Source organism: Cysteiniphilum sp. QT6929 (genome assembly GCF_030035755.1).
GTDB lineage: Bacteria > Pseudomonadota > Gammaproteobacteria > Francisellales > Francisellaceae > Caedibacter > Caedibacter litoralis.
The window spans coordinates 1,326,445-2,249,190 of sequence record NZ_CP103983.1; the positions used below are offsets into that span (position 1 = coordinate 1,326,445).

Here is a 922,746-nt window from a genome sequence, read left to right on the forward strand (position 1 = left end):
GCCATTTTGTGTGTATCTTCACGCTTCTTAACAGCAGAACCACGTCCTTCGACAGCTTCCATTAACTCAGCTGCAACACGATATGCCATGCTTTTTTCTTTACGCTTACGTGAAGCATCAATGATCCAACGCATTGCCATCGTCATTTGACGCTCTGGACGAACTTCAACAGGAACTTGGTAAGTTGCACCACCGACACGGCGTGACTTAACTTCAACCATAGGCGCAACAGCTTCTAAAGCTTTTTCAAAAACTTCAGTCGCTTTTTCGCCTGATTTTTTAGTTTCGATTTGGTCAAAAGCACCATAGACGATTCTCTCGGCTACAGACTTTTTACCTGATAACATGATGTGATTGATAAATTTTGCAACGATCTCGCTTTTAAACTTCGGATCTGGCAACACTTCGCGCTTTGGTGCTCGATTTCTTCTAGACATTTTATATTTCCTTTAAATACAAATTAAACTTATGCTTTAGGACGCTTAGTACCGTACTTAGAACGACCTTGCTTACGGTCTTTAACACCTGAAGTATCAAGCGCACCGCGAACTGTGTGATAACGCACACCTGGTAAGTCTTTTACACGACCACCGCGAATCAAAATAACGCTATGCTCTTGTAGGTTGTGACCTTCACCACCAATATAAGTCGTTACTTCAAAACCACTTGTTAATCTCACACGCGCTACTTTTCTTAACGCTGAGTTTGGTTTCTTAGGGGTTGTTGTATAAACACGCGTACATACACCACGTCTTTGCGGACATGCTTTCAACGCTGGCACGTTTGTTTTTACAACCTTTTTTTTGCGCGGATTGCGCACCAACTGGTTAATAGTTGCCATTATTTACTCCGTAGTTTTTTAAACATCTAATCTTTGCATAAATATAAAAAGACGCGGCATTATATACAAAAGCCATGCTGTTTTGCAAGAAATGGATTTAGGTTTTTAATCGCGGACTTTAAACCATTGACGCGATGGCAATCTCAACTGAAATGTAAACGCCAGCGACATGACGATTAATCACAAGATAACGCCCATAGTAATTAGAAAATATTCTTTACAATCACATTCTGATTGCGCTCAGGACCGGTTGAAATAATATCAATCGGCACATTTAAAGTTTGCTCAACAAAGCGCACATAATCACGCGCTGCTTGAGGCAATTTGTTATAGTCCGTTTGCTTAAACGTCTCTTCGAACCAGCCTTTTAATGTTTTATAAATCGGTTTGCAACGCACATAGTCGGCATTATCATACGGCGGATAAGAAACCTCTTTACCATCTAACTCATATGCCACACAGACCTTTATCTCTGCCAAACCATCTAAAACATCAAGCTTTGTCAAGCAAATGGACGTGATGCTATTGATTTCAATCGCACGACGCAGTGCCACTAAGTCCAACCAACCTGTGCGACGCTTACGCCCTGTTACTGTCCCAAACTCACAGCCTTTGACACCTAAGTGCTCACCAATTTCATCAAACAACTCAGTCGGATATGCACCACTGCCTACACGCGTAGTATAGGCTTTTGTGATGCCAACAACCGCATCGATATAACATGGACCAAAGCCCGCTCCTGAGGCTACCGTACCCGAGATCGTATTTGATGAGGTTACAAAGGGGTAAGTACCATGATCGATATCAAGCAAGGTGCCTTGCGCACCTTCAAAGATAATTTTGCCTTTATTGACACGAATGGCATTTAATTCCGCAGATACATCGGTAATCATTGGCAAAATCGTTTTTGCATAATGCAATAATGATGCATAGGTTTCTTCCAAATCAAAATGGACATCTACTTTGTAATAGTTTTGCAAAGTAAAATTATGTAGATCCAATAGATTCGTAAGCTTTGCTTTTAATTTCTCAGGATGCGCCAAATCGCCAATACGAATCGCACGACGCGCAATCTTATCTTCATACGCTGGACCTATGCCACGTTTTGTTGTACCAATTTTATGCTCACCTAATGCTGCTTCACGCGCTTCATCTAAAGCAACATGCACTGGCAACACCAAAGGACATGCTTCACTGATACGTAAACGCTCAAACACCGGCACATTGCGCGCCAACAGTTCATCCATCTCAGCATGTAAAGCCTCTAATGACACCACGACACCATTACCAATAAAGCTCTTAACGCCATCGTGCAAAATACCCGACGGAATAAGGCGCAGCTTAGTTACCTCGCCATTGATCACCAAGGTGTGACCAGCATTATGTCCACCTTGAAAACGCACCACGGCATTGGCTTTATCTGTCAAAAAGTCCACGACTTTACCCTTACCTTCATCACCCCACTGGCTACCTAAGATAACAATGTTATGGTTCACTGAAATTCCTCACTTTGCTAATTACAGTAGCATGTTAAAGATTTTTGTTCAGCTTGACAAATAAAATGCTTGAGTTTTATTGAATAACACCACACCACATTCTTGCTCCTCCACCGCCAAGCGCCTCTGGATGATCAGAATAATTATCCCCTCCTGCGTGAATCATTAAACTATGCCCTTTAATTTCATTTAAGCTATGTATTCTAGGCGCAAATACAGGGGAGTTAGCATCACCTTTTTTATCAACATATAATATCGGCAGATCACCCAGATGCCCATTACCATAAGGACCTTGATGACTCCCCGTTTTGCTAGGATCCCAATGCCCACCGGCTGCCATACCACCATTATCACAACTAGGATTTTGATGAATATGAAAGCCATGATCTGTCGATGCGACCAAGCCGTGAAGCTTAGGAGTAAACAATAATCCATTATCATATGCGCTAACCGTTACCGTCCCCACATAAGTATGCTTAGCTGTAGTGCTATACATCTTGATAATGATTTTTTGTTGCCCATTAACTGGCGATGCTTGACTTGTAGTATTCATTGCAGCTGATTGCGCCATACCTGAAGAAACAATTACGCCTGATAATGCTAGCGCCGCACCCAGTGTGTTTAATATTCTCATTCTAAACTCCTCCATGATTACGATTAAATTATGGTTTATATTTTGATACTTCATTGCTGCATGAGCGCTGCCTCTACATACTTTTTGTATTCTGGATGCGCTTGATTAAATTGCTCGAGCATGATAGCTTGCACTTCTTTTGTCGCATGCACTAATCCGCCGGCGATATTATGTGCTAGCTGCTCTTTTTGTGATTCACTCATCAATTGGAATAAATCTCCCGCTTGCGAGTAGTTATCCTCAGCTTGCGCATCATAATAACCAATATCACCAGATTCTCTTAATGGTGGTTCTTGATATTGAGGCGCTTCAGTTGGCGCACTGGTTTGTTGGTTAGGATAAAAGTTCACATCATTATTTTGCGAGATATCTAAGCCCGTGCCTGCCATCGCACCATCACGTTGATAATTATGCATTGGACATTTTGGCGCGTTAACGGGTAGATGATGCGCGTTAACACCAACTCGATATCGATGTGCATCTTGATAGGCAAGTAGTCTTGCTTGCAACATTTTATCAGGAGAGGCACCCGTGCCAGGTACCAGATTACTTGGCGCAAATGTTGATTGCTCAACTTCAGCAAAATAATTATCAACATTACGATTTAACTCAAGCACACCGATCTTTTGCAATGGGAAATCAGCATGTGGCCAAACTTTGGTTAAATCAAATGGATTAATATGATAATTTTGCGCTTCTTGTTCCGTCATTACCTGAATTTTGACATTCCACTTTGGAAAATCACCCTTGGCAATAGTATCAAAAAGATCTTTTTGCGCACCAAATCCAGACATTTTAGCTGCTTCTTCATCGGTTAGATTCTTTATACCTTGCTGGGTTTTAAAATGCCATTTGATCCAAAAACGTTCACCTTTAGCATTATACAAACTTAAGGTATGTGAGCCAAACATATGCATATGGCGATAGCTCTTAGGAATACCGCGATCAGACATTAAAATCGTCATTTGATGTAACGACTGTGGATTCTTCGACCAGAACTCATACATCGCTGCAGGATCTGGCAAGTTGGTTTGTGGGTTTTTCTTTTGTGAATGGATAAAATCTGGAAATTTACTGGGATCTCTTAGGAAAAATACTGGTGTGTTATTGCCGACGATATCGTAATTGCCTTGCTTGGTATAAAACTTAATTGCGGTACCTCTTGGATCACGTGCATAATCACTTGAATCCTGACCGCCTCCTACCGTTGAGAAGCGGATAAATACATCTGTTTTTTTACCCTTGCCCTGTAAAAAATCGGCAATGCTTAAATGTGATAAATCTTCTTCCAAAGTAAATACACCATAGGCACCAGAGCCACGTGCATGTACAACGCGCTCAGGAATACGCTCACGATTAAAATGCGCAAGCTTCTCAAATAACCTGAAATTATCAAAGGTTAACGAGCCACGCTCACCAGCACTAATACTGGTATTATCATTGGGAACCGGTGCGCCATTATTAGTAGTTAAATACTTCTTGTCCATCTTGAACTCTCCTTATTGTGGTTATGCAACTTGTTGAAAATTTTTATACTTCCAATCTTATCTTCACCTCTTTCTTATCAGAAATATATTATATTTTTATTTTTAATATATTTTATTTATCACCATGCAATATTAAAAATCTAATCAACTGATAACGCTCCTTGCTACTTTTAAACCGATCCTTAAATAACCACAGCTTTAAACGCTTCTCCTGTGCACATTGGCATTCCAAATATAGCGTGCCTGCGATCATAATGCTACGGCGCACTGTTACATTATTATGCCACTGAGCGCCGTAGTGCAGATTAATTTTACGCGTATGCGCAGTTTCAACTAAAATAATTTCGTTTAATTGCCTACTCGATAAATAATGTAATAACATGCCAATAAAGGCAATAACCCATAGTATAAAAGCGCTATAAAAAAGCGCTGCATGTAAGAGCTCAAAAATGATAACAAGACAAAAGCCAAATAATAAGATGATGACGACAAGCTGGATGAAAGATCGTTTTAATGCCACTTTCACCGTCGTCATTGATTTACTCTACTGTTTTCAATGTGGTTACAGTCAACTTGGTGGTTTCTTTGGTTGACTTACAAAACGTCTCTTTAATCAAGAAAATACTAATTAATACACCAATAGCTATCACAGAAATAATTAATAAAAAGCCATGCTGATAATTAGTAATACTTAAAGCGTGCCCTTTTGACAAATAGGCAAGTACCCCGCCAATCAAAGGCGCCATCAAAGAGGTTACAAGCATAATCATCGCATTATTAAGACCCAAGCCTGCTGCTAGATAGTTGTTGTTGCATTGCTCCGCCATAATCGCAAAACCAATACTCTGACCACTAGCACCAATACCAAGACCAAAAAAGGCAATACTAATGACGACAATATTGACCGGAAAATAGGTAATGCATAAAACCGACAACACACAAACAACTGCGGCAAACACCATCATGCGTTTACGCTTACTGGTGCGATCTGAGATAAAGCCCAAAAGTGGGCAGCCAATGGCATAACCCAACCATGATAGCGTTAACATATAAGATGACACACCCGAGCTAAAGCCATGCAACATCAAAAATGCTTTACCACTATTTTCAGAGAAATATTCTATGGCGAAATACACACATGCTGAATAACAGGCAATATACCAAACCTGACGTTGACGCATCAGCTGCCAAAGATTGACTTGCAATCGCTCTTGGCGCTTTAAAATACGAAAGCTTCCCGTGTAATCGGTATTATTGCGAACGATGAGAAGCACAATAATCGCAATCACAATACCAATTGCACCTAACGCATAAAAAATATAACGCCATGGCAACTCAGAGTGTGATGATAAGCTATTTAAAGGACCTGCTGCCAACATGGGACCCATTGTACCTATGAATTGCGATAAGCCAATAAACAATGCAATATGTTTGCGTGGCATCCAGTCATATACAGCCACTAACAAACAGATAAAGCCGAAAGATGAACCAAGCCCCATTAATACTCTAAAAACAAAAGCACTATCAAAGCCAAAGCTCATGCCAAAGCCAGTAACTGCCAATGCACAGAAAAATACGGCAACGAACAATGCCTTTTTTAAGCCTAAGCGATCGGTAATAATACCCACTGGAATTTGCATAATGCCATAAACTAACTGATAGGCTGTTGAGCTTAGGATGGCAAATGTCACAAGGTTTAAATTAAGATCTTGAATAATAGGATGCTCAAATGTGCCCAAGATCGTTCTAAGTAAAAACTCATACATGAAGAATAACGCACACACCAACCAAATGATTGTGCCGATAAAACTCATTTTTTGATTTTGACTCATATTATTCGTCAACCTCAGGTTTATTCTCTTCCCATTCCTCTAAAATCTCTTCAGCCTTTTGGTTATCAATAAATGATGCTACCTTAAAAATCGACACCCCCTCTTGAATCAATGGCGAGCGGTTGATCCCAACAATCACCCCATCAAGATCTGATTTAATTACTGTTGCATTCTCATTGCTAAATGGATCCGTCAGGCGCCCAATTTTATCACCTTTTTTGATCGACTCACCCAATGCTACTTCACTGTGCAAGACACCGGATGATGATGAAATAAGCCAATCATCATCTTTTGAGAATACAGGTGTCACACTATCATCGATCTCACCACTGAGCATCCCAAGTTTGCACATCACATTTTTAATACCATCTAAACCAACCTGAATAGCCGTTTGGTCAAAACGTTGCGCCTCGCCTGCTTCATACACTAACAAAGGAATATTCAAACTCTCTGCAGTGACACGAATACCGCTTTGCTTAGTCTCAACCTCAGTAATCACTGGCGCTTGGAATGCTTTAGCTAATTTCTTCGCCTCAACGTTATCAAAGTTGCAATACACTTGTGGCAAAATCTCATGATTCAGTGACCCCGTATTTAATTCAATACAACAATCAATCTGTGTCAATATTTCTTTGGTAAAGATATGTGCAATACGCTCACCAAAACTGCCATGCTCATCGCCTGGAAAGCAAGCACTGAGTCTCACTCCACTTGGCGTTGGCTTCGGGAAATGTGACAAACCATAAACATTCAAAACTGGAATAGCGATCAATGTCCCCTGCAGTTCATCAGCAGAGATGTCATCATATAATTGATTAGCAATTTCCAACCCATTAAATTCATTACCATCGACCATTGCAAAGACTAATAGTTTACGTCCACTTTGTTTGCCATTGATGACTTTAATTGGCATATACATTGGCGAGCATGAATACTGCTCAGGCAAGGGCAATGCCAATGTCGCTTTCTCACCAGGGTGGACACTGGCATCACAAATTTTAAAACTACTATTTTTCATTTTTTATTACTGACCTTAAATTTGTTTTATTTTAATTTCAACAGCAACTTGGATCCTATAAAAGACCTTAAATATCACATAATTGAAATCATTGAATATCATGTAGAAAGAGTATAGCCATTATTGACATAAGCTAAACAGTAAAACACATAAATTTTTACTTTATTTAATATAAAAAGAGCATTAAAGCACCTAGATTTTTTCACATAAACCATCATATTGCCCAAGATTATTATGACGCATAACAGTCTTTAGAATCGTCGCATATTCGTCACCTTTTAAACCTGAATAAGACTGCAAATAATCTGCTAAGTCATAGCCATTTAACATAATCAACTGTGCTCTTTGTTCTCTAAACTCAGCATAGGGCGCCAAAGTATTAAGCACTCGATAATAATCTGCAATGCCAGCACTCACATCCGTAAATTTACTGACTTCATCAATCACTCCTGATGTTGGATATTTAGGTGCAATACCACAACCTTGTGAGAAGCAATGTAATCCGAAATAATTCTTACCATGCAACGCAAAACGCGAACCACCCCAATTACTCTCAACAATTGCCTGTGCCAAAGTCAAGCTTTCAGGAATAACATTCACCCTTAACAATAGATGATTAATCAAACTGCTAGCGTTTTTTGCATAAGCTTGTAATGCATAAACATCTGCCAACTCGTGCAAGCGCACTTTATCTTGTGATGTCATAGTAGGCTTTGATTCTAATGTTAATAAAAAGTCTCGATCTTTGAGAATCTGTCGATTGATCGGACACATCTTAGTAAGCATCGTATTAATAAATGCTTGCTTCGGCAGTCGCAGCGCTTGTGAAATAGATAAGTCATTATCCTCAAGATTATTCATCTGCACAATACATTGAGATGAAACACCAATACGATGAGCAATCCTATCAATCGCGTCACCCTTTAATACTAAGTACTTATAAGCGCTATCATAACTACAACTTGGCGGCAAATTCAGTTTTGTTAAAACGTCATGCTCGTTAATATCTGTATTTCTTTCTGCATGCATTTGCTGTTTTTGCGTTTTTTGCTCTTTTTGCTCTTTTTGCTGTTTCTGCGCCACTGAATAACCTGATGAATCTGGCATATTATTTGCTGTTGTGCACGCACTTAAAAGCACGACCATAAATATAATGCTGTTACTTTTAATACTTCTAATACTATTTATTCTTGCCATCTCTTTTCTCTTTACATGCTATGCGGACATTTTACCGCTTAGAGTATAGTCGCCTTAGACTTATTCCGCTTTTATTTCTGTGCGTTTTGGCTCTTTTATCAGGAAAACCAATAGCAATGAAATGCTAATACATACTGGAATAACGATATAAGCACCACGAAAACTTAATGATTGCTCAAGCATGCCAAAGCCAATCTGTGCTAAGGCGCCACCACCCATAATAATTAAAGAGCCTAATGAAGTTGCTGAAGCGGCAATCTCTGTTGGATTTGACTCAGCAATAACGGGATAACCAATATTTTGCGCTGCAGTTAACGCACCGATAAAAAAGAAGATCACAAACAACGCATGATAGCTAAGATTTGCATTAAGCAATAACAAAGTTACCACCAATGAGAGACTCGCCCCCAACAACATAAAAGGCTTGCGTGAGCGATAATAGTCTGAAAGCTTGTTCCATAAAGGTCCTCCAATCATATAACCAATACTAATAATCCCCGCAATCATCGCCGCGTCTTGTGCGCTGATGCTAAAGCTATGCCTTAAAAACGCCTGCCCAAAACTAAATTCCAGAATCATCACAGGGAAATTCATTAGTGAGATATAAAGTGCCGCTAGCCAGTTTTGTTTTTTGTTCACCACATAACGTAAATTTTTAAACGCACGCCAAATTGACTGCTGTGATTTATTATTTTGCTCATTTTGCTCATTTCTCTGTGGTTTCTTTTGAATCAGCAGTAATGTCAACGCAATAATCACAAGCCCCATAACAATATTAGTGATTTGCACGACCTGCCCAGAGTCAGAATATACCAACAGCGCATGCCCACCGGCATTTCCTAAGTAACTTCCTAAAAAGGCAATCGTAATCGCCATACTGATGGGGAACCCGACTCGTCCATGCTCAAACCAGCTCGTTGCCACACGTACACAGGACAATAAGGTAAAAGCACCGCCAAATCCGACTAATAGCATACAGGCGTAAGCAATAAACTGATTACTGACAAATGTCATGATTGCCACCCCAATCAACATTACAATAAGTGCCGACACAATCACTCTTTTGCTATTGTAACGATCCAAAATTACGCCTGCTGGAATAAACATCAGTACATTACCAATCAGATACATCGACGTAAATAATCCATATGAACCGATTTGGTAACGCGCAATATAATAGTCAATCAGCGTGTTATTAAGTGATAACTGAATAAACCAATAAAAAAAGAAAAGTGCTGCGGCAAACATTGAAAGCCAAGCACGTAATGAGTGGTTTGTATTTTTATGCATTTTAAGATGCGAGATAAAATTAATTTGCACCGACTTTACCCAGATATTTTAAGATGTCAAGCGCCTTGCTTTCTAGGATCGACTTTGCTAGGATGCACATGCTTTTATACAGCATTAGCTTAATGAAGTTTCTGTAAGGGATGTCCGAGTGGGCGAATTGGACCCTCGAGCAGCGACTGAGCTGCGAGCTAATGAGCGCCTGTAGCAGGAGCGAAAGGCCGGGTTACTTAACAAGATCACGATGATCGAGTTTAGTAACAAATCAACCACGAGTTGAACAAGTTAATTTTCTGGAGGGGTGTCCGAGTGGTTGAAGGAGCACGCCTGGAAAGCGTGTATACGTTAACGCGTATCGAGAGTTCGAATCTCTTCCCCTCCGCCAGAATCAATTATTTCAACATCACTCAAACCTTTATAAATCAATAGATGCAGCACGTTTTAAATAGTGAATATAATTTTAAAATACCCTTAAAGTATGCTCCCATGTCTAGTCGCCAGATTATAAGTGACTAAACTTGAACCCCAGCTTAAATCCACAAGCTCTGGCATAGTTTTCTAATGTGCTGACTTTTGGGTGAGTTCCAAGCTTCTCTAGCCGACACACATTACTTCTTGTGGTGCCCATCTTCAAAGCTATTTGCTCTTGAGTAAGACCTGATTTTTTACGGAGATGTATTAACTCATTAATCAGCTCAAACTCCGCACCAAGCTTATTGTATTCATGCTTGACATTATCATTTTTAAAGGCTTGCTCTTTTAACTGTTTAAGATTCACTTTTAACCTCCTTCATGTAGCAAAAATTTAAAATTTACACAAATCATCAGATCACACTAGGATATAATTGATCCTTTTTGTAACCTTATAAAAATAATGCAGCTGTTATTTTAATTTTTAAACTATTGGAAATTCTTACAAAAAAGGCTTTAAAGATGGTGGTCGCTACTGGACTCGAACCAGTGACCCCTACCATGTCAAGGTAGTACTCTAACCAGACTGAGCTAAGCGACCAATGAGCGGAGATTATAATTCGTTTATAGAAAATCACAAGCCCATTTCGTGATTTTCTGCCAACTTTAATAATTAAGCGCTAAGAGGCTCTTTTGCCAAGTTATTGATAACCTGATTAAGTGTGGCACTTGGGCGCATTATTTTTTCAATTTTCTGTGCATTCGGGTGATAATAACCACCAATGTCAACTGCAACACCTTGCGCGTCATTAAGTTCAGCAACAATCTTAGCTTCATTCTCTTGAAGCGCTGCTGCTACAGGTTTAAAGACATGCGCCAATTGCGCATCTTGTGTCTGCTTAGCCAAGCTTTCAGCCCAATACATCGCCAAATAGAAATGACTACCACGATTATCAAGCTCACCGACTTTACGTGATGGTGATTTATTCTTATCCAAGAACTTAGCATTTGCCTGATCTAGCGCATCGGCTAATACGCGCACTTTACCATCATTTGTTTTATTGGCTAAATCATCTAAAGAGGCAGCTAATGCAAGGAACTCGCCTAATGAATCCCAACGCAAATGATTCTCTGCTACTAATTGCTGTACATGCTTAGGGGCTGAACCGCCGGCACCCGTTTCATACAATCCACCTCCTGCTAGCAATGGCACAATCGATAACATCTTAGCACTAGTACCTAATTCCAATATTGGGAATAGATCCGTTAGATAATCACGCAATACATTACCTGTTGCTGAGATCACATCTTTACCTGCTTTGATCGCTTTAAGTGAAAAACGCGTTGCCTCGACAGGTGACATGATATGTATCTCAAGGTCATTGGTGTCGTGATTTTTAAGATATGTTTTTACCTTAGCAATCAAATTAGCATCATGCGCACGCTTATCATCTAGCCAGAACACAACAGGTATGTTGGTAATGCGCGCACGTGACACCGCTAACTTCACCCAGTCTTCAATCGCAACATCTTTGGTTTGACACATACGCCAGATATCACCCTTTTCAACATCATGAGCTAATAGCGTATTGCCATTAGCATCGATAACACTAACTTTACCATCAGCCGTGATTTCAAACGTCTTATCATGTGAGCCGTATTCTTCTGCTTTTTTTGCCATTAAACCGACATTGGCAACACTACCCATTGTTGTTGGATCAAAAGCGCCATGTTCTTTACAAAAATCAATTGTTTCTTGGTAAACACCAGCATATGAACGATCAGGAATCATCGCCTTGGTATCATGCAATTTGCCATCACGTCCCCACATCTTGCCAGAAGAGCGGATCATCGCTGGCATAGACGCATCAATAATGACATCATTTGGCACGTGCAAGTTGGTAATGCCTTTATCAGAATCCACCATCGCAAGCTCAACGCGCATCTTATAAACATTCTCAAGATCTTGTTTAATCGCAGCTTGCTCAGATTCTGGCAAGCTCTTAATCTTGGCATAAACATCGCCAATACCATTATTAGGATTCACACCAAGCTTGGCAAAAACATCTGCATATTTGTTAAAGACATCTTGGTAATAAATACTCACTGCATGTCCAAAAATAATTGGATCAGACACTTTCATCATTGTTGCTTTCATATGCAGTGACAACAATACATCATCTTTTTGCGCTAGATCAATTTGCTCAGCAAAAAATGACCTTAAGGCTTTAACCGACATTTTAGACGCATCAATCACCTCGCCCTTTAATAATGGGAAATCTAACTTAAGTGTTTCACTTTGTCCTGCTTTATCGGTAAATACAATTTTCACTTTGGTATCATCAGCGATAACAGTTGATACTTCGCTACCATAAAAATCATCACCTGACATATGTGCGACATGTGATTTAGAGCCTTTATCCCACGCACCCATTGAGTGCGGATGTTTTTTGGCATATTCTTTTACCGCCTTAGCTACACGGCGGTCTGAATTTCCTTCGCGCAATACCGGATTAACGGCACTGCCTAGCACTTTAGCATAACGCGCTTTTGTTTCTTTTTCTTCAGCTGTTTTGGCATCAACTGGATAATCAGGAATCGGATATCCTTGTGCTTGCAACTCAGCAATTGCCGCTTGCAATTGTGGGATTGATGCACTGATATTTGGCAGCTTGATGATGTTGGCATTTGGTGTTTTAGCTAATTCGCCTAAAATAGCTAACTCATCTTCATGACGCTGTTCTGTTGTTAATGACTCTGGGAAATGCGCAAGTATTCTTGCTGCAAGTGAGATATCTTTTGTTTCAACATCTATACCACAAGGCTTAGTAAACGCTTCAATAATCGGCAGTAATGAATAAGTTGCCAGCATTGGCGCTTCATCTGTATGGGTATAAATTAGCTTTGTTGAGCTCATGCTTATGTCCTCTTATATTGTGGATATCAATCAGTGATTGCTACATTAAATTCGCGCCTTATCATAACAAAATATATGCTTGACGCCTATCTTATGTTTGACGCAATTGAATATCTTGCTATAATCGCCATGGATTGTAGATATTAATTCTCTTTAAATTTTCGTTAAATCAATTACTCGATTAAGGATATAACAAACCATGGCTCGTCCAGGCATTTCTTACGAAGATATACTCGAAGCGATTACCAAGCTAGAAGCAGAAGGCATGACTCCTAGCATAAATAATGTTCGTGATACAGTTGGTCGCGGCAGCCCAACGACTATCAGTAAATTTTTAAAACAGTGGCGTGAAGAGCGTGCAACTGATCAAACAGCCGCACAACCGGCAACCATTCATAAGAACACAGAAGACACTATGCAACCTATCTCAGAAAACACCGCGACTGCAAAAATAAAAGCAGCAAAAACTCTTAAAGAAAAGCCTCAAGCAATAGTTAGCGACAAACCATCAGCTGTAACTGGCACAATGAAGGCACAAGACCCAATAATTCAAGCACTTCTTACGAGCTCTCACGCATTAAGCAGTGATATTCTTAGCAGCATGTCTGATGAGTGGAGCATGATTTTAAACGAAAGCAACCCTGAGCTTAAAGTGCGTAAGCTATATGCCGCTTTAGTTAAAGAGCAAACTCGTCGCGAATCAGCCGAGCAAGTTGCTAAAGAAGCGCGTATTTATGCAGAAACACTCAAAGAGCAAACAACTCAGCGTATTTCAGACTTGCGTGATGCTTTAGAAGGGCAAATTGCTTTCTTAAATGGACAAATTCGTCAATTGAAGCGCGAATCCGAGCAAACACTTGAGTACTATCGCAAACAGCTTGAAAAATCAAATAATGCATTAGCTGAGAAAAAGCGTTCATAAACTAACTTACGATCTCAATAAGCGTTTATCAAATCTAAAGTCTGTTAACTTAATCTTTTTAATCTTGGCAAAGTCTTGATGCAAGGGGTTAATAAGATAATTATACTCGTCAAATGGCATAATAATTGAAGGGACTTTCAGTACACAACTGGTTTTTTGCTTAAGCCAGTTATCACCAAGAGCGCGCAGATCATACACATGCATGCCACGAATATCGTTATTATCTAAACCAATGTCTGCTGCTGTTAACAAAGACACTGCAGCAATATCAGCTGAGATAATCACCTGCTCGATCGGTGCATTAGCTGGATCATAATGCACTAACGACTCTAAAATAGCTAAGGATTGTGACTCCGCCATATAGATAACCTGCTGACCACGGCTATGCCAACGACCTGAAGCAAAGAGCCCACCCAAACCATTTAAAGGCGGATCTGCAAATCGCTTTTGCGTAATACGCCAAGCAATCATCAGCTATATATCCCATAGGAAATGCGATAGAGCAAATTATCAATAATCTGACAACCCAAAGAATTCTTGAGAAGCTCAAGCGGCGTTCTTTCGCCTAACGCAAGGTTTTTTGTTGCAAGCCAATTATTAACCTTTTCCTTAGTACCAAATACTTCAAGCGCATGTGCATATACTTTTGCAATCAATATCAAACGATCAGATTCTTTTGCATCCAACATACCCATTTCTTTTCTACGCAAATAGGTTTTACGATTAATCGGAATAAGTGATGATACAATTTCTTCTGTTAAACCACTTGATTTGGCAAATCGCAAAATAGCTGCAGACTTAATACCTTGATTGATCTCTTCATATAAATCAGACTCTGCGTGTATATGTTTATTTTTAAAATTAGCGCGACCCAATAAATTATCTACTAGCTGCATAACCTAACTCCACAATGGAAATTTGTCCAAAATATTAGGACAACTTGCCAAAAAAATCCAGTCAATTATTCAAGGACATTCTGAAAACTCCCCAAAAAATTAACAATATGGATTTGCTAAGCTTACCATCCATGGTGATGGATTGCCTGCATCCTGCAGCAATGACGTCATTGTCGACAGGGAAGTCGGCAATCCAGTTTGCCAGGATGGAGACCTTTAAAACTTAACTATATAAGGGCTTAATAAAAAATAGGGAGTTTTCAGGACATTGGGTGTATATCATAGTAGAATGCGACCTTTATAAAAAACTTCGTAACTACCCAGCAGCTTGTTAATTGAACTGTGGAACTTTGCCATTAAAGACATCCGCAATGGTATCAATAATCTTCCAACCCTGTTTGCGAGCAGTCGATAATAATGTGCGAATACGCACAAACTTTTGAGCGCCAGTTTCACTACGAAAACAGCCTGATACCTTTTGTTTTACCTTCATCATGCGCAAGTCATTTTCAGCCTGATTATTAGTAAAAGGAACTTCTGAATCATAGATAAATCTAAGCACGTCATTCTTGTAATCACGCAATCGTAATAATAAGTTGTGCCCCGTTCGTCGTTTTTTCTTACCTCGTTTACCAGTGCTTGCTAAAGGCATCAAAATCTCATGGTATTTAAGACCATCAGCTACAATCCGATCATAAATTTTGCTGATTAAAGCCTGTTTATCAGGCAATAACACTGATTGATCAGATATATTCACCAAGTGACAGCTCTTCCTCAATAATCTCATCATACGTTTTGCCCAAATCTCGCCATCTTCAGCTAAAGATCGTAACTCACGCAAGTGATGAGCATTGCATAATGCATGACTTACACCTTCAAGTGTAAAATAGGATCTCCAATGATCATGAACCACCACACCTGTTAGACCAGTCAGTAGAGATTTACGCTTAGGACTCACGTGATAAAAAGTATAGTCCGCATTTGAACAAACATGTAACCATTGGGTTTTTGAGCATATGCGATAACCAGTTTCATCTAGATGTTTAACTGGAGCACTTTTTAGCTTATCAAACACCATTTGCTCGAACTCAATCAATTGATCAGCACATGTTTGACTAAACTCTGCAATACTGGCTTTTGCTACACTGACACCAAATAAATCCTCTAACAACTGCTGAACGCGTTGCTCAGGAATAAAGTGTTGATTTTGCAAATACGTCGTATAGCTTTTTAGGTTATTGCCATACTGCACTGGCGCATTAATACCTTCTGGAAAACTTGCCGTCGTATATTTCTGACAGTTCGGACAACACTTTTTCTCATGACAATATTCAATCACCTTAAGCTTTGGCATTTCAGGTAGATCATGTAACTGGCGTCTTACATAGCCTTGTGCTTTTGTGTCACTTAAATCGCTCTGGCAATGATCGCAACTCGTTACAGATTTAGTCACGACTTCATCTGGTTTAGCTTGCCAAAGATTGCTACCATTATGATCTTTTTGACCACCTGATTTCTTCTTGGTAGCCTTGGATTTAAGTTTACCTTTTTCGCTGACACTGTTATTTTTGTTAGGACGTGACAAACCATCGCTTGAAGGCGGTTTTGAGCTGTTACGACTATTCTTGGAAAGCCGCTTCTTAAGTTGCTCAATCTCCTCTTTTAATCGAGCATTTTCACGCTCAAGCGTGTCGATTCTAGCCAATAGCTCTTGAATCATTTTTTCTAGTTTCATATCCATCAATCAAATTACGCCATATTTATTTGCAAATGAAAACATCAAATCTGGAAAAATTGCCAAAAATTACTGTTTATCAAAATCTAACCTGCTGGGTAGTTACAAAACTTCTTATATTTATGTTATTACAACGTGTTAATCGCTTTTTAATGCCCAATCAAGATGGCAAACACATGACCGACTTCTTATCCGGTGTCACTGTCGCTTTAGCCCTAATCCCTGAGGCTGTCGCCTTTGCTCTAGTGGCGGGCGTCAACCCCACTGTTGGCTTATATGCAGCCTTTATTATGTGCTTTATGACGGCGGTTTTTGGTGGCAGACCAGGCATGATCTCAGGCGCCACCGGTTCAATGGCCGTCGTTATGGTTTCGATTATGCTGCTTTTCCCTAATGACCCTATTACAGGCATGAATTACTTATTTGCCACCGTTATTCTAACGGGTATCATTCAGATTGTTATAGGACTTCTGGGCTTTGGTAAGTTTATTCGTATGCTACCGAAGTCGGTTATGGTTGGCTTTGTTAATGGTCTTGCTATTGTCATTTTCTTATCACAATTACAACAGTTCAAATACACGCCAACTGGATTAGATCATAAAGTTTGGTTACAAGGCATTGACTTATATGTGATGATTGGACTTGTCGTACTTGCTATGCTCATTACACATTTCTTACCCAAATTCACCAAAGCAATCCCTTCTGCATTAACAGCTATTATCATTGTCACCGTAATTGCCCTGTTTATCCCACTACCAGGTAATCACATCTTAAACGTTGGTGATATGATCGGCACTGGCAAAGACATTGTGAGCCACGCCTTTAGTATTCCACATATTCCATTTACTTGGCATGCACTGACGATTATTGTGCCTTATGCACTTATTTTAGCCATTATTGGACTATCTGAATCGTTAATGACATTAACCTTGATTGATGAAATCACCAAAACACGTGGCCGTGGCAACAAAGAGTGTATTGCCCAAGGTGCTGGCAATATTATCTCGGGCTTTTTTAAAGCCATGGGCGGGTGCGCTATGATCGGTCAAAGCATGATCAACATCAGCTCCGGCGGGCGCGGACGCTTATCTGGCATTACAGCTGCTGTATTTTTATTGTTTTTTATCGTTGTCGCCATGCCACTGATTAAAATCATTCCATTAGCAGCCCTTGTCGGAGTGATGTTTATGGTCGTGATTGAAACCTTTGAGTGGGCAAGCTTTAAATTCATTCGCAAGATTCCTTTGCATGATGCATTTATCATTGTTGTCGTAACCGTTGTCACTGTAATGACAGACCTTGCAGTTGCTGTTATTGTTGGCGTGATCTTAGCGTCCCTTGTCTTTGCGTGGCAAACTGCCAAAAACATCTATGCTGAAACCAAAATCAATATTGATGGCAGTAAAGAATATATTCTGCATGGTCCTTTATTTTTCAGCTCAAGTACGCGCTTTAAAAGCCTCTTTGCCCCCGCGGATGATCCTACTGAAGTCATTATTGATTTCAAATACTCACGTGTTAGTGATCACTCCGCCATTGACGCCATTGCTTACGTTGCTGAATGTTATAGCAACCTTGGCAAAAAATTACACTTAAGACACTTAAGCCTGGAATGCAAAGAGCTATTAGGCAAAGCCGGGAATCTCGTTGAAGTCAATGTACTTGAGGATCCTGATTATCATGTTGCCACCGATAAACTTAGTTAGTTTCAGTTAATCATTATTCACCGTCATATTCTTTATTTTATTCTGATATAATTATTGGCAATTATTGTACTGAAGTACCAAGTCCATGCAAGACACTGAAAAAAAACGTATTATCATTGTTGACGACGATCTGATTATTCGCCAAGAATTAAAACATATTCTTGAACGTGAACAATACGACGTACAACACGCTGCTAATCCACCTGCAGCCGATGAAATTCTCACCTCTTTTGCTGCTGATTTGATGATTCTTGATTTAAATATGCCTGGATTTGAAAATGGCAAATACTATTGCCGCAGAATCTGTGAATCACTCAATATTCCCATCATTATCATTACTGCTTCTGATGATGAGATCGATGAAATTCTATCTTATGAACTTGGTGCCTTGCACTTTATGCATAAGCCGTTTAATACCCGCTTATTGATTGCCAAGATTCGCAATATTCTCTCGATTGCCTATAAGCCTAAAACACATACTGAGAAAAGTCTCTGGCGCATTGATAGCAAGACATTCACACTCTCACGCCATGATACTGAGCAAAGTATTAGCATTAATAAAAATGAATATCTCTTATTGAGTTATCTCAATGACAATCACAGTGAAGCAAAATCTCAACATGATATCGCGCAAGTGATTTATAACCGCCCGATTGCTGCCGATGATCGGATTATCTCAACCTTAATTTCGCGCTTGCGTCAAAAGCTTGAAAGCATTGCCAGTGATGATCTAATTGTTTCCATGCGTGGTATTGGTTATAGTTTAAAAAGCAACATCACGATTGATTAACCGATGATGAAGATTAGAAAAAACTCACCAAACTTGAAATCTAGATTACGTTTTAATTTACTTTTATTCATTGCCTTTATTATCAACATCGTACTGATTAGTTATTTCTACACCAATACGTATATTGATCACAATGAGGATCAACGCGTTGAAGCGATTAACTTAATTAATTTGATTACTGAAATCGATCACTTGAAACTGTCCACCAAAGAAGAAAAATATCTAAAAAGTATTATTCCGCGTTTTAGTAATAATCGTGTAGTGGTTACTATTGCAGATAAGCCACAAATCAGCTCTGATTATATCTATAGTCATGATCTCCAAATCAACTCGCAACAAGTGCATCACGCGCTTAGTAATATTCGTTTCTGGCGCAATAATATTATCTCGATTTACTCAAATGAGTTGAAAGAGTGGATTATTGTCTATTTACCTGCGATTAGTTTTCCGTGGTTTGCCACAGCATTTGTATTGCTACAATTACTGGTAATGCTTTATTTACTTATCTATCTGATTAATGGACGAAAGTTACTTCTGGCGATGAATAGGCTGTTTGAACTTGAGCAAAAACATCAACTAAACTTACCTGCCATTCGTGGTAACTTTTTCACACAATCAAGCTTACATCTCTTGCATAAATCCGCACAATATATCGATAGCTTAATCGCTAAGATCCAGACATTAAATGAAGTCAAAATGAAAACCATGGCAACCTTGGCGCATGATATCAGAACGCCGCTGACACGCATTGATCTTATGCTGTATCAAATCGAAGATGCAGGATTGAGAGAACGCATTTTTGAGCAAATTGACGATATCGATCTTATCTTAAAAAATACGATTGATTATGCGAAACAAAAGCATTTATCACACCCTAAAAGCACCATTGATTTATGCCAAATCGTTACTGACATTGTTCAGAATTATCAATCACATAATCCTAAGCGTATTCAAATTTCTGCCATTTATGATCGTTACTTTATTCATGGCTCACAAGTGGAGATGGAGCGCGCGCTGACAAATATCATTAATAATGCGTTAAAATATGGCAGCAAAGTCCGCGTGCGACTCACGCAATACAAAGACACGCTTACCATTGAAATCAGCGATGATGGACCAGGTGTGCCATCTGCACAATTAGACGATATTTTTTTGCCCTTTCAGCAAGGTGATAACTCCTCCTCTAAAGGCAATGGTCTTGGCTTATCTATCGCCAAAGACATCATCGAGAGCCACGGTGGGCGCATTGAGGCTAAAAATAATCAGCCTTGTGGGCTGTCAATTACGATTACTATTTAACGTCAGTGGAGCGTCAGTCGAAGCCACGCACCTCCCTTCGACTTCGCTCAGGGAACGGTGAGGATATTGCTTTAATCATAATACGTTGGCTGAGCGTCAGTCGAAGCCACACATTCCCTTCGATACAGCTCAGGGAACGGGTGGATATATAATTTAACTGTCTTTTAACGTCTTGATCGCTATTTGATAGTGATAAACAAAATTCTCAAGTTTTACATCTGCATATAGATCTTGCTGATTCTGATAGTTAATCTGCATAACTAGCTGACCATTCAAGTAAAACTGGCGCTGATTTTTATGTGACTGCATTGTAATATCAGTTGTTTGTAGCATCTCATGAATAACATTTGTTGACGCATAGGTAAAAATAAAATCAACCAGACTTTGCTTAACACCCATATCAGCATGTGGCATAGGCAAGCTGCTACTATTGATAGAAGCCCCATCATAAACAAGCGAGAAGATCGAGCCACCCCAACCTGCAGCAGCAACAATGACAATCTTTTGTTTTGATGCTTCCACTTCAACCTGTGCAACATAGGATTCTTTTTTGCCCTTGATGGTATATTGTGAGCTTAAAATTTGGGTCACATCAAAGTTTAGGTCAAGCTCAGTTGGCGTTGGCAATTTTAGCTTTTGTGATTTGAAAACCTCGAGCTGTGGCGTATTTACTGCACGAGTTTGCAATAGTGCGCAGGATGATAGCAATACACAACCTATTAGTAGTATTAAAACATGACGAAAATGAGTTAAATTTTTCATCAGTAAATACTCGCTTGACCTTGTGGGCGCGATTTATAGCGTCGATGCTGCCACAAATATTGATCAGGGAAATCCGTAATCGCTTTCTCTAAAATATGGTGATATCTTAGCGCATCTTGATAATCATCGCCTGAAGGGAAGTTATCAAGTGCGGGTAATACATAGATATCATAACCCGATAGATCCTCCTTACGCGTATAATAGCACGGCACAACTTTTGCAGCTGTTTTCTCTGCCAACCATGAGGTTGCTACCAAGGTCGCGCATTCTTTACCAAAGAAAGGCACAAAGATACTACGCTCTGCACCAAAGTCTTGATCGGGGGCATACCATACCGAGCCACCTTTTTTAAGTGCTTTGACAATCGATACGACATTTTTGCGCTGTAGGCATTGGCTAACATAGGCTTGACGCGATGTTGTCATTACCTGTTCAAACAAGGGATTCTTATGCTTTTGGTAAACAAGATAGAAGGGGCTGTAATGCTCACCAATAAAGCGCCCAATGACTTCCATACAAGTAAAGTGAGCCCCGAGCATTAAAGCCCCTTGCTTAGTATCATGATGCGCATCTTCAAAGTGTTGCATACCATGGCTATCAAACTTAATCTTATTAAAACGCTGTTTTGGCATAAACCAGGCAATCGCCGTTTCAACCCCTGAGATACCAATGGATTCAAAGCATTTTTTGCATAAATCTTCTAGCTCTTGTTCACTTTTATTCGGAAACGCAATCTTGAGGTTTGTTAATGTAATCTGTTTACGTCGCTTTAAAAATGGATAAGTCATGCGCCCAAGCAATGCGCCTATTTTCATCTGCCAACGAAAGGGTAGATAGACAAAGCCGCGCAAAAAAAGAAAGGCAAGTTGCAAACCCCAGTACTTTGGAGCATAAAAACGTAATTTTTGTGTCATTGATTACCTTTATGGTGGTTAGCTAAAAAAAGCGTGGTTTAGCAAAAGATGCGTTGCAATACTAGCAAAGTATCCCAATAAAATCACTAAGCTCCACTTCAAATGCCCTAAAAAAGTATACTGACCATGCGCTTTACCCATCACCGCAACACCAGCTGCAGAACCAATCGATAGCAAACTGCCACCAATGCCTGTGGTTAAGGTCACCAATAACCATTGCCCTTCGGTTAATGGCGGATGCATCGTTAGCACCCCAAACATCACAGGGATATTATCAACAATGGCTGAGAGTAGTCCGATTAAAATATTCGCTTGTGTGATATGATCAAAAACTTGCGGCATCGCACTTGGCACATCGTGATATAAGAAGTTAGATAGCACTTCCAGATAACCCAATGTTGCTAAACCTTGCACAGCAAGTAAGATACCAAAGAAAAATAATAAGGTATCCCATTCAATCATTTGAATTTTTTGAAATACATCAAAATGCTCACGGGCTTTTTTCTTTAAAAAGAAACCTAAAAACATCAAATAACCTAAACCTGTCATCATGCCTAATGCTGGCGGCAGATCTAACAGATTCTGAAAAAATACAGCAGTAATAACCGTTAAAACAAACATTACAATGACAATAATCGCGCCGGATTTGAGCCTAACCTCTACCAAATCATAGCTATGCTCATCACCTTTGGGCAGGAAAAAACTCATAATAGTTGCCGGAATAAGGAAACTCACCAATGCCGGAATAAATAAGGCAAAGAAATGCGTGAATGGTACAACCCCATCTTGCCACACCATCAAGGTGGTGATATCACCAAATGGACTAAAGACACCACCGGCATTAGCAGCAACGACGATATTAATACAGGCTAAACAAATAAACTTCGTCTGACCTTTGCCCACTGAAAGCACCACAGCACTTAGGATTAAGGCGGTTGTTAAATTATCAGCAAACGGTGAGATAAAAAATGCCAGAAGTCCAGTTAACCAAAAGATACCTCTAAAGCGCAATCCCATTTTAAGAAGGAGTTCTTTTAGTTTTTCAAAGACATTACGCTCTTCAAGCACATGAATATAGGTCATTGCTACCAGTAAAAACAATAACAGCTCACCATATTCCAATAAGCCTTTATTTAAACTTTGCTCAACGATCGCGCTTTTTCCATTGATCTTACCAATGATTGCTGTGAGCACCCAAATAATGCCTGCCGCTAGAATCACTGGTTTTGATTTCGCCAGATGAATAACATCTTCAAGCATCACCAAGATATAAGCAATAATAAAAACAGCTAATGCAATAAGTGCATATGGGCTTAATATCGCCTGCATCACTGTTGTTGATACTTCATTTGCATATAAAGCGCATGGCAGCATTAATATGAATAAATATAAACTTCTAATCATCTCTCCCCCACCCTTAAAACAAAAAAGGCCGCAATTGCGACCTTTAAAGTGTTTAAACTAACTAATCAATCAGATTAGAAGTAAACTGTAGCATCCAACATTACTGTATTGAATTTACCCACGCTAGTACCTGCTGATTTGCCAGACATGTAGTTATAAGAACCACCAATCCAAACAGTATCAACCACGTTATAACGCGTACCAACTTCAAACTGATATAAGTTGTTATCAGAATTTTGCGCTACTTGGCTGTATGATACATAAGGTACCATATCTTTGCCTGCTACTGGCATAGTGTAAGAAGAGTCTAAGCTCCATGCTTTAACAGTAGAGCCTGAATCAAAGTTAACCAACATATCAAGAGGTAACGCATTAAATCCAAACGCAGTATAACCTGTTGAATCATACATTCGACTATTAGCCCCACCCGTAGTGGCGCCTGCAAAACCTACCGAGGTTACGTTATTACTGCTAACACCAGAAGTTGTTACTAAGAACTCACCATTAACAGCAAGTCCTTGAACAGTAACACCTGCGTTAAAGTCTAAGGCACCAACCATTTTGTTATTAGCGCCCAAAGCGTCTTCTGAGAAACCAGTGGCATTCACATAACCAGCACCGGCATAGTAACCTAAGTTACCTGCTTTGCCATTATAAGAGGCATTTAACGCAAAGTTATTCAACTGCTGAGCACTTGAAGCTTGAGAGTTCATCATTGATTCACCCCTACCATTCATCAACGTAGCGACAACGTCTAAACCGTTAGATGAGAAACCAGCACCCACTTGACCACCATAAGCCATAAAATAAGCACGCGTTAATGTTGGCATAAAGTTAGTGACTGAATCAAACTTACCAAATTCAACAACTTTCTTACCACCAAACGCATAGAAAGGTGACTTAGCTAAATTACCAACAATAAAGTATGCGTTTGGTAATGTTACATTACTAGAAGCAGCATTTGTAACTTGCACATCAGCAAAACCAGTAACCCAATCACCAATTGTTGATGTAAATGCTAGATCAGCATAAGGCATTTTAACTTCGCTAGAGCTATTATTACGAGGATTAGTCGTTGGTGAGCCAGAGGTATTCTTATACTGTGCGTAAATCTCACCTTTACCACCAATATAGATAGCATTAGGCGCTAGATCGCCAGACTTACGCGCATTAAGGATATCTAAAACAGAGCCAGTTACTTGCTGGTTGTTTAGCACTTGTTGTGAATAGCTTGCATCTGTACGCACATTGACAATACCGCCGCCGTTTTGTACTTGATCATTCATTGAACCCGCTGCGAAAGCTGAAGCGCTTGCAGTTGCAGCAACCGCTGCTACGATCATCTTAAGTTTCATAGTTTCTCCTCAACTGTTTTAAAACTTACATTTTTATTAAAAAATGATTCCTTTTTTGTTGGCTTCTTTGCCATCGAAAGACTACACACCGACAAAGGTATCACTTTATTTTAAATTTTCAAGCAAATCATAGATTTTTTTATAAAAAATTACAAAGATTCAGCATTTTCTGCTAAATAAGCAGCAACACCTTGCGGTGATGCTTTCATACCCTTGTCACCTTCTTTCCAGCCAGCAGGACATACTTCACCGTGCTCTTCAAAGAATTGTAATGCTTGAACCATACGCACTAGCTCGTCCATATTACGACCTAATGGCAGATCATTAACGACTTGATGTCTAACCACACCGTCTTTGTCAATTAAGAATGTACCACGGAAAGCAACCCCTGCTTCAGGGTGCTCAACACCATAGGCTTTAACAATACTATGATTCATATCGGCAATCATCGTGTATTTAACCGCACCAATACCACCATCATTCACTGGGGTATTGCGCCATGCATTGTGTGTGAAATGTGAATCAATCGATACTGCGAATACTTCAACACCTAGCTTTTTAAGCTCATCAACACGCTTATCAAGTGCAATTAGCTCAGATGGACAAACAAACGTAAAATCAAGCGGGTAAAAAACAACCGCCGCGTACTTGCCATCGCGTGCTTTTTCAAAGCTTAACGCATCTACAATTTCACCATTTGCTAGCACTGCTGGTGCTGTGAACTCAGGCGCTTTGCGTCCTACTAATACCGTCATGATTATCTCCTTAGGGTTTATAATTTCATAAATTGACAACAATTTAGTGCGCAAAAGTTTGCTAAAGCCTGCTAATTATGTCAATAATGACACAGCAGAATTTAACAAATTTTGGAAATAATTTTATGATTTATATTCACCCCAAAACCCAAGCCTTAATTTTTGACTGTGATGGCACCATCGCCGATACAATGGTGATTCATAACGAGGCATGGCATACCATCGCTCAGCGCTATCGTTTCAATTTAAGTGCTGACGAGCTTGCTCATTATAATGGCATCCCTACTTTACAAATATTACAAATGTTAACAACCAGTGAAGATAAGAAGCGTTTTGACCTACACAAAATGGTGCATGAAAAAGAAAATCTTGCTGAGGAGAAGATGGATCGCGTGATTGCTATCCAACCGGTGCTTGATTTGATTAATCGTTATTATCAGAAACTGCCGATGGTAGTCATCTCTGGCGGCATGCGTCGAAATGTGGTCAAAACACTGAAAGCACTTGATATTGCTAGTCACTTTGAGTTTATCATCACCGCTGATGATGATCACCCGACTAAGGACACCCCTGAAGCTTTTACTTTAATTGCTGACAGACTGGGTGTTGATCATGATAAATGTCATGTCTTTGAGGATGGCAAACCAGGACTTATCAATGCGGTTAAAGCCAATATGATGGTAACTGATATCAGAACGTTTTACCCTTAGCAACACTAACAAATGCAACTAAAGCAATAACACATACATAAGCAACCACATAAGCAATATTTGCCAAGTCGATCGCTAAGCATTGCGCAACCAACGGTGCCGTACCGCCAAATATGGCAACGGATATACTCCACGCGACACCCATGCCGGTATAGCGAATATTAACTGGAAAAATATCGACCAAATAGCGAAACATGCTACCAGTAACTAAGATATTGCTTAGCGCGTATAGCGCTTGCGCGCACAGCGCCAAATATATACTTGAGAACCCTGATAAGTAGAACAAAGCAGGCACGGTGATGACACTACTTAGAAACCCTGATTTCAACATTTTTTGTGTACCAAATTTATCTGCCAACAATGCCGCTATTGGTGTCAACACTGTCACAGTCGCTACACCAAAAGTTGCAGCCCAGTGCGCGTTTTCACTGGTTAAAAACCCTCGCTGAATGACAAAAGATACCCACCATAAATTACAAATATAGATATATACGCCAACAAATGCCGCGATAAAAAAGCATTGTATCAGCTGATTTGTATACCCTTTAAATGCTTTGATGCCATTAAAGAATGCTTTATTTACTCTAATGCTTTCAAACTCTGGGCTCTCGCTCGTGCTTATCCGAAAATAAAGACCAATTAAACAGCCAACAAAACCCAAATAAAATGGCACACGCCAAAACCACTCCGGCATCATCGCCAATGAAACGATTGATGCCATTGCCGCCCCCAACATCATACCCAAGGCGGCAGCAAAGCTCACCCAACTCACCGCAAGATTTTTAAAGCCACCATGGTAATGCTCGGCGACAAAAATCGCAGCCCCTGTAAACTCACCTGACACTGAAATGCCTTGGATAATCCGCAAGAAAAGTAACATCAACGGTGCGGCAACACCAATACTTTGATAACTTGGTAAAAGCCCAATAGATAAAGTCGCCATTCCCATCAAAATAAGACTTAAAGACAAGGCTTTTTTGCGCCCGAATTTATCGCCGATGATGCCAAAAATAATTGAGCCAAAAGGTCGCGCTAAATAGCTTGCGGCAAAGATACACAAACTGAATAACATTGCATAAGGACTATCTTCAGGAAAGAATAAATGCGCAAATTTAAACGCTAAATAGCCATAAAAGCTAAACTCTGCCCATTCGACAAATGTCCCAATCGCCGATGCGATAATGACTTTATTTTTTGATTGCATAACAATAACCCTCGCCCTTTAAACGCAAGGATTATGCCGTGAGTTAGAGAAAAAGAAAAGATAAGAACAAATCAGAAAAGAAATTAGTGACTGACTATGATGGCTATATTACTTTCTGGAATGGTAATTTTAGCACAGCCTGCTTCAGTTCCTTTGGTAACTTTGCCATTACTACTTTGATTAAAGGTTAAGGAGCACGTTTGCTGTCCTTGTAACTCATTAGGCAATGTCACCGTTGCTGTTTTATCAACACCGCCATATTTAAAAGAGAAGTTATTACCTGTTAATGTTGGCTCAATGGTATAACTTGCAATTTTATTATCATGATCATTGGTGTTATAGAAATGCTCCCCATCTGCCGCAGTAATTGTTGCTTTTTGCCCCGCAGCTTCATCAGCACCCGTGTTAAATGTCCATACGGTACCACTATCGCCACTATGACCACCGTTGCCGCCACCGCTTGGATAGCTTACCATGCTAATGCCTGAAGGCGCTGCATTATAAACATAGGTTTGACCATTGCTTGCCGCAGACGCCAATGGTAATAAATTATTAACGTCAGTTGGCGCCACCGCAGGTGTAATACTCGGATCAATATTATAGTAACGTGTAAGCGTGCTAATACTGCCCTGTGCTTTGACATTCCTATTTTGCGGTGTCACTTGTGTATTGCTTGTTGCATTATATAACACATACGGCGAGCTATAAGTCACTGCACTATCGGTTGTATTAAAACTTGGTGAGCTACCATTTTTAATCGTTGCCCAAGCGGATGGGGTACAACTTGGTTCACTGGCACTTGCCACATCAAAACCAACAGTATATACCGCACATCCCTCTGGTGGACATGTTAATAATTCAGAGGTTACGGGTGTACCTGATTCAGCATAACAAGCTGTGGTTAATATATCTTTAATCGCATCGGGGTTACTAAATGTTAAATAATCTACTAAGGCATCAATATTTGTTGTGTTGTAGTTTGACTTATCACACGTTGCAAATGGCGGTGTGATCGGATTAGCCAATGTTGAGCTTGCAGCATATTGGATCATATTGAAGTACAAGATGCCTGAGCTTGAATCATAATAAAAACCTTCCGTTAAATCTGCTGATGTTGATGGTGTCAGGTTATAATTTGCAGTCATTGCTTTAGCAAATTGTTTGTTTAATTCCTTATAACCATCTGCCTGCCCGCTATTATAGGCTAACACCTTACCCCACGGGCTTGATAATCCTCCTGCCGTTTTTTTACAGGCATGATAAGCGCTATCTGGTTTGTCAATTGAGTTTGGACATGAATCACCTGTGGCGGTTAACCCATAACCACTCCAGTAGGGTGACTTAGTCAAATAGGTTACCAAAGAATTCCATTGCCTTGGGACTTTGTAAATTTCAATATTGCTTGCGTTTTTGCCAACACAAATACCAACTCTATTAATAAAAGTGCTATGCACAGGCGCATCGGAATAACTAAAAATCAATTTATTGCTTGGGCTATCTGCCTGATCACTTTGCATTTGCTGTTTTAACTGACTATCAAAGGTATAACCCATATTATTCATTACCATTGCTTCAAACATATAGTTTTTGCCACCTCGCCCTGTGTAACTTGCCTGAGAAGGGTTTGCCTGATATGCCATATCACGTGTAATCGTCAATGGGTAAATTGTCGTTGGATTTACCTTTCTATCTGCAGCGTTATACGCCACATTAATACTGGCATATTGATGCGGTGACATAAGTGCGCTGGCTGTGGCATTGTTACGCCCTCTTGAGTGCGGTTCATCGACGGTATAATCTGTTGAGAAGTACTCTAAATTATTCAACGAAATGGGATAATGATTAAGCCCTGCATTACTACAACTAGATGGCATTTTACTCGAGCATACCTTATAACCTGATAAACTGGCATCCTTGTCAATTTCGACAGTTTGTTTATCACCGTCATCAAGCCCATTACTTAGATTAGAAATCTCGGTAAACACTTGATGCTGGAAGTTAACGTTATCCCATAGATTATTTTTGGCATATTGCGTTGGTGGTACTGATTGCGCATTGCCCTTAAGCCAAGAAAATGCGACATCACCATTATAACCATAATGACTATTACCGCCTGGCTTATAATTATTGCCCCCTGTCGGCGCCGATAACTGCCCTGTTTTATCAAAATTCATCATCCTGTGTGCATCGATTTTTGTCACAAGATATCTACTTTCACTGGTGCTATACGACTCTGTGCTATTATCATAAAGTGCAGAATTGGTTGGATCTGCGCGAAAGTTCACAAAGCGATTATTCTCCATACGTGCCGGACCATCGTAAAAAGTATATCCTTGGAAGTTGTAATTTAAATAAATATCTCCCGCTGCTGTTTGCATATTCGTACTTGCTTTAGACTTAGAAATATCATTTGGATTGACAGGCACACATTGCCCAATTTCATTTTCTATGGCTACAGGCAATGCATCCGTTGCCGTAAGCTCTGATGTGCCATCACTATATAATTTATAATACTCCTCACAATCAATATAGCGCCCTACATTATTGTTAGTAACTCCAGCGAATACCGAATTATTAACTAAGCCATAGAAGCCCAAAAGATTACCTTCAGGTCCGCCACCACCAAGTAAGGTCATACCTTGCTTTAGCATACTAAAACGACTGTTGTTAACTGCGACAAAAACACCACGATACCAAAAGGCTTTTTGTTGGATTTGTGTCAGTGTCAAACTATCAAAAATTACTAATGGTGCATTAGCATTTGGATTAACTTCTGAGCCAACAGGGACAGGCTTAGGTGGCGCCCCCATTGTGGTGGTCGTCTTCATCACAAAAAAGTTCGTGCCCGCCATCACACCATCATAACATGCATGCCCGCGATTGCCTGTAAACACAGGATACAGATCCGCCTCTGGGGTGCTTCCCACTTCGCCCATTGAATTAACATCTTGTCTTACAAACCAATAGGCAGCCCCTTGGATTTGACAGCCCGCTACTGAGTTATTAACAAATAAATTCGGCAGATTGCTATTTGTCGCACTTTGTCGACCAAAAGTAGTGATCCAAAAGCCGCTTGGTGCAAAAGAATCGACGAAATTGCCCGTATTAGCGCCTGAGTTGGAAGTATCTGGAATGCCTGAAGGGTTGTAATTAATCTCACCTGTTGCAACAAGATAATCACCATCCCAAAAAGTGTTCTTACCAATCGGGTTATTATTAACATCAACAACATTCTTGCTTGTTATGTCATATTTCAATGCTGCTGCCATTGCCCCTTGCACGAGATTTCTCACATATTGATTATCCGCAATATTGTGACCATCCTCTAGATAAAAAGCCTGCCCAATCGTGCGCACACAACTATTATTATAAAATTTCACTCCCATCGTATCATGCGTCACAAAGCATTTATTAAAGCTGTGATGAACACTAACATCCTGCACCAAGAGTTGACTATCCTCGCTTAAGCTATCCGCATTCAAACGATGGAAATGCACAGGATAACGTCCCACTAGAGGCTGACCAAATTTCTCAAGCTCAACACCAACAAGCTGAACCGTTACATCTGGCGCACTATCTGCTGCTTGTGTTGTCCCATGTGCATGATCTTGATGATCTGACATTGAGTGATTCATCACGGCAATATGCCCACCAAAGTAAGTGTCATCTAAATGGGTAATTGGAGATGATGAAGTGACACCTGCCGTTGAAGTAAGTTTAATATTACGACTTAATAATGCAACCTCTGCGCGCTCATCAATACCAAAGTTACGCGTAGCATCATCATACATACTATAGGCCTGCCCTTTTTTGGCATTATATTGTCCTTTGTAAGATGGTGTATCTACACTAAAAAAACCCGGCGTTGGCGGTAATGAACCAAAGTGATAATGCTTCAAGGGCGTATCATTGCTAATACTTGGACATTGAGATTTAAACGAAGGCGACCCAGCCAACACAACGACTGAGACATTGGGATAGTTTGAACTTCCAGAAACATTGCCATATTCCATGTATCTAGATTCACTTTGTGCATTGCTATCTGGATTTTGCATATCATAAATCGCACAAATTTGCACAATTTCAGTTTCATGTGACACGAAACTTGTTGTTGAGATACTAATCCAATCACCACTTTGCCAATCTGTACCATCTCCAGGTGTGACACGTTTTGCAAGTGCAATAATATAGGGCATATCTGCTAACGTTGGCGTTGGAATACTCGCACCACTGCCGGTGCTTATATTCTTTAAAGCACCATAATTGGTTAAACTGACAGGCGCTTGAACCCACATAGCTGCATCATAAAAGCTAGGACCCGCCGGATAGGTTAGATATGTCCAACTATTAGAGCCTATCACATTGTTAAAATAAGGAAACTGATTAATATCACCGCTGATTATACTACCACCTGCCGTCGAACTCAGCGTTTGCCCATCGACAGTACCACTTGTATGGTTAATCGTATGTATATAACTGCCATCTGCTCTCTTAGTTAAGCCTTTAGCGCCATAAAATAATAACTGCCCGCCAGAGCTCACCGTAATATCACGCGCATTTTGAGTTGCTATGGTATTCTTAGCGATTTCACTGCATTGAGCTTGATCACCTTGGCATAGCGGCATAGGAGCTGCTGCTGCACTTGCTGTGCCTGTCATCGTAATGGTTACTTTATTGGTTGATTTAATTGGGTCCGTTGGTGAGCCTATTTGAAATATACCACCATCAACCCAAAAAGATTGTGCTACGATATTGATTGGCGCAGGTGTTGCACTATTCACCACACAAAGCGTACTTGTTGCGGGGATTTTCACTGGCAACAAAGGTGCCGCCAATGAGCCTGTATCTTGTGTTATTTTATAGGTTGACCCCGCGCTTAATGCGCAAATACCTGAGGCACTGTTACAAAACGTTGATAACTCAACTGCCGTAGTTAAATCACTGCAGTGATCATCAGCATAAGCGTTAAAGATAGTCATTGTCAGCGCCAAACCTAGCAATTTTTTTATTTTCATCATTACTCTCCATGCAAAATGAGTTAACAATGAGTTAAGCAGATCGTCATAAAAATACCTATAGCAAATGGATGATTTTTGATGCGCCAATATCTTAACTTTCATAAAAAGATCGCTTTACATCAGCTGTGAAAAAGATTAATTTAACTGCTTCGCATGTATGGTTGCTATACATGTTTTATCCTTATAGCGAAACTAAATAATTAAATAATGGGGCAAAATACCATGAGTAAAGATTTGGGTTTTATTTTTATGACACAGGTTTGGAATCTGTAGATTCACTGGTATATTACACACAAAGGAATTAATAATGTTTAAGCATGAAACAAACATCAATACACGATCAAAAGCACACTTTTTTCTTCAGCAAAAATATCATAGCTTGCGTATTTGAACGCATCTTGCAACGCGATAAAGACTAATAAATTAGAGTTATGCATTTTATTATTGTCAAAACACCCCGTCAGCCTACGGCTGCCACCCCTCTTGCAAAGAGGGGAATTGGGCGACGGTGATTTTAATTCCCCTCTTTGCAAGAGGGGTGCCGAGCTTGCGAGGCGGGGTGTTGAAATACAAAACGTGCGTGACTTCAGTAATAAATAATTATTTTGAACATTTGAAGAAAAGAGAAAAGTATGTCACATAAATTACAACGAAACTTAAAAGCTCGCCATTTAATCATGATCGCCTTGGGTGGCTCGATTGGCACAGGTTTATTTTTAGCAAGCGGCAGCGCCATTTATGAGGCGGGGCCAGGTGGAGCGATGCTCGCCTATATCATTATCTCACTGATGGTTTATTTTCTAATGTGTAGCCTTGGTGAAATGGCAGCACACTCACCTACCACAGGCACATTTTGTGAATACTCCAGCCGTTATGTCAGTGCTGATTTTGGCTTTGCCATGGGTTGGAACTATTGGTTTAACTGGGCGATCACTATTGCCGCTGAGATTATTGCTGCAGCTTTAATTATGCAATATTGGTTTCCTTATGTGCCGACGATCTATTGGAGTATTTTGTTTTTTGTGCTTATTTTTGGTTTAAACCTATTAGCCGTTAAAGTCTATGGTGAAACAGAGTATTGGCTATCTTTTATCAAAATTGCTTTTGTGATTATTTTCATTGTTGTTGGCATATTAACCATTATCGGTGTTACTGGTGTTGGAGGACCTGTTGGTTTTGAGAATTGGCATATTGGGGATGCGCCTTTTCATAATGGTATGCTTGGGTTTATGGCAGTGTTTTTGATTGCAGGGTTCTCTTTTCAAGGCACAGAACTCGTTGGCGTTGCCGCAGGTGAAGCAGATAACCCCAAAAAAGCTATTCCTCAAGCCATTAAACGCACCTTCTGGCGTTTGGTTATTTTTTATATTCTTGCCATTGGTATTATTAGCTTCTTGATTCCTTACACCAGTGACATTCTCATTAATAAAAATTCTGACATTGCCGTTAGCCCTTTTACCATTGTTTTTAAAAACGCAGGCTTGAGCTATGCCGCAACGATTATGAATGCCGTGATCTTGATTGCGATCTTATCTGCTTGCAATGCCAGTATGTTCTCGGCAACACGTATTATGTGGCATCTAGCTAACACCAAACAAGCACCTAAGGTATTTGGCAAAATTAACCGTCAAGGCATTCCGATTAATGCACTTTTGATTACCGCACTTGTCGGCTGTTTGTTCTTTCTGACTTCTTTTTTAGAGAATGGTAGCGTGTTTATCTGGCTTGTTAACATTTCCTCTTTAGCAGGTTTTGTTGCTTGGTTTGGTATTGCGTTAAGTCACTATCGATTTCGTCGCGCTTACCAAAAACAAGGTATGAATCTTCAAGATTTACCCTATCGTGCTAAATGGTTCCCAGTTGCACCCATTTTTGCAATGCTGTTAATTGCCGTGATTATCTTAGGACAAGAGTTTAGCGATATTATCTCAGGCGACATTACATGGCAGAAATTCTTAGCGACTTATATCGGCTTTATTCTATTTTTAGCATTACTTATCGGCTATAAATTAATTAAACGCAGTAAGCTCATTGCCTTGGAAAAATGTGATATCTCTGCTAAACATTAGTTATTCAAAATCATTCTATGCAAGGTAAAAATAACAGATGTTCTTTCGCAATAGCCTTAGTAAACACCTTATTCGCTTTCTTACACATGATGTTGATAAGTCACGCAAATTAGCATTATCCGATTATCAATCATTAAGTCGTGCCGTTTTGCCTTGTGATGTATTATTAGTTGAAGGACGTTCACGCACAGCACGAGTTATCAGCTATATCACCCGCAGTATTTGGACGCATGCCGCTTTATACATTGGAAAACTTAGCGAGCTCACACCACAACTACAACATACGCTATTGCAATTTAATCCACATCTTGAACCTGAGCATATTATTATTGAGAGCATTCTTGGTGAAGGTGTTGTTGTTAAGAATCTCAATGAATACACACACGAACACGTTAGAATCTGCCGACCCAAAGGGATTTCTAAAGCCCAAGTTATCACTGTTTTTAACTATGCAATAGCCAATCTTGGCAAGCCATATGACCATCGACAAGTCTTTGATTTAGCACGTTTTTTGTTTCCATGGATGATCTTGCCACGCAAATGGCGCTCAAGCATTTTTCAGCACAATGCAAAAGGGCACGCTAAAATGACTTGCTCTTTATTATTGGCTCAGGCTTTCATTCAAGCACGATTCCCCATTCTGCCAACCATTGAGAAAAGATCTTCAGGCAATTATTTTGAAGCGATTGTGCGTAACCCTCGACTATTTGTACCTTGCGATTTTGATTATTCGCCATTTTTCGATATTGTAAAATATCCGATGATTCTGATTGAGGGTAATAGTGATGAGTTATTCTTATGGAATAACGAGGTAATGAGTAATGATGAGGAGGGCTTGACAGAGATCTCACCCTCGAATGAGGTTAAGCATTCAAGCGGCTAACAATTTGTTGTAAGTAATTGGACATTTTATGCCAATCTGCAATTTCCCAGTTTTTGCTATTCTCTGGATCGGGTAAATAAGCGTAATGAATGGCGTAATAATTAAGTTTGCCTTTCAATTCATCTTTAACCATATCCACTTTACTTCTGGTATCATCGACATAAACAACCGATTGACATAAGTTTGAGTTATTTGTCTTTTGACGCTCTTTTTCAATCAGGCCAAGGAGCAATTTCCCTTTATCACCACCTGCGGCATATTGAATGCCATGGTTATACATCGTGTAGTCACTTTTATACTTATTTTGCGCAAAGAAACTTGGATCAAATCGATCGCTGCCAATAGGGTTCTTGGTAAAATCAAGTCCATTGACTCTTAGCTGCCTTAGGGTTGTTGCCTCTGCACTAAACCCGCGTGACGTCAACGCAATCGAAGGATATTCCTTTTGCAATTTACTGACCACTGCCACGGTATCACTTTCGACCGGCTGATAATTGATAAAGTAGCGCACCGCATTCAAGAAATCATAAATATTCGCACTTTGATCACTTAACAAGTGTTTGGCATATGGATTACTTTTTGATGCCTGCCAATATACCCAGCCTTCGCTGGCAAACTTTTCTTTATTCGTCAGCAAGGTATTATCAATATCATAAACAATACACACTGAGGACTTGCCATAATCTTTGCTTAACTTAGCAGCATATGGTTCGATATCTTTGATATTTTTAACACTAACTTCTTGATTTGTCATCGCTTGAGCTGCACCAACACTAAACAGCACCAATGATATAGCTGTTATTTTCTTGATCATTTTAACCCTCTTAGATTTCCCGCAGGCATATTAGCACAAACCGTAAGTTTGTGTATTTTTTTGTAGCAAGCTATGCAGAAAGTATAGATGGGATAGCTATCCTATCTCATTCTGTTTAGAATATGCCGCTGATGTCATTGGAAAGTTGAAAGGGAAAAAAGAAACTATGCAAAAGATAGCTATTATTGGCGGATCAATCGCTGGCAACGCCATGGGGTTGGTATTGTCACGCCTAGGTTTTGATGTAACCATTTATGAACGCTCAGGCGCTCAACTTGATGATCGCGGTGTCGGCATATGTATTCCAAAAGATCTACGTAATATGTTAGTGCAAAATGATATGTTTGATTCTGATGCCAAATATATTGAAATCATTGATCGACAGTTTATTGTTAGCGATGCAAAGCGCAATGCTAATGTCTTCTGGCAACAGCCTGTAAATGTCATGGCGCACAACTGGTCAGAAATTTATACGCAATTATATAAGCGCCTACCAAAGGGTATTTATCGACAAGATTCAAGTGTCTCTCATATCGAGCAAGACCAAAACAAAGTCATATTGGCACTTACTAATGGGCAAACCGTAGAGGCAGATTGGCTTTTTTGTTGTGACGGAGTTAATTCACTTGGTCGCACAACACTTTTCCCTCAATCAAAACTTAACGAGGCACCTTACATCGCTTGGCGTGGCGTGATTGCAAAAAAACACGTTAGCGAGCCATCACTATTTGATCGACTTAATTATTTTTGCTACGAGTATGGGCATGTTGTAACTTACTACATTCCCAAACAAGATGGCAGTGTTGATTTGAATTGGGTTCTCTATCAAAAGGTAAATCAAGCACATAAAAATAAACTGTTAAACACGAATAACAGCAATGAAGTCACAAGCTTAGCAGCACGCGAGCTTCAGCCAATGCACTTTGAAGAGCTAAAGAAATTAGCCAACATGATGCCTGAAGTTTTTGCCAAAGTGATACTTGATACACCAAAACCTTTTATTCAAAACATCTTTGACACACAAGTCCCCGCACTTAAAAAGGGACGTATTTGCTTATCTGGCGATGCTGCATTTATCTCACGACCACATACTGCAAGTGGCGCAACCAAAGCTTTGCAGAGCGCACTTATTCTATTTCAACAATTACAAGAAAATCAGCATGATTTAGATCGCGCCACAGAACAGTGGGCAAAAATACAATATGATAATGAACGCAAATTATATGAGCTTGGCAAGATTTTTGGTCATGCGCTTGTCACTGACACCCCCGACTGGCAGTTAATGAATCAAGAAAAGATGGATCAATGGTGGATCAACATTATGCAAAACCAACAATGGTATGCCTATGAGGCACAAAAATAATCTAAGGTTAACTCTGTGATTTATCAACAAGCACATTCAGCAAATGACTGCCTTTTTGTAACGCACCCTTACTGTGAACACTTATTACAAGTCCGGCAAATGGGTAGCTTATCTCACACTCCTTGGCATGCACCATTTGCAAACATCGACCTATTACCTGACCTGCATCAAAGGTATCGCCTGCCGCAACAAACCACTCATATAAGCCACCAGATTGCGCGTAAACTGCTTGGAAAGAATCCTCATCATAAAAGCCAATATGTTTAGCACACGCTTCTTTGTATGCTTTATTTGCAGCTATTACTTGCTGTGTCGCTAGATAGTTTAATATTCGATTAGATTGAACCTGCGCTTTATTATGATCAATCAACTCTTCTGAACCCAACTCAAGGGTGAAACTATCAACCAATACAGGCTCATTTCTACCTAATTGAGTAAATGCCTTTTGCACACTCCACCACGGATAAAATCCTGCTTCATCTAATGAGCCATTACATTTATTCTCAATCAATAATACATGCTCAAACCCAAGCGCTTCGGCACTATTTTTAGCATATTGCGGGCTATATAGATAATCAATCGCCAATGAGTCCGTATGCAAATCCAAAATAATATCAGCCTGTAATGCCTCTAGTTGCATGGTGTAGTTCAAACGTCGTGCGCGTGACAACCCAAAGTCATTATTAAGCGCTGCTGTCATTTGCGCGCTAATCTCATTTCGCAGTGCCTTAGCATATTCTGCTTGGGCGCTTTTAAGATGATCTTTGGCAAATGACTTATAATCTATCTCAGGCTTAAAATAATAGCGGTTCCAATTGTCACCATTGGTTGCATCAAAACGCCCCTGATGTCCAGCACCAATAAGCATGTCACGTCCAAAGGGGTTACACTGTGGGATAATCGTAACATCACCTTGCGGTTGTTCTTCATGAAAGTGCTTAAGTAAATTTATAATCACGGCATTACCCTGAATCTCTGAGGCATGCATGCTTGCTTGAATATAAACTTTCTTAGCATTGTCATCTTGACCTTTAATCCTATATTTCGCAACTGTGATTGCCTCTCCTGAGGCATTTTGCCCCACTTCAAGCAACGACTTTGTGATATAACTTCTCATTTCTTTAGCTTCTTTAGTTTCTTTCATTTCTCTCATTTAAGCCAGACTCCCGCTGCTTCAGCTTTTCTTAGTATCTTAATTTGCCCTTTATTATATGTCACCTCCGCTGGCAGCATATGACACAAAAAAAATGGCATGCTCTCAGTAAAGCCATAAGCACCGGTATAGTGAAAGATAATATGATCTTGTGCCTTAGTATCACTTGGCAGTTGCACTTCCCCTAAATAATCCAAACTAGTACATAACGCACCATGCAAATGCATCTTAGATAGCTGGGCACTACTTTCTCTTAGAAGACTCACAGGAAATGCCTGTGATGTCAGTGTTGGGCGCATTAGATGTTGACTGCCACCTTCTAATATTAACATGTCACGCTCATAAACTGATTTGCGATCGACTACTTCAGTAACATAAACTCCACACTTGGCAACGGCATAGCGCCCAAGCTCTAGCCAAATATCTGTTTGTGGATAATGGCTTTTAAGTTTTAGAATCAATGCGTTAATTTCAGCTAAGCCTAGCTCTTGTCCTTTATGTTGATAATCAACCCCTAAACCACCACCTAAATCTAATACACGCAAATCAATGCCCATGGTTTCTGCTAATTCATCTAATGTATGAGCAATCGTAAACCAGATTCTCTCAAGCTTGTCTATACAGAGGATATTACCCCATTGAAAACAATGAAAACCTAATATATTAAGATAAGGGCAATCAAGATCATTGTTCTTTGAATAAGTCACCCAGTCATTGGGTGACAAGCCAAATGGTGTGACACACTCACCACCTAAGACATTTTTTTCGCCATCATGCCATTGCAATTGTACGCGTAACAATACGTCAATATAAGTTTTCTTTTCATTGGCAATACTCTGCACATCTTGCAATTGTTGCGTACTTTCAATGACAAATCGCCTAACACCTTGATCAATAAAATAGCCTAACTGTTCATACGACTTAGCGGGTCCTGTGTGCAAGATATTTTGAGGATTAACACCTTGCTTTAGCACCTGATTGAGCTCACCAACACTCGCCACATCAAAACGCATTCCCTCATCATCTAAAGTGCTAATAATTGCTGACAAAGGATTGGCTTTAAGCGCATACCAAAGGGTTACAGGTAATGTTTGTAACGTCTTTATATGGGATTGTAAAGCATCTAGGTCATAGAAAAAAAAAGGCGCATCAATCTCTTTAGTTAAATCAACTAATGCTTGATGGTGGTGTAAGGTATCAACCATTAACGCAATGCCTCCTCCAAACTAAGCGCATGATCACTTTTATCATCACGATATTTAACAATAATGGGGCATGCCGCTTGCAAACCTTGCGCCTTTGCCCAAGCTTGCGCCAGTGGTCTGCTGCCCGGTACAACAACAGCACCTTCTGGAATGGCTTCACCTTTGTCAAGAGTGCGCTCATTAACGCAGTCATACACGCTAACGCCACGTGACAACACTACCGATGGCGCAATAACCGCGCGTCTTTTAACAACAATCCCTTCAACAATGACGGCTCCCGCACCAACAAACACATGATCTTCAATCACGACAGGATTCATACCGATTGGTTCAAGTACACCGCCGATTTGCACACCTGCTGATAAATGCACATGCTTACCAATCTGTGCGCAAGAACCCACTAGTGCATGGCTATCGATCATTGTACCCTCATCGACATACGCACCGGTGTTAACATATGCAGGCGGCATAATGATTACCGATGGCGCAATATAAGCACCGGTTCTTACAGCTGAGCCACCTGGCACCATACGTACGCCATCGGCAACAGTAAAACGTCTTGGCACTAAGTTATGCTTATCGACAAAGCCTTGGTAGCTTTCAGTAAAATCCGTATTTTGACCTGCTTTAAATGCCTCTAAAATTGCTTCTTTAACCGCAATGTTCGCTTGCCATTGACCATTTTCTTGGCGCTCTGCTGAACGTAGTTTACCTGTTTGTAAATCTTGTAGGGTTTTCTCCCAACTCATCATTTATACTCCTTTTATATTTATTTGCTGGAGTTACAGACTTTTTTCTATTTCAACACCCCGCCTCGCAAGCTCGGCACCCCTCTTGCAAAGAGGGGAATATAAAATCACCGTCGCCTAATTCCCCTCTTTGCAAGAGGGGTGGCAGCCGTAGGCTGACGGGGTGTTTATAAAATCATAGTTTTTTCTAAAGTGTATAACTCCGATTATTTATTCATTACATTTAACTGACATAAATATGCTCATAATAGCTTTGAATCTCGGCATCAGCTTGTTGCAAACGCTCAATACTTGTTAGCTCTTGAGCAATCAACGGCAAGCGCAAAGTATTACTATCAATAACACCCGTATGTGCAAGCCACGCTTTTGCCGGAATGGGATTTGCGACACTAAAGCACGCAGCAGTTGCATCTTGCCACAAACGGCTTAAGGCCTCATCTGCCTCAAAACGTAACGAAGTTTCAACATAGGCTTTGGCTTCTTTTGGCCATAAATTGGAAACCACTGACACCAAGCCTTTGCCACCGACTTTGGCAAGCTCCGGCATCATCGCATCCTCGCCACTGTATACATTAACGTGTGGCGCTATTTGTACATAACATTTAAAGCGTGAGATATCACCTGAAGCTTCTTTCAATGCCCATAAATTCGGATGATTTTTAAGCGCAGAAAAAGCATCAAAACAAAGATTCACTCCCGTTCTTGATGGCACGTTATATAACATACATGGCTTTTGTGCTTTGTCTAATAATGCACTAAACCAAGCAATTTGCCCCTGAGTGCCAGGCTTGGCATAAATCGGCGTGACCATCAAAAAGCCATCCACTGCTTGAGCGTTACAAAACTCAACCCACTTAAGCTGCTCTGCTAATTGATAACCGCCCACGCCAACAAGTAAGGGAACTTTAAGCCCTAAGCCACAAGCGAACATCACCACTTGACATTGCTCTTCATAACTTAATGCTAAAGCCTCACCCGTGCTACCTAAAATCAACACACCACAATCAGCTGCTTCTTGTTTGCGTAGCAGTCGCTCAAAACTCACCAGATCAATCTCTCCACTTTCAAACATTGGTGTGACCACTGCTGTGTAGGTATTGTTGTTAATATTTATTGCCATGACACACCTCTTACTAATTCATCAAACTGGTAAAACCCAGCATTTAATTTATTTTCACACACAAAGCGCGCGCTCCATACGGCACCCTCAGCAAAAAGCTTGCGATCATGCGCCACATGCTTTAATTCAATGGTTTCATAAGGGTTTTCCACCTTTAATACATGCTCACCCTTTACATCCTCTTTACGAATAGATTCAATAGGGCAGTCTTTCACATTAAGCCATGATTGCCATGACACGGCAGTACCACTGGGTGCATCAAGCTTTTGCGTGTGATGTGTTTCTGTTAAGTGAAAGTGACTATTTGTCACTAAGTTTTGCAGATTACCTAAGGTGTTTAGCATCTCTTTTATCAGTACCATCGACAAACTAAAGTTATTCGCTACAACCCAAGTTTGCCCTGATTGTTTGATGCGTTGTATTAAAGTTTCATCATAATGAAATCCTGTGGTTCCACAAATGACAGACACTTTGCTTTGCAAAAGCACCGGTAATATTTGTCTTAAGATATCAGCGCTAACAAAAATAATTGCCACCGTTGCCTTATTGAGTTTTTCGACAGTCACTAAGTTTTGTGAGTCAAATACATCACTTATCTCATCTTCTTTTAAAAGATCAAGTACGGCTTTACCCGTTTTACCTCGACCGATTATTGCTACTTTCATTGCACATGCTCCTTAGTTGATTCACTAAAGAGAGACATATAAATATCCAACATTACACCTTTTGCATCTTCTGCTGCTACTAACAGGCAGATATTATGCCCGCTTGCGCCGTGGCTGAAAAGGCGAACATTATAACTTTCAAGGGCAGCAAAGAGCTTAGCACTTATTCCTTTGTGCTGATGTAATCGATTACCCACCACTGCAATCAATGATAAGTTATGCTCAACACTAATCTCAAGATTACCGATGGATTGTAGCTCATCCAATAGCGCTTCGGTTAATAGGCTTTCAGCGATTGACTGGCTACCTATATGATCCAAGGTTAAAGCAATACTTACTTCACTTGTCGTTACTAAATCAACAGATATATTGTGTTTGGCTAAAATACTAAATACTTTGGCTAAAAAACCCTGTGCATGAAACATATCAAAGCTTTTGAGTGTCATTAAAAGCTGGTTTTTACGCTCAGCAATCGCGCGAATTTGCGGTGGCTCCTTTAAGCTATTACCCTTGGCAGTAATCCAAGTACCGCCCATTTTAGGCGAAAATGTAGAGCCCACAAATACATCAATATTGCTACTTATTGCCGGCCATAAGGTTGCCGGATGCAAAACTTTAGCACCAAAGGTAGCAAGCTCTGCTGCCTCATTAAAGCTTAAACTCTCAATCGCTCGCGCCTGAGGGATAGTGCGCGGATCAGCTTCATAAATACCCGCAACATCCGTCCAGATTTTCACCGACTTTGCCTGTAAAGCTTGTGCCAAAAGGGCTGCACTATAATCACTCCCGCCTCGACCTAAGGTCGTTGTTTTGCCCTTTGCATCCATACCAATAAAACCTTCACAGATGAGCACTTGATCCGCAAATAGCAACGGCAACATATGTGTCGTTACTTGCGCTTTAATCTCATCTAAATTGGGCTTTGCTTGAGAGAAATTACTATTGGTCTTCATCACGGTTTGCACATTAAAATACTGTGCATTAATCTTATTCTGTCTGAAAATTGCCGCGACAAGTTGCGCTGAGATCCGCTCACCACATGATAATATCTCATCACTTAGCTCTTTGGTATTCAGACGCACACCCATTTGCGCCAAAAACACAAGATCATCTATACGCTGTTTTATATCGCTGTGCAAATGAGCACAATTAATCGCTTCAACAATTGGCAATATAATGGTCTTAATCTCATCGACAATATCTCTAATCTCATGTGCAGATTTTACATGATGCGCCAACTTTACCAAGAGATTGGTTATCCCTGATTGTGCACTAACGACAACAACACGCACACTTGGCGAAGACTTGATAATTTCTGCGCATTGGCAGATCGCGTTTAGATTAGCGACACTTGTGCCTCCAAACTTCGCGACGACAAAAGGGTTTTGCATAAAGCTTCTCCATTTATCGACACGGGGTTACGGCTTTTGCAAAATTTGACTCATGTGTTTGACAAAAATACAAATACAACCGAAGCGCCCCACGTCTTTGTTGACGTGACAGTCCTGCTGCCTTTTAGCAACAGACCCAAGTAATTCAGCCATAACACATCATTACTTTCGGCGCTTGCTCTATTGCTGTTGATCGCTAGATGTTATGATCTTCACAAAAGCGCTGTAGCTTGCGCACCTCTTCTTTTATTTTTAAATTCTTTAAATTTATTTACTATCGCGGTAACGCGACTTTTTTACTATAACGTTTGCCTTTTACAGCTGTCAAAACTTTTATGCTAGATTTTTTTGAAATACTTGCGACTTAAGTCCAAACCGAATAATTTCTCAAGCTTCATTTTAAAACGTTGGCGTTTTTCTTTTTTGGTTAGAACATGATTTGGATTGGCTTTGAACAACCCTTCTTCTTTGACAAAAAAGCCCTCAATAACCTTTGGATGTGCACCCTTAAACTCCACCAAGATCTGATGATCAATATCACTATATTTTGAGTCAAAACCTTCAGACTTACCCCAATGCTTATTCACTTGGCTGATTTTCTTACTCATTGCCGCCTCAGGCCGCACCCATCCATAATGATAAATATAGTTATCGAGTAATTTCGCCTTTGGGTAACGTGCGATACGATTGGACTTCTTAGGATCAAGAACCAACCAATACAAGCCATCAGGTGCATAACTTCTAACACTTGCCTTAATGATTCTTGGCGCATAACGATACCAAGTCGGTGATGAAAGATACGTATTAGTGTTGCCATAAAAATGGTAATAATGGAATGCTAAGGCTTCAACTTCTTGGTTATCTTTATAGCGATGCAACGCCTCTTGAATCATCTGAAGATCATTTTCATGCACGATCTCATCACCTTCTAAATAAAAAAGCCAATCCCCAGTACAGGCGAACTGGGCAATCATTTTTTGTTGAGCATAGGTATAACCTTTGACCTGCATATGCTCATTCCATACTGTTTCGATAATTTTAATCTTTGGATGCTCTTTTGCTAACTGCTGCAAAACCTCGGGACTATTATCTTGCGATTGCCCCAAGGCAATTACAAACTCATCACAGATTGGCAAAATAGACTGAATCGATTGAATATAAGGAAAGCATAGCTCTTCGGCATTGCGTAAAAAGGTAAATCCTGATAATTTCATAACACATTTCAACATTTTTATTTTTTAATAGTGTACACATAAAGTAATAAGGACATAACGTGATTTTACAAAAAATTATCGAATCAAAACGTCAAGAGCTTAAGCAACTCCCCGATCTAACCGCTGCAGCATTACTTCCTGCAAAATATGATTTTTTACAAGCCATAAAAGCGCATAAGCCTGCAATTATTGCTGAGCTTAAATCCAAATCACCTTCTGAAGGGGTGATTGACCCAAATTATGACCCAGTTACAATTGCTAAAGCCTATCAAGCCGGTGGCGCTTGTGCGTTATCCATCTTGACTGATCAACCTTTTTTCGGTGGGAGTTTCGAAGACATTCGCAAAGTGCGTGATGTGGTCACCATCCCAATATTATGCAAAGACTTCATTATCGATGAAAAGCAAATCTATCAAGCGCGTCTTAAAGGAGCTGACGCCTGTCTTTTGATCGTGCGCTGCTTAGACAAAGTACGTTTACAAACACTTATCCAATGTGTTGAATCACTCAATATGACTGCATTAGTTGAAGTGTTTGATGAGAAAGAAACAGAAACAGCTTTAGCCTGTAATGCCAAATTAATCGGTGTTAACAATCGCAATCTAGATACCCTTGAAATGGACACCAATAATATCGCACGCTTACAAAAAATAACTCCGAAAGATATTACGCTATTGAGTCTATCAGGTGCCAAAACCCCTCAAGACCTCCATCATTTTGGCTGCACCTATGACGGCGTTTTAGCAGGAACAGCTTTAATGCGTGCTAATGATAAGGTGGCGTTTTTGCAGGAAGCGATAAACACAACAACGCCATAGTCATCAATTTAATCAATACCCATCGCAAACCATTTTTACGTGGATATAAACAAAAAAGCCCCGTCGGGATATTCCCAACGGGGCTTCAAGTTATATTTAGTTTCAGAAAATCAATGACTACTCGTCATAGTCCTCATCATCTTGTCTTTTGTTTTCATCAAGATCGTCATCACCAATAACAAATAGATCTTCAAGATCAACACTATTTTCTTCAGCATCTGCATTTAATGCCGCACTTAACGCCATTTCAAGCTCATCCATCGATGGACCTGTTTCTAATGCTTCTTGCTCTTGTAAGTGCTTACGCTTACGCTCTTGGTGATGTGCAAGCCCCGTACCAGATGGAATCAAGCGTCCAATCAATACGTTTTCTTTTAAGCCACGCAATTGATCTTCTTGTCCACTGACTGAAGCTTCTGTTAGTACGCGCGTCGTTTCTTGGAAAGACGCCGCTGACAGGAACGACTCTGTAGACAATGAGGCCTTTGTGATACCCAGTAAAATCGGCTCATAAATCGCTTCTAACTTGCCTTCAGCACGTAGCTTCTCATTCTCTTCCAAGACTTGAACCAATTCAACTGGCTCACCATCAACGAACTTACTGTCACCCGCGCCTAAGATATTAACCTTACGCAACATCTGACGAATAACCGTCTCGATATGCTTATCGTTAATACCGACACCTTGTAAGCGATAAACTTCTTGGATTTCATTAATAATGTAATCAGCAAGCTCATGCACGCCTTTCAAACGTAAGATTTCATGAGGATCTAATGGTCCGTCAGAAATGATTTCACCCTTAGAAACATGCTCACCTTCAAATACGTTAATATGACGCCATTTAGGGATCATAATTTCAATCGGATCCATATCTTCTGGTGAAATGATCAAGCGGCGTTTGCCTTTTGTCTCTTTACCAAAGCTAACAATACCTGAAGTCTCTGCCATGATTGCAGCGTCTTTAGGGCGACGCGCTTCAAACAAGTCTGCAACGCGTGGTAGACCCCCGGTAATATCTTTGTTTTTAGAGCCTTCTTGTGGAATACGTGCGATAACGTCACCGACTTCGATCTTGGTGCCATTTTCGATATTCAAAATCGCTCCGACTGGCATAAAGTAGCTTGCTGGAATATTAGTATTCGGGAAGCACAACTCTTCACCGACCTCATCAATCAAGCGCACCAATGGTTTGATGTCTCTATTACCACTTTTTTGCGAGTCAGAGGTAATAACAATACTAGAAAGTCCTGTCATTTCATCTGCTTGGTGCTTCATCGTCACACCATCAATAAAGTCAACGAAGTTAATGTGCCCTGCCACCTCAGCGACCACTGGATGTGTATGCGGATCCCATGTTGCAACAACGGCACCCGCTTTGACTTGTGCATCATCGTTTACTGGTAATTCAGCACCGTATGGCACTTTGTACTTCTCGCGCTCACGTCCAAACTTATCAATAATACTAATTTCACCTGAACGCGAAACAACTACGTGGTTACCTTCGCGGTTTTTAACAGTTTTAATATTATTAAACTTAATACGTCCGCCATTTTTGATCTGAACGTTGTTTTCAGCAGTATCCTGCGACGCCGCACCACCAATGTGGAACGTACGCATCGTTAACTGTGTACCCGGCTCACCAATCGATTGTGCTGCGACAACACCAACTGACTCACCCATATTAACCAAATGTCCACGCGCAAGGTCACGACCATAACATTTAGCACATAAGCCACGGCGTGTTTCACAGGTAATCGATGAACGGATGATCACTTGGTCAACACCATTTTTCTCAATCAACTCAACGACTTTCTCATCAAGTAATGTGCCTGCTTCAACCAAGATCTCATCTTCACCTGGTTTATAGATATCTTCAGCATTGACACGACCTAGTAGACGTTCACCCAAAGGTACAACCACATCTCCACCTTCAATCAAGGCAGAAACCGTTACCCCTTTTTGTGTACCACAGTCATCTTCAATAATTACAAGATCCTGTGCCACGTCAACAAGACGACGTGTTAAGTAACCTGAGTTAGCTGTCTTTAACGCTGTATCAGCAAGACCCTTACGAGCACCATGCGTTGAGGTAAAGTATTGTAAAACCGATAGACCTTCACGGAAGTTTGCCGTAATTGGCGTCTCAATAATCGAGCCATCTGGTTTTGCCATCAAACCACGCATACCTGCAAGCTGTCTGATCTGTGCTGCAGAACCCCGCGCACCTGAATCAGCCATCATATATACTGAGTTAAATGACTCTTGCTCGATTTCATTACCTGAGTTATCAGCAACTTTTTCTTTTGCAATCACTTCCATCATTGATTTGGCAACTTTCTCGTTAGCACGTGACCAAATATCAATTACTTTGTTGTAACGCTCACCTGCAGTAACCAAACCACTTGCATATTGCTCAGAAATTTCTTTAACCTGACCTTCAGCTTCAGCCAAAATACCGACTTTTGCATCAGGAATAATCATGTCGTTAATACCGATTGAAATACCTGATTTTGTTGAATACTTATAGCCGGCATACATTAATTGGTCAGCGAAAATCACCGTAGCTTTAGTACCTAAACGGCGATAGCACTGATCGATAATCTTACCAACGGTTTTCTTAGTCAATGGTTGGTTAATCAATGAAAACGGTAAGCCCTCTGGTAGGATGCTTGATAATAAAGCACGTCCAACCGTTGTTTCAACAATACCTTTCTCATCAATATATTCACCAGACTCAAGTAAAACCTTGTGATCCAAACGTACTTTGATTTTTGCATGAATATCAACAACACCTGCATCATAAGCACGTTGAACGTGTAATAAATCAGCAAATAATTTACCTTCACCTTTAGCATTAACCTTTTCACGCGTCACATAATAAAGACCTAGAACGATATCCTGCGTTGGCGCGATCACAGGCGAGCCACTTGCTGGGGATAAGATATTATTGGTTGACATCATCAACACGCGCGCTTCAAGCTGCGCTTCAATCGTCAATGGTACGTGAACCGCCATCTGATCCCCGTCAAAGTCAGCGTTAAATGCCGTACAGACTAGTGGGTGCAATTGAATTGCTTTACCTTCAATCAAAGTTGGTTCAAATGCTTGAATACCTAATCTATGCAGTGTTGGTGCACGGTTAAGAAGCACTGGATGCTCGCGGATCACTTCTTCTAAGATATCCCAAACAACGGCTTCTTCACGCTCAACCATTTTCTTAGCAGCTTTAATCGTTGTCGCATGCTCATAATGCTCAAGCTTTGAATAGATAAACGGCTTAAATAACTCTAATGCCATCTTTTTTGGCAAACCACATTGGTGTAAACGCAATGTCGGACCAACGGTAATTACTGAACGTCCAGAATAGTCAACACGCTTACCTAAAAGGTTTTGGCGGAAACGACCTTGTTTACCTTTGATCATATCTGCTAATGATTTTAAGGCACGTTTATTTGAGCCGGTTACCGCACGTCCACGGCGACCGTTATCCAATAACGCATCAACTGACTCTTGTAGCATACGCTTCTCGTTACGTACGATAATATCAGGCGCATTTAGCTCTAAAAGACGCTTTAAACGATTGTTACGGTTAATTACACGGCGATATAAATCATTCAAATCAGAGGTTGCAAAACGTCCGCCATCTAATGGTACTAATGGGCGCAAATCCGGTGGTAACACTGGTAGAACTGTCATAATCATCCATTCAGGTTTATTACCTGATTCACGGAATGATTCTAATAACTTCAAGCGCTTTGTTAATTTCTTAAGCTTAGTTTCTGAGTTAGTTGTTGGGATCTCTTCACGAATCGTTTCAATTTCATGATTAAGATCGGTGTCAATCAACAACTTCTGAATTGCTTCAGCACCCATTTGTGCTTCAAATTCATCCCCGTACTCTTCTAATGCATCAAGATACGTTTCTTCATTGAGTAACTGTCCTTTTTCAAAAGGTGTCATCCCAGGATCAGTTACTGCATATGCTTCAAAATATAAAATACGCTCGATATCGCGTAATGTCATATCTAATAACAAACCAATACGCGATGGTAATGATTTCAAATACCAAATATGCGCTACAGGACAAGCCAAATCAATATGCCCCATACGCTCACGACGCACACGCGCTTGCGTGACTTCAACACCGCACTTCTCACAAATAATGCCACGATGCTTTAAACGCTTGTATTTACCACACAAACATTCGTAATCTTTGATTGGACCAAAGATTTTAGCACAAAACAAACCATCTCTTTCTGGTTTGAATGTACGATAGTTAATGGTTTCTGGTTTTTTTACTTCACCATATGACCATGAGTGAATCATTTCAGGTGACGCAAGACCGACACGAATACGGTCAAACTCTAAATCTTTACCTTGCTGTTTCATACCGCCTAGTAAGTTTTTCAAGGCTCTACTCCTATTTTTGCAAAGTTTTAAATCAAAATGCTACAGGCTATGCCCGTAGCTGTTTCATTACGACAACTAAAGTGTGTTTAGTTTTCTAAATCAGACTCAAGGTCAATATCAATACCTAATGCACGTACTTCTTTCATCAATACGTTGAAAGATTCAGGCAGACTTGCGTCCATCTTGAAATTACCATCAACGATATTTTTGTACATTCTGGTACGACCATTCACATCATCCGATTTAACCGTCAACATTTCACGAAGTGTATAAGCAGCACCATAAGCTTGTAGTGCCCACACCTCCATCTCACCAAAACGCTGACCACCAAACTGTGCTTTACCACCTAGTGGCTGTTGCGTAACCAAACTATAAGAACCTGTTGAACGCGCATGCATCTTGTCATCAACCAAATGGTCTAACTTCAACATGTACATATAACCAACGGTTACATGGCGATCAAATGGTAAGCCAGTACGCCCATCATAAAGCTGAGCTTGACCGCTTTCATTTAAGCCACAAAGTTTTAGAAGATCTTTGATGTCTTTCTCTTTAGCACCATCAAACACCGGGGTTGCAATAGGTACACCTGCTCTTAGGTTATACGCCATTTCAATTACTTGATCATCATCAAGCTGACTTAAATCAACTTTCTTATTACCAATCGTGTTATAGACCTCTTCTAAAGTCTTACGAATATCTTGCGCTTTTTGACTTGCTTCAAGTGCATCTGATACTTTATGTCCTAATGCTCTTGCTGCCATACCCATATGCGTCTCAAGTACCTGACCGATGTTCATACGTGATGGAACCCCTAGTGGATTCAAGACGATGTCCATAGGTGTGCCATCTTCAAGATAAGGCATATCTTCAATTGGCAGAATGCGCGAAACAACACCCTTGTTACCATGACGACCTGCCATTTTATCACCCGGTTGGATACGACGCTTAACCGCAACAAACACTTTAACAATCTTAAGAACACCAGGAGATAAATCATCACCTTGGGTAAGCTTCTTGCGTTTTGCTTCAAACTTTGTTTCAAAGTCTTTACGCGCTTGTTCAATCTGTGCTTTACAACGTGTAATTGCTTCCATCGTTGCTTCATCTTCCGCGCGGATATCAAGCCATTGGACAAATTCAAGATTCTTTAAGTACTCTTTAGTAATCTCTTGCCCACGTTTTATGCCACCAGGACCAGCAAGTGCTTTCTTGCCACTTAGCTCTTGTAATAAATAAGAGCGCACAGCACCCTCAACAATACGATATTCATCACGTAAATCTTTACGAATACGCGCTAATTCTGCTTTTTCAATTTCAACAGAGCGCTGATCTTTTTCTAAACCATCACGCGTAAACACTTGTACGTTAATGACTGTACCATACATACCCGTTGGCATTCTTAATGAACTGTCTTTAACATCGGAAGCTTTCTCACCAAAAATAGCACGTAGTAGCTTTTCTTCAGGTGTTAATTGCTGCTCAGCCTTAGGCGTGATCTTAGCAACCAAAACATCGCCAGGCGCGACATTGGCGCCAATATGAATAATGCCCGCTTCATCTAGTTTGTTTAGCGCATGCTCGCTGACATTTGGAATATCTGCAGTAATTTCTTCAGCACCTAATTTCGTATCACGTGCAATACACGTTAATTCTTCAATATGAATAGAAGTATAACGATCATCTTCAACAATACGCTCGGATAGTAGAATCGAATCCTCAAAGTTAAAACCATTCCACGGCATAAATGCTACAAGAAGGTTTTGACCTAAAGCCAATTCTGCCATATCAGTTGATGAACCATCTGCTAATACATCACCTTTTTTAACGACATCGCCAGGACGCACGATTGGGCGTTGGTTAATACAGGTATTTTTGTTTGAACGACGGAACTTTGTTAAGTTATAAATATCAACAACAGAGTCACCTTCATTGATTTCGTCATTACTCGCACAAACAACGATACGACCACCATCAACCACATCAACAACGCCTGAACGCTTAGCGACAATACATGTACCTGAGTCACGCGCTACAATACGCTCCATTCCCGTACCAACTAATGGCTTCTCAGCTCTAAGCGTTGGCACAGCCTGACGTTGCATGTTTGAACCCATCAATGCACGGTTCGCATCATCATGCTCCAAGAACGGAATAAGCGCTGCAGCAACAGACACCATTTGTTTTGCCGAAACGTCCATATATTGAACTTGATCAGCGGTTGTAAAAATTGCTTCGCCTTTTGAACGACACTGAATTAATTCATCGGTTAAACGACCTTTTTTATCCATCGCAGCAGATGCTTGAGCGATCACATAGTTGCTCTCATCAATCGCGGATAAATAATCGATCTCATCCGTGGCAACACCATCAATCACCTTGCGATATGGCGCTTCTAAGAAACCATAATGATTCGTGCGCGCATAACATGCCAAAGAGTTGATCAAACCAATGTTTGGACCTTCCGGTGTTTCAATCGGACATAAACGACCATAATGTGTTGTATGAACGTCACGTACTTCAAAGCCTGCACGATCTCTTGATAAACCGCCTGGACCTAATGCTGAAATACGACGCTTATGCGTCACTTCTGATAATGGGTTATCTTGATCCATAAACTGTGACAATGCACCTGAACCAAAGAATTCTTTAATCGAAGCAGTAATTGGTTTTGCATTAACAAGATCTTGCGGCATCGCACTTTCACGATCAACCATTGATAAGCGTTCACGTACTGATCTTTCAACACGAACCAAACCGATTCTAAATTGGTTTTCAGTCATCTCACCAACCGCACGGATACGGCGATTTCCTAAGTGATCAATATCATCAACATCACCGCGACCATCACGAATATCAATCAATGTTTTAACCACATCAATAATATCTTCTTTCGTTAAAACACCCGCTCCTTTATCCGTCTTACGACCTAAGCGATTGTTAAACTTCATGCGACCAACTGCCGATAAATCATAACGATCTTCTGAGAAGAACAGACCTTGGAAAAGGTTCTCTGCTGAATCTTTTGTTGGCGGCTCACCTGGACGCATCATACGATAAATTTCAACCAACGCATCATCACGATCACGACATACGTCATTGCGCAGCGTATCAGCAATATAAGCGCCACGATCCAAATCATTCGTGTTAAGCGTTTGGAATGTTGTAATACCACGATCTGAAAGTTTCTCTAGTAACGCAGGTGTAATTTCTTCATTCGCTTTAGCTAAAACTTCACCTGAAGTTTCATCAACGATACGCGAATACAACACCTTGCCAACAACATAAGAAACCGGAACTTCGATCTTATTTAGACCTTGCTCTTTCATCAACTTGGTATGTCTTGCGGTAATACGCTTGCCTTCGGCAACCAACACTTTACCTTCTTTATCAACCACATCAAATGAAGCCGTTGTTCCTTTTAATGAATCCGGATCAAATGTCATCATTATAGCGCCATCTTCGACAGCAAACTCAACCGACTCATAAAAAATCTTTAATAACTCATCTTCTGTATAGCCAAGTGCCTTTAGCAACACAGTGGATGGCAGTTTACGACGTCTATCTATACGCACATAAAGTAAGTCTTTTGGATCAAACTCAAAGTCTAACCATGATCCACGATACGGGATCACGCGTGCTGAATGTAATATCTTACCTGAGGAATGGGTTTTACCTTTATCATGATCAAAAAACACCCCTGGCGAACGATGAAGTTGTGACACAACCACACGCTCTGTACCATTGATTACGAAGGTGCCGTTATCAGTCATTAATGGGATTTCGCCCATATAGACTTCTTGCTCACGGACATCTTTAATCACTTTATCTTCGACTGGTGCATCTTTATCATAGATAACCAATCTAAGCTTCACACGCAACGGAGCAGCATAGGTTACCCCTCTAATGCTACACTCGTTCTCATCAAAAACAGGCTCTCCTAAACGGTAGCTTACATAGTGAAGCTCGGAATACCCTGAAACGCTTGCTATAGGGAACACCGATTTAAAAGCTGCTTCTAAACCGTTATTTTTACGGCTTTGCGCTTTCACATCTTGTTGTAAAAACTCTTTATATGAATTCACTTGAACAGCAAGCAAATATGGAACATCTAGAATATTAGGAAGGTTCCCAAATTCTTTACGGATTCTTTTTTTCTCAGCGTATGAGTACGACATCAGGCACTTCCTCTGACTACATTCGTTTTAACCACTAAATCATGCCAAAAGTTTGGAAAACTTTATTTATCTGCAATTACAGACACATCTACAAATGCTATTTGTTAGATAGCAGAAAAGGCCAACAGATAAAACACCTGTTAGCCTTTACTTTTTAACTTAAAATAATCGTTTGATTACTTAAGCTCAACCTTAGCACCAGCTTCTTCAAGCTGCTTTTTAAGTGCATCAGCATCAGCTTTAGAAGCAGCTTCTTTGATCGTGAAAGGCACGCCTTCAACAGCATCTTTTGCTTCTTTAAGACCCAAGCCAGTTGCTGCACGAACTGCTTTAATCGCGCCAACTTTGTTAGCACCTGCATCAACTAAAACAACGTCAAATTCAGTTTTTTCTTCTGCAGCGGCAGCATCACCAGCAGCAGGTGCAGCAACTGCAACAGCAGCTTGTGCAGAAACACCGAATTTTTCTTCCATCATTTTAACCAATTCACAAACATCCATAACGCTCATTTCAGCAACTGCATTTAGGATATCTTCTTTAGTAATAGCCATTATATACTCCTATTAAATAATTTAATTTCAAAAACGAAAAGTGGTTTTATTTTGCATCACCAACAGCAGCGAATACACGAACAGCTTGCGCTGGAATCTCGTTAGCTGTACGCACAAACTTGGTAACAGGTGCAAGTAATACATTGCACAATAACGCAAGCGCGTCGTTTCTGCTTGGAAGCTTAGACATTTCTTCTAGCTTATCAGCACCAAACAACTCACCGCCCATTGCTAAGTTCTTCACTTCAAAAGCTTTATGATCTTTCATAAAGTTTTTGAATAATTTAGCAGCCGCACCTGGTTCCTCTTTCGAGAAAGCCAACACTAAAGGACCGACAAGTGCATCGTTCATGCACTCAAACTCAGTACCTTTAAATGCGATTCTTGCTAAGTTATTGCGAACAACTTTCAAGTACACACCTGATTCACGAGCCTGTTTACGTAAATTACTCATTTGATTCACAGTCAAGCCACGGTAATCAGCTACCGCTGCAGACAATGCCAAGGATGCCTGTTCGGCAACTTCTGCCACAATCGCTTTTTTATCTTCAAGCTTTAGCGCCATTAGCTAATCCTCTTGTTTTTGTCTACGTTATTATTTAATACGATGTTTGAAACCAAATAAAAAATTTTATTCTCTTCAAAGGTCACACGCACCGTCTGCGTAGGAAATTAAGCGATCTTGCGATCACACCTACGGTCTTTGACATCACTGACTTAACATGACATTAAGTAGCGACCCAAAGAAACTTGTTTAAGTCCTTAGCACAAAATCGCACCAAGGCACACAAAAAAGGCTCGTTATCTTAAACCTCGATTGTGCTCATGTCAAGCAAAATCCCAGGACCCATTGTGCTAGATACTGTAATCTTCTTGATATAAACGCCTTTTGCTGTTGCAGGCTTAAGCTTTTTAAGATCTGCCAAAAGCGTTTCTAAGTTTTGTTGCAAAGCTGCTGGTTCAAAATCAGCTTTACCAATAGTCGTATGCACGATACCTGCTTTATCAACGCGGAAACGAACCTGACCTGCTTTTGCATTCGTAACTGCTTGAGCAACATCAGTTGTTACCGTACCTACTTTAGGGTTCGGCATTAAACCTTTAGGACCAAGAATTTGACCTAGCTGACCAACAACACGCATTGCATCAGGCGTTGCGATTACAACGTCAAAATCCATATTGCCTTTTTTAACTTCAGCTGCCAAATCATCCATACCAACGATATCAGCACCAGCTTCAGTTGCCTTGAGTGCATTCTCACCTTGCGTGAAAACTGCAACACGAACTGTTTTACCTGTACCATTTGGCAATACAGAAGCGCCACGCACAACTTGATCAGATTTACGCGGATCAACACCTAAATTAACTGCAACATCGATCGATTCTTTGAACTTAACTTTTGAAAGTTCTTTCAAAAGGTTGAATGCATCAGTTGCTGAATACGCATTTAATCTGTTTATTTTTTCAGACAATGCTTTCATTCTTTTTGATAACTTAGCCATTATTCAACCCCCTCAACTTTAAGACCCATGCTACGCGCGCTACCTGCAATTGTTCTAACCGCAGCATCTAAAGTTGCCGCTGTTAAATCAGGTTCTTTTGCCTTAGCAATCTCTTCTAGTTGCTCACGATTAACCGTACCTGCCACTTCTTTTGAAGGCTTAGAACTACCAGATTTAATCTTAGCAGCCTTTTTCAACAAGAATGAAGCCGGTGGCGTTTTCATTGTGAAAGTGAAACTTCTGTCGCTATATACAGTAATCACAACAGGAACTGGTGAACCCTGTTCCATTTTTTGTGTCTGCGCGTTAAATGCTTTACAGAATTCCATAATATTCACACCGTGCTGACCCAATGCTGGACCAATCGGAGGACTAGGGTTTGCTTGCCCTGCTTTTACCTGAAGCTTAATATAAGCTTGTACTTTCTTTGCCATTATTTACTCCTAATTTGGGTATAACGCTATTCTTTTATAAATAGCTTCCCTGTTACATTTGCTTAATGCTTAGCATCAAGCACCTTATATCACCGACTCTGGCAGTGATAAACTCTTAAGCATCTTTCTCGACTTGAGAGAATTCCAACTCGACAGGCGTTGAACGACCAAAAATTGAGACCGCAACATGCACGCGCGATTTTTCATAGTTAATCTCTTCAACCACACCGGTAAAGTCAGCAAATGGACCATCCAACACACGAACCACCTGACCAACCTGAAAGGTGGTACGCGGTTTCGGTGCAGTCTTATCAGCACCTGTTTTTAATGAACCTAGAATTCTTTCTGCTTCTGCATTAGTAATTGGCATCGGACGCTCACTTGTGCCGCCAATAAACCCACTAACACGAGGTATACGACGCACTAACTGCCAAGCAGCTTCATCCATTTCCATCTGTATCAATACATAGCCAGGGAAAAATTTACGCTCACTTTTACGCTTTTGCCCAGCCTTCATCTCAACGACTTCTTCAGTTGGAACTAAAATCTTGCCAAAGAAATGCTCTAAGCCTTCGAGTTTTATTTTCTCTTCAATCTGAGTCTTTACACGCTTTTCATAGCCTGAGTAAGCCTGAATTACATACCATCTCTTCTTACCGCCACTCTCTGCTTGCGCATCTGACTGTGCAGCTTCTGTTTCGACATGCTCACTAGGCACATCTTTTTCATCCGCAGACATAAACAACCTCTTAACTTAATATCGCCTGAATAAGATGCATAAATAGCATACCAACAAAATAAATAATCACCGACGCCACAGCAACAATCGCCAGAACAATCAATGTTGAATTAATGGTTTCTTGGCGTGTTGGCCATACGACCTTGCGCATTTCTAACCTTGCTTCAAGCACAAACTGCCAGCCTTTTGCACCTTGATTCGTCTGTTTAGCTATCGCCAACAAAATAACAATACCAACGATAATAAGCACTGCCATCAACGCAGACGACTCGGTAAAAAGCGAGAAATACATACTCGAAAAAACAATGACTGCAGCGATGATCACCATCAATAACCACAACATCTTATTATTAGCGCTACTTATTTGACGCATATCAGCTTTTTTAGTGGTGGTTGTCCACACTTTTTTAGTTACTGAATCTTTCATCTAGAAGCCTCATTTCCCACTACAAACAAAAACGGCGTGCAATCTTAACACAGATTAACACGCCGTTCAAGTCAATTTATTTGGCAGGCCAGGAGGGACTCGAACCCCCAACTTGCGGTTTTGGAGACCGCTGCTCTACCAATTGAACTACTGGCCTACAAAACTTATCGAGCTATTACTGATATTAAGCAAGAATCTTAGCTACAACACCAGCACCAACCGTACGACCACCTTCACGGATAGCGAAGCGTAAGCCATCTTCCATCGCGATAGAGTTGATCAATGTAACAGTCATCTTGATGTTATCACCAGGCATTACCATCTCAACACCTTCAGGAAGCTCACATGAACCAGTTACATCCGTTGTACGGAAGTAGAACTGTGGTCTGTAACCTTTGAAGAATGGAGTATGACGCCCACCTTCTTCTTTAGATAACACATATACTTCTGCTTCAAACTTAGTGTGTGGTGTAATTGAACCTGGCTTACAAAGAACTTGACCACGCTCAACGTCATCACGTTTAAGACCACGAACTAGAATACCAACGTTCTCACCCGCTTTACCTTCATCTAGAAGCTTACGGAACATTTCAACACCAGTAACTGTCGTCTTTTGAGTCGCTCTGATACCAACAACTTCAACTTCTTCACCAACTTTGATAACGCCACGCTCAACACGTCCAGTAACAACTGTACCACGACCAGAAATTGAGAACACGTCTTCAATTGGTAACAAGAAAGGCTTGTCAGTTTCACGTTGTGGCTCAGGGATGTATTCATCAAGTGTTTTACCTAACTCAAGAATAGCATCAACCCATTTTTGCTCACCAGCTAAAGCACCAGTTGCTGAACCTTTAATGATTGGCGTATCATCACCAGGGAATTCGTATTGATCAAGAAGCTCACGAACTTCCATCTCAACCAATTCCAACAACTCTTCGTCATCAACCATGTCACACTTGTTCAAGAAAACAACGATATATGGAACACCTACCTGACGTGATAAAAGGATGTGCTCACGCGTTTGCGGCATAGGACCATCAGCAGCTGAACATACAAGAATCGCGCCATCCATCTGAGCAGCACCAGTAATCATGTTCTTAACATAATCCGCGTGCCCTGGACAGTCTACGTGTGCGTAGTGACGATTTGGTGTTTCATACTCAACGTGAGAAGTTGAAATAGTAATACCACGCGCTTTTTCTTCTGGCGCATTATCAATCTCATCGAACGCACGAGCGCTACCACCATATGCTTCTGAAAGCACTTTAGTGATCGCTGCTGTCAAAGTTGTTTTACCATGATCCACGTGACCAATCGTACCAACGTTAACGTGCGGCTTCTTACGTTCAAATTTTTCTTTAGCCATTATTTGCTCCAAAGTTTTATTAACAAACTCAACTGGTGCTCACAACCAGATTTGAACTGGTGACCTCTCCCTTACCAAGGGAGTGCTCTACCTACTGAGCTATGCGAGCTTCAATATTTTAAAACTTAATTTTTTTATACTTTAATCTTTAAATACACTTTATAAATCCCTTTAATGGAGCGGGCGATGGGAATCGAACCCACGCTATCGGCTTGGAAGGCCGAAGTTCTACCATTGAACTACGCCCGCACTGGGAAATCGTGGTGGAGGGGGCAGGATTCGAACCTGCGAAGGCTGAGCCGTCAGATTTACAGTCTGATCCCTTTGGCCGCTCGGGAACCCCTCCAGCGTGCTGGCGACAATCATAGGGCTTTAGTTTTTAAAAATCAACTTTTTTTCATCGATTTTTTTGCCTATAATTTCATGCACCAGATTTTGAAAACTTAAGCAGTTAAGACGCGTGCAAGTATATACGAAAGCAAAATCATTTTGCCAGCATTTTTTGCTATTAATTTTAGTTTTTTTCATATCTACAGCGAATGCTGAGATATATCAGTGGCAAGATGAAAATGGCAATACTGTTTTCTCTAATACACCGCCCGGCGAAAGCACTGATACAACCACTATTGATACACAAACGCTAAACGTTATTACTCAGACACATAGCAAAACTGATAGTGAAGATGCCGATGATAATAGCACTGAAGCTTTAAACACAATGACCTCAACGCTTAAAAAAAAACTTTCTGAACATATCGATAATCAAAAAAGCACGCTTAATATAAAAATCACATCTCCCGCCAATAACACGCATGTTCATAACTTCTATCCATTAATTCCTATCCAGACTTCTCCACCACTATCAGCCAAAGCCAAAGTGATGGTTATCACTAACGAACATAAGGGAAGCGCTGTTTATCAAAATGACACATGGAATATTCCAAGACCTTTTCCTGGCAAAAATGACATAAGCCTCTACGGCAAGACTGAAACAGGGGAGCCTTTTTTCTCTGACTCAATCACAATGTATATTCATAATAGCCGTGTCAAACAAAATCTCAAATGAGTTTTAACTACTCATGATTGTTTTACTTATGGGAAACTGTAGCACGATCGTCAAACCTTGCCCACCATCCGAGGTGCGCGCAGCTATCTGCCCATCATGCAACCTGACAATTTCCTTCACAATTGAAAGCCCAAGACCGCTACCAGCTTGTCCCGTCCCTGCTTCACGATAAAACCGATCAAAAATTCGCTTTTGCTTATCTTCAGCAATCCCAATGCCGTTATCAACAACCTCAAATAAGACTTCTGATTTTGCCACATAACTATATAAGATAACTTTACCACCATCGAGGGTATAACGAATGGCATTATCAATAAGATTCCTAAATAAAATATTTATTAATGTTTCGCTGGCATAAACAACCGCTGCTGACTTACTTGGCAAGAACTCTAACTCAATATTTTTTTGCAGCGCCAATAACGCCAACTCCGCAAGTTGATTCTCAGCAATACTATTTAAATTCACATTTTTCTTATCAGGCAAATCCTGCTGCGGCTCTAAGCGACTTAACGTCAGTAGTTGATCAATAATATAAAAATAGCGATCGGCGCCACTAATAATATTGGCAATACGCTTTTTAATCTCAACCATGTCATCCAAGTTAAGCGCAACCTCAGCTTGCGTTTTCAATGCTGCCAATGGCGTTTTTAATTCATGCGCCGCATCTCCAGCAAAACGCTTTTCACGCTCTAACACCTTACTAAATTTTTGAAATAGAATATTTAATTGATTTAACAGCGGAATCACTTCAGGCGGCGCTGTTTTAACAGCAATTGGCTCAAGTTTACGTGGATCTTTGACTGCAATTGCACGGCGAATATCAGATAAAGGTCGCAAAGCCAGTTGCACCACAATAAATATAGATAGCAATAGAAATATATATAGCGTGATTAAATCCCATAAAGCGCTGCGAAACAAATTCAAAAACATTTGATGCTTAAAATCAGAGCTCACCAACACCACAATGCGATACGGTTGATAGCGACTATTAATGCTAAACATATTCCATAATTGCGATCCTTGTGACGTTTTTAGCTTAACCGTTTGAAAGCTGTCAAGTTCCGTCTTTTGAAAAGTGGACACATCCGGTGATCCTGTTGAATGCAAAATCAAATTACCACTGCGGCGATCATAAACCTGAAAAGCAAATGAATCTTTATACACATTATCAAATTGTGCAATTTTGGGCTTTAAGTTCCCTGCGATATTTTCAAGCGTTGTTAAAGAGTTAGATTCCAGCAAATCACTTAACTGACGTTTTGAACTATCAGTAATCGCGGCAGACAATAAGGCATCAATCGCATTGGCACTGTTAACCATTTGCATTTTAAATAAATCTTCGTTTTGTTGACGCATCTGATAATAGTTAAAGACACCTAAAATAAAAATTGAGCAGCTAATCAACAATATTAAACAGATACTTAAAAACTTTTGAATCGATAACCTGTTATTAAGAAAAGTAAAGTAATTCGCGCGTTCCATAATACTCAAAACATTCAAAGTAACTAGGCATAAGTAGCCATGCAGATATTATCAGGTATTTTTTGGATTCTCGGATCAAGTCCGAGAATGACAGTGAGTTGTCATATTCGGGCTTGATCCGAATATCCATTATACCAATAAACCATTGCTTAGATACTTAATAAGACATTATCCTAGCATGTAAGTGATTGCCAATCATATCGGACTTATTAAGGATAATCCAGCATAACTGGGCGAGGTTTTTAATTGGTAAAAATAAATACTTTTACAGAGATTGGCTATCAGGCTTGCCATCTTATTTATATTAAGGGTACGATAATCACCGACAGGGACATAAAAATATCTGATAACACATAATCATATAGCCTACAGCAGATTCATCATTCTGCTCTTTCGCATATGAAGCGTTGTTGCGATAATGTTAAAGAGGTCATAGAACGGGCTATTATGCAAAGAAACCACAAGAAATCAATGCATAGTATATTGCCCTTTTGATAACAATAGTTCTAACCATTCTATAAATAGGGTAATAAGGAGATAGACGTGTTACAACCAGCTAAACAAGATAAGTTTGACAACAAACCAGACAATATCGTTAACACGCTCAAAAACAATCACATCGAAAACAGTGATGATGACGATATCAATGATAATGATTATACACTTGATAACTCTAATGATGATGACGATGACAATGCATTTAACAACACAGAAGTTGATGCCCATGATTTTTCGCACGTAGATAATGACGCCACGCGCATGTATCTTGTAGATATTGGCTTTAGACCATTATTAACAAAAGACGAGGAATTCTACTACGCTCAAAAGGTACAACAAGGCGACTTAAAAGCAAAAAACATCATGATTGAGAGCAACTTACGTCTTGTTGTGAAAATTGCCAAACGTTACAAGCCACGTGGTAATAGCTTAAGCTTTCTTGATTTGATTGCCGAAGGTAATCTTGGCTTGATTCGTGCTGTTGAGAAATTCGACCCTGAACTGGGTTGGCGATTTTCAACCTATGCTACTTGGTGGATACGCCAGAATATTGAACGCGCACTATTAAATCACCAACGCACAATTCGCGTTCCTGTCCATATATTAAAAGAACTCAATGTTTATTTGCGTGCAGCAACAGAGCTAACTAAGCTTCTTGATCATGAGCCATCCCCTGAGGAAATTGCTGAGTTTATTGACCGCCCTGTTGAAGATATCCGCAAAATTCTCACCTCAACCGTACCAATGGACTCACTGGATGACGCCTATGATGATTCCAATCGCAGCATGCTTGAGACAATTGCCGATGAGCAAACCAGTGATCCGGAGGATATCCATTTACATCAAAAAGCCGCTCAATTTATTGATCAGTGGCTTGATGAGTTAAGTGACAATCAACGCGCAGTGCTATCAATGCGCTTTGGTCTGCGCGGCTATGACATCCAAACACTTGAAGAAACCGGTACACAAATTGGACTGACGCGTGAGCGCGTACGTCAAATTCAGGTTGATGCATTACGCCGCTTAAAAGTAATTGCTGCGGCTAACAATATTGATGCCAACCTATTCTCTAAACAATAAGCACACTTATTACAAACCCTTCTACGCTGAGTGTATAAATCAATATTATAGCTTTGATAAAATTTTGTCATTTCTAGCAAGCACTGATAAAGAATAAACTGACCCTAACTTCTTGAGCACATGATGCAAAGGAAGCATTTTGTTCATATCACTTATCAGGAGAAATATTATGAAAGGCATTAAAAACATTGGGTCTATCCTTGTTGTTATCGCAAGTATTTTAGGTATTATTTTCGCAGCGACACTTATGGGCTATTCAGTTGCAGTAGGTGTTTGGGGAATTATCTTATCTGCCGTTTCACTGCTGTTAGGCTTCCTAACATTTGCCAATACCAAATCAACAGTGAGTACGATATTCGTTATCACGTTTATTCTAGCCATCATTACCGCGAGCTTCTCAGTCGGCGGACTTGAAAAAAGCATGATCTTGCAACTTATTGCGAGCATCATTGGCTTTATTGGAACGATTGCATTACCAAAATCATCATCTGCGCATGCTATTTAAGACTCAGCACCCCTCCCAACTCTTTGGGTGTCTTTATTTGACAACTGTAGGGATATAAGCTTAAATATGCCTCAGAATTTTTTACTTACCTGCACAAACTAAAACAACACGAAAACTCTCTTGTTGACTTCTGTCACAATGGAGTTTTGCGCTGTTTAAATGTGCCAAATCATGGAGATCAACATGTCTGAAACTGCTGTTTTAAACATCCAACACAAAAATTTATCATTAACGCTACCAATTCACACTCCTGTATTAGGTCAACAAACTGTTGATGTATCTTCTTTAGTTAAAGAAGGTTTATTCACTTACGACCCAGGCTTTCTCTCAACCGCAGCGTGCTGGTCAAAAATCACTTATATTAACGGTGGTCAAGGCGTGCTTCTGCATCGCGGTTACCCTATTGAGCAATGGGTTGAGAAATCGCACTACCTGAATCTTTGTTATGCTTTATTAAATGACAAGCTACCAAGCACTACTGAAGTTAATGCATTTAGTCAACGCATTTTAGATCACATGCCTGCATGTGAGCATGTTGCGCATACAATCAAAGCATTTCCGAAAGACACGCACCCTATGGCAGCCTTAATGGCAGCAGTGAGTGTCATGTCTGCAGAAAATCAAAAAACAATGAATAAGAAAGATCCTGAGCAACAAATAGCAATGGCAGAAAAAATCATTGCACGCATTCCAACATTAGTTGCAATGACTTATCGCCACCGTAATGGCTTGCCTTTCATGGCGCCTAAGAAATCTTTTTCATATGCTGAGAATTTCTTATATATGATGTTTGCTGATAATGAAAACTACCAACCAGATCCATTAGCCGCACGCGCCATGGATACGATTTTCATATTGCACGCAGATCACGAGCAAAACGCATCGACTTCAACTGTACGCCTTGCTGGCTCCACAGGTACTGACCCATATGCCGCCATTGTTGCTGGTATTGCCGCTCTTTGGGGACCGGCACACGGTGGTGCGAATGAAGCGGTCGTTAAAATGCTTGAGCAAATTGGTGATGTCAGCAATATCGATAAGTTTATCGAGCGCGCTAAAGACAAAGAAGATCCATTTAGATTGATGGGCTTTGGGCATCGCGTATACAAAAACACCGATCCACGTGCAACAGCCATGAAAAAAGCATGTGAAAGCATCCTTAATCAAATGGGTGATAGCAATAACCCATTGCTACACATTGCCAAGAAACTTGAAGAAATTGCATTAAATGACAGCTACTTTATTGAAAGAAAACTATTCCCGAATGTGGATTTCTACTCAGGCATCATTTTAAAAGCGCTAGATATCCCAACTTATATGTATACGCCAATCTTTGCATTAGCTCGTACTTCTGGTTGGATCTCTCAGTATCTAGAAATGTACAACGATCCTGCAATGAAAATTGGACGTCCTCGCCAACTTTATATCGGTGAAAACAAAAGAGATCTTCCATAATTATTGATTAACTCTACATTATTCTCTCTAGCCTATTATTTATAGCTAGCATAAGTTAAGGACAACTCATGACGCTGAAAAAAATCTTCCGCAATAATCGCGAGATTAACTGTCATTATCACAAACATGACCGCAGCCCAATAACACTAGTATTTATCCATGGCATGGGCGGACGTCAAACGCAATGGCATCATCAGATAACATTTTTCAAGCAGTTTTTTAACGTCATTACACTAGACTTACCAGGGCATGGACAAAGCCCTGTTATTGCAAATAACAAGACAAATCCTTACACGCTTGATGAGTATGTTAACGATATTGCCCATGTTATTTCGGAATTAGGTAGCGCTCATAATATTATCATTGGACATTCACGAGGTGGTGCGTATGCTTATGCCACCGCTCAAAAACATAGCTTAAGCCTTAATATTACTCAGCTTATACTCATCAGCCCATCGCCATGCACCAAGCTTGATGCTGAAAATTTTGCCTTTTGGAACCAGTCTCTTGATGTCTTAGAAAGCATCCGTGACAACATGAATCAATTTTTCGCATCCTCAGGCTTCCACCCCGATACGCAACAAACACTTATTGATGAGCAAGTTAATGCCGGCAAAACTAATGATTTAGAGGTAATCAAAAAGTTAAACTTAGGAATGCATGATATTGAAAATGCAGACAACTTCAGCATTCCAACACTATTAATCACCTCACCTGAGGATAAAATTGTTGGTGCTGACAGCAGTATTAGCTTTTATCAAAACATTAAAAACATCACATATGTGAGCATGAGCAAAAGCGGGCATTTTGCGCCATTAGAAGAACCTGAGCAAATTAATAAAATTATTTTGGACTGGATACTTAATCATGCTACATCTTAAAGAAACAACTTTTGTTAGCACAAAGTGGCTCCATAATAACTTAAATCTACCACAGCTCGTCATACTCGATGCGACACTCACCGATAGAAAGTGTAGTGCCTCATTTATTCCACAAAGTCGCTATTTTGATTTGAAGCAACACTTTAGTGACTTAACTAATTCTTTGCCACACACATTGCCTCAAGCTCAAGACTTTGCCCTTGCTGCAGCAAAACTTGGCATCCATAATGATAGTATAATCGTGGTCTATGACCAAAATGGCATTTACTCGAGTGCGCGCTGTTGGTGGATGTTCAAAGCGATGGGACATCATAATATTTATATTCTAGATGGTGGTCTGCCGCAATGGCTTAATGATAACCTACCAACGACAACTCGCTATATCACAGCCACTACAACATATTTCACAGCCACGCTAACAAATGGGTGCTTTTGTGACAAAGAGCACATATTAAATAATTTAGATAGTAAGTCCGCCATTGTCTTTGATGCAAGATCACCCGCACGCTTTAGCGCACGAGAACCCGAGACACGTGACAACCTGAACTCAGGTCATATCCCACAATCTATTAATATGCACTACGCCAGTGTCCTTGATCAAGGTTGCTTTAAATCTAAAGAAACCTTAGCAGCAATGTTTGCCCTTTACGCACCTAGTCTACAACAACCACTTATTTTTACATGTGGTTCAGGTGTCACTGCTTGCATATTGGCAGCAGCTGCAAAGATTGTTGGGTATCGCAATATCAGCGTTTATGATGGATCGTGGAGTGAATGGGGTAATAAAAAACTGCAATTACCTTTTTGCCAACAAAATCACATACTCTGCGATGCGTCGCCCAAATAATTCAGCCGTTCTTTTGTCACCAATCGGAGGAGTTACTTCTGGGGAGTCATTTTCTGATTGTGTCATAAGCCCCAAAGATCCGCCCATCCGATTAAGTGCTTCCAAATGCCCACTATGATGCTCATTTTGCCCAGAAGTATTATCAATACCCAATGACAACCACAACATACCATGCTGACAAGCAAAGGTGCATAACTGCATTAACACGTTAAACTTGTCGCCACTTAGAGAGCCTGAGTTGGTAAACCCCGCGGCAAGCTTATCTTTCCAGCCTTTTTTTAGCCAAACTTTTGATGCATCATCCATAAACTTTTTGAACTGGTATGGCACCGAGCCCATATACGTTGGCGCACCAAAAACAATCGCTTCATAATCATTAAGCGCATCGACATCTTGCAACTCATCAACACTAATAAGCACCGCATGCACTTCTTTTAGAGCATTGACACCCATTCTAATATGCTCTGCTACTTTCTTAGTATGACCATAACCACTGTAATAAACGATTGCTACATTTTTCATGTTAAAAATGATATTCATTCTTAAATAAAGTATTGGCATTGTAGCACGCCTAAGATGAGATTCAATAAAGCCTCTCAAACAAAAACATGATCAGTTTGGCGCCACCAGTTTAGGGTGCATTTCAGAGTCAATATCTGCTAGACTTACGCACACTAAAAATTCATATAACAAGTGTTTTCTTATGACTACTGATCAGCGCCCACAAAGGGTTACCTTTTTTGGGTGTTTTTTATTTCTACTTGGCAGCCTCTTCTTTATCTATGAGTATTTTGCACGCACCTCGCTGGACTCTTTAAATGCTATGCCACACAATGCATTTGCCAACAGCTTACACATCACGCCTGAACAATTAAGTCTAATTGGTGCCGCCTACGCGATCGCCTATTCAGTGATGCAAATTCCGGTAGGCATTATTTTGGATCGCTTTGGCGTACGTAAGGTGGGGACTTTTGCTATTTTATGGTGCGCTATTGGCGTTTTGGTCTTTAGCTTCGCCTCAAGCTTTTATTCTGCATTTATTGGTCGATTTTTTATTGGTTTTGGCTCAGCCTTTGCCTTTATCCTGCTCCTTAAAATCGTGCTTGATTGGTTTCCACACCGCATTCTAGGTCTTGTGGTTGGCATGACTCAGATTCTTGGTGTAATTGGTCCTATTCTCTCCAACGTACCCTTAGCTTACGCACTTGAATCGGTGGATTATCAATGGCGCATTGTTTTTTATTTTATAACCGTTGCAGGCATTATATTGTCAGTTATTTTCTTGATATTTGCACGTGATCGTCAATCAACAAAAAACATCCTATCAATTAAAGAAGTAACACTGCAGACGTTATCACTTTTTAGATATCGTCAAATTATTATCATCGCTATTTTTGCTTTTTTTATCTATCCAGCTGCTGAGCTATTTGGCTCGCTATATGGCTCTAGTTACTTGGTTAGCATGGGCTACTCACAAATCTCAGCAAGCTCTGCGATTCAATTTATTTGGCTTGGCATGGGGCTTGGCAGCCCAATATTAGGGCTATGTTCAGACTTAATGCGTAAACGTAAGCCCGTCCTTTATGTAGCTGCATTAATAGGTGTAATTGCCTCATCGATTATTGTTTGGCTACCGAATTTACATTTACACGTATACTACTTACTGTTTTTCTTATTTGGATTTGCCACAGGGGCTCAGGCCATTTCTTTTAGCGTTGTAGTTGAAAACGTGCCAAGAAAGCTTGAAGCAACGGCAATGGCATTTAACAATATGAGTGTTGTTTTAGGTGCTGCGATTATTCAAATATTAGGTGGCATCACCTTGAGTAAAATAGCATTAAGCTCAACACACTTTAGCACGCAAAATTATGAGGTAATGCTCAGCATTAGTATTATCTTTTTTGCAGTGGCTTTTGTTTTTAGCTTATTTTTTATTAAAGAGACACATTGCCAAAGGCAAATTAATAACTAAGTAATGAGTCAAGAATAAGTTGCATCAGCTAGTACCTCTCCCCTTGCGGGAGAGGTCGTGCAGCTCAAGCTGCGCGGGTGAGGGGAGTAATTGAAGCTCAACTTATTTTTACATTATTACTAAGCTTTAATAACATGCAGTCCACCCATATATTTACGCAGCACTTCAGGTACAACGATAGAACCATCTTTTTGCTGATAATTCTCTAATACGGCGACAAGCGTTCTGCCAACTGCTAAACCTGAGCCATTTAATGTATGCAACAGCTCTGGCTTATTCATATCTTTTGATTTAAACCGTGCCTGCATACGTCTGGCTTGGAAATCACCACACCAGCTACAAGATGAAATCTCGCGATAGGTATTTTGTGATGGGATCCAAACTTCCAAATCATAGGTTTTACGTGCGGAAAAGCCCATATCTCCTGTACATAAGGTTAGTACACGATAAGGTAGTTCAAGCTTTTGTAACACTGCTTCGGCATGTGAGGTTAACTCCTCCAACGCATTTAAGCCTTCATCAGGTGCGACGATATGCACCATTTCAACTTTTTCAAATTGATGCTGACGGATAAGCCCTCGAGTATCACGACCATAAGATCCTGCCTCACTACGAAAGCATGGTGTATGTCCTACGAATTTCAATGGCAAGCTTTCAGCCGCAATAATTTCATCACGTACGATATTGGTAATTGGGACTTCCGCCGTAGGAATTAAGCTAAATGGGAATTGCGCTTGAATATTAAAAAGATCTTCTGAAAACTTCGGCAATTGTCCTGTGCCAAATAGTGAATCCTTATTGACAAGATAAGGCACATAAACTTCATTATAGTCATGTTCATTAACATGCAAATCAATCATAAACTGTGTCAATGCACGCTGTAACTGCGCGATTTCTTTCTTAAGCACAACAAAGCGACTTCCTGTTAACTTAGAGGCAGTTTGGAAGTCCATACCACCAATCTTCTCACCTAAATCAACATGATCTTTCACTTCAAAATCAAACTGCTTTGGCTCACCCCAGCGTCTGATTTCAAGGTTGTCATTTTCATCTTTGCCCACAGGAATATCATTCGCTGGCAAGTTTGGCATTTCCGCAATAATCGCCGTTATTTGATCTTGAATCGCTTTTAGCTCATCCTCTAGCGCTTTAAGCTCATCACCTAAGTTAGCAACTTCTGCCAGAATACTTGATGCATCTTTTTTTTGTGCTTTGAGCATCCCGATTTGTTTTGAAGCGGCATTACGCTTAGCTTGTAAGTCTTGTGTTTTCTGCTGAACGATACGACGCTCTTCTTCCAATGCATTAAAGGCATGGATATCAAGCATATAACCACGCGTTAATAGCCCTTTAGCTACTGCATCAATATCACTTCTTAATAATTTAGGGTCAATCATTTACTCTTTACTCACATTTTTTTAATCAAACTTTAAAATAGACTCACCAGTCATCTCTTTAGGTTGCTTCACTCCAATCACTGCCAGTATCGTTGGGGCAATATCCGATAATTTGCCATCGCTTAATGCAACTGAAGCTTTCTTATTCCCTTGATAAATAAAAGGCACCGGATTGGTGGTATGTGCTGTATGCATCTTACCTGTTTCAGGGTCAACCATTTGATCTGCATTACCGTGATCTGCGGTAATAAATAAATTACCATTGATCGTATGAACCGCATCAGCAACACGTCCAATACATTTATCTAAAGCTTCAATTGCTTTAACTGCTGCGTCATAATTGCCCGTATGCCCCACCATATCAGAGTTGGCATAATTACAAATAATCACATCATATTTTTGTGCAGCAATTGCATCGACTAGTTTATTCGTCACCTCATAGGCGCTCATCTCAGGCTGTAAATCATATGTAGCCACTTTAGGCGAGGGGATCAAAATACGATCTTCACCGACAAATGGCGCTTCCTGACCACCATTAAAGAAAAAGGTCACATGTGCATATTTCTCAGTTTCGGCAATTCTCAGCTGCGTCATATGTTGATCTGCCAATACTTGACCTAATATATTGGTTAGCTTCTCAGGTGCGTAAGCAACGTGTGCTTTAATATCATCAGCATATTTTGTTAAGGTCACAAAATGCACTTTAGGAAAAACTTGGCGCTTAAAGCCAGAAAACTCACTATCGGTAAACACATGTGATAATTGGCGCGCACGATCAGAGCGGAAATTCATAAATATAACACTATCACCATCAGCGATTGTCACTGCCTGATTGTGCTTTTTGATGATTGTCGGCTTAACAAACTCGTCATTTTCATTGCGTGCATATGCCATATTTAATGCTTCTTCAGCACTATCTGCTGTGTATTCTGCTTTGGCTATTGTCATCGCATCATAGGCTTTCTCAACACGATCCCAACGATTATCACGATCCATTGCATAATAGCGCCCGCTAACACTTGCAATATAGCCAACACCAAGTTTTGACAATAACGCATTAACTTTTTGCAATGAGCTTTCCGCTGAGCGTGGTGGCATATCGCGCCCATCTAAAAAAGCATGAACAAATACTTTTTTTGCACCTCGTTCAGCAGCGAGCTTAATCATTGCAATAATATGGTCTTCATGCGAATGCACGCCACCTGGCGATAAGAGTCCCAAAATATGTACGGCTTTGTCACCTTTCACGGCTTGATCAACAGCATTGGTGAGCACTTCATTATCAAAGAAACTTTTATCTTTGATTGCTTCATCAATCCGTGTTAGCTCTTGGTATACAATACGACCTGAGCCGATATTAATATGCCCAACTTCCGAATTACCCATCTGTCCTTGTGGTAAACCCACCATCAACCCTGATGCGTTAATTAAGGTATGCGTCGAATGTTGCCAAATACTATCCCAATTGGGTTTATTAGCATTATTAATGGCATTATCTTTATTTTCTTCGCGATAACCCCAACCATCGAGTATCAATAAAACAGTCGTTTGCTTTTTCATAAAATCTCCAAAAAAACAGATTGATCTATTGTATGCGCTCGATAGCCAAAAGGCTAGATAGTTGTAGTTAAAGTCTCTTACGCTAAAAACTGCTTTTTGATTGTAGCGTCCTTGACTATTTGGCGTTGATAGCCTCACGGTAAGTGCGAAAATATTACAAGGCATTTGCACCACAAACGTACCCATTGTTTAAATCAACTTAACTTATGTCAATATTTCCAGATATTGTTAATTTACATCATCACACATACAATTCTGAACAAATCATATTCAGGATATCATTATGAAAACATATAAAATCGCCATACTGTTAAGCTATCTATCCATTGCCTCTGTATCTGCAGTAATACTTACACCTGCATTACCACAAATTGGCAAATTTTACACACTTGACACTTCAAGCCTCTCATGGTTTGTCGGCATTTTTTTATTTGGCTATGTTTTTGGTCAGCTGATTTATGCCCCACTTGCCAATCGTTTTGGCAGACTCAAAGCCATTCGCTTTGGTTTTATCATTAACTTAATCGGTTTGGTTATATGCTATATTGCGGCAACCAACATGCTCCATAGCTATAGCTTGTTACTTTTAGGTCGGGTTATTACCGCTCTTGGTTCTTCTGCAGGTTTGGCGTGTACTTTCACGTTAGTCAATGAGCTCTTAAATGAAGCGCAAGCAAAGAAAGCAATCTCTTATTCCATGCTTTCTTTTATGCTCGGTATTGGTATTGCTGTCACCCTCGGCGGTGTTGTTACGCAATACTTACAGTGGCAAGATCTATTTTGTATCTTATTTATTCATGGTGCACTCGCCTATTTGTCAACGTTTTTATTCCATGAAACACTACAAGAAAAACACTCATTACACCCGATAGCGATTGCCCAAAGATACGCACATGCGTTAAAAGTCATCGTTTACGTCACTATGCTTTGATTATTGGTTTATGCTCTACAGTATCTTATGGCTACGCAGCAGCGGCACCAATGATCACGCAGCACATGCTACATTTGACACCTAGCGAATATGGCTACTGGAATTTAATCGCACTAGCCGGCACACTAATAAGTGGCTTAAGCGCACCCCGCATACTGCATCGATTTGATACTAATAAGATTATTATGGTTGCCATTGCTATTATTTTTATTGGTGCAATATTGCTTTATCTTAGCGTTCAATTTAATGCTCGAGCATTAGTGTTCTTTCTTATTTGTGCAGTACTGTATTACTTCAGCGGATTATTATTTCCAAGTGCCACATTGTTTGCTTCATCTGCCATTAAGGATAAGGCATCTGCTTCGTCCATGATGAGCTTTATGAATATGGGTTCAGCAATGCTTGCGGTCATTATTATGGGTTATTTACCTGGAAATAGCGCACTACAGTTTAGTCTGATACTCATGGTATTTATCGCCATTAATATAATTTCGGGAATTTTTCTAAAAAGAGATAATCAATCTTGATGGTGGGTCGTGCAGGATTCGAACCTGCGACCAATTGGTTAAAAGCCAACTGCTCTACCGACTGAGCTAACGACCCGACGAGGAGCTATTATAACGGCTCAACCCCTTATTGCAAGGGCTTTTTTCAATTAATTCCAGTGAATTTTAAATCTGTACTTTTTACAGTCAAACAGAAGCTATATCCTGTAGATTTACTCAGCAACTAATGCAACCTCATGGTGCAGGCTATACTTAAAATCCTCCACTAAACCTGGCAATACTTCATCAACATCTTAACTTCCTTATTTTTGGCAAAAAAAAACCTGCAATCGCAGGTTTTATAGTGTAGTAATAAAAGTTGCAGATTAAGCTTCTACGGCTTCTTCAACTTCTACTTGTGGACGATCAACTAGCTCGATAAATGCCATAGGCGCTTTATCACCAAAGCGGAAACCACACTTAAGTACGCGTGTATAACCACCTGGACGAGCTTCATAACGTGGTCCGATTTCTTCAAATAGCTTCTTAACCGCTTCTTTATTACGTAGGTAATTAAAAGCTTGACGTCTTAAAGCAACTACTTGACCTTTGAACTCATTATTATCATGATCAGTTGTTGATTTGCGCAGCTCAACTTCACGCTTTGCAAGCGTAATTAAAGGCTCAATAAAGCCTCTTAATTCTTTTGCTTTAGGTAAAGTTGTTTTGATCAGCTCATGCTTTAACAATGAAGCTGACATGTTTCTAAACATCGCTTTGCGATGGCTGCTTGTTCTATTAAACTTACGACCACTCTTACGATGACGCATAGTAATTTCCTTCTAGTTAAAATTATATATTACTTACTAAGCTGCTCTGGCGGCCAGTTGTCAATTCTGACACCTAAAGAAAGGCCTCTTTCAGCTAACACAGCTTTTATTTCATTCAAAGACTTACGCCCCAAGTTTGGAATGCGCATTAAGTCTGATTCAGGGAATTGCACCAAATCGCCCAAATAACGAATATTTTGAGCTTTTAGACAGTTCGCTGATCTGACCGTTAATTCTAAGTCTTCAACAGGTCTAAGTAATAAAGGATCGATTTCAGGGGCATCTTGTGCAGATTTTCGACCTAGTGGTGCTTTCAAATCTACAAATACAGCGATCTGCTCATAGAAATAAGTCATCGCTAACTCAATTGCCACCTCAGGCTTAATCGTACCTTTAGTACGCATATAAATTTCTAATTTCTCGCTATTATCATCTAAAGCTGAAACGGTAAAAGAAACATCTAGAATCGGATTATAAGCGGCATCTAATGGAATATAGCCAACCAACAATTCTTCAACTGCTGCTTGTGTATAAACTGTAGATGGCACAAATCCACGACCCTTGGTCACTTTAAGTGACATATTAAGCTTGCCACCTTCGTTAAGATTAGCAATGACATAATTAGGATCTGATACTTTGACATTACCACTAACTTCAAGATCTTTCGCCAATAATTTTGAAGGACCTGCTTTAGTGATTGTCAAATACGCTTCTTCTGTTTCATCTTGTAGACTAATAGCCAGTTTTTTTAGATTAAGCAGAATTTCTACAACATCTTCTTGTACACCTTCGATGGTGCAGTATTCATGTAAAGCGCCTTCAAGCTGCGCTTCTGTTACTGCAGAACCCGGTATAGAAGATAATAAAATTCTTCTGAGAGCATTTCCCATTACATGACCAAAACCAACAGCTAACGGCTCAAGCACCACTTTAAAGTGGTTATTTTTAACCTCAGTAACACTGCCAATTTGTGGTTTGTAAGCTTCAGTTGGACAAGTATGCATTAACTGCTCTCCGTTTATCTATTATTTAGAGTACAATTCAACAATTAACTGCTCATTGATATCAGCAGATAATTCAGCACGCTCTGGCTTAGACTTGAAAGCACCTTCAACTTTTGCTTCATCTACTTCAATCCAAGATAAAGTGCCACGTTGCTTAGCAAGTTCTAATGCGCTTTGAATACGCAATTGCTTCTTCGATTTTTCACGAACTGCAACAATGTCACCCGCTTGTAAAGCATATGAAGGGATATTACATGCTTTGCCATTTACCAAAATGCCTTTGTGTGTTACTAACTGACGCGCTTCTGCACGTGTTGCACCAAAGCCCATACGGAAAACAACATTGTCCAAACGACCTTCCAAAAGCTCAAGCAGATTTGCACCTGTATTGCCTTTGCGTCTTGCCGCTTCAACATAATAACGCTTAAATTGGTTCTCAAGTATGCCATAAATACGACGTACTTTTTGTTTTTCACGCAATTGTAAACCGTAGTCAGATAGGCGCGCTCTTTTTGCACCGTGTTGACCAGGCTGCGTATTGATTTTACATTTTTCTTCGATCGATCTTACACCGCTTTTTAGCTGAAGATCAGTACCTTCTCTACGAGAAAGCTTACACTTAGGTCCTAAGTATCTAGCCATTTCACTTACCTTAAAATCTTATACACGACGTTTTTTCGGAGGACGGCAACCGTTATGCGGTAACGGTGTTACATCCGTAATGCTCGTCACTTTGAAGCCTTTTGCATTTAAAGCGCGTACCGCAGATTCGCGTCCAGGTCCAGGACCTTTCACAAGAACATCTACGTTTTTCACACCATACTCAAGCGCAACATCACCTGCTCTTTCAGCGGCAACCTGTGCTGCAAAAGGTGTACTCTTACGAGAACCTCTAAAACCACTACCACCAGAAGTCGCCCAAGACAACGCATTACCTTGACGATCCGTAATAGTGATAATCGTGTTGTTGAAAGAAGCGTGGATATGCGCAATCGCATCCGGTACGCTCTTCTTGATTTTCTTCTTAGGCTTTACAGCTTTTGCCATAAGTTTGATTCCTATTTGTTATAATTGTACTTATGCCCTAATTGGCTTTCTTGGTCCTTTACGCGTACGAGCATTCGTCTTAGTACGCTGACCTCTTACAGGCAGATTACGGCGATGTCTACGACCACGATATGTACCTAGATCCATTAAACGCTTAATGTTCATTGATACTTCACGACGAAGATCACCTTCCACTGTAAACTTGGCAACTTCACTTCTCAATAACTCGATCTGCTCTTCTGTCAAGTCTTTGATTTTGTTGCTTGGTTCAATGTTACACGCAGCACATATTTTAATTGCGCGTGGACGCCCAATACCATAAATCGCTGTTAAGGCAACATCAGCATGCTTATGATCAGGAACGTTAATCCCAGCTATACGAGCCATTTACAATACTCCATTTACTTTATTAATATCTTAAAATTATTAGTTAATTTGGCACGGCGGTCGAATATAACGCTTTTCTTATAAAAAAGCAAGCCACCATGTCTAATTATTAACCTTGACGCTGTTTGTGTCTTGGATCAGTACAGATCACACGCACCACACGATTACGCTTGATCACTTTACAGTTTCTACACATCTTCTTCACAGAAGCTCTGACTTTCATCTGATTACCTCATTCTTGTTAAAATTATAATTTACCGTAATTACTCAAATTTGCTTTCTTTAACAGTGAGTCATACTGAGTTGACATCATATGTGATTGCACTTGCGCCATGAAATCCATGATCACAACCACGACGATCAATAGCGATGTTCCGCCAAATGTAAACGACAACCCATGACCAAAAAAGTTCATAACAAAAATTGGTAATAAACAAATTGCGGTAATATAGATCGAACCAATAAGTGTTAGCTTACTCATGACCGAGTCGATATATTTTGCTGTTTGTTCACCAGGTCTAACCCCAGTAATAAACGCCCCAGAACGTTTAAGATTATCTGCCGTTTCTTTCGGATTGAAAACAAGCGCCGTATAGAAGAAACAAAAGAAAATAATCGCTGCTGCAAAAATTAAAGTATACAGCAAGCTACCTGGTTGAAGCGCTTCACCAATTTCAGCTAACCACCCTAGTGACGGTGAAGATGCAAACCAATTAGAAAGCATCCCCGGAACCATCAAAATAGATGATGCGAAAATAGGCGGAATCACACCCGCCATATTTAGTTTTAATGGTAAATGACTTGTTTGTGGCGCCATCATCTTACGACCTTGCTGACGTTTAGCATAGTTAACCGTAATACGACGTTGAGCACGTTCGACAAAAACAACAAAAGCAACAACCGCTAGTAAGATAACTAGCAACACCCAAACAGTTAGGTATGAAATTGCGCCTTGGTTAGCTTGTGAAATCGTTGTGCTAATTTCAAATGGCAGGTTGGCAACAATACCTGAGAAGATTAGTAATGAGATACCATTACCAATACCACGCTCAGTCATCTGCTCACCCAACCACATCAAAAACATACTGCCTGTTGTCATTGAGATAATTGCGGCAAAATAAAACAAAAATCTTGAGTCAATATCCACGAGTCCAGGCTGATTAAACGTATAAACTGCGATACCAAACGATTGCACTAACGCTAGCGCCAAAGTCGCATATCTTGTGTATTGCGTTATTTTCTTCTGCCCTGATTCCCCTTCTTTTTTAAGCTCCATCAGCTTTGGTGAAACCGCACTCATCATTTGGAAGATAATCGACGCTGAAATATAAGGCATAACACCTAATGCGAAGATACTTAGCTTCTCAAGTGCACCACCTGAGAACATGTTAAACATGCTCAAAAGCCCGTTGCCACCAGCGTATTGCGCTGACATTAACTTGCTTAACTGATCGGCATCAATATATGGGATCGGGATATAGACACCTAGTCTAAAGACAATAATGCCTAATAAGACAAAAAGAAGGCGCTGTCTTAATTCCTTAAGTCCGCCACCTTTTTTAAGATTTTGTGTTGCCATAGCAATATTACTCTACCTTGCCACCAGCAGATTCAATAGCTGCTTTTGCACCTTTTGTGCAATGCAAACCATTAATAGTAACTGGTTTATTGATTTCACCACTTGCAATAATACGCGCTTCAAGCATATCTTTACGTATAATACCTGCTTGCTTTAATGCATCCAGAGTCACTACGTCAGCTTCGATTACATTTAATTCATGCAATCTGATTTCAGCAACATATTTTGCTTTTTGTGAAGTAAAACCAAATTTAGGTAGTCTTCTTTGTAAAGGCATCTGACCGCCTTCAAAACCAACTTTATGGTAACCGCCAGAACGTGCTTTTTGCCCTTTGTGACCACGACCAGAAGTCTTACCAAGACCACTACCGATACCACGACCAAGGCGCTTTGCAGCAGGCTTTGAACCCGGCGCTGGAGAAATTGTATTTAATCTCATTGATATTACCCCTCTATCTTCACCATGTAGTTGATCTTGTTTGCCATACCGCGATTAGCAGGCGTATCAATCACTTCTACACTTTGGCGAATTTTACGTAAACCTAGACCGCTTGCACACGCTTTGTGTGACGCTTGGCGACCAATTAGGCTTTTCGTCAACGTTACTTTAAAAGTCTTATTATCAGTCATCGTACTTACCCTTGAATTGCTTCAACGCTTAAGCCACGCTTCTCTGCAATCTCCTCAGGAGATTTAAGGTTGCTTAAACCATTGATAGTTGCACGAACAACGTTGATTGGGTTAGTTGAACCATAAGTCTTAGCTAAGACGTTATGAACACCTACCACTTCAAATACTGCACGCATCGCACCACCGGCAATAATACCTGTACCCTGAGATGCTGGCTGCATGAATACTTTAGACGCGCCATGGCTAGCAGTTGTTGGATACCATAAAGTATCACCATTTAGGTTAACTGTTTCCATATTGCGACGTGCGTTTTCCATTGCTTTTTGGATTGCCACAGGTACTTCACGAGATTTACCTCTACCAATACCGACTCGGCCATTTCCATCACCAACAACAACTAAAGCAGCAAAGCTCATGATTCTGCCGCCTTTAACTGTTTTGGCATGTCTTTTAACGCTGACTAACTTTTCGATCAAGCCGTCAGTTTTTTGCATATTATCTGCCATTATCAGTCGCCTTTAATTAAAATTTCAAACCATTTTCTCTAGCTGAATCAGCTAGTGCTTTTACGCGGCCGTGATATTTAAAGCCTGAACGATCAAAAGCAACCTGTTCAATACCTTTCTCAACAGCACGCTGCGCAATTATTTTACCAACAACAACTGCAGCAGCAACGTTGCCAGTATAAGCGCAATCGCCTTTCACAGCTTGCTCAAGTGTTGAAGCTTGCACTAAAACCTGAGCACCATTGCCAGAAATAATTTGAGCATACATATGCTTAGGTGTTCTATGTATGCATAAACGAACTTGATTTAGCTCTCTAAGTTTAATGCGTGTACGTTTTGCACGACGTAAACGAGCAATTTTCTTATCCATAGTTCTAACTCACTTATTTTTTCTTAGCTTCTTTGGTGATTACTCTTTCATCCGCATAACGAACACCCTTGCCTTTGTAAGCTTCAGGTTGACGATAAGCACGGATATCTGCTGCAACTTTACCAAGTAGCTCTTTATTGGCACTCTTCAAAACGATTTCAGTTTGTGAAGGTGTCTCAGCTGTCACGCCTTGTGGTAACGCATGATCAACTGGATGAGAGAAACCAAGCGTTAAGTTAACGCTATTACCTTGAGCCTTAGCACGGTAACCAACACCAACCAATTGTAACTTCTTCTCAAAGCCTTGACTAACACCAATAACCATGTTGTTAATCACAGCACGCGCAGTACCTGATTGCATGTTAGCAGTTTTAGACTCATCGTTTGGCTTAACATTGATGATTTTATCTGCAACTTCAATTGTCACTGCATTATTAATTTTTTTAACTAGTTCGCCTTTGGCACCCTTAACGGTAACAAGGTTATCATTTGCTACTGCAACTGTGACACCGCTAGGAATAGCAACAGGCTTTTTACCAACTCTAGACATTAAAAATCTCCTGTTTTATGCTACGTAGCAAATTATTTCACCACCAACGCCTTCTGAACGCGCTTTTCTGTCGCTCATAAGACCTTTAGAAGTTGAAATCACAGCCACACCAAAGCCACCGTGAACTTTAGGAAGTTCACTTGCCGTCTTGTAAATACGAAGACCTGGGCGACTTACACGCTTAAGCATTTCAATCACAGGTTGCCCTTGGTGATATTTAAGCTCAACACTAAGCGTACCGTTATTTTCTTCAGAAACATTAACGCTCTTGATAAAACCTTCTGCAACAAGAAGATCAGCAATTGCTTTTTTCTTCTTAGATAAAGGCATAGAAACAGCTGTCTTATGTGCAGACAAACCATTTCTAATTCTTGTTAGCATATCTGCAATAGGATCTTGCATACTCATAAAATTTAATCCTTCTATTACCAGCTAGCTTTTTTCAAGCCAGGAACATCACCAACCATTGCGTGCTCACGCAACTTGTTACGGCATAAACCAAACTTCTTGTAAACAGCATGCGGTCTACCGGTAATACGGCAGCGCGTTTGTAAACGTGAAGGTGATGAATTCACTGGAAGCTTTTGCAATTTAATTTGCGCATCCCACTTTTGATCATCAGTGGCATCTGGACTTAGAATAATTGCTTTAAGCTCAGCTCTTTTTTGAGCATATTTCGCAACTAGTCTTTGTCTTTTTAATTCTCTTTGGATCATTCCAAGTTTTGCCATTGTAAGGTTACTCCTTAAGATTTCAGCGGGAAGTTAAACGCTGTCAATAGCGCTTTACCGTGTTCATTACTCTTAGCAGTTGTTGTAATTGTGATATCTAAACCACGAATACTATCAACTTTATCGTAATCAATTTCTGGAAAAGCGATTTGCTCGCGCATACCCATACTGTAATTACCACGTCCATCAAATGATTTAGGGTTTAAACCACGGAAATCGCGGACACGTGGGATTGCAATCGATACTAAGCGATCTAAGAATTCATACATACGCTCGCCACGCAAAGTTACCTTCGCGCCAATTGGCCAACCATCACGAATCTTAAAGCCAGCGATAGATTTTTTAGTTTTAGTAATCACAGCCTTTTGACCTGCGATTGCCTCTAAGTCTCTTACCGCGTGCTCTAACGCTTTTTTATCTTTTGCAGCTTCACCAACACCCATATTAAGCGTGATTTTAGTAATGCGTGGAATTTCCATCACATTAGCTACACCTAGCTCATCTTTAAGCTGTGGAACTACTTTTTCTTGATAGAAAGCTTTTAGCCTTGCCATATTTTACTACCTATAGATCTACTAATTCGCCATTTGACTTGAAATAGCGAACTTTTTTATTACCATCTTCTACAAATTTAACGCCAACACGGTCAGCTTTCTTTGTAGCAGGGTTATATAAAGCAACATTAGATGCGTGAATAGATGCTTCTTTCTCGATAATGCCACCCTCAACCCCTTTATTTGGGTTAGGCTTTACATGTTTCTTGACAAGATTAACACCTTCCACCACTACGCGATTCTCTTCAGAAAGCACAGTGACTATTGTTCCTCTACGACCTTTGTCTTTACCAGCGATAATTACAACGTCATCGCCTTTCTTCAGTCTATTCATTCTCTGTTATACTCCAACTTATAACACTTCAGGGGCAAGTGAAACAATCTTCATAAATTGTTCACTACGTAGCTCACGTGTCACAGGACCGAATATACGCGTACCAATAGGTTGGTTGTTGTTATTCAAAAGAACAACAGCATTACCATCAAAGCGTAAAACAGAACCATCGCGACGACGAACACCTTTCGCTGTTCTAACCACAACTGCACTATATACGCTTCCTTTTTTTACCTTACCGCGTGGGTTCGCTTCTTTAACAGAAACTTTGATCACATCACCAACACTTGCATATCTACGATGAGAACCACCCAACACTTTGATACATTCTACCCTACGAGCGCCACTATTATCAGCAACTTGAAGTTCAGTTTGCATCTGAATCATTTTATATACCTCACTTACGTCAATTTCTAAATAGTGGCGTCAAAAGACGCACTATTATAACAACAAAAATTAAAATTGCAATTTGACAATTTGCATAGAGAATAACCTCCTCCACGCAAGCTGTTCTATGATTACATTTTTATTATTTTGCACGCTCTACGATTGAAACCAAACGCCACTTTTTAGTTTTTGAGTAAGGTCTTGTTTCAGTGATCTCAACCGTATCACCTTCGTTGCACTCGTTTGATTCATCATGCGCATGGTACTTAGTCGATTTAGTTACGAACTTACCATATAACGGATGCTTAACCTTACGATCTACAACGACCGTGATCGTTTTATCCATCTTATCGCTGGTTACTTTACCAAGTAACGTTCTTATTTTATCACTCATCTTTAGTTACCCACTTTTTGTTTTTCAGACAAAATCGTATTAATGCGAGCAATATCACGACGAATGTTTTTAAACATATGATTCTGTGTTAATTGCCCAGTTCCTTTTTGCATACGCAAGTTAAACTGCTCTTTCAACAAATCAATCTTATGCGCCTTCAACTCTTCAGCTGATTTTGCTTTTAGTTCTTTTATTTTTTCAATAGCTTTCATTACATCACCGTTTTTTCTGCGAATGTAGTTGCAAAAGGAAGCTTAGCTGCGGCACGCGCAAAAGCGGCTCTAGCCATTTCTTCCGTCACACCTTGGATTTCATAAAGCATCTTGCCTGGCTTGATTTGCGCTACCCAGTACTCAACGTTACCTTTACCTTTACCCATACGAACTTCTAATGGCTTCTCAGTAATTGGCTTGTCTGGGAATACGCGAATCCATACTTTACCACCACGACGAATGTGACGGTTAATCGCACGACGGCCTGCTTCGATTTGGCGCGCTGTCAAACGACCACGAGCAGTCGCTTGCAAACCAAACTCACCAAAACTCACTTTATTACCACGCAAAGCAAGACCACGGTTACGTAATTTTTGCTGTTTACGGAATTTAGTACGCTTAGGCTGTAACATTATTTAGCCCCTCTTCTTTTTGCTTTCTTTGGCGCTTTATCTTCAGTCGCTGCGTCAACTTTACGCTCTTGACCTGGAAGAACTTCACCTTTGAATATCCATACTTTAACACCTAGGATACCGTAAGTTGTTAAAGCTTCAGATGTTGCATAATCAATATCAGCACGGAATGTATGAAGTGGAATACGACCTTCTTTTGCCCATTCAGTACGTGCGATTTCCGCACCACCTAAACGACCAGCGATCGATACTTTAATACCTTCAGCACCCATTTTCATAGCAGTTTGAATCGCACGCTTCATCGCACGGCGGAACATAACACGCTTTTCTAATTGTTGCGCAATACCATCAGCAACCAATTGAGCATCTAGCTCAGGCTTGCGGATTTCTTCGATATTAACCTGGACAGGCACGCCCATTTTTTTGGTTAATTCATTGCGTAACACTTCAACGTCTTCACCTTTCTTACCAATCACGATACCAGGACGCGCAGTGAAAATAGTCACTTTAGCATTTTGCGCTGGACGCTCGATCTTGATCTTACTGACTGAAGCATTGGCTAGTTTTTTATGAAGATAGTTACGCACTTCGATATCGGAGTTTAACTTATCTGCATAATCTTTTGCATCTGCATACCATACTGAACGCCAGTCTTTAATAAAACCTAGGCGTATACCGGTAGGATGAACCTTCTGACCCATTTAGTGCCCCTTAATTTTTTTCTGCCACTTTCACAGTAACGTGAGAAGTGCGTTTTAAAATACGATTACCACGACCTTTAGCGCGAGCTTCAAAACGTTTCATGGTTGAACCTTCATCAACGTGCACTGTAGAAACATACAGCTCGTCAATATCCATACCATCGTTATGCTCAGCGTTAGCGATAGCCGACGTTAAGACACCTTTGATCAATTCAGCAGCTTTTTTATTGCTAAAAGAAAGAAGGTTTAACGCTCTTTCAACTGGCAAACCACGAATTTGGTCAGCGACCAAACGTGCTTTTTGAGCTGAAATTCGCGCATGTTTTAATTTAGCTTGAACTTCCATTGAAAACCTCAATTATTTTTTCTTAGCTTTTTTATCTGCTGCATGACCACGGTAATTACGTGTCACAGCAAACTCGCCTAACTTGTGCCCAATCATGTTTTCAGTTACAAGAACCGGAACATGTTGATGACCATTATGCACAGCGATTGTTAAACCAATCATATCTGGCACAATCATTGATCTTCTAGACCAAGTTTTGATTGGCTTTTTTGAATTAGACTCTTGCGCATCAAACACTTTCTTTAATAGGTGATGATCTACAAAAGGTCCTTTCTTTAATGAACGAGCCACAGTATTCTCCCTTTAATTATTTACGTCTTTGTACAATTAGCTTGTTAGAACGCTTATTTGTACGTGTCTTCTTACCTTTAGTCTTCACACCCCAAGGCGTTACAGGATGACGGCCACCAGAAGTACGACCTTCACCACCACCATGCGGGTGATCAACCGGGTTCATCGCAACACCACGTACAGTAGGACGAATACCACGCCAACGATTAGCACCTGCTTTACCGATTGATCTTAGGTTGTGCTCAGAATTAGAAACAGTTCCAATTACTGCGCGACAACCTAATAATACTTTGCGCATTTCACCTGAACGCAAGCGCACGATCGCATAAGCATTATCTTTACCAACGATTTGAACTGAAGTTCCAGCAGAACGCGCCATTTGCGCACCCTTGCCAGGCTTTAATTCAACGTTATGAACAACCGTACCAAGCGGAATGTTACGGATTGGCATACAGTTACCTGACTTGATTGAGACGTGCTCACCAGAAACAACTTCCATACCAGCCGTTAAGCCTTTTGGTGCAATCATGTATCTTCTTTCACCATCTTTGTACAACAATAATGCAATATTTGCTGTACGATTTGGATCATACTCGATACGTTCAACTTTAGCTGGAATACCATCTTTAACACGCTTAAAGTCAATAACACGGTAGTTTTGCTTATGACCGCCACCTTGATGACGAACAGTAATACGACCTTGGTTGTTACGACCTGCGTTTTTAGATTTACTCTCAACTAATCCAGCAAAAGGTCTACCTTTGTGAAGCTCAGGGTTTTGGATCTGAACAACAAAGCGACGACCAGGAGAGGTTGGTTTTGCTTTAACTATTTTCATTATCTATCCTCACCGCTAACTTATTCAGCACCAATAAAATTGATGTCATGACCTTCAGCAAGTCTAATATAAGCTTTCTTCCAGTCTTTAGTTCTACCTTCAATACGACCAAAACGGCGCGCTTTACCTTTAACGTTGACAGTTTTCACATCTTCAACTTGTACTTCAAAAAGCATTTCAACTGCTTTTTTAATTTCTTTTTTAGTTGCATCCGTCGCGACTTTGAAAACAACATAAGAAGCACGTTCAGCGACCTCATATGCTTTGTTTGTCACATGCGGGCTTAGCAACACTTTAAGCAATCTTTCTTGATTCATACTAAACGCTCCTCAACTTGCTTAACTGCTTCTTGAGTCATAATTACTTTGTCAAAGCACATTAACGCAACAGGATTGATTTCATGCGAATCAACAACAGCTACATTCTTAATGTTTCTTGAAGCAAGGTATAGCTCTTCAGTAAACTCTTCAGGGCTTACAACAATCAAAGCTTCTTTGACATCTAACTGCTTTAATAACTGAACGAATTCTTTTGTTTTTGGTGTTTCAAGCTTAAAGCCTTCAACCGCTAACAGACGATCGCTTCTTAACAACTCAGATAAAATAGACTGAATTGCCGCACGGTACATTTTGCGGTTAACTTTTTGCTCATAGCTTCTAGGCTTAGCAGCAAATGTCACACCACCTTTGCGCCAGATTGGAGAACGAATAGTACCAGCACGCGCACGCCCTGTTCCTTTTTGTCTCCAAGGCTTAGCACCACCGCCTGATACTTCAGAACGTGTTTTTTGTGCTTTTGTACCTTGACGCGCACCAGCCATGTAAGCCACAACGACTTGATGAACTAATGCTTCGTTATAGTCTTTAGAGAATACGCTATCTGCCACATTCAGTACGCCAGTGTTTTCACCAGCCAATGTTTTAATATTTAAATCCACGTGCACTCTCCCTCTTAAGCTTTAACTTTGATAGCAGGTGTTACGATAACATCACCGCCTGTTGCGCCAGGAATGCCGCCTTTTAATAACAACAGACCGTTTTCAACATCTACTTTAACAACTTCAAGAGTTTGCATAGTGGTTTGAACATTACCCATATGACCTGCCATTTTCTTATTCTTGAAAACACGACCTGGGGTTTGGTTTTGACCAGTTGAACCATGCACACGATGTGAAACAGAGTTACCATGAGACATGTCTTGCGTTCTGAAATTATGACGCTTAACACCACCTTGGAAACCTTTACCTTTAGAGGTACCTGTTACATCCACTTTTTGACCAGCTTCGAACATAGAAATATCAACTGTTTTACCAGCTTCATATTCCGCAACTTGTTCTGCACTTAGACGAAACTCCCATAAACCACGACCTGGCTCAACATTTGCCTTAGCAAAATGACCAGCTTCCGCTTTGTTCATACGAGAGCGCTTTTTGAGACCTGTTGTTACTTGAATAGAGCTATATCCATCTGTTTCAGCTGTTTTCACTTGTGTTACCGTGTTTGGCTCCACGTGAATAACCGTTACAGGGATAGATGTTCCATCTTCAGTAAAGACACGAGTCATGCCGCATTTGCGACCTACGATACCTAAAGACATCTTTTATCCTCATTTTATTATTATTTACTTCCGCGATTACAATTGACCACGAAACACTTAATGTCACTGCTATTGCAGCTTTAACCAAAACGCCACCTTTATCTATTAAGGCGATACTGCTTTGGCAATTTTTCACGACCTAAGTCGCAAAATTTTCATCCACCCAAGGGCAAATTACTTTAATTTTTCTCCAAAAGCACTTTAAAGAAAACTTAAAACAACTCGCAAAAAAGACGCTAAAATCCGCCTAAAACAAGCATTCACCAACACACGAGCGCACAACAAAGCCGCCTGAGCACAGGAAAATGGTAGCGCATTCTAACGCATACTGGTTTAAACTTCAACAGCGTGATTGCAATTAGTTTGCTGGCGAATTGAATCAAATTAAAAGTTATTGAAATTAGACTATATGACTGCTTCAACATAATCCTTAGTTCGGTTTAGTGCATTAACTCGAACTATAAAATTTCTTAGTTCGGTTTAGCGCATTAACTCGAATTATAAAACTCCTTAGTCAAGTTTGAAGCGTTAACTCTGACTATAAAAACCCTTAGTCCAATTTAGGGCGCCAACTTGGACTATACAGTTCCTTTGCTCAATTTGGCATCTCAACTTGGATTATAAAATCTCTTAGTTAAATTTATCACCTTAAGCTTTACTATAAATCGCTAAATATCTATTAAAGCCGGACTCGTATCCTGTAATTTCTTTGAGAATATCTTCATACTGAAAAAACAGTAATGTAATCAACAATCTTTGGATAATGTTGTTGGCAGAACGCTAATAAATCTTTCTTTGTTGGTTGTACTGCAATAATTGTTTCACGATATGCAGCATAGTGCATTTTAGGCAAAGCCTGATTGGCTTTAAGATTCTTCTTATCATTCTTTATATGTTTAGCCGTGTATTCTTTTTCAAACACTGCCCTTTCATTATGCTTTTCAGCATAAACTAACGCCTTATGCGGAAACTCGCCCTGATCCAATGCTTCCTTGATATAATGTGCAATAACATCTTTAATCGCTGCCGTTTTTGGTGGATTAGCCAAATCATCACCTATTGAGTATTTAGAGTAAATACCATCTATGGCTTTGATCTGATTATATTCATTGGTAAAGCTACGGCGCATATTGGAGCCAAAATGTATACTATAAGTACTGAGAAATCCATCATAAATAACATGCTCTAAAAAAGGCAAAAGTATAAAGTTTACCTGATACGGCAAGCCGTTCTTGGGGAAAAAATCTTCCAAGCTATGACTAATTCCTTTAATGCCATAAAGTCTAGTACCCCTACCGGTACCTTTATTTGCAGCTGGTGTTGCCATAACAACCGAGTGCTCACGTAAGTGCTTCATTAGAAAGCCATCAATCGCTAACTTACCTTGCCACTGACGAATAACATCTAGGTCTTCTACCTTGAAGTTATATGGGTTTTTATCACAGAAGTCTTTTATATTGGCTACCACATACATCTTATCTCGTATAGCAGGAATAGCGCCCTGTAACTCATCACGACTTAAATCCTGAAAGTCCTCGACGGATTTTAATCTAGAATTAATCGCATATTTCTTGTTGGTGAAATCCATTAAAGATCGGTGAAGTTTAAAAAAGTATTCTGCTTCATGTGGTAAAAGTTGACTCATTGCCGTTGTCCTTATTTTTTGCCTTTATTGTATTTGCTCAATTTAAATTCCGTAGTAATAATGAAAAAATCAAGTTAAACTTAAATTCCCCCTCATCCGCGCAGCTTGCGCTAAGCGACCGCTCCCTCAAGGGGCGAGGTGAAAAATAGCTCAACTCATTTTTTAGTTAGTTACATACTATAACTCTCACTTTAAGCAATGCATATAAAAAACCTGACAAATCCAAACACTTTACTTTTAATTTTCAGTCAAATCGTTAATATGTTTTCACCCCTAGTCAACTCCCCTATCATATATGACAATTCATAAAATCAAAGGTTATGTTATTTTCGTTGTGGTGCTAAGCGCCTTTTTACTATTTTATAAATACATTATGCAGGTCTTTCCTGGTCTTATTGCCAATGACATTATGTCGTCTTTTAGCATCTCTCCTGCCCAAGCAGGATCCTTAGTTGCTATTACCTTTTGGACCATTGTTATCACTCAATTATTCTCAGGGTTGATTTTGGATAAGTTTGGTTTTCGCATTATTAGTTCACTGTCGTTAGTTAGCTCAGCATTAGGACTGCTTGTATTTATTTATGGCGCTAATCACGGTGATTTATGGCTCGGCTATCTTGGGCGCATTATGATTGGCGTTGGTATTTCCTTTGCTACGGTTAGCTATATCAAAGCGGTCTCGGTATGGTTCTCCCCGCGACGCTTTGCCTTTGTCTCAAGTTTTTTGGCCACTGCGGCGATGCTAGGTGCAATTATTGGACAAGCACCATTATCTTACTTGATCTCACATACGGGCTCTTGGCAAAAGGCACTGGCAATCTGTGCTTTTGTAGGGCTTATTGGCGCACTTTTGTATTTTCTCATCGTTCGCGATCACAACCCCAAGCAAAAAGAAATCTCCACCAAAGACAGTAGTCTTGAGTGGACATCGATCAAAACGGTACTTTTTAATCGCAATAACTGGCTATTAACCTTTTATTCAGGCTTAAGCTTCACAGCAATTGATGCCTTTGCTGGTCTGTGGGGTAACAATTATTTTCGTGAGCAGTATGGTGTGTCAACTGAGCATGCTGCAGGCATGATCTCGATGATTTTCCTTGGTATGGCGATTGGCTCACCGATTATTGGCAAACTATCAGAATACTATAATACCAAACGTTTAATGCTAGGCTTTCATGTTATTGCCACGATTAGCCTTGCGATTGTTCTAACGATGAAAACCACACCACTAACCGCCTCTATCTGCTTATTTATCTTTGGTTTCTCACTCGGCATTTATATGCTGAGCTTTGCCATCGGTCGACGCATTAACCCTATCGTTGTAACTGCTACTGTTGCTGCTTTAATCAACACGGGCGAACCCATCTTTGGTGCAATTTTCGATCCTCTTATTGGTTATTTCCTTGAGCTTACATGGCAAGGTAATTACATCAATAGCACTGGGCAAATTGTTCATTATGCACAAGGCTTAGCACCCGCTAATGCTGTCAAACACTTCGATGTTTCTTCTTACCATATGGCATTCTCCATTTTGACACTCAGCATGATTCTGTCTTTTGTCTTATTATGCTTTGTCAAAGATAACAACGAAGAACAAAGTGATAATGTCTAACATTAATAAAAATATTTTCTGATACGTTATTTCTGCTATGATGGTGCGCATTGCCATGATAGACACTAAATGCAAGACGCAATGAAACAAACAATCAAAGCAAGCCATTTATTTTGGATCTTTTTCCTCACTTACGCATTTTTATGGACGCTCGCGCCATCAATTATGCGCTTTGTCACACCAATGGATGCCACCGAAGGGGCTATGTGGGCGCATACGCTGCAATGGGGCTATCCACGCGATCCTTGGTTAAATGCGCTATTGACTAAGATCGCGCTCTTTATCAGCGGCAACCATGATTGGAGTATTTATTTATTCTCACAACTGATGGCGCTTATTGCATTTTGGTCAGTGTGGCGCTTGGGACGATTAATCTTTAAAAATGATTATTTAGCACTCTTTGCTGCTGTTATTCTTATTGCGATTCAATACTATAACTTAGCGATTATTGACTTTAACGACAATGCCTGTGAACTCGGACTTTGGCCGTTAATGGCTTTGTATTTTTATCGCAGCATCACCACAAACCGCCTAAAGCACTGGCTGTTACTTGGCATCATCGCCGGTCTTGCGATGATGGCGAAGTACTACACTGCTGTGCCCTTAGTTGCTATGCTACTTTTTATCGTTTTTGAAAAGTCACTCCATCGCCACTTAATCAACTGGAAGCTTTATCTAAGCCTGATCATCTTAGTGATTATTTGCATCCCTCACATCGTCTGGCTTGTTAATTATGGGTTTATCACCATCCATTACTCAATGGATAAAGTCGATAGCCATATTCATGAAAGTATATTGCAAAAGCATTTTGGCTATGCCCTGCATTTCTTTTTCGCGCAAATTGGAACGTTCATGGGCGCTGTCGCCTTATTTTTATTTGGATACATCGGCAAAACTAAAAATAAACCAACACTTAACAACAAGACAAATATTGGCGCCTTTAATGCCAAATTCTTGTTTGTAGTTGGTTTTGGTCCGACACTTATTACCGTGCTTATTTCAATCATTGGTGGCTGGAATATCCATACGATGTGGGGCATCCCATTATTAAGCTTATGGAGCCTTATCCTCATTGCGCTAGCAAAACCGATTTTAACCACGAACAAACTCAAACGCCTTATCGCTATGGCTGGCTTTATTACTGTTTTACTCTTAGTGGGTTATAGCGTTTCATTATCTCGCAGTAAATCCAGTAGTGCCAACTATCCCGCACGCGAAATCGCGCAAATCGTTACCAATGAGTGGCATCAACGTTATAATACTAAGCTTGAATATATCGCGGGATTTAATAAACCGATTAGCTATATCACCCGCTACTCAAAAGATCATCCAATGGCGCTTATTGCTTTTGACCCTAAACTTAATCCTGCACTTAATATGCATGACTTACGCTTGAAAGGCGCGGTGTTTATTTTGGTGCCGCAAATGGAAGGCAGCTCGACATTCCCAAAAGACGTATTAGCACAATACCCTGATTTAGTGATTATGCCTTATCAGGAAATCCCTTGGAAACGTGCCAAGCCCAATCAACAACCGATGCGCTTTCAAATCGCTTTTTTACCACCAAAGCCATAGTGTGACCATATGACTTTACGCGACAGTTATCTAAATTATCTCAGCACACATCACTACGATGAAGACCCATTGCAATTACAAGCGATTGACTATTTACAGCAAATCATTATTCAAGTTCAGGAGCAAGACTCACTAAAATCTAAGGCTTGGCGCTTATTTAAAAAGAAGCCTGACCCAATCAAAGGCTTATACATGTGGGGTGGCGTTGGTCGCGGTAAAACTTTTATTATGGATTTGTTCTATGATGCGCTAACTATTAACAATAAAACGCGCCTGCACTTTAATCACTTCATGCAGCAGGTACATCAATCATTGCGTAGTTTTCAAGGTCAAAAAAATCCTTTACAAAAAGTCGCTCATAATATTGCAGATCAATATAGCGTAATTTGTTTTGATGAATTTTTTGTCGAAGACATTGCAGATGCGATGATTTTAGGTGGTCTTTTCACACAATTATTTGAACTTGGCATTACCCTTATCGCCACTTCAAACATCCCACCTGAGCGCCTTTACCAAAGTGGCTTACAACGTGAGCTTTTCTTGCCGGCAATTGACTGCCTTATCAAGCACGTCACCGTTCTTAACCTTGACTCCGGCACTGATTACAGACAATTAACACAAGCGCATAATCAAAACTACTTTTACCCCTTACCAAAAGCCACACTTGATCTTGCCAATCGTTTTAAACAAAACGCATCAACTCATGTAATGTATGACACTGAAATCATCCTTGAAGATCGCCTTGTTAAAATCAAAGCCGTTGATGAAAATGCTATTTGGTTTGATTTCTTTAGTATTTGCGGTGATGGTCGCGGTGTCAGTGACTATATCGCTCTTGCTAAGCGCTTTGATACCATCTATATCAGTGATATGCCCATATTAACGATAAAATATGAAAGCGAAAGCAGACGGTTTATCGCCATGATCGATGAGTTTTATGATGAAGATAAACACGTTATTATCGCAGCGGAGACTGACTTTAATGATATCTATCAAGGTGAAAAGCTGAAATTTGAGTTTGAACGCACTAAAAGTCGACTACATGAGATGCAACAATAAGAGACTAAACCACTTCTTTTGTTTGTAGCACTTGGTTGTAAAGCATATCTTTGACACGACGGCGCTGTTTTTTAAGATTTGTCAAATCGTGATCTGTTACTGCTTCTTGATTGGCTTCAATCCTAAATATTTCCTTATCAAGCGCTTCATATTCATTAAATAGTTTATGAAAGTGATTATCCGTTTCTTTTAAATTATGGATTGTTTCAGCATGCTCTGGAAACTCTTTAACTAGCGGGTGATGTTCTAACATTATTGACTCCTACATTTATGATTAATATTACAAATTCCAGCTTGAGTCTAACAATCATAAAACTAGGCGTCATGCAAGCTTACAGCAAAAAACATCGATAGATACGAAAACAATGATCTATGTCATCTTTTATATATTTTTTAGCGGCAAAAATAAACGACGAGCTTCCGAGTGAAACACCCTGAAACCAAACTGCTGGTAAAAAGAGGCTGCTTTTTCACTAATTGCATCAACAACCATGGCATAAATAGCAATTTCTTCACTCACGGCAAGTGTGCGCTTAATTGCATCGACTAAGAGCATTCTACCAACACCTAAACCTTGCGCATCTTTACTGACTGCCAAACGCCCAATTAAAGCGCAGGGTATTGGATGACGCGGCAATTTGCGCGCTACTGTATCAGGCAAAGAGCCTACATCTACTGATAGCGTTGAAAGGGTGTAATAGCCAAGAATAACCGTTATATCCTTTTCCGATGTTGCAACAAATGTACGCCCAACACTACGCCGAATATCTTGTGTTGCTTGTTTTTGGATATAATGATCCAAAGCATCAACACCACAACAAAAATGTGTACGATTGTGAATTTCACTATCAAGAGCTGAAATAATGATATTTGAATAGCTCATTACTTACTACTAACACGCGCATTATGCTCATCAAACGCTTTTAACAGCTTATCATTAAACTGCACTGGCTGAGATAAGGCAGTCAAAAAAGCTGCTGCGTCATTCTGCCCTAGCTGCATCGTCTCATGCGCATGGATTGTTTTTTCAGCCTGCTTTAATGCGCAACTTAAAATAAAGTTGCTTACACTTTTACCCTCAAAGCTTGCAGCACGCTCAAGGACTGTTTTTGCCATATTATTTAATCTTAAATTAATACGCTCTTGCTTAAGATTCATGGTTTCACTTCGCATTTTAGGCTCCATAAATTTCCAACACAACCTAAGTGTACGTCAAAAAGGCACCAAAATCAAAAATCAGAAATCAGAAATCAGAAATCAGAAATCAGATTACCCCATACAAATAAAAAATCACAAAAAAATGCAAATCATAATTGACAGTCTTTAAAAAACTCTGGTAGTTTAAGTTCAAGTTACTAATTTTTCCGTGAAGACATTATGCTTAAATACGCTTGTTACAAACGAATGATGATGCCCAACCTAGGCGCTGTTGTCGAGGTTGGGTTTAAGTCGTTTGCTTAAGCGCGAACAAGCGATTTAAACGCCAATTCCAGTGCCTAGGATTCCAAAGGCACTGGCTCCTTGCCAGCGACCCCAAGCGCGAAAAATAGCTTAAAGAGGTTCAACATGGCAAATCAATTTACAAATGAGCAACACTTCACCACGCAATGTATCCACTCAGGCATCCAAGCAGATCCAAATAATGGCGCATTACTAACACCTATCTTCCAAACAACTACATACCAACAAGAAAGTGTAGGCAATCACAAAGGTCACACTTATAGTCGCTCATCCAACCCTACGGTGAGCGTATTAGAAGAGAAGCTTGCCAAGCTTGAAAAAGCACCAAGTAGCGCATGTTTCGCCACAGGCATGGCGGCTATTAGCGCACTTGCTTGCACTTTACTCAAAGCGGGCGACCATGTCGTCTGTTCTGATGTTGTCTACGGTGGCACCGTGCGCTTATTCAATGAAGTGCTTCAAAAATTTGGCGTTAATGTAAGCTATGTTGATAGTAGCAACTCACAAAATATTAAACATGCGATTACTGACAATACACAACTAATCTTAATTGAAACCCCCGCTAATCCAACGCTTAAATTAACTGACATCAAGGCGATCGCTGATATTGCTAAGGCACATGATATTCTACTGGCAGTGGATAATACTTTTCTGACAGCGGCACTGCAAAAGCCACTTGACCTAGGTGCGGATATTAGTATCTACTCGACCACCAAATACATTGATGGGCACAACGCGACTGTTGGTGGCGCCTTAATTGCGAAAGATGAAGCGATTAATGAGCGCTTTCGCTATACCCGTAATTGTTTAGGATCAATTCAAAAGCCCTTTGAGGCGTGGCTTATTTTACAAGGCATTAAGACATTGCCGCTTCGTTTGAAGCAACACTCTGACAATGCCTTAGCAGTCGCGCGTTTCTTGGCAACACACGAGGCAGTTAAAGGCGTTTACTATCCTGGTTTAAATAGCTTTCCACAGCATGCCCTAGCTGAAAAGCAACACCTAGGCGCACACGGTGGCATGCTCGCCTTTGAGCTTAAAGGCGATATTCAAAATGGGATAAACTTTATTAATTCAGTTAAGCTCTGCGCGTTAGCTGAGAATCTCGGTGCAATTGAAACCTTAATCACTCATCCAGCGACGATGACGCATGGTCCAATTGCCGCAGACGAGCGTAAACGCCTTGGCATTCATGATGGTTTAATTCGATTATCTGTTGGCTTAGAAGATCCATTTGATATCATTCAGGACCTAGATCAAGCATTAGCTGCTGCCACTGAACAACAAAGTAAGCAAAATAAGCAAAACAAACAAAAGGTATCTTAATCATGACACAATATCGCTGTAGTAGTTTTCAAGCCGAAGTCGTTGTGCTTAAGTTTGGCAGCTCCATTTTGGAATCTCTTGATCACTTCCAAGACGCCGCTTTTGAAGTAAAACGCTTTGTGGATAAAGGTTACAAAGTCATTGCGGTTGTCTCGGCTATTGGTAACACTACCGATGCTTTAGAAGGCAATCAAAATGCATTTAATCTAAGCAACAATCAAACCAGTGCCAAGGCTCGCGCTTTATTGCTAGCCACGGGTGAGCTGCAATCCGTCGCATATCTCACACAAACACTACTACAGCAAAATGTACAAAGCGATTTCATCACCAATCCAATCGTTGCTGAAGGCGATTATGCCAATGCCACACCACTTCATATCAATCAATCATCATTTCATGAATTATTAAATACACAACAAGCCATCGTGGTACCAGGCTTCATTGCCGAGAATAAAGACAATGAACCTTGCCTTTTAGGGCGAGGTGGTTCGGATTTAACAGCCCTTTTTATTGCGCATCAATTGCAAGCCAAGCGTTGTATTTTACTAAAAGATGTTGATGGTGTTTATCATTTAGACCCCAATAAATTTAAAGATGCTATTCGCTACGAGACACTCACCTATGATTGCGCGAAAGAAAAAGCAACGCAAGTCATTCAACCGCAAGCGATTACTTGGGCCAAAGCACATTGTCTGACATTTCAAATTGGTAAACTCAATGGCAATAATTACACAACCGTCGGCACATTAGAGACAAGACAAGCCACTCAATTGTCACGCCAAGTTAATATTTACGAGGTTGCATAATATGGATCAGTGGACGCGCCTTATTCATCCAGAAATTGACAATAACGACCCCTATCACGCCAATAGCTTACCGATCTATCAAACAGCTACGTTCGCCCAAGATGATGCTGAGCATCCTCGTAACAACTATGATTACTCAAGAAGTGGCAACCCGACACGAGCATACGTTGAAGCTTACATTGCTAAGCTTGAAAATGCACAATATGGTCTAGCATTTAGCAGTGGCATGGCAGCCATTAGTTGTGTGCTGCAACTATTAAACGCAGGCGATCATATCATTATTGGCACGGATATTTATGGAGGTACGCACCGAATTATTCACAAGGTGTTAACGCGTTTTAATATTCAATGCTCGCAAGTTGACTTCAATGATAAGCAAGCACTAAAACAAGCGTTAACGGTAAACACTAAGTTGGTATTGCTAGAAACACCGACCAATCCACTCCAGCAAATAACCGATATTAACGCCTTAAGATCAAAGCTAGTGCAGGATATTATCCTTGTCGTAGACAATACCCTGCTATCACCGTGGCTACAGAAGCCGCTCGAACTTGGTGCTGATATTGTGATTCACTCAGCGACTAAGCATCTAGCAGGACACAGTGATGTGTCTGCAGGCATTGTTGTTACTAATCATGAACATTTAGCGCAAGAGCTTAAGTTCTTACAAAATGCTAATGGTAATGCACTTGACCCCATGCAAGCATGGCTTTTATTAAGAGGTGTTAAAACATTAGGTTTACGCATTGAACGTCAACAGCAAAGCGCACTTAAAATTGCACAATTTCTAGAGCATCATCCGAAAGTAACTAAAGTCTACTATGCAGGATTACCAACACATCCAAACTATAATATTATGCAGGCTCAAGCCTCAGGTGCTGGCTCGGTATTAAGCTTTACCACTGAATCATTTGCACTATCTAAACATATTGTCAATCAGACACAGCTTTTTACCATTTCAGTAAGCTTTGGCAGTTTAATGAGTCTAATTAGTCTGCCTTGCCAGATGTCACATGCCGCAATTGATAGTAATAAACGCAATATCCCAGAGAGTCTTATCCGCCTATCGATTGGCATCGAAGATCCTGATGATTTAATTGCCGATCTTGAGAAAGTCTTAAACCATGAAATAACAACATCTTTGACGAGTGAACACCATGCCAAATGACAGCCATATCAGTTTTGAACTATTCCCATCTAAAGCCCATCTTGACAGTGGCAAGCTTTACCAAGCCACTGATGAGATAAAGCCTCATGCACCTAAATACGTATCCGTCACTTTTGGCGCTGGCGGCTCAGAATCTTACGCTAATTCGTTGATGCTTATTCGCTATTTACGTCAACAACATATTGATGTCGTTCCACACATTACCTGCTTTCACCTTGATAAGCAGGCAATTTTTAATCTTTTGCAAGAGTATATTAAGCTTGGCATTGATCGCCTTGTTGTTGTTCGCGGCGATTTACCACAAGATATTCAAAAGCAAACCAAAGTAAGCTTTAATTATGCTTATCAATTAATCGATTACATTCGCCAAATCAGTGGTGAGCAATTTGATATTACGATTGCAGCTTACCCTGAGTTTTACCCCGGATCCAAGACTTTACAAGAGGATATCGATAATCTAAAACAGAAGATTAACACAGGTGCTAATCACGCCATTACGCAATATTTTTATAGTATTGATGCCTTCTATCATTTCTTACAAATGTGTCATGATCATCAAATCACTATTCCGATTACGGCAGGAATTATGCCCATTGCCAATTATCAAGGCTTGAAGCGCTTCTCACAAATTTGTCATGCTGATATCCCACAGTGGCTTGATAAACGTCTTGCCGCCTACGCACATGATCCTGTGGCACTACAAGACTTTGCCAGTGATGTTGTCGCTAAACTATGTGATGACTTAATTGACCTTGGCGTGCATGGACTGCATTTCTATACTTTGAATCAAATGTCTGCAACCAATGCCGTAATTGCCAAAAGCTCGAAGCTGCAAAGCATTTTAGCTCAACAGAAAAACCAAAGAAATAAACAAGCCCCTGAACTAGCCAGCATTACCCAATTAGCATCTCGTTAATCACCTTAATCACTTAGCTTTACAGCTATAGGCTTTCGACGTACCATAATCACAAATTAATGACAATCGTGACTTCTTATGCAATTGCCACCATTAAAGTCCTTGCCCTATTTTATTGCTGTTGCCAAGCACAAGCACTTTGCTCAGGCTGCTGCCGAGCTTAATCTTACTGCCGGTGCGATTAGCCAACAAATTAAACAATTGGAACAGTATCTTGGGACAACGCTTTTTAACCGTGATACTAAACACGTTGAATTAACAAATGATGGCATGCGTTACTACAAAGAAATTGAAGCTGCATTAATTCACATTGAACAAGCAACAAGTCAGATTAAACCACTTAATCAAGATACGGTACAATTACGTATATTTTCAACACTTGCCGTACAGTGGCTTATCCCGCGATTAAGTGATCTTTATCTAAAACATCCAGATATCAATCTCAATATGATGACATCAACTGAATTAAAAACACATGATGTCGATAGTGCTGACCTAAGCATTCAACTGGGATTAGCGGATTCAACCAGTAAAGCAGTTAAGCTATGGCAGAATCAACTGGTGCTTGTCTACAATCCGCAAATCATTAAAGCCAATGAGATAAAAAACAGCCCTGCGATTGTCGTGAATCACCCCTTGCGTGAACAAGATTGGCAGAGCTTTTGTGACTCTACTCATTTAACAATCCCTAGCAAAAAAATATCAGTTGCCACAACGATTCATGCGCTTCAAGCCGTTGAAAATGGACTGGGCAGCTTTGTTACGCACTTGCCCCTTGTTTATGCATTAATCCAAAACAAACGTCTTAGCATTTGGCAAGAGCCTTTGCCATTATCGCAATGTTATTACTTAGTTGATAACCAGCCACACAGGCATACTGCCAATAAAAAAATTGTGCATGATTGGTTAATAGAGCAAGCTCAGCAGTATTTTGAAAGTTAGATGACACCAAAAATATAATCTACAAGTGATACTCGACTATCTGCATTTTCTGATGCTGAAACCCAATAGGTAACACCAAGCTCTGTTATTTGAGCATCTTGTTTTATTGTGAAATAGGTTTCACAATAACGAGAACCCATTGCTAAGCGACAACGTCTATTTCCGACATCAACCGATTTTTCATTGCTAAACTCCGCATCTAGTAAAATGGGATAGTTTAACTTCTTTTCCTCATATTCCGCAGGCAAAGCGTAGACGATTTTATAACGATTACCTTTTATCAATTTTGTAGTGTCTGGACTAATACTCTGATCATCATCAGTTTTGATAAAGACCTGACTTTTAGCAAATATCATTCCATTCATGAAATTCAATTTTTCAGTTATTTGATGTTCACCATCTGCTGTTTTTATCACTAGCTCTTGTGTGCAATACTGCAAGCTGCCAAGATTGACAGTAAATGTGTTTTTACCACCACCAACGATAAGATCAGCTTCATCTGTTTTTAGTTTAATATCTTGACAATTTCCACCCCCTATAATTGCTTTTACTCTCACAGGCTCCCCTCCTATCGCTAAGGCTTTTACCCCTGCCAATGACACATCAACAGCGTTCCCTTGGGAGGTTGAATATAAACTCAAATGTGATGCTTGAATCTGATAATCATTAAAGCCACTATCACCCGCCTCAGATCCACCACCGCCGCCACAACCACTTAAAGCAAAGCTGCCCATGATTAAAAATTTGGAGCATATCTCTTTGGTCAGACCTGTCATTGTTTTCCTTATCTGAGTTTACCGCACACGGCAGACATTTCACCGCAAAGAATCAATCAGATCCAGATACAAAAACATACAAAAAGTAAACTTACCTGCTAATCACAATTGTGATTTACAGTGCTTTTGTGGACAATAGCTTATATCCCATTATTTAAATATACTATTGATATGAAACTTTATATTTATGAACACTGCCCTTTTTGTATCCGTCCACGCATTATTTCTGGACTAAAACAAATCCCACTTGAACTTATTTATCTTGCCAATGATGATGAAAAATCGCACATTGATCTTATTGGCAAAAAACAGGTCCCTTTTTTGCAAAAAGATGATGATAGCTTTTTGGTTGAAAGCTTGGATATCTGTCAGTATCTCAATAATTTTGACAACAAGCCAATATTAAGTGACGAAATCACGACAAGCACCAAACTCATTGAACTAACGACGATGCTAAGTAATGCCAGTAAATCACTGGTTTACCCAAGTTTTCTGAACCATCCACTTAATCAACAAGATTTTCCAACACAAAGCGCTAAAGACTATTTTGAGCGTAAGAAAGAAAAATATATCGGCTGCTTTAAGGCAAATTTACGCTTCCCCGATGCTGCCATTGAAAGCACACAAGCGATTTTGAATGAACTTGATAAGCTTATGACACACACCTATGCTAGCAGCAACCACGTATCTTGGGATGATATTATGGTTTTCCCAATATTGCGTAATCTAGGTATTATCAGTCATCTTATCAATATCCCTGAAAATATTAAGCGCTATGTCAAACACTTAGCGCATGAAGCCGATATTGAACTTTATACCAACTTTAAACAAGGATAGTAACTTATGAAAATCACTCAAATTGAAATTTTTGATATCCATTGCCCCAAGCGCCCAGCATGGTCACCCGTATTTGTACGCATTCATACCGACGAGGGGTTAACGGGAGTCGGTGAGGCAGGTCTTGCTTATGATCTTGGACATTCCGCTGCAGCACATATGATTAAAGAGTTTGCCAAGGAGATGTTATTAGGCATTGATCCATTTGCTACTGAGCATCTTTGGAACCGCATGCTACGCGAGAGCTTCTGGGGTCTAGGTGGCGGACCTGTAGTCTATTCGGCAATGAGCGCGATTGACACCGCACTTTGGGATATCAAAGGCAAAGCGATTGGTTTACCGGTTTATCAACTTCTGGGTGGTAAAACCAATAAAAAACTGCGCACTTACGCCAGTCAATTGCAATTTGATTGGGATTGTTATGAGCGTAAGACCTTATTCAAACCCGAAGACTATGCCAAAGCAACTGAAAAAGCAGTAGCTGAAGGTTATGATGCGGTTAAAGTGGATCCGATGATGTTTGATCACAAGGGGGATACGATCTATGACTGCACCTTGCCATTTCGCCGTGATCACCTAAATCTCATTCGTGCCCGCATGCAAGCGATTCGCGATGTGTTGGGTGAAAATGGTGATATTATTTTTGAATGCCATAGCTTGCCAGGTCTTACATCCGCCTTGCAGCTTGGGGAAATTGCAGAGGAGTTTAACTGCTTATACTTTGAAGAACCTGTTAATTATTTAAATAGCAAACTGCATGAACCACTTAAACAAAAACTCAATGTCCCTATTGCTGCAGGTGAGCGTTTGTATCTACGCCATGGTGTACGTGAATATCTTGAGAAGCAAACTGTTGACGTGTTGCAGCCTGATATCGGTTTATGTGGCGGTCTAACTGAAGCAAAAAAAATCTGCGATTATGCTGATATGTATGATGTCAAAATCCAAGCGCATGTGTGTGGCGGTCCTGTAGCAACCGCAGCTAGTTTGCACTTGGAAACTGCAATTCCCAACTTCATTATCCATGAACATCACACCTATGCCTTAAAAGACTTTAATCGTGAGCTTTGCCTACAAGATCCACAACCTGTTAATGGTTTCTTTGAAGTCTCAGAAACTCCAGGGCTTGGGATTGAGTTAAACGATGAGGTGGTGATGAAATCACCTAGGATGGTTATTAAATAAATCACTACATTTCCTCTACACCCACCGCAGACCATTTTTTATACTTAACGATCCTGATTTCGGTTGATTTTGCTGTTTTTTAATCTGATTTAATTCGATTTCAAAATATCGGCATTAACCACTTGACATAGCAAGGTCAAGTCGATACATTGTCGCAGTACCGCGGAGAGATGGCCGAGAGGCTGAAGGCGCTCCCCTGCTAAGGGAGTATGGGGACAAAAACTCCATCGGGGGTTCGAATCCCCCTCTCTCCGCCACACTCAAACAACTCAACTTTTTCCATACCAAAGAACATTCAAAACACTTAATTGCTAAAGAACTGAAAACTCCCCCAAAAAATTAAAACAGTATGAATTTGCGTAACTACCCAGCAGGTTAGATTTTGATAAACAGTAATTTTTGGCAATTTTTCCAGATTTGATGTTTTCATTTGCAAATAAATATGGCGTAATTTGATCGATGGATATGAAACTAGAAAAAATGATTCAAGAGCTATTGGCTAGAATCGACACGCTTGAGCGTGAAAATGCTCGATTAAAAGAGGAGATTGAGCAACTTAAGAAGCGGCTTTCCAAGAATAGTCGTAACAGCTCAAAACCGCCTTCAAGCGATGGTTTGTCACGTCCTAACAAAAATAACAGTGTCAGCGAAAAAGGTAAACTTAAATCCAAGGCTACCAAGAAGAAATCAGGTGGTCAAAAAGATCATAATGGTAGCAATCTTTGGCAAGCTAAACCAGATGAAGTCGTGACTAAATCTGTAACGAGTTGCGATCATTGCCAGAGCGATTTAAGTGACACAAAAGCACAAGGCTATGTAAGACGCCAGTTACATGATCTACCTGAAATGCCAAAGCTTAAGGTGATTGAATATTGTCATGAGAAAAAGTGTTGTCCGAACTGTCAGAAATATACGACGGCAAGTTTTCCAGAAGGTATTAATGCGCCAGTGCAGTATGGTAATAAGCTAAAAAGCTATACAACGTATTTGCAAAATCAACACTTTATTCCTGAGCAACGCATTCAGCAGTTGTTAGAAGATTTATTTGGTGTTAGTGTGGCAAAAGCCAGTATTGCAGAGTTTAGTCAAACATGTGCTGATCAATTGATTGAATTCGAGCAAATGGTTCTTGATCAGCTTAAAAATGCTCCAGTTAAACATTTAGATGAAACTGGTTATCGCATATGCTCAAAAACCCAATGGTTACATGTTTGCTCAAATGCTAACTATACTTATTATCACGTGAGTCCTAAGCGTAAATCTCTACTGACTGGTCTAACAGGTATCGTGGTTCATGATCATTGGAAATCCTATTTTACCCTTGAAGGTATAAGTCATGCATTATGCAATGCTCATCACTTGCGTGAGTTAAGATCTTTAGCTGAAGATGGCGAAATTTGGGCAAAACGTATGATGAGATTACTGAGGAAAAGCTGTCATTTGGTGAATATATCTGATCAATCAGTACTATTGCCTAATAAGCAAGTTTTAATCAGCAAAATTTATGATCGGATTGTAGCGGATGGTCTTAAATACCATGAAATTTTGATGCCTTTAGGAAGCACTGGTAAACGAGGTAGAAAAAAGCGACGAACGGGGCACAACTTATTATTACGATTGCGTGATTACAAGAATGACGTGCTTAGATTTATCTATGATTCAGAAGTGCCTTTTACTAATAACCAGGCTGAGAATGACTTGCGTATGATGAAGGTAAAACAAAAGGTATCAGGCTGCTTTCGTAGTGAAACTGGCGCTCAAAAGTTTGTGCGTATTCGCACATTATTATCAACTGCACGCAAACAGGGTTGGAAGATTATTGATACCATTGCGGATGTCTTTAATGGCAAAGTTCCACAGTTCAATTAACAAGCTGCTGGGTAGTTACGAATTTGCTAAGATTACCATCCATGGTTATGGATTGCCTGCATCCTGCAGCAATGACGTCATTGTCGACAGGGAAGTCGGCAATCCAGTTTGCCAGGATGGCGACCTTTAAAACTTGATTATATAAGGGCTTAATAAAAAAACAGGGAGCTTTCAGTAAAGAAGAAATTCTGCAAAATGCTTTGCCGTAAGCGTATATACTGTTTTACCATAACTTTACAACCTATTGTGAACGTTGAATATCATGATATTTTATTATCCATTTGTATTCATGCAACAAAAGCGCACTCACACAGCTAACCACATAAGAGAACATCTAAGTTATGTCATTTAAACCCTACATAAGCACCGAGCCATCTATTTTTGGCAAAATGTCCGTAATGGCAAAAAATCATAATGCCATCAACTTCACACAAGGCGCGCCTGATTTCAAAACACCTGATTGGTTGATTGAGCGTTTAAATTATTATGTGCAAAATGGCTTTAATCAATATGCACCGATTCCTGGCGCACCCAGTTTAAAGCAAGCGATCGCACATAAAGTAAAGATGTGTTACGGCGTAGATATTAACCCCGAGGACAATGTATCTATTAGCTCTGGTGCCGTTGAAGCAATTTTTGCACTAATTAGCGCATGTATTGGCAAGGGTGATGAGGTGATCTACTTTGACCCTGCTTTTGATGCCTACCCTTCGATTATTAACTTCAACCAAGGCATTAGTCGACGCATTCCCTTATTAGCCGATGGCAATATTGATCTGGAGACGTTAGCACAAACGATTAATGCTAAGACAAAGCTGATCATTCTTAACTCGCCTCATAATCCTATGGGCAGTGTGATTACAAAATCTCAATATGCAGAAATCGCAAAATTGATCAAAGGTCGGGATATTTTGTTACTTAGTGACGAGGTATATGAGCATATTTACGCAGGAGATTCTTATACCAGCGCTTTGCAAATCCCAGAGCTTAAAGATCAACTTGTCGTTGTGCAATCCCTTGGCAAAACCTATAACCTCACTGGTTGGCGTCTAGGTGTTTGTATTGCGCCACTTGCAATTATCCAAATGATAAATGCCATGAAACAATTCACAAGCTTCAGTGCACCACACCCGATGCAATTAGCACTAACCGATGGCATTAATGCACATCCTGAATATTGGCAGGACTTACCTAAACTTTATCAAACCCAGCATCAGAAGTTAGTCAATGGCTTAACTCACAGCCGCTTTAAAGTGCTACCATGGGCGGGATCACCTTTTCAGATACTTGATTACACAGCGATTTCTGATGAGGATGACTTTAGTTTCTGTCAGCGTTTAATTCATGAGTACGGCGTTGGACTGGTACCGATTTCATCATTATATGAAACGCCAAAGCAGGGACTGGTACGTTTATGCTTTGCCAAATATGATGATGTCTTATTAGAAGGAGTCAAACGCCTATGTCAAGTTTAAAAGTCGCCATCATTCAGTCTGATATCGTTTGGGAAGACAAATATCAAAACTATACTCACTTTGAAAAGATTATCTCTGAGCTTGAGCCTTGTGATCTCATTGTACTGCCGGAGATGTTTAATGTCGGCTTCACCCCGAATATGGATAAAGCCATCACGCCAGAGGATGAGATCATCAGCTGGCTAAAGCACCAAGCACAATACAAAAATGCAGCAATCATCGGCAGCGTTGTGGTGCTAAATGATATGCAAAAAGCAGTTAATCGTTTGTTTTTTGTCACACCCGCAGGCTTAGTTTCTCATTATGACAAACGTCACTTATTCGTGCTATCTGATGAATACAAACTATTATCCCCTGGTCAATCACGTGAAATTGTTCACTACAAAGGCTTTGATATTCTCTTAAGCATTTGCTTTGACTTAAGATTCCCTGTTTTCAACTGCAATAACAATGACTATGATCTGTTGATCAATATCGCCAGCTGGCCTGCTAAGCGTCGAGAACATTGGCGCACGTTATTACAAGCTCGAGCGATTGAAAACCAAGCTTATGTTGTCGGCTGCAATCGAATTGGTCGTGATGGTTTAGGTTTTGATTACAGTGGCGATAGTCTATGCATTCACTTTGATGGTGAGATTAAACAAGATATTGCTACGTATACATCCGGCGTTTTATATCATACATTTGATAAAAGCAGTTTGGATGACTATCGAAATAATTTTAAAGTCCTCGCATCGCAAGATAAATTTAGCTTAAATTTGACCACAAATTAAAAATCCACAACTTGGTAATTGTAAGGCGCTAATGACAATGATAGAATGCGCGTCGAATTGTCATGATCTGGCAGCTTATTGAAAGTATGTTATAAATTCTGATTGCCTTTGCGTCATTTTTTTGCTATAAAGTTGCCCCTTGAGAATTTAATAATTATAACTATTTAATTTACAGCAATTGACTGGAGGATAACATGTCTAGAGTTTGTATGGTTACAGGCAAGCGCCCAATGACTGGCAACAACGTATCGCACGCGCAAAACAAAACTAAGCGTCGTTTTTTACCTAACTTGCACTCACACCGTTTTTGGGTTGAGAGTGAGAACCGCTATGTTCGCTTACGCGTGAGCTCAAAAGGTATGCGCATTATCGATAAAAAAGGTATCGATTCTGTGTTAGCTGATTTACGTGCACGTAACGTAAAATTCTAATTCACCAGATACTTCAGGAGTAATTTAATATGCGTGATAAAATCAAATTAGTTTCAAGCGCTGGCACTGGTCATTTTTATACAACGACCAAAAACAAGCGTACTATGCCAAACAAAATGGAAATCAAAAAGTTTGATCCAGTTGTTCGTCAACACGTTCTTTATAAAGAAGCTAAAATCAAATAATTTTTCCTTGCCCAGCTCGGGCATTTTTAATATTCCTAAATTCAATAATGTCGAAAACTTCCAGTTTTGCAGTGTATATTTTCAGATGCAACTCAGATAACTTGCGCTTTCATATTAACTCTATACACGATAACAAACATCCCTGCTTCTAGAGCAAAGTCACCAATAAAGTGCCTTTTGCCAGAATTTAATAGGCGTTTTTGAATTCTTGTCAGGTTCGATAATGGCAGCAAAACATCACATTGGAACTTAACTTGAATATCTATGATTGTTTAAGCAATTACCCAGCGCGAAAATACTTTCAATCAATATGTTTCTAGCACGGGATATTTAAAACTTGGAAAAATAAAAGAAAATCGTGGCGGAGAGAGAGGGATTCGAACCCCCGGACCTGTTACAGTCAACGGTTTTCAAGACCGCCGCTTTCGACCGCTCAGCCATCTCTCCGAACGAGGGCTAATTATAACGGCATTTTTGTAAATAGAAAGAGGTGTTTTTGTTTTTTTAGGAAAAATTTAACTTAAATCATTTGAGCGCCTATTTCTCAACCACCAAGACACCAAAAACAACTAAAACACAAACTTAGCACTTCTTTTTAATCCATCACTATGATAAAATCGCCACGCTTAAATTTTTAGGGATTGGTAACAACCCACACAGAAATTAGCAAAACTGAGTAGTTAATAATAAATATTAAGGTAACAAAGATGAAAACGTTTAGCGCTAAGAGTGATGAAGTCAAAAGAGAATGGCTTTTGATCGATGCAAATGGTAAAACTTTAGGTCGCCTTGCAACTGAAATTGCAAGACGTCTTCGTGGTAAGCATAAAGCTGAATACACACCTCACGTAGACACAGGTGACTATATTGTTGTAATCAACGCTGAAAAAGTTGCCGTAACTGGTAACAAGCAAAAAGATAAAATTTACTACCACCACACGGGTTATATCGGTGGTCTTAAATCTGTTTCTTTCGAGAAACTAATCGCGCAACACCCAGAGCGTGCGATCGAATCTGCTGTTAAAGGCATGCTTCCTAAAAATCCTTTAGGTCGTGCGATGTACAAAAAGTTAAAAGTTTATGCAGGTGAATCTCATCCGCATACAGCGCAACAACCACTTGTTTTAGAAATATAAGAATAGGATAGGAAAATGACTCAAGCATACAATTACGGTACTGGTCGTCGCAAGAGCTCAGTTGCTCGTGTATTTATGAAAAAAGGCACTGGCAGCATTATTGTTAACGGTTTGCCACTAGATGATTACTTCGGTCGCAAGACTGCAAGCATGGTTGTACGTCAGCCACTTGATTTAACGAACAACCTAGAAAGCTTTGACTTCAAAATCAACGTTCATGGCGGTGGTGAAACAGGTCAATCTGGCGCAATCCGTTTAGGTATTGCTCGCGCTTTAGTTGACTTTGATGAGAGCTTAAAACCTGAACTACGTCATGCTGGATTTATCACGCGTGACCCACGTAAAGTTGAGCGTAAGAAAGTTGGCTTTAGAAAAGCACGTAGAAAACGTCAATTCTCTAAGCGTTAATCAACACGCTTACTTTCTACTTTTTATACATTTTATTTTATTAAAAGCCCAACTGAAGCTTCAGCGGGGCTTTTTTGTTATTACTACGACTTCTATGATGCAAAATGGCTGATCAGTAGTATATAATGTTGAAGCTAATATTGAATAAGGAAAATTGGGATAAATGTCTGCTCAAAACAAACGATCATCAATGACTTTATACACCAACGGTAATGACCCTTTTTGTCATCGCATTAAAATGATTCTTGCGGAAAAAGACATTAGTGCAGATATTATTGATGTTGTTGCTGAAGATAAATTAGAAGAGCTTTATGAGCTTAACCCTTATGGCGGCGTGCCAACATTAATGACAAAAGATCTAATTGTATATGAGCCGAATATCATATTTGAGTATCTTGAAGAGCGTTTTCCCTACCCTCCTTTATTGTCTGTTTTCCCACTTGAGCGTGCTCAAGCGCGTATGTTATGCAAGAAAATTGACAGTGAATGGATGCCTTATCTTGTCAATGCATTAAACGCTGATAATGAAGACATTAGACAAGCGAATAAGATTGCGCTACTTAAGGCACTTTTTTCATTGATTCCGACACTTAGCAGACAATCGTACTTACTTGGTGATGACTTCACCATTGCGGATTGCTCACTTGCCGTGATCCTATATAACTTACCTAAGTTAGATATCCGCTTGCCTGAAAAAGCAATGCCGCTCATCAAATATGCGAAACGTTTATTTGCACGTAATTCATTTAGAAAAAGCATTAGAACTCAATAAGGAATACCACCATGGCAATGTTACGCGCTTACCTAGTTGAAGCAACCTATGACTGGATGATCGATCATGATTTAACACCCTATTTACTGGTCGATACTGAATATGAAGGTGTGATCTTACCCGAAAGCCATATCGATGAAGATGGTAAGATGCTACTTAATATCGCGCCTGAAGCAATTGAACGCTTTGACTGTGATGATCAGTTTATTCGCTTTGACGCAACATTTGATGGCGAAGTGATGTCACTGCAAATTCCTGTTGAAGCAGTGCTTGAGCTTTACGCCGGTGAAACCGCGCAAGGTCTTTATGCTCGTGAGTTTGGTTATGGCATTGATGTTAATGAGGGTGATGATAATGACGTTAACCCTTCAAAAAATAGCGCACAAAAAGGCAGTGGCGGGCTGCATTTGGTTTAGCCATGTTAGATTATAGCTTTCTTATCGGACTTGGCATTGGCAGTATTATCTGCTTTTATACCATATTCCGCTTACGCAAACAGTTTAAAATCATCCTAATGCAACGTGAACAACGTTTATTTGCTCTAACCTCAGTCACTGAAAAACTCGTTGCCAGCGCCAACCTACAACGCAGCGGCTTATTAAATAAAGAAATCGAAGACTCTCTACTTGAAGGGCTTAATATGTCGGCGATTGAAAAAGCAGGCATTACGATCCGTGGACTCGCAAATCGCAACTTATCACGCCCAGAAAGCATGCAATTTTGTCTTGATCGTTTGCAAAAAAATATCGATCAACTGGGAAAAGATTATAACGACCCATTTCGTTGGAAAAAACCTAGTTAACTTACTAGCTCCATTGCTTCAAGCATGATGTTATCCTAGAATAACACCCGAGTTGTAACCGTGCGATTTTACTCTTTATTGAGAAAATACAACAACACAGCAGCAACTTAAACTGATACAACCTAGTAAACATACACAACAAGGAACTTGATCCAATGCGACAGGTATCTCATTCATTAGGCGCCAATCCTAGCTATGGCATTATTGGCAATGGTCGACTTGCGCGACATATACAATTTTATTTTAAGCTCAAAAACATCCCGCACACGCTATGGCATCGCCAGCAACCAGAGTCTCCTGAAGATATATTAAATCAAAGCGACATCATTCTTCTGGCAATTAGTGACGATGCGATAGACGCATTTTTGGATGAGCACCCCCGATTAAATGACAAGTTATGTGTGCACTTCTCAGGTACTTTAGTTAGCCAACACGCCCTGTCATATCATCCTTTGATGACATTCTCACCGGAGTTTCAAGATCTTGATTTTTACCAAAACCTGTTCTTTGTTGGCGAGGATAATGCACCAACATTTAGCACTATTTTTCCACAATTAACCAATCCATTTATTCAAATCCCCCAAGCAAAAAAAGCCTATTATCACGCACTTTGTGTGATGGCAAATAACTTTACCACACTCTTATGGCAAAAATTTTTTAATGAAATGACAACAATCTTTAATGCATCACTAAATGATCTCAAACCCTATCTTAAGCAAACACTGCTTAATATCGACAGCGATTATAACAACGCCCTAACAGGTCCCTTAAAGCGCCAAGATTTACAAACAATTGAGCACAACTTAGATGCACTTGAAGAAGATACTTTTATTAAAATTTATCAAGCCTTTGTCGACGTCTATCAGGCAAATTTGGATAATAAAACGGGAGAAAAACATGAGTACACACAATCTAATTAAAAAGCCAAGCATTAATAATCTACAAGGCAAAAAGCTCAAGCAACAAAAGTTATCAATGCTGACTTGTTATGATTTCACTTTCGCGCAAATCATGAATGAAACTGCCATTGACATGTTGCTTGTTGGTGATAGTGGTGTCATGACGCAATTAGGGTACCCTGACACAACCCATGCGACAATTGATATGATGTGCTTCATGACACAAGCCGTTGTTAAAGGTGCGCCTGATAAATTCATCATTGCTGATATGCCATTTCTTGCACAACGCCAAGGCATAACGCATGCCATACACTGTGCTGACAGATTAATCAAATGTGGCGCCAATGCCATTAAGATCGAAGGTGTTAATGGTCATCAAGAAGTTATTTCACATATTATTGAATCTGGCATCCCTGTGATGGGGCATATTGGATTAACACCGCAATCAGTACATAGCTTGGGTTACAAAGTACAAGGCAAAGATCAAAAGGCTGCCAAGAATCTAAAAGAACAAGCACTGCGACTTCAAGAAATCGGCTGCTTTAGTCTGGTAATGGAATGTGTACCTAGTGAACTTGCCAAGGAGATCAGTCAAATGCTTAGCATTCCAGTGATCGGTATTGGGGCAGGTAACGATGTCGATGGTCAAGTACTTGTGCTACAAGATATGCTTGGTTTAAACAGCCATCTCCAGCCGAAATTTGTGCGTCACTTTCTTAATGGCTTTAACGATATCAAAGCAGCATTTGACGCTTATCATCATGCTGTACAAAGCGGTGACTATCCTAATAAGCAAGAAAGTTACGATATTAAAATTGCATAACTTACTGGAGTTCCACACTTTAGAAAAGCTATGACTTTATAAACACCCCGTCAGCCTGCGGCTGTCACCCCTCTTGAAAAGAGGGGAATTAGGCAACGGTAATTTTATATTCCCCTCTTTGCAAGAGGGGTGCCGAGTTTACGAGGCGGGGTGTTGAAATAGAAAAAGACCGTAACGCCAGTAACTTAAGGAAACTCAATGAAGATTTTTAATGATATCGCCTCTTGGCAAACAACACGCCAACAAATCGCAACGGATAAAACCCTAGGTGTTGTAATGACCATGGGCGCACTGCATAAAGGCCATTTGAGCTTAATCAAGCAAAGCCAACAAGACAATGAGTACACATTAGTGACAATTTTTGTCAATCCGACACAATTCAACAATCAAGGCGACTTTGACAATTATCCAAACACATGGCAACAAGACGTTGATTTACTGACGATGGAAGGCGTTGATTTTCTACTATCGCCACACAAAGAGATGATTTACCCTGATAATTATAACTATCAGATCAATGAGAAAAGTTTAAGTCAAATACTCTGTGGTGCTTCACGTCCTGGACATTTTGGGGGGATGCTTACCATTGTCATGAAGCTATTAAATATTGCCCAAGCAAATAATGCTTACTTTGGCGAAAAAGATTACCAACAATTTCAACTGATCAAAGGTATGGCGCAAGCATTTTTTATCCCAACCAACATCGTTAGCTGCCCAATTATTCGTGAAGAAGATGGACTCGCTTTTAGCTCAAGAAATTTACGTTTAGATGAGAGCGCTCGCAACAAAGCGAGCTATTTTGCCCAAATGATTCGTCAAAGTCATGATATTGAGCAAGTGAGAAATAAACTTATTGCCAATCACATCACAATTGATTATCTAGAGGATATTGATAATCATCGCTTTGCAGCAGTAATTATTGACGATGTTCGCCTAATTGATAATTTCCCACTTTCTGAAATCACCCAACTTACTAAGGAAAATGCATGAAACGCACGCTATTAAAATCTAAAATTCACATGGCAACCGTCACAGAAGCAAATTTGAATTATTACGGCTCAATCAGCATTGATCGCGCGCTTTGCAAAGAGGCAAATCTCATTCCTTTTGAGCGCGTCGAAATCTATAACTGTAACAATGGTGCGCGCTTTGCCACCTATGTCATCTTGGGTGATAAAGGTGAAATTTGCTTAAATGGCGCCGCAGCACGTCATGTCGCGACGGGTGACACCGTCATTATTGCATCTTATGCTGAATATGAGGCGCATGAATTAACCGATCATAATCCTCATCTTGTCTTTGTTGATAAACAAAATGACGTGATTGAAATTAAGCGCTATTTGGACTCATCCATTAATCATTAATTAGGAAAATCACAACGAAACATACTGCCCTTACCAAGGTCACTTTGAATGCTTAATGAGGCTTTATGACGAATAAGCACATGTTTGACAATCGCCAACCCAAGACCAGCACCGCCTGTTTCTGGTGAGCGCCCTTTATCAACACGATAAAAACGCTCAGTTAGGCGCGGGATATGCTTTTGCTCAATACCTAAGCCTTCATCTTTGACATAGAAGTGCTTGCCATGTTTACCCTGATACCAAGCAATCGTAATTCTTCCACCATTTGGGGAATATCGCACCGCATTGATAATCAAATTACTAAAGCAGCTATTAATCTCTTTTTCATTGCCTTGAAGTGCCAATCCTTCATCAATATCTATAACAAACTCATGCTTATCCGTGCCTAGTGTTTTTGCTGACTCGATAATTTCAATAAGCATGGCTGGCACATTAAGAGTTTCTAGCTCACCTTTTTGCACCTGATGACTTTGAACCTTAGACAATAGCAGCAAGTCCTCAATAAGCCACTCAATTCGCATCATTTGTTGTTGCATTTGCTCGAAATAAGGCAACCATTCACTTAAATGCTCAGCGACATCTGGTTGCATCAACTCTAAATAGCCACGAATAACCGTCAACGGTGTGCGCATTTCATGTGATACATTGGCAACAAAATCTTGACGCATGCGCTCAATATGATGACGAAAACCAGCATCTTGCGTAATAAGCAAGAAATGCTGATCGTATGGAATAAGTACCACAGACAATATCTGATCCGGTGTTTTGGGTAACGGCAACTCAAAGGTGCTCATGTTTTTTTGCCGTAAGTAAGTCAATAAAGCAGGAAACTCAAAAACTTCAGTAATATTTTGCGTCAATTGTGCGCTTGATAGTTGAAAAAAATTTTTAGCCGGTTGATTAAACCATTGCATTATTCCTTCTTGATCGATGATGACAACGGCATCAGTGATACCTTGCGCGAAGGTCTTTGCCCACAGCAAGCCAATTTTATTATGCTCATCTATCATTTTCACACCAACTCTTGATTAATTAGTTGATAACCTTCGCCACGAATCGCCCGCAAATAAATATCATAATGAAAAGGCGCTAAGAGCTTTCTAACCCGAGCAATATGCACATCAACCGTGCGCTCAGTAATCTCTTTGTCGGCATTCCAAACATGATCTAGGATGCGCGCACGCGACAATGTTTTACCAGCATGTTTCATTAAATAGGTTATTAACTTAAATTCAAGTCGCCCACATTTAATGACTTCACCCTTAAACACCAGTAAATGACTTTCTAAATCAGCATTAAGCTCTCGAAAAGTAAGTTTTGATTTATCATCATTTCCCCCTTTTGTCCGCTTTAACAACGCCTGAATACGCATAACCAGCTCTTTAGGCGAGAATGGTTTGGTGACATAATCATCAACCCCCATGCCAAATCCTCTTAACACATCACCTTCTTCAGCTTTTGCTGTCAGCATAATTACTGGCAAGCTCTCAAGTGGTTTCGTTTGCCTGATCTGTGCTAATAGTTTGATGCCACTGGTATCTGGCAACATCCAATCCAATAAAACCAAATCAATACTTGAATCACTCATTAGTAATTTCAATGCTTGCACACCATTTTCAGCCATTACCACCTCATATTGTTGGCGCGTTAATGTCAGTTGCAATAACTGCCGTATCGGTGGTTCATCATCCACAATTAGTATTTTTGCCATATGATCATCAAACCTTACTTAGATTCACCATAAAATGCTAACTTATCTACGCTAAAGATTCTAGTAGTATCACGGTAAGCCATATTGAACAAGTGCACCAGATAGCATTTTGACGCATATTGATTTCGCTATTTATTGTGTTATAGTTTGCCGCCAAGGAAATGACGTTCTTCCCAAGTGTACAAATGATTATATCGATCAAACACTTAAACCATCCTTTAAGATTGATGACGTCTATGTAATACAAACTTAAAGGAGAATTACAACGATGTTAACGTTATTATTAGTTGGTTTAGGTGGTGGCTTAGGTTCTATCAGTCGCTTTGGCTTATCTGAATTTATTTACAAAGTGTTTGGTAAATCTTTCCCACATGGCATTTTGATTGTCAACATTTTAGGATGTCTGTTGATTGGTGCATTGGCAGCATTTTTTCAGAAAGAGCGCTTGCTTGAGCATTTTCTCACACCACACTTTAGAGCCTTATTAATCACCGGCTTCTTAGGTGGATTTACAACGTTCTCAAGTTTTAGCTTAGACGCCTTAACGCTTCTACAAAAAGGTGAATGGTCAAAGGCAATTATTTACATTATGCTTAGTGTTCTTATTTCGATGATTGCCGTTTTTGTCGGCTTTTATTTAGTTGAGAAATATTAGGGTCTATTTATTCACCAAGATTTTTAAGCGGAACACCGTTTTCTAAATTCTTTTCAATATGCTCAAGGCTGACACCTTTTGTCTCAGGCACGAAGAACTTCAAGAAGATCATTGCTAAGATACAAAAGCCACCAAACACAAAGAATATCGAGGCATTACCATAAAGCTTCATAAAGCTTAATGCATTTGCCATCACAACGCCTGCGAACGTCCAGTTAACCATTGTCGTTACTGTCATACCAATTTCACGTCCCTTTAATGGGAAAATCTCGGCACAAATCACCCAAGCAACAGGCCCCCAAGAGCAGGCAAAACCAAAAATATAGACAACTGCTGACAATAATAAAACAGTTTTTGATAACCCACTAGGTGACGCATTGCCTGCCATTGATAGGAAAGCGAAGCCTGCTGCAAACATTGACACCATCATCACCACAGCACCAACATATAGCAGTTTCTTGCGACCCCACTTTTCAATCCATTTAATTGCTGGAAAAGTAAAAAGCATATTAACCGTTGGAATAGCTAAAAGTGCTATGATCCCCGTCATCCCCGCATAACCAAAAATCGTTGGCGCGTAGTAAATCATCATGTTAATACCAACGAGCTGTTGGAACATCTGCAATACCACACCAACAATCAATACTTTCCAGAAGAAACCTTTAGAAAGCATATTAAAGCCAACACCTTTGTTGACTGAAATGCTTTCTTTGATTTCATTAACCTCGTCATCAATTTCCTGCTGTGATGCACGCACACGCTTTAGCACCGAAATAGCTTGCGCTTCTTTGCCTTTTAACAGCAACCAACGCGGACTTTCTGGCAGGAATACACTCCCTAAAAACATGACAAATGCAAACACGACAATCACGCCAAACATCAAAGATAGTGAAATTTCAACATGTCCTAACGCCTTGGCAATAAAAACGTTTGTTACCGCAATCAAGAATATACCAATGGTAATCATTAGCTGAAACAATGTCGCCATACCACCGCGAATAGCTTTTGGCGCAGTTTCAGATAAATATAGTGGCACGGTAAATGAAGCGATACCGACCGCGAACCCTAAACCAAAGCGGCACGCTGTAAGCACGAACAATGGCGGCAAAAAAGCCGAGATTAATGAAAAAGTAGTGAATAGAAACCCTGCTAGCACAAGTACTTTCTTGCGCCCTAGAGAGCGCGCAAATAACCCACTAAGTAAAGCACCCAGAATACCACCCCACGCCAAAACAGCCGAATAATGCTCGCCTTGCTGTGTGGTCAAACCATAGACATGGTCAATCGTTGATAATGAGTTGGCAATAAAGCCTTGGTCTAAACCAAATAGTAAACCGCCTAATGCACCGATTAAGCAGATCATATAGACCAGTTTTTGATACTCTTTTTTTGCATTGACATTAGCTGTCATTGGATTCTCCCCGTTTTTTTAACATTTGTTGAGATAAATAATAAATGGTAAAAATATGTTAACGCAGTATTGCAGCAATAATTGCATATCTTGTCAATAAATTACTTATTTATTGCTTAAAATAATTAGGCGTCATTTGTACCAAATTTCAAATTATCGTATCCATACAAAGGCTACAACATAAAAATCACATGCTTTTTTATCAAAAAGAACTCAGTCATATTGCTTAAGCCAATAACCACAATAATCACTTTACGCTTTTCATTCCCAAGTTATTTATCCTGTCATTTGGCTGTTCTTTGCTTGTTAACTGCACTTAAAATGCGATATATTTGCCATGAATAAATTCCTGTAAATACAAAACAAAAAAGAATAAGGTAACCAAATTATGCATCATTTTTTAGGCGCTATTGAAGCTGGAGGAACCAAGTTCGTCTGTGCAATCGGCACTGATGACGGAAAAATTCTACAACGCATTCGCATTAAAACAAGTACACCTGAAGTCACTATGCCCGAAGTTATTGGTTTTTTCCGTGAGCACATGCACAATTACCCCCTTAAGGCAATTGGCTGTGGGTCTTTTGGTCCTATTGATCCTGATATCAATTCCAAAACATATGGTCATATCACCCACACGCCCAAACTACCATGGCGCGATTATAATATCGTTAAAACACTAGAAGATGGATTACAAATACCTGTTGCATTTGATACGGATGTCAATGCCGCCGCACTAGGTGAACATCGCTGGGGAGCAGGCAAAGGGATCAGTGATTTGATTTATCTGACCGTAGGCACAGGCATTGGCGGAGGTGCGATCGTCAACAATCAATTAGTGCACGGCAGTGCTCATCCTGAGATGGGGCACATTTATATCCCTGTTGATTTAACACAGGATGATTTCAAAGGCATTTGCCCATATCACGAGCGTTGTTTAGAGGGTTTAGCCTCAGGCCCTGCTTTGAAAGCGCGTTGGCAAGTTGATTCAGCGCTAGATCTTGCAGATGATCATATTGCTTGGGAGCTAGAAGCTGAATATCTATCATATGCACTCGTAAACTATATGATGTGTTTTGTCCCTAAGCGCATTATCTTAGGAGGTGGGGTTATGAAACAGACGCACTTATTTGAGAAGATTCATACTAAAGTGAAAGCAAAAATTAATGGCTATCTGAATCAAGACTATTGTGATACTATCCCATCGATTATTGTGCCGCCGACTTTAGCAGATAATGCTGGCATTATGGGCGCTTTGGCTTTAGCTAGTACCGCCATAGGCGCCACGCTAACAAAAAGCCCACTTGAAGCCGAATAATCAACCACGCACATACAGAATAAATTAATTGTTTAAGGTTTTAAAATGAATATAAATGAAGTAGGTAAAATATATGAACGCCCGTGGGGAACATATCGCACAATTGAATTAGCAACCGGTTATCAGGTAAAAGTTATTACTGTTAACCCTGGTGGGCAATTATCTTTGCAAAAACATTTCAAACGCGCTGAGCATTGGGTGGTTGTTAAGGGTTCACCAACTTTCACCATTGGTGAGAGCAAAAAAATGTACCACGCCAATGATCATGTGTATATTGAGAAAGAGGAAATCCACCGCATGGAAAATACAACGGATTTGCCATGTGAAATCGTCGAAATACAGATCGGTAACTACCTTGGTGAGGATGATATTATTCGATTGGAAGATATTTATAATCGTTAATTAGCACCAAATGATACCAAGTCAAAGCTTTTAATCAACCAAGATAAAAGTATATTTTTCAGGGGGTATGCCATACACCCCTACAGTAAAACCAAATACAAATGCCTAACCTCTTGAATACAGTTAAATCTTTTTAAATAAAAACTTGTAATTTTTTTCTTAAGCGCAATCTATAGCGATCATGTTTTTATAAATCCAATCATTTAAGCGGGGAAACTATGTTAGAAATGAAAGGTACTACGATTTTATGTGTACGTCGTGGCGATGAAGTTGTCATTGGTGGCGACGGTCAAGCAACACTAGGCAATACGGTTGCAAAAGATAATATCATCAAAGTACGCAAATTAAGTAATGGTAAAGTATTAACAGGATTTGCTGGATCAACAGCCGATGCTTTTACCTTGTTTGAAAAGTTTGAGCAAAAGCTTGATTTTTACCAAGGCAACCTTGAACGCGCCTCCGTTGAGATGGTGCGTGAATGGCGCCTCGATCGCATGATGAGCAAGCTTGAAGCAATGATTATTGTCGCTGATGAAAACAAATCCCTTCTAATCTCAGGCGTTGGTGATGTCATGGCGGCTGATGAAAAAGGCATTTTATCAATTGGTTCAGGTTCGGCTTTTGCAAAAGCCGCGGCACATGCCTTGGTCGATAACACAGAGCTTTCAGCATATGATATTGTTAAGAAAAGTCTCAATATTGCCGCAGATATTTGTATTTATACCAATCACAATTTAACCATTGAAAAACTGCCCAACAAAGCAGCCGTATAATTGACACAAGGGGATAGAAATTATGTCACAAATGACGCCTAAAGAAATTGTCAGTGAATTAGATCGTTTTATTATCGGGCAAAAAGATGCAAAAAAAGCAGTTGCCATAGCACTTAGAAATCGCTGGCGCAGAATGCAGTTAGAAGATGGTATGCGCCAAGAGGTTACACCTAAAAATATTTTAATGATTGGACCAACTGGCGTTGGTAAAACAGAGATCGCGCGACGCTTAGCAAAGCTTGCCAATGCGCCATTTATCAAAATTGAAGCGACAAAGTTTACCGAAGTAGGTTATGTTGGTAAAGATGTCGACTCTATCATTCGCGATTTAGCAGACATCTCAATCAAGATGTATCGTGAGCAAGAGAAAACCAAAGTCGCCGTTCGTGCTGAAGAGCTCGCAAAAGAACGGATACTAGATGCATTATTGCCTGCAGCACGTGAGAGCAAAGTGGGCTTTGCCAATGAACCTGTTGAAGTTGAGCAAAAAACTGAAAATACAACACGCCAACTTTTCAGAAAAAAACTTGCCTCTGGTGAGCTCAACGACAAAGAAATTGAAATCGATATCGCCATGGCAGCACCGCAGATGAATATCATGGGACCTCCAGGCATGGAGGACATGACCAACCAGTTGCAAAGTTTATTCTCATCAATGGGTGATGAACGTAAGAAACGTCGTAAAATCAAGGTTAAAGACGCCTTAAAATTACTACAAGATGAAGAAGCCGGTAAGTTAGTTAATGAAGATGATATTAAGCTTAAGGCAATCGAAGCCGTTGAGCAAAATGGTATTGTATTTATTGATGAAATTGACAAGGTTTGCAAAAAATCAGATCAGCGTGGTGGCGATGTCTCACGTGAAGGTGTTCAGCGTGATTTATTGCCATTAGTTGAAGGCTCAACCGTCAGCACCAAATATGGCATGATCAAAACAGATCACGTGTTATTTATCGCCTCAGGCGCTTTCCATGTTGCCAAGCCATCAGATTTAATTCCTGAGCTACAAGGACGCTTGCCGATCCGTGTTGAGCTAAGATCACTTGAAGTTGAAGACTTTGTACGCATTCTCACAGAGCCGGATTATTCATTGATTAAGCAGTATGTTGCTCTATTAGGCACTGAAGGTGTTGAGATCGTCTTTGAAGAAGAAGCTATTAGACGCATTGCTGAGATTTCATTCCGCGTTAATGAAGAAGTTGAAAACATCGGCGCACGACGCCTGCACACAGTGCTTGAACGTTTATTGGAAGAAGTTTCTTTTGATGCTTCTGATCGCACTGAAAAAACCTTTAGTGTCACCAGTGATTACGTCAATGAAAAACTGGGTAACTTGGTCAAGGATCGTGACTTAAGTCAGTACATTCTGTAGCGCATTTGTACACTTCAGAAAAATTCGTCAATAAACGTATGAAAACTCAAAAAATACAATTGACATTAGGGGTTTAGCCCTTATAATCTGATCCTGTTCTGCGGGAATAGCTCAGTGGTAGAGCACAACCTTGCCAAGGTTGGGGTCGCGAGTTCGAACCTCGTTTCCCGCTCCAGTTGGCTGGGTAGCAAAGTGGTTATGCAGAGGCCTGCAAAGCCTTGGACACCGGTTCGATTCCGGTCTCAGCCTCCAGAACAAGTCTTTGCCCGGGTGGTGAAATTGGTAGACACAAGGGACTTAAAATCCCTCGAGACTTAACTCTCGTGCCGGTTCGACTCCGGCCCCGGGCACCATCAAATTTTCCCAATGACTTTATAATAGCTACCATCTTGATGAGGCTTAAATTACTTACTGAAAAATATTAACAAATTTCCTTACCGATGAAATATGAATACTTAATTTGTACAAATCATTTAATGGCAGCGTATTTTAGTTGAACTGCATCAAAATCATACTTTTTAACATCTATAAGCCTTAAGTTGATGTCTTGATTAACCCTGCCAAACAAAGATTTACCTTCACCAAGCAGGGTTGGGATAACAGTTACTATAAGCTCATCAATTAATCCTTCATTTAAAAAAGACTGAATAATCAAAGCACCGTCAATATACAAATTATTAGCATCCTTGACATTAAGCGATCTAACTAATTCTTTTGGTGTTCCTGAAAATACTGAAACCTTATTCTTCAACACATCAGGAACGAGCACATCACTTCTAGCCATAATGATCACTCTTTTATTAGCATATGGCCATTGATCGAACTCTAATACCTTATTAAACGAGTTTTTACCCAATACGATTGTGTCAATAGCGCTGATAAAATCAGCATAACCACAATCCTCATCAGCGGGTAACGACGCATTAAACTTCATTAACCAATCGATATCCCCATTTACTCGCGCAACATAGCCATCTAAACTCGTTGCGATAAAAACTGATAATTTCATGTTAAAACACCCTTGAAGAAACTACGATTTAAAATAATACGGATAATACTTTGGCTCCCAAATCACTTGATCTATCTTACGCCAAATATCATCAACATCTTGAGCGACACCATCCTCAATTGCCTGACGTGCAACAGCAAATGCCACCTGACGACTGACGCTGTATGCCTCACTTAGTTTTGGTAATAACGCATCATCTTGGGTTGAATAATTTGCTAGCGCCTTACATGCCGCCCATAACATATTATCTGTAAAGCGCTTCGCAGCGATCGCAACGATACCTAAACCAATACCTGGGAAAACCAGAGCATTATTTGACTGCGCAATACGATAAACTTTACCTTTATAACCGACATCATCAAATGGGCTACCTGTAGCAATCAGCGCGCGCCCTTCCGTCAAGCGAATGATATCCTGCGGTACACGCTCACAGCGACTCGTTGGATTGGATAGGGTAAAGATAATCGGGCGATCATTATTCTCAGCCATAGATAAAATAACATCATCCGTGAAAGCATTAGCAACACCTGAGCAGCCAATCAAAGTTGTTGGTTTCGCTTGCTTGACCACTTCAGCAAGTGCAATGCGTCCTTGCTCATCCGCATTCCAGCCTTTAACGGACTCACGTGTACAAGCATAAGGGCGTTGAAAATCCATCATGTCCTGATCATCAATCAACAACCCGTCTTTATCAATACACCAGAAGTGCTGATAAGCTTCCTCTTTTGTCAAACCTGAATGCACAAGGGCTGCAACAATCTCATCAGCAATACCCAGTCCTGCCGTTCCCGCACCAAAGATCACAAATTTCTGGCGATTAAACTTCAAGCCTGAGCGTTTGGATGCTGAAATCAAGCCCGCTAAGGCAACGGCAGCAGTCCCCTGCATATCATCGTTAAAACTGCAGATTTCATTTTGATACTTTAATAAATTTTTACGTGCGTTATCACGTCCAAAGTCTTCCCAATGCAGGAATGTCGCAGGCATCTCTTCTTTAACCGCTTCAATAAATAGCTGCACCATTTCATCATATTGCTCACCACGCACACGCTCATGACGCCAACCAAGATACAACGGATCTTCTAATAACTTCTTATTATTGGTACCTGCATCTAAAAATACTGGCAAATAACGTCCAGGATTAATGCCCGCACACAGCGTATACACCATAAGCTTAGCAACTGGTATTTCAATACCGCCAACACCTTGGTCACCAATTCCTAACACACCTTCCGCATCACTAACCACAAGAATATCAACATCTGAGTTAGTGCGATTACGTAATATCTCACGCATTTTATAGCGATCTGGATAAGCAATATAAAGCCCTCGAGGTGATAGAAATTGCTCGCTATAGCGCATCACTGCCTCACCAACTGTTGGCGTATAGATAATCGGCAGCATTTCATTGAGATTATCGCGCACTAAACGATAAAACAATGTCTCATTGATATTATGCAAGTTCTTTAAAAAACTATAGCGCCCAATGTTGCTTCTAAAAGATTTATACTGCTGATAGGCACGCGTTTTTTGCTCCTCTAAAGATTCGATCTGGAAAGGCAATTTACCCAGCAAGCCAAATTCTTCACGCTCACGCTCGCTAAAGGCCGTACCTTTATTAAGAGATGCAAGTGTTAATAAACTCTTACCATGCAAACCAGTTTCAACCCACATTTCATTGCTTTCAGGGTTGCGTTTAAATTCAAATCTTTTTGTTTTCTTCATCATTATGCTTCTATCGTTATTTTTTATATTTATACCTTTCGGCTAAAACTAAATATTCATCCACAAGTACTGACCGTACTCTGAGCATCAGTCGAAGCGATGCACTGAGCATCAGTCGAAGTGGGTAAGCCTGGGCAAATCACACTTCATGAAGGCTTCGACTTACGCTCAGCCAACGCTTACACAATCAAAGAGAGCAGGAATATGGTCATAGCCTATCTTTACTAACTTAAATTTCTAATCTCTAATTCATTTAGTCTTTAGCACCAAACTCACGCACGGCATCAACCATCACCTTAACTTTATCCGGTGAAATATCCGGATATACGCCATGTCCTAAATTAAAGACAAAGCGACTATATGGCGCTTGACTTGTAGCAATGCTTTTTACCGAGTCTATAATACTTTGATTACTACCATAAAGTGCTGCAGGATCTAAGTTGCCTTGCAACGCAAATTTATTGCCAACGGCTTGTCTTGCACGCGCTATATCAATACTCCAGTCAATGCCAATACCATCACAGTCGGTTTTAATCAGCTGATCTAACCACAATCCACCGCCCTTGGTGAAAAGTGTCACCGGCACATGCGGATGACGTTTTTTAAGCTCAGTTGTGATCGTTTGCATATAGTTTAGTGAAAAGGCTGCATAGTTACCTTCTGCTAACATGCCACCCCACGTATCAAAGATCATCACTGCATCAGCACCTGCTTTGATCTGTTCATCCAGATAACCAATAATCACAACGCTTAGATCAGACAATAATTTATGCAAAAGCTCTGGCGCGCTATAAAGCATCTTACGCAATTGCGTAAACTGTTTTGAGCCCTGTCCTTCAACCATGTAAGCCGCTAACGTCCAAGGACTACCAGTAAACCCAATTAATGGCACGCGATCTTTAATCGCCTTTTTAGTGGTTGAAACCGCATTAAACACATAATGCAATTTATCAATAGCACCTTTGGTATCTAAGCGCTCAACGTCTCTTAAAGTTGTCAATGGCGCAGAAAAAATTGGTCCCTTTCCACTGACAAATTTAAGATCCATCCCCATAGCTTCTGGAATGGTTAATATATCTGAAAATACGATAGATGCATCTAAATCATAGCGATCTAAAGGTTGCAAAGCCACTTCACAACAAGCTTGAGCGTGTCGACACATCTGCATAAAATCACTAAACTTGGCGCGTGTCTGACGATACTCTGGCAAATAGCGTCCAGCCTGGCGCATGATCCACAGCGGTGTTTGTGTCACCGGCTTGCCTTGTAAGGCATCTAAAAACAATGTTCTCATTTCTTATCCTTTTTATAATAATCGATCCCGTCAGGGTGATATTTAAACCGCTTGTATGTCCACTGATATTGCTCTGGATATTGGCGAATAATTTCTTCAAACCGCTTGGTAAAGGCGTAAGCTACTGGATCTTCAATGCCATCAATTGCTTGATAGCGCTTAATCAAAGGCTCCAAGTCCTCATTAAACAATGTCAAGCCTTTGCCATCAGCATTTCTAACTGCATAGCTTAACACAACCGCAGGCTTGTAGCGCTCATATAATTTCCCAGCAAAATTCATCGTCTTGGCAGGATTGCCAAAGAAATCAATATAATTACCGCCCGCATCAACCGGCACTTGATCGGTTAGCATCGCAATCACTTCCTTTCTTGCTATGGCTTTAAATAGCATTTTCACCCCTTTTTGATTGGCAGGTGACATGTTTTCGCATAAGCGTGAGCGCGCACGCAGAATAAGCTTATCCAGCGTTTTTATCTTAGGTGGTGTGTATAACATCGCCGAAGGATATTTACTTGAATAATACATCGAAGCAATTTCATAACTACCTAAATGAGGCGCGACAACCATGACGCCACGCCCTTCTTCATACAAACGCTGTGAAACATCTCCGCCATGTACCACTTGAATTTGTTTCAATAGTTTTTGCGGATTTTTGAATAAGATTCCCGGCATTTCAGCCCCTGTCATACAGGTTTGCTGCAAAGTTTTCTTAACCAGTTTACGTTTATGATAGTCACTTAACTCAGGAAAACATTTATCAATATTGATACGTGCTATGCGACGCATATCGCTTTTACAATAATAAAGTAACACCCCAATCATCGCACCAATACGCTGCGCTGTTTTAAAACTTAACTTTCCCCACAGAAACAATATTAATATCAGGGCTTGAGCACCTATTTTCTTCATCGCATTTTACCGTTTTTTATTTTATTGCTGAAAGCGTTCAAATTTACGATAGCTTAATGCCTCTTGAATATGATGCTTTGCAATCATCTCTTGTGCTGCCAAATCAGCAATCGTCCGCGCAATTTTAACCACTCGGTGATACGCTCTTGCCGATAAACCGAGCTTTTCAATAGCATCCGACAACAACAGCCGCTCATTATCCCCTAAAATGCAAAATTGATCAATTTCCTTGCCCTGAAGTTCGGCATTAATTTTCCCTTGGCGCTTGATTTGTAGATCTCGCGCTGTAATCACACGCACTCTGACATCGTGACTTGACTCGCCTTGCACGCCCGCAATCAAATCATCATGCTCAACCTCAAGTACCTCAACTTGCAGATCAATGCGGTCTAATAGTGGGCCTGAGAGTTTTTGTTGATAACGCTTTATTTGCATATCCGTGTCTTTACACGCTTTGCGCTGTGAGCCTAAAAACCCACAAGGGCACGGGTTCATTGCCGCAATTAATTGAAATTTAGCCGGATATTCAACTTGCGCACTCGCCCTTGAGATCACGATCTTGCCAGACTCAAGTGGCTCACGTAAAACCTCTAATACTTTGCGATCAAACTCTGGCAGCTCATCTAAAAACAACACACCATTATGCGCTAAAGAAATCTCTCCTGGCTTTGGATTTGATCCACCGCCAACAAGAGAGACTGCCGATGATGTATGATGAGGGGAACGAAATGGGCGCTGATAGAAATGCTCAGCAACATCCCGCGCACCTTTAATAGATGCAACCATTGCCGTTGCTAAAGCCTCATCCATCGAAAGCTTGGGCAAGATTGTATTAAAGCGCGATGCGAGCATCGTCTTGCCCGTGCCCGGAGGTCCGACAAATAAGAGATTATGCCCACCAGCTGCAGCAATCTCTAATGCACGCTTAGCTTGAAACTGACCTTTAACATCACTTAAATCTAACTCAAATGCATTATTTGGCATCACACCTTCAGCTTGTTGTGCCTCTTTGATAAATTGTGTTTTCGATAAGTGCAAAACAACATCCATCAAACTCTTAGCCGCATACGCATGAAGATTTGGCAATAAGGCAACTTCACTTTCATTTTTTGACGCAATGATGAGGTTACGTTGATGCTTTAGGCTTTGAATGGCAAACGGCAAAATACCCTTTACCGGTCTTAACTTACCACTTAAGGATAGCTCAGCAGCAAATTCGTAATCCTCAATATCGGGTGCGATAACTTGTTGAGATGCAATTAAAATACCAATAGCAATCGGCAAATCATAACGCCCACCTTCTTTAGGCAAATCAGCAGGAGCTAAATTAATAGTGATGCGTTTACTTGGGAATTGGAATCCTGAATTAATAATCGCACTTCTAACGCGATCTTTACTCTCTTTAACAGCGGCTTCAGGTAATCCTACGATCGATAAGCTTGGCAATCCATGCGATAAATGCACTTCCACTGTTACTTGTGGTGCATTCACGCCCAATTGCGCGCGGCTAAAGACCGTAGCTAGTGACATAACAGCTACTTATTTCCTTGCTTAGCAATAAGCTCATCGACTTTTTTCTCAAGTGCCTCGAGCTTTAAACGTGTTTTTGCTAGCACTTCTTTTTGGATATCAAACTCCTCACGCGTGACGAGATCCAGCTTCTCAAAGCTTGCTTTTAAAACACTTTTGCAATTATTTTCAAATTCACTCGCCATTGTTTTGAAGCCACTTGGAATACCATTGGAAATCTTACTGGCAACATCATCGATTATTTTATTGTTTAGTTTCATGCTCAGTCACTTAAATGCTTTACTAATAGATAGTGCATAATGTAGCATAGACAGCCAAATTGACAAATCAATTCGCGCATGAAGCTAATTACCGCCTATATCAAACCGCATCTACTTGACCGCACACGCGAGGCTTTACTCAGCACTGGTGCAACTGGCATTACTATCACTGAAATCAAAGGCTTTGGCCGTCAACTTGGTCATACAGAGCTTTATCGCGGTGCTGAATATGCCGTTGACTTTTTGCCTAAGATAAAAATGGAAGTTATCTGCAAAGATGAGCAGCAACAAGATTTTATCAAGGCGATTATTGACACCAATAAAGCCGATAAAATTGGTGCCGGCAAAATCACCATCACCCACCTTGAAGAAGTCATTCGTATCCGTACTGGTGAAACTGATAATGAGGCAGTTTAAAATCCTCCTTAGTCTTTAGTCCACGTGCCATGCCCAAATATTCCTGCTGGATCATAGGCATTTTGATTACACCACCCTTCATGCCCCGTACAGGTGTAAGTTACACCATTTCTGATGACTTTACTGCCTATGTGGTAGCTGCCTATAGCACTTGACCATTCTGGCAAATCCGGTGTTGGCTCAGGTGAAACTTGTCCTTTATTCTCCAAAAGCCAAGTGTATTCAATATGATTACTCTGCTCGATCTCCGTATTGATATAAACCATATTAACGCCACCTTCAATCGGTTTAACCGTATCATCATCTTGCAAGACGCCAATCACAACGCCAAATGGCTGTAATTCATTATTTAATTTAGCAATATACTGTGACTTCCATGTTGCTAAATGATCAATCACCATTGGCACTTCAATTGCTTCTTCATAACCACCTAAACGCCCAGAATCAAAGACATCACTGCGCCATAATCTGAAATTAAGCTGGTCATTTTGTTTATAACCATTTTCTGATTGAGCACCAAAGACAGCACTACCCTCTTTACCTGCAAGTGGTGTCCACACACTTTCAATTGGTTCTGGCGTTACTGCATGATGTTCGATACGCCATTGATAGTTTACTGGCGATGTTTTTGTCTGGTAAACACTATAACCTGAAGGTGAATTGGTTTCGATCTCTTTACCATCACGGCTAAGCACCCCAATTTGAATATCTTTGTGATCATGAGTTTGGTTAAATTGCTGTGCTAGCTTTTGTTGCCATAATTTTGCGTCATTGCCTGATTTAGGTTGATAAGAAGCTGTGTAGCACTGACTATGCGCATTCACTGTACAGACGTCAACAGTCACCGTATCTTCTGGTTTAACATCTAGACTAGGCAGAATACTTTCCCCAGAAACATTCTTTACTTTTTGCCATACAATATCTTCAGGTGGTGTAGGGATATCACTTCCAATAACAACATCGGAACAAGAATAAAAAGCTTCCGCACTATCATCACGCTGCCATACTGCATAAATAATATGTTGACCTGCTTTGGACTCAGGAATCGTGCATGAAAAACTCTCAAAACCACCTAATCCTGGGGATTGCAAAGCTGATTCACTCGTGCTCGGCACATAATGACAAATGGGCTTTTCTTCCAGATCATTCCAAGTCAATGCGTTATTAATTTGCCAATCATCACGCGTAATATAAATGTCTATATAACCCTTACCATAAGTCTTATGTGGCGCGGTTACTGCATAAGTAAATTGATTCTTACCTGCTTCAAGCTTAACAGGATAGCGATTATCACCTTGGTCAATCGTCCACTGATCATCCTCTAGACTACGATATTTGTCTAAATTTGCCGAACAAATCGGCGCATCTTTGCCATCCATAATAGCAATATGCGCGCTACGTGGATCATTGAGATACGCAGGATCATTTGACCAACCCGCTGCCGCACCTTGAGCAACCCCACTCCAATCAGTAATGACCTGATTGATGCCTTCACCATGCAAATCAACGCTACATACATCTGCGCCATTGTGACCATTCCACCACACACCATTGTTGGGTGTCGCACCACCTGAGCAAAGCCATTGCCTGCTGTCTGGGAAAGATAATGCCCCATGACCAAAAACAGTACCTGAACTTAACAGCAAACTTGATACTAAAAAAATAGAACGCAATTTCATCAATAACTCCTAGAAAATAATTTTGTAGCAGTGTATGAAATTCGCGCCAACGTGTGAAATTCAAAGAACTAATAGCGATATAAGAATTATTTATTCTCGCATTTTGCAAATGCAATTTACATGGATTAAGACACCCACAAGGCATTAGAAGATATAAGAAATACCCACTTGGAAAGTATTGACAGATAGTACTTTTGAGTTTGAGAAAAGGTGATCATATTCCAGATTTAAACCAATACCATTGGTAAATAAATAGCCGACCTCGGCACCAACACGCGGGGCAATACTATTGCCTATACTGTTTGTCGGTTTCCCAACTGGTGTTGATTGACTGTTTTTAACATAAGCGACCCCTGCCTTGCCGGTAACATTAAAGCCCGATTGGAATAAATATTTAGCTCTAAGCATCGCATTTATATCCCAGCTTTTATAATCCACTGAGTCTTTTGAGACTTTACCATCGTAGTTAAGCCCGAGCTCAAAACCAGCTAAGAAACCTTTGGTGAAATGCCAGTCATAACCGAGCTTTAAGCCACCTGAAGCTGAGTTACCTTTGCCACCAATATTGGACATCCCAACCGTGGCACCCATAAAGAATCCGGCAAACTCATAAGGTAAAATTCTTGGTGAAGGCGCGACTTTGCTATAGTTAAACTGATCAGGGAAAGTCAGATCATAAATAAGCTTCTTCGTGCGCGGGTTATAGACCTTAACATGCGTTGATGGCTGATTAATAACAACATAGCCTTGATCCCATGAAATAATCGGCGCATCGCCATCGCCCAACTGATCCACCAGAATCAACGGCATATTATTGCGCGTCACCGTTGGTGGAAATTTAATATAGGTTTTACCTTGATCAACAAAGCCCAACATCGGTTTATAGGTCGAATCTGAAGAGACCGTTTTGACATCAAAATTAAAATTTGTCGAAGGGAGAGAAACATCATCAGCTAATGCCGCGCCCAAGCACGAAGTCATTAATAATGAAGTAACAATGCTTTTTTTCCACATAATTAAGATAGCTTCCATATCGCATAATTTTCTAGAGTATATACCCATCACAAACCATTTTACAGAATTTTTTGCTTTGTATTTTGCGTGCTTTTGGCAAGTTGAATTTTGACAATAGTCCTAGCTATTACCTGCAATCCAACTTGCCAAAATCTTCACAAACTACTTTGCAACTAGACACTGCAAAATGATCTATGATGGGTATGGACACAATAGATAATGAGCTCAAACGGATTATGCAGAATTTGTAGATTATTTGGTTTTATATATTTGTTTTAACAGGCTTAAGCAGTACAAAGAAGCTAAACCAATAATCACATAAGCAATTTTTTGCCAGGTTGGTGAACTATGGAAAACGCTGGTAATAATATTGAAGTTAAAAACTGATGAAGTAAACCAGTTAAAGCCGCCGATAATCGTCAGCAGCATCAGTAATGTATTTAAAAAGCGCATAATATCTCCTTATGGCGTTTATTAATAAAAAACAAACAGGTTTTTGTTTTGAAAACAACCTAACCTGTTTGCGATTTTAGTTCAATTGATATATAAAAAACAGTGCTTCATTGCTTTAGCTATAGAAGTTTATTGCGAATCCATCTTCAATCTTGCAAATAGATCATGCTCATTAGCAGCAAAAATCTCAACGTTTACAAACACACCTTTGGCAATACCTTTGTGATCATTAACATCTTCAATAATGACAACACCATCAACTTCTGGCGCGTCGTATTGTGTGCGTGCTAATGCAATATTCTCATCATGACGAATCTCATCGATGATGACTTTCTGAATAGTTCCAACATGGCGTTGTAACCGTTTAGCGCTGATTTTTGATTGCACTGCCATAAAACGTTCAAGGCGTTGTTGTTTAACCTCTTCTGACACAAGATTTGGCAAATCATTGGCTTTAGCACCTTCAACTTCAGAATAAGTAAAGCAACCAACTCGATCAAGCTCAGCTTCTTCTAGGAAGTTTAATAGCGTCATAAAGTCTTCTTCGGTTTCTCCTGGAAAGCCGACGATAAATGTACTACGAATAGTAAGCTCTGGGCAAATTGCACGCCAACGCTTAATCGCTTCAAGTGTGTTTGTCGCATTTGCAGGACGCTTCATCAGCTTTAAAATGCGTGGTGAGGCATGTTGAAAAGGAATATCCAAATACGGTGCAATTTTCCCTTCTGCCATCAGTGAAATCACTTTATCAACATGCGGGTAAGGATAGACATAATGCATGCGAATCCAAACACCTAAGGTTGATAAGGCACGCGCTAAATCGATAAAACGACTTTGGTAAGTTTCATCATTCCATTTAGCCTCAGCATATTTGATATCCACGCCATAAGCACTGGTATCTTGCGAGATGACCAAAAGCTCTTTAACGCCTGCATTAACAAGGCGTTTTGCTTCAAGCATAACATCATCAAGCTTTCGTGAGCTTAGCTTGCCGCGAATATCGGGAATAATGCAGAAAGTGCAGCTGTTATTACAGCCTTCAGAAATTTTAAGATAAGCATAATGGCGTGGTGTTAACTTAATCCCCTGAGCAGGAACCAGTGAAGTAAAAGCATGATGTTCAATCGGCAAATTATCATGCACGGCTTTGACAAGACTCTCATAATCTTGAGGGCCTGAAATACCCAAAACATTGGGATACTTCTCACGAATCATATCTGATTTTTTGCCCAAACAGCCAGTCACTAAGACTTTGCCATTTTCATCAAGAGCCTCTCCTATCGCCTCAAGCGACTCTTCAATTGCCGAGTTTAGAAAACCGCAGGTGTTTACAACGACCAAGTCAGCATTGCTATAATCGGCAGCAATCTCATAACCGTCGGTTTTTAATTTTGTAATAATACGTTCAGAATCAACTAAATTTTTAGGGCAGCCTAAGCTGACAAAGCCAATTTTTGGCATGGTTACCTGCATATAAATACCTTTAGGTTAATTTTATCTGCGGTATTGTAACTGGAATGGATTTTGATCAAAACAAATATTTTTAAAATATTTTGTATCAATCTCAGCATAGAGTAATTGCTCTCCCATTTCGATGCGCTGTGCAAGTTGTCCATTGTGATCGACAACCATACTATTGCCATGGAAAAGCAAATCCGCATCCTCATGAATGCCACTTTGATTGGCAGCAAGAATCATGCTACTGTTTTCAAGCGCACGTGCTTTAAGAAGTGTCATCCAAGCATGCGCCCCCATATCTTGAGTAAACGCCGCGCTCACTGCGAAGATATCGGCACCTTGTTTCTTCAAATAGCGAAAAACTTCAGGTAAAAATAAGTCATAGGTGGAAATTAAACCAATATTGGCAAATGGCGTTTTAATCACCTTAACCATTTCACCATACTCTTGATCTTGAAGTAAGCTGTGCGTCCATTGAAAGGCATAAGGCAAGGTGGGCGCCAAATGATAATAGACTTCATATAAATCACCAGCGCTATTATAAACAACACTTGCTAAATAGTATTTTTCTTTGCTGTATTCCGACACTATGGGAATGCCGCTGGCGATAATCCAGATATTATTGTCACGACTTAATTTCTGTAAATAATCTTGAATACGTCCTTCGCCTAAAATCTCTTTATTGATTTCATAGTCTGATGAGTTCATCGAAAACAGTGCACAGCGATCAGGAAAGATAATCAGTTTTGCACCACTATCAGCTGCGCGCTCAATCATCCGTTTCAAGCAAAGCAAGTTAACGCCAACTGCCATGCATGCATTGATTTGAGCGATTGCAATCTTTGTCATCATATCCCTGCTGTCCTTAAAGCTATGGGGTTAGTATATAACTCCATCAAGCAACAATAAAGCAGTAGTTAAGCGCGCATTAAGATATTTTTTTGCAAAAAAGCAAAAAAAGTAAATAAAGATAAAAAATGGGGTTGCGTATTTTAATATGCTGCTATACTAAAGATAGGTAAGGTGTTAGCTGCGCTGGAAGCATAGGGCTAACGGCGGCGCAGGGCCATGCGGCTAACCAACAATAGGAGGATGCGCTATGACTACGTCAATCGATCAATTGTTTACCAAGCAACAACGCATTCATTTCGATAGTTGCTGTCAGTATTTTGAATTAGCTTTATCTTATTTCGGCTATAACGTACAAGCGCAGTGCTGTATTGATGACAAGAAAAAAGTTGTCCTTTATGCGGTGAATATCTTTTATCAAGGGCAACAACGTCAGGTATTTACCGCATTGACACTCGATGAATTCTACAAAAAAATGGAGTTAGTCTACCAGTTATATATGTATGCTAAAGACCATCAAACCGATCTTGATGAAGCCCTAGATTATTACCTTGACGAATATCAACAGTTTATTGCCGTTCAAGGTGAAATCGATGATTTACTTAACTGGCAAGATTTCATTGATGAAGAGCTCGGTAAAACCAATAGCTATAGTTACGATATGGTGCTAAGTAGTGAGAACAGAACGCTGCATTAGAGAGTTGGTAATACATTAAATATTCTACCCCAAAGTGTCAATACAGTTTTTTAAAAATTCTTATTCCTATACATGTCATGCAACCTGCAATGTTTTTTGCACCTGACTTTTAAATTCAATAGCACCTTCTTTGTACACATTCATTGGTTTTTTGTATCCCAAGCTCTCATGAAATCTACGGTGATTATAAAAATCAATATAATCAGCAAGATCAGACCTAAGCTCAGGCAAAGAACCATATTCATTAAGATAAATTCGCTCGCATTTTGCACTGCGCCAAAAACGCTCAATACAAATGTTATCAGTAGCTCGCCCCTTGCCATCCATTGAAATAGTAATACCTCTACTGGATAATGCCTCAGTATGTATATGCGAGGTATATTGACTGCCTTGGTCAGTGTTAAAAATCTCAGGGTTGCCAAAGCGATCAAGGGCTTCATGCAAAACACTCATTACCAGGCTACTATCCATCGTATTCGATATACGCCAACTTAATACGGCTTTTGAATACCAATCAATTATCGCAGCAAGATAAACCATACCACCCTTAAGCTTCACATACGTGATATCAGTAGACCACACTTGGTTAACGCGACAAATATTAATACCACGCAGTTTATAAGTGTATTTAACATGTTGTTTACAAGGCTCGGACAAATTAGGAAACCTGACAGCCAACACCGCTTTTAAGCCCATTTCCTGACGGTATTTCTGCACCGTATTCACGCTGACACTAAATCCATCCTCAAGCAATTGCTGATGAACCTTCAGCGCACCATAAATAGGGATTTCTTCATGGATTTTCTGGATATGCGCTTTAATTTTAAGTGCTTCCTTATTGATTTTAGGCGTGTAATAGCAGGTGCCTCGATTAATACCCAGTAATTGGCATTGCTTAACTATGGAAATAGTTTCTAGCTTGGACTCTACCATAGATTTTCTAGTTGATAAGTCCAAGCTTGCGAGCTTTCCCTCAAGCCAATCCCTCTCAATAGTAAGCTGACCAACTTTCTTAGCATACTTATCCACCTCGTGTTGAAGCTTATCATTTTCAGACTTGTACTCTTTAACCGCCTTGGCTGGCTCCATAGCAATAACGGCATTATCCAAGAAGATTTTCTTCCAGTTTTGGATGTTTTTTGTCGTTATATTATGCTTGCTAGCAAGCTCTGCTAACGTAAGCTCATTTGCCAATAATTCCAATACAACTTTGACCTTAAACTCGGATGAGTAACTTGTCCTTTTTGTGCTCATAAATACGCCCTCTGTTCATTTCACTTTCAACAATATATCGGAAATGAATTTCAAAAGATACTGTTTAAATTTCTTGGGGTATTATAAAATAACGTTAATATTTCAAGCAGGATCATCGCGCCAGCGATTAGTAAAATAATACCAAGATAAGTTTTACTTAGGAGGTGGTTTTTATTTTGACGCGCACGAATAACCCAGGTCATTGCGGCAGGCAATCCAATTAATAAAATTGCAACAAAAATGCTGGCGTAGCCTAATGCAATAATGAAACCCTGAGGATAAAAAACAGCAAATAAAAATGGAGGCAAGAACGTAATCACGAAAACAGCTATTTTATTGATATGTGTTGGTCGTTGTAACTGATATGTATCACGGTTAAAATCAAACAGTCCCAAAGTGACACCCAAAAAGGAGGTGGTTATTGCAACTGATTCAAATAGATAGGCAAAGCTACCAATATGTGTACTGTGGTAGCTGCCAACAATCCCTGCCGAGGTATTACCACTTTGAATGATGCTTTGGAAGCTTTCAGCACCATAGATAGGAATTGATCCAAGTGTGCATAATACCCATACAAGATAAATGACTAAGGGAATAAAACTGCCAAAAATAATGGCTTTACGTAAAGTTGCTCGATCAGAATTAACATAACTGCGCAGTGTTGGAATGATATGATGAAAACCAAAGGAGGTGATTAAAATCGGGAATGTAATCCAGACAAAATTGAATGAACGTGTTTCAACATCAAGCAAAGTCTGCTGAATGCTTGGCACGATCGCAACAACAAAGGCAAAGAATGCCAGAAATTTAATAAGCATTAATGCCTTGTTGGCATGATCAACGGCGCGCGTGCCAATATAGACAAAGAAACCAAGGATCAAAATAAAAATCGCACTATTTGCTGCATCAGGTAAAAATAATCCTACTCTATTTAAACCACTGGCAACAAGATTGCCACCACCTGCACTATAAGCAGCTGTTAATGAATAAAGTAACAATAGGTATGAAACCCATGTAATAAGTTGCCCCCCTTTACCTAAAGTCGCATGTGCCATACGGCTAAAGTTCGTGCCATTTGGCATGGCAAGATTGACTTCAGCTAACAGCAAGGCTGTGAGCATCATAACAAACCAAACAACAATCAATAGCAAACTTGCCAACCAAAAGCCGCAAGCAGCAACTGTAGCAGGAATGGCAAGCATCCCCGCACCGACACTCGTGCCTGTGATAATCATAGCAGAGCCAAACCCGCGTGAAGATAACGACATAATTATTTCTAATGGATAATCTAAGGTTCAGGCATTGTAACGATGAATGAAAACTTCAGCAATGCTGTTAGTCAGTGATTAATTACTCGCGACAGAAACTGCAACACCACTGGTGCTTAAACTGCAACTTAAATCACCGCTGTCAGCAACTGCGCAGTTGGCGACTGGAAACGAAAAGCTGATATTTGTTGTTGTGCTTGAGCTATTGGTGATTTGCGCATAAAGACGCGCCACTTGGTAATTCGCAGCTGTTCCATTAAAAGTAAGGCTTGTTAATGAATAACTAGAGCTTCCGCTCACCAGTTGATCACTGGTGATATTTGTCGTATTGCTTGACATGCTTAATGCCGAATTGCATGTCGTAAAATTGGAGTTACAAAATTTAATTGAAGTATACGTCGAGCTAGAGCCGCTTGAGTTGCCGGTGATTTTAAGACTAATTGCATTACTGTCTGAGATGTTAGCAAAAGGATTAATAAACGCATTACCCTCTTTAGCAATGCCATAGCTGTAACTTCTATTGACTGAGCTAAAAGTTGCTTGGAATTTAGTGGATGTGCTTGGGAAGTATGATCCACCAGAGTAGTTGTTGTAATTATTGCTATAAGGGTTGTTGTAATTGGATGAGCTACTACTTGTGCTGTCATTATTTTGACTTTTTGTTTGCGCGTCATCATCTGCGGATTTGTCTTTGTTACTGTCAGTTGCTGCTTGAGCTGGCTGTTGCTGATTGCTATAGCGATCATTATACCCTTCTGGCATTGGCGCGCCACCTGGTAAGAAAATTGGACTATTCATTGCTTCACGATCCATTGGTGAAGTTGTCTGCTCCGCTTTTTTAGGGACTACAGGAGTATCTTGTTGTCTTGATTTTTTGAGCGCTTGCACCTCCCCTGTCAAACGATTAAGCGTTTGCTGATTTTGCATAAGAAGATCTTTAAGCAACGGCTTGATCGACAATGGATCATTTTTATCTAATGACTTCGATGAATCACCATTAGCAAATACGCCGTGGGTAATCGCTAGACTCAGCAACAAGATTAAATATTTTCTTTTCATAGCAGCAATGCGGCAGATTTAAATTAAAAGTGATTGTATAAGAAAAACCCGACAGGTTAAAGTTTTGATGCAGATACACTTGTAAATAATAATGCAAATGACGAAACATGAATACTCTCAACAAAAGGATTATCCACTTTTTTGATAAACTTTTTAACACATAGCATTTGCTGTTTATGAAGTGCGATCAATGGTTTAAGCTGCTTTATTTGCGCTGCTGTGAGATGTAAATGTTGTTTTAAAGTATGAATATACTGCATTAATTCATTCATTATTTGGTGAAAGCTTTCTTTCGTGACTTGTGGTGTGAGCGTGCTATTCAAAATAATATTACGTGAAAAATGTTTGCCGATCATCAATATGTGGCGCAACAACTCATCGATGTGATTTAAAGTTTTGATTTGCTCTAGTTCATTAAACTGAAGTGCATGTGCTTTAAGTTTAGCAATACCAAGGAAGCTCTCACTTAAATCAAGGGAGTATTGATAGTTACGCCCTTCAGCAATCGTTTGTAAGGCATAATTCAAGTCGCTCAATAAATATTCCTGCAATGAATCAAACTCAAAACTCTGATACAAAATAGTCAACAATGGATGATCACGACGATCCTTTAAATTGGTTAAAGCCTGCTGCCACCATTGCAGTTTTTGCAGACTAGGATAGGGTTCTGAGTATAGCTCTGATGCTTTAAGCCATTGATATTTTAACTGATCCAAGGCGTAAAGAACTTTAGTCATATCCTCCGAGCAATGCCGATAAGCATAATAATAAATAGATCCTGGTTCTGGGGTGTTTTCGCTTAGACAAGCGTATAGATAATCCACTGGCGTAATTGCTCCAAGTTTGAAATTTTTAAATCATAGTCATCATCATTCATCGTATTTGCCTCATAACCATAATCAGCAAAAATGCGATAGCAATGCGCGTGTTTGGCAGCCAACATGTCTGGCTTAGTATCGCCGATATAAGCTGCATTTTGCGGTATTTTATCAAGCGTTTTAAGCGCATGGATGATTGGCATAGGATGCGGTTTTTTATAAGATAAATCATCCGCGCAAATCACGATTTTAGCCTCCTGATATTGTGGTACTTTCGCAATCACGGCTTCGGTTAATTTACGCGTCTTACTGGTAACAATTCCCCAACCAATCCGTTGCTGATGTAAAGTATTCATTAACTCATGTGCGCCAACAAAGGGGTGTGTCATATCAGCGGCATGCTGTTGATAATGCATAAACGCATCATACTTTAAAACATTAAGTTGCTCACGAGTAAGTTGTTCATTAATTTTTGTTAATAGAAATTCAACACCGCGACCAGCATGTTGCCTTAGTGTATCTGCGTTAAAGTCAACCTCTAGCTTATGGCGGATAAACGCATGCCTAATCGCATCAAAGATGCCATCGGATGAGTCAAGTAAGGTGCCATCTAGATCAAATAACAACAAATCAAGTGGGTATTTAGGACTCCTTGGTAAATGCGGCGATGTAGTTAACATCAGCATTACCTCCTAGAGATAGGTTTTTAGTCAGTGGGTTATAATGCAAACCTTTGATTTTAGTGACTCGAAGACCATATTTTTTTGCAGCATTAATCAGCTCCAGTGGCTTAATATACTTACTGTATTCATGCGTGCCTTTAGGGATAAGCCCCATGACATATTCCGCCATAACAATGGATAATGCAAAAGACTTGAAATTGCGATTTAATGTTGAGAAAAACACCCAGCCACCTGCTTTACAAAGCTCTGCACATGAACGAATAACACTCTCAGGATCAGGCACATGTTCAAGCATTTCCATACAGGTGACGACATCAAAACTTTGCGGCTCATTTTGCGCTAGGTTTTCAACGGAATCTTTTAAATAGCGAATGACAAGCTTTGACTCTAATAGATGAAGCTTGGCAACACTCAAAGAGGCTTCAGCAAGATCCAAACCAGTAACACTTGCATTTTTCTGAGCCATGGCTTCTGCCAAAATACCACCACCACAACCAATATCAGCAATATTTAATTGTGCCAAATCGCCTGCACATTCCTCAATAAACTGCACACGCAAGGGGTTGACTTGATGCAATGTGCGAAATTCGCCATCTTCACACCACCATTGGTGCGCCAATGCACTAAATTTATTAATTTCAGTTTGATCAACATTCATGATAATTTATTGCTTCTATGTCGCTGTTTTAAAACTTATGCCATCATAACAAACCGCGCTATTGTTGCGATATAAAAAATTAACAAATAGCCAGTGATGGAAATGTTCAGCTGATCGCTCGAAAAATAAATTATTAGCGCTATACTGGGAAAACGACACAAGTAATGGTAGTTGATAGCGACAAGGATGACGGATTTTGAAGATATTTGATAAACTCAAAAAAGCCAAAAAAGCTAAAAAAGCCAATAGAATGAGTGAAGCCCGCAAGGTTAATAAACTCATCGGTAAAAAAATATTTTGGCGTGTGTTGATCAGTACTATTATTTTGCTTATCCTTGCCTCCCTAACCGTTTTTGTTTTGTCATTTTATCCTTTTTATCAACAAACACAGCGCACAATTAACCATTATTATGAAGAAGTATTAGACGGCTATAAAACAGAGATTCAACTGTCTTTATCAGAAGCGCGAAGCGTTGCATTACAGATAAGTAGCCGCACACAAGCTGCATGGTTGACGGAGGAAATCGAGCGCAAGTACCAATATGGTGATGCCATTATCGATGAGGTGAATGCCTTAAGGCAAATTTTGGCATCCGCCCTTGTCTCAAGTGCTGCTTTACAATCTATACAGCGTTTTGAAAGTAATGGACATTTATTGGTTGAAGTGGGCACCAAGCAACATCAACGATTTGATAAAAAAGCGCTTACATTTGCCATTGGCAATGATGGACTCACTGCAGTGCTAACCAGTCCAATTTATACACAAATGGGACAAGATCGCAAGATTATTGGTTATGATCGGCTCTATTTTGACTTAAGTAAGCTACTGAATAAGTTTGAATCTGAAAGCCTGACACAAAAGCGTGACTTTTATTGGTTTATCAAGAGTGGTAGCTCGTGGCAAGCAATAAGCTCAGGTTTTGCCAACAATCTCACGACGTTGCCAAGCGAAGTATTAACGCAGTTAAAAACACAAGAACATTCCAATCTTTTGATCCAAGATAAAAAATACTATTTTGAACGCATTAATGGACAACAAGTCTTAGCTTTAGGTGTAGATAAAAAAACAGTTGCTTCAAGCGTTTGGCGCAACTTATCACATATCCCACTCACAATTCTTGGATTTGTTATTATTTTTATCTTATTGCTATACCTTTTATTGCGTCCTATGCTCAATAAAGTCATGATTGAGAACAGTCGATTTTATCAGTTATTGAACGAGGATGAGCATACCGGATTGCCAAGCCGCAGATACTTTGAGACCGTGTTTGAAAAAATCCTTATAGACGAGACAGCCAACAATAAAAAAGTTGCCTTATTGCATATTGATATCGATCATTTTAAAAACATCAATGACAGCTTTGGCTACTATTTCGGTAATATTGTATTGCGTGAAATTGCCACACGTCTAAAATCAAGTACGCGCAAAAGTGACTTTGTTGCACGTATTGGCGGTGATGAGTTTGTCGTTGTCCTTAAAGACATTCGCACACTCGATGATGTCAAGCTTATTATCAATCACTTGTTTGCAGTTGTTCACCAGTCAATTTTAGTCAACGATTATCCCATTAACCTTAAAGCAAGCATAGGTGCAGCAATATCGCTGGAGCATGCGAGTGATCGTGAGACATTAATGCAATATACCGATATGGCAATCAGGGATTGTAAAAAAGCCGGCGGCAATAGTTATTGTATCTTCAATGAAAATATCGGCGCACGTTATTTCCGTCAACTTGAGCTGGGCAAGCATTTGGCTAATGCGATAAAAAACAATGAATTTTACCTTATGTTTCAACCGATCATTCATTTGAATGATAAACAACAAATGCATTTTGAAGTGTTGCTGCGTTGGCATAATCGTTATTTGGGCGAGGTGTCACCCGGTGAATTTATTCCTGTTGCTGAAGAGCTCAAGCTAATTGTTGAACTAGGCGCTTGGGTAATTCGCCAAGCATTTTACCAACTGCATCAGTGGCATGAGGATGAAACAATCATTCACAAACCAAGCATTTCAATCAATCTCTCAGCCGTACAAATCAATAATCCTTCAGTTTTATTGGCATTCTTAGAGCACTTAATGGCACAAATGACTATCCCCAGTGCATATGTTACCTTTGAGGTCACCGAAACGGTGATTATGGAAAATTTAGACAATACATCGCAAGTGCTAAATACCCTTAAAAATATGGGGTTTAAAATATCCATTGATGATTTTGGTACGGGTTTTTGTTCACTAAGTTATTTGATTCATGCACAGATTGATAACATTAAAATTGATAAAATCTTTATTGATGACATGTTAACCAACATCAACAGTAAGCTTATTGTTGAAAGTATCATTGATTTGAGTCACCGTTTAGGGAGTACTGTGGTTGCTGAAGGTGTTGAAACCATTGAGCAATATCAACTATTAAAGAAAGTGCACTGCGACTACATTCAAGGCTACTATTTCAGCGTACCGTTGTCAGCCTATGATGCAACCCACTTTATCGAGCACAAACCTCATCATCAATTGTTTTAATTCTCACTTAACAATGCTACGATAATTGCCTATATAAAAGCAGCTTTGGAAACCAGTAAATGGCAATCTCGCAGCAGGAATTAAAGCATATTCTCATGCTTTCAAAACTTAGCGCCAAGCCGGAAGAATTGGCACAGTTTGAATATAATCTGAATAATATTTTTAATCTATTTGATAATCTTAAGTTGGTCGATACGCATGATATTAATCCCATGATTTCACCATTGTTAAGTCATTATCCAGCGCGTGAAGATGCACCTCAAATGCAAAATCATACAGCCGACTTTGAGCGTATAGCACCTGAGTTTACTAATCAGCATTTCATCGTGCCAAAAGTCATTGAATAAGAGGAATTCTCGTGAGTATTTTAAAAACATTGCGTCAAAAGCTTGATGACAAAACCATAAGTGCTGTTGAATTAACAACAACGTATTTAAAAGAGATAAAACATAAAAACAACTTATTAAACGCCTTTATATCAATCAATGAAGCCGAGGTTTTAGCACATGCCAAAGAAATGGATGATTTAATTACCAAAGGCAAGGCAACACTATTAACTGGGATTCCTATCGCACACAAAGATAATCTGTGCACTGATATATTAACCACCACTTGTGGGTCAAAGATATTAAACAATTATCAATCCCCCTTTAATGCCACAATTGTTGATAAGCTTAAAAATCAAGGCATGACACTGCTTGGTAAAACCAATATGGATGAGTTTGGTATGGGCTCAACCAATGAACATAGTTTTTTTGGTGTGGTGAAAAACCCTTATGACTTAAACCATGTTTCAGGTGGCTCTTCCGGTGGCTCAGCCGCTGCAGTTGCCGCGGGACTGACCCCCTTTGCCACAGGTAGTGATACTGGCGGATCAGTAAGACAACCTGCTAGCTTCTGTGGTATTACCGGAATAAAGCCAAGCTATGGCGCCTTGTCGCGCTATGGTTTAGTGGCATATGCTTCATCTTTTGATCAAGTTGGCGTATTGGCGCATTATGCTGAGGATTGTGCTTATTTATTGCAAGCGATGGCAGGTAAGGATGAGAAAGATGGCACAAGTATCGCAACCGATCCAGATTTTTTCACTAAATCACTACAGCAAGATGTAACGAATCTGACCATTGGTGTTGATGGGCAATTATTATCAAAGCTCTCAACTGAAGCACAAGCACTATTTCAAGAATGTATTGCCATTTATCAAAAGCAAGGTGCGAAGATTAAAGATATTCAACTGCCTGATTTACAAGCTGCTGTGTCAAGCTATTATGTGTTGGCACCGGCTGAAGCTGCCACGAACTTAGCACGCTTTGACGGGGTACGTTATGGCCATCGCAGCAAGCATGCAAATACGTTAGATGAGCTGTACATTAATAGTCGCACAGAGGGTTTTGGTGCCGAGGTCAAGCGTCGCATTGTCATTGGCAACTACGTATTAGCCGCGAGTCAATACGATGCCTATTATCACAAAGCCCAACAGGTGCGTGCCAAATTAAAGCAAGATCTTGATATGATCTATCAAAATATCGATATGATTTTACTGCCAACAGCCGCAACAACTGCACCCAAACTTGGCGCACAAAAAGATCCAGTAACGACCTATTTATCGGATATGTATACATTAATTGCCAATTTAACAGGAGCGCCTGCGATTTCGTTTCCTATTGGACAGATTGAGCATATGCCGTTTGGTGCGCAATTAATGGCAAATAATTTCCAAGATCATTTATTATTGCAAGCAGTCTGTGCATTTCAGCGTGAGACAGAATTTCACCTACCACAGCAACTATTACAAGGAGTCGGGGCATGAGTTATGAAATGGTCATTGGACTTGAGGTACATGTCCAGCTTAAAACACAAGCCAAAATCTTCTCAAATGCGGCGACCCTTTATGGTCAAGAGCCAAATACACAGGTGAGCTTTCTTGATATCGCCTTACCAGGAACGCTACCCGTTGTTAATAAACAAGCTATCGATATGGCAGTGATGTTTGGTTTAGCTGTTGATGCAACAATTTCAAAAAACAGCTTTTTCGCGCGCAAGAATTATTTCTACCCTGATTTACCCAAAGGCTATCAAATCAGTCAATCTAATAATCCAATTGTGCAAAACGGTCAACTTGAGATTACAACGAATAAGGGTATTAAAACCATTCGCATTGAACGCGCCCATCTTGAGGAAGATGCAGGCAAATCAGTGCATGATTTTATTGGCGATCAAACCGGTTTAGATTATAACCGTGCCGGCACACCATTATTAGAGATTGTGACACATCCGGATTTTCGCAGTGCGGAGGAGGTAATCTGTTATCTTAAAGACCTTCATCAACTGGTACAGCATCTCGGGATTTGTGATGGCAATATGCAAGAAGGATCATTTCGCTGTGATGTTAATTTATCGATTCGTAAATCAGGTGAGGATCTTGGCACAAGAGCTGAGCTTAAGAATATCAACTCATTTCGTTTTATTGAAAGTGCCATTCATTATGAGTATCAGCGTCAAGTCAATGTCCTTGACAAAGGTGGCATAATCACTCAAGAAACAAGGCTTTATGATCCAGATAATAATGAAACGCGAAGTATGCGTAGTAAGGAAAATGCCTTTGATTATCGTTATTTCCCTGATCCTGATTTATTGCCTATTATCTTGTCTAATGAAGAAATTGAAAGCATACATTCACAGATGCCACTATTGCCAAAAGTGCGCCGTGAAACCTATGCCAAGACACTTAATGCCGATGAAGTCAATTTTCTAATGGATAACCCGACAGTCGCGGATTACTATGATGCATTAGCAAAAAGCATTTCAGCAAAAACCGCATATAACTGGGTTGCCGTTGAGTTGCAAGCCGTGTTTAATCGTGCGCAAAGCACATTTGATGCAAAGCGCGTGCCTATTGAAATATTACTTGAGCTAATTGCATGCGTTGACAAGGATGAGGTGTCTTTAAAATCCGCCAAGACCGTACTACAAAACTATTATGATCAACCGCAAGCGATACAAAGTATTATTGATCAGCTCGGCGTGCGCCAAAGCAATGATCTTGGGTTGGTTGAAAGTTTGGTTGACGAGATACTTGAGCAAAACCCACAACAAGTGCAAGATTATCGCGCCGGTAACAAGAAGCTTTTGAGCTTCTTTGTTGGACAAATCATGAAAAACAGTAAAGGCAAAGCAAATCCTAAGCAAGTGAATGAACTATTGAATAAGAAGTTGAATGAATAACTGTAGTTAAACATATGTAACTGAGGTTACGCATTTTAGAAAAAGCTATGATTTTAAAAACACCCCGTCAGCTTGCAGCTGCCACCCCTCTTGCAAAGAGGGGAATTAGGCAAAGGTTGGTTTTACATTCCCCTCTTTGCAAGAGGGGTGCCGAGCCTGTGAGGCGGGGTGTTGAAATAAAGAAAATGTATACCTTCAGTATTTAAGGATATAAATGTGCGTATAAAACACTGGGGCTTATTAGTATTAATCATCGTTTTATTTGTGGTACTGGTGTTGTGATGCGTATTTTTTCTAAACTCATCCTACTTGTGATTTGTATCGTATTAGGAGCCAGTGGTACTTGGTTTTATCAGCATTACACTGCGAGTGATAATGCAAAATTCTACCCAAGTGTCGCCCAAGTCAAAACGATTAGCCAACTGGCGAGTCTGAGATTAGAGCTTAGCCAAATTGAACAGTTTGAAGATAAAGGTTGGTTTGTTGACACTCAAGCATCTTATTATATTTATGCTTCCGTTTTATTGGGTGTTGATCTTGAACATCTACAAATAAATATCGATAAAACCCGCAAAATACTAACAATCAAATTACCTTTACCAACCGTGTTGAGTATTGAGATTAACCATCAACGCTCACACTTGATCACCAAACAAGACTACACCTTTGGCGTCATTCCACGTTTAGGGGTGATCAATACCGACCCTAAAGACCAAGTACCGGATAAAGCCTATTTACTGGCACAGCAATCCATGCGTCATTTGGCAAGTAGTGGTCAATATATCGCGCAAGCACAAATGCAAATTGCCAAGATATTACAAGAAATGTATCAACCATTTGATTGGCAAGTCAAAATTAATTGGAGTTAATTTATAATGGACAAACAAACGATATTAATTACCGGCTGCTCACATGGCGGTATCGGTTATGCCACAGCGAAATACTTAAAAACACAAAGTTACCGTGTCTTTGCCTCAGCAAGAAAGCAAGAGGACGTTGAAAAACTCACGGTCGAAGGCTTTGAAACTTACTTGATTGATGTGTTAGATGATGCGCAAATAGATGCCGGATTGGCTGACATTCTGCACAAAACAGGCGGCACATTAGATGTATTATTTAATAATGCCGGTTTCTCACAAGCAGGTGCTCTAGAGGATATTCCGACAAAACACGTCAAAGAGCAGTTTGATACGAATTTTTTCGCACTTCATAATCTTACATGCAAAGCACTCAAAATTATGCGTAAGCAAGGTCATGGTAAGATTATTCAGCATGGCTCTGTCTTAGGGCTCGTATCACTTAAATATCGAGGTGCTTATAATGCCAGTAAATATGCCATTGAGGGTCTGGTCGATACAATGCGTCAAGAATTAAGAGGCTCTAACATCCATATGACGATACTTAACACCGGACCGGTAACCAGTAGAATTCGAGAAAATTCGATGAAAACCGTTAAAAATATTGAGCTTAAAAATTCGGTGCATTTAAGTGATTATAAAAAATTGATGTCAGGTAATCATAAACCTGTACCATTTAACGAGGAAGCAATCGCTGTAGCCAAGGTTGTTGCGAAAATTCTTAAAGCAAAAAATCCCGCACCGCGCTACAGCATCACAAAATTCACCCGTATTGCTAAGCTCTTGAAATGGATGTTATCTAGTCGCGCACTTGAGCGCGTGTTAAGTAGATATTAATAAAGGAATACCATCAATGTCACCACAACGCGCTTTTTTGCTTAACTGCATACGTCACCCGAGTATTTTATATTTCTGCATTTTGCCGGTATATGTCCCTATTCGCGCATTAGCAGAAAGCATCTCCAGCTTTAACCAAGTTTTTAAAGATGACTTTGAACGGCTATATTTCTTCTCAGATATGCTGATTATTGGCGCGATTTTAGGGCTCATTACTTGGCTTACTGTCATGCTGACTGAAAAACTTGTCAAAGATGTCAAACAAAAATCAGACGCGCTAACAATGGTTGGATTTTTTTGCCCATTTTTATTGATGCTAACCACCTATATTTTACTCTCCGGACGCTTTGGCGGTGGTGCTTTATACATGACGATGGGGGTGCATTTCTTTTTACTATCGTATCTTGGCAATCAAGTCGTATTACATACTAAACGTTATCAACTTGTCGCAGAAAACTCACTTTCTAATGAGATTAAAAACAACCTGATGTCATTTATCGTCAACACCCTTGGGATTATCGTCACCATTTTATTTGTTGGCTTTTCCTTTTTAAATCTGTTGTTACCTTTCACCTTGGCAACTTCAATTTGCGGTGCTATTTTTTATTACTTCCGTTTTGTGCGGGGCATTAAGTCCTTCAACATACAGGTGTTTTTAAAATGCTTATTATCCTTTGCGATAGGCGCATTATTAGCACTATTGTGTGGTGCATTAATGTATCGTTGGCATAATATCGCTGACGCACTTGTCATTGTCATTATTGCTTTTCTGAGCATTGCCATTGCGATCAAAACCAAACCACGCTATGTCATGCTCTGTATCAATGGCGCTAGTCAATACAGCATTGTTGTTTATGTATTGATGTCATCGGTCCTCTTGTTTTTATTCAACGATCAACTTGCACAAATCTATCAGGCGGTTTATCCATTAGAGCCTGTGTTTTCATTAATTGTCGTAATCATTGGATTGCGCCTTATTTTGCGCAAGAAAAGCCAAACAACTGATGCAACCATACGCCAGAATATCTTTTTATTTGGTATGTTGATGTTGCCGCTATTGTGGTGCTTTTACACCATTGGCTCAGCCAATATAGCGTGGGTGTTGCTTGCCTTTATTGTATTTTTTGTTATTTATGCAATTGTTGAATATGTCGTCATGTTTAACCTAAGACAAATCATCTTTACCAATCAATATTCAAATCAAACAAATACTCTATTAAGCACCTATCTTAATATCTTGTATCAAGGGTTTATTCCGGTGATCTATTTAAGCATTGCCTCATTACTACATCGTTATTCCATGATGGCTTTTAAAGAGGTATTGCTATCGAGTTTACTTATTCTTGTGCTATTGGTGATCATATTTAATTTCATCACACAGCTCACTTTGCGAAAGTGCTAATGCATGCGTTGACAATACGCTTGATTTAGCCAGAATGAAATTGCTCTTACAAATCTAAGGAATATTTATGAAAGAAGTCGTGCAAACCAATAACGCGCCACAGGCAATAGGTCCTTATGTGCAAGCTGTTAAAATCAATGGCATGCTCTACACCTCAGGACAAATTGCCTTAAATGCAAAAGGCGAATTAGTTCAAGGCGATATCAAAACACAAGCAAAACAAGTCATGCAAAACTTAAAAGCCGTTGTCGAAGCTGCCGAAAGCCGCATGGATAAACTGATCAAGACCACATGTTTTATTAAAAACATGGATGACTTTGCTGCTTTTAATGAAGTTTATGCCTCATTTTTTCAAGGGATAACCCCACCAGCACGTTCATGTGTTGAAGTCGCACGCTTACCCAAAGATGTGTTAATTGAAGTTGAAGCAATTGCTGAGATTTAATCATTCGACTTTGTTTTTACCTCACTCAAGCCACCTAATATTCAATTAAAATCGCCCATATCTAGAATGTATTACAATCAATACCACGTATTTATTACGCGTTACTTGCTATTTGTTATACTCTATACTGCCCATGGAAACATCAAAACCAGCTGATATAGATATCAGTAGCAAGGAGTATTATAGCGATGAAAACATGTATTAAATTAATTGCCGTGGCGACTGCTTTGGTAAGCATTCAAAATGCATTTGCCAACTGCAGTATCAAACAACTTGGTGGCACAACCTGGAATCCAACGATCACGTTTTCATGTGATCAAAAGGTTAATCTGACTCAGGATAATATTGAGTTTGACATATCTCAAGGCAATGTGAATGGTGTCTGGAACTTTGTAGTCAATGGACAAAATATGAATGCAGATGGCATTTCAAGCCAACTCAATCGCCAAGTGACTATTGATAACCTCAGTTCGGAATTACGGTTCATAAAACACTCAATCTTTTCTGGCCCACAATAGAGATAGGATCGATAACCCATGCAGCTAAGCATGCCATCAAATGTGTGCATGCATTTACAGGTGAGCGATGCCTTGTATGCCACAACATTAAACTATTTTTCAAATGATCAAATAGAGTTTCAATCATACCTCTATGCCGTAACAATTGCTTTTCCTGTGGAGTCCTAAATAGCTTTTTCATATTCTTTTTGAGCGTAGTAATCAATTTAAGCCCTTGCTCTGCAAGGCATTCTGCTTTGGCTTTGGATACATAACCACGATCGCCAAAAATCATCCCTTGAAGTTCCTTACACATATCCAACAATGGCGTCCTATCATCAGTGTTGCCACGAGTGACTCGAATGCTAACAAGCTCACAAAGATTATTAACCACAAGATGCAATTTCAGCCCAAAAAACCAACCTGTACTCGTTTTGCTTTTACCTGCTAGTCCCTCAAAAACCTTATGATTTTTCTCGCGTAAGTTATGACAAACTGGCAGTTTTGTTGCATCAACATAATAAATACCAGTGCGCTCACCTTGATGATAAGTTAAAAAGTAAGACAACGGTAAAATCGCTTGACTCATCAGCTCTACAAAGCGATTATACGATGGCGCTTGAGGAAAATATTCATGCCAATAAACTTTGATAAACTCGTTGTAATATGTTTTGAAATTGCGATATTGAGTTATCTGAAACATAATAAGAATTGTCATAATTTCACTCACTGCTAACTGTTGCGCTTTGCCATATTTTCTGTTTCTATCCATGCCAATTTGTTTGAGTTTAAGTTGCTTTTCATAGATAATGCAAAAGTCGTCTATGCGGCAAAATGTTGAAATAAGTAGTTCTATCATGTTGATCTTGAGAAATTACCATAAGAATTACTTATTTTAACACCATAAAACCCTTTTAAATCAAGGATTTTAATTCCGAACTCAGGTATTGATATAGGAAAACACTACCACCCAGAAGATGATGTCATTATTCAAGCAGGTGATGCGGTAACCTTTAACTATTCACCAACGGTGGCAGATGCACAAATTACCAATTTTAGTGTTGGCGAAAAACCTATAGAACAAGGCTTTGTCAGTTTTAAAAAATCTCAAACAAGTCAAAGCATCCCCAGTAACGCGATTATTCTGCTCAAGGACAAAGATGGAAATATTGCCTATCAAACCACCTGGCAGCAAGTTGCTCAGCAAAATCTAGCTGTCAAACCGGGAACCTATCAGGTTGAAAGCTATATCGAAAAAGACCAACAACACATCCCGATCAGTATCAGCTCTGCAAATCCAGTTACCGTTCAAATAAATAAAACGGCTGAAGTCATTCTGGATTATCAGCAACAAGACTTAAAGCTGCACATTAGCTTAGATCACGCACAACCAGCCGATGTAAAGAACAACAATATTGAGGTAAAAGTCACCAATAAACAAAACAATAGCGATGTACAGACAGTTAAAGTAAATTGGGGCGCTAGTGTAGCGATTGATTTAAAAACCAATACCAATTACACATTATCCGCGGCTGATATTATTGGTCAGCAAAACAGCTACCAGTTCACATTTACGCCCTCTGATATAAACACCAGCAGTGCTGTCAAGGATTACTATAGCAACATCAAAGTAAGCTCAACACCAATACAGACCTACAAAGTCATCGCTAATGTCAATGGCTTACCTCAAGATAAAACAACACAATTAAGCATCAATCAGAATGGGCAAACGGTCTTAACACAAACGATTCACAATGGTCAGGATAACAGCTTTAATCTGCAAAGTGGCACATATAAGGCAACGGCAACAACACTTATTGATGGCGATTACCAATATACCTTAGCGCCTGTTAACTTTACGGTCAATAAACAAGACACTAATGCGTTAACGCTTCAATTTAATAAAGAGAAAGTGGGTAGTCATGTTAGAGGTTGGCCAAATTATATTGCCATGGGCGCTGTGACTGATGCCAACACACAAAATCCAGCCCAGTTGAAAGGTCGTCTGGTGGACGCTATCTTCAAATACGCAGGTGATGGTGGTAATGGCGATCGTGGTAGATTGGTTTATCCTATTTACACCCAAAACACCTATAAACTTGCGAATGAACTGAGTGCTCTTAACAAACTTCCAACACGTCCTGTTATGGTGGTGTATACTGCTGAAATGAGTGGCGGCACAAGCTTTGAAGATTTTAAAAACAATACATCCACCGCTGAAATTGACAATCTTATTTTAACAAAGCACTTCATCAATCTAATGCTTCTATCTCAAGTAATGCAACTGGAACATGACAAATATAAGCTTGCTGGTTCGATCATTTTAAACCCTGATTTAATGGGCATGATTCAACAACAAAAACTCTATCAAAGCCTGCTTGGCACCAACCCAACGCATATCGATGTTGATAAGGCATTACAACAAGCCTATTGGTTTATTCACTCTCAACACGATTGGCAAATACAATTAAATAATGATAAAACATTAGATGTCAAAGCGACAACACCGATAGCTGTTATTCAAATGGCGGAAAACGGTGAATTTAAAGATCAAGGAATCTACAGCCCATGGGATATAAAAGTGCCTTGGGAAAATGCTGCCACTGGTATTTTAAAGCAATATCAATCGAGTAATAGTGAGCCATCCTCAATACCTGTGTTTTCTGAAAACTTTAAAGGTTGGGTGCAGGCAACCAACTGGGTGGTTAAAACATTCGCTCCAAGTATCACTTTTGGTTGGCAGGAGAATGTCTGGAATGCAAATTCCGCCAATTGGGTACATGCTGATTTAAGTCCAGTTCAAGTGCAAGATACTATTAGCAAACCAACTGTTGAATTATGGCAACAGGCTGGTTTATATCATGGTCAAAATAAACCAGACTTTTTGGTGTTTGATAAGTATGAGCGTAATCCAATTCCAGGTGAGGCAGGCAGTGGCTATATATGGAATGCGCGCGATTGGGATAATTACTTAACTTATGTCAAACAAATGTCTCAGGGATTAGATAATATCCCTGTTATGTTATGGCAAATTCCTGGCGGGCATTTACAGACAACCTCTGAATCAACAGCGATTACACATGGTGCAACGGGACCAGATTTCTTTTTGGGCAACCCAGATGTCGAACCTGATTTAAGCAACTTGCAACCGTATATACGCAATATCAATCTTGCCGATGCAACCTATAACTGCCAACATGATAATGCCTGCCAATTACCTGATTATTTAAAGGATTTAAATGGTAGTAGTAACTATGATTGGAACAAAGACAATATGGATAAGGCACGTGCAAGTAATGTCTTTGCAATTCTATGGGGTGGTGGCAGTACAACAAGTGTTGGAACATTCCCGATGGACGATGGTGGCTGGCTAGCAAAACAGGTCAATCGTTATCAAGAAGAGCAGCAATAGCTACACCCTACCCATGCAGATTTGCCATTGAAATAATTTGCTTGCGTGCCAGCCATATGCAAAGGGTGACAATACAACCAAGAATAAAACTCAATAAAAATAGCATTTCCCAACCGTAGCTCGCTTGAACATTACCTGCTAACGGTCCTACCAACACACGTCCCAATGAGTCAATAGAGCTTAATACTGCAAACTGTGTCGCTGAGAAGCTTTTATTGACAAGGCTCATAATCATTGCCACTAATACGGCAGTACCCATCGCACCAACCATATATTCAACCGCAACGGAGATCACCATTAAATAATAATTCTTCCCTTCAAATGCTAACCACATATACATCAAGTTTGCTGCTGCCATCATAAAGCTAAATAGTAAAAACGTACGAAACAAGCCAAACCCTTTGGCTAACATGCCACCCAATACTAGACCAATAAAGGTAAATATTAAGGCATTGGTTTTATACGATACAGCAATCGTGACTTTATCAAAGCCAAGCTCGGCAAAGAAAACGGTATTCAGTGAAAATGCCAACGCATCACTAAACTTGTAGAAAATAATAATCAACAGCACAACAACAGCTACCGCAAAGCCGCGACGGGTAAAGAAATCATAAAATGGTAAAACAACCGCATCAGCAAAAGTTTTCGGGCGATTATCCACTGTAGTTTCCCGCGCTAAAAAGGTGCCAATCATTGCCACTGCAAAAAATGGAATAAGTGCAAAAATACCAGTTTGCCAGTTATTATCAAAGTATTTAACCATGATTAACAGAAAGGCACCTGTTACCATCATTGCCACGCGATAACCTAATACTGAAATAGAACTACCTAATGCCCGTTCATCCTCATCTAACACTTCTGTTTGATAGGCATTAATCGCAATATCTTGCGTTGCCGAGAAAAAGCAAATTGCCAAGGCAATACCGGCGATAATTAACGGTGATTGCGCAGGTGAGAATTGACTCAATAAAAACACACAGACAATTAATAATAACTGCATTAAAAAAATCCAGCCCTTGCGTCTGCCGAAATATTTAAAGCTTATGCGATCAATCACCGGTGACCATAGATATTTTACTGTATACGGCAATGCCACTAGTGTTAATAAGCCAATATCTTGAATGCTAATCCCTGCTTCGTGATACCAATAAGTTAATGATGATGCCGTAAGCATCAACGGCAAGCCTGACGAGTAGCCTAAAATAAACATCACCAGCATTTTGCGACTTTTAAATAACCCGGCAATGCTGTCTATGGTTGCCGCTTTTAACTGTTGTGAAAAACCACTCATTGTTATCCCTCCAAAATCTAATTTCACGCTGCACTAGCAAGCATGATAAATTCCTGCAATAACGTCTTTTTTGCTTCCTGTTGTCGCTGAGAATGGTATTTTTATCTTATTGATATGACAATAAGAAAACCACGCAAAGGCAATGGCTTCAATCCACGCTTCATCAACGCCCAAAGCATTAATTGCCTGCACGTTGATATCTGGCAAATATTCTCGAAGCAAGTCCAATAAGAACTCATTACATGCGCCACCACCTGCGACATAAAGCGCTTTAGTATCTGCTTGATAAGCTAAAACAGCCTCCGCAATCGAGCGTGCTGTTAAATGATGCAGCGTTGCTTGCACATCTTGTATATGTTCATCGGTAGACAACTGATTCTCTAGCCACTTTAAATTAAAATACTCAAGCCCCGTACTTTTAGGAGCGCTTTGCGCAAAATAAGGATCTTGCATTAATTCATCTAACAACTCGGGCAACAATATACCACCGCGCCCCCACTGACCTGCTTGATCATAAGCTTCACCACGATGCTTATGAATCCATTGGTCGATCAAGGTATTGGCGGGACCCGTATCAAAACCAACAAGCGCTTTTTTAGGGTGTAGACAAGTAATATTAGCGATGCCGCCTAAGTTTAGAATGACTCGCGGCATATCTTTATCCGCAAAAAATGCTTGATGAAATGCCGGCACGAGAGGCGCGCCTTGCCCACCAAAAATCATATCTTTATTGCGAAAATCATTGATAACAGGAATACCTGTAAGCGCTGCAAGCACATTACCACTACCTAACTGAATGCTGAATTTGCGCACACCTTGTGGCTGATGATAAACCGTCTGTCCATGGCAGCCAATGGCAATAATATCTTCTGCATTGAGATTATTTGCTGCGAGTATTTGCTTAACACACTGCGCATAACTTTCGGCTAATTGATAGTCTAAATCACCAAAATCAAATAACGATAATTGATAATCTTGCGCAAAAATATTTTTAATCCTCGCCTTAATCTCAACAGGATAGGCAAAGCTTTGCTGTGCTTTGAGACTAAATGACTCATCTTTAAATTCCACGACAACACAATCAATTGCATCCATACTGGTGCCAGACATAATACCAATGTAATACTTACCACTCATGATTTATTCCGCTTCTTATCTTTCAGGTAATTGGCCAAAGGTAGCGCAAACATACCAACAAATAATACAAGTGCGATAAAAAATAATAGCTGCAACCACCAAGGAAAAGAGAGCATTACCTGCCATGCATGATTAAGCTGTGAGGTAGCACTTGCAAATACCTGCTTTTCTGTCGGCATATAACGCGCTGACACCATTGACACAGACACCAGATAAAATAGCGTCACGATATACAACAACCCATATTGCTTATAGCGTTTGATCTTAAGATATTTTTTCTCAAGAAAGTAACTGATCTCATGATCATCATCACTGGCGCAACTTGAGGTTAAGGTTTTAATCCAGAAGAATGCCAACACAACGGCATAAATAACAAATACAATCATCGACTTACCAACTTTTAGCAACGCTTTTTATAAAAAAATCTACTTTCTGTTCATTCTCTGTCAATGCCGCACTATCGGCTTTTAAGGGTAGCAATGCACCACCGCTGACTCTTGCTTGACCTGCTGCATTTTTATATACCACGACAGGCACTGAATTAATTAACCCCTTTAGAATCGTCATATTATGATTAAATTGCTCAATTTCTTGGCTTGTCGGATTGGTCACTGGTGTGATACCACCCTCTTCTTTAGCGTAATTAAAGCCCTCCTCATTTTGCTTTAGTGCCTCAAGTGGTGATTTCGCGCTTAAAAGAGCCATTGTTTTTAATGGGCTTGAACGCTTGATAATACCAATGGGCACCCAGCGAATCGCTAAATTACCAGCATCTACTTGCTTTTGAGTTGCCTCAAATAACGCATGACAGAAAATGCAATTAGGATCAAAGATCACATACATATTACGCGCTGCCGTTTTTGCGCCCTGCTCAATGAAATTTGCCGTTTGCAGTGCTTGGTATAATTCTTCAGCTGCTGGGTCAGTTGAATTTAAATCGATATTTTGTGTTTTGTTACTTCCTTTGTCATGAGCGCCAAAAAAGTAATACGCACCACCTAAAATAATAATCAATGTAACCAATAGCAGTAATATACGTCTTGCCATAAACTCAGTCCATTTCATCCAATCAAAAGTAAGCTCAAGCCTAGCGAATTTCGTCTACTTTAGCCACTTTTTATTGCTGGATTTATTCTAAGCAAACCAATTGGCTATAAGCTAAATTTATTGATATAGTTAATTTTTTATTGAGAGTATAGGGTTAAGAGATGTTTTCTACTATTTTAAATGCGTTAATTCCCGTAGCATTTGTCATTTTTCTTGGGTGGTTAGCGGGCTTTTTTAAGATTATTGATAACAAGCACAGCAAAAGTTTTGCCACCTATGTAATGAACTTTAGTTTTCCGTGTTTGCTATTTATCATTACTGCAACTACCAAACTCGACACACTACTTAATATCAAATTTGTCATTGCTTTTTTTATTGGCTTAATGGGTATGTATCTTATTAGCTTTTGTACGCATAAGTTCTTATTAAAACGTTCGCCACAAACGGCTGCGCAAGGCGCCTTTGTCTGCTCATTCCCCGATATGGCGTTTATGGGCATTCCCATTTTTATCGAATTGATTGGCTCTAGCGCACTTGTCTCTATTGTGATTGGTAATATTATCTCCAGCGTTGTTATGATCCCAGTCACGGTGATCCTGCTTGAATTAAGATCTGGAAATAAAGCCAATTTATCTCAGCTTTTTATCAGCAATATCGTTGAAGTTCTTAAAAAACCTTTGGTTTTCGCGCCAATTCTAGGGATTATTTATGCTGTTATTGGTGTACCTTTACCTAAAATTATTGAAGATAGCCTTAAGCTCATTGGTAACACCACCTCGGGCGTATCCCTTTTTGCACTAGGTCTTATCATGTCCAGTTTTGTGATTAAATTCTCCAAAGGTGCTGTGATCAATATCTTCTTAAAGAATTTAATCCATCCACTTATTATGTTCGCATTGGTCTATGGCTTTGGCATTACCGGCACTCTTGCGAAAGAAGTGATTCTACTTTGCGCGATGCCCACGGCAACAATGACAACAATGTTTGCATTAAGGTATAACACGCTCACTGAGGAAAGCACTAGCAGTACCATTCTGGGTACATTGATTGCAATAATTACACTACCTGTTTTTATGCTTTTCGTTGGTTTTTAAGCACATGGCAGCTCGATAGTAAAGCATAGACCTGGATAGGTGTTTTTTACAGTCATTTTACCTTTGTGAAAACCAATGATTTTCAGTGCAATTGCAAGCCCCAAGCCATAACCCGTACTATTACCTGCTTGATGAATATTTTTAACTTGTGGCTCAAAAATGCTCTGTATTTTTGCCTCAGGCACGCCAGGACCTTGATCTGATATTTCAATCACCACATGCTGATCTTGCTGATAGCAATGTATCGTACATCCTCCAGCATATTTCTCGGCATTATTACAAATATTTGCCAATGCACGATACAGAAGCCCTTCATTACCAGCAACAAGCAAATGCTCATCGGGATTCTCCATTACACTACACTGTGTTGACGATTCGGCTATCCGCTTAATCAGCTTATTCACATCAACCCGCTGATCACCAGAGTTACCTTGATAATAAGTAACCGTTGAATCAATGATTTCATTAATCTCCATCAAATCTGAAGACAGCTTCTCAAGAAAGGGCGTTTCTTTGGGCATCACTTGCAGATAAAGCATCGTACGCGTTAGCGGAGTTTTCACATCATGAAAAAGTGTTGATAATAGCATTACGCGCTCAGAAATAAGCTCTTCAATATTCGCTTTAAGTTGGTTGGAACTTTTGCGAAAAAAGAGTGATTGCAGCGGAAATTTATTGGGGGCATAAACGCTACGCATGGTTTTATCGATTAAAGTAAAGCCGTACATAATAATGCTAACCACCACCATAACGAGAATAAAGAAATCTAAGAGCATATACAAAATAAGTTCTTTATGCATAAAGAAAGTATGCTTCTCAAGGCTAAAACACACCCCAAGCTGCGCCTTTTGATAATACTGACAACTTGTCACATTATTCGACTTATTAAATTCGCTTAAGGCTTGCGCTAAAGTTAGTGGCTTGTATCTCTCTAGGCGATTATCCATCCCATTTTTACTTATGTTGGCAGATAAAAATTTTGATGCAGTTTTGTTATAGTTATTAATAAATTTCACCAATGAATCATGATCAAATTCGGCAATACTATTTTGAGTTTCTAGCATTGCTTCTAGCACCTCCTTTTGCTGTTCATGGCTTTTCACTGCACTATGCAATGAGCCAACATATATCCAAAACTGTATTACAAATAAAATAATTGTTAAGGTAATCGCAGCAATAATCATTTGCTTCTTACGTTTTAGCGTCATTTCTTTTGTCACTTACAGTACACCGTATTGGTTCAGTATAACCAAGCCATCAAAACAAAAACAGCGACTTAAGTCGCTGTTTCTTATGTTTATCTATTTAGCTTAGCGCAACATTGCCACATTAGTATCCCCAAGTTGGTATGCATAGCAGACCATATTTTTTGGTGATAAGTGCGTAAATTGCGCACCTATCAGCTGTGTGCCCCTTAATAAATCCAATGCAACTTGCAATCTCGGCAAGGTGATTAATGACATTTCATCAACGCCTTGATCAATTTGCGTAATTAAGTCATTTAACTCACCTGCTTGCGCCTGATAGGATGCATCAATCATCATATTATTTGCTTTCATTTGTGCGTCACTATAGTAAGCAACTGGCACCTCGGCATTAAACGTAAATTTATTGTCTTTACAATTTAATGTGATATTACTAGGAACATGTAAGGCTGATCCTGGCGCGACCAATTTAAATTCCATAACACTCTGTAATAGTTTATTTAATGCATTCTTAATCTCTAGGGACATCCCTGACTCTTCAGTTTTTTCTACATACTCACCCGCTTGTTGTGCCCCCCCGCTTTTAATGAGTGTATCCAAGTGGTCTAATACGCTACCTAAACTGCAATTCTCATCTACCAATTGAGCTTTTTCTAATAGTGATTCATTACTTGTAATTCTCGCTTCATCAACATTGGTTTGCGGGTGGTAAATCTCAACATATGAGCGAATATTAATATTGCCTGCCAGCTGAATTGGTTGGTCTAATAGTAAGCGACCAATAATATCTGCAGCCCATGCTTCAAGTTTATCCTCATCTGGAGTCTCAAATGCATAAGCAGCAACAGTATATCTATTAGCTGCAACTAATGCTTCCCCGCTACTGTTTTCTCGTTTTTCAGTCAATTTTTTCTCAAATTTAGAAATCTTACCTGAGGATTCATCAAAATATAAACTAACTAAATAGTTATCACGATCATTGCTTTCATTATTTAGATCTCGTCTATCAATATAAGCGATAGTCATGGGCGCAACCGCAATCGGTGCCAATGGTACTTCACTCATATCTTTTGAAATTGACATCCTACCTAGATCTTCTTGCTTAATCGTATTGTTCTTTACATCATAAAATAATGCAAAAGCCTCCTCGTTATCACCGTTATAAGCCACTGTATGTTGAGCCGCAATAACTCCCCTCATACTTAACAACTCTAAAGTTTTATCAATACCGTGCTCTGGACTTATCATATGCACTAAACTGCCATCATCTGATTGAACGATTAAAGTACCTTTTTCTGACTGATCTAAACTAAAATACTCTGGGTAGCCATATTCCTCTAGTCCTTCTGGATAACTAACCTCTTTAACAGTGTTAGCAGTAAGGTTTAGATAAAATACTCGTCTAGCCACCATGTCAGGAATTTCAGGCTCCTCAATTGCTATTTGCTCAGTCACAATCGCAATATTTTGCCCAATTTTCGGCATGTCAATCAGACTAAAATCACCACCTTCAAGCATCTTCCATCCAGATAATATGCCATTATGCACAAAAGCTAATTTACTGGAGTCACCTTTTCTTATTAGAATTGCATTTTGACTTGTCTTAATATGATCAATGCCGGCAAGATCACCTAAATTAACTTTTGTATGCTTTTGCGCATCCCTTTGATAAACACCGCTATTACTTCCTGCATCAATCACCACAAAATTTGATTCTTTGTCTGCCTTAAATTTTTCTTTGTTACCTACTGAGAACTCAGTAATATCCACGGCAAAATTCATTGGTTTTTGCGCTTGATCTAAGCCCACAAAACGCATTTTTTCATCCGTTGGATCAAAATAATAAAAACCACCCTGAGTCATCCATTGATCCAGAATTTCAATGCCTTTGCCTTGATCCAGACACAACCACTCACTGTCTTGAAATTTGTAGAAATAATTTTTCTCAGCTGAAGTTAACTCCTCATATTGCTTGGTTTGGTCACTACCACCATTTTCAACCACCACAATACATGAACCCATATTGTAGGTTTTAACAATCTTGCCAAATAATCCTGGGATCACCTCAACATTGACGGTTTTACTATTGATTACATCATCGCCACTAACTTCTAGTTGATGCGTACCTACTGATACGGCTTTGCTTTTAGAGCCAGAGCCATCATTAGCAGCTAAAGCAAAGTCACAGCGATAACTATTAGCTGCATTTACTTCACAGGTTTGTGTCGCAAAGCGATTAGCTTTATCCTCTGATTTGTCGCGCAGTGTCAAGGTAAAGCTATGACTTGCCCCTAGCGCAAGCGCTTGTGGCGTTACCTGTGCAGTTAATGCTGTGCTATTATCCGTTTGTGTAACAGTTGCTGTCGATAATTGCGCGCTACTAATCTCTGCTTGGACACCCGCAGATTGCGAGCCGCCTTGTGGTGTACCTGGGGATGAGCTGCACGCTGCCAATGTTGCAACCATCGCACTTAATGAACTTACTCTGTAGGCTAATGATAATTTATTGCTCATGGTACTATCTCCTCTTACATCAATCTTAACTTTGTCAGCAAATTCTGTTTTGCTGCTCTTGTGTTAAGTTTGACGCGAATGATAAATAAAAACAGAGCCTTTGAGTAAACCATCAAATTGATATAGTATATGACCTTGGTCTATTATCTCAGTCATTTACATTTCTGCCTTTTCATATACATAAGTGCCAAACAAAGACGACAATGAAGCCACTAAAAGTCTATAATGCGATCATATAAACATGCAAAATGGGGGTATCACATGCATTACAAAGTTTTATATGTCGAAGATGATTTAACAATTGCCGAAATTGTGAAATCATTTATGCAACAAAAGCTCATTGACATCAAACACTTCAACAAGGCACAACCAGCGCTTATTGATTTTGAGCAAAACAGCTATCAGCTTGTTATTCTTGATTTAAACTTACCTGATATCTACGGCTTAGATGTTTGTAAGCAAATGCGCCTATTAAGCCCGAAAACACCGATATTGATACTCTCTGCCAATATTGGCGAAACCAATCGCATCATCGGTTTAGAGTCTGGCGCTAATGACTATCTAGAGAAACCTTTTAATCTGCATGAGCTATATGCGCGCATTAAAAACCTTATTCAATTCTCAAGCAAGGCACCCTCCCAAAAGAAATATCAATATGCCGTTTTTAATTGTTTACAATTTAATTTGAATCATAAAACGCTAAGTGATGAGCATGGCAAAAAAGATATTTCACTAACCAAAGCTGAGGCTTCAATTCTGGATTTACTGATCTCACGCCAAAATCAATTGATTAGTAAATACGATATTGCTGAAATATTAGGACTTACTGATCAAGCGGATAGTCGCAGTGTTGATCAGCTTATCGGACGTATCCGCAAAAAAATCAATGACCCGACAGGACAAATCATTCGCACCATTCGTGGTCATGGCTATATTTTCTTAGGCTCGATTCAGTTTAAATAGCTTTTGTCTTAGATACGCCTATGAACCTAAAGGTCTAACGCATATCCCAACTTGCTATTTATTTTTTATACGGCAAGATAGCGCCTAATATTTATAGCGCATTTAAATTTATGTCTTACGATAAAACACTGACAGTGTCGAAATTGACACTCATGAACATCACCGCAATCATTAGCCTAAGCTCCATCGCCTTTATGGCAACCATTGGACTGGCCTCTATTTTCTTTTATCTTTTAGCTGCGATCTTTTTTCTGATTCCGAGCGCGCTAGTCTGCGCTGAATTAGGCGGCATGTTAGTGAAAGATAATGGTGGCGTATACACTTGGGTTAAGCGCGCATTTGGTGAAAAAACCGGCTTAATCGCAATCTGGATGGAATGGTTTAATAACGTTATAAGCTTCCCTGCCAGTCTCTCGGCAATTGCTGCCACGATTGTTTATATCGGCTTTGATCAGATCGAACATAGCAAGCTCACCCTCTGCCTTACGATGCTTGCCATTTTCTGGTTATTAACACTGTTTAACTGTTTACCGATGCGTCGTGTTGTCATTCTTAATATCATCGGCGCACTCTTAGGCATGATTTTACCCGGTGTATTGCTGCTTGCTGGCGCGATTTATTTTCTGATCATGGGACAAGATAATGCCCACTTTAACCACTTCCATAATTGGTTACCTGAGTTATCATTTGTGACTTTCGCACTCTTTGTTAAAACTTTGGCGAGCTACTCAGGCATTCAAGCAACAAGCTTTCATGTTAAAAATGTGCACAACCCCAAGCGCAGCATCCCTAAGGCAATGATCTTATCAATTGTGATTATTGTGCTACTGTCGATCATCTCAACACTTGCCTTAGTGATTATTACACCTCAAAGCTCAATTAATCCGATGAGTGGATTAATTCAAGGAATTAGTGCTGTACTTAACCTTGCCGGTCTTGGTGAGTTTAAAGGGCTTATTGCCTTACTTATCGTCATTGGTATGATCGCAGCCCTTAGCACTTGGATGTTGGGACCCGCTCGCGCCATGCAAGAGGTCGCTCAACAGAAACTTTTACCTCAAGCTTTTGCCAAGCTTAACAATAATCACATGCCAACCAATGTGCTTTTGATTCAAGGTGTTATTGGCAGTCTGCTATCCTTTGTATTTTTGTTTATGCCAACAATTCAATCTGCCTTTGCATTATTGATCGCATTAACATCACAGTTTACGGTTTTTATGTGGATCCTGGTGTTTGCTGCTGCCATGCGTTTGCGTTATAAAGAACCGCATATTGAGCGAATTTTTCATGCTGGCTCAAAAAACAATCTACTTTTAAACATTATTTGTATTTTTGGTATCCTAGCTTGCTTGAGTGGCATTTTCTTAGGGATTTTTCCGCCCGCTTTTTCACACATCCAAAACATTTATGCTTATGTTACGACTATCGTTATTGCTGATATTATCATTATTCTTATTCCCTTTTTATGGATCTGGTTACGTAGGTATCAACCATAGCACTTCCTTGCATTAAAATAGGTTTACACCATACCACTCATGAATCACTTTGCCGTGTTTAATGTCAAAGAAGTTTTTGATAATTTTGAGTCATTGGATTGCAGGTAATAGCAAGGACTATTAGCAATATCAAATGACTCAAAAGAACAAGAAATTCAATGACAGAAAGGCTGTAAAATGGTTTATGGGTGGTATATAGTGCTATAGGGAAGGTATAAAGATAGAAAGGAAATCTCATGACAAACAAGAAACTCACTCGCAACATCTTAATTGGTATGGCATTAGGCATTATCGTTGGGCTTATTTTTCACCCCTTTGCTGATGGCTATTGGGTTAAGACCTATATCAGCGGTGGGGTATTGCATCTCGGGGGTCAAATATTTCTGACATTAATGAAGATGCTTGTTGTGCCATTAGTCTTTGTATCCATTGTTTGTGGTGCAAGCAACGTGGCTGATCCTAAAAGCTTGGGACGCATTGGTGGCAAAACGATTATCTTATATGTTTGCACTACTGCCATTGCCATCACATTGGCAATTGTGGTGTCACTTCTGTTTCAAGTTGGCAAAGGTGCGAATATTTCAACGGAAAACTTGAGCTTTCATGCAGCGCCTGCACAAAGCTTTTTAGAAACCATTTTAAGCTTATTTACAGCCAACCCCATTAATTCATTAGCAGAAGGACATCTATTACAAATCATCATCTTTGCACTATTGTTTGGTATTGCCATTAATTTTGCTAAAGAAGCCGGTACACGCATCAAAAACTGGTTTGATGATATTAATGAGGTGATCATGTCACTCGTAAGCATTATTATCGCACTAACGCCCTATGGCGTATTTGCGCTGATTGCTAAGCTTGTCATCACCACTGATCTTAATAAGTTTGTTTATGTATTGGGTTACTTCTTTACCGTACTCATTGTGCTGTTTATCCATCTTTTTATTACCAATGGCATTCTTGTGGGAATATTAGCACGCCTAAACCCCATTACCTTCTTTAAGAAAATGCTGCGCGTGCAATTATTTGCCTTCTCTACAGCAAGTAGTAATGCAACCTTACCAGTGACATTAGAAACCGCTGAGAAAGAGATTGGCATTAACAATAAAGTCGCAAGCTTCACCATTCCCTTAGGCGCCACAATCAACATGGATGGTACTGCCATTATGCAGGGTGTAGCTACTGTGTTTATAGCACACATATACAACATTGACTTAAGTTTAGGGGCTTACCTTATGGTCATACTCACCGCTACCTTAAGCTCAATTGGTACTGCGGGCGTCCCAGGTATTGGTTTAATTACGCTAACATTGGTACTAACCCAAGTCGGCTTACCGATTGAGGGCATTGCACTTATTATCGGTATTGATCGTATTCTTGATATGGTCAGAACGGCTGTTAATGTCACAGGTGATGTTTCTGTGACTGCTGTTGTCGCTAATAGTGAAAAACAGATTGATCGTGATATCTACTACCAATAGAGAGGATATTCTAATGCAAAGAAAGCTTGAACATATTCGTAGTATTGAGCAAATGAGAGCCCGTTACCATAAAAAAGTACCTAAGATGTTTGCGCAGTATTGCGATTCAGGTTCTTGGGACCAAAATACTTATCATGCCAATGAAAGAGATTTTCAGAAATATTGCTTTAGACAACGCGTTCTTGTCGACATAAAAGAGCGTACACTTGCAACAAATATCCTTGGAACAAACTATACAATGCCTGTCATTTTAGCCCCGACGGGGCTTTTAGGTATGCAGCATGCCGATGGCGAAATTCTAGCGGCAAAAGCAGCCGAGCGCTTTGGCATCCCTTATACGCTCTCCACGCTGTCCATTTGTTCTTTAGAGGATGTTGCCGAAAAAGTCAGCGCACCATTTTGGTTTCAATTATATGTCATGAAAGACAGAAAATTTACCCGTGAGCTCATCAATAGAGCCAAAGCAGTCGGGTGCTCTGCACTTGTTTTGACTGTTGATTTGCAAATGATTGGTGAGAGACATGCTGACTTTAAAAATGGTTTATCTATCCCCCCAAAACTTACTTGTAAAAACCTTATCAATATGGCTACAAAATTTAAATGGTGGTCTAAGATACTTACAACGTCTCGCAGAAATTTTGGCAATATAGTAGGACATGTTAATAATCTTGATAATCTATCCTCTTTAAGCAGCTGGGTATCAGACCAATTTGATCTTTCTCTCAACTGGAACGATATAGCATGGATCAAAGATCAATGGCAGGGTCCAATTATTATTAAAGGCATTCTGGATGTTGATGATGCGCACAAAGCAGTTGCCTTTGGTGCTGATGCGATTGTTGTATCTAATCATGGTGGGCGCCAACTTGATGGCGCTCTATCATCTATATCTATGCTCAACACGATTAATCAAGCAGTTGGCAATAAGCTTGAAATTTTGCTTGATGGGGGCATCCGTTGTGGACAAAATTTATTAACAGCAAAAGCACTAGGCGCTCGTGCCGGAATGATTGGACGCGCTTTTATCTATGGGCTTGGCGCATATGGCGAAGATGGCGTTCGACGCGTTTTAGAAATTCTTTATGATGAGCTAGACAAAACCATGGCATTTTGTGGTCATACAAATATTAATTACATTAATCAAAATATCCTAGCCCAATCAACTTTTTAATCTCATTTTCTTGACTAAACGCCAAAGTTTTACTTTTTTTACTTATATGCAGTAAATTTATTAGTGATCGATTATTTTTTATGATATAAAAACGCCCTAATAAAAAACTAACTCGTTAATGGAGGCACACTATGCTGACAGAGAAAGAACTACTGAATATGTCTGAAGATGCATATATGAATGAAGAGCAGTTGGCTTTTTTCAAGGAACTATTACTTCAGCAAAAACAAGAGTTAAGTGAAGCAATTGATGATGCAAAGAAAAGCTTGGCTGAGTCTGAACGCAACACCGATTTAAACGATGTTGCTACTTCTCAGGAAATGCAACAGCTATACTTACGCACTGTTGATCGTCAAAGTAAATTACTGCGCAAAGTTAATGAGTCACTAAAGCATATTGAAAATGGTGAATACGGTTATTGTGAGCTAACTGGTGAGCCAATTGGTGTGCAGCGTTTACTGGCACGTCCAACCGCGACTTTATCGGTACAAGCAAAAGAAATTCAAGAACATCAAGAAAGGACGCAAGGCATTATCAAAGCCTAATTACGGTTATTTTTTATCAGGATGATCCCCTTTATTAGCCATATGATTTGGATCATCACTGATCTCTTTGTATTTTCCTTTTTCAATTTTATCATCGACATACAATGTAAAGCGGTAACCAACATACATTGAAATCGCCAGCATAATTATAATTGTGATATACCACATAATGGTTCCTCTATTAACTTAGTAGAATGTATGATTGTTTTGCTCTAGGTCGCTTTTATCAAGCTTAGACTTACCGCGCCATGCAGCACTAAACCCCCAAAACTTATAAACAACAATCAATACCATAAAGGCAAACGTAATATACAGCATGCCCATTAAACTATATTCAGATGCTGATACATTCCAAATCGTTAAACTTTGGCTACCAAAACCGCCTGCGCCTACCCAGTTAGAAGGGACAACAAATGGAAACAAAGCAAATGCTGCAGAGCATAGAATTGCAGTAATAGCCAAAGCCGAGCACCAATAAGCGATAGTTTCATTTTTCTCTTTGGTAATGGCAGCGAGTAACAACATCACATAACATAAAACAGGGGCTAACCACATCCACGGATGAAGAGCGTAGTTATGTAGCCATCCACCCGTAACCACATCGACCTGTGTGTTAAACGCAAGACTTGCTGGCGTGTCCGTGATAATCATCCCAGGGATAACATATGCCAACATAATCAAGCCAATGGTAACAAGTAGTAAATTAATGAGGATAAACAGATTAGATAAACGGCGAAAACGCAAGCCTAACTCACCTGCCAAGCGACGATTTAAATGCAAACACGCATGCATCAACACCATGCTTAATGCTAATAACGCACACAAAATGGCAAAAGGTGAGAACACACTGGCAAAGGCATTGCCGGCATATACCGATCTTAATAAAAAGTCATCATGATAAAACGGTAAACCATGAAATAGCGCACCAAGCACTAGACCAAAGATAAGCACTGGAATAAAGCTACTGATAAAAAGACTCCAATCCCAGAATTTACGCCAACCATCGCCATCGAGTTTACTGCGATAATCAAACCCAGGTGGGCGCAGGAAAAAGGTAAATAGCACTAACAATAATGCCGGATATAATCCTGAGAAAATCGTGCCATAGACGGCTGGCCAGATACCAAATAAAGCACCACCACCAATAACAATCCACGTTTGATTGCCATCCCACGTAGGGGCGATAGTATTTAACGCCAAACGTCTCTCAACATCATTTTCTTTAAAGCCTTTATGCTTAGACATAAAGGGCATTATAATCGTCACTCCAAAGTCGCAACCTGCGGTTGTCGCATAAAGGATAAGAACCAGAAGAATAATTGCCCACCAGATAATTTGTAAGGTCATATAATCAAATAACATTATTGATGCTCCTTATAATCATAATTACCATTACCTAAAGACCGTGGTCCCTTGCGAGCAACCTTGAACATGACAATTAATTCCACAACAAATAGTCCAACATATAGCAATGCAAAAAAAGCAAGGCTCACCACAATATTCCACGACGCCAAGGTCGACGCGCCCATACTTGTTGGCAATATTCCGTGCACCACCCATGGTTGGCGTCCCATTTCAGCAATAATCCAACCTGCTTCAGCGGCAATATACGGTAATGGAATGGCAAAAACTGCTAGCCACAAAAACCAGCGATACTTTAGGAGCGTGCGGCGTAATACATGCACTGCGCCAAAAACCATAACAAAAAACACCATTGCCCAACAAGCTAGCATCACTCTGAAGCTCCAATACACTGGCCAAACCTCTGGAATAGTATCCTTGACAGCCTTAGCAACTTCTGCCGCACTTGCATTATGTGGGTCTTTGGCATGCGCCTGCAATATAAAGGCATAACCAATATTGTCACGATACTTTTTTGTCTCTGGATTTTTCGGGTCAAAGATATCAAAATCATGCGCAGTTCCTTGACCTGATCTAATTTTTTCCAGAGCTTTTAACGCTACCAATCCATCGTAAATACGATCTTTATTTTCACGCATAATAGGCTTAAGCCCTTCAACTGTTGCAGATAAGCTGTGTCCTGCAATTAAGCTCAACATCCATGGAATTTGAATCTCAAAATAATTTTTCTCATGCTCCTGTGATGGAAAAGACACAGCAGACCAGGCAGCAGGTGCCTTTTGTGTCTCCCACTGCCCTTCAATCGCAGCCATTTTAGCGGGTTCATATTTATCAACGGCAAGACCATTAGCGTCCCCCAAAAAGAAAATAAAAATTGAGGAACATAAACCAAAGCCAAGACCTACCGCAAGCGAACGCATTGCAAATCCAGTATTTCTCTTGCGCAACAAATACCATGCGCTAATACCAACAACAAATGCAGCCGATATCAAATATCCAGCGAAAGCAACATGACCAATGCGAATTTGTGCCAACTCCTGCATATAGATTTGCACAAAGCTCGTTAACTGCATCTGCATTGTCTCAGGATTTAAAAACGTCGCTACCGGATGCTGCATCCAACTATTGGCTACTAGGATATTAACAATTGATAAATTTGTACCCAATGCCAAGAAAAAAGTAATCAATAAATGCGTTTTTTTACCCACTTTATTCCATGTAAAGAAAAACAAACCAAAAAGTGTGGCTTCCGTCATAAATGCCGTCAGTCCTTCAATGGCTAATATTGTGCCAAAACTTTCACCAACAAAACGAGAGAAATACGCCCAGTTTAAGCCAAACTCAAACTCCATGGTAATCCCTGTGACAACGCCCATCGCAAAGTTAATTGCAAAAAGCTTGCCCCAAAATTTGGTCATATCTTTGTATACTTGTTTACCTGTTTTGACATAGGCAGCCTCCATAATAAATAGTATCCACGACAAACCAAGTGTTAATGGTACAAAGACAAAATGGAATAGAGCTGTAAATGCAAACTGGCCGCGCGATAAATCGACAAATAATTGTGTCATATCCATGCGTGCACACTCCCAATGTGTTAATAAAATTTTATTGCTCGATTGTAGAGATTTACCCACCTATTGCAAGTTTAACAGCAGTTTAATTTCTTATGCATTAAATAAAGTAAATTTATTGCCATCCATAACAAGCTGAGTAATAAATCAAGAATAAGTTGCGTCAGCTATTACCTCTCCCCTTGCGGGAGATGTCGTGCAGCTTAAGCTGCACGGGTGAGGGGAATAATTAAAGATCAACTTATTTTTGAATTGTTACTTAGTGAGTCCTGGTGGATATCATTATTGAAGTTACGTGCTTTCTCTATTTCAACACCCCGCCTCGTAAACTCGGCACCCCTATTGAAAAGAGGGGAATAAAATCACCATTGCCTAATTCCCCTCTTTTCAAGAGGGGTGGCAGCCGTAGGCTGACGGGGTGTTTATAAAGTCATAGTTTTTTCTAAAGTGCGTAACTTCAGTTATTACAAACTATAATACATCTGAAACTCAACTGGATGCGGCGTCATATTAAGCTTCTGCACTTCTTCCATTTTCAAATCGATATAGGCATTAATCATATCATCTGAGAACACGCCACCTGCGGTTAAGAACTCACGATCCTCATCCAAAGCAGCAAGTGCCTCTTCTAGCGAGCCTGCCACTGTTGGGATATCAACAAGTTCTTCAGGCGGTAAGTCATATAGATTCTTATCCATCGCTTCACCCGGATGGATTTTATTTTTAATGCCATCAATTCCTGCCATAACCATGGCTGAGAACATTAAATAAGGGTTAGCTGTTGGATCACCAAAGCGCACCTCGATGCGACGTGCTTTTTCACTATTAACAAAAGGAATGCGAATAGATGCCGAGCGGTTACGTGCTGAATATGCCAAAAGCACTGGCGCTTCAAAGCCTGGCACTAAGCGCTTATAGCTATTGGTTGATGGGTTGGCAAATGCATTTAACGCCTTAGCATGTTTGATAATGCCGCCAATATAGTAAAGCGCTTCTTCTGAAAGTCCGGCATAACCATTACCCGCAAATAGGTTTTTACCACCCTTTGAAAGCGATTGATGGACATGCATACCCGAGCCATTATCCCCCGGAATCGGTTTTGGCATAAAAGTCGCACTTTTACCAAAGCCGTTAGCCACATTGTGTACAACGTATTTAAAGACTTGTGTTTGATCGGCTTTGTCGACTAAAGTTGAAAACTTAGTACCAATTTCACATTGACCTGCCGTTGCTACTTCATGATGATGCACTTCGACTTCTTGCCCTAACTCTTCCAAAATAGAGCACATCTCTGAGCGAATATCTTGCAATGAATCAACCGGTGGCACAGGGAAATAACCACCCTTAACGCCAGGCTTATGCCCATTATTGCGACCACCATGCAGATCATTAGTACTCCACGCTGATTCATTACTTCTGATTTTATACTCAGAACCTTCCATATCTGACTTATAAGTCACATCGTCAAAGATAAAAAACTCAGGCTCCGGACCAAAAAATGCGGTATCAGCAATACCCGTTGACTTGATATAAGTTTCACAACGCTTTGCGATTGAACGCGGATCACGATCATATGCCTGCATTGTTGCCGGCTCTAAAATGTCACAACGAATAATCAATGTCGGCGCCTCAAAAAACGGATCGATCAACATGCTTGATGCATCTGGCATCAAAATCATATCTGATTCATTAATTCCCTTCCAACCCTCAATAGAAGAACCATCAAACATTTTGCCATCAGTGAAAAAATCCTCATCGACAGCGCGCACAGGAATGGTTACATGTTGTTCTTTGCCTTTTGTATCGGTAAATCGAAGATCGACAAATTCGATTCCATATTCACTAACCATGGCTTGATAATGTGTAAAGTCAGACATACTAATAACGCTCCTTGAGATTTGGTTGATAGTTTTACCGCGATCTATTCTATCAGAGTTTTTTTGCAAAATTTAGCAAGATTTTCAAGGAAAAGTTACCTGCTTTACGGTATGCTAAACAGCAGGATAGTACTAGGTTTGGAAATGATCGTGATAGATCAAGAAGGTTTCAGAGCAAATGTGGCGATCATTATTATGAATGATCAAAACAAAGTGTTCTGGGGTCGTCGCGTCAACCAAAGTTCATGGCAGTTTCCACAAGGTGGTTTAAATTCTGGAGAAACGCCGATTGAAGCAATGTATCGAGAGCTCAAAGAAGAAGTAGGGCTTATGCCTTACGATGTTGAGGTGATTGCTGCAACGAGAACATGGTTAAGGTATCGGCTTCCCAGGTCGCTAATTAGAAGAAATTGCCCACTATGCATTGGTCAAAAGCAAAAATGGTTTTTGTTGCGTTTAAAATCTGCCGATAGCGCAATTAATCTCAACGCTAATAAAAAGCCGGAGTTTGATGAATGGCGTTGGGTAAATTACTGGTACCCCGCAGGAAAAGTCGTTGCCTTTAAGCGCCATGTTTATCAAAAAGCACTTGAGCATTTTTTCCCTGTGCTTAAAGACTGGTCACGCGAGTAACTATCATGTTATGGCAGCCTTTAGTCAAAATCATTGAGCTTAAGCATGAGCTTGATGTCGTCTTATCAATGTTTGCTAAAGAAGCATGCAAAGTGCTTAGTGTCGATGCGTGCAGTGTTTTTATTTTGGATGAAACAGAGCACACCTACACACTAAGCGCGTCAACGCTAGTGCCAACACTGCGATCTGGGATGATCTACATCAGCGCCAAAGATGATCTTTTGGGTAAAGTTGCTTTGCGTGAAGAAGCACTTATTATTACCGATATGTCTAAAGCTTCAAGCTATAGTGTGCTACAAACGCTTTCACGCAATCGCCTACAATCTTTATTAGCAGCGCCCGTTGTGCACAAGGGTGAAGTGATCGCTATTATTGCGCTACAACTTAATGATAAAGACAAAATTACTGAAAGCTTGCAAACTGATGTTGCGACGCTATGCGCTAACTTGTCACTACCATTAAATCGCGCCATTCATATTGAAGATGTTTCTGAGCAAATTGAAGATAAACCACAAAGTCCGATGTACTTTGATGGTGTAAGCGCCAATGATGGGGTACAAAAAGGCATTGCGATTGCACGTTATAATATTACTGATATTGAGGAGATTCCTGACAAACCTACGCAATCAGAGGATGAAGAGCGTTTATTTATCAGTGCGGTAAAGGATGTCAAAGAGTCGCTGGAGGAGATGCTAGAGCGTGTCACCCTCCTTGCGGGCAGTGAGGAAGCACAATTATTTGAAGCTTATTTGCAGATGATCGATAGCAGTCGTTTTTATGATGCAATTATTAGCTATATTCGTCAGGGCATTTGGCTACAAAGCGCGATCAAACGTGTTGTTATCGAGCAAGCCACACTTTTTGAGCAAATGGATGAACCTTACTTTGTCGAACGCGCCAGTGATATTCGTGATTTAGGCAAACGCATCTTATTGGCACTTGAGAATAAAATATTAAAGAAAAGTCACTACGCTGTTGATACTGTTCTTGTTGCGAGCGAAGTCACCGCATCGATGATTGCCGAAGTGCCTAAAGGGCGCTTAAAAGCAATTATCTCAGAACACGGCTCCTCATACTCTCATGCAGCTATTTTAGCTAAAGCTTTGTCTGTGCCTTTTGTTACAAGCATCAAAGCATTACCAATTAGCTTCATAGATGGTAAAGAGGTTATTGTTGATGCTTATGTTGGGCGCATATATATCCAACCTGCTAAGGGACTTAAATCAGCATATGAGCGCTTAATCAAGCATGAGAGTCAAAAAGCCGTTGAATTGCAAGCACTTAAAGACTTACCAAGTACAACAATTGATGGGCATGAAATAACACTTAAAGCAAATGTTGGTTTAATTGCTGATTTGGATCGCGCTTTAAGTCAAGGAGCAGCAGGTGTCGGTTTATATCGCTCTGAAATTCCCTTTATGATTCGCGAGCGTTTCCCCAGTGAGGATGAGCAGCGCATTATTTATCAACAAATTTTATCAACATTCCCTGATAAACCTGCTGTTTTACGCACCTTAGATGTTGGTGCGGATAAAACGCTACCCTACTTCTACGAAGAAGAGCAGAATCCGGCACTTGGTTGGCGCGGTATTCGCATGCTACTGGATCAGTCAAACCTTTTTTTAATGCAAATAAGAGCGATGCTTAAAGCAAGTTTACATCATGATAACTTGCATATTTTGCTACCAATGATTACAACGATTGAGGAAGTCAAAGAAGCAAAACAGCTTATTCGTCAAGCCTATAAGGAAGTCATTGAAGAAGGCTTTGATATCGACAAGCCACGCATTGGCATCATGATTGAGGTTCCAGCTGCCGTTGTACTTGCAGAGCGTTTAATCGATCTTATTGACTTCGTATCCATTGGCTCAAATGACTTAGCACAATACATTTTAGCTGTTGATCGCACCAATGAAAAAGTTGCTAATCTATACAATCAACTGCATCCGGCGATGATTCGTACACTCTACCACTTAGTCAAAGTAGCCAAAAAGCACAATAAAGAAATCTCATTATGTGGTGAGCTTGGTGGTAACCCGATTGCCACCGCACTTCTTATCGGCATGGGGTTTGATAGTTTAAGCATGAACGCCTCAGCGCTTCTTAAAGTTAAGCAGGTATTACGATCTGTTACTAAGAAACAATGCCGCAATGTGTTAAAGCAAGTGCTAAAACTTGCCACCACTGAAGAGGTACATACTTATTTGGAAAACTTCCTTGTTGAAAATGATTTAGGTGGTTTGATTCGCGCTGGGATTAATTAACACCCTTAGAAATAATGCACAAACCCAATATCAAATAAATTCATTGTTCCACCGGTTTTTGCCGGAATAATATTGCGATAGTTTGCGGTTAAAGCAAAATTTTGACTTAACGTATAAGCCACGCCAACACCAATATTTGATGCAAATTCAGTATGCGCCATACTAAGCTTACCTACGCCAAAAAGTACATAAGGGGTAAAAAGCGTTTGTGTTGGTAGTGAAAACACTACATCAGCCCGTGTATAGGTACTAAATTTTGTACTTTGCGCAGTGTCTTCACTCCGCGCGGCAAATAGAATACTACCCGCCTTAATCGAAAAATAAGGACTAAAGCTATACCCAAAGCTAAGTGTTAACTCTAGTGATGTTTTATACCCCGTACCACTATTTGTTAACACACCAACGGCGGGAGCTAAAAAGAAGCCGCTACGCGTTGCCTGTTCATCTTGTGCTGACTGACTATTTGCATAACCACAACTTGTAACCGCTAGCACACCAGCGAAAATATAGGCAAAACTCTTTGTGTTCATAACAATCCATCCTTGTATATTAATTTGAAAAACAGGCGCCATTGTGCATATAAAAATCCATTAAATCAAGGATAAATTGATCAGTTGTTCTATATAATTGATCATTAGCACCTTTTTAACTGTTATTAAATCATAAGCGCCTATACACAACACATTGGCTAAAGTATAATTTCGGCACATTTATCCAAAATGCTCCTAGCATGAATATTCCAATAATCAGTCTTAACAGCAAAATCAAAAACTTCCATACTCGACAAATTTTCTATAGTAATGAGGTTAATCATCTAGCCCCTGAGTTGCTTAACCCGCATGGCGCAGCTTTGGTTGAACAGCAAAGCAGACTAGCTCTATATAGCAAACATCAACTTGCAGCAATCAGAATGACACGCATTAGCATGGAATCGATTAATAACCACGATATTGAATATGCGCTACGACAATTCCTAGCACAACTGCAGCATGATAAACAGCAACTTTATTTTGTTCAACAAGGAGAGGCCTTTCGCTTATGCCATGGCGATCATGATGGACTCCCTGGGATTACCATTGATTGCTATAACTTAGCTACCGTTGTGCAATCAAGCTCAGCTGCATCTGATTTACTAATACCCTACGTTATTCAAGCATTGATAGCCCTCATGCCTGACACAGCTATTTTTGAACGAAGCACAGGGCAAATACGGGAGATCGAAAAACTAGGCAGTATTACTCAATGGCAATATTTATCAGGTGAACCAACTCAAACTACTCTGTTTGCTGGCAAGCGCATTATGTTTGATCTGATCAACGGTCAAAAAACCGGGCTTTTTCTCGACCAACGCCTAAACCTTATCGCACTACGCAACTATCTTCACAAAGGGATGACCAGCATGCTAGATATTTGCAGCTACATCGGCGCATGGAGTGTTGCCGCTGCAGATTTCATTGACCATTTTACGCTTATCGACCAAAGTAAAGCCGCCCTAGCTATGGCAAAAACCAATATTGAACAAAATCATCAAAACACAAGTAGCAGAGACATTGAGCTTGAGCATGGTGACATGTTTGAAACACTCAAAAAATTAAAAGCCGAGCAACAATACTTTGATGTCGTTGTAGCAGACCCGCCTGCTTTTGCTAAATCAAAAAAACATATTCCAGAAGCAAAACGTGCCTATCAACGCTTGTTTAAACTAGCACTTTCGTGCCTGAATAAAGGCGGATTATTTATCGCTTGTAGTTGTAGTCGCCACATCGATGAGGCAACTTTCTTTGAGATACTTCAATCGCTTTCTTATGACTTGGTTTTGTTACACAAAGGGTACTCATCACCCTGCCACACACAGTCCATTCATGTCGATTATCACGATTATTTAAAATGCTATATTTTTAAGCTACGCTGACACTACTTATGATTGTTTTTATTTTTCTCGGCAGATACGCCTTGTTTTTTCATCTGAGCAACCACTTGATCAGTCACATCGACTTTCAAATCAGGTGCTGCATACGCTACTGCTTGCGAGCTTAGAATTAAGCTGTATTTACCTTCTTTGGCAACAGATTCGACAGCGGTATTAAAGCTTGCTTGGAAATCCTGAGCAATTTTTTGCTCTTGCTGCATCTCGCTTTGCTTAAATGCCGTCGCTTGTTGCTTAAACTTATCCTGTTCATCAGTTAATGCTTTTTGCTGCTTATCCAGATCAGATTTTGTAAGCGTTGGCGCATTGGTTTGTAAGGTTTGCATTTTTTCTAGCAAGCCTTGTTGCTGCTTTTGCAACTCATCTGCCTTTGGTTGTAATTTTGTTTGTAATGCCTGAATACTCTGTTCACCTTGTGGCACGGATTGATAAATCTCAACTGGATTAACCAAGCCTATTTTTAAGCTACTTGCATCTGCGGCAAAGGCAGCACTGGTCACCGCCATTGATGCCAAACCAATCATTGCTAATTTTTTCATATTTACTCCTTAGATTTAACTAAATTTGAAATCTTATAATACTTTTCAACTCAAAGAATTAAAACGTTTGCCCCAGTGTGAACTGGAAAATTTGCGTTGAATCACCTGGCTTCTCATTCAATGGTTTTGCCAAACTAAACGCCATGGCACCTAATGGGGATAACCATTGGAATTCAACACCCACTGAATAACGTAAATTAGAAAACGTTGGCGATTTATCACCTGCAGTCCCAGGCCAAATTACACCACTATTTGTGCCTGAATTGTAAGTTGGAATATTGTAAGTGTTATAAACATTACCTGCATCAAAGAACATACCCAAACGCATATTTCGACTATCTTTCAGCCCTGGTATTGGGAATAAAATATCCACATTAGTGTATACATTTAGGTTACCACCGATCGAATTACCTTGCTCTGCTGCGCTACCATTTGGTGTATAGGTATCTGAAGGTCCCATACCGCCTTGAGCAAATCCTCGCACAGAGCCCCAGCCTCCACCATAGAAGTTCTGGAAGAAAGGTAAATATTCAGTGCTACCATAGCCATTACCATAACCAACACCCCCTTTAACAGACAGCGTCATATCACCAATAATCGGATGGAAGAAACCAGCAGAACCCGTCACTTTATACCATTGCAGATCACTAATACCAGGTACCGATACAGTACCATTTAGCCCTAAGGTTGTTCCTTCTGTTGGAAAGAACGCGCGATTGGTTGAGTTATGATTCCAACCAAGGTTCACCGTAAAGGTATTAAAGGATGTTTGACCATCATTTTGTTGGACAAACCACTGCAATATACTCGATTGACCACCGCTTGGTTGCAAAACTTGGGTGTGATCAACGCCACCACCAACACTAATTGAGTCAAACGCTGAAGTCGGAATACTATAGCCTAAATTCGCACCATATTGATTTAAGCGATAGCTAGCAACTGTAGTATCATCATAATCCGTGCGCGATAGATAAGTACTAATCGTCTGACTAATCCCTGATTGGGTAAAATACGGATCGGTGTACGACATATTCAAGCTTTGATAGACACTGGATAAATTCGCACCGATCGAGAACTGATTACCCGTACCTTGAATATTTGGCAATGCCAAATTACCACCAATCATAAAGTTATACAGTTGCGAATAACCAATGCTGGCACTTACCGTGTTTGCACTTCTTTCTTTAATGTCGTAATCCATATTGACCAGATCATCAGAACCAGGCACTGGCGTCTTTTTAACCGTTACATCTTGGACAAATGGCATTCTCTGTAATTTAATCTTTGATTGATCAATCATAGATTGATTGTAAACGCCAGATTCAAAATACTGCATCTGTCGACGATAAACGTAGTCATTAGTAACGTTATTTCCTAGGAAATTAATCTGATTAATATAGACTTTTTTACCGGGATCAATATAAAAAGTTAATGCTACCGTTTTGTTATCTTTATCAACATTAGGCACTGGATTAACATTGGCAAAGGCATAACCCTTATCCCCCAATGCTTGTGTAATTGCCTTAGCGCTATCTAGCACTTTTTGGCGCGAGAAGGTATCTCCTGCTTTAAAGCTAATGAGCTTCTCAAGATCGGCTTTGGCAATAACAAACTTACCTTCTAATGATACTTTAGAGACCTTATAAATCTCACCTTCACTGACATCAAAGGCGATAAATGCATTCTCTTTATTTGGTGATAATGACGCCTGTTGTGAGGTCACTTTAAAGTCCAAGTAACCATTATTCATATAGTAGTTACTCAGATCTTCCGTTGATGACTGCATATTAGTTGGCGAGTAATCCGCCTTTGAGGTAAACAGCCCCCATAAATTCCAAATTGACGGTGTTTTAAAAGTGATATTATCAATAAGCTCACTTTGTGAGAATGCTTTATTGCCAATCACATTAATGCGACGTACGGTTGCGGTTTTACCCTCAGCGATATTGATCTTGATCGCCACACGATTACGAACTTCTTTAATTTCTTGTATATCAACCGTCGTTGAGTAATAACCCATCAGTGCATATTGCATTAACAACGACTGCTTAACTTGAAATAGTATCTCAGGATTAGCGATATTACCAACATCAAGCCCTGCTTCACGCAAGACTTTTTTCATATCATCATTTTTGATCTTATCATTACCATCAAAATCAACCGCGCTGATTGCTGGACGCTCTGCTACTTTCACAATCAAGCTATTGCCATCTTGATACAACTGTACATTTTTGAAAAACCCACTGCTGTAAAGCGATTTAATTGCCTCATTGGTTTCGGCTGCATCTATCGTTTCTCCTGTATGAATACCTAAATCATTCAGCACAGTTTCTTTTGAGATGCGCTCCAAACCTTCAACTTTTATACTTTTGGCAACAAAGCTATTTTGTGCATAGGCACCAGCAAAAGGTGCGGCACCTAAAAGCGTAAGTAACAATGTTTTTTTCAATGATAAGCTCAAGCTAATCTTCCTTCATTTAAATTATTGTATTCAATTTTTATCTGTATCTAAAAGTACTGAAACATGCCTACGCGCCTTTAAATCAATCGCGACAACATCATCAATGGTTTCAGGTTTATTCAATTTTAATTCTTGCAAAACTCGTTCAATATACTCGATTATTTCCAAATATTGTATTTTTTCCGCCAAAAAAGCCTCAACCAGCACCTCATTGACAGCATTTAACACAATTGTTGCAGCATAATCTTGACGTTTTAGCATGTCATACACCAATGGAATAAGTGCAAAACGCTGCCCATCCAGTGCATTAAAGCTTAATGGTTTAGCAGTAAAATCAAGCTTTGGCACATTGATTTTATGCCTTTGTGGATAATACATCGCGTAACCAATCGGGGTTTTCATATCTGGGGATCCCATTTGTGCTATAAAACTACCGTCATGATATTCAACCATCGAGTGCACAATACTTTGTGGATGAATCAATACTTCAATTTTCTCGACTGGCACTTGAAATAACCAATAAGCCTCGATAACCTCTAGCGCTTTGTTCATCATCGTTGACGAATCAACGGATATTTTACGCCCCATTTGCCAGTTTGGATGTGCGCATGCCTCATCTGGCGTGATATCTTTAAGCTCACCCAGAGACTTTTCGCGAAAAGGACCGCCCGAGGCCGTTAAAATAATTCTGGAAATTGCCAGTTGATCATAATGTTTATCTTGATCGGGCAAACATTGAAAAATCGCGTTGTGCTCACTATCCACAGGCAATATCATCGCATTAGATTGTTTTGCTGCACGCATGAAAATCTCACCCGCAGTGACCAACGCTTCTTTATTTGCTAGTAAAATGGTTTTGCCTTTATTCACTGCTGCAAACGTTGGTGCCAATCCTGCAATACCAACAATGGCAGCCATAACCATATCCACTTTATCAGCACTTGCTACAGAAATAAGCCCCTCTTTGCCATATAGCACTATCGTCTGACAATCTAAAGCTTTAAGGTCATTGCTAAGCTTATTTGCTAAGCTCTCATCTGCAACTACAGCATAGCGTGGGGAAAATTTAAGGCATTGCTGATATAACAGCTCGATATTACGATGTGCAGTCAATGCATAAACTTCAAAATCAGCAGGATTATCGCGAATAATCTCTAGCGTATTAACACCAATTGATCCTGTCGCCCCCAAAATCGTGATGACTTTCACGAATTACTCCAGTTCGCTGTCATCTTCGTTATTTTGCTCACCCTGTTCTAGCGCGTCATCTGCTACTGTGGCATCATTTGTTTCATTATTGAGCATCTCATCATCAAAACCTTCTTCAGACTCATCCTCGCCAACGACTTGTACTGAGACCAGTTTTTCATCGGACTTCAAGTTAATCAACTTAACACCTTGCGCTGAACGACCTGTTTCACGCACTTCATGTACACGCGTTCTAATGAGCACACCTTGATCGGTCATTAGCATAATGTCATCTGTTTCTTCAACAAGTCCTGCTGCAACCACAAGGCCATTACGGTCAGATGTCGAGATTGAAATAACCCCCTGTGAGCCACGCGCCGTCTTGCGATACTCGGCAACTGGGGTTCGTTTGCCATAACCATTTTCAGTTGCCGTTAATACCACACCTTGATCAGGCTCGGTAACAATCACACCAACAATAGTTTGATCTTCTTGAATACGCATCCCTCTGACACCGCGCGCGGTTCTACCCACAGCACGCACGTCCTCTTCGCTAAAGCGAATGGCTTTACCGGCATTTGAGAACATCATAATCTCTTGCTGACCATTGGTTAAATGCACATGCAACAACTCATCACCTTCATCAAGAGTTAAGGCATAAATACCACCCTTGCGCGGACGTGAAAAGGCGGTTAGATCAACTTTTTTAACCGTTGCTTGTTTGGTTGCCATAAAGACATTCCAACCTTCAGTAAACTCGGATACCGCCAACATAGCCGTAATGCGCTCACCTTGTTCTAATGGAAACACATTATTAATTGGTCTGCCTTTGGCAGCACGCCCTGCTTGTGGGAATTCATAGACTTTGCTCCAGTATATTTTACCCAAGCTTGAAAAACACAACATCATGGCGTGTGTCGAGGCAATTTGCAGTTTATAAACAAAGTCCTCTTCCTTCATTTGCGTCGAGGATTTACCACGCCCACCACGTTTTTGCGCGTTATAATCTTTCAATGGCTGCGCTTTGACATAACCATCATATGAAAGTGTCACCACCATCGATTCTTCAGTAATTAAATCCTCATAACCTAAATCAAGCTGAGAGGCAATAATCTCTGAGCGACGCGCGTCACCAAACTGCGCTTTAACCTCTTGCAGCTCTTCACAGATCACTTCAAGCAAACGTTTAATATCTTTTAAAATCGCAATTAACTCTTCGATGCGTAGAAGTAATGCCTTAAACTCATCAAGAATCTTATCTTGCTCTAAACCTGTCAAACGATGCAAACGAAGCTCTAAAATCGCATCAACCTGCGCTTGTGACAGGAAATATTCATCATTGTGTAAACCGTAATGTGATGCCAAGCCATCAATGCGATAAAGTCCTTGATCAACCCCTTCAAGCATTTGTCCGACAAGTTTACCAGACCATGACCGAGCTAACAGTGCTTCTTTAGCTTCAGCTGGTGTTTTAGACGCTTTAATCAATGCGATCATTTCATCAATATTTGATAAGGCAATCGCTAAACCTTCTAAAAGATGCGCACGCTCGCGCGCTTTACGCAATTCAAAAATCGTGCGGCGCGTTACCACTTCTTTACGATGACGAATAAAGGCTTCAATCACTTCTTTTAAATTTAACAACTTCGGCTGACTGTCAACCAAAGCAACCATATTGACACCGAAGCTTAACTGCATTTGTGTTTGTGCATATAGGTTATTTAATAGCACTTCAGCCATTTCGCCACGCTTAACATCGACAACAATACGCATACCATCCTTATCGGACTCATCACGTAGCTCAGAAATACCTTCGATTTTTTTGTCTTTAACCAGTTCGGCAATTTTCTCAATTAAACGCGCTTTATTTACCTGATATGGGATTTCAGTAACAATAATCTGCTCTCGATCAGTTTTCTTATCGGTTTCAATCGATGCTTTAGCGCGCATAATAACACGCCCCCTGCCCGTCTTATACGCATCAACAATGCCGGCACGTCCATTGATATAAGCACCCGTTGGAAAATCAGGTCCTGGAATATACTCCATCAATTCTTCGATGCTTAACTCAGGGTTTTCAATGAGTGCAATCACACCATCGATCACTTCATTTAAATTGTGTGGCGGAATATTTGTTGCCATCCCCACCGCAATACCGGATGAACCGTTGACCAACAGGTTAGGTATACGCGTTGGCAGCACATCCGGAATCATCTCGGTTTCGTCATAGTTTGGCGAGAAGTTAACCGTTTCTTTATCGATATCGATTAGCAATGAGTGCGCCATCTTTGACATACGCACTTCGGTATAACGCATTGCTGCGGGTGAATCACCATCAACCGAACCAAAGTTACCCTGACCGTCAACTAGCATATAACGCAATGAAAACGGCTGCGCCATACGCACAATCGTGTCATAAACAGCCGTATCACCATGCGGATGATATTTACCAATCACATCCCCGACAACACGCGCTGATTTTTTATAAGGCTTATTAAAGTCATTGCCTAGCTCTTTCATCGCAAAAAGAACGCGTCGATGCACAGGCTTTAAGCCATCACGCACATCAGGAAGCGCACGCCCAACGATGACGCTCATTGCATAATCAAGATATGATTGCTTTAATTCCTGCTCGATATTAACCGGAAAAACTTCATTGGCAAATTGTGTGGTCATAAGGATATAAACGCTTCAAATATTCTAAAAATTGGCACGAATTATAACATACTCGCCACAGCACAGAAACAGGATTCTCCAGCATATGAAGTAAATATTTCTAAGTTTAAAAACGTCATGCTACAATGTCGTTTGCATAACAACACTCTCTACGCACTGGCAAGTAATATGAGCAGCAAAATAAATATGAAACCTGAAAACTACGTTTACTTTTTTGCCATTTTCCTCGTGGGTGTTTATGTCTGCGCCTATGACATGTATATCTCAGCGCTTCCATTGCTACAAAACGACTTTGCAGTGAATGTTGGGCAAAGCCAGTTAACACTGACCTTATTTGTTATTGCAGGTGCAATCTTCGCGATTCCAGCGGGTCTTATCAGTGATCGTTTTGGGCGCAAAAAAACACTGATACTTTATTGTTTTATCGTCATTATTGGCAGTATTGTCTGCTTGTTATCGCAGAGCATCTTTGCCTTTTATATCGGGCGAATATTGCAAGGCATTGGCGCTTCTGGTTTGTATATTCTTGCCGTTGCTTTACCCAAGGATATGCTAACGGGTAATAGCTATGTTAAAACTTGGCAAAGTTTGACACTTTTATTTTATTTAGCACCCTCAATGGCTGGTTTTATCGGTGGCTATATCGTCTATTACGGCGGTTGGGAATGGGTTTTTAATGGTGTTGTTTTGGTGGCACTACTCGCCCTTATTTTAATTGCTATTTACTTCAAAGAGATACCAGCAGCAACCACTGAAGTCAAAATTTCAAGTCGCAAAAAGTTCTTCAGCATTGCCAGCAACACGCAATTCTTAAGCTACTGCTATATCACGTCAGTGGCATGGGCGGGCATGTCCGTTTTTTACATCTGCACGCCTTATATTGTGATCACAACGCTTGGCTTTAATACAATTGTCTATGGTTGGTTATCCTTTTTATTGATCTTCTTTGGCGCCTTAGCACGTTGGATTAACATTCGCTGGCTTAATGGTTTAATAAGCTACGAGCAAAGCGCTTATAGCTTCTCTTTTGTTGCCGTATTGAGTGGCATATTATTTATCAGTGCTTATTTTCTACCGGCACATTATGCTATCTACTTGATTGGTCTAAGTGCGATTTTATTTGGCTTTTCCTCAGCACTTGTGAGCGTAAACACATCAACGATGGCGTTTTTGCTGATTGATAAAAGTCACAGCGCTGTGGCTTCGTCAATCTACGGACTCACGATTGATCTTATTGTCGCGTTATCACTTATATTTGCTAATTTAATGCGCGCCAACTTAATTCTCCTAGGTGCAATGATTGCTGTGTTTTACGTCATTGCTATTATACTGCTAATGAAATTCAAAGAACCCACAGCTGCCAAAATTCGCGTTTAGTGATTTAGGACGCAAGCTCTTTCCATCTAAAGATAACTTACATATACCGCTCGTAAATCATTTTGCGGTGTTCAGTGTCGAAGAAATTTTTGATGATTTTGAATGATTGCATTGCAGGTAATAGCTAGGACTATTGGCAAAATACAATCATTCAAAAGCACAGGAAATTCGATGACAGGAATATTGTAAAATGGTTTGTGAACGGTATACAATAAGCGCACTTTGCTAAGTTAATAATTTAATGCGGAATCATCTGATGTCTAAAATCCAAGCCGTGCGTGGCATGAATGATATTTTACCAAGCGATATTTACAAATGGCACTTTTTTGAAAACGCGGTAAAACAAACCTTACACAACTATGGTTATCAGGAAATTCGCCTGCCTATCGTTGAAAAAAGTGAGTTATTTCATCGTGGCGTTGGCGCAGGCACCGATATCGTTGAAAAAGAAACCTATGATTTTAATGATCGCAATGATGAAGCCTTGACTTTAAGACCTGAGGGTACTGCGGGCTGCGTGCGTGCGATGATTGAACATGGGCTGTTACGTAATCAAATCCAAAAGGTGTGGTACACAGGTGCCATGTTTCGTTATGAGCGTCCACAAAAAGGGCGTTATCGCCAATTTTATCAACTGGGTGTTGAAGTATACGGTAATAGTCACATCGCCCAAGATGCTGAAGTGTTAAGCTTATCATGGCAATTATGGCAAGCTTTGGGACTTGACACGCACGTCACCCTTGAGCTTAACAACCTAGGAAGCGCTCAAAATCGTGCTGATTATGTGAGTGCATTAGTTGATTATCTGACACCACTTAAAGATCAATTGGATGAAGATTCACAGCGCAGACTAGGCAAAAACCCACTGCGCATCCTTGATAGCAAAAATGAAAACACGCAACGACTGTTGGATAATGCACCTAATCTGCATGATTTTCTTGATCAAGATATTAAACAAGACTTTGAAGCACTTACTAAGTATCTAAGCGCGTTAAACATTCCTTACAAAATCAACTCGCGATTGGTTCGTGGGATTGACTATTACTGTAATACCGTATTTGAATGGGTCACGGATAAACTCGGGGCGCAAGGTACTATTTGCGCGGGTGGTCGTTATGACTCCTTGGTAAGCGACTTACAAGGCCCTGAAACGCCTGCTGTTGGTTTTGCTATGGGTGTTGAGCGAATCATTTTACTTCTTGAAACCCTTGAGCTCATCCCTCAGTCAACACAAAGTGCAGATATTTATGTTATCAGTGATGAGTCTTCGATCTTTAAGATCATGCCAATGATTGAAACATTACGTAAGTCCTTGCCTCATCTAACCATTGAACAAAACACCTCACTAGGCAGCTTTAAATCACAATTTAAAAAGGCCGATAAATCAGGTGCAGCACTGGCGTTGGTAATCGCTGAAGATGAAGTTAACAATAGCACTTGTGTGATAAAGTTCTTACGTGAAGATAAAGAACAAGTGACCATACCGCAGCCTGAACTAGCTTCATACATTCAGAGCCATTACGCCTAATATGATTATTTATATCGATGCTGACGCTTGCCCTAAAGCCGTCAAAGAAGTGCTTTATAAGGCAGCGCACCAACGCAAAGTTATGTGTATTTTTGTTGCCAACCAACCACTTACACACCCGCCATCGCCTTTTATCAAAATGCGCTGTGTCGATAAAGGCTTTGATGTTGCCGATAATTATATCGCTAACAAGGTTGAAACGTGTGACTTGGTGATTACCGCGGATATTCCACTGGCAAAAGAGGTTACTGATCGTGATGCCGTGGTGATTACACCGCATGGCAAGCAATATACCAAGGCAAATATTTCGCAAACTTATGCCATGCGTAATTTTTTCACTGAGCTACGAGATGCCGGATTAGTTGAGACAAAAACCAAGGCGTTCTCAAATAGCAATATCAATGCCTTTGCCAATGCTTTGGATCAGCTCTTGACTAAACGTGGGTTTATCAAACAATGAATTTATACGATATCCCTAAACACGCTGAACATGAATTGTTTGATATTATTCATGCGATCAAAAATGCACAAAATATCAAGATTGAACGCATTGTTTCCTACGGACAAACAACGCCTAAAAATGAGCCTTATATTCAAACACAAGATGAACTGGTGTTTGTTTTACAAGGTCAAGCAACACTGCTAATGAATAATACCAGTTACTCGCTAACTGCGGGAGAGTCTTTATTGATTCCCAGCAATACGCCACATTGGGTGACTTATACATCAAGTTCGCCTGCCACTATTTGGCTTGCCATTCACTTTGATACAGTCATTTAACCCAAAATGCATCGTATCCTGCGCGTAATCGAAGGATAAAGTACTTCGTTTATTGTAACAAAGTATCGTTATTGCCAAAAACTTGTTTGTCTTAGTACTTTTGCCTCAGGTATACTGATGCAATTTATTTTCTTTTGACAAAAATTTATGAGCTTATCTTCAAGCATCTTACCTAAAAGCATTACCGAAGACTTTACTAAGGCAACCATTTCGCGTGCGCATGCCTATTGCAATCAATACTCGATCAAATCATTGCAAGCAACATCCGATGATGGCATTAATTTTGTCATTAAGAGTGAAGTTTTTGGCTCTGGCAAAGAAGCCTACTCCCAAAGCATTTTTGTCGATGTGAACTCACGAGCAAAAACACTCTTAAGCGTACTTGATGCTGAGTGCTCATGCCCTGTAGGCTACTTTTGCAAGCATATTTATGCTGTGCTATTTATGTTTAATAAATCACTTGCTGAGCGTTTAACAGAATCCAATGCATACACCCCAATTACAGCGACAAAATCTGTTAGTGCTCCACCGATAAAAAAAGCGAAAATCCCCGCATCTCACTTCGACAAAGCTGCCTTTGAGCGCCAATTTAATGACAATATACGCCTTGAGAAAAGCACACTATTATCCCAAGGCAAGGCACCTTCTAACTTGGTGATTGCCTATCAACTCGTCGCTTCTAAAGAAGGGCAGCAGCTTTCTTATAGGATCGAGGCAAGTTATGTGCGCATTCTAAAAAGTGGCGATGGCTATGGCAAACCACAAAGTGCCAACCTTACCAATATCGTTGCCGGTTATGCTAAATATCCAGACTGCGCTGATATTAAAGACCTTGAGATTTTTAAATACCTACAAGCACAAATCAATCGTTATGCGGTACATTTACCGAGCTTAACAGGAGAGTACGGCGCGCAATTTTTAAAGCTGCTTATTGCAACTGAACGTTTTTTTGTTGGCGACATCGTCATGGGCAAACATTGCACCTTAGCACCAGATCTCAAGCTTGATATTGATTGGAGTGAAGTCAACGGCACATTTCGCTTTAATGCGCAAATCAATGGCAAAACAAACACCAAAATCATACCGACAACACCTGCTTTTTACATTGATGGCAACAAAATGGGGCAGATCGTCAGTGACATTCCTGGCAATCAATTAGCACTTCTTAATACGCTTAAAGATATCTCAAAAGATGATATGTCATTTGTTCGTCACACCATTGAGAAATCGACACTTGGCAAGCAAATAAAATTCCCAAGCAAAGTCAAAAAGCTTAAAACTGAAAAAATCACGCCAAAAGCAATTGCCCATTTTAGCAAAGGATCATCAGTAAACTGGCCACATTATGGCTTCTTTGCTGATGTTAGCTTTGAATATGACGGCACACGCTTTGAGCCACATGAAAGTGGGACACACATTATTGAGCATAATGGTCGCTTGATTGAAAAAGACATAAAATTTGAAAAAGCTAAGCTTGAAACCTTAGGAGGATTTGGCTTTGTAAAATCAAGACGTGCTTACTTTGGCTATGGCAATCAAGCACACAAGCCATTTGGTGAAAGTTATATTTTAAACAGCAATCCTTATATTGAACCAGAGGAGCAATGGGAAGGCTTCTATGTTGAAGATCTTGAGGACTTCAAACTTTTAGGCTGGCAGGTTGAGTTTGATGATGACTTTGCACATCACTATATTGTTGCTGATGATATTGACATTGGCATCGAGGAAGGGATTCAAAATGATTGGTTTAACGTACATCTGAGCGTTAATCACAACGGTAATACCATCGATCTACAGCCACTAATTATGCAATATCTACAAAAAGGGCTTAACAAAGAAGAGCACGACCTTGTCGCCATTGTTGATAAGAACCACCGTTTAAAAATTGATTACAGCATTATTGAACCAGTCATTAACTCATTGTTTGAATTAAATGATGAGCGTGGCGGTACTTTAAAACTCTCGAAATACCAAATCGGTGCGCTGATGAGTCTTGAGGAACAACTAGGCAAAAGTGGTGCGATTGATTATAGTAAAGCCAATGCTTTAAAGCGCTTTGTTGACTCACTGAAAGACACAACAAAGTTACCACTACTAGATACACCAAAAGAAGTACAAGCAACTTTACGCGACTATCAGCGCTATGGCGTAAGCTGGATGGATTTCTTATCAAAACATGAAATGGGCGGTTTGTTAGCCGATGATATGGGACTTGGTAAAACCCTGCAAACGCTTACTTGGCTGCAGTTACAACACGACACTGATAAAGATTTTGGTACAAGCCTTATCGTCGCGCCCACATCAGTTGTCGGCAATTGGATTAGAGAAGCTGAGAAATTCACACCTAAGCTCACAATTTTGCTATTGCATGGCTCTGAACGTGCCGAGCATTATGATAACTTGCTTAACTACGATATCGTCGTCACAAGCTATCCACTTATTTTAAAAGACGAAGAAATTCATCGCCAAAATACCTATAGCGCACTGATTTTGGATGAGGCTCAAACGATTAAAAATGCTAAGACAAAGCAGGCGCAAAGCATTTTCACCCTTTCAGCTAAACATCGCTTTTGTTTAACAGGCACGCCACTTGAGAATCATCTGGGTGAGCTATGGTCGCAATTTAACTTCTTAATGCCTGGCTTCCTGGGCAATGATAGCCAGTTTCGTAAGCACTTCAAAAATCCAATTGAAAAACATCAAGACAGCGATCGTTTAAAAATACTGAAAAGTCGCATTGCACCCTTTATGCTTCGACGCACCAAAGCGCTAGTTGCTAAAGATTTGCCTGAAAAGACTGAGTCGATTGAAATTATTGAGCTGCCTAATACGCAAAAGCAACTATATGAAAGTGTGCGCATGACAATGGAGAAAAAAGTACGTGAGCTCTTGAAAAAACAAGGGCTTGCCAAGAGCCATATCCATATTCTTGATGCACTCTTAAAGCTACGTCAATCATGTTGTCATCCGCAATTAGTTAAACTAGAGAGTGCCAAAAAAGTGCATGAATCGGCTAAACTTGATTATTTACTAGAAATGCTAACCGAACTTGCTGCTGAAAAGCGTAAAGTACTGGTATTCTCACAATTTGTCGAGATGCTTGATTTAATTGCACTTGAGCTTGGCAAACATAAGATCCAATATGTGCAGTTAACCGGACAAACTAAAAATCGCCAAAAACTGATTGATGACTTCAGTAGCAACCCTGATATCACGGTTTTCTTAATCAGCCTAAAAGCCGGAGGCACAGGTCTGAATCTTGTTGCCGCTGACACGGTTATTCACTTTGATCCATGGTGGAATCCAGCCGTTGAAGCCCAAGCCACGGATCGCGCCTATCGTATTGGTCAAGATAAACCTGTCACAGTTTATAAGCTTATTGCCAAAGACAGTGTTGAAGAAAAAATCTTAAAACTTCAGCAGAAAAAAGCGGATCTTGCTAGTGGGTTGTATAACAAAGATGGACAAGCTGATTTCAAACTCAGTGAAAATGATCTATTGAATTTATTTGAACCGATTGTTTAAGATAAGACTATTTACTTTGAGTGAACTCCGTTAAATATAGAAGTTTAGCTGCCGTTGATAACAACTTAAATAAGCGTTAGCAAGCTCGAAATAAGGTCATCTTTTTGATGTGCTTCATATGCTTGGCTTTCGCTTTTACCCCACACGACATCTGGCCAACAAAAATCGTCTTTTTTGCGCCCGATTACATGAATGTGCATTTGTGAGACGACATTACCAATTGTCGCAACATTGACTTTATCAACGTGTAAATCCTCTTTGAGAAAGTGGGATAATGTATTAATCAAAGCATTGAGTCTTAGCTGCATCTCCAGATCAAGCTCAAACCATTCAGTGACGGACACTTTAGGTACGATGAGAAACCACGTCACCAGTGCGTTGTTTGATAATCGTAACTGAACATCACCAAGATCTTTGATGAGGCTACTGGAATCAGCTAAACGTTTATCGAGCACAAAAGCTGTCATACATCTTCCTTACTTTGTCTAAATCAGCTTGTGTGTCAATCCCAGGAGGCGTTGACGCCTTAGCTTCAGCAATTGCAATTTTTTGATTATGCCATAACACACGTAATTGCTCTAAAGACTCAATTTGCTCTAACGGACTTTTCTCCATCTGTGCATACACCTTTAGAAACCCTGCGCGATAAGCATATAAGCCAATATGACGATAATGATCTCCCATCTTAATCTCACCTTGGTCAAACACACCACGCTGCCATGGAATGGGCGCTCTTGAGAAATACAAAGCATATTGCTCACGATTAAAGACGACTTTTACGCAATTTGGATCATGCACTTCATTTTCATCAGTTATTCGCTCACACAAGGTTGCCATTACCGCTTGCGATCTATCAACCAACAAATCAGCAGCTTGAATCACATTTTCCATCGGAATTAATGGCTCATCCCCTTGGATATTAACAACGATATCCTCATCAGCAATTGCTAATTTTTGTACGGCTTCAGCTAAGCGATCAGTGCCTGATTGATGATCTGCTGCCGTCATACATACTGTCGCACTAAAACTGTGTGCTACATCTTGAATTTCTTCACTATCCGTTGCAATCACCACTTGCTCAAAGCCACATTGTAATGCGCGCTCATAAACATGTTCAATAATGGGTTTACCTGCCAAATCAAGTAATAACTTATTGGCAAGGCGACTTGATTGCAAACGCGCTGGAATAATAATATGGCGCTTACTCATAGTGTTTGACTTCTTCAAGCGTTAGCTTCTTGGCTTCTTCTAATAGCATACGCGGCACACCATCAATAATGGGATATGCCAATTTATCCGCTTTACAGACAAGCATCTTGTTTTGCTTATCGTATATCAATGATGATTGACACTCAGGACACACCAAAATACTTAATAACCCTTGATCCATTTGTTACGCCTTAATCACAAAAATAAATTCATTATCTATTTCAAGTTGCTCTAAGATAGCATAGCCATTGATCTTACACCAAGCAGGAATATCATGCTTGACACCTGGATCGGTACACGTCACTTTTAACTGCTCGCCGGCGGTCATCTTTTTTAACGCATTTTGCGTTTTAATCACAGGCATCGGGCATAATAAGCGACGTAAATCTAGCTCAACATTAACTTCCATCAGACATACCACGCTTGTTGTACTTCATCAACAGTAAAAGGCTTCACCGTATGCTCACGTGCAACACCATCAGGGTAAGCAAAACGCACAGTCACTTTTTCAGCATCTCTTCCTTGTGAGAAGCGCGCAATAATTCTGGCGACAAACGCTTCATCTTGAGTGTCAAAATTGCCATCGATCAAGGTCAGTGGTCCACCATGACTTTCAACAGTAATATGTGGAAATTGGCGCTTATAACCATTTAAGAAGTTATTTTCACCTTCTTCGCGTGCAATAATCAATTTAAACTCAGGCTTTGGACGCAAGTGGCGACCAACTTTCAACAACATAATGTCATCAAAATCATAATCACGCTTGTCATTACGACCTTTCCATAAATCAACCAACTTATCCGAGTATTGCTTATCGGTTAAAAAGCAGCAACCTCCAGCAGGAGTTGCATAATCAACAAAACCATATGAACTGGCTAGCTCAAATTGTGGCGTACGATTGCGCCCATGAAAACCAAAGAGTTTTTCCCGATCAACCCAACCTTCGCGCTCAGGCTTGGTTTCAGGTAGATTTTTAGCGCATAAGGGACGCAATAATAAATCATCAATACCTGACTGCTTTTGAATAACTGGCATAGTGTCTTTACGTTGCGACATCGGGCGCTGACCAATGACCTCACCGGTAATAATGAAATCAAAACCATTTTCAAGCGCCCATTCTTTGGCTTTTTTAACCATAAATATCTTACAATCCAAACACGGATTCATATTGGCGCCATAGCCATATTTTGGATTTAATAGCACATCTTTGTACTCTTCAATCACATCGATAATATGCAGTTTAATCCCAAGTTGCTCAGCAACCCATAGGGCATTGTTACGTTTTTCTTTGCTTTGATCTTTCTTACGAATGGCATGCGTATGCCCTTCGACACAAAACCCAGTGAAGAAGTTAATCCCTTCAACATGAATGCCTTGATCTGCAATCACCTTGGTTGCCAACATGGAATCTAAACCACCGGAAATAAGCGAAACCGCCTTATATTGCTTAGGTTTTTCTGAATGAGAATTATGTAATGATGTCATTTATTATATTGAGTCTACTTTAAAATTTGCGCACATTGTACGCGCTATAGACAATTTTTTCATTATTCAAATGAAACTTTCTACACTTTTCTGTCGAAGTATCTGTTTAAAAAGCCGCCTGCACCCACTGGATGTCATCTCCTGTAATGCCGATGACATCAAAGCGGCATTCGGCATGTTGGTAATGTCGATGTTGCTGCAGAAAAACTTGCGCTGTTTTGCGCACTTTAATCTGTTTAGATTTTGTCACCATTTCTAGTGCTGAGCCAAATTGCGCTGATTTTCGTGCTTTGACCTCAACAAATATCAATACATCCGCAATTTGACCAATTAGATCGATCTCACCTAATGGTGTTAGAAAGTTCTTGGCAATTAAGTGAAAACCTTGGGCCTCTAGAAACGTTAAGGCTTTATTTTCCGCCTCACCACCAATGGCTCGGCTCATCTAAACAATACCATTGTGACGCAGTAGCGCATCAACTGAAGGTTTTTGACCTTTAAATTTCTCAAATAGCTCGGTCGCTGGTGCTGAGCCGCCTGTCTCCAAAATAATTCGCATAAACTTCTGACCAATGACTTTGTTTAATACTGATTGCCCCTGTTCAAATTCCGCAAAAGCATCACTGGATAACACTTCCGCCCATTTGTAACTGTAATAGCCCGCCGCATAGCCTCCTGCAAAAATATGTGAAAAGCTATTTTCAAAGCGATTAAACTTAGGCACCTCTAACAAGGCTGTTGATTGGCGCACATTTTCGATCACTTGATGAATATCTAAACTCTCAACACTACTTTGATGTAATTGCATATCAAACAGCGCAAATTCAAGCTGGCGCAACATCGCTAAACCTGATTGATACTGACGTGAGGCAACTAGCTTCTGAAATAGTTCTTTTGGTAAGCTTTGTTTGGTCTCAACATGCTGTGACAGCAATTGTAATCCTTCTTCACACCAACAGAAATTCTCCATAAACTGACTTGGTAACTCAACAGCATCCCACTCAACACCATTAATCCCTGAAACAGGTAAGTATTCCACTTGCGTTAGAATGTGCTGCAAGGCATGCCCAAACTCATGAAATAAAGTCAATACATCATTATGCGTCAATAACGCATCAGCACCTTCATTGGCAGGCATAAAGTTACAAGTAACATACGCCACGGGCGTTTGCACTGAATGATCAAGACGCTTATAGCGCGTACGACATTCATCCATCCACGCACCATCACGCTTTTGTGCTCTTGCAAAGAAATCAACCAAAATCGCCCCACGAAGTTGCTTGTTTTCATCATAAAATTCATATAAATCTGTTTGCGGGTGATAGCGATCCCAGTCATCACGCTTCTTCGCTGTGATACCATAAAGAGATGACAATACACTAAACAAGCCTTTCATCACGTGAGTCACAGGAAAGTAAGGTCGCAGCTCTTCAGAGGTGAAGTCATAACGTGCTTTTTTCATTTTATCTGAATAATATACGCTATCCCAAGGCTTAAGCTCATCAGCCAATCCAGACTCTTTAGCAAATGCTTGAAGCTCTTGAAGCTCTTTTTGTGCATGCGGTTTTGCCTTTTGAAGCAAATCATGCATAAAACGCATCACCTCATCAACTGAAGTTGCCATCTTCGTTGCCAGCGAGACTTCAGCATAGTTTTTAAATCCCAAAAGTTTAGCTTCTTCAGCCCTTAAGCGCATAATCTCTTGCATAACCTTGGTATTATCAAAGCTTTTATTGTCCGCTTCGCTTGAGGCGCGCGTGACATAGGCTTTATAAAAAGTCTCGCGCAACTTGCGATTATCTGCTTGCTGCATCACGGAAATATAGGTTGGTGCGTCAAGCCCCAAAACAAACCCATCCTTTTCTTCTGTTTGCGCCTTTAAACGTGCTTGCTCTTTAGCGCTGTCTGATAGGCCTTTTAATTCATCCTCATTTAGTGTGTGATAATGCCACGCCATCGTTGCATCAAGCACATTATTCTCAAAATCACTTTGCAACTTGGCAAGCTTGGTAACGACTTGCTCAAACTCTTGGCGCTTATCACCCTCCAGATCCACCCCTGATAATTTAAAACTGCGAATAGCATCATTAATCGCCTTAATCTGTGCTTGATCCAAAGTTTTATCATGTTGCAAAATAATTTGATACGCCTTTAACATGCGTTCATCCTGCGCTGTTTGCGTTGAGTATTCAGATATTTTCTCAACACAATATTGATAGACTTCACGCAACTGTGGTGTATTTTTAACTGCATTTAAATGCCCCAAAGGACCAAAAGTTTTGCTAAGCGCATCTTCGGCTTCTTCCAAAGGATAAATAAAATTATCCCATGTGTAATTACTCTCCTTAAGTAATTGCTCTTTTAAATCACGGCAATACTGGATGGACTTTTCCACTTCCATCTTGGCGTTATTAATGTCTATTTGTGAAAACTTGGGTAAATCTAATGTAACTACATCGCTCATCTGTATGTTCCTTGGCATAAATTCTTCATTCTGCTAAGGCTTTATAATACACTTATTTCACTGCGAAATAATACGAAAAAAGCACTAATAGACAATGCCTGCTGATCTAAACACTTATTTAATGCGTTTTGCGATGTTTATCATCCCAATGCTCTTTGCTATCACACTACATGAAGCAGCACACGCCTATATCGCCAAATTACGCGGTGACAAAACCGCCTATCTTATGGGGCGAGTTACTTTAAACCCGATTAAGCATATCGATATTCTCGGCACGATCATTCTGCCAACTGCAATGTTTCTATTAAGCACTGGTTTTTTATTTGGCTGGGCAAAGCCTGTGCCTGTTAATTTCAACAACCTCAAAAAGCCACGCCAAGATATGATTCTTGTGGCAATTGCCGGACCTTTAGCCAACTTTATTATGGCAATTATCTGGTTCTTGTTGTGGAAATTTGTGCCTAACTTTGGCTTCCACCAGATGGCACAATTTGGTGTCATACTCAATTTGATGCTGATGGTATTTAATTTACTACCCATCCCACCACTTGATGGCAGTCGTGTTATTAGCGCATTATTGCCTTATAAAGCAGCCTTGCAATACAACCGTTTAGAGCGTTGGGGATTTTTGATCGTATTATTATTGCTATTTATTCCTTTTGGGCAATCAAATTTACTGGCAAGCATCTTGTTACCACTAATTAATAAACTCTCTTTACTCATTCAATTTATCTTTTAATTTCAAGGTCAAACAATGCAATTAGAACATGAAAAACCAGACACCCCAATTTTTGTTAAACATTATAAGTCTGGCGAGCTGACACTATCACAACAGACATTTTCTCACAGCGTGATTATCACACCTGAGGCAATTATTAATAATAACTGGGATGTTAAATCCATTGACGCGCTTAATCTTGATGCTATTGAAGCCCTTATCGAACTTGATGCTCATATTTACCTTCTTGGCACTGGTGCAACATCACAGATTCCGCCGCAAGAAATCATCATTGCTTTTGCTCGTCTAGGAAAATCCATTGACTTTATGGACTCAGCTGCCGCATGCCGCACTTTTAATATCCTTGCAAATGAAGGGCGTCGCGTTGCCGCTGCCATCATCGTTTAAAGCCATAACACTCGGCATAAATCAATTTTTCGTCATTTTTTATTAAATTTTCTCTAACCTCCTTGATATCTTTTTGCTATACGCTAGGATTAGGTCTATAGTGATCAGTGATTCTTATAGGTTCATACAACAGAAGGAAGACAACGATGAGAAAAATCACACTACTTGGCATTGTTTCTAGTGCCGCATTATTATCTGCTTGTGCCACATCACCTAAAGCACCGGCACCACAAAGCACAGATGCATCTGTTACAGCAATGTCAGCACCAGCATCAGTCAACTCAACGCAAACTATAAACAATAGCTCATTACCAAGCTCAACAGTTAAACTAAGCGCCAAAGATGGGCGTTTAGTTGCAAAAATTTATACTGACTGGAATGGCGCCAAACAAGGAGATCTAAAACTTCACTGGGTTGCACCTAGCCAATCACACTGCGTAAGCACAACCTTTCCAATCATGAAATATAAAGAAGCCAGTGATTACTCTTGGGCTTACCGCACACTTGAGCATCAAAGTGCTAATGGCGCAATCGCATGCCCAGGCGTATGGAAAGCTGAAGTAGTTTACACACCAAGCAAAGCAGTTGTTGGTCAAGCTGAGCTCAATGTTTCTCAATAGAGCGCGGCAACACCTCAACAGTAACTTTCCTATCCATTAACAGTCTTTAAATGCGGCTAAGACTAAATATTCACTGCACCCTGAGCATCAGTCGAAGTGGGTAGCTTGGGAAAATCGCACTTCATAGAGGCTTCGACTTGCGCTCAGCCAATGCTTACACAATTAAAGTGGGCAAGAATATGGTCATAGCCTTAAATTCTACAAAAAATTCAGTCTAACCTTGCTACTGCTTCTCTCAAAACTTAAGCACAGCGGTGTATTTTCATCTAATTGTTGATGGAAATAATATATATCTTGGACATTTTTCTTTTTGCATTCTCCACTTTCAGTTACTTCAAAAACATAACGATTTAACCCATTGGCAATCCCTTGACCCGTCAGTTTAAGGCTTGCCTCTTTATATGCCCATAACCAATAAAACACGTCTCGCTGCGTACTATCGCCCTTCTTAGCAACAATCAAGTCATACTCGCTCTTTGCGAAATACTGCTTTGCTATCGCTAACACATCGACTTTTTCCTTTTTAGTCTGTACATCAATACCTACACGCTGTCCTTCGGCAATAGCAATGACAACATAATCACGCGTATGACTGATATTAAAATCAAGAATACTATCAACAAGAAATGGTCGGTCATTGCTGGTCTTTGAAAACTGTAGATCAGTAGTAGTAACACCTAAGCATTCACTCAACAACTTATAGCGCAACCATTGCGATGCAATATACTCAACACGCTTACGCTCCAATTTCAAATCGCTGGCATAATCTCTTACTTCAAGTGGTAATATATTAAGCGCTTCCAACGCATTAAAGTTATTTAAATTTAGAACATATATATCAATCATCATTATAGACTTATTGAGCAGATTCATTTTAGCTTCATAGTTAAATTAGAAATTTAAACGTAAACTTGCAGAAATGAAAGCATTTTCATATACTGACAGCACAAATTCCATGATATCGCTCGCAAATCATTTTGCGGTGTTTGCCTGTAAAGTAGTTTGTGATGGGTATATATAAGCGCTAGGAGACTGATATGGCTGTACTAACTATCCGCAATGTACCAGATGATGTGCATCGTGCACTAAAAGCAAAAGCATTAAAGCACGGCAGAAGCACTGAAGCTGAAATTAGAGAAATACTAAAAAATGCTGTTGAGCACCAAAGCCAAGTGAAGCTAGGCAGCCTATTATCCAGCATCCGCAAAGAGGTGGGGGTTATCAAACTTGATACACATCGTGACAAAACACCACCTTCACCACTGGATTTCACATGATACTTGTCGATACTAATGTTATTTCAGAACCATTAAAGCCTCGACCGAATGTAAGCGTTATCAAATGGCTTGATGATCAACTAATCGATGCACTATACCTATCAACCATCAGCATTGCAGAAATTCGATTTGGTATTGCAGCATTACCCTCAGGCAAGAAAAAGACGACACTAGAAGAAAGCCTAGAATCAACCATACTGCCATTGTTTACCAATAGAGTTTTAAGCTTTGATCAGAATGCTGCAAAAATCTATGCACTATCAATGGCAAAAGCACGAAAATGCGGTATCACCGTCGGCATAGCGGACGCCTATATTGCAGCTATTGCCAAAGCAAACTCAATGACCATTGCAACACGTGACACAAATCCATTTGACGCACTTGAGGTACCTTATATTAATCCTTGGGAATGTTAGTATTTAATTAAACGCGACTATTCAACTGCATGCTTGCATTATATAATTGGCATAGTTTACTTAATGGGAGACCCGCCATGAAACAAAAACTCCGCTATATCGCTGATGCTATCTTCTTTCTTGCTTGCATTACCTTTATTGCCACACTTACTTCTATTTTCTATTTCAATAACTTTAGCATTATCGTTAAAGGGCACGTTGTTTACTGGGTTTATGCGGCTCCTTTAGCAATGGTTTTATACACTTTTTTACGCAATCAATTCTTAACAGATAAACCAAATAAAACAAATTCCGAAAATCCGCTTGAACCGACTCAAAAAACGAGCTAACGTAACCCCACACATTGCTTTTCACAAGATTCTAATATGAGAGTATCGCAAACTTTACTTGCCACTGAAAAAGAAACGCCAAAAGACGCTGAATTAATTAGTCATCAGTATATGTTACGCGCCGGCTTAATTCGCAAACTTGCCTCAGGTATTTATCAATGGCTACCTACAGGGATGAAAGTGCTGCAAAAAGTGCAAACAATCGTCCGTGAGGAGATGGATAACGCAGGTGCCTGTGAGATTTTAATGCCTAGCATATTGCCCGCTGAGCTACTGCAAGAAACGCATCGTTGGCAAAAATTTGGTCCTGAGCTTCTAAAAATGCAGGATCGCCATGAACGTGATTTCTGCTATGGACCAACACATGAAGAGCCGATTGTTGACATTGCACGCAAAGAAATTAAAAGCTATAAGCAACTACCACTTAACCTATATCAAATCCAAACAAAGTTCCGCGATGAGATACGTCCACGCTTTGGCGTGATGCGCGCACGTGAATTTATTATGAAAGATGCTTATTCATTCCACAGCAATTATGATTGCTTAGAAGACACCTATCAGAAAATGCATCAAGCATATTGTAATATCCTAACGCGTATGGGGCTTAAATTTCGTGTCGTTAATGCTGATGCTGGCGCCATTGGTGGTAGCAAAACGCATGAGTTTCAGGTACTTGCCGTAGCGGGCGAAGATATTGTTTGCTATAGCAATCAAAGTGATTATGCTGCGAATATTGAAATGGCAGAGTATTTAAAACCAGATCTCGCGGTGCGAAAGTCTCCTTCTCAATCACTTGAAAAGATCGCGACACCTGATTTGAAAACTATTAGTGATATTTGTCAAAAGTTTGACTTGTTACCTGAAAACACGATCAAAACCATTATTATCAAGGATAGTGATAATACACTCTTTGCCTTAGTGCTACGTGGGGATCATGAGTTAAATGAGATCAAAATCGAAAAGTTACCTCAAATCAACGCACCTTTTACTTTTGCCACGGAAGCCGAAATACAACAAGCATTTAATGCCAATATCGGCTCTTTAGGTCCTGTTAACTCACCAATTAAAGTGATTGCTGATTATAGCGCTGTCATGTTACACGACTTTGTATGTGGTGCTAATGAAGATGCTTTTCATTTCTTTGGTGCAAACTGGGATCGCGACATTAAAAGCTATGATGTTGCGGACCTTCGTAATGTGGTTGTCGGCGACATATCTCCTGACGGCAAAGGCACACTTGAGCTTACCAGCGGCATTGAAGTTGGGCATATTTTCCAACTGGGTGACAACTACTCCAAAGCGATGAACGCTAATATTCTAGATGAAAATGGTAAAAAACAAGACCTTATTATGGGCTGCTATGGTTTTGGCGTCACACGCATTATTGCGGCGGCAATCGAGCAATCGCATGATGATAACGGCATTATTTGGCCAAGTGAGATCGCACCGTATGACATCTCGATCATTCCAATGAATATGCACAAATCAACTAAAGTCTTTGAGGTTGCCAATAAACTTTATAATGACCTTAGAGCTGCGGGCTTTGATGTTTTATTTGATGATCGCAAAGAACGCCCTGGTATTATGTTTGCTGATGCAGATTTAATTGGTGCACCACATCAACTTATTATTGGTGAGCGCGGACTAGAGAACGATATCATCGAATACAAATGTCGTAAAACACAACAGAAATCTGAGATTCCTTATACCATTGATGCTGTGTTGCAAAAGGTCTGTGCCAAGCAAACAAGCAAAGCAACATTAAGTCCATGTCACTAGGTTGATGTTTTACCCCATCCTCACTTACAATAACACGCATTAAAAATACTTTAATTATTTGATTTTGTTATGTCAAAAAACCATCCTTTTGCTCAAGACGCACTAAAAACAATCAATCTTGAAATTGAAACACTTGAGCAACTTAAAAAGCATATTGGTGACAGTTTCATCGCAGCTTGTGAGTTAATTCTCAAATGCCAAGGCCGCGTGATTATCATCGGTATGGGCAAATCAGGACACATCGCCTCAAAGATTGCTGCGACTCTTGCCAGCACGGGAACACCTGCATTCTTCGTCCATCCAGCTGAAGCAGGACACGGCGATTTTGGCATGATTACGCGTCAAGATGTAGTCATTGCCATCTCAAACTCTGGCTCAACGCCTGAGTTAACGTCATTAATTCCAATGATCAAACGCCTTGATATCCCACTTATTGCCATATCTAGCAAACCGCAGTCAGCATTGGCGCAAGCTGCGGATATTTCACTGAATCTTGGGGTTGAAAAAGAAGCTTGCCCGCACAATTTAGCACCAACATCAAGCACAACAGCAACATTGGTATTGGGTGATGCCTTAGCGATTGCACTATTAAATGCTAAAAACTTTAGTGCGGAAGATTTCGCCAACTCACACCCAAGTGGTGCTTTGGGTAAACGCTTACTGTTAAAAGTATCTGATCTTATGAAAACAGGTGCATCTCTACCCATTGTTACATCTCAAAGCACATTAGAAGATGCGATTTTAGAGATCAGCTCTAAAGGTCTAGGAATGACACTTATATCTGATGATAACAAGACACTCAATGGCATTTTTACCGATGGTGATTTGCGTAGAATCTTCCAACAATCCCTTTATCAAAAAGGGCTTAACATTGCAGAAGTTATGGGCAAAAGACCAAAGACAATTATCGAAGATGCAATGGCAATGGAAGCATTAAGCCTTATGAATCAATTGAAAATTACCACATTGGCAGTTTTAAATCATCAAAATGAAATTGCTGGTATTATCCACATGCATGATTTAGTGCGCGAGGGTATCGCTTAAGTAGCTAGCTTTAATTACCCCTCACCCGCACAGTCTGCGCTGCACGACCTCTCCCACATGGGGCGAGGTAATCGTTGCTGAAACTTTTTTCATTATGACTAACTTGAAAAATCCAATACAAAAATATCATACTTTTTGATTTTAGCTTTCAGTGTTGCAGGACTTATGCCTAATACTTCAGCGGTATTACTTAGATGAAATCCTGTATACGCCAAAGTTGCCTCAATTAAGCCCCGCTCAATTTCCTCAGTGACTAAACTTAACATAAAGCGCGGTTCATCTTGCGGGTTACGTCTTGCTTCTTCATAGCGCATTTCAGCAATGGCATAAATAAATCTTTCTATATTGCTACTCATGATGAATATCCTTATCTAACTCTTTAATTTTCTTGTACTGTTAAGGATAGAAGTAAATTTAAAGCTTGCATAAAGAGATCTACACTTTAATGCTTACGTTTTCGCTGAAATCACTGTAATCAAATTGCCATGTTTTAATGTCGCATAAACGCACAGCTTTGCTATCATAGCTCGTGTTTGAATTAAAATTAGCGGCTTCACAATGCACTTAGAAAGAAAACAAAATGCCTTTGAACTCCATACAAACTACACTCCCGCAGGAGACCAACCAACCGCAATTGCATCCTTAACTCAAGGTTTAAGAGAAGGCTTAAAACACCAAACATTACTTGGCGTCACCGGCTCAGGGAAAACCTATACAGTAGCTAATGTCATTCAGAATGTTCAGCGCCCTACGTTGATTCTTGCACACAACAAAACACTTGCCGCACAATTATATGCCGAGATGAAACAGTTTTTTCCAAAAAATGCCGTGGAATATTTTGTATCATATTATGATTATTACCAACCAGAAGCTTATGTTGCTGCATCAGACACTTATATCGAAAAAGATTCATCGATTAATGAACATGTTGAACAAATGCGTTTATCTGCCACCAAAGCGATTTTAGAACGCCAAGATGTAATCATTGTTGCCACCGTGTCAGCGATCTACGGCTTGGGTGATCCTGAACAATATATGCAAATGCTACTGCACCTTAAAGTCGGTGAACAAATCGATCAACGCAGTATTTTAAGACGCTTAAGTGACATGCAGTATCACCGCAATGATATGGATTTCTCACGCGGAACCTATCGTGTGCGTGGCGAGGTTATCGATATATTCCCTGCAGACTCAGATAAAGATGCCGTGAGAGTTGAGTTATTTGATGATGAAATCGAAAGCATTAAACTCATCGATCCCCTTACTGGCAAAGTCACTGCAAATACCTATCGCGCGACAATATTCCCAAGTACGCATTATGTCAGCTCAAAAGAACGCCAAAAAACCATGGTTGAGGAAATCAAAGATGAATTACGTGAGCGTGTTGCCTATTTTCAAAAGGAAAACCGCCTAATTGAAGCCCAACGCATTGAGCAGCGCACACTATACGATATTGAAATGATTAATGAATTAGGTTATTGCACAGGCATTGAGAATTATTCACGTCTTTTGTCAGCTCGAGCACCTGGCGAGCCACCACCGACATTACTGGATTATTTACCGCAAAATGCATTTATTGTGATTGATGAGTCGCACGTTACCATCCCGCAATTTGGCGGCATGTATAAAGGAGATCGCTCACGCAAAGAAAACCTTGTTAATTATGGTTTTCGTCTGCCTTCGGCACTGGATAATCGTCCGCTTAAATTCCATGAATTCGAGGCATTAGTTACCCAAGCGATTTATGTCTCAGCCACACCCGCTGATTATGAGAAAGAGCATCAACAAAATGTAGCTGAACAAGTTGTACGCCCAACAGGATTACTTGATCCTTTGGTTGAAGTTAGATCTGTCAGCATCCAAGTGGAAGATGCATTATCTGAGATTAACAAAGCAGTACAAAAAGATGAGCGTATTCTTATCACAACTCTTACAAAGCGTATGGCTGAGGATCTCACAGATTACTTATCTGAACACGGGGTCAATGTCCGTTATCTTCATGCTGATGTTGACACCGTTGAACGTGTTGAGATTATTCGCGATCTACGCATGGGCGTCTTTGATGTATTGGTCGGCATCAATCTATTACGTGAAGGCTTGGATATGCCTGAAGTCAGTACGGTTTTAATCTTTGATGCGGATAAAGAAGGTTTCTTAAGATCCGAGAGATCATTGATCCAGACTATTGGACGTGCAGCAAGGCACATTAATGGTAAAGCTATTTTATACGCCGAGGTAATTACCGGCTCAATGCAGCGCGCGATGGATGAAACATTGCGGCGGCGCAACAAACAACAGCAGTTTAATACTGATTACGGTATTACGCCGACATCCATCAAAAAGAAGGTTGGTGACTTATTAGAATTATCACCTGAATTTAGTAAAAAGGCGGCAAAGAATAATGCTCGTAAAAAGGTGAGAGATATTGCAGTTGATGAGGTTCTCGGTGTTAAAGAAGCCATAATATTGGTTAAAAAACTCGAAAAGTCGATGAAAGAACATGCGCGCAATCTCGAGTTTGAAGAAGCTGGACACGTGCGTGACCAAATCAAAACCATCAAAGAAAAGTATCTATTATAGCCAGTTAATGACTTTATAATTGACTTAAATAGCGTATTTTTTACAAAGATTGAGAAAAAATCTACTTGTCGATGGTTAATATCTCACATTTTCATGCTACAATCTCTGCACTTTAATAGCTACCATGGTGTACGATGCGATTTTTACTATGTTTTGCAACATTCGCGGCAATGCTCTATAACAGCAGCTATGCAGCAGAACGAATAATCACTGAAATGAATATTCCAGCAACGCTATCTTTTATCCCACAAATTGTGCAAGAACATCCGATCATTGCACTGATTATTGCACTTATTGTGGTTGCTTACCTTATTTTACGCATTCGCAGGTTCCTTAGAAGCAAATAGTCCTACCTAGTAGCGTGAATCATTTGCGGTGTTTCATTGCCTAGCAGTTTGCAATGGGTATAAAATCTAAGAATTATCCTTATCTTAGCCGTTATCTACGCCATGATGAAAGAATACTGCCAAAGCATTATGCATGATGTTACTGAGGTTTTTCTTAAGAAAAAACACTCTATCTATAAGACATTGCTCATTTACAGCAAGCGCATCGATAAGCTATTAATAAAATATTTCCCGCAACAAATAGCGCATATTTCCTTGATTGCTATCGGTGGCTATGGTCGTCAGGATCGCGCATTATATTCAGATCTTGATTTATTGTTTTTGGCAGAAAATGATAAGGCTCTAGAAAATCCCGAACTTGTGACATTTATTCAGGAATTACAAAGCTTGCCAATTAAAGTTGGCTATTCAACTCATACCATCAGAAGTGCCCTGCAGCATGCTAATAATGATATAAATTTACTCACTGCCATTTTGGATGCGCGTCTTATCTGTGGTAATAATACCCTTTTTGATCAATTTAAATCATTGGTTAAAAGCAAACAAAATCTCCCTGTTCATCGTGATTTTATTTATAGCAAATATGCTGAGCAAATTGACCGTGATTGCAACTTCCCAATCAACCAACAACCCGATCTTAAAAATACTGTTGGCAATCTGCGCTACTTGCAAAGTGTTCACTGGCTATTGATTTATCTCCACCCTAATGTCAATTTACATTATCTTGTTGAGCATTACTATATTACTACAGACGAGCTAACGAGTTTAAGTAAGGCGCATCGCTTGCTTTCTGCTATTCGCTTTTATTTGCATATCTTGTATCAACGCGAGCAAAATTCACTACTGATTGACAAACAACTTATGATTGCTGAGTTTTTTGGTTTTAAGCATAAAAAACCACATAAAAGCATTGAGCTATTTATGCAGCATTATTACAACAGCATTCGTCACGTTAAACTTATTAACCGCATCATCTTCCATGAATTAATGGCATCTCAAGTAATCAGCAATGATATAGCACTTGGTGATGGTTTTAGTATCCATGGCGGCATTTTAAAGCATACACAGAATAATTACCCTACACATATAAACAATATTTTGATACCTTTTAGATACTTTTGCCAACACCAAGAAGTTAAAGCGCTTGATGCTCAAATCGTTCGCAATACACTGCAACTACTTGCAGCATTAGCTAAGAAAAACTTACTTTCCAACCAAATATTACAGCAACAATTTTTAGCAATTTTCACCTATCCATACAATATCAAAGGTGCGCTAAGTATTATGATGGATTTAGGGATTGTTGAAAAAATTATCCCTGAGTTTGCCATTAGCAAAGGACAGATGCAGTTTGATCTATATCATCAATACACTGTTGATCGCCATACAATTGAGGTTATCAGCAACCTACGCAGCATGCGGACAGCTCATTTTGAACAAGACTTCCCATTAGCTTATCAGGTGATGCTTAAACATCCCGCGCAACGACTATTGTATATTGCCGCATTTTTTCATGATATTGGCAAAGGTTCCGGCGTTGATCATAGTAAATTCGGTGCGCGTCTTGTGCAAAAATATGCTGAAATATGGCGTTTAAAACAAGATGAGATCCATTTGCTGTCATGGTTGGTGAAACATCACTTGGCATTTTCGCGTATGATCAAGAAAGAAGATATCTATGACGGTGTGGTTATCGTGCAATTTGCTGAATTTTGCCAAAGCCAATATTATCTGGATAGCTTGTTCCTTTTGACTATTGCTGATATTAAAGGCACCAACCCCGCATTGTGGACACAGTGGCAACAGACAATGTTTGAGCATCTGTATACACGCACTAGCGAGTTATTGAGCAAATCCGTAAAGCTCACGCTTAAAGAGCAAGTTGGTGAAACGCAAAAGAAAATTCTGACACAGCTAGAATGCACTGATCACAGTATAATCATGTCACTATGGCAGAATCTACCCGCTCGCTACTTTACAGAACAGGCATTAGCTACCTTGGTCTGGCAAAATAATATACTTTGCCAACAGGTGATCAACAACAACCACAGTCTTTCAATCCACACGCATTTTGATCATAGCTTGAATCAAACGCTATTACTGTTTTTAATGACCGATAAGGAAATTAGATTATCATCGCTATGTTATCTACTATATAAAGCCAGCATCAACATCACCGAAGCAAGCTTTTTCAAACTTCCAGATAATCAAATGCTTTATCAATTTAGCATTACTAATTTAAGTTATCAGTCACTGCAAAACGAGCATGAGCTGCTATGGCTAGAGCAGCATTTAGAAACACAATTGACACATCACAAAGTAGATTATTCCCCCACTAAGTTAAATGCCTTGGTAACTGATAAATCAACCATAAAGCGCCTAAAGAAGAATGTGCAAATTTTGAGCCCTCGACATAAAAACTACAGCAAGGTCATTGTTAAATACCCTGATCGACCGGGTCTTCTTGCTGCACTTTGCTATTTTTTTGAAATGCACAATCTTAATATTACGCGCGCGCGAATTCACACCTCTGGATTCTCAATCGAAGATAGTTTTTATATTACAGATAACAATGATCAACCGATCATCAAACAAAGTAAGCGCCAATTACTGGCGCATAAGTTTTTGAAATATCTAAAATCGTTAGATGAGTAATTACTCCATTCCGCCCATGCTCACACAATGATACCCCGCATCGACGTAGACCACTTCACCCGTAATGCCGCTAGCAAGATCAGATGCTAAGAATGCGACGGTATTACCAACTTCAATAATATCAACATTACGCTTAAGCGGCGCTACTTGCGCATTGTAATCAAGCATTTTTCTGAAGCTCTTAATGCCCGATGCCGCCAATGTGCGAATTGGGCCCGCTGACACAGCATTAGCACGAATGCCTTCAGCACCCAAAGACAATGCCGTATAACGCACGGTTGCCTCAAGCGATGCTTTAGCAATTCCCATTGTGTTATAACTTGGCATCGCGCGCTCAGCACCAAGATAAGTTAGCGTCACTAAAGAGCCATTACGATTTTGCATCATGCTACGTCCTGCCTTTGCTAATGCCGCAAAACTGTAAGCACTAATATCATGCGCCACTTTGAAGCCTTCACGATTAACCGCTGAAATAAAATCACCCTCAAGCTGATCAGCCGGAGCATAAGCCACTGAGTGGATAATACTATCTAAGCCATCCCACTTTTTACCAAGCTCAACAAACACATTATCGATCTGCTCATCATTGGTAACATCACACTCTATAAGTGCAGCAGGATTATAGTGTGCAGTCAGCTTCTCAATACGCTCTTTAAAACGCTCATTTTGATAAGTAAATGCAAGCTCAGCACCCTCGCGATGCATAGCTTCAGCAACACCGTAGGCAATCGACTTATTACTTAAAAGACCGACGATTAAAACTTTTTTACCTGTTAAAAAACCCATCATGTTTCCTTTTGTTTTAATGATATGCTCAATTGCGGCTTATTATGCAATAATTTCTTAAATTACGCAGCACCTAACATAGCATACTTATGCGTTTGTGTTACCATATTGCGCTATCATCATGGAATACGATAATAAAAAATGAATAAAACAAGAAAAACCGTTCACCCACGTTCGCATACTGATGCAACGACTTATGGCAATGTCCACTTTGACCAATCACGTGCTACTTGGAATATTTTCAAAGTCATGTCAGAACTTGTCGAAGGTTATGAACGCCTGGATGATATTCAACCCGCGGTGAGTATCTTTGGCTCAGCCCGCCTGCCAAGCACCTCGCCACACTTTAAAGATGCCGAGGAAATTGCGCGCAGATTATCCAATGAAGGCTTTAGCATCATTACTGGTGGCGGTCATGGCATTATGGCAGCAGGCAATATTGGCGCATCAAAAGGCGATGGCTTAAGTATTGGTTTAAATATTCACTTACCTTTTGAACAAGTGCCAAACCAACATCAAGATATCTCTTTACACTATCGTTATTTTTTCACACGTAAAGCGATGTTTGTTAAACACTCAATGGCATATATCGGTATGCCTGGCGGCTTTGGCACATTGGACGAGCTTTTTGATATTGCCACTTTAGTGCAAACTAAGAAAAAGCGTCATATGCCTATCATTCTATTTAACACCAGTTTCTGGGGTGGATTGGTTGAGTGGATTAAGACAAAGCTTGTTGCTGAGGGTGTTATTAGCGAGGGCGACACTGAGCTTTTGATCATGACTGACTCAATTGACGAAGTTGTTGAGATTATCAGCGAACATCACCAGCATAACCAACGCAAAGATATTGACAAAAAACCTGAGTTTATTTTTTAAAATTCAAATAGCATGAGGGAATCACCATGGATTATTTCCACCAAGCCGTGATCAATCTGTATCAAAACATTTATTACGTTATCAGTGCATTCACTGTGATCGTGCATCTTGTTTGCACGTTAGCAGTCATTCGTGATTTAAATAATTTCACCAAGCATAATGTCACCCCACAAATGATGCCTAACTTTGCTTGGGTTGTTACCGTTCTTATTACTGGTGTTTGGGGCTTATTTATTTACTGGATTATGCATCACTCAAGCCTTTCACGACGCTAATGACAATATTTCAAAATCAATTCCGCCAGCTCATCTGCCTTCTCTCTTGGCAACATATGTCCTGCACCATGTATCATTTCAAGTTTTGCATTAGGTAATAGATCACAAATCTCACGTGATAATGACATTGGTGTCAGAATATCCTCGTCACTGACAACGACTACAACAGGATGCGTAATAAGGGCGAGATCCTTTGTCATATCAAAGCTTTCAACCGCATTGATCTGTGCATGTAGCGCTAACTTAGACTGCGGCACTGCTTGGTGTGTAAGATAATGAATCTCCTCATCAAGACACCCTTTGTTGTTTAGTAAACTTTCAGAGTAAATCCATGGTAAGACAATCTTTTCAATTAATGATAAAGGTGCGCCCAATGCAATCACTTCCTCAACTGACTCAACATGCATACGCGCAATGATTGGCAAGCGCGCCAATGAACAAACGAGCATTGCCATATCAATAACCTCTGGTGCTATTTTTAACATCATCTGTAAAATAGCACCACCCATAGAGTGCCCCACGATATGCGCTTTAGTAATACCCAAATACTTAAGTAATGACAGAGTATCTGCTGCCATATCCTCAATACTAAATTGCTTGATGGTTTGCGTGGATCGTCCAACCCCTCGATTATCAAACACTGTTACTCGATAGTGTTGCGATAATATTGGTACAATTTTTTGCCAAAAGCTCACATCAGCCGACAGTCCCGCGATCAACACCAAATCAGCTCCTTTACCGTGCTGCTCAAAATAGATCGCTACATCATTTTGTTGAAAAACTGCCATCACTTATCCTTAAGCTTATCCTGCAATACCACTGACTCCGACTGTAGCAGAGAAGATTCAAAGTTCAAGATCCAAAAAAATCAACGGCTAAAAACACTAACTCACAGATGGAGACTACGTGTACAATCATCAACTGTTAGAAACATGCAAAGGACGTAAGATGCAACATAATACTGAATTTCTCAAACTGGTTAATGATGCCAAAACACGCATCAAAGAGTGCGATGTTTTCCACATTAAACATATGCTTGACAATAACACATTAGATGGTCTTCTTATTGATGTCCGTGAAGAGTCTGAATTTGCGCACTCGCACTTGCCTAGCGCCAATCATTTAAGCCGCGGCATTATTGAAGTTAAAATTGAACAACTCATTCCTAACAAAAATCAAAAGATGTACTTATATTGCGGTGGTGGTTTTCGCTCAGCATTAAGTGCTGACAACCTACAAAAAATGGGTTATGACAATGTCATATCAGTGGATGGTGGTTTTCGCGCATGGGTTGGCAATAGCTTCCCATTAAGTGTTGAGGATTAGTGATGTTTCGTATTGGTCACGGCTATGATGTGCATCGCATTAGTAGCGAAGATAAGCCATTAATGCTTGGCGGCATTGAGGTTGATGCACCTTTTTCACTTCAAGCGCACTCCGATGGTGATGTCATTTTACATGCCATTACCGACGCAATCCTTGGTGCTGGTGCTTTAGGTGATATTGGTCAGCATTTCCCTGATACTGACCCCAAACATAAAAATCAAGCAAGTAAAGATTTTTTAGTGCATGCGCAACACGGCATCCAAGCACAAGGTTATGACATTGCCAATATTGATGTCACTGTTGTTGCTCAGGTGCCAAAGCTTGCCCCTTATATTCTTGAAATGCGTCAATGTATTGCAACGCTGTTGCAGCTTACGTTAAATCAAGTTAACATCAAGGCAACTACGACTGAAAAACTTGGGTTTACCGGCAGAAAAGAAGGTATCGCCTGCCATGCGGTTACCCTTATTTATCAACAATAGGAGCAAATATGCTTATTTCATTAATTTTAGGTGTTATCGCCGCTTTTATCATCGGGCTTGTGATTGGCTTAAGCGTGCGTAAAAGTAGCAAAAATCTAAGCACTGAATTAGATGAAACCAAAAAACTACTGACTCATTACCAGAACACCATCAATGAACATGTGCATAAAACACATGAGATTATGGAAAACATTTACCAACAATTTTCTGAGCTGCAAAAGCATTCGCAAGAATACAGTGTTAAGCTTAATCTTGACCCATCAAGACAGTCTTTATTGCAGCCCAAAGCCTATCGCGATAAAGAAAAAACCCATCAGTTAAACAATGAGCCACAATACCCCAAAGACTATGCTGCTGAAGGTGAAGAAAAACAATGAGTCAACCGATTGGCGCCCTCAAAACCTATCACGAAGACTTCTTAGTTGAAGAAATCTTTGATTTTGATTTAACCGGTAAAGGTGAGCATATTTGGCTATTTATCGAAAAAAATGGTTTAAATACCAAGGATATTATTCGTGCATTATCTCAATACACCGGCCTTAAGCAGCGCGATATCGGCTACAGTGGTTTGAAAGATAAACACGCAATTACCCGCCAGTGGTTCTCGCTATATTATCCGGGAAAAGCTGATATCGATTTTAGTGATTTTGATGTGGAAAATTGCAACATCCTACGCATCAGTCGCCACAATAAAAAGCTTAAGATTAGCAGCCACAAAGCCAATCGCTTTACCCTTGTGTTGCGTGATTTAACACTACCCTTTGCAGAAATAGAGCCCAAGATTAAACATATTATGAAAAATGGCTTTATTAACCTTTTTGGTGAGCAGCGTTTTGGTCATGATAATCTACAACAAGCGCATGATGTTATTGACGGTAAAATCAAGCTTAACCCAAAAGATCATGGCTTTGTATTATCGGTTATGCGCAGCTTTTTATTCAACGCTTATGTTCAGTTTCGCCAACAAAACCACACAGATCAAATAGCGTTAATCGGTGATATTATCGGCTTTAGTGATGGCAATAGCGTCTTTCAAGTCACTGCCGAGAATCAAGGCGAAATCCAACAGCGGATTGAGTCCAAAGCGTTAAGCATTGCCGCGCCATTGATTGGTAAACAGCAAAAGTTATTCTTCAGTAATGAGGCATTGAACCAATATGAACAGTTTACGCAAACTCATGGCAAGTTTATTGAGTATTTAACAACGCATTGCGAGATGCAATTTCGCAGCATCTATGCATATCCCGATGATCTTAAGTATGATTATAGCGAATCAGAAAACACCTTAACTCTGAGCTTTAGCCTAGGTACAGGCGCATACGCAACTTCATTAGTTCAAGCATTATCCGCATAAAAGGAATATTATCATGGCTGAACACCATTCGATTGCAATTATAGGTGGTGGTATCTCAGGGGTAAGCTTTGCACACTTTGCAGCGCTTAAAGGATATAAAAGTATCATCCTTGAGCAAAATGACAAACTCGGCGGCTGTATTGAAACTTATCACAGCCCTAAAACACGTGATTTCTGGCTTGAACTCGGCACACATACCATTTATAACTCTTACCAGCATTTGATTAGCTTTTGTCGTGATAACGAATTATTAAACCAGTTGCAAAAACGTGAAAAACACCCCTTTAAACTACTAACAACACAACATCAAATTGCCAGTGTTGTAAGTAAACTTAACCCAATTCGCGCAGGTCTTGGCTTGCCGCTATTTAAATTTAGTCAGGCTAATGATCGCACTGTTGAAGAATATTTCAGCTTTATCTTTGGATCTCAAAATTACCAGAAAACACTACGTTATTGCTTTGATGCCGTACTTTGTCAAGATAGCCAACACTTTCCGGCTGACTTTCTTTTTAAAACACGCGCCAAAGATAAACGTTTACCACGAAGCTTTACTTTTGAGCATGGCATGTCAAGTTTGTTTACAGACACAGACAATCCAAATACAAAGATCAATCTCAACACTCAAGCGATCAGCGTTGAGCAGCAAAACCAACAATGGCATATCACCACAAATAATGGTGTATTCACAGCCGATAAGCTGGTTTTAGCGACACCATGGCATGTTTGCTATCGCTTGCTTGCACAAGTTAATCACCCACTTATTCATCTTCAGCATCAACCTGAGATTTCTAAACTCATAACAATCGCTTTAGTTTTTGATAAAGACAAGATCAAACATATCAAACCAATCAATGGCTTAATTGGTGTAAATCAAGACTTCTTTTCGATGGTGACGCGCGACACAGTAACGCATGAGAAATATCGTGGCATGACAGTGCATTTTAAAAACACAAACATCCCTTACCAACAATTAGTTAATGGGTTTTTATCGAAACTTAACATTGCTAAAGATGCATTGATTGATCTAAAACATAAAAACAATAGCGTGCCATGTTATCAATCACAGCACCAACAGTTTATTGACGGGATTAATAGTGAGCTAAGCAAAGATAACAGTTTAGCATTAACGGGTAATTACTTTACGCGCTTAGCCGTTGAGGACTGTGTCAAACGCTCTTTTGAAGAGGCAAAGAGAATTCTTGATTAAATACGCTCTATTTTAAGACATATTTTTAAGTGCTTTAACCCACGGATAACGTGTGCCAAATGCACACGGTCTTTGACTTCAATCATCGTCTGCACAATGCCGTATTGCGCATCCGACTCCAGAATATTGAAACTTAAAATTTGTGCATCATGGCGCGAGATATTGGCAGTAACTTTGGCAATCGCACCTTGTACATTCTGCAAACTCACACGCAGCTTCACCGGATAATAGCCCGTACAGTCTTTTGCCCATTGTGTCTCAATAATTTCATGTGTTTTTTTAAGTTTTAATAACTCATTACATTTAATGCGATGAATCATTAATCCTTTATCAGAGATCAATACACCAATAATTGGATCATCAGGAATTGGCGTACAACAGCCTGCTAATTGGCGCAGATAACTATCATCAATCAGCAATTTGCGTTGTGAGTCATAACCATCACTTTCAAGCTGCTGTTTTTGCTCAACAAAACGCACAAACGTATTTGCTGAGAAATGTGCTTGCCCAATGGCTGCATGTAACTCGGCAATACCTGGGAAATTAAACTCAACTAACGCTTCTTGTAACAATTCCGCTGAAATAGTCGAAAAATCCATATGGTTTTTAAGTAGTGCTTGTGTCAAAATCTGCTGCCCAATATGCACAAATTCTTCATGCTCATGTCGTTTTAAAGCATGCTTTATCGCGTGTTTTGCTCGCGCTGTTTTAATAAACTCAAGCCATGCGGGATTTGGGTGGGCATTAGGCGAGGTAATGATCTCAACGGTATCACCATGGGTTAATACATAACTTAGTGGCGTGATTCTGCGATTGACCTTAGCCGCAATGCAGTGATTACCGATATCGGTATGAATGTGATAAGCAAAGTCAACGCAGGTCGCGCTTTTGGGAAGTTCAATAATCTCACCATTTGGCGTGAACACATAAACCTCATCAGGGAATAAATCAAGCTTAACACTTTCCACAAAGTCCGTTGATTTAGTGACGTTTTGCTGCAAATCAGACAGTTTCTCTAGCCACTTTTGGGCATTATCATGGCTTAATGATTTCGCCTTATAAATCCAATGTGCGGCAACCCCTTTCTCTGCGGTATCATCCATCATTTTGGTTTTTATCTGCACTTCGATCGGCACACCATAAGGACCAAAAACGGTGGTATGCAATGACTGATAACCATTAGCTTTTGGTGTGGCAATATAGTCTTTAAAGCGCCCAGGAATCGGTCGAAAAATTTCATGAATTGCGCCTAGGATCATATAACACTCACGTCGTGTTGGTGCGATCACTTTGTAAGCATAGATGTCCATAATTTCAGAGAATGACATCTCTTTATCACGCATTTTGCGATAAATACTATACAAACGTTTCTTGCGTCCAGAAACAAGCTGCTCACTTTCTAACAGCTCAGCTAAATGATGCTGTAATCTCTCCATAATCTTACGAAACAAGCGATCACGATGCTTTTGCGCGTGTAATACTTTTGTTTTAAGCGTCTTATAGCGATAAGGATACATTGCCTCAAAGGCTAGCTCTTCAAATGAATTTTTAATGTGATGCATTCCCAATCTATGCGCAATCGGGGCATAAATCTCCAAAGTCTCTAATGCAATTCGTCGACGCTTATCCGGGCGAAGTGGCGCAAGGGTAGTCATATTATGCAACCGATCAGCAAGTTTGATCAAAATAACACGAATATCCTGCACCATTGCCAAAACCATTTTACGGAAATTCTCGGCTTGCAGTTCTGCCTTTGAATGAGTTTCTATCTTACTTAACTTGGTAACACCTTCAACCAATTGTGCTGTTTTCTCACCATAGCGTTTGGCAATAATCTCTGATGAAACGTCAGTATCTTCAATCGTGTCATGCAACAGGGCGGCAATCACCGTTTCACAATCAAGGCGCATGCCTGCCAATACGCAAGCAACTGCTACCGGATGGGTAAAATAAGGCTCGCCAGAGCTTCTAACCTGCAGCTCATGCGCATCAGCACCAAATAAAAAAGCATCTGCTACTAGCGCACGCTGCTCATCATTTAGGTAACTGTGAATAATTTTATTTAACTTATAAAATAAAAACATCTAGCATAAGTGCTTCTTAATAATTTTTTCAGTATAACGATAAATTACCTAAAGCCCTACTGCTGCTGTGGCAAAACTGGTCAATTTCAATTTAAATGCATAAAATTCTGGTAAAACTTATTTATTTGTTTAGAATTACCCAGTTTTTAGATGCATATAAATATTTTAAGTCTATACTTTTTGCAAGGACTAAAAGCATTTTAAGCTTGGGGTTGTGCATTTGCTTTGCAAAGGGTTGGTATAGGTTTAATCAGCTTTGGAAGATAAAGCTATATAATAAGGAGTAACTTTAACATGTTAATTTTAACAAGAAAAATTGGCGAGACTGTCATGATTGGGGACGAAGTAACAGTCACTGTTTTAGGCGTCAAAGGAAATCAAGTTCGTCTAGGCATAAACGCACCTAAAGAGGTGTCAGTACATCGTGAAGAGATTTTTGTGCGCATTAAAGGTGAGCACTCATTAGGTGATATGGAATAACATACCACCATAAGCACAACGCATATTGAGCAACAAGCTATTATCAAAAGTTGATTTATATCATTTGCTTAAGATAGCAGTCTGACTCATTCTATTATCCCCGCCCTTATAATGGTTCACAAACAATATACATCTGTACTCCACAATTCAGCCGTAAATCTTTTGCAGCACTTATGCTTTATAGCTACACTGATGAAGTACCATCAAAAGAAGGAGCGAGTTATGCAAAAGAAACTTTATATTGTTGCTGCAAGTGTATTACTGTTAGCCGGTTGCGCGCAATTTGCGAGTCAAAACAAAGAACCCGTTGTTATCGCATCAACACCGGCAGGACCTGTTATTAAAGATAAAGCCGCTGTAGCCGCAAACGATACAGCACCAGCTAACAAGGTATCCACCGCGGATGACACAGCCAAAGTCATTGAAGCAGTCGGCGCACCTGAAACAAAAGCTCAAGAAATTTCAGCAGTTGCTAACGTTGTAGATAATGATAAGCCCGTCACTTATAAAGTCGAGATTGGCGATAGCTTATATAGTATTGCACGCAAGAATAATATCAGTATGGCCTGTCTTTCTAAAGCCAATAAAATAACAGATCCTAACCGCTTAGCAGCAGGACAAACCCTCATCATTCCAAAGCCTGCTGACTGCTAAAAACTCCCATGAACCAATATCTAAAATATCTTAGCCTATGCATGTTAAGCACGACGGCTTCTTTTGGGTTTTGCAAAAGTTTCAGTTTACAGCAAGCTGTGCAATACGCGATTGAGCATGCCCCAAGTTTAAAATCGCAACAGTCACAACTTAACATTGGCACCTTGCAAAAAGACAATGCCTTTGCTGCCTTCTTGCCAAAGCTTGATTTAGTTAGCACATCAACAGCAAGTGATACGACATACAACGCAGTCAATAGCACAGGATTTAATACTGGCAACACCTTTGGCTTGCAGTTATCGGAAGATTTTAGTCAAAACGGTATTAAGATCACCAACTATTACCAAGTCAAGATCCAAACCGCGATTGATCAACTTAACTATCGCTATGCTAAGGATCAGCTAATCCAAAAGGTAGCTAATAACTTCGTCCAATACTCACTCAATGTACACAACCTTAAATTGCAAGAAACACTTTATCAGCAATATCAAACGCAGTATTTAAGTGCCAACACCCTATATAAGCAAGGGCTTAAATCACGCTCGGATGAGCTAAACTTAAAAACGCAATTATTAAGTACCGAGATTGCGTTGAAGCAACAAAAACAAAGCCTCAAAGTTGCCAAGCAGGAACTACTTAAAAGCATGGGAGTTAGTGCTTTTAGCCCTCAGGATTTCAGCTTTAATGTATTGGCATTACAAGATCTCAAAGATATCCCTAAAGCATTAACACACTTCTCTGAACAATATCTCTATCAATATAAATTATGGCAATTACAACAGCAAAAAGATGATTGGAGTATCAACCAGGCAAAACGTAATTATTGGCCAAACGCCTCCTTCTCCATCAATGGCGGTTATCAAAATCCTTATGCGCAAAATGGCTTTTTTGGCGGCATTGGCGCACGCAAAGAATTTGGCTGGAATGCGACCTTAACATTGAGTTTCAATCTATTTGATGGCGGCACGTTGGATCGCAATATTGTCATTGCCGAAGAAACAAAGCTTAAAAATCAATATGACAATCAAGGCAACATACTCGATGTGCAAAAAACGCTCGCCGATTTGCTTAATGATTTCAAAAACCAATATGACACGCTACCAACAGCGATTGAACTGCAAAAATACGCCAAAGAAAGTTACACATCGGTGAAGCGTAATTTTCAAGCAGGAAGTCAGTCTTATCTTGATTTAATCAATGCATTAAGTAGCTTACAAACAGCCGAACAAACGATGCTAAACCTCTACGCAAGCTTATTAAAAGACACCTATCAATATCATTTCTACAAAGGAGACATTGAGCGTTATGTTTTCAAGAATCATTAAATGGCTGATCACCATTATTATCCTAATTGCGCTTGGCTATGGGCTTTATTATTACTTCGCTGTTAAAACCAGTCAGCCATTAGCGACAGCAGATACACCCTATACAGTAAGCAAAAAAACGCTGATAAACAAAATCTCCGCCTCAGGAGTGATTAGTGCCAATAAAGAAACCGTAGTCGCAGCCCCTTATGCTGGTTATATCCAAAAAATCTATGTTAACCTAGGGCAGCACGTCGTGCAAGGCGATCCTCTTGTAAGTATCGTAAGCTCTCTACAATCACCAGAGAAAGTCTACCCGATTAGAGCACCTTATGCAGGCACAGTGGTTTATATCAAAAAATCTGAAGGTGAGTATGTTACCCAAGGTTCAGGTAGCACTCAGAATAGTGACTTTATTCTCAAAGTCGATGATTTATCAAAACTTTATGTCACCGCAGATATCGCCGAATCAAACATATTGCAAATGAAAAAAGGCTTAAAAGTCATGATCAAGGCCTCAGCTAACAACAATACCAGCTTTGATGGTGTTATCACTAGCGTTGCTCTGGCGCCCTCACCAAATAATTCGGGGACATCATTTAATTCGACACAACAGACCACTTACCCGATAAGGGTGCTTATTACAACAAAGAATGCTGATCTTTTACCAGGAATGAATGTTGTTTGTGATATTTACATTGATGAAAAACAAGATGTCATCGCTCTTCCTAAACAATATATTCGCATTCAAGATGGGCATAACTATGTCAAATTGAGCAATGGTAAAATGCAAGAAGTCAGCTTAGGCATACAAACCACCCAAGATGTTGAAATCACCAAAGGCTTAACGGTCGGTGATCAAGTTGAGCCAATCAATTACTTCAGCGGAGTATAGCCATATGAGTTTGGCGTACGAGGTAAACAGTCTTAGTTTTAGCTACCATGGCGCAATGAAATCAACGCCTGTGCTACATGATATTAATCTCAACATCACACAAGGTGAGTTTGTTGCCATTGTCGGGGCGTCAGGATCAGGTAAGTCAACGCTACTGCATTTATTAGGTGCAATGCTGACACTTGAATCAGGCAACATCAAAATCAATAGCGAGTCACTTGCACATGCTGATAGTCGTAAGCTAGCACAGATACGTGCTAAACATATTGGCTTTGTGTTTCAGCAATTTCATCTATTACCCAAGCTCAGTGTGCTCGATAACATCCTATTACCGATGAATTACCCGATCAACATTCAACATGATCGCAAAGCATTAAAACAAAAAGCGCATGACATTGCTAAAGAAGTCGGCATTGCCCATCGTTTAGATCATTATCCTAAAGAACTATCAGGCGGTGAGCAACAACGTGTCGCAATTGCCAGAGCTTTGATGCGTGATGCCGACATTATCCTTGCCGATGAACCAACAGGTAATTTGGATAGTCACAATACCCAGAACATTATGGCGCTATTAACCAAGCTCAATCAACGCGGCAAAACGATTATTTTAGTAACACACGATAAGGAAATTGCAGAATTTGCGCCGCGCACCATCGAGATTAAAGATGGTAAAGTGCTTGCAGATATTAAAAAGGACAACCAAGCAAATTCCTCCGAAAAGAACGACTTAGCAACAAATCAAGCCAATAGACAAAAGCCAAGCTCAAGCAGCAGCTACACACATGCCTTAACACGAATTTTTGCTTTAGCCTTGCGCACCTTGATGATCAAAAAAGGTCAAACACTATTGACTGCTTTGGGCGTAATTATCGGTGTTGCTTCCATTATTGTGATGATGACGCTTGGACAATATGCTAAGGATAAAATTCTAGCGTCTTATGATAAGTTGGGCGCAAAAACGGTATTATTCTATGCCTATAAAAACTGGATGCAATCAGCATCAGATCATAGCAATTCCGCATTTGAGCAACTTTCGGTTAAAGATGATCTCATACCGATAAAGCGGATTTTCCCACAGATTACCATGCTATCGCCTTCGATTAGCAGCTATGCCAATAGTGTGATTTTTAATAGTAACAAAGTGCATCAAAATCAAATCTCAATTCAAGGCGTTAATGAATATTTCTTACCTATCGTGAATACACACTTAGCGCAAGGACGAAATTTCTCGGCACTCGATATTCAAAATGCCGATAACGTCTGCATTATTGGTAATGATATTAATCGCGAGCTTTTCCCAACACAAAGCGCAATTGGCAATGTCATTAAAATCGGTGATTATGGTGGTAGTTATACCTGTTTTGTCATCGGTGTACTGAAGAAAAAATCTAGCTCAAGCAGTGATGCTTGGAATAATATCAACACTCAGGTTCTCTTGCCTTTCACCTACTTACAAAAGGTTAATTGGAGCTTTTTAGCACAGTTTTATTTTAGTGTTGATGATGTAAATGCTGTCATTCCAGTCAGTGACGCGCTTAAAAATTACTTCACCAGCAAATATGGCAATAGCGGCACCTTTATGGTGTCACCGGATATTGATCTATTGCACAATATCCAAACTTTCTTAAATATCTTCACGCTAATGCTCGCCGTGATCTCGATCGTGTCACTTGTTGTGGCAGGCATCGGCATTACCAATATGATGTTGGCATCAATTTCTGAAAATCTATATGAAATCGGCTTATTAAAAGCTATTGGTGCAGGAGATCGCACGATTTTTTGGAGCTATTTGATTGAAGCCATTTTACTGTGTTTAAGTGCTGGCATTATCGGCTTTATTCTTGGCGTTGGCAGCTATGAGTTAATCTTATATATCGCCTCAAAATTCGTACAAGAGATCCAGTTTATCTGGTTCATCTCACCCTTTGCGGTATTACTGGCGTTTATCTCCGTCGTCAGCTTAGGGATATTAAGCGGCTTGCTACCTGCACGTAAAGCCGCAGCTTTAGATGTCGTGAAGTGTTTAAACCATTAAAACCCGACACTTTTACATTGAAGTAATGGAAATCTAAATGCAGGTGCTTATTAAGTTGTTATAATGCCGCCATATACTACATTAGCAAGATAATCCAATAGAAAGTAAGGATGCAACAATGAGCTACAAACCACCCTTTACGATCACTACCGAAATCCTCAATCTGGTGGTTGAAATCAGTCAGGCTGTCGGTCGCTTAAGCGCTGAGTTTGAGCAGGAGAAGTTGTTGTGTCTGCGCAAGGTGAATCGTATGCGCACGGTACAGGGGTCATTGGCCATTGAGGGCAATACACTGTCACAAGAGCAAATCACTGCCATTCTTGACGGTAAACGTGTGATTGCCCCGCCCAAAGAGGTACTGGAAGCTCAAAATGCCATTGCTACGTATGAACTTATCAACACTTGGCAGCCTGCTAATAATAACGATTTATTGACTGCACACAGACTGTTAATGAAAGGGTTGATCGAGGAAGCAGGCAGATACCGCAGTCAGGGTGTTGGTGTTATGTCGGGTGATCAAGTGGTACATATGGCGCCACAGGCCGATCGTGTACCCAAGTTGATGCATGAGCTACTGGACTGGCTAAGCACTACTGACTTGCATCCTTTAATTGCCAGCTGCATTTTTCATTACGAATTTGAGTTTATTCATCCGTTCTCTGATGGTAATGGTCGCATGGGACGCTTGTGGCAAACGCTGATTCTATCACAGTGGCAGCCTGTCTTTATCAATATTCCCGTCGAAAGCCTGGTGCATCAGCATCAGCAAGCGTATTACCTTGCCATCCGCAGTAGTACCGCCAAAACCGATTGCTCACCTTTTATCGAATTTATGTTGCAAATGATACTGGATGCCATTGAGGAAAGCACATCACTACCCATTAAAGATGAGGGTTTAAGTGAAGGATTAAACAAGGGTTTAAATGCAGGTTTAAAACTATCGGTACTTGATCAAACCATCCTTGAATTAATAAGAACAGAACCGACTATCACCAATGTGCTGCTGGCTGAGCAAACTGGCAAGGCACTTAGTACCATTGAACGCAGAATTAAAAAATTGAAAGAGCACAACTTACTAAAACGGGTTGGCGCTAAGAAAACCGGTCACTGGGAAGTTTGCCTATGACTAAACACCCCCACATTTTGGACCGCAGTTAGAAACACAAAAAGAGTCTCAAAAAATGTTGAACTGTGTGCCCAATTGGCGGGGTATACCGCTCGTAAATCATTTTGCGGTGTTCGATGTCAAAGAAGCTTTTATTAAAACCCGACTTTAAAAACCTTGCCAGTTTCAATACCGGCAACGGATCTTAGATATGCTTGTGCTGCCTCATGGGCTGATACCGATTTAAAACCAGGGAAAAATGATGCATAAGATGCAAGAGCTTCGGTGATAACCGTTGGGCTTACTGCATTGATACGCACTTGTTGGCGCAGCTCTAAGCTTGCGGCTTTGATATAACCTTCAAGTGCGGCATTGACCATTGCTGCCGAGGCACCAAGGGCGATAGGTTCGCAATTTAAAATACCTGTGGTTAATGTAAATGAGCCATTATCGTTAATATATTTTAATCCCTCTTGCACGAGATTGACCTGTCCCATCAGTTTATTGTGAAGCCCAAGCATAAAATCAGTTTCCGTCATTTCAGTTAATGACTTAAAAGTTACTTTACCCGTGGTCGATACCAAAGCATCAAATGAGCCAATCTTGTCATACATGGCTTTGATCGAGTTAAGATCGGCAATATCCACTTCAATATCACCTGAACGTGATACTTTCACAACCTCATAGCCATGGTTTTGCAATGCATCACAAACACCTTGCCCAATCGTACCCGTCGCACCAACAACAATCACTTTTTTCATAACTACATCCTTCTTAAATTACACAATTAGAGGTTATAACAACTTTATCATCTATCGACACTCAGTCGCTGGCTGAGCATAAGTCGAAGCCAGTATAATAAGTACCTATGCAAATATTATCAGGTGTTTTTTTAGATTCTCGGATCAAGTCCAAGAATGACAGCGAGTTGTCATATTCTGGCTTGACCCAAATATCCATTATTACCAAGAAACTATTGTTTAGGTACTTACATGTCAAATTTATTAGCACTCCCTTCGACTTACGCTCAGGGAGCAATTAGCTTTTTTGGGCGAAACCCATCGCATTTAATAATCAAGTATTATCATTGTAATTGGTAATTTATTTATTGGTAGTTATTTCTTTTACTCCTTCATAATTTTTTATGACGCAAGTAACTCCTCCCTATGAGAATACGTAACATACGGATATTGCTTTAAAAAAATTTTAATTTCTGCCACCAACTCTTGTTGTGAATATTTTTCTCAAGCTTTTCACGCTTAATTGCCAATGAGGTTCTTAAATCATTTGGCGTTAAACGATGTGAAGCAAAGTCACTGTTGGTTAGCGGTGATTTTGCTGCTTTAAATGCGGCATCAATAAGCTCGGAGCAGAACCACTTATCATGCTCATCGATCCAGTCACGACGCCACAAGCCAAGCCCCAATGCCGATGAGTAATCATATTTCTTGCCAAGTTGGCTATTTAAAAAACTCATCAGATCGCTTTTTTGTGTATCACTGATTTCTGTATGCCAGGTTTCTAGCATATCTTGAGATTTGCGCAAGTCATCATAACTGCGCTTATAAACGCCCAATGAGCCATTACTGCTATAGCAATCATCGTCAACTTGCAATTCGACATGTGAGAAGTGTGAACGTGTTACCCAACGAATACCATAACTAACGGGATGATATTTGCGACCAAAATATATTTGAATGAGAGGCATAACAATTTCCTTTTTATCTTTCCATCAACTCCTTGGCAATTATAGCTAAGGATTATCATAATAAGCGAAATGTTAATATAAATAAGCGTATCGTATTTGATTTTTCCAAATTTTTACGTTAATTTGCGCGAACCAAAACAGGTCTTTGGTACAAAACAAATCTACAGGGGGTTTATCTCATGACAAAAATGAACAAAATAATTGGCTTATCAGCGATTGCATTATTAAGCATCTCTGCAGCAAATGCTGGCGCTCAAAGTGGTTTAGTCGTTGGTGGCAACGTCGGTTACTCATTTGCACAAAATGGTTTTGCAAACCACAAAGGTGGTGCCGCAATCGGCGGTTTAGTTGGTTATGACTACGCTTTAAATCGCAGCGTTAGTGTTGGTGCTGAAATGGATTTGCAATATGCAAACCAAGTATCAAAAACAGCAGGTAACAAAATCAATGTTTGGAATGTGCCATTATTCTTAGTTGGTAAATACTACTTTGGCAGCAACAAACAGTTTAATGTCTTTGGTAAAGCAGGTTATGCATGGAACCGTGTTGGCGCCAATGATAACTATAGCAAAATCTTCAGACCTGTTGTTGCAGTGGGTGCTGGTTACCAATTGTCTCGCACAATGAACGTATTTGCACAATACCAATACAACTGGTTACCACAAGGTGGTCATAGCATGGGTCAAGCAACAGCTTCTGTTGGTTTGACTTATACAATCCCAATGGGTCCAAGCAATTATTTCTCAAATGAAGAGAATAATGCAATCGGTCAAGAGCAACCTGTAATGCATAATCAGCCAGCTGCAGCTGAAGCACCAACAGCTATTGGTAATGCAACATATACTGTGAAAAAAGGTGATACATTATATGATATCGCTGTAGCACATGGCTTATCAAAAACTAAAGGCGCTAACTGCATTGCTAAAGAAAATAACATCACTAACCCATCTAAGATCCGTGTAGGTCAAAAGCTTGTTATTCCAGCAGTACACTCTTGCTAATCAATGATCAATAAAACAATAGTGCTTATTCTGGCGCTATTTCTACTTAACCCATTTTGCTATGCTTCACAAATAAAATTACTTGGCGAAGCTTCTGACTATGTTATTAAACAAGGCGATACACTGTCATTAATTGCCAAGCATCACAAGATCACAACAAGTTGCTTGGCAAAGTATAACAGGATCCAAAACAGCAATAAGATTTATATTGGTCAGAGCTTGTATATTCCCAATCAAGCGCAATGCACTACATAAGATATAAAAGCTTTAAGCCAAAGGCACTGATATTGCTATTAATGCTATGGTTTTTCGCAGGAACATAAATATAGCTTGCCCATGGCGCGATAATAAAGCGCCCATAACTGCTATCAAAATTAAAGCCAATGCCTAATAATGAATATAATCCACCATGATTTGTGGTGTTTTGTGACAATGTGGCTAAACCATTGGCTTGATAAAAATCCACTTGCGTATTGTTGTAATAGATATAACCAAGCTCAGTACGGCTTGAGATTGAAAAATGACGATTAAAATGAAATGTACTTGACTGCAATACCCCAGCGTGTAGATATAGATCATCCTGATTGGTGCCACTGGTATTGACCAATGCCAACATCATCGGCTCAGTCGTACGATATTTTGAGTAATTTGCCGTAGTATAAACACCTGGGGTTATGTGAAATCGCCCCTGAATAAACTCATAACCAAAACTTAAAGTTGAGGTTGCAAAGTAATGCTCAAGATTGGTGTGTTGATCAATATTATAATCATTTGCGCGCAGATTAACGCGCCCTGTTCCTGCCGCGCCATGAATATACCAATGCGCTTGCCAATGATTATAAGTGCTAATCACACCAAAAATAGCGCCACCCATCCATTCAGATGTTGCAGCTGTGCCAACAACATTAAAAAGATTCAAACGACTATGGGTATAGCGCGCCTCTAGCGTTGGACCAAAATACCAGTGATTATCCAGTCGATTATCTGAATTATGCAATGCCATCGTAGGATGCAAATCATCTTGGTCATGATTATCGACAACATTTGCTGCAATAGCAGATTCAACCAAGCCTAGTAGCAAACATAGCCCACTATAAAAGGGGAGTTTATTTCTTATATCCATTGTTTGTTTAGGTTCCATCTAATCATTCTTAGGTTGAGTATAGTTGATAATTGCAAACCATCATTATTTCTTTGACTATACTCAACATGTGTGCGATCAATCTTAACTGGGGTAATGATGATGAATGAGTTATTTTTGTTTGGTCTACTTGCTTGCTTTATATTTGTTAGTCTTATTATGGTTTGGGTGAATACGGTAGCGATTATTTACCTTAAAAAGCAACTTACTGAAATAGATAAAAAGCTAAGCCTTACCTCTTTTAAACCCGAAGTAACAAATAAAGATCACATCCCCGAAGCTATTGAGATAGAAATAGAAACAGCAAAAGGCATAATGGCTAATACATCCTCAGCACTTCAAAAAGATTCATTAGTCATTCAAAATATGCCAACCAATGAAATGGATCAAAAGCATAACCCCTCACCGCAAATATCTTTTATCAAGCGATGGTTCACCAGTGAAAAATTCATCATGATGCAAATTCCTATCTGGATTGGAGCCATTGCCATTATTGTTGCTATGGCTTTTTTGATTAAATATTCATTACAATACAGCCTACTTACCCCGTTTATGCGCTTATCCCTAGCCTCTATTTTTGGCATTTCTGTATTATTCATCGCCAACTGGATACGATTGCGCCAGCCCAGCATGGCAAATGGTCAAAGAATTGCACAAGCGCTATCAGGAATTGGTATTGCCACTTTATACGGCAGCATTTATGTTTCTGTATCCATTTATCAACTCATGCCTCTTTTTGTTGCCGCCATTGCGGTAATTGCCATCACGGTTATTGCTCTGCTTAGCGCTTTACGATTTGGGCAACCCATTGCCATTATAGGCTTTATTGGTGCGATTATTATGCCAGTACTTGCTGCTGAAACAGGTATTTCATCTGTGCTTCTTTGCTTGTATTTATACCTTATACTGCTGAGCTTTATGTGTTTATGCCGCGCTCAAAACTGGTGGCGTGTAGCACTTGTCGTTACAGCACTCAATACGACGTGGTACTTTGCTTGGATTATCTTCTGGTTTGCCGAAGATCAAGCATTCTGGTTAAGCATCTTTGCTACACTCAACGCTATAACGATCTTTATTGCAAGTTATCCACAACTTAAACATGCACACGAAATCCTCAATGGCAAGCATAGCTTATATGCTTATAAGCGTCTCACAACAGCAAGTGCACTCGTCAATCATCTAGGGTTTGTCGCTAATACAATAATCATTGTGCTGCTTTTATTGCTCATGCCAACTGAACTCATCATTTGGGCTACCTTTTTTGTAGTCTTTATCTATGCTTTTATCGCTTTTAGACTAAAAGAGCATTATTACTTCTATGCGCCTTTACTGCTAATTAGCGCCTTTAGTTATATTGCTCTTTTGCATACCTATCAACTCTCACAGCACGGTATTTTATTAACCTGTCTTATAGGAATAACAATAATCAGTGCAGCATTTTATTTCTGGCTTTTTTATTATCTTAAAAATCGACATATAGTTAGTTTCTTAATGACGCTGTCACTTAGCGTACTTTTTCTTGTAGGTTACTTTACCTTGCCAGATTTCTCCGAGATTCCAATGTTAAATCAAGTCATATGGAGCTTGATTGCTGTGCTTTTTGCCGCTTATTATGCCATGATTATTTGGCGCATATTGCAATTGAGTCTTACTGAGAGCCTCAGTCTTGCCTTTGTTATCTTAGGACTGACATTCTCAATTAGCATTGCAATAGCTATCCTATGTAACTACCATCACCTAGCGTTTATATTTGCGGCAGAAGCAGCTGTTATTTCGTGGATTTTCTATCATAGCAGATTACCCATTTTTAAATGGATTAGTCTTATTTTTGTTGCACTATATACCTTAAGCTTTATGCGCTATTTATTGATAAATCTTCACATCTTAAAAACACCATTGCTGCATTCTCAACTCTTTTCATCATGGGCAATTTTAGAAGTAGCCGTACCCGCTTTATTGTTTGCCTTTGCCAGTATTTACCACTTTAAATCCAAGGCATTAGATCTTGTTAAAGTATTTTCACTCTATAGTTACTTGCTTGCTGCATTATTTTCGTATCTATTCATCCAAAAGTGCTTCAACTTCAACACACACGTCTTACCATTATTAAAGCACACATTAATCATCAACTTATTTTGGATGCTTGGCTACATTGGACTATGGCTTGGTCAAAGATATCGTCTGGTCTTTGTGACTCAGGCAGCGCATACATTAAATCTCTTTAGTTTCTGCTATTTTATTGTCGTAATCAACAACCCATTATTTGGTACTTATGTTGATGGTGTAACCGTTTTTAACCTCCTGACTTTTGCCTATCTTAGCCCCGTACTATGGATATATATTCAAAGACGCTATTATCTATCGAGTAAATATATTTTTGTTTTAGATTATGCCGCAGCCATTATTGTTTTCATTTGGCTAAACCTCAATATTCGCTTCTTCTTTCACCCTAATGAGCTATTGCTTGGTGCAACCACGTATAGTGAAATCTACAGTTACTCAATTATCTGGCTATTGCTAGGTATTGTATTATTAGCGCTTGCAATTAAATGGCAATGGAAAATATTGCGCTATATCTCATTTGTTCTTGTCATGCTATCAACAGCTAAAATTTTTCTATATGACGCATCGGCACTTGATGGACTTTATCGCGTTCTTTCGTTTTTATGTCTTGGCTTTATTCTCATTACCATTAGCTATTTATACGCACGTTTTATTTTTAAATCACCCTCTGACTAACAGAATCAAAGAGTAACCACCCTGCTGAAATATTCAACTAGTTTCTACGGCAGCTTTTGGTTATGATTGGCAAGATTTCATTTAGCAAAACCAAAGGATACGATACGATGCTTAAGAAAATTGGCGTGATATTCTCATTTATGCTGTTAGCAATGTCAGGCTTCCAGTTAGCTGAAGCTAAGCGTTTTGGCGGTGGCTCAAGCCATGGTTATAGTCGCTCAGCACCGACACAAACACACAATAGTACAGCAGCTGGCAGCACTGCTCAGAAAAAAGGTGGTATGGGCACCTTTGGCAAGATCTTGACCGCCCTTGGATTGGGTGCACTTTTTGCTTGGCTTTTTAGCGCGCATGGCATGACAGGACTACTTATCGTTATCGCATTGATTGCACTTTTTGTTTTCTTTATGCGCAGAAAAGCAATGCAGCAACAAATGCAAAATAACAACAATAATGCATCACATAACCAAGCATCACCATTGCATAGCGCTGCTAATGCCTTTACAGGCAATGCACAAGAAAGTGCAACTGAACAGCACAACCACTCAGCGCCAGTAAGTAATGGCATCGTTAATGGTCAATTGGCTGATGGCACACCCGAGACTGTCTTTAATCACCAAGCGTTAAACTTATTTAATCAACTACAAGCGTTAAACAATAAAGAAGGTCTTGAAAAAATCAGAAGCTATATCACTGAAGATCTCTATCACAGTGTCTTAAATGACATCGAGCACAATGATGAATTAGCGCAATTTAAAGATTTGAGCTGCAAAGTCATTAGCTGTGATCGTCAAGCAAATCAATATATTGCAAGTGTCATGTTCGTTGGACAAGTTAAAGAAGATGCTCATAGTGACTGGCAAAACTTTGAAGAAATCTGGCACTTCACACGCAAAGATGGTGAGCATTTATGGCAAGTTGCCGGTGTTCAGCAATTCTAAAATTCTGAAGTTACACACTTTAGAAAAACTATGATTTTATAAACACCCCGTCAGCCTACGGCTGCCACCCCTCTTGCAAAGAGGGGAATCGGGCGACGGTGATTTTAATTCCCCTCTTTGCAAGAGGGGTGCCGAGCTTGCGAGGTGGGGTGTTGAAATAGCAAAAGTGCGTAACTCCGGTAAAATTCAAAGGCTACATCATATAGCGCGCTTTAACATGCGCGATATAAGCACTCGCATCTAAACTCTTACCACTAGCCTTTGTGATCAACTCATCAAACGTATATAGCGAGCCATATTGGTGAATATTGTGATTAAGCCAGCTCATTAATGGCTTGAAATTGCCCTGCGCAATACTTGGCATGATTTCTGGATTGCTGTGCTTCGCTGCAGCAAAGAATTGCGCTGCCAATAACGCTCCCAAGGCATAGGATGGGAAATAACCAAAATCACCAGATGACCAATGTACATCTTGCATGACACCATCTTTATATTTATTCGTCGTATCAACACCGAGATAAGCGCTCATCTTCTCTTGCCAAATAGTCGGCAAATCTGCCACAGTGATTTCGTCTGCAAAGAGCGCTTTTTCAATCTCATAGCGCAAGATTACATGTAGTGGATAAGTTACTTCATCGGCATCAACACGGATAAAATCAGGTCTCACCTTTAATAAATGCTTCATCAAGTTATCTTTTGATAAGCTGTCATTTTGAGCAAAGTGACGTTGTGCATATTGCGAGAGAATAGCAATAAACTCAGGGCTACTACACGCTTGCATTTCAACAAGCAGTGATTGGCTCTCATGCACTGCCATGCCTAATGCTTTGGCTACAGGTTGTGTAATATACTTTTGCGGTAAACCCATTTCATATAAGGCATGTCCTGTTTCATGACATACCGCTAAGGCGCTGGATAAAAAGTCATGTTCATTGTAGCGCGTGGTAATGCGTACATCTGAAGGCACCCCACCACAGAAAGGATGCTGTGAAGTATCAATGCGACCATGGTTAAAATCAAAGCCAATAACACGCATGAGATCTTGTGATAAGGCATATTGCTTATCGATGGCAAAGCTTTGGTTAAATGGCAAGCTCACCTCACTGCTTTGCTTATCAACAATCATTGGAATGGCTTGCGGCAAAAAGTGTTTAAGCTCATCAAATATTGGATCGATATATTGCCTGTTAACTCCTGGGGAGAACTCATCAAGCAATGCGTCATAAGCATCAATACCATAATACTCTGCTTTAATCTTTGCTTTTTGTTTTACCAAGGCAACGGTTTTGCTCAAAAGCGGCATGAAGTCATGCCAATTGTTTTGACCACGCAGCGTGCGCCATGCTTGTGTCGACTCTTTGGTTGTCATCGCCAAGTCTGCCACTAAATGCTCGGGTAAAATCGTCGCATTAACAACAGCTTTACGCATATGCTTAATATTAGCCAATTGCCATTGATCTAAAGCACTTTCATCGATATCCTGCAAACGACTCGCCACTTCAGGCAAGTTTAACTGCTGATGAATGGTTGTTGTGAGACTGGCTAATGCGCTATTGCGTGCTTTGGCACCCCCTATCGGCATCATTACATCCTCATCCCAGCACAGCATCTCAAGTGCATGATTAAGATCATTAATATACTTGAACTTATCGTGTAAATACTGATAGTTTTTATCCATTGCATTACCCTCCATGCATAAAGGCTGATTCTGCTAATGGGTGATTGGTTAACAAAAAGCGCTTTGGTGTTTCTGCTAACAAATACCCTTGATAAGGCTGCCCTGCCTTAAAGTAAGCGTTGTAATTATTCTCATCGGTAAAGACAAAAACACGGTGATCGCTTTGCCATACCGGCCAGAATTGATCTGCGGTTCTTAGCGTTTTATCTGCCCCTGAGTTTGGCATTTTGGCAGTATTAGCAAGCTCACCTTCATTGGCGACAATCCACGTCAACCGATCCAGATAAAACTGTGCATCATAATAATAGCCGCCATAATTTGCGACAATGGCATGCGGGTAGGTTTTAAGCAAGGGTGCGACAATATTCGTCAATGGACGCACACTTTTTTGCGCAAAGTACTGCGAACCTGACCAACCCAAGTTTAAAATAATCATCATCGCACAGACAAACCATAGCATAATCGCTTTGAGATTATTGCGCTTCAGATAAATAAACCCAGCAATAGCAGTGATAAGAGAGACGACAGCTGCTGGCCAATAGAAACCTGCAATTTCATTAAAGAACATCGCAAAGTTAGGAATAAATGGCAAGATCACAAAAGCAATGGCAATAATAACGAAAAATACCAAGGCAACAACAATGCTCGCCTTGGTTGATTTACGTAATGTCGATTCGTTAAGTATCTTGTCAATGCGTCGCGCAATCAAGATCGCAAACGGAATTATCACTGGAATCAAATAGCCCATTAAAATCGATTTTGAAAACGCAAAAAATAGCAAAATCGCCATACCCCAGACAAACAAAAGCCATTCATTGTCATGTCTTTCACGCGTTTTAAGCTTGGTTAAAACCGATTTAAAAACTTGCGGTAAGAAGCCAAACCAAGGGAAAAAGCCGATAATGAAAATGCCAAAATAGACAAACTTGCTCATTTGTCGCCCTTGCTCATCCGTCGCATAACGCAAGATTTGCTGAACAATCACATAGTAATGGAAAAATTCAGGGTGCTCATTATTAACCGCAACAATCCATGGCACTGAAATGATTAAAACAACGATTAAGCCAAGGTATAAGCGATAATCTAACAGCAGGCGATACCTGCCAACGATAAGCGCCCATAAGCCAATAATCATCATCGGAAACACAATGCCGATGAGCCCTTTGGTCATCACCGCAAGCCCTGAGAAAATAAAGGCATTTAATAGCCAGATATTTGCTTGCCAACTTGTCTGGCGATATTGTCTTGATGCCCAGAATGACAGCATGGTTATTGTTAAGAAAAAGGCAACACCGGCATCAAGGTTTAGATAGCGCCCGCCACCTAAATATAAGATCGATGTGCCCGTAATCAATGCTGCCCACAGTGATATACGGCGCTTTTGATAGACAATACGACAAACGATATATACAAACCACACACCAATAATGGATAACACTGGATTAGGCAGGCGTGCCGCCCAAATATTAAAGCCAAAGATCTTGAGTGACAAAGCAGTTAGCCAATAAATCATTGGCGGCTTTTCAAAGTAAATCACGCCATCCAAGTGTGGCACGATATATTGATGATTGACGACCATCTCACGCGCAATCTCAGCATAGCGCCCTTCATCAGGCGTAAACAGTACCGGCAGACCATAAAGACATAAGGCAATTGCCATAATCATTGTTATCAATAACAAATCACACCAAAATATGCGATCCATTTGCCAACGAAGGCGGCTTACCTTTTTTTCCATCGTGTCTATAACCTATATTTGAAGCATTTGAAGCTCAAAAGATTATATACATCTTGGGTTATATTTTATAGTGGCATATACCACTGATCAGAAATTTAGAACTACTGCTGTCTCATTTCTTTGGCAATTTTATCCAAGAGCCCATTAACAAAACGATGTCCTTCTTCAGTGCCTAGCTCTTTTGCTTGATCAACATACTCATTTAAAACCACCTGATAAGGCACATCTAAGCAATCAATAAGCTCATACGCACCTAAGCGTAAAATCGCCAAATCGATTGGATTGATTGACGCCAAATCATTAATCGCATAATGATTGATTTTCTGATCAATGGCTTCTTTATGCTTAGCAACACCATCGATTAAACGATAGAAAAAATCCCATTCAACAGGATGACGATCAACATTATCGGCATAAAACTGTAGTTTCAATTCGTTGACTTGTGTGTGCGCTAATGATTGCTGATATAAAGCCTGCACGGCATGAAAACGCGCGCGTCTGCGCTCTTTGACTTTTAGTGACATCGGCAAAACCTTAAAAAATGCTAGCTCAGTTAAAATACGATCGCAAATTATACCCAATCGCCAGATAATGTGATAGCTCTAATTATTTTTTTTATTTTTGGGCTATGACCATATGCCTGATCACTTTGATTGTGTAAGCATTGGCTGAGCATAAGTCGAAGCCACTATGAAGTGCGATTACCCTTCGACTTACGCTCAGGGTACGGTGGGCACTTTTGGGTGAGTATTTAGTCTTAGCCTATTTTTTTATTGAACTTTGAGCGTCAATTGCTGATTTAAGCGATTATTGCTCTATACTCAACTTAAGTTTCCATGGAAGATGATAAGGATAATCTATGGCAAAGCATATTATTCAGTCTAAAAGCACACTTGAGGAAGCCATCACCTTAAAGGCACATACTCGTCTGATTAATGCCATGCTTATCTTGATTGCCATTTCATCGATTTTATTAAGTACACTGTCGGTATTTCGCGCGTTTGATAGTGGTTGGTCACTGAAATACACTTTGGACTTATTTCTAGCTTTAGCGTTGGTTGTATTGATGCTTTATCGTGCCAAACTAAGTAACAAAGTTAAATCACATATTATTCTGATTGTTGCAGCAATAGCCATTATTAATGATTATTTATTTTATGGCTTGCTATCACCCGTTAGCATTATCTATGGACTTGCCATCGTTTATGCTTTGAGTTTTTACAGCGAGAAGTCTGCACTGATCTTCTCAAGTATAATACTTATTGCGGTTGCAATTATTACCTGTTTTCATGTCCTTATTTGGCATGGCAGCGATCATCAATCGACAACCTACATAGGCTCTATTTACTCTTGGTTATTGCTGATTGGTTTAATGATATTTAGTTTGCTGTTTATCAGTTTTGTGATTATCTCCATGCGTCGCCTAACCTCACGCTTATTACGACATGTCAATGATCGCAATGCGTTACTTAGCAAAAAGGCGGTACTTTTGGAAAAACTCGCGATGACCGACAGTCTGACTGATCTGTATAATCGCCGAGCTTTTTTGAATATTGTGAAGAAATTGCTCCCCGTCACTAAACACCATCATTATATTGTAATGATCGATATTCGCCAATTCTCTCGCATCAATGATACTTATTCACATGACACAGGTGACAAGCTACTAATTGCTTTTTCACAACGCTTAACTGAAGTTTTATCCAAAAACAGTATTGCTGCACGCACTGGTGGCAATGAGTTTAGTCTCCTTGTAACACTCCCTGTGAGCGAGGCTATACAAGCATTTGGCATGCATCTACAAGAGAAAATGCAACAAACCTATAGCTTAGATTACAAAACACTAAGCATTAGCACAACGCTAGGAGTTGCACAATTTATAACGCAGCTAGATTATACCTTAAATTTACGGCGCGCTGATTTGGCGTTATTTTATGCCAAGAGTCACAAACAGGACTGCGTTGTCTATGATGAAACCATCGACAACTTCTATCATACGGAACAAACCCTTGAAAACTATATGTATGAAGCACTTGCTCAGAAATCTTTCTACTTTCATTTTCAACCGCTTGTCGATGGACATAACGGCACAATCATTGGCTGCGAGAGCCTGATGCGTTTAAACCACCCTGAGCTTGGCAATATTCGTCCGGATATTTTTATTCCAATTGTTGAGCGCATGGGACTTGCCGATAAGCTCAATTACTATGTCGTTAATGAAGTATTATGCTATTTCTGCCTGTTAGATTTAACACCTGCCAGAAGTTTTAAACTCAGTCTTAATATTTCCCCTGTGGTATATGACTTTCCTACACACATGCAATCATTGATTGAACAGATCAAGCAGCACCCTATTCCAAAATGGCTAAATATTGAGTTTGAAATTACCGAGTCTCAGCTCATGCAGCATTTGGAAGGTAATTCACTTAATATAAGTCAAATGTTTGCACAATTAAAAATGCATAATATCGGATTATCCATGGATGACTTTGGCACACAATATTCATCACTTAATCGCTTTATTAATTACAGTTTTAATACCATCAAGATTGACAAAAGTTTCACACAACGCCTTGATCAACCACACAATCAGCCCGTCATTGGTGCCGTTAAAGCCATCGTACTATTAGCCAATGAGCTCAATATCAATCTGATTGCTGAGGGCGCTGAAACCAAAGCACAAGTGGATAAACTGATTGAGCTAGGCTGTGAGTGTATTCAAGGTTATTATTTTTATCGACCGATGCCAATTAAGGAGCTCATACAAAATTTAACTGAAAACTGGTCACAGCACAATAATCAAGCCCAGTGATATGACAAGCAGGATAATCATCGCTAAACCACCGGCTAACAAAGGCTTACCCCCTGATTTAAGCAAGACAACTAAGTCGGTATTTAAACCAATCCCAACCATTGCCATCGTCATACAAAAGGCAGAAATTTTGGCAATATAATGGCTTACTGAAAAATCAGCTAGTCGATCTAGAAAGCCAAACAACCCCAAGGTATTTAGAACTACCACTGCCAAAAAATATAAAATAAACTTAGGGAAGTACTGATGCCAAGCCACTTTCTTTTGCACTTCTGCATCACCTTTATTGACCTTATGGTGCTTAATAGCAATGAGCATCACCATCGGTGCAAGAAGTAAAATCCTGACCATTTTCACAATCGTCGCTGTTTGTCCGGCAATCGCACCAAAAGCAAAGCCTGCTGCCACCACTTGTGGCACTGCTTGAATGGATGTTCCTGCCCATACGCCAAATTGAAACTCATCTAAGCCCAAGGCATGTCCTAGTAACGGCAAGACAAAAATGGCGATTAAGCCATATAATGACACGATTGTCATCGCAATTGCTACTTGCGTTTGATTGGCTTTGACAACGGGAGCTGTTGCAACAATTGCTGAACCTCCGCATATTGCCGTGCCAATGGTGATAAGTGCTGACATTTTCTCATCAACACCTAAGCGCTTACATAGCCATAGTGTAACGACATAAGCAATTAATAAACAAATAAGATTAATCAATAATGCTTGCCCTGAGACTTTAAGCACCGAAAGTAAATCAAACTTCACCCCCATTAGCACGATACCTAACGGCAATAGCGACTTTGCCGCAAAATTGGCACCTGGGGTCAATTTCTGCCACAAGCGCGCTGAACTGATCACACCTTGCAAGTTTTCCTGCTGATGAGCTGCTGCTTTATGACGAAAGAATAGATTGCCACAGATAATACCAATAATAATTGACAATACCATTGGCTCTAATGGATGAACTTCTAAGTTTTGATGATAAATCGTAAAAGGGGCAAAGGGTAGAAAAGCCACAATATAAGCAATAACAGCCAGAAACGCACAAAATATGAGCCCTGTGATTTTACTCATGCCTTATACATCCGGATTACATGACGCGTAGCATCTAACAGCGGCACATCGACTTCAAATATCTCATATTTTAGTGGCAATACATCTAATGTATCTTGCTCAACTTCAGCCCCTTTCATCGCAATCATTTGCCCATCTACAGCCAATAAATGTCGGCATAAACGCTCAAAATCAGCAATTGAGCTAAAGGCGCGTGAGATCACCGTATCAAACAAGGTCGATGGCTCGTAATCCTCAACGCGAATATTCACCGCAGTGACATTATCCAAATCAAGCACTTTCTTAACATGACTTAAAAAACGTACTTTTTTGCCAACGCTATCAATCAGCACAAAGTTAACTTCAGGTAATAAAATCGCTAAAACAATACCTGGCAAACCACCGCCACTACCTACATCAACAACATGTTTGCCTTTAATAAAAGAAACCACCGACATACTATCAAAAACATGCTTTACCAGCATTTCATCCCATTGGGTAATTGCCGTCATGTTATAGGTTTTATTCCACTTTTTAAGCAATGATAAATAATCAATCAAACGATTGATCTGCTCGTCATCAATCGTAAGGTTAAACTTCTCTGCAGCTTGGCGAATCTTGACCTTGCTATCGTCAAGCATGTTATTCAAACAATCTAATGTAATCATTTTGTTTACAAACCCTTCCAGATCCTGATTTTCGTTTTTGAGTATATACCGCCCGTGAGTCATTTTACAGCATTTCTGTTATTGAATTTCTCGTTCTGTGTGGTGTACCACTTCATTATTTAATCAACGACAATCCAATAGCGCCAAACTCTGACACAGCTGCCAAAACTTAAGCTTTACCGGTGATTTTAGTGATTGTTTACGCATCACAATACCTACCGTTACTGCCGTCATATCAGCAATACTGAGCATTTTGATTTTATTAGCCAAATGATTATGTTCAACGACAACCCTCGGCAGCACAGACACGCCAACACCCGATGCAACAAGCGATAAAATCGCTTCATTACCATCGACTTCGCCATATATTCGCGGTGATTGTTTTTGCCCTATTAGCCATTTATCTATCGTGTTATCGTTTAAAAACTGAATGGGCATAATAAAAGGGTATTGTGCTAAGGCTTGATCAATCGACTGCACATCACTTTCTTTTGACACGACTAAAACCATACTGGTGATAAGCACAGGATGGGCACAGAGATTATCATCAAGCTTATGCTCATCAATAAATGAAATGCCCGCATCCATTTGGTTACTCGCAACCAAATTAAGCGCATTTTGCATTGACCCTGTTTCTAATTGCAACTGAACATTGGGATAGCGCGTATTAAGCGCTTCAATAATCCGTGGCAAAATCACATATGACGCTGTCACCGTACAAAACAGGCGAATATCACCGCGCAAATTATCCTCATCTGGATGCAGTAACGCAAATAACTCATCATTTGCATCAAGCACTTTAAGGCTAAAGTCATACATATATTGACCTGCATCCGTTAGTGAAACATTACGGTTATTGCGCTCGAAAAAACTTGCCTCATAGCTTTCTTCAAGCTTTTGAATGACTCTTGTCACCGCCGAAGGGCTTAAATAACAGCGCTCTGCGGTTTTACTAAAACTAAGCGTTTCTGCCAATGTTTTAAATACTTCTAAACTTCTCACGTTCATTTACTATTGCTCCAACATTCACGTGATTTACTAAAATTACTCATTTTGCTATTTCAACACCCCGCCTCGCAAGCTCGGCACCCCTCTTGCAAAGAGGGGAATGTAAAATCACCTTTGCCCAATTCCCCTCTTTGCAAGAGGGGTGGCAGCCGTAGGCTGACGGGGTGTTTATAAAATCATAGTTTTTCTAAATGCGTGACTTCAGTTAATAATCATTGTCTTTGCTGCTTCGCCATTAACTTATAACTCAAATGTGCTTTGATAGCTTCCCATTCAGAGTCGATAATACTATAAACACAGGTATCACGCAGTGTACCATTATGCATCCTGCGATGATTGCGTAAAATGCCATCCAATTTGGCGCCAATAGACTCTATGGCACGTCGCGATGCAAAATTCAGATGATGTGTTCTAAACTCAACAGCAACACACTTAAACACCTCAAACGCATGCTCCAAAAGCAGTAGCTTACACGCAACATTAATTGCTGTACCTTGCACAGATTTGGCATACCATGTGCTACCAATTTCTAAGCGATTTTGCTCGTGATCAATGTTCATATAACTGGTCACGCCCAGAATTTTGCCACTTTGCTGACAAATGACCGTATAGGGCAGCATACTGCCTTGTTGATATAGTTTTAATCTGCGCTCAATATCTTTCTTCATATCTTGAGGTGTCGGTACGATCGTAAACCACAGCTCCCATAAATTGCCATCTTGAGTCGCCTGCTCTAAACCGTCTAAATGCGAAAGAGATAATGGCTCCAAGCGCACCAAATCATTCGCTAATATTGTAATCTCTCTCATTTTTTACTCACTTTGTATTGTTGTAAATATAAGTAGCTATGCAAATATTATCAGGTATTTCTTTGGATCCTCGGATCAAGTCCGAGAAGGACTGCAAGTCGTCATATTCGGGCTTGACCCGAATATCCATGATTCCCAATACACCATTGCTTAGGCATTTAGCTTAAAATAAACGTTGGCTGAGCGTAGTCGAAGCCATCATTCATTGTGCGCTTAGACAACTCCCTTCGACTAACGCTCAGGGAGCTTGCTACTACTTACTACTATAAATAAGGATCCTCAACAATGGCTGTACGTTTACGCACATCTTCGGTTAATAAATCGATTTGCAAAATCTGATACGCTGAACGCACACCACTTAAAAAGGCACCATGCACAGTTGATGGGAAATAAAACGACGTTGCCTCACCAGCAAAGAACAGCTTATTATCAACCGGTTTACCTAATCTTTGCCGACGTTTTGCTTTAACGCCAACCGGCAAATAAGAATAAGAGCCGTAGCTATATTCATCATTCGCCCAACGAGTAATGCAATAACTTTTAAGCTTGGGTAGATTTTCGCCATACATATGTTTGAGCGAGTCAATAATCAATGCAAGCAGTTCGCGATCACTTAATTGCTCAAGCTGTTTTCCAACAACACCCGCAGTAAATGCCATTAAAATCGGTTTTTTAGTTAAGGGATAGAAGTTCATCATCTCGCGTGCAATTCGATGCTCTAACGATAAGCAGGCAATACTTTGAGCCTCTTTATCCCAGAAAACTTCCTCAAACTCTAGATAGATTTTATTTAACACACCCATTTCAAGTTGCTGAATCGATTTACGCTTAGATTGTGGCAAATAGGGATTAAAGCCAATATCCGCATGTTTTAGCACACCTAGCGGCACGGTAACTAATACGTAGTTTGCTTGATATTGATTTTTTTCTGTGGCAATTTGCACCAAATCGCCACTATAGTCGATGTTTTGCACCGGATCGCTTAGACGAATATCTAAATGCTTAGCAAGTAAATTAGTAATCTGCGCATAGCCTTGAGGAAACAATAAATCACTCCCTGCAAAATCAATATCTGCATGATGACTTTCCGCTGAAAGTGATTTAGCCTCAATAGCATATTCATACAAAAACAACGTATCAGCAATATAGTCAATATAAAGTGCGTCTTCTTTGGCAATTTGATTGTCGACAATAAACTGCTGTTTGATATCCGCAATAGATCTTAAATGACTTTCCTCATCGATTTGCACACCTTCAAGATAATCAAGAAAATCCGCCATCCAATTAGCAATTTTAAGCTTTTGTTCATGACTTAATAAATTAAACTCCTGATCATACATCTCGCGATGCAAAATATTATCAGGCGATGGTCCACTCATTTGTGAGCGCCACGTACTGATATTATGCTTTTTAGCCAAGCGTGTGATCGGGTTCTCTTGTACGCCATGAATCCAAGACGCGCCAAGATCAACCGTCTCTCCAGCAAAGCACTGGCTATGCACGCGCCCACCAACACGATCACGTGCCTCAAGCACCAATACATCAAAACCATTTAGCATGAGATTATTGGCTGCAGCAAGACCTGCAACACCACTACCCACAACAACGACATCATATATTTGCATAAATCTACCCTTATGATATTTACGCCAACCAGTATATCTGAGCACATTGGCATGTGGCAGTATTTCTTAGCATATACCCATCACAAACCATTTTACGATGAGTATACAATTCATCTTGAAACATTATTCAACACAGTCAATTTTGCATATTTATTACGATCAATACACAGTCATTATCTCAATAAAAAAGATCAACATACGCACACAAAATATAGACTTAGTACACTAAACAGCCCAGCAAGCCGCTTATATAATAATCTGGCATTTTGCAATGACGCACTTATTTAAACTCAGCCAAACACCTAATAAGGCAGCGTATTTTATATCAGCAGAAATAAGGAGAAACATCATGGCACTATCAAGGAAAATCATCTCAAGCGCGATATTAACAACCCTTTTAAGTAGCTCAGCATTTGCTTTATCAGCCCCTGAGCCCCTTAGCTGTATGCAGGTTGAATTTAATGCAGGCACTCAATGGCCCGATCCATGGAAAGCAACGAGTTTGACGCTGACTAACCACTGTAATAAAGATATTGATCTAAGAGATGCTGAGCTTAAAATCATTGGTAATACTTCTTATGCTAGCGCCTATATCTTATCGCCTACATTTGATATCGCTTGGCCTGCCACCACCAACACTGTGACACAACTTGGTGATAATAAAGTAACCACCTTTAAATTTGATCAATTCCAAGAAGGTAATCAATGGTGGCAACCAAAGACAATAATGCCTGTCAATGCTCAATTAATTTGGAGTAGCAATCCTGTCAAAGGTGAAAATATTATTTCATCTGCCTTTTATCCACATGGTGACACACCGATTGAGCAAAAAGGTCAGATGCATTTTAGCATTGCCGAGGGCTCTGACCCATTGCCTGCCAATACCAAAATCACTATTACCGGTAAAGACACTGGCTACATAACAACCATCGACTTTGCGACAACCGCTACTGTCAAAGATATCCCTTATGGCGAATATAGCTTAAGCGCATCAGCTGTTGTTGATGGCAAAATACTAGAGATCACGATGATCCCTAGCCTTGTGAGCTTATCAAAAGAGCAACCACAAGCAAGTGCGCAAGTGTCTTATAAAAATCAAAGCGCTGAGCTTATTGTTACATTACATCGAGCAAAACCGACTGATGTCACACATGATAGTGTTACGCTGAATCTCTTAAACAAACAAACCCAGAATATTTCACATCAAGAAACTAGCTGGAATGACAAGTCAACTTTTGTGTTAGATAAAAATACAGATTATGTATTGAGTGCTGACCCAATGACCGGTTCATTGTCTAAATATAGCTTTACCTTTGATGGCAAATCCGAGGCTGATATCAATATGAGCCAAGGACGGAAAACCATTCAGATGTCCTATACAGAAGTAAGAATTCCTACAGGAACCGCTGAAGTTAGTGCCACAGGACTTGATGGCCATAGTGCGACAGTCTATTTCACGGGTGACGATAAAGAAACGCATGATCTAGAAATACCTAAAGATACAACGATCAGCTTAGCAGCCAATCAATCCTATAATGTAACGGCTAATACTTTTACCGTAGATGGTTATCGTTATAGCCTCGATAACCCGCAAACTATTGCAATTAGCGAAAATAAAACCACAGATGTGGCATTGGCATTTAACAAATCGCCTATCCCAACAACTAAGCAGTTTATTACTGGATATTGGGAAAACTGGAAAGGCGCACTGCGTCCACAGGGTTCTACAAACACATCTGATCCGGCTTATTACAGTAATGATATCAAGCCATACACACATGTCCTTTATTCATTCTTAACCCTTGCTAAATCGCCAAACCCAGACAATCCACAAGCTGCTTACTGGGATGGGCAAGCCATCTATGAATCAATGACGCAAGCTAATGTAATTGATGTTATGACAACCACTGACCCTGCGTGGCAAAATCCATATAATTGGCAAAAGCTCAAAATTGATGCCTTAATCACAGCAGTGCATAACAATAATGGTAAATTTATCTGGGCAATTGGTGGTTGGTCAGATCTAACAAAAACGATTAAACCTGAGCAAATTGACACCTTTGTCAACAAAGTCGTTGAATTACTCAAGCTCTCTGGAGATGGTGTTGATTTCGACTGGGAACACTTAAGTCAAGATCAAGCGATCACTGAGCAGCAACTTAAGACACTTGCTGAAACCTTATTAAAACTAAGACAAGCGCTTGATAAAGCAGGTATGCACGATAAACAAATTGGTTACACGACCCGCTTCAATGCGTTTATGCAAAATGCTAGTGAATATGGTTTCTCACATTATCAGTCGGACGGAGAGGGTTTAGCGATTAACAACTGGTTAAAAGCACATGGTAGCTCACTTAATGCTGTTGTCGACTGGGTTAACATTATGGCGTATGACGTCGATCCAAATGACATGCCAAATGGTCAAACATGGTCAATGGAAGTCTACAAACATGTGTTTGACACCTTTGCCCAACATGTTGACCCGTCTAAAATCGTGATGGGCTTTGAACCTGGTGGGCAAGCCGCAGGCGGTGTCTGGGAAGGCATGACGGTGGACAAATCAGTCATTGATTATATTGCCACCATACCATATGGCGGCAGCATGTTCTGGGCGATTAACCAACCGGCTTATAACTCATCTGAAGTTACAGGGGATAATGCTTATGAGTTAGCCAATTACTCGCAGCAGAAGTTTGGTTACTAAAACGCTAATGGAAAGGTATAAGTCACACCCGCGGTTAAAGCATTAAATTTGCTGACTTGGTCTTTGTTATTAACTTCACTATCGCCAAATACATATTGATACTGGGCAAACACTGTCCAGTTTTTATAAGTATATGCCGCACCTGCCGCTGCCATTGGTTTCCACGCATTGGCAGTTGCCGAGAACCCTGTGTCACCAATATTAACTCGTTCTGTGACATAAGCCATACCCCCCTTACCAAAGAGCTGCAAACCAAATGGCAAGGTGAATTTCAACGTACCTAATACAGGGATCATTTGATAATTTAGATTTGAATTATTGTCTTTGATGATGTGATAACCATAGTCATAGCCAGATTCAACACCAAATGAAATTGTATGACTCAAAGCAAAATCAAATCCGACAATAGCACCACCAAAAACATTACCGTTACTGGCATTATCAAGATCAGTGCGCGCAATATCTGCTACTTTACCATAACCACCTTGCACACCGAGCATATCAGGCTTAGCACACCCCCGCGTATACTCTCAATCAAGTAAATGGCATTTTTATACACAAAAATTAAGGAAAAATTAAGGAAGATAATATTTATAACAATTTGGTAATTTTACAGCTATTAAGCCAATAAATGATTTCAAACAACATTCAAATCATACATTAAAATACATAACGAATACCTACTTGCTCTGAATCAACGCTAATACCCGAATTAACAACTGCATTTGCAAAACCAAATGGAACAAAGCCAAAAGTTGTAAAGCCTGCACTAATGTATTGCGCAAAAACACTAAATCCAGGTGTAATATCATAAGCAAGTTTAAACTTAAATATACCAAGCGCTCCTTGCCCATCCGCTGCAGCACCGCCACCTAAACCAAGCTCAGCACTTAACGGTGAAGATAAATACATACCAACAAATCCTTCAACGGTACCACCATTGAGTTGGGTATACTCAGTTTTAACAACCTGACCATTACTGTAATTACTCGCATTTGGATCAATCGCCTCACCAAAATAATAGTAATTAAGACTGACACCAGTATAGATATTTTTCCAAGTATTACTTTGACCAAAGCCCCATTGATAGCCCATAGAAACACTTGCCGCCCCTTTATTTTGTGTCGGAAAGGTAATGCTTTGGCTAGTGTTTCCCCAAATCGTCATCCATGAATCTTCATAATATGACTGAGTTTGCGCGGCACCACCTGCTGCACTCATAAAGAAACCACTAGGAACATTGTGTGTGTTTTGTGGTTGCCCCTCAATATTTGCAAATAGTAAAACAGGGGCAGAGGATAATGCGATCATAATTGTTTTTAGCTTCATAGTAACTCCATTGCATTTAAAACGCCGACAATAATATCACCTTATGATCTTTTTTCAATCAGAGAATGAATATGCAAATCTCGTCTATGACTAAGTGCTCACCGTACCCTGAGCATAAGTCGAAGGGTAGCTTGGAAAAATCATACTTCATAAAGGCTTCGACTTACGCTCAGCCAACGCTTACATAATCAAAGTGGGCAGGAATATGGTCATAGCCCAAATCTCTATGCAAAAACATAGCTAATATCAAAATACTGTCCCCAACCTGTAGTATTTTGCACGCCACCACCGTTTATTGGGCTACCATCTTTGATACCTGTCATATTACCGAAATATTTCAAGCCATAACCCACAGCAAATCGCTTGCTGTGCCAATATAGACCATTAAACCACTCTATTGAATAGCTTGAGCGCGTTGAGTCATATTTATCCATTCCAAAAGTGTAATCAAAATAGCCTTGATACGATAAGAATGAGCCATTGCCAAACGTATAAAATGGCTTAAACCAGTTAGTTGCTAACTTATAACCATCCCACGTATTTTCATTTGGCGCGCCATAGTTTTCGCGCACATAACGCGCATACAGGTTAACACCAACCTTACCAAGCCACGGCACTTCAACGTCAACACCCGGTCCAATATAAACATTAAAAAGTTGTCTATCGCCGACTTCTGCAAGGGTTGAGACATACCACTCTTTAATGGGACCAATGCTTAGATCCTTGTGCAAGATATCATTGATTGAAAATCTTGGTTGGATCTTAAAGAACATATTATCGCCATCATGACGATCATCTGAGCGTTGATTAAAAATATCAAATACATCTAAGTAACCATACAAATCAACAAAACCAGAGCGACCACCAAATTCCATCTCAAGATAGGTCGTATCTGCTGCGTGATATGGCAAGCGTGCGTTCTCACTGCGCATTAAATTAAATTGCAGAAAGTTATAATATTGGTTATAGACTGTCTGATCACTGCCATCTGGCTTTTTAGCCTTTTTATCTTTTTCAGCTTTTGTAGGTTTTGACTGCGTTTCTGCTTTATCTGCCTTGTCATTGGTAGGCGTAACAGCTTGAATTACTGCTGTTTTCTCGGTGGCGCTATCGCTTTGCGTATTACTCACAACTGTTGTTGTTTGATTATCAGCATCTTCAACAGTTTTAGCATTATTTGCATAGTTGATGCCTGCGGCAAAAAGTGAAGTTAAACCTGCCAGACTCAAGGTTATTTTGTGATATTTCATAGGGAATTTTTATTATATTCAAACCATAAGAGTCGGCATGTTAAGCTACTTTATCTATTTTTAAAAGAGTTAAAATAGAAATTATCGAATCGTTTCAAATGCAATCTTCCATTGATCATTATTTTCCAAAGCCTTGGCAGTGAGCTCTAATGTGCCAATCTCAGTATGCATCGCACTAATATGCACAGGCACTGAAGTACCATTGGTATAGTTATCTGCAGACAAGGTCAAGCGCAGTGGTGATAGCTCAATCAACCCTGCCTGCTGCCAGTCGGTAAAGATATCGCCCAAACAATCATCAGCACGATGGTTTGCCGCAAAGAATCTAAACTCAACAGGTTCACCGACAACCAATGAGAACGTCTCCGCTTCATATATAAGCTCTTCTTCTGCTTCCATGCCTTGCACAGCAATACAAAGTGCTTCGATCTGTGGTTGAAAGCCTGGAATAGCTGGCATTGGTGACTCGATCCCGATATAGAATGAATGCGACGCGCCCCCTTTAATGCGAATACCATTGCCTTGTAAGGCATCGGCAAACACACTAGCACCAATAGCAACTGAAGTATCGTAAGCTGCATGCTCAAGTTCGCACGCTTCGGGGTGCCCTTCTTTGACAAGCCATTTATTAATAATCTGCATTAATTGACGTCGCAAAACTTGTGGTTTAAACACGCCACCATTAAACAATACTGCCGTCGGCGTGATGAATTTTTCATCCGCCTTCGCTTGCTTGCTTAAGAACAACGCAAGATGCTTGGTAATTGCAGCTTCTTGCGTGTAGCTTAAAGCGAAACGACTCAACCCCGTGCGTGGCGCATTATGTGGATGATCCTCAATAGCAACCTCAGGGAAAAAGCCTTGTAGCATGATTTTTTCAACATCTTTTTTCGTCAAGGTTTCTGATACCGCATTAGCAAAGATATTCGATGAACGTCCAGGAATGGAGACAGCAATTTCATTTAAGTTTTGATCACTTAATAGTTTCTCTTTGGCATTTCTGCAACTATGCACTAATGCCTGCATCTGCCATGGCTCTAGGCGTTGACCGCCATCTAATAAGCGCTGCTGCACAGTATGCGCCAACATAAGGTCAATATTATCGCCACCAATTAAGATATGATCACCAACAGCGATACGCCTTAATGCAAGAGTCCCCTCTTCATCTTCGACCTTTATCAATGAAAAATCCGTCGTGCCACCGCCAACATCTATAACCAAAATCACATCATCCGCCGTTAACTGATCACGCCATTTTTCATGATCGTAAATCCAACCATATAATGATGCTTGCGGTTCTTCCAACAAAGTAACCTCTTCAAAATCACACAAACGTGCCGCCTCAGCTGTCAAATCGCGCGCTGCAGGCTCAAAGGATGCAGGAATGGTAATAATAATCTTTTGTTGAAACAATGGCGCATCTGGAAAAGTGCTATTCCATGTCTTTTTAATATGTTCAAAATAATGAGTATATGCCTCAAGTGGTGATATGCGCTCAACACCCTCAGCTGCTTGATATGGTAATAACGCTTTACGCTTATCAATCGTGGCTTGGCACAGCCAACTCTTTACACTTGATATCACCCTGTTTGGTGTTGTCTGCGCCTTTGTTTTAGCATATTCCCCAACCAAAATCGTGGTCTCACTTTGCCACGGCAAAGCAATATCATCTAGACTTAGCTCCAACGAGCTCGGTAAATATAAAAACGATGGCATTAAAGTCTTGGATTCATACTGATTCTTAGCCATAAACTGTGGAATAGCTAACGTATTAATCACGGCATCATCTGCTATTTTCTTATAGGTGACTGCACAATTTGTTGTACCTAAATCAATTCCAATCAAATATTTTGCATGATGCGACATTTATAACACCTCTACTTCTGCTGGCTGTAATATATCTAGATTTGCTTCTTTGGCTACTTTGGGTAAGTGCATTTTCTCTACTTTCCAACCTTGGTGGATTAACTTACCCTTAAAGCGCGTACTGTGCACAACATTCCCCGTGAGCTCAACACTATACTTATCATAATTTGCTTCAAGTATAACCTCGTGATTTTCCTGATCGTGATAAACCGGCGCCAAAGTACAGTATGACTCGAGCGCTTTTTTGCACTGATCATGAACAACGCGTGCCACAGTTGCCACTTGTTCATTGTCATAGTGATCAAGGTTTTGCGCAAGAAAATCTAATAAGCGCCCTTTTTTTTGCAAAATAGATAATAGCTGTTTAGCAGATTCTGTGCTTTCTGCATCTTCATCAGCGCACCCTATGACCTGCTGAGCGTCAGTCACAGGATCAGCGTCGATATTTTCAAGCTTACCTTTTATTAAGCAGCTTAAACGCTGTCTCCATGTTAGTTTCATTGGCATATATTATTTTCTTTGAATAAAAAATCACTCATCATGCGTGAAAGTTAGTTTAGCCTATGGCGTTGGCAGCGACAAAGCTTTTATTGCTGAAGTTTAATCTCAGCATACTTTTGCAACCACTGTGCTTTCACGTCGACATTATGCGCAATGGTGTGCTCCATCAAGATAAATACAATCAAGTAATGAATAACGAAATAGGCAACAACAATCGCTGCCGCAACATAAAAAGCTTTATGTTTTTTGAGATGTTTTTTCATTCTAGCTAATCCAGATGTATTGTGAATACATTTAATCTAGCAGAAGGTTGCTTCCTTTGGTATTAAAGATTTTTTATTGATCGTATAAGACCCCCCTCACCCGTGCAGCTTATGCTTCACTTTATGATATTTGGTTATTCCCGCAATATCTTTCCTGTTAATAAATCAATTAATCTCGATGGCTTGGTTGCGACAAAATCAGCTTGTGGATAAATGTAATCAACCTTTTCACCGAAATAATCATACACCTCACGCGCCGATGCTGCCGCAGGCATATTGGAGATATTGGCACTGGTTGAAACAATGGCTTGATCAAGCATATTGGTTAATTCGCTCAATAAAGGGTGTGTGGTCAAGCGCACGGCAATGCTTTCAAAAGGACCTGTCAACCAGCGAAACTCTGGTTTAACAGGCGCCACCCACGTCGTTGCTCTATCATAGTGTGTTTGTAGCTTCGCAAGATGATCATCGGTTAATTGGGTTACATCAATAACGCGTAGCAAATGTTCAATATTACTTGAAAGCACAATAAATCCTTTGTTGGCACTGCGTTTTTTCAACGCCACAATCTTTGCCACTGCATCTGACTCAAGGATGGTGCTTAAGCCGTATACAGACTCTGTTGGCAAGGCTAAAACTTTCTGCGCTTTTAGTAACAAAACCAACTTTTCAAGATCATTCTTATGCATTTTACTCTATCAATAACGACTAACGATAAATTCCTGACACTATAACAAACTGGCTATCAAGGTGATAGTAGACTGCTAAATAAAGATTTCAATCTAGCCACCTTCGTTAGGTTATCCAAGTTTACACTTGATTATGTCTAAACTTTTAGGCACGCTTATGGTAAATGACAAGCAACATGGAGCTGTTATGCAAACCAATGAAATTGATTCTAGATTAAAACTTATTCTTTCCGCTCAAGTCGACAAACTTGATGAGCTGGAAAAAGTATGGATGTCAGGCTATGCCCATGGCAAACAAAATCAATCTGATGAGTTAAATCCATTTCCCGAGAAAACTGTTGAACACAACTACTGGGCGGAAGGGTTTGAAGCTGGCGAGTTTGGCGATGAGCCACTATTTCCGCAATATATCTCAATCCTTACCGAAGAAGCCACAAGTGAAAAAGACCCTCAAGTTGAAGATCGCAAGAAATTTCACCTAACCAAAGTCGATGGACTTCTGGCAACCACGGGGGTCACTGTTGCAACCGCGTCGATGGTTGCCGCGGCATTAATCAACTTTATGGCATAATCCAACATGCCTAAAACCCGAATTAAAATTTGCGGCATTACCAACCTTGATGACGCCTTGTATGCGATTGATTGCGGCGCTGATGCACTAGGGTTTGTGTTTTATGATAAATCCTCGCGATTTATTGATATTACTAAAGCCAAACAAATTATCAGTCAATTACCACCTTTTGTTAGTTGCTGTGGGCTTTTTGTCAATGCCGCACCACAAACGATTCAAGCAGGTATTGATGCCAATATCAGCCTTATCCAATTTCATGGCGATGAAACTGCCTTAGAATGTGAACAATTTAATTTTCCTTATATTCGCGCAATCCGCGCTAAAGATGCTAACACACTCATCAATGCACAAAACGCGTACCCCAAGGCACGAGGTTTATTGATTGATAGCTATGACCCAAATCTTTATGGCGGCTCGGGGCAAACCTTTGACTGGTCAATCATTCCAAGTGATATGCGCCAGAAAATTATCCTTGCAGGTGGACTCACTGCGGAGAATGTGCAATCGGCAATTACAATCATTAAGCCCTATGCAGTTGATGTTAGCGGTGGCGTTGAATCACAAAAAGGGATAAAATGCCGCCAAAAAATCAAAGCATTTTGTGATGCTATTCACAGCATAAATACAATAAGTGATATCAATGATTAATGATCATACCCGCCTGCCACAAATCATTCATCAAAGCATTACACAAAATGAGGATGAAACACGGCTTGAACTGGATATTTACTTTCATCGTGATCTGATCTTTTTCAAAGGTCACTTTGACAACGCACCTATTTTGCCTGGTATTGCGCAGACTGACTTTGTCATTGCCTTTGCTGCTTATTTTTTAGAAATTGACAAAAAAACCATTGCTAATATTCCACAACTTAAATTTAGTCGAGTGATTTTACCTGAGTCTACATTAAAATTATGCATTAGCAAAAAGCCAAACCTTTTGACATTTCGCTATATTGATAAAGGTAATGCCACTTACTCAAGCGGTAAAATCAAACTATGAAACCTGCCTTTTTAATCCCTGTTTATAACCATGGTGACACTTTAGAGCAGGTTGTTTCAGCACTACAACCTTATGATTTAACTTGCCTGATTGTCGATGATGGCAGTGACGACGAAACAAAGTCTTTTATTGATGATATCATTGCAAAATTTGATTGGGTTAAAAGCATCTCACTCCCGCAAAATAGCGGCAAAGGTGCTGCTATTTTAGCTGGATTTGCGTGGTTATCAGCAAATGATTACACACATGCTTTACAAGTTGATGCGGATAATCAGCATGACTTAGCAGATACTCCTAAATTTCTACAGATGGCTTATGATATGCCTGATTGTCTGATTTCAGGCGCACCTATTTATGATCAAAGCATTCCTAAATCACGCTTACATGGGCGTAAGATTACCAATTTCTGGGTTGCTATTGAGACATGGAGTAAATCACTCACTGAAAGCATGTGTGGCTATAGAGTTTATCCACTGCAAGCACTTCAACCCATCCTGTCAAAAATTCGTGGCATGCGCATGGATTTTGATATTGAGATTCTGATTAAAGCATATTGGCAAGGCATTGAGGTTAATTATATTCCAACCAAGGTGATTTACCCTATTGGTGGGTGCTCACACTTTCGTTTATGGCGCGATAATTTGCGTATTTCTTGGCTACATACTCGACTTTTTTTTGCTATGTTTTACCATATGCCTCGACATTATTTTAAATATAGAAAACGCAAAAAGTGCAAGCAATGCTAAAAATGCAAAACCATAAACCATAAACCATAAACCATAAACCATGCATGATTCAGACAAAACGAAATTAAAACAAACTCACTGGTCAAAGCATCGTGAAAAAGGCAGTATTATCGGACTTAAGCTGACATTATGGACAGTAAAGCTTTTGGGTCGACACTTAGCCTATCTTTTGACGTATCCGGTCATAGGTTATTTCTATCTATTTAGTCGTAAGGCACGCCAAGCAATCAATTCATATTGTCAAAACCTGCATGCTTATGCACAACAGCAAAATCATCATATACACGTCAAACCATTGCCTATTTTTATTAACTTTGGCAAGAGTTTGGTGGATAAAATTGCCGTTTGGAATGGGCAAATTACACGTAAAAACTTAAACTTCACGAATCGCCATGAATTAATTGAACGCATTGATCAGAAAAAGGGGACAATTATATTTACCGCTCATCTTGGCACAATTGAGATAATGCGTGCGATCTCCAACTCATATCCTAACAGCCGAATAAATGCCTTGGTGTTTAATCAACATGCGCAAAAATTCAATGATACCTTATCGCAAATCAATCCTCACTCGCAATTAAGCCTAATTTCCGTTAGTCACTTTGATATGACTTTAGCAATGCAATTGCAGCAAAAAATTGATCAAGGCGAAATCATTATTATCGCGTGTGATCGCACACCAGTTACCAATAACCAACGTACGATAAAAGCTCAGTTTCTAGGGAAAGAAGCTTATTTTCCTCAGGGTGGATTTTTATTAGCACATCTCCTTAAAGCACCTGTTTACACGATGCTATGCCTTAAAAAAGGCAAACAGTTTGATGTGATTTTCAAACCTTTTGCGGACTCTATTAACCTACCACGCAACGAACGTCATGAGCATTTGGCTGATTATGCGCAACAATATAGTGACTTCCTTGCTGAGTATTGCCTAAAATACCCGACACAGTGGTTTAATTTTTTTGATTTTTGGCAGTCTAATGACGGATAAACCGATCACTCATATAACCAATATCGTGATACCATTTTTTGATGTTGATAGTTTACAAATCGCTTGGCATGGTCATTATGTCAAGTACTTTGAAGTCGCGCGTTGTGAGCTTTTAGATAAAATCGGTTATAACTACTATGCTATGGCGCAAAGTGGCTATATGTGGCCAGTGGTTGATTTGCAGATTAAATACATCAAACCTGCGAGTTTTGGACAGATTATCGAGGTATACAGCCAAGTGATCGAATATCAAAACCGCCTGAAAATAAGCTATCAGATCTTTGATAAAGCGACCGGACAAAAATTAAGTAAAGGGCAAACAACCCAACTTGCAGTGACTTTGCACAATCACGAATTACAATTTATATCACCCAAAATTCTTATCCAAAAAATAGAAGGCTTTCATCATGATTAACTCTTTCTTTAAACGCTTAAGCGCTGCTTTTTTGGTGGCATTTATACTATTGAACTTAGCACAAGCCTCAAGAGATAATATATTTGACCATACACTATCTGCAAAAAATGAACAGGCATTTATTGAAGTTCAAAAAGAGCAAGCACAAATCAGCCATGTCACAGGCAACTTCACACAAACCCGTTTTATGAAGCTGCTATCCAAACCACTTAAATCCAGTGGTCGCTTTGAGTTATCAAAAACTCAAGGTTTAAAATGGCTGCAAGAAAAGCCCTTCCAATCCACCTTAATTGTTACTGAAGACAGCATTAAGCAATCCATCGAAGGCAAAACTGCTGTTGTTATCACCAAAAAAGAGCAACCGATCGTCTTTTCATTTACGACCGTATTCTTATCGATATTTAAAGGTAATACCGATGCTTTAAAGCAGTATTTTAAAATTTACTTTATGCAAAACGGTGATACTTGGCATATTGCACTTAAACCATTAGGCGCTCCCCTTGATAAAGCCATCCAAAGCATTGAAATGACGGGTACAAAATATGCTTCACGTATATTTGTTAATGAATCACAAGGCAATCAAATGCTGATAGAATTTAGCGATGTGAAAGCAATAGATTAAAAGGATTAAACGTATAAGCTTGGATCCAACTTTATAGTCGCTAGTTTTTCAAACGCGATCTCTCTAATCAAGTTTTATGCAATGCCAATAAATACAGACAACAATCTCTCAATTTCTAGCAGGTTGTTTCTATTTAATCGACCAAATGGCGCACCAATTTGCTCCCTTGTCACAGTATGCAATTTGTCAATCATGACCTGTGAAGTTTTCATCAAGCCATTGATTTCACTGGCTTTAACAGTGTATCGAAACAATGGCGTTTCTCTTATTTCACTGGTTACTGGCAAAATAGTCACCGATGGATGCTCCGCAAATAAATCTGATTGAATAACCAATGCAGGTCTTGGTTTGCCATAATCTCCACGTAAAGAAACCGTCACCAAATCACCCCTTTTAATCACTTCCAGCCCTCATTGTCAGAAGCATCATCAAGCCAGTCCATAGTATCGCGCTCATACTGATCATTTAGCAAAAGTTTCGATTGTCTTAAACATTCTTCCTTAAATCCGTATTTACGCGTATCTGGAACCCAAATTTGCAAAGGACGCAGCCCTTGGGCTTTTAATTCGTCTCTATGTTTTTTAACTCGCTCTTGGATTGATCGTGGCATAGCATTCTCCATCAATAGTGTTTCATGTAACAAATATAGTTTAATCATGCGTTACATGCAACATATGATTTTACTTATCAAGTTGAATTACTGCACATCCACGCCACGCCAGTGCTGAAAAGCGATCTTACTTAACTCCAACAACATCCCCTTGCCATCTATCGCCTGAATATTGTGTGATTGACACCATGCAGTAAAAACTGTGCCATTTGGTGCATACATCAAGTCATATGCCAATGCACCACTTGCGAAATTATGAAGCTTTAACGGTAGGTTTTCCTTGGCAACGCTCGCTGAAGTTGCATTGATTACAATATCAAATACACCTGCAATTTCATTTAAAGCACAGGCACTCAATTTAACTGAACTATTTGTTGAGCGTGCGACTAGGTTATGCGCTTTTTCTTTGGTGCGATTAGCAATCGTGATATTTTCTGGATTTTCACGCACTATAGCGCCTAAAATGCCTTTAGCCGCACCACCGGCACCCAAGATTAAAACTCGTTTATTCTGCAGGCTGATATTTAAATTATTTTTAATATCATTCACAAGTCCAAGCCCATCAAGATTTAAACCGATAAACTCACGCTTGCTATTGATCATCACATTGCTAACCGCTTGTGCTTCTTGTGCTAGATCATCTAGTTTATCGCAATAACGATATAATTCCTCTTTAAATGGCAAGGTAACGCTTAAGCCTTTGACAGCTTGATCAAGACGCAGCACATTCAAGGTTTGCTCTAGATTATCTGGGCAAATTTCTAGCGCCTCATAACGCATAATCTGCCCTGTTTTAGCGGCAAAATCTGTGTGAATCTGAGGCGACAAACTGTGTTTAACTGGATTACCTATAACATAGTATTGATCTATTGATTGCTTGACTGGCATCTATGCCATCCTTTGTTATCTTGGATATCAAGAGCCTATTGAAGCATTTTCAGAGATAGCTGAGAAGTATTTTATTAGCAGTTGTTTCTCAGATAGATAACGATGCAAACTCACCGTTATCTTCTGACAAAAAACCGTTATCCTCCGTAATTGCCGCGATGATATTTGCAATCACATCAACACCCTTATTATCATGATCTAAGGTTGGATTATATTCGGTAATTTCAACGCCAAGCAATTGCTCTTTTGGCATTTCTTTAAAGCTCGATAACACTTCAGGTAGCAAAATCCCATCCTCAACTGGAGTGCCTAGCGCTTCAATATACTGTGGATCCAAACCATCTAAATCAAAACTAATACCAAAAGGGATTTCTTTCGATTTGAAATGATTTATTGCCGAGTTAAAACAATAGTTAAAGCCAAGTGCATGAACATCTTCCATCATAAACACTTTAACACCCAGACTCTTCAAAATTGCTTGCTCTGGCTCTTCAAATGAGCGAATGCCGATTAAAACAACATTTTCAGGCTTAAGTTTAGGGTTGCCTGATAATATCTTTGTCATTTTATCATCACCATAACCCATTAATGCTGCCACTGGCATGCCATGCAGGTTTCCACTATGCGAGCTTTCAGTCGTATGTGCATCCATATGCGCATCTATCCAGACAAGTCCAAACTCACCCGCTGCAGCATGGACACCTGACCAAGTACCAACGGCACAACTGTGGTCACCGCCAATGGTAATAAACTTATCGCCCTGCTCAATCACATCTTTTGTTGCATGAGCAAGTTCAGTTGAAAATGTATTTAATGCGTTAAGTGCTGAAAGACGTCTTTCGCTACCTTCAAAATAAACTGTTTTTTGCCACAGCTTAGCTAATTGCAATTTACTCTTCACTTGTTCAGGTGCTTGCTCACAGCCACCGATACCGGCGCAGTTGCCAACACTAGCCCCTATAAAGCGATAACTAAACATTTGCGTGCGCCTCTTTGATTTGTAATGCACTATTATCACCATGTTCATTTAACACGGAGAATAAATCCTTAGGATCTTTTAATGCCGGAATCATGTTCATCGGTACACCAATATTGTATTTCTCAGCCAGTTGATATGTAAGCTTCAATGCCGAAAAATCCTCCAAAGCAAAACCAACAGAATCAAATACAGTAATCTCCTCTTGGCTAACGCGTCCTTGCTTTTCATTTGAGATAAGTTGCCATAATTCAGCATAAACAACTTTCTTTGCTTCTTCTTCAGTGAAATGCTGGATCTCACCTTCAATAAATGATTGCTCAAAGAACTCAACCACTACTTTAGCGCGTGGCAGTATTGCTTGATCTAGCTCAGTTTTACCTGGGCAGTCACCACCTAAACCATTGATATGTACACCTTCTTTGATCCAGCTATTTTCAACCACAACAGCATGTGCTTTACAGGCAGTACACACCGTAATAATATCAGCGCCCTTGACAGCCTCTTCATTGCTAGCGCAAGGAATGAGCTCAAAATCATAAGCTTGCATATTTTTCTCAAAACGACGCATCGCCTGTGGATCAATATCGTGATAACGAATCGTTTTAATATCACGCACAATGGCTGCTGCTAAGGCTTGAAAGTCACTTTGTGCACCTGTGCCAATTAACGCTAACGTGTTGGCATCTTTACGTGCTAAATAATCAGTGGCTAACGCTGAAGTTGCTGCTGTGCGCAAACCGGTTAACACCGTCATTTCTGAAATTAGCAATGGATGACCGTCTGACACTTTCGATAACTGCCCTGTTGCCACAATCGTTTGCTTATTCTGCAATGGATTCTTTGGGTGTCCATTGACATATTTATAGGCAAATAACTCTTTATCCGCTGTCGGCATTAATTCAATTACACCATCTGGCACATGAAATGCTGGGCGTGGTATTTTATCAAATTCCTGCCAACGCAAAAAATCACCTTTCAAGGTTGTCATTAAGTCAACTAAATACTGTCTTAATCCATGTTTATGAATAAGCTCCGCTAGCTTTTCAACTGAAATTACTTTGATCATTAAACTTCTCCTATCCCACATATTTTATATAAGATTATAAAACTTTATATTGAATATATTTTTAACAATATCACACGCATTTACCATAGATAAATAGATCGTGCTTTACTGTAGATTTGCAACAAGAGGTAATATAAATTTAATAATAAAAAATAGCAAATAGATTCATGCACAGATTTTTGAGCCCGCTATTAGGTATTTAAAGCTTAATCGGACTCACTACATACGTACTGCGACTATCATCATCCTTGATAAGTAAGCTCATTTGCGGGCTATCGAAATAAAAATCAATGTGTTCTGAATCTAACACATCAACGATGTTGAGAAGGTAATTTACGTTAAAACCAATTTCCATTGGTTGGTCACTATATTTTACTTCCATTTGATCTTGCGCTTCTTCATGCTCTGGGTTATTTGCTGATAAAAGCAAAGCATTATCCTGAAGCTCTAAGCGTACACCGCGATACGTTTCATTCGACAAGATTGCTGTACGTAATAATGCCTGTTTTAACTCAACACGATTAGCGACTAATAGCTTTGTATTATTCGGTGGAATCACTCTTGTATAATCAGGGAAACGCCCTTCAATAAGCTTTGATGTAAATTGAAAATCAGGCAGAATAATTCTGAAATAGTTTTTACCAATTTGCACTTCAATTTCAGCATCTTCAGGCGCTGACAATGTGCGCTCTAGTTCTTTAATTGCTTTGCTTGGCACTATAATTTGAACAGCATCCAGGAAAGTATCTTCTATTAATACTTCAGAGCTTGCCATGCGATGACCATCAGTCGCAACCGTGCGAAATCTATCGTTATTAACTTCCCACAACATGCCATTTAAAAAATAACGCACATCATTATTTGCCATGGCAAATTTTACACGCTTTATTGCCGAATTAAGCTGAGCATATGACAGCTTAAACATCGCTCTACCCGTATCTTCATTCATCATAGGAAAGGATGAAGCCTTTAAGATTGACATAGTAAATTTACTGCGATTACATGAAACTAACACCCGATCATTTACTTCTTCTGTTATTTTAACCGATGCGCCCTCTGGTAAATTACGTATGATATCATGAAGCTTTTTGGCAGGAATTGCGATACTAGCATCATGTGATGCTTCTTCAAGCTCAACATAGCTGACAATTTCAGTCTCTAAATCAGAGGCCTTTAAGCGCAGCTTTCCCTCCTCAATAATAAATAATACTGAGCTTAGCACTGGTATCGTATGCTTTTTCTCAGCAATCGATACTAAACCTTGTAATGGCTTTAATAATGCATCGCGAGAAAGTGTAAATTGTAACATCATATCTCCCCTGGGAATTAATGCGCTAATTTGCGCGATAAGTTTTGATAATCATCCTGTATATCAACATTATTGACAATCAGTTTCTTTATAGTCCTTACGGCATGTAAGACTGTGGTGTGATCTCTACCACCGAAAAAGCCACCAATTTCCGGCAAACTATGATTGGTAAACTCTTTAGCTAACGCCATTGCCATCTGCCTTGGGCGCGCGACATCACGACTTTTTTGCTTTGATAATAAGTCGGTAATTTTAATATTATAATAATCAGCAACAACACGCTGGATATTGTCTACTTTGACAATTTTATCTTGTATTGAAATAACATCTTTTAAGCATTCATAAGCAAGCTTCTCATCAATGGCTTTTTTATTAAACTGAGCATAGTTAAGTACGCGCCTTAATGCCCCTTCTAATTCTCGCACATTAGAGCGAATATGCTTTGCCATAAAAAGCGCCACATTTTGATCAATAGGTCGACCAAATTGACTAGATTTATGTAATAAAATAGCACTTCGTGTTTCAAGATCAGGAATATCAATTGTTACAGTTAAGCCATAACCAAAACGTGAAACTAAACGTTCTTCAAGTTTAGGAATTTCCTTAGGATACTTATCGCAAGATAAGACAACTTGCTTACCATTTTCAAGCAAAGTATTAAATGTGTGGAAAAACTCCTCTTGAGAGCCCGCTTTACCAGCAATAAACTGGATATCATCAACGAGCAACACGTCAACAGAGCGATAAAAGTTTTGAAATTCATCACCTGAGTGTAAACGTACCGCATCAACATAATCTTTGACAAAGCGCTCAGATGTCACATATAGCACTTTCGCCTTTGGGTTATTATGTAATACATAATTACCAATAGCATGCATTAAATGTGTTTTACCTAACCCACTGCCCCCATAAATAAATAATGGATTATAAGCCAACCCTGGATTAATGGACACTTGCATCGCTGCAGCACGTGCTACTTCATTAGCTTTACCAACAACAAAATTATCAAAATTATATTCTTTTTTTAATGGTGAACCAAAATCAACACGTTTTTGATCTTTTGGCACGGATAGTGCTTCATCAAAACCATAGAGCTCGCTAGAAATACCCGCATTTTTATCCACTTCAAACTCGTTTTGATCATCCATGGAATCATGATTTTCCAATAAACTATCAACAACCAGTGGTGCTGTTGTCACATTCTTATTAAAAAGATCAGTCTGTGGACCAACACTACTTTTTATCGTCGATACTTGCATTACTGTGTCTTGAACATCCACATTTTGGTTATCACTGCTTTTTTTCACTGAGAACTCAACAAGTAAATGAGTGTTTTCTTTGTATTTTTTTAAGGTATCCACAAGAAGCTGTTGATATTTGGTCTTTACCCAACCAAGAAAATAATTATTCGGTGCATAAATTGTGAATAAACTACCTTGATCATTTGTCTTCAATGGCATTATCCATATTCTATATTCTTGTTCAGACAAGTTGTCTTTTAAATAATCCAAACATTGTGACCAAACATTCATACTTACAATGCATCCTATATATATAAAGGGTTTCTAGCAATTGTTTAGACCAGTAAATGTGCTAGAAAAAGTTTATGTTTTCAAATTATCTGTGGATTATATCAAAGCGTGCACAGCATGCAATGCTTGATATGAACAACTGTGGATAACTCTGTGGGTAATTATGTGAATTACTTGTTAATTATCTTGTGAACAAGCATGTGTGTAACTATGTTCATATCCCTTTGGATTTTTTTGTGGAAAAAAAATAAACATGAGGAAAGAATAAAGGATCCACATGAAAACCACAGCGGACTAACATAGATGTCCACAAAATTATACACAAGAGAATCCTTTATACAATAAGACTTTAAAGATGTTTATCCACAAATATCCACAAACCAATAACAGAAAAAACAAGGAAAAAGAAATTATCTTTTAAACATAAAAGAAAAAAGAAGATAAAAAAGGAAAGTGGATAAAAATAAAAAAAGGAAACATAAAATAAAATCATTTATAAATAGATATAATATCTTCCTGTCGTTAGTTGTGCATGTTTTATTAAATTTAAACTGGATGAAAAGGTAAGCTGTGAATTATTTCAAAATAATGATTGAAAAGAATGGTAAAAGTCTGAATAATGGCAACCGCTGGTTTGGTCCTCTTGCGACACTAGTTTATGAACCCCGTCAGGTCCGGAAGGAAGCAGCGGTAATAGATGATGTGTGTGCCGAGATGTAGGCTAAGCCAGTACTTAATTGTATTGATATAGATTATTATAATCCATAGTTGAAATAATACGTTTTTCATACTCGCCATCTTCAAGTTCAGAGTAATGAACTAAGGTTTTAATGAGATCTTTACCGGTTATTGGTTTATCTTCTTTGGTTAATTGTGAACGAAGTGTGCGAAACTCTTGAAAATTTGTACCTGTATTTAACAGATTAAAATAAGATTGCACACTGTCTTTAGGTGATGGAAATACTTGCACTTCATTAATCGCACCTGCTGTACGTTGTTTAGGAACAAGGCCACAACCTTTGGTAAAACAGTGCTGACCAAAATAGTTGTTACCATCAACGGCAAAACGAGAAGTACCCCAGCCAGTTTCAAGCGCAGCTTGAGCAAGTACCATGCTTGTCGGGATAGTATTAACTTTTATAAGTAAATCTTTAACCATTTGAGTTAGAGCGTTTTCGTCAAAATTAACTTTATATTGTTCACAGAATCTAGATAATTGATCTTGTTGAGCTTTAGAAAGCTTTTTGTTTTTATTAAGCATTGCAAGCATACTTTTTAATGCTTGTCGTTGGTTTAAGACATCTTGTTGTACTTGATGGATAAATGGCAACATATAATCAATGAATGCTTGTTTTCGATCACTAACACTGCTTATTGCTTGAAAGTCAGGTTTTTCCACAGTCGTCTCTGTATTTTTAGAGCAGCTTGTTATAAAGCTTGCTAAGCTAATAGCCAGAAAGGCAGAGATTGATAGTCGCAATAACTTTTTTTTACTTGTTTTAAGCATTGTTAAGATCCTCTTTTTATTAGTATTTCTCTCTATAGTACGAACCTTTAGCATAGACTATAACTGCTAAGAAAGATTGTTTGTGTTGCTTTTTTTAGCAGAAATGATCTGCTAAAATGCGGACAAATTCATGTAAATAAAATACAAGGTAATATGATGACAACAGCAGTTGATATGGTTAGCGAATTAAATATAGAAACATTAAAAAACGAATCTATATGGCAATATTTCATTGAAATAACTCAAATTCCAAGACCGACATTTCATGAAGAAAAAATCAAAGCTTACCTATTAGAATGGGCGAAAAATAACAACTTTAAAACGAAGATTGATCAGGCAGATAATATCGCAATTTATGTGCCGGCAACCAAAGGCTATGAATCACACAAACCAGTTGTTTTACAAGCACATAAAGATATGGTGTGTGAAAAAAACGAAGAAGTAACATTTGATTTTCTAAATGATAGTTTGCAGCTAGAGATTGTTGATGGATGGCTTAAAGCAAAAGGCACAACACTTGGTGCTGATAACGGTATAGGTATTGCCGCAGCAATGGCAGCTGCAACTGATAAAGATATTAAACGTCCAGCACTTGAAATATTAATCACTGCTTCAGAAGAAAGAGGATTAATTGGCGCAAATAATTTAAGTAAAGACTTATTAACCGCCAATACGATGATCAATCTAGATACAGAAAGCTGGGGAGATATCTATGTTGGTTGTGCCGGTTCACAATCAGCAACAATGACATTCAAAAATGAAACTATTAATCAATCATCTTCACTTCAAAGTATTGAAATCATTGTCAATGGTCTTAAAGGTGGTCATTCAGGTTTAGATATTGATAAACCGCGCATTAATGCGGCAAAATTTATGAGCATGATGCTTGATGATTTAGATCAAAATCATTCATATAACATTAATGAAATCAAAGCAGGGAACCTACCAAATGCCATTCCACGTGAAGCTAAGGCTATTATTTCTTGTCAAGTTGAAGATGTAGCACAAATAAAAGAAACGTTAACGCATTACTATCATAATTGGTTTGCGATTTACCAAAAAAATGAGCCTAATTTTGCATTAACAATCAAAGAAGTAGCAACGGCAAAAACGGCATTCAATGATGATTTAAAGCATCGTTTGTTAAATGTATTAACAAGTATACATTCAGGTGTCTTAGCGATGAGCCCTGCGATGCCAAATTTAGTAGAAAGCTCAAATAATTTATCTTCGATTAAATTAAAAGATAACGATATTGTTATTACGATTTATACACGCAGTGATAATAATTTAGCGATCAACAATTTTATGCAATCGATTAAACGTATAGCTGCTCAAAATAACGTGATTTTTAATAAATCTCAACTATCCCCTGGCTGGAAGCCAGATATGAGCTCTAATGCGCTTAAAATTGCCAAAGATAGCTACTTTGCTCTTTATTCTAAGGAAGCAAATATCAAAGCGATTCATGCTGGTTTAGAGTGCGGTGCTATCGTTGATAAATACCCACACATGGATATGGTTTCAGTAGGACCTTCAATTGAAGGTGCGCATTCGCCCGATGAAAAAGTAAAAATCGATACAGTTAGTGAGTTTTATCAGCTATTGAAAGCAATGTTAGAGAGATTATAGAAAAGGAGTAAAGAGAGTAAGTAAAAGTCATCGTTGTGTAGGTGAGTCACTCTATGTGCTTGACGACATAAAGGTTATCTAAGGAGGGGAGGGAGGATGACGACCCACCTAACACATCCCTAGTATAGTAAAGGATTTTAAAAGTGTTAGTATTTTTATAAAAAAAGTGAAAAATTTTTCTTAAAATTATAAAAAGCTTGGAAATATAAGGTTTTCCTTAGCAAAAATTATTGGCGTATTGAGAAAGGAGAGCGTAAAAACTTAACCATTAATACCTTGCAGCGTGCTGCTGCGGTACTTGGGTTAAGCGTTGATATTAGTTTTGTGTAATATATCAAAAAAAGCACCCCAAACTATAACCATTCATGTTTATGGATTGCTGTTTTTAGGATAAATAATTGAATTTGTATGATCATCATTCCAGATTTCTTGCTCACTTAATGTTGTCTCAATTAACTCAATAGGAGCGCCTTCCACTTCGATCATTGCAACTTTAAATCCTGAAAAAGGTTCATAGGGCGGCATGATGATTTTCTGATTTTTAATGGCTTCAGCTAGATTATCCACTTTAAAAGCGACATGAGTTTTGGTTTGAATCAGTGGATGCAAAGGACATCCTTCTTCAAAGCGATGGTACTGGATACGAAAAGGATTGTGTCCTTTAGTTGTGTACATTTTAAATGATGAGCTATAACGTTCATCAGGGTGTTTTTCTGTTGTCGGGATACCCATATGGTGGTATTGATAGTTGATGTTAGTCATACTAGAAAATGAGGTTGTCTAATTTTTAGCAAATAATAATACGTTGATCTAAACTTGTAAACTCAAGTTTTAAGGTATAAATAGGCTATGACCATATTACTGCCTACTTTGATTTTGTAAGCGTTGGCTGAGCGTAAGTCGAAGCCTCTATGAAGTGTGATTTTCCCAAGCTTACCCTTCGACTTACTCTCAGGGTACGGTGAGCACTTATGGGTGAATATTTAGTCTTAGCCCATAAATAATTGCAAAATTGCCTCACGATCAATTTTACTTTGTGCATTAACAGGGATCTCATCACCATAGCGAAAGGATTTAGGTAGTAGTATTTTCTCAAACCAATGACTTAAAAAATGACGCAAAGTGTTATTGAATGCTAAGGTACTCAGATGCTCTTTTTGTTGTTTACCTGATGGTGATAATACAATAAATATACCAATATATTCGCGCGATTTTTCAAGTTTTAGCGCATAACAATCATCAATCCAAGGATGATGCTTAAGTCTATCTTCAAGCTCTGTAAGTGATAGACGTTTGTCTTCAAGCTTTACAATACGTCCTTTGCGACCTTGTAAGATAAATTGGTTAGGCTTGATTAACTTAATGACGTCATCCGTATCGATAAATGGTTCAATAAAAGAATCAGCATAAACACGCAATGTCAGATCTTTATTTTGACTAATTTGCACATCATCGAAGCATTGCCAAAGTGGATTATTAAGTTGTTGGCGCCAAGCAATAATACCCGTTTCACTACTACCTAATATTTCATTAACAGTTAATTTTAGATATTTAAGTAATTCTTGTGCTACTTCATTTTTTAATAAGCTCCCTGCACTGAAACAAGTAATCTTAGAAAGGTCTTCTTCAAAAGTTAAACGCGATAACAGAGCAGGGCTTGAGATAAAAATAAATTGGTGATTGATATCACTTAATTGCGCTAATTCCTCACTTAATTCAATGCGCTGGCTATAGATAGGGCGTCCCATTAAAGAAGGCCAAAGAAAGTAAAAAATAAAACCATAAAGATGTTGATGATGGACACTACTAGTAACCATCAGCTCTTTATCAAGATTAAAAAAGTGATTTAAGATATTAACCTCATTGACTAAGTGGTTAAATTTCTTAGTGATTTTTTTAGGTTTTCCTGTAGAGCCTGAAGTGAAAAATATAATATCCGCAATGAATAGGCAATCGTTTATTTTATTCTCAAATAGGTCATTAGTATTAAGATCAATTGGTTTTTTGTTAAAACAAAAGCATTGTCGCTGTTCATCAAAATGAAGTGTCTCAATATCTTCATTGTTGCTAATATCCTCAAAAACACCACACGTATTATTAGGTGGCAAGATAATGGACTTGTTAGTAATTAGGGCACTAAAAAAACCAATATAGAAATGATAAATATTGTCACAATAGAGAGTAATTGAAGTTGTTTTTTGCTGGCTTAAAAAATGCGCTAGTGAAAATATGATTTGTTTAATTTCACCAAGCTGTGTTGCTAAGTTATTTTTTTTGCCATGGCAAAAAATGACCTTGTCATCATTTAATTGTCGAAATAAGAAGTCTAAATAATCTTTCATTTTCTGTTTTTTCTTTTAACAAAAACACGCACAACAAACTCACAAACAAAAAACGCACCAATCAATATATAAGAAATCAACCCATTATAAATTGTCCAAACATGTAATGAACTAAACACAGCGCTATAGCAAGAAACCAACGCGTTTAATATAAAGAAAATACACCACGCAATCGTTACTTTACGTGTGTATGCACTGACAAAATGCGGTAGTGGTTTACGTGATGTTTTTTTAGCGAATTGATAAATAATATTTTCTTTTGCGAATAATGAAGCAATAAAAATACTCAAAAAAGCAATATTCATGGCAACAGGGTAAAGTTTAATGAAGATAATATTATGCGATAACATTCCTAATAAACTGATAGAAATGCCAATACCTGAGAGGGTAAATAACGCATATTTAGGCATGATGCTATGATCGTTTTTGTGATTGAAAATCGCTCGTAAGCCGAAAAGGCAAAGGATAATTAAACTTAACCCTTGTACGGATAAAAACTGTATACCAAAAAAAATAACAAAGGGGTAAAGTAAAATAACAATAGCGATGATAAGGGTGGTTAAGCTACGTAAGGACATTATTGATTGTTAATTTCTTGGTCAATGATCGTGATGATGTCATTAACAGTTTTCACTGATTTAAATTCTTCAGGTTTAAATTGTTTATCAGTTTTACTTTGTAAATAAACAATAAGGTCTACCGCATCAATACTATCTAAGTCAAGGTCTTCATATAAACGCGCTTCAAGTGTCACATTTTGTGGATCAAGCTCAAAAAGCTCAGCAAATATTCCCTGAAGTTCTTGGAGAATTTGCGCTTTTGATGTACTCATTTTTTATCCCTTATTATTTTGTGTCTTTTGGGTCGCAATAAATTGCGCTAATGTTTTAACTGATTCAAAGTGCTTCTTCACATCATCAGTGTCTTCATTAAGCTCAATATTATATTTTTTCTTCAAAGCAACGCCAAGCTCCAATGCGTCGATAGAGTCTAAGCCAAGCTCGTCACCAAATAATTGCATATCACTGGCAATATCTTCAGTAGTAATATCTTCTAAATTAAGCACGTCAATAATCAGTTCTTTTAATTCCAGTTCAAGTAGGGTGTTATTCATTAATCAATATGACCTTGTAATTGTTGTTGTAATATCTTTGTCAACCGTCTTGCGGCAACCGAAGGAAGTTGATTGCACTCATTTAAAATCGCTTGAGTATCAATAAGATCCTTAACTGTTAACGTGAAGATCGGTTTTGTCGCGGGTATTTTATACCATTTATCATTTTTTGCCAGTGTGCTGGGAATACAGCTTAAATGAATAATACGAATTGGTACCCCTGCGCGAATGGCAATCTGTGCTGCCCCTCTTTTTAATTGGATTGGCATATTAGCAATAGAGCGTGTACCTTCAGGAAACATCAACAAGTTATTACCTGAGTTCAATGTTGCCTTGATATCACTAAATGTCTGCTCAGGATCGATATTGGGAATATAACCTGCAGTGGAGATAACGCGTCGTATAAATCGATTTCTCCATAATTGCGCTTTAACAATATTGTCACAAAAGGGTAGCTTAGAGACGATTGAGACATAATCGATCAAGGTGGGGTGATTGGCGATGATTAATGTGCCTTTGTCTTTTTTTAATTTGTCAAAACCAATAAAATGAAAGCGAATAAGACCTAAGCCAGACATCGTTGCGGTAAAGAAACGAAATGTTAAGTAAATACAATATTGCGCAATATGTTTTTTTTCGCTTTTTTGCTTTTTTGAGCGGATTATTTTAGCAATGATTACTGCCATAGGAATAATAATATACCCTAATAGTAACCCCCCTAAAGAGAATAATAAAAAACAAAATCCCGTGGCAATCAGGCGCCATAGATAGTCTATTTTGTTAAACAACATATGCATTAATATGGATAAAATAAATTTTGGCTATTATCAATTAAATAGCATGGTTAGTCAAAAAATAGTTTGATTATATATTAATCCAAAAAATATTTTACAATTTGCCTCATTTCGCGGTACGCTTATGCTCCCGCACACAATAAAGATAAAATATGTTAAACAAGTTTATTAAATATACTGTAGCGCTTTTATTCGTTGCTTCATCAATTACCAATTCATTTGCCGCAAGTGCTCATATGCCAGCGGCAAGCGGAAGTGCTACTAAAGCAATACCATTAGCAGCAAATTACTGCAATGACTTTTTAAAATATGGCAACCCTGGTGGCAAGGTTAATTTATATCTTTGTCGTGAGGGTTATATCTCTGCTTATAATTATGAAACTAAGCAGCCTAGTTGGGTTGCTTATCGTTTAACAGCGCAGTCTGTTTCAAGTAAACTAAAGCGTCATGATGAATTTCAACCAGATCCGGAAGTGCCAGCCAAGTATCGTGCTGAGTTATCAGACTATAAAAGAAGTGGTTATGATCGTGGGCATTTAGCACCCTATGCGGCGATGGATTTTAATAAAACAAGTGCCAAACAGTCTTTTTATTTATCGAATATGTCGCCACAGAAGGGTGGGCTTAATCGTCAAGGTTGGGCAAAGCTTGAGTCTGATGTGCGTTTTTGGGCGCAAATGTATAAGGAAGTCTATGTCTACACAGGACCTGTATTTAAAAACAGCAAAACACATAAAACAATAGGTAAGAATAAAATCTGGGTGCCAGAGTATTTCTTCAAAGTAGTCTATGCACCAAAACAAGATAAGGCGATCGCCTTTATTATGCCAAATGCTCGCGTGGATAAAAAAGATGTTGCAAAATATCGTGTATCGATCAAGGATGTTGAACAGCGCACTGGTTTGACATTTTTTAACACCTTGCCTAAGACTCAAGTGGCTGCTTTAACAGATAAAACCTCACCAATGTGGCGTACGAGTTATAGGGCGTAAGGTATCCGCTTAGCGCTAGGTAGATAGTGGTTTGTAAGTGCTGGCTGAGCGTCAGTCGAAGCCTTGATTGAATCTGTTTCAAAAGATGCCCTTCGACTTACGCTCAGGGCACGTGCTTTTGGGTGGTTACTTAAAGTTGTGGTTAACTCTCTGCACTAGTTGCGCGAATATGCTCATTTAAATCATGATAATGTTGAATATTTTTATAATCATAAGCGCTAAAGATATCGTGAACAGGTTGTGCTTGTTGAAAGCCGTGCTCGATAATCATAAAGCCATTTTCTTTTAAGTGTGCTTTGCCATGGCAAACAATGTGCTCTATATCAGCTAAACCATTGTTTTTGGCAATAAGTGCAGTGGTTGGTTCATATTGACGAACATGCGCGCAGAGTGCGGGATCTGATTGATCAATATAGGGTGGGTTGGAAACAATAATATCAAATTGCTCATCAGTGAGTGGCTGATACCAGCTGCCTTGCAAAAGTTGTACATTACTTAGCTTGTAATGCTCTTTGTTATGAGCGGCAACTTTAAGCGCATGCTCACAATAATCAATAGCAGTCACCTGCCAATCGGGTCGGGCATGAGCAAGGCTTAAGGCAATTGCTCCACTGCCTGTACCTAAATCAAGCACTTGCAGTTTAGTGTGCTGTGTGAACTTATTAAGAATGCTTTCAATCAGCACCTCAGTATCCGCGCGTGGGATCAATGTGTGTTTATCAACAAGGAATTCAAGATCCCAAAAACCTTGCTTACCTGTCAAGTAAGCCACGGGCTCACCCTGTAAGCGCCTTGTAAATAGTTCACTAAACTGTTGAAGCTCGTATTCAGTTAAAGGTTTTTCTGACCAAGTGTATAAATAACTCGTTGATACTTTTAATACATGACAAAGTAAGACTTCAACATCAATCCGTGCGCTATCAGAAATGGGTTCAAGTTGTTTGCTATAGGTTGATATAATAACTTGAATGGTATTATTAGGCATTTTCTTCAGACATTTGTACAAGTAAATCGGCTTGATACTCATGCACAAGTGGTTGAATTACCGAGCCTAAATCACCTTGCATTACTTCCTCAAGCTTGTAAAGAGTTAAGTTAATGCGATGATCAGTGACGCGCCCTTGTGGGTAGTTGTAAGTGCGAATACGTTCAGAGCGATCGCCACTGCCAACAAGACTTTTACGTTGACTAGATTGCTCTTGTTGTTGCTTATCAATTTCAGCTTGCAAGAGTCTTGCTTTGAGCATTGACATGGCTTGAGCACGGTTTTTATGTTGTGAACGTTGATCTTGACACTCAACAACCACGCCAGTTGGAATATGTGTTATACGAATGGCTGAATCTGTTTTGTTAACATGCTGACCACCAGCACCTGAAGCGCGAAAGGTATCCACTTTTAGATCTGCTGGGTTAATATCAATCCCTTCGACTTCATCAGCCTCTGGCATAATAGCGACGGTGCAAGCCGAGGTATGCACACGTCCCTGTGATTCTGTTTCAGGGACGCGTTGTACGCGATGCGCACCGGATTCAAACTTAAGTTGCGAGTAGACATTCTCGCCTGAGATCTTGCTGATGATTTCTTTGAAGCCACCATGCTCACCATCGCTTTGACTAACAATTTCAATCCGCCATCCTTGTGTTTCAGCGTAGCGGCTGTACATTTTAAATAAATCACCTGAGAAAATAGCGGCTTCATCACCACCGGTGCCAGCGCGAATTTCCAGAAATACGTTAGCACCATCATTAGGGTCTTTAGGTAATAATAAAATCTCAAGCTCTTTAGTTAAGGCTTCAATTCGTTCTTCAGCGTCATTAAGCTCTTCTTTAGCCATCTCCTTCATTTCAGGATCACTTTCTTTGAGCATTTCATTAGCACTTTCAATATCATCATGTGCTTGCTCGTAAGCTTTAAATGTTGTAACTAAAGGCTCTAATTGCGCATATTCTTTGGATAGATCACGAAATTTATTCTGATCACTAATGACCTCAGCCTCACCCAAGAGGGCTGCAATTTCTTCATGACGTTCGATTAAGCCTTGTAATTTTCGTTTGATTGAGTCTTTCATTTTATAATCCAGTGTTTAAGCCAAAAATTTCTTCAGCTAAGTTAAGCATATCATTGCGCCCTTCAACGGCAGCATTTCTAAGTGACACGCTTGGCGTATGTAGCCATTTGTTTTTAACATTATGCGCAAAGCGAGCTAGAACCATTTTAGGATCCTCACCATTTTCTAGGCGCTTAAGACAACGATTGAGCTCATCATCAATCATATCTTTGGTTTGATTGCGCATAGCTTTGATCGTGTTATCGGAAAGAATGGCTTTTTCTTGATTGATATAATCATCCAAACCTTTTTCAATCCATTTCTCAGCACGTAGTGCCGCCTTTTCACGCAAGGTTTTGTTGTTTTGAATCAACCCTTGAATATCATCAACGCAATAAATGGTTATGTTATCCATTTGGTCAAATAGTGGATCAATAACACGTGGCACCGACAGGTCAATTAGCGTTTTAGGATTTGTATTAGTTAGCATATCAGCTGTCAAAATCAACTCACGTGAGTTGACGGCACTAACAATAATATCAGCTTGTTTAGCAAGGCTGCTAAGCTCAGATAAGGAAAAGGCTTCAGCGTGATGATCAGTTGCCAGTTGTTGCGCCTTGTCTAGTGTGCGATTAACAATAATAAGGCGTTTTGGTGTCAGGCTTGCTAAGTGCTTTGTCACAAGCATAGCCGTGCTTCCTGCGCCAATAACAAGAATTATTTTATCTTCAAAATGACTTAAACTTTGTTTGGCTAATGTCACTGCCGAAAAGGCAACAGAAACCGGACATTGTCCAATATTAGTGTGAAAGCGCACGCGTTTTGCAACAGAAAAAGCCTTTTGCATTAAGCGATTAAGATCTCCACCTAGTGTGTTATTGGCAAGTGCCTCCGCATAGGCATATTTGATTTGACCTAATATTTGCGGCTCACCTAAAACCATTGATTCTAATCCGCAGCTTAAGCGCATTAGATGGTGGGCAACATGCGTATCTTGGCGCACGATAAGAAAATTTTTCAAATCCAAATCATTACGTTTTGCCGATTGTTGCCACCAGTTGATCACATGATCTAAGTGTTTTAATTCAGAAATAACGGCATAGATTTCCGTGCGATTGCAGGTTGATAAGATAAGACATTGCTCAACGCCATATTGCTCTTTTAGCGTTTTTAAGTGTTGACCAAGGAGTTCATTGTCGAGGGTGAATGCACCGCGCACATCTAAAGAAGCCTTTTTATAGTCTATCGCTAAAGAAACTAACGTCATTCATTTACCTACTTTGCTTATTATTCTTGCTAATCGCATGAGTGACTTTTGCTCAAAACCATAATAACGACTGATTGTTAAATTATGGATAATAAGTGCTAAGGATTGCTCATGAAACTGGTCGGTATTGTAGCATAAAAAAAGAAAAGTGCTATGACTGGAAAAGCAACTAATGGTGCAGGTTTATCGGCATGTGGTTTAGATGGGTGTTATTGTGAGGAAAGCCTGCTTTTAATTTCGTGATCAATCGCTGTGTTGATGAACTCATTTAAGGATTCACCATCTCTTTTCACAAAAAACACTTGTCTATGCCTATCAACACCAGTTCTTACATTAAATGATCCGCTATAAGACTTCTCAGGTGTGATATCATGTTCAGCGCAAAACTCCAGATAATCATCAACGGCATCTACAAATGCCTGTTTTAAGTCCTGATAGTTTTCTCCTTCATATGAAACTGTAGCATTGATGTTCATAATCTCACCATGGAAAATGCCATCGTTATGGTTAACTTTAATTGAACCTCTATAGCCTTTGTATTGCATTGCGTTACTCATATTAGTCCTACCTTTTTAAGATACTCAATAACGTTTTTAATTTGATATTCTTTTAGTGTTGGCTTCGGATGTGGTTTATGTAGCATCAGTGGTGGTGTTTCTTTGTTTAAATAAAAGCGTACACGTGAGCCACTTGTTTTACCTGCATTGCTCTCACTAAAGCCAAAGCTTTTTAAAACTTTAGATAACTCTGCCCATGTCAAATCTTTTGGGCATGCTAGTAATTTCTCGAGCGCTTTATCTATCTTAGTCATAAAATGCAACTATATTTTAGTTGCTGTAAATATAAGCGGAGATTTGTGTTTTTGCAAGCCTATACTCTATGTTTTTATTTGTTGTTATTGTCATAATTTTGTAACATGTTTCACTAATCATTTGGTATTCAAAATAAAAGAGAGGGAGTTTAAATGCGCTATCTGTGCGTAGTTATGGCGCTTGTCTGTGGGTTGTTATCACAGGCTTTTGCTGGTGATTTTTGGCAGAAAGCTAAGGCGGTTTTTGAGGGAAAAAAGCAGCAAGATGGCAGGGTTCATCTGGTGTTATGGCATTCATTTGGTGGATCGCTTAATTATGCTTTAGATAAAATTGTCAATGAGTATAATCAAAGTCAGCATAAGTATTATGTTGAGGCGGTTAATAAATCCAATTATCAAAACTCATTAACCGCAGCGGCAACAGCTTATCGCTCAAGCACACAGCCAAATATGTTGGTGTCTTATGAGATCGGTACGGCGATGATGATTTACTCAAATGGTGCAATTATCCCCCTATATGAGCTTGAGAAAATGACGGGTATTACGATTGATCAAAGTGATTTTTGGCCCGCGGTCAGTGGTTACTATAGTGTTGATGGTAAGCTTGCTGGTTTTCCTTTTAATAGTTCTTCACCCGTGCTTTTTTATAACAAAAAGGCTTTGGCTAAAGCGGGTGTCACGCACCCTCCGGTTACTTGGCAAGAGTTGACTAAAGTAGGAGAAAAAGGGCGCATTCGCGATTTGTGGGTAAATCAGCTGTAGTTTAACTTGAACTGAATGCGATCTTTATGTACAAATACCCTACTGCCTTTAAAACATAAGCAAGTTATGGATGAATTTAGCTGAGCAAAACCTAGAAACGATTCAGAATGAGATATCAAATACGATAGTAGAGCTATCTAAACTTAACACCGTTACGGAAAATAAGCTTGATAAAGATCGTATTGAGCATGCACAAGATCTATCAAGCAAACTCTCCGACTTATACGCAGCATTAAGTCACCAAGAGAAAGTGCTCAGTGACTCATTTAAAAAAGATGAAAAAGCACAGTTAGATGCTACGGGCAGGCGCTACATTTTCAAAGACTATAGAGCGACTAATGTGATGTATCGCAATGGTAACCGTTTTGATATTTATATGCCTTACTATCTTTTCAAAGGAACAAATAAAGGCAAAGGTACGGGCTGTAAGCCAGGCTTGCAATTACTGGGTATTCACCATGCTATATCCAATGGTTTAAGCACTTATATTGCGATGCTTTCAGCTGCATTAAGCTCATATGATGAAGTCAAAAAGCATCTTGCTAAAGTCAATATTCATTTGTCAGTGGCGTCAATTGTTAAGATCAGTAAACATATCAGTAAATTAGCACGCCTAAGTCAATCAGCTGAAAAGTATTTATCTGGATTTAACAACACCAACACAATCGTTGTATCGATAGATGGCGATCGCATTAGAATACGAAGTAAAAAGCGAGGTCCAAAGACAGCTAAGAAACGTAATAGATTTAAAGGGCAGTGGCGAGAAGTTAAGTTGTTTGTTATTTACGTGGTTGATGAGGGAGGTAATAAGATTAAGAAGGAGTTACCGATTATTGATGGCATCATCGGTAGTCCTCAGAGGGTGTTTAATTTACTCAAAAACTACTTAGCTGGGCTTGATTTAAACACAGTGAATAATCTTGTTTTTGTTGCTGACGGAGCCCCTTGGATTTGGAAGCGTATTAATCAACTTCTTGAAACGATGATATTACGATCTGACATCAAGGTATATCAAGTTCTTGACTATTATCATGCGATGGAGCATTTAAATGCTTTAGCTAAGCAACTTTATAAAAGTAAAAGTGATCAGGGTAAGTGGGCAAGGTCGTGCAAGGAGCTTTTGCATGCCGGTAAAGTTGATGAGTTTATTGCAAAAATCAAGCTGGATAGTAAGTATAAAAAAGGGAAGCTGGTTAAGTCAGAGAAAGGTTACTTTATTAATAACGCCGATCGTTTAATCTATAAAACATGCAAGGATCATGGTTTGCCTCAAGGCAGTGGTGCTATTGAGAGCGGCGTCAGAAGAGTTGTTAATCTCAAAATGAAAGGTAACTCCATTTATTGGAAAGAGGACAGCGCTAATGATATGTTATTCATACGGTCTTTTTACAAGGCTGGGCGATGGGAAGATATTGAAAGAATGGCTTATGCAGGCGGGTTAGCAATGGCTTCATAATTACCCACAAATCGCGAATGCGCCCCCGGTGAGTTTATTGTGATTGTTGGTGAATCAGGTTGTGGTAAGTCAACGTTACTAAGAATGGTTGCAGGGCTTGAGAATACATCTTCAGGAAAAATCAGCTTGTGTGGTAATGATATTACACATAAAGAGCCAAAAGATCGTGATATTGCAATGGTATTCCAAAATTATGCACTTTATCCGCATATGAGTGTTTTTAATAATATTGCGTATGGTTTAAAAGTAAGAAAGACAGCCAAAGCAGAAATCCACAAACGAGTTGAAGAAATTGCCAAGCTTTTAAAAATTGATCATTTGCTTGATCGCAAGCCTGGTGCGCTATCAGGTGGTCAACGCCAGCGTGTGGCAATGGGGCGCGCGATTATCCGTAATCCAAAGTTGTTTTTATTTGACGAGCCGTTATCTAACCTTGATGCCAAGCTAAGAGTAGAAATGCGTCTAGAGATTAAACGTCTGCAGCAGCGACTAAGGATTACCAGTTTATATGTGACGCATGATCAAGTTGAAGCGATGACGATGGCAGATCGTATTGTGGTGCTAAACAACGGCTATATAGAACAGTTTGCAACACCCAAAGAAATTTATCAAAAACCACGAAGCACATTTGTCGCAGGCTTTATTGGTGCGCCAGCAGTGAATTTCCTAAATGCCAAGGTTACTGAGCAAGGTATTATGTTAGATGATGGCGGTGTGTTACCTTTATTATTAAAAGAAGATAATCATTTAGGTCGTGAAATTATTATTGGTATTCGCCCAGAGCATATTGTATTAAAAGAGCTAAATGACGATATTGATCTTAGTGTGATTGTAGATATGATTGAACACCTCGGTGGCGAGACCCTTATTTATGGTTGTGTGCAAAACAGTGACGCAAAAATCACAGTTAGAATTGATGGTTACTGGCAAGGTGATATTGGTCAAGCTGTACATTTACATGTTAAAAAAGAGCATCTTCATGCTTTTGATCGAAAGACAACGAAACGTATCGCCTTAGATAGAACTGTAGAGTTGGTTGAATAATCATCGCATCAGCTGCTTTTCAGGTCGCTTTTCAGTCAAAACTCAATAAAAAGCTGTAAAAGTTAAAAAAGATGAAAAAAGGGGTTGCGGGGTGAGAATTGGTGTGTATAATGGCACCTCGTTCTCAGCGAGAATGTTCGCGAGAAACGCCTTGGTAGCAAGGTTTGAGAGATGTTTAAAGAGATATAAAATGTAGATACTTAAATACTTTGAGCAAAAATTTTTGCGGATTGTTAATTCTTGTTTTAGGACGGGAATTGATGATCTAAGGATTTAAACTGAAGAGTTTGATCCTGGCTCAGATTGAACGCTGGTGGTATGCTTAACACATGCAAGTCGAACGGGTTCGGAAGACAGAATACAGATGACAGAGTACAGATGGTTGAATGCAGCAAGCTGCATGGATTATTTTAAATTTAGATGTTTAAATTAATTTATCGCATAGGCGATTCGACTACTGTCTTCAGTCTTCTGTTATCTGTCTTCTGGCTAGTGGCGGACGGGTGAGTAACGCGTAGGAATCTGCCGTACAGTGGGGGACAACAGTTGGAAACGACTGCTAATACCGCATGATACCTTCGGGTCAAAGGTTGCTTAGGCAGTCGCTGTACGATGAGCCTGCGTTGGATTAGCTAGTTGGTGAGGTAAAGGCTCACCAAGGCGATGATCCATAGCTGTTCTGAGAGGAAGATCAGCCACACTGGGACTGAGACACGGCCCAGACTCCTACGGGAGGCAGCAGTGGGGAATATTGGACAATGGGGGCAACCCTGATCCAGCAATACCACGTGTGTGAAGAAGGCCTTAGGGTTGTAAAGCACTTTAGTTAGGGAGGAAGGTTATCAGGTTAAGAGCTAGATAATTTGACGTTACCTAAAGAATAAGCACCGGCTAACTCCGTGCCAGCAGCCGCGGTAATACGGAGGGTGCGAGCGTTAATCGGAATTACTGGGCGTAAAGGGTTCGTAGGTGGTTAGATAAGTCAGATGTGAAAGCCCTGGGCTCAACCTGGGAACTGCATTTGATACTGTTTAACTAGAGTTTACTAGAGGATTGGGGAATTTCCGGTGTAGCGGTGAAATGCGTAGAGATCGGAAGGAACATCAATGGCGAAGGCAACAATCTGGGGTTAAACTGACACTGAGGGACGAAAGCGTGGGTAGCAAACAGGATTAGATACCCTGGTAGTCCACGCTGTAAACGATGAGTACTAGCTGTTGGGTCTGGTGTAAAAGACTTAGTGGCGCAGCTAACGCGATAAGTACTCCGCCTGGGGACTACGGCCGCAAGGTTAAAACTCAAAGGAATTGACGGGGACCCGCACAAGCGGTGGAGCATGTGGTTTAATTCGATGCAACGCGAAGAACCTTACCTGCCCTTGACATCCATAGAAGATCTGAGAGATTGGATTGTGCCTTCGGGAACTATGAGACAGGTGCTGCATGGCTGTCGTCAGCTCGTGTTGTGAAATGTTGGGTTAAGTCCCGCAACGAGCGCAACCCTTATTTTTAGTTGCCATCATTAAGTTGGGCACTCTAGAGAGACTGCCGCTGATAAGGCGGAGGAAGGTGGGGACGACGTCAAGTCATCATGGCCCTTACGGGCAGGGCTACACACGTGCTACAATGGGCATTACAGAGGGAAGCGAAGCTGCGAGGTGGAGCGAAACTCAGAAAGGTGTTCGTAGTCCGGATTGCTCTCTGCAACTCGAGAGCATGAAGTCGGAATCGCTAGTAATCGCGGATCAGAATGCCGCGGTGAATACGTTCCCGGGTCTTGTACACACCGCCCGTCACACCATGGGAGTGGGTTGCAAAAGAAGTAGATAGTCTAACCGTAAGGAGGACGTTTACCACTTTGTGATTCATGACTGGGGTGAAGTCGTAACAAGGTAGCCGTAGGGGAACCTGCGGCTGGATCACCTCCTTAAAGGTACTTAGGTACAAAGATATTAAGAGAATAGCAAGAAGTGTTTAAGTGTTTACAATTGATGTTTTTTCAGTAGATTGGGTCTGTAGCTCAGCTGGTTAGAGCGCACCCCTGATAAGGGTGAGGTCGGTAGTTCAAGTCTACTCAGACCCACCAATTCAGAAGACAGAGAACAGAAGGCAGAAGACAGAAGACAGAATTTGGATCAAGCAAACTTGATGGATTTATTTTAAATAGATCATCGCGAAGCGATACGATTATCTGTCCTCAGTCATCAGTCTTCAGTTTTCAGAAAAGGGGCCATAGCTCAGCTGGGAGAGCGCCTGCTTTGCACGCAGGAGGTCAGGAGTTCGATCCTCCTTGGCTCCACCATCTACGCATCGATATTTAATTAAGGTTCAAAGAATGCTTTGATTTGATTTAACTTAATTTTAATTATTATATTGTGCTAAAGAGATTTATCTGATCAAGGCGCGAGAAGAATGAAAGCAAGAGTTTATAAAAATAAATGATTGCTTGAATGATTTGAAGCAACGCAGGTCAGGTGAATGTCTTGAGCACAAGAAGAGATCTTTAACAATTTATTATAGAGTAATGACCAAGAGAATAAGCGCAAACGGCGGATGCCTTGGCAGTCAGAGGCGATGAAAGACGTGATAGCCTGCGAAAAGCTTCGGGGAGTTGGCAAATAAACATTGATCCGGAGATGTCTGAATGGGGAAACCCAGTTATCTTTGATAACTATCTTAACTTAGGTTAAGAGGCGAACGTGGGGAACTGAAACATCTAAGTACCCACAGGAAAAGAAATCAACCGAGATTCCCTCAGTAGCGGCGAGCGAACGGGGAAGAGCCTGGCATATTTTAGCACATAGATTAGTTGAACATTCTGGGAAGGATGGCCATAGCAGGTGATAGCCCTGTAGACGAAAATTTATGAGTGGAACTAGGTATGCGAATAAGTAGGGCGGGACACGTGAAATCCTGTTTGAAGATGGGGGGACCATCCTCCAAGGCTAAATACTACTGACTGACCGATAGTGAACCAGTACCGTGAGGGAAAGGCGAAAAGAACCCCGATAAGGGGAGTGAAATAGAACCTGAAACCGTTTGCGTACAAGCAGTGGGAGCATGTATAGACATGTGACTGCGTACCTTTTGTATAATGGGTCAGCGAGTTACTTTTAGTGGCGAGGATAACTGAATAAGGGATCCGTAGCGAAAGCGAGTTTTAATAGAGCGATTAGTCGCTAGGAGTAGACCCGAAACCGACGCGATCTATCCATGACCAGGTTGAAGGTTGGGTAACACCAACTGGAGGACCGAACCCGGTAATGTTGCAAAATTATGGGATGAGTTGTGGATCGGAGTGAAAGGCTAATCAAGCGCGGAGATAGCTGGTTCTCCCCGAAAACTATTTAGGTAGTGCCTTGTGAATAACTCGTTGGGGTAAAGCACTGTTTCGACTAGGGGGGTTTTGCGACCTTACCGACTCGATGCAAACTTAGAATACGACGAAGTTTAATCACAGGAGACACACGGCGGGTGCTAAGGTCCGTCGTGGAGAGGGAAAGAGCCCAGACCGCCAGCTAAGGTCCCCAAGTTATCGCTAAGTGGTAAACGATGTGAGAAGGCATAGACAGCCAGGAGGTTGGCTTAGAAGCAGCCACCCTTTAAAGAAAGCGTAATAGCTCACTGGTCGAGTCGGCTTGCGCGAAAGATTTAACGGGGCTAAGCGATACACCGAAGCTGCGGATTCAGAGGACAGAAAACAGAAGACAGAGGACAGAATAATGAAATCTATAGAAAAGTTTGAAGACTTAATGGTTTTTCAGAAAGCATATAAAGTTTCATTGGAAATACATAAGTTAAGCTTGGAGATGCCGAAAGTTGAGCAATATGCTCTGGCGGATCAAGTAAGGCGAGCGAGCAAGTCAATTTGCGCAAATATTGCGGAAGGATTTGGTAAGCAAAGTATATCCAAGGTTGATTTTAAACGCTATTTGGCAATAGCGATTGGATCGGCTGAAGAGATGCGAGTATGGATAAGATATTGTTACGATCTGGATTATATTACTAAGTCTGATTGGGAAAGATTTAGCGATGAGTATCGAGATATAGCAAAGATGTTAAGTGGTCTTCATAAGAAGTGGATGTAGTTTTGATTTATCTGTTTTCAGTCATCTGTCATCTGTCCTCTGAGTGGTAGGGGAGCGTTCTGTAAGTTGAAGAAGGTGAATTGAGAAGTTTGCTGGAGATATCAGAAGTGCGAATGCTGACATGAGTAACGATAAATAAGTGAGATTCTTATTGGCCGAAAACCCAAGGTTTCCTACGCAATGTTAATCAACGTAGGGTAAGTCGGCCCCTAAGGCGAATCCGAAGGGAGTAGTCGATGGGAAACAGGTTAATATTCCTGTACCGATTGTAATTGCGATGGAGAGACGGAGAAAGCTAGGTCTGCCCGGCGGATGGTTGTCCGGGTGAAAGCGTGTAGGTAGTATGTTTAGGTAAATCCGGACATATGTTGATCTGAGGCGTGAGACGAAGTCGAGCTTGCTTGACGAAGAGATTGATGCTCTGCTTCCAGGAAAACCTTCTAAGCATAGATTATGATTGACCGTACTGTAAACCGACACTGGTGGGTGGGTAGAGAATACCAAGGCGATGAGAGAACCCAGGTGAAGGAACTAGGCAAAATGACACCGTAACTTCGGGAGAAGGTGTGCCCCATTAGGGTGAAGGACGCACGTCTGGAGCTTGAAGGGGTTGCAGATACCAGGTGGCTGCGACTGTTTACTAAAAACACAGCACTCTGCGAACTCGAAAGAGGAAGTATAGGGTGTGACGCCTGCCCGGTGCCGGAAGGTTAATTGAAGGGGTTAGCGCAAGCGAAGCTCTGGATCGAAGCCCCGGTAAACGGCGGCCGTAACTATAACGGTCCTAAGGTAGCGAAATTCCTTGTCGGGTAAGTTCCGACCTGCACGAATGGCGTAACGATGGCCACACTGTCTCCATCTGGGACTCAGTGAAATTGAAATCGCAGTGAAGATGCTGCGTACCCGCGGTTAGACGGAAAGACCCCGTGAACCTTTACTATAGCTTTGCACTGGACTTTGAAAATATTTGTGTAGGATAGGTGGGAGACTGTGAGATCAGGGCGCTAGTTCTGAAGGAGTCGCCGTTGAAATACCACCCTGATATTTTTGGAGTTCTAACTCAGGCTTAAGCCGAGGACAGTGTATGGTGGGTAGTTTGACTGGGGCGGTCTCCTCCCAAAGAGTAACGGAGGAGTACGAAGGTGCACTCGGTGCGGTCGGAAATCGCACCAAGAGTATAAAGGCAAAAGTGCGCTTGACTGAGAGAGTGACGGCTCGATCAGGTACGAAAGTAGGTCTTAGTGATCCGGTGGTTCTGAATGGAAGGGCCATCGCTCAACGGATAAAAGGTACTCCGGGGATAACAGGCTGATTCCTCCCAAGAGTTCATATCGACGGAGGAGTTTGGCACCTCGATGTCGGCTCATCACATCCTGGGGCTGAAGCAGGTCCCAAGGGTATGGCTGTTCGCCATTTAAAGTGGTACGCGAGCTGGGTTTAGAACGTCGTGAGACAGTTCGGTCCCTATCTGCCGTGGGCGTAGGAGATTTGAGAGGGTTTGTTCCTAGTACGAGAGGACCGGAATGAACGAACCGCTGGTGTTTGGGTTGTCTCGCCAGAGGCATTGCCCAGTAGCTACGTTCGGAATGGATAACCGCTGAAAGCATCTAAGCGGGAAGCCAGCCTCAAGATGAGATCTCCCGGGATTAAATCCCCTAGAAGGGTTGTTGAAGACTACGACGTTGATAGGCTGGCTGTAGAAGTGCAGTAATGTATGAAGCTAACCAGTACTAATTGCCCGAGAGACTTGGTTATTACTCTATGATAGATTGTTAGAGCTTTCAGCTTGACAGTTACCTGATGAAGATAGCGACTGTGAACCACCTGATTCCATTCCGAACTCAGAAGTGAAAACAGTTAGCGTCGATGATAGTGTGGCATTCGCCATGTGAAAGTAGAACATCATCAGGTTTTTTATTTAGAAAGGCACCTATCGGTGCCTTTTTGCTTTTCCGAACTGACGAAGTAAAACCGAATAACGTCGATGATAGTGTATTTATCAAAAATACATCCTGTATTTTTTCAAATCGGCCACTTGCTAATCCGTTACAAGTGGCGTTCGACGGCAAATAGTTGGCACTATTTGATTTTTCCGTCTCACCATTCGCCATGTGACAAATTTGTTGGGAACAAATTTGATCAATGGAAGCATGACATTGACCATGTAATGGCGTAAGGCAGGACGCCTGAAGTTAAGTAGGACACCGCCAAATTATTCGACATTGAAAGACGATGGGACATCGCAACACAACACAAATTCAAAAGGCTCCTTAGGGAGCCTTTTTTGTTTCTATTACTTTAACTACATTCAGGGATGTCTTTTAAAAATAGATTGTTTATATTGTATCGTAGCGGCTATAGCGTATATGATAACGTCGGAGCTAATGATAAGGAGACGTATTGATGTCGCAATATATTCTAACACTCGATCAAGGTACAACGAGTTCACGTGCGATTATATTTAACCAAAAAGGTCAAGTGGTTGAAATGGCACAACAAGAGTTCAGACAAATTTATCCAAAACCTAGCTGGGTTGAGCATGACCCTAAGGAAATTTGGAGTACACAAGCTGCAGTTGCTGCTACTGCAATCACTAAAGCGGGTATTAACGGTAAGAATATTGCCGCTATTGGCATTACCAATCAGCGTGAAACAACGGTTGTTTGGGAGCGTGACACGGGCAAACCAATTTATAATGCAATTGTATGGCAGGACAGACGCACAGCAGATTTCTGCAATAAATTAAAAGCTGAAGGTCATGCCAAAATGATCCAAGAAAAGACAGGATTGGTGATTGATGCCTATTTCAGCGCCTCTAAGATCAAGTGGATTCTTGATCATGTTGATGGTGCGCGTGAAAAAGCCAGACATGGTAAATTATGCTTTGGTACGGTGGATACTTGGCTTATGGCTAAGTTTACTAACTTACGTCTACATGCAACAGATGCAAGTAATGCAAGTCGCACGATGCTTTATAATATTCATAGCAATCAATGGGATGACGATTTATTAAAGCTGTTTGATATTCCTAAGGAAATGATGCCTGAAGTGAAATCCTCAAGTGAAGTGTATTCACAAACAGCAACGACCCTTTTTGCAACAAAAATTCCAATAGCGGGTGTGGCAGGGGACCAACAAGCAGCACTATTTGGTCAAATGTGTACGGAACCAGGGATGTTAAAGACTACCTATGGTACGGGATGTTTTATGATGATGAATACAGGAGATACCCCAGCAGTCTCAAATAATAACTTATTAACGACAATTGCTTGGCAACTTAACGGCAAAACAACCTATGCGCTAGAGGGAAGTGTTTTTATGGGGGGTGCGGTTATTCAGTGGCTAAGAGATGAGTTAGGTATTTTGCAAAATGCCGCTGATAGTGAAAAGCTTGCATTGTCCGTTGCCGATAATGGTGGTGTTTATTTAGTACCTGCAATGGCAGGGCTGGGTGCGCCGCATTGGGACCAATCAGCACGAGGTTCGATCTTTGGTTTAACGCGTGGCAGCTCTAAAGCGCATATTGCGCGTGCGGCATTAGAGAGCATTGCTTATCAGGTGGTGGATATTGTCAATTCACAAATATCAGATACTAATATCCCATTAACTGAAATGCGTGTTGATGGAGGCGCTGTGGCAAATAATTTTCTAATGCAATTTCAAGCGGATATGCTTAACGCTAAGGTTATTCGCCCGCAAGTTTTAGAGACAACCGCATTAGGTGCGGCTTATTTGGCAGGTCTTGCTGTCGGTTATTGGTCGGATGTTAATGAGTTAAAATCATTATGGTCAGTTGAAAAAGAGTTTATAAGCTCACTTAATAACGAACTACGCACACAATATACTAATTATTGGCATAAAGCCGTGACAAGAGCAAAAGGGTGGAGTGAAGAGTAATGATCAAGATTCCAAAATACCAACAAGGCATTTTAGAAAACTTACCGTCATCGGCAATTTATTTATTTTTTGTGTTAGAAAATAAAAGCAAATTAAATGAAGTGATGCAAGCCTTACGTCAGCTGATTGATGGTCAATCTACTGTGATTGGCTTGGGTGAAGCGCTTATGCACAAAGCGGAGCTAAAAAGTGATTTCAAAGCATATACACCAACAATAAAGCAGCAAAAGCTTGCGCCTAAAATACATTGCGACTTAGTGCTTTGGTTAAGAGATAATGATCAAGGTATGTTAATGCATAAGGCGCGTCAAATGATTGCTATTGCAAGTGATGCTTTTAAATGTACGGATATCTCACGTGCTTGCACTTATTTAACTTATGTAGAAGACGGCAAAATGGTTGATCATGATTTATCTGGCTTTGAAGATGGTACCGAGAACCCTAAAGATGATGAGCAATTTAATACAGCTATTATTATAAGTGATGATAAGCATTTGGATGGCTCTAGTTTTTGGACTATTCAAAAATGGCAGCATGACTTTGAGTGGCTTGATAAGGCAAGTCAGCAAGCTAAGGAAGAGATTATTGGGCGAAGCTTGGATGATAATCGTGAGTTTGAAGATAATAAACCATTTGCTCATGTTAAACGTACGGCGCAAGAGAGTTTTGAACCTGAAGCATTTATGTGGCGTCGCTCGATGCCATGGATTAATGATAAGCTCGAAGGCGGATTAATGTTCTCGTGTTTTGCTACAAGCTTTTACCCTTTTGAAGCGCAGTTCTTACGTATGACAGGCGAAGAAGATGGTGTTGTCGATGGCTTATTTAAGTTCTCAAAGATATTATCAACACAATTTTTATGGTGCCCACCTTTTGTTAAGGGTAAGTTGGTTCTGCCTAAGTTTGAGTAAGCGCTTTCTTCATTCTATAAGCGCTATCACCATTGTCATAATAATTATGTATGGTTTTACTAACGCCAAAGCCTAGCTTCTGATACAAATGAATAGCTTTTAAATTATTGGTATTAACTTCAAGAAAAATAGTTCTAATGTTGGTGTTTAAGTGATTTATTGTATGTATCATGAGCTCGCGGGCTATGCCTTTGCCTTGATGGTTCGGCGAAACAGCAAGCGAGTAGATGCGTGCGCTATGACGATGTATAAACAATAATATATATCCAGTGATTTCGTGATGCTCATAAGCAACAAAAAGTTCATTCTTTAATGAACGAATATGGTAATAAAATTGAGCTTTGCTTAGTTTGTCGCTGTTAAAAAGAGCATTTTCAATCTCAATAAGTGCAGGGACATCTTTGGTTTGCGCCAGACGAATGTTAATCGTCATAGTGAACTCGCTTATGCTCCATACGATTAACAAATTCAAGCATGATTCTGCTATAAAGCTCATCACTTAAATAAGCATCTTCCCATGGATGATCGATGGATGGGTTGTCATTAATTTCAATAATGGCAGGTTTATCATCAATCATCTTGATATCAACACCATAAAGATCGTGACCAATCAAACGGCACGCCTTAAGTGCTATTTTAATGACATCTTTGGGTACTTGATGAATGCCAAATGCTTCAGCAGGTCCTGCAGTTACATTCTTTTTGCCGTGATTTACAATCTGCCAATGGTTTGGTGCCATGTAGTATTTGCATGCATACAGTGGTTTATTATTCAAAACACCAATACGCCAGTCGTAATCTGTGTAATGATATTTTTGCGCAATAATAATCGAGGATTGAGATAAAAGATTATTTAGTTCGCTAATGAGATCCTCTTTGGTCTTGGCTTTTTTAACACCCTTTGAAAATGAACCATCAGGTACTTTTAACACAATAGGCAAGCCTAATTTTTCAATTAATTCATCACAGTTTGGCGGGGTATTGCGGCGGAAAACAAAATAAGATTCAGGCATGGTAATATGGTTTTTTTCCATCAAATTGTGCAAGTATACTTTGTTAGTACAGCGCATAATGGTTTGGGTACTATCCATGACAACAAGATTGTTTTCCTCTGCCTTTTTAGCAAATGCATAACTATAGTGGTTAATTTGGGTGTTAGTGCGAATAAATAAGCCATCGTATTCAGGTAGGCGCGCATAATCTTCTTTGGTGATGAGATCTACATCAACACCTAGTGCGCGTCCTGCTTTAATAAATTTTTTAATCGCTTGATTATTACTTGGTGGCAGTGCTTCTTCTGGATCAACGAGTATTGCCATTTCATAGCGATATTGCTTCTGTGAGCGCGGCTTACGCCAGACTTTGGTACTAAAGTCACTCAGCGCATTTGCAAAAAAAGTTTCCTCTGCATCATTTAAGCTTTGCAGGGAAATGGTTGTAAGACTATGAATTTGCCAAATATTGGCAGTTTTAATAAAACCGATCTGTAGGAGAGGAGCATTGTAAATATCAAAAATTTTACGCGCAAGTTTACCAAACCCTGGGTAAGCAGATGTGCCAAAGTAAAGTTTGATATGTACTGTGTTGTCTTGATTAAGCTCTTCTAAAACATCAATAGCTTGTGAATTCAGTCGGATATTGAGAAGACTAAATGATAAATCACCAAGATGCTGAAGATTGTTTAATGTGCTAACGCTTGGTATGACTTTATCGCCATTAGCTTCAGCAAGTAGGGATGCATAATAACCTTGACCAAGATAACTTGTATCGTCTGATAAATTAATCAAATAAGCACTGTGATGATGCTTTGTTGTTAAGTAATCTTGAGTGGTTTGTAGATTGTCAGTTGGAAAATAAGGTGCCCAGAGATCAAGGTGATCAACGAGTATTCTAAGACCCTTCATAGTGCTTCCTTAGCAAAGATGCTTGAGTAAAGTAATGTTAATGTTCTAGTGTCGCAATTTTGGTAACAATGGCTAACACTTCAGTCGCGATTTTAAGCTCGGAGACTGTTGGCAGGGAAGGGGCAATACGAATATTGCAATCTTGTGGATCCTTGCCATAAGGATAAGTGGCACCTGCATTAGTTAGTTTAACACCTGCATCTTGTGCCATTTTGACAATTTTCTTGGCAAGTCCTGGTTGACTATCAAAACTAATGAAATAGCCACCTTTAGGCTCGTGCCACTGTGCAAACTGCCCATTTGTGCCAAGCTCAGCACTCAGGACTTCGTTCACAATGTCAAACTTAGGTTTTAAAATGGCTGCATGTTTTGCCATGTGCTGCATAAAAACATCTTTATTTGGAAGAAGCTTTAAGTGGCGTAGCTGATTAATTTTATCATGACCAATGGTTTGTGCTTTTAGTTGCGATACTAGCCAGTCATGGTTGCCTTTATTAGCGGCAATGATGGCAATGCCAGCACCGGCATAAGTAATTTTTGAGGTGGAGGCAAACATAAATACACGATCAGCATTACCAGCTTTGGTACACTCGCTAAGAATATCAAGAATTTCCACTTGATCTTCTATGTCTAGGTGATGCACGGCATAGGCATTATCCCAGAAGATTCTAAAGTCATTTGCAGCTGTTTTCATCGCAGCAAGACGTTTGATCGTATCGTTACTGTAGCTTTCACCTGTTGGGTTGCTGTACTTAGGTACACACCACATGCCTTTGATGCTACTGTCATTAGCAACGAGTTTTTCCACTTGATCCATATCCGGACCATTGCCAGTTAAAGGTATATTGATCATCTCAATACCAAAAGACTCACAAATGGCAAAGTGACGATCATAGCCTGGTGTTGGACACAAGAATTTGATTTTCCCTTGTTCAGACCAGCTTTTTGTCTGACTTGGCAGTTTATGAATGAGCGCTTTGATAATTGTGTCATACATCAAATTAAGCGATGAATTGCCACCAACAATTATTTGATCGCTAGCAATGCCAAGCACATCGGCAAAAAGTGTCTTGATTGCGGGAAGTCCTGTAAGTAAATCAGGTGGGCTGTAATTGCGATGATCAGGCGCAACAACGACATCTTGATGATTTAAGTTGTTGAGTAACTCATCGGATAGATTAAGCTGCTCAACACATGGCTTTCCACGTGTCATATCAAGCTTTAAACCTTGATTAACAAAAGATTGGTAACGTGACTTTAGTTGTGCTAGTTCATCGTTGATTAAAGTCGTGGTCATTAGTTATTTCCCCCAAGCAATCAAAAGATAGATATAGATGCCGATATATAGTAAGAAGAATACAAAGGGCATATAAGTTTCGATACGCTTAAGTGGCGTGAAAGAACCTTTTTGTAATGCAGTAACACGCTCAGCAGAAAAAATTGGGCTGGAAGGTAGGCGTTTCTCAAGCGCGCCAATGACTTGTTCTTTGATATTAACCGTATGGCGATAAAAACGTACAACACGCCACCAGCAATAGCAAATGGCTAATAAGCCTAATAAAGGCAATACCAATAAGCCAAGAGATAACTCGGTGCTTGATCGACTAATGCCAAGTGCCATAATGCCAACGATGGCGATATTGGCAATAAGGAAAAATAGATTGATTGACACACGACGAAAGCTTGCACGATCTGCCATCTCAACGTAGATTTTATATTGTTCTATCAACAGCGAATAATATTGTTCATTACTGAAATGATCTTGTTCTTCATTCCATAAATTATCCATGTTGATGTTATCATAACGACTCATGAATGATTAACTCCAATTTGTTATCAGTTTTACGTCACTCAGATTAGCAGATTTGCAAGCAATGGACTATGGCAAAATGGCGTATTGTGTAATAAAAAATGATATGCCAGCTTCTTAAAAGAGCGCATGACATCAAGGTCTATGCATTGATTAAGTTTGTCAATAATCTTACATGCTAAGCGTGTTAACGCTGCGATCATTGTGATACTATAGGTCGGTGAATTTCAGACTGAAAAATTAGAATAATTTAGAATAAAAGGTGATTTATGGCTAAGGGTACAGTAAATAAGGTGATTTTGCTTGGACGATTGGGTGCAGATCCTGAGGTGCGCTATATGCCAAGTGGTATGTCGGTGGCGAACTTGCGATTAGCAACCAATGATGGCTATAAAGATCGTCAAACTGGACAGTTTGTTGAAAATACAGAATGGCATCGTGTTGTTGTATTTGGTAAGCAAGCTGAGACGGTTGCGCAATATACGCAAAAAGGATCGTTGCTATATATTGAAGGGCGTATTCGCACTAATAAATGGCAAGATCAAAATGGTCAAGAGCGCTATACAACCGAGATTGTTGCTACTGAAATGCAGTTAATGGGCGGGCGCAATGATGGGCAAAATGGAGGCAGTCCTCAGCAAGGCTATTCGCAACCGCAATTTAACCAACCATCCGCGCAACCACAAGCTGCAGCAGGTGCATACAATCAGGCACCACAGCAAGCCAAGCCTCAAGCGCAGCCAGATTTAAGTCAGCTTAATGACTTTGATGATGACGATATTCCTTTCTAATATTCGGTAGCTGTCCTATGCATAGTGAGTTTATTGAGTTAGCCCAATCGGATCCAATGCGTTGGGATATTAAATATAGCTATGATGATAATATCGTAGGTAGGCGTATAGCAGGCTATTATGCGAATAAATGCTTGATGACGAAGGTCTGTTACGCTGCATTGCAGCAGGTGGCTCAACGTGTTGCTAGGCATAATTTAAGTCTATTGATTTGGGATGCTTATCGTCCTGCTAAAGCCGTTGATGATTTTTGGCAATGGGCTCAAGACACTCACGATAATCATACGCAGCGTCAGTATTATCCTAACTTAAGCAAAGCAGATTTATTTGGACAGGGCTATTTTAATAAAACATCAAATCATTGCAGTGGCAGTACCGTTGACTTAACGTTGATTAATCAACAAGGTCAAACGCTTGAAATGGGTACGATCTTTGATTATATGGATCCTTTGTCACACCCCGGTAATGATAAAGTCCCAAAAGAAGCGATTACCAACCGAGCGTTATTGCGTCAAGAGATGCTAAATGCTGGATTTGAACCAATAGCGACAGAATGGTGGCATTTTAGATTGATTGACGAGCCATTTGCTAATCAAATGTTTGATTTTGATATTGTGTAATTAAAAGAGAACAGGGATGTCGAAGAGTAATAACAAGGTTAATGAAACAAAAGAATTCCTAGATGCTCTGTTGATTGGGCGTGATAACAATGCATTGGGTGAGTTTCTAACACCCGATTGTTTGGCTTTGACTGACTATGGTATTGCTTTTGGGCGTGATGAAATTGCGATGGATCTTTCTTTTTATTTTCAATCGATTGATGTGAGATCATTGGATTTCTTGCAGCAAGCGCATTGTGCCGATACCACTGTATTACAGTTTTCTGAAAACTGTGAGCATATTGGTGAGTTTTGCGGTATAGAAACCACAGGTAAGAAGTTTGTTTTTAATGCTTCAATTATGTTGCGTTGGCAAGAGGATAAAATCAAAGAATATTCGTTATCACCTGATATGGCAGGTGTTTTTGCGCAGATCACTGATGATAAAACAGCGGCGAAAACATTAGAGGCATTAAACGAATCAAATAGCCGTTGCTATGCGATGTTGGCAAAGCTGTATGTTTTAATTAACGCGCAAGGGCTTTATCTGACAAAGCAGCAAATTAAATGTCTGGCTTTGTATTTTGAAGGCTATAGTACAGTTGTTAGTGCCAGAATATTGCAGTGTTCAGTTGGCACAGTGCGCACACATATTCGTAATATTCAGGAGCTCTATCGCAGCCATTTTTCAGGGAATATTGAAGCATGGTTTAAAAGCCATGGGTTATTTCAGAATATGCGCCGTTATGCGCGTTTATTACGATAATTACAAGGGTTTATGAAAGCTAATAAAGGCAGGGTGAATGATTAGTGAGTAATGATTATCATCGACACATTTACGCTTAGCATAATCCATAACATCTACATTGAATGGCTCAATCCCTTTTTGTAGAAGGCCTTGATACATCTCATAGGTGAAGCTGTCCTCTAGGATTGAAAAACGACAAATTTGATACATTTCATCCAAGGTTGTTGTATTGTAAAAAGCATCAGTTATCTCGAGATGATTGTTAATCTTATGTTTATTAGCAATTGCCTTAAGAAGTTTATAACACTTATATTGTGGGTTGTAACTTACACACTTTTCATAGTGTTCACCCTTATTCGATGGCACGACAAACATTAGCACACCTCCTGGTGCGAGTGCTGTATACGCCTTTAATGCAAAAGTTTCCCAGTCTTGTTCATCGACGTGATAGAGTACGTGAGAGCATAATATAAAGTTATACTGCTCAGATAATTTGACTTCTTGAAAAGTTTGATTGATCACGGTTAAGTCATCAATTGACTTTAATAAACTTGCATAAGTAGGGTTAGGTTCGATTGCTAGAGTGTTATTAAAGTGTGGCGAAATCTTTTTGGTAATTTTTCCCTCACCTGCTCCGATATCTAAAAAGCGATTGCAGTTGATAGTAGGTAAAATTTCTTTGGTGATATGGTCTATGATTTTCTTGGAATTATCATGTTTTTGTAAGATTTTATAAATATTAGCGTACTCTTCTGCTGTGTGTATGGTTGCCATTGTCTTACTCTTTGTGTGGTTTATTAGATTATAAAAATGTACGAGCGGCTTTTAAAGCGTATTACCCCTTGGCTTTAAAAGCGCTGTACAATCGGCCCCCACCGCAATATAGCTAGCATGTTCAAAGATTGCCTATGCTGTGGGTGTATTTTAAGCGCTCTAACGTCGTAAGTGAATACCATAAAATTAGGGTATTAATGTGGGGTTTTCAAAAATCGATTAATGACAAAGGTAACAATACCAAAAACCAAGCAGATAATGGCGATATATAAAAATACATGGCTATAGGTCTGATTGCTTAATAACAAATTTGTTTCTTTGCTATCGGTGACCGTTAATACAGATAGTTGCCCTGAGATAGCAACGCCAAGCCCACTTGCAAATTCCCAAGAACCAAGTGCAAATCCTCGATTTTTTTCTTGAATATACTCCCCTACAGAGGCGCTACCATTAGGGTGTATTAGGATTTCTCCAAGACCTAAGAAGAAGAAAAATATAATAATCCAGAAAAAAGTGACCTGATTATGGAGTCCTGAAAAATATATTGAAACTGGGATTGCAGCACCCGCAATTGCAGTCACAATAAGCCCAATAAGAAATTTTTGATCAAATGCATTGTGTTTGAGCTTGCGATACCAAAAATAACTTACGCCAATTGCGCAAATAAACATGCTGATATACCAAAAAGTAATCACAGAACCTGCAGGGTAGGTAAACCCAAATATTTGCCTATTAAGATTGTACTGTGCGAAGAGTGTGATATTTGTCTGTGACAAAGTAGCAATACTCCAATAAGCAACATTGATAAAACAAAATACCAAAAACTTTAAAATTCCCTTTCTTTGCTGTATGTTTTGCGCTTGGCTTGCAAGATACAAGAAGTATGCAATAAGTAACAATCCAGCAATATAAATAATGGTGACCGTGGCATGTGGTCTTTGCATGAGGTAGTGCACTATAACAAAGGTAAGCACAAAAACAACCAAGCTATATGTGTATTTGCTTAGTGAAATAATCTGTCTTGAAGCAGGGTAAATGTGTTGGAACGATATAAACAACACGAGTGAAATTACATTGTAGATTGCACCAATATAAAAGGCAGTTTGGTAACTAAAATAGTTGGCAATGAAGCCTGAGCTAAATGTTGCAATCATACCGCCTGTGGCAAGGCTTATATAGGCAACAGTAAAGTAGTATGAGCGTTTCGTGTTATGCTCTGGAAAGCAGCTATGCAATAATTTCCAAATGCTTGGCAAGTAAAATGCGCCACCAATGGCAATACAGCTTAAACTCGTTACAAGTAAAGGTTCGCCAAACTGTGCTAAGGCAAAAAAACCAAAAATACTAAAAAGCTGCCCAATAATCAGTGTGCGCTTTGCATCTAAAAGCTTGTCAGCAACAATACCTGCGATAAGTGGCAAGCAATAAAAAAGCGAAAAAAGTGCTGTATTTAGCATATATGCTTCACTTTCGCTAACCTTGAGTAAAAGCGTTAAATACAAAACGGTTAAACTAAACATAACACCTGTGCTCATCGTTTGAAATAGAGTGATGAAAAACGTTAGTGTGACGGGTTTATTTTTAATTAACATGCAAAATCTCCTTATTTTCTCCCTTTGCATAAAATGTCATGATACGCGAAATTCACAACAAATCACTAGTAAATAAATATAACTTATGCTACTTGTCTAGTTTGACGACTAATCCTGCGATTAAAATACTCACCGCTGCTAGATACAGAGGAAGTAATAAGTAGAATGTTGTAAATAAGCCAAGGGTAAAGGCGTTGATTGCCCAAGCAATACCAAATACAGAGGTGGTGCCTCCCATGATGGCGCCTTGCTCATGGCTCCCAACTTTGCTGGCAATGACTGATAATAAGGCAGTATAAAAGATGATTTCTAATAGCGCGCCAATAAATGCGCTGATAATCATTGAGCTTTGGCTTAAGAAAAAGGTACAAAGCGCAATTAATACCGCAATAATAATGCCACTTAATAGCATCGCAAGATGATTGTTAAGGCGTTTAAGCACGACGTTTTGAAAGTAAAGTGTTGAAAACGCAAAACCCAAACTCATGATCACAAAAACAAAACCAATGCTTGCCGGTTCAAATTGGAATGCTTGAGCTAGCACCAATGGTAAACCTTGGGCATAGTAGCCCCAACCGATTTGCAACATCAAAAAGGCTAGCGCCAGTATCTTGACACGCTTGTCGCTAAACATCACTTTGAAGCTAAAAACAAGACTTATCAGTTTAAGTTTTTGCTCTTTGATGCGATTGGCGTAGGTTTCAGATAGGAATAAAAAAACACTGAGTAGATTAACCATAGAAAATATAGCGCCAAACCAAAACGGCAGTGTAATGGCTTGATACTCGGTTTGCGATAATAAGCCAACAGCTGTCGTTATAAGTGGTCCAAAGACAAAACCAATAGAGGCGGAAAGCGTGATTAGACTTAGGTTTTTAACACGATTATTTTCGTTAGAAATATCCAAGATAACTGCTTGCGCAATACTAAAGCTGCCACCAAAAAATCCGCAAATAAAACGGCTTAACATGAAAATGCTTAATGAGCCCAACGCTAAAGCGCTTACGGATAATAGATAAGCAACAATCGTGCCAGCAAGTGAGACGATGATCATGAGCTTACGCCCATATTTATCAGAGAGTCTGCCGATAATTGCACTACCAATAAAGATCCCCAAAGGCCATACTGCCATTGATAGACCATAATAAAAATTGCGTAGCGAATCAGCTGTGTTAACCCCGAAAAATGGGCTTTGTTTTGACATCATGATTTCAGGAATGACGGGGAAAACAAGTCCCACACCCATGACATCAATAACAATCGTCAACATCAATATGGCGACTAATAGGCGGTTGTTAACCGGTTTCATTGATAACTCCAAATATTCAGATAGTACTTAGTCAAGCAGCGAAGTGCATACTTGTTTATATAGTTAGCGAGCCACTTTAGAGTGTTGGCAGATAAACTGCAATTAAAATTATCATTTTTTCCGGTCTGCTGTTCATTCAAACAATCCTTTCTGATTCCGTGGATCGAATAACAAGTCATCGACTTTAACCCCAAGATAGTTTGCGATTGGACCTAATATTAGAATGCTAGGGTTACATTTGCCATTACAGATTTTGCTTATGGTGCCAGTTGACATGCATAAGGCGCGAGATATTTCCACGGTGTTCACATCTTTCTCGTACATGAGGCACTTAATGTTTTTCCCAATGATAAATAGTTTGCGAATTTCATCATCGTTCCGACCTATATACGGTTCCATTGCTTTGTGGGTGCTCAAGTGACTATGCGTTTGGAAAGATGCTATAAAAAATAAAAACATTATTCAACAAAAATATTGTAACATATAATATATCGTGATATCATCCGCGTTGAGTTGTTGACCACATAAGTCCGCCCCAGACATGTGCGTAGCTGAAAACCCTCCACCTTCCCTAGAAAATGGACTTTGACCTCAGCAAGGACGACAGCTCAAAGAGTTGAGATTTTCCTATTGGAAACACTGGTGATCATAAAGAGTTATTTTGAATATATCAAGCTTTTTTTAAAAAAATAAATTTTTTTTTACTTCATTAGATGAGGTTATTATAATTCCCTAAAAATAATTTTAACAATCAAGCCTGAAGAATGAGGATTGTTATCGATGAAAAGTGTTGCTTTATTGTGTATAACAATCTCTTTGACGATGGCTAAGCCTAAACCTGAGCCTGAAAGGTCATGACCTCTAGCGCAATCTACACGGTAGAATGGGTCGCAAAGTTTGGCAAGGTGCTTTTTAGGAACGCCTGGCCCTTTGTCGATAAACAGTAAGTGCAATTGATTATTCTCTTGTTGAACCTCTACCATGACATTGCCTGCATATTTTAGTGCATTGTCAATTAAGTTTTGCATGGCACGTTTGAGTGCCTTATGCTGTGTTTTGATAATAGCGTACTTTAAGTTTGTTGAGAAAGACACGTTGAACCCATTTAATTGGTATTCGTGACATACAGACTCGCTAAAGTCAACTAAATCAATTTTTTGCTGCTTCTCATTTAGATAATATTTTTTTGTGTAAGTACTAATTTGACCAAGCAGATATTCCATATCGTTATAATACTTAGTAAGCTCTCCATGATGTTCTTCGGGGATTTGGTTATACATATAGAGTTTGGCTTTTGTTAATGGCGTTTTTAGATCATGTGCAATCGCTTTAATAGTATATATTTTCTCATCCATAAGTGCGTTAAGTTTTTGACAGGTATGTTCCATTAACTGTACTAGATTTTTTAGGTTAAATGGTTTTATGGCAGATGCAGCATTGCTAATATTGAGTTTGTCAGCGACTTTTTGCATTTGCAAAAAGGGTTGAACTAACTTTTGCTTATATAGGAAATGCAAAGGTGTCACGAGAATCATAAATATGGCGAAGAATAAGAGCAGAAAATATAGATAATAACGATTGGGTAATTCGATAGTGAAATTTGCACATTGCTTAAGATCTGCATAACAAATAGAAACTTGTTTTGAGGAAAAAAATGGCAGAGTGCCAAGCTCACTTTTGATTTGTTTTCTTATGTCAGTATACAACAGATGACTATTTTTTCTATGTTGTGTAGGCATATCCAGCTCGATAATTGGCGAAAAAACAGGTTCTTTGGTAAACAGATAGGTAATATATTTGGGCGTGCTATATGCAAGTGGTTGTTGGAGGCTTTGCAAGGTTTCATTCTTGTGCAAATAGGCTTGAAATGTTGTGTTTGTTAGTGAGTAAATTGTCTTATGATATTGATGATCGCGATAATGCTGGTATGAAAGTACGATAAAACATAAGTTTAAAATAACAAAAATAATGAATAAAATTGGGAAAAACCAAAACCTAAGATACTGTTTAATATTGTCATAAAAATTCATCATAAGCTTTAATTCAGTCATTTAATCGTTATTGTGTAATAATCATCCATGATTATCATGCTGCAAGCTAATCTCATTCTATTCAATTATAATAAGCTAGCAAGTTTTATTTTAGGCAATGTGCTTATTTAGTTGTATTGCTGTTTGATTTAAAATTGCCCAATAAGCCTGTTCAGGTTGTATGGCAAAATGCTGAGCAAGGGTTTGAGCAAATGAAACCATCATTTTTGCAAACACGTTATCATCACTTGCTTTAACCATCGAATTATAATCAGATATTGTTGATATGTCAGTCTTCATCATAAACATTAACGCTTGATAGCTATCGGTAAGTCCTGCTTGCTTTTCTGATTTATGTGCATAGTCAATAACACTTTGTGGCAGTTTTAAAGTAAAAATTGTGACACCAAAAACTTTAATTGGTGTATTGACATGTAGTGCTGATTCTAAAGCATTATTAACATCAATAATTGCTTGGGTGACACCTGAAATTGTTGCATTTTGGCGCAATAATTGGATGTTTGACTTAAGTATTTCAGGCGTTATATTGTAAAGATTGTCAATGGTTTCTTGTTTGGTTTTTGCGTAGGCGTCTTGGGCATCAATTTGTAATTGATAAGCCATTGCATTAATTGAGACGTAAGTATCTTTAGCTCGATCCATGCCTTGTTTCTGAATGTTTGATAAACCATAGATTGTCATATAGTTGATAAAGTGATTAAAGTCTTGTGCTTTCTCACTGCTATCTTTATTTTGCCAGAAATCAACACGTGCTTCCCATGCCTTATCAAAAGCACCCTTATAGTTTAGTAGGTGCTGATCCATGACAGGAATGTTACTAACGTTTTGCAAGGCATTATATATTTCAGTGGCAGCAATTTTGGTCTGTTTGCTCGCTAAGGAAACATTGGCGTCACTTTTATAAGCTGGGTATTCTTTGATTAATAGATCAGCAAATGAAATTCCTGTTGTCATCGTTTTAATATAAGAGTGATTTTTAGCAGCATTATAAAATGCCTTTAACTGTTTGATACTCTCAGAGGTACCAGATAGGCTATCTGTTGAGAAGTTTTGTAGCGATTGACTAATAATATCTTTATTAATTTTGTCATCATTTTGATCAGTAGGGTTGGCAAACGATAGATTTGCCCCTGCTATCACTAATGATATTGTCGTCAAGGCAGCTGGTAATTTTTTAAAGTCCATTATATCTCCTTTGTTTTTAAATGGATGAATTTTGCAGAGACATATACCCACCAGAATGATTCACGAGCGGTATAAAATGAATTATTTTGTGCTCTGCAACATTATTGTTGACGAAAAATAAGAAAAATACTGCATGAGTCAAAGTAAAATAGACAGGTTGTCTTAAATTTTAAAGTTTAGATGCTTTATATTGAAGGTAAGCTGTTGGGATTAGCATCATTTAAAGGGGGCGTAAATAATGTATGTGAATAGTTATTACCGATGGTTTTGCAATGTGTGTATTCGTTATCATCTGTATTTAAAAGTTTGTTTTTTTGATATAAGTTATAAATACTGCTAAAGATAACAATTGCAGAGCAGAACAAGGCAGCAGCAAATCCAAAGGTTGCGATATTAGCGCCTATGGCTAATAAAACAACAATAAGGATTGCCAAGGTAACGGTGGTTAGGGCATAAAATTTAAGTGGTTTTTCTAAGCGATAAAGAAATTCACGTTTTTTGATTTGATTTGTACATAAGGTTAATGCCAGCACTGCTTCATGGATCTTTTCGGTAGTGTTATCGTTGACCTTAAGGCTCTTTTCAAGTTGTTGCAGAGATTTGATTAAGGCTTTGTAACTTTCTTCACTATTATTAACATTTTGGATTTCTTGACACCATTTTTGATAGGATGCTTGAAGTTGAGATATGGTTTCTTGATCCACTAACGCAGATAATGCTTTAGTTGACAATGACTCACACATTAGATAGTGAATACGCGCATCACATAGTTTGGCTGCTCGTTCACTAAGAAGCCAGGAAATAACCAAAGCGCTTGCACCACCTATAGAGCTCGCTAGCGTGCTGATGATGCTTAATAAGCTACAGGCAGAGACGATTAATGCACTTAATGCAATTCCAGTGCAAAGGGTAAGTTGAGCAGTATTATATAGGTAATGATTTCTCGCCCATTTGTCCTTTTTTTGATCGGAATTTATTGCCATTACACCAAGCATCACCGTATCAAATAATTGCCAGGCTAAACCGATAAAAGGCAGTTGCAAAGCTAATGGTTTAATGCTTAATGCTAGAATTTCATATACGTTACGAAACAAACTAAGCCAATCGACACAAAAACTATAAGTGTGAACAATTTTTCTGGTTGTGCTCAACGAAGCTTGCTTGAATAACGCTTCTAATTTTGTGAGTGTTTTGAGATCAGTCTGTGTGTTGTTGCTAAGTTTTGCGCGCAAAAATGCCTTAAGTTCAGGAGATAGCGTATGCAGATTTTCCATTTCCAATAAAGCGCGCTCCCAATGCAAATTGACCGAACCTTTATATGAAAAAGGCCAGAAATCAAGCGTAGGCTTACGACGATATTTTTCCAATTGATCACTAAAGATTGGCATTGGCATCATCCTTTTAAAAGAAAATAAATATTATTTAAAAAATATCTTGGTAATACACATAAAGCAATTACAGATGCTGGATATGGACAAGGTGATTATGTTTTTATCTGTATCACTGCCAATGGTGCTTAATCACAACCTGCTTATGGTTAAAGGCCAACCCAAGAGCCAGAATGCGTGTCACGTGTGGTTGTGCTTTCAGTTCGGCAATATAGTTTTTTTGACGCACTTGATCTAACGCTTTATTGGCTAATTCGCTGATGTTTTGACTGTTATCCTCTTTAGCATGTTTGAATTCCATCACAATGGCATGATCGATGCCATTATTTTGTATGGTGTATGATGATCAAAGAGGTAGGGGCAATTTATGAATTGCCCCTACTAATCAATCTGTCCGATAACTGTGTCAAATATTGTCACTTAAAATATAACAATGTAACTTTTGTGTCAGGCATCAATTTGATGCTTTGGTGAAACAATTAAAACATAAAGATTAAAAATTAATTTTAGGAGAAATGTATGGCGATTAAAATTTTATCAAAAAGTAGTAATGATAAGTTTTTTACTATTGAAGACAGTTCAATATTTTCTAGTAAAAGTAGTAAAGCAATGAATCCTAATGCAGTTTTTGCTGATGCAAAGAGAAACCATATGGAGGGCTTTGCTGAAAAACACTTAGATTCAACACTGCAAAGTATTGCTAATAATGATTCTAATTTGGTATCGGGGAATAAAAAGGATGGATTTACATTAGATGATACAGTTTATGCTAAACTTCGAGAGTTTTATAGTTTAGAAAATCAAACGTCTGATTTTAAACAATCAATGGATGAGCTACGAGAGTTAGATAACGTTGTTAAATCAGCTAAAAAGCATGCTGAAAACAGCACAAAGGCGTTGGATACATTTAAATCGAGTGTTATGCAGGCATTGTTAACAAGTGAAGACATAGAAGGCTTGAAAGAAGATTTTCATAAGGCAGCTGAACAGTTAAAAGAAGATTTGCATTACAATAATCCTAAGTGGTATATTCAATTTAAAGGTTGGATTGGTGAGAAAATTGTAAATGTTCTCAAAGGCTTGGGTAATTTTGGCAAGTGGCTTTTCAATAAGTTGGGAATATTCACAACCACAGATTTAGAAAAAAGACAAGCCGCGTTGGAAATTGATTATTGTGCATCTAAGGGTGTGAAAACAATCGATAAGCTTGGTGTAGAGGAATCAACTCAGTTAAGGTTACTTCAGGAGGTGGTTGCAGAATTTGATGCCAATAGAGTTAATCAAGATACTCTTGTAAGCAAAAAAGAGGTTGATGACTATATAACAAACTTAATCAAAGGAGACAAGGATCTCGAAAAAGCGCTTGCTAATAAGGATAACGTAGTAAAATTAATTGTAGATGCTCATAGGGCGAGAGACCTTAATCAAGAGAGTGCAAGAGACACCTTGGCACGGAAAAATCATCAACCTGAATATCTTAAATATGCTAACTATGTACAAGAGCGTCATGCAAAACATGAAAAGTCATTTAAAGAAGATTATAATAAGAAATTTCCAGAGAAAAATGAAGTGCTAAGCACAACTGAAACGGATCCTGAGGTAAAGACTAGACCTAGACGTTTAACATCGTTATTAAAAGAGTATCAAGAAGCTGCTGGACTCAAAAACAATACGCAAGAGCCAACAATTGGTACAAAAGAGTCCATGAATACTGATGAGCTTAATATCAAAAAAACTTACTCTGTAAAAAATGGTGATATGCCAGAATTTGAAGATAAAATTCAGTCCTTTAATGAAAGGAAGGCTAACTCTGTAATTAATGGTTATACGTCACAAAAAAATAATATATTAGCTCAAGAGTTAACAGGAAAAGCCACAACCTATAACATCACAAATGAAGACAAAAACCACGAAGATCGAAGTAATCTATTTCTTAGCACAGGAAACAATTATAAGTTTGAAGTACCAGATGATACAAAATTAGCTAATTTGTTGAAGTTTATAACAGACAACACAGTCGGAGCGAATGGTACGTTCCGCACATACTTTAAGGAGGCTAGGCTAGATAATGATACAACGGTAAAATTACCAAGATGTGTTCTAATGGCTTATGGTAACCAAGAGGTGCAGCCGATAGTTAATCAGCTTAAAAAAGATATTACAAATCCAAAGAGTATTATTGAAAAGCTGTCTACTTATATGGCAGACAATAATACAGAATATAATGCTGCTAAAGGCTATAACACTAGTCTAACAAGTGATTTGAAGAATGCTTTATTGAAGGTTGAAACACTTGAGAACGTCCTTAAGCATGGCAGCATAAAAGAGCAAGGACAAAAATTTGATAACTCAAACTTAGCTATTTTTCAGCTAGCTAGTGAAAATCAGGTAACAATCGAAAGCAATAAAGGCGCAAAGTAGTCTAATTCATAGAACAACTTTATAATCTTTCTGCAATGAAGAATAGCGATCAATTAGGATCAGCACTGCTTCATGCAGTATAAGTACTATATAAATAAAGTGCTCTTTGTATTCATTCCACTCTTTAGATTTGCTCCAAAGGCTTTTAGTGCCTAAAGCGAAAGAAGCAAATAATATTGCTTCTTTCGGACGCTTTTTATTCCCTGCACTAGTGGAGAGGGTCTATGCAATAGGTTTTAAACACTTAATCTTTAACACATTAAAAAGGCAAACATATGATTAACTATCAATTAAAAGACAATGGTGGCAATAATAACAATGATTGTTTGTTAATTGCCATTGGTCGACTGGGTAATCCAGATTTAAAGGAACAACAAGCTGTTGAAGCTGGTTGGCAGGCTGTTTTTAACGGTGTTGACACGATGGCATTTGATGACTTACGGATGCTATATACCGAGCTCAAAGATGCTTATTCAGAAGATATTAAAAATATTGGCAACTATTTTTCTCTGGATTTTAATGATGATAATTCAATAGCGTTATTCAAGTCTGAGTTGAAAGAAACGTTTGGAGTTGACAGTTTATCACAAGATATTATTGAGACTCAGTTGCAGGACAAAGTAAAGCAGGAAGTTAATGAATTTTTGAACCATTTAAAACAACAAAAAGATCTTCAAAAGTATGTTGAACTGCTTAAAACCATTCCTGAAGATAAAAAACAACATTTGATGCTGGTGTCTGGCAATGATTTAGAGTCTCGTCCAGGTCAGGTTTATGAGCAATTTAGAGATCTAATATTAGCAGGTAAAGTCCCGCAATTTGTTGCCCACAATGGTGGGCATTACAGTAATATTGTGCCTATTAAAGTTGACTATGAGGCGTATGACCAGTCGACTAATCCAGAGCTATTAATCAAACAAGCATTTGTTAACCTTATGAATGGCGCGTTGCTCGATGCTACTGGGTTTACTCATCCTGAAATGCTTAAGCAAATAGAGAATAATTTGAGTGTTCAATACACGCTAGAAATGCTAGATAATGATCTTAATATGCGACAAGCTAAGAGTGAGTCAGGAAAGTTGTATCAAGAAAAAAGATTAAATAATCCCAATGAGAATATATCGAGCAGTATTCTACAATCTGGAAGTGTTGATTACCCCACGCTAGAAGTGCTAGAGGCATACTCTCATGAAGAAGAGGTTGCGATAAAATTAGAATCGCTTCTAGCTTTTGTTGATAAGAATATTGACAAGGATTATATCAATAATTCGCGTTATACCTATCAATTAACGTATGAGGGTAACAAATACAACGTACCATGGAGTTTAATGCAGGCCTATGATTCAAGAACATTTGGTAGTTATGATAGTGCTAAGGTTATATCAGGGTTAAAAGCAGATTTGGAACAGGAGAATTCAGCGGATATTATTGCTCAAAAATTAAAAGCACCAATGTACGGTAGGCTATATAACAATACATATGGTGTAAGCAAGGAATATCTAGAGTGCCTTAAGAATTCTCAGCAGTTTAATGATGAAGTAATACTGACAGTGGACGAGAAAAAGGATACTTGGTCTGTAGAAAAAAATAATAATGAATTCAGTTTATTTAATCCTGAAAATCAAATTGGTTTAAAAGAGTTCAGTAAATAAATTTAAAAAATAGTAACCAAAAGTAAGGAAAATTAAAAATGACCGTCAATATAGAAGCAATATATAACCAAGCCAAGCAATTGAAAAAAGCGGGACTTGATTTTAATGCATGCCTATCAAAAGTCTGTATAGTTTTCACTTAAGATAGGGGGTGGATAAAAATAAAGTAAAAGGCTTTTAAAGCAAATATTTAGTTTGTTTTATAACAATTTATTACATTGGGGGAGTGTGTTATGGAAATAACATTTGCACATGCGACTGAAAGGGTCATTGCGAATAAAGTAGACTCAGCACAAAAAATAGATGGCAAAAATTCAAGGGATGGTAATCCTTATAATGGTTTTTATAGATTGAGTGAAAAAGATCAACCATTTGAACACGGTAATGAATACTTTATCAAAGTACCAAAAGACACCACCGAGTTTTTCTTTGAAGCGTTAGCGGCAAGAGTTATTGCTAAATTCAAGGAAAAAAATATCATTCCGCAGGAATATCAGCATCTATTTGTCACGGCAGAGCCTGTTATAATTATTGACGGAGATAAAAAGACAAAAGCTTTGGCATCGAAAAAAGCCAAAGTTACAGAGCTTTTTAAGCTTTTCTTCCCATGGGAGGAGTCTAAACTTAGAAATAATAAATTAGAGAAATTTGACAATAAATATTTATACCAACTGATTACTAGTTTTAAATCTGCAAATAGTGGATTATCAATGGTAATATTCATTTCTCTTTTGCTAGGTGACTATAGTGTTCACTCAGGTAATGTTTTTGGTATAAGTGGGGATGATGGCAAATTGAGCTTTGGGAAATTGGACTTTGGTGCTGCTTTCCGCGACTTTACAAAAAATAAGAGCTTGATTAAGCCGCATGAGTATGAGGCAAACTTATACAAAAAGTGGTATAAAAATTATATTGAGTATTATTTGCGGATCCCAGGTTTTAAAGCCTCTCTGGAAGAGGTAAGAGAAAAGTTTTCAGAGGGTGACATAGGCAAAATTAAGCGCTGTTTTAACGAAGGTTTTGACGAATGCTATACTTTTTTTGAATTGAATAATCATCAAGCTATGTGCCAGAAGTTATCCAAATATAGTGGTATTGATTTTGCCGACCAACAGCGCCGAGAATCGCAATTTGAGACAGTTCTTAGCGATCGGTTGACAAGCCCCTTAGTTGCAACAGAAGCAGGGGAAAATGTAAAAACGTATAAAAAGTACAACACCATTGAGAATCCAGTATATGACCTTAATAATTGCAATAGGCAAGCGTGTGACGGTGAGCAAAAGCCTTTGTTGACAAAAAGCCATTCTGTAGAGACCAATTTGTGGGCGATACTAAAGAGCAATTATGAACATAAAAAAGATGATACGAGTGATGATATAAAAGCAGTTTTTACCAGTTTGATGAAGATTTATGCGCATATGCTGGGTAAGAATGCTTCAAAAAGAATGGTGCATAATGCCGATTTGAGAACTGAAAAGTATGATATTTTACATCAATTAACTCAAGGTATTGGTAATATCTTGATAACTGAGGGAAGCAATGAGCTAAAAGGCTCAAAGTACAAACAAGTGGTGGAACAGTTTAATGCAATTGAGAAAGATGGTGGTTTAAACATTTTAGATAAGCATTCTTCCGAAGTTATGGAGATTTTACGAACACTTGTTAATTGGTTTTTAGTTCTTATCTCATTCGTGTCTCCAAACGTTAAGAATTTGCTGGCGCCAAAAAGTGCAACACTTTTTAATCAAGCAAAAAATACGCTCACACAAACGTCTGAAACTCAGTTTAATGCCCAGTTTCAAAATCAGTTGGCAGCAGAACCGCAAATAGAGTCACATCCAATAAAATGACTGATATTTATTCTATCAATAGTTTTTAAGATCTATCTTCGGCAATAATAAGTTACTAGTTAGGGATGATCATCCTCTTGCTCACTTCTGTTGCGCAAGCGTTCGTTGAGCATTAGTCGAAGCCCTGAATTCGTTTTATCATTAAAATATAAATAGGAGAAATGTATGTCAAATGAATCAGCAGTCCAATCAATGGAAAATATTAAAAAAAATCACAAATCTTACCTTGAGCAAGTCATGAAGACAAATATGACTGGAGCGTTTACCAAAGGAAAAGTATCTGATGAAAAGATCAAGTCATTAATGATACAGTTTGAACAGTATTCATCAAAGTTTTCAGCATCAATAGATCCCTTGCTTGAGGGCGTGTCAATGTCAAATCAGATTAAAGCCGGGGTTTTATCGGGAGCAGCAGGCGTGGTAAGTGGCCTTGTTGCTCGATCTGCACTAAAGGAGATGCTCCCTATTCCTGATTTCACGATAGGTAAAAATCTTGTGATTAATACCATTAGTGTGGCACTTGGTGGGGTTGTCGCTAACGCCTTGTATAATATTTTGCCCGAAGGAACAAGACCGGCAAAAGACTCAGAAGCATTTCAACAGCAACTTAAAGAATCAGGCTTCTTTGCGTTGAGTAACGACTTAACGGAAAAATTCATCAGACTTTTTCATTATCGTGAATCACTATTGTTCGGAAAGCAGCACAATATGCCTATTGATATGCGTGCTGATTTTAAGGATTCATCAAGTACAGATGAATATAAAATTGCTGTTGAAACCTACTTTTTGACTGAGCTTGATAAACTATTTGTTAATACATTTAAAGATATTTATGAGATTCATGATGAGGAAATTCAAAACGATAAAAATAGTTCTGCTATTGTAAAATTCATAAAGGATTACTTTGGTGACGTTGATCCGAATAATTTTACGCAAAAGCTACAAGTGAATTTTTTAATTCAGGTAAATCGCTTTCTTGTTAAACAGATGGATGAAGCAACTGTTTATGCGCAATATCCCTATTTGGCGGCAAGTGCGCTAGGACTTGCCGCAGGTGCTTTGGCATTAGCTGTTGCACCAGCAGGTGTCGCACTTGTTTCAGGCGCTTTAATGGGAATATTTGCTTATTATCTGCCGTCAAATATTGAGTCATTAATGTTTACTCATAGCAAAGATGAGCGTCAAGCACTTAAGAACATTACACAAGCAATTAATGATCAAGCGGTCAAACTTGACATGCAAACCAAACAAGTCACACCCACGTCAAACAGTAGCATCAGTCAATTACAAAATTATGTCACTAAACAACGTGATGGATTAGTGTTTTATGCTTATATTTTAGTTGGTTCAACTCAATCCTGGCTTCAGGAATATGCTAAACGTTATCGCCATAGCAAACGTATTGAAACTGATCTGGGTGCAAAGGCGATTGAACCGATTACTCAGACTGCTGATCGTCAAACGATATATTATACAAAATTATTAGCGGCAGATATTAATAATCAAGAATTTAAAACCTGCATCGAAGCAACTAAGACATATTTAAACAATCGTGACAACAGCAGTTTTATTGAAAAATTTGGAGTAAAAGCAAAAGTCAAAGATCAGGTATTAGAAATTATTGCTACTTTACCAAAAGATAAAGTATTACCTCAATATTTGACTGATTTCTACGTCAATGAGCTTGGCGGCATTGCACATGATTTGATGCAAATACGTGAGCTGAAAATAAGCGGAGCTTTAACAGATGCGGCTAAAAATATTAATAAAGCTTTTGGTGATGTGACCGCAGATAAGCAGGCATTTATTTTAAAAGGAGATACCACTTTACGTCATCTTTTGGCGCTGCCTGCAGACGAGGAATTGCCAGAGATTGATGAAAAGAATATCGATAACTACTTAACGCAGTCGAGAAATTTCCTATTTTCGTTATTAAAAAAACCAGACATTCATTTAAACGCAGAAAATCACCTTGAACAAGCGCTTACATACAGTAATGAATTTAGTGTGTATCATACGCTGTTGCTTAAACAACTTGCCAAGACTATTGATCCAAATAATCAATCAGTGGATGGTGCAACAAAGGCAAAAATACATCTCTTTCTTAAAGAAAAGCTGTTTGTGGATTATTCAGATTTGTTAAGTCAAGCATTTACTGATTCCTTATTAATTGGAAATAATCCAACGCTCGAAAGTATGAGTGAATCAATGCGCAATGCAATGGCTTATACTAAACGAGTTTACTCTCCTTATGCACTGATCACAGCAGAGGCGGGAGCGTTTATGAATAATGATCGTCTACTTTTTGCGTTGCATAATAAGCAAGTTAATTTTATGCCTGAAGCATCGAAGGCATATATGGATAAACTCGATAAAGCGATAGAATCAACGGCACGATTTATTGAAAAAATCAAAGATAATCCAATTCTTATTGGTACTGGTGCGTATGGTGTTTACTTATATGAAGCACAGCAGGAGATTACAAATACCATCGATAGTATTCAACAATATATAAACGACAATCCTGGGCACAATCAAGTGGAATTAAGTGAGGCAATAAAGAAGCTCGACAAATATAAGCAGGAGATAGATCATAAGCTTTCCTTGCAGAATATGCATTATGACAATCCGCAGTATTATCAGTTGATTGATGAGATGATAACCAAGGTGCAAGCTTATGAAAAATCTCAGTACGGTACTATAACGCGCTTTATGAATGATACGAATAAAATAAAGGTGGCAACTGCTGTGTTTGAAAACCTTAAAGCACTAAAAAATAAACCCATTGAACAAGTTAAGTTTGATGATATCTTTAAGCTTTCTGAAGCAACCGAGCAGAATAGCAAAGACCTTCAAGATTTAAAAAGTAAAGTGGGTGGCTCATTACTTGATGGAATTAGGAGTCTTCTGGAGCACTTCAAGGCATATATTGATGATTTGGCATCTTTTTCAAAAAATAATCAAGCTGAAAGAAAGCAAGTTACCATCGAGGGGAGTGTTGAGATATTCTATGAGGCGAAGGATCATGATGCTTTCTCTGAGGATGATGTGTATGAAGAGTGTAATTCTGAAATAGGAGAAAGTTGGGAGTTAGTATCCATGTTTAATCAAAGTCTATCTGATAAAGACCATAATTTGGAAAATCGTAAGTAACTAAGAGGGAGACTACTTATGCCAATCGATTCTGAAAATAAAGTGAATTCTGTTGAGTTGGTTAAAAAAATCATGGATTATGCGAATAAGCTAAATTTCCCGCTGGTAAATAGTACCATAAAACCTCTTGTGCTTTATGGGATGGCTTCAGTTCTTTCAAAAGTAATAGAGAGTGCCTCTAGCGGTTATTTACCAAGTGATCAAACGCATGAAACTATAAAAGGTATCCTTACATCCTTACTGGGAAGTGTTGTCGCACCATTAGCCGCAAATCAACTATATAAAATAGTGGGGGATTTCTTTGCGATTAAAAATATCAATAAAACAGACAAAACTGAAATTAGTGATGCTGAGAGTTTGAGGCGTTTAGCTCTGTTTTGCAACTTATCACTGAGAATCGATGGCTCATACCCTTACGTAAATAGATTGCTAGATTGGTCTTTAAATTTACACAACTTTCGGGAATGGATTTATTTGGTGACAGGAAGCCATCCATTGATGTTTGGTAAAACGTCCTTAGACGCTTTTGATATTGATTTTTTTAACTCTCGTAATCTAGATTACGCATTTGTAAGTTGCAAAGATGCACAAGGGAAAACGTGTTTTGAGACCAAGTTTAACGTACCTTTGATTTCGAAATTGTATCCGCATAAAGTGGGTTACCTACCGGGTAAATGGTGCAAGGATAATGATAAATGGGTATTTGCAACAACCGTTGCAAAGGATGAGTTAATTCGTGAGTGTAACCAAAGATACCAGCAAAGTTGGTATACTGGAGGTGGGAAAGTATCTGATGTTGTTGCGTTGACAGCATTCGGTAAGGCTTATGATATTCACTATTACAAGCCTATGTTGTTAACGAGTAATAGTGAAAAAGGGGTTGAATTTTAAACAATCTGGAAAAGAGTTACCAGCAATTAACACCTGTATTGGTTAAGTTTGATCAAACTAAAACAACGCATGCTGCAAATATCGATCGTTTTATTCATGACTTGAAGAAAACTCCAGAGAATCAATATGACAATGTTTTCTGGGTAAAGCAACAGGACTGTGTTAAAGAAAAGACTTTTTCAAAGTGATTTTTTTGGGGCTAATTCATCAGGTAATCAATTTGTCCAATAAAGAGGCTATCTATTGAAAAACTAAGTAACAATATGTAACTTTAAGCATGCCTGTTTAAGCACAGCGATCTAAAAATTAATCAAAAATTCATTAATCAAGAAAGTATAAATCAAAGGAGATAAATATGGGGCGTGAAAAATTATTAAATGCTATTGAATCAATAGCTAATGAGGAAATTAAAAGTCAGGTAATTGATTTGGTAGATGAGTTAGAAGCAGAGTATAAATCTGAGTTACTGAACTTAGCTAAGGACAATAGTGATCTAGAAGAGGCTTTTAACGAGGCGGAAAAGATTGTTAACGAATACAAAAGTCAATACGAAAGTGACAAGCAAGAGATAAAGGATCTTAATGAGACCTTAACCAAGAACCAACTGCAGTATGATGAAGTAATTAAAGACTTTTATCAGGAAAATGAGCTACTTCAAGACAATAATTTCAAACTACAAGGTGAGCTAAATAATATAGGAAATGAATTTAATAAAATGGAAAATGTACTTAGCTTAAAAAAGGGAGAGTTAGAAAGCGTCGATTTTCAGCTTGAAGAAGTAAAGGATGAACGGCAAAAATTATTGACACAATACGAAAAAGCAGAAAAAAAATTAATCAAAGACATTGAGGAAAAAAACAATAAGCTCAAAGAAAAATCTGAGTTAATTGATGTTCTGGGAGATAAAGTTGATCAACTTACTAACAGCAACCAAAAGCACCAACAAGAAGTGTTTTTAAACCAGAAAAAGGTTGAAGAGTTAAATAAGGAAAATAACGCCTTACGCAAAGAGAGCACTGATAAAGATCTTTTAATTAAAGAGTTGCAAAATCAACTTAATGCGTTAAAGGGTGATTTAGATAATACGAAGCAAGCATTAAATGAAAAAAGGCAGATAAATGCTGAAATGCTTAAGAAACCATCAGAATCTAATGACATAACTTTAGATGAGATTTTGAAAGAACAAATAGAAAAACAAAGCTATGTAATAGAAAACGTTATAAGTGAAAGTCTCAAGGCACCTGAGTCAATCAACACAGATTCTGCTGTAGGCAAAAACTTTAAGGAAGCTTCTGTAAACTTCCGAAAAGAGTTTATGAGTTCTCAAAATACTTCTCAACAAACAGGAGATTTTTGGAGCAGCTATGGTAGTAGTATAGCTGCTGTTATCAGTGCAGGCGCTGTATATGCTGCGGCAAGTGTATTTGCAACTCCTGCAGTGGCAGTGCTCTTGGCAGGTGCATCAGGGATGGGTGTGAAAGTTTACAGCGCAAGTGATATCGCACAAAAGTCAACACCTAATGGTGCAGTGAGTGATAGTCATTTAAAAGATAGTCCTAGCAATCAATCATCTATGAAAATGTTCAATGGTTATGAATCTACCAGTGATAATGTGGTTAAAAATCAAATGTAATAATTTTATACTGCATTCAAATCATTCTAAAATCCGTATATTAAGTGCTCAGTATATTTGTGGTAGGGAGGGTGGTGCGCAAGCAATGGCACTGGATAATTACATTCGTCAAGCTCATGGTTAGTTGGAAGCTGAGAAAAAAACAAAAAACATAAAGGTAGGAAAATATGTCAGGCACTAACGATAGCAGTCAATCAATGAGCGATCATGCCTCTGAAAATAGTCAGCATCAAACATTCAAAGTGGATCAGATGCTAGATCCTATGTTTATCGACCATGGTCGGTATGTGGATCGAGATAAAACGATAAATGCATTTGAAACAAAAGAGTCTGGATACTTTCATGCGATGCGTGATGCTTATCAGTTTGCAAGGGAGCTTATTATTGATAGCGCTGACAAACTAAGTGTTAAGCTTATTGATCAAATTCAGCAAAAAACCTATGAAAATGTTGAGTCGACCAATTATGAACAATTAAAAAAGATGCCTGATTACGAGCGCGAATTTTATGGTGTAGAAGAAGGTGTGATTACTCAAAAAAAACTCACTGATGGGTATTTTGGCGCGATGAAATTCAGTGATGAGGGGATTGCATTTGTACGTCAGATGTCTGATAACGTAAAGATCATGAAGAATCAAACTAAAAATTATGTTCATAACGAGCATATGGATATGATTATTAATAACAACTCTTATCGATTTTTAAGAGAGTTGGATGAAGATGATGGAAGAAGCGATTCAGCGATTTAATCAAACCGTTTCCACTGTCGATGGCAAACAAAAAGAAAAGGCAATTTTTGATTTATGTAAAACGTTAGAGCTTATTCATCCTTATCGGGATTGTAATTGTCGTACGTTTGTAATGATTTTACAAAATGTATTGCGCCAAAAGCATGGATTGGAACCTATCATTCAATCAAACCCTAACCTTATCGATAATTTGGGTTATGACGAATACATGCAGACAGTAATAACAAGAGATCAATACCAAAAAGATATTAAAATAGCATCTAAACAACTTCATGAGATTCACCAGCAAGCTATGTCGAAACAAATGGGCGCCCAAGATATATTGATTCGTGACGGTGTGGTGCATGATAAGGAACGACTGCTCAAAGTTGAAGACAGCTCATCACTTTTCAATCATAGTGAGGCAGAGAGTAACTATAATCCAGGGTCTGTAAATACGATAAAAAGTCAATATAGCAATGATCAAGGTGATGTTTTATCTATTCATACTACAAAAAGTGAGTACTTCGATGATGACAATGATATTTTTAATAAGACCATAGAAAGTGTTGATTTAATCAATAACAATGCTGATCAAGGCATGCCTATGTTGTTCAATACGCCTAAAGAATGCGAATTTATTTTATTAAGTAAAAAATAATTAAAAGGGAAAATGGCAGATTTTTCGAAAACAACGTCCTTTCTTGTGTCATTTCGTGACAAAAAACAATATATTTCACGTAAATAGTCATAAAAATACATCATTAGCCTTTTTATTACCCAACTAGTTGGCTTGCTTATTTTAGGATGCCATGCGAGAAATTTTCTATTGGTAAAAGTAGAGGCTTGGGGCGTGCTTAAAAATAATATCTTACTATTTGGTATACATAAAACGCAGATACAGCAATTGATTTTGTATTTACCAAATTACCGTTTTCTGATATGTCAGCACGCTTTACAATTACAAAAACAGATTAAGACACAAAAAATTTCTCTTTTAGTGATGTCAGCATTTGACGGACATCAAACAAATATTGCTATATGCGATAGACTCTGTAAGCAATACAACAAACTTCCTGTTATTGTCGTAGGAGGTGTTGATGATACTGAATTAGAAATGTCCTTTTATTGTGCTGGTGCTGTTGATTACATGTGTGGAGATATGAATATCAAAATACTCTCACGAAAAATCGAGTCAACCTTGCGGGTGCTAAAAGCTGACGAGCAGTGTAACCAGTCTGAAGATATTATTATTGGCGATTATCGGTTTAATGCGGATAGGAAAATTTTGGTTGACCATAAGGGGACTCAGTACAAGTTAACGCAGTCAGAGTCATTCGCGCTTGATTTGTTAGCACAGCGTCAAAATCAAGTTGTTTCAAGAGATGAGCTTTATTGGTGGGTATATGATCGCCCTTATGATGGCATGGATAGAACCATTGATGTTTTGATGAGTAAATTAAGAAAAAAATTACATACTCAAAAAACAAACGAACCGTTGATCAAAACTGTCAACCGCGGGGGGTATATGTTGAATGTGCCTCGTTGTTAACAAATGGGTACATTATATCAAGTGCATTTTAGATTTTTGAGTGTTGTAATTAATCCATAACGTTTGATGAGAGTAAGTTCAAGTGGATTTCAAGTCACAAAGTTGCATAGGCTACTCTGAAATGTTGAGAATATATTGTTCAGTCGGTGCTGTTCTCCTAACTAGTAATGCATTATTAACTCTGGTGCTCATGAGGTTAAGGTGCGGAGTCTGGAGGTCTGAAGCCTAGCTTAAATAAGAGTGTTCAGCTCTGATATTCTGTAAAGTTAATTTTATGTTTAAATATAAAACAAAAGGAGAGTAATTTAAATGTCTTTTAAATCTATTAAAAATCCATTGTGTCGTAGCTATTTTGCCAGTGCTTTGATTGCTACATCAATTGTCATGCCTACCTTGCTTTTGTCTGGGTGTGGGAATGGCAATGATTCACAGGGTAGTCATGAATTAGTCACGCATAATTTGATGGATATTAGTCAAGAGGCTAAAAATATTCCTGTTGGTGTTACACATCAGGTGAGAGTCGATGTTAAGAAAAGTAACCTCCAGTTAGGTGTGATAGAGAGCGAGATCTGGGGGTGGGAAGTTCAGCCTGCAGACAGTAATATTGAGGTAACAAAAGAGGGAAATTATCTCAACATAACAAATAAGGATAATGTCCAAAGTAATACAGATAGAAAAATAAAAATAAGTATAACAGGAAACGGTGAAAGTAAAGAGACAGCTTTCAATGCACTATCTGACAAAAGGTATACTTATCTAATTAAAACCATGGTTGATGGTTATGCTAATTATTGGCGAATAGTTGATTTTTCCATTTACTTAGACAGAAATTTAGATGAATATCAGTCGTTATGGGTTTCTCTATATACAATATTAGATAATACTAAGGTTGGTCATCATTTTTCTGAGGTAGACATTCAAGGTGCGAAATCTGTATTGAAAAATTTAGGAGGAGATCAGCATAACTCAGTTGAAAATGTAAATAAATTAACTAAAGAGTTCAATCGTTTTATCCCAATTCAGTTAATTAGTTTTCTAGTAGATTCTAAAAGTTACTTTCAGACAAACGGTAATAACCAGCAACTTATCAGCTCAACTTATCAGGTTGATAATTTGTCAAATGAGAGAAAGTATGGTGTATTAGGGAAAATTAAAGGCAAGAGAGGAGATGTTAGTTATGTGCTAATACAGCCTTTAAATAAAAACTCTGATTTTTTGATCCCTTATTTAAAATTAAATAAGGAATATTTTGATGATGTTTTATCTATATACAACCAAAATAATAGTATAGAAAAGGATATAAAATTTGTAGAATTCATTGATAAATTAGATGCAACTAATGGGTATGTACAAAATTCACAACTTAACCAATTTTTAGGTTCTAGTGCTGGAGTAGAGTGGTTGAAAACAGAGGCAGGTCAAGCGTGGCTATTAGCCGAAAATGGTAAGAAGTGGCTGAGTCAAGATAACGGGGTGTTATCATCATCAACAAGTCAGAAATGGTTAAATACACCAGCAGGTATTAATTTTGTTAGATCCGATGCCGGTCAGGAAATTATAATGCAGCAACTAGTTAATAAATTAGATGCAACTAATGGGTATGTACAAAATTCACAACTTAACCAATTTTTAGGTTCTAGTGCTGGAGTAGAGTGGTTGAAAACAGAGGCAGGTCAAGCGTGGCTATTAGCCGAAAATGGTAAGAAGTGGCTGAGTCAAGATAACGGGGTGTTATCATCATCAACAAGTCAGAAATGGTTAAATACACCAGCAGGTATTAATTTTGTTAGATCCGATGCCGGTCAGGAAATTATAATGCAGCAACTAGTTAATAAATTAGATGCAACTAATGGGTATGTACAAAATTCACAACTTAACCAATTTTTAGGTTCTAGTGCTGGAGTAGAGTGGTTGAAAACAGAGGCAGGTCAAGCGTGGCTATTAGCCGAAAATGGTAAGAAGTGGCTGAGTCAAGATAACGGGGTGTTATCATCATCAACAAGTCAGAAATGGTTAAATACACCAGCAGGTATTAATTTTGTTAGATCCGATGCCGGTCAGGAAATTATAATGCAGCAACTAGTTAATAAATTAGATGCAACTAATGGGTATGTACAAAATTCACAACTTAACCAATTTTTAGGTTCTAGTGCTGGAGTAGAGTGGTTGAAAACAGAGGCAGGTCAAGCGTGGCTATTAGCCGAAACTGGTAAGAAGTGGCTGAGTCAAGATAACGGGGTGTTATCATCATCAACAAGTCAGAAATGGTTAAATACACCAGCAGGTATTAATTTTGTTAGATCCGATGCCGGTCAGGAAATTATAATGCAGCAACTAGTTAATAAATTAGATGCAACTAATGGGTATGTACAAAATTCACAACTTAACCAATTTTTGGGTTCTAGTGCTGGAGTAGAGTGGTTGCAAACAGAGGCAGGTCAAACGTGGCTATTAGCTGAAAATGGTAAGAAGTGGCTGAGCCAGGTAAAGGTACAGAAACAGCTTCAATAGCGTGAGCTACTAAGCTTTATTTAATGGGTGTTTTTCATTCAGGTTGAAATATATGCTATTTTGAGAATTTCAAGGCAGGGGGAACTCCTAGGCTGAGCTCATGCCTATTAGCTGTAATCATTAATTGTAATGTTTTTTAAGCAGCAATCTCAGTACATTTTTGAGATTCCAATGCCTGCACAAATAGCATTGATTTTATCCCCAAACTTACCCTTGAGATATTTGAATAAAAACATCGATTAAAACAATAACAAAACTCAGCAATTTACCTTGATAGTAATGAATCAAGAATAAGTTGCATCAGCTAGCACCTCTCCCCTTGTGGGATCGCTCGTGCAGCTTAAGCTGCGCGGGTGAGGAGGATAATTGAAACTCAACTTATTTTGTAACTACCCAGCAGCTTGTTAATTGAACTGTGGAACTTTGCCATTAAAGACATCCGCAATGGTATCAATAATCTTCCAACCCTGTTTGCGAGCAGTCGATAATAATGTGCGAATACGCACAAACTTTTGAGCGCCAGTTTCACTACGAAAACAGCCTGATACCTTTTGTTTTACCTTCATCATGCGCAAGTCATTTTCAGCCTGATTATTAGTAAAAGGAACTTCTGAATCATAGATAAATCTAAGCACGTCATTCTTGTAATCACGCAATCGTAATAATAAGTTGTGCCGGGCGCATTCGCAATTTGTGGGTATTTTAGGAAGCCATTGCTAACCCGCCTGCATAAGCCATTCTTTCAATATCTTCCCATCGCCCAGCCTTGTAAAAAGACCGTATGAATAACATATCATTAGCGCTGTCCTCTTTCCAATAAATGGAGTTACCTTTCATTTTGAGATTAACAACTCTTCTGACGCCGCTCTCAATAGCACCACTGCCTTGAGGCAAACCATGATCCTTGCATGTTTTATAGATTAAACGATCGGCGTTATTAATAAAGTAACCTTTCTCTGACTTAACCAGCTTCCCTTTTTTATGCTTACTATCCAGCTTGATTTTTGCAATAAACTCATCAACTTTACCGGCATGCAAAAGCTCCTTGCACGACTTTACCCCTTTACTCTGATCACGTTTACTTTTATAAAGCTGCTTAGCTAAAGCATTTAAATGCTCCATCGCATGATAATAGTCAAGAACCTGATATACCTTGATGTCAGATCGTAATGTCATCGTTTCAAGAAGTTGATTAATACGCTTCCAAATCCAAGGGGCTCCATCAGCAACAAAAACAAGATTATTCACTGTGTTTAAATCAAGTCCCGCCAAGTAGTTTTTGAGTAAATTAAACGCCTTCTGAGGACTGCCAATGATGCCATCAATAATCGGCAACTCCTTCTTAATCTTATTACCTTCCTCATCAACCACGTAAATAACAAATAGCTTAACCTCTCGCCACTGACCCTTAAATCGATTACGCCTCTTAGCTGTCTTTGGACCTCGCTTTTTACTTCGTATTCTAATGCGACCACCATCTATCGATACAACAATCGTGTTGGTGTTGTTAAATCCTGATAAATACTTTTCAGCCGACTGACTTAGGCGTGCTAATTTACTGATGTGTTTGCTGATCTTAACAATTGACGCCACTGACAAATGGATGTTGATTTTAGCCAGATGCTTTTTGACTTCATCATATGAGCTCAATGCTGCCGAAAGCATCGCAATATAGGTGCTTAAACCATTGGATACAGCATGGTGAATGCCTAGCAATTGCAAGCCTGGTTTACAGCCTGTACCTTTGCCTTTATTTGTTCCTTTGAAAAGATAGTAGGGCATATAAATATCAAAACGGTTACCATTGCGATACATCACATTAGTCGCCCTGTAGTCTTTGAAAATATAGCGCTTGCCTGTGGCATCTAACTGTGCTTTTTCATCTTTTTTAAATGAGTCGCTAAGCACTTTTTCTTGGTGACTTAATGCTGCGTATAAATCGGAGAGTTTGCTTGATAGATCTTGTGCATGCTTAATACGATCTTTATCAAGCTTATTTTCCGTAACGGTATTAAGCTTAGATAGTTCTACTATTGTATTTGATATCTCGTTTTGAATCGTTTCTAGGTTTTGCTCAGCTAAATTCATCCGTAACTTGCTTATGTTTTAAAGGCAGTAGGGTATTTGTACATAAGTATCGCATTCAGTTCAAGTTAAACTACAGCTGATTTACCCACAAATCGCGAATGCGCCCAGTTGTGCCCCGTTCGTCGTTTTTTCTTACCTCGTTTACCAGTGCTTGCTAAAGGCATCAAAATCTCATGGTATTTAAGACCATCAGCTACAATCCGATCATAAATTTTGCTGATTAAAGCCTGTTTATCAGGCAATAACACTGATTGATCAGATATATTCACCAAGTGACAGCTCTTCCTCAATAATCTCATCATACGTTTTGCCCAAATCTCGCCATCTTCAGCTAAAGATCGTAACTCACGCAAGTGATGAGCATTGCATAATGCATGACTTACACCTTCAAGTGTAAAATAGGATCTCCAATGATCATGAACCACCACACCTGTTAGACCAGTCAGTAGAGATTTACGCTTAGGACTCACGTGATAAAAAGTATAGTCCGCATTTGAACAAACATGTAACCATTGGGTTTTTGAGCATATGCGATAACCAGTTTCATCTAGATGTTTAACTGGAGCACTTTTTAGCTTATCAAACACCATTTGCTCGAACTCAATCAATTGATCAGCACATGTTTGACTAAACTCTGCAATACTGGCTTTTGCTACACTGACACCAAATAAATCCTCTAACAACTGCTGAACGCGTTGCTCAGGAATAAAGTGTTGATTTTGCAAATACGTCGTATAGCTTTTTAGGTTATTGCCATACTGCACTGGCGCATTAATACCTTCTGGAAAACTTGCCGTCGTATATTTCTGACAGTTCGGACAACACTTTTTCTCATGACAATATTCAATCACCTTAAGCTTTGGCATTTCAGGTAGATCATGTAACTGGCGTCTTACATAGCCTTGTGCTTTTGTGTCACTTAAATCGCTCTGGCAATGATCGCAACTCGTTACAGATTTAGTCACGACTTCATCTGGTTTAGCTTGCCAAAGATTGCTACCATTATGATCTTTTTGACCACCTGATTTCTTCTTGGTAGCCTTGGATTTAAGTTTACCTTTTTCGCTGACACTGTTATTTTTGTTAGGACGTGACAAACCATCGCTTGAAGGCGGTTTTGAGCTGTTACGACTATTCTTGGAAAGCCGCTTCTTAAGTTGCTCAATCTCCTCTTTTAATCGAGCATTTTCACGCTCAAGCGTGTCGATTCTAGCCAATAGCTCTTGAATCATTTTTTCTAGTTTCATATCCATCGATCAAATTACGCCATATTTATTTGCAAATGAAAACATCAAATCTGGAAAAATTGCCAAAAATTACTGTTTATCAAAATCTAACCTGCTGGGTAGTTACCTTATTTTTATTATTACATAAGTGTTTTATTGATAGCATGATGGGTGTCTATGTTGCATTTGGTGACATAGTCTAACATCTTGTGGCGTGACTTAAATAAGGGATTATGAGTAAATGGTTATCGGGTTGGTTGGTTTCTCAAGTAGTTATTTGATGCGGTAATTAAAGAGCTGGTCATTGTTACGTTTTTTGTAGTTTAAGGGGAAATATGGGGTTTAAATTTAAGTGCTGATTGATATCGGCATAACTCTGTCAATATGTCCGATAGTGGCTCTGGATATTGAGTTTCAAACATGGACTGTGTACCTTGAGCTTACAGACAAATGGCATAATAAATTTTGGTTTAGATACGTGTTTTGGATTTGCGATAAGGATGCTGTTATCGCGGATTAGTCATGAACAGGCCAAAGTCAATAATGCTGATAAAAGAACTAACTTTCAAGTAATTTAGCAAACAAAATATAGATAGTATTAAAACTAATTAAGAGTTTAACAACAAAAAGGAGAAAATAAAGATGAAAAAAATAAACAAAACAAATCAAACAAGCATGCAGAAAGGGTTCTCATTGATTGAGTTGATGGTCGTGCTCGTTATTATTGGGGTGTTAACAGCGATTGTGATTTCACAGTTTGCCAAGGCTGCACAGAAAAATCGTATTTTAGAAACAACAAATTTAATGGGCGCTGTTCAGTCGACCATACATGATGTTACACAGATGGATTTAGGTCGAGTAATTGACGATAATTTGTTAATAAAGAGTGACCGTATTGCTCAGAAATATATTAATACAAGTGGTTTAGGTGTTAAAAATATTGTGACACCATTTGGAGGTCAACTTACTGTTAATGGTGTGGCTAATGGTACTGAGTATACTATCAAATTTGATAGTATGTCCCAGCAGGCTTGTGATTCATTATCTAACTCAGCACTAATGTCTGATGCAAAAAGTATAGTAATAGATGCTAAAACTATAGCAAAAATGGATCCTAATACAATATCAACCTCATGTGAAGCATCAGCTAATAAAAATTATCCAGTTGAATTTACTTTTAAAAGATAAATTCACTCAGATGCCAAACTGCCTTGTCTCACAGGTTTTTTAAATTCAGGAACAACCAAATGTACAAACTCCTCAAGAAACAAAATTACCGTCAATTAAAGCATAAGCAACAAGGCTATATTTTAATTTCACTCATGGCATCGTTGGTGATTTTGGGGGTTATTGCAATCAATGAATATATGCATTTGGTTAAAAAACAACAGCTTGATCGAGCGGAGACTGCTGCAACTCAGATGATAAGTATTGCTAATACCATAGGGGATGCGATTTATGAGCCAATAGAGATGTTTAATAAAAACAATGCATTGAAACAGGATATAACTGAAATTTGGACAAAATGGTACAGTGAAAGCAAAAAAAATGGTGGATGGGTAAGTTTAGAGATGTTTTATAAAGATCCTAATTTATCTGCTGTTTGTGGTATTAGTCGTCCACCTGTTTCACAAAGCCAGTCATTCACATCTTGTGTTGATGCAAATAAACCAGTTAATTGGTCGAGTAATAATGGCAATTTATATTGCCAATGTACAAATCAAAAGATCGCATATGCTGGATTTTTAAATCTAAAGCCTATAAATATTATGCTGCAACCTATTGGTGAGAAGAGTAATGAAACACCTAAATCTGTAGTGTTACGTGTGCCATATCCTGAGCTTGGAGGCAAAGCCGAAAGTGGTCTGGCGTTAAGAATGTTGGCAAATATAAAGAAAAATTTGATTGACACACCAAGGTTAAAATTTGCGGTGTGTATGGGCGAGCAAAAAAACTCATTGGTAACACCTACTCAATTTGCATGTGATGTTGATATTGATTCCACGAATGCTTTTGATTCAAGAGATTTTAATTCGCAGTTTATTTATATCCATATTGAAAGAAAAGTATGAAAAAGGAAAGGTAACAGAAAGTGAACAGCAATAGAATTTGGCATAAGCTAACGTTTTTAGTTAGTTCCTTAACGGCTTTAGTGATACTTATGCTGTCCTGTCAGCATGTGTTGGCACAAGAGCTAGTTTCAAGCGATTTTTTAAAAGTAGTTAGTCCAAATTGCGCTTTATCTGAACATTGTGCTGAGATCGATATAAAGAAATCACAAGGGATAGCTAAGATTGTCTCTGATGATGAGTATAACGGTTTTACGTTGATTGTTGCGGATAATCTAGTGGCAGATCTTTCAGTCAGTGAGATATACAAGATTTTTAGTCAAGAGCCTTCGCATTATATGGCTGGCATTAATCTTGAGGGTAAAATCGTTGCGATTGCGCAAACGCAACAAGAGGCTGATTTGTTGGCAAAGCATCCTCGAGAAGTTTTTTATGTCTTAAAGGGGCAAACCTTAAAAGAGACGATTGAGCGCTGGCTTTCTTATCAAGAGATTAAGCTGATATGGGAAGCACCTGTTGACTATAAGCTGGCTGCATCCGCTGTGTTTAAAGGGCAACTTTTTGCAAAAGATGGCGCATTGAATAATTTGTTAAAGGCATTTGAAGAAGCTGATCACCCATTACAGGCAGAGCTAAAAGCTAATCATGTGTTGGTGATTAAAGCCAAGTCATATTCTTCCAATATGGTTGTCATGCAAAATTAATTAAGGTTGCCTTATGAAAAATAATACAAAAACACTATGTGGATTGTTATTAAGCGGTTTATTGCTGTCGCTAACAGCATGCAGCACTGCGATTTATAAAACTGTGGATAAAAATACAGATGATCATATTGCAAAAGCAAATGAAATGATCTCAAGTTTGAAAAAACCCGCATCGGAGCAGTTTGTTACGGTAAGTGATGAGCCATATGTTCAAGGTGATCTTATTGATATTCAAGCGCAAAATGCTTTGCCTCAAATATTCCAACGTCCCTTTCAATATACTACTGCCGCAACAGGCGTCACATTCGAAAGCTTAATCACAAAGATACAGAAAATTACGCAAGCTAAAGTTATTGTTACGGAAGGCGCGATTGCCTATATTCTTGAGCGTGAGCATGCTGCTATGTCTGAAGATGATGTAGCGAAGAAAGACAAAGCTGCTTATGAAGTCGCAGATATTCAAGATGTGATGATACATTGTGACTATGTGGGTGATATTGCCGGATTTTTGGATTATTTTGCATTTAAGCTGGGTATTTTCTGGAAGTATGATCAAAGTAGAAATACACTTGAATTTTTTCGAATGGAAACAAAGACATTCCATGTTGATATTTTAACAGATAAGATTAAGACAACAACCAAGGTTGGTAGTAACTCAAGCACCGGTGTTAATCAATCTGCTTCACTAAAGACTGAAAATGAAGCAGAGTACGATAACCCTTGGGCAGCTGTCATTAAAACCATAAAATCGATTATTGGTCAATTGGGCAGTGTTGATGAAAACTCAACACTTAACTTGATTACAGTCAAGACTACCCCGTTGTTGATGCGTCAAGTCTCTCAATATCTGGAAGAGATTAATCGCACGGCGAGAAAAAAAGTTGTTATTAGGCTGGATGTCTATGATGTCGATCAGAAAAACACCTCAGGTTACGGTTTTGACTGGAGTGCTCTTTATAAGACAACTAAAGGTGCGATTAACTGGAATACTCCAGCAGGTTTAACAGACAATATTACAGGCATTAGTCAATATGGTACTTTAGCTGGTGCCATTTCATCAGGACCGTGGAGTGATTCGATCTTAGTTATTAAAGCATTACAGACGATGGGTAAAACAACACATGTTACAGGTACAACCATGTATACCGTCAGTGGGCGTCCTGTGCCGATTCAAGTATCAACAACAACTGCATATATCAAAGGTGTCGATGTTGTGGTAACGCCTAGTGGCAATGGAACAGTTGTGCAACGATCAGCGAAGGCTGGTGAATACAACGAAGGCTATGAAATTAAGGTTCTGCCGATTGTCGTTAAAGGTAATGAAATTCTGGTTGATTTAAGTGTCAATTTAACCAATTTGGTGCGTATGGATGAATCAAAAGTTCCTGTTCATGGTAGTACCGAGCCACAAACCATTAAACTGCCATCTATTCGTAACAAAAGTTTTATGCAGTCAGTGCCATTAAAGTCGGGTCAGACGGTTATTCTAGCCGGTTTTGAAGATAAAAAAGACAATGCACAAACCGATAGTGTTGGTCCACAAAGCACTTGGATGCTAGGCGGTTCGCAAGCTGCATTAAATAACTCAACGATTACGGTGATTGTTGTCACACCTTATCTAATACGTTAACGACTGTGGAGAAACATATGATTATTGCTATAGACAATAAACGTTATGCCATTGGGTTAACTTGGTTTATTGCGGATAGTCAACATAAATTATTTGATGCACTTTATCATATTGACTGTCAAAGCTTTGTGATGGATGTGAAGCGAAATATTGCTGCAGCTATGCCGTCAAATGTAACCTCAATGGAGGTGGTCGGCGCCATTTCACTTGCGGGCGTATTAAGTGAATTATTAGCAAAAGATGCTATTTATATCTTTCGTTTGTTTGATAAGGAAGGTCATTCTATCGATAAGTACTGGTTGTGTGCGGTAAAAAATGGTGTGATCTTACCTACGGTCAAACTACCTGTTAATCAAGAGTTAATCTCTCAAAGTGGTGATATAAAGGCATCAAATAGAGAGATTGAATTATCTGGCGATATGATTGTTGATGAGACTTCTTTGTATCAATGCTTACGCTATTTAGAGAGAATTTTCTCAGCGGATGTGTTTAGGCAAATTATACAGTGTGACACGCAGGTTGATAATTTGTTGATTGATAAGATTGCTCTAGATTTTGCTATTGATAGGAAACTAATCAAAAGAAATGCACTCGCGCAATTATTGATAAATATTAAAGACAAAGATTCACGCCAGTTTGTGATTAAGGCATTGCCTAAACGTGTTAAAAAAGTAGATAGTGAGCCTGTTTCTCGCAAGGCGAGTGTTTTAAAATCAAGGCGTAAACTCATTAGCTACGGTGTACTATCGCTAGTATTAGCTACAGGAGGATATATGTATTTTTCAAATAATACATCATCAAAAAGCGCTAACAATAAAGATACTAATGAAATGAAACTACAGCAGGAAAAAGCCTATATTCAGAAAGTCGAATCAGACATTCAGTATAAGAATGCTTATCCTTTGATTATTAAATTTGTCAATGCTATCGGGAATTTACCTACCTCGGCATTGCAATGGCATATCCAAAAAGTTAGTTATCAGACAGGGGCATTGGATGATGTGAGTGTAATTTATGTGTTAAATAATAAAAAACATAAGGTAGCGCTAACAAAGGCAGCATTTAATCATATTCAGTCATTACAAGCAATTTCAGTGACTGAGGCGGCTGATAATATGACGAATGTGCTCTTTAAGTTGATTCATAACGCACATGCGTCCACTGACCAGTCAATTGTACGTTTGAAAGATAGAGCAGCTGAAAGCTATCGCTTTAATCAATTTGTAGAGGAGTTGAAATTAAGAGGGATAGACTTCAAATTAATCCCCCCTCAATTCGCTTATGGTGTTGCTAAACATGGGATCACTGTTATAGGGCATAGCATGCGTGAGTTAATATCATTAACAGCAATCGCAAAAGCATTAAATACCTTTGTTTTAGTCAATATTGAAATACAGAATAATCAAGACAAACCTGTTTCTTGGATTGTTAAAGGAGAAATCTATGAAGCATAAACAATCATGCGCTACTTATCCGCACTTTTTGAGATTTTCAGCTCTTTTATTTGCATTGAGCGCAATCACAGTAAATGCTTATGCGCAGGCAAAAAACTCAGAGCAAGCCTATGCGATTGATTCTAGTCATCACTATTATCAGAGCCTTCAAGCACAGGATTATTTACATACGCAAATTCAGCAGCAGGCGCTCGAAAATCAGGTCATGCAGCAAAAGATAACAAATCATAAATTGCAGCGTCAACTAGCTGCGGCGAGTAAATCTAAGGGAGTGTTAAACACTACTTCAGCCAGATATGGTCATAGTGAGTTAAGTGTCACTGAGATCTCATACGTTGGGGATATATGGGAAGCTGTTATATGGTTTCAGGCAAAAAAATATGAGCTGAGTGTTGGTCAGTTAGTTGGTGAGCGTTACAAAGTTGAGTCTATTCATGTTGATAGCGTGACTTTTGCTGATCTTGCTAATGATGCTAGAACCTTCAGCGTTGATATTAGCTAAATTTTTGGGTGTACAGGGTTATGAGCAATAACTATCAAACGATTGATGATATTTATGGTGGTATTTACCAGTCATTAGAAAATAGTAATGATCGTCCTGCTGCTTCAGTACATGAACTAGATTTTGTGATTCAAGATGTGATTCAAGCATCCGTTAAAAAAGAGCAATATGTTTTTGCTAAGGCGCTTAAAAATGGACAGCAAGAAATTGGCGTTGTATTTATTTCTAATGAGGTTCCCAAGGCGCGATATGAACATATTAAAAAGCAAGGAAAGAGCTATCTAAAAGAGGGTCTGACCATTATGGTTCAGCCTGTTGTTGCTTCATTATTAGATGAGCTCATTACGTTGTCTTTGAGAGACGAAATTGACACTGGTATTTTAAGTGAATTTTACACTATCGTAAAAGAAGCAGTAGATCATAAAGCGTCTGATATTCATATTGAAGCAACGGCGACACGCGTTGAGTTAAAGCATCGTATTAATGGATTGGTATATCTGCATAAAGCGTATGATGCCGAGGTGATGCTTAAGATCTTGCGAGCGATTTATAATACTAAAGGGCATTATGGTACAGTTGATAAACAGTTAGATCTATACAATAAAGCGCAACAAGCGGTTATTGATCAGCATATCGAAGGTATGGTTTATCGCTTGCGTTTTCAAAGTACACCACTATACCCCTACGGTTATAATGTCGTAATGCGAGTATTGTCTATGGGGAAAAAACAGAGCCAGACAATACACTCATTAGGCTATGCATCTGAGCAAGTTGAGCTGATCGATAAGGCACTAGTTTCACCAGAAGGCGTGATTATTTTCTCAGGTGAAACTGGTTCGGGAAAGAGTACATCATTATCTGTGGTTTTGAAGTTGATGGTGGATCGTTGTCACCGTCAGAAAAAAATACTGACCATTGAATCGCCGCCTGAATATATTATTGATGGGGCTTGTCAAATCCCCGTGCATGAAACAGCAGATGATACCAGTCAAATGACATTAGAGAAGTTTAACCATACGTTTAAAGCAGCAATGCGCCTAGATCCAGATGTTATTATGGCGGGAGAAATTCGTGATCGTTCATCTGCCGTATTATTGCAGCAGGCAGTGCAATCTGGGCATAAGGTCTTGACAACATTGCATGCTCAAAATGCATTTTTGTGTGTTGAGCGTTTAATGGGTATTGGTATTGACAAAGAAGTACTATTATCACCCAAGTTTTTGTCTATGATCGTTCATCAAACCCTTGTACCCATAGTTTGTCCTGAGTGCTCTTGGAGCTATGATCAATATCGATCGATTTATCCAGATTGTGCGGTATTACATAGATTAGAACAAGTTAATCGTGACTCTGGTCATGATTGCAAGGCACTGCAACATGTGCGTTTTGCCAATCGTGATGGGTGCGATCACTGTGATCATAAAGCCGTTATTGGTCGTGAAGTCGTTGCTGAGGTGCTTATACCCACAGAAGCATTATTGGAAAAAATGCGTTTAGGGAGAATAAGTGAAGCAAAAGAAATATGGTATCAAACCGGTGGGCAAAGTATGGCTATTCATGCTTTGTCAAAGGTGTTATCAGGTTTACTGTGTCCGGCGATGTATGAGTACAAAATGGGGCGTCTAGATCAAATCGAGGTGAGTAATGAAGTCAATATTTGATCGTTTCAAGATGAGATTTAGTCAAGATAAAAGCCAAATAGATAATCGGAATATTAAAAAATATCCTATCGTCTTGATTTTTGTTTTGCGTTTGTTTTTTTCTAATCGCGTGCGAGCTTCGTTATATCAAAATATTATTCTGGTGATGAGTAATAGTAGTTTGAGTATTTACGGCACACTGGTGGCTCTTAAAGAGAAGTACACATATTATCGATCAATTAATAATAGTATTTTATCGATGATTTTAAGTGATTGGATTAGGAGAATTGAGTATGAAGGTATGACCTTTGATGAAGTGATTAAACACTATATTCTGCCAAATGAACATATGATGATTAAGGCGAATTTTGATAATCCCATTAATGCACTTGATTATGCCAGTCAATTGACTAGGAAGTTTGCGTTATTAACTAAGAAAATTGCAATTGGGATGATCATGCCAATCATTGCAACATTGATTTTAATTGCAGTCATTATTGGTTGTTCGCTCAAGGTGATCCCAATGCTATTAGCGTCATTACCTGCTGATAATATATCTGGCAATATTGCGGATTTTATTGCATTAAATAGCTATATCACGAGTCATGCTTGGCATATTGTATTGATTGCGATTGTATTAGCTATAATGATCCCAATACTTATTAAGCGCTGGACTTTTCATGTGCGCTATCGCTTCTTTGATAAACTATGGGGATTTGCCGAGTATAAAAGGATTCAGGCAACGAGTGTTTTGATTTCTTTGGCATCACTGCTTAGTTCAGGCAAAAGTTTTAATATGGCGTTTATGTTGATGGAAACAAATTGTTCAGATTATCTAAAACCATATATTAGCAGGATGAGAAAAATGATGTCAGAGGATGGCGTTTCAGCTGGACGTGCGTTAGCAAGTGTGAACCTTTTTAATAACAATACATCGCTACTTTTAGATATTTATACCGATGCGGGTGCGATTGAAGAAGGGTTACTCGCATTAAGTGACCGTGTTTTAGAAACAGAAATCAATGCGATTGTAGCGAAGATGAAAATGCTGGGATTTGTCATTTTAGCTTTATCGATGAGTTACATTGGCTTCTTTTATTTTTCAGTGGCGACATTATCAGACAGTATGCGTTAAAAAGTTCTTAAGGATGGGGTGTTTATTATAGGGGAATTGTTTATAAATGGATGGTGTATAACTCTTGAGCGCTGTCTTTGTTACTAATTTCATTATTGGAGATATTATGAAAAAAATATGTATAGTATTGTTTGTGTTAGGGGTAATGCCTTTAGGAAATGCAGTGGCCGTAGAGACTCAAGCAGTGGGAGATAAGATGCAGCAATTGTACTTAGATGATAGCGCATTAAATACCCCAGAGGGTTCAAGTAAGATTAAAAACAACCAATATTTACAGAATTTGCTATATAGCCGTGTTATTAAAATGGATAAAGGAGATCGATACAATTGGTATCAGCATTCAGAGTTTGGTAAATTTATCTTATCTCAAGCAGGTCAGGATTGGATAGAGACTTATGCTGGTAATGAATGGTTGAAACAGGCTCAATGGTTTGATTGGCTGAAAGAAAATGCAAAAAACACGTGGGTTTTTAACAATGCAGCCATTAGTTGGCTTAATTCCGATGCTGCTTTGAGGTGGGTTGTTAAAGACGTTGGAAAAAATCAGTTCTCCAATTTAATGGTGTATTGTGTTGATAAACAAAACGCTCAATATAAGTCAGATTGTGAGATATTAAAAAACACCAAGGCGGGTAAAGCTTTTTATAATCATTCAGAGTCAAGGTCTTCAGATCATTTATTCCCTTCTAACACCCTACAAAATCCTTCAACGCAAAGCAGAGGGCAAACTGATAGTGGTTTCGATAATAAAGGGTTCCATGATGGCAAACCTTCTTTTGGTCAGTTAAACAATAATAACTGCTCAGAATTTAAGCCATCGCTACTTAATTCTCCAAATGTATCAATCTTGGGAGGAGGCGTGGCTGCAGTGGCTGCTATTCCAGCTGTTGCTATTAGCTATACTATAAATAGAAATGCTGAGACTGATAATGATAGTGGATTTACCCAGCAGTTAAGGCAGTGTGCAAATATTGCTAATGGCATAGCGTGTGATTTAGAGAGTGAAGTTGATACACGGACTTTGCTAAGAGATCTTGAACGATCTTGGGATCTTCAGATTAACGATCAACCTTTGGTTGAATTGCTTAGTAATCAGTTATTAATAGTTGTTGATGGAGGATATTCTTTAGGTAGCATGATGACCTCTGATGATATGTCAGCTGCTTTAACTTTGATGTATCATCAAGCACGTCAGATAAGACAAAATGCACTAAATATACCACGTCCTGTAACTAATTCTGCTGGAATGGCTAATATTATTAGCCTGAACCACGTTGATGATCAGTATGGCAATGTATCTGAGCATACAGCAACCAATAATATGGTTGATATTGTTGATACACTTCCAATCAATCAGACGCGATTGTTTCCAATCTTTCGAGATGGTCATTTTTACCTGATTGCAATCCATAGGGCTGAGGATCGTAGCTATCAAGTATTAGTATTTGACTCAGCAGGGGTAAATACTCAACGCTCATCTTTAGTCAGAGGTGTCATCACAAGACTACAGCAACAGACCAATCAGCCTGTCACTGTACTTGAATACTCTAGAGGAATACAAGCAGGTAATGATTGTGGATTCTATGTAACCTATCTTATGCATAGATTAATAAATATGGGCTTTTCGCGTGTTATACATGATTTGGGTCTGGCAAATGATGCGCAAGATAGCTTATTTCAATTGAATCCACAGAGTTTACAGCGGCGTAATATAATGTCTATTTGGCTGCGTAATTACTTTACCCAGTTATATCGTCTGGTTCAAAATGACAATGACAATATTCCTTTGAGTGCAATTGAACAAAGTTTTCTGAATCATATTGCACGAAATAATGCCTTTACTGATGTCTCGTCTCTTGAGTTATTAAGCTACCAAATGAGGAGGGATCCTTATGTAGATAATGCGATTGATCATCATAATATAAGTGAAACTTTATTGCAGAGTATAGGAAATGCTCAAGATAGAAACCTGTCTAATAGTGAAAGGCGCCTTATTTTGGAGTCACATCAAGGTGCTGTAGCACCGTTGACGAATCCTTTTGTCGAAAGTGCTTTTACAAGGGGCTTTGAGGTTGGTTTAGATTCCATCAATAAAAAAGTAGTTGTCAATCTGAAAACTCCTCATTTTTTAAATTTCTCCTCGCCCAATAAAATTCAATATGGCTTTTAAGTCTGCTTGGCTTATCTGATGCTCCTCAATAAACTGATCTACGCGTAGTTTTGCAAGATATGTTTTCATTCCTTCCAAGATGTAATGCCTTGTTACTTCACCTGATTTAGAGCCGCCAAGCTGTGCAATCAATACAACAAAGTCATCATAAACTTCACCTTGACCAATCTCATATAAATAAGATGCAACAAAGAAACCAATAGCAGTAATGGCTTTAATCCCTTCAAAGTCTTTTATCCTAAACTCTTCCCAGCCTAACTCACCTTTGATAAATTTAAACACACCCTCAATACGAGAGCGCTTTAAATAGCAATCATAAACGTTGTAAACGTCATATTGATTCATAAGCTCCTTATTTGTGATTAAAAGCATCGGTTCGTCAAAAGCTTCTTTGCCCTTGCGATCAAGCAGCGTCATTAAAACAACATGATACTGCCCAATCTTCTGCCATTTAGCCTTGATCACGCAATCCTGAAAACAGCGTCCACTGATGTATAGCTTTTGAATACAGAAAGTATATGAATGTTCAAAGGCGTGATCTATCAATTTCCCTTTTTGCTCCTTATCACCGCTTAAGCCTGAAACTGTCCTGTTTTTCTTCAATCGTATGACAAACTCATCTTTCAGTTCCTGTATAAAATCAAAGTACTCACTATCATCAAACTCACGATCTAATACATGCGTAATATTTAATGCTGAATTCTTTTCTTTCAAGGCGTTAGAGCAGGATTTAATATGCTTTAATGCTATGCGCTTTGAGGTCAAATAACTATCGTCATCATAGGCTTCTTTAGACGCCTGTGAAATCACGATATCCTCACCGGCACTTAACTGTTCAATCGTTTCTTTTGATAAAAACTCTGGCTGCTTGTTGCTGTATAGCTCATGACCCAATAAATCAATCTGTTTATTATCTAAATTAACGGCAATTGTATTGAAGCTACTATAGCCATTGATGGTTTTCTTACTCAGATCTTTTACTTTTCCTATATGCTCTGCTTGCTTGGTATATTTTTTGCGTATCTCGCTGGGATCATGAATCAAAATAACATTATCCGAAGACTCGTATTTCTTGGCTGTTTCAGCGCATAGTACTTCACTAATTTGCTCGGGATCAAAGTCATTTAGCTTATTGTCACCTGTAATTGTCCGTCTCAATTTTTCGTACTCCTTTTGGCTGCTACTGATTGAGTAAAGGTTTAAACTGCCATGCTCTAAAACCTTTTCCAGTATCGTCTTCACATTTTTTAAAAGACACCTTTGATGTCATTTTGTTTAATAATTTGCTCATGTGGTCACCAAAAGTAGTGTGCGCCATCCTTGTGATTCCTCTTCTCATATCATTGCTTCGGGCGTATTGTACACGCTTTTAAATTTTTGGGGAGTTTTCAGTGTCAATGTGATTTTAGATGAAGATGACCCAAATAACAGTCATATCAGGTTAGATCTGACTGTACCGATTATAGCTGCCGAAACAGATAGTGCAGTTGGAGATCTCGTTGCTTCCGCAAATATCTATTTTGAGCAAGAACTAAAAAAGAAAATGACAAAGGGTAAACAGAAAAGAAAATCAAAAAATCAAGGGTATCAAGCTCCTGTTAAACAAACGCTGGTCTACGAAGATATCAGGATGCGCTTTGAGGCAAAACCGGATAGTCGGCGTGTATAAAAACCACTAGGACTGCTTGTCCGTTATATCGAAGCTAAAGACTTTATTGAGAATAATCAGTGTAGGATAAAGCTTGTGAGGTGTTGTCGATTGGCATGACTCACAAAGCTTGTCTTAAAATTATGAAATTATGGGAGATATATACAATGAACAAAATGCTTAAATGCATCAAAATAATCTCTATTTGTGCTGTGTTATATAATGGCGCATATAGTGATATTAGAAATATGACTAACTCAACAGCTTTACAACCGACTTTGCTGAATGACATTTTTGAAGAAGATCATAATGTGTCAGATATTAGTGGATTGCTCAAAAGTGCCCTAAATGGTGATAAAGCTGCCATGGAAAATATTCAATTTATGGCGATATATGACTGCTCAAGCTCTTTAGCTCAACAGCAAGATGAAAGATGTTTTAACTTATCTTTACAAGCTTATGAAGGGTTACCTAGCTACTTTAAGTCATTGGTAAGTTTTATTAGATTTAAATATTTATCTATGCCAAATCAAGTTAACCTTTTGTTTAGCCCTGATAATAATTTAGTCAGGCAGGTTTATAATCAAATGATTACGTCAATATATGAGCAAGAGTTTAAAGTGAGATTTGCTAAAAAACATGATAATGGTCTAAAGTTATCACAAACCGCAATTAAAGATGCTATTAATGCTAGAAATAATACTAAAGTTGCTTTGCAGTCATTAACTTCAGTAACAGGTCAGATTGGAATCTATCTCAGAAATTATTACAAATACGGTTCAATTTATGGACCATATACCAAGTTTTCTTTCGTTTGCGAAAGTGGTTATTTATGTTATGAACCATCATTTAGCGAAGATGGATCAAAGAATAGTATGCTCAATGAAATAGATGCTTATAAAGCTTTTAAAACTGATGGCGGTGATTTAGGTCTAGTTGGTAATAACTTTGGTGAAAAGATTGAAATTGCTAAACAGCTTAACAAAGAGTGCACCTTAGGCACACGTATTTATCCAGAGGCAATATCGGATGATTATGTGAAATGCTATCAGAAAAATGAGAATATAAGTGCTTGTCAAGAGATTAATTTGATGCCCTCAAAACTAGTTTGTGTTAAAGGTGAATTTGATATGTTAGATGATAAAACTGCCAATAAACACAAGAGTGACTTATAAAAACTTACATTAGAGAGGCTTGAGGGAGATTACAAATTTACGCACTTATAATCATCAATCCCATCAAATTGATGAGAGTTTTTCCAAACTGAAGAATATTGATCGATTGAGCTTTACTATTTGTTGCCATGGAAGGTGTACTTAGTTTAAATATATTGTGAAATCAATCATTTATTTGTGCCGTGAGCAAATCATTTTATGCTGTCTAGCTACAAAGCAGCCCTTTAAAAATCTATTGAGTGGTCCAAGAGCTACTTTACGATGTGTAATCGCCTTAAGTAGTTTGTTATGGATGAATATGGTATGCGCCAACGAGCAGATGATGGTCAACAATATTGTCAACAGCATGTTCCCATTAACACCAACTGATATTGAGCAGTCAAAAACTGAGATTAGCTCAAGACAAAAGGCTGCGGCTGTTATGCCAGCCATGAGTAATGTTAATGGTGTTTCGCGCATTGTTATTGCTAACACGAAGCCCGGGTTCTCAACCGCTCCACCTAATGTGAGATTAGGTATTGGTGTAGTGAGTTCATTGATTTTCACCGATTCAAAGGGAGTTGTTTGGCCTGTAACAAGTTATGTGATCGGAGATGCAGAAAATTTTACCGTTAATTGGGATAAAAAAGGTGGGATTATCATGCTTCAATCAAAAAAACCTTATGCCAATACAAATATGGCAGTGATGCTACAAGGGCGTGCAACACCAATTACTTTAATGTTGCAATCAACACAAAAGGAGTGGGATTACGAGCTGTATGTTCGTGTCACTAAACCTGAAGACGACTCGCAGCTTGGGGGTGTGCAGCAATCATCGTATTTATTGTCTTTATTATCAGGTGTTGTCCCAAGTGGCGCCAAAAAACTATCTAGCACGGGCGAGCAAGGCGTGGGTAAATTTTGGCGCTACAACGATCGATATCTTATTTTGACATCGGGCACACTTATTTCTCCAGGCTATATTAATCATATTGAGGATAAAACGATGGGTACTACTCATGTTTATGAGATTAATCCAACACCTGTAGTGATGATATCGAATGATTCAGGGTTACATAAAGTTAATTTAAAGGATGAGTAGGCAATGTTGAAATTTTTTAAAAATCATCCGCGATTACGTGTATTGATTATTTTTCTAATAATTATCGTGATTTCAATTATGATGTTATCCATGTGCTCTAAAAATAGCCAGACATATTTGCGTTCAGAAGTAAGTGATAACAAAATTGAAGTAAATCAAAAAAATCCAATAGTCGATAGTAAACGCCAAGAACTTATTGCTAAAGAAAGGCAGCAACAGATTCAACAAGCTGAGCAAAGTAGTGGTAGCTATATTGAGGATGTTTTTTCATCTACAACTCAGGAAAAAAAAGATAAAGACATTGATAATAGCCAACAGCAGATGGATCCTGTTGCATTTTATGATTATAAGCATCAGCAGAAAAAAACAGAGGCTCAAAAGTCGCAGACGCAGATTAAAAGTGCCGATAATCAAGAAAGTCAATTTCCAATTGATCCTAAAGTGGCGCAAAAGAATTTTGAAGTTATTTTAAAAACCTGGAATAAATCACCATCAATGAAAGAGGAGCAAAGTGAGCTTGGCAACAGTGGTTTTTCTGGTGGGATGTCTTCAGCTAGTAATGACCTGATGGCCATGTTTAAAGCAGGTGATATCTTGATTGCTGTCATTGATACTAGTGTTAATAGTGATCAGCCAAATACACCAGTATTAGCGCATATCGTGGTGGGACCCTATAAACATGCCAAGCTTCTGGGGAGCTTTGTTAGAGAAGAAGATAAATTGGTGGTCAAATTCAACACCTTATCAATTGAAAATTACGCAAAAAGTATTTCAATCAATGCGTATGCTATTGATCAACATACTGCGCAAACTGCTTTGGCAAGTGACGTTGATCATCATTATGTATTGCGCTATGGCAGTTTGTTTGCGGCATCATTTTTGCAAGGGTTTGGGACTTATTTTAGTAATGCACAGCAGAATAATAATCGCTGGTGTTATAGAGATCAGATCACTGGTCGGGAAGTTTGTCAGGGTAGTGAGGTTGAAATGAACGCTAGAAATGCTGCTTATTCAGGGCTTGGGCAGATTGGTACGGCGCTAAGTAGTTCGATGTCAAAACAATTTGATAAACCACCAACTGTTACCTTGGATCAAGGTAGTGCGATCGGTGTATTAATTATGCAAGATGTTAATCCACTAAAAAGTTAATCACAACAAGATAGCTGTTTTAAAAAGTTTGGTTTGTACATATAAAAATAATGAGTAAAGCAAAGGATAAAAGTACATGAGTAATTATGATTTTTTTGAAGATGACGATAGGAAAAAGCAAGCTGACAGCGTGGCAGAAGAGTCTAAGCAATCAGAAGAGAATATCGTTGTAGATAACGGAGTGACATCAGGGTTAAAGGGAAAGTTAAACTCATTTAAATTTGAAAAAATTTATCTTGTCTATGCTGTAGCAGGATTAGTGTTTATATTTGGTGCCTATTATGTACTAGGAACACTATTTGGCAGTGATGATAAACCTTCTAGCAATATAAAATCTCAAGTTAAAACACAAGCTACTAACATGCCATCGTTTGTTAAAACAGAATCAAGAACAGTTCACACGGAAAATGCTCAGGTTAATGTAGATCAATTACAGGAAGTAAAAACACAGTTAAATACACTTAATGAGTTGCAAAGCGCTATCAGTAAACGCTCAGAAAAGACAAGTATTGAAATTGCGCAGCACATTAAGAAGTTAGAATCTCAGCAGGATCAATTGCTTAAAGATATGCAAAAAATAACCTCTGTTATTAACAGTATGCAACAGAATGATCAAAGCAAAACGTTAATTTCTCTTGTGAGTGAGCTGCAGCGACAACTGCAATACATGAATGCCAAAGAAATTAATATGAATGAGAAGCTTCATTTAACCGCAATTATTGATGGTATTGCGTGGTTAGAAGATAAGAAAGGCCATTCATTTACTGTCAAAGAAGGGTCACAGTTAGAAGGTTATGGCAAAGTTTTAAAAATCGATGACCAGACTTATAAAGTCTACACAGCATCTGGTTTTGTATTTGAATAAGTTAGAGATAAATAATGAACTTCTTGTATAACACTGTCGAGGGAATGTTTTCCTGGTTAAATAGTATCAGTAACAAAAGTATCTATAATTATTGTGAGCTTGAAAGTGCTGATGATGAGCATACTCTGATTACCAAAGATGGTAGTTTGGTCTCGGTGCTTGAAATTAATGGTGTTAAACACATGGTAGGTAATGATGAATATCATCATTTATGTGATGAAATCACTGCTACTTTAACGCCGTTACTTAAAAAGCAAGGAGTCAAGATCAAATGCTTTTTTCGCTATGATGCACAAAGTACAGCACAGGAAATAGAGAAGTTATTGCTGCCATCACAAAAAAGTGCTAAACGGTTAGATTTGGCACTTGAAGATTACTTTAATGCCAAAAGAGTCAAACTCGAAGAGGCTTGTGTATTTGAAAAATGTTATTTGTGTATTTGGAGTTCATCTGATCTATTGACAGCGCCTGCACAAAAACAAGCATATCGAAACAAACTAGAGCAGCTTAAGAGTCACAATATAAAAATCTCATCAAAGGCACAACATTTCTTACATGTCATTAATGAGGTGAGGTTACAGCATACTGCATTGGTGACTGTTTTGATGGAGTCTTTTTTTGCAATGGGATTGAGTGTTCAATTAATGAAGGTTGAGCCGTTATTAAAAGCAGTTAAGCAGCAGATTTCACCAGATATAACAAGTAATGACTGGCAAGCACATCTGCCTGGAGACAAACTACAGCTAGGTTGTGAAGATAGTGATTGGACCAGTTGGTTATGGCCAAGCTTAAGTTATCAGCTGTTTGCAGAGGAAAGTAACAATGTCAATATGTCAGAGTGTATTGTTGGCAATTACCGCTATGCGCCGATCACCATTAGTTTATTTCCCAAGCATATTCAGGCATTTTATGCATTATTCCAAACGTTGAAAGAGTATCAGCTACCTTGGCAGATTTCTTTCTCATTGGCGCCTAATGGAATTAAAATAAGCCAAATCAAGTCGCTTTTGGCTCAGTTCCTGACATTTAGTTCTCATGAAAATAAGTTGATTTGTCGTGCACACGATTTATTAAAGCATATTCAGAACAATACGGACATGCCCGTTATTAGGCTTTCCGTAAACTTAATTACATGGGCAAATAAGTCTGACTTAATGACTTTTCAGAAACGTAAGGCAGCTTTACATAAAGCAATTCAGAATTGGGGGGGCGCGCAAACAACGGAAAATTTTGGCGATCCATTTGACGTGGTTCAATCAAGTTTCTTGGCTTTAAATCGTCGGGGTTTTCCTTGTGCTGTGGGTGCGCCATTAAACGATGCAGTAAAGCTGATGCCATTTTTTAGACCGGCTCTTTCATGGGATCATGGTGCAACTTTATTTCGTACACCTGATGGTAAATTATGGCCATATCAAAGTGGTTCATCTAAGCAAGTGAGTTGGATTGAGTTAATTTATGCGCGATCTGGTTCGGGTAAATCAGTATTATTAAATTCACTTAACCTTTCTGCGTGCTTGTGTAATGGCTTGGAGGGGCTGCCATATATTTCGATTCTGGATATTGGACCTTCTTCAAAAGGAGTGATTGATTTATTAAAGGCCGTTGGAGGAAGTGCGATTGCTGAGCATTATCAATTTACTTTTAGTCATATGGATGCGATTAATCCTTTTGATACACATCTTGGCGCACGTTATCCAGGACATGCACATAAAGCATTTTTAGTGAATTTTTTGACAGTATTGTTGTTGGAAAATATACAAGAGAATTTGCCAGATGGCATGGAGGCTATGCTAAGTTTAGTTATTGATGAAGTGTATAAACTCACCAGTGATCATCAACAGCCCAAACGCTATCAGGTAGGCATTAATCAAGAGATTGATCGTAAGTTGCAGGAATTACAGGTTGATAGTCAAGGCAGATCATGGTGGCAGATCACTGATATACTCTTTCAAAAAAATGAGATTCGTTTGGCGCAAAAAACGCAACGTTATGCCATGCCGTTGCTATCAGATTTAATTAATGCAGTGAATCAGACAAGTGTTATTGATCTATATAAAGGATTAAATCTAGCAAGTAGTGAAGATTATATTCAATATTTTTGTCGCAATATCACCACGGTAATAAAAAACCTACCGTCTTTGAATCTTGTGACGCGGATAGATGTTGATGCAAGGGTTGTGGCGTTTGATTTGGCATCAGTGATGTCGGCAGTTTCTGCAAATGATGCACGTATTTCAGTTATTGCTTATATGTTAGTGCGTCATTTAACGGCGGGCTACTTTTTTGTGAAAGTCCAAGATTTAGAGCAGTTGTCAGCAAGCTATCAGGGGTATCACAAAGAAAAATTGCAAGAACTATACAATATCCCCAAACGTATTGTTTTTGATGAGTTTCACCGCACGCGAGGCTGTGCACCAATTTTAAGGCAAGTGCTAACCGATATGCGTGAGGGCAGAAAACATAATGTACAAATTGCATTAGCTTCACAATCATTGAGTGATTTTAGTCATACGATGCTTGAGTTTGCAACGTCAATTTTTATCTTAAGTGGAGGAAATCAAAGTACACTAGAAACAACCCGCTCACATTTTGGTTTAAATCAGACAGAGGCTTCTGCATTAAAATATGCGGTACATGGACCAACAAGTGAGGGGATGAATTTTATTGGTCAGTTCCACACGGTCAATGGCATCAATACCCAGTTACTGAATTTATGTTTAAGTGCTTATGAGTTGTGGTTATTTACGACAACAGCAGAGGACTGCTACTTAAAAGAAAAATTATCTGAGCATATCGGTGTGATGCCAAGTTTATTGCTGTTAGCTCAGCATTTTCCAACTGGGAGTGCTAAAGCTTACCTTGAAACCCAATCAAATTTACAGGTGGATAGATCAGTTAAAGAGATTGCTAATGAATTAATAGAAAATTTTATTGAGCAATATTACAGGAGTGTCAAACATGGACAATAGAAGTGAGATGCATCATTTTAAAGCAGAAATTATCAATTATTGGCATGGATTTGGTAAGCCTGAGTTGGTGGATATGTTAACGGTTTATGATATTAAGGAAAATAAGGTAAGCGAGCCTGAACTATCAAATGAGATCTATGATGGATTATATGAAGTTTATCTTGAGGCTTGTCAGCAAAAAGAGCCTAGTGAAGAGTATGCTGATGCCATCATTCGCTTGTGTGACAAGCTCTCGACAGCCCTTATGATGTACATGATGCAGAATATTAATAAGAAAAATGGGGCTTTATTTCAGATGATTTATCAAAGGCTCAGCAATAACCTAGCTTACGAGCTGTTGTATAAGCGTTGCATGTCATTTGAGAAAAATCTTATTTTAGTCAGAGTTTGTAGTGAGGCTCGTTTATTAAAGGTAGAAAGTGTATTAAATAAAGTGCTGGATGAAGATTATGCAAACTAATGTACTCAAAGTGATTGCCAAAAGGGCAGAATTTTATAAAAGTAATTTTAGGCTAATCATTAAAGTCTTACTTATTAGTATTCTATTGAACGTGATTTTATTTACTTGCTTATGGTATAGCCATAAGGAAAATGAATATTACTTTTTGGCAGTTAATGACCAAGGGGTAGTTAAATCACTTGATCTACCTAAAAAAATAGTAGTTACTGATGACATGTTGGTTAATTGGGTCAGTTTAAATACCACTAAGTTGTATAAGTTTGATTTTTTAAATTATAAAGAGCAAATTCTAACATTAAAACCATTGTTTACCCAACAAGGGTGGTATGCCTTTAATGAAGCATTTAAAGAGACAGTTGATCAGGTAGTGGATCATAAAATGGTGGCAAAAGCAGCTTTAGATGGGGTTCCAATTATTACCGCTGCAGGGCATATTGCTGGCGTAAGCAGTTGGCAAGTTCAAGTACCGGTATTAGTTACCTTCTCTCAAGGTAATGAGGTGTCAAACAACCACATCATCTTAAAATTAACCATTCAGAAGAATAGCAGGATACAGGATTTGGCAAAAGGCCACTATTTTGGGATCGCGCAGATTATTCAGCTAAATAGCAAATAAGTATATCGCGCATAAATCATTGTGCGGACGGTGTATATATCCACCTATCTATCACAAGCAAACCTTGAGTATTTTTGATATGAAAAAAACAAAAGAGAAGAAAACTAAAGTCAGATTTCGCCGAACGAAGCGTATATTTTTAGCAGATGCTTTTCATAAGCAGCATCGTTTTATCGGCAATGTATTTAAAAGTATTTTAAAGCTAAAAAAGTCTGAGCATGACATGTCTTATACAGATTTGGCAAAATCTGGTATTGATGAGACTCGCATAAGCCATATTATAAAAAAATTCACCTTTTTATTGCGCCTGTGTTTATTGCTTGCCGTTGTTATCTATTTTTATGCGCTTTATTTGTTCATCAAAGGTTATATATTGATTGGATTCATTGCTCTATCATTAATGATGCTCATGCTTGCAAATGCGTTCAAGTATCATTTTTGGCGCTATCAATTATATCGAAAAAAGCTTGGTTGTACCTTTCATGAATGGTTTGTTGATTTATTTAAAGGAGGGAAATAATGCTGTCAGAAAATTGGAGTGCATGGCAGGTTTTAAATCAGCTCTTTGCTTTTTATCCGAATAACACATCCGCATCAGCTGTATTTTCTGGTCAAGTCTCGGATGCTGCTTTTCGAACTTTGATTTACTACTTTAACGTTGGCATTTTAATGGCAGTCATTGCCATTTATGCCTTTATTCTAGTGATCGGTACGATTAATACGGCGAAAGATGGAACTTTTTTAGGTAAAAATTGGAGTTCATACTGGATTCCTTTGCGTGTTATTCTTGGCTCGACATTTGCTATTCCTTTACAGTCAGGGTTTTGTATGGCGCAATACCTGATCTTCTTGATGGTGTCCGTGAGTATCCAGTTTGCTAATGATGTGTGGAAGGAAACTTACACAAAGTTGGATCAAAACAAGGTTCCACCAGTGATGAGCTATGATATTGCCGATGGCGTCAAAACCGATCTTGCTTTGTATCTCTTGGCAGGATTTTCAAGTGATATGCTAACTAAGCTTGCCAGTAAGGCAAATGGTGATGATCGATATGATGCCTATGACACACCTAAAGTTGATCAGATGTCTATTGTGCAAGCGGCAATGAAAATTGAGAATAATATTAGTCAACAGATGAGAGATAATATTGATGAGGTGGATGATATTTATAAGACGACCGATAATAAGCTTAATACAGCGAACATTGAGCGCTTAAAACAAGGTATGCAGCAATGGTCGATTCTTTCGGGTGATAGTTATGAGCAATACTATATCTATAAAATTATTAATCACTATATTTTTAGGTTGCCTGTCAGTCAGCCTGATAATACTGATGTCTCTAAGGCATTAAGTACGTATTGTTATGCTGAAGATGATGGTAAACCTATACTGGGTGGCTGTTACAATCTGATTAATAGAATTTTAGATATGCATAAGCAGAGCCTCAGCATTAGCTACTTATTTGCTCAAAATCAAACAACTATTGGCGATTTAGCTCAGTCGATTGCTAAAGGGTTTCAAAGTCAACTAAAAGAAAAGGCAGAAAATCCAGGGCAAAGTAATGCAGCGGCAGATGTCGAGCAGAAAGAACGGGAGAATGATTGGTGGAATGCTGATCAGAAGTATTTTAAGTTAGATAGTAATTTTGAAAGTGTATTACAGGCCTTTCATAAAAGTTTTGCGGTATTTGATGACTTGCTATATAACGATCAGCAAAGTCAAATTGATATTTCTAAGGTAGGGATTAAGCTACAATATCTTAAAAATAGCAAATCTCTTGGTTATTTGGTTGATAATGCAATTAATGGTTCACTTAATTACAGCATTCATCCTGATATTTCAGAGGATGAGAAAGATCCTCAGCATAGTAAAGAAGTGAAGCTAACTGATTTTATGGGAAAAGATAAAACGGATAAATTTATTCAGCTAGATCTTAGTAAGCTTAAACAGCAGATGATGGATGTTTTGGGGAAGGATGTTGAATCTTGTAAAACGACATATAAGGCACTTTTTGGTCAAGATATGTATATTATTAAGGATTTCAACTGTAAGTCCTTGATAGATGCTATTATTCCTTCTTCTATTTCCTCTGATATTGGTAAATATTTTTTGGTGATTCAGACAGCGCTTGATAATAGTAAGCAAGGTGCTGATATAGAAGACAAGAAAAAAAAGTATGTTGAGCAATTTCTATACCTAGTAAGATTGTTTCAGTTAAATCATGTCAGTTTCTTTCATGAAGGCGCTGTAGTTGCTGATATTGCCTCACCTGCAGAACAGTTTATCAATGAGATTTTTCAAAAAATGAGTCTTGATGCTAATGCTGGAGGTATTTTAAATCAAATTTATAATATCGGTGAATCAGTTAGTCCTGGTGCTTCTGTGGAAAATGCATTTTCAGCTTTAACGCAAATTCAAGGCGTAGGTCAGTCATTAATAAAAATGGTTGTGGATACATTGATAGCGATTACTAAAAAGGCAAATAAAGCGCTAAATGATGTTAAGTGGGAAGTTGGCACGATTCAGGGGGTATCAAAGTCAGCAGCATTAGGAGCTGCTGTTTCTAGCTACTTTACGCCAGGGTTACCTGGTGTCATTTCTTCTATTGGCGATTTTGGTGCGCAATTAGCAACGTTTATCACGATGACGAACTTAACTATGTCATTGATATGGTTGCCACTTGTCTTTTTTGTGTTGGTGACTTTATTTACCAATGCGGTTTTATTTGCACTTATTATTCCTTTGACACCATTTATCTTATTTTGGGCAGGTAAGATTGCTTGGCTATTATTAATTATCGAGGCGCTAGTTGCAGCACCAGTTGTCGCCCTTGGACTTGTTTATCCAGAAGGACATGAAGTATATGGCAAGGCAGAGCCTGCCATTCAAATCATGCTTAATCTAGTGTTAAGACCTGTATTGATGATCTGTGGATTAATTACGGGGATTATTTTGACTTATCTTGTCATAGCTATTTCGGCAAAAGGTTTTCATGCTGTGGCAACGCAAATCAGCAACGTATATGGTACGTCAAGCGATAGCTATGTTACTGGATCATTAAATATTTTATTGATATTTATGTACGCAAGCTTTATTAGCTTGGCTTTTTATAAATGCTTTTCGTTGATTTATATCTTACCTGATAAGATTCTGCATTGGGTCGGTGGTACACACAATGAGCGTGCTGGCGAGCAAGATATGCAGGAGATGAAATCTTCAAGCATGCAAAATGCTCAAGGTATGGCACAATCAGGCACGCAAACTGTAGAGAAGCACAATCAAGGACGGCAAGAGCAAATGCACGGTGTGCAAAACTTGGGCGCCAGCGCCGGACATGTTGGTACTTCGGTGGATAATTACAAATATCACAAAAGCCAAAAAGGTGGTGGTGAAAGTAGTGGAGGAAATGGTGCACATCTTAGCAATCCGGTTAATCCAAATAAGCCTAATACTTAGAGGTTTTAAGAAATTTTAGATATTAAGTACCTATGCAAATATTATCAGGTGTTTTCTGGATTCTCGGATCAAGTCAGAGAATGACAGTGAGTAGTCATATTCGGGCTTGACCCGAATATCGATTATTACCAAGGGACTATTGTTTAGGTACTTATGTGGGGGATTATACTTTTTAACATTGTATTTACAGTTAAATGAATCTAAATAGGAGAAACGTCCATGTCAGTTCAACAAAAAATAATTATATTGCTATTTTTTTTACCAATTCTAGGCTTTTCAAGAAATACCATCAGTGTGGAGATACAGAATAATACAAGCGTTCCAATTGAAATACAGAAGACTGATGATCATTGCTGGTATCCTAATGATTTTGAGAGTAATACGCAAATCAATAGTGGTATGAGCAAAAGTTTTTCTTCAGAAGATAAAGCTTCTGGGAACTGCTATGATGATGGAGCAGCTATAACGACTGATCATCAGATTGATTTAAAGGTTGACTCTAATTATGGCTCATCCACATTTACGTTAGGCATTTATTATTCCTTTGGCTGGAAGGGGCACTATTTTTATAAAAATGTTAAAAATGATGAGAATTTAACGCTAGATGTTACTAATGATGGCTCCTCCTATCTTGTAACGGTAGGAGGACATCTCGTTCCTAATATCATCTCTGTGGGGTTGGGGAAAATAAATGCATCAATATCTGGGTATGCTTTGAATTATGCAAATCGCAAGTACTATTACCCAGGTCCAACATCGGATAATGGTTATAAAGTTGATGTAATGTTTTCTAATACTCCAGCAATTTGTCACATTAACTTAAACCGTTTATTTGAGTATGAAAATATCGCTTGTGATGGTATGACTGGGGTTCATCCTGCATACAACAAAAAAAACAATGCGGTATTGTTTTTATGTGAATCATTTTCTAATAATGGAGCCTGTCCTTGGATTAATAAGGAAGGGAGCGGCCTTCGCTCCGAAGCGGCTAAAGCATTGTATGGGTAGTAGGTTTTTAGATTGCAGTGCCCATTGTTTAAGAATGCAAATGTCATCAAATTGATGAATATGCAGTAACTATGTAGCCTCTTTGGTATTATGTGCCTATAATTGCAATATAGCAAATGAACGCACTCTAGGGGGAAACATGAGTGATAATAAAGACGGAGCTAATGGTAAAGCATTAGAAATGAGAGATAAAAAGACAGCAGCAGATTCGCAAGCGCACTATAGGGTGAATGTCGTGTCGGATGAAGTGGCACATGAAGCGCGAATAGAGACTTTCAAAAATTCAGCTAAGCTTGAACAAGATGGTATTAACAGTGCATCAAAGCAGAATTGGTATACCCAGCTCCCTCAACAGCAGGCTGAGGCAGGTCATTACAATGGTAGTATGTTTAATAATAATTTGAATGGTAATGTTAATAATACACCTAAAAAGTAGCAACTGTTTAGCGTCTTGAGATCTTTCAAACACATTTGTTATATAACTCCGTTAGCCATTTTCCGGTAACGATATGTTATAAATCTATATCAAATACAGGAGCACCCTAAGCGGCTTCACCGCAACTAAACATCACAATAACTTGCGGGTGTTTCTGATGTGGAAATTGAACAAAAAAACAGCAAGTTATTCAGGAGCTTTTTATGTCATTTAGGCTAGATAATACTTTTTTTTATGCAAAAAAAAACGATGACAATAACTATACACTTCATGCAGTAGCAAAGCATGATTTTTATGCGAAAGACAATTGGAAGGCTCAAAATGATAACGCCTATTTACTCAATGTTAAAGCATTGCAAGAAGGCAAGCGTAAAGAGATAGTTGAAAAACGGGAGAACAATGAGTTTGAGTTGATTCGTAAAGAGTATACAGCAGAAGAATTAGAGAGTATCTTTGGTAGCAATTGGCAGGTGAAAGAAAATACAATCGAGTTTGAAAAAGGCATTGACTATAACCTCGTTAAGCTGCTGAACTTAAAACATATCAATACAGAAAAAGAAGCCCAGTCGTTGGTTGATATTCTAAATGTACGGCTAAAGGACAAAAACACACCAGATATGGCAGGTGGGTATAAGCTTGAAAAATTTACCCATGATAACAAAGGAAATAAAACAACATATCAGTTAGCTGCAGGGCAGACAATGTATCAAGTCATGCAAAACAGCGATGGATCAACCCATATCGAGTCAAAGGGTGATCCAATGCAATTTTCAAAGCATTTGCTCGAAACGGTAGATTTATTGCGTGCTAACACTAAGACGAGTTTAAAGTCAAAAGTTATGGATGAAATAAAAGGCATCCAAGATCCCAATGAAAAGTATCAGCGTGCAAAGCAAATCTTGGGAATTTTAACGCAACCGACGCAAGTAACAGAGAATGGCTCACTAAAATCATCATCCTTAAATAAATTGAAGACAAAAGATGCAAATGACAAGAAAGTCGAAGAAGCAGGCATTTCAACACCAATGATTACATTTACACGTCTAGCGCCAATCTACAAGAAGAAAGACAATAACAAAGATGATGAGTATTTAGATTATGACAAATATAAAGAGATTGCAGAGGATGCATTTAAAAGGGGTTACCTTGTGAATGCCAAATCAATGATTGAGCAAAAAGATGAGCAAGGTCATTTTGTGTTCTCAGAGCAAGCGCGTCAGAAATTGACCGATATTTTTGATATTCATCATAAAGACAATGAAAGTAAACTAAAAACATTTTGTGATTACTACATGGGAAGTAAAGATCAAGAGGTATCAGTAACTACTTCAATAAATTGAAATTGCTATGAACCTATACCTAATTGAGAGGGGTGTTTTATGTCATTATTACAGTCAAAAATTAAGAATATATATCAAGAGCTATTATATCAGCAGCAGGAATTCGAGTTTAAAAAGCCTTTGCTTGCCTTCTTAAACCAATTACATCAAGAGCACGATAAAATTAAGCACTTACAGCAGCAATTAGATCAGCTATTGACTCGGTTGTATCGTTATTTTAAGGCAGTTGCATTAGCGCATCGTCATAAAGAGGCTATTAGTGAAGAAATGCAAGAAGCATTAGATCAAAATCTTGAAGAGATCAAAACTTTTTATCAAGAGTTAAGAATCGCTTATGAAGATAAGCGAGGAGAATTTCAGGAGCAGCTAAAGCAAGAGCGCCTTGATGCCAAACATGCTGAAATTTTTAGCGACAGTGATAATCAAGTAATAGCATCAATGATGGATATTCCTAAAGATGCACCGATGACGATGCAGCAGATAAAAGATTTTGTTGATTCACTAGATCGGCATACTCCTTGTCAGTTATCCTTTGATCTGACTGAGCATGGTTTGCAAAATACAATTGCAGTTGTGCGTGAGATGCTGAACTGTCAATGGCTAAAAGAGAATATTTGTTTAAATCCATGTAAAAGTCAGCGTACTAAATTAAATGACAAATGTCTTTCGTATATTCATGAATTATCATGCATGTTATCACCAAACAATGAGCATCAATCTCAACATAATTCTTTTTTGTTTAATGAAGATGCTAAGTTGAATATAAAGTTGAGTATACTCAGAGATATACACCCATCGTAAAATCTTTACATTTGCGTTGAAATCATACTGAATGTGGCGTAGTATTTTGACATACCTGTTTTATCTATTTTTAACTGAATGCCGTCAATACATCGTAAAGGAAAAATGATTCAAGATGATCCCATCATGATGACAAAAACTCTGGAGGTGGTAAGCCAGTTTGCTTTGGAAGAAAAGCTTCAGCAAATAGTGAGTACTTTCAATTGCTGTGGTATTGATTACGCATTGGTTAATGAGTCCTTTACGTGGTGTGCCCCGTTGCAGCTGCATAAGTACGCTTATCGCTTTCACAGCAATAACCAGTACCGTTATGAGGATCCTTATTTTAGCTATGAGTTGATTGGATTGCTACCACGACTTTGTCATTTATCTGAAATTGCGGTGCACGCACAAGCTTGGCAAAGTTTATTTACGCCAGAGCATTCTAAATATGGAGATTGTTATGCGATTTCTTATTATTTTTGGGTGGAAAGTAATGCGCACCGCTTTGTGCTATATTTTGATAGCATACACAATATAACTTCACTGTACTTAAAGATAGCAGAACTATACTATATGTTGCATGATCTGGTAGTCGATATTTCTCCTTTAACCATAAAGTATTATGATCAGTTCGCTCTATATCCAGAGGATCTTGTGCTACTGGCTTTGCCACCACATTGGCTTAAACCGCCGCAAGATAAGAATATTCAAGTGGCATTTAATCTAAGTGATAAAGAAATGCAATGCTTTATGCTTTTGGGTCATGGCATATCCGAAAAGAAAGTATTAGCTGATAAAATGCAAGTCTCTCATCGAAGTGTTGATAACTATACACAGCGTCTTAAGCAGTTACTTGGGTTGACAGAAAGTTATGAGTTATTTGAATATGCAAAACGCTATTGGTTGTTGGTGTAAAGAGCATAAACTATTTTGATTTAACTCTACACAGTAGAGGATTAAGTTGAGGTAGATAGTATTATCAATCACATACAAGATTGACTATAGTCTGTTACTGAAGAGTTTGAGATATTGACATTTGATAGTATCTGTTTATCTTCATGATGAGGGAAGAAGCTACCGTTATTAGCTAAATTGCTGATACACATTGTAGAGTTAGAGATATAAACTCCTTTGGCTGCGCTTGAGAACCAATGGTCATAGACATCGGCAGGGTTAAAATTGTCAGCAAATCGACTCTTTTGTGCAGCCCAAATAATGGAGCTTTTGGTGTCAGAAACAAAGTGGTCAAATTTCACTTTATAGCTCCCAATAGTATAATTCGAGCTTAGATTATCTTGAACAAAAACAGAGTTATCTCCGCCTGAATAATGGATGTTATTAAATGTGAAACTGTACTTTGGCGTATCAAAATCTTCACTTGACAACATAACCATTGCTGATATTGTGTCATTTTTATTAGTTAATACAGCTGCATCATTAATAAGGTTTAGGTCACTTAATTTTCCCGGAGCACAAAGTATAATTTGATCGTCGAAGCGTGCATCTCTATAACGATGTAAAGAGGCTTTGTTGTCTCCATCAATAATTATTCCTGCAGGGATATAAATGCTATGATCAATGGTATACTCTTTTGGTGCAAGCTTAATAATTACAGGATGATCTGCATCAAGCTTTGGATCAATATGTGGGGAAGTCTGTGCTAATTTTATTAGGTCGTCTAAAGATTGCCAATCTTGAGCTTTGATTGTTCTATCGGCAACTTCATCCTTAATGATTTTGTTCAGATCATCAATTTGTTTACTTAATACATTTATTTTTTCTGAATAGATTTGCTCAATTTCATCAACATTTTGTTTTGCTTTTTTAGCATCAGTTTTTGCCTCTTTGGCATCGTTTTCTGCATTGGTAATCCGTTGATCAAACTGATCCACCCTATCTGCTGAGGACTTAGCATTATCGGCTGTTGTCTTTGCCATATTTGCCGTTTCTGATGCGCTACTGGCAAGCTCACTTGCTTTATCTGCTGCCTGTTTAGCCGCATCTGCAGTGCCTTTAATACTATCTGCTGTTTGTTTAGCCGTATTGGCAGTTTGTTGCGCGTCTGAGGCATTTTTCTCAGCCATATTAATGCGACTTTCATAGCTATTAGCTTTATCAAAAGCAGTTTGTGCGGTATCTACGGCAGCTTTTGCTTGATCGTTTGCAGAGGAAGCAATTTGCTTGGCTGAAGTGGCATCGCTTTCTGCAGTAATTAATCTGCTATCAAATGTCTTAACCGTTGTTGCTGCCTGTTGAGCTACTGAATTGGCGCTTGTTGCTGTTTGAATTGCTGAATTTGCATAAGACTCAGCATTGTTAGCATGCGTTTCGGCATTTGCTGCCTGTGCGGAAGTTGCATTAATTGGATCTACCCATTGTAAATTAAGTATATTAATCAATCCGCCTACCGAAGTAATTGATGTCGGTAAGTCTGTGACATTGGCAGAGGAGATAGAAACCATTGCCAAGCTAATGCTGCTGATCATTATTTTTATTTTCATTCTATTTCTCCTGTTTCAAAGTAAGGTTATTGACTGCAAGTTGCTGAAAAATGGGTGTTGACATGATTTGTCAATCTGCTGCATTATTTCTTTAATATTCATTTGGATTGTCTCCTTTAAATCTGAAAACTCCCCAAAAATTTAAAAGCGTGTACAATACGCCCGAAGCAATGATATGAGAAGAGGAATCACAAGGATGGCGCACACTACTTTTGGTGACCACATGAGCAAATTATTAAACAAAATGACATCAAAGGTGTCTTTTAAAAAATGTGAAGACGATACTGGAAAAGGTTTTAGAGCATGGCAGTTTAAACCTTTACTCAATCAGTAGCAGCCAAAAGGAGTACGAAAAATTGAGACGGACAATTACAGGTGACAATAAGCTAAATGACTTTGATCCCGAGCAAATTAGTGAAGTACTATGCGCTGAAACAGCCAAGAAATACGAGTCTTCGGATAATGTTATTTTGATTCATGATCCCAGCGAGATACGCAAAAAATATACCAAGCAAGCAGAGCATATAGGAAAAGTAAAAGATCTGAGTAAGAAAACCATCAATGGCTATAGTAGCTTCAATACAATTGCCGTTAATTTAGATAATAAACAGATTGATTTATTGGGTCATGAGCTATACAGCAACAAGCAGCCAGAGTTTTTATCAAAAGAAACGATTGAACAGTTAAGTGCCGGTGAGGATATCGTGATTTCACAGGCGTCTAAAGAAGCCTATGATGACGATAGTTATTTGACCTCAAAGCGCATAGCATTAAAGCATATTAAATCCTGCTCTAACGCCTTGAAAGAAAAGAATTCAGCATTAAATATTACGCATGTATTAGATCGTGAGTTTGATGATAGTGAGTACTTTGATTTTATACAGGAACTGAAAGATGAGTTTGTCATACGATTGAAGAAAAACAGGACAGTTTCAGGCTTAAGCGGTGATAAGGAGCAAAAAGGGAAATTGATAGATCACGCCTTTGAACATTCATATACTTTCTGTATTCAAAAGCTATACATCAGTGGACGCTGTTTTCAGGATTGCGTGATCAAGGCTAAATGGCAGAAGATTGGGCAGTATCATGTTGTTTTAATGACGCTGCTTGATCGCAAGGGCAAAGAAGCTTTTGACGAACCGATGCTTTTAATCACAAATAAGGAGCTTATGAATCAATATGACGTTTACAACGTTTATGATTGCTATTTAAAGCGCTCTCGTATTGAGGGTGTGTTTAAATTTATCAAAGGTGAGTTAGGCTGGGAAGAGTTTAGGATAAAAGACTTTGAAGGGATTAAAGCCATTACTGCTATTGGTTTCTTTGTTGCATCTTATTTATATGAGATTGGTCAAGGTGAAGTTTATGATGACTTTGTTGTATTGATTGCACAGCTTGGCGGCTCTAAATCAGGTGAAGTAACAAGGCATTACATCTTGGAAGGAATGAAAACATATCTTGCAAAACTACGCGTAGATCAGTTTATTGAGGAGCATCAGATAAGCCAAGCAGACTTAAAAGCCATATTGAATTTTATTGGGCGAGGAGAAATTTAAAAAATGAGGAGTTTTCAGTTTAAATGCAATATTTGGTATTAAAAATGGTATCCAAGACTCAGAGATAGATTGAGCATACTAGGTACATAGCTGCCATTGTAATAAGGTGAATAAGTATTCTCCCCAATTCCAAAAATATATTGTGCTTCTAGACCAAGTATTAATGAATATGGCAATAAATATTGATAGCCCAATGAAATAAACGGTCGAATATTAGTTTTCGAACTCTCTTTTAATGCTGGATTATTGTAATCGGGTATCTGAGAGGCTGATGGACTAAATTGAGAAAAAACAATCGCTGGTCCTGTTGACAATAGAATTTCACTATCAATACTGGCAATGGGGAAATGAGCAGTCATTAAGATATTGATCCCGGAAAAGTGCATCTTACTTTCACCATTTGACTGCGTGATCAATCCATTATAATTATCAAGAGCGACACTGGTGCTTCCTGCATCCCAATAGCGAATACCAAAAGATAGATATTGCCACGGGCGAATACCAAATTCAGCAGCGAAATAAGGAGAATAACGCTTAGCTGGTTGATAAAGGTCATCTGAGCCCCATGATTGAGTAATTGACTCTTTAGACTGTGGAAAGTTTTTATAGGAAACACCACCGTAGACACCAACATAAAACCAATCATTTGCGGTAAGCGCGGTTCTGCTGTCATCTTCGCTTAATGATATTTGGATAGCAGTATCTAACTCAGAGGCTGAATTAATGGGTTTAGTATGTGCATAGCTTATGCTTTGTATAAAGAATAAAGCCGGTAATATAAAATAAATTTTTCTCATCAAAAATCTCTACTGGGTTATAAAACAGAGGCAATTATTAGGGAAAAACATTATCGGAGCGATGATGGTCTCAAAAACCGGACAGAATGATGATTTTATAACAAAATAGTACTTATTGTCGTAGTATTGTAGGATTTTTCAATTTTTATTGAGTAGACAGTATTTGATTGTTGTGTATAATGAATTCATATTATCATCGTCATACATAAATTAAATGCCAACAATCCAAGAAGTGCATAGATGCAGCTTCATAAAATATAAAAACATACTAAAGAGATTAATCTCTCCTATGATCGATACATTGTGTGTTACTGGATTGTCTTATACGAGATTATTTGCAAATGGACAAGTAGTTGATCTGCCTGTATTAGAACACGAAATCTATGGCGCTTGGTTAGAAGGAGCTCCAAATAAAGATCCTGCGTTTCATTTAAACAATTTTACTAAAATTCCTAAAATGATTTGGTATCATGAACTAGCTTCTTTTTTATGCAATGATGATCAGTCTAGCTACTCATTTATTGAAACTATCAATAATTTTGACTATTGCTTGAACTATGTTAAATATAATGAAGATAATTCAATCAGTAGGCTTTCTGTAATTACCCGATGCAAATCTATGGGATTCTTTAATGATAAACAACTGATGTTAGATCAGTGTATAGCGGTGATAGAAGCTTATTTGTTTGATAACAAAACACGTATTGCTTTAGAGTTTGATATTTCCAGCGATATTATGCCCATTATTTTTAAGGGTGTTGATGAGATTGTGGCTATTGAGGTTTTATCAAAGTTGACGGCTCAAGAATTGCTTTGTCTTAAATTAATTTATGCAGGATATTATGAGTCAAAAGAAATTGCGTTAAAACTGCATAAATCACCCAGAACAATTGAAGGAACAATCGCGCGACTTTCACAGAAGCTCAGTTGCAATAACAAATATGAGTTAGCGGTTAAAATAAGTAAAATGCATGATGTGATGCGCTGTGTGGTAATGAAAGGGTGGTAGGTAAAAGTAATAGGTATTGTTTTAATGATTACGATAAAACTAAAATATAAATCAACTTGTGGAGTTTCTTGAGTATAATGGAGTTTGCAAATCAACAATGTACCTTGCGAGACATACATCACTATCACTGGAAAAAACATGAGCATACCTTTAAGAAGATCGTTCAATCTATGGATTTGCCGTTTGACATTGAGGGTTTGACTTATACGGAAACTTTTAGTTCAGGAGTGGCAATTAATCTTCCATTAAAATATCTGGAGAGCTTTCACGATTGGGCTCAGTCTGAAAAAGCACATATATCTTCTTTTCTCAACGTACTTAATCGCCCAAAAGTTGTGACATTAGATGAATTAAATGTTTGTTCTGAAGATAGTTATCCATATCATTTGTCTCTTGTAACACAAGAAGCATTTAACATCTTACCTATTCAGTATCTCAGGATAGGGAATCAGTCAATTGCCAATATATGTATATTCATTAAAAAGAGTAACTATCTTGAGATTAGCATTCAATATGCGCATCTTAATATTCTTGCGTTAACGCAAAAACTATTTGATTCATTGCGGCAAGAATATCGTTATTTAGCTCATGATTTTTTAGTCAATACAAGACAGAATAATTTTTATTTTAAACAGCATAACACACCAAAAATATTTCCCGATTTAACACGATCAGAAAAGTCATTTTTATTTGCAATATGTCAAGGGCTTTATGAAACAAAGCAAGTTGCAATACATTTAAATCTATCTGTTCGAACGATCGAAGGTTTAATGCGTAGTGTTTTACATAAGTTAGAGTGCAAAAATAGGTATGAACTCTTTGTGAAAATAGGGAGTGATTACTCATGTTTAAGCCACGTAATGGCTGATAATTAAGGTTATGGAGTAGCAAATGAATGCAGTAGAGGAGATCTACACAAAAAGTTACCAAAGATATGCGTATAAATTAAATAAAATTTTAAAAAGTGCTAATTTAGCTTTATCTGTAGAGTCTTTAATATACCATCGCTGTTATTCTCATGGTGGAGTGTTTGCACTACCCTTATTAGCAGATGATAGCTTAAGCGATTATTATACCTCGCCTGAGGCAGATAAAAGAATTTTTCTTGATTTTGAAACTTTGCTATTATCTCCTACGATTAATGATGTAGGTTATAAAAATGCAGTATATCAGTCATATAACCAGTCTTTTTGTGTTGATCATATTCTTACCAAGGAGGAAAGACATGCTTTGCCATGGCATTTACATTACCATCCTGACCATTCAATTAGTTTTTTGTGTATATTTGTAAAGAAAAAAGATGCTCTTATTGCAAATAAATTATTTTATGGAGGACATTTCAGACAGTTGCATCAAACGCTTGATCAATTGATTTTGCAAAATACGTTTGATATCGATTTGAATGGATTTACATTTAAAAATGTAAATCCATCCAAAAATTTGCTTGCAAAGTTTATACCCTCTCCGCAGTTTAGCGAGTTAACGTATACTGAGAACCTGTGCTTTTTAGCTATTTATAATGGTAATTACGAGGTGAAAGCACTTGCTCTATGTATTGATCGCTCACCGAGAACCATTGAAGGATTGATTGCCTCTATGATACAGAAATTAGGGGTGAACAATCGTTATGAACTCTTTGTTAAAATATCTCAGTCACATGAGCACAGGAGATATTTAGCATACATTGCCTATAAATAACTTGAGATCGGTATGTGTCTGTCAATTTACTCGACTGTCTCATCCATCTCGTCGTCATCGTCTACTACGACAAATGGTAGGGTAAATGAAAACTCAGCCCCTTCAAATAAATGCTGATTTAACTCAACTTCATTTTCACAAAGTAACTTAATATAATGTTTAGCTAAAGCAAGATCATATGCAAACTCATGTTTATCTATAGCGACATTAGTGTTTTTAAGGTCCGTGAAGTAATCTGCGCTAAGGTTATCATCTTCTAGCTCCAGAAATGGCATAGTGCCTTTAAATTCAAAGGTTATATAAAGTTTGTCATGCGCTCTGTCTTTGGCAGTAATGTTTAAGTTAATATCCTTTTGAGCGTCTCTACTGATTCCTTTTGTATAATTAGCAAGTAGTGTTCTAATAATGTGGCGAAGTTTTTTATAATCCACATAGATTTTTTGTTGTGATTGGCTATCCATTTCAAATGATACTTTAACATCATATCTCGCACTAATTAAGGCATTTGCAATGCCAATTTCTGGTGTGATCAAACCCTTTAAGAACAGAGGTGTTGTACGATTCGAATCAGGTGCTGTAAGAGCATCATTTTCGCTGATAATTGCGCTATTAATCCTTTGATACATTGTATACATTTCAGATAAGCTTTCGTTAATGCTGTAGAGTTCATTACCCACAGCAATCTCAAGGCTTTCTGGAACAGTAGATCCCATTAATTGCGCCCCTATATTATCAACTGCCTGCGAAATATTTTTAAGAGCATCTATCCATTCATAACCATATGATCTAAGATAGTGTCGTTGAAATGCTAATTTTTTCTCCAGTTGATCCTTTTGGTGTATGGTTTCTTCTTCAAGGCGTTTGCGTTCGGTAATATCGATGGAGATACCGCATGTGCCTATAATTTTTTTATTTTCATCATATAGGGGAGCAATGGTTGCGTTAAAAGCTTTTACTTTACCAGTTGTTCTATCGATAATTGATTCTTCAAAATTTAATTTTTCTCTACTTTCTATAACTTTCTTGTGGTGATGAACAATGGTCTCTGCCATTTCCTTAGGATAAAGATCAAAAGGAGTTTTACCTAATACTTCATCTTTGGACTTTACGCCGGCTGCTTTTATTGCAGATGAACTAAACCCAATTACTCTTTGTTTTGAATCCAGCCAATAAACTGGTTCTGGAACCAAATCAGCAAAAGTTTCAAAGTCTGGCGTTATAATATCAGTATCTGTCGACATATTGATTCCTTTCTTGTACTTGTTACCAAGCGTTAGCTGCTTGTATCTACAAATTGAAGCACAGCAATAACATCTAAAAGTTCCAAAACATAAATTAGTGGCGCCGCCATAAGCAACAATCCACCCATAAGTGACATTGCTTTTTTATGTGATTTGAAAAATTGTAGCATTTTTAGCTGTGCTACATTGATAAATTTACCAGTATTTGCCAGATATTTTTTTAATTCAAAAGGCTGGGGTAAATTTTCATTAAAAGTTGTGTTTAATTTTTCAATATACATTTTTAACTGTTGATTACTTGATGTTGTCCATTGAAAATCTATCATCTTAAATACGGATTCCGTTTTGTTTTGTAAAATAGCGCTACCATTACTTCCAATAAAATGACCATTTTTATCATCGGTGTGCCATTCCATGCGTAACAGAAACCGTCCAATTAAAGCACAATCATCATTGTGCTGTAAATAGTTAACTAACCTATCAATAAAAGTTTCAAAATTCACAATGGTGATTGTGTGATTTTTCGTACTCAGCATTTGAGATAATTTGATCTTATTTGGGTTAAATAGATGATGTGTCTGATTATTTAACTCAGGTTTATCAAACATTTTCACCATTGCTGCTGCGGTTATATCAGCAGGTGAGATCTCGGTTTCATTCATATTATCAGCGATACAGCCTAATTTGCGGATAAAGGTAATATAGGTTGCAAATGCGTTATCTTTGACATCTTCCTGCACGTTGCCATTTTGTTGCATAAAAGCTAAGTTTCCAACACGATAGACACTACTATTAATGCCTTTTTCGCGCCATTTAATGGTATTGATTTCACCGAGATATTTGGTTTTGGTATAGGGTGAACTCCACTCACCATCAATCGTTAATTGATCATCTTCAGTCAGAACTGTTTCATTATCATTGGCAATGCCTGTCATCACAGAATAGCTTGAAATGTAATGGAAATCTTTTAAATTGGTTAGCTCACAAAGCTTAAGTAAATTAATCGTTGATGTGACATTGGCGCTATAAAACGTCTGCTCAATACCAAAATGTTTTGCTAAGGCAGCGCAATGGATGATGCTATCGATATTTTGTGTCAGTTGATAATATTGCTCATCCGCTACACCTATTTGTCTTTTTTCTAAATCACAGGGAATATAAACTACACGATCAGAAAAATGATCCTCTAGAGAGATATCAAAATAAAACCGATATTTATGCGCCATACGCTCCATGGCATGTGTCTTATCTTTTGCTCTAATACATAGGAAAATCTGATAAGGTGTTAATGTTAGTAACTGATTAAGGAGATTGCAACCCAAAAAACCGGTAGCTCCGGTTAATAGGACATTTTGGATCGATTTGGTTGTATATTTTACTGCGGTCATATTAGCTATTTGTGATAAATATTGCGCTTTTTTAAGTGACATCGCTGAATTAAGCTTTTGATGTTCGTTGGTCTGTTGGTTGACATATTTATATTTGATTTGTTCTAACTTGGAAATCAATAAATCATGGGTAATTTGCTTATTATGTGCGAGTTTTCTCGGTGTGCGTAAATCAAAGATTTCAGCAACATCGATCTCAAGATTTGACTGCAACACGATTGAGAGTTGGATTGCCTTAATAGAATTACCACCGAGCTTAAAAAAATCATCATCAATGCCTACTTTTTCAATAAGCAGCACAGTAGAAAACGCCTGACATACAATTCTTTCCTGCTCTGTTCTGGGTTCAATATAAGCTTGAGAACTTTGGAAGGTGATGTCAGGTAAAGCATTGATATCAATTTTGCCATTAACAGTTAATGGTATCTCATAAATCTGTAAGGCAGCACTTGGCACCATGTAATGCGGCAGTTTTTCAGTGAGCTTATCTAGGATTGATTGAGGATTAATTTGCTCATTGGCAGTGTAATAAGCAAAAAGGTATTGTTCATCATTCACTACTCTATTGATAACGATAGCTTGTTGAATATCTTTTATATTACTTAAAGCATGTTCAATTTCAGCTAGTTCAATTCTAAACCCGCGAACTTTAAGTTGCTTATCGTGGCGTCCAATATACTCTAAATCACCATTAGGCAGCCAGCGAACTAAATCCCCTGTTTTATATAAACGATCATAGCCATTGGCTTTGTCGGTTTCAGTAGCAAATTGGTTGGGAATAAACTTTTCAGCAGTTAGTTCAGGTTTGTTAAGATAACCACGCGCTAATCCTCTGCCACCAATATATAATTCACCAATAACACCAATTGGCACAAGGTTATTGTATATATCAACAACATAGCATTTATTATTGGTAATTACCTTTCCAATATTGGTACTGGTTTTGTCATGAATGTAGTGATGCATGGTAGTACATACTGTAGTTTCAGTTAGCCCATAGGCATTAATGAAATTTGTATTTGAAGACCATTTCTTTACTATTAAATGATTACATGCCTCTCCACCTGTGAGTAACTGTTGCAAGCTATTCATGCTATCAGTTGACAGGATACCAAGCATAGCAGGTGGTAATAAAGCAATCGTTATTTGATGATTAGCAATATATTGACTGATTTTTTTTCTATCAGTTTTTACTCCATCTGAGATGATGTATAATTGGGCGCCGAAACTTAACGCACTAAAAATCTCCCACACAGAAGCATCAAACGATATAGATGAAAATTGGAGAAACTTAGATAATTTATCAATTTTTATTCCATCTTGTTGCCCTACAATTAAATTATGTAGAGCTTTATGCTGAATGCAAACGCCTTTGGGTTTTCCAGTCGTACCTGATGTATATATCACATAAGCCAAATCATTGGCGGTGCTCATTGGGATTAAATTATCACTTGAGAGGTTTTCGTAGCAATCACTCTCAAGTGATATGACGGGTGCCTTAGAAATAGCTTGCAGTCTTGAGATATAATGTGATTGTGATAATACCAAAGATGCTTGAGTATCATTAAGGATATACTTCACTCTTTCATCAGGGTAGCTGGGATCAAGAGGGACATATGCCGCTCCTGATTTCAAAATAGCCAAAATGCCAATAATCATTTCTAAGCTTTTATCTAGATATAAAGCGATTAAATCATCAGGAGAAATGGTATTGCTCGATCTGATATAGCGTGCTAGTTGATTGGCTTTGGCATTTAACTGCGCATAGTTAAGTTGTTCTCTCTCAAAAACAATGGCGATATTGTTTGGATTTTTTTTAACTTGTTCTTCAAACAATTGATGAATAGTTTTATCTTTGGGATCAGGTTTGTCTGTTTTATTCCAATCGTAAAGTAGTGTTTTTTGATCAATTGACATTAACTCATATTCAGATATCTTCTTATCTGTGCTGGCTAAAATCTGATTGATCAAATTTTCGAAATACCCAATGAAATAGTTAGGGATATAGTTTTCACGATAAATGATTTCATAACACAAAGCATTTTTATCATATGCAAAACTCAGTGTGGTTATTTTGTTACCATAGAAAAACTCTAAATGATTAAGTGTGAGATCACTCAACTGTATTGGTTGAGATAAAAGACAGGTTTCGATCATTGATATATTTGGTTTTATCTCAAAATTTAATGCCTTTCGAATTTCCTCAAAAGCAATTTCTTGATAATTTCTATCCCCTTTATACTGCTTTTTTATATTATATAACAACCCAGCAAAAGTCATATCTGGTGACAGTTGCACTCGCATAGGATATAGACTGACGAAATAGCCTACTATCTTGTCAAACTCGTTTGCTCGTATATTTTTGGGGTAAGATAACAGAATATCTGTTAAGTGAAAGCATCTAAAAAGAAAGACGCTAATGAGTGCATTGAAAAATATAAAGGGTGTTGTCTTGTGTGTTTTAAGCAGTTTATTTAAAGCTTTTGAATCAATATCAAGCCGCTGACGATTGATTTGTTCGCCATCATTATAAGTGTATTTAGCAAGCTCATTCTGCTGACATCCTTTCAGGTAGTTCTGCCAGTACTTAATGGTTTCTTCCTTCTTCTTAGCAATCACCGATGTTTCGTACTGTAAATAATCAGTTAGCGAATAGGTTTTGAATTGATCGATGGCTTCTAAACCTTCGTTATAAAGCCTTTCAAAGACTTCACTAAAGACAATCGTTGTGAGTCCATCTGAGATAATATGATGCCAGACAAATTGAAAATAATGCGTCTGATCATTCGTCTTGATTAAAATAGCTCTAAATAACCAATCTTTTTCAAGGTTAAATGGCTTGGCTCTTAATGCTTCGATTGCGTCAAGGGCTTCTTGATCAGTTGAATTATTAAGTGTTTGATAGATGAATTCACCATCAAAATGGTCACGTATGATTTGAGATACTTTACCATCTTTTTCAATAAAGCGTGTTTTAAATGCTTCAAAGTAATCACCGATAGTTAAATAAATTGACTTGAATTTTTCTACATCTAAATTGCCTTCAACACGATACGACACAGAAATATTATAGCTATCTGCCTTTGGATTGAGTTTGTAGGCATACCACAACTCATCTTGCTGTTTTGTTAACTGAAGGCATATCATTTTCCACCACATCATTTGACGCTCTTTCGGTGCTTAGTAGCATACTCACAAACAGCATCATCATGCCAGTAACAAGTAGTCATATAATGTAGCCACATCTCAAATGCGATGAGGTATTGCAGGATCAAAAGATCTCAAGAGTTCAAAACTGGGTAGCCAACGTAGATGAGACAATAATGAATGTCCGCTATCATAGGGCTTGAGCAATAGACCTAGCTGATCTTTGAAATTAGTTTTAAATCCAATAATCTCATCTATTAATTCAGATCGCTCTGATAATTCAGAAATAGCTTCTTGAATAGCAAAAATATTCTGTTTTTGCTTAATCATATTCTGCCATTGATGATAATACTGATTAAGTTCCTGTTGCGAAATATCAGGTAAATAAATAATATGTTGTAGCAGATGTTTGTATTGAGCACTCAAATTCAGATGCTGAACATAGGTACAAAAATGGCAGGCGAGTGCGAAATTGCTGAAATGATTATTAGTGTAATCAAGATCAAGATTGATAATATAGAGATCAGTGTGCTGTTGTTGGCAGAAATAGCAACTGGTACTTCCCTCAAGTAGCTTTTGTTTGCAATCATTGTATTTTGGTGTGTTAAGACGCTTTAAAAATGTATGGCTGTGATTGGAAGAAGCTAGAAGCTTTAGTTTAATATCAGGATTTATCATGATGTAAAGACTCATAAAGTTGATATTCTTGCTGTAATGCTTTGGACACGTTGTCGATCATGGGCGAAGAAAAAGGCATGTTTAATGCAAGCTCAAATTGCCAATGTGAGATAACAGCAGCGCCTTCACTAAAAAGTGTCTTTCTCCCAACATTATTTAAGGCATACCATAAAGTTCGATTAACGGGTTTTAACCATAAGAATGATGAAGTAGGAACAATACCACCTTTTCTTGCGGTACTTAACAGTGAGCATAACATGGTGTAAGTGTAGTGATGTTTTGTGACAATTTTTTGAATATTATCGTGAGACATACATTCTATTAAATGGTTATTTAAATATTTGTTGAGTTTGTATCGGTTGACAAAGTTTTTTAATTGATTGTTATGTTGGCTGAATTCGTAGTTTAGATAACTTAAAAGCGTGTCAGCTTGCTTGCGTTTATCTAGGATGTATAAGGAAAAGGCAACAGCTAGACCAGATATTTCAAGACTCTCCTGTGCGACATTGCCACAACGATTGCCAAGTTGTTGACTTAAATTGCTATGTAGTGCAATAAGGTCAAGTCTTTCATTTGGTGTTAAATGATGATGCTGTAAATATTCAACGGGGGTTAATGCTGTGCCAAGGTTGGTTTTGGATGGTGTTTCATTTTTTGGCGTGTAAACCTTGTGAAAGCGTTGAGCAATGAATTGAGATAAGCTTGGCATTGAAAAGGTTTGTCTATATTTTCTATTGGGATGGAAGAAAAAAATGATGATGATAAATGTTATGCCAACACACCAAAAAATAGACATTAGAGCATCACTTGTATTGTAGCCTAAATATTTGAGCTGTTTCAGTGTGACGGTCGATTCTAATACATGATTACACCAATTCATCAACATACTATAGTGGTTATCCCACAGCATAATAATCGACAGTTCAAAGCGTTTTATGATAAATATTGCTCTAATGAGTTGATTGTGAAAAAGCCAGTAAAATAGGAGTAGTGCTAGCAGGATAATGGCAACGATATAAGTTGGTGCCATTCCGTCATCATTACTGCTATTAGCAGAGTTAGACATTAATTATCTCCCAATAGTTTATCAATGTTGATAATGCCTTCATCGATCAGGTTAAGCAAAGCGTCGTAAATAAATAAAACCTGTATTAGATCAAAGTTTGTGTCACTAATACTTTTTGTCATTGAGCTATCAAAAACATAAAGGTAGTTATTATCAGCTTGTGATATTAATGCTTTGATAAAGATCTCTACCTGAGTTAATTTCCCAAAATCTTTTGTTTGTTGATTCTCAATAAAGGTTAGATGATGCTCTTGGATGAGATGTTTCATAATGTTAGTTAAAATCATTTTGCACTCTTTTTATTAGATGTTGTATTGCTCTCAGCTAATGTTTGTTGAAATAGATCCTTCAAATTGACTTGAGATTTTTGCTGTAAGTATTGCTTGGAAAGGTGATTGATATGTTTAAGTTTCTCAAGAATTTGTGCTTTATTTTCATTGAGCTTAACGCCAATCATGGTATTTAGCTTATAAAATAGTTTTTGCAATTCTTGAGCGTTAATCAAATGAAGCGTCATATTTGACTGTGTCAAATCAAAATAATCATTATTGAGTTTATCCTCTAGATCGATAGCATCAAATAGTAGGCTGCCTTTTATCAGAGAATTGATGTCAGTAAGAGGATCCGTTTTTTCATATCGTGTTTGATCAGGACTTTCATGTGAGCCATGATGAGCTTGCTCAGCTTCGGCTGTTAGAAATGACTCATCTTCTGAATGTGAAATATTAATATTCCCAGTCATCCCTTCTTGGAGTAAGGCTGAGCTTAGTGGTAATGCGTCTAATTTCTTGTAATGATGTTTGCCAAAAGCAATTTTAGCTGATTCAATGAAAGCGATAGTATAAGGTTCTACTTTCAAGAAATGATTAATCGCGATGTGCTTTGTTTTTTTAGGTGCAGCGTAAAAAGAGCGCATTCTGACGATGTTTGATTTGAAAAATACATGTGCCTCACCAGGTAATTGATCCTTCAAATCCATAAGATCCAGTCGTGCTCGTTTTTCAATACCTGCTTCTTTGGAGTCTTTATATCCTAAACTATTGCCATCTTGTCCCATATTATAACTTCTGACGGTTGACACATAAGCTTCTCCTGCTGTTTTGTTAAAAAAGTCCCATGTTTCGGTAGGATCTTCTAATTTCATACATAGCTTAATGTTTGTATTTGCAAAAATGGAAGCGGCTTCTTCTTTGGAGGCTTTTTGGAAAGCAGGAATATCTTGTCCAGCAAACACAACAGAGAAACCAAGTGAGCGTGCCTGAGCAGGAACAACAGCAAACCCTTCTACAGCATAATAGCCGTACTCATCTAAAATACATAAGAAAGGAGTGTCAGAATTAGAAGGTTTAGATTCGATAACTTCTTTATACTCACCTTGTATTTTTGAGCCAAGACCTGCAGCAAGCATGGCTTTTAAGGAAGCAATAATCAATTTTCCTAGATTGGACAACTCGTCGGGTGATTTTTCTAATGCGGGTAATAAAACGACCAAAATACGGCGATTTAGAATCACATCACTAAAATCAACATCTGCAAGGTTGGTACGCATAATATGTGCATAAACATCGGCAAGTGAGCCGAATATGCGCGTTAATTGCATGGTGATATAACCGTGCTGTTCATATGTTTTGTCAGACTGCTTACCGACGTTTTTTTCCTGATAACCAGGTAATGTTGCAAGATAGTTATACATCGGATCGGTAACGTCAGTAGGAAGTTTTTCTCGTATGACAACTGTACTGTTGTTGTGATCAAGGACTTTTTGTTTATGAAGCAAATCTTCAACAACATCAAGAATAAAATATCTGCGAATAGTATTGGCTTCAAGTAGTAGATAGCCTTTGTCTCTAAGATAAACAAGTAAACGCATTAATGCTTCAACAAAAGAGATTGCACGTCCTTTCCACATGTCTCCATCACCACCACCGCTGTCTGAGGAAGACATCATGCTAACAATTAATTGTGATAGCATGCTTGAAGAGCCCAAGGCAAAGGGATTAAGTGTATTGGATATCATGTCTTTTTGTGGTCCAATAATATCCTCGGCACCTGTCATATAGTTAATTACCAGCAAATCATCCTCGCGTCCCATGAATTTAGCCATTGAAAAAACTTGGGCATAGAGAGAGTTATCACCTTTTCCATCGACATAAATAAAACCTGAGCCTTGAGATAATGCATTAAAAGCAATTGAAAGTAAGGTTTGAGTTTTACCAGAACCTGTCGAGCCTAGTATTAATGCATGAGTGCGCATATCTTCATCGCTAAACCAGACTTCCTGTTTACTAGCAATTTCATTGCCAAAAAAGTACAGTCCAGAAGGTTTGGAGATTTTTTTTTGGACTAGATTACTATTTGATAAATCAGGATGCTTGGCACCTAAAGGTAAGCGAAAAGGTAATCTTGGAATTTGCCAAAATGCGTTCCAGAAGATCAGCAACATAAATACAAACAGTAAGTCACTGATAAGCGGTAACCAAGTCAATGTGATGAGTGATAACACAAGAACACAAATACTTCCTAAGCGTGATGAACAAAGCTCATAAAGCTGGAAGATTAAGCCGCGAGTGTCACGAATGCTCTCACTTGGGCGTGCTTCTTGTGTGCGTGAGAGTCCTCTTAAACCTTTACTCATTTGAATAACATTTCTCAGTTAGTTTTTCACGACCAAATGACCATTCGCGTAGGTTTAATAGAAATACCCATAACGTTATTTGGTAGCGATTGAGTATAAAAAGAAGAACACAGGTTCCAATACTTAGCGAGATGGTCCAAACCCTGAAATGGAACAAGCATAATAGGATTGGAATAAATACTTGCGCTTCAATAATGAAAAATTTAGGCTTTCTACCTGAATCTCTCCAGTGAGCTTGAGTGTTATACATTGAAAAATCTCTCTTTACTATTATTAATTGTGATGGGGTTGGCAATATAAGTTGTAAGTTTGTGTCGTAATGTGCCCCTTGGACAATAATGTGGTTGCGTGGTCTGTAAGCGAGGTTTGGCGTTGCTCCATTGCCTCTTTGATAATAGGCGCCATCATCTCATTTGATGAAGATAGTAACTTTGTTCTAAGTGCCGCATCAACTACGATATATTCTCTTAAAGCAACTCTTTTCCCATCATTGCTTGGGATGAGAGTCTGCCAAATAATGGCGGAAACCGTACTAAAAAAATCATAATAAATGCGTTGTTTTTCTGCGTGCGGAAAAAGCATGAGTAATCGATTAATCGCTTGCATGACAGATTGGCTGTGTAGTGTGCTAAATACGCTATGCCCAGTAAGAGCAGCTTCGATGACTGCTGAGATTGTTGCATTGTCTCGTGACTCTCCAACCATGATTGCTGTTGGGGTGCGCCTTAAAGCATTTCTAATGGCGTAGGCAAAGCTAGGCAGACATCTAGGGACTTCTGACTGCGAAGTAATAGAGTTTCCAGTGTGTGCAGGTAGGATATATTCTATAGGAGATTCAAAAGTGATGATCTTTTCTCCTAAGACACTTTTTGCTGCTCTTAATGCAAGCATGGATGCCAATAATGTCGACTTCCCTGAGCCAGTTGCGCCGCACACAAGGACAATACCATCGTTAATAAAGCTTAACTTAATGAGCTCTTCAGGTAATAATAATGTATCTATAGACGGAGGTGTGGTCGTTAAAACACGCATAGAGACCTGAATCCCAAGCTTTTCATATTGGTTAATCAAACTTGCGTTGATTCTGAATCTTAATTTATGATCTGAGTTAACTCTATGTGTGTAGCTAAAATCCAAATCACTTCCACTGAGTACCTTAGCGGCAGCATTGCTTCCATATAACAAGTTAATAAAGTCTTCAATTTCACTGCCACTTAGCCCTCTGTCGGTAAGTTTTATCTGTTGACCGTAGCGAACAGCAAAAATCGGGCTATCTATTTGTAGCGTTAAATCACTAATATCATTTTCTGCAGTGTAAGTTAGTAACATATCATAATGACAATGCAAAAAATAAGGCGGATCATGTGCAAATAATGTAGATATTGCCGTTGTCATAGCCTCACCTTAATTAGTCGGTAAAAGCTTATGCAATGGATCAAGCATTGCCTGCCATCGTGTTGGGTTGTCTTGAAATTGAGGCACAATCTCCAGATTGATTTCTTTATTATCAATCGCCAAATTGCTTTGATCAGATAAAATTGCTTTTGTTGCTGTTGTAACATATGGGGAGGTAATCATATTGCGATTAATCAACTCATAGTACATCAGCATTCCGTTAAAGTCCCTGCTTAATTCGTGTATGTTTTGTTTAAAAATATCAATCGCTTGTTCAACACCTTTTTCCCAGCCATAGTAAATAGCTAGCTTCCAAACCTTTTGTTCCTGAGCATTGGCAGGTAAAACTGAGCGATCTGGAATTTCAGGTCTGGAAAAGTTAGTGATCAGGTAGTCACGCCAAGTAGGGACATTTGAGACAAAATAGGCTTGCTTTGTAATATGATAGATTTGACCATTAAGTGTGATTTTACGGTTATCTGTATTAATACTCGACTTATTGTATCCCGTCTCAATGACCGGCGGTAGAATATGTTCATTCAGTAATAAACCATTGAAGTTATAGGTTTGATACAACATGGATGAAAGTTTATCAAGATATTTATTAATCATTTTTTGTCCTTCATAAAGCCCGCTTTGTGTGCCTAATTCCAATGCGGCTTCTTTAACTGCTTTTTGCCTTAATGTAAGGTTAGCCCTATCGTATTGAACAATGGGAGTATTGCTGGTTAAATTTTCTAGTTGATGTAAGTCCATTGCGATCATGCTTATAAATACCTGACACTGATAACTTTTGCTTCTGTATTAATTTTTAAACTTGCTTGTTTACCTGTTTGAACAGCAAGGTTTCTTAAAATATTAATGGCTGAATCCTCAACTGGAGCATTAAGCTGACCAATGACCACGATAATTGGGAAGGGTGGTGTTTTGCCGAAATATTGCACTTTAAAGTTTACTGCTAAGCCAATTTGAGTGAGTACATTTTCTAATGGACCATAATAAGTAAGCGACAGTTTTTTCAAAAGTGCGTGATCTTCAATATTAGCAAAAGGAATTTCTGGATTTCCATAGCGAATGGTGTTTGAACGATTAAGTTCATTTAATGATTGTTGGACAGATTCACTGGCATCTTTAAGTTCATTAATAACAATGTTATTAACATACTCAGGGTGATATTTTTTGGGTGAATTGCTGTCTATATGACTGCATGCACTAAGCAATAATAAGCTTAAAATGGATAAATGTGTTTTCATAAGTAAATTTTCATCCTGACAAAATTAATTAAAGGCAATTAAGCTAATGATGTATTTTTATTATTACGTGTTATTAAAAATATCTTTGTCAACTGTAAACTCTTGAACAGAATCAGTCTTGCCCATGTCTTTGGAAATGGTTGATTGAAACATTTGGATACCAGGAACAAGGCAGGTTAGTAAAACGCCAAGCACCAGATGACCACCACCATTTTTAATATGCTCACCTTGACTTTGTGCACCTTGATTGTGATGTTTTCTAAATAATTGGATTGCGCTATAGATAAACCACATGCCAACCAACGTGGCAACAATAGAAATAAAGGTTTTTATTTGGCTAAAAAAAGTGATGATACCTTTTGCCCATGCTTTGAAATCGCCCGTTGTTCCAGGGCTAGGATCTGCAGCGTAGCTTACCGCACAGGTAAGAAATAAGATAGCGACTACTGCGCAAACTTTTTTAATTGTGGATCGATTGATTTTTGCCATTTTAGTTCTCCGTTGTTTTAAGTTTATGTCGTATAAATTGAGTAAAATGATTTATCCATTAATGTTGCAGCTTAAGTGTTGATTCTTAGCCACCATGCCAATATTTTTCGAAATCATAAACATTATTTAAAATAGTAAAGCAAGCCGCTGCATTCATGCCAATTACACCAGCAATAAGATGGCTGATAACCTGACCAATCCCGCCTTCTCTTTGTCCTTCAGAGACTTTAATGAGAAGAAAAATCCCACGAATCAAAGAAATAAAGCCAACAATAGCAAGCAGAGAAAAAATCAAATATTTTTGTGCAATATCTACATCTTCGGCTTTTTCTGCAAAGGATGCATATTCACTGATTGTCTTAATCGGATCAAGTGACATGTCTTGAGGGAATAAAGTGGTGCTAACCATATCCAAAAAGCCACTCATTGATAGCAACGTAACACCAGCAAAAAACATAAGCACCGTGGTGGAGGGTGCATAATAACGAAACATCTGCTGTGTTTTACCATGCTTAGATAAACGAATAATTGCAACAAATAAGATACATAGCCCCATAATGACACCTATACCACGGACAAAATCGAAAACCGTAAAATCCATACCGCCTGCGCCTGTTGTGCCAAGCAAGCTTTGGATAATATTAGAGATATACTTTGTAACTGTTGTATCCATGCTATCACATGTGCTTTTGCTTTTAATTTCGCTTAAAGTGAATTTTTCGCGACAAAGGATTTTCTTTCAATCGAATTGAGACAACTTCATCATTCTGTCTTAAACAATGCATCTGCGTTTCTTTGTTTTGCAAAATGACAAATATAGTTACTTTATGTTTCTATAAATTATTAATTGTTACGTAGTTTTACGCTTTTTTTCATAAAATCATTCATATACCATTTGTGGCTGCTAGAGAAGGTAATTATGTTTAAGATTTTTTGTCATTATGGGGAATATTATGACGCAGCATGAATATGCTTTTTTTGAAAAGGATAAACTTGGCAGATTAGTAAATATTAATAAGCAGTACTTATTGTATCTCGGTGTCGAAGATGAGAAAGAATTGCAGGGAAAGAGTGAAGTGGATATAGCAGAGCTAAAACCATTTCATAAAATCTATTCAACGGGTGAAAAAGAAGCACGCTTACTTAAAGGGGTTTCTATACAAAAAGAGTTATTTTATTTCAGTGATAAAGGTCCGGAGTCAATCATTACGACGAGAACATATCTCAATTTGGACAAAGTTGAGATCAGAGGCTTCTTTTTTAAGATAGCAAAGACTCCTGTAACTTGGGATGGCAAAAGCCTGACGATATGGAATTACTTCAAACCCGTCAAATTATCACTTTTAAAGTTTTATGTACTAACATTAAAATGTAGAGGACACAACAACCTTGAAATTGCTAATCGCATCTTTCGTGCTGAGTCCACAGTAAGAAATATTGTTCAGGACTTATACTGTCTTTTTGAGGTGTATGACTTTGTCACCCTAACTCGTTACTATGATTTAGGCTGCTGGCTTAATAAATTGACCATACATTTGTTGAGTGAAAATTTTTAGCAAAAGCCAAGCGATGGTGGGGAAGCATAAGGCTTTATTTTCCCTCCCGATCAAGCAGGCTTCATTCTTAAAAGAGCGTCCATTGGTAGTTCTTCAAATACCTTTGATACAATGGAAAGAGGAACTCCTTCTGCGAGCATAATCTCTGCACTGCATAGATTATTTGCGTGTACAATTTGTGTTTGATAGAATAGCGAATACATACATTATCTCCTTGTTAAATTATATCCATCGTGAGCTTGCGATTAAAGGCATTAACCCAGCCGATTACAATTATCCCTCGTCAACTGTAACATATCCAACCAAAACAAGCTATTTAATGAAAAAGATGGTTATTTATTGTAATTTTATGGTTTATGGCTTTTCAGAAAGAATTTCTTCTGTTGAGCTTTCCCAGCGAATTGGGGAGCTGAACATGTACCCAGTTCCATGTATGGTTTTAATTATTTGAGGGGTCTGAGGGTCGTTTTCTATTTTTCTTCTAATTCTTAGAACCATCATGTCTAAATTTCTATCCAAACCATTATATTCTCTCCCATATAGTTTCATAATGAGACTATCTCTAGACAACGGTTCTCCATGATGCTCAATGAGTAATTGCAATACCTCAAATTCTTTTGTTGTCAATTCAATAGAAATGCCATTAGTAGTGTGTGTTAGTGATCTCTCTTTAATATTGAAGCACCAATCTTTGAAATAGGCGTATTGAGAGCGTTTTTGTTCTAATTTCTCGTTTTGTAATTCTAGCGATCGTCGCAGGACTGCTTTAATTGCAGCTATTAGCACTTTGGGGTTGAATGGCTTTGTTATATAGTGGTCTGCTCCTACCTCATAAGATAAAACTCTATCAATGTCATCGTCTGAGGCTGTGAGCATAATGGTTGGTATAGGAGATTTGGTATGCAATTTTCTACAAAAATCGATGCCATTCTCTAGGGGAAGGTCAATGTCTAGTAGGATTAAATCAGGTGGATCCTGCTTAATATGTCTACTTGCATCATGGGCATTAGCTACTGCGCATGCTTTAAAGTTATTTCGAGTCAGCATGGCGGATAGCAGATTTCTAACTTCGCTGTCATCATCAACGATTAAAATAGTTTCTTGCATTGTTGTGCTCTTCTAGTAAATTATACGCTTCAGGGTGGAATGTTTGCGTTTAAGCCAATTACGCAGGCATAGAGTACAGCAAACACAAGACTCACATGGTACTGGAGAGTGCACACATTCACTGAAGCATTACACTTAAGATACAGAGTGTATAGAGCAAAAAATAATAACTCAATAGCCGCAATTGGTTTTAAGACTCAATGTAACTAAAAAAGACAAAATGTGAATTTTATGCAAAGAGACTTGCAAAGTGATTTTTAATGGTAGTGTCACAGTACCAACTGCACCAGAGTAAAAACTGAAGTGTGTAGTGACATTAGCCAATCGAGTAATGGTGAGAGGAAAAACAATTCGCAGCTGAGTCAAGCTTATGCTAGAATATCGACCACTTTAACGCCAAGCAAATAAAATTTTCTGTAATGGAAGTAAATAGCTATAAAACACAATTAAAAGAGATGGCAATGCGCTTAGATACACTTCGGGGGTATCTTTGACTTTGCCCATAAAAAAGAGCGTTTAGACGAAGTATTAATGGAGTTGGAAAATCCAGCGATTTGGAATGATCCAGAGAATGCGCAAACGCTAGGTAAAGAAAAAACAGCCCTTGAAGTGGTTGTTAATAATGTCATAACGCTGGATAAGGGAATTATTGATGCGCTAGAGATGATTGATTTTGCACAAGAGGCTGATGATGAGAGCATCTTGCAAGAGGTGATTACCGAAATTGATCATTTGGAGTCTGCGTTAGCTAAGCTTGAGTTTATGCGTATGTTTAATAACCCAATGGATCCAAATGATGCGTTTTTGGATGTGCAATCTGGCTCGGGAGGCACTGAAGCGCAAGATTGGGCACAAATGCTTATGCGTATGTATCTACGTTGGGGCGAGGCGCATGGCTTAAAAACGGAATTGATTGAAGTGTCAGATGGTGATGTTGCGGGTATTAAGAGCTGCACGATTCGTTTTGAAGGTGAGTATGCCTATGGTTGGCTTAGGACTGAGACGGGTGTGCATCGTTTGGTGCGTAAGTCACCGTTTGATTCAGGCAACCGTCGTCATACGTCATTTGCATCGGTTTTTGTCTCCCCTGAGGTGAGTGATGATATCGAGATCGAGATTAACCCTGCGGATTTGCGCATTGATACGTATCGCGCGTCAGGTGCTGGTGGGCAGCATGTCAACCGTACAGATTCAGCGGTAAGAATTACGCATGAGCCATCAGGTATTGTCGTGCAATGTCAGAATGATCGCTCACAACATAAAAACAAAGATCAAGCGATGAAGCAGCTAAAATCAAAGTTATATGAGCTAGAGATGCACAAGCGCAATGCTGAAAAACAAGCACTTGAAGAGTCTAAATCAGATATCGGTTGGGGCAGCCAAATTCGCTCTTATGTACTTGATCAATCAAGAATCAAAGATCTAAGAACCTCAGTAGAGAACACCAATACACAAGCAGTGCTTGACGGTGATTTAGATAAATTTATCGAAGCCAGCTTGAAAATGGGTTTGTAATAGCCAGATTGCTAAAATTGGCATGATACACCATAGGAGCGTGTTGCATATAATGTAGCGGGGCGTATTGAAAATGATGCAGCGTAGGGGCGTATCGAATACGCCTTTAAATAAAGATTAAAATAAAAAACTGGAATAACAGCCATGACAGAACAAGTTCAAGATCAAGTGATGACAAAAGAAGAAGCGCAAATCGAAGAAAATAATCAGATCCAAGTGCGCAAAGAAAAGCTTAAAGAGCATACCGAATCAAATAATGGCATTGCTTTTGCTAATGATTTCAAACCCAATGCCGCAGCAGCGTGTTTGCAAGCACGATATGGTAAGATCGAAAAAGCAGAGTTAGAAGCGTTGGCAGATAAGCCAACGGTAAAAATTGCCGGACGTATTATGCTTAAGCGTGTTATGGGTAAAGCATCTTTTATCACGCTTCAGGATATGTCAGGTCGTATTCAAGCGTATATTCGCAAAAATGATTTAGCTGAAGGCGAGTATGATCGCTTTAATGCGCATTGGGATTTGGGTGATATCGTTGGTGTTGAAGGGACATTGTTTAAGACCAATACCGGTGAGCTATCAGTGCACGCAACGAGCATTAAGTTATTAACCAAATCCATCCGCCCATTGCCTGATAAGTTTCATGGGTTATCCGATCAAGAAACGCGTTATCGCCAACGCTATGTTGATTTGATGACTAATAGTGAGAGTCGCAAAGTTTTCCAGACGCGCTCTAAAATGATTCAATTTATTCGCCGTTATTTTGATGAGCATCGTTTTATGGAAGTTGAAACGCCAATGATGCACGTGATTCCAGGGGGTGCTTCAGCAAAGCCTTTTGCAACGCATCACAATGCATTAGATATGCCGCTTTATTTGCGTATCGCACCTGAGCTTTACCTAAAGCGTTTGGTTGTTGGTGGTTTTGATCGCGTGTATGAGATTAATCGTAACTTCAGAAATGAAGGTTTATCAACGCGCCATAACCCTGAGTTTACCATGATTGAATTTTACCAAGCCTATGCTGATTATAAAGATCTGATGGATTTAACCGAAGATTTATTGCGCAAGATGGCGATAGAAGTCTTGGGTACAACAGATATTCATTACCAAGGTCAAGACTATGATTTGGCACAACCCTTTGTGCGTATGAGCATGTTTGACTCGATTTTACACTTCAATAAAGAGGTTACCAAAGCGCAGTTGGCAGACTTTGATCAAGCAGTAGCAATTGCTAAAAAGCTAGGTATTAAAGTTGAATCACACTATGGTTTAGGTAAAGTACAAACAGAGATTTTTGAAGAAACGGTCGAGCATCGTTTGATTCAACCAACCTTTATTACCGAATATCCAGCAGAGGTTTCACCATTGGCGCGTCGCAATGATGATAATCCTTTTATTACTGATCGCTTTGAGTTCTTTATCGGCGGGCGCGAGATTGCTAATGGTTTCTCTGAGTTAAATGATGCAGAAGATCAAGCTGAGCGCTTTAAGGCGCAAGTAGCTGCAAAAGATGCAGGGGACGATGAAGCAATGTTTTATGATGCGGATTATATCCGTGCTTTAGAGTATGGTTTGGCACCAACTGCAGGTGAGGGTATTGGCATCGATAGATTAGTGATGTTTTTCACCAATAGCGCATCAATCCGTGACGTGATCTTATTCCCGCATATGCGCCCTGAATAATTTTTTATGAGTTAACTACTTCTACCTGCTGCCAGCATCTTATTTCCCACTTATTATCATGAGCTAATAATGCTAATTTAGGATCTGGATTCACGCAAACTGCTTTATCAACAAGCTTTAATAATGGCGCATCATTGATTGAGTCAGAGTAAAAAGTGCTTTGCTCAAATGCTACGGATTGTTTTTGCAGCCATTGTTGATAGTAGTGAACTTTGCCGCTACCAAAACTTAGTGGCTCGATAACGCCACCGGTGAGTTTGCCATTTTCTTTGACACTTTGTACACCGATAATATTTTCTTGATCAAATCCAAGTAAAAGACCAATGGGGCGCACTAAATCGATCAAGCTTGCGGATATTAATAAAATCTGATCTCCCTTTGCTACATGCTCCTTAATTGCTTGGTGAGATTCAGGGTAAGTGAAGTTCTTGACAATAAAGTGGGCAAAGTCTTTTAATGTGTTTTGTAATGAGCTTTCATTGTGTCCAATCAGAGGCTGTAAGATAAAGTGACAAAACCCGAGCATATCGACTTCACCGGCATGATAGGCGCGATCGTATGCCTCTTTGGTTGCCATAAAAGTTTTAGGGTTATTAACCAGTTCCTGATCACATAGATATTTTGCCCATTCATTGGAGCAGTCAACAGAAATAAGCGTGTGATCAAGATCAAAAATAGCGATATCAGACATGGTTTTGGCGTGGTGTTACGGTGAGTTTGTAGATATGATGATAAGCGATATGAACTTTGTCAAATAGAAATCTGAGGGGTGTTATGAGAGCTCAGTATCATTTTAGAAAGTACGCTAAAGGGCAGCTGTTAATTTGGGATGTTAAAAAGCTTGTTAGGCAATCACAGCATCTAAAAGCAATATCGATTAAAGTCGATCAAATTAAAGAGCTTGATCAGTGTTATTGGTATGAGCTTGGCGAAGAAAAACCAACATGCTCGAATATTATTGAGCATATAAAAATTATTCAAGCTGCTGATATGAGTTACCCGATTTTGCTGTGTGCCGATGGGCAAATTATGGATGGCATGCATCGGGTATGCAAAGCTAAGTTGGAAAATCGAGAAATCATTAACGCCATTCAATTTGAGGTGACACCTGAACCAGATTTTATCGATATAGACCCAAAGGACTTGGTTTATTAACAGGAGATAGGGCAAAAAGATATGGAAATCCTTGGCTGGGTTGGTGGTTTCGCGCATAATAAGTGCCAATATTTTGCAGGAACAAAGGATCGACATGTCTTATACTATAAAATCTAAAGCAGCTGTTGCTTGGCAAGCCAATAACCCCCTCTCAATCGAAACTATTGATGTATTACCATCTCAGAAAGGCGAAAGCATTCGTAGCGTGGTTGAGTTCTAAGATGGCTGGTGTTCAACATATTGAAGTAGATGCTGATCGCGAAGGTCAGCGCATTGATAATTTTCTGATTGGACAGTTTAGTAAACTACCCAAATCCTTGATATATCGTTGGATTCGCAAGGGAGACTTACGCGTCAATAAGAAACGCATTAAACAAACTTATCGCGTTGAGCCGGGTGATATTGTGCGCGTTCCACCCTTTATCCTTGAGGAAGAAGCGCCAGCTAAGGTAAGTGATAACCATTTGAGTTTCCTTGAATCACTTATTTTATTCGAGAATGCGGATTATATGATTATTAATAAGCCCTCTGGCATTGCCGTTCACGGTGGCTCAGGCGTTAACTCAGGGTTAATAGAGCGCTTGCGTCAACTGCGCTCTCAAGCTAAAAAGCTTGAGTTGGCTCATCGCTTGGATAAGGAAACCTCGGGTTGTATGATCATTGCCAAGAAATACAGCATCTTGACCTATTTTCATGAAGCTTTGAAAAAGCGTGAAGTGCAAAAGACTTATCACGCCCTAGTGCATGGCAGTTGGTCAAATAAAGTCAAACAGATTGACTTGCCATTAAAGCGTCACTTACTACTACATGGTGAGCGTATGGTGCGTGTTGATAAAATGGAAGGCAAAGACGCATTAACCAGTGTTAGAATCTTGCAGAAATTTGATCAATACACTTTGGTCGAAGCGATGCCGCACACCGGTAGAACGCATCAAATTCGTGTGCATCTTGCGGCATACCATTGCCCGATCGTTTGCGATAAAAAGTATGGTATTGCTGATAAAGATCAAGTATTGATAAAGAAAGGCTTTAATCGCCTATTTTTACATTCTGCCAATTTGTCGTTTAAGGATCCCAAAACTGGAGAAGATATGCGCTTTGAAGCGCCATATGATCGTGATTGTATAAAAATTTTAGGTTTACTCTAAATCATCAGTAGGTAAAAAGTCATGATTTAAGAGCTGTGCTACTGTATAAGGGCAGTGCTCAGGAAATGCTTTTTTAGCAATTTCTGTTTCCAAAGCAGCAAGATTAACTGCGCGAGCATATAATTTATCTTCAGTCATTAAGCCTTCAAGTAAGCGATATAAGCTTGGACTGTCTTCAAGCACATCTTCTATTGAATTGCGTTGCTCCCTAATAGTTCCTTGCCAACTAGTGCTTCTTTGACTCTCTTGATATTCCCATTTTAGTAAATGTGCAATAAGTACAATTAAACGACTTTTAAGCTCTCTAAAATCACTTTTACCCATACTTTCTACTTCCTCAACTAAATGTTCTATATCCACCTTATCAAAAGCTTTTTCTCTGAGTGCTTTAACTGTTTGCATGGTCCATGCATAGAAATCTCTATCATAAAGTGTATTTGCCATATCTTAATCTCCTAAACGTTAGCTTAGCTCTTTGAAGTATATACAATTTAAAAGTATACAGACAAAATTTTAGTGCAATGAAAGTAAATAAACTATAAGAAACTAAAAAGCGCACAATATGCGCGCTTGAAAAGAATATAGATGATTAAGCCGGAACCGCCCAACCTGTAACTTGCTGAAGGACTTTGCCCAATTCAGCAGGTGATTTACTAACAGCGACACCTGCGGCTTCAAGTGCTGCAAATTTCTCAGCGGCTGTACCTTTACCACCAGAGATGATGGCTCCTGCGTGACCCATACGCTTACCAGCAGGTGCGGTGACACCAGCGATGTATGATACAACTGGTTTAGTAACGTGCTTTTTAATGTACTCAGCAGCTTCTTCTTCAGCTGAACCACCAATCTCACCAACCATAATGATTGCTTCTGTTTGTGGATCGTTTTGGAACATCTCTAAAGCATCGATAAAGTTAGTGCCTGGAATTGGATCGCCACCGATACCGATACATGTTGATTGGCCAAAGCCTAAAGCAGTTGTTTGGTTAACTGCTTCGTATGTTAATGTACCAGAGCGTGATACGATACCAACTTTACCTGGCATATGGATGCTACCTGGCATAATACCGATTTTGCACTCGCCTGGCGTAATAACGCCTGGGCAGTTTGGACCGATCAAACGTGAGCCTGAGCGCTCAACATAAACTTTAGCTTCAAGCATATCCATAACAGGAATGCCTTCAGTAATACATACGATCAATTTGATGCCAGCATCAGCCGCTTCAATGATTGAGTCTTTACAAAAAGGAGCTGGTACGTAGATAACAGTTGCATCAGGTTGTACTGCATCAACGGCTTCTTGAACCGTGTTGAATACTGGTAGACCTAAGTGAGTTGTACCCCCTTTGCCTGGTGTGACGCCACCAACCATTTTTGTACCATAAGCAATCGCTTGCTCAGAGTGGAAAGTACCTTGCTTACCAGTAAAACCTTGGCAGATAACTTTTGTATTCTTATTAACTAAAACGCTCATACGTGAGATACCTCTTTAACTGCTTCGATGATTTTCTTCGCACCATCTGTGAAACCATTAGCAGCAATAATATTTAAACCGCTTTCTTTTAATTTTTTGGCACCTAACTCAGCATTTGTACCGGCAAGACGCACAACAACTGGCACTTTAACGCCAACTTCTTCAACTGCTGCCATAATACCTTCAGCAATCATGTCACAACGCACGATGCCACCGAAGATATTAACAAATACACCTTTAACAGCTGCATCAGATAGAATGATTTTGAATGCTTCTGATACGCGCTCTTTTGTTGCACCACCGCCGACATCTAGAAAGTTTGCAGGACGTCCACCGTGAAGTTTAACGATGTCCATTGTTGCCATTGCAAGACCAGCACCATTAACCATGCATCCTATGTCACCATCTAAAGCAACATAGTTAAGTTCCCACTCAGCAGCACGTGCTTCACGCTCATCTTCTTGCGATAAGTCACGCCATTCAGCTAATTGTGGTTGACGATATAATGCATTACCATCAACAGCTACTTTAGCATCTAGGCAGTGAAGATTACCTTCTTTGGTGATGACTAAAGGATTGATTTCTAAAAGCTCAAGATCTCTTTCTTGGAACATTTTTGCAAGACCTAAGAAAATCTTAGTAAATTGCTTGATTTGATTGCCTTCTAAGCCAAGCTTAAACGCAATTTTACGTGCTTGGTAAGGTTGCGCGCCGACGACTGGGTCAATAATTTCCTTGAAGATTTTCTCAGGTGTTTTTTCTGCAACTTCTTCAATCTCAACACCACCTTCAGTCGATGCCATAAAGATAATACGACGCGTGCTACGATCAACAACCGCGCTTAGATATAATTCTTTGGCAATATCAGTGCAGCTTTCGATAAGGATTTTGCTAACTGGCTGACCGTTTTCATCGGTTTGGAAAGTAACAAGACGTGTGCCCATCATGTTTTTCACAAAATTAGCAACATCTTCCTTGTTAGAAACAAGTTTCACGCCACCCGCTTTGCCGCGACCGCCTGCGTGAACCTGAGCCTTAACAACCCACATGTCACCACCAATTTTATCAACAGCAACCAATGCTTCTTCAACGCTTTCAACAGCATAACCTTTTGATACCGGTAAGCCGTATTCAGCAAAAAGCTGTTTTGCTTGATATTCATGTAAATTCATATCTTTCTCACTATTTACTTTATGGTTTGTTTAACAAAATTTTCATGTTCTGATCGACACAAAAACGAAAACACCGGCAAGTATATCCTAATATTAATGCTCGGTTAAGCATCAATTACCAAAGTTTTTGTTTTCGCTTTTTTTAATGAGTATATACTCATAGGAAATCTGTTTTTTGAATGTGTTTATGGAATTTTTAAACGAGATAGCACCTATTATTATCATTGCGGCAACCATTATTGCTATTTGTGTTGGCAGTTTTTTAAATGTGGTCATTGCGCGTCTGCCTGAAATACTAGATAAGCAATACAAAGATCAAGCCTATGACATTCTTGATATCTCGCCACCTGATATAAAGGGGAGGTTATCTGAAAATATTCATCGCAGGTCAGCTTGTCCGGCATGTCACCAGCAACTGAAGCCATGGCACAATATTCCTCTTGTAAGCTTTATCTTTTTGCGTGGTAAATGCAGCTTTTGCCGCAGTAAAATATCTTTACTTTATCCAAGTGTTGAATTCATTAGCGGTCTTCTGGTGTTTCTCACGCTGTACTATTTTGGTGTGACGTCTGCGGCATTGTCGTTATGTTTGATGTATTTCTTTTTAATTCCGCTCGCAGCGATTGACCTTAAACATTTTATGTTGCCTGATAATCTAACCTTGCCTTTGTTGTGGCTTGGGCTATTAATAAATTGCACCTTTGTTTTTAGCTCACCAATACAGGCAATATTGGGTGCAGTCCTTGGTTATGGCATATTATGGCTCGTATTTTGGGTGTTTAAATTCATTACCAAAAAAGAGGGCATGGGCTATGGTGACTTCAAATTAATGGCAGCCCTTGGCGCTTGGTTTGGCGCTCCAAGCTTGCTGTTTTTAATATTCACCAGTGCGGTGATCGGTATTGTGTTTGCTATTGTCATAAGCTTAATAAAGCGACGAGGAACTTCTCTGATTCCTTTTGGTCCATCCATTGCATTTGCTGGGATATTGTATCCTTTTATCGGTCAGACGCTCACTCATGCATATTTCCAAATGTTATACCACTCACAAACCATTTTATAGTATTACTAGCATTGAATTTTCTGCACTTTTGAGCAATTCTATTTTGACAATAGTCCTAGCTATTGCCTGCGATATAATTGCTCAAAAGGCTCAAAAACTTCTTCGTCATTGAACACCGCAAAATGATTTACGAGCGGTATATTCCCACATTTCTAGATAAGATTTATGTTAAGAGCAAAATCTAGCAGTAGACACCTCCGAAAAATTACTTTAGGATAAATCGCGTTTACAACAGGGGTGCCGTTGGCTGAGAGCAAAATGCAAGTTTTGTAACCCTTTGTACCTGAACTAGTTAGTACTAGCGTAGGAAGTTGTTATAACGATTTGTATTTTGTACTGTGCTCAAAATGATTGGCGCGATATATCACAAAAAGTTTTCCTACGCATGTAAAAGGCAAAATCTAAGGAGCCATACATGCCACAGCATAAAAAAACAGCATCAACTAGCGACAAAGCGTCATTGACCTTATCGGCTGATTTACAAGCAGCCTATCCTGCATCGAGCAAAAAATATCTTAAGACGGATGATAATCTTCACGTGCCTTTTCGCTATATTACCCAGAGCGATACACTAACCGAGCAAGGGCGTGTGCAAAATCCTGAGATTGCAGTATATGATACCTCAGGCAAATATAGTGATGAGTCTTACAAGCATGATTTGGTTGAGGGTCTACCCAAACTGCGCCAAGCATGGATTAAAGACAATAATGAGATCGAAACATTAGAAGACTTTAGTGCTGAGTTTACCCATACACAAAAAGACTTAGCATTTCCCAAGCGTGCTAAGCCATTAAAAGCAAAACAAGGCAACAATGTCACACAAATGCATTATGCGCGTCGCGGCATAATCACCAAAGAAATGCACTATGTTGCACTGCGTGAGAACTTAAAGCGTGCAAATGCGCATATTCAAGATCCTATTTTACTTAAGCAGCATCCTGGTGTTGATTTTGGCGCAAACATTCCCAATGAGATAACGCCTGAGTTTGTGCGCCAAGAGATCGCTTTGGGACGCGCGATTATTCCAAGCAATATCAATCATCCAGAAATGGAGCCGATGATTATAGGGCGAAATTTCAGTGTCAAAATCAATGCCAATATTGGCACATCTGCGGTGAGCTCCTCAATTGCTGAAGAAGTCGAAAAAATGGTGATCGCAACGCGTTGGGGTGCCGATACAGTGATGGATTTATCAACGGGTAAAAACATTCATCAAACGCGTGAATGGATTATTCGTAACTCACCTGTGCCCATTGGTACGGTGCCAATTTACCAAGCGCTCGAAAAAGTCGACGGTCAGGCAGAAAAACTGACATGGGAGATCTTTCGCGATACCTTGATTGAACAAGCTGAGCAGGGGGTGAGTTATTTCACCATTCATGCTGGTGTGCGTTTGAAATATATTCATCTAACTGCTAAGAGACTAACAGGTATTGTCTCGCGCGGTGGCTCAATTATTGCCAAATGGTGTATTGCGCATCACAAGGAGAGCTTCATCTACACCCACTTTGATGAGATTTGTGAAATTATGAAAGCCTATGATGTTGCTTTTTCTCTAGGTGATGGTTTGCGTCCAGGCTCTATTTTAGATGCCAATGATGAAGCGCAATTTGCTGAGCTTGAGACTCTGGGTGAGTTAACCAAGCGCGCGTGGGATCACGATGTGCAGGTGATGATTGAGGGACCAGGGCACGTGCCGATGCAAATGATTAAAGAGAATATGACCAAAGAGCTTAAGGATTGCTTTGAAGCACCGTTTTATACATTGGGTCCCTTGGTGACGGATATAGCACCTGGTTATGATCATATTACATCAGCGATAGGTGCTGCACAAATTGGCTGGTATGGTACCTCAATGCTCTGTTATGTGACACCGAAAGAGCACTTAGGGTTGCCGGATAAAGAGGATGTACGCGAGGGTATCGTTACTTATAAATTAGCAGCGCATGCAGCTGATTTAGCTAAGGGTTTTCCTGCGGCACAAATTCGCGATAATGCCTTATCAAAAGCCCGTTTTGAGTTTAGATGGCAAGATCAGTTTAATTTAAGCCTTGATCCACAAAAAGCACAGAGCTTCCACGATCAGACATTGCCAAAAGAAGGGCATAAGCTTGCACATTTTTGTTCGATGTGTGGGCCTAAGTTCTGTTCGATGAAAATCACTCAAGAAGTGCGTGATTATGCTAAAGAACATAAGCTTGATTTAGTGGATGTTGCAAACAAAGGCATGCAGCAGAAAAGTGAGGATTTCTTAGCGCAAGGCGCTGAAATTTATCATGTCGAATAGCATGCGTGTTGCGATTGTTGGTGGCGGTCTCGTCGGGCGCATACTGGCAATCACATTGCTTGAATCATTTGCTGACATTAGGATTGATCTATATGACAAAAACACTGATTTTAGTGGTAAATCAAGTTGCGGTTATGCGGCAGCTGGCATGGTTGCGCCTGTTTCTGAAGCATTAGATGAAGGGCAAATGATCTATGATCTATCACACGCTTCGGCAGAGGCTTGGCAGCGTATTGATCAGTGGTTATTGGGTGGTGTTTTCACTCAAACTGGAACCAATATCATTGCTCACCCTTTGGATCTGAGTGATCTTGAAACCAAAATTGTGCGTGCTCAAGGATTGAAATTACATGAACATGCTTACGCGCAAACCTCGTTAATCGATCAGTATGCTCAAGGAAAGCTTGCCCATCGCATGCTCCATATTGAGAACGAAGGTTGTGTTCATGTGCCGAAATTTTTTAGTCAATCAACACTCTATTTAATGAATCATCCAGGTGTTTCTTTACACTTGGCACAAGATATTTCTAAAGCCCGTCTGCAAGATTTGCAAAGAGATTATGACTATGTCTGTGATACGCGCGGACTGGGTGCTAAAGATAACCTTAATGATTTATATGGTATTCGTGGTGAAGCTTTAGTGGTTTATGCCCCTGAAGTTAACATCACAGGAATCACTAGATTATGCCATCCGCGCATGCCGCTATATATCGTGCCACGTGGCAGTGGGTTTTATTATATTGGTGCGACGATTGTCCAATCAGAAGATATGAGTCAGATGAGTGTGATTTCACAGCTTACGTTATTAAGCGCTTTAGTAACTGTTGATGAGGGTTTTGCCGAAGCACGGGTTATCAAAAACTTCACCCAAGTACGCCCGTGCTTTAAAGAGGGCTTGCCAAGGCTCATGCAACAGAATAACCTTATAACACTCAATGGCTTTTATCGACATGGTTATCTTTTAGCACCTATCTATGCGTTAAAAGTTATCGATAAAATGAGAAGTGATATAAAAGATATAAAAATAGTGGAGCAAGCATGATAGAGATCATATTAAATGGTGAGAAGAAACAATTGAAAAGTCAGCAATCATTGCAGACGTTATTAACTGATATCGGCTTTGCTTCAAGCTATGCTGCGGTTGCGGTCAATAAATCAATTATTGATCACAGTGCTTATGATACAACAGAAATTAAACAGGGTGATGAGATCGATATTCTTACACCCATGCAAGGTGGTTAGATGGAGCAATTACAGCTTTATGATATGAATATTGATTCACGCATGCTTTTGGGAACAGCGCTCTATCCAAGCTTGGAGAGTATGTGTGATGCGATTAATACGTCACAAACGCAAATGGTCACCGTGGCATTAAAGCGCGAATTACACGGTGGCAAAAATAACTTTTTCTGGCAGAGCATACAGCAAAGTGGCTGCCATGTATTACCCAATACCGCGGGCTGCAAGACAGCAGATGAAGCGTTGATGATTGCTAAGGCAGCAAGGCAAATTTTCAATACGGATTTTATTAAGCTTGAAGTCATTGGTGATAGTCACACCTTACAACCTAATGTGTTTGAGCTTATTAAAGCAGCAAAAATTCTCATTGATCAAGGGTTTAAGGTGCTGCCTTATTGCACCGATGATTTAATCGTCTGCCAACAACTGGTCAATCTAGGCTGTAAAGTGATTATGCCGCTAGGTTCTTATATTGGTAGTGGGCAAGGCATTGTTAACCCGTCGGCATTTAAGCTGTTACGTTCGCGCTTGAAAGACATTACACTCATTGTTGATGCCGGTATTGGCACGCCATCGGATGCCGTCTTAGCTATGGAGCTTGGTTTTGATGGCGTGCTCTTAAATAGTGCGGTGGCGTTAGCTGAAAACCCACCACTGATGGCGGATGCTTTTCGTTTGGCGATTGAATCTGGCAGAAAAGCGTATTTAGCTAAACGCATGCCACAAAGAGAGCTAGCTCAAGCAAGTACACCACTGCAAGATACGCCGTTTTGGCATCAAATAAACTAAGTTATGGAGTTACGCTCTTTAGAAAAAACTATGATTTTATAAACACCCCGTCAGCCTGCGGCTGCCACCCCTCTTGCAAAGAGGGGAATTGGGCAACGGTAATTTTATATTCCCCTCTTTGCAAGAGGGGTGCCGAGTTTGCGAGGCGGGGTGTTGAAATAGGAAAAGTCCGTAACTTCAGCTATTATGCAATAGGAGCAAATATGTCAAACACGAAGGAAACACGAGTAAGAAATAAACCAATGATTGCCGTCTCAAGTTGTCTTTTGGGTAATAATGTTCGTTTTAATGGCGCTAATTCTCATAAGAAAATGATCACCGAAGAATTGGCACTTGTTTTTGATTACCAGCCTGTGTGTCCAGAGATGTCAGCAGGTTTTGGTGTGCCGCGTGAGCCTATTTATCTTGAGTTGAAAGAGAATAACAATATTGCGGCAGTGAAGCATGACCAAGTTACCGATGTCAGTGCGCAATTACAACAAGGTGTTGATAAAGCCGCATCAAGCTTTCAAGATGTTGACGGCTTTATTTTAAAAAAGTCCTCACCTAGCTGTGGCAATGGCAGTGTTAAACTTTACAATGATAAGCATGGGATCATTCATAACAAAGCAGATGGTTTTTTCGTGGCATATGTTAAAAAGCATTGCCCCCTTTTGCCACTTGAGGATGAAGGTCGTTTAAATGATCCTTATTTAAAAGAACATTTTATCAAGCGTGTGCTATTGACTAGACAAGCTAAAAATGAAGTATTACATGCTCAAAACATTAATGATCTGATGGCTTTTCATACACGTCATAAAATTATCTTACGTTTACATCATCCTGATGCGCAAAAAGCTTTAGGTCGCTTGCTTGCTAATGGACATCAGCAAAACTTTGAGCTAGTTAAGAAAAGCTATTATGAAATGTTTTTAATGGCGCTGCAAAAAGTAGCTACGCGTGGCAAACATCATACGATTTTGCAGCGCATGTTGCGTGAAATTAACAAATTGATCTCAAAACAAGAACGTGATGATTTGCAACATAAAATCAAACAGTATCATGTAGGCATTTTGCCGCTAGCAGTACCTGTTGAGATTATTAAGCACTACCTTACACGTTATGATATTGAGTTCTTAGCGCAACAAAGTTATCTAAATCTATACCCAGAATCTCTGGGGCTTATGAGTAAAATGTGATGATAAAAGAAGATAATAAAGCCAACCTATTAATCATTGGTGGCATTGATCCAACAGCACACGCGGGTGTGTTGCAAGATATCAAAGTAGCTAACTATTTTAAGGTAGATTGTGCTGCCGTGATATCGGCAAATACTGTGCAAAATGATTATGATTTTATGATGCTCAACGCTGTTGATGATGCTATCTTTTATGAGCAATTTACCGCTATTGTTGATGCATATAAACCACAAGTGATTAAAAGTGGCGTGCTAGCTTCGGTTGCTCAAATTAAGATGCTAAGTAAATTTTTGCAAGCTAATCCACAGGTGAAATATATCTGCGATCCAGTGATTGCAACAAGCTCAGGTGGCATGTTGATGAGTGCAGATGCTGTTAGTGTATTCAAGCAGCAGTTATTACCACTGTGTTACTTATTAACGCCAAATTTACCTGAAGCGGCTATTTTGTTAAATGATGAGAGTATCAAACAAAAATCATCTGTTGAGATTGCGCACACATTAAAAAGCTTATATGGAATACAATATGTCTTATTAAAAGGAGGACATGCTTTAGTCAAAAACCAAAGGGGCTGTGATTATTTGACACTTGCATCTCAACAAGGTGTGCATTATCAAAGCAAAGCAGTCTATGTGGGTAATATACGTGGTACGGGTTGCGCCTTGGCAAGCAGTATTGCGGCTCTTGTGGCGCAATGTCATGAAATAACAGAAGCGATTTGTATTGCTAAATATCATTTATCACAGCAGATGGATAAAGCGGTTAATGATCTCCCTCAACTAGAGGTTAGACATTTAAGCTATTATGCTCAAGGTGCTATGGATCATGCGAGTTATTTGCCAGAGGTGAGTTATCAAAAAACTGAAAATAAAAAGTTTCCACCAATGTCTCATCCAATAGGTTTTTATCCGATTGTTGATCATGTTGATTGGTTAGAAAAATTGGCGAAATTAGGCGTTAAAACCATTCAGTTGCGACTAAAAGACTTACCAGCAGATCACTTGGAAACTCAAATTAAAAAAGCAAATGGTGTTGCTAAAGCCTATAATTTATCTTTATTTATTAATGATCATTGGCAGCTGGCGATTAAATATCAATGTTTTGGTGTTCACTTAGGGCAAGAGGATCTAGATACTGCCAATTTGCATGAGATTGCTGAAGCGGGTCTGCGACTAGGAATCAGCACGCACAACTATTTTGAATTAGCGCGCGCATTAATACTCAAGCCTTCATATATTGCGTTAGGTCCCATTTACCCGACAACGACCAAAGAGATGAAGTTTAATGAGCAAGGATTAGATAAATTGCGTATTTGGCGTAAACTTTGTCAAGAAACACCGCTTGTTGCGATTGGTGGAATCTTTGAGCCACAAATGTCTGATGTCTGGAAGTGTGGTGTCGATGGTGTTGCGGTTGTGAGCTACATAACCAAGACTCAAGATCTGCAAAGGGCTGTGGCAACAGCGCAAGACTTTGAGCAGATAGCTCTGGGAAATCGTATTGAATATAGTATATGATGATGTGTATTAATAATTGGAGTTACGCACTTTAGAAAAAACTATGATTTTATAAACACCCCGTCAGCCTACGGCTGCCACCCCTCTTGTAAAGAGGGGAATTAGGTGGCAGTGATTTATATTCCCCTCTTTGCAAGAGGGGTGCCGAGCTTGCGAGGTGGGGTGTTGAAATGGAAAAAGTTCGTAACTTCAATGAATAAAGATGGAAGTGACATATCAGGAGCACATAATGCAAGTTAAGCAAATCAAGAATATCAAGAAAGTCATTTTTACAAGCAGTGCAGCAACAGCGATGGTTTTATTTAGCAATAGTGCGTTAGCTAACCAAAAGCTATTGCGTGTTTGTACCACAGGAGACTATCCACCATTGACATCATATGATGCAAATACGGGAGAGTATAAAGGCTTTGCAATCACTGTCGCAAAAGAGTTTGCGCATAAGATTCAGCGTAAAGTTGAATTTGTGCATAGTACATGGTCGACCTTAAGTGATGATCTTAAGACAAAATGTGACATCGCGATGGGTGGTATTAGTTACACACCTGAGCGTGCAAGCATGTTTTATTTATCAACGGGCGTGTTGTCGAACCAAAAAGCTCCTATTTTTTCTAAAGCAAATGAGTCTACGTTTAAAAACCTTGCGAGCATTGACCAAAAAGGTGTGACCGTTATTGAGAATAAAGGTGGCACAAATCAGCCTTTTGCTGAGAGCTATATTCGTAATGCTGAAGTAAAGATTTTACCAACCAATGCAGAAGTGTATGCCTGTTTGAACAAATACCCTCAAAAGAAACTTGTTATGTTTACTGACAAAATTGAAGTGCAATACCGTGCAGATATGAAAGATAGTGTGTTGAGTGATAATGGACTTAAATTTGATTTAAATTCTATCTCAGGCAATAAAGTCAGCCAAAAGGTTTTTATGACCAATAAAACCAAAGATGGCAAGTGGTTAATTAAGAAAATGAACAGCTTTTATAAGCATCATAAAAAAGACTTCAATATGTGGTATCAAGATGCCTTAAAAATGCAATATCCTGCAGTGAACGCGAGTTGCCCATTTTAGTGTTTTAGATCATAGGATAAATAATGGATTATCAGAAAATTATCGATGAATACCCGCAAGAATATTGTTCATTACTTGAGCTTTGCTATGGTGAGGGCATGATGTCAGAAGGCGGGAGTGAAGCTATTGATCAGCTTTTTTCAGGTGTTGATTTATACAATAAAAAAGTATTAGAAATTGGCTTCGGTCAAGGCGGTTTGGCGCAATATATTTCAAATAAATATCCAAGTATTGACTATCATGGTGTTGAGATTAATGCAGATATGGTTAAGCATGCAAATAAACATTACAAGAAGCCAAACACGCATTTCTATCACTTAGAAAACCCTGATGTTTTGCCCTTTCCCAAGCTCAGCTTTGATCTGATATTTTCCAAAGGAGTATTGGTGCATTTGGATAATAAACTGCCATTATTTACAGAAATACATCGTGTTTGTAAAAAAGATGCACTGTTTATTGTGAATGACTGGTTAAGTCCAGATGGGGCAGGATTTGGAGAGCTTGTCGATAAAATGTGTGAGCTTGAAGGATTAACGCTTTATCCAACAACTATGACCCAATATGTTGAAGTATTAACAGCGGCGGGATTTTTAGTAGAGTCGATGACTAGCGAAAATAAAGCGTATGCGCAATATAATGCCGATGTTGTGACACGTTTGCAGCAACAAGCAATAAAACAGCAATTTCTAGCAACACATAGTGAAGAAGAATATCAAGAATGTATTGATGCCTATGGCTGGATTTCACAGGCTTTTGCACAGGAAAGTTTGTTATTAAGACGTTTTGTAAGTAGGAAAACCAAGCCATGAAAACCCATGAAATTGTACATCCCATTGTTCAGCATAAATTAAGCCTATTAAGGGATGAGTCGACTTCAAGTCGTGACTTTAGGATGATCACTAGCGAGCTTGCCATGCTGTTATGTTATGAGGCATTAAGTGATCTGATGGTTGAAGAGGAAATTATTGATCATTGGCAGGGGCGACTTGCAGTGCCTATGCTTAAAAAACCATTGCCGACTTTTTGCCCGATACTGCGTGCAGGACTTGGCATGTTAGATGGTGCGTTATCTTTATTACCCAATGCACCTGTAACAATGATCGGTGTCGAGCGTGATGAAGAGACTGCTAAGCCGCGTGAGTATTACTTCAAAGCATGTGTTGACATTAGTAGGCGCACCGCGGTCATTCTCGATCCGATGCTTGCCACTGCCGGATCAATCAATAAAACGGTTTCACTGCTTAAATCCGAAGGATGCAAGCATTTTATTGTGGTGACGCTATTATCCTCACCAGAGGGTATTGCAGCTCTTGAGAAAGCGCATCCCGAGGTTGAACTTTATACCGCCTCAATTGATCAATGTCTTAATGAAAAAGCCTATATTATCCCTGGACTTGGTGATGCAGGTGATAAAATTTTTGCAACTCGTTAGCTGCGAATATGCTAAACTGATTCGTAAAGATGTTTAACTGAATCTAAAAGGCGTTATGATGAGCGGAAAAATTCAAGTTACAGTCGATGAAAGTTTAAATAAAGCAATCCATATTCAGGCTCAAAAAATGGGATTGTCTGTTAGTTCTTATGCAAGATACGCCATTAAAGATTTTATGGCGCGAAATAATTCACATAAGACCCTGTTGGAAAAGGCTATGGAATCTGAAAGCGAGGAAATTTCGCTAGCTGCTTTTAAAAAACAAATTAAGGCACTAAAAGGTGCTTAAGTTATATCAAAAGAAAGAATTCAAAAAAACGCTTAAAAAATATCGTCATAAGCCAAAAGTGCTTAATGAGTTAGATAAAGTTGTCGAATTGCTAATACATGAGCAAGTCTTGCCTGTGAAATATAGAGACCATGAATTATCAGGAAACTTTAAAGGAGTGAGAGAGTTACACTTATTTCCAGATGATCTTTTAATGTATGTTAAAATTGAAAAGGAAAGTGTTACGCTGCTTGCGATAGGTAGTCATGCTGAGTTATTTGGTTGAACACATCATCTTTACCGATTTCCTATGATATTTACAAGCGGTGGCATCAATTTTATGGCATGATATAGCCCAAATTATCAAAGCATAATAAAAAGGAAAAGTTATGTTGGTTGGTCTGATCATTGCCGCCTTTATATTGGGTCTTATTGTTGGGTTTTTATTCGTCAAAGTTTCAAGCAAATCACAACAGATGAAGTTAAAAGCACTTGAAGAGCAATTCCCGCAAATCGAGGCGCTACTTCAGGATAAAGAGAGTCAACTGCAGCAAAGCCAGCAGCAAAACTTGGTGTTGACAACAGATCATAAGCATTACCAAGAGCAAGAAAGGCGCTTAAGCCAAGAGCTTAGTATGACGAAACAAAAATTTGAGATTCGTAGTGAGGAAGTGCTTAAGCTACAAAATAAACTTGCTAGTGATGAGGTCAAGATTGATTCGTTAGCTAAAGATGGCGAGCGCTTGATGGTTGAGCTTAATAAGTTGTCAACTAAGCATGATGAGCTGTTAGCTAAGGTTGATCATTTAACTGAGGAAAAATCAGCACTTCAGGCGGAGCGCTCAAAACTCTTAAAGCACATTGAAGCACAAGAGCAAAATGCACAGGAAAAAATTGCACTATTAGAGAATGCCAAAAAGAGTTTGACCGAGCAGTTTGAGAATTTGGCAAATCGCATTTTTGAGGAAAAGGGCGAGAAGTTTGCCAATCAGAATAAAGTGAATTTAGCAGAAGTATTGCAGCCGTTTAAAAATGATATCAATGAGTTTAAGAAGAAAGTTGATGATGTCTATGTGCATGAAGCCAAGGAGCGAGCCTCATTACAAAAAGAAGTCAATAAGCTGTTTGAATTAAATCAAGAGATGAACAAAGAAGCGAAGAATCTTACCAAAGCGCTTAAGGGTGATAAGAAACTGCAAGGCGATTGGGGTGAAGTGGTGCTTGAGCGTGTGCTTGAATCATCAGGTTTGCGGAAAGGTCATGAGTATGATGTGCAGACAAGCTTCAAAGCAAGTGATGAGGAGGATAATACCAAAGTCATGCGCCCTGATGCGATTGTTCACCTACCCGATGGCAAAGATGTCATTATCGATGCTAAGGTTTCCTTGGTGAGTTATGATGCCTATACGCGTGCTGATAGTGATAGCTCAAAACAAGAGTATCTTAAGAAGCATATTGAAGCGATTCGTCAGCATATTGCATTGTTATCATCTAAAAACTACGAGCGTTTATCGCAAGTTAACTCATTGGATTTTATTTTGATGTTTATGCCAATTGAGGCAGCTTTCGTGGTGGCATTTCAACATGATGATAGCTTGTTTCAAGAAGCCTTTAAAAAGCGCATTATTATCGTAACACCAACGACCTTATTGGCAACATTAGGCACTATTCGTAACACATGGAAATATGAAAGCTTAAATAAAAACGCCAGTGACATCACCGAGCGCGCAACTAAGATGCTCGATAAATTCCGTGGTTTTGTCGAAGACGTTGAAACACTTGGTAAGCAGTTAGATAAAACCAGAGAGACTTATGATGGTGCGCTGAACAAGCTAACCAAAGGCAGAGGAAATTTGATCTCTCAAGCCGTGCAATTAGAAAACATGGGGGTGCATATGAAAAAATCTTTGCCTCAAGATATTGTTGAGCAATCAGAACTGGAGTTGTCACAACATGAAGATAAGTAAGTTTATTGCCCATAGAGGGGCAAATAAAATCGCGCCTGAAAATACGATGTTGGCATTTGAAAAGGCCTATGAGGCAGGAGCGCGCTGGATTGAGTTGGATGTGCAGTTAAGTGCTGATAATATGCTTTTTATCTTTCATGATAATAATGCTAAGAAGCTTACAGGATTAGATGTTGATCTAACGAGTCAAGCTTGGGCTGATATTAGTAAGCTTCATGTATTAAGCGATCATGTTCCAAAGACACATGCCAAGATCCCAACGATGGATGAATATTTAGCTTGGATGGCAACTAAATCGGATCTATATACCAATATTGAGATTAAGGTCAAAGCTGAATTTGATGCTGATTATGAAGCGTGCTTGGTTAAACACTTATTGGATCTTGTTGAGCGTTACCCGCAATTACATTTACGCATTTTGTTATCGAGTTTTTCAGAGTACGTCTTAGCGCAATTGGCTGAAAGTAAAACAAAACTGGCATGTGAGTTTTTGCTTGAGGTTGAAGATTGGCAGCGTGAAGAGCATAGTATTTTTACTGAAACAAAGAAGAGGTTTGATCAGTGGGGCTGTATTGCTCTTGGTATTAATAGTGCGGTACTTAATCGTGAGCGTATTGTGCAATTAAAAAAAGCTTTTCACACCGTGCTGGTTTATTCGATTGGTTCATTACCGGATGAAGAAATTCATAAGTTACTTAGCGAGGGTGCTGATAGTGTATTTATCGATAGTATGACTGCGTTGCAATCTGACATAAAGCGCATTGGTTTTTTAGCAACAGGCGATGAAATCACAACTGGAGATGTCATTAATACCAACACGCCTAAGTTGGCTGAAAAGCTATACGAACACGGCTTTCAGCCGGGGTTACATCTAGCTAGTTTTGACGCAAAGGAAAAACTTAAAACAAGTCTTCGCTTTTTACTACAAGAGCATGATGTTGTTATTACAGTGGGTGGTTTGGGGCCCACCGAAGATGATAAGACTTGCGAGGCGATTGCAGAAGTTTTTAATAAACCGTTAGTGTTTAATGAAGATTCTTGGCAGAGAATTTTCACGCGTATATCCAGTCGCTTTGCAACGGTGCCTGAAAATAACAAAAAGCAAGCTTATTTCCCTGAAAGTGCTGAAGTGCTCGTTAACACGCAAGGAACAGCAGATGGTTGTTATGTCAATGTTGATAATAAGCATTTATTTATGCTACCGGGTCCGCCACATGAGTGTTTGCCAATGTTTGATCAAGAGGTTTTACCTAGACTGCTTCATTTGCAGCTACATAACACACCGGTACGCTATCAATGGCAGTTATTGGGCGCTTCAGAGGCACATATTGCCAAGATGTTAAGTCCATTGGCTGCTGAATATCAGCTAGAGCTTGGTTATCGTGCGGCATATCCATATCTTGAGGTTAAGCTACATGTCACGACTGCACAGGATGTGTCGTTACTGGCTCATGAGATTACCAAAGTGGTTGAGCCGTTTTTAGCAACAACGACTAAGCAACATGCCAGTGAAGTGCTTAAAACTTATCTTAAAACAGGTGAAGTGAGCTTAAGTATGCAAAAGGATGTCACCAAAGGTTATGTATACAGTCATTTAGCACAATTGATGCCAGTTACTGAAACTAAGCCAAAGTTAAGTGTTCAGTTGCAAACCAATGGCATGCTTGGGTTTTGGAGCAAAAGCGCGCAATTGGTTGATGATCTGTCTTTAGTTATTAAGGCGAATGATCACATTAAAAATAGAAGCTTTGAACAAGAGCATCATGTGCGTTTTAGCAATAAAGGTAAGCATAGTTTTCAATTTATATATGAGTGGATTTGTGCGCAAGTCTTACATGTTATTCAAAAAGAGGGGATTTAAAGGATGAGTAAACCATTAGTTGGCGTTGTTATGGGCTCAAAGTCCGATTGGGAAACAATGAAAAACACCACAGAGACCTTAAAGCAATTGGGTATTCCTTATGAGGTGCAAGTTGTTTCAGCGCATCGCACGCCTGATTTATTGTTTAGCTATGCGGAAACAGCCGAGCAGAAAGGACTAAAAGCCATCATTGCAGGTGCCGGAGGAGCGGCTCACCTACCAGGCATGCTTGCAGCGAAAACGCATATCCCAGTGCTTGGGGTGCCGGTGCAATCCAAAGCTTTATTAGGACAAGATTCATTATTATCTATTGTGCAAATGCCAGCAGGTATTCCGGTGGCAACATTTGCCATTGGGCGCGCGGGTGCTGTCAACGCCGCTTTGTTTGCATGCAGCATGTTGGCTGTTGAGCATCATGAATATAATGAGGCAATTAAACAATATCGTCAGACACAGACGGATAGTGTGTTAAGAGATACAGCTTTAGAATAATTTGCTATACTCGATCGTGCTGATTAAGTAAATGTTAAACATAGGAGTTGAAAATGATGAATAAAAAAAGTCTACTGAGCTTAAGCGCGCTGGCAGCAGCTGGTTTGTTGTTAGCAGGATGTGCGACAAAAACGGTGTATCTCACGCCGGATCAATATTGTCAAACTGAAACCTTACAATCCTATACAGTGAAAAAAGGTGATAGTTTAAGCAAGATTGCTAAAGCAAATAATACGACTGAAAGCTGTATTAAATCATTGAATCACTTGAAAGGAAGCGTGATTAGCCCAGAGCAAAAACTCTATCTTCCTGTCGTACCTAAGAGTAGCTGGATTTAATTGGTATTAGCAAACAACACTAATATCAACCGATGGACGCAAAGTTGAGCAGACGGCTAATGCTTCATGCACAGGGTGATTTGCAAATTTTGTAAATGGGGCATTGCCTGATGCTTTTTGATCAATTGCAGGGATTGCTTGTTGCATTAAGTTATAGTCAAAGCGTGGCGCCCATTTACGTGCGCCAAGGCGTGCAGTGGTTGAGCAGTTATCTACCATGTGCGCAACACCTTTAAAGTGCATATACGGATTAAGTGAATCAACGGCTTCAATAATTGACTCATTCACGATTTCTGAATAGCTATGACCCTTTTCAGCTAAAACATCAACTTGGGCGATAATGCAGGCAAGGTAAACACCAGCAGTAATTGGGTCATTTGGCATATTGTTATTATCGCGCCCACTACGTACTTTCTCGCCGACTTTCCACATGTCAGTGCCATCGATTTTGCCCATTGGTAGGCGTGAATGGCGTTTTCCTGCCAAGGTGACGGATCGAAATTCATTGCCACTTTCAACATCTTCATAGATCTCAAAAAGAATATCTAAGCAGGGCGTATAGGCAGCATTGTAAGCATTTTCAAATTTCTCTTTATCGGCTGAGCTAAAGCTGTCGTAAACCTTTTTAAGACCTTGTGTTGAGATGGTCTTTGAGATATTACCTGTGATTGCCTCAGCAGTACGCTTGAAAGCCTCTTCAGGATTAACGCCATTATCGGTAAAGTGGCGATAGAGTACCTCAATAATGCCATGAACGGCACCGAGTAATACGCCGCGCTCGCCAAAAATGTCTGAGCGATATTCCATCTCCATCGTCGTTGGGAAAACAAATGGCGCGCCACAGGCAATTGCCCAAGCAAGCGCATAATCAGTCGCCTTACCATTGATGTCTTGATAAACGGCAATGCTACTGTTAATGCCGGCACCATTAACTGTTTTACCTTGTTCATAAAGTCGTCTTACCGAAGGTCCCATCCCTTTTGGACACATTGCAACAATATTAATATCATTGCGAATTGGCGCATTGATTGTCTTCATGTAGCCGATTAAAAAGCCATGGGAAAAGCCAAGAGTACTTCCTGGTTTTGCCGCAGCAAAAATTTCTTTGTAAAGTTCAGCTTGTGCTGCATCTGAAATCAAAATGATCGCTAAATCAGATTTAGAAATAACGTCAAACATCTCACCCAATGTACCATCTGCTTTAGAAAAGCCTGCTGCTTCAGCAGATTTTTCTGATTTGGAATTAGCGCGCAAACCAACACACACTTTAATATCAGTATCAGCGAGTGAATCACGCAAGTTTTGCGCTTGTGCTGGACCTTGTGAGCTCCAGCCAATCACACCGATTTGTTTGATACCATCAAATGCTTGTGGCAACTTCGAGAATAAATGACGACCTCCGGCAACAATTGTTTCACTGCTGCCGCCTAAGTTGTACTCTTTAACGTCAAAAATATTGCTTTGGATTTTCATGCGGTCTTACCTCGTTGTTTTTAGTGTTTCTAATAATTAAAAATAAAAATTCGCCAATAATCTTATTGTGCTATAAAGTTTGTGTTGAAATAAAGTGAATTATCATCAATTATATATTGCGCGTATTGCAATAAAAATGATGATTAAGGTTTATCGCCACTGAAAATGTATTGTTTTTAGATAAATATTATAAAAATTAAAAAAATACTTGACCTTTATTCTGCTTAAGTAAATAATGCGCGACAGAACCAAATAGTGTACCCCGATATGTGGGCACATGTGACCCTCCCCAACATGATATTAAGGAGCTAAACATGATAACTTTTCACTCACTTCAACCACCCAGTTGTTGATCTTTTGCAGTTGGAGATAAATAGATTATTTCTATAGCTGTTTCATTAATACTTTTATATTTGATTGACTGCGTTTATAGTTTCTGACATCCGTCGCAAAATGAGTTATGCCATCTGTTATCTCGCCTCTTGCGGGAGAGATCGTATAGCCTAAGCCGTACTGGTGGTGGGTAGTTGTAACCCAGTTTGTTTTTCGTTAGTTTTGATAAATGCCAAATAGAAAGTATTCATCAAATAGTTGTAACTCCAATGCTGTAATACCAAGATAGCTCAGTCACTCGGATAATATATTATACATAGATGTGTAATGTATTTATTCTGTGGTATGTTGCGTTATTATTGAAATATTTAGCAATAAAAACAGCTGTGTTTATGCCTTATTGGTCTTCTCAATCTGTTGTCTAGCGCTTGGTTCATAAGATTAAAAAATAAAAGAAATATATTCAGTTAATACATTAAGGTGTAAGTTATGAATACAATAACATTAAAAAATAACTACAGAAAAAGAAACTACTCCCTGCATGATGTTGTTTTTGTCATGCTGGTTATTGCAGCCCTTGGGCTGATGTATTATGCGTGGATTGGCATGCATCAAAGCTTTATTAATGAATCATCTGTGGCGGCAATATCACTAGATCCAAGTCATTTGCCTTATTATACATTGCGTACGGTAATGCGCCTACTCATTGGGATGGTGTGGTCGTTTGCTTTTGCCTTAATTGCCGGTTATGCATGCGCTAAGAACAAGCACGTTGCACGCATTTTGTTACCAATTATTAACTTTATGGAATCGGTGCCTTTACTGGGTTTCTTAACCTTTACTACGGCATTCTTTTTGTTTTTATTTCCGCGTTCAGTAATGGGACTTGAAGCGGCTGCGATTTTTGGCGTGTTTACATCACAAGCATGGAATATGGCATTAATTGTTTATCAGACGATTCGCATTGTGCCGGAGGAGGTGATTGATGCGTCGCGTGTGTATAAGCTAAATGCGTGGCAGCGTTTTTGGAAGATTGAAATGCCTTACTCAGTGCCTGGGCTTTTGTGGAATGTGATGGTGTCCCAATCTGCCGCATGGTTTGCACTTGTTGCAACTGAGGCGATTCCCGTGGGTGATAAAGATGTGATGTTGCCAGGCGTTGGTGCGTATATTAGTACCGCACTTGATCACGCCAACTCGTTAGCAATCGTATATGCACTGATTGCGATTATTTTGACGATTGTTGCTTTTGATCAGTTGGTATTTCGCCCATTGGTCAAGTGGTCAAAGAAGTTTAAGTATGAACAGATAAATGTCAGTGGTGCGCATAGCTCTTGGATGCATGATTTGTGTACTAAATCAACGTGTTTTAATGCAATTGCTAAAGGCATAAAAACGGTGAGTTTTTACTTCATTAATTCACCAACAATTATTGCCAGAAAGTTGTCAATACCGCAGTTATCACTCACGCCAGCAGTTCGACACTTATCAACAGCGATTTGGTATCTGTGTATTGTTACCTTAGCTATTTGGGCAGGTTTTTCATTATGGCAGTTTTTCCCTAATGGCGATATGACCTATCTGTTACCATTAATGTGGGAGACGACGTATCGTGTCGCAATTGCCATGGGGTTAAGTATTGTGATTTGCACACCTCTAGGTATTTGGATTGGGATTTCACCGAAGCGTACCAAAATGTTGCAGCCAATTATTCAGGTAATGGCAGCTATTCCGCAACCGATTTTCTTCCCAATCGTGGCGATTTTACTGATGTTCGGTGGCGGTAGTTTAAGCATCTGGGCAATTCCACTCATTATGACAGGCACTTCTTGGTATGTGTTGTTTAATGTGATTGCTGGCGCCTCAGCTTTGCCATCGGATTTAATTGAAATGTCACGCAGCTTCCACTTAAAAGGTACTAAATGGTGGTTTAAGTTTGCAATCCCTGCGGTTTTTCCTTACATCGTTTGCGGGATTATCAGTGCCGCGGGTGGCGCGTGGAACTCAGCGATTGCTGCTGAGCTGATTACTTGGGGTGGTAAAACGATTTCAATCAGCGGCATTGGCGAGCTTGTATCACAAACCACCAGTAATAACCAAGTAGCGGAAGCAGCATTAGCCGTTAGTGCAATGTGTGTGCTTGTCGCGCTGTGTGTGATATTTATCTGGAAGCCTTTGTATAAGCTTGCGGAAACAAAATATAAAATTTAATAGGTTGACCATCGTTTCTTTGCCAACCTTATCATCAAAACGCAAATGACAGAAAGGGTGATGATCTTGGCGAAGAAGCGTGAAAAGAGGATTTGAAAATGAAAAACAATGTACTTATCGAATGCCAAAATATCGAACTTTATTTTGAAAAAGACAAAAAGCACTCACTGAAAGTGTTGGATCGCATTAATTTCACATTACATGAAAATGAAATCGTTGCCATCTTAGGTAAATCAGGTGCCGGTAAATCAAGCTTCTTACGCATTGCTGCTGGACTTTTACATCCAAGTTATGGTTCTGTGCTTTACAAAGACAAGGCAGTGACTAAGCCACTTGATAATATGAGTATGGTGTTCCAAAACTTTGCATTGCTGCCATGGTTGAACGTGGTTGACAATATTCTATTTGGTAGTGATGCATTGGGTATTTCACGTAAAATAAGTGAGCCAAAAGCGCATGAGCTTATTCAAAAAATCTCATTGCAAGGTTTTGAAAAAGCTTACGTAAACGAATTATCCGGTGGCATGAAACAACGTGTTGGCTTCGCGCGAGCGCTGATGATTGAGCCGGAGATTTTATTCTTAGATGAGCCGTTTTCATCGCTTGATATTAGTACGGCAAATACTCTGCGTAGTGATATATTAAACCTGTGGCTTAATAAGCAAATTCCAACAAAATCAATGGTGCTAGTCACTCATAGTGTCGAAGAAGCGGTGATGATGGCAGATCGCGTTATTATCTTTGATAACCATCCGGGTAAAATTGCCTATGAGCATGCGTTAAATATCCCGCGCCTAAGAGATAAGCGCTCAGCAGAAGTGTTAAAGCATATCGATCTTTTAGAGCAGAAGCTGCATAGTGTGAATTTAGGCAAAAAAGAAGATAAGGTGTTAACGATTCAGCCGTAAGAAAGCTTACACCTGCAAACAAATAACACCATTTCGCCCTGCGGCTTTCACTTGATAAAGCGCCTCATCGGCTTTATTTAAGGTGGTTTCAAAATTATTGGATTCTAGTGCGTGATACAGGTTGCTGGCAACACCAATACTTATCGTGACTTGAATTAAGCCGATCTTGGGTATGTCTTGACATACTTTCGCATTAAGTCTTTGACCGATTTCTTGCGCTTGAGGCATCGTGGTATTTGGCAAAAGAATCACATATTCATCGCCACCAAAACGTGACACGATGTCATCTTTTCGTGTGTGCTGCTTTAAAATACTTGCTACATTCTGGATGATTTTATCTCCCATAGCATGTCCGTGCTCGTCATTGATTTTTTTGAACTTATCAATATCGATAAACATCACACTATAAGGTGTACCATCACGAGTAAGCTGCTTGAAATCTTTGACGCTATCATAAAAAGCACCACGATTCATTAAACCGGTCAATTGATCGGTTGTTGCCATCAGTTCTAATTGTTTTTCACTGTAAGCAATATCAGATAAAATAACCGATATCGTTGTCGCAATAACAATTGTGATGGTCATAAGAATAAAGACATTTGTTATCTTTTGATCAGTTAATGGTAATTCAATCAAATAGTTATAGTTAGGATACGTTACACAAAAGATCATCAAAGCAACTGAAGTAAGTGACAGAAACCACTTGGTTTTGTGTTGATTAACCTCAAAGATCATGTTGCTAAAAGGAGGCACAGCCATAAAGAAAAGGTAGTTTAACAGCTCCGGTTGATACAAAAAGTAAGTAAAAATAAAGGTGTTGATAATAAAGAGTGCGCCAAGCGTGAATTTGGCTAAATAGTAATGGCGATACTTCAACAAAATAAGCGGTATGAAATAAGAAAGTACCGCACAGTAGCTATATATGCCGCCATAGATTTCTTTTTCAGTTGCAAAATGCAAAACACCAAATATGGAATTGCCAATAATAACGAGCATTAAGCTAATAAGTGTTACATGAATACGGTGCCAGTAGGATGATCTGGAGTTTTTGATGTTGAACTTATTGTTTAACCATATTTTTGCTTGTCTCATCACCAATATCCATTTGATAATTTTTATAGTTTTGTTATGTCTTAAAGTAGTACTAACTATAGTCTAAATTTGATAAAAGACTATAAAATCAGCATATTAATAACTAGTATTTGAATATACTAACGTTTGGTGTGTGTAACATGAGCATTAATTTTATAGCAAATTAACGTTATCCTAGCGGTGTTTTATCAATTGATAGAATGTTGAAAAAGATATAAAACGGGAGAAGCTATGAAACTACTTAAGAATTTATTGTTGCCAGCGATTGTTATTGGGCCATTTGTCTTTGGTGCGGCGGTTATTTTTTTGATTTATCATGTTTATGACAAAATTTAAGACTTATTGAGTTACATCCAAGTGAGGCAATATGGTTTGTGGGTGGTATATAGCTATTTAGAAGCTGTAACTTGCGTTAAACTGTAGATACTTATGATTATCTATAGGAACTTGATAATGAAAACACTTGATCAATGGCTCGATGAATACGCCCAAAGCCATCAAAATAAAACCAATAAGACGATTCACTATATTTTTGTGCCACTTATTATGTTTAGCTTAATGGGCATTTTATTGAGTATTTCTCCTTGGCTTATGTGGCTTTTAGTCGTTGTTAGCCTGATTTTTTATGCACGATTATCATTAAAGCTTAGTCTATACATGCTGGTGATTACCTTGGTTATGGTTGTGATTCTTTATCAAATACCGCAACTTTTCTGGGTGAGTTTGGTCATATTTATCGTTAGTTGGATTTTCCAATTTATTGGACACAAACTTGAGGGCAAAAAACCTTCTTTTTTTAAAGACTTACAGTTCTTGCTGATTGGACCTTTATGGGTTTTGAATCATGTTCTAAGCAGATGTAATCAAAATAAATGACCAATAGAGGCTGCATTACAACTACTCCCCATGTTGAATCAAAGTAAACGCTCATATTGACACTTTTTTGAAAGCTTGGGTCAAATGTGTTAGGGTAAAAAAGGATTGATAACAGAGGAGGAGTTTATGAGTAGGCAAAAAGGCGCCTATGCACCGGTATTTTACCCATCGATAATTTTGATTGTATTGTTTGCATTGATTGGCGTGCTATGGCCAGAGCACGCTAAATTATTTTTTGCAAGCATCCAAGGCTGGCTAACATTACAAACTGGTTGGCTTTATATTTTAGGTATGGCAATCTTTGTCTGCTTATGTATTTTCTTGATGGTTAGCCGTCTGGGGGATATCAAACTAGGTCCAGATCACAGCTTGCCTGAGCATAGCAGTATCTCTTGGTTTGCGATGTTGTTTGCAGCTGGTATGGGCATTGGCTTGATGTTCTTTAGCGTTGCCGAACCATTGCAACATTATTTGTCACCACCGGATGTCAGTGCAAGCAATAGTATTCTCGCAGCAAAGGATGCGATGAATGTCACTTTCTTTCATTGGGGGCTGCAGGCATGGTCTGTGTATGCAATTGTCGGTTTGGCTTTGGCATATTTTTCATATCGCCATAAATTACCATTACTGCCACGATCAGTACTCTACCCGCTTATTGGTAAGAGAATTTATGGTGTGATAGGGCATGTTGTTGATGTGTTTGCAATTTTAGGGACGATGTTTGGTATTGCAACCTCTTTGGGATTGGGGGCAACACAGGTTAATGCGGGATTGCATTTTTTATTTAATATCCCCGTCAATGTCCCGGTACAAACCATTTTGATTATTATCATCACACTCATTGCAACGGCTTCAGTGGCATTAGGATTGGAAAAAGGCATTAAGCTCTTAAGTAACTTCAATATTATCGTAGCTATACTTTTACTACTTTTTGTATTGTTTTTGGGAGGTTTTACCTCTTTACTGCAAGCATTTGTGCAAAACACAGGAAGTTATCTAAGTAGTATAGTTAATAAGACCTTTAATCTTTATGCTTATGAGAATAAGCAGGGCTGGTTAAGTGGTTGGACACTATTTTACTGGGGCTGGTGGATTGCATGGTCGCCGTTTGTTGGGATGTTTATCGCTAAAGTATCAAAAGGGCGTACTATTCGTGAATTCTTGGTTGGTGTGTTATTTATCCCAACCGGTTTTACCTTTCTTTGGCTAAGCGTTTTCGGTAATTCAGCTATTAATTTGGTATTGCATGATCAGTCAATAGCGTTAGTGCAGGCGGTACAGCATAATATTCCGGTGGCATTGTTTGAATTTTTACAGCACTTTCCATTATCTTCCATTACCTCAATACTTGCCTTGATTTTATTAGTGACATTTTTTGTGACTTCAGCAGATTCAGGCTCACTGGTGATTGATATTATTGCTACGGCAAACGCCAAAAAATCAATTGTATGGCAACGCATCTTTTGGTCATTACTAGAAGGATTTTTGGCAATATCTTTGCTTTATTCAGGAGGGTTAGCAGCACTGCAAACAGCAACTATTGCCAGTGCTTTTCCATTTCTAATTGTGTTGTTTTTCATGTGTATTGCATTAGTTAAAGCATTGCGTGAGGACTACTTGCGTCTATCAAGTATTCAAACACACTCAACAGCAGTACAGTACACGTCGGCAAATTCAAGCTGGCAGCAACGTTTAGATGGTCTTTTGATGTTGCCTAATCGCGTACAAGCACTGACGTTCTTAAGACAAGTAGTGCAACCGGCGATTGAAAAAGTCGGGACGCGTATTAGCAAAGAATTAGAAGTTCAAATTGTAATGGATGAAGATAAAGTACGTTTATTGATTCCAAAATCAGATGATATTGATTTTGTTTACAGTGTGCATATTCGCGCTTTTGCTTTACCAAGCTACGCTGAGGATGATGGTGATAATGAGCAAGATAAAGGTGAGCAAGAAAAACACTATTATCGTGCTGAAGTATTTTTAGAGCATGGTGGTCAGCAATATGACATTATGGGCTATACCGAAGAGCAGGTAATTGCCGATATCCTAACGCAGTATGAAAAGCATCTTTATTACATTCATGTATCAAATGCAGATAGGGCACTTATTTGATTGAATTAGTCGCACTTTGAGCTCAGACGCTTTTTGAAGCGTTGTTGTAGTTTGTTTAGAATACTACTTGCCGTTTTTTCAAACAAAAAAGGCAATATTGCATGTATCGAGCAAAAGATACCTGCTGCAATCATCAACACACCGCAATAGAGTGCTTCTTTGGCGTGTTGAAAATATCCTTCATTGATATCGTTTAAATGTTTTGTTAAATAATTCATCTTATCCTCCTTTGGGTCTCCAATTACGTATGCTAAAGGAGCGATATTGTGCTTGTCAAAATGTTACGGCGGCAATTCGCGAAAGCAGTTTTTTTTGAAAGTTAGGGTATAGCATTATTATGCCCCCTGCCATTTGGCTTCTTGTGCGGTAGTCATTAGATGGAATAAGATCTGAAAAAGGAGAGAAAACAAACAAAAGGAAAAATGTATTATGCTAAAAAGAATGACCCAATTGATGATTGCCATGGCAGCTATTTCAGTAGCGACAGCTTATGCTGAAAACCAACAAGCCCCGTGTGCTAGTGGTAGCTCGACTTGCCAGAGTATATGGATTATGTCTCCAGATAAAAACCCACAGTATAACAATCATGGGCGCGCATTTATTTCTTGTGACTCTGTTCGAGATGTTATCTGGAATGATAATACGCTAACGGTTAAATATCACCATACTCAAGGAGATGAATCAAGCGGGCATGTTGAAAATACCTGTTATGTTGGGTTTTCCAATATTTTCACTCAGAGTCAGGCCGCTAAAAGGCATGGTTATGTAACGGCAAATATTACCATTAATGGTAATTCCTCCATCAAAGATCAGATATGGCCTGCTTTTTGGTTGGTTGGACCTTCATGGCCAACATATGGTGAAATTGATCAAGCTGAATATATGGCAAAGGTGCAAAGCAATGTTACTCATAATAACTTAAATGGGGGCCCTAGCTGGGATCAAAATCATTCAAAAGCCATTGCTAATTACAATCAATTAGGTCTGGGAGACATTAATCAAAATCATCAATACGGTATCGAATGGCAGCTAAAAGGTGATATTGCCGATCCAAATCATACCTATGTGTTAACGACATATTTTGATGGTCAAGCGGTTGCTCAACCTTATACATTAAGCACTACAGATTACCCAGATAAAGCGGTGATTAAAGGCTTAGATGCCGGCAATATGACTTTGATGTTTGATACAGAAAATATTGCAGCACTCGGTGATAATAAAGACAAGGTTAAAGCATCGCCAACTTTGGATTACTCGTTAGCAGCATCTAATGTTATAGCATACGCTGTGAATGGTTAGTCTAAAAACCATCACATCGGATTCTTAGTGGAGTATCTAATTAAAGACGCTCGGCAATATTTGGTAGGAAGCAAATACAATCGTTATCTTATCTTGTAAGGCAACGATTGTATTGAAGACAAAAGGATGTCCACAATTTATTCTATATGACTTAATGATAATTACATACAGGCTAAAAAAGACGTTAGGTCAAATTTAAAAATAATCAGAAGGTAAAGGAGTAACAATGTTATATTTGAGAGAGTTTTTTATCCTAACACCATTATATGTTGCGGGTTTAATGGCGGGGCAGGCTGTGTCAGCAGACCCTATGTATATAAAAATTGTCAATGATACAAATCAGACAGTTTACCCTTTGGTAACAGCAATGGTGAATAAACAACTTATCGACTGTACGGGGGACCCTAATATAGAGAAAAATGGTATTGCGACTAATACAGCGGTGACTATAAGTTTAGCTTCAAATTGTTGGAATGCAGGGCGAGTTTTTATCGGTCAAAGCTCTATTGTTGAAATGCAACCTAATGCCCCGCTAGCTCCAGATAGCAAATATTCTTATCAGTTATTAGAGTATACTTTCAGTCATGGGGACACGGTTGACTATGATTTTTCAGCAGTTGATGCATTTAGTGATATTCCAGTTGCTATCGAAGCTTTTATGCCAACGACATCACAACCCCAAATTGGATGGGTTGGAATGAATAATCAGCAAATTTATTATCAGGATGCAATGAGCAAATTCTCAAACGCAGCTAATTGGCCATTTTATAAAGGAGATGACGGTCAACCTGTTTTGGATAAGATGCCAGGAGCATATAATTTGTTTGCTCATCCTGAGTTAGCTGAACAGAGCAAAGGGGATTTAATAAGACAATCTTTGGATCATAAGTGGTTTGATGTTTGGTACAATCAAGATAGTCAGCCCTGCGCCAGATCAGCAACAGTTTATTGTAGTGATTTCCAGAAAAAGGTCAGGGATGTTATTAATGGCTTCGTTAAAAACTATCTGCTTTCTAAAAAAGAGGCAATTACGCCTGAGAATATTGCAGCTGTTATCGCTAATGCGCAAGATCGTGCTAAGATTCTTACAAATATTTATGGATATGTACCATTTATCACCGCACCTGATCCAAAATATCCAATAGATCCCAAGAAAAACATATGGCCTTATATTGATGATCATCAAAGTATACATCTTGGACCTGATGTCATGGATCTATTGCGTGGTGGGTTAGCTGATGATAGTGATCACGCTGATAGCATTAACTACAGTGATAAATATGTGCTTGATCCGTATACTATTTTTATGCATGATAAGACACCGCCTAATTTAGGGCTACAGATATATGCTTTTTCAATTGATGATTCAATTGGGAATTTATATGTCCCCAATTACAAAGGTATAGTGATTGATGTGGGAAGCACAAAAAGTTTGCCTAATACATCACCGTATACACCACCGCCGCCACCAAGTGAGTACAATATTAATATTGGTGGTGGTTGGGCAACTATCTCGGGTAACGTATGTGGTAAAGCAGTTGCTAATGAGTCGGTCATTCCGCTGAATTTTGATAAAGCGTGTGACGTGAGTTTAACGATGAATAAAGGACAGAGCACTGACAATACACAGTTTCATTTAGAGAAAAACTCAAGCGGCAATCTTGTTCTTTCAAACTGTAGTGGAAACATTTGTCAGCAAATTAACGCTGATGCCAAAAACATTTATTTACCTGGAGCGCCTGCCTAATGGTTTCTTAAAAGCAACGTAAATAGAGGGATCAAAATTATTACATTAGCCTATTGAATAGGCATAAACATCAAATCGGCTACTTTTACCAATCACTTGGCTGGTCGGTTTTTGATGGTCAATAAAATCGCCCAAGCGCGGGCGTTTAACGACTATCTTCTTAGGGATTAATGCTTTAGCTTGTTGGAAAAGCAGCTTATTGCTTTGCTCATCAATGCCTACCAAATCATGCAATAATTGCATATTCTTTTTGACCTTGGCACTTTTGGTGCGCTCAGGAAACATTGGATCAAGATAGATTAAATCATATTTAGCCATTTGATGAACATGGTCAAGCTGAATTGAATTGGCAAAGTAAAGGCTAATTCTATCGGCAATTACTGCTAAATTTGGTTCTTCTTTGGCGCGTCGTAAGCCATCTTGAAGCAGCAAAAATACATAAGAGTTTTGCTCAATCGCATCGATAGTATGTCCACGTGCGGCAAGAGAAAAACTATCCTGCCCAAGACCTGCAGTCATATCTAGAATGCTGAGCTTATCTTTGCCTTTCCCTTCAATTGCTTTGATTAAATCAAGTTTTGCGGTATTGGGTTTGATGCGATTTTGAATATCATGACTATTGAAGTCTACGCAAAGCGTTAATGCTGAATCGCTATGCTTTAGTGTGAGCACATCATCTTCATACTCAAGAAAAAATGACTGCTTAGGGGGAATGCTTAATCTATTGATAGATATAGATTTAAGCATCTCTAAATCAGGTGAGGTTGCCGTGTTGTGTGATATGAGATAGTTTATGGATTGCATATATTAGAGGTCTTATTTTTTACGTTTAGCGCGTGGATGGGTTTGATCATAGACACTTGCCAGTTGTTGGAAATCAAGGTGTGTATAAATTTGAGTGGTTGAAATATCGCTATGTCCTAATAAGTTTTGCACAGCGACAAGATCTCTGGAGGATTCAAGTAAATGGCTGGCAAAGGCGTGCCTTAGCATATGCGGGTGAATATGCTTTGGCGCATGTTCAAGTGCAAATTTTTCAAAACGTTTTTGAATGCTGCGCGCTTGAATTGGTATACCTTTTAAGGTGGTAAAAAGATAGTCATGAGCACAGTTTAAACTCTGACGTATGTTTAACCATTTATTTATGGCGCTAATTGCTTTGTCACCAATTGGCACGATGCGTTCTTTGCTGCCCTTGCCAAGTACGCGAATGGTTTTTTGTGAGAAATCGATTTGTTCAAAACGTAATTGGGCTAATTCACTAAGGCGCAGTCCGCTGCTGTAGATAACCTCAAGCATGGCAAGGTCACGCAGCTCTAAATCATCATCGCTTTGATAATCTAGAACTTGCTGCATTTGATCAACATCGAGTGTTTTAGGAAGCTTCTTTGGTGCTTTGGGAGCTTTGATAGCATAAGAAGGATCTTCTGTGATTATTTCATTGCTTAACAAATAGCGGAAAAAAGATTTAACAGCACTTAATTTACGTTGAATGGATTTGGGACTAATACCTTGACTATGCAATGTCTTAAGCCAGAGCTTGATCTCTTGCGATGTACTTTCAGCAAGTGCCTTGTCTTTGCTTTGCAAAAAGACATCAAAGCCATGTAAATCTCGCCTGTAGGCATCGATGGTGAGATCAGAGTAATTGCGCTCAAATTTTAGGTGATGCAAAAAGTTATTAAGTTCTGAGTTCATCTAAACTTGTGCCTGCGCATGGTTTTTTTGTATTTGTCATGAGTATATACTCATCGCGACAAGAAAAAATAAAAAAAGCAGAAAAAGCAGAAAAAGCAAAAAAGCGAGTGATCCTTTGGCAAAAAAAGCAGTTCTATTAATTAATGGCGAGATCGATATCGCGTTTTGCGAATCTTATATCTGTCAGCATTTAGATGATTTACCGATTTATTGTGCTGATGGGGCGTTTAATCAGATTCAAAATGTCAAAAGTCTTGTTAACAAAGTACGGATGATTATTGGTGACGGTGACTCGATTGATCATGCTAAGCGCTTAAACATCCCATATCAGCAAGATGATGATCAATATTCTACTGATTTTGAGAAGGCGTTAAACCATTTACGACAACACGGATATCGTGAGTTATTTTTATTTGGGCTTGGTGGTCGGGAAATGGATCACTACCTTGGCAATATATCGACCTTGCTGAGGCATCAGCATCAGCTCAAATGTCAAGTGATTGATCGTTATGGTGTTTCACAGTTAATGCATCAAAGCATGCGTATAACCAATGCAAAGGGCAAGATGGTCTCAATTGTGCCGTTGTTTGAGCTTATTGATTTAACATTACAAGGATTTGCCTTTGATTTGGATCAATATACATTACGCTTTGGTGAAGAGCTGGGCATTCGTAATCATGCACTTCAAGATGAGCTGTTTATTGACTATTCACAGGGCAGTGGCTTGCTATTCTTGTCGCATGATCCCTATCATCGATCTCTGTCAAAATAAAATAGTTAGCATTGCGCAGATAAAATGATTTGTTTTTTATACAGTCTTGCTATACTGAGTGCGACTTTTTGGTCTTTGAGTGATTTTTGTTCTTATATGTGAGTGATTTTATCATGCTGCATATACCCACTAAGCGCATAAGAGTACATGGAGTCAGTAAAGTTTAATTTAAATAATATAGTAAGAGAGTATAGGATATGTCGCAACAAACAGGTGCCGTAAAATTTTTTAATGAAACAAAAGGCTTTGGTTTTATCAAGCCAGACAATGGTGGTTCTGATCTTTTCGTTCACGTAACTGCATTAAACGGTTTACAATCATTAGCTAATGATCAACGCGTTTCATTTGATATCGAAGATGGCCGCCGTGGTCCACAAGCAGTAAACGTTCAAATTGCTGGATAATTTATTTCATTAAGAGCGCTTCTAGAGGCGCTTTTTCATTACCTCAAAATATTTCATTATTGTGAGATTTGACCTCGGGGCGTAGCGCAGTCTGGTAGCGCGTTAGCATGGGGTGCTAAAGGTCGTGGGTTCAAATCCCGCCGTCCCGACCATTTTGTGGTTTTAATTTCGCCCGCTATTTTTATTCAACAATGTCAATTTGACCTTTATCGTTGGCTATGAGCAATATATCGGCAGGGTTAACTGCAAATAAACCATTGCAAACTACACCGGTGATTTGATTGATTTGCTGTTCAAGTTTCAATGGGTTATCGATCATCAGGTTATGGATATCGATAATAATATTGCCATTGTCAGTGATTACACCTTCACGATAGATCGGTTGACCGCCTAGCTTTACTAGTTCTTTGGCAACATAGCTGCGTGCCATAGGAATAACTTCAATCGGCAATGGGAAGCGTCCTAATTGAGGCACTAGCTTGGTTTGATCAATAATACAAATAAATTTGTCACTGGCAACACGGCAAATTTTCTCGCGGGTTAATGCAGCTCCGCCACCTTTGATCAGCTCTCGATGTTTGTTTGCTTCGTCAGCGCCGTCAATATAAATATCGACTTTATTTGGATAGTTTAAATCAACAACTTCAAAACCATGTGCTTTGAGGCGTTTAGTGCTTTCCTCAGAGCTTGAAACAGTCAGCTCAATTTTAGATTTAATTTTCGCAAGTTCATCAATAAAAAAGTTAACCGTTGAACCTGTACCAACACCAACGGTCATTCCCGGTTTGATATATTCAATTGCGGCAGTTGCAGCAATTTTTTTTAATTCATTTTGATCTGTTTTTTTATTGAAAAACATAAGTAGTAATATCCAATTAATCGCGTTAGGTGGCTTATTTTGGCATATTTATGGGGGATTACAAAGGTGGATCGCAGTTAAAAATAAGTCAATACTATAGATTATGATGATATGTAGTAATTAGGAATAAAGCAAAATAGTAAGAAACTCTACAGATTGTCTTGGATGGAGAGGGTGTGGAATGATCATAATATGGCGTTTGTGATCAAAATATAAGCTAAATTTATGGAAATGGCAAATTTCTCACAAAGATTTAGTTAAAATCCTACAGATTTTGATAATTGTTTTGTCCATAATGTCACTCATGCAACGGATGGCGACCTTAACGGATGAAGGTAGAAATGGATAGCCCCCCCCCCGCACGGATGAATTTTAATAGGATATGGATATCCTGAAACCCACCTAAATTTTTGCCATCTGTTGCTGAATTCCCCAGTTGATATGCTCTAAGAGCAAAGCATTGCTAACATGTGTTTGTTTGGCTTTTTCAAGCAGCATAATAATCTCTTTGGAGAAAGGCGCATTACCAAGGGCAATGTAGATATTTCTAAGCCAAGCCTGATAACCAATTCGGCGAATAGCAGAGCCTTCTGTTTTTTTCAAAAACTCTTGTTCTGACCATTGCGCTAAATCCATCAAACTTTGGTTGCTTAAGTACGCGCGTGCGAGAAAGTCGGACTCAGCGGTTACAGGGGCGCCTTTGTTAATAGGACATACCAGTTGACAGTCATCACAACCATAGATGCGATTACCAATTGCTTGGCGATATTGCATTGGAATCATACCTTTGTTTTCAATCGTTAAATAAGAGATGCATTTATTGGCATCAATGACTTTATTGTTCACTATGGCATTGGTAGGGCATGCTTTAATGCAAGCTTGGCATTTGCCACATTGATCCGTTATAGGCGATTGTGCAAATGCGCTAAAATCAAGATTAGAGTAGATGCAGCCAATAAAGAAAAATGAACCGTCAACTGGGTGTAGGAGATTGCTATTTTTACCGATCCAGCCAAGACCAGCTTTTTCAGCTAATGGCTTTTCTAACACAGGGGCACTGTCAGTGAAAACACGCGCACTGTGCTTGGGAAAAACACTTTGAATGAAATCATTTAGTTTACTTAACTTTTGGCGTAACACTTTGTGATAGTCGCGACCGTGCGCATAAACAGAAATAGCTGCATTTTCACTTGGTGTTGATAGCGTTTTGCGAATACCTTTGAAGCAATAAGCTTGGGGTAAGTAATTTAAACGCACAACAATAACACTTTTAGTGTCTGCAACAAGTTCGTGTGGCGTATAGCGTTTGCTACCATGCTTGACCATGTAATCAAGATCAGCATGATAACCTTGTTGAAGCCACTCTTGATACTTAGGGATATACTGATCAAGTAGGCAATCAGTGGCTGATATATCAGAAATACCTAGTGTGGTCAGTGCAAATTGCTTAATGCTGTTCCACTGTTCTAAGCTTACGCTGTTCGAGTTCAATGTTCTTAAGACTGTTTGAGATAGATTCACGAGGTAGGCTCGATTGTACTGCAATGCGATGGCAAATAATACAAATAATTAATAATGCAATCATGGCTTCAGGCAGATCAAAAACAGCTATTCCACCACCATAATTGCCAAGGTAAGATACAGCAGTCAACAGTACTAAATAAAGCCAGAGCCAGTAAGATTGCTTAAAATTCCAATTGATCGTGATGCTTTTATCCTTTTTGAATATCCGGTAGAGCATTAAGACAACAATGGCTATTGCAATCATAAAACTTGTTTTTGAGACGATATTCCAGCCACTCCAGTAGACAATTAAGGTGCTGGCATAAAATGCCATAACATTCCAAATCCGTGCAAAAGGAAGTCGAAATGGTCGGTGTGCTTCCGGGATACGTAGGCGCAAAGCGCTAGCACTAACAGGACCCATAATGTAGGTTAATGCAACAAGTGAAGTCAAGAAAGTTGCCATGGTTGACCAGCCAGGTAGTGGTGCAAACATCAGCATGCCAACGATGAAATTAATAATAATGCAGTAAAGTGGATTGCCTTTTGGCGTCAGTTTGGCAAATATTTGTGGAATATAGTTGTTTTGACTCATGGCAAAGATAGAGCGTGTGGCACTGCCAAAATACATCAGTCCTGCAGCAAGTGGACCAACAATTGCGCCAATGTAAATCAAGACCATTAGCCATTTAATTTCAAGCATTTTAGCGATCATTGCAAAAGGTCCAAAAGACTCGTCAGCATGACCGCCTGCAAGAGTAATATGTTGCCAGTTGTTATGTTCAACACTGCCAGAAACGGTATAGATATAAGCCGCTTGCAGCAGTAAAAAAATAATCAGGCACGCAATAATCGAACCGATAATAGCAATGGGGATGGCTTTTTTAGGGTTTTTAGTCTCACCTGCCATCTCTGCCGCAAGTTTGAACCCCGTGAAGGAAAAGGCAATGCCACCTAATGAGATGGCTGATAATACGCCTGAGCTACCATTGGGGGCAAAGCTTAGATTGGAGGATGTGACAGGAGTGCTTTGATGCAGATGATAAACAATCACTAATATGATAATCGCAATAATGCTTGGAACAATGATTTTGATGATCGTCAGAAAGTTATTTGCACGAATAAGCCAGCGTAGCGAGTAGGTATTAAGAATGCTGATTAAGAGTAATAAAATGGCAGCAAATCCAAAGCCACTAGCGCTTAAACCGCCGCTAGTGGCATTGATAAGTGTTGGGAAAAAGACAGCAAGATACTGGATGATGGCTTGAACTTCCGTTGGGGCAAGCGTTAAATAAGATAACCAGATAATCCAGGCAAAGATAAAGCTAACCAAGGTGCCATGGGTAATGTGTGGGATACGAGTGCTTGAGCCTGTGACGGGTATCATGGTGCAAATTTCAGCAAAGACAAAGGCAATAATCATGATCAATAATGCACCAATAATCCAAGATAGCATTGCGGCAGGTCCAGCATAACTTGCGGTTTGTGATGCAGCAAATAGCCAACCGGAGCCTAAAATAGCACTGATTGATGAAAATAGTAGCCCTGCGATACTTATGTTACGTGTTTTCAAATGAAGTCTCTGTTTATCATCGTGGGCAAGTACGGTAATTAAAATGAAAGCAAATTACAAGATTACTGTAAATTAAATTTGATGTGATCAATAAGTGAATACTACCCCAGCAATCGTTTTTTTAATGGTGATAAGCTAAACATAAAGCAGGTGAAAATAAGGATGCAAATTCCAATCCATAAGAATACATGTGTATAGTTATCAAGTTGAGTTAATGTATTGGTAACAGTTGCGCTTTTGGGTGAGGTGAGCGAGGCAACATAACCGCCTAATAGACTTGCAAATGCCATAAATACCCACCATAAACCAATGACAAAACCGGTAAAGCGTAGCGGTACTAACTGTGCGACCATTGCGAGTCCTAGTGCTGAGATTAATAGCTCGCCAGTTGATTGCAAAAAGTAGCTTAAAATAAGCCAGTTGCTAGAAATAATTCCTGCATCATTAGCAAAAAACTTAGAGCAATAAAGTGTAATAAAAGATAAGCTCAACAATAGCATGCCTAAGGTGAACTTATGATAAATACTTAAAGAATATTTGGTATTGTTAGACTTCGTATAATAGTAAGCAAGAATAGGGCTCATGATAACAACCCATATTGGATTTAATGCTTGGAATGTTTCTGGCGCTATGGGAATGCCAAAAATGCTATGTACGGTGTTGTTAATGGCGTAAAAATTGATAGAAGTTTGCATCTGCATATAAGATATTTTATAGGCAATTGCTTCAGTCATTAGGATAAGTGCTAACAGCATTTTAAAAAAGAATCCTTCCTTTTTTATGCTGAACATTAACCATAAATAAGCAAGCAAAGTAACTGTGAACGTAAGTACAACGATAGACTTAGCCAAGGCGATATTATTCAGTAGCCTTTCTACGATAAAAACCAAGACAATAACGCTAATAATAGTCAGAACGAGTGCTTTAATATTTAGCGGCTTCGCGCCTGCCTCAGTATGCACATTCTTCATGGTGAAGCCAAACCCAACAAAGGTTAGCAGTGATAAAAAGGTGGCAATAACCGCAGCAGAAAAAGCTGCTGAATAGCCAAAGTTGTGCGCAAGGGTCGGCACGATAAATAAACCTAACATCGACCCGATATTGATTGCCATGTAGAAAAGCGTAAAGGCATTATGTAGGCGGTTACCATCATCTTGAGGGTAACATTTAGCGAGTAAGCTAGATGGGTTGGATTTAAACAATCCTGTACCGATGCAAATAAGCGACATGGCATAATAGACGGTATTTACACTATTGAGAGTCATTAATATGTAGCCGGCAAGTAAGGTAATTAACCCCAAAATAATGGTGCGTTTGGCACCAAGGATCTTGTCGCCAAGGTAGCCGCCAAGAACAATAAATGCATAAACTAAAGCAGCAAAAGCACCGTATAAAATAAAGGCTTGATCCGTTGGCATGTTAAGTTTTCGTGTAAGATAAACTGCGAGTATTCCTGTTAGCGCCATGTAACCAAAGCGCTCCCAAACCTCAAGCATAAAAATCGTGTAGAATGCTTTTGGGTGCTTGCGTGCTATTGTTTCCATTATTAAACCTTGTGTTTTAGGCATTTTTTGATCTAAAAATGCTATCCATATTTTAAGTGTCAGCAGTATATACTGCTGACTTTCCTGGATAAAGAAAATTTAAAATGTAATAGCTCAAAAAACACAGATGATTTGTAATGAACATAGTAATAATGCTGTAGCTTCCAAGATTCAACCCGCTTAATGATTGTGTTACAATCGGGTCATTCTTTTTTGCGGTATGACAGCATGGATAAAATTACAATTAAAGGTGCGAAAACGCATAATCTTAAAAATATCGATTTAGAGATCCCTCGCGATAAATTAACGGTTATTACAGGTTTAAGTGGTTCAGGTAAATCATCATTGGCATTTGATACACTTTACGCTGAAGGGCAGCGGCGCTATGTTGAGTCATTATCAAGTTACGCTAGGCAATTCCTATCGTTAATGGATAAACCCGAGGTTGAACATATTGAAGGTTTGTCCCCTGCGATTTCGATTGAGCAAAAAACCACATCGCATAATCCACGTTCAACAGTAGGGACAGTCACTGAAATTTATGATTACTTGCGTGTGTTATTTGCACGTATTGGTGAGCCGATGTGTCCTGTACATAAGGTGGAATTAAAGGCGCAAACGATTAGCCAGATGGTCGATCATACATTGAGTTTTGATGATGAGACAAAACTTATGATTGTCGCTCCCGTGATTGTTGATAAAAAGGGTGAGCATATTCAATTGATGGAAAAGCTCTATGCGGAGGGGTATTTGCGCGCGCGCATTAATGGTGAGCTATATGAGTTGAGTGATCCACCTAAATTGGATCGCTATAAAAAGCATACGATTGAAGTAGTAGTTGATCGATTTAAACCACAAAAGAAAAATCAGCAGCGGTTAGCAGAGTCCTTTGAAACAGCATTAGATTTATCAGCAGGCATTGCTAAGCTTGTGTTTTTGGATGGTGAGCAAGATGATATTATTTTTTCATCCAAGCATGCCTGTCCGCACTGTAATTACTCGCTTAAGGAATTGGCACCGAGAATATTTTCATTCAATAGTCCCATCGGTGCTTGCCCAAGCTGTGATGGCTTAGGAACTAAGGCTTACTTTGATGCGGATAAAATTATTGTTGATGAGCATTTAAGTTTAAACCAAGGCGCATTGCATGGCTGGGATAAGCGTAATGGTTATTACTTTGCGCAATTAGAAGCGTTGGCTCGGCATTTTGATTTCTCACTGGATACCCCGTTTAATAAGCTCACCGATGCGCAAAAAGAATTGGTGCTAAATGGTTCAGGAAAAACTGAGATTAATATTTATTTTAAAAGCTCAGGTGGTAGAGAATATCGAGCACAGAAACCATTTGAGGGTGTATTGGCAAATTTCGAGCGTCGTTATAAAGAAACTGACTCAAACATGATTCGTGAAGAATTAAGTAAACTAATGAGTAATTTACCGTGCCCAAGTTGCAATGAAACGCGCTTAAATGAGGGTGCGCGCAATGTATTTATTGCCGGTAAAAATATCGCGCAATTAACAGCGCTGTCGATAAAAGATAGTGTTAAATGGTTAGATGATTTATCACTTAGTGGTCAAAAGCACGTGATTGCTGAGCGCTTGCTCAAAGAAATTCTGGCGCGTTTGGGCTTCTTAGTTAATGTCGGCTTGGATTATTTAAATCTATCACGGCAAGCCGATACGCTCTCAGGTGGAGAGGCACAGCGTATTCGCTTAGCCAGTCAAATTGGTGCAGGCTTGGTTGGAGTCATGTATATTCTCGATGAACCATCGATTGGACTACATCAACGTGATAATCAAAAGCTATTAGACACCTTGCATCATTTACGTGATTTAGGTAATACGGTGATTGTGGTAGAGCATGATGAAGATGCGATTAAACAAGCCGATCATATTATTGATATAGGACCTGGTGCTGGTATTCATGGTGGGCAAATCGTCGCTGAAGGGCGTTTAAGTGAAATCATTGATAATAAAAATTCATTAACGGCTGACTATCTTTCCAAGCGCAAACAAATTGCGATTAATGGCAAAAAATTAAAGCCACAAAAAGGGCAATATGTTGAGATCTATGGTGCTAAAGGCAATAACTTGCAAAATGTTAATTTAAAAATTCCTTTGGGTTTATTAACTTGTGTCACCGGAGTATCTGGCTCAGGCAAGTCAACCTTGATTAATCGCACGCTTTATCCCTTAGCGGCAAAATTGTTGAATAAAAACAACAGCATCACAGCGCAAGCCTATGATAAGCATAAAGGTTTTGAGCTACTGGATAAGGTTATCGATATCGATCAAAGTCCGATTGGGCGCACACCGCGTTCAAATCCGGCAACCTATACCGGTGTTTTTACACCCATTCGTGAGCTGTTTGCAGCAACTGCGGAGTCTCGTTCACGTGGCTATCAGGTGGGACGTTTTAGCTTTAATGTCAAAGGTGGGCGTTGTGAAGCATGCCAAGGTGATGGTGTGTTAAAGGTGGAAATGCACTTTTTACCGGATGTTTATGTGGCATGCGATGTTTGCCAAGGCAAACGTTATAATCGTGAGACTTTAGAGATTCAATACAAAGGCAAAACCATCAGCGAAGTGCTTGATATGAGTATTGAAGAAGCTTTAGAGTTTTTCTCAGCCGTGCCACAAATTAAGCGTCGTTTACAGACATTAATGGATGTTGGTTTGTCGTATATCACCTTGGGGCAAAATGCGACCACCTTGTCAGGTGGTGAGGCGCAAAGGGTGAAATTAGCCAAAGAGCTCTCAAAAACCGCAACCGGCAAAACGTTATATATCCTCGATGAACCGACTACAGGACTGCATTTTCATGATATCCAGCAATTACTTAATGTCATTATGCGTTTGCGTGAGCAAGGCAATACCATTGTTATCATCGAGCATAATTTAGATGTAATCAAAGTGGCAGATTGGATTATTGATTTGGGTCCTGAAGGGGGTGATGGTGGCGGTCAGATTATTGCCGAAGGTGCGCCAGCAAGCATTGCTAAAAATGCGCAGTCGCACACCGGCAGATTTTTAAAGATGATGCTGTAATATCCAAAGGGGGAGGATATGTTAAGACGTATAATTGTTTTACTGGGGACATTAACGATTATTTTTTCAGTGTATATTCCGTGGTTTAAGGCAGGTAAACATAAGAAGGTAACGCATAAAACTGTGATGTCTAGCATCCATTCAGCCAGTGATTTAAAGCAGTATTTGCGAGGTTAATGTGAAATATATAGATCTCTGATAGCAATTTATCAAATGATTGTTATACTATGTATAACTTAAGTAACTGGAGTCTATCATGCATACAAACGCAAAAATTCTCAAATGGGGAAATAGTCTTGGGATTAGATTATCAGGCGCGCTCAGAGATTTAACGGACTTTAAGGCTGGAACGATTGTTGATGTTGAAATAAAGGCAGATGGTTTATTCATACGCAAAGCTAAACAAAAAACAATTTTGCCATTTTCGGAGTCATCATTACTTGATGGCTTAGATGAAAGCAGTCACAAAGATTTAATAGTTAAGCCTCAAGGCAATGAATGGCATGACTAAGCAGTATATTCCAGAGCGAAACGATATTGTCTGGCTTGACTTTGAGCCAACAAAAGGCAAGGAAATTGGCAAGTATCGCCCTGCTTTTGTCTTATCATCCAAAGAATATAATTCAAAAACAGCGACACTTATTTGCTGCCCAGTGAGTACATCTATTCGTGGCGGGGCTACCGAGGTCCTTATTAATAATATTGATAACTCATCTGTTGTAGCATCATCAATTGTGCAAACATTATCGTGGAAAGAGCGCAAATGCCGATTCATTGCTAAGGCAGAAAAAGGTGTGTTTAAAGACGTGATCCTTAGATTATTGCCTTTAATTGGTGCTGAAGAAATAATAGATGATCTTTTAAGCAGTAGATGAGCCAATCAAAGCTAGCGCAGATTGGCACCAATAGAGGCTAAACGTTTTTTTAAACTTGGGTGGGTGGAAAACATATCATCCATACCGCCTGCGGCAAACTTACTACTAGCTGGATCATAAAGATAAGAGGCGCGACGCATACGTTCATTGCTATTGTGCGCATAGCTTTGCGCAGTTTGCGGCTCGTTATGATTTTGACTGATTTTAATCAGTGCATTCGCCATCGGCTTGTTATCACGCATCAGCTCAACGGCACCAGCATCCGCCATATACTCGCGTGTACGACTTAAGAACAGTACCATCATACTGGTAATAATGGGTAGTATGAAACGCAGCAGCATAATCACCATAAAGATGATCGCCATCGCATTGCCACCATTATTGTTATCGCGACGATTGCGATTGCCACCAAAAAGTGTCGAGTAAAATAAAAACTCAATCATAAACATCAGCATATTCGATAGCACGACGGTAAATAGATTAAGCTTAATGTCTTGATTGCGAATATGGGTTAACTCGTGCGCCATAACTGCTTGCAACTCATCGCGATTTAAACGATTAGCAAGTGCACGTGTGACCGCAACCATAGAGGATTTTTCAGAGAAACCTGAAGCAAAGGCATTCATATAATCCGCTTCAATCAAATAGACCTTGGGCATATAGGGCATGTTAGCTGCAATCTTCATCTCTTCAGTGACGTTATAAATGCGCTGACAAAGTGGATCAGGGTCATTTGCGCTAATCTCGCGATACTGAGTTCCTGCAAGCATGATTTTGTCATAATAGCTAAAGGTTACCAACAGCCAAATAAATGCAATTATAGTGGATATGATCGTTGCCCATGGTGTGAGTTTCAAGGTTGCCACAAGATAAGCAATATCACCAAAACTTAGGCGATATCCTGCGTAAGTCATCATGCCGCCGTATTGCCCATAGCGCCAGACAAGATCGATTAAAAAACCAAGCGCGAAAAAGATAATTAAAAATAAAGCGATAACGATATATGACTTGCGCGTATTCTTCTTAACGACTTCACGCCAATCAACACCGTTGATATCAATTGCAGCCATGGTTTATAACTCAACGCGACTATCTTCAAGCGCTTGACGTTTCTCATCACTGACTTGCCAGTAGATGAAGTCCTCATCAAGCTTGCTTTTAAACATATTAACCACAATGCCCGCGATCATTGATTTCTTATGAGCATTGTATTTTTCAATGCTATCGTTAAAAGATTGCTTTGAAAAAGCCAGTTTATTTTCGGTGGAGGTGATTTCTTCTTGCAATTGCATAACATTTTGATTGGCTTTTAAATCAGGATAATTTTCAAACTGGACATTCAAACCGCCAGCGATTTTTGAGATTTCATTCTCAGCCGCCATACGCGTTTCAGAGTCACCTTTCTCTTTGGCATGTATTGCCTGATTTCTTAAAGCGGTGACGTCTTTTAATGTCGTTTGCTCATAATCCATATACTTTTTGACGACACTAATGAGTGAATCAAAGACTTTAGCGCGACGATCCAATTGGACGTCAATTTGGCGTTCAGAGTTCTTAACGGCTTCAATTTCAGCGATAAGGCTATTGTAAGTCATCAAGACATAGCCAAAAATCAAAGCGAGAATAACAACGATAATAATGAGGGCAACCATGGTTTTAGCTCCTAAATTTTATTGATTACTAAATTATCAAACAGTGTTAATTTGCCACGTATGTTGCTGGCATTCAAGCGTATTGTGTTTCATAATGACAGCATTTTTAAGCTTAAGTGTAATATGGATTGGGAAAAATGCTTGATTTAGTAGTTGTTGAACCAAAACAAAAAGCAAAAAAAGCAACGCATGCGGTGATATGGTTGCATGGTTTGGGTGCCGATGGACATGATTTTGAGGCGATTGTGCCAGAGTTGAATTTGCCAGTTGATGCAAATGTGCGTTTTATTTTCCCGCATGCGCCTGTGCAGCCGGTGACGATTAACATGGGCATGGAAATGCGTGCTTGGTATGACATAAAACGCATCGATGATATAAAACGTGACGTGGACTGTAAAGGAATTGAAGATTCATTAAGTGCGCTAGATGAAATCATTAAATCACAGCTTAATGATGGTATTGCTACTGAGAATATGATTATCGCAGGCTTTTCTCAAGGTGGAGCGATTGCTGCCTTAGCAGGACTTACGATGCCTTATTCATTTGCCGGCATTGTGCTGTTATCAACTTATTTGCCAGATTGGGATTATTTTAAAACAAAGCTTAATAATGCTAATCAGCAAACACCGTTTTTTATAGGGCATGGCAGTCATGACCCAGTGGTACCATTTGCTGCTGGTCAAATGCTTAAAGCTAAGCTTGAGGAGTTAGGTGTAAAACACAAATTTCATGACTACCCAATGGAGCATAGCGTGTGTATGCCAGAGATTCAGGATATTAGTCATTTTATTCAATCATGCTATGGGCTGATCAATGACACAGCCAGATAAATTAGATAAATTGATTATTGCTTCGCGTGATAGCCAGCTAGCATTATGGCAGAGCCGTTACGTCAAGGAATTGTTAGAGCAAACACATCCTGGATTGATTTGTGAGATTATCACAATGAAAACACAAGGCGATAAGATTCTTGATCGCCCATTGAATCAAATCGGTGGTAAAGCACTTTTCATGAAAGAGCTTGAAGTAGCAATGACGAAGGGGCGTGCTGATATCGCTGTTCATTCACTGAAAGATGTTCCGTATGAGTTGCCTGAAGGCTTTGCATTGGGTGCTTTTTGTCAACGTGAGAATCCACAAGATGCTTTTGTGTCGAATGTTTTTGCTAGTATTGATGATTTGCCGCAAGGCGCGATTGTTGGCACATCAAGCTTAAGACGTAAAGCACAACTGTTAGCTTATAGATCAGATTTAGATATCCGTGATTTGCGTGGCAATGTGCAAACACGACTCAAAAAACTCGATGATGGGCAATATGATGCGATTATTTTGGCAGCAGCTGGATTGATTCGCTTAGAGCTAACTGCACGCATCAAAAGCTTGATTGATGTTAATATTTCCTTGCCAGCTGTTGGGCAAGGCATTGTTGTTGTTGAGTATTTAGCACAAAACACCAAGATAAAAGCATTACTCAATGCTATTGATAACGAAGATGCTAGAGTATGCGCCTTGGCAGAGCGCAGTTTTAATGAGGCATTACAGGGCGGCTGTCATGTGCCAATTGCAGCATTTTGTGAAAAAGATTTAGCGGGTTTGCAATTAACGGCAATGGTCGGCAGTAGCGACGGTAAACAGCTAATGCGCGAGACTTTAGATGGCGATGATGCAGTTGATCTTGGTAAGGCATTAGCGCAAAAGATGATTGGAAAGGGTGCGAAGGCCATATTGCAACAATAGAGTGTTGTTGTTTACTTAATGGATTAAGCTTCAATATTTTCCGAGCAATCCTTCATGCTCTGAATGAAGCCGAAGGACGATGTAGAGATAACATATGGCTTCGACTAATGCTCAGCTAACGCTTATATAATGGTATAGCAATTTAAAGAAAAATTGACTTCTCAATAAAACGTAATAATCCAAAAAAGCTCTCTTGAAAAGGTCGTCTTTTATAGTTGCTATAGGGACTCATAACTAGAATAGGGAAACTACCAGCCAAAATGCAGGCAAGACATCCGGTAAGTAGTCGATCATCAACAAGGGCAAGCTCGTGTGCGTTGCATGGTGCGAGTTCTTGAATTTTTAATAAGCCATCGGGATAAGGCTTTTTAGCAACGCCATCAATAAAGCGGATATTAGGGAAGTGTGTAGCAAAATACTGGGCGCGCTCTGCGGTCGGCATATTTGAAAGAATAAAAATATTATGCTCACTATATTTGTCGGTTAGCGACTTAAGCCAATTGAGAATTTTTTCATCCGGTAAGGGTTGACCATGAGGCGCGAGTACACCATCAAAATCAAGTGCAATATAACGAATACCTGATTTTTTAAGTTTTTCAGGATTTAACTGTGTGACATTTTCCACTTGATGTTTGCGCTGGGCAATTGCTTTTATTTTTTTACGTTGATACCAGCTCATTTTAATCGTAAAACTAAATCGTCCCATTAAATCTACATTCCTGATGTGTTATTGGTATTGTTTTGTTTATCTTCTTGTATTGCAAGCGCTTGCTTATATAGGGCATTTTTTTTGCCTTGGGTAAGCTCTACTGCGATGCTGACGGCTTTTTTAATTGGCAGTTCCTCAAGCAATAGGCTAAGCAGTTTATGTTCATCAACAAGAGTATCGTCTTTTTCATCTGCCTTAATACCTTCAATGAGGATAACAAATTCTCCCTTGGTTAATGAAGAATCTTTTGCAAAGTCAGACAAAATATCATTAGCAGTCCCATTAAAGAAACGCTCAAATTGTTTGGTCAATTCTTTGGCAACAACCAATGTGTGATTTGGCAAAGTATCTTCAATATCTGTGAGTGTGGCAATAATTCGATGCGTTGACTCATAAAAGGCTGTTGTGATCGTTGATTTTTCAATACCTTGTAAAATCTTTTTGCGAGCTCCTGACTTAGCAGGTAAGAAACCTTTAAATTGAAAGCCATCGGTTGCAATACCAGCTGCGGATAAGGCGGTAATTAGAGCACTAGCGCCAGGTAATGGCACTACGGCATAGCCTTTCTCACGCAGCGTTTTTACCACGTAAAAACCAGGGTCACTAATCAATGGTGTGCCGGCGTCACTAACTAAAGTCACTATTTTTTGATTATTTAAATGTTCGATTAATAAATCAACACGTGCCTGCTCGTTATGCTCATGACAGGAGATAATTACTGGTGGCTTAATCGCATATTGCTCTAACAATTTGCGTGTGACACGCGTATCTTCAGCAAAGATAACTTCAGCTTGTTTTAAAGCATCTAAAGCACGCAACGTAATATCCTGTAAATTGCCGATTGGTGTCGCGACAACATATAACACACCGCGCTCAATTTGATTTTTCATCGCAACATACTCACTAAATGGGCAATATCGCCAGCGCCTTGTACGAGTACCACATCATGCGCTGTGGCAAGTTTATCGATAAGGGTTTTTGCTTCTCTATTATTATCGACATAAAAGCATTGCGGGTGTTTACTTGTTAATGCATTAAATAAATCCAATGCATTTGCTCCCTCAATTGGGTCTTCACTGGCGGCATAACTGCGCATTAGAATCACAATATCCGCACTGTTTAAACAACCGATAAACTCATGAAATAGATCGCGTGTCCGTGTATAGCGGTGCGGCTGATAGATGTGTATAAGACGCTGATGCGGAAATTGTTGTGAAACAGCATCCAATGTGCTTTGAATCTCAACCGGATGGTGACCATAATCGTCAATAAGCTCAACCGTGTGATTATTTATTGTGGTTTGGTAATGATTAAAACGACGATAAATACCTTTAAAGCTTAATAACGCCTGTTTAATCGTATTCTCTGCAATGCCAAATTTAAGACAAAGTGCAATTGCTGCAAGCGCATTTTCAGCATTATGCTTACCTGGCAGTGTGCTTATAAAGTCTTTATAGCTCTTATCTGTGGTAGTGATATCAAACTTAGCGTGTTGCTTTGTTTGCTCGAAATGAGCGATTTGAATATCCATATCACTTTTTAAGCCATAGTGCTGGGTGCGTGACTTCTGTGTTTTGATCTTTTCTATGAGTTGATAAGCACTGTCACTATCACTGCCAACGAGAATCTCACCACATGCATCAGCGGCTAAAGCGAAATCAGCAAAGCTTTGAATAAGCGCTTTAATCTCATGTTGATAGGTTTGCATATGATCAAGGTCAACGTTACTGATAATAATATGTTTAGGGTGTATCTTAAGAAAAGAGGCATCACTTTCATCGGCCTCAATAATCATATAAGGTGAATTACCAGCATGTGCGTGATGTGTGAAGTTATTAGCAAGTCCACCATTAATAAAGCTTGGATCAAGTTCTGCTTCATGCATGATATGTGCCAAAAGGCTAGTGATCGTTGTTTTGCCGTGAGTGCCAGTAATGGCAATAAGCTCAGCATAGTCTTTACTTAAAAAGGCTAAGAACTCCGCGCGATGATGAATTTTTATGTTTTGGCTTAATGCTTTTTGATATTCAGGATTATCTTTGCGCATGGCGGAGGTATAAATAACGGCATCAACATCGGTTAAGTTCTTAGCATCATGCCCCAATGTGATATGTGCACCCATTGTAGTAAGCTTTGATGTGAGCTCTGATGATTGCAAATCAGAACCAGATACACGATAGCCTTTTTGTAGGCAAAATATCGCAAGCGCTGACATACCCATGCCGCCAATGCCGATAAAATGATAATGTGGTGTTTTTTGTGTCATTGTCACGATGATTATTTGTTATGGCAAATCAATACTGCTAAGTAGTTTAATATAACTAGAGATAAAAATATTGGGGAATTTGGTTTTATTGTGCATCTGGGTTTTTGATGTAGCGTTGAGCTAGCACGACGGGTAACAAAAAGCAGAAGATAAACCCAGGACCAATATCCAGTATCCATGAATTTACCAAGCAGCCAATGGCAAAGGCAATGATAAGAATACGTGTGTTATTGCGCATCATCATTGGCATGTCTTTGGCGTAATAAAAAGTCGTGACCAATAAGAACAGAAAAGCAAGTAAAGCGAAAACGCCTGATTGCATTGCAAAATAGATATATTGATTATGCGGGTTATTAATCACGCGATAATATTTTTTGTCATGTGATGGTATCTCGCTATTAATAAAATGCGTGCTGCATTGTGTTTGCGCGCCGGTACCGCAGCCATAGAGAATGCGCTGTGGCTTATGTTCAAAAATGCCCAGAGCAGTGTGATAGAAGCCCAAACGAATACCCGCGGAGGTATCAGTGTTTGTGCCATTGTAATAGCTAATGGTGCTATTATGAGCTTCATCAACACGCATCTTGAAGTTTGGCGAGAAATGATAAAATGCGGCAAAAACACTCGGGACAATGACAATAGCAGCAATTAAACCCTTCCAGCGGAATTTCATAAAAAAGCCAACTGCCAACACAGAAAACTCGATCAAATAACCGGTACGACTCGTGTTTAAGCCAAGCTCAGCACAAATAATGATAATGCCGAGAATCAGAAAAAGAATTCGCTGCTTTTTGCTGTGGGTTGTTAACGCCATTGAAAAGAGCATAAATGCAGAAATGGCAAAGATGAAGCCCGTCACAAAGTGTGACTGTGCCGCTGGAAAAGTCGGGCCGCTAAAAACAATGGCATTTTCAGGACTTAAGAAATAATAATTCACGAAAATAGCAATGACATTGAGTATCACGCCAATAAAAAATGCTAATAAGAGCTTATTAATAATCTCAGGGTTTTTATAGCATACATAGGCGATAACCCAAACAATTAAGAGTTTGTAAAATTTACCAACCCAAGCAATGGATTCATTAAATGGCAGCGTTGAATACAGGCAACTAATTAAAGCCAAAATAATTAATGCGATGGCAGGCCAAATATAGAAGCGTTTGATTAAGGAGAATTTAGCGTGATAGTCACCACTGATGATAAATAATAATAGTAAACATATGGCAAATATGCTGGTGAGTGCTGTAGAGACTGTCATGACGAGCCCTAGTCCAAAAGCGAAAAAAAGATAAGCTTTATTCAAAAAGTCGTAGTTCTGATGTGGCGGGGTTTGCATGTTAAGTTAGATTACCTCAAATAAGATTTTTGCTAGTATAAAGTCCTTAGCATTTCACATCAACTCAAGTAGAATCAATTTTATCGTAATGTATTGAATCTGGTCTTAATATGCTAAAGGCTAATGACAAAGTTTTACTAATTTCTCAAGAGTTAAAACGTGGTGGTGCTGATGTTGTACTTCTTAATCTTGCGCGACTTTTGTTAGAGCAAGGACTGCAAGTTTATTTGATTGTCTTTGGTAAGGTTGATATTGATATTGATGAACGAATTATTTTATTTGCAGAGGCGGCAAGAAACGCTCGTGGCATTAAAGTCTTGCAAGAAATTTTGGTGTCTAGATTAATTACCAAGCTAGATAAGCTCCATGATTTTAAAATGATTTTCTCGAATAAAACGACTTCAAGAAAATGGCTAAAAGCTTCTGTTGAGAATAAAACATTTTATTATCGACATTTTTGTTCAAGTTTTGTGTTAGATAGAAAATTGAAGGAAAGTGAAAAATCCTATCAAAAAATGCGCAAAAAAGAATTTAGGCATTTTAATAAAAGGCGAATTATATGTGTATCGCATGGTGTGAAAGAGACCCTTCTTAATAGGTTTGAAGTTAAACCAAAATCTATTCATGTGTTATATAACTTTTTTGATTTTGATCTGATCCGTAGCAAAGCACAGGCGTTCCAGATTGATGAAAAGCCTTATATTTTACATGTTGGCAGGTATAGCTTAGATAGTAAGCGTCAGGATCTGTTATTGGCAGCATTTGAACAGGTTACAGCGTATGTGAATTTGATTTTTATCACAGACAATGTTTTGGCATTGGAAAAGCAGGTGGGAAATGCTAAAAAGCAAAGCCAAATTAAAGTCATGAATTTCATGAGCAATCCATTTCCATATATGAAAAATGCGCAAGTTGTCGTGTTGTGTTCTGATTATGAAGCATTTGGTAATGTGATTGTTGAGGCGATGATCTGTGGAACACCTGTGGTGAGTACGGATTGTAGGTCGGGACCAAAAGAAATATTAGTTGAAAATATGGCTAAATACTTAGTACCTTGTAATGATCCGTTGGCGCTAGCTAAAAGTATGGAGGAGGCTTTGGCTTTCCCTGTTATTGCAACACAGCAGCAGTTAGAAAAGTTTAGCTTTGAGAGTGCATTTAACACGATCAATAAGATATATCAGAAGGATTTGTTATAGTTCAGAGTTTGCAGGGTGAATACGTTTTGTTTGCAATAGTTGTTGTAGGTAATCAAAGTTTTTACCCTCATTTGCTCTATCTGCTTCTTTGTGCCATAAATGGAAAACCTCAGTGGCAAACTTGCCAGATTTACGTCTTTTTCCATAATTAAGTATGCGAATAACTAAGTCTGAGTCTTCAAACCCCCAGCCTTCAAAACTTTCGTCAAAGCCTCTTACGGCAAGTAAATCATTTTTCCAAAAGGCGAGATTACAAGTTTTAGCGCCTTGCCATTTATTTGGTTTTTTATAACGATTTAAAAAAGGAACATAAAGTTTTGGCAAGAGTTTATTTGAATTTTTGCACAAGGCATTAATCATCCACTCAAAGCCATTTTTCTTCCATAGTGGTAGTTGGTGCTGTAAAACTTTTTGTGTATAGCTTTCGGATAAAATAATACGGTGACCAACGACAAAATAATTTGTCTCAGCTATTTTGCGGTGGTTTTCAGCAAAATGTATGTTTGGCACACAATCGCCATCAAGAAAGATAATGTAATCTCCAGAGGCATTTTTAATGCCAAGGTTACGTGCTCTTGCAGCACGAAACCCTTTATCCTCCTGCCATAAATGTTTTAAAGGAAAGCGAGCCATTGTTTTAAATTGCTCAATCATCTCTTTGGTTGCAGAAGTCGAGCCATCATCAACAATAATAACCTCAAAATTACTATCGGTTTGGTTGTTTAACGCCGTTAAAACAAGCTTAAGTGCGTGAGGCCAGTTATAGGTGGAAACAATAACTGAGATCAACCCTTGGTAGGTGTTATTGCTCATTTTGCTGTTTCTCCCATAATTTAACATATTTAAAATATGAGCCATAGGCCGAGAGTTTAGCAATTAAATAGCCACGTTTACCATCTAGAAATCCTAAGCGCATAATAAAGCCACGTAAGAAAGTCCAATGTTTATGAAAACTTGCCTTTAGCAAGGAAGTTCTTTTGCCTTTTTGCCACAGAATCGCTGAGGTGCCATCGCTATAATCGTTCATTTTCTTTAATGAGCTGGTGACACTGTCCTGAGAGTGATGAATAAGTTTGCCTTGTAATATACCAGCTTGCTTTTTTGAAACATCAAGTTTGGCATGAACTATATCTTGTGTCCATTGATGTTTTTTGCAATCAAATAAACGCACAATCCAGTCTTTACCCCAGTCGCCATGGTGAATGATTTTTCCCAAGAAAAATGATCGACGATGCATTTTATAAAAGCTGTACTGTGGGTTTTTCAACGTTGCTTTAATCGAGTGTTCAAGATCAGGTGTTACCTCTTCATCAGCATCTAATATCAGCCCCCAGTCAGTGGTTAGTTGCGAAATGCCAAAATGCTTTTGTGGACCATCACCAGGCCAATGACGTTCAATCGTCTTGGCACCATAAGATTTAGCAATTTCAAGTGTCTTATCGGTGCTGCCCGAGTCAACGACAATAGTTTCATCTGTCCATTTGACGGATTCTAAGCAGCGCGCGATATTCTTTTCTTCGTTTTTAGTAATAATTACTACGCCAAGCGTGTTTTTCTTTTCAGTCATAAGTGCAAGGTTGACCGGATTTGATTGCTGCGTATCATAACATAAGTTAAGCAATGACAAGAATGCGTTGTGATAATAATTTGTTAGAATGTTTTTGTTGGATGTTGGATGTTGGATGTTGGATGTTGGATGTTGGATGTTGGATGTTGGATAAATAAGTTATGTTAGGAATAATTGGATTAACGTTATTAATTGCATTATGCGCGAGCATACATATTATCGATAAATATCGTACGATGAGTGTTTTAAGTTATGTGTTTAAGCCATTAACAACCTTGTTGATTTTGCTATATGCATTTTGCTTTAGCGCGGAGATTAACATGTTTGTGGTGTTGATTTTATTGGGATTAATGCTGTCATTAATAGGTGATGTTTTTTTGCTATCGACAAAGGAGAAATGCTTCACTGGTGGGCTTGCGAGTTTCTTGTTGGCGCATATTGCTTATATTGTGGCTTTCTCATTGAAGCTTACATTATTTCATTGGTGGGTTGTTGTTGCGATGTTGCTATATGCAGTAGTGTTTTATCTTAAGTTACACCCAAAACTGGGCTCAGATCGCATTGCTGTTGCTGTTTATATTGTAATTATTGTGGTAATGGGTGCTGTGGCTGTTAATGTCTATATTGTCAATATGTCGTTGCCAAGCTTGTGTATGATGTTGGGTGCATTGTGCTTTATGTTCTCAGATTCCGTGCTGGCATGGGATAAGTTTAAATGCAGGTTAAAGCACGAACCAAGTCTTGTGATGATCAGTTATTATTTGGCGCAATATTTAATCGCAAGCGCGGCGATAGCCTTTTATTGAAGGTGACTACACACCTTAGCAAGCACACTTAGTTTGCGTTTAGCGTCCGTGGCATAGTCGTTTGTTTCATCCCAGGCGTAACCTGCGAGAATTGAGCAGATCTTGGCTTTGATTTCAGGTGGTTGAGTATGGCTGAAAATAATTTGTTGTAATTCACCGGTATACCAAGCGCGGACATAAGATTTAAAAGTGTTAACGCCTTTTTGTAACGGAATAGCAAAGTCTTGTTGCCAGTTAACGCGCTTGCCTTTTAGCAACTTATCTAATGTTTCAGCGGCAAGGACGGCTGATTTTAAAGCAATCGTGACTCCTGATGAGAATATGGGATCTAAAAACTCGCCAGCATTGCCAAGAAGTGCATAGCCTGTGCCATGCAGTGTGCTCACATCTTGGGCATATCCGACAATCTTGCGCACTGGCATATCAAAGCTAACTTCTTTTAAAATATTAGATAGATTAGGCGTTTCATTAATAAGTCGCATTAATATTTTTTCGGGCTCATCCTCACTTTGTTGTAACAAATGAGGCTCGCCAACAACACCAAGTGAGTATTTAGTCGGGCTTAAGGGAATCAACCAAAACCAAATATCGCTATGTATTGGGTGTACAGTGATCAAGATTTTATTTTGGTCAAATAATTTTTGATCAAGTGCGCTATTGATATGGGTAAAGACAGACATGCGCGGCGGAAATTCACTTGGTAGATTAAGTTTTAGTAAATTAGGCAGTACGCGCGAAAAACCACTAGCATCAAGCACAAAGCGTGCGTGATATTGATATGTTTTGTCACTCTTATCCAATGTGGTGATCATCTGACTACTGTCACTTAGTTGAATATCAATGACTTGTTGCTCATAGATGATTGTCGTACCAAATTGTGTAGCTTGATCAGCTAACAGCTTATCAAAAACACTGCGCTCGACTTGGAATGTACTATCAAATCCAGCGTTAAACTTTTGACTAAAATCAAACTCAGTATAGTGATCTTGGCAGAAAAAAGCGGCACCATTTTTAAATTGAAAATGTGCGTCTTTGATGCAGGGCAGTAAATCAGCGTGTTCTAGAAATTCCATCGCTTGTGGCAGCAGGCTTTCGCCAATAGAAAAACGCGGGAATTTGGAGGATTCAATAATTATTACCTGATAGCCTTTTTGTGCAAGGATTGACGCGGCAACAGTGCCTGATGGACCTGCGCCAATGATTAAAACATCAGCATTAAAATCGTTAGATTTAGTATTCATTGGAAGTTATGGAGTGATAATATTTAAGTTGGTGCGCTCACTGTAATCAAAAATCAAGCGTTACTCTATAATAATTTCATAAAAAGCAGGTTTTTGTACTTTTCTTTTTTTTTGTCATCAGTTATCTTGTTATCGAGCATTTTTTGCTCGTAGGTAAAATTACCCGTAAAGAAAACAGGAAGGGGAAGACAAAATGTTAAAAAAAATCACATTGGCAATGCTTGCCGCATCTGCTGCCACGGCAGTTTATGCGCAAGATGCTAACACTGGCAGTGCAGATAATCAATCGGTACAAGCACAGATTGCTGAGCTGAAAAAAGAGATTGCCGCATTGCAAGCAAGCCAAGAGGCGATGGCAAAATCAGCACCTACGCAAACGCAACATGGTAGTGTTGAAAGTGTTGGTACGGGCACTGATAGCTCTGATCACGTTACGGTACCAACCAATATGGGACAAATTCAGAACTTCTTATTCTCAGATGTGCATGATGGTGTCATCCCAATGGGAATGCTGAGTTCATCGCAGTTTGCTTTGGGATTACTAAAGCAGCGTAATATGTATAGCGATCGCGCGTTAGTGTTTGGTGGTTATTTGGAAGCAGATCCACAGGTTTGGCATGGTAGCCCAATAACCTATGATACGGGAACAAAAGATGCAAATGGCAATACTGTATATAGCAATTATCAATCCGGTAAAGGCTTACCAATTACTACCGCTAATTTATATGTTGCCGCTAACTTAGGGCGTTATGTGACTGCTGAAACAACCTTAGCAGCAGATTCAGCGGATAGTTATAAAATCAATGCACAAGATGCCTTTGTGATGTTTGGTAATCTGGATGATTTCCCACTGTATGCAACGGTTGGTAAAAACCGCTTAGCATTCGGCTCATTCTCAGGTGGTGGTCCATGGACTGGGTCATTAACGCAGATGTTATTTAGACCAGGTCGTGTTAATAACGTCTCTCTTGCTTATTATAAAGATGGTCTAAGCAGTAATTTGACACTTTTCCAAACCGATGATCACACCAGTGACTTTGTTTATGCTGCATTTTATGGTAACGAGATTGGTAAGTTGGCATACGGTATTAATGGTGGTTACGTCTACAATGTTAATGGTACAGGTAATAGCTCATTTAATTTGGCAACAAACCCAGGACCAAGTAAGACGCGTATTGGTGCAGTAAACTTCGATACAAGCTTGGCTTATGATATCTATGGTGTTGGTGCTGGTTGGGCGCAAACGACAAATAAATCAGATATGACAAATAATGGCTATGCTGGTGCTTGGTATGTTCAAGCTGGCTTCTCACCAGAGATTTATGGTCGTTCAACCAACTTCAATATCGCCTATAACGGTGCTTATAACACTAATAATTTACCGATTACCTTAAGTGGTAATGCAGATAAAGGCTATGCGACAACTTCAGGCGCAACTGCTGGTAATGCAAGTTCAGTCATGTATCCAGGCTCTGGTGTTGATAAAATGGTTGTAGCCTCAGCGCAACGTCCATTCTTCACTGAGAATGTCTTGATCGGTCTGGAATATGCTTATATGCATATGTACAACAATCAGCATACCAATGCCTATACTTTAGACTTATCGGTATACTTCTAAAAAATAAAAAACATAAAAATAGGAGGAGCTCCTCAACCTTTTGTTTTTACTATTTTAAGCCTGCAATCGCAGGCTTTTTTGTTTGATCTTGCTGAAATGCTTGATGATGTTTATGGTGATGCGATTTTGGCAGCGCAAAAAGAAACGGGACTGGCCGAAAGTGAATTCCCAGCATGCTTGCCTTACACGTTAGCGCAATTATTAGATGATGAGTTTTATCCTTAAGCTTTATAGGTGATTGATAAAGGTGCATGATCTGAAAACCATGAATCAGTGTAGATGCTATCTGCAATGACTTTGTCTTTTAATTCAGGTGTAATCCACTGATAATCAATCCGCCAACCGACATTTTTAGCGCGTGCCTGACCGCGATTCGACCACCAAGTATATTGCTCAGATTTTTGGTTAATCACGCGAAACGCATCAACCCAACCAATATCATCAAAGATGTGATCAAGCCAAGCACGCTCTTCGGGTAAAACGCCAGATGTTTTCTGGTTTTGTTTCCAATTTTTAATATCGATTTCTTTGTGCACGATGTTAACATCACCGCAGACGATAAAACGTTTGTTATGATTAATTTGATCTTTGAGTATATCTTTATACTTACCTAAGAAATCCATTTTATATGCCTGACGTTCGTCACCGCTTGAGCCTGAGGGAATATAGATAGAGGCGATACTTAAATCATCATAATCAAATTGAATATAGCGACCTTCATCATCTGCCCAGTCTATGCCTAGGGTATGGATAATGCGCTTAGGCTCGCGCTTAGCATAGATTGCAACACCACTATAGCCTTTTTTCTGGGCATCAGTATAGGCGTAGTGATAGCCTTCAGGGAAATAAATGCCATCGTCTTTGAGTTGATCAAACTGTGCTTTCGTTTCTTGAATACATAAAAAATCAGCATCTTGCTGCATAAACCAGTCAAAAAAGCCTTTGTGCGTGGCAGCGCGAATGCCGTTTGCATTAAATGAAATAACCTTCATATAATCATCCCTCTTGTCTTTCTGCAATAAAAATAAATAAAAAAGCCCGCAACAGCGGGCTTAAGATTAAAATGTCAGAGTATATTATTCAGCAGCTGTTGTTGCGTCTGCTTGAGTATCAGTTGCAGCAGCGTCATTAGCTGCAGGTTTTTCCGCTTTTTCTGCTTTGATTAATTCTACTTTGAAGCTTAATACTTGATTAGGTCCGATTTGTGGTGGAGCCATCTCGCCATATGCTTGCTTAGGTGCACAGTAAAGAATAACTGTTGAACCTACTGGGATTTGACTTAAAGCATCAGTCCAGCAAGGGATCACTTGATTTAATGGGAAAGTTGCTGGTTTGCCAGTTTTTTCAGAGCTATCAAATACTTTTCCAAGAAGCTCGCCCTTGGCTAGTTGTGCTGCACCTGCTTTAGCGTCTTTGTTGAAATCAGCAGCAGGTGTTGTGCCTGTGTAGTTGACAGTTACAGTATCAGTTTTAGCAGGGACGTCACCTTTGCCTTCAGTGATTACTTGGTAGTAGATGCCATCAGCTGCTTTTTTAACATTAGGCATTTTAGCAACGTCAGCCATAAATGCATCGGCTGCCTTTTGATTTGCTTCACCTTCTGCTTTCATTTTGGTTTGCGCTTTTTGGATCATTTCCATTTGGAAAGCTTGCATGATCTCTTTGCTTTTAGCTTCAGAAATCTTAGATTCTTTGCCAGAAAGCCCAGCTTCTAGACCGGCATTTAATTGCTTGACATCAAGCTTGATATCTTGTGATTTGAAGCCTTTACCCATCTCTTGACCGATGATGTAGCTTACTTCTTTCATATCAACTTTAGCAGGTGTTGCCGCGTCAGTTTTAGCCGCAGCAGGCTTGGCATCAACTGCAGTTGCGGTTGTTTGCGCATCAGCGGCATAAGCTGTGATTGAGCCAGCAAGTAGTATGGCAGTGGTTAGTGCAATAATCTTTTTCATGTGTTCTCCTTAGATTGAGATTATTTGTTAAAAGTTCAAATACGCACCACATCGTAGAAATTGATTTGGCATAAGTCAATATGTGTATGCGGCAAAAAAATGCTATATTCCGTGGATTGACATTATGGTTAATGCATTTTGGATTAATTACGTTTATGCTAAGAGCATCGGTGTTAAGGATAAATAATGCGAAAGAGGAGTGCGATGTGAGGGGATTAAAGTTTAGTGTTATTTTACTGAGCATGGGCATGGTCTATGCTAGTGCGCAAACTCAATATACAGTGGATTATGCTTTGGGTGATTATTATTACCCATATGTTAATCAGCATGAAAACAACAAAGGTTGCTTGACTGAATTTGTGACAAAAGTTTTTAAAAGTCAGGGTGTGAATCTTGGCGAGATTAAATGGCTGCCATGGAGTGTGGCAATGAAAAGCTTAGCCTATGGCGCTTCACCTAGTGTGTCATTTCCATGGAGCTACACCAAAGAACGTGCACAAAAGTATCTTTATAGTGACGCGCTTTACACTAAATCGGCTTACATTTGGGTATTGAATGATGATAAGCAAAGCTATATTGATTTCAAGTCCTTACAAGGGGCGAAAGTCTGCGTGCCCCAAGGCTATGGTGCCTATGGCAAGTTGGCAGACATGTTTACGCAAAAGACAGCGACGCGTATTACTGTATTAACAATGCAAGATTGTTTTAGTCAATTGAAAGCAAAGCGTGTGACTGCTGTCTACGCAGGTGACGATGCGCTTGAAAATATTGCGCATATCAAAGACGGGGTAAATCTTTTCACTAAGGCATTTATTGCTGATCAGCAGACACATTATCTAATTGCTGCAAAAGATCAAACCGGTTCAGCTAAGCTGATTAGCTTATTTAATAACGGGCTAAAAACCATGAAGTTTAATCCAGATCTATATTGCAACTTTGATAAACAATAATTATTAATTTTATTTTGATAATATATTTAATTTCTTGTTGAGCATGCATTATGCTGAGTTAGCGCATTCGCTAAATATCTGCTGAATTACAATTGTGAAGCGATATTTTTTTGTGCTAAGGTTGAGCCTAATAAGTGTTTGCAAAATTTTGTTGTGAAGCCATCGCGACAAGGGCAGCGATATACTATAATGTCCAACCAATAAATTGGCTTTTAGGTTTGAGCTTGGAAGTTGAATAATTAAGCAAAATCAATAGGATTACACTTGCATGAAGAAAAATGAGTTCTTGCGAAATGCACTATTCTGGGGCTTGATTGCCGTAGGCTTAGTGTTTATTTTTAGCAACATGAGTACAAAGACCGACCCATCAACAACGATGAAGTACTCAAGTTTTGTGCAACAATTAAATAGCGGCAGCATCAAATCAGTTAACGTTGATGGACGGACGTTCACAGGGACAACGGATTCTGATGAGAAGTTTACTACCTATGCACCACTCTTGGATCAAAGTATTGTTGATCAGATGCTCAGTAAAAATGCTGAAGTTTCTGCGAAAGCACCAGAAAAGCCAAGTTTGCTATTGGCATTTTTGTTTAATTGGTTGCCATTGTTGTTAATTGCGGGCTTTTTTATTTTCCTAATGATGCGTGCCGGAGGTGGCAAAAGTGGTGCTTTTTCATTTGGTAAAAGTAAGGCAAAGCTTTTAGGTGAAGATCAGATCAAAGTCACATTAGCAGATGTCGCAGGTGTCGATGAGGCTAAAGAAGAAGTGGCTGAAATCGTTGATTTCTTAAAGAACCCTGCCAAATACGAGAAGATTGGCGGCAAGATCCCTAAAGGTGTGTTGATGGTAGGACCACCTGGAACAGGTAAAACATTATTAGCACGTGCAATTGCCGGTGAAGCAAAGGTGCCTTTCTTTTCAATCTCAGGTTCGGATTTCGTTGAAATGTTTGTTGGTGTTGGTGCGTCACGTGTGCGTGATATGTTTGAGCAAGCCAAGCGTCGAGCGCCTTGTATTATCTTTATTGATGAGATTGATGCCGTGGGTCGCCATCGTGGAGCTGGTCTAGGTGGCGGACATGATGAGCGTGAGCAGACATTAAATCAGATGTTGGTTGAGATGGATGGATTTGCTGATAATGAAGGTGTTATCGTCATTGCTGCGACTAACCGACCGGATGTATTGGATCCTGCATTGTTGCGTCCTGGTCGTTTTGACAGACAGGTAACAGTTGGTTTGCCAAGTGTTAAAGGCCGTGAGCAAATCCTTAAAGTTCATATGCGTAAGATTGCGGTAGCTGATGAGGTGCGCGTTGATTGGATTGCGCGTGGTACACCGGGCTTCTCAGGTGCTGAGCTTGCTAACTTAGTGAATGAAGCAGCGTTATTTGCTGCGCGTGTTAACAAAGAAATCGTTGGCATGGAAGAGTTTGAAAAAGCTAAAGATAAGATTCTTATGGGAACTGAACGTCGTTCGATGGCAATGAGTGACGAGCAGAAACGCTTAACAGCATACCATGAAGCCGGACACGCGATTGTTGGGCGTTTGGTACCTGATCACGATCCCGTGTATAAGGTTAGTATTATTCCTCGAGGACGTGCATTAGGTGTGACAATGTATTTGCCAGATGGTGATCAAGTCAGTCAATCTCGTGAACAGTTATTAAGCCGTTTATCAAGTATCTTTGGTGGGCGTATTGCTGAAGAGCTCATTTTTGGTTATGACAAGGTAACTACTGGTGCTTCTAATGATATTCAAGTAGCAACCAATATCGCTCGCAGCATGGTCACCAAGTGGGGCTTGTCTGACAAAATGGGACCAATTTTGTTTGATGAAGATGACCAGCAGCCGTTTTTAGGGCAAAGCATGGGTAAAAATCCAAAACATTTCTCAGATAAAACAGCCGTTGATATCGATGGTGAAGTACGTCGCTTGATTGATGAAAATTACTCAAGAGCGGAGACTATTCTTAAGGAAAATACCGATATCTTGCACGCTATGGCGGATGCGTTGATGAAATATGAAACCATTGATTCAATGCAAGTGGATGACTTAATGGCGCGTCGCGAGGTCAGAGAGCCAGGTGATTGGGGTGATAGCTATATCCCGAAAGATGAGAAAGAAAAATTGGCTCCACAAGTAGCTAAAGAAGCGTTAACTGTGATACCTTCTGAAGTGACTAAGCCGCAACAAGCGGATGATCAATCTGAAAAATAATATTAGCTTAGCATCAACGTTGACTGAGCGTCAGTCGAAGCCATTGTTACTCGTACCCTTGACTACGCTCAGGGAAAAAGTGAAGTCCAATAGTTATCTCTGTAATGCGCCTTGATATTGAGGTGTATTCTCTAATTCACAATGATCATTCATTCTGCTGCGGGTATAGATCTCAGCAAGTGGCGTATGTTTGAAATTTTCACTATCAATAGTACCGGCATATAGAATATACAAGTGATCAAAGGCGGTGCACTTATTGATAATTGAGCCACAGCAGTTGGCGCATGAACCACGTGAGACAACGCTTCCGCTATCAGACGTTTTGTCAAAAAAATTGACTTGACCTTGAAGTTGAATGTCACTTTTGTTAAAAGCAACGGCTGGCTCATAAGCGCAGCCTGTCCATTTTTGGCAATCTTTACAGTGGCAATTAAGCATTGCTACTGGTTCAGCAGTAATATTTATTTTGATATCTCCGCAAAGGCAACTAGCAGTGTAGATGGTGTTGTTCATTGTCTGTTATATCCAAAAGTTTGGTGTGGATAGACAGTACTATTTGCGGACTCAATCTGTCAACAGCAACATTTTATAAATTTCGCCTTGAAATATCTTTTTTAACGCCCATTTGTTTGCGGTCGAGTTTTAAATAAAGCAAACCAAAATAGGAGCGACCATGTCTGAAAAGCAAGTTTTTGACTTTCAAACGGAAGTAAAACAATTATTACATTTGGTGATTCATTCACTCTATTCAAACCGTGAAATTTTCTTAAGAGAGCTTATTTCTAACGCATCAGATGCTGCAGAAAAGCTGCGTTTTGAAGCATTAAGTAATGCCGATATTTTTGAAAATGATGCCGATTTAAAAGTACGCATTTCTTTTGATAAAGAGAGTAAAACGATTACGATTGCCGATAATGGTATTGGCATGACGCGTGATGAGGCTATTGAGCATTTGGGTACAATTGCAAAATCAGGCACTAAGAAATTCTTAGAAGCATTAAGTGGTGATCAGAGTAAAGATTCGCAATTGATTGGTCAATTTGGTGTTGGTTTCTATTCTGCGTATATCATTGCTGATAAAGTGACGGTAAATACACGTAAAGCTGGTGTTGAAGCTTCACAAGGCGTGCGTTGGGAGTCCAAAGCGGATGGTTCATTTAGCGTTGAAGATATCACTAAAGAAGCACGTGGTACGGAGATTATTTTGCATCTTAAAGATGAAGAGCATGATTTGTTAGATGATTGGAAATTGCGTCAAATCGTTAAAAAATATTCTGATCATATCTCCTTACCTATTCAAATGTTAAAAACAGAATATGATGAAGAAGGTAAAGAAAAAGAAACGAAAGAATGGGAAACGATTAATAAAGCTAAAGCGTTATGGACACGTTCTAAGTCTGAAATTACCGATGAAGAGTACAAAGAGTTTTATAAGCATATTTCACATGATTTTACTGATCCATTAACTTGGTCGCACAATAAGGTTGAGGGTAATCTTGAATATACAAGCCTCTTGTATCTACCAGAGCGCGCGCCATTTGATCTATGGGATCGCGAGCGTAAATCTGGTTTACAGCTTTATGTACAACGCGTATTTATCATGGAAAACGAGCATTTGTTGCCGTCATACTTGCGTTTTGTTAAAGGGGTGATTGATTCAAATGATTTGCCATTGAATATCTCACGTGAGATTTTGCAGCATAATAAAGTGATCGATAAGATCAAAAAAGCTACAGCTAAGAAAGTCTTAGATATGCTCGATAAAATGGCTAAAGATGATAAAGAGCAATATGCGAAATTCTGGAAGGCGTTTGGACAAGTATTAAAAGAGGCGCCTGCTGAAGATCATGAAAACAAAGATAAGATTGCTAAGTTATTGCGCTTTGCTTCAACGCACAAAGATACTGCCGAGCAAGATGTGTCATTAGCTGATTATGTGTCACGTATGAAGGAAGATCAGAAGTTTATCTACTATGTGACTGCTGAGAGCTTTAATGCAGCGAAGAATAACCCACAGTTGGAAGTATTCCGTAAGAAAGGCATTGAGGTGTTATTGTTAAGCGATCGCGTTGATGAGTGGATGACATCGCACTTATCTGAATTTGATGGCAAGACCTTAAAATCAGTGGCTAAAGGTGATTTAGACCTTGGTGACTTGGATTCTGAAGAAGATAAAAAGCAGCAAGAAGAAACACAGAAAGAGTTTGAAAGCATTATTAAGCAAATGAAAGAAGTGCTAAAAGATAAAGTCGAAGATGTACGTCTTTCTAAGCGTTTGACTAATTCACCAAGCTGTATTGTTGTTAATGATTATGGCATGAGCATGCATTTGCAAAAAATGATGGCAGATGCAGGACAAATGATGATGCCAGGCATGGGGGGCAAACCAATTCTTGAGATCAATGCTGATCATAAATTAGTGAAGCACTTGCAGCAAGAGCAAGACGATGCGCAATTTGCTGATTGGACAGATCTTTTATATCAACAAGCCTTGTTGGTTGAAGGTGCTCAACTTGAAGATCCCGCAAACTTTGTCGGTTTGGTTAATAAATATTTAGCGGTGTAATCGTATATACCCATCACAAACCATTTTACAGAATTTTTTTGCTTTATATTTTGCGTGTTTTTAGCAAGTTGAATTTTGATAATAGTCCTAGCTATTACCTGCAATCCAACTTGCCAAAATCTTCACAAACTATTTTACAACCAAACACCGCAAAAAGATTTATGATGGGTATGCTTTTGATAAGGAATTTTGTGCCTTGGATGGATGTAATCTTTAAAGTTTCTATATAGCTATTTAGTTTTTACCATTAGCAATTTAGTATTATTTTGGATTAAACTAAGTGGCGTTTAAATCACCTCATTTGGATTTTCGGGTCAAGTCTGAGAGTGACAGTAAACCGTCATATTCAGGCTCGATCTTAATATCTATGATTACCAACAAACGATTGTTTAGCTACATATCACTGACTGGAGCTAAATGAAATATCATATAACTTAAGGAATTTATCATGCAAAACACATTAGTCTTAGTTGCAGACTTTATTAACGAAATCGTAGATCCAAAGGGTGCTTTTGGTGCGCATAATGCGGCACGTATTATCGAAGATAAAACAATGGAAAAGGCAAATGAAGTGATTGCTTGGGCAAGAAAACATAAGGTGCTGATTGCGCATGTTAAAGTAGGTTTTGAAGCACATTATCAAGAGTGCCCTAAGCATTCGCCGATGTTCGGTAAGGCGCCAGAATACGGTGTATTAAAACTGGGGACATGGGGAACTGAGTTTCACGAAAAAATGGATGTAGAGCCTCAAGATGTCATTGTTACTAAGCGCCGCGTGAGTGCATTATATGGCACGAATTTGGAACCTGTATTAAGGGCAAATGAAATTGAACGCGTAATCATTTGTGGCGTATCAACGACTTATGTGGTTGAAGCGACAGCACGCGAGTTGCATGATCGTGATTATCAAGTGGTTATTGTTGCTGATGCCTGTAATGCAGCAACTAAAGAGTCACATGAGGCAAGTTTAAGTGCTTTATCGCGTTTGGCACAAATCACTACAACAGCTGAGTTTACCAAAGAAAATTAAGTGTGTAGCAGTGCATCCTTTTTGGTAAAGCGCCCACCTAATATATGATAATGCAGATGATAAACAGTTTGTCCACCTGCTTTACCGGTATTCACCAAGGTCTTAAAACCTGCTTTAAGCCCTAAGGTTTGTGCAATCTTAGGGATCGCTAGATTAATTTTTCCAACAAGAGGAATATCTTCATCTTCAAGATGATTTAAGCTATCGATATGCTTTTTAGGGACAACAAGCACATGAGCTTCAGCCACCGGAAAAGCATCATGAAACGCTAAAATATCAGCATCCTCATAGACTTTATTTGATTTGATTTCACCATTAATAATTTTGCAAAAAATACAATCACTCATCGATCTAGTCCTTTTGTTTTGAGAAAAAAGTGTATAGTAATAGTGCCACACCAATTCCGCCAACAACCGCATAATGTTGGTCAATAAATTGATGTAATGTGTTTAATAGCTCACCCTGAAACCCAGAGATAATACCAAGTGCGGTGAGTGAAATACCAAAGCCAATCATAACACCGTGGCGTTTAGAGTATTTGACCTGTTTGCTTTGATCTGGTGATGGTAAGCTATCACGCTTAGCCTGATTAACTTGGGCGTTTAATAAATCAAATAACAGCTCAGGCACATCAGGCAAACGTTCACTCAAATCAGGAATGCTTGCCATTGAACGCTTAACAAAGCCTTGCCAGCCGACACGCGTCTTCATCCACTGCTCTAAAAATGGCTTGGCAGTTGCCCATAGGTTAAGCTCAGGATACAGATCTCGTCCTAAGCCTTCGATATTTAATAAAGTCTTTTGTAATAGTACTAATTGCGGTTGTACGGACATATTAAAGCGTCTTGCTACTTGGAATAAGCGCATTAAAGTATAGCCAAATGAAATATCAGCCAATGGCTTCTCAAAAATAGGCTCGCATACTGTACGGATCGCCGATTCTAACTCATCGACACGGGTGTTATACGGAACCCAACCGGATTCGATGTGCAGTTCTGCTACTTTTTTATAATCACGATTAAAGAAGGCTAGAAAATTACCAGCAAGATAATGCTGATCCTCACGGGTAAGCGTGCCAACAATACCAAAATCAATAGATATATATTTAGGATCTTGTGGGTTGGTTGCATCGATAAAAATGTTGCCTGGATGCATGTCGGCATGAAAAAAACAATCACGGAAAACCTGAGTGTAGAATATCTCAACGCCACGCTCAGCTAAGAGTTTAAGATCGGTGTTGAGTGACTTTAATGTGTCAATATCAGAGACAGGGATGCCCTTTATTTTCTCAATGGTTAATAGATTACTGCGGCAATATTGCCAATACACTTCAGGCACGTAATGAATATGACTGTCTTTGAAGTTGCGTTTTAGTTGTGAGGCATTGGCAGCCTCGCGCTGTAAATCAAGCTCATCAAGAAGATTACGACTAATCTCAGCCACGACCTCAACGGGACGTAAACGCCGCGTTGCCGGCACATAACGCTCAAGCATATGTGCAAGGGTCTTTAATAGCTCTGTATCTTGTACTAATACTTTTTCGATATTTGGACGCAAGACTTTGACCACAACTTCTTGACCAGTGGTAAGCATGGCACTATGCACCTGAGCAATCGATGCTGATGCCAAAGGGGTGATGTCAAACTGTGTAAAAGCGTCATTAATCGGTTGCTGCAATGCCTTTTCAATCACTTTACGTGCATATTCTCCAGAAAAAGGCGGGACTTTGTCTTGTAGCTTGGCAAGTTCATTTGCAAGATCATGCGGTAATAAATCGCGACGTGTTGACAATGCTTGCCCAAACTTGATAAAGATAGGACCTAAAGTCTCCAGTGCTAAACGTAAGCGAGTACCGCGATCAAGCTTATTGCGTGCAAACCAATAATAAGGGTTAAAGATAAGCGTGATTTTAAGTACGCGCAATAATGGTAAATCAGCCATCATTGTGGTGACGTTATATTTATTTAACACGTAACCAATATAGATCAGGCGTTGCCATTTTTTAAGTTTAGTCATGCTGATCACCGTTGGCATTAATGTGGCGAGTTATCTTGGTAGTGACGCGCTCTAGATCCTGTTTTAACAGCTGAATGTCACTGAAGAAATCCTCGACTTCTTCTTTACATGGGAAAAGCTCTTTTTCATATTGAATATATTCTCTGAACTCGTGCGGCAGGCGCTCTTTACTTGTCATCCACCATGTTTTAATAACATCAAGCGGTTTGGCTAAAAAAGAATTTAGTGAAGTCGTTTGACCTAAAGTTAGTGTGAAGATCAGATCAGGGCGAATCGCTTTGACGAAGTCGCGATAACGCTCAAGTACATGCATATCACCAATGAACTTAGCTTCACCTTGTTGAATATAGCTTTGTGGATGTTGACTTAATGCCATTGCGATTAAAGTGCCTGATGTTGCTGTCAGTAGATTGGATGAATGAGTGCTTTCAGCTAATGCAAATATAAGCTTATCTTCACTTGGCTCAAAACAAAAACATAGACCAAGATCATTAATAGCAATATAAAGAGGCTGACTGTTCAGCTGCTGGAGCAAATAGGTTTTCTGTGGATCTAAGCTAAGTACTTTATTGAGTATGAGATTGATAGATTTAATGATCATTTGTTCATTCATTTGATCACCTTAGTATTTAATGCCCATATGTAAGGCGACAACGCCGCCAGTCATGTTCTGATAGTCCACCTTATCAAAGCCCGCATTTAGCATCATCTCTTTTAGTGTGTCTTGATCTGGATGTTTGCGAATCGACTCTGCAAGGTAACGATAACTATCGGCATCTTGGGCAATAAGTTGTCCCATAAAAGGTAAAATCTTAAAAGAGTATTGATCATAAATCGCGCTTAATAATGGTAGTATCGGCTTTGAAAACTCAAGTACCAACAAACGGCCACCTGGTTTTAATACGCGTTGCATTGAGGCTAATGCCGCATCTTTATCGGTCACATTTCTAAGACCAAATGAAATCGTAATGCAATCAAAGGTATTATCGGCAAAGGGTAAACACTCAGCGTTGGCTTGAACGTATTCGATATTACCAACACAACCACGATTGGTGAGTTTCTCACGCCCAACATTCAGCATTGATGCATTGATGTCACTTAATATCACTTTGCCATGATCACCAACTTTTTGGGTAAATTGATAAGCCAAATCACCCGTACCACCTGCTAGATCAAGAATCTTTTGATCTGATTTGACTGAGGCTTTCTGAATGGCGATTTTCTTCCATAAACGGTGTACGCCAAATGACATCACGTCATTCATAATGTCGTATTTTGCTGCCACCGAATGAAAGACATCGGCGACTTTTTGCTGTTTGTCTTCCCAGTTGACTTCTTCAAAGCCAAAGTGCGTGGTTTGATCGTGTGGTTTTTTATGCATAAGATAAATGAGCGAAGCTTATTATTGCTAGGCAGTATATACCCATAAGAAGCTATTTTACAGCGTTTCTTGGCTTGCTGTTGTGTGCTAGGTTTTGTCCATGTCAAATCTTTGATTGTCTTTCAATAACATCAAAACCATTGATTGTCCGTAAATTATAGTCAAACGAAATACCCACTTGGTAGATTGGTAGCTCAAGATGGGTAAATTTCAACGCATAGTTTTTATCGATAACCTGTTGTACAGCTTTTGCTGCTAAGTCCTCACCTTGACTGACCTTAAACTCAAAAATAATGACCTTTTTACCCGTGATAATAATCGACATATCAATACGACCTTCAGAGGTGTGATCTTCTAGTTTAACGTCATAACCAAGGGCAGCAAAATAGCTATAGATAATTGCGCAATAATAACCTTCATAGCGGTGTAATGGTGTTTTGGTATAGTAATCATAGGGAATGCTGCTGTAAAAGCTTTGAATGGCTTTAGCAAACTGATCCCAGTCATCGCTTAATAGCGCACGGTTAATGGCAAGTTGATTGGCGGTGGCATCTTCCTGAGTAAGCCCAATTTTGGTCAGTTGTCTATTTAGGGCCGTTTTCACTTCAAAATTTGGGTAGCCTAAACGATACCAAAGATCTTGACCAAAATAAAATTGCTCTTTTATCGTTAGATAACCACTTTGCAGCATTAATGCTGCAATTGGGATATTGTTGACATCAATGCTATTTAACGCATCAGGCGTCGCTTCATAATTCTCAAGCTCAGGAATTATGTCGCGGCGTTTGCTGATGAGCTTGATTAAAAAAGTGGGTGTACCAGTTTCAAACCAGTAACTTTGATACTGTTGATTTCTAAAGAATAACAAGATATCAAAAGGGTTGTAGACTTTTTGCTTTTCAGAACCTGCAAAATTATAGCCGTTGTACCAGGCTTTGAGTTTGCCAAGATCAACATTGGGTAGATAATCATCGAAAGTATTTTCTAACTCTTCTTGGGTGTAGCCACATAGATCAGCGAATCGTGCTTGGAAGGAGATGTCTTCCAAATTGTTTAAACCACTAAATAAACTTACCTTAGAAAACTTAGATACTCCAGTTAAAAAGACAAAGCGTAAACAAGCATCATTATCTTTGATGACACTGTAAAGACCCTTGAGAATCTCGCGATTGCGCAGCGCCTTATCGGATTCATTAATGACATCGAGAATGGGTTTGTCGTATTCATCGACCAAAAATACAACGCGTTGATTGTATTTTTGATATAAGGTTTTAATGAGCTGATCAAGTTGTAGATCATAGTGCATACTAGTGTCTAACTCAACATTATAACGTTTAGAATTATCGCTTAACTCACGGCTAATCCATTGTAGTAAGGACTCTTCAGAAAACACGGCTTTAGATCGCCCAAAGCTAAAATGAATGACAGGAAATATTTCATTGAAATCCCATTTATCTTCAATATATAAGCCTTTAAACAGCTCACGCTTGCCAAGAAATAGCTGCTTTAAGGTGTCAATAGTGAGGCTCTTACCAAAGCGTCGCGGACGGGATAAAAAGTAATAAGCATCTTGCTCAATTAAATTAAGTAAATGCTTGGTTTTATCAACGTAAATCATATTGGGTTGACGCATTTTCTCAAGGGTTGAGTAGCCAATTGGTAATTTTTTCATGCGCTTATTATGTCTTTAAGTAAAACCATTACTGGCATAGAGTGTAGCAAAGAACGCATGACTTAGGAATAGCAGAGTTATCCGTGAGCTAGGGGTGTCCAGATCCAATGCGTCAGCTGCCATGGATGGTAATAATCAATGGCGGTGGTTTTTTGTGAATAATTCCTTTGGTTATTTTTCAACAACCTCAAAACCATTGATTGTCCGTAAGTTATAGTCAAATGAAATCCCCACTTGGTAGATTGGTAGCTCAAGATGGGTAAATTTCAACGCATAGTTTTTATCGATAATCTGCTGTACGGCTTTTGCGGCCAAATCTTCACCTTGACTGACCTTAAACTCAAAAATAATGACTTTTTTACCCGTAATAATAATCGACATGTCGATGCGACCTTCAGAGGTATGATCTTCTAGTTTAACGTCATAACCAAGGGCGGCAAAATAGCTATAAATAATCGCGCAATAATAACCTTCATAGCGATGTAATGGTGTTTTGCTATAGTAATCATAGGGAATGCTGCTATAAAAGCTTTGAATGGCTTTAGCAAATTGCTGCCAATCATCGCTTAATAGCGCACGGTTAATAGCAAGCTGATTAGCATTGGCGGCTTCGGTGGTTGTGCCTAGCTTGGTAAAGTGCTGGTTAATACTGCTACGTACCTCAAGATTGGGATAGCCTAATCGATACCATAGTAGGCCACCATAGTCGATGGTGTCTTTAATGGTCAAATAACCACTTTGCAGCATTAATCCTGCGATAGGAATACTGTCAACATCGATGCTATTGATAATGTTTAAATTTGCTTCGTAATTCTCAAGATCAGGAATAATTGCGCGTTGCTGTTCGATAATCTTAAGCAGGAAACTCGGTGTTCCGGTTTCAAACCAGTAATTTTGATACTGATTAGCATTGTCAAAAAAGAGCAAGATATCAAAAGGGTTATAGACTTTTTGCTTTTCAGAACCTGCAAAATTATAGCCGTTGTACCAGGCTTTGAGTTTGCCAAGATCAACGTCGTGTAGATAGTCATCGAAGGTGCTTTCTAACTCTTCTTGGGTGTAGCCACATAAATCTGCATAGCGATAGTGAAAGGAGATATCCTTTAGGTTATTCAAACCACTAAACAGGCTCACTTTAGAAAACTTAGACACTCCGGTTAAAAAGACAAAGCGTAAACAGGCATCGTTGTCTTTAATAACACTATACAGTCCTTTAAGGATCTCGCGATTGCGCAGTGCCTTATCAGACTCGCTAATGACATCGAGAATGGGTTTGTCGTATTCATCGACTAAGAATACGACGCGTTGATTATATTTATGTTTTAATGCTTTGATTAATACATCAAATTGAGCGCTGTACTCTAAGTTGGGGAGTTCAATTTCATACGCCTTGGCGGTATTAAGTAATGTCTGGTCAATAATTTCGAGCAAGGTTTTTTCGCTATTGATCGCCTTAGAGCCGCCAAAGCTAAAGTGAATGACAGGAAACACTTCATTAAAATCCCATTTATCTTCAATATATAAGCCTTTAAACAGCTCATGCTTGCCAAGAAATAGCTGCTTTAAGGTGTCAATAGTGAGGCTCTTACCAAAGCGTCGTGGACGAGATAAGAAGTAATATTTGCCCTGAGAGGCTATTTCATGAATATGTTTGGTTTTATCGACATAAAATGTATTGCCGTTAATCATTTCAGCTAGGGTTGAGTAGCCAATTGGTAATTTTTTCATGCACTTATTATGTCTGAAGTAAAGCCATCGTTGACATAGAGTGTAGCAAAGAACGCATGACTTAGGAATAGCAGAGTCATTCGTAAGTCAGGGGTGTCCAGGTCCAATGCGTAGCTGCCATGGATGGTAATGATCGATGGCAAAGGTGATTCGTGAATAATGACAGGTTGTTGCGGTTGCTAGGTTATCGTCCATGACAGAACTGGATTGCCTCGTCCACCCCACAGCGCGCTAGCTTGCAAATCGAAACTTAGAGTATCGCGCCTGATAGTAATAATTTATTCATTGCAACAATTCGTATGATTTGGCATTTATTAGAATCTGTGAGCTGGGATTGTGGCTTAGTATAGCGAGAACATTGTTAGATTGAAATATGTTCTAAGTGATGAGTGGAATGCTGCAAAATACCAAAAGTGTTGTCTCCTTTGTAACTCTGGTGCTTTTCTTTGTTCAACGTATTGAATTAAAGTAAACGGTTACCGAATTTTTTGCAAAAGTCATTTGCCTTTTAAAAGAAAAGTTTGTAGACTTAGCGCGCATTTAATTTTAGCTGTCTTTAGAGTGTTCAATAAAATGAATCAGAAGCGTGTAAATTAGATAATTGATTTTAAGAAAAATTTAGATGGCATTTAAGCGAGGTGAGATGTATGCCAGCAGTACGTGTAAGAGAAACAGAACCATTTGATGTTGCGTTGCGCCGTTTCAAACGTAGCTGTGAAAAAGCGGGAATCGTTTCTGAACTTCGTCGTAGAGAATTTTATGAGAAGCCAACATGGGAGCGCAAGCGCAAAAAAGCAGCAGCAGTTAAGCGTTCAATGAAGCAGTCTATGCGTTCAACTCCAGCAGCAGCTCGCCGCTAGGAAGTAAGAGAAGTAAAAAAGATTGCAATAAATAGTCAGCCAGCTATGCTTTAACGGTGTAGTTGGCTGTTCTATTTATGCAAACTAAAAAATATATCCATTGTAATTCATTTTGCGGTGTTAGGTGTCGAAGAAGTTTTTTATGGGTATATATAAAATTTATCAAATAAACAAAACTGTTAGGATTTAGCAAATGTCTGAAATACGCGCGCGTCTTGTTGAAGATATGAAAACCTCAATGAAAAACAAAGATAAAAACCGTTTATCAACGATCCGTATGGCGTTGGCGGCATTTAAGCAAAAAGAGGTCGACGAACGTGTTGAAGTAACTGAGGATGATGTGATCAGTATCCTGACTAAAATGATCAAGCAGCGCAAAGATTCTGCAGAGCAATTTAAACGTGCTGGCAGAGAAGAGCTTGCGCAAAAAGAACTTGATGAGATCGAGATTTTACAAGTTTATTTGCCAAAACCATTATCAGAAGATGAGATTATTGAGATTATCCAGCGTGCTATTTTAGAAGTTGGTGCCTCTTCGGTGAAAGATATGGGTAAGATTATGAGTGTGATTAAAGCAGAGCTTAACGGTCGCGCTGATATGGGCAAAGTTGGTTCAATGATCAAATCACAATTATCGTAAAACGCTGTCATGAAGGGGAATATTCCCGCTGATTTCATCCGTCAAATCGTCGCATCAGCGGATATTGTTGACGTTATTTCAAAATATGTCACGCTCAAAAAAACGGGCAAAAATTTCATGGCGTGCTGCCCGTTTCACAATGAAAAAACGCCATCATTTTCAGTCAGTCCCGACAAACAACTTTATCACTGCTTTGGCTGTCATGCCTCGGGTGATGTCATTGATTTTATTGCAGATTATAATAGCTTGAGTTTTATTGAGGCAGTTGAAGAGCTTGCATTAATGCAGAATCTTGAAGTGCCTTATGACCAAAGTGCGAAAGATCAATCCAAAGATAAACTGACGCAATCAATTTATGATGCTTTACAAGCAGCGAATAAATATTTTCAATGGTGTTTGCGTTTTGATACCGATAAAGATGAGGTTATCGAGTATATTAAATCGCGAGAACTCTCGGCAAAAACAGCGAAATATTTTCAGATGGGTTATGCGCCCAATCAATGGCAAGCATTGTATGATGTGCTGAAAAAACAATTTTCACTGGATGTTTTGGATCAGGCAGGCTTAGTGATTCGTAAAGATAAGGGTGGAGCATATGATCGTTTTCGTGAGCGCTTAATGTTTCCGATACGCAATCGTAAAGGTTCAGTTGTTGGATTTGGTGGGCGCGTGCTGCCGAATAAAGATGCGAATCCTAAATATCTTAACTCGCCTGAAACGCCGGTTTTTTTTAAAAGTCATGAGCTATATGGCTTATATGAGCTTAAAGAGCAGCATAAAAATCCTGAGCACATCATGGTGGTTGAAGGCTATATGGATGTCATTGGCTTACATCAACATGGCTATACCACAGCAGTTGCGACATTAGGAACTGCTTTATCAGCATCACACTTAAAGACATTGTTTCGCCACACTTCAGAGATTATTTTATGCTTTGATGGTGATACAGCTGGGCAAAATGCAGCGTTAAGGGCATTTGAGATGGTGCTGCCTGTGCTTGATGAGCATAAAAAAGCACGGTTTTTGCTATTGCCTAAAGAACATGACCCTGATTCATTTATCAAAGAAAGGGGACTAGAAGGTTTTAGAAGTGCCTTAAAAGAAGCCTTAAGTGCAGCAGATTTCTTTATCCAAAATCTATTAGGTAAATATGATTTAACTAGCGCGGATAGCCTGGCGCAATTGATTGAAGAGTCAAAGCGAGTGCTAAAAGCCATTCCTGAAAGTACCTATACGCTGATGATTATTGAGCAGTTAGCGAAAGCAACTGATGTGTCTTCGTTGCAGTTGCAACGAATGATCAAACAAAAGGCGCATGATGTAAAACAAAATGATAACAACATGCAGCTAAAACGTTGGCAGTTAAACGCTAATAAGCTGAGCCTAGTTGAGAAAGCATTAGCATATTTGTTAAGTATGCCAACAGAAGTGCATGATGCGTTAAGTGCGCAACCGGCAGTAGAATTTGAGTGTGTAACAGAGCAGCACTTTATTTTGCTTGATGCTTTGAGAGTAATCAGGCAAAATAGCGGGCTGTCTTCTGCTGTGCTCGTGCAAATGCTTGTTGAAAAATATCCGCAATTTAAGGCGTATTTCTATCAGCTATTGCAAGCACAAAGTGAGCTTGATGCAGTGCAGCTTATTGATGAATTAATGGCGATGTTAGATAAGATAATGAAGCAGGCATGTCAAAACGAATTAGAACACCTGATATTAAAAGCAAAAACATCTATCTTAACAACGACAGAAAAACAAAGAATGCAAGCAATTTTATACAAAGTAGAAAAAATATAGCTACACTTGATTTATGTTGCTAAATCGCCAAAGGGGTAAGTGTATTGGGTGTGATCATCGATGTGATTTGGACGTTGATAGGTCGCTTTTCATGCGCGCGCTTAGCGATGTAAATAACTGAAGTTACGCATTTTAGAAAAAACTATGACTTTAAAAACACCCCGTCAGCCTGCGGCTGCCACCCCTCTTGTGAAGAGGGGAATTGGGCAAAGGTTGATTTTACATTCCCCTCTTTGCAAGAGGGGGTGCCTAGCTTGCGAGGCGGGGTGTTGAAAGAGAGAAAGTGCATAATTTCAGTAAATAAGTAGTTAAGTAGTTAAGAAACTTAAGAAGTGAGATTTTAATGTCAGATCAAACAAAAGAACAACAGCTCTCAAGAATCAAAGAATTGCTAGCGTTGGGACGTGAGCAAGGCTATTTGACCTATGCCGATGTTAATGATTATTTGCCCGATGAGATTACTGACCCTGAGCGCATCGAAGAAGTGATTCAGATGATCAATGATGTCGGCGTTAAGGTGTTTGAATCTGCACCTGATGCGGAAGATTTGTTATTACTCGAAGCTGAATCAGAAAACACATCAGATGATGATGCGGTACAGGCTTTATCTTCTGATGGTGATTTTGGACGCACGACTGACCCTGTTAGAATGTACATGCGAGAAATGGGCGCGGTTGATCTATTAACGCGCTCTGGTGAGATTGAAATTGCTAAGCGGATTGAGCAAGGTACTAAAGAGGTACTTAATGCGCTGTCTGAGTACCCTTATGTCATTAAATCATTATTAGGTCGCTATCAAGACTTAACCGATGCAGCACGTGAAGATCATATGCAGCTTGAGGATGAAGAAAGAGAGGAAACTCCGTTATATAAGTTTATTAAATTCTCTGATTTAATCTCAGGCTTCAATGAGGGCGATGAAATTGATGCATCAGGCACAGATGTCGGTTCCATGCTTGATAATCCAGAAGATACTTTAGAGGAAAATCAAACAGAAGAAAGTAGTGCTGACGATGAAGAAGAGGAGTCAAGCAGTGGTACGGTTGATACTGCGGAAGACACCGGTCCTGACCCTGAAGTGGCAGCACAAAAATTTGCTGAGCTTGAAGCTAAGTTTAATTACCTGCTAGATCAAGAAGTAGGCAGTAAAGCATATATTAATGCAGCCAGTGAAGTATCGGTGTTATTTTTAAGTATGCGTTATACCAGTGCGCAATTAAACCGCATGATTAACTCGATTCGTGGCTTGGTGACTGAAATTCGCGGACATGATCGTAAAATCATGCGTTTGTGTGTTGAAAAAGGCAAGATGCCTAAGCAGTATTTCGTATCACGTTTCCAAGGGCGTGAGACCGATACGGACTGGTTAGATGGCTGTATTGATAAGCATCCGGATCTTGTCAATGTGCTTGAAGATGCTAAAGCAATTCAGGTCAAACTAGGATTAATTGAAGATCGTGCGGATATGTCAATTTATGATTTGCGTGAAGCGAGCAAACGTATTTCCGTAGGTGAAGCAAAAGCTCGACGCGCTAAAAAAGAGATGATTGAGGCTAACTTGCGTTTGGTGATTTCAATTGCTAAGAAATACACCAACAGAGGCTTACAGTTCTTGGATCTGATTCAAGAAGGGAACATTGGCTTGATGAAAGCGGTTGATAAGTTTGAATACCGTCGTGGTTATAAGTTTTCTACTTACGCAACCTGGTGGATTCGCCAAGCAATTACCCGTTCAATTGCCGATCAAGCACGCACGATTCGTATTCCTGTACATATGATCGAGACGATTAATAAGCTTAATCGTATTTCGCGTCAAATCTTACAGGAAACGGGTAAAGAAGCGACTCCTGAGGAGTTAAGCCAACATATTGATATGTCAGAAGATAAGATTCGTAGAATCATGAAAATTGCCAAGGAGCCGATCTCAATGGAAACACCCATTGGTGATGATGAAGATTCTAATTTAGGTGACTTTATTGAAGATTCAGTATCTGATTCACCAGTGGATAGCGCGACAAGCGAGAGTTTGCGTGAAGTGACTAAAGATATTCTAAGCACACTAACCGAGCGTGAGGCAAAAGTTTTGCGTATGCGCTTTGGTATTGATATGAATACCGATCACACGTTAGAGGAAGTTGGTAAGCAATTTGATGTGACGCGTGAGCGTATTCGTCAGATTGAGGCAAAGGCACTACGTAAGTTAAGACACCCATCGCGCTCAGAAACGTTAAAGAGTTTCTTATCTGAATCATCATAAGTGTATTTTTTATTTCAGCTAATACTGTTTATTTACGTATCAAAGGAGTTATAAAGATGGATATGATTAAGCTTAAATATGCAAGTGTTGCTACCTTGTTAGCGTTAGGGTTAACAGGGTGCGCCAGTCGTTGTATTACAATTCCAGCCAATGCAACATCTGCAGAGAGTTTTGGTTCTGGATTTGGTCAGCTCAAAGCCATGCAGCCAGTGGTAAGAACATCAGCAGGTGATACCATCCAAGGGCAAGTTTTGGTGCAAAACAAAAAATCAGCAACTCAAAACTTCCAGTATCAAGTGCAATGGCTAGATAAAAGTGGCTTTAATGTCGGACAACCACAGCCATGGACGCCAGTAGAGGTGTATGGTGATTTACAAAAGATGATTACCTTTAGCGCGCCAACACCAGATGCTACAAGCTACAATATTTCTTTTTGTCGCGTGTAGAGCATTATCCCTTTTGTTCATTCCGCATAAATGTTACATTAATTCCCGTGTTTTAAATCTTAAATATTTATCTATTCGAGGAAGTTTATGAGCAATAAAGAACAAGCATTAAACTCAGCGTTAGCGCAAATTGAAAGACAGTTTGGCAAAGGCTCAATTATGCGTATGGGTGATACCGATTTAGCTAAAGATATTGATGTTATTTCCACAGGATCAATTGGTTTAGATATCGCTCTAGGGGTTGGTGGTTTACCAAAAGGACGTGTGGTTGAAATTTATGGCGCGGAATCTTCAGGTAAAACAACGCTGACACTACAAGCCATTGCCCAGTGCCAAAAAAATGGCGGAACAGCTGCCTTTATTGATGCTGAGCATGCGCTTGATCCGGTATATGCCGAAGCTTTGGGCGTTGACCTTAAAAGCCTGATCGTGTCACAACCAGATACAGGTGAGCAAGCGCTTGAGATTACTGATATGTTGGTGCGTTCAGGTGGTGTTGATATTGTTGTTGTTGACTCGGTTGCTGCATTGACACCAAAAGCCGAAATTGAAGGTGAAATGGGTGATTCACATATGGGTTTGCAGGCGCGTTTAATGTCACAAGCCTTACGTAAATTAACAGCAAATATTAAGCGTTCTAATACATTAGTTGTATTCATTAACCAGATTCGTATGAAGATCGGTGTGATGTTTGGCAACCCTGAAACAACCACAGGTGGTAATGCTTTGAAGTTCTACGCATCAGTGCGTTTAGAGATTCGTCGTGGTAGCCCGATTAAAAAAGGCGAGGAAATTTTAGGGAATGAGACCAAGGTTAAAGTCGTTAAAAATAAAGTTTCGCCACCATTTAAGCAGGCAGAGTTTGATATTCTCTATGGTGAAGGAACGTCTCTTGAAGGAGAGTTAATTGATCTTGGGGTTAAATATAACCTAGTCGATAAAGCTGGTGCATGGTACAGCTACAATGGTGATCGAATTGGACAAGGGAAAGATAATGTGCGTGTGTATCTGAAAGAAAATCCTCAGGTTAAGGAGAGTTTACACAAAGCATTAATGACGACCTTGCTACCGAATACGGCAAAGGAAAAATCAGTAGCCAGCGATGCCGAAGAATAATAGCGAGCGCGATTATCTTTTTTATCTGTTATCCAAGCAAGAATACTGCTATGCGCAACTAAAGCAAAAATTAATTCAGCGCAACCATATCCCGTTGACCGAGATTGAGAGCTTATTACAAGAGTTTGTCGATAATCAATGGCAATCAGATGAGCGCTGTGCCGAGCTTATGATTAAAAGTGCTTTGTATAAACACTATGGGCTATTGCGGATTAAACAAAAGCTTGTTTATGAAAAAGGGATAGATATTACTATTTTTGAAAAGGTACTTAATGAGTTGGATGTTGATTGGTTTGAACAAGCTCATTTGTGCTATCAAAAAAAATATCACGATAAAGCGCAAGACCAAAAAGAGAAACAAAAACGCTTGCAGTACCTACAGCGCCAAGGACATAGTTTAGGTGTGGCGTTGGAAGTTGTGTCTTCTTGAACTAAGTTGAAATCAAATAGGCTTCTTTTCCATTGCTTATTAAGCTTTAAAGTTGGCGCACCCGAGACGATTTGAACGTCCGACCTTTGGCTCCGGAGGCCAACGCTCTATCCAGCTGAGCTACGGGTGCATAACTTTGCAAGCTAATAACCTTGCAGGGCTGTGAAGTTAGCAAAAATCATCATTAAAATCCAGTAACATATGCCCGAATCCCACAAAGATTTTGATTTTTTAACTTAATTGATCAACTCTAAAAGGTGAACGGCAGGGTGCTGTAATTGTTTATTGCTAAAACGTTTAACCTGACAGCGACAAGAGAAGCCTGTCGCCAGATATTGCTTGCTTTGATCTCTTGAGTCTATTTTCTTTTGCCAGCTTGAAGCATAAATCTCTTTGGATAACGCAAGGTTATCTTTTTCATGTCCAAAAGTGCCTGCCATGCCACAGCAACCAACTTTTTCAATCATGAGCTTAGCGCCAAAGGCTTTAAATATTTTTTGCCAGTGAAGCATCGATACTGCAGCAAGCGTGCGCTCTGAGCAGTGGGCTAGTAAGGATAATGTTGTCGCATGATCTTTGGCTTTAATATTAATAGCTGGCAGCTGTTTGACAAGCCATTCCTGTAATAGCTCAACTTTAAATTGTACTTGGTCTTTTAACACCGTGCGATATTCATCACGATAGACCAAGGTCATGCTCGGATCAATACCAATAAGCGGGACATTTAAACGAGCAATTTGATTATAAAAGGCAGTGGCTCGTGCAGCCTTTTTGTGGAAGTAAGTCAAGAACCCTTTAACGTGTGCGGCTTTACCATTTTCATAAAAGGGCAATACAAAGACATAAAACCCAAGTTTTGTTAATAAGTCATATACTGACAAGACAACTTCAGCGTTGTAAAAGCTAGTAAACGCATCTTGAACGATACAAACTGTTTTTTGTGGGTTGATTGCTTGTTTTTCTTTTAACTTTTCAATACTAAAGCTTGGCGCATTACGCTTTCTAAGACCTGCTTTTAGGGTTTCTTGAGAGAGCAGTGGCGCGTCAACAAGCTTAAGTTTATTGTTGATCCATGTCTTTATAAATGGTGCGGACTGTACTGAGTTCATAAACGATGGGCTTAAGCTTTGCCATTTAGCCGTTTGTTCGACATATTTAATCGCATAGTCCTTTAAAGGGCGCTTGTAGCGTTTATGATATTCTGCTAAAAACATCGGTTTCATCGCTGGCACATCAACCTTGATTGGGCAAGCAGTGGCACAAGCTTTGCAGCCTAAGCATTTATCGAGTGATTGATAGACCTCGTAAGAAAAGTCATTCTTATTGACGATTTGTTTTTTAGTGGATGAAGCAGTCGAAAATGGACTAGGCTTATAGTCTTTTTCAGCAAGTTGTTTTAACCATTCACGTAAAAGCGCGGTACGTCCTTTGGGTGAGTATACCCAGTTATGTGACACTTTTGCCGATGGGCACATCACTTGATCAGGATGGTAATTTAAGCAAGCGGCATTGCCATTGCAATCAAATGCGCCTGAGAACAGCTTTTGGGTGTTACTATCAACCTTGGCGTCTTCGGTGCCACGAAAGGGCCCATTGACTTTAACCAATTCGTCATCGCTGGCAAAAGGCACAACGATTTTACCTGGATTTAGTTTATTATACGGATCAAATGCTTTTTTGATTTTCTGTAAAGAAGTATGTAACTCATCACCAAAATAGTCTTTGACGTATTCGCTTCTAAAGCCTTTGCCATGCTCTGACCAATAAACGCCACCGTACTTTTTGACAAGATCGTTGACCTCTTTGGTTAATTTAACAACCAATGCTTGATCTTTCGGGTCATTCATATCCAAGGCGGGACGCATATGCAAGCAGCCAACGTCAACGTGACCAAACATCCCATAACGCAGATTATAACTATCTAAAAGCGCTCTTAATTCAACAATATAATCAGCAAGATTTTCAGGTGGGACAGCAGTGTCTTCCATAAATGGAATCGGCTTTTTAGCACCTTTCATTGCACCTAATAAGCCCACTCCCTTTTTGCGAAGCTCCCATAGTACAGCCATTTCATCACTATCGGTTGCAAGGTGGTAGCTACGTTCTTGTGTGTCTAGATGTTCTCTCGCTTGTTGAGTTTTAGCGCTTAACTCTTCATCGCTATGGGCAATAAATTCAATTAGATTAATGGCTGCAATGTCATGATTTGCATGCACTTCTAGCATGGGGCGAATTTGTGGGTAAATCTCATCCTCTTTAGCCAGTTTAAGGATGTTATCATCAATGGTTTCGATTGCTGCAGGGTTTAAGCTCAATAGATTTTTAGCATCGCGTAATGCCAAGTCAAAATCACTATAGCTAATGGCAAATAAGACTTTGTGGCTTGGAATAGTAGTGAGCTTTAACTTAAGCTTGGTAATAAATGCCAACGTGCCTTCAGCGCCTGAAATCAGATAATTAAGATTAACACTCTGTTCATGCGGATCATAACACTTAGCAAGATTATATCCCGTCATGAATCTGTCAAGTTTTGGAAATTGCTCAGTGATCTTGTCATATTGGGCAATCACTTCAGTTGCTACGGATTGATATATTTTGCTCAACAATGAGTGTCGCCTAGAGTGCTCATCGATAAGTGTATCGAGATTATTGGCATCTATTTTTTCAAATGACACACCCTCGCCATCACTAAGTACACACTCTAATTCCAATAAGTGTTCACTGGTGCGCCCATAAATACGTGAGCCTTTACCACAAGCATCTGTGCTTGCCATGCCACCGATCGTAGCGCGATTACTTGGTGATAGATTAGGTGCAAAAAACACTTTGTGTGGTGCCAGCACTTCATTCAGTTGATCAAGGACAACACCAGGCTCAACTGAAACATAATTTTCTTTTAGATTAATCTCTAAAATATTATTCATATAGCGACTAGTATCAATAATGATGCCAGAAGTTAGCGATTGACCATTGGTACCAGTGCCAGCACCGCGTGCGCTAAACTTAAGTGTCTGGAAGGCTTTGCTATTTGCCAAGGTGAAAATCTTGAGAATATCAGCCTGCTCTTTAGGGAAAAGAACAAGCTCAGGCACGACTTGATAGATACTATTATCAATTGAGCTACTGACTCGGGTGGCGTAATCATGCTGTATATCACCTTTAAAGCCTAAGGTTAGTAGTTCATTGGTAAACTCTTTGCAGTGAGCATGTTCAGTGGAAAATTTATCAAGAATAGGCAGCATCACGTCATTGCGTACAGATATTTTATATCGCACTAGTATCCCGCCAAGCCCTTTTGCTTGTCAAGCATTGTGCTTTGAGAATATTGTTTTAATTCAAGAGGCACATTCGGTTTGATTGGTTAAAATATAACGTTGCTTGAAAGTCAGTAGACTAATAGAGTGTGAATGCAGTCAAAGACATCACAAAAATAATGATCGAGTAATCAACTATTTTTTCGGGGATCATGGCAGCGACAGTGCTCACCAAGAACAAACCAAACATCACAAGAAAGCTAACACGCCAGTTGGCATAGGTCTGTATTAAGCCACCAATCACCGGAGCACCAGCAGATGCAAGCATAAAAAACAAACTGATCCAGCTGACGATTTGAATGAATTTATCCTTACTGACAGAATCTTGAACGATGACACGTGATAATGGTAGCAATGCGCCTGTGCCAACGCCCTGAATAATCCGTCCAACAATTAATGTATCAATGCTCCAAGCAAACATACAAAATATGCTACCAACAAGATAGATAATCGCACCGATATAAATGATCTTTTTGCGTCCCATCTTGTCAGACGCAGGACCGTAGAATAATTGAGAGAAAACTAATGCCACTAAAAATGCGCCAATTGTCATGCGCGCCATGCTTGAGCTTGCAGATAGCGCATGACTCATGCTTGGCAGACTTGGAGCATACATGTCTGATGCCATAAAGTAGCTGCAACCAAGCAATACGCTAATAATGCTTAATAGCAAGATGCTTGGTTTGTCGTTAGAAAGATTATGATTAGCCATAAATGCAAATGCAAATGCAATAAATAGAACATTTGTCCAATTTAGCGTTTATTGTTCAACTAAGTGCAAGAGGGGTGCCGAGCTTGCGAGGCGGGGTGTTGAAATAGGAAAAGTGCGTAACTTTGATTGCCTAAAATCAATAGTGCCTAAGTATTAGAATAAGAAGATAAAAGATCAGGATAAAACGTTATGAGTTTGTTTTTGTATCATTCGTTTGAGCATTGCTGTCAGTCGCCTGATTGCTGTTTTCAGTTTGCTCTAGCGCTTGATTTGCTTGTTTTTCTTGCTGCTCTTGTTCACGTTTTTGTTGGTAATATGTTTTAATATCAATGCCTTGAGAGCGCAGGTAAGCTTTTTCAGCAATTTCATCTAAACGCTGTTTAGCATAGGCAACATGATCATCACTAAAGCTTTCAACTGGCTTGCCATAAAGGTTAAAGCGTTGCTTGTGCTCAAGCACTGAGCGTTGATAGCGGGTGTCGCCAACATAGCGCTTGATCACTTTTTTTAGAACGTATTGGTCAATCGGCGCAAAATGTTCATTGTAATAAATCACTTCGATGTCATCACTAATGCCGATTTTTAATGGACGCTTATCGCGTGGATTGAAGCATTTTGGGAAGCGTGCGCAAAGCCATTTAAATAGACGTTGTTCTTCTTTGTAGAGTTCTTTTTGCAGATCGATCTCAATAATCAGTTCATCTTCTTGAGCGTCGGGCATGTCAACAACCAGCTCTTCATGTTGTTTTTGACCATATTGTGGCATGCGAAATGGTGTGCGTTGCTGATTGACGCGCTCTTGTCTTGTCTGAGGGGCTTGCTTGGTAGCAGTATTTGGTCTAGGTGTTGAGCTTGGCGCTTTGGTATCGCTTGTTTCATTGCGTTTTGCCGCATGCGCTTTACGTAAGCGATCTGTTTTGTCTTTGATGCTTTTGCCACCGACCAATGATTTTAGTAATGAAAAATCATTAAGTTTATTTCTACCGTCAGACATCTAAAATGTTCCTACTTTGTGTTTACTCGTATTTTGTTTTATACATTATTGCGGCAACTGTTTTTTAGATCTATGGGCAGTGATGAAAATGCTTTCCAGTCAATCTTGCTGCAGCAATAAGGCGGACATTATAGACACAATCCCAGCAAAAATCAGCACCTATCGGCTAATTTTGCGGGTGCCAGGATAAAAATAAAAAAAATCATTGACAACAAAACCAATCTTGCTAATATTCCTCCCTGTTGTGGCTACGTAGCTCAGTTGGTTAGAGCACAGCATTCATAATGCTGGGGTCACTGGTTCAAGTCCAGTCGTAGCTACCACTCTCAAAACCGTTTCTGGTGGGATTTCAAATGATTATAAATAACTGGAGTTACGCACTTTAGAAAAATTATGACTTTATAAACACCCCGTCAGCCTACGGCTGCCACCCCTCTTGCAAAGAGGGGAATTAGGCAACAGTAATTTTATATTCCCCTCTTTGCAAGAGGGGTGCCGAGCTTGTGAGGCGGGGTGTTGAAATAGAAAAAGTACGTAACTCCAGTAAATAATGTGACGAAAGATATTGTTGATCACATTGTGGTAGTTTAGCATTGCGGTATCGCTAATAAATAAACCTTAGAATAAAACATATGTATAAGCTGTATCATAACCCCCGCTGTAGTAAGTCGCGTGCGGCATTAGAATTTTTAACGCAAAATAATTATGACGTTGAAGTGATTGAATATCTCAATACACCGTTATCTCCAGCAGATATATTACGAATTTTAGAGAAGTTGACCGTTGCCAAGCACATGCTTATTCGCAGTGGTGATGATGATTTCAAAACTTTAAATATCAACGATGTTGAGAAACTCTTAGATAGTGAGATTGCAGAGATTTTAGTAAAAACACCTAAATTAATGCAGCGCCCAATATTGGAGACAAGAGACAAAGCTGCCATTGCACGTCCCTTGGAAGATATGATCGCTATTTTAGAATAGTTATCAAAGTGGCGTTTTTGACGTTTTTTGCTTTTTATTTTAGGGCGAATTGTCTACTATGAGCCCTTTATTGTCGATAGTGGTCGCATAACATGAAATTTACTTTATTAAAGAGGAGTGCCAAAGCGCGTCGCGGCACCTTGCAGTTTGAGCGTGGGCAGGTACAAACACCTGCGTTTATGCCAGTAGGTACCTATGGCGCGATCAAATCTTTGTCGCCTGAAGATGTTAAAGCTACGGGTGCTGAAATCTTACTTGGCAATACTTTCCACTTATGGCTGCGTCCAGGCACTGAGATTGTCAAAATGCATGGTGATTTGCATGATTTTATGCAGTGGCAAGGACCGATATTAACGGATTCGGGTGGCTTTCAAGTGTTTAGTCTGGGCGCGCTTAGAAAGCTTACTGAAGAAGGGGTTACCTTTCGCTCGCCACTTGATGGTTCTAAAGTGTTTTTAGATCCTGAGATATCAATGCAGATTCAGCGTGATCTAGGATCTGATATCGTGATGTGTTTTGATGAGTGTACACCGTATCCGGCAACAGAGCTTGAAACAAAGGCATCGATGGAGCTATCAATGCGCTGGGCATTAAGAAGTAAAGTTGCGCATGGTGATAATCCATCGGCTTTATTTGGGATTATCCAAGGCGGAATGTATGAGCATTTACGTGATCAATCTTTAAAAGCATTAACGGATATTGGCTTTGATGGTTATGCAATTGGTGGTTTGTCTGTTGGTGAGCCCAAGCCTGATATGATCCGTATTTTAGATCATACCGCGCATCAAATGCCTGAAGATAAGCCGCGTTATTTAATGGGTGTTGGTAAACCACAAGATCTGGTTGAGGGTGTACGCCGAGGCGTTGACATGTTTGATTGTGTGATGCCATCAAGAAATGCGAGAAATGGTCATTTGTTTGTCAAAAGCGGCGTTATCCGTATTCGTAACAGTCAATATAAAACAGATATAGCACCTTTGGATGAGAGTTGCGATTGTTATACTTGTAAGAATTTCTCAAGAAGTTATTTGCATCATTTGGATAAAACTAAGGAAAGCTTGGGTGCGCGTTTAAATACGATTCACAATATCACTTACTATCAGCGCTTGATGAAAAATATCCGTAACGCGCTAGATGAAGATCGTTTTGAGGATTTTGTAGAAGAATTTTATAACGATATTGGTCAACCGACGCCAGAGCTTAAAGCATAAAATGACACAATTGTGAATTGTGTATTTCAACCTTGCTAAGGCGATGGTAACATAAGCTTATTATAACCATGCCAATGCAAGATTCATGAGTATCTATTTATACAATTCATTATCTGGAAAAAAGGAGATTTTTCAGCCGATTAGCCCACAAAAATTAAAAATGTACGTCTGTGGTATGACGGTTTATGATGATTGTCATATTGGGCATGCGCGCACCCAGATCGCTTTTGATGTCATCGTGCGTTATTTTCGCTTTTGTAATTATGATGTAACTTATGTGCGCAATATCACTGATATTGACGATAAGATTATTAAGCGTGCCAATGAAAACGGTGAATCAACCGATGCACTCGTTGAGCGCACGATCAAAAGCATGTATGACGATTTAGATCGTTTAAATATCCTAAGACCTGATTTTGACCCACGAGCCACGCAAACGATTCCTGAAATGTGCCAGATGATCGAAAATCTGATTGCTAAGGGCTTTGCTTACGCACCCGGCAATGGTGATGTTTATTATCGCGTTGAGGAATTTAAAGACTATGGCAAATTAAGTAAGCAGAGTTTAGAGCATTTGCGTGTTGGTGCGCGGATTGAAAGTAATGAACAAAAAGAAAATCCTTTAGATTTTGTATTGTGGAAAGCTGCCAAAGCCGGTGAGCCAAGTTGGGAATCGCCATGGGGGCAGGGGCGCCCTGGTTGGCACATTGAGTGCTCGGCGATGTCAAAGAAGCTCTTGGGAGATAATTTTGATATTCATGCCGGTGGTTCGGATTTACGCTTCCCGCATCATGAGAATGAAATCGCACAATCGGAAGCGGCTAATGGTTGCAGCTTTGCTAATTATTGGCTGCACTCTGGCATGGTACAGGTTGATGATGAGAAGATGTCCAAATCATTGAATAACTTCTTTACCATTAAAGAGGTATTATCTGAGTATCACCCTGAAGTGGTGCGCTTCTTTTTGATTTCAGGGCAATATCGCAGTGAGATTAATTACTCTAAAGAGAATCTAGATCAGGCAAAAGCAGCAATTGAGCGTTTATACACGGCATTGCGTGGTCTTGAGATTACTGAAAATACTGTGGAAGTAGAAGAGGCAGCGCAGTATGTGAATGACTTCAAACAAGCGATGAATAATGACTTTAATACACCAGAGGCTTTGCCAGTGTTATTTGCCATTGCCAAAGAGATCAATAAATATCGCACAAGTGATCAACAAAAAGCAGCTGGCTTTGCTAAATTGTTATTAGAGCTTGCTAATGTATTAGGCATCCTTAAGCACTCGCCAGAGAGCTATTTTAAGCATAGCGGTGATAATGACCTAAGTGATGAGGTGATTGAAACTATGATTGCTGAGCGTACCCAAGCGAAAAAGAATAAAGACTATGCCAAAGCAGACCAGATTCGCCAAACGCTAGCAGAGCAAGGTGTATTGCTTGAAGACTCCGCAACGGGCACAATCTGGAAAAGAGCGTAAGGTACATAAAGCGTGAAAGAGGGTAAAAGATGAGTGATATATTTGGCGGGGATGTTAATGTCGATGCATTGGCACAGGACTTACATACAATCCGTGATTATTTGCGTTGGGCGACATCAAGATTTCTTGAAGCAGAGCTTTTTTATGGACATGGTACAGATTCGGCATGGGATGAAGCAGTACATTTAGTGCTGCAAGCACTTTACTTGCCATTGGATATTGATAATCGTATTTTGGATGCGCGTTTAACCCATTTGGAGCGTCAAAAAGTCATTAAGTGGGTTTACAGACGCGTGGTTGATCGTGTGCCATTGCCATATTTGACAAAAACGGCATGGTTTGCGGGGATGAAGTTCTATGTTGATCAACGCGTTATCGTGCCACGTTCACCAATTGGCGAGCTGATTCGCAATGAGTTTGAGCCATGGGTGAATCATCATAATGTTGAGCGCGTATTGGATCTATGTACTGGAAGTGGCTGTATCGGTATTGCGGCGGCACATGTATTTCCTGATGCAGAAGTGGTATTAAGTGATATCTCAGAGGATGCACTAGAGGTTGCTAAGCGTAATATCAAGCAGCATGATATGGAACAGCGTGTCACTGCCGTACAATCGGATTTGTTTGCAAATCTAGCGGGGCAAAAGTTTGATTTGATTATCTCTAATCCGCCGTATGTTGATATGAATGATTTAGCATCTATGCCGCAAGAGTATTTAAAAGAGCCGGCATTGGCATTAGGCTCAGGTGATGATGGCTTAGATATCACGCGTAAAATCTTGGTTGACGCGCTTGATTATCTGAATGAAGGTGGTGTGTTAATTGTGGAAGTTGGCAATAGTCAATATGCGTTACAAGAAGCTTTTCAAAGCGTACCTTTCACTTGGCTTAACTTTGAAGATGGAGGCGATGGCGTGTTCTTGTTAACCTATGATGAGCTCAAAACTTATCGATCAATATTTACCGAGGGCTACCAAGATGCCAGGTAATACATTAGGAACCTTATTTAAAGTCACTACCTTTGGTGAGAGTCATGGCTTAGCCTTAGGCGCCATTGTCGATGGCTGCCCGCCAGGACTATCATTGAGTGAAGAGGATCTGCAAGTAGATTTAGATCGACGTAAACCAGGGCAATCAAAATTTACCACACAGCGGCGCGAGCCCGATCAGGTCAAGATTCTATCCGGTGTGTTTGAGGGTAAAACAACAGGTACACCGATTGGCTTAATCATTGAAAACACCGATCAGAAATCCAAAGACTATGGCGAGATCAAAGATCAGTTTCGTCCTGGACATGCTGATTTTACCTATTTTTATAAATATGGTATTCGTGATTATCGCGGCGGTGGACGCTCATCAGCACGAGAAACAGCAATGCGTGTCGCCGCAGGTGCGATTGCCAAAAAGATATTAAAAGAGCGCTTTAATAGCGAAATATTTGGCTATGTTTCACAAATTGGTGATATTGAACTTGAGCTTAAAGATCAAAGTTTTATTGGGCAAAATCCTTTTTTCTGTGCGGATCCTCAAAAGATCCCCCAGCTTGAGGAGTTGATGCAGTCCATTCGCAAGCAAGGGGATTCTATTGGTGCAAAGGTCAATGTTGTCGCACGCAATATTCCTGTTGGATTGGGTGAACCAGTATTTGATCGCTTAGACGCTGATATTGCCAAAGCATTGATGAGTATTAATGCCGTTAAAGCAGTAGCTATTGGTGATGGTTTTGATGTTGTTAGCCAAAAAGGTAGTGAGCATCGCGATGAGTACATTAAAGACCAAGGCTTTTTAACTAATCACGCAGGTGGCATTTTAGGTGGGATTTCCTCAGGGCAAGATATTTTGGCGAGTATTGCCTTTAAACCCACCTCAAGCATTTTAGTGCCTGGGCGCTCAATTGATATTCATGGCGATCAATGTGAAGTCATTACCAAAGGGCGTCATGACCCATGTGTCGGCATTCGCGGTGTGCCCATTGCCGAGGCGATGTTGGCACTTGTGCTTGTTGATCACTATTTGCAGCACAAAGCGCAGAATTTGTAAATTTTATTTCCCAATACAAAAACTGCTAAATATCTTACAAAATATTACAAGATGCGACGCTATATGTCGCAAATGCCTTTTATCTTATTGCTTATCAACGCAATAAGGAGCTTGTGATGAATAATAAAGTTTTAGCAACATTACACAGTACGATCAATGCAATTAATAATGCCCCGACGTTGGCAAAGGTTGAAAAAAGTCTAAGTGCTGCGGCAGAAGATCTGCCAATGTATGGCGATGATATCTCTTTTGGCACAACAAAAGCATGGGTTTTTATTTGGTTGTTTGTCGCATTAGGTATTACGGTCGGCTATAGCGCGTTTGAGCTATATGCTAAAGAATGGCAGGTTAAGCTTTTGGTGGTGTCAGGACTTAGTTTTCTTGTCGCACTATGTATTTATATGCGCTTTGTGTACCCATTAAGCCATGCTGTTTCCAAGCTCACAAAATGTAGTTTCAATAAAATGCTTAAATTGCGATATGGCATTACTAAAAATGAGTCATTTAGCGCCAAAAAACTACGTGAACAATTCAAACGTTTTCCCGTTGGTGATCGCTCAAATGGTTTTCACATGTGTGTTGATAGCGAATTAGGTGGGCTAAAGCACCTTAAATTTGAGTACTTTTATGAGACAAAACACGAGACAACCACGACAGATGATAAAGGTAATACAAAAACTGAGGTTAGCTACACATCGCACTACATTCACGGATTGCTCTTTCAACAACGCGATTTCCCAAGGCTAAGTTTTGGCTTTGGTTGGCTAACAAACAAAAGGCTTTGGCATCCAACTTCACCAAATTTTAATAAACACTATCGCATAGATCGAGGGCATGAAATGGAACTTGCCAAGTATTTCACGCCGGCACGCGCCGAGAAATTAGCATCACTTAAATCAAGCTTACCAAGTAGTTTTTATTTGCAAAGTAATGAGCATGGAATATGCATCAGTTATGAAGGCAAGAATCTACTATCATTACGTGCACAGATGAGTAGCCGTAAGATTTTGTTATTTAAAGATTATTTGCAGCAGGCACATTTTCATAAATACCATGCGTTGATGCAGATTTTACAACAAGACTTAAAAATTAATTAGAAGGAGAAACAGATGTTAGCAACTTATCAATGGTACATTATTGGTGCAATTGCCCTTGTGGTATTGCTGATTATTATTGCGTTGTTTAATGGCATTATTAATGCAGAAAACCGTGCTAAACGCGGTTGGGCGGATGTTATTGCCTATGAGCGCAATAAGCTTAAACTGATGCCTGAGCTTGAGCGATTATGCAAGGGATATACCAGCTTTGAAGGGCAAACACAGATGCAAATAACTCAGTTGCGTCAAGCCATCGCCTCGCTCGATCAGTTTGATATTGAACCTGATAAGTTAAAGACAGTGCAAAATTTAGCAAGTGAGCTTAATAAGGGGTTGCAACTGCAAGTTGAGAATTATCCTGATCTAAAAGCCAGTAATGTATTTCAGCAATTAATGACGGATTGGCGCGAAACGCAGGAAAATGTAACAGCCGCTATTAGTGTTTATAACCATACGGTGGCACTGTTTAATGATAAAATACAGATGTTTCCGAGTAACGCGGTGAATGGAGCGCTTTTGAAACGCAAGGTATTAAAACCATTTCATGATGCCGAGGCGCAAATGAGTTTTGAATATCAGCCGAATTTTTAATATTATTGCAACGTGCAGTTATCAATTTCCCAACACCCCGCCGCGCAAGCTTGGCACCCCTCTTGCAAAGAGGGGAATGGGGCGTGTCGCTTAAACCCAAGCTATTACCTGCAATCCAATGACTTAAAATTATCAAAAACTTCTTTGACATTAAACATGGCAAAATGATTCACGAGCGTTATAGGGCAGTTAAGACCTGTGGTTATTTGAGTTTAGTTGTACGGCATATTTGTGATGTTAATGAAATAGATAAAGCATAGTATCGCAGCTATGGCAATGGTTATAAATTCCCCTCTTTGCAAGAGGGGTGGCAGCCGCAGGCTGACGGGGTGTTTTAAAAATAGCATCTAGAATTTAAACCGCTAGCTATACTGTTGCTATGGTATACCAATATTGGACTTGTCATGTATCCGTGGGATAAGTTGCCACAAAATAATCGTTTAAAGGTCTATGCTCGCGAGCTGAGGAAGGCAGGTAATTTGTCAGAAGTGCTATTATGGCAACAGTTAAAGGCAAAGCAACTTCTTGGTTTTAAGTTCGATCGGCAGAAAATTATTGGTCATTATATCGTTGATTTTTACTGCCACAGCTTGGGGGTGGTGATTGAAGTGGATGGCTACAGTCATGATTTTAAAGTGGCATATGATGCTGAAAGAGAAAGCTATTTGCGACAATATCAGCTGCAAGTAATTCATATTTTGGATCAAGATGTAAAACGCAATCTTCAAGGTGTGATGGATTATCTTAAGTGCGTTTTGGAGTCTCGTTTGCAATCGATTGATGGGCAGTATATGCCAAGAATTTAGAGCTGCTCTTCCAACACCCCGCCGCGCAAGCTTGGCACCCCTCTTGCAAAGAGGGGAATGGGGGCGTGTCGCTTAAACCCAAGCTATTACCTGCAATCCAATGACTTAAAATTATCAAAAACTTCTTTGACATTAAACACGGTAAAATGATTCACGAGCGTTATAGGGCAGTTAAGACCTGTGATTATTTGAGTTTAGTTGTACGGCATATTTGTGATGTTGGTGAAATAGATCAAACATAGCATCGTAGCTATGGCAATGATCATAAATTCCCCTCTTTGCAAGAGGGGTGGCAGCCGCAGGCTGACGGGGTGTTGCTTACTCAGGGATTAACTCACCATTAAATGCCCGTTGCATTAAGGCATCAAACTGTATTTCAAACTGTACCAAGCTTTGTTTAAGTTGTGCTTTTTGCGCTTCAATTGCTTCAATGATCGAGGCAAATTGGATTTGTTTATCCTTTGTAGGGATATATACCGCTATACTGTTTAAGTTTGCTTTATTTAGTTTTGGCTGTGCAGAACCTGTTACATAGGGTTCAAGGTCAATTGCATTTAGAAAAAAAGATAAAAAAACAAGATTACATGTGCCGTTGTCCGCCAATACATGAGCATGGTTATTTACCCAGTATTGTCCTTTAGCAATAAACGCAATTGGGGTTGTTCTTGATAGTAGATTTGCACCATCCTCACTTACAAGAAGGTGTGGAGTGTCGAAAATATATTGGTTGATGTGATCAATAATTCCTGATGCTCCATAGTACGGATATATGCCGTGCAAGTTATTGCGATCACTTAGCTTAAGTGGCTTACGATAACTGTCTTTGTTACAAACAATATCGCCAAGTTTTGATATTTCCCACCCCATTGGATTTGCTATTGGATCACCAAACATTTCCAAAAATGTGCTTTGCGCCAGTTGATCAAGCTTTTCGATTTGTTGTTTGCGGTTATCAATTAAGACCTGTGTTTGGTCAAGAATGGCAACTATTTTTTGTTGGGTAGGCAGTTTTGGTAGTGGGAGAACTATTTGATTCATTGCTGATTTTGTTAGTTTGCCACGGGTACTACCAGTAATATATTTATTTAAATTTGAATGATTTAAATAGTAATTTAAATATGAAAGATTGCTGATGTTATCAATGTTTTTTAATACATGGGCATGATTATTAACCCAGCATTTTTCTTTAACTAGGAAGGAACATTTTTGATTACTTCCCCATGTTCCACCATCCTCAGCAAGGCAGAGTATATTTTCATCAAAGATATATTCGTCAATATAGGTGAGAATATTGTTTGCTCCAATATAAGGGTATAATTTTCTATTCTCTTTGAGTCTGCGCTCAGATTCATTCAAAGGAACTCTCTTAGAATCTAAGCAATGAGTTACATCTCCCAAAGCAGCCATTGGATACATTACTTCTCCTCCAATAATTGCTGTAAATTGCTCAATCCTGACTGAATCTGACGCTCAAGGTCATTAATTTCAGCCAGGATTTCTGTCGTTGGTGGATACTCAATGGCTTGATGCTCGATCTCTTGGTAGCGGTTAATCGATAGATCGTAGTTATTAGCACGGATTTCTTCGATATCGACAACAAAGGCTTGCTTGGTTTTATCCGTTAGATCAAGTGTTGCTTGCTTGCGCCATTTATCGATTAAATCTGGTAGGTCATTATCAGCGATTTGATTACGTTTATCATCCAATGAAAAGCCATCATTTTTGACGTTATAGTAAAAGGTTTTGTCGGTTTTGCCCGCTTTTTGGAAAATCAAGATCGCGGTGGAAACACCAGCGTATGGCTTAAACACGCCAGAAGGCAGAGCAATAACCCCTTTTAATGCATTTTCTTCAACGAGCTTCTTGCGAATGGCAACATGGGCCTTGGATGAGCCAAATAATACACCATCAGGGACAATCGTTGCCGATCTGCCACCGTTTTTCAGCATGCGTAAAATCAGCGCTAAAAATAATAGTTCAGTTTTCTTGGTGCTAACAACATTTAAAATATCAGCGGCAACATCATCGGCATCCAGACTCCCTTTAAACGGTGGGTTGGCAAGGATTAGATCAAAATACTCATGCGCGTAAAGTTGTCTGTTGCCTTTATCATCTTTGCTAAAGCCTTTCGCTAAGGTGTCTTGATAGTGAATAAGGGGAGTATCAATGCCGTGAAGCATGAGATTCATCGCAGCAATTCTTAGCATCGTTGCATCAAAGTCAAAACCGTGTAAAAGATCACTTTGGATATGCTGGCGATAAGGTGTCAGTAGATCGCCGCTATAGGTTATTTGTCCATCTTCATGGCTGATGATCCCATCTTTTGAGGTAAAGGTCTTTTGTAAATACTCCATGGTCGCAACCAGAAAGCCTGCAGTGCCGCATGCCGGGTCACAGATACGTTCATATTCTGGGTTTGGATCCATGATCTCCACCATCATGTTGATAATATGCCTTGGTGTACGAAACTGCCCATTAATGCCTGCCGTTGTGAGCTTGGATAAGAGATATTCGTACAAATCGCCTTTGACGTCATTATTGGTAATCGGTAGGTTATCGATCATCTCAATGGCCTTGGTCAATAGCGATGGTTTTTGGATCATCAGTTGTGCGTCTTTCATATACTTGCCAAGCTTGTTATCTGTGCCGTCAGCTAATTCACGCATATGCTTGAACACTTTATCACGCACTGTTTCAAATACCTCGCCTGCAGGTAAGTTTTTAAAGTGTGACCAACGTAGATGTTGCTCATTGGCTTTGAAAATCGGGGTGAACTCGGTGTTGATCCAACGTGCTTGGAGTTCATTGTTACTTTCTTTAATATCTAGAAGACGCAAGAACATCAAAAAAGAAATCTGCTCAATAACCGTTAACGGATTGGTGACGCCACCGGTGTGAAAATGCAACCAAATGCTATCAATTTTGCTTTTTAAATCGCCTGTAATCATGTGTGATTTGTCTTAGAGTAGATGCTTTATTAATGGCAGTTGTTATAACGTAAAAGGCTAAGGATTGTAAATAGATTTTTAAACGTGATTATCGGTATATGCTGCTGCTTTGTCCAACACCCCGCCTCGTAGGCTGACGGGGTGTTGGCATAAACTGCACAAGCTTAGTTAGCAGTGGGGTTGTGTAAAAAGGGTGTCACAAGATTACGCATTACTTTAATGGTAATTTCATCGCTTTCAAATGCATCATAAAGTCCAGCATTCGATAAACTGTTAAATGGTACTCCAGTAAGCTCTTCGGCAGCAACAAAACCATTACGAATAATTTGGCGCTTCAACATATTAATCGCTTGCATGGCGGTTGCGCTAAGGTTTGGATGTGCTTCAATAAACGTATTAAAAGCTTTGTTAATCTCTAGCGGGTTACGTGGGAAAATAGCGCGTAATAACTTGGAGATATTATCCTTTGATTCAGGGAAAAAGTCATAGGCCTCTGTTAACGGGATGTTGGCATCTTTTTCAATGATAATCATCGCTTGGGCAATCTCATCACCGCTTAACTGGTCATCGCTGGTAAAGATTTTATCTAACAAGGCATATTGATCAAAAAGCGGTAACAGCTTCGTTTGAAAGTCATCCTTGCACTTGGCGTAATCTATCGTGCGTTCACCATAGGCTCGGTATTTGCATTCGCGGTAAATAATCTTATCGGGATTCTCTTCGATATCGATGACAATACGATTAAGGTACTCAGTGTAATCAGTGCGATTAAGCGTTGCCATTAGATCGCGCAATTGGTTGCGAATTGTCTCAAGCTCATTAAATTTAGCGTTTTCAAGTGCATCGGTTTCAACCAAGGATTTAATCTGCTCAAAATGTGTCTTGCAGATATCAGGGTTAAGTCGACTTAACAATTCTTTGATGCCATCGGCAATTTTAGGTGTTTTGCTTCCACCTTTTTCAACTTCAAGCGCGTATTGAGTCATCAGGTGATCAAAGTCATTAGCTTGTGAGTGACCGTTTTTAGGCAAATACTGCATTAAGTAGGCGATATCTTTAAGGGTGTGGATTGTTTGCGGTTTGAATATTTTGAGCGTATTAGCAGCAAGTATGGCGTCGATATCTCTTAGGCGCTCTTTAATACAAATGTTATTGCGTGGCAAAGCGATAAGATCTTCTTTGATCAGTGCGATAACATGGTCAAAATCTGTTTTTTGATCACGTGAGTTAAATAGCTCAGCCAGTGCTATACGCTTTAGCATAATACGCTCAGAGGTTGAGCGAGAACGTGAAGGCTGTGCAATAGTTTGGCGCTCGCCAAAGTGGTTAAAATTGCCATGATGATCAAAGATCTGGAAATACTCTTTGTGTTTATCAGGTCCAAATAGATTCTCGCAAGTCCGTGTGCCACGACCGATCATTTGCAGAAACTTAGTATATGAACGCACGGATTTGGCAAACACCAGATTAACGATCTCAGGAATATCAATACCCGTGTCAAGCATATCTACCGAAATGGCAATGCGCACATCTTTGTTATGGTCTGTTTTTTCACCGGTAAAATATGGCAAGAACATCTCGGCACTATGTTCTTCTTTGGAGGTGATTACCGTGCAAAAATTGCGTGCTTGAAGTTCAGGGTATAGCTCATCAAACACTTCTTTAAGTGTTAATGCGTGATTGTTATTTTGTGCAAAGACAATGGTTTTGCCAACAAGCCCATCAACAGCTGACTTGATGCCATTATCCATGAGATTACGCATGATTTGCTGACAAGTACTTTTTAGAAAGATCTTCTTGTTGATATGCGATGCTTCAATATTGTGCTTTTCTTTGTCTTCGTCACTCGCATCTTCCTCTAGATTGAAAGACTCTTCAAACTCGAGCTTTTGTTTAGCGGTGAGCTCATGATATTTGACACCATCGCGGGTAAATTGGGTTGAGTTCTCGATGTTTTTATAGTCGCATAGAAAACCTTCGGCAACACCTTGGTCATAACTGTAATGAAAAGTAGGAACACCATTTTCGCATTCAAAAAATTCAAAGGTATGGCGGTGAGTGAAGTTAACGGGCGTTGCCGTTAATCCGAGTTGAAAAGAGTCATAGTACAAAAACAAACTGCGATAGGTATTGTAAATGCCGCGATGTGACTCATCGCTAATAATCAAATCAAAGAAGCCAACGCTGAAACGATTAAAGTAATTATTCATCGTGTTGTAGGTTGCAAGATAAATGCGTGCATCTTGTGTGCTTGCAGATTTCTCATCAATTAAAGCAATCGGTTCGTTGGTTAAAAACTCTCTAAAGCGTGTTTCAGCCTGATTGCGCAGGGCAAGTCGATCACATAAGAATAAAATTCGCTTGGCTAATCCCGCGCGCAGTAACATGTCACAAATGCTTATAGCAACACGTGTCTTACCGGTGCCTGTTGCCAGAACAAGTAGAGCTTTACGATCCTTGATAGTGAGACCGCGACCAAACTGTTCAGCAACGGTAGCAACAGCACTAAGCTGATAAGCACGATTAGCAATCTCAGTGTTTTTGCTTAAGTTTGCTATAGGCTTGCGATATATCTGTTTTTGTAGTGCGTATTCAAGATCATCCTGTGAGTAGAAGCCATAAAGGCGGCGAGGTGTTTGCTCTGTATTGTCAAACCAAATATAAGTTTCATATCCATTACTGTAAAAAATCACAGGGCGCAAGCCTTGCTTTGCTTCAATCCCATCGGCATAGAGCTGAGCTTGTGATTTTCCAGCGCGTGCATCTTTCTTGGGTGATTTGGCCTCAATTACGCCAATGACTTTGCCATTTTCACCTAAGAGGACAAAATCAGCATAGCCATGATTTGACTTATTGCGATATTGCTCAGCAATACGAAATTCATCAATCACGTTGGGATCATTATCTTGTGGTAGACGCCAGTTAGCTTCAATTAACATGCTGTTAATGATATCGCGAGTACTAACTTCTTTAAGGTCCAGTGTACTTTGGCTTGATCTGCCACGTTCTTTGATAGCCGCAATTTCTTCAGTGGCTAAGCTGGTGACCTCTTGCTTAGCTAGGGCATTATTTTGTTCTAAAAGCTTGGCTTCAAGTTGTTTGATTTTATCTTCTAATGCTTTTTTATCTTCTTTTGCTTGTTTTACTTCCTCTTCTTTCAAAGTAATTACTTTGTGAGGTATTGGTTTTTTAAAGCGCGGTAACTGATCTTTAGTAACCCAGCCTTGGCTGATAGCAAACCACGCCGATACTAGATAGACACTTTGCAATGCTTCAAAAGCTTGGTTTGCTGTTGCTTTATGCTCATGCGTTGAATCATTACCGCAGAAACGTACACGGGTTAAGTGGCTTATGACTTCTTTGCCAACAAAGTCGGTGAAGTCATCATTTTGTAGTAGTGAAGCTAAGTTGTTGGTATAAGGAATCTGTAAATGATAGGCTTGATACATGCGCTTAACAAGCATCTCAGTAAAGGTACGTGATTTTGTGGCACTACCATTAGGGTCGCTATCCAAATATTTTTCAGCATATTGAATAATAACCAATTCATGCGTCATGTGCTTACTTAAAAATGAGAAGTTAGAATCCATCATGTGCTTAGCTCCATACTAAATTATGCGTGCCATGATACCATGCTTTAGTAATTTTAAGTTGAAAAAAACGCTAAGCCCCTTATTATTTAGCGCAATTTAAATGATTATCTAAAGGTGTAATATGAGTTTACCCTCACTTGGCGCTGTGGCAAAAGCCGGACTTTGCTCAATGACCGAATTATATGGTGCTCGAGATGCTTTAGTCTTTAATTGTTCACAGTCATTGTTGCAAAATAGCTTGGATGGCACGAAAAACTTCTTACATGATAAGCTTTGTTTGATACACCATGAACAGTATGCGTTAATCGGTGATATCAATACGCAAAGACGATTAAGTGACATGTCATTAAAGCTGCCGTTATCCTCAGATGGTGCTCAATATAATCCGCAGTTAGAGAACGTTGATGTATTGTTTGTACGTACTTACAATAAGGATATATTGAATTTCTGCTTTAGCGAGGTGATTGGACAACAACAAGCTCAGTATATTCGTAGCTATGGAGAGCGTGAGCAATTACCACGCTTTTATGGTTATGATGAATATTGCAAAAAGCTTTTTTGTTTTGAGGAAGTCATCAACAGGCTTAATAGTAATAAATCCACTGCTAAAAAGTTGGATATGATCAAAGAGATGTATCAGGCATTTTGGCAGCAAACGTGCTTAAGTCGTAGTAATCTGATTTTTTCATATGTTAAGCAGATTAATGAAAAAGGATTCAAAGTTGTCTGGGAGCCAGCAAAAAAATAAATAAATAAATAAACAAATAAACAAACAATGAGACATTATATGTCGCATCATTTGATTATGATGTTAATTATTGAGGTGACATTTTTAAAAAGTGATGATTTTAAAAACACCCCGTCAGCCTACGGCTGCCACCCCTCTTGTAAAGAGGGGAATGTAACACATCACCTTTTGCCTAATTCCCCTCTTTACAAGAGGAGTGCTTAAGCTTGCGAGGCGGGGTGTTGAAATAGAAACAGTACAAAATTTTAGTATTAGGAGATGTCAATGACACGTTATGAAGGAATGAAAATCAATGTTGATGGTATATTCACCTCAACCCCTAAGAATGTCTATATGACTTTAGCGCAAAAAAATGGCTATTATATTCCAAGCTATCAACGCCCTTATGCTTGGGATGCTGATGCCAAAACGAATATGAATGACTTATTTAATAGCATCAAAGAGGGAATGTTCTCTGATGATTTATCCGCATTAGTATTCTTTGGTGCGATTGTGTTGGTTGAAGATAATAATGGCAACTTGGATATTGAGCCCTGTGATCCACGTTCAATGCCATCACAGGTTTCTGTTGTTGTTGATGGTCAGCAGCGTTTGACAACTTTCACCTTAGTGGCAGCAAGGCTTTATCAACGTTTGCATCAAATTAATAAAAAGCTTAAAGAAGATAAGCGTTACTTTGAGAAGCTTGATGATGATAAGTTGATTGATAAAGCACAAATAGTAGGTATATACAATGATCTGAGTGCCTGTATTGGTACAGCAACTGGGGCAACTGTTGAAGTGTGTCGTATTCGCATGGCAGAGAGCAGTTTTGAGGGTAATCCTTATGGTTTTTATCCGCGCATCATTCGGATGTATGATGATTGCTGGTCAACTGCTCAAACAAAAGCATCATATACTTCAGATGTCGCCTCTTACTTATTTGAGTTGCGCCCAACAGATCGCGGTTATAATGGCGCATTAAAAGATTTGTTTAAAAGCATCGATTCAGAAATCAAAGAGACGGTACACTCTGACGAGATGATATCAGCATTTGACTCGGAAGATAGCCATTTACGTGCCTATTTGCAGGGATTTGATTTGGTGCAAATTGTTGATGATAGCTTGGCACTTAAGGGTGAGAAATATGCGCTTTTAAAAGAAGCGGCTGCTTTATTATATCTTACGGATTTTATCTTATACCGATGTGCATTTACGGTAATTAGTGTGACAAAAAATTCTTATTCACATAATATTTTTCAGGCTTTAAATACAACGGGTGAGCCATTAAATGCCATTGATACCTTTAAGCCCGAAGTCATTCGTTATGTGGGACATCAAGCCTATCAGCATTCAGCTGAGTACCAACTGTTTGAAGCGATTCAAGCACTATTAAATGCTAAGCCGAATAAGACAAAGCCTAAATTGCTTGAAGCGTTTATTGCCGACTTTGGTTATATTTTTACTGGTGGTGCCAGCAAGGTTAACAAAAGTTTAAAGGCGCAGCGACAATTTCTAATTGAGCAATATCTAGCAATTGATCCTGATGCACGTGAAGCAAAAACACAGTTTGTGCAAACAATTCATGATCATCTAATGTTTGGTTATGCCTTTATCAATCATAAAAAGGTGAGTGAAAACTTTGTGTATGATGGGCTTTTGCCACAAGATGCATTACTCCTGAATTTTTTAAAAGAAAACGAATGGAATATCGTCCGTCCATTGATAAGTGCGCTGCGCTTACAGTCACAACATGATTTTAAAGAGGGCATGAGAGCATTAGCAGCTTTTATTGTTTTGGCAAAATTAAGAGTTGTAAATGCACCGATCAAAACAATGCTAGATGCTTTTTGGCGTGAGTGTATTGGCAATATCAATGCAGCAGCCTTAAAAAGCTATTTGCAGAATAAGGCCAAAGAAGATTCATGGGAGCTGGCTGATCAAACGCTATGGCAACAGCGTGTGGCACATAATGATATCTTGGATGTGACAAAACTTCGTGGGGTTGCCAAGCTTGCCATTTTAAGCAGTTTTAACGATGCGCAATTAATGTGCCTTGACGCCTATAGTTTGTTGAAGCTACCTGACGAAAAAAGTACAGCTAATTCAGATCATCGCTTTGAGATGACTCAAATGGAGCAGAAAAATAAGAATGCACCTAATCGTTGGAGTAATGTGACGGTTGTGCCACTAGATTTGGAAACTCACTGGTTGCCACAAGAGGAAATAGGGCAAGGGCAAGAAAACTATCAGCATTTATTGCAACAAGTTGGGGAGGATGCCTGCTATGTGTCTTATCTTAAGGGAGAGACGGCATTTAGTGATAAACGTTTACAGTTGGAGCAGTGCATTAAAAAACATTTGTTTGATAAATTTGCATGTTACAACAAGGCAAAAGAGATTGCTAAAGATACGATCGAAAAAGAAGAGTTACAGGCAGAGGTTTGGTTGAGTAATGTATATACGACATTTTCACGAATGTTGTGGACTGATGTGCATATTGATAATGCGCAGGAAGTAGAGGCTGAAAGCTATGTTTGATAGTGCGTTAGCTCAGGTTAATACGAAACTTGGGCGCCTGCTATTTTTATTCAACAACATTCCCTTATCACCTCAGAGTATTAGCACGACTGATTTGCATAAAAAAATGTGTGAATACGGTGCGGAGATCACTAAAAAAACGTGTGAACGTGATCTGGAGTTTTTGCAGGACTTAAGTGCACTTCTGATGACCAAAAAGGGACGTGCTAATCATTATTCATGGGATCGCAACGCGAGCTTTCTTAATTTTTCACGCTTTTCACAAGATGTGTCGCTTTATTTGCTCTTCGCAGATTCACATTTGCGCTATTTAACACCAGTAAATGTTAATCAGAAGATTGTCCCAGTTATCGAGCATGCACATAAGACATTAAAGAAAAGTCAGTATCAAACAAGTCGCTCATGGATTGATAAATTTGCGATGACCTCCCGCAGTGCGGTTCTCAAGGCAGCTGCGATTAATGAGCAGGTTTTTGGTAAGTTAACGGAGGCGATTTATCATGAACGACGCATCAAACTAGATTATGTTAAGCGTGGTAAGAGTGTTGTTGATACCTACGAAGGCATGCCATTAGGTTTGTCATTAAAAGATCATGCAATGTATTTATGGTTGCAAAAAGAAGATGATAATGCAGGTAGCCGGCGTTCGTTACATGTGCAACGGATTCAGCAAATAGAAGTGTTGGATGAGCCGTTTATTTATCCTAAGGATTTTAATTTGCATCATGCAGTCGAGCAAGGTATTGAGTATTTGAGCGAAAAACCTGAGAAGGTAGTTCTTAGAGCTTATCGCAATGAACGCTATGATACAGGGCTACATTTTGAGGAGAATAAACTTGCAGATGATCAACAGATCACTCATCATCCGGAGTATACTGAAATTAGCGCAACACTGAAGGTTAGCGGTGAATTTGTCTGGTGGGTGTTAGGGTTTGGCGCGCATCTTGAGGTAGTTGAGCCTAAAGTGTTACGTGAGAGTATCACTCAGCACTTAAAGCAAATGCAAATGCGATATTTTTAAATTTACTGGAGTTGCGCATTTTAGAAAAAATCTATGATTTTATAAACACCCCGTCAGCCTACGGCTGCCACCCCTCTTGCAAAGAGGGGAATTAGGCGATGGTTATTTTATATTCCCCTCTTTGCAAGAGGGGTGCCGAACTTGCGAGGCGGGGTGTTGAAGTAGGAAAAGTGTGTAACCTCAGTGAATTTTATTTACCAATACAAAAGCTACTAAATATCTCACCCAAAAGATCATCGGCGCTAAACTCACCAGTAATCGAAGAAAGCTGCTTTTGGGCGAGATTTAATTCTTCAGCTAATAGCTCACCATCTTTATGCATCAAGTGACTAGAAGCCATCTCTAGGTGATCCTGTGCTTTAGTTAAGGAATTAATATGACGTTTTCTCGCGGTAAATACGCCTTCAGTGGTTTGCTCATAGCCAATGGCTTTAAGCAGATAATCGCGCAGCTTATTGATGCCAATATCATGCTTGGCAGAGATATATAGGTGATTGTCGTGATTCTCGCTGTTGTTATCAGTTAGATCAACTTTATTGTAGATATAAGTAATCGGGATATGTGATGGAATATGCGTGAAAAACTCAGGGGCAAGATCGGTGATTTTTTTATCTTTGGTATCGTTAATATCAGCGACTAATAGAATATGATCCGCTTTTTTAATTGCCTCTAGCGCGCGTCTTACACCTTCGGTTTCAATCACATCATTGCTGACTCTAAGCCCTGCAGTATCGATAATATGCACAGGAATGCCATTGATTTGGATATATTCGCGTAAGGTATCACGCGTGGTTCCCTCAATGTCAGTAACAATCGCACTTTCCTTGCCTGCTAAGGCATTTAATAAACTTGATTTACCCGCATTTGGCTTGCCAGCGATAACGATCTCAACGCCTTCGCGTAATAATGCCCCTTGTTTGGAGTTATGCAGTACTGAATCAACATTATGTTGTACGTGTAGTAATTGCGTTTTGATATGTTCATCAGCCAAAAAGTCGATTTCTTCCTCAGGAAAATCAATCGCCGCTTCAACATGAATGCGTAGCTGAATTAACGATTCAACTAAAGTATCAATATGTTGAGAGAAGTCCCCTTGCAATGAACGCATTGCTGATTTAGCCGCTTGTTCAGATGACGCATCAATCATATCGGCAATGGCCTCAGCTTGGGCTAAGTCAATTTTGTCATTAAGGTAAGCACGTTCGGTAAACTCGCCAGGTTTTGCAAGGCGCGCACCGTGCTCAATAGCGGTTTGCAAGATAAGGTTTAATACCACAGGTCCACCATGAGCTTGCAGTTCAACAACATCCTCACCCGTATAGGAATGAGGCGCTTTAAAATACAATGCAATGCCTTGATCTAATGTTTCATTATTGACGTCTTTAAATGGGAGAAAATGGGCGTGTCTCGCCTTAAGATGTGTTTGTGTGATCTTATGCGCAATGGCATAGGCGTCTTTGCCGGAAATGCGAATAATGCCAACGCCACCCTTCCCAGGGGCTGTAGCAATTGCGGCAATTGTATCAGAGTTGATAAGCATTTTAAGGTTAAGTACATAATATAAATATGCGGGTTAGGATAGCGGATTTTATCCCCATCGGAAATAACTTAATTGAGCTAATGCATGTGATTATTGTTTGGCGGAGACTATGATTTTATAAACACCCCGTCAGCCTACGGCTGCCACCCCTCTTGCAAAGAGGGGAATTGGGCGACGGCGATGTGATATTCCCCTCTTTGCAAGAGGGGTGCCGAGCTTGCGAGGCGGGGTGTTGAAATAGAGGAATTGCGTAACCTCATTTATTGTAATTAAACTGTGTAAGCTAAAAAATCAAGCTGCGCTTCAGGTGTTGTTAATTTATTAAAGTGTTGACGTGCTTTGATCAAATCAAGTTCTGTGACTTGCTCAAAATACCAAGTAATGTGTTTGCGCGCAAAACGCACACCCATGTAATCACCATAAAAGCTATGCATGGCTTTGACATGCTCAATGATGATATTTAATTTTTGTGTGAAGTTAGGTGATGGCTGGTAGCGACCAGTTTGCAAAAAATCATTGATTTGCTGAAATAGCCAAGGATTGCCATGTGCGCCTCTGCCAATCATCAGAGCATCAGCTTGGGTGTAAGCAAGCACCTCTTTGGCTTTTTCAGGTGTGGTGATATCGCCATTAGCAATGATGGGTATATGAATGCGCTGTTTGATTTCAGCAATAAGGTCATATTCGGCATTACCAGTATATTTCTGATCGCGCGTGCGTCCATGAATAGTAAGCGCATGAATGCCTGCATTCTCTGCAATTTGCGCAATCTTTAAGGCATTTTTATTATCCTTGCTCCAGCCAGTACGGATTTTTAAGGTCACAGGGACATTCACAGCATTGACAACTGTACAGAGAATCTCATCAACCAGTTGCTCATTTTGCATCAGTGCAGAACCTGCTAATTTATTGCAGACTTTTTTAGCCGGACAGCCCATATTGATATCGATAATATCAGCACCTTTATCAACATTTAAAACAGCGGATTCAGCAAGCATGATAGGGTCCCCACCTGCGATTTGAATAATCTTGGGGGCGACCTCATCACTATGATCAATGCGGCGCTGTGTTTTGGGTGTTTCATATAGATGCTTATGCGACCAAACCATTTCCGATACGACCCAGCCTGCGCCATGCGTTTTACACAGCTTACGAAATGGCAAGTCAGTCACGCCTGCCATTGGTGCTAAGAATAAAATGTTATCTGAGTGAAATTGACCTATTTTCATGCTTTTTTATGGCTTGCGGATGCCGGAAATTAGTGTCCATTCATCCTTAAAGGTCGGCTCATTTAATATGAAATAGGGTGAGAATGCCTTGATAATATCACCCACTTGCTCTTGTAAAATACCCGATAAGGCAAGCTTACCATGCGGTTTGATAAAATCAGCAATAACCTCTTTAAGATCAATTAAGATGCCTGCAAGAATATTGGCAATTAAAATATCCGTTTTGATTGACTTAGGTGCTGCATCGGGTAGATAAGCCGCGAAATTAGCATTAATATCATTTTTCTCAGCATTAGCATGCGTTGCTAAAATCGCTTGAGGATCATTGTCAATGGCAATGACGTCATGTGCACCGAGCTTCTTGGCAGCAACCGCCAAAATGCCGGAGCCGCAGCCAAGATCAATCACATGATCTTTGGTAGTGACATGCTGCTCAAGCCATTGAAGGCACAAAGCAGTTGTTTGATGTGTACCTGTACCAAAGGCAAGTCCTGGATCAAGGAGGATGTTGACTTGATCGTCACTGTGGATTTCCGGTGTACACCAGCTTGGATAAATCCATAAGCGACGTCCAAACTGCATCGGTTTGAAATCATCCATCCATGTGCGTGTCCAATCTTGATCAGCAAACTCACGTGTATGAATGTCGCCAATAATGTTGGGCTTTAACGCACTTTGATCAAGTGATGTGGCAATATCAGATAGCTGATATTCTTCAGTAAAAAGTGCAACCAAAACCACTTCATCCCATAAAGGGTTTTCATCGGGCTTAGGCTCAAGGATCGGTTGGTCTTTTGCGTCTTGATAAGTAACAGAACAAGCGCCTTGTGCTAAAAGATAGTCTTCTAATGCTTCAAGGTTAGCTTTAAGACAAGTAAGGGATAATTCTTTCCACAACATGGGGTTACGCTTTATCACGCTCGAGCATTTTCTCAAGATAGTGGATATTGGTGCCACCATTTTGGAAGTCGCGCTCAGCAAGAATTTTATGATGCAATGGAATATTGGTTTTAATGCCGCTGATAATCATCTCTTCAAGCGCGCTTTGCATACGTTGAATAGCGATATCACGTGTGCGAGCATGGACGATTACTTTAGCAATCATTGAGTCATAATTAGGTGGCACGAAGTATTGAGAATATATGTGCGAATCAACACGCACACCAGGACCACCTGGCGCGTGATAGATATCAATCTTGCCAGGGCAAGGCATCATTTTCTCAGGATCTTCCGCATTAATACGGCATTCAATCGCGTGTCCTGTGATCTTAATATCTTCTTGTTTAAATGTCAGCGAGCCGCCTGAAGCAATGCGGATTTGCTCTTTGATTAAATCGATATTGGTGATCGATTCAGTCACTGGGTGTTCAACCTGAATACGTGTGTTCATCTCAATAAAGTAGAATTCACCATTTTCGTATAAGAACTCAAAAGTTCCAGCGCCACGGTATTTAAGCATCTTACAAGCATCGACACAGCGTTTACCGATCTCAGCGCGTTGCTCGTCAGTAAGACCGACAGCAGGTGCTTCTTCAATGACTTTTTGATGGCGACGTTGTGTTGAACAGTCGCGCTCAAATAAATGAATGGCATTGCCTTCACCATCACCAAAGACTTGAATTTCAATATGACGCGGGTTTTCAAGGAATTTCTCCATATAAACCATGTCGTTATTGAAAGCCATTTTCGCTTCAGCTTGTGTCATTTCGATGAACTTTAGCAAGTCTTCTTTTTTGCGTACAACACGCATACCACGACCGCCACCGCCACCAGCGGCTTTGATCATGATCGGATAACCAATGTTATCTGCCATCGCTAGATTTTTTTGTGGATCTTTGCTGATTGGGCCATTAGAGCCAGGTACACATGGCACTCCTGCCTCTTTCATCGCTTTAATTGCGGCAACTTTGTCGCCCATCACACGAATGCTTTCCGCGCGTGGACCAACAAAAATAAAGCCACTAGATTCAACGGCATCGGCAAAGTCAGCATTTTCGGATAAAAAGCCATAACCTGGGTGAATGGCATCAGCACCAGAGACTTCAGCGGCAGCGATAATTGCAGGAATATGCAAATAGCTGTTTGTAGGGCTCGCAGGTCCAATACAAATAGTTTCATCCGCGAGTTTCACGTGCATCAAATCGCGATCAACTGTCGAGTGAACAGCAACGGTTTTAATGCCTAATTCACGGCATGCGCGAAGGATTCTAAGTGCAATTTCACCACGATTTGCAATTAAGAGTTTTTTTATCATATCAAGCCTGTCAAAAACTGTTTTAATATCTATACAATGAGAATTGGCTTAGCCAATAATGAAAAGTGGTTGATCGTATTCAACGGGTGAACCATCTTCCACAAGAATTTTAAGCACAGTACCAGAGTGATCAGCTTCGATTTGATTCATGATCTTCATTGCTTCAATAATACATAAGGTATCACCTGCTTTAACGGCTTGACCTTCGGTAACGAAAGAAGCAGCGCCTGGTGAAGGTGATTGATAGAAAGTACCAACCATCGGAGACTTAACTTGTTTGCCTTGTGGTAGGCTATCAGCAGGCTTTGCTGCAGGTGCTGCTTGTTGAGCTTGTAGTTCGGCAGTAACAGGCTGATGCGGCATAGCAGCAGGGGTGTGATGAATAAATTGCTGTGGCGCTAAAGCATGCATCGGCTGCGGATGACTGCCGGTAATGCGAATGGAAGTTTCGCCTTCTTTGATTTCAATTTCGTTAACATTTGACTTTTCAATCAATGCGATCAGTTGTTCAATCTTTTGAATATCCATCTGTTTTAATTAACCTTTGTTTAGATTTAACGTTTGTTTAACTCATTCCAACCAGACATTGTTGCGGCAAACGATCAAAATGTCACGTGTTGTTTTCGCTTTTTAGGTGTGGGTTATATCTAATTATTATTCAGTAAACCGTCATATGCAGTTATGTTGACAGTAATCAATCGCCGCATGCATTGCCAGTTCATAGCTTTTAGCACCCATGCCTGAAACAATGCCGTAGGCAATGTCAGAAAGGTATGAATGGTGGCGAAAAAGCTCGCGTTTATCAGGGTTTGATAAGTGTGTTTCAATAAAAGGAATGTTGATGGCAAGAAGTGCATCACGGATGGCAACACTGGTATGTGTGTATGCTGCTGGATTAATAATAATAAAGTCATAATTACCTTGAGCTTGCTGCAATTGATCAACAATCGCGCCTTCATGGTTTGACTGAAAGCAGCTGCAATGCATTTTTTTTGACTCAGCAAGCTCGATAAGCTTGTTATTTACATTGTCTAATGTTGCAGTGCCGTAAATATCCGTCTCGCGTTGACCTAGTAAGTTTAAATTAGGTCCATGAATAACCAGTATTTTTGCCATTTATTCGATCTCCTTAATTAAATTAATTGCATCGACCTGATGAATCTCTTGTGTATCAATACAGTAAGCACTTAGCTTGCCACCCCAAACGCACCCTGTATCAATCGCAATACAGCGTGGGTTGTTGCTAACACCATTTAGTGCTGCCCAATGTCCAAAAATAAGTGTGTATTTTGCATCAATTTTGGCATTAGGGATGTTAAACCATGCATCAAGGTGATCAGGTTTATTATTAAGCTCACCTTTGAAAGAAAAATCCAAGCGACTATTTTGATCACATAAGCGCATGCGTGTGAAATAATTAGCAATGCAGCGCCAACGGTTAACAGCTTCTAAATTATCTTGCCAAAGATCGGGTTCATTACCAAATAAGTTGCTCATAAAAAGCTGAAAGCACATATCGGTTTGCAGTACAAACTCAAGCTCTAACCCCAAACGTTTGGCTTTTTTAAGTGACCAAATTGGTGGGATGCCCGCATGAGTGATAAGGTGTTTTTTGTGACTATATAGAAAGTGCTGTTGCCGCAACCATTGGATTAATTCGTTTTTATCTTCAGCTTCTAAAATGGGGTTAAGTGTGTCTTTCTTAGCAGTCGGTAAATAGCCATAGGCAATGGCAAGAAGATATAAATCGTGATTGCCTAAAACCACTTTGGCAGACTTGCCTAAAGATTTAACAAAACGCAAGACTTCAAGCGATTGCGGTCCGCGATTAACAAGATCACCAGTAAAAATAAGCTTATCATTGTCTGGATTAAACTGGATTTTATCAATTAATTGCATTAATTCAGCATAGCACCCTTGAACATCACCAATCACATAACTTGCCATTTATAGTGCTCCTATGTGATTGCTTAATTTAACAAAATCGGCAACGCTTAGATTTTCAGGACGAAGTGTCAAATCAACGGGTAAATTATCTAGTTCACTCGCAGGAACAAGTGCCTTGAGGTTGTTACGCAAAGTCTTGCGACGCATCTGGAAAGCTTGTTTAACAACTTTGGCAAAAAGCGTATAGTCATTGGCAATAAATGGTAATTCATTATAAGGCGTTAAGCGTAAAATACGCGATTCGACTTTTGGCGCTGGCTTAAATGCGGTGGCAGGAACAGTGAATAGCGCTTCACATCTGAAGTGGTATTGTAGCATGACACTTAAGCGACCATAGTTTTTTTCAGAAGGCGCGGCAGCAACGCGGTCAACCACTTCTTTTTGCAGCATAAAATGCATATCTTTGAAAAGCGCTGCATATTCGATTAAATGAAAAAGAATAGGTGAGGAAATATTATAGGGCAAGTTACCAATGAGCTTTATTTTTTCGCCATGATAAAAGTCATTAAAGTTAACGGTTAATACATCTTGCTGGCAAATATTAAGCTTGCCATACATCGCGCAAGCAGCTGTCAATGGCAGGATCACATCTTCATCAAATTCGATAACTTGGATAGCTTTGGTGATTTGAAGAATATGGCGTGTTAATGCGCCAAGACCAGGGCCAATCTCGATAACATCATCATCTTTTTTTATCCCAGACTGATGAACGATATTGGCAATAATGTTCTCATCTTGTAAAAAATTTTGCCCTAAAGACTTTTTGGCTTTATGCATTTAATGTCTCTTGTGTTTTTATGCCTCAGGCAAATTTAAATTTTGATCAACGATTTCAACATACGCGCTATCACGCAATGATAGCATCCACGTTTTTAAGGCTTGTTGCGCGTTTTCATTAAATAACGCCATCATTGCTTGTTCTTTTTGATAATTGGCGGTGTCATCTTGTTTGCGTTTTGCAAGCACTTCAATGATTTGCCAGCCATTATTCACCTTAAAAGGCGCGCTTACTTTCTTTAGCTTAGCCGCTTTAATTGCTTGTGCTAATGCTGGTGGTTGAGCATTTAAGCTAATCCAGCCCATGTCGCCACCACTATCGGCATTATCAAGTGCATCAGAGTTTGCTTTGGCTAGGTCACTAAATGATTGATGGTTGTCAAGTGCGGTTAAAATGCGCATTAATTTAGCTTTTGCATCATTGTCGGTAACAACTGGAGAGGTGTTGATCACGATTTGTTGAACGTGATATTGTTCAACAAAGTGCTTGGCACTTTCCGGTGTTTTACTGTCGGCGAGTTCAATAATTTGAACGCTACCATTAGCAATAAATGGTGCACTGATTTGTCCATTTTGCAGTGCTTCAACTTTGTTTTGATAGATGCTTGGTAGTTTATTAAGTGTTTTCCAGTCAAGTGAGCCACCGCTACTTGCATTGCCTGCTTGCGAGTATTTTTTAGCAGCATCGGCAAAGGTGATTTTTTTATCTTTGATTGATTGAATAATCTCTTTCGCCTGCGCTATTACTTTTTGTTGATCTTCAGTCGTTGGGTTATCAGGTAGAGACAAGACGATATTGTTAACTAAATATTCAGTTTGATTATCACTAAAATGCTTTTTGATGTACTTATCAACTTCTGTTGGTGAGATATAAACCTTGCCCGCAACGGCACGTTGTTGCAGTTTGTTAATGATAAGCTGATCTTTGACCGTTTGATAATAGGTGCTGTAGTCAAGATTTGATGCTTTAAGCTTTTGTTTGAGCTGTGCTAACGTAATTCCGTTTTGCGCCGTTACTTCGGTAATTGAGTTATTAACTTCATCGTCAGTGACGCTAATGCCTTGGCGCTTTGCCATTTGTAGGGCAATGGTCTGGTTAATCAGCTGTTGCAAGACTTGACGTTGCAGGGTGAGGTCGTCTGGCACCTGAGCATTAGGATTGCTATCTAGTTGTGCTTTGGTTTTAGCAACTTCAATATTTAATTGATCTAAGGTGATCGCCTGATCATTGACGATGGCAACAATCTCATTGATTAAATGTTTGCCCTTGACGGTGGTGTTTTGTGCATGTGTGACGCTCGGTTTTTGCAATAGGGCAGGAGGCGTATCAGCAAATGCCAAAGAACTGAGAACAAGAGTGCTAGTAAGCGTTATAAATTTAGTGCGTAAGTGCATGAAAAAGTCAACTAAAGCTTAGTAATGCCAAGCATTATATACCCATAGCCAAGTGTTGAATAGTCTTTCTCAGCGTTAGTTAAACCCGCCATTTGGTGTGTAGCCTGGGATCATGGTCAGACGCTCATCAAGCGAGCTTTCACTACTACCGCCTAAGCCTTTTAATTCAAACTGAACAATAAAGGCATTGGTCAGTGGTCCTGTAATGTTGGTTGGATTGTTTGGGTCACTTGATGAGTTAACATAGCGTTGTGCTAAGAAACGAACCGCCCAACTGCAGGCATCGTATTGAATGCCAGCAAACATATTGGTCGTGTGTCTTGAGTTAAATGCATAACTCCAAAGCCCCGTTACTGACCAATGCGGTGTCAAGCGCCAAATGCTTGAAACAGTAACTTGTGATAATGGGTCAGGTGGAACATTCTGGCGTATCTGATCAGGTGTCAAGAGTGCGTAGTTATTTTTGATATTTTGATATGCCACATTGAAGATGTGGTTATTATCAGGCATGTATTGGATTTGATAAGTCTGTGAATCAACATTGTTGTTGATCGGGTTGTAAGTGCCTGAAGTCATCAGTTGCCAATGTGGCAAAAAGCGATAGTTAAAAAATGCCGCAATATCAGAAGTAGTACTGTCGTGGAAAGGTACGTACGAGTTAGTGCAATCAGCATTTGTGCCAGAACATAACGATACTTTGCGATCAGCAAAATAAAGAATCTGCCCAATACCGGCGCTTAGTACGCTCATTCCTGTGTCTTGATCATTGACCGAGGTTTCCAGTGCGTAAGAAACTTGATTGGCATTATTAATGCGGTCAATTCCAGTAAAGACATTGGTCTGGAATAAAGATGCGTAACTAAAATTACTCAATGAGGTATCAAACAACGGGATGTTGCTTTGATTTTGATATGGGATGTACGTATAGAATAGCCGCGGTTCTAGTGTTTGTGTGTAGCTGTGATCATTAAAGCTAAATTTTCGATCAAAATATAAACCAGTATCAATGTTGATAATGGGTAAACTTCTAATGATGTTTTGCTCAGGGTATTGGTTTTGACTGAAGCCAGTTGTGCTTGCAGCGCTTCTATTTTGCAAGGTATATGCAGTTTCAGAGAGCGTCAGTGATGGCGTAAAAAAGCCCCAGCTTTTCTGGAAAGGGAAGCTTACTTTCGGCGCGCTATAATAACGTTGACCTTCAACTTGCGATACCCCGTTTAATCCAGGTTTTGCAAAGTAGGTGAATTGGTTATCCCAATTAAAGTCCATGTGCGGCAAGAGTCCTGGGTATGCGGCATTGGCATTGATTTGCGGCAAGGTTGAATAAGGACGGTTTGCCAGAAACATCGTATCATCAATGACGTCATAGGATTGCACGGTGGTATTGAAATTCCAGTGTGGGTCAATGTAACTGACAGATGCTTGGCGATCAAGTAAGGTTTGTGTTGAAAGACCTATATTGTCACTATCAAAGTCATTGTAGAAGTCTTTGTCGCCAATGTACTGATAATTAATGTAGCTTGACCAGTTTCTGCCATACTGACCATTATCAGTAAAAGAAAGTGCTTTACGATTAGTGTTGTTACGCCGATCATGTGGCATATATTGAAGGTCGAGATTGCCACTTTGAGTTTCGGTTAGATAACGAAAGTTACCATCCATTAAAATACCACGATGATTATAGATGGTTGGCGTTAACAGCAAATCGTAGTTAGGTGCCAGGTTCCAATAAAAAGGAGTCGATAAATAATAGCCGGAGTTGCTATTGTAGCCCGCTGTGGGGTATAAGAAACCAGTACGGCGACGATTGTCAATCGGGAAGGTCATATATGGCCAATATAAAATAGGTACATCCTTAACATAGAATAAGGTGTTGTAAGCAGTGCCAAGCCCTGATTCTCGGTCAAGATCAATCGTTGTGGCGCCCAACATCCAGTCATTGCCGTAGGGACTGTCTGTGGCGTAGGTTGCTTTTTTTAGCGTGTAATCTGTTTTGCTCTTTTGAATAATTTGGTTAGCATGACCATGGGCGTAACCTGTGAAATTACTTGCTTTATTATTAATTTCGTCAGAGGTTAAATTCGCCATTGATCCACCAGGCTTTTGGCGTACGCGAATTAGGTAGTAGGTGTCATCTAGTGTTGCAGTGTTATTGCTAATATTGGCTTGTCCCTGTGAGCCAATCGCAAGTTGCCCTGGTTGGCTTAGATTAACGTTACCTGTTAAGTCAATCTGATCAATCTTTTTGTCTTTGTTTTGTTTTAAAACAGCCTTGTCAGCAGCAAGGTATTGGTTGCCTTTATTTACTTCAACTGCGCCTTCGGCAGTAATCGTGCCGCTTCTGGCATATTGATATTGCTGGGCGTTGATTTTGGCTTCATTTGAAGGGTTCTTGTTAATCGGTGCTTGATAATAGTAGCCGCCGCAAATATTGTTAGGATCATTGGTTGGCACCCAGCCTAAGGCATCAGCGATAATTTGTTTTTTCTCTTTGGGTAACACGCCTTTTTTAAATAAATCCGCATTATTACTGTTAATCTCAACACATTGCCATGTGTCACCGTTGGCACTGCATTGCCAAGATTTTTGCAAAGGATTTTCAATGGTAATCTTGCTAAGACCAATACCCGGGATGGCACAAAGCATTGCCAAAGGCAAAATTTTTCGGTGTAAATTCATTAATTTGTTCATTGAATAAAAAATATCCTTTTGCCTGTTTGCTAGGAATTCTAGGTTTCATCAAACCAAAACTACTGCTATTCTATCGCGTTGTTGTTAGATTTCTAGGAAAAAGTCGTGCAATCTAGGTTTTTGCAAATTATCGAATGGCTAAAAACGCTGTTCCCCAACACGGAGCCTACCTTGGTGCCAATTGTTGGTGATGCCAGTTTCCGTCAGTATTATCGCGTTAATCTTGACAATAAAAGTTATGTTGTGATGGATGCACCATTGGATCGAGAGAAACCTGATGTGTTTTTTAGGGTTACGCGCCTTTTGCGTTACTTTAATTTACAAACGCCAGAATGTTATGCCTATGACCAAGAAAGCGGTTTTTTATTATTAGATGATTTTGGCGATACTCAACTTTATCATGCGGTGCATGCTGAAAAAAATATTAAGCAATATGAGCAGGTGTTGGCATTGATTCCAACGTTTTGGCAGATTGATAAAGCACTTTTCCCTAATTATGAAAAAACAAAATTTGCTTCTGAACTTGATGTGATGAAACTTTGGTTTTGGCAATGGTTGGGACTTGATGCGGAGACCTTGCATCTATTGGAGGCGCCTTATCATCAATTGCAGTCGCTTCTTGTTGCTAACGCACTTGAACAACCCAATGTGTTTGTGTTTAGAGATTTCCATAGTAAAAACATGATGTGTTTGCCGAATCAAACATTAGGATTAATTGATTTTCAAGATGCCGTGAATGGTCCGATTACCTATGATTTGGTATCAGTATTGAAAGATTGTTATTTAACTCTGCCAAAGTCGCTTGTCGATCAAGGTATAAGCTTATGTTATCACAGAGCGCAAGCGCAAGGCTTATTAAATCAAGAAACCACCTTGGATAAATTTAGATACTGGTTTGATCTAATGGGATTGCAGCGACACTTAAAATGTTTGGGGATTTTCACGCGGCAAGATATTCAAAACAAACGTAAAAATTATCTCTGTTATTTGCCGCGTGTGATGCATTATATTGACGAGGTATTATCTAGGTATAAAGAACTGACATCTTTTAATGATAATTGGCAGCGGTTGGTCATACCAGCCTATGAGTCAAAAATTAAAGCGCTTAAAGATAAGCCTGTCCCTGTTAAATTTGATACCATTGGTAGTGTATTTGAAAATCAGTAGAGAGTAAGATTATGTCGGCACGTTATGTTCATTTGAAACTGCACAGCGAGTACTCGTTGATGGATAGCATTATCCGCATTAAACCATTGCTTGAAGAATGTGTTAAGCGCGAGTTGGCAGCGGTTGCGTTAACTGATATGTGCAATATGTTTGCCGCAGTGAAGTTTTATAAGGCGGCACTTGCCAGTGGCGTTAAACCAATATTTGGCAGTGAAATATGGATTGAGGTTGATGGTGCGCATTATCCGTTAACGTTAATTGCTAAAGATAATCAAGGCTATCAAGTCATTGTTGATTTGATTTCACATGCTTATCTTTATGCCAATAGAGTCAATGGCATTCCTGTGTTGCCAAAAAGCACACTAGCAAGCTTTGATTTCACACATGTTTTTGTACTAAGCGGTGGGGTTAAAGGCGAGATTGCGCAGAGTTATTTCGCGCAAAAAGATACTGAAGCAGAAAATATTTTAGAGGCATACCTTAAAATTGTCCCTAAAGAAAACTTCTTTATCGAGCTTCAGCGCATTGGTCATGATGGTGAGGAAGATTATATTCAAAAGGCAGTTGCTTTAGCGCAAGAGCACCAAGTGGCAGTGGTGGCAACTAATGATGTACGTTTCTTAAATGAAGATGAGTATTCGGATCACGAGGTGCGTGTCGGTATTTACCAAGGTTATACCTTGTTAGATCAGGCGCGTAAAAGTCAATACACGCCTAAGCAATACTTGCGCTCGGCCGATGAAATGTGTGAGCTATTTGCGGATATCCCGCAAAGTTTGAGTAATAGTGTATATATCGCACAAAATGCTAATGTCATGTTTAATTTGGGTGATGCGGTGTTACCACGTTTTGATATCCCAGAGGGCATGACTGAAGCGGAATATTTTGCCGAGGTTTCTTTTAAAGGATTGGATGAGCGCTTTGCTTTTATTTTGATGGGCAAAAAAGACGAAGATAGATCCGCCATTATCGAAAGTTATAAAGCACGCTTGCAAGTTGAGATTGATGTGATTTGTCAGATGGGTTTTCCAGGGTATTTCCTGATCGTTGCAGATTTTATTCAATGGTCAAAAGACCATGACATTCCTGTGGGACCAGGACGAGGTTCAGGTGCGGGATCCTTGGTTGCTTATGCGCTTAAGATTACCGATATTGATCCGATCCCTTATGGTTTGCTATTTGAGCGCTTTCTAAATCCTGAACGGGTATCGATGCCCGATTTTGATATTGATTTTTGTATGGATGGTCGTGATCGCGTGATTGAGTATGTTGCGCAAAAATATGGTAGTGAGAGCGTCTCACAAATCATTACCTATGGATCGATGGCAGCTAAAGCCGTAGTGCGCGATGTTGGGCGTGTGCTTGGGCAGCCTTATGGTTTTGTAGATAGGATTGCCAAGTTAATTCCCAATGATCTTGGCATTAAACTTAAGGACGCCTGCGCCCCTGAAACGCCATTGCATGATTTGTGTCAGCAGGATGAAACAGCAGATGAGATTATTAAGATTGCACTAAAGCTTGAAGGTTTGACGCGCAGTGTCGGAAAACATGCTGCAGGGGTCGTGATCTCACCTTCAAAAGTCACGGACTTCTCGCCGGTTTATTGTGAAGAAGGTACCAAGCAACTGGTCACACAGTTTGATAAAAAAGACGTTGAAGAAGTTGGCTTGGTTAAGTTTGACTTTTTGGGTTTAAGAAATTTAACCATCATTGATAATGCTTTAAAAATTGTTAATAAACAAAGACACTTACAAAATGAGTCTGCACTTGATATCGCGCTGATTCCAATGACCGATAAAAAAACCTTTCAGCTCTTGCAAAATGGCGAGACAACCGGTGTCTTTCAGCTGGAGTCACGCGGTATGAAGGAGTTGATCAAACGCCTAAGACCGGATTGCTTTGAAGATATTATCGCTTTGGTGGCGTTGTATCGCCCTGGACCTTTAGGCTCGGGCATGGTAGATGACTTTGTTAATCGTAAGCACGGCAGACAAGAAGTAAGCTATCCGCATCCTGATTTGAAAGATGTATTGGAAGAAACCTATGGGACGATTTTATATCAAGAGCAAGTGATGCAGATTGCGCAGATTCTAGCGAATTACTCGCTAGGAGGTGCAGATTTATTGCGCAGGGCGATGGGTAAAAAAATCCCTGAAGAGATGGCAAAGCAGCGTGAGACCTTTGAAAAAGGGGCTGCTGAAAATGGCATTGACGCCAAGCTTGCAAGTTCAATTTTCGATTTGATGGAAGAGTTTGCAAAATATGGTTTTAATAAATCACATTCTGCGGCATATGCTTTGGTATCTTATCAAACTGCCTTTTTAAAGGCGCACTATCCAGAAGCCTTTATGGCAGCGGTATTATCGTCGGATATGGATAACACGGATAAGGTGGTGAACTTCATTTCAGAATGCCAAAAGATGCAAATAAAGCTCATTTTGCCGCATATTAATATCAGTGATTATTACTTTACGGTCAATCAACAGACTGAGCTTGTCTATGGTCTAGGTGCGATCAAAGGCGTTGGTCTTGCAGCAATTGAAGGGATTTTGGCGGAGCGCCAGCAAAATGGGGTATTTAAGGATTTGTATGATTTCTGTGCGCGTGTTGATACGCGTAAAGCCAATAAACGTGTCTGTGAGGCACTTATTTACGCAGGTGCAATGGATGGTTTTGCCAAAAACAGACAAACACTTATTGCAACGATTGAGGATGCAATGAAGGCAGCTGAGCAAAAAAGCCAGATGCAAAATAGTGGGCAGCTTGATTTATTCGGTTTTAGTGAACCTGAGGCTTCAAATGATACAGCGCGTGACATATCACATATTAATGTGCCAAGCTGGAGTACTAAGGATAAGTTGATTTTTGAAAAATCAGTATTGGGCATGTTCTTATCAGGGCATATTATCGATGAAGATAGAATATGGCTTAACCACTTTAAAGTACAATCATTAAGTCGCATTACTGCAACAACGCGTAAAGAGTCGATTTTGCTTGCGGGTGTTGTCGTCGCGATGGCGCAGCGTAAAACAAAGTCAGGAAAACTAATGGGGGTTTTGCAAATTGATGATGGTTGTGAGCGCCTAGAGTTGGTGATCTTTAGTGAATTATATGACGCGGTTAAGCATTTGATCTCTGTTGATGAAACAGTGATTGTTGAAGGTGAGGCAAGTATCGATGCCTACAATGATCAGCTACGAATTAATGCGTTATCAATTGAACCGATTGCTAAGTATGTTGATAAAAATATTAAGTCATTGAAATTGTCTTTTTCACAACAACAAATAGCAACAGTGCAGACCCTGCTTACAGAGTTAGTGGCATCATCTAATGAGGCGGAACTTAAAAGTGTCGAGTTGTATATCCAGTCTGATGATTACGATGTCACGCTTTCTGCACAAAAGATGCTGCTTGATGCTTATCTTTTGGGGGCGCAGGTAAAAGTCTTAAGAGAAAATAATATACATTTAATGTTTTAATAATATCTTTAACCGTCATTTATGGGCGTGTTTCTAACATTGCTTAATCAGATATTTATCCTATTTTGCAGCATCCAATTCTTGATTTGCCAATATATTTGACTAATATAACCTTAAACATTTAGTCAGGAACCCTTTTAAAAGGAGAAATAAAGAATGAAGCATTATCTTGAGTTTTTAAAGCGTGCACTATTTGCATTATCAATGTTGCCGTTAACTGTGGCAGTGAGTTTTGCAACCGATACGCAGAATAATGCATTTTCAGCGATGACAGGACCTTTACAACAGATTATGGATGTAATCTCAGGGCCGATTGCGCAAATGGCAGGTGTGATCTGTATCGTAATTGCAGGCTTGGGTATCGCCTTTGGTGAAGGTGGTAGTGGTGTTAGACGTCTATTTCAAGTGGTGATGGGGCTTGCAATTGCCTTTACTGCAGCCAGCTTGATTTCTGGATTATTTAACCGTGGATCAGGGTTGATTTTCTAATATTTTTTAATAGCTAAAAAATACAAAACTCAACAACTAAAAAAGGATGCGTAACAATGGCAGTGCCTGGATTTGTGATCAAGATACACAACTCTCTAACAACACCGCTTTTAACGGCAGGTGTACCCAGACAGTTTTTTATTTTAAATGGTACTTTGGGAGCGGCTATTGTTCTTGGTATGCAGTCTTGGTATGGCATTCCTATCTTTATTATTATGCATACTGTTGCCGTATTGATGACCAAAAAAGACCCGCAGTTTTTCCAAGTCATGGTGCGTCATGTTAAACAACGAAATTATTATGGTGTATAGCTAATATGTTCAATATCGCAGAGTATAGAAAGAAGCCTGACAGAATAAGTGATTTATTGCCTTGGGCTGTGCTTGTCGATAAAGGCGTGATATTGAATAAAGATGGTTCGTTTCAAAAAACATTTGCGTTTAGAGGACCCGATCTTGAATCTTCAACGCAGTCACAATTGGTATCCATTACCGCGCGACTTAATAATACCTTAAAGCGCTTAGGCTCTGGTTGGGCGCTATATGTTGAGGCGCGACGCAAAGCAGCAATGAGCTACCCTTCAGAGAACTATTTCCCTGATCCAGTGAGTTGGCTAATCGATGTTGAGCGCAAGGATCTTTTTGAACGCAAAGGCGAGAACTATGAGAGTGAATATTTTTTAACCTTTCAATATTTGCCGCAAAAAGAATCGGTTTCTAAGCTTTCAGGTCTTTTTGTTAAAGAGAAGAAGGGTGATGATGAGCATGACGCCGGTTATAAGAAGCTTATGAACTATTTCTCAGCAACGGTTAATCAACTGTATGACATCATGCAGGATTACATGTATGAAATTGCTGAGCTAAGTGATGAAGAAACATTAAGTTACTTACATAATTGCGTTTCAGAGCGCGCACATAAAGTTAATGTACCGGATAATCCAAGCTATTTAGATGGGGTGTTAGCTGATACCCCGCTTCTTGGTGGACTTGAGCCAAAGTTGGGTAAGTATTATCTGAAAACGATTTCTATTTTAGGGTTTCCAACAACATCAGTGCCTGCGATTTTAGATGGCTTAAATCATTTACCTTTACAATACCGTTGGGTGACACGATTTTTGCCATTGGATAAAACCGATGCCGAAAAAGTGCTTAAAAGCTATAAGCGTCAATGGTTTGCAAAGCGTAAAGGCGGATTGACAATTTTAAAAGAAGTGATGTCAAAAAGCGAAAGTGCTATGGTCGATAGTGCTGCTGTACAAAAATCCAATGATGCCGATGAGGCGCTATCTGAGCTTTCTGATGACTTAGTGTCATTTGGTTACTACACGGCAACAGTGACCGTATGGGATACCGATAAAGATAAAGTGTATGAGAAGCAGCGTGAAGTAGAGCGGGTTGTCAACGGCCTTGGTTTTGTCACTGTGTCAGAGACGATTAACTCAGTTGAAGCATGGTTATCATCGATTCCTGGGCAAGCAAATGCCAATGTGCGTACGCCATTGATGCATAGTTTAAACTTGGCGCATTTATTGCCATTTTCAGCAGTGTGGGCAGGACCTGAGATTAATGCGCATTTAAAAGCGCCACCATTGTTATATGCGCGTACAGCCGGTAATACGCCATTTAGATTGTCTAATCATATTGGTGATGTTGGGCATCAAATGATTTTAGGGCCAACTGGTGCGGGTAAATCCGTATTGTTAAACGTAATGGCAGCGCAATTTTTGCGTTATAATAACGCGCAAGTATTTATTTTTGATAAAGGCGGTAGTTTCTTTGCATTAACGCAAGGGGTTAAAGGTCATTTCTATGAAGTAGGTGATGTCGGTAAAGGCGGTTTGGTATTCCAGCCATTAGCCGAGATTGATGAAACCACTGAACGAGTTTGGGCACATGATTGGGTGCTTGGACTTTTAGAAAATGAAAAGGTGGAAATTACACCTGAGGTTAAAGAAACCGTTTGGCTTGCTTTGATGAACTTATCTGAGGTGCCAAAAGAGCAGCGTACACTGACAGGTCTTCGTTCTTTTGTTCAGGATAGAGCGTTAAGAATGGCACTTGACTCCTATGTGTTGGGTGGTCCATATGGTGAGATACTCGATTGTGATGAAGAGCACTTTAGTGATGCTAATTGGCAGTGTTTTGAGATGGAGCGCTTGATGGCAATGCCAAATATTATCGCCCCCGTGCTAGCTTATATTTTCCATATTCTCGAGAAGCGCTTTGATGGTCGACCTAGTTTAATGATCCTTGATGAGGCGTGGCTATTTTTAGATCATCCAATTTTTGCCTCAAAAATTAAAGAATGGTTAAAGACATTAAGAAAGCTTAATGTGTCAGTGATTTTTGCAACACAATCAGTCGATGATGCGGTGAAATCACCCTTAGTGTCAGCGCTTAATGAGTCTTGCCCATCACGCATTTTCTTACCAAATGATCGCGCGATGGAGCCTGCGGTTTCGCAAGGCTATGAGTCGCTTGGACTTAACTTAAGGCAAGTGCAGATTTTAGCGCACGCGATGCCAAAGCGGCAATATTATTTCCAGTCACATAAAGGTAATTGCTTATTTGATCTAGGTTTGGGACCCATAGCTCTGGCTTTTTGTGCAGTGAGTCGCCCTGAGGATCGTAAGCACATTAGAGAAATTCTGGCGCAGCATAAGGGGTATGATTATTTCTTAAAAAGTTACTTGCATGGCAGAGGTCTTGATTGGGCATATGACATTGTCAAAGAACACTATAAGGGGGACGTAGATGCAACCTAGTGGTTTCCCTTTTGGTAAAGAAGTTCAGTCTTATCGTCAAACTGAAGTGGTTACACCCTTTCAGAAGCAAAATCAGTTGTTTGACAAACCGATTGGACAGCTGATTTATAAAGCGTATATTTGGCGTGTTGTCTTTTTTAGTGGGGCGGGATTAAGCTTTTTTTTATCACTGATTTTAGTGGGTTACTTAAACTCAATCCCGTATAAAATATTGGTTGAACAGGTCACAAGTAAAGGTTTTTTAAAGTCCCCGCCTGAGTTTTTGAGTCCTAATTACACTGTGAGTCAAACAGTGTTAGAGGGGTTTGTTAAGTCACTCTTAATAAGTGATCAATCAGGTGGTATTTATAACAATTTCCTAGATGAAGCCTCACAGCTTGCATTAAAGCAAGGTGTTGCTGGAATCTCACAGAGTCAGCTCAAAGCAGCAACATTTGATAAATTTACGATGAATGATTTAAATTTCAGCGGTGAGTTGGTTGATAAAAAAGGTACGGCAATACTAGTTGTTTCTGGACAGTTTGGGCATCAACCGTTGACAACGAAAGAGCAGGTGAAAATTAATCCTTTAGGAATCTATATTCAAAATCTAGCAATTGAAAGGTTATTGTAGATGGAAAAAGAAATACAAGAAACGCAAAAAGCGCAAAAGGCACAAAAAGTGCAGAAAACAGACTATCAGAAAGCCTATGAAGAGTGGGAGCTGCGCATTGGTAGTGCTAAAAAACAAGCGCGCAATTGGATGATAGCAGCAATTGCTATTTTGATCGTTTGTATCTTATTATTGCTTGCAATTATTATTGAAGCGAACCGTCAGCAAATGTACGTTTATGTTGCTGAGGTTAAGCCGCAAGAAAGTGTAGTAAACGTGCAAACTGCATCACAGAGCTATACGCCGACGGTCGCGCAAAAAATTGCATTTGTTAGTGATTTTATTAAAAATATTACTGAGATTCCGTTGGATCCAGTCGTTCTTAATCGTCAGTGGCAGTCAGCATTACTTGCGGTATCAGGTCGCGCAGAAGACCAATTAAAGCAGGTTTATCAAGCGATTAACCCATTAAAGCTTGTTGGTGATAAAACAATTACGACGGTGGTAACCAATGCCAATGAGGCGAGCAATAATAGCTTTGAGGTGACCTTCCAGTCAACGACATACAATAAAGATGGCGGTGTCGAGAGTGTGAAAACATATAGTGGCATATTCACTTTCTCACCAAGCTTCCCGCCTAAGACATTAAATCAAATGGTCATTAACCCACTGGGTTTAAAAATAGGTTTCTTCTCATTTAGCGAAAAAGGATCAAGTCAATGAAATTAAATAAAATTAGCCGTTTATTACCACTTACTGCAATTGCAATGGCAGGCTGTGCGACAAATAGTTATCAAGGTGACATTGACTCAGGTAAATTTGTGCAAGCAAAACCTGCAGATGCCGCAGGCACTAAGGTAGTGCGTGAGTATATTCCAGTACCAATGCCAGGGCAACTTCGTCCTGTGCCAAATAGTAAAGCTGAGAAAGCAGCGCAAAAGCCAGTTTTGACCAAAGAAGCAGCAGTTGCTGAAGCTAACAAAGATGCTCAGCAATTCCCTGATCAAAGTGACTTTTTTAATGCGATGATGACTTATAGCTATATGCCAGGGGCGATGTATACGATTTATACCGCGCCTTTGAATATTACTGATGTGGTATTTGAGCCAGGTGAGAAAATTATATCGCAAGCAGCGGGTGATACGCTTCGCTGGCAGATTGCTTCAACCTATAGTGGTGAAGGTAAAGATTTACGTTGGCATATTTTGATTAAGCCGCAAAAATCAGATCTAACTAACTCAATGATTATCACAACGAATAAACGCACCTATCATTTGATTTTAAAATCAGTGGATCAAGATCAAGCAATGGTATCGGTTAAATGGCAATATCCAAGCGCGATGGTTCAAGGATTTAATGGTGGTAATCTAGGTGATATGAATGCGTCCGATGGCGATAGCAAATTATTGCCACCACCACAGCAAGATGGCGGTCTTGACTTGAGTTTATCTAATATGAATTTCAACTATAATTGGAGTATGTTAAAAGGTGACACACCAAAATGGTATCCAGAGCAGATATTTAGCTCAGGACATCAGACCTTTATTAAGTTTCCGCATGAGGTGGTAGTTAGTAATGCAACAATGCCAGTGCCATTTGTTCAATCAAATGATGGTGAATATGGCACAGCAAACTTTAACTGGCGCATGAAGGGTGACTATATGGTGATTGACACGGTTATTAAAAATGCCTATTTAAAAGTAGGCACTAAGCAGTCAGGTGAAACAGTTGTTGAGATTTCACAAAAGTAAGCATAATCAAGGGTTATTATGGCTAAGAAAGAACAAAATAAACTGGGATTAAGGGCGTCACCGCCAAAATCATCAGAGCTAAACAAAAAGTTAATCACTATTGTTGGTGGCGGGTTGCTTTTAATTATTATTGTGGCATTTATTTTTTCGATTAATGCACCAAAGAAAAGCTCGACTGGCATGAATAGTTCTGATCTTAGCGCCAACGCTTCAGGAGCAAGCCTCAAAGTCTCTGATGAACTATCCAGTTATAAAGATGCACAAGCAATTCGTAAGCGTTTAGGGATGGATCAGCCTGTTAAAGTGGTGCAACAAGAAAACCCAGAACTACAGCGTATGATTAATCAACAGCGCTCGCAACTACAAGAATTGCAAACACAAATTAATAGTTTGAAAAATCAGCCAAGATCTGTGCAAAAGCCAGCAGAACCAAGTTACTCACCCATGGATCGCGAGGCTATGAATGCGCCAATTTTCTTTGGTGGTGGTGCGCCGCGTCCAATTCCTCAAGATGGACAGGATAAAGATAAAGCCAAGCAAGATGGACAGCAGGCGGCTAAAACACCTGAAGAACAGCGTGAAAACTTTATGAAAGGTGGCTTAACGGCAAAAGACATTACCAATGAAAATACCATTCAAAAGCCGATTTCAGATAATGTAATTATGGCTGGCAATTCCATTCCTGCCATTTTGCAGACGAAAATTGTATCGGATCTGCCAGGGACTATTGTCGCGCGTGTTGCGAAAGATGTTTATGATACATTAACAGGTTCGGTACTGTTAATTCCAAGAGGAAGCTCGTTGATTGGGCAATATAATTCAAGCACGGTTTATGGTGATACCAGTGTGCAGGTTAAGTTTATTCGTTTAATTCGCCCAGATGGTACATCCATTATTTTACCAAACCAGCAAGGTATGGATGACTCAGGCGTTTCAGGTTTAGCGGATGAAGTAAATAACCACTGGGGGCAGTTAATTGGTGCTGCAGCCTTGTCAACCGTCTTTAATGTGCCGGCAGTGGCAGCGCAAGTGGCAACACAATCTAACGCAACAGTCTGTGATGCTAATGGTAACTGTACCGCAAACTACGGCAATGTTGCACAAAATTCTGTGTTGCAAAGTTTAGGGCAAACTGCATCACAAGTGGGTGGTAAGATTACCGATAGGGCAATGAATTTAAAACCGACAATTACCATTAACTCCGGTAAAGAGTTCTCAGTATTAGTCACTAAAGATACTTATTTACCACCATACGGGCAGAGTGAATAATGCGTTTTTTGTGTGTTGTTTTGATCTTACTGGGTTGGTGTGCACAGGTTTCTGCCTATGATGGCTCATCGGATAGTAGTAATAATAATTACAACAATCCCTATAGCTCAAATAGTGATACTAATAATACAACCAATTCAACAAATAATAGTACAAACAATAGTAATCAAGGCCTATTACAGGAGATGAACAAAAAAACATCTAAAGGGCTTAAGGTGTTTGATAAGTTGTTGCAAGATGATGGGCAATCAAAACAAGATTTCTTTGCTGATGTTGGTCAAAACCCAACGGCAGACCAGTTTGAAGGTGGTGATGGCAGTGGTGGTCCAGTTGAGAATCCATTTGCAAAAATTTTAGGCAACGATGCGCAAGGTAACCAATAGGTAAGATATGGCAGATGTAACCAGTGTGTTAGGAACACAGCTACTTGATAAAATCCAGTTTGGCTTTATCGAGCAAATCAATGCAAAATTTAGTGCATTGCAAGGTTCTGCATTAGCGCTTTTGGCAATTGTTGCCAGTCTTGAGCTTGTGATCTTTGGACTTGTTTGGATTATTAAACAAGATGAAGGTGTTGGTAATCTTATTGTTAAGATTATTAAAATTGGCTTGTTTTTTACCATCGTCAAATATTTCCCTGAACTGCTGCAGATGATCTTGGCAACCTTTATAAAGGTGGGCTATATCGTGGCACCTGAGAAATCCCAAGCCTTGCTATATAGTCCAGGAAAGCTGTGGGGGATCGGTTTTAAAGCGGGCGTGTCGATGCTTAAGATCTCTGTGCAATACGGGACATTCAACATGGGGCTGTCAATGCTTTATCTGGTGTTGGGCATGGGGCTTCTGCTTATCTTTGCTGCCATTGGTGCGCAGATTATTATTTCAGTTGTACTGTTTTATTTTGTAGCAGTGTTGTCGCTTATTGTTGTGCCGCTTGGTGTATTTAAGCCAATACAGGATTTATTTTATAAGTCGATACAACATTTATTAAGAGCAGGTGTGAGATTACTTGCCGTGATATTTATTCTGGGTGTGGCATTTACGTTATTCCAAAGCTTAAAAATAACAGCGATTAGTGATTCCACAAGTCTAGAAAAACCATTGGCATTATTCTTTACCTCCTTTATTTTGTTGATCTTGATTTATACCTTACCAAATTATCTTGCTAAAGCCGTTGGTAAACCAGGTGGTAATATCTTCCAGAATATGTCATCCCCTGCAGCAGCGCATGTTGTGGTTAATCAGCCAGCGCAATCAACTTCCGTATCTGTCTCATCGGTTGGAGCTGCTTCTTCAATGCATGGTGTTGCCGGATCGAGTACGGCAATGGGTGGATCCGTCCAATCAGGTGCCACAGTTGTTACTGGCGGAGGCTCGGTAGGTGGGGGAAGTACTAATGTCAACGTCTCAACAACGGTGCAAGGTGGAGCTATGGCTGGTAAGAAACAAGATAAGGTTTCTGATGCCTCCAATGTTAATAAGAGTATTTCTGATAGCACCATTCGCAAAATAAAAGAAGATTGATAGCATAGTGGCAAGGCTTACATTTTTATATAAGATTCTTGCTGTTTTAGCGATATTCTATGCTTTGTTATGGTTGCTAAAAGCCTTACATATTGGGTTTATTCAACAATTGACGCCAAGCATGCCCGAAGGTTGGTATTTTACCTATCCGGTATCAGCCTATCACAAAGGCGACAATGTGGTGTTTACTCCTAATGCGCAAACGGAAGATTATATTTTGGCAAGAGAATGGTTACCTAAGGATGTTCCGCTTTTAAAGAAAATAGTCGGTGTTCCAGGGGATTTCTTATGCACAAAAGCACAAAATGTCTATATTAATGAACAGTGGATTGGCAAAATCTATCAAACAGATGGTAAAGGAAACACACTGCCGGTATTTGATTTTTGTGGAAAAATACCTAAAGATAACTACTTTATGCAAGGTGTTGCAAATCCTCATTCATTCGATAGTCGCTACTATGGACTGGTTAATAAGTCACAGATTATGAGTAAGGCAGTAAAATTATGATACAAAGAGCATTGATTGAAGAGCGGCAGTTAAATATGTTAAAAACTGCCTTTGGCAAAGAGGTGATGGAATATCTTTATGATGAAAAAATCATTGAGATTATGCTAAATCCAGATGGTCGCTTGCATTATGAGCGTATCGGTGAAGGTAAAGTGGCAACGGATATTTATATTCCGGCAGAGCAAAGTGAAAATATCGTCAAGCTTGTTGCATCGTTTAAGAATCATGTTGCAAATGATGAGCATCCTGAAGTCTCAGCAGAGCTTCCCTTTCAAGGTGCGCGTTTCCAAGGTTGGCTGCCTCCGGTAGTGAATCGTGCATGTTTTTCAATTAGGCGACGCGCCATTGCGATTTTTACTTTAGATCAATATGTCGAGCAAGGCGCTTTAACACACGAGCAAGCAGAAGGCTTAAGGCGTGCTGTTATTGAGCGTAAAAATATCGTTGTTGTTGGCGGCACAGGTTCTGGTAAAACAACTTTTTGTAATGCGTTATTAGCAGAGCTGCAAGGCAGCCAAGATCGTATTTTAGTGATTGAGGATTTGCCTGAACTTCAAGTGGAAGTTGATGATTTGGTGACGATGACAACAACGACATCAGTGACAATGCGTGATCTAGTTAAAGGCTCATTAAGAATGCGCCCAGATAGAATTGTTATCGGTGAGGTAAGAGATGGTTCAGCGCTTGATTTGTTGAAAGCCTGGAATACAGGGCATCCTGGCGGGGTGTGCACGATTCACGCCAATAGCGTTGAGTCAGCACCTTATCGTTTTGAAGACTTGATTCAGGAGGCGGTGGTTACAGTACCTAGAACGCTTATTTTACAAGCACTTGATCTGATTGTATTTATTGCGCGAGATAAAGCGGGTAAGCGTAAAATTACAGACCTGGTTGAATTATCAGGCTATGAAAGTGGTGAATATCTTTTAAAACCCTACAAAATATAGTATTGACGCTGTTTTTTGCTTTAAGCTTGGCTATACTGTCAGAAGTTGAAGTTAAAAGGACGAATGAGCATGCCGCTTTCTTATATGATGACACGCTTGAAAAGCAAAGGATTGATCGCCATTGATTGGTCAGATTATTTCCTGCGTGTTGTTGTCTTAAGAAAAAAAAATCAAGGTTATGAATTAGTGGCAGCTGATAGTGCTGAGCTTGAGCATGGCATGATTGAAAATGGACAGATCGTTGACTTTGCTGAGGTGGCAGAGAGCTTACTAGGACTTTTAAAACGCAATAAGATTAAGCATAAACAAGCAGCCTTTGTCATCAATGGTGCGAATGTTATTAGTAAGCGTTTGCGCTTTGATGAGGGACTAACTGAGGCACAAATTCATGATGAGATCGTGATAGATTTTAACAAGCACGTTTCCTACCCACCGGAAGAAACTTTTTATGATTTTGAGGTGCAAAAAAAAGAAGAAAATACTAATTCTAGCAAACAAGAAGTATTGTTTATCGCGGCACATAAAGATCAAATTGGACAATATGAGCAATTAGCGAAAATATGTCGGTTACATCTTGAGATTATCGATATTGATAATTACGTGTTGCAGCGTTTTGTTGAGATTTTTTATCCGAAAGAAAAACAAGACTGTTGGGCACTGATTTGCTTGAACTTTAAACGTTTTAAATTACACATTCTAGATGAAAATCAAATTTACCTTTCTGAGCAGAAAACAATTTCAGCGGGCTTAAGTGAAGCAGAGTACTTAAATGCATTAAATGCTTGGTTAATGCGCAATATGCAGATGTTTGAAGTATCTAACCGTGGTAAAAAGCCGCAAAAAATTGTGTTATATGGTGATCGTGTTGAGATAAATAATATCATTGCCAGCTTTAAAGATATGATGCAATTAGATGTGATGGTATTAGATCCATTTGCACATTTAGGGAACCCACAAGCAGCAGCGAATATCACACACAAAGCATCATATCTATTAACCATTGCTCTGGCAACGCGACCGGAGGTGAACTGATGCATCATTTTAATCTTTTACCATGGCGTGAAATGCGTCAGAAAAAACATTTAAAATCTTTGGCACTTGATTTTGGTTTTGTCGTGCTTATTGGTGTGATCATTACGTTTATTTGGCTTGTTATTGCATCAGAGGGTTTGTCTAACCAATACGAACGTAATGAGTATTTGCGGACACAGAATATCAATTTTTTGAAGAGCAATGCTGAGTTGGTAAAATTTGAAAAAGAAAAGCTAGAGCTCATTCGCAAAATTGAACTGTTGAATAATTTAGAAAAAGAACGGCAAAAAGTGTTAGGTGTGTGGTTTGGGTTATCGCAAACCTTGCCAGATACTGCTTACTTAATTAGTATCGAAAAAAATAAAGACGAACTGGTATTAGAAGGGCGTGCTGAGAATAGTAAATCAGTGGCGCAGTTTATGCGTGCTTTGGAAGATTCACCTGAGTTTGATCGACCTACTTTGGCGAATATCAGTTTAATTGGCAAGCCTGGTTTTGGTGCTGAGAATGCTTTTAAAATAAGTGTTAAGCAGGAGGTGCCAAAATGAAAAAAAAGCTCATTTTGTTGCTAGATAAACTCAGCATGCAACCCTTATGGTTGAAGTTGATTATATCAGCGATTGTTTTGCTTTTGGTTGTGCTTTTGGGATACTCAACGGTTGTGAGTATGCGTTATCAGGAAAGAACAAATGCTTTTGCCTTGGAAGAACAATATAAAAATGAGCTGGTTAAAAATATTGCGCGCAGTAAATCATTACCTGTTTTACAGCAACAAGTAGAGATCTTGCAAAATAAATTCAATGCATCATTGCAAGCCTTACCAACCGATAGTGAATTGCCACAATTGATCGAGCAATTATCGGATTTGGCATTTCAAAATGGCTTACGTGTAAAAGTGCTAAACCCGCAACCGCTGGATTATAAAGATAATTATGCCGTGCTGAATATTCAACTTGCGTGTGATGGAACTTTTGAGCAGCTAACGAATTTTGTTAATAAGCTTGAAACATTGCCACGAATTATTTTGATTGAAAACTATCGTATTGTTCCTTATAACACTGTGAGTGAAAATGGCATTTTGCAGATGAGTATGAATTTACAAACCTTTAGCCTAAAAGCGAAACCAGGCAAGGAGGGTGCGTAAATGTTGGCTCGTGCTGTATTCTTTATTGTTGCTTTTGGCGTAGCAAATTCAGCCTTAGCCGCGCCAAAAGATTTGGTACTTTTTGTTGAGAAGGCTAATGCGCAAACCTTGGCTGATAAAATACAGCCGCTGCCAGAGCTTAAAATGGTTAAAACTCAAGCCATGAATACAAAGGGATTGCGTAATCCATTTGACACGCCAGCAAAGCTTAGAGTAAAAGAGACGCCAACGCAGATCGCTGATGATAAACAATATGAGCCAGATTTAGCACGTCGCAAGACCCCGCTAGAGAAAATTCCATTAGAAAACCTTAAATTTTCCGGTGTTATCGAGCAAAGTGGACATTTTTGGGCTATTATAACCAATGTAAAAAATCGACATGCAAATATCGTTCAAGTTGGCGATTATATTGGTCGCGATTATGGACGCGTTGATAAAATTACGGCAAAGTATGTGGAGATTGATGAAAGGAAGAAAGGAAAAGAGGGGCAATGGCTCAAAGTAAATACCGTATTAAAGTTAGATCAGGCGGAATGATATGTTATTAAAGGCAAGCGTCTTAAGGTTAACCGCATGTGTCTTAGCATGTGCGATAGCTGCACCTGTTGTGGCGGATACGTTGCATTTTGGTAAAGTTACGCTTGATTTGGATATGGCGCATTACTTAGAAAATGCCGCTAAAATTTCTGCTGCAACTAAGGTTGCTTCACCTAGCAATTTATCTACAGCAATTGCCAAAAAAGCAGTTGTTGAGAAAGACGTACTAGCATCAATTAAAGAAGCAGGTAAAGTTAATTTAAATAGTTCAGAAGCTTATATTGATGATATTCGCTATCAGCGTTCATTAAATAATGGCGGTGTGTTGAAGCTTCTTTGGAAAAAACAGCCACAATATGTCGAGTTCTCAGAGCATAAAAATGCATTATTGATTACTTTGAAAAATACTCGCATTGCTGATTACTGGTTGCATAATATTGATACAACCGTCTTTAATACGATTGTCAACTCGATTGATTTGTCACAAGAAGGCAATAATGTCGTTATTGTCATTCATACGGCAGTGCCGTTTAACTTCACCCGTAAAACGACGGATAAAATGCTTGAAGTTGATTTAACCAATCAACAAACAGAAGTGGATGGTTTTAATGTTAATAAGAAGATATCGTTAAAGTTTCAGGACGTATCTGTGCGCGCGTTACTGCAAACTATGGCGCAGTTTGCAGGTCTTAACCTTGTCGTTAGTGAAGGGGTGGCGGGTAATGTCTCGCTTAACTTAAATCAAGTGCCATGGGAAGAAGCGCTAAATATTATCCTTGTGTCCAAAGGTCTTGGAAAGCGTTTGATGGGTAATATTTTGTATATTGCACCAAATGCAGAAATTGCAGCACAAGATCAAGAAGCAACTGCAGCGCAAAAAGCCAACCAGGCAGCAGCGCCACTTGTTACCGAGTATATTCATCTTAACTATGCTAAAGCAGAAGAAGTGATGAAGGTAATTGAGGTGGGTAAAACAGGATTTTTATCATCACGTGGATCAATTGCTACTGATGAGCGTACCAATACCATTGTGATTACCGATACCAAAGATTATATTAACTCCGTGCGCGCGATGATTGAAAATTTAGATGAACCGGTCGATCAAGTGCTCATTGAAGCACGTATTGTTGAAGTCTCTAGAAAGTCAGCATTTGACTTAGGGCTTGGTTATACTGCAGACAATAAACAAGGCAGTACGATTAGTATTTTGCCGAATTATTTAAGGCCATCTGATGAGAAAAAAGGTTCAACCAATGCAACTTTGGCATTTAGTGGTTTATTTGGCGGGATTGATTTAAGTTTAGAATTATCAGCGCTTGAAACCGAAGGAGATGCTAAGATTGTATCTTCGCCTCATTTGGTCGTTGCTGAGAATACAGAGGCCTATATTAAGCAAGGCAAAGAAATCCCTTATAATGAGAGCAGTGCCTCAGGGGCTGCAAGTATTGCCTTTAAAGAAGCTGTGCTTGAGCTTAAAGTAAAACCTCAAGTAGCGCCAAATGGTCATGTGATCTTGGATGTTACGGTCAAAAAAGATGCGCCATCAACTGATGGTACAACAGGCTCTTCTGGCGAGCCCGCGCTTGATAAGCGTGAAATCGAGACAAAACTTATGGTTAAGAATGGTCAGACTGTCGTCTTGGGTGGTATTTACGAGAAGACAGTTGCACACTCAAAAAGCAAAGTCCCTTTCTTAGGTGATATTCCATTACTTGGTTGGCTATTTAGTAGTGTTAGTAATAGCTCTGAAAACAAAGAATTGTTGATTTTTATTACACCTAAAATTATTAAGCAGGAGACGCTTTAATAATCAATATATAAGGAGATCAGTTTGTGGATAGGGATAAAATAGCCGCGCTTATCAACGCACGAGAGAAAGCCTATAAAACAATTTCAACCAAGTCATTTGATACGATTGCTACGCATGGTATCTATGATTTACATGAAGCGATGTTAAATCAAGGATCAATTATTGAGCCGGTTTATATGACCACAGCGCAGGCATTTTCCAGTGCTGACGAGTTACAAAAAGCGCTAGCCTATGAAATTCCAAGTTGGGCATATTCACGCATTCATAACCCAAGTGTTTATTATTTAGAATCAACGCTTGCTTTATTAGAGTCCTATCAAACATCACAAGAGGCTTCTTGTTGTGTGATGAGCTCAGGGATGGCAGCTATTACGGCAGTGGCGGATGCATTGCTGGCAAATGCAAAAAACGCCAATTTTGTTGCATGCTCCCAAGTATATGGTGGAACATTTCAACAATTTAGCGTACGTCAGCTTGAAAAGGGGCGCGAGGTTCGTTGGCTGGCAGCATCTTCGGCACTTGATATATGGCAGGCGGAAATTGATGAGCAAACACGTTTTATCTATATTGAAATTCCCTCAAATCCCGGTTTGACCATTTGCGATATTAAATCTTTAGCCAATCTTGCCCAAAGTCATGATATCCCATTAATTGTTGATGCAACTTTGGCAACACCTGCCTTGTTGAGACCTTTACAATATGGTGCTGATATTGTCATTCACTCGCTGTCAAAAATCATGAGTGCTTCTGGAATGGTGATAGGAGGTGCAGTTATTAGTCGAGCGAGTATGCGCGGAGCTTATTTGCTTGATGAGATGAAAAAAGATTTTGCATCATATCTTAAGCTATTACCAAATCGTGATAACGGTGCGTGTTTATCAGCAATGAGTGCGTTTCTTACTTTGTCGGAACTGCGCACTTTGCGTATGCGTGTAGATCAACTGTCGCAAACAGCACTTACGGTGGCGAATTTTTTAAATGATCATAAGATGGTTGAAAAGGTGATTTATCCAGGACTTAAAGATCACCCGCAGCATGATTTAGCGCGATCTTATTTCACCTTAGTTGATGCAGACAAAGGCGTAAATCGTTATGGGCACTTATTATCCTTTTTAGTTAAGGGTGATTTGGAGAAAACTAAATCAGTATTAAGCCGCTTGCAAATGATTTTTAGAGCAACGGACTTAGGACGCATTAAATCAGTGGCAACGATTCCGGCAATATCAACGCATCAACAGCAAGGAGAGTCTGGACGTGATATTGCTGATATTCCAGTAAACCTTATTCGATTAAGTGTGGGCGGAGAGCATCCACAGGATATTATTGATGATCTTGCGCAAGCGCTTAGTTAATTAACGCTCACTGGATAACTCAATTGCTTTTTCAAATGTTTAATGCGTCCAATGAGCAATAGTCCAATACCGCCAAGAAAGAGTAATCCCATAATGAGAATGCTTAAACCGTATACTGGATGAATGTGTACAAGTGATAGTGCTACAAGAGGGGCGGCACCACTGATGCCATTGCCAATGCTATAGGAAAGTGCGCATCCTGTTGTTTGCCATTGGCTATCAAATGCTTCAGCAAACAATGGTGAGATAGCACCTTGAATGGCTGCCATCAGCAGAGTCAAGATGGTGATTGCCAAAAACACCCATGTAGGAGACTTTGTTTGAATCAAATAAATTAATGGAATGGTCAAAAGGAAAAACAAAATTGCAGCGATATAAAAAAGCCGCTTAGCGCCAATTTTATCGGCATGTTGTCCAAAGATAGGATAAAAGATACAGGCTAATACTAAGGTAAGGCTATTAATTAAAAAGGCGGTTTGTTCAGAGATATTAAGCTCAGTAATTTGATAATTCACTAAATAGGTAAAGACAATATAATACAGTGATGCTGCCATGGTTGTGAGAAGGCTCACAGCAATTACGGCTTTGTATTGACTGGCAAGCCAGATAAAAACATTTTGCCGTGCATTTTTAGTCTTATTAATGCTTGGGTAGCTCTCATTGCGATTAAGATAAAGATAAATAAGAAATAAGATGCCACTTAATGCAAAAGGAATGCGCCAAATCCACTGTGTATCATGATGTGAAAAAACGCTAGAGGCAAAAAAACCAACAATGGAGGCAAGAAGAAAGCCTAATGATGATATGGAGAATACCATGCCAACTGCGAAGCCCTTATCACTGTGATGATCTTTTACAGATAGTGAGATAAGACCTGGGAATTGTCCGCCAACGGATAAACCTTGAATGATGCGCAAGACAATTAATAATATCGGTGCCCAAACACCAATCATTTGATAATCAGGCAATAGCGCAACTAGAAAGGTTGAAATACCCATCGCAATAACACAGAAATTAATCATGATCTTGGGGTGGTAATAATCACTTAGCCAGCCAATCAAAAATCCACCTAGGGGGCGAACGAGAGAACCCAGAAAAAATGTGGTAAACGTTAATAGCAAGCTGACATAAGGATCATGACTTGGAAAGAAATCTTTTGCTATATAAACAGCAAAGTAGATATATAAAGAGAAATCATACCACTCGATAATGTTGCCAAAGGAAAGGCGGGCGAAGCTAATAAGTGATTTTTTCATCGTGAAATTTAAGGTTTTTGCTATCCAGTTCTTTTCAAGGGTGTCATAGATTGAGAGTAAAACCAAGGTAATATTAGGAATAAATCTATATAAGATATACTAAAGGTTCTTTTGCATGGTCGCAAATCAATCAATTTGACGGGTTTTTAGAACGTGTTTCAACCAAAACCAAATAAAAAGCTGTAAAAGTTAAAAAAGATGAAAAAAGGGGTTGCGGGGTGAGAATTGGTGTGTATAATGGCACCTCGTTCTCAGCGAGAATGTTCGCGAGAAACGCCTTGGTAGCAAGGTTTGAGAGATGTTTAAAGAGATATAAAATGTAGATACTTAAATACTTTGAGCAAAAATTTTTGCGGATTGTTAATTCTTGTTTTAGGACGGGAATTGATGATCTAAGGATTTAAACTGAAGAGTTTGATCCTGGCTCAGATTGAACGCTGGTGGTATGCTTAACACATGCAAGTCGAACGGGTTCGGAAGACAGAATACAGATGACAGAGTACAGATGGTTGAATGCAGCAAGCTGCATGGATTATTTTAAATTTAGATGTTTAAATTAATTTATCGCATAGGCGATTCGACTACTGTCTTCAGTCTTCTGTTATCTGTCTTCTGGCTAGTGGCGGACGGGTGAGTAACGCGTAGGAATCTGCCGTACAGTGGGGGACAACAGTTGGAAACGACTGCTAATACCGCATGATACCTTCGGGTCAAAGGTTGCTTAGGCAGTCGCTGTACGATGAGCCTGCGTTGGATTAGCTAGTTGGTGAGGTAAAGGCTCACCAAGGCGATGATCCATAGCTGTTCTGAGAGGAAGATCAGCCACACTGGGACTGAGACACGGCCCAGACTCCTACGGGAGGCAGCAGTGGGGAATATTGGACAATGGGGGCAACCCTGATCCAGCAATACCACGTGTGTGAAGAAGGCCTTAGGGTTGTAAAGCACTTTAGTTAGGGAGGAAGGTTATCAGGTTAAGAGCTAGATAATTTGACGTTACCTAAAGAATAAGCACCGGCTAACTCCGTGCCAGCAGCCGCGGTAATACGGAGGGTGCGAGCGTTAATCGGAATTACTGGGCGTAAAGGGTTCGTAGGTGGTTAGATAAGTCAGATGTGAAAGCCCTGGGCTCAACCTGGGAACTGCATTTGATACTGTTTAACTAGAGTTTACTAGAGGATTGGGGAATTTCCGGTGTAGCGGTGAAATGCGTAGAGATCGGAAGGAACATCAATGGCGAAGGCAACAATCTGGGGTTAAACTGACACTGAGGGACGAAAGCGTGGGTAGCAAACAGGATTAGATACCCTGGTAGTCCACGCTGTAAACGATGAGTACTAGCTGTTGGGTCTGGTGTAAAAGACTTAGTGGCGCAGCTAACGCGATAAGTACTCCGCCTGGGGACTACGGCCGCAAGGTTAAAACTCAAAGGAATTGACGGGGACCCGCACAAGCGGTGGAGCATGTGGTTTAATTCGATGCAACGCGAAGAACCTTACCTGCCCTTGACATCCATAGAAGATCTGAGAGATTGGATTGTGCCTTCGGGAACTATGAGACAGGTGCTGCATGGCTGTCGTCAGCTCGTGTTGTGAAATGTTGGGTTAAGTCCCGCAACGAGCGCAACCCTTATTTTTAGTTGCCATCATTAAGTTGGGCACTCTAGAGAGACTGCCGCTGATAAGGCGGAGGAAGGTGGGGACGACGTCAAGTCATCATGGCCCTTACGGGCAGGGCTACACACGTGCTACAATGGGCATTACAGAGGGAAGCGAAGCTGCGAGGTGGAGCGAAACTCAGAAAGGTGTTCGTAGTCCGGATTGCTCTCTGCAACTCGAGAGCATGAAGTCGGAATCGCTAGTAATCGCGGATCAGAATGCCGCGGTGAATACGTTCCCGGGTCTTGTACACACCGCCCGTCACACCATGGGAGTGGGTTGCAAAAGAAGTAGATAGTCTAACCGTAAGGAGGACGTTTACCACTTTGTGATTCATGACTGGGGTGAAGTCGTAACAAGGTAGCCGTAGGGGAACCTGCGGCTGGATCACCTCCTTAAAGGTACTTAGGTACAAAGATATTAAGAGAATAGCAAGAAGTGTTTAAGTGTTTACAATTGATGTTTTTTCAGTAGATTGGGTCTGTAGCTCAGCTGGTTAGAGCGCACCCCTGATAAGGGTGAGGTCGGTAGTTCAAGTCTACTCAGACCCACCAATTCAGAAGACAGAGAACAGAAGGCAGAAGACAGAAGACAGAATTTGGATCAAGCAAACTTGATGGATTTATTTTAAATAGATCATCGCGAAGCGATACGATTATCTGTCCTCAGTCATCAGTCTTCAGTTTTCAGAAAAGGGGCCATAGCTCAGCTGGGAGAGCGCCTGCTTTGCACGCAGGAGGTCAGGAGTTCGATCCTCCTTGGCTCCACCATCTACGCATCGATATTTAATTAAGGTTCAAAGAATGCTTTGATTTGATTTAACTTAATTTTAATTATTATATTGTGCTAAAGAGATTTATCTGATCAAGGCGCGAGAAGAATGAAAGCAAGAGTTTATAAAAATAAATGATTGCTTGAATGATTTGAAGCAACGCAGGTCAGGTGAATGTCTTGAGCACAAGAAGAGATCTTTAACAATTTATTATAGAGTAATGACCAAGAGAATAAGCGCAAACGGCGGATGCCTTGGCAGTCAGAGGCGATGAAAGACGTGATAGCCTGCGAAAAGCTTCGGGGAGTTGGCAAATAAACATTGATCCGGAGATGTCTGAATGGGGAAACCCAGTTATCTTTGATAACTATCTTAACTTAGGTTAAGAGGCGAACGTGGGGAACTGAAACATCTAAGTACCCACAGGAAAAGAAATCAACCGAGATTCCCTCAGTAGCGGCGAGCGAACGGGGAAGAGCCTGGCATATTTTAGCACATAGATTAGTTGAACATTCTGGGAAGGATGGCCATAGCAGGTGATAGCCCTGTAGACGAAAATTTATGAGTGGAACTAGGTATGCGAATAAGTAGGGCGGGACACGTGAAATCCTGTTTGAAGATGGGGGGACCATCCTCCAAGGCTAAATACTACTGACTGACCGATAGTGAACCAGTACCGTGAGGGAAAGGCGAAAAGAACCCCGATAAGGGGAGTGAAATAGAACCTGAAACCGTTTGCGTACAAGCAGTGGGAGCATGTATAGACATGTGACTGCGTACCTTTTGTATAATGGGTCAGCGAGTTACTTTTAGTGGCGAGGATAACTGAATAAGGGATCCGTAGCGAAAGCGAGTTTTAATAGAGCGATTAGTCGCTAGGAGTAGACCCGAAACCGACGCGATCTATCCATGACCAGGTTGAAGGTTGGGTAACACCAACTGGAGGACCGAACCCGGTAATGTTGCAAAATTATGGGATGAGTTGTGGATCGGAGTGAAAGGCTAATCAAGCGCGGAGATAGCTGGTTCTCCCCGAAAACTATTTAGGTAGTGCCTTGTGAATAACTCGTTGGGGTAAAGCACTGTTTCGACTAGGGGGGTTTTGCGACCTTACCGACTCGATGCAAACTTAGAATACGACGAAGTTTAATCACAGGAGACACACGGCGGGTGCTAAGGTCCGTCGTGGAGAGGGAAAGAGCCCAGACCGCCAGCTAAGGTCCCCAAGTTATCGCTAAGTGGTAAACGATGTGAGAAGGCATAGACAGCCAGGAGGTTGGCTTAGAAGCAGCCACCCTTTAAAGAAAGCGTAATAGCTCACTGGTCGAGTCGGCTTGCGCGAAAGATTTAACGGGGCTAAGCGATACACCGAAGCTGCGGATTCAGAGGACAGAAAACAGAAGACAGAGGACAGAATAATGAAATCTATAGAAAAGTTTGAAGACTTAATGGTTTTTCAGAAAGCATATAAAGTTTCATTGGAAATACATAAGTTAAGCTTGGAGATGCCGAAAGTTGAGCAATATGCTCTGGCGGATCAAGTAAGGCGAGCGAGCAAGTCAATTTGCGCAAATATTGCGGAAGGATTTGGTAAGCAAAGTATATCCAAGGTTGATTTTAAACGCTATTTGGCAATAGCGATTGGATCGGCTGAAGAGATGCGAGTATGGATAAGATATTGTTACGATCTGGATTATATTACTAAGTCTGATTGGGAAAGATTTAGCGATGAGTATCGAGATATAGCAAAGATGTTAAGTGGTCTTCATAAGAAGTGGATGTAGTTTTGATTTATCTGTTTTCAGTCATCTGTCATCTGTCCTCTGAGTGGTAGGGGAGCGTTCTGTAAGTTGAAGAAGGTGAATTGAGAAGTTTGCTGGAGATATCAGAAGTGCGAATGCTGACATGAGTAACGATAAATAAGTGAGATTCTTATTGGCCGAAAACCCAAGGTTTCCTACGCAATGTTAATCAACGTAGGGTAAGTCGGCCCCTAAGGCGAATCCGAAGGGAGTAGTCGATGGGAAACAGGTTAATATTCCTGTACCGATTGTAATTGCGATGGAGAGACGGAGAAAGCTAGGTCTGCCCGGCGGATGGTTGTCCGGGTGAAAGCGTGTAGGTAGTATGTTTAGGTAAATCCGGACATATGTTGATCTGAGGCGTGAGACGAAGTCGAGCTTGCTTGACGAAGAGATTGATGCTCTGCTTCCAGGAAAACCTTCTAAGCATAGATTATGATTGACCGTACTGTAAACCGACACTGGTGGGTGGGTAGAGAATACCAAGGCGATGAGAGAACCCAGGTGAAGGAACTAGGCAAAATGACACCGTAACTTCGGGAGAAGGTGTGCCCCATTAGGGTGAAGGACGCACGTCTGGAGCTTGAAGGGGTTGCAGATACCAGGTGGCTGCGACTGTTTACTAAAAACACAGCACTCTGCGAACTCGAAAGAGGAAGTATAGGGTGTGACGCCTGCCCGGTGCCGGAAGGTTAATTGAAGGGGTTAGCGCAAGCGAAGCTCTGGATCGAAGCCCCGGTAAACGGCGGCCGTAACTATAACGGTCCTAAGGTAGCGAAATTCCTTGTCGGGTAAGTTCCGACCTGCACGAATGGCGTAACGATGGCCACACTGTCTCCATCTGGGACTCAGTGAAATTGAAATCGCAGTGAAGATGCTGCGTACCCGCGGTTAGACGGAAAGACCCCGTGAACCTTTACTATAGCTTTGCACTGGACTTTGAAAATATTTGTGTAGGATAGGTGGGAGACTGTGAGATCAGGGCGCTAGTTCTGAAGGAGTCGCCGTTGAAATACCACCCTGATATTTTTGGAGTTCTAACTCAGGCTTAAGCCGAGGACAGTGTATGGTGGGTAGTTTGACTGGGGCGGTCTCCTCCCAAAGAGTAACGGAGGAGTACGAAGGTGCACTCGGTGCGGTCGGAAATCGCACCAAGAGTATAAAGGCAAAAGTGCGCTTGACTGAGAGAGTGACGGCTCGATCAGGTACGAAAGTAGGTCTTAGTGATCCGGTGGTTCTGAATGGAAGGGCCATCGCTCAACGGATAAAAGGTACTCCGGGGATAACAGGCTGATTCCTCCCAAGAGTTCATATCGACGGAGGAGTTTGGCACCTCGATGTCGGCTCATCACATCCTGGGGCTGAAGCAGGTCCCAAGGGTATGGCTGTTCGCCATTTAAAGTGGTACGCGAGCTGGGTTTAGAACGTCGTGAGACAGTTCGGTCCCTATCTGCCGTGGGCGTAGGAGATTTGAGAGGGTTTGTTCCTAGTACGAGAGGACCGGAATGAACGAACCGCTGGTGTTTGGGTTGTCTCGCCAGAGGCATTGCCCAGTAGCTACGTTCGGAATGGATAACCGCTGAAAGCATCTAAGCGGGAAGCCAGCCTCAAGATGAGATCTCCCGGGATTAAATCCCCTAGAAGGGTTGTTGAAGACTACGACGTTGATAGGCTGGCTGTAGAAGTGCAGTAATGTATGAAGCTAACCAGTACTAATTGTCCGAGAGACTTGGTTATTACTCTATGATAGATTGTTAGAGGTTTTTAGAGAACCTATAAGTTGCTTGGCGACGATAGCAAATCGGCTCCACCTGATTCCATTCCGAACTCAGAAGTGAAACGATTTAGCGCTGATGATAGTGTGGCATTCGCCATGTGAAAGTAAGACATTGCCAAGCATATTATTCCACCTGAGCTTTTCAAAAATACTTCCTTGTATTTTTATCAAAGCCAGCCATTAGCTTATCCGTAGCAAATGGCGTTCAGCGGCAAATAGCGATGCTATTTGTATTCCCGCTTCACCATTCCGAACTCAGAAGTGAAAACAGTTAGCGTCGATGATAGTGTGGCATTCGCCATGTGAAAGTAGAACATCATCAGGTTTTTTATTTAGAAAGGCACCTAATAGGTGCCTTTTTGCTTTGTGATATATAATTTATACCCAAGTTGGTAAATTTTTGATTATAAAGCATTCAAGTCAAACTTTTTTTTGCAATTTGATGCCTCCTCAAACCCTTATTCCTACGTTCATTTTATGTCAAAATCACTTTTGTAGAGCCATAATATATGTATTTACTATTTCTTATGCTTGTAAACTCTGATAGAGTCAGCTTAATACAAAATATCACTGCATGATTTATGTACATGCGCAAAACAAAAACACGCACCATCGCTGATGTCACCTACTACAGCTATCGTTTAGTTGAAACGATGCGCATGGCAAGCGGCAAAGTGCACCAAATTACACTCTTAAATCTAGGCAGTAGCTATACTGCCATTGATGAGTCAGAGTGGGCATTGTTGACTGATCGCGTTAAAGACTTACTTCATGGCGTTTATGCTCTTTTTGTTTCAGGCAGTAATAATCTATACCGCAACCTTAGACGGTTTAGCAATTGCACAGGATATTTCATTGAATTGATGGCGTGCCGTAAATACGTTGCTTGGCAAGTGCTTCACCCATTGGGAATTGATAGCGTAAGCCAAGACTAAATGTTTGAATAGGTAATGGTTTGGAGTTATCATTATCAATTGTCGCATTACCAAAAGTCCGCAAATAACTTGCTGATAGGCTTAAGCTTCTAGTTAATTGCACATCCATCGCTAAGCGCATGGCAGGTTGAAAGCCCGATAGTGTTCCATCACTGGCAATTGGCGTGCTAAAACCACTTAAATTAGCTTTGTACGTTTGATTTAAAAAGGCAGCTCCTCCTGCGGCTGAAAAGCTTAAACGATTAAATGGCTGATATTTTAAACCCAGTAATATCGGCACATACAGTGAGCGCTCAATCTTAAAACTGCCATGCGCGGTTGCTGATGTTAGTGTGTTAGTAGTGGTGGCACTACTATCGTATAGGGCGCTAGTAAAGCCAATGCCAAGCATAGCTTCTAGTGATAGATCATAACCTAGATCAGCGCCAAGACCTGCAAGCATACTCGCGCTAAATGCGTTGGAGCTTTCGCCGTTGTTGGCTGTTGTATGATTGGGTAGTGAGAATTGACTCCAATCAAGCGAGCTTGGGCTATTGGCATAGCCGCCGTTGACATCAACAAAGCCATAAGACAGTGTTTCATAAGCATAACTACTTACTGAGCTTGCACATAAAGCTAAACTCAATATTGAGATTATTTTCTTCATAGAAATCTTCATTACCTTAGTTTTTCATCATCCTGACTTAAGCTTAGCTTATAACTTTCTAAAAAGAGAGACATCTCAACATAAAATATACTTCTTTTGCCAAAAAATGGCTGTTAATATAACGCCTTATGTCTAAAAAAGAAGAAGCAGAAAATACATGTCGATCAAAAATATCAAAGGCTATGCTTGGATTGTTATTGTTCTTAGCTCATTTTTATTATTTTATAAGTATATTGCATTGGTCTTTCCAAGTTTGATCGCCGGTGATATCAAACTGCATTTTGGTATTAACTCAGCACAAATGGGATTTTTATCGGCGGTTTTTTTGTATTGTGTGTTGTTTATCCAGCCGTTTGCTGGATTGCTTCTTGATCGTTTTGGCTGTCGCAATGTCAGTACCGTATCATTATTGATAAGTGCTTTTGGGATCTTGCTGTTTGCAGCATCTAATCATATTGCTTTTGCGTTTATTGGGCGCTTGATGATGGGGCTTGGTGTTGCTTTTGCCACGGTGAGTTATATGAAGGCTGCAGCGACATGGTTTGATGAAAAAGGTTTCTCTGTTGCCAGTAGTTTATTATTAACTGCGGCAATGGCTGGAGCTGTCGTTGGGCAAGCGCCCTTGTCGGCTTTATTTAATAGTGTTGGTTGGCAAGAGGGTCTATATTACTGTGCCATTATTGGCGTGATTTTTGCGATTGTTTATTGGCTTATTGTACGTGATGACCCAGAAGAGGGGCATGCTAATTTAGCGGAAGAACAAGCAGCGCAAAATGAGCAAAAAAATATTTTAAAGATGATCAAAAAGGTCATCAGTTCACGCAATAATTGGTTACTTATGGCGTATTCTGGATTGGTCTTTACCACGATTGATGCCTTTGGTGGGTTATGGGGTAATAGCTTTTTTGTCCAGAAATATGTGTTAACAACAACACAAGCCAGTTATTTTATTTCGTGTATTTTTATCGGTATGGGTATTGGTGCGCCGATCATGGGGAAATTATCGGTTAAGATCCGCTGTGTGCCGATTATGTTTTGCTGCACACTGATTGGTTTTGTATCTTTGCTGGCTATTTTGTATTTGCATTTAAATACAACGTTGTTAGTTATTGCCTGCCTTGTCTATGGCATCGTAACGAGCTCATTTATGTTGGTCTTTGTCGTTGGACGTAAGGTCAATCCATTGTGGGTGATGGCAACAGCTGTCGCATTGATCAATACCGGAGAGCCAATATTTGGCGGCACATTTGAGGGACTTGTTGGCATGATTTTAGATCATTTGCAACCGGATGTCTTGGGTGCAAACTATAGTGTATCAAGCTATGAAGTGGCCTTTAGTATTCTGCCCGGAAGCATTACCTTGGCATTATTAACCTTATGTTTTGTACGTGAGCGTAAGCACTAAAAAACGCATTTATTGATTCATAAAATCTTGTCGTTGTTGAGAGATCTCTTGCTGTGTTTGCCAAGTGCTAGGCTCATTTTGATTCTTTTGGGATATATTGTTTTGATCATTATTAATGGTGGTGACTAAACCGTATTGCGTATTATAGGTTTGGGTTTTAAAGCCGGCTTTTTGTAAAGCGATCGCTGAGCTGGTTGCCACAACGGTGTTAACCGTGGCATAGGTCATCGCCTTATCAAAGTTTGCATTAGCATAGCCTATACCTGTCATGATAACGGTGAGTCCTGTGATGATAGATGCAATGTATTGACGCATAAATAAACCTTGTCACTTAAGAGTAAGCTCAAGTCTAGTGACTTGATGCTCAGTTGTCTATGCGCTGGAGAAATTACTGGTGATTTCTTTGATTAACCATGGCTATATAAGCCAAAGTATAAGCAATTAAGAATGCTATTAGCGTATATAAATGACCAAATGATTTGATATCAACTAAGTGACTAAATGGCACGCTAATCGCTAAATAAAAGAAGATTGACCAAGAAGAGCAAAGCGATTTCCAGATTTTACTTGCGTCATTTTTGTAGTAACTCAAGGCATAGACAATAAATAAGATAACATGCGCGATCAGTGCCAAAAGTACGGCTTTCATCGATGCTTGTACCATAAGGTAAGAGACGACTAGAAAAATCACATAACTTAAAGACAAACCAAAAGGCACTTTAAATGCGCGTTCTGCTTGAGGTTCTGATTTTCTTAAGCGTGCTAATGCCACAGGAATAGCAACGCATGAGATAAGCTGAAACACGGTGACCATAATCATGATGTTTTGCCAGTTTTTAGAGAAAAACACCATAATTACACCAATGATAAAAACGGTAATTAACGAACGTCTTGATAAATTATACTTGGCAATAATGCGATCAAAGAACGAAGGTAGTTGACCATCTTGTGACATACCAGTGATCATGCGTGAGCTTGAGCCCATATAAAGCGCTCCTGTGCCTGATGGGCTAATGGCTGAATCTGCATATAACACCCAAATCATTGCCACATTTACACCGATTAAACCAAGAAGTTGCGCCAATGGTGAGGAGAAAACTGGCAAGTTTTGCCAGCCATGCTCAAGGTATTTGGTCGGCATCGCACCGATAAAGGCAAACTGCAAAATAAGATAGACAACAAGGCAAATAAGGACACAGCCAACTAATGCTAATGGAATATTACGTTTAGGGTTTTTAAGCTCAGCGCCAAATACCGCAATAAGTCCAAACCCATAAAAAGAGTAGAAAATACCACCAGTAACCACAGTAGCAATTGCGCCACCAACCATGCTACCCATGGATTGATGAAAGCTGCTTAATGAAAAGTTTGCTGCATGAAACTCACCATGCCATCCCGCATAAGCAATGATAATTATGCCAGTTGCAAGTGGGACAATAAGTTTAAATAGCGTAATAATATTGTTCACTTTAGAAAGAAGCTGCAAACCCCAGAAATTGATTAATCCGTAGATAATAATTATTGCAACGACATAGATCTCACCCGTCAGAGATAAATTCTTGCCTGCCATAAGGCCAGGATATACACCGCTAAGATATTGAATAGTTGCAGACGCTTCAGATGGAATTACCAGAATCAGGCCCATTAAACTTGAGATGGCAACGACAAAGCCAAAATCAGTATTCTTATGTGATAGTGTGAGAATGCGTGCGAAAAAGGCGCGCTCTTTGAACATTGTTGCGGTTTCAGCCAGTAGCAGTGCTAGGATTAAGGCTAAGATTGCACCAATAATCCAAGATAAAAATGCCATTGAACCCACGGCTTTTGCCGCATTGTAAGATGCGAAAAGCCAGCCACTGCCAATAATACAACCAACGCCAATGGCGATGGCAGAAAATAAAGCTGGTGATTTTATATTATCTGTATTAACAGCCATAAGAATTCCTCCCCCAAGTGTTTACTTAAAAATACATCATGTTGATGCAATAATTTTCACAGTAAGCCACCGTCTCCCATACGATGGCTTGCCACGGTTTGACTTAAAAATGGTCATATTCTCAATAGCATAAAGCATTTATGTAACCACTTTATGTATTGTTGTGTAATTGCTTGTAAATATTTTTTAATGCTCTTCTGATTTCTGTGCAACAAGCACAAAATAAAACAGTGAGCTTAACATAAGAAATACAATATAAAACGCAGTGTAATTGGCAAAGTGCTTGTAAGTAATGGCAGCAACTAGCTCAAATACCAGGAATAAGAAAATTCCCCATGAGCCAATAATCATCTCCTTGATGAGCTTGTTGTCGTGTGTTTTTATTTTCATGCCAGCATACATTACAAAAAAGGCCAAATGCAGGATCAAAGCTACTGCCAAATTGATAATGCCTGAAATCATTAATAAGTAGCTTAAGAATAAAAAGATCACAAATGAGAATACTTGCGGAAATGGCAAATAGCTTATTGTTAATGGGTCATTTTTATTGGCTTTGAGCTTGCTGTAAGCAATTGGCAAAGCAATACATGAAATCAAAATAAACGTGGTGGTTAACGAAGCAATAAGCTGCCAGTTTCTGAAGAAAATAATTAAAATCAATGAGCAGATAAAAGTAAAAATCAAGCAAATACGCGACATGCCAATTTGTTCGTTAATTTTGCCAAAGACTTTAGGTACTTGACCATGCTTGCCCATCTCATTGAGCATACGCGTGCTCGCACCAGTATAAATAATCCCCGTGCCTGAAGGGCTAATAAAAGCATCAGCATATAGGACAACGGCTAAGGCATTTAAACCAATAAGTCCTGTCAATTGCGCTAATGGTGATTCAAAATTAAGTCCTGCCCAGCCATTATCAAGCATGTGCGGTGGTAGCGCACCGATAAAGGCAATTTGTAAGAGCAAATAGATGCCAAGCACAATGAGTACACTGCTAATTAACGCTATAGGCACATTGCGTTTTGGGTTCTTAAGCTCTGCGGTAAAACTAACTGCCGTTTGGAATCCGAAGAATGAATAAAAAATACCGCAACTGACAATCGCACCAAATATACTACTATTGCCAAAAGGAATAAAACTGGCATTTTGTGCGGTGAAATTACTGCTATGAAATGCAGCAAGCAACATAAGAACAGCAGTGACAATAGGGATAATAATCTTGAGTGTCGTAATGGAGTTGTTAATTTTTGCAAAAAAATGAATACCCCAGTAATTGATTAGTGTATAAATCAACATAAACACACCAACCACACCAACACCAGCTAAGGTTAACGAGCCATTGGCAAATATGTACGGTGTCATTGGTTTATAGATAGATGCTATATACTGCGTGGTTGCCATGGCTTCAGACGGAATGACAATCAAACCTAAAAGCCAGTTTGATATGCCGGTAACGAAACCAAAATGTGGATTATGTGAAATGCTGATTAATCGCGTGAAAAGCCCATTAACGGGATGTTTGATAGCAATTTCTGCCAATAATAATGCCATGATCAGTACGGCAAGTGCGCCGATGATCCATGACAAAATTGAAGCACCACCTGCGGCTTTTGACGCATAGTATGATGCAAACAACCAGCCGCTACCCATCATTGTGCCAATACTAATGGCAATTGCCGAGAACAGCCCCGGCTGATTTAGTTTCTTTTCCATATTCCCTCCCCTGAGATTTGGTTAGAACCTTTTAGATAATATTAGAAAAGTAGTTTTATAACAAGAAATGATGTGACTTAAATTTTGTTTTGATACGGATTGACTGTGTCCGATAGAAGCAACTATTGGTCTTAATCCGCATAAAATACGAATTATGATAAAGATATAATGTGCTTCAGTTAAAACAGGATAAATCAGCATCAAAGGAGACTGTAATGAATAGAAAAACGATTACTCAAACAAGACAAGAACATTGCTCAGATAAGAAAGAGCTATTAGTACGGATATTTAAGATCATTTTTGAAAAAGATGGTTTTGATGAAGCAGATATTCATAAATACTTTCACCCTGATTACACACAGTATGTTGATGGTAAAATACTAAAATTTGATAACTTTATTGCACATATCAAAGCGCTCAAGTCAACGGTAAGTCAGGTGAAAATTCATTTTGAACATTTAATCGTAGAGGGTAATAAAGTTTGTAGTGTACATTATCCTGAAGCTAAGAAAATTAATGGCATGATCATTAAAGCGAAGGTTATTGCAATGTTTGAGTTTAAAGGTGATCAGCTAATACTCTGTGATGAGTTGACGCACTTAATAGAAGGAGATAAAGAAGATGAGGACTTAGGTTCTAGGCATTGATTTAGTAAAAATGCCTCGCAATTAAACACCGCAAAATAATTTATAAGTGGTATAATCGCCAGATTGAATTTTTAGCGATTATTTTTCTAATGGATATTTCACTTACTACTGAGAGTATAGAGCAAACCAAATTATTAAGCTTTTTTGCAAGCTGTGCCAAGGGCATTGAACTGTTACTAAAAGATGAGTTGTTAGCGCTAGGTGTTGATGAAGCGCGTGAGAAGCTTGCAGGTGTTGAGTTTGAAGCCGATCTTGTCACTGCTTATAAGGTGTGTTTATGGTCACGCCTTGCCAATCAGGTGCATCGCAAATTGCATGTCGCTAAGTTTGACAGTGCCGATGCTTTTTATAATGAGCTTTACTCGTTACCTTGGGCAAGTTTTTTTGATGTTAAACAGTCAATTAAAATAGAGCTTTCTGGTAAGCATCAAGTGTTTAATAACACCCAATTTGCCGCACAAAAAGCAAAGGATGCGGTGGTTGACTATTTCCGTGATCAGATGGATGAGCGCCCAAACGTTGATTTAGAGCATCCAGATATTGTTATTAATATTCATTTGCAAAAAGGCATGGCATTTATTTATTTGTCATTGACAGGACAAAGCTTACATCGTCGAGGCTATCGTTTAGCACAAGGTGAGGCACCATTGAAAGAGACTTTAGCTGCCGCACTACTTGTCAAAAGTGGCTGGTTGGATGAGCTTAAAAAAGATCAAGTGAATTTTATTGATCCAATGTGTGGTTCAGGAACGATCTTAATTGAGGCGGCGATGATAGCATATGATATTGCGCCAAATCTTGCGCGCGATACGTTTTGTTTTATGCATTGGCGTGATTTTGATCATAATGCATGGCAAGCGCTAAAGTCAGAAGCCCTAATGCGTAAAAATACGGGCAAAGAGAAAAGCAATATAACTCTAATTGGCTATGACGATGATATGCGCGTATTGGACAAAGCACGCCAGAATATAGCAAGTGCCGATCTTGTTGGTGCAATTGAAGTGTTTGTGCAGGATGTCAGAGATTTAAGTAATGATGCGCACGAAAAAACAGGTTTTATCTTGACCAATTCGCCCTATGGTGAGCGTTTGTACCATGGTCGACCGGAAAAATTGCGTGGATTATTTAGCGGATTTGGCAAGGCATTAATACGTGATTTCAGTGGTTGGAAGGTGTCAATATTCAGTGCGGCAAGTGAATCGGTGAGAGCGCTTGGCTTAAGAGCGATGAAAGTTAATAAGTTCTTCAATGGTGCGCTTGAGACGATGCTTTATCAATTTGAAGTGTCTGACCAGTGGGTGATGCAGCATGAATCTGCGACACAGAAATTAACGCGTCAAGCTAAGAATGCAGTTTTGCAAGATGATGGACATTTGGCATTTAAAAATCGTTTATTAAAGAATTATCAACAAATCCAAAAATGGGCGCAGCAGCAGGAGCTTGAGTGTTATCGTATCTATGATGCGGACTTGCCTGAATACGCGGTGGCAATTGATCTTTATAATACCCATGTGCATGTACAAGAGTATCAAATGGGTAAAACAGTTGATGAAAAACTTGCACAAAAGCGTCTGTTGCAAGCAGTTTATCACATTGCTGAAGTGTTAGAGGTTAGATATGAACATATTCATTTAAAAACACGCCAGCGACAAAAGGGTGATAGTCAATATCAAAGGCAGGCAATAACCGATAAGTTCCATGTAGTTAAAGAACATGATGCTTTGTTTTATGTGAATTTTGACGATTATTTAGATACTGGTCTTTTTTTAGATCACCGTAAAATGCGTCAAATTGTGGCAAAAGCCGCTCAAGGCAAAACGTTATTAAACCTGTTTTCTTATACATGCTCGGCAAGTGTGCATGCGGCATTGATGGGGGCTCAAGTTGTTAGTGTTGATATGTCAAAGACCTATTTAGATTGGGGCAAACGCAATTTTCACTTAAATAAATTAAATGTTGATCAGCATGTATTTATTCAGGCGGATTGCTTTACGTGGCTTAAAGAAGCCGTTAAAGCGCGTAAGCAATTTGATGTGATTTTTCTAGATCCTCCAACATTTTCTAACTCTAAGCGTATGCAAAATGTCTTGGATGTGCAGCGTGATCATGTTGAATTAATCGAGTTGGCTATGCGACTTTTAACAAGAAAAGGCGTGTTATATTTCTCTAATAACTATCGCAAGTTTAAATTTGATGATGGGCTACAAGCAAAGTATGATTGCCAAAATATTGATGATAAATGCTTGTCGCGTGACTTTCTCAGAAGACCAACGATCCATCATTGTTGGCAGATTTCAGCTAAATAAGCGCTATCAAATATCAGATGATAGGTATAGAATAAGCCGTATTTTCAAAGGCTAAAATATAAAATTACAATAATGATTTCTGACGAAAAATTTCAAGAGTTCTGTGCTTATCTAAGCGATATTCATACGAGTTTACAATCTAATCATCAAGGCAAAGTAGCAAGTTATATCCCAGAGCTTAAAAAAGTAGACCCCAATCAGTTTGCCATCTCTGTGTGCACAGTGGATGGTAGAAAATTTAGCATTGGTGACTTTAAATCGCGCTTTTGTATGCAATCGATGGTAAAGCCTGTGTTGTACGCACTGGCACTAGAAGAAAATGGATTAAGTCACGTGCATAAGCATATCGGGCGTGAGCCAAGTGGCAAAAATTTCAATGAGTTAACATTAAACGATGAGGGCTTGCCGCATAATCCGATGATTAATGCCGGAGCGATTATGTCGTGCTCGATGATCAAGCGTAAATCCAATCCAGCAGATCGCTTTAATCATATTATGCAAGCGCTTTATAAGTTGGCAGATAGTCAGAAAATTACGTTCAATAATGCCGTATATAATTCAGAAAAAGAAACAGCAGATCGCAATTATGCCTTGGGTTATTTTATGCGTGAGCATCAAGCTTTTCCGAAAAATACTGATTTGCATCGTACGCTTAATTTATATTTTCAGGCGTGCTCGATTGAGCTTAATAGTGAGATTTTAGCAACAATTGCGGCAAGCTTTGCCAACTCTGGAAGTTGTGCTGTTAACAAGCAAGAAGTCTTTAAACCAGAAACTGTTAAAAACTGTTTGTCATTAATGTATTCATGTGGCATGTATGATTACTCAGGTGAGTGGGCGTTCTCGATTGGACTGCCTGCCAAAAGTGGCGTATCTGGCGGGATTTATGTCGTTGTTCCTGATTTGATGGGGATTGCGATTTACTCACCGCGCTTGGATAAACATGGCAACTCTTTTAAAGCAATTGAAGTATGTAAGCGTCTTGTTGAGCGTTATAGTATTCATAATTACGACAGTATTTTGCGTTGTCAAAATAAAATTAATTTATTCCCAGTAAGTTAATTGTCAAACAGGCGCTTAACACCTAGAATAAAATCAAACTAAAGGCGCTAGGAGCAAGCTATGCCACAAGACACAATCACTAAAATCAAAGAGATTCTTAAAACGTCAGATAAATTAAACTTTGACGATACTGAGCATTTATCCGAGTTGTTAGATCAGTTACAAATTGAACTTAAATCTTTGCCTGAGAGCGAAAAAGCACAAGCACTTGAAATTGCTAACTTGACCAAACAAAAAGTGGAAATGAGTAAGCTGCAAGACCCTAAAGAAGCAGATTTTAGTGATCTTGAACAGGCGATTATTGAGTATGAGGTGAGTCATCCAAGGCTGACACATACCGTGCGCTCTATTTGTAATCTATTATCGAGCATTGGGATTTAATTTGCATGACCGAAAATGAGCGCCAAAATGCCATTTTACAGCATTTAGCCATTACGCGTTGGTATGCTAAAGATGATCCTGTTCATAAAAAAGAGCCATCAGCAGGTGAGACACATATTATTGCGAATAAACTGAGTGTGATTATATCCACTTTGGAGCAACAAGATCGTGTTAAAGCGCTTATAAATGCGATGTTTACACAGTTCTCAGTATGTTTTGTTGAAAAAGATCAAGCACAAGCAGAAAAAAATATAGCCTCAAGTGCGATAATTCTCTATGATGAAAACTTGACTTTAAAAACCTTGTTAGATCAAAGTTTGCATGATAGGTGTTATGCGCTTAAGCTGAATGAACTCAATCGTGCCGAGGTAAAAAAACAAACCATGATGAATCTTTATGCAGTATCAGATTTTGCCATTAGGTGAAAACCATTTACCACAGATGATGGATATTGAACGTGAGGTATTTGAATACCCATGGTCAGCGTCACAAATGAAAGATAGTATCCTGTCTGCGCATACAGAGACATGGGGTTTATTTGATCTTAATCATCAACTGATTGCTTTTGCGGTTATCTCAGTGATTTTTGATGAAGCCGAAATTCTTAATTTTTCAGTGGCAAAATCATACCAACATCAAGGTTTTGGACAAAAGCTTCTAGCCTATTTGATGAATCATTTGTCTTATAAGCAGATTGAGAAGTTATTTTTAGAGGTGAGAGTTACCAACATCCCTGCAATTAGCATCTATAGAAAATATGGCTTTGAAGAAATTTCAACTCGTAAGAACTATTATCGCGTTGGTGATAAGCATGAGGATGCACTGGTGTTGCAGGCAACGTTACAAATCCAGCATTCAACGCATTATTTTTAAAACGCATAAACTTAAACTTAAGAGGGCATGGTATGCACTATCAAGAGATTTTAGACTTTTGGTTTAAAGAGCTAACAGCAAAAGACTGGTTTGCAAAGAGTGATGCGTTGGATCAAAGCATTAAAGATCGATTTTTGGCAGTTCACAAAGCAGCATCTTGTGGTGAGTTGTTTGCATGGCGCGAAACAGCACAGGAGCGTTTGGCAGAAATTATTGTGCTCGATCAGTTTTCGCGCAATATTTTTAGAAGTACAAAAGAAGCTTTTGCCTATGACTCATTGGCTTTGATCTTAGCACAAGAGTTAGTGCTGTTGAAATTAGATCAAACATTAAGTGATAGTGAGCGTTCATTTGCTTATTTGCCTTATATGCATAGTGAGTCAAAAACCATTCATCAACAGGCATTGGTGCTTTATACTGCATTGGGCAATAGTGGAAGTTTAGAGTTTGAAATAGCGCACAAAGCAATTATTGATCGGTTTGGACGTTACCCACATCGCAATGCGCAACTAGGGCGAATCTCGAGTGATGAGGAAGAAGCCTTTCTGCTTGAGCATGCCGGCTTTTAATTTAGTTCAATACGTTAGGCGAAGACTAAATATTCACCCACAAGTGCTCACCGTACCCTGAGCATAAGTCGAAGGGTAAACTTAGGAAGATTACACTTTGCAGAGGCTTCGACTTACACTCAGCCAACGTTTACGCAATCAAAATGGGCGGGAATATGATCATAGCTATACGTTAAAACATAAATTTGCAAAACTCCCAGTCTCAATAATTGTTATCTGTCACATATTTGTATATGCTTAACGGCTTATATGTCTTTGTTATGTTGTGTTATTTAAAGGATAAAAAATGCGTAGTCATTATAGTTCAGAAGTAAATGAGTCTTTGGTTGATAAAACCGTTGAAATATGTGGATGGGTGCACCGCCGTCGTGACCATGGTGGTGTTATTTTCTTAGATATTCGCGATCGTACAGGTCTTGTGCAATTGGTTTATGAGCCAGAAAATGCGAGCGTTTTTGAACAAGCGGATCATGTGCGTCATGAATATGTGATTAAAGCTAAAGGTCTTGTTAAATTGCGCCCTGAAGGTCAGGAAAATAATAATCTAGCCAGTGGTAAGATTGAAATTATTGGACAAAGCCTAGAGCTTATTAATCGTGCTAAAACCATTCCTTTTCAATTAGATGAGCATCAGCATGTCGGTGAAGATGTGCGTTTGAAATATCGTTATATCGATTTAAGACGTCCTGAGATTCAAAATCGCTTGATCCAGCGTGCGCGTATTTCGCAGTTTGTTCGTCAATATCTAAATGAGCATGGATTTTTGGATATTGAAACGCCATTTTTAACTAAGGCAACGCCGGAAGGTGCACGTGATTATTTGGTGCCAAGTAGGAATCATCATGGTAAGTTTTATGCGTTACCGCAATCACCACAATTATTTAAACAGCTATTGATGGTTTCAGGTTTTGATCGTTATTATCAGATCGTTAAATGTTTTCGTGATGAAGATTTGCGTGCAGATAGACAGCCTGAATTTACTCAGATTGATATTGAGGTATCATTCATCGATGAAAATACGTTAATGAATTTAATGGAAGATATGGTTCGTCGTTTGTTTAAACAAACGGCAGATGCGGACTTCCCATCGCAATTTCCAGTGATTAGCTATGCTGAAGCGATGGCTAAATATGGTTCAGATAAGCCTGATTTACGTATTCCATTGCACTTCATTGATGTGAAAAACATTATGCAAAATGAAGAATTTAAAGTGTTCTCAGCACCTGCCAATGATGAAAAATCACGTGTCATTGCGATGCGTTTAGCTAATGGCAATGCACTCTTGACACGTAAAATGCTTGATGATTATACCAAGTTTGTTGGGATCTATGGCGCTAAAGGCTTGGCGTATATTAAGGTCAATGAGATGGCGAAAGGCAAAGAAGGACTGCAATCACCCATTGTCAAAAACCTCTCAGATGAAGCATTGACAAGAGTGCTTGAAGTCACAGAAGCCAAAGATGGTGATATTATTTTCTTTGGTGCGGGTAGAGCAAATATCGTCAATGATTCGATGGGCGCGCTACGCGTCAAAATTGGCGAAGACCTTAAACTACACACCAAAGCATGGGCGCCGTTATGGGTCGTTGATTTTCCGATGTTTGAAGAGGCAGATGGCAGGCTGTATGCATTACATCATCCGTTTACTGCGCCAAAAGTGGATAATGTCGACGAGCTTAAAGCGCATCCTGAAAAAGCTCTATCTCGCGCCTATGATATGGTGATCAATGGCTATGAAGTTGGGGGTGGCTCGATCCGTATCCATGATCAGCAAATGCAGCAAACGGTATTTGAGCTATTAGGAATTAACGAAGAAGAAGCCAAAGAGAAGTTTAGCTTCTTACTAGATGCTTTACAGTATGGTGCACCAATTCATGGCGGAATTGCATTTGGCTTAGATCGCTTAACAATGTTGATTACCCACACGACCAATATTCGTGACGTGATTGCTTTTCCTAAGACACAAACAGCGAGTTGCTTGATGACCGAGGCACCTGCTGAGGTTTCAAATGAGCAGTTACAAGAGCTTGCGATTAAAACAGTTATTACTGAGAAAGCATAAACTAAGCTGTATTTTTTTATCAAATCATCTACCATTAAACCTATGATTATTTTTATCTCTCTTTAAACAAATAAGGAAATATTATGTCTGAACATTTACAGCGTATTGCTGATGCCTATATTCTTGAGCAACGTCGCGCGCGGCGCTGGCGTATATTCTGGCGCTTTTGTTGGTTAGTCGTTGCGATTATCATTATTGGACTTTTGATTAAAAGCTTTAGCAGTAAACCGGTGAATAATGAAAATCATATTGCCTTAGTCAAGGTCGATGGGGTGATTGCCGATGATAGCAATGCCAATGCCACACGCATCAATGATAGTTTGGATGCGGCCTTTAAAAATAAAAATACTAAAGCGGTGATTGTACAGATCAATAGCCCCGGCGGCTCACCAGTGCAATCTGATGATATTTATGAACATATGCGCTATTTGCAAGATAAATATCCTAAGATTTCATTATATGCGGTGTGCGTCGATATTTGCGCATCAGGTGGTTATTACATTGCGTCAGGTGCTAAAGATATTTATGCCAATAAAATGACGATTACTGGCTCGATTGGTGTCAGAGCGGGTGGCTTTGGTTTTGTTGATTTATTAAAGAAAATCGGTGTTGAGCGCAGATTATACACCGCAGGTAAAGACAAAGGATTTTTAGATCCATTTGAACCGCAAAGTGCCTCGCAAGTATCGGAAATGGAAGCGATGCTGACTGAGACACATCAAGTATTTATCGATGCAGTGAAAGCAGGGCGAGGCGATCGACTTGACAAAAAACAAGAAGATAAGATATTCTCAGGCATGCCATTTTCGGGTGTACAAGCTAAGAAATATGGCTTGATTGATGGGTTTGCGTCAGTTGATAGTTTGCAACGTGAGAAATTTAATGATATGAGGGTGGTTAATTTCACTAAACCATTGAGTGTGTTTGATCAGATTAGTCAAAAGCTAGGTACTGAAGTAATGTATCAAGCAGCTGAAGCTAGTGGTTTGAAGTTGCAGTAGGTAGGGTTATAATACCCCAAGAAATTTAAACAGTATCTTTTGAAATTCATTTCCGATATATTGTTGAAAGTGAAATGAACAGAGGGCGTATTTATGAGCACAAAAAGGACAAGTTACTCATCCGAGTTTAAGGTCAAAGTTGTATTGGAATTATTGGCAAATGAGCTTACGTTAGCAGAGCTTGCTAGCAAACATAATATAACGACAAAAAACATCCAAAACTGGAAGAAAATCTTCTTGGATAATGCAGTTATTGCTATGGAGCCAGCCAAGGCGGTTAAAGAGTACAAATCTGAAAATGATAAGCTTCAACATGAGGTGGATAAGTATGCCAAGAAAGTTGGTCAACTTACGATTGAAAGGGATTGGCTTGAGGGAAAGCTCGCAAGCTTGGACTTATCAACTAAAAAATCTATGGTGGAGTCCAAGCTAGAAAATATTTCCATAGTTAAGCAATGCCAATTATTAGGTATAAATCGAGGCAACTGCTATTACACGCCTAAAATCAATAAGGAAGCACTTAAAATTAAAGCGCATATCCAGAAAATCCATGAAGAAATCCCTATTTATGGTGCGCTGAAGGTTCATCAGCAATTACTTGAGGATGGATTTAGTGTCAGCGTGAATACGGTGCAGAAATACCGTCAGGAAATGGGCTTAAAAGCGGTGTTGGCTGTCAGGTTTCCTAATTTGTCCGAGCCTTGTAAACAGCATGTTAAATACACTTATAAACTGCGTGGTATTAATATTTGTCGCGTTAACCAAGTGTGGTCTACTGATATCACGTATGTGAAGCTTAAGGGTGGTATGGTTTATCTTGCTGCGATAATTGATTGGTATTCAAAAGCCGTATTAAGTTGGCGTATATCGAATACGATGGATAGTAGCCTGGTAATGAGTGTTTTGCATGAAGCCCTTGATCGCTTTGGCAACCCTGAGATTTTTAACACTGACCAAGGCAGTCAATATACCTCGCATATACATACTGAGGCATTATCCAGTAGAGGTATTACTATCTCAATGGATGGCAAGGGGCGAGCTACTGATAACATTTGTATTGAGCGTTTTTGGCGCAGTGCAAAATGCGAGCGAATTTATCTTAATGAATATGGTTCTTTGCCTGAGCTTAGGTCTGATCTTGCTGATTATATTGATTTTTATAATCACCGTAGATTTCATGAGAGCTTGGGATACAAAAAACCAATGCATGTGTACAAAGAAGGTGTTATTAACTTTAAAAGTCAGGCGCAAAAAACATTGCAGGTTGCATGACATGTATAGGAATAAGAATTTTTAAAAAACTGTATTGACACTTCGGGGTAGAATATTAGGTGATTTGATTATTTAATTGAGCTACACAAGATAACTCTTGGATAGGTAAGCCGCTATTTTGACCAGTGAGACTTTTAAATTTTATTGCGGGAGATCCGTCTTTCTGGGGGTTACGATGGACACGGCTGCCCCATCTAAAATATGTCGTACGTGTTGAATCAAATGTTTGCTAGCAATAGCAATTTCACCTTAAGCTTGTTACTATAGCTCGAAATTTTTACGTTTAGATCTGGATAGCGATGGCTAAGAAAATCCATATTGGCTCCTCGAATTTTGGGGAATTAATCACTGAAAATAGTGTGTTCGTTGATAAGAGTTTATTTATCAAAGACATTATTGAAGACACCAGTAAAGTGATTTTAATCACGCGTCCAAGGCGCTTTGGTAAAACCTTGAATATGTCAATGTTGCATCATTTTTTTGCAGCAAAAGTTGATTTTACCAAAACGAGTGGTTTGTTTAATCAACTAGCAATTGCATATGAGGATGATGGCGCGTATATCGCTAATTACCAAGGGCAATATCCCGTTATTTTTGTCAGCTTTAAAGATATTAAAGCACGAGACTATGATGCAGCACATGAGCAGTTATCTTACCTTATTCGAGAGGTATATAATGCCCATTATTATCTCTTGGAATCCACCTATCTAAATGCGACCGACAAGAATATATTTGAAAGCTATCTCGAATTGGGGAAGTTTAGCGCTTCAAAAATTGACGTAAGTCTGCGGTTTTTAAGTCATCTGCTTTATAAGCATTACCGCCAAAGAGTAGTGATCTTACTTGATGAGTATGACACACCGTTAAATGCAGCCTATGTTGAGAACTATATTGAGGAGTTCACTCCCTTAATACGCAATTTAATGAGCAATACCTTCAAGGATAATAATGCCTTATACAAAGGGGTGATGACGGGGATTTTACGTGTATCAAAAGACAGTATGCTATCAGGTTTGAACAATTTGGAAGTTTATACCATTTTGGATAAAGAGTATCGTCAGTACTTTGGCTTTAGCAGTGAAGAGGTTGATGCGCTTTATCAAGAGCAGGGCTTGAGTGATGCTAGAGACAATGCGAAAAAATGGTACAACGGCTACAAATTTGGTGGACTAGAAATTTATAATCCTTGGTCAATATTGAATTGTTTGCATAAAAAGGGGAAATTTGATGATTTTTGGATACATACCTCTAATAATCAAATGATTGAGAATTTATTGTTAAAGTTTCGCGAGGATGTGCATCCTGCATTAGCACAGTTAATGGAGCATAAAACAGCGAATGTGCTGGTTGATCGTCATGTTACTTATAATACGTTGAATTACCAAAGTAGTAGCTTATGGAGTCTGCTGTTATTTGCCGGTTATTTAACAACGGAGCAGGTTGCAACAACCGATGGGCTTTTGTATGAATGTCAGATACGTTTGCCTAATATTGAGATCGTGCATCTTCTTAATTATTATTTTAAATTCTGGTTGAATACGCGCATGGGAGTAAAGTATCAGTCCTTTCTCGATAATCTTGTTTATGGACAGGTTGAGGCATTTAGTGAGCAGCTAAATGATTATTTGACGGAGGCATTAAGTGTGCGTGATACTGGTTATACGGCGGAGAAGTTTTATCATGGATTGGTTTTAGGTTTGATTGCCTCATTAAGATCAACGCATATCGTGCATTCCAATCGTGAAACAGGCTTTGGTTTTGCTGATGTGTTGCTCTATCCGTTGGCGAGTAATCACAAGAATGACATCGGGATTGTGATGGAGTTTAAGCATGCCAAGGAAGACAATAGTCAGGATGTTGAGATGCTTGCAGTTAAAGCCTTGGAACAGATTGAGCAAAAGAACTACATCACTGAGCTTAAGGCACAAGCGCAGGTCAAACGTATTTTACTGTTGGGGATGGCATTCAACCATAAACAAGTGATAGTGAAGTCTCATTGGCAGATAGTGCGCTAGTACTATTATAGGTATTTTGTTTATTGGCTCATTGTTACACTTAACTTTATATGGCGCTTAATGAATACTTTTGTTTCGCACTGGTTGCTTAGCTTCGGTGCATCTTATACGCATAAAAGCGCCTGAGTGTAATTACTATTTACACATTCTTTCCCATCAATTTATCTGAATGAATTATAGTGGTTATTTATTCAATAAATTGATGGGGTGCTTATGACAAAGCGAGGTTTAATTAATCGATCGTTATCAGCAATTGAAGTGGTGGGTAATAAACTACCACCACCAGCGATGCTGTTTTTCTGGTTAACGATATTTTTAATTGTATTAAGTGCATTATTTGCTTGGCTAGGTGTTAAGGTATTGGATCCGCGTGTGCAGGATGCAGAAGCCTATATTGATGTATTTAATTTGCTGAGTGCTGAAGGTGTTCGCTATATTTTTAGCAGTGTTGTTGATAATTTTGTCGGATTTGCACCATTAGGTACGGTTTTGGTGGCGTTTATAGGGGTAAGTCTTGCTGAGCATTCTGGCTTTATTAGTGCGTCCATTAGGGCAATTATCGGTAAGAGTAATCGAGTAACTGTTACTGCAATTATTGTTTTTGCTGGGGTTATGTCAAATACTGCAGGTGAGCTAGGGTATCTGGTGATCATTCCTTTGGCGGGGGTGATTTTCCACTCGATGGGACGTCATCCGATTGCTGGCATGGCTGCGGCATTTGCTGGTGTTTCTGGTGGGTATAGTGCTAATTTATTATTAGGTACGGTTGATCCACTATTAAGTGGATTAACGCAAGAAGCCGCGCATTTGCTAAACCCTGAATATCGAGTAGGTGCCGAGGCGAATTGGTACTTTATGATAGGGAGCACTTTTTTAGTAACTGCCGTTGTGACACTATTGTCACAAAAAGTAGTTGAGCCACGTTTAGGCAAATACCAATCAGGCACTGAGCTTGATGATGAGGAAAAAGCATTGGAGTCACAGATTCATCTGACCAAGCTTGAGAAAAGGGGCTTAGTCTCGGCGCTTGTGTCGATTGTTATCTTGTCACTTATTATTGTTTATTTGGTCGTGCCTGAAGGTGCGATCCTACGTAATCAGCAAACTGGATTGATTGCTAATTCCCCATTTTTAAACAGTATCGTGTTTTTGATATTATTGTTTTTTGCAGTGGCAGGTATTGTTTATGGTTATGTGACCAAAAGCTTCAAAAGCACTAAAGATATCGTTAATGCCATGGATAAGACGTTTAATACCTTGGGTACTTATATTGTTTTGGTGTTTTTTGCGGCACAGTTTGTCGCATACTTCAAGGTGACAAATTTGGGCACGATCATCGCAGTTGCTGGTGCGACAGCGCTAGAGAGTATTAACTTCACAGGGGCGCCATTGATTATAAGCTTTGTGATTTTAGCGGCTTTTATCAATCTGTTTATGGGGAGCGCCTCAGCAAAATGGTCGATGTTAGCTCCTGTATTTGTGCCGATGTTTATGCTATTAGGTTATTCACCTGAATTGGTGCAAGTGGCATATCGTGTTGGCGACTCGGCAACAAATATTATCTCACCATTGATGAGCTACTTTGCTTTGATCGTCGCATTTTTCCAAAAATATGATAAAAATTCAGGCATTGGTACGATTGTCGCCACGATGTTGCCTTACTCAATTGTATTATTAATCACGTGGAGTATTTTCCTCTATCTTTGGGTGTTTTTATTTAATTTACCCGTTGGACCTGGTGTTGATTCGTTCTATCAAATAAAGTAGTCTGACTTGAGTAGACTCCCACTACGAGCCATTTTATAGAAGTTCCTGCTTTAATTGGCTTCGACTTACGCTCAGCCAACGACTATGTTTAGTAATGATATATAAATAAGCTGCATCAGCTAATACCTCTCCCCTTGTGGGAGAGGTCGTGCAGCTCATGCTGCACGGGTGAGGGGTAATTAAAATGTGCTTTATGCTTTAGCCGTTCCCTGAGCGTAAGTCGAAGGGAAGGCGCAAAACAATAATTGACTTTGACTAATGCTCAGCCAACACTTATAGTGTTGCTATGCCAGATAATTAAGTGCACGTTTGATGATATATTCAGGTACATTTTGATATTCAGAAAAGTAGATTTGACTTACTTCAGTTGCGTTGTGCTGATACACATAAACGCTTGGTGAGTGAGTGACTCCAGCGGCTTTTGCTAAAGCATTATTATCTTTAACTTCTTGATCAACCATCTTTTTAAGATATGGTGTTTCATTAATGTTTAAATTGATCATTAAATCAGACAAGGTGTTTTGATCAACAACCTTACCTGATTTAATCAAACTATGGAGCTCGTGCAAAAATTCTTGCATGAGCTCCACCCCGCCCACAGTGTAAGTGAAAGCCAAATAATGTGACGCATCAGGGCTTTGTGTCGTGCTAATGGGGTAAATGTTTATTTTGATGTCTTTATCATTGGTAAGCGTTAATAGCGTATTTATATTCTCTAAACAGGTGGGTCTTGAGTAGTCACAGAATTGCGTGATGACTTTACTTGCCTGTGGATTGCCAAATGTAATCTTAGGCGATTTGTCAAAGTTTAAATTTTTATGAATAAATACATTGGCTTGATAGCGTGAAAAAGCATGCATATCACAAGCTTCTTCGCCAGCTTTATGTCCCGCATTGGCAAGGCTTGCGCATAAAATTGTACTTAAAAGTAGAGTGAGCTTTTTCATGTGTTTATCCAGATTATTTTGATATCTGGCAGTGTATTGAATAGTCTGAAGAAAGAGAAATTTAAAAACTTTATAGACGTATTAGGTTTTTTAAATATTGTATATCCTAATGCACAGATTCTGTTGGTGTACAATCCCTAAAATTTTAAATGACAGCACGGTTTTACGCGCTTATTTTAATCTTACGTAATTGCCCATAGTGATAAATGATTTTATATTTTATTGGCAGCAAGTTTTGTTACAATGTGAAAAATTTTTTAAAACGGAAAAACCATTATGCTAAGTCTTATTTCACCGGCAAAAAGTCAAGATTTCAGTCAGAATGCGTCAACAGAGCTTACGAGTAATGTATTGTTTGCTGAGCAAATAAAGCAGCTCGTGGCTAAGCTTAAACACTATACGCCAGATGGGTTTGAGCGGTTAATGAAAATATCACCAAAGCTTGCCGAAGGTGTGTTTGATATGTATATCAACTTTGATGGCAATCACTACGGCAAAGACAATGCCAAACAAGCGCTATTTGCTTTTACTGGTGATGTTTATCGAGGTTTGGATGCACTTACTTTGTCACCTGCACAAATTCATTATGCACAAGAGCATTTGCTAATGATCTCAGGCTTATATGGATTGATTCGACCATTGGATTTAATTCAGGCATATCGTTTGGAAATGAGCACTAAATTTTATATTGATGATGTGTTGCTCTATGAGTTTTGGCGAGAAAGGTTAACAAAGAAGCTAAATGACATTATTAAAGATAATAATCACCAAGCAATCGTTAATTTGGCATCCAATGAGTACAGCAAGGCGATTGATAAGAAAATGATTAAAGCAACATGGCTTGAAGTTGATTTTAAAGAACTCCATAAAGGTAAATATCAAACCATTGCACTTTTTGCCAAGCGTGCACGCGGGAGAATGGTGCGCTATATTATCGATCATAACATTAATGATATAGAAGCGCTTAAAGGCTTTGACTATGATGGTTACGTTTTTAATCCAGAATTTTCGCGTGATAAATCATTTTGCTTTACTCGAGTTAAGCCATGAAGATTAAATTACTTGCCTTAGGTGAGAAAATGCCAGCGTGGGTGCAAGAGGGTGTTAATGAATATCAAAAGCGATTAACAGGTTCTTCAATTCAGTTGCAGGTGATTGAGTTACCTATTGCCAAGCGCACAAAAACGGGCTCAATTGATGGTTGGTTGGCGCAAGAAGCAAAAACAGTATTGTCCAAGCTAAATGAGCAAGATCATTTGGTGATCTTAGATGTGCAATCGAAGCTTGTTAGTACTGAAGAGCTTGCGCAAAAAATGGAAAACTGGCAGCAAAATACGCCAAACGTTGCGATTTTGATTGGTGGACCAGATGGGATTGATGATTCGATCAAGCATTTAGCAAAAGAAAAAATATCTCTGTCAAAGATGACGTTCCCGCACCCAATTGTACGGATTATTTTTGCTGAGCAGATCTATCGTGCGTGGACGATTTTACAAGGTCATCCGTATCACAAATAGCGAATGGCTGAGAAATAATGATGGAATATATTTAAGGTGTTTTCAGGGTTCTGCTGACATTCCTCATAAATGAAATCCATGTTCTTTGGAAAGTGCAGAATCTTTTTCTTGGTTACAGATTCAAGCCAGCCATGAATGTTAAGCTCTTCAGGGTAGGTTGCTGTCATTTCAAGATAGCTAAAAGTAATACCGTCATCTGAATAAGAAATATAGATAATCGTTAATTGTCCTTTGTGATCGCGGATCTTGATCGGCAGTTTGAGGGCATCATCTTCGTTTGCTAACTTCATATGTACTCTACTGAATTCCTAATGAACATAAGTCTAACAGGTATTTTAATACATGCAAATTAGGTCGTTATCTTGAATTTGTTTTAAGGAATCTGCTTTGAAAAAATCTCTAAATATCGTGGCGGAATGGACGGGACTCGAACCCGCGACCCCCTGCGTGACAGGCAGGTATTCTAACCAACTGAACTACCACTCCGCTTTTGATGGTGCCGACACCAGGACTTGAACCCGGAACCTGCCGATTACAAGTCGGCTGCTCTACCAGTTGAGCCATGTCGGCGACAGAAAGGCATTCTATAGATTTCCGATTAGATGTCAACGCCTAATTTTTAAAAATAATGAAATATTTGTTAAATTGATCAAGGAATAGCGCAAGCTATAAATTGGCTTGTTACAACGCGATATTTTGAGTGCGGCATCAAGCTTTATATTTTTTTTATATTTCCGAATAAAACCCCTATCGAATTTTTATTCTTATCACTCGTACAATTTAGCCTGAGTGATTATTGTCAACATTAAGAGAGGTGTTTTAGATGACAATATTTTCAGGCGTGATAATGGCGGTATTAGCCATTTATATGATTATTGTTTTAATTTTCCCAGAGCGATTTTAGGTAAAAGTATGTATCACAATATTTGGTTATTCGTTATTTTTATTGGCGTTTTGTTAGTTATTACAAAGCCATTAGGAACATATATTTATAATGTTTATCATGGACGAAGAACGTTTTTAGATTGGTTTGCTTCACCACTTGAACGTGGTTATGGCAAATTAATTGGCGCTCATCTGAATAAAGAGCAAAGCGCTAAACAGTATTTATTGAGCTTGTTAGTGTTTTCGCTATTCGCGCTGTTATTCGTGTTTGTTATATTAATGCTGCAGGCTTTCGTACCTTTAAATCCACAGCATATTGACAATATGACGTGGCATCAGGCATTTAATACCGCAGCAAGCTTTGTTTCTAATACCAACTGGCAGAGTTACTCTGGTGAAACTGGTGTCAGCTATTTATCACAGATGGCAGCATTGGCTGTGCAAAATTTTGTCTCCGCTGCGGTGGGTATATCAGTGGCTATCGCTTTGTTTCGCGGCATTGCGAGAAACAATGAAGCAACGATTGGTAATTTCTGGTCAGATTTAGGTAAGGCTGTTTTTTGGATCTTACTACCGCTTTGTATTGTCATTACAATTATTTATATATTGCAAGGAGTGCCGCAAAACTTCATGGATTACGTACATGCACATACCTTATCAGGCGCTGAGCAAATCATCCCACAAGGACCTGTAGCGTCACAAGAGGCAATTAAATCATTAGGAACTAATGGAGGCGGTTTTTTTAATGCTAACTCAGCACACCCGTATGAGAACCCAACTGCATTAACCAATTTTATTCAAGTATTGAGTATTTTTGCCATTGGTGCTGCATTAACTTACACCTTTGGCAAATGGGTAGGAAACACCAAGCAAGGCTGGTTTATTTTGGCAGTGATGGGGGTGTTGTTTATTTGCTCATTAACTGTGATGACCTACGCTGAATTAAAAGGCATGCCCAATCCACAAAGTACGCATATTGCCGATATCTATGGACAATCTGGACATTTAGCGAATCTGGAAGGCAAAGAGATGCGTTTTGGAATTTTCCAATCCACGCTTTATAACACAGTATCCACCTCTGCTTCAGATGGCGGTGTCAATAGCATGCTTGATAGCTATACCCCAATTGGTGGCGCTGCAGCATTGGTCAATATGGCGCTTGGTGAGATTATTATCGGCGGTGTTGGCACGGGGATGTATGGCTTTTTACTGTTTATGTTATTAAGCGTTTTTATCGCCTCGCTAATGGTTGGCAGAATCCCAAGCATATTAGGTAAACGTATTGAAGGCACACAAATGAAATGGGTAATGCTTGGTGTGCTTATTTCTCCTTGTTGTGTGCTTATATTTACCGCGATTGCTGCTGTGTTACCAAGTACTTATGCAAGTCTGACCAATACGGGTGCGCACGGGTTTAGTGAGATCTTATATGCTTATACCTCTGCAGCTAACAATAATGGCAGTGCATTTACAGGCTTAAATGCTAATACATTGTTTTTTAATGTGACCCTTGGGATAGCAATGTTATTAGGACGTTTTGTTACGATTGCCGCGGTGATTATGCTTGCGGGAAGTTTGGTTGCGACAAAGCGTGCCACGGATCAAATTGGCTCGAGCTTACTATCAACAACAAGTGTTTTATTTGGTGTATTGGTATTATTTACGATTTTGATTGTTGGCGGTCTCACGATTTTCCCCGCATTATCACTAGGACCGATTCTTGATTACGTCACGTTTTAATTTTTTTAATCTTTTAGATCATTGATATCTTTTATAGTTTGGAGTTTATGAAAATGGCACATCAAAATGGATCAATCTTTTCAAAAACATTGATCATGCCGGCGATTAAAGCGGCATTTATAAAGTGTAACCCGAAAGAAATGTATCGCAATCCGGTGATGTTTTGTGTTTATGTCGTCACAATCTTATGCTCGCTTTATCTCATACAAGCATTCGTTAGCGGCAAAGAGATTGGCTTTACATTGCAAATCACTTTATGGTTATGGATAACCCTGTTATTTGCTAATTTTGCTGAGAGTATTGCTGAGGGCAAAGGTAAGGCGCAAGCCGATAGTTTGCGCGCTACCAAATCACAATTAAGTGCTAAGCGTTATAATGAAAGCGGTGAGCTTGAAGTGCTTGCTGCTGAGTTATTACGCGCAGGTGATATTGTCTTGGTGCAAACGGGTGATTTCATGCCAGCAGATGGTGAGGTGATCGAGGGTATTGCAACGATTGATGAGTCTGCAATTACCGGAGAATCACAACCAGTGGTTAGAGAAGCAGGCTCTGATAGCTCAGCAGTCACAGCAGGCACCAAAGTCATCTCCGATGAGATTAAAGTGCGTGTTACCTCTAATCCAGGTGAGAGCTTTTTGGATAAGATGATTGCCTTGGTCGAGAATGCCAAACGTTTAAAAACGCCGAATGAAATTGCTTTAACGATTTTATTATCAGGGTTGACGTTGATTTTTATCGTGGCTGTTTGCGCGCTTTACGGTATGGCACAATTTAGTCATGTAACACTATCTGTTGTCGTATTAATCGCGTTATTTGTGACCTTGATTCCAACGACGATTGCAGGACTATTATCAGCCATTGGTATTTCGGGTATGGATCGCTTGATGAAAGCTAATGTTATTGCACTTTCTGGTCGTGCAGTTGAAGCCTCAGGCAATATCGATGTATTACTGTTGGATAAAACTGGTACGATCACCTTAGGTAATCGCTTTGCCACAGAGTTTTTGGTTATTAATGGTGTCAGTGAGCGCGATCTAGCCTATGCGGCATGGTTGTCCTCATTAGCAGATGAAACACCAGAGGGTAAGTCGATTGTCAAGCTTGCTGAAAAGCGCTTTGGTTTTAAGCGTGAGGATATTGATTTAGCTCATGCACAGATGATCCCTTTCTCAGCCTACACACGCATGAGCGGGATTGACTATAACGCGCTTAATATCCGTAAAGGGGCGGTGAGTGCCATTACTAAGCATCTGGGTAATCACTCGCCAGATACGGTAAGTCACAGTTTTACCTTAATGGTTGAGCGTATTGCTGAAGAAGGGGGTACACCATTGGCAGTTTGTCAAAATAATGAATTATTGGGGGTGATTTATCTTAAAGACGTCATTAAACCCGCGATTAAAGAAAAGTTTGATGAGCTAAGAAAAATGGGGATTAAAACGGTGATGATCACGGGAGATAACCCTTTAACGGCAGCGGCAATTGCTGCTGAAGCGGGCGTTGATGATTTTATCGCGCAAGCCTCACCTCAAGACAAATTAGACTACATCAAAAAAGTGCAAAAAGAAGGCAAAACGGTAGCAATGTGCGGCGATGGCACCAATGATGCACCTGCTTTAGCGCAAGCCGATGTCGGTGTTGCCATGGCAAGTGGTACGACGGCAGCACGTGAGGCGGGCAATATGGTCGACTTGGATTCAGATCCTAAAAAATTGATTGAAATCGTGCGCATTGGTAAGCAGATCCTTGTCACACGTGGTGCGCTGACAACCTTTAGTATCACCAATGACGTGGCGAAATATTTTGCGATTATTCCAGCATTGTTTGTGGTCAGTTTCCCAAGCTTAAATGCGCTTAATATCATGCATTTGCACTCACCGATGAGTGCGATCTTATCAGCAGTAATCTTCAATGCATTAGTTATTGTGTTTTTAATTCCGATGGCATTGGTTGGTGTTAAAAATGTCAGTATTAGTGCGCATAAGCTGCTGCAGCGTAATCTGTTGCTATACGGTTTAGGGGGCATTTTAGTGCCATTTATCGGCATTAAATTAATCGATATGGTCATTACAGCCATAGGTCTAGTGTAGGAGAGAAATGATGTTTTATGAAATTCGTCGCGGGCTTATAGCAATGCTTTTTTTTACGATTATCTTAGGTGTTTTTTATCCCTTATTGATGACGGGTATTGGTTTTTTCGTTGCCAAAGATCAGGCACAAGGCTCGTTGGTTAAATACGATGGGCAGGTTGTTGGCTCAAGCCTGATTGGACAAAATTTTGCCGATAATTTATTTCAATCGCGACCATCGGCAAACAACTATGATGGACTTGCCTCGGGTGGTACGAGTATGGCGCTTAACAATGTAAATTTAGTTAAGAATGTACAGACTCGAATCGAGGGTTTGCAGCAAAAATACGGGACGAGCAAAGTCCCTGCTGATTTGGTGTTTTCCTCAGGCAGTGGCTTAGATCCGGATATCTCGCTGATGGCAGCAAAATATCAAGCGCCATATATCGCTAAGGTCAATCATTTGTCAGTTGCTAAAGTCCTGCAATTGATTGATGACAACACAGTGCATCATCTCTTTAATCCAGCAACGGTTAATGTGCTTAAATTAAACTTGGCACTGCAAGCATTTAAAGAAAAGTTGGGTTAAACTAATGCATAGGTTGTTTAGTGGAATCATCTATGGCGAATGAGCACATGCCGACTCATGAAAATTCTAACGGTCATAAAGTCGATGCGTTATTGAATCTTGCAAATAAGTCGGAGAGGTCTAAACGTGGACGATTAAAGATTTTCTTGGGTGCTGCTCCTGGTGTGGGTAAAACCTATGCGATGTTAACACGTGCCCAAGAGCTTAAGCGTGCAGGACATGATGTGGCGATTGGTTTGGTGGTGACACATGAACGTAAAGAGACAGAAAATTTAGTCGGTGATCTTGAGCAAATCCCACTAAAAGCAATCGCTTACAAAGGTAAGGTGTTTAATGAGCTTGATGTCGATGCCATTATTCAGCGCAAGCCAGAAACAGTAATCATTGATGAATTACCACATAAAAACCTTGCAACGGAGCGTAACAAAAAGCGCTATTTAGACATCGTTGAGATTCTAGAAGCAGGGATTAATGTCTATACCGCAATTAATATTCAACATATCGCAAGCTTAAGCTATGAGGTCGAGGAGATTACTCTGGTCAACGTTGAAGAAACTGTACCGGATAGTTTTATTCAATCAGCCGATGAGCTGATGATTGTTGATATCACGCCTGAGGAGCTGATCAAGCGCTTAAATGAAGGGCGCGTTTATCATCATGACATGGCAAAACGCGCTTTATCACGCTATTTCCAATACACCAATCTTGCGATACTTCGAGATTATGCGCTACGTTTAGCCGCTTCGCATGTCGGTGAAGATGTCCGCTCATATAAGAAACTTTATGATTCACATGCCAATATTGCCGCTTCACCTTGTGTGCTGGTTTGTTGTGCCTATGATGCGTCAACACCAAGACTGCTTAGAAAAGGCAAGCAACTTGCCACGATCGCCAATGCGCGACTATTAGCGATATTTATCCATAACCCACAAAAGCAACTATCGCGCGTGAAACTAAGAGAGATTAGGCGTTATAAAACATTGGCAATTGAGTTAGGTTATCAATTAGAGCATATCTCAGGTGGTAGGCTATCAAAAGCGATTATTCGCTATGCCAATGATCACAATGTCACTGATATTGTCATTGGCAAATCAAAACGGGCTAAATGGCTAGATTGGCTGTTGGGTTCAGTGGTTTATGATGTTATTCGTCATAGTGAGCACAAACAAGTGCATGTGATTAGTACGCATAAAGCGCGCCTCTCTGATCTTTTCTCGCGCTTTAAAGAAGTTAAACAAAATAGCAATACAACGTGGATTAATGTCATTAAAGCATTAGCAATTACGTTTGTCTCTGGGCTTTTTATATTTTTTGGATTAAGTTTTGTCGGCTTGTCTGGACAATCACTTATTCTGGTACTGGTTTTGATATTATGCGCTTATCGCTATGGGCTTAAAGCATCAATTGCCTCGTCGATTCTAAGTTTTATAATGTACATGTATATGTATTTGACACCTACTTTTCAATTTACGATTGGTACTTTTTCACAAGTCATTACCTTTATCATATTTATGTTAGTTGTTTTGATCGTTAGCCAATTAACGGCACGTACGCGCCGCTCATTAAAGGTATTGCGCTCACGTGAAAAGACTTTATCGATGCTATATAAGTTTTCAAATGAGATTACGATCAAGCAGAAAAATCAGTCGTTTTATCAGCGTTTTTTAGAGGCATTAGCGCAGTACTTTGATTATGAGTTTGCATTTATTGTTGCTGATGATCATAAGTTATATGAGACCATTCCCAATTCATGTCAGTTAAGTGATAAAGAGCAAGCCGCGGTGCGCTGGTGTTGGAGTAATAAAACGGCTTGTGGCAAAAGCACGCAAACCTTTAGCGCGTTACCATGGTATTTTGAGCCATTGATTGTTGATGGGCGTATGCTTGGCATTATTGCGATTTGTGTGAAGTTTGAGTATAAAGTCGAAGCCTTCATGTTTGATCAAATACTCATTAAAACAATGCTGTCACATGTTGCTAATGCATTATTACAACAGCGTTTATCACAGCAAGAGCAAGAAGCGATGATTTTAAAAGAGCAGGAAAAACTGCAAAAAACATTACTATCATCGGTGTCTCACGATTTAAAAACACCATTAGCATCGATTACTGGTGCCTTATCTAGTGTATTAAGCTATGAAAAGATGTTTTCCAAAGAAGATAAAGCCGAGATGCTTACTGTTGCTTTGGAAGAAAGCAAACGCTTAGATCAATATATCGATCATATTCTGCAGATGTTGAAGTTTAGCTCAGGTATCACCATTAATAAGCAAAACGTGCCGTTAAAGACATTAATTAACCAGGTGCTGGCTATTGCCAAAAAGCGTTTTGTGAGTCACCAGTTTAAGCTGCAATGTCTTGATAAAGACCTTGTCATTAATGGCGATAAGCTGCTATTGGAGCAGGTTTTGCTTAATCTAATATCCAATGCGATTAAGTTTAGTGCTGCCAATAGTCAAATTACTTTGAACTTAAAATGTATAAACACTTCGGCAGTTATTGAGGTCATTGATCAAGGCATTGGGCTTGAGCAGGCAGAGCTAGAGAGTGTATTCTCGATTTTTCATCGACTCAAGAAATCAGATAGTTATACTAAAGGGCATGGACTGGGTCTTGCCATTTGTAAGGATATTGTTACAGCCCATCATGGTGAGATTTATGCTACCAGTGAGGGTGCTCATAAAGGCAGTACATTTATTGTTAAATTACCGATAGTGAATCCATATGAACAAGAAAATATTATTAATTGATGATGAAGCGCAAATTCGCAAATTCTTAAAGAAAACCTTATTGGTTCTTGGTTACGATGTCTATGATGCCGTCAGTGCTGAACACGCGACAGAGATTTTAAACCAGCAGCATCCTGATCTTATTCTATTAGATCTAGGCTTGCCTGATCAGGATGGACAAAAGTGGTTAGCAAATCTAAGAGTCAAACACCTGCACGTGCCAGTGATTGTGGTATCGGCAAGATGCGATGGTGATGAAGTGGTCAAAGCACTTGAGAATGGTGCGAATGATTATGTCAGAAAACCGTTTGATATGTCTGAACTAGTTGCGCGTATCAAACGTAACCTTGAGCTTGTCGATGCGTTTAAAGCTGAGGACAAGGCAGCAGAGTCTGTTTATCAGTTTGAAAATATGCGTGTTCATATTGCCGATCATCGTGTGATGATCAATGATGAGGTGATTCATTTATCAAAAAAAGAGTTTCTGTTATTGAGTGTGTTTTGTCAAAACGCGGGGAAACTATTGACCCAAAATCAGATCTTACAGCAAATATGGGGCGAATATTTTGCTGATGAAGTACAGTATCTGCGTGTTTACGTCGGACAATTGCGCAAAAAGCTTGCTGCCTGCACCAAACAGCCATTGATTACCACCGAATCAGGCGTGGGATATCGGTTTGCAAAGGTGGATGTTTATTAATAAAGAGTGATCAAAAAATAGATGGCGTTATTTCTCACCTCTCTCCTTTCGGGAGAGGTCGTGGAGTATAAGCGACACGGGTGAGGGGTGATTTAACTTATTGTTCATTTGCTAATTAGGTTGGCTTACAACATCTTCTTAACAATATCATCCTTAGCAATATACTTATGATAAAGTGCCGCGAAGATGTGTAGTATGACAAACACTAGTAGAATATAGGCAAACCAAGGATGCCAGCTAAAGATCTCACTACCAAGTTCTGGGTTTTGCGGCAATAAGATAGGTACATTAAACCAATAGAAAAATTGCCATTGACTTTGAAACAATTGTGAGGCGATAAGTCCCGTCATCGACATGCAAAATACACAAAGATAAAGACCGAAGTGGACAATCTTTGCAAGGAAAATATGTAAGGATGACATCGCTTTAGGGTAAGGAATTTTCTTTGATAATAAGCGGGTAATGATCAGTAGAATCACCACAATAGCTAAAGATAAACCGATTGATTTGTGTATTGTCATAAAAAATGCACCATTGAGCTTGGCAAATAAATCATCAAAGAAAAAACCAATCAAGAGTTGCAAGATGACACCAATCGCAATCAGTAAATGAAATAGTCGAATAAGAAAATTGTATTTCATTGATTTTTATCCTTAAATAAATTTCTCAAGTTATGTTGCGGCATTATAAACAAAAAAACATAAATCACCATCAACTGCTAGGCGATGCTCGAAATAGTTTCTATACTTAGCACTATCATTGGTAAAGAAGGACTAAGCTGCAATGAAGAAATTATTTGGTTCATTAAATAAAAAAGCAGACAAAACACAAGATCAAGCATCTGATATAGAGTTGGAAAATGACGAGTTTGATGTTGAGGTATCAAGCCGACAAAAAGGCAAAACTCCGCTAACAAAACAACAAAAGCTGATGGTGCTAGGTGGTGTGGGTGTGGCATGTGTGCTGGTGTTTCAATTGTTTATTATCACTAATCAAAAAGAAATTCAAGCGCATCAAAAGGTACTACAGTCCCATATTGAGGATCAGGCAGGTGCCATTAGAAATACGCTGTCGAATATCATTCACGCCGAGGCTGAAGAGGTGAGAAAGTCTGCAGATGCCAAAATTGCTGAATTAAAACAGATGATTTTAAACAGTAATACCGAGGCAGTAACGCAGTTACAGCAAATGCAAATGAAACTAGATGAGGTTCAAAAACAGACCAAAAGCTTAGATAAAGTCAGCGATGATTTGGCGAAGCAATTCTCAGCCAAGTTTGCGCAGATAGCAGCAAGTAGCGCATCAAATGATAAGGGTCAAGCTATGCAGCCAATCATAACCATGCCAACAATGGCAGATAAAGTGGCGACAAACTATAAGATTTACTCAGCCAATAGTTATGGACTTGTACTGCAATCCAACAATGGCACCTTCACGATTGCTAATATTGGCAAGATGTTGCCAGGTTTGGGCGAGATCACCTCAATGACGGCAAATGAAGTGATTGCAGGGGATTATAAGATTATTAGTGACCCACAAGGGTTTAAAGTTGATGAATCAGCTGCAATTTCAGCGTATCAATAGTTATGGTTTACCATAATGGCAGTATGTGAGGCGGTGTATCTGCCATAGAGAGAATAAAGATGGATCTTATTGTATTTGAGCTGATTGTTATAGCTGCATCGATGTTTGCAGGCATTCTTGGCGCCCTAGCAGGTTTAGGTGGTGGGGTGATTATCACGCCTTTTTTAGTTCTTGGATTTGGTATTGATATTCGTTATGCAATGGGTGCGGCATTAACCTCGGTGATTGCTACGTCATCGGGTGCTGCGATTTCATATCTTCGAGATGGAATAAGCAATATTCGTATTAGTATGTTTTTATCAGTGGCAACAACGATTGGTGCCATTTGTGGTGCAAGCCTTGCGGTGGTGATGAATAAAGACATATTATCACTTATCTTCGGGGTTATGCTGCTTTTAAATATTATGATTTCATTACTGAATAAGCCGAAAAGTACAGTGGTTGAGTCAAGTAAACTGGCGCAAAAATTACAACTCCCGGATACCTATCAAATAAAAGATAAAATAGAGTCTTATGCTGTTGTTGGTGTCGTTCCTGGCTTTGTTGTTATGTGGGTTGCAGGTGTGCTATCAGGGCTTTTAGGTATCGGTTCAGGTGCTTTTAAAGTATTGGGCATGGATCAAATCATGAAGATCCCCTTTAAAGTGACCACTGCAACCAGTAATTTCATGATCGGTATTACCGCTGCAGCAAGTGTTGGTATTTATCTTAAAGCAGGCTATATCGAGCCATTGTTTGCTGCACCCGTGGCATTGGGCGTTTTTGTTGGTGCATTCTTAGGTGCTAAATTGTTGCCGATCATTCCGGTGAAGACCTTGAAAACAGTGTTTTTAGTGCTAATTGCTATTATCGGCGTGCAAATGGTTTTAAATGGCTTAGGAGTTCACTTATGAGTGACAATGGTGCTAGAGTAGAAAAAATAAAAAATTTGAAAAACCAAAAAAAACCAGACTCAGCAATGATTGTTATGGTAATGATGGTGTCAATTATTGTCTCCATTTCGGTAGTGTTTGTTGCTGAAGTGCTTTATCTGATGAATCATCATGGCATCGTGCACTTGTCGCATGTTTTTAGCGGGGAGCCTAAGCGCTTGGAAGATATTAATCTGATTGTTTCAACAGCATTTCAGGGCAGTATTAAATCATTATTGCAATTCGGGGTTTTGCTTATTTTAATCAACCCGATCGTACGTGTGGCAATTACGGCTTATAACTTTAAACGTCAACATAATAAGTGTTATGTTGTTATTAGTTTAATGGTATTAGTGGTGTTATTGATTAGCTTTTTTAGCCCAGATTTTATATAGTCTCTGTCATTGCCAAACGCATGGAGAAAAATGTGCAGCAACACACGATTAATCATCATATTGAAATTCAAGGTATCGGCTTACACTCAGGTGTTAATGTCAATATGCGCTTATTGCCGGCAGCAGTTGATCAGGGGATTGTTTTTCGGCGCACGGATTTATCCCAAATGCATGATATTAAGATTACGCCCTTTAATATTACTGAAGCAGTAATGTGTACATTGCTAGTCTCGCCAAATGATAAAACGATAACGGTATCTACGATTGAGCACCTAATGTCAGCGCTTTGTATGTTTCAGGTTGACAATGTCATCGTAGAAATTGATGCGCCAGAATTGCCAGTCATGGATGGCAGTAGTATTGCCTTTGTTGAGGCATTGCAAAAAATAGGCGTTAAAGCACAGGATAAAAAGCGTCAAGTGATTAAGGTGTTAAAGACAATACGCGTCACTGATGAAGATAAGTTTGCAGAAATTTCCCCTAGTGATGAAACGAGTTATCGCTTTGAAATCAAATGGGATCACCCAGTGATTGCTGCTACCCCTTTGGTTGTTGAGTTTTCAGGTAATCAACAGGAGTATATAGCGCAAGTTGCTAAGGCGCGCACTTTTGGTTTTGTTGAGCAACTGGAATACTTGCATGCAAACAATCTTGCAAAAGGTGCCTCACTTGACAATGCCGTTGGTGTCACTAATGAGGGTGTTGCAAACCCTGAGGGCTTAAGATACCCCGATGAATTTGTAAAACATAAATTGCTAGATGCGATTGGTGATTTTTATGTCGGTGGTGCGATTTTGGGGCATTTTAATTGCTATAAATCAGGGCACACCTTAAATAACAAACTCTTAAGAGCTTTGTTTGCAGATAATAGCGCATGGAAGTTGTGTTAATATGATGAATGCCTGATAATTGGCAGCAGCTCATAAGCGCTAATCTCGTGTTAGCTAAAACTGTAAAGTAAATCATGGTAAACGTAATGGATATAAGCTCGGTTACATTGAATAATCTCTATGTTTTTAAAGCGGTTATTGAAGTCGGTTCAGTATCGGAAGCCGCTAAGCTTTTAAATAAGAATCAATCAACGGTAAGTGCCGCATTGAGACTGATTAGAAAGACATTTGGTGATGATGTGATGCAGATTCAGGACGGACGCTGTGTGGCAACTGCCAAGGGTTTGCAGTTATGCAGCTATATTGGTCATATTGTCGGGCTAGCAAAACACAGTAGTGTGCAATCTGAGAAAAAATGTTACAAAGTACTAACCAGTGATTTTTTCGCACTGTTATATATGCCTGAGTTTATTGAAGCCTGCAAAGTTCATGATATTGAAATCGAAATGGAAGTATTGAAGCTTAAAGACTTAAATAAAGCACAATGCGATGTGAGCCAATTTGATTTATTTATTGGGATGGAAGATCGTGTGTTGAGTATTCCAACGCAACCGTTGATGGAAACGCAATCTGTTGTAATCACAAGTCAACAAAGTGATTTTGATAAAATGACTTTGGTTGATTATCTGCAGGCAAAACATATCACCATGCACGATAAAGAGACGCCTTATATTCGTCAAACTATCGGGCATCATCCACGCAGTAAGGTGGTGCTGTCTAATAGTATTTTGACATCGATGAGTTTATTAAGCAGTATGCCCAATACGGTGATGTCTACCGAGCATCATTTATATGAGTACTACCGTGATATTTTTAAATTAAAACGTGTCAATTTTGATTTTGCCTTTGAGAAAAAACTGGTTTTTTATAGTTGGCGCAAAACTGTGCATAGTGAAGAGCTGGCAAGGTTTTTTATGCAATGGTGGGAAGAGAGGTTGCTGTTAGATCAGGTCTAAACTGCTACATCTTACTGTCCTTGATTGGGTGACAAAGCAATAGATGGTAGAGGCTTAACGAAATAGACTTGCGCCAACCAAAGTGATTACAGCGACAATCAATAATATAATTGCGCTAATAATTTTAATACCTGCAGCACGTGATGCATTACGCCATTCACCGTGCTTAAGTCCCCAGAAATTAGACATTAAAATAATAAATGTCATAAACAGTGGCCAAGCAATAATCGGACCCAAAGCGCCTAGGATTTGTGAGGCCTTGGCATAACAAACCGTTGATTCAAAAAACATCACTGCCATGGCAATAATCAACAGTTGATCTTTTAAGGTCATTTTTTGTGTGGAAACGGCTTGGGTTTGACGTTGAGTCTTAGCATTTAACATCGCAAAGTAGATAACATAAGGTATAAAACCGCCAACAAATACAAAAAACCACGGCAATATCGCAAGAATGAAGGGGCTATTCACTTCATTTGTCAGTGTGGCATATGCACTTAATGCATAGGCATAGCTAGCCCCTTGCAGTGCGGAGCTTATTCCTGCAAAAATTGTAATTAAAATGGCAAATAATGCTACCTTAGTTGCTTTGTTGGTCGTATTAGTTAAGGTTTCTTTCTCACGTTGTTGTGCGGCAAGCCCTGCCAATAATACGCCAACTAATAAGAAAACAACCGCTATGATTACTAAACTGACAAATCCCGTGCTTAACTGTTGTTGTGGGAAGAATATCAGTGGGATAAGTGTGCCGCCTGCCGTACCGATACCAATATTGATAACAAAAGCAACACCAATACCAATATGTTTAAGGGCAACACTTAAACAAACCATGCCGACACCCCAGATTAAACCGGCAATCAGTGGAATAACAATTGCCATGCTAGGTACTTGCAGTAGCAAGCCAAAAAACGCCGGATCGACTATCAAGAAGGTCAAAAGGGGGATAATAATAAATCCCCAGAAAGCAAAATTAAGCCACATCTTGACTGGGTTGATTTGTATATGTTTTGTTGGAGTGGCAAAGCTGCCGTTTAAAATGCCCGCTAAAACCGAGAAAAATAAAGCGCTAATAATCGTCATTTAAACCTCCATGGCAGCTTGTTGTTTCTGTGGCAAATGCATGCCTTTAGCAAAGCATAGCGCACCTTCCAAAGCTGTGTTATAACCCAGTTGAGACAGTACAAGCTTTGGTGACTTAACCAGTTTTAATTTGTCATTTAATACTTTTTGTGCGTGATCCAGTAAAGCCTGTCCGCCACCTAAAGCAACACCACCGCCAAATACAATAATTTCAGGTGATAAAATTGTCGCGATATTACGTAAGCCTTGCCCTAGGTTGTAGCCAACCTCTGACCACTCCTTTTCATTTAAATTCTCAGCTGATTTAAGATATAAACGTTTAATGCCATTGCCTGAAACCATTGCTTCCAAACAATCATTTGTACCACATTCACAGCTAATACGTTGCATCATGTCATGAGTATCGTAACAGTGTGAAATAGCCTGATGTGCAATCTCAGGGTGAGATAGTCCCTGATAAATCTTGCCATCAATTAAAAACCCGCCACCCATGCCAGTGCTCAATGTGATGTATAAAAAGCGTGATGCTTGATAATTCCCTAGATGATATTCCGCGATTGCAGCAACATTCGTATCCACATCGACATAAAAAGGGCATTGCCAACGTTCTTCCATAATGCGTTTAAGCGGGATGTTACGCCATTGTGGTTGATGAAGTGGTGAAACAATGCCTTTATCAGCATCTAAGGGTCCACCAATTGCAGCGCCAATCCCTTTGATATCATGGTTAGCTGCGACCTTTTCAATCAATGTGTGAAGTAGTGAAATACCCTCATCAAAATCTAATGGTGTCGCTTCTTTGTATAGGGCAATTTCATGACCTTTGGCATCAATGGCTTTGACCATTGTCTTTGTCCCGCCGATGTCTAAGCCAATATAGCAACCCGTTGACTCCATTTGTATATATCCTTAAATGTTTGTGTAATTAGGGCTATAAGATACAACTAAACGTAACAAAACCAAAGGCATTGTTACGTTTAATAATTAGCGTTGAAGAGGTACTTGAATTTTTATAATAAATGATAATCAAAAGTTTTTCTTAATGCATCTTGCATTGATACTTTAGGTGCCCAATTAAGGTGTGTCTTGGCATTCTCAATTGACGGCACGCGGCGATCGACATCTTGATAGCCTTCACCGTAATAGTCTCCTGCAGTTGTCGCAATAATTTTAGTCTTCTCAGCACGTGCTTGATACTCAGGATAACGCTTCATCGCATCAACGGTTAACTCTGCAAGTTCTTTAATTGAGTATTCATTATCTGGGTTGCCAATATTAAAAATACGGCGATGTGCTTCGTTATCGCGTTTTTTAACAATTTCAATCAAAGCATCAATGCCATCATCAATATAGGTAAAGCAACGACGTTGTGTGCCACCATCAACCAGTTGTAAATCTTTACCATCGATAATATTTGAGACAAATTGTGCTAAGACGCGTGCGCTGCCTTTTTTAGACGATTTGATTTCATCTTGCTTCGGACCAATCCAGTTAAATGGTCTAAATAATGTGTAATTAAGTCCTTCTTGCATACCATAGGCGTGAATGACACGATCAAGTAGCTGTTTAGAACAAGAGTAAATCCAACGTGGCTTATTGATGGGACCCGTCACTAAAGCGCTGGTTTCCTCGTTAAATGGAATGTCTTTGCTCATGCCATATACTTCTGATGTCGATGGGAAAATAAGGTGTTTTTTGTGCTTAACACATAGCTTCACAATATCAACATTTGACTCATAATCGAGCTTATAGACAAATAATGGATCAGAGACATAAAGCGCGGGGTTGGCGACAGCAACGAGCGGGAAAATAACGTCACATTTTTGGATATGCTCTTCAACCCACGCCATATTCTCAAGTACATTATCTTTAACAAAGTGTAAACGTGGATGATCCAAAAACTCAGTGATTTTATGATCAGAAAGATCCATGCCATAGATTTCCCAATCAGTTTCATTTAGGATCTTCTCAACCATGCTGCTGCCAATAAAACCATTGACACCTAAAACTAATAATTTAACAGACATATTGTTACCTTTTTTATTCACTTTCTTTTGTGTTTTCACTTTTTTCAGTTTTTTTAGCGTGTGACTTATCTTTTGATTCAGTCGTTGTTATGTAGTCTTTAATGATAAATCGTGGTCGCTTGCGTACTTCTTCATAAATCCGTCCGATATATTCGCCAACGATACCAAGTCCCATTAACAGCATGCCAATGAGGAAATACATGATCGCAAAAAGTGTAAATACGCCATCGGCATCAGGACCAAAGGCAAGACGTTTAACAATCAAATAAATAAACAACAAGATACTCAAAAATGACACGATTAAGCCAGTCATTGTAAAGAACTCAAGAGGTGCTTTTGAGAAGTTGGCAAAGAAGTCAAAATTATAACGAATTAACTTATACAAGTTATAGCTTGAAGTCCCTTGTTCACGAGCAGCATGGCGCACACCAACATCGGTTGGGTTTGATGAAAAGCTATGTGCTAGCGCGGGTAAAAAAGTTGAGTTTTCACCAGTGGCAACAACGCGATCAATTACTTCACGTGTGTAAGCTCTAAGCATACAACCCTCATCAACCATATCAATACCGGTTAATTTTAAACGCAATGAATTATGTAATTTGGAGACAAATAAACGCCATTTTTTATCTTGGCGATCCATACGATAACCACCAACGACATCGTGACCTTGCTCGATTTTCTCTAACAATAGTGGAATATCTTCTGGATAGTTCTGCAGATCAGCATCCATGGTTACGATCACTTCGCCATCAACATGCTCAAAGCCTGCCATAATCGCCATGTGTTGACCAAAGTTGCGATTAAAGTTGATTATTTTAACTTCACTTGGGCGCTTGTCATGCATCTCACGCAGTAGCTCAATCGATTTATCTTTACTGCCATCGTTGGTAAAGATAACTTCATAGGGTTTGTTAATGGCATCAAGTGCTGGGAAAAGGCGTCCAAAAAGCGTAGGTAACACTTCTTCTTCGTTGTAGATCGGAATTACTACACTTAAATAAGGCTTAGTCATATTATCTCCTTAAGCTCTTAATATTTTGTTGAGTGCGTCAAGCACATCATCTTGTTCAGCAAAGGTCATATCAGGGAAAAGAGGTAAGCTAATCACATTAGCACCAATTTCCTCAGCATTTGGAAAATCACCTTTTTTAAAGCCATATTTATTGGCGTAATAAGGGTATAAATGTGCGGCTTCATAATGCACACCACAACCGATATTATGCTGTTTTAACTGAGTCATCAGCTCATCACGCGTGATTTTAGCAACCTTTGTATTAAGTGTTGGCGCAAACAAATGCCACGCATGTTTGTGTTCAAACTGTGGTGCCTTTGGCAGGATGAGTGCGTCAAAATTTGCAAGTTTTTCATAATAGCGCTTTGCTAGTTGCGTGCGCTTCGCAATGAAACCGTCTAAAGCAGGTAGCTGGTGTATGCCAAGTGCTGCTTGCAAATCCATCATATTATATTTAAACCCGGGGTAAACGATCTGATAGTGCGCGCTGCCTTCTTTGCCAAAACGATTCCACGCTTCACGATCCATGCCATGAAAGCGTGTCAAAGAAATATGCTTAGCAATCGCATCATCACGTGTTACAACACAACCGCCTTCACCGGTGGTCATGTTTTTATTCGGATGAAAGCTAAAGACTTGCATATCGCCAAAAGTGCCTAGCTTTTTACCTTTATACTCAGCACCAATCGAATGCGCTGCATCTTCAATCACAGTGAGATTGTACTTCTTAGCTAACGCGTAAATAGGATCCAAATCCACGGGTAAGCCAGCAAAATGCACCGGCATAATTACCTTTGTGTTAGGCGTAATTGCCGCTTCAATTTTTGTAACATCAATATTGTAAGTATCACGTTCAACATCAACAAGCTTAACCTTGGCACCAACAATTTCAATGACATTTAAAGTGGCAGCAAAAGTCATTGGTGTCGTGATTACTTCGTCTTCTGGCTTTAAATCAAGTGCCAATAAAGCTAAATGCAATCCGGCGGTTGCGGAGTTTAAGCATAATGCATGTGGTGCATTATGGTATTCTTGAAGCATGCTTTCAAACTTCTTAAGCTTAGGACCTGTTGTTAACCAACCAGAGCGCAAGCTCTCGACAACGTCGGCAATCGCCTCTTCTGAAATGCTTGGTTTGGCAAAAGGTAAAAATGTATCTCTCATTTATTTATCTCTATTACTGATTGATGTTGATTTATGGTTTTGCAACCAAATAAACGCCTAAAATAATCACGAAAATTCCGGCAACACGTGTTGCAGTAAGGGTTTCACCTAATAAAAAATAACCGGCAATCGCCGTGACAATATAACCAATAGACACCATTGGATAGGCTAAGCCAACAGGCACGCGTGATAACACCATCAGCCACACGACAACACTGATGACGTAACACATAAGTCCTAAGATCACAAAATAATTCGTCGCAACTTTCCAACCAATTGGCCATATGTTTGCAAGTGTGAAACTAAACTCTCCAATGCGATCCATGCCAAACTTTAAAAACAGTTGTGCTGAGGCGTTTAAAAGCACACCAAACAACAATAGACTCCATACAACAACGGTCATTTTTTATTACCCTCTTATGACTTAAACAAAAATTCAAGCCCAAACCATATTCAATAGGCTAGCATTGTAATGGCTTTAAGGGTTAAAGACAAACACATAGCATTAAGAAACACAGAAACTAATCATGAGTATTATTCATATCTTAATGTTTGATAGCATTTTCTGCAAATAGTGTTGGTCAGTTTTATCAAAAGCATCTTTGTCATCTGAATCTATGTCTAATACGGCAAACAGTTCATTATTAATAATCCAGGGCACGACAATTTCTGATATGGTACTGCTCGAGCACGCAATATGATAAGGCAGTAAATTAACATCATCTACAATTTGCGTTTGCCTTGTTCTGGCTGCTTTACCACAAACGCCACGATCAAAAGTAATGTTTAAACAACCATGCCCACCTTGGTAAGGTCCTACTTTAAGTACATCATTGCCGACATTACGATAAAATCCAACCCAGTCAAAATAACAAAATGCTTGTTTTAACTCACAACAGATCGTTGCCATAATAGCAATTAGATCGGTTTCTCCTTCAATCATTAATGTAATACTATCGAGCACTTCTTTATAAGCTTTTTGCTTTAATTCTGGTGAATATATTCGTGACATTTATTGATACCTGTTATTTAGCTTGATTACTGCTGAATATAATTAACCAAACTCTCGACTTCATCATGCTTTTGATGATAACGAGAACTTGCCCATTTACTTAAGTCACCAATTGATAATAGTCCTAGAAACGTATTGTTATCATCATAGACTGGCAAGTGACGAATACGCTTTTCGGTCATGAGTTGCAAGGCTTCTTGTGCGGTTTGGTTGTGATTCATCGAAATGATCTGCTCGCTCATAATATCGGCGACAATATGTTTTTTGAGATCTTGGTTGCGTGCAGAGACTTTAAATAAAAAATCACGTTCAGTGATAATGCCATGAAATTCATCGTTATCGATAACAAGTAGTGAGCCAACTTTATGTTCAGCCATTTTTTGTGCGGCTTCAAATAAACTGCTATTGGCGCTAATGCTAAAAACGCGTTTTTCCTTGTTGACGATTTCTTTGAGTTTGCTATGCATGGGGTTGCTCCTTATGGTTTATGTCAGAACATCGTGTTCCTAGAGTATAGCCTAACGATTGAGAGATATTTGTAAAGAGCAAATTATACGAGTGATGGAAAAAATGCTTTTTTGTTGTTGCGATTCGCAGGTGATGATGATAGCTTGTGTTTATTGTCATTGAAAAAGCTCAAGGAGGCTGGTGATGTTATATACAATCAAAAAACACATGTTGCTTCCACTTTCTTTTTCCCTTGAACTATCTCTACGACTGCCTCGCTGGTAGGCAGCTATTTAATTTTCCCTTTGTATTTTACAGTTATATTTTATTATTACATTTAAGCAAACTAAGTAAATCACGTATCATTTTTTGGAGGATAACGTAAGTGAGTGAGCAGGTTTATATTTGGCAAAATGGTCAATTTATCGAGAAAGAAAAAGCGGTTGTGAGTGTCATGACGCATGCGCTGCATTATGGCTCAGCGGTGTTTGAAGGGATTCGCGCTTATAAAACGCCCAAAGGCACTGCGATTCTAAAGCTAAAAGAGCATATGCAACGTTTTGATTATTCAATGCGTGCTTTGGGTATGAATCCGCCTTTTAGTGTTGATCAAATGTGTCAAGCAGTCATTGATACCGTTAAAAAAAGCGGGCTTGAATCTTGCTATATTCGACCATTGGCTTTTTATGGCGATAATCAAAGTGTTGGTGTATTGCCAAAAGCTGAACATCCAATTGAGGTAATTGTCTGGTGCTTACCAATGGGGCGTTATTTGGCAGCTGAAAGTGTTGATGTGATGGTCAGTAAATATATTCGTATTCACCCGCAGTCAACCATATGTGACGCAAAAATATCAGGTCATTATGTTAATAGCATGCTTGCCAGTATGCAGATTCGTGGCACGCATTATCATGAGTCTTTGCTATTGGATGCTGATGGCAATGTGGCTGAAGGGGCAGCGCAAAATATCTTTTATGTTAAGCATAATGAGATTTTCACGACACCATTGGGTACGATCTTAGATGGCATTACACGACGGATGATTATTCAAATTGCCAAGGAGCAGGGTTATACGGTGCATGAGCAGTATTTCAAAGTTGAAGATATTATCAATGCCGATGAAGCATTTTTTAGTGGGACGGCTGCCGAGATTACCCCGATTCGTAGTATTGATGATCAAAAAATTGCCGGTCACGGTGAAATCGGGCGTGTTACTAAACATATCAAGCAGTGTTTTAGCGAGATCACTCAAGGCATTAAAGCATCTGATGCCTTAACCTACGTGTAGGGGCATATGGCATACGCCCATAAATAGAATTATTTTGAGGAAGGAGAGTTAACGATGAGTACACAAATGAAGCAGCCTAATAAAGAGCGTGTTTATATTTTTGATACCACATTGCGTGATGGTCAGCAATCGCCAGGGGCGGGCATGAATTTTGAAGATAATATTGCTTATGCTGATTATGCGCATGCACTGAATATCGATGTGTTGGAAGCGGGTTTTCCTTCGGCAAGCCAGTTGGATTTCCAAATTGTGCACACGATTTCTGAGCGTATGGCAAATCGACAATCCAATATGATTATTGCTGGGCTTTGCCAGCTAAGAGAAGCGCAAGTTTTAAAGACAATGGAGGCATTAAAGCCGTCACTTGCTATTGGTAAAGCACGTATTCATGTTTATTTGCCGGTTGATCCTAACTTAGCGCAAGCGAGTTTAGGAGATAAAAATGATGAACAAAAACACATTGATGAAGTCTATCGCTTGATTAAGATCGCAACGGATCAAGGTTATGAAGTTGAGTTTAGTGCTGAAGGTTACTCGCGTTTAGCAGATGGTTTTGATTATGTGACTGAAGTGTTTAAGTCCGCGGTGAGGGCCGGTGTGTCAGTGATTAACTGTCCTGATACTATCGGTGGCGCATGCGAGCGTGAAGGCGATGAGTATTTTGTGAAAAACATGACAAAGCACGCGCGCATTATCAAAGAAACTTTCCCTGATAAAGATATTATTTGGTCGGCACATTGCCATAATGATTTTGGTTTGGCATTAGAGAACTCGATGAATGCGGTCTTTGATGGTCCGGCACGTCAAGTTGAAGCATGTATTAATGGTGTAGGCGAGCGCGCAGGCAATGCGGCATTAGAGCAATGTGTGATGTTTATCGATGCTTTTGGTAAGCAAGAAGATGTGCATTATTACACTAATATCAATATCAATGGTTTGAAAGAAGTCTCGGATTTTATCGCCCAAAAAATGCTGCCTAAACAGCCACACTCTCCGATTGTGGGTTTAAATGCAACACGGCATACTTCAGGTGGGCATACCAATGCGATTTTGAATAACCCATTGGCTTATCAGCCATTTGATCCAAAATCCATCGGTAGTGAGATTTCCTTTGTGTTTGGTCCGTTATCTGGTGGTAATCATGCTAAGAAAATTATCGAAGACTTCGGTTATGTCTGTGAGGAACATGAAAAAGCAAAAATTGCACAACAGATCAAAGATATTTATCACGAGCGTCGCAAAGGCGTAACTGATCTTGAATTATTGAGTGCCTATAAGAAAATCCGTGCACCGATTAAGGCGAGTAAAATTGCATATGGCAAATCAGAGGATAGTAGTTCGGTAACGATTACAGGGCAATTCTTTGATCAAGAAAATCTAAAAGTTGAGCTAGCCGGTGAAAACTCAGCACTCGCAGCGTTACTCAGTGCAACGGATAAATACATTCCAGGCATTGAGGTTAAAGATTATTATGCAAAATCCTTAACAGAAGCAGGGGTGCGTTCAAGCTCAGAGGCGACGATTATTGTTAGCGCACCAAATCACAACGCCTATAAAGGTATTGCCAAAGATCATGATATTGAGATCTCAGCACTCAAAGCATTTATCGAAGCAGTGAATCAAATGTATGTGGATGCCAACTATAGGGCGCAGAGCACATCGACACAAAACAATCAGCAAGAGGTGTCCCATGGCTAAAAATATTATTGATAAAATCTGGGATCAGCATGTCGTTGAGTCAAAAAAAGGCTTTCCAGATATTTTTTATATCGATCGAATGCTGATGCATGAGGTCACCTCAGCGCAAGCATTTGATAAGTTGCGTGAATTAAATATACCCGTGCGTAACCCGCAATCCATTGTCGCAACCTTAGATCACAGTATTTCTACCTCACCGATTGATCGCACGCAGATGAATGATCCCATTGCCAAGGCGCAAGTAGAAACGTTGCGTAAGAATGCCAAAGAGTTCGGTGTTGAGCTATATGATTTTGACAGCCAATATCAGGGCATTGTTCATGTGATTGGTCCTGAGCTTGGGTTTACTTGGCCAGGAAGTACGATTGTTTGTGGTGATTCACACACCTCAACGCATGGCGCCTTTGGCGCATTAGCATTTGGCGTTGGCACTTCCGAAGTTGGGCATGTCATGGCGACAAATTGCATTTTGCAATATCGCCCTAAAACGATGAAAGTGCACTTCAAAGGCAAGCCTTCAAGTTATGCAACAGCAAAAGATATCGTGATGAAGCTCATTGCTGAAATTGGCATAGGTGGTGCTAGTGGATTTGTGATTGAGTATAGCGGTGATGCGATAAAAGCACTGTCAATGGAAGCACGAATGACTTTATGCAATATGTCAATCGAGTGTGGTGCTAGAGCTGGATTAATCGCGCCAGATGAGATAACTTTTGACTATCTTAAAGGGCGCAAATATGCACCTGATGCTGAGCATTGGGAAGATGCTATCAATACATGGCGCAGCTTAACGAGTGATGACAATGCCAGTTATGATAAGGTGGTTGAAATTGATATTGAGGATTTACAACCAATGGTGACGTGGGGAATTAATCCACAACATGCCGTGGCAATTAATGAATCCATTCCAGGCTTAGCCAGTATTCCGAAGCATCAGCAAAAATTAGCTGAAGAAGCCTATCGTTATACTGGCTTTAGTGAAAATGAAGCGGTTTTGGGTAAAGCGATTCAATGGGCATTTGTCGGTAGTTGCACCAATGGTCGTATTGAAGATATGCGTGCAGCAGCAGATGTGTTAAAAGGGCATAAGATTGCACAAGGGGTAACGATGTATATCGTGCCAGGCTCTGAAAAAGTGCGCGCGCAGGCAATTGCCGAAGGATTGGATAAGATATTTATCGAGGCAGGTGCGGATTTTAGAATGCCAGGTTGCTCCATGTGTCTTGCGATGAATGACGATAAAGTGCCAGCAGGACAACGCTGTATCAGCACCTCAAATCGTAATTTCATTGGTCGTCAAGGAACCGGTAGTATTACCCATTTAGCTTCACCACAAACCGTTGCTGCAAGTGCAATTAAAGGGGCGATTTATAGTGTGGCGCAGTTAGAACAAGAAGGAGTATTGGCATGAAAGCATTTCAAACGCTAACAAGTAAAGCGATTCCGATGTGGTTAAGCGATGTCGATACCGATATGATTATTCCGGCACAATACTTAACACAAACGACGATAGCCGGTTATGGCGAGCATCTTTTTACCCGTCTAAAGTCAGCAGATCCTGAGTTTGTATTTAATCAATCACGATTTAAAGACGCGCGAATTCTTATCAGTGGTAGCAACTTTGGCTGTGGATCATCAAGAGAACATGCTGTGTGGGCATTACAACAAGCGGGAGTTGCTGTGATCTTGGCACCCTCTTTTTCGGATATTTTTTTCAATAACTCGGCTAAAAACGGTTTGTTATTGATTGCTTTAGATGGCGAGCTATTAGAGAAATGGTGTGAAAAAGCACAAAGTGAAGATCTTGATATAACCGTTGATTTAGCTGCGCAAACCATTACCGTAGATGGGGAATCTTATCACTTTGACTATGATCCTTTTCGCAAAGAGTGTTTACTTCAAGGTCAAGATGATATGGGCTATTTATTGTCTAAAGATCAGGAGATTAGTCGGTTTGAAACGATGCTAAAATAGAGAATGAGATAATGAGGTTGCGGATAACGCCTTTTTGGCGTACACTTTAACGCGGATCACTGAAGATGTTTTATGAGATATATTATTGAGTTGACACCAAGTGTCCAGAAACAGATTAAAGTGCTTCCTAAGCAAGTTGTGCTGAAGTTAAGAACATGGGTAATGCAAGTAGAAAGCTTAGGAATGAGAAGAGTGATGCAAATCAAAGGTTATCATGATGAGCCGTTACAAGGTAATAGAAAGGGGCAGCGTTCTATTAGATTGAACAAAGCTTATAGAGCTTTCTACAGAAAGTTACCAAATGGTGAGGTAGAAGTAATAGAGGTATTTGAAATTAATAAGCATAAATACTAAAGGTGAAAAACTATGAGCAGAAACGTTAACGCTATCGATTTTCTTAATGAGCAACTTGAAACACCATTGACTTTTGGTACATTGATTAAAAATATTCGTTTAACTGAATATGAAAATATGACACAGCAAATGTTTGCTGATGAAGTACTTAAAATCAGTAAAACAAGGTTGTCAGACATAGAAAATGACAGAAAAGGGCTGACTATTGCTAAGGCGATTGAGTTTGCCAAAATGCTTGGGCAAAGCAAACGTTTTTTTGTCACTATTGCCATTCAAGATATGCTAAGGAAGAATAATCTAGATTATGCAATAAGCCTTAGTGATGGAAAATTATCAGCGATTTGATTCTTTATGATTGAACAAAACAAAAAATTACAAATTCTTGAAGAATCTTTGTGGCTTGAAAAAACAAGATTTGATTTCGCTTATATGGACAGTGTTTTAGATGCAACTTTCTTTGAGTATGGGCGCTCAGGACGTATTTATACACGTGAGGAAACCTTGGCGCATTCTTATCAGGAAATTAAAGCGAAGCTTCCACTTGAAAACTTTCAAGTGCATGATATTGGCGAGAATATTAAACAAGTGACCTATGTTAGTGAGGTCGGAAATGCAAAGCTTCGCGCTAATCGCAGCTCAATTTGGGTTAAAAAATCAAATGAGTGGAAATTAATTTTTCACCAAGGAACGCCAGTGCAATAGTCCTTGTAGGAAGTGGGTGCGGAGTATTTTGGTCAATGGTTTTGAAAGGTATTAAAGGCTTTGGTTATAAAATGTTTGTCTATTAAGGTTGGTTTTTACTTTCACTTTATTCCGGATAAGTTATCCTTTATGGGGATTAACTCCGTAATAGTGAGGTTTTTATGTATGAAAGAAAAATAAATTTACCTTTATCTCGGGAGCAAATTTGCTAGGTGGTAGAGCTTTACCAAGTGGAATTTTAATTTTGCCTTGGCAAGTATTCTTACAGCGGTTATGGAATGGTGAATTATAGAGAAGTAGAAGGTACTTAACAAAATGGAAAAAATAAAAAAAACAATCGCAATTTTAGCAGGGGATGGTATCGGTCCTGAAGTAATGGCATGTGCCATTGATGTGTTAGATGCAGTTGCCAATAAATACAATCATGAATTTACGTATAAAGAAGCTTTAATTGGCGGTGCTGCCTTTGATGTTTATGCTGAGCACTGCCCGAAACAAACCATTGATATTTGCAAATCTGCAGACGCCATTTTATTTGGTTCAGTGGGTGGTCCGGTTGATGCGCAAAATGATCCTAAATGGCAGGGGTGTGAGGCCAAAAGTATTTTAGCTTTGCGCAAAACGTTTGATTTTGGGGTGAATATTCGTCCGATTAAAATGTTTCCGGCATTAAAAAATAATAGCCCTATCAAGAATGAACGCATTGCCAACGGTGCTGATATTGAGATCTTTCGTGAGTTGTCAGGAGATATTTATTTTGGTGAGCATAAGCGCTTTGTCAATAAAGAGGGTATTCGTTGTGCTACGGATGTTGCCGAGTATGATGAGCAGACGATTCGACATATTGTCAGGGCTGCCTTTAAGCGCGCTGGTGAAAGACGTAAAATCTTGACCTCTATTGATAAAGCCAATGTATTAGATACCTCAAGACTTTGGCGTGATATCGCTAATGAAGAAGCAAAAAACTTCCCAGATATGACCTTGAAGCATATGTATGTCGATAATGCAGCAATGCAGCTAGTGTTGAATCCCGCGCAGTTTGATGTGATTGTGACGGGTAATTTATTTGGTGATATCTTATCGGATCTGGCATCGGTGTTACCTGGTTCTTTAGGGCTTGTGCCATCGATTAGCTTAAATAAAGAAGGCTTTGGCTTATATGAACCTGCAGGAGGTTCAGCCTTTGATATCATGGGTAAAGATATTGCTAATCCGATTGCACAGATTTTATCAGCAGCACTTATGTTATCTTACTCATTTGGCATGCATGAGGAGGCGATAGCGATCGATCAGGCAATTGACCAAGTCTTAGCTCAAGGCTTTAGAACGGCGGATATTGCGGGTGGTGCAGAAAGTATAGGCAGTAAAGAGATTACTCAGAAGATTGTCACAGCACTGACAGAATCAGCATTAACCTATTAAGCGAGTTGTGAATGCATGAAATAAATGAAGTATTTAGAAAGCTGCAAGTATTAAAAAAGCGTGCTTATGCGCCGTATTCAAATTTTAGTGTTGCTGCAATGATTGAGCTTAAAAACGGTGATGTTCACGAGGGTGTCAACGTTGAAAACGCAAGCTTTCCCGTGGGTTCATGCGCTGAAATGGTGGCAATTAATGCGGCTGTTGCCAGTGGTGCGCGTAAAGGAGATTTTAAAGCGATCTATGTCACGGCGGATGCCAGAAATCCGGTCACACCATGTGGTGCTTGTCGGCAAGTTATGGCAGAGTTTTTTGATAATGATGTTGTGATTCATCTCTTTAATCAAGATGGCACAGAGCACGAACAATATTCAATTGATCACCTGCTACCGGAGCGATTTTGTCTGTGACGAAATAGTTGTTTGATACCACTCATGAATCATTTTACCGTGTTTAATGCCAAAGAAGTTTTTGATAATTTTGAGTCATTGGATTGCAGGTAATAGCAAGGACTATTAGCAATATCTAATGACTCAAAAGAACAAGAAATTCAATGGCAGAAAGGCTGTAAAATGGTTTATGGGTGGTATATTACACAGAAAAACCAAAATGTGTTCCATCTGGAAGTTCGATATCTAGTCTTAGTTTACCACCGGCCGCTTCAATATATTTTTTTAATGAGGATAGCTTTAAATCTCGCCCTGGCTTTTCCATCTCGGCAACGGTTGGTTGTTTAACGCCTAATGTGTTGGCTAATTCGACCTGTGTTTTATTCATTTTTTCTCTAAGCTCAGATAGGTGGATATCCAAAAGTATAGCCTCTGCCTTTTGTTTAGCATTAGTAACCACTTTTGCGTTTTCTTGAGCAAGTATTTGTTTAAGTGTTCTCGCCATTTTTTACTCCTGCATTTTATTGTTATTTAAATGAAGCGTAAATTCTTGATCTGCAATAGGTATCATCACTTCATAAAATCTTTTATCTTTACCTGTTTTATTTCCAGCACATAATAAAATTATTCTACCCCGAAGTGTCAATACAGTTTTTTAAAAATTCTTATTCCTATACATGTCATGCAACCTGCAATGTTTTTTGCGCCTGACTTTTAAAGTTAATAACACCTTCTTTGTACACATGCATTGGTTTTTTGTATCCCAAGCTCTCATGAAATCTACGGTGATTATAAAAATCAATATAATCAGCAAGATCAGACCTAAGCTCAGGCAAAGAACCATATTCATTAAGATAAATTCGCTCGCATTTTGCACTGCGCCAAAAACGCTCAATACAAATGTTATCAGTAGCTCGCCCCTTGCCATCCATTGAGATAGTAATACCTCTACTGGATAATGCCTCAGTATGTATATGCGAGGTATATTGACTGCCTTGGTCAGTGTTAAAAATCTCAGGGTTGCCAAAGCGATCAAGGGCTTCATGCAAAACACTCATTACCAGGCTACTATCCATCGTATTCGATATACGCCAACTTAATACGGCTTTTGAATACCAATCAATTATCGCAGCAAGATAAACCATACCACCCTTAAGCTTCACATACGTGATATCAGTAGACCACACTTGGTTAACGCGACAAATATTAATACCACGCAGTTTATAAGTGTATTTAACATGCTGTTTACAAGGCTCGGACAAATTAGGAAACCTGACAGCCAACACCGCTTTTAAGCCCATTTCCTGACGGTATTTCTGCACCGTATTCACGCTGACACTAAATCCATCCTCAAGTAATTGCTGATGAACCTTCAGCGCACCATAAATAGGGATTTCTTCATGGATTTTCTGGATATGCGCTTTAATTTTAAGTGCTTCCTTATTGATTTTAGGCGTGTAATAGCAGTTGCCTCGATTTATACCTAATAATTGGCATTGCTTAACTATGGAAATATTTTCTAGCTTGGACTCCACCATAGATTTTTTAGTTGATAAGTCCAAGCTTGCGAGCTTTCCCTCAAGCCAATCCCTTTCAATCGTAAGTTGACCAACTTTCTTGGCATACTTATCCACCTCATGTTGAAGCTTATCATTTTCAGATTTGTACTCTTTAACCGCCTTGGCTGGCTCCATAGCAATAACTGCATTATCCAAGAAGATTTTCTTCCAGTTTTGGATGTTTTTTGTCGTTATATTATGTTTGCTAGCAAGCTCTGCTAACGTAAGCTCATTTGCCAATAATTCCAATACAACTTTGACCTTAAACTCGGATGAGTAACTTGTCCTTTTTGTGCTCATAAATACGCCCTCTGTTCATTTCACTTTCAACAATATATCGGAAATGAATTTCAAAAGATACTGTTTAAATTTCTTGGGGTATTATACAATACGATCATAGAGGCTAATACGTTACTTCTGTCAGTATCATCAAGCGTATCATACCAATCATCAAACAAATCAGTTGTTATAACTGACCACATAAATATTTCCTTCTTCAAATTATAGTTCACACTATATATAGGTCAAAACCTATAATCAAGTTCATTTTTATCTTCCATGATTGGGCATGCCCTGTTCTGGGTGATTTTTAGCAGATTATTTTTTCTCAGAGCGATTCTGTCTTTGACGATTGCCTTTAGGGTGGCGCGTGGGCTATTTTTGTCCATCGCGATATTCAATCTTTGGCTTCTTAGGGGTCACTTTCTTGATGGTCTTATAATTATGAGGATTAGATTGCGGTAGGCTGTGCACTGGATCAAAGTCATCAATAATAACGCGCTCTAGCGCTCTTTTTAAGAGCTTTTCAATATCGGCTAGTTGTGGAAACTCATCGGCACTTACCAAAGAAATTGCTTCTCCAGTGGCGCCTGCGCGTCCCGTGCGTCCAATGCGATGGACGTAATCTTCAGGCACATTCGGTAAATCAAAATTAATCACGCAAGGCAGCTGACTGATATCCAAGCCGCGTGCGGCAATATCTGTTGCCACTAATACTTGAACTTCATTGTTTTTAAAATCACTTAATGCTTTGGTGCGTGCGCCTTGGCTTTTGTTGCCATGAATCGCAGCACTCTTGATATCCGCTTTTTCAAGTTTGCCAACAAGATGATTGGCACCATGTTTAGTGCGTGAAAAAACCAATACTTGTGCCCAGTTATGGGTTTTAATGAGTTTAATCAATAAGTTAACTTTCTGTTTTTTATCAACAGGAGCGATCCAATGTTTGACTTTGGGTGCTGCTTGATTGGGTGGACTTACTGAGATTTCTAAAGGATTACGGACAATAGATTTAGCAAGCTCTTTGATCTCAGGGCTAAAGGTTGCTGAGAACATTAAGTTTTGGCGCTTTTTGGGTAGAAGCGTTAGAATTTTGCGAATAGCATGAATAAAGCCCATATCGAGCATGCGATCGGCTTCATCAAGGACTAAAAATTTCAAGCGATCAAAGCGAATGGCATTTTGCTCATATAAATCAAGTAACCGCCCAGGCGTTGCCACGAGAATATCTGCACCCTTACGTAAGCGCATCATTTGTGGATTGATTTTAACTCCGCCAAATACGACACAAGAGCGTAAGTGCAAGTTCGTACTATACGCTTGAATATTTGCCTCTATTTGAGCAGCAAGCTCGCGTGTTGGCGTTAAGATAAGGGCATGCGTTTGATTGGCAGTTGACTGTGGTCCTTGTGCTAACATTTCTAAAATTGGCAAGGTGAAGGCTGCGGTTTTACCCGTGCCGGTTTGTGCTGCAGCAAGTACATCACGCCCGCTTAAAACAGCGGGAATGGCCTTTTGTTGGATGGGAGATGGCTCTTTATAGCCTTGCTCGGTGAGTGCGTTTAAGATGGCGTTGCTTAAACCTAATGAGGAGAATGACATCGATATTTACAAACATTGAATAATTTGTGCTAAGCATAGACATATTGATAGAGAATGGATAGTTATTTTTTAATTTTCAGAATGTGTTTGATAAAGAATGTCACCACCACGATCAAAACTAGTGACTTCCCCTTTTAATTTCCAGTTAGGACTTAGTGAAAAGGTGGCAATGCCTTGCTGCTCACCAGTAAATACCCCAACACCGTAGCTTAAATAAAGCCTTGAGGTTACCTGTTTGCCAATGAAAACTGCCGTGTTGTTTTGCTCAGCGGTTGTGTTGTTTGTGGTATTGGTCGGATTATTGTTCAAGTTGCCAAGTGAAAACTCTGCAAGTGATAATTTATCTTTAAGCTCATCAATGACCCCGCTACCACCTTCATTAATTGCAATTAAAAGTGCTGCTTGCGATAACGCATCTGATGATGCTTGGCTACTATTGGCATCATTTAACGTCTGACCAAATAGGATATAAGAGAGAATATCTGTTTGCGACATACTTGGATCAGAGAATAGTTGAATTTTTGGATTATTTGCCATGCCAGTGATTTCAATGCCGATGGTATCAGGTGCATTTGATTGTGTCAGCTTAACAGAGGTTGGGATATTGTAAAACGTGGTAATTGCTAGCATCGGATTATCAACTGGCGAGTTATTAAATTGGATAGTTGATTTAGGGTCAACGCTAAACGTTTTACCATAAGCGCTAAATACGCCATTGACTGGTTGCAGCGTCCCAATACCAAGCATTGGTTGATTCGGTTGGCTAATGATATTTAGTTTGCCTTGAATGTTGGTATCGATGCCAAGCCCTGAGATATGCGCATTTTTACCCATATCAATATTGAGATTCATGCTAAATGGCGTATTTTTTTGTGTTTGTATTGCTTGATTACTGTTGTTAACATAGACAACATCGTTTTGAATGGTATTTTGTAGACTACTGCTTTTCATATCAGCGAGATTGACAATTAATTTATCGATAAAAATATTGCCGCTTAAGTTACTGCTGCCATTGCTTTGATTGAAATTTAAAGTAGGGCTTACCGTGACCTCCATATCAGGCGTGTTGAGCACTAATAGTTTTTTACCATTGATATTAATATTGGTATTTGGTGTGGCACCATGCAAATCAACTAATCCACTGACGGTTAATGGCGATTTTTGGATGTTTGCCGTAAGATTGATCTTAGCATTCAGCGGATTGCGTATCAGGATATTGGCATTGATATCATCTAAGGTGGTATTTAATGGTAATAGCTCAATTTGCGCATCTTTAAGTGCGATATCGCCATCAACGTGCGGATCAAACAAAGTACCTGTGACTTGTAGGCTGCTATGTAAGCTGCCTTTATTAATTAATGTTGGGAATTGTGGGATAAAATTACTGATCCAATCAAGGCGCGTTGATGACAGATCAAGTGCGCCAGTTAATTTTGCTTTGCTCAAATTATATAAATCAAAATTATCACTATTAAGCTTAAGTACCAGTGAGTTTTGCGGAAAGGAAACATTGCTGCTTAATGCAAACTTTTGATCTTGAAGTGATAAGTCGGTATTGATATTCGTCGTGTAAGATAACTGATGGATCGGCACAATCTGTTGCAATTGCTTAAACCATGAGGTGTCGTTGGCAAAGAAAAACCCATGTCCGGAGATACTGAAATTGGCTTTGGGATGACTATTAGGTTTTTGTAAATAGTTCCCCTTGAAGCTTAAGGCAAAGCTATCACCGCCATAAGGCAGATTAGGAATAAATTGCGCAGGAGTTATCTCACCAGATGTTTGAATCGTAATGGCATTAGGTGCTAATGATGCACTGATGCAAAAATGATTATCATTCGATGCCAGAAGGCACAGATCACTCATACTACTTTCATTGGGACTAAGTGCTAAATCAACGGCTTTCGTCAGATGCCAGTCTTGCTTAAAGGTTTTGCTGGTAAAGTTTAAAGTATTGAGCCTCGCCGTAATTTGTGACAGTGACAGATTTTGTAATTGCATCTTAATGAGTGTTGAGATTTTATTAGAATCGGCATTGAGTGTTAATGCGTGATTATCAACAGCTAACACAAGTTTAGTAAGATCAAATTGCTTATAGAGAAAATCATGGACATCAAGCGTCATTTTGAGTGCTTTGGTTGTCTTGTCATTGATGTCAACTTTTCCTTGTGAGTAGATATTGCCACTGACATTAAAAGGGTAAGCATTAAGATCATTCACAAAAACTTCCCATTGCGCTTGAATATTTTGCTTGGATTGCACAAGTTTGACTTGCACACGATCATCATTGCGTGGATTAAATAGCTTGAATTGATTTAGGTGAAAAGTACCATCGCTGCTAGATAGGTTTATATGACAGCGTAGCTCAGAATCATTGCTAAAGATATCACAAAAGCTAGTTTTAAGTCGAAGATCATGATCAGTGGTATTAATCTTACCACCGATATTAAATTTAAGTGGCACTGCAGGGTTTAAAGAGGTGAGATTAACGGACCAGTCCAATTGGTCATTAAACAGCAGTGTATTATTAATCGTAGCAAGATGATCAAGTTTTAGTTTATTGATGATTCCCTCTTGATCAAAGCTGGAAATAAGTGAGTAAGGATAGGGTCTTGTTTTGTAGTGAATAATACCATCGCTCATGATGCTAAATTTATCTGCAAAATTACCAATGATTTGGGTTTGGGTGCTCGTGATGTTAGCATCACTTTGTGCAGCAGATAGATTGACCTTTAAATGCGTTTTAAAAGGCGCATTTAATATAATATAACCGCTATTTACCGTTGCACTGGCTGAATAAGCAGGGATCTTGGCAGAAACTTTATTAAGCGCTAGTTTGTCATCAACTAAATTCATACCGTCCGCATTGACGTTCGTCGCATGAGTGATTAATTGTTTATTCATCAAATACTTCACATCACTAACGTTAATGTTTTTAGCATAGAGCGCAAGCGGCATGCTAAAGGAGCTATTATCTTCTTGCGCTTGATCATCGTGATCTTTATCTGTTGAATGTGTGTTGACATCAACATAAACTTTATCCAAGGATAAACGTTTAACATCAAGCGTTTGGCGACTGATCAAGGACCATAATGATAACGAAAGCTCAACTTGGCTTAAGCGAATATCGACGGTGTCGTTTTTAATATCAAGCTCATCTAGTTTGAGTTGATTAATTTGACCTGAAATATTGCCTTTAAGACTAATGCCAAGGGGTTGCAAAAAATGATTGGTGATTTTTTGCGTTATCTTCAAGCCTGGCGTGGTAAACAATAAAAATCCAAGCGCTAGTGCAATGATCAATATTAGGCTTACGAGCGTGATTAAGCACCATTTAACTGTTTTACGTAAGCTTCTCATAGGCTTATCCCGATGCTTAAATCAAAGCGCCAATGCTCATCATTATGATTCAATGTACGCGTGAAAAATACCATAAAGGGTCCAAGTGGTGTTTTATAGCTAAGTCCAATGCCTGCTGCGCGCAAAATCTCAACATCACTAAAGTTAGGCTTATTGGCAGCGTTACCTAAGTTGTAGTAAAGCATTGAGCTGAAGTTACCATAAATACGCTGCTCAATGCCTGCAAGACCTGTGGCAAGATAGCGCCCACCCGTGACATTCCCATTAATGCTAGGTCCTTGGCTTAAGAAGGGATAACCCAGAAGGTTACTGACACCACCTGCGTAAAAACGAAAATTTGGGGCGACATTTTGGATGTCGTCAACCGTGATAAATCCCCAGTTAGCACCAAAGAGTAAGCGATTCCATTCTGGATTAATGGGGAGTGAGTAATAAATGCTCATATTGTTGCGAATAAAATCCTGATCCGACAGTGAGGATTTGATGGAAGCTTGTAATAATTCATTCCACACTAAGCCTTGACGCCAAAAACCATTTTGCCAGCTGCCGTCGTAGAGAAGGGTTAAAGCCGGAACAAGGTATTTACCATTGGTATTATTGGGGTTGGCAACGGTATTGTAGTTGGTAAGATATTGCTGCAAACTCACGGTGGTTTGCCAATTACCATATTTGTGAGTGCGTGCAATACCAAAATTAGTTTGGCGTTCATTGTAGGTATCGGTTTCAATATAGCTTTGCTCGGCAATAAGACTCCAGTTGTCGTGTAGTGGATCTTGTCCTGGAAAAACATAGCTTGTGCTAAAGGTACTATTGGCAGGAGACGCTAAGACGTTAAAGGAAAACTGCTGTCCGGTATCGGTAACATGACGAAAAAGCGTACCAAAGCTTACCCTAGGACCTGTGAATGTGCCATAACCCACACCAAAAGTATAAGTGCGCGCATGACCCGCAGTTAAGTTTAAATCCACTGGGACGGTCTTGTTAACTTTATCACGCTTAGAGATTTTAGGGACAAGCTGAGCGTTGCTAAAATAACCGCTATCTTGTAAACGCTTATTGGCTTTGGTGATCTTTTTCTGCGACATGACATCACCGATGCTGACCTTGATAATATCATCGATAAAACGCTCGGCATAATCATAACGCTGCTGTTTAATATTAATAGCACCAATCGTATAAAGATCGCCAGTATCAATGCTCAAGATGACTTCAGCAGTGTATTTAAGCATATTAATGCGAATCTCATGTTCTGTGAGTTCGCTATCGAGGTAACCCGCGTTAAAAAAGCTATCAGTCAGTAATGCTTTGGATTTTTCATAAGCAGTTTGCGTTAAAATATCGCCTTGCTTTAGTGGCAAGTCATTTAGCGTCTTAGTAGCGATTTTAGAATGTTGACCTGAGCCATTGATGTTAACGGTTAAGGCATCAATATGTAATGGTTCATTGAGTTTGACATTGAATGTAGCAATCCAAAGGTTATCTTTGACACTAAAGTCTGTGGTAATGACTGGCTTATAGTAACCATATGGCTCAAGTAACGTTTTGATTTCATCATCACTTTTTTTAAGTAGTAGTTGCATTTGATTAGGGTGAGAAACAGCAAACGTCTTAAAGCGCGATAAGCTGATATTATCAAGAATGCTTGATTTGATTTTATTGTCGTTAATACCATTAATAACAATATCAAGAGTGGGTGCTTTTGAATCACTTTTATTGTCATCAGCAGCGTATAAGAAGCTAAGGCTAAACAGGCTAAATATAAAAAATATACGAAGAATAGTCTTCCTTAACATCTTAATCTTGCTCTATAGGGTCATGTTGTTGATAAAGTGTAGTATAGTATAGGCTAACTTGAGGTGTAGATAAATAAACTACGCTATCAGAAAATACTTAACGGTATTAAGTGGCGAGATAGTGTGTAGTGAGTATTAATAATATGACGTTAACAAATAAAGAACAGTGGATGGCGCATGCGCTACTAGAGGCAAAGAAAGCACAAGCGCATAATGAAGTCCCCGTTGGTGCGATTATTGTCAAAGATAATCAAATCATTGGGAGAGGTTTTAATCAGATGATTATGAATAACGATCCAACGGCGCATGCTGAGATTATTGCATTGCGCGGTGCTGCGCAAACAATGCAAAACTATCGCTTACCGGAGTGTGATCTCTATGTCACTTTAGAGCCATGTATGATGTGTTTAGGTGCGATGGTGCACGCACGTATCAAAACGCTTTATTTTGCGACCAAAGAACCAAAAGCAGGTGCCGTTTGTTCAAAAGCACAGTTACATACAGAGCCATTTTTAAATCATTATTTGAATGTGGAAGGTGAGATTTTGGCAGATGAGGCCAGTGAGATGCTTAAAGCGTTTTTTAATGAGCGGCGGTTGCAGAAAAAGCATAGTAACTAATTGGAGTTACGCATTTTAGAAAAAACTATGATTTTATAAACACCCCGTCAGCCTACGGCTGCCACCCCTCTTGCAAAGAGGGGAATTAAAATCACCGTCGCCCCACTCCCCTCTTTGCAAGAGGGGAGCCGAGTTTACGAGGCGGGGTGTTGGCAAAATAAAGCACATCAAGTCAATAACTGAAGATTAGGCAAGCATAAAAAACACATTACTCAACGCAATCATTAATACCGTTAATATGGCAAAGCCGACATTGACAATATGTGCCCACTTGAGGTGCTTTTCACAAAGATAATAATTCAGTACAACAGTAATGAGTGTGATGACCATAAATATCAGAACGGTTAATTGAATTTTATCAATTAGGTTGATGGCATTAGATGGTGGCAGTATCGAGTCGGTGGAAATTTTGCTACCGACCACGGCGAAAATTGCAGCCGAGTTTAGTGCTAGACGGCTTTTAATATCTTTAATCGGGATAAAGAACATGCCAAGAATTAATATGCAGGCAAGATATAACATACCAAAGATATGGATAAACATGCGAATGTTAGTGTGTGTCATCTCAACCGAGTAAATTGCCCTAGCATAAGCGGTGCTATTTGGGTTATCTGGATTGCCAAAATTCGTATCATAGTGATGGATATAGGTTTGCCAGTGATCAGTGCCTAACGCCCAACCACTTAAAGGCATCTCATGATCGACATCAGAGTTGATGTTATCGGTGCTAAATATAACGGTATGGGCATTAAAATCAGCATCTTCAATAATGATGGATAGCGGTTTAGTGCTAAAGGGGAAATTTTCAAAACTCCAATCTTGAGATAAAGTGGCACGGATTTTATATTGCTTAAGGGTTTTGTTGTCAGAGAGTTGTTGAGTGTTTTGATATAAAACGGAGAACTTTTCAGCATTGATGATGTCAAACTCATTGTTCTCAATGATCAGCTGATCCGGATAAATAAACCACAACCAAAAAATCGTAGAAACGGTTTTTTTTTGTAAATTGATATCATAAATATGCGTGATATAAGTACCAACTGTCACCTCTGCAGGTGGCTTTGGTACTTTGTTGTTAGCAAAACTAGTTTGTATATAAAACAAAAAACTAAAAAGAACTACTAAGAACCTTGCCATATTTGATCCATCAAATTTCCATACGTGACAAGAGTATAGTTGAAATATTTTGAAACATAAGAAACATGATACTTGCAGGTGTATTAATTATGCGCGTAATCCGCTGGTGATTTTAAAAGTAGGTTAGCATCTTTTAATGCAAGAGATATGGGGAGTAAAGTGACACCATCTAATGTCTGCTTTTCATCGCCGCCATAGAGTAGATAGCAGCTTACCATCGGGTAGTCTTCTTTAAAGGTCAACAGCCCTTTAAGGTCTTTGCGACTAATTTTCTTTTTGCGCTTAACTTCAATGGCGATTAAACCATGCTCACCATATAAGATAAAATCCACTTCTTGTTGAGCGCGCGTTCGCCAATAATAAAACTGATATCCTAGGTTGTAATAGTCATTGCACGCTCTAAACTCCTGCAAACAAATCGTCTCAAGTGCAGCACCATCAATTTCTTCTGGTGAATCAAGTACACCAATAGGACGTATTGTTTTATACACACCGACATCAAAAAAATAAAATTTAGGTGCCATGACAACATCGCGCTTAGCCCGCTTGGTAAAAACAGGTAAACGAGCGGAAATCAGTAGATCTTCCAAAATAGTAAAAAAGTTCTCGACTGTATGTCTTGAGCTGCCAATTTCTCTGGCGATTTCGGTATAGTTGAGTGTTTCCCCTTGTGAGAAACTCGCTGTTTCTAAAAAACGTGCAAATAATGCAATATTTCGCGTTAAGCTCTCATGCAATACTTCCTCTTTAAGGTAAGTTGCTACATAGCTTTTTAAATATTCGCTGGGTTGGGATGTAAGCAATGCCGTTGGTAAATGACCTGTATGTAAAGACTTGGCAATATCAAAATGATTAGCTTGTTCAATGGCAGTAACTGGGTGCATATGTTTGATCAGTGCGCGCCCTGCAAGTAGATTAACTCCACTTCGTTTGAGTTTGCGTGCGCTAGAACCAGTTAAAATAAATCGTAATTTACGCCCCTCAATGAGGCGGTGCACTTCATCCAATAAGGCAGGGATTTTTTGGATTTCATCAATAATGATCCATTTGTTATAACCCTCTGGGATGCTGGCATCCAAACGGGTGGCATCACCTAGAAGATAGGTGTATGTATCCTCTTTTAGCAGATCAAAATAAAGACTGTCTTTAAAGTGATATCTCAGCCAAGATGTCTTGCCAGTGCCTCTTGGACCAAATAAAAAGTAGCTTTGTTGCGAATTGGGGTCAATATTTAACAGTCGCTTAAACATAAAAAAATCGCAATTGGTGGTTGATGATCTCTATTTTGTATGAAAATCGAGATTATCGATAGCGATTTTTGATGTTTTGTTATGGCAATTAGTGATGGCAAGTAATAATAATCACACTTCATAAAATAATATTCGCTGAATTTGGGCGTTATTTCTGATATGATCGATGGCGATTTGAGTAGCTAAAAGTGAGATTTTATGAAGATTGCAATTTTTGGTACGGGCTATGTCGGACTCGTGACAGGAACTTGTTTTGCAGCAATGGGTAATCATGTTTGCTGTGTTGATATCGATCAAACCAAAGTCGATAACCTAAAAAAAGGTATTTCACCGATTTATGAACCGGGCTTGGATGAGCTCATTAAACGTAATGTGACCAAAGGACGTTTGCGCTTTACTACCGAAGCAAAGACAGCAATTGATGAAGCGCAAGTCATCTTTATTGCGGTAGGGACACCGCCTGATGAGGATGGATCTGCTGATTTACAATATGTCTTGCAAGTGGCCAAAACCGTTGCCAGTGACATGAATGAGTACAAGGTCATTGTCAATAAATCAACGGTTCCAGTGGGTACTGAGTATAAAGTGACCGAAGCAATTTCTAATGTGCTCAATCAGCGTGGTGTAAAACTTGATTTTGATGTGGTATCTAATCCTGAGTTTCTTAAAGAGGGTGATGCTATTAGTGACTGTATGCATCCAGATCGTATCGTCGTGGGGGCGAACTCCGAGCGTGCTGCGGATGTTATGCGCGAGCTTTACGCACCATTTGATCCTAATCAAAATCGCTTGATGATCATGGATGTACGCTCTGCTGAGATGACTAAGTATGTCGCTAATGCAATGCTTGCGACGAAGATTAGTTTTATGAATGAAATGAGTCAGATTGCTGAGCGTGTCGGTGCAGATATTGAGAAAGTACGTATTGGTATTGGTGCTGATCGACGCATTGGTTACCATTTTATTTACGCAGGCTGTGGTTATGGTGGCTCATGTTTTCCTAAGGACGTGCGCGCGCTTGGGCAAACTTCGCGTGAATACGGTTATACTGCGCGTATTTTAAACGCGGTGCACGATGTTAACGATGCGCAAAAAGAAGTCCTGTTTACTAAATTTAATGATTATTTTAACGGTGAAATTGAAGGCAAAACAGTGGCTGTATGGGGGCTTGCGTTTAAGCCAAATACTGATGATATTCGTGAAGCTTCAGCGCGTGTTTTAATAGAAACACTGTGGCAGCATGGCGTTAAAGTCAAAGCCTATGACCCTGAAGCAATGGAAAACTTTGCACAAGCTTATGGTCAACGTGATGATTACGAGCTTGTTGATGAAGCGTATAATGCCTTACATAATGCCGATGCTTTATTTGTGGTCACAGAATGGCAGAGCTTTAGAAGTCCAGATTTTAGTAAGATCAAAGCACGACTAAATACCCCTATTATTTTTGATGGACGTAATTTGTATGATAAGTCACGGATGAAAGGCTTAGGATTCGACTATATTTCTATTGGGAGATAACAAAAACTTTCCCTGCTATAAGTTTAAATAATGTTCTTTTTATGGATAAAATAAAAAGCTGATCTATAGTTAACCTTGTAATGTTAAGTTATCTTGGTGGGGTCAGTTATGAACAGTTATAGAAGAAGCTCGTTGGCATGTATTGCCATTTTTTGTTTACCGTTATCTTCTCTTGCGATTGAATTACAGGTGCGTTATTGCGATACAGCACGTAAGAGTGAAGTCATTACTGTTGAGTATACAGATAATGATAGTGTTTTAGATCAGCGATTTATCGATCACTTCGGTGCGCCATTGGCGCACTTTAAAGCAGCTAACAACTATCGCAATACACATGATGATGTCTGCTCAGCGTTGCCCAAAAATACCAAATCCTATGTGATGGGCAATGCGCAAGCGATTCATATTGACCGCTTGCCATTTCAGGTTGAATCCGTCATTCCTGAAGTGTTGAGTGATATACAAAAGGAATTTTTGCAAGCTGAGAATGTTCGACAATGGTCGCAGCAATGGAATATGCATAACCATATTGGCGTGGGTGTTGCTGCGGAAGGGGCGTGGGCACAATTAAGGTTTACAGGACTTAATAAAACCTATGTTGCCGTGATTGACTCAGGTGTTACCGAATTTATGCCAGAGGATTTACAAGGGCGTTTGGAGATGTCGCAGCCTTATTATTTTTATGTTAATGATCAAGATAAAGTGGATGTAATTGCTTCAGTTATTGATACTGATTTAATGCAAGGTCCTCATGGCACAGTAGTCGCAGGTGTTATTGCTGCGCAAGGTCCAAGAGTGACAGGTGTTGCCGGTGATGTGGATGAGATTATGGTGTTACCTGTTAAAGTCTTTGGGCATGTCGGAGGTGCAAAAACAGAAGCGATTACTATGGCGATTGAGTGGGCTGCGGGCATATATAGTGAAGATATGGCAAGCATAGCTCAACTTCAACCCAATCAAACGCCAACAAAAGTGATTAATTTGAGCCTAGGAATATCAAGAGTTGGTAAAGATGGCATGGTGGCTGCAACTGAAAATAATTGGAAAAACGTAGTATTGCCCTCTCTTTGCAGCGCATACCGAGAGTCAATCAACAAAGTTAATGCTTTAGGTGTAACGGTTGTTATTTCTGCAGGAAATTACGGGCAACCTGTATGGAATAGCATCCCAGCAGGCTGCCCTAATATCAACGCGATTGTAGTGGAAGCAACGAATAATAATGGCATAAAAGCAGACTATTCTAATTATGCAGTAAATGATTGGCCTTTACAGAGTCTGGTGCTAGCTGCCCCTGGTGGCGAAGATGCGGAGCTTGACTTAAGTAAAGGTATTATCTCACCGGGGTTTTGTATGACTTCAACTTTAGGTGTTTATTGTCGGTATTTTTACTTGGAAGGAACCTCTTTCTCTGCCCCTCATGTTGCCGGTATTGCAGCTATGATCTATGCGTTAAAGCCTGATGCAGATGTGAGCTATGTCAAAGCAAAATTATCACAATCTACGTGGGGTAATAATGTGATTAATGCCCAAGAGGCAGTACGCCAAACAGTTGTTGCAGAGCAAAGCAATGACGCGCAATTTGATGGCGCAGGTGGAGGCAATAGCACGGGTATAGCAGTGGCGGCAGGTGCTGGCGCACTGGCGTCAGCATTAGCGCTTATTTTGTTTATGTGAGTGTTGATAATTCACAATGGTGCTGTAAGATATCATGATAATTAACAACTCTATTTATAGTGAGCTCAGTAAGATTAATTTGTCTTGAGCTACTGATTATTAAAGGCGTTAGCAAATAAATTATCAGCTTATCAAGGATAAATAATTACGTATGCAATGGCTAATATCTCACGGTAAAAATGGGCAAGGACGTACAGCCTGTTTTGCATATCACGTAAGCAGAAATAGCCTTTGTCTATAATTGTTTTTATGATGAGCATCTACACTTATTGGTATCGAAGTTTTGTATATATTTTGCCTAAGCTTTTAGGCATGCAAAAAAGAGGTACCCCGCCATGATTAAGAAAGTATATCAAATAATACGTCAACAGCTGTCTGAAGAGAAATTAAACAATCTAAGCGATAGCATATTTCTTAAAAAGCAAAAACACGTAGAGGCAATGGAGGCTAAACAGCGTGTCGATAAAGTCAATGTTAATAAGCTCAAGAAGAAAAAGGGCAACGATAAGGCTTTGTTGCGTCTGCCGGATCAGTATCCATCTTTGTTACAAGAGCTTGAACCACGGTTTATGTTTGACGGTGCAGCGATTGAAACGGTAGATTTAGCGGATGGTGTATCTGAACAAGAGCAAATCTATATTCTCAATGCGATTGATCAGAATGAACAAGCGCATGCGACAGAGAGTTTATTGCAGGCAATAGAAGCCAATGTTGAAGGATTTCAAACTGATTATAGTAAGTTCAAGGAAGTGGTAATTGTTGATGCACGTGTTAAAGACCCGCATATTTTGATTGACAGCATATCGCGTAAAGCGGCGATTGAGGTTATTTTGCCTGATCAGGATGGTGTTGATAAGATTGCTGAGTTATTAGCTAAATACAATAATCTTGATGCCGTGCATATTATCAGTCATGGTGATCAGGCGAAGCTTGAGCTAGGTAGTGTTGATTTAACGTCAAATAACTTAGCACAATATCAAATGCAATTACAACAATGGGGTCAAGCGCTTACTGAGCAAGGTGATATTTTATTCTACGGTTGTAATGTAGCCGAAGGGGATAAAGGGCAAGCCTTTATCGATGAATTAAAAGCATTAACCAGCGCTGATATTGCAGCGTCAGAGGATATCACAGGGGCAGAACATCTGGGCGGTGATAGCATTTTGGAATACACACAGGATGTTGAAAATGGCGCCATTTTGTCATTTAGTCAATATTTACATCAATTGACAGCTACTCAGCTTGGTCAGGAGATTGTTGGTGATGGTGTCGATGATCAATTTGGTTCAGCTGTTGTGATGAGTCAAGATGGGACACGGATGGCAGTTGGTGCAGCAGAGACAGGCAATGGTACAGGACCTGGATATGTCAAAATATATCAATGGAACAGTGGCGCATCTCAGTGGGATCAGATGGGCTCAACAATCAATGGTGATGGTACGAATGATTTATTTGGTAACTCCATTACGATGAATTTGGATGGTTCACGTGTAGCGATTGGTGCGCAATATGACGATAACAATGGCGTAAACTCAGGCTCTGTCAAAGTATATGATTGGAATAGTGGCACATCGCAATGGGATTTAGTGGGTAGTGTAATCAATGGTCTAACAGCCGGTGATCAATTTGGCTTTGATCTCTCATTAAGCGCTAATGGGTCGATTTTAGTGATTGGCGCACCATTTAATGATGAGATTGCAAGTAATGCAGGACAAGTAAGAGTATATGAATGGAATGGATCGGCATGGGTGCAAAAAGGAAATCAGATTAATGGTCTTATAGGTAGTGATAACTTTGGTAGTTCAGTATCGATAAGTGACGATGGCTTGCGTTTCTCGGTGGGTGCTAGATTAAGTGATGCTAATGGGACAAGCTCAGGTAGCGTGACGGTGTATCAATGGAATAGCGGGACATCGCAATGGGATCAAATGGGCAGTGTGTTGGTTGGTGAGGCAGCTGGAGATCAGTTTTTTAGAACATCCATCAGTGGTGATGGTTCGCGTTTAGCGGTTGGTGCGAGATTAAATGGTACGAATGATATTGGACATGTTCGTGTATTTGAGTGGAATAGTGGTGCATCCCAGTGGCAACAGATTGGATCAGATATTGATGGTGAGTTTGCTAATGATAACTTTGGGTCATGGGTGTCACTAAACAAGGATGGCACACGTTTAGCCGCGAGTGCGTATTTTAGCGATGGCAACGGTGCTGACTCAGGGAGTGTCAGATTATTTGATTGGAATGCAACGACCTCACAGTGGGAGCAGTTTGGCGTTAACATCAATGGAGAGGCAGCTGGAGATGAGTTTGGTTTACCGTTAGCGCTTAATGCTAATGGCGACCGCTTGGTGGTTGGTGCAAAGAATAATGACAGTAATGGCAGTAATTCAGGTCATATTATTGTGTACGAGGTTATCAATGATCAAGATGCGCCGATTTTAGTCAGTAATCAAGGCTCAGCAACGTTGACGCAGGTGGGGAGCAGTATTAATGGCAGTAGTGCCAATATCAATTTAGGCTCAGCAGTGTCAACCAATATCGATGGATCGGTCTTTGCTGTTACCGAACCTCAATATGATAATGGTAAAGGACGAGTGCGTATTTATAAAGACAATGGTGGCACTTGGGTGCAGATGGGCAGTGATATTTTAGGAAATGTCAGCTTTGAATATTTTGGTGCAACTGCAACTAGCTTGAGTGCAGATGGCTTAACGATATCTATTAGTATGGCAGATGCTGATACCCCTGTTCAAAATGCTGGCGGTGTTAAGGTTTATCATTTTAATGGCAGCAGCTGGGTACAAAAGGGTAACACTATTTTGGGCGATAGCATAAATCAGTATGCGGGACTGAGTAATCAGCTAAGTGCTGATGGTAATCGATTGGCAGTCGGACTTTATGGAACCAACACATTTAGAGGATCGGTACGTATTTATGAATATAACAGCAGCACAAACAGCTGGGTACAAATGGGGTCACAACTCTTGGGTGATGCTGGATCAAGTGCGCATCAACTGGGGGTTTCAGTTGCGTTAAGTGCTGATGGCACCATTGTCGCTGCGGGTGGTAATGGGTATGATCAGGGTGCAACTAATCGTGGTAGTGTTAAGGTTTATCAGTGGGATGGTAGCACATGGAATCAGCTAGGTAGTGAGCTCTTAGGTGCGCTTGCAGATGATAAGTTTGGTAATTCAGTCTCCTTAAGTGCCGATGGCTTAACATTGGCAGTTGGCGCTGATGAGGCAGATTCAAGTGGTACTAGTCGTGGTGCAGTGTATACCTATACATGGAGTGGCTCAAGCTGGGTGCAAAAGGGTATGACATTGCTAGGCGCTAGCGCAAATGATAAGTTTGGGCGTATTGTCAGGCTAAGTGCCGATGGTCAGACGCTGGTTGTTAATGCACCACTTAACGATGATAATGGCGTTGACTCTGGCAGTGTTTATGTTTATCGCTTTAATGGTGATTGGCAACGAGTAAGCACGATTTCTGGTGTTGCAAATGAGGAATTAGGTCGAGGCTATTGGGGTGGAGGAACAGCTGTTTCTGCTAATGGGCAGCGCCTTGTGATAGGTAGCACGTTAAATGATACCGCAGGGACAGATGCGGGTAGAGTTAGTGTCTATGACATTAATTACGGTCAAACGGTACTAAGCTATAATCAAGCAAGTGGTGCTAAGGCAATTGATGATGGCATAAGCGTCTTTGATATCAGTGTTGATAACTTAGTATCGGCTTTAGTAACGATAAGTGGTAACTATGTTCAAGGGGAAGATGTTTTAGATGCGTCGGTCACGGGAACTAACATCACTAAAAGTTTTAATGCAACAACGGGTGTGCTGAGTTTAAGCGGTGTTGATAGTTTGGCAAATTACCAACAAGTACTGCGTTCAGTGAGCTATAGCAATACGATCTTTAGCAACACGGCAACACGGACGGTGAGTTTTGTTATTAATGATGGGATGAATGACTCGCCCACATTAAATGCTAACATTAAATTAAGTGCTCAAGCACCGTCAATTGCCACCAGTCAGGGTGGTGCAACTTTGACGCAGGTTGGTAGTGATTTCTTAGGTAGTGCCGCTAATATGCACTTAGGATCTGCAGTATCAACCAATATTGATGGATCGATCTTTGCTGTTACTGAGGCTGACTATAATAGCGCCAAGGGACGAGTACGTATTTATAAAGATAATGGCGGCACTTGGCTGCAGATAGGCAGTGATATTTTAGGGGATGTAAATTTTGGCTATCTTGGCGCAACTAGAACAAGCCTTAGTGCAGATGGTTTGACGATATCTATTAGTATGGCAGATGCTGATAACCCTGTTCAAAATGCTGGCGGTGTTAAAGTCTATCATTTTAATGGTAATAGCTGGGTGCAAAAAGGTAATACCATTGCAGGAGAAAATGTTAACCAATATGCAGGACTGAGCAATCAGCTAAGTGCCGATGGTAACCGACTCGTGGTAGGTTTTTATGGAACCAATACATTTACAGGTGCTGTACGTATTTATGAATATAACAGTAGCACAAACAGCTGGGTGCAGATGGGGACACAACTCTTGGGTGATGCTGGATCAAGTGCACATGAGTTCGGTGTTTCGGTTACATTGAGTGCTGATGGCACCATTGTTGCTGCGGGTGGTCATGGTTATGATCAGGGAGCAACCAATCGTGGTAATGTTAAGGTTTATCAATGGAATGGTAGTGCTTGGATTCAGCTAGGTAGTGAGCTCTTAGGTGCACTTGCAGCTGATAAATTTGGTAATATGGTATCGTTGAGTGCTGATGGATTGACATTGGCAGTTGGGGCGCATGAAGCGGACTCAAACGGCACTGATGCGGGATCAGTATATGTGTATACCTGGAATGGCTCAAGTTGGGTACAAAAAGGTACAACATTGTCAGGTGCTAGCACCTTTGATAAGCTCGGACGTGCTGTTCAGCTCAGTGCTGATGGTGAGACGCTAGTTGTTGCTGCACCATTAAATGATGCAACAGGGTCTGATGCCGGTAGAGTATACATTTATCACTTTAATGGCGATTGGCAATTATTGACCACCGTTTCTGGATCAGCAGGTGACGAGATGGGTGGTGGGCAATTTGGTCATGGTACAGCGATTTCTGCGAATGGACAACGCATTGTGGTAGGTAGTAAATATAACGACAATGCGGGGACAGATGCCGGTAGGGTTAGTGTTTATAACATTAACTACACTGGACCAAGTTATACTTACAATGAAGATGATCCAGCACAAATTATTGATAATAGCTTAGTGATTAGTGATATTGATAGCAGCCATTTAGTTTCTGCAACGATATCGATTAGCAATGGTTTTAATGCCGCAGAGGATATTTTAGCTTTCACGGCATTGGGTAACATTACAGGAAGCTATAATGCCTCAACAGGTGTATTAAGTTTAAGTGGTAATGATACGATTGCGAATTATCAAACGGTATTGCGCTCAGTAACATATCAGTCTAATCAAAATATCAGTGTTGCAGGCAGCAAAGAGGTGAGCTTTGTAGTCAATGATGGACTTAATAGTTCGGTTGCTGAAGTGATTTCGTTTAATGTGGCTCCGGTGAATGATCCGCCAGTGAATACAGTGCCTGGGGCACAGTCAGTTGATGAGGATAGCACGTTGGTGTTTAACACTGCTAATAGTAACTTGATCAGTGTAGCAGATGCTGATCATGCAGCATTGAGTGTGACATTAACGGTAACCAAGGGGCGTTTGACCTTGTCACAAACGACGGGTTTGACCTTTGTGATTGGTGGTAATGGTGAAAGTCGCATGAAGTTTAGTGGTAGCATTACCGATATTAATGCGGCATTAAATGGTTTGATATACGCAGGCAATCCAGATTTTACAGGCAGTGATAGCTTAACGATATTAAGTGAAGATAATGATGTCACAACACCTTTGAGCGATAGTGATGTGATCAGCATTACCGTGAATCCAGTGAATGATGCTTCAGTGTTACAAAGTTTTTCTGGTGTGCCAACGCTTAATCAGCTAGGTGCTACGATTGATGGTGATGAAGCCAGTAGTTTATTGGGTGCGGCGATTGCCATGAGTGCTAATGGTCAGGTAATGGTTGTGGGTGTGCCACAGCAAGATGCTAATGGTGGAGATAGTGGACAGGTTCGCGTTTATCAATATATCAGTAACAACTGGGTAGCGATGGGTTCAGCGATTGCAGGACCAAGTACAGGTGATTTTGCAGGTAATTCAGTCGCTATTAGTAGTGATGGATTGCGTATTGCCATAGGTGCACCGTTAGCGGATAACGGAGGACTTAATCAGATCGGTAAAATACGTGTATATGATTTTACCGGTGTTGATTGGCAGCAGGTCGGTAATGATGTAGTAGGGACTTCACAGTTTGATGAAGCCGGTAGTTCAATTGCTTTAAGTGGTGATGGCAGTAAGCTAGTATTCGCAGCAAGAAAAAATAATACCAATACAGGTTTTGTTGGTGTTTATACCTATGATGGTGTCAATTGGGTGCAGCAAACGGTGATTTATGGTGAGAATGCAGGTGATGAGTTTGGTTCATCGGTGGCATTAAGTCGTGATGGCAGTACTTTAGTGATTGGTGCTAAGTATAATGATGAAGCATTTAACAATGCAGGTAAGACCAAAGTATACACTTACAATGGCAGCAGCTGGGTGGCAAAAGGGTCGCCAATATTAGGTGGTGCTTCATCCGATCAATCTGGTCATTGGGTGAGTGTTGATGCTGATGGTAGTACGATTGCGATTGGTTCGCCGTTGAATAATAGTGCTGCAGGTCTGATTAAAGTTTATGAGTGGACGGGCAGTGTATGGAGTCTTAAAGGCAGCCAGATTGCTGGAAACGCTAATGACATTTTGGGTATGTCTTTTGCATTAAATGATGATGGCGATATGCTCATTACTGGTGCGATTGGTGCGGATGCCGGTGGTGTGGATAAAGGTGTTGCAAGGATTTATCGTTATGCCGCAGGCGCATGGACGCAAGTATTAACAGATATTGAAGGTCAAGCGACGGATGATCAGTTTGGTCGGGGTATTGCCATCAGTGCAGATGGTAAAACCTTTGCTGTTGGTGCGCAATACAATGACCCTGGGGCAATAACAAATGCCGGTCAGGTTCGTGTGTATCAATTAAGCTATCCAGGCTCTGTCATTAATTATGTTGAAAATGATGCGGCAACGGTGATTGAACCAGCATTGGTGATCAGTGATATTGATGATATCAACATTGAAAGTGCGACAGTGACAATTACGGCAAATTATGTCAATGGTCAGGATGTTTTAGGATTTGTTAATACTGCAAATATCACAGGAAGCTTTAATACAGCCACTGGGGTGTTGACATTAACGGGTACGGATACGCTTGTCAATTATCAAACAGCATTACGTAGTGTGACGTATCAAAATACCTCATTAGCCCCGAGTGAATTAAGTCGTACGGTAAGTTTTAAAGTTAATGATGGTGATGTTGACTCTGCAGTATTAACCGCAACGGTTAATGTTGCTGCGGTCAATAGTGCACCAGTAAATACCATTCCTGCGACACAGGTTATTAAAGAAAATAACACGCTGGTGTTTAATACTGCCAATGCCAATGTGATTAGCATTGCAGATGATAATAGCAACAGTACGGTTACTTTGTCGGTGACTAATGGTATTTTAACCTTATCACAGGTTACGGGTTTGACTTTTAATAGTGGCAGTAATGGCAGTGCAAGTATGCAAATTACGGGCACACTTACTGATATCAATGCCGCTTTAAATGGCATGAGTTATCAGCCTACAACAAGCTTTACGGGTGCTGATACATTAACAGTTTTATCAGATGATGGTACTTTATCAAGCAGTGATCCATTGACCATTAATGTCTTGGCAAATATCGATCCTAAATTAACCACTTTTGAAGGTCCGGTCACCTTAAATCAATTGGGTGCTAATATCAATGGTGCCGCAGCGTTTGATAATCTAGGACATGCGGTGTCAGTGAATAATGATGGCTCGGTGATTGCTGTCGCATCAAAAGCCCATGCCAGCAATCAAGGGGTGGTACAGATTTATCAATACAATGGCAGTGCATGGGTGCAATTAGGTAGCGATATTCTGGGTGAATTTGCGGGCGATAACTCAGGTTCGGCTATCTCACTAAGTGATGATGGCATGATCGTTGCCATTGGTGCAGAGAACAGCGATGATGGTGGCACAGACTCCGGTCATGTGCGTGTTTTCCAATATAATGGCAGCAACTGGGTGCAGTTAGGACTTGATATCGCCGGTGAAGCAGCTTCAGATAGATCAGGGTCAGCAGTAAGCTTAAGTGGCGATGGTCAGACAGTAGCAATTGGTGCGGCACTTAATGACAGCAATGGCAATAATAATGGCGGACAGGTTGAAATCTATCGTTATAGTGGTGGCACTTGGTCACAGCTTGGTTTAGACATTGAAGGATTAGCCGCGGGTGATATTTTAGGTAAGAGTGTGTCCTTAAGTCAGGATGGTAACACAGTGGCAATTGGTGCGAGCTCTCCTGCTGTTGGCAATGGCTATGTCCAAGTCTATAACTATAATGGCTCAAGCTGGGTGCTCGTTGGTAGTGCGATCACAGGTCAAGCATTGGATGATAATTTTGGTTATTCAGTGTCATTAACCGATGATGGATCTAAAGTTGCGATTAGTGCACGGCTTAATGACAATGTCAATGGTAACAATAGTGGGCAAGTACGCGTCTATGGTTACAATGGCTCAAGCTGGATACAGTTAGGTGGTGATATTAATGGAGAGGCTGCGGGTGATCAATCTGGTTGGTCAGTTTCAATCAGTGGTAAAGGTGAGATTCTTGCGATTAGCTCACGCCATAATAATGGTCTAACTGGGCATGTCCGTATTTATCGTTATATTGACAACGTCTGGCAGTTTGTGACTGAAATTGATGGTGCAGCTGCGGATGATCAATTTGGTTATTCGGTGGCGTTAAGTGGTGATGGTAGAACCTTAAGCGCTGGTGCAGTAAATAGTGATACGGTCAATGGCACGGATAGTGGTCGTGTGAGTACGTATCGCTTAGATTTTGCAGGACGGGTCTTAAACTTCACTGAAAATGATAGCGCAACGGTGATCGATAGCACCTTGGCGATCAACGATGGTGATGATACCCAGATTCAATCTGCGACGGTGACGATTAATAGCAATTATGCTAATGGTGAAGATGTTTTAAGTTTTACATCAGTAGGCAATATCACAGGATCATTTAATGCAGGTACTGGTGTATTATCATTAAGTGGCGCAGATACATTAGCCAATTATGAGTTGGCATTGCGCTCAGTCAAATATCAAAATACCTCTGAGGCACCGTCTGTGTTAGCGCGTGGTATTACCTTTACGGTATTTGATGGCAATGATAATTCCAATGTGATTAATGCAGTGGTTAATGTGACCTCAGTGCCTGATGTTCCGGCATTAACCGGAGGTGTGACGATTGCATATACTGAAAATGATGCCGCAAAAGTCATTGATAACACTTTGGCAATTAGTGATATAGATGATACGCATCTTGAGCGGGCAACCATTACCATCAGTAATAACTTTACGATGGCTGAAGATATTTTAGGCTTTACCGATACAGCGACGATTAAAGGATCTTATAACATTATCAGTGGTGTGTTGACCTTAGTGGGGCATGATACTTTGGCAAATTATCAAGCGGCTTTGCGTAGTGTCACGTATCAAAACACGTCAGATACGCCAAATACTGCCGCACGGACAATTAGCTTTGTGGTCAATGATGGTGATGTTGATTCTGTGAGTGTAGACAGTACGATTAATCTAAGCGCGGTTGCCGATGCGCCTGTTTTTGTGAATAAAGACATTACAGTGAGTGAGCTTAACACCTTTGTTGCCTCAGATGCAGCAGTAGCTGATTTCTTTGGTTCATCGGTTGCGATGTCAGGTAATGTGGTGGCAATTGGTGCTGAGTTTGAGGATAGTGGTGCATTAAGTACAAATGGTGCAGTGTATGTTTATCGTTTTGATGGCAGCAACTGGATTGAAACGAAACTGCTTGCCAGTGATGCGACCAGTAATGCGCAATTTGGTGCGCAGGTAGCATTGGATGGCGATATGCTGTTTGTTTCCGCACAACGTGACAATGGCAATAGAGGTGCGGTATATATCTTTAAATATGATGGCAGCAACTGGATTGAAACACAAAAGATTGTGCCTGTTGATATCGCTGCTAGTGATGAGTTTGGTATTAGCCTTGCCCAGTCTGGCAATACGCTGGTGGTAGGCTCATTTGGAGATGATGATAATGGCAGTAGTTCTGGTTCAGCTTATGTCTATCGCTATGATGGTCAAACGTGGACACTTGAGCAGAAATTAAATGCCAGTGATGGTGCGGCAAATAACCGCTTTGGTTCTAGTGTTGCTATCAGTAATAACGCCATTGCAATATCAGCAAGTGTTGGGTTAACCAAGACAGGTCTTGTTTATGTTTACCGCTTTAATGACACGACGGATATGTGGGATGAGGAGCAAAAAATCAGTGTTGGTGATGTTACTCAAACCAGTAATATAAACTATAACATCGCCATGGATAAAGATGTGATTGTGCTTGGTAGTGGTGATGCAAGTATAGCGGCATCTGCTGGAGCGGGTGCTGTTTATATTTATCGATTTAACGGTGTTAGCTGGGCACAGGAAGTCATGCTGACTGCCCAAACTCCAGTTGCGAATGGTAATTTTGGATTCTCTGTTGCGATAGAAGGTGAAACAGTGATTGCGTCACACAGAAACAACCCTACAGAGGCATTGGTTTATCGCTATTTGGAAGGCAGTTGGCAGCTATTAGAGAGCTTCAAAGGAAGTGATACACTCGATAATGATGGTTTTGGCGGTAGTTACGGTACTATTGTGATTGACAATGGTCGAGTATTAGTTGGTAACTCAGCTAAAGATGTCTCAGGCTTAAGCAGCGCTGGTAAGGCTTACTTGTTTGACCTACCTGCCAATAGTAATTTAGGCACTCTTGCCGCAATTACGGTAACTGAAGGCGATCCAGCGTATAATATTGCGACTTTAACAAACGCCTTTGTTGTGATAGATGTTGATACGGCAAACTTTAATGGTGGTAATTTAACATTAGTAAATACCAGCAATAGTGAGGATCATTTTAGCATTGAGAATCAGGGCACGGGAACTGATCAAATCGGTGTTAGTGGCACGGATGTCAGTTTTGAAGGGAATATTATTGGTAGCATTGTGAGTAATGGTAGTGCAGGGAATAATCTGGTGGTTAATTTTACGAGTGTTAATGCCACAGATGCTGCGGTGAGAGCATTGGTTAAATCGATTCAATATACCAACTCATCCATAACTCCAGCGGCACAGCGTACGATTACGATTACAGTCAATGATGGTGATGGCGCGACAAGCAGTGCGTTAACACAAGAGATTAATGTAACAGGTGTGAGTATTGCGCCTATTATTGATAGCACCTTAGGCACGCCATCGTTAGCGCAATTAGGGCTTGATGTTGTCGGTAAGGTTGGATCTGATAAGTTGGGTGAGTCAATTGCATTAAGCTCAGATGGGCTAACGATGGCAGTTGGTTCCGTTACGAATAATTCAAGCACCGGGTATGTGCAAGTTTATCGCTATAATGGCAGCGCATGGGCGCAGCTAGGTGCAGATATCAATGGTGAAGCGGTTAATGATTTTTCAGGTGGTAGTATTAGTCTGAGCGCTGATGGTCAAACGGTTGCGATTGGAGCGCGTTTAAATGATGGTGTTAATGGTGTTGACAGTGGGCATGTTCGCGTTTACAGCTATAACACAAACACCAGTGCTTGGGAGCTTTTAGGCGCTGATATTGATGGTTTAACTGCAGGCAGTTTATTTGGTGCAGCCGTGAGTTTAAGTGACGATGGACGGACTTTAGCTGTTGGCGCAAGGCAATATAATGGTGCGGCGGGTACTGCTAGTGGTGCTATGAGTGTTTATCAGTATAATACGGGCACGATGATGTGGGATCTATTAGGTGCAGCAATTGAAGGGGATGCTGCTAATGATCAGTTTGGCTCGTCGATAGCTATTAGTGGTGATGGCTTAAGTGTAGTTGTTGGTGCGTTTTTGGGTGATACAGTCAATGGTGTTAACAGTGGCTATAGTAAAGCTTACAAATATAACACAGGTACTAGTACGTGGGAGCAGTTAGGCAGTACGCTCAATGGTGACGCCGCTAATGATCGGTTTGGGACATCAGTAGCCTTGAGTGATGATGGGCTGACTTTAGCAGTTGGTGCTAACTTTAATGATAATGCTAATGGTAATGATAGTGGTCAAGTGAAGATTTATTATTACAATACGGGCACGAGCGATTGGGATCTTTTAGGCAGTCCAATTTTGGGTGAAGCATTGTCTGATCAATCAGGGGCATCAGTTGCGTTAAGTGGTGATGGTACTAAGGTTCTTATAGGTGCTAGTCAAAATGATGGTAATGGAGATAGTAGTGGTCATGCACGTCTATACCAATATAATGGCAGCAGTTGGATTCAAGTGTTAAGTGATATTGATGGTAGTTCTGGTGAACAATTAGGTTATGCAGTTGCCTTGAATAACTCAGGTTCAATGATAGCATTAGGTGCACCAAGAAATGATGTCGGTGCCACGGATATTGGGCATGCTCGCGTTTATAAGCTGAGTTACTCAGGTGCAATAATTGCCTATACTGAAAACGATAGCGCCACAGTGATTGATAATACCCTTGCTATTACTGATTTTGATGACACTAACCTTGAAAGTGCAACCATTACCATTAGCAATAACTATGTCAATGGTGAGGATGTGTTAGCGTTTGCAAATACGGCGAATATCACAGGAAGCTTTAATGCAGGAACTGGGGTATTAACCCTAACAGGTACTGACACGCTTGCCAACTATCAGGCAGCATTACGCAGTGTGACGTATCAAAACACGTCTGATAATCCAAGCACCTTAGCACGAACAATTAGCTTTGTCGTTAATGATGGAGATGTTGACTCAAGTGCGGTGACAAGTACGATTAATATCACCGCGGTGAATGACGCACCGATTGTGGTGGCAGGTGGTACGTTAAGCTATACCGAGAATGACTCTGCCAGTGCCATTGATGCGGCACTTACCGTGAATGATGCGGATGATACCAATATCGAAAGCGCAACCATTACCATTAGCAATAATTATGTTAATGGTGAGGATATCTTAGCATTTGCAGATACTGCTAATATCACGGGAAGCTTTAATGCAGGAACTGGTGTGTTAACCTTAACAGGTAGTGATACAGTCGCTAATTATCAGGCAGCATTACGTAGTGTGACCTATCAAAACACGTCTGATAATCCAAGTACCTTAGCACGTACCGTGAGCTTTGTCGTGAATGATGGCGATGTGAACTCAAGTGCGGTCACCAGTACGATTAATGTGACAGCAGTGAATGACGCACCGGTTGTCGTGGCAGGTGGTGCGATAAGTTATACGGAACAGTCACCAGGAGTGGTCATTAATGGTTCGATTACCGTGAATGATGTTGATGATACTAATATTGAAAGTGCAACGATTTCAATTACGGGTAACTTTGCCGCAGGGCAGGATGTTTTAGAGTTTACGGATACAGCCAATATTACTGGCAGCTTTAACGCAGGTACTGGAGTCATGACCTTAACCGGTAGTGATACAGTCGCTAATTATCAAGCAGCATTGCGTAGTGTGCTTTATTACAACACCTCAAATAATCCAAGCACCTTAGCACGTACGGTGAGCTTTGTTGTGAATGATGGTGATGTCAATTCAACTGCAGCGACAAGCACAATTAATGTCAATGCAGTGAACAACCTTCCTGTTATAACAGCGGGTGGAACATTAAACTATACGGAAAATGATGCAGCCAGTGTCATTGATGGCACCATTACTGTGAGCGATGAGGATGATACCCATATTGAAGAAGCAACGGTTACAATAACGGCTAACTATGTTAATGGTGAGGATGTATTAGCGTTTGTTGATACGGCAAATATCACCGGAAGCTTTAATGCCAGTACGGGTGAGCTTACTTTAAGTGGTAGTGATACGCTTGCCAACTATGAGGCAGCGTTGCGTAGTGTGACGTATCAAAACACGTCTGATAATCCAAGTACCTTAGCGCGTACGGTGAGCTTTGTTGTTAATGATGGTGGTAGTAACTCAGTAGCGGTTACAAGTACGATTAATATCACCGCGGTGAATGACGCACCGGTTGTGGTGGCAGGAGGTACGTTAAGCTATACCGAGAATGACTCTGCCAGTGCCATTGATGCGGCACTTACCGTGAATGATGCGGATGATACCAATATAGAAAGCGCAAGTGTTACGATTAGCAATAACTATGTTAATGGTGAGGATATCTTAGCATTTGCGAATACTGCTAATATCACGGGAAGCTTTAATGCAGGAACTGGTGTGTTAACCCTAACAGGTACTGACACGCTTGCCAATTATCAAGCGGCATTACGCAGTGTGACCTATCAAAATACTTCTGATAACCCAAGTACCTTAGCACGTACCGTGAGCTTTGTTGTTAATGATGGCGATGTCAACTCAAGTGCGGTGACAAGTACGATTAATGTGACAGCAGTGAATGACGCTGCGGTAGTTACCGCAGGTGCGGTCTTAAGTTATACCGAAAACGATAGTGCCACAGTGATTGATAATACCATTACCATCAATGATGTTGATGATACCAACCTTGAAAGTGCAACCATTTCAATTACGGGTAACTTTGCGACAGGACAAGATGTGCTTGGATTTGCAAATACGGCGAATATCACAGGAAGCTTTAATGCAGGAACTGGGGTATTAACCCTAACAGGTACTGACACGCTTGCCAACTATCAGGCAGCATTACGCAGTGTGACGTATCAAAACACGTCTGATAATCCAAGCACCTTAGCACGAACAATTAGCTTTGTCGTTAATGATGGAGATGTTGACTCAAGTGCGGTGACAAGTACGATTAATATCACCGCGGTGAATGACGCACCGATTGTGGTGGCAGGTGGTACGTTAAGCTATACCGAGAATGACTCTGCCAGTGCCATTGATGCGGCACTTACCGTGAATGATGCGGATGATACCAATATCGAAAGCGCAACCATTACCATTAGCAATAATTATGTTAATGGTGAGGATATCTTAGCATTTGCAGATACTGCTAATATCACGGGAAGCTTTAATGCAGGAACTGGTGTGTTAACCTTAACAGGTAGTGATACAGTCGCTAATTATCAGGCAGCATTACGTAGTGTGACCTATCAAAACACGTCTGATAATCCAAGTACCTTAGCACGTACCGTGAGCTTTGTCGTGAATGATGGCGATGTGAACTCAAGTGCGGTCACCAGTACGATTAATGTGACAGCAGTGAATGACGCACCGGTTGTCGTGGCAGGTGGTGCGATAAGTTATACGGAACAGTCACCAGGAGTGGTCATTAATGGTTCGATTACCGTGAATGATGTTGATGATACTAATATTGAAAGTGCAACGATTTCAATTACGGGTAACTTTGCCGCAGGGCAGGATGTTTTAGAGTTTACGGATACAGCCAATATTACCGGTAACTTTAATGCAGGGACTGGTGTGTTGACCTTAACAGGTAGTGATACAGTCGCTAATTATCAAGCAGCGTTGCGTAGTGTGCTTTATTACAACACCTCAAATAATCCGAGCACCTTAGCACGTACGGTGAGCTTTGTTGTTAATGATGGTGATGTCAATTCAACTGCAGCGACAAGCACAATTAATGTCAATGCAGTGAACAACCTTCCTGTTATAACAGCGGGTGGAACATTAAACTATACGGAAAATGATGCAGCCAGTGTCATTGATGGCACCATTACTGTGAGCGATGAGGATGATACCCATATTGAAGAAGCAACGGTTACAATAACGGCTAACTATGTTAATGGTGAGGATGTATTAGCGTTTGTTGATACGGCAAATATCACCGGAAGCTTTAATGCCAGTACGGGTGAGCTTACTTTAAGTGGTAGTGATACGCTTGCCAACTATGAGGCAGCGTTGCGTAGTGTGACGTATCAAAACACGTCTGATAATCCAAGTACCTTAGCGCGTACGGTGAGCTTTGTTGTTAATGATGGTGGTAGTAACTCAGTAGCGGTTACAAGTACGATTAATATCACCGCGGTGAATGACGCACCGGTTGTGGTGGCAGGAGGTACGTTAAGCTATACCGAGAATGACTCTGCCAGTGCCATTGATGCGGCACTTACCGTGAATGATGCGGATGATACCAATATAGAAAGCGCAAGTGTTACGATTAGCAATAACTATGTTAATGGTGAGGATATCTTAGCATTTGCGAATACTGCTAATATCACGGGAAGCTTTAATGCAGGAACTGGTGTGTTAACCCTAACAGGTACTGACACGCTTGCCAATTATCAAGCGGCATTACGCAGTGTGACCTATCAAAATACTTCTGATAACCCAAGTACCTTAGCACGTACCGTGAGCTTTGTTGTTAATGATGGCGATGTCAACTCAAGTGCGGTGACAAGTACGATTAATGTGACAGCAGTGAATGACGCTGCGGTAGTTACCGCAGGTGCGGTCTTAAGTTATACCGAAAACGATAGTGCCACAGTGATTGATAATACCATTACCATCAATGATGTTGATGATACCAACCTTGAAAGTGCAACCATTTCAATTACGGGTAACTTTGCGACAGGACAAGATGTGCTTGGATTTGCAAATACGGCGAATATCACAGGAAGCTTTAATGCAGGAACTGGGGTATTAACCCTAACAGGTACTGACACGCTTGCCAACTATCAGGCAGCATTACGCAGTGTGACGTATCAAAACACGTCTGATAATCCAAGCACCTTAGCACGAACAATTAGCTTTGTCGTTAATGATGGAGATGTTGACTCAAGTGCGGTGACAAGTACGATTAATATCACCGCGGTGAATGACGCACCGATTGTGGTGGCAGGTGGTACGTTAAGCTATACCGAGAATGACTCTGCCAGTGCCATTGATGCGGCACTTACCGTGAATGATGCGGATGATACCAATATCGAAAGCGCAACCATTACCATTAGCAATAATTATGTTAATGGTGAGGATATCTTAGCATTTGCAGATACTGCTAATATCACGGGAAGCTTTAATGCAGGAACTGGTGTGTTAACCTTAACAGGTAGTGATACAGTCGCTAATTATCAGGCAGCATTACGTAGTGTGACCTATCAAAACACGTCTGATAATCCAAGTACCTTAGCACGTACCGTGAGCTTTGTCGTGAATGATGGCGATGTGAACTCAAGTGCGGTCACCAGTACGATTAATGTGACAGCAGTGAATGACGCACCGGTTGTCGTGGCAGGTGGTGCGATAAGTTATACGGAACAGTCACCAGGAGTGGTCATTAATGGTTCGATTACCGTGAATGATGTTGATGATACTAATATTGAAAGTGCAACGATTTCAATTACGGGTAACTTTGCCGCAGGGCAGGATGTTTTAGAGTTTACGGATACAGCCAATATTACCGGTAACTTTAATGCAGGGACTGGTGTGTTGACCTTAACAGGTAGTGATACAGTCGCTAATTATCAAGCAGCGTTGCGTAGTGTGCTTTATTACAACACCTCAAATAATCCGAGCACCTTAGCACGTACGGTGAGCTTTGTTGTTAATGATGGTGATGTCAATTCAACTGCAGCGACAAGCACAATTAATGTCAATGCAGTGAACAACCTTCCTGTTATAACAGCGGGTGGAACATTAAACTATACGGAAAATGATGCAGCCAGTGTCATTGATGGCACCATTACTGTGAGCGATGAGGATGATACCCATATTGAAGAAGCAACGGTTACAATAACGGCTAACTATGTTAATGGTGAGGATGTATTAGCGTTTGTTGATACGGCAAATATCACCGGAAGCTTTAATGCCAGTACGGGTGAGCTTACTTTAAGTGGTAGTGATACGCTTGCCAACTATGAGGCAGCGTTGCGTAGTGTGACGTATCAAAACACGTCTGATAATCCAAGTACCTTAGCGCGTACGGTGAGCTTTGTTGTTAATGATGGTGGTAGTAACTCAGTAGCGGTTACAAGTACGATTAATATCACCGCGGTGAATGACGCACCGGTTGTGGTGGCAGGAGGTACGTTAAGCTATACCGAGAATGACTCTGCCAGTGCCATTGATGCGGCACTTACCGTGAATGATGCGGATGATACCAATATAGAAAGCGCAAGTGTTACGATTAGCAATAACTATGTTAATGGTGAGGATATCTTAGCATTTGCGAATACTGCTAATATAACGGGAAGCTTTAATGCAGGAACTGGTGTGTTAACCCTAACAGGTACTGACACGCTTGCCAACTATCAAGCGGCTTTACGCAGTGTGACCTATCAAAACACTTCTGATAATCCAAGTACCTTAGCACGTACCGTGAGCTTTGTTGTTAATGATGGCGATGTGAACTCAAGTGCGGTGACAAGTACGATTAATATTACCGCGGTGAATGATGCACCAGTTATGGTAGCAGGTGGCACGTTAAATTACACAGAAAACGCGCCAGCGAGTGTGATAGATACTGGTATTAGTATTAATGATGTTGACGATACCCATATTCAAAGCGCAAGTGTTAGCATGATTGGTAATTATGTTAATGGTGAAGACATCTTAGCGTTTGTCAATACTGCTAATATTACCGGTAGCTTTAATGCTGCCAGCGGTGTATTAACCTTAAGTGGTAGTGATACGATCGCTAATTATCAGGCAGCATTGCGTAGTGTGACCTATCAAAATACTTCAGATAACCCAAGTACGCTGTCAAGAACCGTTAGATGGTTAGTGAATGATGGCGATGCCAATTCAAATCTTGTCACCAGCACCATTAATGTGACTGCGGTGAATGATGTTCCCGTTTTATCTGCTGGAGGCGTATTAAGCTATAGTGAAAACGACCCAGCAACAGTGATTGATGGATTACTGAGCATGTCTGATGTTGATGACACAAATATTGAAGGTGCAACAGTGACGATTAGTAATAACTATGTCAATGGTGAGGATATCTTAGCATTTGCAAATACCGCAAATATCAGCGGAAGCTTTAATGCAACAACAGGTGTGTTGACCTTAACAGGCAGTGACACGGCCGCTAATTATCAAGCGGCGTTAAGATCAGTTACTTATCAGAATTTATCATCTAATCCAAGCACATTATCACGCACGATTAGTTGGACGACAAATGACGGTGATGGAAATTCAAATATAGCGACCAGTACCGTGAATTTAGGTGCGATTAATAATGCGCCCATTGTAAATGCTGGCGGTGTTGTTAATTATATTGAAAATGCCAGTGCCATTGTTATTGATAATGGTATTACGTTATCTGATGCAGATGATACGCATGTTGAAAGTGCAACGATTTCAATTACGGGTAACTTTGCCGCTGGACAGGATATTCTTGGATTTGCCAATACGGCAAACATTAGCGGCAGCTATAATGCCGCGACTGGGGTGCTTAGTTTGTCAGGTAGTGATACATTAGCTAACTACGAGTCTGCTTTAAGAAGCATTACCTATCGCAACACCTCAGATAATCCAAGTGTGTTATCACGTACCATTAGTTGGAGAGTCAATGATGGGGATTCAAATTCATCGATTGTAACCAGTACCGTTAATATCACTGCAGTGAATGATGTACCAGTCATTAGTGCTGGTGGTGTTCTTAACTATAGTGAGGGCTCTGGTGTGATTGCGATCGATGGTGGTATTGTTGTCAATGATGTTGATGACACACATATTGAAAGCGCAACGATTTCAATTACGGATAACTTTGCAGCAGGACAAGATGTGCTTGGATTTACAAATACTGCAAATATCACCGGAAGCTTTAATGCGGGCACTGGTGTGTTAACCTTAACAGGTAGTGATACCCTTCTTAATTACCAAGCGGCATTACGCAGTGTAACCTATGAAAACACATCGGCTAACCCAAGCGTATTATCACGCACCATTGGCTGGGTGATCAATGATGGTGATGCTCCCTCTAGTGAGGTAACCAGTACGATTAATCTCAGTGCTGTTAATAATCCAGCGGTATTAACAGCAGGTGCAAGTATAACCTATACCGAAAACGATAGTGCAACAGCAATTGATACAACAATTGTTATCAGTGACCCTGATGATACGCATATTGAAAGTGCCAATGTAACGATCAGTGGCAACCATGTTAGTAGCGAGGATATTCTTGGGTTTGTCAATACAGCCAATATTACGGGAAGCTTTAATGCAGGAACAGGCGTGTTAACCTTAACAGGCAGTGACACGCTTGCCAACTATCAAGCGGCATTACGTAGTATAACCTATAGAAATACGTCAGAGAGTCCAAGCGCTTTACCTAGAACCATTAGTTGGATTGTTAATGATGGTGATAGCAACTCAGTTGTTGCAACAAGTACCGTGAATGTTGTTAGTGTTAATGATAGTGCTGTGATCTTAGGCGGAAGCACGTTGAGTTATACAGAGAATGCGCCAGCAAGCATCATTGATAATAGTGTTATAATTACAGACGTTGATGATATAAATCTTGAAGGTGCAAGCATTTCAATTACGGGTAACTTTGCAGCAGGACAAGATGTGCTTGGATTTACAGATACTACTAATATCACAGGAAGCTTTAATGCTGCCAGTGGTGTATTAACCCTAACAGGTACTGATACGCTTGCCAACTATCAGGCAGCATTACGTAGTGTGACGTATCAAAACACTTCAGATAATCCAAGTAGCTTAGCGCGTACTGTAAGTTTTAGGGTCAATGATGGTGATATCAATTCAAATGCCATCACCAGTACCATTAATGTAATAGCAGTGAACGATGCGCCATTATCAAGTAACCGTACGATTACGATTAATGAAGATAGTCAATATGTCTTTAATACGACAGACTTTAACTTTGTGGATCTTGATAACAGTACTTTATCGAGCATTAAAATCACCACACTTGAAAATGCCGGATCATTACAGTTAAACGGTAACGATGTGACATTAAATGCCGTGATTTCAGCAAGTGATCTTGCTGCAGGTCATTTGCGCTTTATACCTCAAGCAAATGCAAATGGTACTAACTATGCCAGTTTTGGCTTTAGTGTAAACGATGGTATAGCTGACTCTGTCGCAAGCTATACCATGACGATCGATGTTATGCCAGTGAATGATGCACCAGATGGTGTTGTTACAATTACTGGTGAGCGCCGAGTAGGTCAAGTATTAACAGCAGTTAATACACTCAGTGACAACGATGGTTTAGGTGTGTTTACATATCAATGGTATCGTAATGGTAGTGCGATAGTTGGCGCAACCAGTAATAGCTATCTGTTAATTGGTGATGATGCAGCTAAGAGCATTCATGTTGTGGTGAGTTATCTAGATGGTGATGGTACATTGGAAACTCAAAGCAGCACAAATCTACTTATTTTGACGTCAGACGGGTTATTACCTGTTGATATTGATAATAATGGTGAAGTTGATGTTGTTGTACCACAGAATACGCTAGTGGTGAATAACAATAATGGCACAGTTACGGTAACACTGCCAAATGGCGGTGTTGTAACCGTAGATAAAGATCAAAACATTACGATTACAGAAGCAAATAATGGCACCATTACCTTGGATGTTGGTGGTAATAATCAAGGCGATGTTATCGTTGACAGTGGTGCTCAAGTGACAACGCAATCTAATAACACCATTACAGTGACCACTGCGAATAACACAACAGTCACTGTTCCTCGAGATCAACAAACAAGAGTAACTGATGGCACAGATAACAAAGCCGCTGTGGATATTGGGAATGATGGTACAGTGGATGTCTTTGTACCAAATGGTGCTCAAGTTCAAAGGCTTGACAATGGTAGTATTCAGGTAACAACGGCAAGCAATGATCAGTTTGTTGTAAGACCAAACTCTGGTTCTACCTTAGCTGCCTCAACGGTTATTATCTATAACACGCCAGTGCGAGAAACCTTAAGCACACCAAATGCGCAAGGTCAGTATCGGATCTCAGGTGCTGCTACAGCATCAAGTGCTTCAGCGATTGACTCTGGTTCAGTGAGATCATTTGATCAAGCGTTTGCCGGCTTTGCTAACAATACAGTCTTCACTGTGCCGACATTAACGTTTACAGCAGGTAGCGGTACGTTAGGCAGTCCATTAACGGCATCGATATTACCAGGCAGCTCAGTCTTGATAGGTACGATGCTTAGTACAGATCAAGTAGAAGTGGTGGTGAATGGATTAACTGCTAATGAAGGTCGCCTTGAGACAGAAAGAGTTGATAACAGAATTAATATTTACTATAAACCCAATAGTGCATTCTCAGGTAAGGCGGACTTTAGTACACAAGTATCAAAAGATGGTGTGCTACTGGTTGAATATCAGATGCTGATTAATGTTGCACAAACACCTGATGTGATTACACAAAGTGCTCAAGCGAATAAAGTCGATGTATCTACAGCCAAGGTACAGGAAACTAAAGTTTCAGATGCTAGGATAAAAGAGCTTAGCGCCTTGAAGCCTGAAGTTAAATCGATCATTGAAAATAGTAAATCTAACTTTGCACAAGCATTAGATAATAAAGCACCTGTTGAACGTTTAACAGAGATTGCAAGAACAGCGCTTAGAGAAACAATCAGTGCAAGTGATGCTAATCCTTCCGCAAGTGCTGAGGTAGTTAAAGGTGTCTTGCAGCAAGCAATTGAAGCAAGAGAGACAGCGCCAAATGTTGGTAAGATTGCTTCAGGTATGTTAAAAGCAGCGATGGATGCTGATCAAACACCGACTACAGTGGTAAGAAGTGTGATTGAGCAGACGATTGAGTCAAACATGCCAAGTACTGATGTTGCGATTGTGTTATCACAAATGATTTTAGATTCAGATGATGATAAACAAGATGACATTATTGAGGCAATTGCCGCAGAGCCTAAGTTGAATGAAGAGCATATTGCCAATATGTATGATTACTTGAAAGAGCAAGATCCTGCGTTAGCAGAAGACTTTATGAATGCGGTGAAAGAAAGCAAAGATGCTGAAACGGTGAATAATGCAGCACAAATAAGCAAAGCATTTAATATCTCATTAAGCACGCCGATGAAAGAAGGATTGCTCGCCAAACTTAAAGCGAAGCTCTTTGGAAGAACAACTGTAGAAGACAATCAGATTGTATTTAGTGAAACTGAGCAGGCTTATAAGCTGCAAGTTAATAAAGCTAAGCTGTTAGACTTGGCAAAAGCCAATACAGATAAAGATCATACTGATAACAAAAATTCCTGATCACTCAGGAGCGACAGCCGCTTTGTCATGAGAATCTTTCCAATAGAACTGATTCTCAACAATCGGTTGTTGGTTTTGTGGCATGGCATAGTTTTGATCATTGGGGTTGTAGTAACCAGGTGTTTTTGGTTGACTATCAGCATTAGGCGAATTAAAGGCACTAAATTGATTATGTGTGCAGGCGCTTAATATGACTGAGAGTGATCCGATAAGTATCGCATTGATTAATTGTTTTCTGGTCATCGTGGGATAAGTCCGTTTAGTCAAATGTCTTCAAAGTATGGTAGATAACCTCAGTTCGGAATTACGGTTCATAAAACACTCAATCTTTTCTGGCCCACAATAGAGATAGGATCGATAACCCATGCAGCTAAGCATGCCATCAAATGTGTGCATGCATTTACAGGTGAGCGATGCCTTGTATGCCACAACATTAAACTATTTTTCAAATGATCAAATAGAGTTTCAATCATACCTCTATGCCGTAACAATTGCTTTTCCTGTGGAGTCCTAAATAGCTTTTTCATATTCTTTTTGAGCGTAGTAATCAATTTAAGCCCTTGCTCTGCAAGGCATTCTGCTTTGGCTTTGGATACATAACCACGATCGCCAAAAATCATCCCTTGAAGTTCCTTACACATATCCAACAATGGCGTCCTATCATCAGTGTTGCCACGAGTGACTCGAATGCTAACAAGCTCACAAAGATTATTAACCACAAGATGCAATTTCAGCCCAAAAAACCAACCTGTACTCGTTTTGCTTTTACCTGCTAGTCCCTCAAAAACCTTATGATTTTTCTCGCGTAAGTTATGACAAACTGGCAGTTTTGTTGCATCAACATAATAAATACCAGTGCGCTCACCTTGATGATAAGTTAAAAAGTAAGACAACGGTAAAATCGCTTGACTCATCAGCTCTACAAAGCGATTATACGATGGCGCTTGAGGAAAATATTCATGCCAATAAACTTTGATAAACTCGTTGTAATATGTTTTGAAATTGCGATATTGAGTTATCTGAAACATAATAAGAATTGTCATAATTTCACTCACTGCTAACTGTTGCGCTTTGCCATATTTTCTGTTTCTATCCATGCCAATTTGTTTGAGTTTAAGTTGCTTTTCATAGATAATGCAAAAGTCGTCTATGCGGCAAAATGTTGAAATAAGTAGTTCTATCATGTTGATCTTGAGAAATTACCATAAGAATTACTTATTTTAACACCATAAAACCCTTTTAAATCAAGGATTTTAATTCCGAACTCAGGTTAGATAAGGTGTGGATTTGCAAGTAAATGCTGGATCAAGGTAGTGGTTGTTATTCAAAAAAGATAGAATTGTTAGCGTCAAGTCAAATGAAAATTGTTTAGGAAAAATTTAATGAATAAAACAAAAAAAATCATCTTATTAAGTGCAGCGTCACTGTTGTGTTTGAATGCTTATGCTGATAATAACACCCCTTCAGAATCAACGATTAGCTTTTCTAAAAGTAGCGAGGTCATCGTTAAATCAGACACGGCATTGGTAAATATCATTGTCAATGCAACTGCTTTGCAGGGTGATAATACTATTATTCAAAAAGCAGCGATTCAAAATCTATCGGGTGTTTTACCAAAGATTGACTGGAAAGTTGTTGATTATAAAGAAACACAAGCAGATAGCGGTGCGCAAAATATTCGCTTGGTTATTCAAGCACGCTTAACCAGTGAAGAAATTAAAATCTTACAAAAAGAGTTAAAGAACAATAACTCAAATAATAGTCGTTTCAAAGTTGAGGTCGTTAACTTCGATCCAACCCCTGAGATGCTAGATCAAGCCAAAGACAATACCATGATTTCGATGTATCAGTCGATTGAGCAATATGTGAATGATTTCAATAGCAAAACCAATAGCGATTATTTTATTCGCTCGGTGAGTTACAGTATTAATGAATCTGCTATTGAGCCGCGTGCGGTTATGTATACTAAAATGAATGTGTTGGCAGATGCTGCACCAAGCAATAACGATAATCTTAGCGTTTCTAAAAAAATGGTAATGAGTGCCTATGTGACATTGGCGCAAAAGGATACTGATCACTCAACGACAAAGGATGTGAATATGAAAACAACAGAAGTTTTGCCACCTGCTTATTTGCAAGTACCGGGGTTTAAACAATGTCTACAAACCGTTGATAAAGGGACTTGGACTGCATGGTGCATGCCAACGGCTCAACCGCAAGGGTGTAGTGATAGTAGCTGGAAAGCATTAAGTGATTTGAAAGCACAGGGTAAATTAAATGGCATGGATGATTGTGCGAATTAAAGCGCTTCACCAAGGTTAAACATTGGCACGTACATACTGACAACCAAGAAGCCGACGATACAACCTAAGATAATCATAATAATAGGCTCTAAGGCGCTACTGAGATTAGTGACAAGGACATCGACATCTTCTTCATAAATCTTGGCGATATTGGCAAGCATTTCCTCAACTTGCCCTGATTCTTCACCCACTGAGATCATCTGCAGCATAAGCCCTGGGAAGACATGGGTTTCAGAGGCAGCATGCAACATTGTGCGTCCTTTGGATACTTCATCTCTGATAAATAATGTCGCTTTTTCATAGCGTGAGTTACCTGTAGCATTGGCAACTGTCGTTAACGCCTCAAGCAAAGGCATCCCTGCTGATGAGGTGGTCTCAAGCGTGCGCGCAAAACGGGCAAGTGAGGATTTTTGAATCACTTTACCTAATACCGGCACTTTAAGTAAAGTGTAGTCGATCCATACTTGTACTTTGGGATAGCGTTTTTTAGCTACTTTAAAGAGTACGATGATTGCAACGACGATGACAACTAAAATCCACCAATATTTCTGGCTAAACTCAGAAATATCAATGGTAATTTTGGTAATGGCTGGCAATTTAGTGCCTGATGAGATAAAAATATTAGCAAATGCAGGTACTGCATAGTTTAATAAAACCCAAGTCACAATAATGGCAACTCCGATGACCATCACAGGATATGTTAGTGCCTTTTTTACTTTCTTTTTAATGCTTTGTACTGATTCGCGATGTGAGGCAACGCGATCAAGCATAACATCAAGCGTTCCCGACTCTTCACCTGCGGCACATAAACTACAAAAGAGTTTATCAAAGTATTTAGGATACATCTTGAGGGTATCACTAAAAGAGTTACCACTTTCAACGCTTTGTTTGATCTGAATAAGAAGCTTCTTAAATGAGGTGTTTTTGCTTGATTCCATAATTGTATCTAAAGCGCGAATAATCGGCACCCCTGCATGTGCCATGGTGGCTAATTGTCGCGCGAGCAAGGTAATCTCAGCCTCTTTAATACGCTGTGGGAATAGCTCAATCGGTTGCTTTTTGATTTTGCTGATTTTAATCCCATTGCGCTCAATCTGTGCTTTGGCAAGATCAATGTTGATCGCTTCAATAACACCATTGGTTTTAATGCTGCGGCGATCATAGCCAGACCACAGAAACGTTTGCTTTTTGATACTGGTTTTTTTTGCTGTTTTCATCTATTCACCTTGGTCAGTATTACATTGAGGTAACGCGGTGCGCTTCTTCAATTGAAGTGACACCATGCACTACTTTGATTAAAGCAGACTGCTGTAGATTATCAATCCCTTCGCGCTGTGCCTGTTCAGCAAGCGTTAGTGTGCTGCGACCCTCGACAATCAAGCGACTCATCGCAAGACTCAATGGCATCACTTCATAAATAGCAACGCGTCCACGAAATCCTTTAAAACAACGCGCGCAACCCTGTGGGTTATTGGTATATGCGGTAAACTCTTTTTCAACATGAACTGGGCGAATACCCATGTCTAATAATAATTCACGGCTAATATCAGGAGCTGGTTTTTTACAATGTGGGCAGAGCTTACGTGCCAAGCGCTGCGCGATAATCAGTGACACAGAGGAGATAATATTATAGTGCGGAATTCCCATGTCTAATAGGCGGTTTAAGGTTTCCGGTGCGCTGTTGGTATGTACAGTAGATAATACCAAATGCCCCGTTTGTGCGGCTTTAATGGCAATATCTGCTGTTTCAAAGTCACGAATCTCACCAATCATAATAATATCGGGATCTTGACGTAAGAAAGACTTCAAGGCTCGGGCAAAGGTCAGACCCTGCTTGTTATTGATTTGCACCTGATTAATACCATTAACATTGATTTCAACTGGGTCTTCGGCGGTTGAGATATTCTTATCAATGGTGTTGATAATGTGTAGTCCAGTATAAAGTGTGACTGTCTTACCACTTCCTGTTGGACCTGTTACCAAGATCATGCCTTGAGATTGTTTTAATGCCGCGAGATAAATTTCTTGTTGGTGCGGTTCAAAGCCCAGTTTATCAACACTAAGATTAGTCTTTGCCTGATCCAAAATCCTTAAAACAACTTTCTCACCAAATGCCGTTGGACAGGTGCTGACCCTAAAATCAATGACATGTGTTTTGGAGATTTTTAATTTAAAACGTCCATCTTGCGGAATACGTTTCTCTGCAATATTTAGTTGAGACATGATTTTGATTCTAGCGGCAGTTCGTGCGGCGATTTTAAGTGGGGGGGTGGCAATCTCTTGCAAAAGTCCATCAATCCGATAACGAATTCTGAAGTTTGTAGCATACGGTTCAAAGTGGATATCCGAAGCGCCTTTATTAATTGCATCAACAATAATCTTATTGATGTATTTGATCACCGGCTCATCGTTATCACCAAAGTCATCATCATCTTCAAAGTCATCAGCCTCAACAATATCAAGGTCAATTTCTTCAAGATCCATGCCTTCAAGCGTTTTCATAGCATTGTCAGTGGTGTTCTCGGTCACTTCTTTGATGAAGCGTCTAAGGTGTGTGTCATCAACAATGATTTGTTCAATATCTAGATTGCTGAAAAAGCGAAACTCACGTACGGCGTTTAGGTTTAATGGATCACTGGTTGCTAATAGTAATGTGTTGTCTTTTTTGTAAAGTGGCAAACAGACGTAGTCATTAATTAAACGCTCATCCAAAAAAGCACGTGGGAAAAAATCCAAATCATAAGCATTCAGATCAAAAAGAGGCAAGTTAAAAAACTGCGATGATTCAATGGCAAATGCATTGGCATCAAGTAGCTTCTTGTTGATCAAATGAGTGATAAGCGGCTCATTGCTATTGTCTATTTCATCAATAGCTTGTTCAAGATCATCATTATTAATAAGGTTTTGGCTAAGTAGAAAACTACTGATTCCGTGCTGAGTCATAAGCAATCAAATGGTTATCCATTACATGCTAGACAGTATAGGTGGAAAAAGTTGAATTATCTATGTGATGGCAAGAATTACTTGCTGATATAAACGGTTTCAGGTGGTGAGTAATCACCACTTACTTGCGCGAGCTTGTTATCTTTGAATGTTAAAATGAGTTGTTTTTCCGAGCGCGGGGCGTCAAATGAGTTTTGGAAGCTATAGATATAGTTCCACTGATCTTGGGCAAAAGGATCAATCACATCTGGTGTGCCTAGGATGTACTTAATTTGCTCCTTGGTCATGCCAGGCTTAATCTGTTTCATGATGTCTTGAGAAATGATCTTGCCTTGCTGAATCGGTGGCGTGTAGGGGGTGAAAATGCTGCACCCTGAAAGTAGTAGTGTTCCGCACGCAGCGAGAAAAACAAGTTGTTTTTTCATAGTTATAACTTTTATCACTAAATATTTATATTTGGTTATACGCCAAAGAGACCATGGTCAATTGCTTCACAAAGACAGTTTATAATTGTCAATTGTCCTTCGTGGATACAAGCAACTTGCTCAGAAGGGATGCAAATCTCAAGGTCACTCGGCCTGTACATGGCACGTATCTTACCACTATCTTTGCCGGTTAAGCTAATAATATGCATATTTTTTTCGTGTGCTACTTTGATCGCTTCTACGATACCTTCAGCATTTCCTGAGGTGCTCATGCATAACAAAATATCTTCAGATTGCCCTAAAGCGCTAATTTGCTGTGAAAAGGCATAGCGAAAATTGTGATCATTGGCAATAGACGTTAATGCCGCACTGTCGCTAGATAAGGAGATGGCGGGCAATGCCGGACGCTCCATCGAGAATTTATGTAAAAGCTGGGTGCTAAAGTAATTAGAAAGTGCGGCAGATCCGCCACTGCCACAGCTTAAAATCTTTTTGCCAGATAAAATGCTTGACACCAACACTTGACCGGCATGAGCGATGGCATCGGCTAAGCCATCGGCAATGAGGATGCTTGTTTGAATTGAGTTACTAAAATGATCTTTAACGCGATCTGAGAATTCCATATTTAAATTCCTGCCATCTAAGCATTGCTATAACTATAAGATTTGATTAATCTGCCACAATAACTTTTTTAGGTCAAATGGCTTTACGGAAATAATCAATGTTAAAAAATAAAGGTGCTATTGTTAATACCCTTAAAAGTGCATGGCAGATGTATCGTGCGACACTAAAATCGTGCTTTTTATTGGCAGTTATCAGTGCAGCGATTGCGGAGTATTTTAAACTATATGCGCTAAACTCAGGGGTTGGTGAGGCGATACAAAGCTATATGCAATCAGGGAAATTGCCAGATAGTTTACCAGATGCGCAGTTCTTGGCATTTTTAGGTTTGTTTTCGATGTTTGTGACCATGTGTGTTTATGGGCTTTTGGTATGTATTGGCGGTAATTATCTTAAAGAAGGTGTTGCACAAAAAGAGGTGATCAAAAAAGCATTTGTCATTTTCAAAAAGCGCTTTCCCTTATTCTTAATGGTCTGCATTTTAAATGGCTTTTTATGGTTTTTGGCAAGTTTCTTAAATATATTTGGTCTGTGGTTAGCGGCAAGTTTCACGCTGATCCTATTGCCGACGGTGCTTCTTGGTAATGTGGGTGTGTGGATGAGCTTTCGTGAGAATTTTCGCTTATTAACAGGCAATCTTCTTTATGCCTTGCAATTAGGCTTTATTGTGATGTTAGTGCTTTTACTTAAGTATGTTGTTTATGCGCTGTTTATGGCAATAGGTCATGCTGGTGATATGAACTTTGGCATTGAGCATGTTGTTATTGTCTTTGTCGATGCATTAACTTTGCCATTTATTATTATGATCATGGTTGCGGCATTTGATGAGCTTAATGCGCGTGATGATATGCCGATTCAGTCTTAGGTCTTTAGGAATAAGAAAATGATTATAATGTCTGCTTGTAACGCAACATCGCGATAATGCCAATAATCACTGTGAATAAAAGCAAAGCGCCGACTTCGGGCACTGCGGTGACAAAGCCATTGCCCTTTAACATAATGCCGCGAACGATTCTTAAATAATGCGTTAACGGTAAGCAATCGCCAAGAATCTGTGCCCAGCGCGGCATCCCATAAAATGGAAACATAAAGCCTGATAGCAAAATAGACGGTAGAAAGAAAAACATCGTCATTTGCAGTGCTTGCAGTTGGCTGCTTGAAAGGGTTGAGAACAAAATACCAACAAAAAGATTGGCTAAGATAAACGGTAATGTATAGATCAGTAATGTGCCAAGACTGCCATTCATGGGGACATCAAAGAGAAAAAATGCGGCAAATAGAATAATAAACATCTGCACGTAACCCACGAACAGATAAGGGATAATCTTGCCAAGCATGACCTCCAACGGTCTTAATGGTGTTGCCAGTAATGTTTCAATGGTGCCGCTTTCCCATTCACGAATGATTGATAAGCAAGTAACCATAACCATTGTCATCGTCAGGATAACACCAATAAGTCCTGGCACTATGTTGAATTGTGTATCATTTTCAGGGTTATATTTGGAGTGGACGACTAGCTTAAAAGGTGGGTCATCGGTTTTGAGGTACTGCAAACCGTTTTTACTTAAATCATGATTGAAAACGCTCTCAGCCAATTTGTTAAGTGCCAAAATGGCATTGACACCACCAGAAGGCTCTGCGGCATCATTAATCACCAAAAGCTCTGGTTTCTCGCCACGAATCAATTTTTGTGTGAAATCAGCCGGAATAACAAAGATAAACGATAGCTTACCGCGCGCAAGTGCCTCTTGCGCTTCATTGAAACCCATTTTATTGCTGGTAAATTCAAAGTATTTGGTATTCTGCAGTTCGCTAACTAATGTGCGTGTGAATTGGCTTGGGTCATTATTGATCACTACCGATGGTAGGTAATTGGGATTAAGATTAATGGCATAACCAAAAAGAACTAATTGCACAATAGGTATCCCAATAAGCATCATGATGGTGCTTTTGTCGCGACGCATTTGCACAAATTCCTTGAATAAAATGGCAAGTAAGCGTCTTAAGTTAATGGCAAAACTCATGAGAAATTATCCTTATTGTTTAGCATTAAATGGATAAATATATCTTCTAGTGTTGGTGTGATTTGATTATGTTGGTAATCGCTAGCTAGTGTTTGCGCTAAAATATTGTCAAGTGCAATTGTTTTTTTAGAAGATACATGTAGTGTTTGACCAAATAAAGAGACTTGCTCAATGTGTGAGATGTCTTCAAGCTTTGATTTAAGCGACTGCAATCTTGGACCGGTGATCTCAAACGTATTTAATTCAGACTGTTGAATGATTTCTTTCAAGGTACCCTTTACAAGCAGTTTGCCATAAGCAATATAAGCGAGTTTGTGGCAACGCTCAGCCTCATCCATATAATGTGTGCTAACTAAAGTGGTGACACCTTCTGATGACAGTCTGTGGATCTCATCCCAAAACTCGCGACGGGCTTTGGGGTCAACCCCTGCGGTGGGTTCATCAAGGAGCAAAAGCTTGGGGTTGTGAATGGTAGCACAGGCTAAAGCTAGGCGTTGTTTCCAACCACCAGAGAGCTCAGCTGCCTTTTGTTTTTTGCGTGCATTACCAATCTTTAATTGATCAACAGCACGTGCTACTGCTGTTCGCGGGTTTTTCAATCCAAAGATACGCGCAATAAATAATAGATTTTCTTCAACGGTCAAATCACCATACAGTGAAAATTTTTGCGTCATATAGCCAACATTAAGTCGAATAAGATTGCCTTGGGTTTTAACATCAAATCCTAAACAAGTGCCTTCACCTGCATCAAGTGGCAAAAGACCGCTTAACATGCGTATTGTCGTTGTTTTGCCTGAGCCATTAGGACCCAGAAAGCCATAAATCTCGCCTTGGTTGATGGTTAGATTGACATGATCAACCACTAATTTGCCCGCAAAAGACTTGCACAGTCCATCAACTTTAATAATGGGTTGTTCATCAAGCGCTTGATCAGAAGATGTTTGCATGGCTACTCTCCAAGCCTAGTTTAAGAATATACGAACTGGTTGACCTGGATGAATTTCCGAGCCCACTTTATCAGGTCTTGCTTCAACGCGGAAAACCAGATCATCCAAGGTGGTCTGACTATAAATAACTGGTGGGGTGTATTCAGCGCTTGGTGAGATATAGGAGATCGTCGCATGTTGTGGGTTGCTGTCGTTATTATTATCTATTGTGTAATTAATCAATTGACCAAGATGAATTGATTTTAAGATCTGTTCAGGTACATAAAAGATAATACGCATCTTTGAAGGGATATAAAAAGAAACAACAGGACGATAAGCCTGCACTTGTTCGTCAGGCCAATAAAAGATGTCATAGATATAACCGTTATCAGGCGCTTTAATATTAAGTTGGGCTAATGTCCAATCGGCAATTTCTTTTTCAGACTCGGCTTGTTTGACGTTTTCTTGTTGTGAGCTAATTTGATAGGGGCGTGCTGGCAGCTTTAATGAAGCCAGTTTGGATTGTAAAGAGCTCAAGGTTTCTCTGGTTTCTTTTTCAATACTCTTGCTTTGATCAAACTGTGATTGAGAAATGCTTTTATCTGCTAAGAGTTTTTTATCACGCTGAAATTGCTGTTCGGCATAGAGGTGCTTGGCTTTGGCTGCTTCAATCTGAAATTCCACCTCACTAATAAATTCTTCGCGCTTACCAGATTGTTGATCATGGTATAGTGCTTTTTGTGAATTGATTTTGGCAATATTGCCTGTGAGTTGGGCATTGTACGGCATGTCATCTAAGGTGGCGATAAGCGTGCCTTTTTTCACAAATTCACCTTTGTGCACATAAAGCGTCTTTAGTGAAGATGAGTTCGGTGATGATAGATAGCGCAGATCAGCTTCCGTATATCCTTGATAAGAGGGTGTTGAGTCATTGCAGCCACTTATAAGTAAAACCGATGTGATAAAAAGTATAAAATATCCCGCTCGCATAAAGCATCCTTAGCAGTTGAGTCGTCATTTCCTGTGTTTACATTAAAGTTTAAAATAGGGGTTTGTCAAACTGAAACAGGAGGTTTAAGCAGTGAGGATTGCTCTCGGTGGTCGCAAATCAATCAATTCGATGGATTTTTAGATCACGTTCCAATCAAAACTCAATAAAAAGCTGTAAAAGTTAAAAAAGATGAAAAAAGGGGTTGCGGGGTGAGAATTGGTGTGTATAATGGCACCTCGTTCTCAGCGAGAATGTTCGCGAGAAACGCCTTGGTAGCAAGGTTTGAGAGATGTTTAAAGAGATATAAAATGTAGATACTTAAATACTTTGAGCAAAAATTTTTGCGGATTGTTAATTCTTGTTTTAGGACGGGAATTGATGATCTAAGGATTTAAACTGAAGAGTTTGATCCTGGCTCAGATTGAACGCTGGTGGTATGCTTAACACATGCAAGTCGAACGGGTTCGGAAGACAGAATACAGATGACAGAGTACAGATGGTTGAATGCAGCAAGCTGCATGGATTATTTTAAATTTAGATGTTTAAATTAATTTATCGCATAGGCGATTCGACTACTGTCTTCAGTCTTCTGTTATCTGTCTTCTGGCTAGTGGCGGACGGGTGAGTAACGCGTAGGAATCTGCCGTACAGTGGGGGACAACAGTTGGAAACGACTGCTAATACCGCATGATACCTTCGGGTCAAAGGTTGCTTAGGCAGTCGCTGTACGATGAGCCTGCGTTGGATTAGCTAGTTGGTGAGGTAAAGGCTCACCAAGGCGATGATCCATAGCTGTTCTGAGAGGAAGATCAGCCACACTGGGACTGAGACACGGCCCAGACTCCTACGGGAGGCAGCAGTGGGGAATATTGGACAATGGGGGCAACCCTGATCCAGCAATACCACGTGTGTGAAGAAGGCCTTAGGGTTGTAAAGCACTTTAGTTAGGGAGGAAGGTTATCAGGTTAAGAGCTAGATAATTTGACGTTACCTAAAGAATAAGCACCGGCTAACTCCGTGCCAGCAGCCGCGGTAATACGGAGGGTGCGAGCGTTAATCGGAATTACTGGGCGTAAAGGGTTCGTAGGTGGTTAGATAAGTCAGATGTGAAAGCCCTGGGCTCAACCTGGGAACTGCATTTGATACTGTTTAACTAGAGTTTACTAGAGGATTGGGGAATTTCCGGTGTAGCGGTGAAATGCGTAGAGATCGGAAGGAACATCAATGGCGAAGGCAACAATCTGGGGTTAAACTGACACTGAGGGACGAAAGCGTGGGTAGCAAACAGGATTAGATACCCTGGTAGTCCACGCTGTAAACGATGAGTACTAGCTGTTGGGTCTGGTGTAAAAGACTTAGTGGCGCAGCTAACGCGATAAGTACTCCGCCTGGGGACTACGGCCGCAAGGTTAAAACTCAAAGGAATTGACGGGGACCCGCACAAGCGGTGGAGCATGTGGTTTAATTCGATGCAACGCGAAGAACCTTACCTGCCCTTGACATCCATAGAAGATCTGAGAGATTGGATTGTGCCTTCGGGAACTATGAGACAGGTGCTGCATGGCTGTCGTCAGCTCGTGTTGTGAAATGTTGGGTTAAGTCCCGCAACGAGCGCAACCCTTATTTTTAGTTGCCATCATTAAGTTGGGCACTCTAGAGAGACTGCCGCTGATAAGGCGGAGGAAGGTGGGGACGACGTCAAGTCATCATGGCCCTTACGGGCAGGGCTACACACGTGCTACAATGGGCATTACAGAGGGAAGCGAAGCTGCGAGGTGGAGCGAAACTCAGAAAGGTGTTCGTAGTCCGGATTGCTCTCTGCAACTCGAGAGCATGAAGTCGGAATCGCTAGTAATCGCGGATCAGAATGCCGCGGTGAATACGTTCCCGGGTCTTGTACACACCGCCCGTCACACCATGGGAGTGGGTTGCAAAAGAAGTAGATAGTCTAACCGTAAGGAGGACGTTTACCACTTTGTGATTCATGACTGGGGTGAAGTCGTAACAAGGTAGCCGTAGGGGAACCTGCGGCTGGATCACCTCCTTAAAGGTACTTAGGTACAAAGATATTAAGAGAATAGCAAGAAGTGTTTAAGTGTTTACAATTGATGTTTTTTCAGTAGATTGGGTCTGTAGCTCAGCTGGTTAGAGCGCACCCCTGATAAGGGTGAGGTCGGTAGTTCAAGTCTACTCAGACCCACCAATTCAGAAGACAGAGAACAGAAGGCAGAAGACAGAAGACAGAATTTGGATCAAGCAAACTTGATGGATTTATTTTAAATAGATCATCGCGAAGCGATACGATTATCTGTCCTCAGTCATCAGTCTTCAGTTTTCAGAAAAGGGGCCATAGCTCAGCTGGGAGAGCGCCTGCTTTGCACGCAGGAGGTCAGGAGTTCGATCCTCCTTGGCTCCACCATCTACGCATCGATATTTAATTAAGGTTCAAAGAATGCTTTGATTTGATTTAACTTAATTTTAATTATTATATTGTGCTAAAGAGATTTATCTGATCAAGGCGCGAGAAGAATGAAAGCAAGAGTTTATAAAAATAAATGATTGCTTGAATGATTTGAAGCAACGCAGGTCAGGTGAATGTCTTGAGCACAAGAAGAGATCTTTAACAATTTATTATAGAGTAATGACCAAGAGAATAAGCGCAAACGGCGGATGCCTTGGCAGTCAGAGGCGATGAAAGACGTGATAGCCTGCGAAAAGCTTCGGGGAGTTGGCAAATAAACATTGATCCGGAGATGTCTGAATGGGGAAACCCAGTTATCTTTGATAACTATCTTAACTTAGGTTAAGAGGCGAACGTGGGGAACTGAAACATCTAAGTACCCACAGGAAAAGAAATCAACCGAGATTCCCTCAGTAGCGGCGAGCGAACGGGGAAGAGCCTGGCATATTTTAGCACATAGATTAGTTGAACATTCTGGGAAGGATGGCCATAGCAGGTGATAGCCCTGTAGACGAAAATTTATGAGTGGAACTAGGTATGCGAATAAGTAGGGCGGGACACGTGAAATCCTGTTTGAAGATGGGGGGACCATCCTCCAAGGCTAAATACTACTGACTGACCGATAGTGAACCAGTACCGTGAGGGAAAGGCGAAAAGAACCCCGATAAGGGGAGTGAAATAGAACCTGAAACCGTTTGCGTACAAGCAGTGGGAGCATGTATAGACATGTGACTGCGTACCTTTTGTATAATGGGTCAGCGAGTTACTTTTAGTGGCGAGGATAACTGAATAAGGGATCCGTAGCGAAAGCGAGTTTTAATAGAGCGATTAGTCGCTAGGAGTAGACCCGAAACCGACGCGATCTATCCATGACCAGGTTGAAGGTTGGGTAACACCAACTGGAGGACCGAACCCGGTAATGTTGCAAAATTATGGGATGAGTTGTGGATCGGAGTGAAAGGCTAATCAAGCGCGGAGATAGCTGGTTCTCCCCGAAAACTATTTAGGTAGTGCCTTGTGAATAACTCGTTGGGGTAAAGCACTGTTTCGACTAGGGGGGTTTTGCGACCTTACCGACTCGATGCAAACTTAGAATACGACGAAGTTTAATCACAGGAGACACACGGCGGGTGCTAAGGTCCGTCGTGGAGAGGGAAAGAGCCCAGACCGCCAGCTAAGGTCCCCAAGTTATCGCTAAGTGGTAAACGATGTGAGAAGGCATAGACAGCCAGGAGGTTGGCTTAGAAGCAGCCACCCTTTAAAGAAAGCGTAATAGCTCACTGGTCGAGTCGGCTTGCGCGAAAGATTTAACGGGGCTAAGCGATACACCGAAGCTGCGGATTCAGAGGACAGAAAACAGAAGACAGAGGACAGAATAATGAAATCTATAGAAAAGTTTGAAGACTTAATGGTTTTTCAGAAAGCATATAAAGTTTCATTGGAAATACATAAGTTAAGCTTGGAGATGCCGAAAGTTGAGCAATATGCTCTGGCGGATCAAGTAAGGCGAGCGAGCAAGTCAATTTGCGCAAATATTGCGGAAGGATTTGGTAAGCAAAGTATATCCAAGGTTGATTTTAAACGCTATTTGGCAATAGCGATTGGATCGGCTGAAGAGATGCGAGTATGGATAAGATATTGTTACGATCTGGATTATATTACTAAGTCTGATTGGGAAAGATTTAGCGATGAGTATCGAGATATAGCAAAGATGTTAAGTGGTCTTCATAAGAAGTGGATGTAGTTTTGATTTATCTGTTTTCAGTCATCTGTCATCTGTCCTCTGAGTGGTAGGGGAGCGTTCTGTAAGTTGAAGAAGGTGAATTGAGAAGTTTGCTGGAGATATCAGAAGTGCGAATGCTGACATGAGTAACGATAAATAAGTGAGATTCTTATTGGCCGAAAACCCAAGGTTTCCTACGCAATGTTAATCAACGTAGGGTAAGTCGGCCCCTAAGGCGAATCCGAAGGGAGTAGTCGATGGGAAACAGGTTAATATTCCTGTACCGATTGTAATTGCGATGGAGAGACGGAGAAAGCTAGGTCTGCCCGGCGGATGGTTGTCCGGGTGAAAGCGTGTAGGTAGTATGTTTAGGTAAATCCGGACATATGTTGATCTGAGGCGTGAGACGAAGTCGAGCTTGCTTGACGAAGAGATTGATGCTCTGCTTCCAGGAAAACCTTCTAAGCATAGATTATGATTGACCGTACTGTAAACCGACACTGGTGGGTGGGTAGAGAATACCAAGGCGATGAGAGAACCCAGGTGAAGGAACTAGGCAAAATGACACCGTAACTTCGGGAGAAGGTGTGCCCCATTAGGGTGAAGGACGCACGTCTGGAGCTTGAAGGGGTTGCAGATACCAGGTGGCTGCGACTGTTTACTAAAAACACAGCACTCTGCGAACTCGAAAGAGGAAGTATAGGGTGTGACGCCTGCCCGGTGCCGGAAGGTTAATTGAAGGGGTTAGCGCAAGCGAAGCTCTGGATCGAAGCCCCGGTAAACGGCGGCCGTAACTATAACGGTCCTAAGGTAGCGAAATTCCTTGTCGGGTAAGTTCCGACCTGCACGAATGGCGTAACGATGGCCACACTGTCTCCATCTGGGACTCAGTGAAATTGAAATCGCAGTGAAGATGCTGCGTACCCGCGGTTAGACGGAAAGACCCCGTGAACCTTTACTATAGCTTTGCACTGGACTTTGAAAATATTTGTGTAGGATAGGTGGGAGACTGTGAGATCAGGGCGCTAGTTCTGAAGGAGTCGCCGTTGAAATACCACCCTGATATTTTTGGAGTTCTAACTCAGGCTTAAGCCGAGGACAGTGTATGGTGGGTAGTTTGACTGGGGCGGTCTCCTCCCAAAGAGTAACGGAGGAGTACGAAGGTGCACTCGGTGCGGTCGGAAATCGCACCAAGAGTATAAAGGCAAAAGTGCGCTTGACTGAGAGAGTGACGGCTCGATCAGGTACGAAAGTAGGTCTTAGTGATCCGGTGGTTCTGAATGGAAGGGCCATCGCTCAACGGATAAAAGGTACTCCGGGGATAACAGGCTGATTCCTCCCAAGAGTTCATATCGACGGAGGAGTTTGGCACCTCGATGTCGGCTCATCACATCCTGGGGCTGAAGCAGGTCCCAAGGGTATGGCTGTTCGCCATTTAAAGTGGTACGCGAGCTGGGTTTAGAACGTCGTGAGACAGTTCGGTCCCTATCTGCCGTGGGCGTAGGAGATTTGAGAGGGTTTGTTCCTAGTACGAGAGGACCGGAATGAACGAACCGCTGGTGTTTGGGTTGTCTCGCCAGAGGCATTGCCCAGTAGCTACGTTCGGAATGGATAACCGCTGAAAGCATCTAAGCGGGAAGCCAGCCTCAAGATGAGATCTCCCGGGATTAAATCCCCTAGAAGGGTTGTTGAAGACTACGACGTTGATAGGCTGGCTGTAGAAGTGCAGTAATGTATGAAGCTAACCAGTACTAATTGCCCGAGAGACTTGGTTATTACTCTATGATAGATTGTTAGAGGTTTCTGAAAAGAAGCTTAAAATTTTGGCGGTAATAGTGTTTAGGTACCACCTGACTCCATTCCGAACTCAGAAGTGAAACTGAATAACGCCGATGATAGTGTGGCATTCGCCATGTGAAAGTAGGACACCGCCAAATTATTCGACATTGAAAGACGATGGGACATCGCAACACAACACAAATTCAAAAGGCTCCTTAGGGAGCCTTTTTTGTTTCTAGTATAGGACTTTTTCAAATTCTCTTTTAACCAAAGACAATAAAATTAATACTAGTTTTTGGCTTTAGATTGAAATGCAACAAGCAATGCATGTACAATACGACGTTTACTACGTTAAAGATAATGTAACTGAATTCATGACTAATATAATTTTAAAAACACCTGAACAAATTGAAAAAATGCGTGTAGCAGGTCGTTTGGCGGCTGAAGTGCTAGAAATGATTGAACCATATGTTGTGCCCGGTGTGACAACGGCAGAACTTGATAAGATATGCCATGATTATATCGTTGATAAGCAACAGGCTATTCCTGCTTGTTTGAATTACCGAGGATTTCCAAAATCAGTATGTACATCGATTAATCATGTTGTGTGTCATGGTATTCCTGCAGAAAAGAAGCTTAAAGCGGGTGATATTATAAATATTGATGTGACGGTTATTAAAGATGGCTTTCATGGTGATACCAGTAAGATGTTCTTTGTTGGTGGGCGCGAAAAAGCATCAATACTCGCACAACGATTAACAGATGTGACTTATGAATGTCTGATCAAAGGGATTGAGCAGGTCAAGCCTGGCAATCGCTTATATGATATCGCACAAGCGATTGAGAAGCATGCCAAGTCGCGCAACTTCTCCGTGGTTGAAATGTTCTGTGGTCACGGTATCGGTCAAGGTTTCCATGAGGAGCCGCAAGTATTGCATTATGTCTCAAAGCAGGCGCATGAGCACAAGTCTTTACAGACTGTTTTAAAACCTGGTATGACATTTACGATTGAGCCGATGATTAACGCCGGTAAAAAGCAAGTGACGGTATTGCGTGATGGCTGGACGGCTGTAACTAAAGATAAAAGTTTATCAGCACAATGGGAGCATACGTTAGCAGTGACTGAAAATGGTGTTGAAATATTAACAAAGCGCCACGATGAGATAATTTAGGATAGCCTATGTTAAGCCAATCTCAAGTGAATGAAGCATGTCATATGTTAAAACGTGACGGGCAGGAAGTCACGATTTCCAAAGTGCGTAAATTACTTGATAAGCATTATTCTTTTTTTGATGTGGCAGATAAAGTCCTTTTATATAAAGAAGATACTAAAAAAGCGGAAATGATTGCCAAGCAAGAGGTGGTGCAACCTCCTGAAAAAACAGTGCTAGGTTTAGGTTCTGTGATTGATAAGGTGTTATTATCTTGCGCCTTGCGAGAACATAAAGAGGTTGCCATCAATCTTAAGGAAAAGTTGCAAGATTATATCGATCAAGAAATTAAAACAAAAATACATAAGTATGAACATGAGATAAAAAAAATACGCCAGAGGAATGATCATCTGGAGGTTAATTACTATGGATCTAAGGCAAGGTTTGATCAGCTTATTCAAGAACATAAATTGCTAAAAGAGCAAAACTATATGTTGCAACAGCAACTGCAAAAGGCGCAAGTAGTAAAAAATCACCGTGTTACTGAAGAAACTCAGCAGCAACGGCCAGCGCAAATGAGAGATTATCAAACGCAAATGGCGCTATTAAAAGCAGATTGTTGTGCAACATATGATATGCAAAAGCAAAGTATTGTTGTGAAAATGCCACCAAAACATAAGCTAGAGCGTGAGTTTCAAAAAGGTATTAACAGTATTTATTTGCGTGCCAATGCCGTGTATGACTTTGCCACTAAATTTTGGTTTTTGGATCAATTTGAAGCAAAGACGATTAATTTACTGGTGCGTAATAATTTTGTCATTTCAAAAGAGCTTGCGTATGTCTTACAGAAGTTGCAAGGTTGAGTGTTAATAAATCTTTTAAAACCTTGGGTAAGTGTTAAAATATTGACGTTTTTAAGAAGCTAAAAGGTGTGGGTATATGCCATTTGTGGTAACAGAAAGTTGTATTAAATGTAAATTTGGTGACTGTGTTGAGGTGTGTCCGGTAGATTGTTTTTACGAAGGTGAGAATATGCTGGTGATTAACCCTGATGAGTGTATTGATTGCGCATTGTGTGAACCGGAATGTCCTGTCAATGCGATCTATTCAGAGGACGAGTTACCAGAAGATCAGTTAGAGTTTGTTGAGCTTAATCGTGAATTGTCGCAAGAATGGGATAATATAACAGAGAAGTGTGATCCACCTGAAGATGCAGATCAATGGCGTGACGTGAAAGACAAACGTCAGTATCTTATTAAGTAATTGATTCTTTGTATGACAAAACAAATAAAAGCGATAGCACCAAAACTTATTATTCTTGATCGTGATGGTGTGATTAATGAAGATTCGGATGATTATATAAAATCAGCGGATGAGTGGCAGCCTATTCCTGGAAGTATTGAGGCGATTATTGAGCTTAAAGCAAAAAATATCCCTGTGGCAATAGCAACGAATCAATCAGGTGTTGGGCGTGGACTTTTCGATCTTGCGACATTAATGAGCATGCATGATAAGTTATATAACCTATTAGCTGAAGATAAAGATGCCATTCAGCATATTGCCTATTGTCCGCATACGCCGGATATGGATTGTGTCTGTCGCAAGCCGCAGACAGGCATGCTTGATGAGATCAGTCTGAAACTTGACATTGCATTGAGTCCAGAGGTTTTTTTTGTCGGTGATAGTTTTAAAGATATCCAAGCGGCAAGAAAGGCGAATTGCACACCGATCTTGGTTAAAACTGGTAAGGGCTTAAAAACATTGGCAAAGCATCAAAGTGAACTAGCGGGTGTAATGATATTTGATAATTTACAGCAGTTTGTGGAGGCTGTGATATGAATCTAATGAAAGGCTTATGGTATGGCATATTGTGGCTAAGACAAATCATTTTTGTGGTTTATGTCTTAATATTGACCACCGTTTTAGCGACGTTAACAGTGATTCTAGGCATGTTAAGATTGCCGATAGCTGTGCGTTTAATTCCAGCAAAAGTTTGGTCAATATTAACACGTTGGGGGCTTGTTGTTTTCTTATGGCTACGCGTTAAAACCGAAGGTCGAGAGAATCTCTTAAAAGAGCCGTGTGTTTATGTGTGCAAACACCAATCCTCATGGGAAACCGTGGTATTCCATGGTTTGTTAAATAATGTGTGTTTTGTGTTAAAAGAAGAGCTTCTAAGGATCCCCGTGTTTGGGCAAGGTTTAAAAGCTGTTGATAGTATTCCGATTGATCGCAAGCAAAGCTTAAAGTCCTTTAAGAAAGTATTACAAATGGGTAAAGAGCGTTTAAAGTCAGGTTTAAGTATCGTGATTTTTCCGGAAGGGACACGTGTGCCTGTTGGGCAATATCCTAAGTTCCATAAAACGGCGATTACATTAGCAAAATCCAGTGGTGCAATGGTCGTGCCTGTGGCGCATAATTCAGGTAAGTTTTGGCCAAATAAGGCAGGTTTGATCAAACCAGGTATTGTGACGTTGTCTTTTGGGCAAGCTGTTTCACCAAGTGATTTGGGTGTTGATGAGCTAAATGAATATTGTTACCAATGGATTAACGATAAGGTTAAAGCCATTGGTGGCTAAACACTAGGAGTAAACAAATGAAGATTACAAAAGCGGTATTTCCAGTTGCCGGATTAGGGACGCGTTTCTTACCAGCAACGAAAGCCTCGCCAAAAGAGATGTTAACAGTCGTCGATAAACCCTTGATTCAATATGCGGTTGAAGAAGCGATTGAAGCAGGGATCAATGAACTTATCTTTGTGACGAGCACGCATAAGCGCGCGATAGAAGATCATTTCGATAAGAACTTTGAGCTAGAGTATAATCTTGAGCAAAAAGGCAAACTTGAACTATTGGAAACAGTGCGCAATATTTTACCTGCGGGTGTTAACTGTGCCTATGTCAGACAAAAAGAAGCGCTAGGGTTGGGGCATGCGGTTTTATGTGCCAAGCCTTTAATTGGTAATGAACCTTTTGCTGTGCTATTAGCGGATGATCTAATTGATAATGTTGATGGCAAGGGCGCGTTGTCACAAATGATGAATCAATATTATTATCAAAAATGCGGTGTTATCGCGGTGCAAAATGTACCAAAGAAAGATACGGGCTCTTATGGGATCGTCAAAACGCGTGCAGATCAGAGCATTGAAGCGATTGTTGAAAAGCCATCACCTGAGAAAGCACCGTCAACTAATGCCGTCGTTGGTCGATATATATTGCCAGGGGAGATTTTTGATTATCTTGAAACAATTCCTAAAGGTGCCGGTGGTGAGATTCAACTAACTGATGCCATTGCCAAGCTGATTGAAACACAACGGCTTGTCGCACATAACTTTGAAGGTACGCGTTATGATTGTGGTGATAAGCTTGGGTTTTTGATTGCCAACTTTGAGTTAGCAACTCGCGATAAACTACTGGGTAAAAAGTTTATGGCGCATGTGCAGACAACGCTTGGCGTAAATACAGTGAATGAACTTTTGGATCATTAATAAAATGAGCAAGTTAGGTACGGTTTATATTGTTTCTGCCCCCTCAGGTGCGGGGAAGACTTCATTGTTAAAAGCGCTTATTGAGACCAACGATGGCGTTGCGGTTAGCGTGTCACATACAACGCGCAAGCCACGTCCGCAAGAAGTTAATGGACAGCATTATCATTTTGTCAGTCATGAAGTATTTGAAAAAATGATTACAGAAGGTGACTTTATCGAATATGCCAAGGTGTTTGATCATTATTATGGAACATCCAAAGCATCGGTTAATGCACTGACACAGAAAGGCTTAGATGTGATCTTAGAGATTGATTGGCAAGGCGCAAGGCAAGCCAGAGAAATCTTTAAAAATAATTGTGTTAGTATTTTTATACTGCCGCCAAACTTGGACGCTTTGCATGAGCGCTTAGTCAAACGGGGGCAGGATTCACAAGAGGTGATTGCAAGACGCATGCAAGACGCACAAAACGAGGCATCGCATGCCAATGAGTATGACTATGTCATTATTAATGATAACTTTAATGAAGCCTTAGCTGATTTGCGGGCATGTTTTCGTGTGCAAAAGTTAAAATCTCATCTAGACTACTGTTTGTAATACCCATCGTAAATCATTTTGCGGTGTTTGATTGTAAAGTAGTTTGTGAGGATTTTGGCAAGTTGGATTGCAGGTAATAGTTAGGACTATTGTCAAAATTTAACTTGCCAAAAGCACGCAAAAAACAAAGCAAAAAATTCTGTAAAATGCTTTGTGATGGGTATATAAGTTCATTAATTAGGGAGAATGCCGATGATAAAAAGGATAGTGGGTTTTTCAGCGATTTTATTAACAACGATAAATGCCAATGCAACTTGTGGTATTGATAAAGCGGGTTGCTCTTTGTTTTCAATCTCACCAATGGCAGGATACTATAGCTATCGTGAACCGGGGCTTATGAGTATCAAAGGACCAAGCTTTGGTTTAGATGGTAGTTATCAGTATATTGATCGCAATAAAGTGACCTTGATTGTCGATGGACAATTTGGTTTTGTCAATGGCAAATATGATGGGCGTCTTCTTAATGGGCAGGCATTCCAGATGGATAATGATAATAGCTATATCTTGGGTATTTCACCGAAGGTCGGTTATGTTTTTTCATGGCAAAAATCAGGGTTGAAGCTCACTCCATATATTGGTTTGGGCTATCGTTATCTGAATAATGATTCAAGTAACAATTCAGCGGGATATTTACGTATTTCAAATTATTTCTATATCCCAGTAGGTGCCGATATATCATGGCATAAGAATAAACTGATTATTCAGTCACGTCTTGAGTTTGATGGACTGATTCATGGGATACAATACTCTGGTATTGATGGCGGAGTTACCAATCAACAACGCGAAGGCTGGGGTGCTAATGGCTATTTGCTTTTGGGTCGTGATCAAGGAAGTTGGGCATGGCTTATTGGACCATACATTAAATATTGGAAAATTCAAACTTCTGAAACAGCGGATGGTGCTACACAGAAAGGGTGGTATGAGCCAGAGAATAATACGGTCGATGCTGGCTTAATGATGAAATTTATCTTCTGATAGACAGACATTGTAAAGGGGCGTATGCGCTACGCCCCTACGATTAGATCAATTAGAAATTCCTGAAAAGCGCTGGAAAAAAATCACTTGCTCAACTACTGTTTATAGACAGTGGTTTATGAGTAACAAACTATGCATCAAAAAGAAATGGAATTGCCCACTATCCCAAGTATTTTCTTGTGTGTTTTAGCTGCTGTTGTGATTTATTTTGTGGCACTTTATCTGCCAGTTGGACATTTTAGTGAAGCCGGAAAACATGCGTTTGCGGTATTTTGTGTGGCTGCCTTTTTATGGATTAGTAATATTTTCCCGTTGGCAGTAACGGGCATTATTGTGTTGTTTTTGCTACCAATGTCAGGCGATATCTTTTCACAAGATGTTTATAGTTATTTTGGTAACTCAGCGATTTTTTTCGTCTTGGGTGCTTTTATTTTAGCAAGTCCGGTAATGCGCTCGGGACTTAGCAAACGTTTTGCAATCACGATTATTGCAAAGTTTGGTACAGGCTCAAAAAGACTATGTATGTCGATCTTTGTGCTAGCAAGTATTATGGCATTTTTTATTAGTGAGCATGCGGTAGCGGCAATGCTATTACCTATTGTGCTTGAAATTGTAACGGCGGCAAATGTGAGAAAGAAAAGCCGCTTTGCCTTTGCTGCCTATATGGCAATGGCGTGGGGTGCGATGATCGGCGGGACCGCTACCCTATTAGGTGGCGCGCGTGCACCATTAGCCTTAGGGATATTGCAAGACACCTTTGCCAATAATGCGCAATTTGCGCATGCTAGTCATATTGGCTTTATTCAATGGAGTATTTGGGTGATTCCGATTGTGCTTATTATGTTGTCATTAGCAAGTGTTTGTGTCTTGATCGCAGCACATAATACAGGCGCTAATATTCAATTAGCGCGTGAGACGTTAATGGCACATAAAAAGCAAATTGGCAAGATCACAAAGCGTGAGATCTTAACACTGATTGTCGTATTATTTACGATTTTATTATGGGTGTGTTATGGCACGGCTTGGGGACTGGATTGGATTGCCTTTTTGGGTGTGATTATCGCGTTTAGTCTACGTATTACTAATTGGAAGGAAGTTGAAAAAGATGTGCAGTGGGGCATTGTCTTGATGTATGGTAGTGCAATTGCTTTAAGTGTTGCTTTACGTAACACAGGGGCTGCCGCAGAGATGGTGCAAATGATGATGCGCTTAGGCGTTGAGTCACCTTTAGTTGTTCTCATCTTGCTTGTGGTATTGGCAGCGATATTAACAGAAATTATGAGTAATGCGGCTTCAGTAGCTGTTCTGTTACCGATTGGTTTAGCTTTAGCGGTGGAGTATGGCATTGATCCACGTGTGGTGACCATTGCGATTGCGACAAGTGCTGGGTTGACATTTATGTTGCCAGTGAGCACGCCAGCAATGGCGCTCGTTGTGCAGTCAGATCATGTCAAAATTCATCAAGCAATGGCATGGGGTGTCGGGCTTAAATTAGCTGGGATTATTGTTATTACATTAGCAATGGCGCTCTATTGGCCACTTCTAGGTGCCTTTTAACCTTTTAGCTTAATCTAAATCAAGAGTGCAATTTTATAAAACTTTAATTGGCAGATAAACGTATGCTGATTATGATCGGCGCACATTCCTGTGATAAAGGAGTCGCCAATGTTGTATTTACATCGCTATTGGTTGCTGATTATCTTTCGGCAGTTGCTTAACCCTCCAACAAGATAACACGCTATTGATTATTTACATCGTTCGATCTTGTAAATAACGCTTTTGCATAGAATAGGTGGGTATTAATGTGCAGAGAGTATTGCTATTTGATCATTCTTACATGTTAGGAAAATTTAGATTACACAGCTAATATTTCATTATGTATACTCCAATACATATCACGTTATTATGCGAAATTTTAGACTACATTATTTGCTTGTGCCAGTAGCTGAAAATTCGTTATATCTCAGTTAGCAAAAAAAAATTTAGACAATTAACCTTAGTGAACTGAATCACTCTTATTAATATTATATCCCAAGAGATAAAAGCATCAGCGCTTACTTAGTTTGGCTACTTGCTTTAGGGAGAGCTGGCGATGTCCATTTAGAAATTTAGAAACATTTCCTTGATTGCCAAAGATGTCTACAAGGCCTTTTTGCTTAAGGTTATACTCTGCCATAAGAAATTGAACCAGCTTATTGGGAGTGGTTAATTCTGAAAGCTTGGGAAAATGTATGTTTGATCTAGTATTAATCAGCATGAATATACAATTTGTTACAAATTTTTAATAATTCTATTTACCTGCCCAAAATGTTGTGGTAAAAATACTACCGTCATAGCAAAGCTATTTCATGTAATAAAGGGAAGAGTTTATTTAAAACACAGGCAAGGATCGTTTCTTTTGCTTGCAAGTAATGTATTTAGGCATGTTTTATCAGCATTTTTTGCTAATAAAATAGTGTGATAAATATATGCTGCCCAATGTTTATTGATAACCAAAAGCTGTGAGATAAATAGTCATAACAAGGAGAAAGGAATGAAGTTTAAAAAGAGTATTGTATTAGTTCTTAGTGTGTTAGCAACAGGAGTTTATGCTGCAGAGAGGGTTAATTTAACCAATGCACCGATTGATGATTTACAGGGTTTTCATTTGAAAACAAATCAAATAGAACCGGTGAGTAACGCGCATGTAATGCTTATGGCAGCACCGCAAACAAATACTTTAAATCAAATATCTCAATCCAGTATGGCTGGTGTTAATTATGAGCGTTATCAGCAGTATTATAAAGGGATCAAGGTCGTAGGCGCTCAGATTACGATTGCTAAAAATAATGGACATAATATGTTATTAGCTGCCAATCAGGAGAAAGCTAATGGTGAAGTGGTCAAAGATCTCAATGTTGATACAAACCCAAGTATCTCAGCACAGCAGGCAATTGCCCAATCTTTAACTGTATACAATGAAAATGCTAATGGTTATCAGGTGGATTATCTAAATGGTAATGCCCCAAGTGCTGAGCTACAAATTATCACTGAAAATCAACAACCAAAATTGATCTATCAGGTTAAGTTTTTCGCGCAAAAAGCAAATAATCAACCACAGGATATGCGTTATTATGTTGATGCGAAAACAGGGCAAGTAGTGACAAGCTGGGATAATATCCAAAATTTCGAGGATACAGGACCAGGAGGCAATGAAAAGGTGCAAGAATATTGGTATGGTCAAGATGGGATGCCATCTTTGGATGTGACAAAAAAAGGAACAAAGTGCACGATGGAAAATACTCGCGTGCGAACCGTTAATTTACAACAAAAGTGGGATGACTATACGACCACGCCTTACCCTTATACCTGTGGCAAAAATACAGGACAAGATGAGATTAATGGCGCATATTCTGCTATTAATGACGCGCAATATTTTGGTGATGTTATTATTGATATGTATAAAGACTGGTATGGCATTAATGCATTATCTGAAAATAATGAGCCGATGCAGCTTGTGATGCGTGTTCATTATGGAAGTAATTATGATAATGCTTTTTGGAATAGTGAAAATATGACCTTTGGTGATGGCAGTGATTTCTATCCTCTGGTATCCCTAGATGTGGCAGGTCACGAAGTAAGCCACGGTTTTACAGAGCAACATTCAGGACTGATTTATACAAATCAATCAGGTTCTTTAAATGAGGCATTTTCAGATATGGCAGGACAAACCGTCAGAGCCTATTTACTAAGCCAGAACGAGATTAATTATGTGAAGTTTTATCCAGAAGATCCAAAAGGGCAGATTGATTGGGGGTTAGGTGAAACCATTATGAAAGGTGATGGCGTGGCTTTACGTTATATGAACAACCCATCACAAGATGGTGCTTCAGCTGACTGTTATGATCCGACACTTAACGGGGCGCTGACATGCAAGATCAGTTACAATCAAATGCTTAAGAAAGCACACGGTAATCAATCATATATCGTTCATACCGGTAGTGGTGTGTTTAATAAAGCATTCTATTTATTGGTAAGCACATGGGCATCTGATAATCAAGTGCAAGGCTTGTCCAATCAATATGCTGAAGGTGTGAAAGAAGCATTTCATGTAATGATGTTGGCGAACGTCAAATATTGGACGCCTTCAGTGACTTTTGAGCAGGCTGCTTGTGGCGTGGTCAATGCTGCCAAAGATATTCACTATTCGACAGCAGATGTTAAAAAGGCATTCACAGACGTTGGTGTCAGTACAGCTAATTGTTAAGTTTTTAAAACTTGTTTACACAAATAATATCTACGCTATAATGTCCCGACTTCTACTAGGGAGTAGCTTCTTGGGTCTGATTCAAGGCATATGTCAACATAATTGGTAAACAAAGCCATGGCATATGCGACTGATTGTCGAGAAATCACATAGGTTTAGCAAGACTGGTAGTACACTATTTCCTTAACTGACTGGGCTAGGAGATGGTTGTGCTATTAGTGCATGTTAGCCTAGTCTTAAGTACATATAAATGCAGCATTACTTACGTTTCTTTGTTGGATCAAGCCTTGTGACGATTATAGGTTTAGTATTGGGTGTAATCTATCAACCGATACATTATCTTAATGTCATATATTTGATCGTGCTATTGGCAGTGCTTGAAGTGTCTTTAAGTTTTGATAATGCAGTCGTTAATGCCAAAGTATTAACAAAAATGTCGCCATTTTGGCAAAAGATGTTTTTGTGGTTGGGGATATTTGTCGCGGTCTTTGTTGTGCGCTTATTGGTCCCGGTGTTACTGGTAAGTGTTAGTGCGCAACTGTCTTTCTTAAACACCTTGAGATTAGCGCTGCATAATACGGCAGAATTTCAACACGTTTTAGCCAGTAATTACGCATTGATCAGTGCATTTGGTGGTGGATTTTTATTGATGATTTTCTTAAATTTTCTATTCACAGATGAAGAGCGTGTATTATGGTTTAGTTGGCTAGAGCAGAAATGTGCTAATAAGCGCTCAGGCACGCTCCCACTAATTATTGCAGTGATTTTTGGAGTTATTTTCTTTAGTGTTTATGTATGGATATATAAGGCATCAATTGCAGTACTCATTGCGTTGGTGTTGGGTATTTTATTGAGTCATTGCTTAGCAGTAATCAATACTAAAGTGAATCAATTATCATCGCTTGTTAAAGCAGGCATTATTGGCTTTTTATATCTTGAGGTGCTAGATGCATCTTTTAGCTTTGATGGCTTGTTTGCGGCTCTTGTGATGAGTAATGATATTGTCATTATTCTCTTGGGGTTAGCGATTGGTGCGATGTTTGTCCGTTCATTAACCCTTTTTATGGTTAAGCGCAACACCCTAAATAATCTACCTTTTTTAGAGCATGGTGCGCATTATTCAATCGGTTATTTGGCGCTGACGATGTGGCTAAAGAACTTTATCGCAATACCTGAATATATTACCGGAACGGTCAGTGTGCTGTTAATTGTGATGGCTTTTATTCACTCCAAAAGCTATTTGAAAGAAGAAAATAAGATGGTCATGGTCTAAGGGAAATTTATTTTGCCCAAGTCATGGTGACTCGAAGTCCAAGGATATGATCATTTTCAAAAATAATCGTGCCGCCGGTGAGACTCACTAGTTCATGGACAATCGCTAGACCCAATCCATAGTGTTTTTTAGCATCGATGTTATTCTCAGAGAAACCTAATTGCGTAATTTTGTTTAACTTGTCATGAGCAACACCTTGTCCATGATCAATAATGATCAGCTCAATAAGCTGTTTGGTTTGCGTTAAGCTAATATCAACTCTATCGGCAAAGCGAAAGGCATTATCAAGGATATTGGTCAAAATGCGGTTATACACTTGTGCCGAACCATAGACGATGCTCTCAGGTGTTTCCGTATAATCAATGCGATGCCCCATGTCAGCGTAGTTGTCTTGTAGTGTTAGTAGCATTAGATTTAGGTCAATTTTCTTACGCTGTTGTAAATGAAGGTTAGAAAGTGATAAGAAGCTTTGTACCACCTCATTGATGTGATCAATATCTGCCATGCTTTTAATCGCATCCGTGTCACCTTTTAACTCTAGCTGCTCTAAACGAAAGCGCATGCGTGTTAACGGTGTTTTGATATCATGCGAAATAGATGACATCAATTGCGAGCGTGTGCGTGTTAGATTATGAATACGCAATTTCATTTGTTCAAATAATGCTTTGGGACCAGAGATAAGTCCAAAGTAAATCGAAGTATTTTGCGGAAGACCTAGTTCAATCAACATCTGCTGACTTAATTCAGTTAATCGATATAAACGCAGCAATAACCAACAAGCAAATAGCAGTAAGATAACAATCAACAAGATAATTGCAAATTCAGCGGTAAATAAAGAGAAAAAGTAATGATAATTTTTGACAGCATGGATATTAAGCCACAGGTCTTTGTGAATAAAAACTGAGAATTTATGTGTATTGTTTTGATGTTGTAGTATTTTGTTCTCAAGATCTTGGGCATTTTTGATGGTGTAATCTGGGTGAAACTGTGGAGCAGTGGATAAAGCCATTTCAAGCTCGATGCGTTGAATTTGTATATCTGAGAAATGCTGACTATCAAAGGTTTGAATGAAGCTTTTAAGATCTTCATCTTCACCATATTTGACAATTTTAGCGATCTCCCACGCAATTTTATGATGTAGTTCTGCATGAATATCTTCATTGATCTGGCGATACGCACTGATAAAGAGATAGCTAATTGAGATAAGACTTAAACAAAAAAAAGCAAAAATACAGAGAAGGTTCAGATATTTTTTCATGTTGATCCATACGTGATATTAATAATTATAAAATGTCGTTGATTCGACTCTAAAAAGCAAGATGATCAATCAAAGATTCTTTAATTGACTTGAGTTACGCACTTTTTTATTACAACACCTCGCCTCACAAGCTCGGCACCCCTCTTGCAAAGAGGGGAATATAAAATAACCTTTGCCTAATTCCCCTCTTTGTAAGAGGGGTGGCAGCCGTAGGCTGACGGGGTGTTTATAAAATCATAGTTTTTCTAAAGTGCGTAACTCCAGTAATTGAAATGAAACTCAGGTCGCTTTTTTAATAACATTGGCATTAAATACATAACCGCGCCCATGATGCGTTTGGATAAGTTTAGGTTGTTTGGTGTCTTCTTCGATTTTCTTGCGTAATAACCCAACGCGGACATCAATTGCACGATCATAAATATCACGTTTGCTGGTGTTGGTCTGATTCAGTAGAAATTCACGCTCCAAAATGCGCCGTGGGTGCTCAAGAAAAACCATCAGTAAATTTGCATCTGCCGTTGACAGTTGCACTTCCTCTGTCGCCGTTGTTAGTAATGATGTGCGCGTATCAAACTGCCAACGATCAAACTGATAAATTTTATCTTTAAGCTCAGATGAAGCTTGCGCCATGCGTCGATAGATGGCATTAATGCGCGCCATAAGCTCAAGTGTGCTAAAGGGTTTCACTAAAAAATCATCAACACCGGCATCAAAAGCTAAGATGCGCTCAGAAACTTCCTGTGACGCAGTAATCATGATAATCGGAGTATTGGTGATCGTACGAATTTGGCGACAGACTTCAATGCCATCTATTTCAGGTAACATTAAATCAAGTAAAATAGCATCAAATTTTTTCTGAGTTAGTGTCGCACTGGCTTCTTTGGGGTGATGAATGGCAAGTGCATCAATATTAAAGCGACCTTTAAGCGTTTGTATCAAGCTTTTGGTGATCTCTTTGTCATCATCAATAATCAGAATGTTTTTAATCGAAGCGATTTGGCTATTGGTTAAAGTCATTGGCTGCAGTCCTTACATCTTTTTATTGCTTCTAAACATAATTAAAAGCTTTTTAGGTTGTTTTGCAAGAGAATTTAATGATCAATATTTATAAATAGCAAAATACATATTTTCTACATATTTAAACATATTCATGTATTTTTATTGGGCTATACTCAATTTTGAGCATGGGGAGTGCGATGACTGTTAAGTTAAGCAAGAATTAATAATATGGAGATAGATAATAGTGAGAGTAATGAGGAAATTAAAGCTTGTGATAGTTTTGTTGCAAATGTCTGCCCTTGTGGGCTGTGGCGGAGGTTCTGATCAATCTGGTGGTGGAACTGTAAGTGGATCAAAAGTTTACAAGGTTACCTATGCTGAGGCGATAGATGTTTCAGAGTCTGCGGGTGAAGAGTTCAATATACTTGTTGAGGTGGCAAATAGTGGAAGTTCTTTGACCTCTGCTTCTAAAAGTAGTGGGGTGACTTATTCTATTGAGACTGTATCTAATGCAAATATCGAGATTACAAATAACTGTCAAAATGTTGCTATTGGGAAGCCTTGCGTATTAATGGCATCATTAAAAAAGGCAGCAGCAGATACTGAAGAATTTCATTTTGTGATCAAGTTATCAGATGGAGTTAGTAGACCTGAAAGTGCTATCTTTAAAAAGCAACGATTGGATGTCAACCTTGACCCAGAAGTGGCTTTGCTTAGTGATCATAATAATTATATATCCGTTACTAATACTAATAACGTGGCGGCATATTTTGATAAGCCATATTTTACTGATACAGATAATAAGCAGATTGATACAGTTTTAATTACCGATAATACGTGTACTAATGAGCTTGATCCTGGGCAGAATTGCCACTTTCTAATAAAGGGAGAAAATGGTGTGGTTGGTCAATTGAAGTTAGATTTACAGAGAGAGCCGCTTGCTAGTGTGAGTTTTTCTAATGTTGCAGTAACCGCTACTAAGACGCTGGATATACCAGCGGATGCTGCCGTAGGGGTAAGTTATCGATTTACCTATACCTTTACTAATACCAATACGACATGGGCTGCGACAGGGGTAAGCTTTACAAATGATTTTGCAATGCCAGATTTTACGATAGATAAAGAAAATAGCAGTTGTAGTGGGATCACATCGATTGTGGCAAATAGTAGCTGTACTTGGAAGGGGACGTTCACGCCAGGCAGCGAAGGTAATAAAAGTATGGCTTCGATCTTGCATTACGCGGAGGGTGGCGATGTGTCTTTGACTAGTAGTTCACAAGCAACCACAGTTGCTGTCATAGGCACCAAGACGCAAGATATACCAGTGGATGCTGCCATAGGGGTAAGTTATCCATTTACCTATACCTTTACTAATACTAATACGACATTGGTTGCGACAGGGGTAAGCTTTACAAATTATTTTTTTTCAACGCCAGATTTTACGATAGATAAAGAAAATAGCAGTTGTAATGGGATCACATCGATTGCAGCAAATAGTAGCTGTACTTGGAAGGGGACGCTCACGCCAGGAAGCAAAGGTACTAAGAGTATTGGCTTGAGCTTGCATTACGCGGAGGGTGGCGATGTGTATTTAGGCAGTTCTTCTTGGGCGTTATTAGCTACTGCACCAATCAATCTAGCGCCAAATGCTACCGAAAATGGTTGGGCTTGGCCTGCCCCAAGATTCGAGTCTGCTAAGAAGGCAGACAATTCTCCTTGTGATGATGCTCTATATGATAAATTAACGGGTTTAATGTGGGCTAAAGATGGTAATGCTGCTGGCATGAAAAACTGGAATGATGCAATAAGTTATGCCAATAATTTAACATTATGTGGATATACCGATTGGCGCTTACCAACAATTAATGAGTTGGTATCCCTTCTGAATTATTCAGATACAGTTTCACTGGGAAATTGGTTAAATGTAAATGGTTTTAGTAATATTCAAACCGGTTCACGTTGGATTGACTCCAGTGCATATTGGAGTAGTACAGTTGATTCCTTTGGAGGCGGGGGCGGGAGAGTGTGGAGCGTTGTTATGTATTCTGGTATAGTGGGAAGCTACCATCAGTCGAGCGACTTCTACGTGTTGCCTGTGCGTAGAGCCAATTGATTATTAGGTGATTTGATTATTTAAAGGATGTGAAAGAAATAGATGACACATTATGAACATTTACCAATATACCGTCATGAGATTCAGGAGATAAGAATGAAAAAAGTAAATAAAATAAATAAAATAAATAAAATAAATAAAAAATTATTGTTACTTGGCTTAGGAGCTCTGATGTGTTTTTCAAATTATAGTTTTGCTAGTGTAGGGGCTGTTATTCAAAATACAAATCCTACCGATGGAGGGGCTGGTCAATGGCCTAATCCAAGATTCGAGCCTGCTAAGAAGGCAGACAACACTCCTTGTAATGATGCTCTATATGATAAATTAACGGGTTTAATGTGGGGTAAAGATGGTAGTGTTTTTGGTCAGAAAGACTGGAATAATGCAACAAGTTACGCCACTAATTTAACATTATGTGGATATGATGACTGGCGCTTGCCAACAATTAATGAGTTGAAATCCCTTGTGAATTATTCAGATACAGTTTCACCAGCACATTGGTTAGATCTAAGTGGTTTCAGTAATGTTGTGGGAGGTGAATATTGGAGTAGCACACACAATTCCCTTTCAGGCGACACCGTGTGGAGCGTTGCTATGAATTTTGGTGGCGTGCAACCTGCGAATCAGACTTACAATGGGTATGTGTTGCCTGTCCGCCAACCCTATTGATTATTAGGTGATTTTATTAGTTAAAGTCACTTTGTGTATTACCCCATAGGGTTACCACCTTGCAAGATAATTAAACGCTTTGTAGGTTGTTTTGCAAGATAAATTTAGTCATCAAATACAAAGTTATCAAATAAATGATTTTAATACATATAAACATATTTTAATTACTTTCTTATTTTAAAATCATTCCGAAGTTTAGAAACACTTTATTCGAAGCAATAAATAAGTTGTGAGGTGGTTGTGCAATTTTTTATATCTATATTTAAAGGTTTATTACTAATAGTCGTCAGTATACTATTGCTGGGCTGTGGCTCAGGTGGTAGTAGCTCGTCATCACAGAATGAGGCTAGGAACTTTACTGCTGTCATTTCAGATAGCCCTGGTCACCTTGTTGTAGGGCATGATTATCAGTTAGATGTTGCGTTAAAATCAGTACAAGATAAGGGTGTTTCTGTAACAGATTCCAAAATACATCAAGTAACACTAGTTGATGAATCTAGTTGCTCAACTCGACTTATGATTACGCCACAGACACAACAAGTCATGGTAGATGCAACGCCTGCGGCCTTTAATATAGAGGTTGCTCAGGATGATGTATGTATGGCACATACACTTGGAGTTGTAGTTGATCATGATAACGTTGTTGATAGTATAACCATCAAAACAAGCCGAGGAATAAATTTTTCTAAGCTAGGTAGTGCGGTGATTAATGCTAATGCTGCTAAGGATGTTGAGGGCGCTTTGATAGATATTAACCAAACAACACAGCTGCCAGAAGTTTTGATCAATAGCTATGGCAATCCAAATGGTCGTATTGATTGGTATGCTCTTAACTTAGGCCATACAAATTGGCAGTCTTTTATGAGTTTACCTGAATCTGAACAAGCGGGTACGCCAGACGACTTTGATGCAGCAGTTTCTGATAGCGAAGGTAATCGTTATTTCGCTATTTCAGATTTTAGAATGGATGATGGTCATGCTAGTATTTTGCAGTATACGGTAAATGGAAACATCAAAGTAATTGAAGATACGCAACAACTGACTTCATCTGGTGTGATTACTTTAAAAACCAATCCAGATAAAGATCAAATATATGCAGCATTTAGCAATGCCCAGCCTTATGATGGTAAAGTTTATGTTTATGTATATAACTCAAAGACAGGAAGCAGTGACTTGATCACCACTCCGTTTAAAGCTGGCAATGGCTCAAAAATTGGTTTAGCAATTGATAGTGATAATAATATTTATATTGCATATGGTTACTCTGATGGAGTGCAAGTTGAGAAATATACTATCAATACAAAAACGTGGCAGTCATTAACTGATAGTCCCATATTGTCTACGGAAGATATTAATGATATTCACTTAAGCTATGACAAACATGAAGGCTTATATCTCGCGATTGGTGTGTGGTCAGAATCTTCAGGAAACTATGCTGCTTTCTATCATTATACAGGAAGCGCATTTAATCAAATTTCAACCTTAAATTTGTCAACTTTCTATGGCTATAATTCTGGCAATAATGACGATGATTCAATCCGATTTAAGGTAATAAAGGGTGTTTTATACTTTGCTTATATTGCCCCGCAATCAGAGTTTTCACAGGAAAACAGTGTGTATTTCGATTGCTATGATTTAGTAGCACATATATGGGACGATTATAGCGACGAATTAGCAACGCTATTAACACATTCTGTTTCGTATTTTGATATGCAGGTAGATGATTTAGCGAACATATATTTTGTCAGCCAAAACATAGTAAATGAGAAGAGTCATGGTGATGTGATTGTCGTTAAAGGTGAAAATTCAGTTTAGGGAATATAACTTAGGCTATTTAAAAAAGTGCCTACTTTTATAACTGAACTTTCCCGAATTTTGTAAGAATTTGCTATGGATGAGCTGCAGACCAAAGTTTATCCCTATATCTTAGGGTTGCTAAAAAACAGGAGCAACTCATCGATGGATACCTTACAACCTTTACTTAATCACTTGCAAGCACTTTTTAAAAGAAGCACTCAAAAAGGACGGCTTTTTAGTGCAGTGATTTTAGCAATGATTATACCTATCGGTTCTGGTATCAGTAGTCAAATTTATCGTAAACTCGTTCAGATAATAGGTTACTCACTTAGCAGAACACGCTTTTATCGCTTTATGGCAAGTAAATGCTTTAACTGGGATGTGATTTGGAAAGCTATATTCAAACTGATTCCATTACCATTGACTGATGGACGCCTTATCATAGCCTTAGATGACTCTACCACGCCTAAAAGCGGTAAGGAAATATTTGGTTGTGAGCATTTCTTTGATCATGCAGCCAAGCACAATCAAAGTAAATACCCTTGGTCACAGTGCTTTGTTCAACTGGGGCTCTTAAAGTTCATTCATACCCGTTGGGCATTTTTGCCATTGTTGACGCGATTTTATCACTCTAGCAACAAAGCAGCGGCTGAGTGTTTTAACAGTAAAATTACACTGGCCTGCCAAATGATTCTTAAGCTTAGCACCTGGACAAAATCCCCCATTCTTATTGTGACTGATTCATGGTTTGGTAATGGTAAATTGTACAACCCGTTAAAAGATCAACTAGGTAATCGAGTCCATATCCTCACCATGTTACGCAAAAACAGTGTTTTATACGGTTTTCCTGAGGTTATCGAAGGTAAAACATGTGGGCGTCCTGCAAAATATGGTGCCAAAGCAGGTTCTGTTAGGGATTTGGCAAATGAATATAAAGCTAAAGCCCAAAAAGTCACAAGCTTTGTTTATGGTAAAAAGCGTGACATGCTTGTCTACGAGAAAAACTTCATGTCTAAAGCTTTTAAATGCCCGATAAAAGTTGTCTTTGCCTATTACAAAAATCACTTCGTTGCTTTAGCAACAACAGACTTAAGCTTAAGCGTAACGCAGATATTGGAGTACTATAGCGCACGGTGGAAGATCGAGTCTGGTTTCAAAGAGCTCAAACATGACATCGGCAGCCAAAAAGCCCAAGTAAGATTGGAGCATTCGGTGATAAACCACTTGAATATGTGCATGCTTGCCATTACGATTATTTGGATCGCTGTCATGCATCTTCCAAGTGATGCAGTCAATGAGCTAACACATAATGGCACTAAGCCGCAATACACCTTTTCTGCGGCACGAAAGTTGTTGATAAAGCGTCAGAATAAACTCAGGGTTTGTCAAAATGGTGAATCTGAGCTAAAAAATCATAGAAATTCATGGATTCAAATGATTATTGGGCTTGCCGCTTAACAAAACTTGGGAAAGTTCAGTTTTATAATTAATACATGTTTATACATAACCGCCATGTTTTTTTGAATTAGAATTGTTACTTAGCGCGGGGAGTGTGATGCCTACTAAACGGCTCGCAGTTTCCTTTTAATGGGCTTAGAGGTTGATAAAGTGGCACAAGCACTGGTTTGTCAATCGCAGAAGTAACCGTCCTAGCGCGCGAGGCAAACCGCAAGAAGCATTGATTTAAAGTTGAACCTTTACGCGAACGTAATAATTATTTTGCTGGAAGTGTAGTCTGTGACAGAACGCTTCTAGCGTTGTATTCGTTTCATAATGTGGAACGGTTATTTAAAAATCTATAAAAAGAAGAGGTGACTATGAATTCAAACACTAAAATCCTGATAGGACTAGTGACATCATCTATATTAGTAAGTAATGTAAATGCTTTGGATATGGGAATTAAAACAGTAACATCACAATGTCCAAGCTATCAAAAATTAGGTAGCTTTCGTACTGAAAATTTCGGTCACGCAGTTGAATTAGGTTATACCTATAGCGATGGAGATAAATTTAAAGTTGGTATTGAAGTACCAGATCACGAGGATGGAATTAAGTGGAGTGATACAAAAGATGAGTACCCAATGACATGTGATATGGACAATTCTAACTGTTATTCTAATCCACAAAAATTTTATTATGATGGCTTGAGATTATGGGCTACATACACTTATAATTTTTATGCTTGTACTGAAGGCACAGAAACTACACTTAAGAATGTTTATGGTGGTTTACTTTAGTATGAAGATAAAAAAGTTAGTACCAGTGGTCGTATTTAGTATGTTGCTATTTGGCTGTAACTCGGATGACGGCAATAAGAAAAGTGCGGTGACCACGACAGCGAGTTTAGTGCCAAGTCAAATACAGGCTAATATTGAAACATCTCATAGCTTGCAAATTACCGTTACCAATGTGGGTAACAAGCAGGCAGATGACTTTGCTGTTGAGCTGCAAGCAGGTGATGGGGTGAGTATTGATAAGACTGCGTCAAATATTCCCAGTCAATTAGCGCCGGGGGCTTCAGCGGTGATTGTTTTAACCGCGAGTAATAGTGCTGTTGTCGGTAGTAAAGCGACATTGACGATACGTTCAAGTGATTCGATTAATCAATTAAGTATTCCAGTAGAGGTTATTGCGGAGCCGCCGGAGGTGGTTAAACTGGCATTAAGCACAGACTCTTCGGTGTTGGGTAGTGGTGGAATCAAGCATTATGTGTTAACCAACAACAGTGCTCAAGATGTTCCTGAGTTAACAGGCGCTGATAAGGGTGTTTCAGGTCTGAGTCTCGCTGCCTATCAAAGTGGTACAAACATTGCGGCTATCGGAGCATCCATTATGAATAATACGTGTTCTGGCGCTATTCTAAAACCTTCAGAAAATTGCACCTTTGATGTTAAAGCTGCAGATGCTGCAAGCAATCAAGCGATTGATATTAAGGTTGTAGTGAATAGTCAAACGGAAGTTTCAAAAAGTTTACAAATATTGCGCCCGGTATTGTCGATTAACCCAGAAGATGCCTTATCAGGCTTTAAATCGCAAATGACCAAAGCACAATCTCAATTTTTAAGCTTAGATAGTCAACACATTACGATCGTGCCAGGTATGCATAAAACTATTCAGATTAGCAATAGCTCGGTGGTGCCTGCAACTGATGTGCAGTTTAGCATTCCTGCACTATCGGGCGTTAGCCAAGATCCTGCCAGTACTTGCGTTAATGGCATGACATTAAATGGAGGTGATAGTTGTACCATTATCGTTGACGGTAGTTTGGAGAACTATCCATCGGGTAGTGGTGATCTTCAGATTTCAGCCAATAATGCCGATCAAGTGAATCAGTTAATGTTGGGATCATCGTCATCCAGTCAGCTGCAAATGTCTGATAGTTATCGCTTAGTGATTAATGGTGGTAAGTCAATGGAGATTCCATTAAAGGCGAGAAATAATAGCTCATTAAGCCTTGATCATTTAGCTATGAGTATACTGCCAAATGATGGCAGTTTAGTCGCATCAGCTAATAATAATTGTGGTACAATTTTGTTAGGTCAGGATTATTGTACCAATAATTATACCTATACGGCACCCAATGCAACAACGCATGAACAAAAGCTTTATTCACTGGTGTATGGCAATACACAAAATAATGGTAACAATAGCACGGGAACACTATTAGGTGTTGATGTATATCCGACAGGTGGCTTTATTCCAAGTGCTGCTTTGACCTATTTAATTCCTGGTGCAGCGGGCAATGTTGTCGTTGAGAATGGTGTGATGTATGTTGCGACATTCGGTCTAAGTATTTCAAAGGATAATGGACATACCTGGCAGACAGTTTCAGCACCTCAAATTGCTTCTCCAAGTTTAGTAGGTAACGTTGCTGTATCAGGTGATAATATTTATGTTTCAAATGCTGGATTATCTTTATCTCACGATGGCGGTAAAACTTGGCAGACAAAAACAACAACCGACGGTTTGCCAACTAATGCAGTGGCTTATGTCTATGCGTCAGGTGATGATGTTTATCTGGCGACAAATGCAGGATTAGCCATTTCGACAGATAAAGGCGCTACTTGGACAACAAAAACAACAGCTGACGGTCTGACAAGTAATGATGTGAGAATGGTTACAGAGAATAATGGTGAGATTTATTTAACAACACGCAGTCCAGGAGGGGTGTCATTTTCAACAGATGGCGGAACAACTTGGACAACCAAAACAGTGGCAGATGGGGTCTTGGATAATAATTCATCAATTTATGTTGACGATAACAAAATCTATGTTGGTGGACGTCAAGGGTTTTCTATATCAACTGATAATGGTAATACCTGGAAAAACACTATATTGCCACAATTGCAGTTTTATGCTGATATATATGGAATTTATGCTGATGGTAATGATATTTTCTTTGCCTCAGATAATGGTATTGTTGTGTCACATGATGGTGGTGCTAATTGGACGTTGGAGAATAGTTCAAATAATAATTTACCTAGTGATTTTACTTCAGCAATCTCAAAAGTTGATAATGTGCTATATGCTGGAACTGGTGGTGGATTAGCTGTATCAACAGATAATGGCAATACATGGAAAATTAAAAACTCAGAACCAGCCATTTATGGAAATCGAGTCTATTTTATGAAAAACCTTAATGGCACACTGTATGCGGGCGGATCAACAGGGTTCTATGTCTCTAAAGATGACGGGGTTAATTGGCAGGAATATAATGCTAAAGATGGGCTTGCTGGGAGGCAAGTGCCAGGCTTTTGGAGAGATCCCGGTACTAATACTACATACCTGGTGGTAGCAGACAGTGATGTAAGTAAAGGAAATGTAATTAATTACTCACGTGATAATTATCAAACTTGGGGACAAGTACCTTCTGCAATCATTAATCATGCATCGGGTATTTATGTATTAGGAAACAAGGTCTTTGTCGCAACGTACAATGGTTTAGTGACATCAAATGATGATGGTGCCACTTGGTCAGCGCCTGATAGTGCGACATTTGGAGGTGCTCAATTATATGATCTTGTCGGCGAGGGTAATAATATTTACGTACTCGGTAATTTTGGACTTTGGGCGTCGATAGATGGCGGTGCTAATTGGGTGAAAAAAGCTTCTCCATCCACCTATTTTGGTGCCGGAAGTCTTATATTTGTAAGTGGTCAGAATGTCATATTTACGTCGAAAGATTCAGATGCAAGCAAGCCAATATTGCTAATATCCAGTAATGGAGGTAACACCTGGATATCTAAAACTGCTGGTGACCTTGGTCTGCCCGTAGGGACATCTGGTTTGAGCATTACCGGGGCAGTTATTGCAAACGGCACAATTTATGTGGCAACGTGGAGTTTCGGGGTTATTTATTCTACTGATGGAGGTAACACATGGGCTTCTAAAACAACAGATGATGGGTTGCAAAGTAATATGGTTCAATCGATCAATACTGATACAAGTGGTGATCTTTTCTTAGGGGATGTAGCTGGCTTTTCGATTATGAAAGCTGGTAATCAAGGTATTTTAATTCCTAGATAAAGTGAGTCTTGCGGTAGGATATTTAATGAGAAAGTCGCTCCATCGGAGACACCCTTATAGAAGAAAAATAAATATTAACTATACATTTATGCATCATGAATATACTTTCATGCTTTAAAGTGACCTTTAGAGTTAATAAAATTTGTTGATAAGTTATCAGAGCTTTAGCTTGTTACTTTTAAAAGCATATTAACAAAAAGGATGGAAAGACATGAAATATATTTCAAGACTAATTCAACTGAGCATTATTTTGGGTGCTTTATTTTTATCAGCATGTGGCTCAAATGATACAAAGATAACAGATAAAATTATACAAGTTGCGGTATCACCGGCTTCACCGCCAATGCTTTTTCAACAAAATGGTCAGTTGCAAGGCATTGATTTGGAATTATTTACTGCATATTGTAAAAGCCGCGGTTATCAAATGAAAATTCGTGCATATGATTGGCAGGGGATGCTAGGTGCTATTGCCAGTGGTCAAGCGGATGTTGCATTCTCGGGCATTTCAATCACTCCAGAAAGAGCAAAAGTGATGGATTTTTCACAGCCATACTTTTTGAACTCATGGCATTTAGTTAGTCTCTCTGAGCGAAATATACACATAACGGACTTGAGTCAGATAAAGCAATACTCACTAGGTTACCCAAGGGGGATGGCTTATAGTGCATTTATCAAGGATAAACTTCAGCCTGAAGGATACTACCAATTAAGTCGAGTGAAACTTTACCCAACGTATAATGAAGCGATTACTGATTTGAAAAATGGCAATTTGGATTTAGCCTTTATTGAAGAGCCTGTGTTTGATAACTACAAATATAAACTTCATATGCCAATCACATCTAGTTATTCATTTAATGATATTGATCAACTTGGATTTGCGTTTAAGAAAGGGTCACCTTTAACTCAAGATTTTAATAAATTTTTAACACAAATGGGGCAGAAAAAAATTGATCAGCTTGAGCAAAAATGGTTGAAGGCTCAGGCTTAAATGGATTTTTTACATATTGCACGTCTATTATTCTATGGTGTTGAGACCACAGTTATTGTTACGCTCACATGTTGTATTACTGGTTTTTGTGTGGCGCTATTTATGATGGCAAGTTTAGTTGCAATACAAAGTAAACTACTTCTGAGTGTGTATAATGCATTTAGTTATGTATTTCGTGCCATTCCTGTATTGGTCATGATTTTCTTGGTATATTTTGGTATGGCAAGCGTTATGAATTTAAGTCTGCCACCACTTATTGCCATTAACTTAAGTCTTGGTTTGATTGCTGCGGCATATCTTTATGAGGTTTTTAGGGGGGCGCTTGAATCTGTTGATCAGGCTGAGCTTAAAGTAGCTAAAGCGCAAGGGATGAAAAGCTATCAAATCGTATTGTATATTCAGTTACCTCAGGTGCTAAGACTTTCATTCCCTGGCATGATTAATGAATTTACATCTGTTCTAAAATATTCACCTTTTTCTTATACTATTGGTGTTGGGGATATTATGAAACAAGCAATGGCTTTAACCGCGACAACACTTAATGCAATTGAAATTTACAGTCTTGTTGGTGTATTTTATTTTTTAATTTACAAATGCTTTTTATTTGGCATGCAATATGTCAATAAACGTTTTAATCATATGCAAATTAAACATTTATAAATGGTAGTATGCGCCATGATAGAAATTAGGAATTTAAACAAAAGCTATGGTGACAAGGTTATTTTAGATGGTATAAATCTATCTGTTACAAGTGGGCAGCTTGCAATTATCATGGGCGCTTCAGGTTCTGGGAAGACTACATTGATGCATTGCCTTAATCGCCTGATTGAACCAACCTCTGGCGAGATTATCTTTTGTGGGAAAAATATTACAGATAAAGATGTCGATATATATCAATTGCGTCAACAAATGGGTTTTGTCTTTCAACAGTTTGGATTGTATAGACACCTTAATACACTCAACAATATTACATTAGCCTTAAGAATGCTTAAAAAACTATCAAAACAAGAAGCAGAAAAAAAAGCCTGTTTTGAATTAGAACGGCTTGGACTGCTGAAACATACAGCAAACTTTCCATATGAGCTTTCAGGTGGGCAACAACAACGAGTGGCGATTGCAAGAGCGCTTGCAATGGAGCCTAAAATCTTGCTTTTTGATGAACCAACCTCGGCACTAGACCCAGTTATGGCTTATGAAGTTGGGCAGATTATTTCAAAACTTAATGCACAAGGTATTACTATTTTGTGTGTTACCCATGACCTAGAGCTTGCACGTCAGTTTGGGCAAAAAGTGACATATTTAGAAAATGGTCAAGTTAAAGCGTGTGGATATGTAGATGAATTGGAGGCGCAAAGTCAAAATAATGAGCATATTGCATACTTTTTCCGCCGTAATAAGAGGGTGTAAGCATGAGTGAAATGATCAATTTTCTACTTGATTTACAAGATCAACTTCCGCTAATTCTTAATGGTTTAGGTTATACACTGTTACTTGCGGCAATTATTAGTGTCACTGGGTTTATCATGGGCATTTTTATCTTATACTTTTCTTTAAAAGAGAATATTATCCTTCGCAAGCTCACAAATAGCTATATCTCTTTCTTTATTGGTACGCCGCTCATCGTAATATTATTCTTAGTTTATTATGGTTTACCGCAGTATCATCTTCACCTTTCAACCTTTGCGGTTGCAGTTATTTGCTTTACGCTTAATGTTGGAGCCTATAATGCCGCATATCTAAAAACAGCGTACAATGGTTTAGATAATACAGAGCTTAAAGCAGCTAAAGCACAAGGGTTTACAGATCTTGAAGTTTTTAAATTAATTGTACTACCTCAGGTAATGCGCACATCAATTCCTGCACTAACCAATCAAGTAATATCTAACTTAAAGGATACATCAGTTGCTTTTTTGATCGAATTCACAGGGTTTTTTGCTCGGATTGAGGAGCTGGCGTCATCTGACTTCCAATTTTTTAAATCATATGTATTTGCAGCGCTTGTGTACCTTATATTAGTTTCGATTATTGTGATTATTTCTCGCAAAATTGAGCATGGATTTCTGGGAAGCAGGGGTGGTGTATGGATTTAGCTTTGTGGGATTAACTGTTTGACAAGTGAAATAAATATTGATTACACATTTATACATAATATGTAAGTTCTAATGTTCTATAATTGCCCTGATTTTTAATTAAACAAAAGGGCTATAGTATGCAAAAAAACAAAATATATAAATGGTGGCGGCATATGTTTGTGGCGCTGAGCACTGCTGGTGCAATAAGTGCCTGTGGTGGTTCAGCTAATGATAAATCAACAAACACGACAGCATTAACAACGGATATTAGTAGTGTTAGCGTTAAGGCAGACGGTAAAGTGTTAGTGCATCTGCAAAACCAAAGTAATATTGATGTAAATGATATTTCAATTAGTTTACAAGTGGCAAGTGATGACATGAGTGTTGTAACACCTCCTAGCATTTCTTTGGTTAAAGGTGAAAGTGTAGATGTTGAAGTTGACGTTATAGATGCTAAGGTTGGCGAGAAAAATGTCTTGGTGATAAAGTCTTCAGCACAAGAGATTGATATTCCAATTACAGTGATCAAAAGTGATGTTAGTCTTGCTTTTACACAGTCAGAAAATGCACTGTCATTTAATGATCTTGGAGAATTTGATATTGTCAATAATGGTACAGATCCTGCTAAAAACTTAAATATTACAGTAACTACGTTGGATGGTCGTGAGGTGCCTGCAGGCGTTCAGTTAGATGGAAGTAATTGTAATGGCAAAACACTGGCGGCTAATGCTACATGTAATTTCTCGCTTAAGGGGGATGAAACATTGACTGATGGAACAGCTGTTGTGGTGCATGTTGTTAGCCAAGATGATGAGTTGTTAAGCCAAAATGTGCAGTTTGGAATGCCTCAGTTGATCCTGGTTATGAATAAAGATCAAGTTACAGCTCGCTTAGCAAAAGCAATGAAGTCTGGTGATCCTGATGATAGTCCGGCACTTGTCCCAGGAGGAGAGATTAAGTACATTTTAAGTAATACAACCGCATTTACTGCGCATGGTTTGAATGTCAGTGCGCCAAATAGTGCTTATGGCGTGCATATACAAGATGACTGTGGTGATGAACTCATGGGGAATTCAAGTTGTAATATTACTCTGATAGCAGATGTTGATTCTGTTCCTAATGCTCTAGAGATGGTGAGTGTTACAGCAAAGAACATCAAAGAGGCGATTACCTCCACCCTCCCTGGCAAGCATACAACCGGAGATATAGTTGTTTCACCTGTGAATACAACCATAACAGCGACTGCAAATAGCACAAATACATTGACCTATACATTATATAACGACACGAATGATGACATTAATATCTCTCAACCAACAATGAGCGTACAAAAAGGTAGTGCAGCTGATGCAACGGCAACGTTTACATTGGACTTAGAGAAAAGTACTTGCGATGATAATAAAGTATCATCTAAGAAAGAATGTACGTATGTTTATGATCTTAGCTTTGGGGCAAATCCCAAAGGCTACCAGGATAGTAGCTACACAGTAAGCTTTACTGATGGTAAAGGGCAGGTGGCAAATGGGGTTATATCGCTCTCACACTTCCCATATGCTATGGTTTCAACTCAAGCATTATCACAACAGCTAGCAGGAGTTGCAGAAGGTAGCTTTGTTGTTAATAATAGTTTATATGCATATACCAAACACTCATTATCAATATCAAATGACAATGGTCAAAATTGGCTTAACCTTGATGCAACAACAGGGATGCCGCTAAACGATTCGCAGAGTATTGTTTTTGCTTATGGTGATCAGGATAATTTATATATCTTACTCAAGTCGGGTGGTTTGAGTTCGCAAGTGACATTGTGGTCTTCAAATGATGGTGGATTTCACTGGCAACAAAGCGGTGTGGCAACGTCGGTTAGTATGAATATTAGTGAATGTTCTTTCAATGGGCAGGTTATTGCATGCTCTGGTACCAATGACGACGATGATATTATTTTAAGTTCTGATAATAATGGTACAAGTTGGAAAGTAAACGTACTTGATACTGGAAAAATTAGTTATAAAAATATTGGCATGTACTCTTTTGGTGGTTTATTTTATCTAACTTTGGCAGATGAAGATTATAATTCAAAGAATTTACGTGTACTAATTTCTACTGATAATGCGCAATCATGGCAGGATATTGGCATTAATTTTGCTACACTTATAGGTGCAGATTATGGAGCATTTCATGGAATAGTTTATATCGCGGGTAGACTTTATTTTAATGTGGTTGCTTTTTATCCGGATTTGAGCAAAATCTCTGCTAAAATCTATGAGATGAATGATAGTCAAACACTTGTTCCTGCCAAAGATATTAATTTGCCTAGCACTATACCTTCTGATCAGTTTATGTTACTGGGGGAGATGAATAATGTGCTATATGGTTTAAGCGGTGATTTTTCTAAAGCAATAAGCGAAGGTTCAAAGAGTCGGTTTTTAAAGTTAATGTCGTCAGCTGATAATGGTAAAACTTGGCAAACTGTCAATATGGTGGGCTTATTAAGTTTTGATCAAATTGTTAAGTTTTATAAACCGATTATGGCTATAGATGATGAACTATATGTTGTGTCAAGCAATCAAGAGTTGATGCCTATTCCAATGTACCTATTAGCATATGATAATATTACCTCATTTAAAGGTTCACTATATGGTGTAAATGGGAATGTATTATATGTTTCTAAAGATAATGGTTTAACATGGAATTCAATTATCGAGATACCTGATGATAGTATTAAATCTTATGCCTTAGAAAGTATTAACGATGATGATGTAGCTTTGGCATTAGTAACTAGGAAGAATAATTTCATATGCCGTTATGGTGCGTCTGGAAAGGAGATAAGCTTTATTGAGTCTCTGCTTGGGGGTGGTTTTTATAAAATTTTAGATGATGATAACTTTGATCTGTCCTCAAATCAGTGTGGATTTAGCACGATATCGGCAGCAGACCTTGGCACATATGTATACCAGAGCTCTAAGCATAGTTTATCTAGAGCGGCAACAAATGTTAAATCGGCATATAAGGTTGTTCGTGATGATTCAAACACTGCTTTTCCTCAAGCGCCTGTTGAAAAAGTTAATATTACAGCAGAAGATCCCGTTGAGAAGGTTGCTATCGTTAAAGATCTTAATGGTTCAATAACAGTGACAGTAAATAACGTTCAAGTGAGCAATTGTGTATTTCATGGAACTGAAGGACTAACATATCTGAGTGGGGATGGGGATATTTATAAAGTAATAGCTTACAAAAATATGAGTAATCTTTATATTTTAAGCTACGGAAGAATGTTTAAGATGGATTTGAGTAAGGTAACACCAAGTCATAATCAATGTAATGATATTAATGTAACTTTAGTAAATACACCAGCTGACGTGGGGAGTATTTATGGCATGACTATTATGAATGATCAAATGTTTATTAGCACGTTGAAAGACTTATTAACAGAACCTATGACTGAGGTGGAAAAAAACTCAGATGCTTGGGCAATGGCTGATAGTGGTGTTTATGGGAGTTCTCTTTTTGCTACACCGAAGAATCTATTGCTGGATATCAGCACCTTAGATTATAAAGTTTTCGTGGGCGGTGTATTAATTAATAACTAAATATTCTAAGAAATCTAAATGTTCAACGGTTATATAAAACAAGGGGGTTAAATGAAAAAAATTTTAATAACTAGTTTAATATTGTCAACACCGATACTGGTAGTTGCTAATGAATATCAAGCAACTGCTCAAAGCGGTTTAATTCTTGGTGTTGAAGGAGGGTATGGTCAAATTACTGGATCACTGTGGGATCAAAGTAGTGGTTTGGATAAAAAATCAGGTGGCGCTATTGGCAGTCTTGATATCGGTGGGCAATACGCGCTTAATCCTTGGCTAGCATTGGGTGTGCAAACCAGTGTTATGTATGGGCATAAATTATTAAGTTATGGGGATGATGATATTGATTATAAAGCGACCTTTATTTTGCCTGTTCAGTTAACTGCGCAAGTCGTCCTACCGATGGGATTGAACTTTTTAGCAGGTGCTGGTATGGCATATGTTGCTCAAAGGGTAACCTATCTTATGGGCAAAAATCAAGATGATGAGTTAGGCAAAAAGTGGAATCCTATAACAAGTATTGGTATTGGTTATCAAGTAGCACCAAGATTTAATATTTTTGCAAAATATCAATATATCTGGGGTAAGAAAGACAAAGCAGTATTACCGCAAGCAGGAGAAAATTATACAAACCCAATTCAAGCATTAACGCTTGGAGTGAGTTATATTTTTGGTGCTTAATTAGCTAGTAACTGCCAATGCTGAAGTAATATTGATACTTGATGGTAATCCATCTAGATATTTTTTATTTGGCCACCAATTACTCTTAGTCCAACTGGAGTTTTTAGTATAGGCATATTTTAATTGATCATGACTAGGTAGTGGAATAGATGCTGTATAATTAACCTCAAGCTTGTAACTATCGCTAAAGCTCGGATAGATCATCATATAACCCAACTTCCCAAGTCCGCCATCTACGTTAAGTGTAACTGTTATGGTATGCTTATCAGTGCCTTGCGCAAAAGTTACGGGGACATTCTTTTTATATAACGTATCATTGCCTTTAACCATCACAGAGACATTCAGCGATGTGATTTTAACTTGATCATTATTTAGATAATCAACGCCAGCTGATGATTTAAAAGCATCATCTGGTATTTTCATAGTAAAGGTTCCATTAATCTGGACGTCGCAAGCTTCGAATCCTCCAATATAGCCGAATGAATAAAAATCACAATTGTTCTGTGTTTCACTAATCTCAAGATTAGAGGTATTAATGTTGGTTGGGCTGGGCACGTGAGTTACAATGGTATTATTAGCAACTCTAACATATTCAACTGCAGTCACGTATTGAAGCTCCTGATTTGATGAGATAGCTATAAATGATTTATTTTCATTTTGCTTACCTTCGGCGAATTCTTGTAAATAGCTAGGTGAAACTTCAACGGCACCTCTTGAATTTGCCCATGAATAATGTTCATCGTTAAATCCATTAATCCACCTTGAATCAGTTGGAAAGCTCTTCCAAATATCACCCCACGCATTATCCATGAGAGCAAAATACATTGAACTATCAAGATTTTCACTAGGGTGATTAAAGTAGTATATAAGATCGCCAACTGTTGAGGTAACACCGCTGGCAATAAAACTCTCATAGCTAGGGGCTAGACTTTTTTCAAATGAAGCAATTAAAAATACTAAAGGATTTCCATGCGTTAATAATTCAAACTCATATTCATTAATTCCAAACGTTGTGACAGTATCTCTATCTAACGCGCCTTCTACCATGTCAATAGTTGATACAGATCGTCTGGTAATAGTCTGTCCATCTGCTCCATTATTTAATGAGCCAGCAATATATGGGCATACATTTAGGTTCCCAAATCCGTCATTATAATTACTCGAAGCCTTATAGCATATATCTGGGCTCACTGATATAGTTGCATTGGCATGATTGAATCCAATCCCACCAGATAATGATGCTAATGATAAAGTAAGCAGTTTTTTCTTATTAGATTGCCAAATATATTTAATCATAATTATTCCTTTTTTATGCAACTCTTAAGTATTTCTTAATTTTATCACTTAAGAGTATATGGTTTGATTGATAATATTAAAGACAACTTAAATGTTGATATATCCTGTTGTCATAGATGATGCTATCTGATATTTGTTAACAAACTATGTAATGTTATTTGTGTAAGATATTTTTTTAGGAAATTGGTATTTTGGTTTGGATCTTTGAATCCAAATGAAATTGGCTAATAATCATTCATGTTTTAAATGTGATAAATACCTTTTCGCTATAAAGTCAATCATGCCAGTTTTAATTAGGAAAAAAATAGTTATACTATGCGCTAAGTTATTTTCCAATAACTTAGCTAGATATAAAGGAACTAAGGAAATCGATATGATCAAGTACTTGTACTTTTTTGTATCCACACTAAAAAGGATGGTTAAGCCATTGTCTTTGTCAAGTGTTGGAGGCAGAAAATTAAAGCGCAAAAAGCCTTTAGCTAAGCCGTTTGTTGCATTGATGGTATTATTGCCAGCAATGTTGCTTGGGGGGTGCTCCTCAGGTGTGCTGGATCCGCAAGGACCTATCGCGCATCACGAGCTTAGGCTATTGATATTTGCTATTTTGTTAATGTTAATCGTGGTAATACCAGTGATTTTCTTGACGTTTTGGTTTGCATGGCGCTATCGCGACTCTGCAACCAAGTCAAAATATCGTCCAGATTGGTCACACAGCACAGCACTTGAAATCGTCTGGTGGGCGATTCCGTGTGTGATTATTTTGATTTTAGGTATTGTAACTTGGGTGACAACGCATTCACTTAACCCGTACAAACCACTAAAATCTGATAAAGCACCTGTTGAAATTGAGGTCGTGGCATTAGATTGGAAATGGATGTTTATTTATCCGCAATATGATATCGCAACGGTTAATAAAATCGTTATCCCTGTTGGGCGTCCGATTAATTTTAGAATTACATCAGCAGCACCTATGAACTCGTTCTTTATTCCGCAACTAGGTGGGCAAATTTATGCGATGACTGGCATGATCACTAAGCTTCATTTGTTGGCAACTAATCCAGGTGAGTATCGTGGCTTCTCAGCTAACTACACTGGTGAAGGCTTTGCGCATATGCAGTTTTTTGCAGATGCTACCTCTGAAGCTGATTTTAATAAGTGGGTCATTGAAGTGAAAACGGCTAAGAAAGATCTGACGTGGGATTATTTCTGGGATCATTTGGTAAAACAATCCATTAATAATCCAGTGACCTATTATGGTCAAGTCGATAAGAATTTGTTTAATGACATTGTTATGTACTACATGATGCCAAACTATAAACCAGGCATGATGGGACATATGCATCATATGTCAGAAATGAGCCACTAAGTGTGAATAAATAGGGAACGAATATGTTAGAAGCATTGATTGGAAGACTGAGCGATCCGCATACGGTCTTCCCGTATTTGTGGGAACCCGTAAGCCAGCAGTTAATCATTCTTGGAATGTTTATATTTATTGTTGTTGGTGGGTTGTTGTTGGTAGGTGGTGTGACCTACTTTAAAAAGTGGGGCTACTTGTGGCGTGAATGGTTCACAACAGTAGACCATAAAAAAATTGGTATTATGTATATCATCGTGGCGATGGTGATGTTATTTCGCGGGTTTGTCGATGCGGCAATGATGCGTACACAACAAGCGCTATCATCAGGCGATCATACAGGCTATTTGATTCCACAGCATTTTGATCAGATCTTTACCGCACATGGTGTGATTATGATTTTCTTTGTGGCAATGCCTATTGTTTTTGGTTTGCTCAACGTTGCTGTACCATTACAAATTGGTGCGCGCGATGTGGCATTCCCATACCTTAATGCCTTGAGTTTTTGGCTTTTTGTGGTTGGCGTGATCTTAGTAAACATGTCACTATTAATCGGTGATTTTGCGCATACTGGTTGGTTGGCTTATCCCCCTTATTCGGAGACTGCTTTTAGCCCCGGGGTCGGGGTCGATTACTGGATATGGGCGCTGCAGATATCTGGTATAGGTTCACTGTTAACAGGCGTTAACTTCTTTGTCACCATTATTAAAATGCGTTGCAAGGGTATGACATTAATGAAAATGCCAGTCTTTACATGGACTGCATTGTGTACGGTGATTCTTGTTATTGCTGCTTTCCCAGTATTAACAGTAACTTTAGCATTGTTAACCTTTGATCGTTACTTAGATATGCACTTCTTTACCACGAGTGGTGGTGGCGATCAGATGATGTATATTAATTTGATCTGGATTTGGGGGCACCCTGAAGTTTATATTTTGATTTTACCGATGTTTGGGGTTTTCTCAGAAATTACATCAGTATTCTCAAAGAAAAAACTTTTTGGTTATGCAACAATGGTTGGAGCAACGATAGCCATTACAGTCTTGGCATTCTCGGTATGGTTGCATCACTTCTTCACGATGGGGGCAGGCGCCAATGTTAACGCCTTCTTTGGGATTATGACGATGATTATTGCGATTCCAACGGGGGTTAAAATTTTCAACTGGTTGTTTACCATGTTCCGTGGACGCATTACCTTTACGTCACCAATGTACTGGTTAATGGGCTTTTTAGTAACATTTACTATTGGTGGTATGACCGGTGTGTTATTGTCTGTTCCAGGCGTTGATTTCCAAATGCACAACAGTGTGTTCTTGATCGCACATTTCCATAATGTGATTATTGGTGGCGTGGTATTTGGTGCCTTTGCTGGCTTGACTTATTGGTTCCCTAAAATGTTTGGCTTTAAGCTTAACGAGCGCTTGGGTAAATGGGCATTCTGGTTCTGGATTGTTGGCTTCTTTGTCGCCTTTATGCCGCTTTATTATTTAGGTGCGATTGGTATGACTCGCCGTTTATATCACTATGATGCAGCAACTGGCTTCCAACCATGGTTGATCGTGGCGTGGGTTGGTTCGATGCTTATCGCAATAGGAATACTTTTGCAAGTGATTCAAGTGATTGTCAGTATTAAAAACCGTCATAAAAATCGTGATTTAACGGGTGATGCATGGGGTGGACATACGCTTGAGTGGGCAATTGCTTCTCCTGCACCTTTTTATAACTTTGCGCATGATCCTGTGGTTGATTCATTGGATGCCTTTTGGGAGCAGAAGAAAAAAGGCTTAAATATCGAGAATCGCCCAATTGCTGAGAAGCGTCCATATGAAGATATTCATATGCCAAGAAACACAGGTGTTGCCTTTATTATTGGTGCATTTAGCTTGGTTTTTGGTTTTGCTATGGTTTGGCATATCTGGTGGCTAGCTGGCGTTGGATTGTTAGGTATTCTGGCTTCTGTAATTTCACGTTCGTTTAATTACGATATTGATTACTATGTGAAAGCCAAAGAAGTTGAAGAAACTGAAGGTGAAATTGAAAAAATGAAGAAGGTGGGCGTATGAGTACTACAGCAGTAGAAAACCATCACGGTGAACATCACCACCACTATGATGGTTCCAAAAGCGTATTTGGTTTTTGGATTTATATTATGAGTGACTGCGTATTATTTGCGACTTTGTTTGCAGTATATGCGGTATTTCACACCCATACATTTGGTGGTCCTAGTGCCAAAGAGCTATTTAGCTTACCATTTGTATTTATTGAAACCATGCTCTTATTGATCAGTAGCTTTACCTTTGGCTTGGCAATGCTATCGCGCAACTCAGGTAACATTAAAGTGATTACGGGTTGGTTATGGGTGACATTCCTATTTGGTCTAGGCTTTATCATTATGGAAGTCTATGAATTCCATCACTTATATATGGAAGGTCATACTTGGGCGACAAGTGCATTTTTATCGTCGTTCTTCACCTTAGTTGGAACACATGGCTTGCACGTAAGCATTGGTTTAATCTGGATTGTGAGTATGATTTTTCAAATCCGTAAGCATGGTATCACGCCAATGAGCAAAACAAAGCTAACCTACTTAGGTTTGTTCTGGCACTTTTTGGATATCGTGTGGATTTTTGTATTCTCAGTTGTCTACTTAATGGGAGCAATCTAATATGGCAGGCGAACATTTATACGATCACGAAACGGGTGCGGCATATGGCACGCACAAAACTTATATCACTGGGTTTGTGTTATCGATCATTATTACCGTTATCGCATTTAGCTTAGTTGGGTTTAAAGTCTTCTCTCCAGTTGGGCTGTATATCTCGGTAGCGATTTTGGCACTTATCCAATTGTATGTGCAGTTAGTATTCTTTTTGCACTTAAGTACAGACTCAAAAGCACGCTGGAATATGATTAGCTTCATATTTGCAGTGATTGTTGTATTAATTCTAGTTATCGGTACGTTATGGATTATGTTCAATCTTTACAGCATGATGATGGTCATGTAACGTTAATGAAACTCATTAAACTTATCAAGCCGGGAATTATTTTCGGTAATATCGTTACCTTGTGCGGTGGCTTTTTTGTTGCGGTACAAGGTAATTTTTCTTGGGTCGTTTTTTTAAGTGCGCTCATTGGTATGGCATTTGTTATTGCTTGTGGCTGTGTTTTGAATAACTATATCGATCGCGATATTGATCAGCTCATGAAGCGTACACAAAAGCGACCATCTGCTTGTGGTTTAGTATCGTTACGTTTTGCTGTAAGTTATTCATTTATCTTAGGCATTGTTGGTTTTGTCGCATTGTATCTAGGAACAAATAACCTAACGGTAATTATTGCCGCCATTGGCTTATTTGCCTATGTCGTGGCTTATACATTATGGTTTAAGAGAAGCTCAATTTTTGGCACAGTGGTTGGTGCTATTTCTGGTGCTGTTCCGCCAGTGATTGGCTATACCGCAGTGACCAATCGATTTGATGCAGTCGCATTGACGCTATTTATTATTTTAGTCTGCTGGCAAATGCCACACTTCTTTGCGATTGCAATTTATCGCAAAGATGATTATGCTGCAGCGAATATCCCTGTCTTACCGCTTAAGCGCAGTATGCTATACACCCAAGTTAATGCGCTTATTTTTGTTGTGTTATATGTTATTGCGACATTAATGTTAGCAGTGATTGCACATGTCCATTTATTGTATTTGGCAGTAGCATTTATCTTAGGGATTGCTTGGATTGCATTGAGTATTAAAGGATTTAAGGCTGAAGATAAAGCCCATTGGGCGCGCAAGATGTTTATATTCTCTATTGTCAGTATTACCTTGTTGAGTATTTTTATGGCAGTGTAGGGGCAATTGATGAATTACCCTTACGGGTATTGTCTCCATATATCGCAGATAAACCATGAACTTTACACTCTTTCGGCTGATTCAATTTTGCTAATAATCCTGGTTGTTTCCTGCAATTCTATCACCTAGAAGCCTACATTGTAGAGATCATGGTATGGGGGAGGTCACTTCGTTCTTGAACAGCTTTCTAGCTCTCAGTGAAAGTTTTATCATTTAAATATGGTTATTAATTTTATATACATACTATCTACATATTGTTTTGTTAGTATCTACGCTTGTATAGTTTTTGGGGGTGTCTCACGGGGCGAGTAAATGTAGCGATGTTGTTATGCGTCATATTAAAACAAATAACTGGTTCTGAAATTTCCTTAAATCTATCGATTGTCAGTTCAATTAAAGGTTAATATGCCAAAATGGAGTGAAAGAATGAAAAAATTATCTTTACTATCGTGTGCCTTATCTTTTCCTGTACTATCTTTTGCATTAACAGGTACGGGTGTTAAAAAGGTAGAAGAAAATACTAAAGCATGGGCAGTTGAAGTATATACAATACTTCCTAGTACACGCTTAGGAACTTGTAGTGGGAGTTTTATTAGCAAACATGCCATATTAACTGCTAGTCATTGCCTTAGGAGTGATAATCACCCTGATCAAGTCATAAGTGACTATTACATCTATTATCCCAATAGTGATAGTCCAGGAGCATATTTTAGGATAATGACATCTTATGCCGATCCTACTCAAAGTTATGATTTATCCTCTAAATGGAGTAACTATTCTACTGAAAAAACTGATGATGTTGGGATAATATTTATCCCAACAGAAGATCAGCTTAAAAATTTGATTAATTATAACCCGTATACTGTTCAATACGTTTCTGATGATCCGTTGTTATTTGGTCAAAGTGCATTAGATAAATTCTTATTAAGATTGTCAAAGCAGGAGAGTATTGGGTTGTCTTCATACTTTTATGATACGAATCTATCACAAGGTGACAATACTATGCAGCTTGGTCATTCTTCAAGTGATTCGTCGTCAGCACAAGGCTTATGGCAGGTGATTAATCCTGTAGTGTATGCGTCTCCAAATAGCGTAGAGGTTTCACAGGTTAATGGCTCAAGCCAACCTGGAGATTCTGGTTCTGCTTTGTTAATTGGTAAAGATTATGACAAACTTTCAGCTGTAACTCACTCATCAGGAGATTTTGCACGTATCTCGAATAAATTAAGTTGGATTAAATATGAATTAATGAAAAGATTTCCTACTCAGAATGATGCGCAACAATTTGTGGATGATTCTGCTGCCACTTATGCATTACCGGGGACAATGAAACTAATAAGTTTTTATAATACTATCGATAAAAAAACATATTTATTATACGGTCCTTATTATATAAGTATTGATTTTAATAATAAGACTGTATCAGATGTTGGCTACACTCATGATTTATTTAAAGGTATTTTAGATAAAATGATTACTCATATATACCAAGGGGAAAATTATTTATTAATTCATACTACAGATCCAAAATCAAATAAACCTGTAAATTACATCTATAATGAAAAAACACACGAGATTACTTCATCTTTAATAGACTATCCAGATATAGTGACAAACAGCAATGATGAACGCCCGCAATACAATCATAGTGATGTAACTTTTAGTTATCCTTTAGGTAGCATTTACGTGTCTGTAGATATGACTGACTCTTGCAATAATTCATCAATAAATGTCTCAGATTATACCTATGATGGAAATAACTTTTCTATTAAAAGTAACCAAGATTATGTTTTGAATTTGGCACTAAAATCGTTCTTGGGTTCACACACTACTAATTGTGCCATCATATATGATCAAATGGTTAATTTTGGCAATGAGAATTATGTATACTATATACAATCAAATGGCAGATATACTAAGATAGATCTTAGAAATGCCAGTATTGAAAGTGATGGTCAAACTCTAAGCTCATTATTTAAGGGATTTACTTTCCCTAATAAAGAAGAAGTTGGAGATATATATAATCTGTACTCGTTCTTTAATCAAAAATAGATACTCACGGACTAGCACGTGGGTATCTATAGCTATTCGATAATCAAAGACGGTGAAAAAGTACTTTCGCTTATCAAGTTGTTTGCTACAATTATCCGGAATTAAATCAACAAGGAAGACGACCTACGTGGAAGTTAGTAACTTTTTTGCCTCAACAACCTATATCCCTATTGTGTTAATGGTTATTTTATTGTTGGGCTTTGCTTGTCAATGGTTAGCGTGGCGTCTGCGTCTGCCGGCAATTTTATTTTTATTGATTGTTGGGATTTTATTGGGACCTGTGAGTCAACTAGTTTTAGGTGATCATTACCAGTTTTTGCGTCCGACACTTGTTTTTAAGGATATGCTATACCCGATTGTTTCAATTTGTGTGGCAATTATTCTTTTTGAAGGCTGTATGAGTTTGAAGTTCAGAGAAATCAAAGGCTTGGGTGGAACAGTAAGAAATATCGTGACGATTGGACTTTTGATTACCGCGATTTTAACGACTTTTTTAGTGCACTACCTCTTTGATATTTCATGGAAAGTCGCAGCCCTTATTGGTGCGATATCTTCGGTCAGTGGTCCTACGGTTGTTGTGCCGATTTTGCGTAGCGTGCGCCCAACAGAAAAGCTTGCCAATATCATCCGTTGGGAAGGCATGTTGGTTGATCCGATCGGTGCGCTGTTAGCGGTAATTGTTTTTACCGCGATTACTGCTTCACAATACAATGCCTTTTGGCATATCACCGTGCATATTTTATTAGTATTCCTCGTTGGTGGTATAGGTGGCTTGGTTGCTGGGTTTCTTTTGGGTACTGTGCTTAAAAAACAATGGGTGTCAAGCTATTTAAATAATATGTTTGTGCTGTCATTTGTGATTACCAGCTTTGTGATTGCTGAGCATATTGTTGAAGGCGGCGGGCTTTTGATTGTCACTATTATGGGGATTATCGTCGGTAACATGCCTAATGCCCATATTGAGGAAATTCTTGATTTTAAAGAATCCTTAAGCCTTATCTTAATATCAAGTTTATTTATCATTTTAGGTGCGAATGTTAGTTTTGAGTACTTAGAAGCCGTATGGTGGAAAGCCATTGTGTTGGTGCTGATATTGCAATTTATTGTCAGACCAATTGCTGCGGGCTTCTCAACTTTAGGCAGTGAGCTTAATTGGCGTGAACGTATAATGGTGGGGTGGATCGCACCTCGCGGGATTGTTGCCGCTGCCGTGGCTGCATTATTCTCAATCAAGGTCATTGAAAATTTGGGCTTGCCACAAGAGGGTGAGCTACTCGTTCTTATTGTCTTTATGATTATCTTGGGTACGGTAATTATCCAGAGTCTCACGTCGCCATTTTTGGCAAAAATATTACATGCATCGGCACCCGAGCCACGCGGTTTTTTAGTCATTGGTGGTAATACTTTAGCTCGAAGCATTGCTAAGGAGCTTCATAATAACGATGTCCATGTCGTACTTGCTGATACTAGTTGGCGTAGTGTTCAGGCGTGTCGTTTGCAAGGCTTGACCTGTTATTATGGCAGCTCCGTATCAGAGCATGCTGATTGGCATTTGAATCTGGTGGGCATTGGGCGCATGCTTGGTTGCTCTTCCAGTGAGCAGATGAATACTTTGGCAGCAGTCAAATACTATCGTGAGTTTGAAGGGCGAGCGTCTGTATTTGTCTTGCCAACAGCGCAAAACAAAGCAAATTCTAAGCTCACGTATCTTACTAAAAAATATGCCAAGCGCTTGTTTAGTAAAGATCTGTCTTACCAAACATTAAGAAGTATTATCAAACAAGGCGGACAAGTTAAAACGACAACCATTAGTAATGAGTTTAATTGGGAGCAGTTTTTATCCCTCAACCAGCAGGCAATTCCATTATTTTATATCAATAAAAAATCACAAATTCACGTAGTTTCTCCTGATAGCCAATACACGCCTGAAGCAGGTTGGCGCGTCGTTTACCTGATGCCACCTGAGAATTGGGTGGCTGAGAGCGATGAAGAATAGTAATCAAACAAACTAAGTTAAGTTTAAATTACCCCTCACTCGCACAATTGAGCTGTACGAGCAATCCCGCGAGGAGAGAGGTAACAAACCTATCCATTGCCAGAGGAGTGCTAAGCTTGCGAAGCGGAGCAAGTGTGTAGCTTGAGTATATGCGTCCTAAAATACTGCATTTAAGATCTGTAGAATCGTCCACACCATCACACCGGTGAGGACATAAAAGACGCTAAAGGCAAACACTTGACTGCGCTTGAACTCATTGAGTAATTTATCGATACAAATGCCAATAATAAAAGCATAGGCAAGAAAGCCAATGGCTTGATCAGTAATAAATAATGAGCTAAAAAATAAATTAATACTGATATTGCTACTTAAATACAGCATGGTGAGCAAACTAATAGAACTAACACAAAAGATCACAATAAGTAAGATGGCAAGCTGAGTTTTGAGCCTCTTGATACTGGCAATATAGCAAATAATCGCTGCTAGTAAGAGGTTAATTGGGGCTGTTTTTAAAAACAGACTAGGTGTTAAGTAATCGCTATAATGTACAAGTGCCTGAAATTTGATTTTATCTAAATAAATAGAGACTACCGTGATAATAATCGCAATTGCAGTGGTTTTGAAAAAAACACGCGAGTGACGCATAAGATAAAAGATATTAATAAATAAATGATCGGTATAGCTATGATATGCTACTTTTTTTTGAATATTTAAGCTGCAAAATAATAAGGAAGTAGCACTGATAATAATAAAAATAGTGCAAACCAATAGAAAGTAAGGATTATCAACGGTTTGATGGTAGCTATAGGTGGCATTAAAAAAAGCCGTCAGAATAGCCGTTTTAATTGCGTAGCTGATTGAGATGACAAAAAAACGATATTTAGCAGGGGTTATTGCCCATAAATTTAAGATGATCAGCACAAAGATAATATTTGTTAAGGACATCGATACGACAGAGAACAAAAGACTCATAAAGTTGAAGTGATAATAAAGTATAAGTATTGAGATAAATTGTACTGCAAGGCAAATCATAAGTAGCCGCCTATGGTTAAAGCTGCGTGAGAAGATGTTTAAAAAAGGCAGCAAGAAAAAGCCCAGTGAAAACAAACTCACCAGTAAAAAGTGATAGGTGGATGTGTACAGGCGGCTATTGTAATAAACATCGTGCAAAGCAACTTTTTGAATGATAAAAGCAGAGTATAAGGTAAAAGCAATACCTGAAAAAATTAAGCAGCAAAGCAGCAATAATGCATTAAGCTGCCATGTTTTAGATAACAATCTGAACATTAAGCCCTCCATTTGTAGCATTACTGACCTTCAGTTTTCCTTGGTGAATATCGATAATTTCTTTGGTAATAGCAAGTCCCAAGCCATTGCCTTTTTTCTTGGAGGAGCCTGTATAAAAAGGGGTGAATATATTGTGGATTTCATTTTCTGGAATGCCTGGCCCATTATCTGAAATATCAATAATCAGTGAAGGCTTGGATGATTCTTTTAAACGTGTTTGTAAAGTGATCATCACTTCGGTGCCATGTTTAAGCCCATTATTAATGATATTGTTAATAGCGCGCTTGAACGCTGGACGCTTAAGATCAAGCTCTAAATCATCATCCATTTGATTGATAAGACGTACATTTTTATTATTTTCGATGTATTCAGCAATAAGCTCATCAAAAAAATCACAAACATTGGTCTGTTCAAACTGAATACCACTTAGCCAGTTTTCTTTGGAGAAAAGGACAAGATCATCAAGCATATGATTGATTTCGTGAATATCACGTTGATCCTTGATTGATAGCTCACTTTGATCTTGCAAGCGACGTCCTTGAATGCGTGCTAAAGGTGTTCTGATATCATGACAGGTCATTGCAAGAAGCTTGTTTTGATAGGTTAATACATGATTGATACGATCTTGCATAAAGTTAAAGGTATCGGCAGTTTCCTTAGCAAAAATCCCGTGTTGCATTTGAATTGGTGTGGCTTCAAGACGAAGTCCCATATCTTGAGCGAAGCGTTGGAACTCAAAGAAAGGAATACTCCATTTAATTTGAATTAAAAATAACAAAATAAATAAAAACAACACGCTGACAACAACGCCAAAGACAATGCTAACGGGGGTGTTAAGTTGGAATTTTGAGTAATAAACGACATTAAGCCACGTCCCGTTGCTATTTAAGAAACTCTCACATTTATTAATTGGTTTTTCAACTTTATTTAAAAGCTGTGAAATGCCTAACTGAGTACATGATGGAAAGGTTGAATAAAAAGCAAAGCGATCATGAATATAGTTGTCCTCATTAGTTTCGATGTTAGCTAGATCAAATAAGCTTAAGGTTGATATGCCATTTTGTTTTGTCGGGTCGTAGTTTTTAATCTCAGCTGAGCGTTGAAAGTTGATGCCGGAATAAACATAGTAACTTGAGGTAATAAATTGCAAGAAGATTAAGAAAAATGCACAACTTATGCCGATATGAAAAGCCTTTTTTTGACTGCGAATGACTTTGCGAAGGTTGATATTCATATCTTTAGTCTTTTAAATCAAATAAATAACCAGCACCTTTAACTGTCTGGATATAGCTGGTGCCATCTTGAGGGTTGTTATCAAGCATTTTACGTAGCCGACTAATGCGAATATCAATCGTGCGATCAAACTCTTCAAAGGGACGCTTCAAAAGCGCTTCAAAGGTTTGCTCGCGCGAGACGGTTTCACCCTTGTGTTGATATAGGTATTCGAAAAGCTCATAAACAGCCGGTGTAAACTTGATTTCTTCGCCATTAGGATAGGTCAATGTACGCTTATTAGGGGAAATCACCCAGTCGTTTGTTTCAATTGCGCCATGGGTGCTATTGCTGGTATTGCCGCGACGGCGCAAAACTGTTTTAACACGCACAAGCACCTCACGTGGATTAAAGGGTTTACTAATATAATCATCCGCACCGACTTCAAGTCCTAAAATGCGATCAAATGCTTCTCCAGCTGCCGATAAGAAGATCACGGGGACGCTCGATTTTTTTCTTAGTTCACGACAGACCTCAAGACCATCGATTTTAGGCATCATCACATCAAGGATCACCAAGGAAAAATCACGTTTTTGAAAATCCTCTAAAAAGGTTAGACCATCCTCAAATACAGCAGTATCAAAGTGGTTTTGTTGAAGGTAGCTAGCAAGTCCTTCGCGAATGTCTCGTTCATCATCAATAATTGCAATAGTATCCATAAGCAAGCGTATATATCGTACATGATTGTGATCTTCAGTGTAGATGTTTTTTTTGAGTTGTAAAACAAATCAGATTGATTTACTGGAAATGCTTGGAAAGTTAAGCGAAACTAACTACACTTTGGTGCGTAAGTTAGCTTTACAGGAGTAGTAACATGGCACTTCACGCATTGATTCCTATCGTGATTATTGTTTTAGCAATTGTGTTTGTTTTTGCCTCCGTCAAGGTGGTGCCACAAGCATCAGAGTTTGTGGTTGAGCGCTTTGGGCGTTACTATAAAACTTTGCATCCGGGGTTAAATATCATTTTCCCGCTAATCGATCGCGTGCGTAGTCGCGTGAGTTTAAAAGAGACCGTGCTCAATGTCAGAAAGCAGGAAGTTATCAGTCGCGATAACGCCAGTGTCCAAGTCGATGGCGTTGCCTTTTTCCAAGTACTTGATGCAAAGAAGGTCACTTATGTGATCAATGATTTACCCCTAGCATTAGAAAACTTAATCATGACGAATATCCGTACGGTTTTAGGTGGGATTGATTTGGATGAAATGCTGTCGAATCGTGACTTTATGAATGCTAAACTATTGTCAGTGCTAGATGAGGCGACGGATCCATGGGGTGTTAAAATCGTTCGTGTCGAGATTAAAGATATCACACCACCTCGCGATTTATTAGACGCAATGGCGCAGCAGATGAAAGCAGAGCGTGAGAAGCGTGCTGAGATCTTGCGTGCTGAAGGGGTGCGTCAAGCGGCTATATTAAAGGCCGAAGGGGAAAAACAATCTGAGATTCTTGCAGCAGAAGCACAAAAAATGAAACAAGCGTTAGAAGCCGAAGGTTACAAAGAAGCTCAATTTCGTGAAGCTGAAGCGCGTGAGCGGACAGCGCAAGCCGAGGCAGTTGCCACTGAAACCGTTTCTAATGCCATCGCCAAAGGAGATATTCAAGCGATTCAATACTTTGTGGCATTAAAGTATATTGAAGCAGTGGGCGCGATTGCGTCATCGGATAACAGTAAAACAATTATGATGCCATTAGAGGCATCTAATATCATAGGTTCTGTTGGCGGGATCAGTGAGTTGTTAAAGTCGATGCAGGTTAAAGCATGACAAATTAAGGTGGATAGAATATGTTGTATTGGCATTGGTGGGTTTTAATGGGGATTTTGCTGATTATTGAAATTTTTACTTTAACGATGTTTTTCTTGTTTTTTGCGATATCAGCCTTGCTGCTAGGGGTAATTATGTGGTTTTATCCTGAGTTGCCGATCAATTGGCAATTGCTGTTAGCAGGTGTCTTTGCCTTAGGCTCAATGCTGTTGGGGTATTTTTCTCTGAAAAAGCGTAAGCAAAGAAATAATGTGCAACTTGATGTCAATGATCGTTTGGGGCGTTACATTAGTAAGGTTGTTGTGATCACAAAAGAAAGTCACTCAGGCGTTGCCAAAGCAAAGATTGGTGACACTGAATGGCGTGTTCTGGTCGAGGATGCCAAGGTGGGTGATGAAGTTGAGATTTTAGATATTCAATCAACAAGCTTTATTGCAAGAAAGGTATAAGATTAGATGCTTAGGTAAACGTAAACGACATTTTCTTTATGATTGTCCTTGTAGTGTTTTAGTAAGGTTGCTTTTAAATTACGCAACTCTTGCGTTGGTAAAGTTTGCGGAAGCTTTAAATGCACATCAACAAATAAAAAACGTCCAGATTGGGTGACGATACTGTTTTGAATGCTTAAGCCTTGATTAGAGCAAATTAGGTTGGCTGCCTGGGTGATTTTCTCACGCAACTCAGGTGCAACCGATGCATCTAATAAGTTAAGCCCCGCTTCTTTAATCAGTTTTAATGGTTTGATCGTGATCACAAACCCCATGATAATAGCAATAATTGGGTCGATATAGATGGCAATATGTGGCAAGCCAAAAAATACTAATATCAGGGCAATAGCAAGGGAGATATCAACAGAGGCACTGAGTAAGGCATCTGCTTTCCACAGCTCTGCATCAGCATGCAAAATTTTTGAGCCTGTTTTGCGCGCAGCATTGCGAACATAAAAATACATTATGCTGCAAGTAAGCGTGCCAGTGATAGAAGCGATAAAGGCAAATAAATAGTTAGGTGTGACGGCATGCGTCATAAGGTTAACAATTGCCATAATGATAACGCTTGCGGCAACGATTAGAATAAATCCAGCTTGTAAAAGGACAAATACAGGCTCTAAGCGATGATAACCATAGGGGTAACGCTTATTAGCAGGTTGATTAATTTTCTTGATAACATAGAGTGAAGCGGCATAGATCAATAGTGTAATGACTGAATAGCCGACGTCTAGTAGTACAGTTAAGGACTGTGCGAAATAGACAATGACTAGGCTAAAAAGCACGTAAACAATGGAAAGAATAAAATTAACTTTGAGGGTTTTAGCCTCAATTATTTGTGAAGTTTGAGTACTCATGATTCTACCTTAAGCGTGATCATATTGGTTTTATATTTGCAATTCAATTTATAGATGGAGAAGCTGAAAGTTACAGCAAAAAAAGCGCTAAGGATTTTTGAGCAAATAAATAATACGTGAGAATGAATAACTATTGTTGATATGGCAATTGTAGATGAAAGACATATGAAGGTGGCGTAGTGTTATGCCAAAAATTGCTTAAAAGTGGCTCATTGTAGCAGCTCCTTGCTAAAAGATGAAAGCAAAAATGCAAATCTTAGCAATAACATCATGGTTTATTCGCACGGTGTTTTCCAGTACACTAGTCAGCGTTTTTCAATATACCGTTCGTAAAATGATTGGTGAGTGGTGTAAGTACTATTTTTTGATTAAAGAGACAATAAATTAAGGTAAATAGGTAAGTACGTGACTAAAAGAGTAAAAACGCGTTTTGCCCCGAGTCCTACGGGGTATTTGCATGTTGGTGGCGCAAGAACTGCACTTTTTTCGTGGGTTTATGCGCGTAAAAATAACGGTGAATTTGTATTGCGTGTGGAGGATACTGATCTTGAGCGTTCAACACCAGAAGCTGTACAGGCAATTTTAGATGGCATGGATTGGCTAGGGCTACATGCCGATAGTGCGCCATACTATCAAACTGAGCATTTTGATCGCTATCAAGAGGTTATTGATCAGCTGTTAGCAGAAGGCAAAGCCTATCGCTGCTATTGCTCGCGCGAGCGTTTGGATCAGTTAAGAGAAACGCAAATGGCAAATAAACAAAAGCCACGCTATGATGGACATTGTCGCCACCTTGATGTCAGTGAAGAAGATATTTCAAAGCCTCATGTCATTCGTTTTAAGAATCCAGAAGAAGGTGCGGTGAGCTGGGTTGATGCGGTGAAAGGCGAAATCACAATTGCCAATAGTGAGTTGGATGATTTGATTATCAAGCGCTCAGATGGTGCGCCGACATATAACTTTTGTGTGGTTGTCGATGATAGCGATATGCAAATCACCCATGTGGTGCGCGGTGATGATCATGTTAATAATACACCACGACAGATCAATTTATATCACGCCTTAAATGCTGAAGTGCCTGTGTTTGCGCATGTCCCAATGATTTTAGGTGATGATGGCAAAAAGCTCTCTAAACGCCATGGTGCGGTGAGTGTGATGCAATACAAAGAAGAGGGCTATTTACCGCAAGCGCTGATTAATTATCTTATTCGCTTAGGATGGTCGCATGGTGATCAAGAAGTCTTTAGTATGGATGAGATTTTGGAATATTTTGAGCTAGATGATATCAATGCCTCAGCGTCAGCATTTAATACCGAAAAATTAAACTGGCTTAATCAGCACTATATGCGTCATTTGCCAACACAAGAGGTTGCAAAAGAGCTTGTTTATCACTTTCAAGCTCAAGGCTTAGATGTCAATAACGGACCTGCGTTTGATGCGCTCATTCCGGTGATGGCAGAAAAAGTAAAAACATTAAAAGAACTCACAGAGCAATCTACTTATTTTTATCGTGAATTTGAGGGGTTTGATGACAAAGCGGCTCATAAGCATTTAGTCAAAGATGCAGCCAGTGTGCTGCTGCATGTCAGAAATAAAGCTGAGGAACTAAATGATGAGAGTTGGCAGGATGAATTTGCATTGCATCATTTATTAAAGGACACAGCGAGTGAGTTAAATCTTGGCATGGGGAAAGTTGGCATGCCAGTACGTGTTGCTGTCACCGGTTCCGGGCAGTCACCGGATATTGGTTTAACCTTGAAGTGGCTTGGTAAAGAGCGTGTTATTTCACGCTTACAAAAAGCGATCGATTTCATTGGTGAATAAAATCTAAAAAGCATATACCCATCGTGAATCATTTTGCGGTGTTTAATGTTGAGGAAGTTTTTGATAATTTTGGGTGATTCGGTTGCAGCTAATAGCTAGGACTCTTAGCAAGAGCCAATCACCTAAAAGTGCGAGAAATTCAATAGCAGAAATACTGTAAGATGGTGTGCGATGGGTATGGTGTGTATATAACACACTGGACACACCTAACAATCCGCGGCATACTAAGTGCTCAAAAATGGTTGGCGGGAATGTATTGTATGCAAGTTAAAAGATTAGATAAGGTCTCTATCTATGCACTTTTTATTGGAATAATTGCTATCGTTTTTGCCATGACTTTGGCGTATTACTTCCCACTATTGAAGCAATCAAATCTTGCGATTTTGCTTGGTGAGGTCACGATAGTTATTCCATGGCTTGTGTTTATCATCTGCTTATTATTGTCACTTTTTCAGGGTTCAAAGCATTAGACTATGCCATTATAGAAATGCGATTAGAAAGAATTGTGTGAAACTTAATTTTAGGCAGATAGTGTGTAAGATGCTCCGATCGAGATAGTGCTTAATCCACCTTTTAAAGAGGTATTTTGCAGATTGACAAGCGCATCAGACTTCAACCAGTTGTATTGATATTGTGCAAAAAGATTGAACTGAGCTATTTTATATCCGACTCCGGCAGCAACAACAGGATCAAAATGGCTAGAGCTAATATCACTGCTAACATCTGATAATTTGCCAGAAATGCGATTGTATGCATAGCCAACCTTACCAAAAACATTTAATCCTGATACTCCAGGGACATAAAGCTTACTGGTAATAAATAAAGGGATGCTTAATAAGCTTAACTTTAGATTTCCTGTGTTTGTACTATCAGAGACTTGAGAGAACTGATGAGCGTAATCAGCACCCCATTCAGCACCAACACTAATAATTGGATTAATCGCATAATCAAAACCAGTAAAAAAACCGCCAGAAATTCCCCCATCTTTAGTGGAATTATTGCTATTTTTCAATAAGTTTTTGAAATCTCCAGAAGGAAGGCTGTATCCTAGCTTAACACCAGCTAATAGACCGGTTTGAGCTTGTGCTTGCATTTGTGCATTACCGCTAGCAATCAATAATGAAGTTGCCAGTATTGCCATGAGTGATTGTTTAGATATGGTTATCATATTTTTCCTTTTTATTATTTGGTTGATATTTATGTAGAATGGTGAGTTCTACGGGTTGAAAAATGAAAAGTTACAAAATTAAGAGACAATCGTAATTGTATTGGAGATGATCGTTTGTATAATGACATTATAATAATAGGCATTAACATTAGCATCACCAAAAACATGTAGATGATCGAATACGAATCTTGATATGGTTTATATATGACACTTTTATCTCCTGCTTTTTTCTTATAAAACCCCAATAAAATATATGCGCTAAGATGGTCAATAACTTAAGTCATTCGATAGTGTGATACTGAATCAAGTGTAACTCAGTAGCAGCAACCACAACATTTGCGCTACTGAGAAACAACTTCTTCCCCCTCTTTGGAAGACTTAGGAACATTAAGGTTCATATCTAGATGTTCAGATTATTATTCATGGCTATCTCTGGCTATATTGCATGCTATTTTATGTGTTTGGAGAGGAAATAAATTCACACCAAAAACATTTTTCTATAACAAAAATATCACGGAAAGCAATATGGTACTTTTGTCATAAGAAAAATAGTTTATGATGTGAAATAGTTTACAAACAAAATGCAGCTTTATATGTCACTGGTAAGGCTTAAAAAATCCACAGGTTCAAAGCTATCTTTATTCATTTCAATGCTTAAGATATTTTGATTAAACTGTGCTTTATAATTTTCAGCGTTATCATTAAGTGATATATAAGAGGTCTGACCTTGAGAGTTGTAAGCAGTTAATGTGCTATTACTTTTTACATAGAGTATATAGCGATCACGGTACCCATTTTCCCTATCTTGTGACTGTGGAGTTGTCGATGCATCATCCAGTAGATTAAGATGGTCATAGATATCGGCTTTTAGGTTTAAATTGAATGTTTGATTGTTACAGTTGGTGCCAGATAAGTAAGAATGCGCTATATTCTTAGGCTCAGCAGATTTTTCAAATACAATTGCTGAACAACTGCTTTCGTGGTTTGGCATAGGTAAATTATAGTTGGCATTCAAAAAAGAAATTACCTTTTTTGCAATGTACTTGTGCACTCGACTATTAGGATGGACATCATCCCAAAACATATTGGTGTCAATACACGCTCTATAGTCAAATAACTTGCTGACAGAGTGCAGCTCTTTAATATTATCTAATAACTGATGTGTGTTTGATGATGGATTAGCATCCTGAGGTATTGGAATACAAGCGTGCGAATAGTCATCAAATCGAGGTACATCGTTTGAATGATGCTCTAAAATATCAGTGAAATAATTGTTAATATCAATATAAGTTATCCTTGCTGCTTGATCAGATTGGCTGATTTTTTGTAATCCAGTGTTGTATTTATCGATAGCAGTTGATAGTTTTTGTTTGAGCTCATTATAATTTTGAGGTCGGTCATAAATATTAAATCTAGGCGTTTTAGTAATATCCGGTAACCCAACCAAAACAATATTTTTGACACTGCTTTGTTCTAAATTTTTTATTAATAGCTCGATCCCGCTTAAGGCTTTTTGAGTCACCTCATCATAGTTATATCGATTGTCAAAAACTTGAAATTTTTGTTGCGCTTTAAATGCTGCAAAGCTTATCGGGTTAAGCTGTGAGTGTCTGTATGCCATATATTGATCACTAATTTGATCATTTGGTCCAGCGGCTAGATAATCATTTGCACCGGATAGCACTACGGCAAGTGTATTTTGTTTTATATGATTGCTATCAAGCGTATTCTTTGCTTCTTGCTCGATCTTATATGCCCAAAATTGGTTTTGTAGGCTACCTGTGACAAATGGTTGTACGATATCGCCATCAGCAGTAAAGATAAATTTACCACGATATTTTCCATCTGCATTAGGGTCTGGATCAAAGGTCGATGGATTTAGCATCCAGTTGTTACCAATAAAGTCATTATAATCATTTCTTCCTAATCGTAGATTGTATGTAATCATGTCAAATTGTGCTTCAAAAAACTCAGGAAACAGGCGCATATATCTATAAGCAGTTGACCCGCCAACTGCATAATTTAAGACAAAGCCATGTCTATTCGTGTTTGCATAACTTAATATGCTAGCAATAGGCACTCCGAAACCAACCAATGTTTTTAACATAGAGCGTAAGATGATGTTAGTGCCGTTGGGCAATTTATCTATCAGCTGCTCTAGCATTTTTTCATCCAAATGACGATCGGGTGCTGTATGCGATAAATAACCCATGTGGTTAAAGTAATTAGCAAGATAATCAGCCCATGTCCCATAGTTATTGGTAAATCGACCGTAATAATAGTTATTATGCGGGGTATTTCCTATCGAAAGATGCAGTGTTCTGTTATGCAGATTACCATTATCTGACAGGCTGTCACCAAAAATAACAATTTGGTCAATTTTGTTAGAAGCGTTATGCATTGAGCTCGTATTAGCTAGCGATAAACCGCTAAGTAAAGTAGCAGTCAAGCAGATACTGATTTTTCTATAGTTTTTAAACATGCTAAGTGTTACCTAAGTTTTTGATTTTTATGATCCGTAAATGGTTTTAATATCAACTTTTGTTGGAGCGCCACCACGACTGAGATTGATATAGACATCTGTCGTGTCATATGGGATAGAAACACGGCTATAGGAAACATTGGCACAGGACATCGTTGATTTGGTTTCCACTAAACGACCATCAACCGAAACGGGAACATTATGACCAATACCACAGCCTTCTAGCCAGATATATTTTACAGGGTCAGGCTGAAGCGTTGCTTCACCATATGTAGGAACGGTATAATCAATGGTGTTTCCCCATCCAACATATTTTGTATAATAACCAATCGCCCATGCTGGTGAAGTTACCAAGGATGACCATGCACGACCAACACCAATAACAAGCCCAGCCCCGTCTTTATGTAGATGCACTTTAATATCTCTATTTTCATTGCTTGTACGAATGTAGTTAACTTTGACATTATCGACTTTCAGTAAAGTTAAATAATCTCCATAATAAGAATATTTAAGAGATATAGTGTTGCTTGATTTAAAGCATGCATCATTGCCACAATCTTTATTTGTTATGACAAACTCTGGAGAGGCACTATCGCCAGACTGGACTTTGAATTTTGTTACAGGTCCGATATCTCTATCATTAAAGTAAACGTGTACATTTGCCAATTGTGGGTAGTTGCTTGGGTTATCAACATATCTGTGAATAGCAGCATATACATTAAATGAAAGATTGACACTATTTCCTACTTTGGGATTCATACTGAAGGTATATTCTAGTTTCGCTTGAGTACCCCAATATCCTTCATCACCTATGTGAATATCTAAATATTGTGCAGTGGAATCTTTGCCATATAAAGCTTCAGCACCTTTGAAAATATATTGATCATCAGTACTATGCCACGACCCACCAATATTGTAAAAACTTTTCCAATGTTGCTCTTTATCAACTAGATTACCATTGTTATCTACACCTGTTGCTGGAATGGTTGGAAAATTCGGGTCTAATGAGGATGCATAGACAGTGCTTGATATTATTGAGCATAATAAAAGAGATTTAATTATATTTTTCATAATATTTATCCTTATATTTCTATATTTAAATTTAATTGATTGATTGAATTACGAGTTTTTAAATGTGGTTATCAGTACTTTTTGAATAGCAACATCGTGATAAAGGCTATTCTGATGTCCATAAAAAAACTTGATCTTTATCAACTTTTATAAGTTGTTATCTGTACTTCATTAATAGCAACATCACTTATAAGAGTATGTTTACGCCCAAGAACAAACTCAATCTTTTTGATATTTTCTGGTAAATAGATTTGATCATTTAAAGCTGCGCTACAAGCTTGGGTTTTCCTAATTTCTGTAGTGACACCGTCAATGATAATTGGAACATCATAGCCGACACCACAACCTAACAACCATAATGAACTTACATGTTTAAAGTCACCGGTTGAGCCATATCTATATAAATCATAGTTTACTGACTTTCCTCCTGGGACAGCTTTCATATTGTAACTATTAGCTGCTCCCCAAGCTGGGGAGATTGGAACGTCTCCAAATACTCTACCCAAACCAATAATGCGACCAAATCCAATTGGTGCAGTATTAGTTACTGTTACCTCAATTTTCTGATTTTCATTAGGCTTATATTGAGGGTCCATTTGCTTTGATAGTTTTTGGTGTATTAAGGTTTTATCCTGATATGAACTAAATTCATCTGCGTTTTTAGCAGATACCTCTGCTGCAAAACTTACATGTGATAGTAAAAATAATACTAGCGATACTAAGCCATATTTGTTTATCATTATTTTTTCCATATTAATCTTAAAATTTATTGTTACAATATCTTGATATTGATTGACACCCTTGTTTACATAATTGTTGTAACCGAGTGTCAATAATCACTTTCAATATAAAATGACACAAAAATATCATGTAATAAAATTATTAATTTTTATAAGTTGTTATCAGTACTTTATTAATAGCAACATCACTTAGAAAAGTATGCTTACGTCCAAGAACATACTCAATCTTTTTGATATTTTCTGGTAAATAGACTTGATCATTTAAAGCTGCGCTACAGGCTTGGGTTTTCCTAACTTCTGTCTTGACCCCGTCAATAATAATTGGAACATCATAGCCGATACCGCAACCTAACAACCATAATGAACTTACATGTTTAAAGTCACCGGTTGTGCCGTATCGATATAACGTGAAGTCTACTGTTTTTTGACCAGGTACAGACTTGGTAGAGTAACCAGGAATCGTTGCCCAAGATGGCGAGACTGGAAAGCCGCCAAATTGTCTACCCAAACCGATCGCTCGACCAAAACCACGTGGAGCAGTATTAGTCACCTTTACCTCAATCTGTTGATTTTCATTTGGTTTATATCCACTATCTGGAGTTGCTGGTTTTAGCGGTATTAGCGGCGGCAAACTATGGAGGAACTGAACACTATCAACTTTAATGGCAGCACGCTGTTCCAGGCTTGTTTTACTTAAGATTATATCTAATTCATTATCTCCTTCTTTGAAGCAGACTCCTTGATCTTTACATGTCTCAGGAGTAATGATGAATTGAGCATTTGGACTATTAACATCTGGGGTGCTTCTTGTGATGTAACCAACAAGAGCACCATTTAATTCAATCCTTGGCAGCGCTTTATTCATCTGATCATTTGGATCGCCAAGTATTGTTGCGTATGCATTAAATTTCACTGCTAAATCGTTTATGTCATCTGGGGTTACATTAAAGTGAGTAGTAAACGCGATCTTTTCTTTAGCATTCTGTGACACAGTTGGTCCTATATAGCGAGAAGTTGTATCAAGGTTCTCACCAGTTAAGCCCAACTCCGAAGGCATAATTGCATTTACAGCAAGATGTGATGAAGAATCATCGCTAATGGCTATGTAGTTGAAATCAGGGGTATGTCCATCGTAATCGATTAAAGAACCATTATATTGGTTATATCCTGTAGGATATAAGTTGATATCTGTCTGCGTATCTGCTGCAAAGCTTAGATGCGATAGTACTGATAAGGCTGCTATTGACAGTAAATTTATTTTATTCTTCATATTGACTCTCCGTTTTTTTATATCAAATTAAATTTTTACAAAATGACTATAGTTTTTGATTATTTCTTTGACCTCCCCCCCCCCTAGAAGATGTGTGTTTAATTAATGTTGTTTGCTATATGCTACTCACAATGTTGATGTATTTTATAGGCTTGTATAATGTAGATCTGTGTGATCAACTTTTATTGCAGTTACAGCGTTGGGAATATATGCATAGACATCTAATCTTAAAGTGTTTTCACCTTTTACAAGACAAATGTGTTGCAGCTTACATGTTTTGTCATTGATTATAACATTTGGACTATGTGATCCCATCTCTGGCTCAAGCATGGTGATATTAGAGATTTTCTGATTGTTTATTGAAATTTTGCTTTTAGGAATAGATGGAACAGAGTCATCAGGCAGTACATTAGTATATGCATCTAATGTAAGCTCTACCTTACTTAGGTCAATGCCATCAGGTAGCGTAAATCTATAAATGAAAAAATAATTAATCGGGTGATCTATCGAAGGATTCATAGTTATAGTAGGCTGTATATATCGTGCAGTGGTATCGTCAGCGCTAACATTAATAGCTTTGGGATCAGTTATTCTAACTTCATACTGAGAGCTTTGAGCACCACCATTATCATTGCTATATATTTTATATACTGATTCGCCGGTAAATCTCTGACCGATAGCACCTAGCGAATGATTAGCGTCAAATTGATTAACCCCTGTATTTAATAACTTAGGTAATGGTGGATATATAGGTGTAAAGCCACCGTTGCCCTTAAATATTAAATTGTTGTCATCAAGCGGCTTGATTTGTTGACTATCAACAAGAATATTTAGCGGATATGATCCTGATTTATCCGATGTGAAACTTGCTTGATATCCTTGATTGACACTAACAATTGACGTTGAGTTTAAATTGCCAGCATGAGCATTTAATAAATTAGTCACTCCCTCGAGCAAATCTCCAGCGCTATCTTTGATAAAAATATCTACAATATTAATATCTTTACCATCCGATTCTGCATTGTTCTTAGTAATGCTATAACTAGACTTATTAATATCAATTGATGAAATTTTACTTGTGGAGGTTAATGTTGTTGACTGCCCCTCATTATAAGTGGCAGCTATTGCAATCGTCCTATAGTTGATGTCATTATTTTGGTTTAAAGGCTTAAACTGTCCTTTCCAGCTACAAGACTCTCCAGATTTTAAAGTGGTTAGCGTGTTACAGCTACTGTTATCTTTATCGACAATAAAGCCATCGCTTTGCTCTGCACTAACATAAAATTTCACTCCAGTGGCAGGCTCTGTACCAACGTTTGTAAACTGATATTCAAAATTGAACGTTGTTCCTGAGATCGTTGCTTTGGGAATATCATGTATACGGGTGTATTGAATAGAGGCGTTTGTTATTTGTGAAATTGTGCCAATAGAAATGGTTTTAGCGCCCTTATAGGCTATTGCTGTATTGTAAACCGCAATCGTTTGTCCAGTGGTTAACTCACCAGATGTAACATCTCCTTCAATAATACAACTCTCTCCAGAGGCAAGAGACGTAAGGTCTTGGCAGCTGTTATTGGTGAACTCTAGTTTCTTATAGTTGCTAGTGGCTGTTGACCAGATCAAGTTTTGAGCGGTTTCTGCGCTGCTGTTTATGATCTCATATTTAAAGTGATATTGACTGTTGGGCAATATGTTGTCTGGAATCTCAAGATCTTTTTTAATCATTAACGCAGATGCGATATTATGAGCATGATTAATGATATTAACATTAGCTGCACCAACTGGAGAAATGGTTGAGGCAATCAAGGCATTTCTCGTACTATCTGTAGTGATATATTTTCCTGCAATGCGACATGATTGAGAAACATCAATTGTCCCCCCTGATTTATAGCTTAGGCAATTACTCTGATCAGGGTTGATAACAATTCCTTTATCAGAATCGAAGTTATCGGTGAGACTTTTGATATCTATAGGTTGTTTTGATCTGTTTGAGACCTCATAGGTAAAAGGGTAAGTTATACCAGTTAATATATTATCAGGTAATGAGTTAAGGTAACTTACAGTAAGATTATTTTCATGTGTATAAGTATGTAATTTAAGCTTAAGCGCCTCACCACCACTATAGGTTACATCAATATCACTAAAATAGTTGGTATCAGGCATATCGCCTTTAAAATCAAGTTCAATTAAGCATGATTCGCCAGCAGCTAAGGTTGTTTTAGTGATACAGCTACTATCCGCTTTTATTGCAAAAGCGTTATCAGCGCTTGAAGTGCTTTTGATGGCAAGGTCACTAATGGATGAGTTGGATTTATTAATTAATTGGTAGATAACCGGATAATCTATATTAGGTTTTGTGTTTTCAGGCAATGGTTTTAAGGCGATATCCTCAATATCGGTATTACCAAAAGTAATATTAGCAATAGGTAGTAGTTGCTCGGACAGAGTTACAGCGCCACTTATGTTTTTTGTTGCTATGATATCAAACGAACATGTTTGACCTGGTGATAATTGAGTTAGGCAAGAATTATTTAAAATATTTACAGAGTCATTGTTTGAATTATCACTAGTGAAGACAGGTTGATCGAATACAATGTTATCGATGGTGCTAGTATTAAGAACTGAAAAATCGATAATTTGATTAAGTGGAAGGGTAATGTTTTTATCCCTACTGCTCCACAGGTTGTTAGCATTGGCATGTATTGTTGTCGATATCGATGTCTTATTATCATCAATTAAAGCATCTAATTTGATATCTGAACCTACATTGTACTTCCCAATATTACTAATTAATAAGTCACAGTTGTTACCAATCGGGATGTTTTGACAAGCGTTGTCAATGGTAATGTCTTTAGAGCTGTGGGTGACAATTGAATAGAGCTTTGCATTATTCTCTTTGCTAATATTCAAATGCTTCATGCTTAGGTTAACAGGCAGCTTGGTATAAGCGCTTTGTGTTGAGTCAATGTCCTCGGATGAGATGACATAGCCATCTAAACTAGATCCTTGTTGTTGATAATCTGCAGATGACCCTGAAGAGCATCCATATAAAAATAAGCTGCTAGCAACCAATGCAAGCACTGGCTTAATTTTCCCATATTTCATTTTTATCCCCTTTCCCATCAAAGTGGTAATTTTTCATCATTTAATGACTGAGCATTTTAAAAACCCAGCTTCCAAATTTAAGGTAAACTAAAAAATATTTGCCCTCAAAAAATTCATCAACCCTCCCAGGATGATTTTCAATTCAACCAAAGGCGCTATAATGTTGCGCAATTTGCTTGATGAAACTGAGTGTATTGTAATCTTGATGCTATGGTTGTGTGTCACGAAAAAATACCTTTTTCATAACAAATTTATCATATTATTGATCATCAACTATCAGGCTTGGTTCTGTGTAAGGGCGCATGTATTGTAAATTTATTGCTTTTTGAGTATTTAAAAAGGATATATGTGCTTTGTGAGGTCATTTCTGTAGTAAAAAAATGACTAGACTGTGATTATTTTGTGAAGTCTTAAAAATACTATACTAATGTGTTCAATAAAGATGGAGTTTAAATCTATGAATTTTTTAAAAAGAGTTGCAACGATCAGCGCATTGGCAGGCTCTATAGCCTTTAGTGTTAATTTAGGTTTCGGTCTAAGTAATGGTTTAGATGATAATCGACATTCGGTAATAGATTCACTTGAGTTTGCAGTTGGAGAGCATGATAATGCGGGGCATAAAATGCCTGTTATTAATTACACAGTGCTCTACAAGCCTGCTGTGGGTTTTGAAGCATATATGCCTCAACAAAGATTAGAGTTCGGGCACCCGCTTAATTTAAAAGTGGACTCAAAAACGGGATATTTGCAAATCGAAATAAATGGACAGAGTTATCCAGTATTGAATGTTAAATTCTCAACGACACCTTTGTCATGGCAGCCCAATTTTGCGATTCTCTCTGGTCAGCAGACGGAGCATCAAAGTGGTTATTATTGGCAGAAAATTCCTTTTCACAGTATGTGGTTGCACGGCAAGGATCTTGAGTCTACAACTCAAGATAATACGAAACAACTTAGCTATTTTGTTATCAGCTCTGCAGATGGGAATCGACAGTTATTTAGGGTCAAGTATGGATATGATTCATCAACATTTGATATTGTTGAGCATGTTCATGGCAATCATTATCTTAGAATTCTTCCTAATGAGAATAAGGCGGTCATTATTTTTGGTCAGTAATTGGTATCTGTAGACACAGTTATGCAGTTTGTTGTAATGATAAGATTATAATTGTGGATTAATACATTAATTATCAGGCAATATTTTGCTCATAAATGGAATGTGTATAGCGTATATAGATTATGCTTTTAAAATTAAGGAGATCACTATGAATGCAGGTAAAAAATGTTATTTTTTAGTACTGGGTATTTTGGTACTTTGCGGTGCTGCAAGCGCTTCTGCAATGAAAGCTGTAGATATTTCAAATCTATTGAAGCCAGATCTCAGTAAAGATGGTAAGAATTATTATTTCAATAGAGCAACAGGTAAATATGTGCAATATCAGCACAAGATTAGTTACTGGTTCCCTAGCGGATTCTATATTAATAACGATAGTGATTGGTATAAACAGTGGGATTTTAAGACTCCTGATGATTATACGGTTGCAAGATCATATTTTAGAATCGGTCAGGATAATCAATATTGGGCTACTTTTGAGGCAAACATAACTTTCTACTGGTTGGATAAATTCAAAGTAGTTGGTGCTAATATGATTTTTTGGAAAAATAGTATTCATTGTGGTTATCAAGTTGGATTTTCTGTATATCATAATTGTCAGTATAAGCAAGAAGGAATGTATCCGCCAAATACTGGTTATGATGGCAAATATGTAGACTTGAGTGAAGGACAAACAGTGGCTATAGCTTATATTTATTTTAATAAGGCTTATGATGAATTCCCAGCTGACACTAATGATTGGAACTGGGGGACAGCTGCAAGATTTGTAGTTAATATTTATTACAATGATTTGTAGTGCTGCATATCCAAAATGAATTAACAGATTAGCGATGGATTAGTGTTCAATTAAATTGAGGATTTGCAAAGGAAATTGATTGGTTGCTTGTTTAAAGGTTTTAACAGTAACGAAAGGTGGATAATTACTCATAATTTTCTATTTATGCATTAAACACTACCATCTATCAAGTCAATCTAATTAGGTAGATAAACATGAAATATATATCAATTTTTCTTTTGATGTTTTTTTTAAAGATTGCATCAGCTCAATATATTTATTTATTATATGTTGGGGGTCAATATGGCCCTAGTGAAGTATTTAATATGCTTGATTCAGCTGGTGACCAAAATAATGTAATAGTAGATAATCGTGGCACATTAGTGGGTGCATTTTTTGATAATAATGACCAAAGAGATCGATTACCCTTAGGAAATAATCTTGCACCAGTGGAAGCTCTCCCAACTAACGGAAATGCGTTGATTCTTAGAATAGAGGTTGAGAATACTTGGGGCGCTCGTTGGTATAATCTTGGAGCGACAATCCGAGCGATGCAACGAGATACTGAATACTGGTATCATGTTTTAGAACGTAATCAAAGAGAATTATTTGCTCGATTTGCTACAGCAGATATGGCTTGGTTCACTGATGGTCCTATTCGAGTTGCCAATATTGACAGGGCTATCTTATATAGAAATCGGCAAGAGGTGATGGCGCGTGATAATACGCATCATAATATGACGCCGAATATTGATACTAATGCTCCAGCCCCAAGAAACCTCTGGGGTAATGCCCCTGGTCAAGGTATGGTTATTGTGTTGCAACAGAGAGCTCGCAATGTCTATAATTTAGCTGCTAATTGCATTGGTCTTAATTCATTAAAAATCAAGACTTTAACCGATAATGATAGTCAAAAGTGTAATACGGATTATGTCTCTGTATCAGAGTATGGGCAAAGTATATATTCTGTGCCAATTTTTGCATATAATTCACCATATAATGATACTAGATACATAGGTTATTCGAATGGTACCTATCTAGGCTTTACTGGTAATCGTGATGAGGCGAACGATTATCCAAAGCCAGTATCTGATTTAATGTATGGTTTGGACAGTAGTCTTTACTCTATAATAGCGGTTGCTAGATATTCTAATTATAGTATTGTTTTTTATTCTAATGGGAAATGGCGATATCACTATGCTTACAACAGTTTTTCAGAACTAAGAGATATATCTGAGTTTAATGAACCCGTATATAAATATCGTAAAGACTTAGTAGCTGTTGCTCCAAGACCTGATAGTGATACACTATATTTCTTTTTTAGTACTGGTAGAGTCGTCAAGGATTATGAGGGATCACACGCTTATACCGACTCTGAAACTATTCTTGAGTGGCCAGCATTTAAAGCCAATAATTTAGACCCTCGTCTTATTGTTGCAGCAACAGAGTACAAACAAAATAAGTTTTATTTTTTCTTTGCTGATGGTAGATACGCAAAATATAATTGGAGCACCGATAAGATAGAGTCTACTGGGTATACACGCCTAGAATGGAGACAATATCAACATATAGATCAAAGTGTAGGAGCTACATGCTCAGGTTTGGCAAGTGGGATATCACTTACTATTGACTGCAGTCTTGACACACCAGTGCGTTCAAGCTCTGGAGTCTCATATTCTAAGTTTACTGGAACAGCTTGGGGTTTTAGTTCTCCTGGATTCAGTGCTCAACGAGGAACACTTAAGCTTATTGGACATAATTTCACACCAGAAAATTGTGAAAATGTAAATATATTTAGTGCTATTTTCTACTTTAGAGTGGCTTTTAACTGTGGTGATACAGACGGCGAAATCAATTTAGGAGGTATAGGCGCGCCAGGAGAATTCCCATTTAGTAATGGTGGGTACTTTTATAATTGATAAACCGCTGCCTAGATGTCAATTAGTTAGCAATTCGCTTAATTTGATTAATAATTCCATTTGATAAAAAGCTGCATAACACACAACCTCATAAAGATAGTACTACACGCATATTACGACATCAGCTTATCTTTGTCTGTAGCGTGATGAATAAATATTTTTTTTGTGATGGAATTGTTATTTTTACATCAGATAATGATATTGCTTAGATCAAAATCAAATTAAACGGGAGCTAAATATGAAGTTAAATAATTTAAGAAAAACAATTGTGTTAATGGCATCAATGACAATGATATCACTGGGTGCTAGCTCGGTTGTGTATGCTGCAGAAAGCACTATGGCGATGAAGAAAAATGACGCCATGATGATGAAAGATGACAAAATGGCGATGAAGAAGCATGACGCCATGATGATGAAAGACGACAAAATGGCGATGGAGAAGCATGACGCCATGATGATGAAAGACGACAAGATGGCAATGAAGAAGCATGACGCCATGATGATGAAAGATGACAAGATGGCAATGAAAAAAAATGATGGGATGATGAAGAAAGACGCAAAGATGTCAATGTAATATTATATATCGTACTTTCAGTGATTAATTTCTAGGGGGAGAATTAATCATTATTCACTTTACTTATTCATTTAGTTTGTTAATAAGTTCGATCACACTTAATCATGATATTTATGTGTGTATGTCTTACTTTTATCTGCTTATAGACTAATTCACCTTGATTCTGGAGAGATAAACATGCTTAATTTTTCATTACCACTTGCTTTTTTAGAGGGTATCGGGCTAGTCGTGCAACCCTGTATTATTCCAATTTTGCCATTTATGTTAGCAGGTGGCGCAACAGGGGGAAAACGTAAACCTTATGGAATTATTGTTGGCTTTATTTTGACTTTTACTTTGGCAACTTTATTACTTAGGGCGCTGATTAAAGTGACGGGCATTCCTGATGAGTGGATTAATAATGTTGCTTATGCGTTATTGATATTAATGGGAATTACGATGGTGTTTGATTCGTGGGCAAATAAATTTTCGATGCTCACTCAGCGTTTCACCGATTCAGCGCAAAATTCAAAAACATTGAATAATAATGAGGGTGGATTTTTTAGTGGTATTATTTTCGGTGCATTGATAAGTATCGTTTGGGTGCCATGTGCTGGTCCTATACTTGCGGCGGTCATTTTGCAAACAATTACGAGTCAAACAACTTATTATAGTTATTTGATTTTATTGGCGTTCTCGTTAGGTAGCGCTATTCCAATGTTTATCATTGCGATCTTTAGTAGAAAGATTATTGGGAAAATTGCTTTTTTGCGCCAGCGTTCGCAGTTAATAAAGAAAGTATTTGGTGTTGTTATCATTCTGTCATCTTTAATTTTTGGGTACACAAATGTGGTACAGAAATATTTTGTAACCAATGCCTCAGCGGCAGATATTATGTCGATGTCATCAACTACTACACCAGGTGATAAGCCAAAAATAAAATTACATAGTAATCTTAAGGATGGATTAAATGATCCTTATGACGCACCAACGATTGCTCCAGGGAAATGGATTACTGATGTAAGTGCTATAAAAACATCTGCGTTAACAGAATTCTTTGCTAAGAAGAATGGTGATGTTTCGGCATTAAACTTCTCAGAGCTAAAAGGTAAAGTCGTTTTAGTAGATTTTTGGACATATTCATGTATTAATTGTATTCGTACAGTTCCTAACCTTGAAAATTTATATCAAAAGTATGGCAGGTATGGATTTGTCGTGATTGGTGTTCATTCACCTGAGTTTCCATTTGAAGAAAAATATGAAAATGTTGCCAAGGCAGTGAAAGATTTTAAAATTACCTATCCAGTTGTCCAAGATAATAAATTTGCGACATGGTTAAGATATGAAAATAAATATTGGCCAGAGCAATACCTTATTGATCAAGATGGTCAAGTGATCTATCGTCATGATGGCGAAGGTGATGAGGATGTGATTGAGCATAATATAAAGCAGCTGTTAAACTTGAACAAGAATCTAGATGAAAATAGTGCATCAAGCCAAATATCAGAAGATGTTGATTACTATTCCACACCAGAGACTTATCCTGGACTTGAAAGAGCCGAGCGATTTGCTAATAAGCAAGGGCTGCATTATGGTGTAAACCTATATAAAGGTATGATGGATCTTAAACTTAACTATTGGGGATTGTCAGGTTTGTGGGAAATCACAGATAAATATATTACCCCGCAAAAAGCAGGCGCTGAAATTAGTTTGCACTTTACAGCACGCCAAGTTTATATGGTAGCAGGCTTGGGTGATAAGCAACAAGGAGCTTCTTTTGAGATACTTCTAAATGGCAAGCCTTTAAATGCTGATCGGGGCTCTGATATTAGTAGTAAAAATGAGTTATTAGTAAGCGATCATCGATTGTATAGACTGCTGTCATTTAAAAAAGTAACAAATGGAGTCATTACTTTAAAAGCATTAAGACCTGGTGCGCAAATATATACGTTCTCATTTGGTTAAGCTATGTGCTATGATATCCTGTCAAAAGCTCTGCAAATAGTGGATTTGCAATTTAAGACAAAGAGGATTTCAAAAGTGAAAGTTTTAGTGATTGAGGATCAGGAAGATATTAGCGGTTTGATTGAGATTAATCTTAAAATGTTGGAATTTGAAGTGGTTGTGTGCGCTAATGGTGAATCGGCGAAAAAGGCGCTATTGCATCACGAGTTTTCTTTAATAACAATCGATCTTAATTTACCTGATTGTGATGGCTTGGATCTATGCAAATATGTGCGTGAGCACACCCAGAAAACTCCAATATTAATGCTAACAGCGCGTAGTAGTGAGATTGATAAGGTCGAAGGGTTGTCTTGTGGTGCGGATGATTACCTTACAAAGCCATTTGGAGTATTGGAGTTTCAAGCGCGTGTAAAAGCCTTAATTAGGCGCAATACCTTATCTGTAAGTACGCATAAGTCGAGCCTACGGATAGGTAGTCTTGTGATAGACCCTGATAAACACAAAGTATTTAGAGATCAAAAAGAAGTTGAGTTAACCAGCAAAGAGTTTGATATCTTATATTTTTTGGCGAAAAACCCACAGAGTGTCTATAGTAGAGAGCAGTTACTTGATTGCGTTTGGGGTGTTAAATATAGTGGCTATGAGCATACGGTGAACTCACATATTAATCGTTTACGGATGAAATTGGAGCCAGATCCTGCAAATCCTATATATATTAAAACTGTGTGGGGTGTTGGTTATAGTTTTCATGGTGCGTAAATGTTTAAAAATCGCCTAAGTGTTCAATTAGCAGCACCTATCTTTTTATTAACATTGTTTGTGATGATAATTATTGTTTTTGCCTTTCATGATGTAAATCGAACCTTTAATGATACGGTTGATCAAGAGATTCATCGATCGTTAGCAAGCTATGTTGTTGCTAATAATAGTGACTTGAAGCGCGGTAAAGTTGATGAGCAATGTCTGCGCCAAATTTTTAATAATCTGATGCAGCTAGGTCCTGAGTATGAGGTTTATGCTGTTGATAAATCAGGCAGATTGATCGCAACATCAGAGGCAAATATTGGGATTAAAAGAGATATAGTTGACTTGAAGCCAATTAAAAATTTTTTAAGCGATAAGGGTTTACCTATTTATGGTACAAACCCAGCAAGTTTAGAGGAATCAAGTACATTTTCGGTTGCTCCTATTAGCAAGCCTGATGATACGCTTGTCGGGTATTTATACATTGTTTTAAATAGTCACAAGAAAATAAGTAGCAATCTACAATACCTATGGTCAACAAACTTTAAGAAGATATTTTTATTTATGATATTTATGTCGTTATTGATATTGCTTTTAATTGTCTATGTATATCTGGGTATTACTAAGCCAATACTGAGGCTGAATAAGCAGATGCTTCAATTTCGAGAAAGCGATTTTGCTCAATTGCCAACAGCGCCGAAAAAAAATATTTGGAAAGCAATAGAAATAAATAGCCTAGAGTCGCACTTTGATGAACTATCTTTTCATATCGCAGCACAGTTCACTAGAATTAAATCTGTCGAGAAACTAAGGAAAGACTTGATTTCATATGTTTCGCATGATTTTAAAACACCGCTTGCATCATTAAAAGGTTATTTGGAGACATGGCTTATCCTAAATGAGGGTGCTGAAAATAAGAGTTATATTGAAATTGCATTAAAAAATGCCAATAATTTGCAAAGACTTATTGAACAGCTGTTAGAGATTGCTTACTTGCAAACTAGTCAGCAGAAATTAAGCTTAGAACCCATATTAATTGCTGATTTAGCGAATGATGTGTTAAATTCTTTTCGATTAAATGCACTAGAAAAAGGTGTTTTACTGACGCTTGACTGTGATGATACTGGCGTATATGTAAATGCTGATATTCGCGCGCTTGAAAGGATCTTAACTAATTTAATTGATAATGCAATAAAGCATTCATTTTCAGGCAAACAAGTAGTTCTAAGCATTAAATCTAGCGTGGATGTTATTATTATAAGCATTAAAGATCAAGGGAAAGGCATTCCTGAGGACGAGTTAGCCTATGTGTTTGACCCAAGTTATCGTGCAAAAAATAGCGTGCAGTCTCAACATAGCATGGGGTTGGGGCTAACTATTGTCAAACTATTACTAGAATTACATGGCTCGAGTATTCGTGTTGAGAGTAAGTTAGGTAAGGGGACTTCTTTTAGCTTTGAGTTGCCCATGGATAGGGTGTAAGTCTAGGCTGATAAATGCTCTAGTGCTTGTGTTAATAGCCTTTACATAAAAAGAACACTTTTCGCTTGCGCCGATAGCTTACGCTCTATATACTGCTTGGCGTAAAATTAAGGGATAAAATCTAACGATGCTAGCAAACCGAAAACTATATAAAAGGCACTTTTTTGCTTTCCAAATGATCCTTGTGATCTTGGGGAGTTTGGTGTGTCTTTTGTGGGGTAAAAGCTATGCCGTTGGGTTCCTGTTGGGCTCGTGTTTGATGTTTGTAGCCAATGTTGTTTTTTTATTACGTCTTTTTTTGCGCAAAGCGCAATATCATCCATTCAAAGAAGTGTGCATTTTATATGCCTGTGAGTTTGCAAAATTAGTCATGGTTGCTGTCGGCACTGTGTTGATTGCAATTTACGTGCAACCGAAGTTTCTGCCGTATATTGCAGGTCTTTTGGTGTTGCAACTGGCAATGTGGTTTATGCCGCTTTTTATGAAGTTAACCCATTTAAAATAAACCCTAAACAAATAAGAGAAGAGTGATATGGCAGGAGAAAGCTTAACTTCTTCAGAATATGTAAGACACCATCTTCACCATTGGCAGGTGAGCTTGGGCGATTCTTCGTTCTGGACGCTAAACTTAGACACCCTTATAGTCAGTATTGTATTGGGCGTGTTTTTCTTAAGCTTAATGTATTTAGCAGCAAGAAAAGCAAGCTCAGATACTCCAGGTAAATTCCAAAATGGGGTCGAGCTCATATGTGAATGGATCGATGGCGCAGTAGCTGATACTTATCATCATAAGCGTGACTTTGTTACTCCGCTTGCGATTACGATTTTCGTATGGGTATTGTTGATGAACTTCATGGATTTGATTCCAGTAGACTTGGCAGGGCGCTTAATCGTGCTTTTTGGTGGTTCGTCTGAAGCATACTTTAAGATCGTGCCAACGGCTGATCCTAACTTAACCTTTGCGTTATCATTGAGTGTCTTTATTTTGATTATTGGTTATAACCTTAAGGCCAAAGGTGGCTTTGGTTTATTAAAAGAAATCTTAAGTGCGCCCTTTGGTATCTGGGTTTTCCCATTAAATATCGCCTTTAGAATTATTGATGAAGTCGTTAAACCGTTATCACTATCACTGCGTTTGTACGGTAACTTATTCGCAGGGGAGTTGATCTTTATCTTGATTGCTTTATTGCCATGGTGGATTCAATGGACATTGGGCGGATTATGGGCGATTTTCCACATCTTAGTTATCGTGATCCAAGCGTTTGTATTTATGATGCTAACAGTGGTTTATTTGAATCTTGCGCAAGATGACCATTAATGAGAGTTAAGAATTAAACGAGTTAAAAAACTAAAACTAAAAAACCAACTAAGGAGAAAAAAATGGAAATGTCATTACAAGTACTAGGTCAATTAAACGGTCTAACAGCAATTGCCGTTGCGTTATTGATTGCTTTGCCTGCATTAGGAACTGCGATTGGCTTTGGTGTGTTAGGTGGTAAATACCTAGAGGGTGTGGCACGTCAACCTGAATTAAGCGGTATGTTACTGGGTCGTATGTTTATCGTAGCGGCTTTCGTTGATGCGTTCGCGGCGATCTCAATTGCAATCGGTTTCTTGGTTCTTTATGCAAACCCATTAGCAATTAACGGTTTAGCAGAAGCTGCAACAAAAGCACTAGGTGCATAATTAACGATAAATCCTGAACATATCCACAAGGAGAAATCATGGATATTAATATTACGCTAATCGGCCAGATGATCACCTTTATCATCTTTGTCGGTTTTACCATGAAGTTCGTTTGGCCGCCGTTGAAAAAAGCAATGGACGAACGTCGTGCAAAGATTGCTGATGGCTTGGCTTCCGCTGATCGCGCGGAAAAAGAGCTAGAAGTTGCTAAAAGAAAAGCGCAAGAGCTTATTCATGAAGCAAAAGCACAAGCAACGAAAATTATTGAGCAAGCGAATATGCGTGCGATGCAAATCGATGAAGAAGCCAAAGAAGCGGCACGTGTTGATGCAGATCGTATTCGTAAAGCGGCTAATGATGAAGCTGAAGCACATATGATTGCAATGAAGCAAAAACTACGCAAAGAAGTCGTAGGCATTGCTGTTGCTGGTGCTGAAAAGCTTATTAGTAAAAACATTGATATGACAACCAATAATCATTTATTGGAAGAAATGGCAGCCGAACTTTAAGAGGTACGATCATGGCAGACTTAACGCCGATTGCAAGACCTTATGCGCAAGCTGCTTACGAGTATGCTAAAGCACATAATGCCGTTGCAAACTGGAATATTATGCTACTTAATCTGTCGGAATGTGTGACAGATAATCAGGTGGCATTGTTGCTTGATAACCCTGCCTATTCTCAGTCAGATGTATCCGTATTGATATTTGATGTCTTAAAAGACGTGCTTGATGAGCATGGTAAGAATTTTGTCAAACTGGCTGCAGAGCATAATCGTTTGACAGTTATTCCAACGATTTATAAGTTGTTTTTATTACATAAAGCCGAAGATGAGAAAGCCAAAAAGGCGAAGATCACGACGGCATTTGAAACTTCTGATGCAGAAATTCAAAAATTAAAAACAAAACTTGAGCAAAAATATCAGTGCGCAATTGAAATTGACGTGGCAGTTGATGCAAGTTTAATTGGTGGAGCAACGATTGAGATAGGGGATCATATTATTGATGGTTCTATCAAAGGCAAGCTTCAAAAATTACAGCACGAGCTACAAGCTTAAACAAGATTAATAGGAATAAAGACTATGCAGCTTACTCCAGCAGAAATTAGTGAATTAATAAAAGAGCGTATTGCCAAGTTTGACAATGCGCCACAAACAAAAACAGAAGGTACTATCGTATCTGTTTCCGATGGTATTATTCGTATTCATGGCTTAAATGAAGTTGCCGCAGGCGAGATGATCGAGCTGCCAGGCGGTGTTTATGGTCTAGCCCTTAACCTTGAGCAAGACTCAGTTGGTGCCGTTGTCTTAGGTGATTACGAGCATATTCAAGAAGGTCAAAAAGCATATTGCACAGGGCGTATTTTAGAAGTCCCAGTGGGTGAAGCGTTATTAGGTCGTGTTGTTGATGCCTTGGGTAATCCAATCGATGGCAAAGGTGATATCAAAACAACGGTCACTTCACCGGTTGAAAAAGTAGCCCCAGGGGTGATTTGGCGTCAATCAGTTGATCAGCCAGTGCAAACGGGTATTAAAGCAATTGACGCGATGGTGCCAATTGGGCGCGGTCAGCGTGAATTGATTATTGGTGATAGACAAACTGGTAAAACAGCAGTAGCAATCGATGCGATCATCAACCAAAAAGATACGGGTGTAAAGTGTATTTATGTGGCGGTTGGTCAAAAAGCGTCATCAGTGGCCGATGTTGTTCGTAAACTAGAAGAGCATGATGCTTTAGCGCATACAATCATTGTTGCTGCTAATGCAGCTGATTCAGCAGCACTTCAGTACTTAGCACCTTATGCCGGCTGTGCGATGGGTGAGTATTTCCGTGATCGCGGTGAAGATGCTTTGATTATTTATGATGATTTGACAAAACAAGCATGGGCATATCGCCAGATTTCATTATTGTTACGTCGTCCACCAGGACGTGAAGCGTATCCAGGGGATGTTTTCTATCTTCATTCAAGATTGTTAGAGCGTGCAGCACGTGTTAATGCTGAATACGTTGAGAAAGCGACAAACGGTGAAGTCAAAGGTAAAACAGGTTCTTTAACTGCATTACCAATTATTGAAACGCAAGCAGGGGACATTTCAGCATTCGTTCCAACCAACGTGATTTCAATTACCGATGGTCAGATTTTCTTAGAGACAGATTTATTTAATGCGGGTATTCGTCCAGCGATTAACGCCGGTAACTCAGTATCGCGTGTTGGTGGATCAGCGCAAACTAAGATCATTAAAAAGCTAGGTGGCGGTGTACGTTTGGCACTAGCGCAATATCGCGAGCTTGAAGCATTTTCACAATTTGCCTCAGATTTAGATGATGCAACACGCGCGCAATTAAAGCGTGGTGAGCGTGTGATGGAGTTGATGAAGCAAAAGCAATTCTCACCACTGAGCATCGCTAAAATGGCATTGTCACTATATGCAGTTGATAAAGGTCACTTAGATGAGATTGAACTGAGTAAAGTTGGATCATTTGAAGCAGCCTTGCATGCTTTTGCTGAAAGTCAGCACAAGGCATTGATGGATGAGATCAATAAGACATGCAACTACAACGATGAGATTGCCGCTCAACTTGAAAAAGTGATCAAAGAGTGCAAAGAAACGCAATCTTGGTAATAGGAGGGTATCATGTCTGGTAGTCGTGAAATACGTACTAAAATTAACAGCGTTAAGAATACCCAGAAAATTACGCGTGCGATGGAGTTAGTTGCCGCCAGTAAGATGCGCAAGGCGCGTGATCGTATGGAAGAAGCAAGACCTTACGCTCATTATGCGCTTGATATTATTCATCACGTTGTGCGTGCAAGTATGGAGTATACACATCCATACTTCCAGTCGCGTGAAGTTAAGCGTGTCGGTATGGTGATTGTTTCGACGGATCGCGGTTTATGCGGTGGCTTGAATATTAACTTGTTTAAAGAAGTGTTAAAGTCAATTAAGCATTACCAAGAGCAGAAGGTTGAAGTTGATCTATGCTTAATCGGTTCTAAAGCTGAGAGCTTTTTTAAGCGCTTACGTAAGGTCAATATCGTCTCTGTTGCCAACTTTCACGATGGTGATACAGTAAGCTCAATTACCGGTGCAGTATCGGTAATGGTTAAGGCGTTTGATGAGAATACAATTGATAACTTAATGCTGTTTAGCAATAAGTTTGTCAACACCATCAAGCAGCAGCCGACTAAAGAGCAGTTATTACCAATCCTTAAACCGAAAGAGGGCGCTGTAAAAGAAGATAAATCGATTACAGGGCATTGGGATTATCTGTATGAGCCAGGTGCTAAGCGCGTATTAGATGTGTTGTTAGTGCGTTATATCGAGTCGCAAGTTTACTGTGGCGTGGTTGAGAATCTCGCGTGTGAACAGGCAGCTAGAATGCTAGCGATGAAAAATGCAACTGATAATGCTGGTGATATTATTAATTCACTGAAGTTGCAATATAACAAAGCACGTCAAGCAATGATTACGCAAGAGCTCGCGGAGATTGTCTCCGGTGCTGCGGCAGTTTAAATTTAAGAGGACATAAAAATGAGTATGGGTAAAATTAGCCAAATTATCGGCGCGGTGATTGACGTAACTTTCCCGCGCGATAATGTACCAAAAGTTTATGATGCACTGATTGTTAACGAGACAGGTTTAACGTTAGAAGTGCAACAAGAAATCGGTGACGGTGTCGTGCGTTGTATCGCGATGGGTTCATCTGATGGTTTAAAGCGTGGTTTAGAAGTCAAAAACACCAATGCGCCAATTTCAGTGCCTGTAGGGCATGGCACTTTGGGGCGCATTATGGATGTATTGGGTAATCCAATTGATGAATGCGGTCCTGTGAAGTGTGATGAAAGACAACCAATTCACAAAAAAGCCCCTGCATTTGAAGATCAAGCGTTAAGTGCTGAAATCCTTGAAACTGGGATTAAAGTAATCGACCTTATTTGTCCATTTGCAAAAGGTGGTAAGGTTGGCTTGTTTGGTGGTGCTGGCGTTGGTAAAACCGTTACTATGATGGAGCTTATCAATAACATCGCTAAAGAGCATAGTGGTTTCTCTGTGTTTGCGGGTGTTGGTGAGCGTACACGTGAAGGTAATGACTTTTATCATGAGATGAAAGACTCTAACGTACTAGATAAAGTATCATTGGTTTACGGGCAAATGAATGAGCCACCAGGAAACCGTTTACGTGTGGCATTAACAGGTTTGACAATTGCTGAGAGCTTCCGTGATGAGAATCGTGATGTATTGATGTTTATCGATAACATTTATCGCTACACATTAGCAGGTACAGAAGTATCTGCACTTTTAGGACGTATGCCATCAGCTGTAGGATATCAGCCAACACTTGCCTATGAAATGGGTGTGTTGCAAGAGCGTATTACCTCGACAAAAACAGGCTCAATTACCTCTGTTCAAGCCGTATACGTACCTGCGGATGACTTAACAGATCCATCACCTGCAACAACTTTCTCGCATTTGGATGCAACAATCGTATTGTCACGTCAAATTGCTGAGTTAGGTATTTACCCTGCGGTTGATCCATTAGACTCAACATCTCGTCAGTTGGATCCATTAGTGGTTGGTCAAGAGCATTACGAAGTAGCGCGCAGCGTTCAACAAACACTACAACGTTATAAAGAGCTAAAAGATATTATTGCGATTTTAGGTATGGATGAATTATCTGAAGAAGATAAATTGATCGTATCACGTGCGCGTAAAATCCAACGTTTCTTATCACAGCCATTCCACGTTGCTGAAGTCTTTACCGGCAACCCTGGTAAATACGTGCCATTGAAAGATACGATTGCAAGCTTTAAAGCAATTGTTGCAGGTGAGTATGATCACTTGCCTGAACAGGCTTTCTATATGGTTGGAACCATCGAAGAAGCGATTGAAAAAGCAAAGTCAATCTAAGAGGTATCAGTGATGTCTGATAAACTACTGAAAGTCAATGTGGTTAGTCAAGAAGGCTCAGTCTATGAGGCGCGTGCCAAAATGGTAAGCCTCAGAGGCACGGAAGGGGAGATGGGTATTGCCTTTGGTCATACACAGCTTCTATCGACCTTGCCTCCTGGTGTCGTCCGCATTGAACGTGAAAATAATGAAAAAGATACGCTTTATATCTCTGGTGGCATCTTAGAAGTTCAGCCACATCAAGTGATTATTCTCTCTGATGTGATGGAGCGTGCTAAAGATCTTAATGAAGCTGCTGCTGAGAAGGCGCGTCAACAAGCCGAAGAAGCATTAAAGAAAGCACGTGATAGCGACAAAGTGGAAGTCGAAGAAGCGCGTCAAATGCTGGCTGAAGCTGAAGCGCGCTTAAAAGCGCTTAAAATTCTTAAAGGTGTTAACGCCTACTATAACGATTCAGATAAATAATCATCTCTTTCTTAATCTATACCACATAACCATGGCGAGTATCAGCTGAATAGTAGCTGTGGTGAGTGAAATCTTCATGACAATATCAACAAAATAATCAAGCCAATGTAGTGGTAAGGCGATTATTATGTTTAATGTGCACGCTTAAACTCCGTTTTATGCTCTGCTATTTAATATAGTTGGTTTTTATGTTTTTTCAGAAATAATTGATTGGATGTTAGATGTTAGATGTTAGATGTTAGATGTTAGATGTTAGATGTTGGATGTTAGTTGGTAGAAGAAGCAGTTTGAGCAACAAATAGATTTTCAATAACAAGATGATAGAAGTATTTCCAAGCAACATAACCAATAACGAGTGCAGCAATAATAAGTTCAAATACTGCCAAGTAATGGATTTGGCTAACATATTGCGGTGCAAGGTTTAAGGTATGCTCTGCCCAGTAAGCAGTTTTAAATAAGGCAGTTGAGCCAATAGCCATCGGGAAAGTAAATGCCGCAAACCCAGGGGAGAAGCTTAAGCTCATTAATTTAACAAAGCTTAAATAGATCATTGCAGTCATCAATATGGCAATGCCAAATAGTAGCATCACAATAATAGGTGATGGATCCTGGGTAACTGTTAAATAACCCGCTAATGATAAGCTGGCAGGGGCTGCAAAAATCGCAATGGTTGGTTTAGCTGCATCAGGAATCTCATGCGTAAACATCACGCGATATAGCATTAATGGTAATAAGATGGCATAACTGATTAAGCCGAAATACAATAGTGCACTTGCTAATGGTTGTAGCACACCACCAGGGAAAGCAACATCGGCAACGATAATGCCAACAGGTGGCACAAACCATGATGGCACCATATGGTGTAGTTTAAATTCACGCATGCGATGATAAATAAATGCCGCTAAAAAGAGTAAGTGAATAGTCACTGCAAAAACCCATACAAGTTCAGCAGCAAGATGACTTACGTAATTAATGCTGTTGGAGATAATCATTAAAGCCATGGCAAAAGTAGGTACCACACTGCCAACAACAGGGTGCGCAAGGTCTTGACGCAGCTTTTGTGGCCAAACAATAAATTTAGCAGCAACAAATAATAATAAAATGCCAGCAATAATTGCTGAAGCGATTTGTAAGCTATGGTTAGCTGGTAATGCATTTTCAGCACACCAACCTAAACCTGAAATACCAAGGGCTAAACCAGCCATTGGTGTCGGGACTTTTTCTAAAAAACCATGTAATTTCTGAGTCATGATAAACACCTCTATGAATATTGTTATGGTGTTAGTTTATGTTGACTCTTATATAAATAAAATGTGTTAAATTTTATGGGTTGGATTGAAATTATTTATTAGTGACCCAATCGAGCCACTCTTCGGTAAGCTCTGAGATGTGCGCGCGTTTATTTTGGACAATAAGCAAGTCTCTTTCAAGTTTCATTTCAGGGCATTCAAGGATGTGAATGTTTGATTGATTGTGTAAGGCAGATAGTGAAACACAGCCAATGGCATTGCTATTTAATACCGCAAGAATAATGGCCTCGCTACTACCAAGCTCCAAGAATAAATTCAATTGATAATCAAATAATGGCAGCATGGTCTGCTCGATCAGCGTGCGACTGCCTGAGCCTTTTTCTCTGAGAATAAATGGGTGTTTTTTCAGTGTTTTAATATCGACCGTTTTTTCTTTGGCTAAAGGATGATCTTTATGCACAAAAAGTTTCAATTTATCTTTGGCAAAGGCAAAACAATTGGTCTGATTACTTAAGCTAGCACTCTCAATAAATCCCAAATCTGCTTGATGGGAAATCACCGATTCAATAACTTGTTCACTATTACCAATGTTAAGGGATAGCTCAACTTCAGGGTGCTGTTGTTTAAAGGAAGACATAAGTGTCGGCAGAATATAATTACCAATCGTATTACTTGCGGCAATATGCAAACTGCCGACAAGTGCTTGTGTGTGTTTGAAGAAATGCTCAATTTTATCAGTAGCTTCTAAAAGCGCCATTGCCTTGGGGTAAAGCTGTTGCCCATGATGATTAAGCACGATTTTGCGATCAATGCGATCAAAGAGCTTAACGCCAAGCTGAGTCTCAAGTGATGATAGTGCTGTACTTAATGCCGGCTGCGTGAGACTTAAGCTCTCCGATGCCTTGGTAATGCTGCCATGTTTGGCAATGGCAGCAAAGATCAGTAATTGTTTATGTGAAAGCATATTTTACCTAATCTCGGTTATAAATACTCAAAACCTTTCTTGAAGTTGAAATTGTGCTCGGCTTCGATATGTCTTACTGTGCCTGATAATGAGCGCATGACAAGGCTATGTGTTTGTGCAAATTGACCTTTGCGTTTGACACCTTTGAGCATCTGCCCATCGGTGACACCTGTTGCGGCAAACAACACATTGCCAGAAGCTAGGTCATTTAAATGATAGATTTTATTCAAATCATTAATGCCCCATTTCTTAGCGCGTGCTTTTTCATCGTCATTTCTGAAAATAAGGCGACCTTGCATTTGTCCACCTAAACAACGAAGGGCTGCCGCGGCAAGCACGCCTTCGGGTGCCCCTCCTGTGCCCATGTACATATCAATGCCAGTATCTTCTTGCGCGGTAGCAATGACTGCGGAAACATCACCGTCGCCAATAAGGGCAATGCGCGCACCGGCTTCTCTGACTTGACGGATAATCTGTTCATGGCGTGGGCGATCTAATATACAGACAACGAGCGCTTCAATAGGGACTTTTTTAAATTGCGCCAAGTTTTTCAAATTCTCAGCAGGTGTCGCATTGATATCGATAATATCTGCCGGCATGCCATGTCCACCTACTGCAATCTTTTCCATATAAACATCAGGGGCATTTAAAAAACCGCCATCTTCTGCCATGGCAATGACTGCCAAGGCATTAGGCCCACCTTTGGCTGTGATGGTTGTCCCTTCTAGTGGATCAAGTGCGATGTCAACCTTGGGTCCACCTTTGCCGACTTTCTCACCAATATAAAGCATTGGCGCCTCATCTCGCTCACCCTCACCAATGACGACAGTGCCATCGATATCTAGACCATTTAAAGCGCGACGCATAGCATCAACAGCAACTTGATCAGCTGCTTTTTCATCTCCTCGACCCATTTGGCGCCAAGCAGACAAAGCAGCAGCTTCGGTAACGCGAACGGTTTCTAATGCTAAATTACGATCCATTATTCTATCCCTTAGTTTGTATATGCACTGCCAAAATGATTACAAAGAATCCAGTGCTTGTTGAAAATCGCCAGTATTGTAACAATTGTGGGGTTAAAAGGGTATGTGTTTTCGGGAAATCAGGCTGACAAATTATGAGTTCGATCTAACAACGTTATGACACAGCTAGTGGAGAATGTCACTTGTTTACGTCATCTGCAAATAATTTACGATTGGTACAGCTCAGCCTCTAATTCAGCAACGTTGCGTTCTTCGGTATCAAAGCTTATGCCAACAAGATAAATAGGCTTAGCCAGAGCAAGATATTTTTCAGGGTATTTCCTTGATTTGATCTGTTCTATTGCGGTCTTAGCGTCACCTAGTTTGGCGAGTTTAAACTCGATAATGATAATTTTGTCATCCATTATTATCGTTAAATCGAGTTTACCATGGTTAGTAACGTCCTCTGGTATTGTGTCATAGCCTAAAGCGCTTAAGAAACTATAGACAATGCTGGCATAAAACCCTTCATATTGATCGATCTGGTTGTTGCGATACCAATCATGTGGAATAGAGGAAAAATGACTGCTTAAAATCATCTTTAAGTCGTCAAAATTGCCTTCTTCAAAACTGCTAACCAAGCGACCAAGTATAAAGTCTTTGTTATCTGTGGTTGTGCCAATATTGGCAAGAGATTCATTTAGGCTTGATTTTACTTCATAGTTGGGATAACCCAAGCGATATGCCATGCGATTGCCGCGTGCTGTTATTTCTTTGATGGTTAAATAACCCGTTTGAAAGAGTAAAGTGGCGATCGGCATATCGTTAATATCAAACTTCGACAACATGGTCTCACTGACAACAAGATCTTCTAAATTAGGGATAAAGTAGCGATTTTGTTGGATCATCTTAACCAAAAAAGCGGGTGTCGCCGTTTCAAACCAATAGCTTTGGTAACGATAGCCACCATCAATGAATAGTAGAATATCAAAAGGGTTGTAAACTCTTTGCGTCTTGTCACCAGCAAAGTTATAGCCGTTGTACCATTTTTTAAGCTGGTCTAGATCGACATTACCAGCGGTTAAATAGTCTTTAAAAGAGTGTTCTAACTCAGATTGGTTGTAGCCACAGATGTCTGCATAACGTGGATCAAGAGTAATATCTTTTAAATTATTGAGTTCACTAAAAATACTGATTTTAGTAAAGCGTGATACGCCGGTTAACATTGCAAATTGAATATTAACATCCTGAGATTTGATCACGCTATAGAAGTTTCTAAGGCGTTGGCGCATCGCTTTTGCCATTTCGGTATTGTCGATATTATCCAGTACTGGTTTGTCATATTCATCAACAAGAATGACAACTTTACGGTGATTTTTGGCAAGTTGTTCAATTAAATAAGCAAAGCGACTGCTGATTTCGCTGTAGACATTATCTATTTCATAACTTTGGTAATACTCATCTAAGAAGCGCATGATTTTGGCATCTAACTCTTCTGTTGAGGCAGCATTGCCTTCGCCAAAGGTAAAGTGCAGTACAGGGTGTTGCACTTGCCAGTCCCAGTGTTTCTCTATATGTAGACCTGTAAATAATTTTTTATTGCCTAGAAAAACTTGTCTGATGGTGTCGATAAGTAGTGATTTTCCAAAGCGTCGAGGTCGTGATAAGAAGTAGTATTTCCCTCTATCTAGTAGGTTGTAGATATGTTGCGTTTTGTCGATATAGAGATGGTCATTGCTGATGACTTCTGCAAAACCTGAGATACCAATTGGAAGTTTTTTCATGTGATCTATACTGGCTTTTTAAAAAAATTAGCAGCAATCTTAGCGTGTTAATACTATATACTCAAGTGAAACGAATGTGAGCAATAAAGTGAGAAATCATAGCAATCACTATTTACCTTGTTTTTTGTGGAGGTTGGTCTGTGGTTAAGTGTTTTTAAAGTGCTGTCACAGCGAAAATACGACTTTCGCCAAGAAAAGCACTTAACGATTTCTATTTAGTAGCGCATAATGTAGAGCGTTTTAAATCTAAAAAGCAAAAAGCACTAAATACATGGCAAGGAAATATTTTGGCACCGATGGTGTGCGCGGGAAAGTAGGTGTTAATCCGATCACACCTGAGTTTGCAATGAAGATGGGTAACGCGGTGGGACAAGCGCTGCGTGAAAAACGTCTGCCACTTGTCGTCGTGATTGGTCAGGATACTAGACGCTCCTCAGATATGTTAAAGGCGGGGTTTATTGCAGGGATCACTGCAGTTGGTGTCAATGTGATTAATTTAGGCATGGTGCCGACACCCGTTGTTGCTTTTATGGTACCAATTTTTAAAGCTGGCGCCGGCGTTGTATTAAGTGCATCACACAATCCGTTTTATGATAATGGGATTAAACTATTCTCATCTGAAGGACATAAGTTGCCTGATGATGTTGAATATCAGATCGAACGCTATATTGATGAGGAGTTTTACTACCAGCCAGAAGGTGAGTTTGGTGAAATTTATAGTCAGATCAATGAAGTTAAACCTTATATTAAGCATTGCTTGACGTCATTTGCGGATCAGATTAATTTGAGTGACAAAAAAATCATTGTTGATTGCGCTAATGGCGCGCTATTTCGTGTTGCCAAAGAAGTATTTTCGCGCTTGAATTTGAACACTGTTAACATTGCATCAAATCCGGATGGTTTAAATATTAATGAAAACTGTGGTGCGGTACATCTAGATGCATTAAAAACCGCAGTTATCAATCAAAACGCTGATTTAGGTATTGCCTTTGATGGTGATGGTGATCGGATTATGCTTGTTGATGAAACAGGATGTGTGGTTGATGGCGATGATATTTTATTGGCTTTAGCAAAATACAATGAAAATATACCTGGTGTGGTCGGTACGGTGATGACGAATCTTGCGATTGAGCAGGAATTTTCAAAGCTTAATTTACCATTTAAGCGTGCTAAAGTGGGGGATCGCTATGTGATGGAGTTGTTGCTTGAGAATAATTGGGCGCTTGGTGGTGAATCTTCGGGGCACATTATTGATCTTCGTTATAATTCAACCGGAGATGGATTAATGGCAGCATTGCAAATTTTGGCATTATTAACAAAAACAAATAAACCTTTGTCAATGCTGGCTGATAGTCAAAAAATGCCGCAGTTGATGATTAATGTGCCGTTGACAAAGAAACTTGATGCGAATGATATGAGTCTATTGATTGAAGATGTTAGCTTTGTCGAGAAAACCTTAGGTGATGATGGTCGTGTGGTATTGCGCCCCTCAGGTACCGAACCCGTATTGCGTGTAATGGTTGAGGCAAAAACAGTTGATCTAACCAAAAAGTGGGTGGATTATTTGGTTGAAAAAGTTAAAGAAAAGTTAAATGCTTAATATGGAGTAACGATGAGAAAGCAAATTATTATTGGCAACTGGAAGATGAATGGCTCACTATTATCGATTAAAAGTCTATGTGAGTCATTAAATAAATTATCAACAGAATCGCTCTCTGCCGATATGGCAGTGTGTGTGCCTAATGTTTATTTGTCCTATGTTAGCGACAATATCAAAGGCGTTGCTCTTGGTGTGCAAAATGTTAGCCAATATGATGATGGTGCTTACACGGGCGAAATTAGTGTGAGCATGCTTAAGGATTTTAATTGTCAATACGCTATTGTTGGACATTCTGAGCGTCGCGCGCTATTTGGTGAAAGTAATATCGATGTTGCATTGAAAGCTAAAAAAGCAACTGAAGCAGAGCTTTGTGCCATTGTTTGTGTTGGTGAGACATTAGAAGAAAGAACTAGAGGTAAATTGGAGGAAGTATTAAAAACTCAGCTTAGCACGGTATTAAATGAGCTGACTCTAAATCAATTGAGAAATGTTATCATTGCGTATGAGCCAGTATGGGCGATTGGTACAGGGCTTGCGGCAACGGCATCACAGGTTCAGGAAGTCCATGCTTACTTACGCTCGATCGTCACAAACTTCCATGTTGAGCTTGCTAAAAATATCAAAATTATATATGGTGGCAGCCTTAAGCCATCGAATGCTGATGAGATATTGAAGTTGGCAGATGTCGATGGTGGTTTGATAGGGGGTGCTTCTCTTTGTGGGAAGGACTTTGGTGAAATTGTTAAACATGCAAAAGCGGTTAAAAATGCCAAGCATGTAAAATAGGCAAAACGAGTAGATGTTAGCGTTAGTTATCACTGTACATATTATTGTTGCGGTATTGATTGTTGGATTAATATTGTTGCAACAAGGCAAAGGAGCAAACATGGGCGCCTCATTTGGGTCAGGCGCATCTCAAACCGTATTTGGTAGCCGAGGAGCGGCGCCATTTATGTTTAAGTTTACAGCTTTTTTAGTCGCTGTTTTTTTTGTCACAAGCATAGGTTTAAGCTATATTGGCAAGCAAAATGCAAACAAGGGTGCCGAGGCTCAAGCATCAAGCGGTGTGTCGCAAGCTGATTACCAAAAGCAGCAAGCAGCTCAGCAGGCTTTGATTGATCAGGCTAAAGCAACTGATGCAAAAGAAAACAAAGGTGCAGTAACACTTCCAGTGAGCAATCTTCTAAAAACTCCAACAGCGACAACATCAAATGCTGAAAACGCTGATGACAAGTCAGAGCAGGCATTGGATGTGAAGAATGCAACAACTAAAGAAAAAGAAGCGGTACCCGCGTCAACTAAATAGCTAGAGTAGAGTTTTTGATTGTTAAAGCTATGATGCTTATGGGCTTATAGCGATTTGTCAAAGACTGTTTTAGTAAGGTTAAGTTTATTTTGCCAAAGTGGTGGAATTGGTAGACACGCCATCTTGAGGGGGTGGTGAGCACAGCTCGTGCGGGTTCGAGTCCCGCCTTTGGCACCAAAAACGAGGATATAGGCATGTTGCAGTATAGTGTATATCATGAGTTTTTGCCGATTTTGATTTTTCTCATTGTGGCGATTGCTATCGCATCAGCAATGGCGATTGGCGGCAAAATGCTATCAATTATTGTTGGGGTGCATAACCCGAACCCTGAAAAAAACGCACCATTTGAGTGCGGATTTGCTGAATTTGAAGATGCGCGCATCAAGTTCGATGTGCGTTTTTATTTGGTTGCTATTTTATTTTTGGTTTTTGATCTTGAAGTTGCTTTTATGATTCCTTGGGGTGTGCTGGTACGCGATAGCGGTGCAGGTGGTATTTCATGGGCAGCTTTCATTGCGATGATGATATTCTTGTTCATCTTACTAATTGGATTTATCTATGAGTGGAAGAAAGGGGCGCTAGAATGGGAGTAGAAGAAGGCATTAACAATAATAAAGGCTTTATCACTGCCAGCGCTGATTCTTTAGTAAATTGGGTGCGTACAGGATCTTTGTGGCCGGTAACCTTTGGTCTTGCCTGTTGTGCGGTTGAAATGATGCATGCAGGGGCTGCGCGTTATGACCTTGATCGTTTTGGTATTGTATTTCGCCCGAGCCCACGTCAATCAGATGTCTTGATTGTTGCCGGCACTTTGTGTAATAAGATGGCACCTGCTTTGCGTAAAGTCTATGATCAGATGCCTGATCCAAAATGGGTGATTTCCATGGGGTCATGTGCTAACGGTGGCGGCTATTATCATTATTCTTATTCCGTAGTTAGGGGTTGCGATCGCATTATGCCAGTGGATATTTATGTGCCTGGTTGCCCACCAACGGCTGAAGCGCTTATCTATGGCATTATTCAGCTTCAGAATAAAATCAAACGTACTAATACAATTGCGAGGAAATGACGATGTCGTTAACGCAAGAATTTATCGATGATTTAAAAAATGACTTTAACAGTCAGTTTATCTCAACATCTTTTCAACACGGTGAGCTTACCGTTGAAATTGCCAAAGATAATCTCATTAAAGTGATGATCCGCTTAAAAAAAGTATTTAAGTTTGAACAACTTGTTGATATTAGTGGCGTTGACTACTTAAACTTTGGTGAAGATCAGTGGAAAACGCAAAGTGCCACGAGTAGTGGCTTTTCGCGCGGTGTTGTGCAAGGTGAGTTATTGCATAAAGAACCCAATAAGGGTAAGAAACGCTTTGCGGTGGTTTATCACTTAATGAGTTTGGCGCTTAATATTCGTTTGCGTGTTAAGGTTTATTTAGATGAATTTGATCTGATGTTGCCAAGCGTTGTTGATATTTGGCCTGCGGCAAACTGGAGCGAGCGTGAAGCTTTTGATATGTTTGGTTTTATTTTTACAGGGCACCCTGATTTACGCCGAATATTGACTGATTATGGCTTCGTAGGGCATCCGTTTAGAAAAGATTTCCCGCAAAGTGGTTATGTTGAGATGCGTTATGATGAAACGCAAAAACGTGTGGTTTACGAACCAGTAGAAATTGATCCGCGTGTGAATGCGCCTAAGGTTATTCGTCAAGATAACCGTTACTTAGATGAACAGTAATTGAGAATGCTATGGCAGAATTTAAAAACTATACAATGAATTTTGGTCCGGTGCATCCGGCGGCTCATGGGGTATTGCGCTTGGTGTTAGAACTTGATGGTGAGGTCGTTGTTCGTGCTGATCCGCATATTGGGCTTTTGCATCGCGGTACTGAGAAATTGGCTGAATCCAAACCATATAACCAAAGCATTGGTTATATGGATCGCTTAGATTACGTATCGATGATGTGTAATGAGCATGCTTATGTCTTGGCGATTGAAAAGTTGCTTGAGATTGAAGTGCCAAAACGTGCGCAATACATCCGTGTGATGTTTGCTGAAATTACGCGTATTTTGAATCACTTATTATGGACAGCAGCTAATAGTTTGGACTTAGGTGCAATGACGATGTTTCTTTACGCGTTTCGTGAGCGTGAAGATCTGTTTGATTGCTATGAAGCGGTTTCAGGGGCGCGAATGCATGCAACTTATTTCCGTCCAGGTGGTGTTGCGCGCGATCTACCATTGACGATGCCAAAATATGAAAAATCTCGTTTCACATCAAAGCGTAAATTAAAAGCCATTAACAAAAATCGCCAAGGTTCACTGCTTGATTTTATTTGGGACTTTACTGAGCGTTTTCCAAAATGTGTTGATGAGTATGAAAACCTGTTAACCAATAACCGTATCTGGAAGCAGCGTACCGTTGGTATTGGTGTGGTAACGCCAGAGCGTGCTAAGGCATTAGGCTTTGGTGGTCCAATGTTAAGAGGCTCAGGCGTTGCTTGGGATCTTCGCAAAAAACAACCGTATGATGTCTATAGCGAACTTGATTTTGATATTCCTGTTGGTAGCCATGGTGATTGCTATGATCGCTATTTGGTACGTATGGCAGAAATGCGCGAATCCAATAAAATCATCCGTCAATGCGTTGAGTGGTTACGTCACAACGAAGGTCCTATTATGGCGCCAAATCACAAAGTGACTCCGCCTAAGCGCGATGAGATGAAAAACAGTATGGAAGCCTTGATTCATCACTTTAAGCTATTTTCTGAGGGCTATTGTGTGCCTGAAGGTGAAGTATATGTGGGAACAGAGCATCCAAAGGGTGAATTTGGAATTTACTTGGTATCAGATGGTGCCAATAAACCGTATCGTCTAAAGATTAGAGCGCCAGGCTTTACCCATTTAAGTGCGATGAATGAAATGTTAAGCGGGCATATGTTATCCGATGCTCCGGCAATTATTGCGACACAAGATATTGTGTTTGGCGATGTAGATAGATAAGTAAGGTTTGTCTATGTTAGAGAATAAGTTAGATAAAAAAGAAATCTTTTCACCTCAAGTCACTGAGTTGCTAGAAAATTGGGAAAAGCGCTATCCTGCTAATCAAAAGCGCTCTGTCATCATCCCAGGCTTGCATGTTTTGCAAGACTATAACAACGGCTATTTAACTGAAGAATTAATGGATAAATTAGCACTTTATTTGGATGTGCCAGCAGCTTCAGTCTATGAAGTGGCAACTTTCTACAGCATGTATGATCTTAAAAAAGTAGGCAGGCATAAGCTAAATGTATGTACTAATCTTTCGTGTATGTTAAATGGTGCCAAGAAAATCATGACGCATCTTGAAAATAAGCTTGATATTAAAGCAGGGCAAACAACGGCTGATGGTAGAATTACGTTAAAGTCTGTTGAGTGTCAGGGTGCATGCTGTGGTGCGCCAATGTTGGAAGTGGATAAGGTTTTTTATGAAAACTTAACCATTGCAAAAGTCGATCAAATTATTGATTCTTTGGAGTAGCAGATGGCGAATGAAGTGTGTTTTAGAACCCTGCACCTTGAGCGACCGTGGTCATTGAAGTCTTACGAGTCAATCGGGGGCTACTCTTATTGGAAAAGAATTCTTGATGAGAAGATTCCACCTGAAGTTATTATTGAAGAGCTTAAAAAATCAGGTCTACGTGGTCGTGGTGGTGCGGGCTTCCCTACAGGTCTTAAGTGGAGCTTCATGCCGCGCAACTTGCCAGGGCAGAAGTATGTTGTATGTAATTCCGATGAAGGTGAACCAGGTACTTGCAAAGATCGTGAGATTTTACGCAATAATCCACATCAATTAATCGAAGGCATGGCAATTGCTGGTTATGTCACCGGTGCAACAGTTGGTTATAACTATATCCGTGGCGAGTTTTATGAGCCGATTGCACGTTTTGAGGCTGCCTTAAATGAAGCCCGTGCCATGGGTTTGATCGGCTTTAATCTGCGTAGTTCAGGTGTTGATTTTAATTTATATTGTTCAATTGGCGCGGGTGCTTATATCTGTGGTGAAGAAACGGCATTATTAAATTCGCTTGAAGGGCGTAAAGGTCAACCGCGATTTAAACCACCGTTTCCAGCCAATAAAGGCCTATATGGTTGTCCAACCAATATTAATAATACTGAGACCTATGCCTCAGTACCGCCGATTTTAGAGCATGGTGGTGAGTGGTTTCAGAAAATGGGCACAGAGAAAAGTGGTGGTACTAAACTTTTTTGTGTTTCAGGGCATGTTAATACTCCTGGTGTGTTTGAGATTGGTCTTGGCACGCCATTTAAAGACTTGCTAGCGATGGCAGGTGGCGTGCGTGAGAATAAAAAAATCAAAGCAGTGATTCCAGGTGGCAGCTCATGTAAGATCCTAACTGGTGATGAGATGCTATCTTTAACCATGGACTATGAAGCTATTGGTCAAGCAGGCTCAATGTTAGGCTCAGGTGCTGTTGTCGTACTTGATGAAGATACGTGTATGGTTGAGTTACTAGCGCGCTTAGCAGAGTTTTATTATGAAGAGTCCTGTGGACAATGCACGCCGTGTCGCGAAGGAACTGGTTGGTTAGCAAGAACCTTAGAGCGTATTTTGCATGGTGAAGGTAAGCCAGAAGATATTGATAATTTAGCACGTGTCGCCTCAAATATTGAAGGCAATACCATTTGTGGTTTAGGTGACGCTGCGGCGTGGCCAGTACAAAGCTATATTAAGAAATTCAGACATGAATTTGAATATATGATTGAACATAAGCGCAGTATTGTCGGTGCTTAATAAATAGTGAAACCCTATTGCTGATTTAAGCGTAGGGTTAAAAATAAACGTAATTGATGAAGGGTGACTCCCGTGTCAGAAAAAGAAGCAACAAAACAACTTAATATCGAGATCAATGGTCAGCCATATGCGGCGAAGCCCGGCGAGATGATTATTCAAATCGCTGATAGGCATGGTATTTATATTCCGCGCTTTTGTTATCACAAGAAGCTCTCGATAGCAGCCAACTGTAGAATGTGTCTTGTCGAAGTTGAAGGGGCAAGAAAGCCATCTCCAGCGTGCGCGACACCGATTATGGATGGCATGAAGGTTTTTACAAAATCGCCAACGACACTTTCTTATCAAAAGAAAGTCATGGAGTTTTTACTGATTAACCATCCGCTTGATTGTCCTATTTGTGATCAAGGTGGTGAATGTGAGCTGCAGGATGTCGCTATGGGTTATGGCAGTGATGTTTCTAAATATAATGAAACTAAGCGCGTATTTGATGACCCAACCTTAGGACCATTAGTGGCAACTGATATGACGCGTTGTATTCAATGTACGCGTTGTGTGCGTTTTGGTGAGGAAATTAGCGGTGATAAAGAGCTTGGTGCGATGGGCAGAGGAGATCACACGCAAATCGGTACTTATGTTGCTAAAACTGTCAATTCAGAGCTATCCGGTAATATTATTGATTTATGCCCAGTGGGTGCGTTAACGTCCAAACCGTTTAGATTCCACGCACGTGCTTGGGAGTTGCAACAATATGCAACGATTTCAGGCGCTGATTGCGTTGGTGCCAATATCTACGCGCACACGCGTCGCAATCAGCTAATGCGTGTTGTGCCAAAAGAAAACGAAAGTATAAATGAAACGTGGATTGCCGATAAGGATCGTTTTGCTTATACAGGTGTTTATGCCGAAGATCGTGTTACACAACCGATGATCAAAAAAGCAGGTGCTTGGGTTGATGTATCGTGGGAGGAAGCATTAGATTTTGTCAAAGTAGCCATCGAGCAGACCAAAGCGCAAGACGGTGTTAATGCTATATCGAGTCTTGCCTCAGATTCATTAACAACAGAGAGTTTATACCTTATCCAAAAACTGATGCGTCAAGTTGGCTCAAACAACATTGATACGCGCTTAATGCAAGCAGCACACGCCTTAACATTACACACCGGTATCGGGTTTGATTGTGAATTAGCTGAGATTGAAAATGCCGATATTGCATTACTTATTGGTAGCTATTTACGAAAAGAAGTCCCATTAATTAATCACCGCGTGCATAAGGCAGTGAAAAATGGCGCGAGGGTTTTGGCGCTTAATAGCCAAGAATATGACTTCAATTATGCCGTTCAGACGACACAAGTTGAAGCCAATGAGATGGTTTATGCGCTGGCGAATTTAGTGAAAGCCGTAGCGCAAAAAAGCTCACAACCAATATCATCAGAGATAGTTAATAAGACTATTGAAACACTAGAAATTTTGCCTGAAATTGAAGCTTTGGCAACAGCGTTGGTATCTTCTGAAAACCCGGTAATGATTTTAGGTTTTGATGCGATCTTGAATGAAGATTTTGCTGAAATTTACGCATTGTTTACTGAGCTTAAAACCTTACTCTCTGCCAAAGGTGGTGTACTTAGTTTCGGTGCTAATGCCAAGGGTGCGTTACTTGCAGGAGCAGCGAGTGAGTATCTGCCAGGTGCTAATGAAAACTTACAACAAGGCATGAACACACAAGCGATATTGAGTAATAAAACCAAATTATTATTAACCTTTTCACTTGAACCTGAGTTTGATTCAGTGCTAGGTCAAGAAGCCTTACAAAAGCTACAAGAGATTGATATCGTGGCAGCATTTACAAGCTATGCAACTGCTGAGATGTTTGAATATGCGGATATCATATTGCCGATTACTACACATTTTGAAGAAGATGGCTCCTTTATTAATATCGCTGGACAAACACAGCATTTTAAAGCGGTTATCCAACCATATGAAGACAGTAAACCTTTGTGGAAAGTATTGCGTGTATTAGCAAACCTATTAAGTTTAGATGGTTTTGATTACCAGACAGTTGATGAGGTTTATCAGGAGTTCACAACACATGAACAAGCTGAGTTAAAAGTCGATGTTGATGGATTATTTAAAAAAGGCTTAACAGCATTGACTGAGGGCTATCATGTCACGCCATCTATATCGATGTATTGTACAAATGCGTTATTAAGACGTGCTAAACCATTGCAAGCAACGAAAGATACTTATTATGCGCAAAGCCTACGTGTATCAGCTAAGTATGCCGCAGCGCATGAGATAAACGCATCAGGTCGTGTTATTGTCAAGCTTGATGGCGAAGAGTACGAGATTGATCTTATCGTTGATGGAACATTAGCCAAAGACACGATAATCGTGCCGTTTCAGCTTATGCCGACTTGTGGCAAAGCTTGGGGCAATGTTACAATCACGCCAATTAAACAGACGGTGGTAAACGCATGATTTTAGATATTATCTGGATTGTTCTAAAAGTCTTATTAATCGTTATCCCTTTGATTTTGGTTGTAGCTTATTACACCTATGCAGAGCGTAAAGTGATCGGTTACATGCAGGACCGTATTGGTCCAAATCGTGTGGGTTCTTTTGGTTTACTACAACCCATCGTTGACGCGGTTAAGTTGTTACTCAAAGAAATTATTATTCCAGCGAAATCAAACCGCTATTTGTTTTTTATCGCACCGATGCTTGCTTTCGCCCCTGCTTATACTGCATGGGCAGTTGTGCCATTTGGCAAGGGTATCGTCTTAGCGGATATCAATGCCGGTGTGTTGTATATTTTGGCAATGACTTCAATTGCAGTATATGGTGTGATTATTGCTGGTTGGGCATCTAACTCAAAATATGCAATGTTTGGTGCATTGCGTGCGGCAGCTCAGGTCGTCTCATATGAGCTAGCAATGGGTTTTGCCATCATAGGTGTGTTGATCGCCGCGGGTTCACTTAATCTAAGCACGATTGTCGAAACACAACAAGGTGGTATTTGGCACTGGTATTTTATCCCGCTATTTCCTTTGTTTGTTATTTACTTTATTTCAGGCGTTGCTGAGACGGGACGTGCGCCATTTGATGTGATCGAAGGTGAGTCTGAGATTATTGCCGGACATCATGTCGAGTATTCCGGTGCGCGCTTTGCGTTATTCTTCTTAGCAGAATATGCCAATATGATTTTGATTAGCTTGTTAACTGCGGTTTTCTTTTTAGGTGGCTGGATTTCGCCATTTGAAAATATCCCTGTACTGGATCAGTTCTTTAGCTTTGTGCCTAGCATGATCTGGTTATTCTTAAAAACCGGTATTTTCATGTTTATGTATTTATGGATTCGTGCAACTTTCCCACGATATCGCTATGACCAATTAATGCGATTGGGCTGGAAGATATTTATTCCAGTAACTTTAGTATGGGTTATTGTGGTTGCATTTATGGTTAAACTTGGCTTAGGTCCTTGGTGGTAGGAGATTTATTGATGTTTAAAGCAATTAAACGCTATTGTCAGACCTTTTTGCTATGGGAATTGTTAAAAGGTCTTAAGATTACGGGTAAGCACTTTTTCACGCGAAAAGTAACTGTGCAATACCCGGATGAAAGAACGCCGCAATCAGGTCGTTTTCGTGGACTGCATGCACTTCGCCGCTATGAGAATGGTGAAGAGCGTTGTATCGCGTGTAAATTATGTGAAGCCGTTTGTCCAGCCTTGGCGATTACTATTGAAGCAGAACCTCGTGAAGACGGTTCAAGACGTACGACAAAATATGAAATTGATTTATTCAAATGTATCTTTTGTGGTTTTTGTGAAGAGTCTTGTCCGGTGGATTCGATTGTTGAAACACGTGTGTTTGAATACCACTTTGAAAAACGTGGTGAAAATATCATGACCAAAGCAAAGCTTTTGGCGGTCGGTGATAAGTATGAAGATGAGATCGCGAAAGATCGTGAAGCAGACAGAGCATTTAGGTAGGGATCGATGAGTGTAAATATTATCTTTTATGTATTTGCTGCACTAACGGTGCTAGGCGCGCTATTGGTGATCAGTGCAAAAAACCCAGTGCGTGCAGTTATTGCAAAAGTCTTTACTTTCTTTGCGGCGGCGGGCGTTTGGCTTACGATGCAGCAGGAGTATCTGGCGTTACTTTTGATCGTTGTTTATGTTGGCGCGGTTTTGGTGATGTTCTTGTTTGTGGTAATGATGTTAGATATCGATATCGTCATCAAACAGAAGAAATTAGTATTCTACTGGCCGATCGTGATCTTATTATGTGCGTGCTTGGCCGTACTTATTTCAATTGTGGTTAGTCATACCTTTGCTGATAGAACAATGACCGGTGGTTTAGGCACGGTTGAAAATCTAGGGCGCGAGATGTTCTCAAATAAATATCTCTATGCGTTTGAGCTTGCCGGTATGGTCTTATTAGCGGCGATGGTATCTGCTATTACCTTGACTTTCCGTGGTAAAAAACCAGGCAACAAATCGATTAATCCAAGTCTGCAAATTCAAACACAGGCGAAAGATCGTTTGACAATGGTTAAGATGAAAGCAGAAAAAAGCGCTTCTGAAAGAGAAAAAATAGCAAATAAAGAAAAATCACAAGATGATTCTGATCAGGGAGAACCTAAGAATGACTAGTATTCCGGTACCCATTACGCATTATTTGATTTTTAGTGCGATTATATTTTCGTTAAGCATTGCCGGTATTATTATGAACCGTCGTAATCTATTGATTTTATTGATGTCGATAGAGTTAATGCTCTTAGCAGTCAATACGAATTTTATTGCTTTCTCAAGCATGCTGAAACAAAACACAGGTGATGTGTTTGTCTTCTTTATTCTAACGGTTGCTGCTGCTGAAGCTGCCATCGGTTTGGCGATTGTGGTTGTGCTATTTAGAACGCGCAAAACAATCGATGTCGGTCAACTAAACACATTAAAGGGCTAAGGCGATGGGAATTGATTTTATTATTGCCATTATTATCTTGGCGCCAGCATTAGGTGCAATCGTTGCCGGCTTTTTTTCAAAAAAGGTGCAATTAACCGGTGTTAACTGCATTACGATTGGCTTGGTACTTTTATCCTTTATTTTGAGTGTTGTTCTGGCATTAGGCGTTTATTTGCACAATGAGGTTTATACCGTAACCTACTTCAACTGGGCATTGTTCCCATCTTTAGGCATGACGGTCAGCTTCACTGTCGATAAACTATCTGTCTTTATGATGCTGATCGTGACATTTGTCTCCACCTTGGTGCATGTCTACTCAATTGGTTATATGAAAGGCGAAGATGGTTACGCGCGCTTTTTTGCCTATATCTCGGGCTTCACCTTTGCCATGCTTTGTTTGGTTATGGCTAATAATTTCTTATTACTCTTCTTTGGTTGGGAAGGGGTGGGTTTATTCTCTTATCTCTTAATCGGTTATTACTTTGATAAAGACTCTGCCAATGAAGCAAGCTTACGCGCTTTTATTATTAACCGTGTCGGTGATTTAGGATTCTTATTAGGGATTGCTGCAGTCATTTATTACTGTAATTCAATCGATTACAGCACTGTATTTACAGCGGTGAGTAACCTTGATAACAGCCAAATGATTTCGTTCTTAGGTATGCAATTTAGTCCGATCACGTTGATGTGTGTGCTATTGTTTATTGGGGCGATGGGTAAATCAGCGCAATTCCCGCTACATACTTGGTTAGAAGGCTCAATGGAGGGTCCAACACCGATCTCAGCATTGATCCACGCGGCAACGATGGTGACTGCCGGCGTCTTTATGATCGCGCGCTTATCACCGATGTTTGTTCATTCGGCAACAGCATTAAGTTTTGTGATGATCACTGGTGCGATTACCTGTTTGTTTATGGGGCTCATTGCCATTGTGCAAATGGATATTAAGCGCGTTATCGCTTACTGTACCTTGTCACAATTGGGTTATATGATGGTTGCGCAAGGCGCCTCAGGTTTCTCGATTGGCATGTTTCATTTGATGACGCATGCGATGTTTAAAGCATTGTTATTCTTAGCAGCCGGTTCGGTGATTGTCGCGTTACATCACGAGCAAGACATGCGTAAGATGGGTGGTTTAAGAAAATACATGCCAGTGACCTATATCTGTATGATTATCGGGGGTTGGGCATTAGCTGCAATTCCACCGTTTGCTGGTTTCTTCTCAAAAGACTTGATTATTGATGCGGCAGCAACGACAACGTTGCCAGGGCATGAGTTTGCTTATTATCTAGTATTGGCTTGTGCGTTTGTTACTTCTTTCTATACTTTTAGAATGATCTTTATGACATTTCATGGTCCAACACGAATGGATGCGCATACTAAGGCGCATGTTAAAGAGTCACCATTAACGATCTTGATTCCGTTGATTTTATTGGCGATTCCATCAGTGTTTGCGGGGATGCTGTTCTTTGAACTAGCATTAACACCAAATCTTGCCAATGCACACGGTTTCTTTGGCAATACGATTGCGCAATACTATGAACCTGCTTTAGGTAATATGACGGTTGTCGCAACGTTAGCCGAAGAAGCAGCAACTAAAACGCCGTGGGATTTCGTAATGCATTCTGTGCATACGCCCGCATTCTGGTTGGCAATTTCAGCACTTATTTTGGCATATATCTTCTACGTATTGGTGCCAAGCATTCCTAAGGCGTTAGCCGATGTGCGTTCAGGATTTGGTGTTTTGCATTATATCCTTGTCAAAAAATATTTTATCGATGGCTTGTATGATCTTGTGTTTGTCAAAGGCGTTGTGCTGCTAAGTAAGGTACTATGGGTTGTCATCGATATCTTTATGATTGATAAAGTTGCTGTTCAAGGCAGTGCGGATTTGATTTATTTTGCGGGTAAGAAGATGACACGTGTGCAACGTGGGTTTTTGTTTGACTACGCACTGGTGATGTTGATTGGTGTTTTAGCATTGATTGCATGGCTAATTTTTTGGGTAAACTAAGGCTTTGGTTAAAGGAAAGTTAATACTATGTTTATAACTCACTATTTATTAAGCCTGCTAATCTGGGTGCCGATTATCGGTGGCTTTATTGTATTAGCAGCGAAATCGCCAGATGGCAAAAAAGAAGCGGCACGCTGGACGGCGCTAGCGGTTGCCATATTAACGCTTTTATTGTGTGTTCCTTTATACCTTGAGTTTGATCCAACCAGTGCTAGTATGCAATTTGTTGAGCGTGTGCGTTGGTTTAGTTTATTCAATAATAATGATGCGGTTTACTACTATCTTGGCGTTGACGGATTCTCCGTGCTATTTATTATCTTAACAAGCTTCACCAATGTGGTAATTGTGCTTGCCGCTTGGCGTAGTATCAAAGTGCGCTTAAGACAATATATGGCGATTTTTCTGATTACCACAGGTTTAACCAATGCAGTGTTTATGGCGCAGGATACGATGCTGTTTTATGTTTTCTGGGAAGCGCTATTAATTCCAACCACATTAGGTATTGGTATCTGGGGTGGCAAGAAAAAAGCCTATGCCGCGATTAAATATTTCTTATATACCTTTGCTGGTTCTATTTTCTTATTGGTTGCGTTTTTATATATCCAACAACAAGTGGCAAGCCTGCCAAGTGCAAGCTTAGTTGACAGTGGTACGTTCTCTATTCAGAACTTTATTTTCTGGGCAACTCAAGCAAATGATATGGGACAGTTAGTCAATATCACGCTAACGGCTCAATGGTTGTTGTTTGGTGCGTTCTTTTTGGCATTTGCCGTTAAGATTCCGATGTGGCCATTTCATTCATGGCTGCCAGATGCGCATTCTGAAGCTCCTGCTGGTGGTTCGGTTGTCCTTGCTGCATTGATGTTAAAGTTGGGTGCTTATGGTTTCTTACGTTTTGTATTGCCATTGATTCCGAGTATTGCAGCAGTCCTTGATTGGTTACTTATTGCTATTTCATTGATTGCCATTGTTTATGTTGGTGTTGTTGCGATTGCGCAAACTGATTTTAAACGCCTTATCGCTTATTCATCAATTTCCCATATGGGCTTAGTAACGTTGGCAATGTTCTCTATCTTCTTATTGGTGAAGAACAATCCTGATCAAGTATTAGGTATGGCAGATGCGCAACTAGCAATTCAAGGTGCAGTCTTTCAAATGATCGCTCATGCTTTTTCATCGGGGGGCATGTTTATTGGTTGCGGCTATCTATATTTACGTATGCAAAGTCGAAATATTGCCGATTTCCAAGGGGTTGCTCGCTCGATGCCAATCTTTGCGACATTCTTTATGTTGTTTTGTTTGGCAAATGTCGGACTCCCTGGTACCAGTGGCTTTGTCGGTGAATTCTTGATTATCTTAGCGGTATTTAAATACTCACCATGGGTAGCATTGCTTGCTGGATTAACACTTGTTATTGCGCCTGCCTATACGCTGTGGATGTATAAGCGTGTGTTCTTTGGTAAGGTGGTCACAACCCAAGTGGCTAACTTAAAAGACATCAGCGGTCTTGAGATCTTTGTCTTTGTATTATTAGCGATTCCTACTATTTGGTTTGGTGTTTATCCAGAACCAATTCTACAACTTTCTTCAGCAGCTTCGACACATATCATTCAAGCTGCGCATGCGGTAACGATAGGGTAAAGAGAAATGATGTTAGCAAATATTATCACCATACTTCCTGAAATTACGTTAGGCATTGCCGCATTGGTTGTGATGCTAGCGGATTTATTCTTTGGCAAGAAAGTCAAAAATATTGCCTATATTCTGACACAAGTCTTTTTGATTATTGCGGCGTGGATTTTATTAAAATCACTTAACTCGCATATTCATGTCGGTTTTGAAGGACAGACTTTATCAACTGAGCTGACGTTTATCTTGCAAGAAGTCATCATACTTGTCGCATTTTTCGTCTTTATCTATTGCAAAGAATATATTGAAGATAGAAAGCTGCCACAGGGTGAGTTTTATGTCTTATCCCTTTTGTCTATTTTAGGTGCGCTGGTTCTAACGTCAGCGCATAGCTTGTTGACAATCTATATTGGTTTAGAGCTGTTATCTTTGCCATTGTATGCACTTTTAGCCATTCGTCGCGGTTTTGCCACAGGCGCAGAAGCGGCAATTAAGTACTTTGTACTAGGTGCAATTGCCTCAGGTTTACTGTTGTATGGCATGTCATTTATCTATGGTGTCACGGGTAGCTTGGATTTAACGGAAATTGGTAAATATCTCGCCAATCCAGAAATGGCACATTCACAAATCGTGTTGATTGCCATGGTATTGATGATTGCAACAGCGACTTTCAAATTGGGTGCGGTACCTTTTCATATGTGGGTGCCGGATGTTTATGAAGGATCACCTAATGCAGTAACGGCATTTTTAGCCTCAGTTCCCAAGGTTGCAGCTTTTGCGATGCTTGTTAATATCCTTATGATCGGCATGCCAGCGCAAGCTTTTGCATGGAGTAAAGTACTCACTGTACTCGCTGTTTTGTCAATCTTCTTTGGTAATTTGTTGGCATTGGCACAGAAAAATGTCAAACGTATGCTTGGTTATTCAACGATCTCGCATATTGGTTTTGTGTTATTAGCGCTGATATTAAACCCCGCGGCTTTTGCTGTATCGACAGCACTTTTCTATGTCATCATCTATGTGTTGATGTCGGCAGCAGGCTTTGGTGTGTTGATCGTATTAAGTGTTCGCGGTAATGAAGTTGAGAACTTGGCAGATTTTGCGGGGCTTAACCGTCGTAATCCATGGATTGCTTTTATTATGTTAATCGTGATGTTCTCAATGGCAGGTATCCCGCCATTATCAGGATTCACCGCTAAGCTATTTGTGATTATGGGCTTGATTGATACAGGACACTTAGGATTAGGTATCTATGCCTTAATTATGTCAGTGATTGCTTGTTACTATTATCTACGTGTGATCAAGTCTATGTACTTTGATCTACCGAAAAATCAAACCCCAGTTTACGCCAATAAAGTGACCTTGTTTGGCTTAAGCATCAATGCGGCACTTATTCTACTTCTTGGTATTTTCCCTGCGTTGTTAGTAACGCTTATTTCACCAATTTATGGGTTGTTTTAAATACTAAGAAAAGCGGCCGCATCTTTGGGAGCGAATGTTGATGTTAGGTTTGTTATGTGAAATAGTAGAGGCCTATTGCATACGCCCCTTTAAAGCAAAATTAACGCGCGCAAACTTCCAAACCACTGAAGAAGAAAGCGATCTCAACAGCAGCTGTTTCTTGAGCATCTGAGCCATGAACGGCATTAGCATCAATACTATCAGCAAAGTCAGCACGAATCGTGCCAGCAGCAGCTTCTTTAGGGTTTGTTGCACCCATTAACTCACGGTTTTTAAGAATAGCATTTTCACCTTCTAAGACTTGAATCATCACAGGACCTGAGCTCATGAATTTTACAAGGTCATTGTAGAAAGGACGCGCCTTGTGTACAGCATAGAACTCACCGGCTTCTGCCGCTGATAATTGCTTCATTTTAGCAGCAATTACTTTAAGACCTGCTTGTTCAAAGCGCGAGTAAATTTGACCGATAACATTTTTAGCAACTGCATCAGGTTTGATAATCGAAAGTGTTCTTTCAATAGCCATGTGTATTTTCCTTATTTTTTATTTGATAAAAGACATCGGCATTATATACACACATTAAGCTATTTTATAGTGTTTATGACATTGAATTTCGTGGGTGTATTTTAGTAATTAATTTTTCAAAACACTTCGCTCTCGTCTGTAAAAATTTTGCTTTTAGCAGGGGTGTTGGCTAGTCTAGGTAGTTAATAAAACAACTTCGAGAGTCTGTATGTTTTATTTTGTAGATTATTTGAAATATTGTAATGACATTGTGGACAATTGATTTTGTGAGATTCATTATATGCAGGTCTTGAGAGATGGAGTTTTCTTGAAAGATGGAGTTTATCAAAAATAATGGAGAAAAAATCAATGAAGAAGATTATGGGACTAATTTTGTCTGGTGTATTACTAAGCTCAACGTCAGCATTTGCAGGACTTACATTAAGCAGCTCAAACCCTGAGTACAATACACAAACCGTCAAAGTTAAATGTACTGATAGTGCGGGAAAAGTGCTTGCAGACAGGAATGCTATCGTTGGTCAAAACGTTGCTTGGTTTTTGGTTAAGGCTGGATTTTTAGCTGGCGGCACGGTTGGACACTGTGTTTTCACATACACTAAGACTGGAGCAGAAATGGGTGAGGGTGATGTGTCATTATCTGGAGTTTCTGAGGGTAAAGTCAGTAATGTAAAATCAGGTGTTGGATTTAATGTGACGGTATCACCTGATCAGACAGCTTTTCATAGTGATGTCACCATATCAATAAGCTAATCGGTATAAGAATTACTTTCACAGATAACCGCGGTTTTAAATATGTTAAAAAATATTATTTATAAAGTAACAGCGCTGTCTTTAGTAGCGCTGAGCCCATATGTCTCATTTGCTAGTGCATATCAAATTTTTGAACAGGATGCAGCAAGCCTTGGTACGTACCATGCTGGTTCAGCAGCACAGGCAAACGATGCATCAACACAGTGGTATAATCCTGCGGGCATGGTTAACCTGAAATCGCAACAAATCAGCGTGGGTGGTGAGCTTGTTAATACAAATATAAGATTCACTGGGACTCAGCAAAATGTAGGGCAAATGGCGTCAGGCAATCCAGAACCTGTTAATGGCGTTAATGGAGGAGGGTTGACACCTGTGCCAAATATACATTATGTCTTGCCATTTGATCGTTGGGCATTTGGTATTGGAGTTGTGGCACCATTTGGTGCGGAAACTGATTATGGTGATTCCTCACCATTAAAGTATTCAGGGACTAAAACACAGCTTCAAGTTATAGATATTACGCCAGCAATAGCATTTAAGGTAAATAAATACCTCTCATTAGGTATTGGTGCGGATATTGCTTATGTCACAGGCGAATTTGATAATGCTTTTGCTTACGTTAATCAATCTTTTCAACCTGTAGATATCAATGTAAAGAATAAGGGAGATGCTTTTACGTTTGGTTTTCATACGGGCGTGTTGGTTAATTTTAATGAGTCTAATAGGATTGGCTTGACATATCATTCAAAGATGACTGCTGACTTAAAAGGTTCAACAACGATGTCTGGTGATACGTCCGGTGTTGTTTTAAATCCACAAACTCCATATACATCTGGCGATAATTTTAGCACGGAGATTGTTTTGCCAGCTTGGTGGGATTTGGCTTATTACATTAAGGCGACATCTGATTTGGCTTTAATGGCTTCAGCTTCTTATACGCAATGGGATTCAGTCAATAACGTAACGCTTAAGAATGTAGTGACACCCTTTGGAACGCAGAATTTTCAAGATGTTATTATTCAGCAAGATTTCTCAAATACGTGGAATTTTGCGATTGGTGCGACCTATGATTTGACACCAAAGTGGATGTTAAAAGCAGGGGTTGGATATGATGTGACACCAACGAATGACCAATATAGAAATATACAGATACCGGATCAAAGTAGGTTTATACTCGCAACTGGGGTTGAGTACCGAGTGCTGAAATCACTCTCTATTGCCTTAAGTTATGCGCATTTCTTTGTCCAAAGAGCTTCTATTGATAACACTCAAAATATTACTGACACCTATCAAACGACGAAGGGTTATGTTCAGTCCTCTGCCGATCTTCTTGGATTGCAGTTGAAATGGATTATTTAAGTTTGTAAATTTATTTTATTTTATGAAATTCTGGTGTAATCTTGCTTATTGCGCATAGGATGTATGCGTCTAGCAATGGATAATATCATTAAGGAAGAATCATGAAAAAGAAACTATTTATCAGTGTAATATTAGGATGTGCATGTATGAGTTATGCCTATTCTGAGGATTACTGTAGTGCAATTTTAAACCAAGCAAGAATCTGGAATGATAGTGGGAGTATTATCAAGGCAACAAAAACCATTGTCTTTCCGATTACGTGTAATTACAGCGGTAATGATCTTAATGTCAGAAGCACCCCTATTTCGGGCACTAATGACGAAGCTGTAATAGACATTCAACTAAAAAAACATGGGTTGGTATGCCCAGATGCCGATGGGCAGTTCAAGGTAACCTGCCGCAATAATGTGATTACTTATATCCCATCGTCTTTGGTATTTAGTATTTTTAATGCACCGGTTGGAAATTTGCTGCTTAATCTGTCAAAAAATAATGACATGTATGAAGCTAGCGGTACAGGCAGTGCGGAAGGCGCAAGCTTAAATATTGATTTATTTTCAAATACGCAGTACTTGAATGCAAAGCTTATGCAAGCACTAAGAAGTGAATAACTAAGTGGTTAAAACATAGTTGGTTGGCAATAAGGGATATTCGGGTCAAGCCCGAATATGACGACCTGGATTCATTCTCGGATACTCGTATTAAGTCAGTGTATGACTTTCTTGTCTGAGAATCCAAACAATACCTTATGCTGTTTGCATAAGTACTTCAGCTTAGATAGTTCTCACCATTAAAAGCGCTGTGAGTAGGTTTGGGCAGTGACAAAACTATTATCCGCAGCTTTTGCCGTATCATCAGACAAATTAGCATGATAACCTGCAATACGCGCGCTATTGCCTTGGTTTTTGACATCAAATTGGTAAACAATACCGTTAATCTCACAACTATATTTTGTCGTGCATTGGATATTGCCAAACACACCACCAAGTGCCTTAATCGTTTGTGCGTAGTTATAGTTATGCATATGAATGACGTTATTCATTGTGGTGTGATTAAGTGCTAGGTATTGATTATAATTACTTTGTAGTTCAGCTTTTAAGTTCTCTGAGATTTTCTTGTAAGCCTGAAATTTAGCAAAGAAAATAAAAGCCATATACAGTAAGACACCGGCGATAATGAGTAGCACCAAAATGGCAACGGTTTGTTTGCCACTAGAAGTCTTTTTATTTAGTTGTAGTAGTTTCTCGTCCATTAGTTATCCTTAATTATTAGAGTTACATGCTTTTTCTATTACAACACCCCGCCTCGCAAGCTTGGCACCCCTCTTGCAAAGAGGGGAATAAAATTACCGTTGCCTAATTCCCCTCTTTGCAAGAGGGGTGGCAGCCGTAGGCTGACGGGGTGTTTATAAAATCATCGTTTTTTCTAAAGCGTGTAACTTCAATTAGTTAATACCAAAATATTTATTATAAAGTGCATTGATTTCTTGCCAACGATTATCATCATAAGGTAAAAGATTAGATGCCAAGTAATCGCGTTCGCTATTAAATGAAATTTCATCACCATCAGCAGCGTAGACTGCTAAGATCTTAAGGCGAATATTTAAATTCTTAGCATCGCTATTTAGCGCTTCTTGTAAGAGGGCTTTAGCCTGAGCAATGTCATGCGTTTCAATTAGCTCATCCGCCTTCTTAAGGAGGTTCACAAGTTCATCTTTGGATTTTTTCTTGGTGGTCTTTTTATCATTTGATGCGTTAACTGGCGTGTCAATATTAACTTTGACCTCAGGCTGTTTAGCATAAAACTGCTCTTTTAATTGGCGTTTATCGTCAGTTGACCTTGATGACTTACGTTTATAGCGGCGGCGCCATATCAACAGGGCAATAATGATAATTAATAGAATAATATACCACTTGCTACCATCGCTTTTTGTTTCGGTAGTGACTGTGGTTTGTGCCTTATTAGCCGCCTGTGATTGATCGTCTGTCTTTGCCACAGGAATCACAACACCTTGTTGCGTGTTTTCGTTGGTATTATCTATTGAGCTATTATTGGCATTGCTAGATGTGTTGTCACTAGATACTATTGCGGTTTGTTGATTATCAAGAGTTGGCGCATTGGTATTTGCATTCGCTTGTGCAGCTGCAGTGTTCGATGCTTCAACCGTTGGCGCAGTCTGAACTGGAGTAGGTGCAGGTGCAGGCGCTTTGGGGGTGAGGTATTGCGTATGTCTTAGGTTATAAAGCTTTAAACCATCTTCAAGCTCAGACTTAGTGCTTGGAATTAAAAGCTTCTGATTAACATTGACAACATTGTCATTAATTGAGGGGTTTTCTTTAGCATTAATCCCCTTGATTGCGGCGATCATATCTTTATTAGGAATGCCCGAGATACTGTGTTTACTTGCAATGCGCCACAATGAATCACCGGATTTAACGGTATAGGTGGTAATCGCAAAGCTCGGCATTGCAAATGCTGCAGTCATTAGAATAAGTGATTTGAGATAAAGTCTGGTACTTTTTTTCACAGCCTCTCCTTAATATAAGTCATCAATCTAAGGCGTGATTGTAATCGAAAATGGCAGCAATGACTATACGCTAAGCTTAATATGTTTCAAGCGCACACCTACCAAGAATAAACAAGCAAAGTAACTAAAGATGCCAACACCTATGATCATAGACAAATGTAAAACACGCGTTTTAAAGCTAAGTGCTAACCAATAACCTATATCCTGTTTAAGATAATACAAAACTAAAAACATAATACTTGCCGCGATAATGGCTCTGACAATAAGCGTGAATGTCGCAAGGTCAAGGTGTACATGGGTGATACGTTTTAGTGCTATATATAATAGCAATGCATTGATAGCTGCGGTAACCGTTGTTGAGATGGATAATGCTAGATAACCTAAATGATGCGTTTTAAGAATTAAGATTAATAGGATATTACTTAGAATATTACAGATAATGCAGATCACACCAATCTTTAATGCTTCTTTGGTGTGCCCTTTGGCATAGAGTGCTGAGATAAATACTTTGATAAGCACAAAAGCAATTAGTCCAATAGCAAAACAGATCAAGGCACGTTGCGATTGAATGACATCAAAGGCGCTAAATTTGCCATATTGGAATAGCGTAATTAGAATCGGTGCAGATAGTACGCTCATCGCAAAAGCTGCAGGAATGGTGATAATAAGGCTCAATTTCATGCCCCAATTAACGATTTGACTAAAATCATGCGCTGAGGTTTTGATATTGCTTAGCTTCGGTAAGATGGCAGTGGCAATGGCAATGCCAAAAACTCCTAAAGGAAACTGATTTAAGCGATCAGGATAATATAGCCATGATAAGCTGCCAACGGCTAGAAATGAGGCAAAAATAGTGTCAAGCAATAAGCTGATTTGCACAACTGAGGCACCAAGAATGCCGGGTAATAGCGATTTTAATATGCGCTTTAAATGGTAACTGGGTTTGCGTAAACTCAGTGTGAGTTTAACACTTAATCGTCGTACATATATAAATAGAATGACACTTTGAATGAATCCTGCGATAAACACACTCCAAGCAACAGCATAAATTGGTGCTTTAAAGTGAGAGGCACTTAGAATAAATCCAATCATGCAGACATTTAGTATGCAAGGCATAAGTGCAGGGATATTAAAATGCTCATAACGGTTCAAAAGTGCCGAGAAAAGGGCGGAAATGGAAATGAAAAACACATAGGGGAACATGATTTGTAGTAGCTCTTTGGCAAGGACAAATTGTGTTTGATCATGATAAAAGCCAGGGGCGAAAACCATCACCCAAATGCTGGCAAAGATAATGCCTATTAATGAGACCAGCAAGCTTGTTAATGCAATAATGTTGAGTAAAGTAGAGAATAAGTAATTTAAACGTTTATGAGAGGACTGTTTGCTTAAGCTTGGCACAAGGACTTGTGTTAATGATCCTTCGACAAATAAGCGGCGCATAAAATTAGGTACGCGAAAGGCAACCAAAAAAGCCTCCATTGTTGCCGTGGCACCAAAGTATTTAGCAAAAAGCATATCGCGAATAAATCCCAAAATACGTGAGATCAGTGTGATATTACTGAGTAAGAAAGTGGATTTAAATAAAGACTTTTTTTGCTTTTTTTGCTTGTTCAATTTTATAACATTAGCTTTCGCATTTTTGCCTGTGATTGTAGGGGGTAATGACTAGGAGGTCAAAAAAAACTGTATTGTAATATTCCCAAAAGTCTTTGATGGTTCTATACTTTTTAGTGACTTACGTAAACTAGAGGTGATCATGATGGCAAATGTCAGATTTAATGCAGAAATACAAGATAGATTGGCTTATCTAGCCAAAGAAACTGGTAGAACAATCTCTTACTATATTCGTGAAGCTGTTGAGTCCAAAATTGAAGATTTAGAAGATATTTATCTAGCTGAAAAGGCATTAGAGGATCTTAAAGCTGGGCGTAGTTCTGTTGTCTCATGGGGGTCGATAAAAAAGGGAAATAACCTATAATGTGGAGGGTCGTTTTTGACAAGAAAGCAGAAAAACAATTCAATGGATTGGATTCGCAAGTTAAAAAAAGAATCGCTAAATTTATTGATGAGAGGTTGATTCCCTCTAGTGATCCTCGGGATCTGGGCAAGCCGCTTGTTGGTAAATCGTTTGGTAATCATATTCGTTTTAGAATAGGCGATTATCGCTTAATTTGTGATATACAGGATCAAGAAATTACCGTTTTAGTTTTGCGTATTGGGCACCGCCGAGAGATTTATCGTGGCTAATTTAATTGATAATGTCAAAATTGCAATCAATAAAGGGATTGTGGGATCGCTCGTGCAGCTTAAGCTGCGCGGGTGAGGGGAAATTAAAGTAAATTAAAACTTTGCATTCCCCGGAGTGCGCGGAAATGGGATCACATCACGAATGTTTGACACACCAGTGATATAGCCCAATAGACGCTCAAAACCAAGACCAAAGCCGCAATGTGGTACGGTGCCATAGCGGCGCAAATCACGATACCAGTATAAGCCTTCAGCATCAACACCGGTTTCAGCAATGCGTTGATCAAGTATCTCAAGACGCTCTTCACGTTGACTACCACCGATAATCTCACCAATGCCAGGCACCAAGACATCCATCGCTGCAACGGTTTTATTATCATCATTTAAGCGCATATAAAAGGCTTTGATATCTTTTGGGTAGTTCATTAAGACGACTGGGGATTTGAAGTGCTCTTCACATAAAAAGCGCTCATGTTCAGATTGTAGATCCAATCCCCATTTAACTGGGTAGTCAAACGTCTTGCCACAAGTTTTTAAGATCTCAATGGCATCAGTATATTCAACGCGGATAAAGTCATTATTAACAACAGAATTTAATTTATCCATCAAGCCTTTTTCCATAAACTGATCAAAGAACTTTAGATCATCTTGGCGCTCTTGCATAATGGTTTTAATGACTGATTTTAAGAGTTTTTCAGCCAAGTCAGCATCATCATTAAGGTCAGCAAAGGCAAACTCAGGCTCAACCATCCAAAACTCAGCCAAATGACGTGAGGTATTAGAGTTTTCCGCACGAAATGTTGGACCAAAGGTATAGACTTTGGATAATGCCATACAATAGGTTTCGACATTTAATTGTCCAGAAACGGTTAGGAATGTCTCACGACCAAAAAAGTCTTTGGTGTAATCAACCTTGCCTTGATCGTTTTTAGGTAAGTTCAACTGATCCAATGTTGAAACACGAAATAACTCACCAGCACCTTCGCAGTCATTTGATGTTAAAATGGGCGTATTAACCCAGAAAAAACCTTCATCATTAAAGAAGTTATGAATGGCATTGGCTAAGGTATGACGCATACGCGAAACCGCACCGATTAAATTAGTACGAACACGTAAATGCGCATGCTCTCTTAAGTGCTCCATGGTATGGCGCTTTGGTGACACCGGATAGGTTTCAGGGTTATCAATCCAGCCATGAACAATCACCTTATCTGCTTGGATTTCAACACTTTGACCTTGACCTTGTGATGCGACTAGTGTGCCCGTTACTTCAAGCGCGCAATCCTTAGTTAGACTTAAGATCTCTGATTGGTAGTTAGTAAGTGTGCTTTCAGCAATTGCTTGAATGGGATCAAAGCATGAGCCATCGTGAATGGCAAGAAAAGAAAGTCCAGCTTTTGAATCACGACGGCTTCTGAGCCAGCCTTTAACGGTGACTTTTTGCCCAATAAGGCTTGGTGTAGTAAATAGCGCCTTTGCGGTATGTGCTTGTGTCATATTTGTTTTTACCTTTTTTACCTATATTAACTTTTATTTTATTTCTTTAGCATGACAGGGCATTGCGTAAGGTGTCTACCATTTAGGGCGTATGCAATACGCCCCTACGTGGGGTCATGTTTAATATAATCTAATCAACTGAAGTTACGAGCTTTTGCTGTTTCAACACCCCGCCTCGTAAGCTTGGAACCCCTCTTGCAAAGAGGGGAATATAAAATCACCGTTGCCTAATTCCCCACTTTGCAAGAGGGGTGGCAGCCGGAGGCTGACGGGGTGTTTATAAAATTATAGTTTTTACTAAAATGCGTAACTCCAGTAACTAAAATTTCGCAAGCGATTATAACGATATTTGAACCTAAGCGGTAGAACAAGATTGCAAATTGGCGTGAAGACTGAGATAAACACTATAAAATACTTCATGACTAATATATACTTTAGCGCAATTTTGATGTGATGAATGTGGATAATCGCTAATGCTTAGTTTTCAAGATATTATTTTTAAACTTCAGCAATATTGGGCAGAAAAAGGTTGTATGATCGTGCAACCATTGGATATGGAAGTAGGTGCGGGTACCTTTCATCCGGCAACTTTTTTAAGAGCAATTGGTCCTGAGAGTTGGAATGCTGCTTATGTTCAGCCATCACGTCGCCCAACCGATGGTCGCTATGGTGAGAATCCTAATCGTGGACAACATTATTATCAATTTCAAGTGGTGATGAAGCCATCACCGAAAGAATTACAAGAGCTATACTTGGGATCATTGCGTGTTTTAGGTATTGATCCCTTAGAGCATGATATTCGCTTTGTTGAGGATAACTGGGAGTCGCCTACCTTAGGTGCTTGGGGCTTAGGTTGGGAAGTTTGGGCAAATGGTATGGAAGTGACGCAGTTTACCTATTTCCAACAAGTTGGTGGCTTGGAGTGTAAACCTGTTACCGGTGAGATTACTTATGGACTTGAACGCTTGGCAATGTATTTGCAAAATGTTGATAGCATGTATGATTTACTGTGGGCAAATACAGCAATGGGTCCTGTGTATTATCGCGATGTGTTTCAACAAAATGAACGCGAGATGTCACAATACAACTTTGAAGAAGCCGATGTTGAGCACTTATTTAGCGAGTTTGATTTTCTTGAGAAAGAAAGTGCGCGCCTTTTAGAAAAAGACCTAGCATTACCTGCTTATGAAATGATGCTTAAGGCGTCACATACCTTTAACTTGTTAGATGCGCGTCATGCAATCTCAGCCACTGAGCGCCAGCGCTACATCTTACGTGTGCGCACGTTATCACGAGGAGTCGCTGAAGTGTATTACAAAACCCGCGAGGAACTTGGGTTTCCGATTTTGAGTAATGTTTAAAGCAAAAATCCATCTGTTTTACGATTAAAAATATTGCGATGCTTTTGTGCTTCCTTTTTTTGTGATTGCGAGCGTGTTGGGAAATCTCGATCGTAATTGGCAAGGAAATCGCCGGCATCACTGACGTATTCGCGTTGTTTATTATTGTCAAAAAGGTGCAGCATTTTAAGAATAATGGACATAACTTATCTAAGTTGTTGTTTCTATTTTGTTGGCGATTATACTAGAATGCCTAACAAAAACCTATACCATGTACAACCGTAAGGCAAATTTATGCGCCCAGGCCCTATTTTTAAAGTATTAGGCATGTTGCTGATGTTCTTTAGTTTGACGATGTTAACCCCCATCATCGTTAGCTTGGTTTATCATGAACATAATAGCGAACCTTTTTTATCGAGCTTTTTAATTACATTGATCTCAGGGCTTGTCTTTTGGGCGCTTAGCTCAAAGTCAAAAAAGCAGTTGACGGTTAAAGACGGCTTTATTGTCGTAATTGCCATTTGGTCAGTGCTTGGGTTTTATGGTGCGATTCCTTATATGCTGTCAAATGGTTTGCATTTGAGCTTTTCTGATGCGGTGTTTGAATCAATCTCAGGGTTTACCACCACGGGTGCTACAGTTATTCATGGTCTTGATTCATTGCCTAAGAGTATCTTGTATTACCGTCAGCAAACGCAGCTTTTGGGTGGTATGGGGATTATTATCTTATCGGTGGCAATTTTACCTATGCTCGGTGTTGGTGGTATGCAGCTCTATCGCGCTGAGGCTAATGGTCCGTGGAAAGAGAACAAGTTAACGCCAAGAATCGCCGATACTGCCAAAGTACTATGGGGTATTTATCTGTTACTCGTTGTACTGTGTATTATCAGTTATAAGCTCGGTGGTATGAATTGGTTTAATGCGATCTGTTATGCTTATTCAACGATTGGTACCGGTGGTTTTGCGCCAAGTGATGCATCAATGAGTGGTCAAACGCCATTGATTTACTCGATCTGTATCTTTTATATGATGGTTAGTGCGACAAGTTTTGCACTGCATTTTACCGCATTTAAGCGCTTATCACTTAAGGTCTATTGGCGTGATCCTGAGTTTCGCGCTTATATTTTTTTTGCTTTTTCGATGATTGTGATCGTGGTATTAACGTTGATCTCACAAGATGCCACGAAGAGTAATGATCGCGCGTTTTGGGATGGCTTGTTTCAAGTTGCATCATTTGTTTCAAACACAGGCTTTACTGCCGATTCAAACTATCATTCATGGCCATTATTCTTGCCAATTTTATTAATGGTTATCGGTCTTATTGGTGGATGCGCGGGTTCAAGCTCGGGCGGACTTAAGATCGTGCGCGCGGTACTCTTAAGAAAGCAGGCCTTTCGTGAAGCAAGGCGCTTGGTGCATCCTGCGGGCGTTTTTCCCGTGAAATTTGGCAATAAAGTCATGTCAGAAACCGTCATGAGCAGTGTTTGGGGCTTTGTTGCGGCTTATTTTATTTTGTTTGTGATCTTATGGCTATGCATGATGGGTGTCGGAATTGATTCGGTGACGGCATTCTCTGCTGTTGCCGCAAGTATCTCGAACTTAGGTCCTGGTCTTGGGCAAGTGGGGGTGAATTACGCCACTTTACCGACGGAAGCGCACTGGATTTTAAACTTTGCAATGCTCTTAGGACGTCTAGAAGTGTTTACGATTCTAGTATTATTCACCCCTGATTTTTGGCGCAGATAACTAGGACATCGGTTGTTGTATGGTGTTGTACTTTTTAAGCTCTTCAGCATCGATAATTCCTCGATTAAATAGTTTAGTGAGTGCTTGTTCTAAGGTTTGCATGCCCTTATTTTGACTGGTCTGCAACACATTATAAAGCTGAGGAATTTTATTCTCACGAATAAGATTGCGCACGGCGGTATTCGCAATGAGGACTTCATGAGCTGCAACGCGTCCGCCTTCTTTTTTACGAATAAGTCGCTGAGCAATAACGGCTTGTAAAGACTCTGAGAGCATCGAGCGGATCATTGGCTGCTCGTCCCCTGGAAAGACATTGATAATCCGATCAATCGTTTTAGGTGCTGATGAGGTATGCAAGGTGGCAAATACCAAGTGCCCCGTTTCAGCGGCGGTTAACGCCAGACGAATGGTCTCAACATCACGCATCTCGCCAACCAGAATATAATCTGGATCCTCGCGCAGTGCCGCACGTAGAGCTGCATTAAAGCTTAAAGTATCACGTTTAACCTCACGTTGATTGATGAGGCATTGCTGTGATTTATGGGTAAACTCAATAGGGTCTTCAATCGAGATAATATGCCCTTTTTCGGTTTTGTTAATATGATCAATCATCGCTGCAAGTGTCGTACTCTTACCACTGCCTGTGGGACCGGTGACGACAATCAGTCCATGTGGTTTATGCATCAATTCTTTGAAAATATCAGGTGCTTCAAGCTCATCCAATGTATAAACACTTTCAGGGATCACGCGAAAAACAAGCGCACTGCCGCGATCTTGTTTAAAGGCATTGACCCTAAAACGCGAATGAAGCTCTGGCAAATGGACAGAGAAATCATATTCTAAGGTTTCTTGAAAATGTTGATACTGCTCTGAGCTCATGACTTCATGTAAATAGTTCTCAAGGGTTTCCTCAGTTAATAGCTCATCACTGACAGATTCAATATGTCCATCAATGCGCAGTTTGGCTTTAGCGCCACTAGAGAGATGTAAATCCGATGCCTTTTTGCTAATACAAAGCGATAATAATTCCGTAAGGTTCATGTTAAGATATCCTTCTTACTAACTATACCCTCTAAGACTATAGCAGATGAATCATGATCAAGAAGTGCAATTGCAACAAAATTTATCAAAGCTACAACAACGAATTGAGGTATTGGCTACTAAGAATAGTACTAAACCAAAACTATTAGCCGTATCAAAAAAACAGTCTATTGAGGCGATGAGTGTGATTTACGATGTGGGTATGCGCGCTTTTGCTGAGAGCTTTGCCCAAGAAGCGATTGACAAGATCCCTGTATTGCCAAAGGATATCACATGGCACTATATTGGACGCTTACAGTCAAATAAGCTTAAAAAAATCGCGCAATATTTTGATTGGCTGCACACGCTTAGCAGTATTGAACATGCTCAAAAATTACAGCGTCACTGTGCTGAGTTGGGTAAAACAATGCAGGTGCTTATTCAGATTAATGTTGATCTTGAACCACAAAAATCAGGTATTATGCTCAATGATGGCGATGCAATTGAGCATTTAGTTGACTATATTGTGAAATATTGCCCTAATCTCAAACTCCAAGGTTTCATGTGTATGCTTGAAGATACTGGAGAGTATGATAAAGAGTTAGCAAGCTTTGATAAGCTTGCTCATTGTAAAGACAACATAAACCAAAAATTTAAGCTTAATCTGCAAGAGTTATCAATGGGCATGAGTGGTGATATGCCAGCTGCGATTGCCGCAGGCAGCACGATGCTACGTATAGGAAGCACTATTTTTGGTGCGCGTTAAATTTTTGGTAATGTGGTTTTATAGCATATTTGCTTTTATAATGCTAAATCAAAAATGGCTAAAATTGACGCACATTGCAAGAATTGCAATTCAGCAAAAACAGTTAAAGCAGGAAAAACCAATTAAAATCGAACTCAGATGGAGTACAAAGGTATCGCTGTCAGATTTGTGGTAAATATTTTCAAATGACTTATAAAGCCATAGGACGTTTACCCGAAACGAAAGAGAAAACCGTTGATATGTGTAGTAATGGGAGCGGTATTCGTGATACAGCTCGTGTATTGAAGGTGAGCACAAAAACAGTGATAAACACGATAAAAAAAAGCTTGTAAGTTGCTAAAATGGGCGGATTAAACTAGCTAACGCAACACACAAAAGATTGAGCGTAAATTTTTGACTTTTAGAACCAGAATCGAGTGACTTGCTAGAAAAAGCATTTGTTTTTCAAAAACTGAGCTAATGCATAACACGATCATTGGTCTTTATATCAATCGAGTTGAGTGGGGATGAAACATATAAAATGCTAAAGTATCACACCACCCATTAAATCACCCGATCAGTTGGTATATATACATTCGCATACCAATAACAATAAAAACTTTATTTTTTGAACATTATGTATAAGCATAAGGTTGATTCATATAAGTTAATCATGTAGGCAATTAATTTGTTCTATTAAAAGATATATTGACTATTAAAGGAGTTACTATGATTAAATATTTACGTTCAATAATATATTTTGTATTTTCGGCATTGTTATTGATTGCTTATTCGCCGTCGTATTCTGATGAAAAATATGAGAGTAATAAAAAAAGTATTGTTTTAGGTGCTTTAAAATTTCCCTCACATGCAGCTAGTTTTATTGCTTATGAGAAAGGTTATTTCAATGATGAAAATCTATTGATTAAGTTTAAATATTATGACAGTGCTTATTCTATGGCTAATGCTTTAATTTCAAAAGATATTGATTTTGCTATTACCGCAATAACTCCTGAGCTTGTTAATAATGCCATAGGTGCAAATGAGAGTATTAAAATATTTGGAGGCATGCTTAAGGAAGACGAGAAAAACAGTCAACTAATTTTATCTTCTACAGAATCTTATAAAAATGGTTTAAATAGTATTAAAGCTTTCAAAAACTACAATGATACATTGTTTGGAGTAACAAGCAAAGGATCAACTTTTCATTACATGGCATATAAAATTTATGAAAGTCTGGGAATTAAAAATTTACCGATAGTAGTACTGAATGATGTAACTACTATTAAAGAAAAATTAAAGAAAAATGCAATTTCTTCTATGACTATAATATCAGGGATAGGAAATGAACTGATAGATAACAATGAGGCAAAAGCTATAGGAACAATATTTGATATAATTCCAAATTACCAAATTACAGTAATGTTTACATCAAAAAAATTGCTTGATAATGAACGTAAAATTGTTAATAAATTTAAAAAAGCTATTAAAAAAGGTGCTCGTGATTATAATCACGCATTCATTGATCAGATGAGTTCTGAAAAAGAAAAATCAGAAATCGTGCTTATCTTAAAGAAATATATTTATCCTAATTTATCACAACAAGAAGCAGAAAAAATAATTGAAAATGGGGCAATGAGACTAACTCCTAATAAGAGGATTAATATGGATAGTATTGATGATCAATTAAAGTTCTTTGAAAATGAGGGATTAATTCCCAATGACGTTAAGTCTAGTGATATTGTTTCTGATCTATAATGTAAATGGTTATCAAATCTATTAAGTAATTATATTTAACCTATATCAATAGATAGAGAGTTGTTAAGTAATAAATACAATACTCACCTTAAAAAGTCTGCAACATTTGTATTGAGCCACTCTGACAACTGCGTCTATAAAAAGATTGGGGTGAAAAAGCCTAAAAGGAGATGGGAATTGAGCATTGTTAAAAGTTTGGCTAAAGCGAAGATGGAAAATAAAAAAGTAGAATTACACACCAAAGGCGGAGAAAAGCTTATAGGTATTGTGTTGAGTTTATCAGATTCAAAAGTCACTATTTTACTTGGTTATAGTGCAAAACGTGATTTTTTGATTAGTCATCTAGTGTCGGTTGACATATTAGATGAAAAAATAGGAGTGTCTTTATAAGAAGTGGTGTGATCATTTTATTTAAAGACTGCTCTCAAGCATCCATCTATTTTTTTCATAGATAGAAATTCGTCCGATAATAAAATCAGTGGTTACTTCATCTTTGATTTCTTGAGCAATTTTTAAGGCAAATTGTAATGTTTTAATAATTACAGTCTGATCATTACTTAGTTCTTTTACCATTTCTTGAGCTGATGAGTTTTCATTAGCATCTTTAATATTAGTTTCTTTATAAAAGAATGTGAAATTGGCAAGCACTTTTTTGCCAAGCATTCGTATTCTTTCAGCAATAATATCATTAGCTTCAAACAGATCAGTGTATTGTTTTTCAAATAATGTTACTTAGCACCGCAATCATACCATTCCATTTGCACCGAATCATACCTGTAAGCCGAGACTTGGTGTAGACCATGTAATTTATAATACCCCAAGAAATTTAAACAGTATCTTTTGAAATTCATTTCCGATATATTGTTGAAAGTGAAATGAACAGAGGGCGTATTTATGAGCACAAAAAGGACAAGTTACTCATCCGAGTTTAAGGTCAAAGTTGTATTGGAATTATTGGCAAATGAGCTTACGTTAGCAGAGCTTGCTAGCAAGCATAATATAACGACAAAAAACATCCAAAACTGGAAGAAAATCTTCTTGGATAATGCCGTTATTGCTATGGAGCCAGCCAAGGCGGTTAAAGAGTACAAGTCTGAAAATGATAAGCTTCAACACGAGGTGGATAAGTATGCTAAGAAAGTTGGTCAGCTTACTATTGAGAGGGATTGGCTTGAGGGAAAGCTCGCAAGCTTGGACTTATCAACTAGAAAATCTATGGTAGAGTCCAAGCTAGAAACTATTTCCATAGTTAAGCAATGCCAATTACTGGGTATTAATCGAGGCACCTGCTATTACACGCCTAAAATCAATAAGGAAGCACTTAAAATTAAAGCGCATATCCAGAAAATCCATGAAGAAATCCCTATTTATGGTGCGCTGAAGGTTCATCAGCAATTGCTTGAGGATGGATTTAGTGTCAGCGTGAATACGGTGCAGAAATACCGTCAGGAAATGGGCTTAAAAGCGGTGTTGGCTGTCAGGTTTCCTAATTTGTCCGAGCCTTGTAAACAACATGTTAAATACACTTATAAACTGCGTGGTATTAATATTTGTCGCGTTAACCAAGTGTGGTCTACTGATATCACGTATGTGAAGCTTAAGGGTGGTATGGTTTATCTTGCTGCGATAATTGATTGGTATTCAAAAGCCGTATTAAGTTGGCGTATATCGAATACGATGGATAGTAGCCTGGTAATGAGTGTTTTGCATGAAGCCCTTGATCGCTTTGGCAACCCTGAGATTTTTAACACTGACCAAGGCAGTCAATATACCTCGCATATACATACTGAGGCATTATCCAGTAGAGGTATTACTATTTCAATGGATGGCAAGGGGCGAGCTACTGATAACATTTGTATTGAGCGTTTTTGGCGCAGTGCAAAATGCGAGCGAATTTATCTTAATGAATATGGTTCTTTGCCTGAGCTTAGGTCTGATCTTGCTGATTATATTGATTTTTATAATCACCGTAGATTTCATGAGAGCTTGGGATACAAAAAACCAATGAATGTGTACAAAGAAGGTGCTATTGAATTTAAAAGTCAGGTGCAAAAAACATTGCAGGTTGCATGACATGTATAGGAATAAGAATTTTTAAAAAACTGTATTGACACTTTGGGGTAGAATAATTAGCATCTGATTAGACCATAACTGTATATTGTACATACATGAATTACGCAGTTGTAATTACATGTATACGTGTTTAAAAGATGGCAGACAGGAATTTTGAAGTGCACCACTACAAACAAATATTCACATGTTTTAAATCCTTTTGTATTTGGTTTAGTGGGTATGTGCAATGATACAATCGCATACGGTTAATGTGATGAGCTTTAAATTAGATTTAATTTAAAGGATTATAATGTTGAGTAGATGGAATAGGGAATTTAGTTATGTTAAAAAGGATATGATGTCTCTCTAGTAAAAGGAATAAGAAGTTAATTTTAACAAACTGTTAGTTATGGAGGAATAATGAGAAAAATAAATTTTATTTTGTTAGCTTTTGGTGCTGTTTCTTTTGGTTATAGCTCTGTAGAAAAAGCAGCGTGGGATGGTGACGCAAGGTATAGAGTTTGTATTTCGACTGATAATAAAGAGGTGCAATCAGACGCATATCTTATAACTTCTAGAGTTGATGACAGTGGAACAATAGGCTATTTTAGGGACATGATTTCATTGGATGAAAAATATAGAGCATATGATGGCAAGGTAATGTACTGTTCAAATGCCCATTATAGAAGCATAACTGCAACGGGATATATTGATTTTGCAATATATAAGGAACTTGATACCATTGAAAATGGTAAGGTAAAGTACGCAAACTTAACCAATGGAACGGCTCGTATAACTTTTGATGGTTACGGTCCAAATAATGATTGGAAAATAGTTTCATCTCCTAATGGCTATTGGACTATGGGTAAAGATAGACCTGATTTCGTTCATGAGTATACATCTGTTCCAGATGAATCAGTGATATTTGTCACTTATCATTTTAATGGTAATAGCTTTAAAAATAAGATTATTCCTCGGACAGATGAAGTTAATAATTATTGTGGATCACATGCATATGGAGACAATCGTCCATGTCCTTATGAATTTGGATTATGATCAAAACAGGAAATTTTAAGAAGTTTAGAGCGAAGTGTAAAGATTTAAACACTTGGTTTAAGGTTATTAGGAATTTGCTCCAGACGAGGCAGTGATGGAAAACACTCAAAGCCAAGCTAAGAGGGCATTTTGAATACTATGGGGTGAGCGGGAATTTCCCTGAAATCGCAAGTTATTCTCAATCGCCAAAAGATTGGCTAAGAAGTGGTTAAATCGAAGAAGCCAAAAGCGGAAATTAAGTTGGGAGAAGTTCAACAAATATATTGAACGTTACCCACTACCGCAGCCACGAATAACACATGATTTTTATACTTTAACAGGTTCAGTGAGTTAAGTTGAAGAGCCGTATGTGGGAAATCTACAAGTACGGTTCTGTGAGGGGCGTCATGCTTTCTCACATTATGTTTGAAATTTAAAATATAAAAGGAGAAACAGTAATGTCTACTCGACAAAAAGCAGCAGGTTCATTAGTCTTGCTTTTTTCTGTTGTTTATTCAATACATGGTCATTCGGTAACAGTAAAAGCTCACCCAACTTGTCCCCCAGGTTATCATCATGATTGTAGTGGAGCTTGGACAGGAGATGCATATCAATGTGTTCCGAATGAGGAGTACAGTGGAAATGGTCCTTATGGGAGTGCGCGTTTTAAGTTGGGCTATATTGCTACAGACTTTACAGAAGGAAATGATGCTAATTTAAATTTTTCTGCTGATGTTTATGATACTTATATAGTTGATCCTGTAGTTAGAGTTAATATGAATGTTCCTGTAGGACAGTATCATACAGAGACAGGAAATTATGGCCCATATTCAATTTATGTTAATGGTAAGATAGAAGTTACTGCATCGACGTCATCTGGATATGATAATTGGTATTATCGCAAAGCTGTTGTTGAATTCAATGGTCAAGGTGCTTCTAATGATTGGATTCTTTCCGAGGATACCTTATGTGCTAGAGATGAACTTATTTCGTATAAGGGATGGGTTCTTAAATCAAGTACAGGAGAACATGGCTGTAAGTTGATTGATATCCCAGATGAAGCTATAGTTACAATTTATTTTAGATCTAAGAATCCTCATGGTTGTGTCGAGAGCGACTTTCAGCCATATGAAGAATGTTATAATAGATGAGGGATGGAGAATGAGGAAAATAGCAATCATAATCTTAATTTTATTACTGAATAGCTTTTTATTTGGTTATCAGAGATGGGGAACCGCAAGTGGTTCTTTTGGTGTTTGGAATGGAGATACTTCTGGTTCAGGTGCTTGGAATGACCCTATTTTAATCTCAAATGAACTTGGAGAAATAGCTTGGATTGGTGATTTAAGTACAGGAGTTATACATGGATGGACTAACTTTATGGATTTCCAGTACACTGTAGATGGTCGTATACTTGGTTATCAAGGGTTATGCTTTACAGCTCCAGAAAGCTATGGATATGTTTATATGAACCCATGTGGAGATGGAGAAACATATAGTCAAAAGTTTAGATATCGTCCAAATGATAATAAAATTGAATCAATTAAATGGCCTGGCCAATGCCTTAGTTTTGGTTATAGTGGATTATATTACGGAACGGCTTTTGGATATTTATTTCTATATCCTTGTTATGATACTACGGATTATACTAAATGGAGTTATGGCTTTGAAAACTCTCCTATTTCTGCTGGATTGGGGTCGACATATCTTGAAGAGCATAAAAATTTAGATTCTCTGCCTATAACCTATGTTGAGGTTACTCCTAAATATGGACCCCATCAAGGAGAAAAGCATGAGTTTCAACTAGATTCTATAATGGTTAAAATTCATGATTATAGATATGCTCACTTTATTGTTCCAGATTTAACAGAACGGAACATTGATTGTAAGAAAATTGTCACAAGCAATTCGCCAATTAGTCAAGAAGAATGTTATATTAATCAATCTCAAGGAACCCCCCTGAAATGTAGTGATTATAATTATAGAATGAATGATTTAACACAAAAAGATAAACATTACATTCACCCATTGTATAATATAAAAGAGTGGTGGAATATGAGAAATGATTTTCTAAGCGGTGCCGATATTGTGATTAATGGTGGGTGGTATGATGTTACTCCGAATGAATATAGAACACGTCCCACGCCTTACAAAGAATATTGCGCCTCTTCTTACGGTTTAAACTCTAGCAATGGAATTAATTATTCATGGATAAATGATGCATACAGTGCTAGCGATCAATATATTGGTGATTTAGATGCCTTGGTTATAAAAGAGAATGAATCTCAGTACAAGTATAGTGCTCCGGCATACATTAATGAAATATCTATTATTGACAGCACTAAAGTAGATGAAATTTTGAACGATGATCTTGGCTATAGAAGATGGAATGCTCTTTCTGGTGTTATTATTGCAAAAGATGGTAAGGAAATCAGTAGTATAAAGAAAACTGGAAGCCCAGAGGCGTATGCGGCAAGGACAATTATTGCTATTGGTAAGGATTATGAGCTATATATATGGATAGTGCAAAATGGCGCACAAAGCTCAGAGAACAATATTGATTTATATTCTGCAGCCAGCTATTTATTACAACGATATCCAGAAATATTAAATATAATAGCTTTGGATGGTTCTGGTTCGTCTCAAATCGCACTAGATTCAAAGTCTAATGATCAGCCCTCTCAGTTTCATAGATTCACTGACTCTCAAGGGGAGAAAGTGATTGTATCTTTGCCAGGTGATATTCTACCGGGTGATTCTTATCAAGCATATAGACCTATACCACAAGTTTTAATGATAGATGCAATGAGATGAACGTATTGAATCAACCATGCCCCCCCATTGGATACTAGAGAATAGCGTTTTAATCAATATAATTGGTCTTTTATTTTGTAGTTTCTTATATATCTACGGTTTATTTTGGATAAAAAAGCGCAGCAAACAAGTGAATCATGCGATTGAAAACAACCTGATGATTCCAGATAAGCGGGATTGGTTGAAGTAGTTATGTGTAGTATGCGATTATTTATTAAATCAGCGTGATTAAAAAACTTTATTTTTGGTATAAATATCTTTGAGTATGAATTAGTCATTGTTAGCTTTAGGATGGTTATCGAATGGTGTTGCTATTAATTGAGCTAGCTACTTGAAACTGTAACTTTTAAACTAAGAGGATGTGATGAGAAGAATTATTAAGATATTAGCGATTTCAATTTGTTTATCTGCCACTGCTTATGCTGATGTCAATGTATATGGTCCAGGTGGTCCACACACGGCTTTGATTGATGCTGCGAAAAAATTCAAAGAAGAGAGCGGTATTACTGTTAATATCATCTATGGACCGGAGGCTACATGGTCGAATAAAGCTAAAGAGAATGCGGATATTCTGTTTGGTCCTTCTCAGCAATCAACAACAGCAATTGTTCATAATTTTAGCAACCAATTTGATATTAAAGATGTGCAACCCATGTACTATCACGATGCCATTATTCTGGTTAAAAAGGGAAATCCTAAGAGTATACATTCACTTGAAGATTTGACAAAGAAGGGCGTGAATATTATTGTGATTGATGGTGCTGGTTATAGCAATACTTCTGGTACCGGTGTGTGGGAAGATATCGTAGGAAGAAAAAGAGATATTAACTTTCTTAAAGCATTTAGACAAAATATTATTGCTTTTGCCCCCAATAGTGGTAGTGCGTTTAAAGCATTTCAAAATGAGAATGCTGATGCTTGGATTACATGGCGCGATTGGGCTATTTCAAATCCTAATGCCGGAGAAATCATCAGTATTAACCCGCAGTATGTCATATCAAGAGACTTCAATATTGTAGTTAACAAAAATAATAATAATGCAGAAGTTGAGAAATTTGTTGATTATCTTAAAAGTAATGAAGGTGCTAAGGCTTTTTATAGCTACGGTTGGTATAAATCATAGATTTGATGTCACATAAAAAATAAAAAAACAAATTCCCTTTGCAACTAAACACCCCAAATGATTTACGATAGGTCTGTTCTACATTCTAAGTTTAAGAGGTATTATGTTATTAGATACGCTAATATGATATGCGTATGAATTACCTCATTGGAGACTAGGATGTTAAAGAGAGTTTTTTGGAGTTTGATTGCGGCCCTTGTGATTGTCATTGCGATTATTGCCTTAATTAAGCGCCAAGCTGAAGAAAGGGTTAATGATCCTCAAGCAAAGCACTTTGCAAATGTTGTTGTCTTTGGCGATAGCTTAAGTGATAGTGCTTACCATGGACAAGGTGTTGGTAATAACTATTGGGTTAAACCCAGTGGTATTACCGATAAAATTGGCGCACCTATTACCAGTGAATTAAGTGTAAATGACCCAGAACGCAAGACGTGGCTTAATTATATTTTAGACAAGATGCCAACAAGCGCGGGGCAAAATTTTTATAACATCAAAGACTTAAAGTCGAATATGGCTTTTGATCATAATGCGTCATTCGCAACAGCTTCGGCTGAGACCGGTGATTATTATTTAACGGATACAACATGGGCACGTGATACGAATAAACAATGCATCCATGGTGTAGGCGATTATGGCGCTTATAATTGTGTGCCTGGCGTGTTAAAGCAGCTGCAATTATATCTTGCCAATGTCAATAATAAACCAAATCCCAAGACGCTTTTTATCTTATGGGGGGGGGGAATGATTTTTATCAAAATATCGTGCGTATTGCGTCAAACAATGGTCAGGCGATTGCGCATCCGATTGATAATATCGTTAAAGCGGTAAAAATATTGATGCAACATGGTGTGCCTGTAGCAAATATCTACGTACTTAATCTGCCTAATTTCTCAATGGTTCCGGCATTGACAAATTTAGTTGATGAACACATTCATAGTCATATTATGCGTCAAAGTGTGCTAGCAGTAATTTCATCCATTTCGCAAATGTATAATTTAAGTTTGCAAACTAATCTTGTGCTTCAGACCTTAGGTGAATTCCCAGCCAATCATGTCTTTGCAATCGATCGACTGTTTTTAGATGTTTATTTTAATAAAGCCAAAGTTTTGGCAAGTATAGGTGTTACAAAACCTGTTGATTTAACCTGTGCTAAGGCAGAAGATTTGCCGTATTGTAACGGCTATCTATTCTATAACGGCATGCACCCTACAACGATGGTGCATCGCTATTTAGCAAGTCAGCTGCTTCACTATATTCAGATGACCTAAAGCGCTCGAAGTCTTCGCGCACCTCGGGTAACACGCGTTGAATGCGCTGGGTTTCGGTGTTGATAAAAACCCAATTGGTTTCAGCTTTGGCAACGATTTCACCGCGCTGATTAATAAATTCGTATTTGCGTAGTGCAGTTGAGCGCTTTATCTCATCAACCCACGTTCTCGCTTCAATGACCTCATTTAAGAAAACCTGCTTGATATAGTCAATAAAGTGGGTTTTAGCAACCCATGTACAGTGGTTTTGATGATAACGCTTGGTATCCCAACCGCAGGCGTCTGAGTGCATCACAGCAATATCCTGCATCCATTTTATATAGACGATATTGCTAACATGTTTGTTAGCGTCGATATGCTCTGCCATTACGTTGAAATGTGTTTTGAATATTTGCATAAATTATTCCTTAAAACGCAAAACACCAATTACTAAAAAGTCTACTGGTTATCATCGCTTGTTTGTTGAGTGATTTCCTCTTTATCCACTTGGCGCAAAATACTGCCAGAGATACCAGCAGATTCAACTTTGTGTTTGATCACATCACCATCACGTTGGCTATAGACAGGTCCCACATCCAGGCGGTACCAGTCTCCCACTTTTTTAATGTTTGGTTTAAGCCCTGCCAAAATAAGCTTGGCGCGTGTGGCATTGGCATCACTTTGATTGCGATATGAGCCAACTTGCAGCATATAGGTATAGCGATATTGTTTTAGCTTCTCAGGATTAGCATCGACTTGTACGGTCTTATTGGTTAGTGTGTTATAAAATGTGAAAGTTAAAGGCTGATCGTCATCTTTCTTATTATCCGTTTTGTTATCTTTTGCTTTTTTGTTGTTTGTTGCAGCTGATTCTTTCGTGTTATTTTCGTTGTTAGGTGCTACTGCCACCGCATTGCTATCAGACGTCTGCTTAGCGCCTTGAGTTAGCTTACTGTCTGCGGTGGTATTATTTTGCGTTTGATTGTTTTGCTCTTTCGCGTCACTCACATTAACAACTGGCTTGGGAGAGACATGTACCGTTTGTGTGGTCGTTGTCGCTGTGCTGTCTTTTGATTTGTTACTACCATAAAAGCTCACAATAAAAGCAATGATTAATACCAATAACAAAAGGGCAAGAATGATTTTTCTTATGGCTAATGAGGGCTGCTGACGAGGCTTATTATCTGCTTTGTTTTTATCGTTTTTAGCAGTGGTTATTGAGTTGTTTTTAGCAAAATCACGCATTGTAAAGAAACTTGCCTTTTATTTGTCAATTATTTTTAAGATATGCCAGCGATTTTAATAAGATATTGCCAAAGTATAAAGCATGTTTGTGCACTTTATCTTATTAACTGGTTGCGTTTATAGCGTTTTACGCTAGAGTGATGCAAAAAGGTATTTAATGATATCAAGTGATGGAAGTACAAAAAAAGTATGTAAATATTCAACTGTTAGATGGTAACGGTGGCGCTAAAGAAATCACCGAAAAAGATATATCCCTAGCAATGGCATTACCTTCTGGCATTATCTGGTTGCATTTGGATTTAACACAAGCGGCTGATTTTTTAAATGAATATCAGATCATCCCTGAGAAAATCATCGATATGCTATGCGCGCAGGAAACCAGACCACGTATTTTGGTACTTGATAATGGCATGCTAGCAACCTTTCGCGCGATTAATCTTAACAAGGGACAAAAGCCTGAAGATATGACATCGATCCGTATGTGGTTAACTGAGCGTTTGATTATTACCGTTAAGCGTCGAAATCTGCACTCGATTGCTGAGATTAACAGTATGTTACGCTTAAATGCCGGACCTTGTGCGACAAGCGAATTTTTGAATATTTTATTGATGCATATTACTGAGCATACTGATCAGTTGGTTGATGGCTATGATGGTAAGCTTGATGATATTGAGCTTGCGATTAAGAAAGATCGATCAATTGTATTGTCAGACAGAGTCAATGCGATTTGTAAAAAGATCATTAAAATCAGACGCTATATCCTGCCGCAACGCGAAGCGATATTGGCGATTTCAGCAAATAAACTGTCTTGGCTAAGTGATGAAGATGTCTTTGAGCTAAAACAAGTGCTTGATGCCAATATGCGTTTACTAGAAGATCTGGATGCGATGAAGGATAGAAGTTTAATTATCCAAAATGAAATTCATGCTTATGAGCAAACACAGATGAATCAACGCATGTATATCTTATCGATGATCAGTGTGGTGTTTATCCCGCTTGGATTTATCACTGGCCTTTTGGGGATTAACGTTGCCGGCATTCCAGGTGCTGAGTCTCATTATGGTTTTATTATCGTTTGTGCAATCCTTGCGTTAATTATGGTGGGTTATATTGCCATTATGCGCAAGATTCGTTGGATTTGATTTTTTCTGTATCACTAGACCATAGGCATCAATCCTTGTTAAAATGCGCCGAAGTTTAATCAATAGAGTCATTTCAGATGTCAATTATTAAAGTAGAAGATTTTATTCAAAGTGTTGCCGATGGATTGCAATTTATTTCTTATTATCATCCTAAAGATTTTGTGCAAGCGATGTATTGCGCTTACGAGCATGAAGCGTCAAAGCCCGCAAAAGATGCGATTGGGCAGATTTTGATAAACTCGCGCATGGCTGCGTATGGTCATCGCCCGATTTGTCAGGATACTGGCATGGTTTGTGCCTTTGTTAAAGTCGGGATGGAAGCAAAGCTTGATCGCACTGATCGCACGATTACTGAACTTGTTAATGAAGGCGTGCGTCGTGCGTATTTAAATGCAGATAACCCACTTCGAGCATCGATGGTTAATCCACCGCATGGCGCGCGTAAAAATACCAAAGACAATACCCCTGCGATTGTACATATTGATATGGTGGCAGGCTCTAATATCGAGATTGAATTAGCAGCTAAAGGTGGTGGTTCTGAATTTAAATCAAAATTTAAAGTCTTAAATCCAAGTGATAGTATCGTTGATTGGGTACTTGAGATGTTGCCCACAATGGGGGCGGGTTGGTGCCCGCCAGGCATCATTGGTATCGGCATTGGTGGTACGGCGGAAAAAGCGATGCTATTAGCTAAAGAGTCATTAGGCGAAGAGATTGATATGCATGAGATTCTTGAGCGTGGCGCGCAAACTGAGCTTGAGAAGTTGCGTGTTGAGCTCTATCACAAAATCAATGATCTAGGTATTGGTGCGCAAGGTTTGGGTGGTTTGACAACGGTGCTTGATGTCAAAATCCATGAGTATCCAACGCATGCGGCATGTAAACCTGTAGCACTCATTCCCAATTGTGCCGCAACGCGTCATGTTCATTTCACTCTAGATGGTTCAGGTGTTGCCAAGTTGCCTGTACCAAAATTAGAAGATTGGCCTGAAATTACTGAAACGGATAAATCACAAGTGCGACGCGTGGACTTAAATACGCTAACACAAGCTGATATTGAAAACCTAAAACCAGGTGAGACATTACTATTAAATGGTAAGTTATTAACGGGGCGTGATGCAGCACATAAGCGCATTATGGATATGGTTAAAAATGGCGAGCCATTGCCAGTTGATCTAAAGGGTAAATTCATTTATTACGTGGGTCCAGTTGACCCTGTGGGTGATGAAGTGGTAGGACCTGCGGGTCCCACAACAGCAACACGGATGGATAAGTTTACCGATTTTATGTTAAGTGAAGTGGGGATTGCCGGCATGGTGGGTAAAGCCGAGCGTGGTCAGGCAACGATTGATTCAATCAAAAAGCATAAAGCAGTTTACTTAATGGCAGTTGGTGGAGCAGCTTATCTTATCTCTAAATCGATTCGTAAGGCTAAAGTGGTTGGCTTTGAGGAACTGGGCATGGAAGCTATTTATGAGTTTGAAGTGGAAGATATGCCGGTGACGGTTGCTGTTGATAGTCAAGGGACTTCAGTGCATCAAACAGGTCCTAAAGAATGGAAAGTGAAAATTGCTGAGATGCATACGGCAGGGAAGTAAGCAAAAACAACAAAAATAGCAAAATAATGACAAAAGAATAATGGGTTAATTACCCCTCACCCGCACTGCAAATGCAGTGCAACCTCTCCCGCAAGGGGAGAGGTTAAAAATATGCAAATACTTTCCAAGCAATAATGCTGCTCGTTCCCTGAGCAAAGTCGAAGGGGTGATGCAGCAAATGGCTTCGACTAGCGCTCAGCCAACGGAAAAGGAAAAATAGTAAAAAATAGCGAAAATAGCGAAAAATAGCAAATAGGGTAGTCATTACCCTATGCATAAGCCATGGATTTGTGGATATTGGGTTGTGTGAAAATAATCCAATATAAGGCTTTAATATGCGATTGTTACGTATGCTTTTATGCTGTGTGTTTCCATTGTTTATTCAATTAAATCAAGCAAATGCCTTAATACAGGGCTTTGATTTTGGTGACTGGGTCGATAGCAATGCGGATAAAGCGCTGCAGCTCACAGCAGGTGATGTGTATAAGATCACACAAACTGCGTTGGCATATCAGTTTCAACAGCAGAGTCAGAAAAATCAGCAGATGATTCGCTTATATGGCAATTTTGGTTTATTCAGCCAAAACACTGATTACACTAGCTGCCATCATGGTTTTGATGGTGCGAGCAAGAATCCAAATGATCGTTGGTGTGCATTTACCAAGGCATTATCAGCTTATCCTTATGCGCATGTTGTACTAACAATAGATGCAGGACAGCTTAAGTTATTTACCAACCAAAATGGTCAACAAGCCTTATTTAAATTTATGTTGGCATTACAAAACTCACTGCCTCAAGGACTCAACAGTGTTGATGATATTGTGCTATTGCAGGAACCGGGGATTTCGCCAGAGAGTTACGATCATATTAGTAAGCGTATTCAGATATTTGTAGATTCGATGAATACGTTTTATCAAGAAAATCCAGCGCTAACGCGTGTGCCATTTAGTGTTGACATTGATGTTGGCGATCAAAGTAAGCTTACGTATTTACTTAAGTTAAGAAAAGGCGCGATTTATGGGCTGATAGGTAGCGTGATGAATGGTGATCAAAGTCAAAATCAAGACTATATTCAAGCACTTTTACAAAGTTTCAAAGCTATTTACACATATGATCTGGCGCATCAATTAAAGGCAGTTGTCTGGCTGAATATTTATCCGTTTTACTATAGCGGTGTATTGGATGACAGTGCTGTTATTAATGCACGAAATTTAGCAACAACCTTTAGTGACAGCATAACAACTTTCAAAAGTTATTTGTTGGGTCATGACGTACTTACTCAAAGCCAATTATTACAATTGCGCTGGGGCATTGGTGAAACAGGCTGGGCGCATAGTTCAAAAACTGCTTGGGAAGATAAAAATGGCAAGCTGTTAGGCTATGCTAAGCGCTACTTTGGTGCGCTATCACCTGTTCTATCAGATTATTTGCCACAACAGACGTATGCGCTTTTATGGTTTGAAATAGGCGATGAAACCGGAAAAACAGGGCGTGATAGTGTTTATTGGCAAAATGGTAAAGCCTTTGCAGTAGATGATGGTCAATTACATATGGGTGTTGTTGGTCAAAATGGAATCCCTCTTTATGGCAGTATCAGTGGTGTTGATCATGATCCTTGCGATTTATGGGGGTGTTATCAAGTGTGAAAATAACCCAAAAGGAGGCTTTGGTATGCAAGGAAATAGTAAAATAAAATATGCAATGATATGTGGGCTTGCGAGTTTAAGTGGTATGGGGTTTGCCAGTAGCGAGACAGTTTTAGGTAATAATCCTAATATCATGTATTTAGGGCGCAGTAATCACGAGCTTATTAATGATAGAGTTGCAATGAATTGGTCAGGAAGTACGGTATCTTTTAATATTAAAGCGCTTAAGCATGACGCTAATATAGTGATAAAGCTTGCTAAAGTTACGCCAAGCAATAGCAATGAAACATGGTTTAATATCTATGTTGATAATAAGCTAGCGAACGTGGCACGCACCTCAATAGTACAAGCACCTGCCAGCGCTATTAAACTTGATAATACATTAACGACGGATGTGGATATTGATTTAAGCCTTGATCCAACACTAGATTTATCCAAAGTGCATAATATCAAGTTGGTGCAATTAAATGAGTCAGATGCAAAGCAGGCGCCATTTTTCTACTCACCGTTTTATGTGCAATCGATGACACTAAATAACACTGAGCTAGTTGAGAAATATAGTGATTTAAAAAAAATTGTATTTTATGGTGACTCGATCACGGCAGGAATGCAAGATGGTAATAATGATGGTGGTGCAAGTGACAATATTGGCTATGCTAATATCACGATTTCTTATGCCTTTCAAAGCATTGAACAATTAAATGCACAAGGTTGGCATTTTGATCCAAGCTTTATTGCGCTATCAGGAATATCGTTAACACCGGGTTCATATTGGGGCAGCTCGACCATGTTCACATACTATGACAGCAGTAGCTATAACACGGATCAACACAATCAGCCAATCACTAGTGAAAACGCCGATATTATTGTGATTAATCTTGGCACCAATGACACCTTTGTTGCTGATAAAAGCACATATCAGCAAGCGCTGCAGAAATTTGTTGATAAAGTGCAAGCACTAAATCCAAACGCTAAAATCGTTTTGGATTTATGGGGTTTTCGTCCTGATTATGTGCCAATGTATCAGCAGTATTGGCAAGCAGAAGAAAATATAGTAGGGCAGGCGTGTGCTACACCACAAAATCTATACTTTAATGGCAATACAGTAAGCTGCTTTGTTGATATGCGTCTTCCAAGTGATGGCTCAGGTAGCGGGCATCCAACCAAAGCTTACGCTTATCAACATGCACAAGCTTTAGCCGCTTATCTAAATAATATTCTTAAGGCTGAAAAACCTGTGGATGTATCCCTTAAATACAGCTGTCCTCACTCGTTGCATATTGGCGCTTATATTCTTGATCATAATAACAAGCCATATACTGGGTGGGGTGCCTATCTTGGTAAGCTTGCTGTCAGCAAAAAGGCGCTATCTTGTAGTGCTACAGCAAAAGAAGGTGTCAAAGCATGCATTGCTAGTGATCCAAGTTATCCCAAACTGGTGTGTTATGACCAGATTCATGATGCCTATTATCAGGCAGCAGGTTACTTAAACCAAAGCTGTCAAGCTGATCAAAATGGCTTAACAGGTGATAACTGTATACTAAACTACGCTCAATGACAGTTAGTTATCCGCTCTGAAATCAAGTTGATGTAATAACATTGTAGCAATGTGCACAGCTCATGCTTGGAGTGTAAATTGAGCTTTAGTTTGATGGCATCAATCACTTTTTCAACTGTGCGTTCAGAGCGACATAAATGCGTCGCAATGCGCTTACTTTCCCAAGAAAATACTAAATATTTCAGATATTGGCCTTGTGTGGGTGTTAGATCGTGCATTGTGATGAAGTCTTGGAAAAGATCATCCTGCCTAAATTCTGTCATTATACTTCGGGTATCATAGCTTGGAAAGTTGGGTGTTAGCTGTGGCGAATAAAAGTTGTAAAATGCGATAATCATTTGCAGAAACGTTGCAAACCGTGCCCCAGTAATAAAGTCTTTATTGGTTGGGTTAGCAATCTGAAAGCAAAAAGCATCTTTATAGAAATCAAGATCATGCTCAATAACAACAGGTGTTGATAATTCTTTTGGTGAGGTCAGTTCAATAAATGCCTTCTGGTAAAAGGGGTTCATTAATTCAACTCGGTCATAGAATGGATTGATAAGGTTGCGATCGAGCATATGATCGTCAATATGTAGATTTTGACGATAAAACTTTAGCGCTAACATCGGCTCTAATGTGACGATATTACGCTTTAAATCATTATGCGTGCGAATAAATGTGAAGTTTAGGAGCTGTTCATTAGGCAGTGCTAAATGAAACATACGTTTAATAGGTTGGCTATATTTAATCGAAAGCTGACCGATTTCTTTAAATGTTTTTGCCTCAGTAATCCATTGTTCAAACTTCTTAATTAACGGTGTATTCCGACTGGCGCTCAACAAAGTCATTTTGTCATTTAATCACAGTGGTTAATAGCAATGATATTGATCATACCTTTGATTGATCGGTTTATAAATAAGTTCAGTCTGATAAATAGTAATTTAATAGAAAAACGAGGGTGGCTTGCCATGCGTGAATTTCTTAAAGGTGCTAATAAAAGCGCTATCACTATCATAACCTAATGCTCGGGCAACGATGGATGTGCTTTGATGTTGTGGTAAAAGCACCAAAGCATAGAGCATTTTGTATTGCTGTAGCCAATAAGAGAATGACAGTCCCGTTTCTTTCTTGAAAATACGTGATAAGTGGCGAGCACTCAGATGTGCTTTTTGAGCAATGACTTCAATGGATACTGGTTGTGATAGCTGATGATCAATATAGGTAATTAAATCACGCAGTAAAGGATGTGTTGGAAAGCTTAAAGTGTAGTTAGGCTCGGATTTATCATCATGTATTGCTTGTAATAATGCTTGGGTAAAAACAGCTGGCACCTGTTGATCTTGCTGATGGATTTTAAGTATCAATTGCTTGATCAGCTCATCTGGTTTAAAAATAATGACAGAAGTTGGTAATAGCGGCAGGTCTTGATCAAAGTACAGCATGATGCCATCAATATCCTGTCCGCATTCAATGCCGTGGGTGATCTTTGGTGGGATATAAATCGCAAAGCCCGCGGGCACGATATAGACTTTATGGGCGACGATCACCTTTAGCACGCCTTTTTGTATATAGCTTAATTGTGCTTCATCATGCTGATGCAATTTAGCCGTTGGGAAGTGGCTAATATCAATGCTTAGAAGGTGTGCGAGATTTTTGTCAGTCCGATCACTCATCGTTTGGTCTTTAGCTGATTAAGCTTTAGCAAAGATAATCAATAACAAACCAATAAAGTAGAAGATAAACATCCACAATAAAAGCTTATTAGCCGATTGAGGTGCCTGTTTGAACTCACGCCAAATAAACACGCCCCAAAGAGCGGCAATCATCGTTGCCCCTTGACCAAGACCATAAGAGATAGCAGGTCCTGCGGTGCCCGCAGCAATAAAGTTTAAGCCAGTACCCAAGCCCCAAATGGCACCTCCTAAAATACCAAAGATATGTGCTCTAAAGCTTCCTTTAAAGTAACCCGCGCCTTTGATTGGTTCGCCAATAAATGGCTTCTTCATCATCCAGGTGTTGATAATGAAGTTTGATAAAAATAAGCCAATCGCAAAAATAACCGCAGCACTATAAGGTGTTAGTTTTCCTGCTTCAGGCATGTGGAAATTGGTAATCATCGATGCGGCAACGAAATAATAAAATGTACCCATCAATGCGCCAGAGATCAGTGCAATAATAAGTCCTTTTTTAAATGCTGATTGCGTTAAGTGCGCTTTGAGTGTTTTATATGCCTTGGCATCAAGGATGATGGCGATGGCTACACAGATTACACCGATGGCTAAAACTAAGGCATTACCTAGCGGGTTGGCAATATAATTAAGAATCACGCCAAGCACTAAGGCAAGGCCAATAGCAACAGGGAAAGCGACTGCCATGCCTGCAATATCAATGGCAGCAACGAGTAAGATATTGGCAAGATTAAAGACAATACCACCAATAAACGCAAGTAGAATCATACCAGTATTTGCTTGCGCCAGATCTGTAAAAAATCCACGTCCAATGTCGCCAGTATTACCCAAAGTGATGGCAAGAATAAAGCTAATTAAGAGCACGCCAATGGCATAATCCCAATAGAAATATTGAAATGCCCATTGCTTGCCTGTTGCTTTTTGAAGATTTGCCCAAGATCCCCAGCAGAGCATTGTGATAATACAAAATAAAATCGCAAGTCCATAAGATTGCGCGAAAAACATAAGAAAACTCCTGTCAAATGATTGCTAAAACGCGCCAATGGTAGAGAAAATTAAATTAAAAAGATAGTGTTCTGTAAATTAAATACTGAAATGCTTGCGCTTAGCAACAAAAAAAGGTGTAGTAACTGCGTTTGGTAAAGCACGGCGTTTTTGCTTTATTTGTAATATACAACTATGTTAAGGAGGATTTAGATGTATCAAGTGGAATTAGATATGCCAAAAGGATCAAATAGAAAAGCTGAAGAAGCAGAAAAAGCCGAAGAAATGATGTATCAGATTGCGTTTATTGGTGACTTAAAACCTATATTTGCCAAGTCTTTTGAAACACTCAAGCGTGATCCAAATATGAGATCGGGGGACAATTATCGCCATCGTGCGTTTGCTGTGGGTGATATTTTGCGGGGTGAGATTAGTGTGAGTCCGCATAGTGAAGTGTTTCACCAGTCAAAGAAGCTTAATAAATACCAAGGTGGGATTGACCGAAGTTTCCCATTAATCGAGATGGATATTGCCAAGAAAGTGGCGAGCGACATTATCATGGCGCACATCTATCCTAGGCTGCCAGCATGTGACTATCATTTTGGCATTCATCAGATTCGTATTTATACCAATGATGAGGTAACGGGGAAGCCCGCTCCCGAGGGAGTGCATCAAGATGGCTTTGATTATGTCACTGTGGTTTGTGTTGATATGCAAAATATCACGGGAGGCAATTCGCTATTGGTTGATATTAACAAACATCAACATATTCACGTTAATCAAGCGTTAAAAGAGGGCGAGATGTTTCTTTTTAATGATCGCAAATATGCGCATTACGCCTCACCAATTGTTCCTTTATTACCAGGAGCAGGGCATCGTGATGTGTTTGTAATTACTATGCAGATTAAAAAATAACACGAGTAGCTGAAGTTGTTTAAGACGTGTGAGAAATAAAAAAGTTAAAATGACAAAAGGATAAAGTGGTTTATGTTTGATGTAGATAAAATACGCCAAGGCTTTCCGGCGTTGATTAAAGCTAATCCGGCGATTTATTTTGATGGTCCAGGTGGCACGCAGGTAAGTTTTGCTGTGATGAGAGCAATGACAGAGTTTATGGCAGATGGTGTTGCCAATTTAGGTGGCTTTTACCAAAGTAGCATTAGCGCACAACAGCAAATGGATAAAGCCCGAGAGGCAATGGCAGCGCTGATTAATGCAAAAGCTTCTACAGAGATCAGTTTTGGGCAAAATATGACAACGATTACATGGGCATTATCACATGCAGTTGCTAATACTTGGTCGCCTAAGGATAACATTATTGTTAGTGAGCTTGATCATGAGGCAAATATCAGTCCGTGGCTTATCAAGGCACAGGAGAAGGGTGTAAATGCTGATATACTACCATTTGATCAAGACAGTTATACGCTAGATCTTGATCGACTTGAAACGATATTGAAAAAGGGCCAGACAAAACTCATTGCGATAACGTTGGCATCTAATATTTGCGGCAGTATTACGGATATTATGCGTGTCAGTGCTTTGGCAAAACAGTATCAGATCAAGCTATTTGTTGATGCAGTGCATTTTATTGCGCATCATAAGGTTGACGTGCAAGTGATTGATTGTGATTGGTTGGTGTGTTCAAGCTATAAGTTCTCGGCACCACATATCGGTGTTTTGTATAGTAAATCACAGACTATGGCATCGATTAAACCTTATAAAATAGCACCAGCACCAGATACGTTGCCCTATGCGCTAGAAACCGGTACGCAAAATTTTGAAGCATTGACAGGTTTAGAAGCAGCCATTTATCACAAAGCTGCTTTGGTCAATGAGCAAATGGCAAAAACAGATTTAAAGGCAGCATTAAAATTAAGTATGTCAGCAATAGAAACACATGAGTTAATGCTTAAATCTTACTTTTTGAAAAAACTTGAGGCATGTCCGCACATCACGGTGCATGGTATAGCTTCCCAGGATAAGCTAAGCAAACGCACGCCAACATTTGCAATAACTATTGCCGGTATTAGTAACAGGGATTTAGCGCAAACCTTAGCTCAACATCATATTTGTGTCGGGTTTGGACATTTTTATGTGCCACGATTTATTGAGAAACTCGGTTTAGATCCAAACGATGGTGTGTTGCGCATTGGCTTTGCTTATTATAATACCCTAGCTGAAATTGATTATTTATTTGATGTTTTAGCTGAGGTTACTCAATTTAAATCAAGTGATGCAGTTGCTTTGAGATAATTTCATATACCGCTAGCAAAATGGTTTATGGGCGGTATATAAGACTGAATTATGTCTTTGTGAGATATTCGCTATAGAAAAAACAGGAATCTCTTAAATAAATTTCAGATATTTTCCCTATCTTACAGCCGGAGTATTTGAGAGAATGACTTTCGTGGCAGGACGCTACGGCTCAATAACACTCCCTCCCCTTTGTTACTAAGAGTTGATCACAAGGATGTAAAACCCCAAGAGTGTTTCATATTTTGATCACGAATAAGATTCTTTGATATATAAGGAATTTTTATTCTTAGCGATAGATTTTTTACATTGATGTTTAATATTTGCAGTAAGTAATAATGCACAAATAAGTTGAGTTTCAATTTACCCTCACCCGCACAGCTTAAGCTGCACGACCTCTCCCGCAAGGGGAGAGGTATTAGTTGGCGCAACTTATTCTTGATTCATTACTAAGTTGATTTAGTTATCGTTATTTACAGGTGTTAAGCAAGCATTGCTACGCATCTTCGTTGCAAGCTTGTGAATAGTTGCTGAATAAAAGACATGTTCAAGTGATTTAATGGCTTGCTCTAAGGTTTCAGCCGTGTCAAATGGCAGGACATCAATGCGTTTTTGTGCGATGATTTTGCCACCATCAAGATGCTCGTCAACATAGTGAATGGTGGTGCCATGAATTTTATCTTTGGCATCGATCACACGCTGATGGGTGTTTAAGCCTTTGTACTTAGGCAGTAGCGATGGGTGGATATTAATAATTTGTTGCGGAAATCTCTGGATAAAGGCAGGTGATAGAATACGCATAAATCCAGCTAATACAATCAAATCAGGGCTAAAGGGTTTAAGCAGCTCAGAAAGTAGCTGATCATATGCCTCGCGCGTTTGTTTCTTTTGTCTAGGTAAATATAAGCAAGGAATATTGTGATTAAGTGCGCGTGTGATAGACTCAGATGCTTTATCGGAAATGATAGCACTGATCTCAATGCCATCTTCATTATGTAGCTGATCAATAATCGCTTGTAGATTTGAGCCGTATCCTGACGAGAGAATAACAAGTTTAAATATCGATTTATTTGCCATGGAAGTAGCTAACATATGCTTGTTGTTGCTGTGATTGGCTTAAGTGACCAATCTCCCAAACAGTTTCACCAAGTGCTTTAAGTGTGTCAAGAATCGCTTTTTTATCACTTTGTGACACTGCCATCACAATGCCTGCGCCACAGTTAAATGTTCTAAGCATCTCGCTTTGGCTAATATTACCACTTTGCTGTAACCACTGGAAGATTGCAGGAAATTGCCAACTATCTAAATTAATATTTGCACAAGTGAAATCTGGTAATACCCGTGGAATATTCTCAGTAAAACCACCACCGGTAATATGGCTGATCGCGTGGATATCATATTCTTCAAGCAGTTTTAAAATGGTTTTGACATAAATACGTGTCGGCGTTAATAACGTTTCACCTAACGTACTTTGCTGAAAAGGCATATTTAAATCAGCATTAACGTGCTTAATGACTTTACGCACCAATGAGTAACCATTGGAATGCACACCTGATGAGGCAATAGCGATTAATGCATCATCAGCTTTGACTTTGTCACTTGAAATGATTTTATCTTTTTCAACAATACCAACGCAAAATCCCGCAAGATCATATTCTTCGCCTTGATACATGCCAGGCATTTCAGCCGTCTCCCCGCCAACAAGAGCAGCACCTGATTGGCGACAACCCTCAGCAATGCCGGATATTACATCAGCCGCTTGATGAGCATTAAGCTTGCCAGTGGCATAGTAATCAAGGAAAAATAATGGCTCAGCGCCACCAACAATGAGATCGTTAACACACATCGCAACCAAATCAATGCCGATAGTTGTATGATTGTTTAATTCAAAAGCAAGTTTTAACTTAGTGCCCACGCCATCAGTGCCGGAGACGAGCACGGGATTTTTATAACGATCCAAAGGGATTTCAAACAAAGCACCAAAACCACCTAATCCGCCTAACACCTCTTTGCGCATGGTTGATTTAGCTAAGGGTTTGATTTTTTCGACAAGCAGATTGCCTTCATCGATGCTAACACCAGCATCCTGATAACTTAATGATTGATCACTCATGACTATGCGTAACTATTAACCGCTGCAGTGCGCAAAGTATAAAATACTTATTACCAAAACTCACCTAATTCTTCACTGGTTTTTCATTATCAGCGGCAATAAATTTTTTGTCTTTGATATAAATTATGCGCAAAACACGTGCGATGGTTTGTTTATTTTGATCATAGATCTCAATCTCTTTTTGAAAGTAGATTTTGCCATTAACAGTGGTTTGCTGTTTGATTTGATCGATGTCCTCATCACTTAAACGAAACTCACAATAAACCGTTGTTTTACCAGGAGCAATGTACTTTATCGAAGATTCTTTATCCCAGATAATGTAGTCGAGTCCCAAGATATGACTCAACATCAACGGATAAAAGGCATCGGTCATGGCAAATAGCGAGCCACCAAAGTGTGTGCCAAAATAATTGCGATTATGCCACTTAAGCGGCATCGCAACCTTGATATAACGATAATCTTTGGCAATATGCAAGGTCTTAATCCCCGCGCCGCGATAAGGGCGATAGCGATTCATAATAAATTTCACAACACCAACAGGTACTTGTCTTAAGAATTTACGCGCTTTATGCCGCATATAACAATCCATTTTTTATTAAGTGATGGCGTATTTTATACTTATCATCACAGTAAACATAGTGTGAATTGCCTTTTGAATATGGTGATAGGTTCCTATGCAAATATTATCAGGTATTTTTTGGATTCTCGGATCAAGTCCGAGAATAACCGCGAGTTGTCATATTCGGGCTTGATCCGAATATCCATTATTACCAATAAACTATTGTTTAGGTACTTAATAATCGTCGTCCCTGCACATTACGTTGGCTGATCGTTAGTCGAAGCCATAGCTGCACAAGTATACCCACTTCGACTGATGCTCAGTGCATCGCTTTGACTGACGCTCAGGGTACGATAAGCTTTTGGATTGCAAAAATAAGGCGAGTCAATATCGCTCGCCTAAGATAAAGAATAATCAGAGATAATTGTTACATAGGAAGGGTGTAAGTTAAACCAACAGATACTGTGCTTTCTCCTGCATTGTATCCGTATAAAGGTAACCAGTTATATTGATATTGAGCAAAGATGTTTATTTGGCTGATTTGGAATCCTAGTCCAGTTGCAGCAACTGGGCGCCATAAATTGGTTGCCATACCATCAGTGTCTCCAGTAAGTTTATTGTAGGCATACCCAGCTTTTCCAAAGACATTTAAGCCCATGGCACCTGGGATATAGAATTTTGCAGTAGCAAATAAGGGTACGCTCCACATATTAAGCTTACCAGCATCATTTTTAGCTATTTTATTAAAGTATTGACCACCTAGCTCAACACCTACACTAAACATAGGGCTTAAAGCAAAGTCATATCCAATAAGCAATCCCCCCGCAATATTTCCATTTTTACCACCTGGAAGATTATTAGCATTTTTGAGCCAGCCATTTTGTGAATATGCATAGCCAACATTACCACCAAGTACTAGACCGGTTTGCGCGCCAGCAGCAAATGCCGAACCACTGATAAGTGCCGCGGCAGCGACAGTTGTTGCGATAATTTTCTTCATAATTTGCTCTCCTGTTTTATTTCCATTTTGATTTCAAAAGTAACTTGAACACAATTACCGCCGTCAAAGCTAGTCAAAGCGTGCTAAAAATGCAAGTTTGATCATATAATTTTGGATAAAAATGCAGAAAAATATCAAAAAATCTCAACTTTTTTACTATATGAGGAGGGGTATTGGAATATTTCTAGTGTTTTTAATGCATTGTTTTGTGATGAGTGTGGGACTGAGGTAAGACGTTGCATTAGCGGTATTTTTTAAAGTTATGGCACTATTATTTAATACAAATATAGATGTTTATGCGGTAAATAATTATTGATAAACAATAAAAATTGTTGCGCAAGTGCATTTTATCTTGTTATAGTAATCGCACCTATCTGTGGTAAAAGTAATCATTCAGGAGAAAATATGTCTAAGTTTCAACAATCAAGTTATCGTTATTATTGGTTTTTCCAAATATGTTTCTATTTGATACCAATTGTTACCTTTTTATTTTGGTTAAGCTTTAGCAAGGGCTCAGCAAGTAGCGGGCAGTCAAGCTTATTTATGCAGCTTGGTATTGGTAATGATTTAATGCAGTATATTCACGGTGATACGGTGCCACTTAGAACGAAGTTGTTGGCATTTTTAATATCGATGATTCCATGCGGGATTATAATGTATGGATTAAGTCAATTGATTATCGTATTTAAAAACTATTCACAAGGAAGCGTATTTGCTCATCAAAATACACTGGCTTACAAAAAAATGGGTTATACCCTGTTTGCATGGGTGATTGGTGGGCTTATTTATGATGCGCTTATTTCAGTGGTGCTAAGCTTTGCTAATCCGCCTGGGCAGCGCATGTTAACATTGAGTTTATCTGGTATTGATCTTGCGAGTTTAATCACCGGAGCGGTTATTATTTTAATTGCCAAGGTGATGCAGCAAGCGCAACAGCTTGAAGAAGAAAGTCATTTGACGATTTAGGAGACAAGTATGGCAATTATTGTAAATTTGGATGTAATGATGGCAATGCGAAAGATGCGCTCAAAAGAGTTAGCAGAAAAAATTGGTATTACAGAGCAGAATCTATCGATTCTAAAAACGGGCAAAGCCAAGGCAATACGTTTTTCAACCTTAGCGCTAATTTGTGAAGCATTGGACTGCCAACCGGGTGATCTTTTGGTGTATGAAGAAAAAGGAAATTAATGCAACTGCAGCAAATGTTCAAATGATGCGAGAGCTCTTAGGCGTGGCGCGCTTATGTTTAATTAATAAACAAAGAATCGTGTTTACACTTAAAAAAATAAATTTCAAAAAAATATAAATAAAAGATTGTGTTTCGCAAAATCTATTGCTAGTTTAATGCTTATGTTGTTTAAAACAGATGCAGAGCATTTGTTAGTAAACACTTGAAACACACACAAATTTTGGAGATTAATTTATGCTACGTTCACCAGTAATCAGCCTGATCCTGATTATTATTCTGGTCGTCATTGGACGATCGGAAGGTGCGCGGCTGTAGCTAAGAAAAGCCAAGATTAGGAAACCCGCATCTTCCAACCAAAGGAGGATGCGGGTTTTTTTTTGCTTTTTGTTTATTATGCGTTTTGTAGTGTTAGAGAAAGAATATGTGAATAAATTGAAATAGAGACAGTAGGGAGTAAGTATGCAAATAACTGGCGCACAAGCAATTGTTAAAGCACTAATAGAAGAAGGGGCTCGTACTGTTTTTGGCTATCCAGGGGGCGCGATTATGCCAACCTATGATGCCTTGTATGATGCCAAAGATACGCTTCACCATGTGTTGGTGCGTCATGAGCAGGCCGCTATTCATGGTGCGGTTGGTTTTGCGCGCGCAACCAGTGGTGTTGGTGTTGCTATTGCCACCTCAGGACCTGGTGCGACAAACCTTATCACCGGTATAGCTGACGCCCTTATTGACTCTATTCCAGTAGTTTGCATCACAGGACAAGTATTTAGCAGTTTATTGGGATCGGATGCTTTTCAAGAAGCAGATATTATCGGCATGACCATTACTGCGACTAAATGGAATTATCAAATCACCGATCCAAATGAAATTCCTGCTATTTTCAAAAAAGCGTTTGAAATTGCTCAAAATGGTCGCCCAGGTCCTGTACTCATCGATATCACCAAAGACGCACAAGTAGGAATGATGGAATATATCAGTGCGCATAAAACAGCAAAGAAAAGCACCACTAAACCGAAATGGCTTAGAAAGCCAATGATCAATATGGATAGTGTACACAAGGCGTCACAGCTGATTAATTTGGCAAAAAAACCGATTATGATTGCAGGTCATGGCGTGATGATCTCTGGCGCTGAAGAAGCCTTTATCAAGGTGGCAGAAAAAGCAGATATGCCGGTAGTTAGTACCTTATTGGGTCTATCCTCTTTCCCCGTGGAGCATCCATTATATAAAGGTATGTTAGGCATGCATGGCAATTATGCGGCTAATATCTTATGCAATGATGCCGATGTTGTTGTCGCGGTGGGCATGCGCTTTGATGATCGGGTTACGGGGGATCTTAAAAGTTACCTGCCACATGCTAAGGTAATTCATATTGAAATTGATATGGCAGAGATTGATAAAAATGTTAAAGCCGATGTTGCGATTCATGCCGATGCCAAAGAAGCATTAACCGCACTTTTGCCTTTCGTTTGTCAGAATAAGCATGATGATTGGCATAAGACGTTTATTGAGCATCATGCCAAAGAATATGATGCTGTGATTAAGAATGAAACAAAACCCGCTGCGGGTGAGCTTAAAATGGCGGAAGTCGTTGCTCTTTTATCTGAAAAGACAAAAGGGGAAGCGATTATCGTTAGTGATGTTGGGCAACACCAGATGATTGCCGCACGCTATTATCAGTTTAAAAATAGTAACAGTCATATTACCTCAGGTGGTTTGGGGACAATGGGTTTTGCGTTGCCTGCAGCCATCGGTGCTAAGCTGGGTGTTAAAGATCAAAAACAAGTCATTGCCATTGCAGGAGACGGTGGTTTTCAGATGAATATCCAAGAGCTTGCTGTACTTAATCAAGAGGGGATTAATCTTAAGATGATCGTTCTTAATAATGGTTATCTTGGTATGGTAAGACAGTGGCAAGAGCTCTTTTTTGAAGAGCGTTATGCATATACTAATATATCATCGCCTGATTTTGTCAAAGTCGCTGAAGCCTATGGCATTTTTGGCAAGCGCGTCGTTGATCGCGCGGATTTAGAGGCAAGTATTCAAGAGATGTTAGATTCGCCACAATCATTCTTTTTAGAAGTGGTGGTGGAGCAGCAAGAAAATGTTTTCCCGATGGTGCCAGCAGGTGCTTCAATCAGTGATACACAACTATCCGTAGGAGGGTAAGATCATGCAACAGAAAATTTACTTTATCTCAATGACAACAGAAAATGCTTTATCCGTTTTACAGCGTATTTCATCGATCTTTTCACGCCATAGAATCAATATCGAGCAGATGAATGTTTTTGAAACTGCCAATAAAGGGGTTTCGCATTTTAGTTTGGTGCTACATTCTAACGATGAAAAAATCCAAAAAGTCGTAAGACAACTTGCCAAAGTGATTGAAGTGATCGATATTCAGATTTCAAATAGCATGCCAATTACTACCGAAGAAGCTACAAATAAAGAATCACTGAAAGTCGCCTAAAGGAAAAGTTCATGTATCAACTGCTAGATTTTAATACCAAAGATGTGGTGACAACGGATGATTTCGTTTTTGCTGGTGAGACCTCACCGTGGGAAGTGCAAATGGATATTGAGCACATTCGCCGGAAGATTAATTTAGATTATTTTGTTTCTGCCGCCCCTTGTCTTTCCAAATATTTACCCTTAATGCCGATTCAAGAACCCGCTAATTTTGTGTCATTACGTGAAAGTGCAACACCTCTTGTCAAAAGCAAAGTATTGGGCAAGGAGTTGGGGATTGATTTATACTTCAAAGTTGAGGGTAAAAACCCAACAGGGTCGTTTAAAGATCGTGGCTCTGCGGTTGATATTAGCATTGCCAAAGAGTTAGGTGCCAAAGGGGTAATCTTAGCCTCAACGGGTAATATGGCGGCGTCATGCTCATGTTATGCAGCAGCGGCTAAAATGCCATGCTTTATCGTCGTGCCTGAAGGGGTGTCGATGTCGAAGCTTGCGCAAGTGATCTCATTTGGTGGCAAAATTATTCAGGTCAAAGGTAGTTATAACGATGCAGCGAATCTTGCCTATAAAATTGCTAAATCACGCAAATTTTTCCTAGCGGGAGACTATGCTTTTCGGGTTGAAGGGCAGAAAACCGGTGCCTTTGAAGTGATTGATCAGCTATTGTTTCAAGTGCCGGATGAAGTGATTATTCCTGTGGGTTGTGGTACGAATATTACGGCTTATGCCAAGGGCTTTGCTGAGTATAAAGACTTGGGACTTATTCATAAAATACCACGCTTAGTTGGTGTGCAATCAACCGGTGCTTGCTCTTTGGTAAATGCGTTTGATAAAAAAGCGAAACACCTTGAACCATTAGAGCGTGCTGATACGATTGCCACAGCGATTGCGGTACCTTTCCCAATTGATGGTGACAAAGCGATTGATGCGATTTATCAAACCGGCGGTGAAGCGTCAGCGGTGAGTGATACTGATATGCTAAAAGCACAATATTATCTATCCACACAAGAGGGATTATTTGTCGAAAGTGCGTCAGCGGCAACGGTTGCACATTTGTTTAAGAAGAAAGAGCAAGGCTTGATTAAACCGGGGCAACGCGTTGTTTGTGTGTTATCAGGTGAAGGCTTAAAAGATCCGTCAGTGGTACTAAAATCAGCGATTCAACCACCGATTATTTATCCAAATGAAAAAGATTTTGACAAACTGTATGACAGTAATTTCTTTGATAATAAAACGATGGTATTTGTTGAAAAAGATCAAGTGCTGTTTAGGGACATGCCAAATCCTACTCAAACCAAAGAGGCGTTAGAGGATTTATTTGGTGCTAATTATAATGATGATTTGATTGCCAAGGTGCAAAGTTGCATTGAGCGCTTTTTAGCAAAAGGGCGTGCAATCCATATTTCAGATTTACAAGACATCGTGCAAGATGCGATGGAGATGGTCGATATTACACGTAGTGATATTTTAAAAGTTGTGTCATTTAAGGTAACCACAGGGCAAGATAAAATTGCTGAGGCTGAAGTCACGGTTGAGCTTAATGGTCAGCTTTACTATGCCTCAAATAAAGGTGTTGGTCCCGTTGATGCCATTATCCAAGCCTTATGCAAGGCGTGCCCTAGTGAGATTCAATATCAATTGACTGATTATAAGGTACAGATTCGTGGACAAGGCGCTGATGCGGTAGTATATGTTGAAATGAAGTTAATCAAAGGTAGCCAAAACTCGGTTGGCAAAGCAGTTTCACCTGATATCATTCAGGCATCTGTTGAAGCATTTATTGATGCGTACAATATTGCGCATCCAGCATAAAAACAAAGGAATATAATCATAATGACCAATCAAAAACTAAATCGTTATAGCCAAGTGCTAACTCAAGATAAAACTCAAGGAGCCTCTCAAGCGATGCTTTATGGTACGGGAATGCATGAAGCAGATATGAAAAAAGCGCAAGTAGGTATTGCTAGCGTTTGGTACGAGGGTAATACCTGTAACATGCATTTAAATCAACTAGCGCAATATGTAAAACACAGTGTCACCAAAGCTGATCTTGTCGGTATGCGCTTTAATACCATTGGTGTCAGTGACGGCATTTCAATGGGTACCGATGGTATGAGTTACTCGTTGCAGTCGCGTGATTTAATCGCTGACTCTATTGAAACCGTGATGTCTGCGCACTGGTATGACGGTTTAGTCGCTATTCCAGGTTGCGATAAGAATATGCCTGGATGCATGATGGCATTAGGGCGTTTAAATCGACCTGGCTTTGTGATCTATGGTGGTACGATTCAAGCCGGTGTTGTGCGTGGCAAACCTGTCGATATCGTCACGGCTTTCCAAAGCTATGGTGCGTGTCTAGCAGGCAGTATTAGTGAAGAAGAACGCGTTGAAACGATTAAAAAAGCATGTCCTGGCGCTGGCGCTTGTGGTGGTATGTATACCGCAAATACCATGGCATGTGCGATTGAAGCAATGGGGATGAGTTTACCATTTAGTTCATCAACGCCAGCAACTGATGTGAAGAAGATTCAAGAATGTGATAAAGCCGGTAGTGTTATTGAAAATTTATTGGCATTGGATATTAAACCGCGCGATATCATGACCAAACACGCCTTTGAAAATGCGATGGTGGTGATTACCGCAATGGGAGGTTCAACCAATGCAGTGCTTCATTTAATTGCTATTGCACACTCGGTAGGTGTTAAATTAACCTTGGCAGATTTCCAACGTATCAGCGATAAAGTCCCATTATTAGCGGACTTTAAACCAAGTGGGAAGTATGTTATGGCAGATTTACATGCGATTGGTGGCACACCTGCTGTCATGAAAATGCTATTAAAAGAAGGTTTATTGCATGGCGATTGCATGACCGTAACGGGTAAAACAGTAGCCGAGAATCTAGCGGAAGTTAAAGAGCTACCAAAAGATAATGACATTATTCGTCCATTGACTAATCCTTTAAAAGCAACAGGGCATTTGCAAATGCTCTTTGGTAATATCGCGACTGAAGGTTCAGTTGCTAAAATCACTGGCAAAGAAGGTGAGATCTTTACAGGCGTTGCCAATGTATTTGATGCGGAAGAAGAATTAGTAACAGCTGTTGAAGAGGGGCGTGTTAAAAAGGGTGATGTTATTGTTATTCGTTATGAAGGACCAAAAGGAGGTCCTGGTATGCCTGAGATGTTAAAGCCAACTTCATTAATTATGGGTGCAGGGCTTGGGCAAGATGTAGCACTTATTACCGATGGTCGTTTCTCAGGTGGTTCACATGGCTTTATCGTTGGGCATATTGCGCCTGAGGCGCAAGTAGGTGGCAATCTTGCTTTGATTCAAAATGGTGACAAGATCACGATTGATGCCGTGAATAATCGCATTGATGTTGACCTAACGGATGATGAGCTTAACGCGCGTCGCGCCAATTGGCGAGCCCCTGAGCTTAAAGCCAAACAAGGTGCTTTGAAGAAGTATATTAAAACAGTTGCTTCTGCCTCTGAAGGTTGTGTCACTGATTTGTGATATTTGGGAATGACAAAAAGTCATAAAATCATCTGGTGTTTTTGATGACAATTTGTCATAATTAGGCAGGGTTTACAACAAGGGGTAAAAAAATGCTAAAAAAAGGCAAGATAAATCCGGTAGCAAAGAGCCTTGCTAAGCTTAATTATAATGCAGGGGTTCATGAAAAAACGCATAAAGCAAAACGAATTAAAGAAAAGCAAAAACTATTGAAATCATTATCACGTAGCTTTGATAGCTATCTAATGAGTTTGTTTTCTGAAGCAAACTCATTAGATAGCTATTAAGTAAGTTAGCGATGATTGTTATCAACAAAGAGCTTATTATAAAATTTTGTAAGAAGCATGCACGTGCTAAGAAAAGTTTTGATCCGCTTCTTAAAATCTTAGAAAGTAATGAATTCAGTGGATTTAGACACCTGACTGAAACATTTAAAACAGCAGATTATGTTTACCATGTTTTTACCATTTTTGACGTAGCAGGACATAATTATCGCATGGTAACGATTGTTGATTATGATTTTGCGGTGATTGATGTGCGCCATATATGGACGCATGAAGAGTATAACAAAAAGCAAAGCATACTCAAAAAAGAGGCAAAGAAGCATGCTAACGATAAATGATATTAGTAAATCTTGGGTTTTATTAATGCCATATTTAGAGGCATACAAAACAAAGAAACAATATGAGGCATCAAAGCAATTATTGCGCGAACTTATGAGCTTACCAACTGGTGAGAGAACAGTCGAGATCCAATCTTTTGCCAAAACATTAGCTAAGCAAGTCGCTTATTATGAACAGAAGCATTTAGCTGCAGATAATAGTGCTGAGCCTAAAGATATCCTAGCCTACTTGATAAAAGCAAATGGCTTAACTCAGAAAGATTTGCCTGAGATTGGTTCACAGTCACTGGTGTCTAAGATTCTAAATGGTGAAAGAGAATTAACACTCGAGCATATCAAAGCGTTATCCAAGCGTTTTAATGTTTCCATTAATACATGGTTTTAAGACCTTTTTAGTAGAGTTTGCCATTTTTATAGGGGGAGATAAGTATCTAAATAATAGTTTTTGGTAATAATGGATATTCGGGTCGAGCCCGAATATGACGATTTGTGGTCATTCTCGGACTTGATCCAAGAATCCAAAAAATACCTGATAATATTTGCATATGCGCTTAAATGGCGCTCCCGTACCCTGAGCTTAGTCGAAGGGTATTTATCTAAGAAAGGCTTCGATTACGCTCAGCCAACGGTTAAACAATGAAAGTGAGCGCTGATATGGATATTATTTTGTTTGGTTGATTATGTATTGAGTCAACATCGGTACAGGGCGCCCAGTGGCAGTGGCTTTTTCAAAGCCTTTCATTGCAGATCCCGCAACATCTAGATGTGCCCAAGTGTATTTTTCAGTGAATTTTGATAGGAATAATGCAGCGGTAATACTCCCCGCCGCAGGACCACCGATATTGTAAACATCAGCAATCTCACTTTTTAACTGTTCATGATAAGCCTGGTGTAAAGGCATATGCCATGCGTGATCATGACTTTCTTCAGCGGCAAGCTTGATATCATTAACTAAGGCGTCGTTATTGCCAAATAGCCCTGTAATGTCGCCACCAAGAGAGATGACCATGGCACCCGTTAAGGTCGCAATATCAATCACAACCTTAGGATCATAACGCTCTATATAAGTTAGCGTATCACACAATGCCAAACGACCCTCGGCATCGGTATTACCGATCTCAACCGTAATGCCTTTCATGCTGGTCAAGACATCACCTGGGCGATAAGAATCACCATCAATAGAGTTTTCAACCAAGGCAACAGCACCAATGATATTAATTGGTAGCTTAAGCTCAACGATTGCCTTCATTGTGCCAAAGACAGCTGCAGCGCCACCCATATCCATCTTCATGCTACCCATGCTTTGCCATGGTTTTAAGCATAGACCACCTGTGTCATAGACTAAACCTTTACCAACTAACACGATTGGTTTGTCATCTTTGTTACCAGCACGGTATTCCATGCAAGCAATATAGCTTGGCATGCTAGAACCACGTCCTACAGCCGTGATGCAACCCATGCCAAGTTTATGCATTTCATCTTCGCCAATATAATGTAATGTGCCATGCTCGCTACTATCCATTAGCTTTTTAGCTTCATTTAATAAATAGTCAGTTGTGCAGATATTTGCGGGGAAGTTTTTTAGATCCTTGGCATAGTTTTGCCCGTGCGCCACGGCTTGTGCGATGTGAATTTCACTGGCTACTTCGCTAGCTGATTGGGTAACGATATCAACTTGTGTTAGTTTGAAGGTTTCTTTCTCAGACTTTAATTGATCAAAGACATAAGCAGCATTGATGAGTGCTTCAACAAATGTGCGGATATGATTATCACCAATCAATTTAGTGTCTACAGCAAAACGATCAATGTTTAATGATTTTAAATGCTTATATAGAGCGCCAACAGCTTTTCTTAGCGCGTTGGTATTTAATTTGTCCTTTTCACCTAAGCCAACGGCAAGATAGTTTTTGCCATGATCTACGCTAAAATAGGTATTTGCGACTTTGGCTTTAAAAAGTCCTTGCGTCAGTGCAGTTTGAATGGTGGTGATTGTGCTGTTGTCGTTATCAAAAACAAATACGATTTCATTCTGTAATGGGCTTTGTGTCAGTGCATTAATTTGCATAATATCCCTCATGATTTTAGATTACAAATTCAGAGGTTGCAGTGTCGCATAGATACAAAGCGATTTGCAAGTTGCTATCAGCAGATTAGAACTCGTAACTAACACCAAAGGTATACGCATCAGCAAAAGGTTGCTCACCGCGGTTATATAAAAAGTAGCGACTACTTTGGAAAAAGATATTAAAGCCTAAGATCTGATAGCCCATGCCAATGGCAACAGCTGGACGCCATAGTGTATTAGGAAATAAATTTTCATCAACGCCTGAGATGCGGTTATAAGCATAACCTGCTTTGGCGGTAAGGTTTAAACCCAGTGGTAGGCTAAGATTCGCCGTCGCATAAAACGGAATCGTCATTAAATCACCGGTTTGATTATTAAGCTTAACCGTGCTGTTGAGGTAGTTTAATTCAGTTTCAACGCCAAGTTTTAATAGCGGGAAAACAGAAAACTGATAACCCACAAGAAAACCTGTGGTGATATTGTTATCGGCATTTAACTCACTTGATGAGTGACTAACACCACCTTGGGCACCGACATAAAGTCCAGCATAAGCTGAGCTTGCAGCAATCATGCTAGCTAGTGTGAGAGATGATAATATTTTTTTCATAAGCTTAAATCCTTGTTATTAGATACTGTAACCCGTGGAGGATACATTACTATTTGAACCAATCCAATCGGTGTGGAAAAATTCACCGCGCGCTTTATCCAAACGCTCATAGGTGTGAGCGCCAAAGTAGTCGCGTTGTGCTTGAAGTAGATTTGCCGGTAAGCGTCCAGTGGTAAAACCATCAAAGAAGCTTAAGCTTGAAGTTAATGCGGGCATAGCAACACCAGCTTCAATGCCCTTGGCAACAATGCGTCGAACACTTGGTAGTGCTTTACTGATAATCTCTTTAAAATAATCATCAAACAGCAAATTTTGCAGTTGGGCATTATTATCAAATGCCGTCTTGATCTTATCTAAAAATACGCTGCGGATAATGCAACCCTCGCGCCACATCAGCGCGATATCACCATAATTCAAATCCCAGTGATAATGCTTTGAGGCTTCTTGCATGAGCATATAGCCTTGTGCATAAGAGATGATTTTGGCAAATAAAAGCGACTGTTGTAAGTCATGCAATAACGCATCGGAAACGCTAAGTTTTTCATATGATTTTTTGCCATAGATGGCTTCAGCTTCAACACGAATATCTTTTTGTGCAGAGATGCAGCGCGCGAAAACGCTCTCAGCAATCAATGTTAGCGGAATGCCTAAATCAAGTGCGTTAATTCCTGTCCATTTGCCTGTGCCTTTTTGACCGGCAGTATCTAATATGTGATCAATAACATAGCCTTCAGCATCTTTGAACTTTAGAATATTGGCAGTGATTTCAATTAAATAACTATCTAATTCAGTTTTATTCCATCGCTCAAAGATTTCACTTAATTGCTCATTGTCTAAACCTAGCAGATCTTTCATAAATTGATACGCTTCACAAATAAGCTGCATATCACCATATTCGATACCATTGTGAACCATTTTGACAAAGTGCCCAGCACCACCGTTGCCAACCCACTCGCAGCATGCTTCACCTGCGGGTGTTTTAGCAGCAATCGCTTGGAAAATAGGTTTGACTGCACCCCATGCCTCGGGCATACCGCCAGGCATCATAGACGGTCCGAAGCGCGCGCCTTCCTCGCCACCTGAAACGCCAGTGCCAATAAAGTATATGCCTTTCGCTTTAAGCGCATGTGTGCGACGCTCACTATCAGTGAAATTGGAATTACCTCCATCAATAATGATGTCACCTTTATTTAGATGTGGTACTAAAGCATCGATAAACTGATCAACAACATCACCAGCTTTGACCATTAGCATGATTTTGCGTGGACTTTTTAACTTGGAAACCATATCTTCAATCGAGTAGGCGCCAATGATGTTGGTGCCTTTGGCATTGCCATTCAAAAACTCATCAACTTTGCTCGTGGTACGGTTGTAAGCAACAACATGGAAGCCATGGTCATTCATATTTAAAATTAGATTTTGCCCCATTACCGCAAGACCAATAACGGCAATATCTCCCTTTTGTTGCATCGCTTGCATCAAAACGCTCCTAAACTCATTTTGCATTTTGTGAGCATTTTAAAACTTTAGTCAGGCAAGATAAAGGCTTTTATTGGAGGTGAAAAAAGGTAACAGGATTTAAGTAAAAGAAGTTTTTTGAATTGACGTATGTGCTAACCTTTTTAGTGACATACAAAAAAAGGATATACCGCGATAATGTGATCAGGTTCTGTCGTTAAGGTAATAATTTGTGCGTGAGAACGATCTTGGGCAGAAATACCTTGCTCTTGGAAAATCACTTTTAAGCTTTGGCTTTTATGGCGATAAAGAGGGCGGCAACGATCTCCTGCTTGACGCGGACGAATAATTAAATCATCTAATGAAAATATTGTTTGTTGCTGTTCATTAAGCCATTGCACTATATCCACGTCAGTAGTGGTTACTAATGTTGGTGATGTATTGGTTTTAATAAGTAAGTAACCGTTAACAATAGATAAATGACTTTCAGCTAATGTATAGTGCCAATTGCTTTGCATATTCTGTGCACCAGTATGAATTTGTAATAACTGCGCGTGCGATGGGTAAAGGTTGTGTTCTGTTAGCCACATCTTTAATAGCTGCTTTTGCTGTAGTGATGAATAGGTTGTAAATTGTATTAGATCAAGATGATTATCCGTCGTGATCTTTGCTAAATGTGGGGCTAATAGCTCATGTATTAAACGATCAGCTTCAGAGCATAATTCAGCGCTGCGCGCTAGTGTGACATCAGCTTGCGGCAGAATTTCACGTAATTTTGGCATGATATTGTGACGAAGGGCGTTGCGCCTGAAGTCAGTGGATTGATTGCTTTCATCTTCAATCCAGGTCAGCTGATGGTGTTGACAATATGCAATAAGTTCGCTTTTGTTAAGATCTAAAAAAGGGCGAAGAAGCAAACCATTAGCAAAAGGTTTTTCTTTGGCGATGGCAGCAAGCCCTTTTACACCATTGCCACGAAGTGCTTGCAATAAAAAAGTTTCTGCTTGATCTTCGATATGATGGGCGGTAAGTAATAAACTATGAGGAGTTTGTTGCATCACAGACTCAAAAAATGCATAGCGTTTTGTGCGTGCCCAGTGCTCAATATTATTGCGTTTGGTGGGTGGTGCGAGTCGATGTGCAGTAAATTGGATGTTTAATTGAGCTGCTTCTATTTGACAAACATCAAGCCAGTGATCAGCGTTTTTGCTTAAGCCATGATGAATATGAATGGCATGGATATTAATATTACGCTTTAGCTGTGTCACCAAATGCAACAAGGCAGTTGAGTCGACGCCACCACTATAAGCAACATAAAGATGTTGAATATGTTGCTGTGTTATAACGTTATCAATGAGGGCAAGTGCTTGATGCATAGATTTTAGAATAATACACGTGAGCGAATTGTGCCATCGATGGCTTTGAGCTTTTGTAGTAAGGCGCGTGAGGTTTCTTCGCTACTATTGATATCAATAACAACATAACCAATATTGGCAAGGGTTCGCAAAAATTGACCCTCGACGTTGATGTTATGATCAAAGAAAACACGGTTAATCGCACGCATCATTCCAGGTTTATTCTCATGGATATGCAAAATACGATGAACATTATCTTGTGTCGGTAGTGATAACTCAGGGAAGTTTACTGCTGAAATGGTTGAGCCATTGTCGCTATATTTTATGAGTTTATCCGCAACTTCAACGGCAATATTTTGTTGTGCCTCTAATGTGCTGCCACCAATGTGTGGTGTTAAGAATACATTATCAAGTCCGATAAGCTCACTTTCAAAAATCTCACCATTACTTGATGGCTCTTTTGGGAACACATCAATTGCCGCACCTTTTAGATGTTTGGTTTTGATCGCTTGTGCTAAAGCATGAATATCAACCACGCTCCCGCGTGAAGCATTGATCAACACACTACCTTTTTTCATAAGCTTGAGCTCTTTGGCAGTAATCATGTTTTTAGTGGCTGGGGTATCAGGTACGTGTAGCGTCACAATATCAGCTTCATCAAGAAGAGTTGCTAGATTAACGGACGCTGTGGCATTACCTAATGGCAATTTATTTTCAATATCATGGAAAATAACCTTCAAACCTAAGCTTTCAGCAAGGACGCTAACTTGTGAGCCAATGTGACCATAACCAATAATACCTAATGTTTTGCCACGCACCTCATGTGCACCACTGGCTGATTTAATCCAGTTTTGGCGATGCATCTGCATGTTTTTGTCAACAACATTGCGATAAAGCAAGATCATCTGACCAATTACGAGTTCAGCCACACTGCGTGTATTGGAAAAAGGGGCGTTAAAAACAGGGATTCCAAGGCTTTGCGCCGTTGCTAAATTCACCTGATTGGTGCCAATGCAAAAGCAACCGATGGCAATCAAATGCGGACAGGCTTTTAGGACAGTATCAGTTAGCTGGGTACGTGAACGCACACCAACGATTTTAACACTTTGTAAAGCCTCAATAAGGGCATCATCATCTAAGGCATGCGTTAGTGAGGTGATATTGCTATAACCTGCTTGGACAAAGGCGTTATGCGCTTGGGTATGCACGCCTTCAAGCAATAAAACTTTAATTGCACTGCGATCAAGAGAAGTGGTTTGTTCATTCATTAGACAGCTACCTGTGCTTTAATGGCTGGGTGACATTGATAATTAACGATTTCAAAGTCATCGAATTGATAATCAAAAACTGTTAGTGCCTTACGTTTGATCTGTAACGTTGGCAATGGCAGTGGTGTGCGTGTTAGCTGCTCATTAATCTGTTCGTGATGATTGCTATAAATATGACAATCACCTCCTGACCAGATAAAATCACCGACCTCAAGATCACACTCTTTGGCGACTATATGCGTTAACAGTGCATAAGAAGCAATGTTAAACGGCACACCTAAAAAGGCATCGGCTGAGCGTTGAGTGAGCATGCACGACAACTTGCCATCAGCAACATAAAACTGAAAAAGCGTGTGACAAGGGGGTAATGCCGCTTTGCCCATTCTGACATTATCCTGTGGCGAGATCGACTCATCAGGCAATACACTGGGATTCCAGCTATTAACGATAATTCGTCTTGAATCAGGGCGTGTTTTAATTAAGTTGACGGCTTCTTCGATTTGATCAATCACTTGACCGTCAGGTGTTTGCCAACTGCGCCATTGTTTGCCATAAATAGGACCCAAGCTCCCATCTTCAAGTGCCCAGTCATTCCAGATGCGCACGCCATTTTCGGCAAGATAATTATTGTTGGTGTCACCCTTTAAGAACCATAATAATTCGTGAATAACACTTTTAATATGAATTTTCTTGGTTGTAACTAATGGGAAGCCTTCGCTTAAATCAAAACGCATTTGATAGCCAAAAACGCTTTGTGTACCAGTGCCTGTGCGATCAGTCTTGGTGACACCATGTTCCTTGATGTGGCGCAAAAAATTAAGATATTGCTGCATTATTATCCTTTACCTTATCTTGTGTTTTTTGGGTAGTGATATATAACAAAATAATTAAGCCAACGACGATCATCGGGGTTGAAAGCAGTTGCCCCATAGTCATCCAGTTAAAGAGCATATAACCCATTTGTGGATCTGGCTGGCGGAAAAATTCAGCGATAAATCTAAATAAGCCGTACCATAATAAGAAGTTGGCAGAAACAAATAAGCGCGGGCGCTGTTTTCTTGAAATAAACCATAAGATTAAGAATAAGACAACACCTTCAAGCGCGAACTCTAAAAGTTGCGAAGGGTAGCGTGGCAGCGGTCCACCATTAGGAAACACCATACCAATTGATGAGTCGGTCACACGTCCCCATAACTCACCATTGATAAAATTACCTAAGCGGCCGGCACCTAAGCCGATTGGCACCATCGGCGCGATAAAGTCTAAGATATCAAAAACATTGCATTTATATTTGCGGCAAAATAATGAAATCGCAAGGATCACACCGATTAAGCCACCATGAAAAGCCATGCCACCATCCCAAACTTTAAAGATAATCCAAGGCGCATGAATAAAGTTACTAAAATCATAAAACAGCATATAACCAATGCGCCCACCGAGAATCACACCAAGGGCGGCGTAAAAAATCATATCAGAGACTTGAGCTTTGGTAATAGGGCTATAAGGTTTCTTGCAGCGAAGGCTTGATAAAAACCAAGCGCCAGCAAAGCCAACTAAATACATGATGCCATACCAGTGCACTTTTATCGGACCAAGTGATAAAGCAACCGGATCAATGTTTGGATAAATAAGCATTTGTCTTATTAATAGATCAAAAGTATAGGCATTATATACCGCTGACAAACCATTTTATAGTATTTCTGCCATTGAATTTATGAGCTTATTGAATAGTTTAAGCCATGCTGACATGGCTCTTGTTTTGATTGCTCGATTACGAAAAAATATGACTTATTTGGAGGTGATTAACTATATTTAAACACCAGCTTATCGTTTTTGACAGTGAGCTCAGCGCGACCGCCATTGGAAAGCTTACCAAAAAGGATTTCTTCAGCGAGTGGTTTTTTGATGGATTCCTGGATTAAGCGCGCCATTGGGCGTGCGCCCATTTTCTCATCATAACCATGCTCTGCTAACCAGTCTTTGGCTTTGTCATCAACCTCAAGAGAGACGCCGCGTTGATCAAGTTGTCCTTGCAGTTGTGCCAAGAATTTATCAACGACGGATTTAACATCTTCTTTAGATAGTGAAGCAAACTGAATAACAGCGTCTAAGCGGTTTCTAAACTCAGGTGTGAAGACACGCTTAAGTGCATCCATGCTATCAGGCGCGCTATCTTGTTTAGCAAAACCTATTGAATTTTTCTGTGACTCAAAAGCGCCCGCGTTTGTTGTCATAATTAAAATAATATTTCTAAAATCAGCCTTGCGCCCGTTGTTATCTGTTAATGTTCCGTGATCCATAACCTGTAGTAACAAGTTATAAATATCAGGATGCGCCTTTTCAATCTCATCTAGGAGTACAACGGCATAAGGATGTTTAGTTACTGCCTCAGTTAACAAACCACCTTCTTCATAGCCAACGTAACCAGGAGGTGAGCCGATTAAGCGCGATACGGTATGTCTTTCCATATACTCAGACATATCAAAGCGTAAAAGCTCAACACCGAGTAAGTTAGCAAGTTGTTGTGTTACTTCTGTTTTACCAACACCAGTGGGACCTGCAAACAAGAATGATCCCCAAGGTTTATTAGGGTCTCTTAATCCGGCTCTGGCTAATTTAATCGTATCAACCATAGCTTCAATCGCTTCATCTTGTCCATAGACCAACATTTTTAGATCTTTGCCAAGATTTGCCATTGAGCTTTTATCTGAGGCGGAAACCGTTTTAGCTGGAATTCTAGCTAAGCGTGCAACCATATTTTCAACATCAGTAACATTGATGAGTTTCTTCTTCTTAGCATTGCCACTAGTGCGTTGATAAGCACCAAGCTCATCAATAACATCAATCGCTTTATCGGGTAAAAAGCGCTCAGTAATATACTTGGCAGAGAGCTCAGCGGCAGCTTGTAATGCTGGCAAGGTATATTTGATATTGTGGTGATCCTCGAAATAAGGCTTTAAGCCTTTTAAAATTTCAAATGTTTGATCAATTGTAGGTTCTTCGACATCAACTTTTTGGAAGCGTCTGGCTAGTGCATGATCTTTCTCAAAAATCGTGCGATATTCTTGGTAAGTAGTCGATCCTACACATTTTAAATCACCGGAAGCAAGCGCGGGTTTAATTAAATTTGAGGCATCCATAACACCTCCGGATGCAGCCCCCGCACCAACAATCGTGTGGATTTCATCGATAAATAAAATCGCACCTTCTTCTTCTTGAAGCTGTTTTAAAACTTCTTTGAAGCGCTTCTCAAAATCGCCACGGTATTTAGTGCCTGCAAGTAATGTGCCCATGTCAAGCGAGTAGATAACGCCATTTGCTAATACATCAGGCACTTGCTTATCAACGATTTTCTTAGCTAAGCCTTCGGCAATAGCCGTTTTACCAACACCGGCTTCACCAACAAGTAAAGGATTATTTTTACGACGGCGACATAACACTTGAGTGACGCGTTCGATTTCATAATCCCGACCAATTAGGCGATCAATTTTTCCATCTTTAGCACGCTGGTTAAGATTAACCGCGTATAACTCAAGTGGCGTTTTTTCTTTTTGTTCTTCAGTTGGTGCATTAGAAATGGTTTGCTGAGTGTTTTGACTGGTGTTGTTATTGTTTGAAACACCATGTGAAAGGTAATTTACCACATCTAAGCGCGTAACATTTTGCTGCTTAAGAAAGCTCACTGCTTGACTATCTTGCTCACTGAAAATAGCAACCAATACATTCGAGCCTTGGACTTCACCGCGCCCTGAAGACTGTACATGAAACACCGCGCGCTGCAAAACACGCTGAAAGCCAAGCGTTGGCTGAGTATCTTTACCATCTTCGGTGATTTTTGGCGTGGATTGATCGATAAATGTATTTAAAACATTTTTAAGCTCAGGAAGGTTAGCTCCACACGCTTTTAATACTTTCTTTGCATCAGCATTATCGACCAACGCACTTAATAAGTGCTCAACAGTTAAATATTCATGTTTTAGGTCTCTTGCATGCTGAAATGCTTGATTTAATGTTTGTTCTAGTTCCTTACTTAGCATACGACACCTGCAATAGTTTTATAATCCTTACGTTTTATAATAGACGAATTACAGGCACAAAAAAACTCGAAACTACTAAATCGAGTTTTATTTTAAGAAAAAATTAGTCAGGACGAATAAATGCGTTATGCCTTACTCGTGATAAGCATGAGTGGATGCCCTGCTTTTTGTGCAATTTCCATTGCTTTGCAAGCCATTGTTTCAGCTAAGTCCTTAGCGTATTGGCCACAAAGTGCTCGGCCTTTGTAGTGGGCTTCCATTGTGACCTTCTCAGCCTTTTGAGCATGGAGTTTAAAAATGCTTTGCATTAGTTCAAGAACAAATTCCATGGGTGTAAAATCATCATTGAGAACATAGACGTTGCGCATTAGCGCACCACTTTGCTCAGTCATTGGCTGTTGAAAGGCGGTTTTTGTATGTTGAGTTAGTTCAATATCAAGATCTAACATGGTTAACTCCTTATGTTCAACAAAATCACCTGATTTGCATGTTGATGGATGGGTTAAATTTATCTTTATTCAATTATTTCTTTAATTTGTTTGCTATGCAATCAAGTGGGCTCTCGGATCAAAACGCAAAAAGAACTGATCGCGTTTTAACCGCTGGCAGTATTACAGCAAAAAGTTTTTGAAAATGCAAGTGAATCTCTGGTTAATGTGCAACCAATTTTTATTGCTGCCTGTAAAGGCTTATCTTTAGGTGGTTTTGATGTTTAATTATGAGTGCTTCACTATGCTGCAATGTGTCATTTAGAGAATTCACCAAAATTAAGTTGCACCAGCTAGTACCTATCCCCTTGCGGGAGAGGTCGTGCAGCTTAAGTTGCACGGGTGAGGGGTAAAACGCAACTTATTCTTGATTTATTACTTATTGGCTAACCAATCGCGAACCGGTAGAAAATTGCTATAGAGCTTCTCCTCTTGAGATCCAGCCTCCGGGTGATAGTTATAAACCCATTTAACCAAAGGCGGTAAAGACATCAAAATGGATTCAGTGCGTCCTGAGGATTGCAAACCAAAATGGGTGCCGCGATCAATCACAAGATTAAACTCAACATAGCGCCCACGGCGATAAAGCTGAAATTCGCGTTCACGTTCACCATAGGCAGTATCTTTGCGTTTATCCAAAATTGGTGCATAGGCTTTGATATAGTGATCCCCCACAGATTGGGTGAATAAGAAGCATTTTTCAAAATCCCAATCATTCAAATAATCAAAGAATAATCCGCCAATGCCGCGGCATTCCTGTCTGTGTGGCAAATAAAAATACTCATCACATTGTTTTTTATACGTGGCATAGGTGTCATCGCCAAAATCTTTACAAGCATTATATGCCATGGTATGCCAGTGGATGCAGTCTTCTTCAAAGCCGTAAAAAGGGGTTAAGTCAAAACCGCCACCAAACCACCAAAAAGGTGTTTGACCTTCTTTTTCAGCAATAAAAAAACGTACATTCATGTGTGAGGTTGGCGCGTAAGGATTTTGTGGATGAATAACTAATGACACACCCATTGCTTGAAAGGAAAATCCTGTCAATTCAGGTTTCATGGCTAAAATGGCTTTAGGCAACTCATTGCCCTCAATATGTGAAAAATTTACCCCACCTTTTTCAATGACATCACCATTTTCTAATACGCGTGTACGTCCGCCACCTTGACCATTTTGATATTGCCAATTGTCTTCCTGAAAACGCTTGCCGTCAATTTTTTCTAGTTTGGCGCAAATATCATCTTGTAATGCCAGTAGATAATTTTTTACGCGTGTAATGTCGTTTGTTGTTACCATGATTTGATCTCACTTTGATAATGTTGTTCAAGATGTTTTCTCAATTTCACCAGTTGCCCATGAAAGAAGTGTCCAACGTGGTTTAATCGAATAAATGTCGCATCCACTGTGGTTTTTTGGATAAAAAACTCACTGACTGCCGTGTAACTTACCACTTCATCATCAATGCCTTGGATAAGGCACCATGGCATTTTAGGCTCAGGCTGTTGCTCTAGTGGGAAGTTTACAACCGCAGGTGCGATGGTTAATAAAGAGTTAATACTGCTTTCATAATGTGCTGCTGCTTTATAAGCAATTGAACCGCCAAAAGAAAAGCCCGCTAGGATGATTTGCTGATTGGGTTTTCTCTCAAGGATATTATTAATCACAGATAATGTATCTTTAAGCTCACCGATGCCATCAGCATATTCGCCTTGACTTTGTCCAACGCCACGGTAGTTAAAGCGAACAGCCTCAATGCCAAGATTGTTAAATGCTTTGGCAATGGTGGTGATGACTTTGTTGTTCATTGTGCCTTGAAATAAAGGGTGTGGGTGGCAAATAACTGCAGTTATTGTAGGGTGAAGATTCTCTTTAGGTGTATCAACGACTGTTTCAATAACGCCCGACTCACCCTGAATAAAGAATTGTTGCATATTGAGTATGATATTTAAAAATGATTATATTGCGTTTGATTTTAACAAAGCATGTATACCCATCACAAACCATTTTACAGAATTTCTTGATTTGCACTGAGTTGTCATATTAGGGCTTGACCCGAATATCCATTATTACCAAGGAACTATTGTTTTAGGTACTTAAAGCATGCACTACTGGCAACAGCGCGTGTTTACTTCTACAATATGGTTTATATCTGATTGACATGGAGTTTCAATGTCCACTGAAATAAGACTAAACAGTAACCTGTTAATGGCATTAAGTGATATCGAGCGCTATATTCCTCCTGTGAGTATAAGCACACAAATGTTGCCAAAAGAATATGCTCACGTCCTTGTTACCGGTGCCAATGGTTACCTTGGTGTGCACTTAATTGATGAGTTGATGAGGCATACCAAGGCAGTGATTCATTGTGCGATTCGTGGCGATTCACACTCAGATGCTCAAGCAAAGCTTGATGTTAATCTTAAACGCTATGGATTTGATGCGCATATTGATCATCCACGGCTTAGAATAGTTATCGTTAATCTTGCTGAAACCAAGCTTGGCTTAAGTGATCAAGATTGGAAATCATTAAGTGAACAGCTTGATGCGATTTATCACAATGGTGCTTATGTTCACCATTTACAAAGCTATGAACGCATGGCGCCAACCAATGTCGGCAGCACGGCTGAGATTATTAAGTTAGCTTGCCATATTAAGCCAAAGCGTATTCACTTTATCTCAACAAAATATGCAGCGGTTAATTGTGTTTCAAGCATTGCGCGTGAAGGTATGCCACCAATTGCACCCATTCACCCTGATATAAGTTTTGGCTATACCGTCACTAAGTGGGCAGCGGAATGGTTGTTATGGAAGGCGCAAGAACGTGGTATTGCTGTTGATATTTATCGCTTAGGGCAAATTACTGGGCAGTCAACCACCGCAAAAAGCAATTATGAAAAGAATAATTTAACACGCTTTATTCTAGGCTGTATTGAGATGAGGGTGGCACCTGATCTACACTCGCAACATGAGATGATTCCGGTGGATCAAGTGGCACAAAGTATTATCGCTTTATCACAACTGCCGTATGCACAAGCCAATGGTTGGAATATTGTTAATAACGTACAGATAACCCATGCGGATATCTTTAAAGTTATCAATGACTTGGGTCATCCAGTTGAGATTATTGCCCTAGATCAATGGCGCAGTAAGCTAAGAGAAATTGCCAAAAGCAATCCGCTTTTTCCATTGATCGATTATTATGACAATGAGGAAACAATCCCTTTTATCACCACAGAAAATAGCAAAACGATGAGTGCTTTAAAGCGCTTGGGTGTTAATATTACCGAGGATTATCGTGCGCTATTTGCAAGGTATTTAGATTATTGGCAATCACTAGATTTCTCGAGTTTAAAGCATTAACTTGTTACTGTAAAAAGATTTCGATCGATATATGAATTAAAGGTATGTAAATGTTTCAAGGTGATTTTTCATTAGTACAGTTAGCGTCATTTTTGGCAGTTGCTAAACACATGAGTTTTACTAAGGCAGCTGACGCTTTGGGGATTACAAAATCTGCGATTAGTCAGAATATTAAACAATTGGAGTCATTGGCAAAGACCGATTTGCTAATACGTACAACACGCAAGGTTGAGCTCACGCGAGAAGGTCATAAGCTATTAATGCAATGTCAGCGCTTGGAAAGTGAATGGTTTGGCATCGGACAGTTGATTAATAGCTTTGATGAGCACCCAGAAGGCGTGCTGTGTATTAGTAGCAATTATTATTTCGTTGAGGAAAGTTTAGCGCCCATTATCAAGCGTTATTTACAGTTATATCCAAGTATGGAAGTTAAGCTGATTGTTGAGGAGCGTATGCCTGAGTTATATCAGGAAAACATCGATATTGTGTTTGGGGTTAACTGGACGCCACCGGATGATGTGGTTGCTTATCGTTTAAGTAGTACTGATTATGTTTTGTGTGCCTCATCTGAATATTTAGAGCGTAAAGGGTTACCTAAAAACATCGCGCAATTAGGATCACATGACTTTATAGCCCACAGTGGGCGTGATGCGATCATATTAGGTGATTCACAATTAAACGCACAGTGTCAGTCGCGCTTAAGTGTTAATAGCATTAGCTGCATGAAACGTTTTGCCATAGATGGGCTAGGTATTATCCAAGCGCATCGTTATATGCTCGTCGATGAGTTAAAAAGTGGCGCTTTAGTTGAGATTAAAATAGCGGATTTTACGTCACCTCAGGTCAATATCAATATGTACTATCAAAAACAGCAATATGTTCAGCCAAAGATTAAAACCTTTGTTGAACTGGTTAAGGAAATGATTTAGCTAAAATCAGCTAAAATATGCCGCTAGACTTTAAAATGTTTTGTGATGGGTATATACCCATCGTAAATCATTTCGCGGTGCTTAATGCTGAAGAAGTTTTTGATGATTTTGGGTGATTGGAGAGCAGGTAATAGCTAGGACTATTGGCAAAATTCAATCACTCAAAAGCGCGAGAAATTCAATAGCAAAAATACTGTAAAATGTTTTGTGATGGGTATAACATGCAGGGCATGGATTTTTCAATAAATAAAGAGTAACCATGTCAATGCGTCGTCATTCATTTTTAGACCAATGTTTAGGTGAGCTTCAACATTTTGTGAAATCTGTTGTTTTACCTGCAAAAAATCCAATGTCAGCAACGCCGGCACTTGACATGAATGAACCAGAACTTGACGCGACTGAGTCAAAACATGTGGCAGGACTCATGCGTGTTGATCACACTGGTGAGATCTGTGCGCAGGCGCTCTACCGAGGGCAGGCATTTGTCGCGAAAGAGCATGAAACACGTGCGCATTTACATCATGCGGCAGAGGAAGAATATAATCATTTGTCGTGGTGCGAAACGCGCTTAAATGATTTGGATGCGAAAAAGAGTTTACTTAATCCCGTATGGTATGTCGGCTCCTTTTCTATCGGTGCTGTCGCCGGACTGATTAGTGACAAAGTAAGCTATGGTTTTGTGATTGAAACTGAAAAACAGGTGATGCGCCATTTAGAAGCACATTTAAATGAATTACCTGCTCAGGATGAGAAATCACGTGTGATTTTGATGCAAATGTATAAAGATGAACAGTCACATGCCGATGAAGCAACCCTTGCCGGCGGTGTTGAATTTCCACTGTGGGCGAAGTTAATTATGAAAGCCCAGTCAAAGGTTATGACCACCTTGGCGTATCGTATTTAGAGCAGAGGATAGCCAAAGTACTAAACGATCAATGATGCTCTTTAGGATTTAAAATATATTTCTCTTTAAGTTCTTGTTTTAATACTTTACCTACGGGATTCTTAGGTAGTTCATCCAAGAACATAATGTCTTTTGGTGTTTTGTAATGCGCGAGACGCGTATAACAGAACTCGGTGATTTCTTTGGCAGTAACTGATTGGTTATCCTCAAGCACCACAAAGGCAAACGGTTTCTCACCACTTGAGTGCGATGGCGCGCCGACAACAGCAACATCTTTAACTGCGGGGATTTGTAAAATAGTATTTTCAATTTCTTTTGGAAAGACGTTAAAGCCAGAAACGATGAGCATATTTTTGGAGCGTCCTGAAATCGTTAAGCGACCCATATCATCCAAGAATCCAATGTCCCCTGTTTTAAGCCAGCCATCACCAGTAAAGTGCTCTTTGGTCACTTTGTCTAAGTGCCAAAAACCCGGAGATTGTTGCGGACCCTTGACCCAAATTTCACCATTTTCATTGGCAGGTAAATCATTACCTTGATCATCACGAATCGAGACATCCGTGCTAGGTAGCGGATAACCTACGGTGCCATTAAATACATCATCATCAAAACGATTAATGGTAACTGCAGGTGACATCTCAGATAGACCATATGCCTCGTGGATTGTCACCCCTGTTACTGCTTTCCAGTCATCCGCAATGCGTTTAACCGTCGACATGCCGCCACTTAATGTATATTTGAAGTGTGGGAAAGTTGATTGGCGGAAGGTGTCATTGTGTAAAAGGGCAGCATATAAAGTGTTAATACTGTTAAAAATAGTAAATGGCGTTTTTTGCATGGTTTTAACTAATGACTTAATATCACGTGGATTAGGGATAAGTATATGTTTAGAACCAGCAAGGTAGAAGGTGAAAAAATTAGCGGTCAGTGCAAAGATGTGATAGAGCGGTAGTGCGCCAATAAGTATTTGTTTATCCAGTTCGACTTGATTACCAATCCAAAGCCATACTTGTTGAATGTTAGCAACAATATTACGATGTAATAATATGGTACCTTTAGGCTTGCCGGTGGTGCCACTAGAGTATTGTAAACATGCCATATCATCACATGAAATTTTAACACTTGCTTCATCAAAACTACGGTGGTAGTGGAGAGCCGTGCTTAATTTATGAAACTGAGATTGATCGTGTTTGCTTTTCATGCCCTTAAGATAGGTTGCAACGAAATGAATAATCTGTTTTTTAGGGAAATCGTATAAGTCGACAAGATCTGTTGCAATCATGTGTCTAACCTGCGGTAAATCTTTCTTAGCCTCTTGCACTAAGTGGGCAAATGTGCTTAGCACAAAAATACCGGTGGCACCCGAGTCCTCCATAATTTCTTTGATTTCATGCGCGGTGTATAGTGGGTTGATGTTAACAAAACTTGCACCTATTTTTAGAATGCTGATGAGTACAATTGGAAATTGTAATAGGTTTGGAAGCATGATTGCGATTTTATCACCTTGCTTAAAACCGAGCTCATAATGCAGGAATGCCGCGACTTTATTGCTGTAATGATCAACTTGTTGATAGGTGATATCATGGTCATGGCAGGAAAGTGCCACGTTATTTGGAAATTTTAATGCCGCTTGCTTTAGCATTGAGGTTAATGTTTCAGTTGAAACTGGAATTTCGCTAGGGACGTCATTTGGGTAGTGTTTAATCCATGGTTTTTCTGACATAGTGTCTTCTCTCCGTTTTTATCAAAAGTCAAAAAAGCTAAATAAGTAAATATACCAAAAATAAGCTTAACCACATTCTAGACGTCTATCTTGCATGTTGTAAATAAATTCACTGCGAATTGCATTAATTATGTTGCTTTGCAATATTATTTGCATAATTTAGGGAATATTTTGGTTGCTGTCGCTTAATTTTTTACAAAATCGCTGTTATATTGCTAAATAATGAAGAAGGACTAACTGATTTAAGGAAGGCTTTGCTGCATTAGGAGAAGCATCATTATTGAGGATGTTTGCGGCAAAGAGTAGTTAGGGTTGACCTTTAGAGTGCTGGATTAAGTAAGTTAAGATTAAGGAAACGCGCATGATCAAGAAAATCTATAAATCAAGTAAAAAATCAATGCCACCTATTTCGGTAACTGAGCAAGTTGCCTTAGATGCAGGAGACTGTTGGTATGAAAAGCAAGTCTTCCAAGGTTTGCCAGACTTTAATGAATTGCATCGTTTGCAGAAGTTTCAGCTAAATGAAGAAGAACAATCTTTCTTAGAAAATGAAACCACTATGCTTTGCTCAATGATTGATGATTGGCAGGTGACACATGTTGATCGTGATCTACCGGTTGCTGTATGGGATTTTATTCGTGAAAAAGGTTTTTTTGGATTGGTCATTCGCAAGGAATATGGCGGTAAAGGATTCTCAGCTGCCGCACATTCTGAGATTGTGATGAAGATTGCAACAAAAAGTGTTTCGGCTGCAGTAACTGTGATGGTGCCTAACTCATTGGGTCCTGGTGAGTTATTGCATCACTATGGCACGGATGAGCAAAAAGATATGTTCTTGCCAAAATTAGCAGCAGGTATTGATATTCCTTGTTTTGCATTAACTGGACCCACGGCTGGTTCAGATGCCACCTCACTCCCAGATAAAGGCGTTGTTTGCAAGGGTGAGTATAATGGGCGTGAAGTTTTAGGCATACGCTTGGAGAATATCAATAAGCGTTATATTACCTTAGCACCTATTGCGACCTTGGTTGGTTTGGCATTTCAACTGCATGATCCTGATCAATTGTTAGGAGATATAGGTAAAGAGGGCATTACTTGTGCACTATTGCCGCATGATCACCCAGGACTTGAAATTGGCAATCGTGCCTATCCATTATCACAAGCTTTTATGAATGGCACCATTCGTGGCAAAGATTTATTTATCCCAATAGATTGGATTATTGGCGGGCAAAAGATGGCAGGTGAGGGCTGGCGTATGCTGGTTGAATGCTTATCGATTGGACGGGCGATATCACTACCTGCGTGTGGCACAGCCAATACGTTATTATCAAGTGTGATGACCTCAGCCTATAGTATGGTCAGAGAGCAATTTAAATCGCCAATTGGTTACTTTGAAGGTGTTGAAGAGAAGATTGCGCAAATGGGTGGTCTTGCCTATCTTGCCAATGCCACAAGACAGTTTACTGTGGCAGCGGTTGATGCGGGTATTAAGCCCTCAGTAGCATCAGCTATTTCTAAATATCACCTAACTGAAATGGGTCGAAATGTCCTTAATCATGCGATGGATATTCACGCAGGACGTGCTGTGATTATGGGACCCAATAATTATTTAGCAAGAGGCTATCAAGCGACACCCGTTGGCATCACGGTTGAGGGTGCTAATATCATGACGCGCAATTTGATGATCTTTGGACAGGGTGCGATGCGTTGTCATCCATATGTGCGTGATGAGTCTGAGAGCTTGATGAATAAAGATGAGAAAGAAGGTTTTGAGCAATTCTCGAAATTGATGAAAAAGCACATCAGTTACATGATTAAAAATACAGCGCGCACCTTCTGGTATGGCATTACTTGTGGTGCGACAGCAAAAGGTTATTCATCTAAGTTCAATAAATATTACAAGCGCATTACCCGTTTAAGTACGGTATATGCCTGTGTCAATGATATTGCACTGGTAACTTTAGGTGGCGCACTTAAACGTAAAGAGCGTTTATCGGCGCGTTTAGGTGATGTGATGAGTTACTTATATATGGCGTGTGCGGTATTGAAATATTATAAAGATAATGGCGAGGTTGCCGCTGATGATGTATTTGTTAGCTGGAGCTTGCAGCATTGTCTATATGAAGCGCAAAATGCATTGTATGAGATTTTTGCTAACTTTCCGAATAAGGCGTTGGCAGGCACGTTACGTTTCATGGCGTTTCCTTATGGTAAGCCATTTAAAAAGCCAGATGATCGTTTGGATCATAAACTGGCGCAAGCGTTATTGAAAGACGAGAAAACACGTCAACGTATGAAATCAATGTGTTATGTGCCTGAGGATGACAAGGATCCGGTGGGGCGTGTTGAGCTTGCTTATCAAGCAGTACTTGCTGCAATTCCTGTGCAAAAGAAAATCAAAGAGGCGATTAAAGCCGGCACGATACCAAAAGCCAGTTGGAGTAATTCGATTGATAAGGCGCGTCAGCATAATGTTATTAGTGATGATGAGGTGACGTTACTTAAAGATGTGATGAAGCGCGTTAATGACGTGATTCAAACGGATGAGTTTTCACCTTATGCCTTGGGGCCTAAAAATGCGCATCCAGAGTGGCGTGAAGCCTATGAAGCAATGCATAAGATGTCCGATAAATCTGAAAAATTAAAGACAACAGCTGAGAGCATATAATAGTTTATGGGTAATAATGGATATTCGGGTCAAGCCCGAATATGACGACTCATTGTCATTCTCGGACTTGATCCGAGAATTCAAAGGACACCTGATAATATTTGCAAAGCTACTTGAAAGACATATAAAAGATAAGAAAGTCAAAATAAGGAGACCTTTTAGATGAGTGAACTGGAGCAACTAAGCGAGTTAGAGCAGAAGTTTAACGAAATGGTGCAAGCAGTACGCGATGCAACGATTGATTTCAAACCCGATAATAACCAAAAACTAAAGCTATATGCTTTTTTCAAGCAAGCAACGGTTGGTGATGTTGAAGGTAAATGTCCATCGGTTTTAAAAATGGTCGAACGTGCTAAATGGATGGCATGGGACTCTATCAAAGGGCAATCGAAAGATCAGGCAATGCGTGGTTATTTGGCAGTTTTTGGACATGAGTTTACTGAATCTGAAGCGCCTAAGCCTAAAGCTCATGTCCAATCGGCGGCTAAGTCTGAACCATCACAACGCCAACATGTAGGCATTGAAAAAGTTGCAATTCTTGGCGCTGGTGTGATGGGTGCGCAAATTGCCGCACATTTCGCTAATGCACGCATTCCTGTAGTGCTTTTTGATTTGAAAGCAAAAGAAGGTGCGCCAAATGCGCTAATTGATGGCGCGTTACAAAAGCTTGCTAAACTCAATCCAAAACCTTTTGGTTCAGCGCAAGCGGTCAATTATATTACTGCGGCGAATTATGAAGATAATCTTGAGCTGTTAAAAGACTGTGATTTAATTATTGAGGCTATTGCTGAGCGTATGGATTGGAAAAAAGATCTGTATCACAACATCGCACCACACGTGGCAAAACATGCGATTATCGCATCCAATACTTCAGGTTTAAGCATTGAGTCATTAACTGAAAGTTTGCCAACGCACTTACATGCACATTTTTGTGGTGTGCATTTCTTTAATCCACCGCGTTATATGCCTTTGGTTGAACTTATCGCACATGATGGGACTCAACCAGAAGTGTTAGATCAGCTGGAAACTTTCTTGGTACAAAAATTGGGTAAAAGCATTATTCGTGCCAAAGATACACCAAACTTTATTGCCAATCGCTTAGGCGTTTTCTCAATGTTGGCAACGTGCTATTACACTGAGAAATTTAATATTCCACTGGAAGTTGTCGATGGCTTAACCGGTAAGAAGCTTGGACGTGCTAAAAGTGCTACTTATCGCACGGCAGATGTGGTGGGCTTGGATACTTTTGCCCATGTTGTTGATACGATGAAAAACTCGCTCACAGATGGTTGGGAGAAAGTCTATCAATTACCCAACTGGATCCATGCATTAATCGAGCAAGGTGCCTTTGGACAAAAGACAAAAAAAGGTCTTTATGTTAAAGAGAAAGACGGTCTTAAAGTACTTGATCTGCAAAGCCAAACTTATCGATTATCTGATCAGAAACCTGATAAAGCAGTCACTGAAATTCTAGGTGAAAAAGACTGGTCAGTGAAGTTGGAAAAATTAAAAAATATGGATCATCCGCAAGCGCAATTTTTATGGTCGTGCTTTAGAGATAGCTTTCACTATGCTGCATGTTTAGTCGGTGATATTTCTAATTATCCAAAAGATATGGATTTGGCGATTCGTTGGGGCTTTGGCTGGAAAGAAGGGATTTTTGAAACATGGCAACAAGCTGGTTGGCAGCAAGTAACACGCTGGATTGATGAAGATATCAAAGCCGGAAAAACGCTTTCAAGTAAGGCGCTTCCGCAATGGGTGTATGCGCTTAAAGAAGGTGTTTATGGTGATAATAAATCCTTTAGTTTCACGGATAATGCCCTCGTTACTCGTCAAGAATTACCTGTATACAAACGCCAACTACACAAAGATTATGTATTAGGTGAGCGTAGCACAATGCCAAGTGTAACCTTGTATGAAAATGAAGGTGTGCGCTTATGGAGTGTTGATGAAGAGATTGGTATTTTAAGCTTTAAGAGCAAGATGTGTTCGATTGGTGATGCGGTGTTAGCAGGTATCTCTGAGGCGATTAAGGTCGCTGAAAGCAAACTTAAAGGGATGGTCATCTGGCAAGAGCAGGATATCTTCTCGGCAGGTGCGAATCTTGAAGAGTTCGGTTTTAAATTCATGATGCATGGTAAAGAAGCTGTTTATGAGGTCATTCAAAAAGGGCATCAAGTGATCACCCAAGAGCTTCGTTATAGCAAAATCCCTGTGGTTGCAGCGGTTAAGGGCTTTGCCTTTGGTGGAGGTTGTGAAACATTAATGCATTGTGATGCCGTGGTTGCCGCGCACGAGAGCTATATCGGTCTTGTTGAAGCAGGTGTTGGTATTATCCCTGGTTGGGGTGGTTCAAAAGAGATGGCAAAACGTGCCTCTACTGCGCAAGACCCGTGGAAAGACTTTGAGAAGCGCTATAAGAATCTGGCGATGGCGCAAGTGGCAACAAGTGCCTATGAAGCCATTGAGATGGGTTTCTTACGTGAGAGTGATACCGTAGTGATGAATAGCAAAGAAATCCTAAGTGTTGCCATGGAAAAAGCACGATTCTTAGCATACTCTAGCTATCAGCCACCATTAAAGCAAAAAATCAAAGTCTTCGGTGAGGCAGGTATTGCGACCGTTAAAGGGCTTTTGGTTAATATGCGTGATGGCAATCAAATCTCAGCACATGACTACAAGATTGCGACAAATTTAGCGGATGCTATGTGTGGTGGTGAGATTGAGAAGGATACCTATGTTTCAGAAGATTGGCTACTAAAGCGCGAACTTGAGAACTTTGTTGAGTTAGCGCTTTCTGAGAAAAGTGCGGCAAGAATGCAGCATATGTTAGAAACGGGTAAGCCATTAAGAAATTAAACTAAGTGGCTGGAGTTACACACTTTAAAAAAATTATGATTTTATAAACACCCCGTCAGCCTACGGCTGCTACCCCTCTTGCAAAGAGGGGAATTAGGCAGCGATGATTTTATATTCCCCTCTTTGCAAGAGGGGTGCCGAGTTTGCGAGGCGGGGTGTTGAAATAGAGAAAGTCCGTAACTCTAGTAAATGAAATTATCTAATTATTGGAATTGGTAATATTAAAATAGACTTCGTTAACCTGAGTTTTCTCGTTTTCGAGGTGTGAAAATAAGGAGTTTTTAGAAAATGACTGAACAAGCGGTATATATTGTTGCAGCGAAAAGATCAGCTGTTACTAAGGGCAAACGTGGTGGTTTTGCCAAGAAGCGTCCGGATGATTTGTTAGCGGATATTTTAAAAGAAACCGTTAAAGAATCAGGTGTAAACCCTGAGGATATCGGTGATATCGTCATAGGCTGCGCCATGCCTGAGGGTGAGCAAGGCATGAATGTCGCACGTATCTCAACACTCTTGGCAGGGTTGCCTGATTCGATACCTGCTTTTACCATTAATCGCTATTGCAGCTCAGGGCTTCAATCAATTGCGATTGCCGCTAATGAAATTGCTAAAGGCAATATGGAAGTGGCAGTTGCCGGTGGGATTGAGTCGATGAGTATGATCCCATTTGGCGGACACAATATCTCATTTAGTAGTGAGATTTTTACTAAAGATGAAAATGTCGCGATTGCTTATGGTATGGGAATTACTGCTGAGAACGTTGCCAAAGATTGGAATATCACACGTCAAATGCAGGATGAGTTTTCATTAAAGAGTCATCAAAAAGCAACGCATGCGATTGAAAATGGCTATTTCAATGATGAGATTATCCCCGTTAAGGTACATCATCGTAAGCCTGATGAAGCGAAAGCCGAGATCATCGACAATGAGAAAACGATTAAGATCGATGAAGGTGCGCGTAAAGACACATCGATTGAGGCGCTAGCTAAACTTAAACCCGTGTTTGCAACGGGTGGTTCAGTCACCGCGGGTAATAGCTCACAAGTCTCTGATGGTGCTGGTGCTGTGGTATTAGTCAGTGAGTCTTATTTGAAAAAACATAATCTGACACCACTTGGGAAATTCCTAGGATTTGCAGTAGCTGGTGTGCCAGCGCGCATTATGGGGATTGGTCCAATTAAGGCGATTCCAAAAGTGCTTGAGCAAACGAATTTAAAACTAGAAGATATCGATTGGTTTGAGTTAAACGAGGCGTTTGCCGCGCAATCTTTAGCGGTGATTAATGAATTAAAGCTTGACGAGACGAAAGTAAACCCTTGTGGTGGGGCAATTGCTTTGGGACATCCGTTAGGTGCCACAGGTACGGTGCTGACAGTTAAAGCCCTGCATGGCTTAAGAAGAACCGGCAAGAAATACGGCATGATCACCATGTGTATAGGTACGGGCATGGGCGCTGCTGGTATTATTGAGGCGTGTTGAAAGAGAAGTAAACAGTCTCTGTGCGGAGACTGTTTACTTCTCCCTTTGAAGGGATGATGTGTCCTGCTTTTGCTCATCATGAAATGCTTTTAATACATTATTAGGCTTACCTTGATCTTGCGCTAATACATCTAATGCATTTGTGAATGCACTGTTATTATCGCCTTGATAATCAATTTTAATATTCTTGTGATGGTATAATGTCTTCAAGGCTTCTGCGTATTCCTTCTCGCTTAGATTAGGAATTTTTTTGAAGGTAATGTGTATTGTTTTATCAGATTGAACTTTTCGTTGCTCATTTATTAGTTTTGATAGAGTTTCAATAAACTGACCAAAGGAAATTTGTTGACTCTCCAAAGTGATGGCATTTGTTGTTTTATTTTGAGATAAGGTAAATTTACTGTTCTCTCTTGTAAAATCAATCTGCTGTTTTGTTATGCACTCATTTAAGTCAGTTGTATTATCTTTAACTGCAGTTGTTGCACCAATAGCTTTAATAAGTTCAAGAATATTATCCCAATCAATAAATTTCTTGCTACCATTTTGTTGATGAGTGCTTTTATCGGTACCATCAGTAGCTTGCGCTATGGCATTTCGAGTAATAGTGGGAGATAGTATTTCGACAGAATATTGTTCTATCTTCAAACTTTTATCTAGATTGGAATCCTGTTTTGAATTTGATAGCAAACTGAATTTTTCTTTGCCAACAATCAGTTTGTTGGTTCTTACAACCTGTTCACTAATATTATCGATTTCAAGATCTTTCTTATCTTTAGGGTTAAGGTTGTCGTTCTGTTTAGAGATATTTTCACTGACTCTATTATTAATAACCTCGTATATGCTACCCTCAGCCACTTGTAATTGCGTGAATTCATTATTGAGCTTTTTTTGTAGCTGCTTAATTAAATCATTTTTTTCTGCAATGTCTTTTTCAAGCTTGGAAATAGTCTCTTTATCAAGATGCTGCTGCTCCTTGAATTCATCGTTAGTTTTGTTAAGCGCTACTATTTTTTCGTTGTATTCTTGTTCCAGCTGCTCATTACTTTCAGTGAGTTCAGTAACTTTGAGTTTTAATGAATTAATTTCATTATTATTTTTTGTAATAGAAGTATTTCTGTCTTCAATTTCTTTTTCTAGATTACTTATATTTTTTGTCAGTTTTTCTTGCTCTTGTACCGTCTGTTCATCCTGGCTTTTCAAGTCGTTAATCTGTTTTTCTTTTTCTTTGAGCGTATTCTTGAATTCTTCAATATTTTGTTCAATTTGCTTTTGTAAATTGAGTTGCGCTTGCTCATTGGTGTTTATGGTTTCTTTGAATTTATTAATTATTGTGTTTGAATTTTCAATGTTTTGCCTATTTTCATTAAGCGTGTTATTAAGCTGCTCTTTTTCCTTGATAAGGGTTTCGAGATTTTCTGTTTTAGACTTAAGATCACTTTTAATGCTAGATACTTGGTTAGTTAATTCATTAACTTTTTTGCTTGCGTCATTAAGTTCTTGGTTTTTCGTTAGGATGTTATTTTTAAGCGTGGAAATTAGTTCTTGATCATTGTTTTGTTGTGTTTTTAACTCGTTGATGTCTTTGTTAAGTACATCTATTTGTTCAATAAGTGCTTTTTGCTTTAACTCTAAGTCTTGCTCTAGGGTGTTTTTCTCCTCAATTTGTTTTTGTAAATTAAGTCGCGTTTGCTCATAAGTATTTGTGATTTCTTTGAGTTGTGTTTCTAGATTACTTATATTTTTTGTCAGTTTTTCTTGCTCTTGTACCGTCTGTTCAGCCTGATTTTTCAAGTCGTTAATCTGTTTTTCTTTTTCTTTGAGCGTATTCTTGAATTCTTCAATATTTTGTTCAATTTCCTTAGTGTTCGCATCAAGTTGATTCTGTAATGCTTGTCTTTCTGATTCAAATTCCTTTTTAAAGTTTTCAAATTCCAATTTCTTTTGCTCATAAGCATTCGTGGTTTCTTTGAGTTGTTGCTGTAATTTTTCAATATTATCTTTATTGCTATTTGCAGCTTCTTCAAACTTAAGCTTATCCTTATTTAGGTGCTCTTTTTCCTTGATAAGGGTTTGGATATTTTCTGTCTTAGACTTAAGCTCATTTTCAATGCTCGATACCTTGTTAGTTAATACATTAAAGTTTTCTTTGGCCTCATTAAGTTCTTGGTCTCTCGTTAGAATATCATTTTTAAGCTTGGAAATACTCTCTTTATCAAGATTTTGTTGCGCCTTTAATTCATCATTAGCTTTGTGAAGACTGCTGAGTTTCTCGTTATATTTTTCTTTCTTGATTGAATTATGTTGATTCAGTTGTTTTAGTTCATCATTTAGTGAGTTAATGTGCTTGTTTTTTTCTTCAACTTGTTTTTGTAGCTCCTCAACCTTGTTATAATCATCATCTGACTTTAAGACATCTGCCAGAGTGATCTCTTTGGTTGGTTTGGTTTCTGTGAGCTGTTTGATTTGATCATTCGCTTTTATTAACTGCTCAGACAGAATATCAATTTGATTCTTGAGTTCTGAAGGATTATCTATGTCTGCAGAAGGCATTTCAATATGATTAACTTGATTTTGCAGTTGCTTCAGTTGAGTATTCTCATTATGCAAATCTGTTAATTGTTTCTTCTGACTATCCAACTGGTGTAGTAAATTATTTGAGTTATGTGTTTTGTCTTTATTTTCATTTAATAACTTTTCATTGCTTTGGTTTAACAGTGTGATTTTATCCTGAAGCTCTTTAATTAAAATAGTTTGTTTATTATTTTCAATACCCTTTGTTTTAACTTCGTGCTCTAGATTGTTTATGTTGGAGTCTTTCTCTTCAAATATTTTGTTATAGAAAGCTTCTTTATCAAAGGATTTTATTTGAAATTGATTTTCAATAGCTGTTAATTGCTCTTGAAGTTCGCGATTCTTATCTAAAAGTTTGCCATTCTCATCTGAGTATTCTTGAGTTGCTATACGATAGTTTTCATCGAGTTGTTGAAGTTTTAACAACAATTCATCGATTTGTTGCCCTTTAAATAATAGTTCGCTATTTAGTTGTGAGATGATGCTTTGATGTTCATCTTCACGTTCTGTGATGACTTGTTCTAATTTGACATTATTTCTCATTAATTCATTTTTTTGATTTTTCAATATGTTATTTTCTTCTATGAAATGATCATTTTCTTGTTGTAACTCTAAATTTAACTGTTCTGTAGTTTTGTTAGGCATACTTATGCTCCCTTAAATCATCACAAATACTAATGCCTAATATTATTAGGAATACTGTTTAAGTTCGATGCTACCGCTATCATTCAGACAATTTGATGAGAATGTAAAAAAATTATCTGATGTTTGTATTTCCTTGTTTATCAAAACTTAGGTGGGTCAATAACAAATTGACCCTAACGTTGACATGATTATACTCGTCGAATTTCATCTGTATTTGACAGGCAATAAATTAAAGGCTTTAGCGCTAAATTTTGGTATACTCTGTGGCGATTTGTTTTGAATGAAAATGGAGTGACTGAATGTCCGACGTTAAAACTTATGATTCGTCAAATATTAAGGTATTAAAAGGGCTTGAGGCGGTACGTAAACGCCCAGGTATGTATATTGGGGATACGGATGATGGCTCAGGTCTTCATCATATGGTATTTGAGGTTGTTGATAACTCCATCGATGAGGCGTTAGCAGGATTCTGTGATGATATTATTGTGACCATGCATACTGATGGTTCGGTGTCAGTCAGTGATAATGGTCGAGGGATTCCTGTTGATATCCATCCAGAAGAAGGACGTTCAGCAGCGGAAGTCATTATGACGGTACTGCATGCTGGGGGCAAATTTGATGATAACTCGTATAAAGTATCAGGTGGTTTGCATGGTGTTGGTGTGTCAGTGGTTAATGCGTTGTCTGAAAGTCTTGAGTTGCGTGTTTGGAAAAATGGCAAAGAGTATCAACAATTCTATGCTCATGGTGAGCCATTAGCACCGTTAAAAGAAATAGGTGATACCACCAAGCAAGGGACAATGATTCGCTTTAAGCCATCACCTCAAACTTTTTCAATTGTGGAGTTTAGTTATGAAATTTTAGCAAAGCGTATTCGTGAGCTATCATTTTTAAACTCAGGTGTTAAGGTTCAACTGATTGATAAGATCAATGACCAGCAAGTTACTTTCCAATATGAAGGTGGTATTAGTGCATTCGTTGAGCATTTAAATAAAAGCAAAACACCGTTGAATCAAAATATCATTAGTATTCAAGGTGAACGCAGTGGCGTTGTCGTTGAGTTGGCAATGCAATGGAATGAGTCCTATCAAGAAAACGTCTATTGTTTTACGAATAATATTCCACAACGAGATGGTGGTACGCATCTATCGGGCTTTAGAGCAGCGTTAACACGTACGGTTAATGGTTATATTGAGTCAGAAGGCTTAAATAAAAAGCTTAAAATCAGCACATCAGGTGATGATGCGCGCGAAGGCTTAACTGCCGTGCTATCGGTGAAAGTACCCGATCCTAAATTCTCATCACAAACTAAGGATAAGCTCGTTTCCTCTGAAGTGAAAACCGCTGTTGAAGCATTGGTGAATGAGAAGCTTCAAGAGTTTTTACTTGAGAATCCAAATGAAGCAAAGCTGATTGCCAATAAGATTATCGACTCAGCGCGCGCTAGAGAAGCGGCAAGAAAAGCGCGTGAAATGACACGCAGAAAAGGTGCTTTGGATATTGCCGGCTTACCCGGCAAGCTTGCTGATTGTCAGGAAAAAGATCCGGCATTATCCGAGCTTTATATCGTGGAGGGAGACTCCGCGGGTGGTTCAGCCAAGCAGGCACGTGACCGTAGAACGCAGGCTATTTTGCCATTGAAAGGCAAGATCTTAAACGTTGAAAAAGCGCGGTTTGATAAGATGCTAAGCTCGCAAGAAGTCGGCACGTTAATCAAAGCCTTGGGGTGTGGTATTGGACGTGATGAGTATGATCCTAATAAAACAAGGTATCACCGTATTGTTATTATGACGGATGCTGATGTTGATGGTTCACACATTCGGACGTTACTTTTGACTTTCTTTTATCGTCAAATGCCTGAGCTTATTGAGCGCGGTTATATCTATATTGCACAACCGCCATTGTATAAGGTCAAGCGCGGCAAGCAGGAAACATATCTCAAAGATGATGCCGCTTTAGCGCAATACTTAGGAAGTATCGGTATTGAGGGCGCGTCGTTATTCCCAGGGGACAACATCCCACCTATCTCAGGTGTTGGTTTGGAGAATTTGTATCAGCAATATCAAAAAACCAGTGCGAAAATCACTACTTTATCACGGCGCTATCCAGTCAATGCACTTAAAGCACTTGTTAGCTATGCGCCATATCCTGCAACAGAAGATGAATCAGCGTTAAGCACTTGGTGGCAAGGCTTTGCTGAGCATGCCAACAAGCTCTCTGGCGGTTATGAATTTTACACAACAGCTATTCATAGCGAACAGCATGAAGATGAGAAAGTCACTAAACTTAGACTCTTGCGTTTATTGCATGGTGTAAATACTGAATATAGCTTTAACTTGAGCTTTTTTGAAAGCAAAGACTATCAAAGCATTGTTGAACTGGGTGTCGCACTCAATGGTCTTTTAACCAAAGCCGCATATGTCGAGCGAGGAAGCAAAAAAGAGTTTGTTGATACGTTTGAGCAAGCAATGGAGTGGTTAATCGCAGAAGCCAAGCGTGGGCAGAATGTACAGCGCTATAAGGGTCTTGGTGAGATGAACCCAGAGCAATTATGGGAGACAACAATGGATCCTGCTGAGCGTCGTATGCTGCAAGTGACCATTGCGGATGCTGTCGCTGCTGATGAGTTATTCTCAACGCTGATGGGTGATGATGTTGAACCTAGACGCGACTTTATTGAAAGTAATGCGCTTAATGTCGTGAATATTGATGTTTGATTGTGATCAAAGTTACAGTAAGGTCAAATAAACAGAAAAATATGTCATATCCAATTATTGATCTTTTTGCTGGTTCTGGGTGAGGGGTATTATATTTTCTTTACCATCGTAAAAGAAACAATACAGTAGTTCCCGCTGAAAAACTCTCTGAAAGCCTATGGTTGAAAGGTTTATTAGAAAAGAGATTACGAAAATCATTTTCTGGAGACCTTGATTTATCTAGTCTTGAGAGGTTAGTGGGAATTGCTGTAAACAATAGATCAGGTTTATTTATAGCAATACCTCATTTTTTGGAAAAATATAAGAAAAAAAATCAAAAAAAATTCACTGCGCACGGGCTCACCGGAAAGTCACCTTATTTTATATGATCTCCAGTCATTTCCGGTCAGGCACTAGATATATGAACGTGGGGTGGTTTGGCTTAAATTATAATAGAGTGCTACATCTTTAAAGTCTGATCAGGTATGATAGATTATCTTTTTACAAATTAGATTACCTTTATGTCAAACACTCAAAAAATCGTTCTTGTTGATGGATCATCTTATCTTTTTCGTGCTTTTCACGCCTTGCCACAATTAACCAATCGTCAGGGTGAGCCAACAGGTGCGATCTTTGGTGTAATCAATATGTTAAAGAAATTACCTAAGCAGCTCAATACCGATCATATTGCTGTGGTTTTTGATGCTAAGGGTAAGAATTTTAGACATGATTTATATCCTCAATATAAAGCCAATCGTAAGGCAATGGCAGATGAGCTTAGAGTGCAAATCTCCCCTGTGCATGATATGGTGCAAAAGCTTGGCTTTCCACTGATTGTCATCGATGCGGTTGAGGCTGATGATGTTATTGGGACATTGGCTAAGCGCTTTGCTAAAGAAGGGCATGAAGTGGTTATCTCAACGGGTGATAAAGATATGGCACAACTGGTTGATGGGCATATCACCTTAATGGATACGATGAAAAATGAGATTACCGATCGCGAGAAAGTCATTGCTAAATTTGGAGTCACCCCTGAGCAAATTATTGATTACTTGGCGTTGATGGGGGATACCTCGGACAATATCCCCGGTGTGCCAAAAGTGGGACCGAAAACAGCAGTAAAGTGGCTAGCAGAATATCAAAGCTTACAAGGTGTTATGGAAAATGCCGATAAAATATCGGGTAAGGTTGGTGAGAATCTAAGAGAGAGTATTGACTTTCTGCCGCTATCTTATCAACTAGCTACCATTAAATGTGACTTGGATCTACCATACACCGTTCAAGATATGCTCTGTGTTAAGCCGGATGTTGATTATCTGAAGAGGGCGTTTACACAATATGAATTTAAAGGCTGGTTGCGTGAGCTTGAGCATGAAGCAAATATTGTGTCTGATGCGCAAAAGACTGGAGTGGAGACTATTGATACTCAATCAACTTTAAACTATCAGATTATTTTGACGGAAGAAGATTTCAATACCTTTTATACTGAATTAGTAAAAGCGAAAGTCTTTGCTTTTGATACTGAAACAGACTCATTAGATACCTTTAATGTGCGTCTTGTTGGTATGTCATTTGCTTTAAAGCCACATCACGCGGTCTATATTCCACTGCAACATGATTATGACAATGCACCAACACAATTAGCACTAGATTGGGTTGTTAATAAAGTAAAACCGATTTTAGAAGATGATCAAGTGGCTAAAATTGCACAAAATGCCAAGTTTGATTTAAAAGTTTTAAGCACCGTTGGTATTAATGTCAAAGGTGTCAAATATGACACAATGCTTGAGTCTTATGTGCTAAATAGCTCGGCAACACGCCATGATATGGATTCATTGGCTCACCATTATCTAGGTGTCAAAACAGTGAGCTTTGAGGAGCTAGCAGGTAAGGGCAAAAATCAACTGACGTTTAATCAGATCGATATAGCTAAGGCTGGGTTTTATGCGGCGGAGGATGCGGATATCACTTATCGTTTGCATGAGCGTATTTGGAGCGAGTTAGAGACTGTAGACAGCTTACGTGAGTTATATATCAAAGAAGAATTACCGGTGAGCTTTGTCATCGATCGCATGGAGCGTATCGGTGTTAAAGTTGATGCCGATTTATTAAAAGCGCAAAGCGCATCACTCACGGCAAAAATTTTCCAGTTAGAAAAAGAGTGTATTGAATTAGCTGGAGAGACATTTAACTTATCATCTCCCAAGCAATTGCGTGAGATTCTCTATGATAAGATGGGGTTGCCAATCTTGAAAAAAACACAAGGTGGGCAGGCTTCAACGGCTGAAGATGCACTTCAGGAGTTGGCAGAGATTTATGACTTGCCTAAGCTTATTATGGAGCATCGCCATTTAGTGAAATTAAAAACAACCTATACCGATAAGCTGCCATTGATGATCAATAGTAAAACATCACGGGTGCACACTTCCTATCAGCAAGCAGTAACAAGCACAGGGCGTTTGTCATCAACTGAGCCTAATCTGCAAAATATCCCGATCCGCTCAAGTGTGGGGCGTGAGATTAGAAAGGCATTTATTGCTAAGAAGGGTTATAAGATTTTAGCGGCGGATTACTCGCAAGTGGAGTTAAGAATCATGGCGCATTTATCGCAAGATCCTAATTTACTTCACGCTTTTCAGCAAGGCTTAGATGTGCATCGGGCAACAGCTGCTGAGACATTAGGGATTAAAGCGGATGACGTAACACCTGAGCAACGTCGTCAAGCCAAGGCAGTTAACTTTGGCTTAATCTATGGCATGGGCGCATTTGGTTTGGCAAAGCAATTAGGCATTCCACGCGGCGAAGCACAAGAGTATATTGATATCTATTTTGCGCGTTATCCTGGGGTTAAGCGTTATATGGAAGATGCCAAAGCCTATGCTATGCAGCATGGCTTTGTTGAGACCATTTTTGGTAGGCGTTTATATTTGCCAGAGATTAATTCGCGTAATATGGCAAAAAAACGTGCAGCGGAACGCGTGGCAATCAATGCACCGATGCAAGGATCAGCGGCTGATATTATCAAGCGTGCGATGATTTTAATTGATGAATGGATTATCAAAGAGAATATTGATGCCAGAATGATTATGCAGGTGCATGATGAGCTGGTATTTGAAGTCAAAGATGATCAGGTGGAAAAAATCAGTAAAGAAATAAAGCAATTTATGGAGTCAGCGGCTTTATTGCAAGTGCCGCTTATTGTTGATGTTGGCGTTGGCGATAATTGGGATGAGGCGCATTAAGTAGACAATAAAAGGTATCAGATTGTATCTTTTGATTTTTATTGCTATCTATTAGTCTGATAGTAAGGAGGCTGCATTCAAATACTTATAGGCTGCTGTTTCACTGATATATAGCTATTCCATTTATGCTTTATGTAAGGCAATAACTTAATAGGAAGCTTGAGATAACTGAAGGAAGAAAATGCAGTGGATTGATTATTTTAAATAAAACAATGTTTCGTTGTGTCTTTTGCACTCAAATTACGAGCAAATTAAGATTCTTTATTGGGTTTGGTTTGATACAGAATTAACTTTGGAAGCAAGTGAGATTTCATATTAGGAGGTTGAAATAATGAAATATTTACGTTTAATAATCTGCTCTTTATCGATGATCGTATTAGTGTCGGGTTTTTCCCAAACTTTTGCTTATAAAGGGGATAAATATAATGGTAGGGAAATTATTTTAGGTGCTTTAAAATTCCCTTCTCATGCAGCTAGTTTTATTGCATATGAGAAAGGCTATTTTAAGAAAGAAAAATTGATCGTTAAGTTTAGATATTATGATAGTGCATATGCTATGGCTAATGGATTAATTGTGGGAGATATTGATTTTGCAATTACGGCAATCACTCCTGAACTAGTTAATAATGCCTCAGGCATTAATGAAAAAATGTAACTACCCAGCAGGTTAGATTTTGATAAACAGTAATTTTTGGCAATTTTTCCAGATTTGATGTTTTCATTTGCAAATAAATATGGCGTAATTTGATCGATGGATATGAAACTAGAAAAAATGATTCAAGAGCTATTGGCTAGAATCGACACGCTTGAGCGTGAAAATGCTCGATTAAAAGAGGAGATTGAGCAACTTAAGAAGCGGCTTTCCAAGAATAGTCGTAACAGCTCAAAACCGCCTTCAAGCGATGGTTTGTCACGTCCTAACAAAAATAACAGTGTCAGCGAAAAAGGTAAACTTAAATCCAAGGCTACCAAGAAGAAATCAGGTGGTCAAAAAGATCATAATGGTAGCAATCTTTGGCAAGCTAAACCAGATGAAGTCGTGACTAAATCTGTAACGAGTTGCGATCATTGCCAGAGCGATTTAAGTGACACAAAAGCACAAGGCTATGTAAGACGCCAGTTACATGATCTACCTGAAATGCCAAAGCTTAAGGTGATTGAATATTGTCATGAGAAAAAGTGTTGTCCGAACTGTCAGAAATATACGACGGCAAGTTTTCCAGAAGGTATTAATGCGCCAGTGCAGTATGGTAATAAGCTAAAAAGCTATACAACGTATTTGCAAAATCAACACTTTATTCCTGAGCAACGCATTCAGCAGTTGTTAGAAGATTTATTTGGTGTTAGTGTGGCAAAAGCCAGTATTGCAGAGTTTAGTCAAACATGTGCTGATCAATTGATTGAATTCGAGCAAATGGTTCTTGATCAGCTTAAAAATGCTCCAGTTAAACATTTAGATGAAACTGGTTATCGCATATGCTCAAAAACCCAATGGTTACATGTTTGCTCAAATGCTAACTATACTTATTATCACGTGAGTCCTAAGCGTAAATCTCTACTGACTGGTCTAACAGGTATCGTGGTTCATGATCATTGGAAATCCTATTTTACCCTTGAAGGTATAAGTCATGCATTATGCAATGCTCATCACTTGCGTGAGTTAAGATCTTTAGCTGAAGATGGCGAAATTTGGGCAAAACGTATGATGAGATTACTGAGGAAAAGCTGTCATTTGGTGAATATATCTGATCAATCAGTACTATTGCCTAATAAGCAAGTTTTAATCAGCAAAATTTATGATCGGATTGTAGCGGATGGTCTTAAATACCATGAAATTTTGATGCCTTTAGGAAGCACTGGTAAACGAGGTAGAAAAAAGCGACGAACGGGGCACAACTTATTATTACGATTGCGTGATTACAAGAATGACGTGCTTAGATTTATCTATGATTCAGAAGTGCCTTTTACTAATAACCAGGCTGAGAATGACTTGCGTATGATGAAGGTAAAACAAAAGGTATCAGGCTGCTTTCGTAGTGAAACTGGCGCTCAAAAGTTTGTGCGTATTCGCACATTATTATCAACTGCACGCAAACAGGGTTGGAAGATTATTGATACCATTGCGGATGTCTTTAATGGCAAAGTTCCACAGTTCAATTAACAAGCTGCTGGGTAGTTACGAAAAAATTAAAATATTTGGCAGTATGCTTAAGGAAGATGCTCAAAATAGTCAATTAATCTTATCTTCTGTAAAAGACTACAATAATGGACTAACAAATATTAAAGCGTTTAATAACTACAATAACACGCTATTTGGATTGACTAGCAAAGGTTCAACCTTTCATTATATGGCGTATAAAATCTATGAGAAATTAGATATTGCGAATTTGCCTATCAAGGTGCTTAATGATGTAACTACAATCAAGGAGCAATTAAAGCGAAGCACCATATCCTCTATGACGATCATTCCAGGAGTAGGGAAACAGATGGTAAATAATAATGATGCAAAAATTATAGGTAAAATCTTCGATATCATTCCCGACTATCAAATAACAGTTATGTTCACGTCAATAACATTAATTAAGAATCATAAAGAGCTAGTGCGTGCCTTTAAAAAAGCACTTGAAAAAGGCGCTAATGATTATAATGAAGCATTAGTTGATAGGAAGAGCTCTGATAAAGAGAAAGTAGATATAATAGCTATTTTAAAAAGATATGTTTATCCTGGTTTATCACAACAGCAGGCGGAGCAGTTAATCAAAGAAGGTGCTATGAGACTTAGTCCTGAGAGCAAACTTAATATGGCTAATATCAATGATCAATTAAACTTTTTTGAACATGAAGGATTAACTCCTAAAGGTATTAAAGCGAGCGATATCGCTTTTAATTTATAAGTTGGTATAACTCATTGCAGTCTAATTACCCAAAAGTATCAATGTTTTATTCAATACAAATAATTTATGGTAGTCATATTAAACTAAAAATTGCTCAACAAGCTCACAGGTATACCAAACCCCAACACCACTAATGTCAGTCGGTACTGGTGCTAGCCCATCCTTGTGGCGACATGAAGCTAAATCCATATGTAACCAGCGAATGTCTTTACCGACAAATTGCTGTAAGAATTTAGCTGCCAAGATATGATCGGCATTGCCAGTGACATAACATTGTTTTAAATCAGCAATATCAGAGTCAAGTGCTTTAAGATAATGCTTGTCCATTGGAAACGGCCAAACTTTTTCAGCGCATTTGGCACCATATTTAACTAAGTTTGGTTGCCAGTCATAGTTGTTGCTAAAAATTGCAGAATACTCAGTGCCCAGCGCGCGTACCGCCGCACCGGTTAATGTTGCATAGTCAATAATGAGCTCAGGTTTATCTTGGCTTGCCAAGCACAATGTATCAGATAGCGCCATGCGCCCTTCAGCATCGGTATCAACCACTTCAATGGTTTTACCATTTAATGCGGTGACGACTTCATTGGGCAGAAAAGCACGCTCACCAATGTTATTGTTAGTGATCGCAAGGTAACAATGTACTTGATAAGGGACTTGCAAAAGGCTTAATGACAGTAAGCTGCCAACAGCAACAGCACTGCCCATCATATCGTCATTCATGCCATACATATATTGTGGCTGTTTTAAGCTTACACCTCCGGTGTCAAAACAGATTCCCTTGCCAACAAGCGCGATTGTTTTGTTAAAATCTTTAGGCGTATATGTTAACTTCACAATGCCCGCAACTTCAGAGGCACATGCCACCGCACTAAAGGCACCGGCACCCATTTCAGCCAAGCTTTCTTTGTCATAAAGTGTGTATTGCCAATCCTCGCGTTTGGCAATATCTTCCAGTAGACTGATATAGATCTGTGGCGTTAAATAATTGGTTGGGAAAATAGTTAGGCGACGCGCCAGTGCATTACCTTTATGCTTCGCAAGTACATCTAAGAAATCACTTTCGCTATAATCACCAATGATTTCAATGCTAACTTCCTGTGCTTTATGCTCGCGCTTATAATTAGGCATCTCTTCAGTATGTGCTAATAGTGTGCGCATACAAGCGTCAGCAGTTGATTCGCTAGCATTCTCAGCAAGGAAAACAATGTTCTTAGCCTTAGTAATATTTGTACTCTTAACCAGCTCAGATAAATCTTTAAGCCATAAATAGAGTTCGCATTCGCCAACATTCTCTTTGATGATAATGTGTGTGCCTTTGGCATTGGGTAGATGTGTGTGGTAGCCTTTTTTACATTTTGGCGCTTGAGATTGTTTGCGTGAGTAAAGAAGCTCACCTGAGGGTAAGTTGTGCCATTGTGTTTCATTATCGGCAATCGCAATAATGAGATCTGCATTATGATGATGCTCATCAAAGTGAGCAGAAAAATGTAAGCGTGCTGATGAAAGCGTATGTAATGAATGCATTGATTTAACCTTGTTGAGAAACCTCGTTAGCCACCTAGTATAAACACACTTTTAGGCAGTATGAACCAGAATTACCTAGTTTTCGTCACAACAGCATGGGAAACAGCAGAATTATGCTTGCAAAACTAAGATGATGGGCTAAAATAGCCGGAAGTTTAAGGGCTCTTAGCTCAGTTGGTTAGAGCAGCGGACTCATAATCCGTTGGTCGCAGGTTCGAGTCCTGCAGGGCCCACCATCTTCAAATCCTTTCCCCATAAGCTTTACAGAGAAATTTAAAAGTGAATTTATAACATGGGATTTTATTTTTGGGTACCACATGGGTACCAAAGGAAAAACGTTGTTACCAAAAAAATCATCATTGGTAACAAGGCAAGGTAACATAACTGATAAAAATTTTGATTTAAGATAACTGATGGTATGAGTCGAGTTTGTGTAAATTTTAAATTTTTGCTACACAAAGTTATGTTGTGTGATTAGGTTATTAAACAAGTCATTCTCTATTCTGTTCCAGAATCATTAACACATATTGACAGTAAATACTTTTGTATGTACACTTTGTTTAAGTTATATCAGTTGCAATAAATATGAAATTTGAATGGGATGAAGCAAAAAGTCTGTTAAATTTGGAAAAGCACAAAGTATCATTTGAGCTTGCTGAATATCTTTTTAATGACTCGATGCTTGTTGCAATTGATAACAGAGTTGACTACGGCGAAACGAGATACATAGCTTATTCAATGTATGATGGCTCTTTGTTTAATATTGTATACACGAAGCGAAGTGGTAATATTAGAATCATATCAATGAGGAAAGCAAATGAAAGAGAAAAAACCAAATATCAAGCAGCAATTAAGCGCTATTAAGCAGATGAAAGATAGCGAGATTGATTATTCTGACAGCGTTGACATGGGTGATGCTGATTGGGCTCAATTTGAGCCATTAGCCCATAAGAAAAAATCTGTAACAATTCGTCTTGATAGCGATGTTATTGATTATTTTAAATCAATGGGGAAAGGCTACCAAACAAAAATTAATTCTGTCCTTAGAGAGTACAAGCGCTGCCATTAAACAAATCATCCTCGACAGTTGCCCAGCTATTTTTAAACTTTTTCAAAGCGTCAGATGTTTGCGCTGGTTCTTCGGAGAAAGCTTTTAAAACATCGCTCGGTGCAGTCACCGCTTGCGCGCCAATGTCCATGCTGTAGTAAATGTCATCAATGCTTTTTATGCTTGCCATCATTAATTTGCTTTTGCAATTGAAGCTATCAACAATATCAGCCATGCGTTGAGTTTCTTTTTGCCAGTTTTGATTTGATTGTTTAATGTGATTTAAATATGGCGCAATGTAGTCAACGTTGAGCTTGCAAGAAGTAAGCACCTGTCCCGCTGTAAATACGGCAGTCGATAACACTGGAATATTTTTGCTAACAAGCTTTTTCATAGCCTTAAAACCGAACTCATTGGCTTGGATTTTTATTATAAAGCGATGAGATATAGCTCTCAAATGGCGTGCTTGAGAAATAATTGCATCCGTATGCGTTGCAGTAACCTGAACGCATATAGGCTGTTCATTTACAGCAAGTAGTTTTTGCAGCGTGGTCAAGGGGCTTCCTTGACTGTTTGCTAATATCTTAGGATTGGTTGTGATGCCATTTATTAACCCTATGGCATCAAAATATGTAGCGTCGTTTAAGTCTGAACTGTCTAGCCATATTTCCATGGTGTTTCCTTATAATTTATATGGTTTGATTGCATGTTAAAGTTTGATGTTGATTTATGTTTTTCCATATGCTTAGTGTTGCTACAGTTCCGATTATGCCAATGATTGAACTTAAAGCAATTAGCCAAAATGGTAGCATTATCAAATTTGTAGAGTCTAAAATGAGAACAGATAATGCTGGAATTGGTGCTCTAAATATTGAATAGCTAAGATTGTAGGATAGCCCAATGCTTCTACATCTAAAGTTTGCTTGAGATATTTCGGCTATTATCACTGTGTAGGTTGATGCTAGCATGCCAAAAAAGGCAAAAATAAGCATTAGCAAAAGAGTGTTTAAATGTCCATCGATCAGTTGATTGTAAAATATATAACTAAGCAGACAAATCAATAGTAATAAAAAGCAAAATAATGTTTTTTTATTGATGTAGTCGCTAACTAAGCCGCCAACAAGGCAGCCTAATATCATGATGCAAGAGCCATAGAAAATATGATCTGACAGAATATTTTTGCTCATTCCTAAATACTGAAAACTCCTCATTTTTTAAATTTCTCCTCGCCCAATAAAATTCAATATGGCTTTTAAGTCTGCTTGGCTTATCTGATGCTCCTCAATAAACTGATCTACGCGTAGTTTTGCAAGATATGTTTTCATTCCTTCCAAGATGTAATGCCTTGTTACTTCACCTGATTTAGAGCCGCCAAGCTGTGCAATCAATACAACAAAGTCATCATAAACTTCACCTTGACCAATCTCATATAAATAAGATGCAACAAAGAAACCAATAGCAGTAATGGCTTTAATCCCTTCAAAGTCTTTTATCCTAAACTCTTCCCAGCCTAACTCACCTTTGATAAATTTAAACACACCCTCAATACGAGAGCGCTTTAAATAGCAATCATAAACGTTGTAAACGTCATATTGATTCATAAGCTCCTTATTTGTGATTAAAAGCATCGGTTCGTCAAAAGCTTCTTTGCCCTTGCGATCAAGCAGCGTCATTAAAACAACATGATACTGCCCAATCTTCTGCCATTTGGCCTTGATCACGCAATCCTGAAAACAGCGTCCACTGATATACAGCTTTTGAATACAGAAAGTATATGAATGTTCAAAGGCGTGATCTATCAATTTCCCTTTTTGCTCCTTATCACCGCTTAAGCCTGAAACCGTCCTGCTTTTCTTCAATCGTATGACAAACTCATCTTTCATTTCCTGTATAAAATCAAAGTACTCGCTATCATCAAACTCACGATCTAATACATGCGTAATATTCAATGTTGAATTCTTTTCTTTTAAGGCGTTAGAGCAGGATTTAATATGCTTTAATGCTACGCGCTTTGAAGTCAAATAACTATCGTCATCATAGGCTTCTTTAGACTCCTGTGAAATCACGATATCCGCACCAGAATTCAACTGTTCAATCGTTTCTTTTGATAAAAACTCTGGCTGCTTGTTGCTGTATAGCTCATGACCCAATAAATCAATCTGTTTATTATCTAAATTAACGGCAATTGTATTGAAGCTGCTGTAGCCATTGATGGTTTTCTTATTCAGATCCTTTACTTTTCCTATATGCTCTGCCTGCTTGGTATATTTTTTGCGTATCTCACTGGGATCATGAATCAAAATAACATTATCGGAAGCTTCATATTTCTTGGCTGCTTCAGTACATAGTACTTCACTAATTTGCTCGGGATCAAAGTCATTTAGCTTATTGTCACCTGTAATTGTCCGTCTCAATTTTTCGTACTCCTTTTGGCTGCTACTGATTGAATAAAGGTTTAAACTGCCATGCTCTAAAACCTTTTCCAGTATGGTCTTCACATTTTTTAAAAGACACCTTTGATGTCATTTTGTTTAATAATTTACTCATGTGATCACCAAAAGTAGTGTGCGACATCCTTGTGATTCCTCTTCTTATATCATTGCTTCGGACGTATTGTACACGCTTTTAAATTTTTGGGGAGTTTTCAGTAAATAAGTGCTGGCATAGCTGGGTAGAAATAGGAATAGTTGCGTGGTGAGTATAGCAGCGGGGGATACTAGCAACACACCAATTATTCTACCCCGAAGTGTCAATACAGTTTTTTAAAAATTCTTATTCCTATACATGTCATGCAACCTGCAATGTTTTTTGCGCCTGACTTTTAAAGTTAATAACACCTTCTTTGTACACATGCATTGGTTTTTTGTATCCCAAGCTCTCATGAAATCTACGGTGATTATAAAAATCAATATAATCAGCAAGATCAGACCTAAGCTCAGGCAAAGAACCATATTCATTAAGATAAATTCGCTCGCATTTTGCACTGCGCCAAAAACGCTCAATACAAATGTTATCAGTAGCTCGCCCTTTACCATCCATTGAGATAGTAATACCTCTACTGGATAATGCCTCAGTATGTATATGCGAGGTATATTGACTGCCTTGGTCAGTGTTAAAAATCTCAGGGTTGCCAAAGCGATCAAGGGCTTCATGCAAAACACTCATTACCAGGCTACTATCCATCGTATTCGATATACGCCAACTTAATACGGCTTTTGAATACCAATCAATTATCGCAGCAAGATAAACCATACCACCCTTAAGCTTCACATACGTGATATCAGTAGACCACACTTGGTTAACGCGACAAATATTAATACCACGCAGTTTATAAGTGTATTTAACATGCTGTTTACAAGGCTCGGACAAATTAGGAAACCTGACAGCCAACACCGCTTTTAAGCCCATTTCCTGACGGTATTTCTGCACCGTATTCACGCTGACACTAAATCCATCCTCAAGTAATTGCTGATGAACCTTCAGCGCACCATAAATAGGGATTTCTTCATGGATTTTCTGGATATGCGCTTTAATTTTAAGTGCTTCCTTATTGATTTTAGGCGTGTAATAGCAGTTGCCTCGATTTATACCTAATAATTGGCATTGCTTAACTATGGAAATATTTTCTAGCTTGGACTCCACCATAGATTTTTTAGTTGATAAGTCCAAGCTTGCGAGCTTTCCCTCAAGCCAATCCCTTTCAATCGTAAGTTGACCAACTTTCTTGGCATACTTATCCACCTCATGTTGAAGCTTATCATTTTCAGATTTGTACTCTTTAACCGCCTTGGCTGGCTCCATAGCAATAACTGCATTATCCAAGAAGATTTTCTTCCAGTTTTGGATGTTTTTTGTGGTTATATTATGTTTGCTAGCAAGCTCTGCTAACGTAAGCTCATTTGCCAATAATTCCAATACAACTTTGACCTTAAACTCGGATGAGTAACTTGTCCTTTTTGTGCTCATAAATACGCCCTCTGTTCATTTCACTTTCAACAATATATCGGAAATGAATTTCAAAAGATACTGTTTAAATTTCTTGGGGTATTATAAATAGCTATGCTTGAAATAAAATGTTTTTTAGCTTTTAAATTCATAGGTTGCTGTATTAAAGCCATGAAGTCAGAGGTTTCATATAAGTTTTTTCTCAAAAAATAATTGATAATGCAGCGCCAAACATAAAGGCAATTCGCCAACCATAGTCATATAGCATGCTTGATGATGGAATGTTACTGACTAGCATAAAAATGAAAGTGCTTAATAAAATACCCAATCCAAGACATGAAAAAATTATGCTAACAGCAAATCCTTTCCTTTTTGGAAAATATTCCACACTGTAGGTTATTGCAGTTGGAATCTCACCGCCAATAGCTATCCCATGCACTATCCTAAGTAAAGCAAACATGATAGCAGCAACAATACCAATGTCTTGAGTAGTTGGCATTATCGCCATGATGAATGTTGTTATTGCCAGTGTTAGCATTGTGAAAAAGAAGCTTGTCTTTCTGCCATAACGATCACCAATTATACCAAAAATAAGCCCTCCAACAGGGCGAATGAAATAGCCTAGAGCCAAAATAATAAAAGCATACAGGACGCCCAGTGTGGTAGATTCTTCTGGGAAGAATGCTTTTGCTAAAATGGGTGTAAAGTATGCAAAGATTGCGAAGTCATAGTATTCGATACCTGCCCCACAGCCTGAAATTGCTAGAGTTTTTATTTGTTTAAGATTCATCTATTATTCTCCCCTAGGTGATTGCTTTAAATAGTGCCTGAACGGAAATAGCGATATTTTGCATTTTCAGCGCGACAGATGGGCTGATATTTGGCCTTCTGCATTGTTGTTTCCAGCACATTTTGATAAATTCATTGCTCAATGATCAAAAACAAACCCAAGTCGCTTGAAAATATCAAATTAAACCCACGTCAAATCCCCAAGAGCTTGTTTGCGTGTTTTTTTGACTCTAAATTCAATGATATTTGCTAAGCAGCCTTACTCAATTTTCGCTTTTTTCTGGTCTTTTGCTTACGTCGCTTTTTCTGCACAATTTCACCAATGCGTTGAATATTGCGAGATAAAACAGCCAAAGCCACATAACAATCAAACCCTTCTTTTTCCCTTATCTGGACAACGATCAAGTCCGTGCTGTTCCAAACAATTGATTGCTGACTCAACTGCCGAATGCTGATGTCTGGTTTTCACAAACTCAGGATCACTCTCTTGTGACTTCTCCAGTTGGTTTAACTTGCCTTTTTTAGGCATAACCACTTTATTAATCAGCTTTCTAGCTTCCGTGAGATTCACTGCCGAGTAAAAACCTTTATCAAAACTGCAACCTTGCAACTGAGGGAAGTTAATCTGTGTGTCTTTAATGATATCAACGGTGATATCAGCATCTTGCTCTTGTCTCATGACACGATGATGTAAAATAAACTGGTGCTGATCTTCCATGATGGCCACTTTAATGCCCAGTTCGATTTTGTTGCCCGCTTTTCCTTTGTTAACCCACTCAGTATCTGGCTCAAAAATAGAGTATACCTTTTGCGATGACTCTATGGTTTTATTCTCAATGACACGATCATACGTCTGCTGAAATTGTCGTGTGCTATGGTCAATATATGGTTCAATGGAGCACCGTGAAAACGTATCTAATTTCTTCAGTGTTTGACTTAATTTATTCAAGTATAACTGCGCCTTATCCAAATAGGCTTGATGTGCTTGAGTGATATGATCTTGTTTCTTACCTTTTTTACTTTGCTGAGCTTTACGCAATGCCTTTTTTAATTGCCTAATATTATAATCAGATTGACGCCAATCGCTTATATTCAAACGCTCGCAGGCTTGTGCTGTCAAATGAATTGCTTTGCATAAAGCATCAAACAACAAGCTAATATCCGTTGGGAAATGCACGTTACGCTCAACAACAAAAGAATCACAACGCGCCAACAAGGGCTTATCTGTAGCACTCAATAAACGATGTCCATGGTTAACCATAATGATATTTAATTGAAATAGAACCTCCTCAGTTAGCAAGCCAACATTATCTTTAATGGTTTGCAAAGCATAGCGTTTATTCTCATCTAGAAAACCATGACCAAGCATTTGTCGTAACGTCCTATGTTCATTGGCTAGCTCTTGCAAACGATCATAATCACAGTTGAGATTTAAGCGCATGATTCCAAGCACAAACACTCGCCACATATCCATGCCCTGACGACCTGTGTTTATCTGTTTGTCACTTAACACACTTGCCAAAGTGCTTTCAATGACTTGGCGTGTTTGAGTGTCTTCATAAACAGGCTGTAAGCCTAAAAGAATGCGAGGGATATCATCTCTTGAATCGAGGTTAATGTTTATATCACCGATGTATGTTTGACCAAAACTTAATTGGGGAGATAAAAGTATGTTGCGCATGGAAAAATAAACGAAGTTGTTTATTGGCGTTTATTGTCGCAAAAAAACAGGGGAAGTTTGACAGAGATATTGCTCAAATCACCAAGAAACAACGTGAAATAAGCTTATGTGAGAATAGAGTTAAAAAAATTTATTTGAAACCTCTGCCGTCAAAGCCTTATTTTATATTATCTCCTGTCATTTCCGGTCAGGCACTATTTAGCTTGATAGGCTATTTTGTGGGTAGTTGTGTTGTGTTTCTTTTGAAACAATAAGATTAACATTGTATTTAAAATGATCTAAAACCAAATTTTTGAAAACTTGGTTTGTTTTTATTTTTATGCTACTTTATGTGTTAATTCTCCAAAAATAATAAAGTTGTCGGATATGCAGAAACCACCTAAGTTTGAAGTGCCAACCTCGGAACAGATTGCAAAGTATCATTCACAGCCTAAGCTTAGAGCATTTAGTGATGATGAGTATATCCATTGGGATAAGCTAAGATATAAAGCTGCGGGCTTGGGCTTTTCGGCAGAAGCATTATGGAATCTCATTAAGTTACACCGCATGAGCAACGGCATAAATACAGGGTTAGTTGATGAAAGCGGAAAACCATTTTATTTTGTTAATACAGATAAGATACAAAGGTTGGTGCACAAGATAGATAAATTTTCTGGTGGTGCAATTAAGGCTCAATCTGGCTTGCTTACGGAGAAAAGCAAGGATGAATATTTGTTTAAATCCCTGCTTGAAGAATCAATTTCATCTAGTCAATTGGAAGGTGCAGTAACCACTAGAAAGGTTGCCAAAGATATGATCTTGTCTGAAAGGAAGCCACGCGATCAAGGTGAAAAGATGATTTATAATAATTACAACGCCATGAGCTTTTTACAGGGGAAAATAAAGGACAGATTAAACGAAGAGTTTCTATTTGAGCTTCACAGTATCATCACGATTGATACACTGGAATCTAATCACCAGATTGGTGGATTTAGAAAAGAAAGTGATAATGTGTGCGTGGTTGATAAGTATGGAGAAATTGTTCATAAGCCACCGAAAGCATGTTTACTAGGGCAAAGGCTAAATGAACTCTATCAGTTTGCAAATTCAGAGGAGTTACATAGCAGCTTTATTCATCCGGTGATAAAAGCAATCATTATTCATTTTATGCTTGCCTATGAGCATCCCTTTGTTGATGGCAATGGTAGAACAGCTAGGGCGTTGTACTATTGGCATGTAGCCAAATCTGGCTATTGGTTGATGGAATTTTTGCCTATTTCCAGAATCATACAGCATGCGCCTGTACAATACGGGAAAGCCTTTTTACAAACAGAAACTGATGATAATGATTTAACCTATTTTATCCATTACCATTTAGAAGTAATTGATAAAGCTTTGGATGATTTGTTTATCTATCTGAAAAACCAAGCAGCCAAGCTGCAAAATGTTGATGAGTTTCTAAAAGATAGCTTGCTAAAAAAAGAGCTGAACTCTCGACAAATTTCTGTGTTGCGTCATGCATTAGAAAATCAGTACATGGTATATTCTCCAAGTATACATAAGAATCATCATTGTATATCGATAGAGACAGCAAGAAAGGACTTTCAAAAGTTAGTTGATTTAGAACTTTTCTATCGCTTTAAAAAATCAGGGGCACATCTATTCGTACCGCGCAATAATTTGCACGAGTTTCTTATTAAAATGTAAATTAGCTTTTTAAGGCATTAATCGGCACAAACCTAACATGATTTAACGCTTATCCTTGCTGTATACCATCGGGGGAGGGTAAACAATGCATGGGGTAGACCGCTATAGCGGGCGTGTGCTAGATGATATCGAGCACGTTAAGCAATCAATCAAAGATATTTTAACCACACCAATCGGCACACGTGTGCAGTTGCGCGCTTATGGCAGCCGACTGTTTGAGTATATCGATAACCTCAGTTCGGAATTACGGTTCATAAAACACTCAATCTTTTCTGACCCACAATAGAGATAGGATCGATAACCCATGCAGCAAGGCATGCCATCAAATGTGTGCATGCATTTACAGGTGAGCGATGCCTTGTATGCCACAACATTAAACTATTTTTCAAATGATCAAATAGAGTTTCAATCATACCTCTATGCCGTAACAATTGCTTTTCCTGTGGAGTCCTAAATAGCTTTTTCATATTCTTTTTGAGCGTAGTAATCAATTTAAGCCCTTGCTCTGCAAGGCATTCTGCTTTGGCTTTGGATACATAACCACGATCGCCAAAAATCATCCCTTGAAGTTCCTTACACATATCCAACAATGGCGTCCTATCATCAGTGTTGCCACGAGTGACTCGAATGCTAACAAGCTCACAAAGATTATTAACCACAAGATGCAATTTCAGCCCAAAAAACCAACCTGTACTCGTTTTGCTTTTACCTGCTAGTCCCTCAAAAACCTTATGATTTTTCTCGCGTAAGTTATGACAAACTGGCAGTTTTGTTGCATCAACATAATAAATACCAGTGCGCTCACCTTGATGATAAGTTAAAAAGTAAGACAACGGTAAAATCGCTTGACTCATCAGCTCTACAAAGCGATTATACGATGGCGCTTGAGGAAAATATTCATGCCAATAAACTTTGATAAACTCGTTGTAATATGTTTTGAAATTGCGATATTGAGTTATCTGAAACATAATAAGAATTGTCATAATTTCACTCACTGCTAACTGTTGCGCTTTGCCATATTTTCTGTTTCTATCCATGCCAATTTGTTTGAGTTTAAGTTGCTTTTCATAGATAATGCAAAAGTCGTCTATGCGGCAAAATGTTGAAATAAGTAGTTCTATCATGTTGATCTTGAGAAATTACCATAAGAATTACTTATTTTAACACCATAAAACCCTTTTAAATCAAGGATTTTAATTCCGAACTCAGGTTACTTACATGTTTGCGGTAAACAATTGCCTATATCCTTTGCTTGCCTTGATACTGGCGGCACCAATAACATGACATCTAAGGCATATGACTACGTGCGCCATAGTCGAATTGGCTTGCCGTTTGCAATTAAAGGGCGTGGTGGTGAGCATCTCTTTGTATCCGCACCCAGTCGCAAGTGTGTGCCCAATAAAAAAGCCTTTGATTTATATAACATTGGCACCGATGAGGGCAAAAGTATTTTGTACAATCGCTTAAAGCTCAATGATAGCCAAGGTGCGAGCGTGATCCATTTTGATGCTAATATTTGTGATGAGCGCTATTTTGGGCAGTTGACTGCGGAAAAGCGCCTGCTGCGTTACCAAAAAAGATTCCCAAAGTATGAATGGCACAATGTTGCCCCTGATAAGCGCAACGAGGCATTAGATACTTATATTTACGCACTGGCTGCATTGAGAATTACGAATATTGATTTGAACCTAAAACGGCAGCAATTATTGAAAGAAACAAAGGACAAACCCAAGAAAGTGAGCGCTAAAAAAAGCTATAAGCTTTGAACTGTTCGGAGTTTCCAAATAGTTCAGTGTGAAGCGAGCTTTGAGCTAACGAGTTGATTAAGGCTAATGCCTTGTTCAGCAGCTGTAATTGCGAGGGTACGATGTGTTTCAGGTGGTATTCGTACCATGAATGATTCACTGTATTTCTTTTCAGAAAGCGGTGCAGGAATGGTTTCACCAGATAATTGCATATCAAGTAAGACATCGCTGACAGTAGTGCGTATTCCTTTTAAAGCAGCTTCAGGTGATGCGTCGAGCCATGATAAGGATGGAAATTCAGCACATAAGCCAATGTACTCATTATCATCAGCAGACCAAGTGACGCGATAAGTGTAGTGATCGGCATTCATTTTTGCATGTCCTCCAATTTTTTGATGGCTAATAGCACTTGCTTTACTTGATAGGGTTTATTTTTGCAAACGATGAGAAGTGCCTTGGTTGTTAACAATGGCAAGCTTGAAATTCCCATCAACATATTGCTTCATCAAGAAGTTAAGTAACGTCTGGTAAGGTAAGCCCTCATGCTCAGCCTTTTCTTTAAAAGCAGCAAGCGTTGTTGGGTCTGGCTTAAAAGAAATTGGCTTTCTGACTTTTTGCATGGTTGCTTTAGCCATTTGCTCAAACTGTGCTTTGCGTGTTTTAAACTCATCCTCCGCGATGGGCTTGTATTCCCCGCGCTTATCAGCTTGCATAATAGTTTCTTCAATGACATCAAGTGCTTTTATGTTATTTTTTTGGGATGTATTACGCATTTGTATCGCCTCCAAATCGTTTAGTTTGCTTACGGTCTGCATAAGCGGTAATCAACCTTAGGTTATTGTTACGCTGTTCTGTGGCAACAGAGTAAACATAGTCACCAATACGAACGCGCAGAATGCTTTGGTTAGGGTGATTAACATTATCGTCAATCGCTAGTAAATCACCATTTTCAATTGCCGTAACAATCTGCTCAAATGAGATATGTCTTTCCTGCTTGAGCTGTTTATTTTTCTTTTCATCCCATTCAAACATTTAACGCTGCCGTTATTTCGTATCTGTAGTTATTCTAGTAAATACTCAGTATATATCAAGATGTTTTAGCAAATACGTTAAGTTTACACAAACTCCCCCTATCCCTACGCATACAATATCCTTAACAAAGATGGGGGTCTTATGCTTTTTATGGATATTGAAACAGAATTAGCGCAGAAATATGCTGAATTAGAGGGCATTCGCGCATCAATCAATAAAGCGATTAGCAATGCGCATATTGGCACTTATAGCGCTGCGGGTAATTCGGTTACCTATCGCGAGATGAAAGACTTGCGCGCGGAGGAATCACGGCTTGTTTTTGCGATTAATCAGTTGGAGCTTATTAAGCAAGATAAAAAAAGTAAAAAAGCAAATAGCTTTATGTCAACAGGGTTTAGGGTGCGTTAATGGGATTATTGTCACTTTTTAAACAGGATAAAACAAAAGCACAGCATGCGTTGCAGCGCAAGACGTACAATGTGATGCAAAAGCGGATGTATGAGGCAGCGCGCTCCAATCTGGTACGGGATATTTTCTCAGGTGGTGATATCGATGAGATGATTGAGTCACAATCCAGTGCCATTTTGCGTCGTGCGCGAGAAGCATATGCCAATAATGATTACGTCAAAGGCTATATTTCAATGGCGTGCACCAATATTATTGGGCACAAAGGCATTCGTATACAGTGTAAAAGCAAAAGTGACGCGTTAAACAATAAGACTGAGCTTAGCTTTTCTCGTTGGGCACGTCGTGGACGCTGTGATGTCACCGGACAGTTATCACTGATCGACGTGCAATTATCTTGCGTGCGCTCGTTATTGCGTGAGGGTGAGTTTTTTGTGCTTAAACACGTGATCGATGGGCAGCTACAATTGCAATTAATTGAGGCTCTATTTGTGTTTCAGGGAGTTAAATAAAGTGTTGTGCAATAGTGATAAATCCTGTAGTTTTATGACGTTTTTATGTGATTAGATATGGCAATGATTAATATTCAACACTTAATAGATGAGCAGCAGTGCTATGAAACAGTGCGTAAATTGCGCTGGTCAAATGGAGTAACTTGTCCGCATTGTATGGCGTCGGCAGACAAAATCATCAAGCGAGGAGCCTCAAGTAAAGCAGAGTTTTGCCAACGTTACCATTGCAAACAATGCGATAAAGATTTTGACGACTTAACACATACGATTTTCACCAATCGGCACCAACCTTTGAAGACATGGATTCTATGCCTTTATTTCATGGGGCTAAACCTCTCAAATGCGCAGATTGCAAAGGAGTTGGAGCTGAATGAGACTGACGTGTACACCATGACTATGCAATTACGCGAAGGTGTCGAGCAAAGACGAGAACCTACCGTATTATCAGGTGAGGTCGAGTGCGATGAAGTGTATGTGGTTGCAGGGCATAAGGGTAATCCAACAGCGGTTAAAAAAAAGGGCGTAAGGCAAGGCGTAATCGATTGAAAGGAGCTCGAGGACGAGGCACTTTGGAAAAAGAAAAGCCGCCAGTATTTGGTATGATTCAACGTGGAGGAGATGTTGTGGTGCAAATGCTACCTGATGTTAAACAGAAGACGATAAAACCCTATATTGAATCTTGCATACAGCCAGGCAGTACCGTCTATACGGATGAGTATGTCATTTACGCCAATTTGACGCAATTAGGCTATAAGCATAAAACAGTGAATCATGGTTCTGGGGAATATGCACGCGATGAGGATGGTGATGGGTTTTATGAAGTCCACGTTAATACTCAGGAGGGTTGTTGGTCGCTATTAAGATCATGGTTAAGACCACATCGAGGGATTTCTCAAGAAAAGCTACCAAAGTATTTGGCATTTTTTGAGTTTGTTCATAATGCAAAGAAGCGAGGAAAAGCATTAATTTTCTCGTTGTTAGAAAACGTCCTTTGTAAAAAACTAACGATGCAATAAGTATGAATTATAATCTCCTTACAACACAAATAGAGCCTAAGTTGTTTATTCGTCATATTCTAACCCATAAAGAGTATGACAAAAATAAGTGGAAAGAGTGAGGTGAAAACAATGAGTCATGCAGTGCAACAAGCCCTTCAACATTGGCAGTACATTCAACCTATTGCCATGATTCCAAAAAATGAAACTGAATATAAAAAATTGTCATCTTATTTAGATGAGCTCTTAGACATATGTGCAGATCAAGAAGATCATCCTGCTTGGGGCATTGTTAATTTACTATCTAACATTATTGAAGCTTATGACTGTGAGCATTATAAGATTGCAAAAGCGGATGGCATAGATACATTAAAGTATTTGATGAAAGAACATAATTTAAAGCAATCAGATCTTATAGAATTAGGTAGTCAAGGCGTTGTTTCAGAAATCTTGAATAAAAAAAGAGAGCTTAATATAAGGCAATTGAAATCTTTAGCTCATCGTTTTAATGTCAGTGTTGATACATTTATTTAATTTCTCAAATGCTTTTCAGATCGCTGTAAAAAATTCTCAAGGATGACAGCAGGGAGCAGGGATGACAGGGTCAGGGCTAATTATCGTTTATTCTTTGGCGTGCGGTTGTTACAGTTGGCAAAGCAGATATGGAATCAGGCTGCTCGGGATCTTTGCGCCTAAAATATATGCCTGAAGGCATCCTTAACATTAGAAAAAGTTAAGTTGACGGTGCCAACTCAAGTGGCTCCATTAGCCCTGTGACCAAATGGCATCATTAGGGCTATGATTAACAGTTTACAAAATAACATGCAATATTACTTATATAACACCTCAGGGCAATCGCATTTAAAAGTTGTTGATTTTTGCTGAAATTTGTGAAAAATTCTGAAAATAAAGCCTGACAATGACAGAAAACACAGTAACTTCGTCAATTTTCACACACTTTGAGTCTGTAAAAGATCCGAGAGTTAATAGATGCAAGAAACATAAACTGATAGACATTTTATTTATGACTTTAAGTGCCGTTATTTGCGGCGCGGATAATTGGGTGGCAATAGAGGCATTTTGTAAAGCAAAGAAAGATTGGTTAACAGATATGCTTAAACTAAAGTATTCTACCCCAAAGTGTCAATACAGTTTTTTAAAAATTCTTATTCCTATACATGTCATGCAACCTGCAATGTTTTTTGCACCTGACTTTTAAAGTCAATAGCACCTTCTTTGTACACATTCATTGGTTTTTTGTATCCCAAGCTCTCATGAAATCTACGGTGATTATAAAAATCAATATAATCAGCAAGATCAGACCTAAGCTCAGGCAAAGAACCATATTCATTAAGATAAATTCGCTCGCATTTTGCACTGCGCCAAAAACGCTCAATACAAATGTTATCAGTAGCTCGCCCTTTACCATCCATTGAGATAGTAATACCTCTACTGGATAATGCCTCAGTATGTATATGCGAGGTATATTGACTGCCTTGGTCAGTGTTAAAAATCTCAGGGTTGCCAAAGCGATCAAGGGCTTCATGCAAAACACTCATTACCAGGCTACTATCCATCGTATTCGATATACGCCAACTTAATACGGCTTTTGAATACCAATCAATTATCGCAGCAAGATAAACCATACCACCCTTAAGCTTCACATACGTGATATCAGTAGACCACACTTGGTTAACGCGACAAATATTAATACCACGCAGTTTATAAGTGTATTTAACATGCTGTTTACAAGGCTCGGACAAATTAGGAAACCTGACAGCCAACACCGCTTTTAAGCCCATTTCCTGACGGTATTTCTGCACCGTATTCACGCTGACACTAAATCCATCCTCAAGTAATTGCTGATGAACCTTCAGCGCACCATAAATAGGGATTTCTTCATGGATTTTCTGGATATGCGCTTTAATTTTAAGTGCTTCCTTATTGATTTTAGGCGTGTAATAGCAGTTGCCTCGATTTATACCTAATAATTGGCATTGCTTAACTATGGAAATATTTTCTAGCTTGGACTCCACCATAGATTTTTTAGTTGATAAGTCCAAGCTTGCGAGCTTTCCCTCAAGCCAATCCCTTTCAATCGTAAGTTGACCAACTTTCTTGGCATACTTATCCACCTCATGTTGAAGCTTATCATTTTCAGATTTGTACTCTTTAACCGCCTTGGCTGGCTCCATAGCAATAACTGCATTATCCAAGAAGATTTTCTTCCAGTTTTGGATGTTTTTTGTGGTTATATTATGTTTGCTAGCAAGCTCTGCTAACGTAAGCTCATTTGCCAATAATTCCAATACAACTTTGACCTTAAACTCGGATGAGTAACTTGTCCTTTTTGTGCTCATAAATACGCCCTCTATTCATTTCACTTTCAACAATATATCGGAAGTTGATTTCAAAAGATACTGTTTAAATTTCTTGGGGTATTATAGCTGAGGTGTTCTTGCGGCATCATGCATCCTTTTAATTGTGTTATGAGCTATGAGTTAAGCCTTAAATCTAGCTAGTTTTCAGGTCGATGGCATTAACAAATGTAAACAAATTGTTACATTAAATGGCTATTCACGCATCAATATTAGGTGTTACTATGCCCAAGTGAAAGCGCAGGGGGATGTGGTGTGTGAGGTTTTTACTTGGCTTCACGCACCACAAGTGGGCTAGGTGCGCTATAGAGATTTAAAATCAAATAGTGTGTGATCTAGTAGTTGAGATGGGGCAACCTTTTGCAGTGAAGAGAAAATTACTTCTTTGCGTCCGGGTGTTTGTATTTCCATATCACTGAGCATTTCTTTGATTTTTTTGCGTTGTAGATTCTCTTGTGAGCCACATAGATTACAAGGAATGATTGGGAAATTCATGTGTTGGGCGTAAGCTATGATTTCATTTTCTGCTACATAGGCTAATGGGCGAATGACGATATTACGCTCGTCATCACTTTTAAGTTTAGCTGGCATTGCCTTGATCTGACCATTATAAAAAAGGTTTAAAAAGAAGGTTTCAATAATGTCATCTTTGTGATGTCCTAAGGCAATTTTAGTGACTTTATGCTCATGCGCGAAATCATACAAAATCCCACGGCGCATGCGTGAGCATAAGCCGCAAGTTGTCTTGCCCTCGGGGATCACGCGCTTAACCACACTATAGGTGTCGCGCTCGATAATATGATATTCAATGCCAAGCTTACCCAGATATTCAGGCAATATCTCCTCTGGGAAGCTAGGTTGTTTTTGATCAAGGTTCACCGCGATAATATCAAAGTGGATAGGTGCTTTCTTTTGTAGAATCAATAACAGTTGAAGTAAGGTATAAGAGTCCTTACCCCCAGATAAACAGACCATGACCTTGTCATTGGCTTCGATCATATTAAAGTCTTCAATTGCATGTCCGACTTTACGCAAAAGACGTTTTTCGAGCTTGTTTAACGGCAGCTCATCGGGTGTCGTATGAGGTGTTGGAACGGCTATTTCAATCATGTGTATAGTGAAGTATTAAAAATTTGGCATAGTATATACTAGTTCATAGATGCAGGTAAGGACATTTGCTGCCAGATTGCGCTGGATAAACTAGGCGAATCTGACTAACATATTTGCCATTTATATGATTTGCTGTTTTAGGAGTTTTGCTTGTCACATTTAAAGCATACATTTGGCAAAGTTGGGGTGTTATACGGTGGAAGCTCTGCTGAGCGCGAAGTCTCATTACGTTCAGGTGCTGCGGTAATCGCGGCATTAAAGACGCTTGGTATTGATGTTGTTGCGATTGATGCATCAGGTAAAGAATTGGTGCATCAAATTGTCAATGCTTCTTTAGATCGTTGTTTGATTATGCTTCATGGTGGTGATGGTGAGGATGGGCATGTCCAGGCTTTGTTGCATCAACTTGAGATCCCTTATACGGGCTCAGATACTTTAGGTTGTGCTTTAGCAATGGATAAAATGCGTACTAAAAAGCTATGGCAAGCGGAAGGTTTATTAACGCCTAAGTCAAAAATAATCGATGCATCATTGGATGTGTCAGGTTTAAGATTTCCATTAGCAGTTAAACCGACCACGCAGGGCTCAAGTGTTGGGATTCATAAGGTGTTATCAATGGGCGCTTTAGCGAAAGCCTATGAGGATGCCTCGCAATATGGTGAGGTGATGGCAGAAGAGTGGATTGAAGGCAAAGAGCTTACTGTTTCGATTGTCGATCAGACTGCATTGCCATCGATTTGGATTGAGCCAAAGCTTGAGTTTTACACCTATGAAGCTAAATATACCAAGGAAGCTGCAACTTCCTATCACTGCCCAAGCGGGGTAACGTCAGATATGGAACAAAGTCTTAAAAATATCGCACTTCAAGCATTCTCAGCGGTAGGATGCAGTGGCTGGGGGCGTGTTGATTTTATGTTATCAAAAGACAATGAACTGTATCTGATTGAAGTCAATACAGTGCCGGGAATGACCAATTTAAGCTTGGTGCCGCAAGCGGCTAAGGCGCATGGGTGGGATTTTGAAAGCCTCGTGCTAAAAATACTCGAAAGTTCGCTATGAAGCTAAAGCTATATCTTAAATCAACGTGCTTTGTCTTAATTGTTGTTGCACTCTTGCTGGGCGTGCGTTATGTATTTAAGGAAAGTAGTGCGCATTTGCAGAAAGTGGCAATTGTAACAAAAGGTGAGCTTGATTATATCTCAAAACCACAAATCGTTGATTTGATCAAACCATTTCAACAAGACACGTGGTGGGAACTTAATGTTGATGATGTAACACAAGCGATTAAACAATACCCAGGAATTAAAGAAATCAAAGTGCAAAAACAATGGCCAGATCAGTTGATCGTTGAGTTAACAGAATATCAACCGAAAGCCTACTGGAACTCGCGCAATGAAATATTACTTGAAGATAAAGAAGTCATTGCGCCGAAGTATTTCTCAGGATCGATGAATCTACCTATTTTTTATGGTGATAAAAGCAATATTGATACGATAGAAAATGGGTATGGGCGTTTGCAGAAAGTGGCTGTAGATAATGGCTTTAGCGTTCGTGATATTAGTTTTCAAGGCAATCAATGGCAAGTGACATTAAATAGCGATGTTAAGGTATGGCTAGGTTCAAGTCGGATTGAGCAAAAGCTATTACAGTTATTACAAAACTACAAAAGTATTGAAATCCCTAAGGGGCAGAAATTAGCCACTGTTGATATGCGTTATCATAGTGGTTTTGCTGTTGGCTTCAAAGCGGCGGATAATGATGCCCAAAAAGGTTAAAATTCGCAAAAAATCGTAAGTTTACCGTGTAAGCAAGATTCAGTTTTGCCGAATTTATGTTAGAGTATACAGCAATTTGTTTGAAACCCTTAGCTTAGGTTGATTTGCCCTTGTTGTTGGTCAGAAATGATACGTAAATATCATTGAGGGTCAGGGTGAGTAACAAAAGAATACGACGTAAGTTAAAACACTAAAACTGGAATGAGTATCTAGAATATGTCTGAAATCGTGGAAAAGAAGATATTATGTGCCATTGATATCGGAACGTCAAAAGTTGTGGCTTTGGTGGCAGAGTTAAATGAAGATGATCAGATCAATATCATTGGTATTGGGACGCAGCCTTCAAAAGGTCTTAAAAAGGGCGTGATTGTCAATATTGATGCGACGGTCAAAGCCATTCAAAAAGCCGTGCAAGAAGCCGAAGATGTCTGCGGCTTTAGCATTAAAGAAGCCTATATCGGTATTGCTGGCAGTCATATTCGTAGCTTTGACTCACATGGAGTTGTTGCTATTGAGAGCGCTGAAGTATCACAACGTGATTTAGATCGTGTTATCGAGTCAGCAAAAGCCGTACCGATGCCGGCAGATCAAGAGATTCTGCATATTTTGTACCAAGATTTCATGATCGATAATCACAATGGCATCAAAGAGCCATTGGGTATGTCTGGTGTACGTTTAGAGGCCAAAGTTCATATGGTGACTGCCTCTTCAAGTGCTGTGCAGAACATCAAGAAATGTGTTAACCGTTGTGGGATTAAGGTTCAAGACATCGTGCTTGAGCAGCTTGCTTCCAGCTATGCCGTTTTAACTGATGATGAAAAAGAATTAGGCGTTTGTTTAATTGATATTGGTGCAGGTACAACTGATGTGGCTGTATTTATCGAAGGTGCCATCAAATATACTTCGGTTATTCCAATTGCAGGTAGCCAGATTACCAGTGATATAGCACATGCTTTGCGTGTGGCGACAGATACTGCTGAGCGGATCAAGATTCAATATGGCTGCTCAATGAGTAATTTGGTTAAGTCTGATGATGCGATTGAGATTCCGGGGCTTGCGGATCGTTTAGCGCGACGCGTGCCTTTGCAAACGCTTGCAGGTGTTATTGAAGCAAGAACAGAAGAATTATTCGGTATCGTGTATGAGGCGCTAGATAAGAATAATTTATTAGAAGCAATTTCAGCCGGTATCGTATTAACCGGTGGTGCGGCTAAGATGCGAGGTATCGCACCATTAGCAGAGGAAATCTTTAAAGTACCCGTGCGTATTGGTGGTCCTACAAATATCACCGGTGTTCAAGATGTACTGCATAATCCCGTACATTCAACAGGTGTAGGCTTGATTAAATATAGTCATATGCAGATAGAAGAAGGTCAAGTGGCATATGAAGAAGATGCCGATAACTCTGGTATGTGGGGCAAAATGAAAGGTTGGTTTGGTAAGCATTTTTAATATTCTAAAAAGCATAAATAAGATAGTAAACTTGTTAAGAGTTAAGAGTTAAGAGTTAAGAGTTAAGAGTTAAGAGTTAAGAGTTAAGAGTTAAGAGTTAAGAGTTAAAATATAGTTTTATAAAAGGAGTACATTACATGTTTGAAGTTTCAGAATCGTTGACAGACAATGCGGTTATTAAAGTAATTGGTGTTGGTGGCGGTGGCGGCAATGCCGTTGAGCATATGTTGACACAAAATATCGAAGGCGTTGAGTTTATTTGTGCAAACACTGACTCACAAGCGCTTAAGAACTCAAGCGCTCGTCATGCGATTCAAATCGGTAATGAATTGACAAAAGGTCTAGGTGCAGGTGCTAACCCTGAAGTGGGCAAGCGCGCAGCACAAGAAGATCGTGCCCGTATTCAGCAAGCACTAGAAGGTGCTGATATGGTATTTATTACTGCCGGCATGGGTGGTGGTACCGGTACAGGTGCAGCTCCCGTGATCGCTGAAGTTGCTAAAGAAATGGGTATTTTAACCGTAGCAGTTGTGACTAAACCATTCCCATTTGAAGGGCGTCGCAGAATGCAATTGGCTGAGTATGGTATTAGCGAGTTATCACAAAGTGTTGACTCATTGATTACGATCCCTAATGCAAAACTACTGAGTGTGTTGGGTAAAAACATTAGTTTATTAGACGCATTTAAAGCAGCTAATGGTGTATTACAAGGCGCGGTACAAGGTATTGCTGAATTGATCACACGCCCAGGTTTGATCAACGTCGACTTTGCGGATGTGAGAACGGTAATGTCAGCAATGGGTGTGGCAATGATGGGTACAGCAACAGCATCTGGTGAAAATCGTGCACGAGAGGCAGCGGAAGCCGCTGTGGCAAGTCCATTATTAGAAGATGTGAATTTAGCCGGTGCTAAAGGTGTGCTTGTTAATATCACGGCAGGCATGGATATGTCTATCGGTGAATTTGAAGAAGTTGGCGATGTGATTAAAGCCTTTACTTCAGATCAAGCAACCGTTGTTGTTGGTACGGTGATTGATCAGGATATGTCGGATGAGTTGCGTGTAACTATCGTTGTAACTGGGCTTGAAACGGCAGGTGGTAATGCAACGTTTGTTAGTGGGGCGTCAGGTCAAAAGCCAGCAAGCCCTTATGGTCGCCAAAATGTATCATTTAAAGCGCCAGAGAATAACGCCTTTAACTCAAATAATACCTTAAGACGCCAAGCGCCATCAGTTGAAGCACAAGAAGTCGAAAAAGAGCAAAAAGTAGCGGCTGAAACAGATAATGAATATTTAGATATTCCTACTTTCCTACGTCGTAAGGCGGATTAATATAGTTTGGATAATATTAATTACCATCATTATAATACCCCATGAAATTGGAGCGGCTTTGAAAATCACAGCAAAACTGGTTCACGACGATATTATTATGCCGCCAGAGGGCAGGCATATCCAACGTCACAGAATAGTGTAAGAAAGAAGGGCGTTGGCAACGCCTCAAAGAAGAGGTCGGGGAGTATTATACATTTAGATCGCTGGATCTTTGATGCAACTGCCTTTGGAGCAGTTGGATGTTGTCTATCTTGCATTATTGGAAGTCATGGGAGTGGCTGGGTATAAACTGCAAACACATTAAAACCTTTAGAAAAAAGCATAAGTAAATGATACCATGGCGGTGCTATTTACAAGTGAAGTTAAAGATAGATTACGATGATAGAAAAATTTGACCCAAAAAGAGAGCAGCCAGTAACATTCACTCAAGCGGCTTTAACGCATTTTAAGAACCATTTGGCAAAAACCCAATCGCTTGCCATCAAGATTGGTATTACAACAACAGGCTGTTCAGGCTTGGCTTATGTTGTTGAACCGATTAAGGAAATTCCTGAAGGTTTTATTAAGATTGATGAGGAAGGGATTTTGTTTTTCGTGGATCCTAAGGCATTACAATATGTTAATGGTCTTGAAATAGATCATGTCAAAAGAGAATTAGGTTTATCACAACTTGTTTATAATAATCCCAATGAGTCAGCGCGTTGTGGTTGTGGTGAGAGTTTCACCGTGCAACAAGAAGGATTAAAATAATAATGAAAATGTCTGATGTTGCTATTTTACGCCGTGAAGTTGAAGTAACCACAGTTCCCTATGGTGAGAAAATGACTTTGTTACCAGGTCAGGAAGTGCTGGTAACGCAAGCAATGGGTGCAAGCTTCACGCTAAATGTGATGGGTAACCTTGTCTATCTTGATGGCAAAGATGCCGATGCGATTAATCGAGAGGTAGTGCTTTTGCCAAGTGATAAAGCTAATATTCAAGCTAAAGATGAGGTGAATCTTGATCTTTTATGGGATCAACTACGCACGGTTTATGATCCTGAGATCCCTGTGAACATCGTTGATTTGGGTCTGATTTATGATATTTCAACCACGCGTTTGGACAGTGGCAACTATCACATCGGTGTGCAGATGACACTCACTGCTCCAGGGTGTGGCATGGGTCCTGTATTGGTACAGGATGTTGAAGACAAGCTTAAACAATTTGCCAATGTTGATAAGGCCGATGTGGTATTGGTATTTGATCCGCCATGGAATTCTGAAATGATGACGGAAGAAGCAAAGCTTGAGCTTGGACTTTTTTAGGTTAGCAAAGGATTTAAGCCATGATAAAAGTAGTGTATCCTGGGACATTTGATCCTATTAGTTTAGGGCATATTGATTTAATTAAACGCGCGAAATCTTTATTTGATGAAGTGATTGTTGCTATTTCAACAGGTAATGGCAAGTCAACACTCTTTACTGAGAAGGAGCGCTTTAAAATCACCTCTGAAGTCTTATCTGACATGCCTAATGTGCGTGTTGTGCGCTTACAAGGATTGATTGCTGACTTTATTGATGAAATGGGTGCAAATGCCGTCATTCGCGGATTGCGTGCGGTTTCTGATTTTGACTATGAGTTTCAGATGGCAAATATTAATCGGCATTTAAATAAAAAGTTTGAAACGATCTTTTTAACACCGGATGAAAAATATACGTGTTTATCATCAACAATGATTCGTCAAGTGTCTAAAATTGACCCCCATCGAGTGGCTGACTATGTACATCCGGTAGTATTAGACGCGTTGTTGGAAAAAAGAAGTCGCCATAACTAAGTTGGGAGCTTGATTTAAGAAACCTTTTGACATATCTCAAGAAAAGCCTTGGCTGCACGCGATAGCTCGACTTTTTTATGATAAATACAAGCACTATTAATATATATTGGTGTATCGATAAGTGGTAATTCTCTGAGTTTATCTGACATCATATCCTCAGTAATAATCGACCAGCCAAAGCCTGATTCAACAAGTCTTTTAATGATTTCAAGCATATTGATGTTACTAAGCTCAGGCGAGCGGATCTTATGTTTATCCAGTAGTATATGCAAAACTGTATGATGCCTATTCTCAGGTGCTGGAGATAGCACAGGAATTTCATTTAAGCGCTGCACAATATCACCATTTTGCTGCCAAAATGGATGATTTTTAGCAATAACAGCGATAACACGATTTTTTTGTAGGATATGGCAGTCAATATTTTCAGGCATATTCTCTTTTATGGTAATTAAACCAATTTCTGCTTCGAGTGCGCTCACCTTCTCAATGATCGGTAATGAGTAGGTTGAGTCGAGTTTGATATTTACTTTTGGGTATTTAGATGTAAATTCTTTAAGTATTTTGGGCAAAAAATTGAGTCCCAGATGATAATTGCAACTAATGCTTAAATCACCGATAACATCGTCTTGGAAAAGTTGCATTTTGTGCTCAAGACTACTCCACGCTTGGATTAAATGATTAGCGTCAGGGATAAGAGCTTTGCCTGCGCCAGTAAGTTGAACCAGAGATCCTGTGCGATGAAATAGTTGATTATTTAACTGTGATTCAAGTTGTGAGATACGTTTGGTAATCGTCGGTTGTGTCAAAAATAATTTATCAGCCGCGGCAGTAAATGATTGGGTTTCAGCAACGGCTAGAAAGGCGCGGATATTCTTCATTGATTCCATCTTTGAATGACTTTAATTTATTTAATTCATTTTATCTATAGTGTAGCGCTTGTTAGAATAATCACATAATAAATTTTTGCGAAAGGTTGATTTGATGATTGTATTAATGATTTATTTAATGGCTGGCATTGTCACGGGTGTTTTGTCTGCGTGGGTAGGCGCAGGTGGTGGCGCTATCATCATTCCATTGATGTTAGTGGTTTGTAAATATCAAGGGATGTCAAATGTGATAGCTATTCATTTAGCGGTTTCAACATCATTGGCATTTATTATGATCAATGCATTTTATAATGCTTATAAACATTATAAACATGGGCATTTAGTGCTAACAATTCTAAAAAATGCGTTGCCAATGATCTTTGTTGGTGCGATTTTAGGCACCATGATTAGTGAGTTTATGCCTGCAAGAGCGATTGAGATTTTGTTTGCCGTCGTGCTATTAGTAAGTCTTATTAAGACATTTCGTTTGAAGAAAGAACACGCGAGTGAAGATGTTGTGATGCCATCTAAAGGTTCATGCATTTTTCTTGGCAGTACCACGGGATTATTATCAAGTATTGTTGGTATTGGTGGTTCAAGTATTGTTAATCCATATATGAAACACTACCATTATCCAATGAAAAATTGTGCAGCAATGGCGGCAGCAACCGCTTTCCCAACGGGTCTCGTCGCGACCATCACCATGCTAGTGTCCAGTTATCATGCTGCGGGGATTCCTGCGTATAGCTTGGGGTATTTATATTTACCTGCCTTTTGTGGATTGTTGGTTGGTTCAGTTATCGGCACACCGATTGGTATTCGCATTGTTAAAAAATGCCCTGAAGTCGTATCCCTGTGGTTATTCAGGTTGATTTTAATCTATGTAATTATTGATATGTTGTAGTGTTCAAGGGTGAAGTAAGTATCAAATGTCACCTAATATTAACTCAATTGGTAATGACTTTTAAGTCCAATTTTTAATTTGATATTTTGTCACGATCTTGCCACCAATTAAATGCGACTGAATAATCTCTTCAAGAACTTCGGGGGTGCATGAGTGATACCATACTCCTTCAGGATAAACAACAGCAATAGGGCCTTGCGTGCACACGCGTAGGCAATTGGCTTTGGTGCGATAGACTTCACCAGATTGTGAGAGTTTAAGCTCAGATAACCGTTTTTTTAGATAATCCCAAGCAACGAGAGAGTCATCTTTGTTGCAACATTTATCAACGCTTTGATCGCAGCATAAAAAAATATGGCGTTTAATATTATTCAAACCTAGTGTTTGCGCTTTTTGGATTAATAATTCATCTTGCATAACAATCCTTAGAAATTTAAAAGGGAATAAGGTTAAATAGTGGAATAAGAATCGGCGTTGCCAGAGTTAATACAAATCCACTACTAATGGCGACAGGTACGGCTTGAATACCGATATGATCTTTAATGACTGGTAGACTAAAATCCATTGCCGTGGCACCGCTATAACTCACCAGTTCAGTAGGAATGCGTTTTGCCAATACTGGAATCACAATAATCGCGATAATCTCACGTGAGAAATCGATAAAAAATGTCATTGTACCGAAGTGGGCATCAATCAGTTGAGCATTTAATATACTGGCTAAACTATACCAGCCAAAGCCGCTTGTGAGCATTAATGCATGTGATAATGGAATATCAAAGAAAAGTCCTAAAACAGCGCCAACGGCAAGAGAGCTGATCATTAAGATAATTGCAATCATAATGCCTGTTTTATTCTTGAGAATTTGAGTGAGAGAATGACCTTCGCGGCGCATTTGGATCCCAATAATAAATAAAGTCAGGATTAAAATGGCATCAATAATAAGTTCGATATGCAAAAGGGGTTTGTTGATAAATAGTCCAAGTAACGTACCAATAACAAGGTAAAGGAGATATTTGCAACTGGTTAGAATCGGTTTTAGCGGGCTTTGTGCCTTGACCATGTCGTGATGCGCTTTGATTGCGCGTTTTGGCTTTAAACGCAAATAACCATAGACTGCTAATACATTGATAGTAAACAGGGCAGCAATAAAGCTTAAGGTAATGCCAAGCATTGAAACAAGTTCACCTTGCAGTTTATAGATAAGCTCGCCAAAGTTATAACCCATGACCGCAATAATCAGGCTAATCATCGCTGACAGTAGTTTATTCATCAGCTTGTTAGATAAGAATTTCAGGTCAATAAAATAACCAAGAATTAATGCTGATAGAATAATAAGTGCTTGAATCATTTACTCACCACTGATGCTACATTGTTTTATGAGTAGTGAGCCACTTCGGATGCGTGAAAAAGGCTCAATATCATCACCCGTGGCAATAATATTTTGCAGCATGTCGCTTAGATTGCCGGCAATGGTAAAGTTATCAACCGGGTAGCAAATTTCACCTTTCTCAACATAATAGCCCATAGCACCTTGTGAATAATCACCCGTGGTAATATGAAAGCCTTGCCCCATGGTTTCATGGATAATCACACCCTTATCGATTGATTTAATCAGGTTGTCATACGATTGAGTGTTGCTGCTATGAACTGTTAAGTTACTTATACCACCGGCGTTACCTGTGGTTTCACGCTTTAGCTGACGTGCGCTATAACTACTTAATAAATAGCGATTTAAAACGCCATGGGTAATAATCGGGTTTTTACCCAAGTTAACGCCTTCGTTATCATAAAGTTGATTGCCAAGTGCTTGTGGAATATTAGGATTTTCAATAAGGCTGATATCTTCAGAAATGACTGATTGATCAATTTTATCCAAAAGGAAAGTATCTTTATGGTATTGGCGTTGTCCTTTGATGGCGGACAATAAGGCACTCCAAAATGAGCGGGCAATAGCTGGCGATAGGAGAATTGGCAATTGCTGACTTTGCATGCGTCGTGGGTTTCTGCGATCTAGCGTACGCTTAAGCGCAAGCTTAGCGATATGATCAATACTTGGCAGTGTGGTAAAATCATGCGCGCTATAGTAAGCATTATCACGTTGCATGCCATGATTATCTTTGGCAATAAGCCCCATGCCGATGCTGTGACGTGTCTCAGGATACACATGCAAAAAACCATGACTATTAGCAAAGCCATGCAAGATCTCAAAACTATCAATGTCAACGCCTTCAGAATGATCAATGTCATTGCTCTCCAATGCTATTGCCTCGCAATGCTTGGCATGATCAATGAGTTTATCAATACTAAAGTTTGCAATAGGCTGATAAAGCTCAGGCATTTCAGATGGTGTGCATAGGAAGCGCTTATCAATGACTCCGGCAAAAGGGTCTTTCTCGGTAAAGTTGGCGATGGTTTTGGCATTATCGATAATCGATAGAATGCTTTTTTCACTGAGATCAGAGGTTTCAGCATAGCCGGTTTTGCCTTGATGATAAATGGTAACACTCAACTGCTGAGTAACATTGTACTCTAAGGTTTCGGTCTGTTGATCGCGAACGGCAATAACATGTCCTTGGTCATAGCTGCAATTGATTTCAAAAGCATCGATATTTTTCTTATGCAGTACGCGACTTGCAAATTGAAGAACATCTTGTAAATAGCGCTTTTTATCGAGAATAGACATGTTTAGTAATATTGAAATCTTTAAAGTGTAATGTGCTACATTATCGGCAATTGCTTAAGATAAGGCAAATCTTGATTGGCGTTTTTTGATACTTTAAAAAGGAGTTATTTTTTGGCAAGGTGAAGAGCGTCTGCTCTTGGCAGAAGCACAAACATTTTGCCCAAATTCTTCATGTGTCCTGCGTAATACTCAGCCTCGCTGCCACTGCCCCAAAATACATCACCACGAATCGCCCCACGAATGGCTCCTCCGGTATCTTGGGCAATCATTAGACGATCGAGTTTATGCGTTTTATTGTGATTACCCTGATAGGTTGTACTCAACCAAACAGGTGTGCCATATTGGTAGAACTTACTATCAACAGCAATGGAATAACCTGGCGTTAATGGTACACCTTGGGCACCAATGGGATTACCATGGCTAAGCACGCGGAAGAAAACAAACGAAGGGTCATAATTTAATACTTTATCAGCATCTTTGGGGTGATCATATAACCACTTCTTGATCGATTGCATTGTAATATCCTCACGAGGCATAAGCTTGTTTTCAAGTAAATAGCGACCAATTGGGCGGTAAGGTTGACCATTTTGACTATCATAACCAACAAGAATGCTATCACCATTAGTCAGTTCAATGCGACCAGATCCCTGAATCTGCAAAAAGGTGCGCTCAACGCGAGAGCTCACCCACGCAATCACGTCTTTGCGCGTGAAAAAGTTATTTTTGGCAATTTCTTCACGCGTGTAATAAGGTGTGAATTTACCATTAACCATGCGTCCGTATTGTGTGCCTGAAGCTGTTTTTTTCTGGATTAAATCAGCAGGGGTTTTATAAATAGGAACAGGAAATTCAGCGGTACGATATAAACTGCCTGCGATAGCTGGTGCATAGTAACCCGTAAAAAGACCTTGTGATTCATCATTATAACGTACCTGAAATGGCGAGAAGTTTTGCTCAATCATCTCACGCGCACGTCGATCGGTATGGGCTGATACAGCTAATATATTCTGGCAGCTACTTTGCCATGCTTTGTTGTAATTATTATTTTTGACAATGGCTTTGCATGAAATCTGTAGCGCTTGATAGGCTTGCATTTGATCGCCACAATCCCAGTCGGGTAAGGCTTGATAAGCGACTGGTTCAAAGCTAATACTTGTATTTGCCGATAAACACAAAGGCAATAATGAGGTCAATGTGCTTAAGCAAAGCAAGTATTTTTTCTGCATAGAAATTATTTAATTTAGTATTTATATTTTAAGATGTTGCCATTGTCGCGATCTGTTGCCAGATGTCAAGTGTGTTTTTTATGATCACGTTGATTTATTTTTGCTTTTGTTTTTTACGCTTATTTTCCATCTTAAAGGCAATGTATGCCCCCACAACAACGCAGGTTGAAATGATGGCAATCATTAATGTGGCTAATGCGTTAATTTCAGGTGTTGGTCCATTTTTAACCGTTGAATAAATATACATTGGCAAGGTAGGGTCGCTGCTGCCGGCGACAAATTCAGTAATAACCAAATCATCAATCGATAACGTAAATGCTAATAAAAATGAGGCAATCAATGAGGGAATGATCTGTGGCAGGGTAATCTGAAAGAAAATTTTAGCAGGCTTGGCACCTAAGTCCATTGCTGCTTCCTCAATAGAGCGATCAGCACTGGCAATACGCGCTTGCATGACAATCGTCACATAGGCAGTACAAAAGGTAATGTGTGCGATGATAATTGTCATCATACCGCGCCCATGTGGCCAACCGATGAGATTCTGTAAAGAGGTAAACATCAACAACAGTGAGACCCCAAGCACAATATCTGGAAGCACCAGAGGTGTGATGACCATGCCATAAAGGAAGTTTTTACTTCTGAAGTAGTTAAAGCGCGTCATGATATAGGCCACCATGGTGCCAAGTACTGTCGCACACAATGAGGCAATAAGGGCAACTTGTAAGCTGATTAAAGCAGCACTAATAATATCCCCATCTTGAAAGAGTTCTTTATACCAATCTAAGGTAAACCCACCCCATAAGTTAATGATTTGTGAATTACTAAATGAAAAAAGGATAAGAATCCCTAAAGGGATGTATAGAAATATCAAGCCTAGAATGAGCATTACTTTACTGTATGAAAAAAAAGAGGAAATACGCATTATAGACTCCCAGAAGCTTTTGCCTGACGTTGTTGGATTTTTTGCATCCAAATCACAGGGATCACCAAAATAATCAATAAGATAACAGACATCGCTGCTGACATTCCCCAGTTATTGGCAGTAAAGAATTGCTCCCAGATAACACTACCGATCATAACACTATTTAATCCACCCATGATTTGCGGCACTACCACCTCGCCGACCGCAGGGATAAATACCAGTAGGCTTCCAGCGATAAGCCCAGGCATGGAAAGTGGCAAAGTCACTTTAAAAAATGTCTTGACTGGTGTAGCGCCTAAATCAGCTGCAGCATCATTTAAAATAGGATCCAATTTAATTAATGTGGCATACAGGGGTAATACCAGAAAGGGCAGATAGCAATAAACCATCCCTAAATACATTGAGAAGTTATTGTATAGTAGTGCCATGCTTGGTAAGCCTAATTTCATCAAAAAGACATTAAGTTGATGATTGCCAAGAAGTGTCACCCATGCGTAAGTTCGCAATAAAAATGATGTCCAGTAAGGGATAATAATCATGATCAGAAAAATCAGCTGAACATTTTTGCGTTTGATGCGCGATAGTGCTAACGCCATTGGATAGCCGATGAGAATACACAGAATTGTCGTAAAAAAGGCGACACTAACTGAGTCAAACAGGGCAATAAACACTAAGTTAGAACTGAGCGTTTGCATATAGTTACTTAGATGTAAAATAATATGCAATGTATGGTCAGTGTATTGTAAAATGGCAGTGAAAGGTGGGGTGCCATTAGCAGGTAATGTGAAGCTTATCGTTAAAACAAACAAAAAAGGTATGAGCAAAAACACCATAAACCATAACATGGGCACCAAAATAACAAAGCGATTTTGCCACTTATGCACAAAATGAGGATCAAGGTTATGAAGCCATTTCATGAGTACAACACCATAATGTTTTCAGGCTCCCATGTCAGATAAACCGTATCTTCCCAAGTTGGGTGATCGGCATTACGCTCAACGTTAAAGTCTGTTGCTGTGATACGTTTGCCGCTTGCACTTTCAACGTGATAAGTTGATAAACCACCCATATAGGCGATATCTTTAACTTTACCAACGATCGTATTGACTGGTTGACTTGGGTTATAATCTTCAGGTGGCGTTTTCGAGATAGATATTTTCTCAGGTCGGAGTCCAACCCAGATTTGTTGGGCTTCAACACCATCAATGCGGCGATCGAGTTTAAATGAGCACTTAGTTTCATCGGAGTCAATAACACTTGAGTCATCATTGATCTCACTAATGGCACCCTCAAAAATCGCACTTTTACCAATAAAATTAGCAACAAAGCGCGTTTTAGGGAACTCATAAACCTCTTGTGGAGGACTTACTTGTTCAAGCCAACCTTCAGACATAATACCAATACGTGACGCCATCGTCATTGCTTCCTCTTGATCATGCGTGACCATGATAAAGGTACTACCGGTCTGCTCTTGGATGTCTACTAGTTCAAACTTCATTTGATCACGTAAGTTTTTATCAAGGGCTGATAATGGCTCATCTAGCAAAATAAGCTTAGGTCGCTTTGCCAAGCAACGTGCTAATGCAGCGCGTTGACGTTGACCGCCAGATAATTGATGTGGTTTACGTTTGGCTAAATGCTCCATCTTAATAATCTTAAGTGCGGATGCCGTGCGCTTAATAATCTCATCTTTTGGCAGTTTATCTTGTTTTAAACCGAACATGATATTTTGCTCAATCGTCATATGTGGAAACAGTGCATAAGATTGAAACATCATATTAATCGGGCGATTATATGGTGGGATATTGGTCATATCCACGCCATCAATGAGTATCTTGCCATCAGTTGGTTGTTCAAACCCTGCTAAAAGTCTAAGTAAAGTACTCTTACCACTTCCTGAGCTGCCAAGCAGGGCGAAAAACTCTTTTGGATAAATATCTAAAGAAATGCCATCAACGGCAGTATGACCATCATCAAAGCGTTTGACTAAATTACGAATGCTAATGAGTGGTTTCTTATTATTAGTTGTTCTCTCCATTGGGCATAAATCCCCCATCTGTTAGTCGCGTTAAAAAATCAGGCTATAGGATAAAGGGGTTTTTATAAAATGGAAAGCAAAAATATTATCTAGTGCCTGAACGGAAATAGCGATATTTTACATTTTCAGCGCAACAGATAGGCTGATATTTGACCTTCAGCATTGTTGTTTATCGAGCGCTTTGCATCTCATGCCAATATTCACGTTGATTTTAGCGGCTATTTTCTTATCCGAAATTCCAAGTATTCTTTCTGTCATTGGCGGGATTATTGCCGCTATTGGCTCGATTGTGATTAGCAAGTTTGGTGTAGCTGTTACGCGAAAAGATCAGTGAAGTGGTTACAAAACCTTGAGTTTAAGGAATCAATTTGAAACAATGCACGATATTAAAATTTTTAAATACGATGACAGATAGCATGAGTCAGCAAAAAATGAGCATCAAAGGACGTATTGTCCATATGTTATCGTTTGAATTCATCGCTCTTTTGATTGTGATTCCATTATCGTATTTTGTGCTTAAGAAAAACGCAGTCGCACTGGGCGCTTTGGCTGTTATTCTTGCGATTGCGGCAATGCTTTGGAACTTTATTTATAACTGGCTATTTGATGTGATTGAAAACAAATGTGGTGGTATGCGCTTTAAACGGAAATTTTGGTTAAGGGTCGTGCATGCTTGTTTATTTGAGTTATCGTTATGTCTGGTTAGTGTGCCTTTTGTGATTATGTTGTTACATTTACCTTTTATTGCGGCATTTACGGTGAACTTAGGTTTTGTGTTTTTTTATTTGTGCTATGCGCTTGTTTTTAATTATATTTATGATCATATTTATATGAGGGTTGTGAATGCGCAATTGCGTAGACAAAAAAGAAATGTATAAAGAATAATTAGTTGGAGTTAGCATTTTAGAAAAAAACTATGATTTTAAAACACCCCGTCAGCCTACGGCTGCCACCCCTCTTGTAAAGAGGGGAATTAGGCAAGGATGATTTTATATTCCCCTCTTTGCAAGAGGGGTGCCGAGCTTGCGAGGCGGGGTGTTGAAGTAGAAAAAGTGTAGATGCCAATAATTAATAAAGTTTAAAAAGATGTAAAAGAAATAAGAAAAAGGATTTAATAATGGTTAATGCTCAAATTTGCTTTTTAGGTGGCGGTAATATGGCAAGAAGTATTATCGCGGGGTTAGTTAATGATGGTGTTTCTGGTCAATCGATTACGGTGGTTGATCGCAACCAAGAGAAACTGGATATGCTTAATCAGCTGTTTCGTGTTAAGACAACACAAAGTGTTGAGGATGCCGTGAAAAATGCCGATATTATTATGTTATGCGTTAAACCACAATCGTTAAAAGAGCTGATGTTTACGGTTAAAACGGCATTACATAAGCAGAATAAACCGCTGTTTATATCGATTGCAGCGGGTATTACCTTGGCGCAAATTGCGCATTGGCTTGTCGGTGACTATGCGATTGTGCGCGCTATGCCCAATACGCCAAGTCTTATTGGCTGCGGAGCGAGCGCGCTCTTTGCTAATGAATATGTCTCGCGTCAGCAAAAAGAGATGGCTGAGCAAATTATGCGTAAGGTTGGTGTTATTACGTGGGTTGATCATGAGAGCTTAATTGATGTCACAACAGCGATTTCAGGCTCAGGACCGGCTTACTTTTTCTTGATGATGGAGCATATGATTGATGTGGCAATATCACTAGGACTAAGTGAAAAGCAAGCGGCATTGCTCGTGACGCAAACCGCCTTTGGTGCAAGCAAAATGGCACTAGAGAGCACACAAACCTTGTCACACTTGCGTCAAAATGTCACCTCAAAAGGAGGGGTGACCGCTGCGGCATTAAAAGCTTTCTCAGAAACAGGTTTTAAAGAGAGTATTGCAAAAGCAATCAAAGAGAATCTCTCACGCTCACAAGAGCTGGCAAGCCAGTTTGGTAATGCGTTAACACATAATGAACAAAAGGATAAAGTATGATCAATGCCGTTAATAATGTTGGACTTTTCTTAATAGAGATTATCTTTAGCTTATTTGCTTATGCCGTACTGCTTAGGTTTTTTTTACAATGGGTAAAGGCTGATTTTTATAACCCGTTTTGTCAGTTGATCATGCGTGTCACTAACCCCTTGTTAAAACCATTGCGTCGCATTATTCCTGGTTTTTTTGGTCTGGATTTTGCCGCCCTTGTTTTGGCATATGTTGTGTTATTGTTGCAAATTATTTTAATACAAATGCTAAGTGCAAAAAGCTTTTATATCCCATGGGCTATTATTTGGTTTGTTGCAGTGATAAAGCTTATTCTAACGGTGATCTGGATGTATATTATCTTGATCTTTATTCGCTCGATTGCCAGCTGGTTTGCGCAAGGCTCATATAATCCTGCTTTAATGGCATTGCACCAGTTGACCGAACCATTGCTTAGAAAAGCACGCAGAATTATCCCGCCAACACAAAGTGGTATGGACTTTTCGCCAATGTTGGTATTACTTGTGCTTATTTGTTTGCAGATATTTATCTCGTCAATTTTTGGGATGTAGCGTGCTCTTACTGTATAAACGCAGAAAAATTTAAACTTTGGGGTGATGATACCCATTGTAAATCATTTTGCGGTGTTTAGTTGCAAAGCAGTTTGCAGGGGTTTTTCAAAGTTGGATTGCAGGTAATAGCTAGGACTATTGCTAAAATTCAACTGTGTAAAAGCGCGTGAAATGCAACGCAAGAAATTCTGTAAAATGGTTTGTGATGGGTATGAATTTCATTTGATACAGGCATAGTATTCGCATAGACTTAACGCGGGTTTTATGTTGGAGAGGGTGGTGAAGTGTCAGATCTATCGATGGTGGCGATTCGTCGGATAGTGCCTTTGATTGTTGCAGTGGTGATTTTTATGGAGTTTTTAGATCTCACTATTATTAATACCGCTATTCCTAGCATTGCCAGGGATTTTGGTATAAGCCCGATTTTGCTTAAATTTGCGGTAGCAAGTTATTACATCAGTCTTGCCATCTTTATTCCGATTAGTGGTTGGTGTACGGATCGCTTTGGCACAAAGAGAGTATTTTTATTTGCGGTCATAGTTTTCACTTTGTCATCACTTGCTTGCGGGGTATCAAACTCGGTGGTAATGTTAACGCTTTGTCGCTTTTTACAAGGTGTCGGTGGCGCCTTTATGACGCCTGTGGCACGGATTATTATCTTGCGATTATTCTCACGCAAAGAGCTGATCAAGGTGCAAGGGGTTATCTTCACGCCTGCGATGCTCGGTTATGTATTGGGTCCTTTTGTCGGTGGGATAATATGCGATAGTCTAAGTTGGCACTGGATCTTCTTTATTAATCTGCCAATTGGTTGTTTGGCGTTGATCGCGGGATTTATTTATATTCAGCAGCATGTTGCTAAGACGCTAAAGCGCTTTGATATTGTTGGGTTTTTGATTGCTGGTTTTGCTTTGGTAATTGTCACCTTCGGGGTCGAGATGATTGGGCATTATGATATTGTCAGTAAGGGTGTTGTTTATACAAGTATTGTGATCGGCATCGTGTTATTGCTGATACTGGTGGTGCATTGTTTGAAGAAGGTTAATCCAGTACTTGATTTGATTGTTTTTAAAGTCAAAACATTCAAAACAGCTGTGTCAATGAACGCCATATCATTTGCATTAACAGCAGGTGTTTCACTATTGCTGCCTTTGATGTATCAAGAAGGTTTTGGTTTTGATGCGGCAACCTCTGGACTTCTGACTTTGCCTATTGCTGTAGGTTATTTGACCTTTAGAGGGTTCGCCAATCGTATTATTTCGCGCTTTGGCTTTAAAGCTGTTTTGCAGGTAAATCTGATTTTGGCAATGATCTGGCTTGTGGGTATTGCGCAGATTGAGCAGCATAGCTCGGTTATTTATATTGTGATTGTTGAGTTTTTGTATGGCTCGAGTACGATTTTGATCGGTTCAGCCATTGGCGCATTAACCTATATGGATCTCAATGCGGATCAAGCAGCTAATGCAACGTCAATTGATCTCACAATTCGTCAATTTGCGGCATCGATGGGTGTGGCATTAACAGCGATTGTTTTAAGCAGTATGTTAAGTGTGTTTAATTTATCACTTTTTAGTCCAAGTGCTGAGGTATATCACTACAGCTTTTATGCGATGCTGGTACTTTGGTTAGGTGCGTTAATCATAAGTCTTAGCCTAACTAAAGCCGATGGCATGGCGGAGCTGACAATAGCGAAGTGATTCAGATGCGCGTAACAGCGCGTTTGAGCTTATCCATAGCCAGTTCTTCAATTTGGCGAATGCGCTCGGCGGATACATCATGCTTTGCTGCTAAATCATGAAGGGTGAGTTTATCTTCAGCAAACCAGCGGGATAAGATGATGTCTTTACTGCGTGCATCAAGCTTGTCAATGGCTTCTTGTAATTTACCTTGAACTTTTTCCTCATAGTCATCTTCAACAGCTGTCTGCTCGGGGTTTCTTGATTGATCTTCAAGATATAAAGCCGGATGAAAACTTGACTCATCATCTGATTCTTCAACCGGTGCATCAAATGCCATATCATAGGCATTCATGCGTTTCTCCATTTCAAGGACGGTTTCAGGCTTAACACCTAGCTCTTTAGCGACACTTTGGATTTCTTCATCACTAAACCAACCCAAGCGTTCTTTGCTACTTCTCAAATTAAAAAACAGTTTGCGTTGCGCCTTGGTCGTCGCGATTTTAACAATACGCCAGTTTTTCAAAATATAGTCATGCATTTCGGCTTTAACCCAATGCACAGCAAAGGAAACAAGACGCACACCGACATCAGGATCAAAGCGTCGTACTGCTTTCATTAAGCCGATATTACCTTCCTGAATCAAATCAGTAATTGGTAAACCATAACCCGAAAATCCACGTGCGACTTTAACGACAAAGCGCAAGTGTGAAAGAATCAGCTTTTGTGCCGCATCAATATCATTTTGTTGGCGTAAGCGATGCGCTAGTTCTTTTTCTTCTTCTTCGGAAAGCATCGGGATACTGCTGGCAAAGCGGATGTAGCTATCTAAGCCATCCGTATCAGAAAGTGCTGGTATTGGTAAGGTGTTTTTTTTAGGAACGAGTTCTTTACCCATATGCTGCTCGTGTTGTTCATAATGCTGCAAAGTATAGCATATATATACCCATCACAAACCATTAAACACCGCAAAGCGATTGATAATGGGTATATAGCATTGCTGAAGATGTTTTAAGCGTGAAAATGTTTAACTTTAGAAACAAAAAAACCGCTTAACGCGGTTTTAATGATGGCGTCCCCAAGGGGATTCGAACCCCTGTTACCGCCGTGAAAGGGCGGTGTCCTAGGCCTCTAGACGATGGGGACACAAACTTGTGTCATATCAGTTTACTGGTGGAGCTAAGCGGGATCGAACCGCTGACCTCTTGCATGCCATGCAAGCGCTCTCCCAGCTGAGCTATAGCCCCGAAACTGAAGCTGCATTCTAGGGAGGTTTTAAAAGGCTGTCAAGCGCTAGATTTAAATATTCTTAAAATTTGAGTTTTTTGTCGGCTGCTGTGTGAAAGTCTTTCATACCGTTCGTAAATCATTTTGCGGTGTTCAGTGTCGAAGAAGTTTTTGATGCTTTTAGATGATTGGGTTGCAGGTAATAGCTTGGACTATTGGCAAAATTCAATCATCTAAAAACACTAGAAATTCAATGACAGAAATACTGTAAAGTGGTTTGCGGGCGGTATATACTAGGTGCATAAACATGGATAGCGAGTATAAAAATGTCTCTTAAAAAAATAAACAGGAATGCTAAAACACAAGGTTTCTCATTGATAGAATTATTAATCATCGTGGCAGTGATTGCCGTGTTAGCGGCAATCGCCATTCCGATGTATAGCAATTACGTGCTAAAGGCGCATCGAGCCGATGCAGTAAGCTCAATCAATCTAATTGCAATGAATGAAGAAGCATGGGCGTTAAGCTCAGGCACTTACACAGCAACGCTTACTAATGTGTGGTCAGGAACGACCTCAACAAGAGGTTTTTATGATATGAGCTTAACAGGTGTTACAAGCAGTGGTTATACAGTTATTGCAACACCAACTGGATCACAAACAGCAGATAGTGGTGATTGTCCTAATTTAACGCTAGTCGCCAATGGTGGCGCAATTACACGCACTCCAATTGCCTGCTGGGAGTGATGAGTTAAATTGGGATAAGAATATTCTTGTCAATATACGACTGGCAGAGCGCTCTGCCATTTTGCAATAAGTCCTCACTTACAGGTAGCGATAAATTGCGCGCGGCAGTCGTAATTGCTTGATCAATACTTTGGGGTTCCGTCATCAATAGCTCTAATAAATGAGCACTTAACAAATTTACTTCCATAAACAATACTTTAAAGTTGATATTGCGATAAACCACAAGAAAAGTTGGATTTAGTGGTGGTTTTTCGGGAGTGAAGTCTTTAGATATTTGATGCACTGGATAGCGATAGACAAGTACGCGAGTACTGTTATTCGTCATGAAGTGAGCATTAGAGTCTGGGTTAGTTTCACTCTCAACAGATAGCTCAACATCTAGTTCAACCCACTCATAGTGCATAAGCTCATGCAAAAAAGACCAAGGCAGTGTCGCTATCGTATTGATATGTTCAACGAATTGCTTGGGCAAATCATAAAAATAAGGGCTTTTACTTTCGTAGTGGGCAAGAAATCCTAGGGTTAATATGCGCCATTGCTCCTTTGATAAAATGCTAACACTGATAGGAAATGCACGCTTTAAAGTGTTATTGATGTTGTTGTAAATAAGATTTTGATAAATTCCCATTTGTTCATGATTGATATTAGGAATGTCTTTTGATGCATTTTGCTGGCGTAAATTACAGGTAAAATCAGTCATTATCTTATAGCTCATACGGGCTCCCTTGAATAAACCTGTTGCTGAATTTGGGCAATGGTTTGAAGCTCGCGCTTTAAACTCGCCAAAGGAGGTAGGTTGAAATCACGCTCAAGCAAGGTTGGAAAGAAGCCATGTGTTTGGTAGCAGTAACAAAGAAGCTGCCACACCGGATCGATCACATCTTCACCATGAGTATCGATAATGAGTTGTGGGGATTTCTGCCAATGACCGGCAACGTGGATATAGTCGATTTTGTCACTGGGCAATTGCTTGATAAATTGCTGTGGGTCATAACCATGATTAACACTATTGACATAAACATTATTCACATCTAGCAGTAGCCTGCAACCGGATTCAGAAACGACTGCTTGAATAAAATCAATTTCACTGAGTATTTGCCCAGGGGCTGCATAGTAGGATGCATTTTCTAGAATCAATGGGCACTCTAGAATATCTTGTACTTGCTCGATACGTGTAGTGACGTGCTTAACCATCTCTTCACTAAAAGGCAAGGGTAACAAGTCATATAAGTAGCCTTGCTGATCTGAGCAATAGCTTAAATGTTCACTGTATACAGTAATCTGATGCTCACGCATAAAGGCTTTAATGCGTTTGATAAAATCAATATTTAAGGGGGATACCCCACCAATCGATAAGCTTAATCCATGCAGTACGATGGGGAATTGTTCACGATATTTTTTAAGTAAGTGCGCGCGACGACCACCTATGCCAATCCAGTTCTCAGGCGCTATTTCAATAAAATCAACCCCCTGAGGGCTCTGCAATAGCGCGTCAAAAAACTCCTGACGCAGTCCAAGTCCTATGGCTTGGTGATCTAGCATGCGTTTGTCCTTGTTATTGTTTATTGGTCGCCATTATCATTGTCGCCGCTGTCATCGTCACTGCCACAGCTGCCAGAACCGCATTTCATATCACTGCTTTTATCAGATGAAGCACCACATGAACCTGAGCCACATTTACCATCTTGTGATTTATCCGTAGTGTGATCACTGCCGCAGCTACCAGTGCCACATTTCATGTCACTCGATTTATCATTATTTGTACTGTTTGCATCAGTCACTTGGCTGCTTTGTCCATTTTGACCATTGGCATAACCGTTATTCATATCATTGCTTTGAAAGTTACTATCAGCAAAGGCGTGTGTTGACATGCCAAATGCTAAAGCTGAAGCGATGATTAATGATTTTGTAGCTTTCATAGAGTTGTTCTCCTTGTTGTGGGTTTAAAATCCTTCTTAGTGTGTTTTGCAACAGCATCCAAGTTTGTGTTAAACATTGGAGTTACGAACTTTTTCTATTTCAACACCCCGCCTCGCAAGCTCAGCACCCCTCTTGCAAAGAGGGGAATTAAAATCATCGTCGCCCAATTCCCCACTTTGCAAGAGGGGTGGCAACCGCAGGCTGACGGGGTGTTTATAAAATCATAGTTTTTCTAAAGTGCGTAACTTCGGTTAAACATTAGCATAGCGAAAATAATAAAAAATGCACGAGGTGGATTGCAAATAAAGTTTTTCTTTTGGCATTGCTCTGTGATGGGTATAAACTATGTGCCAGTAATGACGCTAATGTTTATAAATATATTCTGGTTATGAAACAAATATATCTTGATTATGCCTCAACAACACCGGTTGCTGATGAGGTGGTGGCACAGATGCTGAAATATCTAAGTGTTGACAATGCTTTTGGTAATCCGGCATCAAATACGCATGATTATGGTTGGCAGGCAAAAGAAGCCGTAGATAATGCGCGAGTACAAGTTGCCAAGCTTATTAATGCGGAAGCACGTGAAATCGTTTTTACCTCAGGTGCGACAGAGTCGGATAATTTGGCGATCAAAGGGGTGGCAGATGCCTATGGATCTCGTGGTAAGCACATTGTTACCTCAATGATTGAGCACAAAGCAGTGATTGATACTTGTGCTTATCTTGAAACAAAAGGTTATCAGGTAACTTATCTTAAGCCCGATGCTAAGGGTCAAATCTCATTAGCGCAAATCAAAAATGCATTAACCAAAGAGACGATTTTAGTTTCAATCATGGCAGTTAATAACGAATTAGGCACGATGTATCCTTTGGCAGAAATTGGCAGCTTATGCCGTGAGCGTAAGATCTTATTTCATGTTGATGCCGCGCAAGGTGTTGGCAAAATCAACATTGATGTAAAAGCAATGCACATTGATCTGTTGTCAATCTCAGCACATAAGATCTATGGACCAAAAGGCATTGGTGCGTTATATGTCAGAAGAAAGCCTAAAGTAAAACTCACACCATCGATTCATGGTGGCGGGCATGAGCAAGGGTTTCGTTCAGGAACGTTGGCAACACATCAAATCGTAGGATTAGGTAGCGCCTGTGAGTTAATGTCTTTAAAGCAAAATGAATTAAATAAACATGTGCATGAATTGCGTAATCAGTTTTTACAAGGGATAAATGTATTACCTGAGTTAATCATTAATACGCCACTAGACAATAGCTATGCTGGAATTGTTAATATTACCTTTAAAGGCGTTGATGGTGAGTCATTAGTGGCAATGCTTCATCAGTTAGCAGTATCGATGGGATCGGCATGTAATTCAGCCAGTGTTGAGCCGTCATTTGTATTAAGTGCCATTGGTTTAACACAGCAACAGGCACATGCTAGTTTACGCTTTTCATTTGGTTGTTATACCACGACAGAAGATATCGATATTGCGATCACAGCAATCGTTGATGTGGTCACTAAATTGCGTGCATTATCGCCACTATGGCAAGGTCAATAGTGCCATGATGAGTGAGAAAATTTTAGCACTACTTAAAGCGATTACAGTGAAAGATTGCCAATATAATCCTTCATGCGTTCAAACTATTGCGCATGCAGGGGAGTTGGGGCAGCAAGTTTTCATTTATAGCGATCAGGTTAATTATTACTTTAAAGCGATCGGCAGCCCGTATTTATTGGCAATGACAAAATGGCTGGTAATGCAATTGCAAGATAATGATAAGGCAGCACTTGCTACTTTTGCTGATATTGCTAAGCTGCAACAGATGTTTGATTTACCAACGCACAAACGTCAAGACGCCTTAGTGATTTTGCAGTTGATTGAGCAGTTGTTGTGATGGCTACGCTAGAAAAAGCGGTTGTGTTACATAGTCGTAAGTACAAAGAATCATCATTGTTATTGACTTTATGGTTAAAAGACCATGGTAAGTTGAATGCAATTGCACGGACGAACAAAAAAAATCATGGCATTTACCAGCCATTTAGTTTGTTGAATGTTGATATAAAGATCATGCCTTCGGCGGAAAGCTTAGCAAGTATTCGCTTTGCCGAGTGTGAAAAGAGCTTTAGCATGGGAAGTTATTTATCACAATTAGCACGTATGTATCTTAATGAAGTCTTGTATTGGCTCTTGCCACATGATCATCATGATGCAGCGCTCTTTGATAGTTATTCATTAGTAATACAAGAGTTGGTTAGCGATGATATTGCAAGATTATTACGCTATTTTGAGCTTCAATTATTAGAAAGCTTAGGCTATGGTTTTCAGGTGGATTATGATGAGCAACATAACATGATGACTGAAAATCATTATTATGCAATGGCGCCATTATCCGCCTTTTATCAAACAACCGCTGAAAGTGGCATTAGTGGCAAATATATCAAACAGTTACAACAACCTGTGTCCAGTTGGGATAATGACACGCTGCAAGTACTGCAAAAATTGATAAGGATTAATTTAAATGCTTGTTTGCAAGGCAGAGTGCTTAAAACCCGTGAGTTGTTAATTAGTTATTTACGAAACCAAAATGCTTGATGACGCTTAGGTGATCATTTGCTATGATGTGACGAGTTTAACGTCTTAATTTTTTAACGTATGGATCAATTAAGCCTTTCTTTTGAAGATAATGAAAAGCAGACGATTAGCGCCTTTAGTCGTCAGGCATATTTGAATTACTCGATGTATGTGATTCTCGATCGTGCATTACCGCATATTGGTGATGGTTTAAAGCCCGTGCAGCGGCGAATTATTTATGCGATGAGCGAGATTGGCTTATCGGCATTAAGTAAGCACAAGAAATCTGCACGTACTGTCGGTGATGTCTTGGGTAAGTATCACCCGCATGGTGATAGTGCCTGTTATGAAGCAATGGTGCTGATGGCGCAGGATTTCTCCTATCGCTATCCCTTGATTGATGGACAAGGTAACTGGGGTTCGCCAGATGATCCAAAATCATTTGCTGCAATGCGCTATACCGAGTCGCGATTATCCAAATACGCTGAAGTGTTATTAAATGAGTTAAAGCTTGGCACAGTTGATTGGCAGCCAAATTTTGACGGCACACTACAAGAGCCAAAGATGTTGCCAGCGCAAGTGCCGAATGTATTATTAAATGGCAGCATGGGGATTGCTGTAGGGATGTCAACGGATATTCCATCACATAATCTTACGGAAGTCATTGAGGGCTGTTTATATCTTCTAACAGGTAAAGATCATGATTTAGATGGTTTAATGACACATATTCCTGGACCTGATTATCCAGGAGGGGCTGAGGTCATCACTCCTTTTGAAGAACGTAAAAAGATTTACGAGACAGGTACCGGTAGTATTCGCCTGCGTGCGGTATTTCACACAGAAGAGGGTAATATCGTTATTACTCGCGTGCCACATCAGGTCTCAAGTGCCAAGGTCATTGAACAGATTGCTGCACAAATGAATAGTAAAAAAATCTCATGGCTAAGTGACATACGTGATGAGTCTGATCACAGTGATCCGGTGAGAATCGTATTAGTACCACGTTCAAATCGTGTCGATACCAATCTTTTGATGAGTCACCTATTTGCGACAACCGATCTTGAGAAAAGCTATCGTGTTAATTTAAACATGATCGGTTTAAATGGTAAGCCACAAGTAAAATCACTGATGGAAGTGCTTGTAGAGTGGCTACAATTTAGAACGGAAGTCACGACTAAGCGTTTAGAGTTTCGCTTGGATAAAATCTTAGAGCGTTTGCATATCTTAGATGGTTTTTTGATTGCATTTTTAAATATTGATGAAGTCATTGCCATTATCCGTTATGAAGATGATCCTAAACAGGAATTAAAAAAACGTTTTGATCTCACTGATACACAAGCTGAAGCCGTGCTTAATTTGCGTTTACGCAATTTAGCCAAGCTTGAAGAAATGGCGATCAAAAAAGAAAAGCATGAGCTTGAAAAAGAACGTGATGAGATTATAGGTTACTTGGAGAATCCAACCAAGTTAAAAAACCTTATCAAAAAAGAGCTCAAAGCCGCACAGCAAAAACATGGTGATCAAAGAAAATCAGCATTGGTGGTGCGCCCTGAGGCTAAAGCATTAAAAGAAGCGGATTTACAACCGGTTGAAAGTGTTACCGTTGTCCTATCAAAACAAGGTTGGGTGCGTGTTGCCAAAGGTCATGACGTCAACGTTGAAGGTTTAAGCTATAAAACGGGTGATAGTTATTTCTCCTCAAGCATGGGTAAGAGTAATCAGCATTGTTTGTTCTTCTCAAGTTTGGGTAAGGCTTATAGTTTACTAAGTGCAGATCTACCTTCAGCAAGAGGTCAAGGTGAGCCGATCACAGGACATTTAAAACTTGAGCAAAATGAGCAGATTGTCGCACTAACATTTGTGGCAGCAGAAGATCAGTGTGTTTTAGCCTCAAGTGCCGGTAATGCCTTTTTAGCAAATGTCGATGATCTAATTAGTAAGAACCGCTCAGGTAAGCAAGTGATTACATTAGGCAGTGACAAGATGGTACCTCCAGCTAACGCGCATGATGATGAGCATAGTTTGATTGTTGCCATTTCTAATCAAGGACGCCTTTTGGCGGTTGATAGAAGTGAGTTGCCAAGTTTGGCAAAAGGTAAAGGCAATCGCCTTTTGAATATGCCAAGCTCGCTAGCCACAGGTGAGGAGCTTAAATTTGTTAGTGCTATTACTAATGGTCAAAGCTTAGTAATCTACTCAGGGAAACGCCATATGCGTTTAAGCTTTAGCGATCTTAATGAGTATCAAGGTAAACGCGCCTCACGTGGTAAGATTTTGCCACGTGGTTTCCAGAATGTTGATCATATTGGTGTTGAATAAGTGATAAGTACCTAAGCAATGGTTTATTGGTAATCATGGATATTCGGGTCAAGCCCGAATATGACGACTCGCAGTCATTCCCGGACTTGATCCGAGAATCCAAAAAATACCTGATAATATTTGCACAGCTATTTAGTAAGTTACCACCAACTTTGCGATGGAATATTACAGCGTCTAAGCTGATAGGCATAGCGATACGCCATATCTTGGGTTTCACGTGCGTATTTCATTAAAAATTGATTATTACGATAGCTTTTTTTCATATAGCCATAGACACCTTGGTTATAAGCTAAATATAGTTGATAGGCGTTGTCCTTGGAAATCCCAGCAATGCGTTGAGCACGATTGGCGTACCAACCGATAAAGTCAACCGAATCGGCAAAGTTCGTACGACTTGCCCATGAGTTTCCGGTTTCTTTTTGGTATTCCTCCCATGTGCCATCAAGCGCTTGAGCATAACCATAAGCTGTGGACTGGCGTCCGGTTGGGATAAATCCAAGAACATACTGCATTGGTGTTTGCGCATCGGCAATGAAGCTTGATTCTTTACGAATAAATGCCCATTGGACACTGATAGGCACACCCCATTTTTTATAGGAGTCTAAAGAGTCGTAATACCAATCAGGGTATTGCTGTGCGATTAAGCAAGCGTTATTAGGGTTATTCGGTGGTGCGGTAATACAACCGGCAAGTGGTAAGACAGCTAAAATAGCTAAAAACTTAAAATCAAATTTCATTAAATCAAGTAGCGATTTTTTCGTAACATTGAGGCACAGCCTAACGGATTTTTGAGCGAACGCGAACTATTTTCAACAACTTTTTATTCCAAGTGGACGCGCAATACAGTAAGTTATGCAACTAATATACAAAGAATGACTATCTAAGATATGGCAAAGCTTCATTTTTATTACTCCACCATGAATGCTGGCAAGAGCACAACCCTTTTGCAATCTGATTACAATTATCGTGAGCGTGGGATGAATACCTTACTCTTTGCGCCTAGCTTTGATGATCGCTTTGGTGTCGGCAAAATCTCATCGCGCATTGGTCTCCAAGCAGATGCGTTGTTATATGATCAGTCAACGGATCTCTGTGTGGAAACACAAGAAGTGCTTAAAACGAAGAAACTACATTGCATCTTGGTCGATGAGGCACAGTTCTTAACAAAAGCACAAGTCCTGCAATTAACTGACATTGTTGATGAGTTGGATATTCCGGTACTTGCCTATGGCTTACGTAATGATTTTCAGGCAGAGCCCTTTGAGGGAAGTAAATATCTACTGACTTGGGCGGATCAGTTGATTGAGATCAAAACCATTTGTCACTGTGGTAAAAAAGCCACACATGTCTTGCGTCTGGATCAAGATATGAATGTTATTAAAGATGGTGAACAGCTGCAAATTGGCGGCAATGAGCGCTATATTTCCGTCTGTCGTTGGCATTATAAAAAAGGGCAGATTGCCTGATTAACTTCAGTGGTTATAATAATATATCAATAAGTTGGGCTAAGACTAAATACTCACCCACAAGTGCTCACCGTGCCCTGAGCGTAAGTCGAAGGGTAATCACACTTCATAGAGGCTTCGACTTACGCTCAGCCAACGCTTACACAATCAAAGCTGGCAGGAATATGGTTATAGCTATAAGCTGTATTATCTAATACCTCTCCCCTTGTGGGATTGCTCGTGCAGCTTAAGCTCTACGGGTGAGGGATAATTAAAACGCAACACATTCTTGATCCATTACTAAAATACTTTTGCTTGCTGTAAAATCTGATCTTTGCCACAATGCTCTCTAGAGCTGATGATGGTATAGAGAGGGTGTGTGAAGTCATATTTAAAGGCGCGTGCGGCATTATTTAAAAATAGCTCGTTTAGCTGTGCGTGTATTATGAGCTTTTTTTCTGCTATTGCCGTTGGCGTGGCGTATGTCTCGTTTAGTTGGCACTTGCTTGAGATCTACAATAGTGTGAATGCGATTATTATCTTTATGTTTAGCTGGTGGGTCTCAGGGGCCGTTTTATCTCCTGTGACAGGCTATGTTGCCGATCGTTTCCCGCGACAAAAAATCATCATTGCGACCAATAGTGCGCGTGTTATTGTGATTGCTGCTTTTTTAATGTTTGGCTACCTTGATACATTGGCTGAGGTATATTTCTTTACCAGCTTTTGGGGCTTGATCTTAGCGTTTTATATGCCAGCAATGCTCATTATGGTGCGCGAGATCTTTAGTGATGATAGTTATCTACTATATGCCAATAGCACGATGGATGGCGTCTTTGAAATTGGTATGGTTATTGGTATGTCACTGGGTGGCTTATTGGTCGTGTTTTTTAATATGCATCAAATCCTATACTTCTTATTATTTGGCACAGCGGTCGCGTTGATAGCAAGCTTTGGTGTTAGACCTAGGCGCCATGTTGAGCGCAGAGATACTGAATTTATTGAAGACTGGCGCATGGTTTATCGTTTTTTGCGCCAAAAGCGGTTTGTCTTTTGGTTTTATGTCGCTGAAATTGGTTTTACTTGCTTGTTTATGACCGTGCCGATTTTTATCGCACCCTATGCCAAGAATATTTTACAGGCAAGCTCATGGCAATTTGCCTTGATTGAAACTGGGTTTTCTATCGGCTTTATTATTGGTTGTATTATTTTGCCATGGTTTGCAGATCGTTATAGTGAGGTCAAAACCATTGTTGGCGCACTTTTAGTATCAGTCTGTTTATACTTCATGTTGGCAATAGTGCATAGTGTATGGCTAGCGTTAATCTTTTATTTTGTTATTGGAATATGTGTTTCATGTTGGGCGATTTCAGTGACTCTTGCTCAGAGGCATACAGATATCACGCTACAAGGAAAAACCCAAGGACTAAGCTATGGCTTATCTGGCTTAATGGTCATGGTCATCTATACGATGTTTTTAATCATCAACAGCCAAATGCACTTCCCAAGCAACTATTGGTTTTACTTTATTATCATATTGGCATTAATGATTATCTACCCGCTGCTGCGTGGCGGGAAATTACAGCGTCAGAATTATAGGAAAGAATAGGTCGAGTTTTACTTAGCTTCAAACTGCTTAACGTGTTGCTTATAAGCACTTTGATCATGACTAGTAAAGCGACGTTTATGCTCGTTAAGTAGGGTGCCACCTAAGCGCGTATTAATCTTCTCAATGCTTTTGGTGAAGTGATCAAAGCACACTTGTGGCTCATAAAATTGTACAAGATCAGCAATATCACAACGGCATAATAGGCGTGTGTAATCTTTTTGCGTGAAGCTCTCAGGGTCAAATCCTTTAACTGGCGCATCCGCTTTGATGCTAAAGAGTACATCTTTGTCTTGGGTTAACAGCTCAAAGCTTTGATCCTCAGCATTAAAGCTTAAACCGCTGTGTTTAAACAAAGTATCTAGATCTTCACCATTAAATACGTAACCACGCGGTGCGCTAATAAAATAGTTGACAATCCCTTTTTCGAGTTGTGGGTAATCCGCATGTGATGCTTCAAGCTCACTAATTGGTGTATCAGCTAATGGATTGACTTTGATATCAGCGCCAAGCTCAATTTTTTGCGCAACGTCTACGGCATTTTTGTCATGTGATGTTGCATCTTTATGTGATTTCTTGGTATCAGCTTGTTGTTTATGTGCTGTTTTTTCTGATTTTTGCGCTTTTTTGACAGCTTTCTCTTTTTCTTGAATGGCTTCTAGCTCTGCCATCTCACGCTTATATTTCTTGCGCTTGCTGCGGCGAAATGCATCAATCAACAGTAAAATCACGATGATAATACTAAGCAATAAAATCAATTGAACTTGAGTCATATTTATAATCTATATAATGGTATTTCAATAGTGGCTTATTCTAATCAATGCATGCCTAATTAAAAAGACAAAAGCGCTAAGAATCTAATAAATTTATAATTTCATCGCTGACTTTGCGATCAGCATCACGCATTAATAGCTGATGTAGGCGGTGAAAAGTTGCTTTAATCTCTTGAGTATATGCTTGATCGTCAAAGAATCGTTTTAGCTCATGGGTGATCTGATTCGCCGTGAAATTTTTCTGCAAGAGCTCTGGCACTATTTCTTTATCAGCAAGAATGTTTGGCAAGCCAACAAATTTTGTTTTTAACATATGTTTAACAATGGCTGCTGTGATTGTTGACATTTGATAACCAATAACCATCGGCTTTTTATAAAGCATCGTTTCAAGTGCGGCGGTACCTGAGGCGACCAAGGCAAAGTCACAGGCTTGTAGCACCATGTGTGCATTGCCATTGAATTTCTGAATATTGAGCTTATCAAGCAGTTCTTGATGTTTATTAATCTCACCATATAAACTTTCTTTCGCTACAGGCAGCAAGGTATCAAACTCATAACCTTGGCGTTTTAACTGAGCAATGCTGTGTAAGAAAACCGGTAAAATACGAATGACTTCTTGTGTGCGACTTCCAGGTAAAAGTGCGATAACTTTCCTATTGGGATTTGTATCAATGTCAAGCTGCTTGCGTGCGCCAACAGTATCCTCATTCATCGGCACTTTATTGGCTAAAGGGTGCCCGACAAAGATCGCTTTGTGCTTATGTTTTTGATAGAAAGCCTCTTCAAAAGGCAAAATGGCAAAAACGACATCAGTAGCACGTTTGATCTTTTTCATACGACCTTCGCGCCATGCCCAAACAGAAGGGCTGACATAGTGCGCAGTTTTGATGCCGCGCGCTTTAAGCTTAGCTTCAATCGGTAGGTTAAAGTCAGGCGCATCAATACCAATATAGATATCTGGTGGATTATCTTGGCAATGTTTGATGATGCCTTTGCGCACCTTTAAAATAGCGGGAAGGTGTTTTAATACCTCAAAAATTCCCATGACGGATAGTGTGTCAATGGGATAAAGGCTTTTAAGTCCGGCATCAATCATTTGCTGACCGCCAATACCTTCTAGAATGGCGTGAGGATAATGCTGTTTTAGTAAACGCACAACGCCCGCACCCAGTTGATCACCAGAAAGCTCGCCAGCAACAAGCATAATACGCATTAGCGAATGATCCCGCGTTTTGAGCTTTCTAGTAATGTAACAAATCGCTCAATGGCGGGTGTTTCTTGTTGCATGACTTTAAGTTTTTCAATGGCTTCAACTAAACGTAAACCTTGACGATAAATGACTTTATAAGCTTCTCGGATCTGGCGAATATCTTGCGAGGAAAACCCTGCTCTTTTTAAGCCTTCGACATTAATGCCGCAAGGCGAGGTAGTAGGTGATGCCGTCACCATCAAATAAGGCGGGACGTCTTGTGTGATTAGTGCCATATGCGCAATAAAAGCGTACGCTCCGATGCGACAAAACTGGTGAATGCCTGAGTTAATGCCGATAGTGGCAAAGTCATCGACATGCACATGTCCGGCAAGTGCTGCATTATTAACAAGAGTAACATTGTTGCCAACACGGCAATCATGACCAATGTGCACATAATTCATAATCAGATTGTTATTACCAACACGGGTAATACCATCTTCTTTGGCAGTGCCTCCGTGAATTGTCACGCATTCACGAATGATATTGTTATCACCCAAAATAAGCTGTGAAAACTCACCATGGAAAGTGCGATCAATTGGTTCTTCACCGACAGAGGCAAATTGGAATATACGGTTATTCTTGCCGATAATGGTATTTTTACCAATAACCGCATGAGCAGAAATATTACAGCCTTCGCCGATTTTGGTATTTTCACCAATAATGGCATAGGGTCCAATCGTGACATTGTCAGCAATTTCTGCTGTTTCATGAATAACTGCTCTCTTATCGATCACGTTTACATTTCCCTATAAGCTGCAAGAAACTCAGCGCTCGCAACAAGCTCGCCATCAACGTAAGCCTGGGCTTCACTTTTGCACATGCCGCGCTTAATTTTGCCCATTTTAGCATGAAATTTTAAGACGTCACCTGGGACAACAGGGCGTTTAATACGCACGTTATCAATCCCTGCAAGCACAAAAAGCTTCTTATGATCTAATTGATCTTGTTCACTTGCCATCATTTTAACGCCCAAAACACCAATAGCTTGTGCCATGGCTTCAACGATTAGAACCCCTGGCATAATCGGTTGATTTGGGAAATGGCCATTGAAAAACTCTTCATTGGCAGTGACATTTTTTTGAGCAATAGCCGTGCCTTCCTCGACGTTAATTTCAAGGATTTTATCAATCAATAAAAAAGGGTAACGATGCGGTAAAATTTCTTTAATTTGTTGAATGTTAAGCTGCATGTGTAATGTGCCTTACGTTGGTTTATTCAGAATCTTTGCATTTTTGCTCGAGCATTTTAACACGAGTTTCCAGTTTATCTAACCTAAATATGCGCGCGCTGGTGCGTTTCCACTCCATATGCGGGCGAGCATTAAATGCTGCAGTATAAAAGCCAGGCTCGGTAATGCTTTTGCTAACATTTGAGGCAGCTGCCAACAGAACCCCGTCGCAGATTTCTAAATGACCACTGACGCCGACTTGACCGCCAAGCAAGCAATTTTTGCCAATAGTGACCGATCCAGCAACGCCTGTTGAACCGGCAATGGCGGTGTTTTCACCAATAATGACATTATGTGCGATTTGCACTTGGTTATCGATTTTAACGCCATCGGCAATAATAGTGTCATCAATCGCACCTCGATCAATCGAGGTACAAGCACCTATCTCAACATGATTGCCAATAGTAACACCTCCGATTTGTGGAATCTTAACCCAATTACCTTTTTCATCTTTGGCATTGCCAAAACCATCTGAGCCAATCACGGTATTGGCATGAATAATACAATACTCACCAATGTGCACACCGTGATAAATCGTGACATTAGGTTTTATTTCAGTCTTTGTGCCAATGCTTGAGTTATCTAAGATCACGCAATTAGCACCAATAATTGCATTTTCAGCTATGATGACATTCTCACCAATAACAACATTAGCAGCAATGGATGCATTTGCGGCAATTTTGGCAGAGCTTGCGATTGTTGCACTTGGGTGAATGCCAGAACGCGCTTTAGGCGCGCGATCAAACAAAGCTGCCACCTTAGCAAAGGCAAGATAAGGGTTATCAAGAACTACCGCATTGGTTGGGCAAAGCTCAAGCGCTTCTTTGGTTAATAAAACGGCTGAAGCCTTGGTGTCCTTCAGGTCATTGATATATTTGCTATTGGCTAGGAATGAAAGCTGCCCTGATTTAGCACCTTTGAGTGTTGCTAAGCGATCAACGACGATAGATTCATCACCATGGACATAACCACCAAGATCTTCAGCAAGTGTTTTAAGTGAGTACATGTTTATATATCCTTATTCGTATAAAAAAAAAGCCCCATTAAGGAGCTTTTTGATCAATTTACTGGTGCGCGATTACGCAGCAGCAACTTCCAATGCTTTGATCTTAGCAACAAGGCGGCTCTTATGACGCGCTGCTTTGTTCTTGTGGATTAAGCCTTTAGTAGCATAACGATCTAATACTGGTTGAAGTTTAGCAAAACAATCTTTTGCTAAAGATACATCGCTTGCTTCGATTGCTTTAATGGTCTTCTTCATGAACGTTCTCATCATTGAACGACGAGACATGTTATGTTGACGGTTTTTCTCTGCTTGTCTTACACGTTTTTTAGCTTGTTTACTATTAGCCAATGTTCTTCTCCGATTATTTATCTATATTTAGGTATCAAGTGACAGATCACCACAATCAAGAAACGGACACGCTTTTCTGAAATAGGATCAACTGCTAATTTAAAATCGCAGCGTATTTTGAACCGATTTGAATAGTATGTCAATAAGCTTGTCGTATTGAATTGCAGTGACCTTGTTAAAAAGTGCAAAAAATAACAAAAAAGTATGGTGAGTCAGCTGATTGGGGTATATACCGCTCACAAACCAGTTATCTATACTGCAAACGCCCAACAAAAACATAGCCATGTCCGCGAATGGTTTGTAAAAGATTGGCTTGTTTGTCATCAATCTTGGTGCGTAGACGACTGATAATGACATCGAGTGATCGACTGTCAGATTGATCTGCCATACCAAACTTATCAGCAATCTCATGCTTGGAGATCACCTGTCCTGGGCGTGTTAGAAAGAGCTCAAGTAAACGCTGCTCGGTTTGTGTGAGATTAATTTTATTACTTAAGCTTGACAGTGTCTTATCATGTAAGTGATAGCTTAATGAATTAAAGATAATGGCTTTTGTTTGATTTGATTTATTGTTCATGCTGAATTTAATCAGATTGTTGACACGCGCATACAGCTCATGAATATTAAATGGCTTTTCCATATAATCATTAGCCTCGGCTTCAAGACCGATAATACGATTAACCTCACCGGTATTGGCTGAAAGGATCAAAATAGGGATGTCTGGAAGGTCTTTACGAATACTTTTGCATAGCTCAATGCCATATATATCCGGTAAATTAAGGTCTAGTATAACTGCCGAGAAGCGCTCTTTTTGTAGCATCTCCAAAGCATCTTGCCCGCAACTGGCATGTGAACTAAAGAGGAGCTTTTGCTCGAAAAAATGCGCTATTGCATCTGCGATCCCTTTATCATCATCAATTATCAGCACTTTATTAATATTCATTTCTTTTTTTGCCCCATTTATATCCATGGCTTGTTACCCAAGTTTAGCCATTTTTACTTGATTCGTGAAGCATGATTATATCGGTATTTTGCTCGATGTAGTTAGTAATCAAAACGTAAGTTATGTTAATGACGGTTAACGTGAAACAGGTTTAAAAGATGCGTTAACTGAGTATTATATGTCCAAGCGTTTCGGGGAGTGCTTGATGCATAACAAATGATAGGTAAAGTGGTATGAGATTTTTCGCAAGACATATATTAAGTACATTGTCACTAGTCGTGGGTAGCATGGCATATGCAGTGCCATTTAAAGATTGCAATGGTGGTGTGACGGTGAGTGGTATGTTCGATTATGTTTATGAGAATAAACAAAATGAGTTAGGGCTCGTAAAGCGTATTACGAACAGTTCATGTAAAACCAGTTATTACTTAATCAGTTTAGAAAAGGTTAATCGACCATTTGCTAAAGGTAGTGATAAGGCAGCCAAAAACAACATGCCAGCTGAAGAAGAAATGACAATTAAAGATATGGCATTATCAGGGGTATTGCTTTCACCGCAAAAAATGATCTTAGGTCCGAAGCGTAAAGATGATGTTAATTTCATTATAAATAGAGAGATACACAGTGCAGATAAGCTTTCGTTCTATCGATTGAAATTCACGCCGGTTTTGCCGGAGAAGAAATATGGTTTTGATGTCGATGAAAAGGTCGCAGCAGAAGCAACCCTTAACTTAGGTGTCTCTACAGCAATTGTCGTTGAGCCAAAGAATCCCGATTACACTTATGATTTACAGATAATTGAGGGTGAGAAAGTTACATTACAGAACCAAGGTAATGCGCTCATTATTTTGGATATTAGTGGAAAATGTAGCTTTCGACCTGTAGCGCAGGGTACGCGAAATAACGTAGTTATTCCGTGTGCTGTGGGAGGTAATCAGGATATTAGAGTGTATCCAAACCAGCTTAGAGACATTAGTCTCTTGGGTTATCAAGGGGAAGTTATTCTTTTTATAAAAACAGGAAAATCATCCATAAAGAAAACATTTTACCTTTGATAATATCGTTTAATCCAAAGTAAATAAGAGGTCTAATTATGAAAAAAACACTTAAACTATCCTTGTGTTCATCAATGATGGCAATTATGCTGTCAGGACAGGTAAATGCTGCTCCTAATTCAGAGGCGAGTTTAACAGCAACTGTTTCAGCGTCTATCCCAATTACATTTACTTCAAATGTGGCTTTTGTTTTATATGATGGCTTAGGGCATGGCCCACAAAAAAATCCTGCATCACTTTCGTTGACATTAGGTGCTAATGCAAGCATGAGTGTGGCTGATGATACGGTAGCTGAATCAAATATGAAAGGCGTTTTTACTGGTTTAAAAATACCAGTAACAGATGCTAATGAAATTTCAACAGAATATTTTGATACAGAGGCACTAAAGTGGTTTGCTATATATGAAGAGCAAAGTACAAAAAACATATCAGAAATACTAATTAGGTTCAAAGGATTAATCGATAATGAAAAGACTATCAATGGCAAAAAATTAAAAGCTGAAATTATGTATCCATTGGACGACTCAGGTTATTACATTGAAGATAAAGCAGGAGTAACCTTAGGTGTAGATAATGTTCCTGCTAGAGTCATTGATGAAGCAAAACAAACGAAACCTTGGAATCTTGGGTCATATATCGGGAGGATGGAGATTACGAGTCCAATAGCTAGTGATAAGGTAGTATATTTTCCATTGGCATTTCTTGTTGGTAGTGAAGATGTTTATACGGAAACTGAGTATATGAATACTTTTGGGGATGCAGGTACTCCTCATGCCTTTAATCCTATTACTATAGAAATACAAGCAACCTTTTCTTAGATAGAATTAGAAAAGGCTATGCCTGTGTAATGTCATGATTTATAAATAAGTTGCATTAGGTATGACCTTTTCTCTGGTAAAAAGGGTATATCACTTCAGCTGAAAGCGTGAGGAGTAACTACGGCTCAAATTATTGTTGATTTATGACAATACAAATTGCTTTGCAGCTAGACAATCAAAAATATCCTGTGAGGTTCTATTTTAAGTTTTTGAACGGATGATTTTATGTCGATTGGTATATATTCAATGTGATAAATCATTTTTGATTCTTTGTTACTATTTTTTATTTCTGTCTATATGAGTGAGTGTAAATAAAGTGAATGATTCTCTGAAATTTAAAAAAAAGTTTATAACCTGTGTTCTTGGGTTTGGCATGTCATTAGCGGTTTATGCAGGGCGCAATAATGAGGCTAATGCATCACTCATCGAGCTTGTGCCATCTGGTTTTGAGAACATGCTCTATACTAACGGGTTGGCTGTCAATCTTATTTATCAAGGCGAAAGCATTGATGAATATAACATTCAATTTATTACTGCTGATAAATATACAGTAGATTTAACAAAGTTACTTAATCAATGGAAGGTAAAGCCAGCGTTAAAAACATATCTTATAACGAAGTTAGGAAAGGAGGGGCTCACACTTAATGAACTCATCTTGTATCCAGATGACAGTAGATGGTTATTTCGTTCGGTGCTAGATATTGAAGCATTAACTTTAACGATTGATATTAACCCAGATGCGCTGATAAACGGTGGAGCGAAGGAAAATACTTATTTTGATGATAGTTTTATAAAGGCTAGTGTTAATAGGTTATCATCAATTTTTAATTATAATCTTAATGTTGCACAGGATTTTTCATCCAACACCAATAATAACTCATCACTATATTTCGGCGTGGGCAATACAGTGAGCTTTGAGCAAACTAATATCACCAGTTCTTTTGGCTTTTCGTATGATGATGGCAATGGTTTTGATGCGATATTGAATCAAATTCGAATAGCCCATGATCTTAAAAGTAATTCACTGTCACTTGGTTATGGTGGTGGATTATTAGGTGCGGGTGCCTTATCTGGGCTAAACTTTGGCTATTCAGGCAGTGTGATCGCTGCCTCTTTATACTCAAATAGTCGACTATCAACCTCGAATGAAAGTGCCACACTGCATCCGGTTACACTGTTCTTTCCAGCGCAATCTACGGTGCGTGTTTACAAAGATAATAAGCTCATTAGTGTGCAAAACTTTAATGCAGGGATGTATGACTTAAGCACACAAGATTTTCCTGTTGGTATTTATAATGTGAAAATAGAGGTCTATCAAGGAAGTACGCATATTTCAACAGTAAATAAGCTCATTGAAAAACCATTTGTTATATCGGGACTAGATCCAGAATTGGGCTTTGCCTATGCGGTATGGGGAGGTGTTGCATCTTCGGCAACCGGAGGGGCATATTTTGACCGACCTTATTTAGGAGGGAGCATGAGTAAGGTGATGAACCGCTATATGCTTTCAAATATAGCAACCTATCAAGCAGGTAGTTTGACTGTGCTTGAACTAAATAACCAGTTTAAACTCCCTTGGTCACTCGTTGGTAATTTAAGTTTAGGTGTTGATAATAGCTTAGGCTATGGGTTGCAGGCTAGTTTAAATACATCTTTTCTCAATGGTTCTAATATTGGTATTTCATATAGTCAATATCAAAGTGAACTCCAAGAGTCTCCTTTTGCCGTAGGCCACGAGTCCGGTTCTATTGGTATCTCAGCGAATGTGGCGTTTGGACGTTTTGGTGATCTTTCAGGCTCAATCAATTATGATTTTATGAGTGATGTTTTCTATTATACGATGGGTTATAACTTGTCATTATTTAATCGATATGGTTTAAATATCAGTGGCTATGTCAATCTGAATTGGCAAAATACTCAACATTTTGGAAGTATGGTCATCGATGAATTTAATTACTCATTTGGTCTAAATTTATCATATACAATAGATCAAGTCGGTATCATTGGACTTAGTTCTCAATATACGCCAAAAAGCGAAACGTTTGCCAGTAATATTAACTACACACACAACGATACAAATAATGAGTTTATCTTTGATTCAATAAATATCGGCTATATGAAAAGCCCTGATTTAGGAATGATAAATTTAGGTGCAAACTTTAGTACTCAAATTATCTCAGGAAGCATTAATGCAACAGCGAGTGATCATTTAGAGGGTGCTGGTCAAAGTTTATCCGCTACTTTAAATGGTAGTATGGTATATGCACAAAATGCTGGTGTGGCGTTGAGTGAGTCGGCAGGTGAAGCAGGGCTTTTGTTTTATTTAGAGAGTCCAGAAGAGGTTAAGATGAGACTGATGGTGAATGATACGACGTATAATGTATCCTCTGGTGCGAACTTTATCTCACTTGCGCCATATCAAAGCTACGAAACCTATGTATTGCAGGCTACGATAAATGGTTCAAACTATGACTGGGATAATGCTAAAGAATCATTTGCACTTTATCCGGGGAATATCTATTCAGTGGTTAAAAAGATTCGTCGTGTCACGCAGGTTAGTGGGCAGTTAATCAGAAATCATCAGCCATATGCTTTTGGAAAGTTACAAAGCGATGACAGATTAAAGACATACAGTGATGAGAATGGCTATTTTTTACTAAGTATAGATAAAGAAAATCCATTATTAAACATATCTGGAGATGGCTTTAGTTGTGAAGTCTCCATTAAAGATAAGCTCAATGGTGATGCTGTTGTTAATGGTCAGTGGATTGGAGAAGTAGGATGTTAAATAAAGAGGTGCGTATGAAGTATGTTTGTTTTATCATTGTTTTTATCTTTTTGATGCTCAATGTTGAAAAGAGCTATTTGGCTGTACGGGTTGTTACGCCTGAGATTGTTGATACGCAGCACCCTGCCACGATTTATTTTTCTGAATCAATAGATGAAATTGTTAATATCTCAGGTCAAAGTCTGAGTATGCTAAGCAAGGCTGAACAAGCGCTAACAGAAAATGGTCGTTATGTGGTGTGGAAAAAGCAATACGTTAGTGCTTACCCACTATTAAAATCAGTACCAGACTTTTTTGGCAAAGATAAGATAAAGCAAGCACTAAAAACCAAAGCATTACAGAAAGTAAAGTTAAACGCGCGTTTTGGGTATGGTGCCCAGATTAAAGATCTGGATATTTTATTATTAGGTTATATTATGGAATTTTCCAGTACAGATCATTCATCGATTATGGTGGATATTGAAGAGCGCAGCTGTGTGTTATGGAAGCAGAGTCAGCAAGGAAAAATACAAGTTGCATTTAAAGCAGGCTGCGCATCTGAAAGTGCGATGATACATGGTGATAAAGGTTGGGAGAAGGGACTTAAAGGCATATATTTTGGTATGAGTACTGAGGGTGTAAAGCAGCTAAAGGGTGGGCAATGGCGTCTAGTCAGTGCAACTGTATCACCAAGGATATCATTGGCAGTAAAAAATATTATAAGTAAACATAATAAGGAACTAAGCGCTAAGTTAGCAGATGGTAAGAGTATGCAATTTAGTTTTCACTTTCCACCAAATAGTTTAACACTTAATATTCCATACTTTGCTACTTTGCAAACATTATCAGGTGAAAGCCAGCCACAGATAGAGTTAATCAATTCGTTAAATAATGAGGGAGACTACACGGCTAGCTTGTCTGGGAATCGGTTGTTGCATTTTAAAACCAATCAATCAATTATCGGTGTCAATATCTTGGTTGAATGTGATACAAAAATACAAGATGATGAAGAATTGTTGTGTGGCTTATACAATAAGGAAAAAGATGCTTATAACAAATTACTGCTAGAAGTAAATGAATGTGATTTTTTAGAGAGTTGTATAGCTGAGCAAGGGCTATGGCTTTCTCCACAAAAGGCAGCGAGATTAAAGGGTCTAGAGGAATCTTTTTTTGAGCTAAATCTGCTTGCTCCAGGTTTAGCTAAAAATGTCCCAGGAGACTATATAAGCACAGTCACGATTATGGCAAAGGCAGAGTTTTAATTTCAATAAACTTCAATATGTAACTGAACTTATGCACTTTAGAAAAACTATGACTTTATAAACACCCCGTCAGCCTACGGCTGCCACCCCTCTTGAAAAGATGGGAATTAGGCGACGGTAATCTTATATTCCATTCTTTCAAGAGGGGTGATTAAGCTTGCTAGATGGGGTGTCTATTTCTCACCTCTCCCCTTGCGGGAGAGGTCGTGCAGTATAAGCTGCGCGGATGAGGGGGAGCTTGCTGCTATGTGTAAATAGCGGTTAACAAGCAAATGATTTTAATAAAATCAAAAATGAGTATTATTTGATCTTGTCCGTATCTGGATTAAACCAGAGTTTGGTGATGGGATTTTCAATGATTTAATTAGCACAAGCTACAAAGGGGTAAATAATGAATAAAATGAAGAAACTGACTGCATTTATGTGTGTCTCATTAGGGATCTTAGGAGGTGTGTCAGCATCGGCTGCAGTGAAATGGGATACTGCGAAAGGTGGTAAGATAAGCCATGTTAATGCTACGCTCAATGCACTTTATGTCACAACGTCAGATGGTATTTCTATTTCGCAAGACGATGGGGCAAACTGGTCTGAAATAGCATTTTCTGATATATCAACGAGTGTTTACACGATAAACCATATAGCAAGTTTTCAGCAGAATATTTATGTGGCAACGAATGCAGGATTATTTGTATCAAGTGATTTTGGAGCTAACTGGAAATTATTTTCTGGACTTGGGAGTATTGGTATTTCACGCGTGCATGTTACTTCATCTGTTGATTTCTATGTTGTTACCAGTGTTGGTGGGGTTAAAATATCTAATGATGGTGGGGAGAATTGGAGATCGGTTGGATCACGTCAAGGGTTAGGTGATCAAGATATTATTGAGTACTACCCAGATGTGTTAAATAATCTCGAATATGTTTCATCTCAAGCCACGGGAAATGTATGGATTTGTTCCAATGGGAAGTTTTGTGAAAAAATGCTTAAAAAACCAAATGCTTTAATCAAGAGCTTTAGTGTGGATGTGAATGCCATATATGGGGCGAGCGATGGAGGGCTTTACGTATCAGAGTATCGCAAGTTAAAGCCAAATGAGAAATATGATATTGAATGGGTGAGAAAGGATACGACCAATGGTTTGCCTAGCAATTATATAACCAGTGTATTTGCTAAGAATGGTCAGGTTATTGTATCAACGGATGCCGGTGTTGCCATATCGAATAATTTAGGAAATAACTGGCAATATTATACTGAGGCTAATGGTCTAGGCAGCTCACAAATTAATGATGTTTCAATGCTGTCAGGTGTGGCATATGCGGCGACAGAAGATGGTCTATCTATATCTAGTGATGTATTAGAACGATTTGTTCAGTACAAGGATACACATTGCAAACTCGATCTCCAAACGGGCTTGATTTGGATAAATTCTAAGAATCAACAAAATTCTAGTCTTTCTAATAATTTTATTGGCAATTATTCGTATGTTATTAATTATAACTATGACCTAAGCTCTAACAAAGAAATATGCGGACTAACTGGGTGGCGGGTTTCTTCCAAAAATGCTATAAACAATTTAGTTTTAGGATGGGATGAAGGTCGTTACACAGGGATCAAAGATTATCTGGAGTCCAAAGGTTTTTTCAGATTGGGGAATATCGACCATATCGGTGCTCAATTTTTAGGCAGCCTAAATTCGTATTTTGACGTTGAGAGCGGTTATGTTAAGTATGAACGTTTACCGTTAATTACTTATATGCCCTTCAGTCAGGAAGGTGTGTGGTGGGATGGTAATGACTATATCGACACACAATGGTTACTGGCGAATGAAGTCAATATACCTGATAGTGTTCGCCCAATCGTAGCGATTGGCTCTACTCCAATAGAAATTGAGGAAGGTAAAAGTCTGAAAATTACAGGCTCTAAAGCTAAGTCAGCCAAAAAAGGTAGAATAATTGATTTATATTATTGGTCTAGCTCAAGTATCACTGGTGTAAACGATCTGAAAAATCAGATTGATGATCCTTTTCTTCTTGAACCTACTTTTACAGCACCTGCATATAGAATTAAATATGATAATGAGTATCGACTTACATTGAGTGCAACTGATAACTATGGAGTAGTTGGTAGAGACACAGTAACATTTAAGGTCATTCCAAATAATGATTTGTTAGAAGTTAGTGCTAATAATGGCAGGGAATTAACTAAAGGTGAGTTGGGTTCTTTAAAAGCAACAGCAAATGGAGGCAATGAGCCATATCAGTATTCATGGTCAAGTAATGATGGAATTGCAATAGTACACTCTAATGAGAGTCCAGGTGAGGCTAGTTTCATAGCGCCTGATTATAAAGAAGGTCAGAGTAATGAATATACTTTCACTGTAATGGTCACTGATGCAGTAGGCAGGAAGCAAACAAAAACAGTTGCTTATACTGTTACTGCAGATCCTGGACTTGCACCGATAGCTCATGCGGTGGAGATGGCATAAGCTGTGCGAGAGAGGGGCGTTTGCTGCTATGTGTAAATAGCGGTTAACAAGCAAATGATTTTAATAAAATCAAAAATGAGTATTATTTGATCTTGTCCGTATCTGGATTAAACCAGAGTTTGGTGATGAGATTTTCAATGATTTAAAGTTTGGTGATGAGATTTTCAATGATTTAATTAGCACAAGCTACAAAGGGGTAAATAATGAATAAAATGAAGAAACTGACTGCATTTATGTGTGTCTCATTAGGGATCTTAGGAGGTGTGTCAGCATCGGCTGCAGTGAAATGGGATACTGCGAAAGGTGGTAAGATAAGCCATGTTAATGCTACGCTCAATGCACTTTATGTCACAACGTCAGATGGTATTTCTATTTCGCAAGACGATGGGGCAAACTGGTCTGAAATAGCATTTTCTGATATATCAACGAGTGTTTACACGATAAACCATATAGCAAGTTTTCAGCAGAATATTTATGTGGCAACGAATGCAGGATTATTTGTATCAAGTGATTTTGGAGCTAACTGGAAATTATTTTCTGGACTTGGGAGTATTGGTATTTCACGCGTGCATGTTACTTCATCTGTTGATTTCTATGTTGTTACCAGTGTTGGTGGGGTTAAAATATCTAATGATGGTGGGGAGAATTGGAGATCGGTTGGATCACGTCAAGGGTTAGGTGATCAAGATATTATTGAGTACTACCCAGATGTGTTAAATAATCTCGAATATGTTTCATCTCAAGCCACGGGAAATGTATGGATTTGTTCCAATGGGAAGTTTTGTGAAAAAATGCTTAAAAAACCAAATGCTTTAATCAAGAGCTTTAGTGTGGATGTGAATGCCATATATGGGGCGAGCGATGGAGGGCTTTACGTATCAGAGTATCGCAAGTTAAAGCCAAATGAGAAATATGATATTGAATGGGTGAGAAAGGATACGACCAATGGTTTGCCTAGCAATTATATAACCAGTGTATTTGCTAAGAATGGTCAGGTTATTGTATCAACGGATGCCGGTGTTGCCATATCGAATAATTTAGGAAATAACTGGCAATATTATACTGAGGCTAATGGTCTAGGCAGCTCACAAATTAATGATGTTTCAATGCTGTCAGGTGTGGCATATGCGGCGACAGAAGATGGTCTATCTATATCTAGTGATGTATTAGAACGATTTGTTCAGTACAAGGATACACATTGCAAACTCGATCTCCAAACGGGCTTGATTTGGAGTGATTTTTATCATCATTCCCAAACTAATGATCATAAAACGAATATGGGCATATATTCAAGGGTCTATACATATAACTATGACCTAGGATCAAACGAAGAAATGTGCGGACTAACTGGGTGGCGGGTTTCTTCCAAAAATGCTATAAACAATTTAATTTTAGGATGGGATGAAGGTCGTTACATAGGGATCAAAGACTATCTGAAGTCCAAAGGTTTTTTCAGTTTGGGGAATGTCGACCTAGATAGTCAATTTTTAGGCAGTCTAAATTCGTATCTTGACGTTGAGAGTGGTTATATTAACTATGAAAATTTACCATTAATAACTTTGTTCACCTTACAGGAAGGTGTATGGATATTCAGTGATGAGAGTGATAGGAGTCATTGGTTACTGGCGAATGAAGTCAATGTACCTGATAGTGTTCGCCCAATCGTAGCGATAGGCTCTACTCCAATAGAAATTGAGGAAGGTAAAAGTCTGAAAATTACAGGCTCTAAAGCTAAGCCAGCCAAAAAAGGTAGAATAATTGATTTATATTATTGGTCTAGCTCAAGTATCACTGACTACAAGAAGCAAAAAAATCAGATTGATGATCCTTTTCTTCTTGAACCTACTTTTACAGCACCTGCATATAGTATTAAATATGATAATGAGTATCGACTTACATTGAGTGCAACTGATAACTATGGAGTAGTTGGTAGAGACACAGTAATATTTAAGGTTATTCCAAATAATGATTTGTTAGAAGTTAGTGCTGATAATGGCAGGGAATTAACTAAAGGTGAGTTGGGTTCTTTAAAAGCAACAGCAAATGGAGGCAATGAGCCATATCAGTATTCATGGTCAAGTAATGATGGAATTGCAATAGTACACTCTAATGAGAGTCCAGGTGAGGCTAGTTTCATAGCGCCTGATTATAAAGAAGGTCAGAGTAATGAATATACTTTCACTGTAATGGTCACTGATGCAGTAGGCAGGAAGCAAACAAAAACAGTTGCTTATACTGTTAGTGCAGATCCTGGACTTGCACCGATAGCTCATGCGGTGGAGATAGCATAAGCTGTGCGGATGAGGGGAGTTTGTTGCTATGTGTAAATAGCGGTTAACAAGCAAATGGTTTTAATAAAAGCAAAAATGAATATAATTCGATCATGTCCGTATCTGGATTAAACCAGAGTTTGGTGATGAGATTTTCAATGATTTAATTAGCACAAGCTGCAAAGGGGTAAATAATGAATAAAATGAAGAAACTGACTGCATTTATGTGTGTCTCACTAGGGATCTTAGGAGGTGTGTCAGCATCGGCTGCAGTGAAATGGGATACTGCGAAAGGTGGTAAGATAAGCCATGTTAATGCTACGCTCAATGCACTTTATGTCACAACGCCAGATGGTATTTCTATTTCGCAAGACGATGGGTCAAACTGGTCTGAAATAGCATTTTCTGATATATCAACGAGTGTTTACACGATAAACCATATAGCAAGTTTTCAGCAGAATATATATGTGGCAACGAATGCAGGATTATTTGTATCAAGTGATTTTGGAGCTAGCTGGAAATTATTTTCTCAACTTGGGAGTATTGGTATTTCACGCGTGCATGTTACTTCATCTGTTGATTTCTATGTTGTTACCAGTGTTGGTGGGGTTAAAATATCTAATGATGGTGGGGAGAGTTGGAGATCGGTTGGATTCCGTCAAGGGTTAAAGGATAAAGATATTATTGAGTATTACCGAGATGTGTTAAATAATCTCGAATATGCTTCATCTCAAGTCTCGGAAGAAGTAACGGTTTGTCGCGAAGGGAGGGATTGTAAAAAAATGGGTAGACAACCAAATGCTTTAATCAAGAGCTTTAGTGGGGATACAGATATCTTATATGGGGCGAGCGCTACTGGGCTATACGTATTCGATAATCGTAAATTAGAAGCAGATAAAGAAGGTGCTGATGGATGGGTGCGAAAGGATACGATCAATGGTCTGCCTAGCAATTATATTACCAGTGTATTTGCTAAGAATGGTCAGGTTATTGTGGCAACGGATGCAGGTGTTGCATTATCGAGTGATTTAGGAAATAACTGGAAATATCACAATGCTGATAATGGTCTGGGAAGTTCTAAGGTTAACGATATAGCGATACTATCAGATGTGGTATATGCTGCGACAGAAGGTGGTCTATCTATATCTAGTGAGGCAACAGATCGATTTGTGCAGTACAAGGATACAGATTGCTTACTCGATACCCAAACCGACTTGATCTGGCATAAAAATGGTTCTTTATATGCAGGAAACTGGATAGATGCAATGACTAAGTTTCCATATGATGCAAGCTCTAGTGAGAGTGTTTGTGGGCTAACTGGATGGCGGTTACCTGCAAAAGTTGCTTTAAGTCAGTTAATTTTAGGATGGAAAGATGGAGGTTATAAAGAGCCAAATACCTATCTGGAGTCCCAAGGTTTTATTGATTTAGCTGAGTATTTTTGGAGCGCTACTGAGAGTGAAAATCCTAATAATGCTGAAGTCTTAAATATGATGACAGGTGATTGGCGATCATATGATAAGCTTACGCCTTATGCTTACTTGCCGATAAATGATAGCAACGTACTAGAGAGCAGTCGCCCAACAGTAGTGATAGGTTCTGTATCAGAAATTGAAGAAGGTAAAAGTGAGCAAATTAAGGGCTCTAAGATTACAGCTGCTAAGGGTAAAAAAATTGAATCAGTCTTGTGGACAGGCAATGGAGATGAAACTCTTGATGATGTCAACAGTATTGAACCGACCATTAAGGCTCCTGCATACCAAGTTAATGGTGGGAATGAGTATCGTCTTACATTGGTCGCAACCGATAACCATGGCGTAACTGGTAAAGATACAACAAGCTATAGGGTCACTCCAAATAATGATTTGTTAGCGATCAATTTTGATGAAGGTGGGGAGCTAATTGAGGGTGAAGTTGGTGCTTTAAAAGTTTCGGCAAGTGGTGGGGATGAACCTTATCAATATTCATGGTCAAGTAATGATGGAATTGCAATAGTACACTCTGATGAGAGTGCAGGTGAAGCTAGTTTCATAGCACCTGATTATAAAGAAGGTCAGAGTAATGAATATATTTTCACTGCAATGGTCACTGATGCAGCGCAAAGGAAACAAACAGCGAGAACCACTTATAGAGTGACTCAAAAAAGTGTAGAAAGCTTGGTGGTGAATGCGGGCGTTGGAGGCAAAGTGCTACAGGGTACTGAAGTTCAGCTTTCTGTGACAGTGAAAAATGGTCAAGAGCCATATACTTATGAATGGACAAATGAGCAAGGTATAAAGATTAATAATGCTGATCAGGCGCAAGCTAGCTTTACAGCACCTGAGTATCAAGAAACTAACAATACCTACGAATTTAGAGTACTGGTAACGGATGATTTAGGTAATACAGCTACTGCGAGTGTAAGCTATGAAGTTGAAAATCGTAAGTTGAGATTCTCAATAATGGAGAATCCTATAGATTCAGAGGACTGTTTTAGTGACAAAGAAACTGGAGATGTATGGTATTCAAAATGGATAAAAGATCCAGCGCTTGATCCTAGCAATAGTAGATTCCCTGGTATGGCTGACTATGAAGCAGCTGTGGAATATTTAAATGAGAATGAAATATGTGGCTGGAAAGGTTGGACTATTCCCTCAATGGATCAGGTTGATGAGTTGATTTCTGGTTGGAATAAGTCAGGTGCTTGCGGCAGTGATCTAGGTTGTTCTTCTCCTATCAGTTACTTTAAGTGGGAAGGTTTTAGCATCGAGGCGAAAGAATCTAAGTTAGATCAGCCAATCATTTGGACATCAGATAAATATAACTCATATAACATGTGGGTAGTTGACCTATATCAGGTTAAAAAAGGTAAAGGTAATTTAGGCGGTCTTTCATACGTAATGGCGGTTAGGAAGGGAGGTTCCTACTAATATTGTCAGTTCTGGGAGATAAATAATTGTGAAAAAATTAATATTATTGATATTGTCTTTATCCTGTATAGCACAAGTGCAGGCTACCAGTAGTTATCTAACATCCCCAACTATAGAAGTCAGAGTAGTGAATACCGATTATAAAATTATTTCAACTAAAGCAGATAACCCGAATCTAAATGAAATCTATGTTAATAAGATGTTTAATACATATAAACCCAAAATTGAAATATGTGGTAAAGATTTTAAAAAAAATCATGCATATGCAATTTATTATGACTTGGGTCGTGTTTATTCAAGTGATACACAATGGGATGATGGATTAGTAATTATAACATACGATAAACCTTGTGTTACAACAGAACACAATATATCGGAGAAGGGCGATCAAGAAAGATTCAAGCTTAATGAAATTAATCCTTTAGATATAAAAGAGTTAATTTTATATAAGCAGCTCTTAGTATGAAGCTTTAAGAATCGAATTTCAGGCAGGGGGTATCCTTTCATTTTGCAGCAATTTTTTAAAGTTGATGTGGCGATAACTTTTTAAGTTTAAGGTAGCGGCTTATTTAAGCTGCAAATCGCTGATTGAGTAGGTCCTGTTTTTTATAATCGGCATCGATGTAACATCTAAAGACGTTCATTTTATGCCCCATGACGATATCAAGCCAATGATCATGCTTAACGCCAGTGCAGACTGATCTACCCCGTCAATAGATCATATGTAAATCATTGTTTATAATTAGTGGGTGTCATATTATTAGAATTTGCTTTAGTATAATTTGCTACTTCTAGCTACTAAGGGATTAGATTATGCGACTTAATATTTTAGTTTATTCTGTTTTTTTTGCTTATAAGTTAGCATTTTCATTATCGTATGAATTGCCAAGCTATGATTTGGAGCCAATTACTCCCAAGACATGGCAGCAAGTAGCGCTTAAATATTCAGATATTATAAATGGTAAAAAATATCCCGCAGAGATTAAGCTGCTGCGTCCAATTAAGTGGTTAAAGTACAATGGCATTGATCAGGTAGGTAACAAAGCTGTGTTTTCCTTGCCTGAATTTGGCGTTGAATCTGCTGAGGTTGAAGTAATTAGTGTATTGCCAACGACAGTAGATACATCCAGAGTTAATTGGTCGGTAGAAAAATCAAGACCTGTTATAGGTAAGTTCAAGCGTTATGCAGAAGATGTTAGGACGTATATGTTTCAAGATATGCAAGGTAATGTTGAGGAAATCAATGCCACACCTAATCATCCATTTTATGTGAAAAATAAGGGTGAGTTTATTGCGATTGATGACGTTACTACTAGCGATGAGTTGATTGATCAGCTAGGTAAATCGGTCAAATTAGTTTGTCCGATAGGTAAAAATAGTAGTTGTGGTCAGAAATATAATGACACGTTAAGTCCTGTTGAGGTTTACAACTTAGAGGTGTATAGGAAGCATGTTTATTATGTTGGTAAAAACAGTAATATATTAACTCACAATGGATGTTTTGGATCATCTGATAAAGCTGCAGACTTTTTAGATGGTTTTGAATTTAGCAGGGATTCTGAGTTTTTATATAGAATAGATGGGCGCAAACCAACAACGATATTAAAGGATGGTTTTAATGGCTCAAATAATAGAGTTCCAAATAAAGTATATGGCAACAAAACGGTATTCACTTCGACTGACCCTGTTCGTGGGTCAAAAGAGTACCTTGCTTTTGCGATGAGCAATGATTCTCAATTTAGCATACGAGGTAGAGTTAGATCGGGAGGTTCGATGTATTTATATGGGATTCTTTCTGAAGGCTTGGAACGCACTCCATCTCCTAGGTATGGCTATGAAAGATATGTTAGGGGACCTATTGATGCTCAAAGAATTGTTTACCTAGGAAAGTATAACAGTAGTAAGGCTTGGGATTTTACGTTTACACCATCTGGTTTTTTAAAAGAACATGAGGCAATTTTTAATGTATGGAATGGAGGCTCTCTAACTACAACACAGTGGTAACAAGAGTTAATTAGAGGGGATTTTTTCAAAGCAAGAATTACTTTGTTCAAATGATCACCAAACATCAATGATGATACCAACGTTCAATTGTTCGTGGTGATATCTGTGTTTTGCGACTATTTGGTACATTAAAGTGCAATTGCGATTGTGCATTAATCAATGCTTTGACACCTGCTGCGCAGAATGATTTCTGAGCGGTATGCTCGATTCGATAAAGTTTCCATTATGCGATATATTTTAAATATTGTTGTCATGTAAATTATGGTTAACTATTCGTCTATTTATACTAGTAAACCTATTTTAGATAATGCTCTCGTTGGTTAGTAAGTTTTTTTAGGTGATTTTGATGAAAGGAATCTTTAGTTTTCTATTTATTTGGCTTTGCTTTATGGTCAGTTCATGTGGTGGATCAAGTGGTGAGAATGATTCACTCACTAATGATGGGCTAACGTTAAATATTAATGCTCCACAAGTAATGGGGCTTGGGAAGGAAATGAGTGTGTTTGTAGAGTTAAGCTCATCAAGTCAAGCCTCATTAGGTTTTAGTAATCAGCGTTACACTATCAGTATAATAGATCAAAATGCTGATAATCCTATCGTTTGTACGCCAGAAGCTCTTCAAGTTTCTGTAAATATGTCCCCACAAGCATTTGCTTGCGTTAATAATGCTCAAGATTTCATGGCTGATGAAACACATGTAATGTCTATTGTTGTTATCGACGGTTCTGGTGCCGTTATATCAACTGAGTCGCAGACAATTATACTTTCTAAGTTTGAGCCAATTGTGCCAAGCACTGGAAATAATAACTTACCCAGTAATGTAACTCTCGGTAAAAAATATCCGGTTATCTTTAACTTTGTTAATACTAATCCAAACTACTCCATGACAGATGTCACGACTAAAGCACACGTTCCAGATGGCTTTATTGAGGAAGAGAACACCTGTGTTGGTGAAATTAAACCCTTATCAGGTTGCCAGATCATCGGTAGCTTGATAGCTGAAGAAATCGGCTCCATTCATTTAGGTTATGAGCTTCTTTACAATGAAGGGCAGCCAATTGCTTCAAACTTGGTAACCTATGTTACATCTGTTTCCGTGATAGGGCGAATTTTACAAGATTTGCCAAGCAATCTTGAGAAAGATACAGCTTATCAATATAGTATCTTGTTTAGTAATAGTAGCCAAGCCGCAGATGCAAAAGCAAATGCCATTGTTGTGAATAGTCAATTGCCTTTAGGCTTTGTTGAAACATCAAATACGTGCAGCTTAATTAACGTATTAAATCCAGGTCAATCTTGTCAGATTAATGGTTGGTTTAAGGCAAATATTGATAAGGGTAGTATTAGCGTTAAATATACGCTTTCTTATGATGAGGGCTCTGATGTAGACTTGGTCACAAACGCAAATATTACTGATGTTGTGATTGTCGGGGCATTGCTACAAGGCTTGCCAATTAATATTGAAAAGGATATTACTGATCCTTTGCCTGTGGGTGTATCTTTTGTTAATACAAATGATGTTTTAGCCGCAACAGGAGTGGTTTTAATTAAAAGTCTTCCTGATGGTTATACTGAACTAAGTAACACCTGTAACATCAATGAATTATCACCTCTTCAATCATGTCAGATAATTGGCGAGTATTTGCCAAAGGCTCAAGGATTGAATACAGTCAGTTATGCTATGGCATATAATCAGGGGCAAGCCGTACAGGTCAGCACCGCATCTCAGGTTGCTGATATAAACATCATAGGCAAAGTGCTAATAAGTCTTCCTGAGAATATTGCAGTAGGTGTTGAGTATCCTGTAAGTTTTGAATTTGAGAATCAAAGTGATCAGTTTGAGGCAACTGAGGTTAACGTCATTTTAAATTTGCCATCTGGTTTTCAGTTACAACAAAATACTTGTAATGCAAACGAGCTAGCGGCATTAGCTAAATGTCATGTAAGTGGTAAATTGGTTGCAAATAGTGATGGAAGCATTAGTGCTTCTGTCAATTTATCATATAAAGAAGGAGTTGATATTCTGTTAAGCACTACTGCAACTGCTACTACAATTATTGTTACCGGTAGCGTTAGTAATGGATTGCCTGATGAGATTTTATTAACTCAATCGTATCCTTTGACTTTTGAGTTTACCAATACTAATGATCTTTTACCTGCCTCCAGTATGAATTTATTACCAATATCAATGGCAAATGGAGCGTTTGTTGAGCAACAAAATAGCTGTATATCTGATACGTTAATGCCTCAGGCTTCATGTGGCATAAGTGGCATTTTTACCCCCAAAGAACAAGGTAATTTTTCGATAGTATATCGTTTAAGTTATGCAGAGGGCGCTAATGTTGAGGTAAGTGAAACAGTAGATGTGAAACTGCGGACTATCATTGTTAGTCATTTTAACCAAGCGAATTTTAGTCAATGTTATATCCAACAGAGTAGTAATGATTTTTATGGTTGTAACATTATATCAGGTGTTGTTACTAATGGGTTTAGGTTTATATTTGATCAAGCAAATGTCTATCTTCTAGAGCTTGGCAATACAAATATAAGAAGTTGTCAATATGCTGGGCTAGGTGATATTGAAGGTTGTGTAACGTTAAATACAATAGGTGTTACGTTTGATCAGCCTAGCGATGTTTTAATAATAAATGATAAGGTTTATATAAGTGACGTAAACGCCAATAAGATTTTTAGCTGCACTATTGATCCGTCTGGTCAGTTTACATCATGTGTTGAAAATAACTCTGTCAAAAACTATTTTTCTGAACCTTTATCGCTGACATATGATAAAAATAATCAGCGTTTGTATGTTGCGAATTCGAATACTAGTGCTTTTTCTTCGGCTGCTAGAAGTATTGCTGTTTGCGAATTAGATCTTGTCCTTGGTCGGATAGTAAGCTGTATGAAGGCAAGTCAAGGGATGAGTCTGTCCAAAGTTGTAAGTGTTAAGTTTAATAGTAGCTTAGGATATTTGTATTTTGCAGATATGGATGCTGGGGTGGTAAAAAAGTGTGAGGTCAATTCAAGTAATGGGCAGTTACAAAATTGTATCGATGTGCTCACTGCTCAAAATGGTATCTTTGATCTTGAGTTTAACAAACATGGCAATCAAGTTTTTCTAGCTAATCCATATACAGCAACCTTGCAAAGATGCGATGTAGATATTGATGGTGGCTTTATAAATTGTCAAACAAAGCTTTCATCAGTTGATCAATTGAGTCAACCGATGAGTGTGTCTTTATATGGTTTATAAGGTGCTTTAAAAATGCGGAGTTAGTTTTTATGATGAATATTTTAAATGTGCGATTGAAATTACTATTCAAGTCGTCACTGATTATTTTTGGCGGAGTTTATATGATCAAAGCGTATGCTTATGATGAGAGTAAACCAGATTCTGCAGTTGCAATAGAAAGTCTGCAAAGTGATCCAATACAATATCAGGATAATAAAAAACTGTGGGCTGTTGGTGTTGGTTCACTATTTTCACCAAACCCATACAAAGCGACAAAAGATAGTTATTTATTTTTTCCCATGATCAATTATAAAGGGGAGGACCTAAGTATTGTAGGTCCATATATTGGATATAAAGTCATTAAAAATAAATTTGCAAGTTTATCTGTCGAGGGTTTTTTATATCCTCAGACATTTGATCCAGCTAACTCTGACAATACACAATTATCACAGCTTAATAAAAGACACTATATGTTTATGGGTGGGATTTCTGGGCAAATAACGACACCATATGGCAGATTACAATTAGGATTAAATACTGATTTAACCGTTGGAACGCATGGTTGGATTGCTAATGTCCATTATACTAAGCCTTTGATTTTTGAGCATGGTAAGCATGATTTTGTGATTATTCCGGGCGCTGGTGTTATGTGGACTCAAGATAAAATACTAGATTATTATTATGGGGTTTCAGCTAGTGAATCACTTACCTCAGGGCTCCCTGAGTATACGGTAAAAAGTGCGTTTTCACCCTATATCTCATTATCATTAATTTATCGTTACAATAAAAACTGGTCTGTTGGATCAGCATTTCAGATTAATCAATTATCTACAACTGTCAAACATAGTCCAATGGTTGGAGAGTGGTATGTTTTTACTTCAGCACTTTCATTAACCTATTCATTTGGTTAAGACTAAATAATGGAGGATGCTACTAAAGCAGTAGGGTCATTTCAGAGTGGTCAACAAGCGTCATAAACATTGGGCTGAACAAGAAATATGGGAAGGTATGATTGCGGTTCTGGGTGGCGGGGTAAACGTATATTTACCTGATGTGTATTGTGATGTTCTGTTTTCTTGGTTAAATTTTAGTAAGCCAGTTTTCTGGCTGTTATATTTGTAAGAAATTATAAAAAAATTAAAATTAAGGGTTATTTTATGAATAAAAAAATTATCGTTTTAAGTTTATTGAGCGTTTTTTCAGAATCAGCTATTTGTGCTGCTTCTTACTCTCTTAAAGATTATCTTGCTAAATGTGATAAGAGCTCTAATTATGGTTATGATGCTTGTTTAAAAACAGCTAGCCTTGATGTTTCCCAAGACCATATTAAGGTGTTTTCATCACCTCCTCCTCTTGCTGCGCTATATCATCTGGGTTATCAACGGTCAGAACCACTCGATAATAATGGTCGAAAATTTTCTGGAATTAATACTCCTCATTATTCTATGAGTGTATTTTATGCTTTTGGTACATTTTCTCAAGGTCATAATGGGTCGGCTGGTGAGAGAGGTCAGTACGATAAGTGGTGTGAAGACTTAAATAATATTAAATTTGATGGCCATAGCAACTGGCGCCCAGCGAAAGTTTCTGAGTTAAAAGCCTTGTTTGATTTCTATGGTGATGTCTATAGAAGTTTGGGTTGGCCAGGTTATGTCTATCACCCGATAAATGATCAATACAAAGAATATTTTGATCCTAGTCAACAATCTACCATGGGATATTCATTTTATTGGTCTGATAGCAAGCTCAACACGCATGGTACTGCTAATTTCGAGTCAGTTAATTTATTTAACGGTGCTACCACTGCTACCCCTTATAATGATCGAGCAAAAAATGCTTCATGTGTTTCTGATCGACAACTTTCTCGTGCAACAACATATGAGAATGAAAACATTATTTTAGACAAAAAAAGTGAATTTACATTTTATGCAGAAAATCCTACAAAGCTTCAGGAACTATTTAATAAGTCTAAAAGAATAACTTTTGAAATCGATGATGAGAATTATATTCCAGAAATAATAATCCCTGCCAGTTTAAGAATAAATGAAGGGCAAGAGGTTGTTTTAATTCGAAAATCTAGAATGGGGGTAGTATTATCTTTTAATGATATTGAATCACTTATGCCACACAAATATTCAACAACGCTATTGCAATATCTTGATGGGAATTTTAATCAAATGAACTACAGTGCTGAAAATGTGATTATTGAAAGTGCTGATGATATCAAATTTTATAGTGATAATCCTTTGGCGATTCAACGTCTTCTTAACCTCTCTAGAAGAGTTACCTTTATCATAAACGATGATAATTGGGTTGGTAAAATTGATCTTTCTCAAATTCGGAGTGTAACACAGGGTCATGAGTTCATTATGATCAGAAAATCTAATTCTCCAGTTACATTATTTTTTAATAAAAGTAATTCACTAACACCTAATAAGCATGAGCCAGCCAGACTGTATTATGAGGGCAATGTCTTTAAAATCAACAAATACGCTCTTGATCATTTAGTTATTGATCAAAAAGCTGATTTTGAGCTTTATAACGAAAACCCTAAGCTTTTAACGGCGTTATTTAAAAAATATATGAACATAATCTTTAATGTGTCTGATGATAACTGGGTGCCAGAAATAATGTTACCAGATCTATCAGAAAATGAGATGGATGATGTATATCCCTCACCTGTTGGTGGTGAGAAGTTTATTTTTATCACTAATGCCAATAAAGAAACAAAATTAGTTTCTAGAAAAAATGAAGTTTTAAATTTTTCCCCAGACAAAAATACTAAAACAGTATATGTTCACAAAATGTCTGGGTATTCCAATGCTTTTATAAAAGCTAGCTCTGAGCTGTATATTCCCTCTTGCGCTAGTGAAAATAAATTATCACCAAATAGCACTGATAAATTATGTTTAAATTTTGAAAAAGCACATCAAATGTTATTTGTAGAGTCTCCAAAGACTGATGTTTTAAAACATTTAGGTTACACAATACAAAATATACCAAATAATCAAGGCAAAACGTATGCTCAATCATTCATAAGTAAAGTTGATGGGATCTCATATGCATTATTTAGGCAGGATGGGAAACTTGCCATGTATAACGGGGATGATCCAGATAATGGAAAATATGGACAGTTTGATAGATGGTGTCAGTATTTAGGGGAAATGGAGTTCTTGGGGAAAAAGAAATGGAGAAGGGCTTCAGCAAGTGATTATCTTAAACTTTTTAGAGATCATAAGAACTTTTTAAATTCGACATGGGTCACTGATATCAAATATTGGTCATCAGATTCCATTGGTTATAAAACGTTCTATTCGTTTGATTCTCAAAAAGGAATTGTAAACAGCTCTGAGCATCAATGGGATCTTCCTTTACGTGGATCATGCGTAGCCGATGATCTTTATAGGGAATTTGCGAGTTAATCTAATCTGATATAGATATCTCCAATCAGGCGTTTGGTCTATGATCACACCTTTCCATGCTTCGATTATGTAGGCCTTGACTGAGCATAAGTCGAAGCTTTTATCGAGGAGATATATAGATTAAAAGTATGACTATTAATAAGTCTATTTTAATTTTTTTGCTGACTTTTAAAACGATAAATTATTGCTAGGTAAATCCTAGTGAACCTAGTCTGCATTTATATTATAAGTTTAATTGATATGCTTACATCATCACTTGAGCATGTCAGTGAAATTTATAGTACAAAGTTTTTTTTTTGGGGTTTTATGGGGCGTTTAAATTTCGATAAAATAATTAAGAAAGTGAAGTGGGTGGGTGCATTATGTTTTGCATTTGCCCCCTTTAGTGTTGATGCAAACATTGGCGATGGACCTCGAGCCTACTTGCCACCGCCTGTTAACTCAACAATCGTCACTGTTTATGGCATGGGAATGGGCGCTGAATATGAAAGCTATTCAATGGCGCAAAATAAAAATATTGATGCTTATCTCGCTGTTGCGCAACTAACGCAGACGGTTGACTTATTTGGTTATTATGCAGCATTGACGGCAATACTGCCTTATGCTCAGACGCAGCTTAATATACCTCTAGGACAGAGGAACTTAAAGCGTCAAGCAAATGGTTTAAGCGATATCCAGTTATTATTTACATTAGGACTATATAATTTACCGCCATTGTCAATGTCAGAATATAGTGATTATCAGCCTGGATTTGCCCTTGGTGCTCTTGCGCGTTTGACATTGCCAACGGGTGAGTATGATAGCTCGAATTTAGTGAATATTTCTGAAAATCGTTATGCTATGCAGCTTGGTATAATAGCAAGTTATACTCTGGGGAGTTCTTTGCTTGATCCTAGGTTAATGACATTAGATTTGTTGCCGTCGATAACACTTTATAGTAATAATCGTGACTTTTATGGCATGACTAAAACACAAAAGCAGTCATATCAGTTAGAAGCGCATGTGACAAAAAATATAAAAGCATGGTTATGGGGATCACTTGATGGGATTTATTCTTATAGAGGCAGTGGCGAAATTATCGATGTTAATCAGATAGATGCTAAAGGTGTCATGTCATTTGGGGTGACATTAGGTGTCAACTTATTAGAATCATTTGGTTTAAAAGCAAGCTATGGTCGTTCTTTTGAATTGAATCAAGGCAATCAAGTAGATAGTTACTTTTGGCGTGTAAGCTTAACTTATATAAATATCAACTAGAAGACATATAAAATGAAAATTTTTAAGAGCACTATAGTGCAAAGAATGATAGCTGGATCAGCCTTGTTATCTTTGCTTGTCGGTGGTGGCAATGCAGTTACTAAGACGTTCAATCAAGATCAATTAAATACAGCAACAAAGGCGTATTTATATTTTTATCCATTGATTTCTATGGAAAAAACAAGAGAAATCATGTCATTAAAAGACAAAACATCAAAAGATGATAATTATTTGATAAACCGATTTCAACATAGCCGGAGTTTTCCTGATGCCCAATATAAAACAGTGGTACGTCCTAATTTTGACACATTATATTCCACGGCTTGGTTGAATCTAGACCAAGGTCCTTTGATATTGAGCTTCCCTGCAATCAAAGATCGTCATTTTTTGTTAGCAATTATGGACATGTATACCGATACCATTGCTGTGGCGGGTACTGGAAGTGTTAGTGAACACGCACAAGAAATAATAATATTACCTAAACATTGGCAAGGTGAAGTGCCAAAAAATATGAAAAGCATTCGCGCAACAACTGAAAACTTGTGGATCATTGGGCGGATTCAAACCAATGGTAAAGATGACTATGAAAATGTACATAAGCTGCAGGATCAAATAAAACTCCAACCATTGACACGAAAAACTTACAAAGCGGAGCCAGTGTCTTATTCAATTGATCGAGTAACAGCAACGGTATCACAAGTAGAGAATCTATCGGCAGATGAATATTTTAAACAAGCTTTTGAGTTGATGAGAGTCCATGGTGTGCATGCAAGTGATTGGACTTTTGTTGAGCAAATGGCATTAGCTGGAATGAATGAAGCTACTATTAAAGATAATAGCATGTCTACGCTCTTGAAAGAGGCAAAAACTCGTGCATTAGACTTGTTAAACGCATATAAAAATAAATCTGATAATGCATTAAAAAATGGCTGGAAAATTTCATTAAATGGTATTGGTGTATATGGCAACGATTATTTTTCAAGGGCATATATTGCGCGTGGTGGTCTTGGTGCGGTCCCCGCAGAATGGGCGGTGTATCCGGTTGCAATGGAGGATGCAGATGGCAACCCATTAAATGCAGTTAATAATTATACATTACATTTTGATGCTGATCAGCTGCCATCAAATCACGCTTTTTGGTCTGTGACAATGTATGACACAGATGGTTTTGCTGTTGCGAATGAGATCAATCGCTTTGCATTAGGGGATCGCGATGATTTGCATTTTAATGATGATGGCTCACTGACTTTATATATTCAGCATGATAAGCCGAGTGATGACAAAATAAGCAATTGGTTGCCGTCTCCCAAATCAGGAGAGATTAGTTTAACTATGCGAATATATGCCCCAGGCTATCAAGTACTATTGGGTTTATGGCAGCCGCCAAAGTTACATGCTTCTGCTTGAAATACATTCATTAGAATGAGCATTTATACTGAGATCAATTAATCACAATATTCACATTATGATCACGGTGACTTCAATGCTTTGTCATCGTGATTTTATTAAATATCAACAAAATAGGAGTCCAAATGAAAGGGGTAAAGAAGTTAGTTACAGCTATAGCAGTTATGGGATTTGTAAATTGCTATGCGTATGCTGCAGATTTAAATAGTCAGTCAATGAATGCGGGGCAGACAGTATCAACTGCAGTTGCTCAGTTAGGTAAAGGAGTGCCAGTTGCGGCTTCTACAGATAGGTATGGGTCTGAATTGTGGACACACCCTATTATTGTTATGCATGACGGCTCTACTTATGAGTTTGATACTTCTTGGAACTTTAAATATCATGGTAGTTTGAAAAATATGACTGGTTACCCTAAGGAAAAAGGAATTCCTGTAGCAGGTTTTGCAACGCCAGGTTATGATAATAGTAATCCATATGTGTATTATATTTTCCCCGATGGCTCCATGTATAAGTCAAGGGGGGTTGTTTATGGTTATTCTTGGTTTGATACTCAAAAAAATCTCTATGATATGGAGGGTTATCCACTTGCAAAAGGTCTTCCTGTTGCAGCATTTGAGTGGGGTAAAGCAAGTGATTCTTTTCGCATGATTATCTTAGCAGATGGTAGTGTTTATCGGTTTGATAAGGACTGGAAGTTTGAGGCGGATCCAGGTCTTGCTGGCGGCAATATTAAGAATGCCCCATATTACCCAAAAGATAAGGGCGTCCCTGTAGCTGCATATCAGTCTCCCAATAAACAAAATAGTCAAATTTATTTTATTTTTGCAGATGGTTCACATTATAAGATTGACGCTAATGCACGGCAACAATGGCGGTTCATTGAAGCACAACCAAATAGTATTTATCAAGAATCAGGTTACCCTAGGTTGACCAATGGCTTAAAAGTGGATCTATCATTAGAGCATGATATGAGTGTACTTGGCGGGACGTATAAAATTTATAATAACAGCAAAAACCAAGCGAGATTAAAAGTTAAGGCAAGCGTCTATAGCGAAAATGAATTTTATGAACGGACTTATTATGATTTTGATATCAGTCAGTTAATGGGCGCTTTAACACTGTATGATCAGCAAGATGACATGAAGCCACAACATTTTTCACTGCAGCGCAATGAATATTTTTTAGGTACGTTTAATCAAACGCGAGCACTCTCTTCGACTGTCGAGTTAGGTGAGTTGGTTAATTATGAATTAAAATCGTCAGATAAGATTGAGAAGTCTGGTTATATTTATTTTACTTCTGCAGCAGAGCAATATCACTTATATAATCTTTGTATTAAATATATGGAAGATAAGGATCGATCAAATGGTGGAAGTTGCAATAAACAGACGACTCTAGTGGAAGGAAAAGTTCCTCTTTCGTATGACTCATCAATGTTTTCATTGATTATACGTGGAGAAAAAAGTGCTGACTATATTGATACAATTAATACGTATACATTCAATTCGTCAGTTTTAAAGAGAATACATGCGGCTAAAGCAAGCAGCAGGGATTCTAAGATTATTGAATTAGATGCCAGTAAAAATACATTCCAGTTACGTGGTTCACATGTAAATGGTAAAAGCAGAATCATTCTGGTTGGAAATGAACAGACTACCATTCCAAATCCTGAAATTAATGATAATGGATGTATAGCCAACAACTTTCCATTAACTGTAGAAGATATGTACGGCAATACATCGACTTTTCCTATTAACTTTGGGTATGGATACTATCATTTATACGCTTATAATAGTAGCGTAAATATGACAAAACTAGCATGCTATTTTAATTGGTAAACTCAGCTAGTAAAAAGGAGTACATTTATGTTTAAGTTTAAAATATCAGTAATATTTTTATTGCTATCGCCAGTTTATGCTCAAGATTTAATGCTAGACGATAAAAAAAGAATTAATAGTAATGCTAAAGCTTCAATCACCAATGCTGCAGATAATGATGACCTACTGCAGCAAGTCGCCGCGTTAGGAAAACCTCCAGAAAAACAAAATATGTTAAGTGGTGAGAGCAATGATTTTAAAGAGGGTGAAAATAATAATTTACTAAGTAAATCATTGCGTTCATCTAGTCAAAGCGATGATCTTGTGTCGGATGCCTTTAGCTTTGGCACTTTAGGCAGGGTTGATGCACGTACAGGGACATATGATTTTAACTATGTCGTTGGACAAACAATTGATGACACTTCTTTAAATCAAGCATTTCAGTTACGCTTGCATTATCGTCAAGGTGTTAAAGTGGATAGCGGTTTTGGCAAAGGCTGGTCGCTTGGCTTGTCTTTTTATGATCAAAATACACAGACTTTGACTTTGGCAGGTGGTTTCTCGCAACGCATCGAATATCCATCTAACAAGCCACAATATTATAAGCTGAAAGACATTAAAATTCTGCCATTATCGGGTGACGACTTGTTTAAAGTAGTCTTTAAAGACGGATCGTATGAGATTATCGGTAACGATGGACGTATTAAAGCATCCTTTGGTGTAGATGGTAAAAAAACCTCGTTTTACTATAACGGTGGCAAGCTTACTCAAGTGCAAACAGGTAAAAATAGTATCCTTATCAGCTATGAAAAAAATCAAGTGACTATTACCAGTCGATCTCATCATGGTGTTGAGCGCAAAGTTATCGTTAATAAGGATATACAAGGCTATTTAGAGAACATTACCTATCAAGCAGAGCACGATTATAAAACACAATTTTTCTATGATAATAAAGGCTTAATTGAAAAAGTGATCGCACCAACGGGTGCTGCTGAAGAAATAACGTATCAGCGGTTATTGCGCCCACAATATAGTGGTGAGGTTTATGCTGTCAATGTACATAAGATCTTACCAGGATATGGTCAACCCACCATGCAAACACGGTATCAATTTGGCGATCAAAGTAATGGTAATTTAAATAATTTCACAGGCTATCCAGAAGCAAGTTATTTGAAAGATGAAGACAGTTTAGCGGAAATGAATGATAAATTTAGTTACTCCGTTAAAGTAATTACTGATGGTGCATCTACCGTGTATACCTATAATAAATTCCATTTATTGGAGAAGTCAGAAACCTTTGATGCTAAGGGTGGTTTGTTAACTAAAGAGGAAAAGAAGTATGATTTTTCACCTTATACTACTTTTGATCAATTGCCAAATAACTACCAATACCCGATTAGTGAGTCAACGAGTTACTACAATTTAAAGGATAATCGCGCTAATTTGCAGACTAAGTCTTCGCGTCCACCATTAACGGTTACCAGTAAGTACGATGACTATGGTAATTTACTAGAAACAACAGATGCCTATGGGATAAAAAAAGAGATTGTATACTGCGCAAGTAATAGTAATTCAGGCGGATGTGTTGCTGATCCTAATGGCTTTAAGCAATATATTTCTAAAGAAATTATTTATCCACAAGTAGGTAGTCACGAGTATCCACAAGTAAAAACCTATCAATATAAGCGTTTAAGTGATCAGCGTAATTTGATCGTTGCCGATGTCATCAAATCTGGTTATCTCAAAGAGGGTAGCATCAACTATATTTCAGAGAAAACCTTTGAATATAATGATGATATCAACTCTGCTTTTTTTGGCATGTTGCGTGCAGAAAAAACCAAGGATCTCACACATAATTCAAGCAATAAGCTTAAAGAAATTAACAAAACCTATACCTATGCGAAAGAGTCTAACGGGCAACTGAAACAGATAAGCACTCTGGTGAGTAAATCGGCTGAAGGAGCGGATCAATCCGTCAGTTCAAAGCGTATATTAGATGGCTATACTGGGCAGACATTGCGCGCTGAAGATGGTGTGGGTAATAAGGTTGAGATGAGCTACGACTTATTAGGGCGCTTGACAAAACAAGTTATTGCAAAAGGCACAGAGTATGAGGCGAGTACGACGAACCAGTATGTATATAGCAAAAACACTGAACTAGCCTTAATAACAACCGATGCCAATGGATTTCAGATGAAAGTGCAAATGGATGGTTTAGGGCGTGAAATTGCTAAATATAAACAAAAAGTAGATGCTAATGGTCGTTTGATTACTGATCAGTTTGTCCAATTATCAAAGACAGGCTATAACGCGCAAGGGAAAGTGGCTGAAGTAATTGCTTATGACACGGATATTTCAGGCAGTATTGTCGAGTATAAGGTGAGTTATGTTTACGACGCTTTAGGTCGAAATATCACAACAATCAACCCTGATGGCAGTCAAGCGCATGTGCTGTATGATGACGTTAATAATACTAAACGTCAGTGGTTGGAAAAAGGTAATCAAAAATCGCGTATGACTGAAACGGTGCTTGATAAGGTGAACAATCCTATCATTGAACGCGTTATCAGTGCTGATGGCAGTAAGATTTTAAGCGAAGTACGTTATTTTTATGATGGATTTGGTCGTTTAATTGAATCTGAAGATGCTAGTGGTCAGCACACCGTGACACATTATAACGAGATAGGTGAAGTTGACTATATCACTTTGCCAACGGGTGATCAGACGCATAAAAGCTATGATATGCTTGGCAATGTCATTGAAATTGGTGTCAAGCCCAAAGATCAAGCGAAGAAAATATTAGCTAAACGCTACTTTGATGATCGTGGCTTATTGCTGTGGGAAGAAAATACCGAAGGTGTTAAAGAGAAGTATCAATACGACAAAATGGGCAACCCAATCAAAATGACTAATCGTTATGGGCATATTGTTGAGACTAAAATTGATCGTGTACTGCAATTACCAGTCAAGAGCTATGTGGTGGGAGATAATCATTATAATGTGGATTATGATTACAATGAAGTCACAGGACAGTTGCGAGCCCTCACTGATAAAACAGGTGTTAAAAGCTACGCATATACCGCCGAAGGTCGTCTGCAAAAAGAGACGTATAAGCCGAAAAATCAAAATGAAGTAACGGCAGAGTATCGCTATAGTCGTGCAGGCAATGTTTTAAGCTTTAAAGACTATGTCGGCAATGTGAGCCAATATCACTATGATAATATGGGTAAAGTGATTGCGGTAGACTATAAATACGCAGGCAAAGAATCTTTTATCAAAGATTATATGACCTATCACTATGATGATCTGGGTCGCTTACAGAAAAAAACGATTGATGGTATCACAACAACGTTTAGTTATGATGATAAGATCAATAAAACAGGCTTTTTAATTTCTCAGGTAGATAAGCTTTCTGAAAATGATGCGTTACCTATCAACACCCTTGAGTATGAGTTCACAACCATTAAGCGCAATATTGATGGTCAAACACATGAGTACTACACAGGCAATATTGCTAAGAAAACAAGGGGAGATAAAGCCAATCAAAAGTCAATTGAAAGTTATTTTTATGACCTAATGAATAACCTTGTTGACTATCAGTGTCAAGGTGCTTTATGTCCCAAAGATCAGCTAGGCAATACGGTATTAAGAGAAGAATATACATTTGACGCATTTAATAATATTAGCAATGTTAAGCAAACGTATGTTGATAAAAATACCTTAGTCAATGCTGTTAATACAACCACTTATTTTTATGATCAAAATAATCCTGCTAAGTTGGAGAAATACACCAATAGTCAAAGCCAATATGGCAACAGTCAAACGATTAAATATGATATTGCAGGCAGTATTATTAGTGATGAGCAAGGCAATAGCTTAGCTTATGATAAATTGGGGCGCATGGTATCCTTTACGGCAAAAGGAGCCAGATCGGGAGAGGCGATTCGCTATGGTTATAATGCTCAGGGTGAGCAGATTTGGCAAAAGGTACCTAATCAGGAAATGCTATCTCTTTACTATATTGGTGGCGTATTGAGTCACGAGTCACAAGATGGTCAATGGCTTAGTTATCTCTCTGGTAATAGTATGCATGGACGTATTAAGCAAGACAATTCCAAAGCGATTATGGATATACGTTATTACATTTATGACTATGCAGGTAGCGTGCTGTATGACATCGAAAAAAGTAATAATAAACTGAGCATAGCAAGTCAGAAAGCTTATACGCCTTATGGTATTGCTAGTGATTTAATGTCAATAAATAGCAGTGGCACAGAGGTGTTAATAGATCAATTTGCCATCGGTTATAATGGGCAACGTACGGAAGCAGTAACAGGATACCAGCATTTGGGTAATGGCTATCGTGCATATAGCCCTATGCTTAAGCGCTTTATGGCATATGATAATATGTCACCTTTTGATAAAGGCGGTATTAATGGGTATATTTATCCCAATAATCCAATTGCCTACTCTGATCCAACGGGACATTTTTGGGGTTGGATTGCTGGAGCCATTGGTGCGGTAGTTGGTGCCGTTGTTGGTGCGGTGACAGGTGTTATTCAAGGGGCAATTACCGGTGACTATAGTGGTGTGTGGAAAAATGCTATCTCTGGTGCCGCTGCGGGCTTTGTCGCAGGGGCGATGACCGATCCAACCAGTATGTCAGCAGCAGCCGTTGTTGGAGTTGCTGCATTATCAACGCTAGCAGGCAGTGCGGCAGGTTTTGCCGTAGATCTTGCCTCAGGCAGTAGTATTAAAGATGCGGCAATAACAGCAGGTGTTGGCTTTGCGGTAGGTATGGCTACTTTTGGTATTATGAAAGGAGCAGGAGCCGCAGTGGGTCGTGCTGCAGCAACATCAGCAGGTAAGGCTATTGGTAGTGCGGTAGGGCGTGTAACTCGTCCAATCACACAGGCGGTAAATAACTTTCGATCATCGGTAAGTAAGGCGCTGACACCTAAACGCATGTGCTTTGCTGCAGGTACTTTGGTATTAACCAATATTAGTGAGTCAGGTGAGCAGTCATATAAAGAGATTCAAGATATTGAGTTAGGTGACCAGGTGGTGACAGCTATCGATGCAGATATTGATATTAACGCACCGGTTATTGAATGGTCTGGTTATAGTAAATCTTTACAGACAGATCAGTTAAATGATCAATTAAACTTATCTAGCGAATATAACGATAATGTTATAATTCTATCACCTGAAGCTGAGGACTTAGAGGACGCAGCATAATGAGGAAGTATTTTATATCGATGCTATTTTTGACGCTACCTTTAGTGTCATCGGCGCATAATTATGATGCTACTGATATTAATCCTACATCATGGAAGCAAGTGGAACTTAAATATTCAGATATTATTGATGGCAAAGCGTATCCCGCAGAAATCAAGTTATTACGCCCTATTCAATGGCTTGAAGAAAATGGTATTGATCAAGTGGGCAAAAGAGCCGTTTTTTCATTACCTGAGTTTGGCATTGATCAGGTGGAGGTAACGGTTACTGATATAACGGATACCAGAATAGACACAAAAGCAGATGATTGGCGTAAAGAAAAAACAAAAACGGTGATTGGTACATTTAAGCGTTATGCACAAGATGTTCGAACCTATACTTTTATAGATGACAATGGCAATACTGAACAGATTAATGCAACGCCAAATCATCCTTTTTATGTGGTTGATAAACAGGCTTATATTGCAATAGATGATATTGAGGATGGTAATGAGCTTATTAGTCAGAGTGGTCAAAAAGTTAGATTAGTTTGTCTTGATGTGAATCAAAAAAGTTGTGGTAAACGAGTGAGTAATCAGGTTCCTGTAGTGGTTTATAATATCGAAGTGATAGCGCAGCATATATATTACGTTGGGAAGTATAATACATTAGTACATAATATTGGATGTGGTATTGATTTAGAGTTAGGTAGTACTAGTTTAAAAGGTGCGTCTAACCAAAAAGTCGGAAAATTTATTAATCAATATGTTAATAAACATGTAACCAAAAGTTTTACTCGAGAAACTTTAAAGCGAGAAGTAGCGTATGGTGAGCCATTACACGAAATGAATAAGCGATCATATGCTTTTCGAGATAATTTGATTGAGTTTGGTAAAAGATCTTCACCAAAAGAGGTAAATAATGATTGGGCGAGATATACAAAAATGACAGGGTATGGAGATTGTGAGGCGATGGCGTGTCTTGGACGACTAGCGGCTGAAACCGCGGGATTTGATCGATCAATCAATATGGAGTATGTTGCAGGGCATCGCCTTTTAAGCATTGGGTCTGGAAGATCAAGATATATTATAGATCCGTGGGCAAATACGCATGGATATTTGGCACCAAATGGCTACGAGCTTATAGATACAGGTTTGGGTTTCAGAGGAAGGGTGTTTTCACAATAAAATTTGCAGAAGCGTTAATTTTGGTTTACATATTTAATTTAATCTATTGAAGGAGTTTTGTTTGAAAGTTTTAATGTTTATATCTTCAGCTTTGTTATGCACGAATGTTATTGCCTCAGAAAATTCTGAAGTGTCAAAAGGTAACAGAGTGTTAAAAAGTACAAAAAGTGAAATGACACACAATCGTTATATACAATCGGTTGATAATAAGGGGTTAACATGGCTTGCGCCCTTTAGCGCAGATGAGGCAATGAAAGCTGGCTTTTATCCTGATAGTACATTTAGTGATAAGTATGGGACTAAAATGAATGTTGCTGTTTTTCAATATCAAAGAGCAAAATATTTTTGTGACAACCTCTGGTATATGGGTTATAGCGATTGGCGTTTACCAAGTAAATACGAGCTATCAGATTTTGCCAAAGCGAACTATCCTATTAGTACTTATCCACTACAATGGCCGGCAAGCCAGCATTATGTTTCTTCAACGATTATGGGGTCTAAAGTATACTTTTATGATTTTGTCGGTAATAGAGAAACTTCAAGTTATACCGCTTATAATCCAAGTGGTTATGCCGCATGTGTACGCAACTTAAATTAATTTATCAGATTGATAGACTCAATCGCTTAGTGTAAATAGGAAATTATCATGTATTACTACCCTAAATTATTTGGCAGTTTTTTGCTGTTTGGACTGTTGGTCTCGCGCTTGAGTTTTGCAGCATCGTCTCAAGTCACAAATTATGATTTGATGTCAATCACACCTAAAACATGGCAGCAAGTGACACTTAACTATACAGATTTGATTGATGGACAATTCTATCCTGCTGAAATAAAGTTACTGCGTCCCATCAAATGGCTTGAAGAAAATGGTATTGATCAAGTAGGGAAACGATCTACTTTTTCATTGCCAGAGTTTGGTATTGATCAGGTGGAAGTAACGGTTACTGATATAACGGATACCAAAGTAGATACACAAGATACTGATTGGCGTAAAGAAAAAACAAAAACAGTAATAGGCACATTTAAGCGTTATGCACAAGATGTTCGAACCTATACTTTTATAGATGACAAAGGCAATATTGAACAGATTAATGCAACACCAAATCATCCTTTTTATGTCGCTAATCAACAGGCGTATGTTGCGATAGAGGATATTACTATAAATGATAGTTTAATTAGTCAATCAGGAAAACTTTTGCAATTAATATGTAGTGGCGAGCAAATATCAAGTTGTGGCAGATCCTACTATCAAGGTGATCATCCAATTATTGTGTATAATTTTGAAGTGCAGTTAGATCATGTTTACTATGTTGGGAAAAATAAAGTACTTGCACATAATGCTTGTGTTCCTCCTGAGTACGAATTTTTAGGTTATCACGGAACTAATTTAAAAAATGCTCAAAGCATTGTAGACTCAGGCCCCTCTATTAAAAGAATTGGTTCTTCAGCAGGGACAGATGGTGGTGAAGGTTTTTATATAGCGAAAGATTATAGATTAGCCAATGACTTTGCAGAAAATGCTTCACATAAAATGACAACTAAGAAGACACAGTTCGGACCAGTAGATACTGCTGTAAGAAGAGATGGTGATGAGGGTAAGGCTGTTGTGCTCATGATTTACGGGAAAAGAACTCAAACATATGATTTTAATGTTATGAATCAAAGCCATTCATGGCAGCTTAAAATGTTTAGTCCTGAACTTAGCCCTTTTGATTTACAAATGGTTGTTAAGCCTAATCAATTTCAATATATAAAAGCCGAAATATATACACCTTCAAACAGCAAACATCAGTTACCGCTTTGGCGACCTCATGAATCACCCTTTTAACATTGTGCTGAAATACTAACAGGTGTTAACTATGTTCTCTAATTGTTCACAATTTTATATTCCTGCACCACAAACCCATTAACTGAGCGTGTGTTGCTATCAAAGGAGACACCAATTTGGTAGATCGGCAGATTAAGGTGTACGAATTTTTGTGCATAGTTTTTGTCAATAATCTGTGCGAGTGCTTCCTGACTTAGGTCTTTAGCATTAGCTACTTTAAACTCAAATAAGATTACTTTGTTTTGTGGCATATGTATTGACATATCAATGCGACCTTGTGAGGTTGTGTCTTCAAGTGTCACTTTGTAACCCAAAGCCATAAAATAGCTGTAGATAATAGCGCAGTAATAAGCTTCATAGTTGTGTATTGGCGCATTGCTGTAAAAATGATAAGGGATGGTGCTAAAAAAGCTTTGAATAGCTAATTTGAAGTGTTGCCAGTCATCATTGAGCAATGCCTTATTTAACTGTACCTGATTGCTATTAGCATCCTCAGTTGCCGTGCCAATTGTCGCGAGATGCCGATTGAGTGAAGTTTTAACTTCAAAGTTTGGATAACCTAAGCGATACCATAGCTCTTCGCCATAGTGAAAGGCTTCTTTAATCGTTAAGTAGCCAGCCTGTAACATGAGTGCGGGGATTGGGATGTTATTAACATCAATGGAATTAATGAAGTCTAAATTTGCTTCATAGTTTTCAAGGGTTGGCACAATCTCACGACGAGCAGCAATGAGCTTTACTAGGAAGCTAGGTGTGCCTGTTTCAAACCAGTAATTTTTATATTGTTGCCCATTGCTTAGGAAAAGGAGAATATCAAAAGGATTGTAGACCTTTTGTGCTTCAGTGCCTGCGAAGTTGTAGCCGTTATACCACGCTTTAAGTTTAGAAAGATCGGTATTGTGTAGATCATCACGAAAGCTATCTTCAAGCTCAGCTTGTGTATAGCCGCAAATATCGGCATATTTATGGTGAAGTGAGATATCCTCAAGATTATTTAAACCACTGAATAAACTGACCTTTGAAAACTTGGAAACACCTGTTAAAAAGACAAATCGCAAATGTGCATCATTGTCTTTGATGGTGCTATAGACGCCTTTGAGTATTTCACGATTACGTATGGCTTTTTCTGGTTGATCAATGACATCCAAAATGGGTTTGTCATATTCGTCAATCAGTAGCACAACACGTTGTTGGCATTTCTCAGAAAGCGCTTTAATCAATGCATCAAACTGCAGGTTTAAGGTAAGTGGTGGCAGTTCAATATGATGGTGTTTTGCGGTGTTATGTAGTGTTTGCTTAATGATTTGTAATAACGTTTCTTCAGCATTGACTGATTGTGAACTACCAAAGCTTAAGTGAATGATAGGGTGTTTGTTTTGCCAGTCCCATTTGTCTTCAATATAAAGTCCGTTAAACAGTGATTTATTTCCTTCAAAAAGTGCTTTCAATGTATTAATTGTCAGACTTTTGCCAAAGCGGCGTGGACGCGATAAAAAGTAGTATTTTCCAGAGCTTACCAAGTTGGCAATATGCTTTGTTTTATCAATGTAGATGGCATTGTTTTCTCTGATTTCTTGGAGCGTTGAATAGCCAATAGGCAATTGTTTGTAAGGTCTGGTCATAAGACACAACGTCAGGTGCTTGGAGCTTATTCAGTAGTGTAGCAAATGCCCTTTATAAAGGTGAAGTGTTTTCTTTAGTGGCAATTAATTTCACCGCAATACATAGACCTTGCTCATTAGATGTTGCCGAGATTTCACCTTTATGTAGTTCAATAATTTTCTTGCAAATGGTAAGCCCCAAACCGTGTCCTTGACTGTTTTGCTCGCTATGCAAGTTTTTATAATGTGCGAGAAAAAGTTTATGAATCTTGTCTTGAGGGACACCAGGTCCTGTGTCTTGAAAACGTATCACTAACTTGTTTTGTGCTATATCGCAGTCAATGCTGCAATGCTTGGCGTATTTAATCGCGTTATTGGTGATATTGCCAAAGGCGCGATAGAGTAGCGTCTCATTGCCATGCACAATATAGTCTTTTGTTGTATTGATGCTTATCTTATCAGGGTGTTGCTGTTTAAGGCGCATGAAAATCGTATTGATCTTAAAGCTCGTATCTTGGGTGCTTTCTTGGTAATAGCTAACGGTCGCTTTAATAAGCTCATCAATCTCATCTAAATCAGCTGGAACTTGATCAAGCTCATACTCTGTTTGTAAGCGTACTTTGGCGCGTGCTAGCGGTGTTTTGATATCATGAAAAAGAGTGGCAAGAATCATGGTTCGCTCAGCGATAAGGTCTTTGACTTTTTGCTCTAAGGCGTGCTTGGTTTTGCCAAGGAATGATCTGTTGTTATTGCCATTGCCAAGTTCATAAATGGATTGTCTAAATAGTTTTAAGCCGCTATAGATAATTAAATAAATGATCATAAACATAAAAATAAAACGCAATATAATGGCAATGATGACCACTGGATCAATCCAAGGGTTGTGGGGCTTAAAGTTGAAAAATACCCATTTATCAGCATTTGGATAGTATTGATCAAAGGATAGTTGTTTGTGTGTTTTAAAATACTCGATCATTTGATCATAGGTATGTAGCTCTGGGTGATCACTGATATGCGAATGTACTTCAATAGATACTGAGTTTCGAGTAATTTGTTCATAAGTTTGAATGGCAAGCTCAAGCTCACTGGCATCGAGCTTTACCATGGCGTCACGGATAGCGATTAAATCTTTAATCACGCGATAATGATGTTTTTGATCGATGACATCTTTATATAAGCTTTTAATCATCAGTGTGCTTTGAATAACCAACACGATGCAAGCACCTATAAAAATACATAGCATCCAGATTGAATAACACTGTTTTGAGTTTTTCATCATTCTTCCTACTTAATCCTGCTCACAATTTCCCAGTGACTATGACCGTGCACAGTATAACAAAATTTTAGCAAGGTTTAGCAAAGTTGATACAATTATATTTCACTTGTAAATGATTGTGCAGAGGGGTGTGCGAGCTCAGACTTAAAGCAATAAAGGCTGTAAAATGGACCGTGGTGAGTATACAATAGCAAACTGCGTATCCAACCTAAACGGTGAAAATAAAGTCATGCAAGCACAAGAAAAGCAAGAAAAGCAGGAAAAGAATGTTATTCATACCGATATTTTGGTAATCGGTGGCGGGGTTAATGGAACAGGGGTGGCTGTTGATGCCGCATTAAGAGGTTTAGATGTTACATTATGTGAAGCAAAAGACTTTGCTTCAGCGACATCATCAGCCAGTAGTAAGCTTGTGCATGGCGGGTTACGTTATCTAGAACAGTATGAGTTTAAGCTCGTCAAAGAAGCCTTAAAAGAGCGTGAAGTATTACTCAAGAAAGCGCCACACATTATCCATCCTTTGCGCTTTGTTTTACCGCATGCCAAACATTTGCGTCCGGTGTGGATGATTCGTATTGGTATGTTCTTATATGATTTTCTCGCGGGTAAAATGTCATTAAAGAAGTCGCAAAAAATATCATTAGTCAATACCCTCGAAGGTAAGAATCTTATTGATGATTTCAGTGTTGGTTTTGCCTATTCTGATTGTCGGATTGATGATGCGCGTATGACGATGCTTAATGCACAACAAGCCAAAGCGCATGGCGCTAAAATCTTGATGCCATATCAATGTGTCGAGGTGAAAAAGGTGAAAAAGGCAGAAAATAGCTGGCAGGCGAAACTTGTAAATGGTATAGGTGATGAAGTAATGGTGCTAGCTAAAGCCGTTGTTAATGCCGCAGGACCTTGGGTTGCGGATGTTATTCATGACGTGTTAGAAACGAGTTCTAAATCGGCAGTGCGCCTGATCAAAGGCAGTCATATTGTCGTGCCTAAGTTGTACGAGGGTGATCATGCCTATATCCTGCAAAATGCCGATGGTCGGATTGTCTTTGCGCTACCATATGGTTTCACCAGTGAACATGATAATGAATTTACCTTGATTGGCACGACGGATGTTAATTATCAAGGTGATCCACGCGATATTGCCATTAGTCAGGAAGAAACTGATTATTTGTGTCAACTGATCAATGGTTATTTCAAAAGCAAAATTGCACCAAAAGATATTATTTGGAGCTATGCTGGTGTGCGTCCATTGTATGATGATCATGCTAAGGATCCGTCTAAAATCACGCGTGAATATCATCTAGAGCTTGAAGATGATCAAGGTGAATTACCGGTATTATCAATCTTTGGTGGTAAGATTACGACGTATCGCACATTATCCAAACATGTTGTGGATAAGTTGATTCCTTTTTTCCCAGAAATGCAGGCGTGCACAACGGATAAAGTGGCAACACCAGGTGGTGAGGCAAGCTCATTTGCTGAGATTTTGATGAAGCTAAATGCAGCTTATCCATGGCTTCAAGATAAACATAGTTATCGCTTAGCATCATCATATGGTATGCAAAGTATTGATGTGTTAAAGGATGCAACATCTTATGATGATCTAGGTATATGTTTTGGATATAACCTTTATCAGCAAGAGGTTGAATATTTGATTGAACATGAATGGGTGCGTGATGTTGATGCATTATTATGGCGTCGCAGTAAACTTGGGTTATGGCTGAAGAAAGATGAAGTAGCGCAATTGACACAATGGTTAGAAAAGCATTTAAACAAAGGAAATTAAATGGAAAGCAGTTTTAAAAAAGTCCCAAAAACTGGAGTGATTTATGTTATGTCCAAGGCGCAAGCGCATGGTTTTTATTATGGCAATCCTGAGTGGTCTAATTTAGGGCAAGGCGCGCCTGAAACCGGAGATATGCCAGAGAGTCCTGCACGTTTAAAAGATATTTCATTAGATCAAATCTCAGCTGAGTATAGCCCTGTCGCAGGTGACATTGAGCTTAGAAAAGCAGTGGCTGAGCTATATAACCAGCGCTATCGCTTTGATAAAAAATCACAATATACTTACGAAAATGTCGCCATTTCGTCGGGCGGTCGCTCAGCGCTTTGTCGGATCGCTGCGACGATGAATAATATTAATCTTGGGCATTTCCTGCCAGATTACACTGCTTACGAAGAGTTATTAAATGTCTTTGGTGGCTTTGTGTCGATGCCGGTTTCTTATCGCATTGCTGATGGTTTTAAGCCTGATGTTAATGAGATGGAAAAAGCAATGATTAATATGGGCTTGGGGGCAATGCTGTTATCTAATCCATGTAATCCAACAGGACAGATCATTATTGGTGATGAGTTAAAACAATTGATTGATTCAGCAAAAAAGATTGGTTGTGCGATGATTTTTGATGAGTTTTATTCACATTATTTATATGATCAAAATCAAAAAACATTAAGTGCTGCTGCATATATCAAAGATGTAGAAAAAGACAATATTCTCATTGTCGATGGGTTGACCAAAAACTGGCGATATCCAGGATTACGTATTTCATGGACATTAGGTCCAAAAGAAGTCATTGAGGGTATTGCTTCAGCTGGGTCATTTTTAGACGGTGGTGCGGTACACGCAATACAAAAGGCCGTTGTGCCATTACTGGATCTCAAACACGCTGATCAAGAAGCGGATTCGATTCAGAGTGAGTTTGTTAAAAAGCGTGATTATATGGTATCACGTCTTAAGGAAATGGGCTTTGTGTTATCAAGAGTGCCAGAGGGTGGTTTTTACTGCTTTGCCTCTTTGGAAAACTTGCCAGAGAGTCTTGCTGATGGCATGAAATTTTTCAAAGCTTTATTACAATACAAAGTGATCTGTGTGCCTGGTGAGTTCTTTGATGTCAACCCCGGCCAACGTCGCAAAGTCGTGAATACGCGTTTAAAGAAATATGTGCGCTTAAGCTTTGGCCCAAGCTTTGATGAGATTAAGCTGGGCTTGGATAGAATACAACAGATGTTGAGGGAAGCTGTTTAGTTATTATTGGCTTGGTTATTCTTTTGACATACTTTTGCGTTGATCAGCCTCTGTTAATACTTGTAATAAAGCAGTATTAAGGAGCGTTGACAGTGATTTTTTATGTTCAAATAAGCATTGATAACTAATCGTAATATCAATAAGTTCTGGTTTATCAATATCCGGTTGCTCATAAAGACTAACTGTTGTTGATGTCAGCGTGTTTAATTGCGATTTATTCAGTGTCTTAAGATGGTCAGTAAGCTCTTTATCTAGCATGGTTTTTAACTCAGTGATCTTAAGATGTGTATATTGTGCATAAGTCACTTTAAATTGAATTTTACCCTTAAAAGGAACCGCAGGTTGTGAGTAGTTGATAATAACGCCAGTAATGGCGGTGGCATTTGGGATGCGAATGTATTTGCCTTTGGTTTTTTTGTCACTTGGCGGGTATTCAGCTAATGTGTAATACAAAGGTCCCAAGCGATAGACGTATCCTTCTTGACCTTGCACTTCGATATAATCCCCCTCACTAAAAAGATCGCGCCACATGATAATAAACGAGCCAATAAAATTCATAATGGTTTCTTTATTAGCAACTACTAAACCCGCGCCGACCAAACCTAATGCAGTGAGAATGTGACTAAAATCACTAACCCATATTTTTATCAAGCAAAAGACAAAAATAGCAATCAATAGATAGCGAAGACGTGACAGTTTGCGCTTGAGTTTGGTTGCATTATCAATTTTCCGTGTAAAATACCACTGCAAAAACCGATATAAAAAATATATCAATAGCGCAATAGCGATGCTTTGTATTGAGCCAATAATTAAGTGATGTGAGAGAAAGTTATAAATTGTCACACTAAACTCCATGTTATCCGGATGTTAAATAGTATAGGTCAGAAATAAACTTGCTGTAAGTGATTTAACTCTGCTCGTTCATCCAAGTCTCCAAAATAACACAAGCGGCAAATGCATCGACTTTAAGGTGGCGGTTAGATTTGTTTTGTACTTCCTCTAGGCGCCAACGCGCCTCCCGCGTTGAGAAGGTTTCTGAGATTAAATGCACGGGCTTTTGATATCTAAGCTCAATCTTTTGTGCAAATACACGTGCTTCTTCAGTGATCTTGGTCTCTTGATCTTTCGCATCAATCGGAAGTCCCACAATAATATCACTAGGGCGCCATTGTTTAATAATCTTATCAAGCTCATGCCATTCAGGTTCGCCTTGTTTGGCGGAAATGGTTGCAATGGGTGTAGCAGTTTTAGTAATCATCTGCCCACTGGCAATCCCTATGCGTGACTTGCCATAATCAAGTCCGATTAACTTAAGCATGACCAAATCCCATAATCCCTTTGCTATTATCTTTACACATGAGGATGGCAGAATATTCAAATGCATTATCTTGCAAATTAGGCATGGTAATTAAAAATTGCTTTGTTAAGCTATGTGACATGTTTGATTTGTTTAAGTGTTTGTTGATTAGCGATGATTTTAATCAAAGTTGCTGTTGGAGTCATATTAAATGACCAAAAAAATCAGGTTTTTTTAACTAGGCGTAAATCAACTCAGGATTTAGCCGGACTTTGGGAATTCCCAGGTGGCAAACTTGAAGCTAGTGAGGCGCCACATGCTGCACTTAAGCGCGAGCTTAAAGAAGAGGTTGGCATTGATGTTACGAAGTTTGAATCATTGCTAGTTAAGGCGCATCACTATCAACATAAATCCGTTGAGCTTAACTGCTTTGTTGTCACACGATATCAAGGAGATATTGCGCCTCAAGAAGGGCAAGAGGGGAAATGGGTGAGTGTTGATAAGCTCGATGCTGAAATTATGCCTGAAGCAAATAAAGAGATTATTAATGTACTTAGACACTGGAGTTACGCACTTTAGAAAAAACTATGATTTTATAAACACCCCGTCAGCCTACGGCTGCCACCCCTCTTGCAAAGAGGGGAATTAGGCAAGGGTTATTTTATATTCCCCTCTTTGCAAGAGGGGTGCCGAGCTTGCGAGGTGGGGTGTTGAAATGGAAAAAGTCCGTAACTCCAGTTAGACAGTATCTATTAAGTAAAGTCATTCATTCAGGCGCTTGATTATTTACTAAATATTTCAGCAAGAACGCTATAAATATTGCGATGAAATCTAGTTTCAAGCAAGCCCATATTCTTTTTCAGACGGATTTTGTCAATTGTTCTAATTTGATCAAGTGCGACTTCACCTGTTTTTGCTTGATGCTCTATTTGAACACGTGTAGGCCAGCCGCGTAATGAAGTTGTCATTGGTGCAACAATTACTGTGTTTAAATGATTATTCATAACATCAGGTGATATTACCAAAACAGGTCTAAAACCTGATTGTTCGCTGCCTTTGGTTGGATCCAGATCAACGCCCCAAACACTAAATCGCTTGATAGCTACCATTGCCATTCGTTCTCATCAAAATCATTATTGCTTAGATCATTGAGATGCAGGGGCTCATGACTTGCATTTTGCCATAAATTAGCGTCATTCCAGCTTGAGCGTGGCGTCTTGATCACTTTGACAATGTTAATTTCAATGGTGTCGCCAATATGAGCAGATAACGTTTTTAATTCACTTGCGGGAATGGTTATACCAATACTATTACCAATCGCTCTTAATTTAGTTTGCATATGACTGCTCCTGATGATTGAAGTTATAACAATGTTATAATGTGATGTTTGTTTTGTCAATGTCGGAAATTTATTATGGCTTGATAGAATGTCGGTTTATTTTGATGGGCGTATGCAATACGCTCCTACGACATCATCACGGGCAAAGATACTGCTTAATTATTTTATTGTTATTGACTTTTGCCACGTAAATTAATTGACCAGATATCGGTAACAATATCATTTTCTGTAATATAAAACTGATCAAACAAATTAATAGTTGGATCACAATGTGGTACCACCATCTCAATCACGTCCCCGAGCTTAGGTAATACTTTGCCGGTAACTTTGCCATGCTCATCGCCAAAGTAGTCCCAGTCATAATGAAGATCATTATGACTAATAATCTGTGGTTTGGTAGGATCTTTATAGAGAGCTTTAAGTCCGGCATCAACGGTGACATGTGTATCATGATTTGCACTAATGACTGTGCTTAAAAGCGTCATTGCTGGCAGGAAATTATTGATTGATTCGATATCAAAATACTCTTTATCCATTACCGTATATGAGCCTGGCTGAATTTCTGTAACGGATTGAACATTACAATCTATAGCATAAGTACCCGTACCTGACCCGGTTTGAATAAGGTTTTTACATCCTGTTTGTACTTCAATTTGCGCTTTAATCTCACCGGCTTTTTTAAGCAGTAATGAAGAAGCCTCTTGGCGCTTGTTGTAGTCAGTGATGTGTTGAAAATGACCTGCATAGCATTGAATGCCTTTTAAATTAAGGTGTGATAACTCATGGATATGTCGTGCCAGTGCTACAGCATGCTCAAAAGAAACACCTGTGCGCCCAATACCAGCATCGATATCAACAATAACATTCATATTTTGCTTTAAGTGATTTAAAGCCACTTGATTTAAGGCTTTGGCATTAGCAAATGAGTCGCAAACGACTATTGTATCTGGTGCCAGTTGGCACGCCTTGCTCAGCATATTAAGTTTATGATTGGTAACAATAGGGGAGGTGATCAGAATCCCCGTAATGCCATGCTCAGCCAACACAAGTGCTTCACTAACCTTGGTGACACATATGCCAATGGCACCTTGTTGTTTTTGCAACTGGGCAATTTCAGTGCATTTGTGCGTTTTGGCATGAGGGCGCACAGATTTGTTATGTTTAAGGGCAAAAGCTTGCATGTCATTGATGTTTTGCAGAAGTTTATCTTTATCAATCACAAGGCAGGGGGTGTTTAGTGTTGATTTATGTTGTCCAATCATAATTTAATCCATCTTTTACATTATTTAATCGTAATTAGTAAGCAAATAATCTTCCAAATCGCCACGGATGTTATTCTCAGAAATGGCAAAATCGCAAGCTGACGCGCCTGCCTTGTGAACACTGTTTTTATCTTGAGTGATCAATGGATGCCAATCAGGTAAGGTTTTCCCATGATAACGACGCTTATAGGCGCAAGTCTCAGGTAGCCAATGTTGGGCATGTTTTAGGTGATATAAATCCAGTTGCAAACAATCAGGTACGAGCTGTTTGCGCTTAGGGTAATTTGTGCATTGGCAGGTGCTGCAATCTAAAAGCTTGCAGGCAACTTTAGTGTAATAGATCTCATCAGTTTCATCATCTTGCAGTTTATGTAAGCAACATAAACCACAGCCATCGCAAAGCGCTTCCCATTCAGCATCATTTAATGCTTTTAATGGGTATAAGTGCCAGAAATTATCACGTAAAGACTTAGAAGACATAATTTTAAGCTGTTAGTGTGTACGTTCAACGGCAATATGCGCTAGTGCAATCAGTGCATTTTTGTATTTAGATTCAGTGAGTATATCTAGCGAATCAATCGCCGATTGAGCAGCTTGTTGCGCTTTGCTAACAGCATACTCAATCGCGCCACTGTGTTTGATAATATCAATAATCTTTGCCATCTTAGGATGGTGACCTTGCTCAATCGCTTGACGAATCAGTTGTTGATCTTGAGCTTGTGCATTTTTGAGTGCATAAATCACAGGTAGTGTTGTTTTGCCCTCGGCTAAATCATCACCAATGTTTTTGCCAAGTGTCTCACTATCGGCAATATAATCAAGTACGTCATCGGCTATTTGGAACGCATTTCCAAGATGCACACCATATTGATGTAATGCTTTTTGCTCGCTATCACTAGCATTTGCCAGAACACTGGCAACATCACAAGCCGCTTCAAACAGCTTGGCGGTTTTGCAATAAATAACTTGCATATATTGCGCTTCAGTAATATCTGGATTGTTGCAGTTTAATAGTTGCAATACTTCACCTTCAGCGATTTTGTTGGTGGCATCTGCTAAGATCTGCATAATTTGCATTTGATTTAACTCAACCATCATCTGAAAGGCACGCGAGTAAAGAAAATCACCCGTTAGGACTGAAGCGGCATTGCCAAAGACATTATTGGCAGTCTCTTTGCCACGACGCAATTCAGACTCATCAACTACATCATCATGCAATAATGTGGCTGTGTGAATAAACTCAATAATAGCCGCGGCTTTAGTATGATTTTGCCCTTTATAATCAAGGGCGCGAGCGACAAGCATCAGTAATAATGGGCGCAAACGTTTACCACCACTGTGGATAATGTATTGGCTAATTTGATTAATTAAAACGACATCGGAGCTTAGTTGGTCAATGATGACTTGATTGTTTTGTTGGATGTCATCTGCCGATAACTGTTGAATTTGCTTAAGTGTTAACATTTTTATGATTTGATCTTCAAGTAAGTCGTTGAGGATAATTGTCATTGCTTTTAAGGTCAAGCGAATTACTGGAACTTGCGATGTAAAAAACTACCAAGAATGACGGTAAAAATAAGCGATAAAATAAAAACACCTATGATCGAGAACCAATGCATAGTGACAAAAATATTTAGTATTTTATGGGCAAAAACTGTCAAAATGGCACTTGGCGCAATCAGGCGCAAGCTTAAATTATACAGTGCAGAGAGTTTGATTTTTGTGACTTTGTGTAATTGATAACTTAACTTCTGCGCATCGCAAATCCAGCCAAAAATAAGAATTTCAATATAAGCAATAAAAAGAATAAGGCTAATAATAAGCTCAGATTGAATGATTTCGTGTACTTTGTCTGCTAATACGTGTTGATAGATGATGGAAGCAGCCAAAAGCAAGATAAAAAACGGCAGATAAACATACCACTTATGCTTTGTGGTTGATGCGTTTAAGCCTTTAAAAGTTTGGCAAAGCAGTAAAGCCGTGGTGAGTAAACAAAAGAAGAACATGCCAAAGGCTAATAGGTTGAGTGTATAGGCATATTGAAAACCTAATACATCAGAAGCGGATCGACTGCTATTGGTATATAGGCTTTGCATGAGCATAATGATGATGACTGTTATAATGCTGCCAATGACAAATGACCAGCTAAAGCGTCGAATAGAGCATTGTGCATTGAAATACGTGCCCAATACGGAGTTAACACCTAAACCAATGAGTCCTGAAAAGAGCGAAAGGCTTAATGCTGATTCCCAGACATCGATTGATGCCAGTAAATGAAAATTAGGTGTGAAAAAAGCACTCGTTGTAAGGCTAGTGTTAAAAGTCAGCGCATTCATGATAAATAAGCCAACTAAGCAGGCAAGTCCAAGAGTGGCAAATGCTGAGCTTAATTTTAAAAAACGCTCACGTGCTTGTGAGAAGCCAATAATGATCACAATAATAGCGCTAAAAATAATGCCAATCAGTAAGGTGTAGTTGTCAATAAGATGCAGTGTTTTCTCTGCCGAATGTGTTGTATACCAGAAGCTAGTATAGACAAGACTTGAGCTTGTCACCGATATGCGTGCGATCACCATGATCAGTAAAATTGCTGCAAGCACCATCGATAAGAGTCCAATAAAGCGTAAACGCTGTGAACGCGCAGCAAAATGCAGGCTGCCTGTTAGCGGCTTTTTACTTAAAAATCCAGAGATGGTTTCAGAGACAAAAAGCGGCATGCTGATTAATGTCAGCATCACTGCATACGCAAAAACAAAGGCAATATTATTGAATGCTTGAGGATAGCTGCTGATCTGCCAATAGACAAACACGCCAATACTGGCAGCGACGATGCTTAAAGCGTACAGCGCTGAACGTATCGTTGTAGTTGGATTCATGTTAATTCCTATCACTAAAAAAATAAGCTTATGATAACAATACCATTTTGCTTGTCATCTAAAACCGTGCAATATTTAGCGCTATACTGTTTACATAACACTTAAGGGAGATTTATTACGATGACGAATTTACTTTATAGTAAGCGCTACTCATTGATCAATGCATTAAAGGCAGTTGTTGCTAGCGCTATTGCCTATTTGGTGGGGCACTTATTGGGTGAGTGGCTTAATGTTGGACAAATGTATGCATGGATTGTGATTACTGTTTTGGTGGTCATGTCAAGTCAGCCAAACTTAGGAGGTGCATTAGAAAAAGCCAAAATGAGATTTTTAGGAACCCTCATTGGGTCAATATGCTCAATCATTGTGATCTTGATTTTCCCTGAGATGTCGATGGTTCAGCTCATTTTAGGGCTTGGCATTATTGCTATCGGTGTTTTTACAGCAACAAATTCGAGTAAATATACCTATGCTGGTGTTTTGGGCTCAGTGACGGTTGCTATTATTTTGTTTAGTAGTGATGTAAGTTTAGCAACCGCTTGTTACCGTACACTTGAAGTGCTGATTGGTATTACCATTGCGATTATTGTTAATCGGTATTTTTTTCCTATTCATGCTTATAAACGCATCAATCAATCTTTTTGTGATAGCGTTAACTGCATTGCTTCGTTAAACAATCGGCTCTTTGCCGGTGGTGACTATGACGATGTATTGGTCGAAATCTTTGGTCATTTCTCAAAGCAAATCGCACTGCAAAAAGAAATCATGCATGAAAAACCAAATATTGACCTTAAGGTGCTAAAAGTGACAACGCGTCATTTGCGACAGTTATATCGTTATACCAGCGTCATTTATGATTATATTGAAACCTATCCAGAAAAACGGGAGAGATTTCAGCAAAATCCTGCGTTTAAGGCGTTATATGATGAGATTAATCATACCTTTAAAGTTATGAGCATCAGCTTTAAAAAGAATGTTTTTGACCAAGGGGAGTATCAAAAAATCATTACTAAGCTAGAAGAGCTCCTTAAGGGCTTTAGTCAGTCAATGAGTATTCAAAGTGAGTTGCGGCATGCCAGTGTTGTGATGTTCTCGTTTAAAAAGCTTATTGATACAGTGCAGATGATTGAAGAGAATCACAATCTTCTTAGTTAAAAACGCTATTAATCAGTAGTGCATAAACAAAACAGCTGACACAGAAAAAAACAAAACCGCAAATAACGGCATTAAGGTATTGATCCCTTTTGGTAAGCGATTGACCTTTCTTTATATTTAGGCGAAATAAAGTGCGTGCAGCAAGCCAAGTAATAATTATCGAGGCTAATAATGAAATTAAAAAGCTAACGAGCATATAAGCCTCCATGTTTTGTCATTAATCAAGGTCAGGCAGTATATACCGCCCGTAAACCATTTTACAGCATTTCTGCCATTGAATTTTATGCCCTTTCGGGTGATTGAATTTTGGCAATAGTCCTAGCTATTACCTGCAATTCAAGCGCCCAACAGCATCAAAAACTTCTGCGGCATCCAACACCGCAAAATGATTTACGAGCGGTATATCTAGAATTCTTATCATGTAAAATCAAAACATATGATGGCGCTAAAACTTCATGATTTTAATAGTTTTTTGTTAAATCTTTGATATTCTATTTTCTCTACATGGTTATCAGGGAATTTATATGACTCAAATTGAGACTCAACCCAAATCACTTTATTACGCTATTGCGCTTAATGTCTGGGAGTACTTTAGTTACTACGGTATGCGTGCACTGTTGGTGCTTTACTTAACACAAAAGCTTTTATTTACTGATAACCATGCCTATGCGTTATATGGTGCTTATACAGCGCTTGTGTATGTTACACCTATTATCGGTGGTGCGATTGCAGATCGCTACTTAGGATATTACTGGGCAACCTTTTTGGGGGCTGCTACCATGGTGGCAGGGCACTTGGTGCTAGGTTTAGATGGTGGCGGTTTGTACTTTGGTCTGGCTCTGATTATCTGTGGTTATGGCTTATTTAAAACTAATGTATCTTGTCTTTTAGGTGCGACATACTCAAGAGAGCATACTAAGCGCGATAGTGGTTTTGCCTTGATGTATGTTGGCGGTAACATTGGCTCCTTTATTTCACCCATCTTATGCGCCTGGGCAGCACAAGTATGGGGCTGGCACTATGGTTTCTTATTAGCGGCTATTGGTATGGCGATTGGTTTGGTGATCTTTATGACAGGGCGCAAACATTTTGTTGCTGGCAATGATCCGCAGTGGAGAGCATTAAAAGAAAAAGGCCTGCTGAGTATCAAAGTATTACCAATTACCGTTTTATTAATCGCACTTGCCGCAGTGTTTTTTAGCTTTGCCTTGTATTATTTATTTGCCGGTTGGATTTTGCTTGCTTGTGTAATCGTTAGTCTGTACTTCTTGTTTTTTCTTTTTATTAAGCTTGATGGTAAAGATAAAAAATCCCTGTTAGCAATTTGTTTTTTTATGATTTTTGGTTTGATTTTCTGGGCATTTGATCAGCAAGGCGGTAGCTCGATTAGCTTGTTTATTGAGCGTAATGTTATTCGTGATTTTAATGGATTTACCATTCCCGCTGCGGCTTTTCAATCGATTAATCCATTTGCGATCTTGATTGGTGGTGTGATCATGTCATACGTTTGGTATTGGCTGATCAAAGCAGGTGTTAGATTAAGTGCGTTATTTAAAATTACGTTTGGCTTATTATTTCTAACCTTTGGCTTTTCTATGATTATGATGGGGGCGAAAATTGCAGCGACCACAGACGGACATGCTTCAATGATGTGGGTCGTTGTTGGTATGGCGGTTATTGGCTTTGCTGAGTTGTTTGTCGATCCCGTTGCTTTATCTGAGATCACACGTTTAAACCCAGGCGGTTCGGTTGGCTTTCTGGCAGGGCTTTATATGTTGATCACAGGATCAATTGCCAATTATGCCGCAGCAGAAATTGCTACCTTGACCAGTGTTGAAACGGTCAAAACCGCGGGTGACTTTTTGGTTAAAAGTGCCACCAATTATTATAATGTCTTTGGCGCGATTACTAAGGTTTCAGCAATCGCCTGTATAGTATTGATCATTATCTCTGTGGTAATGTATTTCGTCAGAAAGCAAAAAATCTAAAGTAGTTGAGAAATCTAAAAACTGTTGCACTTTATGTGCAAACTACTAATTCAAAAGAACGAGAAATTCAATGGAATAAATACTGTAAAATGCTTTGTGATATGTATAGAATAGATCAACTTCAATCAAGGTGATTTTTCATGATTCCAGCAAAGCTTGTTTTACAGACCGGGGAAGTATTTGAGGGCAAAGTGCCGACATGGGTTAAAGGCATTAATTACGGAGAGATTGTATTTAATACTGGCATGGTAGGCTATACAGAAGTATTAACTGATCCTTCATATAAAGGGCAGATTGTTTGCTTTACCTATCCAATGATTGGTAACTATGGTGTTGAAAACCAAGCGCATTGGGAGTCCGATCAGATTCATGCCGCGGGTATTATTGTCTCAGAATTGGCACCCTTTTATGCGCGTGTCCAAGGCGAGTCATCATTGCAAGCATGGTGTGAAAAATATAATACACCGATTATTGCTGATATTGACACACGTGCCTTAACTAAAGTTTTGCGCCATCATGGTGTTGTTTCAGGCGCCATTGTCGTAGGTCAAGATCTGCCAAAAAAGTATCCGAATATTAGTGATCTTGATTTAGTTGCTGAAGTAACGATTGATGAACCTGTTGTGCATGGCGCAGGTGACAAAACAGTCATCGTTGTTGACTGTGGTATGAAGGCAAATATTTGGCGTTACCTATGTGAGTATTCTAATTTGACGTTGAAGCGTGTGCCTTATGATTATGATTACACCAAAGAGTCTTATGATGGTGTGTTTATTTCAAATGGACCAGGGGATCCAGCGCGTTGTCAAACGACTGCTAAAGTGTTAAAAGAAGCGATGGATAAAACGCCACAAAAACCAATTTTTGGCATTTGTCTAGGTTCGCAAATTATGGGTATTGCGATTGGTGCTAAAACCTATAAGCTTAAGTTTGGGCATCGCGCGCAGAATCATCCTTGTTTATTAGAAGGAAGTAACCGTAGTTATCTAACTTCGCAAAACCATGGCTTTGCTGTAGATGAATCAACGATGCCTGAGAACTGGGAAGTCTGGTTTAGAAATCTTAACGATAATACCATTCAAGGGATCAAGCATAAAGAGCTGCCATACTCATCGGTGCAGTTCCACCCTGAGGCAGGACCAGGTCCCGTTGATACGGCATGGCTTTTTGATCGATTTGTCGAGCAGCTATAGGTGGTGGTATGACGCAAACAACGATTGAACTAAAGTTATTACGACCTGAAATTTTCGCCGCACTTCCTGAATATGGTACAACAGGCTCTGCCGCGATTGATCTAAGAGCTGCAATTGAAGAAGATATTCAGTTGAGTCCAGGACAGTGTGAGTTGATGCCAACGGGAATTGCGATCCATATTGCAAATCAAGGACTTGCCGGCATGATTTTGCCGCGATCTGGTTTGGGGCATAAAAAAGGACTGATCTTGGGCAATAGTGTTGGCTTGATTGATTCGGATTATCAAGGTGAACTAATGGTTTCTTGTTGGAACCGATCAAATGATGTCATTACCATTGAGCCATTAATGCGTTTTGCGCAATTGGTAATTGTCCCCGTGGTTCAAGCAAACTTTGTCGCGGTTGAAGAATTTGGTGGTCAAACCAAACGCGGTGTGGGCGGTTTTGGTCATACTGGGGTATAAACAAACTTGTCGCAAGCTAAGTGCTTTGCTACACTGACAACGTCAGCTAAGAAAAGGGTTATAACGAAGATGATCTGGACAGTGCCAAATATATTAACCATGCTACGGATATTGCTAATTCCTTTTTTAGTCGTGGCATTTTATGTTCCTTTTCCGCATCATCATGGCCTTAGTGCCACTTTGTTTTTATTAGCAGCGCTAACCGATTGGTTAGATGGATTTCTCGCACGTTACTTTCAACAGACGACAAAACTTGGTGCCTTCTTAGATCCGGTTGCAGATAAGTTAATGGTGGCTACAGCGCTTGGGCTGTTAATTGCGCTTTATCCGTATCCATGGGTGGCATTACCTGCGATTATCATCATTTGTCGCGAGATTATTGTGTCAGCATTACGAGAGTGGATGGCAGAGATTGGTCAACGCTCAGTGGTTAAAGTATCTTTTGTCGGTAAAGTAAAAACGGCAGCGCAAATGGCAGCGATTTTTATTTTATTATTAAAGCCAAAAGACTTAGGTAATATCTGGGTTATTTTGGGATTTGTATTGTTATATATTGCCGTTATTCTAACGGTTTATTCAATGTGGTTATATCTATCAGCTGCCTATAAGGCAATTAAAGCCAGTGGTGCTATTAAAGACTAGCATCCAGTTGTGTGGGCTTAAATCTCGAAAAATTCCAATAGATCAACACTAGGTGTTGAATATTTCTTGAAAATAGTGCATGATTCACACGCTTATTTTATTGGGTGCTTGCAGAAGCGCTAAAAGTTGAAGATATAGAGAGATTTAAACAAGCAATGGCAAAAGAAGATTGTATTGAACTAGAAGGTACGGTAGTTGAGACATTACCAAATACCATGTTTCGCGTTGAGCTTGAAAATGGGCATATTGTTACGGCACATATTTCAGGAAAAATGCGTAAAAACTATATTCGTATTTTGACAGGGGATAAAGTCACTGTTGAAATGACACCTTATGATTTAACTAAAGGTCGTATTAAGTTCCGTAATAAATAACTATCGCAGTAGATTAATGCTCGACCCTAAGAGTCTTTGTTGGAGTATTATAATCATCTTAATGACTAATTAATCGAATTAAGTATTATATTTTTCGCTTGCCGGTGTTATACTTTTGTATAATTTAAAAGCAGGAGTATCCAAATGCCATCACTATCACTTAGACAATCAGGCGGCGCCAATATTGTAAGTATTCCCAAAAAAATACTTCAAATGCTTAATCTTCATACTGGCGATAAACTAGATATTCATGTTGAAGATAGCAAAATCATTTTAACTCCACGAGTTGAGGACTTAAGCTTGGAGCAAATGCTTGCTGAAAGTCCAAAAGCAAGTTTTAAACTTTTATCTGAAGACAAAGAATGGATGCACGACAAACCTAAAGGGAAAGAGTTTTGAAAAAATACATTCCAAGTCAAGGCGATATTATCTGGCTTGATTTTGATCCAAGCGCTGGACGTGAAATAATGAAGCGCAGACCTGCGCTAGTGCTAACAAAAGCTGTTTTTAATGAGCACACTGGCTTTGCTTTTGTCGCTCCAATAACAAGCACTGAGCGAGGGAATAAATTTGAAGTAACACTCCCCGATAAGTGCAAAACCAAGGGCAGTGTACTAACCTTTCAAATACGCTCAATGGATTTCAAATCACGCAATGCAGAGAAGATAGAAGTATGTTCAAAAGCATGTCTTGAGCAAGTCTTAAAAATATCAAAAGTGATTTTGTCATAAATAGATCGCTGCTTAATCTAATATATGGGCGAACGTAGTGTGCAAAGTCATGTCCAGGATATTTTCAAATTTGATAAAGTCTGTAGAGTTTGTGCGTTAGCTGGAGATTTTTGGAAATATAGCACGCTCTTCCTTGTATACAAGCTTATGCCTAAGTAATATTGCTTTTTAAACAAAACATGACTGTTGGTGTTTGAGATGTTAAGAGAGTGTATAAATTGAGTTTGACTTTACTGATTGTACTTATCTGTTTGGTGGCGCTTCTAGCTGGATTTGTTTCTGGTGTATTTGGGGGAGGTGCTGGTCTTATTAATGTTCCTGGCTTTTATTTATTGATGCAATATGCTTATCCGACGAACGATCACTTAATGCAAGTTGCGATTGCTTCAGGTGTTAGCTCTAGCGTATTACTAGGTTTTTTTGCCACCTTTAAACAGCATAAATACAAGCAGATTTGCTATCAGACCTTGCGTTGGGCAATGGTGAGTGTGTTGTTGGGTGGTGTTTTGGGTGTGTTTCTCATGACCACGATCAGTAGCAGTGATCTGAAGATTATCTTTGCACTGATTGTCATTGTTATGGCGATCTGGATGTGGTGCAAGCTTAAGACGGTTTTAAAAATCTGGCAAGCCCCATTAGCATTAAAAGCATTGAGTGCATTTCTAGCAGGTATGTGTACGATGCTCTCGGGTGTATCGGTTTTCTTTGTGCCATTTTTAACGAAATGCGGCTTAGATATTCGTAAAGCAATTGGTACATCAACAGTGGTGACTATGGTGTTATGTTTAGTGATGTCTGGCTTTTTTGTGCTATTTGGTTGGCATGCTAATAATTTGCCACCTTATAGTATTGGCTATTTGAATTTAGTATTCTTCTGCGTTGCCCTGATACCAAGTGTGATTGGTGTTAATGTTGGTGTTAAAGTAACGGCACTTATTTCACATAAGTATTTACAAATGATCTACATTATCATGATGCTAATTGTTGCCATCACCATGCTTGTTTAGAAAAAAGGAGGACAGTGTGAAAAAGGAATATCAAACGGTTAATCCAAGTAATGGTCAGCGCTTAAATACCTATCAAGTGCTTCTTTTACCTGAAATAGACCAAACGATAGAAAAAGTCAAAAATGCGCAATTATTATGGCGTGATCGCACGATAGATCAGCGTATTGAATGTGTGCAAAAAATCAAAGCACTATTGCTGCAAAAGACTGATCAATATGCGCGCTTAATTACAAATGAAATGGGCAAAACACTGAAAGAAAGTATCGCTGAAATTAAGAAGTGTGCTTTTTTATGTGACTATTATGCAGAACACGCAAAGGCAATGTTAAGTCCACAAAAGATTAACTATCAAGGGTTAAACGCTGAGCGTGTTTTTGCACCATTGGGTTTGATTTATATGATTATGCCGTGGAACTTTCCTTTCTGGCAGGTGTTTCGCGCAGCAATCCCCAATATTTTAATTGGCAATGGTATCGTATTAAAGCATGCCGAGAATGTCATTGGCTCAGCGTGCGCAATTGAAGCGTTGTTGACAGAAGCAATAGAATTACCATTGTTAAAAAATGTTGTCATTGATCTTGCGCATTCTGAGCATATTATTAAACATTGTGATATTGCTGCAGTAACACTCACCGGTAGCAATCGCTCAGGGAGTGTTGTTGCTAAACAAGCCGGAGAGGTTTGTAAAAAAACGGTGTTGGAGCTTGGCGGATCCGATGCTTATATTATTCGTAAAGATATTAACGTTGAGGAAGTTGCTAAAGAAATAGTTAATGTCAGAATGCTTAACAGTGGGCAGGTGTGTATTTCACCGAAACGATTGATTGTTGATAAATCTATTAAAGTAGTATTTGAACAAGCGGTACTTAATGCAGTTAACGAGATTGTTGTTGGAGATCCATTAGCAGAGAATACGACCATGGGACCTATCGCTAGAGCTGATTTGCGTGATAATTTACATCGTCAGATTGAAGAAAGTATTGCCCAAGGTGCGAAATTATTAACCGGTGGACATTTCTTGGAAACAGATAATGCAAAGGGTTTCTATTATGCGCCAACAGTATTAACGGATGTCACACCATCGATGCAGGCATTTCAAGAGGAGTTATTTGGTCCGGTCATTGCAATTAGCTATGCAGGCAATGATGAAGAGGCGATTGAGCTTGCAAATAACTCGAAGTATGGCTTAGGTAGTGCGATTTTTACCAAAGATATTAAATATGCCAAAGAAGTAGCAGAAAAGCGTATTGAAGCGGGCATGTGTTTTATTAATCAGTGTGTTGCCTCGCATCCGGCGTTACCGTTTGGTGGTGTTAAGCAATCTGGTTATGGTCGAGAGTGTTCACAAGAGGCATTACGTGAACTTGCTAACATTAAAACGGTATTAATTGGATCATAATTTTAATAACTGAAGTTGTGCATTTTAGAAAAAACCATGATTTTATAAACACCCCGTCAGCCTACGGCTGCCACCCCTCTTGAAAAGAGGGGAATTGGGCGACGGTGATTTTAATTCCCCTCTTTTCAAGAGGGGTGCCGAGCTTGCGAGGCGGGGTGTTGAAATAGGAAAAGTACGTAACTTCAGTTAATAACAATCAGAAAATTTTGCTGCTTTTTTTAGAAAAGTCGCTAGAATGTCACAAACTCATCAAATCATGTACTCGGATGCAAAGTAATAAAAGTATTGTCATCATTGGTGTTGTCGGCGGTTCCGGTTCTGGAAAAAGTTTATTATCTAATACAATTGTCGAGGAGCTTGAAGATCTAGAGTCCGCAAGAGTGACGGTGTTATCTGAGGATCATTACTATCGTGATAATAGTCATTTATCAAAAACACAGTTAGACAAGTTAAATTATGACCATCCAGATGCCTTTGAGCACACTTTATTAAAAGAGCATTTAGAATCACTCATTGCCGGTCAAAATATTGAAGTGCCATTGTATGATTATGCAACACATAGTCGTGTGAAAGGTCAGACTCTGCCGATTAGCGCGCAGACGAGCATTTTGATTCTAGAAGGGATCATGCTGTTTACTGATGAGAATATACGAAAGCTTATGGATATTAAAATTTTTATGGATACGCCGATGGATGTATCCTTTATTCGCCGTTTGGTGCGCGATCAAAAGGAACGCGGTAGAACAGTCGATAGCGTGGTGACACAATATTTGGAAACAGTGCGCCCGATGTTTTTACAGTTTATTGAGCCTTCTAAACGTTATGCCGATATTATCGTACCGCATGGTGGCAAAAATAAAATTGCAATTGACGTGATTCGTTCAAAAGTTCGTGAATTATTAAGACATAATCACGCATGACAAAGTGTTAATACACTTATTTTCTCAATATGATTCTCTGAAAAATCCTGAATGCATGTTATAAGCGCTTTGAGTGTTGCTCCCGTCGTATAGACATCATCAATAATCAAAAGATGCTTTGCTGTGATCGCACGCTTTTGCTTAAAGACATTATGCATTTGACGTTGCCGTTGTTCATAGCTTGATTTAGCTTGAGGTTTAGTATATTTGTGGCGCTTTATCGAATGTAGATCAATCGTGCAATAAACTGAAGCTAAATGTCCCGCTAAAATTTCTGCTTGATTAAAGCCACGCACAAGAAAGCGCAAACGATGGCTAGGTAGAGGCAAGATATAATCAACATCAGCAAGTGAATGTAAACGTTTAAAGCTTGTTGCAAGGTATAGCCCTAGTGCATTACCCGCAATATGATTGTTTTGATATTTAAATAAAAAGAGCAGTCTGCGTGTTAAACCTTCAAAATGATTCAATGCATAGAAAATAATAGGTTGCCCATTAATTATTAATTGTTGGCGCTTATTGGCATGCGCTTCTTTGGTGAGTGCCTCTTGGCAATCGTTACAAAGTCCTCTGTCGGTTATTTGCTGGCAAATAATGCACTGGCTAAAAAAGGCAATAGTTTTGAGCTTGTGTGCATAATTGCGCAAATACATTTACTCCTCCAATCAGTTTGATGAGCTTTGATATAACCTACTCCCCAGTTAAGCAGATTTTTGGGAATATGTATTGTTGTTGATCGTGTATCAAAAATGATACTGCTGAATACTTTGATGAAACATATATTTTAAAAAGATAAGTGTAAAATTCAATCAATTTAGAAGGTGGTGATAAATATTTAATCGCTAAGAAATAATGACATAACCAGTCAAGGAGAATAACAATGAGCATATCAAATACGGCAAATACTTCAAAATGGGCAAAATTTGCAGAAGGCTATAAAAAATTCTGTGATCACCAGACTGATATGGCGCGTAAACGCATGGGTGTCTAGGTTGAACTAAGAAAAGTATTTAACTTTAGGCAAGTGCCAGTTTTTATAAATGGCACATAATCTCAACGCAAAACCAATTGAGATAATAATCAGTGCACTAATGAGATTATCCATTTTAAAATACAGTGTTAATGCGTGAAGTATGCCAACCAATGCTGCAACAAGGGCATAGAGCTCTGCTTGGAAAACAAGGGGGACATCGTTGCATAATACATCGCGCAGTACGCCGCCAGATACTCCGGTGATAATTGCCATTAATACGGCAATGATAAAGCTGCCAAAAATCATAAAATGGTCATTGCTTACCGCGTGTTGTGCGACACTATAGCCAATATCACTGCCCAAATAAG

The 922,746-nt window shown here is 39.3% G+C and carries 812 protein-coding genes, 27 tRNA genes, 9 rRNA genes, 1 other RNA gene, 6 pseudogenes and 2 riboswitches (2 of these 857 cut by a window edge); of the genes and pseudogenes, 480 read left to right on the plus strand and 375 right to left on the minus strand.

Annotated features, from left to right (window positions below; all coding sequences use genetic code 11):
• The 10 genes from rpsG to NYP54_RS05615 form a co-directional block, all read right to left on the minus strand.
• On the minus strand, positions 1-437 hold the 5' portion of the coding sequence (rpsG, locus tag NYP54_RS05570) for a 30S ribosomal protein S7 (protein ID WP_117002725.1). 37 nt of this gene lie to the left of the window's left edge; the window shows 437 of its 474 coding nt (coding positions 1-437); its start codon is at positions 435-437; its stop codon lies off the left edge, out of view.
• Between the two features lie 29 nt (positions 438-466).
• Entirely contained in the window at positions 467-841 is a 375-nt protein-coding gene (rpsL, locus tag NYP54_RS05575) for a 30S ribosomal protein S12 (protein WP_119327900.1), read from the minus strand.
• Positions 842-1,044: 203 nt separating this feature from the next.
• Positions 1,045-2,337 carry an adenylosuccinate synthase gene (locus tag NYP54_RS05580; protein WP_283155703.1) on the minus strand — a complete coding sequence of 431 codons (1,293 nt, stop codon included), beginning with the start codon at positions 2,335-2,337 and terminating at the stop codon, positions 1,045-1,047.
• A gap of 76 nt (positions 2,338-2,413) precedes the next feature.
• Positions 2,414-2,971, minus strand: a complete 558-nt coding sequence (locus NYP54_RS05585; RefSeq protein WP_283155704.1) for a superoxide dismutase family protein — start codon at positions 2,969-2,971, stop codon at positions 2,414-2,416.
• 50 nt (positions 2,972-3,021) lie between these two features.
• Complete coding sequence (locus NYP54_RS05590; protein WP_283155705.1) at positions 3,022-4,458, minus strand: catalase; 1,437 nt, start codon at positions 4,456-4,458, stop codon at positions 3,022-3,024.
• 112 nt (positions 4,459-4,570) lie between these two features.
• Positions 4,571-4,993 carry a hypothetical protein gene (locus NYP54_RS05595; RefSeq protein ID WP_283155706.1) on the minus strand — a complete coding sequence of 141 codons (423 nt, stop codon included), beginning with the start codon at positions 4,991-4,993 and terminating at the stop codon, positions 4,571-4,573.
• Between the two features lie 4 nt (positions 4,994-4,997).
• Positions 4,998-6,290, minus strand: coding sequence for an MFS transporter (locus NYP54_RS05600; RefSeq protein ID WP_151192583.1), 1,293 nt, complete (start codon positions 6,288-6,290; stop codon positions 4,998-5,000).
• Position 6,291: 1 nt separating this feature from the next.
• On the minus strand, positions 6,292-7,308 hold the full coding sequence (locus NYP54_RS05605; protein ID WP_283155707.1) for a succinylglutamate desuccinylase/aspartoacylase family protein: 1,017 nt from the start codon (positions 7,306-7,308) through the stop codon (positions 6,292-6,294).
• A 192-nt stretch (positions 7,309-7,500) separates the two neighbouring features.
• A complete protein-coding gene (locus NYP54_RS05610; protein WP_283155708.1) occupies positions 7,501-8,505 on the minus strand; it encodes a glucosaminidase domain-containing protein in 1,005 nt (334 codons plus the stop codon).
• 60 nt (positions 8,506-8,565) lie between these two features.
• Positions 8,566-9,795, minus strand: a complete 1,230-nt coding sequence (locus NYP54_RS05615) for an MFS transporter (RefSeq protein ID WP_283155709.1) — start codon at positions 9,793-9,795, stop codon at positions 8,566-8,568.
• A 292-nt stretch (positions 9,796-10,087) separates the two neighbouring features.
• Between NYP54_RS05615 and NYP54_RS05620 the strand changes: the two genes are divergently transcribed.
• A tRNA-Ser gene (locus tag NYP54_RS05620) sits at positions 10,088-10,177 on the plus strand.
• A 117-nt stretch (positions 10,178-10,294) separates the two neighbouring features.
• On the opposite strand, the gene NYP54_RS05625 is transcribed toward NYP54_RS05620, so the two are convergent.
• The 3 genes from NYP54_RS05625 to NYP54_RS05635 all read right to left on the minus strand — a co-directional run bounded on the left by NYP54_RS05625 (position 10,295) and on the right by NYP54_RS05635 (position 13,120).
• Complete coding sequence (locus tag NYP54_RS05625; protein WP_117003486.1) at positions 10,295-10,570, minus strand: helix-turn-helix domain-containing protein; 276 nt, start codon at positions 10,568-10,570, stop codon at positions 10,295-10,297.
• 156 nt (positions 10,571-10,726) lie between these two features.
• A tRNA-Val gene (locus NYP54_RS05630) sits at positions 10,727-10,804 on the minus strand.
• Positions 10,805-10,876: 72 nt separating this feature from the next.
• Positions 10,877-13,120 carry an NADP-dependent isocitrate dehydrogenase gene (locus NYP54_RS05635; RefSeq protein ID WP_283155710.1) on the minus strand — a complete coding sequence of 748 codons (2,244 nt, stop codon included), beginning with the start codon at positions 13,118-13,120 and terminating at the stop codon, positions 10,877-10,879.
• 199 nt (positions 13,121-13,319) lie between these two features.
• Between NYP54_RS05635 and NYP54_RS05640 the strand changes: the two genes are divergently transcribed.
• Positions 13,320-14,042, plus strand: coding sequence for a DNA-binding protein (locus NYP54_RS05640; RefSeq protein ID WP_283155711.1), 723 nt, complete (start codon positions 13,320-13,322; stop codon positions 14,040-14,042).
• Between the two features lie 6 nt (positions 14,043-14,048).
• Here NYP54_RS05640 and NYP54_RS05645 read toward each other — a convergent pair whose 3' ends face one another.
• The 3 genes from NYP54_RS05645 to NYP54_RS05655 all read right to left on the minus strand — a co-directional run bounded on the left by NYP54_RS05645 (position 14,049) and on the right by NYP54_RS05655 (position 16,679).
• A complete protein-coding gene (locus tag NYP54_RS05645; RefSeq protein WP_283155712.1) occupies positions 14,049-14,513 on the minus strand; it encodes an RES family NAD+ phosphorylase in 465 nt (154 codons plus the stop codon).
• A complete protein-coding gene (locus NYP54_RS05650) occupies positions 14,513-14,938 on the minus strand; it encodes an antitoxin Xre/MbcA/ParS toxin-binding domain-containing protein (RefSeq protein ID WP_283155713.1) in 426 nt (141 codons plus the stop codon). Before NYP54_RS05650 ends, NYP54_RS05645 begins: the two co-directional genes overlap by 1 nt.
• A 331-nt stretch (positions 14,939-15,269) precedes the next feature.
• On the minus strand, positions 15,270-16,679 hold the full coding sequence (locus tag NYP54_RS05655) for an IS66 family transposase (protein WP_283155714.1): 1,410 nt from the start codon (positions 16,677-16,679) through the stop codon (positions 15,270-15,272).
• 146 nt (positions 16,680-16,825) lie between these two features.
• Between NYP54_RS05655 and NYP54_RS05660 the strand changes: the two genes are divergently transcribed.
• The 3 genes from NYP54_RS05660 (at position 16,826) to NYP54_RS05670 (ending at position 20,468) form a co-directional block, all read left to right on the plus strand.
• Complete coding sequence (locus NYP54_RS05660) at positions 16,826-18,379, plus strand: SulP family inorganic anion transporter (RefSeq protein WP_283157521.1); 1,554 nt, start codon at positions 16,826-16,828, stop codon at positions 18,377-18,379.
• Between the two features lie 85 nt (positions 18,380-18,464).
• Positions 18,465-19,169, plus strand: coding sequence for a response regulator transcription factor (locus NYP54_RS05665; RefSeq protein WP_283155715.1), 705 nt, complete (start codon positions 18,465-18,467; stop codon positions 19,167-19,169).
• Between the two features lie 6 nt (positions 19,170-19,175).
• Complete coding sequence (locus tag NYP54_RS05670; protein WP_283155716.1) at positions 19,176-20,468, plus strand: HAMP domain-containing sensor histidine kinase; 1,293 nt, start codon at positions 19,176-19,178, stop codon at positions 20,466-20,468.
• A gap of 153 nt (positions 20,469-20,621) precedes the next feature.
• On the opposite strand, the gene NYP54_RS05675 is transcribed toward NYP54_RS05670, so the two are convergent.
• From NYP54_RS05675 to NYP54_RS05695, 5 genes are all read right to left on the minus strand, one after another.
• Positions 20,622-21,230: a DUF3261 domain-containing protein gene (locus NYP54_RS05675; RefSeq protein ID WP_283155717.1), complete on the minus strand. Its 609-nt coding sequence runs from the start codon at positions 21,228-21,230 to the stop codon at positions 20,622-20,624.
• Entirely contained in the window at positions 21,230-22,144 is a 915-nt protein-coding gene (locus tag NYP54_RS05680) for an LPS biosynthesis protein (protein WP_283155718.1), read from the minus strand. Before NYP54_RS05680 ends, NYP54_RS05675 begins: the two co-directional genes overlap by 1 nt.
• A gap of 18 nt (positions 22,145-22,162) precedes the next feature.
• The gene (nhaD, locus tag NYP54_RS05685; protein WP_283155719.1) at positions 22,163-23,548 is read right to left on the minus strand and encodes a sodium:proton antiporter NhaD; all 1,386 of its coding nucleotides are present in this window, start codon (positions 23,546-23,548) and stop codon (positions 22,163-22,165) included.
• A 74-nt stretch (positions 23,549-23,622) separates the two neighbouring features.
• The gene (locus NYP54_RS05690) at positions 23,623-24,903 is read right to left on the minus strand and encodes an LbtU family siderophore porin (RefSeq protein WP_283155720.1); all 1,281 of its coding nucleotides are present in this window, start codon (positions 24,901-24,903) and stop codon (positions 23,623-23,625) included.
• A gap of 149 nt (positions 24,904-25,052) precedes the next feature.
• A complete protein-coding gene (locus tag NYP54_RS05695; RefSeq protein WP_283155721.1) occupies positions 25,053-25,658 on the minus strand; it encodes a peroxiredoxin in 606 nt (201 codons plus the stop codon).
• A gap of 77 nt (positions 25,659-25,735) precedes the next feature.
• On the opposite strand from NYP54_RS05695, the gene NYP54_RS05700 reads away from it, so the two are divergent.
• A complete protein-coding gene (locus NYP54_RS05700; RefSeq protein ID WP_283155722.1) occupies positions 25,736-26,368 on the plus strand; it encodes an HAD family hydrolase in 633 nt (210 codons plus the stop codon).
• Here the strand turns inward: NYP54_RS05700 and NYP54_RS05705 are convergent.
• On the minus strand, positions 26,349-27,572 hold the full coding sequence (locus NYP54_RS05705) for an MFS transporter (RefSeq protein WP_283155723.1): 1,224 nt from the start codon (positions 27,570-27,572) through the stop codon (positions 26,349-26,351). The genes NYP54_RS05700 and NYP54_RS05705 overlap by 20 nt on opposite strands.
• 83 nt (positions 27,573-27,655) lie before the next feature.
• On the minus strand, positions 27,656-32,587 hold the full coding sequence (locus tag NYP54_RS05710) for a G8 domain-containing protein (RefSeq protein WP_283155724.1): 4,932 nt from the start codon (positions 32,585-32,587) through the stop codon (positions 27,656-27,658).
• A 635-nt stretch (positions 32,588-33,222) separates the two neighbouring features.
• On the opposite strand from NYP54_RS05710, the gene NYP54_RS05715 reads away from it, so the two are divergent.
• Positions 33,223-34,659, plus strand: coding sequence for an amino acid permease (locus NYP54_RS05715; RefSeq protein ID WP_283155725.1), 1,437 nt, complete (start codon positions 33,223-33,225; stop codon positions 34,657-34,659).
• A gap of 37 nt (positions 34,660-34,696) precedes the next feature.
• Complete coding sequence (locus NYP54_RS05720) at positions 34,697-35,542, plus strand: YiiX/YebB-like N1pC/P60 family cysteine hydrolase (RefSeq protein WP_283155726.1); 846 nt, start codon at positions 34,697-34,699, stop codon at positions 35,540-35,542.
• Here the strand turns inward: NYP54_RS05720 and NYP54_RS05725 are convergent.
• Positions 35,523-36,356: a DUF2608 domain-containing protein gene (locus NYP54_RS05725; protein ID WP_283155727.1), complete on the minus strand. Its 834-nt coding sequence runs from the start codon at positions 36,354-36,356 to the stop codon at positions 35,523-35,525. The genes NYP54_RS05720 and NYP54_RS05725 overlap by 20 nt on opposite strands.
• A 166-nt stretch (positions 36,357-36,522) precedes the next feature.
• Here NYP54_RS05725 and NYP54_RS05730 point away from each other — a divergent pair, with 166 nt between their 5' ends.
• On the plus strand, positions 36,523-37,719 hold the full coding sequence (locus tag NYP54_RS05730; RefSeq protein ID WP_283155728.1) for an FAD-dependent monooxygenase: 1,197 nt from the start codon (positions 36,523-36,525) through the stop codon (positions 37,717-37,719).
• A gap of 7 nt (positions 37,720-37,726) precedes the next feature.
• On the opposite strand, the gene NYP54_RS05735 is transcribed toward NYP54_RS05730, so the two are convergent.
• From NYP54_RS05735 to NYP54_RS05765, 7 genes are all read right to left on the minus strand, one after another.
• A complete protein-coding gene (locus NYP54_RS05735; protein ID WP_283155729.1) occupies positions 37,727-38,872 on the minus strand; it encodes a succinylglutamate desuccinylase/aspartoacylase family protein in 1,146 nt (381 codons plus the stop codon).
• The gene (locus NYP54_RS05740; RefSeq protein WP_283155730.1) at positions 38,869-40,077 is read right to left on the minus strand and encodes a PLP-dependent decarboxylase; all 1,209 of its coding nucleotides are present in this window, start codon (positions 40,075-40,077) and stop codon (positions 38,869-38,871) included. The genes NYP54_RS05735 and NYP54_RS05740 overlap by 4 nt, the downstream gene beginning before the upstream one ends.
• Positions 40,077-40,826 (minus strand): 2,3,4,5-tetrahydropyridine-2,6-dicarboxylate N-succinyltransferase, encoded by a 750-nt coding sequence (locus tag NYP54_RS05745; protein WP_349293372.1) that lies wholly within the window; start codon positions 40,824-40,826, stop codon positions 40,077-40,079. Before NYP54_RS05745 ends, NYP54_RS05740 begins: the two co-directional genes overlap by 1 nt.
• A gap of 223 nt (positions 40,827-41,049) precedes the next feature.
• The gene (dapA, locus tag NYP54_RS05750; RefSeq protein WP_283155732.1) at positions 41,050-41,946 is read right to left on the minus strand and encodes a 4-hydroxy-tetrahydrodipicolinate synthase; all 897 of its coding nucleotides are present in this window, start codon (positions 41,944-41,946) and stop codon (positions 41,050-41,052) included.
• Positions 41,937-42,611 (minus strand): dihydrodipicolinate reductase C-terminal domain-containing protein, encoded by a 675-nt coding sequence (locus NYP54_RS05755; protein ID WP_283155733.1) that lies wholly within the window; start codon positions 42,609-42,611, stop codon positions 41,937-41,939. Before NYP54_RS05755 ends, dapA begins: the two co-directional genes overlap by 10 nt.
• Positions 42,608-44,002: a lysine-sensitive aspartokinase 3 gene (gene lysC, locus NYP54_RS05760; RefSeq protein ID WP_283155734.1), complete on the minus strand. Its 1,395-nt coding sequence runs from the start codon at positions 44,000-44,002 to the stop codon at positions 42,608-42,610. The genes NYP54_RS05755 and lysC overlap by 4 nt, the downstream gene beginning before the upstream one ends.
• Positions 44,003-44,076: 74 nt before the next feature.
• Positions 44,077-44,253: riboswitch (Lysine riboswitch) on the minus strand.
• 87 nt (positions 44,254-44,340) lie between these two features.
• Entirely contained in the window at positions 44,341-45,216 is an 876-nt protein-coding gene (locus tag NYP54_RS05765; RefSeq protein ID WP_283155735.1) for a glycosyltransferase, read from the minus strand.
• A gap of 59 nt (positions 45,217-45,275) precedes the next feature.
• Between NYP54_RS05765 and trpC the strand changes: the two genes are divergently transcribed.
• Positions 45,276-46,034 (plus strand): indole-3-glycerol phosphate synthase TrpC, encoded by a 759-nt coding sequence (gene trpC / locus NYP54_RS05770; RefSeq protein WP_283155736.1) that lies wholly within the window; start codon positions 45,276-45,278, stop codon positions 46,032-46,034.
• Between the two features lie 117 nt (positions 46,035-46,151).
• Here the strand turns inward: trpC and rpoC are convergent, their stop codons facing one another.
• The 13 genes from rpoC to NYP54_RS05835 form a co-directional block, all read right to left on the minus strand.
• Positions 46,152-50,444 (minus strand): DNA-directed RNA polymerase subunit beta', encoded by a 4,293-nt coding sequence (gene rpoC / locus NYP54_RS05775; protein WP_349293314.1) that lies wholly within the window; start codon positions 50,442-50,444, stop codon positions 46,152-46,154.
• An 86-nt stretch (positions 50,445-50,530) separates the two neighbouring features.
• Positions 50,531-54,622: a DNA-directed RNA polymerase subunit beta gene (gene rpoB / locus NYP54_RS05780; protein ID WP_283155737.1), complete on the minus strand. Its 4,092-nt coding sequence runs from the start codon at positions 54,620-54,622 to the stop codon at positions 50,531-50,533.
• 176 nt (positions 54,623-54,798) lie between these two features.
• Positions 54,799-55,173 carry a 50S ribosomal protein L7/L12 gene (gene rplL / locus NYP54_RS05785; RefSeq protein ID WP_117003538.1) on the minus strand — a complete coding sequence of 125 codons (375 nt, stop codon included), beginning with the start codon at positions 55,171-55,173 and terminating at the stop codon, positions 54,799-54,801.
• 46 nt (positions 55,174-55,219) lie between these two features.
• Positions 55,220-55,738, minus strand: coding sequence for a 50S ribosomal protein L10 (gene rplJ, locus NYP54_RS05790; RefSeq protein WP_117003537.1), 519 nt, complete (start codon positions 55,736-55,738; stop codon positions 55,220-55,222).
• Between the two features lie 241 nt (positions 55,739-55,979).
• Entirely contained in the window at positions 55,980-56,675 is a 696-nt protein-coding gene (rplA, locus tag NYP54_RS05795; RefSeq protein ID WP_151192611.1) for a 50S ribosomal protein L1, read from the minus strand.
• Positions 56,675-57,112, minus strand: coding sequence for a 50S ribosomal protein L11 (gene rplK, locus NYP54_RS05800; RefSeq protein ID WP_308420256.1), 438 nt, complete (start codon positions 57,110-57,112; stop codon positions 56,675-56,677). Before rplK ends, rplA begins: the two co-directional genes overlap by 1 nt.
• Before the next feature lie 112 nt (positions 57,113-57,224).
• Complete coding sequence (gene nusG / locus NYP54_RS05805; RefSeq protein ID WP_283155738.1) at positions 57,225-57,848, minus strand: transcription termination/antitermination protein NusG; 624 nt, start codon at positions 57,846-57,848, stop codon at positions 57,225-57,227.
• Between the two features lie 10 nt (positions 57,849-57,858).
• Complete coding sequence (gene secE, locus NYP54_RS05810) at positions 57,859-58,275, minus strand: preprotein translocase subunit SecE (RefSeq protein ID WP_283155739.1); 417 nt, start codon at positions 58,273-58,275, stop codon at positions 57,859-57,861.
• A gap of 81 nt (positions 58,276-58,356) precedes the next feature.
• Positions 58,357-58,432: transfer RNA gene (locus tag NYP54_RS05815), tRNA-Trp, on the minus strand.
• Between the two features lie 27 nt (positions 58,433-58,459).
• Positions 58,460-59,644: an elongation factor Tu gene (tuf, locus tag NYP54_RS05820; RefSeq protein WP_117003532.1), complete on the minus strand. Its 1,185-nt coding sequence runs from the start codon at positions 59,642-59,644 to the stop codon at positions 58,460-58,462.
• Between the two features lie 33 nt (positions 59,645-59,677).
• A tRNA-Thr gene (locus NYP54_RS05825) sits at positions 59,678-59,753 on the minus strand.
• Between the two features lie 66 nt (positions 59,754-59,819).
• Positions 59,820-59,893, minus strand: a tRNA-Gly gene (locus tag NYP54_RS05830).
• Positions 59,894-59,905: 12 nt separating this feature from the next.
• Positions 59,906-59,990, minus strand: a tRNA-Tyr gene (locus NYP54_RS05835).
• A 114-nt stretch (positions 59,991-60,104) separates the two neighbouring features.
• On the opposite strand from NYP54_RS05835, the gene NYP54_RS05840 reads away from it, so the two are divergent.
• Positions 60,105-60,710 carry a DUF4124 domain-containing protein gene (locus NYP54_RS05840; RefSeq protein WP_283155740.1) on the plus strand — a complete coding sequence of 202 codons (606 nt, stop codon included), beginning with the start codon at positions 60,105-60,107 and terminating at the stop codon, positions 60,708-60,710.
• Between the two features lie 3 nt (positions 60,711-60,713).
• Here the strand turns inward: NYP54_RS05840 and NYP54_RS05845 are convergent, their stop codons facing one another.
• Entirely contained in the window at positions 60,714-62,066 is a 1,353-nt protein-coding gene (locus NYP54_RS05845; protein ID WP_283155741.1) for an ATP-binding protein, read from the minus strand.
• Between the two features lie 669 nt (positions 62,067-62,735).
• Here NYP54_RS05845 and NYP54_RS05850 point away from each other — a divergent pair.
• The 5 genes from NYP54_RS05850 to NYP54_RS05870 all read left to right on the plus strand — a co-directional run bounded on the left by NYP54_RS05850 (position 62,736) and on the right by NYP54_RS05870 (position 67,458).
• Positions 62,736-63,770: a sigma-70 family RNA polymerase sigma factor gene (locus NYP54_RS05850; protein ID WP_283155742.1), complete on the plus strand. Its 1,035-nt coding sequence runs from the start codon at positions 62,736-62,738 to the stop codon at positions 63,768-63,770.
• A 169-nt stretch (positions 63,771-63,939) separates the two neighbouring features.
• A complete protein-coding gene (locus NYP54_RS05855; RefSeq protein ID WP_283155743.1) occupies positions 63,940-64,275 on the plus strand; it encodes a hypothetical protein in 336 nt (111 codons plus the stop codon).
• A 183-nt stretch (positions 64,276-64,458) separates the two neighbouring features.
• Positions 64,459-65,730 carry a citrate synthase gene (locus NYP54_RS05860; RefSeq protein ID WP_151192616.1) on the plus strand — a complete coding sequence of 424 codons (1,272 nt, stop codon included), beginning with the start codon at positions 64,459-64,461 and terminating at the stop codon, positions 65,728-65,730.
• A 68-nt stretch (positions 65,731-65,798) separates the two neighbouring features.
• Positions 65,799-66,611: an alpha/beta hydrolase gene (locus tag NYP54_RS05865; RefSeq protein WP_283155744.1), complete on the plus strand. Its 813-nt coding sequence runs from the start codon at positions 65,799-65,801 to the stop codon at positions 66,609-66,611.
• The gene (locus tag NYP54_RS05870) at positions 66,598-67,458 is read left to right on the plus strand and encodes a sulfurtransferase (protein ID WP_283155745.1); all 861 of its coding nucleotides are present in this window, start codon (positions 66,598-66,600) and stop codon (positions 67,456-67,458) included. Before NYP54_RS05865 ends, NYP54_RS05870 begins: the two co-directional genes overlap by 14 nt.
• On the opposite strand, the gene NYP54_RS05875 is transcribed toward NYP54_RS05870, so the two are convergent.
• The gene (locus tag NYP54_RS05875; RefSeq protein WP_283155746.1) at positions 67,408-67,980 is read right to left on the minus strand and encodes a flavodoxin family protein; all 573 of its coding nucleotides are present in this window, start codon (positions 67,978-67,980) and stop codon (positions 67,408-67,410) included. The two genes, NYP54_RS05870 and NYP54_RS05875, sit on opposite strands and share 51 nt — an antisense overlap.
• A gap of 181 nt (positions 67,981-68,161) precedes the next feature.
• On the opposite strand from NYP54_RS05875, the gene NYP54_RS05880 reads away from it, so the two are divergent.
• Positions 68,162-69,430, plus strand: coding sequence for an MFS transporter (locus tag NYP54_RS05880; RefSeq protein ID WP_283155747.1), 1,269 nt, complete (start codon positions 68,162-68,164; stop codon positions 69,428-69,430).
• A 119-nt stretch (positions 69,431-69,549) separates the two neighbouring features.
• Here the strand turns inward: NYP54_RS05880 and serS are convergent, their stop codons facing one another.
• Together serS and gpmI are read right to left on the minus strand one after the other, a co-directional pair.
• Positions 69,550-70,827, minus strand: a complete 1,278-nt coding sequence (gene serS, locus NYP54_RS05885; protein ID WP_283155748.1) for a serine--tRNA ligase — start codon at positions 70,825-70,827, stop codon at positions 69,550-69,552.
• Between the two features lie 21 nt (positions 70,828-70,848).
• Complete coding sequence (gene gpmI, locus NYP54_RS05890) at positions 70,849-72,387, minus strand: 2,3-bisphosphoglycerate-independent phosphoglycerate mutase (RefSeq protein ID WP_283155749.1); 1,539 nt, start codon at positions 72,385-72,387, stop codon at positions 70,849-70,851.
• Positions 72,388-72,670: 283 nt separating this feature from the next.
• Between gpmI and NYP54_RS05895 the strand changes: the two genes are divergently transcribed.
• On the plus strand, positions 72,671-73,318 hold the full coding sequence (locus tag NYP54_RS05895; RefSeq protein WP_283155750.1) for an MFS transporter: 648 nt from the start codon (positions 72,671-72,673) through the stop codon (positions 73,316-73,318).
• Positions 73,315-73,845 carry a hypothetical protein gene (locus tag NYP54_RS05900; protein WP_283155751.1) on the plus strand — a complete coding sequence of 177 codons (531 nt, stop codon included), beginning with the start codon at positions 73,315-73,317 and terminating at the stop codon, positions 73,843-73,845. Before NYP54_RS05895 ends, NYP54_RS05900 begins: the two co-directional genes overlap by 4 nt.
• Here NYP54_RS05900 and NYP54_RS05905 read toward each other — a convergent pair.
• From NYP54_RS05905 to NYP54_RS06045, 29 genes are all read right to left on the minus strand, one after another.
• A tRNA-Lys gene (locus tag NYP54_RS05905) sits at positions 73,846-73,921 on the minus strand.
• Positions 73,922-74,189: 268 nt separating this feature from the next.
• Positions 74,190-74,633, minus strand: coding sequence for a 50S ribosomal protein L17 (gene rplQ / locus NYP54_RS05910; protein WP_117001389.1), 444 nt, complete (start codon positions 74,631-74,633; stop codon positions 74,190-74,192).
• Positions 74,634-74,662: 29 nt separating this feature from the next.
• Complete coding sequence (gene rpoA, locus NYP54_RS05915; RefSeq protein ID WP_117001390.1) at positions 74,663-75,637, minus strand: DNA-directed RNA polymerase subunit alpha; 975 nt, start codon at positions 75,635-75,637, stop codon at positions 74,663-74,665.
• A 21-nt stretch (positions 75,638-75,658) separates the two neighbouring features.
• Positions 75,659-76,279, minus strand: a complete 621-nt coding sequence (rpsD, locus tag NYP54_RS05920) for a 30S ribosomal protein S4 (RefSeq protein ID WP_117001391.1) — start codon at positions 76,277-76,279, stop codon at positions 75,659-75,661.
• Positions 76,280-76,297: 18 nt separating this feature from the next.
• On the minus strand, positions 76,298-76,684 hold the full coding sequence (gene rpsK, locus NYP54_RS05925; protein ID WP_117001392.1) for a 30S ribosomal protein S11: 387 nt from the start codon (positions 76,682-76,684) through the stop codon (positions 76,298-76,300).
• A 30-nt stretch (positions 76,685-76,714) separates the two neighbouring features.
• The gene (rpsM, locus tag NYP54_RS05930; protein WP_117001393.1) at positions 76,715-77,071 is read right to left on the minus strand and encodes a 30S ribosomal protein S13; all 357 of its coding nucleotides are present in this window, start codon (positions 77,069-77,071) and stop codon (positions 76,715-76,717) included.
• Between the two features lie 109 nt (positions 77,072-77,180).
• The gene (gene rpmJ / locus NYP54_RS05935; RefSeq protein WP_003017816.1) at positions 77,181-77,294 is read right to left on the minus strand and encodes a 50S ribosomal protein L36; all 114 of its coding nucleotides are present in this window, start codon (positions 77,292-77,294) and stop codon (positions 77,181-77,183) included.
• A 24-nt stretch (positions 77,295-77,318) separates the two neighbouring features.
• Positions 77,319-78,650 (minus strand): preprotein translocase subunit SecY, encoded by a 1,332-nt coding sequence (gene secY, locus NYP54_RS05940; protein WP_117001394.1) that lies wholly within the window; start codon positions 78,648-78,650, stop codon positions 77,319-77,321.
• Positions 78,651-78,657: 7 nt separating this feature from the next.
• Positions 78,658-79,089 carry a 50S ribosomal protein L15 gene (gene rplO, locus NYP54_RS05945; RefSeq protein WP_117001395.1) on the minus strand — a complete coding sequence of 144 codons (432 nt, stop codon included), beginning with the start codon at positions 79,087-79,089 and terminating at the stop codon, positions 78,658-78,660.
• A 5-nt stretch (positions 79,090-79,094) separates the two neighbouring features.
• Positions 79,095-79,280 carry a 50S ribosomal protein L30 gene (rpmD, locus tag NYP54_RS05950; RefSeq protein WP_117001396.1) on the minus strand — a complete coding sequence of 62 codons (186 nt, stop codon included), beginning with the start codon at positions 79,278-79,280 and terminating at the stop codon, positions 79,095-79,097.
• A 5-nt stretch (positions 79,281-79,285) separates the two neighbouring features.
• Complete coding sequence (rpsE, locus tag NYP54_RS05955; RefSeq protein ID WP_151192902.1) at positions 79,286-79,786, minus strand: 30S ribosomal protein S5; 501 nt, start codon at positions 79,784-79,786, stop codon at positions 79,286-79,288.
• Positions 79,787-79,802: 16 nt separating this feature from the next.
• Positions 79,803-80,156: a 50S ribosomal protein L18 gene (rplR, locus tag NYP54_RS05960; RefSeq protein WP_283155752.1), complete on the minus strand. Its 354-nt coding sequence runs from the start codon at positions 80,154-80,156 to the stop codon at positions 79,803-79,805.
• Between the two features lie 13 nt (positions 80,157-80,169).
• Complete coding sequence (gene rplF, locus NYP54_RS05965; protein ID WP_283155753.1) at positions 80,170-80,706, minus strand: 50S ribosomal protein L6; 537 nt, start codon at positions 80,704-80,706, stop codon at positions 80,170-80,172.
• A 15-nt stretch (positions 80,707-80,721) separates the two neighbouring features.
• Positions 80,722-81,114, minus strand: coding sequence for a 30S ribosomal protein S8 (gene rpsH, locus NYP54_RS05970; RefSeq protein WP_283155754.1), 393 nt, complete (start codon positions 81,112-81,114; stop codon positions 80,722-80,724).
• A 17-nt stretch (positions 81,115-81,131) separates the two neighbouring features.
• Positions 81,132-81,437 carry a 30S ribosomal protein S14 gene (rpsN, locus tag NYP54_RS05975; protein WP_117001401.1) on the minus strand — a complete coding sequence of 102 codons (306 nt, stop codon included), beginning with the start codon at positions 81,435-81,437 and terminating at the stop codon, positions 81,132-81,134.
• Positions 81,438-81,451: 14 nt separating this feature from the next.
• The gene (gene rplE / locus NYP54_RS05980; protein ID WP_117001402.1) at positions 81,452-81,991 is read right to left on the minus strand and encodes a 50S ribosomal protein L5; all 540 of its coding nucleotides are present in this window, start codon (positions 81,989-81,991) and stop codon (positions 81,452-81,454) included.
• Between the two features lie 10 nt (positions 81,992-82,001).
• The gene (rplX, locus tag NYP54_RS05985) at positions 82,002-82,325 is read right to left on the minus strand and encodes a 50S ribosomal protein L24 (protein WP_117001403.1); all 324 of its coding nucleotides are present in this window, start codon (positions 82,323-82,325) and stop codon (positions 82,002-82,004) included.
• 18 nt (positions 82,326-82,343) lie between these two features.
• Positions 82,344-82,712, minus strand: a complete 369-nt coding sequence (gene rplN, locus NYP54_RS05990; protein WP_117001404.1) for a 50S ribosomal protein L14 — start codon at positions 82,710-82,712, stop codon at positions 82,344-82,346.
• A 142-nt stretch (positions 82,713-82,854) separates the two neighbouring features.
• Complete coding sequence (gene rpsQ, locus NYP54_RS05995; protein WP_283155755.1) at positions 82,855-83,106, minus strand: 30S ribosomal protein S17; 252 nt, start codon at positions 83,104-83,106, stop codon at positions 82,855-82,857.
• A 2-nt stretch (positions 83,107-83,108) separates the two neighbouring features.
• Positions 83,109-83,318: a 50S ribosomal protein L29 gene (rpmC, locus tag NYP54_RS06000; RefSeq protein ID WP_151192903.1), complete on the minus strand. Its 210-nt coding sequence runs from the start codon at positions 83,316-83,318 to the stop codon at positions 83,109-83,111.
• Positions 83,318-83,731, minus strand: a complete 414-nt coding sequence (rplP, locus tag NYP54_RS06005; RefSeq protein WP_117001407.1) for a 50S ribosomal protein L16 — start codon at positions 83,729-83,731, stop codon at positions 83,318-83,320. Before rplP ends, rpmC begins: the two co-directional genes overlap by 1 nt.
• The gene (gene rpsC, locus NYP54_RS06010; RefSeq protein WP_117001408.1) at positions 83,731-84,432 is read right to left on the minus strand and encodes a 30S ribosomal protein S3; all 702 of its coding nucleotides are present in this window, start codon (positions 84,430-84,432) and stop codon (positions 83,731-83,733) included. The genes rplP and rpsC overlap by 1 nt, the downstream gene beginning before the upstream one ends.
• A 10-nt stretch (positions 84,433-84,442) precedes the next feature.
• Positions 84,443-84,778, minus strand: coding sequence for a 50S ribosomal protein L22 (gene rplV, locus NYP54_RS06015; protein ID WP_117001409.1), 336 nt, complete (start codon positions 84,776-84,778; stop codon positions 84,443-84,445).
• A gap of 12 nt (positions 84,779-84,790) precedes the next feature.
• Entirely contained in the window at positions 84,791-85,069 is a 279-nt protein-coding gene (gene rpsS, locus NYP54_RS06020; protein WP_117001410.1) for a 30S ribosomal protein S19, read from the minus strand.
• A gap of 16 nt (positions 85,070-85,085) precedes the next feature.
• A complete protein-coding gene (rplB, locus tag NYP54_RS06025; RefSeq protein WP_349293374.1) occupies positions 85,086-85,910 on the minus strand; it encodes a 50S ribosomal protein L2 in 825 nt (274 codons plus the stop codon).
• 17 nt (positions 85,911-85,927) lie between these two features.
• The gene (gene rplW / locus NYP54_RS06030) at positions 85,928-86,224 is read right to left on the minus strand and encodes a 50S ribosomal protein L23 (RefSeq protein WP_283155757.1); all 297 of its coding nucleotides are present in this window, start codon (positions 86,222-86,224) and stop codon (positions 85,928-85,930) included.
• Positions 86,221-86,832: a 50S ribosomal protein L4 gene (gene rplD, locus NYP54_RS06035; protein ID WP_224728215.1), complete on the minus strand. Its 612-nt coding sequence runs from the start codon at positions 86,830-86,832 to the stop codon at positions 86,221-86,223. Before rplD ends, rplW begins: the two co-directional genes overlap by 4 nt.
• A gap of 26 nt (positions 86,833-86,858) precedes the next feature.
• Positions 86,859-87,503, minus strand: a complete 645-nt coding sequence (gene rplC / locus NYP54_RS06040) for a 50S ribosomal protein L3 (protein ID WP_117001414.1) — start codon at positions 87,501-87,503, stop codon at positions 86,859-86,861.
• 721 nt (positions 87,504-88,224) lie between these two features.
• The gene (locus NYP54_RS06045) at positions 88,225-89,148 is read right to left on the minus strand and encodes a hypothetical protein (protein WP_283155758.1); all 924 of its coding nucleotides are present in this window, start codon (positions 89,146-89,148) and stop codon (positions 88,225-88,227) included.
• 295 nt (positions 89,149-89,443) lie between these two features.
• Between NYP54_RS06045 and NYP54_RS06050 the strand changes: the two genes are divergently transcribed.
• The 3 genes from NYP54_RS06050 (at position 89,444) to zapE (ending at position 93,394) form a co-directional block, all read left to right on the plus strand.
• On the plus strand, positions 89,444-90,760 hold the full coding sequence (locus tag NYP54_RS06050; RefSeq protein ID WP_283155759.1) for an MFS transporter: 1,317 nt from the start codon (positions 89,444-89,446) through the stop codon (positions 90,758-90,760).
• 81 nt (positions 90,761-90,841) lie between these two features.
• Entirely contained in the window at positions 90,842-92,335 is a 1,494-nt protein-coding gene (locus tag NYP54_RS06055) for a glycosyltransferase family 39 protein (RefSeq protein ID WP_283155760.1), read from the plus strand.
• 9 nt (positions 92,336-92,344) lie between these two features.
• Positions 92,345-93,394, plus strand: a complete 1,050-nt coding sequence (gene zapE, locus NYP54_RS06060) for a cell division protein ZapE (protein ID WP_283155761.1) — start codon at positions 92,345-92,347, stop codon at positions 93,392-93,394.
• A gap of 4 nt (positions 93,395-93,398) precedes the next feature.
• Here zapE and NYP54_RS06065 read toward each other — a convergent pair whose 3' ends face one another.
• The 3 genes from NYP54_RS06065 to NYP54_RS06075 all read right to left on the minus strand — a co-directional run bounded on the left by NYP54_RS06065 (position 93,399) and on the right by NYP54_RS06075 (position 94,567).
• Positions 93,399-93,647, minus strand: a complete 249-nt coding sequence (locus NYP54_RS06065) for a DUF465 domain-containing protein (RefSeq protein WP_151192910.1) — start codon at positions 93,645-93,647, stop codon at positions 93,399-93,401.
• Positions 93,648-93,776: 129 nt separating this feature from the next.
• A complete protein-coding gene (locus NYP54_RS06070) occupies positions 93,777-94,277 on the minus strand; it encodes a GNAT family N-acetyltransferase (protein ID WP_283155762.1) in 501 nt (166 codons plus the stop codon).
• Positions 94,277-94,567: a DUF1778 domain-containing protein gene (locus NYP54_RS06075; RefSeq protein ID WP_208123127.1), complete on the minus strand. Its 291-nt coding sequence runs from the start codon at positions 94,565-94,567 to the stop codon at positions 94,277-94,279. The genes NYP54_RS06070 and NYP54_RS06075 overlap by 1 nt, the downstream gene beginning before the upstream one ends.
• Before the next feature lie 393 nt (positions 94,568-94,960).
• Here NYP54_RS06075 and NYP54_RS06080 point away from each other — a divergent pair, with 393 nt between their 5' ends.
• From NYP54_RS06080 to NYP54_RS06100, 5 genes are all read left to right on the plus strand, one after another.
• Positions 94,961-96,181, plus strand: coding sequence for a PLP-dependent aspartate aminotransferase family protein (locus NYP54_RS06080; protein WP_283155763.1), 1,221 nt, complete (start codon positions 94,961-94,963; stop codon positions 96,179-96,181).
• A 2-nt stretch (positions 96,182-96,183) separates the two neighbouring features.
• The gene (locus NYP54_RS06085) at positions 96,184-96,987 is read left to right on the plus strand and encodes a hypothetical protein (RefSeq protein WP_283155764.1); all 804 of its coding nucleotides are present in this window, start codon (positions 96,184-96,186) and stop codon (positions 96,985-96,987) included.
• A 1-nt stretch (position 96,988) separates the two neighbouring features.
• Positions 96,989-98,155, plus strand: a complete 1,167-nt coding sequence (locus NYP54_RS06090; protein ID WP_283155765.1) for a PLP-dependent transferase — start codon at positions 96,989-96,991, stop codon at positions 98,153-98,155.
• Positions 98,145-99,071, plus strand: coding sequence for a methylenetetrahydrofolate reductase (locus tag NYP54_RS06095; RefSeq protein ID WP_283155766.1), 927 nt, complete (start codon positions 98,145-98,147; stop codon positions 99,069-99,071). Before NYP54_RS06090 ends, NYP54_RS06095 begins: the two co-directional genes overlap by 11 nt.
• 78 nt (positions 99,072-99,149) lie before the next feature.
• Positions 99,150-100,013: a LysR family transcriptional regulator gene (locus NYP54_RS06100; protein ID WP_283155767.1), complete on the plus strand. Its 864-nt coding sequence runs from the start codon at positions 99,150-99,152 to the stop codon at positions 100,011-100,013.
• On the opposite strand, the gene NYP54_RS06105 is transcribed toward NYP54_RS06100, so the two are convergent.
• Entirely contained in the window at positions 100,010-100,789 is a 780-nt protein-coding gene (locus NYP54_RS06105) for a hypothetical protein (protein ID WP_283155768.1), read from the minus strand. The two genes, NYP54_RS06100 and NYP54_RS06105, sit on opposite strands and share 4 nt — an antisense overlap.
• Positions 100,790-100,960: 171 nt before the next feature.
• On the opposite strand from NYP54_RS06105, the gene grxB reads away from it, so the two are divergent.
• The 8 genes from grxB (at position 100,961) to rpmG (ending at position 107,544) form a co-directional block, all read left to right on the plus strand.
• Positions 100,961-101,626 carry a glutaredoxin 2 gene (gene grxB, locus NYP54_RS06110; RefSeq protein ID WP_283155769.1) on the plus strand — a complete coding sequence of 222 codons (666 nt, stop codon included), beginning with the start codon at positions 100,961-100,963 and terminating at the stop codon, positions 101,624-101,626.
• Positions 101,627-101,632: 6 nt separating this feature from the next.
• Positions 101,633-102,811, plus strand: a complete 1,179-nt coding sequence (locus tag NYP54_RS06115) for a mandelate racemase/muconate lactonizing enzyme family protein (protein ID WP_283155770.1) — start codon at positions 101,633-101,635, stop codon at positions 102,809-102,811.
• A gap of 164 nt (positions 102,812-102,975) precedes the next feature.
• Positions 102,976-103,068: transfer RNA gene (locus tag NYP54_RS06120), tRNA-Ser, on the plus strand.
• 202 nt (positions 103,069-103,270) lie between these two features.
• Positions 103,271-104,680 carry an IS66 family transposase gene (locus NYP54_RS06125; RefSeq protein WP_283155771.1) on the plus strand — a complete coding sequence of 470 codons (1,410 nt, stop codon included), beginning with the start codon at positions 103,271-103,273 and terminating at the stop codon, positions 104,678-104,680.
• Positions 104,681-105,078: 398 nt separating this feature from the next.
• Positions 105,079-106,155 carry an aminotransferase class I/II-fold pyridoxal phosphate-dependent enzyme gene (locus NYP54_RS06130; protein ID WP_283155772.1) on the plus strand — a complete coding sequence of 359 codons (1,077 nt, stop codon included), beginning with the start codon at positions 105,079-105,081 and terminating at the stop codon, positions 106,153-106,155.
• Positions 106,143-106,928, plus strand: a complete 786-nt coding sequence (locus NYP54_RS06135; RefSeq protein ID WP_283155773.1) for an amidohydrolase — start codon at positions 106,143-106,145, stop codon at positions 106,926-106,928. The genes NYP54_RS06130 and NYP54_RS06135 overlap by 13 nt, the downstream gene beginning before the upstream one ends.
• Before the next feature lie 194 nt (positions 106,929-107,122).
• Complete coding sequence (rpmB, locus tag NYP54_RS06140; protein WP_117001429.1) at positions 107,123-107,359, plus strand: 50S ribosomal protein L28; 237 nt, start codon at positions 107,123-107,125, stop codon at positions 107,357-107,359.
• A 29-nt stretch (positions 107,360-107,388) separates the two neighbouring features.
• Positions 107,389-107,544, plus strand: coding sequence for a 50S ribosomal protein L33 (rpmG, locus tag NYP54_RS06145; protein ID WP_117001430.1), 156 nt, complete (start codon positions 107,389-107,391; stop codon positions 107,542-107,544).
• Between the two features lie 359 nt (positions 107,545-107,903).
• Here the strand turns inward: rpmG and NYP54_RS06150 are convergent.
• A tRNA-Ser gene (locus tag NYP54_RS06150) sits at positions 107,904-107,991 on the minus strand.
• Between the two features lie 260 nt (positions 107,992-108,251).
• Between NYP54_RS06150 and rplM the strand changes: the two genes are divergently transcribed.
• From rplM to panD, 9 genes are all read left to right on the plus strand, one after another.
• Positions 108,252-108,680 carry a 50S ribosomal protein L13 gene (gene rplM, locus NYP54_RS06155; RefSeq protein ID WP_117001431.1) on the plus strand — a complete coding sequence of 143 codons (429 nt, stop codon included), beginning with the start codon at positions 108,252-108,254 and terminating at the stop codon, positions 108,678-108,680.
• Positions 108,681-108,695: 15 nt separating this feature from the next.
• Positions 108,696-109,088 (plus strand): 30S ribosomal protein S9, encoded by a 393-nt coding sequence (gene rpsI / locus NYP54_RS06160; RefSeq protein WP_117001432.1) that lies wholly within the window; start codon positions 108,696-108,698, stop codon positions 109,086-109,088.
• Positions 109,089-109,251: 163 nt separating this feature from the next.
• Positions 109,252-109,860 (plus strand): glutathione S-transferase N-terminal domain-containing protein, encoded by a 609-nt coding sequence (locus NYP54_RS06165; protein WP_117001433.1) that lies wholly within the window; start codon positions 109,252-109,254, stop codon positions 109,858-109,860.
• Positions 109,861-109,871: 11 nt separating this feature from the next.
• Positions 109,872-110,276, plus strand: coding sequence for a ClpXP protease specificity-enhancing factor SspB (locus tag NYP54_RS06170; protein WP_117001434.1), 405 nt, complete (start codon positions 109,872-109,874; stop codon positions 110,274-110,276).
• A gap of 2 nt (positions 110,277-110,278) precedes the next feature.
• Positions 110,279-110,662, plus strand: a complete 384-nt coding sequence (locus NYP54_RS06175; RefSeq protein WP_283155774.1) for a hypothetical protein — start codon at positions 110,279-110,281, stop codon at positions 110,660-110,662.
• 155 nt (positions 110,663-110,817) lie between these two features.
• Entirely contained in the window at positions 110,818-111,582 is a 765-nt protein-coding gene (locus tag NYP54_RS06180) for a Rossmann-like and DUF2520 domain-containing protein (RefSeq protein WP_283155775.1), read from the plus strand.
• Entirely contained in the window at positions 111,560-112,384 is an 825-nt protein-coding gene (gene panB / locus NYP54_RS06185) for a 3-methyl-2-oxobutanoate hydroxymethyltransferase (protein WP_283155776.1), read from the plus strand. Before NYP54_RS06180 ends, panB begins: the two co-directional genes overlap by 23 nt.
• A 198-nt stretch (positions 112,385-112,582) precedes the next feature.
• Positions 112,583-113,374: a pantoate--beta-alanine ligase gene (gene panC, locus NYP54_RS06190; protein WP_283155777.1), complete on the plus strand. Its 792-nt coding sequence runs from the start codon at positions 112,583-112,585 to the stop codon at positions 113,372-113,374.
• Positions 113,371-113,748: an aspartate 1-decarboxylase gene (gene panD / locus NYP54_RS06195; RefSeq protein WP_283155778.1), complete on the plus strand. Its 378-nt coding sequence runs from the start codon at positions 113,371-113,373 to the stop codon at positions 113,746-113,748. The genes panC and panD overlap by 4 nt, the downstream gene beginning before the upstream one ends.
• On the opposite strand, the gene phoR is transcribed toward panD, so the two are convergent.
• Together phoR and NYP54_RS06205 are read right to left on the minus strand one after the other, a co-directional pair.
• Entirely contained in the window at positions 113,745-114,758 is a 1,014-nt protein-coding gene (phoR, locus tag NYP54_RS06200; RefSeq protein ID WP_283155779.1) for a phosphate regulon sensor histidine kinase PhoR, read from the minus strand. The two genes, panD and phoR, sit on opposite strands and share 4 nt — an antisense overlap.
• 2 nt (positions 114,759-114,760) lie before the next feature.
• Positions 114,761-115,459 (minus strand): response regulator, encoded by a 699-nt coding sequence (locus tag NYP54_RS06205; RefSeq protein ID WP_283155780.1) that lies wholly within the window; start codon positions 115,457-115,459, stop codon positions 114,761-114,763.
• A gap of 268 nt (positions 115,460-115,727) precedes the next feature.
• Between NYP54_RS06205 and crcB the strand changes: the two genes are divergently transcribed.
• Positions 115,728-116,114: a fluoride efflux transporter CrcB gene (crcB, locus tag NYP54_RS06210; protein ID WP_117001442.1), complete on the plus strand. Its 387-nt coding sequence runs from the start codon at positions 115,728-115,730 to the stop codon at positions 116,112-116,114.
• 7 nt (positions 116,115-116,121) lie between these two features.
• On the opposite strand, the gene NYP54_RS06215 is transcribed toward crcB, so the two are convergent.
• Positions 116,122-117,525 (minus strand): sugar porter family MFS transporter, encoded by a 1,404-nt coding sequence (locus tag NYP54_RS06215; protein WP_283155781.1) that lies wholly within the window; start codon positions 117,523-117,525, stop codon positions 116,122-116,124.
• Between the two features lie 388 nt (positions 117,526-117,913).
• Between NYP54_RS06215 and NYP54_RS06220 the strand changes: the two genes are divergently transcribed.
• The 7 genes from NYP54_RS06220 to NYP54_RS06250 all read left to right on the plus strand — a co-directional run bounded on the left by NYP54_RS06220 (position 117,914) and on the right by NYP54_RS06250 (position 121,740).
• Positions 117,914-118,840 carry an ROK family protein gene (locus NYP54_RS06220; RefSeq protein ID WP_283155782.1) on the plus strand — a complete coding sequence of 309 codons (927 nt, stop codon included), beginning with the start codon at positions 117,914-117,916 and terminating at the stop codon, positions 118,838-118,840.
• A gap of 45 nt (positions 118,841-118,885) precedes the next feature.
• Positions 118,886-119,242: a phosphomannose isomerase type II C-terminal cupin domain gene (locus NYP54_RS06225; protein WP_283155783.1), complete on the plus strand. Its 357-nt coding sequence runs from the start codon at positions 118,886-118,888 to the stop codon at positions 119,240-119,242.
• 218 nt (positions 119,243-119,460) lie between these two features.
• On the plus strand, positions 119,461-120,015 hold the full coding sequence (gene hslV / locus NYP54_RS06230) for an ATP-dependent protease subunit HslV (protein WP_283155784.1): 555 nt from the start codon (positions 119,461-119,463) through the stop codon (positions 120,013-120,015).
• 22 nt (positions 120,016-120,037) lie between these two features.
• Entirely contained in the window at positions 120,038-121,387 is a 1,350-nt protein-coding gene (hslU, locus tag NYP54_RS06235; RefSeq protein ID WP_283155785.1) for an ATP-dependent protease ATPase subunit HslU, read from the plus strand.
• A 100-nt stretch (positions 121,388-121,487) separates the two neighbouring features.
• Positions 121,488-121,562: transfer RNA gene (locus tag NYP54_RS06240), tRNA-Gly, on the plus strand.
• Positions 121,563-121,565: 3 nt separating this feature from the next.
• Positions 121,566-121,639 (plus strand) — tRNA-Cys (locus tag NYP54_RS06245).
• A gap of 12 nt (positions 121,640-121,651) precedes the next feature.
• Positions 121,652-121,740: transfer RNA gene (locus NYP54_RS06250), tRNA-Leu, on the plus strand.
• Between the two features lie 116 nt (positions 121,741-121,856).
• Here NYP54_RS06250 and NYP54_RS06255 read toward each other — a convergent pair.
• The 6 genes from NYP54_RS06255 to NYP54_RS06280 form a co-directional block, all read right to left on the minus strand.
• On the minus strand, positions 121,857-122,396 hold the full coding sequence (locus NYP54_RS06255; protein WP_283155786.1) for a dihydrofolate reductase family protein: 540 nt from the start codon (positions 122,394-122,396) through the stop codon (positions 121,857-121,859).
• Between the two features lie 21 nt (positions 122,397-122,417).
• Positions 122,418-124,124: an NAD-dependent malic enzyme gene (locus NYP54_RS06260; RefSeq protein ID WP_283155787.1), complete on the minus strand. Its 1,707-nt coding sequence runs from the start codon at positions 124,122-124,124 to the stop codon at positions 122,418-122,420.
• A 250-nt stretch (positions 124,125-124,374) separates the two neighbouring features.
• Positions 124,375-125,415 carry a uroporphyrinogen decarboxylase gene (hemE, locus tag NYP54_RS06265; protein ID WP_283155788.1) on the minus strand — a complete coding sequence of 347 codons (1,041 nt, stop codon included), beginning with the start codon at positions 125,413-125,415 and terminating at the stop codon, positions 124,375-124,377.
• Positions 125,412-126,326, minus strand: coding sequence for a lysophospholipid acyltransferase family protein (locus NYP54_RS06270; protein ID WP_151192936.1), 915 nt, complete (start codon positions 126,324-126,326; stop codon positions 125,412-125,414). Before NYP54_RS06270 ends, hemE begins: the two co-directional genes overlap by 4 nt.
• A gap of 21 nt (positions 126,327-126,347) precedes the next feature.
• A complete protein-coding gene (locus tag NYP54_RS06275; protein ID WP_283155789.1) occupies positions 126,348-127,856 on the minus strand; it encodes a YifB family Mg chelatase-like AAA ATPase in 1,509 nt (502 codons plus the stop codon).
• Positions 127,857-127,861: 5 nt separating this feature from the next.
• Positions 127,862-128,116, minus strand: coding sequence for an accessory factor UbiK family protein (locus NYP54_RS06280; RefSeq protein WP_151192938.1), 255 nt, complete (start codon positions 128,114-128,116; stop codon positions 127,862-127,864).
• 78 nt (positions 128,117-128,194) lie between these two features.
• Here NYP54_RS06280 and NYP54_RS06285 point away from each other — a divergent pair, with 78 nt between their 5' ends.
• Positions 128,195-128,533, plus strand: coding sequence for a P-II family nitrogen regulator (locus tag NYP54_RS06285; RefSeq protein WP_117001453.1), 339 nt, complete (start codon positions 128,195-128,197; stop codon positions 128,531-128,533).
• An 8-nt stretch (positions 128,534-128,541) separates the two neighbouring features.
• Here the strand turns inward: NYP54_RS06285 and NYP54_RS06290 are convergent, their stop codons facing one another.
• From NYP54_RS06290 to NYP54_RS06310, 5 genes are all read right to left on the minus strand, one after another.
• Positions 128,542-130,212 (minus strand): lytic polysaccharide monooxygenase, encoded by a 1,671-nt coding sequence (locus NYP54_RS06290; RefSeq protein WP_283155790.1) that lies wholly within the window; start codon positions 130,210-130,212, stop codon positions 128,542-128,544.
• A 144-nt stretch (positions 130,213-130,356) separates the two neighbouring features.
• Complete coding sequence (locus NYP54_RS06295; protein WP_283155791.1) at positions 130,357-131,274, minus strand: porin family protein; 918 nt, start codon at positions 131,272-131,274, stop codon at positions 130,357-130,359.
• A 204-nt stretch (positions 131,275-131,478) separates the two neighbouring features.
• A complete protein-coding gene (locus tag NYP54_RS06300; protein WP_117001456.1) occupies positions 131,479-131,679 on the minus strand; it encodes a DUF378 domain-containing protein in 201 nt (66 codons plus the stop codon).
• A 129-nt stretch (positions 131,680-131,808) separates the two neighbouring features.
• Positions 131,809-133,152 (minus strand): 30S ribosomal protein S12 methylthiotransferase RimO, encoded by a 1,344-nt coding sequence (gene rimO / locus NYP54_RS06305; protein WP_283155792.1) that lies wholly within the window; start codon positions 133,150-133,152, stop codon positions 131,809-131,811.
• A gap of 21 nt (positions 133,153-133,173) precedes the next feature.
• Positions 133,174-133,989, minus strand: coding sequence for a nitrilase-related carbon-nitrogen hydrolase (locus NYP54_RS06310; protein WP_283155793.1), 816 nt, complete (start codon positions 133,987-133,989; stop codon positions 133,174-133,176).
• 247 nt (positions 133,990-134,236) lie between these two features.
• On the opposite strand from NYP54_RS06310, the gene NYP54_RS06315 reads away from it, so the two are divergent.
• Entirely contained in the window at positions 134,237-134,683 is a 447-nt protein-coding gene (locus NYP54_RS06315; protein ID WP_117001459.1) for a hypothetical protein, read from the plus strand.
• A 75-nt stretch (positions 134,684-134,758) separates the two neighbouring features.
• On the opposite strand, the gene NYP54_RS06320 is transcribed toward NYP54_RS06315, so the two are convergent.
• The 6 genes from NYP54_RS06320 to ubiG all read right to left on the minus strand — a co-directional run bounded on the left by NYP54_RS06320 (position 134,759) and on the right by ubiG (position 140,426).
• On the minus strand, positions 134,759-135,937 hold the full coding sequence (locus tag NYP54_RS06320; RefSeq protein WP_283155794.1) for an IS3 family transposase: 1,179 nt from the start codon (positions 135,935-135,937) through the stop codon (positions 134,759-134,761).
• Between the two features lie 50 nt (positions 135,938-135,987).
• Positions 135,988-137,205, minus strand: a complete 1,218-nt coding sequence (locus tag NYP54_RS06325; protein ID WP_283155795.1) for an aromatic amino acid transport family protein — start codon at positions 137,203-137,205, stop codon at positions 135,988-135,990.
• Positions 137,206-137,283: 78 nt separating this feature from the next.
• A complete protein-coding gene (locus NYP54_RS06330) occupies positions 137,284-138,264 on the minus strand; it encodes a hypothetical protein (protein WP_283155796.1) in 981 nt (326 codons plus the stop codon).
• A gap of 56 nt (positions 138,265-138,320) precedes the next feature.
• Positions 138,321-139,001 carry a hypothetical protein gene (locus NYP54_RS06335; protein WP_283155797.1) on the minus strand — a complete coding sequence of 227 codons (681 nt, stop codon included), beginning with the start codon at positions 138,999-139,001 and terminating at the stop codon, positions 138,321-138,323.
• Between the two features lie 62 nt (positions 139,002-139,063).
• Positions 139,064-139,762 carry an HAD-IA family hydrolase gene (locus NYP54_RS06340; RefSeq protein ID WP_283155798.1) on the minus strand — a complete coding sequence of 233 codons (699 nt, stop codon included), beginning with the start codon at positions 139,760-139,762 and terminating at the stop codon, positions 139,064-139,066.
• Positions 139,725-140,426 (minus strand): bifunctional 2-polyprenyl-6-hydroxyphenol methylase/3-demethylubiquinol 3-O-methyltransferase UbiG, encoded by a 702-nt coding sequence (gene ubiG, locus NYP54_RS06345; protein WP_349293376.1) that lies wholly within the window; start codon positions 140,424-140,426, stop codon positions 139,725-139,727. Before ubiG ends, NYP54_RS06340 begins: the two co-directional genes overlap by 38 nt.
• A gap of 193 nt (positions 140,427-140,619) precedes the next feature.
• Here ubiG and NYP54_RS06350 point away from each other — a divergent pair, with 193 nt between their 5' ends.
• The 9 genes from NYP54_RS06350 to NYP54_RS06390 all read left to right on the plus strand — a co-directional run bounded on the left by NYP54_RS06350 (position 140,620) and on the right by NYP54_RS06390 (position 150,228).
• The gene (locus NYP54_RS06350; protein WP_283155800.1) at positions 140,620-142,944 is read left to right on the plus strand and encodes an EAL domain-containing protein; all 2,325 of its coding nucleotides are present in this window, start codon (positions 140,620-140,622) and stop codon (positions 142,942-142,944) included.
• Between the two features lie 59 nt (positions 142,945-143,003).
• Positions 143,004-143,291, plus strand: a complete 288-nt coding sequence (gene gatC / locus NYP54_RS06355) for an Asp-tRNA(Asn)/Glu-tRNA(Gln) amidotransferase subunit GatC (protein WP_283155801.1) — start codon at positions 143,004-143,006, stop codon at positions 143,289-143,291.
• Between the two features lie 11 nt (positions 143,292-143,302).
• Complete coding sequence (gene gatA, locus NYP54_RS06360; protein WP_283155802.1) at positions 143,303-144,754, plus strand: Asp-tRNA(Asn)/Glu-tRNA(Gln) amidotransferase subunit GatA; 1,452 nt, start codon at positions 143,303-143,305, stop codon at positions 144,752-144,754.
• A complete protein-coding gene (gatB, locus tag NYP54_RS06365) occupies positions 144,751-146,169 on the plus strand; it encodes an Asp-tRNA(Asn)/Glu-tRNA(Gln) amidotransferase subunit GatB (protein ID WP_283155803.1) in 1,419 nt (472 codons plus the stop codon). Before gatA ends, gatB begins: the two co-directional genes overlap by 4 nt.
• Before the next feature lie 281 nt (positions 146,170-146,450).
• A complete protein-coding gene (locus tag NYP54_RS06370; RefSeq protein WP_283155804.1) occupies positions 146,451-147,038 on the plus strand; it encodes a DUF4230 domain-containing protein in 588 nt (195 codons plus the stop codon).
• 6 nt (positions 147,039-147,044) lie between these two features.
• A complete protein-coding gene (locus NYP54_RS06375; RefSeq protein ID WP_283155805.1) occupies positions 147,045-147,863 on the plus strand; it encodes an SDR family NAD(P)-dependent oxidoreductase in 819 nt (272 codons plus the stop codon).
• A gap of 16 nt (positions 147,864-147,879) precedes the next feature.
• Positions 147,880-149,265, plus strand: coding sequence for a hypothetical protein (locus tag NYP54_RS06380; RefSeq protein ID WP_283155806.1), 1,386 nt, complete (start codon positions 147,880-147,882; stop codon positions 149,263-149,265).
• A gap of 67 nt (positions 149,266-149,332) precedes the next feature.
• Entirely contained in the window at positions 149,333-149,710 is a 378-nt protein-coding gene (locus NYP54_RS06385; protein ID WP_283155807.1) for a RidA family protein, read from the plus strand.
• A 188-nt stretch (positions 149,711-149,898) separates the two neighbouring features.
• Positions 149,899-150,228 (plus strand): hypothetical protein, encoded by a 330-nt coding sequence (locus NYP54_RS06390; RefSeq protein WP_283155808.1) that lies wholly within the window; start codon positions 149,899-149,901, stop codon positions 150,226-150,228.
• Here NYP54_RS06390 and NYP54_RS06395 read toward each other — a convergent pair.
• Positions 150,194-151,066, minus strand: coding sequence for an IS982 family transposase (locus NYP54_RS06395; protein WP_283155809.1), 873 nt, complete (start codon positions 151,064-151,066; stop codon positions 150,194-150,196). The genes NYP54_RS06390 and NYP54_RS06395 overlap by 35 nt on opposite strands.
• Before the next feature lie 171 nt (positions 151,067-151,237).
• Here NYP54_RS06395 and NYP54_RS06400 point away from each other — a divergent pair, with 171 nt between their 5' ends.
• Positions 151,238-153,619 carry a hypothetical protein gene (locus NYP54_RS06400; protein WP_283155810.1) on the plus strand — a complete coding sequence of 794 codons (2,382 nt, stop codon included), beginning with the start codon at positions 151,238-151,240 and terminating at the stop codon, positions 153,617-153,619.
• A 7-nt stretch (positions 153,620-153,626) separates the two neighbouring features.
• Here NYP54_RS06400 and NYP54_RS06405 read toward each other — a convergent pair whose 3' ends face one another.
• Genes NYP54_RS06405 through NYP54_RS06420 form a run of 4 tightly spaced genes read right to left on the minus strand, consistent with a single transcriptional unit; the run spans position 153,627 to position 157,094 of the window.
• Complete coding sequence (locus NYP54_RS06405) at positions 153,627-154,910, minus strand: MFS transporter (RefSeq protein WP_283155811.1); 1,284 nt, start codon at positions 154,908-154,910, stop codon at positions 153,627-153,629.
• 33 nt (positions 154,911-154,943) lie between these two features.
• Positions 154,944-156,047: an anhydro-N-acetylmuramic acid kinase gene (locus tag NYP54_RS06410; RefSeq protein ID WP_283155812.1), complete on the minus strand. Its 1,104-nt coding sequence runs from the start codon at positions 156,045-156,047 to the stop codon at positions 154,944-154,946.
• Entirely contained in the window at positions 156,044-156,433 is a 390-nt protein-coding gene (locus NYP54_RS06415) for a hypothetical protein (protein ID WP_283155813.1), read from the minus strand. The genes NYP54_RS06410 and NYP54_RS06415 overlap by 4 nt, the downstream gene beginning before the upstream one ends.
• A gap of 4 nt (positions 156,434-156,437) precedes the next feature.
• A complete protein-coding gene (locus NYP54_RS06420) occupies positions 156,438-157,094 on the minus strand; it encodes a hypothetical protein (RefSeq protein ID WP_283155814.1) in 657 nt (218 codons plus the stop codon).
• A gap of 161 nt (positions 157,095-157,255) precedes the next feature.
• Between NYP54_RS06420 and NYP54_RS06425 the strand changes: the two genes are divergently transcribed.
• Positions 157,256-158,188, plus strand: coding sequence for an AEC family transporter (locus tag NYP54_RS06425; protein ID WP_283155815.1), 933 nt, complete (start codon positions 157,256-157,258; stop codon positions 158,186-158,188).
• On the opposite strand, the gene NYP54_RS06430 is transcribed toward NYP54_RS06425, so the two are convergent.
• Together NYP54_RS06430 and NYP54_RS06435 are read right to left on the minus strand one after the other, a co-directional pair.
• Positions 158,185-159,408, minus strand: a complete 1,224-nt coding sequence (locus tag NYP54_RS06430; RefSeq protein WP_283155816.1) for a HAMP domain-containing sensor histidine kinase — start codon at positions 159,406-159,408, stop codon at positions 158,185-158,187. The genes NYP54_RS06425 and NYP54_RS06430 overlap by 4 nt on opposite strands.
• 90 nt (positions 159,409-159,498) lie before the next feature.
• Complete coding sequence (locus NYP54_RS06435) at positions 159,499-161,907, minus strand: hypothetical protein (RefSeq protein WP_283155817.1); 2,409 nt, start codon at positions 161,905-161,907, stop codon at positions 159,499-159,501.
• 261 nt (positions 161,908-162,168) lie between these two features.
• On the opposite strand from NYP54_RS06435, the gene NYP54_RS06440 reads away from it, so the two are divergent.
• The 5 genes from NYP54_RS06440 to dksA all read left to right on the plus strand — a co-directional run bounded on the left by NYP54_RS06440 (position 162,169) and on the right by dksA (position 167,563).
• A complete protein-coding gene (locus NYP54_RS06440; protein WP_283155818.1) occupies positions 162,169-162,870 on the plus strand; it encodes a response regulator transcription factor in 702 nt (233 codons plus the stop codon).
• Positions 162,871-162,980: 110 nt separating this feature from the next.
• Complete coding sequence (locus NYP54_RS06445; protein ID WP_283155819.1) at positions 162,981-164,366, plus strand: APC family permease; 1,386 nt, start codon at positions 162,981-162,983, stop codon at positions 164,364-164,366.
• A gap of 236 nt (positions 164,367-164,602) precedes the next feature.
• Positions 164,603-165,847 carry a dicarboxylate/amino acid:cation symporter gene (locus NYP54_RS06450; protein WP_283155820.1) on the plus strand — a complete coding sequence of 415 codons (1,245 nt, stop codon included), beginning with the start codon at positions 164,603-164,605 and terminating at the stop codon, positions 165,845-165,847.
• Positions 165,848-165,860: 13 nt separating this feature from the next.
• A complete protein-coding gene (locus tag NYP54_RS06455) occupies positions 165,861-167,018 on the plus strand; it encodes an alpha-hydroxy acid oxidase (protein WP_283155821.1) in 1,158 nt (385 codons plus the stop codon).
• Positions 167,019-167,149: 131 nt separating this feature from the next.
• Positions 167,150-167,563: an RNA polymerase-binding protein DksA gene (gene dksA / locus NYP54_RS06460; protein ID WP_283155822.1), complete on the plus strand. Its 414-nt coding sequence runs from the start codon at positions 167,150-167,152 to the stop codon at positions 167,561-167,563.
• A 6-nt stretch (positions 167,564-167,569) separates the two neighbouring features.
• On the opposite strand, the gene NYP54_RS06465 is transcribed toward dksA, so the two are convergent.
• The 4 genes from NYP54_RS06465 to glnA form a co-directional block, all read right to left on the minus strand.
• Positions 167,570-167,731, minus strand: a complete 162-nt coding sequence (locus tag NYP54_RS06465) for a hypothetical protein (protein ID WP_157968165.1) — start codon at positions 167,729-167,731, stop codon at positions 167,570-167,572.
• Between the two features lie 18 nt (positions 167,732-167,749).
• Entirely contained in the window at positions 167,750-168,925 is a 1,176-nt protein-coding gene (gene cydB / locus NYP54_RS06470) for a cytochrome d ubiquinol oxidase subunit II (protein ID WP_283155823.1), read from the minus strand.
• The gene (locus NYP54_RS06475) at positions 168,925-170,502 is read right to left on the minus strand and encodes a cytochrome ubiquinol oxidase subunit I (RefSeq protein ID WP_283155824.1); all 1,578 of its coding nucleotides are present in this window, start codon (positions 170,500-170,502) and stop codon (positions 168,925-168,927) included. Before NYP54_RS06475 ends, cydB begins: the two co-directional genes overlap by 1 nt.
• Positions 170,503-170,963: 461 nt before the next feature.
• Positions 170,964-172,376 carry a glutamate--ammonia ligase gene (gene glnA, locus NYP54_RS06480; protein WP_117001486.1) on the minus strand — a complete coding sequence of 471 codons (1,413 nt, stop codon included), beginning with the start codon at positions 172,374-172,376 and terminating at the stop codon, positions 170,964-170,966.
• A gap of 150 nt (positions 172,377-172,526) precedes the next feature.
• On the opposite strand from glnA, the gene NYP54_RS06485 reads away from it, so the two are divergent.
• Together NYP54_RS06485 and ptsP are read left to right on the plus strand one after the other, a co-directional pair.
• Positions 172,527-173,009, plus strand: a complete 483-nt coding sequence (locus NYP54_RS06485; RefSeq protein WP_170137166.1) for an RNA pyrophosphohydrolase — start codon at positions 172,527-172,529, stop codon at positions 173,007-173,009.
• 5 nt (positions 173,010-173,014) lie between these two features.
• Positions 173,015-175,273 (plus strand): phosphoenolpyruvate--protein phosphotransferase, encoded by a 2,259-nt coding sequence (gene ptsP / locus NYP54_RS06490; protein ID WP_283155825.1) that lies wholly within the window; start codon positions 173,015-173,017, stop codon positions 175,271-175,273.
• A gap of 5 nt (positions 175,274-175,278) precedes the next feature.
• On the opposite strand, the gene NYP54_RS06495 is transcribed toward ptsP, so the two are convergent.
• Positions 175,279-175,803, minus strand: coding sequence for an outer membrane beta-barrel protein (locus NYP54_RS06495; RefSeq protein ID WP_283155826.1), 525 nt, complete (start codon positions 175,801-175,803; stop codon positions 175,279-175,281).
• Positions 175,804-176,003: 200 nt separating this feature from the next.
• Between NYP54_RS06495 and NYP54_RS06500 the strand changes: the two genes are divergently transcribed.
• Entirely contained in the window at positions 176,004-177,185 is a 1,182-nt protein-coding gene (locus NYP54_RS06500; RefSeq protein ID WP_283155827.1) for a class I SAM-dependent methyltransferase, read from the plus strand.
• Between the two features lie 2 nt (positions 177,186-177,187).
• On the opposite strand, the gene NYP54_RS06505 is transcribed toward NYP54_RS06500, so the two are convergent.
• The 4 genes from NYP54_RS06505 to gyrA are packed head-to-tail and all read right to left on the minus strand — an operon-like array spanning position 177,188 to position 184,064.
• Positions 177,188-177,739, minus strand: coding sequence for an OmpH family outer membrane protein (locus tag NYP54_RS06505; protein WP_283155828.1), 552 nt, complete (start codon positions 177,737-177,739; stop codon positions 177,188-177,190).
• A 58-nt stretch (positions 177,740-177,797) separates the two neighbouring features.
• Positions 177,798-180,200, minus strand: a complete 2,403-nt coding sequence (bamA, locus tag NYP54_RS06510) for an outer membrane protein assembly factor BamA (RefSeq protein WP_283155829.1) — start codon at positions 180,198-180,200, stop codon at positions 177,798-177,800.
• A gap of 30 nt (positions 180,201-180,230) precedes the next feature.
• Positions 180,231-181,409 (minus strand): 1-deoxy-D-xylulose-5-phosphate reductoisomerase, encoded by a 1,179-nt coding sequence (ispC, locus tag NYP54_RS06515; protein WP_283155830.1) that lies wholly within the window; start codon positions 181,407-181,409, stop codon positions 180,231-180,233.
• 3 nt (positions 181,410-181,412) lie between these two features.
• On the minus strand, positions 181,413-184,064 hold the full coding sequence (gyrA, locus tag NYP54_RS06520; RefSeq protein ID WP_283155831.1) for a DNA gyrase subunit A: 2,652 nt from the start codon (positions 184,062-184,064) through the stop codon (positions 181,413-181,415).
• A gap of 186 nt (positions 184,065-184,250) precedes the next feature.
• Between gyrA and NYP54_RS06525 the strand changes: the two genes are divergently transcribed.
• From NYP54_RS06525 to NYP54_RS06545, 5 genes are all read left to right on the plus strand, one after another.
• Positions 184,251-185,441: an MFS transporter gene (locus NYP54_RS06525; RefSeq protein WP_283155832.1), complete on the plus strand. Its 1,191-nt coding sequence runs from the start codon at positions 184,251-184,253 to the stop codon at positions 185,439-185,441.
• A 256-nt stretch (positions 185,442-185,697) separates the two neighbouring features.
• Positions 185,698-186,969: a histidine--tRNA ligase gene (gene hisS, locus NYP54_RS06530; protein WP_283155833.1), complete on the plus strand. Its 1,272-nt coding sequence runs from the start codon at positions 185,698-185,700 to the stop codon at positions 186,967-186,969.
• Position 186,970: 1 nt separating this feature from the next.
• Positions 186,971-187,429 (plus strand): YaiI/YqxD family protein, encoded by a 459-nt coding sequence (locus tag NYP54_RS06535; protein WP_283155834.1) that lies wholly within the window; start codon positions 186,971-186,973, stop codon positions 187,427-187,429.
• A complete protein-coding gene (locus NYP54_RS06540) occupies positions 187,426-187,749 on the plus strand; it encodes a cupin domain-containing protein (protein ID WP_283155835.1) in 324 nt (107 codons plus the stop codon). Before NYP54_RS06535 ends, NYP54_RS06540 begins: the two co-directional genes overlap by 4 nt.
• 147 nt (positions 187,750-187,896) lie before the next feature.
• The gene (locus NYP54_RS06545) at positions 187,897-191,274 is read left to right on the plus strand and encodes a DEAD/DEAH box helicase (RefSeq protein WP_283155836.1); all 3,378 of its coding nucleotides are present in this window, start codon (positions 187,897-187,899) and stop codon (positions 191,272-191,274) included.
• A 65-nt stretch (positions 191,275-191,339) separates the two neighbouring features.
• On the opposite strand, the gene NYP54_RS06550 is transcribed toward NYP54_RS06545, so the two are convergent.
• From NYP54_RS06550 to NYP54_RS06580, 7 genes are all read right to left on the minus strand, one after another.
• Positions 191,340-191,741 carry an HIT family protein gene (locus tag NYP54_RS06550; protein WP_283155837.1) on the minus strand — a complete coding sequence of 134 codons (402 nt, stop codon included), beginning with the start codon at positions 191,739-191,741 and terminating at the stop codon, positions 191,340-191,342.
• On the minus strand, positions 191,719-192,483 hold the full coding sequence (gene kdsB, locus NYP54_RS06555; RefSeq protein ID WP_283155838.1) for a 3-deoxy-manno-octulosonate cytidylyltransferase: 765 nt from the start codon (positions 192,481-192,483) through the stop codon (positions 191,719-191,721). Before kdsB ends, NYP54_RS06550 begins: the two co-directional genes overlap by 23 nt.
• On the minus strand, positions 192,476-192,664 hold the full coding sequence (locus NYP54_RS06560) for a Trm112 family protein (protein WP_117001503.1): 189 nt from the start codon (positions 192,662-192,664) through the stop codon (positions 192,476-192,478). Before NYP54_RS06560 ends, kdsB begins: the two co-directional genes overlap by 8 nt.
• Before the next feature lie 3 nt (positions 192,665-192,667).
• Complete coding sequence (locus NYP54_RS06565) at positions 192,668-192,892, minus strand: sulfurtransferase TusA family protein (RefSeq protein ID WP_117001504.1); 225 nt, start codon at positions 192,890-192,892, stop codon at positions 192,668-192,670.
• Positions 192,892-193,968 (minus strand): tRNA (5-methylaminomethyl-2-thiouridylate)-methyltransferase, encoded by a 1,077-nt coding sequence (locus NYP54_RS06570; RefSeq protein ID WP_283155839.1) that lies wholly within the window; start codon positions 193,966-193,968, stop codon positions 192,892-192,894. The genes NYP54_RS06565 and NYP54_RS06570 overlap by 1 nt, the downstream gene beginning before the upstream one ends.
• A gap of 106 nt (positions 193,969-194,074) precedes the next feature.
• On the minus strand, positions 194,075-194,413 hold the full coding sequence (locus NYP54_RS06575) for a YraN family protein (RefSeq protein WP_283155840.1): 339 nt from the start codon (positions 194,411-194,413) through the stop codon (positions 194,075-194,077).
• Positions 194,414-196,432 (minus strand): M3 family metallopeptidase, encoded by a 2,019-nt coding sequence (locus tag NYP54_RS06580; protein ID WP_283155841.1) that lies wholly within the window; start codon positions 196,430-196,432, stop codon positions 194,414-194,416.
• A gap of 94 nt (positions 196,433-196,526) precedes the next feature.
• Between NYP54_RS06580 and NYP54_RS06585 the strand changes: the two genes are divergently transcribed.
• From NYP54_RS06585 to NYP54_RS06595, 3 genes are all read left to right on the plus strand, one after another.
• On the plus strand, positions 196,527-197,171 hold the full coding sequence (locus tag NYP54_RS06585) for a site-2 protease family protein (protein WP_283155842.1): 645 nt from the start codon (positions 196,527-196,529) through the stop codon (positions 197,169-197,171).
• A gap of 15 nt (positions 197,172-197,186) precedes the next feature.
• Positions 197,187-197,558 carry an MTH938/NDUFAF3 family protein gene (locus tag NYP54_RS06590; protein WP_283155843.1) on the plus strand — a complete coding sequence of 124 codons (372 nt, stop codon included), beginning with the start codon at positions 197,187-197,189 and terminating at the stop codon, positions 197,556-197,558.
• Between the two features lie 146 nt (positions 197,559-197,704).
• Entirely contained in the window at positions 197,705-198,178 is a 474-nt protein-coding gene (locus tag NYP54_RS06595) for a TUL4 family lipoprotein (protein WP_283155844.1), read from the plus strand.
• Between the two features lie 198 nt (positions 198,179-198,376).
• Here the strand turns inward: NYP54_RS06595 and NYP54_RS06600 are convergent, their stop codons facing one another.
• The gene (locus NYP54_RS06600; protein WP_283155845.1) at positions 198,377-199,027 is read right to left on the minus strand and encodes a 4'-phosphopantetheinyl transferase superfamily protein; all 651 of its coding nucleotides are present in this window, start codon (positions 199,025-199,027) and stop codon (positions 198,377-198,379) included.
• Positions 199,028-199,215: 188 nt separating this feature from the next.
• Here NYP54_RS06600 and NYP54_RS06605 point away from each other — a divergent pair, with 188 nt between their 5' ends.
• The 5 genes from NYP54_RS06605 (at position 199,216) to NYP54_RS06625 (ending at position 203,023) form a co-directional block, all read left to right on the plus strand.
• Complete coding sequence (locus NYP54_RS06605; RefSeq protein WP_283155846.1) at positions 199,216-199,455, plus strand: antitoxin; 240 nt, start codon at positions 199,216-199,218, stop codon at positions 199,453-199,455.
• A complete protein-coding gene (locus tag NYP54_RS06610) occupies positions 199,452-199,871 on the plus strand; it encodes a type II toxin-antitoxin system VapC family toxin (RefSeq protein ID WP_283155847.1) in 420 nt (139 codons plus the stop codon). Before NYP54_RS06605 ends, NYP54_RS06610 begins: the two co-directional genes overlap by 4 nt.
• Before the next feature lie 77 nt (positions 199,872-199,948).
• The gene (locus NYP54_RS06615; RefSeq protein WP_117001514.1) at positions 199,949-200,200 is read left to right on the plus strand and encodes a hypothetical protein; all 252 of its coding nucleotides are present in this window, start codon (positions 199,949-199,951) and stop codon (positions 200,198-200,200) included.
• A 36-nt stretch (positions 200,201-200,236) separates the two neighbouring features.
• Positions 200,237-201,979, plus strand: a complete 1,743-nt coding sequence (locus NYP54_RS06620) for a proline--tRNA ligase (protein WP_283155848.1) — start codon at positions 200,237-200,239, stop codon at positions 201,977-201,979.
• 69 nt (positions 201,980-202,048) lie between these two features.
• Positions 202,049-203,023, plus strand: a complete 975-nt coding sequence (locus NYP54_RS06625) for a KpsF/GutQ family sugar-phosphate isomerase (protein ID WP_283155849.1) — start codon at positions 202,049-202,051, stop codon at positions 203,021-203,023.
• Positions 203,024-203,121: 98 nt separating this feature from the next.
• Here the strand turns inward: NYP54_RS06625 and NYP54_RS06630 are convergent, their stop codons facing one another.
• Positions 203,122-203,379: a helix-turn-helix domain-containing protein gene (locus NYP54_RS06630; RefSeq protein ID WP_117001517.1), complete on the minus strand. Its 258-nt coding sequence runs from the start codon at positions 203,377-203,379 to the stop codon at positions 203,122-203,124.
• Positions 203,380-203,581: 202 nt separating this feature from the next.
• Here NYP54_RS06630 and uvrB point away from each other — a divergent pair, with 202 nt between their 5' ends.
• The 3 genes from uvrB (at position 203,582) to NYP54_RS06645 (ending at position 208,605) form a co-directional block, all read left to right on the plus strand.
• The gene (gene uvrB, locus NYP54_RS06635) at positions 203,582-205,603 is read left to right on the plus strand and encodes an excinuclease ABC subunit UvrB (RefSeq protein ID WP_283155850.1); all 2,022 of its coding nucleotides are present in this window, start codon (positions 203,582-203,584) and stop codon (positions 205,601-205,603) included.
• Between the two features lie 134 nt (positions 205,604-205,737).
• Complete coding sequence (locus NYP54_RS06640) at positions 205,738-205,950, plus strand: hypothetical protein (protein ID WP_117001519.1); 213 nt, start codon at positions 205,738-205,740, stop codon at positions 205,948-205,950.
• A gap of 102 nt (positions 205,951-206,052) precedes the next feature.
• Positions 206,053-208,605: an HD domain-containing protein gene (locus NYP54_RS06645; RefSeq protein WP_283155851.1), complete on the plus strand. Its 2,553-nt coding sequence runs from the start codon at positions 206,053-206,055 to the stop codon at positions 208,603-208,605.
• Here the strand turns inward: NYP54_RS06645 and NYP54_RS06650 are convergent, their stop codons facing one another.
• Positions 208,606-209,391 (minus strand): enoyl-ACP reductase, encoded by a 786-nt coding sequence (locus NYP54_RS06650; RefSeq protein WP_117001521.1) that lies wholly within the window; start codon positions 209,389-209,391, stop codon positions 208,606-208,608. It lies immediately after the preceding gene.
• 141 nt (positions 209,392-209,532) lie between these two features.
• Between NYP54_RS06650 and NYP54_RS06655 the strand changes: the two genes are divergently transcribed.
• On the plus strand, positions 209,533-210,270 hold the full coding sequence (locus NYP54_RS06655; RefSeq protein WP_224728213.1) for a TIGR00730 family Rossman fold protein: 738 nt from the start codon (positions 209,533-209,535) through the stop codon (positions 210,268-210,270).
• A gap of 26 nt (positions 210,271-210,296) precedes the next feature.
• Positions 210,297-210,545, plus strand: a complete 249-nt coding sequence (locus NYP54_RS06660; RefSeq protein ID WP_117001522.1) for a hypothetical protein — start codon at positions 210,297-210,299, stop codon at positions 210,543-210,545.
• On the opposite strand, the gene NYP54_RS06665 is transcribed toward NYP54_RS06660, so the two are convergent.
• On the minus strand, positions 210,542-211,333 hold the full coding sequence (locus NYP54_RS06665; protein WP_283155852.1) for an alpha/beta hydrolase: 792 nt from the start codon (positions 211,331-211,333) through the stop codon (positions 210,542-210,544). The two genes, NYP54_RS06660 and NYP54_RS06665, sit on opposite strands and share 4 nt — an antisense overlap.
• A 160-nt stretch (positions 211,334-211,493) precedes the next feature.
• Here NYP54_RS06665 and NYP54_RS06670 point away from each other — a divergent pair.
• The 5 genes and pseudogenes from NYP54_RS06670 to NYP54_RS06690 all read left to right on the plus strand — a co-directional run.
• Positions 211,494-211,835: pseudogene (locus tag NYP54_RS06670) on the plus strand (rhodanese-like domain-containing protein); the annotation flags it as partial.
• A gap of 35 nt (positions 211,836-211,870) precedes the next feature.
• The gene (ispF, locus tag NYP54_RS06675) at positions 211,871-212,353 is read left to right on the plus strand and encodes a 2-C-methyl-D-erythritol 2,4-cyclodiphosphate synthase (protein WP_283155854.1); all 483 of its coding nucleotides are present in this window, start codon (positions 211,871-211,873) and stop codon (positions 212,351-212,353) included.
• A gap of 8 nt (positions 212,354-212,361) precedes the next feature.
• Complete coding sequence (locus NYP54_RS06680) at positions 212,362-212,730, plus strand: DUF1043 family protein (protein WP_283155855.1); 369 nt, start codon at positions 212,362-212,364, stop codon at positions 212,728-212,730.
• Positions 212,727-213,707 carry a tRNA pseudouridine(13) synthase TruD gene (locus tag NYP54_RS06685; RefSeq protein ID WP_283155856.1) on the plus strand — a complete coding sequence of 327 codons (981 nt, stop codon included), beginning with the start codon at positions 212,727-212,729 and terminating at the stop codon, positions 213,705-213,707. The genes NYP54_RS06680 and NYP54_RS06685 overlap by 4 nt, the downstream gene beginning before the upstream one ends.
• A gap of 13 nt (positions 213,708-213,720) precedes the next feature.
• Complete coding sequence (locus NYP54_RS06690; RefSeq protein ID WP_283155857.1) at positions 213,721-214,917, plus strand: NAD(P)-binding protein; 1,197 nt, start codon at positions 213,721-213,723, stop codon at positions 214,915-214,917.
• On the opposite strand, the gene NYP54_RS06695 is transcribed toward NYP54_RS06690, so the two are convergent.
• Entirely contained in the window at positions 214,914-217,001 is a 2,088-nt protein-coding gene (locus tag NYP54_RS06695) for a bifunctional (p)ppGpp synthetase/guanosine-3',5'-bis(diphosphate) 3'-pyrophosphohydrolase (protein WP_283155858.1), read from the minus strand. The genes NYP54_RS06690 and NYP54_RS06695 overlap by 4 nt on opposite strands.
• A 294-nt stretch (positions 217,002-217,295) precedes the next feature.
• On the opposite strand from NYP54_RS06695, the gene csrA reads away from it, so the two are divergent.
• From csrA to NYP54_RS06725, 6 genes are all read left to right on the plus strand, one after another.
• Positions 217,296-217,481: a carbon storage regulator CsrA gene (gene csrA / locus NYP54_RS06700; RefSeq protein ID WP_117001530.1), complete on the plus strand. Its 186-nt coding sequence runs from the start codon at positions 217,296-217,298 to the stop codon at positions 217,479-217,481.
• 222 nt (positions 217,482-217,703) lie between these two features.
• Positions 217,704-218,135: a LysM peptidoglycan-binding domain-containing protein gene (locus tag NYP54_RS06705; protein ID WP_157968167.1), complete on the plus strand. Its 432-nt coding sequence runs from the start codon at positions 217,704-217,706 to the stop codon at positions 218,133-218,135.
• 41 nt (positions 218,136-218,176) lie between these two features.
• A complete protein-coding gene (locus NYP54_RS06710) occupies positions 218,177-219,460 on the plus strand; it encodes a TolC family protein (protein ID WP_283155859.1) in 1,284 nt (427 codons plus the stop codon).
• Positions 219,441-220,334 carry an HlyD family efflux transporter periplasmic adaptor subunit gene (locus tag NYP54_RS06715; protein ID WP_283155860.1) on the plus strand — a complete coding sequence of 298 codons (894 nt, stop codon included), beginning with the start codon at positions 219,441-219,443 and terminating at the stop codon, positions 220,332-220,334. Before NYP54_RS06710 ends, NYP54_RS06715 begins: the two co-directional genes overlap by 20 nt.
• A 4-nt stretch (positions 220,335-220,338) precedes the next feature.
• Positions 220,339-222,369, plus strand: a complete 2,031-nt coding sequence (locus tag NYP54_RS06720) for an ABC transporter permease (RefSeq protein ID WP_283155861.1) — start codon at positions 220,339-220,341, stop codon at positions 222,367-222,369.
• A gap of 118 nt (positions 222,370-222,487) precedes the next feature.
• Positions 222,488-223,495, plus strand: a complete 1,008-nt coding sequence (locus NYP54_RS06725) for a Fic family protein (protein WP_283155862.1) — start codon at positions 222,488-222,490, stop codon at positions 223,493-223,495.
• A gap of 134 nt (positions 223,496-223,629) precedes the next feature.
• Here the strand turns inward: NYP54_RS06725 and NYP54_RS06730 are convergent, their stop codons facing one another.
• Both NYP54_RS06730 and NYP54_RS06735 read right to left on the minus strand, forming a co-directional pair.
• Positions 223,630-224,235, minus strand: a complete 606-nt coding sequence (locus tag NYP54_RS06730) for a short chain dehydrogenase (protein ID WP_283155863.1) — start codon at positions 224,233-224,235, stop codon at positions 223,630-223,632.
• A gap of 434 nt (positions 224,236-224,669) precedes the next feature.
• Entirely contained in the window at positions 224,670-225,182 is a 513-nt protein-coding gene (locus tag NYP54_RS06735; protein ID WP_283155864.1) for a hypothetical protein, read from the minus strand.
• 179 nt (positions 225,183-225,361) lie between these two features.
• Here NYP54_RS06735 and NYP54_RS06740 point away from each other — a divergent pair, with 179 nt between their 5' ends.
• Complete coding sequence (locus tag NYP54_RS06740) at positions 225,362-226,183, plus strand: outer membrane beta-barrel protein (RefSeq protein WP_283155865.1); 822 nt, start codon at positions 225,362-225,364, stop codon at positions 226,181-226,183.
• 3 nt (positions 226,184-226,186) lie between these two features.
• Positions 226,187-226,438 carry a LysM domain-containing protein gene (locus tag NYP54_RS06745; protein ID WP_283155866.1) on the plus strand — a complete coding sequence of 84 codons (252 nt, stop codon included), beginning with the start codon at positions 226,187-226,189 and terminating at the stop codon, positions 226,436-226,438.
• On the opposite strand, the gene NYP54_RS06750 is transcribed toward NYP54_RS06745, so the two are convergent.
• Entirely contained in the window at positions 226,431-227,324 is an 894-nt protein-coding gene (locus NYP54_RS06750; RefSeq protein WP_283155867.1) for a hypothetical protein, read from the minus strand. The two genes, NYP54_RS06745 and NYP54_RS06750, sit on opposite strands and share 8 nt — an antisense overlap.
• A gap of 102 nt (positions 227,325-227,426) precedes the next feature.
• On the opposite strand from NYP54_RS06750, the gene NYP54_RS06755 reads away from it, so the two are divergent.
• Positions 227,427-230,063 (plus strand): DUF2339 domain-containing protein, encoded by a 2,637-nt coding sequence (locus tag NYP54_RS06755; RefSeq protein ID WP_283155868.1) that lies wholly within the window; start codon positions 227,427-227,429, stop codon positions 230,061-230,063.
• Positions 230,064-230,170: 107 nt separating this feature from the next.
• On the plus strand, positions 230,171-231,004 hold the full coding sequence (locus tag NYP54_RS06760; RefSeq protein ID WP_283155869.1) for a hypothetical protein: 834 nt from the start codon (positions 230,171-230,173) through the stop codon (positions 231,002-231,004).
• Between the two features lie 193 nt (positions 231,005-231,197).
• Here the strand turns inward: NYP54_RS06760 and NYP54_RS06765 are convergent, their stop codons facing one another.
• From NYP54_RS06765 to nusB, 3 genes are all read right to left on the minus strand, one after another.
• Positions 231,198-232,682, minus strand: a complete 1,485-nt coding sequence (locus NYP54_RS06765) for a carboxypeptidase M32 (RefSeq protein ID WP_283155870.1) — start codon at positions 232,680-232,682, stop codon at positions 231,198-231,200.
• A gap of 4 nt (positions 232,683-232,686) precedes the next feature.
• Positions 232,687-234,420, minus strand: coding sequence for a phospholipid carrier-dependent glycosyltransferase (locus tag NYP54_RS06770; protein ID WP_283155871.1), 1,734 nt, complete (start codon positions 234,418-234,420; stop codon positions 232,687-232,689).
• A gap of 101 nt (positions 234,421-234,521) precedes the next feature.
• Positions 234,522-234,944 (minus strand): transcription antitermination factor NusB, encoded by a 423-nt coding sequence (gene nusB, locus NYP54_RS06775; protein WP_151194288.1) that lies wholly within the window; start codon positions 234,942-234,944, stop codon positions 234,522-234,524.
• A 335-nt stretch (positions 234,945-235,279) separates the two neighbouring features.
• On the opposite strand from nusB, the gene NYP54_RS06780 reads away from it, so the two are divergent.
• On the plus strand, positions 235,280-237,232 hold the full coding sequence (locus NYP54_RS06780; RefSeq protein ID WP_283155872.1) for an EAL domain-containing protein: 1,953 nt from the start codon (positions 235,280-235,282) through the stop codon (positions 237,230-237,232).
• Here NYP54_RS06780 and NYP54_RS06785 read toward each other — a convergent pair.
• The 5 genes from NYP54_RS06785 to NYP54_RS06805 form a co-directional block, all read right to left on the minus strand.
• A complete protein-coding gene (locus NYP54_RS06785; protein WP_283155873.1) occupies positions 237,206-238,306 on the minus strand; it encodes a putative sulfate exporter family transporter in 1,101 nt (366 codons plus the stop codon). The genes NYP54_RS06780 and NYP54_RS06785 overlap by 27 nt on opposite strands.
• Positions 238,303-238,953, minus strand: coding sequence for a 16S rRNA (guanine(527)-N(7))-methyltransferase RsmG (gene rsmG, locus NYP54_RS06790; RefSeq protein WP_283155874.1), 651 nt, complete (start codon positions 238,951-238,953; stop codon positions 238,303-238,305). The genes NYP54_RS06785 and rsmG overlap by 4 nt, the downstream gene beginning before the upstream one ends.
• A gap of 123 nt (positions 238,954-239,076) precedes the next feature.
• Positions 239,077-239,961, minus strand: a complete 885-nt coding sequence (locus tag NYP54_RS06795) for a LysR substrate-binding domain-containing protein (RefSeq protein ID WP_283155875.1) — start codon at positions 239,959-239,961, stop codon at positions 239,077-239,079.
• 212 nt (positions 239,962-240,173) lie between these two features.
• Complete coding sequence (locus tag NYP54_RS06800) at positions 240,174-240,770, minus strand: GNAT family protein (RefSeq protein ID WP_283155876.1); 597 nt, start codon at positions 240,768-240,770, stop codon at positions 240,174-240,176.
• Between the two features lie 263 nt (positions 240,771-241,033).
• Positions 241,034-242,395, minus strand: a complete 1,362-nt coding sequence (locus NYP54_RS06805; protein WP_283155877.1) for an NAD(P)/FAD-dependent oxidoreductase — start codon at positions 242,393-242,395, stop codon at positions 241,034-241,036.
• 349 nt (positions 242,396-242,744) lie between these two features.
• Between NYP54_RS06805 and NYP54_RS06810 the strand changes: the two genes are divergently transcribed.
• Positions 242,745-245,099 carry a hypothetical protein gene (locus NYP54_RS06810; RefSeq protein ID WP_283155878.1) on the plus strand — a complete coding sequence of 785 codons (2,355 nt, stop codon included), beginning with the start codon at positions 242,745-242,747 and terminating at the stop codon, positions 245,097-245,099.
• Here the strand turns inward: NYP54_RS06810 and NYP54_RS06815 are convergent.
• The 7 genes from NYP54_RS06815 to NYP54_RS06845 form a co-directional block, all read right to left on the minus strand.
• Positions 245,096-245,599: an outer membrane beta-barrel protein gene (locus NYP54_RS06815; protein WP_283155879.1), complete on the minus strand. Its 504-nt coding sequence runs from the start codon at positions 245,597-245,599 to the stop codon at positions 245,096-245,098. The two genes, NYP54_RS06810 and NYP54_RS06815, sit on opposite strands and share 4 nt — an antisense overlap.
• Before the next feature lie 160 nt (positions 245,600-245,759).
• Positions 245,760-246,428, minus strand: coding sequence for a hypothetical protein (locus NYP54_RS06820; RefSeq protein ID WP_151194281.1), 669 nt, complete (start codon positions 246,426-246,428; stop codon positions 245,760-245,762).
• 224 nt (positions 246,429-246,652) lie between these two features.
• Positions 246,653-247,678 carry an outer membrane protein OmpK gene (locus tag NYP54_RS06825; protein ID WP_283155880.1) on the minus strand — a complete coding sequence of 342 codons (1,026 nt, stop codon included), beginning with the start codon at positions 247,676-247,678 and terminating at the stop codon, positions 246,653-246,655.
• A gap of 81 nt (positions 247,679-247,759) precedes the next feature.
• A complete protein-coding gene (locus tag NYP54_RS06830; RefSeq protein ID WP_283155881.1) occupies positions 247,760-249,544 on the minus strand; it encodes an Hsp70 family protein in 1,785 nt (594 codons plus the stop codon).
• Positions 249,545-250,045, minus strand: coding sequence for a DUF2760 domain-containing protein (locus tag NYP54_RS06835; RefSeq protein WP_283155882.1), 501 nt, complete (start codon positions 250,043-250,045; stop codon positions 249,545-249,547).
• 86 nt (positions 250,046-250,131) lie between these two features.
• A complete protein-coding gene (locus tag NYP54_RS06840) occupies positions 250,132-250,308 on the minus strand; it encodes a hypothetical protein (protein WP_283155883.1) in 177 nt (58 codons plus the stop codon).
• Positions 250,309-250,442: 134 nt separating this feature from the next.
• Positions 250,443-250,997, minus strand: a complete 555-nt coding sequence (locus tag NYP54_RS06845; RefSeq protein ID WP_283155884.1) for an L-threonylcarbamoyladenylate synthase — start codon at positions 250,995-250,997, stop codon at positions 250,443-250,445.
• Between the two features lie 187 nt (positions 250,998-251,184).
• Here NYP54_RS06845 and NYP54_RS06850 point away from each other — a divergent pair, with 187 nt between their 5' ends.
• Genes NYP54_RS06850 through NYP54_RS06880 form a run of 7 tightly spaced genes read left to right on the plus strand, consistent with a single transcriptional unit; the run spans position 251,185 to position 255,345 of the window.
• Positions 251,185-251,568 (plus strand): hypothetical protein, encoded by a 384-nt coding sequence (locus tag NYP54_RS06850; protein WP_151194276.1) that lies wholly within the window; start codon positions 251,185-251,187, stop codon positions 251,566-251,568.
• Between the two features lie 6 nt (positions 251,569-251,574).
• Positions 251,575-252,216 (plus strand): phosphoribosylanthranilate isomerase, encoded by a 642-nt coding sequence (locus NYP54_RS06855; protein ID WP_283155885.1) that lies wholly within the window; start codon positions 251,575-251,577, stop codon positions 252,214-252,216.
• Positions 252,209-252,571 carry a hydroxymyristoyl-ACP dehydratase gene (locus tag NYP54_RS06860; RefSeq protein ID WP_283155886.1) on the plus strand — a complete coding sequence of 121 codons (363 nt, stop codon included), beginning with the start codon at positions 252,209-252,211 and terminating at the stop codon, positions 252,569-252,571. Before NYP54_RS06855 ends, NYP54_RS06860 begins: the two co-directional genes overlap by 8 nt.
• Positions 252,568-253,317 (plus strand): glycosyltransferase family 2 protein, encoded by a 750-nt coding sequence (locus NYP54_RS06865; RefSeq protein WP_283155887.1) that lies wholly within the window; start codon positions 252,568-252,570, stop codon positions 253,315-253,317. Before NYP54_RS06860 ends, NYP54_RS06865 begins: the two co-directional genes overlap by 4 nt.
• A 40-nt stretch (positions 253,318-253,357) precedes the next feature.
• Positions 253,358-254,308: a hypothetical protein gene (locus NYP54_RS06870; protein ID WP_283155888.1), complete on the plus strand. Its 951-nt coding sequence runs from the start codon at positions 253,358-253,360 to the stop codon at positions 254,306-254,308.
• On the plus strand, positions 254,298-254,723 hold the full coding sequence (locus tag NYP54_RS06875; protein WP_283155889.1) for a thioesterase family protein: 426 nt from the start codon (positions 254,298-254,300) through the stop codon (positions 254,721-254,723). The genes NYP54_RS06870 and NYP54_RS06875 overlap by 11 nt, the downstream gene beginning before the upstream one ends.
• Positions 254,716-255,345, plus strand: coding sequence for an outer membrane lipoprotein carrier protein LolA (locus tag NYP54_RS06880; RefSeq protein WP_283155890.1), 630 nt, complete (start codon positions 254,716-254,718; stop codon positions 255,343-255,345). The genes NYP54_RS06875 and NYP54_RS06880 overlap by 8 nt, the downstream gene beginning before the upstream one ends.
• A gap of 74 nt (positions 255,346-255,419) precedes the next feature.
• On the opposite strand, the gene NYP54_RS06885 is transcribed toward NYP54_RS06880, so the two are convergent.
• The 7 genes from NYP54_RS06885 to dnaA all read right to left on the minus strand — a co-directional run bounded on the left by NYP54_RS06885 (position 255,420) and on the right by dnaA (position 261,729).
• The gene (locus NYP54_RS06885) at positions 255,420-255,746 is read right to left on the minus strand and encodes a type II toxin-antitoxin system PemK/MazF family toxin (RefSeq protein ID WP_283155891.1); all 327 of its coding nucleotides are present in this window, start codon (positions 255,744-255,746) and stop codon (positions 255,420-255,422) included.
• Positions 255,743-255,955: an antitoxin MazE family protein gene (locus NYP54_RS06890; RefSeq protein ID WP_283155892.1), complete on the minus strand. Its 213-nt coding sequence runs from the start codon at positions 255,953-255,955 to the stop codon at positions 255,743-255,745. Before NYP54_RS06890 ends, NYP54_RS06885 begins: the two co-directional genes overlap by 4 nt.
• A gap of 87 nt (positions 255,956-256,042) precedes the next feature.
• Positions 256,043-256,843 carry a shikimate dehydrogenase gene (aroE, locus tag NYP54_RS06895; RefSeq protein WP_283155893.1) on the minus strand — a complete coding sequence of 267 codons (801 nt, stop codon included), beginning with the start codon at positions 256,841-256,843 and terminating at the stop codon, positions 256,043-256,045.
• A gap of 88 nt (positions 256,844-256,931) precedes the next feature.
• A complete protein-coding gene (locus NYP54_RS06900) occupies positions 256,932-257,822 on the minus strand; it encodes an arginase (protein WP_283155894.1) in 891 nt (296 codons plus the stop codon).
• Positions 257,815-258,885: an ornithine cyclodeaminase gene (locus NYP54_RS06905; protein ID WP_349293378.1), complete on the minus strand. Its 1,071-nt coding sequence runs from the start codon at positions 258,883-258,885 to the stop codon at positions 257,815-257,817. The genes NYP54_RS06900 and NYP54_RS06905 overlap by 8 nt, the downstream gene beginning before the upstream one ends.
• A gap of 202 nt (positions 258,886-259,087) precedes the next feature.
• Positions 259,088-260,197 carry a DNA polymerase III subunit beta gene (gene dnaN / locus NYP54_RS06910; protein ID WP_283155896.1) on the minus strand — a complete coding sequence of 370 codons (1,110 nt, stop codon included), beginning with the start codon at positions 260,195-260,197 and terminating at the stop codon, positions 259,088-259,090.
• Between the two features lie 17 nt (positions 260,198-260,214).
• Positions 260,215-261,729, minus strand: a complete 1,515-nt coding sequence (dnaA, locus tag NYP54_RS06915; RefSeq protein ID WP_117003944.1) for a chromosomal replication initiator protein DnaA — start codon at positions 261,727-261,729, stop codon at positions 260,215-260,217.
• Between the two features lie 632 nt (positions 261,730-262,361).
• On the opposite strand from dnaA, the gene ffs reads away from it, so the two are divergent.
• Positions 262,362-262,459: signal recognition particle sRNA small type (gene ffs, locus NYP54_RS06920), an RNA gene on the plus strand.
• A gap of 3 nt (positions 262,460-262,462) precedes the next feature.
• Here ffs and NYP54_RS06925 read toward each other — a convergent pair.
• Entirely contained in the window at positions 262,463-263,290 is an 828-nt protein-coding gene (locus NYP54_RS06925) for a glucosaminidase domain-containing protein (protein ID WP_283155897.1), read from the minus strand.
• A gap of 99 nt (positions 263,291-263,389) precedes the next feature.
• Between NYP54_RS06925 and pepD the strand changes: the two genes are divergently transcribed.
• The gene (pepD, locus tag NYP54_RS06930; protein ID WP_283155898.1) at positions 263,390-264,868 is read left to right on the plus strand and encodes a beta-Ala-His dipeptidase; all 1,479 of its coding nucleotides are present in this window, start codon (positions 263,390-263,392) and stop codon (positions 264,866-264,868) included.
• 369 nt (positions 264,869-265,237) lie between these two features.
• Here pepD and NYP54_RS06935 read toward each other — a convergent pair whose 3' ends face one another.
• The 6 genes from NYP54_RS06935 to NYP54_RS06960 all read right to left on the minus strand — a co-directional run bounded on the left by NYP54_RS06935 (position 265,238) and on the right by NYP54_RS06960 (position 269,115).
• Complete coding sequence (locus NYP54_RS06935; RefSeq protein WP_283155899.1) at positions 265,238-265,630, minus strand: hypothetical protein; 393 nt, start codon at positions 265,628-265,630, stop codon at positions 265,238-265,240.
• 227 nt (positions 265,631-265,857) lie between these two features.
• Positions 265,858-267,210, minus strand: a complete 1,353-nt coding sequence (locus NYP54_RS06940) for an AMP-binding protein (RefSeq protein WP_283155900.1) — start codon at positions 267,208-267,210, stop codon at positions 265,858-265,860.
• A complete protein-coding gene (locus tag NYP54_RS06945; protein ID WP_283155901.1) occupies positions 267,207-267,620 on the minus strand; it encodes a hypothetical protein in 414 nt (137 codons plus the stop codon). Before NYP54_RS06945 ends, NYP54_RS06940 begins: the two co-directional genes overlap by 4 nt.
• 167 nt (positions 267,621-267,787) lie before the next feature.
• Complete coding sequence (locus NYP54_RS06950) at positions 267,788-268,042, minus strand: acyl carrier protein (RefSeq protein WP_283155902.1); 255 nt, start codon at positions 268,040-268,042, stop codon at positions 267,788-267,790.
• Between the two features lie 3 nt (positions 268,043-268,045).
• Positions 268,046-268,324, minus strand: a complete 279-nt coding sequence (locus NYP54_RS06955) for a phosphopantetheine-binding protein (protein ID WP_283155903.1) — start codon at positions 268,322-268,324, stop codon at positions 268,046-268,048.
• The gene (locus tag NYP54_RS06960) at positions 268,324-269,115 is read right to left on the minus strand and encodes a lysophospholipid acyltransferase family protein (RefSeq protein ID WP_283155904.1); all 792 of its coding nucleotides are present in this window, start codon (positions 269,113-269,115) and stop codon (positions 268,324-268,326) included. The genes NYP54_RS06955 and NYP54_RS06960 overlap by 1 nt, the downstream gene beginning before the upstream one ends.
• 239 nt (positions 269,116-269,354) lie before the next feature.
• Here NYP54_RS06960 and NYP54_RS06965 point away from each other — a divergent pair, with 239 nt between their 5' ends.
• Positions 269,355-270,110: a DNA/RNA non-specific endonuclease gene (locus tag NYP54_RS06965; protein WP_283157523.1), complete on the plus strand. Its 756-nt coding sequence runs from the start codon at positions 269,355-269,357 to the stop codon at positions 270,108-270,110.
• 142 nt (positions 270,111-270,252) lie between these two features.
• Here the strand turns inward: NYP54_RS06965 and prmC are convergent, their stop codons facing one another.
• The 5 genes from prmC to NYP54_RS06990 all read right to left on the minus strand — a co-directional run bounded on the left by prmC (position 270,253) and on the right by NYP54_RS06990 (position 274,236).
• Positions 270,253-271,095: a peptide chain release factor N(5)-glutamine methyltransferase gene (gene prmC, locus NYP54_RS06970; RefSeq protein ID WP_283155905.1), complete on the minus strand. Its 843-nt coding sequence runs from the start codon at positions 271,093-271,095 to the stop codon at positions 270,253-270,255.
• On the minus strand, positions 271,088-272,179 hold the full coding sequence (gene prfA, locus NYP54_RS06975; protein ID WP_283155906.1) for a peptide chain release factor 1: 1,092 nt from the start codon (positions 272,177-272,179) through the stop codon (positions 271,088-271,090). The genes prmC and prfA overlap by 8 nt, the downstream gene beginning before the upstream one ends.
• A 1-nt stretch (position 272,180) precedes the next feature.
• The gene (hemA, locus tag NYP54_RS06980; RefSeq protein ID WP_283155907.1) at positions 272,181-273,425 is read right to left on the minus strand and encodes a glutamyl-tRNA reductase; all 1,245 of its coding nucleotides are present in this window, start codon (positions 273,423-273,425) and stop codon (positions 272,181-272,183) included.
• A 209-nt stretch (positions 273,426-273,634) separates the two neighbouring features.
• On the minus strand, positions 273,635-273,982 hold the full coding sequence (locus tag NYP54_RS06985) for a type II toxin-antitoxin system HicB family antitoxin (RefSeq protein ID WP_151194390.1): 348 nt from the start codon (positions 273,980-273,982) through the stop codon (positions 273,635-273,637).
• Positions 273,979-274,236, minus strand: coding sequence for a type II toxin-antitoxin system HicA family toxin (locus tag NYP54_RS06990; protein ID WP_151194389.1), 258 nt, complete (start codon positions 274,234-274,236; stop codon positions 273,979-273,981). The genes NYP54_RS06985 and NYP54_RS06990 overlap by 4 nt, the downstream gene beginning before the upstream one ends.
• 153 nt (positions 274,237-274,389) lie before the next feature.
• On the opposite strand from NYP54_RS06990, the gene NYP54_RS06995 reads away from it, so the two are divergent.
• The 10 genes and pseudogenes from NYP54_RS06995 to NYP54_RS07040 all read left to right on the plus strand — a co-directional run bounded on the left by NYP54_RS06995 (position 274,390) and on the right by NYP54_RS07040 (position 286,393).
• Complete coding sequence (locus tag NYP54_RS06995) at positions 274,390-274,998, plus strand: extracellular solute-binding protein (RefSeq protein ID WP_283155908.1); 609 nt, start codon at positions 274,390-274,392, stop codon at positions 274,996-274,998.
• A gap of 70 nt (positions 274,999-275,068) precedes the next feature.
• Entirely contained in the window at positions 275,069-276,454 is a 1,386-nt protein-coding gene (locus NYP54_RS07000; RefSeq protein WP_283155909.1) for a hypothetical protein, read from the plus strand.
• 27 nt (positions 276,455-276,481) lie between these two features.
• Positions 276,482-277,498 (plus strand): annotated as a pseudogene (gene ugpC, locus NYP54_RS07005) (sn-glycerol-3-phosphate ABC transporter ATP-binding protein UgpC); the annotation flags it as partial.
• Between the two features lie 275 nt (positions 277,499-277,773).
• Positions 277,774-279,427, plus strand: a 16S ribosomal RNA gene (locus NYP54_RS07010).
• Positions 279,428-279,506: 79 nt separating this feature from the next.
• Positions 279,507-279,583, plus strand: a tRNA-Ile gene (locus NYP54_RS07015).
• A 140-nt stretch (positions 279,584-279,723) separates the two neighbouring features.
• Positions 279,724-279,799, plus strand: a tRNA-Ala gene (locus tag NYP54_RS07020).
• A 224-nt stretch (positions 279,800-280,023) separates the two neighbouring features.
• Positions 280,024-283,340: ribosomal RNA gene (locus tag NYP54_RS07025) — 23S ribosomal RNA — on the plus strand.
• 41 nt (positions 283,341-283,381) lie between these two features.
• Positions 283,382-283,496: ribosomal RNA gene (rrf, locus tag NYP54_RS07030) — 5S ribosomal RNA — on the plus strand.
• The 16S, 23S and 5S rRNA genes sit together here with 2 tRNA genes alongside, the layout of an rRNA operon.
• 492 nt (positions 283,497-283,988) lie before the next feature.
• Complete coding sequence (gene glpK / locus NYP54_RS07035) at positions 283,989-285,482, plus strand: glycerol kinase GlpK (protein WP_283155910.1); 1,494 nt, start codon at positions 283,989-283,991, stop codon at positions 285,480-285,482.
• Positions 285,482-286,393 carry a Dyp-type peroxidase gene (locus NYP54_RS07040; RefSeq protein WP_283155911.1) on the plus strand — a complete coding sequence of 304 codons (912 nt, stop codon included), beginning with the start codon at positions 285,482-285,484 and terminating at the stop codon, positions 286,391-286,393. Before glpK ends, NYP54_RS07040 begins: the two co-directional genes overlap by 1 nt.
• Here the strand turns inward: NYP54_RS07040 and rimI (NYP54_RS07045) are convergent.
• The 4 genes from rimI (NYP54_RS07045) to NYP54_RS07060 are packed head-to-tail and all read right to left on the minus strand — an operon-like array spanning position 286,380 to position 290,110.
• Positions 286,380-286,826 (minus strand): ribosomal protein S18-alanine N-acetyltransferase, encoded by a 447-nt coding sequence (gene rimI / locus NYP54_RS07045; protein WP_283155912.1) that lies wholly within the window; start codon positions 286,824-286,826, stop codon positions 286,380-286,382. The two genes, NYP54_RS07040 and rimI (NYP54_RS07045), sit on opposite strands and share 14 nt — an antisense overlap.
• Positions 286,816-288,297, minus strand: a complete 1,482-nt coding sequence (locus NYP54_RS07050) for a RimK family protein (protein WP_283155913.1) — start codon at positions 288,295-288,297, stop codon at positions 286,816-286,818. Before NYP54_RS07050 ends, rimI (NYP54_RS07045) begins: the two co-directional genes overlap by 11 nt.
• Positions 288,298-288,334: 37 nt before the next feature.
• Positions 288,335-289,594, minus strand: coding sequence for an aminotransferase class I/II-fold pyridoxal phosphate-dependent enzyme (locus NYP54_RS07055; protein ID WP_283155914.1), 1,260 nt, complete (start codon positions 289,592-289,594; stop codon positions 288,335-288,337).
• 3 nt (positions 289,595-289,597) lie between these two features.
• Positions 289,598-290,110 (minus strand): hypothetical protein, encoded by a 513-nt coding sequence (locus tag NYP54_RS07060; protein WP_117003111.1) that lies wholly within the window; start codon positions 290,108-290,110, stop codon positions 289,598-289,600.
• Between the two features lie 266 nt (positions 290,111-290,376).
• Between NYP54_RS07060 and ssb the strand changes: the two genes are divergently transcribed.
• The 3 genes from ssb to NYP54_RS07075 are packed head-to-tail and all read left to right on the plus strand — an operon-like array spanning position 290,377 to position 292,263.
• Positions 290,377-290,898 carry a single-stranded DNA-binding protein gene (ssb, locus tag NYP54_RS07065; RefSeq protein WP_283155915.1) on the plus strand — a complete coding sequence of 174 codons (522 nt, stop codon included), beginning with the start codon at positions 290,377-290,379 and terminating at the stop codon, positions 290,896-290,898.
• Positions 290,899-290,915: 17 nt separating this feature from the next.
• Positions 290,916-291,518, plus strand: coding sequence for a M15 family metallopeptidase (locus NYP54_RS07070; RefSeq protein ID WP_283155916.1), 603 nt, complete (start codon positions 290,916-290,918; stop codon positions 291,516-291,518).
• A gap of 16 nt (positions 291,519-291,534) precedes the next feature.
• Positions 291,535-292,263 carry an ester cyclase gene (locus tag NYP54_RS07075; RefSeq protein ID WP_117003108.1) on the plus strand — a complete coding sequence of 243 codons (729 nt, stop codon included), beginning with the start codon at positions 291,535-291,537 and terminating at the stop codon, positions 292,261-292,263.
• Here NYP54_RS07075 and NYP54_RS07080 read toward each other — a convergent pair whose 3' ends face one another.
• From NYP54_RS07080 to NYP54_RS07110, 7 genes are all read right to left on the minus strand, one after another.
• Positions 292,264-293,019 (minus strand): class I SAM-dependent methyltransferase, encoded by a 756-nt coding sequence (locus tag NYP54_RS07080; protein WP_283155917.1) that lies wholly within the window; start codon positions 293,017-293,019, stop codon positions 292,264-292,266. It abuts the gene before it with no gap.
• A gap of 194 nt (positions 293,020-293,213) precedes the next feature.
• Complete coding sequence (locus tag NYP54_RS07085; protein ID WP_283155918.1) at positions 293,214-294,611, minus strand: MFS transporter; 1,398 nt, start codon at positions 294,609-294,611, stop codon at positions 293,214-293,216.
• A gap of 88 nt (positions 294,612-294,699) precedes the next feature.
• A complete protein-coding gene (locus NYP54_RS07090) occupies positions 294,700-295,920 on the minus strand; it encodes an MFS transporter (protein WP_283155919.1) in 1,221 nt (406 codons plus the stop codon).
• Positions 295,921-296,642: 722 nt separating this feature from the next.
• On the minus strand, positions 296,643-297,971 hold the full coding sequence (locus tag NYP54_RS07095) for a HAMP domain-containing sensor histidine kinase (protein WP_283155920.1): 1,329 nt from the start codon (positions 297,969-297,971) through the stop codon (positions 296,643-296,645).
• 90 nt (positions 297,972-298,061) lie between these two features.
• Entirely contained in the window at positions 298,062-299,156 is a 1,095-nt protein-coding gene (locus NYP54_RS07100) for a hypothetical protein (RefSeq protein ID WP_283155921.1), read from the minus strand.
• A 185-nt stretch (positions 299,157-299,341) separates the two neighbouring features.
• On the minus strand, positions 299,342-300,544 hold the full coding sequence (locus NYP54_RS07105) for a hypothetical protein (protein WP_283155922.1): 1,203 nt from the start codon (positions 300,542-300,544) through the stop codon (positions 299,342-299,344).
• A 112-nt stretch (positions 300,545-300,656) separates the two neighbouring features.
• Positions 300,657-300,878 (minus strand): PD-(D/E)XK nuclease domain-containing protein, encoded by a 222-nt coding sequence (locus NYP54_RS07110; RefSeq protein ID WP_349293380.1) that lies wholly within the window; start codon positions 300,876-300,878, stop codon positions 300,657-300,659.
• A gap of 185 nt (positions 300,879-301,063) precedes the next feature.
• Here NYP54_RS07110 and NYP54_RS07115 point away from each other — a divergent pair, with 185 nt between their 5' ends.
• The 10 genes from NYP54_RS07115 (at position 301,064) to NYP54_RS07160 (ending at position 316,935) form a co-directional block, all read left to right on the plus strand.
• On the plus strand, positions 301,064-302,965 hold the full coding sequence (locus NYP54_RS07115; RefSeq protein WP_283155923.1) for a hypothetical protein: 1,902 nt from the start codon (positions 301,064-301,066) through the stop codon (positions 302,963-302,965).
• Between the two features lie 275 nt (positions 302,966-303,240).
• The gene (locus NYP54_RS07120; protein ID WP_283155924.1) at positions 303,241-304,617 is read left to right on the plus strand and encodes a hypothetical protein; all 1,377 of its coding nucleotides are present in this window, start codon (positions 303,241-303,243) and stop codon (positions 304,615-304,617) included.
• Positions 304,618-304,850: 233 nt separating this feature from the next.
• Positions 304,851-306,467, plus strand: a complete 1,617-nt coding sequence (locus NYP54_RS07125; RefSeq protein ID WP_283155925.1) for a hypothetical protein — start codon at positions 304,851-304,853, stop codon at positions 306,465-306,467.
• 165 nt (positions 306,468-306,632) lie between these two features.
• The gene (locus NYP54_RS07130) at positions 306,633-309,620 is read left to right on the plus strand and encodes a hypothetical protein (RefSeq protein ID WP_283155926.1); all 2,988 of its coding nucleotides are present in this window, start codon (positions 306,633-306,635) and stop codon (positions 309,618-309,620) included.
• An 18-nt stretch (positions 309,621-309,638) separates the two neighbouring features.
• On the plus strand, positions 309,639-310,511 hold the full coding sequence (locus tag NYP54_RS07135) for a hypothetical protein (protein ID WP_283155927.1): 873 nt from the start codon (positions 309,639-309,641) through the stop codon (positions 310,509-310,511).
• Between the two features lie 355 nt (positions 310,512-310,866).
• Positions 310,867-312,144 carry a hypothetical protein gene (locus NYP54_RS07140; RefSeq protein WP_283155928.1) on the plus strand — a complete coding sequence of 426 codons (1,278 nt, stop codon included), beginning with the start codon at positions 310,867-310,869 and terminating at the stop codon, positions 312,142-312,144.
• Positions 312,145-312,311: 167 nt separating this feature from the next.
• Positions 312,312-312,893, plus strand: coding sequence for a hypothetical protein (locus NYP54_RS07145; protein ID WP_283155929.1), 582 nt, complete (start codon positions 312,312-312,314; stop codon positions 312,891-312,893).
• Positions 312,859-313,533: a hypothetical protein gene (locus NYP54_RS07150; protein WP_283155930.1), complete on the plus strand. Its 675-nt coding sequence runs from the start codon at positions 312,859-312,861 to the stop codon at positions 313,531-313,533. The genes NYP54_RS07145 and NYP54_RS07150 overlap by 35 nt, the downstream gene beginning before the upstream one ends.
• Positions 313,534-313,665: 132 nt before the next feature.
• Positions 313,666-314,424: a response regulator transcription factor gene (locus NYP54_RS07155; protein ID WP_283155931.1), complete on the plus strand. Its 759-nt coding sequence runs from the start codon at positions 313,666-313,668 to the stop codon at positions 314,422-314,424.
• Positions 314,425-314,733: 309 nt separating this feature from the next.
• Positions 314,734-316,935: a hypothetical protein gene (locus NYP54_RS07160; RefSeq protein WP_283155932.1), complete on the plus strand. Its 2,202-nt coding sequence runs from the start codon at positions 314,734-314,736 to the stop codon at positions 316,933-316,935.
• A 467-nt stretch (positions 316,936-317,402) separates the two neighbouring features.
• Here NYP54_RS07160 and NYP54_RS07165 read toward each other — a convergent pair.
• The 3 genes and pseudogenes from NYP54_RS07165 to NYP54_RS07175 form a co-directional block, all read right to left on the minus strand.
• Positions 317,403-317,606: pseudogene (locus NYP54_RS07165) on the minus strand (transposase); the annotation flags it as partial.
• A 31-nt stretch (positions 317,607-317,637) separates the two neighbouring features.
• Entirely contained in the window at positions 317,638-319,023 is a 1,386-nt protein-coding gene (locus tag NYP54_RS07170; protein ID WP_283155933.1) for a hypothetical protein, read from the minus strand.
• Positions 319,024-319,088: 65 nt separating this feature from the next.
• Positions 319,089-320,276, minus strand: coding sequence for an IS66 family transposase (locus NYP54_RS07175; protein ID WP_283155934.1), 1,188 nt, complete (start codon positions 320,274-320,276; stop codon positions 319,089-319,091).
• 29 nt (positions 320,277-320,305) lie between these two features.
• On the opposite strand from NYP54_RS07175, the gene NYP54_RS07180 reads away from it, so the two are divergent.
• From NYP54_RS07180 to NYP54_RS07225, 10 genes are all read left to right on the plus strand, one after another.
• Positions 320,306-320,452 carry a hypothetical protein gene (locus NYP54_RS07180; protein ID WP_283155935.1) on the plus strand — a complete coding sequence of 49 codons (147 nt, stop codon included), beginning with the start codon at positions 320,306-320,308 and terminating at the stop codon, positions 320,450-320,452.
• 439 nt (positions 320,453-320,891) lie between these two features.
• A complete protein-coding gene (locus NYP54_RS07185; RefSeq protein ID WP_283155936.1) occupies positions 320,892-321,437 on the plus strand; it encodes a type 4 pilus major pilin in 546 nt (181 codons plus the stop codon).
• A gap of 59 nt (positions 321,438-321,496) precedes the next feature.
• On the plus strand, positions 321,497-322,321 hold the full coding sequence (locus tag NYP54_RS07190; RefSeq protein WP_283155937.1) for a hypothetical protein: 825 nt from the start codon (positions 321,497-321,499) through the stop codon (positions 322,319-322,321).
• Positions 322,322-322,341: 20 nt separating this feature from the next.
• Positions 322,342-323,022, plus strand: a complete 681-nt coding sequence (locus NYP54_RS07195; RefSeq protein ID WP_283155938.1) for a TcpQ domain-containing protein — start codon at positions 322,342-322,344, stop codon at positions 323,020-323,022.
• A 13-nt stretch (positions 323,023-323,035) separates the two neighbouring features.
• The gene (locus NYP54_RS07200; protein ID WP_283155939.1) at positions 323,036-324,652 is read left to right on the plus strand and encodes a hypothetical protein; all 1,617 of its coding nucleotides are present in this window, start codon (positions 323,036-323,038) and stop codon (positions 324,650-324,652) included.
• Between the two features lie 17 nt (positions 324,653-324,669).
• Positions 324,670-326,106: a hypothetical protein gene (locus NYP54_RS07205; RefSeq protein ID WP_283155940.1), complete on the plus strand. Its 1,437-nt coding sequence runs from the start codon at positions 324,670-324,672 to the stop codon at positions 326,104-326,106.
• Positions 326,096-326,608 (plus strand): hypothetical protein, encoded by a 513-nt coding sequence (locus NYP54_RS07210; protein ID WP_283155941.1) that lies wholly within the window; start codon positions 326,096-326,098, stop codon positions 326,606-326,608. The genes NYP54_RS07205 and NYP54_RS07210 overlap by 11 nt, the downstream gene beginning before the upstream one ends.
• Positions 326,609-326,628: 20 nt before the next feature.
• Entirely contained in the window at positions 326,629-328,269 is a 1,641-nt protein-coding gene (locus tag NYP54_RS07215; protein WP_117003083.1) for an ATPase, T2SS/T4P/T4SS family, read from the plus strand.
• On the plus strand, positions 328,253-329,383 hold the full coding sequence (locus tag NYP54_RS07220) for a hypothetical protein (RefSeq protein ID WP_283155942.1): 1,131 nt from the start codon (positions 328,253-328,255) through the stop codon (positions 329,381-329,383). Before NYP54_RS07215 ends, NYP54_RS07220 begins: the two co-directional genes overlap by 17 nt.
• Positions 329,384-329,489: 106 nt before the next feature.
• Positions 329,490-331,553, plus strand: a complete 2,064-nt coding sequence (locus NYP54_RS07225; RefSeq protein ID WP_283155943.1) for a hypothetical protein — start codon at positions 329,490-329,492, stop codon at positions 331,551-331,553.
• Here NYP54_RS07225 and NYP54_RS07230 read toward each other — a convergent pair.
• Positions 331,512-332,795: a transposase gene (locus tag NYP54_RS07230; RefSeq protein ID WP_283155944.1), complete on the minus strand. Its 1,284-nt coding sequence runs from the start codon at positions 332,793-332,795 to the stop codon at positions 331,512-331,514. The genes NYP54_RS07225 and NYP54_RS07230 overlap by 42 nt on opposite strands.
• A gap of 157 nt (positions 332,796-332,952) precedes the next feature.
• Here NYP54_RS07230 and NYP54_RS07235 point away from each other — a divergent pair, with 157 nt between their 5' ends.
• The 15 genes from NYP54_RS07235 (at position 332,953) to NYP54_RS07305 (ending at position 349,454) form a co-directional block, all read left to right on the plus strand.
• Positions 332,953-333,222: a hypothetical protein gene (locus NYP54_RS07235; RefSeq protein ID WP_283155945.1), complete on the plus strand. Its 270-nt coding sequence runs from the start codon at positions 332,953-332,955 to the stop codon at positions 333,220-333,222.
• A 146-nt stretch (positions 333,223-333,368) separates the two neighbouring features.
• Complete coding sequence (locus NYP54_RS07240; protein WP_283155946.1) at positions 333,369-334,376, plus strand: hypothetical protein; 1,008 nt, start codon at positions 333,369-333,371, stop codon at positions 334,374-334,376.
• Positions 334,377-334,668: 292 nt separating this feature from the next.
• Positions 334,669-335,457 (plus strand): DotH/IcmK family type IV secretion protein, encoded by a 789-nt coding sequence (locus tag NYP54_RS07245; RefSeq protein WP_283155947.1) that lies wholly within the window; start codon positions 334,669-334,671, stop codon positions 335,455-335,457.
• Positions 335,458-335,460: 3 nt separating this feature from the next.
• A complete protein-coding gene (locus NYP54_RS07250; RefSeq protein ID WP_283155948.1) occupies positions 335,461-336,606 on the plus strand; it encodes a TrbI/VirB10 family protein in 1,146 nt (381 codons plus the stop codon).
• A 76-nt stretch (positions 336,607-336,682) separates the two neighbouring features.
• The gene (locus tag NYP54_RS07255) at positions 336,683-337,471 is read left to right on the plus strand and encodes a hypothetical protein (protein ID WP_283155949.1); all 789 of its coding nucleotides are present in this window, start codon (positions 336,683-336,685) and stop codon (positions 337,469-337,471) included.
• Between the two features lie 44 nt (positions 337,472-337,515).
• The gene (locus tag NYP54_RS07260) at positions 337,516-340,440 is read left to right on the plus strand and encodes a hypothetical protein (protein WP_283155950.1); all 2,925 of its coding nucleotides are present in this window, start codon (positions 337,516-337,518) and stop codon (positions 340,438-340,440) included.
• The gene (locus tag NYP54_RS07265) at positions 340,430-340,900 is read left to right on the plus strand and encodes a hypothetical protein (protein WP_283155951.1); all 471 of its coding nucleotides are present in this window, start codon (positions 340,430-340,432) and stop codon (positions 340,898-340,900) included. Before NYP54_RS07260 ends, NYP54_RS07265 begins: the two co-directional genes overlap by 11 nt.
• A complete protein-coding gene (locus NYP54_RS07270) occupies positions 340,881-341,516 on the plus strand; it encodes a DotI/IcmL/TraM family protein (RefSeq protein ID WP_283155952.1) in 636 nt (211 codons plus the stop codon). The genes NYP54_RS07265 and NYP54_RS07270 overlap by 20 nt, the downstream gene beginning before the upstream one ends.
• Before the next feature lie 79 nt (positions 341,517-341,595).
• On the plus strand, positions 341,596-342,036 hold the full coding sequence (locus NYP54_RS07275) for a hypothetical protein (RefSeq protein ID WP_283155953.1): 441 nt from the start codon (positions 341,596-341,598) through the stop codon (positions 342,034-342,036).
• Positions 342,036-344,972, plus strand: coding sequence for a DotA/TraY family protein (locus NYP54_RS07280; protein WP_283155954.1), 2,937 nt, complete (start codon positions 342,036-342,038; stop codon positions 344,970-344,972). The genes NYP54_RS07275 and NYP54_RS07280 overlap by 1 nt, the downstream gene beginning before the upstream one ends.
• 219 nt (positions 344,973-345,191) lie before the next feature.
• Positions 345,192-345,980 (plus strand): hypothetical protein, encoded by a 789-nt coding sequence (locus tag NYP54_RS07285; protein WP_283155955.1) that lies wholly within the window; start codon positions 345,192-345,194, stop codon positions 345,978-345,980.
• A gap of 139 nt (positions 345,981-346,119) precedes the next feature.
• Positions 346,120-346,416 carry a hypothetical protein gene (locus NYP54_RS07290; RefSeq protein WP_283155956.1) on the plus strand — a complete coding sequence of 99 codons (297 nt, stop codon included), beginning with the start codon at positions 346,120-346,122 and terminating at the stop codon, positions 346,414-346,416.
• Between the two features lie 203 nt (positions 346,417-346,619).
• Positions 346,620-347,756 (plus strand): hypothetical protein, encoded by a 1,137-nt coding sequence (locus NYP54_RS07295; protein WP_283155957.1) that lies wholly within the window; start codon positions 346,620-346,622, stop codon positions 347,754-347,756.
• Positions 347,757-347,795: 39 nt separating this feature from the next.
• Complete coding sequence (locus tag NYP54_RS07300) at positions 347,796-348,557, plus strand: hypothetical protein (RefSeq protein WP_283155958.1); 762 nt, start codon at positions 347,796-347,798, stop codon at positions 348,555-348,557.
• Positions 348,558-348,683: 126 nt separating this feature from the next.
• Positions 348,684-349,454: a hypothetical protein gene (locus NYP54_RS07305; RefSeq protein ID WP_283155959.1), complete on the plus strand. Its 771-nt coding sequence runs from the start codon at positions 348,684-348,686 to the stop codon at positions 349,452-349,454.
• Positions 349,455-349,522: 68 nt separating this feature from the next.
• Here the strand turns inward: NYP54_RS07305 and NYP54_RS07310 are convergent, their stop codons facing one another.
• The gene (locus NYP54_RS07310) at positions 349,523-351,040 is read right to left on the minus strand and encodes a hypothetical protein (RefSeq protein WP_283155960.1); all 1,518 of its coding nucleotides are present in this window, start codon (positions 351,038-351,040) and stop codon (positions 349,523-349,525) included.
• A 272-nt stretch (positions 351,041-351,312) separates the two neighbouring features.
• Between NYP54_RS07310 and NYP54_RS07315 the strand changes: the two genes are divergently transcribed.
• On the plus strand, positions 351,313-352,596 hold the full coding sequence (locus tag NYP54_RS07315; RefSeq protein WP_283155944.1) for a transposase: 1,284 nt from the start codon (positions 351,313-351,315) through the stop codon (positions 352,594-352,596).
• Positions 352,597-352,634: 38 nt separating this feature from the next.
• Here NYP54_RS07315 and NYP54_RS07320 read toward each other — a convergent pair whose 3' ends face one another.
• Positions 352,635-353,393, minus strand: a complete 759-nt coding sequence (locus NYP54_RS07320) for a hypothetical protein (protein ID WP_283155961.1) — start codon at positions 353,391-353,393, stop codon at positions 352,635-352,637.
• 214 nt (positions 353,394-353,607) lie between these two features.
• Here NYP54_RS07320 and NYP54_RS07325 point away from each other — a divergent pair, with 214 nt between their 5' ends.
• From NYP54_RS07325 to NYP54_RS07335, 3 genes are all read left to right on the plus strand, one after another.
• A complete protein-coding gene (locus NYP54_RS07325) occupies positions 353,608-354,402 on the plus strand; it encodes a helix-turn-helix transcriptional regulator (RefSeq protein WP_283155962.1) in 795 nt (264 codons plus the stop codon).
• Positions 354,403-354,479: 77 nt separating this feature from the next.
• The gene (locus NYP54_RS07330; protein ID WP_283155963.1) at positions 354,480-355,277 is read left to right on the plus strand and encodes a LuxR C-terminal-related transcriptional regulator; all 798 of its coding nucleotides are present in this window, start codon (positions 354,480-354,482) and stop codon (positions 355,275-355,277) included.
• Between the two features lie 16 nt (positions 355,278-355,293).
• Entirely contained in the window at positions 355,294-356,100 is an 807-nt protein-coding gene (locus NYP54_RS07335; protein WP_283155964.1) for a hypothetical protein, read from the plus strand.
• Positions 356,101-356,126: 26 nt separating this feature from the next.
• Here NYP54_RS07335 and NYP54_RS07340 read toward each other — a convergent pair whose 3' ends face one another.
• The 12 genes from NYP54_RS07340 to NYP54_RS07395 form a co-directional block, all read right to left on the minus strand.
• Positions 356,127-357,341, minus strand: a complete 1,215-nt coding sequence (locus tag NYP54_RS07340; RefSeq protein ID WP_283155965.1) for a PAS domain-containing protein — start codon at positions 357,339-357,341, stop codon at positions 356,127-356,129.
• A gap of 32 nt (positions 357,342-357,373) precedes the next feature.
• Positions 357,374-361,891, minus strand: a complete 4,518-nt coding sequence (locus NYP54_RS07345) for a non-ribosomal peptide synthetase (protein WP_283155966.1) — start codon at positions 361,889-361,891, stop codon at positions 357,374-357,376.
• Between the two features lie 84 nt (positions 361,892-361,975).
• Positions 361,976-362,554 carry a hypothetical protein gene (locus NYP54_RS07350; protein WP_117003642.1) on the minus strand — a complete coding sequence of 193 codons (579 nt, stop codon included), beginning with the start codon at positions 362,552-362,554 and terminating at the stop codon, positions 361,976-361,978.
• On the minus strand, positions 362,541-363,620 hold the full coding sequence (locus NYP54_RS07355) for a hypothetical protein (RefSeq protein WP_283155967.1): 1,080 nt from the start codon (positions 363,618-363,620) through the stop codon (positions 362,541-362,543). The genes NYP54_RS07350 and NYP54_RS07355 overlap by 14 nt, the downstream gene beginning before the upstream one ends.
• A complete protein-coding gene (locus tag NYP54_RS07360; protein WP_117003640.1) occupies positions 363,620-363,907 on the minus strand; it encodes a hypothetical protein in 288 nt (95 codons plus the stop codon). Before NYP54_RS07360 ends, NYP54_RS07355 begins: the two co-directional genes overlap by 1 nt.
• Positions 363,904-366,255: a TraM recognition domain-containing protein gene (locus tag NYP54_RS07365; RefSeq protein WP_283155968.1), complete on the minus strand. Its 2,352-nt coding sequence runs from the start codon at positions 366,253-366,255 to the stop codon at positions 363,904-363,906. The genes NYP54_RS07360 and NYP54_RS07365 overlap by 4 nt, the downstream gene beginning before the upstream one ends.
• Positions 366,248-366,505, minus strand: coding sequence for an IcmT/TraK family protein (gene icmT, locus NYP54_RS07370; RefSeq protein WP_117003638.1), 258 nt, complete (start codon positions 366,503-366,505; stop codon positions 366,248-366,250). Before icmT ends, NYP54_RS07365 begins: the two co-directional genes overlap by 8 nt.
• 23 nt (positions 366,506-366,528) lie before the next feature.
• Entirely contained in the window at positions 366,529-367,650 is a 1,122-nt protein-coding gene (locus NYP54_RS07375) for an ATPase, T2SS/T4P/T4SS family (RefSeq protein ID WP_117003637.1), read from the minus strand.
• 9 nt (positions 367,651-367,659) lie between these two features.
• Positions 367,660-368,415 (minus strand): type IV secretory system conjugative DNA transfer family protein, encoded by a 756-nt coding sequence (locus tag NYP54_RS07380; RefSeq protein ID WP_283155969.1) that lies wholly within the window; start codon positions 368,413-368,415, stop codon positions 367,660-367,662.
• Between the two features lie 2 nt (positions 368,416-368,417).
• Positions 368,418-368,903 (minus strand): DotD/TraH family lipoprotein, encoded by a 486-nt coding sequence (locus NYP54_RS07385; RefSeq protein ID WP_283155970.1) that lies wholly within the window; start codon positions 368,901-368,903, stop codon positions 368,418-368,420.
• 63 nt (positions 368,904-368,966) lie between these two features.
• Positions 368,967-369,392 (minus strand): hypothetical protein, encoded by a 426-nt coding sequence (locus NYP54_RS07390; protein WP_283155971.1) that lies wholly within the window; start codon positions 369,390-369,392, stop codon positions 368,967-368,969.
• An 85-nt stretch (positions 369,393-369,477) separates the two neighbouring features.
• Complete coding sequence (locus NYP54_RS07395; RefSeq protein WP_283155972.1) at positions 369,478-370,065, minus strand: hypothetical protein; 588 nt, start codon at positions 370,063-370,065, stop codon at positions 369,478-369,480.
• 280 nt (positions 370,066-370,345) lie between these two features.
• On the opposite strand from NYP54_RS07395, the gene NYP54_RS07400 reads away from it, so the two are divergent.
• On the plus strand, positions 370,346-370,948 hold the full coding sequence (locus NYP54_RS07400) for a response regulator transcription factor (protein ID WP_117003632.1): 603 nt from the start codon (positions 370,346-370,348) through the stop codon (positions 370,946-370,948).
• A 354-nt stretch (positions 370,949-371,302) separates the two neighbouring features.
• Here NYP54_RS07400 and NYP54_RS07405 read toward each other — a convergent pair whose 3' ends face one another.
• Entirely contained in the window at positions 371,303-372,055 is a 753-nt protein-coding gene (locus NYP54_RS07405) for a response regulator (protein ID WP_283155973.1), read from the minus strand.
• 419 nt (positions 372,056-372,474) lie between these two features.
• Between NYP54_RS07405 and prfB the strand changes: the two genes are divergently transcribed.
• Positions 372,475-373,570, plus strand: a protein-coding gene (gene prfB / locus NYP54_RS07410) for a peptide chain release factor 2 (protein ID WP_117003630.1) whose coding sequence is annotated in 2 segments (ribosomal slippage) — positions 372,475-372,546 and positions 372,548-373,570 — 1,095 coding nt in all. Because the reading frame shifts where the segments join, the coding sequence is not laid out codon by codon here.
• Positions 373,571-373,714: 144 nt separating this feature from the next.
• The gene (lysS, locus tag NYP54_RS07415) at positions 373,715-375,253 is read left to right on the plus strand and encodes a lysine--tRNA ligase (protein ID WP_283155974.1); all 1,539 of its coding nucleotides are present in this window, start codon (positions 373,715-373,717) and stop codon (positions 375,251-375,253) included.
• 4 nt (positions 375,254-375,257) lie between these two features.
• Here lysS and NYP54_RS07420 read toward each other — a convergent pair whose 3' ends face one another.
• Positions 375,258-375,944, minus strand: a complete 687-nt coding sequence (locus tag NYP54_RS07420) for an HAD-IB family hydrolase (RefSeq protein WP_283155975.1) — start codon at positions 375,942-375,944, stop codon at positions 375,258-375,260.
• Between the two features lie 83 nt (positions 375,945-376,027).
• Here NYP54_RS07420 and NYP54_RS07425 point away from each other — a divergent pair, with 83 nt between their 5' ends.
• The 3 genes from NYP54_RS07425 to NYP54_RS07435 all read left to right on the plus strand — a co-directional run bounded on the left by NYP54_RS07425 (position 376,028) and on the right by NYP54_RS07435 (position 377,556).
• Positions 376,028-376,408 (plus strand): hypothetical protein, encoded by a 381-nt coding sequence (locus NYP54_RS07425; protein ID WP_283155976.1) that lies wholly within the window; start codon positions 376,028-376,030, stop codon positions 376,406-376,408.
• 94 nt (positions 376,409-376,502) lie between these two features.
• Complete coding sequence (locus NYP54_RS07430) at positions 376,503-376,628, plus strand: hypothetical protein (protein WP_283155977.1); 126 nt, start codon at positions 376,503-376,505, stop codon at positions 376,626-376,628.
• Between the two features lies 1 nt (position 376,629).
• Positions 376,630-377,556 (plus strand): RluA family pseudouridine synthase, encoded by a 927-nt coding sequence (locus tag NYP54_RS07435; protein WP_283155978.1) that lies wholly within the window; start codon positions 376,630-376,632, stop codon positions 377,554-377,556.
• On the opposite strand, the gene NYP54_RS07440 is transcribed toward NYP54_RS07435, so the two are convergent.
• The 3 genes and pseudogenes from NYP54_RS07440 to sucC all read right to left on the minus strand — a co-directional run.
• Entirely contained in the window at positions 377,548-378,000 is a 453-nt protein-coding gene (locus tag NYP54_RS07440; RefSeq protein ID WP_283155979.1) for a DUF29 domain-containing protein, read from the minus strand. The genes NYP54_RS07435 and NYP54_RS07440 overlap by 9 nt on opposite strands.
• 145 nt (positions 378,001-378,145) lie before the next feature.
• Positions 378,146-379,030 carry a succinate--CoA ligase subunit alpha gene (gene sucD, locus NYP54_RS07445; RefSeq protein WP_151193626.1) on the minus strand — a complete coding sequence of 295 codons (885 nt, stop codon included), beginning with the start codon at positions 379,028-379,030 and terminating at the stop codon, positions 378,146-378,148.
• Positions 379,027-380,208: pseudogene (sucC, locus tag NYP54_RS07450) on the minus strand (ADP-forming succinate--CoA ligase subunit beta); the annotation flags it as partial. The pseudogene sucC and the gene sucD, both read right to left, overlap by 4 nt.
• A gap of 181 nt (positions 380,209-380,389) precedes the next feature.
• Between sucC and NYP54_RS07455 the strand changes: the two are divergent.
• The 16 genes from NYP54_RS07455 (at position 380,390) to NYP54_RS07530 (ending at position 395,699) form a co-directional block, all read left to right on the plus strand.
• The gene (locus tag NYP54_RS07455) at positions 380,390-381,265 is read left to right on the plus strand and encodes an A24 family peptidase (protein ID WP_283155980.1); all 876 of its coding nucleotides are present in this window, start codon (positions 380,390-380,392) and stop codon (positions 381,263-381,265) included.
• Positions 381,266-381,488: 223 nt separating this feature from the next.
• Positions 381,489-381,592: riboswitch (TPP riboswitch) on the plus strand.
• An 88-nt stretch (positions 381,593-381,680) separates the two neighbouring features.
• Complete coding sequence (thiC, locus tag NYP54_RS07460; RefSeq protein ID WP_283155981.1) at positions 381,681-383,552, plus strand: phosphomethylpyrimidine synthase ThiC; 1,872 nt, start codon at positions 381,681-381,683, stop codon at positions 383,550-383,552.
• Positions 383,542-384,594, plus strand: a complete 1,053-nt coding sequence (locus tag NYP54_RS07465; protein ID WP_283155982.1) for an FAD-dependent oxidoreductase — start codon at positions 383,542-383,544, stop codon at positions 384,592-384,594. The genes thiC and NYP54_RS07465 overlap by 11 nt, the downstream gene beginning before the upstream one ends.
• Positions 384,591-384,794: a sulfur carrier protein ThiS gene (gene thiS, locus NYP54_RS07470; RefSeq protein WP_283155983.1), complete on the plus strand. Its 204-nt coding sequence runs from the start codon at positions 384,591-384,593 to the stop codon at positions 384,792-384,794. The genes NYP54_RS07465 and thiS overlap by 4 nt, the downstream gene beginning before the upstream one ends.
• Positions 384,795-385,580 carry a thiazole synthase gene (locus NYP54_RS07475; RefSeq protein WP_283155984.1) on the plus strand — a complete coding sequence of 262 codons (786 nt, stop codon included), beginning with the start codon at positions 384,795-384,797 and terminating at the stop codon, positions 385,578-385,580. It abuts the gene before it with no gap.
• Positions 385,581-385,783: 203 nt separating this feature from the next.
• Complete coding sequence (locus NYP54_RS07480; protein ID WP_283155985.1) at positions 385,784-386,758, plus strand: DUF523 and DUF1722 domain-containing protein; 975 nt, start codon at positions 385,784-385,786, stop codon at positions 386,756-386,758.
• Positions 386,758-388,275 carry a thiamine phosphate synthase gene (gene thiE, locus NYP54_RS07485; protein WP_283157525.1) on the plus strand — a complete coding sequence of 506 codons (1,518 nt, stop codon included), beginning with the start codon at positions 386,758-386,760 and terminating at the stop codon, positions 388,273-388,275. The genes NYP54_RS07480 and thiE overlap by 1 nt, the downstream gene beginning before the upstream one ends.
• A gap of 229 nt (positions 388,276-388,504) precedes the next feature.
• Entirely contained in the window at positions 388,505-389,341 is an 837-nt protein-coding gene (locus NYP54_RS07490; protein ID WP_283155986.1) for a transporter substrate-binding domain-containing protein, read from the plus strand.
• A gap of 23 nt (positions 389,342-389,364) precedes the next feature.
• Positions 389,365-390,150 carry a class I SAM-dependent methyltransferase gene (locus NYP54_RS07495; RefSeq protein ID WP_283155987.1) on the plus strand — a complete coding sequence of 262 codons (786 nt, stop codon included), beginning with the start codon at positions 389,365-389,367 and terminating at the stop codon, positions 390,148-390,150.
• On the plus strand, positions 390,147-390,773 hold the full coding sequence (gene upp, locus NYP54_RS07500; protein ID WP_283155988.1) for a uracil phosphoribosyltransferase: 627 nt from the start codon (positions 390,147-390,149) through the stop codon (positions 390,771-390,773). Before NYP54_RS07495 ends, upp begins: the two co-directional genes overlap by 4 nt.
• A 58-nt stretch (positions 390,774-390,831) precedes the next feature.
• Positions 390,832-391,062 (plus strand): hypothetical protein, encoded by a 231-nt coding sequence (locus tag NYP54_RS07505; protein WP_192483488.1) that lies wholly within the window; start codon positions 390,832-390,834, stop codon positions 391,060-391,062.
• The gene (locus NYP54_RS07510; protein WP_283155989.1) at positions 391,055-391,327 is read left to right on the plus strand and encodes a type II toxin-antitoxin system YafQ family toxin; all 273 of its coding nucleotides are present in this window, start codon (positions 391,055-391,057) and stop codon (positions 391,325-391,327) included. The genes NYP54_RS07505 and NYP54_RS07510 overlap by 8 nt, the downstream gene beginning before the upstream one ends.
• A 103-nt stretch (positions 391,328-391,430) precedes the next feature.
• Entirely contained in the window at positions 391,431-393,008 is a 1,578-nt protein-coding gene (gene rmuC / locus NYP54_RS07515; RefSeq protein ID WP_283155990.1) for a DNA recombination protein RmuC, read from the plus strand.
• A complete protein-coding gene (locus tag NYP54_RS07520; protein ID WP_283155991.1) occupies positions 392,995-394,869 on the plus strand; it encodes a glycerophosphodiester phosphodiesterase family protein in 1,875 nt (624 codons plus the stop codon). Before rmuC ends, NYP54_RS07520 begins: the two co-directional genes overlap by 14 nt.
• A gap of 3 nt (positions 394,870-394,872) precedes the next feature.
• Complete coding sequence (gene purE / locus NYP54_RS07525; protein ID WP_283155992.1) at positions 394,873-395,361, plus strand: 5-(carboxyamino)imidazole ribonucleotide mutase; 489 nt, start codon at positions 394,873-394,875, stop codon at positions 395,359-395,361.
• A gap of 53 nt (positions 395,362-395,414) precedes the next feature.
• Positions 395,415-395,699 (plus strand): LysM peptidoglycan-binding domain-containing protein, encoded by a 285-nt coding sequence (locus NYP54_RS07530; protein WP_283155993.1) that lies wholly within the window; start codon positions 395,415-395,417, stop codon positions 395,697-395,699.
• A 6-nt stretch (positions 395,700-395,705) separates the two neighbouring features.
• On the opposite strand, the gene NYP54_RS07535 is transcribed toward NYP54_RS07530, so the two are convergent.
• Entirely contained in the window at positions 395,706-397,172 is a 1,467-nt protein-coding gene (locus tag NYP54_RS07535; protein WP_283155994.1) for a ketol-acid reductoisomerase, read from the minus strand.
• A gap of 822 nt (positions 397,173-397,994) precedes the next feature.
• On the opposite strand from NYP54_RS07535, the gene NYP54_RS07540 reads away from it, so the two are divergent.
• Positions 397,995-399,716, plus strand: coding sequence for an ABC transporter permease subunit (locus tag NYP54_RS07540; protein WP_283155995.1), 1,722 nt, complete (start codon positions 397,995-397,997; stop codon positions 399,714-399,716).
• Positions 399,717-399,814: 98 nt separating this feature from the next.
• Positions 399,815-400,624 (plus strand): ABC transporter ATP-binding protein, encoded by an 810-nt coding sequence (locus NYP54_RS07545; protein WP_283155996.1) that lies wholly within the window; start codon positions 399,815-399,817, stop codon positions 400,622-400,624.
• 6 nt (positions 400,625-400,630) lie between these two features.
• Here NYP54_RS07545 and NYP54_RS07550 read toward each other — a convergent pair whose 3' ends face one another.
• A complete protein-coding gene (locus tag NYP54_RS07550) occupies positions 400,631-401,716 on the minus strand; it encodes a GGDEF domain-containing protein (protein ID WP_283155997.1) in 1,086 nt (361 codons plus the stop codon).
• Between the two features lie 453 nt (positions 401,717-402,169).
• Between NYP54_RS07550 and NYP54_RS07555 the strand changes: the two genes are divergently transcribed.
• A complete protein-coding gene (locus tag NYP54_RS07555; RefSeq protein ID WP_283155998.1) occupies positions 402,170-402,592 on the plus strand; it encodes an Mpo1-like protein in 423 nt (140 codons plus the stop codon).
• A gap of 126 nt (positions 402,593-402,718) precedes the next feature.
• Positions 402,719-404,707 carry a choline BCCT transporter BetT gene (betT, locus tag NYP54_RS07560; protein WP_283155999.1) on the plus strand — a complete coding sequence of 663 codons (1,989 nt, stop codon included), beginning with the start codon at positions 402,719-402,721 and terminating at the stop codon, positions 404,705-404,707.
• Between the two features lie 5 nt (positions 404,708-404,712).
• Here betT and NYP54_RS07565 read toward each other — a convergent pair whose 3' ends face one another.
• Positions 404,713-404,925 (minus strand): DUF6356 family protein, encoded by a 213-nt coding sequence (locus NYP54_RS07565; RefSeq protein WP_283156000.1) that lies wholly within the window; start codon positions 404,923-404,925, stop codon positions 404,713-404,715.
• A gap of 211 nt (positions 404,926-405,136) precedes the next feature.
• On the opposite strand from NYP54_RS07565, the gene NYP54_RS07570 reads away from it, so the two are divergent.
• The gene (locus tag NYP54_RS07570) at positions 405,137-406,006 is read left to right on the plus strand and encodes a family 16 glycosylhydrolase (RefSeq protein ID WP_283156001.1); all 870 of its coding nucleotides are present in this window, start codon (positions 405,137-405,139) and stop codon (positions 406,004-406,006) included.
• A gap of 226 nt (positions 406,007-406,232) precedes the next feature.
• Positions 406,233-407,753 carry a hypothetical protein gene (locus NYP54_RS07575; protein ID WP_283156002.1) on the plus strand — a complete coding sequence of 507 codons (1,521 nt, stop codon included), beginning with the start codon at positions 406,233-406,235 and terminating at the stop codon, positions 407,751-407,753.
• A gap of 45 nt (positions 407,754-407,798) precedes the next feature.
• Here the strand turns inward: NYP54_RS07575 and NYP54_RS07580 are convergent, their stop codons facing one another.
• Positions 407,799-408,557: a class I SAM-dependent methyltransferase gene (locus NYP54_RS07580; protein ID WP_283156003.1), complete on the minus strand. Its 759-nt coding sequence runs from the start codon at positions 408,555-408,557 to the stop codon at positions 407,799-407,801.
• 12 nt (positions 408,558-408,569) lie between these two features.
• Positions 408,570-409,451: a tyrosine recombinase XerC gene (gene xerC / locus NYP54_RS07585; protein WP_283156004.1), complete on the minus strand. Its 882-nt coding sequence runs from the start codon at positions 409,449-409,451 to the stop codon at positions 408,570-408,572.
• A 115-nt stretch (positions 409,452-409,566) separates the two neighbouring features.
• Here xerC and NYP54_RS07590 point away from each other — a divergent pair, with 115 nt between their 5' ends.
• The 3 genes from NYP54_RS07590 (at position 409,567) to NYP54_RS07600 (ending at position 410,779) form a co-directional block, all read left to right on the plus strand.
• Positions 409,567-410,223, plus strand: coding sequence for a thiamine diphosphokinase (locus NYP54_RS07590; RefSeq protein WP_283156005.1), 657 nt, complete (start codon positions 409,567-409,569; stop codon positions 410,221-410,223).
• A gap of 197 nt (positions 410,224-410,420) precedes the next feature.
• Positions 410,421-410,627 carry a cold-shock protein gene (locus NYP54_RS07595; protein WP_117003029.1) on the plus strand — a complete coding sequence of 69 codons (207 nt, stop codon included), beginning with the start codon at positions 410,421-410,423 and terminating at the stop codon, positions 410,625-410,627.
• A 75-nt stretch (positions 410,628-410,702) separates the two neighbouring features.
• A tRNA-Pro gene (locus NYP54_RS07600) sits at positions 410,703-410,779 on the plus strand.
• 29 nt (positions 410,780-410,808) lie between these two features.
• On the opposite strand, the gene rpiA is transcribed toward NYP54_RS07600, so the two are convergent.
• From rpiA to NYP54_RS07620, 4 genes are all read right to left on the minus strand, one after another.
• A complete protein-coding gene (rpiA, locus tag NYP54_RS07605; protein ID WP_283156006.1) occupies positions 410,809-411,486 on the minus strand; it encodes a ribose-5-phosphate isomerase RpiA in 678 nt (225 codons plus the stop codon).
• 402 nt (positions 411,487-411,888) lie between these two features.
• A complete protein-coding gene (queG, locus tag NYP54_RS07610) occupies positions 411,889-412,977 on the minus strand; it encodes a tRNA epoxyqueuosine(34) reductase QueG (RefSeq protein WP_283156007.1) in 1,089 nt (362 codons plus the stop codon).
• Positions 412,934-414,562, minus strand: coding sequence for an APC family permease (locus NYP54_RS07615; protein ID WP_283156008.1), 1,629 nt, complete (start codon positions 414,560-414,562; stop codon positions 412,934-412,936). The genes queG and NYP54_RS07615 overlap by 44 nt, the downstream gene beginning before the upstream one ends.
• A 101-nt stretch (positions 414,563-414,663) precedes the next feature.
• Positions 414,664-416,106, minus strand: coding sequence for an oligopeptide:H+ symporter (locus tag NYP54_RS07620; protein WP_283156009.1), 1,443 nt, complete (start codon positions 416,104-416,106; stop codon positions 414,664-414,666).
• 228 nt (positions 416,107-416,334) lie between these two features.
• Here NYP54_RS07620 and uvrA point away from each other — a divergent pair, with 228 nt between their 5' ends.
• The 4 genes from uvrA (at position 416,335) to NYP54_RS07640 (ending at position 420,029) form a co-directional block, all read left to right on the plus strand.
• Positions 416,335-419,154, plus strand: coding sequence for an excinuclease ABC subunit UvrA (uvrA, locus tag NYP54_RS07625; RefSeq protein WP_283156010.1), 2,820 nt, complete (start codon positions 416,335-416,337; stop codon positions 419,152-419,154).
• An 18-nt stretch (positions 419,155-419,172) separates the two neighbouring features.
• Positions 419,173-419,331 (plus strand): hypothetical protein, encoded by a 159-nt coding sequence (locus tag NYP54_RS07630; RefSeq protein WP_157968275.1) that lies wholly within the window; start codon positions 419,173-419,175, stop codon positions 419,329-419,331.
• 79 nt (positions 419,332-419,410) lie between these two features.
• On the plus strand, positions 419,411-419,665 hold the full coding sequence (locus tag NYP54_RS07635; protein ID WP_117003032.1) for a transcriptional regulator: 255 nt from the start codon (positions 419,411-419,413) through the stop codon (positions 419,663-419,665).
• The gene (locus tag NYP54_RS07640) at positions 419,658-420,029 is read left to right on the plus strand and encodes a type II toxin-antitoxin system PemK/MazF family toxin (RefSeq protein ID WP_283156011.1); all 372 of its coding nucleotides are present in this window, start codon (positions 419,658-419,660) and stop codon (positions 420,027-420,029) included. Before NYP54_RS07635 ends, NYP54_RS07640 begins: the two co-directional genes overlap by 8 nt.
• 11 nt (positions 420,030-420,040) lie before the next feature.
• Here the strand turns inward: NYP54_RS07640 and htpX are convergent, their stop codons facing one another.
• Both htpX and NYP54_RS07650 read right to left on the minus strand, forming a co-directional pair.
• Positions 420,041-421,099, minus strand: a complete 1,059-nt coding sequence (gene htpX / locus NYP54_RS07645; RefSeq protein WP_283156012.1) for a zinc metalloprotease HtpX — start codon at positions 421,097-421,099, stop codon at positions 420,041-420,043.
• Between the two features lie 3 nt (positions 421,100-421,102).
• Positions 421,103-421,681: a LemA family protein gene (locus NYP54_RS07650; RefSeq protein ID WP_283156013.1), complete on the minus strand. Its 579-nt coding sequence runs from the start codon at positions 421,679-421,681 to the stop codon at positions 421,103-421,105.
• A 137-nt stretch (positions 421,682-421,818) separates the two neighbouring features.
• Here NYP54_RS07650 and NYP54_RS07655 point away from each other — a divergent pair, with 137 nt between their 5' ends.
• Together NYP54_RS07655 and hemC are read left to right on the plus strand one after the other, a co-directional pair.
• Positions 421,819-422,511: a dienelactone hydrolase family protein gene (locus NYP54_RS07655; RefSeq protein WP_283156014.1), complete on the plus strand. Its 693-nt coding sequence runs from the start codon at positions 421,819-421,821 to the stop codon at positions 422,509-422,511.
• Complete coding sequence (gene hemC / locus NYP54_RS07660; protein ID WP_283156015.1) at positions 422,495-423,418, plus strand: hydroxymethylbilane synthase; 924 nt, start codon at positions 422,495-422,497, stop codon at positions 423,416-423,418. Before NYP54_RS07655 ends, hemC begins: the two co-directional genes overlap by 17 nt.
• Positions 423,419-423,560: 142 nt before the next feature.
• Here hemC and NYP54_RS07665 read toward each other — a convergent pair whose 3' ends face one another.
• From NYP54_RS07665 to NYP54_RS07680, 4 genes are all read right to left on the minus strand, one after another.
• Complete coding sequence (locus NYP54_RS07665) at positions 423,561-424,124, minus strand: HAD family hydrolase (RefSeq protein ID WP_283156016.1); 564 nt, start codon at positions 424,122-424,124, stop codon at positions 423,561-423,563.
• Positions 424,125-424,129: 5 nt separating this feature from the next.
• Positions 424,130-425,017 (minus strand): 16S rRNA (cytidine(1402)-2'-O)-methyltransferase, encoded by an 888-nt coding sequence (gene rsmI, locus NYP54_RS07670; RefSeq protein WP_283156017.1) that lies wholly within the window; start codon positions 425,015-425,017, stop codon positions 424,130-424,132.
• The gene (gene murC, locus NYP54_RS07675; RefSeq protein ID WP_283156018.1) at positions 425,014-426,393 is read right to left on the minus strand and encodes a UDP-N-acetylmuramate--L-alanine ligase; all 1,380 of its coding nucleotides are present in this window, start codon (positions 426,391-426,393) and stop codon (positions 425,014-425,016) included. Before murC ends, rsmI begins: the two co-directional genes overlap by 4 nt.
• An 85-nt stretch (positions 426,394-426,478) precedes the next feature.
• Positions 426,479-427,651 carry an O-antigen ligase family protein gene (locus NYP54_RS07680; RefSeq protein WP_283156019.1) on the minus strand — a complete coding sequence of 391 codons (1,173 nt, stop codon included), beginning with the start codon at positions 427,649-427,651 and terminating at the stop codon, positions 426,479-426,481.
• Positions 427,652-427,839: 188 nt separating this feature from the next.
• Between NYP54_RS07680 and NYP54_RS07685 the strand changes: the two genes are divergently transcribed.
• A complete protein-coding gene (locus tag NYP54_RS07685) occupies positions 427,840-428,928 on the plus strand; it encodes a glycosyltransferase (protein WP_283156020.1) in 1,089 nt (362 codons plus the stop codon).
• Here NYP54_RS07685 and NYP54_RS07690 read toward each other — a convergent pair.
• Together NYP54_RS07690 and NYP54_RS07695 are read right to left on the minus strand one after the other, a co-directional pair.
• On the minus strand, positions 428,923-429,741 hold the full coding sequence (locus tag NYP54_RS07690; protein ID WP_283156021.1) for a glycosyltransferase family 2 protein: 819 nt from the start codon (positions 429,739-429,741) through the stop codon (positions 428,923-428,925). The two genes, NYP54_RS07685 and NYP54_RS07690, sit on opposite strands and share 6 nt — an antisense overlap.
• The gene (locus tag NYP54_RS07695; RefSeq protein ID WP_283156022.1) at positions 429,731-430,495 is read right to left on the minus strand and encodes a glycosyltransferase family 2 protein; all 765 of its coding nucleotides are present in this window, start codon (positions 430,493-430,495) and stop codon (positions 429,731-429,733) included. Before NYP54_RS07695 ends, NYP54_RS07690 begins: the two co-directional genes overlap by 11 nt.
• A 161-nt stretch (positions 430,496-430,656) precedes the next feature.
• Between NYP54_RS07695 and NYP54_RS07700 the strand changes: the two genes are divergently transcribed.
• Positions 430,657-431,301: a lysoplasmalogenase gene (locus NYP54_RS07700; protein ID WP_283156023.1), complete on the plus strand. Its 645-nt coding sequence runs from the start codon at positions 430,657-430,659 to the stop codon at positions 431,299-431,301.
• On the opposite strand, the gene NYP54_RS07705 is transcribed toward NYP54_RS07700, so the two are convergent.
• Positions 431,295-432,542: an NAD(P)/FAD-dependent oxidoreductase gene (locus NYP54_RS07705; protein ID WP_283156024.1), complete on the minus strand. Its 1,248-nt coding sequence runs from the start codon at positions 432,540-432,542 to the stop codon at positions 431,295-431,297. The genes NYP54_RS07700 and NYP54_RS07705 overlap by 7 nt on opposite strands.
• 193 nt (positions 432,543-432,735) lie before the next feature.
• Between NYP54_RS07705 and NYP54_RS07710 the strand changes: the two genes are divergently transcribed.
• Positions 432,736-434,160 carry an LbtU family siderophore porin gene (locus tag NYP54_RS07710; protein ID WP_283156025.1) on the plus strand — a complete coding sequence of 475 codons (1,425 nt, stop codon included), beginning with the start codon at positions 432,736-432,738 and terminating at the stop codon, positions 434,158-434,160.
• 96 nt (positions 434,161-434,256) lie between these two features.
• On the plus strand, positions 434,257-434,385 hold the full coding sequence (locus NYP54_RS07715) for a DUF29 family protein (protein WP_283156026.1): 129 nt from the start codon (positions 434,257-434,259) through the stop codon (positions 434,383-434,385).
• Here the strand turns inward: NYP54_RS07715 and NYP54_RS07720 are convergent.
• A complete protein-coding gene (locus NYP54_RS07720; RefSeq protein ID WP_283156027.1) occupies positions 434,382-435,152 on the minus strand; it encodes an exodeoxyribonuclease III in 771 nt (256 codons plus the stop codon). The genes NYP54_RS07715 and NYP54_RS07720 overlap by 4 nt on opposite strands.
• Positions 435,153-435,236: 84 nt before the next feature.
• Positions 435,237-436,115, minus strand: coding sequence for an FKBP-type peptidyl-prolyl cis-trans isomerase (locus NYP54_RS07725; RefSeq protein ID WP_283156028.1), 879 nt, complete (start codon positions 436,113-436,115; stop codon positions 435,237-435,239).
• A 206-nt stretch (positions 436,116-436,321) separates the two neighbouring features.
• Here NYP54_RS07725 and NYP54_RS07730 point away from each other — a divergent pair, with 206 nt between their 5' ends.
• Positions 436,322-437,065, plus strand: coding sequence for a transporter substrate-binding domain-containing protein (locus NYP54_RS07730; RefSeq protein WP_283156029.1), 744 nt, complete (start codon positions 436,322-436,324; stop codon positions 437,063-437,065).
• A 268-nt stretch (positions 437,066-437,333) separates the two neighbouring features.
• Entirely contained in the window at positions 437,334-439,286 is a 1,953-nt protein-coding gene (gene ftsH / locus NYP54_RS07735; RefSeq protein ID WP_283156030.1) for an ATP-dependent zinc metalloprotease FtsH, read from the plus strand.
• A gap of 93 nt (positions 439,287-439,379) precedes the next feature.
• On the opposite strand, the gene NYP54_RS07740 is transcribed toward ftsH, so the two are convergent.
• Positions 439,380-439,799 (minus strand): GFA family protein, encoded by a 420-nt coding sequence (locus tag NYP54_RS07740; protein ID WP_283156031.1) that lies wholly within the window; start codon positions 439,797-439,799, stop codon positions 439,380-439,382.
• A gap of 160 nt (positions 439,800-439,959) precedes the next feature.
• Here NYP54_RS07740 and htpG point away from each other — a divergent pair, with 160 nt between their 5' ends.
• Both htpG and NYP54_RS07750 read left to right on the plus strand, forming a co-directional pair.
• The gene (gene htpG, locus NYP54_RS07745) at positions 439,960-441,852 is read left to right on the plus strand and encodes a molecular chaperone HtpG (RefSeq protein ID WP_283156032.1); all 1,893 of its coding nucleotides are present in this window, start codon (positions 439,960-439,962) and stop codon (positions 441,850-441,852) included.
• A 448-nt stretch (positions 441,853-442,300) separates the two neighbouring features.
• Positions 442,301-442,882 (plus strand): isochorismatase family cysteine hydrolase, encoded by a 582-nt coding sequence (locus NYP54_RS07750; RefSeq protein ID WP_283156033.1) that lies wholly within the window; start codon positions 442,301-442,303, stop codon positions 442,880-442,882.
• Here NYP54_RS07750 and NYP54_RS07755 read toward each other — a convergent pair.
• The 6 genes from NYP54_RS07755 to NYP54_RS07780 all read right to left on the minus strand — a co-directional run bounded on the left by NYP54_RS07755 (position 442,879) and on the right by NYP54_RS07780 (position 449,679).
• Entirely contained in the window at positions 442,879-443,229 is a 351-nt protein-coding gene (locus tag NYP54_RS07755) for a histidine triad nucleotide-binding protein (protein WP_117003059.1), read from the minus strand. The genes NYP54_RS07750 and NYP54_RS07755 overlap by 4 nt on opposite strands.
• A 4-nt stretch (positions 443,230-443,233) precedes the next feature.
• The gene (gene ubiB, locus NYP54_RS07760; protein WP_283156034.1) at positions 443,234-444,898 is read right to left on the minus strand and encodes a ubiquinone biosynthesis regulatory protein kinase UbiB; all 1,665 of its coding nucleotides are present in this window, start codon (positions 444,896-444,898) and stop codon (positions 443,234-443,236) included.
• Positions 444,891-445,511, minus strand: coding sequence for an SCP2 sterol-binding domain-containing protein (locus NYP54_RS07765; RefSeq protein ID WP_283156035.1), 621 nt, complete (start codon positions 445,509-445,511; stop codon positions 444,891-444,893). The genes ubiB and NYP54_RS07765 overlap by 8 nt, the downstream gene beginning before the upstream one ends.
• 9 nt (positions 445,512-445,520) lie before the next feature.
• Entirely contained in the window at positions 445,521-446,279 is a 759-nt protein-coding gene (gene ubiE / locus NYP54_RS07770; protein WP_283156036.1) for a bifunctional demethylmenaquinone methyltransferase/2-methoxy-6-polyprenyl-1,4-benzoquinol methylase UbiE, read from the minus strand.
• Between the two features lie 103 nt (positions 446,280-446,382).
• Positions 446,383-447,951 carry an ATP-binding protein gene (locus NYP54_RS07775; protein WP_283156037.1) on the minus strand — a complete coding sequence of 523 codons (1,569 nt, stop codon included), beginning with the start codon at positions 447,949-447,951 and terminating at the stop codon, positions 446,383-446,385.
• Between the two features lie 171 nt (positions 447,952-448,122).
• Positions 448,123-449,679: an ATP-binding protein gene (locus NYP54_RS07780; RefSeq protein ID WP_117003064.1), complete on the minus strand. Its 1,557-nt coding sequence runs from the start codon at positions 449,677-449,679 to the stop codon at positions 448,123-448,125.
• A 647-nt stretch (positions 449,680-450,326) separates the two neighbouring features.
• Here NYP54_RS07780 and rpsU point away from each other — a divergent pair.
• The 7 genes from rpsU to NYP54_RS07815 all read left to right on the plus strand — a co-directional run bounded on the left by rpsU (position 450,327) and on the right by NYP54_RS07815 (position 457,222).
• Positions 450,327-450,539 (plus strand): 30S ribosomal protein S21, encoded by a 213-nt coding sequence (rpsU, locus tag NYP54_RS07785; RefSeq protein ID WP_117002909.1) that lies wholly within the window; start codon positions 450,327-450,329, stop codon positions 450,537-450,539.
• 193 nt (positions 450,540-450,732) lie between these two features.
• Positions 450,733-451,179 (plus strand): GatB/YqeY domain-containing protein, encoded by a 447-nt coding sequence (locus NYP54_RS07790; protein WP_117002908.1) that lies wholly within the window; start codon positions 450,733-450,735, stop codon positions 451,177-451,179.
• A gap of 9 nt (positions 451,180-451,188) precedes the next feature.
• Complete coding sequence (dnaG, locus tag NYP54_RS07795; RefSeq protein ID WP_283156038.1) at positions 451,189-452,973, plus strand: DNA primase; 1,785 nt, start codon at positions 451,189-451,191, stop codon at positions 452,971-452,973.
• A 343-nt stretch (positions 452,974-453,316) separates the two neighbouring features.
• A complete protein-coding gene (gene rpoD / locus NYP54_RS07800) occupies positions 453,317-455,230 on the plus strand; it encodes an RNA polymerase sigma factor RpoD (RefSeq protein WP_117002906.1) in 1,914 nt (637 codons plus the stop codon).
• A gap of 56 nt (positions 455,231-455,286) precedes the next feature.
• A complete protein-coding gene (locus NYP54_RS07805; RefSeq protein WP_283156039.1) occupies positions 455,287-455,676 on the plus strand; it encodes a YcfL family protein in 390 nt (129 codons plus the stop codon).
• 87 nt (positions 455,677-455,763) lie between these two features.
• Entirely contained in the window at positions 455,764-456,792 is a 1,029-nt protein-coding gene (gene recA, locus NYP54_RS07810; protein ID WP_117002904.1) for a recombinase RecA, read from the plus strand.
• Complete coding sequence (locus NYP54_RS07815; RefSeq protein ID WP_283156040.1) at positions 456,779-457,222, plus strand: regulatory protein RecX; 444 nt, start codon at positions 456,779-456,781, stop codon at positions 457,220-457,222. Before recA ends, NYP54_RS07815 begins: the two co-directional genes overlap by 14 nt.
• Positions 457,223-457,275: 53 nt before the next feature.
• Here NYP54_RS07815 and NYP54_RS07820 read toward each other — a convergent pair.
• From NYP54_RS07820 to NYP54_RS07835, 4 genes are all read right to left on the minus strand, one after another.
• Positions 457,276-457,352 (minus strand) — tRNA-Arg (locus NYP54_RS07820).
• 106 nt (positions 457,353-457,458) lie between these two features.
• The gene (locus NYP54_RS07825) at positions 457,459-460,464 is read right to left on the minus strand and encodes an FAD-binding and (Fe-S)-binding domain-containing protein (RefSeq protein WP_283157526.1); all 3,006 of its coding nucleotides are present in this window, start codon (positions 460,462-460,464) and stop codon (positions 457,459-457,461) included.
• Between the two features lie 151 nt (positions 460,465-460,615).
• Complete coding sequence (locus NYP54_RS07830) at positions 460,616-461,248, minus strand: MFS transporter (RefSeq protein WP_283156041.1); 633 nt, start codon at positions 461,246-461,248, stop codon at positions 460,616-460,618.
• Between the two features lie 187 nt (positions 461,249-461,435).
• On the minus strand, positions 461,436-462,242 hold the full coding sequence (locus tag NYP54_RS07835) for a ProQ/FINO family protein (RefSeq protein WP_283156042.1): 807 nt from the start codon (positions 462,240-462,242) through the stop codon (positions 461,436-461,438).
• A gap of 246 nt (positions 462,243-462,488) precedes the next feature.
• Here NYP54_RS07835 and NYP54_RS07840 point away from each other — a divergent pair.
• From NYP54_RS07840 to NYP54_RS07880, 9 genes are all read left to right on the plus strand, one after another.
• A tRNA-Met gene (locus NYP54_RS07840) sits at positions 462,489-462,565 on the plus strand.
• Positions 462,566-462,874: 309 nt separating this feature from the next.
• A complete protein-coding gene (locus tag NYP54_RS07845; protein WP_283156043.1) occupies positions 462,875-463,225 on the plus strand; it encodes an ArsC/Spx/MgsR family protein in 351 nt (116 codons plus the stop codon).
• Between the two features lie 92 nt (positions 463,226-463,317).
• Positions 463,318-464,436: a tRNA guanosine(34) transglycosylase Tgt gene (gene tgt, locus NYP54_RS07850; RefSeq protein ID WP_283156044.1), complete on the plus strand. Its 1,119-nt coding sequence runs from the start codon at positions 463,318-463,320 to the stop codon at positions 464,434-464,436.
• 85 nt (positions 464,437-464,521) lie between these two features.
• Positions 464,522-465,916, plus strand: a complete 1,395-nt coding sequence (gene cysS / locus NYP54_RS07855; RefSeq protein WP_283156045.1) for a cysteine--tRNA ligase — start codon at positions 464,522-464,524, stop codon at positions 465,914-465,916.
• Positions 465,917-465,945: 29 nt separating this feature from the next.
• Entirely contained in the window at positions 465,946-466,905 is a 960-nt protein-coding gene (gene prmB, locus NYP54_RS07860) for a 50S ribosomal protein L3 N(5)-glutamine methyltransferase (RefSeq protein WP_283156046.1), read from the plus strand.
• Positions 466,895-467,956, plus strand: a complete 1,062-nt coding sequence (gene aroC, locus NYP54_RS07865) for a chorismate synthase (protein ID WP_283156047.1) — start codon at positions 466,895-466,897, stop codon at positions 467,954-467,956. The genes prmB and aroC overlap by 11 nt, the downstream gene beginning before the upstream one ends.
• Positions 467,957-468,072: 116 nt before the next feature.
• Positions 468,073-469,053: a hypothetical protein gene (locus tag NYP54_RS07870; protein ID WP_283156048.1), complete on the plus strand. Its 981-nt coding sequence runs from the start codon at positions 468,073-468,075 to the stop codon at positions 469,051-469,053.
• Between the two features lie 12 nt (positions 469,054-469,065).
• Positions 469,066-469,644, plus strand: coding sequence for a LemA family protein (locus NYP54_RS07875; RefSeq protein ID WP_283156049.1), 579 nt, complete (start codon positions 469,066-469,068; stop codon positions 469,642-469,644).
• A gap of 404 nt (positions 469,645-470,048) precedes the next feature.
• Positions 470,049-470,450: a DUF559 domain-containing protein gene (locus NYP54_RS07880; RefSeq protein WP_283156050.1), complete on the plus strand. Its 402-nt coding sequence runs from the start codon at positions 470,049-470,051 to the stop codon at positions 470,448-470,450.
• A gap of 318 nt (positions 470,451-470,768) precedes the next feature.
• On the opposite strand, the gene NYP54_RS07885 is transcribed toward NYP54_RS07880, so the two are convergent.
• The 3 genes from NYP54_RS07885 to NYP54_RS07895 all read right to left on the minus strand — a co-directional run bounded on the left by NYP54_RS07885 (position 470,769) and on the right by NYP54_RS07895 (position 476,991).
• Complete coding sequence (locus NYP54_RS07885) at positions 470,769-471,866, minus strand: restriction endonuclease subunit S (RefSeq protein ID WP_283156051.1); 1,098 nt, start codon at positions 471,864-471,866, stop codon at positions 470,769-470,771.
• The gene (locus tag NYP54_RS07890; protein ID WP_283156052.1) at positions 471,866-473,398 is read right to left on the minus strand and encodes a class I SAM-dependent DNA methyltransferase; all 1,533 of its coding nucleotides are present in this window, start codon (positions 473,396-473,398) and stop codon (positions 471,866-471,868) included. Before NYP54_RS07890 ends, NYP54_RS07885 begins: the two co-directional genes overlap by 1 nt.
• A gap of 164 nt (positions 473,399-473,562) precedes the next feature.
• Entirely contained in the window at positions 473,563-476,991 is a 3,429-nt protein-coding gene (locus NYP54_RS07895) for a DEAD/DEAH box helicase family protein (RefSeq protein WP_283156053.1), read from the minus strand.
• A 121-nt stretch (positions 476,992-477,112) separates the two neighbouring features.
• Between NYP54_RS07895 and NYP54_RS07900 the strand changes: the two genes are divergently transcribed.
• From NYP54_RS07900 to NYP54_RS07910, 3 genes are all read left to right on the plus strand, one after another.
• Positions 477,113-477,739 carry a hypothetical protein gene (locus NYP54_RS07900; protein WP_283156054.1) on the plus strand — a complete coding sequence of 209 codons (627 nt, stop codon included), beginning with the start codon at positions 477,113-477,115 and terminating at the stop codon, positions 477,737-477,739.
• Between the two features lie 264 nt (positions 477,740-478,003).
• Entirely contained in the window at positions 478,004-480,259 is a 2,256-nt protein-coding gene (locus NYP54_RS07905) for a DUF262 domain-containing protein (protein WP_283156055.1), read from the plus strand.
• On the plus strand, positions 480,252-481,280 hold the full coding sequence (locus tag NYP54_RS07910; RefSeq protein WP_283156056.1) for a WYL domain-containing protein: 1,029 nt from the start codon (positions 480,252-480,254) through the stop codon (positions 481,278-481,280). The genes NYP54_RS07905 and NYP54_RS07910 overlap by 8 nt, the downstream gene beginning before the upstream one ends.
• Positions 481,281-481,470: 190 nt before the next feature.
• Here NYP54_RS07910 and mnmE read toward each other — a convergent pair whose 3' ends face one another.
• The 10 genes from mnmE to NYP54_RS07960 form a co-directional block, all read right to left on the minus strand.
• Entirely contained in the window at positions 481,471-482,820 is a 1,350-nt protein-coding gene (gene mnmE, locus NYP54_RS07915; RefSeq protein ID WP_283156057.1) for a tRNA uridine-5-carboxymethylaminomethyl(34) synthesis GTPase MnmE, read from the minus strand.
• Between the two features lie 269 nt (positions 482,821-483,089).
• Positions 483,090-484,049, minus strand: coding sequence for a tRNA dihydrouridine synthase DusB (dusB, locus tag NYP54_RS07920; protein WP_283156058.1), 960 nt, complete (start codon positions 484,047-484,049; stop codon positions 483,090-483,092).
• A 6-nt stretch (positions 484,050-484,055) separates the two neighbouring features.
• Positions 484,056-484,949 (minus strand): 50S ribosomal protein L11 methyltransferase, encoded by an 894-nt coding sequence (gene prmA, locus NYP54_RS07925; protein ID WP_283156059.1) that lies wholly within the window; start codon positions 484,947-484,949, stop codon positions 484,056-484,058.
• Between the two features lie 4 nt (positions 484,950-484,953).
• The gene (gene accC, locus NYP54_RS07930; RefSeq protein WP_283156060.1) at positions 484,954-486,303 is read right to left on the minus strand and encodes an acetyl-CoA carboxylase biotin carboxylase subunit; all 1,350 of its coding nucleotides are present in this window, start codon (positions 486,301-486,303) and stop codon (positions 484,954-484,956) included.
• 48 nt (positions 486,304-486,351) lie between these two features.
• Positions 486,352-486,831 (minus strand): acetyl-CoA carboxylase biotin carboxyl carrier protein, encoded by a 480-nt coding sequence (accB, locus tag NYP54_RS07935; protein ID WP_283156061.1) that lies wholly within the window; start codon positions 486,829-486,831, stop codon positions 486,352-486,354.
• A 141-nt stretch (positions 486,832-486,972) separates the two neighbouring features.
• Positions 486,973-487,419, minus strand: a complete 447-nt coding sequence (aroQ, locus tag NYP54_RS07940; RefSeq protein ID WP_117002882.1) for a type II 3-dehydroquinate dehydratase — start codon at positions 487,417-487,419, stop codon at positions 486,973-486,975.
• Positions 487,420-488,250: a symmetrical bis(5'-nucleosyl)-tetraphosphatase gene (locus NYP54_RS07945; protein ID WP_283156062.1), complete on the minus strand. Its 831-nt coding sequence runs from the start codon at positions 488,248-488,250 to the stop codon at positions 487,420-487,422. It abuts the gene before it with no gap.
• A complete protein-coding gene (gene rsmA, locus NYP54_RS07950; protein ID WP_283156063.1) occupies positions 488,251-489,027 on the minus strand; it encodes a 16S rRNA (adenine(1518)-N(6)/adenine(1519)-N(6))-dimethyltransferase RsmA in 777 nt (258 codons plus the stop codon). It lies immediately after the preceding gene.
• Positions 489,028-489,045: 18 nt separating this feature from the next.
• The gene (locus tag NYP54_RS07955; RefSeq protein WP_283156064.1) at positions 489,046-490,368 is read right to left on the minus strand and encodes a peptidylprolyl isomerase; all 1,323 of its coding nucleotides are present in this window, start codon (positions 490,366-490,368) and stop codon (positions 489,046-489,048) included.
• Between the two features lie 129 nt (positions 490,369-490,497).
• Positions 490,498-493,101: an LPS-assembly protein LptD gene (locus tag NYP54_RS07960; RefSeq protein ID WP_283156065.1), complete on the minus strand. Its 2,604-nt coding sequence runs from the start codon at positions 493,099-493,101 to the stop codon at positions 490,498-490,500.
• 117 nt (positions 493,102-493,218) lie between these two features.
• On the opposite strand from NYP54_RS07960, the gene NYP54_RS07965 reads away from it, so the two are divergent.
• The 19 genes from NYP54_RS07965 (at position 493,219) to NYP54_RS08055 (ending at position 513,478) form a co-directional block, all read left to right on the plus strand.
• Positions 493,219-494,280, plus strand: a complete 1,062-nt coding sequence (locus tag NYP54_RS07965) for a phosphotransferase (RefSeq protein WP_283156066.1) — start codon at positions 493,219-493,221, stop codon at positions 494,278-494,280.
• 11 nt (positions 494,281-494,291) lie between these two features.
• On the plus strand, positions 494,292-497,759 hold the full coding sequence (gene dnaE / locus NYP54_RS07970) for a DNA polymerase III subunit alpha (RefSeq protein WP_283156067.1): 3,468 nt from the start codon (positions 494,292-494,294) through the stop codon (positions 497,757-497,759).
• Between the two features lie 156 nt (positions 497,760-497,915).
• Positions 497,916-498,248: a TrbC/VirB2 family protein gene (locus tag NYP54_RS07975; RefSeq protein ID WP_117002875.1), complete on the plus strand. Its 333-nt coding sequence runs from the start codon at positions 497,916-497,918 to the stop codon at positions 498,246-498,248.
• Between the two features lie 56 nt (positions 498,249-498,304).
• Positions 498,305-498,559, plus strand: coding sequence for a VirB3 family type IV secretion system protein (locus tag NYP54_RS07980; protein ID WP_117002874.1), 255 nt, complete (start codon positions 498,305-498,307; stop codon positions 498,557-498,559).
• Between the two features lie 5 nt (positions 498,560-498,564).
• Positions 498,565-501,012 carry a conjugal transfer protein TrbE gene (gene trbE / locus NYP54_RS07985; RefSeq protein ID WP_283156068.1) on the plus strand — a complete coding sequence of 816 codons (2,448 nt, stop codon included), beginning with the start codon at positions 498,565-498,567 and terminating at the stop codon, positions 501,010-501,012.
• A complete protein-coding gene (locus NYP54_RS07990; RefSeq protein ID WP_283156069.1) occupies positions 501,002-501,625 on the plus strand; it encodes a hypothetical protein in 624 nt (207 codons plus the stop codon). The genes trbE and NYP54_RS07990 overlap by 11 nt, the downstream gene beginning before the upstream one ends.
• Entirely contained in the window at positions 501,626-502,327 is a 702-nt protein-coding gene (locus NYP54_RS07995; RefSeq protein ID WP_283156070.1) for a type IV secretion system protein, read from the plus strand.
• Complete coding sequence (locus tag NYP54_RS08000; RefSeq protein WP_283156071.1) at positions 502,324-503,355, plus strand: TrbG/VirB9 family P-type conjugative transfer protein; 1,032 nt, start codon at positions 502,324-502,326, stop codon at positions 503,353-503,355. The genes NYP54_RS07995 and NYP54_RS08000 overlap by 4 nt, the downstream gene beginning before the upstream one ends.
• Positions 503,356-503,373: 18 nt before the next feature.
• Complete coding sequence (locus tag NYP54_RS08005; protein WP_283156072.1) at positions 503,374-504,624, plus strand: TrbI/VirB10 family protein; 1,251 nt, start codon at positions 503,374-503,376, stop codon at positions 504,622-504,624.
• Positions 504,624-505,007 carry a hypothetical protein gene (locus NYP54_RS08010; protein ID WP_283156073.1) on the plus strand — a complete coding sequence of 128 codons (384 nt, stop codon included), beginning with the start codon at positions 504,624-504,626 and terminating at the stop codon, positions 505,005-505,007. Before NYP54_RS08005 ends, NYP54_RS08010 begins: the two co-directional genes overlap by 1 nt.
• Before the next feature lie 7 nt (positions 505,008-505,014).
• A complete protein-coding gene (locus tag NYP54_RS08015) occupies positions 505,015-506,148 on the plus strand; it encodes a type IV secretion system protein (RefSeq protein ID WP_117002867.1) in 1,134 nt (377 codons plus the stop codon).
• Positions 506,149-506,155: 7 nt separating this feature from the next.
• Positions 506,156-506,656: a signal peptidase I gene (gene lepB, locus NYP54_RS08020; protein WP_283156074.1), complete on the plus strand. Its 501-nt coding sequence runs from the start codon at positions 506,156-506,158 to the stop codon at positions 506,654-506,656.
• A complete protein-coding gene (gene trbB, locus NYP54_RS08025) occupies positions 506,653-507,603 on the plus strand; it encodes a P-type conjugative transfer ATPase TrbB (RefSeq protein WP_117002865.1) in 951 nt (316 codons plus the stop codon). The genes lepB and trbB overlap by 4 nt, the downstream gene beginning before the upstream one ends.
• Before the next feature lie 69 nt (positions 507,604-507,672).
• Entirely contained in the window at positions 507,673-508,635 is a 963-nt protein-coding gene (pilM, locus tag NYP54_RS08030; RefSeq protein ID WP_283156075.1) for a pilus assembly protein PilM, read from the plus strand.
• Positions 508,635-509,183 carry a PilN domain-containing protein gene (locus NYP54_RS08035; protein ID WP_117002863.1) on the plus strand — a complete coding sequence of 183 codons (549 nt, stop codon included), beginning with the start codon at positions 508,635-508,637 and terminating at the stop codon, positions 509,181-509,183. The genes pilM and NYP54_RS08035 overlap by 1 nt, the downstream gene beginning before the upstream one ends.
• Positions 509,180-509,779 carry a type 4a pilus biogenesis protein PilO gene (gene pilO, locus NYP54_RS08040; protein ID WP_117002862.1) on the plus strand — a complete coding sequence of 200 codons (600 nt, stop codon included), beginning with the start codon at positions 509,180-509,182 and terminating at the stop codon, positions 509,777-509,779. The genes NYP54_RS08035 and pilO overlap by 4 nt, the downstream gene beginning before the upstream one ends.
• Complete coding sequence (locus NYP54_RS08045) at positions 509,780-510,316, plus strand: pilus assembly protein PilP (RefSeq protein WP_117002861.1); 537 nt, start codon at positions 509,780-509,782, stop codon at positions 510,314-510,316.
• Between the two features lies 1 nt (position 510,317).
• Entirely contained in the window at positions 510,318-512,123 is a 1,806-nt protein-coding gene (gene pilQ, locus NYP54_RS08050) for a type IV pilus secretin PilQ (protein WP_283156076.1), read from the plus strand.
• Positions 512,124-512,149: 26 nt separating this feature from the next.
• On the plus strand, positions 512,150-513,478 hold the full coding sequence (locus NYP54_RS08055) for an aminotransferase class I/II-fold pyridoxal phosphate-dependent enzyme (RefSeq protein WP_283156077.1): 1,329 nt from the start codon (positions 512,150-512,152) through the stop codon (positions 513,476-513,478).
• Here NYP54_RS08055 and NYP54_RS08060 read toward each other — a convergent pair.
• The gene (locus NYP54_RS08060; protein ID WP_283156078.1) at positions 513,475-514,734 is read right to left on the minus strand and encodes an MFS transporter; all 1,260 of its coding nucleotides are present in this window, start codon (positions 514,732-514,734) and stop codon (positions 513,475-513,477) included. The two genes, NYP54_RS08055 and NYP54_RS08060, sit on opposite strands and share 4 nt — an antisense overlap.
• 402 nt (positions 514,735-515,136) lie before the next feature.
• On the opposite strand from NYP54_RS08060, the gene NYP54_RS08065 reads away from it, so the two are divergent.
• The 6 genes from NYP54_RS08065 to NYP54_RS08090 all read left to right on the plus strand — a co-directional run bounded on the left by NYP54_RS08065 (position 515,137) and on the right by NYP54_RS08090 (position 521,678).
• Positions 515,137-516,790, plus strand: a 16S ribosomal RNA gene (locus tag NYP54_RS08065).
• Between the two features lie 79 nt (positions 516,791-516,869).
• Positions 516,870-516,946 (plus strand) — tRNA-Ile (locus NYP54_RS08070).
• Between the two features lie 140 nt (positions 516,947-517,086).
• A tRNA-Ala gene (locus NYP54_RS08075) sits at positions 517,087-517,162 on the plus strand.
• A gap of 224 nt (positions 517,163-517,386) precedes the next feature.
• Positions 517,387-520,703, plus strand: a 23S ribosomal RNA gene (locus NYP54_RS08080).
• 46 nt (positions 520,704-520,749) lie between these two features.
• A 5S ribosomal RNA gene (rrf, locus tag NYP54_RS08085) occupies positions 520,750-520,864 on the plus strand.
• Positions 520,865-521,330: 466 nt separating this feature from the next.
• Positions 521,331-521,678 (plus strand): hypothetical protein, encoded by a 348-nt coding sequence (locus NYP54_RS08090; protein ID WP_283156079.1) that lies wholly within the window; start codon positions 521,331-521,333, stop codon positions 521,676-521,678.
• Here the strand turns inward: NYP54_RS08090 and NYP54_RS08095 are convergent.
• Positions 521,596-522,324: an outer membrane beta-barrel protein gene (locus NYP54_RS08095; protein WP_283156080.1), complete on the minus strand. Its 729-nt coding sequence runs from the start codon at positions 522,322-522,324 to the stop codon at positions 521,596-521,598. The genes NYP54_RS08090 and NYP54_RS08095 overlap by 83 nt on opposite strands.
• A 157-nt stretch (positions 522,325-522,481) precedes the next feature.
• Between NYP54_RS08095 and NYP54_RS08100 the strand changes: the two genes are divergently transcribed.
• Positions 522,482-523,729, plus strand: coding sequence for an MFS transporter (locus tag NYP54_RS08100; protein ID WP_283156081.1), 1,248 nt, complete (start codon positions 522,482-522,484; stop codon positions 523,727-523,729).
• A 9-nt stretch (positions 523,730-523,738) separates the two neighbouring features.
• On the opposite strand, the gene NYP54_RS08105 is transcribed toward NYP54_RS08100, so the two are convergent.
• From NYP54_RS08105 to NYP54_RS08115, 3 genes are all read right to left on the minus strand, one after another.
• Entirely contained in the window at positions 523,739-524,044 is a 306-nt protein-coding gene (locus NYP54_RS08105) for a hypothetical protein (RefSeq protein WP_283156082.1), read from the minus strand.
• 73 nt (positions 524,045-524,117) lie between these two features.
• Positions 524,118-525,665 carry an APC family permease gene (locus NYP54_RS08110; protein WP_117003862.1) on the minus strand — a complete coding sequence of 516 codons (1,548 nt, stop codon included), beginning with the start codon at positions 525,663-525,665 and terminating at the stop codon, positions 524,118-524,120.
• Positions 525,666-525,851: 186 nt separating this feature from the next.
• Positions 525,852-527,378, minus strand: a complete 1,527-nt coding sequence (locus NYP54_RS08115; RefSeq protein ID WP_283156083.1) for an APC family permease — start codon at positions 527,376-527,378, stop codon at positions 525,852-525,854.
• A 215-nt stretch (positions 527,379-527,593) separates the two neighbouring features.
• Here NYP54_RS08115 and NYP54_RS08120 point away from each other — a divergent pair, with 215 nt between their 5' ends.
• From NYP54_RS08120 to NYP54_RS08175, 12 genes are all read left to right on the plus strand, one after another.
• A complete protein-coding gene (locus tag NYP54_RS08120) occupies positions 527,594-528,025 on the plus strand; it encodes a nuclear transport factor 2 family protein (RefSeq protein ID WP_283156084.1) in 432 nt (143 codons plus the stop codon).
• Positions 528,026-528,114: 89 nt separating this feature from the next.
• The gene (gene rlmKL / locus NYP54_RS08125) at positions 528,115-530,331 is read left to right on the plus strand and encodes a bifunctional 23S rRNA (guanine(2069)-N(7))-methyltransferase RlmK/23S rRNA (guanine(2445)-N(2))-methyltransferase RlmL (protein ID WP_283156085.1); all 2,217 of its coding nucleotides are present in this window, start codon (positions 528,115-528,117) and stop codon (positions 530,329-530,331) included.
• A gap of 72 nt (positions 530,332-530,403) precedes the next feature.
• Positions 530,404-531,393, plus strand: coding sequence for a glutaminase A (gene glsA, locus NYP54_RS08130; RefSeq protein WP_283156086.1), 990 nt, complete (start codon positions 530,404-530,406; stop codon positions 531,391-531,393).
• 60 nt (positions 531,394-531,453) lie between these two features.
• Positions 531,454-531,774, plus strand: coding sequence for a DUF4404 family protein (locus NYP54_RS08135; protein ID WP_283156087.1), 321 nt, complete (start codon positions 531,454-531,456; stop codon positions 531,772-531,774).
• A gap of 5 nt (positions 531,775-531,779) precedes the next feature.
• Entirely contained in the window at positions 531,780-532,199 is a 420-nt protein-coding gene (locus tag NYP54_RS08140) for a hypothetical protein (RefSeq protein WP_283156088.1), read from the plus strand.
• Positions 532,171-532,647, plus strand: coding sequence for a ribosomal protein S18-alanine N-acetyltransferase (rimI, locus tag NYP54_RS08145; protein ID WP_151194445.1), 477 nt, complete (start codon positions 532,171-532,173; stop codon positions 532,645-532,647). The genes NYP54_RS08140 and rimI (NYP54_RS08145) overlap by 29 nt, the downstream gene beginning before the upstream one ends.
• Before the next feature lie 32 nt (positions 532,648-532,679).
• The gene (locus tag NYP54_RS08150; RefSeq protein ID WP_283156089.1) at positions 532,680-533,216 is read left to right on the plus strand and encodes a DUF924 family protein; all 537 of its coding nucleotides are present in this window, start codon (positions 532,680-532,682) and stop codon (positions 533,214-533,216) included.
• Positions 533,217-533,502: 286 nt separating this feature from the next.
• Positions 533,503-535,278 (plus strand): aspartate--tRNA ligase, encoded by a 1,776-nt coding sequence (gene aspS / locus NYP54_RS08155; RefSeq protein ID WP_283156090.1) that lies wholly within the window; start codon positions 533,503-533,505, stop codon positions 535,276-535,278.
• An 83-nt stretch (positions 535,279-535,361) separates the two neighbouring features.
• Positions 535,362-536,279 carry a S49 family peptidase gene (locus NYP54_RS08160; protein WP_283156091.1) on the plus strand — a complete coding sequence of 306 codons (918 nt, stop codon included), beginning with the start codon at positions 535,362-535,364 and terminating at the stop codon, positions 536,277-536,279.
• Positions 536,280-536,372: 93 nt separating this feature from the next.
• Positions 536,373-537,551 carry an IS3 family transposase gene (locus NYP54_RS08165; protein WP_283156092.1) on the plus strand — a complete coding sequence of 393 codons (1,179 nt, stop codon included), beginning with the start codon at positions 536,373-536,375 and terminating at the stop codon, positions 537,549-537,551.
• A gap of 299 nt (positions 537,552-537,850) precedes the next feature.
• Positions 537,851-539,566, plus strand: coding sequence for an AAA family ATPase (locus NYP54_RS08170; protein WP_283156093.1), 1,716 nt, complete (start codon positions 537,851-537,853; stop codon positions 539,564-539,566).
• Between the two features lie 213 nt (positions 539,567-539,779).
• Positions 539,780-541,333 carry an AbgT family transporter gene (locus NYP54_RS08175; RefSeq protein WP_283156094.1) on the plus strand — a complete coding sequence of 518 codons (1,554 nt, stop codon included), beginning with the start codon at positions 539,780-539,782 and terminating at the stop codon, positions 541,331-541,333.
• 284 nt (positions 541,334-541,617) lie between these two features.
• Here the strand turns inward: NYP54_RS08175 and NYP54_RS08180 are convergent, their stop codons facing one another.
• Positions 541,618-542,280 carry a thioredoxin domain-containing protein gene (locus NYP54_RS08180; protein ID WP_283156095.1) on the minus strand — a complete coding sequence of 221 codons (663 nt, stop codon included), beginning with the start codon at positions 542,278-542,280 and terminating at the stop codon, positions 541,618-541,620.
• A gap of 276 nt (positions 542,281-542,556) precedes the next feature.
• On the opposite strand from NYP54_RS08180, the gene yaaA reads away from it, so the two are divergent.
• A complete protein-coding gene (gene yaaA / locus NYP54_RS08185) occupies positions 542,557-543,330 on the plus strand; it encodes a peroxide stress protein YaaA (RefSeq protein ID WP_283156096.1) in 774 nt (257 codons plus the stop codon).
• Entirely contained in the window at positions 543,327-543,797 is a 471-nt protein-coding gene (rlmH, locus tag NYP54_RS08190; protein ID WP_283156097.1) for a 23S rRNA (pseudouridine(1915)-N(3))-methyltransferase RlmH, read from the plus strand. Before yaaA ends, rlmH begins: the two co-directional genes overlap by 4 nt.
• Here the strand turns inward: rlmH and NYP54_RS08195 are convergent.
• The 3 genes from NYP54_RS08195 to NYP54_RS08205 all read right to left on the minus strand — a co-directional run bounded on the left by NYP54_RS08195 (position 543,788) and on the right by NYP54_RS08205 (position 544,367).
• The gene (locus tag NYP54_RS08195) at positions 543,788-544,087 is read right to left on the minus strand and encodes a hypothetical protein (protein ID WP_117003259.1); all 300 of its coding nucleotides are present in this window, start codon (positions 544,085-544,087) and stop codon (positions 543,788-543,790) included. The two genes, rlmH and NYP54_RS08195, sit on opposite strands and share 10 nt — an antisense overlap.
• Before the next feature lie 119 nt (positions 544,088-544,206).
• A tRNA-Asp gene (locus NYP54_RS08200) sits at positions 544,207-544,283 on the minus strand.
• An 8-nt stretch (positions 544,284-544,291) separates the two neighbouring features.
• Positions 544,292-544,367: transfer RNA gene (locus NYP54_RS08205), tRNA-Thr, on the minus strand.
• 342 nt (positions 544,368-544,709) lie between these two features.
• Here NYP54_RS08205 and kdpA point away from each other — a divergent pair.
• From kdpA to NYP54_RS08230, 5 genes are read left to right on the plus strand one after another with little or no spacing between them, the layout of a single operon-like run.
• A complete protein-coding gene (gene kdpA / locus NYP54_RS08210; protein WP_283156098.1) occupies positions 544,710-546,422 on the plus strand; it encodes a potassium-transporting ATPase subunit KdpA in 1,713 nt (570 codons plus the stop codon).
• Between the two features lie 53 nt (positions 546,423-546,475).
• Positions 546,476-548,512, plus strand: a complete 2,037-nt coding sequence (gene kdpB, locus NYP54_RS08215) for a potassium-transporting ATPase subunit KdpB (protein ID WP_283156099.1) — start codon at positions 546,476-546,478, stop codon at positions 548,510-548,512.
• Positions 548,513-548,519: 7 nt separating this feature from the next.
• On the plus strand, positions 548,520-549,080 hold the full coding sequence (kdpC, locus tag NYP54_RS08220) for a potassium-transporting ATPase subunit KdpC (protein ID WP_283156100.1): 561 nt from the start codon (positions 548,520-548,522) through the stop codon (positions 549,078-549,080).
• 32 nt (positions 549,081-549,112) lie between these two features.
• Positions 549,113-551,830, plus strand: a complete 2,718-nt coding sequence (locus tag NYP54_RS08225) for an ATP-binding protein (protein WP_283156101.1) — start codon at positions 549,113-549,115, stop codon at positions 551,828-551,830.
• A complete protein-coding gene (locus tag NYP54_RS08230) occupies positions 551,805-552,509 on the plus strand; it encodes a response regulator transcription factor (protein ID WP_283156102.1) in 705 nt (234 codons plus the stop codon). Before NYP54_RS08225 ends, NYP54_RS08230 begins: the two co-directional genes overlap by 26 nt.
• 125 nt (positions 552,510-552,634) lie before the next feature.
• Here the strand turns inward: NYP54_RS08230 and NYP54_RS08235 are convergent, their stop codons facing one another.
• The gene (locus NYP54_RS08235; protein ID WP_283156103.1) at positions 552,635-553,150 is read right to left on the minus strand and encodes a cytochrome b; all 516 of its coding nucleotides are present in this window, start codon (positions 553,148-553,150) and stop codon (positions 552,635-552,637) included.
• 142 nt (positions 553,151-553,292) lie between these two features.
• Here NYP54_RS08235 and NYP54_RS08240 point away from each other — a divergent pair, with 142 nt between their 5' ends.
• From NYP54_RS08240 to NYP54_RS08260, 5 genes are all read left to right on the plus strand, one after another.
• A complete protein-coding gene (locus NYP54_RS08240; protein ID WP_283156104.1) occupies positions 553,293-554,093 on the plus strand; it encodes a hypothetical protein in 801 nt (266 codons plus the stop codon).
• 59 nt (positions 554,094-554,152) lie between these two features.
• Positions 554,153-554,986, plus strand: a complete 834-nt coding sequence (locus NYP54_RS08245) for a sulfite exporter TauE/SafE family protein (protein ID WP_283156105.1) — start codon at positions 554,153-554,155, stop codon at positions 554,984-554,986.
• The gene (locus tag NYP54_RS08250; protein ID WP_283156106.1) at positions 554,983-555,399 is read left to right on the plus strand and encodes a DUF1634 domain-containing protein; all 417 of its coding nucleotides are present in this window, start codon (positions 554,983-554,985) and stop codon (positions 555,397-555,399) included. The genes NYP54_RS08245 and NYP54_RS08250 overlap by 4 nt, the downstream gene beginning before the upstream one ends.
• 20 nt (positions 555,400-555,419) lie before the next feature.
• Positions 555,420-556,289 carry a UDP-3-O-acyl-N-acetylglucosamine deacetylase gene (gene lpxC, locus NYP54_RS08255; RefSeq protein ID WP_283156107.1) on the plus strand — a complete coding sequence of 290 codons (870 nt, stop codon included), beginning with the start codon at positions 555,420-555,422 and terminating at the stop codon, positions 556,287-556,289.
• Between the two features lie 86 nt (positions 556,290-556,375).
• Positions 556,376-557,245, plus strand: a complete 870-nt coding sequence (locus NYP54_RS08260; protein WP_283156108.1) for a LysR family transcriptional regulator — start codon at positions 556,376-556,378, stop codon at positions 557,243-557,245.
• Between the two features lie 54 nt (positions 557,246-557,299).
• On the opposite strand, the gene NYP54_RS08265 is transcribed toward NYP54_RS08260, so the two are convergent.
• The 8 genes from NYP54_RS08265 to NYP54_RS08300 all read right to left on the minus strand — a co-directional run bounded on the left by NYP54_RS08265 (position 557,300) and on the right by NYP54_RS08300 (position 564,004).
• Positions 557,300-558,322: an L-rhamnose/proton symporter RhaT gene (locus NYP54_RS08265; protein WP_283156109.1), complete on the minus strand. Its 1,023-nt coding sequence runs from the start codon at positions 558,320-558,322 to the stop codon at positions 557,300-557,302.
• Positions 558,323-559,219: an ROK family protein gene (locus NYP54_RS08270; protein ID WP_283156110.1), complete on the minus strand. Its 897-nt coding sequence runs from the start codon at positions 559,217-559,219 to the stop codon at positions 558,323-558,325.
• Between the two features lie 113 nt (positions 559,220-559,332).
• Entirely contained in the window at positions 559,333-560,349 is a 1,017-nt protein-coding gene (locus tag NYP54_RS08275; protein WP_283156111.1) for a bifunctional UDP-4-keto-pentose/UDP-xylose synthase, read from the minus strand.
• A 13-nt stretch (positions 560,350-560,362) separates the two neighbouring features.
• Positions 560,363-561,361: a glycosyltransferase gene (locus tag NYP54_RS08280; RefSeq protein ID WP_283156112.1), complete on the minus strand. Its 999-nt coding sequence runs from the start codon at positions 561,359-561,361 to the stop codon at positions 560,363-560,365.
• A 9-nt stretch (positions 561,362-561,370) separates the two neighbouring features.
• A complete protein-coding gene (locus NYP54_RS08285; protein WP_283156113.1) occupies positions 561,371-562,525 on the minus strand; it encodes a DegT/DnrJ/EryC1/StrS aminotransferase family protein in 1,155 nt (384 codons plus the stop codon).
• Positions 562,526-562,556: 31 nt separating this feature from the next.
• Entirely contained in the window at positions 562,557-562,928 is a 372-nt protein-coding gene (locus NYP54_RS08290) for an EamA family transporter (RefSeq protein ID WP_117003242.1), read from the minus strand.
• Positions 562,929-563,063: 135 nt separating this feature from the next.
• On the minus strand, positions 563,064-563,537 hold the full coding sequence (locus NYP54_RS08295) for a GAF domain-containing protein (protein ID WP_283156114.1): 474 nt from the start codon (positions 563,535-563,537) through the stop codon (positions 563,064-563,066).
• A gap of 26 nt (positions 563,538-563,563) precedes the next feature.
• Positions 563,564-564,004 carry a CBS domain-containing protein gene (locus NYP54_RS08300; RefSeq protein WP_117003237.1) on the minus strand — a complete coding sequence of 147 codons (441 nt, stop codon included), beginning with the start codon at positions 564,002-564,004 and terminating at the stop codon, positions 563,564-563,566.
• 365 nt (positions 564,005-564,369) lie between these two features.
• Here NYP54_RS08300 and NYP54_RS08305 point away from each other — a divergent pair, with 365 nt between their 5' ends.
• The 9 genes from NYP54_RS08305 to cdd all read left to right on the plus strand — a co-directional run bounded on the left by NYP54_RS08305 (position 564,370) and on the right by cdd (position 571,829).
• Entirely contained in the window at positions 564,370-565,272 is a 903-nt protein-coding gene (locus NYP54_RS08305) for a branched-chain amino acid transaminase (RefSeq protein WP_283156115.1), read from the plus strand.
• Positions 565,273-565,338: 66 nt separating this feature from the next.
• Positions 565,339-566,970, plus strand: a complete 1,632-nt coding sequence (locus tag NYP54_RS08310; protein ID WP_349293382.1) for a 2-isopropylmalate synthase — start codon at positions 565,339-565,341, stop codon at positions 566,968-566,970.
• A complete protein-coding gene (leuC, locus tag NYP54_RS08315) occupies positions 566,963-568,381 on the plus strand; it encodes a 3-isopropylmalate dehydratase large subunit (RefSeq protein WP_283156117.1) in 1,419 nt (472 codons plus the stop codon). Before NYP54_RS08310 ends, leuC begins: the two co-directional genes overlap by 8 nt.
• On the plus strand, positions 568,378-568,944 hold the full coding sequence (leuD, locus tag NYP54_RS08320) for a 3-isopropylmalate dehydratase small subunit (protein ID WP_283156118.1): 567 nt from the start codon (positions 568,378-568,380) through the stop codon (positions 568,942-568,944). The genes leuC and leuD overlap by 4 nt, the downstream gene beginning before the upstream one ends.
• 72 nt (positions 568,945-569,016) lie before the next feature.
• Positions 569,017-569,298, plus strand: a complete 282-nt coding sequence (locus tag NYP54_RS08325; protein WP_117003232.1) for a type II toxin-antitoxin system mRNA interferase toxin, RelE/StbE family — start codon at positions 569,017-569,019, stop codon at positions 569,296-569,298.
• A 12-nt stretch (positions 569,299-569,310) separates the two neighbouring features.
• Positions 569,311-569,643, plus strand: a complete 333-nt coding sequence (locus NYP54_RS08330; RefSeq protein WP_117003231.1) for a helix-turn-helix transcriptional regulator — start codon at positions 569,311-569,313, stop codon at positions 569,641-569,643.
• 6 nt (positions 569,644-569,649) lie between these two features.
• Complete coding sequence (locus NYP54_RS08335) at positions 569,650-570,000, plus strand: nuclear transport factor 2 family protein (RefSeq protein ID WP_117003230.1); 351 nt, start codon at positions 569,650-569,652, stop codon at positions 569,998-570,000.
• Positions 570,001-570,324: 324 nt separating this feature from the next.
• Positions 570,325-571,422 (plus strand): 3-isopropylmalate dehydrogenase, encoded by a 1,098-nt coding sequence (gene leuB, locus NYP54_RS08340; RefSeq protein ID WP_349293383.1) that lies wholly within the window; start codon positions 570,325-570,327, stop codon positions 571,420-571,422.
• Between the two features lie 11 nt (positions 571,423-571,433).
• On the plus strand, positions 571,434-571,829 hold the full coding sequence (gene cdd, locus NYP54_RS08345; RefSeq protein WP_117003229.1) for a cytidine deaminase: 396 nt from the start codon (positions 571,434-571,436) through the stop codon (positions 571,827-571,829).
• A 181-nt stretch (positions 571,830-572,010) separates the two neighbouring features.
• Here the strand turns inward: cdd and NYP54_RS08350 are convergent, their stop codons facing one another.
• From NYP54_RS08350 to NYP54_RS08375, 6 genes are all read right to left on the minus strand, one after another.
• The gene (locus tag NYP54_RS08350) at positions 572,011-572,313 is read right to left on the minus strand and encodes a helix-turn-helix transcriptional regulator (protein WP_283156120.1); all 303 of its coding nucleotides are present in this window, start codon (positions 572,311-572,313) and stop codon (positions 572,011-572,013) included.
• 175 nt (positions 572,314-572,488) lie between these two features.
• Positions 572,489-573,667: an IS3 family transposase gene (locus NYP54_RS08355; protein WP_283156092.1), complete on the minus strand. Its 1,179-nt coding sequence runs from the start codon at positions 573,665-573,667 to the stop codon at positions 572,489-572,491.
• Positions 573,668-573,717: 50 nt separating this feature from the next.
• Positions 573,718-573,849, minus strand: a complete 132-nt coding sequence (locus NYP54_RS08360; protein ID WP_283156121.1) for a hypothetical protein — start codon at positions 573,847-573,849, stop codon at positions 573,718-573,720.
• A 172-nt stretch (positions 573,850-574,021) separates the two neighbouring features.
• On the minus strand, positions 574,022-575,248 hold the full coding sequence (locus tag NYP54_RS08365; RefSeq protein ID WP_283156122.1) for a DEAD/DEAH box helicase: 1,227 nt from the start codon (positions 575,246-575,248) through the stop codon (positions 574,022-574,024).
• 69 nt (positions 575,249-575,317) lie between these two features.
• Positions 575,318-578,608 carry a translocation/assembly module TamB domain-containing protein gene (locus NYP54_RS08370; RefSeq protein ID WP_283156123.1) on the minus strand — a complete coding sequence of 1,097 codons (3,291 nt, stop codon included), beginning with the start codon at positions 578,606-578,608 and terminating at the stop codon, positions 575,318-575,320.
• Positions 578,605-580,401 carry a POTRA domain-containing protein gene (locus NYP54_RS08375; RefSeq protein ID WP_283156124.1) on the minus strand — a complete coding sequence of 599 codons (1,797 nt, stop codon included), beginning with the start codon at positions 580,399-580,401 and terminating at the stop codon, positions 578,605-578,607. Before NYP54_RS08375 ends, NYP54_RS08370 begins: the two co-directional genes overlap by 4 nt.
• A gap of 143 nt (positions 580,402-580,544) precedes the next feature.
• Between NYP54_RS08375 and tadA the strand changes: the two genes are divergently transcribed.
• Positions 580,545-581,021 carry a tRNA adenosine(34) deaminase TadA gene (tadA, locus tag NYP54_RS08380; RefSeq protein ID WP_283156125.1) on the plus strand — a complete coding sequence of 159 codons (477 nt, stop codon included), beginning with the start codon at positions 580,545-580,547 and terminating at the stop codon, positions 581,019-581,021.
• Between the two features lie 186 nt (positions 581,022-581,207).
• Here the strand turns inward: tadA and NYP54_RS08385 are convergent, their stop codons facing one another.
• The gene (locus NYP54_RS08385; protein ID WP_283156126.1) at positions 581,208-582,158 is read right to left on the minus strand and encodes a hypothetical protein; all 951 of its coding nucleotides are present in this window, start codon (positions 582,156-582,158) and stop codon (positions 581,208-581,210) included.
• A gap of 83 nt (positions 582,159-582,241) precedes the next feature.
• Positions 582,242-583,408 (minus strand): ATP-binding protein, encoded by a 1,167-nt coding sequence (locus NYP54_RS08390; RefSeq protein WP_283156127.1) that lies wholly within the window; start codon positions 583,406-583,408, stop codon positions 582,242-582,244.
• Positions 583,409-583,606: 198 nt separating this feature from the next.
• Between NYP54_RS08390 and NYP54_RS08395 the strand changes: the two genes are divergently transcribed.
• The 3 genes from NYP54_RS08395 (at position 583,607) to NYP54_RS08405 (ending at position 610,011) form a co-directional block, all read left to right on the plus strand.
• The gene (locus tag NYP54_RS08395; protein WP_283156128.1) at positions 583,607-584,926 is read left to right on the plus strand and encodes a UDP-glucose/GDP-mannose dehydrogenase family protein; all 1,320 of its coding nucleotides are present in this window, start codon (positions 583,607-583,609) and stop codon (positions 584,924-584,926) included.
• Between the two features lie 108 nt (positions 584,927-585,034).
• The gene (locus NYP54_RS08400; RefSeq protein ID WP_283156129.1) at positions 585,035-586,600 is read left to right on the plus strand and encodes a S8 family serine peptidase; all 1,566 of its coding nucleotides are present in this window, start codon (positions 585,035-585,037) and stop codon (positions 586,598-586,600) included.
• Positions 586,601-586,935: 335 nt separating this feature from the next.
• Positions 586,936-610,011 carry a DUF4347 domain-containing protein gene (locus NYP54_RS08405; RefSeq protein ID WP_283156130.1) on the plus strand — a complete coding sequence of 7,692 codons (23,076 nt, stop codon included), beginning with the start codon at positions 586,936-586,938 and terminating at the stop codon, positions 610,009-610,011.
• Here NYP54_RS08405 and NYP54_RS08410 read toward each other — a convergent pair whose 3' ends face one another.
• Together NYP54_RS08410 and NYP54_RS08415 are read right to left on the minus strand one after the other, a co-directional pair.
• Complete coding sequence (locus NYP54_RS08410; protein WP_283156131.1) at positions 610,012-610,254, minus strand: hypothetical protein; 243 nt, start codon at positions 610,252-610,254, stop codon at positions 610,012-610,014.
• 68 nt (positions 610,255-610,322) lie between these two features.
• On the minus strand, positions 610,323-611,195 hold the full coding sequence (locus NYP54_RS08415) for an IS982 family transposase (RefSeq protein ID WP_283155809.1): 873 nt from the start codon (positions 611,193-611,195) through the stop codon (positions 610,323-610,325).
• A 198-nt stretch (positions 611,196-611,393) separates the two neighbouring features.
• Between NYP54_RS08415 and NYP54_RS08420 the strand changes: the two genes are divergently transcribed.
• The gene (locus NYP54_RS08420) at positions 611,394-612,314 is read left to right on the plus strand and encodes a hypothetical protein (protein WP_283156132.1); all 921 of its coding nucleotides are present in this window, start codon (positions 611,394-611,396) and stop codon (positions 612,312-612,314) included.
• Here NYP54_RS08420 and NYP54_RS08425 read toward each other — a convergent pair.
• From NYP54_RS08425 to NYP54_RS08440, 4 genes are all read right to left on the minus strand, one after another.
• Complete coding sequence (locus tag NYP54_RS08425; RefSeq protein WP_283156133.1) at positions 612,311-613,531, minus strand: type II secretion system F family protein; 1,221 nt, start codon at positions 613,529-613,531, stop codon at positions 612,311-612,313. The two genes, NYP54_RS08420 and NYP54_RS08425, sit on opposite strands and share 4 nt — an antisense overlap.
• 19 nt (positions 613,532-613,550) lie before the next feature.
• On the minus strand, positions 613,551-615,257 hold the full coding sequence (pilB, locus tag NYP54_RS08430) for a type IV-A pilus assembly ATPase PilB (protein WP_117003993.1): 1,707 nt from the start codon (positions 615,255-615,257) through the stop codon (positions 613,551-613,553).
• 77 nt (positions 615,258-615,334) lie between these two features.
• Positions 615,335-615,682: an outer membrane protein assembly factor BamE gene (bamE, locus tag NYP54_RS08435; protein ID WP_151194311.1), complete on the minus strand. Its 348-nt coding sequence runs from the start codon at positions 615,680-615,682 to the stop codon at positions 615,335-615,337.
• A 35-nt stretch (positions 615,683-615,717) separates the two neighbouring features.
• A complete protein-coding gene (locus NYP54_RS08440) occupies positions 615,718-616,305 on the minus strand; it encodes an SIS domain-containing protein (RefSeq protein ID WP_283156134.1) in 588 nt (195 codons plus the stop codon).
• A gap of 98 nt (positions 616,306-616,403) precedes the next feature.
• Here NYP54_RS08440 and NYP54_RS08445 point away from each other — a divergent pair, with 98 nt between their 5' ends.
• Positions 616,404-617,168: a hypothetical protein gene (locus NYP54_RS08445; RefSeq protein WP_117003996.1), complete on the plus strand. Its 765-nt coding sequence runs from the start codon at positions 616,404-616,406 to the stop codon at positions 617,166-617,168.
• 22 nt (positions 617,169-617,190) lie between these two features.
• Here the strand turns inward: NYP54_RS08445 and NYP54_RS08450 are convergent, their stop codons facing one another.
• Genes NYP54_RS08450 through NYP54_RS08460 form a run of 3 tightly spaced genes read right to left on the minus strand, consistent with a single transcriptional unit; the run spans position 617,191 to position 620,243 of the window.
• Complete coding sequence (locus NYP54_RS08450; protein WP_283156135.1) at positions 617,191-618,327, minus strand: ABC transporter permease; 1,137 nt, start codon at positions 618,325-618,327, stop codon at positions 617,191-617,193.
• Positions 618,324-619,274, minus strand: a complete 951-nt coding sequence (locus NYP54_RS08455) for an ABC transporter ATP-binding protein (RefSeq protein WP_283156136.1) — start codon at positions 619,272-619,274, stop codon at positions 618,324-618,326. Before NYP54_RS08455 ends, NYP54_RS08450 begins: the two co-directional genes overlap by 4 nt.
• Positions 619,275-619,289: 15 nt before the next feature.
• On the minus strand, positions 619,290-620,243 hold the full coding sequence (locus tag NYP54_RS08460) for an HlyD family efflux transporter periplasmic adaptor subunit (RefSeq protein WP_283156137.1): 954 nt from the start codon (positions 620,241-620,243) through the stop codon (positions 619,290-619,292).
• Between the two features lie 394 nt (positions 620,244-620,637).
• On the opposite strand from NYP54_RS08460, the gene NYP54_RS08465 reads away from it, so the two are divergent.
• The 16 genes from NYP54_RS08465 to NYP54_RS08540 all read left to right on the plus strand — a co-directional run bounded on the left by NYP54_RS08465 (position 620,638) and on the right by NYP54_RS08540 (position 637,934).
• Positions 620,638-622,291 (plus strand): 16S ribosomal RNA (locus tag NYP54_RS08465).
• Positions 622,292-622,370: 79 nt separating this feature from the next.
• A tRNA-Ile gene (locus tag NYP54_RS08470) sits at positions 622,371-622,447 on the plus strand.
• 140 nt (positions 622,448-622,587) lie between these two features.
• Positions 622,588-622,663, plus strand: a tRNA-Ala gene (locus NYP54_RS08475).
• Positions 622,664-622,887: 224 nt separating this feature from the next.
• Positions 622,888-626,204, plus strand: a 23S ribosomal RNA gene (locus NYP54_RS08480).
• Between the two features lie 46 nt (positions 626,205-626,250).
• A 5S ribosomal RNA gene (gene rrf / locus NYP54_RS08485) occupies positions 626,251-626,365 on the plus strand.
• Positions 626,366-626,581: 216 nt separating this feature from the next.
• Positions 626,582-627,379, plus strand: a complete 798-nt coding sequence (gene map / locus NYP54_RS08490) for a type I methionyl aminopeptidase (RefSeq protein WP_283156138.1) — start codon at positions 626,582-626,584, stop codon at positions 627,377-627,379.
• 8 nt (positions 627,380-627,387) lie between these two features.
• Positions 627,388-628,221 carry a hypothetical protein gene (locus NYP54_RS08495; RefSeq protein WP_283156139.1) on the plus strand — a complete coding sequence of 278 codons (834 nt, stop codon included), beginning with the start codon at positions 627,388-627,390 and terminating at the stop codon, positions 628,219-628,221.
• 76 nt (positions 628,222-628,297) lie between these two features.
• Positions 628,298-628,621 (plus strand): ferredoxin FdxA, encoded by a 324-nt coding sequence (fdxA, locus tag NYP54_RS08500; protein ID WP_117002322.1) that lies wholly within the window; start codon positions 628,298-628,300, stop codon positions 628,619-628,621.
• Positions 628,622-628,633: 12 nt separating this feature from the next.
• Positions 628,634-629,197 carry a D-glycero-beta-D-manno-heptose 1,7-bisphosphate 7-phosphatase gene (gene gmhB, locus NYP54_RS08505; RefSeq protein ID WP_283156140.1) on the plus strand — a complete coding sequence of 188 codons (564 nt, stop codon included), beginning with the start codon at positions 628,634-628,636 and terminating at the stop codon, positions 629,195-629,197.
• Entirely contained in the window at positions 629,194-629,937 is a 744-nt protein-coding gene (locus NYP54_RS08510; protein ID WP_283156141.1) for a lysophospholipid acyltransferase family protein, read from the plus strand. The genes gmhB and NYP54_RS08510 overlap by 4 nt, the downstream gene beginning before the upstream one ends.
• A 17-nt stretch (positions 629,938-629,954) precedes the next feature.
• Complete coding sequence (gene galU / locus NYP54_RS08515; protein ID WP_283156142.1) at positions 629,955-630,845, plus strand: UTP--glucose-1-phosphate uridylyltransferase GalU; 891 nt, start codon at positions 629,955-629,957, stop codon at positions 630,843-630,845.
• Between the two features lie 4 nt (positions 630,846-630,849).
• The gene (gmk, locus tag NYP54_RS08520) at positions 630,850-631,440 is read left to right on the plus strand and encodes a guanylate kinase (RefSeq protein ID WP_283156143.1); all 591 of its coding nucleotides are present in this window, start codon (positions 630,850-630,852) and stop codon (positions 631,438-631,440) included.
• Between the two features lie 192 nt (positions 631,441-631,632).
• Entirely contained in the window at positions 631,633-632,415 is a 783-nt protein-coding gene (locus tag NYP54_RS08525) for a hypothetical protein (RefSeq protein ID WP_283156144.1), read from the plus strand.
• Between the two features lie 132 nt (positions 632,416-632,547).
• A complete protein-coding gene (locus NYP54_RS08530) occupies positions 632,548-633,972 on the plus strand; it encodes a DASS family sodium-coupled anion symporter (protein WP_283156145.1) in 1,425 nt (474 codons plus the stop codon).
• Positions 633,973-634,948: 976 nt separating this feature from the next.
• Positions 634,949-636,661, plus strand: a complete 1,713-nt coding sequence (locus NYP54_RS08535) for a M4 family metallopeptidase (RefSeq protein ID WP_283156146.1) — start codon at positions 634,949-634,951, stop codon at positions 636,659-636,661.
• A gap of 250 nt (positions 636,662-636,911) precedes the next feature.
• Positions 636,912-637,934 carry a DUF475 domain-containing protein gene (locus NYP54_RS08540; RefSeq protein WP_283156147.1) on the plus strand — a complete coding sequence of 341 codons (1,023 nt, stop codon included), beginning with the start codon at positions 636,912-636,914 and terminating at the stop codon, positions 637,932-637,934.
• Between the two features lie 7 nt (positions 637,935-637,941).
• On the opposite strand, the gene NYP54_RS08545 is transcribed toward NYP54_RS08540, so the two are convergent.
• Positions 637,942-639,192: a HAMP domain-containing sensor histidine kinase gene (locus NYP54_RS08545; protein ID WP_283156148.1), complete on the minus strand. Its 1,251-nt coding sequence runs from the start codon at positions 639,190-639,192 to the stop codon at positions 637,942-637,944.
• Positions 639,193-639,471: 279 nt separating this feature from the next.
• Positions 639,472-640,209 (minus strand): response regulator transcription factor, encoded by a 738-nt coding sequence (locus NYP54_RS08550; RefSeq protein ID WP_283156149.1) that lies wholly within the window; start codon positions 640,207-640,209, stop codon positions 639,472-639,474.
• Positions 640,210-640,480: 271 nt separating this feature from the next.
• Between NYP54_RS08550 and NYP54_RS08555 the strand changes: the two genes are divergently transcribed.
• The 12 genes from NYP54_RS08555 to NYP54_RS08610 all read left to right on the plus strand — a co-directional run bounded on the left by NYP54_RS08555 (position 640,481) and on the right by NYP54_RS08610 (position 657,627).
• Positions 640,481-642,304, plus strand: a complete 1,824-nt coding sequence (locus NYP54_RS08555; protein WP_283156150.1) for a DUF1566 domain-containing protein — start codon at positions 640,481-640,483, stop codon at positions 642,302-642,304.
• A 96-nt stretch (positions 642,305-642,400) separates the two neighbouring features.
• A complete protein-coding gene (locus NYP54_RS08560) occupies positions 642,401-642,973 on the plus strand; it encodes a DUF1566 domain-containing protein (RefSeq protein ID WP_283156151.1) in 573 nt (190 codons plus the stop codon).
• Positions 642,974-643,213: 240 nt separating this feature from the next.
• Complete coding sequence (locus NYP54_RS08565; protein WP_283156152.1) at positions 643,214-644,788, plus strand: hypothetical protein; 1,575 nt, start codon at positions 643,214-643,216, stop codon at positions 644,786-644,788.
• A gap of 75 nt (positions 644,789-644,863) precedes the next feature.
• Complete coding sequence (locus tag NYP54_RS08570; protein ID WP_283156153.1) at positions 644,864-646,228, plus strand: transposase; 1,365 nt, start codon at positions 644,864-644,866, stop codon at positions 646,226-646,228.
• A gap of 359 nt (positions 646,229-646,587) precedes the next feature.
• Positions 646,588-647,007, plus strand: a complete 420-nt coding sequence (locus NYP54_RS08575; protein WP_283156154.1) for a hypothetical protein — start codon at positions 646,588-646,590, stop codon at positions 647,005-647,007.
• 1 nt (position 647,008) lies between these two features.
• On the plus strand, positions 647,009-650,296 hold the full coding sequence (locus NYP54_RS08580; RefSeq protein WP_283156155.1) for a hypothetical protein: 3,288 nt from the start codon (positions 647,009-647,011) through the stop codon (positions 650,294-650,296).
• A 211-nt stretch (positions 650,297-650,507) separates the two neighbouring features.
• Positions 650,508-651,284 (plus strand): transporter substrate-binding domain-containing protein, encoded by a 777-nt coding sequence (locus NYP54_RS08585; RefSeq protein WP_283156156.1) that lies wholly within the window; start codon positions 650,508-650,510, stop codon positions 651,282-651,284.
• Positions 651,285-651,944 (plus strand): ABC transporter permease subunit, encoded by a 660-nt coding sequence (locus tag NYP54_RS08590; RefSeq protein ID WP_283156157.1) that lies wholly within the window; start codon positions 651,285-651,287, stop codon positions 651,942-651,944.
• A 15-nt stretch (positions 651,945-651,959) separates the two neighbouring features.
• Positions 651,960-652,691 carry an amino acid ABC transporter ATP-binding protein gene (locus NYP54_RS08595; protein WP_283156158.1) on the plus strand — a complete coding sequence of 244 codons (732 nt, stop codon included), beginning with the start codon at positions 651,960-651,962 and terminating at the stop codon, positions 652,689-652,691.
• A gap of 2 nt (positions 652,692-652,693) precedes the next feature.
• A complete protein-coding gene (locus tag NYP54_RS08600; RefSeq protein WP_283156159.1) occupies positions 652,694-653,374 on the plus strand; it encodes an amino acid ABC transporter permease in 681 nt (226 codons plus the stop codon).
• A 155-nt stretch (positions 653,375-653,529) separates the two neighbouring features.
• Positions 653,530-656,949, plus strand: a complete 3,420-nt coding sequence (locus tag NYP54_RS08605; RefSeq protein ID WP_283156160.1) for a hypothetical protein — start codon at positions 653,530-653,532, stop codon at positions 656,947-656,949.
• Positions 656,950-657,000: 51 nt separating this feature from the next.
• A complete protein-coding gene (locus NYP54_RS08610; protein ID WP_283156161.1) occupies positions 657,001-657,627 on the plus strand; it encodes an outer membrane beta-barrel protein in 627 nt (208 codons plus the stop codon).
• On the opposite strand, the gene NYP54_RS08615 is transcribed toward NYP54_RS08610, so the two are convergent.
• Complete coding sequence (locus NYP54_RS08615) at positions 657,628-658,923, minus strand: hypothetical protein (protein WP_283156162.1); 1,296 nt, start codon at positions 658,921-658,923, stop codon at positions 657,628-657,630. It lies immediately after the preceding gene.
• Between the two features lie 499 nt (positions 658,924-659,422).
• Between NYP54_RS08615 and cyoA the strand changes: the two genes are divergently transcribed.
• The 7 genes from cyoA (at position 659,423) to NYP54_RS08650 (ending at position 668,175) form a co-directional block, all read left to right on the plus strand.
• Positions 659,423-660,289 carry a ubiquinol oxidase subunit II gene (cyoA, locus tag NYP54_RS08620; protein ID WP_349293384.1) on the plus strand — a complete coding sequence of 289 codons (867 nt, stop codon included), beginning with the start codon at positions 659,423-659,425 and terminating at the stop codon, positions 660,287-660,289.
• A 23-nt stretch (positions 660,290-660,312) separates the two neighbouring features.
• Positions 660,313-662,343 carry a cytochrome o ubiquinol oxidase subunit I gene (gene cyoB / locus NYP54_RS08625; RefSeq protein ID WP_283156164.1) on the plus strand — a complete coding sequence of 677 codons (2,031 nt, stop codon included), beginning with the start codon at positions 660,313-660,315 and terminating at the stop codon, positions 662,341-662,343.
• Positions 662,340-662,945 (plus strand): cytochrome o ubiquinol oxidase subunit III, encoded by a 606-nt coding sequence (cyoC, locus tag NYP54_RS08630; protein WP_283156165.1) that lies wholly within the window; start codon positions 662,340-662,342, stop codon positions 662,943-662,945. The genes cyoB and cyoC overlap by 4 nt, the downstream gene beginning before the upstream one ends.
• 1 nt (position 662,946) lies before the next feature.
• Positions 662,947-663,285: a cytochrome o ubiquinol oxidase subunit IV gene (gene cyoD / locus NYP54_RS08635; protein ID WP_117002295.1), complete on the plus strand. Its 339-nt coding sequence runs from the start codon at positions 662,947-662,949 to the stop codon at positions 663,283-663,285.
• Positions 663,243-664,127, plus strand: a complete 885-nt coding sequence (gene cyoE / locus NYP54_RS08640) for a heme o synthase (protein ID WP_283156166.1) — start codon at positions 663,243-663,245, stop codon at positions 664,125-664,127. Before cyoD ends, cyoE begins: the two co-directional genes overlap by 43 nt.
• 426 nt (positions 664,128-664,553) lie before the next feature.
• Positions 664,554-666,179, plus strand: coding sequence for a trypsin-like serine protease (locus tag NYP54_RS08645; RefSeq protein WP_283156167.1), 1,626 nt, complete (start codon positions 664,554-664,556; stop codon positions 666,177-666,179).
• 127 nt (positions 666,180-666,306) lie between these two features.
• Positions 666,307-668,175: a sodium:proton antiporter gene (locus tag NYP54_RS08650; RefSeq protein ID WP_283156168.1), complete on the plus strand. Its 1,869-nt coding sequence runs from the start codon at positions 666,307-666,309 to the stop codon at positions 668,173-668,175.
• 156 nt (positions 668,176-668,331) lie between these two features.
• Here NYP54_RS08650 and NYP54_RS08655 read toward each other — a convergent pair whose 3' ends face one another.
• From NYP54_RS08655 to NYP54_RS08665, 3 genes are read right to left on the minus strand one after another with little or no spacing between them, the layout of a single operon-like run.
• Complete coding sequence (locus tag NYP54_RS08655; protein WP_283156169.1) at positions 668,332-669,462, minus strand: hypothetical protein; 1,131 nt, start codon at positions 669,460-669,462, stop codon at positions 668,332-668,334.
• Positions 669,443-670,696: a HAMP domain-containing sensor histidine kinase gene (locus NYP54_RS08660; protein ID WP_117002290.1), complete on the minus strand. Its 1,254-nt coding sequence runs from the start codon at positions 670,694-670,696 to the stop codon at positions 669,443-669,445. Before NYP54_RS08660 ends, NYP54_RS08655 begins: the two co-directional genes overlap by 20 nt.
• A 4-nt stretch (positions 670,697-670,700) precedes the next feature.
• Positions 670,701-671,393, minus strand: a complete 693-nt coding sequence (locus NYP54_RS08665) for a response regulator transcription factor (protein WP_283156170.1) — start codon at positions 671,391-671,393, stop codon at positions 670,701-670,703.
• Between the two features lie 155 nt (positions 671,394-671,548).
• On the opposite strand from NYP54_RS08665, the gene NYP54_RS08670 reads away from it, so the two are divergent.
• Positions 671,549-672,499, plus strand: a complete 951-nt coding sequence (locus NYP54_RS08670) for an SPFH domain-containing protein (protein ID WP_283156171.1) — start codon at positions 671,549-671,551, stop codon at positions 672,497-672,499.
• Positions 672,500-672,519: 20 nt separating this feature from the next.
• Entirely contained in the window at positions 672,520-672,948 is a 429-nt protein-coding gene (locus tag NYP54_RS08675; RefSeq protein WP_283156172.1) for an NfeD family protein, read from the plus strand.
• Positions 672,949-672,950: 2 nt separating this feature from the next.
• Here the strand turns inward: NYP54_RS08675 and NYP54_RS08680 are convergent, their stop codons facing one another.
• Complete coding sequence (locus NYP54_RS08680) at positions 672,951-673,844, minus strand: cation diffusion facilitator family transporter (protein WP_283156173.1); 894 nt, start codon at positions 673,842-673,844, stop codon at positions 672,951-672,953.
• Positions 673,845-674,079: 235 nt separating this feature from the next.
• Here NYP54_RS08680 and NYP54_RS08685 point away from each other — a divergent pair, with 235 nt between their 5' ends.
• From NYP54_RS08685 to NYP54_RS08695, 3 genes are all read left to right on the plus strand, one after another.
• On the plus strand, positions 674,080-674,232 hold the full coding sequence (locus NYP54_RS08685; RefSeq protein WP_283156174.1) for a hypothetical protein: 153 nt from the start codon (positions 674,080-674,082) through the stop codon (positions 674,230-674,232).
• A 17-nt stretch (positions 674,233-674,249) separates the two neighbouring features.
• Positions 674,250-675,668 carry a glutamate--tRNA ligase gene (gltX, locus tag NYP54_RS08690; protein WP_283156175.1) on the plus strand — a complete coding sequence of 473 codons (1,419 nt, stop codon included), beginning with the start codon at positions 674,250-674,252 and terminating at the stop codon, positions 675,666-675,668.
• A 260-nt stretch (positions 675,669-675,928) separates the two neighbouring features.
• On the plus strand, positions 675,929-676,138 hold the full coding sequence (locus tag NYP54_RS08695; protein ID WP_157968230.1) for a hypothetical protein: 210 nt from the start codon (positions 675,929-675,931) through the stop codon (positions 676,136-676,138).
• Between the two features lie 50 nt (positions 676,139-676,188).
• Here NYP54_RS08695 and NYP54_RS08700 read toward each other — a convergent pair whose 3' ends face one another.
• The 6 genes from NYP54_RS08700 to NYP54_RS08725 all read right to left on the minus strand — a co-directional run bounded on the left by NYP54_RS08700 (position 676,189) and on the right by NYP54_RS08725 (position 685,504).
• Positions 676,189-676,836 (minus strand): outer membrane beta-barrel protein, encoded by a 648-nt coding sequence (locus tag NYP54_RS08700; RefSeq protein WP_283156176.1) that lies wholly within the window; start codon positions 676,834-676,836, stop codon positions 676,189-676,191.
• A 589-nt stretch (positions 676,837-677,425) separates the two neighbouring features.
• Entirely contained in the window at positions 677,426-679,318 is a 1,893-nt protein-coding gene (locus NYP54_RS08705; RefSeq protein ID WP_283156177.1) for an SGNH/GDSL hydrolase family protein, read from the minus strand.
• 27 nt (positions 679,319-679,345) lie between these two features.
• Positions 679,346-680,389 carry a hypothetical protein gene (locus NYP54_RS08710; RefSeq protein ID WP_283156178.1) on the minus strand — a complete coding sequence of 348 codons (1,044 nt, stop codon included), beginning with the start codon at positions 680,387-680,389 and terminating at the stop codon, positions 679,346-679,348.
• 140 nt (positions 680,390-680,529) lie between these two features.
• Positions 680,530-681,129, minus strand: coding sequence for a hypothetical protein (locus NYP54_RS08715; protein ID WP_283156179.1), 600 nt, complete (start codon positions 681,127-681,129; stop codon positions 680,530-680,532).
• Positions 681,130-681,271: 142 nt separating this feature from the next.
• Positions 681,272-682,399, minus strand: coding sequence for a hypothetical protein (locus tag NYP54_RS08720; RefSeq protein WP_283156180.1), 1,128 nt, complete (start codon positions 682,397-682,399; stop codon positions 681,272-681,274).
• 144 nt (positions 682,400-682,543) lie between these two features.
• Entirely contained in the window at positions 682,544-685,504 is a 2,961-nt protein-coding gene (locus NYP54_RS08725) for a hypothetical protein (RefSeq protein ID WP_283156181.1), read from the minus strand.
• Positions 685,505-685,961: 457 nt separating this feature from the next.
• On the opposite strand from NYP54_RS08725, the gene NYP54_RS08730 reads away from it, so the two are divergent.
• The 16 genes from NYP54_RS08730 to NYP54_RS08805 all read left to right on the plus strand — a co-directional run bounded on the left by NYP54_RS08730 (position 685,962) and on the right by NYP54_RS08805 (position 701,116).
• Positions 685,962-686,621 (plus strand): hypothetical protein, encoded by a 660-nt coding sequence (locus tag NYP54_RS08730; protein ID WP_283156182.1) that lies wholly within the window; start codon positions 685,962-685,964, stop codon positions 686,619-686,621.
• 148 nt (positions 686,622-686,769) lie between these two features.
• A complete protein-coding gene (locus tag NYP54_RS08735) occupies positions 686,770-687,414 on the plus strand; it encodes a hypothetical protein (protein ID WP_283156183.1) in 645 nt (214 codons plus the stop codon).
• Between the two features lie 194 nt (positions 687,415-687,608).
• Entirely contained in the window at positions 687,609-689,312 is a 1,704-nt protein-coding gene (locus NYP54_RS08740) for a hypothetical protein (RefSeq protein ID WP_283156184.1), read from the plus strand.
• Positions 689,313-689,550: 238 nt separating this feature from the next.
• A complete protein-coding gene (locus NYP54_RS08745; protein ID WP_283156185.1) occupies positions 689,551-689,886 on the plus strand; it encodes a hypothetical protein in 336 nt (111 codons plus the stop codon).
• Positions 689,887-690,063: 177 nt separating this feature from the next.
• Complete coding sequence (locus tag NYP54_RS08750) at positions 690,064-691,830, plus strand: cytochrome c biogenesis protein CcdA (RefSeq protein ID WP_283156186.1); 1,767 nt, start codon at positions 690,064-690,066, stop codon at positions 691,828-691,830.
• Between the two features lie 75 nt (positions 691,831-691,905).
• Positions 691,906-692,589, plus strand: coding sequence for a response regulator transcription factor (locus tag NYP54_RS08755; RefSeq protein ID WP_283156187.1), 684 nt, complete (start codon positions 691,906-691,908; stop codon positions 692,587-692,589).
• The gene (locus NYP54_RS08760; protein ID WP_283156188.1) at positions 692,590-694,056 is read left to right on the plus strand and encodes a HAMP domain-containing sensor histidine kinase; all 1,467 of its coding nucleotides are present in this window, start codon (positions 692,590-692,592) and stop codon (positions 694,054-694,056) included. It abuts the gene before it with no gap.
• Between the two features lie 127 nt (positions 694,057-694,183).
• On the plus strand, positions 694,184-694,561 hold the full coding sequence (locus tag NYP54_RS08765; RefSeq protein WP_117002283.1) for an ATP synthase subunit I: 378 nt from the start codon (positions 694,184-694,186) through the stop codon (positions 694,559-694,561).
• Between the two features lie 27 nt (positions 694,562-694,588).
• Positions 694,589-695,374, plus strand: a complete 786-nt coding sequence (atpB, locus tag NYP54_RS08770; RefSeq protein ID WP_283156189.1) for a F0F1 ATP synthase subunit A — start codon at positions 694,589-694,591, stop codon at positions 695,372-695,374.
• Positions 695,375-695,436: 62 nt separating this feature from the next.
• Positions 695,437-695,742, plus strand: coding sequence for a F0F1 ATP synthase subunit B (locus NYP54_RS08775; protein WP_117002281.1), 306 nt, complete (start codon positions 695,437-695,439; stop codon positions 695,740-695,742).
• Between the two features lie 38 nt (positions 695,743-695,780).
• Entirely contained in the window at positions 695,781-696,251 is a 471-nt protein-coding gene (locus NYP54_RS08780; RefSeq protein ID WP_117002280.1) for a F0F1 ATP synthase subunit B, read from the plus strand.
• Between the two features lie 11 nt (positions 696,252-696,262).
• Positions 696,263-696,799, plus strand: coding sequence for a F0F1 ATP synthase subunit delta (locus tag NYP54_RS08785; protein WP_283156190.1), 537 nt, complete (start codon positions 696,263-696,265; stop codon positions 696,797-696,799).
• Between the two features lie 24 nt (positions 696,800-696,823).
• Positions 696,824-698,365: a F0F1 ATP synthase subunit alpha gene (atpA, locus tag NYP54_RS08790; RefSeq protein WP_117002278.1), complete on the plus strand. Its 1,542-nt coding sequence runs from the start codon at positions 696,824-696,826 to the stop codon at positions 698,363-698,365.
• 12 nt (positions 698,366-698,377) lie between these two features.
• Positions 698,378-699,256 (plus strand): F0F1 ATP synthase subunit gamma, encoded by an 879-nt coding sequence (atpG, locus tag NYP54_RS08795; RefSeq protein WP_283156191.1) that lies wholly within the window; start codon positions 698,378-698,380, stop codon positions 699,254-699,256.
• Between the two features lie 18 nt (positions 699,257-699,274).
• On the plus strand, positions 699,275-700,651 hold the full coding sequence (gene atpD / locus NYP54_RS08800; RefSeq protein ID WP_117002276.1) for a F0F1 ATP synthase subunit beta: 1,377 nt from the start codon (positions 699,275-699,277) through the stop codon (positions 700,649-700,651).
• 12 nt (positions 700,652-700,663) lie between these two features.
• Positions 700,664-701,116, plus strand: a complete 453-nt coding sequence (locus tag NYP54_RS08805) for a F0F1 ATP synthase subunit epsilon (RefSeq protein WP_117002275.1) — start codon at positions 700,664-700,666, stop codon at positions 701,114-701,116.
• A gap of 266 nt (positions 701,117-701,382) precedes the next feature.
• Here the strand turns inward: NYP54_RS08805 and NYP54_RS08810 are convergent, their stop codons facing one another.
• The 4 genes from NYP54_RS08810 to NYP54_RS08825 all read right to left on the minus strand — a co-directional run bounded on the left by NYP54_RS08810 (position 701,383) and on the right by NYP54_RS08825 (position 706,076).
• Positions 701,383-702,366 carry a TDT family transporter gene (locus NYP54_RS08810; RefSeq protein WP_283156192.1) on the minus strand — a complete coding sequence of 328 codons (984 nt, stop codon included), beginning with the start codon at positions 702,364-702,366 and terminating at the stop codon, positions 701,383-701,385.
• 91 nt (positions 702,367-702,457) lie between these two features.
• Positions 702,458-703,330 carry a LysR substrate-binding domain-containing protein gene (locus NYP54_RS08815; RefSeq protein WP_283156193.1) on the minus strand — a complete coding sequence of 291 codons (873 nt, stop codon included), beginning with the start codon at positions 703,328-703,330 and terminating at the stop codon, positions 702,458-702,460.
• A gap of 17 nt (positions 703,331-703,347) precedes the next feature.
• Positions 703,348-704,313: a class II fructose-bisphosphatase gene (gene glpX, locus NYP54_RS08820; RefSeq protein WP_283156194.1), complete on the minus strand. Its 966-nt coding sequence runs from the start codon at positions 704,311-704,313 to the stop codon at positions 703,348-703,350.
• Between the two features lie 206 nt (positions 704,314-704,519).
• Positions 704,520-706,076 carry an ATP-binding protein gene (locus tag NYP54_RS08825; RefSeq protein ID WP_283156195.1) on the minus strand — a complete coding sequence of 519 codons (1,557 nt, stop codon included), beginning with the start codon at positions 706,074-706,076 and terminating at the stop codon, positions 704,520-704,522.
• Between the two features lie 271 nt (positions 706,077-706,347).
• Here NYP54_RS08825 and glmM point away from each other — a divergent pair, with 271 nt between their 5' ends.
• The 18 genes from glmM (at position 706,348) to nuoN (ending at position 723,847) form a co-directional block, all read left to right on the plus strand.
• Positions 706,348-707,676, plus strand: coding sequence for a phosphoglucosamine mutase (glmM, locus tag NYP54_RS08830; protein WP_283156196.1), 1,329 nt, complete (start codon positions 706,348-706,350; stop codon positions 707,674-707,676).
• Positions 707,677-707,688: 12 nt separating this feature from the next.
• On the plus strand, positions 707,689-708,462 hold the full coding sequence (tpiA, locus tag NYP54_RS08835) for a triose-phosphate isomerase (RefSeq protein WP_283156197.1): 774 nt from the start codon (positions 707,689-707,691) through the stop codon (positions 708,460-708,462).
• A 13-nt stretch (positions 708,463-708,475) separates the two neighbouring features.
• Positions 708,476-708,982 (plus strand): preprotein translocase subunit SecG, encoded by a 507-nt coding sequence (gene secG / locus NYP54_RS08840; protein ID WP_283156198.1) that lies wholly within the window; start codon positions 708,476-708,478, stop codon positions 708,980-708,982.
• A gap of 91 nt (positions 708,983-709,073) precedes the next feature.
• A tRNA-Leu gene (locus NYP54_RS08845) sits at positions 709,074-709,159 on the plus strand.
• Between the two features lie 20 nt (positions 709,160-709,179).
• Positions 709,180-709,575, plus strand: a complete 396-nt coding sequence (gene ndhC / locus NYP54_RS08850) for an NADH-quinone oxidoreductase subunit A (RefSeq protein WP_170137198.1) — start codon at positions 709,180-709,182, stop codon at positions 709,573-709,575.
• Positions 709,566-710,051, plus strand: coding sequence for an NADH-quinone oxidoreductase subunit B (locus NYP54_RS08855; RefSeq protein WP_117002266.1), 486 nt, complete (start codon positions 709,566-709,568; stop codon positions 710,049-710,051). Before ndhC ends, NYP54_RS08855 begins: the two co-directional genes overlap by 10 nt.
• Before the next feature lie 2 nt (positions 710,052-710,053).
• Entirely contained in the window at positions 710,054-710,722 is a 669-nt protein-coding gene (locus tag NYP54_RS08860; protein ID WP_283156199.1) for an NADH-quinone oxidoreductase subunit C, read from the plus strand.
• 11 nt (positions 710,723-710,733) lie between these two features.
• A complete protein-coding gene (locus NYP54_RS08865) occupies positions 710,734-711,987 on the plus strand; it encodes an NADH-quinone oxidoreductase subunit D (RefSeq protein WP_151192843.1) in 1,254 nt (417 codons plus the stop codon).
• 13 nt (positions 711,988-712,000) lie between these two features.
• Positions 712,001-712,504 (plus strand): NADH-quinone oxidoreductase subunit NuoE, encoded by a 504-nt coding sequence (nuoE, locus tag NYP54_RS08870; RefSeq protein WP_151192842.1) that lies wholly within the window; start codon positions 712,001-712,003, stop codon positions 712,502-712,504.
• A 3-nt stretch (positions 712,505-712,507) separates the two neighbouring features.
• Complete coding sequence (gene nuoF / locus NYP54_RS08875; RefSeq protein ID WP_117002262.1) at positions 712,508-713,779, plus strand: NADH-quinone oxidoreductase subunit NuoF; 1,272 nt, start codon at positions 712,508-712,510, stop codon at positions 713,777-713,779.
• 72 nt (positions 713,780-713,851) lie between these two features.
• Positions 713,852-716,254, plus strand: coding sequence for an NADH-quinone oxidoreductase subunit NuoG (gene nuoG, locus NYP54_RS08880; RefSeq protein WP_283156200.1), 2,403 nt, complete (start codon positions 713,852-713,854; stop codon positions 716,252-716,254).
• Positions 716,251-717,264, plus strand: a complete 1,014-nt coding sequence (gene nuoH, locus NYP54_RS08885; protein WP_283156201.1) for an NADH-quinone oxidoreductase subunit NuoH — start codon at positions 716,251-716,253, stop codon at positions 717,262-717,264. The genes nuoG and nuoH overlap by 4 nt, the downstream gene beginning before the upstream one ends.
• An 11-nt stretch (positions 717,265-717,275) precedes the next feature.
• Positions 717,276-717,767 (plus strand): NADH-quinone oxidoreductase subunit NuoI, encoded by a 492-nt coding sequence (nuoI, locus tag NYP54_RS08890; RefSeq protein ID WP_283156202.1) that lies wholly within the window; start codon positions 717,276-717,278, stop codon positions 717,765-717,767.
• 6 nt (positions 717,768-717,773) lie between these two features.
• Entirely contained in the window at positions 717,774-718,433 is a 660-nt protein-coding gene (locus tag NYP54_RS08895) for an NADH-quinone oxidoreductase subunit J (protein ID WP_117002258.1), read from the plus strand.
• Entirely contained in the window at positions 718,426-718,743 is a 318-nt protein-coding gene (nuoK, locus tag NYP54_RS08900; protein WP_117002257.1) for an NADH-quinone oxidoreductase subunit NuoK, read from the plus strand. Before NYP54_RS08895 ends, nuoK begins: the two co-directional genes overlap by 8 nt.
• A 4-nt stretch (positions 718,744-718,747) precedes the next feature.
• Positions 718,748-720,757, plus strand: a complete 2,010-nt coding sequence (gene nuoL, locus NYP54_RS08905) for an NADH-quinone oxidoreductase subunit L (RefSeq protein ID WP_283156203.1) — start codon at positions 718,748-718,750, stop codon at positions 720,755-720,757.
• Between the two features lie 27 nt (positions 720,758-720,784).
• Complete coding sequence (locus NYP54_RS08910; RefSeq protein ID WP_283156204.1) at positions 720,785-722,398, plus strand: NADH-quinone oxidoreductase subunit M; 1,614 nt, start codon at positions 720,785-720,787, stop codon at positions 722,396-722,398.
• Positions 722,399-722,404: 6 nt separating this feature from the next.
• On the plus strand, positions 722,405-723,847 hold the full coding sequence (gene nuoN, locus NYP54_RS08915) for an NADH-quinone oxidoreductase subunit NuoN (protein ID WP_283156205.1): 1,443 nt from the start codon (positions 722,405-722,407) through the stop codon (positions 723,845-723,847).
• Positions 723,848-723,947: 100 nt separating this feature from the next.
• On the opposite strand, the gene ndk is transcribed toward nuoN, so the two are convergent.
• Positions 723,948-724,373 carry a nucleoside-diphosphate kinase gene (ndk, locus tag NYP54_RS08920; protein WP_283156206.1) on the minus strand — a complete coding sequence of 142 codons (426 nt, stop codon included), beginning with the start codon at positions 724,371-724,373 and terminating at the stop codon, positions 723,948-723,950.
• Positions 724,374-724,721: 348 nt separating this feature from the next.
• Between ndk and NYP54_RS08925 the strand changes: the two genes are divergently transcribed.
• The 3 genes from NYP54_RS08925 to NYP54_RS08935 all read left to right on the plus strand — a co-directional run bounded on the left by NYP54_RS08925 (position 724,722) and on the right by NYP54_RS08935 (position 727,093).
• The gene (locus NYP54_RS08925) at positions 724,722-725,123 is read left to right on the plus strand and encodes a hypothetical protein (RefSeq protein ID WP_283156207.1); all 402 of its coding nucleotides are present in this window, start codon (positions 724,722-724,724) and stop codon (positions 725,121-725,123) included.
• A gap of 42 nt (positions 725,124-725,165) precedes the next feature.
• Positions 725,166-726,482, plus strand: coding sequence for an outer membrane protein transport protein (locus NYP54_RS08930; protein WP_283156208.1), 1,317 nt, complete (start codon positions 725,166-725,168; stop codon positions 726,480-726,482).
• A gap of 101 nt (positions 726,483-726,583) precedes the next feature.
• Positions 726,584-727,093 (plus strand): hypothetical protein, encoded by a 510-nt coding sequence (locus NYP54_RS08935; RefSeq protein ID WP_283156209.1) that lies wholly within the window; start codon positions 726,584-726,586, stop codon positions 727,091-727,093.
• 179 nt (positions 727,094-727,272) lie between these two features.
• Here the strand turns inward: NYP54_RS08935 and NYP54_RS08940 are convergent, their stop codons facing one another.
• From NYP54_RS08940 to murJ, 3 genes are all read right to left on the minus strand, one after another.
• The gene (locus tag NYP54_RS08940; RefSeq protein ID WP_283156210.1) at positions 727,273-727,734 is read right to left on the minus strand and encodes a hypothetical protein; all 462 of its coding nucleotides are present in this window, start codon (positions 727,732-727,734) and stop codon (positions 727,273-727,275) included.
• Positions 727,735-727,926: 192 nt separating this feature from the next.
• Positions 727,927-729,009 carry a LysM domain-containing protein gene (locus NYP54_RS08945; RefSeq protein WP_283156211.1) on the minus strand — a complete coding sequence of 361 codons (1,083 nt, stop codon included), beginning with the start codon at positions 729,007-729,009 and terminating at the stop codon, positions 727,927-727,929.
• 63 nt (positions 729,010-729,072) lie between these two features.
• Positions 729,073-730,626 carry a murein biosynthesis integral membrane protein MurJ gene (gene murJ, locus NYP54_RS08950; protein ID WP_283156212.1) on the minus strand — a complete coding sequence of 518 codons (1,554 nt, stop codon included), beginning with the start codon at positions 730,624-730,626 and terminating at the stop codon, positions 729,073-729,075.
• Positions 730,627-730,771: 145 nt separating this feature from the next.
• On the opposite strand from murJ, the gene NYP54_RS08955 reads away from it, so the two are divergent.
• Both NYP54_RS08955 and NYP54_RS08960 read left to right on the plus strand, forming a co-directional pair.
• Positions 730,772-730,990: a DUF6290 family protein gene (locus tag NYP54_RS08955; RefSeq protein WP_283156213.1), complete on the plus strand. Its 219-nt coding sequence runs from the start codon at positions 730,772-730,774 to the stop codon at positions 730,988-730,990.
• Positions 730,990-731,259 carry a type II toxin-antitoxin system RelE/ParE family toxin gene (locus tag NYP54_RS08960; RefSeq protein WP_283156214.1) on the plus strand — a complete coding sequence of 90 codons (270 nt, stop codon included), beginning with the start codon at positions 730,990-730,992 and terminating at the stop codon, positions 731,257-731,259. The genes NYP54_RS08955 and NYP54_RS08960 overlap by 1 nt, the downstream gene beginning before the upstream one ends.
• A 93-nt stretch (positions 731,260-731,352) precedes the next feature.
• Here the strand turns inward: NYP54_RS08960 and asnS are convergent, their stop codons facing one another.
• Positions 731,353-732,756, minus strand: a complete 1,404-nt coding sequence (gene asnS / locus NYP54_RS08965) for an asparagine--tRNA ligase (RefSeq protein WP_283156215.1) — start codon at positions 732,754-732,756, stop codon at positions 731,353-731,355.
• Between the two features lie 473 nt (positions 732,757-733,229).
• Between asnS and glyQ the strand changes: the two genes are divergently transcribed.
• Positions 733,230-734,117: a glycine--tRNA ligase subunit alpha gene (gene glyQ / locus NYP54_RS08970; RefSeq protein WP_151192831.1), complete on the plus strand. Its 888-nt coding sequence runs from the start codon at positions 733,230-733,232 to the stop codon at positions 734,115-734,117.
• Here glyQ and NYP54_RS08975 read toward each other — a convergent pair.
• Positions 734,114-734,299 (minus strand): CBU_0585 family protein, encoded by a 186-nt coding sequence (locus tag NYP54_RS08975; RefSeq protein WP_283156216.1) that lies wholly within the window; start codon positions 734,297-734,299, stop codon positions 734,114-734,116. The genes glyQ and NYP54_RS08975 overlap by 4 nt on opposite strands.
• A 91-nt stretch (positions 734,300-734,390) precedes the next feature.
• On the opposite strand from NYP54_RS08975, the gene NYP54_RS08980 reads away from it, so the two are divergent.
• Positions 734,391-735,842, plus strand: a complete 1,452-nt coding sequence (locus tag NYP54_RS08980; protein WP_283156217.1) for a potassium transporter TrkG — start codon at positions 734,391-734,393, stop codon at positions 735,840-735,842.
• Here the strand turns inward: NYP54_RS08980 and NYP54_RS08985 are convergent, their stop codons facing one another.
• The gene (locus tag NYP54_RS08985; RefSeq protein ID WP_283156218.1) at positions 735,843-736,883 is read right to left on the minus strand and encodes a type IV pilus twitching motility protein PilT; all 1,041 of its coding nucleotides are present in this window, start codon (positions 736,881-736,883) and stop codon (positions 735,843-735,845) included. It abuts the gene before it with no gap.
• A gap of 46 nt (positions 736,884-736,929) precedes the next feature.
• Between NYP54_RS08985 and NYP54_RS08990 the strand changes: the two genes are divergently transcribed.
• The 3 genes from NYP54_RS08990 (at position 736,930) to NYP54_RS09000 (ending at position 739,755) form a co-directional block, all read left to right on the plus strand.
• Entirely contained in the window at positions 736,930-737,628 is a 699-nt protein-coding gene (locus NYP54_RS08990) for a YggS family pyridoxal phosphate-dependent enzyme (RefSeq protein WP_283156219.1), read from the plus strand.
• Between the two features lie 708 nt (positions 737,629-738,336).
• On the plus strand, positions 738,337-739,365 hold the full coding sequence (locus NYP54_RS08995) for an ABC transporter substrate-binding protein (RefSeq protein WP_283156220.1): 1,029 nt from the start codon (positions 738,337-738,339) through the stop codon (positions 739,363-739,365).
• Positions 739,366-739,542: 177 nt separating this feature from the next.
• A complete protein-coding gene (locus tag NYP54_RS09000) occupies positions 739,543-739,755 on the plus strand; it encodes a hypothetical protein (RefSeq protein WP_117003826.1) in 213 nt (70 codons plus the stop codon).
• A gap of 21 nt (positions 739,756-739,776) precedes the next feature.
• Here NYP54_RS09000 and NYP54_RS09005 read toward each other — a convergent pair.
• Positions 739,777-740,079 (minus strand): annotated as a pseudogene (locus NYP54_RS09005) (ferritin-like domain-containing protein); the annotation flags it as partial.
• A gap of 180 nt (positions 740,080-740,259) precedes the next feature.
• Between NYP54_RS09005 and NYP54_RS09010 the strand changes: the two are divergent.
• The 7 genes from NYP54_RS09010 (at position 740,260) to NYP54_RS09040 (ending at position 747,657) form a co-directional block, all read left to right on the plus strand.
• A complete protein-coding gene (locus tag NYP54_RS09010; RefSeq protein WP_283155794.1) occupies positions 740,260-741,438 on the plus strand; it encodes an IS3 family transposase in 1,179 nt (392 codons plus the stop codon).
• Between the two features lie 399 nt (positions 741,439-741,837).
• Positions 741,838-742,473: a hypothetical protein gene (locus NYP54_RS09015; RefSeq protein WP_283156221.1), complete on the plus strand. Its 636-nt coding sequence runs from the start codon at positions 741,838-741,840 to the stop codon at positions 742,471-742,473.
• Positions 742,474-742,910: 437 nt separating this feature from the next.
• Positions 742,911-743,603, plus strand: coding sequence for a hypothetical protein (locus NYP54_RS09020; protein WP_283156222.1), 693 nt, complete (start codon positions 742,911-742,913; stop codon positions 743,601-743,603).
• Between the two features lie 10 nt (positions 743,604-743,613).
• Complete coding sequence (locus NYP54_RS09025; RefSeq protein WP_283156223.1) at positions 743,614-745,266, plus strand: phosphodiester glycosidase family protein; 1,653 nt, start codon at positions 743,614-743,616, stop codon at positions 745,264-745,266.
• 364 nt (positions 745,267-745,630) lie between these two features.
• A complete protein-coding gene (locus tag NYP54_RS09030) occupies positions 745,631-746,389 on the plus strand; it encodes an extracellular solute-binding protein (protein WP_283156224.1) in 759 nt (252 codons plus the stop codon).
• Positions 746,390-746,548: 159 nt separating this feature from the next.
• Positions 746,549-747,217, plus strand: coding sequence for a hypothetical protein (locus NYP54_RS09035; RefSeq protein WP_283156225.1), 669 nt, complete (start codon positions 746,549-746,551; stop codon positions 747,215-747,217).
• Positions 747,151-747,657 (plus strand): hypothetical protein, encoded by a 507-nt coding sequence (locus NYP54_RS09040; protein WP_283156226.1) that lies wholly within the window; start codon positions 747,151-747,153, stop codon positions 747,655-747,657. Before NYP54_RS09035 ends, NYP54_RS09040 begins: the two co-directional genes overlap by 67 nt.
• On the opposite strand, the gene NYP54_RS09045 is transcribed toward NYP54_RS09040, so the two are convergent.
• Both NYP54_RS09045 and NYP54_RS09050 read right to left on the minus strand, forming a co-directional pair.
• Entirely contained in the window at positions 747,596-748,054 is a 459-nt protein-coding gene (locus NYP54_RS09045) for an acyl-CoA thioesterase (RefSeq protein ID WP_283156227.1), read from the minus strand. The genes NYP54_RS09040 and NYP54_RS09045 overlap by 62 nt on opposite strands.
• A gap of 41 nt (positions 748,055-748,095) precedes the next feature.
• Positions 748,096-748,881 carry an SPOR domain-containing protein gene (locus NYP54_RS09050; RefSeq protein WP_283156228.1) on the minus strand — a complete coding sequence of 262 codons (786 nt, stop codon included), beginning with the start codon at positions 748,879-748,881 and terminating at the stop codon, positions 748,096-748,098.
• A gap of 170 nt (positions 748,882-749,051) precedes the next feature.
• On the opposite strand from NYP54_RS09050, the gene NYP54_RS09055 reads away from it, so the two are divergent.
• The 4 genes from NYP54_RS09055 to NYP54_RS09070 all read left to right on the plus strand — a co-directional run bounded on the left by NYP54_RS09055 (position 749,052) and on the right by NYP54_RS09070 (position 754,825).
• On the plus strand, positions 749,052-750,023 hold the full coding sequence (locus NYP54_RS09055) for a zinc transporter ZntB (RefSeq protein ID WP_283156229.1): 972 nt from the start codon (positions 749,052-749,054) through the stop codon (positions 750,021-750,023).
• A gap of 77 nt (positions 750,024-750,100) precedes the next feature.
• On the plus strand, positions 750,101-751,621 hold the full coding sequence (locus NYP54_RS09060; protein ID WP_283156230.1) for a fumarate hydratase: 1,521 nt from the start codon (positions 750,101-750,103) through the stop codon (positions 751,619-751,621).
• A gap of 335 nt (positions 751,622-751,956) precedes the next feature.
• On the plus strand, positions 751,957-753,267 hold the full coding sequence (locus NYP54_RS09065; protein ID WP_283156231.1) for a hypothetical protein: 1,311 nt from the start codon (positions 751,957-751,959) through the stop codon (positions 753,265-753,267).
• Entirely contained in the window at positions 753,206-754,825 is a 1,620-nt protein-coding gene (locus NYP54_RS09070) for a GDSL-type esterase/lipase family protein (RefSeq protein WP_283156232.1), read from the plus strand. Before NYP54_RS09065 ends, NYP54_RS09070 begins: the two co-directional genes overlap by 62 nt.
• Here NYP54_RS09070 and NYP54_RS09075 read toward each other — a convergent pair.
• The 3 genes from NYP54_RS09075 to NYP54_RS09085 all read right to left on the minus strand — a co-directional run bounded on the left by NYP54_RS09075 (position 754,819) and on the right by NYP54_RS09085 (position 757,500).
• Positions 754,819-755,655 (minus strand): LuxR C-terminal-related transcriptional regulator, encoded by an 837-nt coding sequence (locus NYP54_RS09075; RefSeq protein ID WP_283156233.1) that lies wholly within the window; start codon positions 755,653-755,655, stop codon positions 754,819-754,821. The genes NYP54_RS09070 and NYP54_RS09075 overlap by 7 nt on opposite strands.
• Before the next feature lie 93 nt (positions 755,656-755,748).
• Positions 755,749-756,480 (minus strand): AraC family transcriptional regulator, encoded by a 732-nt coding sequence (locus NYP54_RS09080; protein ID WP_283156234.1) that lies wholly within the window; start codon positions 756,478-756,480, stop codon positions 755,749-755,751.
• A gap of 18 nt (positions 756,481-756,498) precedes the next feature.
• A complete protein-coding gene (locus tag NYP54_RS09085) occupies positions 756,499-757,500 on the minus strand; it encodes a GRP family sugar transporter (RefSeq protein ID WP_283156235.1) in 1,002 nt (333 codons plus the stop codon).
• A gap of 192 nt (positions 757,501-757,692) precedes the next feature.
• Here NYP54_RS09085 and NYP54_RS09090 point away from each other — a divergent pair, with 192 nt between their 5' ends.
• A complete protein-coding gene (locus tag NYP54_RS09090) occupies positions 757,693-758,394 on the plus strand; it encodes a 2OG-Fe dioxygenase family protein (protein ID WP_283156236.1) in 702 nt (233 codons plus the stop codon).
• A gap of 72 nt (positions 758,395-758,466) precedes the next feature.
• Positions 758,467-759,732: a cysteine desulfurase-like protein gene (locus tag NYP54_RS09095; RefSeq protein ID WP_283156237.1), complete on the plus strand. Its 1,266-nt coding sequence runs from the start codon at positions 758,467-758,469 to the stop codon at positions 759,730-759,732.
• A 459-nt stretch (positions 759,733-760,191) separates the two neighbouring features.
• On the opposite strand, the gene purN is transcribed toward NYP54_RS09095, so the two are convergent.
• From purN to NYP54_RS09115, 4 genes are all read right to left on the minus strand, one after another.
• Positions 760,192-760,809: a phosphoribosylglycinamide formyltransferase gene (gene purN, locus NYP54_RS09100; protein WP_283156238.1), complete on the minus strand. Its 618-nt coding sequence runs from the start codon at positions 760,807-760,809 to the stop codon at positions 760,192-760,194.
• The gene (gene purM, locus NYP54_RS09105; RefSeq protein WP_151192812.1) at positions 760,799-761,845 is read right to left on the minus strand and encodes a phosphoribosylformylglycinamidine cyclo-ligase; all 1,047 of its coding nucleotides are present in this window, start codon (positions 761,843-761,845) and stop codon (positions 760,799-760,801) included. The genes purN and purM overlap by 11 nt, the downstream gene beginning before the upstream one ends.
• A gap of 64 nt (positions 761,846-761,909) precedes the next feature.
• Entirely contained in the window at positions 761,910-762,422 is a 513-nt protein-coding gene (locus NYP54_RS09110; protein ID WP_283156239.1) for a DUF4442 domain-containing protein, read from the minus strand.
• Positions 762,423-762,831: 409 nt separating this feature from the next.
• The gene (locus NYP54_RS09115; protein WP_283156240.1) at positions 762,832-763,404 is read right to left on the minus strand and encodes an outer membrane beta-barrel protein; all 573 of its coding nucleotides are present in this window, start codon (positions 763,402-763,404) and stop codon (positions 762,832-762,834) included.
• 405 nt (positions 763,405-763,809) lie between these two features.
• On the opposite strand from NYP54_RS09115, the gene NYP54_RS09120 reads away from it, so the two are divergent.
• From NYP54_RS09120 to NYP54_RS09160, 10 genes and pseudogenes are all read left to right on the plus strand, one after another.
• Complete coding sequence (locus NYP54_RS09120; RefSeq protein ID WP_283156241.1) at positions 763,810-764,370, plus strand: DUF2975 domain-containing protein; 561 nt, start codon at positions 763,810-763,812, stop codon at positions 764,368-764,370.
• 9 nt (positions 764,371-764,379) lie between these two features.
• Positions 764,380-764,592: a helix-turn-helix transcriptional regulator gene (locus NYP54_RS09125; protein WP_283156242.1), complete on the plus strand. Its 213-nt coding sequence runs from the start codon at positions 764,380-764,382 to the stop codon at positions 764,590-764,592.
• A gap of 460 nt (positions 764,593-765,052) precedes the next feature.
• Positions 765,053-766,765, plus strand: coding sequence for a biosynthetic-type acetolactate synthase large subunit (gene ilvB / locus NYP54_RS09130; protein ID WP_283156243.1), 1,713 nt, complete (start codon positions 765,053-765,055; stop codon positions 766,763-766,765).
• 4 nt (positions 766,766-766,769) lie between these two features.
• The gene (locus NYP54_RS09135; protein WP_117002983.1) at positions 766,770-767,066 is read left to right on the plus strand and encodes an acetolactate synthase small subunit; all 297 of its coding nucleotides are present in this window, start codon (positions 766,770-766,772) and stop codon (positions 767,064-767,066) included.
• A 185-nt stretch (positions 767,067-767,251) separates the two neighbouring features.
• A pseudogene (thrC, locus tag NYP54_RS11830) lies at positions 767,252-768,142 on the plus strand (threonine synthase); the annotation flags it as partial.
• Between the two features lie 198 nt (positions 768,143-768,340).
• Entirely contained in the window at positions 768,341-768,877 is a 537-nt protein-coding gene (locus NYP54_RS11835) for an alpha-isopropylmalate synthase regulatory domain-containing protein (RefSeq protein WP_349293385.1), read from the plus strand.
• 21 nt (positions 768,878-768,898) lie between these two features.
• Entirely contained in the window at positions 768,899-770,581 is a 1,683-nt protein-coding gene (gene ilvD, locus NYP54_RS09145) for a dihydroxy-acid dehydratase (RefSeq protein ID WP_283156245.1), read from the plus strand.
• A 92-nt stretch (positions 770,582-770,673) separates the two neighbouring features.
• Positions 770,674-770,868, plus strand: a complete 195-nt coding sequence (locus tag NYP54_RS09150; protein WP_283156246.1) for a hypothetical protein — start codon at positions 770,674-770,676, stop codon at positions 770,866-770,868.
• Between the two features lie 11 nt (positions 770,869-770,879).
• A complete protein-coding gene (locus NYP54_RS09155) occupies positions 770,880-771,203 on the plus strand; it encodes a type II toxin-antitoxin system HigB family toxin (protein WP_283156247.1) in 324 nt (107 codons plus the stop codon).
• On the plus strand, positions 771,187-771,588 hold the full coding sequence (locus tag NYP54_RS09160; RefSeq protein ID WP_283156248.1) for a helix-turn-helix domain-containing protein: 402 nt from the start codon (positions 771,187-771,189) through the stop codon (positions 771,586-771,588). The genes NYP54_RS09155 and NYP54_RS09160 overlap by 17 nt, the downstream gene beginning before the upstream one ends.
• A gap of 276 nt (positions 771,589-771,864) precedes the next feature.
• Here the strand turns inward: NYP54_RS09160 and NYP54_RS09165 are convergent, their stop codons facing one another.
• The 11 genes from NYP54_RS09165 to NYP54_RS09215 all read right to left on the minus strand — a co-directional run bounded on the left by NYP54_RS09165 (position 771,865) and on the right by NYP54_RS09215 (position 784,412).
• Positions 771,865-773,280 carry a leucyl aminopeptidase gene (locus NYP54_RS09165; RefSeq protein ID WP_283156249.1) on the minus strand — a complete coding sequence of 472 codons (1,416 nt, stop codon included), beginning with the start codon at positions 773,278-773,280 and terminating at the stop codon, positions 771,865-771,867.
• Positions 773,281-773,353: 73 nt separating this feature from the next.
• Entirely contained in the window at positions 773,354-773,875 is a 522-nt protein-coding gene (locus NYP54_RS09170) for an outer membrane beta-barrel protein (protein WP_283156250.1), read from the minus strand.
• 18 nt (positions 773,876-773,893) lie between these two features.
• Positions 773,894-775,354 carry a decarboxylating NADP(+)-dependent phosphogluconate dehydrogenase gene (gnd, locus tag NYP54_RS09175; RefSeq protein ID WP_283156251.1) on the minus strand — a complete coding sequence of 487 codons (1,461 nt, stop codon included), beginning with the start codon at positions 775,352-775,354 and terminating at the stop codon, positions 773,894-773,896.
• Positions 775,355-775,497: 143 nt separating this feature from the next.
• Positions 775,498-776,709, minus strand: coding sequence for a tRNA lysidine(34) synthetase TilS (gene tilS / locus NYP54_RS09180; protein WP_283156252.1), 1,212 nt, complete (start codon positions 776,707-776,709; stop codon positions 775,498-775,500).
• A 5-nt stretch (positions 776,710-776,714) separates the two neighbouring features.
• Entirely contained in the window at positions 776,715-777,956 is a 1,242-nt protein-coding gene (gene serA / locus NYP54_RS09185) for a phosphoglycerate dehydrogenase (protein WP_283156253.1), read from the minus strand.
• Entirely contained in the window at positions 777,956-778,789 is an 834-nt protein-coding gene (locus NYP54_RS09190) for a thymidylate synthase (protein WP_283156254.1), read from the minus strand. Before NYP54_RS09190 ends, serA begins: the two co-directional genes overlap by 1 nt.
• Complete coding sequence (gene lgt / locus NYP54_RS09195) at positions 778,773-779,591, minus strand: prolipoprotein diacylglyceryl transferase (protein ID WP_283156255.1); 819 nt, start codon at positions 779,589-779,591, stop codon at positions 778,773-778,775. The genes NYP54_RS09190 and lgt overlap by 17 nt, the downstream gene beginning before the upstream one ends.
• A gap of 167 nt (positions 779,592-779,758) precedes the next feature.
• Positions 779,759-781,993, minus strand: a complete 2,235-nt coding sequence (gene clpA / locus NYP54_RS09200) for an ATP-dependent Clp protease ATP-binding subunit ClpA (protein ID WP_283156256.1) — start codon at positions 781,991-781,993, stop codon at positions 779,759-779,761.
• 125 nt (positions 781,994-782,118) lie between these two features.
• Complete coding sequence (locus tag NYP54_RS09205; RefSeq protein ID WP_283156257.1) at positions 782,119-782,442, minus strand: ATP-dependent Clp protease adaptor ClpS; 324 nt, start codon at positions 782,440-782,442, stop codon at positions 782,119-782,121.
• Between the two features lie 414 nt (positions 782,443-782,856).
• Positions 782,857-783,777 carry an oxygen-dependent coproporphyrinogen oxidase gene (gene hemF, locus NYP54_RS09210; RefSeq protein WP_283156258.1) on the minus strand — a complete coding sequence of 307 codons (921 nt, stop codon included), beginning with the start codon at positions 783,775-783,777 and terminating at the stop codon, positions 782,857-782,859.
• A complete protein-coding gene (locus tag NYP54_RS09215; RefSeq protein ID WP_283156259.1) occupies positions 783,771-784,412 on the minus strand; it encodes an alpha/beta fold hydrolase in 642 nt (213 codons plus the stop codon). Before NYP54_RS09215 ends, hemF begins: the two co-directional genes overlap by 7 nt.
• Before the next feature lie 238 nt (positions 784,413-784,650).
• Here NYP54_RS09215 and NYP54_RS09220 point away from each other — a divergent pair, with 238 nt between their 5' ends.
• The 3 genes from NYP54_RS09220 (at position 784,651) to coq7 (ending at position 787,674) form a co-directional block, all read left to right on the plus strand.
• Positions 784,651-785,841, plus strand: a complete 1,191-nt coding sequence (locus tag NYP54_RS09220; protein WP_283156260.1) for a thioester reductase domain-containing protein — start codon at positions 784,651-784,653, stop codon at positions 785,839-785,841.
• Between the two features lie 50 nt (positions 785,842-785,891).
• On the plus strand, positions 785,892-786,770 hold the full coding sequence (locus tag NYP54_RS09225; protein ID WP_283156261.1) for a LysR family transcriptional regulator: 879 nt from the start codon (positions 785,892-785,894) through the stop codon (positions 786,768-786,770).
• A 265-nt stretch (positions 786,771-787,035) separates the two neighbouring features.
• On the plus strand, positions 787,036-787,674 hold the full coding sequence (gene coq7, locus NYP54_RS09230) for a 2-polyprenyl-3-methyl-6-methoxy-1,4-benzoquinone monooxygenase (RefSeq protein ID WP_349293386.1): 639 nt from the start codon (positions 787,036-787,038) through the stop codon (positions 787,672-787,674).
• A 28-nt stretch (positions 787,675-787,702) separates the two neighbouring features.
• Here the strand turns inward: coq7 and NYP54_RS09235 are convergent, their stop codons facing one another.
• Positions 787,703-789,397 carry a long-chain fatty acid--CoA ligase gene (locus NYP54_RS09235; RefSeq protein ID WP_117003002.1) on the minus strand — a complete coding sequence of 565 codons (1,695 nt, stop codon included), beginning with the start codon at positions 789,395-789,397 and terminating at the stop codon, positions 787,703-787,705.
• 361 nt (positions 789,398-789,758) lie between these two features.
• Between NYP54_RS09235 and NYP54_RS09240 the strand changes: the two genes are divergently transcribed.
• The 3 genes from NYP54_RS09240 to NYP54_RS09250 all read left to right on the plus strand — a co-directional run bounded on the left by NYP54_RS09240 (position 789,759) and on the right by NYP54_RS09250 (position 796,406).
• Complete coding sequence (locus NYP54_RS09240; RefSeq protein ID WP_283156263.1) at positions 789,759-792,065, plus strand: acyl-CoA dehydrogenase; 2,307 nt, start codon at positions 789,759-789,761, stop codon at positions 792,063-792,065.
• A gap of 162 nt (positions 792,066-792,227) precedes the next feature.
• Positions 792,228-794,927, plus strand: a complete 2,700-nt coding sequence (locus NYP54_RS09245) for an acyl-CoA-binding protein (RefSeq protein WP_283156264.1) — start codon at positions 792,228-792,230, stop codon at positions 794,925-794,927.
• A 288-nt stretch (positions 794,928-795,215) separates the two neighbouring features.
• Positions 795,216-796,406, plus strand: coding sequence for an acetyl-CoA C-acyltransferase (locus NYP54_RS09250; RefSeq protein WP_283156265.1), 1,191 nt, complete (start codon positions 795,216-795,218; stop codon positions 796,404-796,406).
• A 33-nt stretch (positions 796,407-796,439) separates the two neighbouring features.
• Here the strand turns inward: NYP54_RS09250 and NYP54_RS09255 are convergent, their stop codons facing one another.
• The gene (locus NYP54_RS09255; RefSeq protein WP_283156266.1) at positions 796,440-799,622 is read right to left on the minus strand and encodes a hypothetical protein; all 3,183 of its coding nucleotides are present in this window, start codon (positions 799,620-799,622) and stop codon (positions 796,440-796,442) included.
• Between the two features lie 299 nt (positions 799,623-799,921).
• On the opposite strand from NYP54_RS09255, the gene gyrB reads away from it, so the two are divergent.
• The 5 genes from gyrB to NYP54_RS09280 all read left to right on the plus strand — a co-directional run bounded on the left by gyrB (position 799,922) and on the right by NYP54_RS09280 (position 808,454).
• Complete coding sequence (gene gyrB, locus NYP54_RS09260; protein ID WP_283156267.1) at positions 799,922-802,339, plus strand: DNA topoisomerase (ATP-hydrolyzing) subunit B; 2,418 nt, start codon at positions 799,922-799,924, stop codon at positions 802,337-802,339.
• A 500-nt stretch (positions 802,340-802,839) separates the two neighbouring features.
• Positions 802,840-805,560 carry a DNA polymerase I gene (gene polA / locus NYP54_RS09265; RefSeq protein WP_283156268.1) on the plus strand — a complete coding sequence of 907 codons (2,721 nt, stop codon included), beginning with the start codon at positions 802,840-802,842 and terminating at the stop codon, positions 805,558-805,560.
• A gap of 331 nt (positions 805,561-805,891) precedes the next feature.
• Positions 805,892-806,215, plus strand: coding sequence for a hypothetical protein (locus tag NYP54_RS09270; protein WP_283156269.1), 324 nt, complete (start codon positions 805,892-805,894; stop codon positions 806,213-806,215).
• A gap of 96 nt (positions 806,216-806,311) precedes the next feature.
• Entirely contained in the window at positions 806,312-807,721 is a 1,410-nt protein-coding gene (locus NYP54_RS09275; RefSeq protein WP_283155771.1) for an IS66 family transposase, read from the plus strand.
• A complete protein-coding gene (locus tag NYP54_RS09280) occupies positions 807,696-808,454 on the plus strand; it encodes a hypothetical protein (protein WP_283156270.1) in 759 nt (252 codons plus the stop codon). Before NYP54_RS09275 ends, NYP54_RS09280 begins: the two co-directional genes overlap by 26 nt.
• A gap of 78 nt (positions 808,455-808,532) precedes the next feature.
• On the opposite strand, the gene NYP54_RS09285 is transcribed toward NYP54_RS09280, so the two are convergent.
• A complete protein-coding gene (locus NYP54_RS09285) occupies positions 808,533-809,981 on the minus strand; it encodes a leucyl aminopeptidase family protein (protein ID WP_283156271.1) in 1,449 nt (482 codons plus the stop codon).
• Between the two features lie 159 nt (positions 809,982-810,140).
• Between NYP54_RS09285 and NYP54_RS09290 the strand changes: the two genes are divergently transcribed.
• Both NYP54_RS09290 and NYP54_RS09295 read left to right on the plus strand, forming a co-directional pair.
• Positions 810,141-810,217, plus strand: a tRNA-Ile gene (locus NYP54_RS09290).
• Positions 810,218-810,798: 581 nt separating this feature from the next.
• Complete coding sequence (locus tag NYP54_RS09295; protein WP_117003010.1) at positions 810,799-811,050, plus strand: BrnA antitoxin family protein; 252 nt, start codon at positions 810,799-810,801, stop codon at positions 811,048-811,050.
• Here NYP54_RS09295 and NYP54_RS09300 read toward each other — a convergent pair.
• The 6 genes from NYP54_RS09300 to NYP54_RS09325 form a co-directional block, all read right to left on the minus strand.
• A complete protein-coding gene (locus NYP54_RS09300) occupies positions 811,025-811,702 on the minus strand; it encodes a transaldolase family protein (RefSeq protein ID WP_283156272.1) in 678 nt (225 codons plus the stop codon). The two genes, NYP54_RS09295 and NYP54_RS09300, sit on opposite strands and share 26 nt — an antisense overlap.
• Positions 811,703-811,718: 16 nt before the next feature.
• Positions 811,719-812,216 (minus strand): hypothetical protein, encoded by a 498-nt coding sequence (locus NYP54_RS09305; RefSeq protein ID WP_283156273.1) that lies wholly within the window; start codon positions 812,214-812,216, stop codon positions 811,719-811,721.
• 27 nt (positions 812,217-812,243) lie between these two features.
• A complete protein-coding gene (locus NYP54_RS09310) occupies positions 812,244-813,527 on the minus strand; it encodes a transposase (RefSeq protein ID WP_283156274.1) in 1,284 nt (427 codons plus the stop codon).
• A gap of 289 nt (positions 813,528-813,816) precedes the next feature.
• Positions 813,817-814,995: an IS3 family transposase gene (locus NYP54_RS09315; RefSeq protein ID WP_283156092.1), complete on the minus strand. Its 1,179-nt coding sequence runs from the start codon at positions 814,993-814,995 to the stop codon at positions 813,817-813,819.
• 181 nt (positions 814,996-815,176) lie between these two features.
• Positions 815,177-815,764, minus strand: a complete 588-nt coding sequence (locus NYP54_RS09320) for an MFS transporter (RefSeq protein WP_283156275.1) — start codon at positions 815,762-815,764, stop codon at positions 815,177-815,179.
• Positions 815,765-816,130: 366 nt separating this feature from the next.
• On the minus strand, positions 816,131-817,444 hold the full coding sequence (locus tag NYP54_RS09325; protein WP_283156276.1) for an ISNCY family transposase: 1,314 nt from the start codon (positions 817,442-817,444) through the stop codon (positions 816,131-816,133).
• Between the two features lie 366 nt (positions 817,445-817,810).
• On the opposite strand from NYP54_RS09325, the gene NYP54_RS09330 reads away from it, so the two are divergent.
• Complete coding sequence (locus NYP54_RS09330) at positions 817,811-819,130, plus strand: Fic family protein (protein ID WP_283156277.1); 1,320 nt, start codon at positions 817,811-817,813, stop codon at positions 819,128-819,130.
• A gap of 251 nt (positions 819,131-819,381) precedes the next feature.
• Here NYP54_RS09330 and NYP54_RS09335 read toward each other — a convergent pair whose 3' ends face one another.
• Positions 819,382-820,254, minus strand: coding sequence for an IS982 family transposase (locus NYP54_RS09335; protein WP_283155809.1), 873 nt, complete (start codon positions 820,252-820,254; stop codon positions 819,382-819,384).
• Positions 820,255-820,326: 72 nt separating this feature from the next.
• Between NYP54_RS09335 and NYP54_RS09340 the strand changes: the two genes are divergently transcribed.
• Positions 820,327-820,896 (plus strand): terminase gpA endonuclease subunit, encoded by a 570-nt coding sequence (locus NYP54_RS09340; RefSeq protein ID WP_283157527.1) that lies wholly within the window; start codon positions 820,327-820,329, stop codon positions 820,894-820,896.
• Between the two features lie 23 nt (positions 820,897-820,919).
• On the opposite strand, the gene NYP54_RS09345 is transcribed toward NYP54_RS09340, so the two are convergent.
• From NYP54_RS09345 to NYP54_RS09355, 3 genes are read right to left on the minus strand one after another with little or no spacing between them, the layout of a single operon-like run.
• Positions 820,920-821,246: a type II toxin-antitoxin system HicB family antitoxin gene (locus tag NYP54_RS09345; protein ID WP_283156278.1), complete on the minus strand. Its 327-nt coding sequence runs from the start codon at positions 821,244-821,246 to the stop codon at positions 820,920-820,922.
• 57 nt (positions 821,247-821,303) lie between these two features.
• Positions 821,304-821,648 carry a hypothetical protein gene (locus tag NYP54_RS09350; protein WP_283156279.1) on the minus strand — a complete coding sequence of 115 codons (345 nt, stop codon included), beginning with the start codon at positions 821,646-821,648 and terminating at the stop codon, positions 821,304-821,306.
• Positions 821,641-821,907: a BrnT family toxin gene (locus NYP54_RS09355; RefSeq protein WP_117004157.1), complete on the minus strand. Its 267-nt coding sequence runs from the start codon at positions 821,905-821,907 to the stop codon at positions 821,641-821,643. Before NYP54_RS09355 ends, NYP54_RS09350 begins: the two co-directional genes overlap by 8 nt.
• 141 nt (positions 821,908-822,048) lie before the next feature.
• Between NYP54_RS09355 and NYP54_RS09360 the strand changes: the two genes are divergently transcribed.
• The 6 genes from NYP54_RS09360 (at position 822,049) to NYP54_RS09385 (ending at position 825,038) form a co-directional block, all read left to right on the plus strand.
• Complete coding sequence (locus NYP54_RS09360; protein WP_117004156.1) at positions 822,049-822,315, plus strand: hypothetical protein; 267 nt, start codon at positions 822,049-822,051, stop codon at positions 822,313-822,315.
• Positions 822,315-822,824 carry a phage portal protein gene (locus tag NYP54_RS09365; protein ID WP_283156280.1) on the plus strand — a complete coding sequence of 170 codons (510 nt, stop codon included), beginning with the start codon at positions 822,315-822,317 and terminating at the stop codon, positions 822,822-822,824. The genes NYP54_RS09360 and NYP54_RS09365 overlap by 1 nt, the downstream gene beginning before the upstream one ends.
• A 57-nt stretch (positions 822,825-822,881) precedes the next feature.
• Positions 822,882-823,370: a transposase gene (locus tag NYP54_RS09370; RefSeq protein WP_224728298.1), complete on the plus strand. Its 489-nt coding sequence runs from the start codon at positions 822,882-822,884 to the stop codon at positions 823,368-823,370.
• A complete protein-coding gene (locus tag NYP54_RS09375; RefSeq protein WP_283156281.1) occupies positions 823,367-823,840 on the plus strand; it encodes an IS1595 family transposase in 474 nt (157 codons plus the stop codon). Before NYP54_RS09370 ends, NYP54_RS09375 begins: the two co-directional genes overlap by 4 nt.
• Before the next feature lie 111 nt (positions 823,841-823,951).
• Positions 823,952-824,353 carry a helix-turn-helix domain-containing protein gene (locus NYP54_RS09380; protein WP_283156282.1) on the plus strand — a complete coding sequence of 134 codons (402 nt, stop codon included), beginning with the start codon at positions 823,952-823,954 and terminating at the stop codon, positions 824,351-824,353.
• Between the two features lie 385 nt (positions 824,354-824,738).
• On the plus strand, positions 824,739-825,038 hold the full coding sequence (locus NYP54_RS09385) for a transposase family protein (RefSeq protein WP_283156283.1): 300 nt from the start codon (positions 824,739-824,741) through the stop codon (positions 825,036-825,038).
• Here NYP54_RS09385 and NYP54_RS09390 read toward each other — a convergent pair.
• Both NYP54_RS09390 and ttcA read right to left on the minus strand, forming a co-directional pair.
• Positions 825,001-826,179 (minus strand): IS3 family transposase, encoded by a 1,179-nt coding sequence (locus tag NYP54_RS09390; RefSeq protein ID WP_283156284.1) that lies wholly within the window; start codon positions 826,177-826,179, stop codon positions 825,001-825,003. The two genes, NYP54_RS09385 and NYP54_RS09390, sit on opposite strands and share 38 nt — an antisense overlap.
• Before the next feature lie 321 nt (positions 826,180-826,500).
• The gene (gene ttcA / locus NYP54_RS09395; RefSeq protein ID WP_283156285.1) at positions 826,501-827,307 is read right to left on the minus strand and encodes a tRNA 2-thiocytidine(32) synthetase TtcA; all 807 of its coding nucleotides are present in this window, start codon (positions 827,305-827,307) and stop codon (positions 826,501-826,503) included.
• Between the two features lie 150 nt (positions 827,308-827,457).
• Between ttcA and NYP54_RS09400 the strand changes: the two genes are divergently transcribed.
• The 7 genes from NYP54_RS09400 to coaD all read left to right on the plus strand — a co-directional run bounded on the left by NYP54_RS09400 (position 827,458) and on the right by coaD (position 833,678).
• Entirely contained in the window at positions 827,458-828,366 is a 909-nt protein-coding gene (locus NYP54_RS09400) for a D-alanine--D-alanine ligase (protein WP_283156286.1), read from the plus strand.
• Positions 828,363-829,082, plus strand: coding sequence for an FtsQ-type POTRA domain-containing protein (locus NYP54_RS09405; protein ID WP_283156287.1), 720 nt, complete (start codon positions 828,363-828,365; stop codon positions 829,080-829,082). Before NYP54_RS09400 ends, NYP54_RS09405 begins: the two co-directional genes overlap by 4 nt.
• Positions 829,083-829,298: 216 nt before the next feature.
• On the plus strand, positions 829,299-830,534 hold the full coding sequence (gene ftsA, locus NYP54_RS09410) for a cell division protein FtsA (protein ID WP_283156288.1): 1,236 nt from the start codon (positions 829,299-829,301) through the stop codon (positions 830,532-830,534).
• A 137-nt stretch (positions 830,535-830,671) separates the two neighbouring features.
• Positions 830,672-831,865: a cell division protein FtsZ gene (gene ftsZ / locus NYP54_RS09415; RefSeq protein ID WP_283156289.1), complete on the plus strand. Its 1,194-nt coding sequence runs from the start codon at positions 830,672-830,674 to the stop codon at positions 831,863-831,865.
• Positions 831,866-832,243: 378 nt separating this feature from the next.
• Positions 832,244-832,615, plus strand: coding sequence for an iron-sulfur cluster assembly accessory protein (locus tag NYP54_RS09420; RefSeq protein WP_283156290.1), 372 nt, complete (start codon positions 832,244-832,246; stop codon positions 832,613-832,615).
• A gap of 2 nt (positions 832,616-832,617) precedes the next feature.
• Positions 832,618-833,169 carry a putative Fe-S cluster assembly protein SufT gene (gene sufT / locus NYP54_RS09425; RefSeq protein WP_283156291.1) on the plus strand — a complete coding sequence of 184 codons (552 nt, stop codon included), beginning with the start codon at positions 832,618-832,620 and terminating at the stop codon, positions 833,167-833,169.
• A gap of 20 nt (positions 833,170-833,189) precedes the next feature.
• Positions 833,190-833,678, plus strand: coding sequence for a pantetheine-phosphate adenylyltransferase (coaD, locus tag NYP54_RS09430; protein WP_283156292.1), 489 nt, complete (start codon positions 833,190-833,192; stop codon positions 833,676-833,678).
• Between the two features lie 14 nt (positions 833,679-833,692).
• Here the strand turns inward: coaD and NYP54_RS09435 are convergent, their stop codons facing one another.
• Positions 833,693-834,556, minus strand: coding sequence for a LysR family transcriptional regulator (locus tag NYP54_RS09435; RefSeq protein WP_283156293.1), 864 nt, complete (start codon positions 834,554-834,556; stop codon positions 833,693-833,695).
• Positions 834,557-834,659: 103 nt separating this feature from the next.
• Between NYP54_RS09435 and NYP54_RS09440 the strand changes: the two genes are divergently transcribed.
• Positions 834,660-835,448, plus strand: a complete 789-nt coding sequence (locus NYP54_RS09440) for a sulfite exporter TauE/SafE family protein (protein WP_283156294.1) — start codon at positions 834,660-834,662, stop codon at positions 835,446-835,448.
• 60 nt (positions 835,449-835,508) lie between these two features.
• On the opposite strand, the gene NYP54_RS09445 is transcribed toward NYP54_RS09440, so the two are convergent.
• From NYP54_RS09445 to potA, 7 genes are all read right to left on the minus strand, one after another.
• Positions 835,509-835,865: a (2Fe-2S) ferredoxin domain-containing protein gene (locus tag NYP54_RS09445; protein ID WP_283156295.1), complete on the minus strand. Its 357-nt coding sequence runs from the start codon at positions 835,863-835,865 to the stop codon at positions 835,509-835,511.
• 16 nt (positions 835,866-835,881) lie between these two features.
• Entirely contained in the window at positions 835,882-836,796 is a 915-nt protein-coding gene (locus tag NYP54_RS09450; protein WP_283156296.1) for a lysine exporter LysO family protein, read from the minus strand.
• Positions 836,797-838,131 (minus strand): metallopeptidase TldD-related protein, encoded by a 1,335-nt coding sequence (locus NYP54_RS09455; RefSeq protein ID WP_283156297.1) that lies wholly within the window; start codon positions 838,129-838,131, stop codon positions 836,797-836,799.
• A gap of 104 nt (positions 838,132-838,235) precedes the next feature.
• Positions 838,236-839,357 carry an MltA domain-containing protein gene (locus NYP54_RS09460; protein WP_283156298.1) on the minus strand — a complete coding sequence of 374 codons (1,122 nt, stop codon included), beginning with the start codon at positions 839,355-839,357 and terminating at the stop codon, positions 838,236-838,238.
• A 94-nt stretch (positions 839,358-839,451) separates the two neighbouring features.
• Positions 839,452-840,279: an ABC transporter permease subunit gene (locus NYP54_RS09465; protein ID WP_283156299.1), complete on the minus strand. Its 828-nt coding sequence runs from the start codon at positions 840,277-840,279 to the stop codon at positions 839,452-839,454.
• Positions 840,279-841,196 carry an ABC transporter permease subunit gene (locus NYP54_RS09470; protein WP_283156300.1) on the minus strand — a complete coding sequence of 306 codons (918 nt, stop codon included), beginning with the start codon at positions 841,194-841,196 and terminating at the stop codon, positions 840,279-840,281. Before NYP54_RS09470 ends, NYP54_RS09465 begins: the two co-directional genes overlap by 1 nt.
• Positions 841,193-842,317 carry a polyamine ABC transporter ATP-binding protein gene (potA, locus tag NYP54_RS09475; protein ID WP_117002350.1) on the minus strand — a complete coding sequence of 375 codons (1,125 nt, stop codon included), beginning with the start codon at positions 842,315-842,317 and terminating at the stop codon, positions 841,193-841,195. The genes NYP54_RS09470 and potA overlap by 4 nt, the downstream gene beginning before the upstream one ends.
• A gap of 190 nt (positions 842,318-842,507) precedes the next feature.
• On the opposite strand from potA, the gene NYP54_RS09480 reads away from it, so the two are divergent.
• The 5 genes from NYP54_RS09480 to NYP54_RS09500 all read left to right on the plus strand — a co-directional run bounded on the left by NYP54_RS09480 (position 842,508) and on the right by NYP54_RS09500 (position 846,552).
• On the plus strand, positions 842,508-842,651 hold the full coding sequence (locus NYP54_RS09480) for a hypothetical protein (RefSeq protein ID WP_283156301.1): 144 nt from the start codon (positions 842,508-842,510) through the stop codon (positions 842,649-842,651).
• A gap of 82 nt (positions 842,652-842,733) precedes the next feature.
• Positions 842,734-843,195 (plus strand): PACE efflux transporter, encoded by a 462-nt coding sequence (locus NYP54_RS09485; protein ID WP_157968236.1) that lies wholly within the window; start codon positions 842,734-842,736, stop codon positions 843,193-843,195.
• 239 nt (positions 843,196-843,434) lie between these two features.
• Positions 843,435-844,295 (plus strand): pyrroline-5-carboxylate reductase, encoded by an 861-nt coding sequence (proC, locus tag NYP54_RS09490; protein WP_283156302.1) that lies wholly within the window; start codon positions 843,435-843,437, stop codon positions 844,293-844,295.
• Entirely contained in the window at positions 844,292-844,855 is a 564-nt protein-coding gene (locus tag NYP54_RS09495) for a YggT family protein (RefSeq protein WP_283156303.1), read from the plus strand. The genes proC and NYP54_RS09495 overlap by 4 nt, the downstream gene beginning before the upstream one ends.
• Before the next feature lie 284 nt (positions 844,856-845,139).
• A complete protein-coding gene (locus tag NYP54_RS09500; protein ID WP_283156304.1) occupies positions 845,140-846,552 on the plus strand; it encodes a DHA2 family efflux MFS transporter permease subunit in 1,413 nt (470 codons plus the stop codon).
• Position 846,553: 1 nt separating this feature from the next.
• On the opposite strand, the gene rpoH is transcribed toward NYP54_RS09500, so the two are convergent.
• From rpoH to NYP54_RS09515, 3 genes are all read right to left on the minus strand, one after another.
• Positions 846,554-847,429 (minus strand): RNA polymerase sigma factor RpoH, encoded by an 876-nt coding sequence (gene rpoH, locus NYP54_RS09505; protein ID WP_117002365.1) that lies wholly within the window; start codon positions 847,427-847,429, stop codon positions 846,554-846,556.
• Between the two features lie 172 nt (positions 847,430-847,601).
• Positions 847,602-847,677: transfer RNA gene (locus NYP54_RS09510), tRNA-Glu, on the minus strand.
• A 25-nt stretch (positions 847,678-847,702) separates the two neighbouring features.
• A tRNA-Ala gene (locus NYP54_RS09515) sits at positions 847,703-847,778 on the minus strand.
• Between the two features lie 306 nt (positions 847,779-848,084).
• On the opposite strand from NYP54_RS09515, the gene NYP54_RS09520 reads away from it, so the two are divergent.
• Positions 848,085-848,504 (plus strand): type IV pilin protein, encoded by a 420-nt coding sequence (locus NYP54_RS09520; protein WP_283156305.1) that lies wholly within the window; start codon positions 848,085-848,087, stop codon positions 848,502-848,504.
• Between the two features lie 4 nt (positions 848,505-848,508).
• On the opposite strand, the gene NYP54_RS09525 is transcribed toward NYP54_RS09520, so the two are convergent.
• The 3 genes from NYP54_RS09525 to NYP54_RS09535 are packed head-to-tail and all read right to left on the minus strand — an operon-like array spanning position 848,509 to position 850,423.
• The gene (locus tag NYP54_RS09525; protein ID WP_283156306.1) at positions 848,509-849,219 is read right to left on the minus strand and encodes a putative DNA-binding domain-containing protein; all 711 of its coding nucleotides are present in this window, start codon (positions 849,217-849,219) and stop codon (positions 848,509-848,511) included.
• The gene (locus NYP54_RS09530) at positions 849,216-850,046 is read right to left on the minus strand and encodes a DUF692 domain-containing protein (protein WP_283156307.1); all 831 of its coding nucleotides are present in this window, start codon (positions 850,044-850,046) and stop codon (positions 849,216-849,218) included. The genes NYP54_RS09525 and NYP54_RS09530 overlap by 4 nt, the downstream gene beginning before the upstream one ends.
• A gap of 20 nt (positions 850,047-850,066) precedes the next feature.
• Complete coding sequence (locus NYP54_RS09535) at positions 850,067-850,423, minus strand: hypothetical protein (protein ID WP_283156308.1); 357 nt, start codon at positions 850,421-850,423, stop codon at positions 850,067-850,069.
• A gap of 389 nt (positions 850,424-850,812) precedes the next feature.
• On the opposite strand from NYP54_RS09535, the gene NYP54_RS09540 reads away from it, so the two are divergent.
• The 4 genes from NYP54_RS09540 to parC are packed head-to-tail and all read left to right on the plus strand — an operon-like array spanning position 850,813 to position 855,315.
• Positions 850,813-851,982, plus strand: a complete 1,170-nt coding sequence (locus tag NYP54_RS09540; RefSeq protein WP_283156309.1) for an IscS subfamily cysteine desulfurase — start codon at positions 850,813-850,815, stop codon at positions 851,980-851,982.
• 7 nt (positions 851,983-851,989) lie between these two features.
• Positions 851,990-852,319 carry a hypothetical protein gene (locus NYP54_RS09545; RefSeq protein ID WP_283156310.1) on the plus strand — a complete coding sequence of 110 codons (330 nt, stop codon included), beginning with the start codon at positions 851,990-851,992 and terminating at the stop codon, positions 852,317-852,319.
• Positions 852,319-853,017, plus strand: coding sequence for a DNA repair protein RecO (recO, locus tag NYP54_RS09550; protein WP_283156311.1), 699 nt, complete (start codon positions 852,319-852,321; stop codon positions 853,015-853,017). Before NYP54_RS09545 ends, recO begins: the two co-directional genes overlap by 1 nt.
• A 60-nt stretch (positions 853,018-853,077) precedes the next feature.
• The gene (gene parC, locus NYP54_RS09555) at positions 853,078-855,315 is read left to right on the plus strand and encodes a DNA topoisomerase IV subunit A (protein ID WP_283156312.1); all 2,238 of its coding nucleotides are present in this window, start codon (positions 853,078-853,080) and stop codon (positions 855,313-855,315) included.
• 140 nt (positions 855,316-855,455) lie between these two features.
• Here parC and NYP54_RS09560 read toward each other — a convergent pair whose 3' ends face one another.
• Positions 855,456-856,052 carry a transglycosylase SLT domain-containing protein gene (locus tag NYP54_RS09560; protein WP_283156313.1) on the minus strand — a complete coding sequence of 199 codons (597 nt, stop codon included), beginning with the start codon at positions 856,050-856,052 and terminating at the stop codon, positions 855,456-855,458.
• Between the two features lie 150 nt (positions 856,053-856,202).
• On the opposite strand from NYP54_RS09560, the gene NYP54_RS09565 reads away from it, so the two are divergent.
• Entirely contained in the window at positions 856,203-856,781 is a 579-nt protein-coding gene (locus NYP54_RS09565) for a thymidine kinase (RefSeq protein WP_151192759.1), read from the plus strand.
• Positions 856,782-857,139: 358 nt separating this feature from the next.
• Positions 857,140-858,366, plus strand: a complete 1,227-nt coding sequence (locus NYP54_RS09570; RefSeq protein WP_283156314.1) for an MFS transporter — start codon at positions 857,140-857,142, stop codon at positions 858,364-858,366.
• Positions 858,367-858,374: 8 nt separating this feature from the next.
• Here NYP54_RS09570 and NYP54_RS09575 read toward each other — a convergent pair whose 3' ends face one another.
• From NYP54_RS09575 to NYP54_RS09605, 7 genes are all read right to left on the minus strand, one after another.
• Entirely contained in the window at positions 858,375-859,136 is a 762-nt protein-coding gene (locus tag NYP54_RS09575) for a cell division protein ZipA C-terminal FtsZ-binding domain-containing protein (protein ID WP_283156315.1), read from the minus strand.
• A 76-nt stretch (positions 859,137-859,212) separates the two neighbouring features.
• Positions 859,213-860,349: a lipid-A-disaccharide synthase gene (gene lpxB / locus NYP54_RS09580; RefSeq protein WP_283156316.1), complete on the minus strand. Its 1,137-nt coding sequence runs from the start codon at positions 860,347-860,349 to the stop codon at positions 859,213-859,215.
• A complete protein-coding gene (gene lpxA / locus NYP54_RS09585; protein WP_283156317.1) occupies positions 860,349-861,122 on the minus strand; it encodes an acyl-ACP--UDP-N-acetylglucosamine O-acyltransferase in 774 nt (257 codons plus the stop codon). Before lpxA ends, lpxB begins: the two co-directional genes overlap by 1 nt.
• A gap of 2 nt (positions 861,123-861,124) precedes the next feature.
• The gene (gene fabZ, locus NYP54_RS09590; protein ID WP_283156318.1) at positions 861,125-861,577 is read right to left on the minus strand and encodes a 3-hydroxyacyl-ACP dehydratase FabZ; all 453 of its coding nucleotides are present in this window, start codon (positions 861,575-861,577) and stop codon (positions 861,125-861,127) included.
• Positions 861,578-861,599: 22 nt separating this feature from the next.
• On the minus strand, positions 861,600-862,622 hold the full coding sequence (lpxD, locus tag NYP54_RS09595) for a UDP-3-O-(3-hydroxymyristoyl)glucosamine N-acyltransferase (protein ID WP_283156319.1): 1,023 nt from the start codon (positions 862,620-862,622) through the stop codon (positions 861,600-861,602).
• 72 nt (positions 862,623-862,694) lie between these two features.
• On the minus strand, positions 862,695-862,970 hold the full coding sequence (gene rpsT, locus NYP54_RS09600; protein WP_117002418.1) for a 30S ribosomal protein S20: 276 nt from the start codon (positions 862,968-862,970) through the stop codon (positions 862,695-862,697).
• Positions 862,971-863,217: 247 nt separating this feature from the next.
• Positions 863,218-863,913 carry a response regulator transcription factor gene (locus NYP54_RS09605; RefSeq protein WP_283156320.1) on the minus strand — a complete coding sequence of 232 codons (696 nt, stop codon included), beginning with the start codon at positions 863,911-863,913 and terminating at the stop codon, positions 863,218-863,220.
• 233 nt (positions 863,914-864,146) lie between these two features.
• On the opposite strand from NYP54_RS09605, the gene NYP54_RS09610 reads away from it, so the two are divergent.
• From NYP54_RS09610 to NYP54_RS09700, 19 genes are all read left to right on the plus strand, one after another.
• Complete coding sequence (locus tag NYP54_RS09610; RefSeq protein WP_283156321.1) at positions 864,147-864,968, plus strand: hypothetical protein; 822 nt, start codon at positions 864,147-864,149, stop codon at positions 864,966-864,968.
• Positions 864,969-865,006: 38 nt separating this feature from the next.
• The gene (locus NYP54_RS09615) at positions 865,007-865,786 is read left to right on the plus strand and encodes a hypothetical protein (protein ID WP_283156322.1); all 780 of its coding nucleotides are present in this window, start codon (positions 865,007-865,009) and stop codon (positions 865,784-865,786) included.
• 373 nt (positions 865,787-866,159) lie between these two features.
• Positions 866,160-868,574, plus strand: a complete 2,415-nt coding sequence (locus NYP54_RS09620; RefSeq protein ID WP_283156323.1) for a TcfC E-set like domain-containing protein — start codon at positions 866,160-866,162, stop codon at positions 868,572-868,574.
• Positions 868,568-869,815, plus strand: a complete 1,248-nt coding sequence (locus NYP54_RS09625; RefSeq protein ID WP_283156324.1) for a hypothetical protein — start codon at positions 868,568-868,570, stop codon at positions 869,813-869,815. The genes NYP54_RS09620 and NYP54_RS09625 overlap by 7 nt, the downstream gene beginning before the upstream one ends.
• Positions 869,816-870,206: 391 nt before the next feature.
• Complete coding sequence (locus NYP54_RS09630; RefSeq protein WP_283156325.1) at positions 870,207-872,300, plus strand: hypothetical protein; 2,094 nt, start codon at positions 870,207-870,209, stop codon at positions 872,298-872,300.
• A 203-nt stretch (positions 872,301-872,503) separates the two neighbouring features.
• Positions 872,504-874,591, plus strand: a complete 2,088-nt coding sequence (locus tag NYP54_RS09635) for a hypothetical protein (RefSeq protein ID WP_283156326.1) — start codon at positions 872,504-872,506, stop codon at positions 874,589-874,591.
• Between the two features lie 173 nt (positions 874,592-874,764).
• On the plus strand, positions 874,765-877,479 hold the full coding sequence (locus tag NYP54_RS09640; RefSeq protein WP_283156327.1) for a hypothetical protein: 2,715 nt from the start codon (positions 874,765-874,767) through the stop codon (positions 877,477-877,479).
• A 28-nt stretch (positions 877,480-877,507) separates the two neighbouring features.
• Complete coding sequence (locus tag NYP54_RS09645) at positions 877,508-877,945, plus strand: hypothetical protein (protein WP_283156328.1); 438 nt, start codon at positions 877,508-877,510, stop codon at positions 877,943-877,945.
• A gap of 347 nt (positions 877,946-878,292) precedes the next feature.
• Positions 878,293-879,483 (plus strand): polymorphic toxin-type HINT domain-containing protein, encoded by a 1,191-nt coding sequence (locus NYP54_RS09650; protein ID WP_283156329.1) that lies wholly within the window; start codon positions 878,293-878,295, stop codon positions 879,481-879,483.
• Between the two features lie 346 nt (positions 879,484-879,829).
• On the plus strand, positions 879,830-882,736 hold the full coding sequence (locus NYP54_RS09655; protein WP_283156330.1) for a hypothetical protein: 2,907 nt from the start codon (positions 879,830-879,832) through the stop codon (positions 882,734-882,736).
• A 29-nt stretch (positions 882,737-882,765) separates the two neighbouring features.
• Positions 882,766-883,626, plus strand: a complete 861-nt coding sequence (locus NYP54_RS09660) for a MipA/OmpV family protein (RefSeq protein WP_283156331.1) — start codon at positions 882,766-882,768, stop codon at positions 883,624-883,626.
• Positions 883,627-883,872: 246 nt separating this feature from the next.
• Complete coding sequence (locus NYP54_RS09665; protein WP_283156332.1) at positions 883,873-886,137, plus strand: hypothetical protein; 2,265 nt, start codon at positions 883,873-883,875, stop codon at positions 886,135-886,137.
• A gap of 240 nt (positions 886,138-886,377) precedes the next feature.
• Positions 886,378-887,394 carry a transporter gene (locus NYP54_RS09670; protein ID WP_283156333.1) on the plus strand — a complete coding sequence of 339 codons (1,017 nt, stop codon included), beginning with the start codon at positions 886,378-886,380 and terminating at the stop codon, positions 887,392-887,394.
• Positions 887,395-887,439: 45 nt separating this feature from the next.
• Positions 887,440-888,801: a DUF1254 domain-containing protein gene (locus NYP54_RS09675; protein ID WP_283157528.1), complete on the plus strand. Its 1,362-nt coding sequence runs from the start codon at positions 887,440-887,442 to the stop codon at positions 888,799-888,801.
• 125 nt (positions 888,802-888,926) lie between these two features.
• A complete protein-coding gene (locus NYP54_RS09680; protein ID WP_283156334.1) occupies positions 888,927-890,639 on the plus strand; it encodes a hypothetical protein in 1,713 nt (570 codons plus the stop codon).
• Positions 890,640-890,666: 27 nt separating this feature from the next.
• Positions 890,667-895,856: an RHS repeat-associated core domain-containing protein gene (locus NYP54_RS09685; protein ID WP_283156335.1), complete on the plus strand. Its 5,190-nt coding sequence runs from the start codon at positions 890,667-890,669 to the stop codon at positions 895,854-895,856.
• Positions 895,856-897,022, plus strand: a complete 1,167-nt coding sequence (locus NYP54_RS09690) for a polymorphic toxin-type HINT domain-containing protein (protein WP_283156336.1) — start codon at positions 895,856-895,858, stop codon at positions 897,020-897,022. Before NYP54_RS09685 ends, NYP54_RS09690 begins: the two co-directional genes overlap by 1 nt.
• 61 nt (positions 897,023-897,083) lie before the next feature.
• Positions 897,084-897,620, plus strand: a complete 537-nt coding sequence (locus tag NYP54_RS09695; RefSeq protein WP_283156337.1) for a hypothetical protein — start codon at positions 897,084-897,086, stop codon at positions 897,618-897,620.
• A gap of 108 nt (positions 897,621-897,728) precedes the next feature.
• On the plus strand, positions 897,729-898,850 hold the full coding sequence (locus NYP54_RS09700) for a polymorphic toxin-type HINT domain-containing protein (RefSeq protein ID WP_283156338.1): 1,122 nt from the start codon (positions 897,729-897,731) through the stop codon (positions 898,848-898,850).
• A 38-nt stretch (positions 898,851-898,888) separates the two neighbouring features.
• Here the strand turns inward: NYP54_RS09700 and NYP54_RS09705 are convergent, their stop codons facing one another.
• Both NYP54_RS09705 and NYP54_RS09710 read right to left on the minus strand, forming a co-directional pair.
• Positions 898,889-900,472, minus strand: a complete 1,584-nt coding sequence (locus NYP54_RS09705; RefSeq protein WP_283156339.1) for an ATP-binding protein — start codon at positions 900,470-900,472, stop codon at positions 898,889-898,891.
• A 52-nt stretch (positions 900,473-900,524) separates the two neighbouring features.
• Positions 900,525-901,727, minus strand: coding sequence for a HAMP domain-containing sensor histidine kinase (locus NYP54_RS09710; RefSeq protein WP_283156340.1), 1,203 nt, complete (start codon positions 901,725-901,727; stop codon positions 900,525-900,527).
• 166 nt (positions 901,728-901,893) lie between these two features.
• Here NYP54_RS09710 and glpD point away from each other — a divergent pair, with 166 nt between their 5' ends.
• Both glpD and NYP54_RS09720 read left to right on the plus strand, forming a co-directional pair.
• Complete coding sequence (gene glpD / locus NYP54_RS09715) at positions 901,894-903,519, plus strand: glycerol-3-phosphate dehydrogenase (protein WP_283156341.1); 1,626 nt, start codon at positions 901,894-901,896, stop codon at positions 903,517-903,519.
• The gene (locus NYP54_RS09720; protein ID WP_283156342.1) at positions 903,520-904,758 is read left to right on the plus strand and encodes a pyridoxal phosphate-dependent aminotransferase; all 1,239 of its coding nucleotides are present in this window, start codon (positions 903,520-903,522) and stop codon (positions 904,756-904,758) included.
• Positions 904,759-904,773: 15 nt separating this feature from the next.
• Here NYP54_RS09720 and NYP54_RS09725 read toward each other — a convergent pair whose 3' ends face one another.
• The 3 genes from NYP54_RS09725 to NYP54_RS09735 form a co-directional block, all read right to left on the minus strand.
• Positions 904,774-905,601: a mechanosensitive ion channel domain-containing protein gene (locus NYP54_RS09725; RefSeq protein WP_283156343.1), complete on the minus strand. Its 828-nt coding sequence runs from the start codon at positions 905,599-905,601 to the stop codon at positions 904,774-904,776.
• 64 nt (positions 905,602-905,665) lie between these two features.
• Positions 905,666-906,076 (minus strand): Holliday junction resolvase RuvX, encoded by a 411-nt coding sequence (gene ruvX / locus NYP54_RS09730; protein ID WP_283156344.1) that lies wholly within the window; start codon positions 906,074-906,076, stop codon positions 905,666-905,668.
• Complete coding sequence (locus NYP54_RS09735; RefSeq protein ID WP_283156345.1) at positions 906,069-906,197, minus strand: hypothetical protein; 129 nt, start codon at positions 906,195-906,197, stop codon at positions 906,069-906,071. The genes ruvX and NYP54_RS09735 overlap by 8 nt, the downstream gene beginning before the upstream one ends.
• Positions 906,198-906,229: 32 nt before the next feature.
• On the opposite strand from NYP54_RS09735, the gene mutT reads away from it, so the two are divergent.
• Positions 906,230-906,634: an 8-oxo-dGTP diphosphatase MutT gene (gene mutT, locus NYP54_RS09740; RefSeq protein ID WP_283156346.1), complete on the plus strand. Its 405-nt coding sequence runs from the start codon at positions 906,230-906,232 to the stop codon at positions 906,632-906,634.
• 203 nt (positions 906,635-906,837) lie between these two features.
• On the opposite strand, the gene NYP54_RS09745 is transcribed toward mutT, so the two are convergent.
• The 6 genes from NYP54_RS09745 to NYP54_RS09770 form a co-directional block, all read right to left on the minus strand.
• Positions 906,838-907,170 carry a type II toxin-antitoxin system PemK/MazF family toxin gene (locus NYP54_RS09745; RefSeq protein ID WP_117003336.1) on the minus strand — a complete coding sequence of 111 codons (333 nt, stop codon included), beginning with the start codon at positions 907,168-907,170 and terminating at the stop codon, positions 906,838-906,840.
• A complete protein-coding gene (locus tag NYP54_RS09750; protein WP_283156347.1) occupies positions 907,158-907,394 on the minus strand; it encodes a hypothetical protein in 237 nt (78 codons plus the stop codon). The genes NYP54_RS09745 and NYP54_RS09750 overlap by 13 nt, the downstream gene beginning before the upstream one ends.
• Before the next feature lie 170 nt (positions 907,395-907,564).
• The gene (locus NYP54_RS09755; protein WP_283156348.1) at positions 907,565-908,656 is read right to left on the minus strand and encodes a DSD1 family PLP-dependent enzyme; all 1,092 of its coding nucleotides are present in this window, start codon (positions 908,654-908,656) and stop codon (positions 907,565-907,567) included.
• A gap of 24 nt (positions 908,657-908,680) precedes the next feature.
• On the minus strand, positions 908,681-909,136 hold the full coding sequence (locus tag NYP54_RS09760; protein ID WP_283156349.1) for a YcgN family cysteine cluster protein: 456 nt from the start codon (positions 909,134-909,136) through the stop codon (positions 908,681-908,683).
• Between the two features lie 12 nt (positions 909,137-909,148).
• Positions 909,149-910,120: an octaprenyl diphosphate synthase gene (gene ispB / locus NYP54_RS09765; protein ID WP_283157529.1), complete on the minus strand. Its 972-nt coding sequence runs from the start codon at positions 910,118-910,120 to the stop codon at positions 909,149-909,151.
• Positions 910,121-910,185: 65 nt separating this feature from the next.
• The gene (locus NYP54_RS09770; protein ID WP_283156350.1) at positions 910,186-911,532 is read right to left on the minus strand and encodes a hypothetical protein; all 1,347 of its coding nucleotides are present in this window, start codon (positions 911,530-911,532) and stop codon (positions 910,186-910,188) included.
• Positions 911,533-911,652: 120 nt separating this feature from the next.
• Between NYP54_RS09770 and NYP54_RS09775 the strand changes: the two genes are divergently transcribed.
• From NYP54_RS09775 to udk, 11 genes are all read left to right on the plus strand, one after another.
• Entirely contained in the window at positions 911,653-912,687 is a 1,035-nt protein-coding gene (locus NYP54_RS09775) for an FUSC family protein (RefSeq protein ID WP_283156351.1), read from the plus strand.
• Positions 912,688-913,211: 524 nt separating this feature from the next.
• The gene (locus tag NYP54_RS09780; protein ID WP_283156352.1) at positions 913,212-914,675 is read left to right on the plus strand and encodes an oligopeptide:H+ symporter; all 1,464 of its coding nucleotides are present in this window, start codon (positions 913,212-913,214) and stop codon (positions 914,673-914,675) included.
• A gap of 140 nt (positions 914,676-914,815) precedes the next feature.
• Positions 914,816-915,868, plus strand: a complete 1,053-nt coding sequence (carA, locus tag NYP54_RS09785) for a glutamine-hydrolyzing carbamoyl-phosphate synthase small subunit (protein WP_151193327.1) — start codon at positions 914,816-914,818, stop codon at positions 915,866-915,868.
• An 8-nt stretch (positions 915,869-915,876) separates the two neighbouring features.
• Positions 915,877-916,332 carry a dUTP diphosphatase gene (gene dut, locus NYP54_RS09790; RefSeq protein ID WP_283156353.1) on the plus strand — a complete coding sequence of 152 codons (456 nt, stop codon included), beginning with the start codon at positions 915,877-915,879 and terminating at the stop codon, positions 916,330-916,332.
• Between the two features lie 69 nt (positions 916,333-916,401).
• Complete coding sequence (gene pgsA / locus NYP54_RS09795) at positions 916,402-916,974, plus strand: CDP-diacylglycerol--glycerol-3-phosphate 3-phosphatidyltransferase (RefSeq protein WP_151193325.1); 573 nt, start codon at positions 916,402-916,404, stop codon at positions 916,972-916,974.
• Positions 916,975-917,129: 155 nt separating this feature from the next.
• Positions 917,130-917,348, plus strand: coding sequence for a translation initiation factor IF-1 (gene infA, locus NYP54_RS09800; protein ID WP_117003346.1), 219 nt, complete (start codon positions 917,130-917,132; stop codon positions 917,346-917,348).
• Between the two features lie 144 nt (positions 917,349-917,492).
• Positions 917,493-917,747 (plus strand): AbrB/MazE/SpoVT family DNA-binding domain-containing protein, encoded by a 255-nt coding sequence (locus tag NYP54_RS09805; RefSeq protein WP_283156354.1) that lies wholly within the window; start codon positions 917,493-917,495, stop codon positions 917,745-917,747.
• Entirely contained in the window at positions 917,744-918,079 is a 336-nt protein-coding gene (locus NYP54_RS09810) for a type II toxin-antitoxin system PemK/MazF family toxin (RefSeq protein WP_283156355.1), read from the plus strand. Before NYP54_RS09805 ends, NYP54_RS09810 begins: the two co-directional genes overlap by 4 nt.
• Positions 918,080-918,288: 209 nt before the next feature.
• Positions 918,289-919,086, plus strand: coding sequence for a sulfite exporter TauE/SafE family protein (locus tag NYP54_RS09815; RefSeq protein WP_283156356.1), 798 nt, complete (start codon positions 918,289-918,291; stop codon positions 919,084-919,086).
• Positions 919,087-919,102: 16 nt separating this feature from the next.
• A complete protein-coding gene (locus tag NYP54_RS09820; protein ID WP_283156357.1) occupies positions 919,103-920,485 on the plus strand; it encodes an aldehyde dehydrogenase family protein in 1,383 nt (460 codons plus the stop codon).
• A gap of 266 nt (positions 920,486-920,751) precedes the next feature.
• The gene (udk, locus tag NYP54_RS09825; protein ID WP_117003325.1) at positions 920,752-921,405 is read left to right on the plus strand and encodes a uridine kinase; all 654 of its coding nucleotides are present in this window, start codon (positions 920,752-920,754) and stop codon (positions 921,403-921,405) included.
• Here the strand turns inward: udk and NYP54_RS09830 are convergent.
• Positions 921,396-922,058 (minus strand): hypothetical protein, encoded by a 663-nt coding sequence (locus NYP54_RS09830; protein ID WP_283156358.1) that lies wholly within the window; start codon positions 922,056-922,058, stop codon positions 921,396-921,398. The genes udk and NYP54_RS09830 overlap by 10 nt on opposite strands.
• Before the next feature lie 344 nt (positions 922,059-922,402).
• A protein-coding gene (locus NYP54_RS09835; protein WP_283156359.1) for a trimeric intracellular cation channel family protein crosses the window boundary here: on the minus strand, positions 922,403-922,746 show its 3' portion. It continues 325 nt past the right edge of the window; only the last 344 of its 669 coding nucleotides appear in the window; its start codon lies off the right edge, out of view — the gene reads right to left on this strand; the stop codon is at positions 922,403-922,405.

Coding starts and splice junctions, on each gene's coding strand:
- NYP54_RS06055 (WP_283155760.1), top strand. CDS start 90,842: ATGAAACAAACAATCAAAGCAAGCCATTTATTTTGGATCTTTTTCCTC.
- NYP54_RS09455 (WP_283156297.1), bottom strand. CDS start 838,131: ATGTCTATTCTCGATAAAAAGCGCTATTTACAAGATGTTCTTCAATTT.
- NYP54_RS07380 (WP_283155969.1), bottom strand. CDS start 368,415: ATGATCGCAATGGACTTACATCAACTAGAAAATTTAACCAGCAATACT.
- NYP54_RS05720 (WP_283155726.1), top strand. CDS start 34,697: ATGTTCTTTCGCAATAGCCTTAGTAAACACCTTATTCGCTTTCTTACA.
- NYP54_RS07330 (WP_283155963.1), top strand. CDS start 354,480: ATGGAGTTTGCAAATCAACAATGTACCTTGCGAGACATACATCACTAT.
- NYP54_RS08010 (WP_283156073.1), top strand. CDS start 504,624: ATGCGTTTTTTGTGTGTTGTTTTGATCTTACTGGGTTGGTGTGCACAG.
- NYP54_RS08715 (WP_283156179.1), bottom strand. CDS start 681,129: ATGATAAACAAATATGGCTTAGTATCGCTAGTATTATTTTTACTATCA.
- NYP54_RS09615 (WP_283156322.1), top strand. CDS start 865,007: ATGAAAAAAACACTTAAACTATCCTTGTGTTCATCAATGATGGCAATT.
- hslV (WP_283155784.1), top strand. CDS start 119,461: ATGTTAGAAATGAAAGGTACTACGATTTTATGTGTACGTCGTGGCGAT.
- NYP54_RS05735 (WP_283155729.1), bottom strand. CDS start 38,872: ATGAGAGAAATGAAAGAAACTAAAGAAGCTAAAGAAATGAGAAGTTAT.
- NYP54_RS09225 (WP_283156261.1), top strand. CDS start 785,892: ATGTTTCAAGGTGATTTTTCATTAGTACAGTTAGCGTCATTTTTGGCA.
- NYP54_RS08775 (WP_117002281.1), top strand. CDS start 695,437: ATGGAAATGTCATTACAAGTACTAGGTCAATTAAACGGTCTAACAGCA.
- hemF (WP_283156258.1), bottom strand. CDS start 783,777: ATGGTAACAACAAACGACATTACACGCGTAAAAAATTATCTACTGGCA.
- NYP54_RS07945 (WP_283156062.1), bottom strand. CDS start 488,250: ATGGCAAGTTATGTGATTGGTGATGTTCAAGGGTGCTATGCTGAATTA.
- thiS (WP_283155983.1), top strand. CDS start 384,591: ATGATAGAGATCATATTAAATGGTGAGAAGAAACAATTGAAAAGTCAG.
- NYP54_RS08300 (WP_117003237.1), bottom strand. CDS start 564,004: ATGCATAGCAAACTCAAAGAAATCGTCAACAAGGAAAAACGCGTTTTT.
- rpsN (WP_117001401.1), bottom strand. CDS start 81,437: ATGGCAAAACTTGGAATGATCCAAAGAGAATTAAAAAGACAAAGACTA.
- zapE (WP_283155761.1), top strand. CDS start 92,345: ATGACTTTACGCGACAGTTATCTAAATTATCTCAGCACACATCACTAC.
- NYP54_RS09525 (WP_283156306.1), bottom strand. CDS start 849,219: ATGAGCTATAAGATAATGACTGATTTTACCTGTAATTTACGCCAGCAA.
- NYP54_RS07495 (WP_283155987.1), top strand. CDS start 389,365: ATGGATTATCAGAAAATTATCGATGAATACCCGCAAGAATATTGTTCA.
- NYP54_RS06820 (WP_151194281.1), bottom strand. CDS start 246,428: ATGAAGCTAAAAACAATTATGATCGCATTATCCTCTGCCCCTGTTTTA.
- NYP54_RS07420 (WP_283155975.1), bottom strand. CDS start 375,944: ATGTCTGATATCGCTATTTTTGATCTTGATCACACGCTTATTTCTGTT.
- NYP54_RS09075 (WP_283156233.1), bottom strand. CDS start 755,655: ATGACTTTGTTGAGCGCCAGTCGGAATACACCGTTAATTAAGAAGTTT.
- NYP54_RS08120 (WP_283156084.1), top strand. CDS start 527,594: ATGAATAGAAAAACGATTACTCAAACAAGACAAGAACATTGCTCAGAT.
- NYP54_RS09255 (WP_283156266.1), bottom strand. CDS start 799,622: ATGCCTAACAAAACTACAGAACAGTTAAATTTAGAGTTACAACAAGAA.
- NYP54_RS06550 (WP_283155837.1), bottom strand. CDS start 191,741: ATGACAGCTTTTGTGCTCGATAAACGTTTAGCTGATTCCAGTAGCCTC.
- recO (WP_283156311.1), top strand. CDS start 852,319: ATGGCTACGCTAGAAAAAGCGGTTGTGTTACATAGTCGTAAGTACAAA.
- lpxB (WP_283156316.1), bottom strand. CDS start 860,349: ATGCGTATTATGCTTGTTGCTGGCGAGCTTTCTGGTGATCAACTGGGT.
- NYP54_RS06585 (WP_283155842.1), top strand. CDS start 196,527: ATGCCTGCTGATCTAAACACTTATTTAATGCGTTTTGCGATGTTTATC.
- dapA (WP_283155732.1), bottom strand. CDS start 41,946: ATGGCAATAAATATTAACAACAATACCTACACAGCAGTGGTCACACCA.
- NYP54_RS08355 (WP_283156092.1), bottom strand. CDS start 573,667: ATGAGCACAAAAAGGACAAGTTACTCATCCGAGTTTAAGGTCAAAGTT.
- NYP54_RS06225 (WP_283155783.1), top strand. CDS start 118,886: ATGAATATAAATGAAGTAGGTAAAATATATGAACGCCCGTGGGGAACA.
- NYP54_RS08925 (WP_283156207.1), top strand. CDS start 724,722: ATGAAGAAGATTATGGGACTAATTTTGTCTGGTGTATTACTAAGCTCA.
- NYP54_RS08090 (WP_283156079.1), top strand. CDS start 521,331: ATGCGCAAAACAAAAACACGCACCATCGCTGATGTCACCTACTACAGC.
- NYP54_RS06935 (WP_283155899.1), bottom strand. CDS start 265,630: ATGACTAACATCAACTATCAATACCACCATATGGGTATCCCGACAACA.
- tilS (WP_283156252.1), bottom strand. CDS start 776,709: ATGCATCAAGCACTTGCCCTCATTGATAACGTTATAACACAGCAACAT.
- rpmC (WP_151192903.1), bottom strand. CDS start 83,318: ATGAAAGCTATTGAAAAAATAAAAGAACTAAAAGCAAAATCAGCTGAA.
- NYP54_RS07215 (WP_117003083.1), top strand. CDS start 326,629: ATGAGCAATAACTATCAAACGATTGATGATATTTATGGTGGTATTTAC.
- NYP54_RS06135 (WP_283155773.1), top strand. CDS start 106,143: ATGTCAAGTTTAAAAGTCGCCATCATTCAGTCTGATATCGTTTGGGAA.
- NYP54_RS05665 (WP_283155715.1), top strand. CDS start 18,465: ATGCAAGACACTGAAAAAAAACGTATTATCATTGTTGACGACGATCTG.
- NYP54_RS09495 (WP_283156303.1), top strand. CDS start 844,292: ATGATCAATGCCGTTAATAATGTTGGACTTTTCTTAATAGAGATTATC.
- rplX (WP_117001403.1), bottom strand. CDS start 82,325: ATGAATAGACTGAAGAAAGGCGATGACGTTGTAATTATCGCTGGTAAA.
- NYP54_RS06315 (WP_117001459.1), top strand. CDS start 134,237: ATGACTACGTCAATCGATCAATTGTTTACCAAGCAACAACGCATTCAT.
- NYP54_RS09370 (WP_224728298.1), top strand. CDS start 822,882: ATGGCAATGATTAATATTCAACACTTAATAGATGAGCAGCAGTGCTAT.
- ruvX (WP_283156344.1), bottom strand. CDS start 906,076: ATGCTTAAGTTAATCGGACTTGATTATGGCAAGTCACGCATAGGGATT.
- NYP54_RS08960 (WP_283156214.1), top strand. CDS start 730,990: ATGTGGAGGGTCGTTTTTGACAAGAAAGCAGAAAAACAATTCAATGGA.
- NYP54_RS05860 (WP_151192616.1), top strand. CDS start 64,459: ATGTCTGAAACTGCTGTTTTAAACATCCAACACAAAAATTTATCATTA.
- accC (WP_283156060.1), bottom strand. CDS start 486,303: ATGATAAAAAAACTCTTAATTGCAAATCGTGGTGAAATTGCACTTAGA.
- lpxC (WP_283156107.1), top strand. CDS start 555,420: ATGGAGAAAAATGTGCAGCAACACACGATTAATCATCATATTGAAATT.
- glpK (WP_283155910.1), top strand. CDS start 283,989: ATGTCGCAATATATTCTAACACTCGATCAAGGTACAACGAGTTCACGT.
- proC (WP_283156302.1), top strand. CDS start 843,435: ATGGTTAATGCTCAAATTTGCTTTTTAGGTGGCGGTAATATGGCAAGA.
- cydB (WP_283155823.1), bottom strand. CDS start 168,925: ATGTTATTTGATTATATGACCTTACAAATTATCTGGTGGGCAATTATT.
- NYP54_RS07050 (WP_283155913.1), bottom strand. CDS start 288,297: ATGAAGGGTCTTAGAATACTCGTTGATCACCTTGATCTCTGGGCACCT.
- NYP54_RS08410 (WP_283156131.1), bottom strand. CDS start 610,254: ATGACCAGAAAACAATTAATCAATGCGATACTTATCGGATCACTCTCA.
- rpmG (WP_117001430.1), top strand. CDS start 107,389: ATGCGTGATAAAATCAAATTAGTTTCAAGCGCTGGCACTGGTCATTTT.
- NYP54_RS06050 (WP_283155759.1), top strand. CDS start 89,444: ATGACAATTCATAAAATCAAAGGTTATGTTATTTTCGTTGTGGTGCTA.
- NYP54_RS08740 (WP_283156184.1), top strand. CDS start 687,609: ATGAAATATATATCAATTTTTCTTTTGATGTTTTTTTTAAAGATTGCA.
- rpiA (WP_283156006.1), bottom strand. CDS start 411,486: ATGTTTTTCAATAAAAAAACAGATCAAAATGAATTAAAAAAAATTGCT.
- NYP54_RS07245 (WP_283155947.1), top strand. CDS start 334,669: ATGAATATGGTATGCGCCAACGAGCAGATGATGGTCAACAATATTGTC.
- NYP54_RS05585 (WP_283155704.1), bottom strand. CDS start 2,971: ATGAGAATATTAAACACACTGGGTGCGGCGCTAGCATTATCAGGCGTA.
- ubiE (WP_283156036.1), bottom strand. CDS start 446,279: ATGCATAAAAAACCACACGATCAAACCACGCACTTTGGCTTTGAAGAA.
- cdd (WP_117003229.1), top strand. CDS start 571,434: ATGCATGAAATAAATGAAGTATTTAGAAAGCTGCAAGTATTAAAAAAG.
- NYP54_RS07620 (WP_283156009.1), bottom strand. CDS start 416,106: ATGGAAACAATAGCACGCAAGCACCCAAAAGCATTCTACACGATTTTT.
- NYP54_RS06985 (WP_151194390.1), bottom strand. CDS start 273,982: ATGAGTAACGCAATGCAATACAAAGGCTATAGAGGTTCAATTAAAGTT.
- NYP54_RS07475 (WP_283155984.1), top strand. CDS start 384,795: ATGGAGCAATTACAGCTTTATGATATGAATATTGATTCACGCATGCTT.
- prmA (WP_283156059.1), bottom strand. CDS start 484,949: ATGTTGTGGAAAGAATTATCCCTTACTTGTCTTAAAGCTAACCTTGAA.
- NYP54_RS06690 (WP_283155857.1), top strand. CDS start 213,721: ATGGCTGAACACCATTCGATTGCAATTATAGGTGGTGGTATCTCAGGG.
- NYP54_RS07695 (WP_283156022.1), bottom strand. CDS start 430,495: ATGACTGAAAAGAAAAACACGCTTGGCGTAGTAATTATTACTAAAAAC.
- NYP54_RS09335 (WP_283155809.1), bottom strand. CDS start 820,254: ATGATAGAACTACTTATTTCAACATTTTGCCGCATAGACGACTTTTGC.
- NYP54_RS07280 (WP_283155954.1), top strand. CDS start 342,036: ATGCTGTCAGAAAATTGGAGTGCATGGCAGGTTTTAAATCAGCTCTTT.
- NYP54_RS09780 (WP_283156352.1), top strand. CDS start 913,212: ATGACTCAAATTGAGACTCAACCCAAATCACTTTATTACGCTATTGCG.
- NYP54_RS06680 (WP_283155855.1), top strand. CDS start 212,362: ATGCTTATTTCATTAATTTTAGGTGTTATCGCCGCTTTTATCATCGGG.
- NYP54_RS08585 (WP_283156156.1), top strand. CDS start 650,508: ATGAAATATATTTCAAGACTAATTCAACTGAGCATTATTTTGGGTGCT.
- NYP54_RS09540 (WP_283156309.1), top strand. CDS start 850,813: ATGAAACAAATATATCTTGATTATGCCTCAACAACACCGGTTGCTGAT.
- NYP54_RS08160 (WP_283156091.1), top strand. CDS start 535,362: ATGTCTGAACATTTACAGCGTATTGCTGATGCCTATATTCTTGAGCAA.
- NYP54_RS08105 (WP_283156082.1), bottom strand. CDS start 524,044: ATGCGTCAATACATTGCATCTATCATCACAGGACTCACCGTTATCATG.
- NYP54_RS06320 (WP_283155794.1), bottom strand. CDS start 135,937: ATGAGCACAAAAAGGACAAGTTACTCATCCGAGTTTAAGGTCAAAGTT.
- NYP54_RS08730 (WP_283156182.1), top strand. CDS start 685,962: ATGAATTTTTTAAAAAGAGTTGCAACGATCAGCGCATTGGCAGGCTCT.
- NYP54_RS08985 (WP_283156218.1), bottom strand. CDS start 736,883: ATGAACCTTACGGAATTATTATCGCTTTGTATTAGCAAAAAGGCATCG.
- NYP54_RS07295 (WP_283155957.1), top strand. CDS start 346,620: ATGTCATTTAGGCTAGATAATACTTTTTTTTATGCAAAAAAAAACGAT.
- NYP54_RS06710 (WP_283155859.1), top strand. CDS start 218,177: ATGTTAAGCACGACGGCTTCTTTTGGGTTTTGCAAAAGTTTCAGTTTA.
- NYP54_RS08135 (WP_283156087.1), top strand. CDS start 531,454: ATGCCACAAGACACAATCACTAAAATCAAAGAGATTCTTAAAACGTCA.
- NYP54_RS08660 (WP_117002290.1), bottom strand. CDS start 670,696: ATGAATATCAACCTTCGCAAAGTCATTCGCAGTCAAAAAAAGGCTTTT.
- NYP54_RS06780 (WP_283155872.1), top strand. CDS start 235,280: ATGGCAAAGCATATTATTCAGTCTAAAAGCACACTTGAGGAAGCCATC.
- NYP54_RS06275 (WP_283155789.1), bottom strand. CDS start 127,856: ATGTCACTAGCTACGGTCTTTAGCCGCGCGCAATTGGGCGTGAATGCA.
- NYP54_RS07905 (WP_283156055.1), top strand. CDS start 478,004: ATGACACGTTATGAAGGAATGAAAATCAATGTTGATGGTATATTCACC.
- glpX (WP_283156194.1), bottom strand. CDS start 704,313: ATGGATCGTAATTTAGCATTAGAAACCGTTCGCGTTACCGAAGCTGCT.
- NYP54_RS08555 (WP_283156150.1), top strand. CDS start 640,481: ATGTCTGCCCTTGTGGGCTGTGGCGGAGGTTCTGATCAATCTGGTGGT.
- NYP54_RS06080 (WP_283155763.1), top strand. CDS start 94,961: ATGGCAAATCAATTTACAAATGAGCAACACTTCACCACGCAATGTATC.
- rpmD (WP_117001396.1), bottom strand. CDS start 79,280: ATGACTGATAATAAGACTTTTAAAGTAACGTTGACGAAAAGCCTAATT.
- NYP54_RS08710 (WP_283156178.1), bottom strand. CDS start 680,389: ATGAAAAATATAATTAAATCTCTTTTATTATGCTCAATAATATCAAGC.
- gnd (WP_283156251.1), bottom strand. CDS start 775,354: ATGCAAGCGATGCAACAAAAGGGAGATATTGCCGTTATTGGTCTTGCG.
- NYP54_RS05675 (WP_283155717.1), bottom strand. CDS start 21,230: ATGAAAAATTTAACTCATTTTCGTCATGTTTTAATACTACTAATAGGT.
- NYP54_RS08865 (WP_151192843.1), top strand. CDS start 710,734: ATGGCAGAATTTAAAAACTATACAATGAATTTTGGTCCGGTGCATCCG.
- NYP54_RS06395 (WP_283155809.1), bottom strand. CDS start 151,066: ATGATAGAACTACTTATTTCAACATTTTGCCGCATAGACGACTTTTGC.
- NYP54_RS08535 (WP_283156146.1), top strand. CDS start 634,949: ATGAAGTTTAAAAAGAGTATTGTATTAGTTCTTAGTGTGTTAGCAACA.
- NYP54_RS07875 (WP_283156049.1), top strand. CDS start 469,066: ATGTTAGCAACTTATCAATGGTACATTATTGGTGCAATTGCCCTTGTG.
- NYP54_RS07345 (WP_283155966.1), bottom strand. CDS start 361,891: ATGATGTGGTGGAAAATGATATGCCTTCAGTTAACAAAACAGCAAGAT.
- NYP54_RS08700 (WP_283156176.1), bottom strand. CDS start 676,836: ATGATAACCATATCTAAACAATCACTCATGGCAATACTGGCAACTTCA.
- serA (WP_283156253.1), bottom strand. CDS start 777,956: ATGAATGAACAAACCACTTCTCTTGATCGCAGTGCAATTAAAGTTTTA.
- NYP54_RS06415 (WP_283155813.1), bottom strand. CDS start 156,433: ATGATTGTATTTGTTATTTATGCCGTTGTGTTGGCATTCTTCTGGATT.
- NYP54_RS06855 (WP_283155885.1), top strand. CDS start 251,575: ATGCCTAAAACCCGAATTAAAATTTGCGGCATTACCAACCTTGATGAC.
- NYP54_RS08100 (WP_283156081.1), top strand. CDS start 522,482: ATGTCGATCAAAAATATCAAAGGCTATGCTTGGATTGTTATTGTTCTT.
- NYP54_RS07270 (WP_283155952.1), top strand. CDS start 340,881: ATGAAGATTATGCAAACTAATGTACTCAAAGTGATTGCCAAAAGGGCA.
- NYP54_RS05700 (WP_283155722.1), top strand. CDS start 25,736: ATGTCAATAATGACACAGCAGAATTTAACAAATTTTGGAAATAATTTT.
- aspS (WP_283156090.1), top strand. CDS start 533,503: ATGCGTAGTCATTATAGTTCAGAAGTAAATGAGTCTTTGGTTGATAAA.
- murC (WP_283156018.1), bottom strand. CDS start 426,393: ATGACACAAAAAACACCACATTATCATTTTATCGGCATTGGCGGCATG.
- NYP54_RS07960 (WP_283156065.1), bottom strand. CDS start 493,101: ATGAATTTACACCGAAAAATTTTGCCTTTGGCAATGCTTTGTGCCATC.
- NYP54_RS05610 (WP_283155708.1), bottom strand. CDS start 8,505: ATGGCAAGAATAAATAGTATTAGAAGTATTAAAAGTAACAGCATTATA.
- NYP54_RS07455 (WP_283155980.1), top strand. CDS start 380,390: ATGGAATTTTTAAACGAGATAGCACCTATTATTATCATTGCGGCAACC.
- NYP54_RS07175 (WP_283155934.1), bottom strand. CDS start 320,276: ATGGATATGAAACTAGAAAAAATGATTCAAGAGCTATTGGCTAGAATC.
- NYP54_RS06100 (WP_283155767.1), top strand. CDS start 99,150: ATGCAATTGCCACCATTAAAGTCCTTGCCCTATTTTATTGCTGTTGCC.
- NYP54_RS08440 (WP_283156134.1), bottom strand. CDS start 616,305: ATGGAATTCTCAGATCGCGTTAAAGATCATTTTAGTAACTCAATTCAA.
- NYP54_RS06725 (WP_283155862.1), top strand. CDS start 222,488: ATGAGCTACAAACCACCCTTTACGATCACTACCGAAATCCTCAATCTG.
- NYP54_RS08035 (WP_117002863.1), top strand. CDS start 508,635: ATGCATCATTTTAATCTTTTACCATGGCGTGAAATGCGTCAGAAAAAA.
- NYP54_RS06940 (WP_283155900.1), bottom strand. CDS start 267,210: ATGAAAGATTATTTAGACTTCTTATTTCGACAATTAAATGATGACAAG.
- NYP54_RS07830 (WP_283156041.1), bottom strand. CDS start 461,248: ATGGCTAATCATAATCTTTCTAACGACAAACCAAGCATCTTGCTATTA.
- rpoB (WP_283155737.1), bottom strand. CDS start 54,622: ATGTCGTACTCATACGCTGAGAAAAAAAGAATCCGTAAAGAATTTGGG.
- NYP54_RS08580 (WP_283156155.1), top strand. CDS start 647,009: ATGAAGATAAAAAAGTTAGTACCAGTGGTCGTATTTAGTATGTTGCTA.
- dnaG (WP_283156038.1), top strand. CDS start 451,189: ATGAAGGGGAATATTCCCGCTGATTTCATCCGTCAAATCGTCGCATCA.
- NYP54_RS08445 (WP_117003996.1), top strand. CDS start 616,404: ATGTTAAAAAATAAAGGTGCTATTGTTAATACCCTTAAAAGTGCATGG.
- NYP54_RS09080 (WP_283156234.1), bottom strand. CDS start 756,480: ATGAGTGATCGGACTGACAAAAATCTCGCACACCTTCTAAGCATTGAT.
- rplW (WP_283155757.1), bottom strand. CDS start 86,224: ATGAATCAAGAAAGATTGCTTAAAGTGTTGCTAAGCCCGCATGTGACA.
- NYP54_RS06830 (WP_283155881.1), bottom strand. CDS start 249,544: ATGTCGCATCATGCAAAATATTTGATTGGAATTGATTTAGGTACAACA.
- ftsH (WP_283156030.1), top strand. CDS start 437,334: ATGAAGAAAAATGAGTTCTTGCGAAATGCACTATTCTGGGGCTTGATT.
- NYP54_RS09120 (WP_283156241.1), top strand. CDS start 763,810: ATGTCTAAGTTTCAACAATCAAGTTATCGTTATTATTGGTTTTTCCAA.
- NYP54_RS09620 (WP_283156323.1), top strand. CDS start 866,160: ATGTCATTAGCGGTTTATGCAGGGCGCAATAATGAGGCTAATGCATCA.
- NYP54_RS06170 (WP_117001434.1), top strand. CDS start 109,872: ATGGCAATGTTACGCGCTTACCTAGTTGAAGCAACCTATGACTGGATG.
- NYP54_RS08810 (WP_283156192.1), bottom strand. CDS start 702,366: ATGACTCAGAAATTACATGGTTTTTTAGAAAAAGTCCCGACACCAATG.
- NYP54_RS08910 (WP_283156204.1), top strand. CDS start 720,785: ATGTTTATAACTCACTATTTATTAAGCCTGCTAATCTGGGTGCCGATT.
- NYP54_RS06575 (WP_283155840.1), bottom strand. CDS start 194,413: ATGAGCCGAGCCATTGGTGGTGAGGCGGAAAATAAAGCCTTAACGTTT.
- NYP54_RS06465 (WP_157968165.1), bottom strand. CDS start 167,731: ATGTGGTATATCACAATTATAATTATGCTGGCGATTTCAATGTATGTT.
- NYP54_RS09360 (WP_117004156.1), top strand. CDS start 822,049: ATGCTTTTTATGGATATTGAAACAGAATTAGCGCAGAAATATGCTGAA.
- NYP54_RS05705 (WP_283155723.1), bottom strand. CDS start 27,572: ATGCAATCAAAAAATAAAGTCATTATCGCATCGGCGATTGGGACATTT.
- NYP54_RS07170 (WP_283155933.1), bottom strand. CDS start 319,023: ATGAATTTAGCTGAGCAAAACCTAGAAACGATTCAAAACGAGATATCA.
- NYP54_RS09460 (WP_283156298.1), bottom strand. CDS start 839,357: ATGCAGAAAAAATACTTGCTTTGCTTAAGCACATTGACCTCATTATTG.
- NYP54_RS06625 (WP_283155849.1), top strand. CDS start 202,049: ATGTCAAAAAACCATCCTTTTGCTCAAGACGCACTAAAAACAATCAAT.
- rplJ (WP_117003537.1), bottom strand. CDS start 55,738: ATGGCGCTAAAGCTTGAAGATAAAAAAGCGATTGTGGCAGAAGTTGCC.
- NYP54_RS09045 (WP_283156227.1), bottom strand. CDS start 748,054: ATGCAAATATTCAAAACACATTTCAACGTAATGGCAGAGCATATCGAC.
- NYP54_RS06340 (WP_283155798.1), bottom strand. CDS start 139,762: ATGTTAACTACATCGCCGCATTTACCAAGGAGTCCTAAATACCCACTT.
- NYP54_RS05595 (WP_283155706.1), bottom strand. CDS start 4,993: ATGACGACGGTGAAAGTGGCATTAAAACGATCTTTCATCCAGCTTGTC.
- secG (WP_283156198.1), top strand. CDS start 708,476: ATGTTAGCGTTAGTTATCACTGTACATATTATTGTTGCGGTATTGATT.
- nuoN (WP_283156205.1), top strand. CDS start 722,405: ATGATGTTAGCAAATATTATCACCATACTTCCTGAAATTACGTTAGGC.
- NYP54_RS07890 (WP_283156052.1), bottom strand. CDS start 473,398: ATGATTACAGGCGATTTAAAAAGCAAAATTGATAGCATTTGGTTGCAT.
- NYP54_RS06825 (WP_283155880.1), bottom strand. CDS start 247,678: ATGAAATATCACAAAATAACCTTGAGTCTGGCAGGTTTAACTTCACTT.
- NYP54_RS06685 (WP_283155856.1), top strand. CDS start 212,727: ATGAGTCAACCGATTGGCGCCCTCAAAACCTATCACGAAGACTTCTTA.
- NYP54_RS06960 (WP_283155904.1), bottom strand. CDS start 269,115: ATGTTGTTTAACAAAATAGACTATCTATGGCGCCTGATTGCCACGGGA.
- cyoD (WP_117002295.1), top strand. CDS start 662,947: ATGGCAGGCGAACATTTATACGATCACGAAACGGGTGCGGCATATGGC.
- NYP54_RS06645 (WP_283155851.1), top strand. CDS start 206,053: ATGATGAAAGAATACTGCCAAAGCATTATGCATGATGTTACTGAGGTT.
- NYP54_RS07665 (WP_283156016.1), bottom strand. CDS start 424,124: ATGGGACGATTTAGTTTTACGATTAAAATGAGCTGGTATCAACGTAAA.
- NYP54_RS06070 (WP_283155762.1), bottom strand. CDS start 94,277: ATGAGCTATTCAAATATCATTATTTCAGCTCTTGATAGTGAAATTCAC.
- rpsI (WP_117001432.1), top strand. CDS start 108,696: ATGACTCAAGCATACAATTACGGTACTGGTCGTCGCAAGAGCTCAGTT.
- NYP54_RS09675 (WP_283157528.1), top strand. CDS start 887,440: ATGATAGCTGGATCAGCCTTGTTATCTTTGCTTGTCGGTGGTGGCAAT.
- NYP54_RS09445 (WP_283156295.1), bottom strand. CDS start 835,865: ATGCAAGATGAATTATTAATCCAAAAAGCGCAAACACTAGGTTTGAAT.
- NYP54_RS07825 (WP_283157526.1), bottom strand. CDS start 460,464: ATGCTGCCTATTCTTGATAAATTTTCCACTGAACATGCTCACTGCAAA.
- NYP54_RS08180 (WP_283156095.1), bottom strand. CDS start 542,280: ATGAAAAAGCTCACTCTACTTTTAAGTACAATTTTATGCGCAAGCCTT.
- NYP54_RS09160 (WP_283156248.1), top strand. CDS start 771,187: ATGCTAACGATAAATGATATTAGTAAATCTTGGGTTTTATTAATGCCA.
- NYP54_RS05755 (WP_283155733.1), bottom strand. CDS start 42,611: ATGAAAGTAGCAATAATCGGTCGAGGTAAAACGGGTAAAGCCGTACTT.
- NYP54_RS05765 (WP_283155735.1), bottom strand. CDS start 45,216: ATGAAATTATCAGGATTTACCTTTTTACGCAATGCCGAAGAGCTATGC.
- NYP54_RS07640 (WP_283156011.1), top strand. CDS start 419,658: ATGACTAAGCAGTATATTCCAGAGCGAAACGATATTGTCTGGCTTGAC.
- NYP54_RS05710 (WP_283155724.1), bottom strand. CDS start 32,587: ATGAAAATAAAAAAATTGCTAGGTTTGGCGCTGACAATGACTATCTTT.
- NYP54_RS05880 (WP_283155747.1), top strand. CDS start 68,162: ATGACTACTGATCAGCGCCCACAAAGGGTTACCTTTTTTGGGTGTTTT.
- NYP54_RS09385 (WP_283156283.1), top strand. CDS start 824,739: ATGACAGAAAACACAGTAACTTCGTCAATTTTCACACACTTTGAGTCT.
- NYP54_RS09565 (WP_151192759.1), top strand. CDS start 856,203: ATGGCAAAGCTTCATTTTTATTACTCCACCATGAATGCTGGCAAGAGC.
- NYP54_RS06615 (WP_117001514.1), top strand. CDS start 199,949: ATGAAACAAAAACTCCGCTATATCGCTGATGCTATCTTCTTTCTTGCT.
- rplM (WP_117001431.1), top strand. CDS start 108,252: ATGAAAACGTTTAGCGCTAAGAGTGATGAAGTCAAAAGAGAATGGCTT.
- panD (WP_283155778.1), top strand. CDS start 113,371: ATGAAACGCACGCTATTAAAATCTAAAATTCACATGGCAACCGTCACA.
- prmC (WP_283155905.1), bottom strand. CDS start 271,095: ATGCCTAATAATACCATTCAAGTTATTATATCAACCTATAGCAAACAA.
- rplN (WP_117001404.1), bottom strand. CDS start 82,712: ATGATTCAGATGCAAACTGAACTTCAAGTTGCTGATAATAGTGGCGCT.
- phoR (WP_283155779.1), bottom strand. CDS start 114,758: ATGATAGATGAGCATAATAAAATTGGCTTGCTGTGGGCAAAGACCTTC.
- NYP54_RS09655 (WP_283156330.1), top strand. CDS start 879,830: ATGAAAGGAATCTTTAGTTTTCTATTTATTTGGCTTTGCTTTATGGTC.
- NYP54_RS08350 (WP_283156120.1), bottom strand. CDS start 572,313: ATGGCGAGAACACTTAAACAAATACTTGCTCAAGAAAACGCAAAAGTG.
- NYP54_RS09755 (WP_283156348.1), bottom strand. CDS start 908,656: ATGATTGGACAACATAAATCAACACTAAACACCCCCTGCCTTGTGATT.
- NYP54_RS07390 (WP_283155971.1), bottom strand. CDS start 369,392: ATGGCAAAAATCAATCGATCCACAATTAAAAAAGTTTGCGCAGTAGTC.
- NYP54_RS08245 (WP_283156105.1), top strand. CDS start 554,153: ATGGATCTTATTGTATTTGAGCTGATTGTTATAGCTGCATCGATGTTT.
- NYP54_RS08015 (WP_117002867.1), top strand. CDS start 505,015: ATGGCAGATGTAACCAGTGTGTTAGGAACACAGCTACTTGATAAAATC.
- NYP54_RS07880 (WP_283156050.1), top strand. CDS start 470,049: ATGTATCCGTGGGATAAGTTGCCACAAAATAATCGTTTAAAGGTCTAT.
- ubiB (WP_283156034.1), bottom strand. CDS start 444,898: ATGACTAAACTTAAAAAATGGCAACGCCTGATCTATATTGGTTACGTG.
- NYP54_RS05725 (WP_283155727.1), bottom strand. CDS start 36,356: ATGATCAAGAAAATAACAGCTATATCATTGGTGCTGTTTAGTGTTGGT.
- NYP54_RS07085 (WP_283155918.1), bottom strand. CDS start 294,611: ATGTTAATTAAAAATAAACCCGTCACACTAACGTTTTTCATCACTCTA.
- kdpB (WP_283156099.1), top strand. CDS start 546,476: ATGGCACATCAAAATGGATCAATCTTTTCAAAAACATTGATCATGCCG.
- NYP54_RS06605 (WP_283155846.1), top strand. CDS start 199,216: ATGGCTGTACTAACTATCCGCAATGTACCAGATGATGTGCATCGTGCA.
- glnA (WP_117001486.1), bottom strand. CDS start 172,376: ATGTCTGACTTTACACATTATCAAGCCATGGTTAGTGAATATGGAATC.
- NYP54_RS06580 (WP_283155841.1), bottom strand. CDS start 196,432: ATGAGCGATGTAGTTACATTAGATTTACCCAAGTTTTCACAAATAGAC.
- NYP54_RS08605 (WP_283156160.1), top strand. CDS start 653,530: ATGTTTGTGGCGCTGAGCACTGCTGGTGCAATAAGTGCCTGTGGTGGT.
- NYP54_RS06130 (WP_283155772.1), top strand. CDS start 105,079: ATGGCAAAAAATCATAATGCCATCAACTTCACACAAGGCGCGCCTGAT.
- NYP54_RS09280 (WP_283156270.1), top strand. CDS start 807,696: ATGGCAAAGTTCCACAGTTCAATTAACAAGCTGCTGGGTAGTTACGAA.
- gyrA (WP_283155831.1), bottom strand. CDS start 184,064: ATGACCACACAATTTGCCAATGAAGTTTTTCCGGTTAATATCGAGCAG.
- NYP54_RS07210 (WP_283155941.1), top strand. CDS start 326,096: ATGAAGCATAAACAATCATGCGCTACTTATCCGCACTTTTTGAGATTT.
- ptsP (WP_283155825.1), top strand. CDS start 173,015: ATGTTATGGCAGCCTTTAGTCAAAATCATTGAGCTTAAGCATGAGCTT.
- NYP54_RS09245 (WP_283156264.1), top strand. CDS start 792,228: ATGAGTGAACTGGAGCAACTAAGCGAGTTAGAGCAGAAGTTTAACGAA.
- NYP54_RS11835 (WP_349293385.1), top strand. CDS start 768,341: ATGCCAAATCCTACTCAAACCAAAGAGGCGTTAGAGGATTTATTTGGT.
- NYP54_RS07395 (WP_283155972.1), bottom strand. CDS start 370,065: ATGGATACAACAGTTACAAAGTATATCTCTAATATTATCCAAAGCTTG.
- NYP54_RS09405 (WP_283156287.1), top strand. CDS start 828,363: ATGAAGCTAAAGCTATATCTTAAATCAACGTGCTTTGTCTTAATTGTT.
- NYP54_RS06755 (WP_283155868.1), top strand. CDS start 227,427: ATGAATGAGTTATTTTTGTTTGGTCTACTTGCTTGCTTTATATTTGTT.
- rsmG (WP_283155874.1), bottom strand. CDS start 238,953: ATGATTACATTAGATTGTTTGAATAACATGCTTGACGATAGCAAGGTC.
- rimI (WP_283155912.1), bottom strand. CDS start 286,826: ATGACGATTAACATTCGTCTGGCGCAAACCAAAGATGTCCCTGCACTT.
- NYP54_RS07160 (WP_283155932.1), top strand. CDS start 314,734: ATGTCTTTTAAATCTATTAAAAATCCATTGTGTCGTAGCTATTTTGCC.
- NYP54_RS09155 (WP_283156247.1), top strand. CDS start 770,880: ATGATTGTTATCAACAAAGAGCTTATTATAAAATTTTGTAAGAAGCAT.
- lpxD (WP_283156319.1), bottom strand. CDS start 862,622: ATGTACTCACTTAAAACACTTGCTGAAGATCTTGGTGGTTATGTCCAT.
- galU (WP_283156142.1), top strand. CDS start 629,955: ATGAAGATTACAAAAGCGGTATTTCCAGTTGCCGGATTAGGGACGCGT.
- NYP54_RS09420 (WP_283156290.1), top strand. CDS start 832,244: ATGATAGAAAAATTTGACCCAAAAAGAGAGCAGCCAGTAACATTCACT.
- NYP54_RS08545 (WP_283156148.1), bottom strand. CDS start 639,192: ATGAAAAAATATCTGAACCTTCTCTGTATTTTTGCTTTTTTTTGTTTA.
- NYP54_RS08335 (WP_117003230.1), top strand. CDS start 569,650: ATGATTGAACAAAACAAAAAATTACAAATTCTTGAAGAATCTTTGTGG.
- NYP54_RS08895 (WP_117002258.1), top strand. CDS start 717,774: ATGAGTGTAAATATTATCTTTTATGTATTTGCTGCACTAACGGTGCTA.
- ilvB (WP_283156243.1), top strand. CDS start 765,053: ATGCAAATAACTGGCGCACAAGCAATTGTTAAAGCACTAATAGAAGAA.
- NYP54_RS06300 (WP_117001456.1), bottom strand. CDS start 131,679: ATGCGCTTTTTAAATACATTACTGATGCTGCTGACGATTATCGGCGGC.
- NYP54_RS05740 (WP_283155730.1), bottom strand. CDS start 40,077: ATGGTTGATACCTTACACCACCATCAAGCATTAGTTGATTTAACTAAA.
- mutT (WP_283156346.1), top strand. CDS start 906,230: ATGATTTTAATCAAAGTTGCTGTTGGAGTCATATTAAATGACCAAAAA.
- NYP54_RS08115 (WP_283156083.1), bottom strand. CDS start 527,378: ATGGAAAAGAAACTAAATCAGCCGGGGCTGTTCTCGGCAATTGCCATT.
- NYP54_RS06535 (WP_283155834.1), top strand. CDS start 186,971: ATGATTATTTATATCGATGCTGACGCTTGCCCTAAAGCCGTCAAAGAA.
- NYP54_RS07145 (WP_283155929.1), top strand. CDS start 312,312: ATGTCAGGCACTAACGATAGCAGTCAATCAATGAGCGATCATGCCTCT.
- nuoF (WP_117002262.1), top strand. CDS start 712,508: ATGGCGAATGAAGTGTGTTTTAGAACCCTGCACCTTGAGCGACCGTGG.
- NYP54_RS06405 (WP_283155811.1), bottom strand. CDS start 154,910: ATGAGTGGTTTTTCACAACAGTTAAAAGCGGCAACCATAGACAGCATT.
- NYP54_RS06795 (WP_283155875.1), bottom strand. CDS start 239,961: ATGAACGTGAGAAGTTTAGAAGTATTTAAAACATTGGCAGAAACGCTT.
- kdpC (WP_283156100.1), top strand. CDS start 548,520: ATGATGTTTTATGAAATTCGTCGCGGGCTTATAGCAATGCTTTTTTTT.
- NYP54_RS09065 (WP_283156231.1), top strand. CDS start 751,957: ATGCGATTGTTACGTATGCTTTTATGCTGTGTGTTTCCATTGTTTATT.
- NYP54_RS07200 (WP_283155939.1), top strand. CDS start 323,036: ATGAAAAATAATACAAAAACACTATGTGGATTGTTATTAAGCGGTTTA.
- NYP54_RS09135 (WP_117002983.1), top strand. CDS start 766,770: ATGCAACAGAAAATTTACTTTATCTCAATGACAACAGAAAATGCTTTA.
- rplA (WP_151192611.1), bottom strand. CDS start 56,675: ATGGCTAAGTTATCAAAAAGAATGAAAGCATTGTCTGAAAAAATAAAC.
- NYP54_RS08510 (WP_283156141.1), top strand. CDS start 629,194: ATGAATCTAATGAAAGGCTTATGGTATGGCATATTGTGGCTAAGACAA.
- NYP54_RS09520 (WP_283156305.1), top strand. CDS start 848,085: ATGTCTCTTAAAAAAATAAACAGGAATGCTAAAACACAAGGTTTCTCA.
- NYP54_RS09745 (WP_117003336.1), bottom strand. CDS start 907,170: ATGGCAATGGTAGCTATCAAGCGATTTAGTGTTTGGGGCGTTGATCTG.
- NYP54_RS06310 (WP_283155793.1), bottom strand. CDS start 133,989: ATGATGACAAAGATTGCAATCGCTCAAATCAATGCATGCATGGCAGTT.
- NYP54_RS08785 (WP_283156190.1), top strand. CDS start 696,263: ATGGCAGACTTAACGCCGATTGCAAGACCTTATGCGCAAGCTGCTTAC.
- NYP54_RS08760 (WP_283156188.1), top strand. CDS start 692,590: ATGTTTAAAAATCGCCTAAGTGTTCAATTAGCAGCACCTATCTTTTTA.
- xerC (WP_283156004.1), bottom strand. CDS start 409,451: ATGAACTCAGAACTTAATAACTTTTTGCATCACCTAAAATTTGAGCGC.
- NYP54_RS09750 (WP_283156347.1), bottom strand. CDS start 907,394: ATGCAAACTAAATTAAGAGCGATTGGTAATAGTATTGGTATAACCATT.
- NYP54_RS08975 (WP_283156216.1), bottom strand. CDS start 734,299: ATGTCCATTATTCTTAAAATGCTGCACCTTTTTGACAATAATAAACAA.
- NYP54_RS09010 (WP_283155794.1), top strand. CDS start 740,260: ATGAGCACAAAAAGGACAAGTTACTCATCCGAGTTTAAGGTCAAAGTT.
- NYP54_RS08165 (WP_283156092.1), top strand. CDS start 536,373: ATGAGCACAAAAAGGACAAGTTACTCATCCGAGTTTAAGGTCAAAGTT.
- NYP54_RS09165 (WP_283156249.1), bottom strand. CDS start 773,280: ATGAGGGATATTATGCAAATTAATGCACTGACACAAAGCCCATTACAG.
- NYP54_RS09485 (WP_157968236.1), top strand. CDS start 842,734: ATGAGTCAGCAAAAAATGAGCATCAAAGGACGTATTGTCCATATGTTA.
- NYP54_RS07725 (WP_283156028.1), bottom strand. CDS start 436,115: ATGAAAAAGATTATTGCACTAACCACTGCCATACTACTTGCTGGCTCA.
- recA (WP_117002904.1), top strand. CDS start 455,764: ATGAGCAATAAAGAACAAGCATTAAACTCAGCGTTAGCGCAAATTGAA.
- NYP54_RS07365 (WP_283155968.1), bottom strand. CDS start 366,255: ATGAGTAAAGGTTTAAGAGGACTCTCACGCACACAAGAAGCACGCCCA.
- NYP54_RS09250 (WP_283156265.1), top strand. CDS start 795,216: ATGACTGAACAAGCGGTATATATTGTTGCAGCGAAAAGATCAGCTGTT.
- NYP54_RS08235 (WP_283156103.1), bottom strand. CDS start 553,150: ATGAAATACAATTTTCTTATTCGACTATTTCATTTACTGATTGCGATT.
- NYP54_RS07125 (WP_283155925.1), top strand. CDS start 304,851: ATGGAAATAACATTTGCACATGCGACTGAAAGGGTCATTGCGAATAAA.
- NYP54_RS06730 (WP_283155863.1), bottom strand. CDS start 224,235: ATGAAAAAAGTGATTGTTGTTGGTGCGACGGGTACGATTGGGCAAGGT.
- NYP54_RS09300 (WP_283156272.1), bottom strand. CDS start 811,702: ATGGAAATATGGCTAGACAGTTCAGACTTAAACGACGCTACATATTTT.
- NYP54_RS06385 (WP_283155807.1), top strand. CDS start 149,333: ATGAAAGAAGTCGTGCAAACCAATAACGCGCCACAGGCAATAGGTCCT.
- NYP54_RS09625 (WP_283156324.1), top strand. CDS start 868,568: ATGTTAAATAAAGAGGTGCGTATGAAGTATGTTTGTTTTATCATTGTT.
- NYP54_RS09530 (WP_283156307.1), bottom strand. CDS start 850,046: ATGCTAGATCACCAAGCCATAGGACTTGGACTGCGTCAGGAGTTTTTT.
- NYP54_RS08955 (WP_283156213.1), top strand. CDS start 730,772: ATGGCAAATGTCAGATTTAATGCAGAAATACAAGATAGATTGGCTTAT.
- NYP54_RS08615 (WP_283156162.1), bottom strand. CDS start 658,923: ATGATTAAATATATTTGGCAATCTAATAAGAAAAAACTGCTTACTTTA.
- NYP54_RS06610 (WP_283155847.1), top strand. CDS start 199,452: ATGATACTTGTCGATACTAATGTTATTTCAGAACCATTAAAGCCTCGA.
- NYP54_RS08815 (WP_283156193.1), bottom strand. CDS start 703,330: ATGCTTTCACATAAACAATTACTGATCTTTGCTGCCATTGCCAAACAT.
- NYP54_RS07870 (WP_283156048.1), top strand. CDS start 468,073: ATGAATAATAAAGTTTTAGCAACATTACACAGTACGATCAATGCAATT.
- NYP54_RS06505 (WP_283155828.1), bottom strand. CDS start 177,739: ATGAAAAAATTAGCAATGATTGGTTTGGCATCAATGGCGGTGACCAGT.
- NYP54_RS07070 (WP_283155916.1), top strand. CDS start 290,916: ATGCATAGTGAGTTTATTGAGTTAGCCCAATCGGATCCAATGCGTTGG.
- leuD (WP_283156118.1), top strand. CDS start 568,378: ATGAAAGCATTTCAAACGCTAACAAGTAAAGCGATTCCGATGTGGTTA.
- rplC (WP_117001414.1), bottom strand. CDS start 87,503: ATGTCTTTAGGTATCGTAGGTCGCAAATGCGGCATGACTCGTGTCTTT.
- NYP54_RS06760 (WP_283155869.1), top strand. CDS start 230,171: ATGCTTAAGAAAATTGGCGTGATATTCTCATTTATGCTGTTAGCAATG.
- NYP54_RS08765 (WP_117002283.1), top strand. CDS start 694,184: ATGCTAGCAAACCGAAAACTATATAAAAGGCACTTTTTTGCTTTCCAA.
- NYP54_RS07320 (WP_283155961.1), bottom strand. CDS start 353,393: ATGAGAAAAATTTATTTTATATTACCGGCTTTATTCTTTATACAAAGC.
- NYP54_RS06205 (WP_283155780.1), bottom strand. CDS start 115,459: ATGGCAAAAATACTAATTGTGGATGATGAACCACCGATACGGCAGTTA.
- NYP54_RS06845 (WP_283155884.1), bottom strand. CDS start 250,997: ATGCATAAGAATGATCTTGAAAAGTTGGTTTTGTTACTAAAAGCGCAG.
- NYP54_RS09610 (WP_283156321.1), top strand. CDS start 864,147: ATGAGATTTTTCGCAAGACATATATTAAGTACATTGTCACTAGTCGTG.
- NYP54_RS08005 (WP_283156072.1), top strand. CDS start 503,374: ATGGCTAAGAAAGAACAAAATAAACTGGGATTAAGGGCGTCACCGCCA.
- NYP54_RS08670 (WP_283156171.1), top strand. CDS start 671,549: ATGGCACTTCACGCATTGATTCCTATCGTGATTATTGTTTTAGCAATT.
- NYP54_RS06715 (WP_283155860.1), top strand. CDS start 219,441: ATGTTTTCAAGAATCATTAAATGGCTGATCACCATTATTATCCTAATT.
- NYP54_RS09480 (WP_283156301.1), top strand. CDS start 842,508: ATGCCAATATTCACGTTGATTTTAGCGGCTATTTTCTTATCCGAAATT.
- rplV (WP_117001409.1), bottom strand. CDS start 84,778: ATGGAAGTTCAAGCTAAATTAAAACATGCGCGAATTTCAGCTCAAAAA.
- rplR (WP_283155752.1), bottom strand. CDS start 80,156: ATGGATAAGAAAATTGCTCGTTTACGTCGTGCAAAACGTACACGCATT.
- NYP54_RS07845 (WP_283156043.1), top strand. CDS start 462,875: ATGTATAAGCTGTATCATAACCCCCGCTGTAGTAAGTCGCGTGCGGCA.
- NYP54_RS09680 (WP_283156334.1), top strand. CDS start 888,927: ATGAAAGGGGTAAAGAAGTTAGTTACAGCTATAGCAGTTATGGGATTT.
- NYP54_RS05855 (WP_283155743.1), top strand. CDS start 63,940: ATGAAAGGCATTAAAAACATTGGGTCTATCCTTGTTGTTATCGCAAGT.
- NYP54_RS09690 (WP_283156336.1), top strand. CDS start 895,856: ATGAGGAAGTATTTTATATCGATGCTATTTTTGACGCTACCTTTAGTG.
- NYP54_RS07000 (WP_283155909.1), top strand. CDS start 275,069: ATGAATTTAGCTGAGCAAAACCTAGAAACGATTCAGAATGAGATATCA.
- rsmA (WP_283156063.1), bottom strand. CDS start 489,027: ATGCATAAAGCCAAAAAGTCTTTAGGGCAAAATTTTTTACAAGATGAG.
- icmT (WP_117003638.1), bottom strand. CDS start 366,505: ATGTATAACACTCAAGCTCACTGGAGAGATTCAGGTAGAAAGCCTAAA.
- NYP54_RS07430 (WP_283155977.1), top strand. CDS start 376,503: ATGTCTTATACTATAAAATCTAAAGCAGCTGTTGCTTGGCAAGCCAAT.
- rimI (WP_151194445.1), top strand. CDS start 532,171: ATGCAGTATCAGATTTTGCCATTAGGTGAAAACCATTTACCACAGATG.
- NYP54_RS09055 (WP_283156229.1), top strand. CDS start 749,052: ATGGAAGTACAAAAAAAGTATGTAAATATTCAACTGTTAGATGGTAAC.
- NYP54_RS06375 (WP_283155805.1), top strand. CDS start 147,045: ATGGACAAACAAACGATATTAATTACCGGCTGCTCACATGGCGGTATC.
- NYP54_RS07115 (WP_283155923.1), top strand. CDS start 301,064: ATGGCGATTAAAATTTTATCAAAAAGTAGTAATGATAAGTTTTTTACT.
- NYP54_RS06630 (WP_117001517.1), bottom strand. CDS start 203,379: ATGAGTAGCAATATAGAAAGATTTATTTATGCCATTGCTGAAATGCGC.
- NYP54_RS08365 (WP_283156122.1), bottom strand. CDS start 575,248: ATGTCATTCTCCTCATTAGGTTTAAGCAACGCCATCTTAAACGCACTC.
- NYP54_RS09630 (WP_283156325.1), top strand. CDS start 870,207: ATGAATAAAATGAAGAAACTGACTGCATTTATGTGTGTCTCATTAGGG.
- NYP54_RS09545 (WP_283156310.1), top strand. CDS start 851,990: ATGAGTGAGAAAATTTTAGCACTACTTAAAGCGATTACAGTGAAAGAT.
- NYP54_RS06215 (WP_283155781.1), bottom strand. CDS start 117,525: ATGACAGCTAATGTCAATGCAAAAAAAGAGTATCAAAAACTGGTCTAT.
- infA (WP_117003346.1), top strand. CDS start 917,130: ATGGCAAAAGAAGATTGTATTGAACTAGAAGGTACGGTAGTTGAGACA.
- NYP54_RS05600 (WP_151192583.1), bottom strand. CDS start 6,290: ATGAGTCAAAATCAAAAAATGAGTTTTATCGGCACAATCATTTGGTTG.
- yaaA (WP_283156096.1), top strand. CDS start 542,557: ATGCTAAGTCTTATTTCACCGGCAAAAAGTCAAGATTTCAGTCAGAAT.
- gmk (WP_283156143.1), top strand. CDS start 630,850: ATGAGCAAGTTAGGTACGGTTTATATTGTTTCTGCCCCCTCAGGTGCG.
- pilO (WP_117002862.1), top strand. CDS start 509,180: ATGAAAAAAAAGCTCATTTTGTTGCTAGATAAACTCAGCATGCAACCC.
- map (WP_283156138.1), top strand. CDS start 626,582: ATGACTAATATAATTTTAAAAACACCTGAACAAATTGAAAAAATGCGT.
- NYP54_RS08265 (WP_283156109.1), bottom strand. CDS start 558,322: ATGACGATTATTAGCGCTTTATTTTTCTCGGTTTTAGCGGGCATTTTA.
- gyrB (WP_283156267.1), top strand. CDS start 799,922: ATGTCCGACGTTAAAACTTATGATTCGTCAAATATTAAGGTATTAAAA.
- NYP54_RS06695 (WP_283155858.1), bottom strand. CDS start 217,001: ATGTTTTTATTTTATAAGTTAAATAAAATTATTCACAGTTACCTAAAT.
- NYP54_RS05730 (WP_283155728.1), top strand. CDS start 36,523: ATGCAAAAGATAGCTATTATTGGCGGATCAATCGCTGGCAACGCCATG.
- NYP54_RS09095 (WP_283156237.1), top strand. CDS start 758,467: ATGTTTGATGTAGATAAAATACGCCAAGGCTTTCCGGCGTTGATTAAA.
- NYP54_RS07565 (WP_283156000.1), bottom strand. CDS start 404,925: ATGAATTATTTAACAAAACATTTAAACGATATCAATGAAGGATATTTT.
- NYP54_RS08385 (WP_283156126.1), bottom strand. CDS start 582,158: ATGGCAAGGTTCTTAGTAGTTCTTTTTAGTTTTTTGTTTTATATACAA.
- NYP54_RS08610 (WP_283156161.1), top strand. CDS start 657,001: ATGAAAAAAATTTTAATAACTAGTTTAATATTGTCAACACCGATACTG.
- NYP54_RS09670 (WP_283156333.1), top strand. CDS start 886,378: ATGCTTACATCATCACTTGAGCATGTCAGTGAAATTTATAGTACAAAG.
- NYP54_RS07060 (WP_117003111.1), bottom strand. CDS start 290,110: ATGAGTCGTTATGATAACATCAACATGGATAATTTATGGAATGAAGAA.
- kdpA (WP_283156098.1), top strand. CDS start 544,710: ATGTATCACAATATTTGGTTATTCGTTATTTTTATTGGCGTTTTGTTA.
- rplO (WP_117001395.1), bottom strand. CDS start 79,089: ATGAGATTAAATACAATTTCTCCAGCGCCGGGTTCAAAGCCTGCTGCA.
- parC (WP_283156312.1), top strand. CDS start 853,078: ATGGATCAATTAAGCCTTTCTTTTGAAGATAATGAAAAGCAGACGATT.
- NYP54_RS06180 (WP_283155775.1), top strand. CDS start 110,818: ATGCGACAGGTATCTCATTCATTAGGCGCCAATCCTAGCTATGGCATT.
- rplE (WP_117001402.1), bottom strand. CDS start 81,991: ATGGCAAGGCTAAAAGCTTTCTATCAAGAAAAAGTAGTTCCACAGCTT.
- NYP54_RS08935 (WP_283156209.1), top strand. CDS start 726,584: ATGAAAAAGAAACTATTTATCAGTGTAATATTAGGATGTGCATGTATG.
- NYP54_RS09805 (WP_283156354.1), top strand. CDS start 917,493: ATGCCATCACTATCACTTAGACAATCAGGCGGCGCCAATATTGTAAGT.
- NYP54_RS09640 (WP_283156327.1), top strand. CDS start 874,765: ATGAATAAAATGAAGAAACTGACTGCATTTATGTGTGTCTCACTAGGG.
- glpD (WP_283156341.1), top strand. CDS start 901,894: ATGGACCGTGGTGAGTATACAATAGCAAACTGCGTATCCAACCTAAAC.
- NYP54_RS06955 (WP_283155903.1), bottom strand. CDS start 268,324: ATGAATAACACCCTACTTGAACTGGAATTAAAAGAACTGATTATTGAC.
- sufT (WP_283156291.1), top strand. CDS start 832,618: ATGAAAATGTCTGATGTTGCTATTTTACGCCGTGAAGTTGAAGTAACC.
- NYP54_RS07400 (WP_117003632.1), top strand. CDS start 370,346: ATGACGCAGCATGAATATGCTTTTTTTGAAAAGGATAAACTTGGCAGA.
- NYP54_RS07140 (WP_283155928.1), top strand. CDS start 310,867: ATGGGGCGTGAAAAATTATTAAATGCTATTGAATCAATAGCTAATGAG.
- thiE (WP_283157525.1), top strand. CDS start 386,758: ATGATAAAAGAAGATAATAAAGCCAACCTATTAATCATTGGTGGCATT.
- NYP54_RS06295 (WP_283155791.1), bottom strand. CDS start 131,274: ATGGGTATATACTCTAGAAAATTATGCGATATGGAAGCTATCTTAATT.
- NYP54_RS08375 (WP_283156124.1), bottom strand. CDS start 580,401: ATGTTAAGGAAGACTATTCTTCGTATATTTTTTATATTTAGCCTGTTT.
- NYP54_RS05650 (WP_283155713.1), bottom strand. CDS start 14,938: ATGCAGCTAGTAGATAATTTATTGGGTCGCGCTAATTTTAAAAATAAA.
- NYP54_RS06720 (WP_283155861.1), top strand. CDS start 220,339: ATGAGTTTGGCGTACGAGGTAAACAGTCTTAGTTTTAGCTACCATGGC.
- NYP54_RS08665 (WP_283156170.1), bottom strand. CDS start 671,393: ATGGATACTATTGCAATTATTGATGATGAACGAGACATTCGCGAAGGA.
- NYP54_RS07980 (WP_117002874.1), top strand. CDS start 498,305: ATGGCAGTGCCTGGATTTGTGATCAAGATACACAACTCTCTAACAACA.
- NYP54_RS09325 (WP_283156276.1), bottom strand. CDS start 817,444: ATGCGCAACATACTTTTATCTCCCCAATTAAGTTTTGGTCAAACATAC.
- NYP54_RS06785 (WP_283155873.1), bottom strand. CDS start 238,306: ATGAGTAAAATCACAGGGCTCATATTTTGTGCGTTTCTGGCTGTTATT.
- NYP54_RS06545 (WP_283155836.1), top strand. CDS start 187,897: ATGAGCTTATCTTCAAGCATCTTACCTAAAAGCATTACCGAAGACTTT.
- NYP54_RS09060 (WP_283156230.1), top strand. CDS start 750,101: ATGTCAATTATTAAAGTAGAAGATTTTATTCAAAGTGTTGCCGATGGA.
- NYP54_RS07225 (WP_283155943.1), top strand. CDS start 329,490: ATGAAAAAAATATGTATAGTATTGTTTGTGTTAGGGGTAATGCCTTTA.
- leuC (WP_283156117.1), top strand. CDS start 566,963: ATGGCTAAAAATATTATTGATAAAATCTGGGATCAGCATGTCGTTGAG.
- rpsQ (WP_283155755.1), bottom strand. CDS start 83,106: ATGAGTGATAAAATAAGAACGTTACTTGGTAAAGTAACCAGCGATAAG.
- NYP54_RS07835 (WP_283156042.1), bottom strand. CDS start 462,242: ATGTCTGACGGTAGAAATAAACTTAATGATTTTTCATTACTAAAATCA.
- nhaD (WP_283155719.1), bottom strand. CDS start 23,548: ATGATTAGAAGTTTATATTTATTCATATTAATGCTGCCATGCGCTTTA.
- atpG (WP_283156191.1), top strand. CDS start 698,378: ATGTCTGGTAGTCGTGAAATACGTACTAAAATTAACAGCGTTAAGAAT.
- NYP54_RS08595 (WP_283156158.1), top strand. CDS start 651,960: ATGATAGAAATTAGGAATTTAAACAAAAGCTATGGTGACAAGGTTATT.
- NYP54_RS06335 (WP_283155797.1), bottom strand. CDS start 139,001: ATGACTAAAGTTCTTTACGCCTTGGATCAGTTAAAATATCAATGGCTT.
- NYP54_RS05670 (WP_283155716.1), top strand. CDS start 19,176: ATGAAGATTAGAAAAAACTCACCAAACTTGAAATCTAGATTACGTTTT.
- betT (WP_283155999.1), top strand. CDS start 402,719: ATGAGTAGGCAAAAAGGCGCCTATGCACCGGTATTTTACCCATCGATA.
- NYP54_RS06065 (WP_151192910.1), bottom strand. CDS start 93,647: ATGTTAGAACATCACCCGCTAGTTAAAGAGTTTCCAGAGCATGCTGAA.
- NYP54_RS07075 (WP_117003108.1), top strand. CDS start 291,535: ATGTCGAAGAGTAATAACAAGGTTAATGAAACAAAAGAATTCCTAGAT.
- lysS (WP_283155974.1), top strand. CDS start 373,715: ATGACAGAACAAGTTCAAGATCAAGTGATGACAAAAGAAGAAGCGCAA.
- NYP54_RS09560 (WP_283156313.1), bottom strand. CDS start 856,052: ATGAAATTTGATTTTAAGTTTTTAGCTATTTTAGCTGTCTTACCACTT.
- nusB (WP_151194288.1), bottom strand. CDS start 234,944: ATGTCACTAAAAGTCAAAGAGCGCAGACGCGCGCGTTTTCATGCCGTG.
- NYP54_RS06750 (WP_283155867.1), bottom strand. CDS start 227,324: ATGGAACCTAAACAAACAATGGATATAAGAAATAAACTCCCCTTTTAT.
- NYP54_RS07520 (WP_283155991.1), top strand. CDS start 392,995: ATGAAGATAAGTAAGTTTATTGCCCATAGAGGGGCAAATAAAATCGCG.
- NYP54_RS07885 (WP_283156051.1), bottom strand. CDS start 471,866: ATGTATCCAATGGCTGCTTTGGGAGATGTAACTCATTGCTTAGATTCT.
- NYP54_RS06900 (WP_283155894.1), bottom strand. CDS start 257,822: ATGTTTAGTTATCGCTTTATAGGGGCTAGTGTTGGCAACTGCGCCGGT.
- purN (WP_283156238.1), bottom strand. CDS start 760,809: ATGGCAAATAAATCGATATTTAAACTTGTTATTCTCTCGTCAGGATAC.
- NYP54_RS06865 (WP_283155887.1), top strand. CDS start 252,568: ATGAAACCTGCCTTTTTAATCCCTGTTTATAACCATGGTGACACTTTA.
- NYP54_RS05715 (WP_283155725.1), top strand. CDS start 33,223: ATGTCACATAAATTACAACGAAACTTAAAAGCTCGCCATTTAATCATG.
- NYP54_RS08310 (WP_349293382.1), top strand. CDS start 565,339: ATGAAGCAGCCTAATAAAGAGCGTGTTTATATTTTTGATACCACATTG.
- NYP54_RS05870 (WP_283155745.1), top strand. CDS start 66,598: ATGCTACATCTTAAAGAAACAACTTTTGTTAGCACAAAGTGGCTCCAT.
- NYP54_RS06425 (WP_283155815.1), top strand. CDS start 157,256: ATGTTTTCTACTATTTTAAATGCGTTAATTCCCGTAGCATTTGTCATT.
- NYP54_RS08225 (WP_283156101.1), top strand. CDS start 549,113: ATGGCGAATGAGCACATGCCGACTCATGAAAATTCTAACGGTCATAAA.
- NYP54_RS08140 (WP_283156088.1), top strand. CDS start 531,780: ATGACCGAAAATGAGCGCCAAAATGCCATTTTACAGCATTTAGCCATT.
- NYP54_RS06770 (WP_283155871.1), bottom strand. CDS start 234,420: ATGGAAAAAAAGGTAAGCCGCCTTCGTTGGCAAATGGATCGCATATTT.
- dnaA (WP_117003944.1), bottom strand. CDS start 261,729: ATGAATGTTTGGTCACAATGTTTGGATTATTTAAAAGACAACTTGTCT.
- NYP54_RS06445 (WP_283155819.1), top strand. CDS start 162,981: ATGTCTTACGATAAAACACTGACAGTGTCGAAATTGACACTCATGAAC.
- rsmI (WP_283156017.1), bottom strand. CDS start 425,017: ATGAAAAATCAAATTGAGCGCGGTGTGTTATATGTTGTCGCGACACCA.
- rimO (WP_283155792.1), bottom strand. CDS start 133,152: ATGCAGGTAACCATGCCAAAAATTGGCTTTGTCAGCTTAGGCTGCCCT.
- NYP54_RS09030 (WP_283156224.1), top strand. CDS start 745,631: ATGAGAAGAATTATTAAGATATTAGCGATTTCAATTTGTTTATCTGCC.
- NYP54_RS08725 (WP_283156181.1), bottom strand. CDS start 685,504: ATGAAATATGGGAAAATTAAGCCAGTGCTTGCATTGGTTGCTAGCAGC.
- NYP54_RS07105 (WP_283155922.1), bottom strand. CDS start 300,544: ATGCCAATCTTTAGTGATCAATTGGAAAAATATCGTCGTAAGCCTACG.
- ftsZ (WP_283156289.1), top strand. CDS start 830,672: ATGTTTGAAGTTTCAGAATCGTTGACAGACAATGCGGTTATTAAAGTA.
- NYP54_RS08600 (WP_283156159.1), top strand. CDS start 652,694: ATGAGTGAAATGATCAATTTTCTACTTGATTTACAAGATCAACTTCCG.
- rpsC (WP_117001408.1), bottom strand. CDS start 84,432: ATGGGTCAGAAGGTTCATCCTACCGGTATACGCCTAGGTTTTATTAAA.
- NYP54_RS06800 (WP_283155876.1), bottom strand. CDS start 240,770: ATGAGAGAGATTACAATATTAGCGAATGATTTGGTGCGCTTGGAGCCA.
- NYP54_RS07775 (WP_283156037.1), bottom strand. CDS start 447,951: ATGAAAAAATTACCAATTGGCTACTCAACCCTTGAGAAAATGCGTCAA.
- rpoD (WP_117002906.1), top strand. CDS start 453,317: ATGTCAGATCAAACAAAAGAACAACAGCTCTCAAGAATCAAAGAATTG.
- NYP54_RS06815 (WP_283155879.1), bottom strand. CDS start 245,599: ATGCTCGGTGTGCAAGGTGGTTATGGTAAAGTAGCAGATATTGCGCGC.
- NYP54_RS06640 (WP_117001519.1), top strand. CDS start 205,738: ATGCGATTTTTACTATGTTTTGCAACATTCGCGGCAATGCTCTATAAC.
- NYP54_RS09110 (WP_283156239.1), bottom strand. CDS start 762,422: ATGCGGCATAAAGCGCGTAAATTCTTAAGACAAGTACCTGTTGGTGTT.
- pgsA (WP_151193325.1), top strand. CDS start 916,402: ATGATCTGGACAGTGCCAAATATATTAACCATGCTACGGATATTGCTA.
- NYP54_RS09090 (WP_283156236.1), top strand. CDS start 757,693: ATGTATCAAGTGGAATTAGATATGCCAAAAGGATCAAATAGAAAAGCT.
- NYP54_RS09240 (WP_283156263.1), top strand. CDS start 789,759: ATGATCAAGAAAATCTATAAATCAAGTAAAAAATCAATGCCACCTATT.
- kdsB (WP_283155838.1), bottom strand. CDS start 192,483: ATGAGTAAGCGCCATATTATTATTCCAGCGCGTTTGCAATCAAGTCGC.
- NYP54_RS07740 (WP_283156031.1), bottom strand. CDS start 439,799: ATGAACAACACCATCTACACTGCTAGTTGCCTTTGCGGAGATATCAAA.
- NYP54_RS06565 (WP_117001504.1), bottom strand. CDS start 192,892: ATGGAAGTTAATGTTGAGCTAGATTTACGTCGCTTATTATGCCCGATG.
- ilvD (WP_283156245.1), top strand. CDS start 768,899: ATGACCAATCAAAAACTAAATCGTTATAGCCAAGTGCTAACTCAAGAT.
- NYP54_RS09035 (WP_283156225.1), top strand. CDS start 746,549: ATGTTAAAGAGAGTTTTTTGGAGTTTGATTGCGGCCCTTGTGATTGTC.
- NYP54_RS05635 (WP_283155710.1), bottom strand. CDS start 13,120: ATGAGCTCAACAAAGCTAATTTATACCCATACAGATGAAGCGCCAATG.
- NYP54_RS08415 (WP_283155809.1), bottom strand. CDS start 611,195: ATGATAGAACTACTTATTTCAACATTTTGCCGCATAGACGACTTTTGC.
- NYP54_RS06220 (WP_283155782.1), top strand. CDS start 117,914: ATGCATCATTTTTTAGGCGCTATTGAAGCTGGAGGAACCAAGTTCGTC.
- NYP54_RS09235 (WP_117003002.1), bottom strand. CDS start 789,397: ATGTCAGAAAAACCATGGATTAAACACTACCCAAATGACGTCCCTAGC.
- NYP54_RS06540 (WP_283155835.1), top strand. CDS start 187,426: ATGAATTTATACGATATCCCTAAACACGCTGAACATGAATTGTTTGAT.
- NYP54_RS09025 (WP_283156223.1), top strand. CDS start 743,614: ATGAGGAAAATAGCAATCATAATCTTAATTTTATTACTGAATAGCTTT.
- NYP54_RS06995 (WP_283155908.1), top strand. CDS start 274,390: ATGCGCTATCTGTGCGTAGTTATGGCGCTTGTCTGTGGGTTGTTATCA.
- lgt (WP_283156255.1), bottom strand. CDS start 779,591: ATGCTTATTTATCCAAACATTGATCCGGTTGCTTTATCACTTGGTCCG.
- NYP54_RS07755 (WP_117003059.1), bottom strand. CDS start 443,229: ATGAGTGATTGTATTTTTTGCAAAATTATTAATGGTGAAATCAAATCA.
- NYP54_RS07995 (WP_283156070.1), top strand. CDS start 501,626: ATGGAAAAAGAAATACAAGAAACGCAAAAAGCGCAAAAGGCACAAAAA.
- NYP54_RS07910 (WP_283156056.1), top strand. CDS start 480,252: ATGTTTGATAGTGCGTTAGCTCAGGTTAATACGAAACTTGGGCGCCTG.
- ttcA (WP_283156285.1), bottom strand. CDS start 827,307: ATGATTGAAATAGCCGTTCCAACACCTCATACGACACCCGATGAGCTG.
- NYP54_RS08930 (WP_283156208.1), top strand. CDS start 725,166: ATGTTAAAAAATATTATTTATAAAGTAACAGCGCTGTCTTTAGTAGCG.
- NYP54_RS08060 (WP_283156078.1), bottom strand. CDS start 514,734: ATGAAAAAATCACTTATTAGCTTCGCCCGCCTTTCCTTTGGCAACATT.
- NYP54_RS06380 (WP_283155806.1), top strand. CDS start 147,880: ATGTCACCACAACGCGCTTTTTTGCTTAACTGCATACGTCACCCGAGT.
- NYP54_RS05895 (WP_283155750.1), top strand. CDS start 72,671: ATGAAAACATATAAAATCGCCATACTGTTAAGCTATCTATCCATTGCC.
- NYP54_RS07545 (WP_283155996.1), top strand. CDS start 399,815: ATGAAAAACAATGTACTTATCGAATGCCAAAATATCGAACTTTATTTT.
- NYP54_RS06440 (WP_283155818.1), top strand. CDS start 162,169: ATGCATTACAAAGTTTTATATGTCGAAGATGATTTAACAATTGCCGAA.
- NYP54_RS06560 (WP_117001503.1), bottom strand. CDS start 192,664: ATGGATCAAGGGTTATTAAGTATTTTGGTGTGTCCTGAGTGTCAATCA.
- NYP54_RS07765 (WP_283156035.1), bottom strand. CDS start 445,511: ATGAATGAACAAATGATCATTAAATCTATCAATCTCATACTCAATAAA.
- NYP54_RS06840 (WP_283155883.1), bottom strand. CDS start 250,308: ATGAAAAAACATCTCAAAAAACATAAAGCTTTTTATGTTGCGGCAGCG.
- ssb (WP_283155915.1), top strand. CDS start 290,377: ATGGCTAAGGGTACAGTAAATAAGGTGATTTTGCTTGGACGATTGGGT.
- gmhB (WP_283156140.1), top strand. CDS start 628,634: ATGACAAAACAAATAAAAGCGATAGCACCAAAACTTATTATTCTTGAT.
- NYP54_RS07150 (WP_283155930.1), top strand. CDS start 312,859: ATGAAGATGATGGAAGAAGCGATTCAGCGATTTAATCAAACCGTTTCC.
- NYP54_RS09365 (WP_283156280.1), top strand. CDS start 822,315: ATGGGATTATTGTCACTTTTTAAACAGGATAAAACAAAAGCACAGCAT.
- NYP54_RS05695 (WP_283155721.1), bottom strand. CDS start 25,658: ATGACGGTATTAGTAGGACGCAAAGCGCCTGAGTTCACAGCACCAGCA.
- NYP54_RS07535 (WP_283155994.1), bottom strand. CDS start 397,172: ATGAAAATCCAAAGCAATATTTTTGACGTTAAAGAGTACAACTTAGGC.
- carA (WP_151193327.1), top strand. CDS start 914,816: ATGATTCCAGCAAAGCTTGTTTTACAGACCGGGGAAGTATTTGAGGGC.
- NYP54_RS05660 (WP_283157521.1), top strand. CDS start 16,826: ATGCCCAATCAAGATGGCAAACACATGACCGACTTCTTATCCGGTGTC.
- NYP54_RS08400 (WP_283156129.1), top strand. CDS start 585,035: ATGAACAGTTATAGAAGAAGCTCGTTGGCATGTATTGCCATTTTTTGT.
- NYP54_RS06835 (WP_283155882.1), bottom strand. CDS start 250,045: ATGAAACTAACATGGAGACAGCGTTTAAGCTGCTTAATAAAAGGTAAG.
- NYP54_RS09215 (WP_283156259.1), bottom strand. CDS start 784,412: ATGCAACAATTCTTTATTCAGGGTGAGTCGGGCGTTATTGAAACAGTC.
- lysC (WP_283155734.1), bottom strand. CDS start 44,002: ATGCAAAACCCTTTTGTCGTCGCGAAGTTTGGAGGCACAAGTGTCGCT.
- NYP54_RS09085 (WP_283156235.1), bottom strand. CDS start 757,500: ATGTTTTTCGCGCAATCTTATGGACTTGCGATTTTATTTTGTATTATC.
- NYP54_RS08940 (WP_283156210.1), bottom strand. CDS start 727,734: ATGGACGAGAAACTACTACAACTAAATAAAAAGACTTCTAGTGGCAAA.
- NYP54_RS09605 (WP_283156320.1), bottom strand. CDS start 863,913: ATGAATATTAATAAAGTGCTGATAATTGATGATGATAAAGGGATCGCA.
- rplL (WP_117003538.1), bottom strand. CDS start 55,173: ATGGCTATTACTAAAGAAGATATCCTAAATGCAGTTGCTGAAATGAGC.
- NYP54_RS07655 (WP_283156014.1), top strand. CDS start 421,819: ATGCTTGATTTAGTAGTTGTTGAACCAAAACAAAAAGCAAAAAAAGCA.
- NYP54_RS06765 (WP_283155870.1), bottom strand. CDS start 232,682: ATGGATAAAAACTATCAGTATTTACACGATAAGTTCAAGTATATTAAT.
- NYP54_RS08175 (WP_283156094.1), top strand. CDS start 539,780: ATGACAAAGCGAGGTTTAATTAATCGATCGTTATCAGCAATTGAAGTG.
- atpB (WP_283156189.1), top strand. CDS start 694,589: ATGGCAGGAGAAAGCTTAACTTCTTCAGAATATGTAAGACACCATCTT.
- rpsD (WP_117001391.1), bottom strand. CDS start 76,279: ATGGCTAGATACTTAGGACCTAAGTGTAAGCTTTCTCGTAGAGAAGGT.
- NYP54_RS08575 (WP_283156154.1), top strand. CDS start 646,588: ATGAATTCAAACACTAAAATCCTGATAGGACTAGTGACATCATCTATA.
- NYP54_RS09305 (WP_283156273.1), bottom strand. CDS start 812,216: ATGAGCAAAAATATTCTGTCAGATCATATTTTCTATGGCTCTTGCATC.
- NYP54_RS06495 (WP_283155826.1), bottom strand. CDS start 175,803: ATGAACACAAAGAGTTTTGCCTATATTTTCGCTGGTGTGCTAGCGGTT.
- NYP54_RS09345 (WP_283156278.1), bottom strand. CDS start 821,246: ATGAATGCCGATCACTACACTTATCGCGTCACTTGGTCTGCTGATGAT.
- NYP54_RS06740 (WP_283155865.1), top strand. CDS start 225,362: ATGACAAAAATGAACAAAATAATTGGCTTATCAGCGATTGCATTATTA.
- NYP54_RS07305 (WP_283155959.1), top strand. CDS start 348,684: ATGATGACAAAAACTCTGGAGGTGGTAAGCCAGTTTGCTTTGGAAGAA.
- coq7 (WP_349293386.1), top strand. CDS start 787,036: ATGCGTCGTCATTCATTTTTAGACCAATGTTTAGGTGAGCTTCAACAT.
- secY (WP_117001394.1), bottom strand. CDS start 78,650: ATGGCAACACAAAATCTTAAAAAAGGTGGCGGACTTAAGGAATTAAGA.
- NYP54_RS06325 (WP_283155795.1), bottom strand. CDS start 137,205: ATGTCGTTATCTTCACGCGGGTTTGGCTCTGCTATGATTATCACAGGC.
- NYP54_RS08720 (WP_283156180.1), bottom strand. CDS start 682,399: ATGAAGAATAAAATAAATTTACTGTCAATAGCAGCCTTATCAGTACTA.
- NYP54_RS07055 (WP_283155914.1), bottom strand. CDS start 289,594: ATGACCACGACTTTAATCAACGATGAACTAGCACAACTAAAGTCACGT.
- NYP54_RS08570 (WP_283156153.1), top strand. CDS start 644,864: ATGGATGAGCTGCAGACCAAAGTTTATCCCTATATCTTAGGGTTGCTA.
- NYP54_RS06600 (WP_283155845.1), bottom strand. CDS start 199,027: ATGATGATTGATATATATGTTCTAAATTTAAATAACTTTAATGCGTTG.
- rpsU (WP_117002909.1), top strand. CDS start 450,327: ATGCCAGCAGTACGTGTAAGAGAAACAGAACCATTTGATGTTGCGTTG.
- NYP54_RS06525 (WP_283155832.1), top strand. CDS start 184,251: ATGAAACCTGAAAACTACGTTTACTTTTTTGCCATTTTCCTCGTGGGT.
- csrA (WP_117001530.1), top strand. CDS start 217,296: ATGTTAATTTTAACAAGAAAAATTGGCGAGACTGTCATGATTGGGGAC.
- NYP54_RS07255 (WP_283155949.1), top strand. CDS start 336,683: ATGAGTAATTATGATTTTTTTGAAGATGACGATAGGAAAAAGCAAGCT.
- rpoH (WP_117002365.1), bottom strand. CDS start 847,429: ATGGGTAAAGAACTCGTTCCTAAAAAAAACACCTTACCAATACCAGCA.
- NYP54_RS06270 (WP_151192936.1), bottom strand. CDS start 126,326: ATGAAGAAAATAGGTGCTCAAGCCCTGATATTAATATTGTTTCTGTGG.
- NYP54_RS09710 (WP_283156340.1), bottom strand. CDS start 901,727: ATGAAAAACTCAAAACAGTGTTATTCAATCTGGATGCTATGTATTTTT.
- NYP54_RS07180 (WP_283155935.1), top strand. CDS start 320,306: ATGAAAACATCAAATCTGGAAAAATTGCCAAAAATTACTGTTTATCAA.
- NYP54_RS08530 (WP_283156145.1), top strand. CDS start 632,548: ATGCATCAAAAAGAAATGGAATTGCCCACTATCCCAAGTATTTTCTTG.
- NYP54_RS07095 (WP_283155920.1), bottom strand. CDS start 297,971: ATGACTGAATTAAAGCTTATGATGAATTTTTATGACAATATTAAACAG.
- NYP54_RS07710 (WP_283156025.1), top strand. CDS start 432,736: ATGTTAAAAAAAATCACATTGGCAATGCTTGCCGCATCTGCTGCCACG.
- NYP54_RS09320 (WP_283156275.1), bottom strand. CDS start 815,764: ATGAATCTTAAACAAATAAAAACTCTAGCAATTTCAGGCTGTGGGGCA.
- NYP54_RS05590 (WP_283155705.1), bottom strand. CDS start 4,458: ATGGACAAGAAGTATTTAACTACTAATAATGGCGCACCGGTTCCCAAT.
- NYP54_RS06655 (WP_224728213.1), top strand. CDS start 209,533: ATGAATAAAACAAGAAAAACCGTTCACCCACGTTCGCATACTGATGCA.
- NYP54_RS06925 (WP_283155897.1), bottom strand. CDS start 263,290: ATGCTAAAGGTTCGTACTATAGAGAGAAATACTAATAAAAAGAGGATC.
- gpmI (WP_283155749.1), bottom strand. CDS start 72,387: ATGAAAAAGCAAACGACTGTTTTATTGATACTCGATGGTTGGGGTTAT.
- NYP54_RS06095 (WP_283155766.1), top strand. CDS start 98,145: ATGCCAAATGACAGCCATATCAGTTTTGAACTATTCCCATCTAAAGCC.
- NYP54_RS08560 (WP_283156151.1), top strand. CDS start 642,401: ATGAAAAAAGTAAATAAAATAAATAAAATAAATAAAATAAATAAAAAA.
- secE (WP_283155739.1), bottom strand. CDS start 58,275: ATGAAAGATTCAGTAACTAAAAAAGTGTGGACAACCACCACTAAAAAA.
- NYP54_RS08095 (WP_283156080.1), bottom strand. CDS start 522,324: ATGAAGAAAATAATCTCAATATTGAGTTTAGCTTTATGTGCAAGCTCA.
- NYP54_RS07895 (WP_283156053.1), bottom strand. CDS start 476,991: ATGATGGATTCTAACTTCTCATTTTTAAGTAAGCACATGACGCATGAA.
- purM (WP_151192812.1), bottom strand. CDS start 761,845: ATGAGTGATCAATCATTAAGTTATCAGGATGCTGGTGTTAGCATCGAT.
- NYP54_RS07100 (WP_283155921.1), bottom strand. CDS start 299,156: ATGGACTTTAAAAAATTACCAGCTGCCTTGACGACAATATCATTAGTG.
- rpoA (WP_117001390.1), bottom strand. CDS start 75,637: ATGCATACTTGTCCAACTGAAGCTTACAAACCACAAATTGGCAGTGTT.
- NYP54_RS05645 (WP_283155712.1), bottom strand. CDS start 14,513: ATGATTGCTTGGCGTATTACGCAAAAGCGATTTGCAGATCCGCCTTTA.
- nuoI (WP_283156202.1), top strand. CDS start 717,276: ATGTTTAAAGCAATTAAACGCTATTGTCAGACCTTTTTGCTATGGGAA.
- NYP54_RS09205 (WP_283156257.1), bottom strand. CDS start 782,442: ATGTTAGATCTTGATATTGAACTAACTCAACATACAAAAACCGCCTTT.
- NYP54_RS08240 (WP_283156104.1), top strand. CDS start 553,293: ATGAAGAAATTATTTGGTTCATTAAATAAAAAAGCAGACAAAACACAA.
- NYP54_RS07685 (WP_283156020.1), top strand. CDS start 427,840: ATGCTAAAGGCTAATGACAAAGTTTTACTAATTTCTCAAGAGTTAAAA.
- NYP54_RS07650 (WP_283156013.1), bottom strand. CDS start 421,681: ATGGTTGCCCTCATTATTATCGTTGTTATTCTCGCTTTGATTTTTGGC.
- NYP54_RS07355 (WP_283155967.1), bottom strand. CDS start 363,620: ATGTCTAACTCTGCTAATAGCAGTAATGATGACGGAATGGCACCAACT.
- rlmKL (WP_283156085.1), top strand. CDS start 528,115: ATGGATATTTCACTTACTACTGAGAGTATAGAGCAAACCAAATTATTA.
- bamE (WP_151194311.1), bottom strand. CDS start 615,682: ATGAAAAAACAACTTGTTTTTCTCGCTGCGTGCGGAACACTACTACTT.
- NYP54_RS07575 (WP_283156002.1), top strand. CDS start 406,233: ATGTTATATTTGAGAGAGTTTTTTATCCTAACACCATTATATGTTGCG.
- NYP54_RS07635 (WP_117003032.1), top strand. CDS start 419,411: ATGCATACAAACGCAAAAATTCTCAAATGGGGAAATAGTCTTGGGATT.
- thiC (WP_283155981.1), top strand. CDS start 381,681: ATGCCACAGCATAAAAAAACAGCATCAACTAGCGACAAAGCGTCATTG.
- rpsH (WP_283155754.1), bottom strand. CDS start 81,114: ATGAGTATGCAAGATCCTATTGCAGATATGCTAACAAGAATTAGAAAT.
- NYP54_RS09450 (WP_283156296.1), bottom strand. CDS start 836,796: ATGATTCAAGCACTTATTATTCTATCAGCATTAATTCTTGGTTATTTT.
- rmuC (WP_283155990.1), top strand. CDS start 391,431: ATGTTGGTTGGTCTGATCATTGCCGCCTTTATATTGGGTCTTATTGTT.
- nusG (WP_283155738.1), bottom strand. CDS start 57,848: ATGTCTGCGGATGAAAAAGATGTGCCTAGTGAGCATGTCGAAACAGAA.
- NYP54_RS06390 (WP_283155808.1), top strand. CDS start 149,899: ATGAAAACATGTATTAAATTAATTGCCGTGGCGACTGCTTTGGTAAGC.
- NYP54_RS08540 (WP_283156147.1), top strand. CDS start 636,912: ATGCAGCATTACTTACGTTTCTTTGTTGGATCAAGCCTTGTGACGATT.
- dut (WP_283156353.1), top strand. CDS start 915,877: ATGACGCAAACAACGATTGAACTAAAGTTATTACGACCTGAAATTTTC.
- NYP54_RS06875 (WP_283155889.1), top strand. CDS start 254,298: ATGACGGATAAACCGATCACTCATATAACCAATATCGTGATACCATTT.
- trbE (WP_283156068.1), top strand. CDS start 498,565: ATGTTCAATATCGCAGAGTATAGAAAGAAGCCTGACAGAATAAGTGAT.
- cyoC (WP_283156165.1), top strand. CDS start 662,340: ATGAGTACTACAGCAGTAGAAAACCATCACGGTGAACATCACCACCAC.
- rplQ (WP_117001389.1), bottom strand. CDS start 74,633: ATGCGTCATCGTAAGAGTGGTCGTAAGTTTAATAGAACAAGCAGCCAT.
- NYP54_RS08000 (WP_283156071.1), top strand. CDS start 502,324: ATGAAATTAAATAAAATTAGCCGTTTATTACCACTTACTGCAATTGCA.
- coaD (WP_283156292.1), top strand. CDS start 833,190: ATGATAAAAGTAGTGTATCCTGGGACATTTGATCCTATTAGTTTAGGG.
- NYP54_RS09275 (WP_283155771.1), top strand. CDS start 806,312: ATGGATATGAAACTAGAAAAAATGATTCAAGAGCTATTGGCTAGAATC.
- NYP54_RS07750 (WP_283156033.1), top strand. CDS start 442,301: ATGCAAAACACATTAGTCTTAGTTGCAGACTTTATTAACGAAATCGTA.
- NYP54_RS06620 (WP_283155848.1), top strand. CDS start 200,237: ATGAGAGTATCGCAAACTTTACTTGCCACTGAAAAAGAAACGCCAAAA.
- NYP54_RS07260 (WP_283155950.1), top strand. CDS start 337,516: ATGTTTTCCTGGTTAAATAGTATCAGTAACAAAAGTATCTATAATTAT.
- NYP54_RS08360 (WP_283156121.1), bottom strand. CDS start 573,849: ATGTGGTCAGTTATAACAACTGATTTGTTTGATGATTGGTATGATACG.
- NYP54_RS07805 (WP_283156039.1), top strand. CDS start 455,287: ATGGATATGATTAAGCTTAAATATGCAAGTGTTGCTACCTTGTTAGCG.
- NYP54_RS07595 (WP_117003029.1), top strand. CDS start 410,421: ATGTCGCAACAAACAGGTGCCGTAAAATTTTTTAATGAAACAAAAGGC.
- rplP (WP_117001407.1), bottom strand. CDS start 83,731: ATGTTACAGCCTAAGCGTACTAAATTCCGTAAACAGCAAAAATTACGT.
- NYP54_RS06260 (WP_283155787.1), bottom strand. CDS start 124,124: ATGATGAAGAAAACAAAAAGATTTGAATTTAAACGCAACCCTGAAAGC.
- NYP54_RS07130 (WP_283155926.1), top strand. CDS start 306,633: ATGTCAAATGAATCAGCAGTCCAATCAATGGAAAATATTAAAAAAAAT.
- ftsA (WP_283156288.1), top strand. CDS start 829,299: ATGTCTGAAATCGTGGAAAAGAAGATATTATGTGCCATTGATATCGGA.
- purE (WP_283155992.1), top strand. CDS start 394,873: ATGAGTAAACCATTAGTTGGCGTTGTTATGGGCTCAAAGTCCGATTGG.
- NYP54_RS05605 (WP_283155707.1), bottom strand. CDS start 7,308: ATGAAAAATAGTAGTTTTAAAATTTGTGATGCCAGTGTCCACCCTGGT.
- NYP54_RS09350 (WP_283156279.1), bottom strand. CDS start 821,648: ATGCGTAATACATCCCAAAAAAATAACATAAAAGCACTTGATGTCATT.
- NYP54_RS08995 (WP_283156220.1), top strand. CDS start 738,337: ATGATTAAATATTTACGTTCAATAATATATTTTGTATTTTCGGCATTG.
- dnaN (WP_283155896.1), bottom strand. CDS start 260,197: ATGTTACAATTTACACTTTCTCGCGATGCATTATTAAAGCCATTACAA.
- NYP54_RS08405 (WP_283156130.1), top strand. CDS start 586,936: ATGATTAAGAAAGTATATCAAATAATACGTCAACAGCTGTCTGAAGAG.
- hemC (WP_283156015.1), top strand. CDS start 422,495: ATGACACAGCCAGATAAATTAGATAAATTGATTATTGCTTCGCGTGAT.
- NYP54_RS08655 (WP_283156169.1), bottom strand. CDS start 669,462: ATGTTCAGATTGTTATCTAAAACATGGCAGCTTAATGCATTATTGCTG.
- rpsK (WP_117001392.1), bottom strand. CDS start 76,684: ATGGCAAAAGCTGTAAAGCCTAAGAAGAAAATCAAGAAGAGCGTACCG.
- NYP54_RS09190 (WP_283156254.1), bottom strand. CDS start 778,789: ATGCAGCAATATCTTAATTTTTTGCGCCACATCAAGGAACATGGTGTC.
- prfA (WP_283155906.1), bottom strand. CDS start 272,179: ATGAAAGACTCAATCAAACGAAAATTACAAGGCTTAATCGAACGTCAT.
- NYP54_RS06745 (WP_283155866.1), top strand. CDS start 226,187: ATGATCAATAAAACAATAGTGCTTATTCTGGCGCTATTTCTACTTAAC.
- NYP54_RS06475 (WP_283155824.1), bottom strand. CDS start 170,502: ATGGATATGACACAATTATTTGTCGATTTATCGCGCGGCCAGTTTGCA.
- panC (WP_283155777.1), top strand. CDS start 112,583: ATGAAGATTTTTAATGATATCGCCTCTTGGCAAACAACACGCCAACAA.
- NYP54_RS08805 (WP_117002275.1), top strand. CDS start 700,664: ATGTCTGATAAACTACTGAAAGTCAATGTGGTTAGTCAAGAAGGCTCA.
- NYP54_RS08395 (WP_283156128.1), top strand. CDS start 583,607: ATGAAGATTGCAATTTTTGGTACGGGCTATGTCGGACTCGTGACAGGA.
- panB (WP_283155776.1), top strand. CDS start 111,560: ATGAGTACACACAATCTAATTAAAAAGCCAAGCATTAATAATCTACAA.
- NYP54_RS07465 (WP_283155982.1), top strand. CDS start 383,542: ATGTCGAATAGCATGCGTGTTGCGATTGTTGGTGGCGGTCTCGTCGGG.
- NYP54_RS08860 (WP_283156199.1), top strand. CDS start 710,054: ATGTCGTTAACGCAAGAATTTATCGATGATTTAAAAAATGACTTTAAC.
- NYP54_RS08250 (WP_283156106.1), top strand. CDS start 554,983: ATGAGTGACAATGGTGCTAGAGTAGAAAAAATAAAAAATTTGAAAAAC.
- NYP54_RS07310 (WP_283155960.1), bottom strand. CDS start 351,040: ATGAAAATAAAAATAATGATCAGCAGCATTAGCTTGGCAATGGTTTCT.
- NYP54_RS09015 (WP_283156221.1), top strand. CDS start 741,838: ATGAGAAAAATAAATTTTATTTTGTTAGCTTTTGGTGCTGTTTCTTTT.
- trbB (WP_117002865.1), top strand. CDS start 506,653: ATGATACAAAGAGCATTGATTGAAGAGCGGCAGTTAAATATGTTAAAA.
- NYP54_RS08110 (WP_117003862.1), bottom strand. CDS start 525,665: ATGGCTGTTAATACAGATAATATAAAATCACCAGCTTTATTTTCTGCC.
- uvrA (WP_283156010.1), top strand. CDS start 416,335: ATGGATAAAATTACAATTAAAGGTGCGAAAACGCATAATCTTAAAAAT.
- rpsL (WP_119327900.1), bottom strand. CDS start 841: ATGGCAACTATTAACCAGTTGGTGCGCAATCCGCGCAAAAAAAAGGTT.
- NYP54_RS08325 (WP_117003232.1), top strand. CDS start 569,017: ATGAGATATATTATTGAGTTGACACCAAGTGTCCAGAAACAGATTAAA.
- NYP54_RS07790 (WP_117002908.1), top strand. CDS start 450,733: ATGTCTGAAATACGCGCGCGTCTTGTTGAAGATATGAAAACCTCAATG.
- NYP54_RS08290 (WP_117003242.1), bottom strand. CDS start 562,928: ATGACCGTTGTTGTATGGAGTCTATTGTTGTTTGGTGTGCTTTTAAAC.
- NYP54_RS09115 (WP_283156240.1), bottom strand. CDS start 763,404: ATGAAGAAAATTATCGCAACAACTGTCGCTGCCGCGGCACTTATCAGT.
- NYP54_RS06880 (WP_283155890.1), top strand. CDS start 254,716: ATGATTAACTCTTTCTTTAAACGCTTAAGCGCTGCTTTTTTGGTGGCA.
- NYP54_RS08525 (WP_283156144.1), top strand. CDS start 631,633: ATGATAAAAAGGATAGTGGGTTTTTCAGCGATTTTATTAACAACGATA.
- uvrB (WP_283155850.1), top strand. CDS start 203,582: ATGCACTTAGAAAGAAAACAAAATGCCTTTGAACTCCATACAAACTAC.
- pilB (WP_117003993.1), bottom strand. CDS start 615,257: ATGACTCAGCACGGAATCAGTAGTTTTCTACTTAGCCAAAACCTTATT.
- NYP54_RS08425 (WP_283156133.1), bottom strand. CDS start 613,531: ATGAAAACAGCAAAAAAAACCAGTATCAAAAAGCAAACGTTTCTGTGG.
- NYP54_RS06175 (WP_283155774.1), top strand. CDS start 110,279: ATGTTAGATTATAGCTTTCTTATCGGACTTGGCATTGGCAGTATTATC.
- NYP54_RS07385 (WP_283155970.1), bottom strand. CDS start 368,903: ATGAAAACACATTTATCCATTTTAAGCTTATTATTGCTTAGTGCATGC.
- NYP54_RS07405 (WP_283155973.1), bottom strand. CDS start 372,055: ATGCAAGAAACTATTTTAATCGTTGATGATGACAGCGAAGTTAGAAAT.
- NYP54_RS08150 (WP_283156089.1), top strand. CDS start 532,680: ATGCACTATCAAGAGATTTTAGACTTTTGGTTTAAAGAGCTAACAGCA.
- NYP54_RS07435 (WP_283155978.1), top strand. CDS start 376,630: ATGGCTGGTGTTCAACATATTGAAGTAGATGCTGATCGCGAAGGTCAG.
- NYP54_RS06125 (WP_283155771.1), top strand. CDS start 103,271: ATGGATATGAAACTAGAAAAAATGATTCAAGAGCTATTGGCTAGAATC.
- NYP54_RS09390 (WP_283156284.1), bottom strand. CDS start 826,179: ATGAGCACAAAAAGGACAAGTTACTCATCCGAGTTTAAGGTCAAAGTT.
- ispB (WP_283157529.1), bottom strand. CDS start 910,120: ATGTTAACACTTAAGCAAATTCAACAGTTATCGGCAGATGACATCCAA.
- NYP54_RS06435 (WP_283155817.1), bottom strand. CDS start 161,907: ATGAGCAATAAATTATCATTAGCCTACAGAGTAAGTTCATTAAGTGCG.
- NYP54_RS05690 (WP_283155720.1), bottom strand. CDS start 24,903: ATGAAACTTAAGATGATCGTAGCAGCGGTTGCTGCAACTGCAAGCGCT.
- NYP54_RS06590 (WP_283155843.1), top strand. CDS start 197,187: ATGCAATTAGAACATGAAAAACCAGACACCCCAATTTTTGTTAAACAT.
- aroE (WP_283155893.1), bottom strand. CDS start 256,843: ATGCCAGTCAAGCAATCAATAGATCAATACTATGTTATAGGTAATCCA.
- NYP54_RS06660 (WP_117001522.1), top strand. CDS start 210,297: ATGGATTATTTCCACCAAGCCGTGATCAATCTGTATCAAAACATTTAT.
- NYP54_RS07720 (WP_283156027.1), bottom strand. CDS start 435,152: ATGAAGGTTATTTCATTTAATGCAAACGGCATTCGCGCTGCCACGCAC.
- NYP54_RS08370 (WP_283156123.1), bottom strand. CDS start 578,608: ATGAGAAGCTTACGTAAAACAGTTAAATGGTGCTTAATCACGCTCGTA.
- NYP54_RS08275 (WP_283156111.1), bottom strand. CDS start 560,349: ATGTCTGTTAAATTATTAGTTTTAGGTGTCAATGGTTTTATTGGCAGC.
- NYP54_RS09575 (WP_283156315.1), bottom strand. CDS start 859,136: ATGACTCAAGTTCAATTGATTTTATTGCTTAGTATTATCATCGTGATT.
- NYP54_RS07700 (WP_283156023.1), top strand. CDS start 430,657: ATGTTAGGAATAATTGGATTAACGTTATTAATTGCATTATGCGCGAGC.
- rlmH (WP_283156097.1), top strand. CDS start 543,327: ATGAAGATTAAATTACTTGCCTTAGGTGAGAAAATGCCAGCGTGGGTG.
- NYP54_RS08260 (WP_283156108.1), top strand. CDS start 556,376: ATGGATATAAGCTCGGTTACATTGAATAATCTCTATGTTTTTAAAGCG.
- NYP54_RS09775 (WP_283156351.1), top strand. CDS start 911,653: ATGACGAATTTACTTTATAGTAAGCGCTACTCATTGATCAATGCATTA.
- NYP54_RS06990 (WP_151194389.1), bottom strand. CDS start 274,236: ATGACTAAGATAGATAAAGCGCTCGAGAAATTACTAGCATGCCCAAAA.
- upp (WP_283155988.1), top strand. CDS start 390,147: ATGAAAACCCATGAAATTGTACATCCCATTGTTCAGCATAAATTAAGC.
- NYP54_RS07120 (WP_283155924.1), top strand. CDS start 303,241: ATGATTAACTATCAATTAAAAGACAATGGTGGCAATAATAACAATGAT.
- NYP54_RS07360 (WP_117003640.1), bottom strand. CDS start 363,907: ATGATTTTAACTAACATTATGAAACATCTCATCCAAGAGCATCATCTA.
- grxB (WP_283155769.1), top strand. CDS start 100,961: ATGAAACTTTATATTTATGAACACTGCCCTTTTTGTATCCGTCCACGC.
- NYP54_RS06370 (WP_283155804.1), top strand. CDS start 146,451: ATGCGTATTTTTTCTAAACTCATCCTACTTGTGATTTGTATCGTATTA.
- NYP54_RS07815 (WP_283156040.1), top strand. CDS start 456,779: ATGCCGAAGAATAATAGCGAGCGCGATTATCTTTTTTATCTGTTATCC.
- udk (WP_117003325.1), top strand. CDS start 920,752: ATGCAAAGTAATAAAAGTATTGTCATCATTGGTGTTGTCGGCGGTTCC.
- NYP54_RS08990 (WP_283156219.1), top strand. CDS start 736,930: ATGAATCATGATCAAGAAGTGCAATTGCAACAAAATTTATCAAAGCTA.
- NYP54_RS07490 (WP_283155986.1), top strand. CDS start 388,505: ATGCAAGTTAAGCAAATCAAGAATATCAAGAAAGTCATTTTTACAAGC.
- ndk (WP_283156206.1), bottom strand. CDS start 724,373: ATGGCTATTGAAAGAACACTTTCGATTATCAAACCTGATGCAGTTGCT.
- clpA (WP_283156256.1), bottom strand. CDS start 781,993: ATGCTAAGTAAGGAACTAGAACAAACATTAAATCAAGCATTTCAGCAT.
- NYP54_RS05745 (WP_349293372.1), bottom strand. CDS start 40,826: ATGAGTTGGGAGAAAACCCTACAAGATTTACAAACAGGTAAACTACGT.
- NYP54_RS06665 (WP_283155852.1), bottom strand. CDS start 211,333: ATGGCAGTTTTTCAACAAAATGATGTAGCGATCTATTTTGAGCAGCAC.
- rplF (WP_283155753.1), bottom strand. CDS start 80,706: ATGTCTAGAGTTGGTAAAAAGCCTGTTGCTATTCCTAGCGGTGTCACA.
- NYP54_RS09465 (WP_283156299.1), bottom strand. CDS start 840,279: ATGCGTATTTCCTCTTTTTTTTCATACAGTAAAGTAATGCTCATTCTA.
- NYP54_RS09150 (WP_283156246.1), top strand. CDS start 770,674: ATGCTAAAAAAAGGCAAGATAAATCCGGTAGCAAAGAGCCTTGCTAAG.
- NYP54_RS08695 (WP_157968230.1), top strand. CDS start 675,929: ATGCAAGTTAAAAGATTAGATAAGGTCTCTATCTATGCACTTTTTATT.
- NYP54_RS09355 (WP_117004157.1), bottom strand. CDS start 821,907: ATGTTTGAATGGGATGAAAAGAAAAATAAACAGCTCAAGCAGGAAAGA.
- NYP54_RS08195 (WP_117003259.1), bottom strand. CDS start 544,087: ATGAAGTTAGCAAACGAAGATGATGCCCTCAAACTGCCGATCAAGATC.
- NYP54_RS06705 (WP_157968167.1), top strand. CDS start 217,704: ATGCAAAAGAAACTTTATATTGTTGCTGCAAGTGTATTACTGTTAGCC.
- prmB (WP_283156046.1), top strand. CDS start 465,946: ATGAGTGATATATTTGGCGGGGATGTTAATGTCGATGCATTGGCACAG.
- NYP54_RS06165 (WP_117001433.1), top strand. CDS start 109,252: ATGTCTGCTCAAAACAAACGATCATCAATGACTTTATACACCAACGGT.
- NYP54_RS05655 (WP_283155714.1), bottom strand. CDS start 16,679: ATGGATATGAAACTAGAAAAAATGATTCAAGAGCTATTGGCTAGAATC.
- NYP54_RS07580 (WP_283156003.1), bottom strand. CDS start 408,557: ATGCAATCCATAAACTATCTCATATCACACAACACGGCAACCTCACCT.
- NYP54_RS05680 (WP_283155718.1), bottom strand. CDS start 22,144: ATGACACAAAAATTACGTTTTTATGCTCCAAAGTACTGGGGTTTGCAA.
- NYP54_RS07285 (WP_283155955.1), top strand. CDS start 345,192: ATGTCAGTTCAACAAAAAATAATTATATTGCTATTTTTTTTACCAATT.
- glyQ (WP_151192831.1), top strand. CDS start 733,230: ATGCTTAGTTTTCAAGATATTATTTTTAAACTTCAGCAATATTGGGCA.
- rpsE (WP_151192902.1), bottom strand. CDS start 79,786: ATGGCAGATAATATGCAAAAAACTGACGGCTTGATCGAAAAGTTAGTC.
- NYP54_RS08390 (WP_283156127.1), bottom strand. CDS start 583,408: ATGTTTAAGCGACTGTTAAATATTGACCCCAATTCGCAACAAAGCTAC.
- NYP54_RS06870 (WP_283155888.1), top strand. CDS start 253,358: ATGCATGATTCAGACAAAACGAAATTAAAACAAACTCACTGGTCAAAG.
- NYP54_RS06330 (WP_283155796.1), bottom strand. CDS start 138,264: ATGAAAAGAAAATATTTAATCTTGTTGCTGAGTCTAGCGATTACCCAC.
- NYP54_RS07440 (WP_283155979.1), bottom strand. CDS start 378,000: ATGGCAAATACACTTTATGATAGAGATTTCTATGCATGGACCATGCAA.
- NYP54_RS06115 (WP_283155770.1), top strand. CDS start 101,633: ATGAAAATCACTCAAATTGAAATTTTTGATATCCATTGCCCCAAGCGC.
- NYP54_RS09285 (WP_283156271.1), bottom strand. CDS start 809,981: ATGCATTCATTACATACGCTTTCATCAGCACGCTTACATTTTTCTGCT.
- NYP54_RS08170 (WP_283156093.1), top strand. CDS start 537,851: ATGGCTAAGAAAATCCATATTGGCTCCTCGAATTTTGGGGAATTAATC.
- mnmE (WP_283156057.1), bottom strand. CDS start 482,820: ATGCTTATCAACTCTGATACAATTGCCGCAATTGCTACAGCCCCTGGG.
- NYP54_RS07900 (WP_283156054.1), top strand. CDS start 477,113: ATGAGTTTACCCTCACTTGGCGCTGTGGCAAAAGCCGGACTTTGCTCA.
- NYP54_RS08295 (WP_283156114.1), bottom strand. CDS start 563,537: ATGTCACGAATATATTCACCAGAATTAAAGCAAAAAGCTTATAAAGAA.
- NYP54_RS09170 (WP_283156250.1), bottom strand. CDS start 773,875: ATGAAAAAAATATTATCATCTCTCACACTAGCTAGCATGATTGCTGCA.
- NYP54_RS06450 (WP_283155820.1), top strand. CDS start 164,603: ATGACAAACAAGAAACTCACTCGCAACATCTTAATTGGTATGGCATTA.
- tuf (WP_117003532.1), bottom strand. CDS start 59,644: ATGGCTAAAGAAAAATTTGAACGTAAGAAGCCGCACGTTAACGTTGGT.
- NYP54_RS08705 (WP_283156177.1), bottom strand. CDS start 679,318: ATGTTTAAAAACTATAGAAAAATCAGTATCTGCTTGACTGCTACTTTA.
- NYP54_RS07630 (WP_157968275.1), top strand. CDS start 419,173: ATGTTAAGACGTATAATTGTTTTACTGGGGACATTAACGATTATTTTT.
- NYP54_RS07425 (WP_283155976.1), top strand. CDS start 376,028: ATGAGAGCTCAGTATCATTTTAGAAAGTACGCTAAAGGGCAGCTGTTA.
- NYP54_RS09720 (WP_283156342.1), top strand. CDS start 903,520: ATGGAAAGCAGTTTTAAAAAAGTCCCAAAAACTGGAGTGATTTATGTT.
- NYP54_RS08590 (WP_283156157.1), top strand. CDS start 651,285: ATGGATTTTTTACATATTGCACGTCTATTATTCTATGGTGTTGAGACC.
- NYP54_RS05845 (WP_283155741.1), bottom strand. CDS start 62,066: ATGCGTCAACAAAACGAAGATTTATTTAAAATGCAAATGGTTAACAGT.
- NYP54_RS09685 (WP_283156335.1), top strand. CDS start 890,667: ATGTTTAAGTTTAAAATATCAGTAATATTTTTATTGCTATCGCCAGTT.
- NYP54_RS07325 (WP_283155962.1), top strand. CDS start 353,608: ATGCCAACAATCCAAGAAGTGCATAGATGCAGCTTCATAAAATATAAA.
- NYP54_RS06810 (WP_283155878.1), top strand. CDS start 242,745: ATGGCACTATCAAGGAAAATCATCTCAAGCGCGATATTAACAACCCTT.
- NYP54_RS05865 (WP_283155744.1), top strand. CDS start 65,799: ATGACGCTGAAAAAAATCTTCCGCAATAATCGCGAGATTAACTGTCAT.
- hemE (WP_283155788.1), bottom strand. CDS start 125,415: ATGAGAACATTGTTTTTAGATGCCTTACAAGGCAAGCCGGTGACACAA.
- NYP54_RS08745 (WP_283156185.1), top strand. CDS start 689,551: ATGAAGTTAAATAATTTAAGAAAAACAATTGTGTTAATGGCATCAATG.
- NYP54_RS07570 (WP_283156001.1), top strand. CDS start 405,137: ATGCTAAAAAGAATGACCCAATTGATGATTGCCATGGCAGCTATTTCA.
- hisS (WP_283155833.1), top strand. CDS start 185,698: ATGTCTAAAATCCAAGCCGTGCGTGGCATGAATGATATTTTACCAAGC.
- NYP54_RS06420 (WP_283155814.1), bottom strand. CDS start 157,094: ATGGCAAGACGTATATTACTGCTATTGGTTACATTGATTATTATTTTA.
- NYP54_RS08230 (WP_283156102.1), top strand. CDS start 551,805: ATGAACAAGAAAATATTATTAATTGATGATGAAGCGCAAATTCGCAAA.
- NYP54_RS09125 (WP_283156242.1), top strand. CDS start 764,380: ATGGCAATTATTGTAAATTTGGATGTAATGATGGCAATGCGAAAGATG.
- rpsM (WP_117001393.1), bottom strand. CDS start 77,071: ATGGCTCGTATAGCTGGGATTAACGTTCCTGATCATAAGCATGCTGAT.
- crcB (WP_117001442.1), top strand. CDS start 115,728: ATGTTAACGTTATTATTAGTTGGTTTAGGTGGTGGCTTAGGTTCTATC.
- NYP54_RS07240 (WP_283155946.1), top strand. CDS start 333,369: ATGAACAAAATGCTTAAATGCATCAAAATAATCTCTATTTGTGCTGTG.
- nuoE (WP_151192842.1), top strand. CDS start 712,001: ATGTTAGAGAATAAGTTAGATAAAAAAGAAATCTTTTCACCTCAAGTC.
- cyoE (WP_283156166.1), top strand. CDS start 663,243: ATGGATTATGTTCAATCTTTACAGCATGATGATGGTCATGTAACGTTA.
- NYP54_RS06455 (WP_283155821.1), top strand. CDS start 165,861: ATGCAAAGAAAGCTTGAACATATTCGTAGTATTGAGCAAATGAGAGCC.
- htpX (WP_283156012.1), bottom strand. CDS start 421,099: ATGGCTGCAATTGATATCAACGGTGTTGATTGGCGTGAAGTCGTTAAG.
- NYP54_RS07540 (WP_283155995.1), top strand. CDS start 397,995: ATGAATACAATAACATTAAAAAATAACTACAGAAAAAGAAACTACTCC.
- NYP54_RS06500 (WP_283155827.1), top strand. CDS start 176,004: ATGAATATTCCAATAATCAGTCTTAACAGCAAAATCAAAAACTTCCAT.
- NYP54_RS08455 (WP_283156136.1), bottom strand. CDS start 619,274: ATGCAAACATCTTCTGATCAAGCGCTTGATGAACAACCCATTATTAAA.
- NYP54_RS09735 (WP_283156345.1), bottom strand. CDS start 906,197: ATGTCACATAGCTTAACAAAGCAATTTTTAATTACCATGCCTAATTTG.
- NYP54_RS08330 (WP_117003231.1), top strand. CDS start 569,311: ATGAGCAGAAACGTTAACGCTATCGATTTTCTTAATGAGCAACTTGAA.
- dusB (WP_283156058.1), bottom strand. CDS start 484,049: ATGAAAATAGGTCAATTTCACTCAGATAACATTTTATTCTTAGCACCA.
- NYP54_RS06570 (WP_283155839.1), bottom strand. CDS start 193,968: ATGACATCATTACATAATTCTCATTCAGAAAAACCTAAGCAATATAAG.
- NYP54_RS07550 (WP_283155997.1), bottom strand. CDS start 401,716: ATGAGACAAGCAAAAATATGGTTAAACAATAAGTTCAACATCAAAAAC.
- NYP54_RS09315 (WP_283156092.1), bottom strand. CDS start 814,995: ATGAGCACAAAAAGGACAAGTTACTCATCCGAGTTTAAGGTCAAAGTT.
- NYP54_RS07080 (WP_283155917.1), bottom strand. CDS start 293,019: ATGGCAACCATACACACAGCAGAAGAGTACGCTAATATTTATAAAATC.
- tadA (WP_283156125.1), top strand. CDS start 580,545: ATGACGTTAACAAATAAAGAACAGTGGATGGCGCATGCGCTACTAGAG.
- atpD (WP_117002276.1), top strand. CDS start 699,275: ATGAGTATGGGTAAAATTAGCCAAATTATCGGCGCGGTGATTGACGTA.
- pilQ (WP_283156076.1), top strand. CDS start 510,318: ATGTTATTAAAGGCAAGCGTCTTAAGGTTAACCGCATGTGTCTTAGCA.
- NYP54_RS07505 (WP_192483488.1), top strand. CDS start 390,832: ATGAGCGGAAAAATTCAAGTTACAGTCGATGAAAGTTTAAATAAAGCA.
- NYP54_RS08675 (WP_283156172.1), top strand. CDS start 672,520: ATGTTGTATTGGCATTGGTGGGTTTTAATGGGGATTTTGCTGATTATT.
- cyoB (WP_283156164.1), top strand. CDS start 660,313: ATGTTAGAAGCATTGATTGGAAGACTGAGCGATCCGCATACGGTCTTC.
- gatC (WP_283155801.1), top strand. CDS start 143,004: ATGGCAATCTCGCAGCAGGAATTAAAGCATATTCTCATGCTTTCAAAA.
- glsA (WP_283156086.1), top strand. CDS start 530,404: ATGATTTCTGACGAAAAATTTCAAGAGTTCTGTGCTTATCTAAGCGAT.
- NYP54_RS08645 (WP_283156167.1), top strand. CDS start 664,554: ATGAAAAAATTATCTTTACTATCGTGTGCCTTATCTTTTCCTGTACTA.
- dnaE (WP_283156067.1), top strand. CDS start 494,292: ATGTCGGCACGTTATGTTCATTTGAAACTGCACAGCGAGTACTCGTTG.
- NYP54_RS07265 (WP_283155951.1), top strand. CDS start 340,430: ATGGACAATAGAAGTGAGATGCATCATTTTAAAGCAGAAATTATCAAT.
- sucD (WP_151193626.1), bottom strand. CDS start 379,030: ATGAGCGTTTTAGTTAATAAGAATACAAAAGTTATCTGCCAAGGTTTT.
- nuoL (WP_283156203.1), top strand. CDS start 718,748: ATGGGAATTGATTTTATTATTGCCATTATTATCTTGGCGCCAGCATTA.
- NYP54_RS09050 (WP_283156228.1), bottom strand. CDS start 748,881: ATGCGTGATTTTGCTAAAAACAACTCAATAACCACTGCTAAAAACGAT.
- NYP54_RS09650 (WP_283156329.1), top strand. CDS start 878,293: ATGCGACTTAATATTTTAGTTTATTCTGTTTTTTTTGCTTATAAGTTA.
- NYP54_RS08270 (WP_283156110.1), bottom strand. CDS start 559,219: ATGGAGTCAACGGGTTGCTATATTGGCTTAGACATCGGCGGGACAAAG.
- NYP54_RS08825 (WP_283156195.1), bottom strand. CDS start 706,076: ATGAAAAAACTTCCAATTGGTATCTCAGGTTTTGCAGAAGTCATCAGC.
- fdxA (WP_117002322.1), top strand. CDS start 628,298: ATGCCATTTGTGGTAACAGAAAGTTGTATTAAATGTAAATTTGGTGAC.
- rpmB (WP_117001429.1), top strand. CDS start 107,123: ATGTCTAGAGTTTGTATGGTTACAGGCAAGCGCCCAATGACTGGCAAC.
- NYP54_RS09760 (WP_283156349.1), bottom strand. CDS start 909,136: ATGTCTTCTAAGTCTTTACGTGATAATTTCTGGCACTTATACCCATTA.
- NYP54_RS06410 (WP_283155812.1), bottom strand. CDS start 156,047: ATGAGTGGTAAGTATTACATTGGTATTATGTCTGGCACCAGTATGGAT.
- NYP54_RS09665 (WP_283156332.1), top strand. CDS start 883,873: ATGAATAAAAAAATTATCGTTTTAAGTTTATTGAGCGTTTTTTCAGAA.
- gatB (WP_283155803.1), top strand. CDS start 144,751: ATGAGTTATGAAATGGTCATTGGACTTGAGGTACATGTCCAGCTTAAA.
- NYP54_RS07185 (WP_283155936.1), top strand. CDS start 320,892: ATGAAAAAAATAAACAAAACAAATCAAACAAGCATGCAGAAAGGGTTC.
- NYP54_RS09535 (WP_283156308.1), bottom strand. CDS start 850,423: ATGAAAGCTACAAAATCATTAATCATCGCTTCAGCTTTAGCATTTGGC.
- NYP54_RS07040 (WP_283155911.1), top strand. CDS start 285,482: ATGATCAAGATTCCAAAATACCAACAAGGCATTTTAGAAAACTTACCG.
- NYP54_RS08450 (WP_283156135.1), bottom strand. CDS start 618,327: ATGAGTTTTGCCATTAACTTAAGACGCTTACTTGCCATTTTATTCAAG.
- NYP54_RS06650 (WP_117001521.1), bottom strand. CDS start 209,391: ATGGGTTTTTTAACAGGTAAAAAAGTTTTAATCGTCGGTCTTTTAAGT.
- rpmJ (WP_003017816.1), bottom strand. CDS start 77,294: ATGAAAGTCAGAGCTTCTGTGAAGAAGATGTGTAGAAACTGTAAAGTG.
- NYP54_RS08980 (WP_283156217.1), top strand. CDS start 734,391: ATGCGCCCAGGCCCTATTTTTAAAGTATTAGGCATGTTGCTGATGTTC.
- NYP54_RS07300 (WP_283155958.1), top strand. CDS start 347,796: ATGTCATTATTACAGTCAAAAATTAAGAATATATATCAAGAGCTATTA.
- polA (WP_283156268.1), top strand. CDS start 802,840: ATGTCAAACACTCAAAAAATCGTTCTTGTTGATGGATCATCTTATCTT.
- NYP54_RS06255 (WP_283155786.1), bottom strand. CDS start 122,396: ATGAAATTATCAGTTTTTATCGCAACGAGTTTAGATGGCTATGTTGCG.
- NYP54_RS08680 (WP_283156173.1), bottom strand. CDS start 673,844: ATGAGTACTCAAACTTCACAAATAATTGAGGCTAAAACCCTCAAAGTT.
- NYP54_RS06045 (WP_283155758.1), bottom strand. CDS start 89,148: ATGAGTCAACTTTTACCACATGAAGCAGAATACTTTTTTAAACTTCAC.
- dksA (WP_283155822.1), top strand. CDS start 167,150: ATGCTGACAGAGAAAGAACTACTGAATATGTCTGAAGATGCATATATG.
- NYP54_RS06075 (WP_208123127.1), bottom strand. CDS start 94,567: ATGCGAAGTGAAACCATGAATCTTAAGCAAGAGCGTATTAATTTAAGA.
- NYP54_RS07680 (WP_283156019.1), bottom strand. CDS start 427,651: ATGACAGTCTCTACAGCACTCACCAGCATATTTGCCATATGTTTACTA.
- NYP54_RS08855 (WP_117002266.1), top strand. CDS start 709,566: ATGGGAGTAGAAGAAGGCATTAACAATAATAAAGGCTTTATCACTGCC.
- NYP54_RS06860 (WP_283155886.1), top strand. CDS start 252,209: ATGATTAATGATCATACCCGCCTGCCACAAATCATTCATCAAAGCATT.
- NYP54_RS07335 (WP_283155964.1), top strand. CDS start 355,294: ATGAATGCAGTAGAGGAGATCTACACAAAAAGTTACCAAAGATATGCG.
- NYP54_RS07705 (WP_283156024.1), bottom strand. CDS start 432,542: ATGAATACTAAATCTAACGATTTTAATGCTGATGTTTTAATCATTGGC.
- NYP54_RS07340 (WP_283155965.1), bottom strand. CDS start 357,341: ATGTCGACAGATACTGATATTATAACGCCAGACTTTGAAACTTTTGCT.
- asnS (WP_283156215.1), bottom strand. CDS start 732,756: ATGACACAAGCACATACCGCAAAGGCGCTATTTACTACACCAAGCCTT.
- glmM (WP_283156196.1), top strand. CDS start 706,348: ATGGCAAGGAAATATTTTGGCACCGATGGTGTGCGCGGGAAAGTAGGT.
- tgt (WP_283156044.1), top strand. CDS start 463,318: ATGAAATTTACTTTATTAAAGAGGAGTGCCAAAGCGCGTCGCGGCACC.
- NYP54_RS06290 (WP_283155790.1), bottom strand. CDS start 130,212: ATGAAATTGCGTTCTATTTTTTTAGTATCAAGTTTGCTGTTAAGTTCA.
- NYP54_RS08495 (WP_283156139.1), top strand. CDS start 627,388: ATGTTAAGCCAATCTCAAGTGAATGAAGCATGTCATATGTTAAAACGT.
- NYP54_RS09770 (WP_283156350.1), bottom strand. CDS start 911,532: ATGAATCCAACTACAACGATACGTTCAGCGCTGTACGCTTTAAGCATC.
- potA (WP_117002350.1), bottom strand. CDS start 842,317: ATGGAGAGAACAACTAATAATAAGAAACCACTCATTAGCATTCGTAAT.
- NYP54_RS07480 (WP_283155985.1), top strand. CDS start 385,784: ATGTCAAACACGAAGGAAACACGAGTAAGAAATAAACCAATGATTGCC.
- fabZ (WP_283156318.1), bottom strand. CDS start 861,577: ATGCAGCTTAACATTCAACAAATTAAAGAAATTTTACCGCATCGTTAC.
- NYP54_RS05615 (WP_283155709.1), bottom strand. CDS start 9,795: ATGCATAAAAATACAAACCACTCATTACGTGCTTGGCTTTCAATGTTT.
- NYP54_RS07690 (WP_283156021.1), bottom strand. CDS start 429,741: ATGAGCAATAACACCTACCAAGGGTTGATCTCAGTTATTGTTTCCACC.
- NYP54_RS07975 (WP_117002875.1), top strand. CDS start 497,916: ATGAAGCATTATCTTGAGTTTTTAAAGCGTGCACTATTTGCATTATCA.
- cysS (WP_283156045.1), top strand. CDS start 464,522: ATGAGTATCTATTTATACAATTCATTATCTGGAAAAAAGGAGATTTTT.
- NYP54_RS06965 (WP_283157523.1), top strand. CDS start 269,355: ATGCCAGCGGCAAGCGGAAGTGCTACTAAAGCAATACCATTAGCAGCA.
- NYP54_RS07275 (WP_283155953.1), top strand. CDS start 341,596: ATGAAAAAAACAAAAGAGAAGAAAACTAAAGTCAGATTTCGCCGAACG.
- NYP54_RS09070 (WP_283156232.1), top strand. CDS start 753,206: ATGGCAGTATCAGTGGTGTTGATCATGATCCTTGCGATTTATGGGGGT.
- NYP54_RS09660 (WP_283156331.1), top strand. CDS start 882,766: ATGATGAATATTTTAAATGTGCGATTGAAATTACTATTCAAGTCGTCA.
- htpG (WP_283156032.1), top strand. CDS start 439,960: ATGTCTGAAAAGCAAGTTTTTGACTTTCAAACGGAAGTAAAACAATTA.
- NYP54_RS07290 (WP_283155956.1), top strand. CDS start 346,120: ATGAGTGATAATAAAGACGGAGCTAATGGTAAAGCATTAGAAATGAGA.
- NYP54_RS07555 (WP_283155998.1), top strand. CDS start 402,170: ATGAAAACACTTGATCAATGGCTCGATGAATACGCCCAAAGCCATCAA.
- NYP54_RS09295 (WP_117003010.1), top strand. CDS start 810,799: ATGAAAGAGAAAAAACCAAATATCAAGCAGCAATTAAGCGCTATTAAG.
- nuoH (WP_283156201.1), top strand. CDS start 716,251: ATGATTTTAGATATTATCTGGATTGTTCTAAAAGTCTTATTAATCGTT.
- accB (WP_283156061.1), bottom strand. CDS start 486,831: ATGGATATTCAAAAGATTGAACAACTGATCGCATTGATTGAAAAGTCA.
- NYP54_RS08750 (WP_283156186.1), top strand. CDS start 690,064: ATGCTTAATTTTTCATTACCACTTGCTTTTTTAGAGGGTATCGGGCTA.
- NYP54_RS09635 (WP_283156326.1), top strand. CDS start 872,504: ATGAATAAAATGAAGAAACTGACTGCATTTATGTGTGTCTCATTAGGG.
- NYP54_RS06945 (WP_283155901.1), bottom strand. CDS start 267,620: ATGCCTAAATATGCGTTATTTACCCTCTCAGGTATTGGCATTTCTATC.
- NYP54_RS09830 (WP_283156358.1), bottom strand. CDS start 922,058: ATGTATTTGCGCAATTATGCACACAAGCTCAAAACTATTGCCTTTTTT.
- cyoA (WP_349293384.1), top strand. CDS start 659,423: ATGGTATTATTGCCAGCAATGTTGCTTGGGGGGTGCTCCTCAGGTGTG.
- pepD (WP_283155898.1), top strand. CDS start 263,390: ATGATGACAACAGCAGTTGATATGGTTAGCGAATTAAATATAGAAACA.
- NYP54_RS09270 (WP_283156269.1), top strand. CDS start 805,892: ATGAAATATTTACGTTTAATAATCTGCTCTTTATCGATGATCGTATTA.
- NYP54_RS08285 (WP_283156113.1), bottom strand. CDS start 562,525: ATGAGAGATACATTTTTACCTTTTGCCAAACCAAGCATTTCAGAAGAG.
- NYP54_RS06850 (WP_151194276.1), top strand. CDS start 251,185: ATGCAAACCAATGAAATTGATTCTAGATTAAAACTTATTCTTTCCGCT.
- NYP54_RS07350 (WP_117003642.1), bottom strand. CDS start 362,554: ATGATAAATCCTGATATTAAACTAAAGCTTCTAGCTTCTTCCAATCAC.
- NYP54_RS05640 (WP_283155711.1), top strand. CDS start 13,320: ATGGCTCGTCCAGGCATTTCTTACGAAGATATACTCGAAGCGATTACC.
- NYP54_RS09435 (WP_283156293.1), bottom strand. CDS start 834,556: ATGAAGAATATCCGCGCCTTTCTAGCCGTTGCTGAAACCCAATCATTT.
- NYP54_RS09220 (WP_283156260.1), top strand. CDS start 784,651: ATGTCCACTGAAATAAGACTAAACAGTAACCTGTTAATGGCATTAAGT.
- serS (WP_283155748.1), bottom strand. CDS start 70,827: ATGATTGACCCTAAATTATTAAGAAGTGATATTGATGCAGTAGCTAAA.
- NYP54_RS06285 (WP_117001453.1), top strand. CDS start 128,195: ATGAAGCTAATTACCGCCTATATCAAACCGCATCTACTTGACCGCACA.
- NYP54_RS06085 (WP_283155764.1), top strand. CDS start 96,184: ATGACACAATATCGCTGTAGTAGTTTTCAAGCCGAAGTCGTTGTGCTT.
- NYP54_RS07090 (WP_283155919.1), bottom strand. CDS start 295,920: ATGAAACCGGTTAACAACCGCCTATTAGTCGCCATATTGATGTTGACG.
- NYP54_RS09705 (WP_283156339.1), bottom strand. CDS start 900,472: ATGACCAGACCTTACAAACAATTGCCTATTGGCTATTCAACGCTCCAA.
- NYP54_RS06805 (WP_283155877.1), bottom strand. CDS start 242,395: ATGCAAATATATGATGTCGTTGTTGTGGGTAGTGGTGTTGCAGGTCTT.
- NYP54_RS06105 (WP_283155768.1), bottom strand. CDS start 100,789: ATGACAGGTCTGACCAAAGAGATATGCTCCAAATTTTTAATCATGGGC.
- NYP54_RS08420 (WP_283156132.1), top strand. CDS start 611,394: ATGAATAAAACAAAAAAAATCATCTTATTAAGTGCAGCGTCACTGTTG.
- NYP54_RS06735 (WP_283155864.1), bottom strand. CDS start 225,182: ATGCCTCTCATTCAAATATATTTTGGTCGCAAATATCATCCCGTTAGT.
- hslU (WP_283155785.1), top strand. CDS start 120,038: ATGTCACAAATGACGCCTAAAGAAATTGTCAGTGAATTAGATCGTTTT.
- aroQ (WP_117002882.1), bottom strand. CDS start 487,419: ATGGCAAAAATACTGGTTATTCATGGACCTAATTTAAACTTACTAGGT.
- NYP54_RS05875 (WP_283155746.1), bottom strand. CDS start 67,980: ATGAAAAATGTAGCAATCGTTTATTACAGTGGTTATGGTCATACTAAG.
- NYP54_RS07205 (WP_283155940.1), top strand. CDS start 324,670: ATGATTATTGCTATAGACAATAAACGTTATGCCATTGGGTTAACTTGG.
- NYP54_RS07715 (WP_283156026.1), top strand. CDS start 434,257: ATGCTTGATGATGTTTATGGTGATGCGATTTTGGCAGCGCAAAAAGAA.
- NYP54_RS07190 (WP_283155937.1), top strand. CDS start 321,497: ATGTACAAACTCCTCAAGAAACAAAATTACCGTCAATTAAAGCATAAG.
- NYP54_RS08045 (WP_117002861.1), top strand. CDS start 509,780: ATGTTGGCTCGTGCTGTATTCTTTATTGTTGCTTTTGGCGTAGCAAAT.
- tpiA (WP_283156197.1), top strand. CDS start 707,689: ATGAGAAAGCAAATTATTATTGGCAACTGGAAGATGAATGGCTCACTA.
- nuoK (WP_117002257.1), top strand. CDS start 718,426: ATGACTAGTATTCCGGTACCCATTACGCATTATTTGATTTTTAGTGCG.
- pilM (WP_283156075.1), top strand. CDS start 507,673: ATGCCGCTTTCTTATATGATGACACGCTTGAAAAGCAAAGGATTGATC.
- NYP54_RS06890 (WP_283155892.1), bottom strand. CDS start 255,955: ATGCCACGATCAATCCAAGAGCGAGTTAAAAAACATAGAGACGAATTA.
- atpA (WP_117002278.1), top strand. CDS start 696,824: ATGCAGCTTACTCCAGCAGAAATTAGTGAATTAATAAAAGAGCGTATT.
- NYP54_RS07135 (WP_283155927.1), top strand. CDS start 309,639: ATGCCAATCGATTCTGAAAATAAAGTGAATTCTGTTGAGTTGGTTAAA.
- NYP54_RS07220 (WP_283155942.1), top strand. CDS start 328,253: ATGAAGTCAATATTTGATCGTTTCAAGATGAGATTTAGTCAAGATAAA.
- NYP54_RS07990 (WP_283156069.1), top strand. CDS start 501,002: ATGCAACCTAGTGGTTTCCCTTTTGGTAAAGAAGTTCAGTCTTATCGT.
- NYP54_RS07780 (WP_117003064.1), bottom strand. CDS start 449,679: ATGAAAAAATTACCAATTGGCTACTCAACCCTAGCTGAAATGATTAAC.
- NYP54_RS07375 (WP_117003637.1), bottom strand. CDS start 367,650: ATGACAACGGCAATATCTACATTATTTGCACATGATCCGCCTTATTTT.
- NYP54_RS07530 (WP_283155993.1), top strand. CDS start 395,415: ATGATGAATAAAAAAAGTCTACTGAGCTTAAGCGCGCTGGCAGCAGCT.
- aroC (WP_283156047.1), top strand. CDS start 466,895: ATGCCAGGTAATACATTAGGAACCTTATTTAAAGTCACTACCTTTGGT.
- NYP54_RS06595 (WP_283155844.1), top strand. CDS start 197,705: ATGAGAAAAATCACACTACTTGGCATTGTTTCTAGTGCCGCATTATTA.
- NYP54_RS08780 (WP_117002280.1), top strand. CDS start 695,781: ATGGATATTAATATTACGCTAATCGGCCAGATGATCACCTTTATCATC.
- NYP54_RS07250 (WP_283155948.1), top strand. CDS start 335,461: ATGTTGAAATTTTTTAAAAATCATCCGCGATTACGTGTATTGATTATT.
- NYP54_RS06090 (WP_283155765.1), top strand. CDS start 96,989: ATGGATCAGTGGACGCGCCTTATTCATCCAGAAATTGACAATAACGAC.
- NYP54_RS06950 (WP_283155902.1), bottom strand. CDS start 268,042: ATGAGTACATCAAAAGCGCAAATTCTCCAAGAACTTCAGGGAATATTT.
- hemA (WP_283155907.1), bottom strand. CDS start 273,425: ATGACGTTAGTTTCTTTAGCGATAGACTATAAAAAGGCTTCTTTAGAT.
- NYP54_RS06280 (WP_151192938.1), bottom strand. CDS start 128,116: ATGAAACTAAACAATAAAATAATCGATGATGTTGCCAGTAAGATTTCC.
- NYP54_RS09380 (WP_283156282.1), top strand. CDS start 823,952: ATGAGTCATGCAGTGCAACAAGCCCTTCAACATTGGCAGTACATTCAA.
- NYP54_RS09440 (WP_283156294.1), top strand. CDS start 834,660: ATGATTGTATTAATGATTTATTTAATGGCTGGCATTGTCACGGGTGTT.
- NYP54_RS09470 (WP_283156300.1), bottom strand. CDS start 841,196: ATGAAATGGCTTCATAACCTTGATCCTCATTTTGTGCATAAGTGGCAA.
- NYP54_RS08280 (WP_283156112.1), bottom strand. CDS start 561,361: ATGACTAAGCCTTATTTAAGTGTAGTAATTCCGATCTACAACGAAGAA.
- NYP54_RS09330 (WP_283156277.1), top strand. CDS start 817,811: ATGCAGAAACCACCTAAGTTTGAAGTGCCAACCTCGGAACAGATTGCA.
- NYP54_RS08550 (WP_283156149.1), bottom strand. CDS start 640,209: ATGACTTTAACCAATAGCCAAATCGCTTCGATTAAAAACATTCTGATT.
- NYP54_RS08685 (WP_283156174.1), top strand. CDS start 674,080: ATGAAAGCAAAAATGCAAATCTTAGCAATAACATCATGGTTTATTCGC.
- NYP54_RS08735 (WP_283156183.1), top strand. CDS start 686,770: ATGAATGCAGGTAAAAAATGTTATTTTTTAGTACTGGGTATTTTGGTA.
- NYP54_RS09020 (WP_283156222.1), top strand. CDS start 742,911: ATGTCTACTCGACAAAAAGCAGCAGGTTCATTAGTCTTGCTTTTTTCT.
- NYP54_RS08460 (WP_283156137.1), bottom strand. CDS start 620,243: ATGCGAGCGGGATATTTTATACTTTTTATCACATCGGTTTTACTTATA.